This is a genomic window from Dyadobacter pollutisoli (genome assembly GCF_026625565.1).
Classification (GTDB): Bacteria; Bacteroidota; Bacteroidia; order Cytophagales; family Spirosomataceae; genus Dyadobacter; species Dyadobacter pollutisoli.
The window spans coordinates 1,674,973-2,597,718 of sequence record NZ_CP112998.1 but is presented as its reverse complement, the minus strand read 5'-3'; the positions used below and the strand labels follow the sequence as shown (position 1 = coordinate 2,597,718).

General features: G+C 46.0%; 735 protein-coding genes, 5 tRNA genes and 4 pseudogenes (2 of these 744 cut by a window edge). 372 read left to right on the top strand and 372 right to left on the bottom strand.

Translation table 11 applies throughout. The features are described 5' to 3' along the window. Positions 1–694, bottom strand: the 5' portion of a protein-coding gene (locus ON006_RS10690; protein ID WP_244819771.1) for a c-type cytochrome. It extends 182 nt beyond the left edge of the window; the window shows 694 of its 876 coding nt (coding positions 1–694); its start codon is at positions 692–694; its stop codon lies beyond the left edge, outside the window. A 205-nt stretch (positions 695–899) separates the two neighbouring features. Between ON006_RS10690 and ON006_RS10685 the strand changes: the two genes are divergently transcribed. Together ON006_RS10685 and ON006_RS10680 are read left to right on the top strand one after the other, a co-directional pair. Further along, positions 900–1,886 carry a helix-turn-helix domain-containing protein gene (locus tag ON006_RS10685; protein ID WP_244819770.1) on the top strand — a complete coding sequence of 329 codons (987 nt, stop codon included), beginning with the start codon at positions 900–902 and terminating at the stop codon, positions 1,884–1,886. Between the two features lie 33 nt (positions 1,887–1,919). Further along, positions 1,920–2,459, top strand: a complete 540-nt coding sequence (locus ON006_RS10680) for a YceI family protein (protein WP_244819769.1) — start codon at positions 1,920–1,922, stop codon at positions 2,457–2,459. Positions 2,460–2,462: 3 nt separating this feature from the next. On the opposite strand, the gene ON006_RS10675 is transcribed toward ON006_RS10680, so the two are convergent. Beyond that, on the bottom strand, positions 2,463–2,723 hold the full coding sequence (locus ON006_RS10675) for a hypothetical protein (RefSeq protein WP_244819768.1): 261 nt from the start codon (positions 2,721–2,723) through the stop codon (positions 2,463–2,465). Positions 2,724–2,896: 173 nt separating this feature from the next. Between ON006_RS10675 and ON006_RS10670 the strand changes: the two genes are divergently transcribed. Then, positions 2,897–6,994: an FG-GAP-like repeat-containing protein gene (locus tag ON006_RS10670; protein WP_244819767.1), complete on the top strand. Its 4,098-nt coding sequence runs from the start codon at positions 2,897–2,899 to the stop codon at positions 6,992–6,994. Between the two features lie 87 nt (positions 6,995–7,081). Here the strand turns inward: ON006_RS10670 and ON006_RS10665 are convergent, their stop codons facing one another. Continuing rightward, positions 7,082–7,315: a hypothetical protein gene (locus ON006_RS10665; protein ID WP_244819766.1), complete on the bottom strand. Its 234-nt coding sequence runs from the start codon at positions 7,313–7,315 to the stop codon at positions 7,082–7,084. Positions 7,316–7,392: 77 nt separating this feature from the next. Further along, a complete protein-coding gene (locus ON006_RS10660; protein ID WP_244819765.1) occupies positions 7,393–8,022 on the bottom strand; it encodes a pyridoxamine 5'-phosphate oxidase family protein in 630 nt (209 codons plus the stop codon). Between the two features lie 81 nt (positions 8,023–8,103). Here ON006_RS10660 and ON006_RS10655 point away from each other — a divergent pair, with 81 nt between their 5' ends. Further along, the gene (locus tag ON006_RS10655) at positions 8,104–9,573 is read left to right on the top strand and encodes an aminotransferase-like domain-containing protein (protein ID WP_244819764.1); all 1,470 of its coding nucleotides are present in this window, start codon (positions 8,104–8,106) and stop codon (positions 9,571–9,573) included. Positions 9,574–9,601: 28 nt separating this feature from the next. After that, entirely contained in the window at positions 9,602–10,822 is a 1,221-nt protein-coding gene (locus tag ON006_RS10650; protein WP_244819763.1) for an MFS transporter, read from the top strand. Positions 10,823–10,827: 5 nt separating this feature from the next. On the opposite strand, the gene ON006_RS10645 is transcribed toward ON006_RS10650, so the two are convergent. Next, complete coding sequence (locus ON006_RS10645) at positions 10,828–11,178, bottom strand: helix-turn-helix domain-containing protein (protein ID WP_255772859.1); 351 nt, start codon at positions 11,176–11,178, stop codon at positions 10,828–10,830. Positions 11,179–11,292: 114 nt separating this feature from the next. Here ON006_RS10645 and ON006_RS10640 point away from each other — a divergent pair, with 114 nt between their 5' ends. Beyond that, positions 11,293–11,571 carry a hypothetical protein gene (locus ON006_RS10640; RefSeq protein WP_244819761.1) on the top strand — a complete coding sequence of 93 codons (279 nt, stop codon included), beginning with the start codon at positions 11,293–11,295 and terminating at the stop codon, positions 11,569–11,571. 19 nt (positions 11,572–11,590) lie between these two features. Beyond that, positions 11,591–11,713, top strand: coding sequence for a hypothetical protein (locus ON006_RS10635; RefSeq protein WP_255772858.1), 123 nt, complete (start codon positions 11,591–11,593; stop codon positions 11,711–11,713). Between the two features lie 6 nt (positions 11,714–11,719). On the opposite strand, the gene ON006_RS10630 is transcribed toward ON006_RS10635, so the two are convergent. From ON006_RS10630 to ON006_RS10615, 4 genes are all read right to left on the bottom strand, one after another. Then, the gene (locus ON006_RS10630; RefSeq protein ID WP_244819760.1) at positions 11,720–12,079 is read right to left on the bottom strand and encodes a cupin domain-containing protein; all 360 of its coding nucleotides are present in this window, start codon (positions 12,077–12,079) and stop codon (positions 11,720–11,722) included. Positions 12,080–12,185: 106 nt separating this feature from the next. Continuing rightward, complete coding sequence (locus ON006_RS10625) at positions 12,186–12,728, bottom strand: pyridoxamine 5'-phosphate oxidase family protein (protein WP_244819759.1); 543 nt, start codon at positions 12,726–12,728, stop codon at positions 12,186–12,188. Positions 12,729–12,773: 45 nt separating this feature from the next. Then, the gene (locus tag ON006_RS10620; RefSeq protein WP_244819758.1) at positions 12,774–14,786 is read right to left on the bottom strand and encodes a heavy metal translocating P-type ATPase; all 2,013 of its coding nucleotides are present in this window, start codon (positions 14,784–14,786) and stop codon (positions 12,774–12,776) included. A 126-nt stretch (positions 14,787–14,912) separates the two neighbouring features. Further along, positions 14,913–16,364: an aminotransferase-like domain-containing protein gene (locus ON006_RS10615; RefSeq protein WP_244819757.1), complete on the bottom strand. Its 1,452-nt coding sequence runs from the start codon at positions 16,362–16,364 to the stop codon at positions 14,913–14,915. 116 nt (positions 16,365–16,480) lie between these two features. Between ON006_RS10615 and ON006_RS10610 the strand changes: the two genes are divergently transcribed. Genes ON006_RS10610 through ON006_RS10595 form a run of 4 tightly spaced genes read left to right on the top strand, consistent with a single transcriptional unit; the run spans position 16,481 to position 20,698 of the window. After that, complete coding sequence (locus tag ON006_RS10610) at positions 16,481–16,945, top strand: DUF1572 family protein (protein ID WP_244819756.1); 465 nt, start codon at positions 16,481–16,483, stop codon at positions 16,943–16,945. After that, positions 16,946–18,340 carry a pyridoxal phosphate-dependent decarboxylase family protein gene (locus tag ON006_RS10605; protein WP_244819755.1) on the top strand — a complete coding sequence of 465 codons (1,395 nt, stop codon included), beginning with the start codon at positions 16,946–16,948 and terminating at the stop codon, positions 18,338–18,340. A 49-nt stretch (positions 18,341–18,389) separates the two neighbouring features. After that, complete coding sequence (locus tag ON006_RS10600) at positions 18,390–18,893, top strand: hypothetical protein (protein ID WP_244819754.1); 504 nt, start codon at positions 18,390–18,392, stop codon at positions 18,891–18,893. Then, positions 18,890–20,698 (top strand): M64 family metallopeptidase, encoded by a 1,809-nt coding sequence (locus ON006_RS10595; protein WP_244819753.1) that lies wholly within the window; start codon positions 18,890–18,892, stop codon positions 20,696–20,698. Before ON006_RS10600 ends, ON006_RS10595 begins: the two co-directional genes overlap by 4 nt. A 50-nt stretch (positions 20,699–20,748) precedes the next feature. Here ON006_RS10595 and ON006_RS10590 read toward each other — a convergent pair whose 3' ends face one another. The 13 genes from ON006_RS10590 to ON006_RS10530 form a co-directional block, all read right to left on the bottom strand. Beyond that, positions 20,749–21,051 carry a hypothetical protein gene (locus ON006_RS10590; RefSeq protein ID WP_244819752.1) on the bottom strand — a complete coding sequence of 101 codons (303 nt, stop codon included), beginning with the start codon at positions 21,049–21,051 and terminating at the stop codon, positions 20,749–20,751. Between the two features lie 4 nt (positions 21,052–21,055). Beyond that, positions 21,056–21,820 carry a ParA family protein gene (locus ON006_RS10585; RefSeq protein ID WP_244819751.1) on the bottom strand — a complete coding sequence of 255 codons (765 nt, stop codon included), beginning with the start codon at positions 21,818–21,820 and terminating at the stop codon, positions 21,056–21,058. A 332-nt stretch (positions 21,821–22,152) separates the two neighbouring features. Beyond that, positions 22,153–23,415, bottom strand: coding sequence for an MFS transporter (locus ON006_RS10580; protein WP_244819750.1), 1,263 nt, complete (start codon positions 23,413–23,415; stop codon positions 22,153–22,155). Between the two features lie 17 nt (positions 23,416–23,432). Continuing rightward, complete coding sequence (locus ON006_RS10575; RefSeq protein ID WP_244819749.1) at positions 23,433–23,672, bottom strand: hypothetical protein; 240 nt, start codon at positions 23,670–23,672, stop codon at positions 23,433–23,435. Positions 23,673–23,715: 43 nt separating this feature from the next. Continuing rightward, a complete protein-coding gene (locus ON006_RS10570; protein WP_244819748.1) occupies positions 23,716–24,303 on the bottom strand; it encodes a TetR/AcrR family transcriptional regulator in 588 nt (195 codons plus the stop codon). 174 nt (positions 24,304–24,477) lie between these two features. Continuing rightward, complete coding sequence (locus ON006_RS10565; RefSeq protein WP_244819747.1) at positions 24,478–25,962, bottom strand: Eco57I restriction-modification methylase domain-containing protein; 1,485 nt, start codon at positions 25,960–25,962, stop codon at positions 24,478–24,480. A 5-nt stretch (positions 25,963–25,967) separates the two neighbouring features. Further along, on the bottom strand, positions 25,968–26,417 hold the full coding sequence (locus ON006_RS10560) for a PIN domain-containing protein (RefSeq protein ID WP_244819746.1): 450 nt from the start codon (positions 26,415–26,417) through the stop codon (positions 25,968–25,970). After that, positions 26,414–26,689 (bottom strand): DUF6364 family protein, encoded by a 276-nt coding sequence (locus ON006_RS10555; RefSeq protein ID WP_244819745.1) that lies wholly within the window; start codon positions 26,687–26,689, stop codon positions 26,414–26,416. The genes ON006_RS10560 and ON006_RS10555 overlap by 4 nt, the downstream gene beginning before the upstream one ends. Positions 26,690–26,740: 51 nt before the next feature. Continuing rightward, positions 26,741–27,415, bottom strand: coding sequence for a hypothetical protein (locus ON006_RS10550; RefSeq protein ID WP_244819744.1), 675 nt, complete (start codon positions 27,413–27,415; stop codon positions 26,741–26,743). After that, positions 27,397–27,897: a hypothetical protein gene (locus ON006_RS10545; protein WP_244819743.1), complete on the bottom strand. Its 501-nt coding sequence runs from the start codon at positions 27,895–27,897 to the stop codon at positions 27,397–27,399. Before ON006_RS10545 ends, ON006_RS10550 begins: the two co-directional genes overlap by 19 nt. Before the next feature lie 96 nt (positions 27,898–27,993). Continuing rightward, positions 27,994–29,016 carry a Ppx/GppA phosphatase family protein gene (locus ON006_RS10540; protein ID WP_244819742.1) on the bottom strand — a complete coding sequence of 341 codons (1,023 nt, stop codon included), beginning with the start codon at positions 29,014–29,016 and terminating at the stop codon, positions 27,994–27,996. A gap of 62 nt (positions 29,017–29,078) precedes the next feature. Then, positions 29,079–30,092, bottom strand: a complete 1,014-nt coding sequence (locus tag ON006_RS10535; protein WP_244819741.1) for a hypothetical protein — start codon at positions 30,090–30,092, stop codon at positions 29,079–29,081. An 18-nt stretch (positions 30,093–30,110) separates the two neighbouring features. Continuing rightward, on the bottom strand, positions 30,111–30,788 hold the full coding sequence (locus ON006_RS10530) for a hypothetical protein (RefSeq protein WP_244819740.1): 678 nt from the start codon (positions 30,786–30,788) through the stop codon (positions 30,111–30,113). Between the two features lie 192 nt (positions 30,789–30,980). Here ON006_RS10530 and ON006_RS10525 point away from each other — a divergent pair, with 192 nt between their 5' ends. Continuing rightward, entirely contained in the window at positions 30,981–31,901 is a 921-nt protein-coding gene (locus ON006_RS10525; protein ID WP_244819739.1) for a sugar phosphate isomerase/epimerase family protein, read from the top strand. A 48-nt stretch (positions 31,902–31,949) separates the two neighbouring features. Here the strand turns inward: ON006_RS10525 and ON006_RS10520 are convergent, their stop codons facing one another. Further along, on the bottom strand, positions 31,950–32,942 hold the full coding sequence (locus ON006_RS10520; RefSeq protein WP_244819738.1) for an alpha/beta fold hydrolase: 993 nt from the start codon (positions 32,940–32,942) through the stop codon (positions 31,950–31,952). Between the two features lie 88 nt (positions 32,943–33,030). Then, on the bottom strand, positions 33,031–34,194 hold the full coding sequence (locus ON006_RS10515; RefSeq protein ID WP_244819737.1) for an MFS transporter: 1,164 nt from the start codon (positions 34,192–34,194) through the stop codon (positions 33,031–33,033). A gap of 339 nt (positions 34,195–34,533) precedes the next feature. On the opposite strand from ON006_RS10515, the gene ON006_RS10510 reads away from it, so the two are divergent. The 3 genes from ON006_RS10510 to ON006_RS10500 all read left to right on the top strand — a co-directional run bounded on the left by ON006_RS10510 (position 34,534) and on the right by ON006_RS10500 (position 37,550). Continuing rightward, entirely contained in the window at positions 34,534–36,039 is a 1,506-nt protein-coding gene (locus tag ON006_RS10510; protein ID WP_244819736.1) for a serine hydrolase domain-containing protein, read from the top strand. 79 nt (positions 36,040–36,118) lie between these two features. Next, positions 36,119–36,763, top strand: coding sequence for a hypothetical protein (locus tag ON006_RS10505; protein ID WP_244819735.1), 645 nt, complete (start codon positions 36,119–36,121; stop codon positions 36,761–36,763). Positions 36,764–36,932: 169 nt separating this feature from the next. Continuing rightward, positions 36,933–37,550: a DUF6134 family protein gene (locus ON006_RS10500; protein WP_244819734.1), complete on the top strand. Its 618-nt coding sequence runs from the start codon at positions 36,933–36,935 to the stop codon at positions 37,548–37,550. Between the two features lie 24 nt (positions 37,551–37,574). On the opposite strand, the gene ON006_RS10495 is transcribed toward ON006_RS10500, so the two are convergent. The 7 genes from ON006_RS10495 to ON006_RS10465 form a co-directional block, all read right to left on the bottom strand. Further along, entirely contained in the window at positions 37,575–38,699 is a 1,125-nt protein-coding gene (locus tag ON006_RS10495; protein ID WP_244819733.1) for an efflux RND transporter periplasmic adaptor subunit, read from the bottom strand. 24 nt (positions 38,700–38,723) lie between these two features. Beyond that, positions 38,724–41,984: an efflux RND transporter permease subunit gene (locus ON006_RS10490; RefSeq protein ID WP_244819732.1), complete on the bottom strand. Its 3,261-nt coding sequence runs from the start codon at positions 41,982–41,984 to the stop codon at positions 38,724–38,726. A gap of 421 nt (positions 41,985–42,405) precedes the next feature. After that, positions 42,406–43,794, bottom strand: coding sequence for a TolC family protein (locus ON006_RS10485; RefSeq protein ID WP_244819731.1), 1,389 nt, complete (start codon positions 43,792–43,794; stop codon positions 42,406–42,408). A 154-nt stretch (positions 43,795–43,948) separates the two neighbouring features. After that, entirely contained in the window at positions 43,949–44,860 is a 912-nt protein-coding gene (locus tag ON006_RS10480; RefSeq protein ID WP_244819730.1) for a helix-turn-helix domain-containing protein, read from the bottom strand. Between the two features lie 189 nt (positions 44,861–45,049). After that, positions 45,050–45,466, bottom strand: a complete 417-nt coding sequence (locus ON006_RS10475) for a hypothetical protein (protein WP_244819729.1) — start codon at positions 45,464–45,466, stop codon at positions 45,050–45,052. Between the two features lie 336 nt (positions 45,467–45,802). Next, positions 45,803–46,684, bottom strand: a complete 882-nt coding sequence (locus ON006_RS10470) for a bestrophin family protein (protein WP_244819728.1) — start codon at positions 46,682–46,684, stop codon at positions 45,803–45,805. Next, a complete protein-coding gene (locus ON006_RS10465; RefSeq protein WP_244819727.1) occupies positions 46,681–47,268 on the bottom strand; it encodes a 3'-5' exonuclease in 588 nt (195 codons plus the stop codon). The genes ON006_RS10470 and ON006_RS10465 overlap by 4 nt, the downstream gene beginning before the upstream one ends. Positions 47,269–47,391: 123 nt before the next feature. On the opposite strand from ON006_RS10465, the gene nspC reads away from it, so the two are divergent. Next, positions 47,392–48,549, top strand: a complete 1,158-nt coding sequence (nspC, locus tag ON006_RS10460) for a carboxynorspermidine decarboxylase (protein ID WP_244819726.1) — start codon at positions 47,392–47,394, stop codon at positions 48,547–48,549. A 125-nt stretch (positions 48,550–48,674) separates the two neighbouring features. Here the strand turns inward: nspC and ON006_RS10455 are convergent, their stop codons facing one another. After that, positions 48,675–49,574, bottom strand: coding sequence for a PIG-L deacetylase family protein (locus ON006_RS10455; protein WP_244819725.1), 900 nt, complete (start codon positions 49,572–49,574; stop codon positions 48,675–48,677). Positions 49,575–49,958: 384 nt separating this feature from the next. Between ON006_RS10455 and pyrG the strand changes: the two genes are divergently transcribed. The 5 genes from pyrG to ON006_RS10430 all read left to right on the top strand — a co-directional run bounded on the left by pyrG (position 49,959) and on the right by ON006_RS10430 (position 57,749). Then, positions 49,959–51,623 (top strand): CTP synthase, encoded by a 1,665-nt coding sequence (gene pyrG / locus ON006_RS10450; RefSeq protein ID WP_244819724.1) that lies wholly within the window; start codon positions 49,959–49,961, stop codon positions 51,621–51,623. 85 nt (positions 51,624–51,708) lie between these two features. Continuing rightward, entirely contained in the window at positions 51,709–53,532 is a 1,824-nt protein-coding gene (gene yidC, locus ON006_RS10445; RefSeq protein WP_244819723.1) for a membrane protein insertase YidC, read from the top strand. A 122-nt stretch (positions 53,533–53,654) separates the two neighbouring features. Further along, positions 53,655–55,367: an ABC transporter substrate-binding protein gene (locus ON006_RS10440; protein ID WP_244819722.1), complete on the top strand. Its 1,713-nt coding sequence runs from the start codon at positions 53,655–53,657 to the stop codon at positions 55,365–55,367. 19 nt (positions 55,368–55,386) lie between these two features. Beyond that, on the top strand, positions 55,387–56,682 hold the full coding sequence (hemL, locus tag ON006_RS10435; protein ID WP_244819721.1) for a glutamate-1-semialdehyde 2,1-aminomutase: 1,296 nt from the start codon (positions 55,387–55,389) through the stop codon (positions 56,680–56,682). 56 nt (positions 56,683–56,738) lie between these two features. After that, the gene (locus tag ON006_RS10430; protein WP_244819720.1) at positions 56,739–57,749 is read left to right on the top strand and encodes a glycosyltransferase family 2 protein; all 1,011 of its coding nucleotides are present in this window, start codon (positions 56,739–56,741) and stop codon (positions 57,747–57,749) included. A gap of 162 nt (positions 57,750–57,911) precedes the next feature. On the opposite strand, the gene ON006_RS10425 is transcribed toward ON006_RS10430, so the two are convergent. Continuing rightward, positions 57,912–58,685, bottom strand: coding sequence for a class I SAM-dependent methyltransferase (locus ON006_RS10425; protein ID WP_244819719.1), 774 nt, complete (start codon positions 58,683–58,685; stop codon positions 57,912–57,914). 109 nt (positions 58,686–58,794) lie between these two features. Here ON006_RS10425 and ON006_RS10420 point away from each other — a divergent pair, with 109 nt between their 5' ends. From ON006_RS10420 to ON006_RS10385, 8 genes are all read left to right on the top strand, one after another. Beyond that, on the top strand, positions 58,795–59,118 hold the full coding sequence (locus ON006_RS10420; protein WP_244819718.1) for a hypothetical protein: 324 nt from the start codon (positions 58,795–58,797) through the stop codon (positions 59,116–59,118). Between the two features lie 415 nt (positions 59,119–59,533). Next, on the top strand, positions 59,534–60,901 hold the full coding sequence (gene hisS, locus ON006_RS10415) for a histidine--tRNA ligase (RefSeq protein WP_244819717.1): 1,368 nt from the start codon (positions 59,534–59,536) through the stop codon (positions 60,899–60,901). A gap of 51 nt (positions 60,902–60,952) precedes the next feature. Next, positions 60,953–61,816 (top strand): ATP phosphoribosyltransferase, encoded by an 864-nt coding sequence (gene hisG / locus ON006_RS10410; protein WP_244819716.1) that lies wholly within the window; start codon positions 60,953–60,955, stop codon positions 61,814–61,816. 5 nt (positions 61,817–61,821) lie between these two features. Further along, positions 61,822–63,090, top strand: a complete 1,269-nt coding sequence (gene hisD / locus ON006_RS10405; RefSeq protein WP_244819715.1) for a histidinol dehydrogenase — start codon at positions 61,822–61,824, stop codon at positions 63,088–63,090. Positions 63,091–63,160: 70 nt separating this feature from the next. Beyond that, a complete protein-coding gene (locus ON006_RS10400; RefSeq protein ID WP_244819714.1) occupies positions 63,161–63,589 on the top strand; it encodes an Xre family toxin-antitoxin system antitoxin in 429 nt (142 codons plus the stop codon). After that, the gene (locus tag ON006_RS10395) at positions 63,590–64,042 is read left to right on the top strand and encodes an RES family NAD+ phosphorylase (protein WP_244819713.1); all 453 of its coding nucleotides are present in this window, start codon (positions 63,590–63,592) and stop codon (positions 64,040–64,042) included. 31 nt (positions 64,043–64,073) lie between these two features. After that, positions 64,074–65,144, top strand: coding sequence for a histidinol-phosphate transaminase (gene hisC / locus ON006_RS10390; protein ID WP_244819712.1), 1,071 nt, complete (start codon positions 64,074–64,076; stop codon positions 65,142–65,144). Positions 65,145–65,189: 45 nt separating this feature from the next. Next, positions 65,190–65,711, top strand: a complete 522-nt coding sequence (locus tag ON006_RS10385; protein ID WP_244819711.1) for a hypothetical protein — start codon at positions 65,190–65,192, stop codon at positions 65,709–65,711. 52 nt (positions 65,712–65,763) lie between these two features. Here ON006_RS10385 and ON006_RS10380 read toward each other — a convergent pair whose 3' ends face one another. Further along, positions 65,764–68,640 (bottom strand): T9SS type A sorting domain-containing protein, encoded by a 2,877-nt coding sequence (locus ON006_RS10380; protein WP_244819710.1) that lies wholly within the window; start codon positions 68,638–68,640, stop codon positions 65,764–65,766. Between the two features lie 136 nt (positions 68,641–68,776). Between ON006_RS10380 and ON006_RS10375 the strand changes: the two genes are divergently transcribed. From ON006_RS10375 to ON006_RS10350, 6 genes are all read left to right on the top strand, one after another. Further along, positions 68,777–72,103, top strand: a complete 3,327-nt coding sequence (locus ON006_RS10375; RefSeq protein WP_244819709.1) for a UvrD-helicase domain-containing protein — start codon at positions 68,777–68,779, stop codon at positions 72,101–72,103. Between the two features lie 191 nt (positions 72,104–72,294). Continuing rightward, positions 72,295–75,720: a response regulator gene (locus ON006_RS10370; RefSeq protein WP_244819708.1), complete on the top strand. Its 3,426-nt coding sequence runs from the start codon at positions 72,295–72,297 to the stop codon at positions 75,718–75,720. Between the two features lie 3 nt (positions 75,721–75,723). Further along, on the top strand, positions 75,724–76,539 hold the full coding sequence (locus ON006_RS10365) for a CheR family methyltransferase (protein ID WP_244819707.1): 816 nt from the start codon (positions 75,724–75,726) through the stop codon (positions 76,537–76,539). Beyond that, entirely contained in the window at positions 76,536–77,117 is a 582-nt protein-coding gene (locus ON006_RS10360) for a chemotaxis protein CheB (RefSeq protein ID WP_244819706.1), read from the top strand. Before ON006_RS10365 ends, ON006_RS10360 begins: the two co-directional genes overlap by 4 nt. Positions 77,118–77,131: 14 nt before the next feature. Next, the gene (locus ON006_RS10355) at positions 77,132–79,063 is read left to right on the top strand and encodes a response regulator (RefSeq protein ID WP_244819705.1); all 1,932 of its coding nucleotides are present in this window, start codon (positions 77,132–77,134) and stop codon (positions 79,061–79,063) included. Positions 79,064–79,142: 79 nt separating this feature from the next. Beyond that, on the top strand, positions 79,143–79,904 hold the full coding sequence (locus tag ON006_RS10350; protein WP_244819704.1) for a hypothetical protein: 762 nt from the start codon (positions 79,143–79,145) through the stop codon (positions 79,902–79,904). 53 nt (positions 79,905–79,957) lie between these two features. On the opposite strand, the gene ON006_RS10345 is transcribed toward ON006_RS10350, so the two are convergent. The 7 genes and pseudogenes from ON006_RS10345 to ON006_RS10315 form a co-directional block, all read right to left on the bottom strand. Beyond that, positions 79,958–81,217, bottom strand: coding sequence for an SAM-dependent methyltransferase (locus ON006_RS10345; RefSeq protein ID WP_244819703.1), 1,260 nt, complete (start codon positions 81,215–81,217; stop codon positions 79,958–79,960). A gap of 11 nt (positions 81,218–81,228) precedes the next feature. Beyond that, positions 81,229–82,041, bottom strand: a complete 813-nt coding sequence (locus tag ON006_RS10340) for a DUF1365 domain-containing protein (protein WP_255772878.1) — start codon at positions 82,039–82,041, stop codon at positions 81,229–81,231. Positions 82,042–82,081: 40 nt separating this feature from the next. Further along, complete coding sequence (locus ON006_RS10335) at positions 82,082–83,341, bottom strand: NAD(P)/FAD-dependent oxidoreductase (protein WP_244819701.1); 1,260 nt, start codon at positions 83,339–83,341, stop codon at positions 82,082–82,084. Between the two features lies 1 nt (position 83,342). Next, positions 83,343–84,467 carry an alpha/beta hydrolase gene (locus ON006_RS10330; protein ID WP_244819700.1) on the bottom strand — a complete coding sequence of 375 codons (1,125 nt, stop codon included), beginning with the start codon at positions 84,465–84,467 and terminating at the stop codon, positions 83,343–83,345. Then, entirely contained in the window at positions 84,460–85,500 is a 1,041-nt protein-coding gene (locus tag ON006_RS10325; RefSeq protein ID WP_244819699.1) for an SAM-dependent methyltransferase, read from the bottom strand. The genes ON006_RS10330 and ON006_RS10325 overlap by 8 nt, the downstream gene beginning before the upstream one ends. Before the next feature lie 72 nt (positions 85,501–85,572). Continuing rightward, positions 85,573–86,303 (bottom strand): annotated as a pseudogene (locus tag ON006_RS10320) (DUF1295 domain-containing protein). Between the two features lie 49 nt (positions 86,304–86,352). Beyond that, positions 86,353–86,688 (bottom strand): DUF1475 family protein, encoded by a 336-nt coding sequence (locus tag ON006_RS10315; RefSeq protein WP_244819698.1) that lies wholly within the window; start codon positions 86,686–86,688, stop codon positions 86,353–86,355. 127 nt (positions 86,689–86,815) lie between these two features. On the opposite strand from ON006_RS10315, the gene ON006_RS10310 reads away from it, so the two are divergent. Together ON006_RS10310 and ON006_RS10305 are read left to right on the top strand one after the other, a co-directional pair. Beyond that, on the top strand, positions 86,816–88,663 hold the full coding sequence (locus tag ON006_RS10310) for a chloride channel protein (RefSeq protein WP_244819697.1): 1,848 nt from the start codon (positions 86,816–86,818) through the stop codon (positions 88,661–88,663). A 753-nt stretch (positions 88,664–89,416) separates the two neighbouring features. Then, a complete protein-coding gene (locus tag ON006_RS10305) occupies positions 89,417–89,851 on the top strand; it encodes a MarR family winged helix-turn-helix transcriptional regulator (RefSeq protein WP_244819696.1) in 435 nt (144 codons plus the stop codon). A gap of 102 nt (positions 89,852–89,953) precedes the next feature. On the opposite strand, the gene ON006_RS10300 is transcribed toward ON006_RS10305, so the two are convergent. Genes ON006_RS10300 through ON006_RS10285 form a run of 4 tightly spaced genes read right to left on the bottom strand, consistent with a single transcriptional unit; the run spans position 89,954 to position 93,034 of the window. Then, positions 89,954–90,790 carry a DUF4097 family beta strand repeat-containing protein gene (locus ON006_RS10300; protein WP_244819695.1) on the bottom strand — a complete coding sequence of 279 codons (837 nt, stop codon included), beginning with the start codon at positions 90,788–90,790 and terminating at the stop codon, positions 89,954–89,956. A 4-nt stretch (positions 90,791–90,794) separates the two neighbouring features. After that, positions 90,795–91,658: a DUF4097 family beta strand repeat-containing protein gene (locus ON006_RS10295; RefSeq protein ID WP_244819694.1), complete on the bottom strand. Its 864-nt coding sequence runs from the start codon at positions 91,656–91,658 to the stop codon at positions 90,795–90,797. A 24-nt stretch (positions 91,659–91,682) separates the two neighbouring features. Beyond that, a complete protein-coding gene (locus ON006_RS10290) occupies positions 91,683–92,504 on the bottom strand; it encodes a zf-HC2 domain-containing protein (RefSeq protein WP_244819693.1) in 822 nt (273 codons plus the stop codon). Further along, positions 92,501–93,034: an RNA polymerase sigma factor gene (locus tag ON006_RS10285; RefSeq protein WP_244820520.1), complete on the bottom strand. Its 534-nt coding sequence runs from the start codon at positions 93,032–93,034 to the stop codon at positions 92,501–92,503. The genes ON006_RS10290 and ON006_RS10285 overlap by 4 nt, the downstream gene beginning before the upstream one ends. Before the next feature lie 215 nt (positions 93,035–93,249). On the opposite strand from ON006_RS10285, the gene ON006_RS10280 reads away from it, so the two are divergent. Further along, positions 93,250–93,453: a type II toxin-antitoxin system RelE/ParE family toxin gene (locus ON006_RS10280; RefSeq protein WP_310590195.1), complete on the top strand. Its 204-nt coding sequence runs from the start codon at positions 93,250–93,252 to the stop codon at positions 93,451–93,453. 22 nt (positions 93,454–93,475) lie between these two features. Beyond that, a complete protein-coding gene (locus tag ON006_RS10275; RefSeq protein WP_244819692.1) occupies positions 93,476–93,796 on the top strand; it encodes a HigA family addiction module antitoxin in 321 nt (106 codons plus the stop codon). Positions 93,797–93,820: 24 nt separating this feature from the next. On the opposite strand, the gene ON006_RS10270 is transcribed toward ON006_RS10275, so the two are convergent. Next, entirely contained in the window at positions 93,821–94,939 is a 1,119-nt protein-coding gene (locus ON006_RS10270; RefSeq protein WP_244819691.1) for a hypothetical protein, read from the bottom strand. A 56-nt stretch (positions 94,940–94,995) separates the two neighbouring features. After that, positions 94,996–97,428: an ABC transporter permease gene (locus ON006_RS10265; protein WP_244819690.1), complete on the bottom strand. Its 2,433-nt coding sequence runs from the start codon at positions 97,426–97,428 to the stop codon at positions 94,996–94,998. A 262-nt stretch (positions 97,429–97,690) separates the two neighbouring features. On the opposite strand from ON006_RS10265, the gene ON006_RS10260 reads away from it, so the two are divergent. The 5 genes from ON006_RS10260 (at position 97,691) to ON006_RS10240 (ending at position 101,616) form a co-directional block, all read left to right on the top strand. Continuing rightward, complete coding sequence (locus ON006_RS10260; RefSeq protein WP_244819689.1) at positions 97,691–98,260, top strand: Crp/Fnr family transcriptional regulator; 570 nt, start codon at positions 97,691–97,693, stop codon at positions 98,258–98,260. Between the two features lie 75 nt (positions 98,261–98,335). After that, a complete protein-coding gene (locus tag ON006_RS10255; protein WP_244819688.1) occupies positions 98,336–98,995 on the top strand; it encodes a metal-dependent hydrolase in 660 nt (219 codons plus the stop codon). Positions 98,996–99,059: 64 nt separating this feature from the next. Next, entirely contained in the window at positions 99,060–99,962 is a 903-nt protein-coding gene (locus tag ON006_RS10250) for an AraC family transcriptional regulator (protein WP_244819687.1), read from the top strand. 86 nt (positions 99,963–100,048) lie between these two features. Then, on the top strand, positions 100,049–100,903 hold the full coding sequence (locus ON006_RS10245; protein ID WP_244819686.1) for an oxidoreductase: 855 nt from the start codon (positions 100,049–100,051) through the stop codon (positions 100,901–100,903). A 29-nt stretch (positions 100,904–100,932) separates the two neighbouring features. Further along, positions 100,933–101,616 (top strand): NAD-dependent epimerase/dehydratase family protein, encoded by a 684-nt coding sequence (locus tag ON006_RS10240; protein WP_244819685.1) that lies wholly within the window; start codon positions 100,933–100,935, stop codon positions 101,614–101,616. Between the two features lie 9 nt (positions 101,617–101,625). Here the strand turns inward: ON006_RS10240 and ON006_RS10235 are convergent, their stop codons facing one another. The 6 genes from ON006_RS10235 to ON006_RS10210 form a co-directional block, all read right to left on the bottom strand. Continuing rightward, positions 101,626–102,261 (bottom strand): hypothetical protein, encoded by a 636-nt coding sequence (locus tag ON006_RS10235; RefSeq protein WP_244819684.1) that lies wholly within the window; start codon positions 102,259–102,261, stop codon positions 101,626–101,628. A gap of 203 nt (positions 102,262–102,464) precedes the next feature. Continuing rightward, complete coding sequence (locus ON006_RS10230; protein WP_244819683.1) at positions 102,465–102,848, bottom strand: DUF5618 family protein; 384 nt, start codon at positions 102,846–102,848, stop codon at positions 102,465–102,467. Positions 102,849–102,904: 56 nt separating this feature from the next. Further along, a complete protein-coding gene (locus ON006_RS10225) occupies positions 102,905–106,048 on the bottom strand; it encodes an efflux RND transporter permease subunit (protein ID WP_244819682.1) in 3,144 nt (1,047 codons plus the stop codon). A 1-nt stretch (position 106,049) separates the two neighbouring features. Next, positions 106,050–106,349, bottom strand: coding sequence for a DUF190 domain-containing protein (locus ON006_RS10220; RefSeq protein WP_244819681.1), 300 nt, complete (start codon positions 106,347–106,349; stop codon positions 106,050–106,052). An 11-nt stretch (positions 106,350–106,360) separates the two neighbouring features. Beyond that, entirely contained in the window at positions 106,361–107,371 is a 1,011-nt protein-coding gene (locus ON006_RS10215) for an efflux RND transporter periplasmic adaptor subunit (RefSeq protein ID WP_244819680.1), read from the bottom strand. A 2-nt stretch (positions 107,372–107,373) separates the two neighbouring features. Then, entirely contained in the window at positions 107,374–108,633 is a 1,260-nt protein-coding gene (locus tag ON006_RS10210; protein WP_244819679.1) for a TolC family protein, read from the bottom strand. Between the two features lie 222 nt (positions 108,634–108,855). Between ON006_RS10210 and ON006_RS10205 the strand changes: the two genes are divergently transcribed. From ON006_RS10205 to ON006_RS10175, 7 genes are all read left to right on the top strand, one after another. Next, the gene (locus ON006_RS10205; protein ID WP_244819678.1) at positions 108,856–110,250 is read left to right on the top strand and encodes a sensor histidine kinase; all 1,395 of its coding nucleotides are present in this window, start codon (positions 108,856–108,858) and stop codon (positions 110,248–110,250) included. A 275-nt stretch (positions 110,251–110,525) separates the two neighbouring features. Further along, entirely contained in the window at positions 110,526–111,629 is a 1,104-nt protein-coding gene (locus tag ON006_RS10200) for a hypothetical protein (RefSeq protein WP_244819677.1), read from the top strand. Then, complete coding sequence (locus ON006_RS10195) at positions 111,626–112,798, top strand: hypothetical protein (protein WP_244819676.1); 1,173 nt, start codon at positions 111,626–111,628, stop codon at positions 112,796–112,798. The genes ON006_RS10200 and ON006_RS10195 overlap by 4 nt, the downstream gene beginning before the upstream one ends. Positions 112,799–112,809: 11 nt before the next feature. After that, positions 112,810–114,897, top strand: coding sequence for a sensor histidine kinase (locus ON006_RS10190; protein ID WP_244819675.1), 2,088 nt, complete (start codon positions 112,810–112,812; stop codon positions 114,895–114,897). Between the two features lie 85 nt (positions 114,898–114,982). After that, on the top strand, positions 114,983–115,357 hold the full coding sequence (locus ON006_RS10185; RefSeq protein ID WP_244819674.1) for a response regulator: 375 nt from the start codon (positions 114,983–114,985) through the stop codon (positions 115,355–115,357). Beyond that, entirely contained in the window at positions 115,354–116,400 is a 1,047-nt protein-coding gene (locus ON006_RS10180) for an adenylate/guanylate cyclase domain-containing protein (RefSeq protein ID WP_244819673.1), read from the top strand. The genes ON006_RS10185 and ON006_RS10180 overlap by 4 nt, the downstream gene beginning before the upstream one ends. 2 nt (positions 116,401–116,402) lie before the next feature. Next, positions 116,403–116,987, top strand: coding sequence for an HD domain-containing protein (locus ON006_RS10175; protein ID WP_244819672.1), 585 nt, complete (start codon positions 116,403–116,405; stop codon positions 116,985–116,987). Between the two features lie 4 nt (positions 116,988–116,991). On the opposite strand, the gene ON006_RS10170 is transcribed toward ON006_RS10175, so the two are convergent. The 4 genes from ON006_RS10170 to ON006_RS10155 all read right to left on the bottom strand — a co-directional run bounded on the left by ON006_RS10170 (position 116,992) and on the right by ON006_RS10155 (position 124,078). Next, positions 116,992–120,240 carry a cyclic nucleotide-binding domain-containing protein gene (locus ON006_RS10170; protein ID WP_244819671.1) on the bottom strand — a complete coding sequence of 1,083 codons (3,249 nt, stop codon included), beginning with the start codon at positions 120,238–120,240 and terminating at the stop codon, positions 116,992–116,994. A gap of 108 nt (positions 120,241–120,348) precedes the next feature. Continuing rightward, complete coding sequence (locus ON006_RS10165; protein WP_244819670.1) at positions 120,349–122,622, bottom strand: cation:proton antiporter domain-containing protein; 2,274 nt, start codon at positions 122,620–122,622, stop codon at positions 120,349–120,351. Positions 122,623–122,957: 335 nt separating this feature from the next. Further along, positions 122,958–123,788 (bottom strand): IS3 family transposase, encoded by an 831-nt coding sequence (locus tag ON006_RS10160; protein ID WP_267609902.1) that lies wholly within the window; start codon positions 123,786–123,788, stop codon positions 122,958–122,960. Positions 123,789–123,793: 5 nt separating this feature from the next. Further along, positions 123,794–124,078 carry a transposase gene (locus ON006_RS10155; RefSeq protein WP_244825190.1) on the bottom strand — a complete coding sequence of 95 codons (285 nt, stop codon included), beginning with the start codon at positions 124,076–124,078 and terminating at the stop codon, positions 123,794–123,796. 159 nt (positions 124,079–124,237) lie between these two features. Between ON006_RS10155 and ON006_RS10150 the strand changes: the two genes are divergently transcribed. After that, the gene (locus tag ON006_RS10150; RefSeq protein WP_267609977.1) at positions 124,238–124,621 is read left to right on the top strand and encodes a hypothetical protein; all 384 of its coding nucleotides are present in this window, start codon (positions 124,238–124,240) and stop codon (positions 124,619–124,621) included. 118 nt (positions 124,622–124,739) lie between these two features. Here ON006_RS10150 and ON006_RS10145 read toward each other — a convergent pair whose 3' ends face one another. The 9 genes from ON006_RS10145 to ON006_RS10105 all read right to left on the bottom strand — a co-directional run bounded on the left by ON006_RS10145 (position 124,740) and on the right by ON006_RS10105 (position 138,952). Next, positions 124,740–126,224, bottom strand: coding sequence for a mandelate racemase/muconate lactonizing enzyme family protein (locus ON006_RS10145; protein WP_244824372.1), 1,485 nt, complete (start codon positions 126,222–126,224; stop codon positions 124,740–124,742). 113 nt (positions 126,225–126,337) lie between these two features. Further along, a complete protein-coding gene (locus tag ON006_RS10140; protein ID WP_244824371.1) occupies positions 126,338–127,270 on the bottom strand; it encodes an RraA family protein in 933 nt (310 codons plus the stop codon). Between the two features lie 34 nt (positions 127,271–127,304). Next, complete coding sequence (locus tag ON006_RS10135) at positions 127,305–128,837, bottom strand: SusD/RagB family nutrient-binding outer membrane lipoprotein (protein ID WP_244824370.1); 1,533 nt, start codon at positions 128,835–128,837, stop codon at positions 127,305–127,307. Positions 128,838–128,916: 79 nt separating this feature from the next. Then, positions 128,917–132,375: a SusC/RagA family TonB-linked outer membrane protein gene (locus tag ON006_RS10130; RefSeq protein WP_244824369.1), complete on the bottom strand. Its 3,459-nt coding sequence runs from the start codon at positions 132,373–132,375 to the stop codon at positions 128,917–128,919. A gap of 177 nt (positions 132,376–132,552) precedes the next feature. Then, positions 132,553–133,734 (bottom strand): FecR family protein, encoded by a 1,182-nt coding sequence (locus ON006_RS10125; protein ID WP_244824368.1) that lies wholly within the window; start codon positions 133,732–133,734, stop codon positions 132,553–132,555. Positions 133,735–133,800: 66 nt separating this feature from the next. Continuing rightward, positions 133,801–134,415 carry an RNA polymerase sigma factor gene (locus ON006_RS10120; RefSeq protein ID WP_244824367.1) on the bottom strand — a complete coding sequence of 205 codons (615 nt, stop codon included), beginning with the start codon at positions 134,413–134,415 and terminating at the stop codon, positions 133,801–133,803. A 157-nt stretch (positions 134,416–134,572) separates the two neighbouring features. Further along, positions 134,573–136,564 (bottom strand): plastocyanin/azurin family copper-binding protein, encoded by a 1,992-nt coding sequence (locus ON006_RS10115; protein ID WP_244824366.1) that lies wholly within the window; start codon positions 136,562–136,564, stop codon positions 134,573–134,575. Positions 136,565–136,610: 46 nt separating this feature from the next. Continuing rightward, positions 136,611–138,341: a 3-keto-alpha-glucoside-1,2-lyase-like domain-containing protein gene (locus tag ON006_RS10110; protein ID WP_244824365.1), complete on the bottom strand. Its 1,731-nt coding sequence runs from the start codon at positions 138,339–138,341 to the stop codon at positions 136,611–136,613. A 152-nt stretch (positions 138,342–138,493) separates the two neighbouring features. Further along, entirely contained in the window at positions 138,494–138,952 is a 459-nt protein-coding gene (locus ON006_RS10105; RefSeq protein ID WP_255773051.1) for a LuxR C-terminal-related transcriptional regulator, read from the bottom strand. 625 nt (positions 138,953–139,577) lie between these two features. Here ON006_RS10105 and ON006_RS10100 point away from each other — a divergent pair. Together ON006_RS10100 and ON006_RS10095 are read left to right on the top strand one after the other, a co-directional pair. Then, positions 139,578–142,844, top strand: coding sequence for a SusC/RagA family TonB-linked outer membrane protein (locus ON006_RS10100; RefSeq protein WP_374760244.1), 3,267 nt, complete (start codon positions 139,578–139,580; stop codon positions 142,842–142,844). Positions 142,845–142,889: 45 nt separating this feature from the next. Beyond that, a complete protein-coding gene (locus ON006_RS10095; protein WP_244824363.1) occupies positions 142,890–144,485 on the top strand; it encodes a SusD/RagB family nutrient-binding outer membrane lipoprotein in 1,596 nt (531 codons plus the stop codon). Positions 144,486–144,887: 402 nt separating this feature from the next. Here ON006_RS10095 and polA read toward each other — a convergent pair whose 3' ends face one another. Continuing rightward, complete coding sequence (gene polA, locus ON006_RS10090; protein ID WP_244824362.1) at positions 144,888–147,767, bottom strand: DNA polymerase I; 2,880 nt, start codon at positions 147,765–147,767, stop codon at positions 144,888–144,890. Between the two features lie 228 nt (positions 147,768–147,995). Here polA and ON006_RS10085 point away from each other — a divergent pair, with 228 nt between their 5' ends. Continuing rightward, positions 147,996–150,140, top strand: coding sequence for a S9 family peptidase (locus ON006_RS10085; protein ID WP_244824361.1), 2,145 nt, complete (start codon positions 147,996–147,998; stop codon positions 150,138–150,140). A gap of 403 nt (positions 150,141–150,543) precedes the next feature. Here ON006_RS10085 and ON006_RS10080 read toward each other — a convergent pair whose 3' ends face one another. From ON006_RS10080 to ON006_RS10060, 5 genes are all read right to left on the bottom strand, one after another. Continuing rightward, entirely contained in the window at positions 150,544–151,830 is a 1,287-nt protein-coding gene (locus ON006_RS10080; protein ID WP_244824360.1) for an O-acetylhomoserine aminocarboxypropyltransferase/cysteine synthase family protein, read from the bottom strand. 126 nt (positions 151,831–151,956) lie between these two features. Further along, positions 151,957–152,490, bottom strand: coding sequence for an NADPH-dependent FMN reductase (locus ON006_RS10075; RefSeq protein ID WP_244824359.1), 534 nt, complete (start codon positions 152,488–152,490; stop codon positions 151,957–151,959). 51 nt (positions 152,491–152,541) lie between these two features. Then, a complete protein-coding gene (locus ON006_RS10070; protein WP_244824358.1) occupies positions 152,542–153,066 on the bottom strand; it encodes a DinB family protein in 525 nt (174 codons plus the stop codon). A 72-nt stretch (positions 153,067–153,138) separates the two neighbouring features. Then, positions 153,139–154,083, bottom strand: a complete 945-nt coding sequence (locus ON006_RS10065; protein ID WP_244824357.1) for a helix-turn-helix transcriptional regulator — start codon at positions 154,081–154,083, stop codon at positions 153,139–153,141. 214 nt (positions 154,084–154,297) lie between these two features. Beyond that, positions 154,298–154,810 (bottom strand): DUF2147 domain-containing protein, encoded by a 513-nt coding sequence (locus tag ON006_RS10060; protein WP_244824356.1) that lies wholly within the window; start codon positions 154,808–154,810, stop codon positions 154,298–154,300. Positions 154,811–155,231: 421 nt separating this feature from the next. On the opposite strand from ON006_RS10060, the gene ON006_RS10055 reads away from it, so the two are divergent. Next, entirely contained in the window at positions 155,232–156,455 is a 1,224-nt protein-coding gene (locus tag ON006_RS10055; protein ID WP_244824355.1) for a sensor histidine kinase, read from the top strand. 40 nt (positions 156,456–156,495) lie between these two features. Here ON006_RS10055 and ON006_RS10050 read toward each other — a convergent pair whose 3' ends face one another. After that, positions 156,496–156,960, bottom strand: a complete 465-nt coding sequence (locus ON006_RS10050) for an SRPBCC family protein (RefSeq protein ID WP_244824354.1) — start codon at positions 156,958–156,960, stop codon at positions 156,496–156,498. Between the two features lie 60 nt (positions 156,961–157,020). Between ON006_RS10050 and ON006_RS10045 the strand changes: the two genes are divergently transcribed. Together ON006_RS10045 and ON006_RS10040 are read left to right on the top strand one after the other, a co-directional pair. Continuing rightward, positions 157,021–158,343 (top strand): RsmB/NOP family class I SAM-dependent RNA methyltransferase, encoded by a 1,323-nt coding sequence (locus ON006_RS10045; protein ID WP_310590225.1) that lies wholly within the window; start codon positions 157,021–157,023, stop codon positions 158,341–158,343. 69 nt (positions 158,344–158,412) lie between these two features. After that, a complete protein-coding gene (locus ON006_RS10040; protein ID WP_244824353.1) occupies positions 158,413–158,646 on the top strand; it encodes a hypothetical protein in 234 nt (77 codons plus the stop codon). A gap of 5 nt (positions 158,647–158,651) precedes the next feature. On the opposite strand, the gene ON006_RS10035 is transcribed toward ON006_RS10040, so the two are convergent. The 7 genes and pseudogenes from ON006_RS10035 to ON006_RS10005 form a co-directional block, all read right to left on the bottom strand. Beyond that, entirely contained in the window at positions 158,652–159,107 is a 456-nt protein-coding gene (locus tag ON006_RS10035) for an SRPBCC domain-containing protein (protein WP_244824352.1), read from the bottom strand. Between the two features lie 91 nt (positions 159,108–159,198). Continuing rightward, complete coding sequence (locus ON006_RS10030) at positions 159,199–160,101, bottom strand: helix-turn-helix transcriptional regulator (protein WP_244824351.1); 903 nt, start codon at positions 160,099–160,101, stop codon at positions 159,199–159,201. Between the two features lie 13 nt (positions 160,102–160,114). Then, complete coding sequence (locus tag ON006_RS10025; RefSeq protein ID WP_244824350.1) at positions 160,115–160,957, bottom strand: ThuA domain-containing protein; 843 nt, start codon at positions 160,955–160,957, stop codon at positions 160,115–160,117. 60 nt (positions 160,958–161,017) lie between these two features. Beyond that, on the bottom strand, positions 161,018–161,719 hold the full coding sequence (locus ON006_RS10020; RefSeq protein WP_244824349.1) for an MBL fold metallo-hydrolase: 702 nt from the start codon (positions 161,717–161,719) through the stop codon (positions 161,018–161,020). A 40-nt stretch (positions 161,720–161,759) separates the two neighbouring features. Then, a pseudogene (locus ON006_RS10015) lies at positions 161,760–162,595 on the bottom strand (DUF5984 family protein). Between the two features lies 1 nt (position 162,596). Then, positions 162,597–163,106, bottom strand: coding sequence for a hypothetical protein (locus ON006_RS10010; protein ID WP_244824348.1), 510 nt, complete (start codon positions 163,104–163,106; stop codon positions 162,597–162,599). Positions 163,107–163,116: 10 nt separating this feature from the next. Beyond that, positions 163,117–163,977 carry an alpha/beta fold hydrolase gene (locus tag ON006_RS10005; RefSeq protein ID WP_244824347.1) on the bottom strand — a complete coding sequence of 287 codons (861 nt, stop codon included), beginning with the start codon at positions 163,975–163,977 and terminating at the stop codon, positions 163,117–163,119. A gap of 247 nt (positions 163,978–164,224) precedes the next feature. Here ON006_RS10005 and ON006_RS10000 point away from each other — a divergent pair, with 247 nt between their 5' ends. Then, a complete protein-coding gene (locus ON006_RS10000; protein ID WP_244824346.1) occupies positions 164,225–166,342 on the top strand; it encodes a Tex family protein in 2,118 nt (705 codons plus the stop codon). 42 nt (positions 166,343–166,384) lie between these two features. On the opposite strand, the gene ON006_RS09995 is transcribed toward ON006_RS10000, so the two are convergent. Continuing rightward, entirely contained in the window at positions 166,385–166,831 is a 447-nt protein-coding gene (locus ON006_RS09995; protein ID WP_244824345.1) for an SRPBCC domain-containing protein, read from the bottom strand. 112 nt (positions 166,832–166,943) lie between these two features. Here ON006_RS09995 and ON006_RS09990 point away from each other — a divergent pair, with 112 nt between their 5' ends. After that, positions 166,944–167,399, top strand: coding sequence for an SRPBCC family protein (locus tag ON006_RS09990; RefSeq protein ID WP_244824344.1), 456 nt, complete (start codon positions 166,944–166,946; stop codon positions 167,397–167,399). Here ON006_RS09990 and ON006_RS09985 read toward each other — a convergent pair. From ON006_RS09985 to ON006_RS09970, 4 genes are all read right to left on the bottom strand, one after another. Then, entirely contained in the window at positions 167,396–168,718 is a 1,323-nt protein-coding gene (locus tag ON006_RS09985) for a porin (protein WP_244824343.1), read from the bottom strand. The genes ON006_RS09990 and ON006_RS09985 overlap by 4 nt on opposite strands. Positions 168,719–169,202: 484 nt before the next feature. Beyond that, positions 169,203–169,856 carry an NAD(P)-dependent oxidoreductase gene (locus ON006_RS09980; RefSeq protein WP_244824342.1) on the bottom strand — a complete coding sequence of 218 codons (654 nt, stop codon included), beginning with the start codon at positions 169,854–169,856 and terminating at the stop codon, positions 169,203–169,205. A gap of 57 nt (positions 169,857–169,913) precedes the next feature. Further along, positions 169,914–170,324 carry an Rrf2 family transcriptional regulator gene (locus ON006_RS09975; protein ID WP_244824341.1) on the bottom strand — a complete coding sequence of 137 codons (411 nt, stop codon included), beginning with the start codon at positions 170,322–170,324 and terminating at the stop codon, positions 169,914–169,916. Between the two features lie 574 nt (positions 170,325–170,898). Next, entirely contained in the window at positions 170,899–173,106 is a 2,208-nt protein-coding gene (locus tag ON006_RS09970) for a T9SS type B sorting domain-containing protein (RefSeq protein ID WP_244824340.1), read from the bottom strand. A gap of 63 nt (positions 173,107–173,169) precedes the next feature. Here ON006_RS09970 and rlmD point away from each other — a divergent pair, with 63 nt between their 5' ends. After that, complete coding sequence (gene rlmD / locus ON006_RS09965) at positions 173,170–174,567, top strand: 23S rRNA (uracil(1939)-C(5))-methyltransferase RlmD (protein ID WP_244824339.1); 1,398 nt, start codon at positions 173,170–173,172, stop codon at positions 174,565–174,567. A 178-nt stretch (positions 174,568–174,745) separates the two neighbouring features. On the opposite strand, the gene dnaB is transcribed toward rlmD, so the two are convergent. Continuing rightward, positions 174,746–176,362: a replicative DNA helicase gene (dnaB, locus tag ON006_RS09960; RefSeq protein ID WP_244824338.1), complete on the bottom strand. Its 1,617-nt coding sequence runs from the start codon at positions 176,360–176,362 to the stop codon at positions 174,746–174,748. 247 nt (positions 176,363–176,609) lie between these two features. On the opposite strand from dnaB, the gene ON006_RS09955 reads away from it, so the two are divergent. From ON006_RS09955 to ON006_RS09945, 3 genes are read left to right on the top strand one after another with little or no spacing between them, the layout of a single operon-like run. Then, entirely contained in the window at positions 176,610–177,557 is a 948-nt protein-coding gene (locus tag ON006_RS09955; protein WP_244824337.1) for a PhoH family protein, read from the top strand. Continuing rightward, complete coding sequence (locus ON006_RS09950; protein ID WP_244824336.1) at positions 177,538–178,827, top strand: T9SS type A sorting domain-containing protein; 1,290 nt, start codon at positions 177,538–177,540, stop codon at positions 178,825–178,827. Before ON006_RS09955 ends, ON006_RS09950 begins: the two co-directional genes overlap by 20 nt. 4 nt (positions 178,828–178,831) lie before the next feature. After that, positions 178,832–180,622 (top strand): ComEC/Rec2 family competence protein, encoded by a 1,791-nt coding sequence (locus ON006_RS09945; protein WP_244824335.1) that lies wholly within the window; start codon positions 178,832–178,834, stop codon positions 180,620–180,622. Positions 180,623–180,629: 7 nt separating this feature from the next. Here the strand turns inward: ON006_RS09945 and ON006_RS09940 are convergent, their stop codons facing one another. Continuing rightward, positions 180,630–181,715, bottom strand: coding sequence for a DUF922 domain-containing protein (locus tag ON006_RS09940; protein WP_244824334.1), 1,086 nt, complete (start codon positions 181,713–181,715; stop codon positions 180,630–180,632). A gap of 70 nt (positions 181,716–181,785) precedes the next feature. Between ON006_RS09940 and ON006_RS09935 the strand changes: the two genes are divergently transcribed. Next, positions 181,786–182,262, top strand: coding sequence for a deoxycytidylate deaminase (locus ON006_RS09935; protein WP_244824333.1), 477 nt, complete (start codon positions 181,786–181,788; stop codon positions 182,260–182,262). A 109-nt stretch (positions 182,263–182,371) separates the two neighbouring features. On the opposite strand, the gene ON006_RS09930 is transcribed toward ON006_RS09935, so the two are convergent. After that, positions 182,372–182,887, bottom strand: coding sequence for an FKBP-type peptidyl-prolyl cis-trans isomerase (locus tag ON006_RS09930; protein WP_244824332.1), 516 nt, complete (start codon positions 182,885–182,887; stop codon positions 182,372–182,374). A gap of 97 nt (positions 182,888–182,984) precedes the next feature. On the opposite strand from ON006_RS09930, the gene ON006_RS09925 reads away from it, so the two are divergent. The 3 genes from ON006_RS09925 to ON006_RS09915 all read left to right on the top strand — a co-directional run bounded on the left by ON006_RS09925 (position 182,985) and on the right by ON006_RS09915 (position 185,645). Next, entirely contained in the window at positions 182,985–183,587 is a 603-nt protein-coding gene (locus tag ON006_RS09925; RefSeq protein WP_244824331.1) for an acyl carrier protein phosphodiesterase, read from the top strand. 69 nt (positions 183,588–183,656) lie between these two features. After that, positions 183,657–184,676, top strand: coding sequence for a DNA polymerase III subunit delta (gene holA / locus ON006_RS09920; protein WP_244824330.1), 1,020 nt, complete (start codon positions 183,657–183,659; stop codon positions 184,674–184,676). A gap of 57 nt (positions 184,677–184,733) precedes the next feature. Then, positions 184,734–185,645, top strand: coding sequence for a DNA-3-methyladenine glycosylase family protein (locus ON006_RS09915; RefSeq protein WP_244824329.1), 912 nt, complete (start codon positions 184,734–184,736; stop codon positions 185,643–185,645). Here the strand turns inward: ON006_RS09915 and ON006_RS09910 are convergent. The 4 genes from ON006_RS09910 to ON006_RS09895 all read right to left on the bottom strand — a co-directional run bounded on the left by ON006_RS09910 (position 185,629) and on the right by ON006_RS09895 (position 188,690). Further along, positions 185,629–185,898: an Ada metal-binding domain-containing protein gene (locus ON006_RS09910; protein WP_244824328.1), complete on the bottom strand. Its 270-nt coding sequence runs from the start codon at positions 185,896–185,898 to the stop codon at positions 185,629–185,631. The genes ON006_RS09915 and ON006_RS09910 overlap by 17 nt on opposite strands. A 2-nt stretch (positions 185,899–185,900) precedes the next feature. After that, positions 185,901–186,602: a 2OG-Fe(II) oxygenase gene (locus ON006_RS09905; RefSeq protein ID WP_244824327.1), complete on the bottom strand. Its 702-nt coding sequence runs from the start codon at positions 186,600–186,602 to the stop codon at positions 185,901–185,903. Between the two features lie 105 nt (positions 186,603–186,707). After that, positions 186,708–188,486, bottom strand: coding sequence for an ABC transporter ATP-binding protein (locus ON006_RS09900; RefSeq protein WP_244824326.1), 1,779 nt, complete (start codon positions 188,484–188,486; stop codon positions 186,708–186,710). Positions 188,487–188,616: 130 nt separating this feature from the next. After that, positions 188,617–188,690: transfer RNA gene (locus tag ON006_RS09895), tRNA-Met, on the bottom strand. A 200-nt stretch (positions 188,691–188,890) separates the two neighbouring features. On the opposite strand from ON006_RS09895, the gene ON006_RS09890 reads away from it, so the two are divergent. The 6 genes from ON006_RS09890 to menD all read left to right on the top strand — a co-directional run bounded on the left by ON006_RS09890 (position 188,891) and on the right by menD (position 196,148). After that, positions 188,891–189,283 carry an START-like domain-containing protein gene (locus ON006_RS09890; RefSeq protein ID WP_244824325.1) on the top strand — a complete coding sequence of 131 codons (393 nt, stop codon included), beginning with the start codon at positions 188,891–188,893 and terminating at the stop codon, positions 189,281–189,283. Then, positions 189,283–190,776 (top strand): LptF/LptG family permease, encoded by a 1,494-nt coding sequence (locus ON006_RS09885; protein ID WP_244824324.1) that lies wholly within the window; start codon positions 189,283–189,285, stop codon positions 190,774–190,776. The genes ON006_RS09890 and ON006_RS09885 overlap by 1 nt, the downstream gene beginning before the upstream one ends. Before the next feature lie 104 nt (positions 190,777–190,880). Next, positions 190,881–191,156, top strand: coding sequence for a 30S ribosomal protein S15 (rpsO, locus tag ON006_RS09880; RefSeq protein WP_234604919.1), 276 nt, complete (start codon positions 190,881–190,883; stop codon positions 191,154–191,156). A gap of 109 nt (positions 191,157–191,265) precedes the next feature. Continuing rightward, positions 191,266–193,401 carry a polyribonucleotide nucleotidyltransferase gene (locus tag ON006_RS09875; protein WP_244824323.1) on the top strand — a complete coding sequence of 712 codons (2,136 nt, stop codon included), beginning with the start codon at positions 191,266–191,268 and terminating at the stop codon, positions 193,399–193,401. 68 nt (positions 193,402–193,469) lie between these two features. Beyond that, positions 193,470–194,333, top strand: a complete 864-nt coding sequence (locus tag ON006_RS09870; protein ID WP_015810559.1) for a sigma-70 family RNA polymerase sigma factor — start codon at positions 193,470–193,472, stop codon at positions 194,331–194,333. Positions 194,334–194,429: 96 nt separating this feature from the next. Continuing rightward, a complete protein-coding gene (gene menD / locus ON006_RS09865; RefSeq protein WP_244824322.1) occupies positions 194,430–196,148 on the top strand; it encodes a 2-succinyl-5-enolpyruvyl-6-hydroxy-3-cyclohexene-1-carboxylic-acid synthase in 1,719 nt (572 codons plus the stop codon). 1 nt (position 196,149) lies between these two features. Here the strand turns inward: menD and ON006_RS09860 are convergent, their stop codons facing one another. Next, complete coding sequence (locus ON006_RS09860; RefSeq protein WP_244824321.1) at positions 196,150–197,184, bottom strand: tetratricopeptide repeat protein; 1,035 nt, start codon at positions 197,182–197,184, stop codon at positions 196,150–196,152. A 26-nt stretch (positions 197,185–197,210) separates the two neighbouring features. Between ON006_RS09860 and ON006_RS09855 the strand changes: the two genes are divergently transcribed. The 7 genes from ON006_RS09855 to trmB all read left to right on the top strand — a co-directional run bounded on the left by ON006_RS09855 (position 197,211) and on the right by trmB (position 206,480). Beyond that, on the top strand, positions 197,211–197,462 hold the full coding sequence (locus ON006_RS09855) for a hypothetical protein (protein WP_244824320.1): 252 nt from the start codon (positions 197,211–197,213) through the stop codon (positions 197,460–197,462). Between the two features lie 159 nt (positions 197,463–197,621). After that, positions 197,622–200,639: a tetratricopeptide repeat protein gene (locus ON006_RS09850; protein WP_244824319.1), complete on the top strand. Its 3,018-nt coding sequence runs from the start codon at positions 197,622–197,624 to the stop codon at positions 200,637–200,639. Positions 200,640–200,677: 38 nt separating this feature from the next. Continuing rightward, the gene (locus ON006_RS09845) at positions 200,678–202,348 is read left to right on the top strand and encodes a TonB-dependent receptor (protein ID WP_244824318.1); all 1,671 of its coding nucleotides are present in this window, start codon (positions 200,678–200,680) and stop codon (positions 202,346–202,348) included. Positions 202,349–202,378: 30 nt separating this feature from the next. Next, positions 202,379–203,464 (top strand): HU domain-containing protein, encoded by a 1,086-nt coding sequence (locus ON006_RS09840; protein WP_244824317.1) that lies wholly within the window; start codon positions 202,379–202,381, stop codon positions 203,462–203,464. A 103-nt stretch (positions 203,465–203,567) separates the two neighbouring features. Further along, positions 203,568–204,494 carry a hypothetical protein gene (locus ON006_RS09835; protein WP_244824316.1) on the top strand — a complete coding sequence of 309 codons (927 nt, stop codon included), beginning with the start codon at positions 203,568–203,570 and terminating at the stop codon, positions 204,492–204,494. Positions 204,495–204,501: 7 nt separating this feature from the next. Further along, complete coding sequence (locus ON006_RS09830) at positions 204,502–205,800, top strand: bifunctional folylpolyglutamate synthase/dihydrofolate synthase (protein WP_244824315.1); 1,299 nt, start codon at positions 204,502–204,504, stop codon at positions 205,798–205,800. 20 nt (positions 205,801–205,820) lie between these two features. Then, positions 205,821–206,480, top strand: a complete 660-nt coding sequence (trmB, locus tag ON006_RS09825; RefSeq protein ID WP_244824314.1) for a tRNA (guanosine(46)-N7)-methyltransferase TrmB — start codon at positions 205,821–205,823, stop codon at positions 206,478–206,480. 76 nt (positions 206,481–206,556) lie between these two features. Here trmB and gap read toward each other — a convergent pair whose 3' ends face one another. Next, the gene (gene gap / locus ON006_RS09820) at positions 206,557–207,570 is read right to left on the bottom strand and encodes a type I glyceraldehyde-3-phosphate dehydrogenase (RefSeq protein ID WP_244824313.1); all 1,014 of its coding nucleotides are present in this window, start codon (positions 207,568–207,570) and stop codon (positions 206,557–206,559) included. 401 nt (positions 207,571–207,971) lie between these two features. Between gap and ON006_RS09815 the strand changes: the two genes are divergently transcribed. Further along, positions 207,972–208,787 carry a 2,3,4,5-tetrahydropyridine-2,6-dicarboxylate N-succinyltransferase gene (locus ON006_RS09815; protein WP_244824312.1) on the top strand — a complete coding sequence of 272 codons (816 nt, stop codon included), beginning with the start codon at positions 207,972–207,974 and terminating at the stop codon, positions 208,785–208,787. A 222-nt stretch (positions 208,788–209,009) separates the two neighbouring features. After that, positions 209,010–209,396, top strand: coding sequence for a helix-turn-helix transcriptional regulator (locus ON006_RS09810; RefSeq protein ID WP_244824311.1), 387 nt, complete (start codon positions 209,010–209,012; stop codon positions 209,394–209,396). 43 nt (positions 209,397–209,439) lie between these two features. On the opposite strand, the gene ON006_RS09805 is transcribed toward ON006_RS09810, so the two are convergent. After that, complete coding sequence (locus ON006_RS09805; RefSeq protein WP_244824310.1) at positions 209,440–211,347, bottom strand: T9SS type B sorting domain-containing protein; 1,908 nt, start codon at positions 211,345–211,347, stop codon at positions 209,440–209,442. Positions 211,348–211,761: 414 nt separating this feature from the next. Here ON006_RS09805 and ON006_RS09800 point away from each other — a divergent pair, with 414 nt between their 5' ends. The 10 genes from ON006_RS09800 to ON006_RS09755 all read left to right on the top strand — a co-directional run bounded on the left by ON006_RS09800 (position 211,762) and on the right by ON006_RS09755 (position 232,097). Further along, positions 211,762–215,001, top strand: a complete 3,240-nt coding sequence (locus ON006_RS09800; protein WP_310590224.1) for a SusC/RagA family TonB-linked outer membrane protein — start codon at positions 211,762–211,764, stop codon at positions 214,999–215,001. An 11-nt stretch (positions 215,002–215,012) separates the two neighbouring features. Next, complete coding sequence (locus ON006_RS09795) at positions 215,013–216,521, top strand: RagB/SusD family nutrient uptake outer membrane protein (RefSeq protein WP_244824309.1); 1,509 nt, start codon at positions 215,013–215,015, stop codon at positions 216,519–216,521. A 407-nt stretch (positions 216,522–216,928) separates the two neighbouring features. After that, entirely contained in the window at positions 216,929–219,235 is a 2,307-nt protein-coding gene (locus ON006_RS09790) for a DUF1549 domain-containing protein (protein ID WP_244824374.1), read from the top strand. A gap of 198 nt (positions 219,236–219,433) precedes the next feature. Further along, positions 219,434–220,861: a DUF1501 domain-containing protein gene (locus tag ON006_RS09785; RefSeq protein WP_244824308.1), complete on the top strand. Its 1,428-nt coding sequence runs from the start codon at positions 219,434–219,436 to the stop codon at positions 220,859–220,861. A 484-nt stretch (positions 220,862–221,345) separates the two neighbouring features. Then, entirely contained in the window at positions 221,346–224,579 is a 3,234-nt protein-coding gene (locus ON006_RS09780; protein ID WP_244824307.1) for a SusC/RagA family TonB-linked outer membrane protein, read from the top strand. A 41-nt stretch (positions 224,580–224,620) separates the two neighbouring features. Continuing rightward, entirely contained in the window at positions 224,621–226,129 is a 1,509-nt protein-coding gene (locus tag ON006_RS09775) for a RagB/SusD family nutrient uptake outer membrane protein (protein ID WP_244824306.1), read from the top strand. A gap of 395 nt (positions 226,130–226,524) precedes the next feature. Next, positions 226,525–229,221: a c-type cytochrome gene (locus ON006_RS09770; RefSeq protein ID WP_244824305.1), complete on the top strand. Its 2,697-nt coding sequence runs from the start codon at positions 226,525–226,527 to the stop codon at positions 229,219–229,221. A 135-nt stretch (positions 229,222–229,356) separates the two neighbouring features. Continuing rightward, entirely contained in the window at positions 229,357–230,265 is a 909-nt protein-coding gene (locus ON006_RS09765; protein ID WP_244824304.1) for a ThuA domain-containing protein, read from the top strand. A gap of 42 nt (positions 230,266–230,307) precedes the next feature. Next, the gene (locus ON006_RS09760) at positions 230,308–231,204 is read left to right on the top strand and encodes a hydroxypyruvate isomerase family protein (protein ID WP_244824303.1); all 897 of its coding nucleotides are present in this window, start codon (positions 230,308–230,310) and stop codon (positions 231,202–231,204) included. A gap of 23 nt (positions 231,205–231,227) precedes the next feature. Then, complete coding sequence (locus tag ON006_RS09755; RefSeq protein WP_244824302.1) at positions 231,228–232,097, top strand: hydroxypyruvate isomerase family protein; 870 nt, start codon at positions 231,228–231,230, stop codon at positions 232,095–232,097. Here ON006_RS09755 and ON006_RS09750 read toward each other — a convergent pair. Next, on the bottom strand, positions 232,094–232,969 hold the full coding sequence (locus tag ON006_RS09750) for a DKNYY domain-containing protein (RefSeq protein ID WP_244824301.1): 876 nt from the start codon (positions 232,967–232,969) through the stop codon (positions 232,094–232,096). The genes ON006_RS09755 and ON006_RS09750 overlap by 4 nt on opposite strands. Positions 232,970–233,338: 369 nt before the next feature. Between ON006_RS09750 and ON006_RS09745 the strand changes: the two genes are divergently transcribed. After that, entirely contained in the window at positions 233,339–234,688 is a 1,350-nt protein-coding gene (locus ON006_RS09745; protein ID WP_244824300.1) for a hypothetical protein, read from the top strand. A gap of 32 nt (positions 234,689–234,720) precedes the next feature. On the opposite strand, the gene ON006_RS09740 is transcribed toward ON006_RS09745, so the two are convergent. Continuing rightward, positions 234,721–236,181 carry a tetratricopeptide repeat protein gene (locus tag ON006_RS09740; protein WP_244824299.1) on the bottom strand — a complete coding sequence of 487 codons (1,461 nt, stop codon included), beginning with the start codon at positions 236,179–236,181 and terminating at the stop codon, positions 234,721–234,723. Between the two features lie 73 nt (positions 236,182–236,254). Continuing rightward, the gene (gene gyrA, locus ON006_RS09735) at positions 236,255–238,891 is read right to left on the bottom strand and encodes a DNA gyrase subunit A (RefSeq protein WP_244824298.1); all 2,637 of its coding nucleotides are present in this window, start codon (positions 238,889–238,891) and stop codon (positions 236,255–236,257) included. Positions 238,892–239,169: 278 nt separating this feature from the next. Between gyrA and ON006_RS09730 the strand changes: the two genes are divergently transcribed. From ON006_RS09730 to ON006_RS09710, 5 genes are all read left to right on the top strand, one after another. After that, a complete protein-coding gene (locus ON006_RS09730; protein ID WP_244824297.1) occupies positions 239,170–240,474 on the top strand; it encodes a GntT/GntP/DsdX family permease in 1,305 nt (434 codons plus the stop codon). Between the two features lie 188 nt (positions 240,475–240,662). Further along, the gene (locus tag ON006_RS09725; protein ID WP_244824296.1) at positions 240,663–241,139 is read left to right on the top strand and encodes a RidA family protein; all 477 of its coding nucleotides are present in this window, start codon (positions 240,663–240,665) and stop codon (positions 241,137–241,139) included. An 84-nt stretch (positions 241,140–241,223) separates the two neighbouring features. Next, positions 241,224–242,336 carry a D-TA family PLP-dependent enzyme gene (locus ON006_RS09720; protein WP_244824295.1) on the top strand — a complete coding sequence of 371 codons (1,113 nt, stop codon included), beginning with the start codon at positions 241,224–241,226 and terminating at the stop codon, positions 242,334–242,336. 23 nt (positions 242,337–242,359) lie between these two features. Continuing rightward, a complete protein-coding gene (locus tag ON006_RS09715) occupies positions 242,360–243,430 on the top strand; it encodes a dipeptidase (protein ID WP_244824294.1) in 1,071 nt (356 codons plus the stop codon). Positions 243,431–243,733: 303 nt separating this feature from the next. Beyond that, positions 243,734–243,895 carry a hypothetical protein gene (locus ON006_RS09710; protein ID WP_244824293.1) on the top strand — a complete coding sequence of 54 codons (162 nt, stop codon included), beginning with the start codon at positions 243,734–243,736 and terminating at the stop codon, positions 243,893–243,895. A gap of 14 nt (positions 243,896–243,909) precedes the next feature. On the opposite strand, the gene ON006_RS09705 is transcribed toward ON006_RS09710, so the two are convergent. From ON006_RS09705 to ON006_RS09695, 3 genes are all read right to left on the bottom strand, one after another. After that, a complete protein-coding gene (locus tag ON006_RS09705) occupies positions 243,910–244,476 on the bottom strand; it encodes a DinB family protein (RefSeq protein ID WP_244824292.1) in 567 nt (188 codons plus the stop codon). Between the two features lie 72 nt (positions 244,477–244,548). Then, the gene (locus ON006_RS09700) at positions 244,549–245,133 is read right to left on the bottom strand and encodes a Crp/Fnr family transcriptional regulator (protein ID WP_244824291.1); all 585 of its coding nucleotides are present in this window, start codon (positions 245,131–245,133) and stop codon (positions 244,549–244,551) included. Between the two features lie 27 nt (positions 245,134–245,160). Then, on the bottom strand, positions 245,161–247,398 hold the full coding sequence (locus ON006_RS09695) for a bifunctional alpha,alpha-trehalose-phosphate synthase (UDP-forming)/trehalose-phosphatase (protein WP_244824290.1): 2,238 nt from the start codon (positions 247,396–247,398) through the stop codon (positions 245,161–245,163). Positions 247,399–247,818: 420 nt separating this feature from the next. On the opposite strand from ON006_RS09695, the gene ON006_RS09690 reads away from it, so the two are divergent. From ON006_RS09690 to ON006_RS09670, 5 genes are all read left to right on the top strand, one after another. Then, on the top strand, positions 247,819–249,594 hold the full coding sequence (locus ON006_RS09690) for a tetratricopeptide repeat protein (RefSeq protein ID WP_244824289.1): 1,776 nt from the start codon (positions 247,819–247,821) through the stop codon (positions 249,592–249,594). Between the two features lie 237 nt (positions 249,595–249,831). After that, the gene (locus ON006_RS09685; protein WP_244824288.1) at positions 249,832–250,401 is read left to right on the top strand and encodes a hypothetical protein; all 570 of its coding nucleotides are present in this window, start codon (positions 249,832–249,834) and stop codon (positions 250,399–250,401) included. Positions 250,402–250,461: 60 nt separating this feature from the next. Then, positions 250,462–250,596 (top strand): hypothetical protein, encoded by a 135-nt coding sequence (locus tag ON006_RS09680; RefSeq protein WP_255773050.1) that lies wholly within the window; start codon positions 250,462–250,464, stop codon positions 250,594–250,596. A gap of 144 nt (positions 250,597–250,740) precedes the next feature. Further along, positions 250,741–252,459, top strand: coding sequence for a tetratricopeptide repeat protein (locus ON006_RS09675; protein WP_244824287.1), 1,719 nt, complete (start codon positions 250,741–250,743; stop codon positions 252,457–252,459). 470 nt (positions 252,460–252,929) lie between these two features. Beyond that, positions 252,930–253,334, top strand: a complete 405-nt coding sequence (locus ON006_RS09670; RefSeq protein ID WP_244824286.1) for a DUF1801 domain-containing protein — start codon at positions 252,930–252,932, stop codon at positions 253,332–253,334. A gap of 33 nt (positions 253,335–253,367) precedes the next feature. Here the strand turns inward: ON006_RS09670 and ON006_RS09665 are convergent, their stop codons facing one another. The 3 genes from ON006_RS09665 to ON006_RS09655 form a co-directional block, all read right to left on the bottom strand. Further along, positions 253,368–253,760 (bottom strand): NUDIX hydrolase, encoded by a 393-nt coding sequence (locus ON006_RS09665; RefSeq protein ID WP_244824285.1) that lies wholly within the window; start codon positions 253,758–253,760, stop codon positions 253,368–253,370. A gap of 104 nt (positions 253,761–253,864) precedes the next feature. Continuing rightward, complete coding sequence (locus ON006_RS09660) at positions 253,865–254,317, bottom strand: DUF1569 domain-containing protein (RefSeq protein ID WP_244824284.1); 453 nt, start codon at positions 254,315–254,317, stop codon at positions 253,865–253,867. 86 nt (positions 254,318–254,403) lie between these two features. Beyond that, on the bottom strand, positions 254,404–255,558 hold the full coding sequence (locus ON006_RS09655) for a threonine aldolase family protein (RefSeq protein ID WP_244824283.1): 1,155 nt from the start codon (positions 255,556–255,558) through the stop codon (positions 254,404–254,406). Positions 255,559–255,648: 90 nt separating this feature from the next. On the opposite strand from ON006_RS09655, the gene ON006_RS09650 reads away from it, so the two are divergent. Then, positions 255,649–257,055, top strand: coding sequence for a DUF4932 domain-containing protein (locus ON006_RS09650; RefSeq protein WP_244824282.1), 1,407 nt, complete (start codon positions 255,649–255,651; stop codon positions 257,053–257,055). Between the two features lie 35 nt (positions 257,056–257,090). Here ON006_RS09650 and ON006_RS09645 read toward each other — a convergent pair whose 3' ends face one another. Further along, entirely contained in the window at positions 257,091–258,407 is a 1,317-nt protein-coding gene (locus ON006_RS09645) for a Fic family protein (RefSeq protein WP_244824281.1), read from the bottom strand. A gap of 160 nt (positions 258,408–258,567) precedes the next feature. Here ON006_RS09645 and ON006_RS09640 point away from each other — a divergent pair, with 160 nt between their 5' ends. After that, on the top strand, positions 258,568–258,936 hold the full coding sequence (locus ON006_RS09640; protein ID WP_244824280.1) for a hypothetical protein: 369 nt from the start codon (positions 258,568–258,570) through the stop codon (positions 258,934–258,936). Between the two features lie 22 nt (positions 258,937–258,958). Here the strand turns inward: ON006_RS09640 and ON006_RS09635 are convergent, their stop codons facing one another. The 10 genes from ON006_RS09635 to ON006_RS09590 form a co-directional block, all read right to left on the bottom strand. After that, on the bottom strand, positions 258,959–259,411 hold the full coding sequence (locus tag ON006_RS09635) for a GNAT family N-acetyltransferase (RefSeq protein WP_244824279.1): 453 nt from the start codon (positions 259,409–259,411) through the stop codon (positions 258,959–258,961). 30 nt (positions 259,412–259,441) lie between these two features. Continuing rightward, positions 259,442–260,737 carry an MFS transporter gene (locus tag ON006_RS09630; RefSeq protein ID WP_244824278.1) on the bottom strand — a complete coding sequence of 432 codons (1,296 nt, stop codon included), beginning with the start codon at positions 260,735–260,737 and terminating at the stop codon, positions 259,442–259,444. Continuing rightward, complete coding sequence (locus ON006_RS09625; protein WP_244824277.1) at positions 260,737–261,375, bottom strand: bifunctional 4-hydroxy-2-oxoglutarate aldolase/2-dehydro-3-deoxy-phosphogluconate aldolase; 639 nt, start codon at positions 261,373–261,375, stop codon at positions 260,737–260,739. Before ON006_RS09625 ends, ON006_RS09630 begins: the two co-directional genes overlap by 1 nt. After that, a complete protein-coding gene (locus tag ON006_RS09620; protein ID WP_244824276.1) occupies positions 261,372–261,731 on the bottom strand; it encodes a 2-dehydro-3-deoxygalactonokinase in 360 nt (119 codons plus the stop codon). The genes ON006_RS09625 and ON006_RS09620 overlap by 4 nt, the downstream gene beginning before the upstream one ends. Positions 261,732–261,810: 79 nt before the next feature. After that, on the bottom strand, positions 261,811–264,012 hold the full coding sequence (locus tag ON006_RS09615; protein WP_244824275.1) for an outer membrane protein assembly factor BamB family protein: 2,202 nt from the start codon (positions 264,010–264,012) through the stop codon (positions 261,811–261,813). Then, positions 264,013–264,372: a hypothetical protein gene (locus ON006_RS32480; RefSeq protein WP_244824274.1), complete on the bottom strand. Its 360-nt coding sequence runs from the start codon at positions 264,370–264,372 to the stop codon at positions 264,013–264,015. 69 nt (positions 264,373–264,441) lie between these two features. Then, complete coding sequence (locus ON006_RS09605) at positions 264,442–265,683, bottom strand: mandelate racemase/muconate lactonizing enzyme family protein (protein WP_244824273.1); 1,242 nt, start codon at positions 265,681–265,683, stop codon at positions 264,442–264,444. A gap of 192 nt (positions 265,684–265,875) precedes the next feature. Further along, complete coding sequence (locus ON006_RS09600; RefSeq protein ID WP_244824272.1) at positions 265,876–266,910, bottom strand: LacI family DNA-binding transcriptional regulator; 1,035 nt, start codon at positions 266,908–266,910, stop codon at positions 265,876–265,878. 120 nt (positions 266,911–267,030) lie between these two features. Further along, positions 267,031–268,386, bottom strand: a complete 1,356-nt coding sequence (locus ON006_RS09595) for an enolase C-terminal domain-like protein (RefSeq protein WP_244824271.1) — start codon at positions 268,384–268,386, stop codon at positions 267,031–267,033. A 34-nt stretch (positions 268,387–268,420) separates the two neighbouring features. Then, the gene (locus ON006_RS09590) at positions 268,421–268,705 is read right to left on the bottom strand and encodes a carboxypeptidase-like regulatory domain-containing protein (protein WP_244824270.1); all 285 of its coding nucleotides are present in this window, start codon (positions 268,703–268,705) and stop codon (positions 268,421–268,423) included. A gap of 744 nt (positions 268,706–269,449) precedes the next feature. Between ON006_RS09590 and ON006_RS09585 the strand changes: the two genes are divergently transcribed. From ON006_RS09585 to ON006_RS09575, 3 genes are all read left to right on the top strand, one after another. Further along, a complete protein-coding gene (locus ON006_RS09585) occupies positions 269,450–270,643 on the top strand; it encodes a sensor histidine kinase (RefSeq protein ID WP_244824269.1) in 1,194 nt (397 codons plus the stop codon). Then, on the top strand, positions 270,615–271,388 hold the full coding sequence (locus ON006_RS09580; protein WP_244824268.1) for a LytR/AlgR family response regulator transcription factor: 774 nt from the start codon (positions 270,615–270,617) through the stop codon (positions 271,386–271,388). The genes ON006_RS09585 and ON006_RS09580 overlap by 29 nt, the downstream gene beginning before the upstream one ends. Positions 271,389–271,529: 141 nt before the next feature. Continuing rightward, positions 271,530–271,883, top strand: a complete 354-nt coding sequence (locus ON006_RS09575; RefSeq protein WP_244824267.1) for a hypothetical protein — start codon at positions 271,530–271,532, stop codon at positions 271,881–271,883. 79 nt (positions 271,884–271,962) lie between these two features. Here ON006_RS09575 and ON006_RS09570 read toward each other — a convergent pair whose 3' ends face one another. From ON006_RS09570 to ON006_RS09555, 4 genes are read right to left on the bottom strand one after another with little or no spacing between them, the layout of a single operon-like run. Beyond that, complete coding sequence (locus ON006_RS09570; protein ID WP_244824266.1) at positions 271,963–275,046, bottom strand: efflux RND transporter permease subunit; 3,084 nt, start codon at positions 275,044–275,046, stop codon at positions 271,963–271,965. A gap of 19 nt (positions 275,047–275,065) precedes the next feature. Next, positions 275,066–276,109 carry an efflux RND transporter periplasmic adaptor subunit gene (locus ON006_RS09565; protein WP_244824265.1) on the bottom strand — a complete coding sequence of 348 codons (1,044 nt, stop codon included), beginning with the start codon at positions 276,107–276,109 and terminating at the stop codon, positions 275,066–275,068. An 8-nt stretch (positions 276,110–276,117) separates the two neighbouring features. Further along, complete coding sequence (locus ON006_RS09560; RefSeq protein WP_244824264.1) at positions 276,118–277,482, bottom strand: TolC family protein; 1,365 nt, start codon at positions 277,480–277,482, stop codon at positions 276,118–276,120. Between the two features lie 49 nt (positions 277,483–277,531). Beyond that, a complete protein-coding gene (locus ON006_RS09555) occupies positions 277,532–278,146 on the bottom strand; it encodes a TetR/AcrR family transcriptional regulator (protein WP_244824263.1) in 615 nt (204 codons plus the stop codon). A gap of 280 nt (positions 278,147–278,426) precedes the next feature. On the opposite strand from ON006_RS09555, the gene ON006_RS09550 reads away from it, so the two are divergent. Beyond that, complete coding sequence (locus ON006_RS09550) at positions 278,427–278,693, top strand: RagB/SusD family nutrient uptake outer membrane protein (protein ID WP_244824262.1); 267 nt, start codon at positions 278,427–278,429, stop codon at positions 278,691–278,693. A 24-nt stretch (positions 278,694–278,717) separates the two neighbouring features. Further along, positions 278,718–280,271 carry a sulfatase gene (locus ON006_RS09545; protein ID WP_244824261.1) on the top strand — a complete coding sequence of 518 codons (1,554 nt, stop codon included), beginning with the start codon at positions 278,718–278,720 and terminating at the stop codon, positions 280,269–280,271. A 64-nt stretch (positions 280,272–280,335) separates the two neighbouring features. On the opposite strand, the gene ON006_RS09540 is transcribed toward ON006_RS09545, so the two are convergent. After that, positions 280,336–280,794, bottom strand: a complete 459-nt coding sequence (locus tag ON006_RS09540) for a hypothetical protein (RefSeq protein WP_244824260.1) — start codon at positions 280,792–280,794, stop codon at positions 280,336–280,338. 202 nt (positions 280,795–280,996) lie between these two features. Between ON006_RS09540 and ON006_RS09535 the strand changes: the two genes are divergently transcribed. After that, complete coding sequence (locus tag ON006_RS09535) at positions 280,997–281,803, top strand: metallophosphoesterase family protein (protein ID WP_244824259.1); 807 nt, start codon at positions 280,997–280,999, stop codon at positions 281,801–281,803. Position 281,804: 1 nt separating this feature from the next. After that, positions 281,805–282,404 (top strand): hypothetical protein, encoded by a 600-nt coding sequence (locus tag ON006_RS09530; protein WP_244824258.1) that lies wholly within the window; start codon positions 281,805–281,807, stop codon positions 282,402–282,404. Here the strand turns inward: ON006_RS09530 and ON006_RS09525 are convergent, their stop codons facing one another. Further along, positions 282,405–285,107 (bottom strand): PAS domain-containing protein, encoded by a 2,703-nt coding sequence (locus ON006_RS09525; protein ID WP_244824257.1) that lies wholly within the window; start codon positions 285,105–285,107, stop codon positions 282,405–282,407. It lies immediately after the preceding gene. 152 nt (positions 285,108–285,259) lie between these two features. Between ON006_RS09525 and ON006_RS09520 the strand changes: the two genes are divergently transcribed. The 4 genes from ON006_RS09520 (at position 285,260) to ON006_RS09505 (ending at position 289,821) form a co-directional block, all read left to right on the top strand. Continuing rightward, complete coding sequence (locus tag ON006_RS09520) at positions 285,260–286,972, top strand: tetratricopeptide repeat protein (RefSeq protein WP_244824256.1); 1,713 nt, start codon at positions 285,260–285,262, stop codon at positions 286,970–286,972. Between the two features lie 42 nt (positions 286,973–287,014). Further along, the gene (locus ON006_RS09515) at positions 287,015–287,494 is read left to right on the top strand and encodes a DUF1440 domain-containing protein (protein WP_244824255.1); all 480 of its coding nucleotides are present in this window, start codon (positions 287,015–287,017) and stop codon (positions 287,492–287,494) included. Position 287,495: 1 nt separating this feature from the next. Next, on the top strand, positions 287,496–288,476 hold the full coding sequence (locus tag ON006_RS09510; RefSeq protein ID WP_244824254.1) for a sensor histidine kinase: 981 nt from the start codon (positions 287,496–287,498) through the stop codon (positions 288,474–288,476). Positions 288,477–288,633: 157 nt separating this feature from the next. Beyond that, positions 288,634–289,821, top strand: coding sequence for a hypothetical protein (locus ON006_RS09505; RefSeq protein ID WP_244824253.1), 1,188 nt, complete (start codon positions 288,634–288,636; stop codon positions 289,819–289,821). A gap of 63 nt (positions 289,822–289,884) precedes the next feature. Here ON006_RS09505 and ON006_RS09500 read toward each other — a convergent pair whose 3' ends face one another. From ON006_RS09500 to ON006_RS09480, 5 genes are all read right to left on the bottom strand, one after another. Then, the gene (locus tag ON006_RS09500; protein ID WP_244824252.1) at positions 289,885–290,640 is read right to left on the bottom strand and encodes a rhamnogalacturonan acetylesterase; all 756 of its coding nucleotides are present in this window, start codon (positions 290,638–290,640) and stop codon (positions 289,885–289,887) included. A 153-nt stretch (positions 290,641–290,793) separates the two neighbouring features. Beyond that, positions 290,794–291,225 carry a hypothetical protein gene (locus tag ON006_RS09495; RefSeq protein WP_244824251.1) on the bottom strand — a complete coding sequence of 144 codons (432 nt, stop codon included), beginning with the start codon at positions 291,223–291,225 and terminating at the stop codon, positions 290,794–290,796. Between the two features lie 10 nt (positions 291,226–291,235). Then, entirely contained in the window at positions 291,236–291,772 is a 537-nt protein-coding gene (locus ON006_RS09490; protein WP_244824250.1) for a glycosyl-4,4'-diaponeurosporenoate acyltransferase CrtO family protein, read from the bottom strand. A 158-nt stretch (positions 291,773–291,930) separates the two neighbouring features. Continuing rightward, positions 291,931–294,495: a TonB-dependent receptor gene (locus ON006_RS09485; RefSeq protein WP_244824249.1), complete on the bottom strand. Its 2,565-nt coding sequence runs from the start codon at positions 294,493–294,495 to the stop codon at positions 291,931–291,933. A 409-nt stretch (positions 294,496–294,904) separates the two neighbouring features. Continuing rightward, on the bottom strand, positions 294,905–295,333 hold the full coding sequence (locus ON006_RS09480) for an SRPBCC family protein (protein ID WP_244824248.1): 429 nt from the start codon (positions 295,331–295,333) through the stop codon (positions 294,905–294,907). Positions 295,334–295,503: 170 nt separating this feature from the next. On the opposite strand from ON006_RS09480, the gene ON006_RS09475 reads away from it, so the two are divergent. The 4 genes from ON006_RS09475 (at position 295,504) to ON006_RS09460 (ending at position 300,086) form a co-directional block, all read left to right on the top strand. Continuing rightward, positions 295,504–296,496: a GlxA family transcriptional regulator gene (locus tag ON006_RS09475; RefSeq protein ID WP_244824247.1), complete on the top strand. Its 993-nt coding sequence runs from the start codon at positions 295,504–295,506 to the stop codon at positions 296,494–296,496. A gap of 860 nt (positions 296,497–297,356) precedes the next feature. Continuing rightward, complete coding sequence (locus tag ON006_RS09470) at positions 297,357–298,289, top strand: hypothetical protein (RefSeq protein WP_244824246.1); 933 nt, start codon at positions 297,357–297,359, stop codon at positions 298,287–298,289. A gap of 11 nt (positions 298,290–298,300) precedes the next feature. Beyond that, complete coding sequence (locus ON006_RS09465) at positions 298,301–298,852, top strand: RNA polymerase sigma factor (protein WP_244824245.1); 552 nt, start codon at positions 298,301–298,303, stop codon at positions 298,850–298,852. Beyond that, positions 298,842–300,086, top strand: a complete 1,245-nt coding sequence (locus ON006_RS09460) for a hypothetical protein (RefSeq protein ID WP_244824244.1) — start codon at positions 298,842–298,844, stop codon at positions 300,084–300,086. The genes ON006_RS09465 and ON006_RS09460 overlap by 11 nt, the downstream gene beginning before the upstream one ends. Positions 300,087–300,091: 5 nt before the next feature. On the opposite strand, the gene ON006_RS09455 is transcribed toward ON006_RS09460, so the two are convergent. Next, positions 300,092–300,793 carry a low molecular weight phosphatase family protein gene (locus tag ON006_RS09455; protein ID WP_244824243.1) on the bottom strand — a complete coding sequence of 234 codons (702 nt, stop codon included), beginning with the start codon at positions 300,791–300,793 and terminating at the stop codon, positions 300,092–300,094. A 118-nt stretch (positions 300,794–300,911) separates the two neighbouring features. On the opposite strand from ON006_RS09455, the gene ON006_RS09450 reads away from it, so the two are divergent. Beyond that, positions 300,912–301,244, top strand: coding sequence for an ArsR/SmtB family transcription factor (locus ON006_RS09450; protein WP_244824242.1), 333 nt, complete (start codon positions 300,912–300,914; stop codon positions 301,242–301,244). 104 nt (positions 301,245–301,348) lie between these two features. Here ON006_RS09450 and ON006_RS09445 read toward each other — a convergent pair whose 3' ends face one another. The 4 genes and pseudogenes from ON006_RS09445 to ON006_RS09430 form a co-directional block, all read right to left on the bottom strand. Further along, positions 301,349–302,332: an ISAon1 family transposase gene (locus tag ON006_RS09445; RefSeq protein WP_445440900.1), complete on the bottom strand. Its 984-nt coding sequence runs from the start codon at positions 302,330–302,332 to the stop codon at positions 301,349–301,351. Next, positions 302,316–302,663 (bottom strand): ISAon1 family transposase N-terminal region protein, encoded by a 348-nt coding sequence (locus ON006_RS09440; RefSeq protein WP_267609976.1) that lies wholly within the window; start codon positions 302,661–302,663, stop codon positions 302,316–302,318. Before ON006_RS09440 ends, ON006_RS09445 begins: the two co-directional genes overlap by 17 nt. Positions 302,664–302,702: 39 nt before the next feature. Beyond that, a pseudogene (locus ON006_RS09435) lies at positions 302,703–303,685 on the bottom strand (ISAon1 family transposase). After that, positions 303,669–304,043, bottom strand: coding sequence for an ISAon1 family transposase N-terminal region protein (locus tag ON006_RS09430; RefSeq protein WP_244825192.1), 375 nt, complete (start codon positions 304,041–304,043; stop codon positions 303,669–303,671). Before ON006_RS09430 ends, ON006_RS09435 begins: the two are co-directional and overlap by 17 nt. A 191-nt stretch (positions 304,044–304,234) precedes the next feature. Between ON006_RS09430 and ON006_RS09425 the strand changes: the two genes are divergently transcribed. Both ON006_RS09425 and ON006_RS09420 read left to right on the top strand, forming a co-directional pair. Continuing rightward, positions 304,235–304,585: an ISAon1 family transposase N-terminal region protein gene (locus ON006_RS09425; protein WP_267609907.1), complete on the top strand. Its 351-nt coding sequence runs from the start codon at positions 304,235–304,237 to the stop codon at positions 304,583–304,585. Then, complete coding sequence (locus ON006_RS09420) at positions 304,581–305,564, top strand: ISAon1 family transposase (protein ID WP_445440921.1); 984 nt, start codon at positions 304,581–304,583, stop codon at positions 305,562–305,564. Before ON006_RS09425 ends, ON006_RS09420 begins: the two co-directional genes overlap by 5 nt. Before the next feature lie 142 nt (positions 305,565–305,706). On the opposite strand, the gene ON006_RS09415 is transcribed toward ON006_RS09420, so the two are convergent. Next, positions 305,707–305,779: transfer RNA gene (locus tag ON006_RS09415), tRNA-Thr, on the bottom strand. Positions 305,780–305,892: 113 nt separating this feature from the next. After that, entirely contained in the window at positions 305,893–307,797 is a 1,905-nt protein-coding gene (locus tag ON006_RS09410; RefSeq protein ID WP_244825166.1) for a DUF349 domain-containing protein, read from the bottom strand. A 106-nt stretch (positions 307,798–307,903) separates the two neighbouring features. Between ON006_RS09410 and pdxH the strand changes: the two genes are divergently transcribed. Beyond that, positions 307,904–308,545 (top strand): pyridoxamine 5'-phosphate oxidase, encoded by a 642-nt coding sequence (gene pdxH / locus ON006_RS09405; RefSeq protein WP_244825168.1) that lies wholly within the window; start codon positions 307,904–307,906, stop codon positions 308,543–308,545. On the opposite strand, the gene ON006_RS09400 is transcribed toward pdxH, so the two are convergent. The 8 genes from ON006_RS09400 to ON006_RS09365 all read right to left on the bottom strand — a co-directional run bounded on the left by ON006_RS09400 (position 308,542) and on the right by ON006_RS09365 (position 316,284). Beyond that, positions 308,542–309,138 carry an ASCH domain-containing protein gene (locus ON006_RS09400; protein WP_244825169.1) on the bottom strand — a complete coding sequence of 199 codons (597 nt, stop codon included), beginning with the start codon at positions 309,136–309,138 and terminating at the stop codon, positions 308,542–308,544. The two genes, pdxH and ON006_RS09400, sit on opposite strands and share 4 nt — an antisense overlap. 95 nt (positions 309,139–309,233) lie before the next feature. Then, positions 309,234–310,517 (bottom strand): citrate synthase, encoded by a 1,284-nt coding sequence (locus ON006_RS09395; protein WP_244825170.1) that lies wholly within the window; start codon positions 310,515–310,517, stop codon positions 309,234–309,236. A gap of 319 nt (positions 310,518–310,836) precedes the next feature. After that, positions 310,837–311,289 carry a hypothetical protein gene (locus ON006_RS09390; protein ID WP_244825171.1) on the bottom strand — a complete coding sequence of 151 codons (453 nt, stop codon included), beginning with the start codon at positions 311,287–311,289 and terminating at the stop codon, positions 310,837–310,839. Positions 311,290–311,319: 30 nt separating this feature from the next. Continuing rightward, entirely contained in the window at positions 311,320–312,276 is a 957-nt protein-coding gene (gene miaA / locus ON006_RS09385; RefSeq protein WP_244825172.1) for a tRNA (adenosine(37)-N6)-dimethylallyltransferase MiaA, read from the bottom strand. Between the two features lie 15 nt (positions 312,277–312,291). After that, positions 312,292–313,173, bottom strand: coding sequence for a hypothetical protein (locus ON006_RS09380; protein WP_244825173.1), 882 nt, complete (start codon positions 313,171–313,173; stop codon positions 312,292–312,294). Positions 313,174–313,277: 104 nt separating this feature from the next. After that, positions 313,278–313,883 carry an outer membrane beta-barrel protein gene (locus ON006_RS09375; protein ID WP_244825174.1) on the bottom strand — a complete coding sequence of 202 codons (606 nt, stop codon included), beginning with the start codon at positions 313,881–313,883 and terminating at the stop codon, positions 313,278–313,280. Positions 313,884–314,048: 165 nt separating this feature from the next. Further along, a complete protein-coding gene (locus ON006_RS09370) occupies positions 314,049–314,894 on the bottom strand; it encodes a methylated-DNA--[protein]-cysteine S-methyltransferase (protein ID WP_244825175.1) in 846 nt (281 codons plus the stop codon). Positions 314,895–315,288: 394 nt separating this feature from the next. Next, complete coding sequence (locus tag ON006_RS09365; RefSeq protein ID WP_244825176.1) at positions 315,289–316,284, bottom strand: Gfo/Idh/MocA family protein; 996 nt, start codon at positions 316,282–316,284, stop codon at positions 315,289–315,291. Positions 316,285–316,379: 95 nt separating this feature from the next. Here ON006_RS09365 and ON006_RS09360 point away from each other — a divergent pair, with 95 nt between their 5' ends. From ON006_RS09360 to ON006_RS09345, 4 genes are all read left to right on the top strand, one after another. After that, a complete protein-coding gene (locus tag ON006_RS09360; RefSeq protein WP_244825177.1) occupies positions 316,380–316,601 on the top strand; it encodes a VF530 family protein in 222 nt (73 codons plus the stop codon). 57 nt (positions 316,602–316,658) lie between these two features. Beyond that, the gene (locus ON006_RS09355; protein WP_244825178.1) at positions 316,659–317,543 is read left to right on the top strand and encodes a DnaJ C-terminal domain-containing protein; all 885 of its coding nucleotides are present in this window, start codon (positions 316,659–316,661) and stop codon (positions 317,541–317,543) included. 11 nt (positions 317,544–317,554) lie between these two features. Further along, positions 317,555–317,854, top strand: coding sequence for a chaperone modulator CbpM (locus ON006_RS09350; RefSeq protein ID WP_244825179.1), 300 nt, complete (start codon positions 317,555–317,557; stop codon positions 317,852–317,854). 87 nt (positions 317,855–317,941) lie between these two features. Next, entirely contained in the window at positions 317,942–319,177 is a 1,236-nt protein-coding gene (locus tag ON006_RS09345) for a DEAD/DEAH box helicase (protein ID WP_244825180.1), read from the top strand. A gap of 61 nt (positions 319,178–319,238) precedes the next feature. Here ON006_RS09345 and ON006_RS09340 read toward each other — a convergent pair whose 3' ends face one another. Further along, entirely contained in the window at positions 319,239–319,703 is a 465-nt protein-coding gene (locus tag ON006_RS09340; protein WP_244825181.1) for a CHRD domain-containing protein, read from the bottom strand. An 80-nt stretch (positions 319,704–319,783) separates the two neighbouring features. Next, complete coding sequence (locus tag ON006_RS09335) at positions 319,784–320,464, bottom strand: SH3 domain-containing protein (protein WP_244825182.1); 681 nt, start codon at positions 320,462–320,464, stop codon at positions 319,784–319,786. Positions 320,465–320,628: 164 nt separating this feature from the next. Between ON006_RS09335 and ON006_RS09330 the strand changes: the two genes are divergently transcribed. The 4 genes from ON006_RS09330 to ON006_RS09315 all read left to right on the top strand — a co-directional run bounded on the left by ON006_RS09330 (position 320,629) and on the right by ON006_RS09315 (position 322,561). Further along, positions 320,629–320,701: transfer RNA gene (locus ON006_RS09330), tRNA-Lys, on the top strand. A gap of 154 nt (positions 320,702–320,855) precedes the next feature. Continuing rightward, positions 320,856–320,928: transfer RNA gene (locus ON006_RS09325), tRNA-Lys, on the top strand. 306 nt (positions 320,929–321,234) lie between these two features. After that, on the top strand, positions 321,235–321,597 hold the full coding sequence (locus ON006_RS09320; protein WP_244818749.1) for an ISAon1 family transposase N-terminal region protein: 363 nt from the start codon (positions 321,235–321,237) through the stop codon (positions 321,595–321,597). Beyond that, positions 321,572–322,561 (top strand): ISAon1 family transposase, encoded by a 990-nt coding sequence (locus ON006_RS09315; RefSeq protein WP_445440920.1) that lies wholly within the window; start codon positions 321,572–321,574, stop codon positions 322,559–322,561. The genes ON006_RS09320 and ON006_RS09315 overlap by 26 nt, the downstream gene beginning before the upstream one ends. A 415-nt stretch (positions 322,562–322,976) precedes the next feature. On the opposite strand, the gene ON006_RS09310 is transcribed toward ON006_RS09315, so the two are convergent. From ON006_RS09310 to ON006_RS09270, 9 genes are all read right to left on the bottom strand, one after another. After that, on the bottom strand, positions 322,977–325,208 hold the full coding sequence (locus ON006_RS09310) for a xanthine dehydrogenase family protein molybdopterin-binding subunit (RefSeq protein WP_244818750.1): 2,232 nt from the start codon (positions 325,206–325,208) through the stop codon (positions 322,977–322,979). A gap of 2 nt (positions 325,209–325,210) precedes the next feature. Further along, positions 325,211–326,230, bottom strand: coding sequence for an FAD binding domain-containing protein (locus ON006_RS09305; protein WP_244818751.1), 1,020 nt, complete (start codon positions 326,228–326,230; stop codon positions 325,211–325,213). Then, positions 326,227–326,859, bottom strand: coding sequence for a (2Fe-2S)-binding protein (locus ON006_RS09300; protein WP_244818752.1), 633 nt, complete (start codon positions 326,857–326,859; stop codon positions 326,227–326,229). Before ON006_RS09300 ends, ON006_RS09305 begins: the two co-directional genes overlap by 4 nt. Positions 326,860–327,189: 330 nt before the next feature. Further along, positions 327,190–327,633 carry a molybdopterin cofactor-binding domain-containing protein gene (locus ON006_RS09295; RefSeq protein WP_244818753.1) on the bottom strand — a complete coding sequence of 148 codons (444 nt, stop codon included), beginning with the start codon at positions 327,631–327,633 and terminating at the stop codon, positions 327,190–327,192. Between the two features lie 358 nt (positions 327,634–327,991). Then, the gene (locus ON006_RS09290) at positions 327,992–328,495 is read right to left on the bottom strand and encodes a cyclophilin-like fold protein (protein WP_244818754.1); all 504 of its coding nucleotides are present in this window, start codon (positions 328,493–328,495) and stop codon (positions 327,992–327,994) included. Positions 328,496–328,534: 39 nt separating this feature from the next. After that, complete coding sequence (locus ON006_RS09285) at positions 328,535–329,578, bottom strand: alpha/beta hydrolase (RefSeq protein ID WP_244818755.1); 1,044 nt, start codon at positions 329,576–329,578, stop codon at positions 328,535–328,537. Between the two features lie 202 nt (positions 329,579–329,780). Next, positions 329,781–330,995, bottom strand: a complete 1,215-nt coding sequence (locus ON006_RS09280) for an MFS transporter (protein WP_244818756.1) — start codon at positions 330,993–330,995, stop codon at positions 329,781–329,783. Positions 330,996–331,124: 129 nt separating this feature from the next. Continuing rightward, on the bottom strand, positions 331,125–331,688 hold the full coding sequence (locus ON006_RS09275; protein WP_244818757.1) for a hypothetical protein: 564 nt from the start codon (positions 331,686–331,688) through the stop codon (positions 331,125–331,127). 90 nt (positions 331,689–331,778) lie between these two features. After that, positions 331,779–332,657 (bottom strand): helix-turn-helix domain-containing protein, encoded by an 879-nt coding sequence (locus ON006_RS09270; protein WP_244818758.1) that lies wholly within the window; start codon positions 332,655–332,657, stop codon positions 331,779–331,781. 180 nt (positions 332,658–332,837) lie between these two features. Between ON006_RS09270 and ON006_RS09265 the strand changes: the two genes are divergently transcribed. The 3 genes from ON006_RS09265 to ON006_RS09255 all read left to right on the top strand — a co-directional run bounded on the left by ON006_RS09265 (position 332,838) and on the right by ON006_RS09255 (position 335,649). Then, on the top strand, positions 332,838–333,428 hold the full coding sequence (locus tag ON006_RS09265) for a TetR/AcrR family transcriptional regulator (RefSeq protein ID WP_244818759.1): 591 nt from the start codon (positions 332,838–332,840) through the stop codon (positions 333,426–333,428). 218 nt (positions 333,429–333,646) lie between these two features. Continuing rightward, positions 333,647–334,414: an SDR family oxidoreductase gene (locus ON006_RS09260; protein ID WP_244818760.1), complete on the top strand. Its 768-nt coding sequence runs from the start codon at positions 333,647–333,649 to the stop codon at positions 334,412–334,414. A 191-nt stretch (positions 334,415–334,605) separates the two neighbouring features. Beyond that, positions 334,606–335,649 (top strand): NADP-dependent oxidoreductase, encoded by a 1,044-nt coding sequence (locus ON006_RS09255; RefSeq protein ID WP_267609975.1) that lies wholly within the window; start codon positions 334,606–334,608, stop codon positions 335,647–335,649. On the opposite strand, the gene treZ is transcribed toward ON006_RS09255, so the two are convergent. Beyond that, complete coding sequence (treZ, locus tag ON006_RS09250) at positions 335,640–337,472, bottom strand: malto-oligosyltrehalose trehalohydrolase (RefSeq protein WP_244818762.1); 1,833 nt, start codon at positions 337,470–337,472, stop codon at positions 335,640–335,642. The genes ON006_RS09255 and treZ overlap by 10 nt on opposite strands. A 158-nt stretch (positions 337,473–337,630) precedes the next feature. Here treZ and ON006_RS09245 point away from each other — a divergent pair, with 158 nt between their 5' ends. Then, positions 337,631–339,274 carry an alpha-amylase family glycosyl hydrolase gene (locus tag ON006_RS09245; protein ID WP_244818763.1) on the top strand — a complete coding sequence of 548 codons (1,644 nt, stop codon included), beginning with the start codon at positions 337,631–337,633 and terminating at the stop codon, positions 339,272–339,274. Between the two features lie 275 nt (positions 339,275–339,549). Then, a complete protein-coding gene (locus tag ON006_RS09240) occupies positions 339,550–340,002 on the top strand; it encodes a VOC family protein (protein ID WP_244818764.1) in 453 nt (150 codons plus the stop codon). Between the two features lie 276 nt (positions 340,003–340,278). On the opposite strand, the gene ON006_RS09235 is transcribed toward ON006_RS09240, so the two are convergent. The 5 genes from ON006_RS09235 to ON006_RS09215 all read right to left on the bottom strand — a co-directional run bounded on the left by ON006_RS09235 (position 340,279) and on the right by ON006_RS09215 (position 345,194). Beyond that, positions 340,279–341,229, bottom strand: coding sequence for an ABC transporter permease (locus ON006_RS09235; RefSeq protein WP_244818765.1), 951 nt, complete (start codon positions 341,227–341,229; stop codon positions 340,279–340,281). Then, positions 341,213–342,190, bottom strand: coding sequence for an ABC transporter ATP-binding protein (locus tag ON006_RS09230; protein ID WP_244818766.1), 978 nt, complete (start codon positions 342,188–342,190; stop codon positions 341,213–341,215). The genes ON006_RS09235 and ON006_RS09230 overlap by 17 nt, the downstream gene beginning before the upstream one ends. Before the next feature lie 5 nt (positions 342,191–342,195). Beyond that, positions 342,196–343,056, bottom strand: a complete 861-nt coding sequence (locus ON006_RS09225) for a COG1470 family protein (RefSeq protein ID WP_244818767.1) — start codon at positions 343,054–343,056, stop codon at positions 342,196–342,198. Between the two features lie 203 nt (positions 343,057–343,259). Continuing rightward, a complete protein-coding gene (locus tag ON006_RS09220) occupies positions 343,260–344,189 on the bottom strand; it encodes a helix-turn-helix domain-containing protein (protein WP_244818768.1) in 930 nt (309 codons plus the stop codon). 120 nt (positions 344,190–344,309) lie between these two features. Further along, positions 344,310–345,194 (bottom strand): SDR family NAD(P)-dependent oxidoreductase, encoded by an 885-nt coding sequence (locus ON006_RS09215; RefSeq protein WP_310590178.1) that lies wholly within the window; start codon positions 345,192–345,194, stop codon positions 344,310–344,312. A gap of 312 nt (positions 345,195–345,506) precedes the next feature. Between ON006_RS09215 and katG the strand changes: the two genes are divergently transcribed. Beyond that, on the top strand, positions 345,507–347,780 hold the full coding sequence (gene katG, locus ON006_RS09210; protein WP_255772807.1) for a catalase/peroxidase HPI: 2,274 nt from the start codon (positions 345,507–345,509) through the stop codon (positions 347,778–347,780). Positions 347,781–347,859: 79 nt separating this feature from the next. Here the strand turns inward: katG and ON006_RS09205 are convergent, their stop codons facing one another. Together ON006_RS09205 and ON006_RS09200 are read right to left on the bottom strand one after the other, a co-directional pair. Beyond that, positions 347,860–349,296 carry an RNA polymerase sigma factor gene (locus ON006_RS09205; protein WP_244818769.1) on the bottom strand — a complete coding sequence of 479 codons (1,437 nt, stop codon included), beginning with the start codon at positions 349,294–349,296 and terminating at the stop codon, positions 347,860–347,862. Between the two features lie 196 nt (positions 349,297–349,492). Beyond that, entirely contained in the window at positions 349,493–351,553 is a 2,061-nt protein-coding gene (locus ON006_RS09200; RefSeq protein ID WP_244818770.1) for a sensor histidine kinase, read from the bottom strand. Between the two features lie 257 nt (positions 351,554–351,810). Here ON006_RS09200 and ON006_RS09195 point away from each other — a divergent pair, with 257 nt between their 5' ends. From ON006_RS09195 to ON006_RS09160, 8 genes are all read left to right on the top strand, one after another. Then, the gene (locus ON006_RS09195) at positions 351,811–352,134 is read left to right on the top strand and encodes an ArsR/SmtB family transcription factor (protein WP_244818771.1); all 324 of its coding nucleotides are present in this window, start codon (positions 351,811–351,813) and stop codon (positions 352,132–352,134) included. A 7-nt stretch (positions 352,135–352,141) separates the two neighbouring features. Next, a complete protein-coding gene (locus tag ON006_RS09190) occupies positions 352,142–352,609 on the top strand; it encodes an SRPBCC domain-containing protein (protein ID WP_244818772.1) in 468 nt (155 codons plus the stop codon). A gap of 6 nt (positions 352,610–352,615) precedes the next feature. Further along, positions 352,616–353,044: a DoxX family protein gene (locus tag ON006_RS09185; protein ID WP_244818773.1), complete on the top strand. Its 429-nt coding sequence runs from the start codon at positions 352,616–352,618 to the stop codon at positions 353,042–353,044. Positions 353,045–353,110: 66 nt separating this feature from the next. Further along, positions 353,111–353,773, top strand: coding sequence for a DNA alkylation repair protein (locus ON006_RS09180; protein ID WP_244818774.1), 663 nt, complete (start codon positions 353,111–353,113; stop codon positions 353,771–353,773). After that, entirely contained in the window at positions 353,770–354,360 is a 591-nt protein-coding gene (locus ON006_RS09175; RefSeq protein WP_244818775.1) for a YdeI/OmpD-associated family protein, read from the top strand. Before ON006_RS09180 ends, ON006_RS09175 begins: the two co-directional genes overlap by 4 nt. A 1-nt stretch (position 354,361) precedes the next feature. After that, a complete protein-coding gene (locus ON006_RS09170) occupies positions 354,362–354,970 on the top strand; it encodes a hypothetical protein (protein ID WP_244818776.1) in 609 nt (202 codons plus the stop codon). A 109-nt stretch (positions 354,971–355,079) separates the two neighbouring features. Then, positions 355,080–355,643: a DUF4256 domain-containing protein gene (locus ON006_RS09165; RefSeq protein ID WP_244818777.1), complete on the top strand. Its 564-nt coding sequence runs from the start codon at positions 355,080–355,082 to the stop codon at positions 355,641–355,643. A gap of 100 nt (positions 355,644–355,743) precedes the next feature. Further along, positions 355,744–357,003, top strand: coding sequence for an Hsp70 family protein (locus tag ON006_RS09160; protein WP_244819647.1), 1,260 nt, complete (start codon positions 355,744–355,746; stop codon positions 357,001–357,003). Between the two features lie 82 nt (positions 357,004–357,085). On the opposite strand, the gene ON006_RS09155 is transcribed toward ON006_RS09160, so the two are convergent. After that, positions 357,086–357,409 carry an ArsR/SmtB family transcription factor gene (locus ON006_RS09155; protein WP_244818778.1) on the bottom strand — a complete coding sequence of 108 codons (324 nt, stop codon included), beginning with the start codon at positions 357,407–357,409 and terminating at the stop codon, positions 357,086–357,088. 1 nt (position 357,410) lies between these two features. Further along, the gene (locus ON006_RS09150; protein WP_244818779.1) at positions 357,411–357,842 is read right to left on the bottom strand and encodes an SRPBCC family protein; all 432 of its coding nucleotides are present in this window, start codon (positions 357,840–357,842) and stop codon (positions 357,411–357,413) included. A gap of 130 nt (positions 357,843–357,972) precedes the next feature. Between ON006_RS09150 and ON006_RS09145 the strand changes: the two genes are divergently transcribed. From ON006_RS09145 to ON006_RS09110, 8 genes are all read left to right on the top strand, one after another. Beyond that, positions 357,973–358,473, top strand: coding sequence for a hypothetical protein (locus tag ON006_RS09145; RefSeq protein ID WP_244818780.1), 501 nt, complete (start codon positions 357,973–357,975; stop codon positions 358,471–358,473). A 54-nt stretch (positions 358,474–358,527) separates the two neighbouring features. Continuing rightward, positions 358,528–359,094, top strand: a complete 567-nt coding sequence (locus tag ON006_RS09140) for an RNA polymerase sigma factor (RefSeq protein WP_244818781.1) — start codon at positions 358,528–358,530, stop codon at positions 359,092–359,094. A 2-nt stretch (positions 359,095–359,096) separates the two neighbouring features. Further along, positions 359,097–360,398, top strand: a complete 1,302-nt coding sequence (locus ON006_RS09135) for a hypothetical protein (RefSeq protein ID WP_244818782.1) — start codon at positions 359,097–359,099, stop codon at positions 360,396–360,398. Between the two features lie 63 nt (positions 360,399–360,461). Beyond that, a complete protein-coding gene (locus tag ON006_RS09130) occupies positions 360,462–361,694 on the top strand; it encodes a PQQ-dependent sugar dehydrogenase (protein WP_244818783.1) in 1,233 nt (410 codons plus the stop codon). A gap of 202 nt (positions 361,695–361,896) precedes the next feature. After that, a complete protein-coding gene (locus ON006_RS09125) occupies positions 361,897–362,958 on the top strand; it encodes a sensor histidine kinase (protein ID WP_244818784.1) in 1,062 nt (353 codons plus the stop codon). A 33-nt stretch (positions 362,959–362,991) separates the two neighbouring features. Continuing rightward, positions 362,992–363,519: a hypothetical protein gene (locus tag ON006_RS09120; protein WP_244818785.1), complete on the top strand. Its 528-nt coding sequence runs from the start codon at positions 362,992–362,994 to the stop codon at positions 363,517–363,519. A 38-nt stretch (positions 363,520–363,557) separates the two neighbouring features. Then, positions 363,558–364,067, top strand: coding sequence for a hypothetical protein (locus ON006_RS09115; RefSeq protein WP_244818786.1), 510 nt, complete (start codon positions 363,558–363,560; stop codon positions 364,065–364,067). Between the two features lie 24 nt (positions 364,068–364,091). Beyond that, on the top strand, positions 364,092–364,802 hold the full coding sequence (locus ON006_RS09110; protein WP_244818787.1) for a LytR/AlgR family response regulator transcription factor: 711 nt from the start codon (positions 364,092–364,094) through the stop codon (positions 364,800–364,802). A 609-nt stretch (positions 364,803–365,411) separates the two neighbouring features. Here the strand turns inward: ON006_RS09110 and ON006_RS09105 are convergent. The 6 genes from ON006_RS09105 to ON006_RS09080 form a co-directional block, all read right to left on the bottom strand. Further along, on the bottom strand, positions 365,412–367,067 hold the full coding sequence (locus tag ON006_RS09105; RefSeq protein ID WP_244818788.1) for a glycoside hydrolase family 28 protein: 1,656 nt from the start codon (positions 367,065–367,067) through the stop codon (positions 365,412–365,414). Between the two features lie 20 nt (positions 367,068–367,087). Beyond that, entirely contained in the window at positions 367,088–368,740 is a 1,653-nt protein-coding gene (locus tag ON006_RS09100) for a RagB/SusD family nutrient uptake outer membrane protein (protein ID WP_244818789.1), read from the bottom strand. A gap of 21 nt (positions 368,741–368,761) precedes the next feature. After that, on the bottom strand, positions 368,762–372,082 hold the full coding sequence (locus ON006_RS09095; protein ID WP_244818790.1) for a SusC/RagA family TonB-linked outer membrane protein: 3,321 nt from the start codon (positions 372,080–372,082) through the stop codon (positions 368,762–368,764). A 137-nt stretch (positions 372,083–372,219) separates the two neighbouring features. Beyond that, complete coding sequence (locus ON006_RS09090; protein WP_244818791.1) at positions 372,220–373,275, bottom strand: FecR family protein; 1,056 nt, start codon at positions 373,273–373,275, stop codon at positions 372,220–372,222. 209 nt (positions 373,276–373,484) lie between these two features. Continuing rightward, a complete protein-coding gene (locus ON006_RS09085) occupies positions 373,485–374,483 on the bottom strand; it encodes a pectinesterase family protein (RefSeq protein WP_244818792.1) in 999 nt (332 codons plus the stop codon). 35 nt (positions 374,484–374,518) lie between these two features. Next, positions 374,519–375,067, bottom strand: a complete 549-nt coding sequence (locus ON006_RS09080; protein WP_244818793.1) for a sigma-70 family RNA polymerase sigma factor — start codon at positions 375,065–375,067, stop codon at positions 374,519–374,521. Positions 375,068–375,588: 521 nt separating this feature from the next. Here ON006_RS09080 and ON006_RS09075 point away from each other — a divergent pair. Further along, complete coding sequence (locus ON006_RS09075; protein ID WP_244818794.1) at positions 375,589–376,842, top strand: SGNH/GDSL hydrolase family protein; 1,254 nt, start codon at positions 375,589–375,591, stop codon at positions 376,840–376,842. Between the two features lie 25 nt (positions 376,843–376,867). Here the strand turns inward: ON006_RS09075 and ON006_RS09070 are convergent, their stop codons facing one another. Continuing rightward, positions 376,868–379,228 (bottom strand): ABC transporter permease, encoded by a 2,361-nt coding sequence (locus ON006_RS09070; protein ID WP_244818795.1) that lies wholly within the window; start codon positions 379,226–379,228, stop codon positions 376,868–376,870. 246 nt (positions 379,229–379,474) lie between these two features. Between ON006_RS09070 and ON006_RS09065 the strand changes: the two genes are divergently transcribed. The 11 genes from ON006_RS09065 (at position 379,475) to abc-f (ending at position 399,367) form a co-directional block, all read left to right on the top strand. After that, on the top strand, positions 379,475–380,464 hold the full coding sequence (locus tag ON006_RS09065) for a FecR family protein (RefSeq protein WP_244818796.1): 990 nt from the start codon (positions 379,475–379,477) through the stop codon (positions 380,462–380,464). 210 nt (positions 380,465–380,674) lie between these two features. Further along, positions 380,675–383,533, top strand: a complete 2,859-nt coding sequence (locus ON006_RS09060) for a SusC/RagA family TonB-linked outer membrane protein (protein ID WP_267609974.1) — start codon at positions 380,675–380,677, stop codon at positions 383,531–383,533. A 28-nt stretch (positions 383,534–383,561) separates the two neighbouring features. Beyond that, on the top strand, positions 383,562–384,293 hold the full coding sequence (locus ON006_RS09055; RefSeq protein WP_267609973.1) for a SusC/RagA family TonB-linked outer membrane protein: 732 nt from the start codon (positions 383,562–383,564) through the stop codon (positions 384,291–384,293). A gap of 49 nt (positions 384,294–384,342) precedes the next feature. Further along, positions 384,343–385,803: a SusD/RagB family nutrient-binding outer membrane lipoprotein gene (locus ON006_RS09050; protein ID WP_244818798.1), complete on the top strand. Its 1,461-nt coding sequence runs from the start codon at positions 384,343–384,345 to the stop codon at positions 385,801–385,803. Between the two features lie 38 nt (positions 385,804–385,841). Further along, the gene (locus ON006_RS09045; protein ID WP_244818799.1) at positions 385,842–388,862 is read left to right on the top strand and encodes an amidohydrolase family protein; all 3,021 of its coding nucleotides are present in this window, start codon (positions 385,842–385,844) and stop codon (positions 388,860–388,862) included. A gap of 51 nt (positions 388,863–388,913) precedes the next feature. Next, a complete protein-coding gene (locus tag ON006_RS09040) occupies positions 388,914–391,961 on the top strand; it encodes a DPP IV N-terminal domain-containing protein (RefSeq protein WP_244818800.1) in 3,048 nt (1,015 codons plus the stop codon). Positions 391,962–391,993: 32 nt separating this feature from the next. Further along, complete coding sequence (locus ON006_RS09035; protein WP_244818801.1) at positions 391,994–393,526, top strand: M20/M25/M40 family metallo-hydrolase; 1,533 nt, start codon at positions 391,994–391,996, stop codon at positions 393,524–393,526. Continuing rightward, positions 393,526–396,564: an amidohydrolase family protein gene (locus ON006_RS09030; protein WP_244818802.1), complete on the top strand. Its 3,039-nt coding sequence runs from the start codon at positions 393,526–393,528 to the stop codon at positions 396,562–396,564. Before ON006_RS09035 ends, ON006_RS09030 begins: the two co-directional genes overlap by 1 nt. A gap of 172 nt (positions 396,565–396,736) precedes the next feature. Further along, positions 396,737–397,297 (top strand): RNA polymerase sigma factor, encoded by a 561-nt coding sequence (locus ON006_RS09025; protein ID WP_244818803.1) that lies wholly within the window; start codon positions 396,737–396,739, stop codon positions 397,295–397,297. Positions 397,298–397,416: 119 nt separating this feature from the next. Continuing rightward, positions 397,417–397,569 carry a hypothetical protein gene (locus ON006_RS09020; protein ID WP_244818804.1) on the top strand — a complete coding sequence of 51 codons (153 nt, stop codon included), beginning with the start codon at positions 397,417–397,419 and terminating at the stop codon, positions 397,567–397,569. Between the two features lie 181 nt (positions 397,570–397,750). Then, entirely contained in the window at positions 397,751–399,367 is a 1,617-nt protein-coding gene (gene abc-f / locus ON006_RS09015) for a ribosomal protection-like ABC-F family protein (RefSeq protein ID WP_244818805.1), read from the top strand. On the opposite strand, the gene ON006_RS09010 is transcribed toward abc-f, so the two are convergent. Beyond that, a complete protein-coding gene (locus ON006_RS09010; protein WP_244818806.1) occupies positions 399,339–400,208 on the bottom strand; it encodes a tetratricopeptide repeat protein in 870 nt (289 codons plus the stop codon). The two genes, abc-f and ON006_RS09010, sit on opposite strands and share 29 nt — an antisense overlap. Before the next feature lie 299 nt (positions 400,209–400,507). On the opposite strand from ON006_RS09010, the gene ON006_RS09005 reads away from it, so the two are divergent. From ON006_RS09005 to ON006_RS32320, 3 genes are all read left to right on the top strand, one after another. After that, positions 400,508–401,137, top strand: coding sequence for an L-2-amino-thiazoline-4-carboxylic acid hydrolase (locus ON006_RS09005; RefSeq protein WP_244818807.1), 630 nt, complete (start codon positions 400,508–400,510; stop codon positions 401,135–401,137). Between the two features lie 81 nt (positions 401,138–401,218). Further along, entirely contained in the window at positions 401,219–401,446 is a 228-nt protein-coding gene (locus tag ON006_RS09000) for a hypothetical protein (RefSeq protein ID WP_244818808.1), read from the top strand. 116 nt (positions 401,447–401,562) lie between these two features. Continuing rightward, on the top strand, positions 401,563–401,823 hold the full coding sequence (locus ON006_RS32320) for a PIN domain-containing protein (RefSeq protein ID WP_374760185.1): 261 nt from the start codon (positions 401,563–401,565) through the stop codon (positions 401,821–401,823). Between the two features lie 82 nt (positions 401,824–401,905). Here ON006_RS32320 and ON006_RS08995 read toward each other — a convergent pair whose 3' ends face one another. Next, the gene (locus ON006_RS08995; RefSeq protein WP_244818809.1) at positions 401,906–402,661 is read right to left on the bottom strand and encodes an MBL fold metallo-hydrolase; all 756 of its coding nucleotides are present in this window, start codon (positions 402,659–402,661) and stop codon (positions 401,906–401,908) included. 98 nt (positions 402,662–402,759) lie between these two features. Here ON006_RS08995 and ON006_RS08990 point away from each other — a divergent pair, with 98 nt between their 5' ends. The 13 genes from ON006_RS08990 (at position 402,760) to ON006_RS08930 (ending at position 416,504) form a co-directional block, all read left to right on the top strand. Beyond that, entirely contained in the window at positions 402,760–403,176 is a 417-nt protein-coding gene (locus ON006_RS08990; protein WP_244818810.1) for a DUF6157 family protein, read from the top strand. Between the two features lie 151 nt (positions 403,177–403,327). After that, positions 403,328–403,642, top strand: coding sequence for a type II toxin-antitoxin system HigB family toxin (locus tag ON006_RS08985; protein WP_244818811.1), 315 nt, complete (start codon positions 403,328–403,330; stop codon positions 403,640–403,642). Further along, entirely contained in the window at positions 403,642–403,998 is a 357-nt protein-coding gene (locus tag ON006_RS08980) for a helix-turn-helix domain-containing protein (protein WP_244818812.1), read from the top strand. The genes ON006_RS08985 and ON006_RS08980 overlap by 1 nt, the downstream gene beginning before the upstream one ends. A 107-nt stretch (positions 403,999–404,105) precedes the next feature. Continuing rightward, entirely contained in the window at positions 404,106–406,547 is a 2,442-nt protein-coding gene (locus tag ON006_RS08975; protein WP_244818813.1) for a heavy metal translocating P-type ATPase, read from the top strand. Positions 406,548–406,641: 94 nt separating this feature from the next. Next, the gene (gene ccoS / locus ON006_RS08970) at positions 406,642–406,800 is read left to right on the top strand and encodes a cbb3-type cytochrome oxidase assembly protein CcoS (RefSeq protein ID WP_244818814.1); all 159 of its coding nucleotides are present in this window, start codon (positions 406,642–406,644) and stop codon (positions 406,798–406,800) included. A gap of 42 nt (positions 406,801–406,842) precedes the next feature. Continuing rightward, a complete protein-coding gene (gene ccoN, locus ON006_RS08965) occupies positions 406,843–408,993 on the top strand; it encodes a cytochrome-c oxidase, cbb3-type subunit I (protein WP_244818815.1) in 2,151 nt (716 codons plus the stop codon). A gap of 6 nt (positions 408,994–408,999) precedes the next feature. Further along, complete coding sequence (locus ON006_RS08960) at positions 409,000–410,019, top strand: cbb3-type cytochrome c oxidase N-terminal domain-containing protein (protein ID WP_244818816.1); 1,020 nt, start codon at positions 409,000–409,002, stop codon at positions 410,017–410,019. A 58-nt stretch (positions 410,020–410,077) separates the two neighbouring features. Continuing rightward, on the top strand, positions 410,078–411,409 hold the full coding sequence (ccoG, locus tag ON006_RS08955; protein ID WP_244818817.1) for a cytochrome c oxidase accessory protein CcoG: 1,332 nt from the start codon (positions 410,078–410,080) through the stop codon (positions 411,407–411,409). A 22-nt stretch (positions 411,410–411,431) separates the two neighbouring features. Further along, positions 411,432–411,884: a FixH family protein gene (locus tag ON006_RS08950; protein WP_244818818.1), complete on the top strand. Its 453-nt coding sequence runs from the start codon at positions 411,432–411,434 to the stop codon at positions 411,882–411,884. A 4-nt stretch (positions 411,885–411,888) separates the two neighbouring features. Beyond that, positions 411,889–412,587 (top strand): sulfite exporter TauE/SafE family protein, encoded by a 699-nt coding sequence (locus ON006_RS08945; RefSeq protein WP_244818819.1) that lies wholly within the window; start codon positions 411,889–411,891, stop codon positions 412,585–412,587. A gap of 154 nt (positions 412,588–412,741) precedes the next feature. Next, on the top strand, positions 412,742–414,106 hold the full coding sequence (gene hemN / locus ON006_RS08940) for an oxygen-independent coproporphyrinogen III oxidase (protein ID WP_244818820.1): 1,365 nt from the start codon (positions 412,742–412,744) through the stop codon (positions 414,104–414,106). Positions 414,107–414,149: 43 nt separating this feature from the next. Beyond that, complete coding sequence (locus ON006_RS08935) at positions 414,150–415,418, top strand: PAS domain-containing sensor histidine kinase (RefSeq protein ID WP_244818821.1); 1,269 nt, start codon at positions 414,150–414,152, stop codon at positions 415,416–415,418. Positions 415,419–415,439: 21 nt separating this feature from the next. Further along, positions 415,440–416,504, top strand: a complete 1,065-nt coding sequence (locus ON006_RS08930) for a response regulator (RefSeq protein ID WP_255772809.1) — start codon at positions 415,440–415,442, stop codon at positions 416,502–416,504. Here the strand turns inward: ON006_RS08930 and ON006_RS08925 are convergent. Beyond that, positions 416,501–418,276, bottom strand: coding sequence for a hypothetical protein (locus ON006_RS08925; protein ID WP_244818822.1), 1,776 nt, complete (start codon positions 418,274–418,276; stop codon positions 416,501–416,503). The genes ON006_RS08930 and ON006_RS08925 overlap by 4 nt on opposite strands. Before the next feature lie 157 nt (positions 418,277–418,433). Between ON006_RS08925 and ON006_RS08920 the strand changes: the two genes are divergently transcribed. Further along, complete coding sequence (locus tag ON006_RS08920) at positions 418,434–419,888, top strand: TlpA family protein disulfide reductase (RefSeq protein WP_244818823.1); 1,455 nt, start codon at positions 418,434–418,436, stop codon at positions 419,886–419,888. A gap of 9 nt (positions 419,889–419,897) precedes the next feature. On the opposite strand, the gene ON006_RS08915 is transcribed toward ON006_RS08920, so the two are convergent. The 5 genes from ON006_RS08915 to ON006_RS08895 all read right to left on the bottom strand — a co-directional run bounded on the left by ON006_RS08915 (position 419,898) and on the right by ON006_RS08895 (position 429,335). Further along, positions 419,898–421,799, bottom strand: a complete 1,902-nt coding sequence (locus tag ON006_RS08915) for an SGNH/GDSL hydrolase family protein (protein ID WP_244818824.1) — start codon at positions 421,797–421,799, stop codon at positions 419,898–419,900. A 125-nt stretch (positions 421,800–421,924) separates the two neighbouring features. Continuing rightward, positions 421,925–423,658, bottom strand: coding sequence for a RagB/SusD family nutrient uptake outer membrane protein (locus tag ON006_RS08910; protein ID WP_244818825.1), 1,734 nt, complete (start codon positions 423,656–423,658; stop codon positions 421,925–421,927). Positions 423,659–423,678: 20 nt separating this feature from the next. Then, positions 423,679–427,242, bottom strand: a complete 3,564-nt coding sequence (locus ON006_RS08905; RefSeq protein ID WP_244818826.1) for a TonB-dependent receptor — start codon at positions 427,240–427,242, stop codon at positions 423,679–423,681. A 175-nt stretch (positions 427,243–427,417) separates the two neighbouring features. Continuing rightward, entirely contained in the window at positions 427,418–428,668 is a 1,251-nt protein-coding gene (locus ON006_RS08900) for a FecR family protein (RefSeq protein ID WP_244818827.1), read from the bottom strand. A gap of 73 nt (positions 428,669–428,741) precedes the next feature. Then, positions 428,742–429,335, bottom strand: a complete 594-nt coding sequence (locus tag ON006_RS08895; protein WP_244818828.1) for an RNA polymerase sigma factor — start codon at positions 429,333–429,335, stop codon at positions 428,742–428,744. Between the two features lie 334 nt (positions 429,336–429,669). Here ON006_RS08895 and ON006_RS08890 point away from each other — a divergent pair, with 334 nt between their 5' ends. Both ON006_RS08890 and ON006_RS08885 read left to right on the top strand, forming a co-directional pair. After that, complete coding sequence (locus tag ON006_RS08890; RefSeq protein ID WP_244818829.1) at positions 429,670–432,933, top strand: DUF1553 domain-containing protein; 3,264 nt, start codon at positions 429,670–429,672, stop codon at positions 432,931–432,933. Positions 432,934–432,944: 11 nt separating this feature from the next. Then, positions 432,945–434,423, top strand: coding sequence for a DUF1501 domain-containing protein (locus ON006_RS08885; RefSeq protein WP_244818830.1), 1,479 nt, complete (start codon positions 432,945–432,947; stop codon positions 434,421–434,423). Between the two features lie 86 nt (positions 434,424–434,509). Here ON006_RS08885 and ON006_RS08880 read toward each other — a convergent pair whose 3' ends face one another. Next, positions 434,510–434,896: a LytR/AlgR family response regulator transcription factor gene (locus ON006_RS08880; RefSeq protein WP_244818831.1), complete on the bottom strand. Its 387-nt coding sequence runs from the start codon at positions 434,894–434,896 to the stop codon at positions 434,510–434,512. 431 nt (positions 434,897–435,327) lie between these two features. On the opposite strand from ON006_RS08880, the gene ON006_RS08875 reads away from it, so the two are divergent. From ON006_RS08875 to ON006_RS08860, 4 genes are all read left to right on the top strand, one after another. After that, the gene (locus tag ON006_RS08875; RefSeq protein WP_244818832.1) at positions 435,328–436,431 is read left to right on the top strand and encodes a WD40/YVTN/BNR-like repeat-containing protein; all 1,104 of its coding nucleotides are present in this window, start codon (positions 435,328–435,330) and stop codon (positions 436,429–436,431) included. Between the two features lie 186 nt (positions 436,432–436,617). Beyond that, a complete protein-coding gene (locus tag ON006_RS08870; RefSeq protein WP_244818833.1) occupies positions 436,618–437,502 on the top strand; it encodes a sensor histidine kinase in 885 nt (294 codons plus the stop codon). Further along, positions 437,499–438,569, top strand: coding sequence for a sensor histidine kinase (locus ON006_RS08865; protein ID WP_244818834.1), 1,071 nt, complete (start codon positions 437,499–437,501; stop codon positions 438,567–438,569). Before ON006_RS08870 ends, ON006_RS08865 begins: the two co-directional genes overlap by 4 nt. Next, on the top strand, positions 438,569–439,363 hold the full coding sequence (locus ON006_RS08860) for a LytR/AlgR family response regulator transcription factor (RefSeq protein ID WP_244818835.1): 795 nt from the start codon (positions 438,569–438,571) through the stop codon (positions 439,361–439,363). Before ON006_RS08865 ends, ON006_RS08860 begins: the two co-directional genes overlap by 1 nt. Before the next feature lie 3 nt (positions 439,364–439,366). On the opposite strand, the gene ON006_RS08855 is transcribed toward ON006_RS08860, so the two are convergent. The 6 genes from ON006_RS08855 to ON006_RS08830 are packed head-to-tail and all read right to left on the bottom strand — an operon-like array spanning position 439,367 to position 446,711. After that, complete coding sequence (locus ON006_RS08855; RefSeq protein ID WP_244818836.1) at positions 439,367–441,136, bottom strand: D-apionate lactonase family protein; 1,770 nt, start codon at positions 441,134–441,136, stop codon at positions 439,367–439,369. 29 nt (positions 441,137–441,165) lie between these two features. Beyond that, positions 441,166–442,188 carry a substrate-binding domain-containing protein gene (locus tag ON006_RS08850; RefSeq protein ID WP_244818837.1) on the bottom strand — a complete coding sequence of 341 codons (1,023 nt, stop codon included), beginning with the start codon at positions 442,186–442,188 and terminating at the stop codon, positions 441,166–441,168. A gap of 38 nt (positions 442,189–442,226) precedes the next feature. Continuing rightward, positions 442,227–443,702, bottom strand: a complete 1,476-nt coding sequence (locus ON006_RS08845) for a sugar ABC transporter ATP-binding protein (protein ID WP_244818838.1) — start codon at positions 443,700–443,702, stop codon at positions 442,227–442,229. A 13-nt stretch (positions 443,703–443,715) separates the two neighbouring features. Then, positions 443,716–444,750: a Gfo/Idh/MocA family protein gene (locus tag ON006_RS08840; RefSeq protein WP_244818839.1), complete on the bottom strand. Its 1,035-nt coding sequence runs from the start codon at positions 444,748–444,750 to the stop codon at positions 443,716–443,718. 9 nt (positions 444,751–444,759) lie between these two features. Beyond that, positions 444,760–445,773 carry a GntR family transcriptional regulator gene (locus tag ON006_RS08835; RefSeq protein ID WP_244818840.1) on the bottom strand — a complete coding sequence of 338 codons (1,014 nt, stop codon included), beginning with the start codon at positions 445,771–445,773 and terminating at the stop codon, positions 444,760–444,762. Next, positions 445,770–446,711, bottom strand: coding sequence for an ABC transporter permease (locus ON006_RS08830; RefSeq protein ID WP_244818841.1), 942 nt, complete (start codon positions 446,709–446,711; stop codon positions 445,770–445,772). Before ON006_RS08830 ends, ON006_RS08835 begins: the two co-directional genes overlap by 4 nt. Before the next feature lie 144 nt (positions 446,712–446,855). Here ON006_RS08830 and ON006_RS08825 point away from each other — a divergent pair, with 144 nt between their 5' ends. The 3 genes from ON006_RS08825 to ON006_RS08815 are packed head-to-tail and all read left to right on the top strand — an operon-like array spanning position 446,856 to position 449,934. After that, positions 446,856–447,662, top strand: a complete 807-nt coding sequence (locus ON006_RS08825) for a sugar phosphate isomerase/epimerase family protein (RefSeq protein WP_244818842.1) — start codon at positions 446,856–446,858, stop codon at positions 447,660–447,662. A gap of 21 nt (positions 447,663–447,683) precedes the next feature. After that, positions 447,684–448,517: a phosphogluconate dehydrogenase C-terminal domain-containing protein gene (locus ON006_RS08820; RefSeq protein ID WP_244818843.1), complete on the top strand. Its 834-nt coding sequence runs from the start codon at positions 447,684–447,686 to the stop codon at positions 448,515–448,517. A 7-nt stretch (positions 448,518–448,524) separates the two neighbouring features. Continuing rightward, positions 448,525–449,934, top strand: coding sequence for a glycoside hydrolase family 140 protein (locus ON006_RS08815; protein WP_244818844.1), 1,410 nt, complete (start codon positions 448,525–448,527; stop codon positions 449,932–449,934). Positions 449,935–450,058: 124 nt separating this feature from the next. Here ON006_RS08815 and ON006_RS08810 read toward each other — a convergent pair whose 3' ends face one another. After that, positions 450,059–450,991 carry a sugar phosphate isomerase/epimerase family protein gene (locus tag ON006_RS08810; RefSeq protein ID WP_244818845.1) on the bottom strand — a complete coding sequence of 311 codons (933 nt, stop codon included), beginning with the start codon at positions 450,989–450,991 and terminating at the stop codon, positions 450,059–450,061. A 319-nt stretch (positions 450,992–451,310) separates the two neighbouring features. Between ON006_RS08810 and ON006_RS08805 the strand changes: the two genes are divergently transcribed. From ON006_RS08805 to ON006_RS08790, 4 genes are all read left to right on the top strand, one after another. After that, positions 451,311–452,951, top strand: a complete 1,641-nt coding sequence (locus ON006_RS08805; RefSeq protein ID WP_244818846.1) for a tetratricopeptide repeat protein — start codon at positions 451,311–451,313, stop codon at positions 452,949–452,951. A gap of 248 nt (positions 452,952–453,199) precedes the next feature. Further along, entirely contained in the window at positions 453,200–455,962 is a 2,763-nt protein-coding gene (locus tag ON006_RS08800; RefSeq protein ID WP_244818847.1) for a TonB-dependent receptor, read from the top strand. 42 nt (positions 455,963–456,004) lie between these two features. Next, a complete protein-coding gene (locus ON006_RS08795; protein ID WP_244818848.1) occupies positions 456,005–457,264 on the top strand; it encodes a right-handed parallel beta-helix repeat-containing protein in 1,260 nt (419 codons plus the stop codon). Positions 457,265–457,295: 31 nt separating this feature from the next. Then, positions 457,296–458,378, top strand: a complete 1,083-nt coding sequence (locus ON006_RS08790) for a phytase (RefSeq protein ID WP_374760186.1) — start codon at positions 457,296–457,298, stop codon at positions 458,376–458,378. Here ON006_RS08790 and ON006_RS08785 read toward each other — a convergent pair. The 3 genes from ON006_RS08785 to ON006_RS08775 all read right to left on the bottom strand — a co-directional run bounded on the left by ON006_RS08785 (position 458,375) and on the right by ON006_RS08775 (position 461,994). Beyond that, positions 458,375–459,493, bottom strand: a complete 1,119-nt coding sequence (locus ON006_RS08785; protein ID WP_244818849.1) for a metallophosphoesterase family protein — start codon at positions 459,491–459,493, stop codon at positions 458,375–458,377. The genes ON006_RS08790 and ON006_RS08785 overlap by 4 nt on opposite strands. A 156-nt stretch (positions 459,494–459,649) precedes the next feature. Then, complete coding sequence (locus ON006_RS08780; RefSeq protein WP_244818850.1) at positions 459,650–460,495, bottom strand: class I SAM-dependent methyltransferase; 846 nt, start codon at positions 460,493–460,495, stop codon at positions 459,650–459,652. 29 nt (positions 460,496–460,524) lie between these two features. Next, positions 460,525–461,994 carry a pyridoxal phosphate-dependent decarboxylase family protein gene (locus tag ON006_RS08775; protein WP_244818851.1) on the bottom strand — a complete coding sequence of 490 codons (1,470 nt, stop codon included), beginning with the start codon at positions 461,992–461,994 and terminating at the stop codon, positions 460,525–460,527. Between the two features lie 165 nt (positions 461,995–462,159). On the opposite strand from ON006_RS08775, the gene ON006_RS08770 reads away from it, so the two are divergent. Beyond that, positions 462,160–463,347, top strand: coding sequence for a CehA/McbA family metallohydrolase domain-containing protein (locus tag ON006_RS08770; RefSeq protein ID WP_244818852.1), 1,188 nt, complete (start codon positions 462,160–462,162; stop codon positions 463,345–463,347). Next, entirely contained in the window at positions 463,338–464,888 is a 1,551-nt protein-coding gene (locus ON006_RS08765) for an ArnT family glycosyltransferase (RefSeq protein WP_244818853.1), read from the top strand. Before ON006_RS08770 ends, ON006_RS08765 begins: the two co-directional genes overlap by 10 nt. Positions 464,889–464,891: 3 nt before the next feature. On the opposite strand, the gene ON006_RS08760 is transcribed toward ON006_RS08765, so the two are convergent. From ON006_RS08760 to ON006_RS08750, 3 genes are all read right to left on the bottom strand, one after another. Beyond that, on the bottom strand, positions 464,892–465,704 hold the full coding sequence (locus ON006_RS08760; protein ID WP_244818854.1) for a sugar phosphate isomerase/epimerase family protein: 813 nt from the start codon (positions 465,702–465,704) through the stop codon (positions 464,892–464,894). Positions 465,705–465,783: 79 nt separating this feature from the next. Continuing rightward, on the bottom strand, positions 465,784–469,311 hold the full coding sequence (locus tag ON006_RS08755; RefSeq protein ID WP_244818855.1) for an ABC transporter permease/M1 family aminopeptidase: 3,528 nt from the start codon (positions 469,309–469,311) through the stop codon (positions 465,784–465,786). After that, entirely contained in the window at positions 469,305–470,204 is a 900-nt protein-coding gene (locus ON006_RS08750) for an ABC transporter ATP-binding protein (protein WP_244818856.1), read from the bottom strand. The genes ON006_RS08755 and ON006_RS08750 overlap by 7 nt, the downstream gene beginning before the upstream one ends. A 208-nt stretch (positions 470,205–470,412) precedes the next feature. Between ON006_RS08750 and ON006_RS08745 the strand changes: the two genes are divergently transcribed. Both ON006_RS08745 and ON006_RS08740 read left to right on the top strand, forming a co-directional pair. After that, complete coding sequence (locus tag ON006_RS08745; RefSeq protein WP_267609972.1) at positions 470,413–471,912, top strand: sensor histidine kinase; 1,500 nt, start codon at positions 470,413–470,415, stop codon at positions 471,910–471,912. 2 nt (positions 471,913–471,914) lie between these two features. Further along, positions 471,915–472,634: a LytR/AlgR family response regulator transcription factor gene (locus ON006_RS08740; protein WP_244818858.1), complete on the top strand. Its 720-nt coding sequence runs from the start codon at positions 471,915–471,917 to the stop codon at positions 472,632–472,634. 233 nt (positions 472,635–472,867) lie between these two features. On the opposite strand, the gene ON006_RS08735 is transcribed toward ON006_RS08740, so the two are convergent. The 10 genes from ON006_RS08735 to ON006_RS08690 all read right to left on the bottom strand — a co-directional run bounded on the left by ON006_RS08735 (position 472,868) and on the right by ON006_RS08690 (position 486,572). Continuing rightward, a complete protein-coding gene (locus ON006_RS08735; protein ID WP_244818859.1) occupies positions 472,868–474,163 on the bottom strand; it encodes an enolase C-terminal domain-like protein in 1,296 nt (431 codons plus the stop codon). Positions 474,164–474,190: 27 nt separating this feature from the next. Beyond that, on the bottom strand, positions 474,191–475,309 hold the full coding sequence (locus tag ON006_RS08730; protein ID WP_244818860.1) for a mannonate dehydratase: 1,119 nt from the start codon (positions 475,307–475,309) through the stop codon (positions 474,191–474,193). A 39-nt stretch (positions 475,310–475,348) separates the two neighbouring features. Beyond that, positions 475,349–476,233: a 2-hydroxy-3-oxopropionate reductase gene (locus tag ON006_RS08725; protein WP_267610005.1), complete on the bottom strand. Its 885-nt coding sequence runs from the start codon at positions 476,231–476,233 to the stop codon at positions 475,349–475,351. Between the two features lie 44 nt (positions 476,234–476,277). Beyond that, positions 476,278–477,741 carry a GntP family permease gene (locus tag ON006_RS08720; RefSeq protein ID WP_244818862.1) on the bottom strand — a complete coding sequence of 488 codons (1,464 nt, stop codon included), beginning with the start codon at positions 477,739–477,741 and terminating at the stop codon, positions 476,278–476,280. Then, on the bottom strand, positions 477,738–478,523 hold the full coding sequence (locus tag ON006_RS08715; protein WP_244818863.1) for an HpcH/HpaI aldolase family protein: 786 nt from the start codon (positions 478,521–478,523) through the stop codon (positions 477,738–477,740). The genes ON006_RS08720 and ON006_RS08715 overlap by 4 nt, the downstream gene beginning before the upstream one ends. 10 nt (positions 478,524–478,533) lie before the next feature. Next, complete coding sequence (locus ON006_RS08710) at positions 478,534–480,063, bottom strand: SusD/RagB family nutrient-binding outer membrane lipoprotein (protein ID WP_244818864.1); 1,530 nt, start codon at positions 480,061–480,063, stop codon at positions 478,534–478,536. 8 nt (positions 480,064–480,071) lie between these two features. Continuing rightward, a complete protein-coding gene (locus ON006_RS08705; protein ID WP_244818865.1) occupies positions 480,072–483,566 on the bottom strand; it encodes a SusC/RagA family TonB-linked outer membrane protein in 3,495 nt (1,164 codons plus the stop codon). A 126-nt stretch (positions 483,567–483,692) separates the two neighbouring features. Beyond that, on the bottom strand, positions 483,693–484,796 hold the full coding sequence (locus ON006_RS08700; RefSeq protein WP_244818866.1) for a FecR family protein: 1,104 nt from the start codon (positions 484,794–484,796) through the stop codon (positions 483,693–483,695). Between the two features lie 72 nt (positions 484,797–484,868). Then, positions 484,869–485,435, bottom strand: a complete 567-nt coding sequence (locus tag ON006_RS08695; RefSeq protein WP_244818867.1) for an RNA polymerase sigma factor — start codon at positions 485,433–485,435, stop codon at positions 484,869–484,871. 159 nt (positions 485,436–485,594) lie between these two features. Next, positions 485,595–486,572 carry a GlxA family transcriptional regulator gene (locus tag ON006_RS08690; protein WP_244818868.1) on the bottom strand — a complete coding sequence of 326 codons (978 nt, stop codon included), beginning with the start codon at positions 486,570–486,572 and terminating at the stop codon, positions 485,595–485,597. A gap of 113 nt (positions 486,573–486,685) precedes the next feature. Here ON006_RS08690 and ON006_RS08685 point away from each other — a divergent pair, with 113 nt between their 5' ends. From ON006_RS08685 to ON006_RS08670, 4 genes are all read left to right on the top strand, one after another. Continuing rightward, a complete protein-coding gene (locus tag ON006_RS08685; protein ID WP_244818869.1) occupies positions 486,686–487,102 on the top strand; it encodes a VOC family protein in 417 nt (138 codons plus the stop codon). A 39-nt stretch (positions 487,103–487,141) separates the two neighbouring features. Then, a complete protein-coding gene (locus tag ON006_RS08680) occupies positions 487,142–487,681 on the top strand; it encodes an SRPBCC family protein (protein ID WP_244818870.1) in 540 nt (179 codons plus the stop codon). Between the two features lie 54 nt (positions 487,682–487,735). After that, positions 487,736–488,260 carry a hypothetical protein gene (locus ON006_RS08675; protein ID WP_244818871.1) on the top strand — a complete coding sequence of 175 codons (525 nt, stop codon included), beginning with the start codon at positions 487,736–487,738 and terminating at the stop codon, positions 488,258–488,260. Positions 488,261–488,805: 545 nt separating this feature from the next. Next, entirely contained in the window at positions 488,806–491,385 is a 2,580-nt protein-coding gene (locus tag ON006_RS08670; RefSeq protein ID WP_310590179.1) for a glycoside hydrolase family 95 protein, read from the top strand. Positions 491,386–491,415: 30 nt separating this feature from the next. On the opposite strand, the gene ON006_RS08665 is transcribed toward ON006_RS08670, so the two are convergent. The 5 genes from ON006_RS08665 to ON006_RS08645 form a co-directional block, all read right to left on the bottom strand. Continuing rightward, on the bottom strand, positions 491,416–492,558 hold the full coding sequence (locus tag ON006_RS08665; RefSeq protein WP_244818872.1) for a metallophosphoesterase: 1,143 nt from the start codon (positions 492,556–492,558) through the stop codon (positions 491,416–491,418). Further along, on the bottom strand, positions 492,543–493,598 hold the full coding sequence (locus ON006_RS08660; RefSeq protein ID WP_267610004.1) for a PAS domain-containing sensor histidine kinase: 1,056 nt from the start codon (positions 493,596–493,598) through the stop codon (positions 492,543–492,545). The genes ON006_RS08665 and ON006_RS08660 overlap by 16 nt, the downstream gene beginning before the upstream one ends. Then, a complete protein-coding gene (locus ON006_RS08655) occupies positions 493,525–496,272 on the bottom strand; it encodes an ATP-binding protein (protein ID WP_267609971.1) in 2,748 nt (915 codons plus the stop codon). The genes ON006_RS08660 and ON006_RS08655 overlap by 74 nt, the downstream gene beginning before the upstream one ends. An 11-nt stretch (positions 496,273–496,283) precedes the next feature. After that, positions 496,284–496,685, bottom strand: coding sequence for a response regulator (locus ON006_RS08650; protein WP_244818874.1), 402 nt, complete (start codon positions 496,683–496,685; stop codon positions 496,284–496,286). 195 nt (positions 496,686–496,880) lie between these two features. Continuing rightward, positions 496,881–499,088, bottom strand: coding sequence for a phosphocholine-specific phospholipase C (locus ON006_RS08645; RefSeq protein ID WP_244818875.1), 2,208 nt, complete (start codon positions 499,086–499,088; stop codon positions 496,881–496,883). 182 nt (positions 499,089–499,270) lie between these two features. Between ON006_RS08645 and ON006_RS08640 the strand changes: the two genes are divergently transcribed. Further along, positions 499,271–499,645 carry a hypothetical protein gene (locus ON006_RS08640; RefSeq protein WP_244818876.1) on the top strand — a complete coding sequence of 125 codons (375 nt, stop codon included), beginning with the start codon at positions 499,271–499,273 and terminating at the stop codon, positions 499,643–499,645. Positions 499,646–499,652: 7 nt separating this feature from the next. Here the strand turns inward: ON006_RS08640 and ON006_RS08635 are convergent, their stop codons facing one another. From ON006_RS08635 to ON006_RS08625, 3 genes are all read right to left on the bottom strand, one after another. Further along, positions 499,653–500,360 carry a sensor histidine kinase gene (locus tag ON006_RS08635; RefSeq protein ID WP_244818877.1) on the bottom strand — a complete coding sequence of 236 codons (708 nt, stop codon included), beginning with the start codon at positions 500,358–500,360 and terminating at the stop codon, positions 499,653–499,655. A gap of 62 nt (positions 500,361–500,422) precedes the next feature. Next, positions 500,423–501,133, bottom strand: coding sequence for a hypothetical protein (locus tag ON006_RS08630; RefSeq protein WP_244818878.1), 711 nt, complete (start codon positions 501,131–501,133; stop codon positions 500,423–500,425). Beyond that, positions 501,134–501,568 carry a hypothetical protein gene (locus ON006_RS08625; RefSeq protein WP_244818879.1) on the bottom strand — a complete coding sequence of 145 codons (435 nt, stop codon included), beginning with the start codon at positions 501,566–501,568 and terminating at the stop codon, positions 501,134–501,136. A 231-nt stretch (positions 501,569–501,799) separates the two neighbouring features. On the opposite strand from ON006_RS08625, the gene ON006_RS08620 reads away from it, so the two are divergent. The 9 genes from ON006_RS08620 (at position 501,800) to ON006_RS08580 (ending at position 521,293) form a co-directional block, all read left to right on the top strand. Next, positions 501,800–502,153, top strand: coding sequence for a hypothetical protein (locus ON006_RS08620; RefSeq protein WP_244818880.1), 354 nt, complete (start codon positions 501,800–501,802; stop codon positions 502,151–502,153). 100 nt (positions 502,154–502,253) lie between these two features. After that, positions 502,254–506,621, top strand: coding sequence for a CusA/CzcA family heavy metal efflux RND transporter (locus ON006_RS08615; RefSeq protein ID WP_244818881.1), 4,368 nt, complete (start codon positions 502,254–502,256; stop codon positions 506,619–506,621). Positions 506,622–506,633: 12 nt separating this feature from the next. Then, a complete protein-coding gene (locus tag ON006_RS08610) occupies positions 506,634–507,782 on the top strand; it encodes an efflux RND transporter periplasmic adaptor subunit (protein ID WP_244818882.1) in 1,149 nt (382 codons plus the stop codon). Between the two features lie 107 nt (positions 507,783–507,889). Beyond that, complete coding sequence (locus ON006_RS08605; RefSeq protein WP_244818883.1) at positions 507,890–508,762, top strand: helix-turn-helix domain-containing protein; 873 nt, start codon at positions 507,890–507,892, stop codon at positions 508,760–508,762. A 309-nt stretch (positions 508,763–509,071) separates the two neighbouring features. Beyond that, positions 509,072–511,384 carry a S9 family peptidase gene (locus ON006_RS08600; RefSeq protein ID WP_244818884.1) on the top strand — a complete coding sequence of 771 codons (2,313 nt, stop codon included), beginning with the start codon at positions 509,072–509,074 and terminating at the stop codon, positions 511,382–511,384. Positions 511,385–511,632: 248 nt separating this feature from the next. After that, the gene (locus ON006_RS08595) at positions 511,633–515,148 is read left to right on the top strand and encodes a PVC-type heme-binding CxxCH protein (RefSeq protein WP_244818885.1); all 3,516 of its coding nucleotides are present in this window, start codon (positions 511,633–511,635) and stop codon (positions 515,146–515,148) included. A 51-nt stretch (positions 515,149–515,199) separates the two neighbouring features. Then, positions 515,200–518,193, top strand: coding sequence for a SusC/RagA family TonB-linked outer membrane protein (locus ON006_RS08590; RefSeq protein ID WP_244818886.1), 2,994 nt, complete (start codon positions 515,200–515,202; stop codon positions 518,191–518,193). A 19-nt stretch (positions 518,194–518,212) separates the two neighbouring features. Continuing rightward, complete coding sequence (locus ON006_RS08585; protein WP_244818887.1) at positions 518,213–519,799, top strand: RagB/SusD family nutrient uptake outer membrane protein; 1,587 nt, start codon at positions 518,213–518,215, stop codon at positions 519,797–519,799. A gap of 111 nt (positions 519,800–519,910) precedes the next feature. Then, entirely contained in the window at positions 519,911–521,293 is a 1,383-nt protein-coding gene (locus ON006_RS08580) for an aminopeptidase P family protein (protein WP_244818888.1), read from the top strand. A gap of 150 nt (positions 521,294–521,443) precedes the next feature. Here the strand turns inward: ON006_RS08580 and ON006_RS08575 are convergent, their stop codons facing one another. From ON006_RS08575 to ON006_RS08560, 4 genes are read right to left on the bottom strand one after another with little or no spacing between them, the layout of a single operon-like run. Next, entirely contained in the window at positions 521,444–522,991 is a 1,548-nt protein-coding gene (locus tag ON006_RS08575) for a M61 family metallopeptidase (protein ID WP_244818889.1), read from the bottom strand. 6 nt (positions 522,992–522,997) lie between these two features. Further along, positions 522,998–524,770, bottom strand: coding sequence for a DUF885 family protein (locus ON006_RS08570; protein WP_244818890.1), 1,773 nt, complete (start codon positions 524,768–524,770; stop codon positions 522,998–523,000). A 39-nt stretch (positions 524,771–524,809) separates the two neighbouring features. Next, positions 524,810–526,069, bottom strand: a complete 1,260-nt coding sequence (locus ON006_RS08565; protein WP_244818891.1) for an NAD(P)/FAD-dependent oxidoreductase — start codon at positions 526,067–526,069, stop codon at positions 524,810–524,812. Between the two features lie 32 nt (positions 526,070–526,101). Then, entirely contained in the window at positions 526,102–527,040 is a 939-nt protein-coding gene (locus tag ON006_RS08560) for a dihydrodipicolinate synthase family protein (RefSeq protein ID WP_244818892.1), read from the bottom strand. Between the two features lie 105 nt (positions 527,041–527,145). Here ON006_RS08560 and ON006_RS08555 point away from each other — a divergent pair, with 105 nt between their 5' ends. After that, positions 527,146–527,271, top strand: a complete 126-nt coding sequence (locus ON006_RS08555) for a hypothetical protein (RefSeq protein WP_255772811.1) — start codon at positions 527,146–527,148, stop codon at positions 527,269–527,271. A gap of 11 nt (positions 527,272–527,282) precedes the next feature. Here the strand turns inward: ON006_RS08555 and ON006_RS08550 are convergent, their stop codons facing one another. The 3 genes from ON006_RS08550 to ON006_RS08540 form a co-directional block, all read right to left on the bottom strand. Next, positions 527,283–529,667 (bottom strand): ABC transporter permease, encoded by a 2,385-nt coding sequence (locus tag ON006_RS08550; RefSeq protein ID WP_244818893.1) that lies wholly within the window; start codon positions 529,665–529,667, stop codon positions 527,283–527,285. Positions 529,668–529,871: 204 nt separating this feature from the next. Next, entirely contained in the window at positions 529,872–530,897 is a 1,026-nt protein-coding gene (locus tag ON006_RS08545; protein WP_244818894.1) for a sugar phosphate isomerase/epimerase family protein, read from the bottom strand. 27 nt (positions 530,898–530,924) lie between these two features. Then, positions 530,925–533,654: a PQQ-dependent sugar dehydrogenase gene (locus ON006_RS08540; RefSeq protein WP_244818895.1), complete on the bottom strand. Its 2,730-nt coding sequence runs from the start codon at positions 533,652–533,654 to the stop codon at positions 530,925–530,927. Between the two features lie 137 nt (positions 533,655–533,791). Here ON006_RS08540 and ON006_RS08535 point away from each other — a divergent pair, with 137 nt between their 5' ends. Beyond that, positions 533,792–534,559 carry an NUDIX hydrolase gene (locus ON006_RS08535; RefSeq protein ID WP_244818896.1) on the top strand — a complete coding sequence of 256 codons (768 nt, stop codon included), beginning with the start codon at positions 533,792–533,794 and terminating at the stop codon, positions 534,557–534,559. On the opposite strand, the gene ON006_RS08530 is transcribed toward ON006_RS08535, so the two are convergent. After that, the gene (locus ON006_RS08530) at positions 534,560–535,342 is read right to left on the bottom strand and encodes a sialate O-acetylesterase (protein WP_244818897.1); all 783 of its coding nucleotides are present in this window, start codon (positions 535,340–535,342) and stop codon (positions 534,560–534,562) included. It abuts the gene before it with no gap. A gap of 149 nt (positions 535,343–535,491) precedes the next feature. Here ON006_RS08530 and ON006_RS08525 point away from each other — a divergent pair, with 149 nt between their 5' ends. After that, on the top strand, positions 535,492–536,775 hold the full coding sequence (locus tag ON006_RS08525) for a Gfo/Idh/MocA family protein (RefSeq protein WP_244818898.1): 1,284 nt from the start codon (positions 535,492–535,494) through the stop codon (positions 536,773–536,775). Here ON006_RS08525 and ON006_RS08520 read toward each other — a convergent pair. Beyond that, positions 536,772–537,815: an LLM class flavin-dependent oxidoreductase gene (locus tag ON006_RS08520; protein ID WP_244819651.1), complete on the bottom strand. Its 1,044-nt coding sequence runs from the start codon at positions 537,813–537,815 to the stop codon at positions 536,772–536,774. The genes ON006_RS08525 and ON006_RS08520 overlap by 4 nt on opposite strands. 197 nt (positions 537,816–538,012) lie before the next feature. Here ON006_RS08520 and ON006_RS08515 point away from each other — a divergent pair, with 197 nt between their 5' ends. The 8 genes from ON006_RS08515 to ON006_RS08480 all read left to right on the top strand — a co-directional run bounded on the left by ON006_RS08515 (position 538,013) and on the right by ON006_RS08480 (position 548,481). Then, positions 538,013–539,101: a sensor histidine kinase gene (locus tag ON006_RS08515; RefSeq protein WP_244818899.1), complete on the top strand. Its 1,089-nt coding sequence runs from the start codon at positions 538,013–538,015 to the stop codon at positions 539,099–539,101. Further along, positions 539,098–539,865 carry a LytR/AlgR family response regulator transcription factor gene (locus ON006_RS08510; RefSeq protein WP_244818900.1) on the top strand — a complete coding sequence of 256 codons (768 nt, stop codon included), beginning with the start codon at positions 539,098–539,100 and terminating at the stop codon, positions 539,863–539,865. The genes ON006_RS08515 and ON006_RS08510 overlap by 4 nt, the downstream gene beginning before the upstream one ends. Before the next feature lie 135 nt (positions 539,866–540,000). Next, positions 540,001–540,774 (top strand): hypothetical protein, encoded by a 774-nt coding sequence (locus ON006_RS08505; RefSeq protein ID WP_267609970.1) that lies wholly within the window; start codon positions 540,001–540,003, stop codon positions 540,772–540,774. A gap of 117 nt (positions 540,775–540,891) precedes the next feature. Then, entirely contained in the window at positions 540,892–542,334 is a 1,443-nt protein-coding gene (locus tag ON006_RS08500; protein ID WP_244818902.1) for an FAD-dependent oxidoreductase, read from the top strand. 20 nt (positions 542,335–542,354) lie between these two features. Further along, positions 542,355–544,034: a glycosyltransferase family protein gene (locus ON006_RS08495; RefSeq protein ID WP_244818903.1), complete on the top strand. Its 1,680-nt coding sequence runs from the start codon at positions 542,355–542,357 to the stop codon at positions 544,032–544,034. A gap of 131 nt (positions 544,035–544,165) precedes the next feature. Then, positions 544,166–545,452 carry an amidohydrolase/deacetylase family metallohydrolase gene (locus ON006_RS08490; RefSeq protein WP_244818904.1) on the top strand — a complete coding sequence of 429 codons (1,287 nt, stop codon included), beginning with the start codon at positions 544,166–544,168 and terminating at the stop codon, positions 545,450–545,452. A 33-nt stretch (positions 545,453–545,485) separates the two neighbouring features. Further along, complete coding sequence (locus ON006_RS08485; protein WP_244818905.1) at positions 545,486–546,700, top strand: amidohydrolase/deacetylase family metallohydrolase; 1,215 nt, start codon at positions 545,486–545,488, stop codon at positions 546,698–546,700. A gap of 14 nt (positions 546,701–546,714) precedes the next feature. After that, positions 546,715–548,481 carry a PQQ-dependent sugar dehydrogenase gene (locus tag ON006_RS08480; RefSeq protein WP_244818906.1) on the top strand — a complete coding sequence of 589 codons (1,767 nt, stop codon included), beginning with the start codon at positions 546,715–546,717 and terminating at the stop codon, positions 548,479–548,481. Positions 548,482–548,523: 42 nt separating this feature from the next. On the opposite strand, the gene ON006_RS08475 is transcribed toward ON006_RS08480, so the two are convergent. Then, a complete protein-coding gene (locus ON006_RS08475; RefSeq protein ID WP_244818907.1) occupies positions 548,524–549,195 on the bottom strand; it encodes a hypothetical protein in 672 nt (223 codons plus the stop codon). Between the two features lie 65 nt (positions 549,196–549,260). Between ON006_RS08475 and ON006_RS08470 the strand changes: the two genes are divergently transcribed. From ON006_RS08470 to ON006_RS08460, 3 genes are all read left to right on the top strand, one after another. Continuing rightward, positions 549,261–550,043, top strand: a complete 783-nt coding sequence (locus ON006_RS08470; RefSeq protein ID WP_244818908.1) for a LytR/AlgR family response regulator transcription factor — start codon at positions 549,261–549,263, stop codon at positions 550,041–550,043. A 6-nt stretch (positions 550,044–550,049) separates the two neighbouring features. Next, positions 550,050–551,285 (top strand): sensor histidine kinase, encoded by a 1,236-nt coding sequence (locus tag ON006_RS08465; protein WP_244818909.1) that lies wholly within the window; start codon positions 550,050–550,052, stop codon positions 551,283–551,285. 328 nt (positions 551,286–551,613) lie between these two features. After that, a complete protein-coding gene (locus tag ON006_RS08460; protein WP_244818910.1) occupies positions 551,614–554,706 on the top strand; it encodes a lantibiotic dehydratase in 3,093 nt (1,030 codons plus the stop codon). On the opposite strand, the gene ON006_RS08455 is transcribed toward ON006_RS08460, so the two are convergent. After that, complete coding sequence (locus ON006_RS08455; protein ID WP_244818911.1) at positions 554,690–555,847, bottom strand: DUF3095 domain-containing protein; 1,158 nt, start codon at positions 555,845–555,847, stop codon at positions 554,690–554,692. The genes ON006_RS08460 and ON006_RS08455 overlap by 17 nt on opposite strands. Positions 555,848–556,015: 168 nt before the next feature. Here ON006_RS08455 and ON006_RS08450 point away from each other — a divergent pair, with 168 nt between their 5' ends. Further along, complete coding sequence (locus ON006_RS08450) at positions 556,016–557,353, top strand: WG repeat-containing protein (protein WP_244818912.1); 1,338 nt, start codon at positions 556,016–556,018, stop codon at positions 557,351–557,353. A 2-nt stretch (positions 557,354–557,355) separates the two neighbouring features. Here the strand turns inward: ON006_RS08450 and ON006_RS08445 are convergent, their stop codons facing one another. From ON006_RS08445 to ON006_RS08405, 9 genes are all read right to left on the bottom strand, one after another. Next, positions 557,356–558,330, bottom strand: a complete 975-nt coding sequence (locus ON006_RS08445; RefSeq protein ID WP_244818913.1) for an ABC transporter permease — start codon at positions 558,328–558,330, stop codon at positions 557,356–557,358. Beyond that, entirely contained in the window at positions 558,327–559,847 is a 1,521-nt protein-coding gene (locus ON006_RS08440; protein WP_244818914.1) for a sugar ABC transporter ATP-binding protein, read from the bottom strand. Before ON006_RS08440 ends, ON006_RS08445 begins: the two co-directional genes overlap by 4 nt. A gap of 11 nt (positions 559,848–559,858) precedes the next feature. Then, the gene (locus ON006_RS08435) at positions 559,859–560,491 is read right to left on the bottom strand and encodes a DUF2291 domain-containing protein (RefSeq protein ID WP_244818915.1); all 633 of its coding nucleotides are present in this window, start codon (positions 560,489–560,491) and stop codon (positions 559,859–559,861) included. 2 nt (positions 560,492–560,493) lie between these two features. Beyond that, entirely contained in the window at positions 560,494–561,450 is a 957-nt protein-coding gene (locus ON006_RS08430) for a D-ribose ABC transporter substrate-binding protein (RefSeq protein ID WP_244818916.1), read from the bottom strand. Positions 561,451–561,511: 61 nt separating this feature from the next. Next, positions 561,512–562,939 (bottom strand): DUF1593 domain-containing protein, encoded by a 1,428-nt coding sequence (locus tag ON006_RS08425; RefSeq protein ID WP_244818917.1) that lies wholly within the window; start codon positions 562,937–562,939, stop codon positions 561,512–561,514. Positions 562,940–563,003: 64 nt separating this feature from the next. Next, the gene (locus tag ON006_RS08420) at positions 563,004–563,966 is read right to left on the bottom strand and encodes a transketolase family protein (RefSeq protein ID WP_244818918.1); all 963 of its coding nucleotides are present in this window, start codon (positions 563,964–563,966) and stop codon (positions 563,004–563,006) included. Positions 563,967–564,005: 39 nt separating this feature from the next. Next, on the bottom strand, positions 564,006–564,833 hold the full coding sequence (locus ON006_RS08415) for a transketolase (protein ID WP_244818919.1): 828 nt from the start codon (positions 564,831–564,833) through the stop codon (positions 564,006–564,008). A gap of 12 nt (positions 564,834–564,845) precedes the next feature. Beyond that, a complete protein-coding gene (locus ON006_RS08410) occupies positions 564,846–566,258 on the bottom strand; it encodes an L-fucose/L-arabinose isomerase family protein (protein ID WP_244818920.1) in 1,413 nt (470 codons plus the stop codon). A 113-nt stretch (positions 566,259–566,371) separates the two neighbouring features. After that, positions 566,372–567,139: a DeoR/GlpR family DNA-binding transcription regulator gene (locus tag ON006_RS08405; RefSeq protein ID WP_244818921.1), complete on the bottom strand. Its 768-nt coding sequence runs from the start codon at positions 567,137–567,139 to the stop codon at positions 566,372–566,374. 310 nt (positions 567,140–567,449) lie between these two features. Between ON006_RS08405 and ON006_RS08400 the strand changes: the two genes are divergently transcribed. From ON006_RS08400 to ON006_RS08390, 3 genes are all read left to right on the top strand, one after another. Continuing rightward, entirely contained in the window at positions 567,450–568,133 is a 684-nt protein-coding gene (locus tag ON006_RS08400) for a 3-keto-disaccharide hydrolase (RefSeq protein WP_244818922.1), read from the top strand. 98 nt (positions 568,134–568,231) lie between these two features. Further along, positions 568,232–568,525, top strand: a complete 294-nt coding sequence (locus ON006_RS08395) for a type II toxin-antitoxin system HigB family toxin (RefSeq protein WP_244818923.1) — start codon at positions 568,232–568,234, stop codon at positions 568,523–568,525. 11 nt (positions 568,526–568,536) lie between these two features. Beyond that, complete coding sequence (locus tag ON006_RS08390) at positions 568,537–568,902, top strand: helix-turn-helix domain-containing protein (protein ID WP_244818924.1); 366 nt, start codon at positions 568,537–568,539, stop codon at positions 568,900–568,902. A gap of 1 nt (position 568,903) precedes the next feature. On the opposite strand, the gene ON006_RS08385 is transcribed toward ON006_RS08390, so the two are convergent. The 15 genes from ON006_RS08385 to ON006_RS08315 all read right to left on the bottom strand — a co-directional run bounded on the left by ON006_RS08385 (position 568,904) and on the right by ON006_RS08315 (position 597,514). After that, positions 568,904–570,931, bottom strand: a complete 2,028-nt coding sequence (locus tag ON006_RS08385) for an aceric acid hydrolase (RefSeq protein WP_244818925.1) — start codon at positions 570,929–570,931, stop codon at positions 568,904–568,906. A gap of 68 nt (positions 570,932–570,999) precedes the next feature. Then, complete coding sequence (locus tag ON006_RS08380; protein WP_244818926.1) at positions 571,000–572,841, bottom strand: sialidase family protein; 1,842 nt, start codon at positions 572,839–572,841, stop codon at positions 571,000–571,002. Between the two features lie 5 nt (positions 572,842–572,846). Beyond that, positions 572,847–574,259 (bottom strand): RagB/SusD family nutrient uptake outer membrane protein, encoded by a 1,413-nt coding sequence (locus tag ON006_RS08375; protein WP_244818927.1) that lies wholly within the window; start codon positions 574,257–574,259, stop codon positions 572,847–572,849. 18 nt (positions 574,260–574,277) lie between these two features. Then, positions 574,278–577,424 carry a SusC/RagA family TonB-linked outer membrane protein gene (locus tag ON006_RS08370; protein ID WP_244818928.1) on the bottom strand — a complete coding sequence of 1,049 codons (3,147 nt, stop codon included), beginning with the start codon at positions 577,422–577,424 and terminating at the stop codon, positions 574,278–574,280. A gap of 357 nt (positions 577,425–577,781) precedes the next feature. Then, a complete protein-coding gene (locus ON006_RS08365) occupies positions 577,782–578,150 on the bottom strand; it encodes a YchJ family protein (RefSeq protein WP_244818929.1) in 369 nt (122 codons plus the stop codon). Between the two features lie 17 nt (positions 578,151–578,167). After that, a complete protein-coding gene (locus ON006_RS08360) occupies positions 578,168–579,757 on the bottom strand; it encodes a DUF5060 domain-containing protein (RefSeq protein WP_244818930.1) in 1,590 nt (529 codons plus the stop codon). Between the two features lie 293 nt (positions 579,758–580,050). Next, positions 580,051–581,535, bottom strand: a complete 1,485-nt coding sequence (locus tag ON006_RS08355; protein ID WP_244818931.1) for an FGGY family carbohydrate kinase — start codon at positions 581,533–581,535, stop codon at positions 580,051–580,053. A gap of 109 nt (positions 581,536–581,644) precedes the next feature. After that, entirely contained in the window at positions 581,645–583,996 is a 2,352-nt protein-coding gene (locus ON006_RS08350; protein WP_244818932.1) for a DUF5703 domain-containing protein, read from the bottom strand. A 27-nt stretch (positions 583,997–584,023) separates the two neighbouring features. Further along, a complete protein-coding gene (locus tag ON006_RS08345) occupies positions 584,024–584,977 on the bottom strand; it encodes a sugar phosphate isomerase/epimerase family protein (RefSeq protein ID WP_244818933.1) in 954 nt (317 codons plus the stop codon). Continuing rightward, on the bottom strand, positions 584,965–586,044 hold the full coding sequence (locus tag ON006_RS08340; RefSeq protein WP_244818934.1) for a sialidase family protein: 1,080 nt from the start codon (positions 586,042–586,044) through the stop codon (positions 584,965–584,967). The genes ON006_RS08345 and ON006_RS08340 overlap by 13 nt, the downstream gene beginning before the upstream one ends. Positions 586,045–586,085: 41 nt before the next feature. Next, positions 586,086–587,654: an MGH1-like glycoside hydrolase domain-containing protein gene (locus ON006_RS08335; RefSeq protein WP_244818935.1), complete on the bottom strand. Its 1,569-nt coding sequence runs from the start codon at positions 587,652–587,654 to the stop codon at positions 586,086–586,088. Positions 587,655–587,661: 7 nt separating this feature from the next. Next, positions 587,662–590,826: a DUF6298 domain-containing protein gene (locus ON006_RS08330; protein ID WP_244818936.1), complete on the bottom strand. Its 3,165-nt coding sequence runs from the start codon at positions 590,824–590,826 to the stop codon at positions 587,662–587,664. Between the two features lie 6 nt (positions 590,827–590,832). Then, the gene (locus tag ON006_RS08325; RefSeq protein ID WP_244818937.1) at positions 590,833–592,533 is read right to left on the bottom strand and encodes a pectate lyase family protein; all 1,701 of its coding nucleotides are present in this window, start codon (positions 592,531–592,533) and stop codon (positions 590,833–590,835) included. Between the two features lie 86 nt (positions 592,534–592,619). Next, complete coding sequence (locus ON006_RS08320; RefSeq protein ID WP_244818938.1) at positions 592,620–594,374, bottom strand: RagB/SusD family nutrient uptake outer membrane protein; 1,755 nt, start codon at positions 594,372–594,374, stop codon at positions 592,620–592,622. A gap of 11 nt (positions 594,375–594,385) precedes the next feature. Next, positions 594,386–597,514 (bottom strand): SusC/RagA family TonB-linked outer membrane protein, encoded by a 3,129-nt coding sequence (locus tag ON006_RS08315; protein ID WP_244818939.1) that lies wholly within the window; start codon positions 597,512–597,514, stop codon positions 594,386–594,388. 380 nt (positions 597,515–597,894) lie between these two features. Here ON006_RS08315 and ON006_RS08310 point away from each other — a divergent pair, with 380 nt between their 5' ends. Further along, on the top strand, positions 597,895–598,395 hold the full coding sequence (locus ON006_RS08310) for a VOC family protein (protein WP_244818940.1): 501 nt from the start codon (positions 597,895–597,897) through the stop codon (positions 598,393–598,395). A 39-nt stretch (positions 598,396–598,434) separates the two neighbouring features. Here the strand turns inward: ON006_RS08310 and ON006_RS08305 are convergent, their stop codons facing one another. Next, complete coding sequence (locus ON006_RS08305) at positions 598,435–600,171, bottom strand: T9SS type B sorting domain-containing protein (RefSeq protein ID WP_244818941.1); 1,737 nt, start codon at positions 600,169–600,171, stop codon at positions 598,435–598,437. 427 nt (positions 600,172–600,598) lie between these two features. Here ON006_RS08305 and ON006_RS08300 point away from each other — a divergent pair, with 427 nt between their 5' ends. From ON006_RS08300 to ON006_RS08290, 3 genes are all read left to right on the top strand, one after another. Next, positions 600,599–602,281, top strand: coding sequence for a PLP-dependent transferase (locus tag ON006_RS08300; RefSeq protein WP_244818942.1), 1,683 nt, complete (start codon positions 600,599–600,601; stop codon positions 602,279–602,281). Between the two features lie 79 nt (positions 602,282–602,360). Beyond that, positions 602,361–602,442: transfer RNA gene (locus tag ON006_RS08295), tRNA-Leu, on the top strand. A 159-nt stretch (positions 602,443–602,601) separates the two neighbouring features. Next, positions 602,602–602,997: a hypothetical protein gene (locus ON006_RS08290; protein WP_244818943.1), complete on the top strand. Its 396-nt coding sequence runs from the start codon at positions 602,602–602,604 to the stop codon at positions 602,995–602,997. 19 nt (positions 602,998–603,016) lie between these two features. On the opposite strand, the gene ON006_RS08285 is transcribed toward ON006_RS08290, so the two are convergent. Continuing rightward, the gene (locus ON006_RS08285; protein WP_244818944.1) at positions 603,017–603,442 is read right to left on the bottom strand and encodes a hypothetical protein; all 426 of its coding nucleotides are present in this window, start codon (positions 603,440–603,442) and stop codon (positions 603,017–603,019) included. 124 nt (positions 603,443–603,566) lie between these two features. Between ON006_RS08285 and ON006_RS08280 the strand changes: the two genes are divergently transcribed. The 10 genes from ON006_RS08280 (at position 603,567) to ON006_RS08235 (ending at position 621,440) form a co-directional block, all read left to right on the top strand. After that, positions 603,567–604,856: a carcinine hydrolase/isopenicillin-N N-acyltransferase family protein gene (locus tag ON006_RS08280; protein WP_244818945.1), complete on the top strand. Its 1,290-nt coding sequence runs from the start codon at positions 603,567–603,569 to the stop codon at positions 604,854–604,856. 152 nt (positions 604,857–605,008) lie between these two features. Beyond that, on the top strand, positions 605,009–605,437 hold the full coding sequence (locus ON006_RS08275; RefSeq protein WP_244818946.1) for a hypothetical protein: 429 nt from the start codon (positions 605,009–605,011) through the stop codon (positions 605,435–605,437). 215 nt (positions 605,438–605,652) lie between these two features. Continuing rightward, a complete protein-coding gene (locus tag ON006_RS08270) occupies positions 605,653–606,012 on the top strand; it encodes a hypothetical protein (RefSeq protein ID WP_244818947.1) in 360 nt (119 codons plus the stop codon). Between the two features lie 499 nt (positions 606,013–606,511). Further along, positions 606,512–608,602: an esterase/lipase family protein gene (locus ON006_RS08265; protein WP_244818948.1), complete on the top strand. Its 2,091-nt coding sequence runs from the start codon at positions 606,512–606,514 to the stop codon at positions 608,600–608,602. Positions 608,603–608,720: 118 nt separating this feature from the next. Further along, positions 608,721–609,683, top strand: a complete 963-nt coding sequence (locus tag ON006_RS08260; RefSeq protein ID WP_244818949.1) for a T9SS type A sorting domain-containing protein — start codon at positions 608,721–608,723, stop codon at positions 609,681–609,683. Positions 609,684–609,829: 146 nt separating this feature from the next. Further along, positions 609,830–614,038, top strand: coding sequence for a hybrid sensor histidine kinase/response regulator transcription factor (locus tag ON006_RS08255; RefSeq protein ID WP_244818950.1), 4,209 nt, complete (start codon positions 609,830–609,832; stop codon positions 614,036–614,038). 195 nt (positions 614,039–614,233) lie between these two features. Next, the gene (locus ON006_RS08250; protein WP_244818951.1) at positions 614,234–617,374 is read left to right on the top strand and encodes a SusC/RagA family TonB-linked outer membrane protein; all 3,141 of its coding nucleotides are present in this window, start codon (positions 614,234–614,236) and stop codon (positions 617,372–617,374) included. Positions 617,375–617,390: 16 nt separating this feature from the next. Continuing rightward, on the top strand, positions 617,391–619,079 hold the full coding sequence (locus tag ON006_RS08245; RefSeq protein WP_244818952.1) for a RagB/SusD family nutrient uptake outer membrane protein: 1,689 nt from the start codon (positions 617,391–617,393) through the stop codon (positions 619,077–619,079). A 67-nt stretch (positions 619,080–619,146) separates the two neighbouring features. Beyond that, complete coding sequence (locus tag ON006_RS08240; RefSeq protein ID WP_244818953.1) at positions 619,147–620,700, top strand: glycoside hydrolase; 1,554 nt, start codon at positions 619,147–619,149, stop codon at positions 620,698–620,700. 257 nt (positions 620,701–620,957) lie between these two features. Then, on the top strand, positions 620,958–621,440 hold the full coding sequence (locus ON006_RS08235; protein WP_244818954.1) for a hypothetical protein: 483 nt from the start codon (positions 620,958–620,960) through the stop codon (positions 621,438–621,440). A gap of 11 nt (positions 621,441–621,451) precedes the next feature. Here ON006_RS08235 and ON006_RS08230 read toward each other — a convergent pair whose 3' ends face one another. Then, entirely contained in the window at positions 621,452–622,066 is a 615-nt protein-coding gene (locus ON006_RS08230) for a deoxynucleoside kinase (protein WP_244818955.1), read from the bottom strand. A gap of 197 nt (positions 622,067–622,263) precedes the next feature. On the opposite strand from ON006_RS08230, the gene trhO reads away from it, so the two are divergent. After that, entirely contained in the window at positions 622,264–623,250 is a 987-nt protein-coding gene (gene trhO, locus ON006_RS08225) for an oxygen-dependent tRNA uridine(34) hydroxylase TrhO (RefSeq protein ID WP_244818956.1), read from the top strand. A gap of 3 nt (positions 623,251–623,253) precedes the next feature. Here the strand turns inward: trhO and ON006_RS08220 are convergent, their stop codons facing one another. After that, positions 623,254–623,751: a GNAT family N-acetyltransferase gene (locus ON006_RS08220; protein ID WP_244818957.1), complete on the bottom strand. Its 498-nt coding sequence runs from the start codon at positions 623,749–623,751 to the stop codon at positions 623,254–623,256. Between the two features lie 117 nt (positions 623,752–623,868). On the opposite strand from ON006_RS08220, the gene surE (ON006_RS08215) reads away from it, so the two are divergent. Both surE (ON006_RS08215) and ON006_RS08210 read left to right on the top strand, forming a co-directional pair. Continuing rightward, a complete protein-coding gene (surE, locus tag ON006_RS08215; RefSeq protein ID WP_244818958.1) occupies positions 623,869–624,636 on the top strand; it encodes a 5'/3'-nucleotidase SurE in 768 nt (255 codons plus the stop codon). A 13-nt stretch (positions 624,637–624,649) separates the two neighbouring features. Beyond that, complete coding sequence (locus tag ON006_RS08210; protein ID WP_244818959.1) at positions 624,650–626,215, top strand: GH3 family acyl-acid amido synthetase; 1,566 nt, start codon at positions 624,650–624,652, stop codon at positions 626,213–626,215. Positions 626,216–626,358: 143 nt separating this feature from the next. Here the strand turns inward: ON006_RS08210 and ON006_RS08205 are convergent, their stop codons facing one another. Then, complete coding sequence (locus tag ON006_RS08205) at positions 626,359–626,973, bottom strand: LysE family translocator (protein ID WP_244818960.1); 615 nt, start codon at positions 626,971–626,973, stop codon at positions 626,359–626,361. A gap of 1 nt (position 626,974) precedes the next feature. Continuing rightward, positions 626,975–627,529 carry an NUDIX domain-containing protein gene (locus ON006_RS08200; protein ID WP_244818961.1) on the bottom strand — a complete coding sequence of 185 codons (555 nt, stop codon included), beginning with the start codon at positions 627,527–627,529 and terminating at the stop codon, positions 626,975–626,977. 38 nt (positions 627,530–627,567) lie between these two features. Here ON006_RS08200 and ON006_RS08195 point away from each other — a divergent pair, with 38 nt between their 5' ends. Further along, complete coding sequence (locus ON006_RS08195; RefSeq protein WP_244818962.1) at positions 627,568–628,581, top strand: cation diffusion facilitator family transporter; 1,014 nt, start codon at positions 627,568–627,570, stop codon at positions 628,579–628,581. A 24-nt stretch (positions 628,582–628,605) separates the two neighbouring features. Further along, positions 628,606–629,529 (top strand): sugar phosphate isomerase/epimerase family protein, encoded by a 924-nt coding sequence (locus ON006_RS08190; RefSeq protein WP_244818963.1) that lies wholly within the window; start codon positions 628,606–628,608, stop codon positions 629,527–629,529. Between the two features lie 101 nt (positions 629,530–629,630). On the opposite strand, the gene folE is transcribed toward ON006_RS08190, so the two are convergent. Next, a complete protein-coding gene (gene folE, locus ON006_RS08185) occupies positions 629,631–630,320 on the bottom strand; it encodes a GTP cyclohydrolase I FolE (RefSeq protein WP_244818964.1) in 690 nt (229 codons plus the stop codon). Further along, positions 630,280–630,696, bottom strand: coding sequence for a 6-pyruvoyl trahydropterin synthase family protein (locus tag ON006_RS08180; RefSeq protein WP_244818965.1), 417 nt, complete (start codon positions 630,694–630,696; stop codon positions 630,280–630,282). The genes folE and ON006_RS08180 overlap by 41 nt, the downstream gene beginning before the upstream one ends. Positions 630,697–631,089: 393 nt before the next feature. On the opposite strand from ON006_RS08180, the gene ON006_RS08175 reads away from it, so the two are divergent. From ON006_RS08175 to ON006_RS08155, 5 genes are all read left to right on the top strand, one after another. Next, on the top strand, positions 631,090–632,310 hold the full coding sequence (locus ON006_RS08175) for a sugar MFS transporter (protein ID WP_244818966.1): 1,221 nt from the start codon (positions 631,090–631,092) through the stop codon (positions 632,308–632,310). A gap of 3 nt (positions 632,311–632,313) precedes the next feature. Next, positions 632,314–633,396, top strand: a complete 1,083-nt coding sequence (locus ON006_RS08170) for a GHMP family kinase ATP-binding protein (protein ID WP_244818967.1) — start codon at positions 632,314–632,316, stop codon at positions 633,394–633,396. An 82-nt stretch (positions 633,397–633,478) separates the two neighbouring features. Then, the gene (ispG, locus tag ON006_RS08165; protein ID WP_244818968.1) at positions 633,479–635,485 is read left to right on the top strand and encodes a (E)-4-hydroxy-3-methylbut-2-enyl-diphosphate synthase; all 2,007 of its coding nucleotides are present in this window, start codon (positions 633,479–633,481) and stop codon (positions 635,483–635,485) included. A gap of 20 nt (positions 635,486–635,505) precedes the next feature. After that, entirely contained in the window at positions 635,506–635,685 is a 180-nt protein-coding gene (locus ON006_RS08160; RefSeq protein WP_244818969.1) for a DUF6728 family protein, read from the top strand. Beyond that, complete coding sequence (locus tag ON006_RS08155) at positions 635,682–636,041, top strand: MmcQ/YjbR family DNA-binding protein (protein ID WP_244818970.1); 360 nt, start codon at positions 635,682–635,684, stop codon at positions 636,039–636,041. The genes ON006_RS08160 and ON006_RS08155 overlap by 4 nt, the downstream gene beginning before the upstream one ends. Positions 636,042–636,146: 105 nt before the next feature. Here the strand turns inward: ON006_RS08155 and gldC are convergent, their stop codons facing one another. Next, positions 636,147–636,488, bottom strand: coding sequence for a gliding motility protein GldC (gene gldC, locus ON006_RS08150; RefSeq protein WP_244818971.1), 342 nt, complete (start codon positions 636,486–636,488; stop codon positions 636,147–636,149). A gap of 58 nt (positions 636,489–636,546) precedes the next feature. Next, entirely contained in the window at positions 636,547–637,272 is a 726-nt protein-coding gene (locus ON006_RS08145; protein ID WP_244818972.1) for a DUF4197 domain-containing protein, read from the bottom strand. 106 nt (positions 637,273–637,378) lie between these two features. Here ON006_RS08145 and ON006_RS08140 point away from each other — a divergent pair, with 106 nt between their 5' ends. From ON006_RS08140 to ON006_RS08120, 5 genes are all read left to right on the top strand, one after another. Beyond that, positions 637,379–638,650: a competence/damage-inducible protein A gene (locus ON006_RS08140; RefSeq protein ID WP_244818973.1), complete on the top strand. Its 1,272-nt coding sequence runs from the start codon at positions 637,379–637,381 to the stop codon at positions 638,648–638,650. Between the two features lie 61 nt (positions 638,651–638,711). Then, positions 638,712–640,046 (top strand): dihydrolipoamide acetyltransferase family protein, encoded by a 1,335-nt coding sequence (locus tag ON006_RS08135; RefSeq protein ID WP_244818974.1) that lies wholly within the window; start codon positions 638,712–638,714, stop codon positions 640,044–640,046. After that, positions 640,046–640,579: a 5' nucleotidase, NT5C type gene (locus ON006_RS08130; RefSeq protein ID WP_244818975.1), complete on the top strand. Its 534-nt coding sequence runs from the start codon at positions 640,046–640,048 to the stop codon at positions 640,577–640,579. Before ON006_RS08135 ends, ON006_RS08130 begins: the two co-directional genes overlap by 1 nt. Then, complete coding sequence (locus ON006_RS08125; RefSeq protein WP_244818976.1) at positions 640,576–641,253, top strand: response regulator; 678 nt, start codon at positions 640,576–640,578, stop codon at positions 641,251–641,253. Before ON006_RS08130 ends, ON006_RS08125 begins: the two co-directional genes overlap by 4 nt. A gap of 3 nt (positions 641,254–641,256) precedes the next feature. Beyond that, the gene (locus ON006_RS08120) at positions 641,257–642,636 is read left to right on the top strand and encodes a sensor histidine kinase (RefSeq protein WP_244818977.1); all 1,380 of its coding nucleotides are present in this window, start codon (positions 641,257–641,259) and stop codon (positions 642,634–642,636) included. A gap of 367 nt (positions 642,637–643,003) precedes the next feature. Here ON006_RS08120 and ON006_RS08115 read toward each other — a convergent pair whose 3' ends face one another. From ON006_RS08115 to ON006_RS08105, 3 genes are all read right to left on the bottom strand, one after another. Then, positions 643,004–643,750, bottom strand: a complete 747-nt coding sequence (locus ON006_RS08115; RefSeq protein ID WP_244818978.1) for an acyl-CoA desaturase — start codon at positions 643,748–643,750, stop codon at positions 643,004–643,006. Positions 643,751–643,890: 140 nt separating this feature from the next. Continuing rightward, positions 643,891–644,565, bottom strand: a complete 675-nt coding sequence (locus tag ON006_RS08110; protein WP_244818979.1) for a DUF4159 domain-containing protein — start codon at positions 644,563–644,565, stop codon at positions 643,891–643,893. Between the two features lie 12 nt (positions 644,566–644,577). Beyond that, positions 644,578–645,285 carry an RsmE family RNA methyltransferase gene (locus ON006_RS08105; protein WP_244818980.1) on the bottom strand — a complete coding sequence of 236 codons (708 nt, stop codon included), beginning with the start codon at positions 645,283–645,285 and terminating at the stop codon, positions 644,578–644,580. A gap of 393 nt (positions 645,286–645,678) precedes the next feature. Between ON006_RS08105 and ON006_RS08100 the strand changes: the two genes are divergently transcribed. Further along, positions 645,679–646,689, top strand: a complete 1,011-nt coding sequence (locus tag ON006_RS08100) for a glutamine synthetase beta-grasp domain-containing protein (protein WP_244818981.1) — start codon at positions 645,679–645,681, stop codon at positions 646,687–646,689. A gap of 224 nt (positions 646,690–646,913) precedes the next feature. Here ON006_RS08100 and ON006_RS08095 read toward each other — a convergent pair whose 3' ends face one another. Both ON006_RS08095 and ON006_RS08090 read right to left on the bottom strand, forming a co-directional pair. Then, on the bottom strand, positions 646,914–647,468 hold the full coding sequence (locus ON006_RS08095; RefSeq protein WP_244818982.1) for a hypothetical protein: 555 nt from the start codon (positions 647,466–647,468) through the stop codon (positions 646,914–646,916). Positions 647,469–647,506: 38 nt separating this feature from the next. Next, positions 647,507–649,693: a glutamine synthetase III family protein gene (locus ON006_RS08090; RefSeq protein ID WP_244818983.1), complete on the bottom strand. Its 2,187-nt coding sequence runs from the start codon at positions 649,691–649,693 to the stop codon at positions 647,507–647,509. 148 nt (positions 649,694–649,841) lie between these two features. On the opposite strand from ON006_RS08090, the gene ON006_RS08085 reads away from it, so the two are divergent. Continuing rightward, positions 649,842–651,677 (top strand): LTA synthase family protein, encoded by a 1,836-nt coding sequence (locus tag ON006_RS08085; RefSeq protein ID WP_244818984.1) that lies wholly within the window; start codon positions 649,842–649,844, stop codon positions 651,675–651,677. A 180-nt stretch (positions 651,678–651,857) separates the two neighbouring features. Further along, positions 651,858–653,183: a tRNA (N(6)-L-threonylcarbamoyladenosine(37)-C(2))-methylthiotransferase MtaB gene (gene mtaB / locus ON006_RS08080; RefSeq protein WP_244818985.1), complete on the top strand. Its 1,326-nt coding sequence runs from the start codon at positions 651,858–651,860 to the stop codon at positions 653,181–653,183. A 277-nt stretch (positions 653,184–653,460) separates the two neighbouring features. On the opposite strand, the gene ON006_RS08075 is transcribed toward mtaB, so the two are convergent. The 3 genes from ON006_RS08075 to ON006_RS08065 all read right to left on the bottom strand — a co-directional run bounded on the left by ON006_RS08075 (position 653,461) and on the right by ON006_RS08065 (position 656,729). Next, the gene (locus ON006_RS08075; protein ID WP_244818986.1) at positions 653,461–654,780 is read right to left on the bottom strand and encodes an ammonium transporter; all 1,320 of its coding nucleotides are present in this window, start codon (positions 654,778–654,780) and stop codon (positions 653,461–653,463) included. Positions 654,781–654,825: 45 nt separating this feature from the next. Then, positions 654,826–656,022, bottom strand: a complete 1,197-nt coding sequence (locus ON006_RS08070; protein WP_244818987.1) for a porin — start codon at positions 656,020–656,022, stop codon at positions 654,826–654,828. Positions 656,023–656,381: 359 nt separating this feature from the next. Continuing rightward, positions 656,382–656,729, bottom strand: a complete 348-nt coding sequence (locus ON006_RS08065) for a 4Fe-4S binding protein (RefSeq protein ID WP_244818988.1) — start codon at positions 656,727–656,729, stop codon at positions 656,382–656,384. 129 nt (positions 656,730–656,858) lie between these two features. Here ON006_RS08065 and ON006_RS08060 point away from each other — a divergent pair, with 129 nt between their 5' ends. Beyond that, positions 656,859–657,881 (top strand): acyl-CoA reductase, encoded by a 1,023-nt coding sequence (locus ON006_RS08060; RefSeq protein ID WP_244818989.1) that lies wholly within the window; start codon positions 656,859–656,861, stop codon positions 657,879–657,881. Here ON006_RS08060 and ON006_RS08055 read toward each other — a convergent pair whose 3' ends face one another. Then, positions 657,882–658,685, bottom strand: a complete 804-nt coding sequence (locus ON006_RS08055; protein ID WP_244818990.1) for an alpha/beta hydrolase — start codon at positions 658,683–658,685, stop codon at positions 657,882–657,884. Positions 658,686–658,786: 101 nt separating this feature from the next. Between ON006_RS08055 and ON006_RS08050 the strand changes: the two genes are divergently transcribed. The 7 genes from ON006_RS08050 to ON006_RS08020 all read left to right on the top strand — a co-directional run bounded on the left by ON006_RS08050 (position 658,787) and on the right by ON006_RS08020 (position 666,195). Beyond that, positions 658,787–659,494 carry an esterase family protein gene (locus tag ON006_RS08050; protein WP_244818991.1) on the top strand — a complete coding sequence of 236 codons (708 nt, stop codon included), beginning with the start codon at positions 658,787–658,789 and terminating at the stop codon, positions 659,492–659,494. 32 nt (positions 659,495–659,526) lie between these two features. Continuing rightward, on the top strand, positions 659,527–660,720 hold the full coding sequence (locus tag ON006_RS08045; protein WP_244818992.1) for an ATP-grasp domain-containing protein: 1,194 nt from the start codon (positions 659,527–659,529) through the stop codon (positions 660,718–660,720). Positions 660,721–660,745: 25 nt separating this feature from the next. Further along, positions 660,746–661,846: a carboxylate-amine ligase gene (locus tag ON006_RS08040; protein ID WP_244818993.1), complete on the top strand. Its 1,101-nt coding sequence runs from the start codon at positions 660,746–660,748 to the stop codon at positions 661,844–661,846. A 129-nt stretch (positions 661,847–661,975) separates the two neighbouring features. Next, positions 661,976–662,818 (top strand): type 1 glutamine amidotransferase, encoded by an 843-nt coding sequence (locus ON006_RS08035; protein ID WP_244818994.1) that lies wholly within the window; start codon positions 661,976–661,978, stop codon positions 662,816–662,818. Beyond that, on the top strand, positions 662,811–664,001 hold the full coding sequence (locus ON006_RS08030) for a hypothetical protein (protein WP_244818995.1): 1,191 nt from the start codon (positions 662,811–662,813) through the stop codon (positions 663,999–664,001). Before ON006_RS08035 ends, ON006_RS08030 begins: the two co-directional genes overlap by 8 nt. A gap of 70 nt (positions 664,002–664,071) precedes the next feature. After that, on the top strand, positions 664,072–665,283 hold the full coding sequence (locus ON006_RS08025) for an aspartate aminotransferase family protein (RefSeq protein WP_244818996.1): 1,212 nt from the start codon (positions 664,072–664,074) through the stop codon (positions 665,281–665,283). A 33-nt stretch (positions 665,284–665,316) separates the two neighbouring features. Continuing rightward, positions 665,317–666,195 carry an aldose 1-epimerase family protein gene (locus tag ON006_RS08020; RefSeq protein WP_244818997.1) on the top strand — a complete coding sequence of 293 codons (879 nt, stop codon included), beginning with the start codon at positions 665,317–665,319 and terminating at the stop codon, positions 666,193–666,195. 67 nt (positions 666,196–666,262) lie between these two features. Here ON006_RS08020 and trxA read toward each other — a convergent pair whose 3' ends face one another. The 3 genes from trxA to ON006_RS08005 all read right to left on the bottom strand — a co-directional run bounded on the left by trxA (position 666,263) and on the right by ON006_RS08005 (position 671,051). Next, complete coding sequence (trxA, locus tag ON006_RS08015; RefSeq protein WP_244818998.1) at positions 666,263–666,595, bottom strand: thioredoxin; 333 nt, start codon at positions 666,593–666,595, stop codon at positions 666,263–666,265. A gap of 87 nt (positions 666,596–666,682) precedes the next feature. Further along, complete coding sequence (dnaE, locus tag ON006_RS08010) at positions 666,683–670,333, bottom strand: DNA polymerase III subunit alpha (RefSeq protein ID WP_244818999.1); 3,651 nt, start codon at positions 670,331–670,333, stop codon at positions 666,683–666,685. 46 nt (positions 670,334–670,379) lie between these two features. Beyond that, positions 670,380–671,051 (bottom strand): DUF2461 domain-containing protein, encoded by a 672-nt coding sequence (locus tag ON006_RS08005; protein WP_244819000.1) that lies wholly within the window; start codon positions 671,049–671,051, stop codon positions 670,380–670,382. A 115-nt stretch (positions 671,052–671,166) separates the two neighbouring features. Between ON006_RS08005 and ON006_RS08000 the strand changes: the two genes are divergently transcribed. Genes ON006_RS08000 through ON006_RS07980 form a run of 6 tightly spaced genes read left to right on the top strand, consistent with a single transcriptional unit; the run spans position 671,167 to position 674,844 of the window. Continuing rightward, a complete protein-coding gene (locus ON006_RS08000) occupies positions 671,167–671,394 on the top strand; it encodes a type II toxin-antitoxin system Phd/YefM family antitoxin (protein ID WP_244819001.1) in 228 nt (75 codons plus the stop codon). Then, entirely contained in the window at positions 671,391–671,675 is a 285-nt protein-coding gene (locus tag ON006_RS32315; RefSeq protein ID WP_374760187.1) for a type II toxin-antitoxin system RelE/ParE family toxin, read from the top strand. Before ON006_RS08000 ends, ON006_RS32315 begins: the two co-directional genes overlap by 4 nt. 34 nt (positions 671,676–671,709) lie before the next feature. Continuing rightward, the gene (gene trpS / locus ON006_RS07995) at positions 671,710–672,687 is read left to right on the top strand and encodes a tryptophan--tRNA ligase (RefSeq protein WP_244819002.1); all 978 of its coding nucleotides are present in this window, start codon (positions 671,710–671,712) and stop codon (positions 672,685–672,687) included. Next, a complete protein-coding gene (locus tag ON006_RS07990) occupies positions 672,684–673,259 on the top strand; it encodes a phosphatase PAP2 family protein (RefSeq protein WP_244819003.1) in 576 nt (191 codons plus the stop codon). Before trpS ends, ON006_RS07990 begins: the two co-directional genes overlap by 4 nt. A 38-nt stretch (positions 673,260–673,297) precedes the next feature. Continuing rightward, positions 673,298–674,242 (top strand): ribose-phosphate pyrophosphokinase, encoded by a 945-nt coding sequence (locus ON006_RS07985; RefSeq protein WP_244819004.1) that lies wholly within the window; start codon positions 673,298–673,300, stop codon positions 674,240–674,242. Positions 674,243–674,277: 35 nt separating this feature from the next. Further along, complete coding sequence (locus ON006_RS07980) at positions 674,278–674,844, top strand: 50S ribosomal protein L25/general stress protein Ctc (RefSeq protein WP_244819005.1); 567 nt, start codon at positions 674,278–674,280, stop codon at positions 674,842–674,844. Between the two features lie 60 nt (positions 674,845–674,904). Here ON006_RS07980 and ON006_RS07975 read toward each other — a convergent pair whose 3' ends face one another. Beyond that, complete coding sequence (locus tag ON006_RS07975) at positions 674,905–675,831, bottom strand: 2-hydroxyacid dehydrogenase (RefSeq protein WP_244819006.1); 927 nt, start codon at positions 675,829–675,831, stop codon at positions 674,905–674,907. A 95-nt stretch (positions 675,832–675,926) separates the two neighbouring features. Here ON006_RS07975 and pdxA point away from each other — a divergent pair, with 95 nt between their 5' ends. From pdxA to ON006_RS07940, 7 genes are all read left to right on the top strand, one after another. Continuing rightward, positions 675,927–677,033: a 4-hydroxythreonine-4-phosphate dehydrogenase PdxA gene (pdxA, locus tag ON006_RS07970; RefSeq protein WP_244819007.1), complete on the top strand. Its 1,107-nt coding sequence runs from the start codon at positions 675,927–675,929 to the stop codon at positions 677,031–677,033. 14 nt (positions 677,034–677,047) lie between these two features. Beyond that, complete coding sequence (locus ON006_RS07965) at positions 677,048–677,935, top strand: YicC/YloC family endoribonuclease (protein ID WP_244819008.1); 888 nt, start codon at positions 677,048–677,050, stop codon at positions 677,933–677,935. A gap of 4 nt (positions 677,936–677,939) precedes the next feature. Then, complete coding sequence (locus ON006_RS07960) at positions 677,940–678,566, top strand: DNA-3-methyladenine glycosylase (RefSeq protein ID WP_244819009.1); 627 nt, start codon at positions 677,940–677,942, stop codon at positions 678,564–678,566. A 165-nt stretch (positions 678,567–678,731) separates the two neighbouring features. Beyond that, the gene (locus ON006_RS07955; RefSeq protein ID WP_244819010.1) at positions 678,732–680,537 is read left to right on the top strand and encodes an ATP-binding protein; all 1,806 of its coding nucleotides are present in this window, start codon (positions 678,732–678,734) and stop codon (positions 680,535–680,537) included. Continuing rightward, complete coding sequence (locus tag ON006_RS07950) at positions 680,534–681,706, top strand: class I SAM-dependent methyltransferase (RefSeq protein ID WP_244819011.1); 1,173 nt, start codon at positions 680,534–680,536, stop codon at positions 681,704–681,706. The genes ON006_RS07955 and ON006_RS07950 overlap by 4 nt, the downstream gene beginning before the upstream one ends. A gap of 132 nt (positions 681,707–681,838) precedes the next feature. Then, on the top strand, positions 681,839–684,160 hold the full coding sequence (locus ON006_RS07945) for an efflux RND transporter permease subunit (protein ID WP_244819012.1): 2,322 nt from the start codon (positions 681,839–681,841) through the stop codon (positions 684,158–684,160). A 38-nt stretch (positions 684,161–684,198) separates the two neighbouring features. Then, positions 684,199–685,584, top strand: a complete 1,386-nt coding sequence (locus ON006_RS07940; protein ID WP_244819013.1) for a M28 family peptidase — start codon at positions 684,199–684,201, stop codon at positions 685,582–685,584. A gap of 43 nt (positions 685,585–685,627) precedes the next feature. Here the strand turns inward: ON006_RS07940 and ON006_RS07935 are convergent, their stop codons facing one another. After that, positions 685,628–686,350 carry a proteasome-type protease gene (locus ON006_RS07935; RefSeq protein ID WP_244819014.1) on the bottom strand — a complete coding sequence of 241 codons (723 nt, stop codon included), beginning with the start codon at positions 686,348–686,350 and terminating at the stop codon, positions 685,628–685,630. A gap of 166 nt (positions 686,351–686,516) precedes the next feature. Here ON006_RS07935 and ON006_RS07930 point away from each other — a divergent pair, with 166 nt between their 5' ends. Continuing rightward, positions 686,517–687,338 carry a maleylpyruvate isomerase N-terminal domain-containing protein gene (locus tag ON006_RS07930; RefSeq protein WP_244819015.1) on the top strand — a complete coding sequence of 274 codons (822 nt, stop codon included), beginning with the start codon at positions 686,517–686,519 and terminating at the stop codon, positions 687,336–687,338. An 87-nt stretch (positions 687,339–687,425) separates the two neighbouring features. Here ON006_RS07930 and ON006_RS07925 read toward each other — a convergent pair whose 3' ends face one another. From ON006_RS07925 to ON006_RS07915, 3 genes are all read right to left on the bottom strand, one after another. Then, positions 687,426–687,749: a 2Fe-2S iron-sulfur cluster-binding protein gene (locus ON006_RS07925; RefSeq protein WP_244819016.1), complete on the bottom strand. Its 324-nt coding sequence runs from the start codon at positions 687,747–687,749 to the stop codon at positions 687,426–687,428. Between the two features lie 2 nt (positions 687,750–687,751). Next, positions 687,752–688,756, bottom strand: coding sequence for an NAD(P)/FAD-dependent oxidoreductase (locus ON006_RS07920; RefSeq protein ID WP_244819017.1), 1,005 nt, complete (start codon positions 688,754–688,756; stop codon positions 687,752–687,754). Positions 688,757–688,867: 111 nt separating this feature from the next. Continuing rightward, complete coding sequence (locus ON006_RS07915) at positions 688,868–689,773, bottom strand: diacylglycerol/lipid kinase family protein (RefSeq protein WP_244819018.1); 906 nt, start codon at positions 689,771–689,773, stop codon at positions 688,868–688,870. A gap of 84 nt (positions 689,774–689,857) precedes the next feature. Here ON006_RS07915 and surE (ON006_RS07910) point away from each other — a divergent pair, with 84 nt between their 5' ends. From surE (ON006_RS07910) to ON006_RS07900, 3 genes are all read left to right on the top strand, one after another. Beyond that, positions 689,858–690,592, top strand: a complete 735-nt coding sequence (gene surE, locus ON006_RS07910; RefSeq protein ID WP_244819019.1) for a 5'/3'-nucleotidase SurE — start codon at positions 689,858–689,860, stop codon at positions 690,590–690,592. A gap of 177 nt (positions 690,593–690,769) precedes the next feature. Then, complete coding sequence (locus ON006_RS07905; RefSeq protein ID WP_244819020.1) at positions 690,770–692,068, top strand: MFS transporter; 1,299 nt, start codon at positions 690,770–690,772, stop codon at positions 692,066–692,068. Positions 692,069–692,133: 65 nt separating this feature from the next. Then, entirely contained in the window at positions 692,134–694,446 is a 2,313-nt protein-coding gene (locus ON006_RS07900) for a DUF7133 domain-containing protein (protein ID WP_244819021.1), read from the top strand. Positions 694,447–694,460: 14 nt separating this feature from the next. On the opposite strand, the gene ON006_RS07895 is transcribed toward ON006_RS07900, so the two are convergent. Next, positions 694,461–695,072 carry a YceI family protein gene (locus ON006_RS07895; RefSeq protein WP_244819022.1) on the bottom strand — a complete coding sequence of 204 codons (612 nt, stop codon included), beginning with the start codon at positions 695,070–695,072 and terminating at the stop codon, positions 694,461–694,463. Between the two features lie 266 nt (positions 695,073–695,338). On the opposite strand from ON006_RS07895, the gene ON006_RS07890 reads away from it, so the two are divergent. The 5 genes from ON006_RS07890 to ON006_RS07870 all read left to right on the top strand — a co-directional run bounded on the left by ON006_RS07890 (position 695,339) and on the right by ON006_RS07870 (position 701,659). Continuing rightward, a complete protein-coding gene (locus ON006_RS07890) occupies positions 695,339–696,424 on the top strand; it encodes a sensor histidine kinase (protein ID WP_244819023.1) in 1,086 nt (361 codons plus the stop codon). Between the two features lie 39 nt (positions 696,425–696,463). Further along, a complete protein-coding gene (locus tag ON006_RS07885) occupies positions 696,464–697,243 on the top strand; it encodes a LytR/AlgR family response regulator transcription factor (RefSeq protein WP_244819024.1) in 780 nt (259 codons plus the stop codon). A 116-nt stretch (positions 697,244–697,359) separates the two neighbouring features. Further along, a complete protein-coding gene (locus ON006_RS07880; RefSeq protein WP_244819025.1) occupies positions 697,360–699,930 on the top strand; it encodes a TonB-dependent receptor in 2,571 nt (856 codons plus the stop codon). 59 nt (positions 699,931–699,989) lie between these two features. Next, positions 699,990–700,706 carry an outer membrane lipoprotein-sorting protein gene (locus ON006_RS07875; RefSeq protein ID WP_244819026.1) on the top strand — a complete coding sequence of 239 codons (717 nt, stop codon included), beginning with the start codon at positions 699,990–699,992 and terminating at the stop codon, positions 700,704–700,706. Between the two features lie 293 nt (positions 700,707–700,999). Next, positions 701,000–701,659, top strand: a complete 660-nt coding sequence (locus ON006_RS07870) for a response regulator (RefSeq protein ID WP_244819027.1) — start codon at positions 701,000–701,002, stop codon at positions 701,657–701,659. Between the two features lie 2 nt (positions 701,660–701,661). Here the strand turns inward: ON006_RS07870 and ON006_RS07865 are convergent, their stop codons facing one another. Continuing rightward, entirely contained in the window at positions 701,662–702,105 is a 444-nt protein-coding gene (locus tag ON006_RS07865) for a VOC family protein (RefSeq protein WP_244819028.1), read from the bottom strand. A 139-nt stretch (positions 702,106–702,244) separates the two neighbouring features. Between ON006_RS07865 and ON006_RS07860 the strand changes: the two genes are divergently transcribed. The 8 genes from ON006_RS07860 (at position 702,245) to ON006_RS07825 (ending at position 716,618) form a co-directional block, all read left to right on the top strand. Then, positions 702,245–704,938, top strand: coding sequence for a substrate-binding domain-containing protein (locus tag ON006_RS07860; RefSeq protein ID WP_244819029.1), 2,694 nt, complete (start codon positions 702,245–702,247; stop codon positions 704,936–704,938). A gap of 204 nt (positions 704,939–705,142) precedes the next feature. Further along, positions 705,143–706,465 (top strand): sugar porter family MFS transporter, encoded by a 1,323-nt coding sequence (locus ON006_RS07855; protein ID WP_244819030.1) that lies wholly within the window; start codon positions 705,143–705,145, stop codon positions 706,463–706,465. A gap of 13 nt (positions 706,466–706,478) precedes the next feature. Then, positions 706,479–707,366, top strand: a complete 888-nt coding sequence (locus tag ON006_RS07850) for a carbohydrate kinase family protein (protein WP_244819031.1) — start codon at positions 706,479–706,481, stop codon at positions 707,364–707,366. Between the two features lie 4 nt (positions 707,367–707,370). Continuing rightward, positions 707,371–710,526: a SusC/RagA family TonB-linked outer membrane protein gene (locus tag ON006_RS07845; protein ID WP_244819032.1), complete on the top strand. Its 3,156-nt coding sequence runs from the start codon at positions 707,371–707,373 to the stop codon at positions 710,524–710,526. Positions 710,527–710,545: 19 nt separating this feature from the next. Beyond that, positions 710,546–712,258 carry a RagB/SusD family nutrient uptake outer membrane protein gene (locus ON006_RS07840; protein ID WP_244819033.1) on the top strand — a complete coding sequence of 571 codons (1,713 nt, stop codon included), beginning with the start codon at positions 710,546–710,548 and terminating at the stop codon, positions 712,256–712,258. Positions 712,259–712,317: 59 nt separating this feature from the next. Next, a complete protein-coding gene (locus tag ON006_RS07835) occupies positions 712,318–713,844 on the top strand; it encodes a glycoside hydrolase family 32 protein (RefSeq protein WP_244819034.1) in 1,527 nt (508 codons plus the stop codon). A gap of 241 nt (positions 713,845–714,085) precedes the next feature. Further along, complete coding sequence (locus tag ON006_RS07830) at positions 714,086–715,141, top strand: hypothetical protein (protein WP_244819035.1); 1,056 nt, start codon at positions 714,086–714,088, stop codon at positions 715,139–715,141. A 10-nt stretch (positions 715,142–715,151) separates the two neighbouring features. Then, complete coding sequence (locus tag ON006_RS07825; protein WP_244819036.1) at positions 715,152–716,618, top strand: MBOAT family O-acyltransferase; 1,467 nt, start codon at positions 715,152–715,154, stop codon at positions 716,616–716,618. A 72-nt stretch (positions 716,619–716,690) separates the two neighbouring features. On the opposite strand, the gene ON006_RS07820 is transcribed toward ON006_RS07825, so the two are convergent. After that, positions 716,691–717,797, bottom strand: a complete 1,107-nt coding sequence (locus tag ON006_RS07820) for an oxidoreductase (RefSeq protein ID WP_244819037.1) — start codon at positions 717,795–717,797, stop codon at positions 716,691–716,693. 77 nt (positions 717,798–717,874) lie between these two features. Next, the gene (locus tag ON006_RS07815; protein ID WP_244819038.1) at positions 717,875–718,486 is read right to left on the bottom strand and encodes a Crp/Fnr family transcriptional regulator; all 612 of its coding nucleotides are present in this window, start codon (positions 718,484–718,486) and stop codon (positions 717,875–717,877) included. A 50-nt stretch (positions 718,487–718,536) separates the two neighbouring features. On the opposite strand from ON006_RS07815, the gene ON006_RS07810 reads away from it, so the two are divergent. From ON006_RS07810 to ON006_RS07795, 4 genes are all read left to right on the top strand, one after another. Then, positions 718,537–718,866: a winged helix-turn-helix transcriptional regulator gene (locus ON006_RS07810; protein ID WP_310590307.1), complete on the top strand. Its 330-nt coding sequence runs from the start codon at positions 718,537–718,539 to the stop codon at positions 718,864–718,866. Between the two features lie 123 nt (positions 718,867–718,989). Beyond that, positions 718,990–720,657 (top strand): glycosyltransferase family 39 protein, encoded by a 1,668-nt coding sequence (locus ON006_RS07805; RefSeq protein ID WP_244819039.1) that lies wholly within the window; start codon positions 718,990–718,992, stop codon positions 720,655–720,657. A 104-nt stretch (positions 720,658–720,761) separates the two neighbouring features. Further along, positions 720,762–721,772 carry an aldo/keto reductase gene (locus tag ON006_RS07800; RefSeq protein ID WP_244819040.1) on the top strand — a complete coding sequence of 337 codons (1,011 nt, stop codon included), beginning with the start codon at positions 720,762–720,764 and terminating at the stop codon, positions 721,770–721,772. A gap of 13 nt (positions 721,773–721,785) precedes the next feature. Continuing rightward, positions 721,786–722,703, top strand: coding sequence for a helix-turn-helix domain-containing protein (locus ON006_RS07795; RefSeq protein WP_244819041.1), 918 nt, complete (start codon positions 721,786–721,788; stop codon positions 722,701–722,703). Positions 722,704–722,750: 47 nt separating this feature from the next. Here ON006_RS07795 and ON006_RS07790 read toward each other — a convergent pair whose 3' ends face one another. The 3 genes from ON006_RS07790 to ON006_RS07780 form a co-directional block, all read right to left on the bottom strand. Continuing rightward, on the bottom strand, positions 722,751–724,607 hold the full coding sequence (locus ON006_RS07790) for a T9SS type A sorting domain-containing protein (protein WP_244819042.1): 1,857 nt from the start codon (positions 724,605–724,607) through the stop codon (positions 722,751–722,753). Between the two features lie 194 nt (positions 724,608–724,801). Further along, entirely contained in the window at positions 724,802–725,332 is a 531-nt protein-coding gene (locus ON006_RS07785) for a DUF4199 domain-containing protein (RefSeq protein WP_244819043.1), read from the bottom strand. Positions 725,333–725,452: 120 nt separating this feature from the next. After that, positions 725,453–725,926: a response regulator transcription factor gene (locus ON006_RS07780; RefSeq protein ID WP_244819044.1), complete on the bottom strand. Its 474-nt coding sequence runs from the start codon at positions 725,924–725,926 to the stop codon at positions 725,453–725,455. Positions 725,927–726,057: 131 nt separating this feature from the next. On the opposite strand from ON006_RS07780, the gene ON006_RS07775 reads away from it, so the two are divergent. Continuing rightward, positions 726,058–727,980 carry a CocE/NonD family hydrolase gene (locus ON006_RS07775; RefSeq protein ID WP_244819045.1) on the top strand — a complete coding sequence of 641 codons (1,923 nt, stop codon included), beginning with the start codon at positions 726,058–726,060 and terminating at the stop codon, positions 727,978–727,980. A gap of 10 nt (positions 727,981–727,990) precedes the next feature. On the opposite strand, the gene ON006_RS07770 is transcribed toward ON006_RS07775, so the two are convergent. The 4 genes from ON006_RS07770 to ON006_RS07755 form a co-directional block, all read right to left on the bottom strand. Continuing rightward, positions 727,991–729,721 carry a HAMP domain-containing sensor histidine kinase gene (locus ON006_RS07770; RefSeq protein WP_244819046.1) on the bottom strand — a complete coding sequence of 577 codons (1,731 nt, stop codon included), beginning with the start codon at positions 729,719–729,721 and terminating at the stop codon, positions 727,991–727,993. A 2-nt stretch (positions 729,722–729,723) separates the two neighbouring features. Then, the gene (locus ON006_RS07765; RefSeq protein WP_244819047.1) at positions 729,724–730,842 is read right to left on the bottom strand and encodes a sensor protein KdpD; all 1,119 of its coding nucleotides are present in this window, start codon (positions 730,840–730,842) and stop codon (positions 729,724–729,726) included. A 19-nt stretch (positions 730,843–730,861) separates the two neighbouring features. Continuing rightward, positions 730,862–731,950 (bottom strand): porin, encoded by a 1,089-nt coding sequence (locus ON006_RS07760; RefSeq protein ID WP_244819048.1) that lies wholly within the window; start codon positions 731,948–731,950, stop codon positions 730,862–730,864. Positions 731,951–732,033: 83 nt separating this feature from the next. After that, entirely contained in the window at positions 732,034–732,594 is a 561-nt protein-coding gene (locus ON006_RS07755; protein WP_244819049.1) for a K(+)-transporting ATPase subunit C, read from the bottom strand. Between the two features lie 40 nt (positions 732,595–732,634). Here ON006_RS07755 and ON006_RS07750 point away from each other — a divergent pair, with 40 nt between their 5' ends. Both ON006_RS07750 and ON006_RS32310 read left to right on the top strand, forming a co-directional pair. After that, on the top strand, positions 732,635–732,865 hold the full coding sequence (locus tag ON006_RS07750) for a hypothetical protein (RefSeq protein WP_244819050.1): 231 nt from the start codon (positions 732,635–732,637) through the stop codon (positions 732,863–732,865). After that, positions 732,855–733,259 carry a PIN domain-containing protein gene (locus tag ON006_RS32310; protein WP_374760188.1) on the top strand — a complete coding sequence of 135 codons (405 nt, stop codon included), beginning with the start codon at positions 732,855–732,857 and terminating at the stop codon, positions 733,257–733,259. The genes ON006_RS07750 and ON006_RS32310 overlap by 11 nt, the downstream gene beginning before the upstream one ends. A 2-nt stretch (positions 733,260–733,261) precedes the next feature. Here ON006_RS32310 and kdpB read toward each other — a convergent pair whose 3' ends face one another. The 9 genes from kdpB to ON006_RS32105 all read right to left on the bottom strand — a co-directional run bounded on the left by kdpB (position 733,262) and on the right by ON006_RS32105 (position 744,438). Next, a complete protein-coding gene (gene kdpB, locus ON006_RS07745) occupies positions 733,262–735,301 on the bottom strand; it encodes a potassium-transporting ATPase subunit KdpB (protein WP_244819051.1) in 2,040 nt (679 codons plus the stop codon). A gap of 12 nt (positions 735,302–735,313) precedes the next feature. Then, positions 735,314–737,005 carry a potassium-transporting ATPase subunit KdpA gene (gene kdpA, locus ON006_RS07740; protein WP_244819052.1) on the bottom strand — a complete coding sequence of 564 codons (1,692 nt, stop codon included), beginning with the start codon at positions 737,003–737,005 and terminating at the stop codon, positions 735,314–735,316. Positions 737,006–737,347: 342 nt separating this feature from the next. Beyond that, positions 737,348–738,685, bottom strand: coding sequence for a sigma-54-dependent transcriptional regulator (locus ON006_RS07735; RefSeq protein WP_244819053.1), 1,338 nt, complete (start codon positions 738,683–738,685; stop codon positions 737,348–737,350). A 45-nt stretch (positions 738,686–738,730) separates the two neighbouring features. After that, entirely contained in the window at positions 738,731–739,156 is a 426-nt protein-coding gene (locus ON006_RS07730; protein ID WP_244819054.1) for a response regulator, read from the bottom strand. 118 nt (positions 739,157–739,274) lie between these two features. Continuing rightward, positions 739,275–740,042, bottom strand: a complete 768-nt coding sequence (locus tag ON006_RS07725) for an SDR family NAD(P)-dependent oxidoreductase (protein WP_310590180.1) — start codon at positions 740,040–740,042, stop codon at positions 739,275–739,277. A 90-nt stretch (positions 740,043–740,132) separates the two neighbouring features. Further along, complete coding sequence (locus ON006_RS07720; RefSeq protein ID WP_244819055.1) at positions 740,133–741,035, bottom strand: helix-turn-helix domain-containing protein; 903 nt, start codon at positions 741,033–741,035, stop codon at positions 740,133–740,135. Positions 741,036–741,074: 39 nt separating this feature from the next. Then, positions 741,075–741,344 carry a UBP-type zinc finger domain-containing protein gene (locus ON006_RS07715; RefSeq protein WP_244819056.1) on the bottom strand — a complete coding sequence of 90 codons (270 nt, stop codon included), beginning with the start codon at positions 741,342–741,344 and terminating at the stop codon, positions 741,075–741,077. Continuing rightward, positions 741,344–743,005 carry a response regulator gene (locus tag ON006_RS07710; protein ID WP_244819057.1) on the bottom strand — a complete coding sequence of 554 codons (1,662 nt, stop codon included), beginning with the start codon at positions 743,003–743,005 and terminating at the stop codon, positions 741,344–741,346. Before ON006_RS07710 ends, ON006_RS07715 begins: the two co-directional genes overlap by 1 nt. A 32-nt stretch (positions 743,006–743,037) precedes the next feature. Continuing rightward, positions 743,038–744,438 carry an ATP-binding protein gene (locus ON006_RS32105; protein WP_279679519.1) on the bottom strand — a complete coding sequence of 467 codons (1,401 nt, stop codon included), beginning with the start codon at positions 744,436–744,438 and terminating at the stop codon, positions 743,038–743,040. 226 nt (positions 744,439–744,664) lie between these two features. Between ON006_RS32105 and ON006_RS07695 the strand changes: the two genes are divergently transcribed. Beyond that, a complete protein-coding gene (locus tag ON006_RS07695) occupies positions 744,665–745,642 on the top strand; it encodes a phage tail-like protein (protein WP_244819058.1) in 978 nt (325 codons plus the stop codon). A 45-nt stretch (positions 745,643–745,687) separates the two neighbouring features. Then, positions 745,688–746,713: a T9SS type A sorting domain-containing protein gene (locus tag ON006_RS07690; RefSeq protein WP_244819059.1), complete on the top strand. Its 1,026-nt coding sequence runs from the start codon at positions 745,688–745,690 to the stop codon at positions 746,711–746,713. Positions 746,714–746,767: 54 nt separating this feature from the next. Here the strand turns inward: ON006_RS07690 and ON006_RS07685 are convergent, their stop codons facing one another. Beyond that, positions 746,768–747,127: a hypothetical protein gene (locus ON006_RS07685; protein ID WP_244819060.1), complete on the bottom strand. Its 360-nt coding sequence runs from the start codon at positions 747,125–747,127 to the stop codon at positions 746,768–746,770. Positions 747,128–747,246: 119 nt separating this feature from the next. Between ON006_RS07685 and ON006_RS07680 the strand changes: the two genes are divergently transcribed. The 3 genes from ON006_RS07680 (at position 747,247) to ON006_RS07670 (ending at position 752,230) form a co-directional block, all read left to right on the top strand. Further along, positions 747,247–747,996, top strand: coding sequence for a DUF72 domain-containing protein (locus tag ON006_RS07680; protein ID WP_244819061.1), 750 nt, complete (start codon positions 747,247–747,249; stop codon positions 747,994–747,996). A 28-nt stretch (positions 747,997–748,024) separates the two neighbouring features. Continuing rightward, positions 748,025–750,745, top strand: coding sequence for a DNA ligase D (gene ligD, locus ON006_RS07675; protein WP_244819062.1), 2,721 nt, complete (start codon positions 748,025–748,027; stop codon positions 750,743–750,745). Positions 750,746–750,814: 69 nt separating this feature from the next. Next, on the top strand, positions 750,815–752,230 hold the full coding sequence (locus tag ON006_RS07670; protein WP_244819063.1) for a glycoside hydrolase family 30 protein: 1,416 nt from the start codon (positions 750,815–750,817) through the stop codon (positions 752,228–752,230). Positions 752,231–752,439: 209 nt separating this feature from the next. On the opposite strand, the gene ON006_RS07665 is transcribed toward ON006_RS07670, so the two are convergent. From ON006_RS07665 to ON006_RS07640, 6 genes are all read right to left on the bottom strand, one after another. Next, a complete protein-coding gene (locus tag ON006_RS07665) occupies positions 752,440–755,979 on the bottom strand; it encodes a VCBS repeat-containing protein (RefSeq protein WP_244819064.1) in 3,540 nt (1,179 codons plus the stop codon). Further along, complete coding sequence (locus tag ON006_RS07660; RefSeq protein ID WP_244819065.1) at positions 755,976–756,395, bottom strand: hypothetical protein; 420 nt, start codon at positions 756,393–756,395, stop codon at positions 755,976–755,978. Before ON006_RS07660 ends, ON006_RS07665 begins: the two co-directional genes overlap by 4 nt. A gap of 10 nt (positions 756,396–756,405) precedes the next feature. Beyond that, positions 756,406–757,848: a RagB/SusD family nutrient uptake outer membrane protein gene (locus ON006_RS07655; protein ID WP_244819066.1), complete on the bottom strand. Its 1,443-nt coding sequence runs from the start codon at positions 757,846–757,848 to the stop codon at positions 756,406–756,408. A 36-nt stretch (positions 757,849–757,884) separates the two neighbouring features. Beyond that, positions 757,885–761,322: a TonB-dependent receptor gene (locus ON006_RS07650; protein ID WP_244819067.1), complete on the bottom strand. Its 3,438-nt coding sequence runs from the start codon at positions 761,320–761,322 to the stop codon at positions 757,885–757,887. Positions 761,323–761,453: 131 nt separating this feature from the next. Further along, the gene (locus tag ON006_RS07645; protein ID WP_244819068.1) at positions 761,454–762,449 is read right to left on the bottom strand and encodes a FecR family protein; all 996 of its coding nucleotides are present in this window, start codon (positions 762,447–762,449) and stop codon (positions 761,454–761,456) included. 15 nt (positions 762,450–762,464) lie between these two features. Then, positions 762,465–763,019: an RNA polymerase sigma factor gene (locus ON006_RS07640; protein WP_244819069.1), complete on the bottom strand. Its 555-nt coding sequence runs from the start codon at positions 763,017–763,019 to the stop codon at positions 762,465–762,467. 393 nt (positions 763,020–763,412) lie between these two features. Between ON006_RS07640 and ON006_RS07635 the strand changes: the two genes are divergently transcribed. After that, positions 763,413–765,074 (top strand): hypothetical protein, encoded by a 1,662-nt coding sequence (locus ON006_RS07635; protein ID WP_244819070.1) that lies wholly within the window; start codon positions 763,413–763,415, stop codon positions 765,072–765,074. On the opposite strand, the gene ON006_RS07630 is transcribed toward ON006_RS07635, so the two are convergent. Further along, on the bottom strand, positions 765,071–765,442 hold the full coding sequence (locus tag ON006_RS07630) for a hypothetical protein (protein ID WP_244819071.1): 372 nt from the start codon (positions 765,440–765,442) through the stop codon (positions 765,071–765,073). The two genes, ON006_RS07635 and ON006_RS07630, sit on opposite strands and share 4 nt — an antisense overlap. 210 nt (positions 765,443–765,652) lie before the next feature. Here ON006_RS07630 and ON006_RS07625 point away from each other — a divergent pair, with 210 nt between their 5' ends. Next, on the top strand, positions 765,653–766,045 hold the full coding sequence (locus ON006_RS07625; protein ID WP_244819072.1) for a cupin domain-containing protein: 393 nt from the start codon (positions 765,653–765,655) through the stop codon (positions 766,043–766,045). A gap of 89 nt (positions 766,046–766,134) precedes the next feature. On the opposite strand, the gene ON006_RS07620 is transcribed toward ON006_RS07625, so the two are convergent. From ON006_RS07620 to ON006_RS07595, 6 genes are all read right to left on the bottom strand, one after another. Next, a complete protein-coding gene (locus ON006_RS07620) occupies positions 766,135–766,599 on the bottom strand; it encodes a ferritin-like domain-containing protein (protein WP_244819073.1) in 465 nt (154 codons plus the stop codon). Positions 766,600–766,743: 144 nt separating this feature from the next. Then, positions 766,744–767,322, bottom strand: a complete 579-nt coding sequence (locus ON006_RS07615; protein ID WP_244819074.1) for a Crp/Fnr family transcriptional regulator — start codon at positions 767,320–767,322, stop codon at positions 766,744–766,746. 21 nt (positions 767,323–767,343) lie between these two features. Next, a complete protein-coding gene (locus ON006_RS07610; RefSeq protein WP_244819075.1) occupies positions 767,344–767,646 on the bottom strand; it encodes a response regulator in 303 nt (100 codons plus the stop codon). 102 nt (positions 767,647–767,748) lie between these two features. Further along, entirely contained in the window at positions 767,749–768,465 is a 717-nt protein-coding gene (locus ON006_RS07605) for a pirin family protein (protein WP_244819076.1), read from the bottom strand. Beyond that, positions 768,462–769,091 carry an alpha/beta hydrolase gene (locus tag ON006_RS07600; protein ID WP_244819077.1) on the bottom strand — a complete coding sequence of 210 codons (630 nt, stop codon included), beginning with the start codon at positions 769,089–769,091 and terminating at the stop codon, positions 768,462–768,464. Before ON006_RS07600 ends, ON006_RS07605 begins: the two co-directional genes overlap by 4 nt. Positions 769,092–769,181: 90 nt before the next feature. After that, complete coding sequence (locus ON006_RS07595) at positions 769,182–770,120, bottom strand: ring-cleaving dioxygenase (protein ID WP_244819078.1); 939 nt, start codon at positions 770,118–770,120, stop codon at positions 769,182–769,184. A gap of 193 nt (positions 770,121–770,313) precedes the next feature. On the opposite strand from ON006_RS07595, the gene ON006_RS07590 reads away from it, so the two are divergent. Together ON006_RS07590 and ON006_RS07585 are read left to right on the top strand one after the other, a co-directional pair. After that, positions 770,314–770,946, top strand: coding sequence for a SatD family protein (locus ON006_RS07590; RefSeq protein WP_244819079.1), 633 nt, complete (start codon positions 770,314–770,316; stop codon positions 770,944–770,946). 2 nt (positions 770,947–770,948) lie between these two features. Continuing rightward, positions 770,949–771,317, top strand: coding sequence for a hypothetical protein (locus ON006_RS07585; RefSeq protein ID WP_244819080.1), 369 nt, complete (start codon positions 770,949–770,951; stop codon positions 771,315–771,317). A 23-nt stretch (positions 771,318–771,340) separates the two neighbouring features. On the opposite strand, the gene ON006_RS07580 is transcribed toward ON006_RS07585, so the two are convergent. Beyond that, positions 771,341–771,757 (bottom strand): DUF2958 domain-containing protein, encoded by a 417-nt coding sequence (locus ON006_RS07580; RefSeq protein ID WP_267609969.1) that lies wholly within the window; start codon positions 771,755–771,757, stop codon positions 771,341–771,343. Between the two features lie 212 nt (positions 771,758–771,969). Between ON006_RS07580 and ON006_RS07575 the strand changes: the two genes are divergently transcribed. Beyond that, positions 771,970–773,964: a T9SS type A sorting domain-containing protein gene (locus ON006_RS07575; protein WP_244819082.1), complete on the top strand. Its 1,995-nt coding sequence runs from the start codon at positions 771,970–771,972 to the stop codon at positions 773,962–773,964. Positions 773,965–774,354: 390 nt separating this feature from the next. Further along, positions 774,355–775,281, top strand: a complete 927-nt coding sequence (locus ON006_RS07570; RefSeq protein WP_244819083.1) for a S1C family serine protease — start codon at positions 774,355–774,357, stop codon at positions 775,279–775,281. 43 nt (positions 775,282–775,324) lie between these two features. On the opposite strand, the gene ON006_RS32305 is transcribed toward ON006_RS07570, so the two are convergent. The 3 genes from ON006_RS32305 to ON006_RS07560 form a co-directional block, all read right to left on the bottom strand. Then, the gene (locus ON006_RS32305) at positions 775,325–775,753 is read right to left on the bottom strand and encodes a group II intron maturase-specific domain-containing protein (RefSeq protein ID WP_374760189.1); all 429 of its coding nucleotides are present in this window, start codon (positions 775,751–775,753) and stop codon (positions 775,325–775,327) included. Positions 775,754–775,865: 112 nt separating this feature from the next. After that, a complete protein-coding gene (locus ON006_RS07565) occupies positions 775,866–776,174 on the bottom strand; it encodes a reverse transcriptase domain-containing protein (RefSeq protein ID WP_244819084.1) in 309 nt (102 codons plus the stop codon). Positions 776,175–776,482: 308 nt separating this feature from the next. Continuing rightward, positions 776,483–777,673 carry a pyridoxal phosphate-dependent aminotransferase gene (locus tag ON006_RS07560; RefSeq protein ID WP_244819085.1) on the bottom strand — a complete coding sequence of 397 codons (1,191 nt, stop codon included), beginning with the start codon at positions 777,671–777,673 and terminating at the stop codon, positions 776,483–776,485. 381 nt (positions 777,674–778,054) lie between these two features. Here ON006_RS07560 and ytxJ point away from each other — a divergent pair, with 381 nt between their 5' ends. Then, positions 778,055–778,387 (top strand): bacillithiol system redox-active protein YtxJ, encoded by a 333-nt coding sequence (gene ytxJ, locus ON006_RS07555; RefSeq protein WP_244819086.1) that lies wholly within the window; start codon positions 778,055–778,057, stop codon positions 778,385–778,387. A 117-nt stretch (positions 778,388–778,504) separates the two neighbouring features. Continuing rightward, a complete protein-coding gene (locus ON006_RS07550) occupies positions 778,505–778,651 on the top strand; it encodes a hypothetical protein (protein WP_244819087.1) in 147 nt (48 codons plus the stop codon). 54 nt (positions 778,652–778,705) lie between these two features. Here the strand turns inward: ON006_RS07550 and ON006_RS07545 are convergent, their stop codons facing one another. Together ON006_RS07545 and ON006_RS07540 are read right to left on the bottom strand one after the other, a co-directional pair. After that, entirely contained in the window at positions 778,706–780,316 is a 1,611-nt protein-coding gene (locus ON006_RS07545) for an aminotransferase class V-fold PLP-dependent enzyme (protein ID WP_244819088.1), read from the bottom strand. Positions 780,317–780,541: 225 nt separating this feature from the next. Next, positions 780,542–784,720, bottom strand: a complete 4,179-nt coding sequence (locus ON006_RS07540) for a hybrid sensor histidine kinase/response regulator (protein ID WP_244819089.1) — start codon at positions 784,718–784,720, stop codon at positions 780,542–780,544. A gap of 112 nt (positions 784,721–784,832) precedes the next feature. Here ON006_RS07540 and ON006_RS07535 point away from each other — a divergent pair, with 112 nt between their 5' ends. The 3 genes from ON006_RS07535 (at position 784,833) to ON006_RS07525 (ending at position 789,588) form a co-directional block, all read left to right on the top strand. Then, entirely contained in the window at positions 784,833–787,253 is a 2,421-nt protein-coding gene (locus tag ON006_RS07535) for a TonB-dependent receptor (protein WP_244819090.1), read from the top strand. Positions 787,254–787,335: 82 nt separating this feature from the next. Next, entirely contained in the window at positions 787,336–788,694 is a 1,359-nt protein-coding gene (locus ON006_RS07530; RefSeq protein ID WP_244819091.1) for a sensor histidine kinase, read from the top strand. A 132-nt stretch (positions 788,695–788,826) separates the two neighbouring features. After that, on the top strand, positions 788,827–789,588 hold the full coding sequence (locus ON006_RS07525; protein WP_244819092.1) for a DeoR/GlpR family DNA-binding transcription regulator: 762 nt from the start codon (positions 788,827–788,829) through the stop codon (positions 789,586–789,588). A gap of 54 nt (positions 789,589–789,642) precedes the next feature. On the opposite strand, the gene ON006_RS07520 is transcribed toward ON006_RS07525, so the two are convergent. From ON006_RS07520 to ON006_RS07505, 4 genes are all read right to left on the bottom strand, one after another. After that, entirely contained in the window at positions 789,643–791,184 is a 1,542-nt protein-coding gene (locus tag ON006_RS07520) for a RagB/SusD family nutrient uptake outer membrane protein (RefSeq protein WP_244819093.1), read from the bottom strand. Between the two features lie 10 nt (positions 791,185–791,194). Then, complete coding sequence (locus ON006_RS07515) at positions 791,195–792,400, bottom strand: SusC/RagA family TonB-linked outer membrane protein (RefSeq protein ID WP_244819094.1); 1,206 nt, start codon at positions 792,398–792,400, stop codon at positions 791,195–791,197. Positions 792,401–792,441: 41 nt separating this feature from the next. Continuing rightward, on the bottom strand, positions 792,442–794,535 hold the full coding sequence (locus ON006_RS07510; RefSeq protein WP_244819095.1) for a SusC/RagA family TonB-linked outer membrane protein: 2,094 nt from the start codon (positions 794,533–794,535) through the stop codon (positions 792,442–792,444). A gap of 155 nt (positions 794,536–794,690) precedes the next feature. Next, entirely contained in the window at positions 794,691–795,695 is a 1,005-nt protein-coding gene (locus tag ON006_RS07505; protein WP_244819096.1) for a DUF6268 family outer membrane beta-barrel protein, read from the bottom strand. Positions 795,696–795,949: 254 nt separating this feature from the next. Between ON006_RS07505 and ON006_RS07500 the strand changes: the two genes are divergently transcribed. Further along, positions 795,950–796,174, top strand: a complete 225-nt coding sequence (locus ON006_RS07500; protein ID WP_244819097.1) for a DUF4287 domain-containing protein — start codon at positions 795,950–795,952, stop codon at positions 796,172–796,174. Between the two features lie 20 nt (positions 796,175–796,194). Further along, positions 796,195–796,983, top strand: a complete 789-nt coding sequence (locus ON006_RS07495) for a phytanoyl-CoA dioxygenase family protein (RefSeq protein WP_244819098.1) — start codon at positions 796,195–796,197, stop codon at positions 796,981–796,983. A 4-nt stretch (positions 796,984–796,987) separates the two neighbouring features. On the opposite strand, the gene ypfJ is transcribed toward ON006_RS07495, so the two are convergent. Beyond that, on the bottom strand, positions 796,988–797,836 hold the full coding sequence (gene ypfJ, locus ON006_RS07490; RefSeq protein ID WP_244819099.1) for a KPN_02809 family neutral zinc metallopeptidase: 849 nt from the start codon (positions 797,834–797,836) through the stop codon (positions 796,988–796,990). Positions 797,837–797,969: 133 nt separating this feature from the next. On the opposite strand from ypfJ, the gene ON006_RS07485 reads away from it, so the two are divergent. From ON006_RS07485 to ON006_RS07465, 5 genes are all read left to right on the top strand, one after another. After that, complete coding sequence (locus ON006_RS07485) at positions 797,970–801,194, top strand: DUF1553 domain-containing protein (RefSeq protein ID WP_244819100.1); 3,225 nt, start codon at positions 797,970–797,972, stop codon at positions 801,192–801,194. A gap of 3 nt (positions 801,195–801,197) precedes the next feature. Next, positions 801,198–802,706, top strand: coding sequence for a DUF1501 domain-containing protein (locus tag ON006_RS07480; RefSeq protein WP_244819101.1), 1,509 nt, complete (start codon positions 801,198–801,200; stop codon positions 802,704–802,706). 178 nt (positions 802,707–802,884) lie between these two features. Continuing rightward, positions 802,885–804,084, top strand: a complete 1,200-nt coding sequence (locus tag ON006_RS07475; protein ID WP_244819102.1) for an esterase — start codon at positions 802,885–802,887, stop codon at positions 804,082–804,084. A 17-nt stretch (positions 804,085–804,101) separates the two neighbouring features. After that, entirely contained in the window at positions 804,102–805,814 is a 1,713-nt protein-coding gene (locus tag ON006_RS07470; protein ID WP_244819103.1) for a GMC oxidoreductase, read from the top strand. A gap of 78 nt (positions 805,815–805,892) precedes the next feature. Further along, on the top strand, positions 805,893–806,081 hold the full coding sequence (locus tag ON006_RS07465; protein ID WP_244819104.1) for a hypothetical protein: 189 nt from the start codon (positions 805,893–805,895) through the stop codon (positions 806,079–806,081). Between the two features lie 5 nt (positions 806,082–806,086). Here ON006_RS07465 and ON006_RS07460 read toward each other — a convergent pair whose 3' ends face one another. Beyond that, complete coding sequence (locus ON006_RS07460) at positions 806,087–806,287, bottom strand: KTSC domain-containing protein (protein ID WP_244819105.1); 201 nt, start codon at positions 806,285–806,287, stop codon at positions 806,087–806,089. Between the two features lie 10 nt (positions 806,288–806,297). Beyond that, a complete protein-coding gene (locus tag ON006_RS07455; protein ID WP_244819106.1) occupies positions 806,298–806,981 on the bottom strand; it encodes a lipid-binding SYLF domain-containing protein in 684 nt (227 codons plus the stop codon). A gap of 205 nt (positions 806,982–807,186) precedes the next feature. Between ON006_RS07455 and ON006_RS07450 the strand changes: the two genes are divergently transcribed. From ON006_RS07450 to ON006_RS07440, 3 genes are all read left to right on the top strand, one after another. Beyond that, on the top strand, positions 807,187–807,666 hold the full coding sequence (locus tag ON006_RS07450; RefSeq protein ID WP_244819107.1) for a Dps family protein: 480 nt from the start codon (positions 807,187–807,189) through the stop codon (positions 807,664–807,666). Between the two features lie 105 nt (positions 807,667–807,771). Next, positions 807,772–809,097, top strand: a complete 1,326-nt coding sequence (locus ON006_RS07445; protein WP_244819108.1) for a cytochrome P450 — start codon at positions 807,772–807,774, stop codon at positions 809,095–809,097. A gap of 26 nt (positions 809,098–809,123) precedes the next feature. Beyond that, a complete protein-coding gene (locus ON006_RS07440) occupies positions 809,124–810,755 on the top strand; it encodes a Na+/H+ antiporter (protein ID WP_244819109.1) in 1,632 nt (543 codons plus the stop codon). Here ON006_RS07440 and ON006_RS07435 read toward each other — a convergent pair. The 8 genes from ON006_RS07435 to ON006_RS07405 all read right to left on the bottom strand — a co-directional run bounded on the left by ON006_RS07435 (position 810,752) and on the right by ON006_RS07405 (position 821,928). Further along, a complete protein-coding gene (locus tag ON006_RS07435) occupies positions 810,752–811,705 on the bottom strand; it encodes a bifunctional metallophosphatase/5'-nucleotidase (RefSeq protein ID WP_244819110.1) in 954 nt (317 codons plus the stop codon). The two genes, ON006_RS07440 and ON006_RS07435, sit on opposite strands and share 4 nt — an antisense overlap. Beyond that, positions 811,677–812,447 (bottom strand): 5'-nucleotidase C-terminal domain-containing protein, encoded by a 771-nt coding sequence (locus ON006_RS07430; RefSeq protein ID WP_244819111.1) that lies wholly within the window; start codon positions 812,445–812,447, stop codon positions 811,677–811,679. The genes ON006_RS07435 and ON006_RS07430 overlap by 29 nt, the downstream gene beginning before the upstream one ends. 191 nt (positions 812,448–812,638) lie before the next feature. After that, positions 812,639–812,725 (bottom strand): DUF7660 family protein, encoded by an 87-nt coding sequence (locus tag ON006_RS32420; RefSeq protein ID WP_445438761.1) that lies wholly within the window; start codon positions 812,723–812,725, stop codon positions 812,639–812,641. 193 nt (positions 812,726–812,918) lie between these two features. Then, positions 812,919–813,158: a DUF7683 domain-containing protein gene (locus ON006_RS07425; protein ID WP_244819112.1), complete on the bottom strand. Its 240-nt coding sequence runs from the start codon at positions 813,156–813,158 to the stop codon at positions 812,919–812,921. A 9-nt stretch (positions 813,159–813,167) separates the two neighbouring features. Continuing rightward, on the bottom strand, positions 813,168–813,425 hold the full coding sequence (locus ON006_RS07420; protein ID WP_244819113.1) for a DUF7683 domain-containing protein: 258 nt from the start codon (positions 813,423–813,425) through the stop codon (positions 813,168–813,170). A 4-nt stretch (positions 813,426–813,429) separates the two neighbouring features. Then, positions 813,430–816,588: a DUF6443 domain-containing protein gene (locus ON006_RS07415; protein WP_445440917.1), complete on the bottom strand. Its 3,159-nt coding sequence runs from the start codon at positions 816,586–816,588 to the stop codon at positions 813,430–813,432. 163 nt (positions 816,589–816,751) lie between these two features. Continuing rightward, positions 816,752–818,335, bottom strand: coding sequence for a RagB/SusD family nutrient uptake outer membrane protein (locus tag ON006_RS07410; protein WP_244819115.1), 1,584 nt, complete (start codon positions 818,333–818,335; stop codon positions 816,752–816,754). A gap of 23 nt (positions 818,336–818,358) precedes the next feature. Beyond that, positions 818,359–821,928, bottom strand: a complete 3,570-nt coding sequence (locus ON006_RS07405) for a SusC/RagA family TonB-linked outer membrane protein (protein ID WP_244819116.1) — start codon at positions 821,926–821,928, stop codon at positions 818,359–818,361. Positions 821,929–822,254: 326 nt separating this feature from the next. On the opposite strand from ON006_RS07405, the gene ON006_RS07400 reads away from it, so the two are divergent. After that, on the top strand, positions 822,255–822,650 hold the full coding sequence (locus ON006_RS07400) for a hypothetical protein (protein ID WP_244819117.1): 396 nt from the start codon (positions 822,255–822,257) through the stop codon (positions 822,648–822,650). A gap of 67 nt (positions 822,651–822,717) precedes the next feature. Here the strand turns inward: ON006_RS07400 and ON006_RS07395 are convergent, their stop codons facing one another. Next, positions 822,718–824,805, bottom strand: a complete 2,088-nt coding sequence (locus tag ON006_RS07395) for a M43 family zinc metalloprotease (RefSeq protein ID WP_244819118.1) — start codon at positions 824,803–824,805, stop codon at positions 822,718–822,720. A gap of 233 nt (positions 824,806–825,038) precedes the next feature. Here ON006_RS07395 and dinB point away from each other — a divergent pair, with 233 nt between their 5' ends. Beyond that, positions 825,039–826,148, top strand: a complete 1,110-nt coding sequence (gene dinB, locus ON006_RS07390) for a DNA polymerase IV (protein ID WP_244819119.1) — start codon at positions 825,039–825,041, stop codon at positions 826,146–826,148. A gap of 7 nt (positions 826,149–826,155) precedes the next feature. Here dinB and ON006_RS07385 read toward each other — a convergent pair whose 3' ends face one another. Next, positions 826,156–827,337, bottom strand: coding sequence for a putative sensor domain DACNV-containing protein (locus ON006_RS07385; protein WP_244819120.1), 1,182 nt, complete (start codon positions 827,335–827,337; stop codon positions 826,156–826,158). Positions 827,338–828,152: 815 nt separating this feature from the next. On the opposite strand from ON006_RS07385, the gene ON006_RS07380 reads away from it, so the two are divergent. The 5 genes from ON006_RS07380 to ON006_RS07360 all read left to right on the top strand — a co-directional run bounded on the left by ON006_RS07380 (position 828,153) and on the right by ON006_RS07360 (position 833,711). Beyond that, entirely contained in the window at positions 828,153–829,136 is a 984-nt protein-coding gene (locus tag ON006_RS07380) for a glycosyltransferase family 2 protein (protein WP_244819121.1), read from the top strand. 114 nt (positions 829,137–829,250) lie between these two features. Then, positions 829,251–831,071 carry an ABC transporter ATP-binding protein gene (locus ON006_RS07375; protein WP_244819122.1) on the top strand — a complete coding sequence of 607 codons (1,821 nt, stop codon included), beginning with the start codon at positions 829,251–829,253 and terminating at the stop codon, positions 831,069–831,071. Next, positions 831,072–832,004: a glycosyltransferase family 2 protein gene (locus ON006_RS07370; RefSeq protein WP_244819123.1), complete on the top strand. Its 933-nt coding sequence runs from the start codon at positions 831,072–831,074 to the stop codon at positions 832,002–832,004. Continuing rightward, positions 832,001–832,957, top strand: a complete 957-nt coding sequence (locus tag ON006_RS07365; protein WP_244819124.1) for a glycosyltransferase family 2 protein — start codon at positions 832,001–832,003, stop codon at positions 832,955–832,957. Before ON006_RS07370 ends, ON006_RS07365 begins: the two co-directional genes overlap by 4 nt. Position 832,958: 1 nt before the next feature. Beyond that, positions 832,959–833,711: a glycosyltransferase family 2 protein gene (locus ON006_RS07360; RefSeq protein WP_244819125.1), complete on the top strand. Its 753-nt coding sequence runs from the start codon at positions 832,959–832,961 to the stop codon at positions 833,709–833,711. On the opposite strand, the gene ON006_RS07355 is transcribed toward ON006_RS07360, so the two are convergent. Continuing rightward, positions 833,704–834,603, bottom strand: a complete 900-nt coding sequence (locus tag ON006_RS07355; protein ID WP_244819126.1) for a glycosyltransferase — start codon at positions 834,601–834,603, stop codon at positions 833,704–833,706. The genes ON006_RS07360 and ON006_RS07355 overlap by 8 nt on opposite strands. Positions 834,604–834,743: 140 nt before the next feature. Here ON006_RS07355 and ON006_RS07350 point away from each other — a divergent pair, with 140 nt between their 5' ends. Together ON006_RS07350 and ON006_RS07345 are read left to right on the top strand one after the other, a co-directional pair. Beyond that, a complete protein-coding gene (locus ON006_RS07350) occupies positions 834,744–836,699 on the top strand; it encodes a sialate O-acetylesterase (RefSeq protein ID WP_244819127.1) in 1,956 nt (651 codons plus the stop codon). Between the two features lie 34 nt (positions 836,700–836,733). Further along, positions 836,734–838,854 (top strand): outer membrane protein assembly factor BamB family protein, encoded by a 2,121-nt coding sequence (locus ON006_RS07345; RefSeq protein ID WP_244819128.1) that lies wholly within the window; start codon positions 836,734–836,736, stop codon positions 838,852–838,854. Here the strand turns inward: ON006_RS07345 and ON006_RS07340 are convergent, their stop codons facing one another. After that, positions 838,855–839,787, bottom strand: coding sequence for an aldo/keto reductase (locus tag ON006_RS07340; protein WP_244819129.1), 933 nt, complete (start codon positions 839,785–839,787; stop codon positions 838,855–838,857). It abuts the gene before it with no gap. A 137-nt stretch (positions 839,788–839,924) separates the two neighbouring features. Further along, complete coding sequence (locus ON006_RS07335) at positions 839,925–840,350, bottom strand: hypothetical protein (RefSeq protein WP_244819130.1); 426 nt, start codon at positions 840,348–840,350, stop codon at positions 839,925–839,927. Positions 840,351–840,573: 223 nt separating this feature from the next. On the opposite strand from ON006_RS07335, the gene ON006_RS07330 reads away from it, so the two are divergent. Next, entirely contained in the window at positions 840,574–841,197 is a 624-nt protein-coding gene (locus ON006_RS07330; RefSeq protein WP_244819131.1) for a GDSL-type esterase/lipase family protein, read from the top strand. An 11-nt stretch (positions 841,198–841,208) separates the two neighbouring features. Next, positions 841,209–841,934 carry an esterase family protein gene (locus ON006_RS07325; RefSeq protein ID WP_244819132.1) on the top strand — a complete coding sequence of 242 codons (726 nt, stop codon included), beginning with the start codon at positions 841,209–841,211 and terminating at the stop codon, positions 841,932–841,934. A gap of 3 nt (positions 841,935–841,937) precedes the next feature. On the opposite strand, the gene ON006_RS07320 is transcribed toward ON006_RS07325, so the two are convergent. The 7 genes from ON006_RS07320 to ON006_RS07290 form a co-directional block, all read right to left on the bottom strand. Then, a complete protein-coding gene (locus tag ON006_RS07320; protein ID WP_244819133.1) occupies positions 841,938–842,885 on the bottom strand; it encodes a hypothetical protein in 948 nt (315 codons plus the stop codon). 10 nt (positions 842,886–842,895) lie between these two features. Then, positions 842,896–843,603: a hypothetical protein gene (locus ON006_RS07315; RefSeq protein ID WP_244819134.1), complete on the bottom strand. Its 708-nt coding sequence runs from the start codon at positions 843,601–843,603 to the stop codon at positions 842,896–842,898. Between the two features lie 52 nt (positions 843,604–843,655). Further along, positions 843,656–844,018, bottom strand: coding sequence for a hypothetical protein (locus ON006_RS07310; RefSeq protein ID WP_244819135.1), 363 nt, complete (start codon positions 844,016–844,018; stop codon positions 843,656–843,658). Positions 844,019–844,120: 102 nt separating this feature from the next. Beyond that, on the bottom strand, positions 844,121–845,848 hold the full coding sequence (locus ON006_RS07305) for a PQQ-dependent sugar dehydrogenase (RefSeq protein ID WP_244819136.1): 1,728 nt from the start codon (positions 845,846–845,848) through the stop codon (positions 844,121–844,123). A 120-nt stretch (positions 845,849–845,968) separates the two neighbouring features. Beyond that, a complete protein-coding gene (locus tag ON006_RS07300; RefSeq protein WP_244819137.1) occupies positions 845,969–846,313 on the bottom strand; it encodes a hypothetical protein in 345 nt (114 codons plus the stop codon). A 232-nt stretch (positions 846,314–846,545) separates the two neighbouring features. After that, positions 846,546–848,426, bottom strand: coding sequence for a RagB/SusD family nutrient uptake outer membrane protein (locus ON006_RS07295; protein ID WP_244819138.1), 1,881 nt, complete (start codon positions 848,424–848,426; stop codon positions 846,546–846,548). A 9-nt stretch (positions 848,427–848,435) separates the two neighbouring features. Continuing rightward, entirely contained in the window at positions 848,436–851,651 is a 3,216-nt protein-coding gene (locus ON006_RS07290) for a SusC/RagA family TonB-linked outer membrane protein (protein ID WP_374760190.1), read from the bottom strand. Positions 851,652–852,638: 987 nt separating this feature from the next. Between ON006_RS07290 and ON006_RS32300 the strand changes: the two are divergent. The 5 genes and pseudogenes from ON006_RS32300 to ON006_RS07270 form a co-directional block, all read left to right on the top strand. Then, positions 852,639–852,860, top strand: a pseudogene (locus ON006_RS32300) (T9SS type A sorting domain-containing protein); the annotation flags it as partial. Positions 852,861–852,997: 137 nt separating this feature from the next. Next, positions 852,998–854,650, top strand: a complete 1,653-nt coding sequence (locus ON006_RS07285) for a tail fiber domain-containing protein (protein WP_244819139.1) — start codon at positions 852,998–853,000, stop codon at positions 854,648–854,650. Between the two features lie 78 nt (positions 854,651–854,728). Continuing rightward, positions 854,729–856,492 carry a tail fiber domain-containing protein gene (locus ON006_RS07280; RefSeq protein WP_244819140.1) on the top strand — a complete coding sequence of 588 codons (1,764 nt, stop codon included), beginning with the start codon at positions 854,729–854,731 and terminating at the stop codon, positions 856,490–856,492. Continuing rightward, complete coding sequence (locus tag ON006_RS07275) at positions 856,489–857,178, top strand: T9SS type A sorting domain-containing protein (protein ID WP_244819141.1); 690 nt, start codon at positions 856,489–856,491, stop codon at positions 857,176–857,178. Before ON006_RS07280 ends, ON006_RS07275 begins: the two co-directional genes overlap by 4 nt. Positions 857,179–857,198: 20 nt before the next feature. Further along, positions 857,199–858,818 (top strand): tail fiber domain-containing protein, encoded by a 1,620-nt coding sequence (locus tag ON006_RS07270; protein ID WP_244819142.1) that lies wholly within the window; start codon positions 857,199–857,201, stop codon positions 858,816–858,818. Positions 858,819–858,903: 85 nt separating this feature from the next. Here ON006_RS07270 and ON006_RS07265 read toward each other — a convergent pair whose 3' ends face one another. Genes ON006_RS07265 through ON006_RS07255 form a run of 3 tightly spaced genes read right to left on the bottom strand, consistent with a single transcriptional unit; the run spans position 858,904 to position 861,975 of the window. After that, positions 858,904–859,689 (bottom strand): SDR family NAD(P)-dependent oxidoreductase, encoded by a 786-nt coding sequence (locus ON006_RS07265; protein ID WP_244819143.1) that lies wholly within the window; start codon positions 859,687–859,689, stop codon positions 858,904–858,906. Positions 859,690–859,692: 3 nt separating this feature from the next. Then, a complete protein-coding gene (locus ON006_RS07260; protein WP_244819144.1) occupies positions 859,693–860,553 on the bottom strand; it encodes an alpha/beta hydrolase in 861 nt (286 codons plus the stop codon). A gap of 42 nt (positions 860,554–860,595) precedes the next feature. Beyond that, complete coding sequence (locus ON006_RS07255) at positions 860,596–861,975, bottom strand: Gfo/Idh/MocA family protein (protein WP_244819145.1); 1,380 nt, start codon at positions 861,973–861,975, stop codon at positions 860,596–860,598. Positions 861,976–862,065: 90 nt separating this feature from the next. Here ON006_RS07255 and ON006_RS07250 point away from each other — a divergent pair, with 90 nt between their 5' ends. After that, entirely contained in the window at positions 862,066–862,548 is a 483-nt protein-coding gene (locus ON006_RS07250) for a DinB family protein (protein WP_244819146.1), read from the top strand. A 42-nt stretch (positions 862,549–862,590) separates the two neighbouring features. Here the strand turns inward: ON006_RS07250 and ON006_RS07245 are convergent, their stop codons facing one another. Further along, positions 862,591–863,226, bottom strand: a complete 636-nt coding sequence (locus ON006_RS07245; protein WP_244819147.1) for a 3-keto-disaccharide hydrolase — start codon at positions 863,224–863,226, stop codon at positions 862,591–862,593. Between the two features lie 242 nt (positions 863,227–863,468). On the opposite strand from ON006_RS07245, the gene ON006_RS07240 reads away from it, so the two are divergent. Further along, positions 863,469–865,499: a PAS domain-containing sensor histidine kinase gene (locus ON006_RS07240; RefSeq protein ID WP_244819148.1), complete on the top strand. Its 2,031-nt coding sequence runs from the start codon at positions 863,469–863,471 to the stop codon at positions 865,497–865,499. Positions 865,500–865,530: 31 nt separating this feature from the next. Here ON006_RS07240 and ON006_RS07235 read toward each other — a convergent pair whose 3' ends face one another. Next, entirely contained in the window at positions 865,531–865,821 is a 291-nt protein-coding gene (locus tag ON006_RS07235; protein ID WP_244819149.1) for a GNAT family N-acetyltransferase, read from the bottom strand. Positions 865,822–865,901: 80 nt separating this feature from the next. Here ON006_RS07235 and ON006_RS07230 point away from each other — a divergent pair, with 80 nt between their 5' ends. Together ON006_RS07230 and ON006_RS07225 are read left to right on the top strand one after the other, a co-directional pair. Next, entirely contained in the window at positions 865,902–866,906 is a 1,005-nt protein-coding gene (locus ON006_RS07230; RefSeq protein WP_244819150.1) for a phosphotransferase enzyme family protein, read from the top strand. A 107-nt stretch (positions 866,907–867,013) separates the two neighbouring features. Continuing rightward, positions 867,014–867,460, top strand: a complete 447-nt coding sequence (locus ON006_RS07225) for a hypothetical protein (protein ID WP_244819151.1) — start codon at positions 867,014–867,016, stop codon at positions 867,458–867,460. Positions 867,461–867,475: 15 nt separating this feature from the next. On the opposite strand, the gene ON006_RS07220 is transcribed toward ON006_RS07225, so the two are convergent. Then, on the bottom strand, positions 867,476–868,390 hold the full coding sequence (locus ON006_RS07220) for a sugar phosphate isomerase/epimerase family protein (RefSeq protein ID WP_244819152.1): 915 nt from the start codon (positions 868,388–868,390) through the stop codon (positions 867,476–867,478). A gap of 109 nt (positions 868,391–868,499) precedes the next feature. Here ON006_RS07220 and ON006_RS07215 point away from each other — a divergent pair, with 109 nt between their 5' ends. Then, positions 868,500–868,997 carry a VOC family protein gene (locus tag ON006_RS07215; protein WP_244819153.1) on the top strand — a complete coding sequence of 166 codons (498 nt, stop codon included), beginning with the start codon at positions 868,500–868,502 and terminating at the stop codon, positions 868,995–868,997. Positions 868,998–869,047: 50 nt separating this feature from the next. On the opposite strand, the gene ON006_RS07210 is transcribed toward ON006_RS07215, so the two are convergent. From ON006_RS07210 to ON006_RS07190, 5 genes are all read right to left on the bottom strand, one after another. Beyond that, positions 869,048–869,383 carry a type II toxin-antitoxin system PemK/MazF family toxin gene (locus ON006_RS07210; RefSeq protein WP_244819154.1) on the bottom strand — a complete coding sequence of 112 codons (336 nt, stop codon included), beginning with the start codon at positions 869,381–869,383 and terminating at the stop codon, positions 869,048–869,050. Next, entirely contained in the window at positions 869,383–869,604 is a 222-nt protein-coding gene (locus tag ON006_RS07205) for a hypothetical protein (protein ID WP_244819155.1), read from the bottom strand. Before ON006_RS07205 ends, ON006_RS07210 begins: the two co-directional genes overlap by 1 nt. A gap of 87 nt (positions 869,605–869,691) precedes the next feature. Continuing rightward, the gene (locus ON006_RS07200) at positions 869,692–870,831 is read right to left on the bottom strand and encodes a glycoside hydrolase family 5 protein (protein WP_244819156.1); all 1,140 of its coding nucleotides are present in this window, start codon (positions 870,829–870,831) and stop codon (positions 869,692–869,694) included. Between the two features lie 63 nt (positions 870,832–870,894). After that, positions 870,895–872,910 carry a M56 family metallopeptidase gene (locus ON006_RS07195; protein ID WP_244819157.1) on the bottom strand — a complete coding sequence of 672 codons (2,016 nt, stop codon included), beginning with the start codon at positions 872,908–872,910 and terminating at the stop codon, positions 870,895–870,897. Between the two features lie 22 nt (positions 872,911–872,932). Further along, positions 872,933–873,298, bottom strand: a complete 366-nt coding sequence (locus ON006_RS07190) for a BlaI/MecI/CopY family transcriptional regulator (RefSeq protein ID WP_244819158.1) — start codon at positions 873,296–873,298, stop codon at positions 872,933–872,935. Between the two features lie 105 nt (positions 873,299–873,403). Here ON006_RS07190 and ON006_RS07185 point away from each other — a divergent pair, with 105 nt between their 5' ends. Both ON006_RS07185 and ON006_RS07180 read left to right on the top strand, forming a co-directional pair. Next, positions 873,404–873,625, top strand: a complete 222-nt coding sequence (locus ON006_RS07185; RefSeq protein ID WP_244819159.1) for a hypothetical protein — start codon at positions 873,404–873,406, stop codon at positions 873,623–873,625. Further along, positions 873,612–874,013: a PIN domain-containing protein gene (locus ON006_RS07180; RefSeq protein WP_244819160.1), complete on the top strand. Its 402-nt coding sequence runs from the start codon at positions 873,612–873,614 to the stop codon at positions 874,011–874,013. The genes ON006_RS07185 and ON006_RS07180 overlap by 14 nt, the downstream gene beginning before the upstream one ends. 84 nt (positions 874,014–874,097) lie before the next feature. On the opposite strand, the gene ON006_RS07175 is transcribed toward ON006_RS07180, so the two are convergent. The 4 genes from ON006_RS07175 to ON006_RS07160 all read right to left on the bottom strand — a co-directional run bounded on the left by ON006_RS07175 (position 874,098) and on the right by ON006_RS07160 (position 882,709). Next, the gene (locus ON006_RS07175; RefSeq protein WP_244819161.1) at positions 874,098–876,476 is read right to left on the bottom strand and encodes a hypothetical protein; all 2,379 of its coding nucleotides are present in this window, start codon (positions 876,474–876,476) and stop codon (positions 874,098–874,100) included. Positions 876,477–876,622: 146 nt separating this feature from the next. After that, positions 876,623–877,630 carry a sugar phosphate isomerase/epimerase family protein gene (locus ON006_RS07170; protein ID WP_244819162.1) on the bottom strand — a complete coding sequence of 336 codons (1,008 nt, stop codon included), beginning with the start codon at positions 877,628–877,630 and terminating at the stop codon, positions 876,623–876,625. Positions 877,631–877,656: 26 nt separating this feature from the next. Further along, complete coding sequence (locus ON006_RS07165) at positions 877,657–878,793, bottom strand: redoxin domain-containing protein (RefSeq protein ID WP_310590181.1); 1,137 nt, start codon at positions 878,791–878,793, stop codon at positions 877,657–877,659. 70 nt (positions 878,794–878,863) lie between these two features. Beyond that, entirely contained in the window at positions 878,864–882,709 is a 3,846-nt protein-coding gene (locus tag ON006_RS07160) for a PVC-type heme-binding CxxCH protein (protein WP_267609967.1), read from the bottom strand. Positions 882,710–882,898: 189 nt separating this feature from the next. Here ON006_RS07160 and ON006_RS07155 point away from each other — a divergent pair, with 189 nt between their 5' ends. Beyond that, positions 882,899–883,774 (top strand): hypothetical protein, encoded by an 876-nt coding sequence (locus ON006_RS07155; protein WP_244819164.1) that lies wholly within the window; start codon positions 882,899–882,901, stop codon positions 883,772–883,774. A gap of 48 nt (positions 883,775–883,822) precedes the next feature. On the opposite strand, the gene ON006_RS07150 is transcribed toward ON006_RS07155, so the two are convergent. From ON006_RS07150 to ON006_RS07135, 4 genes are all read right to left on the bottom strand, one after another. Beyond that, positions 883,823–884,731, bottom strand: a complete 909-nt coding sequence (locus ON006_RS07150; RefSeq protein WP_244819165.1) for a bestrophin family protein — start codon at positions 884,729–884,731, stop codon at positions 883,823–883,825. 46 nt (positions 884,732–884,777) lie between these two features. Further along, positions 884,778–885,239: a hypothetical protein gene (locus tag ON006_RS07145; protein WP_244819166.1), complete on the bottom strand. Its 462-nt coding sequence runs from the start codon at positions 885,237–885,239 to the stop codon at positions 884,778–884,780. 148 nt (positions 885,240–885,387) lie between these two features. Then, positions 885,388–886,758 (bottom strand): sensor histidine kinase, encoded by a 1,371-nt coding sequence (locus tag ON006_RS07140; RefSeq protein ID WP_244819167.1) that lies wholly within the window; start codon positions 886,756–886,758, stop codon positions 885,388–885,390. Next, entirely contained in the window at positions 886,742–887,440 is a 699-nt protein-coding gene (locus tag ON006_RS07135) for a response regulator transcription factor (protein WP_244819168.1), read from the bottom strand. Before ON006_RS07135 ends, ON006_RS07140 begins: the two co-directional genes overlap by 17 nt. A 162-nt stretch (positions 887,441–887,602) precedes the next feature. Here ON006_RS07135 and ON006_RS07130 point away from each other — a divergent pair, with 162 nt between their 5' ends. Continuing rightward, positions 887,603–891,283: a BamA/TamA family outer membrane protein gene (locus ON006_RS07130; protein ID WP_244819169.1), complete on the top strand. Its 3,681-nt coding sequence runs from the start codon at positions 887,603–887,605 to the stop codon at positions 891,281–891,283. Between the two features lie 106 nt (positions 891,284–891,389). On the opposite strand, the gene ON006_RS07125 is transcribed toward ON006_RS07130, so the two are convergent. Beyond that, complete coding sequence (locus tag ON006_RS07125; protein ID WP_244819170.1) at positions 891,390–891,650, bottom strand: hypothetical protein; 261 nt, start codon at positions 891,648–891,650, stop codon at positions 891,390–891,392. Positions 891,651–892,272: 622 nt separating this feature from the next. Between ON006_RS07125 and ON006_RS07120 the strand changes: the two genes are divergently transcribed. Further along, positions 892,273–894,396, top strand: a complete 2,124-nt coding sequence (locus tag ON006_RS07120; RefSeq protein ID WP_244819171.1) for a type IA DNA topoisomerase — start codon at positions 892,273–892,275, stop codon at positions 894,394–894,396. Positions 894,397–894,404: 8 nt separating this feature from the next. Here the strand turns inward: ON006_RS07120 and ON006_RS07115 are convergent, their stop codons facing one another. After that, a complete protein-coding gene (locus ON006_RS07115; protein WP_244819172.1) occupies positions 894,405–894,647 on the bottom strand; it encodes a transcriptional regulator in 243 nt (80 codons plus the stop codon). Between the two features lie 164 nt (positions 894,648–894,811). On the opposite strand from ON006_RS07115, the gene ON006_RS07110 reads away from it, so the two are divergent. Then, positions 894,812–895,660 carry an aldo/keto reductase gene (locus ON006_RS07110; protein WP_244819173.1) on the top strand — a complete coding sequence of 283 codons (849 nt, stop codon included), beginning with the start codon at positions 894,812–894,814 and terminating at the stop codon, positions 895,658–895,660. Positions 895,661–895,688: 28 nt separating this feature from the next. Further along, positions 895,689–896,438 carry an SDR family NAD(P)-dependent oxidoreductase gene (locus tag ON006_RS07105; protein ID WP_244819174.1) on the top strand — a complete coding sequence of 250 codons (750 nt, stop codon included), beginning with the start codon at positions 895,689–895,691 and terminating at the stop codon, positions 896,436–896,438. Here the strand turns inward: ON006_RS07105 and ON006_RS07100 are convergent, their stop codons facing one another. From ON006_RS07100 to ON006_RS07085, 4 genes are all read right to left on the bottom strand, one after another. Next, positions 896,439–897,797, bottom strand: a complete 1,359-nt coding sequence (locus ON006_RS07100; RefSeq protein ID WP_244819175.1) for an amidohydrolase family protein — start codon at positions 897,795–897,797, stop codon at positions 896,439–896,441. A 42-nt stretch (positions 897,798–897,839) separates the two neighbouring features. After that, complete coding sequence (locus ON006_RS07095; RefSeq protein ID WP_244819176.1) at positions 897,840–899,003, bottom strand: Gfo/Idh/MocA family protein; 1,164 nt, start codon at positions 899,001–899,003, stop codon at positions 897,840–897,842. A gap of 117 nt (positions 899,004–899,120) precedes the next feature. Next, complete coding sequence (locus tag ON006_RS07090) at positions 899,121–899,945, bottom strand: DUF481 domain-containing protein (protein WP_244819177.1); 825 nt, start codon at positions 899,943–899,945, stop codon at positions 899,121–899,123. 112 nt (positions 899,946–900,057) lie between these two features. Beyond that, on the bottom strand, positions 900,058–900,501 hold the full coding sequence (locus ON006_RS07085; RefSeq protein ID WP_244819178.1) for an RpiB/LacA/LacB family sugar-phosphate isomerase: 444 nt from the start codon (positions 900,499–900,501) through the stop codon (positions 900,058–900,060). A 144-nt stretch (positions 900,502–900,645) separates the two neighbouring features. On the opposite strand from ON006_RS07085, the gene ON006_RS07080 reads away from it, so the two are divergent. Next, complete coding sequence (locus ON006_RS07080) at positions 900,646–904,038, top strand: DEAD/DEAH box helicase (protein ID WP_244819179.1); 3,393 nt, start codon at positions 900,646–900,648, stop codon at positions 904,036–904,038. 2 nt (positions 904,039–904,040) lie between these two features. Here the strand turns inward: ON006_RS07080 and ON006_RS07075 are convergent, their stop codons facing one another. The 4 genes from ON006_RS07075 to ON006_RS07060 are packed head-to-tail and all read right to left on the bottom strand — an operon-like array spanning position 904,041 to position 908,647. Beyond that, entirely contained in the window at positions 904,041–905,153 is a 1,113-nt protein-coding gene (locus ON006_RS07075; RefSeq protein ID WP_244819180.1) for a glycoside hydrolase family 18 protein, read from the bottom strand. Between the two features lie 26 nt (positions 905,154–905,179). Beyond that, entirely contained in the window at positions 905,180–906,367 is a 1,188-nt protein-coding gene (locus ON006_RS07070) for a fibronectin type III domain-containing protein (RefSeq protein WP_244819181.1), read from the bottom strand. Between the two features lie 59 nt (positions 906,368–906,426). Further along, a complete protein-coding gene (locus ON006_RS07065; protein WP_244819182.1) occupies positions 906,427–907,329 on the bottom strand; it encodes a magnesium transporter CorA family protein in 903 nt (300 codons plus the stop codon). A 55-nt stretch (positions 907,330–907,384) separates the two neighbouring features. After that, positions 907,385–908,647: an NAD(P)/FAD-dependent oxidoreductase gene (locus ON006_RS07060; RefSeq protein WP_244819183.1), complete on the bottom strand. Its 1,263-nt coding sequence runs from the start codon at positions 908,645–908,647 to the stop codon at positions 907,385–907,387. Positions 908,648–908,886: 239 nt separating this feature from the next. Here ON006_RS07060 and ON006_RS07055 point away from each other — a divergent pair, with 239 nt between their 5' ends. Then, positions 908,887–909,744, top strand: a complete 858-nt coding sequence (locus tag ON006_RS07055) for an SDR family oxidoreductase (RefSeq protein WP_244819184.1) — start codon at positions 908,887–908,889, stop codon at positions 909,742–909,744. A 12-nt stretch (positions 909,745–909,756) separates the two neighbouring features. On the opposite strand, the gene ON006_RS07050 is transcribed toward ON006_RS07055, so the two are convergent. The 4 genes from ON006_RS07050 to ON006_RS07035 form a co-directional block, all read right to left on the bottom strand. Further along, positions 909,757–910,140 (bottom strand): response regulator, encoded by a 384-nt coding sequence (locus ON006_RS07050; RefSeq protein WP_244819185.1) that lies wholly within the window; start codon positions 910,138–910,140, stop codon positions 909,757–909,759. Positions 910,141–910,169: 29 nt separating this feature from the next. Further along, complete coding sequence (locus ON006_RS07045; RefSeq protein WP_244819186.1) at positions 910,170–911,987, bottom strand: tetratricopeptide repeat-containing sensor histidine kinase; 1,818 nt, start codon at positions 911,985–911,987, stop codon at positions 910,170–910,172. Then, positions 911,987–915,550 (bottom strand): PAS domain-containing hybrid sensor histidine kinase/response regulator, encoded by a 3,564-nt coding sequence (locus ON006_RS07040; RefSeq protein WP_244819187.1) that lies wholly within the window; start codon positions 915,548–915,550, stop codon positions 911,987–911,989. The genes ON006_RS07045 and ON006_RS07040 overlap by 1 nt, the downstream gene beginning before the upstream one ends. Positions 915,551–915,704: 154 nt before the next feature. After that, complete coding sequence (locus tag ON006_RS07035) at positions 915,705–915,881, bottom strand: DUF6496 domain-containing protein (protein ID WP_244819188.1); 177 nt, start codon at positions 915,879–915,881, stop codon at positions 915,705–915,707. Between the two features lie 127 nt (positions 915,882–916,008). Between ON006_RS07035 and ON006_RS07030 the strand changes: the two genes are divergently transcribed. After that, on the top strand, positions 916,009–917,346 hold the full coding sequence (locus ON006_RS07030) for an amidohydrolase family protein (RefSeq protein ID WP_244819189.1): 1,338 nt from the start codon (positions 916,009–916,011) through the stop codon (positions 917,344–917,346). Positions 917,347–917,374: 28 nt separating this feature from the next. After that, positions 917,375–917,740, top strand: a complete 366-nt coding sequence (locus ON006_RS07025) for a VOC family protein (RefSeq protein WP_244819190.1) — start codon at positions 917,375–917,377, stop codon at positions 917,738–917,740. 50 nt (positions 917,741–917,790) lie between these two features. On the opposite strand, the gene ON006_RS07020 is transcribed toward ON006_RS07025, so the two are convergent. Beyond that, positions 917,791–918,669, bottom strand: coding sequence for an alpha/beta fold hydrolase (locus tag ON006_RS07020; protein ID WP_244819191.1), 879 nt, complete (start codon positions 918,667–918,669; stop codon positions 917,791–917,793). A 286-nt stretch (positions 918,670–918,955) separates the two neighbouring features. On the opposite strand from ON006_RS07020, the gene ON006_RS07015 reads away from it, so the two are divergent. The 4 genes in view from ON006_RS07015 to ON006_RS07000 are tightly spaced (at most 58 nt apart) and all read left to right on the top strand, a layout consistent with a single transcriptional unit that may run on beyond the window. Beyond that, positions 918,956–919,963 (top strand): hypothetical protein, encoded by a 1,008-nt coding sequence (locus tag ON006_RS07015; protein WP_244819192.1) that lies wholly within the window; start codon positions 918,956–918,958, stop codon positions 919,961–919,963. Then, positions 919,963–921,102: a glycosyltransferase family 4 protein gene (locus tag ON006_RS07010; RefSeq protein WP_244819193.1), complete on the top strand. Its 1,140-nt coding sequence runs from the start codon at positions 919,963–919,965 to the stop codon at positions 921,100–921,102. Before ON006_RS07015 ends, ON006_RS07010 begins: the two co-directional genes overlap by 1 nt. A gap of 41 nt (positions 921,103–921,143) precedes the next feature. Beyond that, the gene (locus ON006_RS07005) at positions 921,144–922,292 is read left to right on the top strand and encodes a glycosyltransferase (RefSeq protein ID WP_244819194.1); all 1,149 of its coding nucleotides are present in this window, start codon (positions 921,144–921,146) and stop codon (positions 922,290–922,292) included. 58 nt (positions 922,293–922,350) lie between these two features. Continuing rightward, positions 922,351–922,746 carry the 5' portion of a glycosyltransferase family 2 protein gene (locus tag ON006_RS07000; protein ID WP_244819195.1) on the top strand. 531 nt of this gene lie beyond the right edge of the window, so 396 of the gene's 927 nt are visible here — the first part of the coding sequence; the start codon lies at positions 922,351–922,353; the stop codon falls past the right edge of the window.

The window sequence follows — 922,746 nt, the reverse complement described above, 5'->3', positions numbered from 1 at the left end:
GTACCGGCGGAAAACCCGGTGCCAGCGGCTCGCCACCCTTCATATCCTCACGGTGGCACCCGCTACATGATATCGAAAGATATTTTCCCTGTGCTACACCTTCCGAGGAATCTGCTTTTGCGATCATTGGCCTGTTGTGATCAATTTTTTCGACGGACAGCAGAGGCATTTTATCCAGTGCGCTCATGATGATTGCGACCGGGCCGAGGTCGTTGGCAGGTAATTTGCGATCGACTTTTGGTACTTGCCCGCAGTAGGCAATGATCGCGGAAATGTCCTGCTCAGAGAGCAATGCAGTTTCGTGTGACGGCATGAACAAAAGCGGTTTGCCGTTTGTGCCAATACCGTGTCGGAGTGCCGTGAGCCAGTCTGCCGGACCGTAACTTTGCGGCAACCCGCCATTGCCTTTGGTCAAATTGCTGGCCGAAAGCTTTCCCACAGCCCCGTCATCCATCATGATTTTACCGCCAAGGTCGGTGCCGTGGCAATCCTGGCACCCTTTGATGGCCACGAGGTGCTTTCCCCTGGCCAGCGCCGCGCTGTCCGCGGTGATGTCTATCTCTTCTTTTTTGAAAGAATAGTCCTCTTGAATGCGCCTGTTTACATTAACCGATGCGGCAACAAAACCCGCAATCACCAACAGGATGACCATTCCCAGTGTCAAACCCGTCCATTTTAGAATTTTTCTTATCATGGCTTTGCTAAAAACTAATTACATAGCAAAGGTCCGGACTATCCATTTTTTTCGCCTACGTTGAAAGGATTAGTATCAACGCAAAACGGATTTTATGTATAAACAATAAAGGTACCGTTCAGTAATTGAGACAAACCATTTGCAGTAAAAGCGACTATTTTCGTATTGCATTCTTACTATTAATAACCTTAGAACTAGATTTAAAATGGCTGCCCTGACCCTCAACTCAGCGGATATTATGGATTTTGGCCACTTCCCTGATCCACAATCGGTAGGCCAGCCGCCGGTACCAGGTCCAGGCAATGGATTCATTGGGGTGTATCGTTCCGAGATCGGCACGATCCGCTTCAAAAATGCAATGTTTCCGCACATGCATGTGATGGATTTGCGGTGGGAAACGGAACGTGAAATGGTGCTACACGATTCCACATTGTCGGATACGATCAACATTAATTTCCAGATGGCGGGAAATCTGGATACCAAATTCTGGGGGATCACGCACGAACTTAATATGCGTCCAGGAACACATAACCTGGTGTTTTCGCCCGAGGGCGGCGACATTAACCGGGTTTGCTCCAACAGCCTTCTTGAAATGTTTCATATCAGTCTGGAAAAGAACTTTTTCAGACATGCGATCGGCTGCGATGATCATTGGAGTGAGCAGATCCAAAATAATCTGGAATATGACAGGCCATTTTCAGGAATAAAGGGAACGCTGGGCGTGACCCCCCCAATGCTCCGGCTGATTGAAGAAATACGTGAATGCAATGCAGCAGGGCCCATGCGAAATCTTTTGATTCAGTCTAAAACGCTCGAATTGCTGGCATTGCAGATGGACCAGTTTCGACGACCTTATGTGACGCATGACGAAATTCATAGTGCTGATGCTGAGAAGTTGCATCAGCTGAGAGCCTACCTGGATGCTAATTTTCTAGCTGAGCAAAATCTTGCACATTTGAGCAAGATTTGTTTACTGAACGAATTCAAGGTCAAAAAGGGATTTAAGCTGCTTTTTGGAACTACTGTTTTTGGATATTTGAGGCAGCTGCGGATGGAGTATGCCAAGAAATTGCTCTCAAACTGCAAGATTTCAGTTGAGGAAGTGGCTGATGCGCTGGGTTACGAGCATGCGCATCATTTTTCAACAGCATTCAAAAAATATACCGGTAAAAATCCTTCACATTATATGTAAAAACGCCATTGCGGTCTTGATCATCACAATATTATGACTAAGAAAAACATTACTTATTGGGTTGCGGCGACATTGTTTCTGAGTTCTTTCACCTTTATGATGTTTCAAAACTGGAACATAGCATCTGGTTACTCGGTCAAGTTTGACGGAAAGTATGCCCACGGAAGCTTTGAGAAGTTGAATGGCACGATCAGTTTCGATCCATTGAACCCAGGCAGTTCAAAATTTGATGTGACCGTAGACGTAGCCTCGATCAGCACCGGCATCGAATTGAAGAACAAGCACGCCAAAGGCGACAAATGGTTTGACGTGGAGAAGTATCCGGTCATTCATTTCGTCTCTTCTTTGGTTTCTAAGGCAGATACCGGTTTTGTGGTGCATGGTGAGCTGGAAATGCATGGTATTAAAAAGGACATCGCTATTCCATTCGCATTTCGTACTGATGCTGGTCAGACGGTGTTTTACGGGAAATTCAAAGTAAACAGGGGAGATTTTGCTATCGGGAAAACCAATGGCAAGGATTCCGATTCAACGTCGGTGGAGGTATATGTGCCGGTCAGTGCAGCGCAGTAACAGTTATCTTTTGCCAAGATCATCGAGTTGCTTCAATAGTGCATGTAATTCTTTTTCAGCACTTTTCAGCGATTTCAAATCAGCCGGTTCAATCACGCTGTCGGCCGGGTCATTGAAGTTTTTCGCTTCCTCCATTACCTCAGGATTTTCGCGGTTTTCATCTGAAAACTCAGAGGCAAGGTCCATATTCGTTTTTTCAAATTCAATTTGCTGACGTTTGGAAAGAATTTTTTCTTCCAGGTCTTTTCGATTTTGAGAAGTCATTATGTGCTGTGGTCCGTTTGCAAGAACAGCAAAAAAATTGAGCCAGCAGACCTTTTGATTATTGTAGGCTCCTTTGGGTAATCGCTTAGCATTCAGTTTTGAGGAAATAGTAAAATTTGTTACAGCAACAATTGTCGCTTCACATTTTTTACAAACCTCCAAACCGGGATGTCATGAAACATTATTACAAGCATGTCGTGGCGCTGCTGTTGGTTACATTTACCGCAGCTTCGTTTTACATTTTCAAAACAGTTACAGCAGAGCAACAGACGAAAGTCACCGTTGCCGGAAGTGCGAGGCAACTGCCACTAGGGACACCTGAGCCCGATATAGTACAGGAAGCTACAGTGGCCGACATTCAGAAGGGCCTCGTGCAGCGAGAGTACCATATCACGTTTGATGAGGAAAAGCAATCATTGCAAAGCCCAAACCGCAAGCAAAACCTGCGCGCCTACTACCGGCCCGGCGTTTTGACCATCCAGAACCGCAAAGACTCAGCTGGTCATAATTTCAAACTAAAACTGGTTAATGAAGGGATTTTTGCTGATGGTAAAAAGATTTATTCGCCTCAGGATAAAGCAGATGTAGGCAATGCAAGTAATCAGGTTGACATTAAACATGCCGGATTCATTGAGCAGTATATTAATAATGAAGAAGGCGTCCGTCAGAATTTCATTGTACAGTCTGCCCCGAAAGGCACCAATGAATTACAGGTCAGGCTTTCTGCAAAGGGATTGAATGTCAATGACCTGGGGAATAATGAGCTTCATTTTTATGATGAAAATACTGATGGCACGGCCAGGAAACAGTTGGTATATAAAGATCTCAAATGCTGGGATGCCACTGGCAGGGAACTGATCGCGTCTTTGTCCTATAAAAATGAACAGATTTTGATCAGCGTCAATACCTCCGGCGTAAGCTACCCGGTTACCATCGACCCTATCGTCGTCAATGGCCATCCGGGTAATGCGAATGGCCTGTTGGAATGCAACCAGGTTGCAGGCAATGCCGGTGTGGTGTCAAGTGCCGGGGATGTAAACGGGGATGGATATAGTGATGTACTGGTAGGTGCCCCGTATTACGACAAGGGAGAAGTCAATGAAGGTGTTGTATTTGTTTATCACGGTTCCGCTACGGGAATCGGTTCCAATCCAGCTTTGGTTTTGGAAAGCAACCAGGCCGAGTCGCGGTTCGGGCAAACCGTTTCAACAGCGGGGGATCTCAATAACGATGGGTTCAGTGATGTTCTGGTGGGCGCACCGGCCTACGACAAAGGCCAAAGCAATGAAGGTGTCGTATTTGTCTATCACGGCTCGGCGGCCGGTATAAAAACCAATGCGGTGTTACTCCTGGAATGCAACCAGATAGAGGCCCGCCTGGGGAATTCGGTCAGCCTAGCCGGTGATGTCAACGGGGACAATTATAGTGACATTATTGTCGGGGCCCCATTGTATGACAAGGGCCAAACTAATGAAGGGGTTGCTTTTGTGTACCACGGGTCAGCGGCAGGTATCAATCCGGTTGCAGCATTTACAATAGAAAGCAACCAGGTTGAAGCAAAACTAGGCAATTCGGTGACCGGGGCCGGTGATGTGAACGGCGACGGGTACAGCGATGTAATAGCAGGTGCGATGTGGTATGACAAGGGGCAGGTTAACGAGGGGGCCGCATTTGTTTATCATGGAAGTGCGGCGGGCATCACTGGGAACGCCGTTTCAATTCTTGAAAGTAACCAGGCAGACGCGATACTGGGCTTGTCGGTGGCCGGAGCCGGTGATGTCAACGGGGATGGTTACAGTGATGTGATCATAGGCGCATATTTATATGACAACGGGCAGCTCAATGAAGGCGCTGCTTTTGTGTACCACGGGTCAGCGGCTGGTATCAACGTAAATGCGGCAACAGTTCTGGAAAGCAACCAAGCGGAAGCACAGACCGGGTATTCGGTGGCAAGTGCGGGGGATGTGAACGGGGACGGATATGGCGATGTGATAGTAGGTGCCAATTACTATGATAATGCCCAGTCCAACGAGGGCGGCGCATTTGTTTATAAAGGTTCTGTAAACGGATTAATAGCTAGCGCCGCATCAGTTTTGGAGAGTAACCAGGTGAATGCTTCCCTGGGAGGATCGGTTGCTAGCGCGGGTGACGTAAATGGGGATGGTTATAGTGATATCGTGGTTGGCGCGCCACTTTATGACAAAGGGGAGAATGATGAGGGTGTGGCGTTTGTTTGGCATGGAAGTCCTTATAATTTGGATATGGTTACTTCCCTTTCTCTTGATCTAAATCAGCAAAATTCTTTAATAGGTTATTCTGTTGCGGGAGCTGGTGATGTTAACGGGGATGGATATGATGACACAATTATAGGCGCTTATCTATATGATAATGGCCAATCAGATGAAGGAGCCGTGTTTTTGTATTTAGGGTCCTCCAACGGCAATAATATTGTGTATTCTGTAATATTAGAAAGCAACCTGCATAATGCTGCCTTCGGCAAGTCAGTTGCTAGTGCAGGTGATATTAATGATGATGGATATGGAGATGTAATTATTGGTGCCCCCTATTATACAAATGGAGAGATATACGAGGGAGCCGCTTACATCTATTATGGTTCGATGAATGGTTTAGACAAAAACACCTACACAATTTTACAAAGTAATCAGGCCAATGCTTGGATGGGTCGTTCAGCTGCGAGTGCTGGTGATGTGAATGGTGATGGATATGGAGACGTAGTGGTGGGAGCGGAGGCTTTTGATAATGGACAATTTAATGAGGGAGTCGTGTTTATATATCACGGATCAGCTAATGGAATTATTCCACAGTTTGTATTGCGGTTAGAAAGTGATCAGCAAACCGCATACATGGGGTATTCGGTCTCTGGTGCTGGTGATGTCAATGGGGATGGATATGATGATGTTGTGGTTGGTGCTCCATATTACATAAAAGGCCAAACACCTGAAGGACGTGCATTTGTATATTATGGGTCAAGTAATGGAATTAACGTCTTGTCTAGGCTGACCTTAGAAGAAAATCAGGCAGAATCAGAATTTGGTTGGTCAGTATCAAAAGCAGGCGATATTAATGGCGACGGATATGCGGATGTTGTTGTAGGTGCTCCCGGTTATGACAAAGATTTGCAAAACGAGGGAGCTGCTTTTGTTTACAATGGTTCGGCAGCTGGACTTAATTCAAATTTTACAATGATTTTAAAGGGGAATCAGTCAGAATCAAGATTTGCCTCTTCTTTGTCAGGAGCAGGCGACGTAAATGGTGACGGATATAGCGATATAATCGTTGGAGCTCCACATTTTTATAAGATTCAGACGGTTGGTGGGAATATTGTTAAACTATACAATGGAAAAGCATTTCTTTTCTGCGGGTCTGAGTTAGGAGTCAAGGCTATGCCGATGTCGACATTTGAAGTTCTGGATGACCAGTCGGAAATGGGACAATCGGTCTCGGGCGCAGGCGACTTAAATGGTGATGGATATTGCGATATAGTGATAGGATGTCCAGAGTTTGGGAATAGCGGAGCAGCGTTTGTCTGTTACGGAAACACCGGCAATAACCTCAAAAACAACCTCCGCCTCTACAATTCCGATTTAACTACAGTAATCAACCACAACCAATTCCCTCAAAATAACTTTGGCGCAGGACTATATGCCAGATCGTTCCTGGGCCGAAACAAAGGAAAGCTCGTATGGGAAACGAGGGCTAAAGGACAAGGATTTTCGAAGGGCGGGAATAATGTCATTACCAATAGTACCCAGTCTACCGGCTCGCAGAATGCATATACCGGTCTCGGTCTTGGAGGTACGGAATTGAAAAGTGTGATAACCAAACAAGGGCCCGCGACCAAGGTACGGGTTCGAATAAAATACGATCCGACTCTTGCGTTAACCGGCCAAACGTATGGTCCTTGGCGTTACTTGCCTGCCTATTTGTTAGGTACTAATATCGCACCTGTACCGGAAGACGCAATGGCTGAAACCGTGAAGCGCAAAGCTGAGATTTTAGAAAAAGGTAACTTTTCTGAAACGGTTTCCATATATCCAAACCCGGTTTCGGATAGACTCTTCGTTGAATCTAAAACTCCTGAACAGATACGCGAAATGCAATTGTTGACTATCAATGGCAAATCCGTATGTAAATCATCGGGAGGGACTCGTGAAATTGATGTCAGACATCTGGAACCAGGGGTTTATATCTTGATAGTAACACATTTGGACGGATCAAAACTTTCGAAGAAAGTGATGATTAGGCGGTAGTATCTCAAATTTGAACGATAAAAAGGCCTTTTCTTTACCAGAAAGGGTCTTTTTGTCTTGATCTAACAAACAACAACACATTGCCCGTCAGACCAAAATCGCCATGTCCGGATCCAGGCGGTTGTCCTGGGCGGCCACGGAATATGCTAATTCTACTCGTTTGCCGCTTTTTTCTGCTTGTTCGAGTAGCTGGAAAATTTTCTCTTCTCCTTCCAGTTGTAATGCCTGATATAAAATATTTCCGTAGTGAAATTCTTTGGAACCCAGTCCGTGTCGTAGTGCAGCCAGTTGGTAACGATCGAATAATTCCTTTCCTGTCATAGGGATGCAATGTTTTGGATTAAATCTGGTCTCTTTTTTTGTGAAAGATGATCAAATTTAGCCTAAGGTTGCATCGGTTACATTAAATGTGAAGGAAGCGGAATATTTTTACTCAATTCGTCCGCTATTGGTGCCAGTCTGTTTGTTTGGAGCGGGATCAATCCGGACCAGATCGGAAGTTCGAGATCTTCTTCTTCATCGTTCGGCATACCGGTTCTGGTTTTGGCCGATGCTTCTTCAAACGAAAAGGCCAGCGCGGTCGTTTTTTTGACCTCATTGTCTTTCATAGGACGAAGGTACTCCCAGCTGTCGGGTACTATTTTATTGGTAAGCCATTCAAATGCAGCACGTTTGGTCTCGGTATCTTCTATTTTTTCTGCTTTTGAAAAAATCGTTAACGAACGATAATTCACCGAATGGCTGAATGCTGATTTGGCAACCACCAATGCATCCGTGAGCATGATGGAGATACATACAGGAATACCTTTTTCGATTTCCCTGATGAAATGACTTCCTACTGACCCGTGGATATAAATTTTATCCTCATACCGGACAAAAGCGGTAGGAATTGCAAATGGCCGATTGTCCACCGAGTAGCTGATCACGCAAAACAACGCTTCGTCCAGAATGGAGCAAATCGTTTCAGTGTCATATTGCGTCCGTTTAGCAAGTCTGCTTGGAATGAGGTAGGGTGGTGTCGTGCTCATGTTTTTTTTGTTTTTCCTCAAAATTATGTTTTAATTGGACGGCGATATTGATCCAATATTTATAATTATGGTAGTCCAATTATGATGCAAGTCCTGCCCACATTGTTGTCTGTGGAAAAATCCGGACGGTTGCCGGTTTATCTGCAGGTAGCTAACCAACTGATGACGCTTATCCGAAATGGTACGTTGCAGCCCGGGTACCGGTTACTCAGCACGCGGCAGCTGGCTTTGATGCTCAAAGTGCACAGACGTACTGTGGTTCAGGCATATGACGAGTTGCTTGCGCAGGGTTGGCTGGAAAGTCATACCGGTAATGGGACATTCGTGGCCAAAAATTTGCCGGAAATTCAGCCTTCGGAGCCCAAAGTGAATGGTCAAAGAGTAGCGGCAAACCTGAAAAGTGCGGGTTTTCAATTCGATGTTCCTGAATATCTGAACAGGCCGGTACTAAAAGCCGGAACGCGGTTGCACCTCGACGATGGCTTTCCAGATCCGCGACTTGCGCCTCTGGAAGATCTTTCTCGTGCGTACCGAAGCCAACTACTCAACGGAAATCCCTATGTACGCCTCGGTTACGGGGATACGAAGGGATCTTTGTGGCTACGGCAGGAGTTGTCGGCCTATCTCAACGAAACCCGCGGCTTGAAGACAACTTCTGAAAATATTCTGATCGTGCGCGGCGTGATCATGGGCATTCACCTGACCACCGCTGGCCTTATTAAACCTGGCGACTACGTGGCTGTGGATTCTCCGGGCTGGTTCGGGGCGAATATGAATTTCGTTCATGCAGGTGCCAAGGTGGTGGAAGTGCCTGTGGATGAGTATGGTATGGATGTGGATGCTTTGGAGAAAATTTGCATGAAGCAGCCGATCAGGCTGCTGTACGTGACTTCACATCATCATTATCCTACCACCGTAGCCCTGCGTGCTGACCGCCGCATTAATCTGATGAAACTGGCTGAAAAGTATGGTTTCATCGTTTTTGAAGACGATTACGATTACGACTTTCACTATTTGAGCAAACCATTGTTGCCGCTTGCAGGAGCAGATCCGACAGGGATGGTGCTGTATTGCGGGTCATTTACCAAAACCATCTCACCTGCGCTTCGGGTGGGGTACCTGGTAGGAGCAGAGGATGTGATTTCATACCTCGCCCGTTTCCGTCGCATTGTAGACCGGCAGGGTGACCAAATGCTGGAAAATGCGCTCGCAGAGCTATTTAAAACCGGTGTTTTGCAGCGGCACCTGCGCAAGTCAGTCCGGGTGTATAAGCAGAGGCGAGATACATTTTGCGAATTAATGAAGACCCATTTGAATGATTATGTCAATTTTCAGGTTCCTGATGGAGGTATGGCGGTATGGACACGGTTCGACCCCGCGATTGATCTGAAAGCGCTTGCTGCCAAAGCTTTGCAAAAGGACCTGTATTTTTCTGACGGATCGGCCAGCAATCTCCCGCCGGCCCTGGCTGGCGGCGTCAGGCTTGGGTTTGCATCTTCCAATCAAAGCGAACTGGAAGAAAGCGTTGAAATCATGACGGCGCTGATTTAAATGAGACTTTGTCAAAAGTATTTAAACAATGGTTCGAAAAATAATTGATAGTTACAAGGTTTCATTTAGTGGACTGAGCAGGGAAACCTGGCTTTTGAGCATTGTCATTCTCATCAATCGTTGCGGGTATATGGCGGTGCCTTTTATGAGTATGTATATTACTCAAAACCTACATCGTAGCATTGCCGACGCGGGTCTGATCATCACATTATTCGGTGTAGGTTCGGTGTTGGGTGCTATGGCAGGCGGCTACCTGACGGACAAATGGGGTTTTCGCCCAGTACAAATGTTGAGCCTGGTACTAAGCGGGGTATTCTTTGTTCTTTTTAGCCTGGTGTCCAATTTTACAGTACTTTGTTTCCTGATCATTGTGCTAAGCTTTTTCGTGGAAGCCTTCAAGCCGGCCAATATTACGGCCATTGCGGCATATTCAAAACGTGAAAACCTGACGCGTTCCTACGCGCTCAACAGGCTGGCTATGAACATTGGATTTGGTTTTGGGACGTCGGTAGGAGGGATTCTGGCCGCTATTAACTACCATTTATTGTTTTGGGTGGACGGTGTCGTTTACGTTTTGGCTGGACTTTTGATACTTGTGATGTTGCCAAAACGGAAAGTTAACCGCGAAATCATTGAAGTTACACAGGAGCATACCGGCACGCAATCTCCATGGCGCGACGCATTTTTCGTCCGGTTTTTATTGATGGTATCCATGTATATGATTTGTTTCTCGCTGCTTTTCAGGCTGGTACCTGTTTATTGGAAAGAACAAATGCATATTGGCGAATCTACGATCGGGATTTTGCTGGGAATGAACGGGATCGTGATCGCACTATTCGAAATGGTGCTGATCCAAAATCTCCGTGACCGCAGACCAGACTTTTTCTATATTATAGCGGGCACCGTCTTCAGTGGTTTTGCATTCATAATGTTGCTGATACCCGCGGCGGCACCCATTTTGCTGGCCGGTGCTGCGGTACTGTTGTTTACCACTGGCGAAATGCTCGCGCTGCCCTATATCAGCACGTTTGTAATGAGCCGTTCTTCGGAAGAAAACAGGGGCAAATATTCAGCTGCTTATTCAGTTTCGCAGTCTGGCGCGCAGATTTTCGGACCGGCCGCTGGTGGGCTTATCGCGGCCGAGTGGGGCTATAATACACTCTGGATACTGCTGGTGATCCTCAGTTTTGCCTGTGCCATTGGTTTCAAGGCACTATTCCAAAACAAAGTACATTTGGGAAGAACCTAGCAGTTTTACTCTTCCGGCTTTTTTGTTTTTTCAACTTCCAGCTTTTCCAGCAGCTCTTTGTTTTTCTCTGCTTCGTGTTCGAGCGCTTTTTTCTGAAGCTCGATCAAGTCGTCTTTTTTGACCATCACATAATTCTCCCTTGGTTCCTGAAACTGAGGCGCTTCTCCCATCAGGTATGCAACAGTGGTGTTCAGAAACGCAGCTAGTCTTTTGAGTTCAGTGAGGCTGGGCTCATTTTTGTCATTTTCCCAATTTGATATCGTTGCCCGTCCGGCCTTGTCCATATGCAGTGCTACACGCTCCTGACTGAATCTCATTAGTTCCCGGCACTGTTTTAACCGCTCTCCCGTAGTCATTAATTTTGTATTAAGTATAAAAATACTTGACATTGATTATATAAAAATGTACTTTTGTATATATCAGTTATCGTAATACGCAAATTACAAAATTTACACACACAAACTAAATCTATGGAAGAGCTGCACGCCAGAGTGTCCGAATATGGGGGTTTGTCCATTAAGGAACGTCTTTTAATACGCTTTATCAAATCAAGAAACATTGTTGGAAAAAACTGGCGGGGCGTTCTAGCGTCCCGTGATCCATTCTTCAACACCAAGCTTGGTGGAGATTATCTGACTTCCGTCGCGCAGGCCGTTTCGGACAGCAGCCGGGGAAATGTGGACCGCATCGAGCGGGTTACCATTGCATTGGAGAAAGCAGCAGGGATTCCATTCACACCCATCGTATAGGATGGGTTATTTTACAACAATGGCACTGTTCCTGACAGGTGACGGGGCTGTGCGCTTTATTGAAACATTCGGAAACGTGTTGTTACTACTCCTGGTGCTGGCTGCGATCTGCGGTGTGATCAAGTTTATGCACCAGGAGTAACACAGGCTAGTATTTTAGTTCGGTTGTGATGAATTCCAGGACGTTGGTGCCGGTATTCTGCAGGTCATGAATGGAGCTGCCGTTTTCAATGATATTTTGGAAAGAGGTCTGTCCTTTTTTGAATGTGAAACTTACCTGGCTACCATCCTCCTGGTTGGAAACACCCTGGCCGTCCTGTAAAACTGTCCAGAAATAGTCGTAGTTATGACGGTGATAGTGAATTCTTTCGCCGGGCTGAAGACATATGTGCCAAACTTTTACTTTGTCGTTTTCAAATAGTAAAACATCGCCGACATTCTGGTTTTCGTTGTTCTCAACCAACTCTTCATGGAGTTGTTCCGAGGATAATAATGCGGTTCTGGACATCGTATCGTGGTTTTAGTGATTTCCTAATTTTGAAATTAATAAAGAAAAACCCGACGGATAGTTACTGTTTGAACACATTTTTATCTACCGCCTTCAACTGGACAAATCAGTTGAATATTCCGGTTTCAAACCCGTCAAAGCTTTTCGTATTCTTTTGCTGCCAGTATTCTGTTATTCCTTCTACCCCTTTCTTTTTCGCCCACGTATTCAATTCTTCCCGTTCCCGGTTGTAATCCATAAAAGGAACAGCCATACCACATGATGTTTGAACAATATTTACTTGTATGTCAATAAGTTGTCTGGCTCCTTCCAGATTTGGGAAAAGCGAAATGTATTCATCCCATTCAGCGTCTCTCTGATGATATGTTTTGGCCGTACCGTAAAGCCTTAGAATCAAAGGCTTACCTTCAAATGCGCAAAACATGACAGTAATGCGGTCGCTTTCAAGTAAATGTGTCGCAGTTTCATTGCCGCTTCCCGTTAAATTGAGCCACATTACTCTGTTCGGACCCAATATGCGGAAGGAATCCATTCCTTTGGGAGACAGGTTAACCGTACCTTCTCTCATAGCAGTGGCTACAAAAAATATTTTCTGAGCCTCTATGAAAGTTTGTAACTCTTGCGTGATCAATTCCAGTTTTTTGCCCATTTGCTTGATGATTAATGCTTAATATGTTCAAATTAGACGGCAGTACTAAATTTGTTTGCCCTGGATTCTATATGCATTCAAAATGGCAAGCAAAGCAACACCAACATCCGCGAAAACAGCTTCCCAAAGTGTCGCTACTCCACCAGCTCCCAGCAACATCACCAGTACTTTTACACCCATAGCGAGGGAAATGTTCTGATATACAACCGCTTTGGTAATTTTGCCGACTTTAATGGCAGATACAATTTTGAATGGCTGGTCATTTTGAATGACAATATCGGCGGTCTCAATCGTAGCGTCTGAACCTAGCGCACCCATCGCGATACCCACGTCGGCCAGCGCAATGACAGGGGCGTCGTTCACGCCGTCGCCGGCGAAAGCAACCATTTTACCTTCGTCTTTTAACTTTTGAACGATATTCACCTTTTCCTCAGGTAACAGATTTCCAAAACTCTGGTCTATCTGCAACTGGCGGGCCACATGGGAAACCACGGCTTCCTTATCGCCGGATAGCATGACCGTCTGAATGCCCAATTTTTTTAACTCTGCTACCGTTTGAGCAGCATCGGTTTTTATCTCGTCAGCAATGACCACATATCCTGCGTATGTTCCGTTAAGTGCCAGTGCTACAATGGTTTCCTTTACCTCCGTCACTTCCTGAGGATAGGATACATTGAATTTATCAAGGAGTTTGAGGTTTCCTGCGAGCAATGTATTTTCAGCCACTTTTCCTTTCAGGCCGTGTCCGGATATTTCTTCAACATCAATTGGTTTTTCCAGTGTTAATTCCTTTGCATATTCAACAACTGCTTTGGCAACCGGATGGGTGGAGTAGCTTTCGAGAGATGCGATTTGAGTCAAAAAATGATTCTTATCAAGTTCTGTTTCAACTTTTTGAACTTTGAAAACCCCTTTTGTCAATGTGCCGGTCTTATCAGACACTACTACATTTACCTTCGTGATCACGTCCAGAAAATTAGCGCCTTTAATCAGAATACCATTTCGCGAAGCCAGGCCGATTCCTCCAAAGTAACCCAATGGAATCGAAATCGTGAGTGCACAGGGGCAGGCGATCACCAGGAACACCATTCCACGGTAAAGCCATTCATTGAAATTGTAATCAGCGACAAAAAAGTACGGGACGAGGATAATCAGGACAGCCAGGAGAAAAACAATAGGTGTGTAAATCTTGGCCAATCTGCTGATCAGTAGCTGGGTAGGGGCTTTTCGGGCGGTGGCCTCCTGTACCATTTCGAGAATCCGGGAAAGTTTGGAGTCTTTGAATAATGCTTTAACATCGATCTCAACAGTTTTCTCTGTATTGATCATTCCGGCGAGGACCGGTTCATTTTGCATTTTTACATCCGGTCGTGATTCGCCCGTCAAAGCTGCAGTGTTGAATGTGCCCGCAGAAGATGCCAGTACGCCGTCGAGAGCAACTTTTTCACCTGCTTTCACCAGAATTCGTTCGCCTATAAGCACTTCGCCGGGCGCGACTTGTAAGTTCTGGCCATCACGGATAACAGTGACTGATTCCGGGCGGATATCCAGTAATGCCTTAATGGAACGCTTGGAGCGGCTCACCGCCAGGTCCTGAAAAAGCTCGCCGATCTCGTAAAATATCATTACCGCAACTCCCTCGCTGAACTCCCCAATAAAGAACGCGCCGAAAGTTGCTATCGTCATTAATGTAAATTCATTGAAAAAATCGCCCCGGCGTGCTCTGCGAAATGCGATCGCAATGGTTTTGTTCCCTGCCAGCAGATACGCACTGACCATCAGAACAATTTCCAGGGTACGGTCCACCTCTATTTTGAATACAAATGTGGTGATCAGAAAAATGGCCAGGATAGAAAGGCTCAGCCAAAGCATCCAGCGACTTTTCAGGATACTTGTGTCAGCATTTCCTTCGTGGCTATGGTCGTGATCGCCGTGGTCGTGATCATGATCGTGCTGATGATTGTGTTGGGGAGCTACTTTGGTGCGAACCTTAGGTTCAGAGGAGCAACAATCGTCGTCATGTTTGTGTGTAATATCTTTTTTTTCGTCGAGTTTCATGTAAGGAGAATCAAATGGTAATGGAATCATTCAACGCTACTGGTCTCTAAATCAGGCAGGTTGAAAATAGTATCACAAAGATACTTCCAAACAGCGTGCAACAGGGTTTCAAGTGCTGAAAATCAACTACTTGCAATATTGTTGCAGCGAAATTAGTTCTCCCAATCGCCGTAAACCAGCGTCGATAGCATTGTCAAATGGTTTGCCAAAACTGATCCGAATGTAATTGGTAAACCGGGCATCGGTACTGAAAATCTGTCCGGGAGCAATGCTGATATCTTCTTTAATAGCACTCTCAAACAGGTCAAAGGCATTGATACCCGCATTGAGCTCGATCCACAAAACATAGCCGCCCTGAGGACGTGCGACTTTAATGTCCGCTGGAAAATATTCTGAAATCGCCTGCATGTAACGCAGGCATTGCGTGTGCAGGGCCTTACGCAACTTGCGCATATGGAGGTCGTAACGGCCGGTTTCAAAGAAAAGCGCGATAGCGGCCTGGGTCGGTGTGGCGGCGGAAACCGTTTGTGTGAGCTTGTTGCTCAATACATTATCCATAAACTTGCCAGGAATGCACCAGCCCACACGGTACCCGGGCGCCAGTGACTTGGAAACAGAGGAACATAGCATCACCAGGCCATTTTTATCAAAACTTTTACAAGTCTTTGGTCTTGTTTTACCAAAATACATTTCACCATAAATATCGTCTTCGATCAAGGGGATCTGCCGTGATGCCAGCATTTCTACCAGGTACTTTTTGCGATGTTCGGGCATGAGCGCGCCCACGGGATTTGAAAAGTTGGGGACAAATAAACACGCCTTGACGGGCTCAGTTTCTAATGCTTTTTCAAGATATTCAATGTCTGCGCCGTTATCCGGGTGGCAGGGGATTTCCAGGACCTTTAAACCCAGCATCTTTAATAGATTGAAAATTCCAAAATACACTGGGCTTTCAATGGCCACCGTGTCTCCGGGCTGCGTTACCGCTTTGAGACAAAATACCAGTGCCTCCATACAACCCTGCGTCGTGACGATCTGGTCTTCGGTAATGTTGCCATTCCAGTTAAAAGTCTGCCGTGCAATTTGCTTGCGGAGTTCACTATTCCCTTGAATTTCTTCGTACTGTGTGCAGCTGGACGAACTTTTTCGCAGCGCCTCCATCATTGCTTTGTTCAGTTTGGCTTCTGGGATCAGTTCTATTGAGGGCGCCGAAACGGAGAAACGGAGCATTCCTTCTTTGGTAAGTGTTTTGTAAACCGTCCTGATCATATCATCGACATTAGTTTTCTGAATGACCGGCGCGGCAGTAGGAGTATCGGGACTTTTCGGATATCGGGACTTTGGAAAACGCACAAAATACCCGGATTTTGGCCTGGCTTCCACTATTCCTTTATTTTCAAGCTCCACGTACGCTTTGTAGGCAGTACTCAGGCTGATGCCTTGTTCCCTGCTAAGCGCCCTGAGCGACATCAGTTTATCGCCAGCTTTCAATGTCTTGTTTTCGATCTGCAGTTCGAGGCGTTCCGCAATTCTGGAATATAGAAAATCCTCTTCCGCAACCAATGTGTCCCTGATCATAATTATATTTAGCAAATCTGTTCTGCTCTAAAATAACAAAACTGAATCTGTTTTATTAAATTTAGAAGCAAGAATTTTGTGCAAGAATTAATATTAATGTTTAACGACTATTAGCCATGAATAAAGAGACCTTCCTTACATTGTTTGTCAGAGATCTTAAAAGGTTGCGGGTTGAGATTGAACAGTATCCTTCCGAGGAATCACTTTGGGTACCGTTGCCAGGAACCATCAATTCCGGCGGAAACTTATGTCAGCATTTGATCGGGAATCTCAGGACCTACGTGGGTCTCACATTGGGAGGCGTTGCGTATGTGAGAAATCGTGACGCAGAGTTCGCTGACAAGGTTTTTTCCAAAAGCGGCTTATTGGAACAGATTGATTTGCTACTTGAAATCATTCCTCAGGCTTTGGAAAAATTGGATGACACAGCAATGCATGCTGAATATCCCAGAGGTGTTTTGGACATGTTTACCGAACAAAGCGTAAATCTTATTCTGCAACATTTGCTTGCGCATTTTTCATACCACTTGGGTCAAATCAACTACCACAGACGATGGGTATCGACCGTTTTTAATCAATAAATGGAAACAGTACTAAAAAATGATATCGCCAATTTCGACGAGATATTGGGCGAGGTGAAAAATACAGGGATCGATTTTCTGAATAACCTGAATGAATGGCCTACGTATGCATTTGACCAGGAAATGCAAAAGGGTACATTGTCGGATAATGGCTTGGGTACAGCCGGTAGTCTCGCTTTTTTTAAAGATCATTACGAAAAACTAATGGTAGCAGGCGCCGGGCCGCGGTACTGGGGATTTGTGACAGGAGGGGCAACACCGGCCGGAATTGCAGGGGATTGGCTAACAGCAGTTTACGATCAAAATACGCAGACGGTCGAAGGAGCTGGCGACATTTCCGCAGCCATTGAAAAAGAGACGATCAGGTTGCTGTGTGAATTGGTTTATCTGCCGCAGGATTTCAATGGAGGTTTTGTGACGGGTGCCACGATGTCGAATTTTACAGGTCTCGCCGTGGGCAGGCAATGGGCAGGGCAGAAAATCGGCAGGGATATTTCCAGGGATGGAATGACGAACGACATTGTGGTTTTGGGAGCCACGCCTCATTCTTCCGTCATCAAGTCATTGTCTATGCTTGGTTTTGGTAGTAATAATTTGGTAAAAATCAAGACATTGCCGGGTAGGGAAGCTATTGATATACAACACCTTGAAGATAAACTGATCAGTTTCGAGGGGAAATCTGTAATCGTCAATTGCAGTGCGGGAACAGTGAATACCGTTGACTTTGACGACATTCAGGCAATTGTGGCTTTGAAAAAGAAATACGGTTTCTGGCTGCATATTGACGCTGCTTTCGGAGGATTCGCGGCTGCGTCACCGCGCCATCATCATTTGCTCAATGGATGGGAGCAGGCGGATAGTATCGCGATCGACTGCCACAAATGGTTGAATGTACCTTATGATAGTGCTGTGATTTTGGTACGAAAAGAACACGATCGTTTGCAGATCAAGACATTCCAAAATACGAATGCCCCGTATCTGGGCGATCCGTCGGACAATTTTTCCTATCTCAATTTCCTTCCCGAAAACTCACGCCGGTTCCGCGCATTACCCGCGTGGTTCAGCCTGACCGCGTACGGAAGAAAAGGATTTCAATCGATCGTTGAAAATAGCATTGCAATGGCCAATGAATTAGCCGATCAGATCTCAGAAAGTACATTTCTTGAATTAACTGCGCCGGTAAGGCTCAATGTGGTTTGTTTTAGATTGAAAACTGAGCAAAGCAAAAACGCCGAGTTTTTGAACCGATTGAACAAACGTGGAAAAGTTTTCATGACGCCCACGACGCTGGCGGGCAACGTGTGCATTCGGGCGGCTTTTGTCAATTACCGAACGTCAAAAGAAGACATTGAAATCGCCATGCAGGAAATGGAGGAAACCTACCGCTCACTGTGATTTTGATTGGCAAAAATGTAATTTTACAAAAAGCCAGATTCTTCATCACATGCCAAGGACATTCTACAATTTGCTGCTCTTGCTCATTGGTTTACATTTAATGCATTGCAAATCCGGCCAGTCCGTGTTGAATGTTTCCGACATTTCCGGTTATGATAAAAATGGCAAGGATCATATCATTTTTTTGAATTTCAAGATCAGGGACCAGGGTAGGGGGAGAAACGAAAAAGTGACGCTGGTGAATGCTACTTCGGGGAATGGCCGCTTCAAGGGCCTCATGGCTCCCGTTCACTATCCCTACCAAATCCATGTAGTGCCCCGCTACAATAATACCAGTCAGTTAGGAACGGAGCTTATTTTTGAGCACCCGCTTTTCAGGTCGGTGGAAGTAGCAAGCCAGAATGGTACCATGAGCCAAAGTTCTTTGACAGCTTCTGAGGGAATTTTGTCCATGCGAATGCAGGAGGACAGAGCAATGGAAAGCATTGAACTATACAGCATTACGCCCGATCGTGGCAAAGTAAAAATTTACACTCTCCATTTGAAACAATGAAAACAACATTTACCACACTATTTCTTCTTTTGATAAGCTACGTCGGTTTTTGCCAAACGTATCCGGTAGATACCTTGTACAAAACCGGCCCGCTCAGCAACCGCATCAACGTTGTGATACTTGGAGACGGGTTCACGAAAGAGGAACTGCCAAAATTTACAGCAGAGGCCAGAAAGTTCGCGGACTTTTTTCTGTCTTATGAGCCATACAACCGGTACAAGGATTATTTCAATTTCTTTTCGATCCCTACACCTTCCAAGGAAAGCGGTGTGACTAATCCGGGAACAGCGCCGGATGCGTATACGGATCAGCCGGTGGGTAAAAAGAATACATTTTACAGCGGTACCTTTGGTTCATCCATTCACCGGCTGGTGACCATCAACTATGCAGTTGCGCTTAACGTTCTGGCCTCCAATCTACCGGAATATGATTTGACAGTTGTTTTGATCAATACCACATTTTACGGCGGTTCGGGCGGGTCGGTAGCAGTACACACTTTGAACGAGCAAGCCAATTTGATCGGCGTCCATGAAATTGGGCACACTTTTTCACAATTGAATGATGAGTACTGGGCTGGTTCGGGTTATGGCTGGGAGGCGCCTAATATGACAATGGATGGTAACCCGGCTACGATCAAATGGAAAAACTGGCTTAATTCGAACGGGATCGGGATTTATAAACATCAGGGAGACGGAGATGCCGCGAGCTGGCACAAGCCTACGCAGGGTACATGCCTGATGGAATTTCTTAATCAGCAATTTTGTGCAGTTTGCAGGGAGGCCACTACCGAGAAGATATTGTCACTGGTTATGCCGGTTGAAAAACTCGAACCCGACGCTGAGGGAACGATTATGCTTGACGGCCCCAAAACTTTTAAATTACATTTGATCAACCCGGTTCCCAATACCGTGCAGGTTGATTGGGTACTCGACGGTAAAGCTGTCACGGGAGGCTCGGGAGAAATAACGCTTTCTCCTGACGATATTAATGGATTTGGCGTCCTGTCTGCTACTGTGTTTGATTCTACCAGTATGAGCAGGAAGAGCAATATTCGGGATGTGAGGTCTTGGAAATTTGAATGGAACCTGCAATCCAACTCGCCGCAAGTTTTCAAGATCCGCGCGTCGGCTGACAGCATTTGTTTGGGAAGGGAAGCCACATTGACCGCCTCGGGATGCCCCGGCACAATTAGCTGGGCGACGGGAGAAATTGGAAAATCCATTACAATCAAACCTAACGCGACTACATCTTACGAAGCTTCCTGCAAAGTGGACGGTCAGGCGACTTCAAAAATCAGCAAAACGATAACCGTTCTTCCGCTTCCCACAGCCACAGCTTCAAACACCGGCCCCTACTTTGAAGGAGCAACCATTACATTGACGGCAAGTGGCGGAACGGAATATGCATGGTCCGGTCCGCGTGGTTTTACGGCCAATACACAATCGGCTTCTATTCCCCAGGCGTTTAAAGGTAGTTCCGGAATTTATGAAGTGAATGTGACGGATGTCAATGGCTGCATGGCGAAAGCGATGACGGAGGTAAAAGTAGATCCTATCCTGGCAGTGGGTAATCGCCAGGAGGAATGGGTACAGGTTTCTCCCAACCCCGCGAAAGATTATGTGAAGGTGACAACCAAACTTCCCGGCGAGTCGCAGATCGTGATTTTCAATCAAGCCGGGAAGAAACTGGCGAGCAGAATTTTCACAAGACAAACAGAACTGAAATTGAATGCAGGCAGCGGATTGTTCATTTACAAATTTAGTAATGGAAGCAAGCAAATGTCCGGCAAGCTGATCGTGGAATAAAAGCAGAAAATCGGGCCATAAAAAAAGTCCCCGTTGAGGAGACTTTTTTGTTATTCGCTTATTGACTTGGGCTTTCTGCCCACTTTGGTCCGGTTGCGGATCTTGTCCGGTCTGGGACGAATTTCTTTGTCCTGAAAATACAGCTTTAAGGATTCCAAAATAATGTCTTTTTGTGTGAGACCTTCCCAGTAGCCATAGTCTTTCATGTTCTCCATCAAAATGTAATCACAATCAAAAGTTACTTTGGTAGGAGCTCCTTCCGCAATCTCACCCGGTTTGTTGGTGTCAAGCTCTTCCTGTATGTCGGAAACCAAGGGGAGAGGTGCAAAATCAAATTTCCTTTCCTTTGCCATAGTGTCAGTTATTAATTCGTTCTAAAATCTCTTTCGTTAACTTGTAATAATCCTCGGCGCCGTTGCTGTGAGGGGCATAGTCAAATATTGTTGTTCCGTTCGCCTGCGCTTCTGAAAGTGCTATGTTATCGCGAATGTACGATTCCATAAATACATCACCAAGCTGATCTCTGGTGGCACTGATCAGTTCGTGGCTGATCTTCTTTCTGATCTTAGGATTATAGCGTGTGGCGAATACCCCGCCCAGGTTTGTGCTCGGGCTGATCTTCTTGATTTCGGCGGAGTAAACTAAAAAGTTGCGTAAACCTTCATAGCTCAAAAACTCAGCCTGCAATGGTACATAATATTGATGACATGAAACCAGTGCCAATCTTGTATTTCCGTACAGTGCCGGCGGGCAGTCGATAATCACAAAATCGTAACGGTCTTTTACTTTTTCCAATGCAATTTTCAAATTGAAAGGAAAAACCGGTGCCGATTTTATGGTATCCTCCCGGTGAATCATTTCAGCCGATCCGGGTAAAACATCAACGTCTCCAACTTTCTTAACGATCTCATCAAACTCATATTCTCCGGTGATGAACGACCCGCTGTCTTTCTTAAGACCCGCATGGTTAATGCCGAAACTTTTGGTAAGACTGGCCTGTGCATCCAGATCAATAACCAATACTCTTGCATTGGCAAATTTGCTGAGACCGGCAGCAATGCTCTGGGCAGAAGTAGTCTTTCCTACACCACCTTTGTTGTTGACAATACTGATGATTTTCATTTAAAAGTATTATATGTATAAAAAGTTAATAGTTTATTTCAAGTTTGATATGTAAATAAACGTAAAATATTTTTATACCTAATCCAGATAAATAAAAAGTCTCAAAAGTTTTTTTCTTTGTAAATGTATTAATCTTTTTAAAAGAACAATAAGTATAGAAAGGAAAATTTTTGAGTGTTTTATTAATGATTTGGTTGTCAGTTAATTACTGAAATAATTTCTTTATCACCCATAAACTTTGTCACCCTGAGCGCAGTCGAAGGGTGACAAAGAGGAGGTACTTGTTTGACAAATGGGGCGCCACTAAATGATAAACCGATGCTCAAAAAATATCAAACAACCGGATCGGGTGCTGTTGTTGGTGTGGTCATGGCAACTTTTGCTGTAACATATTTGTGAATACGGAACATGAGTAGCGCCGTAATGACGACCGCGAGCACCACCACATTGCCGAGTGTCGGGTAGTTTTCGATGAAGCCTGTGCTGCTTTCTGACACAATAAATCCTGCGATGAGCGAGGCAATACCACCGGCAATTTGCTGGACCGATGAGTTGACACCCATGAAAGCGCCCCGGTCCTGAGGCTCCGGAACGGCGGTCATCAATGCCGAAGCTGAGATCATCCGACCTGTGATACCGATGAACAAAAGCACGTTCAAACCGATAATGATCCAAAGCGGGGTGACGCTTAGGTTACAATAAATGAGGGTCATAATACAGGTGACCGCGGACCCCGCCAGGAACACTTTGTACTTGCCGATTTTGTCGCTGAGCTTTCCGATGAATGGACTAAAGACCAGCATGCAGATTCCGGTTATCATATACAACGTGGGCAGTTCTGCTTCTTTAATGCCAAGGTTGTTGACGCCATATGCAGTACCAAAAGGCATCAGCATAAACCCGCCGGTCGCCAGTAATGTAGTCGCAGCGAACGCCTGAAGGTACTCGGGACGTGCTACGGTTTTACCAAGATGCTGGAATGCATTGCCTTTCGCCTGGATTTTTAAATGGGCATTAATCGGTTTCATATAGGCGACAATGAGCAAGCCAACGATAATACTCAGCCCGACGATCATCAGAAATGGCGCGTGCCAGCTGAATGCTTTGGCAAGATATAAGCCGATTGGAATACCCAAAACCTGACTGCTCGCGAAGGCCATTTGGACAAAACCCATGACGCGGCCGCGGACATTAATGGCGAACAAATCAGTAATGATCGCAAAACTGATAGAACTGATTACCCCTCCGAAAAGGCCCGTAAAGATTCTCGCCATCAACAAAAAGTGGTAGTTGGGAGCAATCCCGCAGAAGAAAGTACCGATCACAAAACCGGTATAAAAGAATAGCAAAAGCTTTTTCCGGTCAAATTTGTCGGCAAATCCTGCGGTGATTAAGCCGGCGGCACCCGCGCTGAATGCATAAGCGGAAACGACGAGCCCAAACTGGCTGGTGCTGATCGAAAGTTTGTCCAGGAGAATGTATCCCAGCGGCGAAATGACCATGAAATCCAGTACGACCGTGAACTGTAATGTGGCCAGGAGCGCAATAATGAACTTTTCGTAGCCGATAAATGTGCTTGTTTTTGTTTCTGACATGTGGATTGTCTTTTGGTTTAGTCTGTTAATTCTTCGCAGGCATAACCCGCTTTTTGCACTAGCTCGATGACCGGGCCACAGTCCGGATGGGTCGCCTCGATGCGTAGTACATTGTCAATATCTGATAAATCAACATTCCATTTGGTGATGCCGGCACAAGCATTCAGCAGGGGAGTCAGGGACCTTACGTCCTTTTTTCTATTGATATTGGTCCGGAAAACCAGTACGAACTCTTCTGTGGTGCAGTTGTTTTTCATAGCCAGCTAGTTGATCAGGAACGTGTTAACGCGATTTTTCCCGTTAGGGTTTCAATGCTTTGAGAACCAGTCCCAGGGTTAAATTAATCTTTTCGTCATCGAAAATGAACGGAGGTCTTCCGGGCATACTCGTTTTAGAAATATGAAACTTTACCAATTGATACAGAGGGGCGAAAGCGATCGACCAGTAAATTTCAACAGGCAAAGGAATAATTTCGTTTCGTTCAATGGCTTTATGCACAAATCTCGACATGGCATCCAAAAACCGCCGGTCAATGGTAGACCTATCGACCAAAGGAGAGTGTTTGACCTGCTCCATAAAAGTCATGCTATACGGATTTTCAAAGCAATAATTCATCCGGTTGAGCCATTGAACCTTTAATCCTTCATCAAAATGCGACTCAGGATCGAAATTATGCAGGGTCGCGCTCGCCATCTTCTGACTTTCTTCCGTGTAAAGCTGCTGGATCAGGTCCTCTCTGTCCTTGAAATATATGTAAATCGTCGCCACAGAAACCCCCGCAGACTTAGCCAGCTTATGCATGCTCAGTCCATCGAACCCGTGATTTACAATCATTTCAATTGCTTTTTCACGGATCAGCGCTTCCTTATTTACGTCCCTGGTTCTCAATATTCATGATTTTATTCAAATACAAATATAAATGAACGTTCGTTTATTTATGACTAAAATTCTTTGATTTCCAGCTATTTTAATGACCTTTTACGAAAATCAATATTGGACAATTTGTCTTAAATGGTGCTCCATGTGATCCAGGTAGTCGTCGATGTACTCAAAATATCCATTTTAGTCAGGAGTATCGGTTATAATAAAGTTTTCAATCGCCTTTTTGTTGTAGCCCTTGTATCCTCCCTGAAAATCGCGTCCGGCTACGGCGATGAAATCAGCCATTCTTTTGGAGTTTAACTGGGCCAATAACGCCTGATAATCACCATCATACTTAATGAAATATCCTGAATAAACCGTTACGTCGGGGTTTTCGTAAAGAATAAAATTGGGCGCCAGGTTCATCGGCGAAAAAATGATCTTTTTGCCAAATGAGCTGTCCAGCCCCTGAGCACGCCCGAATGCATACCAGGCCACCGCATTCGGCTTCCCATTATCACGACGATCGAGCGCTGGTTTTACTTTAAGAAGATAGGAATAAGTTTTGGGAAATTTTTCCTGCAATGTTTTTTCGTCGATAATGCGCTGTTTACCAGCTATATCCTGAAAATAGGGGAACAAAATATATTCAGTAACCGGGTCGCTGACGGTTTTAAGCTTGGAGCCTTTAATGATGGGTTTTAAGAGCTCTTTTTCGAGGTATACGGCGATTCCGTCTTTACTGACAGCTTCGACGACACCATCTTTCTCGTCGCCCACAGTGAAGATAAAAAGGCCGTCGGCAAGGGTAGTCAGCCCAACAGATATCTGGCAAATATCGCCCAATCGTTGACCGATTTTGTCCTGCTGTGGAAGCACTGAAAGGTGCCACGGCCGGTTAGTTTCCAGTTCGGAGACGGCTATTTTTCTGCTATTGTATTGGAAATCACTACTTAAACATTGCTGGTAGCAAAATCCGTCAGTGAGAGTTTTTCCAAAAATAGTAATCGCAGAGTAGGTAGCCATTTTCCCGAAAACCGGTATTGCGCCGTAATTGGTAATATGTGACAGGTTATGACTTTGTTCAAAATACGCACGGAGTGGCTTGCCAGTTTCCGATGTAAACCAGGAATTGGGTGTGATAAATCCACAAATTCCGTCTTCTGCCAGCAGCATTGATGCAAGCTGAAAGAATGCGAGATAGGCGTCAGTGGATCCGCTTTGACAGAATGAAAACTGGTTTTGGATGAATTTTCTCTGTTCCTCAGGCAGGTGTTGAATGCGTATGTAGGGGGGATTTCCTACGATAAAATGAAATCGTTTTTTTGTATTTTTTTGTTTTAATGCATCACACCTTTTGACGTTCCAATTGACTGAAATCCCAAGTGGCTTAATCAGGTTATCCAAGTTTTGCCTGCACATTCTAATGGCTTCTTTATCAATATCCCAACCATGAATTTGCTCCAATCGGTTGCATATCTGATCAGTAGGGGTATTTTTGATAATGTACTCAGCAATAGGCACCAGAAACCTACCATCGCCACAAGCGGGATCAAGAATATTTTTATTGGTCAGATCAGAATCGTGAAAGCCTGAATCATTTAGGATTTTATCAACAATGTGAAAAGGAGTATAAACTTGTCCGAGCAGTTTTTTTTTCTCGTAAGTGCGCGTTTGTGAAGCCATTCAATTTAGAAGTCGATACCGGGTTTTTTCTTCAAAACTTTTGTTAGAAACTTGGAAGGTGACATTACCTGCATCTCAGTTTTATTTGAAAATCCGAAATCTTTGGTATTCGTAGTTAACAGGAAATCGCATCCTTCTTTAACAGCAGTATGATGCTGAAATGAATCTTCCACATTTTTGAAATCAGATTCCAGCCCGTTTAGGAGGCAATCTTTATCGGTTTGGCAGACGTGTAAAAATTGGAGGTAAAGGATGAGCCTCTTCTTCAGCTCTTCGTTTCTTAATCCATTTTTTTGCAAGACGTATACAAAAGTGTAAAAACTTCCAGGCGAAACGTACATCGGAATCTTATTTTCCAGAGCCCACGAAAGTATAAATTTTGCTTCAAATGGTTCACCAGTAGGTCTTGCCATTGCATGATCAAGCAAGACGTTGGTGTCGAGGAATAGTTTCATAAACCGTATTTATCCTTAACCATCAAGTCCTTGATCTCTTTGTCAGTCATGTAACGAAGAGGGCCGTCTTTGGCGCAACCAAAGAGTTGATCCGCTAGCGAGGGCTTACTTAGGCCTGCTTCCTGTTCGGGTTTGGTGTAGTTTACCAGGTATTCCTCGATTAAATTAGATAACGAAGTGCCTTGACTTGCGACAATTCTTTTCGCTTGCTCAATCGCTGACTTCCTGATACTCAGGGTTAATTTGACTTTTGGCTCCTTTGTAGTTTTCATTTTATACGTGTGTTATTGATTTTGTGAAATAAATATACGTATAAATTCTAGCTATCGCAACGCGCAAATCCGAAAGCCTTTTAGCTTTTTCACGTAGTCAGTCATCACCGGCGGGTCGATATCTCGGAATAATACTTCGTAGGTACTCTCGTTGAAAGTGAAAAAAGTACCGTCGGATCTCAATCTTTTAGTGCCGGATTTATAAAGCTGGCCGGTTTCGCCTTTTTCCAAAGAATGCTTGTCGATGAAACCAAGTAATGAGGCAATGGTTCCTTCGGTTTCGGATTGGTGGAAGGATATGCAAAAGTAATGTGAAGTTTTGGAGTTGGGTTTGTGAAGTTGCGATGACGGAATGTTCAGGACGTAGTCGGATGAGAGTAGCCCCGATTTACGTTTCATGGATTTGATGTCAACAGAAAAAGCCTGGTCTTCCGACCGGGTCCCCGACTGGATCAGAAAATCCTGCCCCCAATCCTGACCATCGACAGCCCCGAACGACCGGGTAGGGCGGGGAAGATGATAGCAGTCTGCAAATACTACTTCGCCCAGACTGCCGGTGAAACGCATCATGCGGGTTTGTGAAAGTTTGTCTTCGTGCCGGTCCCAGATATTGGAGACGTGATGGTGCCGCAACGAGTGCTCGACCAGTTGGCGGGCAAAAATCTTCTGCTCATCGCTCACAGAGATTTGGATGTACGAGGCGTTGGTCAGAAGAGTTTGCTCCATGCAAATCTAATCGCTATCAAAGTGAGTACAAACCCGATTAAAATGACACTAAATGGAACGTAAGTGAATGCTACTAAGTGGATTCTGTCGAAGAACCACATCACTCCGATCAACGCGGCAATCAAGGTAAGAAATCCGGAAATTTTGCCAAAACCAGGAATTACGGTGAATGGAATCTTACTTTTGATCAACATTAATGTGATGGCCATGGAAATGACTGGTAAAAATTGCAAAACGATGTCCGCCTGCCAGATACTCTGACGTTCGAAGAGGAAGAGGTAAATGTTGAGGGTTACCGCAAAAACCCCAGGAATGCAGACGGCGTAAACCAGGATGGCATAAATGTAACTCCAAAACTTAACATCACGACTTCCATTGGCTACCTGTCCAACCACCCAGGCTATGACGGGTAATGCAAGAAAATAAATCGTAATAGGCCATGGATTTTCTGATATAGATTGAAAGAGTTGGGACAGAGTCATCTTGTAAACTGAATAAGTTGTCGTTACTACAAAGAAAACGGAAAGCATAATTTTACAAATGTAAATTATACTTTCCGCTAAAATGAATGAGTCAGTTTACAATCCTAACAAGAATCCAATCGTAAAGTTGGCATCCCAATCAAAGACAAATTGTTTGCAACCAGTAGCGTCGGTTACTGCTTTATAAATGTTAACCCCCGCTTTTGATTTGGCATTAGTCATTTTAGAATAGGCTAGTGGCGCGCTTAATGTAGTGTAGCGTTCCTTGCCTTTACGAACCTCCTTGGCCATTTCGAAAGGTACGCCGCCAATGATAAAGCAGGTACCTCTCAGGTCTGCGGGAATCTGTTTTGCTTTGGCGCTCACTTCCTGGTACACTTTGGAGTCATCTGTGCCGTCCTGGAAATACTTTGCACCATAAGACTCTAATGCCGAAACCTTACCGTCTTTGATCCAGGAGATCTTGGTATTACCTGAGCCAATGTCCACCACAAACGCTTTACCGGCATATTCGGCAGGCAGAACAGATTTCAAGGCCAGCTGTCCTTCCTGCTCAGGAGTCACCTGATTGACAACGTATCCAAGCGATTTCAGCACTCTTGTGATCTTTTGCGTTACTTCGGCTTTTGCAGCTCCTGAGCTTACTACAAAATGAATATCCTTGCTTCCTACGCCGTAATCAAGCATACTGCCAATGTACTTTTTTAACCCAATGCGCACATCTTCATCGGTAGCCATGTTTTCAGTCACAAGGCTGTTTCCGAATTCTGATTTTTCGAGGTTCCAGCGTTTTTGTGCATCTACTTTGATGATAAACGAGTTGAATCCACTGGCCCCCAATTCCACTACACCACGGAGTTTGCCGTCAACGGGAGCAGGAGGAGTGTAGGTAAAGGAAGTTGATTCTGTGCTGGTCGCTTCCGGGTTTTCAGAGCTGCTGCTTTCCGTTGAAGATGCTTCTGTTGTGTCTGTTGTTGCTTCTGTTTGCGGGCTCTGCGCCTGGTCCTGGGCCATTTGATCCAGCGCTTTTTTGCCTCCGAGATATTTATACCCCAGGAAAATGGCTCCTAGAATGATGGCAGTAATGATCAATCTGCCTGCTACTGTCAGTCTTTTCATTAGTATAGATTTGTAAATTATTAGTTTAATTTATTAATGTATTCTTGATTTAATTAATTAAATCAATCTAGTAGGCCTTTGTAACTCGAATCTTTCGGAGCTTCTATCGGGCGACTGGAAGTTTGTGGTGATTCAAGCTGTATCAATTTGAACTGACCTGCATTATATGCTTCGAGCATCGCCTGACCTTTATCGGACAAGAGTCCGTTTTGTACGTCAACGCCATTGATGAAGTCCAGTGAAAGATCCATGGCCCGCTTCATTTCGCCTAGCTTTTGGCTCATGTCGTCCTGAATGTACTCCATTGATTCGTCGAAATAGAACTTCTTGTCAGGGTTGCCTTTGAAAATGCTGATCGCGGTACGGAGCGCGTTTGAGCTTTCCTTAACAATTCTGTACTCAGCTTCTTTCAGTTTAACCTTAATTTCAGTCTCTTTAATAATGTAATCAGCGCTTTTATTCACTTTTTCCATGAATTCCAGCACTGTTTTCATGTTGCGCTGTAAAGGGAAAAGTTTCTCGTTCATTTCTTGCAGGCCTGCTCCTTCAATGGTCGCAAGAGACGCTGTTTCCTTCATTCCAGGTCGATCGAGCATCGTACTTGCCTTATTAGCTTCTGCGAACTTCTGCTTGATCTGCTCGTTATTTTCGTTGATATTCTTGTTTAGTTTTACCAGCTGACCGGCCAATGTATTAATCTGGCCTTGCATTTTCTCCCTTTTTTCTTTCAGATCATCAATGTAAATTTTCATGATCGCGATAGGGTCCAGTTTAATGATCAGTCCCGTAATGTTGCGCATTAAGGTTTTGAACAAGAAGAAAACCGCGGTACGTACATCTTTGCTGGTAAACAGGAAGATCGCCAGCGCCAAAATGGCCATTAAAAAGCCGAGGTACAACGTATTTTGGGTGACTTCAATGAGGAACGCAGCGATTTTGTTCCAGAAATAAAGCGCAGCAGCTCCCGCCGCACCAAGGAAAAGCAAAGATGTAACGCCCTCAGGCTTACTCCAATAAGATCGCTTGGAGCCATCTTCCTGTGAGCCGCCTATTTGAGTGAAATCTGGTGTTGCCATTGTTTGTCGAATGTTAGGTTATTTAAGGTATTGGTTAATTTTATCCAGATCTGATTTGATCTGGTCTACGAAGCTTCCATAGGTTAGCTCGAAACTATCCTTGTTGGCAGTGATCTTCGCACTTTGCTCGGTGATTTCGCCGGAAATCTGGCCCAAACGGTTCTTATTGTCATCCATTTTCTTTTGAAGGTCAGCGATTTGCTGCGTGAAAGCCGCATTGGAGTCTTCCAGCTTCTTGTGCTCGTCCTGCAATGCGCCGACGCGGTCTTTGATCGCTTTTTCGACATCTTTCAAAAAAGAAGCCCTGTCTTTGTCCAGAATGCCCAGGTACTGATCGGCAGAAGTCCGCAGAATGCTGGTATCCTTGATCCCGCCCATGGCTTTAAAACTTGCCCAGGCAGCTTGAAACTGCTTTTCTTCCCCCAGTCCAAGGCTTTCCATGCTTTGGAGCGCCTGCTTGTATTCAAAATAGTCAGGGCCGGGGAGGTTGGCTTTTTCGAGCAGGTTGACAAAATGCTCCACAAACTTTCGGTCTACATTCGCCGTTCCGGCGACATTAGGAACGGTAGGGGCTGCAGCAGGTTTCGAAGGCCCCGGGGTTGAATTTGTAACTGTTTCCTGCTTGACGGGTTCATCACTTTCATTGATAAAAAAGCTGAGTATTTTTCTTCCAATACCCGGTTCAGAATCTGCCATAAGTGTCTAACGTGTTTAAATTCATTGATTTTGTTAGGTCAATATTAATGAATTTAAAAGGATTTCATACCGTATGATATTTACCAATGGTATCCTGAATTGATGAAGCCTCTGAAAATTTGGATGGAATTTTGGCCAATTCTTGAAAGCCGCCCGTTTTTTGTGGAAGTTTACCGGAAAAACTAGATCCTTATGCTTAAACTAGGTTTTAATAGTGCCATACTCGCTGATTTCGGCCTTGAACATGTCATTCAATTTGCGGGTAATCATGGTTTTTCGTGCGTAGAAATGATGTGCTGGCCTGCGGACAATGCCGACAGCCGCAGATATGCAGGCGTGACACACATTGATGTCAATGATCTTTCTGACCAAAGAATAAGTTATATCCGCCACTTGCTAAAAGAGGCCAATATTTTCATTTCGGCGCTGGGTTACTACCCGAATCCGCTCGATCCGGACCTTGGCCGTTCGGAGTATTACATTGAACACATTAAACAGGTGATCCGTGGAGCAGCAAAGCTTGACATCCCGGTGGTGACTACATTCATCGGACGTGACCCATCCAAAAGTATTAAGGATAATCTGGCCCGTTTTGCCGACGTCTGGCCTGCTATTGTGAAAGTGGCGGAAGAGCATAATGTCAAAATCGGGATCGAAAACTGTCCGATGTTCTTTACAGACGATGAATGGCCTGGCGGTAAGAACCTGGCAATCAGCCCTGCGGTGTGGGATAAGATGTTCGAAATTATTCCCAGCCCGATCTTTGGCCTGAACTATGATCCATCACATATGATATGGCAAATGATGGACGAACTGAAACCTATTTACGATTATAAGGACCGCCTGCACCACGTGCATTTAAAAGATGCCAAAGTGTATAAAGATAAACTGGATAGGGTAGGCATCCTGGCCAATCCGCTGGAATACCATTCTCCTAAGTTACCAGGATTGGGAGATGTAAACTGGCGCGGCTTCTTTGCGGCGCTCACGGACGTTCGCTATCGCGGGCCTGTCGTGATTGAGGTGGAAGATAAAGCTTACGAAGGAAATGTGACGGACGTACAAAGCGCGATCCTGACAAGCCGCAATTATTTGAAACAGTTTTTGGGGTAATCCCGCCGATTTTGGTGCGCTAGTAATTTCTGGTGTAGATCAGGCTTACTAGCGTTCCAAAAACTTTACTAATGGTTGAATAAATCTGTCAAAATCTTCAATGTGAGGCAAATGACCAATATTTTCCAGTTCGACCAACTCGCTGTTCTTGATTTTTGCTTTCGTTTGCCTGCCAAGTTCCGGATAATTTCCAAGTGATTGTCTAACCGCTTCAGGCGCTAAGTTTTTACCAACGGCACTTCGATCACGCTGCCCGATGATGAGCAGAGTCGGAGCGGTTATTTTTTCAAATTCGTAGCAAACCGGCTGGGTGTAGATCATATCGTAGGTCAGCGCGGAGTTCCAGGCAATGCGGGGATAATCTTTATTTAATGTCCAGCCAGCCAGCAGATTTACCCATGGCGTGTACTGCTCTTTCCATTTTCCGTCATAATAGCTGTTCAGCTGATAGCTTTTAATGGAATTAAAATCGCTTTTCAGCTCAGTCTGATACCATTTGTCTATCGGTTGAAAAGGTACTTTCAGTTTGTAATCTTCCAGTCCGATCGGATTTTCCAGAATGAATTTTTCAACCACTTCGGGATACATAATCGTAAACCTGGTAGCGACCATCCCGCCCATGGAATGCCCCAGAACTGTAATTTTAGTCACATTCAGGTGGTCCAGTATCCTTTTTGTGTTGGCAGCTAATTCGTGAAAAGAGTATTGAAAGTGGGCTGGTTTGGTAGATTTTCCGAATCCGATCTGATCTGGGATAATGACCCGGTACCCTTTGTCAGCCAGCACCTTCGCAGTTTGTTCCCAGTAGGCCCCATTAAAATTCTTCCCATGCAGCAGCATGATACTTCTGCCATTGGGCTTCTCTGATTTAACGTCCATATATGCCATTTTTAGCTTTTCACCTTGCGATTCGAACTCAATGTAAGACACTGGGAACGGGCATCGATAGTTGGTAAGATCAATGTCCAGGTTTCGTAGTGAGTCTTTCTGAGCTTTTATCTGAGGTATACAGACCGCGAAAAGCAGTAGTGAAACTAGCATGGCTTTCATTTGGAATGGGGCTAAAGTGAAAAAAGGATAACATTTCGATTATCCTTTTTATTACTCAAAATAATGTACCAGCCTGAAACTATTGGATCAATTTCGCTTTGGTTGACAAAAATGCTGTCAATGAAGCCAACATTCCTACGATCGCAAATGACCAGCGAAGGTCAGCGAACTGGGCTACGATCCCGATCAATGGAGGCCCGATTAAGAAGCCGATGAAACTGATAGAGGATACTGCCGCAAGTGCCATACCGGCTGACATTGTGTTTGATTTTCCGGCTGCGCTGTACACAAGAGGTACAACGGACGAAACTCCAAATCCAACCAACAGGAAGCCAAATGTGGCGGGAACTAAATAAGGAAGGAATACTGCAATAGCTAATCCGGTACCCATTAAAGCACCGCTGATCTGTAACATTTTCTTTCTTCCAAGACGGTTTGCTAACCAGTCGCCTGCAAAACGGCCACCTGTCATCGTACCCATAAAGGCTACGTAACCAAGGGTTGTCAGCGTGGCAGGGACTTTAACCGCTTCCTGGAAATATACACCACTCCAGTCGAACATAGCGCCTTCACAAACCATTGCACAGAAGCCGATCAGACCAAGCATTAACAAATCGCGGTCTGGTTTCACAAACATCGGCTGGGCTTCTCCTTCATTTCTGTCGCTATCGGGCATTGTGTGCTTGTAAGCTGTAAAAATGACACCGAACGCAATCGCTGCAATGACTAAAAAGTGAATATGAGGAGGGATATTGACCGAAATAAAGAATGAGCCGATCATAGCGCTCACGAAACCTGCAAGGCTCCAGAGACCGTGAAATGATGCCATAATAGACTTTCCGTAAACCTGCTCTACCGCCACTGCCTGTGTGTTCACCGCAATGTTGGTCAGGTTACCCCAAAGGCCAAAAGCGAAAAGTACGATGACCAGTTGTTCTGTTCTCGTTACAAAACCGATGAATGCGAGGGTTACTGCATAAAGAATAGCACCAATGAGGACCATTTTCTTGCTGCCGTAGTGGGTTACCATCCATCCTGAGATTGGCAAACTTGCCATTAATCCAAGAGGAAGCGCCAAAAGTACGGTACCCAAACCCCCTTCGGTCAGGTGCAGCATGTTCTTAATGTCCGGGATGCGGCTTGCCCATGCCGCAAAGCTTAAACCCTGAACGAAGAAAAAAGCTGCTACGGCAAGGCGTAAATACTTTCGGGAGTCGGATGGGGCGAAAATTGAATAATTCATAGGAGCGAAAATTTAACGAACAACGTGTGTGACTAATAGTTCGTATTTATATAATATGATTTTTTTAATTTCTTGGTTGATTACTCTGTGTCTTTGAAAATGGACTATTCTTTTGTTAAAAGACTTACAGATGCAAAATTAACGCATTGAGTGCAGATTTAATTCAAATAAATTGTACTTTTTTAATTAAATTAAAAAGTATGTGTTGTACAAAACCAAGAAAGTGGAATATTGTAATATCGAATTGCAGCGGTTTATAAACGAAATCGAAAAAATGGTAGATAAAACAGTTCTGATTCACTAAATTCACCCATCACCTTTTCACTAAAATTTCCTAAAATGAGACTGAGTTCTACTTTACTCATGAGCTTTTTTGCCCTCGCCGCATCGGCCCAACAGATTCAGACGGAGCGTATCAAAAAGATCAAGGCTACTTTGCCGGTGATCGAAAAATTGTATAAGGACTATTCTGAAAAAAATCATTTCCCGGGCCTGGCATTCGGGCTGGTAGTGGACGGGGACCTGATACTTTCGGGAGCCAATGGTTTTTCGGAGATCGCGACGTCAGTGAAAGCCACGCCCGGATCATTGTTCAGGATTGCATCAATGTCCAAAAGTGTGACGGCAATGGGCATTCTGGCGCTGCGGAAAGAAGGTAAATTGAAACTGGACGATCCTGCCTATTTATATATCCCTGAATTGAAAACAATGCCTTCATTGACGACCGATGCTCCGCCGATCACGGTCAGGCATTTGCTGACCCACGCGGCAGGCTTTCCCGAGGATAATCCCTGGGGCGACCGGCAGCTGGATACTAAGGATGAGGAGCTGATCGAGCTGATCAAAAAAGGAATATCGTTTTCCAATGTTCCCGGTGTTACTTATGAATACGCCAATCTGGGTTTTGCGATGCTGGGCAGGATTATTACCAATGTGTCTGGCAAGCCATATCAGGAGTATATTAATGAGATGATTTTGAAGCCACTTGGAATGAATAACACGATCTGGGAATATTCCAAAGCTCCGAAAGCACTACTAGCGCACGGCTATCGGTACGAAGATGATGTGTGGAAAGAAGAGGAACTTTTGCATGATGGTACTTATGGAGCAATGGGCGGCCTGATCACTTCAATTGATGATTTTAGCAAATATGTGGCGTTTCATTTATCAGCCTGGCCACCGAGTTCATCACCGGAAAGAGGGCCGATTTTACGCAGTGACGTGCGGGAAATGCAAATGCCCTGGAATTTCAATAGTTTGAATGCCTCATACAAGTACCCGAGCGGACGCGCCTGCGCTATGACGTCGGCGTATGGCTATGGCTTACGGTGGAGCAGCGATTGCGAGGGTAGGACGGGTATCGGGCATACCGGCGGGTTACCCGGTTTTGGAAGCCAATGGCAGATCCTGCCTGAATATGGTATCGGAATAATCGCGCACGCGAACCGTACCTATGCCGGTATGGCGACCATTAACATGGCAGTTTTGGATACAGTTATTGCCCTGGCCGACCTGAAACCGCTTCCGGTAAAGGTTTCTAATATTTTGAAACAACGAAAAGAACAACTGGTCAAACTGGTCCCGGACTGGAAAAATGCGGAGCAAAGTGGCATTTTCGCCGAGAATTTCTTCCCGGACCGCTCGGTATCGCATCGTAAAAAGGAACTGGACCTGCTACTGGCCAAAACGGGCAGCATTACCGGGTCTACCGATATGAATGCGGAGAATCAGTTACGCGGCACTTTTCTGCTGAAAGGTACTACCGGTGATATCCGGGTATATTTTACATTATCGCCGGAAAACCCTGCATTGATCCAGCAACTGGACTTTTCGCTTGCCAAATAACTGATAGACTTGAAATTTTTAAGCACGGGATAGGGGGGATGTTTTTCTGGATTGTCTGAGAATAAACAAATCAGAAATCATGAAAAATATCTTCTTATCACTCACATTCATTTTTTGTCTTGCGGCCATAACGGATTCGGTCGCGCAGGAAAACCAGACTATTTTTAGAAATTCGGGTATTCGCAGGTCTGGCGGTTACGCGGCCATTTCCAATAAGTTTACCAAGATCAATGGTGACTTTGCCAATATGGCTGAAATTTATGGCGGCTGGTTTGTCAACCAGCGTTTTATGCTGGGAGTAGGGGCGGCCGCAACTACCAATCACATTCCGGTACCGCTTGAAAGCCAGCAGTTTCCAGGGCGAAAAATGACTTACCAGTACGGACAGCTGGGTTTAATGACTGAATATGTGGTTGCATCAACCAAAATGGTGCATGTTAATGTCAATCTGTTAACAGGTACCGGATTCACATTGCAGTACGACCGCCACGATGTGGATGACTGGGATGATATTGACTGGGACGATCGCTATGATGATGACGATGTAAAATGTTTCTTTGTGATGGAGCCCGGTGTGCAGGTTGAATTTAATGTGCTGAAATGGATGAGATTTAGCCCCGGCGTGTCATATCGCAAAGCTTTCAATGCCAAAGGAAATGGCCTGACAGACAGCGACCTGAGCAATATTTCATACAATCTTACGCTGAAATTCGGCAAATTCTAAAGCGGTTAGGGGGAACTGGTGATTTGTGGTATATTATGCCTCAATTGATCCACAGTTCCCAGAGGAGGAATCCGATATAATGCTGATAATGTCCATCAGGGGCAATAGGAACAAAAGTTGTACTGTTATATAAAGATTGCACACTATTTCCCGACTAAACCTTGACAAGATGAGCGTTTCAGGATTTGTAGTTTTTGGATGGTTATTCCTTTCTGTTTGGGCTGTAAAAGCTCAAAATGTGTATGATGTGATCGTCGCGGGCCGTACCATCGGTTCATTAAAAGTATTTGACGATAAAGGAAAAGATAATACTGAGACCCACCGGATCGAGTCGGATTTTAAAATCATGTTTTATAAAGGCAAGTACTCGACCCAGACAAACTATTCGCAGGGAAAATTGATATCTGCCACCTGTGCGCATCATGTGAATGGTGACCTAAAAGAAAGAACTCAAACTAAAAGCAGCGTCAAATCACTGTATGAAGTATTGTTTTCCGGCGAGGATGGGAAGGACAAGCCTAAAATAGAGTTTAATAGTCCCATTAACAGCACTATTACAGGTTTATATTACAAAGAGCCTATTAACATTAATGAGGTGTATTCCGAACGATACGGTAAAATGTGCAGCGTCAAGAAACTGTCGGAAGGCAAATATGGCGTTTCACTACCAGACGGAAAACAAGGGATATATTCTTACAAAAACGGCCTTTGCCGTGAGGTAAAGACCGATTTGGCAGGATTTAAGCTGCGCATAGTTTTGAATGAAGGGAAAAATACAGTGAACTAGCTCGTCGCCGGTTCACTGTATTTTTTATAATGAAACCTGTTTGGTGTGTTTCACTTCCGCATTGTCCCTGATTTCTTCATTGGCGATTTTCACGATCGTATCGCCCTCCTTAATGTCTCCAAAAATCTCCGTTTTATCGTCACTGCTTGTACCCGTTTTGATCGGTACCCACACCGCTTTTTGATCAACAACCTTGATGACATAGGTTCCTTGCGTGGAATTCAAAACAGCTGACTTTGGAATAGCATAAGAGTTCACATCACCGGTCAATGGGATAGAAACTTCGGCAATCATACCGGGTAAAAGTTTTCTATCACTGTTAACCACATCCATTTCCGTCCTTTGCGATCTTAAACGAGTGTCGAGCGCACCAGCCAGGCGACTTACTTTGGCGGGGAAACTCTGGTTAGGTAATGATTTTACTTTGAAAGTTACCTCGCTTTTGTTTTTCAAATAGCTGGTATATGCCTCCGGAACGCTCACCACCAGTCTCAGTTTACGCTGTTCAACCAATGTAAACAAAGGAAATTCAGAACCTTTGCCTGACGGGCCTACATAAGCGCCTGCGCTCACATTACGTGCCGTGATGACGCCGCTGAATGGTGCGCGGATTTCCAGGTAATTTCTGGTATCGGTTATTTCTTTGCTCGTCGATCTGGCTGCATCAAGCTGTGCGAGGTCGGAATTTCTTTTGGCCAAAGCTACGTCCAGGTCGTTTTGAGAGACTGTACCGGGTGTTTTGCTGGTTTCGAGCAGCCGTTCGTAATTGGCTTTGCTGGCCTGGTAAATGGCCTCCTGCGATTTAAGTCTCGATTCGCTGCCTATCAGCTGTGAAGTGAGCTCAGGGGCCTCCATGGAAGCAAGGAGCTGGCCTTGCTGCACCTCGGTACCGACATCGGCGTGCAGTTTCTTTACAAAACTGCTCACTTTGGCATACAAATCTACCTGCTGGAAAGCGATCAGCTCGCCTGGAATCTGCAAGCTGGAAGCCAGTGAATGCTTTTGCAATGTAAATGTTTCAACTGCGGCTGCTTCCACCGGGGCTTTTTTGTTTTCTTCTTCCTCCGCTTTGGAAGATCCGCAGTTTTGTAATACCGGCGCGGTGGCGGCGACCAGTACGGTCAGGGCGATGTGACGTATATTTTTCATTGTAGGATCAGTTCGACTCTTAGATTATTTGGCCATAGGAACATAAAACTTGCTTTCTTCATCTTCTGGATCAAGCGAAACACTCTGCGTGGTAGCCTTACCCTGTCCCCACGCGAAAACCAGCGGCAGGATAAACAATGCGGCAAAAGTAGATGCAATCAACCCGCCAATTACGGCTCTTCCGAGTGGAGAAGACTGGTCACCGGCTTCTCCCAATCCGCTCGCCATCGGGATCATACCCACCACCATGGCTACGGCCGTCATCACGATCGGGCGGAGGCGCAAGCCAGCGGATTCCTGCGCGGCCGCCACTGCATCACCGCTGTACTTTCTCAGCTGTTCGGCATTGGTAATGAGCAGTACCGCATTCGATATAGACACCCCGACGGACATAATAATGCCCATATAGGATTGAAGGTTCAATGTGGAGCCCGTAATCATCAGCAATGCCAACGAACCGAATACAACCGCCGGTACTGTGGTCAGTACAATGGCAGAAACTTTGAATGATTGAAAATTGGCAGCCAGCATCAAAAATATCACGACAATCGCTACTACAAGACCGTTTTGAAGACTTTCTAGCGTATCGGTCAATGTCTGGCTAAGTCCTACGAGTTCGACTGAAAGCCCCCTTGGCAACTCGCCGAGCGACGCCAGTGCTTTTTCAACATCAGCCTTTGCAACTCCCAAATCAATGTTATTGAGATTGGCTGTGACCGACAACACAGGCATGGAGCCGAGGTTATCATTTTCACCATAAGTAGTGTCAGGCGTAATGGTGGCAATGTCACCGAGCACAGGACGATTGGAGTTTCTCAGCAGCGGTATTTCACCTATATCATTGATACTGTTCATCTTGCTTTCAGGGATCAAAACCTGCACATTATAGCTGAATCCACCTTTTTCGTCGACCCAAATGTTCTTATCGGTGTAGCGGGACGAGGAAGTAGAAGCGACTAGGGATTTGGAAACATCATTCATATCAACACCCAGCTGAGCGGCGCGTGTCCGGTCTACCTCAATGTTGATTGCTGGATATTTGTTGGATTGTCCCAGCTGAATATCACGCAGGTAGCTAATCTCTTTGAGTCTTTTAATGACCTTCTGAGCATATTGTTCATTCACCTTCTTATCCCGCCCCGACATCCGTACTTCGATCGGAGTAGAGGATCCCTGACTTAAAATCTTGTCAGTCAGTTCAATGGGTTCAAATGAAAGCGCAAGGTCCGAAATGGTTTCACTGACCCGTTTCCTGATTTTTTCCTTTAATTCATCCAGATTAGGGTGAAAACCTTCGCTTAACCCAACCTGCAAAACGGCTTCCTGCGGCCCGGCCATCCACAAATAGATCGGGCTGATTGAAAACAATGCTGGGTGCTGTCCGACATAGGCTGAGGTTACCGACACATTTTCGCTTCCTACAATATCTTTGATCGCCTGAATGGTTTTCAGCGTTTTCTCCTCAGTCCGTTCAATCCGGGTACCTTCGGGCGCGCGCAGCCTTACCTGAAACTGGTTACCATTTACTTTTGGCAAAACATCTTTTCCAATGTTAGTAAGCATCAATCCGGCCAATGCTGACGTGACGATCAGGTAAGTGATCACAATAGGCTTGCGGTAGGGGATCATTCGCTTGATAAACCGCATGAATCTGGCGCGAATACGTTCAAATGGGCTGATCGTGCCATTCTGGTCGCTATCGGCCCGGTGAATGAGTGCTTCTTTTTGCTCGTCTTTATTTCTGCTCAGGCCGGAAGCTGCAAATTCTTCCGAATCGCTCATTTCGCCGCCATCTTGTTTTTTGTGATGCTTTACCTTCATGATCCAGTTCGCCATCACCGGCACGAAAGTCTGCGCCAGAAAGTAGGAAATGATCATACTGAAACCGATCGCAAGCGCGAGAGGCAAGAACAATGATCCCGGAATACCGCCCATTGTGAAGGCTGGCGCAAATACCGCGAGGATACAGAACAGGATCAGCAGTTTCGGAAAGGCAATTTCCTGACAGGCGTCCCAGATCGCGAGGGCTTTGGGTTTGCCCATATCCAGGTGCTGGTGAATGTTTTCAATGGTCACGGTACTTTCATCGACGAGAATTCCAATCGCCAATGCCAGCCCGCTCAACGTCATGATGTTAATGGTTTGTCCAAATAAATTGAGGAACAAAACGCCGGAAATGATGGAAGTAGGAATAGTCAGGATCACGATTAATGCGCCTCTTGCGTCGCCGAGGAACAGCAATACCATTAAACCTGTGAGGATCGCCCCAATGGTACCTTCCGTCAACAAACTCATCACCGAGTTCATTACATAGGTCGATTGGTCAAATTCGTAACTGATCTTCACATCTTCCGGCAATGTGCTCTGGATGCGCGGCATGGCCTTTTTCAGGTTTTGAACCACTTCCCAGGTAGAAGCATCGGCACTTTTGGCAATACTCAAATAAACTGACCGCTTGCCATTCACAAGGCCATAACCCGCCGTTATGTCCGCCCCGTCTTCCACAGTAGCCACGTCGCGCAGGTAAAGGTTCTGAACCTGGCCTTTGAACAATGGAATATTTTCAAAATCCTTAATATGTCGAACCGTGGTATTGGTCGGCGTAATGTAGTTTTTATCACCGATCCGTACATTACCCGAAGGCGCCGTCTGGTTGTTGACACGCAATGCTTCCACCAGCTGATCGGTTGAAAGATTATGCGAACGCATGAGTTCGGGATCAGCTTTAATGACAACCGTCCTGATGTTTCCTCCAAAAGGCGGGGCCGAAACAAGTCCGGGAATGGATGTAAATGTAGACCGTACATATACGTTGGCAAGATCCAGCAACTCATTATTAGAGCGTTTTTCGCTGCTAATGACCAATTGACCAACGGGTAGGGTAGACGCATCGAAACGGATAATGAATGGCGGGTTGGACCCTGGGGGAAAGATCGCCTGGGCGCGATTCGTGAATGAACTGAGCTCAGCCGAGGCCTGCGCCATGTTCGTACCCGGGTAAAAATTGATCTTCATCAGGGTAAGTCCCTGTATATTTTTTGTTTCAATGCTCTTAATACCATTGACATACAGCAAAATATTGATGTACTGCTTCGCAAAGAATGTCTCCATCTGCGTAGGAGTATACCCTCCAAACGGGTGCGCAATGTACATCACAGGCAGGTCGAGTTTCGGGAAAATATCGACCTTGATATTCCGGACCGCATTGATACCGAAAAAGAATAAACCCGCCACCAAAACCATGATGGTAATAGGTTTACGTAGTGCAAAACGTATTAAATCCATGTTACTGTTATTTGTAGGCTCAATGGGTATGTGTCAGGGATTGTCACTTGTTGTCATTTTTGGTCAGGGGTTGTCATTTTTAGTCATTTCTGGTCAGGGGTTGTCATTTATTGTCATTTTTGGTCAGGGGTTGTCATTTTTAGTCATGTATTGTCAGGGGTTGTCATTTTTAGTCATGTATTGTCATTTATTGTCCTTTTGATTCTGCCGATTTTAGAATAAGTGACTATGAATGACTACCAATGACTATAAATGACTACCAATGACAATACATGACAATACATGACCACTAATGACTACCAATGACTATAAATGACCACTAATGACTACTAATGACAATACATGACCACCAATGACCACTAATGACTATATCTGGCCAAATCACTTCGCAACTATTCATTTTTCAATCCGCCCCTGTCTGTTATTGATTCAGAAATAGGTTAAAATCTCCGGTTGCGGCTGCTTTGAGCAGTAATGCCTGCCATAAATTACTGAGCGCGACGTCGCGGTTTGTTTCAGCACGCACGAGGATGTACAATGCTTGCGTGACATCCACAATGTTGCTCAGACCGTTTTTATATAAAACACTTTTTTGCAGGTACGCATCTGACGCGGATTTGACCTGTACCGGCGCTTCCTGAAAATTGGAAACTGCATTCCTGATCTTGTTTTCTGACAAAAGAAGTTGATTGCGAATTTGCTGGTCTACCAGGTTGAATTCTTCCTTCAATGCATTGGAAACGAATGTTTGAGCTGCTACTTGCTGCTTGGTCCGTAGTATACTGGTCATATTCCAGGTAGCGCCGATGCCGAGCAAATAATTGGCCCGGACGGGTTTGATACCTTCGAAATAGCTTTGGGTATAGGCATGCTGATCGGTGGCATAAGTGGATGAAAAACCAGCGCCACGGCCCTGAAACACACCAAATAATGAAAACGTAGGCATACCCAATGTATGGTAGTATTTCGCCTGGCGGTCGCTCACGGCGATGCGGTTGGAATAGTATTTCAATAGCGGGTGACCTTCTGTTTTGGAAACGGTATCGGAAAGCGATCCGGGAATCCTGGTAATGAACAATGTATCCAGCACAAATTGCTGATTGGTGGTGCCCATTAACCGCGCCAGATTATTGGCTTGCTCCTGTTCGAAATCCCTGGCCTGGGTAATGCTGATTTTGGCATTGGAAACTTCCGCATTGGCCAGCGAAGAGTCTACGCCGGGGATCAGGCCGTTTTTAGCACGGGTTACGACCACACTTTTCAATGCAGATGCACGTTCCAGGTTATTCTCCCAGGATTTGGTGAGGCGCTGTGCGACCAGTAAATTGAGATAGGCACCTGCCACTCTTACGCTGTGCTGAAATTGCTCCTGTTCCAGATCACTCTGATCGCGGGTAACAATGGATTCGGAAACCTGTATGCGCTCACGGGCGCGGCCGAATGCGAAGAAATCCCAGTTGACATTGGTCAGGTAAAGTGCACCGAAAGCGGAATTCCAGTTTTGTTTCGGTAGTGGTAATCCGGACGATGCGACTGAAAGGCCTAATCCGTACAATGGGCCATTTTGTCCATTGATAGTACCGAAATCTTGCTGGGCAGACAAATTGAAGTTGGGCAAGTACTCTTTTTTGCTCTGCTGTACCGTCGCTTTGGACGCGCTGAGGTAATTGTTTTTCGCTTTGATCGACGCGTAGTTGGAGAGCGCGGTCTCGACAGCATCATTTAATGACAGAACCTGGGCGGAGAGTTTTTGACTGGCAGGAATGATTGCCACGGTTAAAAACAGGATGGAGAAACATCTATTGAGCATAATTTCAATCAAATTACCTGACAATGTAACCGAACAGACCACTTTTGAAATATTCTCAGATTATGGAGTGGCTAAATTGCTTTGCAAAGGTAGTTGGGCGATGCTAAGCAATGTGTACTACTTTCAAACAATATCTTATAAAATTCAAACATCACTACCTTTCGTGAACGCGATAGGACTTTGGTGTGATGCCAATTTGTTTTTTGAACAGATTATTAAAGTAGGCAGGATATTCAAAACCCAGACAAAATGCGATTTCGGCGACGCTCCAGTTGGAATGTCTGAGCATGATTTTGGACTGCGACAATATCCGGTCGATAATGTGTTCTGTGGTCGTCTTACCAGTATTTTCTTTCAATGCTCGGTTCAAATGGTTGACATGCACGCCCAGCTTACCCGCGTAGTCTTTTGCCGTTTTGAGTTGCAGTTTGTGCTCAGGGGACTCGATAGGGAACTGTCTTTCCAATAGTTCACGGAAAGCGGAGGAAAGCCGGGTTGAACCATTCAAATTCGGGTCTGCCACTTCGGAAGGCTGCATTTTCATTGCTTCGTGTGCAATAACATTGACATAATTCCGCATCAGATCATATTTGTGAACGTAACCGGATTCGATGTCAACCTGCATTTTGCTGAAAATGCCCATGAGGTATTCCTCCTGCTCTTGATTGATAAAATATACCGGAATACAGTCGCTGCGCAGAATAGGGCAGTCGCTCACCGTTTTGGCACGGGTCATGGTGCTTAGGAACTCGTCGGTAAACAGACAGAAGTAACCGGCCTGCTCGTCAGAAAGCGCTTGCCAGGAATAGGGAACATTGCGGTTGAAGAATACCAGCGCGTTTTGATCGATCTCGATCTGATTGCCACCGTAGGAAAGAATACCTTTGCCGATGATGAGGGATATCTTGTAAAAATCCCTGCGTGCGTAGGAAGTATATTTATTGCAGAATACCCGGGAGAACACATTGAAATGCCCCTCGTCCCCGGTTGTTTTGTCCGGACCTTTTAAACCTTTTGCGGCGGGGTGCGTCAGGTAAAAATGTGCAACACTTTCACTTGGTATCATGCGTTGAAGTTATGAAATTCAAATATTCAGCGCAAAAGTAATTGGTTAAAATGTAGTTAAATGATCTCGCACCTTGCTAATATTATATTTTTTAAAACTATAATAATCTTTATAGGAGGATGTTGATGGCCATATATAGCAAAAGCCAGCTACTAGGAGCTGGCTCTGCATTTTGCGGCAACTGAGGTATTAATCGACTGTGGGATAAGGAGAACTGTCAACACCGCTCTTGTCCGCGATTTGAGAAGTGTCCTTATCTACAAAATAGGTTGGTGTCTTGTAGTTTCTGGGTGAAACCAACGGATTGATTTCAATGCCTTTCACTTTGTAATCCCTCATGACGATGAGCGCCACAGGCCGGGGTGCATATTTGGGCGTATTGCTTACGTAGCGGCTGCGGTATTGTTTGCCATGCCTTTCAATCGTATTGAAATTGGCAACCTTGACCGTGTTGCCGCTGTGCTTCGCTTTTGCCTCCGCAGCTTTATTTGGATGTTTATAATTGTGAACGGAGATACCCGGATCTACAATGGATTGCGATTTTGCTGTAAAAGCCATCATGACCGCTAAGACTATCAATGCGGTCGACAAAGTGGTTTTTCTCATGCTTCATCAGTGTTTTTATGGAACATTAATATCCGTTTTAATAGCGGATGCATGGAAATTAATAACTTTTTTACACTTATACCCGCCGCGCTTTTTGGTGTAAAAATGCCGATTTGACTAAATCAGGGTCGATTTAAATCTGTTATTGGCTAAGATTGGGAAATGCTTGGGAAAATTGGTTTGTGTTCAAACCATGTTTTTGTGAAAAATCATTAAAACGCAAAAATCAGGTTTTGATCAGGGGAGATGAAAAAAATAGAAAAAGATTAAATTTTAATGACTTTCTGATCCAATTCTAATAAATCCCTAATTTTTAGATAGGTTTTGCCGATCCGACTATTTTAATAAAGCGTGGCTGGATGTCTGAATCCCTTTACAAATTCTTTCGATGGGAAGGTCGTTGCTATCCTCACCAAATGGATCTTCAATTTCTTCTGCAATTACTTCGAGGCTGGCCAGGATATAGAACACAAACATGACGAACGGAATGACGAGAAAATGCAAGCTGAAAACGTAGCCAATAGGTAGTGTAAGGCAGTAAGTAAAAATGAATTTCTTAATGAATGAACTGTATGATAGCGGGATAGGGGTGTTTTTAATACGTTCGCAGGCTCCGCAAATGTCGGTTAGCGATTCAAGTTCGCCATTTAGCAGAATGGTGTGCTCAGGCAGCAGAATTCCCTTTTTTTGCAATTCAATGACCTTACTAAACAATGCAGAGGCAATCTGATTGGGAATGTGGTCGTGGATGTTGATTGTGCTTTTGGTTAAGTAGGCCGTGTCCTCAAACTCTTCGGGCCGATAGCGGTTGCGCAAATGATTCTTCAAGGCAAACCCATAATTTGGAATCATTTTTTTGAAAAAATCGCGCTCCTGAATATGTTCCGGATCCAATAACCCATTGATCTTCAGGGCCAGGTTTCGACTACTGTTCATGAGGCCGCCCCATTGTTTCCGGCCTTCCCACCACCGGTCATACGCCGTGTTAGTCCTGAAAACGAGTAGCATCGATATTACAAAACCGAGCAGGGAATGCATTAACGATATGTTTTTGAGATCGTTATCTTCGCCGAGTTTAAGATGTACAATGAGAATGTAGGCAACAATCGCAGCATAAACACCGATGGTCAGGATGAGCGGCGTGAGTTTTCGAACTGTGTCAGCCTTTTGGAAATAGAAGATGTAGCGAAACCATTCCTTGGGATTGTAGTCTATCATACAAGTTTTACCTGGTCAATGAGCTTGAAAAATTCTTTGAAGCATTTCGCTGTCAGTCGGGCGTCTTCCAGTGCATTGTGCGTTTCCTCTTCGCGTTCGAAACCGAAGTAGCTGGCGACAGAGCCCAGGCTCAATGAGCGGGGGACTGATTTGCCATTCTTTTCGAGGATCTGAAAAAAGAGGTACGAGACAGTGTGCAGGTCGATCATTTTGTTGGAGAACGACCATTTCATTTTCTCGTTCCGATAGGCGTAGCGAAGAAAATTGATGTCATTGATCACGCTCTGGCCGCAAATGATAACATTGGAAAAATTGGGCTTGCCAGCATTGAATTTTTTGATCCACTTTTCAAATTCCGGAAGGACATCATATATCATCGGCGCGTCTTCCAGGTCGGCCATGGAAAGGCCGTGTACCTCTTCGGATTTGACCGAAAAAGCCTCTTCATTCTCCGGATACACATTTTGCAGGTAGGTCCCGAGCGATTTCCACTGATCGTCAAAAAGCTCCGCGCCGATCTGAATGATCTCGTTCCAGCCCGGCTCGGGGCCTGTCATTTCAATATCTAGTACGAGGAAGGACATAGGGTATGCGTAGTGGTTGGTAAAAAATTGATCATGCTTTGGAAACTCAAACTTATACTTTTGTGTACAAAATTAGGCAAACATTACATTTTAGCAGATCCATTCATTATTCATTTATATAAAATGCCCATCGATTACAGTCAAATACCATCACCTTGTTTTGTTTTGGAAGAAGAATTGCTCCGCAAAAACCTTCGCCTGATCGATTCTGTGCAAAATGCAGCAGGTTGTAAGATCATTCTCGCACTGAAAGGTTTCTCCATGTACAGCGCTTTTCCTATTGTAAGGGAATACCTGAGCGGGGCTACGGCGAGCTCTCTAAACGAGGTAAAGCTGATCAATGATTACATGGGTTACCAGTCGCATACCTATATGCCTGCTTATCTGGATCAGGAATTTGGCGAGATCATGGAGCGCAGCAGCCACATTACTTTTAATTCACTAAGTCAATGGGAGCGGTTCAAGGATAGGGTAGAGGCTTTCAAGGCGAGCAATCCTTCACATGAGCTTTCGTGCGGGATCAGGGTTAATCCGCAGTACTCGGAAGTGGCTACGGATATGTACAATCCCTGCGTGCCGGGGTCGAGGCTGGGCGTGACGCGCGACAAGTTGCCGGATGTACTTCCCGAGGGCATCGACGGAATTCACTTTCATACATTATGCGAGAATGGCTCCGATACTTTGGAGCGGACACTGGCAGCGTTGGAATCCCGCTTTGGAGACCTGCTGCATCAAGCCAAATGGTTGAACATGGGCGGTGGACACTTGATGACCCGTGAAGGATACGATCTTGATAAACTAATATTATTAGTTAGTACTATCAGGGAGAAATATAATCTGGATGTGATACTCGAACCAGGCTCAGCTATCGCATGGAGAACGGGAGAATTGGTAACGACTGTGCTGGACGTAATGGATAGTCAGGGTATAGACGTAGCGATACTGGATACCTCATTTGCAGCCCATATGCCAGACACTCTGGAGATGCCTTATAAGCCTGTAATTAAAGGTGCGTACCATGAAGCATTAACTGGCAAACCTACTTACAGAATGGGCGGAATGACCTGTCTGGCAGGAGATTTCATCGGAGATTATTCATTTGATCAACCATTGCAAATCGGGGATAAAATTATATTTGAGGACATGATCCATTACACCATGGTGAAGACCACAACATTTAACGGTGTTAACTTGCCTTCCATCGGAATCTGGGAAAAGAGCCAGGAATTTAAACTGGTACGTTCTTACGGATACGAAAGTTTCAAGGACAGGTTATCGTAGTAAATGATATGTAAACGTTAAAAAACGGATACAAAATGAGAAAACGGTTATCTTGGAAAGATCATACTCCTCCACGATAACCGTTTTTGTTTTTAAATGATTTCTCTGTCTGGTATTTCAGAAAATCAATTGGCTGGCAGCATTGGAAAAAGACGCCGAACCTCCTCCGGTGACGGCTGTTTGCCGTACTCTGTGATCTCAAAAACTTCAACGAAACGGATCTTTTCAGCCTGCTCTTTTCCGTACCATTTCTCCAATGTAACCTTAATTTCCGGTGTCACGGAAGAGCGTCTTTCTGTCGATGCGAGTAACCATTTTTTTCTTTCTTCAGCACCCTTTGGCACGTTAGCAAGATCCTGACTTGTCCAGGGAAGCCACTCGTAAAATTGGGAAACATGTGCGTCCAATCCGTGTACTTTTTTAGTAATTGCGCCGGTGATATCGATGGCTATGTCCGGGCGGAACGGATTAGGTCTTTGAAACCTGTCGCGGAAGTAGAGAAAAACAGGATTTTTAACCAATGGAGGCACACTGCTAAGTATGTTGGGTACGATAACCAGGTACGACGCATCCTGTACCACCACGCCTGTATTGCGGTGATCGGGGTGATAATCATTTGTTCTTGGCGCAATGACAACGTCGGCATTCCATTCCCGGATTTTCCGGATCACCGCCAGCCTGTTTTCAAGCGTGGGAAATAGCTCGCCATCGTGGTTATCCAGTACGTCATATTCGATACCCAGCCGCTTGGCAACTTCTTTGGTTTCATTGAGCCTGCGCATGGCAAGTTCGCCGCCACCCATGTCCTGGTGCCCTGCGTCACCATTGGTCAGCGAAACAAATTTTACCTTATGTCCCATCGACGAATAAATGGAAGCCACGCCTCCCGCTCCAAGATCACAGTCGTCAGGATGCGCACCGAAGACGATAATTTTTAATGGGACCTTGGCAGTTTGGTCGGCGGTCTGCGCGAAAGCGAGAGATTGTAACAGCAAAAGTGCCGGGATAAATATAAATTTCCTCATAGTTAGAAAAGTGGTTTTAAAGGTTTAGCAAGGATGCAAAATAGGAATTTATATTGGGTAATATGTGAAACTGGCTTTGTTTAAAGCGTTTATACGTTTGAGTACATTGTTTTGAAACCCAAGCCGGAGAGGTAATCCCGGAAATCTTTCAGAAAGACTTTTTTAAGTCAGATTAATGCGCATATTTTGAAGGAGAATGACGCTTCTACCTGGCAAAAAATGCCCTGTGGAGCATTCCAGCGCAGAAAAATTTACTTTGGCTAACCTGCCAGAGTAACAAGACCTTAATACGTTCGCACCAAATAATTACAATAGGTCTTACAAGATTCTTGTAATAATCCTGTACCTTTGTATCCCGTAATCATAGAAAAAAAGCAACGTCTTATGGCTTCCAAAGCACGAAAGACCGCGAAGTACATTTTCGTTACGGGCGGTGTTACATCTTCACTTGGCAAAGGAATTATTGCCTCATCATTAGCTAAGTTACTTCAAGCCAGAGGGCTTTCAGTCACAATTCAAAAATTCGATCCATATTTGAATATTGACCCGGGTACCATGAATCCATACGAGCACGGAGAATGCTACGTAACGGACGACGGAGCCGAAACTGACCTCGATTTAGGACATTACGAACGTTTTTTAAATGTTCGTACCTCTCAGGCCAACAACGTGACCACTGGTCGTGTATATCACAACGTAATCACAGCCGAGCGCCGTGGCGACTTTTTGGGAAAAACCGTTCAGGTTGTTCCGCACATTACCGACGAACTTAAAAGAAACATGCTGCTGCTCGGGCAAACCGGTGACTATGACATCGTGATTACTGAAATTGGCGGTTGCGTGGGGGATATTGAGTCGCTTCCTTTCCTGGAAGCGGTTCGTCAGGTGAAATTCGAAATGGAAGAACACGACACGCTTGTGATCCATTTGACATTGATCCCATATCTGAACTCTGCCGGCGAGCTTAAAACCAAGCCTACCCAGCACTCGGTAAGAATGCTGCAGGAGTCGGGAATCCAGCCGGATATCCTGGTGTGCCGCAGCGAGCATCCGCTACCTTATGACATCCGCAAGAAAATCGCATTGTTCTGTAACGTACAGGTTAATTCTGTGATCGAAGCAATGGATGCCGATACGATCTACGCAGTGCCTCTTTTAATGTTGAAGGAAAGACTGGATCAGCGTGCATTATATATGCTGGACATTTATAATGATAAAGACGTAGATCTGGATTCATGGAAGACCTTTTTGTCAAGACTGAAAAATCCTGTTGATTCGATCCGTATCGGGCTGGTGGGTAAGTATGTGGAGCTTCATGATGCTTACAAATCGATTATTGAATCGTTTATTCACGCCGGTGCTGCCAATGAATGTAAGGTTAACATTGAATGGATCCATTCTGAAAGCCTTACTGCCGAAAATGCGGTTGAAAAACTGGAAAATCTGGATGGCGTATTGGTTGCGCCAGGTTTTGGTGAAAGAGGGATTGAAGGTAAAATTGCCGCGATCCAGTACGTTCGTGAGAACAACATTCCTTTCTTCGGTATCTGTCTGGGTATGCAAATGGCGGTTATTGAGTATGCCCGCAATGTGATAGGCTGGGAAAATGCCCATTCTGTTGAAATGGATACAAATACAGACCATCCTGTGATCCACTTAATGAAGGATCAAAAGGATGTTTCCAATAAAGGTGGTACCATGCGTTTGGGAGCATATCCTTGCCGCATTAAAAAGGACACGCTTGCGAACCGGATTTATGGCAAGACCAACATCAGCGAACGTCACCGTCACCGCTATGAGTTTAACAATAAGTACCTGAAAGATTTTGAAGAAAAAGGACTGGTTGCCACGGGTATCAATCCCGACAATAATCTGGTCGAAATGGTTGAGCTTCCCGGCCATCCGTTCTATATCGGTGTACAGTTTCACCCTGAGTTGAAAAGCACAGTGATGAACCCACACCCGCTTTTTGTCAATTTTGTGGCAGCTGCTTTGTCATATTCTCTCGAAAAAAGGTCAGTAGAATCGTTAAACCCATCTGTCCACTGATCACAATTCAAGACCGATAAGGAAAAAACTTATTACCTTTGCCGTCCCGCGAGGGGTAAACTATTTCAATAATTTTAAGTAAATAATGGATAAAAATTTTATAATCGGCTTAGTACTTATTATGCTAATGCTGATAGGCTACCAGATCCTGGTTCCGAAACCTGAGGAACCAACCCCTGTAGCGCAAGTAAAACAAGATACTTCAAGAGCATCTGTTTCTTCATCAATAGCTCCGGATTCTACTCAATTACCCTCTCAATCAAGTGATTCTGCTGTTGCACAAGTAGCTCCGAAAGAGCTGGTTATAGAGACGAAAGATACCAGGGTGGTGTTCACCAACAAAGGTGGTGTGATGAAAGAGGTAATGTTGAAAAACTACAAAACCTACGATCAGAAACCACTTTACCTGATCGCTGAAAATCACAATAACTTCCGCATCAATTTCCCTACGCCAACTGGTGATGTAAAGTTGACAGACCTGTTCTTCTCGACCGACGCTGAAAATCAGGTGTTGGGTGAAAAAGATTCAGTGATCGTTACTTATAAAGTAAACCTGAAAAACAATCAGACCGTTGAACAAACCTACGTGGTTCGCGGAACGGGTTATGTGATTGATTATGGTATCAAATCCAATGGGTTGGGATTGGGAGACAAGTCTGTTGAATTCGATTGGAGCAATGATTTGCTTCAACTGGAAAACGATATGAAGAAAAACCGTGAGGTGGTAACCATTAACTATTACACGGACGATCTGCAAAGCCTGGCCACAAGCCCTACTGCCAATGAAGAGGCTAAGACAGCCGATCCTGTGAAGTGGTTCACGATCAAGCATAAGTACTTCCTGGCCGGACTAATCGCTGAAAAGCATCCATTCGGAAATGTGACATTGAGAGCTGATGTTAATCCAAATGATTCGACAATTGTAAAAACAATGCACGTTTCTGCAGGTATCCCAATGTCGGCCATTCAAAAAGGGGAGGCGAACTATCAGTTCTTCCTGGGACCTAACGACTACCATTTGGTGGACAAGGTAAAGGCAGAGAATTTTGATCAGAATGTTTACCTGGGATATGCGTTTTTGAAGCCTATCAACAAGTTCTTCCTGGTCCCTCTTTTCAATTTCCTTGAAAAATTTGTGAGCAACTACGGTTTGCTAATCGTATTGCTGGTATTGTTCGTGAAAACCCTTTTGACCCCGCTGACGTATAAATCGTACATCAGTATGGCCAAAATGAAGTTGCTGGCTCCTGAACTGGAACAGATCCGCAGCCAGAACCCGGACGATATGGCGAAGCAGCAGCAAGATCAGATGAAGCTGTATCAGCAGGTAGGAGTAAGCCCGCTTAGTGGCTGTATTCCGGTGCTTGCCACGATGCCGATCCTGTTCTCGCTCTTTTTCCTCTTTCCAAACCTGATAGAGCTGCGGCAGCAATCTTTCCTCTGGGCAAGTGACCTTTCGACTTACGATTCATTTATAAAGCTTCCGTTTACAGTTCCTTTCGGAGTAGGAAACCACATCAGCTTGTTCACCGTCCTGATGACAGCTTCCAGCATTGGTTACGCATATTATAACAACCAGGTAACACCTACTCAGCCGGGGCCGGTGAACATGAAAATGCTTGGCTACATTATGCCATTGATGTTTATGTTCGTTTTGAACTCGTTCCCTGCCGGTCTTACATTCTACTATTTTGTTTCCAACGTGGTGACCATCGCGCAGCAATTGCTGATCAAACGCTTTGTGAATGAGGACAAAATCAGAAACATTCTGGAAGAAAACCGCAAAAAGAACGCGAACGGAGAAAAGAAGCAAACCAAGTTTCAGAAATATCTTGAAAAGTCGTTGCAGGCAGCGGAAGAGGCTAAAAAGAAGCAGGCTGATTTAGAGAAACGTTCTAAAAAGAAATAAAAGATTTATTGTATCGTAATATAAAGGGCAATGTTTCCACCAGGAAATATTGCCCGTTTTTTTCTCTTTGAACGGTTTTCGTAATTTGTCCGATCAAATTTAATTTTGACCCCACTAGTCTGATGAGAGTTATCATTTCTTTGATTTTAGTTGTCCAGTTAGGTTTACACGGTGCTGCCATCGCGCAGTCTGTACAATCGGAAAGCAGATATCGATCGGCTGTCGCAGATTACAAGCAAGGTAAATATGCGGCTGCGATGGAGAAGTTTTCTCCCCTGACGAGCGTGAATTCCAAAACACCGTATTCTGCATATTCTCATTACTACTACGCGCTTTCTGCATATCAGTTAAAGCGATATAAAGAAAGCAAGCAAATGCTTGTCCAGCTGCAGAGCCGCTATCCGGGCTGGAATAAGATCAATGATGTTTATTACCTTCTGGGAGCGATCAGCTTTGATAATAGCCAGACGAAAGAGGGATTGGATTATCTCGAAAAAATCAAGGATTCATCGTTTGCGAAAGATGTTCAGGCATTAAAGCAGCACCATCTGGCAGGTGTGGATGATCTTGCCAAATTGATAAACCTGCAAAAACAGAATGCTTCTGACCGTGACATTGCATTGATTTTGGTCCAATACATTCAAAGATCGCCTACTTCTACACAAATTGACATGCAGCTGGCGGACCAGCTCGACAAGCAGTTTAAATTCAGTAAGAAAGAAAAGATAGCGGCCGACGACAAGCCAGTCCGCAGTACGCCGAGGGCGGAAGGGCAGTGGACGAAGGGTTATCTGGACGTGTCGGTGATGCTTCCATTTAGACTCGACGAGTTCAGTACTTCCAAACGCCGCTCCAACCAGTTTGCCTACGATTACTACATTGGCCTCACGATGGCAAAGGAACAGCTGTTGACCGAGGGGATTAATGTCAATCTTTGGGCATATGACGTCAGCAATGATGTCAAATCAGCTGAGGCGATCGTGGATAACAAGAATTTTCAGCTTTCGGATATCGTGATCGGGCCATTGTACCCCGGTACATTCGATGTCACGGCGGATTTTGTTTCCAAATCCAGCACGGTTATGCTGAACCCGCTTTCGACGGACGGCCATTTGTTGGCATCAGCGTCCAATATTTACCTGGGCCACCCTTCTATCACCTTTCAAACTCAAAAGGCGGCGCAATGGATGAAAACGCTGTCCGTTGGGACATCGAGCGCGGTGATTTATTATGGTAATACGTCCAAAGACTCTGCGATGGCCTTTTCTTATGCCAATGAATGGAAGAGTAAGGGTGGCAAGGTGATGGCGATCGTAAAAATACTTCCGGACAGAGAATGGATGGAAAGCAATATCCCTTCATTTGAAACCGCAAGACCTTCTCATTTCGCTTTGTTCGCCTCGGACGGATCAGCGGGCAGCACATTAGTCGAAGTGCTCAACAGTCGCAAATTGACGAGTTTGCCGATTATCGCAACATCTACAAGCTTCAATTCGCAGAACTCAAGACTGTCCAGATATGGTTCACGGTTGTATCTGATCGATGCGGACCATGTGGATCGTGAAAAGGAGAGTATTCGTCAATTCCAGAGAAATTATTGGAACAAAACCAATACATTCCCATCGACATACTCCTATCAGGGTTATGACCAGCTGCTGTTTTTTGCGAGAATTGTATCAAAATATAAAGACAAATTCATTCATGGACTTCAAGCCAGAAAGTATGGGGAGGAGGAGTTTCTGTTGAATGGATTTGATTACACCAAATCAAATGAAAACCAGATTACACCTGTTTTGAAATTCAGCGGTTCCAAATGGATCCCTGTGGACAGGTAGTATCAATTGCCCAACATTTATGAATACTTCAACGAGCCAGAGTTTATTTGAAAAAGCGCAGCATTACATTCCGGGTGGGGTCAATTCCCCGGTAAGGGCATTCCGGGCAGTCGGTGGGTCACCTATTTTTATCAAATCCGCGAAAGGACCTTATGTATATGATGAGGATGGAAATGAGTACATTGAACTGATTAATTCCTGGGGGCCGATGATCCTCGGGCATGCGCATGAACTGATTCAAGAGGCAGTTTCCGACGCAATTCAACATTCGTTTTCTTTTGGGGCACCTACCCGGAAAGAGGTGGAGATGGCGGAACTGATTGTCAGTATGGTGCCTTCCATTGAAAAGGTGAGAATGGTGAATTCGGGAACGGAGGCTACTATGTCGGCGATACGAGTAGCGAGAGGATTTACCGGTCGCGATAAAATCATCAAATTCGAGGGCTGCTACCATGGCCACGGCGATAGCTTTTTGATCGCAGCGGGCAGCGGGGCAGTTACATTCGGCACGCCTGACAGCCCGGGAGTGACCAAAGGCGTTGCAAACGACACATTAACAGCACCATTCAATGATCTGACGGCGGTCCAACAGCTAGTGGACGCTAACAAGAACCAAATTGCGGCATTGATCCTTGAACCTGTGGTAGGTAATATGGGTTGCGTGCTTCCCGCAGAAGGTTTTTTACAAGGTCTGCGCAAGATCTGTGACGAAGCCGGAATTGTATTAATTCTGGACGAGGTAATGACCGGTTTTAGATTGTCAAAAGGCGGAGCACAGGAAAGATTTGGAATAACGCCGGATCTAACGACGTTAGGAAAGATAATAGGCGGAGGAATGCCCGTGGGAGCATACGGTGGCAAGGCTGAGATTATGAATTGGGTTTCTCCCGCAGGCCCGGTGTACCAGGCAGGCACATTGTCGGGCAATCCGATTGCCATGGCAGCGGGTCTCACGATGTTGCATTATTTGAATGAGCACCCGGGAGTTTATACGCAATTGGAGGAGTCAGGTAGCAAGCTGGCGTCTGGTTTTACGGCTTCCATGAACAAGCTGGGGTTGAATTATACATTGAATCAAATCGGCTCGATGTACACATTGTTTTTTACAAATCAGGCGGTTACTGACTTTCCTTCTGCCAAATCTTCGGACCTACCACTTTTCGGCAAATATTTCCATGCTATGCTCAACAGAGGCATTTATATGGGACCGTCGCAATTCGAAAGTATGTTCCTTTCCACAGCCTTGACAGATCAGCACATCGATAAAATCGTAACTGCCAATGAGGAATCACTAAAGGAAATATTGAGCCTATAATTCACTCATTCACTCATTCACTCATTCAGTCATTCAGTCATTCAAAATTCACTAAAATGCGCCAGTATTCCATCATCATACCTGTTTACAACCGTCCCGATGAGTTGCAGGAATTGCTGGAATGCCTGGCCAGGCAAACGGTCAAGAGTTTTGAAGTGATCGTTGTTGAGGATGGGTCCAAAATCAAGGCTGATGAAATTGTGCATTCGTTCGAGGGTCGATTGGACATTAAGTATTTCTATAAGGAAAATGGAGGCCAGGGTTTTGCAAGAAATCATGGATTTGAGAGAGCTTCGGGCGATTACTTTATTCTACTCGATTCCGATGCATTGATTGAACCGGATTATCTGGCCATTGTTGAGCAAAAACTAAATACGGATTACGTCGATCTATACGGCGGCCCGGATACAGATCACCCATCATTTTCCCCGATACAAAAAGCAATCAGCTACTCCATGACCTCTGTTTTCACAACAGGGGGAATTCGCGGGAAGAAGAATAATATGGGTGGTACATTTCATCCGCGTAGCTTCAATATGGGCCTTTCCCGAAGGGTTTGGGAGAAAACAGGCGGGTTCCTGACCAGCAGAATGGGGGAGGATATCCTGTTCAGTATCGGTGCAATGCGACTCGGTTTTCGCTCTGCATTAATTCCGGAGGCATTTATTTACCATAAAAGGAGAACAAAATTTGGCCCGTTTTTTAAGCAGTTAAAGTTTTTCGGACGCGCCCGCATCAACATTGCCAGGTTTTATCCCGACGAACTGAAACTCGTCCATACGTTTCCATTGCTTTTTACACTGGCAGTTTGCAGTATCCCGTTCTGGTTCCTGATTTATAAGCCATTTTTCTATCTGGGATTGATTGGACTGGGTACTTACATTGCATTGCTGTTTATTGATGCATTGAAGCAGACGAAAAGCATTGAAGTTGCTTTTTTAGGCATAGGAGCGGCATTTGTACAACTTTTTGGGTATGGTACTGGCTTTATGCAGGAGGGATGGAAGAGGATCTGGGAGAAAAAATCACACCGGGAGACGGGCGCCGCCATCGAATACCCGTCCTGATATCGTCGCGACGCCGCCCCCAACCCCAACCCCAACCCAGGACTTAAGTCCTGGGCTATAGCGATCCTGGGCTAGTAGCGACCCTGGGCTAGTGATGTGTCCTGGGCTAGATGGTGCCCTAGGCGAGACTTGGCAGGTCTTCAAGACCTACCAAGTCTTATTTCACAGCTTCTGGCAGAAATAGACAATTTCTTCGCCAGGCAGGGCGTAACGCTGAACTTCTTCTTTGGAAAGCTCATCCACTACAAAACGATCTTCCTTTACAGTAAAGCCACCTTTTTCGAGTTCGCGACCATAATTTCTTCCAAAAAGCCTTAAATGGTCATTTTGCAGAAAATGCTTCTCGCGCTCACGCGGATCGGTAATGGTTGCATCTTCGTAGGTAGTTTCATATTTCATATCCTGCGGGGACTGTATAAGTGCGTAGCCGCCTGGTTTCAGCACGCGGTGCAGTTCGCTCATCGCAAGTATATAGTCATCCACGTGCTCCATTACGTGGTTACAGAATGCGACATCAAAAGTATTGTCAGGAAAAGGAATCTGGTGAATGTCCATTTTGACTTTCGCTAATGGAGATTCAATATCAGCCGTAATGTAGTCTAGGTTTTTCATGTGCTCAAACCTGTCGATAAAACAATATTCAGGCGCTACATGCAGCACTTTAAGATTGGCCGTAAAGAAATTAGTTTTCCTTTTCAGATAAAGCGCCATTAAACGGTGGCGTTCCAGCGATAAACAACTTGGACACAGCGCATTTTCGCGGCTGGAAGTATTGCGTCCGTAGGGGAGGAATTTTCGGTAGTGGCTTTCACAAACCGGGCATTCAACTTTATTACCAGTGTAGAAGATGCTGAGAAAACGGGCAACCCAATGTCCGATCAATTGCAGATAGGGGCGGGGAATATACCTTAAAACTAAACTTATGATGGCTTTCATTAAATCAATTAACTAAAAATTAATAATTTTAGGATCATAACAAGGAAAAAGTTCATAAATGATTCCATCGATTGATCCGAAACCACCTGGTAAAAGGCTGATTAAAAGAATGTCAACACGTACCAAATGGATGATTCTTGCTCCATGCGGTTTGTTGCTGTTCAGTTTTGGCCTGACTGTCCTGAGCGAAGCTGCACATGAGCGACGTACGGGAGAGCCTACGCAGGTATGGGTTGTTCTCGGGTTGTACAGCCTGGCCCTGATAAACGGGGGGCTGATCATGTTCGGCGAAGCACTTCGGTTTCGCATTCTTTTGCATATCCGCCGCGAGACACGCCGTAGTATGCGCCAGCTGATCCGCAAAGTGAATACCAAATCCCCAATCAAATCCAAATCCGGTAAAAAAGCAAAAAGCCCTACCAAAACAGATTGACAGGACTAGTTGAATAACATTCCGGAGAGGCTTTACTTATTTTTTGTTGGCTTCAAACTGAGCCTTTATTGCCTCAACGTCGACGTTGCGTACTTCTGGTTTGCGTAAAAGGTCTTTAATTTTCGCGGTACGATTATTTGCTACTGCCTTGTTTCTGCGACCCTTACGTTTTAATTCCGTAACTCCCATTGTAAATATTGTTTTGTGAAAGAGCCGCAAAATTAAGCATTTCTGTGTAAATAATGCAGACAATAGTCATAAATATTGCACAAGCTCTCCTAACTTTACGGTTTAATCGGCGTTCAAGCCGTACTTTTTTCAATTCTGACATCAATTGGCGCATAACTGCCGGCTTACATTTGTGCCGGCAGCTTGTCGCCGATAAAGATCAGGACTTAATTGACAGCTTCATATAATGAGTAAACCATCACTTGCCCGCGGAACCCGTGACTTTGGTCCCGAACAGATGGCCAAGCGTACCTTTATCTTTGACACCATCCGGCGCTCTTTTCAACGATATGGCTTTTTGCCATTAGAAACACCAGCTTTCGAAAACCTTTCTGTGTTGATGGGAAAGTATGGGGATGAGGGCGATCAGCTTTTGTTCAAGCTTTTAAATTCAGGCGATTTTAGTGGGAAACTGACCGAGGAGGACTGGAAGGAAGGGTATAAGCCTTTAACGACCAAGATTTCTGAAAAAGGCCTGCGTTACGACCTTACTGTACCTTTCGCACGCTATGTCGTGATGAACCGCGGTACTTTGGCGATGCCATTCAAAAGGTATCAGATTCAGCCGGTTTGGCGTGCTGACCGACCTCAGAAGGGACGTTACAGAGAATTTTATCAATGTGATGCAGATGTGGTCGGTACAGATTCTTTGCTTTGCGAGGCGGAAATAGTAACACTTTTGCATGATATTCTTCCGTCTTTGGGCATTACAGATTTTACTGTTAAGATCAACAACCGTAAAATTCTGACGGGCATTGCAGATATGGTAGGGGCGCATGGGATGGAGGGACCGCTGTGTGTTGCCATTGACAAGCTGGATAAAATTGGAAAGGATAAGGTTGTTGAGGAGCTTCTAGAACGTGGCTTTTCCAGTGAAAGTGTCGTAAAATTAGATCCGGTTTTTGACCTCGCGAATGAAAAAGAACCTTTTGCTGAATTGAAAAACTGGCTTGGCGATTCAGAAATAGCCATGAAGGGTATTCAGGAGTTGGAGGAAGTGTGGGATATGGTGAAGGTACTTGGGCTTGAAAATCCTAAAATTCAATTTGACGTGACTTTGGCCAGAGGGCTTTCCTATTATACGGGAGCTATCTTTGAAGTGAAGGCCAATAATGTACAGATCGGCAGCATCTCCGGCGGCGGTCGCTATGATAACCTGACTGGTACTTTCGGTGTTCCAGGTATTTCCGGTGTTGGAATTTCACTCGGTGTAGACCGGATTTATGACGTGATGGAGGAATTAAATCTCTTTCCTGAAAGTCGTAAAACCAGTACGAAGGTAATGATCTCAAACTTCGATGTGGATGCATTCAGGTTTGGTCTGGCGATTTTACCCAAATTGCGGGAAGCTGGCATTAATGCCGAAATTTATCCCGATTCCGTAAAATTGAAGAAACAACTGGATTATGCTGACAGAAAAAGTATTCCCTTTGTAATTTTGATCGGGTCTGATGAAATGCAGTCCGGACTTTTAACTTTGAAAAATATGCATACCGGCGAGCAGCAGAAGTTAGACGTCGACGGCATCATATCTTTAATTGCTGCTGAACTTTAATAACCCTTTTTCCAATTACTGACTAAATCTCTGATCAGAGAGCTTAATAATATGAATAAGAATATTTTAAGAATTGCAATACAAAAATCGGGAAGGCTGAGTGAGGATTCTTTAAAACTGATTAAAGAGTGTGGGATACGTTTTGATAATGGTGCCGGAAAGCTTAAAACCGATGCTACCAATTTTCCTGCGGAAATTCTGTTTTTGCGGGATGACGATATTCCGGGATATGTAGAAGATGGCGTGGCTCATCTGGGGATTGTCGGTGAAAATGTTTCGGAGGAATCAAGTAAGAATGTAGATACCGTTCACAGGCTTGGATTTTCAAAATGCCGATTGTCAATTGGTGTTTTAAGAGAACATGAATATGCAGGTGTTCAGGATCTGGAAGGAAAAAGTATTGCTACTACTTATCCGCGTTTGTTGGGTAAATATTTAGAATCCAACGGCGTAACTGCGCAAATTCACGAAATCAGCGGTTCGGTAGAAATTGCCCCGAGCATTGGTTTGGCTGATGCGGTTTGCGACATTGTTAGTTCGGGCAGCACACTTTTGAGTAATGGTTTGAAAGAAGTTGAAACCATTTTCAAGTCGGAGGCAGTAATGATCGCCAGCAAGAATCTGTCGGATGTACAGCAAGACCTGCTGGATCAGTTACTTTTCCGCATTAAATCGGTTCAGGTTGCCAAGAATAACAAGTACATTTTGCTCAATTGCCCGACCAGCGCTGTTGAGAACATTACCAAATTTCTACCGGGAATGCGTGCCCCGACTATCCTGCCTTTGGCAACGGAAGGCTGGTGCTCATTGCATTCGGTGATCAATGAAAATGAGTTCTGGGAGAACATCGAGAAAATCCGTCAGGCTGGGGCAGAGGGTATCCTGGTCATTCCAATTGAAAAAATGATCTTATAATTGATATGAATATTATTCCATTTCCTGCGAGGGATCAGTGGCCGACATTGCTGGCAAGGCCCGTGCAGGAAGCTCAGGATATTGAAGCCAAAGTGATCCCGATCCTTGAACAGGTTAAGAGCGAGGGTGACCAAGGTATAAGAGCGTTAGCCAGAAAATTTGACAAAACAGAACTGACTAATCTTGCTTTTTCAGAAGCCGATATGGCTGGGGCAGAAGCAAAACTGGATGATGAGCTCAAAGCAGCGATACAGCAGGCTTACCGGAATATTTACAAATTTCACGAAGGCCAGTTACAGCCTGTTGAAAAAATAGAAACAATGCCAGGCGTCACTTGCTGGCGGAAAAGTGTCGGTATTGAAAAAGTCGGGATTTACATTCCGGGCGGATCCGCACCATTGTTTAGTACTGTTTTAATGCTAGGTGTTCCTGCACAAATCGCAGGTTGTAAAGAAGTGATTTTGTGCACACCTTCGGATCATCCGGCGATACTTTATGCAGCGAAACTGGTAGGCGTAACCAAAGCTTTCAGGATCGGCGGGGCGCAAGCTATCGCTGCATTGGCTTACGGTACAGAAAGTGTTCCCAAGGTTTATAAAATATTTGGGCCTGGTAACCAATACGTTACCACTGCCAAAATGCTGATCAGCAAGGAAGGCGTGGCGATTGATATGCCCGCAGGTCCCTCGGAAGTGGCTGTGTATGCAGACGATACCGCAGTACCAGCATTTGTGGCAGCAGATTTGCTTTCGCAGGCAGAACACGGCCCGGACAGTCAGGTACTTCTGGTTTCGACCAGCAAAAAGCTGCTTTCCTCCGTAAACCTTATATTATCTTCACAAATGAACAGCCTGCCACGGCGCGAGCTCGCGGCACAATCCATCGGAAACAGTAAAGCGATTTTGGTAGAGAATGAAGAAGATGCGATCGAATTGCTGAACCAATATGCAGCGGAGCATTTAATACTAAGTGTTGAAAACGCAGAAGCAGTTTCAGAGAAAATAATCAATGCGGGGTCGATCTTTTTAGGCAACTATACACCTGAATCTTGCGGAGATTATGCATCCGGTACCAACCATACACTTCCTACCAATGGCTATGCAAGGGCATACAGTGGCGTATCCGTTGACAGTTTTGTAAAGAAAATCACGATACAGAACATAACCGAGCAAGGTATCAAAAACATAGGCCCCACAGTAGAAGCAATGGCAGAAGCCGAATCACTGGCTGCACACAGGAAAGCAGTAAGCATCAGATTGAAAAGTCTTTTTTGAAAAAAATAGAAAACCCAGAAAAATGTCGTAAATTTGAGGACATTTTTCTGGTACCTAAATTTCAAAGGCGATGACAGCATTTATGGTAAATGAACGTTTGGGAGGTTACGGAATTCTCAAACATACTGTAAAAAACGATTTCGATCTGGCATATCTTGCCGCAAACGGAGTCCCCAAAGCATCAATTCAACATCTCTCCGATTCCGTAGGCATGGACGCCAAAGACGTGATAGCGTTATTACCCGTCACGCCCAGGAACCTTCAACGCTACGATGATAAAGATTTGCTGAGCAATGTCGTTTCAGATCATCTGATCGCATTGGCAGATCTGTTCTCCGTCGGTATCCGGGCTTTGGGAAAAGAATATTTCAAAGATTGGTTGAACGGTGAAATTCCGGCATTAGGCAAAGCGAGGCCAGTTAGTTTCCTGCGTACACATGCGGGGATCGAACTTGTCAAAACTGAGCTAGGTCGTATTGAGCACGGTATCTTCGCCTAAATGGAGCTTTTCAGAATAACAAAAACCGAGTACCAGGAAGACCTGACGGGTATAGGGGCATTTTATCACGGAGGACGATGGAACTCTCCCAGAAATGCCATGCTGTATACCTCATCCCATCGCTCGCTGGCTATGCTGGAAGTGCTGGTCCATTCGAACAAAACAATACCACCTCCCGATTACGTCATTGTGGTCCTGTTCGTACCTGATGCCAAGGCACATTCCACCTCACCATATCTCCTTCCTGAATGGTACGGAAACCAGCAATGGAGCAAAGAAGTGGGCGACGACTGGCTCAAAACGGGAAAGAATATGTTATTAAAAGTACCCTCCGTGCTGGCCAAATCGGAATATAATTATCTTATCAACCCTGCACATCCCGATGCAAGCTCTGTAAAAATCATTGATGTAGAGCCATTTACGTTCGACAATAGACTGTTCTTTTTTAAATAATATCCATCAAACGGCGCTTTGCCGTCATAGTATGAGCAACTTCGATTTAAACAAAATACTTCGCCCACACATCCTTTCCCTGGCTCCTTATTCTTCGGCAAGAGACGAATATACAGGCCACATAGGGATATTTCTGGACGCGAATGAAAACCCATACGGATCGGTTACTGAGGCCGATTATAATCGCTATCCTGATCCATATCAAGCCAACATCAAGCAGAAGCTGGTGCCCATTAAAAATATCAGCGCCGAACAAATTTTCCTTGGAAACGGAAGTGATGAGCCGATTGACTTGCTGACGCGCGCTACCTGCACGCCCGGAAAAGACCACGTCATCATACTTCCGCCCACTTATGGAATGTACGAAGTAAGTGCTTCTATACATGACATTATAATCGATAAGGTCTCATTGACAAGCGATTACCTGATTGATATCCAGGGGGTTCTTAGCGCAGTTACGCCGGATACCAAGATCATCTGGATATGCTCGCCTAACAATCCGACAGGCAATGTGATGCAGCATGAAGCGATTCAGACCATTCTGGAAAACTTCAATGGACTGGTGGTAGTCGATGAAGCATACATTGATTTTACAGAGACGCCTTCCTGGATCCAGCATCTTGATCAATATCCTAATCTGGTCGTGTTGCAGACATTCTCCAAAGCATGGGGACTCGCAGGTATCAGAGTCGGAATGTGCTTTGCTTCCGCTGGGCTGATCCGCATCCTGAACAAGATCAAACCACCCTACAACATCAGCCTACCAGCTCAGCAGGCGCTTTTGCAAGGTTTGGACTCGATTGAGAAAAAGGACAAAATGGTGGCTGAAATTCTTAAAGAAAGAGCTTCTTTATGTAACATGTTAGCAGATTTATCGTTGGTGATTAAAGTACATCCGACAGATGCTAATTTTCTATTGGTTCAATTTGAAGACGCAAAGGCGGTAATGGATTATCTGATCAGTGAAACTATTATTGTCCGGGATCGCTCGCGTGTACACCTTTGCGACGGCTGTTTGAGAATCACAGTAGGTACGAAGGAAGAAAACGAAACATTGATTGAATCATTAAAGAAATTTCAGCTGAACGGCATTATGGCCTAGTCGCATTTTAAGCATTCAAGAAAAATTCCCCGATAAAAATTGATTATGAAGAAATTAGCCTTAACATTTATTTGTACGCTTTGCTTTGGATTTGCACATGCCCAATACGACAACTGGGCAGTTGGTTTTAAACTGGGAGAGCCGACCGGCGTTAATATCCGGAAATATTTTAACAACATTCATGCATTAGACGTGACGATTGGGACATACGGTGGTGTTTTGTCCAATAACCGTAAGTACAGGGGGGATGAAGGAATTTATAAAAATGCCGGATTATCGCTTCAAGTGCATTATTTGTGGCATACCCCATTATTCAACTCGGAAGCGGTTCACGTTTATTATGGCCTTGGAGGGCAGGTTAACAGCCGCCGCTCGTATCCGAAACGTTTGAATGGCAATTACGAAAAGGACATTTCACTGGGCGGCTCGGCCCTGGGAGGCATTGAATATTACATTCCGGACAATCGAATGTCGATCTTTCTGGAAGGTGGAACCTACGTTGAATTGTTGCCACGACCATTTTACCTGAGCCCCAACATTTCAGCGGGTGTTCGTTTTAATTTGTAAAATATGAAAAGAAAGGGAGTCAGGCTAAAACCTGCTCCCTTTTTTCATGCCCTCACTCCTTAATTACTTTGTAAATAGCATCTCCGTCCTTAATAAAGTAAATACCACTTTTCAGATCGGACATATCCAGCGAAAACTGGTCCTTAGACAAGCGGTTAAGTTTTCTGACCTGTAATTCCCTCCCGTTGGCGTTGAATAATTGCACCGCCTCCGTTTTTAAACCCTCAATGGTCAGCAAACTTTTGACCGGATTAGGGTACACAAAAGACGTTTGCAAATGCTGACTATTAACATTTCTGCTGAACGAATAAGCGAAGGAGCCGTCGATATCCACTTGTTTTAACCGGTAGTACGAAATTCCGAAAAGAGGGGACCGGTCGTCATAGCGATACTCCTGAACGGTATTGCTATTTTCCCTGGCTTCTACCCTGGAAAGAGCCTGCCAGTTTTTGGCATCGGCTGACCGTTGTATTTCAAAGTAATCACTATTTATTTCTTCCGAAGTGGACCAGAACAGGGATACGGTATTTTCCTGCAAGGTCGCATTAAAATGGATTAATTCTACTGGTAAGACTATGTCTCCTGACATGATCCCGAACTCAGATGTACTTTTAACCGTCCCTGTCCGGCTTGCAGTCCCAGTAATCGCGTCTCCTGTTTGAATGGTAGACCCAGCCACCGGCGTGAAAGTTACATTCGTAAATTTGCCCGTTGCATCGGTAGCAATGGTGCCCAGGTATTCTCCGCCCTCTCCATGTGGCGTAATCCTGCCGTGCCCCGTAGAAACGGCACCGTCCTGGTTTCCATCATTGTCCTGTTTGTATACTTCAATGTTAAGCACTTCATTAATAGTTGTTCCGGGGGTTTCCTCGGTTGCGCCCGCCGTGCCGACGTAACCGCTGACGGTAATCGTACCATCGTTGTGAAGGACAAACTTGGTGAATATTGGATAATCCAGGGCGTTGTTGCTATTGGTAGTTCCGCTCCCAAGTGCGCCATCATTCACATCCACCGCAGCATTTAGATCCAAAAGATTAATGGAAAGGCCGCCATTATTGTGAAAGGAATTACGGCTGATCAGGCAGGATGTCACAGGCCGGATTCCGGCAATAAAATCCTTTGTTATATTTCCGACGCCAATACCGTAATTGGTGCTATTAGCAATCAAGTTACCCATGGAAGCTAATGGATTGCTTTCTCTGGATCCAATAATTATGTCTTTTGAACCATCAATAACCATAATCCCATAACCGTTACCAGCAGCGGCGGCAGCGAAATCAACGCCAATATTGTTTCCAGAAACACTTATTCTCTCAACTTGACCGGGTTCATCTGGATTGAAGGGATCTCTGGTGGAATACATGATGATACCAGCCACCGTGCTGTTACATATATAATTCCTTTCACTTTGGTCGTTAATCTCGTCTCCATCTGTGCCTATAACTATTTCCGAAGTACCTTCAATTCTTATGCCATTACCATTACCCATAGAAGCCACCCCCAGATTATTTAGTCCAATAAAATTCCCGCAAATCTTCCCATTAGCATATTTTACCTCCGTATATAAAATACCATTCATGCCGTTTGAGCTAATCACGTTTCTCATTGCAGGGAGCAATGATGCAGCTTTGGCATCGTCATAACCAATCGTCACCGAATAAGCGCCACTATTTGTTCTTCCTCCGCCCAAGAACAAGTTGATACCATTGCCGGCGTTGCCCTTTGCCAACATTCCGGTTACGTCCGTACCAATTTTGTTGCCAGCTATTGATACACCGTTCACGTCGGCCATCTCGATGCCATCGGCGCTGTCATCGGTGAGATTTACTTTATGAGCACTGATTATGTTTCCTTCCAAATTATCAGAAACCCCATCAGCATTAGTTCCAATGACGATATCCAATGACGCATCGTTCGATTGTCTTGAAAAAGTGATCCCGTTTGTTCCAATTTTCCCGGTTGTCAGCGCTAATGTATTGATATTCCCGTTTCCGAGCTCTGTGGTTCCATCGGCACCCAAACCCACAACATTTCCGGCTATTTTCATATTCGAGGTGTCCAATAGCCTCAAACCGTCGCGACCATTGCCACTAATAATGTTCCCCTCCAGAGCGTCAGATATTCCGTCGCCATTTGTACCGACAATGACTTCGCGACAATCGTTTAGCATAATTCCACCGTTCTTATTTGTACTCTCCAAAATTGCTGTATTCCCGAATTTATCGGTTGGACCAATGTAATTGCCAGCGATTGTCAGACCGGTAATGAGTTTTGCATATATCCCGGAATTTCGATCTGTTCGGTACTGGGCAGGGTCATAAGCGGTATTGTTGACCAGGTTTCCCTCGAAGGAATCCTGAGCTCCGTCTCCGTTAGTGCCAATGAAGACTGACGATATCCCGCCATTATAAGAGCTTTGTAAATGAACACCAGTTCCCATGTTGGTTGTACCGGTAACTGAACCATTTTCCTTCGCCCCAATATAGCAACCCCATACGTGTAAAATTGAGATATCCTGAACTGCCCTGATTGCAGCATTGGTATTGTTTATCCCTGTATTATAAATAGAAAGACCGGAAAGATATACGTAATAGGTGTTCTGGAAAGTGAAGCCATTAAATCCAGCGAGATCGATTGCCATTGTGATAACCCTGCTTTGAATCGTGCCTACGGAAGCGCCGGGGGCAGAGTATCCGTTGATGCTTATATTATGATTGGTGATAGCAGGTAAATCGGCCGTTAGAACGATTGTACCCGCGATTTTAAAGTTGATGTCGTGTGGGCCGGATAAGTCTGCATTCGCTAACACTATTGCATTTCTGAGTGTTCCTGGTGTATTTGCGTCCGATAAGGAGGTGACGTCGAAAGTGGTTGCTTTCAGATGATGGCAGATTATCGCCAATAGCATGCATAATAGTGCTCTTTTCATAAACGGGTCATTTTGTGATTGGTATGTGTAAGAAATGATTTTATATAAGAAGCGGTTACAAGTTAAGAAATTTAATTATTTGAAATAATTAAATTATTTATCGGTTAAGTCATATCGATTTTTCACTTAGAAATTTATGTTCAAAGTTTACAGCTCATCAGCCGGATCAGGCAAGACCTACACACTCACCAAAGAGTACCTCAAACTTGCCCTGCATTCCAATTCGGATACCTATTTCAGGAATATTCTGGCGGTAACCTTTACCAATGCGGCCGCTAATGAAATGAAAGACCGGATTCTGCTTATGCTCCGGGTGTTTGCTAATTCAATGGATTCGACTGAACCGCCGCATCCAATGATGAGGGATGTCGTCACAGAGCTTTATCCCGATACGGAAAATGATGCAGAACTTTTTGAAGGAGCGCGGCAACTGATAGCGGGTCGTGCACAATTGGTTTTCAGGCAGATCCTGCACCGGTATTCTGACTTTTCGGTGATGACGATCGATAAGTTTACGCAAAGACTGATCAGCAGCTTCACCGACGAACTCGGTATCCCTTTTGTTTTTGAAACCCAGCTTGACAGTGACCTGCTTGATGAGGCAGTGGACCGTCTGTTGGCGCGAATTGGGCAGGAGGGTGAAGAGGTACTGACCGATATCGTAGAGAAGTATTATCGCGAGAATGCAGAGGAAGGGAAAAGCTGGGGTGCGCTGCCTATGCAGATCCGGGAAACATCAGGTACTTTGCTGAGCGAGCAGAGCTACATGCAATTGAAACGCGTGGAGGACCTGAAAATGGAAGACTGGATCACCATCAGGAACCAGATGCGTGCATTTGTAAAAGAGAGAGAGGCATTTTTGTCCAAACAATCGCGCAATGCATTGGAACTGATCCAATCCACATTTCTTACCGAAAAAGACTTTCACCAGAGCGGCAGGGGGATTTACGGCTATTTCCGGGATCGGGCCGACGAGAAAAAATTGTGGGCAGAACCTAACTCTTACGTCTACAAAACCATTGGTGAAGGTGTGTGGTATGGTGCGAAAACACCAGTACTGATCAAAGACGAAATTGAGAAGATCAGGACAGATCTTGAAAACTATTTTCACGAGATCGAGAACATTCGTCTTACCGAAACCGAGAAGGTCACATTATACAGCCAGCTAGACCGGCATATTTATAATCTATCATTATTAGGGGAAATCAGGAAAGAGTTTGACGCGTTGCTGCGGCAAAACAACCAGATTCACATTTCAGATTTTAATAGGAAAATCGTTGAAATAGTAGCCAGGGAGCCGGTTCCGTTTATTTTTGAGCGGCTGGGGGAGAAGTACAACCACATTCTCGTGGACGAATTCCAGGATACTTCTAAATTGCAATTTGCCAACTTGCTTCCGCTCATAGAAAATGCATTGGCCGACGGTTACTTCAACCTCATTGTCGGCGACGCGAAGCAGTCTATCTACCGTTTTCGGGGAGGTGATATGGACCTGATCCTGCACTTGGCGCAAAGCCAGGTGATGGAATTGGCCGCAGTACTAGGCAACAGCTCGTACAATTCGGAGCGTTTGCTGAGCATTGATCATTATTTGCAGGTTAACCACTTGAAAGTCAATAGAAGGAGCCAGAGAGAGGTTACAGAGTTCAACAACCGCTTTTTTTCTTTTATTGCTAAAACATTGGGTGACGAGTACCCGCTCATTGCGCAAGTGTATGACCAGAATTTCCAGCAGGAAATACCGGATAATGTGCCAACCGGAGGCCATGTCGAGATCGAATTTGTGGAAATGAGTGAGGAAGCCGACGATGTCAGCGGAGAAGAAATTGCTGCGGATGGTATTGTGCGTCGCTCGCTGGAACTGATATCAGAACTCAGGGGAAATGGATACCATTGGCGTGATATAGCTATTTTATGTCGGAAAAAGAGAGAGGCGACCGCGTTGGCCAATGCATTGAAGGAAGCAGGTTTTCCGCTCATTTCGGATGATGCATTGTCGCTGGGATACTCGCGCTCCGTGCATTTTATTGTGTCGTTTATGAAGGTACTGCTCAGTTCAGACCATCGACTGGCGCGGTATGAGGCTGCTTATCTCTTTCATCATGTGATCCGGCGCGAGAATCCTGCTGCGAACGAGTACGAGCAGATCCGGATACTATGCGAAGAGCGCGGGCTGGACACTTTTCTTGAATATTTCAAAAAATGGAACATTAACCTGACCTCATTCAGAATGCGACAGTTGTCCGTCTTTGAGCTCAGTGAGCAGCTGATGCAGCGTTTCGGAATGTTTGACAATCATTTTGAAAATGAATATCTGTTCAGGTTTCTGGATGTGGTACTGGAATTTGGTAACAGAAAGAGCAACCATTTGGGCGACTTCCTGACTTATTGGGAAACGGCGAAAAATAAGTTATCCATTACCATCCCGGAGGAAACCGATGCGATCAGGATCACGACCATTCACAAGTCGAAAGGGCTCGAATATCCGGTAGTTATCGTGCCTTATGCACAATGGAAAGTGACGCCGAATGCTAAGCTGGACCGCCTGTGGCTGGATTTGGATGATGTGGATTATGAAGAACTCAGTTTGCGGGATCAACCTTCATATTCCAATAAAAAATTGAGAAGCTCCATGGTTTCGGTGGTTAAAGACCTTGAAAATACATTGGTAGGTGATCAGTATCAGGACGAAAAAACCCGGACGCTGGTTGAAAACCTCAACCTTTTATATGTAGCTTTTACAAGACCAGTGCAGCGTCTTTACATTCTTGCAAAGCGGGAGCGGAGATGGGAATCGGGGCAGCAGGTAAGTAATTGGCTCAAAGATTACCTGGCCCAGCAGGATTTCATACCGGCTTGGGACGATCAGGTTTCGAAATACATTATATCCCATGGTACTGGTACATTGCGGCATGCGCATGTCAAATCAGATGCGAAGCCATTTGTGATCAGGGAAATTCTAAGTAATGACAGGACTGAGTCGTTGCGGTTGCGGAGAATGGCTGAACGTATTTTTGATGTGCAGACCTTTGAACCACGACATGACCGTTTGCAGAAGATGCGGTACCTGCTTACCAGGCTGAAAACCATTTCGGACTTGCCTGAGGCGCTGGAAAAACTGGTTATTGAGGGGATTTTTACCAAAAAAGAAACAGCGGAAATTGCTGCATTGGCGACCTCGCTTTTAAATGATCCGTCTCTGCAAACGCTGTATCAGGACGAAAACCGCATTCAAATAAACAAAGAACTACTGATTCCGGGGGGAAAGCTGCTTCATATAGACCGGGTCGTTCAACGCGAGAACGGCGAGTTCATTTTTATGTCATTTGTGGGCGGCAACAGCACGGATGAACCTCGAAGGCATTTGAAAAGATTGATCAGGGCATATACGGGCACGGGTAAAAAATCGACGGGTGTGATGATAACCCTTGAAGATGAAATGGTTGAGTGGGTGGAAGCTTGAAATCATTGAGCTGACAATCTGCTGACTAACATATAGTGGCTACATAGCAGTAGAACTAGTTTTGATCAAATGATCAAACCTGAGTTAAAAAAAGCTGCACGATCCCGCCAAAATGCTGCTAAAATGAATTTTTTTTGCTGATATTCACGGAAATATCCAGTCCGCAGTGTTTTTCGTCTATCCAATCCAATATGCGCATATCCTTTCAGCAACAGGTCTTGTTTGGTATCCTCTTTTCAATCATTCTGGTAGTAGTTGTTGGCTTCACTTCTTACAATGCGATTGTAGTTCAGCAAGAAAATGCAGGCTGGGTGAACCACACCAGAGAGGTCATCGGCGTCGCGGCTTCTGTGAGGACGCAATTGCTGACTGCGGAAGCGAATGTCCGGGGTTTTGCCATTACCAACAACAGTTCATTTGAAGCCAACTACCTGCAAGCTTCTGAAAAACTATTGAAAGAGCTGGAAGCACTCAGGAAACTGGTGAGGGACAACAAGGCGCAGGTAACGCGGGTAGATGCGCTGTCGGTGTTGCTGCAAACCCGATTGGCCGTCATGGCCCGCCAGTACGACATGCTCAAAGCCGGTAACTACAAAATCGATACCATTAAGGCCATTGTTGTTCAGGGAAAGAACATTTCGTCTCAGATTGATTTTGCCTTCAAAAGCATTGAGAATGTGGAAGAGGGCTTGCTGACAGAGCGTGAACAGGATGTCCAGACGAGTTCTGTCCGGGCACAACAGTACATTGTGTTTGGTAGCTCGGCTTTTTTCTTCGTCATTTTGCTCCTTTATTATTTTATCAGAAAAACGTACAACGCGCAAATTGAATCGGAAGGTCTGACGCTAAAAGCTAACAAGCAACTCGAACAGTTGTCGTTGGAAGATCAGGAGAAAAACTGGATATTGAATGCTGCGGTGGAATTGTCGGGGGCTGTGCGCGGTGAACCTACATTGACAGAATTGTCAAAAAACCTGCTTCACAAGCTGGTAGAGGTTACCGATGCAGTGGTAGGGGTTATGTACCTGATCACGCGGAACGGGGAAGTACTTGAAATTGCTTCGAGCTATGGAATAAAGGACCTGGCACAGGTACCGCAGTCAGTAAAACTTGGGGAAGGGATGCTGGGGCAGATCGCTGCTGATAAAAAGAACATTAAAAAATTGGAAGTTGCTCCTGACTATTTCAGGATCCAGAGTGGCACAGGCAGTACTGATCGCGCAATGGTACTCGTAAAGACGGTATCGTTTCAGGGCGGGGTTACGGCGATGATCGAAGTGGGGTATCTCAAAGATCCGGATGAAAAAATCACGAAACTGCTCGATATGGTTTCCGAAAACGTGGCAGTGGCTATTATGGCTTCCCGCGCGCGCCAGATTGCAAATGAATTACTTGAAAAAACGCAATTGCAAGCGGAGGAGCTGGAAAGCCAGCAAGAGGAATTGCGGGTGACGAATGAAGAACTTACGAGACAAACATCATTATTACAGGTTTCCGAAGAGGAACTGCGTGTGCAGCAGGAGGAATTGAAACAGATCAATACCGAGCTGGAAGAAAAGGCATTTATGCTGGAAGAGCAGAAGAGCACGATTGAAGAAGCGAGGGACCAGATCCAGATCAAGGCGGACGAACTTGAAAAAAGCGGAAGGTTTAAAAGCGAGTTCCTGGCTAATATGAGCCACGAGTTACGGACGCCATTGAACAGTATACTGATCCTTTCGCGCATTCTGGGTGAAAATAAGGGTGCACGGCTAAGCGAAGAAGAGCAACGATATGCTTCTGTGATCTTCAATTCAGGTAACGACCTGCTGACATTGATTAATGATATTCTGGATCTGGCGAAAGTAGAATCCGGAAAAATAGAATTGATGAATGAAACAATCAATACGGATCTGATCTTGTCCGAATTGAGAAACACCTTCCAGAAAATTGCTGAAAATAAAGGGCTTACATTGAAGATTGAACGAGCAGAATCCTGCCCCGAAACATTGTTTGTGGACCAGGTTAGGTTGTTGCAAATCGTGCGGAACCTGCTTTCCAACGCCATCAAATTTACATCTGCGCCGGGTACAGTTTCACTGACGGTGAGCCTGGTAGCCGGTGATCTGCATTTCGACGTGGCGGATACGGGTATCGGCATTCCGTTTGAAAAGCAAAAAGCAATATTCGAGGCATTCCAGCAGGCAGACGGGTCTACGAGCCGTAAATACGGAGGTACCGGCCTTGGATTGTCGATCAGCAGAGAGCTTGCCAATTTGTTTAATGGATCCATTTCGCTTCGCAGCGAGCCGAACGAAGGATCCGTATTTACATTAAAAATTCCTTTGCTTCAAGAAGAAGGAGAGCCTGAGACTGCATTGACACCGGCTGAAACCATTCAAACGGAAAAGGTGAAGGAAGCAGCTACCGTTTATGAAAATGGGAGAGTGAACCGGTTGCTGCTGATCGAGGACGATCCGATTTTTGCTGCGGATATGTCTGCCAAAGCACGGGATAGCGGTTTCGATGTACAAGTAGCGGCGGATGGCAAATCGGCACTTGAAATGGTGAGAACATTCAATCCTACCGCGATCATTCTCGATATGCACCTGCCCGATATTTCGGGCGACGAGGTTTTGAAGGAATTGAAATCGGACACGAAAACGAGATTGATCCCGGTGCATACGGTGTCGTCGGGAGATTATCTGAACCTGGATATGCTGAAAAACGGAGCTGTTGGGTTCATGCAGAAACCGGTTGACCAGAAATCGGCGGAAAATATCTTTAACCTCCTGAAGCTGGGAGGTAAGGACCTTGAAAAACAAAGAATCCTTTTGATCGAGGACGATACTACGCAAAGTAAGTACCTGGGTGACTTCCTGACGGCGAATAACATTTTTGTACTTTATGCATTTTCCGGAGTGGAAGCATTGGGTATCCTGCGGAATGACTCCGTGGACGGGATCATTCTGGACGTAAGGCTTGCGGATATGAATGGCTTGGATTTACTGGATGAGATCAAGAGAAACCCGGAATGGAATGAACTGCCGGTAGTTGTCAACACGGCGGAGGACCTCACGCAGGCGGATTTGAGCCGTGTCATGAAGCATTCTCATCCGGTGGTTATCAAGACGAAAAAATCCAACGAGCGTCTCCTCGATGAAGTGAAACTGTTCCTGAAAAAAATACAGCCGAAAAATGCCCTGTCAGCGGACAAACAGGAGGCTTTCAGCAATCCGATCGTTCATTCCGAACAGGTGTTTGTCGGAAGAAGAATATTGCTGGCGGACGATGATATGCGGAATATATTTGCCCTCAGCGCGGTGCTGGAAGACTCGGGTTTTAACATTGAAATTGCTACAAACGGGAGAGAAGCCATTGAAAAATTGGAAACAACCACCGGCATTGAACTGGTACTGATGGACGTGATGATGCCTGAAATGGATGGCATTGAAGCTACCAGGATGATCAGGCAGCAAAGCAAATGGGCCAATCTGCCCATTATCGCGGTGACAGCTAAGGCAATGCAGGGCGACAGAGAGCAGTGTTTGGCGGCGGGAGCGAATGATTACATTTCAAAACCGGTGGATATTGACAAACTTTTATCATTGATCAAGGTCTGGTTACATTCCGCTTAATATATGGTACTTATAGAATACCCCGAGCTGGAAGTACTGATCACGCGGATCAGGGAGATATCAGGATTTGATTTTTCGGGTTATGCACGTCCATCACTATTGAGGAGGGCTAGCCGGTACCTTTCGGGAAACAGAATGAATCTGGGCGAACTTTTGCTGCATATTGAACCGGGAGGGCGGGTTGTTTACGACCTTATCCAGGAGCTGACGGTCAATTATTCGGAAATGTTCCGCGACCCTGATTTTTTTGTAAAAGTGCGGAATGACGTATTCACGTATCTTGAATCCTATCCGGCAATCAGGATGTGGGTAGCGGGTTGCGCGACGGGCGAGGAGGCATTTTCAATGGCTATCCTGCTGGAAGAAGCAGGTGTTCTGGACCGTTCGCTGATCTATGCTACGGATTTGAGTAACAAAGTGCTGACATCGGCGAGGGAAGGTGTTTTTACATTGAGTAACATCCGTACGTATTCTGAAAATTACCTACTGGCGGCTGGAAAAAACTCATTATCTGACTATTACCACGTCGCATACAACAAAGCTGTTATTGCGCCGGAGCTGCGTAGGAACATCATTTTTTCACTGCATGACCTGACGGGGGACGGTGTTTTTAATGAATTTCAGTTCATTAGCTGCCGGAATGTGATGATCTATTTTACATTGGAATTGCGGCAAAAAGTATTCAGGTTGTTATATGATAGTTTAAGTATGTTGGGCTTTCTTTGTCTTGGCAAACGTGAAACGCTGCGGTACTCAGGCATTGAAGATCATTTCAAAATAATCGATAGTTCGCTGAACATTTATCAGAAAATCAAATGAAAACGGCAGATGACGAACCGCTCAGTCTTGTTCTTATTGGTGGTTCCTCGGGAAGCTTCTCTATTTTTGAAGAGATACTGAAATTGCTGACAAGGCCGCTGTCGTTTGCGCTGGTATTTATTTTACATAGAGGAAAATCCAGCTCTTCGTCGTTACCGGAGCTATTTAAAACCAAAACCCGCGTGTATATGAAGGAGCCCTATCATTTGGATCCTATCAGGACAAACAGTATTTATTTCGCATTTCCCGATTATCATTTGCTGATCGGGCCGGATCGACGTTTTTACTATGATGTTTCGGAAAAGGATTTTTTTTCCAGGCCATCCATTGACGCAACTTTTATGTCCGCGGCTGTTTCGGGGATCCCTGTCAAAGCTGCGATGCTTTTTTCCGGGTCAAGTGCCGATGGTGCTTCCGGGATGAAGGCACTCGCTCAGAAGGGCTATCCGACTTATGTTCAGAATCCCGATTTCGCTGAATCACCGAGAATGCCGCGGGAAGCCATTCAGCAAAGCGACCAACATAAGGTTTTGAACGAAAATAACCTGTATCAAGAAATCACGAATATACTTTACTAGCGCTCAACGTAAACATGGAAAATACCAAAATTCTTTTGCTGGATGACCGGGAGGAAAATCTAATCTCCCTGAAAGCAATCCTGAACAGAGGAGACATAGAGATTTATGCAACCACATCGCCCAACGAAGCGCTGAGGATTGTGTGGGAGAATGACATTGCAGTGGCTTTGGTAGACGTTCAGATGCCGGGAATGGACGGATTTGAATTTGCTGAAACACTTCTATCGAATCCCAAAACCAAAGAAATACTCATTGTTTTTGTTACAGCTATATCAAAGGAGACGACCTATGCAGTAAAGGGCCTGAAAACTGGCGCGATCGACTACCTCTATAAGCCGCTTGATCCCTACATTACCAATGCCAAAGTTGACTCGCTGATCCGGCTTGCGAGGAGCCAGAAAGAGATCCGGGACAAAAATAAGTTGTTAGAAAACTACGCGACCATTATTCTGAATTCGCCCGATATAATTGCTACGGTTGAACCAGAGACGGGCAATGTTATTTCCATTAATCCGTCTGTTGAAACGATCCTGGGCCTTGCACCTTCCAGCTTGCTGGGCGTAACCATTCTTGATTTGCTGGTCGACCCTGTTAATTCCAGCCTGCGGGAAGTATTGGTCAAAAGGAGCTATATGGGCGGTGATACCATCGTGGTGGAGGACCAGTTTTATGGCAGGCTGCGACAGCCGGTTTGGCTCGAATTGAGGATCATGTATAAAAACAGGCTGCTGTTTGTGAATTTGCATGATGTTGAAAAACGAAAAGCACATGAAAAGGCATTGATATACGCGCAGAGCCAGGCCGAAAAAGCCAGGAAGGTAAAGGAAGCGTTTCTGGCGAATATGAGCCATGAAATCCGAACTCCGTTGAATGGCATTATCGGCTTGGGCAATATCCTGGCAGCTACTGAACTCGATGAATCGCAGAAAGACCTGATCAGTATGCTCAGGCAATCGTCGGGTTCTTTGCTGAACATATTGAATGACATACTCGACATCTCGAAAATAGATGAAGGCAAGTTCTCAATCATTCCAACGTCTACTGACCTCCGGCTTTTGGGTAAAGGAATTATCGACCTGATGAAGTTCAAGGCGGAGGAAAAGAAGCTGAACCTGCAACTTGTTGTTGCCGATTCTGTGCCTGAATCCGTGAAAGCGGACGGTATGCGTATTAATCAGATTCTGTTAAACCTCGTGGGAAATGCATTGAAATTTACCCAAGCCGGGAATGTGTTTCTGAAAATAGAGCGTCTGTCGGAAGTGAGCGCGGGGCACAAGATTAAATTCAGCGTAGAAGATACCGGCATAGGAATGTCAGAAGAGCATCTTTCCAACATCTTTTCAGAGTATGGGCAGGCGTCGGAAAATACTTCGCATCAGTACGGTGGTACGGGTCTTGGGCTTACCATTTCCCAGAAACTCGTGCGCCTGATGGCCAGCGAACTGGAAGTGAACAGCAAGCTTAACGAAGGCAGCCAGTTTTTCTTTACGCTGGTAGTGCAGGATGCCAACGAAAGAGTAGGGGACGCGAAGCCTCCTGTTTCGTTTCAGGACCTTCCGCCATTTGAGGGTAAAAAGGTATTGGTGGCCGAGGACAATCCTATCAATGCGCTATTGCTTCGTAAATATTTGAAAACCTGGTTATTGGATGCTACTATGGTTATGAATGGCCGTGAGGCTGTGGATGCCATGAAGGAGCAAAGTTACGACCTGATCATTCTCGATACCCGGATGCCGGAAATGGATGGGTTCGAAACCGCCCGGTATGCACGCAATCAATTGCACATTAAAACACCGATCCTTTCATTGTCGGCCACAGTACTGCCGGAGGAAATCGACCAGGCGATCCAGGCCGGGATGAATGATACATTATCCAAACCTTTTGAGCCGGAAAAGCTCCATACCAAGATCGATTTTCTGCTGTCGAGAGGCGCAGCAAACATATGATGCAACGAATTATTTCCTATTGTCGTAATGATTAATTACATGAATACGTTATAAAAAGTAATTGTAATTAACCGACCAAATGAAAAATATTAGAAACAGTTGGAGTTTACTTCTGTTCGTTGCCCTCGCTGGATGCAGTTCCTCTAAAACAATGACTTATGAGTCCAAATGGAATGCGCCATTCTCTTACGTAGACGAAGTCAAACCCGATCAGCAGGATCAGAAGTCAAGATTAAAATATGGTATCATCAACGACGATCAGTATGTGTACATCACGCTGAAAACAAAAGACCCTACTACCATTCAGAACATTCTGGCAAGTGGCCTGAAAATCTCATTTAGCCCGGAAGGACAGAAAAAGGAAGGATACTATCTGCTTTTTCCGGTAGTAATGAAGGAGGACAGGAGAGCACTTAAAAGAATCGACACAGACCTGCCCAATAGTCTCGGACTGGATTTGTTGCTCGATTCTTACAACAAAGAAGCACTTTGGAAGGATAAGGAAGGCCAGCATTCTATCAACCTGGCGATTCCGGACGGAAGCATCAAATCTCACATTGCAATGGACAGAAACGGCGAACTGACGGAACAAATCGCTATTCCGTTCAGTCTCATGGCTGTTAATACCAAAGAAGGCTCGATGCTGGGCGTCAATATCAAGGTGGATGGCCAGTCTTCTCAGTCAGGTTTCAGCCCGCGCATAGGTATTGGTCTCGGCGGCGGTATTGGAATGGGAGGGGGAATGGGCGTTGGAATCGGCAGCGGATATGGATCGCGCTATAACGGAAATGACCGTAATGTGGATATCAGACTGGAAGTGCAACTAGCCAGAGCTAACTAGCATCAATAAACATTCAGTAAAAAGGCCCGTAGAACTTTCTGCGGGCCTTTTATTTATATCCCAATGTTATTTGGCCTGCTGTAAACCATTTGAATCACGCTGATATTCCGCATCCTGAATGCGGCTTCGCAATAACACAGGTAGTAGGTCCATTTGCGGATAAATTCATGGTCAAAACCCAGGTTTTTTACCTGATCCAGGTTTTCATTGAACCGGTCCAGCCATAGTTTCAGCGTTTGCGCATAATGTAACCCGATCTCTTTCATGTCGATCATCGTCAGGTCACCCGTGCAATTAACCGCCTGATTTATAATGCCAATAGAGGGCAGAAGTGAGCCGGGAAAAATGTGTTTCTGAATCCAGTCGACACCATTACGCAGGCTGTGGTAGCGGGAGTCGGGACAAATGATCACCTGAATGGCAAGGATACCGTCTTTTTTTAGCAGGTCATTGCATCTCCTGAAATACGATTTCAGGTACTGATGGCCCACCGCTTCCAGCATTTCGATCGATACGATCTTGTCAAATTTCCCTTGCACTTCCCGGTAATCTTTCACCAGTACTTTTACCCGTTCCGACAAACCGGCTTCGGTTATACGTTGGGTCGCAAATTTTTGCTGTTCCACCGATAATGTCAGCGAGGTAACTTTGCAGCCGTAGTTTTGAGCCATATGGATCGCATTCCCGCCCCAGCCACTGCCAATTTCCAGCACATGGTCCGTATGTTTGAGATTCAGTTTCCGGCACAGGCGGTCATATTTTTCAACCTGCGCTTCTTCGAGACTAATATCGTCCCGATTAAAAATCGCACTGGAATAGGTCATCGTTTCGTCCAGGAACGTAGCAAAGAAATCATTGTTGAGGTCGTAATGCTCCGAAATGTTCTTGCGCGATCCGGATAGTGTGTTCGCCCTTTTGTTTTGTAATAATTTATTAAAAGCCCGCAGCACATTCAATGAGAACGTTTGTGAGCTGCTTCCCGAGACACCCGGCGCATTTTCTACATTCAGAAGTACCCAGGCTATCACATCGGTAATGTTATCGGTATCCCAAAGTCCGTCTACATATGCCTCTCCGAATCCGATGTCGCCATACAGCACTATTTTTCTGAACAGATCGGTATCATTGACCCGGATCATTGCCTGCAATGCGCCTTCACCGTTGCCAAATGAGATGTTATGGCCTCCGGGCAAGATCATTTGCAGTGTGCCCAATGTCATTTTACTCAGTTGCTTATAAACCATCTGCTGATAAAAGCCTGGCTTGGGCATAGCTGGCGTTTCTTTCTTCAATGGGCGGGTTTTTACTAGCATAGTTCGTTCGATTAAGATTCATAAGGTCTGAAAACCTCTTTCTGTAAGATCAGATTATCCGCTTTCCTGATAAACTTTATTTTTCGTGCCCACAGCAGGAATGCCTGCCAGTGGATCATGGTGATGATTTTGATGGTGATCAGAGGAAACGAGAAGAAAAATAGCAGCATATTGCTATCATTCAGCGGCTTACGTTTTCCTGTGAGAGAGCTTACAAAGATCAGTTTCCCCTCAGGATCGTAATCATTGATCTTGATCCTGAGGTTGCCCTGTGGAATATTGAGTTTAAAATGAAAGTGTGTGTCGAGTTCCATAAATGGCGATACATAAAATTCCTTGGCAGTATGAAGCTCAAAACGGTCATTGCTGTACGTTTTCATATCCAGAAAATAAGGCTTCATCTCCCGGAACGTGTTACAGACCTCCACGACCGAACAAACCGGATTTTCGTTTTCATCATAACAATAGTAAAACGAAACCGGGTTGAACTGATAGCCCAGCGTGCAGAGGTTGGTCAGTACCATGATCCTTCCTGTTCCAATGGTGATGCCGTTTGCGCTTAAATAGTCCGCCAGATGCTGCCTGATATTTTTGTTCCGATCAGGATTTTCGCGAGGAAGCTGTAAATGGTCCCGGTCCCGAAAGTTGAAGAGATTGAACCTGTTACGGCTCATGAACCACAACCTCTTGTTAAGGATATCCAGCTCATCAAGGTCCAGATAAAACATGAATACATTGTACGTGAAGTAATGTTCTTTCGGACTGAGCCTCTTGTGCATTACCGCAGCTTTGTATAAGCATGAATTAAATTGCGAACCTTTCATGCTATCATATACGCCCGAAAGTTTTCTTTGGATTTTTGTCTCAAAGAACATTTTGCCCCAATAAATGGGAGCAGAGTTTTACAGCACTGGCAAATGCATCTTCATGAAAGCCATATTTGAAATAACTCCCACAGAAATAGACTGGTCCGCCTGTATTCAACATATCGAGTTCCTCCTGCGCTTTTATTGCAGGAACATCGAACAAAGGGTGGTCGTAGTCAATTTCTTTTAGGATTTTACTGGGATCAAGGTCTTCGTGGGGGTTAATAGAGACGAAATAATTCTTCCGTTTGGAAACGTCCTGCAGGCGGTTCATCCAGTAAACTGTGCTCGGCTTTTGTTCGCCATCTTCTTCCTTGATCCGATAGTTCCAGCTACTCCACGCCAGCTTGGTTTTGGGCATGGTACCTTCATCGGTGTGCAGCACGGCCTTATTATATTGGTATTTAAAGTTCGATAGGAGCCGCTGTTCCACGGGAGTAGGCTCTGCTAACATGGCCAGCGCCTGATCGCCGTGACTGGCGATGATGACCCTGTCAAAAGTCTCGCGGCTGCCATCAGAAGCCTGAATCACGACTTTACCATTTTCGCGGGTCACCTGTATAGCTTTGCGGTTAACATGGATTTTGCTTCGAAACGGCTCGATCAGTATTTCGCGATAAGATTGGCTTCCTTTGTTCAATGTGTACCACTGATGCTGGGTATCCAGACCGAGGAAACCGTGGTTTTTGAAGAAACGAATCAATGTTACAGCCGGAAAGTCAAGCATTTCTTTCATAGGCGTTGACCATACCGCCGAGCTCATCGGCACGAGGTATTTCCAGAGCATATCGGAACTGTATCCAAATTCGGTAATGTACCTTCCAACGGAGTAATGGGCATATTTGGGATCGTCCAGGATTTTTACACTTTCTTTATTGAAGCGGGAAATCTGGGCCAGCATTTTGATATAGCTGACATTGAACAGGTTTTTTCTCTGCGCAAACAAATGGTTCAGGCTACTGCCGCTGTATTCCAGCCCGCTCGGCTTATGCTGTACGCTGAAAGACATATCGGTTTTTTGGATCGGGGCTTTGATCTTTTCAAACAGCTTGCAGAGGTTAGGGTAAGTCTGGAAATTGAAGACCATAAAACCGGTGTCAATGTGTACCGGGCTGCCTTCCTCGTCAACTGTAACGGTGTTGGTATGGCCGCCAACGTAGTCATTTTGCTCATAGTACGTCAGATCGTCCAGATCATTCAAGAAATGTCCGCATCCCATTCCGGCAATTCCGGTTCCAATGATGGCTGTTTTAAGCATGTTATCTGGTTACTGAATTTAAAAAATAGGAAACCGCATAAGTGGAAAGCTGGCCGCCAGGGCCATTGATGTTGTAATCAAAACCGTGTGTCGCCCAGGGAAGCGTGAGCAGGTAATGCGGGACGCCTTTCTCTTGTAATTTTAAATTAAGCCTCCGGCTGTGTTCATATGCGACCAGGACATCGTTTTCACCGTGAATGAGCAGCGTTGGTGGCGATTTTTCAGAAGCAAAAAGGATAGGAGAGCTGTTTTCGTAATTTTTCGGACTAGCATCGTACGAGCTTCCCAGGTAGTCCTCCATCACTTTCCGTGAGTCCATGATCAGCGGGTTGGAAGGGATCGAATATCCCCATACCATATCTGCCGGGCCATAGAAGTCAATCACACCTTTAATGCACGGCTCATTCAATGTGTATGCGGCCAGTAACGCAATTTGTGCACCCGCCGACCGGCCCAGCAGGACGAAACGGTTTGTATCAATGTGCCATTTTTCTGCATTATTTTTCAAAAAGGCGATCGCGTCCTTCACATCCTGGACTGGTGCCGGACTCTGGCTGTCGGGGGCGAGCCGGTAATTGATCGCTGCCACATGGTAGCCTTCCCTGGACAAAATACTGTTCAATTCAGGCAGCTGGGTATTGTCCCCGCTCTTCCAGGATCCGCCGTGAACCACTATTACACAAGGTCTTTTGCCACCGAGAGCCGACGGGTAGAAGGCCATTGAAAGCGGAGTCATTTTGTTGTATTTATAGGGTAATGTAATGTAATCGATGTTTCTTACACTGTTAAATATTTTAGCTATTGAAAATGACTGTGTACTGGCCCGTAACCAATGGTCGGCTTGCCCGAAATTGGCCGAGACGTTTTTAGCCAGGTCATTCGCAATCATTTTTGCCCGTATTATTGGAGAAATGAACAGTAGCAACGCGCCCAACAGCAGGAGATTGGACACCAAAGGGTACTGGACGTTTTTTAGAGTCAGCAGACAAATGAATGTGACCAATATCGGTATCCACGGAAATTCATCGACAATAATCGCCAGTAGCCACAGCGGGTAGGCCGGAGCCGGGAAAATCGTCAGTAGCGAAATCAGAAAGAGGGCAACCGGGAGGATGAGCCTAAGCATTGTTTTGCGTTTTGTGAAAGAGATAATGACTCACAATCCATTCATTGCCGCTATTGTAGTTCCAAAGCTCCGCACACGACATAAAAAAGATTCGCCAGTAAACCCACCATTTCAACGCATTGGCTTTACCATAGGTTTGCTCAAACAATGGAATAATTTCCGTTTTGTGGTTGTCCATATTCATTAGCCACGCTTCGGAAGTCTTGCCATAATGTGCCCCGCTTACGTGCCAGTGCTTTTCAACCACCAGATCGTCATTAAAGTAAAACATCAGATCGTCGCTCGGCATCACGCCGCCTGTGAAGAAGTACTTGCTCATCCAGTCGGTTTCGTCCACTACTTCAAACAGATAGGCGTATTCTTTATGGGTAAAGATGTGAATGAACAACTTCCCGTCGGGTACCAGAAATGATGCCACTTTTTTCATAAGCAACTCATAATTCCGCATATGCTCAAACATTTCCACCGAAACAACCCGGTCAAACTGCTGGTTTACATGGAAATTGTTCATGTCAGCAGTCAATACGGTCAGATTTTTAATACCCCGCTGAACAGCCTGCTCATCGATATGCAGCTTTTGTGTGCGGGAGTTTGATACCACGGTAAAGGTGCTGCCCGGATATTTGGAAGCCATGAACAGGGACAATGATCCCCAGCCGCAGCCCAGTTCCAGGACATTCATTCCGTTTTGTAAATCAGCCCTTTCGCAGGTAATTTCCAACATATCAGTCTCGGAGGTATCGATGTCGGTGACGCCAGGCTTCCAGTATCCGCTGGAATATTTCAGGTTTTTGCCCAGGCAATACTGGTAAAATTCGGTAGGTACCTCGTAATGCTGCTCATTGGCATCGGTCGTGTTTACTGCGATCGGCGAGTCTTTGAGCTTTTGGATAAAATCCATTAAATGTGCCTGCTGCTGTTCTACACCGCCCTTGTTCTCATCTTCAAGCCGCTGCTTCAAAAGTTGCCTGATGCGTGTGCGTATGACGAAATCGGGAATCTGGTCTTTTTCTAAAATACTATCGATCCACATAGAAAGGAAAATTGGAGGAGGTAAAAATGAATTCTAGTCAACCTACGACGGAACGGGGCTGTTTGGATGCATTTACTTTTTGAACCAGGGTACAAAAGCGCTCGTGCTACGCTGATATTTTTTATATAGTTCACCTTTTGAACGCACGGATTGCTCCTCCGTGGCGGGTATGCCCGTGACATTCAGTAGCAGATACAGAATGATGGCAGGGCTAAGAACTGCAATGAAACCGTATGGCGATGCGAGCGCGAAAACAAAATACGCTACCCAATCAACCATTCGAAAAAGTAATTGGGATGCCGCGAATAATTCCACAGGCCCTGATCACAGACTTTTCCTTTGTTCGCAGAATCTTTTTTAAACCGGTTCAGTTGCCAGTCCGCTATCGCTTCGCCCGTCAAAGCTATGAGCCATATTACTGTACCAATGTATTCCAACACGGAAATTTCAGTGACTGCATTGGTGGTAATGATAAAAAACGGGATCGCCAGCAATACATTTGAAACGGCCTGGGCCTGGAAAAACCAGAATAATTTCCGCTCTGCATGAGGAGCCCAGTCTTTACGGAGCTGCGCATATCGCCCTTCTTCTTCATGAATGTGGCCGAGCACCCGTCTAGCCAAGTGCGTTCCTAGTCTGAGCCCCCAGATAATCACCATGCCGCTCAGGAGCCATATTCTTGGAGAAAATCCATCGGCGAAGATCAGGAGTATGACCGCGATGACTGGAAAATTGTAAGACCAGAATATATCTACCACACCGCCGTTTTTGATTCTGTATGCCCATATCCACACGATTGCCATGATGAGGCAGCAGGTAAAGAGGCTTGCTATGACTGGCGTCATCATGTTGTTAATCATGCTGTTTGATCAGTAAATCCTGAATTCCTTCTCCTGGTTTCAGCTTAAAAAGCTCAATCAGAATGTAAACGCAGCTGGCTATACTTCCGAGACAAACCATGGCGATAAGCCACACGATTTTAAGAAGGATACTCGGTTCTTTGTACCAGATCCATAAATAAATGACGAAGACATTGGCATAAAAATCCCACAGTGTAGCCCGCATCCAGGGTATGGAACCGAGGAAATCCCATTCTTTAAACAGGCTACTTGTAAGACTGGTCGTGACAACCACATAGCACATCCAGATCAGAATGATAGTAAAGGTAATTTTGAGGGTAGTGACCATCGTTTTGTATGTTTGTAAACGGGAACATTATTTGCTATTGTTAATGCATACGATTTTTACGATGAAAGCGATTAGCAGCTTTCCGAAATGTTCAACAGGTTTGCCGGCCGGTTCAAAATGACTGATTGTGAATAAAAGCAGTGTCAAGAAATTTTACAGTTTTTTAAAATTCAGGAGGAACTTCACGAGATATAGCCTCAACAAGGCCAGGAGCTACGAAATCGTTTTGTTTTGGCTCAAAAACATCCTCACGAGATCCCAGTTTCTGATTCTCTCAGGTATCCTTGTGGGTACGACCTGCGGTATGGCGGGGGTGCTGCTGAAATCTCTGGTGCACTACATTCACTACGTTATTACTTACAAAGTACATTTTGAAGAGCAGATACTATTCTACGTTCTGTTCCCTTTTTTGGGCATTTTGATTACCACATTAGTTGTTATTTTCATCTTCAAAGGCCAGGATAAAAAAGGCATCCCGGTCATTTTGTATGAAATCGCACAGAATTCCAGTGTGGTATCATCCGTTAAAATGTACTCGCAGATTGTCCAGAGTGCCATCACTGTGGGGCTGGGAGGGTCCGCAGGGCTGGAAAGCCCCATTGCAGTAACTGGGGCGGCTATCGGGTCTAATTTCGCTCAAACTTACAAGCTCGATTATCGTGAGCGTACATTGCTTTTGGCCGCAGGTGCCACAGCCGGAATAGCGTCTGCATTCAATGCGCCTATTGCCGGAATGATGTTCGCATTTGAAATTTTATTGACCGGAGTCGTTTTCTCTGACTTTATCCCGCTTGTCGTATCGGCGGTTTGCGGGAGTCTTATTTCAAAAGTGTTGCTAAAAGAAGCAGTTCTTTTTCAGTTCAAAACCCGAAATCCTTTCGACTATCACAACATTCATTACTATCTGGTGCTGGGTATTCTGTGCGGCTTATACGCCCGGTATTTTGTGCTGATCGCAAAGTATGTAGATCAGCTTTTTCATCATATCAAGGTCACACGGATACAGAAGGCAATGCTGGGCGGAGCGATCCTGTCGGTGCTCTGCGTGTTGTACCCACCGCTATTTGGTGAAGGTTACGACACGATCAAAGCCATTACAAACGGACAAATTCATAGTGTCATTGAAAATAGCTTTTTCGGCTTTATTGGCTACCGCGAATGGGTGGTATTGGTGTTTGTAATAGTGATCTGTTTGCTCAAAGCATTCTCGGCTTCCATCACCATTTTTAGTGGTGGCAACGGCGGAAATTTCGCACCGTCTCTTTTTGCAGGCGGTTCGCTCGGGTATGCGTTTGCGCTGCTCTGCGTGCAGGCCGGTGTCACCGATGTGCCGGTCAACAACCTTGTGATAGTAGGAATGGCCGGCGTCATGAGCGGCGTTTTGTATGCGCCGCTCACCGCGATTTTTCTGATTGCCGAATCCACGTCCGGGTATGATTTATTCATTCCGTTAATGCTCGTTTCAGTCATATCATTTTTAATGGCCAAATGGTTTTCACCCATTTCACCGGACCTGCAAAAGCTGGCCAGAGAGGGCAAGATCTTTACACGGGAACACGACCGGAATCTGCTTTCGCTACTTCAAATACTGGATCTGATCGACAAGGATATTCAGACGATCCGCACCGGCGCCAGCAGGGAGGAACTGGCGGAACTGGTACGTACCGGCAAGCGAAATATGATCGCTGTTGTGGATGAACACAAGCGGCTGGCAGGGACGATTTCGATGGATGATATTCGTCCGCTTTTGTTCAATCCGGAGGTGTACGATCTATTAAAAGTAAGCACGCTGATGAAGGTACCGTCCGTCGTAATAAGCGACTTTGACAGCGTGGTGAGCGTGGTCAAAAAGTTCGATGAAACCGGTGCGTGGACTTTGCCCGTGGTCAAGGTTTCTGGCGAGTTTGTTGGCTTCATTTCCAAATCCGGCGTGTTGCAAAGCTACCGCCAATTGCTCCGTGCGCACTCCGGGTAACGGGGTGCATTGTTACATCCCTGACGGGATTTCAAAATCAAAAATCACCCTCACATTTCCATTTCCTACCAAGGTTGCATCGCTACGCGATTTTTGTCAAAGTTGAAACTCTGATTAATTCAACGCCTTTAGGCATGTAACATCTGCAACAATGTGCGATCGTTTGGGTGCATTGTTACATCGCTACGCGATTTTCGTCTCGGTTGAAAATCCGTTTAATTCAATGCCGTCAGGCATGCAACATCCGTAACAGTGTGCAACCGTTTGCATTGATTGTTACATCTCTCACGGGATTTGAAAACCAAATATCACCCGCACATTTCCTACCAAGGTTGCATCGCTACGCGATTTTTGTCAAAGTTGAAACTCCGATTAATTCAACGCCTTTAGGCATGTAACATCTGCAACAATGTGCGATCGTTTGGGTGCATTGTTACATCGCTACGCGATTTTCGTCTCGGTTGAAAATCCGTTTAATTCAATGCCGTCAGGCATGCAACATCGATAGCAATATGCAATTGTGTTCGTCCAATTCAAATGCCGTCAGGCATGCAACATCGATAGCAATATGCAATCGTTTACGTCCAATTCAAATGCCGTTAGGCATGTAACATCTTCATCATAAGTCATTTAATTTATTCAATCGAAAATAGGTAACTATTTATAAAACAATCAATTAAAATCATTATATATTTGCATAATACTTGATTAGTCAAGTATATATCAAGTATTAATCAAACACAATTCAATTTTATGTCAACCATATCTCCATTCCTGAAACTCTTTTTGAACCTTACGATGATTCAGGCGTTAACGGCCAAACGTTTTGATTCCAGGCTGAGCAGCCACGGTATCAGCCTCAATGAATTCATGATTTTGTTTCATCTCGCGGAGGCTCCTGACGAAAAATTACGTCGTACCGATCTCGCCGAAAAGATTGGATTAACGGCCTCCGGTATCACCAGAATGCTCACACCCCTGGAAAAATTGGGTATGGTAAAAAGAGAGGCGAACAGTCGGGACGCCCGCGTTTCTTACGTGAAACTGGCCAACTCCGGGAAGAAGATTTTAACAGAATCAATTGCCACAGCGGAGGCTACCACCGAGCAGATACTGGCAGCAGTGAAGTCTAAAAAGCTGGAAGAGCTCTCACAAATGCTCATAGAACTGGGCGGGACAATTGTGTAGAACTACCTGAAAAAAATCTGGAATCCTGTATGCAAAAGAAAACCCACTGCCGCCGAAAGGCAAGCAGTGGGTTTTTAGATTTTCGTGGAACTGAAGCGTGATTTATTTCGCCTTTCTCACATAAATATTTCCATTCATGTTCTTCATCATGATCTCCCCGCCGCCACCGTTGACCTTGCCCTTCACCCAGTCTTCGATGGATACTTTATACATTCCGTCCTTGCCTGAGCGTGTAGCCTGCGGCTGGCTTTTATCTACGTCCACATCAAAGTCGCTGTAAATTTCTCCACGGTCGGATTTGAGTTTTACATCAAACTTCGCGGCTGCCGGAAGGGTCACATCCACGTTACCATTCAATGTGGAGAAGGCCATCGGTGACTTGGAATCAATGCTCAGAAAGTTGGCTTTCAGTAAGCCGTTAACAGTATTTGCAACCACGCTTCCCGACACATTCGAAAGGGTGATATCTCCATTGACATTGGTAATTTCAAGCTCACCATTTACATTGTCAATGACGATGTCCCCGTTGTTGATAGTGCCGACGCGCAACGTGAATTTCTGAGGTACTTTTATGTTCAGGTTGATGGTTTTGTTCACGAACTTGGTACTGATTTTAACAGCATTATTTTCTTCGGTGGCAGTCAGGTCGAGACCCGCTCCCGGGGGGACGATCCGCTTCATACCACCGGCTTGCTCGTCCTTCTTTTTACTTTCGCCTTCACCTCCTTTTGCCACGGCATCGATCACCACCTGGTTTCCGGTATAGCCTGTCACGTGGATCGTTCCGTTGATGAGGTTAACTCGCAGAGAGCCCGGCTTGGCAGGGTCCGTCAGCGGTATCACCAGCTGTTCCTTGGCGTCGGCCTGGGCCCAGAGGGGCGCATTTGCGAACGTGAGCGCGATGGACAGAGCGAGGGTTGAAATTAGATTGGTTTTCATTTTACTACGATTGTTTTTTAAGATAAATATTTCCATTAAATGTTTCAAACTTGTAGGTCGGGCCACCTTTTCCGATGCGGATAGAGGTTTCGGTACTTAGTTTGTAAACGGTCTTGGCACTTTGATTTTCGGAATTCTTGATAACCCGCACCGGCAGCGACTCTACGTCGGGAAAATCCGTATAGAAGTTCCCGTGAAAAGTTTTAAACTGGCAATCCACCGACAATGCAGAAGGGTAGCTGATCTTGATATCTCCGTTCAATGTCTTAAAATTCGATTCGCCGGGGGGCAGCGTGGTATAGTTCGCTTCCACATTACCGTTGATCGTGCTGGCCCTAGCCGCACCTTTCGCATTAACTAGTTTAATGGCCCCATTTACATTATGTACGCTAAGCGAACCGGTCACATCATTGACATTCACGTCGCCTCCATTTACCGTTGATATATGCAAATTGAGAGCATAAGGGACTTTCACGGTGAAGTTCAGCTCAAAATGGTAGTTGATCTTCGGGCCGTCCCAGTTCCGCCTTTCCCTGTTCGGGCGTGAATCGTATGGGTTGGCAATGTAGGCAGTGATGCTGTCCGATTGCTGATCGAATTCCAGCTTGAACTCCTCCTTGCCTTTTTCGAGATACTCATTGGTTTTGGCAGAGATTGTTTTGTCAATTTCCAACACCACTTTATCTCCCGCATAACCCTCCACTTTAATGAACCCGTTGATGTTGTAAATGGCCAGCGTGTTGGAACCTGCGCCTTGCGTCAGCTTGAATTCCTTGGTGACATGTTCCTTGAATTCGAGTTTTTGGGCCGGCGCCTGGGTACAGCAAAGCACTGCTCCCGCCAGTAAGGGGATTGCAAAGTATTTCATAGCTAAGTAATGGATTATGGTTGTTTAAGAGAGATCCTTGATGGTCTGCTCGATCTTTGTTTTTACCAAATCATCGAGATTATCCTTTTTAAGCATTGTTTTGAGTACCTTAACGGAGCTTTTTTCCTGCAATTTCAACATGACATCCGCCAGCGCTACCTGTACCATCGGGGAATCCTGTACGCTCAGCGATTTGACCAGTTGCTCCCGCACCGTCGGTTTCGCGGCAAATTGTGTAAGTGCTTCGAGTGTTACCAGCCGCACATTCACATTAGGATCATTGTTAAGGGTGGTAAAAAGGGCCTCTATGACGCGTTCATCAGCATCCGTGATTTCCGTAGTGTAACCCACCGCCCGAAGCCTCTCCGTGGCCGAAGGATTCTCGATCAGCGACAACATCATGGTGCTTTTCATGTCCTCTACCTGTGAAGCCAGCGTTTCTATTTGTTGCTGATAAGCAGTTGCAGACACATTGCTGCGGCTTGTTTTATTACCGATCACCCAGCCGAGGCCAACAAGTAAAAGGCTGAAAGCAACCTGTACCGTCCATTGTGGCAACACAAACTCTCTGAGTTTTGCAATAATGTCTTGGAGCGAGAATGGCTGGCTCTTTTTCTCAGCGGTTTTGAAATCATCCAGCATGGCGTAGAAATTGACGCGCATACTTTCGTTCGGCTCCGGTACTTTTATTTTTGCAAGACCGTCCCAAAGAACCTTGGCGGAAGCAAATTCCTCCTGGCAGTCAGGACATTGCGACAGGTGCTTTTCCACCACCATCCGCTCTGCATTGCTCAGCCGGTTATTGAGCCAGTTGGTTAACTGATCTTTTGTATGTTCGCAATTCATTTGCCTATTTTCTTTTCGCTGGTAAAAAACATTCTCTTCAACTCCCCCAATGCACGGTGAACACGTACTTTCACTGTTCCCTCGTTGATATTCAGCACTTTTGCAATTTCGTCGTACTTCATATCCTGGAACCTGCTCAAAATCAGGACTTCGCGGTGCTCTTCACTCAGGCTGGACATTGCTTTGTGTAAAAAGTCCTTTTCCTGTTGTTTTTCGAGTCCTTCATCTGCCAGCGTCCCGCCACCCAGTCTGTCAGCCACATCATTTACATCATAATGGTTAAAAGAACGGTTTTCCTTGACCGAGTCATTCAGCACATTTCGGGCCAAATGGTACATCCACGTTCTGAATTCACCTTCACCGGTAAACGAATGTTTGTATTTAAGCATCCGGTAAAACACATTCTGAACCAAATCTTCGCTCGCATCCGCTTTATGTGTCATGTGATAAAAGAATGCAAACAACGGCCGGTTGTACCGCTCAAAGAGCAACCCCATCTTATCCAGATCCCCGTCTCTTACCCGGAGCATTAGCGAATTATCTGTGAGAGCGTTCAAAAGGGTTTCTCTTTTTTTGGTGATTCTGACGTGATAACCTGAGGAATTGCAAAAGGTTACAGGAATTTAAAAATATTTTTTCTTATTTCAGTTGTAACTTGACACGTTTCACGTTACAATTGTGTTATGATCAAAAGTTTCAGGCACAAGGGTTTGGAATTATATGCGTCGAAAGGCGATCGTTCTAAATTACCGCACTTACCATCACTAAGATAAAAACGATACTGACCCGGCTAGAAGCGACGAAAAATCCTGTTGAGCTTAACCAGCCTGGCTACCACTTTCATCAGCTTACCGGAGATTTGAAAGGCTTTTTCGCAGTCAAAGTTTCCGGGAACTATCGTATCATTTTTCGTTTTGAAAATGAAATGCTTTTGATGTTGATTATTTAGACTATCATTAAAATTTGTAAATATGGCATTGTTTGATACTGCACATCCTGGCGAACTAATCAAAGAAACACTGGATGGTATTAGAGAAGAAACCGGGCAAAAACTAACGATAGGTGAGGTCGCGGAAGGTCTTGGAGTAACCCGAAAAACTTTATCCGCGATTATCAACGGTAAACAAAGTGTGACTCCCGAAATGTCAATCCGGCTTGCTACCGCATTTGCTAATACCACACCTGAATTTTGGCTTTCTGTACAGGAAAGTTACGATCTCGCAAAAGCCAGAAAAAAGGTCGATACTAGTAAAGTCCGGATATTCTGGAACCCCACATCAGCATCAGCATAACTTCTTCCCATTTCCTCATCTACATCAGCGCAGAATGCTGATTGAATTGGAATACATCTGAAAATGACAGCCTGGTGCTTTGTCCTGAATGACCCTTTCTGCCATTCGACTTAGGAAACCGTATCGTTCAGCAAGCGGTGTTTTTGTCTGCGCTTCCCAGTATTTTTCTTCCGGAATATCAATGACTACCACTGCATTGCCACCACCAAACTCCCAGTAGAACTCCATCGAAAGGTCGTTTTCCGCATAATAGATTTTTCCGCCGCGACCGTCTTGTGTGTACTCAGCCACAGGGCCAAATTTCAATGCCAAATCTTTTTTAAAGCTTTTCATATCGATGCCGTTTTCAATTTCAACGCCGTTTGAGTCAAATGTCCGGTACTCCTTTTCATTTTGAATGACCGTGACATTACCTGGCGGATGCACGTAACTGGGGTATGGCTTAGGCTTTTTGATCTGGTTTACCGTTTTCTTTTCCTGAATGGTCTCGATAGGAGCAGGCATTAAGTGACATTCCTGATTTTTAATAGCCAGCTCGACATTACGGGGCGGATTCTCGTAAGATGCCTCAGGGTAACCTTCTATAAACTTGATAAACCGTATCTGATGCGTCCAGCCATCGGGCCAGACCGCTTCGATCGTGTAGAAGCCCGGCTTGTAAGGTAGCGTATTCAGCAATACCTGAGTGCCGCCGCTCAAATGATCCCGTACTCTCACATTTTCAATCAACTCGCCCGTCACATTGTTGATCAGCCTGTATGCACCCGCGTCATACGCATAGCGTGGCATATGGAACATGAGTTGCTGGCAGTCAGGGTAGTGGATGACGCGTATATGCTGGGGAAGCAGATCACCCGCGTTTGGAGTTGCCGCAGTTGATTCTGAATCTTGCTCGTAAAAGTTTGAAAGCTTCGTCAGCAGGCATTTTCCAAAATAACTTTCAGAGGCATCATCATTATCAACAACGATTTTTACCGATTTCAATGGCAATATACCCGGCAAACCATTCCCGATATCAGGAACGGAATAGCCGGATATATCATCATTGGCCGCGTCATGCACAACAACATCTTCTACTTCCAGAATATTTCCTTTCTGAAAAATATGGCAATGCTGTGTAATTTTTAGACGTACGGTTTTCAATGTCAGTTGTTCATTATTCGCATAGAAGCTTGCAAGATAGCAACTTACCGCATGATTTATTCCGCGCGCAGCGATTTCACAGGATTCATCAATGCCGCTTTGATCGACTGGAATGAAACAGTAAACAAGGCCACGGCGATGGATAGCAACCCTGCAAGAGCCAGTACCCACCATGAAATGTCAATTTTGTAAGCAAAATCCTGCAACCAGCGGCTCATCATCCACCAGGAAACGGGTAAAGCGAGCACAATAGCAATGCAGACCAGTTTCAAAAAGTCTTTGGAAAGCAGCGCCACAATTCCCGCTACGGAAGCGCCCAGTACTTTCCGTACACCAATCTCTTTCGTTCTTTGCTCGGCAGTGAACGTTGCCAAACCAAATAGTCCAAGGCACGCGACAAATATGGTAAGCCCCGCAAATAGCCCCAGTATCTGACCGGTTTTTTGTTCTGCTTTATAAGTGTCGTTGTAACGTTGGTCGAGGAATGTGTAAGAGAAAGGCAAGTCTGGTTTGAAGCTTTTCCAATGCGTTTCCATCGTCGCCAGCAGGCCTGATACTTCTTTACTTTTCGTTTTAATGATCATCCAGCCATTGTCAACATTTAATGTCATAACAAGTGGAGTGATCGCTTCATGCAATGATTTGAAGTGAAAATCCTTCACAATTCCGATGACACGGAAGGTTTTGGTACTGCCGTCATTACTGCGGCGGGAAACCGTTTTATCGATCGCATCATCTTTCCAGCCGAGGGTTTTTGCCGCGGTCTCGTTGAGGATAATGGCCGAAGAATCGGTGCCGTATGCTTTGGAGAAATTCCGGCCTACCTTCATTTGCATTCCCAAAGTGGCCAGGTAGTCATAGTCGACGTCGTATCGCAATGTTTTGACCAACTGCGAAGTATTGGTCTCCGGCGAAATCATAAAATTGTTGTTATCCGAAGGCCCAGCCGGTATGTACCCCGACATGCTGATGTTACTAACCCTCGAATCGCGTGATAATTCTTCGCGGAATACGTCCTTATTTTTTCCCAAAGCCCAGGCCGGAACCACCAGAACCTGTTCTTTATCATACCCCAGTTTTTTGTTTTGGATAAATTTCAATTGCTGGTAAACTACCGCCGTACCGACCATTAAGGTAATTGAAATGAAAAACTGAAATACTACCAATGAACTTCTCAATCCAATGGTCCTACCGGAAGAACTCAGTTTAATCGCTCCTGAGCCTCCTTTCAATACGGAAATGGGTTTGAAAGAAGACAAAAAGAATGCAGGGTAGCTGCCCGCAAAAACTCCGACGAACAATCCAAACAATACCAGAGCAGGAAGTAATGCAGGAATCGCGTCCAGGTGCAGCGCGAGGGTTTTGCCGGAAATACTATTGAGCAATGGTAGTGAGGCCAGGCAAATTACCGTACCGAGGATCAATGCAATGGTTGTCAGCAAAATGGATTCCATCAGAAATTGTCCTACCAGTTCAATTTTCTCTGAACCCATTACTTTTCTGACGCCTACTTCACGGGCACGCTTGGATGAACCAGCAGTAGACAAATTCATAAAGTTAATGCACGCAATCAGGAGCATAATGATCGCAATCGCGCCAAAAATGTAGACGTATTGCAGATCGCCATTGGTTGCCAGGTCATACTGAAACGTCGAATGCAGGTGAATGTCCGTAAATGGCTGTAAATAAAGGCCAATGTCATTCCCTTTCTTGCGGAATTCGTCCAGCGTCATACCAAGCCCTTGTTTCAGCTGCGGCCCCATATATTTGGCAACTGTCTGTGGAAGTTTGGCTTCAAGGCGTTTGTAGTCGTAGCCTTTTGGCAAAACGAGATAAGTGAAAAATTCCGAAACCATCCAGGAAGTCGATTTCGCCTCCGGTAAAGTTGACATCGAAGCGAGCAAGTCGAAGTGGAAATGTGAATTGGCAGGCATATCCTTCATCACGCCGGTTACTTTGTAGCTGGCCTTCCAGTCTTTCATGCTCAATATTTTGCCAATGGGATCTTGTTTGCCAAAATATTTTTCAGCCGCTGTTTTGCTGATTACGACGGAATTTGGCTCCAAAAGCACTGTTCTAGGATTTCCCTGCGTGAGCGGGAAAGTAAACACATTCAAAAAATTGGAGTCAACAAAGGCCAGACGGTCATCTGTAAAGAGCTTTTCGCCAATGAGGATCAGCGGATTGCCACCCTGCCGGAGCCGCGTGGCTTCCTCTACTTCCGGGTAATCTGCTTTAAGGGCTGCGGCAGTGGGAGGCATCACATGAGCCTCGTGCATAACGCCACCCTGCATGATACCGTGAAAAAAGACCCGCACAATGCGGTCGCCCTTGGTATGAAAACGGTCGAAACTCAGCTCGTCGAGCACGTACAAACTGATGAGCATGCAGGACGCCAGCCCAATCGCCAATCCGGAAATATTGATGGCTGAAAAGGTGCGGTTACGGACCAGGTTTCGCCAGGCGATTTTGAAATAATTTCGTATCATGTCAGAGTAGGATTTGGCTGTCTAAAATTAAATAAAGTTTCATGGCTAATAAACGGTACATTGTATAACATAGTTCTTTGTATAAAATATATGCCAAATTGCTAAAATATGCCTTATCAAGCATTTAGAGTGGGTTCAGTTTTTTAGGTTGTCCATAATCGAACAGTTTTTGTACGAAAATGACCGTCAGATCACCATCGCTCGGTTATTTGTTTTGCCAAAACATGAATAGCACATACCTTTGATCATTCCAGTATATAAAATGACAGAACTCGAACAATACCTGCAAACGTATTTTGAATTTGATCAGGCCGACCTGGTCAGGGTTGCGTCTTTTTTCAAACCTGAAACCGTAAAGAAAGGAGAGTTCTACCTTAAAACAGGCAAGGCTTGCAACAAACTGAGCTTTATTCAGTCAGGAATGCTGCGGGTCTTCGTTGACCTGGAAGACAGGGAAGTAACACAATGGATTTCCACTAAGGGATATTTCATTAGCGACCTGGCCAGCCTGGTATTTGATAAACCTTCGCGTTGGAACATTCAGGCGCTAGCGGACACTACCTTATATACCATTGCAAAATCGGATTACGACAGGCTGGGGGATTTCATTCCCAAATGGCCGGTCACCGAGAAACTCTTCATCGCACATTGCTTCTGCACGCTGGAAGACCGCGTTTTTTCTTTCCTGTCCATGACGGCTGAGCAGCGATACAACATTCTGTTCGATTCCAACCGCGAGCTGTTCAATCAGGTACCGCTGCAATACATTGCTTCCATGCTCGGAATGACTCCTGAAACCATCAGCCGGATACGCCGCAAACAGCTGATCTGATTTCTTGATCTAGGTCAAGTGGCTTTGAAAACGTTGATTATACTTTTACAGAGTCATTAATCAACCAGCTGTTATATGTTTTTAGGTCACTATGGTTTAGCGTTCGGAGTGAAAAAAGTAGCTCCCCGGGTTTCATTGTTAACCCTTTTTGTTGCCGTGGAATTTGTTGATATTCTGTGGCCGTTTTTGCTTCTCTTCAATGTCGAGCAGGTGAAGGTCCATCCTGGGTTCACCGAAGTAACACCTTTCGAATTTGTTCATTATCCATTTACACATAGCCTGGTGATGGGCGTGGTGTGGGGATTATTAGCTGGTCTGGTGTATTGGTTTTTCAAAAAAGACAGCCGGAGTGCCATTGTAGTGGGCCTGGCGGTACTAAGCCACTGGTTTCTGGATTTCGTGGTGCACACCGCCGATTTGCCGCTAACACTTTTTGGTGATACAAAAGTAGGGTTGGGGCTTTGGAATTCACTCAGCCTCACGCTGCTGATCGAAAGTGCGTTGTTTTTTGCGGGCGTCTATCTGTACGCTACAAGCACGAAAGCTTTGAACAACAAAGGCAAATGGGGATTATGGAGCCTGGTGGCGTTTTTTGTAGTGGCTAATCTATATAATATGTTTGGCCCGCCGCCAGAAGATTCGATTCCTGTGCTGTTCGTTTCGTTCGCAGTTTTACAAGCCATCATTCTTTCATTGGCGCATATGACCGATAAGAACAGGGTTTCGACGAATTAGTATTGGAAAGCATTATTTCAAATTTCGTTGAATGTTGTCTGTTTGAATTTCGTAACTTTGTTTTATGGCAGCAATCGAAACACTCGAAGAATTTTACCAGCATAAGCTCAACTGGTTACCGGATAACCTCCAACAGGACATTGGTCATTTCAATGTTTTCAATATGGCGGATGCCGTTGGGCCCAATGCAGTGCCGATTAAATACACCCGCAGGGACTTTTACAAAATCGCGCTGATCAGGGGAAAGAATATTTACCATTATGCCGACAAAAGTCTTGAAGTGGACGGTTCGACATTGATCTTCTTCAATCCGCAGGTTCCCTACACCTGGGAATCCGGCTGCGGTGTGGGGAGCGGGTACTTCTGTATCTTTAAAGAAGGTTTTTTCGTAGAAAAGATGCGGGGAAGTGTGAATGAGCTGCCCATGTTTGCACCAGGCGGAAAGCCTGCCTACATTCTTTCTGACGCCCAGGACGAGAACCTGAGCAGGATATTTGAAAAAATGCTGGAAGAGATTGAGTCCGATTATCCTTACAAATATGATCTGATCAGAAACTACGTGACAGAACTGATCCATTGCGCGCTGAAAATGCAGCCTTCGGAATCATTGTACCAGCATCCCAATGCCAATTCTCGCATTACTTCCGTGTTCACTGAGCTGTTGGAACGGCAGTTTCCTATCGAATCACCCTCTCAGCGTTTTAGCTTGCGGTCGGCTAATGATTTTGCCGAGCAACTTTCCGTCCACGTAAATCACCTGAACCGGGCGATCCGGGAAACGACGGGTAAGACCACGACTGCCCACATTTCAGAGCGGATTGCAAGTGAAGCCATTGCATTGCTGAGGCATACCAACTGGAATATTTCAGAGATCAGTTACAGTCTGGGCTTTGAAGAGCCGGCGCATTTCAATAACTTTTTCAAGAAACAGACCAGTCAAACGCCAGGTTCTTATCGCATTGTTTGAATTTCGCAAGTATCTGTTTGAACCCCGCAATATTCTCCTGCGGCTTGTCGACTAATTTTGTTTTGTTAATTAATCAAACAAACAAAATGGAAAACAACAAAGTATGGTTTGTCACCGGAGCTTCCAAAGGCCTGGGACTTACATTGGTTCAAAAGTTACTTGCAAATGGTATCAGAGTTGCCGCTACTTCCAGAAATATCGAAGATTTGAAACAAGCTGTCGGCACGGCAAGTGAATTGTTTTTGCCGCTGGCGGCTGATCTCAAAAGTGAAGCCAGTGTTCAGGAGGCCATTGAAAAAACGGTCGCTACCTTCGGACAGGTTGACGTGATCGTCAACAACGCCGGATATGGGCTCACAGGCAGTATTGAAGAACTGACGGACGAAGAAACGCGCGCTAATTTTGACATTAATGTGTTCGGTTCGCTCAATGTTATACGTAAAGCATTACCTTACCTGCGGGCGCAGCAGTCCGGTCACATCTTCAACATTGCTTCAATTGGGGGCTTTTATGGCGATTTCCCGGGATTTGCAATTTACTGCGCTACGAAGTTTGCAGTAGTTGGTTTCTCCGAATCTCTGGCAGCGGAAATGAGGCCATTCGGCATTAAAGTAACCGTGGTAGAGCCGGGCTATTTCCGCACCAGTTTCCTTACTTCCGGCTCATTGGGTGTTCCCAAAAACGAAATTGCCGACTACAAAGAAGTTCGTGAAATTCAGAGGGCGCATCAAGAGGACATTAATGGTGCGCAGGCCGGCGATCCTGAAAAAGCGGCTGATGCATTGATCCGTATCGCCTCCGAAGCAAATCCTCCATTGAACCTGTTTCTGGGCCAGGATGCATTTGACATGGCACATGTCAAAATCCAAGCCGTACAGCAGGATCTGGCGACCTGGAAAGATCTAACCGTTTCCACTGGTTTTGAAACTGCAAATGTGTAAATAGCATTAGCATTAAAACAGATTGGAAAATGGCTCTCAGCGGTAAAATAAAAGCGATTGTCACAGGTGTGACGGGTATGGTAGGGGAAGGCGTATTGCACGAATGTCTGCAGCATCCTGAGGTAGAATCGGTACTGATCATCAACAGAAAGCCATCGGGCGTCACCCATCCTAAACTTAAAGAAATCGTTCACGCAGATTTTTTCGATATTTCGCCCATTGAAAGCCAGCTTTCCGGCTATAATGCCTGCTATTTCTGTCTGGGCGTGTCTTCTGTGGGCATGAAAGAGCCCGAGTATACAAAGATGACCTACACGCTGACCATGCACGTAGCAGAAGTGCTCAGCCGGCAAAACCCCGACATGACCTTCTGCTATGTTTCCGGTGCGAGCACAGATAGTACCGAAAAGGGAAAATCAATGTGGGCAAGAGTGAAAGGCAAAACGGAGAATGACCTTATGAAACTCCCTTTTAGTCAGGTGTTTGCATTCAGGCCTGGTTATCTCCATCCGACCCCTGGTTTGAAAAACGTATTGACGTTATACAAATACATTGGCTGGCTTTACCCGGTTTTAAAGAAGTTGTTTCCCAATTCAGGCACATTGCTTAGTGAGTTAGGACAGGCAATGATCCATGTAACCAGGTTTGGCTATGATAAAAGGATATTGGAAGTCAGCGACATAGAAACCGTCGCTGGCCGGCAATATGTATAACCTAAACTGCTACTTCATTTTGACATAGGAAAAGGCATTACCCTTCAGCAATGGATGTTCGCCGGTCAGGCCCTTTTTACTGACTGACAATACGACGTTCTCAACGAAAATTTCGACGATCCAGGGTTCTATTTTAAACTCAAAATAATTGTCGTCCGTTTTGACAGGAAATGAAGAGTACCGCTCCGGGGCGAAGTTGAAAAAGAGTTCAATAGCACTGGTTTTGGTCTTGGGAATCTGGTAAATGCCTTCCTGGTTCATTTTACCATATTTTTCGCCATCTTTTGTCTTGATCAGGGCTTCAAAATGCGGTAGGAGTTGTGTGTTCTGATCCACGATTTTAACGGTAGTGAAACTGTCAGCCTCCATTTTGCTGCTGATCAGCGAAAAATCAGCGTCGGGCCGTGTGCGGCTGTTCAGGATGATCTTACCGTTGTCCAGTGCCCATTTTCCGCTTCCCTGGCGGTCCATCGCACCGTAAGAGAAGAAGATTTCGAATGTATTGTCAGGTTTGAGCAGGATGGCCGAGGCGGTTTCCATCACACCCTGCAGATGATATTCGCCTGCAATGGCATCCGTGGTGTTTTGTGCAAAAAGGGTAGTCGAAATAAGTATAGAGAGGAGTGTTGGTAACAGTTTCATCATAGTTTCAATTTAAAGTGTATAGCTTGTAACTTTTGGTATTCGGGCAAACGCAGCAAATGATATGCAGAGGAAATTTAACTAAAAATCGGCAGTTATACATGCCTTTTCTTATTAAAAGGTAATCATTATGAATGCGTTACAAAACAAATAAGCCGATGTAAATGAGATTACACCGGCTTATTTTTATATTATTCTAATGACCTCTAAGCGCAGCCCCTGGTCTCTACCCAAGTGATGATTTCCTCCGCACGTTTCAGACCAAGTTGGGCAACTGCGGTTTCAGGATTCCCATCGTAGCTCATTGACAAATGCAGCAGGTCGTAAGCGCTGATAAAATGTTTAAGCACTCTTTTATCCATCGCGGCAAGCTGCTCTTTGTACCACGACACTTCCTTTCTGCCTTTCTTTTTGTCGCCTAACAATGAATCGAGGGCTACCAAAACACCTGCATAGGCAGCATGTCCTGCCAGTTTTACATATTTTTCGTCCTGATAATATTCGTCCTCTTTCAGTGCCTTTTCTCTCAAAATGGCCCTGGCATTATCAAGATAGCGTCTTGCTTCCAGAATTGAATTCTTTTTGACCATACTAGTGTGTCGGATAAATGTGAAACTCCACAAAATTATGCTTTTTCAGATACGAATTACAATTCAAGTACTTCCTCTGCTTTCTTTGGTTTGCGCGTCTTTTCGGCCCATAAAAACAACGGTGGAAGCAGTACCGGGGCGAACAGAAGGGTACTGGTCAGTCCGCCGATGATGACCGTCGCCAGCGGGCGCTGTACATCCGAACCGATGCCGGTGGAGATAGCAGCCGGAACAAGGCCGATAATGGCCACGACCAGGATCGATAGTAACGCGCGGAGCTGTTCCGTGGAAGCATCTAAAACACGTTGTTCGGTATTATTTTCCTGGTCTTGCATGGCCCGGTTAAGCGCCGAGACCAGCAAAACCCCCGCCATAACCGAAATACCAAATATGCTCACAAAACCTACACCTGCCGAAACATTGAAATAATACCCCCTCAGCAGCAGCGCCCCGATTCCTCCGCCCAGTGCAAAAAGAATGCAGCTGATCGTCACCATGGTATGCGACAGGTTTTTGAAAAGCATAAAAAGAAACAGAAATACCATCACAATCGTCAGCGGAATGGTGAATGCAAGCTGTTTGCCAGCGCGTTCCAGGTTTTCGTACTGGCCTCCGTAAATGATGCTATAACCTTTTGGAACATGCACTTGAGCGTTCAGTTTTTTCTGTAATTCGGCTACAAAACCGCCCTGGTCTCGTCCGCGGATGTTGGTGCGCACGGTCACCATTCGTTTGCTGCCGTACCGGTAAATGTTGGTCTGGCCCTCCATAAAGTGGATATCTGCCAGCTGGCTCATGGGTACGAGTGCGCCCGTGAGCGAGGGTACCTGAACATTTTTAATGGCGTCGATCGAATTGCGGTATTTAGGCAAAAACCGGATCACGATGTCGTAGCGTTTGGTGCCGTCGTATAATGTTGAAATCGTTTTTCCGCCGATCGCGGCCTCGATCATATTCTGAATATCAGCCACATTGATCCCGAACCGGGCCGCAGCTTCGCGGTTAATATTGATCGCCAATTGCTCCTGAGGGCCTTCCTGCTCAATATTGACATTGTCGGCACCGGGTGTACTTTTAACGATTTTCGCGATCGCCTCTGCCTTCTGGCGCATCATGGTAAGGTCATCGCCTACGACTGATACGGCCAGGTCGGCTGCGCTACCGGTCACGATTTCCATGACCTGGTCGATGATGGGCTGGCCGGATGAAAATGAAACCGCAGGAAGCTGCATTTGCAGATCGTGCTTGATTTTCTCTACCAGCTCTTTTTTGGTGATGGTTTTACTCCAAAGTTCATAGTCTTTCAAACCCACCAGGATTTCGTTCCTGTTGGCCGGAAATGGATCGGTACCGTCGTCATTTCTACCGGTTTGGGTAATCACAAACGCGATCTGTGGATATTTGGAGATGATTTTACGAATTTTCGGAGCATAGCTGGCATTTTCCTGAATGGTAATGCCGGAAGGAAAATTGCCCCGAAGAAAAATGGAACCCTCGTCCAGCGTAGGCAGAAATTCAGTTCCAAGTTTTAATCCAAACAGCACCAGAATGGTCACCAGGCTGAACCCGACAATGACAGTGGTTTTATAATGTTTCAAAAACCCGGCTAACGATTTGGAATAGGAATTCGTCATGAAATCCAGGATGAAATTCTTATGCTCTTTTATGGGTTTTTCCGGGTCGGAGAGTGCTTTTTTGTATGCGAAAGAAATTAGCACCGGAATGAATGTGAGTGCTGCCAGCATGGAGCCAATCACCGCAAATGCTAACGTTAAAGCCATGGGAGAGAAGAGCTTGCCTTCCACGCGGGTCATGAGCAAAATAGGCATGTAGGCCAGTATAATGATCGTAACAGAGAAGAATATTTCCCTTCCTACTTCCTGCGCCGAAAGCAATGTGATTTTGACAATTCCCTGCTGTTTCTCCTCGATCGTCGCGGTCCGGTACTTTCGGATCAGGTGCTCGGCCATGACGCAGGCGCCGTCCACGATGATACCAAAGTCAATGGCACCCAGTGACAGCAAATTCGCCGGGATACCGCTCAAACGCATTAATATAAACGCAAAGAGCAGTGAGAATGGAATGGTCAATGCAACGACCAGCGCACTACGAATGCTGCCCAGGAAAAAAATGAGCAATATTACTACAATTGATATGCCTTCAAACAGCGTATGCGCAACGGTTTCCAGCGAATGATCGATCAAAAAGCTGCGGTCGTACAGTGGCCGCAAGTGAACACCTTCGGGAAGCTCGCTGGTTTCCAAATCCGCCATTTTTTCTTTCAATACCTTCAATACCTCACTGGGATTTTCATACCGCCGCAAAAGAATAATCCCTTCCACACCGCTGCTGACGTCCACTTTATCCTGTGTAATGGTGTAACCCATAACCCCGCTTGGAGGTGGAGGGGTGATTTCAACAGTTGCTACGTCGCGTACGAATACAGGCACGCCATTGTCGGATTTCAAAACGATATTCTGAATGTCCTGCTCGTTTTTAATAGCGCCCAATCCGCGGATCGCAAATCCCTGGCCCCCACGCGAGATCACATTACCACCCGTATTCTGGTTGTTGACATTAATGGCGTCCATCACATTTTGCAGCGACAGGCCGTATTTGACCAATTTTTCGGGAGAGGTAATGATATGGAATTGTTTCAATGGACCGCCAAAAGTGGTCACATCTGCAATGCCAGGTACTTGTAGTAACGCGGGCTTAATCACCCAGTCTTGCAAATCACGCAGCTGGGTAGGACTGTAACTTGCCGGTGCTTCCACTACATAACGCAATATTTCACCGACCGCCGTCGACAATGGAGCGAGCTCTGGTGCGACGCCGTCGGGCAATTCTGCTGATGCCAGACGTTCGTTAACTTGCTGCCGGGCAAAGTAATCGTCTGTGCCATCTTTGAATGTAAGCTGTACTACCGACAACCCGAAAATGGTACGGCTCCTTCGATCCAGTACATTAGGCGTGTTTTGCAAAGCCCTTTCAATGGGCACCGTAACCTGTTGCTCTACCTCCTCGGCAGCCCTGCCGGGATATTGGGCAATCACGATTACATTGGTATCGGCGATATCGGGATAAGCCTCTATTTTGAGTTGGGTAAAACACCAGTATCCAACCCCCATCAGCACAACGCTGACCGCTATCACAACCCACCGGTTGCGTAAGCTGAAAAAAAGCAGGTTCTTAATCATTTTAATTCCACAGGTCTACATGGTTGGTAACTATAAAACCGCTCTTCATTTCCTTGCGGAGCCTGGTGAGGGCAGTTTTTACTTTTTCTTCGTCGTCAATAAAGGAAATGACCATCGGCGTTTCGTCGAAACTGAACAGGTCATTGGGACGGCTTAAATGCTTACCATCGAAACCCAGTCTGCCGCGATAAACGGTTGCACCCATTACTTTTTGCCTGACCAGAAATTGCAGAATGTATTCGTACAGAGGTACTTCTTCTTTCCAATGGTCAGCGCCAATGAATATTTGTGCTTGTAGCATGGCTTTTGAATTTAATAGCCGAACGATAATCCTTTCAATTGCATAACTCCTTTGGTAACCACGTCGTCGCCGTTTTTCAGACCATTGTAAGCAATGATGCGGTCGCCGATCTGGTCACCCACGCTTACTTCGCGTCGTTCAAAGTCATTGGAACCGGTTTTGACGAATACATAATTCTTTCCCTGGATGGTAATGAGTGCATCCTTGTTGATACTCAGGTTCTTGCCTTCGCTCAGCCCGAATGCAACGGTACCAAACATGCCTGCTTTCAGTTTGCCGGTACCATTGTTAACTGTCACGCGGAGTTTGATCATGCGCGTAGTCTGGTCCACCATGTCGGCGATATCATCGATCCTGCAGGTGAAGTTGTCGTTAGGAAATGCAGTGAACTGAATCGTACATTGGCTTCCTTTTTTGACCTTATTGATCTCACTTTCAGGAATATCGCAGATCACGTAGGCCGTTCCTGCCGGGGCACTGCGAAGTTCTCTTGGTTCAAATCCGCCCGCTTTCAGCTTCGTTTCATGCTCAATAATCGCCGATCGTTCATTGATCAGGTTGGTTTCTTCCATAGATAATGCAGTTTGCGATTCCAAAAGGTCCTTACCCGTGGCTGCGCCGTGTTCCTGCAAATCTTTCAAGCGGGCCAGTTCCGTTTTTCTTTGTCTGATATTGATGTTCTGGATCTGGTTGATCATCGTCAGATGTTGCAACAGCTGGGTATAGTTACCGGAAAGTTCGGGGTTGTCAAACAACACAATGTTGCCGGAAGCGCCTTCTTCTGAGCGGATTACAGTGGCCGATACCTTGGCGGGAGCCGCGATGTCGGCCATTAATGCAGTACTCGAAATTCGTTCTGTCTGGAAGAAACCGGTACCTTCCGCTTTTGGGAATGTGATCCTGGTCCCGTTGCCATTGACGGCCGGAGTAGTGTCTTCCTGAACTACATTTTTGGTCTCCTTGCTTTTGCAGGCGGCCATCATGGCGATAAAAAGGCAGCTGCAAACGATTATGTTTTTCATGGTTACTGAGCGATTTGATTGATCATTCCTGAGGCATTAAGTAGGTCGATGTAGCTTTGCCGGTACTGTTGCAGCAGGTCGTAATATTGCTGCTGGGTATCAAGCCAGCTTCGTTGGGCTTCCAGAAAATCGATGATTGTTGTCCCGCCACGCAAGTAAGAATATTTAACACTGTTCAAGATTGTCTGGGATTGAGTTAGTAACTGGTTGAAATTCTGTACGTTCTGTTTTTGTGTCTGGTAACTTTTATAGGCGGTTAGAATTTCTGTCTGGATCTGTGTTTCTGTTGCCCGAAGATCTTGTTCAGCCTGTTGCTTCACGATCTCTGACTTCCGTATCTCACCCTGGTTTCTGGAAAAGACCGGAATTTCAATGGTACCGTAAACTCCCATGTAGTTAACCTTGTTTTGAGGGTTGAAGATCAGCCCCAGTTCCGGCGTGGGCAATGCGTTGGATTTTTGTAGCTTAATATTTGCATCAGCCACATCCATCGTCGACTTGATCGCCTGAATATCGGTACGGCTTTGCAATGCCTCCTGTACGATCGCATCCATCTGCGACGGGAATGCAAATGCAAACTGATCGGCCGTGTCAACCTGTACAGAGTCTGCGGTACCCATCAGGAATTTGAGATTGATGATTTCATTCTGGTAGTTCTGGCGGGCGGTTTTCAGCTGAATGTCGTATTGATTGGCCAGCAGCTCAGTCCGGGACAGATCGGTGGTGGTAATCACCTGATTTTTCAGCCGCAGCCGGTTAATGTTGGCAAGAGAGTCAATGTTACTCTTCGCGGTACCCAGCAAATCGAGTTGCTTACGGGCAGTCCATACATCCAGCCATTTTTGTGCAACGGTCTGAAACAGATGTCTTTCCGTGTCGGCATATTGCTTTTGGGTCAGCCTGACATTTTGTTCTGCGAAATTTATTTTATTCTGACGCTGTACAGGCAACTGAAAAGGCTTGGTAACCTGCCACCAAACCTGGCGGTTGGCACCATTGTACCAGGAGGAGTTCTCGGAGAAACGCGAAGGCTGTACCAGTTGTAACGATTGGTTGTTTAGTATCGGGTTGGGCCGCAGCTGAGCGGTTGTAATGTCTGCCTGGGAAATACTGACATTATACTGTTCCCGTTTTAAAATTGGATTATTGGATTTTGCAGTCTGGAGCGCCTGCTGTAAGGTGTACATGGTCTGCGCTCTTCCCGGGATGCAACACCATGCCAGCATGGCTATCATTACCGGTTTTATTACTTTGAACGACATGATCTCTTCGTTTAGATTACTTGTCGGCAAAGGTTCGATGCAGTGCTAAAAATGGTATTAAAACTGTTTTATAATTAGATTAAAAAACGGTTAGAAATAAATTAGAGCAGCTGCATATGGCGCATTACTTAGCCCGAAATGATTATTTAAAGGAAAATAATTACTTTGCTGCATGAATCCGGTTTATCATCAATAGAAGAAAAAAAGCCTTACACCACCTGCATGGATTATTTTATAGTATCATTCTTCCTGATCCAGTATGTACGTACCTCCCTGCAGACGGCTACTCAGCTTCCAAATTGGGATAAACTGCTGATCTACGGCAGGTATGTCAGCATTGCCTTAATTGCGACTTATTATATTTCCGGTACGCCTTCATGGTTTGCCTGGTTCTGGCATATTTTCCTGACGGCTATGCTTCTGGTTTTTTACAAAAATGACGATTTCAAACCGATCAGGGGCATGGTCCAGTCGGTGATACCATTTGTCGTCATCGCTATCATTGGTGATTTGCTTGAAACCATTGTGCCGAGATTGTACCGGGAGTACAATGATATTTTCGTCGTGATCCAGTCATTTGCGTTTGTACTATGCTTTGTCATTTGGTTTTACGCGCGGAAACAGCAAAACGTCCTGATCAAAGAGCGGGAGGACAGAATGCGGGATGAACTGGCAAGCAAAGCACAGAAAGAATCCCTCGAATACCTTGTGAATGAGCGAACCCATGAGCTTTTACAGCAAAAGGAAGAGCTGCAAAAGACCATTGAAGAACTGAAAGCGACCCAGAACCAGCTAATACAAAGCGAAAAAATGGCGTCTCTGGGGGAATTGACCGCGGGAATTGCCCATGAGATCCAGAACCCGCTCAACTTCGTCAATAACTTTTCGGAAGTATCGGTGGAGCTTTGTCAGGAACTGGAGGAAGAAATTGATAAAACCTCCATTTCTGACTCAGATAAAGAGTATATCAAAGAAATTATCGGTGACCTCAGCCAGAACCAGCAGAAAATCACGCACCACGGTAAACGCGCGGATTCCATCGTGAAAGGGATGCTGCAGCATTCCAGGGCTTCGTCAGGCGAGAAAGAGCCGGTGGAGATCAATGCACTGGCCGACGAGTACATGCGGCTGGCTTACCATGGTTTGCGGGCCAAGGATAAGGAGTTCAATGCAACACTCACCACTGATTTTGACCCAACGATTGGTAAAGTCAATGTGCTTCCCCAAGATTTGGGACGGGTTTTTCTCAATCTTTTTACGAATGCTTTTTACGCCGTGGCAGAGAAAAAACGGCAGCTCACAGAGGCAGGGAGCACCGAGGATTATAAACCGGAGGTAAAAATCAGCACCAAGAAATTTGCCAACACCCTCTACATCAGGGTGTCGGACAATGGTACGGGCATGCCCGATCATGTGAAAGCCAAAATATTCCAACCTTTCTTTACCACCAAACCCACCGGACAGGGCACTGGTCTGGGACTTTCGATGAGTTACGATATCATTACCAGTGGGCACGGAGGCTATCTGGAAGTGGATACCGTAGCTGGCGAAAAGACTGAGTTCAAAATCACATTACCGGTCGACAATATAACTGACCAAACTAATGGGAATGTGTAGTAATAGTTTGTAAAGATTGCAATAAAAATTGCCCTGGGCGGCTGGAAACCAAATAATTTCGCTGTCTTCTGCGGTTTTCGTGTATGTTTGGTTATATTTAGTTTTGGTAAGCGTACGATTTAATAGCAGTCCACACGCACTATTTCCATTCATAATTTCCGACCGATTTTAGCGCTCAACTTTATTCTTAACAACGTTCATACTAATACGTTAATGCTCATTCCATGCAAATGGAAAATGTGTCGCTGCATTTCACATAGTCACCCGCCTCATTTATGAAAAGCACAAAAGAACTCGTACAACCCATTTTAGTACATTCGCCTGAGCCAGGGCATAATTTGGCGGATGTTTTGAGCGTTGCAGAATTTATTGAATTGCTAAAAGAAGAAGAAGATTACTATCCCGGCGAACAGTACAATACCAAGCTGATGGTCACCAGGTTACGGAAAATATTCTACGATCAGTGGGGATGGAACAGCGAGCTGATCAAAGGGGCGGCGGGCATACCGATGCGCTACCAGGTACAGATCGTGGAAGACCCCACCGAGCACGCCAAACCCTTGCGCAGGTATGAGGATAATGAGTACCAACCCAAGCACAGGCTTGTAACGTATACGGATCATGATAGGGTCTACGGGAATAGCCGGGTAGGGCAGGTTCCATTTATTTTTAAACTCGATCACCAGGAAACCGTGTTGCCCGATGGTACTTACTGCGATGTGGCACATGTTTTGGCTGGGCTGGATGCATTCAATCATCATCGGCCTGTGAGCCCATTGCCCGATTTTTTGCTTTTCCTCAAAAACCTCGCCCCGCATGTCGATTCCAACGCGGACATTGTAACCTGGCTGGGTGACATTGCCAGCTCATCGGGCGATTTTCTTTTTTACTATTTGAGACATGAAAAAAAACCGCTCAGCGTCGATAGGGAGCAGCACTATATTGACATTGATGCGCCCGGCTCGGACATGCTGGGGGACATTGATCCATACGTGATCAATAAATATTATCATGTATCGGCTACCAATGGTATGCGGGTGACGGAGATCCTGGAAGAGTATTATCTCAATACGACGCAGGAAACGCCTTTCCGGGCGAGGCGATGTGCCACATTTTGTGAGGCCGTGGGTTTGGAGGGTTGGGACGGTGTGAAGTTTGTGAATGAAGACTCCTGGCTGCGTTATTATGCCAAACAGCTGCGAGATAACATCACTTTTCAGGTTTTCAGCCTGACGGAGGAGACCATTAAAAGCGTTTGGCTGCCGCTTCGGATCTATTTCAATGGGTTTCGGGATGTGATCAAATATGATTTGCTGCTGCGCCTTTTCCTAACCTCGCTCAAAACACTTGTCCAACAAGAAACCCAACTCATTAAATGAAAGCATCCCTGAAAGTCTTTTATCTGCTCTGTACATTTGCAGGGATCGTTTTTGTGCCATACCTGGGTGCCTGGATTTGTTTCGACGGACATTTTGAACACACTTATTTCCAATATCCGCCTTTGATCGCACCGGTGAAACCCGGGTTTAGCCTTCCCATTTTTGTCGGTGTCGCCATTATCTTCGGCATTATTGCCCTGGTATACCTGGTACCCTCTCTTTTTGGCTTCAAAAAAGTGAAGGCATTACCGCTCAATGAGCCCAAAAACGGCAAGTTTCCGACATGGTTCTGGGCCGGGCTACTGATGTGGGGCGGGACATTGCTGGTGTTATGGGGTAAATTCAGTGAACCGAGATGGATCATTATGTGGGCCGATCTGCCGCTTTTCTGGGGATTTGCGCTGATGATGGACGGCTGGGTTTATAAAAGGACGGGAGGTACATCGATCATCAGCAGGTCCGCGCAGGAGATGATCGCGATCGGGGTTGCGTCTGTCTCGGGCTGGCTCATTTTTGAGTATCTCAATTTCTTTGTGGACGACAACTGGATCTACCCGGCGGGAGAGCTGATACCTGACAATCAATTTACGATTTATGCCGTCGTAGGCTCCGCAGGGCTGATGCCGCTGGCATTTGAATGGTACGCCCTCTTTATTACGTTCGACGGACTGAAAAACCGGTTCGCTGACGGTCCCAAGCTTACTATGCCGCCCTGGCTGGGCAATTTATTGCTGATCATTTCATTTATACTGCTGTTTTTTATCGCATTCTACCCCGATACGCTTTTTACATTGCTTTGGGTGATACCGCTTCTGGTCATTTCAATTGTATTGGAAAAACTGGAAATCTGGACGCCTTTTAACCTGGTCCGTAGCGGTAACTGGTCGAGTGTGCTGTTGTTTGCGCTGGCATACCTGGTACAGGGGTTTCTGCTCGAATTCTGGAATTATTTCAGCGCCACTCACGAGAACGGACAAATTATTACCCAAACGCCAGCGTACTGGGCTTACAGTGTGCCATATATCAATGTGTACCATGTTTTTGAAATGCCGGCCCTGGGCCTGATGGGTTATCTGCCGTTTGGCATCTATTGCATTATCTGGTGGATCGTCTTTGCTTACCTGCTCAATATTCCGTCACAATTTACAAGCGCAAAGCACCTCGAATAGCGATTTTAAATATGAAAAAAGCTCTATACTTTTTGTTGTTGATGATTTCGCCAGTCTGCTCCTGGGCCCAGACCATTGTTTGGAAAGCGGGTGCGGAATCGGTTGAAATTGGACAAAAAGTATGGTTGCTGGAAGATAAAGCCGGTAAGCTGACCATTGATCAGGTGAGTTCTGGTAAATATGCCGCGGCGTTCGTACCTTCTTCCAAACCTATTTTGAACTTTGGCATTACTGAGTCTTTTTATTGGCTAAAATTCCGGATGGACAATGAAACGGATGACAATCTGCTGCTGGAAATGGCCCAATCCTTTCTGCCGGTCTGTGACTTTTATTATCGCGGAAACGGGGGAGTGTGGCAGGTGCAGCGCGCGGGGTATGAGGTTGGAGTGGGTCAAAAGCAGGTAAAGCACCATTTTCCGCTTTTTCCGTTGCCAAAAGGCGATCACGATTTCTACGTCCGGTTCCAGTCATTTAGTCCGCCCACGCCGGTCAGGATATGGAATGAGGAAGTCTATGAAGTGAAGGCCAATTATCAAAAATTGATCTACGGGCTGTACGAAGGGATTTTGCTCTTTGTGGTGATCAATAATATCCTGCTTTTCTTTTCATTCCGGCGGCTTTCTTACCTGCATTATGCGGTGGTGGTGTTGTTGTATGCGGCGACTGTGGCGGCGGTTTCGGACGGGTTTTTGCCTTACGTCATTTCAAAACCTGATATGATGTTCTGGTACCGGCTTATTCCTGAGCTCAATATGCCGGTACTCTGGCTGTACTGCATTTTGTTTCTCGAAGTAAAAAAATATTTGCCCGGGTTTTATAACTATACACTCGCCTTACTGGCCTACTTCATCCTGATCATTGTCGTAAGCCAGTTTTTGCCATTATCACAAGTCTTGCTGGTCAACCAGATCAATGCCGTCATGTTGTTTGGATCGATAGTATGGCTTGGTATTGCCGTTCGGAGAAAAGGCAATGTCCTGGGGTATTACCTGGCGCTGACGTACCTCGTATTCTGCTTTTTTGTGGTGCTGGAAGCAGTTTACATTCAAACCGGGTATCCGTCTTACTTTTTTGAGATCAGTCACGTGTCGGTGGCTATTTTACTGGAAGTATTCTTCCTTTCTTATCTTTTGTCCAAAAGGTTTGAATGGGAGAAAAAAGATATTGAAAACCAGCGTGCCGTGGCCCAGCTGCAACTTTTGGAGAAGACCCTGGAAAATGAGAAGATCGTCAGGGAGCAGAATGTTTCCCTTGAACAGAAAGTCACAGCCCGGACAGCAGAGCTGAACCAATCCCTACAAAACCTCAAATCCGTTCAAAATCAGCTTATTCAGGCAGAGAAAATGGCTTCGCTCGGGGAACTGACTGCTGGTATTGCGCATGAAATTCAGAACCCGCTCAATTTTGTCAATAATTTCTCCGAAGTAAGTACCGAACTGCTCGACGAGATCAGGGACGAACGTAGCAAAGGCGCGGAACGGGACGAGGAACTTGAAGGAGTGCTGCTGGAAGACCTCACCGAAAACCTTCAAAAGATCACCCATCACGGAAAGCGTGCAGACGCCATTGTAAAAGGAATGCTGGAACATTCCAGGATAGGATCGGGGCAAAAGGAGTTGACCGACATTAATCTCCTCGCTACGGAATATGGGCGGCTGGCATACCACGGATTACGTGCAAAAGACAAAGGTTTCAGCCCTGAACTGGTTTTTGACCTTGATCCGCATCTTGTAAAAACCCGGACGGTGGGAAAAGACATTGGTCGGGTAATGGTCAATCTGGTCAGCAATGCCTATTATGCAGTGAACCAGCGGAAATTGACCGAGCCGGACCTGAATCCGGTCATTACGGTATCTACCAGGACATTGGGAAATGAGATGGAGATCAGGGTAAAAGACAATGGGGCCGGTATTCCTGAAAACCTCAGACAGAAGATTTTTCAACCTTTCTTTTCAACCAAACCTACCGGCCAGGGTACCGGGCTCGGCTTATCATTGAGCTACGAAATAGTGGTGATGGGGCATAATGGACGCCTGGAACTGGAAAGTTCAGTAGGGACCGGCTCCGAATTTATAGTAATCATTCCGGTTGAGGCCTGAACATTCATATCCGAAATAATTTTATGTTTATCTTACCATCGGATTGAGGTACTTACATTTTTGGCTTTTATCAGGTGATGATTTTATGAAAATACTTGTAGTTGACGACGAAGAAGATGTTAAGTCGCTTTTTGAGCAAAAATTCAGAAAGGAAATCAGAAGCGGTCAGTTTGAATTTTCATTTGCTTTCTCCGGTGAACAGGCGCTGGATTACCTGGCGGGGCATCCTTCCGAGGTTGTCATGATCCTCTCCGACATCAATATGCCCGGCATGAGCGGCATTGAACTACTGAAATCCATTCGAAAAGACTTTCCGGCCGCGCCGCCTCAGGTGATGATGATCACTGCTTATGGTGATAACGACAACCACGATCAGGCCATGCAGTTCGGCGCAGACGATTTTTTGACCAAACCGGTCAATTTTATTGAATTGAAAGAGAAATTGCTTAAAACTTTATGAAAGCGAAGATACTGGTTGTGGATGATGAGGCAGATCTTCAACTGCTGATCAAACAGAAATTCAGAAGACAGATCCGTGAGCAGGAATATGAATTCATTTTCGCAGAGAACGGGGTAATTGCCCTGGAAATGCTGAGCCTTAATCCCGACGTGGACATGGTGCTCAGCGATATCAATATGCCCGAAATGGACGGTCTGACGCTGCTCATCCGGCTGGGTGAACTTAGCCCGATACTCAAATCGGTGATCGTTTCGGCCTATGGGGACATGGACAACATTCGTACAGCCATGAACCGCGGTGCATTTGATTTTCTGACCAAACCCATTGATTTCAAGGATCTTGAAGTAACAATGGAGAAGACGTTGCATTACGTGGCACAATTGAAGGAAACATTGAAAGCAGTGCGCGAAAACGACATTCTCCGTATGTATGTGGATTCGTCCGTGCTGCAATTTATGACGCAGGATACCTTTGAAAAATCGCTGATGACGAGCGAAATTATCGAAGGGACCGTTGTGTTTATGGATATGTGTGGCTTTACCTCCATTTCGGAAAAAGAGCCGCCTGATACTGTCGTGAAGCTGATCAACAAGTATTTTGATGTGATGGTGAAAGAGATCATCGCACAGGGCGGGCTGGTGGACAAATTTATGGGTGATGCCGTGATGGCCGTTTTTCGCGGTGATTATCACTTGGACCGTGCTGTGGAATCCTCGCTGGCAGTCAGAAACCACATTAATGGCTTTAAAGAAGAGCTATCTGATCGCTCAGGTTATTATCCCAAGGTCTCCATCGGTATTAATTCCGGCGAAATGGTATCCGGTAATATTGGTTCCGCTGCGTTGAAACGGCTGGATTACACGGTGATAGGCGATGTCGTCAATGTGGCCCAGCGCTTGCAGTCCATCGCGCAGCCGGGACAGGTAGTGGTGACGGAATTGGCCTATACGGGTATTAAAGAGGCATTTAAGTGCAACGTGATCGGAGAGGTCAGTCTTAAAAATAAGGCGCAGGCGATGAAGATTTATGAAGTAGTGGAATAGCTATGAATGTAGAACAGGCCAAATCATACATTACCGGAGAGCTGCGCGCAAGTCTCGATACGACACTTTATTACCACGGATTTCATCATACGCTCGACGTTACCAATGCGGCTTTGCGGCTGGCAGAAGCCGAGCATATCAGGGAAAGGGAGGCTTTGCAGTTGCTCGAAACGGCTGCCTTGTTCCATGACAGCGGGTTTTTGAATACCTACAATGGCCATGAGCAGGAAGGTTGCCGCATTGTGAGCCAGGTACTTCCGGATTTTGAATTCTCTGAAAAGCAGATAGCTGTCATTTGTGGAATGATCATGGCTACCAAAATACCGCAAGCGCCGCAAACGCTGCTGGAAAAGATCATTTGTGACGCTGACCTGGACTATCTCGGCAGGGACGATTTTGAACAGGTGGCTGCTACGCTTTTTGAAGAATTGAAAATCCGTGGCATGGTTACCGACATTTCCACCTGGAACCAGATACAAGTCCGTTTTCTGGAAACACATCAGTACTGGACGTCGTCCGCGCAAAGCTGGCGCGATGCTGCGAAACAGGCACACCTGAAAAGCCTCAAAGCAACGGTGCTACGATAACCTACTACGCTAGCCGCATTTTCTCGTTCTGTACACGTATGCGCTGGCAAAGTATGCGCAGGACGTTGCGCAGGATCTCATCCCTTTCTTCCATCAGTTCAAAGAAATCTTCCTGGTCAATGCGGAACACGAGCGCGTCGGTTTCGGCGATGGTGGTAGCGGAACGTGGTTCGGTATCCAGCAATGCCAGTTCGCCGAATATCTCTCCTTTGTCAAACAGCGCAAGTTGTTTTTTACCATCATAAATCCCCACCTGGCCCGTGTAAATGATGTACATCGAATCGCCAATGTCGCCTTTTGCAAATATCTCCTGGCCGTCGCTGTAATTAACTTCCTTCATGATCGGCGCAATGGAGCTGAGCACATTCTCCGGGGTTTGGGAAAACAGCTGCGTATTTTTCAGGACAATAACCCTTTCCATTTCGGAAATCTGGTGGGTGGTTTCTACGTGCTTCATGGGAATTCTGATTGTAAATTTAAGATCGGCGTTTTGTGCCAGCGCGGCATATTTCTCCTGAACGGCTTCCCGTACCAGTCTCGAAGAATGGCTGGCAAGTGTTTCCAGGTAAGCGATTTCCTGTTCATCGGTACCGACATTTTTAACGGCCAATGCAATGGTCCATGGCGTGAATGATCGTTCCTTTTGCGTCAGGATATAGGGTACGAGCGACAGTCCGATGTCCTGGGTACCGGTGTACTGACGGAGCGCGTCCCGCTTTTTCTGAATCGATATATCTTCAAACATTGCGTGCAGTGAAGGGTACAGCATCCGGGGGAGCAGGCTCTCGATCATTTCAAGTGAATTGGCCCTTTTCTCCTTGCTGGCGTGCTTGATTCCCTTCCACGCGTTCTGAACGGCGTCTTTGTCGTATTGCATCATAAAGAGGTAAAACAACCGCTGTCCTGTTAGTTCCAGTTCGTATTCCAGCGAATCATTCCAAACTTTATTGGCTTCATCTTCGTCCATTCCGCTGAGGAGCTGCGAAGCGTGTACCAGCTCTTTTTCGACAAATTCTGATATAATATCTTTATAATCAGCTACTAGTGAATAATTAGTCAATGCTTTTAATGCGGCTGAATGTTTAAAAGTATCTATCTGACTAATATGAATGTTACTATCTGAATTTATTAAAAGTTTATGCTGGTAGATATTTTTAATAAGGTCAAAAAGTATTTGAAGTATAAATTCATGTTTGGTTTTTTCCGCTACTTTGATGATCGTTTTTATGCGGTCACCCGACATGTCATTTTGCAGCCAGTCCTCCACGATCCGGATCCCAGAGTCTCCCGAATGGATCAGGGCCGTGACGGTAGACCGGGATAATGTGCCGCTCCATAATGGTTTCAGTTCACGTAAAAGTGAAGCGGAGCCGACGGTGGCAGCCACTTCCAACGCGAGGTTGCGGACTTTTTCTGTGCCCGTTTTCAGGCAGTTTTTGACCAGGTCTTCGTAAGAATTGATACCCGTAAATTTCACACAATCGAGTGCTGCCAGCTGATAATCTTCGCGGTCGGAAGTAAATAATTTGCGCAGTGTGCCGTGAATTAGCGGCAGCGCTTTGCCAGCTTCCCAGCAGCCCAATATCGAGCCTTTCACAATGTCCAGATCTTCATGCGCGAGAAACCTTGCGAGTTGCTCGTCGGACAGCCGGGAGGTAGAGCAGGCGATCCTTACGGCGAGTGTCTGGCAGGCTGTATCCGGTTCGGATTCAATGTATTTTAGGAAAGTATCGGAAAGTTCTGGCTTTTCAATGCTGGCCAGCGTTTGCAATGTTTTAAGACGGACTGGAATGAATGGATTTTGTAAAAGCAGGTCGACATTCTTGCGAAACAGTGAAATCTTGTTTTTTGCGATCCAGTCAATCGCGTTGAGAACTTCTTCTCTCCTGTCGCTTTTCAGGTTTTCGGTAATGATCGGTAATGCTTCGGCAGGGGAGGCCATGAGCCCGCTACGGATAAACCTTTTGCTGATCGCCGTTTTCAGCTCTTCAATGTAATGGCCATATGCTTTCCTGAAAATGAACAAAGCGGCAATGGCGAAAAGCAGGGACAGGTCAAAAGTAAGGCTGATGTTGCTCAGATGCTGAGTATAGACGATCCACAGCAGTATACCGGCAATGAGCATGCCTAGCGGCTCAAAAAGGCCTTTGGCCAAAGTGTGCCCTTTTAAACGTGTTTTGGTAGATAATGGCTGAAAAAGTACCAGGAACACCGGATCGAAGATGGTCCTCCGAACCAGTTCGAAAAGCAGGTAGGCCGCGCAATAGTATACCAGTAATGAAGGCTCATCTTTTTTGAAATAAGACGAAACCAGCAGCCCTAGTGAAATGAAGATCGTAGTTAATGGCAGTAAAAAGAGGGTTAGTTTCACACCGAAACGCTCCACAGTCTTTCCCGAAAATATCAGTTTAACAAATGTGGAAATTACGTAAGTAGCTGTCAATAAAGTTCCTACAAATCCAATCACATCGTGTTGGCTATGAAATTTGTATTTGACATTCACAAAAAAGTGGTACTCTATCCAGGTTGCTGTGGCGGCGATGGCGACCATGCCGAGGCATAGTGAAGTAAGCAGCTTGTTGCCGCCAAAGTATTTTTGAATGATCCGTGACTCGGACTCGGAAGCCTGACGCGGCCGCGCATGGTGCGGATTGGGTATTTCGGTAAACCGGAATGTCAGGATCTGGGTATAGAAAGCCAGCGCGAAAAAGACCAGTGAAATGATCAGCAGGATCATAAGTACAGAAGGAGAATGGATCAGAACGGCTAGTACAGCTCCCAAAGCCTTTGCAGGCATATCCCCGGAGCCGATCACGCTGAACAATCTTTTGCTTTGTCGCACATCAAACACCAAAGCTGATAGTCCCCAGAATTCCAGGTTGATAAGCAAGTAAATGATCCTGTAACCAACCATCACCGCAATGGCCGTTGCAATGCCATGCCCCAGCCACAGCAAGCCCATGACAACCACCACCATAAAGAGTGATGAGAACATAGTACCGAGACTGAGCCGTTTTAAAAGCAAATGGTGTTCGAAATACTCGTAAATTTTCCCCGCCGTCATTACTGCCAGCGCAGCCGCGATGTACGCGATCGGGAGGGAGTATTCAGGATGGTTTTCAAGTAGCAATACGTTGGCGGAAACATAAACCAGCGTGGTGCCGACATTGATAAAGAAATTATGAAAGAAGAAAAGTATCGTCTGCGGATTAATGGAACTCGAAAATCGGGTATTCTTAAACAAGGATGTCATACAGTTGGAATGCTACGTCGCTTATGTAAAATAAACACTTTTATTCCTTTTAAAAAGACTTGGCAAGACTAGGCGTCCCCGTCTAAGACTTACCGACTCTTTTGATCATTAACCACGTACAATTAAAACCGAAGGTGAGTAAGATAACCAAATGCTGTGAGATTCAACAGCTTTCTTCCAGCTTTCCAAACTGATCAGCATTAAATCCTTTCCTAGTAAAAAGTCCTTTTCCAGCGTGTTTTCGTAGTAAAAAGTTATTTTTTCGGGTGAAATTTCTTTCAGGGCTTTCAATGTTTCCGCCAGTTCGGCCTGGTCTGCCAGGCTGCGGCCCGAATCCATGATGGTTAGATTGGGGTTACCGGCCACCGCCAGTTTGTGTGCAAATGGCAGCAGGAACTGATCTGCTTTTGAAAAAAGCGGTACCAGAATATTTTCAACTTTTTCAAGTTTTTTCTCGATCAGGATGCCGACCGGGGCTTTAACGGACTTGATAATATGAGTTGTCCTTTCGTCAAATACGTCGGAATGAAACAATTTTTCCTTTCCCGTAATTGTATCGAAAAGCCTTTCCCGGCTGATTATTTTGGAGGTAAATCCAAGAATCCTGCCTAGCAATGTTCCTTCAAAAACCGTGTGACCGATCCCGATCATTAGCATGTCATAGTCCCCGCTGTTGGCAGTTTCAATGATGTCATGCTCAATATTTTGTGAAGGCTTGAACAATGATTCGAAAGTAAGGTCGAGCTTTTGCGCTTCTTCCGAAATCGGCCTGAAAGTTTCGTACTGGTATTCTTCGGTATTGACCTGATTGAGATAACTGCTGGGCGATAAGTGAAGCGCGGTAATGTGCTGTTCAGCAGATTGTTTCCGGATCAGATTGTACGCCAGCCGGAGCATTTTTTTTCCACCCTGGGGACTGGCAAATGCGATCAGTATTGCAAACCGGGTTTCTTCTGCCGCTTCGTGCAGCTCGTCCCATTTTTTGGCCGGTAAAAATTTGTCAATGAGGTCCAGCGCCGGGCCGGTCATGCAGGTGGTGGCTAGCGCCATAATGACCATCATGGCAAATATTTCAGGCGAAAGCACGCCGATGTCGTAGCCAATGTTGAGCACCACAAGCTCCATTAAGCCCCTGGTATTCATTAATGAACCGATAATAAGGCTGTCGCGCCACGACTGGTGTACAAATCTGGCTGCTACTGCACTGCCAATGAACTTTCCGGTGACGGCCGCCAGAATGATCAGCCCGGTGACCTGCCACAGATAGGGGTCGTTCAGCAGACCAATTTGCGTTCTTAAACCGGTGAATACAAAGAATAGTGGCAGCAGCAATACCATTGAAACATCTTCCACTTTTTCAATAAAAATATTTCTGAAACTCTGGTTGCTGGGCATGATCACGCCGGCCATAAAAGCACCGAAAAGCGCATGAATTCCAATGACTTCGGTACAGTAAGATGATAACAAAAGGATAACAAAGAACAGCGCGACCACCGGTTTGGTAAGGCCCTCTTTGTAGGAATAGTGGTCACCAACTCTTTTTAAAATTGGTTTGAGGACTTTCAGCATCACAAAAACATAGGTCGCCGCCAGAATAATCGTGTAAATCGAGCTGAAAAATGACCCAGCTTTAACAATGGCGATAACCGCTGCAAGGATACACCAGGCGGTAATGTCGTCCGTGGCCGCGCAGGTAATGACCATGGTACCAAGCTTGGTGCGTGATAGCCCACGCTCCTGTACGATACGTGCGAGCACAGGAAAGGCGGTGATACTTAATGCAATTCCAATGAATAATGAGAACGAAAGAAAGCTGATCCCGTCCGGCGCGAACTGCTGATAGATATATAGTGCCACGCCTACGCCCAGTGCAAATGGCAGGATGATGCTGGCGTGGCTGATCACGACGGCTTCCTGCGCTTTGTTCTTTAACACTTTGAAATCCAGCTCCATACCTATGATAAACATGAATAGGATCAGCCCCACCTGGCTGAGAAATTGCAGGTTGCCGAGTGACTGGGCGGGAAATAAAAATGCCGAAAAACCTGGAAAGAACATGCCTGCCAGTGATGGGCCAAGGAAAATTCCGGCCGCAATTTCTCCTATCACTGTGGGCTGCCCGATGGATTTACAGATCCATCCGAGGATGCGTGCAACAATGATAATGGTAATGATTTGGAGGAGGAGAATGGCAAGCGGGTGGGTGATGTTGTGGCCGAAGGTGTCTAAAAATTGGTCCCAGGAGGAGCCGACAATGACTTTGCTATGGGCTTGGGTACCGGGTGTTTCGAGTAGGGTTCCCTGTCGGATGAAAAAGTATAGCAGAGTAGAAAAAGCGCCAATGGTAATCGTATAAAAGAGTACGTTGCGTAAGTTCCTCATTTTTCCGAATTGGAGTGAAAGCCGCAAAATACTGAAAATTAGGAAGACTTGCCAAGTCTTCAAGACTTGGTAAGTCTAGCCTGTTACCTATTTATTAAAACAGCGTCTAAATAGAAAACAATAACTTACTATGTCCACACACTTTGAATGCTCTCTGGAAGAGGGCTGTTATTATCATATTTACAACAGAGGAAATGATGGCATTAACCTCTTCTATAAACCTGGAAACTATATATACTTTTTGAGAAAGTATCACGCATACTTATCCGATTACGTAGAGACATATGAAACACTCCCGTTTTACTGGACAGCCAAATGGATAAAGTTAATTTTAATTAAGATGCTTTTGATTCAAAGAACAAGTCATTAGGGATAAATCCAGTACCGGTGTGTTTGCGTTGACCGTTGTAAAATTCCACATATGTTTTTACTCCTCTATACAGATCCATACCGCCGTTGGGAGGGTTTAAGTATACATATTCTTGTTTGAGCGACCTCCAAAATCGTTCGATGAAAACGTTGTCAAGTGCTCTTCCCTTCCCATCCATTGACACCTTTATGCCACTGCCTAACAATGAGTTAACAAAGTGGGGGCTAGTGAATTGGCTACCTTGATCGGTATTAAATATTTCGGGCCGTCCCTCGGTACGAATAGTATCCAAGAGGATTTCCCGGCACCATTCCATGCTCATTGTGTTCGATATGCTCCATCCGACAATCCTTCGGCTATACACATCGATGATGGCAAACATGTACATAAATCCACGAAACATCGGGATATAGGTGATATCGGCCTGCCAGACATGATTAGGACACTCAATTTTCAAGCCCTTTAACAGATATGGATATTTGTAGTCTGTTGCTTTGGCCTTGCTCAGGTTGCGTTTGGGATAAATCGTGCGCAAATTCATGAGCCTATATAGCCTTCGTATACGCTTTACTCCAACGTGGTAACCTAAGCCACGCAGGTAATCAGTCATGCGTTCCACTCCATAAAATGGACATTCCAGAAACTTTCGGTCTATGGCTTTCATCAGGCGTTGATTTACCAACGATTCTCCCTTTGGCTTAAAATAATAGCTACTCCTCTGTAAACCAATTAGTTTACATTGTGCTGAAACGCTGAGATTGATGTATTCCGGAGAAATAAGTTCGCGTTTTTCCATGGTTGTCATTTCCCCAAGACTTTTTTTAGGAAATCCACCTGGACCTGAAGCTCCCCGATCTTGGCGTACAGTTCCTGCTCCTTAGAGTTCTCTGCCTCATTTATTGCCGGTGCCTCTTTGTCGAAAACCAACTCGGCTTTCTCTAAAAACTCTCGTTTCCAGGCCGCAATCTGCGTTGGATGGATTTGGTACTTAGAAGCTAAGTCCTGGACGGTGCTTACCTCCTTGATGGCTTCTATGGCCACTTTGGCCTTGAAGCTCGCGCTGAATTTTCTACGTTCCCTTTTCATAGTCAACTACTAAATTAGAAATTTTAGTAGCTGTCCAATTATTGGGGAGTATTATAATATTCATACTGCCTAATGCCAAATCATTTCCATCTACTAATAAGAGTTAAGGATAGACAACAGTTCAAGATCAGAGAAAAAGAGTTCCCCAAAGCTACGGATATGGAGCGTTTCACAACCGAAGAACTGATCAGCGAGCTATTCAGACGATTTTTTATGAGTTATTCGAAAGCCATCAATATCCAGGAGGGACGAACAGGGAGTTTGTTCCAAAAGATTTTCCGAAGAAGAAAAGTTGATAATGATCGCTATTTTGTAAGATTGGTTCATTACATACATCATCAGCCGGAACATCATGGGTTTGAGAAATGGGATTATGAAAGCTATCCGTGGAGTTCGTATCGGAGAGTTTTGATTGATACGGAGACTAGTTTGATGAAGGCAGAATTGCTGGATTGGTTTGGTGGCAAAGAGGAGTTCGTGAAATTTCATGAACTTTCCTTTGACAAAAAAGTAATTGAACATTTGATTGTTGAAGAGGAATAAGACTTGGCAAGTCTTTAAGACTTACCAAGTCTCGCTTTCGTTAACTCCACAACCGATCAAGCAAAAGAGACTTGGCAAGCCTTCAAGGCTTACCAAGTCTTCCTAGTTTTCCCTAAACTCAACTCCACAACCGATCATGCGACCGCTTCTCGTTCCAGTCCGGCGTAGGGGCGAAGTAGCTTTTGTCTTTTGGATTGAGGTGCTTTTTAACTTCTTCGTCCACCAATTCGATGCCCAGTCCCGGTGCTTCGAGAGGGACCGGTGCGTAACCTTTGTCGATCAGCTTGCGTCCGTCCGTTGTTTTCACAAGGCTCTCCCACCAGGGAACATCTACTGAATGGTGTTCGAGCGCGAGGAAATTTTGGGTCGCGGCTGCGCAATGAACATTGGCCATAAAGCTCACCGGCGTGCCCGCGAAGTGCATGGCCATCGCGATGCCGTGGTCTTCCGCAAAGTCGCCGATGCGTTTGGTTTCCAATAAACCGCCCGATGAGGCAAGGTCCGGGTGGATAATGTCGACGGCGCGTTTCATGATCAGGTCTTTGAAGCCTTCTTTGAGGTAAATATCCTCGCCGGTTAATGTGGGCGTTTCCAATGCGTCGGAGATGGTTTTCCACTGATCGGTGTATTCCCAGGGTACCATATCTTCCAACCAGGCAAGGCGGTATTTGTCGAGTGCCTTGCCAAGACGAATGCCGTTGTTCAGGTCAAAATGGCCATAATGGTCGGTAGAAAGCGGAATTTCGTATCCTACCACGCTGCGGACGTCCTCCACTACTTTCGCCATTTCGTCCAATCCTTTTGGCGTGATCTGAATGGCCGTAAAAGGGTGTTTGGTATTGGCATAAGAGTTATAATCGCCGGCCCATTGTGAAAAGCCACCGCCCCATACCTTGTTGTTGACCACACTGTTTTCATTGTTTCGGAGCATTCCTATGGATACATCCATTTTCAGCCAGGTATAGCCCTGATCCTGGGTACGGAATTTGATTTTTTGTTTAAATTCATTGAGGTCATCCGACTCCGGGGTATCGGCATAGAGCCTTACCTTGTCCCGATAGCGGCCTCCCAGCAGCTGCCAGCACGGAACGCCGTATGCCTTTCCACAAAGGTCCCAAAGAGCCATTTCCACCCCGCAAACACCGCCGGCCTGGCGACCATGGAATCCAAATTGCTTGATGGATTTGAAAAGCATTTCGACATTACATGGATTCTGGCCGATAATGTGGCTTTTCAAGAACAATGCGTAACGTTCGTCGGCACCGTCGCGTACTTCACCCAAACCATAGATTCCCTGGTTGGTATCAATGCGGATAATAGGTGTACGGCCTACATTCTGGACAATACAGTAGCGCAGGTCAGTGATTTTCAGCTCCGAAGGTTTCGACGCCCGGTTCACTTTGGAAGTCGCCTGCGCGATGGTGTCTTCGCTGGTCATACCCATAAATCCACCCAATGCAATACCGCCAACGGCTGTTTTGCGAAGGAAATTACGACGACTGTCTTTGGTAAAGGGGTTGTTTATTTCGGCAACTGCTGCCGCCTTTTCAGCTGATTCTATTTGCTTGTTTGATGCAATGATTTGTTTGAGTATGTCTTTCATTTTTTTATAAAATTTTTTTGTTGTAAAAAATGGCTTCGACAACTTGGTATTTGTCACCCCGAGCGGAGCCGAAAGCCGAAAGCCGAAAGCCGAGAGCCGAAAGCCGATTGCCACTAGTAATTTCTCTCTTTCAAATAATCATCCAGCTCCTTTTTCGTCATCGGGAGCTTACCTGGATAGTTGTTTACCCAGTTCAAAAAGTCCTTCTGAATTGTGTCAGACCATTTTGTATCGATTTCACCGGGCGTATACTTGCCTTCGCGCAGGCGCAGGTGGCCGAATTCATCGCGCAATGCGGTTACTTCTGATGTAAGTACCAGGTCTTCTACCAAATGAGCCGGAATGAAGATCGTTCCGTATTTTTTGGCGAGTACCACATCACCGGGAAGTACCGTTGCACGACCAATGCGTATGGGCGTGTTGATGTTGGAAAGCATCATTTGCTGAATGTAGGAAGGGTCCTGACCTTTCATCCACGCATTGAAGCCGCGAATTTCGGCCAAACCTTCCACGTCACGCACCGATCCGTAGAAGATCACCCCGCGTTTGGATTTGGCATAAATGGAGTTACCCAGATTGTCCCCGATGAGCGTGCCGTCGGCGATTTTACCGTAGCCGTCAGCCACATACACATCACCATCTTTGAGGACGTCAATGGGCCATGAATTGGTACCGCCAGTCTGCACGCGGCCTTCTTTTTTGCCAATTTCTTTGACAAGATCCTGCAAATCAGGGCGGAGTGGTACGTACTGGGCAGTGACTACGCGTCCGGTCATGACGCTGTCGGTGTGGATCAGCTGCCAATCGCCTTCAAATTGGTTATGGTAGCCTTTGTTTCTCAGAACACCCCATGCTTCTTCCATGGAAATGTTCTTTAATCTTGCCAAAATGGCATCAGAAACCTTGGGACGACCGTCGGGTGAACGCTCGCCCTTCCACGCGGAGGTGTAGGCTTTGATCTGATCAGGAGTGGGAGAGATCGATTGTGCATGTGAAACGAATCCCAAAAGCACAAGCGCTCCCGCAAACAAATTTTGTTTAAGCATAGAAGAAAAATTAAGGGTTAAGGATTATTGTTTACTATTTGTCCCAAAAAACCGGCGTACCCAGCTCGTCGGCACCCATTCTCGCAACCGCTTCCTTGTAATTAGCCTCATTAACAGACTTTTCTCGCACCGGATACACCAGACGTTTGATAAAATCTTTTACCGAAGGATCTTTGCCCGGATAAGTGTTGACTGGAAGGACTGGAAAGCCACTTCTGCGGAAGTTCGCCCAGGCTTCGGAACCATTCAGGAAAGACGAAACCCAATATTGGTTGTTGATCTGTTCCAATGCTTTCGCCGGAACGAATGGATTAGCAGCGAGGTATTCATCCTGACTGGCTGCGGGAATGGTTGCTAACACATCGTAAGTCGCCATTTGGGCCATATGTGCTTTTACCCCGGCTTCGTAAAGTGCCTTCACATCACCAGTTGCCCAGCCTCGCTGCACTGCTTCGGCTAACAGAAGGGAAGTTTGAGAATAAGTGATAAAGAACTCAGGCGCATCAATTTTACCAGTTGTCCTGCGGTTAATCTGCGAATATTTGAACGCAGAACCGATCTTACCAGGAAAATCGGGCGCAGTCGCCACCGTTGATTCATTATATCCATAAGGCATTCCCTGCTGATTGGCGGGTGTCGTATCTTCTGCACCCGCAGTTGCAATCGGGTTGCTCGGAGTTTCGTACTTGACGGCGATTACTTTCAGGCGAGGATCTTTGGTAGTTTTCAGAAAGTCTACAAAGGCTTTCCCTAGGTATACATTGGCTCTTTCTGTTCCCTGAAAATAGCCGGCCAATGGATGGTTGAACGTACTGTTGAAAGCGATCAGCGCATTATCTGCATTGGAGCTCTGCAATCCGCCTGCTGCCGGATCTGTCGCTTTGGCTACGTATTGCTTTGCCTTGGTGACATCAATTTTGGAATACCGCATCGCAGCACGCAGCAGCAATGAGTTGCCCAATTTTTTCCACTGGGCAATGTTGCCTTTGAAAAACAGGTCCCCGCCTTCAATCGGCTTGCTGGAATCCAGTGCCTTGGTACCTTCTTCCAGTTCTTTCAGGATGTCGTCGTAAATGACTTTCTGATCGTCATATTTTGGTAAATTGATTCCTTCCAGAAAAGCTTTTCCAGCTTCGAAATATGGCACATCACCGTACGTATCCACCAGTACCATAAACACATACGCCTTCCATATCCGGGACATATTGTAAAGGTTAGCCCTGGCAGGATTGTCTTTGGTTTGGGCAATAACAGTTGTAAGCAGGTTCACCGGGCCATTTTGCAGATATAGCGAGTTGAAATTAGCATTGGAGTTCGGATCATAAACCGTATTATGATTGCCTCCCTCCATCACACCCGTATAGGGTGAGTTGATTTGCTGAACAATCTGCATTTGATAAAATTGCGTGGCAATAGCTGATCCGAATTCGGCATTTGAAAATAGGTAGATCGGGTCAACGCTCGTAGCAAGAACTGGGTTTTTGTTTACGTCTTCAAAGCCTTTGTCACAGGAGCTTGCACCAGCCAGCATACTAAAAGCTGTCACATATATGAATAATTTTTTCATAAAATCAATGTCTAAATCAGTGTAGGTCAATGGTATAATCAACAATTACTAATCAATGGTCCATCGTCAATGGTCATCCTCACAATTTCAAGTTCAGATTAAGCCCATAGCTTCTGGTAGTAGGAAGCGTGTGGGTTTCAATTCCCTGTAAATTATCAGATGCGGATACTTGTGCTTCCGGGTCAAGGTTATCAATGTATTTCTTGATCATGAGCACATTGTTACACATCGCGGAGATCGTCAGGCCTTTGATGAACGTCTTGTCTCTCAGGAAGCGTGACAGGTCATAACCCACTGTAATGCTTCTCCAACGCACAAATGCGCCATTGTAAACAAACGGGGTAGCCAGGCCGGTGCTTCGGTATGCAGTATAAAACTGCTCAGCCTCCACGCGCGTTGCATTGGGAGTGCCATCATTGGCAACACCGTCCAAAAGAACGCCGCCTTCCCGGCCAACCAAAGACGGTTTGGACAACCCTTCACGCAAGAAGTTCAGGTTAGAGTTTGAAAGGATCTTATTGCCTGCCTTGAAGTCTATCTGGGTTCCGATCCGGACACCTTTTACATTCACCGAGTTTACCCAGGCACCAACCCATTTAGGAATGGCGCTGCCATAGGTCATCAGGTTTCCCTGTTGTGGAAGGCCTCCGGAAGTGATAATGCGTCCCTGGGAATCTCTTTTATAGTCAAAACCGCGAAGAGAGGCCAATGGTTTGCCCACCTCGTGAGACACAATTCCGAAGAATTCACCGGTACCAACATCAAATCTCTGTTGACCAGCTGCCAGTTCAAGTACCTTGCTGATGTTGTAGCTTCCATTGAGACTCGTTTCCCAGGTAATGCCATCGCTTCTTACCGGTACGATCGTTAGCAGGAATTCAATGCCCTTATTCTGCAATTTGCCAACATTGACTTTGGTCTGGCTAAATCCTGAGGTATTGGAAATGTCCACATTCAGAATTTCATCGACAGTATTTTTGCGATACAACGAAAGATCCAGGTTAAGGCGGCTGTCAAAGGTTTTCATTTCAATACCAACCTCCGTTTCTTTTACTTTCAATGGTCTCAAATTTGCATTCGGGCTCACGGCCGAAGGCAGGTTACCCAACGCAGTTCCGTTGAAAGGATTGGCATTGATGCCGTAATATAGGTTATTGGAATAAGGATCGGTATCGCCCCCCACTTCCGCGTATGCAGCGCGAAGCTTACCATAAGTCAGCCATTGCGGTGCGTTGGCAAATGCCTGGCTGAACACAAAGCTTCCACTCACTGAGGGATACAGGTAACTGTTGGACTCAGGGTTAAGTGTTGAGAACCAGTCATTTCTGCCTGTAACATTGATAAACAGGAAGTTTTTGTAAGAAAACTCAGCGGCCCCGTAAATGGAGTTAACCTTCTTCTTGCTGTAATTGTAATTTGGATTTTTAACCTGACCATTGGTAATCGTGTAAAGGTCACGTACATAGAAATTGGTCACTGCGGTGGACACATTGTCGCTGATCTGCAACATTTGGTTGCCACCTAATGTAATGTCAATTCCAAAATCACCGAATGTACGGTTAGCACCGATCAAAATGTCGAGGTTACGTTCGCGGAATGTGGACACGTCCTGATAGTAGTATCCATTAAAACCTGTGGTAACTGCACCAATGGATCTGGTACCGGTAGGACGGTTGTAATTATAAGGCCTTGTGTAGTAATCCTGCCCCACACGACCTTGAACAAAGAGCCATTTAGTGAAATCGTAACGAACTGAGGTGTTGCCGAATATCCTGTCCCGGCGCACATTCTCGAAGCGGTCGTAAGCCACCCAGTAAGGATTGTTACGGTTCGTAAAACGGGCCAGCGGCATTTCGTTACCGTTGGCATCCTTCCGGTTTTTAAGCCAATCGGTATCAATGCTGGTCGCCATTGTATAAATGGTCGTGTTCGCATTCATATCCTGAATACCGATCTGGGGAGGATTCTTATTGTATTCGTTGGAATAGTTCGCGTTTAGCTGAGCAGACAGCTTTTCTGAGAACTTGTAGTTCAATCCCAGGTTGAAGATTCTTTTGTGATAGTCGGAGTTGGGCATGATCGCATTGGCATCCGTGTTAGCAAAAGACAACCGGAAATTGCCTTTTTCATTGCCACCCGAAAGCGCGACGGAGTTGGTGAAGCTGGTACCTGTGCGGTAAAACTTCTTGATACGGTCTTTATGGGCCACGTAAGGTTGCGTACTGCCGTCAAACTGGGGGGTTGGTTTTCCGTCCAGTTTCTCTCCAAATGCAAATACACCTGAACCTTGCGCCTCAGCTGTGTTGGTAGGCCGTTTTCCAAATTCACCCTGGCCGTATTCATATTGAAAATCCGTGTAATCCAGCGCTTCCTGGGCCTGGAAATTAGAATTTACCTCTACACCAATGCCAGCTGCTTTGCTACCACTTTTGGTGGTGATAATGATAGCCCCGTCTTTGGCACGAAAACCGTATAATGCGGCAGCTGCGGCGCCTTTCAGCACCGTCATCGATTCAATGTCGTCCTGATTGATACTTTGCAGACCATCGCCCGCATCCGAAGATCCTCCGGTAGGGTTACCCGTGCCGTTACCATTCGAACCACCTGCTGAGACGCTGCTATTGTTGATTGGAATGCCATTGACAATGATAAGAGGGGAGTTGTTACCCCCGAACGAAGACTGGCCGCGGATACGGATCTTGGTCGAACCACCCGGCCCGCTCGCTGGTGGTGTCACATTCAGACCGGCCACTTTTCCCTGCAAACTGTTCCCCAGGTTGGTGGTACGGTTGGTTGTAAGCTCCTCAGTATTAACCGTTGCTGTGGAGTAGCCCAGTTTCTTAGCATCTCTTTTGATACCCAATGCAGTCACCACCACCATTTCCAGGTTGCGGACATCCGGTTTCATATTCAGGTCATATACCGACTGATTTCCGAGGGCCACTTCTTCGGGAGCATAGCCGACGTACGAGAAAATCAACACGCCGCCGGCATCCGGTACGCTCAGCTGGTATTTCCCATCCGTGTCAGTGGCGGTTCCGGACTTTGTTCCTTTCACCACAATGCTTACTCCTGGCAGTGGCAGGCCCTTTTCGTCCAGGACTTTACCGGTAATGTTACGGTCGATGATGGCCGGGTCAATAATAGGCTCAGGTAACGCACTGCCTGGTTGGGGATCGCTTTTTACTAATACCACCTGCTTTCCTTCGATCTTATAAGTAATATTGATCGGCTTGAAAAGCTCGTTCAGTACATCGCCCAATGGACGGTCCACAGCGTTGATCGATACCTTTTGCTGGGAACGGATCAATGCGGAGCTGTATGTGAAACGGATCTGGGTAAGTTTATTGAGTTTCGTTAATACGGTCTTGATTTCCTGGTTGCTGACCTGGATAGTCACCTTTTGATTGAGAACGTCCTGGGCTCCAACGGTACCGGCTGCGGAAATAGTTGCGAAGATAAAGGCTATTAATAATTGGTAAAGTGATATTTTCATAACCCCGTAGAGTAGCCTGGACAAGTGTCGGTGTTTTTTCATACTTTTGTTTGTTTTGTTCAGTATTGGAAAATAATGGGACAAAATCCTCCTATGCATCTGAAAAGATGCGAACGATAGTGGAGGAATAGGGTCAGTGATGGCGCAATCATCACTGGCTCTTTAAAAGAATTCGTAGTGAATTATATCATAGGCAAAGAGGGGGTTTAAATTGCTTGATTAAAGTGCCTGACTGCATCCTTTCGAGATGATCACGATCTGTCCGTTCACCACTTCATAGCTCGCGCCGATAGCCTGACAAATCGCGTTCATGCGCTGTTTCAGGGTTTCATCATTAAACTGGGCGCTGATCACACAATCGGCCAGTATCTCAGTATCATAAGAAATTTCAATTCCGTAGACCTTTTCAAGCGTCTGCAAAACCTGCGTAACGGGTTTGTCGTCGAATATCAGTTCTTTCTGTACGATCGATTCCGACAGCATCTGTGGGTTGGCTACATTCCCCCTTTTCAGTCTGTTTTCATTTCGGATGAATACCACCTGCTGGTTGGGATTAAGCACCACGCCTGAGATTTTTTTGACAGTGCTGGTAGCAATGGTTTCATATTCTTTTTTGGGATAAACCGATACCCGACCGGTTTTAACGACGACCATTACCGTATTTTCCTGGTCAAAAGCTTTTACCCGGAAACTGGTGCCTAGCACCTTGGTAACTGTTTCATTGGTATACACCAGGAAAGGTTGTTCCGGATTTTTGGTAACATCAAAAAATGCCTCGCCAGTCAGGTAAACCCTTCGTTCGCTGCGGTTGAATTGTTTTGGGAAGGTAATTGTGCTGCCTTTTACCAGCGTTGCAACACTGTTGTCGCTGAGCAGTACTGTCATTTCCTGTTGGGTGCTATTGCTGCGAACAAGCATGGAATCGTTCTTTTCGGCGACGAGATGCGGAACAAGGGCGGTGGTTTTAGAAGATTGCCCCAGGTAGTAAAATATCCCCAGGCCCGAGACCAATAACAGCACTGCCGCAGCTCTCCATATCATAGGCAGTCGCAGGATCTTGCCTTCACTTTGTTGCTTTTTCAGTTCAGCCAGCCGTACAATTTCTTCAATTTCGCGGCTTAACACTTCTCCGTTCAAGTCGTCCTTGTAAATTTCATGGACGGCCAGCACGAGTTCTTTCGCCTGATTGACGATGGGCCTTCTGTCAGGATTTTCTGCCGTCCAGCGTTGCCAGAAAAATGATATCTCAGGTGTGCTGTCCATCACCCAGCGGCGGAACATGTCGTCGGTCGCCAGCTCTTCGACAGTATAGGAGCGATAATTGATCATGAGGTGATACTTAACATTACCGGAGGCCATTTTCGAGGTGCCGGTAAAAGGGTTATTTATAATGTATGTCACACATACACTTATTTATAACCAAAAAAATCAAAATTTTTTTTGAAATAGTGATACCACGGCTTGACGCTACACCAGGAAGTAGCTCACGATCAGTGCCCAGAAGAACTCGGCAGGTACCCATATCTCCTTGATTTCCTTCAAGGTACGGTACAGAAGATTGGAAACGCTTTGACGACCAAGGCCCATGATTTGAGCAATGTCCTCATTTTCAAGGTTTTGATAAAAACGGAGATAGATAATTTCCTGCTGACGCTTAGTAAGTAAGGTAATGATCCGTTTCAGTCTGCCGTTTTGAAAACGGATATTTTCGTCTTCAATGATATTGGATTCAATGGAGGGATCTGTGTTTTCGCCATCGAAGAAAGCCTGTCGAGGCTCCTGAAAACGTTTCAGGCGAATGCTTTCCTTGATGAGTTTGTGACGTAGAGCTTTGAGCAGGTAGGATTTTACAAAGGCAGTTTCCGACAGAAAATTGCGGCGCTCCCAAAGTTCGAGGTAAAGCTCCTGAATGGAGTCACGGATAAAATCGGAATCGGATGAAAACTTGGAAGCATAGTTATAAAGCGCACGGTAATGAACCTGGGCAAGTTGTCCCAGGGCTTCCGAATCACCGGCTTTGAATCGCTGCCAAAGCTGGATATTGAGGTCAGAAGGGTGATGCACGTGCTGCAATTTATTCAAATCGTTTAATTATTGACATTATATTATTAATTCAACGAATTATGCTAATCAAAGTAGGGCGTAGTTTTAATCTCCTTGTGCTGCTGATGATTTGTTTAGGAATTGGGGGAAGAAAGACTTGGCAAGTCTACCAGACTTGCCAAGTCTCGTTAAACGGTTATTTTACAACTTTCAATTTCCCCTGCATCAATGTGTAATGCCCTGGGAACGTGCATACGTACTGGTAGGTACCCGGCTGTTTCGGGGCTACAAAGTAAATAGATTCGGATTTTTCGGGTTCCACGATGTTACTGTGAAAAAGGACATCGCTAGACTTGGGAACGTAGTTTAGCTCCGAGCCTTTCAGCCCAAGATTTAAACCTGCTTCACCTACTGCATTGGCGGTGCCAGGTTTGGTGATCACCAGGTTGTGCAGCATATCATCATTGTTATTGAAAACCACTTTAATGCGGCTGCCGGCCTTCACTTGGATCTCTGAAATGTCAAATTTCAATCCCGGAACCGTACCAATGGTAATCACCTGATCAGGGCCGCCCGTCCAGCTGGCTGGCATTTCTGTAACTCGCTTTGCAGATGGGGCCGACTCGGTCGTTTCGGCAGCAGGCATAGTGTGATTGCTATGATCTGCCACAGCTTTCACTGTTGTGGTGAACTGTGAAGCGTTAACTGGCGTACCACTCGCAATTTCGTTCAGGGTATAGTATCCGGTAGCGTGCAGCAATGAGTTTCCATCAGCCGCTTTTACGCCGTCAGCCTTTACTTCATGAATGTATCCTTTGCGAAGGGTTGCCGGATCTACAACCAGTCTTACCCGCATACCGTCTTCTGAAACCACAATGCCTTTCAATGCGAGCTCCTGAGTGTTGATGATCGGGCTGCCATAAGTTGAATGGTATTTGTAGGTAAAGCTGTTCAACTTGTAGGCATCCTGACTTGCAGCGGCCGTTTTATCGACCGGGCTTGTAAATGTAATTTCGAAACCATCCGGCATGGAGCGTACCGTTTTCATTTCAAATGGCATTTTGCCGGTCCATACCAATCTCTGGATCCCGAATTCCTCTTTTCCAGTTGCTGACCAGCCACGACTGGTTTGACCTACAAAAAGAGAACCGTCCAATCCCCATTCCAGACGCAGGATACCTGACATAAAACCTTCGCGGAAGGGGAAAACAGTGCCTTGCCATACGCCATTCACTTTTTCAAGATCTACGCGGGTAATGATACTGTGTCCCTGATCACCCACAAACATTTGTCCGGCAAATGGTCCGAAAGATCCGTTGGTAACATCTTCTTTAAAGTCGGAAGTGGAAATGCCGACCAGTGTATGCGGAAACCAAACTGCGGGAGGCTTAATACCTGGCACCCTCTTGGCTACGTCATATAATGGTTCTCCTGTGTTCGGAATGTCACTGGCGCTTAGTTTAACAGGTGAGCCCTCTTCTTTGCTCCATTTCAAACCGGCAGGGTTTCCTGCGAAATCACCTTTTTCCAAATGCGTCATGCGGCCTGAACCTACCCAGTCACCCTGGTTTTCAGTGTAAAAGATATCGCCTTTGTAAGAACCGAACCCGGACGGTGACCGAAGGCCGGTAGCGTAGGGGGTAAGCTTGCCGTCTTCACCGAGTTTCAGCATCCATCCTCTCCATTTGGATTGACTTGCACCACGACCGACCCAGTCAAGGTTCAGCGTTACCAGTAATTCGCCGTTTGGCATTGCAACCGGACCATATGAATATTGGTGATAATTACCCGAAAGCGGCCATTTTGAAAACGAATCGTAAACATCAGCTACGCCATCATTGTCAGTATCAACGAGTCTGGTAACCTCTCCGCGCTGCGATATAAGGAAGTCTTTGCCACGATAGAGCAGTCCTAGCGGCTCGTGCAAACCGGTTGCGAACTTATGAAATGACGGTTGTCCGTCACCTTTCAGATATGGATTGCCGATCATCCATACTTCACCCCGGCGCGTTGAGGCGGCCAGTCTTCCGTCCGGAAGTACCGACATGCCGCCTACTTCCATTTTAATGTTTTCCGGAATCGGAATAGTAATGATCCGGTAAAAGTCATCCTCTTTATTGGGCTTGGACTGGGCAAAAGCCGTGACGCAGCCAAAAGAAATCAGGGTACTTAAAAGAATATTTTTCATTGATTGAAATCAGGTAATGCGAATAAATGTGTTGAAGCCTGGCAACCTACCAGAACATGGAATAGCTGGTAGTGCCGGAAACCGGAAGAATCAGTTCCTTTACCTCACCAACCGGCCGAATAATGACCTTCACTTTTTTGTCAGTCTGAACATAATAGCGGTCGTCCACCTGGTAGAGGCCTTTTTCGATTTCAACGATTTGTTTTCCGCTGGCCAAAAGCGAGTATAACGGCCCGCTTACATTGCCCTCCACTGTAAATGTGCGTGACAAACTGCTGCCGCCGGAAGTAAGCTGGTCATTCACCGTCGCAGAACCAATTGCGTAGCGGAATACCGGATAACCTTGCGCATTGATCTTGTAACCCAGGAAGTTAATGTTAGAGGAGTCAGGCCAAGCTTTGTTGGTATCTTCCAAAACAGCCAGGCTGCTTCTTCCTGATACGTGTACTTTCAAACCCGCCGGGAAGAGTAATTGTGGCTCACCGCGTTCATACCACATTTCGGTTACGTCCGCAAACTTTCCACGCCATGCCTGAATGAGCGCGCCGCGATTGAGATCGACGGTGTAATTCCACCCGTCGGGGCTGCCTACTGAGATGCAATGGGTACGTTTGTATTTTTCACCATCCAGCAAAATGAACGAGCGGACCATTTCAGGGCGCATTTCAGGTGTAACGCTGATGTAGGGCTTAGGCTCGGGCTCTGGCAATGATGACAATACATGAAGATCGTAGGGACGAATGCCTGCTTTTTCAACACGGAGGCCCAATGCTGGCTGTCTCCACGGGAAGCGGGAATAATGTATTTTGAACTGATGTTTACCCTGGCTCAGGTTCACGGAACCCGTATGGGTTTCCTGAGAAGTGCTTTCTCCTGTCGCCAGTACACTTTTTCCATCAACGTCAAGGGATAAAACAGGTCCTGAATAAATGGTGGTAAAAATATACTCACCTGCTTCGCTGACGTCCAGATCACCTTCATAAACCAGATGGAATTCACGCATACCGTTGGTTACTTCCTGGGTCAGTATGGCTGATTTGCCTTCGTGGTCAATCTTGCTGTATTCTTTGCTATCCCATTTGTCGGAGTAAACCTTGTAGTTCAGGTTAGCCAGTGCCAGCGGCTTGCGGCTTGCGAGTAACTGGTACCCGATGTTACGAAAAGCGATAGAACCTTTCGTTACTTCGAACGATATCGGCTGCCCGTCTCCTGTCGCTTTTGAATTGGGGAGATATACGGTTTCTAAAACAGTTACTCCATTTAAAGCAAGCGTATTAAGTCTTGCGGAGTTGGCAAGGTTAGGAACCGATGCGTCGTAAGACAGCTCAATTGTTTGCCACAATCCTGGTGCCTTGGCGGCATTTTGAGTAGGGAATTGTCCCACGTAACCAGAGGTAGCGGCACCGGCGGCACCTTGCTGCTTGCTGCTATCTGAAATCCGGACCTTCTGTCCGCCCGGCAAAACCAAGTTCCCTTCGGCCCCGGGCGACACATTGAATTCAACATAGAGGCGCATGTCACTGGCTTTGAGCTTTGTGGTTAGTGCAGTTCCCGCATTGCCAAGGAGTACGCCTTCGCCTGACTGCGTTTTCACTTTGGCGACTCCGGCAGGAAGTATGGAAACATTACCTTGCACGGACCAGTTGGCGCCACTGCTTTCAAAGGAACTGAGGTCTTTAAGGGGAAGAGGAGAATAGTTTCCTTTAACCGTTTGTCCCACAACCATTACCGGACAAGTCAGGAGCAGAAGGGAGACTTTCTGAATCAAATGATGCATTGGATATATTAAGTGTATTGTTTACAATTAAAAAGCTAAGATCGCACTTTTTTCTACTAATATACCCTGAATTATTATGAATTTTTTTCAAGAGAAAATGTATGGTGAGAACAATGAAAAGAGCTGCCAATTGCTGGCAGCCCTTTTCATTATTATACAAATGAGAATGTGAAATTGCTGGTTTTATTTTTTAGTACAGGTGCAAGTGTTGGCGCAGTCGCGTAGTAACCCGTGCTGCAGGAAATGCTGCAGCACGCGTTGGAGCAGAAGACTGTTCCGGTTCCACCTGATGTTGAACAACCGCCTGATACTAACCCTGGCTGCTCTCGTGAAGCGCTATGTTGGCCCGAAATCGAAATGCCAATAGTAGGCATGGCGGAAGCTGAAAGATAGCTTTTCGGCAGCTTGGCCAATGTTTCCGCTAATGGTCCGCAATGGATCACAAATTCCGGGAGGGAAATTTCCTTCTCCGTCTCGCGGATCTTCCGCAGTATATTTTTCGGGTGGGTTTTAATAATTTCATGGCTCACATAAAGCCTTTCGCGGACAATCTGTGATCTCATTCCTCTGGCAATGAGACAGATGATTTCAATTTCCCGTTTCGTGAACATATGTGTACCGTTCTGTGGCGTAGTAAACCCGTTCGTCTTGATACGGGAAGTTGCACGAAAAGTAACGCCTCAATTTGAAATGATTCAGGCGACGGATCTGGCATATGTTAAACCCCGTTGAATTTTGAGTTTTTACGTATATCGTAAGGAGTTTTGATTTTTGCCATCTTTTGCTGGTTATATTTGGCCGTGAAGACATCGGATAGCCAGTGGAAGAGTATAGCGGGTTTATACAAATGCGGTATTATTTCGCATAAAAATATTAATCTGGTAAGTCTAACCGGGAAAGTAACCGTAATTAACTTGTTAACCGGCTAATTAGTTGGATGGTAAGTGTATTTTTTGTGACTCAAATGTTTTAATTTTAAAGGAATTCAGAGGCTTTGTAGTGGTGTGATCATTTTTGCAGGAGAGGGCAGACCCCGGCTGGCGCCGCGGATAATACAGGTATATTGTAGCCTAATCTCCTGAGAATTTGCTGATGTCAAGCTGTTAAACGGCAGCTTGATTTGTTTATATAATGTTAATAAATACTTAACACAGTTTGTTCCAATAAATAGGACTTTTGCGCTTTGTAAACCATGTATTTTTTTCCTTAACAATTATAACTAAACATTTCTAGCTCATGACTAAAAGGTTTTACTCACACTTACGGCTGGACATTTTCAGACGAAGTACGCAGGCCTGTTTACTTTTCGGATGTCTGCTGTTATCGCAGATATCAATGGCCCAGATTGTAGTGACAGGGCAGGTCAAATCGCAGGAGGATAGCCAGCCGATTCCCGGGGTTAGCATTGTCGGCAAGGGATCGACCAGCGGTACTATCTCAGATTCAGAAGGAAAGTACCGGTTGGAGGTTTCTGACAAGACAACCGACATTATCTTTTCATTCCTTGGATTTTCAAGCCAGGAAGTAAAAATCAATGGACGTAGTACGATCGATGTTACTTTGGCAACGGATCTACGTCAGCTTAATGAAGTGGTAGTGACTGCATTAGGTATCAAAAAGGACATTCGCAGAATTGGGGTGGCCATTCAAACGGTGGACGGTGCTTCGACGGTTAAAGCGCGCGAACCTAATGCAATTAATGCACTGGCTGGTAAAGTTGCCGGATTAACTATCGGTGCGCAACCTGAACTTTTAAGACGTCCAAACATCAACCTTAGGGGTAACACTGACGTACTTTTTGTGGTGGATGGTGTACCGGTGAACTCGGATACCTGGAACGTGAGCCCTGATGATATTGATACTTATTCGGTATTGAAAGGTGCTTCTGCTTCGGCACTTTACGGTTTCCGCGGAAAGAATGGTGCTATTTTGATTACTACCAAAAGAGGAACGAAAGACAAAAGAGGGTTTTCAGTTGACTTTAACTCGTCGACGATGATGGATAAGGGCTTTTACTCGATCCCAAAAGTACAGGATGAGTATGGTCCTGGTGACCATGGCCGTTATGCATTTGTGGACGGTAAAGGAGGTGGCTTGAATGATGGTGATTACGATGGAGGATGGGGACCAAAATTTGAAGGACAGTTGATTCCGCAATATGACAGCCCAGTTGATCCGGTTTCCAAAGTGAGATCGGCAACACCTTGGGTGAACAGAGGAAAAGATAACCTTAAACGTTTTCTTGAAACCGGTATTTTGTCAACAAACAACATTGCGGTTTCAGCATCCGGAGAAAAGCACAACATCAGGTTTTCGGTTTCAAATATTTATCAGAAAGGTATTGTACCAAATACTAAGCTGAATATTACAAACTTCAACATTACAGCGGATTATAAATTCTCCGAAAAATGGAAGTTTGAATCCAACCTTCAATACAACCGCCAATTTTCACCAAACATTCCTGACGTTAACTACGGACCAAACTCTATCATTTATAACATGATCTTTTGGGCTGGGGCTGACTGGAATGTGGATGATATGCGTAACTACTGGCAGCCAGGAAAAGAAGGTATTCAGCAGATATACGCGGAGTATCAGCGTTACAATAACCCATATTTCATGAGCTATGAGTGGCTTCGCGGACATCAGAAAACGGATATTATTGGCCAGGCTGCCATGACTTACAAGTTCAATGATTTTTTAGAGGCAACCATGAGGACGCAAATCACAACCTGGAATCTCTTCAGGAACGAGAAAATGCCTTACTCAGCTACTTCTTATGGCCGTGAAGAGGCAAAAGGTGACTATCGTGAGGATCGTCGCAATTTGTTCGAAAACAATACGGACATCTTGGTGAAGTTCGACAAAGACCTCTTTGAGGGCTTTAATGCTAAAATCTGGGCGGGTGGTAACTTGCGTAATTTTGCTTACAACTCCCAGTTTGGTTCTACGGACTATCTGAACGTTCCAGGGTTGTATAATTTCAATAATTCATACAGACCTGTTCGTACTTCAAATTTCGCATCGAACATGCGTGTAAATTCTGCATACTACTCTGCTGACTTTTCTTTCAGGGATTTTTTCACAGTTTCCACAACAGGTCGTGTAGACAAGCTTTCTACGCTTCCATCAGGTAGCAACACTTTCTTCTATCCATCTGTGGCGGCTTCGACAGTCTTATCTGATTATTTGCCAATACCAGAGGTAATCTCTTTTCTTAAATTGAGAGGTTCTTATGCGAATGTGAAAGACGGGTTGACAAGCGCGACTATCGGAACTACGCCTGCACTAGGTGATGCCAATCCGCTTGGTTACGGGGATCAGTATTTCTCTCCATACGGCGGACCTACATACCAGAATGCTGCTGTATACTCGACTCCGTTCTCGTACAATAATACCCCAGCTGCATATTTCACCAATACGTTGAACAACCCGAAAATTGTACCAAGTACAACATCGCAAACAGAGGTTGGGTTGGACATCAGGATCTTGCAAAACAGAATTGGATTGGATGCGACCTATTTTATCTCCGATGAAGGTCCAAGAATTTATGCTTTGCCTGTTTCTACTACCACGGGTTATAGTTCTTATCTGGTAAATGGTATCAATACCCAAAAAACAGGATGGGAGCTATCTCTTACAGGTTCGCCTATCAAAAATCCTAATGGTCTTAACTGGGATATCGTTGCTAACTACTCAACGTATAAAGAGGTGCTGAAAGAGATTTATCCAGGTGTGAATGCATTAAACACGTTTTTGAAAGTAGGCGACAGAATGGACAAGTTTTATGGTCGCGCTTTTGCAAAAACAGCTGATGGGCAGATCATCAATGACAACTCCGGCAGGCCTATATATGCACCTGTAAGCCAATTCCTGGGCTACATGAATCCTAAGTTTGTGTTTGGTGTGAATAACAAATTCGCGTACAAGAATGTGAGCATGAGCTTCCAGTTTGATGGCCGGATCGGTGGCGTGATTTCAAACTATGTACAGAAGCAAACATTCCGTGGCGGACGCAATGCGTTGCTAGGAGAAGGAGCGCTTGGCGCGGCAAGAGAACTGGATTGGCAGGGTTTCAAGGCCGGTGTTTCCGACAGCAAGAATTACACAGGAGAAGGTGTTCAGGTAACCAATGGAAAGGCACTTAATTTTGACGTAGATGGTAACATCACAAATCTTGCTGAACTGCAGTTCGCTCCTAATACAACAAAACAGTATGTGCAGGATTGGGTAAGCCGCTATTATAACACAGAGGAAGGCAACCTGATGAGCCGCTCTTTTGCGATGCTGAGAGAAGTTGTTATTGGGTATTCGCTCCCAAGTAACTGGCTTGTGAAGTCTAAAGTGTTCCGTGCAGCATCTATTTCTTTGGTGGGAAGGAATCTGCTGTATTTCGCAGAGAAGAAGGATATCGATCTTAATCAGTACATATCTGGCGGAGAGTCAAGCCCGCAAACACCTTCTATGCGTCGTTATGGGGTAAATGTTAATCTGACCTTTTAACGAAACCTGAAATAATAAATTTCTCTAAAATTAAATTAGAAGATAATGCGTCATCACAAAATATTACTCGGAACATTCACTTTTTTAGCCCTGTTACTTACAGGATGTGAAAAGAGCTTTGAAGAACTTGAAAAAGATCCAAACCGCGCGACTACGGCACCAGCCTCATTGATTTTGCAGGGGGTGGAATGGGACATGTTCAATAATACAGGTAAGCCATTCAGCTCAGAGATGCGCTGGAACCAGTTTTACGCTATTAATTACAATTATTACGGAAATAACGAGTATCAATGGTCCGCTTTTACCAACCATTACACTACATTGAAGAATGTCGTTCAAATGGAATTGGAGCATAAGAAGACAGGCGCTGCCGATGTCAATGGCTATAGCGCACTTGGTAAGTTTTTCCGTGCTTTCTTTTTGGACCAGATGAGCGTGCGGGCGGGAGACCTTCCAATGAAAGAGGCTGTGCTGGGCCGGGAAAACCTTACTCCGGTTTATGATTCACAGAAGGATATCTATATTCAGATCCTCAAATGGCTTGACGAGTCAAACTCGGATATGACTGCGCTGATCGCGAAAGGAGAAACGACTGTTGGTGGTGATTTCTATTTTGCCGGAAAACTATCGAAATGGCAGAAAGTGGTCAACGCTTTCAGGTTGCGTATGTTGATTCGTTTGAGCAAAAAGGAGGCTGATGCAGATCTTAATATCAAAAGCCAGTTTGCTGCAATGTTGGCAAACCCTACAAAGTACCCATTGCCAGAAGGAATGGTAGATAATCTGGAATTTGTTTCTAATAATTTTAACAAATATCCTTCGAATCCCGACAACTTTGGTTTTGACGCTACTCGCCAGAACATGGCCGCAACTTACGTGGGGCTACTTACCGCTCGTAAGGATCCACGCGTAATGGTTACAACGGAACCAGCTGGCGCTCAGCTTAAAGCTGGAAAATTGCCATCAGACTTTTCGGCTTTCGTAGGCGCAAGCTCGGGGGAAGATTTAGCTGACATGTCTGCAAAAGCTGGTATTGACAATGGTGCTGGATTTGCACCCGGAGCATATTCTTTCCAGAGTCGCTCACGCTACTATTCGACATACACAGGTGAGAACATTTTCATAGTGGGCTACCCTGAAATGTGTTTCAACATTGCAGAAGGGATAAACAGAGGCTGGGCAGCTGGAAATGCCGAAGTATGGTATCAAAAGGGGATCAAAGCGTCACAGGAGTTCTATGGCGTGAAGGATGGGACCCTATCTATGTTGTACTCTAAATCAGGCGGTCGCGATGCAAGCGATTTTGTGAGCTACAATATCAATTTCAGTTTTGATACTTATTACGCCCAGCCATTAGTAAAATACAGCGGAAACAATGCAGCCGGTTTGGAGCAGATCATCACGCAGAAATACCTCGCGTTCTTCATGAACTCTGGTATGGAGGCCTATTTTGACTTTCGCCGCACAGGGTTCCCTAAATTCATGACAGGAGTGGGAACAGGGAATTCTGGCCGCATTGCTTTGCGCTGGCAATATCCGTCTTCTGAACGGACTACAAATCCAGCGAACTACAAAGCCGCTATCGACAGGCAATTTTCGGGAAAAGATGATATTAATGATCTGATCTGGTTGTCGAAATAGGAGTTTAGTATTTAACAAAACAAAAAGGTCCGCAAATCGATTTTTGCGGACCTTTTTGTTTTGGTGTCATTTATCGTCACTTGTTGTCATGTATCGTCACTTGTTGTCATTTATCGTCACTTGTTGTCATGTATCGTCACTTGTTGTCATTGATTGTCATTGATTGTCATTTACAATTCTTGACAACAAGTGACGATTCTTGACTACGAATGACCATACCTGACAACAAGTGACGATTCTTGACTACGAATGACGATACATGACAACAAGTGACGATTCTTGACTACGAATGACCATACCTGACAACAAGTGACGATTCTTGACTACGAATGACCATACCTGACAAAAAATGACGATTCTTGACTACAATTGACCATCCCTGACCACTCTTGACCATTCCCGTCAATGCGCTTCCAACCAATTCGCGCCAACCCCTATCCCCGTTTCCATCCTCACCGCCATTGGAATGGCATTCCGCATCAGTTCATCCACTTTTTCTTTCAGCAACGGCACTTCGTCGCGGTGTGCGTCGAAAACCAATTCATCATGTACTTGCAGGATCATGCGGGATTTAAGCTTCTCATTGGCGATAAAATCATGAATGTTGATCATGGCCACTTTAATCATATCCGCTGCAGAGCCCTGGATCGGCGCATTGATGGCATTTCGCTCCGCATAACCACGATTGGTCTGGTTTCGTGAATTGATATCCGGTACATATCTGCGGCGTCCCAGGATCGTTTCTACGAATTCCTTCTCCCTCGCATCATTTACGATCCGGTCCATATAGCCTTTTACAGCCGGGAATTCTTCAAAATACGCCCTGATGATCTCGCTGGCTTCACCGCGGGGTATCGCCAGGCGTTGCGCCAAACCGAATGCAGAAATCCCGTAAATAATACCAAAATTGACCATTTTAGACTTCCGCCGCATGTCCGAGGTTACTTCTTCCAGGGGTACCTTAAATACCTTGCTGGCAGTAGTAGCGTGAATGTCGCGTCCCTGGTTAAATGCCTCGATCATACTCGCATCACCACTGAATGCTGCCATAATGCGTAATTCAATCTGCGAATAATCCGCAGAAAGTATCTGGAAATCATCGTTATCCGGTACAAATGCCTTGCGGATCTCGCGGCCGCGTGGTGTACGGATTGGAATGTTCTGTAAGTTGGGATTGGTAGAGCTAAGCCGGCCGGTCGCTGCCACCGCCTGGTTATAAGACGTGTGAATGCGGCCCGTTTTGGAACTTACCAACAAAGGCAATGCATCCACATAGGTGGATTTTAATTTTTGCAGCTCCCGGTAATCCAATATTTTCCTTGCGATTGCATGGTTGTTTTCCAGTTCCGAAAGAATGTCCTCACCCGTGGCATACTGGCCGGTTTTGGTCTTTTTAGGTTTCTCGATCAACTTCATTTTTTCGAAGAGCACTTCGCCGAGCTGTTTTGGCGAACTGATATTGAATGACTGGCCCGCGATCTCGTAAATTTCAGATTCCGTTTGACGCAGATCCAGTTCGAGCACATTGGACATTTCTTTCAATGCATTACTATCGAGCCGCACACCTTTGCTTTCCATAGCGGCCAGTACTTTCAAGAGCGGCATTTCAACGCTGTGAAAGAGTTTTGATGCATTAACCTTCGGAAGTTCCTTTGAAAATATAGTATTCAGCTGCAAGGTAATGTCCGCATCCTCGCCGGCATACTGGGTGATCTCAGGTATCGCAACGTCACGCATTGTACCTTGTTTTACGCCTTTTTTGCCAATCAGCGAAGTGATCGACACAGGTTCGTAATTGAGATAGGACGCTGCAAGAATGTCCATTCCATGACGTTTATCGGGTTCGAGCAGGTAGTGGGCGAGCATGGTGTCGCTTAGCTTTCCGTGAACTTCAATGCCATACGTTTTGAGGACCAACAAATCATACTTAATGTTCTGGCCTATCTTTTCAATGTTCTCGTTCTCGAAAACCGGCCTGAAATTTTCCAGTATTTCCAATGCTTTCTCACGGTCGGCGGGCACGGGAATGTAAAATGCTTCTCCGGCAAGATAAGAAAACGAGAGGCCTACCAGCTCAGCATCAATGGTGTCGAGTGAAGTCGTTTCCGTATCAAAACAAAACGCATCCTGCAAGCCCAGGTAGTAAGCCAGGCTTTTCATCAGCTCGGGCGTGTCCACAGTATGGTAGCGGTGGAATGTATTGTCAATCGTGCGCTTGGTCGTGGGTATCCGGAGGTCTTCATAGGCCTGGTCAGGGGCATCATCGTCTGCGATGCCTTCGCTGATGATCGCCGGCTGCTTACCCAGTTCTTCGGTAGGATTCCCAAAAAGGTCCAGCTGGCCCTTTTTTTCTTTGGCAGCTGGCGCTGTTCTTGCAGTAGGAGCAAGCTGGCCTGTCTGACTGATACCCAGTACCCGCTGTTTTAAGGTTTTGAACTCCAATTCATCAAAAAGCTCAACGATCTGGTCCGCATTGGGTGCGCACATGGTAAGATCCTGGGCGTCGAAAGGAACGGGTACTTTGCAATCGATGGTCGCGAGTTGCTTGCTCAGTATCGCTTTATCAAAGTTCTCACGGATCTTTTCGCCCAGTTTTCCTTTGATTTCACCGGCGTGTGTAATCAGGTTTTCGATCGTATCGTATTCTTCGATCAGTTTTTGGGCGGTTTTTTCACCTACGCCTGGGATGCCGGGAATGTTATCGACGGCGTCGCCCATTAACCCAAGCATGTCAATCACCTGATCGATCCGCTTGATCTGCCAGCGTTCCAGTATTTCATTAACGCCAAGTGTTTCCGCTCCCTTTCCAAGAAATGCAGGTTTGTACATATATACATGCTGCTCTACGAGCTGGCCGTAGTCTTTATCCGGGGTCATCATGAATACCTCAAACCCTTCCCGCGAAGCTTCTTTGGCAATTGTTCCAATGATATCATCCGCTTCGTAGCCATCCAGTTCGAGAACCGGAATACACATGGCTTTCAGCAAACGCTTCACCAGCGGGATCGCGATGGAGATATCCTCGGGCTGTTCCTGGCGCTGGGCTTTATAGGCTTCAAACTGAATGTGCCTGAAAGTGGGCGCAGCGGTATCGAAAGCGACACCTAAATGTGTTGGTTTCTCTTTCTGTAAAACTTCGAGAAGTGTGTTTGTAAATCCGAAAACCGCACTGGTATTCAATCCTTTGGAAGTAATGCGCGGGGCTTTGATAAATGCGAAATGTGCGCGGTATATCAACGCCATGGCGTCAAGAAGGAAAAGCTTGTGAACGGGTTTATCCATGAGGTAAGTTTATTAACGAAACTCAAATATAATGTATGTGCAGGGACTGAAATGGATTGCTGACGGATTTTTGTAGATTGTCGGGAAGAAAACACCAATTGTTTTTTACATTTTATTCGGGTAAAAAGGTATATACTTTTAAATCATTTGTAACATTTAGAACTTATTATATTTTTTAATAAATGAATAAGTATCACTCTTATTATACATTCAATTAACCCCCGACTTATGCGAATTATTTTAATGTTTTTAGCTGTTATCATTTTTTCCTGTAACCAAAATAAAGAAGTGAAAGAAGCATATCAATGGCCGGGAGCAACGCCTCCCGTAGCAGAAATGAAGGATTACGAGACCGGAATGCACGGCGACAAGCGTAATGACGAGTATTACTGGATGGCTGATTTTTTCAAGGAAGGCCCGGATAGTACCAAAGTTGTGGATTATTTGAAAGCGGAAAATACCTACACGGACACGATGATGGCCGGCACCAAAAAGTTTCAGGAGGACCTTTTTTCCGAAATGAAAGGACGCATTAAAGAGAAAGATGAGTCGGTACCTGTTTTCAGCAATGGATATTGGTACTATACCAGAAGCGAGGCGGGACAGCAGTACTTTAAATATTGCCGGAAAAAGGGAACATTGGAAGCTGAGGAAGAGATTCTTTTGGACGTCGATAAAATGGCGGAAGGACATCCATACTACTCGGCGGTGGGCTTCAACATCAGCCCTGATAATAAATTGCTGGCTTACGGTGTGGATACGGTTTCGCGCCGACAGTATACGATTTACATCAAGAACCTGGAAACAGGGGAGAACTTCAGGGATGTGATTTATCCAGCGAGTGGCGGCTCGGAATGGGGGAATGATAACAAGACATTGTTTTACACGGCTACGAACCCTAAAACATTGCTGAGTGAAAAAATCAAGCGCCACACCCTTGGCTCGGATGCGAAGAAAGACGTGGTCGTTTATACCGAAAAGGACAAGAGCAATTATATTGGTGTAGGCAAGACCAAATCTGAAAAGTACATCATCATTGCTTCCTCAGCTACGATGTCGTCGGAGTACCGCATTCTGGATGCTGACAAACCGGAGGGTAATTTTGAGATTTTCCAACCAAGGATCAAGGACGTATTGTACGACATTGATCACCAGGATGACAAGTTTTTGATCGTTACCAACAAAGACGCGCTCAATTTCAGACTGATGGAAACGCCGTTGACAAAAACGGGCGTTGAAAACTGGAAAGAGATTATTCCTAACCGAAATGATGTTCTACTCGAAGGAATCGATGTTTTTAAAGATTTTCTGGTCATTACAGAACGTAAAAATGGCTTGCTTCAACTCCGTATCAGGGACCTTAAATCAAAAGCAGAGCATTATGTAGACTTTGGCGAACCTGCCTACACGGCCTACACTGGTTCCAATCCCGAGTATGACACGAAGACATTGCGGTATGTGTACACCTCATTGACCACGCCAAACTCGGTCTACGACTATAACATGGACTCGAAGGCGAAGGAGCTCAAAAAGCGCCAGGAGGTGATAGGAGGGTACGATCCGGAAGAATATGTTACCGAACGCCTGTATGCGATTTCGCGTGATAGCATTAAAGTGCCTATTTCATTGGTGTATAAAAAAGGTACCGCGAAATCTGCAGAGACACCTTTGCTGCTTTATGCATACGGATCTTACGGCAACAGTATGGACGCAGGATTCAGCAGTACCAGGCTGAGTTTGTTGAACCGTGGCTTCATATACGCGATTGCGCACGTGCGTGGCGGACAGGAAATGGGCAGGCAATGGTACGAGGACGGTAAGTTGTTCAAAAAGAAAAATACGTTCTTCGACTTCATCGACTGCGCTGAATATCTGGTGAAGGAAAAATACACTTCTCCGGCGCATTTGTTTGCCGAGGGGGGCAGCGCAGGTGGATTATTAATGGGCGCGATTTCGAACCTTCGCCCTGAGTTATGGAGAGGAATTATCGCGGATGTGCCGTTTGTAGACGTGGTAACCACGATGCTCGACGAAAGTATTCCGTTGACAACCAATGAGTTTGACGAATGGGGTAATCCTAAGAACAAAGAATCATACGTGTATATGAAGTCTTATTCGCCCTATGACAATGTGGAGAAGAAAGATTATCCGAACATGTTGGTTACCACCGGGCTGCACGATAGCCAGGTTCAGTATTTCGAGCCCGCCAAATGGGTTGCAAGGCTCAGAACGCATAAAACCGATAAGAATGTGTTGTTGCTGAAAACCAATATGGAAGCCGGCCACGGTGGCGCGTCCGGGCGATTTGAATATTTGAAGGAGGTCGCCCTGCAATTTGCATTTATGTTTGCATTAGAAGGCATTCACGAATAGCAGAGGCTGTTGATCGAAAAAGGGTTACTAACGAGTATTTATTCGTTGGTAACCCTTTTTGATTGTCATTGATTGTCATTGATTGTCATTGATTGTCATTGATTGTCATTGATTGACATTGATTGTCATTTACAATTCTTGACAACAAGTGACGATTCTTGACTACGAATGACCATACCTGACAACAAGTGACGATTCTTGACTACGAATGACCATACCTGACAACAAGTGACGATTCTTGACTACCAATGACCATACCTGACAAAAAATGACGATTCTTGACTACGAATGACCATACCTGACAAAAAATGACGATTCTTGCCTACAATTGACCATACCTGACAACGAATGACCATTCTTGACTACAAATGACCACGCCTGACAATCAATGACCAAGAACCAACTACAATTGACCAAGTGAAGCCTCAATATCCGCAATAATGTCATCAATATGCTCGATACCTACTGAAATACGCAGCTGAGTAGGAAGGACTCCCGCCGCAATTTGCTCTTCCTCAGACAATTGTGAATGTGTGGTCGAAGCCGGATGAATGATCAGGGTTTTGGCGTCTCCTACATTGGCCAGGTTGCTGATCAGGGTCAAATGATCCACGAAGCTCTCAGCCGTTTTCTTATCACCTTTTAATGCGAAAGAAAGTACGCCTCCGAATCCGCGTGTCAGGTACTTTTTTGCCAGCCCGTGGTACTTGTTACCTTCAAGTCCAATGTAGTTCACGCTTTCTACTTTTGGATGTTTTTCGAGCCACTGGGCCAGTTTCAAAGCATTTTCCGCAATACGTTCTACACGCAAAGTAAGTGTTTCAAGCCCTTGCAGGAAGAGGAACGAATTGAATGGTGCCAATGATGGTCCCCAGTCACGCAGACCTTCCACACGGGCACGGATGATGTATTGAATGTTACCGAATGGTCCGCCGATGCCGAAAACATCATTCAAAACCAGTCCGTGGTAGCTTGGTGAAGGTTCGGTAAACTGTGGGTACTTTCCATTGCCCCAGTTGTAAGTCCCTGCATCCACGATCACGCCGCCGATAGAGGTACCATGGCCGCCGATCCATTTGGTCGCCGACTGTACTACCACGTGTGCACCGTATTTGATGGGTTGAAATATCGCTCCGGCAGCTCCAAATGTGTTGTCCACGATCAATGGAAGGTCATATTTGTTAGCTAATGCTGAAAATGCTTCGAAATCGGGAACGCTGTAACTCGGGTTACCAATGGTTTCCAGGTAAATAAATTTCGTTTTATCATCGATCAGTTTTTCAAAGCTGCTGACATCGTCGCCATCAGCAAACCGTGCTTCAACGCCAATGTTCTTGAACGAGTTTTTGAACTGATTGTGAGATCCACCGTAAAGGAATGATGTGGTCACAAAGTTATCGCCGACTGTAGTAATGTTATTGATGGCTATAAACTGCGCTGAATGGCCTGAACCCGTTGCAAGTGCTGCTACGCCACCTTCCAATGCAGCTATTCTCTTTTCGAAAACATCATTCGTCGGATTCATGATGCGAGAATATATAAATCCAAACTCCTTCAATGCGAACAGGTTAGCGGCATGCTCTGCACTATTGAAAACGTATGAGGTAGTTTGGTAAATGGGTACTGCCCGGGCATTAGTGACTGGGTCTGGCTCTTGGCCGGCATGAAGCTGCAAGGTTTCAAATTTCATTTCTAGAACGTTTAAGGTGGATAAAGGTCAAATGTATTAAAATAAAGATATATAGTATACCGAAATAGTAGTCTTTTGCTTGCCGAATAATAAATAGTATTTTATCAACAGTGCCAAAGTGAATGGCTAAGAAGCAATAATGGCCAGCAGGTTATCGATTTGGTGTCTTAGTGCCACCAAAGTCTCCTGATCCGACACCTGTTGATTGGCATCGATCTTGTGTTTGATGTTAGGGATAGATAAAGAAGAATCGTCGTTTTTCCGCGTACCCAATGCGGTGAGGGTAAGCAGGAGCGAGGCCAGGGCTTTTTCTCCGCCGGTGTTCAGGGGAGAGGCGCTGACCGCGGAAACGGGCTTATCATTGAGGTCGCCGCTAGCAACGGTCCAGTCCAGGGCGTTTTTCAGTGTGCCTGGAACTCCGAAGGCATATTCAGGTGTGCAGATAATGACGCCGTCGGCTTGCTGAATTGCTGTTTTGAATGCTGTTACTGCCGCTGTATCATCAAGGCCCGGACTGAAATGAGGTATTTCGTCCAGGCCATGGAATATTTTAAAATTGGTATTGGCGGGTAAAAAGGCTTCAAATGCCCTTAAAATGACGGTATTTGTTGAATCGGGACGTAAGCTGCCCGAAATTCCCAGTATATTGAATCTTTTCATGCTGGTAATTTACGGATGCAATGTCGGGATAGCAATGCCTGGGGTGGGGCCTTATTTCGCCATCACATTATAAAAATTGTAGTCCGTCATCGGCGCGTCTGTAAAACCGAGGTTACGGCCCATGGTTACGATCTGCCCGCGGTGGTAGGTACTGTGGTTCATGCAATGCATGATGTACTCGAATCTAGGAAAGTTGGATTCAAACCACTGGCTAACCACCAGCGTATCCTCTTGTAACGTTTCGATAGCCAAGTTTTCAATGTAAATCGCCATTTCCTCGGACTGAGCAACGATTCGATCGAAAGTTTCTTCCAGATTTCCGGTAAATTGTTCGTCTTCGTATCCAATTTCAGGACGAATGATCGAGTACCAGTAGCTCTGGGTCTGAAGGATGTGGATCAGCGTCTGCCGAATGGTGTTGAAGCTCGAATGGACCTCGATTTCCAGTATTTCACGAGGTTTTGTTTTCAGCCAGTTTACCAATGTACAATTAGCCCAATGGTTGTAATCGGTGTAGTTTTTCATCAAATAAGCAAGGCTGGTTTCCACGGTTGGTAATACGGTTAGCTCGGACATGTTCTTCTCTGTTTAAGTGTAATACAAAGAAAAACTACGCACATGACAACAGTATGTCAGCAGTATTTCCGATTATTTCAAATTTTCAGAGATTTGTTCAATAAGGTGTTTAACGATGTTTTTGAGGGTTTCCGGCTCCAAAATCGTTGCGTTCGGGGCGATCATCATGTACCATCTGGCAAAGGCTTCCAGCGAGGGGCTGAGGAATGACATTTCGATGTGGTCAGCCTTCTGGATCTCCGATACAAATCCATAATAGCTACGCTGGTCGCGCACATACCTGGACACCCTCTTATCGACCCTGATCCGCACCAGCCTCATATTATCCGATTCCCACGTGCCTGACATGAATTCTTTCAGGGGGGCGTGCTTATGCTCAAAAGAACGTTCGGTCAATTCGCATTGCAGAATGCGATCAGAGCGGAAATTGCGGTAATCATTGCGCAAATGACAATATGCGATGGTGTACCAGTAATTATTTTCGTGATAGATACCCACTGGTTCAATGATCCGTTCAGCCGGATCGCTTGCATTCAGCGGATAGTAATTGATTTTTGCGATTTTCTTTTCTGAAATACTTTTGAGCAAAACATCCAGCGTATTGCTGTTCGGTTTGTGGAACGGTTTGTAATCCTTACGCATTTCAATGTGGTTTTCCAGGTTTTCGACCATGGATTTTTCACTGGTGCGCAGTACCGCCTTTACCTTGTACATGGCGGATTGGTACTGCGACTGCGTAGAAAGGTCTGTGAACTTTTCCATCAGTTTTTCCGCCGTAATGAATGTTCGCGCCTCTTCCTTCGTAAACATGACGGGAGGCAGGCGGTAGCCTTCCATAATGGAATAACCAACGCCTGCCTCCCCGGAAATAGGCACTCCTGCCTCCGCCAGTGAGCTGATATCTCTGTATACGGTTCTTAAACTGATTTCAAATCGCTCAGCGAGATCCTGGGCCTTTACAATTTTGCGGGATTGAAGTTGGATCAGGATGGCTGTAATGCGGTCAAATCGGTTCATTTGTGTCGGTAAATAGGTCCGGCACAAAAATAATCTTAAAGAACCGGTTCTCTCAAATTAAATGCCTTGGAAATCCATTGAAATGATTTTACACGGTTCTCAGTGCTGTCAGTCATAGTAATAACAATGATTCCGTCCATCTTGACCAGCTTCCGCATTATGTAGAGATATGTTCTGGCGAAAATAGGAAAGGGCAGGGGCGAATGTACGCTGACTATAATGAGCGTTCCCAGTAGGTAGAGCGTCCGAAAAGGGGAATTCCTACGTAGCTGCGTATTTCCAGCGTTTTATCTTTGAATTTGATCAGGCAATTGTAGGTTTTGCCACTCTTAGGGTCGTACATTTTACCATTGTCCCAAATATCCTCAGTAAAAGTGAAGTCGTGCAGGATATCTATATGCTGAAGACTGCGTGTGCGGAGCGTCTTGTCTGTATTGTTAACGTCCTTTCGGAAAGTTTTGCCGTCGGCTTCAAAGAAATTCTGTGCCCAAATAAGCTTGCCTAAATACTCGCTGCCATTTTTGTAAATCTCAATTCTTGTATCTTTTTCCTCATTCAGCCATTCTCCTAAAATCTGATCGGCGGCGGTATTCTGAGCTTTCGACAGAAAGGCAATGCAGAAGAAAAATATTGTAAATGTTATTTTATACATCCGGATAGGAATGATTTTAAATGGTTTCAGCTGAAATGATTTCTTAAAAATGTTCAACTGTTCAATTTTAGTCAAAATTGGTCATTTTTTTGAAATTTGAATTAAATGCTATTTTTAGCTCAATAGTAAAGTATTTTAACGTTGGTTTTTTATTTAACAATGATAGAATTTATATTTAACACTGTTAACAAAATTTTGTTGATTTCTATACCTGTATTTAGTACTAAAAATGAGATTACTTTTCCGGCAATATACGATTCTTATTTGATTATGAAAAACTGAATTATTCCAAGATGGGAACTCTCCAAACTTACTTTGCTGTGCAAGTATTCTTGATATGACAGTTAAAGTCTTTATAAATTAAACGGGTAAGTAAAACTGAGTGAATCCCTTACTTATATATTTTGGCTGGCACAAACTAATTAAGTTAAGCAGTTGTCTGGTCTGGAATTAATTCTATTTTTGAGAGTTGCACAAAACAATAGCGAGCGTAATTATGACGAATACTGCATCCCCGGTTCCAATCAATGAAATGGAGCGGTTACTAAGCCTTTCGGAATTTGATATAGACTATTCGGATCATTATGAAACATTCAAAGATCTTGCCAAGCTGGCAGCAAAGGTTACCGGCACCAAGATTTCCCTTGTAAACCTGATCGATTCGCTGACACAATGGACAATTTCCAACCACGGCCTGGAATTGGAGCAAATGTTGCGGGAAGATTCTGTTTGTCAGTATACGATCATGGAAACCGATCATTTCGAAATTGGGGACCTGAGCCTCGATGAGCGTTTTAAGGATAAGTTTTACGTAACTGGCGATCCGAATGTCCGGTATTACTATGGTATTCCGCTGAGGACCAATAGCGGACAGAACATCGGGGCGCTTTGTTTGCTGGATCAGGAAGAAAAGTCGCTTGATCCGGAAAAGATAGAATTAATGAAGATCATCGCGGACGAGATCGTTGCCCGGCTGAAAACGTTTAAAGTCATGGAAGGCCTTAAATCAAGGCTGTTGGAAGCAAAACAGACGCAGAAAAAGGTGGCACACGACATTCGTGGCCCATTAGGTGGTATCGTGGGCTTGGCACAGATCATCCGCGATCAGGGAGAGAGTAACCAAATGGATGAAGTACTGGAGTTTATTAATCTGATCCATAAAAGCGGTAACTCGATCCTCGACCTGGCAGAAGAAATTCTGGAAACTCACAAAGAAAAAGGGGGAATTAAGCCGGCCGCTACCCCTACGGGCAATGAATTTAACCTGACGGTATTCAAGGATAAACTAGAAAAGCTGTATGGTCCGCAAGCCAAGCATAAAAACATCCGTTTTCAGGTCCTTACCACGACATTGACCGAAAAAGTGCCTTTCTCAAAGAATAAGCTTCTTCAGATCACCGGGAACCTGATCTCTAACGCTATGAAATTTACGCCCGAGGGCGGAGAAGTCACCGTGGATTTGCGGCTGATTATCAATAGCGATATGCTTGCGTTGCAGATCCTCGTAACAGATAGCGGAGTGGGAATGAGTGCGGAAAACATGAACGCAATTCTCTCTGGAAATGCATCCTCTACCGAGGGAACTGGCGGGGAGCAGGGATTTGGCTTTGGCCTGGCACTTGTTAAACACTTGGTAGACAGTCTGGACGGTAAAATAGCTATCACTTCCGAGCGAGGCAAAGGAACTACATTTGAGATCAATCTGCCTCAGAGTATGTGACATTCAACAGCCGTGCAGTTAACTATCTGCATGGCTTTCGTTAGTCCACCGGACGCGACATACGCTCCTCCAATTGCTCCAAAACCATCGGCCACGCTTCCTGGTGCTTGTTTTTCGAGCCCTCATTTAAAAATCCTGCATGTGTGAGGCGAAGGAATGTACCGTTGTCATGTTCCGAAAGCTCGACGGTCAAAACGGTTTCTGCGCCCTCAGTTCCTCCCTCTCCTGAAACCCAGGTCAGCTCGATTCTTTCTTCGTCTTGTATGTTAAGAAAACGCCCGTAATGTGGTTGTCTGATTCCTTGGTACGAGGTTTCAAAGTAAAAAGGCGTATTGGGTTCTGCTTTCCCCAGAAAAGAGCCGGGAGAAGCAAACCATACGTCCAGTCCGGTCGTCCAGGCCTTGAATATTTTGTGGACGGGCAGTGTTATCAAGCGCTCCACCTTCAATCCCAGCGGACGTGCTGCAAGGTCTGGCGGACATATAATTGCTGTTTTAGTTTCCATAATGATGAATGTCGTTGTAAAGATAATCGTGAATAAAATCATGCCCCGCAGCGTCAAGTTTTGTTTTATACCGCAGACATTACCAACTTTACCCGCATACAGCAAAGTACTTTTGGTAGGCGAGCTACCCAAAGCAACGTAACAAAGAACACATTGAAACTTTACAAGGGTTTGGTAGCTGCCACAGTAGACGCATTGCAGCAGATTTTTATCAAAAGCAGACAAGCCGACAAGGTTGTTGAGCAAGTCTTGAAATCTAACAAAAAATGGGGCGCGAGAGACCGTGCCTTCATTGCAGAGAATACTTATGAGATCGTCCGATGGTGGCGACTGGTTAAGTATGCCGCCGGGATCAGTAAAGCGAGTGACGAAGCTGATTTTTGGAATATCGTCGGAACCTGGCAAATTATCAAGCCCGCACATTTGCGTCTCGAAAGCGATAATATTTTGCCGGAATGGATCGAATTCGAGGGTATTAATGTGGAATCCGTCATTGAAAGATATCAGGAAGCGCTGGATACGAGGAAAATAGCAGAGTCTGTTCCTGACTGGATCGATGAAATCGGAAACCAGGAGCTTGGTGCAAAGTGGGATACCGAACTGGCTGCATTGAACCGGCAGGCACCGCTAACCATTCGCGTCAACACACTGAAAAGCACTCCTGTGGACGTCGTCGCGCTTTTTGGAGAGGATAATTGCGTCGAAGTACCTGGCGTTCCGAATGCATTTACCTTGAAAAAGAGACAGAATGTGCTCAATCAGGAAGGTTTCAAGCAAGGGTTTTTCGAAGTTCAGGATGCTGGTTCTCAGCTGATAGCGCCTTTTTTGGATGTTAAACCGGGAATGAGCGTGATCGACGCATGTGCAGGTGCTGGCGGCAAGACATTGCACATTGCCGCATTGCTTCAAAATGAAGGATCTATCCTCGCCATGGACATTGAGGATCATAAATTGACGGAACTGAGAAAAAGGGCGGGCAGAAATGGTGTGAAAAATCTGGATACCATGCTGATCGAATCTGATGAGCTTATTGACCAGCTTTCAGAAACGACGGACCGGCTCTTGCTGGACGTTCCGTGTTCGGGATTGGGCGTGTTACGCAGACACCCGGACACGAAATGGAAGCTCAAACCGGAGTTTCTCGAAAACATTCGTAAGGTTCAATGGAACATCCTCAGCACCTATTCCAGCATGGTGAAAAAGGGGGGCAAAATGGTGTATGCCACATGCAGCATGTTACCGTCGGAATCGGAAGAACAGGTAAAGCGGTTTTTGAAAGCTGAAAAGAAAAGCTGGAAACTGGTTTCAGAACACCGAACATCTGTTTCAAAGGACGGTTTTGACGGTTTTTACATGGCACTGCTGGAACGCAAATTCTCATGAAAAGAAAGTGATTTAATCCGCTGCGGCATGATTTTTTGCCATACCGCAGCAGCATTAAACCTTTGTATCATGGACTTTCAAACAAAATATATCAATCCTGATTTCGTCAGCGCCTTGCCCGATGATCAACCGCCCGCTACCAGTTATCCTGAACCAGGCCAGACCCCACCATTGAATCCAACGCCGGAAATACCAGGTACAGATGCGCCAGAAGTGAATACCGGCTCTCGCATAGATGATGATAGTCCTGCACAAGACATTGATGAAGAGAATGTTGGGGAGATCGAATCGGAGAACCCATAACGGGCCTATTTTCCTTCGAGCAGCTTTTTAATCTCAACCAGTATCGGGTTCCAGCCTTCACCATTGTTGTAGGAATCCTGATACCGGCGCTCGCCCTCTGCGACGGTGCTGTAGTCGCCTTGCGTCACATTCAGGATGGTCTGGCTTTCCTCGGGAATTAGTTCATAAGTGACGCGCAGGTAGTTTTCTGAGGTGTCGTCAATGTCTGAATTAGGGTCTATCGTGGTGTATTCCAGAAACTTCTCAGGCTCGATTTGCAGGATTTCGCCTTTGACAAAAACCATTTCGTTGCCTTCGTAAACGCCCTTCCAAAGCAACTCGCTGCCCGGTTTCCAGTCTGAAACGGTTTCGCACCCAAACATATACTGCTTCGTCTGTTCCGGATTGACAAGGGCATCCCACACCGCAGCAACCGGTGCGTTAATGCTAATACTGTTTTTGATGATAAGTGGTTCGGCCATTGGTTTTGGTATTTTGATGAATGATTAAAAAGAAGGAATTCGATTATCCTGATGCAATAATAGCTGGTTTGCAGCTGGTGGAAGTTGCGTTTTACGGATTATTTCTAACCAAATAAGGTGTCACGCCAAACTTCTTTTTGAATGCATTATTGAAGTGTTGCGGGGTTGCGTAGCCCAGTTGCAGGGAGATTTCGGCTGCGGTTTTTTCAGTGTCAAGCAGGTATTGTCTTGCCAGCTGCAGACGCTGGTCTGTCAGGTAGCCAAACACGGTATTATTAAAGGTTTCCTTAAAACCCCGTTTCAATTTATATTCATTCAGGCCGACGTGCTGAGCGATTTCGGACAGATTAGGCGGGCAATGCACTCGCTCATTAATGAGGTCACGCACTGCGATAATCTTTTCCTTATCAGTCTGATTTTTGATAAAAACATCCTTTTTGTTTTCAGAAGTACTGACAGCGTCGGCGCATAAAACCAGTAATTCGATGCTTTTGGACAGCAGGAACAGCTTTTTGATCCCATCAGTATATTTACAATGAATGATTTGCTGCAATACCTGTTGGATCGGTGAATCAATGGTACCCCAGCTGTTGGACAGAATCGTGCTTTTTCCCTCTATAATGCCCTGGGCAAACCGTTTGAGTGAATCACTGGCATTCTGCGTGAAATGGATGAAGAGCTCTTTGGGGAACTGTATGCCAAATGTTTCTATTTCAAGGGTTTTGGCATTCACTACCATGTCAAACTCTTTGGAATACATGATGTTATGATGTCCGCCGACCAGTTCAAATGTTTTGTTAAGCTGTTGATAAGTAAAGCTATAGTCGCCCTTCATACCAAAATGCATTCTGACCACATCCGTATTGCTGCTCGAAGTGAAAGTCGATAACTCGGTGAATCTGGAAACGGCGTGACCCATGCGAATGTCGTCGCAATGCCAGACAATTCCAGTCATTTTCCCTTTTTCAAATTCTCTGCTCTGTCTTTCTTCCATCGGTTACCAGAAATCAGTTTTTGCTTTTACCCAGCCATAAAAGCGCGTCTAAGATAAACTTGTTCTGCGTGTCATTATCGAAGGTAAAAGACAGCTCCTTATTGGTTTTGTTTTCGTAGTCAATGTCATTGTGGCCCATGTTCATGTACAGCATTTTGTACTTTTTATTAGTCCAGGCGACCGGATAATAGCCGCTGTGCCATATTTCGTGCTGCTTGGGTCCGGTACCGAGCGGGAAGCTGGCGGGATCAATGGACAAAAGGATTTGAATGTCGGGGTTAACGGCCAGGTCTTTTTCCCAGCGGTACCATTCGTTTGGCGATGCTTTAAAAGTAGCGGGAAGGCCCCTTACAAGTGGGTTGGATTTATTTTCTACCTTCAAAATAGCCGAGGTAGGGCGCCAGGTATTGCTCTTGTATTGACCTGAGCCCAGAAATTGATCATGGTACCAATCCCAATTCTGAGGATATGCGGAAGGCGTAAGTGCAAATGCCGCAAAATGAAAGCCGATCCACGCGCCGCCGCTTTCCATATATTTTTTGAAAGCCTCCCGTTGCTCAGGAGCCTCCGGACGTGTATCCAGGAACAGTACCACCTGATAATGAGACAGGAATTCACTGTTCAGATTAGTCCAATTGCTTGTCGAATCATAAGTGAAATTATTTTTCCGGGCCATTTCTGGGAAGCGTTGATGGGCTTCTTTTACAAAGCTAATGTGTGCTTTGTCATTTTTTCCTGTAAAAAAGGCAATGACCTTGAAATCCGGTTTTTTTTGTGCTTGTGAAGGCTGTACTTGAAATAAAAAAGACGTTAGTAAGATCAGGAAAAGGACATCGTTTCTAAGCGTTGAGAACATTATTGTGATAGGTTTAGACTGGATTTTGGCAATTCAAATATACATGAAAATCGTGCGGTATCATGTATTGGCCAGTGAGCTGAATTTGTGTTTCAATTTCACGTTTGCACCACATATTATTGGCTTGCCGTGCCCGAAAACCGCTTTATCGAAATTCTGCTCCGCAACTTTCAGAATGCTTTGAACGCCCAGCTGCCTGTCTTCATAGACCGTGCTAAGATCCAGTCCGAACATATTCGCGCAGATATCGCCACCAATGAGTACCCGATCGGCTTTTAGAAGCAAGGAAACATGGCCTTTCGAATGTCCGGGGGTGTGAATAACCTGGATACCACCAGCGATCGGTAGGATGTCGCCGTCCTGAATTCTTTCGTCAATCCGGCACATTTCAGTTTCGTTTGGACTGTTTTTAATGAAAAGACGGAAAAGCAGCCAGTTCGCTAAACCCGGCGAAGGTTGGTGCGGAAGCCTCCCGCCAATGCCTGCTTCCACGAGGATAGCATCGTCGGGGTGCGCATATACGGGCACACCGAGCGTACGTTTGATGTCCGCGACGCTTCCGCTATGGTCCGGGTGGCTGTGCGTGAGAATGACCTGTTTAATGTCATCAGGCTTTTTTCCTCCATTTCTGATTGCCTGGAAAATTTTGTCCCGGCTACTTTTGAAGCCCGTATCAACGAGCGTGAGGCCGTTATCTTCAATAAGAAATGTATTCACGCTTCCCAGCGAAATTTGATAAAGGTGTTTCGATATTTGTTTCATGAGGAGGTGTTGGGAGGGAGTTGTTAGGCAATGTGAATTTTTAGTTTTTAATGCTAGGGTGATTTTGCATTCTTTCTATCGGGGATATAGTGGCTGACCAGTCTGCGATGGAACTGGAAAACAGTACGTTAACGTCGCGATAAAAGCTGTCTCTTCGAAAAAGCTGCTCGGCTTTAAGGCTATCTTTATCAATAATAGTTTTCCCCCAGTCTCTGCTTACGGCGAGGTTAACTCTTTCTGCCATTTCTGCGAAAAAACTATCAGCAAATATTGTGATTTCCTGCACAAAAAAGTCGTAGCTCAATGTACAATCGCCACTAGGAAATAACCACAGGTAAGTATTCGGGCGAATTTGATGATCAGCCCTCCAAATTATCTTTATTTCATCGAGATACCTAAGGAACCAGACAATTGGCCCGCCAGTAAGATGATCCGCCGGAAGACGTCTCTGATAAATCCAGGAAATCAGGTATTCATATTCCTCTAATTCGCAATCGTTTAATTTATTATTAATTCTAAGTGTTTCAATGTATTTAACTGCTTGATCTTTAAAAGATTGTAGTTTTTCGAAATTCTGCGTCAATGGAATAATTTCTGGCGGCAAATGTTGGCTAATATTTTTGAAGATTTCTGAAAGTCTTCCACGAAGCGGATTAAGTAGTAGTTGCTATACTTGATTCCGTCGGAGAATACTGCATTGGCTTCTGGCGAATATTCATATATGGTTTTATTTCCAAAATTAAGATGAAGGCTCCCGTGTGTCAGGCCAAACCAGTTCATTACAGGTGCATCTGACGTTCCCAATGGTAGAATCTTATTGATATCCGTTAAGTTATAGTGGATTAACCGTTGATCTGGCAATGAGGATGGCTGCATACTATATATCGCGTAAGTCTTCGACTTGATAGTATTTTATACTTGACAAATCGAAGTCATTTTCGGTGACCAATGTTGCGGCAACTTGACTTGCCTCGCCAACCGGAGAAAGCGCTAAAAGTTCATCATCTTGAAGTAGCTCGCGGTTAAAATCTTCAACGTTGTCAAATCCGCCAAGAACAAACCATGGAAAGCCTTTTTCGGAAGCCATAAAAACAATAGGTATATCAACTAATCCCTGATTACCATAGAGTGTTTCGCTGCCAATGGGGTATTCGTGCAATTCACCAATTAAAACTGGATCTTGAATAATTGATTTTTCGTATTTGGCCAGGAAAAGAGTAAGGAGAAGGTTTCTTTTTTTGTGCTCAATATCATAAGCAAGATCTTCCAGAGTTTGACTATAATTGGGATAACTTGGTTTGTTAGTTCTGAGCAATATGTATTTTTCACAACCTCCGCGGGAGGGATAATATTTATACAAACTGAAAATAGTCGTTAGGCTTCCCATTTCATTATTGCTATTTTCGTGAATCACCCCTAAAAATCAACTGCTCAATCGTGTCTAGCGCCCTTGGATATGTTTCTATTCCGTGGCCTACGTCTTCAAAAGCAATGACTTTCTTTAATGACTTAATCTTCTGTTTGGCATTGGATACCGAGGTTTTCATTGGGAAAAGGAGATCTTTGGTGCCCTGGATCAGGTAAATATCCACGGTAATTTCAGTGAGTTCGTGATTCATATCGTACGGTTTTTGGGTGTTGTCTACATACCTTTTGAGTACGAAGAGCTCATATTCTACGAGCAGACTATAGTATGCTGGTGATAATGTATGTGATGGTGGGTAGAGCACGGCATTGTTCAGGAATAGAGATACTGTTTTTCGAGTAGGGAAAGCGATCGGTAAAATGTTGTAATACAGATTCTTGGCGCTAATTGAAAACGGCTGAAGACAGCCGGCATTGAGAAGAAACGCGCTTTTTACGCGACTAGGAGCTACAATGCATAGTTTTGCACATATCAGCCCCCCGAATGATGCCCCTGCGATGTAAGTTTCAGAAAGATTCAATTTGTCAAGCACTTCGGCAGCCCAGTGGCCATAGTCCAGCGATTTAATGTCCGGGGTATCGCCGTCGCTCAAATTAGGCAGACCGTTTGTTTCCACGAGGTAAATCCGGACTTTCCCGGACAGGAGTTCCAGCCCATTTTCAAAATCCCAGAACAATGCAGATGTACGGGCTCCCGGAAAAATGACCAAGGTTTCTTGTTGTTGCTGGTGCGGACCCAGTCTGTAAACCTGCGTCCTTCCAAGTGCCGTATCAATAGTTATGGGATGATAGGTCTTATTGTTTAGCGTTTCGAGCCTGCCGACCCAGTCCATGAACCACCGTTTATCTTCAATAGGGTTTTTGAAGTGAGATCGTCGTTTGACGGTTAGCATTTTGTTTGTCATATTCGCGGTGCGCAACAGGCAGGTTTTTAAGTACTGTTAAAGTAACTTCAAAAGAATCAGGTTTTAACAGATCATTGTTTATAGGGCGTATCTTAATGATTTAAGGGGGCCAATGGACGTCCCGGCAATTTGCGGATCACGATTACAATGCTTTTTTTATTCAAATCAATAAAATATGAATTATCCCCTCATTGCCCAACAAACCGGCATTACTGAGAAACAAGTCAAGAATACCATTCAGCTTTTTGAGGAAGGCGCTACTTTGCCTTTCATTGCACGTTACCGGAAAGAGGCGACGGGCGGGCTGGACGAGGTTCAGATCGGTGCGATAAAGGATACCTGGCAAAAGCAACAGGAGGTGGAGAAACGGCGGGAAGCCATCCTGAAAAGCATTGAGGAACAGGGAAAACTGACGCCTGAACTGAAAGCAAAAATCAATAATGTCTTCTCTTTGACTGAGCTGGAAGACCTTTATCTTCCTTATAAACAGAAACGAAAAACCCGTGCGAGTATGGCCATCGAAAGAGGCCTGGAACCGCTGGCACAGCTGATATTTTCAGGTAAAGAGGCTGATCCTGAGCGTAAAGCAGTGTCGTATCTGAATGATCAGGTACCGGCAGTCGCGGATGCATTACAAGGTGCGAGAGACATTATCGCCGAGTGGATCAATGAAAATCAGGATGCCAGAGCGCGTATCCGGCAAAATTTCCAGCGTGGAGCCGTCATTACTTCGAAAGTAAAGAAGAAAAAGGAGGAAGAAGGTGCCAAGTACCGCGACTATTTCGATTTTTCTGAGCCTTTGTCCCGGATACCGTCGCACCGGTTGCTGGCTATCCGGCGCGGGGAGGAAGAAGGAGTGCTCAGCGTGGACATTTCTCCCGATGAAGACCAATCGCTGGAAGCATTGGACAGGCTCTTTTTACGCGGCTCATCGGCTTGTAAGGACCAGATGGAAGTCGCAATCACTGACAGTTATAAACGTCTCTTAAAGCCGTCCATTGAGACCGAATTTTCGAATCTGGCCAAGGAAAAGGCGGATGTGGCAGCTATTCAGGTTTTTACAGAGAATTTACGTCAGTTATTACTGGCTTCACCATTGGGACAAAAGAATGTGCTCGCGGTAGATCCCGGTTATCGCACGGGTTGTAAAGTCGTTGTGCTCGACAGTCAGGGAAATTTGCTGGCCGATCATGTTATTTATCCGTTTGACAAACCAGCCGATGCGAATGCACGGCTAACTGAGCTGATCAGTAAATATAAAGTCGATGCGATCGCGGTAGGAAATGGTACAGCCGGTCGGGAGACCGAGGATTTTGTCAAGAAGCTTTTGGGGGCAATTGGCAAGTCTGAGTCTATCGGTTTGTTTATGGTAAGTGAGCAAGGCGCATCCATTTACTCAGCTTCTGAAGTTGCCCGCGAGGAGTTCCCGGATAAGGACGTGACTGTCCGCGGCTCGGTGTCTATCGGTCGTAGGTTAATGGACCCTTTGGCTGAGCTGGTGAAAATCGATCCGAAATCGATCGGAGTGGGGCAGTACCAGCACGATGTGGACCAGAATTCATTGCGAAATGCTTTGGATGTAGTCGTGGAAAGCTGCGTAAATTCCGTAGGCGTAAATCTCAACACGGCCAGCAAGCACTTATTACGCTATGTTTCAGGCCTTGGACCCGCATTAGCGCAAAATATCGTGGATTTTAGGGCCAAAAACGGAAACTTCAAATCCAGGCAACAATTATTGAAAGTCCCGCGTCTTGGTTCAAAGGCATTTGAGCAGGCGGCCGGCTTTTTGCGCATTGAAAATGGCGTTAATCCATTGGATAACAGTGCAGTACATCCTGAAAGATATGATTTGGTCGAGCAAATGGCCAAAGACACCGGAGCCACGGTCAAGGATTTGATGCAAAAATCGGATTTGAGAAAAAATATCAAACCTGAAAAATACATTTCTACAAATGTCGGACTGCCTACATTGAAAGACATTCTGCTGGAATTGGAAAAACCATCCCGAGACCCTAGGTCGGAAATGAAGAAGTTTGAATTTGATAGTTCGGTCCGAAAACCGGAAGATCTCAAAGTTGGGATGATACTACCAGGAATAGTAACGAACATCACCGCCTTCGGTGCGTTCGTAGATGTCGGCGTTAAACAAGATGGCTTAGTGCACGTGTCCCAAATGGCCGACCGTTTTATAAAGGATCCCAATGAGATCGTTAAACTACAGCAACACGTTCAGGTGAAGGTTACCGAAGTTGATCTCAGCCGGAAACGGATTGCGTTGAGTATGAAATTGTAAATGAGACCTGGCAAGTCTCGCAGACTTGCCAGGTCTTACTTCTCACAAAACATGCATTCGATCTTCTTCGAGAATCTTCTTGATGTTTTTCATGACATTGATCCAGTTTTCTTCTGCTTTAACGACAGCCTCGTCTGTTTCCAGATTGTCCTGCGTGATCGTTAAAGTGGTTACGTCATCGTATTCCGAAACGTGGTAGGTCACATGGGCGTAATTGTCCTCGAAATCATCGGTACCCGACAGCGGACTCCAGAACGTGAAACCGAGTACCCGCTCAGGAATAATTTCAAGAATAGTGCCCTTGTCTTCGTAGGGCCTGCCTTCCCAGACGCCGCGAAAAGTAATGGGACTTCCCACTTCCCAGTCGGAATCAACTTCCGCACCGTGCATATATTTCTTTACAATTTCAGGATCTATCAATGCTTTCCAGACTGATGAGGGGCTTGCATGAATAGCCATGGATGTGGTTGCAATCAGTTTTCTGTTCATATTTCATCGCGATTAAGTCCTGTATAAATAGCGATAAAATCATGCCACCATACGTCAGTAAATCGCTGGCCCGGATATTTAACGTATATTCCAACACAAACCGATCAAATAAATGCAGGAGTTATATTTCTCACAGAAGCTTCCGATTTCGCTGGACGAAGCATGGGCATTTTTTTCCAATCCAGCGAACCTGAAAGAGATCACGCCTGCCCACATGGGTTTTGTGGTCGTTAGTAAACATCACGGAGATAAAATGTACCCCGGACAGATCATACGTTACATTGTAAAACCAATCCTGGGTATTCCACTGAAATGGTGCACTGAAATAACGCATGTTGCTGACAAACAGTATTTTGTGGATGAACAACGGTTTGGGCCATACGCTTTCTGGCATCATCAGCACCGTTTTAGCGCTGTGGAAGACGGTGTGCTTATGGAGGATATTCTACACTACAAGGTACCGTTCGGCTTTCTGGGAAATTGGGTGAGCGCTTTGTTCGTCAGAGGCGAAGTCAACGAGATTTTTGAATACAGGAGAAAAATCCTTTCTGAGCGCTTTCCAGGCTAGAAGTTATACTGCACCCGGCACGTCAGCACATTGTCGGGTGCATCGGTCTCAAAGCCGGGCAGCGCCGATTTTTCGTTTCGGACGATCTCGTAGTAAAACATCAATTTAAGCGACTCATTGGGAATGTAAATGTAGCCCATTCCAAAGGTATCGTATCGGAGATCTGCTTTGTTGAATCCATTGGCCGCCGATAATTGTTTACCTGAAACCTTAGCATTGGCGTCATACCAGTCATATTTGAGCGCAAGCTGATGTTCTATGCTTCCCAGATTCTGTATAAAATAGAAGTAAGCCCCATTGAAACTGCGTGTGTACAAAGGATCTTTCAAACCGTTGGTTACAGGATAAACTCCCGGTGTTTCGCTGCTTGCGAAGGTCGCAGTTTGCTTTCCGGCAACGTATTCAGCCCTGAATTCTGTCTCGCCCTTCGTATTTGGAAACGACAGCTGGAAATCGGCGCCAGCATAGTTACGAGGAGTTGCTTTTTTGTAATTGTTTGAAGATGAATCACGTAGCGCAATATACTCAGTGCCTTTCAGACGTGTCGTATAAATGACATTGGATTGACTGGTGATGCCACCTACATAGCCGGAAATGGCTGCGGACAATGTCGCTCCACCCAATGCTTTAATCTGAGTTGGTTTGAGGCTAAACCTTCCGATCACATCTTTATGGCTGTCGTAATCCGTTGGTCCGGACATTCCCTGACCATTAAAAACCCCCAGGTCAAATTTCAGCTTTTGGATCCATTCGACGTTTTTGCGGCTGGTCACGGTCAGCATTACCCCGATATCCCGTTCCGTTTTCATCAATATCTGAGACATCCTTCCGCGTTCGGGTGTTTCCCGATTGGCGGAGGAAAGGTTCACTTCATGACCAAACGGACGCGCGAACATTCCGGTTGTGAGCGCGAAGATCTTGGATTTGTTTTCGTAAAAGCGTCCCCAGAAATCACGGATCGCCACGCCGCGCTCGGTACCGTCGAACTGGAAAACAAAGTAGGAGGTAGGATCATTATGTTCGTTCAAATGCGCGTAGTCCACACGCAAGCGACCGCGCCGGAGCATAAAACGATTATTGGACAATGCCGGGAAATTGCCACCGTTGTAACTCTCTGCTCCCTCTTTTGAAATGACCTGGAACTGTGGCTGAATATAGCCGCTGATCCGCACCCGGTTGTAACGTTCATAAATTGACAGCATTCCTTTTCCCATTTGGTTGGTCGTGTCCACCAGGTCCATCAGGAACTTTTGGGCCGTGGCCTGGGTCGTTGTCAAAAGTATAAACAGGAACAGCAGTCCGGTAAAGCGGAATTTCATCAGAAGTAAAGTTGGTGTCGGCAAATGGGGTACAAAGAACTTTATTTTCCGCTAATTATCTTACCCTATGCTGATAACTTTTTCCGTAGTGCATCCATGTCGGGGGGAAGTAAATGCACGGTTTTGAGTTAGAATTATATGGTAAAATATGAATCATTCATTTGTAAAGTATTAAAAGTATTGTACATTAAAAATGAATAATACTGTTATCTTTCTACTAAGTAACTCATTTGTAGTGTTTTAATATTGTATACTTTTAATAAGTAACAAAAAATCGATAAGTTAAATACTTTATAAAAGTACTTAACTTATCGATTTTTTTAAATGATTAATATGTACTAAACTGTGCGAATTTATTAACTGATTAATTCGGATCGTACTTTCTGTTCATTCAAAAAAAGTAGTCATTTCATATGTTTAAAAAGTTATATACGTATCAAAAGTAATATACTTTTTAAAAGGTACTAAAATACATGAAGTAATATTAGTATGCAGCGGTAAAGCGTTTTTGAACGAATTGAGGCTGCTCGATTTCATCGACAATCGCCACAGAAAGGTCTTCCACTGAAATGATACTTCGCCCTTTTTCGTTAAAAACCGGTGTGTTTAGGCTAGTGCGATAGGTTCCTTTTCGCTCGCCAGAGGTTCCCGGATGCATTTCGATGGCGGGGCTTAGGTAGGTCCAATCCAATGCAGTATCCGTTTTTAAAGCGTTGAGATATTCTCTCGCCGCGCTAGCTCCGGCTTTGTACTCTTCCGGGAAAGTAGGTGTGTCAATGAGCGCCACTCCGGGTGCTACTTCAAGGCTTCCAGCACCGCCAACCACAAGTAAACGCTTCACGCCTGACTTAGCTACGCCCTTCTCAATGGCTGATGCGCCTTCCAGATATTCGCTGTAAATGTTGGGGTTGGTCCAGCCTGGATTGTAGGCGCTTACCACGGCATCATGGCCGGAAACAACTGCTGTAACTTCTTCGGAATCGAGGACGTTCGCAGATTTCAATGTAACCAGATCGCTTTGTAGGGTTACCTTGTCGGTATTACGGGCAATAGCAGTTACCTGATGGCCACGTGAAACGAGTTCTTGCAAAACTTGTGAGCCAACAAATCCTGTGGCCCCGATCAATGCTACTTTCATTTTAACTAAATTTAAATTGTTTGGATTTCTGATATATAAGCAAGGTTTGGTGTGTAATTAACTGAAATTCAATGAGAAATCAGCTAATGACGTCATACTGAGGCCCAGTAGCAATGTTTTTTCCGCATCGTCGTACAGGTTGCTCAGGTGATCGTTGATTTTTCTGCCCACGACGCAGTCCGGGTTAGGCGAATTAATGCCTTTTCCAAGCAGATCCTGCTGCCTCACGGCCTCATATACTTCCGACATCAGGATGTCGCTAGCCAGCTTCGCCAGCTTGCTTCCGCCAGCCTTTCCTTCTTTGCTGACGACAAGGCCATGATCGCGAAGATTGGAGAGTTCTTTACGCACCAGGACAGGATTGATGTTGATGCTCCCAGCTAAAAATTCAGAAGAAGTCCATTCTTCTTCGGCAAACGTGAGGAGCGTCAAAATGTGCACCGATATAGCAAAGCGTCCGTTGTTCATTCTGTAACTTTTATTGTTACAGTACAAATACATGCGTTTGAAAGTTCCCGGGTAGGAGTTGGCAGCCTTGGCCGAAAGCGGGGCTGTTTGTCGAACCAGAGAAGTTGTCTGCTGATTTGGCGATTTATAGAGGCAACGATGACTGTGCAGAGGGATCAAATGTATATTGCTATATAAAAGTTTAATACATTTATATAGTATTGTTTTTACTATTCATTTTATACTTTTTAAATATATAATAAGATATTAAAGTGTAAAAATATAAGTATGGTACAATTGTACTATACATTTTAAACATTTAGTACCTATCCATAAGGCGTAATATTACAGCGTTAAGCAATTAGGAGAGAATGTGCGAACAGTATTGTATGTATTTGCATAACTATACATTATATACTTATCATATATATAATATGTATTGAATGTATAAATAGAGCTAAATTAAATATATGTATAAAAAATAAGTTCTTACTATACTTTATTAAAGTATGATAAGAACTTAATGTATAAATAGTTAAAGTTGTAACTATTTTAGAGTCAACACATTGTATTTGTGATCAGGGACCTGGAATTGCTATTTTAAGATGGTCAACCCGCCTTTGTAAGACCTTTTGGTGTACTGAACCACGAAGTAGTAATAGCCTCCCGAGATGTTGGAAGGGCACCAGTCGTTGGGCCGGACCTTGGAATAGAAGACTTGTTTGCCCCAGCGATTGAAGATAGTGATGTCTTTAAACTGGTCGGAACAGAGGTCGCCGGGTAATTCCTGGAAGACGAAGCAGTCATTTTTGCCGTCCCCATTGGGCGTGATCACATTCGGAAACTCCGGAAATGGCTCTGATTGTCCGTCCCTCACCGTCACTTTTACGGTGGTGGTATCACTGGCGGCAGCGCAACTTTTGTCTTGTGTTACGAAATCGACGATGAAAGTTTGTTCAGCTTCCCCATTGAGCAAGGCGCAGTCGGGGTTCCAGGTGTAGGGGGAGGTGACAGATTTGATACCGGTTTTTGGAGCGAAAATCATACCGGCATCACTCAGGCTGAACCCGCGCCCAGACGCAGTCAGAGAGATCGAGTTGGTGTCGGGGTCGCTCGCGAGCACATCAAAAATGATTGGCGCGCTGTTACCGATGTTGTAAACAAGTTCCTGTACGGTCAGCGAAGTTTTCACAGCCGGCGGATTGTTGGGCGACTGGTCTACGATGAAGTAGATCGGCTTGGTGGCGGCTAGCGGATTGCCGGCGCAGCGCATGTCTTCCGCTTTGAAATCGACGGCGAGCGTATCACCTTTTTTGGCGTTGCACGGCGGTATCCAGGTGAAGGTTTGCTGCACGGCTGCGACACCGCTTACGGGTTTGAAATTCATCCCCATATCAGTCATATTGAAATCCCGGCCCCGGCCTGACAATGCAAGGCTGTCCTTGTCCACATCTTTACCAAAAACAGTGAATGTAACGGGCACGCCAGCCGTGACGTGAATGTAGTCGCCGGTGAGGGAAGTAGTGACGTTAGGCGCGTTATTTCCGCTGTTCTCCCGCCTGATGTAAATGTTCAGCGTATCCATCAAAGGCACCGGACAACTTTCATCCTCTGCAATAAGCTCGATTTTGATCGGGCGGTTGTCGTAAGTGACGAAGCATTCGTCCAAACATATCTGAAATCTAAGCGTGTCATTCGCTTTCGAGGTGCGGAATTCCGCCGGAAGCAGGGAAAAATAATCTTTGGTATTGTTTACGGCCCGGCCGTTGATCCTCACGATCTGATTAATAGTCGGGTCGGTTACGATTACTTCAAAGCAATTAGGATCACCTTTTTTGACGGTAATGATCTCATTTTCTGTATAGTAAGTCGTTTTACCAAGCGGTTTGAACAAAAGCTTCGGCGGTTCCATTTTGGGGCAATCGACGACTTTTAATTGAAAATCCCGTGTCAGTGTCCCGATCTTCTGGCCATTCCTGTATTCATCCACCTGCACGGCGAATACGTAAAGTCCGACGCTGCCCGGTGTTACGGAGAGCATTCCCGTGCTGCGATTGACTTTTAGCGGGTCGGGGCCGGGGATAATGTTGGAGACCGAGATGCCGTCAACCCAGTCGAGGCGGGGGTAATTGGACGAGCCGCGTGAAGGTGCGCTCGGATTGGCTTTGTCCGAAAAACCTTGCATTGGGGTAATCAATGTATAGGTAAGGCTGTCGCCGTCGGCATCTTTTCCTCCAAAATCAAAAAAGAACGGAGAGTTGACGCAGGCGTAGTCGCCTTTGATGGCCGGGAAAACAGGGGAGGAATTTTTGAAATTAGCATTGTTTTTGATCAAAGCCGGAAATTCGAGGTAAAAGAGGCTTCCGGCGTCCCCCGGCGCTTTGATGTTGGTAATGGTGCCATTCCGGCAACATCTGTCCCATACCATATAATACCCCTGCGAATCGTTGAAATCGTTGGCTTCCAGCCGCAAAGTGGAGCTGTAAGTGATCATGTAAGTCTCCAGTGAGGAGATTCCACAGAGCGGATTTGCGTAGGTGACCGATTTTCGTTCTATTTTTGGGGCTTCAAGCCAACCGATCGCAACATTGTCGCGTTTTCTGAAAACGTAGATCGTCACCGCGGGATCTTCTGCACCGGGATTTCCATTGAGGGCGTCGAAGTACATGGTGAGACCAATGTTGTAATTGTAATAGTTGTCAGGATTGTGGGTGATGAAGAGCTGGCCACCGACAATATGCGTCGCGTTGGCTTCGGTAAGGGCAAACAGCATCATAACAAACAAGATGAACCGTTTTTTCATGGCATGATGTGGCAGTAAAAATTACCCGATAGGATTTAGAATTAGTAAATTAAAAAAGAAATAATGCTTAAGAATAACAAATACGAATACGTTGAAATTACCGATTTTGCGGCAGAAGGCAAATGTATATTTAAATCGGAAGACGGCGTAGTTTTTGTAGAAGGAAATGTGGCTCCTGGTGACATCGTTGACTTGCAAATTGTCAAAACGAAGAAAAAATTAAAGGAGGCCATTGTTACCAAAGTTCATTCCCTGTCCAAATTACGTACCGATCCCTATTGTTCACATCATATCGTTTGCGGCGGGTGCAAATGGCAACATATCAGTTACGAACATCAGCTGCGTTTCAAAAGACAACAGGTTGTCGATCATTTTGAACGGATCGGGAAAATCAAGAATGTGGAGATCAACCCGATCGTCGCTGCACCTAAGACAGAATATTACCGCAATAAGTTGGAATTCACTTTTTCAAATTGGCGCTGGCTGACCAGAGAGCAAATGGATTCGGGCGAGCAGTTCTCAAAGAATGCATTAGGTTTCCACGTCCCGAAGCGTTTTGACAAAATTTTTACGGTGGACCATTGCCACCTGCAGCCTGATCCATCCAACACAATCCGTAACTCGTTGCACCATTTTGGCGAGCTGAAAGGCATTCCGTACTACGACGTACGTTTTAATGTAGGTGTGCTTCGTAATGTTGTCGTGCGTACAGCCAATTCTGGCGACGTAATGGTAATCGTGCAATTTGGCCAGCAAAATGACGACGCCATTGCCGAAGTAATGGAGTATATGAAGCATACACACCCTGAAATTACGTCCCTGAACTACATTGTGAACCTGAAAGGAAATGATTCTTACCAGGATCAGGAAGTGATCAATTATTCGGGCGAGAATTTTATCCGGGAAACCATGGAAGACCTTACTTTTCTGGTGGGGCCCAAATCATTTTACCAAACGAATTCGGAGCAGGCGTACCAATTGTTCAGCGTCGCCAGGGACTATGCAGGATTGACTGGAAATGAATCGGTTTATGATCTTTATACCGGTACAGGGACCATTGCGAATTTTGTCGCTCGTCAGGCGAAGAAAGTGGTAGGCGTGGAGTACGTGGAGGCAGCGGTTCAGGATGCGCGCAGAAATTCGGAATTGAATGGTATCACGAATACATCATTCTTTGCAGGCGACATGAAAAATATTGTGAATGAAAACTTCCTCGCAAAACACGGAAGGCCTGACGTGATCATTACCGATCCGCCTCGGGCTGGAATGGATGTGCCGGTCGTAGAAACCATTCTCAAAGCTGCGCCCGACCGCATCGTGTACGTAAGCTGTAACACGGCCACGCAGGCACGAGACCTGGCATTGATGTCGGAAGACTATGAGGTGACGAGAGTGCAGCCAGTAGATATGTTCCCCAATACCCATCACGTGGAGAATGTGGCGTTGCTGGTTAGGAAGTAGCTTTTGTCATTGATGGTCAGGTTTTGTCACTTATAGTCAGGTATTGTCATTGATGGTCAGGTTTTGTCAGTTATAGTCAGGTATTGTCATTGATGGTCAGGTGTTGTCATAAGGATCTTAACTTTGACAATTCCTGACTATCAATGACTATTTCTGACAATATATGACTGCTGCTAAATTAAAACGGCGGCTCACTATCAGGGCCTTTGTAGTCGAAATTACTCAGGTCGTTGGCGCGGCTTCTTAATGTACCGCCACCTGCTGGTGCTGGTTTGCTCTGGCTTTCAAATGATGCGATCGGGTTGGAAGTTACGATCGGCCTGTCGACGGAGAATGGTGCTGGCGTAAACCCTGAATCCAGATCGGCGAACTTGGTGTACTTACCGATAAACCGCAATTGAACTGTATCCAATGAACCGGCACGGTTTTTCGCAACAATCACCTCACCGATTCCTGCTACTGAGTTACCAGCTTCGTCTTCGGTAATACCATAATATTCAGGACGATAGAGGAAGATTACCATATCGGCATCCTGCTCGATTGACCCGGATTCCCTTAAATCTGAAAGCTGCGGCCTTTTCTCTCCACCACGGGTCTCTACCGCCCGGCTAAGCTGCGATAGTGCGATCACCGGTACATCCAGTTCTTTTGCCAGGTTTTTGAGCGATCGTGAGATCATTGCAATTTCTTGTTCCCGGTTACCTGCGCCTTTGCCGCCCGTGTCACCTGTCATTAACTGAAGGTAGTCAATCACGATCATCTGAATGTCGTGCTGCGCTTTCAAACGACGGCATTTGGCACGTAATTCGAGAATAGAGAGGGCAGGGGTGTCATCGATGAAGATCGGTGCATTGGTCAGCCTGTGAATACGGTGGTGAAGCTGCTCCCACTCGTGTGGTGCGAGACTTCCTTTACGTATTTTTTCACTGTCAATTTCCGCCTCGGCAGATATCAGACGATTCACGAGCTGAACCGAGGACATTTCGAGTGAGAATATCGCAACCGGCATATTAAAGTCCACAGCAGCATTCCTTAGGGAGGAAACGACGAATGCGGTTTTACCCATACCCGGACGTGCCGCGAGGATCATTAACTCAGTTTTTTGCCAACCTGATGTCAGTCTGTCCAGAGCACTGAAACCGGAAGGTACCCCTGTCAACCCGTCCTTATTATTCTTTTTCTGATCAAGTTCCGCCAGGGCCTGACGCATTAACGCGCCCATATCGGCATAGTTTTTCTTGATATTGGATTCCGAGATCTGGAACAGTGCCTGTTCTGTTTTATCCAACAACCTAAAAACGTCAGTAGTGTCTTCAAATGCTTCACGTTGGATCTCCGAAGCAACCTTGATCAGCTCGCGCTTGATGAAGGCCTGGGAGATAATACGTGCATGGAATTCGATGTTCGCAGCGGAGTTCACCTTGCTGGTCAGCTCCATAATGTACGAAGCGCCGCCGATCAGTTCCAGCTCTCCGGTACTCCGTAACTTGGAGGTAACCGTAAGCATATCAATAGGCTCCGAGTCGGCAAAAAGTGTAATGATAGCAGTGTAAATCCGGACGTGTGCTTCCTTATAAAAGCTGTCCGGGCGGAGGATGTCCGCAACCGCTGTCAGGGCGTCTTTTTCGATCATTAAAGCACCCAGTACAGCCTCTTCAAGATCGATAGCCTGAGGAGGTAACTTACTGAATGCCTGTTCGATACCTGGTGATCTAGTTCCCAGTGGTTTCCTGGTGGAACTACCTGCTTTTGATCCTGGTCTTGAGAAGTTGTTTGGGGCCTTTTCGTTTTCCATGTTAAGACAAAGTTAATCAATGGGGACGCCGAACAAAAGAAACGGGGGCTAACTTAAATCATTAATTTTTTTTGCTGAAAACGAGTAAATCGTCTTGCTCTGATAATGAAAGAGTTGATCGGAATATGATAATTTTTCGCTGTTAGATTTGGCATAGAAATTGTAATTTCTCAATCTATGTTTTACGAATGTTGGTTATTATTACTAAATTTTAGAAGAAATAGACAAACACTAAACTTTAAATCATTTGCTGGAAAAAATCATCACGCTCGAAGACGTTTCAATGGTTGATTTTCTGGGTATTCACAATTCGAATATTAAAGAAGTCGCCGCCGCTTTCCCCGAAAGCAAAATTATTTCCCGCGGGAACGAGATCCGCATCCAGGGTACCGCCCCTGAAATTATCCGTATCACGGATGTTATGGACTCACTTCTGGCACATTACCAGAAGTATGGAAAGGTGACCAATGACAATGTAAAGGGCTATCTGAATGGTATAGTCAAATCGCCGGTCGCAAATGGGGAAGACGATGATGATGTCATCATCTATGGTAACAAAGGGCTGGTCGTAAAGGCAAAAACGCCGAATCAGAGATTACTGGTGGAGCAGGCCTCTAAATTCGATCTCGTGTTCGCGGTAGGCCCGGCGGGTACAGGTAAAACATATACAGCTGTGGCCATTGCGGTCAGGGCATTGAAAAATAAGGAAGTTAGAAAGATCATCATCACGCGTCCAGCCGTAGAAGCAGGGGAGAACCTTGGTTTTCTGCCAGGTGATCTGAAAGAGAAGATAGATCCCTACCTGCGCCCGATCTACGACGCGCTGGATGACATGATCGCCCCGGAAAAGCTGAAACTTTACCTGGAAAGCCGCGTCATAGAGATCGCTCCGCTGGCCTATATGCGTGGTCGTACGCTGAACAATGCATTTATATTGCTGGATGAGGCGCAGAACACGACGCCGATGCAAATGAAAATGTTCCTGACACGGATGGGACCGAGTTCGAAGGCTATCATTACCGGTGATAAATCCCAGATCGACCTTCCTAAGAACCTGAAATCAGGATTGATTGATTCGCTGACCGTGTTGAAAGGGATCAAAGGGATCAGTTTTGTAGAACTGGATGGCTCGGACGTTGTAAGGCACCGGCTTGTTAAGGATATTCTTGCTGCTTATGAAAAATCGGAGCAGTAGTATCCTGCTGGGCTTATTGCTCGTCCTTGGCAGTTCTGAGCTGGTATCAGCACAACTTTCCGGTACATTACCGGAACGTTGTGCGAGTACCCAGCGTGACTCTCTCCGGCTGGCAAAGAATCCTGCACTGTTGAACCTTCGTCTTAGATCAGAGGAGGCAATAGAGCGGCATATCAATTCAAATAAGGCCAGTCTGCGAACTTCCGCTGACGAGATCATTACCATTCCGGTTGTCGTGCACGTTGTTCATAACCAAACCGACCGCAAAGTGGGGGGGGCAACTAACGTAAATATCTCCGACGAACAGATTCAAAGCCAGATTGATGTGCTGAATGAAGACTACGGCAATGCATCTGGTTACAAAGGTTTTTACACCGATTCCCTGGCGGTGGACACCAAGATCCGGTTCAAACTGGTAACGGTCCTGCGGACTTACAATGTCAAAGCGCAGTTCAGTCCGATCAGCGATGCGGACGACCTGGCGGCAATTTCTCCCGCCTGGGTCACCAACCGATACCTGAACATCTGGGTTTGCCGCCTGACAGACCGGTATCTGGGCACGTCGCAGTTTCCGGTAGTAACGGAAATTAATGACAGGACCAATGGCCTTGCCACTTCCGAGAATGAGGAAACAGATGCATTAACCGACGGCCTGATCATTGATTCAAGGTATTTTGGCAGGAATTCGTCAGCTATTACCAGCTCGATTTATAACCTGGGCAGGACTACCACGCACGAAGTAGGGCACTGGCTAGGGCTGATCCATATCTGGGGCGACCGGAACTGTGGTACCGACTACTGTGATGATACCCCCACGGCTTATACTAAAAACGAAACAACAGATCTTTCCTGCTCACCGGTTTACTCGCAATGTCGTTCGACGGTGACCCGGAATATGATTGAAAATTACATGGATTATTCTCCCGACGCCTGCATGAGCATTTTTACAAATGATCAAAAGGAGAGAATGCATGCCGTACTGGCATTGAGCCCGAGAAGGGCCAAGCTGGTCGAATACTCAAAGATCACGGGTGACGAGGTACTGGTGGAAATTTATCCTAATCCGGTGAATAAAATACTTTCTGCCAATATTTTTACGCCCAATTTTGATGTTTACACAGTTAGTGTTTACAATCAAAAAGGGCAAAAGGTCGTCGCTGATGTGGCGAACCGTACTAATCTCGACGTAACGACTTTCCCAAGCGGGCTGTACTTTTATAAGGTCACAACCGCCTCGCAGACCATTACCAAACGTTTTGTAGTCCGGTAGGCTTATGCTCACACGCGCTCCGTTTGTCAGTATGGTACTGTGTTTTATTGCCGGTATTTTGCTTGCCGACTGGTTGATGTCTTTCCTGGATATCAGCCAGTTTGTCTTCATGGGTTTGGCATTACTGGTGGCCCTGGCTTGCTGTGGCTTTTATTTCAAACGTGCCAAAGTTGCATTTGGGGCAAGTTTTTCATTGTTTCTGGTCATGATCGCAGCATTCTGCGAAGTAACAGTGGAAGCGCAGCGCAATGATGAAATTGAGGTGTTGCAAAGTATAAATTACACTGCATACGAAGCCGAAGTCAGGAGCCTGCCCGAGAAACGCCCCAAGTCTCTGCGTTTAGAAGCCAGCGTAACCCGCGTTCTTAACAATGGGCAATGGGTTAGCATTCATACCAATTCACTCATCAGCATTGACCCCGGATCGGACATAATTCCCAATCCCGGTGACCATGTTGTGGTATGGGGAAGGTTCGAAAGACCAGTGGCAGCGCTTAATCCTGCCCAGTTTGACTATCAACAATATCTGAGAAACAAAGGAGTTCTCTGGACGGATTATTTGAGACCTGGCTCATTTCAGGTCGTTACGAATGCCGGTTGGCGCAACCATCCTGCGTCTTGGAGTATTCAGGTGTCACAATGGGCGGATGAGCAATTTCGGCAGCATATTCGGAATGGCAAAGCTTACGGCCTGGTCAAAGCCATGTTGCTGGGTCGGCGCGACGACCTTGGTACGGAGCAGGTGGATGACTACGTATCGTCGGGTACTATTCACATTCTCTCGGTCTCAGGGATGCATGTAGCGATTATCTTTCTGGTTATCAGTTTTTTGTTGGGCTGGGTCAAGCGCTGGGAGTACGGGCGGTTTCTCTATCTGTTTTTAGTGATTGCATTACTGGGTTTTTACGCCATGGTAACCGGCCTCCCGCCGTCCGTTCAGCGGGCTACATTAATGTGCATTGTGTTTGTAATAGCAGAGGTTTTTAGCCGCAAGCATCAGGCGATGAACACGCTGGCGATCTCAGCCTTCCTCATTTTGCTGTTTGATCCTTCTGCGTTGTATGATGTGGGTTTTCAGCTTTCTTATTTGGCGATGACCGGTATTTTCCTGCTATATGAGCCTATACTAAGCCTTTTAGCTCCTGAGAATCGTGTCATTAAATATGTATGGCAAGTGTCCGCATTGTCATTTACTGCCCAGCTGGCGACATTTCCATTGAGTTTGTACTACTTTCATCAGTTTCCGACGTATTTCTGGCTGGTGAATCCATTTGTAATTCTTTTTACCAATATTCTGCTCCCCGCTGCGATTATCCTGCTGCTCGTGAGTGTACTGAATGTCGTCTGGATTGAATGGGTTGTCAGCAAGGTCGTAGAAATGGCAGCGTGGCTGACTGACTTTTCAGTAGCCATTCCGAAATTATTACCAGGCTATCTAATCGAAAACCTGCTTCTGGATCGCGTGGAGGTCGTCTTTTTATATGTTTTAGTGCTGCTGATCTGGTACGCCTGTTTCACAAGGGGATATTTGTATCTCAAATATTCGGTGGTTGTTGCTGCGCTGTTTGTCACTTACTCGCTTGGCGGAAGTATAGCCAACTATATGGGCGATGACCAGGTTGCGCACCGGGTTCCCCGGCATGCTGTTATAAGCTTCAAGCATGGTAACACATTATACATTGCCAGTGACGCCGGTTTTGCTGCGGATCGCGATGCCTATGATTTTTATATCAAAAATTATGTGGTGAGTAAGGAGATCGGTGAAGTAGTATTTGTAGCTCCAAAAATAAATTAATTCAAAACTACTGGACAGAATAAACAGTGGCGATCTGATTAGCAATTTTACGGTCCCAGGCGGCTTGTACACCATCATTAAGTCCATGGCCGGTTTCGCCATCGTACTGCTCCTGGTCGGTATTCATTTGCCTGAACGCCTCCAAAAACTCATACTGGATTTCACTGTCGTAATCTTCGATGGTCAGCTCGGCTTTTCGGAGGCGCTCCTTGAATTTTTCAACAACCAGCCTGGTAATGTCGAAATGGATCTGTTCGTGGCGCAATGTGCCTGCATTACGTGAGTCCGTACGCGCCCACGACATGCTTTTGACCATGAATATTTTAAGGCCGATTTCGACGACCAGGTCGTCATCTTTGGGATATGACCGGCCTTCGTATCCAAAACTGGTGAAAACAGCCGCCGCGTAACGGCTTCCCGGTTTGCCGTTCCTGACTTTGAAATCGTCCCAGATCAGTGGTCTTTTGGGAGAATAAAACACAGTATCTTCTGCACTGGTATTGTTGATCTCCTTGAAAACAAGCAGCAGGTTTCTTGCCAATGCAGGATTTTTACCGGCATTCTGCGTCATCCATTTCTGAAAATGGGTCAATGACTGGTCCAAAAGCTGTTTGACGAGCTTGGCATAGTCGTAATCCCTTTCCGGGCGGGTGTAAGTGGCGGATGTCTGATAGTTGGTGAGCTCCACCGGCTGCATGTTCCGGTACCATCTGAACCTGATGGAAAGTTTCACTTCCCCCGTCACTTTATTGGGTCCCATGCGTTTTTCGATAAGGGACAGATCCCTAATAGTAATGTACAGCGGCAGGTACGTCTGTGGTTTTTTGGGAGCAGCAAATGACCAGTAGTTAAACAGCTCCTTATCAGCCTTCGCAGGTAGTACTACCGGTATTTCTTTTCCCAACGCGATCACCTTGCCCATTGCAGTGCCAGGAACCGTCCGCTGATCTTCAACGTCCTGAATGAAGAATTTGTAGGATTTAAACAACGCCGCGGATTCTTTGGCTAAGTCCAAAACAATCCTTTCCTGCTGTGAAAACGCAGAAAAACTTTTGGCTACCAATATAAGACCTAGCAGAACGCTCCTTATCATACTTTTGAAACGATGTTGAATCCAGTCGTCATTTATATAAGTTTGCAATAAATTTCTATTGAAACAACGAATGACTTTACTTACAACGAATTTGCGGCCGGAATTTGATGAGATTTATATGGAGTTGGCAAAAAATTTGGCTCAACGCTCTCATTGCATAAAAGCGCAGGTAGGTGCCGTGCTTACTAAGGATACCAGGATTATTTCGATCGGGTACAATGGCCCGCCGGCAGGTACGCATAACTGCGACGAAGAGTTTCCTGAAACAGGCTGTCCAAGGGATGCAAAAGGAAGCTGCTCGCTGGCGCTTCATGCGGAGCAGAATGCTATTCTTTTTGCAGTAAAAAATGGGTCAAATATTGAAGGATCTACGCTTTTCGTAACCCTGGCGCCCTGCATTGCCTGTGCGAGGGTGATTTACACGATGAAAATCAAAAAGGTGATATTCCTGAATTCTTACGCCGCTTACAAAGGCATTGCAGTAGAAGAGGGAGTGGAGTTTTTGAGACGCTTCGGCGTGGAGGTGGAGCAGTATAGGGTCAATTAGTGAATGAGTGAATGAGTGAATGAGTGAATGGGTGAATGGGTGAATGAGTGAATGGGTGAATGGATCCGATATTCACTCATTCACTAACTCACCCATTCACTCATTAAAATCAATGATGATGCACGCCACCCGCGCCATGCACGTGGCCGTGGCTGATTTCCTCGGGAGTAGCTGGACGTACCGAGAGGATCTGTCCTGAAAAATGCATTTCTTTTCCTGCCAATGGATGGTTGAAATTCATCACCACCAGGTCATCCTTGATTTCGACTACCTGACCGTGCATTCTTTCTCCGTCTTCATTAGTCATTGGAATGATGTTACCGATCTGAAGAAGCTCTTCCTGATCTACGTCTTCCATTTGAAATACAGCTTTTGGCAGCTCAACGATCGCTTCTTCGTCAAATTCACCGTAACCTTCTTCCGGGGCCACAACAAATTCGAAAGTGTCTCCTGCTGACAGGCCTTCGATCTGAGTTTCAAAGCCTTCTGGCAGGCCGCTGATGCCCTGAATGAAATACATTGGATCCTCTTCCGTCACCACTTCGACTACATCAGTTTCTCCGTCGGTATCGGGAATTCTAAGGCTATATATCAATGCTATGACGTTATTTTTTTCGACTTTCATTTGCTAGTTTGATTAAAATAATGGTTGTTGTAAAATAATTGTTCCATCTGGATTGGCTGGAACAAACGTACGGCAAATTTGCCAAAATGTCATTTGTATGAATTTTTTAGCACACATTTTATTGTCTGGCAGCGACGAGGGGGTGATTATGGGAAATTATGTCGGCGATTTCATCAAAGGACGTTTAACCGAAGAAAAAACTGCTACCTGGAATAAGGATTACGTCACAGGACTCAAACTGCACCGCTTTATTGATTTCTTTACGGACACGCACCAGCAGGTCCACGAAGCCAAGGATATTGCGTCCAAAGCGCAGGGGAAGCTGGCGGGGATCGTGATGGACATTTACTTTGACTACTTTCTGGCCAGGAATTTCAATGACTATAATCCTGAACCATTGTTTGCATACGCGCATGGCATGTACGCATTGATCGAGCGGAACGAGCACCTGATACCTGAGGAAATGATCCCGATGGTACGGTCGATGGTCAGGCAGGACTGGCTCACGACTTACGCGACAATGGAGGGTATCGACATTACTTTTCAGCGGCTGTCCCGGCGTGCACCGTTTTTGGAACCTATCCGCAATGCAGTCAATGATTTGCGGGAAAATGAGGCGTTTTATTACGAGAAGTTTTTGCTTTTTTTTCCCGATCTCCAAAAGAACGCCGATCAGTTTATTCAAGAAAATGCGGCCTAAAATCGGTTAGAACTGGTAAATTTGAAACTGCATTAACCTCAAATTCTCCCGGCGCGCCGGAACTTTACAATGGCCCAGACACCGGACATCATTCTCAAAGAAATAAAAAGCAAAAAATACAAACCGCTTTATTTTCTGCACGGAGACGAACCTTACTACATTGATTCCATCGCTGAGGAGCTGGAAAAACGTGTGGTTTCGGAGGCAGAGAAGGGATTTAACCAGTTTGTGTTATATGGAAAAGACACGGACGTAGCAGGTGTGCTTAGCTACGCACGGCGGTTTCCATTTATGGCCGAACGGCAGCTGATTCTTGTAAAAGACGCCAACAAGCTGGGCGGTATTGAGCAAAAAGAACAGCAGGCGAGGCTGGAAGAGTATGCGTTGCATCCATTGAACAGTACCGTGCTGGTATTTTGTTTTCATGCCAATGCGGACGAGAGAAAGACGTTTATCAAGGCATTTAATACCAATGGCGTGGTCGTGCAGTCCAAGAAGATGTACGATAATAAATTACCCGACTGGGTTTCGTCATTTTGCCAGCAGGAAGGCGTGAAGGTAAGCCCGAAAGCGGTTCAAATGCTGGTAGACAATATCGGTAACGATCTGAAACGGCTTTCCAACGAGATCAGGAAGATCATGGTGAACCTTCGGGTAGATGAGGGGATCGACGCGGCGGCGATCGAGAAATTTGTGGGTATCAGCAAGGAGTATAATGTATTTGAATTTCAAAAGGCGCTGATGATCCGGGACGTGATGAAAGCAAACCAGATCGCGACGTACTTTTCAGCCAATTCAAAAGACAATCCATTGGCGCCGATCCTGATCATTCTGTTCGGGTTTTTCTCCAAATTATTGCTCACGCATGCCAGCAGGGACAAGACCGAAAAGGGTTTGTCGGCCGAGCTGGGTGTAAATCCTTATTTTGTAAAAGACTATTTACTGGCTGCGCGAAACTATCCGCTAGGTAAGGTCGTCAATATCATTCATTACCTGCGCGAATGCGACGGACGGATGAAGGGGCTGGATGGTGTCTCTACTTCGGAAGGGGAATTACTCAAAGAACTTGTTTTTAAAATCATTCACTAACCTCAATGCAGCAAGAATCAGGTTTTGGAGGGGTGGGATCACTGGTAATTTTGATGCATGAACACTGATCAACAGATCTTAGTACCGATACCGGCGCTTTTCAGCTTTCAGGAATGTCTATGGTTCCTAAACCGAAATTACGATGACTGCTTGCACGTCATCAGCGATAATACCATTTATAAAGCACTTGAAATCGACGGAGAAATAGTCCTGACGAGCATTCGGGAAAGTGGCCCATTTCTTGAAATAGCGGTTTTGAAGGGCAATGTATCGCCAGCAAGTAAGAACTACTTGGTTGCATATGTGACCGAATGGTTTGATATGCAGAGAAGTATTCAGCCATTTTATGATCTGCTGGCCCTGGATGGGCGACTGGCGTACATGGTCCATGATTTTAAAGGTCTGCGATTGATTGGTATTGATAACTTGTTTGAAGCAATTTGCTGGTGCATTATCGGGCAGCAGATCAACTTGTCATTTGCCTATAAGGTGAAACGCAGGCTGGTGGAGCGGTTTGGCGGTAAAATTGAACACGACGGGCAACATTACTTTGTCTTCCCGACGGCCGAAGTACTCGCGCAGGCCACAATGGATGAGCTTAAAGCCATGCAGTTTTCGGAGAAAAAGGCGGAGTACATCATTGGTATTGCCAAAGCATTTGCAAGTGGGGCGCTGAGCAAGTCAGCCATCGAAGCATTGCCAGATTTTACATCAAGAAAAAGGGCTTTGACGGACCACAAAGGAATCGGTGCCTGGACGGCCAATTACGCGCTGATGAAGTCGTTGAAGGAGCCGGAAGGCATTCCGCACGGCGACATTGGCTTGCTGAATGCGCTTTCCCATCATAATATTATTCAGGACAGAAGCGAAACGCTTAAAATAGAGGCACTTTTCAATGCATTCAAAGGCTGGGAGAGCTACCTCGTGTTTTATCTCTGGCGCAGTCTGGCGGTTAAGGACCTTTCGTGAGTTTTTTCCAATCCTGATATTCCTTTTTCATGCAATGTCCGCACGGTCGATAATCATTCGCTACGGCTTCTTGACCGGAAGAAAAGAAAACCCGGTTCTCCCGCTTCATTCGCTTGCCTGACCTGCATGCCAATGTACCGTATATTTTCAGGTTTTTATTTCCTCCAAATTTAATCAAACCATTGTCAATAAGCTGTTTGAGCTTACGGCTTGTTGCAAATGAAGGCTTGCCTAATTCCAAATGTTTGATCATGATCAACTCAATGCATCGTGAAAAATAATACCGAGGGTATATCTGTTCCCCTCGTGAACTTCACTCACCCCATGCTTCATATTAACCCGGTAGTAGCCTTTGGAGCCTTTTACCGGCCTGAAATTGGTAGTAAAAAGGAGGATATCGCCCTGTTGGGGTTTCAGTACAATGGCTTTGGACTGTGCACGGGGTGTTTGTTGTGTCATTACAAATTCTCCGCCGGTATAGTCACGGTCGGGTTGGTTCAAAAACAATACCATTTGGATCGGGAAAAACGCTTCGCCGTAAAGGTCCTGGTGCAAAGTATTGTGTCCGCCAGCGCCGTATTTGAGAATCAGTATGGTCGGTTTGGTTTGTCCCAGTTTATGACATTGGTCACGAAACTCATTGAACTCTGCCGGATACACTTTGGGAATGTTCAGTACCTGCATCCATTTGTTGGCCACAGGTGCCAGTTTAGGATAAAAGGTCTCTCTCAAATGCTGAATAATGCCGGGCAATGGATAGCTCAGGTATTTGTATTCACCCAGGCCGAAGCGGTAGCGCTCCATGACGATCGTTTTGCGGTAGAGCGGTTTGTTGTCATACTGGCTGATTAGCTCATTGCATTCATCGGGATCCAGTACATTGCTAATGAGCGCATAACCGGTACTATGCATGCTGTCGTGAATGAGCGGCCAGTTCAATTCCTGGGTGTCTTTCATAAAAATCGGGATAATCCTGTGCAAAAACCTTTTATTGTTTCTGACAAAATTATCCCGGGTAGTATGCCTACGAAACCTGAATCTTGCTAACCTTTAAATGCGCGATCAGGCAGACAGGATCTGCTCGCTTTTACGCTCACCGATTTGCTGCCGCCACATAGCGTAGTACAAGCCTTTTTCGTCCAAAAGGGCCGCGTGGCTGCCGGTTTCAACAATCTTACCTTTTTCCAGAACATAAATCCTGTCCGCATGCATGATCGTGGATAACCTGTGCGCGATCATGACCGTAATGTGCTGACGTTGATCAGTAATGTTGCGGATCGTATTGGAGATCTCTTCTTCGGTCAATGAGTCCAATGCGGACGTGGCTTCATCGAAAATGATCAGGTTTGGATTTCTTAGCAGTGCACGTGCAATGGACAGCCGCTGGCGTTCACCGCCAGACAGTTTCAAGCCGCCTTCGCCGATCACAGTATCAATGCCATTTTCGGCCCGCGAAAGCAGGTTGTAGCAAGCCGCTTTCATGAGCACATCATTGATCATTTCGTCGGTTGCAGTGGGGTTCACAAACAGCAGGTTTTCTTTGATAGTACCGGAGAAAAGCTGCGTATCCTGTGTTACAAAGCCTATTTTGTTCCTTATTTCGTCAAAATCAATGTTGTTGCCATTAAAATTATTGTAAAATACAGTCCCGGCGTTAGGGTGATATAGTCCTACGAGCAATTTCACCAATGTGGTCTTGCCTGATCCGGAAGGACCAACGAATGCAATGGTTTCTCCCCGCTGTACGTCGAACGAAATATCTTCCAGAGCAGGACGTGTGGCAGTTTGGTGCTGGAACTTCACATTATCGAACTGTAAAGCCTCGATTTCGCTGATGCTGTCAGGATTCGATGGTTTGTGCTCGACAGGTCTTGCCAGCAAGGTTTGCAGGTTGTTGAGCGAAGCTTCCGCTTCACGGTAGGAAAGGATTACATTACCCAATTCCTGTAATGGTCCAAAAATGAAGAATGAATAGAACTGCATCATCATCATCTGGCCAACTGTGATTTTGTCTCTAAACACAAAAAACAGCAGCGCGAACATGATGCATTGCTGTAAAAAGTTAACAAAAGTACCCTGAATGAAACTGATCGAGCGAATGCTTTTCACCTTGCGGAGTTCCAGTTTGAGGATTTTGAATGTGGTTGTGTTAAGCCTGGTGATTTCCTGCTGGGTAAGACCGAGACTTTTGACGAGCTCAATGTTCCTTAGAGATTCAGTTGTAGAACCTGCGAGCGCAGTGGTTTCTTTAACGATATTCTTCTGAATGGCTTTGATCTTGCGGCTGAGTATGCTGGTCAGGAATGCCAGTACTACCGATCCGACGAGGTAAATGAGCGGCAGCATAGGGCTTAACTTGTACGCCACGATTACAACGAACACGATGCCGACCAATGTTGCAAAAAGCACATTAACGAAGCTGGTAATGAATTTTTCGCAGTCGGCCCTTACTTTTTGCAGTACCGATAATGTTTCTCCACTGCGCTGGTCCTCGAAATCCTGGAAGGGGAGACGCAGTGCGTGCCGCAGCCCGTCGGTGTACAGGCTGGCACCAAATTTTTGAATTACGACGTTAACTACATAGTCCTGAAATGCTTTGGCGATGCGGGAGATCATGGCGGTGCCGATGATCATGAGCAAACCGAGGAGGATACCTTTGAAAAATTCATTTTCCATGCCGTTGGTCCTGAATTGCTCAGCCTTGTTGGCATATGGATCGATGAGGTAATTTCCGAGAATGTAGGGGTTTAGAAGTGAAAAGATCTGGTTGATAGCGGCCATGGCGAGGGCCAGCAAAATAAGCCCTTTATACCGGCTAAGATACTGGAGTAATAATTTCATACAGTTCTGAGGTGAATACGGTGGTGTAACCTAAAATGGTAAACCGAAAGTTTGGAAATTTAATTCTGCAAGCAGGCAAAAAGCAGGGACAATAAAAAAGACATCCGGTGGGGATGTCTGAATTGCAATGTAGCGGGGAGCAGGATCGAACTGCCGACCTTAGGGTTATGAATCCTACGCTCTAACCATCTGAGCTACCCCGCCGTCGTAATTGTGGTGCAAAAGTATGTTAAATAAAGTTATCACGCAATCAGTTTCTCGAATTTAATGTCAAATTTATGATTTATTAAAAAAAGCAAAATTAACTTTACAGGCATTTATTGTCGAATTATGCTATATTACAATTTTTAAATCAGGATGTAAGACAGGAACTGATAAGGTCACCCTTTTTAATTTTAGTACCTATGGAAAAATATAAGTTTATTACTGAATTCGAATTGCGTTCCTCTCCCAAAGTACTATTTCCATATATCTCTACACCCTCGGGTCTGGAACAATGGTTTGCCGAAAAAGTAACCGTATTGCCTGACCACCGTTTCGATTTTCAATGGGATGGCGACAGTCACATTGCCAAGCAAACCGGACTAAGAATTAACAAAGCAGTAAGATTTGACTTTGAAAATACGAGCGATGATAACCTCGATAACAACCATGTGGAACTAAAACTGGAAGTTAGCGAGTTAACCCAGACAACCTTTTTACGGGTGATCGACTACTCGGCCAATCGTGACCAGGATGAACTGAATTCGTTGTGGGATGGATTTATTGATAATTTAAGAGAAATAGTAGGTAGTTGATGAAAAAGCTGGATAAGCTTATTTTGATGTCCTTCTGGGGCCCGTTTATTATTACAATGTCGGTCGTGGTTTTCGTTTTTTTAATGAGGATCATGATCTTTTACATAGATGACTTCGTTTCGAAGGATCTGGGGATTATAGACTATGCCCAGCTTTTCTTCTTCTTTAGTCTGATTACCGTTCCTACTGCGCTTCCTCTTGCCATGTTGCTGTCCTCGCTGATGGCCTTCGGTAACCTCGGGGAATTTTTTGAACTCACAGCTATTAAGAGTGCAGGAATATCGGTCGTGAGAGCCATGGCGCCGCTTTTCATCGTTGCGGTAGGTATCAGCGTATTTTCATTTTTTTTCAATGACCGGGTTTCTCCGTGGGCTAACCTCAAAGGATACAGTCTGCTATATGATATCAAAACCACAAAAGCTACTTTGAAAATCAAGGAAGGGATCTTTTATAACGATTTACCCGGATATAGCATTAAGGTTGATAAGAAGCAGGAAAACGGCAAGTTGATCGGCATGGTGATCTACAAGCATAACAACCGTTCGTACGAACTGGGCAATACTGAAATTATCCTGGCAGACTCCGGTAGAATGTACTCTATTAATGAGAACCGTTATTTGGTCATCGAGCTTTACAATGGAACCCGGTATACGGACGAAAACGGCTCATCGAGTTCGCGTCCGGTGTACATTACGACGCCGGGAGGAGGCGCTTCACGATTTTCTAATTTCAGCCGGAATTCGTTCAGGCATTACCGGCTGACGGAAAGCCTTTCGTCTTTCGGAATGAAGCGTACTGACGAGGGGCAGTTCAAATACCATGAGTTTATGAAAAACATCACGGACCTGACCTCGACCGCTGATTCGCTTCGTAATTCGTACAATGAAACACAGAAGAACCTGGTAGCAGGTAGTCAGCAGTATTATTCCTACAACTACCGAGAGGGCACGGATAAGAACATTAAAAAAGGCAAGTGGATCGATTCTCTGCTGGCCAGGCCGGTTTCTGACAGTTTGAAGAAGGAAATCCTGCTGAATACTAAAAGTGCGTCAAACAGTATGCTCAGCTATACGAAATCGCAGACGGATTATTTGCAAACGAAGCTGAAAGATGCGACGAAGTATGAATTGGAAAAACACCATAAATATACCCAAGCATTGTCGTGCCTGATCATGTTCCTGATAGGTGCGCCATTGGGAGCGATTATTAAGAAAGGTGGCTTCGGGGTGCCGGTACTGGTCTCGATTTTGTTCTTTATCCTGCTGTATGTGTTAACCAATCAGGGCGACAAATGGGTGAAAGAAGGACTGCTTGCTGTGCCGGTAGGAGCCTGGATGGCCAATACCGTATTGTTTCTGGCGGGTGTGTATTTCATCGATCGGGCCAAAAGTGATTCAAGGCTTTTCGAGAAAGATGTATACCAAATGTGGATCAAAAGAATTAAAACAAGATGGGCAAGTAGATTTGGTAAAACCCAGCTTATGCAATCATAGTTAAATTATATTTTTATAATAGGGATAAAAATCTTAATTTTGCAACCTTATTTGCAGCAGGGTGCTGTAAAATACTTATAAATATTTAATCTGTTGTTACAATCATGTATTTAACCGCGGAAAAGAAGGCTGAAATCTTCGAATCGAAAGGGTTTAAGAAAGAAGGCGGAGACACTGGATCTGCTGAATCACAAATTGCTTTATTTACGTACCGTATCAACTATTTGAACGAGCACTTAAAAACGCACAAGAAAGACAATGACACAAGACTAGGCCTTCTTAAGATGGTAGGAAAGCGTAGAAGATTGTTGGATTATCTTTACAAAAAGGACATTAACCGCTACCGTGCGATTATTGCCGAATTGAACATACGTAAGTAATTTAAAATCAGGGAACTTCAATACTATGAAAGTTCCCTGATTTTTTGCGGAAATTAAAAATCAGAAATGTCAGGATGGCATTTCACAGCTACAAAAAATCAAACATTCTATGCTCTTTAATATAGTTACCAAGACTATAACCTTACCAGACGGAAGGGAAATCACCATTGAAACAGGAAAATTAGCAAAACAAGCCGATGGTTCGGTTGTGGTCAGAATGGGTAACACCATGTTGCTGGCTACGGTTGTCGCTAACAAGGATATTAAGGAAGGTCTTGATTTTTTACCGCTATCGGTTGACTATCAGGAAAAATTTGCATCTGCCGGCCGGATTCCGGGAAGCTTCCAACGTCGCGAAGGCCGACTGTCAGATCACGAAATATTGATCAGCCGTTTGGTGGACCGCGTTCTGCGCCCTTTGTTTCCGGACGATTACCACGCAGAAGTACAGGTAAACATTTTATTGATCTCTGCTGACGCGGATGCATTGCCTGACGCACTTGCAGCTTTGGCGGCATCAGCGGCACTTGCTGCGTCGGATATCCCTTTTGGAGGACCTGTATCAGAAGTGCGTATCGCGAAGATTGATGGCGCATATGTAGTAAATCCAAGTTCATCTGATCTGGAACGCGCTACACTTGAGCTAATGGTAGGAGCTACTTACAATGACATCGCGATGGTGGAAGGTGAGATGAGCGAGGTGTCGGAAGAAGAAGTGATCGAAGCACTGAAAATAGCTCACGCTGTTATTAAAGATCAATGTGTTGCTTTGAAAGAATTTGAAGCGGCTGTTGGTAAAACAGAGAAAAGGGAATATGATGGCGATCCTTCTGACGAAGAACTGGAAGCGCGCGTAAGATCGTTCGCCTACGATAAGATTTATAAGGTAACACAAGGAGGTTCTACCAACAAGCAGGTTAGAAAAGACGGTTTCAAAGCTGTTTGGGAAGAATTTACCGCAAGTATCAGTGAGGAAGAGGAAGTGAGCCTGGGATTGGCTAAGCGTTATTTCAATGATCTGGTTTGGGAAGCCTCACGACGTCTGGTTTTAGACGAACGGATTCGTCTTGACGGTCGCAAATTGGATGAAGTTCGTCCGATTGCTTCTGAAATTGACTTTTTGCCAAATGCACACGGTTCTGCTTTATTTACAAGAGGAGAAACCCAATCATTGACAACTGTAACCCTGGGTACCAAAAACGACGAGCAAATCGTGGATACACCGATGAAATATGGTTACAGCAAATTCATGCTGCATTACAATTTCCCCGGATTTTCGACAGGCGAAGTGAAGCCTAACCGCGGACCTGGCCGTCGTGAAGTAGGGCACGGTAACCTGGCATTGCGTGCTTTGAAAAAAGTATTGCCACAAGCGGAGGACAATCCATATACCATCCGTATTGTTTCCGACATTCTGGAATCGAACGGTTCTTCTTCTATGGCAACTGTTTGCGCAGGATCACTTGCATTGATGGATTCAGGATTAAAGATCAAAGCGCCGGTTTCGGGTATCGCTATGGGACTTATTTCTGACGAAGCAACAGGTAAATACGCAGTACTTTCTGACATTTTGGGAGACGAAGATCACCTGGGTGATATGGATTTCAAAGTGACAGGTACTGAAAACGGTATCACAGCTTGCCAAATGGATATGAAGGTAAATGGTCTTTCATTCGAAGTATTGACGGAAGCGTTAATGCAAGCGAAAGCAGGCCGTCTTCACATTTTGGGTGAGATGAACAAAACAATGACCGAAAGCCGTGCGGATCTGAAACCACATACGCCTCGTGCCGTTGTGATCAAGATCGATCGTGAGATGATCGGTGCAGTAATCGGGCCTGGTGGTAAAGTAGTTCAGGACATTCAAAAAGAATCAGGAGCGACTGTTTCTATCGAGGAAAAAGATGGTGCTGGTTTCGTAAGTATATTCTCGGCTGATAAGACTTCAATGGATAAAGCCGTAGCACGTATTAAAGGCATCATTCTGGTTCCTGAAATCGGCGAAATATATAGTGGTAAAGTAAAATCTATCATGCCTTTTGGAGCGTTCGTTGAATTCCTTCCAGGAAAAGACGGATTGCTGCACATCTCCGAAATCAAATGGGAACGTCTGGAGAAAATGGACGGTGTTCTTGAAGTTGGAGAAGAGGTTCAGGTTAAATTAGTAGAGATCGACAAGAAAACAGGTAAGTATCGCCTGTCCCGGAAGGTGTTGCTGCCAAAGCCAGAGAACAAAAATGATTAAAATAGTGTTTTTGATTTACAAGGACAGTATTTAACGTCGTTATATATACATATTAATATAAGATTTAGATGAGACAGCTAAAGATCAGTAAGCAAATTACCAACCGGGAAAGTCAGTCGTTAGATAAATATTTGCAGGAAATCGGTAAGGTGGATTTGCTAACGCCGGATGAGGAAGTGACGTTAGCTCAAAAAATCAGGGATGGTGATCAGCTTGCTTTAGAAAGGTTGACCAAAGCAAACCTCAGGTTTGTTGTCTCCGTTGCAAAACAATATCAAAACCAAGGCTTATCGCTGGGTGACTTAATCAACGAGGGAAACCTTGGTTTGATTAAGGCAGCACAGCGTTTCGATGAAACAAGAGGTTTTAAATTCATTTCCTACGCTGTTTGGTGGATACGCCAGTCTATTCTTCAGGCGCTTGCAGAACAGTCGAGGATTGTACGTTTACCATTGAACCGTGTAGGTTCCCTGAATAAAATTTCTAAAACTTTCTCAGAACTGGAACAGCGTTTCGAGCGTGAGCCATCACCTGAGGAATTGGCAGAAGTACTTGAAATTTCATCGTCGGAAGTAGTCGATACCATGAAAATTTCGGGACGTCACGTATCAATGGATGCTCCTTTTGTCCAGGGTGAAGAAAACAGCTTGCTGGACGTACTTGAAAATGATCTGGAAGATAAGCCGGATTCAGGGTTGGTAAATGAGTCGCTTCGTAAAGAGGTTCAGAGGGCACTTTGCACTTTGACACAACGTGAAGCTGATGTAATCGCTTTGTATTTCGGCCTGAATGGAGAGCATGCGATGACTTTGGAAGAGATAGGTGAGAAGTTCAACCTAACCCGCGAGCGTGTGCGTCAGATCAAAGAAAAGGCGATCAGAAGGTTACGTCATGTTTCCAGAAGCAAAGCTTTGAAAACTTACCTTGGTTAATTTCACGTGAGCCAGCTTACGTTGATATTGAAAAGTTTATTTGAGATAAAAGAATTCGTTAAATAGCCTCGTGAGAGGCTATTTTCATTTCCGATTATGGCTATTTTACAACCCCTCATTGATCTTGCCGCCATCTGCTTTGAAAAGGGAATCAGGCACGTAGTGATATCGCCCGGCTCCCGGAGCGCAGCATTGACCCTGGCTTTTGTACGTCACGGAGGCTTCCGTATCCATACGTGTATGGATGAGCGTCCGGCTGGCTTCATTGGAATGGGAATAGCCCAGCAAACAGGCGTTCCTGTTGTATTAGTTTGTACGTCGGGCAGTGCGGCTTACAATTTTGCTCCGGCTGTCTCTGAGGCTTTTTTTCAGCAGATACCACTGATCGTTTTGACAGCGGACAGGCCCAAGGAGTGGCAGCACCAGTACGACGGACAGACGATCTACCAATCAGAGATTTATGGTAAGCATGTAAAGCGGTCATTTGAGATATCACCGGACTATGCTCACTCGGATGTGCAGTGGGCCATTAACCGCATCACCAATGAGGCTGTGAATGTAGCTGGTACGGCTCCTCTGGGGCCTGTGCATATCAATGTACCCATTCGCGAGCCATTTTATCCCAAAGAAAGCGATGAGCTTCTGCGTTCCGACAGTATTAGAATTATTCAGCGGCAGCGTTCAGAGGCAGGCCTTTCTACGGAGACCTGGCACGAACTGCTGGATGAATGGGATGATTCAAGCAGAATTCTCATAGCCGGCGGGCAGCAGAGAAGCAGTGAAGAGCTTAACCAGGTCCTTGCCCGGATTACCGAGGAATGGGATATTCCGGTAGTTGGGGATTGCATCACCAATCTGGGCGCCAATGATCAGTTTGTTCGTCACCATGACTTGTTTTTAGGTGGGGAAAATAGCGCAGAATTACGGCCGGATCTGCTGGTAACCTTTGGACTTTCATTTATTTCGAAGGAGTTAAAACAATTTTTAAGAAGAAATCCGCCGTTAAGGCATTGGCATATTAGCGAAGATATTTTCCTGGCGGATCCAACACAGTCGATGACGCGGCAAATACCCGTGTCTGCAACTTATTTCTTTAAAAACCTGTACGAGAAAATTGATTATCAGCTATTTACTCAGAATTCAGAGCCTGAAAATGATTCGTCATATTTGACGATTTGGCGTCAAAAGGAGGTGCTATCGAGAAATTTGAAGCGAAACTACCTACAAAATCTAACATCGTTAAATGATTTAACTTCAATAGATGTGTTTTTTAAGGTGTTAAATGCGCAGATTCAGTTACATATTGCCAATAGCATGTCTATCCGATACGTGAATGTGCTGGGGGCTGATATCGGTAATGCAAAGATATTTTCTAACCGTGGTACAAGTGGAATTGATGGTTGCGTCAGTACCGCGATCGGGGCAGCAATGGTGAATGATCAGCCGACATTTTTGATCGTCGGGGACGTAGCATTTTTATATGACCGAAATGGATTGCTGATTAAGGAACTTCCGCAGAACCTTAAAATCATTGTCATTAATAATTCGGGAGGAAATATATTCCGGATGATTGATGGGCCGACAGGTTTGTCGGAGCTTGAAAATTATTTTGAAACCAGGCATTCATTTACCGCGAAACGCACTTGCGAAGATTCGGGAATCCAATATTTCAGTGTGAATGAATTTGAGGCGTTGGAAAAAGTTGTAGCTGAGTTTACACGCAGCCAGGGATTGGGTTTGCTGGAAGTTTTCACAGACCCCTACGAAAATGAAAGAGTCTGGAAAGAGCTGAAAAGACTGGGCCGGGAGAGCTAGTTTATCGGCAGTTTTTTGCCAATTCTGCAATCGATATGGAGTCTTTGAGCATTACTCCCTGCTTCCATATTTTGCATGCCTCAGCTTTATTATTTTGGCTAAAATAGGCACGGCCGGCCAAGCCATATAGCCACTCCACAGGCTCAGCAATGTCGATCGCTTTCAGATATTCGGTTAACGCTTTATCCAGCTGGCCATTCTGCTGGTAATAAATGCCCAGGTTACGTAATGCATAACCGTTGGCAGGCAGCTTTTCAAGGGACCTTTCGATCAGCTCTTTTGCCTTGCTACCTTCTCCGGTTTGTAAGAGCACATATCCTTTATTGTTCAACACATAGGGGTCAGCGGGATTGGAATTGAGAACAAGGTCAAAATAGGAGAGGGCCTCACCCCACTTTTTTTCCCGGCTAGCAATCAGGCCAAGGTTATTAAGTGCCTGCGGTTGATCGGGGCGCAGCGTAACAGCTGCTTGAAAATCTGCTTTTGCGGCCGGGTAGGAGCCGAGACGGTAGTACACGGCACCCCGATTGACCAGTGCTTCCACATTTTTTGGCGATAGTTGTAAAGAATGGTCGTACTCCTGAATTGCGAGTGAGGCATTACCCTCTGCCTCCATAATGTTCCCTTTGATCAGATAAAATCGGGTAGAGTCTTTATATTCCTTCTCAATCAACTGAAGATCCTGTTTTGCTTCACGTAAACGGCCTAAATCCAGCCCTGCTTCTGACCTCACGAGATTTGCCTGTACGAGAGAGGGGTCAATCGTGATTGCTTCTGTTAAAACCTCGTAGGCTTCCTGGGTACGGTTTAATTTCAATAAAGTTATACCCTTATTGAGATAGGCGTCCGAAAAATCTGCATTTTTGGCAATTGCTTCATCATACAAGCGCAATGCTTCGGCATAGTTCTTTTGACTCAGGGCTTGGTTGCCTTTCAGAAAAAAGTCAGCGGAATCTTTCTTATCCTGACCAGAACATCCGACAATAATTAGTACTAAAAATATTGGTATATATAAGTACTTGAAAATGAATAACATGAATTTAGTATTATTAATAAAACAGAATGAGATACATTAAGGATATTCCTCATGTTCAATTTAAGATTGGTCTTTACCAATGGAACAGTAAATACATCATTAAAGTGGAATCGGGTATGTATGAGCAAACTTACAAAATCGACGATTACGAAGTGGAAACTATTGAGGAAATAGAGCGCTGTATGGACGATGATTTTATGTCGTCGGTCCAGTCCAAGTTCGAAGCCATGCATGATGATTTTTACAACACACTGAAAAGGAATAATGTCCTTTTCTAGCTTTTAAATGCACATTGGCATGACCAACGTATACGGTTTTACTCCGCGATTCGTTAGATAGCAAACAATTTTGAGCGGTAAGTGTGCACCCAAATACTCTTTAAATAGGATATGGTTAACCACAATAATTTAATTCAAAAATCCACCAACTCAGTTTCTATGGTTTTTAAACACGGCGCCTCCACTTTTGGAATGCTCTTATATGTTGGCGCGTCTTCAGTTCTGGCCCAGAATACACTCAGTATGACAGAACCGGAAGCCCATTTTCGTAATGGCCTTGAATATTACGAAAAATCCAATTACGTAGCTGCAAGACAAGAATTCGGGGAATTCCTCAACACTCAGGATAAATTACTTAGTACCAGCGATTATAATAAAGTTACGGCTGAGTATTACGTGGCGGTTACCGGCCTTTATCTCAACTATCCGGAGGCTGAAGTGCAGGTGGACAGGTTTGTTAAAAACCATGCTGAACACCCCAAGGCGCAGCAAATCTATGGTGACCTTGGCAGGTATTACTATGAGGGCGGCAATTACGAAAAGGCTATCACTTACCTGGAAAAGGCGGTTCAATTGTCCGGCTCAGGCGGTAAAAAGATGGAAAGCACTTATCAGCTGGCTATGTCCTACTACAACACCAAACAGCCCGATCTCGCACTACCGTTGTTTAATCAGGTGAAAACGGACGCTTCCTTCGCTAATGCTGCGGATGCTTCTTTTTATGCCGGTGTGATCAACTATCAGCAAAACAACTTTGAAGGGGCTTACCAGGATTTCCAACGAATCGAGACGCATCCTTATTATAAGAACGAAGCACCAAACTGGATCATATCGTCGCTGTATCAACTTAAAAAGTATGATGAGCTGCTGCAATATGGTGAGAAGCTTCTGACACAACAAAGAGGAAATACTAAACTGGATGACGTTGCATTGTATGTAGCGGAAGTGTACTACGAAAAAGGAGACTATCCGGCAGCAGTGAAGGCATATGAACGATATAAGCGAATGAAACCGGGTGTTGTGCCTCCTACTGTCGCTTTGCACTACGGCCATGCACAGTTCCGGAGCAGTAACTTTGAAGGCGCTATTACCACATTGAAACCCGTAGGGCCTGGCAAAGATTCTGTTTCGCAGTACGCATCTTACTTATTGGGAATCAGTTACTTAAAGACTAATAATTTAAGCTATGCTTTAACGTCATTTGCGAATGCAGCAAAGCTGGACTATAATGCAGTTGTGAAGGAAGAAGCGGCCTACAACCACGCAAAAGTGCAGCTGGAGTCGGGAAACAATAATGACGCTGTGAAAGAGTTTAACGACTTCATGAGTAAGTATCCTCAGAGCAAGCATACCGAAGAAGCTACCGAATTAGTAGCCGAAGGGTATGCAAATGCAAGCAACAGCGCAGCGGCTATTAAGTATATTGAAGGCCTTTCTAAACGGAATGCTAAAATAAATGGCACGTATCAGAGGCTTACCTACAACCAGGGTGTGCTCGATTTTAATCGGGAGAAATTTGAAGCAGCCATTGGCATGTTTGACAAGGCGCTGAAATTCCCGATCGATGAGCAGATCAACCAGTCGGCTGCTTATTACAAGGCGGAAGCTATCTACGGACTGAAGCGCGTAGACGAAGCAGCTGCATTGTACAATCAGATCTCGAAAAATCCGAGAGCAGGGATCTATGCGCGCAAGAGCCTTTATGCTTTGGGATACATTTACTATAACCAAAAGAAATACGGACAGGCGCTGACTTACTTCAAGGAGTTTACGAACAACATTGAAGGCATGGATGCCCAGATGATCGAGGATGCGTACTCGCGGCTTGCTGACTGTTACCTGGCTGCCAAGAATTACAACGAGGCGATCAGGACTTATGAGCAGGTGTCGGCGAAAGGAAAGGTGGATAAGGATTATGCATTGTTCCAAAAAGCCCGCGCGTATGTATATATGAACCGCGAGCCTGAGGCGCGCAGGCAGTTTGAGCAACTGATCAGTCAGTATCCCTCTTCAAGGTACCTGGATGATGCTTATTTCCAATTGGCGGACATTGATTTCCAAAACCAGAGCTACTCGGCGGCGGTGAAAGGATTTACGAGAATGATCAACGAAAAGCCCAAGAGCCAGATCATTCCTGCAGCACTGCTACGCCGCGCACAGTCGTATTACAACTTGCAGGTATACGAGCAGGCGATTGTCGATTTCCGCAAGATTTTGACAGAGTACTCTGATTCGCCCTCTGCCAGTAGCGCACTGGAGGGGATACAGGAAAGCTACACTGCGGTAGGCCGTCCCGAGGAATTCACCCAGGTACTTGGCGTTGTGCGCAAGAACAATCCAGGTAATGAGAAACTGGAAGAAGTGGAGTTCGATAACGTACGGAACCTTTACTATGCTGAAAAGTATGAGAATGCGATCAACTCTTTGCAGGAATTCATCAAGAGCTATCCGGCGAGCAAGCACCAGTACGACGCTAATTATTTCATCGCTTCGTCCTTTGATAAGACAGGGAATGTGAATGAAGCGCTGCAATATTTCAGTAAAGTGGTTCAGCAAAACAGATCGACATTTGTACCGGCAGCGGCTCAGAGATCAGCAGAATTGGAAATTGGAAGGGGTAATTATAACAGTGCCGTAACGAATTTCAGGGTGTTGCTCAGAAACGCAGAAAGCAAAAAGGAGCAGACGCAGGCGTGGATTGGCCTTATGGATACTTATTATACATTGAAAAGCTACGATTCTACTTTGTATTATGCGAAGGAAGTGATCAATGTTGGCAATGTGATTCCGGGCGGATTGGGCAAGGCGCAGCTCTATCTGGGTAAAGTACCTTTCGAACGGGGCGATCTGAATAAAGCTGCGGACGAGTTCAAAAAGGTAGCGGCAACCTCGAAAGATGAGTATGGTGCGGAAGCAAGTTACTGGTCGGCCATGGTCCTTTATAAAAACAAAAAATATAAGGAAGCAGAAACGGCTATTATCGACATGGGTAAATCGTTTGAAGGCTATGATTACTGGCGCGTACGCTCCTTTATCCTTTTGGCTGATGTGTACGTTGGCATGAATGAGATTGGCCAGGCTAAGGCTACGTTGAGCTCTATCATCGACAATTCGGATGACAAAGAGGCCGTTGAACTGGCTAAGGAAAAATTGACCCAGATCGAAAAACTGAAATGATTAACACCTGTTCAGGTAAACAGAAAATCCAATTACACATGACGAATTCCAAAGCAATACGTTCTTCCATATTTTTATTGACACTGGGCTTTTCTTCCCAATTTGCTTTTGCCCAGAAGGGCGAAATCGAAAGTCAGACGTATGAAATCGTAAAGGAGAAAAGCATAGAATTTGCACCAGCCAACCGTGTATTTGACAAAGTGCAGCCGATACAGGGGGAAACGGGCAAGAAAAAGGTTGCTTACGAGATCATTGATCCGCAGATCAACATTTCATCTCCGAAACTGACTCCGAGCGTGGGCGTGTCTTCGGATGAAAAAGACAGACGCGACCAGCCAGACGTTCTTAACAACTATATCAAACTGGGCGGGGGGAACTATGGAAGGTTTCTGGGGGATGTTTTCGTAGGTGGAAGGCCCTCCGAGGACCTGGTGGTTACCTCACAGCTTAAACATTTGTCGGCTGCCAATGGTCCGGTGGACGGTAAGAATTCGGCCAGTGCGTCCACGAATGTCCGTGCCGGGTTGAAGTACATCCGGAGTAAGTACAAAGTAGAGGCAGCGCTCGATTACGACCGTAAAAACTACTATTTCTATGGTTACCAACCGCAGCCGGAAGGTGTTGTGGTGAACCGGGACACGATCCGGCAGACCATTAACCAGTTTGGTGCGAATCTGGGCTTTGAAAATACTGATGCTTCGGTGGCAGTTGATTACTCTGTTAAAACCAGTCTGCATACGCTGCGTGATCGCTACAATGCATCGGAGCTTGATTGGGGAACAAAAATAATGGGTGCGGTCCCTATTTCAGAATCATTTCATGCATTGCTGGAAGCGGACATGTTCATTTCCCAACGTGTCGATCGCCTTACTTACAATCGTAACCTGTTCCGGGTAAAGCCTACTTTTAAATATGCTACCGACATGTTTACGGTAACTGCCGGGTTGAATGCCGTTAACGAAACAGACAGCGAGCTGAATATTAACAGAACGAAAGCATATCCGGTGTTGAATGTGGATGTGACCCCATTTACGGGGCTGCATGTATTTGCGGGCTGGAACGGGGACATTGTTAGAAATACATTGAAAAGCATGCTTTCCGAAAATCAATGGTTGGGGCCTAATGTGCTGATCGTCAACACCGAGAAGACATCGGAAATAAGCGGTGGTGTTAAAGGAGAAACTTCATCGGGCTTTAACTACGAAGGTAAAGTAGCTTATACGCAGTACCATAATTTTTACAACTTTAACAACTCTTTGGCCGATAGCTCCAAGTTCTCGATCATATATGATACTGGCAAAACGAAGGTACTGACGATTTCGGCTCAGGCTGGGTACAACTACAATGATTTGTTCAAGACTTCCCTTAAAGCAAATTTCTTCGATTATGCGATGGGTTCAGTAGAAGAAGCATGGCACCGGCCAGACCTTACATTGAACTGGTTTAATGCTTTAACGATCAGCAAAAAATTGTTTGTAACAGCGGATTTTTACGTGTTGAGAGGAATAAAAGCGAAAAATTTTGAGAGCGGTGTGGTTACCAAATTGCCAGTTATTACCGACCTGAATTTTAAGATTGACTATCTGTTAACCAAGAACTTCTCTGTTTTTGTAGCCCTCAACAATGTGCTTGGGAAAAAGTATCAGCGGTACCAGTACTATCCGCAGCAGGGGTTAAACTTTATTGGAGGATTATCATTTTCTTTTTAACTTCGTTCAGTTAACGTCAAAAAATGCTTCATGATCGCAGTTGAAACCGTCATCCGTAAACTCATTGGTGAATATGAATTCGTCATTATACCAGGGTTTGGTGCTTTATTATCTCACCAGGTTCCTGCCATTTATGACAACAATTCAGGTTTTTTCTCACCACCTGTGAAGCGGTTGGCTTTCAATGAATATTTGAAACTGGATGATGGCTTGCTGGCCAATTATATTTCACGCCACGAGCAGGTAACGCATTCAGAAGCAGTTGATTATGTTAAAGTTTATACCGATAATCTGCGTTCAGGACTTGAATTTAATGGCCGTGCGTCGATCGCAGGCATTGGAGAGTTCATTAAGAATGTAGAGGGAAAATTGGTATTTGAACCGAAAACAGAAAAATACTTTAAGGACGAATGGTATGGTTTTCAAAAGGTTAAGGTAAAGCAGTTCGAGAAAAAAGCTTTAATCGCCGCAACCGAGCATACTTACGTGAATGACGATACTGTTGAAGTACTTGAACTGGAAGAAAACACAAGGAAGCCATTCCGGTGGACCAGCTGGGCCGCCGCCGCTGCGATCGCAGGGTTGCTTTGTGGATTGAGTTTCTTTTTGGTTAATTCAAATGGAGGTGATATCCAAAGCACGCTGAACCCATTCACGGAACTGTTCAGCAGCTTTAAAACTGAAAAGGAAGAACCTAAGAAGGAAATAGAGAAAGCTGAGGCGATCATTCTCCCTGAGGCAAGTACAGAGACATTACCAATCGTTTCAGATTCATCGATAAATGACGCTGCATTGGTAACTAAGGATTCGGCAGCCACTACGGTTTCAGAAGCACTTCCGCCGGTAAATGTGCCAGCAGTAACACCTGCTGAGCCTGCAACGGCTAATTTCTATGTGATCGCAGGTGCATTCAAAGGTTCGAAGCAGGCGAAAATTCTTCTGGCAGAATTACAGGCCAAGGGATTTACAGAAGCATTGATCTTACCCGGCGACAAGTTCAGCACGAAAGTAAAAGTTGCGATCGACGGATTTGAAAATGAGACAGATGCCTATCGCGCTTCCGCCAAGCTGAAATCGGTGATCGGAGAAGCTGGGTGGGTATTTAAAAAGAGATAGTCAAAACACAGCATAAACGAAGAGGAGGCACAATGCTTCCTCTTTTTGTTATATACGATTTTTTTTAATTTTACGTTTTCGAAGGGAAATTAACGCTGAAATAATGATCGAATTAGAGGCAGAAGACCGTCAGAGAATCGCCGTATCCTGGGCAATGTCCTTCGGAATTACCATTGCCATGCTTGGGCTGTTCTTCTTTATCCGTTTGAACAGTTCATTGCCAAAGGTAGCGCCCATGGAGCTGTTCGTGGAAGTGAACTATGGTACAAGCAAGGTGGGCAAAGGCGATGTGCAGACGTTCAATAAGCCAAACAATAGCAAGGTAGCCGAGAATATGAAGGCTGACGCGGACGAAGTAAAGAAAGTGAAGTCTATAGCGACACCTAAACCTACTCCTCCCACACCGCCTAAAATAGAGTCCCCAAAGCCAACCAAGACTGTTGCCGAGAAACCGGTAATCACTACCAAAGCGGAAAGTCCGGTTGAAGCACCTGAAAAGACTGATGTTAAAAAGTCAACAGGTGTAGAAAGTGCTTCGGCACCCGTAAGCAAGCCTGCACCTGAAAAAGCTGTTAATAAAGACGCATTGTTTACCAAGTCTTCCGGAAGCAAGTCGGGAAGCAATGGTACTACGGGCACAAAAAGCGGTATCGGAGGCAACAATAATGGGGATGATGCAGAAGGAGTAGGCGATAAGGGTTCCAAAAGCGGAAGCCTTTATGCCAAGACGTATAAGGGAGAAGGCGGCGGCGGGGGGACGGCGGTAGGATTGAACCTATCGGGATGGAGCTGGTCAAGAAGACCCGTTGTAGACGACAATTCCGACGCTACCGGCGATATTACATTCAAAATCACTGTGGATAGAAACGGTCGCGTCAAAAGTATCGTAACACAAAGTACAACCGTGACCGACTATGCCGTCGTGAACAAGTATAAGACGGCTGTGAGAGATCTTACATTTGTCTCAAAGTCCTCCAACGTTCCTGACGAATCGGTAGGAACGATCACATTCAAAATACGCTCTCGATAAGTTAAGAATGAACTATCAGGAAACATTGGATTACCTGTACAGCAGATTACCTGTTTTTCAGAATATAGGGGCCCGTGCTTTCAAGCCGGGCCTTCATACTACGAGGGAGCTGTGTAAATCGCTTGGAGACCCCCAAACTAAGTATCCAACGATCCACGTAGCCGGTACAAACGGGAAAGGAAGTACCTCCCACATGCTGGCCGCGATTCTCCAACAAGCTGGCTATCGGGTAGGATTGTATACATCACCTCATTTAAAGGACTTTAGAGAAAGAATACGTGTTGACGGTGGCTGCGTGGATGAAGAATTCATAGTAAAATTTACCAACGGTCAGAGATCTAACATTGATAGATTAAATCCTTCTTTCTTCGAAGTAACCGTTGCAATGGCATTTTCGTACTTTTTGGAAGCCAATGTGGATGTAGCGGTGATTGAAGTGGGTATGGGAGGCAGACTGGATTCGACTAATATAATCACGCCTGTTGTGTCGGTCATCACCAATATCAGCCTGGACCATACACAGTTTCTGGGGGATACGCTGGCAAAAATAGCTTCTGAAAAGGCAGGCATTATTAAGCCGGAGGTACCAGTAGTTGTCAGCGAATATCAGAATGAGGAAATTAGTGATGTGATTATCGATACCGCTGAGCAGCTGCATGCGCCAATTGTTTTCGGTTCGGAGAAATTTAACATACAAAAAGCGGGCACAGAAGCAGCAAAGCTACTTTTGCACGTCAATGAGGCAAGTGGCTCAGCGCCAGGCAAAGACTTACGTTTAGACCTTACCGGTTCATATCAGGTACATAATCTGGCGGGAGTGCTGGCGACGGTTGATGTCTTAAATTCGAAAGGCTGGAAGATCGAAGATTATGCGGTTGAGACTGCATTGGAATCGGTGATCAAACTGACTGGACTCAAAGGCAGGTGGCAGCAGCTTGGTACCAATCCTTTGATTTATTGTGATACCGCCCACAATACCGCGGGCCTGACTGAGACGATCAACCAGTTTGCAGGTATTGCGGCGGGACGCCGGCGTTTTGTGATTGGTTTCGTTGGAGATAAGGACATTACCACCATGCTCGGGTTATTCCCAGCCAATGCTGACTATTACTTTTGCGAACCATCAAATATGAGGGCATTAACTGCCGGAGATTTGCAGGCTATGGCTTTGAAACACGGTTTGAAGGGTGAACGTTATCCCGATGTGAATGCAGCCTTGAAGCAAGCAATTAAAGATTCAGTAGCTGAGGATGCCATTTACGTTGGCGGCAGTACCTTTGTGGTAGCGGATCTCGAACAACTATAAGTGATATTTTTAGATTAAGAATGGCAAGAAAGAAATTACATCATTACGAATTCAGTGCGAAGGCGGATAACGTGATCGAGGCGGGAAAGAGCCTGTATACAGAAGTAAAAGGGCAATGGAACAAGTTGTACTTTAATAACGAAAACCCAATTGTAGTAGAGCTGGCGTGTGGAAAGGGGGAGTATACGGTGGGATTAGGCAAGGTTTTTCCAGATAAGAACTTCATTGGAATGGACATTAAAGGTGATCGGATTGCCAGGGGGAGCTTCATGGCCACGGAACAAAACCTCCGGAATGTCGCTTTTTTGAGGGCAGGTATTCAGTATTCAAACGAGTTTTTTGATAAAGATGAGCTGAGTGAAATTTGGCTCATTCATCCTGATCCTCAGGTTCGCGACCGGGATGAGAACAAACGGCTGACTAATCCTGATTTTTTGAACAGATATGCGCATTATCTGCACAAGGACGGTTTGTTTTGTCTTAAAACTGACAGTACATTCTTGTATGATTACAGTCTGGAAACCATTAGCCAGTCGGGCAGGTTTCAGATTTTGGAACATACCGACGACCTTTATACGTCTCATTTGCTTGACGAGCATTTCGGTGTTAAAACACATTATGAAAGTATCTTCACGGCGAAGGGGCATACCATTAAATACATCAAAGCACAGTTGCTATAAAGAGAATGTTGCTGTAAAAGAAAACGCCCGTTTCGTCATAGGACCAAACGGGCGTTTTTTGTATCTGAGGTTACTACTACTTAGCGATAAGGCCAGCGAAATAGTAAACAGTTCTTACCAATTGAGACACGTATGACATTTCATTGTCGTACCAGCTAACAGTTCTAACGATCTGTGTTCCACCTACTTTCTGAACTCTTGTTTGAGTTGCATCAAACAGTGAGCCGTAGCTGATACCAATGATGTCGCTGCTCACGATTTCATCTTCGGTGTAGCCGTAGCTTTCGTTAGCAGCAGCTTTCATGGCAGCATTGATTTCTTCAACGCTTGTTTCTTTACCAAGAATAACTGTAAGTTCAGTCAACGAACCTGTAAGAGTTGGTACACGCTGAGCAGAACCGTCCAGTTTTCCTTTCAATGAAGGAAGAACCAATCCGATTGCTTTTGCAGCACCAGTACTGTTAGGAACGATGTTCTGGGCAGCAGCTCTTGCTCTTCTCAAATCACCTTTTGGATGTGGAGAATCCTGTGTGTTCTGATCGTTGGTGTAAGCGTGAATGGTCGTCATCAAACCATTTACGATACCGAATTGCTCTTCCAAAACCTGCGCCATAGGAGCTAGGCAGTTGGTTGTACAAGACGCCCCGCTGATAATTGTTTCAGTACCGTCAAGGATATCGTGGTTTACATTAAACACGATCGTTTTAAGATCGCCGGTAGCAGGAGCAGAGATTACTACTTTTTTCGCGCCGGCTTTGATGTGAGCGCTTGCAGATTCCTGGCTGGTGAAGAAACCAGTACATTCCAGAACTACATCCACGTCGTGTGATCCCCAGGGAATTTGAGCTGGGTCACGTTGCGCATATATCACAATATTTTCACCATTAACAACTACTGAATTGTCGGTTGATTTAACGTCAGCATCGAAACGGCCTTGTGCAGTATCATATTTAAGCAGGTGTGCTAATACTTTTGGACTGGTCAGATCATTAATGGCAACGATATCAATACCCTCCATGTTGTAAATCTGACGGTAAACAAGGCGACCGATGCGGCCAAATCCATTGATTGCAACTTTAACTTTTGACATATCTTGAATTGATTGGTTATTTCAGTCGCAATATTAATAAAAATGTAGGCGGTTTTAAAGAAACCTGCGAAAAATAGACCAACAAAGGCATTTGGATAATAATACTATAATATTTAGTAATTTAGGAGCGAAATACTAATAGTATAGGCATCGTTGGGTTCTTGTTTACTAATTAAATTAGTTTATATTCTTGTATATGATTTATGCTATATTCTAATCCTTCCTTATATTTGCCTTGCGGGGGCTTTTTTGTACTCTATCTCTGTCAAAATTTACTAGTTAAATCGTTCAGGTATTCTTGCTTCTACTACCGTAATTAAACCAGGTAAAAAATTCGAATTAACACGTAACTAGCTTATAATAACCAAGTTAAATATATTTCATTAATTAATTACTTAAACATGAGTTTCGCAGATCAAATAGAATCTTACTGGACAAACCGGGAACTTTTAAAGGAAGATTCAGCAAAGAACTACATTAAGGATATCATAGAAGAAGTTGATAAGGGAAGGATCCGGGTGGCCGAACCTCAGGAAGATGGTAGCTGGCTGGTAAACGAAGCGCTAAAAAAGGCGATCATTCTTTATTTCCCAATCCAGCAGATGCAAATTAGCGAGGTTGGCATCTTTGAATACCATGATAAAATGAAATTGAAGACCGGCTACGACAAACTCGGCGTTAGGGTAGTACCACCGGCAGTAGCAAGATACGGCGCATATATATCAAAAGGAGTTGTGTTGATGCCTTCGTACGTCAACATTGGTGCATATATAGATGAAGGAACCATGGTGGATACCTGGGCGACTGTGGGAAGCTGTGCGCAGATCGGGAAAAATGTACACCTTAGCGGTGGAGTAGGGATCGGTGGAGTGCTGGAACCAGTTCAGGCATCACCGGTGATCGTGGAAGATGGCGCATTCATTGGATCACGCTGCATCGTTGTAGAAGGCGCTCACATTGGTAAAAGAGCCGTTTTAGGGGCTGGCGTTACCATTACAGGCAGTTCCAAGATCATCGACGTAACAGGAAGCGAGCCAGTAGAATACAAAGGTTTTGTTCCGGCCGACTCTGTGGTTATCCCTGGAACATTGCCAAAACAGTTCGCTGCCGGTACCTATCACGTTCCTTGCGCATTGATCATTGGTAAGAGAAAGCCAAGTACAGATCTTAAAACTTCACTGAACGACGCGCTGAGAGAAAATCACGTAGCCGTTTAGAAAAGTAAATCCATACAAAATGCAGAAGGCGGTACATTGTGCCGTCTTTTTTTGTTTTATGCTTTAAATAGACAGAATGAGCCTATTTACATTAATATATCGCTCAAACGCATGTAGTTAACATTAATAAATCTCTGAAATTTATTTAATTAAACTGTTTTCCTGATTTACTTATTTAAATAATGTATTACATTTGTAACTACATTGTATGAATGAGCCTATATGGATTTAAGTGAGAAAATTAAACAGATACTGATTGACAAAAATATTACGCCATCGCTCTTTGCAGATGAGATTGGTATCCAGCGTTCCAGCATGTCCCACATATTGGCCGGAAGGAATAAGCCAAGCCTGGACATTGTGCAGAAAATTATCAAGCGATATCCCGATCTTGGAATAACCTGGATACTAGACGATGATGTGCTACCGGTGGCCATTCCAACCCCTCAAACCGCCCCGCCAGAATTGCGTAAAAAAAATGTTGCGGTAACTCATCCGGTACAGGAAAACGTGCAGAAACCAAAACCGGAGCCAAAACAGGAGAAGCAGATTGAGAAAGTACTGATTTTCTATTCAGATGGCACTTTTCAGGAGTTCAAAAACGCTTAATTAACAGCGTTAAATATTTTGTTATTATTAAAACATACCCCAATTACTTCAAAAGCGTAATAGTGCCTATGACTTCTGTTTCGGGAGTTCTAATAAGGTATGGGTAACTACCAGGGGGAACCGGCTCATTTTGATAGGTGCCGTCCCAGGGTTTATCATACCCGGAAGAATTGAATATCACTTGTCCCCAACGGTTATAGATCCGCATTTCGACGATCTGCTCCTTAGAGTTAAATATTTCGAAGGTATCATTCACTCCGTCGCGATTAGGTGAAAATGCAGTGGGAATGTGCATTTTGTCAATCACAAAAACCAGTACCGCGGCTTCTGCGACACAACCATTCGCCGACTCGACAGTCAGTTTATATAACGTTTCTGTCATTGGCTGCACGGTAGCCTCCATTTGATTGGAAGGCGAAACCAGACCTTGCGGCGGAGACCATTCATAAATATAGCTACCCGTCAAAGGCAGTACCATCGGGGAAAGCTTTGTTTTCGAGCCTTCTACTACACCTTTTCTATCCGGCAGTGAAACAGACAATGCCTCCTTGCTGATCATAATCGTATCATTACCGCTGCATCCTTTTACTTCGTTGGTAATGCGCAGCGTGTAGGTACCCGCCTCGGTAATCTGCAATGTCGGAGATATAGCTGCTAAAATTACATTATCCCTGCTCCATTGAATAGCCTGGCCGGCTGGAATATTACCACCATTCGCTTGCAGATCCAGCGATTCGCCTTCACAAATAACTTCTTTCAGCGCCGAAATAGCAGCGTCTATTGGCGGTGCGAAATGGGCATGTACTACAAGCGAAGTCGTATCCCGTGAACATTTTTTGGTATAACTCTTCACAACCGAATACTGCCCTGAATCTTTTACCATAATGCTTGAACCGTCTTCACCGGGAATATTTGATCCATTGAGCTGCCACTGATAAGCCCAGTCATTCGAACTCTCCGTTTTCAACTCGATGGGACTTTCGGGGCAGAAAGATACTTGTGTCACCGGCTGTTCTGCGAGCGTAATCACAGGCTGTTCAGGCAGGTCATCATTGCAATCGATTACGAGCAGCTGAAAGTCCCGCCTGATGAGCCCGATTCGCTTACCGTTCCGATACTCCTCACATTGAACCGTGAATACATACAAACCAATGCGATTGGCATTCACGGTAAGTTGTCCGGTACTACTGACTTTCAATGGAGTTGAACCCGGAATCACATTGGAGAGAGAGATGCCCGTTGACCAGGTAATCAGCGGATAACTACTTTTAAAAACATCAGTACCGTAAGGCTGGTTGGAATCAGTTGTTCCGCGCATGGGTGTTACTAACGAGTATCTGAGCTCGTCCCCATCGGCGTCGGTCGCGGCCATACTCATGGAAAAGGGTCTGTTGCTACAAATGTACTGCCCGTTTGGCGCGACAAATTCAGGGGAAGAATTGGCAACTGAGACCGGCGGGAATTCCAGGTAGAATACCATTCCATTGTCCCCCGGCTCGGTAATGTTATTGATATCATCATTACGGCAGCAGCGCTCCCAGGCAATGTAGTAGCCTTCCGGGTCGCTGTAACGCTGGGAGCTGAGGCTAACTGTTCCCTTATATATTCCAATAATCGTGTTAAGTGACCTGCTGCTGGCGCAGGCCTTATTTTGGTAGCTGATCGAGTGCGAATTGACGTAGTTGACGGTAATCTTTTCGACAAGATTGTTATTCTTTTTGCGGTAAACGAAGAGGTCAGCTTTGGAGTCCCGGTTTCCGGTGGTATTCGGCGTAGGGATAATGAGGTTATTTTGGTCCCAGAACTGGATAAGCGTAATCTCAAAGGTGCCTGCGCTGCCAGTACGCTGCATCTGAAGTTCCCCGCCGACAATGTGGTTTGCGTTGGTGTACAGCGTAAATCCAATTACCAGCGATAGAATAAGTACTATACGTTGTAACAATTTCTTCATCGGTTAAATGGCTGACATTTTTGCACATCTTATAAAATTAATCATTCCAGTTGCAAATGCCGGATTAAGTTTTCAAAAATTTTGTGTGAAGCAAAAGTTAAACTAAATGTGTCTTCAATACAATTTTCATTGAATACCGGACACAGCAGGATAGTCCGCCCTACAAATACCTATACTTTTCCACAATAAAACTATTCGAATCATAAATTGTACTTATTAAGTAATGAAATTTTTCCTTACTAACTACTGACCTTACAATTCCTTATTCGTCAGCAGATTATATATGTTCTCAATCGCAAATCCTTTTTCTCAACATTTCACCTAAACCCATCATATATATGGCTCCATAAACAGCAAATGTCAATCTCTTAAATTCAGTTGTATCACATTTTCAACTACCAAACCCCTAAGCTTATGAATCAATCTCGACAATTGAAACTCGGCACCAATCTGCGATCATTCGGTAAAATAATGGTCGGACAGCTGTGCCTAAGTATGTCACTCGCCGCACTCACCCAGGCGGGAACAGTCAAATATCTATTACACGACCCGGTAACAATTACGATAGACCGGACTATTAAAGGAAAAGTAAGTGACGACAACGGACTGGCACTGCCAGGTGTGAGTGTGGTTCTCAAAGGGTCCAGCACCGGAACGGTGACGGATTCGGATGGTTCTTACTCGCTTAACATTCCCGAATCCGGCACTAATATTTTGGTTTTCTCCTTCGTCGGGTACGTACCAAAAGAGATTACAGTGGGAAATCAGACGTCTTTGAACATCGAACTAGCCGTGGATACCAAAGCATTGGAAGAAGTAGTGGTGGTAGGGTATGGTACCCAGCGCAAACGAGATATCACCTCAGCCGTTTCCGTTATTAATATCGATGACATTGGCGAAGTTCCTAAATCCAATGTTACCCGTATGATCCAGGGGCAAGCTCCGGGTGTGATCATCAAACAAAAAAGCGGAACGCCAGGTCAGCAATTCGAAGTAAAAGTGCGTGGTATCAGCTCACTGGGAGCCGGCAGTGATCCATTGTATGTAATCGACGGGTTCCCGGTTGGTATTTCAGTTGGCCAAAACCTAAACCCGAACGATATCGAGACTATTTCGGTATTGAAAGATGCGGCCTCTACCGCCATCTATGGTGCCCGCGGATCGAATGGTGTGGTTTTGATCACGACCAAGTCGGCCAAAGAAGGTAAAACCAGCCTGAACGTGTCATTCGATTACGGCGTGCAGAATATTCCGGAGTCCAGAAAAACAAAGGTTTTGAATGGCCCTGATTTTGCCCAGTTTTTGAGGGAAGTCTACATTGGCAGGTTTTTAATTAACCCAAAATACATGAGGCTGCCTACCGAGGAAGAGATACCCATTGATTTCCGCAATCCAAAGGACACCAAGTATTCGACGAACTGGTTTGACCTGATCCTCCATAACAATGCGCCTTACAAAGATGTGAACGTGACATTGTCTTCCGGAAAAGGACCTATTAAATCGGTAGTGTCGATGGGTTATTATAAAGAAGATGGCTCGCTTCAATACACGGGTTATGACCGCGCTTCCGTGCGTACGAACCTTTTTGGTGAAGTCAACAAGGTGATCAGCATGGGGATGAATGTCGCTGGTAGCTATTCCAGATCAAACCTGGCGAGTACCGACGGCCGGAGTGCATTGGTGGGCTTAACACTGATCAGTGACCCACGTCGGCCAGCCTATGATGAAAAAGGCGAACTGATCCCTTACCACAATGGTGTCGGTGACATTTTTGGGTTTCCAAATCCATTGTATGTCCTTAAAACTGTAAAACGGAACCGGAACATTGCCGACGTGCTCGCCAATGGATACGTTGAATTGAATATCGCACCAGGCCTGAAATTCAGGTCGTCTGTCAATGCAAAGATCAATTACAATACTTATAAGGAGTTTGTGCCGTCGACGATCGGGAATGCAATTGCTACCGGTAGTAACGGAGCCCCTCCGCGTATTGCAACAGAAAGGGACGATTCGGAAGAACTGCGCAACTATGCAGCTGACCAATTGCTGACTTATAACCGGATTGTAGGCGAAAATCACCACTTTGACGCAATGCTGGGTTATTCGGCTCAGCAGGAAACAATTAAGGGTTTGTACGGTTCTGCCAATACATTTCCGGACGATTTGGCTCCATATCTGGGCAATGCGACTATCCGGTCGTCCAACTCCATTGAAAGAAAATGGACCATGATCGCTTATCTGGCGAGGTTTAACTACTCGTTCAAGGACAAGTATTTGTTCTCTGCCACTTATCGGAGAGAGGGCAGTTCCCGATTCAGTGAAGGTCACCAGTTTGGTAATTTCCCCGCAGCGTCCATTGGATGGAGACTTTCGGAAGAATCATTTATTCCAAAAGCTACATGGCTTACCGATCTGAAACTGAGAGCTAGCTGGGGTATGACTGGTAACAACAGCTATCAGGTAAGCGCCAACAACAACTTTGGTATCGGACAGAATGCCGGCGACGATGGTAACTACGCAAGTTTGTCTTTCCTCGGCCTGAACAACTACGTGTTTAACAACACATTGGCTCCCGGAAAAGTGGTAACCCGCTACGCAAACTCTGAGCTGACCTGGGAAAAATCAAACCAGACTGACATTGGTTTCGATTTGGCGACATTCAATAACAAACTGGTCTTCACATTTGAGTACTACAAGAAGATCACAGACGATATGTTGCTTCCTTACAGCATTCCAGCAGTTTCAGGCTTTACTTCTACATTGAAAAACCTGGGTAAAGTCCAGAACAAAGGGATAGAGCTGGCAGTACAATACCGTGTCAAAATCGGTCAGGTAAACTTGCGGACCAATGCCAACATTACATTCAACCGTAACAAAGTACTCGCGATCCGTGGCCAGAACGACTTCATTTTGCAGGGAAGCCAGTACGGTGGATATAACATTCAGCAGGTTGGTCGTCCTATCGGTATGATTTTCGGATACAAAAAACTGGGCATCTTCAATACCAAAGAAGAAATCGCCCAGGCTCCATTGCAAGAAGGAGCAGTACCAGGCGCTATGAAATTTGCTGATTTGCATGGTGCTGCCGATGGCGGACCAGACGGAATTGTTTCCTACGACACGAAGGACATGACCGAAATCGGTAACCCGAACCCTAAATTCAACTGGGCATGGACTGTGGGCGCTGATTACAGAATGTTCGATTTCAGCGTGTTGCTGATGGGCGCATACAAGTTTGATGTGTACCGGAACATTGAAGCCTCCACCATGAATATGGACGGCGTGTTCAATGTGTTGGAAAAAGCCAAAGACCGTTGGAGATCTCCTGAAAACCCAGGCTCGAACCCGGACGCTAAAAATTCGCAGGGCGGAACGGATTATTTCAAATGGTCGCGTGAAAGTAGCGAGCGTTACGTATACGATGGTACCCACACCTGGATCAAAAACGTAACAATTGGCTACACACTTCCCAAATTTAAAGGAGTGTTTTCTGATGCCCGCATCTTCATTAACGCAGCTAACTTACTGATCATCACCAAATATCCGGGCAATAACCCCGACGCCGGTGTAAGGGGCGGAACCGAGCTGAACAATGACGACGAATCATATCCGGTTCCGAGAACCTATTCTGCTGGAATAAAAGTTAACTTCTAAATCTGACGGAAATGAAAAATATAACCGCAATAGGAATAATGATCATAGGACTGCTGCAATCTTCATGCAGCGAGGATTTCCTCAACCAGTCGGATCCAACCAAAGTAGGGGTAAACCTATTCTATAAAAACGAGGCGCAGGTGAAACAAGCGCTGAATGGTGTATATGGAGCTGTCCAGAGCCTTAATAACAATGCCTACATTTTCGGAGAGTTTCAAACCGACAACACGACCGTCGACCTGAACCCGTCGGACCGGGGTGGCGCTGGCGGCTGGGAAGCATTTGAATTCTCAACGGTCAATTCCGGCAACGGTGAGATAGCGAATTTGTGGAACGGCTACTATGCTGCGCTATACAATACAAATCTCACATTGGAAAAACTGGCGGAAGCGACGATAGACGAAGCTCCTAAAAAAGAAGTCGAAGGACAACTCAAATTCCTGAGGGCCTATATGTTCTTCAATCTGGTGCAGTACTTCGGTGATATCGTGATCGTTACTTCCACATTTGACACACCGGACGAAGCATTTGAGCTGGTACGGTCTCCGCAGACGGAAGTTTGGGCTCAGATTGAAAAAGATCTGAAAGAAGCCGTTGCATTATTACCAGCCAAGTATGCCAATGCCGCCGACAAAGGCCGTGCGACCAAAGGAGCCGCGTTGAGCCTTTTAGGAAAAAGCTATCTGATCAACAAGAAGTACGCCGAAGCTATTGCCACATTAAAAGAGGTTACCACACTCGGATATGCTCTTAATGCAAACTATGCTAATAATTTTGATCCTTCTGCCGCCAAAAAAAATGGCCCGGAATCGATTTTTGAAATTCAGTACCAGGGCGATAATGACCTCGGCGAATGGAGCAACTTTGAATATGTTTTTGCACCTCGGGTTTCCAAAGGTGCGGTCACAGGGTATGCGGCCGGTGCAAACGGAGGAAGGAATGCACCAACCAATGATATCATGGCTGCTTACGAAAAAGGCGACCTGCGCAAGGATATCTCGCTGAAACCTGATTTCACGCTAGACGGCAAGCTGTACCCCGTTCCATACGTAAGCAAGTACAACTATCCCCACACGATCGTGAACCGTACCAATACCAACTGGCCAATTCTGCGCTATGCGGATGTACTCCTCATGCTGGCGGAAGCTACCAACGAGCAAACCGGCCCGACGGCGGAAGCGCTTGATTACGTGAACCAGATCCGTAAACGTGCCGGACTTGCTAACCTGACTTTGCCAGGAAAAGCAGAATTCAGAACGGCTATCCTGAAAGAGCGGAGATTAGAACTCGCATTTGAAAACCATCGCTGGTTTGATCTGAAAAGAACCAAAACCCCGGCAGAATGGGCGGCTTTCATGAATGCGCACGGATTGGCAGAACGCGCCAAGCCAACGATTGACAGAGGAGCGGTACCGTTTAACTCTACGGACTATGTGTACACAGAGAATGAGTACTTCCTGCCAATACCTGCCCCTCAGATCCTGATCAATGCTAAACTGACCCAGAATCCGGGATATTGAGCAATGAGATCAGCTGATCTAAGTTTTAAATTTTCGATAAGGAGAAACATTGAAATATATGTTTCTCCTTATAAAGTTTATAACTTAACTATTAGAAAATTCGTTACTTTACTAATAATATATTTGCAAATCTGTCTTTACAAAATGTTTTCGCATTGCTAAGTTTTAAAACTCCCTCTCATTTATTTCCCGAGAACATCTTCGCCGATCACGGAAATTTTAAAGAAAATCGTGAAAAACAAATAACGCTAAAACCAAGACAGAGCAGGACAGTAGGCTCTTGCAATCATTCTAGTATTGTAATATCAATTTGCATAAACCTACCCAAAACCCCTTAACCACTAATCCCTTATATTGTGTTACTCCAAGCAACTGAAACTTTCTGGCTTTGGCAATTTTTAGGTCGGCTGCATCCCTTGCTCGTTCATTTTCCAATCGGGCTGCTGCTGGTCGCATTGTTATTTGAACTAATTGACTGGAAACGTAAATCAACCGGTTTGCGTGACGCCACAAAAATACTTACCTGGGTAGGCGCCGGAAGCGCCGTATTCGCTGTGATATTCGGCCTGCTGCTCGCCAGCTCCGAAGAAGCCAGTGGCGACAGTCTGGAAATCCACCGCTGGGCAGGAATTGCAACCATGACCCTGGCCATTCTCGCAACATTATCCCTTCGCTCGGGAAACCGCAGCCTGTACCGGTCACTATTAATGGTGACAGTATTCGGCGTTTCATTGGCGGGACATTATGGCGCGATGCTCACCCATGGCGACGATTATCTTACCAGCGTACTGCCGTCGTCCGAAGAAAAACCGGCGGAAGGTGCCGGCGAGCCGGATTTTGTACTGACCAATAACGGTGCATTGAATCCTCAGCAAGTTCAGGACCTGAATGTTGAAGTCCGGACCATTCTTGCACACAACTGTTACAGTTGCCACAGCGAAACCAAAACCAAAGGCAAACTGAGGCTCGACAGCAAAGAAGCCATTATGAAAGGTGGCGAAGACGGTGTGATCGTTATTCCTAACCATCCCGATAAAAGCGAGATGATCCGGAGAATATCATTGCCAAAAGGCCATAAGGAAGCAATGCCAACCAAAGGCAAGCGACTGACTGAAAGAGAAGTTAATGTGCTCAAATTTTGGATCGAGAAAGGCGCTTTGTGGCCTGACGGGAAAGAAAAGAGCATTTATCGCGTCGCAGAACTTGCTCCACGCACGCCGGTGGTACCTGCACCTACGGGAGATCTGGTCAAACCTGTCGATCTGTTTGTCAATGCCTATTTTCAAAAGAACAAATTAGGCTGGAAGCCTGCGGTAAATGATCGAATTTACATTAGAAGGGTTTATCTCGACATTATCGGCCTCATCCCAACTCCCGAGCAGGTAGAAGCATTTGTAGCCGATGCTCGTCCTGACAAAAGAGAACTACTTGCCAAAGAACTCCTCAGCCGTAATGACGACTACGCACAGCATTGGATGTCGTTCTGGAATGACGCGCTTCGGAATGACTACACAGGTACCGGCTACATTACCGGCGGAAGGTTCGACATTACCAAATGGCTTTATACTTCCCTGGAAACGAACAAACCTTATAACTGGTTCGTGAAAGAACTGATCAGCCCGACAAAAGAATCAGAAGGGTTTATCAAAGGCATTAAATGGAGAGGAACGATCAATTCCAGCCAGCGTACTGAAATGCAGGCTGCCCAAAATGTGTCGCAGGTTTTTCTCGGGCTAAACCTGAAATGCGCTTCCTGCCACGATAGCTTCATCAGCGACTGGAAACTGGCCGACTCTTACGCTTTTGCCAATATATTCGCCGATACGCTTTTAGAAATCAATCGCTGCGACAAGCCTACCGGTAAAATAGCAGGCACCAAAATGCTCTTCCCCGAACTGGGCGAGATCAGCGTTGATGTAAGTACTGAAAAACGTCTTCGCCAGCTGGCAGATTTTCTGGTACAGCCAAAGGATGGACGTTTGTACCGCACGGTGGTCAACAGAGTCTGGGCACAGCTGCTGGGACGCGGTATCGTGGAGCCGGTGGATATGATGGATAACCTGCCTTGGAGCGGGGACCTGCTCGATTGGCTGGCTTCCGATTTTGTCGCCAATGGTTATGACATGAAAAAATTGATTTTCACCATTGTCACTTCCAAGACCTATCAGCTGCCTTCGTCATCAGTGAAAGAAGCAAGCGACATCATGGCTAACGATTACAAGTTTACCGGTATGATCAGAAGGCGACTTACCGCTGAGCAGTTTTCCGATGCGATCAGTTCCGCATTCAATCCCATGTATCCTGACTCGGCTGTGGTATACAAACGACTACCGGAAGGTTTCCAAAGCCGCCTTCCTTTTGCACGTGCCGCATTTGTTCAAAACGATCCGTTCCTTACTTCATTAGGCAGGCCAAACCGCGAAACCGTCAGTACAAGCAGGACCTCGCAGGCCAACTTATTGCAGGCACTGGAACTAACAAATGGTAGCAAGTTTACAGAGAACCTCAAAGCCGGTTCGAAAAAATGGAGGGCGAAATACCCGACGTCCGACTCGCTGGTAACCGAGCTTTACAGGAAAGCATTGGGTCGCGATCCATTGCCAAAAGAGCTGGCCTCGGCCGTCAAAATCCTTGGCCCGAGCCCGAGCGAAGAAAGCATACAGGATCTGGTTTGGGCGATCGCGCTCGTTCCGGAATTCCAGCTTATTTATTAAATGGATTGAATGTAGCATTCATTTAATAAATAAGTGCCAAATTAAAAGCTATAAAAGACCAGTACATATAAATACAATTAAAATTAATTAAAAGAAAAATAAATAAAATACATTTAATTAATACTAAAAGTATTTAAAGGTTACTGCTAAAAAAAGAATTAAAGTATTGTAAATCAGCATTTTTAAAATATTAATACGATGAGACCCCAATGGAATAGGAGAGAGTTTTTGCAACACGCGAGCGCCGCTACGATGGCAGCACTCGCCGCAGGAGCTCCGTTATCAAGTCTGCTTTCATCCTGTAAAGGGAAATCCGGCGCGAACTCTTCGGCGGATACCGTCATACTATTATGGATGGCAGGTGGTATGGCGCATACCGAAACCTTTGACCCAAAGCTCTACACTCCCTTCGAAAAAGACATGGAAGGCAACCGGGTTTTGAGTACTTTCAAGTCACTACCGACGGCGCTGGACGGCATTCATTTTTCCGACGGACTGCAATCTATTGGTAAGGTAATGGACAAGGGAACACTGATCCGTTCTTACGTCGCCGCCGATATGGGGCACATTCTGCATTCGCGTCACCAGTACCATTGGCATACCTGTTATGAGCCACCGCAAACAGTTGCGGCCCCGCACATCGGCTCATGGATAGCCAAAGAACTTGGCCCTAAAAATCCGGTAATTCCTGCTTTCATCGACATTGGTCAGCGGTTCACGGTGGGTGAAGCGGAAGAATTAAAGGCTTTTCATACTGCCGGGTTCCTCGGCAATGAGTTCGGTCCTTTCTTTATCCCAGACCCAAGCCAGGGACTAGAAAGTGTTCGTCCACCGGTGGGAATGGATGCCAAAAGATTCGAAAGGAGAAACCAGCTTTACAATGAACTGATCAACAATAGCCCGGTTGGTGAGTTTGGCAGCGACTATCAGCGCGAGTCACTGAAACGCTCTATGGAACAGGCATACGCATTGCTTAATTCACCTGAATCCAAGGCATTTGACCTCAATACAGAGCCTAAGGAAAGCTACGACATTTACAATACCGGCAAGTTTGGACTTGGCTGTCTGCTCGCGCGCAGGCTGACCGAACAAGGAGCCCGGTTTATCAGCGTCACGACCGAATATGAGCCATTCAAAGGCTGGGACACCCATGAAAATGGCCATACCCGACTGGAAGAGATGAAAAAGCAAATTGACGGCCCGATCGCTCAATTGATCAAAGATCTGGATCAAAAAGGCTTGCTAGACCGTACAATGGTCGTTTTGGCAAGTGAATTCAGCCGGGATATGATGGTAGAAGGACGGCCAGACGCAAAGGTGAAGGAGCAGGTGAGCCAGCCAGACATTCTTTCCGATCTGAAATTCTACGGAATGCACCGCCATTTTACGGACGGCTGTTCGATGCTGATGTTTGGTGGCGGGATTAAAAAGGGCTTCGTATATGGCAAGACAGCGGACGAGCGTCCGTGCAAGACCATTGAAAAGCCTGTCAAAATTGACGGCATCCATCAAACTATTTACCACGCATTGGGAATTGCCCCCGATACGCAATACGAAATAGAAAAGCGTCCATTCTACACAACACCGGACGGAAAAGGGCAGGCTGTGATGGAGCTGCTGACATAACTAATACCATTTTTACAGCTCAAAGCACCCGGTAACGATCCCGGGTGCTTTTTTTATGGGTTATGTCCTAAAAAGTCATGCAAATTAAATATTAGTTAAAACCAGACAGAGCAGGACAGTCAGTTCTCTCATTCCTTCTACTATTGCATAAATATTACTATAAGAATGAAAATTTGTTCTTTACGGACATCCTATTCATTTTATTCTTAAAGTATTTCAATCCTCATCAACGGTAGTTACCAGATCTTTTCGGCACCCTTTGACACGAACGGATTTCTCTGTAAAAACCACAATTAGATTTAAACAACAATTATTAAAACTTTTTAAACAAGCCAGATACCGGCTATTCCTAACCCCCTGATCAAGTATTCACCTAAAACCGGAACTATGGAACATAAAGCCAACTGACGCTAATCTTTCTCAGGCTATCCTGACAGGATTCAAAGAGAACCTCTGCTAAATTCTAAAACTAAAACTTAATCTTATGAATCAATTTCGACAATTTCCCTATTGTGCCCGATTGAATTCCATGATCAAACTCTCGGTAAGCCAGGTGCTGATCGGAGCCGCATGCGGATTCAGTGCGATGGCCAATAATCATTTGGCCCTTAATCCCATTGCGGAAAAAAATCATTCAATAGACCGTTCTATCAAAGGAAAGGTTTCTGACGAAGCAGGTGAAAAAATACCTGGTGTAAGCATTGTTTTAAAAGGAACAACTACCGGTACCGTTACCGACGCTGAAGGAGTTTATTCCATTAATGTTCCTGACCAGGGAGGAACCTTGATTTTCTCATCTGTTGGCTTTCTTACACAGGAAATACCACTTGGTAGTGCTACAACCATAGACGTCAAGTTGTTAACTGACGCCAAAGCCCTTTCCGAAGTGGTAGTAGTAGGCTACGGCAGCCAGCTGAAAAAAGAAATAACGGGTGCTGTACAAACGGTTAGCGCCGCTGAGATAAAAGATGTACCGGTTTCTCAAATTACACAAAAATTACAGGGCCGACTTGCAGGTGTACAGATCAACCAGACTACCGGTAAGCCGGGACAGGGGATGACCGTCCGTATACGTGGACAGTTATCTGTTACAGCGGGTAGTGATCCATTATACGTGGTTGATGGTTTCCCGATAACGGGAACGATCGGTGCAATAAACCCTGATGAAATCGAGGAAATTACTGTTCTTAAAGACGCATCATCGACTTCACTTTATGGTTCGCGTGCTGCTAACGGAGTTGTACTTATCACCACCAAGCATGGAAAAACGGGGGAGACAAGTGTTAGCTTCAACGCATTTTACGGAACTCAGAAGGTTCCGATGCACGGACGCGTCAAAATGCTTAACGCAACTGAGTTCGCGCAATTCAAAAAAGAATATTACGAAGACCAGAATCAGCCGGTACCAGCGGAATTCCAGAATCCATCGTCATACGACGGGAAAAATAACGACTGGTATGATGCTGTGCTGAGAAGAGCTCCGCTACAAAGCTACAACCTGAGCATTACTTCCAACAAAGAGAACGTGCGCACCTCACTGGTTGCCGGTATCTTTAACCAGGACGGAGTCGTATTGAATAACAAGTATAAACGTTATTCGCTCCGGATGAACTCCGAATACTCGGTGGGCAAAAAAATCAAAATCGGGTTCAATATTGCTCCGCAGTATGTTTTCGACAACACGCCAAGAACCGACGGTGACCGTGGTACTGGTATACTTTTCAATGCGCTGCATACCTGGCCGGTGATGCCTATCCGCGATGCAAATGGTGAACTAACCAAGTTTAACACATTCCCATCCAGTACAGGTAACATTTTCAACTACCCCAACTGGATAAGAGCTGCCAATGAACTGGTCAATGAGACGAAAAGCACCAAATTGCTTGGAAACGGGTACATTCAATACCAACCTGTTAGAGGGCTGACATTGAAATCGACGATCAATATTGAAATGGAGAGTAACAAATTCTTCTTCTTCAATCCATCCACAGCGACCAGCTCTATCAACGTGCCCATTCCGACAACAGCAGTTTCGATCCGCCAAAATGTTCAGAATTTCTCATGGCTGAATGAAAACCTTGCCACTTATGTGCACAGCTTTGGTGACCACAATTTTGAATTACTGGGAGGTTTTACGCAACAGCGCTTCCGTCAGACTTTTGATCGTCTGACCGCAAACACCTATGCCGACGACAGGCTTCCGACCGTACAGGGTGCATTGAACATTGACCGCGCCGGTAACTTCAACGTAAATGGTGTCTCGGGTTCGAATACATTTAATGGGATTAACGAATGGGCATTGACTTCATATCTGTCCCGCTTGTCTTACAACTACAAAGGTAAATATCTGTTAACAGCAGCGGTTCGTGCGGACGGATCTTCCCGTTTCGGTTCTGACAACCGGTGGGGTACATTCCCATCCGTATCGGCCGGCTGGGTACTTTCCGATGAAGAATTGCTGAAAAGCGTGCCTAAAATTTCATTTGCTAAATTACGAGCGAGCTACGGTGTGATTGGAAATAACAATATTGGTAACTACACCCAATATGCGCTCGTTAACAATACAACCAACGCAGTTTTTGGGAACACCGTTGCGACTGGTGCAGTGGTGACTTCGCTGGCCAACAGTAACCTTGGTTGGGAAACAACAAAACAATTTGATCTTGGTTTGGATCTGGGTCTTTTTAATGATCGGATCCAGTTTGTGTATGATTTTTACACCAAGAACACCACTAACTTGTTGTATGCCGTGCAAATTCCACAGGAGGCTGGTTTCACTAACTTCAATGATAACATTGGTGAGATTAAATTCTGGGGACATGAATTTTCGCTTACCACCCGTAACCTGGAAGGCAAACTGAAATGGACAACCAACGCCAACGTTTCGGTCAACAGAAACAAGGTTCTTGAACTGGCTCCCGGTATCGACCGTGTATATGGATCTTTCCACATCACCCAAGTTGGCCAGCCATTTGGTCAGTTCTATGGCTTGATCAAGGAAGGTTATTACACCAGCGCTGAAGATCTTAAAAACTCCCCGGTGATTCCAGGTCGCTCGGCCATTGGCACCATCAAATTAAAAGACGTTAACGGCGATGGTGTTATTACAAACGGAGGTGACAAAGATGACCGGACTATCATTGGCAGTCCATTCCCTAAATTCACATACGGATTGACAAACAATTTGAGCTATGGAAACTGGGATTTCTCAATCTCCGGATCAGGCTCTTACGGCAATCAGCTTTGGGTACGTCACATATATAGTACTGCCAACCTTGATGGTGTATTTAATATGGTTGCTGGTGTGAAAGACCGGTTCCGTGTTCAAAATTCATTAGTTGACGGAAAACAGGTTGCGACGACGGTGATTAGCCAGGGAAGCGGAAAATATGGAGCGACAAACAACGGTGGTAACTTTACCGGTATCGAACGTGACTGGAACAGTACCCAATTCCTGGCCGATGCTTCATTCTTCACGATCAAGAACATTACTTTGGGTTACAGTATTGGTAAGGTGAACAAATTCTTCAAATCTGCCCGTCTCTACGCATCTGCTCAGCAGGTATACGTATTTACAAAATATTGGGGCGGACCTAACCCGGAAACCAGCGCACAAGGTGACGGACAGGGTGATGGTGGTAACCTGAGCCAGGGTGTTGACTTTTCAAGCTATCCGGTTCCACGTACCTGGACCGTAGGTGTTAACCTGAACTTTTAAAGTCGGACCGTAATCAAACTCATTCTTAATTTCAATTAGATATGAACAAAAAATATATAGCAACCTGCCTTTTAGCATTGGCGATGAGTGGTTGTAACGATGAATTTCTAACCGTTATACCTGAGACCGCACTCAGCTCAGCTACGTTTTTCGTAAAAGAGGCTGACTTTCAGCAAGCGGTAAATGGGGCGTATGAACCTTTACGCCAAATGTTCAATGAGCGCGCATGGGTGTTGGAGGAAATGCATTCCGACAATACCTATTATGCACGTAATACACTTTACGGCGCGGTAGATCCAACAGAAAACGTAGCCGATTTCGCCGTTCCAACCGCTAGTGGAATCACTGCAAATGACAACGTTTTGGTTCAATATCGCCTTAATTACCGGATTATTGCCCGAACGAATCAAATCCTCGCGTCGATTGACGACGTCGATTTCGCTGCTGCATCTAAAAACAATTTGAAAGGACAGGCGCTATTCCTGCGGGCTTTTGCATACTTTGATTTGGTGCGATTATTCGGAAAAGTTCCCCTCCACTTACAACCCGTTACGGGACGTGAGGATGCTGCGTTACCATTGGCAAGCACTGAGGAACTTTACGCGCAGGTCGAGAAAGACGCCAAAGAGGCAAGTACGCTATTGTTGAACAAAGCAAAACAAGAGGCAGGCCGCGCAACTTCCGGTGCAGCTAAGACACTTTTGGCCAATCTCTACATTACACAGAAAAAATGGGCCCTGGCAGAACCTTTGTTGAAAGATGTGATCACAAACGATGGATATATCCTGATGCCGGATTATGCCAATGCGTTCTCGACTACCACTGGAAATAAGAACAATGCGGAGTCCGTTTTTGAGATCCAGTATATGGAAGGTTCGGCCGGGTATAATGGTAATCAAATTTATCGTTTCATTCCGTCTCCAATATCTGCGGCTGAGATCGCACCGATTACTGGTACTTCAAATCCTCAACCAACTTCTCAGGAAAGCAACAACATTCCAACTCCTGATTTGATCGCGGCTTACGAAACAGGTGATAAGCGGAAAGATATTTCTATCGGTATGGTTACATTGAGCGGAAGCCTGGCAGAAAATAAGGTGTACCCTTACATCAAAAAATATGCAAAAACCCACTCATTGCATAACAATACCGGCATGAACTGGCCCGTATATCGCTACGCAGAAGTGTTGCTTTTAATGGCTGAATCGCTTAATGAGCAGGGCAAACCAGCAGAAGCAGCTACTTACATCGACCAAGTGCGCGCCCGCGCCGGGCTGGCAGCTACCACTGCCACCACGCAGGCCACTATGCGGGAAGCTATTTTCAAAGAAAGAAGAGTGGAGCTGGCATTCGAAAACAAACGCTGGTTCGATTTGACCCGGACGGGCCGTGTGAAGGAAATTATTGGCGCTTATGGTGCAAAAGTGAAAGCCAATCCAGCCCTTTATTATTTCCCGAAAGGCGCTGCGCCTCCTCCAAATGCGTTCACAGTACTGGATGACTATTATGGACTTCCAGCCGTTGAATCAGCATTGACGCCGCATTTCTAACTTTGAATGAGTGAATTTTGAATGAGTGAATGAGTGAATGTTGACCTAAGGTTCAATGATTCAATCGTTCACTCATTTTTCGTTTTATCACTCATTCACTCATTCACTCATTCACTCATTCACTCATTAACTCATTAACTCATTAACTCATTCACTCATTCACTCATTAACTCATTAACTCATTCATCAAAACCCCGACACAACAGGATAGTCTCGTCGCTCAATACTTCTAATATTGTACTAATCAGATTATTTGAAGTTTTAGTTAGTTTTATTTAAGATATCAGTAACAAAAATGCGCCCCGAACTTTACTCAATGAAAAGGCGGTCTGAATGAATACATTGTGTGTCAATCAATTTTATCATTAATAATTACTTAAACTCTGAGCTGTAAAATGTACACAAAAAAACAATGGTTAAAACTTCCAATGACGCTCGCGGTGCTTCTGGCTGTGGGCGTTTTCTGCGGAGTGATGCTAAGTAACCGAACTGCCAAACACCGTCCTCCCGGCTCAAAGGTTGACAAACTAAAATTACCCGAAGGTTTCAAGGCTGAACATTTATATAGTCCTTCCGAAGAAATGAATGGTTCATGGGTCTCCATGGCATTCGACAACAAAGGCCGGATGATCACTTCCGATCAGTATGGGTTTCTCTATCGGTTGGAGCTGCCTCCAATTGGTTCAACCGCTGCTCCCAAAGTTGAAAAGCTGATCGTAGGCAATAAGGCCGATACTGCCAAAGTGAATATGGGTGCCGCGCAGGGATTGCTTTACGCATTCAACAGCCTGTATGTGGTAGTTAATAACCGATCCACTGAAAAAATCCCTAATGGTAGCGGCGTTTACCGCTTACAGGATACCGACAATGATGATCAATTTGACAAAGTGACTTTGTTGAAGGCTACAAAAGGGGAGGGGGAGCACGGCCCGCATAGCATTATCCTATCGCCTGATAAGAAATCCCTTTTTGTCGTAGCCGGTAACCATACCGACCTGCCTCAAATGGATTCATACCGCCTGACACCTAACTGGAAAGACGACAATCTTTTCCCGTTGATCAAGGATCCACGCGGACATGCCAACGACAGAATGGCCCCGGGTGGCTGGATCGTTGAAACGGATCCCGAAGGCAAAAAGTGGGAGCTGATCACCGCTGGTTTCAGAAACCCATACGACATTGCATTCAATGAAGCTGGCGATCTTTTCACTTATGATTCGGACATGGAATGGGATTTTGGCCAGCCATGGTATCGCCCAACCAGGGTTTGCCACGCAACCAGCGGGGGGGAATTTGGATGGCGGACAGGATCGGGCAAATGGCACCCATCATTTCCTGACAATCTACCTGCGTTGCAGAACATTGGCCAAGGTTCACCAACCAACCTGATCTACCTCAAAGATGCCCGTTTCCCCGAGAAATATAAAAATACGTTGCTTGCCTTCGATTGGAGTTTTGGGATTATGCATGCATTGCACCTGAAACCAAACGGGTCAACTTATTCAGCGGACCATGAAGAGTTTATTTCCGGCTCTCCATTGCCCCTGACTGACGGACAGATTGGTCCCGACGGCGCGCTTTACTTCCTGACAGGTGGTCGCCGCCTTGAATCTGATCTTTATCGTGTATATCACAAAGACTATGAAAAAATCGCAGCTGGTTCAAATGTGGTTAAACCTGTAATCACGCCAGAACACAAACTGCGTACCGAACTGGAAAGTTTTCATGCCAAAAAGGATCCGAAAGCTGTTGATGCTGCCTGGCCAAATCTGAAACATCCGGACCGTTTTGTACGTTATGCTGCTCGAATCGCAGTTGAACACCAGCCGGTTGACCAATGGAAATCCAAAGTGTTGGCTGAAAAAGATCCACAAACGCTGATCTATGGAGCGTTAGCGCTAGCCCGTCAGGGAGATGCCAGTGTCAAAAATGATCTTTATAAAGCATTGATCAAGATCGACTACGCGAAGTTAACAGATGCAAAAAAAGCAGATCTCCTCCGAACTTTCGAAGTTGCATTTTTCCGCTTCGGACAGCCCGACGCCGCTACTAAGACTGCCGTAGTGAGCTACCTTAACCCAAACTATCCTTCGAAATCACCGGAAATCAATCGTTTGTATAGTAAACTGCTTGTATTCCTTGAAGTTCCGAAAACAGCTGAAAGAACACTGGCGTTGCTGAAATCAGAGAAATTCGTCGACAAGGACAACATCCCTGCAACAGCTTCTTCTGACCTGATCCTCAGAAACCCTCAATACGGTTTGGATATTGCCGGGTTGCTTGCCAAGCTTCCACCTGCTCAGCAGACTTTTTATGCGATGGTACTGAGCGGTGACAAAACAGACTGGACACCGGCTTTACGCGACGAGTATTTCAAGTGGTTTAATACTGCTTTCAGTTTTAAAGGTGGTAGGAGTTACATCGGATTTATCGACAAAGCTCGTCAACGGGCCCTGACACATGTGCCGAAAGACAAATTCAACTACTACAATGATTTGTCCGGTGCCAAGCTGCTAACAGCCAGCGGAAATGACATTGCAAACGTTTATGCTCCGAAAGGACCAGGACGTGGGTGGAAAGTTGAAGATGCTGTCAAACTTGTTCAGGACAGTTTGAAGAACCGGGACTTTGAAAGAGGAAAACTTATCTTCTCGGCGATTATCTGTGACAAATGCCATACCATTCAAGGCGAAGGCGCAGATGTTGGACCGGAATTGACTCAATTAGGAACTCGTTTCAGCGCGAAAGATATGCTGGAAGCCATTATTGTACCTAATAAAGCTGTTTCGGATCAGTACGCTTCAACGATCTATACAATGAAAGACGGCCAGTCCGTATTAGGTCGCCAAATGAATGAAGATGCGAATTTCTATTACATCGCTCAGAATCCTTTTGACTCAAAAACAATCCGCAAAATCAGCAAAAAGGAAGTGACATCAAGCAAAATATCGCCTGTATCAATTATGCTGCCAGGGCTGATCAATAGTTTGAACCCGGACGAGCTGAGAGATCTTGTAGCATATTTAATGTCAGGTGGTAACAAAAACAACCCGATTTATACCGAATCTGCGGCTCCAAAAGGAGGAAAATAGATCGCTTTATTTTTGAGTAGATTATAATTTATTAAGCTTAATATAGTGGTGCTGCGTGTTGATCGGCTGCTTTTACGGCAAATCCGGTCCGGTGGCATCACTACTTTTTTTAACAGTTTCGAAAAATTTTATCGAATGAAAGTACTGCGTATATTGTCTCGGATTTCTGTGTTTTGCTTCGCAGCCTTACTGACGTTTGGACTTACAGGAATGCGGCCAATTCCCAAGAAAATTTATAAAGTACTGATCATCGACGGCCAGAATAACCATCGGAATATGACAGAAGGCTCTGCAACGATGAAGGGTTACCTCGAAGAAACCAAGCTTTTTGCAGTAGACATTGTCACTACTCCAAAAAAAGGTGAAAATATGGAAAGTTTTAAACCTGATTTCAACCAATATGATGTAGTGCTATCCAATTACAATGGTAATCCCTGGTCAAAGGAAACCAATGACGCATTTGAAAAATTCGTGAAAAACGGGGGCGGACTGGTCGTAGTCCACGCTGCCGACAACTCTTTCCCAAAATGGGAAGCCTATAACAAAATGATCGGAATCGGCGGATGGGAGGGACGAAATGAAAAATCGGGCCCATATTTGTATTTTGATGATTCAAAAGGAAAAATAGTTAAAGACACAACGGTCGGAATTGGGGGAAGCCATGGTAACCAACATGAATTTATTGTAAAAACCAGAGATGCAAGTCATCCCATCATGAAAGGACTACCCGCAGAGTGGCTGCATCAAAAAGATGAACTTTATGATCGCCTGAGGGGTCCTGCAGAGAATGTAACTGTCCTTGCTACGGCTTACAGCCCGGTTGAGCAGAGAGGTTCCGGCAGAAATGAGCCCATGCTGATGACACTGCAATACGGCAAAGGCAAGATTTTCCATACCACACTAGGTCACGAAAATTACTCGCAAAAGTGCATTGGTTTCATCACTACATTGCAGCGGGGAACGGAGTGGGTAGCAAGCGGGAAAGTAAAACAGGCCGTTCCGACCAACTTCCCAACGGCTGCAAAGGGCAGCGCAAGACCATAAGGCTTTATTTATAAAATGCTTATAATCAGTAATTAACAGACAATGAACAAGATTTCAAGCAGACGTTCAATTCTCAAAAAGGTAGTGGCCGGTACCGGTATACTCACCTTGCCAATATCGCTTTCAGAAGCATTTGCCGCTTCTGAAAAAGCACTGGGCCCCAAGCTTAATGGCAAGATCAATCACTCTGTATGCAAGTGGTGCTACGGTAAGATACCGCTGGATACATTTGCACAGGATTGCAAGAAAATAGGACTGACATCCATCGAATTACTTGGCCCGGAAGAATGGCCGGTTATTAAAAAATACGGCCTGACTTGTGCATTGCCATGGGGAGAAGGCCTGACGCGGAGCATTGACAAAGGATTCAACGACCCCGCCAATCACGACGAACTCGTAAAAGGCTTCGAAGATGTGATTCCCAAAGTACAAGCGGCTGGCTACGACAAGATCATTTGTTTTTCAGGAAACCGTCGCGGAATGTCCGACGCTGATGGCATGAGAAATTGCGCAGTTGGTCTAAAAAGGTTGATTCCAATCGCTGAGAAGCATAATGTGACGCTGGTGATGGAGCTGCTGAACAGCAAGGTTAACCACCGTGACTATATGTGCGACCGGACAGAGTGGGGGGCTGCGCTTTGCGAAATGGTCGGTTCCGAAAAATTCAAGTTGCTTTACGACATCTACCATATGCAGATTCAGGAAGGTGACGTAATCGCGACCATTAAAAAATATCACAAGTACATTGCGCATTACCACACTGGCGGCGTACCGGGAAGAAACGAAATTGACGAAACGCAGGAATTGTATTATCCTTCGATCATGAAAGCGATCGTGGATACCGGCTACAAGGGCTTCGTTGGCCAGGAATTTATTCCGAGCCGAAAAGATGACATTGCGTCATTGAAACAAGGAGTTACCATTTGCGATATAGCCTGACACTTTTTATCCCTTACTCAATCATGTCCAACAGACGTACCGCATTAAAAAATATAGCTGCCAGTACAGCCGGCATGCTGTCGATAACCGAAGTTTTCGCCGCTACTGAAAAAGCACTTGGCCCAAAACTAAAAGGAAAGATCAACCACTCTGTGTGCAAATGGTGCTACAACAGCATTCCGCTGGAAACTTTTGCGCAAAAATGTAAAAACATAGGAATTACCTCCATTGAGCTCCTCGGACCTAATGACTGGCCGATTCTCAAAAAGTATGGATTGACTTGCGCGCTACCCAATGGTGCCGGCATGGGAATCGAGAAAGGATTTAATGATCCTGCTAATCACGACGAGCTCGTGAAAAGCTATGAGGACATTTTTCCAAAATTAAAGGACGCTGGGTACACAACGGTCATTTGCTTTTCAGGAAATCGTCGCGGAATGTCCGACATTGATGGAATGCGAAATGCAGCGATCGGTCTGCGCAGACTGATGCCGTCCGCGGAAAAGTACGGCGTTACCATGATTATGGAATTGCTCAACAGCAAAGTCAATCATAAAGATTACATGTGCGACCACACATCCTGGGGCGCTGGCCTTTGCGAAATGGTTGGGTCAGAAAACTTCAAATTGCTTTATGACATTTACCACATGTCGATCATGGAAGGTGATGTGATTGCGACGATCAAAAAGTATCACAAGTACATTGCCCATTATCACACCGGTGGTGTGCCGGGAAGAAATGAAATTGATGAAGGTCAGGAATTATATTACCCGGCCATTATGAAGGCAATCGCTGATACTGGTTTCAAAGGATTTGTGGCTCAGGAGTTTATACCAAAAAGAGAACCGCTTGCTTCGCTGAAACAATGTGTTGGGATCTGTGATATTGCCTAGTCTTCGAACACGATTTTTTCATTAGTACAATATTTGCAACGCTTACCATTTGGAAATGTAGTCGGGTCCGTATTTGGAATCACGACATCCCAATGGTAAGCTTGCTTTTTGTCATAACTGCAATGCGATCCTTCACTCAGAATCACGAATGTAGTGGGGTCGGAGTCGGGGAGTGGCTTACCCCGCCAATATACCTGTCGTGAATCGGAGGTGTAGAAGGCACTCAAAACTTTGAAACTGGCTGGATCTGCAAACTCAACTTCTTGTAATTGAGCACTTTCCATCAGGTATACTTTCGATTTATCCAATGAATAACCGTGATCCAGCACTTGGAAACTTCCGGCATCCGCATTGGGAATCCGGGTGTAATTCACGAGGATACCGGACGCGTCTTTGTAATATGACAATCCTCCTGATTTACCAATCAATTTAAATGAAGCAGGATCATCTGATATAATCTTGTCAGCCCAATAAACATGCTTCCGATCTTTCTGAACATCTTCGTCTATAAACTCAAAATGATCCGGATCGTCGGAAATGGTTTGATTCAAATAAAATACATGATACTGGTCACGGGAGAAATATCTTCTTAGTCTGACAAAAGAAGATGCATTTGCTTCGGCGACTATCTTTCCTTCAAAATAAACTTTGTGTTTATCCTTTGCATAAGCACTCTCAGGGAAACCTTGCTCGTCCAGACTTTCGAAAGATTTTGGATCCGCACCGTTCAGCTCCTTGGCTGGGCCGCTATTAAGCCCTCCGAAATAATAAACCTTATCATCGGCGATATGGTATCCAGTTTTGGAAAGCATTCCGGGTTTCCCGTCCGAACATGAAAATAAAAAATTAAAAACGGCAGAAAGTAAACCCATTGTTAATGTGTGTTGGACAATTGTCTTTATCAAACTCATTTTCAGCATCTTGATATTTATACAATGATAGCAGCTTTGACTCATCATCTGCAAATCTGTTGATTAAACGGGGGTAAAATGGTCGAATCTTCATTTTTAAGCGGTATTTTAGATGAATTTCAAAAAGGAAGGCTCAATGCAATTGCGCCAAAACCAATGCTAAAACTACTGAAACGCAATATATTACGACCAAAATCGTCCATTTTTAAGCGTCTTAGATTTAAACATATACACAATCCTTACCTTGGGTACAGTATATCCAAATCTAAGAGCGATCATATTCTAGCCTAATCCAGGAAATCAATATATGTTTGTTGTATAATTTATATTATGTTAAATAGATATTCTAACACCACGCGATCGGTCATCATTACCATATTTACCTTTCTGGTTGTTACCCTATCACGTTTGTACTATGTCGGGCACTTTGCAGTACCCTTACCTTACTGGGATCAATGGGATGCTGAAGGAGATTTCCTTTTACGGCCGTGGATTCAGGGAACATTGAAATTGAGAGATCTATGGCAACCTCATAATGAACATCGGATATTTCCAACCCGTGTATTGTCCTTAATAATTTTTGAGGTCACCGGCGCCTGGAACAATCTGACAGAAGCTCGGTTCAATATTTTACTAGCTGCCGCGATCCCGGCACTTCTGGTTTGGATACTATGCCGACGTGGAGAACTTTTTGGGATCAGACTTTTGCTACTGGTTGTAGTCATTGCTCAATTCGCTTTGCCCTTTTCATTTGAGAACCTGCTCATTGGATTTCAAAGTCAGTTTTACTTTCTAATTCTGTTTACATTAACCTCATTATGCCTGGCCACCTTTCGACCATTTCATTTATCAACGATTTTACTGGTCCTGCTACTATCGGTGCTGAGCGTACTGACAATGGCTTCGGGTCTTCTGACTTCCCTGGCTGCTGCCTGTGTATATCTTCTGAACTGGTTTTCGAACTCTCAAAAACTAACTGCTAAAACATTGATTATTAGTATATTACTAGTGTCAATTACAATTGGCGGTTATCTTATTCTTCCTCAAATCGCTGCAAATCAAGTATATCGTGCAAGAAATTTGTCCGACTTGATGAGCGCTGCCGGCTACATTCTCAGCTGGCCCATTGTCGGTACCTCTCTTCCTGCTATTGTGTTTTGGTTGCCGGCATGTATTGTCATTCCAATGTTGATGTTCCGTAAAAAACTAACTCATATCGATATTCTCATGGCCGGTTGTTTTCTCTGGTCTCTCTCCCAGGGTTTGGCCATTGCATACGGTCGCGGCCAGGAACTGACGGAAGTCGCATCGCGCTACACCGAGTTGTTCAGTTTAGGACTTATTGGCAATGCATGGTTTGTAATACGACTTTTTGAAATATTAAGTAACCGATGGTTTCAAATTACATTGCCCATTTATTTCAGTGTTTTCCTTTATGGACACATTACACATTACAGTTCGGATATGCACGACATTCGAAGGAATTACAGATTGTCTCTCATGCAAACTGCTAATGTTTCCATGTATCTGCAAACTAAAGATAAATCCTTTTTACAAAAGCCAAAATGGCAAACCCCCTATCCTGATCCCATCCGGCTGCAACATCTTCTGGACGACCCTACCCTTCTCAAAATTCTGCCAACGCTGACATCCGATAATAAAAAAACGGCGTCAGAATGAACTGACGCCGTTTTTTTAACTAATTCTTACGACTATTGCTCGTCAACACAAGCTACCCCTTTGCCTGCAAACTGCTCTAAAACGCCGTTTACAGTTGTCAGGTTTTCCTTAGCTTCTGCTTCGTCTTTTGCCTGGATTGCTTTTTCGAAATATGGCTTAGCTTTTTTGAATTTACCGCAAACACGGCCTTCAACTTCTTTACCACGTTGCTGATACTCAGTCATGTTCATGTTGTCAACTTCGCCTTTCAACTGAACAGCCTCATTGAAGTAGAAGACACCAAGGTTATACAGTGCATCGTAGTTAGCAGCGTCAATTTCCAACACTTTTTTGTAGTTAGCGATTGCTTGTTTGGCAGCCTCAGCTTGTTTTACTTTCAACTCAGCCAATTCTTTTTCAAGCGCTGCTACGTCATTGCCTTTTGCAGCATCCTGAGCAGCTTTTACATCTGCCTCCATTGTTGCAATAGCCGCCAATGCCTCTTTTTTCTTGCCAGTTACATCGGTTAATTGACGTTTCAAGTCTGCATTTTTCGGTTGCTTCTTGATTAATGCACCGATACGCTTTAACTCACCGTCATAAACGCTAATATTCTCCTTTTCACTTTCCAGTTTTTTAGCCATGTTAGCGGCTTTGTTACCTCCTGAACCAAGCTTGTTTTGGATCTCCTTGATCTTCTGCGTAGCTTTTGTGCTGGTGTTATCATAAAGAATAGCCAGGTTCACAATGTTCTGCGCATTGGTAGGATCGCTCTTAGTCAAAGCAGTCAGCTCATTGATAGCCTGGTCTTCCTTACCGGAAGCCAACAAGATGTTAACGATTTCTGCTTTAAGATCCTTGTTATTAGGAGATTGAACCAATCCTTTATTCAAAGTTTCGATCGCTTTGTCAAAATTGTTCTCTGCACGATAAAGCTGTGCAAGACCGTAGAATACGCTAGGATCTTTACCCCCGTTCGCTGCATATTTTTCAAATTGCTCTTTCGCAATATCCTTTTTATCAAGCTGTTGAGCAGCGATACCGCCGTACAGGGAAGCCAACGTATCTTTTTTGTTAATTTCCTGTGCACCGATGAACATTTCCAGAGCACCATTCAGGTTTTTCGCCTGATATTTTTCAGCACCTTGCTTTACAAATGCATTGAACAATTGCGTTCCTTCTCCGCCATTGATTACATTTTGTGCTTCTTTGGCAGATTTCCCCGGCTCGCCTTTCTTGGTGATATCGAGTTCCACAACCTTTTTGTAAGCTTCCAAAGCTGTTTTCGCTGCACTTGAATCTACTTCTGATCCTTGTAGAGCAATGTTTTCATAAAGTTTGGCCCTTTCCAGCCAAAAAGCAGCCTTTGCACTACTCTTGGCATCGGTTGCATCCTTATCACTTTTTTCTTTATCCTTACGATATTGATCTACCATTGCCTTGTTAACAGCATCCTGCGAAAACGCAGCCAGGCTGAAAAGGCTAAGTGCAGAAACAAAAAACAGTTTTTTCATAAATATTAAACTTTGGTTGTGATTGATTGTTCGTTCGCTAAATATAAATCAATTAATATTATTTTTACAAAAATCATGCCTCTGACTCGTCAGAAGGATCATTTTCGTCTTCTTCGTCGTCCTCAGTCACATCGTCATCTTCTTCATCCAGCTCATCCGAAGTAAGGATTTCTACGTCTCCCGCTCCTTCGCCTTCAATGACTGCAGTTGGTCGCACGATCACATTTCCATCTTCGTCCAGTTCTTCTACTTTCTCTTCGTCAGGATCTTTCAGGATTCGGGTAACCGAAGTGATTTCGTCAGAATTGTTCAATTTGATCAGCTTGACACCTTGCGTATTACGGCCAGCCAGACGAATGTCAAGGACACTCATTCTGATAGCGATACCATTTCTGGTGATAATCATCAAATCGTCTTGCTCTGTAACCTCGCGGATTGCAACCAGCTTGCCTACCTTGTCCGTAGCATTCATGGTAGAAACACCCTTACCGCCACGATTAGTGATACGGTAACTATCTATATCAGAACGTTTTCCAAAACCGTTTTCAGAAACTACCAATAGCTGAGCGTCTTCTCTGTTGATACAAACCATTCCAATCACCTTGTTCTCAGGATCGTTGAGGTTGATACCTCTTACACCCGCAGCCGTTCTCCCCATCGGCCGAACCCCTTTTTCATTGAACCTCACTGCACGGCCCGCACTGGAAGCGATAACAATATCGTTGTCTCCATTGGTCAGCGCTACATTCAGCAGTCGGTCACCTTCATTAATGGAAATCGCGATGATACCATTGGTACGTGGGCGAGAGTATGCTTCCAGCAAAGTCTTTTTAATTGTGCCCTGTTGCGTACACATAATGAGGTAATTATTGTTGATATAATCCTCATCTGACAACGTCCTAACGTTGATCACTGAACGAATCGAATCACCATTCTCCAAGCTGATCAGATTTTGTATCGGACGCCCTTTCGAAGTTTTACTTCCCTCAGGTACTTCATATACCTTCATCCAGAACAGCTTGCCATATTCTGTGAAGATCAACAGATAGTTGAGCATCGTCGCAGAGAACAAATGCTCAGTGAAATCGGTATCCTTCGTTTTTACGCCACGGGAACCTACCCCACCCCTGGTCTGGGTACGATATTCCGACAAAGGTGTTCTTTTGATATATCCTTCGTTTGAAATGGTAATCAACATTTCATCATCCGGAATCATATCCTCATCGCTAAACTCTTCGGCTGCAAATTCTATTTTAGTTCTGCGCTCGTCGCCATAGCGTTCCTTGATTTCGCCAAGTTCAGTCTTAATGATCTCAAACTTGCGGTATTCGTTGGCAAGTATGTCTTTCAAGTCCGCGATCAAAATCATGATCTCTTCATATTCCTTGACGATTTTATCTCTTTCAAGACCTGTCAACCTTTGCAAACGCATTTCAAGGATAGCCTTGGCCTGGATCTCACTGAGTGAGAATTGCTCCATCAAACCACTTCTGGCAGTATCCGGGTCGCGTGAGCTACGGATCAGGGAAATCACTGCGTCCAGATTATCCAGGGCAATGATCAAACCTTCGAGAATGTGAGCGCGTTTCTCCGCCTCTCTCAGTTCGTACTCAGTACGTCTTGTAATCACTACGATCCTGTGATCAACGTAATGTTTGATCAGGTCTTTCAGGTTTAGTGTTACCGGACGCCCTTTCACCAAAGCCACATTGTTCACACCGAAAGATGATTGCAGCGGCGTGTATTTGAACAAATGGTTTAGTACAATATTAGGAATAGCGTCCTTTTTAAGATCGAACACAATCCGCATTCCGTCTCTATCCGATTCATCGCGGATGTCGGAAATCCCGTCTAATTTTTTGTCGTTGATAAGACCGGCGATGCGTTCAATCATCGCTGCCTTGTTGGTCATATAAGGAATTTCCGTGATAATGATCTGCTCACGGCCAGTCTTGGAAACTTCAAAATTCGCTTTTGAACGCATGATAATGCTACCACGACCGGTTTCAAAAGCTGAACGAACACCTTGATAACCATATATAATACCTCCTGTTGGAAAATCAGGTGCTTTTACGTGCTCCATCAGTTCCGGAATAGTAATATCTGAATTGTCAATATAAGCCAACACACCGTCGATTACTTCCGACAAGTTATGAGGCGCCATATTGGTGGCCATACCCACCGCGATACCGGACGAACCGTTCACGAGCAAGTTTGGGAATTTGGCTGGGAGCACCGAAGGCTCGGATAATGAATCATCGAAGTTCGGCTGAAAATCAACGGTATCCTTGCCCAGGTCATTCAATAATTCGTCGGCAATTCTTTTAAGTCTTGCCTCCGTATACCGCATCGCCGCCGGGTTGTCACCGTCAACAGATCCGAAGTTACCCTGGCCGTCGACCAGCGGATAGCGCAGCGACCAAGGCTGGGCCATGCGCACCATTGTGTTGTACACCGAAGCATCACCATGCGGGTGATACTTACCTAAAACCTCCCCTACTATACGAGCCGATTTTTTATGCGAGCGATTGTAATTAACGCCCAAATCCGACATCCCGTAAAGAACCCGCCTGTGTACCGGTTTCAAACCATCGCGAACGTCGGGTAAAGCGCGGGAAATAATAACTGACATCGAGTAATCGATGTATGCTCCACGCATTTCATCCTCAATATTAATGGGGATAATGTTTTCACCAGAAGATTCTGCCATAAAGAATTAGAAAAGAATCGAAAAATTAGTGAGAGATTGAATTTATTCAACTACTCAATGAATTAATACAATATTGTAAGTTCCAAAAAGTCAAATTTCGCTATTTTAAAGCATTCTAACAAACTATCTTTTATGCTATTTCTGCGGCCGGTTTGTATGTCAGTGATCTCCCGACTTTTACCCGAAATACCATCAGATTAAAACTTAATTCATATCTATCATTAAATTTCCCTTTCTTCCATCTTATAAAGCAAAGCTTACTTTTCACCACTTCCATTATGCCCTTATTACTGACCTTTATCGCTATTCTAACGCTTATTTTACTGATTGCTTGGTTAAAAATTGATACATTCATTTCATTTCTGCTGGTCTCGATCGGGCTCGGTCTGGCAAGCGGCCTGGACGTCGAAACCATAAGTAAGGCGATACAAAAGGGTGTCGGAGGAACACTGGGCGATCTGGTTTTAATCGTAGGCTTTGGTGCAATGCTTGGAAAAATGGTCGCCGATAGCGGGGCCGCCCAGCGAATCACGGATGCATTAATTGGTCTCTTCGGTCAAAAATATATTCAATGGGGAATGGCGCTGGCCGGTTTTGTCATTGGTATACCTCTCTTTTACAATGCAGGCTTTGTAATAGTAATCCCTTTGATCTTCATGATCAGCGCTACGGCCAGGCTCCCACTCTTATATATAGGCATACCTATGTTATCAGCGCTGTCGGTTGCACACGGGTACCTCCCCCCCCACCCTTCGCCCGCAGCTATTGCGAGCCAGCTGCATGCGGATCTGGGAAGAACACTTTTTTATGGTATGATGGTTTCGATTCCGGCCATAGCAGTTGCAGGGCCGCTTTTTGGAAGTACACTCAAAAGGTTTCAACCCAAACCCGACCCGGATCTTTTTAATGTAAAACCAAGACCTGCCTCTGAACTTCCCGGTTTGGGAATAAGCGTCGTGACAGCATTGCTACCTGTTTTTCTTTTAACAACCATGTCTGGTGTCAAGCGCCTTTATCCCGACAACAAAGTAATCGGTTTGCTCGCAGAACCCTACTTTGGAATGCTGGTTTCCGTGCTTTTTGCGGCCTACACATTAGGAATGATGCGTGGAATGGAAATGAAAAAGATCAGTAAATCCATGGAAGAAGCTTTCAAAGGCGTTTCGGTGATCCTGCTGATCATCGCCGGAGCCGGCGTTTTTAAAGAAGTCATGACAGCGAGTGGCGTGAGTACCTATATAGCGGACAACCTCAAAGACATTAACATTTCACCTTTGCTACTCAGCTGGGGAATCGCAGCAGTAATTCGGGTTTGTGTAGGTTCCGCTACGGTGGCCGGTCTTACTACGGTTGGAATCTTGTCACCGCTTTTGGTCAACTCTGCAGTTCCCTCGGAGCTGCTTGTACTGGCCATTGGATCAGGCAGTCTGATGTTTTCTCACCTCAATGACGGTGGTTTCTGGCTTTTCAAAGAATACTTCAATCTGAGCATTAAAGACACACTTCTTACCTGGTCAGTGATGGAAACAATTGTCTCTATCATGGGATTACTGGGGGTTTTAGTGCTAAATTTGTTCGTATAACCAATTTTGAATGAGTGAATGACTAATGACTAATGAGTGAATGACTGAATGACTGAATGATTGAATGATTAGATAAGTTAATTTATTCGCTAATTCACTCATTCGCTAATTCACTCATTCACTCATTCACTCATTCGCTAATTCACTCATTCGCTAATTCGCATCAAATCGTTACTCATTAATTTATCATGGAGCAAACACCTGAATCAAACTTCGCTCAACTTGGGCTTAACCTGCCTCCCGCCCCTAAACCATTGGGCGTCTATAAACCATTACTAATCGTTGACAAACGTTGGGTATATGTATCGGGTCACGGAACCGTGCAGGACGACGGAACGCTGATCAAAGGCAGGATTGGAAAAGACATGGACGCTGATCAGGGCAAACTTGCTGCTCGTCAGGTGGGACTAACTATATTATCAACATTGAAAGCGAACCTGGGTAGCCTGAACCGTATCAAGAGAGTGATCAAAGTGCTGGGAATGGTAAACTGTACACCCGATTTCGAAAAACATCCATTCATTATCAATGGTTGCAGCGAGTTATTTGCCAAAATCTGGGGCGAAGAAAACGGTATCGGCGTACGCAGCGCAGTAGGTATGGGCTCTTTGCCGGACAATATTCCGGTTGAGATTGAGGTGATGTTTGAATTGGAAGAGAAATAATGACTGAATTAGCGAATGAGTGAATGAGTGAATATTTTGCTTCATTCACTCATTCACTCATTCACTAATTCAAAATTGAAACAAATGGCCTGGTTCCAACTCACAAATCCGCAAGAAGTGATTTCGCCCTCATTGCTTTTCTATAAAGAGCGTATTGAGCACAATATCCGTAGCATGATCAGCATTGCCGGAGATGCAAATCGTTTGGTACCCCACATTAAGACTCATAAATGCAGCGAAATTGTTAAGATTCAGCTGGAACAGGGTATTAATAAATTTAAATGTGCCACGATCGCCGAAGCAGAAATGCTGGCCGACGCAGGCGCCAAATGGATCCTGATTGCGTACCAACTGGTGGGGCCCAATATCTCACGGCTGTTTCAATTGCGTGCTAAGTATCCCGACATCACTTTCTCGTCGTTGATCGACAATGAAAAGTCGGCGAATGATTTGAACGAGGCGTCGGTAGCACATGATTTTACGTCGACGTTTTTCATAGATGTAAACAATGGTATGAACCGTTCGGGAAGTCCGACAGACGGATCTATACTAGCTCTGTACCGCTATGTTACCGGCTTGTCGAACATTTCATTTAGTGGAGTCCACGCCTATGACGGCCACATTAGAAACCCCGAATTTTCCGAAAGAAAACTGGCGACCGATGAAGCCTATGACAAAGTGCTACCGCTATTGGACCTGATCAAAAACGATGGAGCCAGCGAGCCGATGATCATTGCAGGCGGATCTCCTTCATTTACGGTGCATGCATTGCGGCCGGAAGTTTTTCTCAGTCCCGGAACCAATGTACTTTGGGATTGGGGTTACGGCGACCGGTTTGACGGGCAACCATTTCAACACGCAGCGCTTATCCTTACCCGTGTGGTTTCAAAACCTACGGCTGGTATTGTCACCATCGACCTGGGCCACAAAGCCATTGCAGCCGAAAACCCTGTTGAAAACCGGTTTAAACTCCTGAACCTCAGCGGCTATACAGTTCTAAGTCAGAGCGAGGAACATGGTGTATTGCAGGTTAGCGCCGAAGCGTGGGAATCTGTGCAGATCGGCGATGTGTTTTATGCGCTTCCATATCACATTTGCCCATCAGTAGCATTGCATGACTATGCCAGCATCATTGAAAATGGCGACGTTGTCAATGAATGGAAAATCACTGCCCGCACCCGCAGACTGACTATTTAGTACTCATTTAAAAATATTCTTACATGTTTCTTTTTGATGCCCATCTCGACCTTTCGATGAATGCTGTTGAATGGAACCGGGATTTGACGCAGGAACTAAGTGCCATTCGTGAACGCGAAAAGAACCTGACCGATAAGCCCGATCGTGGCAAAGGAGTAGTTAGCTTTCCGGAAATGCGCAAAGGCAACATTGGAATGTGCGTCGCTACGCAGATCGGTCGTTTTGTAAAACCAGACAGTAAAATTCCCGGCTGGCACTCGCAGGCACAGGCATGGGCGCAAACCCAGGCCCAGATCGCCTGGTACAAAGCCATGGAAGAAGCTGGCGAAATGGTACAGATCACCGACCTGGCGGGACTGCACAAGCACTTAAACCTTTGGCAAACAGCCGAATCAACTGAAAATCTTCCTATCGGTTATATCCTGAGCCTGGAAGGTGCTGATTCATTCATTAGTCTCAAAAATCTTGAAATAGCTTATCAATACGGTCTGCGCGCGATCGGTCCGGCACACTACGGCCCCGGCGTGTACGCATATGGTACCGATTCTGACCAGCCGCTGTCCCAAAAAGGCAAAGACCTGCTTCGTGAAATGGATAAGCTGGGTATCATTCTCGATGCGACGCATTTATGCGATACCGCTTTTTGGGAGGCTTTGGACATTTTCAAAGGACCGGTTTGGGCGAGCCACAATCTGGTACGGGAGATCGTCCCTCACAACCGCCAGTTCTCCGATCCGATGATCAGGGAATTGCTGGGAAGAAAAGCTGTCATCGGTATGGCTTTTGACGCCTGGATGATGATTCCCGGCTGGATCAGGGGAAAATCCACACCCGAAAGTACCGGTTTGAAAATCGAACATGTTGCTCAGCACATTGACCATATTTGCCAGCTGGCGGGCAATGCACTGCACGTGGGTATAGGTTCAGATCTGGACGGAGCTTATGGAAAAGAACAGTCGCCCGGTGACCTCGATTCCATCGCCGACCTGCAATCCATTACCTCAATCCTATCCTCGCGTGGCTACTCGGCACAGGACATTGAACAAATTATGTGGCGTAACTGGGTTGATTTCCTCGATAGAAACTGGAAATGACAAGTCTAATAAATTCTTAATATTCCAATAAAGCAATAATCAAAAAAGCTTTGCAACTTACGTCCGGGTTGCGAAGCTTTTTTGATTTAAAAATTAAAAATAGCACTTATTTGTAATTATTATAAATAAGTATCACATTTGGGAAGCAAACTAATACCAGCGATATGATAGACTATACTTCATCAAAACCTATCCTTCATAATTTGAATTACAATGAGAAATACATATAAGATTTCATTTCGTACTAAAATCAAAAACACCAAGTCGTTTCAGCGATTGCATGATTGTCTCAAACAATTAAACGTGAAACACTGGGCTTATGATTTCCAGGAACTGCTTCTGACCCTTACTTCGGAATTATCGGATTTTACCAGAATACAGGCAGTACTTCGCTCTGCCGGGTACGTTTGCCACTTTGTTAAACTTGAAAACCTGGATGATAATGGCGGACTAACCATCGCCTAAGTGCTTTACAGGGCTTAGAAACTGGTTTCCCTGATCAGATTTCGCATTGCCTGTTGCATATGCCGCTCGTTGTGGGCGATAATAAACTGAAAGACATCTCCTACCCTTAACCTTATAAAAGGCAGAATGGATACCGGTATCTTAATGGTTTCCAGATCCTTACTACCAGCGGCCCTGAGTAACATCAACAAATCTTCCTGTTGCCGGAGAAATTCGGCAACGGTTTCGGCTGCATTCAGGTCCGACGCCGGGATATGGCCCTTGAAAGCTTTGTATTTGCCTTTGCCGGTTTCGGGTTCCATCATTCTGGTAAAATAGGCTCCCAACCAGCTACTCTGAAAATCCTGTTTTTCCGGTTGATCGGCTGCTTCCGCCATTTGCTCGCGGATTTTGGGCAGGTAGTACTGCCCATAACTATTCAAATGTTCCAGACATTGGGCGATACTCCACCCTCCCGACACCGAAGGCTCATTCAAAAAAGCATCTTCCATGTTTTGGAACAGCACTATCGTATCCGAAATATGACCTTCGACCCGGTCTTCGAGTTTCAGCAGCAGGTTCCTTTTATTGACTTTTTCCATTGCATTTAATGTTGAATTCAATGCAAAGATGCTGGCTCTGCCCTTTCTGAATTTTGGTAAAAACCAACATTTTCAAATTCTTACCTTATTTACCAATTTACTGAAATTAGTGGGGTTAATGCCCAGATAGTTAGCGAGATACTTGTGAGGTACCAATTGCAAAATATGCGGACTGCGCAAAAGCAGTTTCCGAAACTTGTCCTCGGACGAAAAGCATTGCACTTCCACCAGTCGCTCCATTACCCCGGACAATGTTTGGGTAAGCCCCTGACGCACCATTCTTTCAATGGAAGGTCTTTCATTCATCAACGATTTGAGTTCGGTATAGGGTGTTTTCAGAAAGCGGGACGGCGTGAGCGTTTCATAATAATAGCGCGAAGGCTGTTCCAGCAGCAACGAATCAACTACTCCTCCAAACGACGGAGCATAGGTAAACACAATCGTCGCTTCCCGGTTTTGATCGTCGAGATAATACACTCTCTGAACGCCTTCCATTACAAAATACAAATACTTTTCCCTCTCTCCCACCGAAGTAACAATCTCCTTCCGCCCAGCCTGAAAAGGTTTCCATATTGACGAAAAAGCCGCCCAGTCGTCCTCAGGCAGAGGCTGAACAGCATTGACAAGCGAATAAAGAAGTTGTAACGGTTCCTGCATTTGACCTCTAAAATACAAAGGCAAGCATTACTCTCCTATCGCCGACACCATAAAATCAAGAAAATGGAAGACCTCTTCCTGGCTTCTGATATGGTTGCGGGCCGCGGAAAGGTCGTCCCCGATTTTAATGGTAAATGAGTCGTCAGGCAGGGCCTCAAACATGTCCTCGTCCGTGGTGTCGTCACCGATCGCGAGTACAAAGTCATAGTTACCATTTTCAACAAAAATTCGTGCAGCGGTACCTTTGTTGAAAGCCGTCTTTTTAACTTCCACGACCTTGTTACCGTCAATCACCTGCAAGTTCAGCTCTGGTTGAATGTAGTTCTTCAATTGCCAGAGTAGCTCTTGCGCCCGTCTGTTGGCATACTCCTTTTCGTCAGCAGTGCGGTAATGCCATGCCAGCGCGGTTTCTTTTTCTTCTACAAATGCACCGGGGCATCTTTTGGCATAAATTTGCATGATTGGACGGATGCTATCCTTCCAGTTTTCCTCATAGCTTTCATTAAGCTGCCATTCACTACTACCCTTCGTTCGGGTCAATGCACCATGTTCCGCAATGATATGAACAGGCATATCGGCAAAAAGCTGATCCAGAAAGTGACGGTCCCGCCCGCTAATAATGATAACCGTATCTTTTTTCGCAATCTCCTGTATCAGCTTCTTCACGTCCTCGGAAATAATTGCCTTGGCCGGATCGGGCACGATCGGAGCCAATGTTCCGTCATAGTCAAAAAATAAAATCCTGTTTGTCGAGGATTGATACGCCTTTCGAATCGAATCAATACCACTATTGGTCAGAAACACCTGGCGTAGCCTTTCGTGTTCTAGTTCAAGCATCGTCATTTGGGTAAAAAAATCATTGGTCCAGGCAAAAACGTCGTAATCTAATATACGCTCGCGCATGGCGTCCATTCTTTTGGTTTGTTCTTCAATGGGCATTTCAAATGCGGTTTTAATCGCGTCTGCAATGTCCTGCTGGTCCAGCGGATTGATGATCAGCGCCTCGCCAAGTTCTGCGGCCGCGCCTGCCATCTCACTAAGTATCAATACGCCTTGCCTATCCTTCCGGCTCGCAACATATTCCTTGCAAACCAGGTTCATACCATCTCTCACAGGCGTAATGAGTGCTACGTCGCTCGCCGTGTACATACCCACCAGCTCGTGGTATGGCATAGACCGGTACTGATAAATAATCGGCTGCCAATAAATATTACCGTAGTCAGCATTGATCCTGCCTACGGTCTGGTCAATGTCCGACTTCATCTGCTGGTATTGCTCAATGGTGTCGCGCGACGGCACTACCACCATTACAAATGACACTTTTTCGTGCCACTCGGGGCAATTTTCCAGAAACCGCTGATAACCTCTGAGCCTGTGAATGATCCCTTTTGAGTAATCCAGCCGATCGACTGAAAAAATAATCTTCTCTTTTAAAGAATTCCTTGCATCGTTTCTGGCAACAGCTACCTCCGGTTCTTCAAATGCATCGTTAAACTTATGAAAATCAATGCTGATCGGAAACGAATCAACTTTAATGATCCTGTTGCTCATATTAATGTAATGCAACTTATTGCCATAACCCGAAACTAGCCTGGCCGCTTTAAGGAAATACTCTACATAGTCATTGGTATGAAACCCTACTACGTCAGCTCCCAAAATACCGTCGACAATCGCCTTGCGCCAGGCAACCGGCAGTAAACGGAAGAGCTCGAAAGAAGGAAATGGAATGTGAAAAAAGAACCCTATCTTGTTTTCGGGAAACCTCTGCCGTATCATGTCAGGTAATAACATCAGCTGGTAGTCCTGCACCCAAACCACGTCTCCGGGCTGGATAATTTCGGCTACCTTGTCATAAAACAGCCTGTTGGCCACCTTATAAGCATCATAGTAAGCCTCTTCAAAGCGGGCAAGGGAAGGAAAATAATGGCATAGCGGCCAGATTAGGTTGTTGCAAAATCCTTCGTAATAATTCTCATTTACTTCATCGGAAATAAATACCGGATGCGCCTGGAAATCATCATTTTCCAGCGATTGCCCTTCCAGTTCCTCGGGTGTATTTTCAGAAAAACCTACCCATTGAATTCGTTCGGCAGAACTGAAAATCGGCTCCTTCTGATCATTTACCAATGATAAAACCGCCGAAACCAACCCGCCGGAATTCTGAAATAACTGCACCTCATCGTTCTCCCTTATTAATTTAAATGGCAATCGATAAGCAACAATAATTAGCCTTCCTGAATGTAATGGTTGTTTTGTATTTTCCATATGATTTCAAAACCTGCAAAAAACCTATGCCAGGAAAGGCCAAAATGACAAAAAAAATTATTCTTTTGACGGACCATGTATTTGTGCTAGCTTAGTGCCAGCAACCTCTCTCATCATGTTAAAAGGAACCGGAAATTTCCGGGCAGAAAGATCATTAATGGTCATTTTGTGAGCAATTCATTTTGCTGTTTTCCGTAGAATAACATGATGGTTGACCACAAATACAGGTTTCAAAACCTTAGATTAGTCAAGGACTACAATCATGTAATCGCAGATTAATAACTGTGCCACTCTTTGTTGTGGGTTGCGCGGCGGTCAGAAATGACCGCCATTTTTTTGACCTTTCGCTAATACGGATACATCCATACGTTAATTTCTTTTATATTTATTGCCCCTTAACGACTTGACGTTTACGTCCTTATGAAACCGTATGTTTACCTGTTACTCTTTTGTTCCTTCGTTCCTCATTTTGTTCACTCACAGCGCATCGACTCGCTGGAAACTCAATTAAAAAAATCGCCTGTCGATACAGGCAAAGTCAATCTGCTGATTGACCTGGCGATGGAGTACTGGAGCTCGGCCCCTGAAAAAACGATAGCCTATTCAAACGAAGCGCTGGCGTTATCCGAGAAGCTCGACTACACACGTGGCATGGCACGTAGCTACCAGAGCATGGGTGTGTACCACTGGCAGAAAAATAACTACCCTGCTTCGCTGGATTTCTATACCAAAAGCCGCGACCTGTATGAGAAGATCGGCGATAAAAAAGGCTTCGCAAGCGCCATTTCCAATACCGGCATTGTGTACGGTGAACAGGGCAATTATGGACAAGCTCTGGAAAATTATACCCAGGCTATTTCCATTTTCCGGGAAATCAACGACCAAAGCCGCGTAGGCTCGCTGCTCAATAGCATGGGGATTATCCATAAAAAACAACAGAATTACGACGAATCACTATCCTTCTACAAACAGGCGCAGGAAATCTGGAAAAAGCTTGGAGATCTCAAATCCGTTGGCGGCGCACATATCAATATGGCTGCGATTTACAACAGACAGAAGAAATACGCCCTCGCCCAGCAAAACGCCACCGAGGCCTTAATAATATTTGAAGGCTTTAAAGACCTTAACGGCCAAATCATTTGCCGAAACGACCTGGGAGATATCAGTTTTCAAATGGGTGACTACGAGAAAGCGCAGGCTTCGTACGAAAAAGCATTGGACCTTAACCGAACATTCAAGAGCAAACGTTTAATGGTAACGTCTTACAACGGGCTCGGTAACGTTTATCACAAGCTGAAACAGAACAATAATGCCATCGTTCATTTTCAAAAAGCCTATGTGCTCGCTGACTCTCTCGGCTTAAAACCAGCTTTGCAACTAGCCTCGGAAGGACTATCAAAAGTTTATGGCGAAACCGGCAACTATGCTGATGCCTATCGGTTCCAAAAGCTGTCCTCTACACTGAGGGACTCTCTTTTTAATGCTGAAAATGCCAACAAGATTGCAAATCTGCGCGTACATTATGAGAGCCAGAAAAAAGAAGACGAAATAAAGTTGTTGCAAAAGGAGAAGGACCTGGGCTATGCCACGCGAAATACCGTGGCGGTAACGCTCGCGGCTGTTATCATTCTGCTTGCGCTCGCATTCAACAGGCAAAAACTCAAACAAACCAAGGATCGGGAATTAAATCATGTGCAGCGGCAGCTGGCAGAAACAGAGATCCGCAACAGGATCGAAAAGGAAGAGCAGCTTACCGCAGAACTGGAATTCAGGAACAAAGCATTGACCACACATACACTCAACCTGATCCAAAAAAATGGCATTCTGGAAGAGATCCGGAGCATTGTTTCCACCACTCTTCAGAATGGAAAACGAGATGAAAACTCGCCGCTGCTTTCCAAATTGCTCAATCTGATCGATTACAGTTTTACACAGGATAAAGATTGGGAAGAGTTTAAAATGTACTTCGAAGGAGTTCATAAAGACTTCTTCTTGAAGCTAAAAAAAGAAAATCCCGAGCTGAGTGGCGGCGAGCTTCGGCTATGTGCTCTGATCAGGCTTAACCTCAACCTTAAAGAGGCAGCAGCGCTATTGAACATTTCTCCCGACAGTGTAAAAACGGCCCGCCACAGGCTGCGTAAAAAGCTGAATCTGAGTGAAGAGAGTAGTTTGAGCGACTACCTGATGGCTGTTTAATATTCTCTGAAATACATTCATTATTAGTACAAAATGCCCTCTTTTTTAGAAAAGGAGGGCATTTTTTCTGCATGTACACCTTTTGTATACCCTTATATTATAGGGGTTTACCTCATGTATACCCCTTTGACTTGACTACTGGTTTACGCTGACCGTAAGTTTGCAATGCGTCCCAAAAGGCGCCATTCACCGTCCGGTGACTGACTTCCATTAGCCTATTCTATTCTAAAAAACTCAATGAAAAGTCTCATCCCAGTACTGCTCACGATCAGTATTACCCTTACGCTAAAAGGGTATTTCAGCACAAACCCCTTCAACGCGAATGTGACTGAAAACATTTCGACGCCTGCAGAAAACTCGCTCGGCGAGCATTCCGAAGCTCACAAGATACTCGTTCAATTCCCTCAAACTTTTGAACTGCAACTTGTAAAAACCGCAATTATTCCATTCGAAAAAAGTCTCGATTTCGCTAACCCGCACTTACTCTCCGACTACCCGCTCGGCGATGTAAACTGGATTTCCCGGGAAGGTTTGAACACCACATTCCCGCCAGCGAAAGTTCAGTTCTTTCCTTCCCGCAATCCATTCTTCCATGGCCTCAGCCGGTCGCAATTAAACCAGAGCAGTACGGTAAACTACCTTTTACCAAACCATCTGCTAGGGCATCCCTGTTCAGCTCAAAATTTGCCTTCCAATACAGTAATTACTTATCAAACGGCCGATGGCAGTTATTATATTTTGGGTGTCAAACAAATTTCCTGGGGTAAAAGTCGCGCGATTGAGCTCTCCGTTTACCATGCGTCCTGATTCACATTTATACTATTATATACACATTTAATCTAAACTCAATACTAACAACTTTACACAATGGATTACTCATCATTACGCATAGCCCGTGAAGGAGAAGTACTTATCTTTCTAAGTTTCATTATGATCATCTGGGCAGTTTCTTACATCCGCTCCGAAAAAGTCGAGCGCATATCTTCCAAGAACAACAGATAAGTTACGTTTTACACACTATTATCTTAATAAGATCTGGTTTTTCGAACAGGTTTTCTGGCTTTTATGTCCGGGAAACCTGTTTTTCGTTGTAAATTTCCTCCCCAAATATTACTATTTTTACTGCTTACCGCCCGAAATTCCAGAATGAAAGATTTGCTTCCCAATCGTTTCATTATCCTTTTGTCTTTACTTACTCTGATTTACTGGCAGGCATCTGCGCAGTTTGAACACATCATTAATAAAACCCACGCCGAACGCTACACGGTCATTCGTCAGTTCATAGGATTGCACCTGAACACGGCCGATACCATTGAATCGTTTAAATCGATTCAAAAGCTTCGTGAAGTAGCGATTAAAGCGAAAGATGAAGATCTGATCCTGGAATCCGACCTTTTGCTTATGCTTCAAAAATCACAGATCCGAAAGGAAAGCCCCCGTACGCTGATCCATGGGATCAGAGAGGTGATCAAAAAAGGAGAAGATGCGAACAACCTGCAAATTCAGATCAGGGCCAGAATGCTCCTCAGGCACCTTTATTGGTATCAGACCAAAAACTATGAGCTCGCATTTGAACAATATCTTAAAATATACCCGCTGCTCAAAAAAACAACCGGCAAGGAATTCCCGGAAAAAGCATATACGCTCACTCAAATTGGGGAAGCTTACTACTTCTTCGCTGATTTCAGAAATGCGGTCCGTTTTTGTAGAGAGGCATTGACGGTAGAAGTAATAGAGGACCATCGAGGCGTACATAACACAGCCATGAATACGATCGGGCTCTGCTTTGTGAAGCAAGGCCGACTTGATTCCGCGGATGTGTACTTCGAGAGAATATTGGCCAACGTAGGTATTAATGACTACGCCGTCTGGAAGGGAATAGCGCAGGGCGGGCTGGGCCTTACTAACTACTTACGTGGAAATTACGACAAAGCAATGCCGTTGTTAAAAAGTAATGTAGATCAGGCATTGATCATCGGTGATCCCGATCAGGCCGCCAAATCACTCACTTTGATGAGCGACATCTATTTCAGGACGAACCGAATTTCCATGGCAGCGGAAACGATGGTACGGGCCCGTGAATCTGTGAGGCGGTCGGGACTTCTGAAACCGTTGGAACAACTCTATCAGATTTTCGGAAAGGTGTATGCAACGCAGGGCAACCTTCTACTGACCAATGCATATCTGGATTCGGCAAATCACATCAAAGACCAGCTGGCCAATGAGTTTAACTCCATTCAGATGCTGAGGGCGACGGAAAAAGCACAATTGCAATCGCACCGAGCGGCTTTGGAGCGCGTTGCCGCCGAAAAGCAGATCAAGACATTGGAACGTAATATTTTACTTATCCTGATGGTACTGCTGATCGTGGTCCTATTCTATTTTTACAAAACGCATTATTACAAAGTCAGAGAGAAACAGCGCATTATCAACGATCAGCTGATCAAGGCAGAGCAGGAACTGACGTTTTCCACTCTCCAGCTGGAAGAATTTAGACGCAGTATCTCAGAAAAGAACCTGCTTGTTGAAGAATTAAGCGCCCGATATGGAATTAATGTGAGCGAGGAAACGAGACAGGAACTGCAAAAAAGCACCATTCTCACGGACGAACAGTGGGAGTATTTCAGGGGGCTTTTCGAGAAAATCCACTCGGGTTACCTCCACCGTCTCAGAGAAAAGCTGCCCGGCCTTACCCCTGCTGAAACCCGTTTTATGGCTCTTGCCAAGCTAAATCTGACCTATAAAGAAATGGCCAGCACCCTTGGAATCTCCGTTCAAAGCGTCAGGGTCATCAGGCACCGCATCCGTAAAAAACTGAACATACCCGAAGAGGCTGACCTTAACACTGTGGTGGAAACTATATAATTGCCACAAAATCAGCCTATAACAAATTGGAATGTTTTTGGAATGCCTGCTTTTTTCATATTTATCCAGCTATTTCTACATTTATATAGTCAGACCCTAGCCTGTGTACATCATGAGATTCGTAAAGTATAAGTATTTCATTTTGCAGTCTATGCTGCTCGCGCTCCTCATATTCCTCACGGTGTGCAGATGGTGGGGCAGCCATCTGGAGCAAGCGCATAAAAAAGGAAAAAACAACCCTAACCTAACCCATCAATTAACGATACGTTAGCCTCCTCTCTATCAGTTTAGCGATTAGTTGGTGCTTCTTTTCTGTCAAGACAAAGAACCCGAGCGCATTCGGAAAAGCTTTTGCATGTCAGAGGCTTTTCCTTTTTGTTGTTATTTGTATGATCAAATGACAGTCAAGCCCAGTTTCATAGCAAGTCCATTCACAAAATAGTATCTCACTTATTAGCAAACCACATACAATGTCAGCTCAAAAAGACAAACCAGCCTCGAAACCTCGCGCCAAAAAATTAACGGACGCCGAGCAGGTAGCCGAATTTATGGACAAGCTGGAACATCCGTTAAAAGCAGAAATAGAAGCCGTCCGCAATATTATCAAAAATGCGAATCCCAAAATCTCGGAAAGGATTAAATGGAACGCGCCCAGTTACTACACTTCCGCAGACCTGCTGACATTCAATCCCCGGTCACAGAAAAACGTGCACCTGGTATTTCATCATATTGCCATTGTCCAGGTTAAGTCTTCCCTTTTGGAAGGAGATTACAAGGATCGGAGAATGGTTTACCTCACTGATATGCAGGACATTGAAGGCAAGAAAGCTGAACTGGAACGTATTCTGAACCAATACATTGAGCTAGCGGAATAAAGCCGGGCCGGAATAATTTAGGATTAGCGGGAATCAGTCCAGCAGTTCCCTTGCTTTCAGGTCGTCAAATATAATTTTGTCTACTTCCGATACTTTCTCCCTATCGGCGTAAGACAACCATGCAACCTCTTCGATTTCCGCGGAAGGAGCAATCTCGCCGGAATACAAGCCCGCATAGCAGCGCATATTCACCATCACGCCCTGGGGCTGGCCGTGCGCCTGAGCAAGGAATGTCCCATAAAACTCAACAGACGCCGGATCGATTTTGATAGTTAACTCCTCCTCTATCTCCCGGGTCAGGGCCTGCTCGTCGGATTCGCCGGTTTCCCTTTTTCCGCCAGGGAGATAGTAAACGTTGCGCCCCCGGGTACGTGCAACGAGTACTTTTTTGTCTTGTATTTCAATAAAGGCTAATTTGTCGATCATGTCTTTTCATTTGGCTAGTTCATCTGCCCGAAACGCTGCTGGTTTCGCGGCTCTTAAAGTTATCAGAAACTGACATTTGCTCCAAAACTTTTGTTCATTCATTGCTATACCCCAAACTGCGTCAGGTGATGGTTCAGATGTTTGTAAAACATCGTATTCCACTGGCTGGCAGTTAGTTTACCAAAGCTCAATGATTCCTTGCCATCAAAATGCGCCTCTCCAAGATCGACTGTCTTTTTCATATAGCCTATCAACCGGTTCTTCTCGATTTCAAAGTCGCGCTCATCAACTATGATAAACGCGGGAGCCGTTTGGAGGCTCTTGGCATAGGGTTTGTCTCCACAAACAGTACTTTTTGCGAATACTTGCAGCATCAGCCTCATCAGAATATTCGGTCTGGGGTGTTTGTTTTCAAAAGCCATTTCATAGGCAACATTGCAATGGGCAAGCATCTGAGGAGCATTCATTTTGCCCCACTGCGGCTGCGTCTCAGCACGGAGTACGTCTAATCTTTCAGTTAATTGAGATACAGTTTCGGGTAAAAAGATGTTTTGCATTGTTGTGGTTGTTTGGATTTGTACATGAAGGTTAGTGGTTGGTGTTGATAAACTCAACTACTTTTTACAACAGCATTCAGTCATTTTCAAGCCTCTTTCAATGCCTCCAAAAACAATCTGGTCAACTCCTGAACAGGAACGCGGTTTATGGAAGGATTAACTTTCAGCATAAAGCCGTGGTCACCGGATTTGGCTATTTCGATGCTTCTTTTCGCCAGCCCTTCCCTGAATTTGTCCGGATTGGCCTGGTTAAGCTGCAAATTGACAAAGTGTGAGCCGTTTTCTATTATGCCAAATTGGATACGCTCATTCTTTGCCAATTCTTTGAACAACTTTTCACTGTTTGACCATGCCATTTTGTAGTCATCTATAAAACCGTCGGCATAATGCAATGCAACGGCTGCGAAAACCCACGCCGCAGGCAAACCTCCTCCGAACATTCTTCTTTCATGGAACAGTTTTTCGGTAAATGCTTTGTCACCGGCCAAAACCGCTCCCGAAGAAGCATTAAAGCACTTCCACATCGAAGTAAAAACCGTATCAAACAGTTCACCGTATTTTTTGGGTTCAACATCCGTATGAACGGCCTGCTTGAACAACCTGGCTCCGTCCAAATGCGTTTTGATACCATTCGTTTTGGCATAATCCGTTATTTTTTTCAGGCTTTCATAGTGCACCATTCTGTCCTGCTGGCGTCTTACCGGTGTTTCTATCGCAATAGCACCAATCTGTGCCTCTACCCGACCCAGTTTGGTCTTGGCAATGACCCTTTCGACATCTTCCAAAGAAAACTCGACAGCATTAGTGCCCAATGGAATCAGGTTTAATCCGCTCAAAATCTGTGAACTGTCTCCGGTATCATTGTAAATATGGCTCTGTTCCTGAACAATTACCCTGTGATTATTCCCGGACAATTTGCGAATGGCAATGTGGTTTGCCAGTGTTCCCGTTGGCATAAAAACGCTGGATTCCTTTCCGAGCAATTGCGCAAATTTGTTCTCCAATTCTTCTACTACCCCGCCATTGGAATAAAAATCTGGCTTGATTTTACCTTCATCCGCAAGCTTCATCAGCAAGCCTGCATAATCCTTCGGGCTCAGATTTAAACCGTCATGCAGGAAATCGACCGCTTGGCTCGCCTTTCGAGGGTCTTTTAATCGACTATTTTCAGCGAAAACACCATCGGGAGCCGCAACAGCAGCTAGCATACTGCCCAGTTTGACAAAGTCTCTTCTTTGCATTAGATTGAATGAATAAATTTCACCTAAAATAAGGACAGAAATAGTTAAAGCCGTCATTTTGTAACCTTATACAAGAAAATTTACTTCATCATGAGCAAACTTGCACTGGCCAGCCTCTTCGTCACACTCATCTCGCTTTTCAATGTGGCCGGATCGTTTTCTCAAAATACCAAAGTAATTAGCGCAACAGGTAAACGCGTCGATATTAGAATTGGGAACGAATTGAGGAAATCCGACTGGAATATTTCCCCGGGGATCAAACCAGACGTGTATGACGTTTACCTTCCGAAAGCTGGTAAGCCTGTTACTTTCATTACCGACGAAGACTCAATTCTATTTGATGTAAAACCTGGTGATTATTATGAATTTGTCGTTTTGTTAAATGGAAAGGACAGCGCATTTACGGCGATCAAAGGTCATCTCGACGTTCCCCGCGCACAATTTTTCGACGACTACAAAAAGTCACACACCGGCAAAACATTCGTAGAAATCCCCGAGGTTTATGAACTCATGAATGTAGTCATGGCGATCACGAGTGAAGGAAAGAAAGACAATGGCCTGATCAGGAAAAACAATGCATATTATTCCGACGTGCTAAAATGGTTTGATCAGTATAGGGACGAGCCGATAGTGGGCACCGTGAATGCTGAAATCTCCAATCACGACAATTATCATGCACTGAAAATGGATGCCTATGCCTTTGAATTTCACAACGAAAAGATAGTCCAAAGCGCTACCTATGACCGTATCGGCTTTTCAAACACAAACAATCTAAGGTCATTCATTCCAGCCTTGCAGGATTTCGCCGTCAAGACGAAGTTTGCTGATTTCTACGCCAAACATAAGTCCTACTACGATGGCCTGATCATCAGTTACCGTGATTCCATCGGCGTCCCTGAAATGCAGAAGTGGTTGACAGCCAACTTCCCATCTGCAAGATATGACTCATTCAAGATCATATTTTCGCCGCTGGTGAGTCAGAACCAATCAGCCGCGCGGTTTGATCTTGACGGCTTTAAGGAAGCCCAGGCACATGTAAACTTTCCTTTTAACGAAAAAAATAATACTAGAACATTGTCAAAAAAAGCCTCTCTGGTTCAAGACGGTTCCATCATTTTCACGGAGCTCAATCACGCATTCATTGACCTGGAAAGCGCAAAGCCGCAATACACCGAGAGAATCGCGAAAGCTTTCGCCAATCTCGCTACCTGGAACAATCCCGAAAAACCTGCGAAGTACTACAATGATCCGTTTGCGTCTTTTAATGAATACATGAACTGGGCGTTAGTATGTCTCCGCTACGCAGATTACGCACCCGAAAATGAGCAAGACCAGCTGATTCAACAAACCGAAGAAATGATGGTCAATTCACGGGGTTTCGTAAAATTTGCAGAGTTTGACCAGTTTCTGGTAAAGCTTTATAAAAACAGGAAGAAGGGCCAGGTGCTGGCTGATTTGTATCCGGAGATTGTGGGGTGGTTTGAGGAGAATAAGTAGGATCAATTATGCTCAAAATATACTTAACACGTTAATCAGCTTGTCTTCTTCGTTTTGCTCTCAATGAAATCCTTATGCCTCGTTAATTCAGATTTCACCAGATCAGCTATCTCCTTTTCACTTAATTGCTCACCGTAGCTTTTCTCAAAACTCATAGAACCCCCATAAGATTTGACGATATAATTATCTGGCCCAAGCATCACCTCGATTTTTGACAAAAAATTAAAAATTCCGTATTCAGAATGGATAAATGTTTTGTAAGACGAAATAACTTTAAATTCAGTTATTGCTATCGAAATTTGCTGCTTGAATTTCAAAATCGCAGCACTATTAAAGTTTCCTATAAATTCGCTGGACCTAAAATAATGCTTTGAGGCAACATAAAATCCGTCGAATTTCTCAGCGCCAGCATGAAACTTCTGGAAGAGCGGAATTATTGAGTTGTCGTACAATAAGTGCAATAATTCAACAGACTTCTTAAGCTCTTTACTTTGAGTAGACAACCTTCGTTCCAACAACGCCAATTCCTTATCAAAATCATCTTCCTCCTCAATACTTTCTCCTTTCGCTCCCCTGATCATCAAGTCAACCGACTGAGCCAGATTATTAGCACTGAAATCAAGAAATGGCATAAAAATTCCACTATCTGCCTGCCTCAATGCTGAAAAATATTGGTTCTTTTCTTCCGTCTTAATAATCACCGGCGGAAACTGGTATCGCATTAAAATAAAATTCATTAAGATCCTTGCAGTCCGGCCGTTGCCATCATCAAAAGGATGAATACGAGTGAATTTATAGTGAAATTCAGCTGCCAGCAACACGGGATTTAAATCTTCCTGGCTAATCTTTTCTCGGTACCATTCAATCAGATCCCCCATCATAGCGGGAGTTTCTTCCGGTGTAGCAAATCTGAAAATTTCACCGGTGTTGGTGAGCACATGATTCGGTTGACTCTTGTATTTTCCGATCTCAACCCGCTTTTTTGTAGGTAACCCTTCTGCCGTAATGGCATCGACGGTATAAGATTCTTTCAATAGCAAAGTATGGATTTCCCGGATAAAGGACTCATTCAACGGATAGTCGCCTTTGACAATATCCAGTATCCATTCGATGGCTTCATTATGCCCTTCAATTTCAATATGATCTTTCAGCGGCTTACCTTGGGCAGTTAATCCAAACATAATCAACGCCTTAGTCTCGCCATAAGTTAGGGAATTACCTTCGATTCGATTGGAGTGATAATTCCAATCAAGGCGGAACTTTTGCATAATTCTCAGTTCCTGTTCCCGGCTGATTGGCAGAAGAGCATCTAACTCCCGTTTAAGCAAGACCGCACGTTCTACTGGTTCCATTAATTTAGATATGCTTGGTACGCAAAGCTATTTAATACACGTTATAATGTGGCACTTTGTCAAGACATTTTTGAAAAGCTGTTAGCATCGAAGTTCAGCTATTCCAACCATTCCCTCGGCAACAGCATCCTAGCTCATGTAACCATCAGAGATAAAACCAATGACTCTTTTTTCCAAACTCCTGCCCTACTTAACCATCACGGCGCTAGCGTTTGCGTTGTCGTGCAACAGGAAAGATCCGGCACCTGACTGTGGTTGTGAAGGACATGCCTACAAGCATTTGGAAAATGCAGAGGCAAGCTACCTGGGCCACGGTGGTTTTATATTGTTCGATACGAAAGACACTGCCTTCAAAATTTGGGCGTCTGCCTGTGAAATAGATTCGAGCTGGCAAAAAAGCGAAAAGATCGGCGAAATATTGAGCCGTGATTACATACTTAGCGGCGATTTCAAATCCGCGTGCTTCATGGGGCCAACATTAGTCGCAGTACCGCCATTCATACAAGTAACCTCCATAAAAAAGAAATAAACAGCGTAATATCCCCGGTACCTTATTTCAGCACTTTTTCAAAACAAACACTATTCTCCACGCCTTCATACTGGCCGTAATTGGCGGTAACCTGATAGTTGTTCTTTTTATAAAGTGCGACTGCTTCGGTTTGCCTTTTGCCGGTTTCGAGAATGCAGCGCGTATATCCTAATTCAGCTGCCCACTTTTCCAGTTCAGTGAGTATTTGGGACGCAATACCCCTATTCCTTCCCTCAGGAGCTACATACATTCGTTTCACTTCCATAGCATCCGGCCCATAAGCTTTGATTGCCCCGCAACCAATGGGAGTTCCGTCTTCGTAAAGTATCACGACATGCCTGATCTTATCCAGCTTGTTATACTGGGAGTAAAATGCGTGATCCTCGCCGTCGGTGATGGCCAGATAGGCGTCAAGGGATTTGACTAGTGTAATGAAATCGTTGTTGTCTGAATCAGTTCGGATTATGTTGATCATATTGATGAAATGTGGTGTCAATAATGGTTTTTATCTTAACTCGTCTAGTTCCACAACCTTCGCCGTCTTGGTTAACAAATGAATGATCAGCCAGGCCACCAGATAGGTACAGCCGCAGATCGTGAAAATGATGTTATACCCAGCCTGAATGTTACCTGCCGCTTTGTAGGTATCCAACAAATCGCCGATCAGGATCGGGAAAAGGATGCCTCCTACCGCACCAGCCATGCCTCCAATACCCACTACCGAACTCACAGCCTGTTTTGGAAACAAATCCGAAGGTAATGTAAAAACATTGGTCGCCCATGCCTGGTGCAGTGCCACTGCCAGACTGATTAGCCCTACTGCCACCCATACGCCTGTCGCAAATTGTATCATAATGACCGATAATTCCAGAAACGCAAAGGCCAGCAAAACCGTTTTCCGTGCCTTCAATGTCGGCCATCCTTTTTTGATCAGCCACGAAGACAGGTAGCCTCCGCCAATGCTGCCCACTGTAGTCGCAGTGTAAATCAGCATCAGTTCCAGACTTGGCTTTTTAAGATCCAGATTAAATGTAGATGCAAAATAAGATGGCAGCCAGAACAGGAAAAACCAGTAAATTGGGTCGATAAGGCCTTTCCCGGTAATGTAAGCCCAGGTTTGCGGGAATGTAAAAAGCTTAATCCATTGTACAGGCTGCTTTTCCGCTTCGTTTTCGTCCTGCTCTTGTCCGCTGATAATGTGATCCAGCTCTTCTCGGCTGAGCCGCTTCTGCTGGGCCGGAATGTCATAAAAAATCAGCCAGAAAATCAGCCAGACAAACCCCAGTGCCCCGGTGATCCAAAACACTTCCTGCCAGCCATAATGACTGAGTATCCAGGGTACGAGCAGCAAAGCCACAACGACGCCAATGCTGGTTCCAGCGTTGAAAAGACCGGTCGCCAGTGCACGTTCTTTTTTGGGAAACCATTCCGCCACCGTTTTTACGGCCGCCGGATAGTTACCAGCCTCGCCCAGCCCCAGTCCGACCCGCGCCAGACCAAAACCAAACGCACTGCGCGCCACAGCATGCAACATGCCCGCAATGCTCCAAAACACAATGGTAATGGAGTAGCCCAGTTTAGTTCCGATCTTGTCAATCAGCCAGCCGAAAAGCAGCAAACCAATTGCATAAGCCGCCGTGAAAGCCATCACGATGCGTGCAAAATCGGTTTCTGTCCACACAAATTCCTTTTCGAGAATGGGCTTCAGAAGGCCGATAATCTGCCTATCGAGGTAATTAATGGTCGTAGCTGTAAAAAGCAAGACCACAATGATCCAGCGATAATTTTTGGTAGTACCCATTACACGGAGAGTTTTTGTACGAATTGCCGGAAGTGTTCCCGCAATCCGTCCCAGTTTTTGTCATGAATCAATTTTTTATCAAAAAGCTGCCCGCCGATACCGAGACCATCCGCCCCTGCTTTCAAAAAAGCCGACATATTTTCCAGCCCCACGCCACCGGTAGGAAGCAATTTAAGCTGCCTCATCGGTGCTTTCAGATCTTTGATATATTCAGGGCCCAGTGAGGTAGCCGGGTAAATTTTGACCATCGTCGCTCCCAATGTCCACGCGTTGTAAATTTCAGTTGGCGTAAATGCACCCGGAAAGACAGGAATACCCTTTTTGACGCAAGATTTGATGACTTTTTTATTGATAATGGGTGTGACGATAAATTGCGCACCAGCGTTCAGCGCGATTTCCAGGTCGTCTTTGGTACAGACCGTTCCCGCACCAATGTTGAGCCCTTCACCTTCATTTTCAAGTGCATAACGAATAATATCGGCTGCCCCTGGCGTGTTCATGGTGATCTCAATCGTAGTAAGCCCCACCTCGCGGTAAATAGGCAAAATATGTTTTACATCGTCGGGAGACACATTTCTGATAATGCCGACCAGCGGTGCTTTTTCAAATAATTCACGGGAAAATGTACGCTCACTCATAAATTGGTTTTGTTCAATGTTAAATTCTGATGTTCAAATATTTTAATCTTCCCGGCTGTTGCAGCCCTGTCCACCGTCGCGGCGGGAACGATTAACGCCCTTCCGGGTAGATTCAATGTTTCAATCGCGACTTTATATAACCTGTAAAGGCTATTTTGGCAACATAATACCGATTGAGAATCGTTTTCCCTTGTCGGATGGCATATTTCCGAGCCGATCAGCAGCCCGCTCACAAACGTGGCGTTTTGCCTTTTATCTAAAAATACGTAACCTATTAACTCCTGATCCTTCTTGTTGACCAACCACAACCAGAAAGACGTCCTCACCCAGTTGCAGCACAGCAAGTATTTTTCCATTTTGTCAGGTTTTTTGGCTAGAGACTTACCAAGTCTGCAAGACGGGGTCGCCCAGACTTACCAAGTCTTGTTACGTCTCTCACGGCAACGCAAATGCGATATAAGTACCCCCCGATTTCAATCCATATCGTGTTCCTCCCGCTGCAATGGCAATATATTGCTTTCCATTGACCATATAAGTCACCGGTGTCGCAAATCCTCCGGCGGGAAGCTTGTACTCCCACACTACTTTCCCGGTTTTAATGTCAAAAGCACGGAGTTTTTCATCATAAGTAGCCGCAATGAACAGCAGTCCGCCAGCAGTTACAATCGGCCCTCCGTGATTTTCGGTACCTGTCGACGGAATTCCCTGTTTGGTCATTTCCGGATATTCGCCCAATGTCACCTTCCAGAGATACTCCCCTGTATTCAGGTCGACGGCGTTCAATGTACCCCAGGGAGGTTTGATCGCCGGATAGTTCTCCTGATCGCGAAACTGCACATTACCATTGTTAACATATGGCGGCGCAAAAGGAAAACTGGCGTTCTTTTTTTCGGCTACTTGCTGAGACTGCGCGTGAATGTCATTGGGAGCAGGTTTGGCTTCCATATTCAGCAGAAAGTTAATGATCGCCGCCCTGTCTTCCTTCACCATGTGCTGAAAAGAAGGCATTCGTCCACGGCCGGTTTCGAGCAATGCGCCAATTTGCCCGCGGTTCATTTTTTTACCAATATCCTTTAAAACCGGGTAAGCCTGCGTGCTTGCAGAAGCAGTAGCGTTTTTGGTATCCGTGGCGTGGCAGGTGGCGCAATTAGTATTAAACAAACCAGCTCCTCTTGACAATACCTGACCATCGCCCTTTTCCCTTGCATCCCTCATTTTGAGCCACCAAAGCATATTATTGCCATTGACATACATAATACCATCGGGACCAGCCGCTGTACCGCCCCATTCCGCTCCGCCTCCTATGCCGTAGAGCAAATTGCCTTCCCGGCTCGGAGGCTGGTTTTTCGGCCCTTTATTACTTTTGGTAAATCGGTCCAGTACGTAGGCGTGTGCCTCTGGTGTGCGGGTAGTAATGTCGGCTTCTGTCAAAGTCTGGTTGGCGAAAGGTGCAGGTTTTGAAGGTACGGGCTGCGTAGGCCATGGTTGTTCCCCTGGTAGTGCTCCGGCCACAGGTGCGGGTACTTCTTTCACCGTAAAAAGCGGTTTGCCGGTATCACGGTCAAACACAAAAATGTAACCATCCTTGGTAGCCTGCGCCACCGCATCGACCATTTTCCCTTTATGCTTTACCGTGATCAAATTTGGCGGACAAGGAATATCCCGGTCCCACAGATCGTGGTGTACCGTCTGAAAATGCCAGATCCGCTTGCCGGTTTGCGCATTGAGTGCTATGACGCAGTTGGCAAAAAGATTGGCACCCTTTCTTGCACCACCATAAAAATCCACTGAGGGTGAGCCGGTTCCGAAAAACACGGTTCCGCGATTTTCATCCAGTACCATTCCTGCCCAACAATTGGCCCCACCGAGTTTTTTGTAAGAATCCTTAGCCCAGGTATTGTACCCGTATTCCCCTGGCAACGGTATCGTTCTGAACACCCACACTACCTTTCCTGTACGCACATCAAAAGCGCGTATGTGGCCAGGCAATGCATCGCCCCCCTCGGACACAGACGAACCGGTAATGAACAGATTTTTGAAAACGACCCCTGGCGTAGTATTTCGGATATTGAATTGATTAATGTCATATCCGTAAGTTTCCTGATCGCCGAGGCCGTCGTGAAAATCAACTTCACCATTTTTACCAAAATCTTTGACCAACTGTCCATTCTCAGCATTGATTGCGTACAAAGTGGCGCCTGCTGTGAACAGAATGCGTTTATCATTTCCCTCCGACCAGTAAGTAACACCGCGTACCGGATGAAACTTTGGCCTTTTTCCCTCAAACGGGTCAAATTTCCAGAGTTCCTTACCCGTTGCAGCTTCTAGCGCGAATACTTTCAGGCGCGGTGTGGTACCGTACATCATGCCATTGACAATAATCGGCTGGCATTGTATGTCCATTCCTCTTTCTGCGGGATTGCTATTTTCACCGGTATCGAAAGTCCAGGCCAGTCGCAGGTTCTTTACATTGTCTTTGTTGATTTGATTTAGAGAAGAATACCGGTTTCCGGCATTGTTGCCGCCGTACACCGGCCAGTCCTGGTCCGGGCCGTCAGACTTACCAAGTCTTGGAGACTTGGCAAGTCTTGGCCCGCACAACAGGAATGCCAGCATTAGAAATGGAAGAAATTTCATTTAATTCAAATTCGGGTTGATTGAAGTATCCGTGTAAGGCAGCCGAAACCAATAATTCGCCTTCGTGATCGGTTTATAGCGCATCCTGACCTGCGGCAGCGAAATGCTGGATGTCACGATATTGCCCTCAATGTACCAGCCTGCCATCGTCAGGTACACATCCGCCAGGAATGCATTCGCAGGACCTTTGTCGGGACGTCCCGGATCACGTTTGGTGATCTTCACTTTACCGTACTCGCGAAAAGGCTCAGGAGCGGCGGCATAGGAGGCTTTGGATAAAAGCAATGTACTCGTAGCAGCAATGCCCAGTGCGGATTGAATCGCATTCCTTCGCGAAACGCCGGATTGTTTTGATTTCATATGATAAGGATTTAGGAGTATAATGAAAAAGACTTGGTAAGTCTACAAGACTTGCCAAGTCTCGCTTTTTCACCAGTTATGGATCGAGCCATCAGGTGCTTTCAATATCGGATGAGGAAACTTAGTCTTCTCTTTCACTTCCATCACAAACGTTGCTTTCTTAGGATCGAATTTCACTCCCAGTCCCGGTGCGTCGTTGAGATACAGCTTGCCATTTTTGAAATTGATATAATCCTCATTAAAGTACGGCGGACGTTCCGGTTCACCGCCTCCCAGTTCCATCAATGCCCGTGCGGGACTACTGGACCCCAGTACATGTACCAATGTCGCTGTCGACAGCGGGCCCGTGAAATGTGGGATCATGCCTACATAATGTGTCTCGCACATGGACGCAATCTTCTTGAACTCGCTGATACCACCCGTGTTTGGCAATGTAAACCGGGTATAGTCAATCCAGCGGTTTTCAATGAATTCGTTGGTATCCCAGCGATCTCCGAACTGCTCCCCCACTGCTATGGGTACTTTGGTCATGGCCCTTATTGTTTTGTAAACGGCCGGGTTCTCTGAGCGGACAATGTCTTCCACGAAATACGGTTCCAGGGGTTCGAGTGCCGTGCATATCTTCAACCCGTCGGTCAGATCGAAGCGGGTATGCAGGTCAATGGCCCACTTTCCGCCTCCGCCAACAGCTGTGTCGATTCTCTTACAGAATTCGATGGTTTTTTTGACATTATCATAAAAGTCAAACGGTTCGTCACCATTGCCTCCGGTTGGTCCAATGCGATATGCTCTCAGTCCGGCTTCAATGCAATCCCTCGCTCTTTCTTCCTCAGTTTTGGCCTTCGATGCCCGAAAACCGGTTGCATAACATTCTACATAATCGCGGGTAGCACCGCCCAGCAGCTCATAAACCGGCACATTCAATGCTTTGCCTTTAATATCCCATAATGCCATTTCCAATGCGCCCAGGGCATGCAGTTTCTCACGACCGGGCGGATAGAACATGCCGCGGTATACGTTTTGCCAGATGTGCTCAATGCGAAACGGATCTTCGCCGATCATCATCTGGGCACATTGCTCGATCATGTCTTTGGAGCCGCCCTCTCCTATCCCGATAATCCCACCGTCCGTTTCGATCTCGACGATACCACGTGCCTGGTTAAACAATGGTTTGTTATAACCTGGGGCAGCATAGTAGCGGATCTTGGTGATCTTCATTTTAGAAGCCGCCTCCGCCTTGATCAGCGGGAAACCTGCTGCAATGGCTGTGGAGCCTAGTATCGCCGATTTTATAAAATTTCTCCTTTGCATCGTTTTTGTCGTTTTGTACAAACAGGTAGCCCCGCTGGGGCATGTTGTTGTTAATGTGTCATTATTATTTTTCTAGAAACAGGCTGCCCCTCCGGGGCATTTGTTCTGGTCTTGGTTGCTTTTTTTAGAAACTGATTGGCTGCTTGGGCTCTTGCAACCATCTGTGCATTAATTAAGCATTGTCGGCAAAAATTATTTCAGCCAGGCCGATTTGGCGAAAGACGAATCCCTTGCAATCAGCTTGGCTTCCATTAAAATCTGCTTCATTCCTTCGTCGGGGTTTTTGAGTTTTTTCAACAAATATTCTACCGCCGTCTTGCCCAGCATTTCCAAGGGCTGCTGCATGTAGGTGATCGGACAATAGTACAGATCGAAAACCTCTGCCTGACCAAAACTGACGATCGCCAGGTCGGAAGGCACTTTCAGGCGCAGCTCATTGACGTATTTCAAACCATTGATTGCCAGACCGTAGGTTGCAAAAATGAGTGCCTCCACCTTGTGATCCAGCGAAAGGATCTCGTCAATAGCAGTTTTTACTTCCTGGTCCATGCTTTCAAACTGTACCTCTTTCAGCCAGCTGTTCTGAAATTCGATCTGCTTGTCCTGCAACGCATGCTTGTACCCCCGAATACGTTCTTCCATATGGTACATATCTGATTTATAAGCCATTAAAGCTATATTGGTATACCCCCCTTTTATGAGATGGATACCGGCATCGTAAGAAGCCTTGTAATTGTTGGTGGCTACAAAATCAGTCTGGATATCGGGAAAATGCCGGTCCAGCAGCACAAATGGAATGTTTCTTTCTTTCAGGTAATGGATCTGGTTTTCGGAACCTTCGCAGGAAACGATGATGAAACCGTCGACCTGCCGGTTGATGAGCACATTCAGCAGGTCCCACGATTTGTCAGCATTTTCATCACAGCTTCCTATGATGACGGTATATCCATTTCGTTTTGCTTCGTCTTCGACAACCCGCGCGATATTGGCAAAAAACGGGTTCGAAATATCCGCGATGATAAGCCCGATGGTATGTGTTTTCCCGCTTCTCAGGCTCTTGGCCAGATGATTCGGCTGGTAGTTCATTTCCTTCGCTATCTCTCTGATCTTATGAGCAATAGCCTCACCAACCCTGGTCTCTTTTTCCTTCCCGTTGAGGACATACGATACCAGTGCCGTAGAAACGCCTGCTTTTTCTGCGATGTCTTTTAGGGATGTTTTTTTCATGTTTCTAGCCCAGGGCTTAAGCCCTGGGTTATGGTGTATGGATGGCCCCGTCGATGGGATGGCCCCAGCCAGCCCAGGGCTTAAGCCCTGGGTCCCTGGGTTATCGGATCATCGGGTCCATCATGGGCGTATCAACGTTCCGTCGAACTTTCTTACTTGCCAGTTTGATTTTGTTGTGATTGGGTATTTGGCAGCTTCTTTCTCATTGATATCCACCCCGATTCCCGGTACTTCGTTGACGGACATGTACCCGTTTTTCATTGTTGGGCAGCCAGAGAACACTTCCAGCGTTTTGTCATTGAACTGCACCGCTTCCTGAATACCAAAATTCCAGACAGCCAAATCAATGTGCGCATGCGCGGAGTGGCCGACGGGTGAGACGTCGCCCGGGCCGTGCCAGGCCGTTTTTACATTAAACCATTCCCCTAACCTGGCTACTTTCATTGCCGGGGTCACACCCCCGATCTGGGAAACGTGGATGCGGATGAAGTCGAACCATTGATTTACCATTGGCTCTACAAACTCATTGACATTGTTGAAAAGCTCTCCCATAGCCAATGGTACAGTAGTGCTCTGTCTCAGCAGCTTAAACCATTTCATGTTCTCAGGCGAGAAAGGATCTTCGATAAAGAACGGATTATAGTCTTCCAACTTCTTGATCATATTGATCGCATTCATCGGCTGTACGCGCTCGTGAATGTCGTGCAGCAGCTCAATCTCCTCCCCACAGCTTTTCCTGACTGCTTCGAATAGCTTGGGGATGGCTTTGAGATAGGTGTTTTCATTCATAAAATTATCCGTGGGCCCTCCGAAATTCTCCTTTTTGAAATCCGGCAGCTCCGCCGTACTTCCTACTGCGCCATAGCCACCTTGCTGGATTCGAATGTATTTAAACCCGCGCTCCATGATGCTCTTCACACTTTCCACGGTCGCCTCGGGCGTGTTACCATTGGCGTGGGTATAGCAGGGTACTGCGAAACGTACTTTTCCTCCCAGCAGCTGATACAGCGGCATACCCGCGCGCTTGCCTTTAATGTCCCAAAGTGCCTGATCCAGACCGCTGAGGGCATTATTGAGCACTGGCCCATTGCGCCAGTAGGAACTGACATAAGCCCCGTGCCAGATATCCTCAATGTTATCGACGTCCCGACCGGTGCAAAATTCGTTGAGATAAGTGTTGATCGCGACCAGTACCACGGCGGCCCGTTGTGTGAACGTAGCACAGCCCAGCCCGTACAGACCTGGCTCGGAAGTTTCCACTTTCACGACGATCAGGTTGGAACCCTGTGGCGCAGTGGCTATCGCCCGCACGCTTTTGATCGTCACCGGTTTCATGGCTTTGGTATAGGCCGGCGTCTCCTTGGAGTCCCTAGCTTTCGCGTCGGACATCCCGCCAAACAAGCCCAATAATCCTGCTGAACCGCTGAGGCCCAATGCTTTCATCGTATCACGACGGCTAAATCCAGAATTGCTCATATCTGTTTTGGTAAATAAAAAAATGATTAAAGGTTTATTTCTTGTCCCACCACACCAAGGTTGATAATCTTCTTGTTAAAGGTATTCCTATAAACGAAAAAACCAGGCTTGCGTTAACGGGTACATCTATGGCGAACTTGCCGTCAGCATCCGTCACTGTGCCTTGCGAAGAACCACTAATCAGGATATTAACCCCTGGCAGAGGCTCTTTGTCCTGGCCGGTAACCTTACCGGTAATCCTGCTGCTTTGAGCGATGCTGGAACCGCACCACAAGCATAATAGCAGCAACGCCGTAATCGTAAAATATTTTCCCATCATACATTGATTAAATTGAAGTAAGAAAACACCAAAGGCAATAGAAGCTCTTTACGCCGCATATGCATCGAACGATGATTGATATACGTAATCAAAAATAATCACACTAGCCGAGGTACTGCGGCTGGTGAATAACCAAACAGAACAAACCAGTCCCATTTTCGGACAACTCGATTCTAAAATTTTCTGTTTAACCGATTAAGCAAAAGTCAAAATGTTAATTGATCAGAAAAATGAATATTAGGTTTGATGGCAATTGATTTACCGACTGAAAAAACTACTTGAATTCCGAGGAGGTACTGACTGGTATAAAATAAAACTCTTCAATATTTTATACTAATTCTTATTTAAGGAAAAATAGTGTCCCAATGTAGACTTAAACGATTAAACAACAAAATTTTACAACAATTTTTTTCTTATATTTTTTCCAAAAATAAACATATTAGAAAAAGAAGCATTAGACATTATCATGATTTCTTTTGTAGTGCTTTCGGCAGTCGGCTCTCGGCTTTCAGATTAATGTGCGAAACCAAATTTTGGATGATTGCCGACCGCTGATAGCCGACTGCAAAGCTGCCTTACAATTTAATTCGTGATAAAGTCTATTTTTCACGGATCATGTCGTGAAAATGACTTTCGGATAAGCAATCTTTCCATTCGCGTAAACACAGTAAAAAAGCGGGCAACAGCTGCTTAAATTTGTAATACTGGCAATCCTACATCACCCGATAACAACTCAATGCCCTCATGACATTTGTTAGGCGTCTTCTTGACCAATCGAAATTACCGCTTACTGTGACGGAATTCTGGCGTTATTCATTTTTTTACTGGGGCATTTTTGCCGTCATCACGCTTGGCCAGTTTACGATGCTATGGCTTCTGCAGCAAGGTGTGGCCATGCGCAGTCACGAGCTTTTCATCTGGCTGCTCGACGGCCTGTTCTGGTGGTCGACCACGCCGCTGGTGCTCTACGCATCCCTGAAAATCCCCATTGCTTTCAAGGTACGGCAAAGCACGCTGCTCAAACCGGTCCTGTACCACTTGCTGATCGTGACGTTTTTGAATATCCTCATCAACACCTTTCACTGGTACATTACCAATCCCCTGATGTTTTTTGTGATCGGTAAAAATCTTCCGTTTGAGAGTTACCTCTTTTCTTTCTTCACGGCTTACACAGGAAGTTTCGGACAATATATGCTGCTGGTCGTGGGGTTCAACAAGGTTTCCTACATCTACCGGTACCAGGAGCTTAAACAGCAGCATTTTGAAACCGAGATCAGCAATGAACAGCTGCGCGGCCAACTTGCCAATGCGCAGCTTCAATCATTGAAAATGCAGCTTAATCCGCATTTTTTGTTCAATACACTGCACGCGGTTGTAAGTTTAATGCTCAAAAATGATATCCGGAAAGCCACGCTGATGATCACAACATTAAGCGATCTTTTGCGAAGTGTACTCGTCAATCAGCAGTCGGATTTCATTCCTTTGCGGGAAGAGCTGATGCTGACGCGCCAGTATCTGGACATTCAGCAGATCCGGTTTCAGGACAGGCTCAATGTGGAATACAAGATCGACCCGGCGGCTGAACTGTACCCGGTACCGCAGCTTATCCTCCAACCATTGGTTGAGAATTCGGTCACCCATGGCATTTCTGACGTCACCACCAACGCATTGATCAGGATTACGGCGGAAATGAGCACGGCAGGATTACGGATTGTCATATTTGATAACGGTACTGGTGCCAATCAGCGTAAAATTTCAAAAGGAATGGGATTAGGCTTAAAAAACACCGTACTACGGCTCAGACAGGCCTATGGTGAACATGCACAATTTATTTTCGACCAGCCTTCCGAAGGAGGTACTTACGTCACCATACATTTTCAAGGCGAACCCAAAAAAATCAGAACAGACGATGAAGCATACCAGTCTTATAATAGATGACGAGATACTGGCGAGGGAAGTGATACGGACTTTTCTGAAACACGATCATTCGATGGAAGTCACCGACGAGGCTTCCAATGGTACCGAGGCCGTGGTTAAAATCCTGCAACACCGGCCAGACATTATTTTCCTGGACATACAAATGCCCGAGCTTGACGGTTTCGAAGTATTAAGAGAGGTATGGCCGCACCACCAGCCTTTCGTGGTTTTTACCACCGCCTACGACCAGTACGCATTGCGTGCATTCGAGGTCAATGCCATTGATTACCTGCTTAAACCTTTTGATGAAATACGTTTTCACCAGTCGCTGGGCCGGGTAAAGGAGCGGCTCAGCCAGAAGGCCCAGCCAAGGATTGAGGAGCTGGTTAACAGTCTATTAAAAGATCCGCGAGGAAAAGAGCCTGCATTTCTCCACCGTATTTTGGTTAAAGAAGCAGGTAAAATGTATCCGGTGAAAACCGACGACGTTACGCACTTTTCGGCCGACGGCAACTACATTTCGGTGTACACCGTCCAGCAGAAAGTTTACACGATCTACGACAGCTTGGGAAGCCTGGAAGGACGGCTGGACCCTTCGGTGATGATCCGCGTGGGCCGGTCCAATATTGTGAACATGAACTACATTACGGAGCTGGAAACTTACTTCAATGGCGAGTACATTATTCACCTGTCATCGGGAGATAAAATCAAGTGGACGAGGGGCTACCGGGATAATATCAAGGCTTTTTTGACGAAAATCGGCTAGTACCGGTTACGATTTAACTTTGTTATTCTACGATTCAGATACCTAAATACACGGATTAAACATTTTCCATTGCCGCGAAAGCGATTTGAGGCGCATTTTTGTATCAGGTATAATTTAGAATTCTACTCAAATCCGTTAGCCATGAATGTAAAATCATCTACTCTTAATGCATCGTCTGCGTACTACTTTTCCGGCAACCACCGGCTGATTCAAAAAAACTTCCTGCTACTGATCGCCGCTTCTGCTTCCCTTGCTTTTTTCGGCATGCAAATCTGTTGTGATAAAAACGCAACAAACAGCCACCCAAGTAACTGCAATGTGGAGCAAAACTTCACGCAAAATACCGAAAGCGGGAAATGGACCTATGATGAAATGGCCCACAAACTGATCTTCGAATACGGCGGAAAATCGCGGGAAGTAGAAGGTTTCAGCTACCGGCTGGGCAATGCGCTGCTCAAAGTAACCGACAAAATCAACGCGGGTCGAGGCGTATAATAACAACGATTGTCAAGCTGAGCGGAGCCGAAGCATAGTGCACTATGCTTCGGCTCCGCTCAGCTTGACAAAACAATAATCAATACTGCAACTCCGCAACCGCTTCCTCCTTCACTTCCTGCACAATAGTCGGCGGTAGCAATTTATACATCACCGGCGTCACCAGCCTTGATAACAATGTAGAGCTGATCAACCCGCCGATGAGTACCAGTGAAAGTGGGGAATACAGGGCGCTATACTCGATTACGAGCGGTAGCAACCCTCCGATGGCCGTCATGGAAGTAAGCAGAATGGGGACAAAACGAATTTCCCCGGCCTCAATGATAGCCTCTTCAATTCCCTTGCCCTGCTCTCTGAGTTGATTCGTAAAGTCCACAACCAGCAATGAGTTTTTAACCTCTATCCCAACCAGCGCAATGAAACCAATCGTCGCGGTGAAAGACAATGTCTCGCCTGTCAGGAAAAGCATCGCCAGACCACCCACGATACCTAATGGAATCACCGACAGTACGATCAGAATGCTTTTGAATGTCTTGAATTCAAGGATCAGCACGCCCAGGAAGCCAAATACGGTCACGAGTATAATCAAGCCTAGTCCACCAAAACTTTCTTCCTGACTTTCCTTTTCCCCGGCAACGGTAAATGTCTGGCCTTTTTCAAATTTGAAACTATTCAGTTTCGTAGTGATGTCCTCATTGATCCGCTGCACATTATAGCCCGGTTTCACAAAGGATGAGACGGTCACATAGCGGTCCTTATCGTAATGGCGGATCTGGTTGGGCGAACTTTCCAGTTCAATAGTAGCCACGTTTTTCAGCGGAATGTTGGCGCCGGAAGCAGAAGGCACATATAATTTATCAAAAACACTGTAATCCTGAATGGCCGCATTGCGCGAAACGGACACATTGACATTGTAATTATCAGCCTTGCCTACGTCCTCGCGGTAAGTCGCTACATTCAACCCAGCCGCGCCCAGTCTCACAGTACGGTCAATGTCGGAGGACGAAATTCCCAGTGTACCTGCCTTTTCCTTGTTAATGTTCACTTTCAAATCCGTTGGCTGAACGAGTAACGGGTTATTGACGTAGATCGTGCCCTCGGTTTTACTCAGCATATCGGCCACACGGAAAGCTGTTTTACGCAAGTCGTCCAGGTTTTCACCATAAATCCGGTAAGCCAGCGGCGCTTCGATCAATGGTCCCTGCTCAAAATCCTTCACCTTAATTTCGGCTCCCGGATATCTTTCCAGTTTCTTCCTCAGCTTTTCAATCACCTCTACTTTTTCCTCGGTCTCAAGGCCTTCTACTTGAACAAAAATCTCGGCAAAGTTTTCGCTTTCATTGCGTTGGATCACATTATAATAAACCCTCGGGTTCCCTTTTCCAACATTGGTAGAAAACGAAGTGATCAATGGCTCCTTCTTCAAAATCTGCTCTACATAGCGGGTAACTTCATTGGTCTTTTTAAGATTGGTACCCTGCGGCGTTTCAATGTCGATAAGGAACATGGGCTTCTCCGATTTTGGAAAAAGGCTGTTTCCAATGAGCGGTACTAGTGCCAGAGAACCTGCAAAGATTCCACCAGCCAGTAACAATGTAACGATCGGCCATTTCAATGCTTTGTCCAGTAAACTTCCGTAAGTTTTGTGAATGCCTTTTTTCATGCCTCTCAAAAGGAAGTTACCATCTTGGCTAGCATGCGGTTTCAAAATAACACTCGACAAAAACGGCACTACCGTCAGCGAAACGATCATGGAAGCGAACACCGTGGTGATCACCGACAATGGTAAGCTTCGGATAAAATCACCTGCACCTTCCGGCAAAAACACCAGCGGCAGAAACGCGAAAATCAACAGAATTGTACAGCCCACTACCGCCAGCCCGATTTGTGAAGAAGCTTTAATGGATGCCTCTACTTTGCCGTAACCCATTCTCAGGTAACGTTCTATATTCTCCACGACCACGATGCTATCATCCACCAGGATACCCAATGCGACGATCATCCCGACAATGCTCAACTGATTAATATTATATCCGAGCAGGTTCATGATCGTAAGACCGATCGCCAGCGAAAGCGGGATGGAGATCATTACCACCAGCGAGGCGCGTGTTCCCAGGGGTAACAATGTAAGTAGTACCAATAATATCGCAATACCGAAATCGCGTGCGAAATGCGACAGACGGGTGTCCACACTTTTGGCCTGGTCAAACACTTTTACCAGTTCAATGTTGGAAGGAAGTTCTTTTTCAAATTTGGCAACAATAGGCTCTACCTGCCCCTGAACCGAGATAATGTTCTCTCCTTCTTTCTGGCTAATGTTCACAAAACTGCAACGGAAACCATTCAAACGGGTAATGTGGGTTTCATCCTCATAGCCCAGCTTCACGTCGGCCACGTCTTTCAGCAGCACTATTTTTCCACTGGCGGTGGACACGACGGTGTTTGCTACTTCTTCCAAAGTCCGGTAATTTCCACTCGTTTTGACATTGAGCTTTTTGGTACCCATACTAATGCTACCGCCCGGAATATTCACATTTTCGCTTTGCAATGCACCGATCACCTGATTTTGGGTCAATTGCTGCTGTGCGATCTTTTGCAGGTTCAGGCTCACTTTCACTTCGCGTTCCGGAATACCGGAATATTCGACTTTTTTCAATGTCTTAACCTTTTCCAGGCGCTCCTTGAATTCCTTCGAAAACTTCTTCATCTGGGCATAGGAAGCATTCTCGCTAATCAATGCGTACTGATAAATACTCACGTCGGACGGGATCTGCTTGTTGATCCTGATATCGCTCACGTCAGCAGGCAGCTGCGCCCGCAGGCTGTTGATCTCCCGCACCAGCTCCTGGTACTTGTCGTCCGGATCGCTGCTATATTTATATTGTACCTGCATCACAGCCAGCCCGTCGCGGATATCGGTGATTACGTGCTTCATGTCGTCCAGCTCATTGATCTTTTTCTCCATCGGGTCCACCACCAGCTGCTCCATATCCTTGGGGTTGGTACCGGGGTAAATCACCACGACTGTAAACTGCGGCGGGTGTATTTCGGGGTCCTCACTGCGAGGCATCGTAAAGAGCGAGTAGATTCCCAGCGCGAGCACGGCGAGGAAAACCACCAGCGTAAACTGGTAATTTTTAACGGCAAATTCAGGTAATTTCATGATTTCGTTTGTTGAATGATTACTGAATTATTTTGATATCCGAACCCTCCGCCAGGTACGCGGAACCTTCCCTGATCACCTTCGCACCAGCATCCACACCCGACAGAATGAATGCTTTATCACCTTCGAGGAAAGCTATTTTCACCTGCTTTTTGTGCGCTTTGCTCCCATCGGCCACGAACACAAATGCCGTGTCATTCTCTCCTTCAATCAGCGCGTCGACTGGAATGGAAACCATACTGGTTTTTTCTTTCGGGTAAATGCTCACTTTGGCAAACAACCCGCTTGCCATCTTGGCATCCTGCTTGTCAAGCCTAATTTCGGCCTGATAAAGTCCCGAAACCACGTCGCTACCTTGCGAAAGTGACTTCACGCTACCAGAAAATGTCTGAGGATAAGCATCAAATATGATTTCTGCTTTCTCGCCACCTTTTAATTTTGCCCAGTCCTTGTCTGTCAGTCCGCATTTGATCACCCAATCTTTCTGGCTGGTACTGCTCACGAATAGTACCGGCGCGCCGCCCTGAACTTGTTCTCCTGCATTTTGCAGCTTTTGAATGACAACACCGTCAGTCGTGGAAACAATCTTCGCCTGAGACAGGTTAAAGCGTACTATTTCGAGTTGCTTTTCAGCTACCGCAAGCGACGTCTGGCTGTTTTCCAGTTGCTCTTTGGTATTCACGCTGTCGCGGTAGAGGTTCTGCGTGCGCTGTGCATCGCGTTTGGCTTTCAGGAAATTTTCTTCTGCCTGTGCCATTTGTGCGGCTATTTCGGTCGTATTCAGCGTCGCCAGCAATTGTCCTTTTCTCACCCGGTCACCTTCTTTTACCAAAACACTATTGATAATGCCACCGATCTTGAAAGACAAATGCGCCTCATTTTCGGAAGCCAGCAAGCCCGAAGTCTCCACCGCCTGCGCCTGGCTCAATGCGGATGAACTAATGATTTTGACCGGAATAGTAGTATCGGTTTCCTCTGCTTTTTTCTCTTCCTTACAGGCCGTCATCGCGAAAACGGCGGAGGCAAAAAGCGCGATAATGCTTATTTTAATGGTAGTTTTCATGTCATTGTTTAATTAGAAAATACATAGCTTGCTTTTGCCCGTTCCAGCTCGGCCGTGCGGGTTTGTACATTCAGGTAAGAAATACTTTGTTGAAGCTGATCATTGATCAACCGGTTCTGGGCGTCCAGCAATTCGATGTAAAGCAGCTGGCCTTCGCGGTACAATTTCTGCTGATCTTCGTAATACTGTTTCGAAAGTGCTGTCTGGCTGGTGGCGGCACGATAAATGGTTACGGCAGATTTCAACTTGTTCGAAGCAGTTTGTGACTGTAATGCCAACTGTTGCTCTACCTGGCTCAGCTGCGCCGAAGTAGCGTTCCGGTCCATTGCAGCCTGCTTGGTTTTATATTGCACCCGGTTTGCAGCAAAAACGCGCCAGTCCAGAGTCACGCCAAACAGATAGTAGCGCGTGTCATTATTAAATTTGATAAAATCGCCCTGCGTACCCAGGTCCATGAAAGTCGATAGCTTCGGCAACGAAGAAGCTTTCGCCAGCTGCCCCGACAATGTGTTGATTTTCAATAGAGATTCCAGTTTAACGAGTTCCTCCCTCTTACCGGTGGCAGCAGTATCCGGCTCAGGTGCCAGCTGCGTGGCGGCTTGTCCCTCAATGCGTGAATCGAGCGGAGTGTTAAGTAAAAAATTGAAATACCCAGCCGCATTAACAGACTGGTTTTTAGCATCTTCCAATCTAGCTTCCAGCCCGATCAGTTCATTCTCTGAGCGGCTCACCACTGTCCTGATCGCCTTATCATTCTTGACCAAAACCTGATTAAACCTGAGATTTTCTCTCGCCAGGGAAACCGCGCTTTCCAAAATGCTAATCGCCTCCCGTGACTGCATATAGGCATAGTAGGCAAACTTGATTTCCTTCACTAGCTCGCGTCTGTAAACGTCGGCCTCAGCCTGCTGGAAATTGATCTGCTCCTTTCGGATTCGCGTGTTGTACGTTATCTCAGCATTGTAAAGCGGCAGGGAAGTCCTGAACTTGGCGTCGTAATAGTTATTGGGGTTAAAAGTCTGGTTCACATTCTCGACCTGGGGAAATGCGGAAGAGTTGGTGAGTTGGTTCAATGAAGAATAAACCGGGTTGAGCAGGTCGCCGATCGGGATACTGATCTTCCGGCCGCCGCGAGAATCGAGGTAAGACCCATTAAAATTGACTTCCGGCAGAAAAAATGTCTTTGCTTCTTTTAAAGCATACATGCTTTTTTCCAGCAAAAATCCCTGTTGACGAATCCCCTGATTGTTTTTCAACCCCTGCTGAATGTAGCCTTCCAATATCCTGTCCTGTGCCCGCGCCTCGGCGAGCATCCCGGACAGTAAAAGTATGTATAGCAAATGCCGTAGCATTCCTCGAAAAATTGAAGTCATGTAAGTGATGTTTATATAATGAACAGTGTTTAGTAACGGGTAAATTTTTTTAGGTTTTCAGATTTTCCAAATAATTTTCAAGCGAAGTGTTCAACATTGCCCGAACGACGTCGTCTTCCATTTGAAGGATACACATTCTCTCCCGTATATACAGGGATACCAGGCCATGCGCAAAAGACCAGACGGAGATCGTAGTAATGAATTTATCCGCTGGTTTGATCAGTTTTTGTTCGAGACAAGCGGTAATTGTTTCCAGCACGTACCCAAAAGCACAATCGCCAGCCGCCCATTTTTCTGCATTTTTTATCTGTGACATCGGCGCACGCATGATAAACATCAGATCGTAGTAATCGGGGTTATCAAAAGCGAACTGAACATAAGTTCTTCCCACTGCTGCCAAACGTTCAAATGGATTTTCGATCACATCATGCGCCCTGAAAAGCTTTTCGAGAATCGAGAATGCATTTTCGTGAATCTCAAAAAATATTTCGTCTTTATCCTTGAAATACAGATAGATAGTTGCTGGGCTATATTCAATGTCCTCGGCAATAGTACGGATCGAGGTCTTGTCATAACCTAATTTCAGAAACAACTGAGTAGCCGATTCAATGATCAGGTTCCTCATATCCTGCTTTTCCCGCTCCTTTCTTTCCTTAATCGCCATGTGTTTTGTAATTACGCTGTGAATATAATAAACACTGTTTAGTAAATACAAGATTTGGGCAGACAAATATTAGGAGTGGTTAAAAAAGTGAGGTCAGTGGCAGTCGTATATACAAATTCATTTGATGTTCCGTGTAATCTCTGACCGTCCGGCGCCCGTTATTTCGGTGTCGCCTCCAAACTAAAAATGCGCAGCAAAGTCCAATGATGCGACCCAACTCAAAACATTATCAGCGTTTTACGATTCATTTGATCCCAAATACCGGGGTCATCATGCGTTTTTGACGAAGTACGACGATTTGAATGGCAACCACATCATATTGGGACAAGACGATAAAAGAAGCTTCCAGTTTGAAGAAGACCTGCCCGCGACTGGTGCTGATTTGGGCAATGATTTTCCGGTAGTTCGCTATGCTGATATCCTTTTAAGTAAAGCGGAAGCATTAAACGAGCTGACCGGCCCGACACCTGCCGCGATTGAGTTGATCAAACAGCTTCGTGCCAAAGCAGATATTCCGCTACTGAAACTGACCGAAACCCGAGCCTGAAACAAAATGACGGTTACAAATAATATGAAAAGAATGCTTCTATCGGTGCTGGCTTTCGGGCTGGCACTTGTTATCCCGGTTTTTGGACAAAAAAAGAAAGGTGAAAAACCCAATGTCATTGTCTTCCTCGTTGATGATATGGGCTGGCAGGACACCTCGGTGCCGTTTTGGGACAAAACAACGGATTTCAATAAACGCTACCGCACTCCGAATATGGAACGGCTGGCCCGGGAAGGCCTGAAATTCACGAATGCGTACGCAATGCCTGTATGTACGCCTACCCGTGTGAGCCTGATCACGGGTGTAAACGCGGCACACCACCGCGTGACCCACTGGACGTCCCCAGACAAAAATAAAAACACGGATTACGCCGATTCTACATTGCAGTCCGTGGATTGGAATATCAATGGTTTCAGCCCTGTGGCTGGCGTGGAGCATACTTTTCATGCTACTGCCCTACCGGCTGTGCTCAAACAGAACGGCTACTACACCATTCACAGCGGAAAGGCGCATTTCGGTTCGGCCGGCACGCCTGGTTCTGACCCAAAGAATGCAGGTTTTGATATCAATATTGCGGGTAGCTCCATTGGTCACCCGGCCAGCTATGCAGGCGAGAAAAACTATGATAGCCCTGTCAATGGTAAGCCCAACCGCAATGCAGTACCGGGACTCGAAGCGTATCACGGGACCAATGTTTTCCTGACCGACGCCATTACGACTGAGGCATTGAAAGCCCTGGAAAAACCTTTATCGGAGAAAAAGCCGTTTTTCCTCTACCTGGCCCATTATGCGGTTCACATTCCACTGACCGCCGACAAACGTTACATGGATCATTATCTCAAAGCAGGACTTGATAGTACCGAAGCGAAATACGCCGCTTTGGTAGAAGGAATGGACAAAAGCCTGGGTGACGTGCTGCAATACATTGACGATAAAAAAATTGCCGATAACACCATTATCCTTTTCATGTCGGACAATGGTGGATTGAGTACTACGCCGGCCAGAGGCGGCAAAGCCTGGACGCACAATTTGCCTTTGAAAGCGGGTAAAGGTTCTGTTTATGAAGGCGGTATCCGTGAGCCGATGCTCGTGCGCTGGCCTGGCGTCGTAAAGCCAAATTCGGTGACAGACCAGTATGTCATCATTGAAGATTTTTTTCCTACGATCCTGGACATTGCGGGCGTTAAAAACCCGAAACTGGTTCAATCGGTCGATGGCAGGAGCTTTTTGCCCTTGCTGCAAAATCCTGCCATCAAAAACGACGACCGTGAACTTGTCTGGCATCATCCAAACCGCTGGATCGCAGCAGAAGGGCCCAATATCCATTATTCCAGCGCATTCCGGAAGGGGGACTGGAAACTGATTTATGATTACCGGAAAGGCAAGCTTGAACTCTACAACCTTAAAAGCGACATAGGCGAACAAACTGACCTGGCTACTTCTAATCCACAAAAAGTGAAGGAACTAGCTGCTTTGTTTACTAAACAATTGAAACAATGGAATGTGCAATGGCCTGTAATCAAAGCGACCGGAAAGCAAGTTCCCTGGCCCGACGAAATCGCGCCGAAACAGATCTAGTTTAATAATGAGAAACGCCGCGGGCTAAACTGCGGCGTTTCTCATTCACCGTAAAAATCAAATATTACCGGCTGCCTGTAACCCCGGGCATAGCAGCGAGTTTGGCTTCGTCTTCGCTGATCTGGTCTTTGAGCTTAGCTATATTTCTTTTTAGTTTTTCAAGATTATCCGCCGCCCTTCTGGCTCTTTTTGCGTCCCGGTGTGCCGAACCTGCCTGTTTACTGGCGCGCCGGGCTAGTTTCCGGTCTTGAGCATCGTCCCCCAACTTATTAGCTGCCTTTTTGTTCTCCTCGGCAGATTTCTGTGCATCCTCCGCAGTTTTGGCTACCTCTTCCGTCTTTCCGGGAAGTTCATTTTCCATTTTTGCCAACTGAAGCTTACGATCGTTCAGTCTCTTGCTTAATTCTAATGCTTGTTTCTGGTTTTTTAGGGTACTGATAGAGTCTTTTGAAACTACTTGCGCAGACAATGACAATGTGATCAGTACAAGACTTAATGTACCTACTATGCCTTTGATTTTCATGATGTAATGAATTTAAATTGAAATATATACACAGTTACTTTGCAATAACCGTGCCGAAACAGAAGTACGGCAGAAGCCTTAACATGCAAACAGGTAACTAATAATATGGCGAAGTTACTGGAATTATCCTTTCAAATAATCGGTTAGGACAAGATGTTCCCCGCGTTGGGAAATTCACTCTCATCACTTACTATTTATAAAATTGAAAACTATACAACGTTGGGCGTTTTTTGGCCTGGCACTTGCTTTCAGTTCTTGCGAAGGGCTATTCCAGTACAATCCCAATCAGGTTATCTTTAAAGACAGCGATAAGAACCAGAACGCCCAAAACATTGCCAGAATTCAGGCGCTTCCTGTGGCCGACACCGTCAAATTCATCCTCATGGGCGATTCACAGCGTTGGTATGATGAGTCGTCGGAATTTGTAAAAAGCGCCAATCAGCAGAAGGATATTTCCTTCGTGGTACATGCCGGCGACATATCCGATTTTGGCCTGAGCCAGGAGTACAAATGGGTCCATGAGATTATGTCAAAGCTGAACTGTCCGTATGTGACGGTGATCGGTAATCATGACTTGATTGCCAATGGCGCCGCTTCCTATCGTAAAATGTACGGCCCGCTCAATTATTCGTTTGAAGCTGGAAACAACAAATTCATCTTCATTGATAACAGCTCCCGTGAGTACGCTTTCGATGGTTCGGTACCGGATCTTGGCTGGCTGAAATCGCAGCTCAATGATAATCCCGGAAACAAAAACACGATTGTAGTAGCTCACGTGCCGCCATTTGACGGAGATTTTGATAAAAATCTCGAAAAGGGTTATGCCGATCTCCTGGGCAATGATCCTAACGTCAGAATATCGCTATACGGTCACCAGCATCATTTTCTGGATGGTGAGTTTTATAACGACGGCGTGCATTATTACGTCACCACCAGCATGGGTGCAAGAGGTTACCTTGTGGTTTCGACCTGGAAGGATGGTTATAAAGTAGAGAAGGTTGAATTTTGAAATGATGTACAAATATTTTTTACTCCTGTTTTTGCTGTTGTCCGTTGCTGCGCATAGTCAGAATATGCAGCTTAGCAAACCAACCCGTAAATGGTACATGCCGGATCATTTGAAATTGCAGTTTGCAGGCAATATTGGCTTTCTTTCGGGTGGGCCGGGATACATTTCGCGGAATAAAACGCTGGAAACTGATTTGCTTTTTGGCTTTCTGCCTCAAAAATTCGGCGGCGATGCATTGATTACCATTACCGGCAAAACGACGTACTCTCCATGGCGGATCCCATTGAAAAACACCTATTACATTGCGCCTCTTTCACTGGGGTTCTATCTCAGCTATACATTCGGGCCGCAGTTTGATACTAAATGGCCAGCATATTATCCCAAAGGCTACTACTGGTGGGCAACTTCGTTCCGGCCAGGCGCTTACATCGGTGGCAAAGTAGGCCGTGATGTCGTCGTGAACAACCGCAAACGCGGCCTGGAACTGTATTATGAACTGGGTACTTATGACTTGTTGCTGATCAGTTATGTGCAGAACACGAAGTACCTGAAACCGAGCGATATAGTTAGTTTATCGTTGGGTTTAAAACTCGGTTTCTGATCAGAGCTGTTCCGTTTTGGAGGAAATATCGCGGATAATGTCGTCCAGGGAATAGGCCGAGGTCAGGATATGGTCCAGCAACTCGGTTTTTTCGATTTCCGAATTCTGGTAATTTTTGACAAGATCGACCAGGCTCATTAATCTTGCCAGCGGTGCCCTGATCACGTGCGACTGCATCCAGGCGATCTCCTGGAATTTCTGATTTTGTTCTTCAATTTCGCGAATGTACCTGAGCCTGTCCGTCACATCGTGGCCAATGGAGATCCAGTGTGTCAGCATTCCCTGATCGTCGGCCACTGGATGAAGAGAAAGATTGAGGTCGAAACTTTCACCATTTCGCTGGTACCGGATCGTTTCGGTTTCCAGCGGTTCAAGATTCCTGATCGCATTTCTCAACACGCCAAAATCATTTTGTAAAGGGCTGAAACCTCGCAGTACCATGGGGCTTTTCCCGATTACCTCAGCGGGCGAGGAACCGGTCATTTTCGTAAATGCGGCATTCACATACAGGATTTTCAACCCCGTAAGATCATCGGGGTTCGACTCGGCGATCAGTACCATATCATTGGTATTGGTGATTACCGAACTCAGCAGTTTGAGGTCATGCTCTTCCTGTTTTTGGCGGGTGACGTCTCTCAGCACACCGATCATTCTCACTGCTTTTCCTTGCCGGTCTCTTAAAATATAACCGTTTTCGACTACGTGGGCATAAGTATCATCTGCCTTTCTGAACCGATAATCCGCTGTCCATTTGCTTTTCTCAGTGTCAGAAAGCTGCTTTTGAAGACTTATTTCTGTTTTTTCCCTGTCTTCGGGATGTACCTGGCAGGCCCATTTGGCGAGCGGATACTGATCATCCATTACATTAAAACCAAACATCCGGTAATATCCAAGTCCCCATTCGATGTGGTCGGTTTTAAGGTCCCAATCATAAATGGCATCATTAGTGGCTTTGTTTACAAACTCGTACCGCTCATTGTTCTTCTGCAATTCGTTAACCAGGCCAAGCAACCTGTTTTTGCTGGCCAGGATCACCTCCGAGTTCTGCCTGTTTTCCAGCACTACCGTTAAAATAGCTATGACGCGGTCAATGATCTTGAACTCTTCTTCGAACGGCACTTTTACCTTTTCGTAATAGGCTGCGAAAGTAGCAATAACGACATCGTCGGAGGAAATAATAGGATGTGACCAGCAGGCCAGCAGCTTATGCGGCAAGGCAACTTCCCGGTAGTCTGCCCACCTGGGATCATTGGCGATGTCGCTGACAATCACCCGCTCCCGGGTAAACGCCGCCGTACCACAGGACCCTGCCGTCTCGCCGATCGGTATGTTTTCAATGGATTGAATATATTCATCGGGCAGCGAGGGGGCAGCCCAGTTATTAAGTCGATTGTTGACGATCCCTACTATGGAACATTTCATACTCGGGAATATACGTTCAATCCCCAGCAGATACTCATTCAAGACATGACGAAGAGTGGAACCTTTTCGGGAATTCAATTCCAGTACTGTCTTTTCCAGGTGCTCTATGTCCACGAGCCTTTTGGTTTCTGTGATATCAACCATAAAACCGCGTAGCAGCACAGGTTTGCCATTTTCATGGATAACGCTCACCATATCCTTGATCCAGATCATCTCGCCATCGGCGCGGCGCATCCTGTAATCAAAATCATGATTTCTTACCTCCATGGTCTCTTGCAGGCAGTAGCCAAGGGCTTTCTCGACATCGTCCGGGTGAATATGGTTTTTCCAAAAGTCGGGTTCGCCCAGCCATTCCTCCGGCGTATACCCAAGCATTTTCTCTACCTGATCGCTTACGAAGTTAAATTCGAAAGTACTGGCATCGGCTTCCCATACTATGCCGTCAATCGTCTGGATCAATGACTCAAACTGATTGCGGGAGTCAATTAATTGTTGCTCAACGACTTTACGGTTATGAATGTCCTGAATAGCACCATGAACACGCGTGCACACGCCGTCCAAAAGCTCAGCCTTTCCAGTAATTCTGATCCAGCATGGGTTTCCCTTTGCCGTCATGATCCTGAGTTCTAAGTCAAAGAGGGTTCCTTTGGTCAGGGTTTCCTGAATCGCCATTTGAAATTGTTCCCTGAACTCGTCGTCGTAGAAACTGGAAGCCAACGTATAATCTGGCTCATAGTCGGCCTCTACCTCGTAAATCTCCTTGACCACATCCGACCATACCAGCTTTTCATTGATGACATCAGCCTCCCAGCTACCGATTCTGGCAATACGTTGGGTGTCGTACAAAAATTTATCTTTTGTGAATGCCGTGTCATTAAGCCGTGTTTTGGTTATTTCGGTCACATCCGCCACGGATCTCAATATGCATTCTATCTCATTATTGTCATTAAAAACAGGGGTATTGGTGGAAACCAGATATCTGACCTCCGTATAGCCCGTACCCGGCACCGGTACCACGAAACGCGACACGGGAGTTTGATTTGGCAGATGATCGTCGAGCAGCTTGTCCAGCAGGCCTTTCCACGGCGCCGTGTTAGCGTAAGGATATTCAGGGTATGCTTCAAAAAAACCTTTTCCAATGAGTTGTTCCCTCTTCCGGCCCACCAGAGCCAGGTAAGCTTCATTCACCTCAGTTATAGTGAACTTCGGCGAATCAGTATGCAGTACCAGACTCGGTGCTGGCGACGCATTAAAGATCTGATGGATGAAGTTGTGTGCCATAACGAGACGAAGACAAACCCTACTGATAGTTTACTGACGACAATTTAAAAGTTAAATGCCACATTTTTATCAACTTTTTTCTAAATTCCTACCTTTTCCGTTTCATGTCCAACAATACCGCACTGAACGTCTTTTCAAACCCAGCATTCAAAATGAAACTTCTGCTCCTGCCCGTTACATTTATATCTTTTGTACTCGGAATCGCATTGTACTGGCCAAAACCTGCGCCGACACCCGCTGCAAGCCGTGAAAACATTGCAGTTTGCGGACCCTCCTATTCCGGGTCGTCAACGACCACTGCCGACGGCAAATTTATCGTGGCACTTCCAGGCTGGGGGCATTACTCTTACCCGGTGACTGTTAAGTCTGATAGCGCCCAGTTCTACTTTGACCAGGGCCTGAGCATGTATTACAGTTATCATTTCAAAGAGGCAGTTGCCTCATTCAGAGAGTCTGCACGGATTGAAAAAAATAATCCGATGGCCCTGTGGGGACAGGCGTTGGCCATGGGCCCGTACTACAATGCAGCACACAGCTATACCAAACCGGAGGCTCTGGCGGAGGTTTTGAAACAGATGAATGAAGCCGCTGCGAATGCGTCTCCAAGAGAAAAACACCTGATAAAAGCCATGAACAGCCGTTACTCTTCCGATCCGAAAGATTCGGACAGAGCGGCATTAAATCTTACATACTCTCAAAAAATAAAGGACTTGATGTCGGTTTATCCCGATGACCAGGATATTAAAGTCCTTTACATTGACGCTGTGATGCTGATGCATGCCTGGGATTTTTGGAGCAAAGACGGTACTTCCAAGCCGTGGACGCCGGAGTTGGTCAGCATTTGTGAAAAAGTATTGAAAAACAACCCGAAACATCCCGGCGCATTACATTACTACATTCATTTAACGGAGGCCTCACGCCACCCGGACGTGTCGCTGGCCGGCGCGGAGACATTGCGGGACCTGCTCCCGGGCGTCGCACATATGGTGCATATGTCCAGCCACGCATATGAAAGAAGTGGCCTATACCACAAAGGCGTTGAAGTCAATAATCTGGCAGATAACAATCTGCTATATTACGATCTGCTTGCCAAAAACCTGGCATTGACCAAGCATTCCCCTCATTATTTCGCCGTGCAAAGTTACTGTGCGCTCACGGCCGGTATGTATTCAGAAGCCATGCGTTATGCACAGCGCTGCCGCAAGAGCGTTGCTCCCACTGCAGAAACTACCTACGATCAATATCTGTATATGATACCAGTCATGACTATGGTGAGAATGGGCAAATGGGACCAGATCTTGAACGACAGCGTTGTTGTTGACCGCCACTGGACTTACGCCAGCCTGCTTTCGGACTTTGCAAAAGGCATCGCATTGGTCAACACCGGACAGATCGATTCGGCGTCAGCGCATTTGGAACAACTGCGCATTAAAATGAAAGATCCGGTGCTGACGAAGCGGAGAATACCATTCAACTCGCCAATCCAGGCAGCAGGAATTGCAGAAAACATATTGAATGGCGCCATACTCTTCGCCCGTAATGATCGAGCAACCGCCATCAACAGTTTTGAAAAAGCGGTAGAGCTGGAAGACAAGCTCATTTACACCGAACCAAAGGATTGGCCGATACCTTCCAGGCAGTTTCTGGGGGCCTACCTGCTCAAAGCTGGCAAGCCCTCACAGGCGCAGAAAGTGTATGTGGAGGATTTGATATTTAACCCAGGTAACGGTTGGTCGCTGCTTGGCTTGTACAACAGTATCCGCGCCCAGGGTAAAAAGCAAAACCGGACAACTTACAAAGCAAAATACCAGATCGCATTTGCCCATGCAGATCAAATTCCTTCATCCTCGGTTTTTATGAAATAGATTAATATTTAGTAACTTATCCCGATTTAAACTGAATTCATAATGGGTAGGTTAACAATTAGCGGACAAGGTTTCAAAACGATTCTTTCGGCAACATTTGTTGCGGGTGCGCTGGATATTATTGTCGCCATTCTCGTTTACGCGATGATCATGGGAAAAACCACCCCGTCGAGGATCATCCTGTCCATTGCAAGCGGGATTTTCGGCAAAGAAGCATATTCCGGAGGTACTGCGATGGTTCTGACAGGCCTTGTTTTGCATTTCTTTATCGCATTTCTGTTCTCTGTTTTCTATTATTTTCTTTATCAAAATGTTGCCTCGATCAGTGGAAAAAGAGTCACCAGTGGCATTTTATATGGCATATTCATTTGGGTGGTCATGAACTTGATCGTACTTCGTATCGTGTTTCCGGCCATGCCCGCGCCCGAGCTGCAAGCCATTGCAACCGGGATGAGCATTGTGATCGTGGCAGTCGGTATTCCAATTTCTTACATTATTTCGGCCGGAAGTCGCCGCTGGTAGCATGTTTTCCCCATTTGCAGTTAAAATAGCCTTTTTTGTGGTTTTTCAGGCGGTGGTCGTCTGTCTTAACTTCTACTATCTCATACCCCGGTATCTCCAAACCAGGAAGTTTCCCGCCTACCTGGCTTACTTTTTTACGGTCAATATAGTTGCCGCCCTGCTTATTGTCTCAGGCTATTATCTTAGTGCCGCGTTATTTCAAATTCCCATTGAAACCGTCTACGGGAAAGGCACTAACTGCTTTTATTATTTCTTTGGAGAGGCCATGCCATCGACATTGGCCACCTCTACCCTGGCCATGAGCATTAAACTGGCTGCTAACTGGATCGTTACCGACCGCAACAAGCGTATGCTTGAAAAAGAAAGACTGGAATCAGAACTGAGCTTTCTTAGAAATCAGTTTAACCCGCATTTTCTCTTTAACAGCATTAATTCAATCTTTTTTCTCATTCATAAAAACCCTGATCGCGCTGCGGCATCTCTCACCAAATTTTCAGAACTCTTACGGCATCAGCTATACGAATGCAACGATCATCAGATCCCGCTGGAAAAGGAGCTGATGTATCTTCAAAACTTCATCGAGCTGGAAAGGCTGCGGCAAAATAAGAATGTAAATGTAGTAGTGGAGACAACGCTAGCCGACCACGAAAGTTTAACCATTGCTCCTTTTATCCTGATGACTTTTGTCGAAAACGCGTTCAAGCACGTTTCGAAAAACAGTAACCGTCAGAACGAGATCGTCATCAAATTAAGGTCCGCAGATCATCACCTCGATTTTCTGATCACCAACACAATCTCACAAGATCATGTACAGAAACCAGAATTCGGCGGCATAGGTCTTAAAAATGTGCAACGAAGGCTCGATCTCATTTATCCCCACCAGTACCATCTCGACATCGGCCAAGCCGATCGGGATTTCCGCGTGAGCTTGCGGCTACAACTAGAAGAACTTCGAGCGCAGGAACCCTACCAGCATTTGTAGTTCCCATTCTCTTAACTTAGGGATTCCATTCAGCGTTTGACCCATCGGAAAACAGATGTGACCGATTGCCAATTGAACACTGATTATCCAAACTTATCGGTCTATGTTCAGAAGTCAGAACTGAGATAATTCCGCAAACTCTCACGAATAAACCATTATGAACATTAAGCTCTTCCTGTTAGGAATGTTGTTGCTGTGCATGCCGCTTTTCCGCCAAGACTTTTTTGTAAGGCATTCTACAATCTTTCCGTTTTATTTTATCTTGTTCCCCACAGGCTTTATAATAATCCTTTGGTCATTTTCGAGCCAGCGGCTACACAGACTGCTCATATTGATAGGTATCTTCGCCACATTAGAAACCATGCTGGTAAGCAGTGTCATTTACATGTCCCACTACCAGCGTCACACGATGCTTCCGGAAAATTATTACTATTGGATACGAGGGCAGTATAGCTTCTTTAAAAATACCACAAACTTTGATAGTAAGCTGTCACGCTACGACTCTTCATTAGGATATCGCTTTCGTTCCAGTATAGCAGGTAGGTTTACCAACCCCGAATTTGATATTGAAATAAAGACGAATTCGTTCGGCGTGCGGGATGATCAATCCAGCCTTGATCATCCGTCCATCGTCATCCTCGGAGATTCCCATGGCATGGGTTGGGGTGTAGAGAAGGAATACCGGTTTTCCGAAGTTATTGAAAACAAACTTCATGTGAAGAGTCTCAATACCGCCATCACCTCTTACGGCACGCACCGAGAGACCATGTTGCTAAACGAGCTTAACCTGGACTCTTGCCAACTTGTCATTATTCAATATTGTTACAATGATCTGGAAGAGAACACCGCCAATTTGACAAAGGCGCAGAAGTCAGGCATTGATCCTGTTTCGTTTAAGGCCGCAGAGAAACAAAATACAATCAATGGGACTTACTTTCCGTTTAAAGGTATTTTTCTGAGTCTCCGCTGGCTCATTACCGAAGGAATAAAAGGTGCTGTTCAAGCCGCTCTTCCGGCTGACCAGAAGCAAGTGGCCAGTAAACCAGCAGCGCAGCCAGGACATGCGGAGGCCTTTTTCCCTTATCTGAGCAGAATTAGGAAAACATATAAGGGACCTATTTTAGTCTTCGACGTCGGCGTGTATAATTACGCCATTGTTAAGGAGTTTCAGGCTTACCAAGCTGTTCATCCGGTCGATAATGTCTATTTTGCCAATGTTCACACTTTCCTGAACCGCCGGGACTATTTCATCATCGACGACCATATCAACAGCAGCGGTCACACTAAAATAGGCGCTGCCTTGGCTGATTTAATCCAGAAAAAAGGCTGGATAAAAAAGCACTAAACAGCACAAAAACTGCTTTTCCGCAGCATTCAGATCAAACGTACCTTCTGAATGCACTCCGATTTATTTGCTCTTTTGAACGACACGCTGGCTCAGCGCTATCTTCTGTCTTTTCATGTCTGCCAACACCAATTCCGCCATTTTTCGCGCGCCGAGCTCACTGAAATGCGTATTGTCCTCTTTGCCTTCCGGGTAATTAGGATGCTCATCGGGTTCCAGGTGCAGGAATAAAAATTTGGAATTTTCCGGCCCCATTTTTTGAAGCAACTCCCGGCTCAGCTTATCGAGATCAATCCATGGAAGGTGGTTCTTGATGGCTACCGAACGCACAAGTTCTGCGTATATGGTATGTGTATCAACAATTTTTCCGGAAGCGTCGAAACTCCTCCGAGCGACCGGCGTAATCAATATCGGAGTCGCCTTTTTCGCCTGACTTTCGTCAATAAACCTTTGCAAATTTGATTGAAACTCGGCCTCAGTCGTATAGCTTTTTTTCGTCTTAACTTCATCATTGTGTCCAAACTGGATCAGGACAAAGTCTCCTTCCCGCAGTTTGTCTGAGATAGGTTGCCACCGGTTTTCCTCTATGAAGGTTCGCGTACTACGACCATTCATCGCCCCATTGACCACCACGACACTATCATCAAAAAAATGGGCAAACGGCATCCCCCACCCCGTTTCGGGATAGGCACTCACCTGTTTGACAGCCATCGTGGAATCCCCGATCAGGTAAACCGATATCTTAGCATGTGGAGCAAAGGCCGTGACCAGCCATAAGCTGACGGCAAAGCCAGTCCTTTTTAAGTATGTTTTAAGCATGCTTGTTAAGCTTTTCGTGTTCAAATCAGCGTAGTCGAATTGTCCAGGCAAGATAACGGGCATTGCTTAAAATAAAAACAGCATTGCCAACTAAGCACCAGCTTTGACCAAGTTGATGACGGACGTAACAAAAGATCATTTTACAAAAAACTTTTAAAAGAAGGAAATCAAATCCCTGGATCTTGTTGGGCATTCTTCCAGCTTACTGACGGGAAAAGGTCTCAGGTATTTATCGATATCAATTGCCCGGATTTTTCTGTCCGCGATCATTTTTAATTCCTCAGGTGTTGCATAAAAGTAGTACGACCAGCCACTTGAACCTCCGATCAGTAAGGCTTTATATTCTTTGTTATAGTTTGCATACCAGCGATTGGACTCATCCGTATAGGCTACTCCTTCATAATAGCTTCGGTTCAAGAAATTTTCTTCCACAAGCTCATTCAGCTTTTTGATAGCAACCAGATCTCCGCCATCATATTCCGGTGTCTGTACATAGTAGACGTAGGCAGAATTACTTTTGCTGATTTTTGAGGCGAAATATAGCAATGTGACAGGGATCAAAAAATAAAGGACCCAGTTCTTCATAGTCGCGTCTTTATCTGCGTTTACTTAAATTAATAGCTCTTTCTAATCGTGGCCGATTGTATCGTTGCAGTAAAATTGGATACAGATTAAATAATACATTCAGTACTAGTAACCACAGGGATTTGAGAATTCCAAATTCAAATGCCACGAAAATATTGAAGCCAATAACTACAACAAAAATAATTAAATGACCCAATTCAGATTGCTTCGTCCGGTAATGCAGATACATTAAAGCCTTAGTATTCTTTTCCATCGGGTTGGACTTTTTGTTCAGCTTTTCCCAACCAATCAAAACCAATAATTTTCTGTAAATATTTATTCCGAAAGACTCATATATTTTTCCTCTCAGTTCCCAAGCCTTATCATGATAGTACGAAGAAGCAAGTTCACTTTTCAGTGTTTCCGTAAAAGTAAAAGTGCATGCCATCAACATAAAATTAAGACTCCATGAGAATAAAAACCCTTGGACCCCAATATAATGAACCAGCGCGCCGACCAGGATAACCGTAGTGATTGCAATAATAACTAATGTAAAGACTTTTCGCATTGACAATTTTTGTTTGGATTCTAAGATGTCACCTTTGCTCAAAAATAGGAGATTATTTTTACCGGGATTATTCTTTTTCTACAATGACAACAAAAAAAGAAGGGCAGTAACAAAAACTTTGCTACTACCCTTTTCGGAACCTTTGTTTAAACTCCCAATCAATATGTAAATCTGATCGTAACTCCGTAGGTACGCTGGTCTCCCACGATACCCGCGTATTGGCCTGCGCTGCCGGGGGCAGCCAAAAGTTGCTCGTAATAATCTTTATTGAAAATATTCCGTCCCCAGAGGAAGAATGTGAGTCCGTTAGAGGCCCTGAAACCGAATCGTGCATTGGTCAACGCATAGCCGTCAATGTTCAGATACTCAGATGGTGACGGACTTGACGAGAACTCTGAACGATAGAATTCATCGATGCCAAGGAAATAGTTACCCTTCAAACCGATTAATGTTCCTTTGAAAGTTACCTCGCCACCCACGGAACCCGACCATTTGGAGATCCCCGGAAGTCTTCCACCCGAAACATCCTTAAACGCCTGGGGCCCGCCTACCTCTTCCAATGGCACAGGCGCATTGGCGAAACGTACGTATTTACCGTCGGTATATGCCACGGCCGCATTCAATGTCAGGTTTGAAAAGCGGATGTTACCGTCTATCTCTGCTCCTTTTACACGTACTTTTTCTGCATTTGCCAGGTAACCGCGGTTTACACCTGGTTCGGGAGTCTGTACCTGTGTTTGATAATCTTTGATGTCAGACTGGTACACCGTCAGGTTTAGTACCGAATTGCCCGATGGTTTTGTTTTAATACCAAATTCTTTGTGATCTACGTGTTCTGGTTTCACATTGGCCAGGTCAATTAAAATCTGACCGCTGGCCGTTGGCAAACCTCCCACATTCACTCCAATTGGCTTAAATCCAATGGAATACGTAGCATAAGCATTGAAATTACTGCTGGCTTTATATTGAGCAGACAGCTGTCCTGAGAAATTTCCTTTGGTATAATCGGTATTAAAGGACTGATTGGTATACACGCCGTTTTTCAGTGCGATCAATGCAGCATCGCTTGTTTGCAACCCGCCGTAGGTTACCCTGCTGTAATCCACCACTTTCTTGTCGTAGTTGTAGCGGATACCTGGCAAAACATGGATCTTATCGGTCACAGCCCAGTCGGCCTGTGCGAATACGGCCAAACTCGTACTTTTGATTTCGTTGGTGGTACGGATACCGAAGTTGTCAAACAGCCCGGGCGTTTTCCATAATGCACTGGTTGAGCTCTGTGCAAACCGCCATTGTGCTGACCCGGCTTCCTCTGTCTGTACCGGATCGGAGGTCAGGTCCTGCCAGAGACCGAACACGCCAACTACCCCGCTTAATCTCGGTGATATTTTTCCTGAATAACGTATCTCCTGAGACCATTGGTCATGCTTTGAATTACCAGACGAGATTGTAAATACAGGTAACCCAATGTAATCCCGGTCATTTAATGGTGTCCATTTCCAGTAACGCCAGGCGGATGTACTGGTCAGGGTTCCGTTCCCAATTTTAATATCTGCATTCACCGAAACACCGCCCAGCTGATTGTCAGCTTTGGAAGGTGTATCCAGGTCCAGCTTACGTTCAAAAGCGCTTTGGTATGGAAGCGAATAATTCAAATCAGCGATAATGTTGTTGAATTGTCTGTATGCAGCCCTTTTGGTAGTCACAACACCAGCCACCGGCCAACCATATCCTGCCGGTTTTTGGTTTGAAATGTCCCCGATCACGGTAATGTTTACATGGTCGCTCGGCGTGAACAGAAGCTGCCCTCTTACACCAATGTTGTTAATATCATTGATCGGCAATTGGGTATGAACATTAAAAAACGTTCCGTTACGTTGTGTACCCGTAAAGGAAACGCGTGCAGCGAGCTTTTTACTTAATGGACCGGTTACCGACGCCTTTGCCTGAACGAAGCCCAGGTTACCGTAGCTTAGCTCAAAGTTAGCTCCCGGTCGGAAACTCGCCGCACGGGTTGTAATGTTGAAAGCACCGGCAGTCGTATTTTTTCCAAATAGCGTTCCTTGCGGCCCACGAAGCACCTCAACACGCTCAATATCAATGAAGTCGAGTGCAGTGGCTGCCGGGCGGGCATAGTAAACACCGTCCACATAAAAACCTACACCTGGGTCAACGCCGTCGTTTGTTAACCCGTAAGTTGATCCCAGACCACGAATATTCAGCGTTGTGTTCCGCGCATTGGAAGCATATAACTGCACAGTCGGCACCAATTCTTTTAGTCTGTTGACATTAAAAGCACCCGCGTCCTCAGCCCTCGTTCCACCGACTACCGATATAGGGATAGGAACGTCCTGAGCTGATTCCTGACGACGACGAGATGAAATCACCACGTCTGCCAGCTGTGTATCATTTACATCCAGCTTGATTTCAACTTTGCTGTCATTGATCAAAACCTCCTTTTTGAGAAAGCCCACAAAAGAAACGACTAGTGTGAAAGGTAGTTTTTGGCCTGTGATCAATTTGAACTCTCCGTTCGCGTCAGTCACCGCGCCGTTGGTAGTTCCTTTAATGGTTACCGTTGCCCCTACCAAGGCTTCGTTGGTGCGGTTATCGAGTATTTTTCCGGAAACGGTTGCGTTGATAGTGGGGTTATCCTGTGCGGAAAGAAACTGTGGAAATAGAAGTACTCCTATAAAGATGGTCGACTTTAAAAATTGTTTCATGCTAAATAATTATTTGCGATGTTAATGGTTGTCTGATTTTTGTTGAAGCCGGAGGTAGGTTCTTCGTGTGCCGAAGTGACCGGCTTACATGCCGCGAACGGGCTGGTTATAAGGCAATACTATACCGCCAACAATAAAAATCTTTCCTTAGGATAACTGGTTTCATAGGGGTGTTTGATTAGTTCGTGCACAAATATATAAAAAGATATAAACCACATAGATTTTATAGAGTATTAATCATCAGAATTTTTCCAGTGCTCATTCTGGCCTCCATCAGATCATGAGCCCCCTTTTCCCTTTCGATACCGGATCTCATCAGGTAATGGAATGACATTTTCAAATAGCAATGGCCCGGACAAAAATCCGGGCCATTGCTATTTGTCCTTGGTCTGGGGGACTAGAAAAGTGATTATACCAGATTCAACCGTTGCTCCTGCAGGTACCCCGTCCACGCGGGTGCGCAGGAATCAAAACATTCAAATTCGGGTACCAGCCCAATGTGGGTAAACACAATTTTAGTTTTGTCGTCTTCTTTAAAAATCTCAAAACTAAGTTTGGTACCCTCCCATTCATTTGTGGTTTCAACGAATGTGAGTTTGCTTTCGGTCACAAGCCAGACAATTTTCTTGTCCTGTTCCAATTCGATCAATCGCTGTTTGCTGTAATGCACACCACCTCCTGCGAGAAAGCTAAATTCGTCTCCAATCTTCTCTGAGCCGCCTTCAAATGACTCCTCATACAAACCCGACCACCAGCCCTGAACATTCAAAATGGCATTGAAAACTTCGGCCGGTGTCTGATCTACATAAATGGTGGTGGTGAAATCCTGATTTTTCATTTTGTTTATTTTAAAGTGGTTAATAGATCGTCTTTGGCAAACGGACTGTTACATCCGAAATATCTTTTACAAATTTATGGTCGTAAAAGGACTTTGTCGGAGGGGAATACAGACATTATGACGGGTTGTTTAAGACAAATCGAATTCCTAACATTGTGTCAAAAAATCCAATGAAGCACATTGCTATTATCGCGCCGGACGGCCAGAGCAACTTGTCGAGTGTTGCCTGTATTGTAGGGTCTTACGAGATATTTTCAGAAGCGAACTCATATTGGGAAAAGAACGGGCACAAACCATTATACGAGGTCGAGATCGTGGGGGTTTCTGAACAGGCAGTATTCAGTAAGGGACTGGTGAGCATCAGGCCGCATACCCATATCAATTCGCTCGATAAAACTGATCTCATCATCATTCCGTCTTTGGCCCACGATTACGAGAGCGCCCTGGCCGGTAACGTTGCCATGGTAGACTGGTTGTCGCGCCAGTACAAGAATGGCGCCGAGCTTGCCTCCATGTGTACGGGTGCGTTTATGCTGGCGTCGGCGGGCTTACTCAATGGAAAGGTTTGTTCTACGCATTGGTCTGCTGTAAATACGTTTAGCATATTGTTTCCCAATGTAAAACTACGGTCGCACCGAACGATCACGGACGAGGCCGGAATTTATACCAATGGAGGAGCGTATTCATTTTTGAACCTGCTGGTCCATCTGGTCGAAAAGTTCTACGACCGACCAACCGCCATATTTTGCGCAAAGTTGTTTCAAATTGAAATAAACAGAGAGTTCCAGTCCATTTTCACGATTTTTAGCGGACAAAAATTACACGACGATGAGGAAATCAAATTAGCCCAGCAGTACATTGAAAGCAAAATCGATGAAAAGATCTCTGTGGACCAGCTTTCTTCCAGGTTTTCAATCGGCAGGCGCAATTTTGATCGCAGGTTTGTAAAGGCAACGGGCAACACGCCATTGGAATACGCCCAGCGTGTAAAAATAGAGGCGGCCAAACGTGCTTTTGAAAATACCCGGAAAACGATCAACGAAGTAATGTATGAAATAGGTTACTCCGACTTGAAAGCATTCAGGGAAGTATTCCGAAAAATAACGGGCATGTCGCCTATGGAATATAGGGAACGGTATAACAAAAGCGTGGTAGATAGTTAATCCGTCAATTCTTCGCTTGCAATGGGTAGTGTGAAAAATAAAGAGAGGTCACCGCAAACTTCGTCAAAGAGCTAACTTTGATAGGTTTCGGGACTTGCACCCGTATGCCTCTCCAAGGCCATTTTGTCCTAGTTCTTACCATTAGCTCTATATTTATTTTCAAAGTTTGCGTGGCAAATTTAGGAGAATATTTTTACTCCCTGCTTCTCCCAATACTCAAAGGTAGGCAACTCTTGAAAGTCATCTTTCGTACTTTCGTCTTTACTAATTTGGCTTGCTTCTCAGCTTTTGAGCTATTAATGCCCGGCATCCATTATGTACTGTTCTTTAATAACTTTACGATAAAGCCTCACTTCAATGATTCCTCGTCTTCTTTAATGATATTGTTGCGATGCCATATCTAATTGTTCAACTACACGGAGGCAGATGACATATTAAACGCTATTAGCGGGTTGAGGCTGCTGACCGAAATAAATTTCGTTCTTACGGACAAGCCTCAAAAGGGCTAATCGTCAACAGACCCTCATAATTTGAACGCAGCACGATCGGTGCAAAACTCTCGCCCGCTGTGAGAGAACTACATCCCAACATTGATCTTGCCTTTAAAGACAACCATGTACTTGAATTTCCAGGCTCATGAAGTCTACAGCGAAAACGACTCGCAAAAAAGCACTTGCCATGACATGAAGGCTTTTATACTTGAGTTGGACTTTGCGGGCATACAAAAAGTTTACCCGCCTCAAATTTGAGGTATGCAAAAAGCCCACGGGAAAAAAGTTTGCGCTCATATTACCCGTAAGGCAACCGGCAGTTCACGATTTCTCGTCTATATCAATGAACTCTTAACTTCCCTGTTTTCCATGAGAAATTCGATCCGCATTCTTTTATTTGGCCTTACCGTACTGTTTGTTGCATGTGACATCAAAAACGAAGCAACTCCCGGGCCTGATGACTCCGCACCGCAAGCCGCGATTGCAGCTGTACTTCAGGCATTTCCAAAGGCGACATCATTAAAGTTTACACCCATTGAAGCTAATCGGGTGTGGCAGGCGAAATTTGCAGTTGACGCAGCCCGGATGGCTGTATATGTGAACGACAACGGGAAAATCTACGAAGCCACCGAAGACACAGGCGCGTCCGATTTACCGGCTACTCTACTCCTTTACATTCAAAAACTTTATCCTAAGGCAATCATTTTAGCAGCGGGAAAAAGTGTGAATGACGGAGTTGTGATTGGCTACAAAGTTTCGATACAACCTGATCCGGCTGTCAAATCAGAAAAAACGCTGCTGTTCGATGCCGATGGCAACATTACCTTGGACGTGGATGCCGGTAATATAAACGCTGAGGATTTGCCGACAGAAAGCGCCGTGAGCTACGGCATTGCATTTACTGATCTTCCTGAACCGGTGAAAGCTGCATTGGCTGGTTTTACATTTCAAAAGGGTCTGGCCTCGACAGACGATGGCAAAACCACCTACCATGTCTTCGCCACGAAAGACGGTATCATTACATCATTCGTTTTTGATGGATCGGGAATCGTTCTAAAATCGTACGAGGAAGGCCCGATCACCAATCCATCCGAAAATCAGTTACTAACGGCTGACACGCTACCCGACACGATTAAGGCCTATTTGAACAAAAATTATGAGGGCTGGACATTCGCCAAAGGCGTGATCAACAAGAAGGACGGGAAAGTAACAACTTATCTTGTATTGTTTTTGGTTACTGATACCTATTACTCCGCAGAGTTCGATGCGGAGGGTAAGCTCCTGACTGTTCAAAAGCTCTAACCTGCCAATAGATGCCTATTTCGGCGAATGAATTGACCGCCTGTCAACAACAAGACCGGAAAGCCCAGGCGACCCTGTATGATTATTACAAGGGTCGCTTACTTGGTTTTTGTCGACGATATGCCAGAACGGTCGCAGAGGCAGAAGATATTATGCTTGATAGTTTTGTAAAAATCTTCGCTCAATTGCATACGGTAAAACGAGTGGAGTCCTTGGATGCCTGGGTGAAATCAGTGACGATTCGCACGGCGATTGATCATTATCGCAGCCAGTTGCATGAGCCGGTCGTCGTACCGATCGAGGCGGCTGCCGAAGTTGCCGACAACAGTTTCAATACCTTTCTCGATCAACTGAGCATCGAAGAGATTCAGCGGATGATCGCGCTTCTACCGACCGGCTATCGTATGGTTTTCAACTTGTATCTGATTGACGGATTTTCACATGCTGAGATTGCCCGGTTGCTGGGCATCTCCGAAGGCACTTCGAAATCACAACTCGCAAAGGCCAAGGCGCTATTTTTTAAAACAATTAAGGGCAATCCCAACCTTTTTTATGCACCCTGACGACGAACTTAAGAAACGGCTCCGGGAACGATTTGCCAACTACGAACCGGAACCGGAGACATCCTGGCAGCAATTTGAAGGGCGATTATCGCCTCCTACACAACCAGTTCATAGGAAAAGGCGAACGGCTGTGGCGATCGCGCTTTTGTTGCTTATTGTGACGGGAGCAGGATTTTGGATAAACCGGCAATTTCACGCCGGGAATTTGAAGGCGTCCAGCAAGGTGATAGTTGAAAAACAAGTGATAAGTAGTCGTCCGAGGCAAACAGAGCCAGTATCTGTCTTGCCGCGACCTGCTGTCAATGCCACCGAAATCACGTCTTCAAAAGGAACTTACATTCATCCAAAGGAACAAATAGCAAAAGCTAGTCACCGAAGTAATCTAAAAAACAGCATTCGCTCAGGTATCAGCTATGCTGATGAAATAAATTCATCCTTTTTCTGGCGAGACCCAGCGAAAAGTAAATTTACATCAGGGAAAGATTCATCATTATTAGCAGCTGATTTCAATGATAATATAATTGGGAACATGCAGCCTTTAAATGCCCGGCACATCTCCTATCTTTCTGTCGGACTTTTACCTCCTCATTTGCCTATACAATCTGCCAGCAACGAAAACATTAAAGCCGAACCGGTTCACGCCTCGCATACATGGGTAGTAAAAGGAGGACCATTTCTGGGCTACAGTGTAATGAATTCGAAAGTCAGGGAAGGTAACATCGCTGTACAGTTAGAGAACTTGCGCACATCGCTGCCACAGCGGTTGGGATGGGACCTGTACGTCGGTCGGCAGCAATCACTTTCTCGCGACAGACAACTGGAGATGGGCGCAGTACTTCGTCAATTCGGCCAGGCTATCCGTTATCAGGTGCCAAATGGCGAGTATTCCGTAGCAGTGCAGCCCGATCGTTCCATGATTGTTACACAGCTACGCGATACGTTAACCGACCGATCAAATCATATTCAGGCCGGACTTCGACTCGGATACAGTGCTCCTATTTCACTCTTTTCAGGTTTGCATTGGGGAGTTGGCGGGGAAGCCGTTTACCAGTTCAACCTACATCGCACGGTAATGAATGCAGAAGTAACACTCGGAAAAACGCTGACTGGAAATCGTTCAACAGCCCTCCTGATTGAACTATTTGCCAACACCGCCATCAGACCCGCTTACGACAGCAACACGTGGGTGCGGGTTCTGCCCTATCGCATCGGCCTGCGCATTGGCGTCCATTAGTGAATTCACATTTTCACCTTTGAAAAAACATAGAGTGTTTCTGTCGCGATCTGCTTGCAACGTTCGTCGTATTTGGCCGCTTCTTCCGGTTTACCATCAAATTCCTTCGGGTCATTATAAGGGATGGCAACCCTTGAAGCAGCACCTTTTACAACAGGACAAGCTTCATCAGCCTGGGAACAGGTCATTATAGCGCAGAAATTGCTTTGAGGATTGCTACTGTCATTATATTTCTTCGAGAATGCCTTTACAGGTTCAGTTCCATCCGCATAGCTTACATGATAAACGGGGTTTTTGCCTTCTGATATTTTTGCAACATCAAAACCCGCTCTCACACAGGCAGCAACAGCTCGTTCATTGAATGCGGTAGCCTCAGTACCGCCGGAATATGCTTTCACATTGGGAATATCATAGTAGGCAGCGGCAGTAGCTGCCCAGATTTGTCCGAAATGGCTGCGTCTGGAATTATGGGTACAGATATAAGTCAGCTGCGCCGGTTGTGCCGCTTTTACTTGCTTTTCTATAAATTGTGCAATCTTGTCAAGTTCCGCCAGGCGGTCTTTGGGTATTTTTGAGAAGTCTTCCTTAATGGTGTTGATGTAAGCAGACAGCTTTGGATTCAAGACTTTCTTGATGTCGAGGTTTTGCGATGGCATGGTGGCAGCAGTAGTCAAAAAGGATATAATTAATAAATTGATCAGGTTCATATATTTAATTAAAGTAAGTAGTTGTTCAAACAGATCGTAAAGATACGATTGAAATAATCGAACAAAAAAATATTTATCGTAATATTACAATTAATAAATTGATCTTTATATTTGCATCATGGGAGTCACAAAAACTGAAATATTCACCGAGCAACAGAACCGGATTGCAGATCTGGCCAAGGCGTTTTCGCATCCGGCAAGAGTTGCGATCATGCAGCTGCTGATTGCAAGGAAAGCCTGTGTTTGCGGTGATTTGGTCGATGAGCTGGAACTTGCCCAGGCGACTGTATCGCAACATTTAAAGGAATTGAAACGGATCGGAATCATTCAGGGTGAAATTAACCCGCCACGGGTATGCTATTGCATTAACCCAGTCGTGTGGGAGGAAGCACAAAAAACTTTTGGCTCCTTTCTGGATACGTTTGCCGTCACTACATCCTGCTGTAATTAATCGGGGTATTTTTTTGAAGAAATCAATCGCAATATTACATTAAACCAATAGAAACAATGAGCCAATTAAATGGATCAAGACCAAATGTTGTGGAGCAACTAGGATTAAGCATATAATTGAGTGAGCCTGTAAAGGAAGAACTCTACATTTCTTACGCCTCTGAATTGACTTCTAAACGCTTTGATTTTAGCATTGAAGGATTCTGCCGAAGCGTTAGTGCTCCGATTATCGAAGTAATTGACGATAGTTTTATAGTGGTTCTCGATCGATCGGGCGACCGTATTAAATGATTTAAAACCGGATTGCCTGACCTTTTCATGCCACTTTGCAAGCCTAGTTAATCCGTAAATCTTTTCGGTCGTATTGGTGAAGATATTGCTAAGTTCCTGAGCCAGATCATATGCTTTTTTAAGGTCTGGGAAGCGCTCAAAGACCAGATGGGCTCTCTCTTTTTGATTCTCAGTCCAGGTGTTTGGCTTTTTGTAAAGTGCATATCTGCTACGTGCCAACAGTTGCTTAACGGTGTCTCCGTTTGACAATACTTCCGCGACATATTCGGTTTGAGTGACTGTCGCTTGTTCAATGGCATCATTTTCTCTATCCAGAGCTTCCCAGCGGTGTTTGATGCGGAGTTCTTGCAAAGCTTCAACAGCTAGCCTTTGCACGTGAAAACGGTCAGTAACGCGTGTAGCTTGCGAAAAACACCGCTTAGCAATCATAGTCATACTACCGGCCATATCCAGAGTTATTTCTGTTACTTTTTTGCGTTGAGCCTCGGGGATCTTACGAATGACCTCAATGACCACTTCCGCCTTAGTGCCGGCCACAATAGCTACTATACTCCCTCTTCCGCCTTTAGCAGCTTTGTTTGTAAGTATTGTATAAAGTTCACCACGGGAAAGGCTGGTTTCGTCTATCGATAGCTGTGGTCCCAAATTTTCAGGGTACAGAAGCCATTTTTTTGCGTGCCCTCTCTGGTCCCAATCTTTGAATCCGCTCTGAAAATCACGGTAGTGGCGTAACAGATCCTTGCCATTGACGCCATAAAAACGGCCAATACTCCAAACATCATTAGCCCTCGTATCCACCAACCACTTTTAAAAAAGCGGAAAACTCACTCGTCATCCGCGTTCCTTCTGCTACCTCGTTCCAATCTCTATGGACAACTTTACCCGTCATAGTATTGAGCCATCTGCGACGTTTGACATGAAGAAAAACTTTGTGACCTCGAATTGGAAAATCTTGTAGAGTAATGGAGGGAAAATAACCTTTGGAGAGTAAATCTGAACGTCTTGGATCGGCTTCTTCGTAATTCTTCTCTTCCAAATAAACATGATAACGTTCGTCTGACTTCTCTACATGGGTCAGCAAATAATTCTCAATTATAAAATCCGGTAAGATTAACTCGATAAGCGGCAAGAAACTGGATCAAGACCAAATGTTGTGGAGCAACTTGGATTAAGCATATAACTGAGTAAGGCGATAAAGGAAGAATTCGACGTTTCTGACACCCCTGAACTGACTCCTGAACGCTTTGATCTTTGCGTTGAAGGATTCTGCCGAAGCGTTAGTGCTCCGATTATCGAAGTAATTGACGATAGTTTTATAGTGGTTCTCGATCGATCGGGCGACCGTATTAAATGATTTAAAACCGGATTGCCTGACCTTTTCATGCCACTTTGCAAGCCTAGTTAATCCGTAAATCTTTTCGGTCGTATTGGTGAAGATATTGCTAAGTTCCTGAGCCAGATCATATGCTTTTTTAAGGTCAGGGAAGCGCTCAAAGACTAATTCAGCTCTTTCTTTTTGGCTCTCTGTCCAGGTATTTGGCTTTTTATAAAGTGCGTACCTGCTGCGAGCCAAGAGCTGCTTAACCGTGTCACCATTTGACAATACTTCGGGCAGATATTCAATTTGATTTATTTTAGCCTGTTCGATGGCATCATTTCTGAGTCCAGAGCTTCCCAGCGATGTTTAATACGGATTTCTTGCAAAGCTTCAATAGCTAGCCTTTGCACGTGAAAACGATCTGTGACGCGCACAGCCCGAGGAAAACATCGCTTGGCGATCATAGTCATGCTACCGGCCATGTCCAAGGTGATTTCAGTTACTTTCTTACGTAGCGATTCGGGGATTTTGCGAATGACTTCAATAACTGCTTCGGCCTTAGTACCAGCCACAATGGCCACTATGCTTCCTGGCCCGCCTTTGGCTGCTTTGTTTGTAAGTATTGTATAAAGTTCACCACGGGAAAGGCTGGTTTCGTCTATCGATAGCTGTAATCCCAAATTTTGAGGGTAGAGAAGCCATTTTTTTGCGTGCCCTCGCTGATCCCAGTCTTTAAATCCGCTCTGAAAATCACGATATTGGCGTAATAGATCCCTGCCATTGACCCCATAAAAACGGCCAATACTCCAAGCATCGTTAGCCCTCGTATCCACCAATTTCCGCCCGGCGGCCCGGTTTTAAAAAAGCGGAAAACTCACTCGTCATCCGCGTTCCTTCAGCTACCTCTGTCCAGTCCCTGCAAACCACTTTTCCAGTCCTGGTATTGAGCCATCTACGGCGTTTGATATGAAGAAATACCTTATGACCTCGAATCGGGAAATCTTGTAGAGTAATGGTGGGAAAATAACCTTTGGAGAGTAAGTCGGCTTTTCTTGGGTCACCTTCTGGATAATTCTTCTCTTCCAAATAAACATGATAGCGCTCTTCTGACTTCTCTACGTGAGTCAGCAAGTAGTTTTCAATTATAAAATCCGGTAAGATTAACTCAAGAAGCGGCAAGAAACTCTCCAAAACAAAATGGTTTGATTAAAAACACAAACCTAGAAAAATCCTATCCCCTCCACAAGTTTTTGATTTGATCCTAGATAAATCCTATACGCTCCACAAGTTTTTGATTTGATCCCCCCTATCCCGGATCAGTCCGAAAAGTTGGGGGGAAGGAAAATAATTGTTTGTTTTGCGATGAATCAATTTAAAGAGCATTGCAAGAGTCTTACCAAGCCCTAGTCCGTTTCCTGTTGCCCGAGGGCATCCTCGATTATTTCGAGCTTTCCAAAATAGTTGAAGGCCTCACTGGCCTGAATATCTATCTGGAAGAAAAGAATCTTCCTCCTGCCGAATACAAGGATCAAAAATTAGAGTCCAAAGGCTTTTTACCCGAGATATACATTCAGGATTTTCCGATTCGTAACCAACGTGTCACACTCTGTATCAAGCGCCGCCGGTGGGAAGTCAAGGACACCGGCGACATTGTTAGCAGGGATTGGAATGTAGTGCAACAGGGAACTCGGATGACCAAGGAGTTCGCTGATTTTTTAAAAACAATGTATTGATAATAATCCCGTCAGTTGTTCACAGCTAGGCAAATACTTTCATCTCGACGGCAAACAGCTTCAACAGCAATACAAGGACCACATCAGTGATTACAAAGACTGGGGTCAGCGCGAGCATGCTGCTGAATGGCTTTTGTATCCAGAAAACACCGGTCCATATTTAAGTATTGACGAAACTTCACTATCCAATGGCGAACTTTACACGATTGTAACTAATAAGGCTGCAAAAGGTAGAAAAGGCTCTTTGCTGGCAATGATAAAGGGTACGCAAGCAGCATCAGTGATTGAGGTTTTGCGAAAAATTCCCAAGCGTATTCGCAGCAAAGTGCGGGAAGTAACACTGGATATGGCTGCCAATATGGGAATGATAGTCAGTCGGTGTTTCTCCAAAGCAGCAAAGGTTATAGACCGGTTTCACGTTCAAAAACTTGCTTATGATGCTGTCCAGGAAATCAGGATCAAACATCGTTGGCAAGCTCTGGATCAAGAGAATCAGGCTATTGAAGCTGCAAAGCAGGCAGGTGTGCCATACGAACCTGAAATTCTTGCAAACGGTGATACAATCAAGCAGCTATTGGTCAGAAGCCGTTATTTGTTATTTAAGCACTGCGACAAATGGACTGCTTCGCAAATCCAGCGTTCCAGATTGCTCTTTGAGCGTTATCCGCTCATAAACCAAGCCTACAAGCTGGCGACAGGATTAGGGACAATTTTTAGGACTTGTAAATCAAAAGAACATGCCTTCAAAAAGCTTGCGCTCTGGTACAATCAAGTGGAAGATTGCGGCCTTGATTCTTTCAAAACCGTTGCCAAATCTATTCAAACCCACTATCTGGACATTCTGAACTTCTTCAATAACAGAAGCACGAATGCTTCGGCTGAGTCCTTCAATGCGAAGATCAAGGCTTTTAGGTCGTCATCCAGAGGAGTGAGAGATATTCCATTTTTCCTATTCAGGCTTACCAAACTCTATGCTTAATATTCCCCAAGAATTCAGCTTGATCCCCTATCCCCTCCACAAGTTTTTGATTTGATCCCTGATCCGTTAGGTTGTGTATCAAAACGTGTAGCAAATAAAAAAGCACTTATAAGTTTTACCTTATAAGTGCTTGATTTTCAAGAGCCCCCAGTCGGGATCGAACCAACGACCTACTGATTACAAGTCAGTTGCTCTACCAGCTGAGCTATGGAGGCCTTTTTTACTTTCTGATAGCGTTTCTTATTCCGTTATCATGGTGCAAAAGTAGTAGGAAAGACTATTCAACGCAAGTAGTGGCAAGTATTTTTTTACAAACTTTTTTGCATTTTTATATAGCCTCCTGAATTATAGTCAGTTGGTGTTTTAAATCTTCCAGCTGATTTTGCGCGGCGCTGATTTTCCTTTCAAATTCTTGCTTCAACCGGTCAGAAGTTTTCGATTTTGCGAAGAATTCAATGTTATTCTGCCATAATGCAATGTCGTTTTCAAGCTGCGTAATGCGACGTCTGATGTCGCTTTCCTTGCGATACAGGTTACGGCCACCCTCGCCGTCTCTCACCAATTCCACTTCACTTTCCAGTACAGCTTGTTCTTTCTCCTTGGTAGAAAGCTGGCCGATCGCACTCACATAGGTATTTATGGCAGCAATGTAGCGCTTCTGGATCGTTTGCATGTCTTTCTTTGGTACGAAGCCGATCGAAGACCATTCACTCTTAAATGCGCTCAAAAGGTTAAGGGAAGACTCATCCTTACTTTTGGCAGCCGTTTCGATTCGCTCGATCAGGTCTGTTTTACGTTTCAGGTTATTCTCAAACTCTTCTTCTACCTCCTTATTCTTGGCGCGTTTCTGATCAAAATAGGCGTCGCATGCTTTTTTGAAACGATCATAAATAGTATCCTTGAATTTCTCGGGAACCTGGCCAATACCTTTCCATCTTTTCTGAAGTTCAATGATCTTCTGCGTGGTCGACGGGTTATCTTCGCCCGTTGCCAGGATCGCTTCCGCATCGGTACACAGCTGGTTTTTCAGTTCCAGATTTTGCTCTCTTTTTGCTTCAAGCTGACGGAAAAACTCTCCCTTGTTGTTGAAGAAGGTTTTAAGTGCTGCCCAGAATTTCTTGCTCAGGTCTTTTCCTTCCTCACGTGGCATAATGCCTTTCAAAGCAACCCACTGGTCCTGAAACGCCATGATTTCCTTCGTCTTGGCATTCCACTCCTTAATACTGCCTGAATTGTAGGACGTAAATGGTACGATCGACTCGTAAATTTTGAGTTTCAGGTCGTAGTTTTCCTGCATTGATTTCTTCTGCTCGGCAAACTGGCCTCTCTGTGCATCATAAAGCACATCCAGCGCTTCCTTGAATCGCTGCCATAGTTTCTCCTGATCTTCTTTTGGAGCGGGGCCCAAATGTTTGTATTCTTCAAAAATATGATTGGCGTCATTCAGGATTTCACGCGTCATTGGACGGTTTTCCAGCGATTTCCCCAACTCTTCCACCTTCTCGCAAAGCTCAGCTTTCAATTCTGCATTACGGCGTCTGTCGAGCTCTTTTAGTTCAAAGTATATGTTGCGGTTGCTGAAATAACGGTCGATCAATGCATTATAAGTAGCCCATAATGTACCGTTATGCGGACTTGCTATATTACCTGCGTGCTTCCAGTCTTCCTGAATTTTCTTGAACTCTTCCCAGCTGGATTTTAGGCCCGAGGCATCCGTTTCGCGGTTTCCCTCGTCTTCCAGCAGTGAGCGAAGACGTTGCAGCAGAGCCGTTTTTACATTAAAATTCTTCTCTTTTTCTTTCTCCTGGCTCTGATAGTACGAGTTCTTCATCCCTCTGATTTCCCTGCTCAGGGAGTCAATTTTCTGGGTTTCGGCATCGTATCTGTATTCAAAACCATCCTCGCCACCAGTATCGGCAACGAAAGCACTAAGAGCGGCTTCCCTGTCTTTCAGTTTGATCTGATCGAGCACGGGACGGATTTCGCGCGCCACTGCTTCTGCCTTTTTCAGCAGTGCCGGCTTCGCTCCTTCCGCCTGTATAGACGCCAGTTCATTCTCTAACAAGTTAACCAGTTGTTCTTTCGACAATTGGCTGTAATCAACGTCCGGCACTTCCTCCTCATGTTCTTCCGTCAACTCATTGTTAAGATCAATTTCCAGGGTGTCAATCGTCTTTTGTGTCAGGTCTTCCTGCTCGTCGCTTTTGACCCCTTCCTGTTGTTCTTGTGCCATCGTGGTTCTTGTTTCGTAAGTACGTCTCTTATGGATTACAAATCTAATAATCTTTCCTCTGAAATGGCTAATTTTGGCTTCTTAACATTGAACATATTAGCATCCAATGGACCATAACATCGCAAAAATCCGCCATGACTATAATTTAAAGGGACTCCATGAAACAGATTTGGACCCTGATCCACTGAAACAGTTCAAGTTATGGTTTAACGAAGCAGTAAAGGCCGATATCACAGAGGCTAATGCCATGCTCCTCAGTACCGTATTTAATGGCCGCCCGTCGGGCCGGATTGTGCTGCTGAAAGACCTTAATCAGGTTGGTTTTTCATTCTATACCAATTACCACAGCAAGAAGTCCATTGAGATGGAATCCAATCCGCAGGTAGCATTGACATTCTTTTGGAAGGAATTCGAAAGACAGGTCCGGATCGAGGGCCGCATTGAGAAAACAACAGCAGCAGAATCCGACGAGTATTTTGCTGTTCGTCCGCGTGGAAGCCAGATCGGCGCGTGGGTTTCGGACCAGAGTGAGGTCATTTCGGGGAGGGAAGTATTGGATGACAAAACCCGGGAACTGAATGAGCGTTTCAGGGATCATGCTGTACCCCGCCCACCGCATTGGGGAGGCTACCGGGTCACCCCCGATTACATTGAATTCTGGCAGGGACGGCCCAGTCGCTTGCACGACCGGCTCGCCTACCTGAAAACTGTTGATAACAGCTGGAAAATCGAAAGATTGTCACCCTAGTTCTTTGGGCTTTTGTCCGGAAGCGATCCCAAAACATACTCGCCGAGCGGCGAAAGTGTATAACCTGGTTCATGACTAATAGTCAGGCCCAGGTTTTTTAATTTGCGGACATTCAGTTTCAGCCATTCCTTCTCTTTACCAACTTTGGTAGCCAGTTCCACTGCGCGTAATTTTGGGTTTTCCTGAATCGCCTTTAACACTTTTGTTGTCCAGTTACCCTGGTTGCTGAATTTGTCCAGTTTCTGTAATTTATCTTTAACCAAATCCAGTTCCTCATCGCTGATCTGGCTCTGCTCTCTCAGATTAATCCGGGGATCGGCGCTTTGATAAATGACACCGATTTTATAAACGGTCCCGTCTTCGAACTTTGTCATTTCTGTGACCAATGACTGCAAATCTTTGAAGCCGGCCTTTTTAGCGTCGTCGTCTGATATTTGAGACAGATCTGTCTCCGTTATATCCGTAATCTTTACGATACCAATGCTGGTTTTGAGTAGGCTGCCTTCCTTTACGGCCAGTTTCTTCCATTTCCTAAACGCCAGGGAAATCTGCCCTGACATAATCCCTTCCAGCTGTTTTTGTTTAATAAGCATAACTTCCTATAATTCCGGTGTCCTGATATGTATTTATAAAAAAAGAGATTGCCACGTATGAGCAATCTCTTCCTGGTATTTTATGTAAAAGAAAGTTATCGTTCACTCATTGGAACAAAGTCTCTTTTCGGAGCTCCTACGTACACCTGGCGTGGACGACCGATCGGCTCTTTGTTTGCACGCATTTCCTTCCATTGCGCAATCCAACCCGGCAGACGGCCTATCGCGAACATCACCGTGAACATATTGGTAGGAATACCCAATGCACGGTAAATGATCCCGGAGTAGAAATCTACGTTCGGGTAAAGCTTGCGTTGTACGAAGTACTCATCTTCCAACGCAGCTTTTTCAAGTCTCTGGGCAATTTCGAGAACTGGATCATTGATACCCAACTTGTTAAGCACATCGTCAGCTGCTTTTTTGATGATTCTTGCACGTGGGTCAAAGTTTTTGTAAACCCGGTGGCCGAAACCAAACAAACGGAAACCGCTGCTTTTGTCTTTTGCCATATCAATGTACTTCTGCGTATCACCACCATCGTTCTTGATCGCTTCAAGCATTTCAATCACTTCTTGGTTTGCACCACCATGAAGTGGGCCCCACAATGCACTGATACCGGAAGAGATGGAAGAATAAATATTAGCATGAGACGAACCTACCAGTCTTACGGTAGAAGTAGAGCAGTTTTGTTCGTGATCAGCATGGAGGATAAGCAATTTGTTCAAAGCTGCTGACACTACCGGATCCACGTTGTATTTGGCAACAGGTAGTGAAAACATCATATTCAAGAAATTGGAGCAATAATCCAGGTCGTTCTGAGGATAGTTAACCGGATGTCCCTGTGATTTCTTGTAAGACCAGGTTGCAATGGTTGGCAACTTGGACATCAGGCGGATAATGTGCAGCTGCGTCACTTCATCGCTATTCTGATCATTGGTATCAGGATAAAAAGCGCTCATCGCACTCACCAGTGACGAAAGCACGCCCATTGGATGTGCATTCACCGGAAATCCTTCAAAAATCTTGCGCATATCCTCGTTAACAAGTGTATGCGTTCTTATATCATGCTCAAAATCAGCGAATTGCTTTTCAGTAGGAAGCTCTCCGTAAATCAAAAGATAGGCTACTTCCAGAAATGATGACTTTTCGGCCAGGTCTTCGATCGAATACCCTCTGTAATTCAGGACTCCTTCCTCACCATCCAAAAAAGTTATAGCGCTTTTTGTGGCGCCGGTATTTTTGTAACCTGCATCAATTGTAATATACCCTGTCTGGTCACGCAATTTCGCAATATCAATCGCTTTCTCTTGTTCACTTCCTTCAATTATAGGGAACTCGTACTTTTTACCATCAAGGGTTAATTCAGCTATTTGGGACATATTAAATAAGAATAAAATTAAAAAGGTTAATGATCAAGATATTGCAAATCAGGTCAATTCAATCCAAAGATTTTCCGCCTTACTGATTTACTTATCCAACAAATTAATTTTGTGTTAATTGAAATCAGGATTAACCATTTCCCGATCCGACACAAGCCGCAATATCTTAAAAAACTGTGTACTTTCTATTATTATCCGTGTTTTATTTGTGAAAATTCAAGACCTGGACAATAATATTTCACAATTTTAAGTATTAATGCTAATATTCTATTGCTATTAAAAATACTGCAAAAAACGGCTGATTTTAGCGGTTTCGAAGTTAGTGCTGCTCAGGTTTGCCTATCACCGCAACAGTATCCTTCGGCCTCCCTGGTTCAAGAAGCCTCTTCACAAGATACCGCCCATACAGTCCCAGCAAAATCACCGGCAGCAAATGTGCCCCGTAAATGAATGCTTTACCAGTAATGCTGTATGTGAATGACGAAAAAGTGATATACACATACATAAACCAGCCTACCTCAACCGCTATAAATGCCGAATAAACAAGCAACGCTGTCTTTTTCCCGACAAAGCGGTATACCAGCTCACTGATCAGCAACGAAATACCCACCACCAGCAGCACAGTCAACAGCGCCCGCGGGAAGTTTTTAATGTAACTATGCTTGTAAACCAATACGCCAATTTTCCCGATTAGATTCGGATGGGCCAACAGGTAGGCATCCGTAACACTCAAAATCAGCAAAAGCAACATGCTGCTTATCTTCCTGTTCATTGGTATGACGTCATTAATATGTACTTACTCTTACTTTATACCCGAAAATCTGTCTTTTAATTCCTGATAATTCGTCGAAATAAACTGAATTTTCTCAGTTTCCGACCAATCATCAGGCAGCCAGCTGATTACCAGCCTATCCTTCTCCATCTTACGAAAAAAAGTCATCTGCCGCTTCGCAAAACGGTGTATTTCCGTTTCAAGCCTTGCATGCATAGTCGCATAATCCGTTTCGCCGGTCAGGTACTGGGTCACATATTTATATTCCAGTCCATAATAAATCAGCTGCTCAGCTGACAAGCCATTATTCAGTAACTGCTGCACCTCATCGACCAATCCGTTTTTGAGCCTTTCACGAAGTCGCCTGGTAATTCGTTCCCGCCGGATCTCAACCGGAGGATTAAGTCCATAGATAACCGGTTCATATTTATTTTCGGAAGAAGTGAATGCTCTGCTTCTATCCGGCTCAGTCAAAATAAACTCTGCAATTTCAATGGCCCTGACCAAACGTTTCCGTGTGGACGTATCGGCAACCGCGTGATAAGCCGAATCCATTTGCATAAATCTCGCCAGCAATGATTCGGTTGGCAAACCTTCCAGTTCTTCTCTTAGCCGCTCATTCACGGGCACCGCTGCATATGCATGGCCTCTCAACAATGAATGAATATAAAAACCGGTACCGCCACAGAGGATCGGGCAATGTCCTTTGGTCAAAATCTGATGGTATGCCTGTTCAAAGTCATGTTGAAAGTCGTTGACATTGTATTGCTCGCCGGCCTCCCGGATGTTGATCAAATGATAAGGAATGTTTTGTCCATTCACGATGTATTCGTCCAGGTCCTTGCCGGTACCAATGTCCATGTTTTTGTAAACCTGCCTGGAATCTGCACTGAGTATCTCTCCATTCAGCTCATGGGCTACCCTGGTGGCAATGTGTGTTTTGCCGGAAGCGGTGGGGCCGAGGATGACAAGTAATGGTAAAGTCATGGATTCTGCTAGACGTTAACTGGCGTATTCAAACGGTTTTACATATTTAATGCTTCCTGCATTGTAAACAGTAACCTGCCCTTCCGAATCTGTCGATTTTGACGTTCTCGTCATGGTATTTACATCCAAATTGAAGGCAATGGGCGGAGTCCGGCCTTTCATTTCAAAACCAAGTTTCCGGTAACTGGCTCCTTCCGACCATTCCAGATCCGCGTAGGTCATGATATCGTCTGGCTGCCGGTCTTTGACAAAAACGTTGAGCAATTTATCCAGACCTCCCATCACATTAGTATGTAACAGGCTTGCAAACCGGATCAGCTCGTAGGATCTGACCGTCTCTCCTTCCTGATTAAATATACGTGGATGGCTAAACGTCGCGACCGCTACCAGCAATTCGTCCCCTCCACGATAGGCCTCAAAATCAGCAGCTAACACCCGATAATAGCGACTTGGCAAAAACAACCCATATCTGAATTTGGACATGACAGAGCCATTCAAATGGTTGGATTCCAAAAAACTGACAGCATCTTTCTTCTCAATGCGCCGGGCAATGGTCAGTCGCGCGGGAATTTTATAGGACCGACCCAACATAGCCGAGAGCCGCGATTGGACTATTTCCGGCTTACTGATCCAGTAATCTTCCCAAACCACCACACATTGATTTCCCGCTGCGCGCTCGATTGTCATAAGCTCGAAAGTAGTTTGCATTTTTTTTGGTAAATCTTCATTCAGCCACGTTCCCAGGTGTACTAGGATGAGCTGCATGACATAATCATTACCGCTGAAAATTTTGATCCGGCCAATTTCCGGAACACTGCCAGCCATTTCTTCACACCGAAACCCTATGGATTCAAGCCAGTTGCAGATTGGTTCCTGAAAGTGCTGTTCTGACTTCAATGGCTTATTTTTTCAATTTAGAAAGGCAAGTTATACCGGTTGAGACATATAACAAAAAACGCGCCTGTTTGGCGCGTTCTTGCAATCGTCGAGAATAAGAAGGATTATTTCCCTCCCAGGCCGAAAATGACCCCAACATTAACACCTCCAAATTTGGAAGTGGATTCGAAGTCAATGTTATCGGCGGACCCGGTTGTAGAGCTATGATTTTTGTTACCAAAAACAAAGTGATAAATACCTTCAACCTGGATTCCTAAGTTTCCAAATGCAAATACCAGACCAGCTCTCGGCGCCGCACCGAAATTACTGTGGCGTGAAGACTCAAAGATGGTATTGCCATTATACTTGGCGTCATATTTTGAAAAATATACACCCGCGTCACCACCGATATAAGGACGGATCGGGCCAGTAGCAAAGTAATAATCCAATGTTCCGGTCACGGGAGTCAGCGTACCTGTGGTACGTAATGTCTGTCCTGCAACGGTGTAGTCGCTTCCATCGGCGTAAATTTTACCTGCGACCCCGATTGCCAACTGCGGAGAGGCAAAAACCCTTAAATTAACACCACCACCTGCTACGGTTTTCGAATCCTCTACATTCGACTTCGCGATACCTCCCTGAAGACCCAGTGAAAACTGGGCGAAACTTGCCGAGCTTATTGTCAGTATTACCAGTACAATAGCTAATGTGCGGCTCCAATTCTTTTTCATATCTGACATTAAAGTTACAGGTTTTTATATGTCACCTTTTACTCTAATATCAGTCCATCACCGAAAAATTGCATTGACTATGAGCATTACTTATTCATATACAGCGCATTATAAGTTAATACATATTTCAATTGTGCTATTTCAACCAACAATTTCCTGTGCAAATTATTCCTCATGTTGTCGGGCTGCCTCCCAACCTATCAGCGCTTTTTTACGCAAGCTTCCCCACCGGTACTCACCCAATACACCCTCTTTACGGATTACCCTGTGGCACGGTATCAGGTACGCAATAGGATTATCACCGACAGCCGTCCCTACCGCCCTGACGGCACCCGGATTCCCGATACTTTGGGCAATTTGTTGATAAGTAGTCACTGCTCCTCTCGGAATGTTGAGTAATGCTTCCCATACTTTCAGCTGGAAATTGGTTCCCTGAACCAGTAGCGGCAGCTTTTCAAGCGACTTCTGTGCAGGTTGGAATATACGGTCAACATAACGCTGGGTAATTGACTGATCAGGCTGGATGGTAGCATAATGCCACTTTTTTGCCAGCACGATCAACTGTTCGTCCCGACCAGCATCATCGATAAAAGCCATTGAACATATACCCCGCTCGGTAACCGCAATGAAACAATTCCCAAAAGGCGTTTCGTGAATTCCATAACTGATATCCAGCCCTTTCCCTGAACTTTTAAATTCTTGCGGCGTCACAGCTTCAATGGCTGTAAAGTGGTCGTAAACTCTGCTCTGGCTGGATAACCCGGCAGATTCCGCCAGCTCAACGAGGTTAGAGGATTCTTTGATTTTTTCTTTGAGGTAGCCTGCGGTAATGTATTGCAGGAATTTTTTGGGACTGACCCCAGCCCATTCTGTAAAAACACGTTGAAAATGGAACTGGCTAATACTCACCTCCTCAGCCACATCGAATAGCGACGGCTGTTCTTTGGCATTGGCAACGATAAACTCTATTGCCTTGGCGATTTTGTCGTAATTATAAGTTTGCTGGTTCATCTGAATTAGTATTTGTTGTACAAATTTGGCTGAAATGTACCGCGTGCTCAACCTGAAACTTGCGCAATATCTATGACCACTTACTAGATGACGAGAAAAACAAAATTCAATCAAAAATCGTCCGGAGGGGGAAGCGGCTGGCCAATACAAAACCAACCGGGGAAATTTATTAAACCAAAAGAGCTCCCGCCTTTCATGACAGGAGCTCTTTTGGTTACGGGTCAGTAGTCCTTTTTGCTGTCCTTTTTAGCCTTTTTCTCAGCACGTTTCTCTTTCAGGTTCTTTTCAGGTTCTTTTTTTGTACTACCCTTATCGAGGTTTTTACCTTTTGCCATGACTGTTGAATTTTGAGTTTAAGTTTTAAAATAACTGAAATACCGTCAAATTTGTATTTCTAAAATCCGGAATTATTTGCCTTTGTAATCCAGTCCATGATCAGGTTCGATCTGGCACCGGTGGTTCCGCTGCTCGGACTTTTGCTCTCCCCTCTTAGTTCTTTCACGATCAGGTTGATGAGCGGCTGCTGCACATGTTGCGGGTAGGGAATGTTAAAAACCTCCGTTCCTGCCTCGGTTTCCACTTTAATGTCGAATTTTTCAAAGTAAGAAAAGGTAATGCGTCCTTTTGAACCGATAATTTGCGCCTGGTCCTCTCTTTGCTCCTTATTGACCGTGTAACACCAGCTTCCTTTGCCCAATACACCTGACTCAAACTCAAAATTAGCCATTACAATGTCATCCGCCTCATATAGCCCCGCCTGGTTTCTTGCAATTCCGGTGGCATATTTAACCGGGCCGAAAACGTATTCCAGAAAGTCAAACTGATGTGATGCCAGATCGTGAAAGTGGCCGCCACCTGAAATTTCAGGGTCAACCCGCCAACGCGGCTTCGGATTTTCGCCTACTTCCTCGTCATAAGGCTGCCATTGCAGGCAAATGTCGACAAATCTGACGTCACCTATCACTTTTTGATCAATGAGTTCTTTTACTTTTAAAAAATAATCGAGTGCGCGGCGGTAGTAAGCGACAAAAACCGGCACTCCTGTTTTCATACTCATCGCATTGATCCTGTCACATTCGGCAGCATCCCGGGCCATTGGTTTTTCAATGTAAACCGGTTTACCAGCCAGCATCGCTTTGATCGCAAGGTCTTCGTGCGCATCCGGCGGTGTGGCAATGTAGATCGCGTTAATTTCAGGATCATTGATCAGATCATCGGCATTATCATACCACTTCGGGACCTGATGACGTGAGGCATAGTCGGCTGCCTTTTCCCCGTCCCGTCGCATCACGGCAACCAGACTGGAATTTTCGACTTTATTGAATGCGGGGCCGCTTTTTACTTCTGTTACATTTCCGCAACCAATAATTCCCCATTTTATTTGATCCATGACAAGGGTTGTAAGTTTGAACTAATCATTACGCATAATAATTATTTAATATGAAAAATCTACTTTAAACTCAGATCAACATTTTGCAACCGACTATGGAAGTACAACCCAACAATCCCCTTCACGGAAAGACCCTGGAAGCCATTTTAACCGAATTAGTGGATTACTATGGTTGGGAACAAATGGGTTATCATGTCAATATCAATAGCTTTCAATTTGAGCCCAGTATCAAGTCGAGCCTTAAATTTTTAAGAAAAACTCCCTGGGCACGCAAGAAAGTTGAAGATTTGTATGTAAAAATGCTGGAACGAAAATAGATATATACTTTTCAATGGTCTGTCAAAGACTACGAAACCACCCAAATATTAATGACCATGCCTTTTGTAGATTATTATCAGATATTAGGTATCGATAAAACCGCGGACGAAAAAGCGATCAAGAATGCTTACCGGAAACTGGCCAGAAAGTACCATCCGGACCTGAACCCGAATGACAAAGCCGCGGAAAAAAAGTTTCAGGAATTGAATGAAGCCAATGAAGTACTGAGCGATCCTGAAAAGAGGAAAAAATATGACCAGTATGGCAAAGACTGGCAGTACAGCGAGGAATTTGAAAAGGCACAACAGGCGCGAAGAAGCTCAGGCCAGTCGCAGGGACAGCCTTTTTCCGGCGGCGGAGATAGCTTTTCGGATTTTTTCGAATCCATGTTCGGATCAGGCAGCGGCTTCGGCGGAGGCGGCAGGCAAGCCAGGTACCGCGGCCAGGATTACCAGGCTGAGCTGAAACTCACATTGCGGGAAGCCTACGAAACACATAAGCAGACGCTTACAGTGAATGGCAGGAATATCAGGATAACCGTCCCTGCTGGCATCGAAAACGGCCAAACCATCAAGATCCCCGGGCACGGCGGAAAAGGTGCGAACGGAGGCCCGAGCGGCGATCTGTTCATTACATTCAACATTGAGGCCGACGAAAAATTTCGCCGGTCAGGTAACGACCTTCACCTGAAAGCAGACCTCGATCTGTACACAGCTGTACTGGGCGGAGAACTGGTGATTGAAACATTGAGCGGAAAAGTAAAACTCAATATCAAGCCGGAAACCCAAAACGGCAGCGTGGTGAGATTAAAGGGCAAAGGCTTTCCGGTTTATAAAAATGAAGGCAGCTTCGGGGACCTGTATGTCACTTTTGACATTAAAATACCGACCAATCTTACGGAGCGTCAGAAAGAATTGTTTACTGAATTATCAAAATCCTGACCTGTTATGTTATGGAAAATGATCAATTGATAGCAATAGAGACATTCTGCACTTTTTATAATGTAGAATACTCCTTCGTGGAATCACTACAAAACAATGAGCTCATTGAGACCGTTATCGTCAATGATATTTCGTTTTTGCATATTCCCCATCTTCAAAAGATCGAGCGAATGGTTCGCTTGCATCACGACCTGGACATTAACCCCGAGGGTATTGAAGCCATTCATAACCTGCTCGACCGCATTGCGTTAATGGACCGGGAAATCGTTTCATTAAAAAACAAACTCAGGTTCTACGAGCCGGGTATTTAATAAAATCACGCTTTCCAGATTACCGGCGTATCTTTGTGTCCTTATTTGCGCGGGGCGAGATTTCTCGCCCTGTAAAATCCATTATGTATGAAATTTGACGATTACCACATTGCCCCCGAGATCAAACAAAACCTGGAAACAGCCGGATTTAAACGTCCGACAGACATTCAGTTTAAAGCCATTCCCGCGGTTATAAAAGGCGAAGACGTTCTGGCCATAGCACAAACCGGCACTGGAAAAACAGCCGCCTTTGCCATACCAGTTATCGATAAGCTGCACAAACAGAAGTCCTCCGGCCGGTCCGAAGGCATCAAATGTATTGTAATGGTGCCTACTCGTGAACTCGCGATACAGATCACAGAGGTATTTACAAAAATCGGGCAGCATACCCGTGTCAAAACATTCAGCGTGTTTGGTGGCGTGGAACAAGGCCCTCAGATCGCTCAACTGGAAAAGGGCATTGATATCCTCGTTTCTACCCCGGGACGAATGTTTGACCTGGTAAGCCAGGGACATATCAAACTCAATAAAATAGAAATACTGATATTGGATGAAGCCGATCACATGCTGGATCTGGGTTTTATCAAAGACATTCAGGACCTGATCAAGTTTCTTCCGAAAAACCGTCAGACTTTGTTTTTTTCGGCGACTATTAATGAAAAAATCAAAAAACTGGCCTACTCCCTGGTGCGGAACGCGATCCGAATTCAGATATCACCCAACAATCCCGTAGCGAAAAACATAAACCATTCAGTGGCTTTTGTAGCCATGGATGATAAAAGATTTTTTCTCGAAAGGGTCATTAAAGAAAATCCCGACAGTAAAATCCTCGTTTTTGTACGTACCAAAGTCCGTGCGGAGAGGGTTTATAGCGCGCTGGAAAGAATGGGAATCAAAAGTCTGACCATTCACGGAGACAAGGAGCAGTCCGACCGCCTGACCGCGTTGAATGAGTTTAAAAAAGGCAATGTGAGCGTGTTAATCGCGACAGACGTGAGCGCCCGGGGCATTGACATTGCGAACGTGGATTACGTGGTGAATTATGACCTGCCAGAACAGGCCGAGAACTACGTCCACAGGGTTGGCAGGACGGGCAGAGGAACTCAAAAAGGACTTGCAGTATCATTTTGCAGTCCGGAGGAAAAACCGATTCTGGAAGAGATTCAAACATATCTGGACAAGCCCATTGATGTGTTAAAGATCAGCACGACGGACTATTCCCAAACGCTGGATTTCACGGCAGATACCTCCAATGACATTAAAGCGCTGATGAAGGAAATTGAAGATTATCAGTCAATTAAAAAGAAAAACAAGAAAAAGTAGAACACAAAAAAACGCCTGCAAGACTAATCTTGCAGGCGTTTTTTTGTGTTGAGCGTTTGTATTATTCTTCAAATTTATCAGCCAGGATCTGACCGCGGATCTCACCGTAAACATTGTCCTTTGTAGGAATGTTGACGTAAAGCATTCCGACGATTAGCATGGTCTGCTGCTCAGTATTCAATGTTTTGCTGCCCTGAACCTGGTTACCTGCCGGGTTACTAGCCAATTCAAACAATATAGGACCTGCTTCCCACGCTGGATTGGCGCTGTTGATGGTCACGGACGTAGGTGTAATGTTCTGGTATGTAATGTTATATTTAAGCTCCTTAGTGTTTTTGTTGTATTCAAAAATTCCTGTGCCTTGTCCGGATGATGTCGCTTTCGGAACAGTCGGGGTACTATTTATAACAGCTGAGAATTTAACAATATCCTCTTTATGAGGGCCTTTTTCCTTACAGGAAGAAACAAACCCTAACATTACAACTCCTGCGATCAATAGTAAAAAATGTTTCATTGGCTTTTTCATACATCATTAATTTAAAAAAGTTAACTTCTAAATATACATACAAACTTATATGTTACAAAAATGATACCAAACAGGGCCGGTCAAATATTCCATAGGTCGCTTTTACGTATATAAACGATCTTGTTGTTCCAGATAACCCTATTCCAGTGGTCCACGGAGCCAACAATGGTCAATTTATGGCCTTTCCCGACACGTTCCACCACCGGCGAAGCAGAAGATGGCCCGTCCCTGAGAAAAGTATTTTCATTGACGATAATGCACGTTTGATAAAGAGAAGGGACATTTAAAATCCCCAGCAGAACCAGCAGATAAACAACGATCGAAATCTTGTGAATTTGCAAAATAGGCTCCCTTCGCCGTGCTTTTGTAACCATTATTACAACTATATAGGTCCCCAAAGTTAGAAGCAATATTGGAATGTAATCACCATATCTTCGATAAAATATTATGAAATAATTGTAATCGTCGAATTCATAGCCGGTTAGATTTTGTTCGACGGCGAGTTTGTCCATTTTTTCAAATAACCGTCTGGAAGGGTTTATGAGGGCGAGTTTGCTGAGATAAAACAGGCAGTCGGTGTAATTATTTGTCTTCTCAGCGAGAAAAGCGAGCTTCAAAAGCAGGCTTTGATTATTTTTTTCGTCTTCGCTGAAATTTTTTTTATAGAGGCTCAGCGACTCGGGATACTTGGCCATAGCGAACAGAGAATCAGCCATTTTTAGCTCCTTTTTATCAGCCGAAAAAGCCGGATTCAGGGTCATAATTGATCCTAATAAAATCCAAAACAACAGGTATTTCTTTGTAGGGGCTTGCATTTTACTTTTAAGAATTCTACTTTTGCATCGCAATTACGGAAAAGGCCACGGTTAATCCAACAAGTTGCAAGCTTCCAAAAGCTCACCAAATAAGAGCCAAAAGAAAAAAAGATTCCGTAGCTCAGCTGGTAGAGCAATACACTTTTAATGTATGGGTCCTGGGTTCGAATCCCAGCGGGATCACAAAACTGAGGTTGAACAGTTTAAAAAACAACCAACTCGGCTGATGGACATGCATCACTTTTAATGTATGGATCCTGGCCGGGCCGCCGGGCGGTTCGAATCCCAGCGGGATCACAAAACTGAGGTTGAACAGTTTAAAAAACAACCAAAATACGATTCCGTAGCTCAGCTGGTAGAGCAATACACTTTTAATGTATGGGTCCTGGGTTCGAATCCCAGCGGGATCACAAAACTGAGGTTGAACAGTTTAAAAAACAACCAACTCGGCTGATGGACATGCATCACTTTTAATGTATGGATCCTGGCCGGGCCGCCGGGCGGTTCGAATCCCAGCGGGATCACTTGAAGAAATAACAAAAAGCATCAAAAGCCTGCAACTCAACAGATTAGCAGGCTTGTTTCTTTGCCGGTTATGCCAAAAGAATCAATTGGGAAAACCTACGATACAACACCCTAAACTTGGGATCAAATCAAAAACTTGTGGAGCGTATAGGATTTATCTAGGTTTGTGTTTTTAATCAAACCAGTTTGTTTTGGAGAGTTTCCTGCCTATCATTCAATTTCTATTACCAGAGTTCATCCTCGAAAATTTTGAGTTAACTTCTATCGACCGGCAGGACGGTGTCTTCCACGTGCATATCGATGAGAAAAATGCAGATGAGAATGATCCCGAAAGAAAGAATCTACTCTCCAAAGGCTTCTTTCCGACAATTACTGTTCAGGATTTCCCAATTCGAGGCCATAAGGTCTTTCTTCACATCAAACGCCGCAGATGGCTCAATACCAAAACTGGAAAAGTAGTTTATCGAGACTGGACTGAGGTAGCTAATGGAACACGGATGACTAGTGAGTTTTCCGCTTTTTTAAAAGATATCAGTCGATACCAACCCGAATAGTGCCTGGGCGATCGGACGGTTCTACGGTGTTAACGGCAGAGATTTACTACGTCAATATCGTGATTTTCAGAGTGGGTTTAAGGATTGGAGCCAGCGAAGCCATGCTAAGAAGTGGCTTTTGTTTCCTAAAAATATCGGGTCTCACCTATCCATTGACGAGACTAGCCTTTCGCATGGTGAGTTATATACCATCCTTACAAACAAAGCTGCCAAAGGAGGCAAAGGGAGCATTGTAGCCATTGTAGCAGGCACCAAGGCCGAAGCGGTTATTGAAGTCATCCGCAAAATCCCGGAATCTCTGCGGAAGAAAGTGTCTGAAATTACCCTGGATATGGCCGGCAGCATGACAATGATCGCCAAGCGTTGTTTCCCACGAGCTACCAGGGTTACAGACCGTTTTCACGTGCAAAGGTTAGCCATTGAAGCTTTGCAAGAAATCCGCATCAAACACCGCTGGGAGGCACTGGATCAAGAAAATGACGCCATCGAGCTGGCAAAAGCTTCTCAGGCAGAATATCAGCCAGAAATATTGCCCAACGGTGATACCGTGAAACAACTACTTGCACGGGCCAGATATGCATTGTACAAAAAGCCCAATACCTGGACGGACAGTCAAAAAGAAAGGGCGCAACTTCTCTTTGAACGCTTCCCAGACCTGAAAAAGGCATATGAGCTGGCGTTGGAGCTAAGTAACATCTTCACAAACACAACTGAAAAGATATACGGGTTGACCAGGCTTGCCAAGTGGCACGAGAGGGTCAGGCAGTCCGGCTTCAAGTCATTCAACACAGTCGCCCGCTCGATTGAGAACCATTACAAGACCATTGTCAATTATTTTGATAATCGCAGCACCAATGCATCTGCTGAGTCCTTCAATGCAAAGATCAAAGCATTCAGGGCTCAGTTTAGAGGTGTCAGGAATGTAGAATTCTTCCTGTACCGCCTGACTCAATTATATGCTTAATCCAAGTTGCTCCACAACATTTGGTCTTGATCCGATATTTGTCTTTCCTCTCTTTCCGACACATTTGCCGAAGATATCTATGACTATCTGACGCTACATGTTGCTAAACCGCTAGCGCAGATACCTGCTTGGAAGGAAGGGAAATGGTGCGTCAGATCGTCAAAATTGTCGTCAAAAAGACGTACGCCCCGGCCAACCCTGGAAGTTATCCCGCTAGAATTTCGGCAGGCCAAGAAAATCCTGCAAAACAGTTTAGCGTTGACAGGATTTCCAAAGTTCGGGATACATTCGATTTTCAATGCTTCACAGGCTTTGCATATCAATTTGACCCTCTCATAGAAGGGCGAGTTCCAATGGAGAACCCGAACGCCGCTACTAATAAGCTCTTCAGCCAGATTCATTTGTAAATTGAGCATCAAGATACCTGCTGCATTACCTTATCGGGCGTGATGGGCAACCGTCTGATCCGCTTACCGGTTGCATTAAACACGGCATTGGCAACCGCCGCAGAAAATCCGATCAGCGCAATTTCCCCCATTCCCTTTGCACCCATCGGATTAATGACCGGGTCGGGTTTATCAATGAAAATGGTTTCGATCGCCGGCACGTCGGCATGTACGGCCACATGATAATCGGCCAGGTTGTTGTTGACAAATCTGCCAAAGCGGTGATCAATAATTGCTTCTTCTGTCAGCGCCATTCCAATGCCGCCTGCCACGCCGCCAATCATTTGGCTGGCTGCTGTTTTGGGGCTGATAATCCGGCCCGAATCGGCTACGCTGACCGCTTTGGTCACACGGACAGCGCCAGTGAGCGCATTGACTTTAACCTTTACAAAATGCACCGAGAACGAATACATCGAATATTTTTCCAACTCCGCGCTCCCTTTCGAATCGGCAGTTTGTACAATTGAGGGCAGATTATTGGCTTTCAGCAAATTAGTTACCGTCACCTTTGTTGAAGGGCTGTTTGAAATAAAAACATTTCCATTTTCTATTGAAAGATCGGCCACCTTACTGCCCGCAAGCGGCGCGCCTGCTTTTGTTGCAAGTTCAAACAGCTCATTTTTGATTTTTGTACAAGTGTCAAATACAGCAGAGCCTACCGCCGAAACAATCGCCGAACCGCCCTGACTTGGCGCTTTCGGCAGCGAGGTGTCGCCATACTCAACCTTAATACGTTCGAAAGGAATATCCAGCACATTGTGCGCTATCATCGTCAAAGCTGTGCCTGTACCCGGACCGATATCGGTCACCGCGCTTTGCACCACCAGCGATCCGTCCGCATTGAGCACCACTCTGGCCGAGGCTTCCCATCTGAATGCATTGAAAACGCCCGTGCTCATGCCATAACCTGTGAGCCAGTTGTCTTCTTTGATGCTACCTGGCCCGTTTTTCCGGTCTTTCCAGCCGATAGCCTCTGCCCCACGCTCGTAGGCTTCTTTCAGATGCTTGCTTGAATAAGGCCGGTTATGTTCAGGATCGGTTTCCGAGTAGTTTTTAAGCCTGAATGCAATCGGGTCCATGCTAAGCTTGTACGCCATTTCATCCATGGCCGATTCCAATGCAAATGCACCGGTAGCTTCACCCGGACCGCGCATCCAGATCGGCACGCTTCGGTCAAGTCGTACCAAGCGATAGCGCGTACTTACATTTGGACAGTCGTACATGAACTTGGTCATGTTGACGGTCGCTTCCGTAAAATCTTCGTATTTAGCCGTTTCTGCCGTGGCTGCATGATGAATGGAGACCAGCTTGCCGTTTTTGTCTGCCCCCATTCGAATGGACTGGGCTGTGTAGGGCCGGTGGCCAACCATGGTAAACATCTGGCTCCGGTGCATCACCAGCTTCACGGGACGACCTACTTTTTTTGCAATGGCCACCGTTGCGGTTTCCTGCGGCCAAGTGCGCAGTCCCATTCCAAAACCACCTCCCATAAATTCGGTATGCACATGGATATTTTTCGGTTCCAGTTTAAATGCCTGCGCCATCGCCTGCTGGGTTGAATTGACGCCCTGCGTTTTGGCATAGATCATTAGCTTGTCGGCGCCGGTCCAGTGCGCGAGGATCCCATGTAATTCCATTGGGTTATGCACTTCAATGGGAATCGTATATTCGGATTCGAGCTGCACCGGGGCCGATTCGAAAGCTTTTGCATTGCCCCGCGAGTAATCGCCGCCCCTGGGCGTGATCTCGTCTTTTTTGTATTTTTCAAGATCCGTACGGGCCGTTTGTTTGCTGTACACAGCCTTAACCAAAGACGCGGCGTAGGTCGCGCGTTCGTAGGTATCGGCGACAACCATGGCAATAGGTTGGCCGTCGAACAGGATTTTTGGACTGCTTAGAATGCGGTATTTTTCTTCCGTGTCAGGTTTGGGCGGCGGTCGGTCGGCCTGCTTGCTTGTCGGCGCATCCCAGCCAGGAATCGGCGGCATATTCTGATGAGTAAATACACCCAACACGCCAGGAGCGCCCTGGGCCTTTCTGGTATCTATACTGGTAATGGTTCCGCGCGCGATATCACTGCCTACGATGACACAATAGGCCATATTCGGAATGGCGAAGTCGGCAAAGTATTTGGCTCCACCGGTCACCTTCATTCGGCCGTCTACCCGGTCAAGCGGTGGGTTTTTTGCATCTTTTTTCATGGTCAGACGGTTTGAGTTGCGATTTGAAGTGCTTCGATAATGGAATTCGGGGCCAGGGTTAGTTTGAAATCATTTTCGCCATAACCTTTCGCGCCCTGCATGGCCAGCGTGGCGGCTTGTCTGAAATTTTCCAGGGTAGCTTCTCTCCCTTTCAGATAACGTTCCGCATCAGTCAGCCGCCAGGGCTTATGCGAAACGCCCCCCATTGCCAGCCTGATATCCTGAAAGGTTTTTCCCTTCATATCTGCAGCAACCGCCACCGACACCAGCGCGAATGCATAGGAAGTGCGGTCGCGTACTTTGAGATAATGTGCGTATTTGCCGAATTCATTCTTAGGCACATCTACCGAAAGGATCAATTCCCCCGGCAATAGCGTGTTATCCTTCTGCGGGGCATCGCCCGCCAAGCGATGGAATTCAACGAAAGGAATGCTGCGGTTGCCTTTGGGACCCGTCACATTGACGGTTGCATCCAGTGCAGCAAGCGCGATGCACATGTCGCTTGGGTGCACGGCAATGCATTTTTCCGAAGTGCCGAAAATTGCATGCATCCGGTTAACACCCCCGATCGCCCCGCATCCCGCCGGACCATTGGCCTGGCCTTTCGAAGGACCCGACTGAACCGGTCCGCGTTTGTTGCAAGGCATGGAATGATCGTAAAAATACGGACAGCGCGTGCGCTGCATCATATTGCCGCCCACGGTCGCCATATTGCGCAGCTGGGCGGAAGCGCCTGCATTTAAGGCCATGGATAATAATGGGAAATGCTTTTTGATCAGCGCATGATCGGCCACCGCCGAGTTTTTCGCCATTGCACCGATGCGGACACCGGTAGTAGTTTCTTCAATCGTTGCCAGCGGCAGACGATTGATGTCGACGAGGCGCTCGGGAATGATCACTTCCCTTTTGACAAGATCGATCAGATTGGTACCTCCTGCTAGAAAATAAGCGCCACTTTCCTTTGAAACGGCCGATACCGCTGCCTGCGCCGTGTTGGCACGCGTGAATTGGAATAGGTTCATATCCGTCCTCCTTTCGATTTAACTTCCATAATCGCTTCCACAATGTTCGCATACGCGCCGCATCGGCAGATATTCCCGCTCATATATTCCCGCACTTCGTCGGGCGAATTGGCGTGGCCTTCGTTAATGCAGGCGACGGCCGACATGATCTGGCCTGGCGTGCAATAGCCGCATTGAAATCCATCGTGTTTGATAAAAGCTTCCTGCATGGGATGCAACTTTTCGACACTTCCCAATCCCTCGATCGTTGTGACTTTGCTTCCTTCCGTGGTAAGTGCCAAAGTAAGACAGGAATTGACGCGCTGGCCATCGACATGCACCGTACAGGCCCCGCACTGGCCGTGGTCGCAGCCCTTTTTGGTGCCGGTCAGGTTTAACTGTTCGCGAAGTAAGTCCAGCAAAGTTACCCGTGGCTCGATAGACAATTGCTGAGCAACACCATTGATCTCCACGCGAAGTGGCTGCTGTTCAAATGCAACTGCGATCTTTTCATCCACACCCTTCTCGACGGCATGAACCGCGGCGGGCGGTGCCAGCGCGAAGGCAGCGAGCGCGGAAGATTGTTTCAGGAATGCACGCCGCGATGCACCAGTGCTTTCCGGCTCTTCGGCATTATTTTCGTTCTCCATGGTGATTATCTCGTGGTATATAATTACAGTTCTGGTGATCAGGTAAATGCTATGGCATTAGTACTAAAATCATGCGAGTGCATTCTGGTTATGCACACATTAATTATATGATCTAAAAAATGTTTGCCGTGGCGCATTTCACGATTTATTCAGAGCTGTTTATCAATCAAATGTTCCTCAGCCGAGCTCGCCGATGCCTTTCGCTTTCATGGGTGACATGGTCGGGTCAAGATCTTCCACCAGAATCTGCCGTTTTTGCTGGATCACTTAATGCTGCGCTTTTGTCACCAATGCTAATGCGGCTGCCAGAAAACTGTGCTTTTTTCAGCATCAAATCCGAATGATTTGGCCACTTCCTCTCGCAGTTTTGCGCACGCTGCATACACGCCGGACGTTACCGAAGCCGCTCCCCACTGTCTGGCCGAACCGGGAGATTACGTGAAGGTTGAGTCCCCGATTTTCAAATGCACCTGATTCATGCCGACACCCATCTTTTGCAATGGTTGCATGAGGCTCCATCATCGCGTGTGCCTGGTCGGGTGTCGAGTAAGTTTCATCTAATTTCACCTCCGCTTTGGCAAAATTACCTTCAAAGTCGCCTGTACGCATTTCCGCAGGAGGGCCGAACTGCCCTGCCGGAGGAGCCTGGGCGCTATCTCTTGACGCTTCCAAATCAAAACTGCCTTGCGTTCTTTTGTAATCAACTTTCAAAAGTGAGGCGGCTGCGCGTGCCAAGCATTTCGCGCCTGCTGATGTGGCCGTCTGAATTTTCATTTTTCATAATTTCGCCCTTTTACCTTAAACCCGTTGACTTACACGCTCTACACTGTATTAATCCAAAAGAAATTTAATAGCCAAATCCTGATTAATCTGCACTTTTTAAGTGAGTGAAATTTAAACGAATTGGATCGGTAAGAATGTAGGATATCAAACAATAGATTATGAATATCAAACTACCAACTATGCCCTTACATTGATAGTATGGTTCAACACAAAGCCCTTTGCCACTCTTCCTGATATTTGCCCCATTTCACTAGAAACGCCATCACTAAAAACCATGTCCCTTTCGTTTACAGTATCTTGTAGTTTCGCAACTGCTTTTCATTCATTTTTAGCAGCATGCAAAAATGCGCTACTCTAATTCAAACCGGACTGAAACCGAACCGCTACCAACAGCAGCAGCAAGGCCGGACGGGTTTTCTATCTTTCCAAGGCGGGTATAACTGTAAGAAGTAGGAAATGATTTGTAAAAAAGCACCAGTGTGGCAGAGCCGTATAGCATCAGATCGCCGGCTGCAATGTTGCGGGGGTTAGAAGCATTGGTTGGCAGCGCGCCACTGAAATTGTAAAGCTTTTCATTGCCGTTCAACTCGGTCATGTTCACTGTCATGGGTAGCCGGGCTTTAAAGGCAGTAACCGTGGGGTTTGAAACCAGCGTAGCGTTGAATGTTCTTGAACCAATCGTGATTTTCAACCTATTGCTGGATGAATCCACGTCGGTACTATCGGTGCCAGGGTTCTCCTGCCCGGGATTTTCCGGATCTGTATTTGGGTCCATACTACCGTCTGAATTACATGCCATTATCGCCAGAATAAATACCAACAAAGGATACAGGACTACTTTTGGTTGTTTCATGGGTTCTGTTATTTATATTTTGATGCAAAAATCAGGCGATTAGTTTCTTTCAGGCAGCGAGCCAACCGTGCCTTCCATTTTTGACATAAGGTTGTTTTTAAAGAACGATTCCAATTTTTCCCAGGGAATCAGCTTTACCCGGTCATAGAGATCAACGTGTCCTGCGCCGGGAACGATGACAAGTTCTTTCGGCTGTCCGGCAAGCTTATAGGCATCCTGGCTGAATTCCATCGAATGTGCATTTTCACCAGCAATGAACAGCATCGGGCGCGGCGAGATCGTCTCGATATCATTGAAAGGATAAAAATTCATGAATTTGGTGTTGGTCGCAAGCGTAGGGTGTGTGGTCTGTTTTGGACTGGACCCTTGTGGTGTATATTCCCCGCGGCTCGTGCGGTAAAAGTCATAAAACTCACGTTCAATGGCGTTCGAGGTTTTGGTTAACTCGTCTACTGTTCCGCCAGTAAGCTTCGTCTCGCCGCCTGTAAATTCTGCGTAGCGCTGCTGGGCAGCATCGGCGATGATCTTTTTGCGTTGGTCAAGGGTCAACGAATGATTGAGCGCATTGCGGTTAGCGGCTCCCATGTCATACATGCTCACGGTTGCAATGGCTTTCATGCGTGGGTCGATCTTTGCGGCACTGATCACAAAACTTCCACTCCCGCAAATCCCCAGCACACCAATCCGCTCTTGATCCACAAACGCCTGCGTACCCAGGTAATCGACCGCAGCACTGAAATCTTCCGCATAGATATCCGGCGCGACTGCATTGCGCGGTTCCCCCTCGCTCTCTCCCCAGAATGACAGGTCCGGCGATAGTGTAACAAATCCTTTTTCAGCCATCTTAGTAGCATAAAGATTTGCACTCTGTTCCTTGACAGCCCCCATCGGGTGACCGACAATGATCGCAGCATTTTTCTCTTTTTGATCCAGGTCTTTTGGCACAAAAAGGTTGCCCGCCACCTTCATATTGTATTGATTCTTGAAAGTGACTTTATTAACCGTCACTTTATCACTTTTATAAAAATTATCGGCCCCATTGGACAAGTCCTGGGCCATCGTCGTGTTGCTGTTAATTATCATTGCTATTATAGATATGGCTAAGCCGCTGAGCTGTTTTAAATTGTTCATTTGGTTATACTATTTATTGATTTCAATTTCTATTATTCTAAAATTTTATTGATTCAAAATTAGCAGTACCCCTACTACGAAGTCCAATGGATATCAAGCGATATGTTATGAATATCAAACAAATTGTTCGGTTGACTTAAACCGGATTCTCAAATCATAAGTGTACCATACCACCGCTTGCCGAATCAGCCTTCCATACCCTTCCTTTCATGGCCCGCCATATTGCCCATGCAGCGCAAAGCCACACCAGACTACCCAGCCCAAAAGTGCCTGCAATCCCCATGTGATCAAATACAAGCCCACCCAAGCCTGCACCCAGTGTGATGGCAAGCTGTGTGGTGGCCACCAGGACGCTGCCTGCACTTTCAGCTTCGTCGGGAACTACAAGCGTAATCCATGTAGGCCAGCCCACCTGGACACTTCCGAAAGCAAAGCCCCAGACCGCGATAAACAGCGATGCAAGGATCATATTGCCGCCCAGAAAAATGAGCAGGGCCGTGACGATGGACATTAAAAAAGACATCGCCACCATGGACAGTGAAAGGTTTTTGTCAATCATAAAGCGGGCGATAATAGCTCCAAAGAAGTTGGCAGCTCCATAAAACAGCAGAATCGTTGTGAGAATGGTCACGGGCACATGTGTAATATTTTCCAGAAAAGGACGTAGGTAGGTGAAGAAAATAGCATAACCTGCAAATGAAAATGTAACACCCAGCATTCCTCTTTTTACAGGCTCACGCCCAAATACCGAAATCAGTGTCTGCATCTGTGGTGGACTGCTTGGCGGCATTGGCGGGAGTACGAGCGCCTGCCAAATCAGCGCAATAACACCAATGCCCGATACCAGCAAAAATACATTACGCCAGCCAACAGTCCCATCCAGAAAACTGCCCAAAGGTGCGGCAAGTACGGTCGCAAATGAAACAGCCGCAAAAACAATGGAAAGGGCTTTTGAGATCAGATCTTGTGATACCAGCCGCATCGTGGTAGCGGTGGACATGGCCCAAAAACCACCTACCGCAACACCCAGCAACACCCTGCCAGCCATCAGCATCTGAAACGAAGATGCCTGCGACACAAGGATATTTGAAATGATCTGCAACACCGAAAATGATAACAGTACCCACCTCCTGTCAATTTTTTTCGTCAGCATTGCGGTGAACAAGCTGGAAAACATGGCGATCAAAGCCGTAACCGAGATCGCCTGCCCGGCCATCCCTTCTGTCACATGAAGGTCCCGAGCGATCGGGGTCAGAATACTCACAGGAAGGAATTCAGAAGTGATTAGTCCGGCCACGGCAAGTGATATGGAATACACCGCAATCCATCTCGGCTCCCCGTTGGTTGAAATTGATTTTTCTTCTTTCATAGTGGAAAAGCGAATTAATAGAATGTTGCAAAATTACCTCGCTGATCACCTTTTGTGATAATGATTACCAAACCATAGGTTATGGATATCAAACAATGCTGACGATGCAGGTCGTAAAAGGATCAAGATTTAATTGAGATGGAATGGCTGGTAAGCTGGGATGCTTGCAGCCGTTTTTTTAAGAACCTCGTGGAGTATCAGGTTCATATACTCGTGGAGTATCAGGTTCATATAATTGCTGAATAGCTCGTAGCTGAAAGTGTAGGACGTATCCTGTTCCAGAATGATTTGCTCAAACATACCAGCGATGAAGTTCTTCTGTTTGCTGTCCAGGCGAAAAAATATGGGCGCTGAAATACCGGCAAATGTCATCAATTGCCGATAAGTGTTTGAACACAAGTCATAATCCAGAAGATTTCTGGAAAACAGACAGGCGAAACTTAGATCAGTGTCCGGAACTTCATGCAGAGAGTAAGCTGCTAGTGGCTCAAAAAGCAGAATAGGCCCATCGGTATGAATTGTTTTTCCGCTAGCATGAATATAGGCGTTGCCGGTAATAAGGTAAATTTTAGCAAAATCCCTGCGCGTGTTGGACGTCTGAATGTCCAGTCCAACTGCCGTTTTGTAAACCTTAAAACGTTTTTGCTTCGTATTGCCAGCATTCTCCGGAATTGAAGCATTGCAGTTTCTCATAACTGGATCGTAACTGTGGGGCCTTTTTTACAAAGGTACCAACGTCCTACCATCCTGTAATGATGATAATCAAACCAATCATTATGGAAATCACACAGCTTGCAGTCGCACCGAAGATGGCACCGTACCGGTGAGCCTTTTGAAGTAATTGTTGAAGTAGGCAGGATACTCGAATCCAAGCGCATAGCCGATTTCGGCAATCGTCCAATCCGTGTGGATTAAAAGCGCTTTTGCCTCCATAATGATCCGCTCTGCAATGTGGGCACTGGTGGGCTTGCCTGTGACTTCTTTCACCGAACGGTTCAAATGATTGACATGCACCGATAGCCGGTTGGCAAACTCCTGGGCAGTTTTAAACTCCATTGGCTGATCGATACTTTCAATCGGAAATTGTCTTTCCAAAAGGTCAAAAAACATCGAAGCTGTCCGTTCCGCCGCATTTTTGTGCTTAAAGAAATTCTCAGCAGGCTGAATTTTCAATGCCTCATGAATGAGCAGGTTAATGTAGTTGCGCATCAGGTCATGCTTAAACAAATAACCTGTTGCATCTTCTGCAATCATTTTCCGAAAGATCGACGCAATAAAATTACGCTGCTCTTCAGTCAATGTAAAGATAGGCGTCCCTCCGATTTTGAACAGCGGACTTTCCTGAAGGCTTTCCGAACGTCCGTTGACCTTTAAAAAACTTTCCGAAAACAAACAGGTATACCCAGTATATTCCTCCGAGATAATTTCCCACGAGTATGGGATATGCGGGTTACCAAAGAATAAAGTCTTTGCGTCGATTTCAATTCCACGGTCGGCGTACTGCACAAGGCTACGCCCCGTAACAAGGCAAATTTTGTAGAAATCTTTCCTGTTATAGGTCCTGACCACATTTTCGCCAGCCTTAATTTCAAAAACCTTGAATCCCTGGCTTCTGAGCTCGGCACCAAATTCGGAAATGGTTGGAATAGTACGATCATTCATAGTTGTAGGTTATGATTATCAAACAGAAATATTTAACAGCTCATGTCGAAACGGAAAATTGGGCTTGTTTGATATTCATAACCTAAATCTTATTTATGTTGGATTTGTAACGGCTGAAAAAAAACTTTTTGTAAAATAAACTATTTAGTATATTTTTGTCGCACCGCAACAAGAGGGACTATGCTCACCAAATCAGAAAAGACCAAACAATTTATCCTTGAAACAGCCGCACCGCTCTACAATGAGAAAGGTATATCCGGTGTCAACATAGATGATGTACTTGCCGCCACCAAACTGACAAAAGGTTGCCTTTATGGCCATTTTCAAAACAAAGACGACCTTTCGGCACAGGTTGTTGACCTTTTATTGAAAAAGGTTGGTGACAAAATACGAATGGCAGTCTATCAAGGTAAAACGGCAAAGGCTAAGATATTTGCATTTATGGACTTTTATAAAGATCCGATCCATACCTATATACCAGGGGGATGCCCTATCTTCAACACCGCAGTCGAGGCTGATGATAACTATCCTGCAGCTAAACTGAAAGTTGGTGCGATCATCAGGGCGGGTCAAGAGGAGATCACCGCCGTCATTCAGGAAGGGATACGGAATGGGGAATTTTCCGCTAAACTGGATCCGGTCGTCTTTGCTTTCAAAATGGTAGCCGCCATTGAGGGTGGAGTGGTGCTGTGCAGAGCCATGGATACGGCCAAACCGATGCACGCGCTGATCAAAAGTCTGAAAACTGAACTGGAACAATACGAACCATAATCTTCTTATCAAAATAGATTAAAAGGGATATCAATGAACAAAAATAGACCAAAAAGTCTAAAATAATATGATTTAAAAATGACAATCAGATTCCCCCCCCTCACCAAACCACTTTGGCCTTCGGTTGGGTGATACTAAAAATCCAGGCGTTTGTAAAAAGCGATTTCAGAGAAGGCAACCTATTTTTCAATCTTTAAAAACATTTACATTAAGTCGATATGAAACTAAACGGAAAAACAATACTGATCACCGGAGGTGCCTCCGGGATAGGGCTTGATGCGGCAAGACAATTTTTGGACCTGGGAGCCAAAGTGATTGTAACCGGCAGAAACCAACAGAAACTGAACGCTGCGAAAAAGATGTACCCACAATTAACTGCGATCAAAAGCGATGTAGCCAATGCAAATGATGCCGCGCTCCTTTACAATCAAATTAAAGAGCTCGGAGGCATTGATATCCTTTACAATAATGCAGCTGTACTCGTTCCACCGTCAAATCTTGGGATTGCACATCACAAACATGCCGAAGGTGCTGCCTACGAAATGGAGGTTAATTACCTGGGTGTAATCAGGCTAAATAATCTTTTTATGGACATGTTACAGTCAAGGAAAGAAGCCGCGATAATCAACACAACATCTATACTGAGTCTGGCTCCATCCCTAATTGAGGCTACTTATTCGTCGTCCAAAACTGCGCTGGCCTTCTATACCGTCTCGCTCCGTGAACACTTAAAGATTATTGGCAGTGATGTTAAAGTATTTGAGCTCATCCCACCCCTTGTCGCCACCGAAATGACGGAAGAAAGGAATGACAAAAAAATATCCCCCGAAGAAATGGTAAAAGGGCTTATCGACGGTTTACGGAAAGAGCAGGAGACGATCCGTGTGGGTGACGCAAAACTATTTAATTTAATTAACCGGTTTTTCCCAAAAAATGCATTTGGATTACTTAATCCGAAGAAAAGCCATCAACTTTTAATGAATTGACAGCCAAAAGCAAAAGTCAATCTTCTAAGTAATATGAGACACAAACCATTTTAACAGCAGGTGCCTTGTCCGGTTTTGGGCTTTTGCTACCCAATAAGCCACATGAAGAGTGGTTGTATGGTAGTTGATACAACCCGAAATCCTGAAAAGGTTGACCGCTCCCCGGACTGCTTAAAACGGCATTCGGCCACATGTATAACCAATTAAACATTCAAAGGAACTATATGAAAGCATTCATCATTGATCGTTACAAACCCAAAGACGGTATGCAGATGGCAGAGGTTGCCGACCCTGTGCCCGGTGAAAACGACGTACTGATCCGGGTGCACGCCGCTGGCGTTAACCTGCTGGACTCCAAAATCGAAACGGGCGAGTTTAAAGCCATGTTACCTTATAAATTCCCCCTGATTATGGGGCACGATGTGGCAGGCGTGGTCATCAAGGCGGGTACCCGCGTTAAAAAGTTCAAGGCAGGAGACCAGGTATATGCAAGACCAGCCGATTTAAGGATCGGAACATTTGCCCAGCTCATTGCCATTCATGAAGCCGATGTGGCGTTGATGCCCGGCTCGCTTTCCATGGAAGAAGCCGCATCAATTCCATTGGTAGGCCTTACCGCATGGCAGGCGCTAGTTGAAAAGGCGAACCTGAAAAAGGGTCAGAAAGTGTTCATCCAGGCAGGCTCCGGTGGAGTTGGCACCTTCGCCATACAACTGGCCAAACATCTTGGAGCCACGGTGGCGGCCACCACCAGTGCCGCCAACATTGAGATGGTTGAAAGCCTGGGTGCGGATGTGGTAATCGACTATCGGACACAAGATTTTGAAACTGTTCTGAAGGATTACGATGTGGTCTTGAACAGCCAGGATGCAAAGACCCTGGAAAAGTCGCTGCGCATATTAAAACCCGGCGGAAAGCTTATTTCCATATCCGGCCCGCCGGACGTAGCATTCGCCAGGAAAGTGGGCTTGAATCTGATGCTAAAAATCATCATGTTCCTGCTAAGCTTTGCGACCAAAAGAAAAGCCAGACGGCTAGGCGTGGACTACTCCTTCCTTTTCATGGAGGCCAACGGAAGCCAACTGAGCAAGATCACAGATTTGATCAATTCAGGATTCATACGACCGGTAGTAGATAAGACCTTTCCCTTTGCGCAGGCAAATGATGCATTGACATACGTCGAAAGTGGGCGCGCTAAAGGCAAGGCTGTCATCACCTTACCTGATTATGTGTAAAATTTTCTGCCTGAAAAAGCCGGTTCAATGCGGGAGAAAATCTTAACTCCCGGCCCGGCCAACACTTCATTCGTCGATTCGGCAATAGCATTTTCACCAGAGTCAAGGATCAGTTTAAAACCCGATGCGGCCCCCGGGGGCTTGATTGGAACCCCTTCATCAGAGAAATTGAGGTAGCAAAACAGATCGGCCTTCTGGTCTTCGCTGCTTCGTTTGAGCGCCAATGCCTTTTCACTAATAACATCAACCATCACACCGTCTTTGTCGAAATTCCGCAAAGCCGGGTGTGTTTGGCGAAGGGTGATCAGTGCTTTTGTCCAGGCAAGCAAGGCTGCGTATTTTCCCTCGGTGCGTTTCTGCCATTTTATTTTAGACTTTAAAAAAGTCTGCTCGTTCTGCGGGTTCAGCGACTTTTTAGTGTCGCCAAAATCCTTGAACTCGCGCCTGCGACCTTCTATAACAGATTCGATAAGTTCCGGATCCGAATGGCTTACGAAAAAAAAGAATGGCGTATCCTCCCCATATTCCTCTCCCATGAAAAGCATTGGCACATACGGACTGAGCATCAACGCAGCGGCTGCCACTTTTTGCCGCGCATAACTCACAAGCTGGCTAAGGCGCTCGCCGCCCGCGCGGTTCCCGGCCTGATCGTGGTTGAGGTTAAAAGCCACAAATGCATTTCCCGGAACGCCGGCCGACGATGCCCCATGCTTCCTTTTCCGAAAGTTCACATAGCTGCCGCTATGCACAAATCCTTCCTTATAAGCTTTGGCGAGCTGTCCAATAGTCCCAAAATCGACATAACGCTGCTGCCCTGGTTCATCGAGTAATACATAAAGCGCATGGTGAAAATCGTCCAGCCACTGCGCGTCAAAACCCATTCCGCCAACCTCCACCGGCCTGGTCACACGCGGGCTGTTCAGGTCCGATTCTGCGATAAGGTGGAACGCGCGACCATTGGACCGCCTGTGTTTCGCCAGTTTTTGCTGCACCAGCTCCCAGAAACTAAATGCACCTTTATCGAAAATCTCGTGAATGGCATCGAGCCTGAGCCCGTCAAGGTGGTAATATGCCGACCAGAAAACGATCAGTTCCGAAAAATATTCGCGGACGCCGTCCGACCATTCTCCATCAAAATTGATCGCCTTTCCCCATGGCGTTGAATACTTATCGGTAAAATAAGGGCCGAAATTCCCGAAATAGTTACCCTCGGGGCCGATATGGTTTATGACGATATCCAGAAAAACAGCAATACCGAGCCTGTGTGCCTCATTGACCAGCGCCTTCAATTTTTCCGGACCACCATAAGCGCTGTGGACAGAATAGGGAAATACGGCGTCATAACCCCAGTTTCGGGACCCCGGAAATTCTGAAACCGGCATGAGTTCAATCGCATTGATCCCAGTTTCGGCGAGTTCTTCCAACCTGGGAATAATCGCATCGAAAGTGCCCTCCGGCGTAAAAGCGCCCACATGCAATTCATACATAACAAGGTCTTCGAAAGGTTTCCCCTTCCATCGCTCGTCCGTCCATTTAAATGCGTTGTGATCTACCACCTGGGAGCATCCATGTACACCATCAGGCTGATACTGGGACGCCGGGTCGGGAAAAGGCCCCTGCCCATCCGGTTCATACCAATAGCGGTATGGCTTTTCAGAACAAGGAAGTGTCAAATTGAAATAGCCCTCATCATCTGCTTGCATTTCAAAAATTGCGGCGCTGTCCCCCTCCAAGTGCAGTTTTACTTGTTTGATTTGTGGCGCCCATACCGTAAACTTTACTTCTCTCCCTAACCTGTATGCGCCTGATTTTCTGATCACCATATCTCTGTTGTTTAACCGTACGGCATTTTTGAGGCTGTTTTTAAAAAATATTATGCCACCAAACCACAGCCTACTATTTCCAAAACGGTGCAAATTGAACACCCCGACGGATACAGGCGCGATTTTTTAGCAAGGCTTCCGATCAACAACGCATTACGATGATGGAAAATATGACGGCGACATTTGCAGTAGAAACGATCCCTGCCCAACACAAATGGTGGCAACACGGGATCATTTATCAGGTATATCCAAGGTCTTTTCAGGATTCCAACAATGATGGGGTTGGCGACCTGAAAGGTATGGCAACGCGGCTCGATTACTTGCAATGGCTCGGCATAGACTGTGTCTGGCTTTCTCCTATATTCCCGTCGCCCATGGCCGACTTCGGGTACGATATCTCGGACTATCGGGGTATACACGGGCTTTTTGGTACCATGGAGGACTTCGACGAACTGCTGGGCGAGGTACATCAACGCGGCATGAAATTGTTGCTCGACCTGGTCCCCAACCACACCTCCGACCAACACCCCTGGTTCTTAGAAAGCCGTTCGTCCAAGGATAACCCCAAAAGGGATTGGTATATCTGGCATGACGGGAAAGAGGACGGCTCTGTTCCCAATAACTGGCTCAGCGTATTTGGAGGGACTGCCTGGGAATGGGACGAGCATACCCGGCAATACTATTACCATGCGTTTCTGAAAGAGCAGCCCGACCTCAACTGGCGTAACCCAGAGGTTCAGGCAGCGATGCTGGACGTAATGCGGTTCTGGCTCGAAAAAGGCGTGGATGGATTCAGGGTGGATGTGATGTGGCATATGATCAAGGACTTCCAGTTGCGCGACAACCCCCCTGTTCCCGATGCGGCCATTACCGAAAAACGGCTTTATGATGACTTTATGCCAGTTTATTCCACGGATCAGCCCGAAGTACATCAGATTGTCCGTATGATGCGGCAATTAATGGATTCCTTCGAAGACCGTGTACTGATCGGTGAAATCTATCTGCCGATTCAAAAACTTGTAACCTACTATGGAGAAAATAACACCGGGGCGCACCTGCCGTTTAATTTTCAACTGCTGACATTACCCTGGAACTCACTGGAAATCGCAGCAGCAGTCGACAGCTATGAAGGTGCCCTGCCGGTGGACAGCTGGCCCAACTGGGTTTTGAGCAATCACGACAAGCCGCGGGTTGCCAGCCGGGTAGGCCCGTCGCAGGCCAGGATCGCTGCGATGCTCCTGCTGACGCTTCGGGGCACCCCGACCATCTATTATGGGGATGAAATAGGAATGACCGACGTACCGATACCGGTTGACGAAATAGTCGACCCCCAAGGATTGAACCTGCCCGAGCTGAATATAAGCCGCGATCCTTCCCGGACACCGATGCAATGGAGCCAGGAGCTAAATGCTGGTTTTTCCCGGAATAAGCCCTGGCTGCGGCTCCCTTATAACGCGGGCAGGGTCAATGTGGAAAGGCAAAAAGATGATGCCTATTCGATGCTCTCGTTTTACCGAAAACTGATCGATATCCGCAAAAAAAGTGCAGCGTTGAGTGTCGGCAGTTATAGTCCGGTTTATGCGGATACCCAGCTTATTTCCTATATCAGACAGGATTCCGACGAGACATTCCTCGTCATTCTGAACATGAGCCATCGTCCCGCTTATTTTCGTCCGCAGAATACAAGTTATAAAGGACTGATAACCCTGAGCACCGATGAAGAGCGTAACGGCATGTATGTTCAGGATGTGATCAGCATCGCGGGCGACGAAGGTCTTTTGATCAGAGTTGACAATGGGTAGTCCGGGTGTGCCATACCATAAATGTGGCCCTTTCAGAAAGCCAAAGAGACGTATCAGCAGCTAGTTCATGATGCAAAAGGGATCCTTGCTGCTATCCCGGGGAATGAGACTAACATTTCAATAGTCGTTCGGAACAATATGCCCCATTACCCCTCTGAATTTTGCAAAAAATAGCGGGTTTATTAAGTATATCTTCCCGCCAATTTCCTCTACAATTGATAATCGGTAAGCATTGACGGAACGCAATTGAATAAAACCAAATAAAGAGTAATACAATGGGAGACAACAAATTACTTAGAATGGACAATGTCAGCATCGTTGTAGAATCCCTCGATAATGCTATTGCGTTCTTTTCAGAAATTGGATTAAAGCTCGAAGGGCGGGCGACGATAGAAGGGGAATGGGCGGGTCGTGTTACGGGGCTTGGTTCGCAACGAGTGGAAATTGCTATGATGGTTACTCCCGATGGCCATAGTCGACTCGAACTTTCGAAATTTCTCAAACCTGCTACCATATCTGATCACCGGACTGCGCCTGTGAACTCTCTAGGTTATTTGCGCGTGATGTTCACTGTCGAAGACATTGATGAAATGGTATCCAGACTAATCAAACACGGTGCTCAGCTCGTCGGCGAAGTGGTCGATTACGAGAACACGTATCGGCTATGTTACATTCGGGGAAACGAAGGACTTCTTATTGGTCTTGCAGAAGAAATCAATAACAAGTAAGTATGCGCCAACATCCGAAATGTTGGCGCATTCCCTGAATCTTAATTTCAGCCCTTTCCATCACGAATTTAGGAGGTGGGGCTGCAAAGGCGTTCCACCGAACAAAACCCGCCTATAACGGAGATCAGTATACTTTTATAAACAATGTGATAATGAACTGTGTTTTAATGAGCCGGTGCACAATTAATAATTGATGTGCGACAGATAGAAGCGACGTTCCCGCTTATCCACCGGCAATAAACGTAAGACAGCTAAAATAGATGGGTGTGTGTTCCATTATCCTCTGATTTCCCTGCGCATGAAAAGATAGTATGAAAGGGCAAAGCATAGTACAGTGGCGGCAAGCAGCCCGGTTACCTGTGGCCATACGATCATGAGACTCTCTCGATAAGGTAGTGGGGAAGGAATTGCCGCAGCCATTTGCTCCATCGTCAAAGGCCCTAAACTGCGAACCGATGGCAACAACAATGTCGTAGTAGCATCTATGTAAAGCTGGCTGGGTTCCAGCCGCAGTACATTCAAGATGATTTCATTGTAACTGAATACTGCGTGAGGTGAAAGCGTGCCAGGATCAGGCAGCAAAGCCTTCATTGCCAGGCTGACCGCAATCTTGTAAAAAACAGTAAAAAATAACCATGTCCCAATGGCCATCAGTGCCGAGGTAGCCGCTTGTTTGAATTTAATTGAAAACAAAATGGATAAGCTAAGCCAAAAGCCAACGTGAATGACATTCAAAAAAATAAAGCTAAAAATACGCAGCACTTCTTCCGGTTCGATCCCGACGCCTGTTATCATGAGGCCCGAGCCGATCATCAGCAGGGCCAGTGACACAAACAGGCAGCTCACAATCATCATGGCACTCGCAAATTTTGATAGCAGTAAATTGTCCCTGTAAATTGGCTGGGCCATTAACCGTGTTAATGTTCCGTTATTCTGCTCGGAATTGATGCTGTCAAAGCCTAAGCTTATTCCCAGCAGAGGCCCCAAAAAGCTCATGAATACGTGAAAAGGGGGCAGTGTACCGTCAGTAACCGTCAGGAGTTTCAAGTACAAAAAGAACCGGTCCGGGTCCTGCGTATTGGAAACGACCGATCTTATGTTGCTTAATGAGACATATAGCGCTCCAAAAAAAGTGAGGCCGATAAGCATTAGCAGCACAACAAAACGCCAGCTTCTGATGTGATCTGCGACTTCTTTGCCCACTAGTATTTCAAACGGACTTTTCATTTCTATTCTTCACTTTTGAGTCGTTTTCGAAATATTTTTCATAAATATCATCCAGGCCATGTTCCTTTTTCCGGACACCCATAATGTCCAGACCTTTATTCACTGCGAACCGGACAATGTCAGGCGTAACATCTTTATCGCACGAGACCTCCAGTACATGACCGGAAAGAGTGACCCTTTGTACATCCTGCCACTGTTCAAGCTCACCCAGATATTCCGGTTGGGAAGTGAGTTCGTTTTTTAATGTAATGTTCACAATGTAGGCTTCACCTCCAAATACGTTGCGGGATAGGGTATCGATGTTACCTTCGGCAAGCATTTTACCCTTCACAAATATCCCCACGCGGTCACACACCTGCTGTACCTGGTGTAAATGATGTGACGAAAGCAAAACGGTAAGACCTTCACGCTTACTTAGCAGGTGGATCATGGTCAGGAACTCTCTTACTCCGCTGGGATCAATTCCCAAAGTTGGTTCGTCCAGGATAATCACTTCGGGCTTTTTGATGAGCACGTCTGCCAGGCCGAGCCGTTGTTTCATCCCCCTTGAAAAGGTTGAGGTCTTTTTATCGGCCGCCGCCCCGAGCCCTATCACATCGAGTACCTCAAGAGCACGCATGTGTACTTCGCTTTCGGGGATGCCATTGAGTCTTCCAATATAAACCAGATTCTCGAGGGCAGTCATATTATCATAAAAACCAACGCTGTCGGGCATATAGCCCACTTTCCTTTTGACGGCAAGAGGCTCCGTAGTAGCATTATGGCCGCAAACAGTGGCAATGCCTGCGGTTGGATCTGTAAGCCCAAGCATCATCAGGATCGTTGTCGTTTTGCCAGCGCCGTTAGGTCCCAGCAGACCAAATATTTCACCTTTGTTAATAGTCAGATTGAGGTCATCGACGGCTTTAAAAGAACCATAAGACTTGGTCAAACCCCTCAATTCAATGATAGGATTGTCCATACAACTTACCGTCTTCCGTATTTACGAACTAAATAATATACAAGACCCACTGCCAATGCAATCACCAAAATGCCGATCCAGCCCGAAAGCATGGAAGTCTTCACAGTCATTCTGAATGTTGAATTCGCAGTCGAATTGGTATTTTTACTTGTGAAAGTGGTGACGTAATCACCTGCAACCGTTTTGTCAGGCACTTTTACGATTGCCGTCACATCAACGGTCTTGTTAGGGTCAAGTAAATTGATTTTTGAGGGTTCAAAAGTGACGTCCCAACTCTGTGGCGCTTGTGCGGCAAGTTCTATATTTTCCAGTGGCAATGTGGCTGTATTTTTTACTACCAGGTGGATCTCCTTTGTACTCCCTTCGGTAACTTCATCACTCAGTCGCCCGGTCGGAGTGGACAGTTCAAGCCCGTAGGCACCTTTTAACACCGCTTCCAATGTGAGTTTCAGGCTATCGTCCAGGGATACAGCCGTTACAGGTATATTGTATTTTGTGGGTTTGGTATCCGGGCGTGCGTTCAATTCTATTGAAACCTCGAGGGAACTTCCGGGTTCCACATTGACAGATGTTACCTGGCTGCCCAATGTCTTGAAAGCAACCGACCATCCGGTAGGTACCTGAGCATTCAGTTGATAAATTTGTGACTGGGCAGTCCCATTGTGCAGCGTCGTATTATACCTAAAAGTCTCATTTGCAACAGCTTCTACATTAATGAGATTTGATTTTAAAGAGGATTTGTCCCTGGACTTGTTTGGAATTTGAGCGGTTGAATTTGATGCAGCTACCAGGCCAGATAAACAAAGCACAAACAAACCGTGTCCGCGTAGACCGGACTTTTTGGTAATTTGATAAAAAAATGACATGATCTAATAAACGAAAGTTCTTAAGTTTAATTTATTAAAAAATGGCAACCCTTTTATTAATGAGTTTAGAGTTGAAATTATGGCTCCAAATTTATGAAAACAGAAAAATATGAAAAAAGAGGCACTAATACTTTCTCAAAAAATTATAAATATAAATCAAAAATATCCAACTATTCAAATAACTGCACTGGGTACCTCAGATTCTAATTAAATGACCGCCTGAACTCCAATGGCGACAAGCTGGTTTTTGTCTTGAACAATTTGCTGAACGACTGTGGGTGCTCAAATCCCAGTTCGTAAGCAACCTCGCTCACGGTAAGGTTCGTAGTCGATAATTTTTCCTTAGCTTTTTCAATAAGTCTCTCGTGAATGTGTTGCTGAGCGCTTTGGCCGGTCAGTGAACGGAGCATATCACTTAAATAACTAGGTGATATATTCAGATTGTCCGAAAGGAACTGGACCGTCGGGACACCCTGCTCAACAGACTTTTCCTGACCGAAATATTCGTCTAAAACCTCTTCCAGCTTTTGTAACAAATTATTGGCCGAACCTTTGCGGGTTATGAATTGACGTTTGTAAAAACGATTAGCATAATTCAGCAATAACTCAATTTGCGAAATCATCACATCCTGGCTGAATTCATCGATCCTGCTGCGCAATTCGCCATTCATAAAGTCAAAAATGGACAGGATAACAGCCTTTTCCTGATCAGACAAATGCAATGCTTCATTGGCCGAATACGAAAAGAAGCCGTATTGCCTTATCTTTTTCGCCAAAGGATAATGTAGCAAAAAATCCGGGTGTATCAGCAATGTAAATACGGAACATTCTCCCGTGAGGTTAATGTCATCATGTTGATTGCCAATGATCTGCCCGGGGGCGGCGAACAAAAGTCCGCCTTCATCAAAATCATAATAGTCCTGGCCGTATCGCAATTTTCCGCTGAGCTTTCCTTTCAATGCTATTTTATAAAAAGTCAGAACATGTGAATGTCGCAGCTTCCTCAACTCAACCGGCGTTTTGGTATTATCGATCAGGCTGATCAGCGGATGCAGCGGCTTTTGCAAGCCAAATTCCCGATGCATCTCGGACAAAGAATCGAATTTGTATGGGGTACTTTCGTCGTTTTTCATTTGGATTAACCTGGAATTGTCGCGTTGGTATTCTGGGTAAGCGTAAAGTCTTCATTTCGTCGAGGGTTTGCCTGACTTTGAGTAATCAGCAAACCCTCCACGCCATCAGAACGTTCCTTTTTACTTGATCAGGATTTGCGCCGAGTTGGAAACTTCCTCCCACTCTTCCCAGGTCGCCAGCCTTTCATTGTAGTCTTTGCGTACCCAGGGTAAATTATGGCTGCCCAGAAAGAACCTTAACGGCGGGTTTTCCGAGTCTACCATTTTGAACAAAGCCGCTGGCGTTGCATCAGGATCACCTCTTTCCAGATGACTTAAATTACTGAAAAACTGCGATTTAAAATCTCCGTAAATGTCCATTCCCTGAGCGAACTTCAAAGACTGCTGACTACCAAACTCGGTAGCATAAGCGCCCGGTTCAATGATTGTTACCTTGATGCCAAAAGCCTTGATTTCCGAAGCCAGGCTTTCGTGAATAGCCTCGAACGCCCATTTGGAGGAGCAATAGTAGCCGATTACCGGAAGCACTACATGCCCCAGGTTACTGGATGTACCCAAAATGTGCCCAAAGCCCTGCTCCCGCAGCAATGGCAGCGCGGCCTGGATAACCGCAAGCGGCCCAAAAATATTTGTCTCATACATTGCCCGCACATCGTCCGCACTCGCTTCCTCGATCGTGCCCACCAGCGAGTACCCCGCATTGTTGAGCACGATATCAAGTCTTCCAAAATAAGCATGCGCTTCCGCCACGGCCGATTTCACCTGTTCGCTGTTGGTAACATCCAGCTCCAAAGTGAGCACATTGGCGCCGTATTTTTCCTTCAGATCGGCAATGCTTGCCAGCGAACGCGCTGTGGCCGCAACTTTATCGCCACGTTGAAGTGCTGCATCGGCCCAAACGCGGCCGAAACCACGGGAAGCCCCCGTAATAAACCAAACTTTATCAGCCTTGGCAGAACCTGTTTCAGCCACGGCATTTGAATTTTCATTTTGTTGTAACATCATTTTATTTTTTAATTTGAGTACAACAAAGGTCTACTGTCGCCATTCGCTGGTTGTAGCCTAATCGCGGGTTTTCGTAGTCGAATTGAGGGTTGCAGCTGACGGCTCGCCTATGTTGGGACGTAATATCAGTAATAGGTCTTATAGCGATTGGAAGTGACAACGTATACTAACAACCACAACTAGGCCTTAATAGATTTTAACTATCCAAACATAGAATTAATCGATTGTGATTATAATTTCCAAAACTATAACTTGCTGCCCTGTACAAGTACCAGATGCAGGGAATATTAGTTTAATCATGAACTCGTAACTATGGAAAAAGACTCAAACGACATCAGTAAATGCCCGTTCCACAATGGAACAATGGACCACAATGTGGGCGGCGGCGGAACCAGAAACCGCGACTGGTGGCCAAATCAGTTGAAACTGAACATTCTGCGCCAGCATTCGTCACTATCAAACCCGATGGGCGACAATTTTGACTATGCCGAAGCGTTCAAAAGCCTCGACCTGGAAGCGGTAAAACAAGACCTGCACGCGCTCATGACTGATTCGCAAGACTGGTGGCCAGCCGATTTCGGGCATTATGGTCCCCTGTTCATACGCATGGCCTGGCATAGTGCAGGCACATACCGTGTAGGTGACGGACGCGGCGGCGCAGGTGCCGGACAGCAGCGTTTCGCTCCATTGAACAGCTGGCCTGATAATGTCAGTCTGGATAAAGCACGCAGATTGTTGTGGCCAATCAAGCAAAAGTACGGCCGTAGCCTTTCCTGGGCGGACTTAATGATCCTCACCGGCAACATTGCGCTGGAATCTATGGGCTTCAAAACTTTTGGTTTTGCCGGCGGACGGGCAGACGTTTGGGAGCCGGAAGAGGATGTATACTGGGGTTCTGAAACCACGTGGCTGGGTAATGACCATCGTTACGCCAAAGGCTCGCCGGGCCTTGCGGAGCATGGTGTAGTATCATCAGATGAAGACGCGGCCGGAGGCATCCACACACGTAACCTGGAAAACCCTCTTGGTGCTGCACATATGGGCTTAATATACGTGAACCCGGAAGGGCCTGACGGTAATCCGGACCCAATTGCTGCTGCAAGGGATATCCGCGAAACATTCGGCCGCATGGCTATGAATGACGAAGAAACTGTTGCACTCATCGCAGGTGGCCACAGTTTTGGAAAAACGCACGGTGCGGCTCCGTCTGATCATGTAGGTAAAGAACCGGAAGCGGCTGATTTGGAATCACAGGGCTTCGGGTGGAGCAATAGCTATGGTTCGGGCAGCGGCGCTGACACCATCACAAGCGGACTGGAAGTGATCTGGACAAAAACGCCAACCAGATGGAGCAATAACTTCTTCGAAAACCTTTTCGCATTCGAATGGGAACTGACCAAAAGTCCTGGCGGCGCGCATCAGTGGGTAGCCAAAAATGCAGACAGCATCATTCCCGACGCTTACGACAGCTCGAAAAAGCATGCACCAACCATGCTGACGACTGACCTCGCATTAAGACTTGACCCTGCTTACGAAAAAATATCCAGGAATTTCCTCGAAAACCCAGACGCTTTTGCAGACGCGTTTGCACGTGCCTGGTTTAAGCTAACCCACCGCGATATGGGCCCGCGTGCCCGCTACCTGGGCCCTGATGTGCCGGAAGAGGTATTGCTTTGGCAAGATCCAATTCCTGCGGTTGACCATGCATTGGTTGACGACAGCGACATTTCAGCATTGAAAGCCAACATTCTGGCATCCGGACTAAGCGTATCCGAACTTGTCTCGACCGCCTGGGCTTCTGCTTCTACTTTCCGTGGCTCGGACAAACGTGGCGGTGCCAATGGTGCCCGTGTGCGCCTGTCTCCTCAGAAAGACTGGAAAGTGAACAATCCGGCGCAGCTGCAAAAAGTGCTGGGTACGCTGGAAAGCATTCAGCAGGAGTTCAATGGTACGCAAACAACCGGCAAAAAGGTTTCGCTGGCGGATTTGATCGTACTCGCAGGTTCCGCAGGTATTGAAAAAGCAGCAAGCGATGCAGGACATTCGGTGACGGTACCATTTACTCCGGGTCGTATGGACGCTTCGCAGGAGCAAACTGATGTTGAATCAGTGGGCTACCTCGAACCTGCTGCGGATGGTTTCCGTAATTATTCCAGAACAAGGTTCTCTGTTTCTACCGAGGAATTACTGATCGATAAGGCTCAGTTGCTGACATTAACCGCGCCTGAACTGACGGTGCTAGTGGGCGGAATGCGTGCATTAGGCACCAACTTCGACGGGTCCAAAAACGGCGTGTTCACATCACGTCCGGGCCAGCTTACCAATGATTTCTTTATCAACCTGCTTGACATGGGCACTTCATGGAAAGCAATGGGCGAAGACAGATCATTGTATTTGGGAAGCGACCGCGCGACGGGTCAGCCTAAATGGACAGCTACCCGCGCCGATCTTGTATTCGGTTCCAATTCGGAACTGAGAGCAATTGCGGAAGTTTACGGAAGCGCCGATGCCGAAGGCAAATTCGTAACAGATTTCGCTGCAGCGTGGACGAAAGTGATGAATCTTGATCGTTTTGATCTGGCTTGATCGTAGCGCAAAGCTTGTATAAAAAAGGCGTCCCGGTATTCCGGGGCGCCTTTTGCTTGGTACTTGCTCAATTAATGAACTATTCGGCCAGGGTTATTTCCACCGCCCCTTCCCTTCCTGCATCGCCATATTTCTTTGTCGCTTCCGATGCATTTAATTCTTCCAAATGATACTTCCTGTCTGTCAGTTTGATTCTTTCATTCAGCTTCATTGGGGTGCCGTCGACAACCAAATGTTTTATTCCGCTCAAAAAAGAAAACTTGCCGCGGCCTGTAAACTTTTGTGTGTTGATGTCAACCTTAACGTGGTCCCCAAACAGGATCAATTTATATCTATCGTCTGACCATAATATTTCCGAAGCATAAAATGTACCCGACAGCAATCGGGAATTCCCTACAACCGCTGGCTTAATGCCTTCCACAATTCGTTCCGGTTCCAGAATACGACTGGTGACCAGTTGCTGATTTTTAAATTGGACAGGCAGATCATTCATTAAAGCTGAGGAATCAAAAGTCAGACTTGCTAACAGTAATCCTCCCAAAGTGCTGAAATTTTTCATTGGTTCTAAATTTTTAGTTTTTGTACCAATGATGGAATTCTGAGAAATGGTGGCAGATGATGAATCAGAAAATAAATTTTGGTTGGTTCCTGACGTATTTGAATTCAAATCCTGGAAAGTATCAGCTACTGAATTAGCTGAGTCGAACATTACCGGCGAACTATCTTCCCTAAATGCATTGAAATGCCAGTTTGAAATAGATACTAGAATCGCAACGCTTGCAATTCCCCAAACGCCTGTCTTCAAGTAAATGCTATTTGAAATACCAGTAGGTCTGTATTTTGGAATTGGCTGCTGATTGAGATTAATATTGCTAATCGAAAAATCTCTCGTTGGCTGCATTAACAAATCTCTCAATGTCGCCGCAAACAGATTGTCAATGCTCCAAAGTTTGTAGGGAAATAGCAGAAACACGAATCCTCTTTTTCGCTCCTTATCTTTCCTGAGTCGATCACTGAGAAGCTCCCTGATCTTTTTCCGGGCCCTTGCCAAATGTGATTTTGAAGTTCCCTGGCTGATACCGAGTTGGGCTGCGATTTGGGCGTGGGTAAAATTGTCGACTACATATAGGTTAAATACAAGTCGGTGATGCTCTGGCAAGTAGCTGATCACCTCCAAAAGTTCCGTCTCCGAAAAAGTGAGATTCTCATTACCCGCATTCCCGTCTGGAATGTCATCATAAGGCGTAGCGTAAGCTGCGATCTGTACAAATCTCTGTTCACGCTTTTGCACACGGAGATGCTGCAAGGCCACATTGACGGCTATTCTTCTTAACCAGGCCTCAAAAGGTCCTTTGTTTTCAAAACTCGAAACTTTGTCAATAGCAACCAAAAAGGCATCATGTGCCAAATCCTCGGCCGTTTGCCGATTTTGCGTATACCGACAGCAGACGCCGATCATTTTAGCAATGTTCTGCCTGTAAGTAGCCTCCCAAAAATTGTCTGACCTCTTATCCATATTGAAATTTTACGTTTCAATGATGCAGTTTTTAGAAAAGGTTGCAGTTAATGTTCAAAAAAAATGCCGCAACACCATCACATCACGCCCCGGAAAAAGGCGCAGGAGGTTTTATTAAGCTGACAAACACAAAGTGCGATTATTTGAAAAGTCCCTTATCGACGATGAGTGGCTGTTTTTGGCTGAATGATCAATTTTATCCCAGCGGCAGTTCAATGAAAAATGTAGTGCCGGAACCGATTTCTGACTCAAACCAGATTCGTCCGCCGTGGCCCTCCACGATTTGCCTGCAGATCGAAAGGCCAATACCAAATGATTGCTCACCGGCAGTTCCCGACCGTCTGGCGTTGTTGATAGCGAGAAAGATCTGGCTCTTTATATCATTCGGTATTCCAATGCCATTGTCCCTGACCGACAACAGTACCGTATCATCACGTTTCTCCTGGCTGACCCAGATCGTACCTCCTGTCTCCGAAAATTTGATTGCGTTACTGAGCAGATTACTAAACACCCGCCATATTTTTTCCCTGTCAACGGGTACAATAACCTGCTCATACTTGAATTCCAGCTTTTGCTGTTTCTCACCGGCTTTATGACTTAACATGTCAAGGCACGATTGCACGATCTCTTCCAGCGCAATTTCGATCTTGGAAATTTTATTGCGGTCAGCGCCCGATTCCAATATCTGACCAATCAGCGTATTGGCCTTTTCACCAGACTGTTGCATTGCATTAATGATCTCCGATTGTTCATAAGAAGGAACTTGGTCCCAAAAAACAAGATGGGACGCTGAAATCATCGCAGCAATGGGGTTTCGCAGATCGTGGGCAACGATTTTCAGAACTGATTCATTTTCTATTTCAGCCTGCTCCAGCGCTTTGACCGTGTCTTGCAGAACGATATTGCTCTGCGTAATCGCTCCATTCAAGTCTGTTACCGCCCGCAGGTTCATAGCACTTTTTTGTGCGCTGCGCCAGATCAGATACGCAATCACGCTGAGGGTGATCGAAATAAGTATGGCAAAGTTCAGGATCAGGTCTTGCCGCGCGTCTTTTTCGGCATCCAGTTCTATCTCATGTTCCCGCTGGATCTGTTGCAGGAGCTGCCCGACATCACTTTTGTTCTCCGCGTTTTTCTTCAGTTTATCAATCCGGTCTATTTCCAGGCTTGCCATCAGCAGGTCACTTGCCTCTTTGAATCTCCCCTGTCCGGAAGAAATGGACGCCTGCAATTTCTGATGCAAACTCAGCGTAGCAGAGTTTCCCGAAGCTCCCGGCATTCCTTTCAGAATGAGCAACTGCTCTTCGGCTTTGGCGTATTGTTTAGTCTCAATGTATATTTTTGTCAATATCAGCCGGGATTCCTTCTCTACGTCCAGCGACCAGTCTATGTCCTTATCGTGCTGAAGACAGCTTTTAATGAGTCTCTCGGCTGTTTGGGTATCACCTTTTAGTGCGTAAGCTTCCGCCTGATACCGCAAAATAACAATGCGGGCATATTTGATAAAATTCTTCTCCCGTGGAAATCGGGACGCATTCTTATTGATAAAATCATCAGCCTGCCGAAAATAACGCAATGCAATGTCCGGCTCATTACGTAAAATATAAGCAGTACCGATATTCCTGAGACCTCCTTGCTTTTCGATAAATTCCAGCTGAAAATTGGCCGGGTCCTTGCATTCCGCTAGCTCTTTAAGCTCCTGCTTCCAATACTCAATGGCTTGATAGTAGTTTTCTTCCTTGTACGAAATATTCGCGATCCTGCTGCTATACCGCGCACATTCGCAAATTTCACCGATGCCAGTCAAAAAGGATTTGCCTTTATAGTAGTTACGATAGGCCTGATAAAATTCCTTTTGCTTCAATAAATCATCTCCCTTCAAAAGCAATGCTTTGGAATATTCCGTTGGATATTGTTCCCTAACCTGCGCTGTAGAAAATTGCCGCAGAAGGCTATCCGTGTACATCAATGCATTTTCAAACAATGTAGAGTCACGATGCGACAGCACTTTCATGAACTTGTAATAATGTATGCGGTCGATCACGCTCTGGTTATCCAGCGTGGCGACCACCGAATCAAGGATTGCAATGGACCTTTTACTCCCTATTTTTCTTGATTCCCGATCCAAACTGTCGATCCAAACCTTTAACTGGTTCTCCTCACCTGATTTCAGTGACTTTTGACAGCCCGTGAAACCCAAAAGCAAAAAGAACGCCATCAGGATCTTATTCACGGTGGCATATGGCGGCTTCTTCATTACTCGTGCATGTCATGATCCCTTTAAAAAATGACCCAAAGGAAAGTGGTCAATCTACTTCGTAAAATAGGATATATTTTCGACTTACTGGATTTGACATGTAACCGATAAGACATGTAATAGTGCCTCTGCGGCCCCCAGGCAGCGCATTCAGTCAAAATGGCTAGTAAAATTTTCCGGTTTCTGAATTATTACTACAAAAAAATTTGCGCAGTCAAATAACTGCATTACATTTGTGCAGTCAAATAGCTGCACAAATGGAAATTCGTAGAGATGTATTTCAGGCCATAGCCGACCCTACCCGCAGGGCAATATTGAGTTTGGTAGCGCTGCAGGCGCTGACGCCAGGCGTTATCGCGGAAAATTTTGATTCGTCAAGACAAACCATTTCAAAGCACATTCAAATACTTACTGAATGCGAATTGCTTCAGCAACAACAAAACGGAAGGGAAATTTACTATCACATCAATGCTAAAAAGATGAAAGAAGTAGCTGACTTTATCGAACCATTCCGGCAAATGTGGGATGAGAGGTTTAATAAACTGGAAAACATCATGAAAAATTACAAATCAGAAAAATAGCCTATTTATGGAGCGAAAAACGAAAATCAAGGCCGAAGAAGGTAAACAGGAATTGGTCATTACAAGGGAATTTGACCTGCCGCTGGAATTACTTTTCAAAGCCTATGTGGAGCCCGAAATTGTGGAGCAATGGATGAACACGAAGGTAATCAAACTTGAAAACAGAAAGCACGGCAGTTATCAGTTTGAAACATCCGATGCGCAGGGAAATGTGGTACTCAGGACAAATGGAGTATATCCTGAATTTGTCCCGAACCAGAAAATCACCAGGACATTTGAAATGGAAAACACGCCCTTTGCCATTCAGCTGGAATTCCTGGAATTTGAAAAAATAAGCGAAGATAAAAGCCTGCTTACTATGCAGGTCGTCTACAAATCGACTGAGCTCAGGGACCAAATGTTGAAATTGCCTTTTGCCCAGGGTATTAATATGGCACATAACAGAATTCAGGAAATCGTAAACAAATTAAAATAAATAACCATGTCAAAGAGAAACAAAATCATCTATTGGATAGCTACTGTATGGCTGTCACTGGGAATGACTTCAACCGGAATCGTTCAATTGATCAAAATGAAAGAAGAAACGGATATGATGACGCGCTTGGGTTATCCGCTCTATTTCTTAACGATTATCGGTGTCTGGAAAATATTGGGCGTAGCTGCAGTTCTTGTCCCTAAATTTCCGCTGGTAAAGGAATGGGCCTACGCAGGTTCTTTCTTCGCGATGTCTGGCGCAGCGTTCTCACATCTGGCAATCGGCGACCCTGCCAAAGAATTATTCGGGCCAATTTTATTACTTGTCCTGACTATAGTATCTTGGTATTTTAGACCGGAGTCGCGCAGACCGCAGTCGCGTAGACCGGAGTCGCCTGCGACGAATGCAGTTGCCCAGGAGACCATGGACCATTGACCGCCGACGATTGTCAATGTTCAATTGTCAATGGTCATTTAATTTGAACTAAACCCATTAAACGATATGACGCTCAAAGAAACACTTGCGGAGCTTGAAGCATTTGGCAGTGAACCGATGCGGAATTTTAATACCAAACGTGGTGCCAGGCCGAATCAGTTTGGTGTAAAAATGGGTGATATCCGGACCGTAGCAAAGAAAACGAAGGCTGACCACGCATTAGCATTGCAGCTTTGGGATACCGAAAACATTGAAGCCAGGCTTTTGGCGACATTAATTATCAATCCCAAAAAGCTGTCGCACGACGATATCAACCGGATGGTGAAATCTGAAAAGTATGTGCCGATAGCCGACTGGCTGTACTCTTATGTCATCAAACCTTACCCCGATACCGAGCCGCTGCGCAATGAATGGATGCAATCAAAGGACGTTATGTGCGCCCGCGCCGGATGGAGTTTGACCAGCGGATGCGTATCCAGGAACCCTGACATTCTTGACCTGCCCGCGCTTTTGGACAGAATAGAATCTGAAATGCCCGGTGCAGCGCCGGAAGTACAATGGACGATGAACTCGACCTTGGCAAACATTGGTATCCAATTTCCGGAATATCGTGCCCGCGCCCTTGACATTGGGGAGCGGCTCGGAATTTACAGGGATTACCCGGTCTCCAAAGGTTGCACCTCCCCTTTTGCCCCGATATGGATTAATGAAATGGTACGCAGACAATGAAAAATAACACGAACCCAAATGTTGATTGGTACTTCAATAAAGCCGAAAAATGGCAGGAAGAAATCGGGCTGCTAAGAACGATTGCCCTCGACTGCGGCCTGAATGAAGAATTGAAGTGGGGCTGCCCCTGCTACACGTTCCATAAAAGCAACATTGTATTGATACATACATTCAAAGAGTACTGTGCTTTTCTGTTTTTCAAAGGCGCACTGTTGAATAATGCCGATGGAATTCTGATCCAGCAGACAGAGAATGTGCAGGCCGCCCGGCAGGCTCGCTTCACCAACGTGCAGCAAATAACCGAACTGGACGCCACGCTGAAAGCATACATTTATGAGGCCATTGAAGTGGAAAAAGCCGGGTTGCAGGTAGAATTAAAAAAGACTACGGAATTCAAAATGGCGGAGGAATTTCAGGCGAAACTCGACGAAAGTCCGGCTCTCAAAAGTGCATTCGAGGCGCTGACGCCGGGGCGACAAAGAGGATACCTGCTACATTTTTCCCAGGCAAAACAATCCAAAACCCGCGAAGCGAGGATTGAAAAAAGTATAGAACGAATTTTTGACGGCAAAGGATTGGAAGATTAAGATGCTAAAAAAACATGCGGTCCTGCTCGGAATAATCATTTCAATATCGCTGCTGGTGATAGCCACATTCTTCTACCCCGGAGGGTCACAGTTCGACAAAAATTCGATCGGTTACGACTGGAAGAATAATTTCATCAGTAATCTTTTTGGGGAGAAGTCGGTCAATGGCCTGGACAATCCTTCGCGGTTTTGGGCCATGGGAGGAATGATCTCACTTTCAATAAGTTTCGCCCTCTTCTTCATTACATTTTCCGAAAAGATACCAGCGAAGGGTGCCGCCAAAGTCATCAAATACTTTGGCGCCGGTGGTATGCTATTTACATTTTTAATAGTAACGCCATTGCATGATACAATGATTACCATTGCCAGCACAATGTTCCTGCTAAGCCTGTTTTACATTACCGTTTTTATTTTCAAATCGAGGCTGCGAGTTTTAAAAGCCCTGTGTATCATTTGCCTTCTGATTTTTTATGGCACGCTATTCCTCCACGGTTCAGGGCTTTACCGGATGTATTTACCGATTTTACAGAAAGTAACATTCGCCATTGCAATCATTACAGTTTTAGGGTTAGAATATTTTACCAAAAAAGAAGACTTTCAACGCGTTTAGAATGTAAACAAATCGTGCTTGCCATATTCGTGTTCATTAGTGAATTCGTGGCGAGACATTCATTTGCCGCCACGAATGCACTAATAAGGCACTAATAACCACCAACACCATGAAAACCAAAAAACAACTATCCCCAGACCAGATCAAGGAATTACTCGAAACGTTGAAAAGCCGTTTTGAGAAAAATATGGATCGCCACAAAGGTCTTGAATGGGCCAAAGTGCAGGCAAAACTGGAAGCTAACCCTGAAAAACTCTGGTCGCTTGACGACATGGAAGTGACTGGCGGTGAGCCGGATGTGGTTGGTTTTGATGAAAAGACTGATGAATACATTTTTTTCGACTGCTCAACTGAAACACCGAAAGAACGCAGAAGCTGGTGCTACGACCGTGTTGCCTGGGAGTCGCGAAAGGCAAATAAGCCGGAAAATACTGCCATGGATGTGGCCGCTGAAATGGGTGTTGAAATGCTGACGGAGGAACAATATCAGTATTTGCAGGAGCTCGGCAATTTTGATCTCAAAACATCAAGCTGGCTGAAAACGCCTGCTGATGTGAGAAAAGCCGGCGGCGCAATCTTTGGTGACCGTCGCTTTGGCCGGGTCTTCATCTATCACAACGGTGCGGACTCGTATTATGCGGCGAGAGGGTTCCGCGGGGCGCTGAGGGTATAAGTCACAGATACATATCAAAGTTAAAAATCGGACTTGGAAGCAACATTGATTTGCATTCCCGGACAAATAATGGGAAATTGCGCCCCCAATTTTCCAAATGATGACAACTTCTGTTTTTTGCGGTATTGATTTCGGTACCTCCAATTCAAGTCTGGCGGTAGCAAATCAAGACGATGTTTTCCTGGTTCCGGTCGAAAACGACAATAATACCATTCCCAGTGCCATGTTTTTCGCCCGAAAGGACAACCAGGCATTCTTCGGCCGTGAGGCTACGGAACGCTTCCTTACCCGACAGCCGGGAAGGTTAATGCGAAGCCTGAAACGGGTGCTGGGTACTCCCGCCATGCGGCAGGGTACCATGGTGAATGGCGAGCTGATGAAATTTGATCAGATCATTGCGGCTTTTCTGGACCAAATGAAACGCAAAGCGGAAGCAGACTGTGGAGCAGCATTGAAGCACGTTGTAATGGGCCGCCCGGTTCATTTTATTGATAACGATCCAGCTGCCGATCAGCGGGCGGAAAGCGAGCTGAAAGCTGTGGCAAAGAGTCTCGGTTTCGAGCACGTAGGATTTCAATTTGAACCCATTGCCGCCGCATTCGCCCATGAGGCGAGAGTGAATGGCGAGAAGTTAGCGATTGTGGTTGACCTGGGTGGCGGAACATCCGATTTTACCATCATACGCCTGTCCAAAGAAAATGCCCGAAAACATGACAGGACCAGCGACATTCTGGCCAACACAGGCGTAAGGCTTGGTGGGAATGATTTCGATAAAGACCTGAGCCTTGCTGAAATGATGCCGGAACTGGGATTCCGGACGCGGTACGGAACCAAAAGTCTAGAAGTACCATCCTATCATTATTTTGACCTTTCTGAATGGAGCAAAGTCAACTTCCTGTATACCAACAGAATACTGTTCCAAGCCAAGCAACTGCTGCGTGAAACGCATGATCCGGTGCCGTATGCCCGGTTGATTAGCGTGCTTGAACAGGAAACCGGTCACGCGGTACTGGCTGAGACTGAAAAGATCAAGATCGGACTGGCCAGCAGCCATACTTACGAGGCATCACTCGATTTTATTGACCAGGACCTGCGTATTGATGTTGCGCGTGAGGATTTTAATGTAGCCATTACCACCAAAACAGAACGCATCGTCAATGCGGCCAGAGAATGTTTGCAGGCCGCGGGCATTGCGGCGGAAGCCATCGGCCTGGTGATCATGACCGGCGGATCTACCGAAATCCCATTGATTCAGGAGCATTTCCGGCGGTTATTCCCGGCGGCCGAATGGTCGGAGGAAAACAAATTATCCAGCGTCGGACTCGGCCTTGCCTACGACGCCCGCAATCGTTTCTCCTGAAAAAACCGTTACCTGCTTCCCTACCTGGCAACTGCTCCATTTTGGGAGAGCAGGTAATGATCCAAAGGCCATAAAGCGTCTTTTAGTTTGGCAATCTGTTGTTCAATAAAGTTTCCAATGTCTTTATTTTCGATACCCAGAACTTGTCAAAGTAAGATATCCAGTCTTGTAATTCATTAAATCCATCCTGTTTCAATGTACAGTATCTTTCCCGGCCAATGTCTTCGATTGAGATGAACCCGGCATTGTGCAGAATTTTGATATGCTTTGAAACGGCGGGACGGCTCATATCAAAATTGTCAGCCAGGCTGTTAATCGTCAGGCTGTCCTCTGAGAGCAGCATCAGCATCTTCCGTCGGCTCGGATCGCCGATCACCTGGAATGCGTCAAGTGTTGGGGTGGCCATGTTACGCTGCGTTTAAAAGGTCCGCAATTTTTTGAAGCTTTTCCACCCAGCCATCGGTCAGACCTCTGTAAAAATTCTGATTTTCTTCCCGGTCAAAACCACTGTGTTCCAGTAAAAGCGTAGTGCCTTTATCGGTTTGCTGCAATTGCCATACTACGACAGAATCAAGCGTAATCTCGCCTTCCCCAGGCCCACTTTGCCATGAATAAGACAGCTTTTCAAAAGGTACCAACTCCAATACCCTGCAATAAAAGATCCCGTCAAATTCCAGACTAGGTATGGGGTTGGTCCTGAACTGGAAATCAACTCCCACGGTGGGCTGAAAGTTGTTTTTCATTAGCCACAGGCCCATCAGTTCCGATTTTGTCAGATACTCCCAAACCGTCTCCGTCGGATGTGGAAAGAAGAATTGATGTTTAATAACTTTTTTCATAATGAGTAACTTTTAGGTTACGCAAATATATGCGTAACTTTTGAGTTACACAAATTATTTTTTCTTGAAAATGTAGCGTTTTGCATTCCGCATCCGACATGGGTACAAAACAATCATTAGCTGAAAAAATATGAAAAACATCAAGACAATTGCAAAAGGCCTGTTCCTGCTTGCGACGGCAACATTCTTGCTATTTGCCTGTAGTGACAAAGACGCTGCTCCATTGGGCGACCCAAAAGAACTGCTGGTACAAACCAACGCCGAAGAGTTTGCACGCCTGATCGCAGCCCGGGAAAAACACGAAGGTTCTATTTTTGAAATCAAAGCCCTTAAACGTGAAGGTAATATCCTAAAAGTCACCGTGGAAGGCCCCGGAGGTGTTGATAATTACAAGGTTGTTTGGAGTGGCATTTTATTGGAAAGCTATCCAATGCAGACCGGTATTGTGGTGGCTTACAGCCGCTTGGGTGAGGTTCAGCACGAGGCGATTATGACCCACGAACTGACCATTGATTTGCAAGAACTCTTCGGTCCAAATATAGATCCGAAAGATGTAACCGTAAATGTTTCCAACGGCTCCCAACCTATTGACAGCTCCATTGATCCTAATGGCACGGTAAGCAGCAAATAATTACTAATCGATTGCCTGCACGATTCGCCGTGCAGGCAATACTATGTTTTAAATGTGGAATGGTTATCTGATTGTACAGCTGTTGAACAGACATGGATAGAAAAGTGCGCAAAGCGGGACCCGAAGGCGCAGGAATTTATATTCAAACATTTTTTTGGCTTTGCAATGGGGATAACCCTGAGATACCTGACCAATACCGATCTTGCCCAGGAAGTGGTGAATGATTCTTTTCTTAAAATTTTCAACCAGCTTCCAAAACAGGTAAAGGATATCAAGTCTTTCAGGGGCTGGATGCGCAAACTGATCGTAAATACCGCAATTGACCATTTTAGAAAAGAAAAGCGATACTTTTTCTTCGCCAATCTCGACGATGCCAGCCCTTATTTATCCACCCAGAATGACCAAGGAGACCTGCAAAGCATTGACGATATCATTCTATTAATGAACCAGTTACCTCCACTATGGAAAGTGGTATTCAACCTGAATGAAGTCGAAGGATATAGTCATGAAGAAATCGGGGCGATGTTAAAAATTCCTGCATCCTCCTCGCGCACTTACCTGACGAGAGCAAAGCAAAGACTGCGGGAGCTGATCAATTCACAGAACAGAATCATTAAATAGCGATGTCAGAAAAAGCACCTTTTGACAGGAAAACATTAGAGAGGTTAAAGAATTACAACATTCCTTACCGGGAAGGTTCATGGGATAATTTTGAGGCATTCAGAAAGAAAAAAGAAGACAAAAAACGACTGTTCTTTTTTTTCTACAAGATCGCAGCGACGCTTTTTCTTGCATTAGCCGTGGGTTGGGGCGTGAATAAACTGGTTGGTAACTCCAAAAGAACCGTTGCTGAAAAACAGATACATACCAAAAAGCAAACAAAAACCATAGAAGATCCGCCAGCCGACAGCATTCAAAGTCTGCCTGATTTCCGGTTAACTTCCAAAGCTGAAATTAAAATTGACCAAAGCCATTTGAATTTAGTTTCAAGAAATAAAAAATCACTTCTCACAACTAGCGCCCCGAAAAACTTGCCTGATTTCACTGCCGATAAATTTACCGACCATTCAACCGCAGAAACCGCAATAAATTCAGGTACTGATATTGTTTTTCAACAAGATCCCAACTTTGCTGTCTTAAACGCAAGGTCGTTTTCATACTTATCTATTTACATTAAGAAACCTTCCATTCCATTCAAAACGAATGACTTACGGGAAGAAATGCCAAATCACAAATCTCGCCCGGGGTACAGTATGGTCTTAAATCAGCACGTAAACAGCGCCACCAGCTCCTTACCCGGATACAGTTTTGGCCTGGGCGGGCTTGCGGATATTCCATTGACAAGAAAAATAGAACTGAGTACCGGATTGAGCTTAGGGCGGCAGTCGCTTCGGATACAAAAGGAAAAATTACCTTTCAATCCCGCCACGAGCGGAACCCCTCACCTGGACCGGGTAGATTACAGGTGGGCGAACGCAGAAATACCGATAAATGTCCGGTACCGAATGATGCCGACCCGAAAATGGAACATATATGTCTCCGGCGGCCTGTCCATGCTTGGTACATTCGGTCAGAAATTTGACTACGCATACAGCAACAGCCGTATTTTAACAACCGTTGTCGAGGCTGAAAACGGCCCCGTTGTGGTTTCTACCCAAACATTGGAAGAAAAAAGCGTGGTAAGGGACGAACGCGTACGGGACAAAATTGGGTTTGGATCAACAGTCAATGTTGCACTTGGCTTCGACTATCCCTGGAAAGCTGCTAATCTCTCTGTGGAGCCATTTGTGAGGTACCCCATTGGTTCAATCACTTCGGAACGCCTTCAATTTTTTAGTCTGGGTATTCAGCTCAGATGGTCAATTATATCCCCCCGCCTACTACTGCCGGAACTCCGTGTTAACAGTAAGTCACAAACCGAATAATGTATGCGAAGTAAGCTATCTTTGCCGTTATTTAGTTTTTCCCAAACCTGTTAACAAAAAACCATGACTAAAAGTATTCTGCTAATCCTCGCAGGCGCTGCTTTTGCTTTTGTCTCCTGTCAAAAAAAAGCGTCGGACACCGCCGATGTAGCACAAACCGACAGTACAGCGGCTCCTGTTGAAACTCAAAAGGCCAATTCAGATTACAAGCCGGCATTCCCGGGCCAGACCAGGATTGGCGGCGTTAAATCGGCCACTGCTTACGAAGGTAAGGTGCTAACCAGCGATCTGAAAAACCCGTGGGGCATCACCACCCTGCCCGACGGCCGACTGATCATCACTGAAAAAGCAGGTACCATGCGCATTGCGACCACTGCGGGGGTGTTAAGCGCTCCTATCACAGGCATCCCTGCTGTTAATTCCGAGGGACAAGGCGGCTTGCTCGGTATCCGGGTAGACCCTGATTTTGAGAAAAACAGAATGGTGTACTGGGTGTTTTCAGAAACACGTCCGGACGGTAACCTGACGTCGGTAGCGAAGGGAAAACTTTCGGCTGACGAAAAGAAAATCGAAGGTGCCACCGTCATTTACCGCGCCACACCCGCTTTTGCCAGCAACCTGCATTATGGCGGACGCATTCTGTTTGATAAAAACGCTGACCTTGTGATCAGCACAGGAGAACGTTCCGACACCATTACCAGGCCACAGGCCCAGCATTTAAATTCCAGTCTGGGAAAAGTGATCCGCATTACCAAAGATGGCAAACCAGTCGCAGGCAACCCGTTTGAAGGTAAGGCCGGAGCTAAGCCAGAGCTATATTCTTATGGGCACCGGAATGTTCAGGGTCTGGCATTTCATCCGGTAACGGGCGATTTGTGGGAAGTTGAATTCGGTCCGAGAGGCGGTGATGAGCTGAACCGCATTGAAGCTGGTAAAAACTACGGCTGGCCAACCATTACTTACGGTATCGAATACAGCGGTAAAAAAATCGGCGACTCTATTCAGGTGAAGGAAGGAATGGAGCAACCGGTGTACTATTGGGATCCGGTGGTTTCGCCCAGCGGTATCACATTTTATAGCAGCGACAGCATTCCCGAATGGAAAAACAACTTGTTCATTGGTGGATTGAGCAGCATGCATATTGCCCGGTTGGTGATTGAGAACAATAAGGTAATAGGCGAAGAAAGGCTGCTATCCGGCGAAGGCCAACGTTTTCGCGACATTACCGAGGGCAAAGACGGTGCTTTATACGCAGTAACCGATCAAGGCCGGCTTTACCGCGTCTACAAAAAATAAGAAAAACCAGTTTTAATATTTAAGGGGTCATTAATTGTCACGAACGCGACATTGATGACCTTTTTTCATTTGCTCTACTTTTTTGGTAGTTGGTCTACTAAATTTCCTGGACCGGATTCTTTTGTTTTCATTTACATTGTATTATATGATTGATTTATAGTAAATTATTCTGTCATATAACCCACCTTGAACGAACAATGAAATGGAATTCTTGGACAAAACATTGCAGGTACCATTCTCAAAACGAACGATATCCTATAAGTCGGCCCTGATCCACTCGGCCTACTGGATATTGATCACCGGTTTTTTTATTTATGAAAAGCGTTACCTGATCTACAAGGCGAGCATGCCATATTTTGTGGTATGCGTATCGGCACGGATATTTTTGCTGATCGTGATCGCTTATCTGAATTTGAATTACTTTCTGCCTAACCTACTTATTAAAAGACGATACTGGTCCTACCTGGCCGCTGTTCTTTTGTCCATCTCCGGATATATGCTGGCGCAGGGATTGTTCGACTTTTACTTGTATGGCTACATTCTGGGGCCTACCCGCAACAGTGATTTAATCGAGGCATTGTCTTACAATTTTTTTAGCACATTGTGGTATCTGGGACTGATGATAGCGTTAAAACTAAGCATTGACTGGTACGAGCAGCAACGGGTTTTGCAAAAAATAACGGTCGAAAAGTTGCAGGCGGAAGTGAATTTCCTGCGCTCTCAGGTCAATCCGCATTTCCTGTTCAATGTCCTCAACAATCTATACGCGCTGACACTCAAAAAGTCGGACCTGGCGCCGGACGTTGTCCTGAAATTGTCGGAAATGATGGAGTATATGCTTTACGACAGCGAGGATTCCAAAGTGCTTTTGCAGAAAGAGATCAGCTACCTGAATACTTACCTTGACCTTGAAAAATTGCGTTTTTCCAGTCATGCCGACATTGAATTAAAAGTAAGTGGAGACCTCAATGGTCAGCTGATCGCACCATTGCTGCTGCTGCCATTGATTGAAAATGCAGTGAAACATGGTGTAAGCCAGCTGAATAGCGGCGCCTGGCTTCACGGGGACCTTTCGGTAGGCAAGTCCTCGCTCAGCCTGAAAATTGAAAACAGTCAGCCGCACACAGCCGGGCACAAAAGCAAAGGCGGAATAGGGCTGACCAATCTACGGAAACGCCTTGAATTGCTGTATCCGGCCAAACATACCCTATTCACCCAGGACAAAGGCAATTCTTTCCTGGTGAACCTGGAAATTGAATTTTGAATATTAACCTGAAAACCAATAAACGTAAAAATCATGAAACCAAAGCCAGTAATGTTGATTTTGAGATACCTGATCTGCATTGGCCTCGTATTTTGCTTCGTCGAAGGTAAAAGACCTGCCTCTCCCGACCGCGATATTTTTGCAGGCGCTACTCCTTGTGACGCCATTATCAGGCCGATGCTTGCTATACCTGCCGCTGCCGATTGCGAACTAGTCAAATGGCAGCTGCTTTTGCTCAAAGGCCCGGAAGATGACAAAGCCGTGAGATTCGACCTGAAATATACCTATGGAATGTCAAAAGCCGGAACGCAGGGCTTTGTAAACGACGGTACCAGTGCTGAAATGAACGGGAAATGGATCGCCCGCAAAAAAGAAGGCAACCTGCCCGGACAAGCACTCATTCAGCTACAACCGACTGAAAATAAACCAATTTCCTTTGCAAAACTGGATGACAACATTGTCCATTTGCTTGATCCGGAGGGAAAACTCATGATCGGTAACGCAGCATGGAGCTATACATTGAACCGGATAGAAACTGTCCGGCATTCAGATCATCACTGAAAATGATACACCGGACACAATCAATAGTATAACCGATCATGACAAATAAGATCCTGCTCACATTATTAACCGGCCTGACTTTTTATGTCAATAATGCCGGGGCGCAATCCTTGATAGCAAAGAATGCACCTTCTAAAACAACGTCCCGCAACGCCGTCGCCGAAGGCCCTGATGTGTGGGGTGTGTTTGACGGACGCGTACGCTGCCAGGAAATGGCTGTGGTCATGAAAGCTACGGTACCTGGCAACTGCGAAAAATTGAAGTGGAGCTTCACCTTTTACCAGCATCCCACCACGCATGAGCCCACGACGTATGTGCTCCGGGGTTCACTTTTTCGCGATCAGCCCAGAAAAGGAAAGTGGATACTGACCAAAGGCACCCACGATGACCCAAACGCGACTGTGATCCAGCTGGATCCCGACCACTCGGATACTTCGTTGTTCCTTCTGAAAGGCGATGACAATGTCCTGTTCATTTTGAATGGAAACAAGGAGCTGATGGTAGGCGACACTTATTTAAGCTATACATTTAACCGAACAATAAATTAAGAGCCGCATCGAACCAAAGTATTCATGCTAACATGCGTAATCATCGACGACGAGCCGCTTGCCCGTGAGGTAGTGGAGGGACATTTGAAAAGATTGGATTTCATCGGGCCTGTTCATTCGTTCGGCAACAGTCGTGACGCGCAGTCTTTTTTACAGGCACACGATGCAGACGTTCTTTTTCTGGACATTGAAATGCCCGAAACGACTGGAATAGAATTTCTAAAATCACTGGAACAACCGCCCCTGACTATTTTCACAACCGCCTATCGCGATTATGCTTTCGAGGGTTTTGAGCTGGGTGTGATTGATTTTTTACTTAAACCGATCTCATTCAGCCGCTTCACCCAGGCCATTGAAAAAGTTCGGGATTTTCTGGCCCTCAAAGAACAGAACACCAACATTGAAGATACGGCGGTTGACGAAATGCAGAAGTCGGTTTTTGTGAAAAGCGGCGTGCAGCGGATCAAACTGAACTTTGACGACGTAACCCACATTCAGGGCCTGAAAGATTACGCGATCATTTATACATTCACCGAAAAAATTGTCATGAAGGGCTCCATCAAGGCAATGCTTGACATTTTTCCAAAAACCGGTTTCGTCAGGGTACACAAATCGTTCATTGTATCTTTTGCCAAAATCACCAAAATCGATAGAAACCGTATTGTTTTAAATGGCCATCAGATTCCTATCGGAAGGAATTATAAAGAAGAAATTGAAACACGGTTTTTCCTCTAATTAATTGGTAATAAAACAGATATCTGAAAATATTTATTAATACCAATGTGTGATTAGCAAAAAAATCATCAGCATGAGGATTAGCGTAAATGGCGCCCAAAGCGCCCCACGGTCGAGAAAAAACCTGATCACTTCAACAAATGCCTGCATATTTGAACGTTTGTGGTTACAAAAAGACAGACATTATTCCGGCCTGCACCGTTGCATCAAATCATCTTCGCGAGGTTACCAAGTTGCTTTAATTTAAATTTTATTTCCTCCGACCACGTTAGGCCATGCAAAGTCTCATGCAGTTTTCAAATTGATTTTGAAGCGTATAGATTCGCCCCGGCCCGAGCGACCCAGCCTACGCGAAAACCAGGCGCCAGGGTTTTGGACACTCAGCTGCACCACAAAACATTTCCCTCCCTGTAAAACGAATTGCAACATTTGGGGCATTGTACCAAAATACAGGTCACCGTATATATCGTGGAATTTGATGCCTGGCCAAAAGCTCGACTATTTCCTTAAACAACTGAGCCCACAAACCGCTGTTCATAAAAAATATCCGCCAGCATAACGGTGGTCAAATCGTTACGCTGGCGGATAAAACAAATGGCAATCCCAGTACTACTTTCCCGAATGAATGATCAGGCTTTTTTCCTGCGCTCCTTTCAAAAACTCCTTCGCTTTTTGCGCCTTCGACAGATCCGTGTTCTGCAAACTAATGTCCTGACTGCGCTCACCGTTCACCGAAATAAGCGTCTCGCTGTGATCATTGTACTGGAGGCCATCAAAGCTGATCTTACTGCTGTTTTCAATAAAAACGACTGGTTTGGTTTTCTGTGTGATCAGCTTCACATTCTTAAACCGGATCTGGTCCGAATCCGTCAGTTCGATACCGGTATCAGCCGAAAGCACCATATTTTCCATTCTGATATTACTGACAGGCATCTCGGGAAGTCCGCGTACAAAAACACCTTTGGTAGCACCGTTGCAGACAATATTTTCAAATTGCATGTCGCGAAAAACCGGTGTGCCTTCATTGACTACAGGCCGCATATCACGTTCACCATCAGTAGCAAATTTGACAAAATAATACAGATCAAAAAAGATGGCTTCCTGCGCAATGTCCTTCATATAAATGTCCTTTGCATAGATCTTCTCTACGACGCCTCCCCTGCCACGTACCGACTTGAAACGCAGTCCCTTATCGGTACCCATGAACGTGCAGTTCTGAACAAAAATATTGCGCGCACCACCACTCATTTCACTGCCTACCACAAACCCGCCGTGACCATTGTAAACGATGTTATTCCTGATAACGCCATTTTCAGTAGGAATACCGCGCTTTCTGCCTTCCTCGTCCTTACCGGATTTGATGCAGATCGCGTCATCACCCACATCCAAGGTACAGCCCTCGATCAGAAAGTTTTTACAGGATTCAATGTCCATTCCGTCGCCGTTATGGGCATACTCCGGGTTTTTGACCCTTACATTCCTAATCGTCAGGTCCTGGCACATCAGTGGATGAATGCACCACGCAGCGGAGTTCTGAAATGTCACACCTTCCAAAAGCACTTTTTTACAATTGTTAAAAACGATCAGGTTCGGACGTAGAAAATCCTTAATATCTTCAAAATCCTTTGGCGATTTGCCGGGGGTAAGGAGCATACTTTTGTTTTCAACACTCGCCTTTTTGAACTGCTCGCTGGGATACCAGGTTTTACCATCGTCTTTCAGCACACCGCCAGATTCAATCTTTTCCTTCCATCGGCTTTCCGTAAGCTGGCTTCTGTGGACAGCCCTCCACACATCACCATTACCATCAACAATCCCTTTGCCGGTGATCGCCACATTTTCGAGGTTAATACCCGAAATCGGAGACTGATTGCGCGCTGCACTTTTGCCTTCATAAAAGCCCTCTGTGATGGCGTATTGGGATTTATCAGTTGTAAAAAGCAATGTAGCCGCCTCGCTCAGGTGTAGGTTCACGTTGCTTTTCATGGCGATTGGCCCGGTGATCCACAAGCCAGGCGACACGAGTACCACCCCTCCACCCTTCCTGCTGCATGCGTCAATAGCCCGGTTGATCGCCTGGGTGTTCAATGTATGGCCATCAGGTACAGCTCCAAAAGTGGTGATGCGGACTGTATCCTTGTTAAACACAGGCTGCTGAATTTTTGGAAGGTTTGTCCAGCTGTATTCCGCTGGGTTCTGCGCTTCTGCATTGAAAAACCCAAAAGTGGCGAGGGCAATTTTTACAAATCGTGTCTTGAAAGTCATAATTTTAAATCTGAGATAATCTATTGATAACCTGCATTTTGCTTAAATTCTGATTTGTTTACGACCGCATCCAGTTGCGTCTGCGGAATGGGCCGTACCATGTGATGCTCCTGAATGTTGACGGCATTATCGGGATTGTATTTTTTAATACGTTCCACCAGTTTCCCAGTCCGTTTCAGGTCAAACCAGCGCAATTGCTCACCAGCCAATTCGCGGGCACGTTCGTCGAGAATGAAGTCCAGTGACACATCCGCAGGTTTGATCAGCATCACCGCCAACTTCCCGGTCTTAGCAGCCCTGCTTCTGAGCACATTAATATACTCGGCGGCTTTGGGCAGGTTACTCAGCTGCATCGCCGCCTCCGCAGCTACAAGATACACTTCTGCCAGTCTGATCACAAACACATCCCTGGCGCTCTGTGCCTCGTTCAGGCTCGCACGCGTCGGGTCCATAAACTTGGAGAGTGTCGGATACCGCAGATTGTCCTTAACGGTTCCGTCCGCGAGATATATCTTGCTGCGGTCGTTGGTCTGGTACTTTTTCGTTTTTTCAACGGCATCCGCAATCTCCCTCCTGGTACAGTACACAGCGGTATCGCCCAGGCTCATTCCCGCAGGCAATGACGACGGAATCGTGTTGGCATACCAGGCTTCGATAAAACTGCCTTCGTACCGGGCGTCATCCTCAGAGTAAAGGTCCAGCAGGAACCTGGAAGGCATGTAGCGATTAAATGGCCGTCCATTCGGCAGGTCCCTCACCATACCTGGCCGGTCATCGTATTTCATCAGGAACAACAAGTGCGCATTGTTACTTCCGCGACCGTGACCATAAGGGTTAAATGTGGTATTGGCCAGGTCATTCAAAGCCAGGTTAGCTGAATAATCAACTGCATAGATAACCTCTTTTGATTTCTGATTGGACATTTTCCAAAGATTGGCAAAATTGTCTTCCAGTTTATAACCGTAACCGCCATTTAAGACGGCTTCTGCCATTTCAAGGGCTTCCTTGTTCATGCCACGGGTCAGATACATCCGGGCCAGAAACGCCTGTGCTGCGCCTTTGGTTACGCGGCCGTACTGCGGCTGAGTGGCCGGGAGATTGTTTACAGCGATTTTCAGGTCTTCAAAAATCTGGTTATAGAAGGTTTCAACCGGCGTTTTGTTGGCAGTCGTCACGATCCCGTTGGTTTCTGTTGTGGTAAAATGTACGCCACCCCAGGTCTCCACAATGTGCCAGTAATAGAATGCTCTTAAGAACCGCAGCTCTCCTTCACGCACAGGCCGCAATGTTGCGGAAAGGCCCGCCTGCTCAATCCTGTTGATACCACCGTTACACAAATTAATAGCCGCATAAAACTCCCTCCATTCGCTGGTCAGGGCCGCATTACTGCCTTGAAGGTTCAGGTACTGGGTCAGGTCACGGTACACCTCCCCGGCCCCGCTTGTCCAGATGTCGGTACCGGTTTCGGAGATGTTGTACCCTTCTTCCTTACCATACCACCACCTCTGGTACGAGTAAGCGGCATTCACCAGGGTCTCAAAACCCTCGGGCGTCGTATATACCGTTTCCGATGTCAGTCCCGACGGATTATATTCTTCCAGCACATTTTCACAAGAGAATTGCGTCAGCAGGAACACACTCAGTAACCCCGCTTTGATAAGTATTGATTTCATAGTTTTCTTCGTGTTTTTGGGTTACAGGTTCACATTGAGTCCGAAAACGAAAAGTTTGGTCATTGGAAAATTCTCTGACCCACCTCTTTCCGGATCATAGTTCAGCTTGGTGAATGTCGCCAGGTTTTTGGCCGTTGCATATATCCGTACACCACGCACAACCTTCCAGTTGAGCTTACTCATGGGCAAATTGTAGGCAAGCGTGACATTACGTAACCGAGCATACGAACCATCCTGATAACCCAGTGTTGACAAGTATTTGAGTCCCGCATTTTTATTCGGACGCGGGTATGCGTTGGTCGGGTTTTCAGGTGTCCAATAGTCAAGGCCAGCTGTACTGTTTCCCACTCCCTGCTGGTCAAACCTTGCATAACGATCGGAATTGATCATTGAACCTATTCTTGCGTAAAGCAGCACATTCAGATCAAACCCTCTGAATTTGATGGTATTATCAAGGCCTCCGCTCCATTTCGGACGTGGGCTGCCGAGGATGATCCGGTCATTAACCGCATCGATCTTGCCATCACCATTCTGGTCCTTTACCTTAATTTCCCCGGGTAGCTGGGTGGGCGAAAGCGCGCGGGCAGCATCTGCCTCCGACGTCTGCCAGATCCCAAGCTTCTCGTAGTCGTAATAAACACTGATCGGGTTGCCGATAAACCAGCCGTTTCCAATGTCGTTTCCCTCCGTCACCAGCTCGGTGATCTGCTCTTTGTTTTTAGTAAATGTAAGTGTCGATGTCCACGTCAGGTTTTGTGTACGCAAGTTGGTACTGGTCAATGCGACCTCGATACCCCGGTTCCGGGTTTTGCCAATATTCTGCTTTACAGTGGTGACGCCAGTAGTCGGCGGAAGGCCGCGGTTCAGCAACAAGTCCGACGTCCGTGTGTCGTAGTAGTCGACCGAGGTATTGATCCGGCCATTGAAAAGACCAAAATCAAGGCCCAGATTCTGCGTTGCAGAAAGCTCCCAGCCCAGTTCTGCGTTACCTACATTGCGGGAAAAAGTATAAGCCGGATATGCTACTTCATCAAAACCGAAGGCAATGCGCGTCAACGTAGTTTGTGTCGCATATGGACCGGAAGGATCATTTCCTGCTATACCATAGCTCACCCTCAGTTTGAGATCACTCAATGCTTTTACATTTTTCATAAAGCTCTCATCAATGATCCTCCACGCAAATGCGGCAGACGGGAAAAACGTCCATTTGTTGCCTGCCGCAAGTTTGGATGAACCATCCTTACGGGCCGTGAGGGTCAACAGGTATCTTTCTTTAAACCCATAGTTGACCCGCGCAGCAAAAGATACGAGGTTATTTTTGGAGTAGGACGAATTGATCTTGATCTCTTCCGTAGCGCTGCCCAGCGAATAAAATAGTTGTGCGGGAATCAGTTGGTTAACACCCGAAGCGGATGCATTGTCGGAGGATGTTGCCAGGGAACTACCGATACCAGTCAATGTAAAGTTGTGTTGCCCGACATTTTTCTGGTAGGTAATGACATTCTCCCAGTTTATGGTCCTACCGTTCGAGGTATTGTAAGTCGCCAGGGATTTGCCGGTCAGTGACCGTTCAATGGACTTGGGCGAAGAGTATGCTCCATTTCTCGAAGCTGACAAATTCACGCCCAGCGTGCTGCGAAGGGTCAGGCCTTTCAAGGGTGTGATCTCCACATAGCCATTCGTAAGTATCCTGGTAGTCAGAATATTATTTTTAAAAACATTGGGTTGTTCATCCGACAATGGGTTGGCGGTCTGTCCATCCAGCATCAGGAAATTGAACTTTCCCTGATCGTCATAAAGCGAGCCGAGCGGGCTGATTTTATTGGCCTGGTTCAATGGGTCACGGCGCACGCTCTGGTTGTAGTAGGTCAGCTGGCTCTGTAGTCCTATTTTCATCCAGTCGGTGAGGGTATAATCCACATTCAGTCTGGCTGTGTAGCGCTTCAATTCGTCAAGTTTCAGCACGCCCTTTTCGTTGAAATAGTCGACAGAAACGTATGATTTCAACTTCTCCGAACCAGCACGAAATCCGACCTGGTAATTCTGTTGAAACCCTGAATGCAGCAGTGCATCCTGGTAGTCAGTCCAGTTTCCTTTTTGCAATGCCTCATATTCGGCAACATTGGTAAAAATAGCCGGATCATCCGCCGGACTATTCCACACACCGGCCGCACGCCAGGCTTCTCTTTTAAAATCCCTGAACCCATTGATATCCATAGCTTTGGGATACATGGTCACCTGGGACACCCCTGCGTAGGAATTGAAAGAAATATCTGGGCTGCCCGATTTGCCTTTTTTGGTCGTAATCAGGATGACCCCGTTGGCGCCTCTCGATCCATAAATGGCAATCGAAGAAGCATCTTTGAGTACCTCCATCGATTCGATGTCATTGGAATTAATATCGGCCAGGTCTCCATATTGAACGCCGTCCACAATGATCAGCGGCGAGTTGTTGCCTCCGATCGAGCGGTTACCGCGGATGGTAATGTTCACGCCGGCACCCGCCTGGCCGCTGCTGCGGGTAATGTCCGCACCGGCGATTTTGCCTTGTACCGCATCCAGTACATTGGCCGACGGGACTTCTTTGAGCTGCTCGCTTTTCAGCTGCACCACCGAGCCGGTCAAATCACGCTTGCGGACCGCGCCGTAGCCGATCACGATCACTTCGTCCAGCGCACCCACATCAGGTTTTAGAGATACATTGATCGTCGTCTGCGTGCCGATTACGATATCCTGGCTCTGGTAGCCTACAAATGAGAATGTCAAAATCTGACTGTTGTCATCCGGTACCACCAGGCTGAACTTCCCCTGTCCGTCTGTCGATGTACCCCGGTTAGTACCTTTCAAAATGACACTGACTCCCGGCAGAACGGCATTTTTTTCATCCGTCAATGTACCCGTGACCGTGCGGTCAGCCGGTGCTTTGGCTGAGTTTTCAGTTTTTGATTCGTCTTTGTCCAGCTTTTCAAGGACAATTTGTCCACCTATCAGCCGGTAGGTCAGGTTTAGCGGCAGAAGCAGATCTTCCAACACGGCATCCAGGCGTTTTTTCGTCACATCTACCGACACGATGCGGGCCACATTGATCCGTTCTGAGCTGTAAACGATTCGCGCTTTTGTCTGCTTTTCAATGCTATTGAGTATCGTCTCAAATTTTTGATTCTGAAATTTTAAGGTAACCGGTCTGGACATTACATCCTGCTGGTGATTCCTGCCGGCCAATGATACTGTCGCACAGCAAGCTAACATCACGGACATGACCAGCCTCAAAAAGGCAGCCTGCCCCCTGTTGTGGCGTATGTAAGTGACTGTGCCGGAAAGTAAAGGTTCTGTTTTTTTCATACCTTTAAATGTTTTATTGAATGGACATTTGATAAAATTGAGATTGCGGGATGGCCTGATTCGCTGTCTGCCTCCCAGTAATTGATGGCGCTGGCCCATGTTCGCTGCATGGCCAGCGTTTTACGTTGCGGCGATGTTTACATATTCGATTGGCTTGGTTTAAGGGTGATGAATGAACTGGATTTTGCTTGTTTGCAGCCCTGCCCGGAAATCCAGATCCTTGTTCCGTCGACTTTGTAAGTAGCATGAAGCGCTGCGCAAATAATGTCAAGCTGTATAAAAAGCGGCTGTCCGCTCAGGTCGGCCGTCAGCGGACAATTCATGATCTGAGGGTTCTTTGTCTCAATGTCGATACCCCAGGCCTTGGTGATTTGCTCAGCCACAATGGCAAGCGGGGCATTTTTGAACTGAAAAGCGATATCCGCATTCACCAGGCGTGGCTGTTCGGCAAGTCCGACAGAAAATGCTTCGGTCTCGCGGTCAAACGTGGCATTATGATTTGGCTTTAAAAGTATTGGATTCGCCTGCTTTCCTTTTAAGCCGTCCGCGCCATACACCGATACCAGCCCGGTTACTACCTCCACTTTGGTTTTCAAGCCATTAGCTTCATTCTGAACATAAAAACTGGTACCTAATACTTTGGTAACCATTTCCCCGGACCGAACAAAGAATGGTTTTTGCGCGTTTCTCTGAATTTTGAAAAAACCTTTGCCTTTCAGCGCTACCACACGCTGGCCAGGTTCAAAATGTTCGGGAAAGCTCAACACGCTATTCGGTGCCAGCTCCACGGTACTGCTATCTTCGAGCGTAATCAGCATCGTGCCCGTGCCGTCATTCCTCTTTTCAACCCAGGCGCTTTCAGCGCCATTGGTCCCGGCACGGAACATTTCACCGAACCGATCCCCCAGAAAAAACCAGGTTACCAGCAGCAGAGAAGCGGCAACACCGCTCCATTTCAGGAAAATATTTCTTAACGGAACCACCGGTTTGCCTTCCCGAAAATCGGGTAATGCTTCCACCTGCATCTGAGACCATATCCTGTCCTCCATTCCTTTCAAGTCATGCTCGGCGGCCTTGGGAGCTACATTGGTTTCGACCAAAGCAAACCAGTATTCGACCAGTTCCTTTTCCTGGTCACTACATCTCCCTTCCTGATATTTTTCAAGTAATGCTGCGAATTTTTCCCGGCTCATGCCTGCGATTGCTAATTTGTCTGTTCATCTGGTAGTCAGGAAGACGGGGCAAAACCGCAAAACTTTTTATTTATTATTTAATAAATCCTATAAATAGCCAGGTTTATATAAAATATTCTTTCTTTTATTATATTGACTAAAAGGAAAGGGTCGCTGGCGATGCACGCCAGCGACCCTCATATCCCAATCTGTTTTGTAATCCAGATCGACTAACGCCCAGAAGGTGACCAGTCTCCGAAAATATTTTGAAGTGTGTACTTCTTCACATCCTGCTCGCTCAACTGCATAGCCCAGTTAACCCGGTTTGCCATATTCCCACCTTCGCCGGAACTGTTATATTCCGCGTAAAATGTAGTTTTCTCCTTTTCCGGAAACATATTGTCGCCTTTCCACGGGTCCCAGCCTTCCTTTACAATGTGTTTGTCCATGGTCGTGTTAATGAAGACGGTTTTGGCATATGGCCGCCACGGCCTGCCCAGAAAAACTTTCGTAACCTCCGCCGCCGCAATCAGCTTGCAGTCAAGAAACACGTAGCCAAACTGCTGGTGTTTGGTAGTAGAAGCAGCGGTAATGTAGGAATCTGCCAGGCTTTTAATCGTGCATTGCTCGAATAAAGCCGTGGCTTCACCGAAAATAAAGTCCGTCGTACCAGCGATGAAACAGCTTTTAAAATAGTTTCGTCCACTTTTTGCAGTATACAATGTGTCCTGATTTCCAAGAAGTTTGCAATCAATGACTTCCAGCCGGTCCGACTCGGTGGCCAGCGCCACGGCCTGCCCTACTCTTCCCGCTGTATTTTCAATCGTCAGGTTGCGCAGCAGGCAATCATTGGCTTGCACCAGCACGGTGTAGGACGTGTAGGTACTGTATTTCAAGTTCCCGGTAAAATCTCCGCCCGGAAAATCCTTGCCCGAAAAGTCCGCTCCGGTAATAATGGTGTTTGCCTTATCATCGCCGATCAGCGCAATGTTCTTCTTCCAGGACGGGATCACGAGCTTTTCCCGGTACGTACCTGCTTTGATCCGTATCATGGCCCTCATTTCCGAGTGGTCCCGTACTGCATTAACAGCCGCCTGGATCGTTTTGAAATCGCCAGTTCCGTCCTGTGAAACAACGAAATTCTGTTCACCCACCTGTACCTGTGCTACGGCCGTTACGCACGAAAAGAGTGCCAGCAGGCACATGATTTTCATCAAAACTCGCTTCATTGGATTTGTTTTAGTCCGATTACTGTCTATGCATCTCACAGATAATCTTTGAAATAGAGCCGCAATGCTTTCACGACCAGGGTAAGATGATGCTCCACCGTCCTTTGCGGCATATTGATTTGGCAAGAAATTTCTTTGGTCGACTTGTATTCCAGCTTGTGGAGCCGGAAAATTTGCTGGGCTTTTTCGGGGAATTGCCTGAGACGACGCTCAATATTGCCCATCAGCTCCTCTACATTCAGCTGCTCGTCCGCACTGCAAACAGCATATGGAAACTCCACATGAGCATAGCTAACGTACTTTTCATGGACCATTGCCGACTTAATGTGATTGATACACGCATACTTCATCGCCGTGATCAGATAGGCTTCCATGTTGTCGACCCTCAGTAGCCTCCTGCGTTCCCAAAGCCTCAGAAAAACGTCCTGCACGATTCCCTCAACCACGTCCTGATCTCCAACCTTGCTAAGGCCCATCAAAACCATTTTTTTACAGTACCGCTGATAAATTTCCCTGAATGCGATGCTGTCATCCTCAACGAGCGCAAGGATCAGCTTTTCATCGGACACAGATTGATAGTTCATGCAGGGTATTGTGTAAAAAGATGCGACCGCAGGTTAAACCGTCAGATAAAAAAAATATAATTTTCCCAAGACAGGCCGAATGGTGGTTTATCGGGCCGAACTTAATTTGAAGCCATTTCTAATCGTGAACAATGGTATCGAACATTTTTTTTACGCAGACGTTGCCGGGAACGTTGCCACTCTGGGTTTCCTATCAGAAAAAACATACTTTCTCGGCACAAAATTAAATCCCGTCGCATTTGCAGCTGGGTTCAATTTTGAAATATTACAAGAATAGTTTGTGCAAAAACAAATTGCTTTTTACTAATTGCCGTAGTACCGGACCGGATAATGACATTGGAAACAGCATTCGGCTATGAAATGCAGATCGCGTGAGTCCCTTTTACTTCGATGATTTTGGTGTTCGACCAGGTGTGCGTGTTGTTCTGCATTAGTGGGACAATACTTTTGAAAATTTTCCATTTTTTTAGCACTTGGTTCGTTTGTAACCCCTAATTTGCTTCCGATAAACCTTTTGCTCTATGACCAATAATCAGATAAGATTGGTCACCATGTTTTCAGGTTATTTGTTGCTTGCAATAACTGTTTACCGGTGGCAGATCTTCACACACTACATTTTTACCATTTACCTTTTCAAATCGCTCATACCGGCGGCTTTTGTTCTTCTTTTTCTGGGCATCGGACGTTCTTTAAAACTCCCGTACTTGCTTTGCCTGGCCTTTCCCGTGGTGCTTGAAGCAGTTTCCTATTTGTACATCCGGCATGTCATCAGCGCTAACCAGCATGTTGCGCACCATGAAGTCGGTGTCCTGAACCGATGGATCGACTATCGTGATGTGGTGCAGTTTAACCGCCAGTTCAGCAGTTATTCCCCCGAGCTGGGTTACACGTTACGGCCAAACAGCAGCGGACAGCACGCAAGCCTTGAATTTGATACTGAATTCAGGATCAACAGCTTTGGCGTTCGTGACGACGAAGCATCGCTGGATAATCCGTCAATCGTTTTCCTCGGTGATTCATTTACTATGGGCTGGGGAGTGGGCCAGGAAGAGAACTATGCCAGTATGGTTGAGCAAAAACTGGGAGTGCGCACGCTGAATGCGGGCATTTCGTCTTATGGTACCTTTCGGGAAATGCTGCTTTTCTCCAAAATCAAGCGCGATTCCTGCAAACTCGTAGTCCTGCAATATTGTGATAATGACCGTGAAGAAAACGAGGCGCGCAACGAACCCAATTTGCAGGGCCAGCTGCTCACGCCCGAGACATTTCACAATACCACGATTTTCAACCGCATCAATGAAAGCTATTTCCCGATGCGCTACACCTACTTTTTTGTCAGGGAAAAAGACCTTTTAAAGCGGATTTGGACATGCCCGGTAATGGTGACCAGAGAAATTACGACGGCAATTTCGTCCTGGGTCCATGGTAGACAGCTGTCTGTAAACACTCCGCCGGATATCAAAACACCGGCGAAAACCAAAATTCACACTGAATATTTCTTCAAGTCGCTGGGACGGATACGACAGTTTTATAAAGGAAACATCGTGGTGATGCACCTGGACGGACGCTACACGCGCCCTGAAATGATCAACGCTTTTGAAGCTGAGGGAAAGCGGTTGGGAGACGACCGACTTTTCTTCCTGCCCACTCACAATATCCTTAAAACCAGCGACTATTACCCGGTTGACGGTCATATCAAAGCTTCCGGTCATGCCGACATTTCAGAAGCATTGATCAAACTGATCCGTGAAAAACAACTACTGAACCATCATTGATCAAATACGCTCATAATCGCACGGGCTACTCCGACTTGATCGATTTGACCGGATTGGCCAGCGCCGCCTTGATACTTTGGAAACTAATCGTCAGCAGCGCACTAGCAATCGCCAGTAAACCGCCCAGCGGAAATATCCACCATTGGATTGTGACTTTGTATGCAAAATCTTTCAGCCAATGGTCCATCAGCAACCAGGCAATGGGCGACGCAATGGCAATGGCGAGAATGACCAGCTTTATAAAATCTTTTGAAAGTAATGCTGTTATGTTCAGTACTGTAGCGCCAAGCACCTTTCTGATGCCAATTTCCCTGGTGCGCTGCTCGGTCGTAAAAGAAGCTAGTCCCAGCAGCCCCAGGCAGGAAATAACAATGGCGATACCGGCGAAGAAGTTGAACAGCTGCCCGGTTTGCTGCTCAGACCGGTACATCTGATCATAATTTGCGTCAAGGAAAGCATACTCAAACGGATACTGGGGCAAATACTGCTTCCAGAGTTTTTCGGCGGCAGCCAATGCAGCCGGCGCCTGTTCGCCGGTAGTATGCACGTTGATAATGCTATTCCAAGCAGGGTTACTATACATAATGAGCGGCCAAACCGATTCACGGATTGTAGTAGTGTTGAAATCCTTGACCACACCAATGATGATCCCTTCCGTACTTTCTCTTTTAAACCGTTTTCCAACCGGATCCTTGATCCCGGCTTCCTTTACCGCTGTTTCATTTAAAATGAAGTGGGTTGAATCCGCTTTCGTACCGCTAAAATTACGTCCGGCGACAAGTTTCATCTTAAAATTTGGAATAAAGTCCTGGTCCACACTCATCTGCGCCATCACCACAACGCGGTCCTTTTCCTTTCCGTCCCAGTCACTGGATACCGTTCCGGTCAACACATTAACCGGTGACTCCGTGGACGTGCTCACTCCAAGAATGCTCGATTCATTCATCAATGCCCGTTTGAATTGAGGCGTAAACTTGCGTCCATTGAATGCGAAAACATGTTTTCGGTTATATCCCGGATCGCGCTCCCGAATAAACCGCAGCTGGCTGCCGATAATAAAAGTGCCCACGATGAGCACTGTAGCGAGCGAAAACTGGGTCACCACTAATAATTTCCGCAAGCCTGCACCACTTGCCTGGCTGGAATATCCCTTCAATGCCGTGATTGGATTGAACCTTGAAACCAGTAGTGCAGGGTAAATGCCCGCCAAAATGAAACAGAACAACAAAGACCCCGCCAGTACCTGCCATACCTGAGGATCACCCAGCGAAAAGTGACCAGACTTGCCCGTCACACTTGAATAAAACGGCAAAAGCCCCTGTAAAAGAATAATGGCCAATACCAACGATAAAGCCAATGTCAATGCCGATTCAATGAGCAGCTGCCTGGCCAGCTGCCATACACCCGCCCCGACCACCTTCCTGATTCCTACTTCCCGGCATCGCCTGGTGGCCCGGGCTGTGGTAAGGTTCACATAGTTGATACAGCCGATACCCAGCAAAAGCAGCGCGACTGTCCCCAAAATCTGTACCTGCTTCATCACCGCGTCATTGCCTTCCACCGGGTTGAGGTGCGTGTCAGTGAGGGGTTGGAGGCGGTAGTCGGACGTAATTTCAAGCTTTCTAAGCGCAGCTGCCTGAATAAATGTCAGTTTTTTCCCCACCGCCGCCGGATCAACGTTCGGACCCAGTTTGACATAGGTGCTAAAACTGTAATCGTCCCAGTTCTCGTCCATGAGCTTCTTACCGCCTTTTGCCGGATCGGCGTTCCTCAGCACTTCCATATTCACGTACATATTGTTCCTGAGCGACGAGTTGTCGGGAGCATCGGCCAGAACGGCGCTAACCGTAAATGACACATTGCTTTCGACATCGGTAATGATCTTACCGATCGCATCAGCAGTCCCGAAGAATTTCCGGGCCAGTTTTTCAGTCAGTACCACCGAATTTGGTGATCCAAATGGCTGCTTTTCGTTGCCATAAAGCACCTGGAAACCGCTGAATATTTCGAGAAAATTACCATCCGCATAGGCAAGATTACCGCGCTCCGTGAACGTTTTTCCGTTGGCACGGAACGTTCCCGAAGGATAGTATCCTATGCGGACAGCACTAGCCACCTCGGGCAACTGCTTTCTGGTAACCGCAGCGACAGGTCCGGGCGTGGATGTAAAAGTGTTTTCATCGGTACCCTTTCCAAAATGTGCATTAATCTGGTAAATCCGGTCGGCATCGGCATGGAAGCTGTCAAAGCTCAGCTCGTCCTTTACCCACCAGAACAGCAGCAGGCTCACTGCCAGCACCACTGCCAAACCACCAATATTAAGTGCTGAATACCAGCCGTCCGAAAGCAAATTCCGGAATGCAATTTTGAAGTAGTTACGAATCATGTCTCAATCGGATTAAGCTCTAAAACCAGTACTCGCCCGATGCTGCTATTGTTGCAATTTTATCGTCATTTTAATGTATCGGCAAATATTATTTCAGTAATTCACGCTTCTACAAAAATATTTTACCTTTTTCGTAGGGTACCACATTCAAATATGACTCTGTACAAATAGAACCGCCGACGTACAATCTGAACTGATATTATTCACCCGAAGCTGGCCGCTATGGAAGTCTCTAAAAAGCTGATAATGCTCTATTTTAGTGGAAAAACCACCCCTGCGGAAGACAGTATGGTTGAGCAATGGCTTTCACAGCACCCAGATAATGCCGCCAAAGCAATGGAATGGGCCGACGATGACAAAGCTGCGGAACAGGAAGACGACATTTTTGCCGACCTGATGATGTCCAAAAGCGAGGTTTGGGATGTCTCTCTTCAATACATCGAAAATCAGAAAACTTCTGCAAGCAATGAACCGCTGGGGCTTGAAATTTCAATGTGGAAAAACAGGAATATAAAACAATACATCTCCATTGCCGCAAGCGTCCTGCTGATTGCAGCATTTGCTTTTATTTGGTTAAAAAAAACAAATATCACCAGAGTAGCCACATCGTACGGAGAGGTTCGGCACATCATGCTGCCCGACAGCTCCGAGGTGGTCTTGAATGGAAACAGTCAGCTTAGCTATCAAACATCATGGGGCGATCAGCCGCGTGAGATATGGCTCGAAGGTGAGGCCTTTTTCGATGTGAGGCACATGCACACCAACACTACTTTTACTGTCCATTTGTCCAATGGCAAAAACATTGAAGTGCTCGGTACCGAGTTCAATGTCATCGACCGGGCCAAGAGAAGCTGCATAGTGCTCAAATCCGGAAGTATCAGACTGAGCTTGCCGGCAGAGAAAAAAGAACTGTACATGAAACCGGGCGACCTGGTGCAGATCACCAGTCCCAAATCGGAACAGATTGAAAAAGTGAAAGTTAACCCTGAGACTTATTCATCCTGGACCAAGGGCCGCTGGCGACTGGAAGGTACATCGTTGAAAGAAATGTTGCAAAAAGTGGAAGAAAACTACGGTATAATGGTCACCGTCGAAAACCAGGATCTTTTGAACAAAAAAGTCTCAGGCTCTATTCCGCTCAGCGCAAGCCAGGCCGACATTTTGATCCAGGATATTGCTAATTTGTTCGAATTACAACTAGTCCAAAAAGATAATAAGTTAATGCTGGCCGATTAGTCGGACACACTCCGGGGAGAGATTTGCATTCCTGAGCCGCAAACGGGAAACAGTCTCAAAATGATACCCTAATATAACCTGTTCCATTTTCAGAAAATACATCAAAGCATCACATCATGCTCGTTAGTGTGCTCTTGCTTGCTGTACGACCCGTTTTACTCTATTACGTATATATAAAATCGTTACAAATCCAACCATAGTTGAACCATTATGAAAAACATTTCCAGGATTTTCTTGTACACGCTTCCCTGGCTCACTGGCATTTTAGCCCCGGTGCAAGGTCAAATGGTATCCTATCTGATCCGCGACCGGCAAACCCACGAGTCACAGAAACCCCAGTACATTCAGCTCAAAGACGGATTGAAAGAACTTGAGGGCAAGTACAATGTATCTATCGCCTACCAAACGGGCCTTGTTGAGGACATCGTGATCAATACAAAACTAATGACAGCCGGAGGCAGGGATGCGACGATCGAAAGCATGCTTGATATTGTGTTAAGGGATTCGAAAATCCAGTACAGGAAGTCGCGGGAAGGCTTTTATGTTTTGTTCAAAGACGATAGTACGTCGGGCAAAAATCAGGCGAAAAATACGGGCGGTCCCTCCGTCTCCATGCTCAAAGTAGATTCCAGCTCTGAGTACGATACCAAGGCATTTGGGATCACTGGAAAAGTGACCGATAAAGCCAACGGAAACGGTATTCCGGGCGTCAACATTCTTTTAAAAGGCGCCAATATCGGGACAGTAAGCGATGTGGACGGGGCTTACAAAATCGATGTCCCCACGACCGAGGGGATACTGGTGTTTTCATACATTGGCTACGTCACGCAGGAGGTTCCGATCGCCAATAAATCGGTGCTGGATGTAGTGCTGGGTGAAAATGTGCAGGCGTTGTCCGAAGTCGTGGTAACCGCGCTCGGCTTTAAAGAAGCAGCTGATCGGCTGGGGTCAACAAGCAGTAAAGTCGCGGGTGAAGCGCTTGCCAAATCGGGAGAAACGAGTGTGATCAACGCCCTGGCCGGCAAAGCTGCCGGTGTGCAGATTTCCAGAGCAGCCGGTGATCCCGGTGCAGCGGCATTTATCCAAATCCGGGGCCAGAACACACTGACCGGAAATACACAACCGCTCATCGTCGTGGACGGAATCCCGATCAGCAACACCACCGAAGGCGGCACTTCGGGCGGCGTGGTACCTCAGTCACGTTTGAACGACATTAATCCCAATGACATTGCTTCCATGCAAATACTGAAGGGAGCATCCGCGGCGGCACTATGGGGCTCACGCGCCGCCAATGGTGTGATACTGATCACCACCAAAAGAGGCGCCGACAGCAACAAAATGAATATCGCATTCAGCTCCACGTATTCCGTTGATCAGATCAACCGCTTTCATCCGTTTCAGGGCAAGTTCGGGCAGGGTTCCGCCGGGCTGTACAATCCCAATGGGGCCAATGCCTGGGGTGACAAAATTGAATCAAGGGCTGGTGGCGCCGACGAGGTAAATACAGCCGGAGCTTTTTTCGAAGCACAGGACGGCACCAAATACTATCCGATCATTAAAAAGAATTCGAAGGAGGTTTACAACGACTCCAACTACGACCAGGTTTTTCGCAATGGTTACTTTATCGACAATGCTTTGAGCCTGAGTGGCGGCGATCAGAAAACGACCTATTTTTTCAGCGTTGGAGATATTCGTCAGAAAGGTGTGCAGCGTGGCAACAGTACTTACAACCGTACAACAATACGCCTGAATGTTGAACGTAAATTCAACGAAATCGTAAGAATGTCGGCTACGGCTGCCTATACCAAAAGCTTTTCGGACAGGATCCAGCGGGGTAATAACCTCTCGGGAGCCACAGTAGGTTTGCTTCGCAACCCAGCGGATTTTGACATTTCGGATTACAAAGGAAGTTACTATACCAGCCCCACCGCTTCTCCGATCCTGAACAGACAAAGAGGTTACCGCAGCTACCTCGGGGCAGTGATCAACCCGGCGAACAACAACTCCCTCTGGGCTCTTTACGAACAACAAAACACGACTGACGTTGACCGTTTCATGAACAGCGCCGAGTTGGGGATCAAACCAGCGTCGTGGCTCGATATTATCGCACGCGCCGGACTGGATACCTATTCCGATGAGCAGATCAATTATTTCCCGGTTAATGACATTACCGGCGCAGGAACCGGCCAATACAAAGAGCAGGTTACCAAAGAAACGCAGGTGAATGCCGATCTGCTGGCACGTGCTACCAAAGATTTCGGCCCCAATTTCGCTTCAACATACGTGGTGGGTGTCAACCTCAATAACCGAAAATACAACAACATGGGTGTCACGATCAACAACTTCCTCGTTGCCGACGCCCCCGCCAACTTTGCCAACGCCACTGCATTGAACCGCACGCCTGTCAACCTGAAAACGGAGGTCCGTACCGTTCGTGCCTATGCTACGGCCAGCTTTTCGGCATACGACGCATTGTTCCTGAACCTTTCCGGAGCCGCTGAATCCGCGTCTTCGTTTGGTGCACTGTCGGACAAAACATTCTACTATCCATCTGCCGACTTGGCCTGGATTTTTACTAAACTCAAATTCATGGAAAGTGCGCCGGGCATCAATTTTGCCAAATTGCGTGCCTCCTATGGCGTCGTGGGTGTACAGCCTCTGCCTTACCGCTCCAATACGATTTTTTCTTCCACTACTTTCAGTGCCAATCCGTGGGGCGACAACCTCGTAGGTTCGCAGTTTGGCAACGGGGCATACAGCCAGGGAAGCTCTATGGGCGACCAGTACCTGAAACCAGAACGAAAAGCAGAGTATGAGATTGGTCTTGATATGCGGTTGATCCAAAACCGTTTGAAACTGGGACTGACGTATTATAACAACAAAGTGAAAGATGTGCTGGTACCGGTGACACTTGCGCCCAGCACCGGTTTTGCAACCAAGTATACCAATGCAGCCGAACTTCAAAACAAAGGTTTTGAAATGGATCTGAGCTACGAAGTGATCAAAAAAAGGAAGCTTCAACTGGGCGGTACGCGGCAATTTCACACGCAACCGAAGCAAAGTCCTTGACCTGGCCGGCACCCAATCGCTTTACCTGGTGGGCGGTATCGAAAACTTCCTGGACGCCCGCGCGGTGGTAGGACAGCCCACCGGCGTGTTCTGGAGCAGCCGCTATTTGACTAAGGAAGACGGCTCTATCACATTGGATGCCAATGGATTTCCAGTCGCCGATCCGGTAACAGGGGTAGTAGGCAATCCAAACCCGGACTGGATCGGTGGTTTCGGAACCAGTTTTTCTTATAAGAAATTCAGTCTGGACGTATTGTTTGAAACTTCGCAGGGCGGCGACTATTTCAGCGGCACGAGAGGTATTATGTACAATTTCGGTACGCATGCTGACACTGGTAATGAGGTTACGTTGACGGCAGATACCAAAAACTACGCCGGCAAAACCATTGCGGCAGGCACGACAGTTCGTGGTAACATGAAAGATTTCGGTGCTGGCCCGGTACTGCTCGATGAAAGCTGGTATACTACATTAGGAAGTGGCTTTGGTTCATTGAAACAACAATTCGTGGAAGATGGCAGCTGGACGCGCCTTCGTCAGCTGTCCCTTTCTTACCGCCTGGACACCGATGCGTTCAGGAAGGCGACCAAATTGCAGGCGATCGAATTTTCTGTAACGGGGCGTAATCTTTTCCTCTGGACAAAAGTAGTCGGCATTGATCCCGACACCAATATGTCGGGCGGACCGGCGGGACGCAACATGGACTATTTTAACACGCCGGGCACCCGCTCATTCCTGTTTACACTGAAAGTAAATTACTAGGTATTCCTGCATCACAGCATCCATCCAAGAAATCTCATTCTCAAAAGATATGAAAACGAAAAGAAGGACATTCACAAGACTGGTAAGCCTGATCGTAGTCGCCGGACTCGTATCCTGCGAATCACTGGTCGACAATATGAATACCGACCTCAATAACCCGACGGATGCCTCCGCGTCACTCATTCTGACCGGCGCCGAACTGGGAAATGTGTCCGTCCAGGAAGGCCACCTGGCCCGGGTTGCGGCCATGTGGTCGGGATACTTTACCGGTACCGACAGACAGTACAAGGACATTTACAGCTACAATGTGACTGGCGCATCTTTCAATGACGTGTGGCAGTTTGTGTACCAGGGCGTAGCTGAGCAAACCAAGCTGGTGATCAGCAAATCGGAAGCGACCAATAACCGTCTGGTTCAGGGAATTGCGAAAATATTGCGCGCCAATGCACTGGGTACCGCCGCAGCTTGTTGGGGAGACATTCCGTTTTCGGAAGCATCCGACATTACCAAGTTCCCAAACCCCGCTTTTGAACCACAAGCGACCGTTTACGGCAAATTACAAGCCCTGCTCGACGAAGCAATCGCTGATCTTGAATCAGGGATTGGTACTTCCCCCGGCGTGGCCGACATATTCTTTCAGGGCGACGCCGGCAAATGGAAAGAGGCAGCCTACACGCTAAAATCGAGGTTTTACATGGAAACCAAAGAGTACGACCTTGCCTATGCTGCTGCCGGAAAAGGCATTACCTCCGCGGCCAGATCGTGGGTAGTGACCCATGGTACTACCCTCAATGTGAACGAAAACCTGATGTATGCATTCATCGCAAGAAGTCGTGTGGGTGATGTCAACTCATCGCTTGCGCTGGCTCCAAAACTGCTGAACCCGGCTAGCCCCACCTATCGTGGCAATGCAAAAACCAATGAAACGGCGCGCTACAACTATCATTTCATTACGGTAAGCGCGACTGGTACCGCCATTCCGGTATCGCCAAATACCAACAGTACAGCCGTTTCGCGCGGCCTTTTCGGCCAATCGACCTCCTATCCGCTGGTTACCTATTCCGAAAACATGCTGACGCTGGCGGAAGCAGGTTTGCGCAGCGAAGGTGTCACTGCCGGGCTCGAAAAACTGAATGCGTACCGTGCCTATCTCAACACCGGCGGGGATCTCGATCCAACTTACAAAACGGGCACTTACGCCTATCTCTACGAACCCTACACCGCCGCCGACATTGCACCGGGCGGAATGCTCAACAAAGATGGTGAAGCTCCTGAACAAGCTTTACTACGGGAAATTTTGATGGAAAGATATATCACATTCAATGGACAAATACTGGGTTTCAATGATTTGAGACGTACCCGCAAAGAAGCAGTGGCGGTACAGTTACCTCCGAGCGCAGGCAGCGTGCTGCCCGAGCGCATGATTTACAGTGAAGCAGAAGTCAATTCCAATACCAGTGCACCCAAGCCGGTTCCGGGAGTATTTGTAAAAACGCCCGTAAACCTGTAATACCCCTTTTGAAAATCTCCTAAACCATCGACTGCCGGATGACTTTTTTTCAAAACCACAAAATATCGCTCCTGTTCCTGGCAAGTTTTGGCTTGGCTGCATTGAATGTGCAGGCCGGTGCGATCATTGGTAATGCCGACTCTGTGAAAGTAACCCTCACAGAAGGTACCAACCTGGCCATTGCACTCTCACCGGACAAGAAAACCATTGCGATGGATTTGCAGGGCACTATTTTCACTGTTCCTGTAAATGGTGGGGTGGCCAAAGCAATCACTGATGAGTTCGGCGATTGCCGCCAGCCGGTATGGTCTGTGGACGGTTCAAAAATCACTTTTCAGGCGTTCTGGGACGGTAACTTTCATATTTATTCGGTGGATAAAAAAGGCGGTACGCCGGTACAGCTGACATTCGGCACATTCGATGACCGCGAGCCTTCCTGGTCGCCCGATGGCAAAAAACTACTTTTTTCCTCTGATCGCAGCGGTAACTACGACATTTGGCAGCTCGAAACTGAAAATGGCAAACTGACACAACTGACCAAGGACCCGGGCAATGATTATTTCCCTGCATTCTCCCCGGACGGTACCAGGATCAGTTACGTTTCGGAACGCACGTCGGCCCCAGGGATTTACATCAAAGAAGTTGCAGATGATGAAACCGCTGGCGATGAAAAGCTTTTCCTGACCACTACCGGAAAACTCGGCGCGCCCATGTGGCATCCCAGCCAGCCGAAGATCATTTTCAACAATTTTATCGATGGTAAAACCGTGCTGGACATGGCAATGCTGGGCGGCGGCGAATGGGTAACCCTGTCCGAACCTGGGGAAGATGTGTTTCCATTTAAAGCATTCTGGCTGTCCGATACCGAATACTTGTACACGACCGACGGTAAGATCATCAGGAAAAAGCTGGGTGAAAAACAAGGCTCTGCTGTTCCATTTCAGGTTCAAATGACTTTGGGACGAACACCTTACAAGACCAAAACCTACGATTTCAATGCAAAAACTGACCAGGCCGTCAAAGGTATCCGAGGGCCAGTGGTTTCGCCCGACGGTAAAAACATTGCATTTACGGCCCTGGGCGATATGTACATTTTGAAGAAAGGAAGCGAGATACCCACCCCAATTTCCAATGATGATTTTATAGAAATTGACCCTTCCTGGTCTGCCGACAGCAAGCAGCTCGCCTACCTCAGCGATCGAAAAGGTAACATGGACCTGTATACCCGGGATATGGTTTCGGGGAAAGAAACATTGCTCCTCGACGCGCCAGAGCCCATTACGATGCCGTCCTGGTCTGCCGACGGCAAGCAAATCGCTTATTACCAAAAAGACGCCTCGGTTTTCGGACGTTATGCATTGAAAACAATCGACATTGCTTCCGGCAAATCGAACACCTTATATGAACCCATTTTCGACGGTTCGCAACCCAGTTGGTCACCAGACGGCAAGTATGTGGTAGTGTCCTCACTGGTGCCCTACTCCACCCGGTACCGTGAAGGCGTCAGCAAGTTCTTAATTATTTCAACGGCCGACAAAAGCTATCGTTACATCACTCCTGCTAACGAACGGACGCTTTCGACCCGCGGCAAAAATGGCCCGTACTGGTCGCCGGATGGTAGCAAGTTCGCATTCTCGATGGACGGCGTGCTCTGGACGGTGGCGGTAAGCGAAAAAGGCGACCTGCTTGCAGCACCCCGCCGCCTTACCAATGAGCTGGCCGAAAATCCCAGCTGGACGGGCGATTCCAAAAGCATTGTATTCATGGCGACTGATGTTTTAAAAAAAGTATCGGTGCTCAGCGGCGCTACCGAAACCATTCCATTGAAACTCAGCTATAAAATAAAGCAGCCGACCGCGCAATATGTCATTCACGCAGGCAAGCTTTTCAATGGTAAAACAGATGGTTATCAGACTAATGTGGACGTGATCATTGAAGGGAACAGGATCGTAAAAATCGAGCCCCACAAAGCGGGCAGGGCCGGAAAACTGATCGATGCATCTTCCAAAACCGTCATTCCGGGACTTATTGAAATGCATACACACCAGTCTGCCGCTGCTGGTGAGCCGCTTGGCCGGCTGTGGCTGGGCTATGGCATCACTACCATTCGCGAACCGGGCGGCGATCCTTATGACGTCATCGAGCGGAAGGAGTCGTGGGCGAGCGGACGCAGATTGGGGCCGCGTAACTTTTACACCGGTGGTATCCTGGACGGCAGCCGTATTTACTATGGTATGAATGTCGGAAATGTGGCCGGTGCCCAACTTGAACTGGAACTGGAAAAAGCCAAGCGGCTGGGATTTGACATGATCAAAACCTACGTACGCATGCCCGATATCATGCAGCAGCGCGTTACCAATTTCGCGCACTCCATCGGCATCCCGGTGTCCTCCCACGAGATTTATCCTGCGATGCGTTACGGCGTGGATGCGGTGGAGCATATGGGCGCCACGAGCCGCAGAGGCTATTCCCCCAAATTGACCTCCATGAACAATTCGTATCAGGATGTGACCGAACTGCTCATAAAATCGGGGATGAACATTACACCAACTGCCTCATTGCAAGGCGGAATGCCTATGCTCGTTAACAAAGACCCGGAGTTTTTTAACCACAAACAATTCGCAGCATTTTACACGCCCGTTGTCGTAGAGCAAATGAAGGCGCAAACGGCATTGCGGGCCAAGAACAATCCTGCTTTTTTAACGTCATTTTCAAATATCCAGAAAACGGTCAAAACCATGGTAGAACGCGGAGGGCACGTCACGCCCGGCACTGATTCCCCGATAATTCATCCGGGGATCAGCTACCATGCTGAGCTGCAAAGCTGGGTCGACGGTGGTATTACGCCATACCAAACCCTGCGATCGGCCACATTATATGCCGCAGAAGCATTGGGTGTGAGCAAAGACCTGGGCACATTGGAAAACGGAAAACTGGCTGATATCGTGATCGTTGACGGCGACCCGTTAAAGAATATCAAAGACGTTCTCAATGTAGAAACCGTCATCCGAAACGGTGAAGTATTCGCGATTGAAGACATTTTGAAGAAGAAAAATTAAGCTGTTACCCATTCCTATTTTCACTTCTATTTCATCATAAAGATTGTGTTAATGATCCGTCCTACACCATTCTCCGAAGTACCTCAACTGAAAACGCCCCGTGTTACCTTGGGCGTTTTTTGTTTGCTTTTATTAGTCTCTTTTTTCAATTCCAAAAATGCGAAAGCTTACGCAACGACGGCTGACTCCATTAAAGTGGCTTTAACGGAAGGCACGAATATGGCGCTCGATCTCTCGCCCGACAAAACAACCATTGCTGCTGACATCCAGGGCACTATTTGGAGCATTCCCATTGCTGGCGGCGACGCCAAAGCACTAACAGACGGTATGGGTGACGACCGCCAGCCCAGCTGGTCGCCGGATGGCAGCAAAGTTGCCTTTCAGTCATTCCGTGACGGTTACTATCATATCTGGTCGGTCAATAAAGACGGATCGGGCTTGAAGCAGATCACATTAGGCGTGTTCGATGAGCGCGAACCGGAATGGTCGCCGGACGGAAAATCCATTGTCTTCTCGTCCGACCGGGCAGGCAATTATGATATCTGGAAAATGGATTTACACACCCATGCATTGACCCAAATCACCAAAGATCCTGCCAACGATTACTGCCCCTCATTCTCACCCGATGGTTCAAAAATCACCTTCATATCAGAGCGTACGAGTGCGCCGGGTATTTACATTTGGAGCTCGGATGGCGAGAAACTGGCGATCAAAAGCGCAGGAAAACTGGCCGCTCCCGCATTCAATCCGGCAGGTACCCACATTTTTTATAACCTCTCCACCGGCGCATTCAGCAGTTTACAGGATCTTGATATCGCAGCCGGTACTACTACTGCATTGACCGTGACCACGGGCGCGGGCATCTCAGATGTGTTCCCCTTCCGAACCAGCTGGTTGAACGAAGAAGAATATATGTACAGCGCCGACGGCAAGATCAAGATCTCGACTGTTGGCGAAAAAAATGAAGAGCTGGTACCGTTCAAGGCAATGGTTACTGTGGTTACGCCGAAATATGCACGCAAAGCCTACGATTTCAATGCAGGAAAACCGAAATCTGTGAAGGGTATCAAAGGCTTAAATGTGTCGCCAGACGGAAAAAGGTACGTTTTCTCAGCATTGGGAGACATCTGGCTTTTGGAAAAAGGAAATCCAATTCCCAAAGCATTAACCAAAGACGCCTACATGGACGCCGACCCAACCTGGTCGCCCGACGGAACGCAGCTAGCCTTCCTAAGCGACCGCTCAGGCGCGATGAACCTTTGGCTGCACGACATCAAAACGGGTAAGCAAACCATGCTCGTTAAACTGGATTACGATTTGAATTATCCGAATTGGTCACCTGATGGAAGCAAAATTGCCTTTTATATGGGCGATTCCAAAAACACCTGGGGGCGCGGTACTTTGCAAACCGTAGAAGTAAAAACCGGGAAAATTGAGAAGATACACGAATCGCTTTTTGTACCCAGCCAGCCCAGCTGGTCGCCTGATGGCCAGACCATTGCATTGTCGGGATTACAAGTTTATTCGACGCGCTACCGGGAAGGTATCAACAAATTCATCCTCGTTTCGCTGGACAAGCAGCCCGACCGTTTCGTGTCGCCAATGCCCGAACGCTCCCTAGGTATGCGCGCCAAAAACGGCCCCGCCTGGTCACCCGACGGCAAATACATTGCGTACACGCAGGACGGTTTGCTCTGGACCGTTCCAGTGGACGCGACCGGCAACATTGTGGGCGCGCCGAAAGTGCTGACGCACGAGCTATCCGAAGTACCCAGCTGGACGGCCGATTCAAAAACGATCGTCTTTATGGCGACGGATACCATTAAGCAAATCACGCTGGCTGACGGGAAAATAGAAACCATTCCCCTGAATTTCAAATGGGACTACAAGCAACCCAAAGAGATCACGGTGATCCATGCGGGAAAGGTTTTTGACGGTAAAAATGAAGCCTACCATACCAATGTAGATATCATCGTGGAAGGTAACCGCATCCGCGAAATTGTACCGCACAAGGCCGGCAGGACAGGAAAACTCATTGACGCATCCGACAAAACGATTATCCCCGGACTGTTCGAAATGCATACCCACCAGCACGCTATGACGGGCGAAAAACTAGGCCGACTGTGGCTGTCTTACGGCATTACTTCTCTCCGCGAAACCGGCGCCGATCCATTCGATGCATTGGAACGGAAAGAATCGTGGGATGCCGGTACGCTCACAGGTCCGCGCGAGTTTTTCACCGGCGGACTTACCGATGGCAGCCGCATTTACTACGGGCTGGCCAATAGCATCTATTCTACCTCCCAGCTGGATATGGAGCTCGACAGGTCGGTGCGGCTGGGTTATGATATGATCAAAACCTATGTACGGATGCCTGATATTTTACAGCAGCGCATTACCAACTTCGCCCATGCACACGGTTTGCCGGTTTCGTCCCATGAAATATTCCCTGCTATGCGCTATGGTGTGGATGCGGTGGAGCATATCGGTGGCACGAGCCGACGCGGGTATTCTCCGAAAATTACCGCCATGAACCATAGCTACCAGGATGTGAAGGAGCTTTTGCTCAAATCTCAAATGAATATCACTCCCACGATTTCATTGCAGGGCGGCTACTTCGCGATGGCTTCCAAAGATCCCGATTTCTACGAAAACAAGCAGTTCAGAGCCTTTTATAGCACTGAATTCATCAATGAGATCAAAGCTAATGTCCCCATGATTGAAAAAATGTTTCCGGGCTATATGAGCAATTTTGGTCAAATCCAGAAGACTACGAAAACTTTAATGGCTTCCGGTGCGCGTGTCACTGCGGGTACCGACAGCCCTTTTGTTCCATACGCCATGAGCCTGCATACTGAGCTGCAAGCCTGGGTGGATAGCGGCATCAGTCCATTCGAAACATTACGATCGGCCACGCTTTGGGCCGCGCAGGCCGTGGGTGTGAGCAAAGATCTGGGATCATTGGAAAAAGGAAAGCTGGCCGATCTGGTGATTGTTGACGGCGACCCGTTGGTGCAGATCCGGGATGCCTGGAATGTAAAATCGGTCATGAAAAATGGCATCATTTTCACGATCGATGATTTACTGAAACGGCCGTAATTGTCTTTTTAACATTGTTCTGAAAATTTACTATGATAATACCTAGCACAAAAACCAGGCTTTTTAGTATCACATTCATTTGTATATTAATCAGTTACCAAAGCTTTGCTCAGAAAACAGACCTGCTTGTAAGCAAACGAATGCTGCCTGCGATCGAGGAACTGAAAGACTTTGTATTGATACCCAATGATGCCCTGGTAGCCGAAGACATTGATAAAAACCTGGTATGGTCAGAAGAAGCATTTGCCAAAAGGGGATTCAAAACATCGATTCTTAAAACCGAAAAAATGCCGCTTTTCCTGGCTGAGAAAACGTATCCCGGCAACACGAAAACCGTGCTTTTCTACTTTCACCTGGATGGTCAGGCTGTGCGGCAGAATGAATGGTTTCAGAAAAATGCTTACGGAACGGTTTTAAAGGAAAAAGACAAGGATGGCACTTTTAAAGAAATAGACTGGTCGCTTTTACAAAAAGCCGAAATCAACGATGAATGGAGGCTTTTCGGACGTTCTACGTCCGATGATAAGGGGCCGATTATCATGTTGTTGCAGGCAATGGATATGCTGGAAGCTGAAAAACAAAATCCACCTTTTAATTTGAAAGTAGTATTGGATTGTGAGGAAGAAAAAGGCTCACCGGGACTGAAAGGAGCGTTGGCTACTTATAAGAACAATCTGATGGCCGACTACCTGATCGTAATGGACGGGCCAATGCATTCGTCCAACCTTCCTACCCTCACATTCGGCTGCCGCGGTGGCACCGGCTTCGCGCTGACAACTTACGGCGCTATTGTTCAGCAGCATAGCGGACATTTCGGAAATTATTCCCCTGATCCGACATTCAGTTTATCCAAGATCATTGCTTCGATGAAAGACGAGGACGGCAGGGTTTTGGTGAAGGGTTTTTACGATGGGATTACATTCGACGATGAAACCGTGAAAGTAATGGCTGCGGTACCGGATGTCACTGCCGACATTAACAACCGCCTGCAAATTGCGGCCGAAGAAAAAGTGGGTAAAAACTACCAGGAATCCATGCAGTATCCTTCACTGAACATTCGCGGGTTGAAAGCAGCTGTGGTAGGAAAAGGCGGTGGCTCGATCATTCCCGAAGAAGCGATTGCCGAATTCGGGATCAGGCTGGTACCTGAAACTGACGGAAAAAGAATGACCGGGTTGGTGAAAACACATATTCAAGGCCTGGGTTATCAGGTTGTAGACCATGTGCCGACCAAAGAAGAAAGATTAAAATACAAGAAACTGGTCTTTATGAGCGGCGGTGGAGGCGGCTCCCCGGCCTTCCGGACCGAGATCAATTCACCGATCGGTAGTTGGCTAAAAAAATCAATGAAAACAGCTTTTCAAACCGATCCGGTCATTATTCGCATCATGGGCGGCTCAGTACCGGTGGTACCATTCATTCAAACGCTCGGCGTGCCGGCGGTGATCGTTCCATTGGTCAATATGGATAACAACCAGCACAGCCCGAATGAAAACCTGCGGCTAGGTAACCTGAGGTCGGGGATTAAGACCTGTTTTTCGATTTTAACCACTCCTATCAACTAATGGCTTACAAAAAGAAAACACTAGCAAGGATACTCAAAACAATGTCTGCCAGCGCAAAAGCAATGCTGGCGGGCATTTTGCTTTTTACATTGGTTTCATCGAAATCAACAGCACTAAACGCTGACTCCCTGAAAGTTACCATCACCGAAGGCACCAATATGGCGATCGCGCTTTCACCGGATAAGGCGACCCTGGCAATGGATATTCAGGGTACGATATGGACGTTGCCGATTACTGGCGGGAAAGCAAAGGCGATTACAGACGCGCTCGGCGATTGCAGGCAGCCCACCTGGTCGCCCGACGGTACGCAAATTGCATTTCAGTCTTACCGGGATGGTAATTTCCACATTTGGAAAATCAATAAAGACGGTACCGGACTGAAACAAATCACTTTTGGTGTGTACCACGACCGGGAGCCGCATTGGTCGCCCGATGGAACAGCCATTGCTTTTTCATCCGACCGGAACGGCAATTATGATATCTGGAAAATTGTTTTAAAAAATGACAGTCTCGTCAGGCTCACCGACCATCCGGGCAACGATTACTTTCCAGCATTCAGCGCGGATGGAAAAAGCCTTGCATACGTATCCGAGCGATCCGCGGCGGCGGGCATTTACATTAGTGACGCGGGCGGCCAGCATCAATTGTTTGTTCATAGCAAAGAAAAACTGGCCTCACCCATGTGGCATCCCAGTAGTAACCAGATCATTTTTAACAGCTTGATTCCAAATGCGAGTACACTCGATATCGTAAAAACAGGTGGTGGCGACTGGCAAACGTTGTCGGATTCGACCGAAGATGTATTTCCTTTTAAACCCAGCTGGCTTTCCGAAACCGAGTTTCTGTACACTGCTGACGGACAGATCAAGCTCCGAAACCTGGGTGACAAATCGGTGAAAACGATCGCGTTTACAGCAGAGCTCAACCTGATGCGGGACAAATATGCACCTAAAACAAGGGATTTTGATTCTGTGAAACCAAAACCTGTACAGGGAATTAGGAGTCCGATTGTTTCTAATAACGGCAAATTCATTGCATTTGCAGCTTTGGGTGATATCTGGATTCTGGAAATTGGTAAACCAAAACCGGTGCAGGTGACCAATGATGTATTTATAGATGTAGACCCGGTATGGTCGCCGGACGACAAATGGCTGGCGTTTACGAGTGACCGTAATGGTAATATGGACCTTTGGATCAGGGAAATCAAAACCGGAGCTGAAACTTGTTTGTTTGATGCTGCCGACAATTTGAAATTCCCCAGCTGGTCGCCTGACGGCAACAAAATTGCCTTTTACCAGGCTGACCCAAAGGCTTATAGCCGAAACACATTGAGTATTATTGACATTAAAACCAAGAAACTAGAAAGTATCTACGGAGGACTTTTCGAGGCATCTCAGCCCAGTTGGTCACCCGATGGGAAGTATGTGGTCGTTTCCTCCCTGGAATCATACTCAACCCGTTTCCGCGAAGGTCTGAGCAAGTTCCTCATCATTCCGGCCGACAAATCCGAAGCGCGGTTTGCGTCCCCTGCGTCTGAACGTTCTCTGGCGACACGAGGCAAAAACGGTCCGGTTATCTCACCCGACGGTAGTTCAATTGCCTATATTCTGGACAATGTATTATGGACCGTCCCGATTGACAATCAACTGAATATTACTGGTCCACCAAAACAACTCACGAATGAGCTGGCCGAAGATCCAAGCTGGTCAGGCGACTCGCGCAGCATCGTTTTTCTGGCTACGGATAAGCTCAAAAAAGTAACGGTAGCTAGTGGACATATCGAGCCAATATGGATGGACTTCACCTGGAAAGCCAAAAAGCCCGAAGGACGTCTGGTGATTCATGCGGGCAGAGTATTCAATGGCAAAACAGAACAATACCTTGAAAATGTGGATGTTGTGATTGAGAAGAACCGCATTAAAGAAATCGTCCCGCATCAGGCTGGCCGGAGAGGAAATGTTGTAAACGCTTCCAAACAAACGCTTATACCGGGCCTTTTCGAAATGCATACCCATCAAAATGCGCAATTGGGCGAAAAAGGCGGCAGGCTGTGGCTTGCCTATGGGGTTACCTCCATTCGTGAGCCAGGGACTGATCCTTACGACGCATTGGAGCGAAAAGAATCCTGGAATAGCGGCAAACGACTGGGACCGAGGAGCTTTTTTACAGGCGGACATATGGAAGGAAACCGGATCTATTACAACCGGAACACGAGTAATGTCGGTGGTGCGCAGCTGGACCTTGAACTAAACCGCGCATTGACATTGGGTTATGATATGATCAAAACGTACGTGGGGCTTTCAGATATTTTACAAAAACAGGTAACCGAATTTGCCCATAAAAACGGTTTGCCGGTATCATCCCATGAAATCTATCCGGCGATGGGTTTTGGTGTGGACGGCGTAGAACACATTGGCGCCACCAGTCGGCGCGGTTACTCGCCCAAACTAACTGCTTTAAATAAAAGCTATCAGGACGTAACAGAGCTGGTGTCAAAATCAGGGATGTACATGACCCCCACTATTTCGCTTCACGGCGGATTCAATGCATTGATTCAGAGTGACAAATCATTTTTTGACCACTGGCAATTCACCACATTTTATTCAGAAAAACAAAAAGAAAGCCTGAACTCGGCAGCAGCCCGCGCCGCTGGCTCCAACAAAACCTATCATCACGTTGAAAAATCGATAGTGAGTCTGATGCAAAAAGGCGCGAAACTTACGCCGGGAACCGACTCGCCGATTATCCCGTCGGGACTAAGTTACCACGCTGAACTCCAAAGCTGGGTCAAGGCTGGCTTGTCTCCTTTTGAAACATTGCGTGCCGCTACATTATGGTCTGCCGAAGAAGTGGGTGCAGGCAAAGACCTCGGCACGATCGAGCCCGGGAAACTGGCAGATATGGTCATTTTAGATGGCGATCCATTGAGACAAATCAAGGATATATTAAATGTAAAAGCGGTGATCAAAAATGGCGAATACCTGGATATTGAAACATTGAAAACCGGGAAACAGGCACTGATCAAAAACCAGGACTAGCCAATTGAAGAATGTTGAAAAAACGTCGATTGCAATTATTTAATATATAATAGAATTGACAAAAATTAAAATATTGTATTGCTAAAAATTTAAATGCCGATTTATTATATTTATAAGTAACAATGAAGCAGAATAATATTTTGACAATATTTTTATTTCAATGATAAAAAATATGAATAAATCAACATTTTCTGATCATGAGCTCATCGGGCTCATCGCGGCGGACGATACCGAGGCATTCAAAATATTATTTGACCAATACTACCCTACGCTCGTCCGGGTTTTGATGCGGTACTCCAATGACACCGAGCAGATCAAAGATTGGGTACAGGAAATTTTTATTCGCCTTTGGGAGGGCAGGCAGCAGCTTGACATTAACCACATTGATAATTTTAAAGCTTATTTCATTGTAACTGCACGCAATTATGCGATCCGCGTACTTTCCAAAAAGAAAAAAACAGAACTGGTGTTTTCCCCTGAAATGGTCGCCTGCGAAATAGCAGACAATAATTTGCTCGAAGGCCTGGCAGAAACGGAGCTACGAGATGCCTACCAGTCCGCACTTGCGAAACTCCCACTGAAAACCCAGGAAGCCTATTATCTTAACAGGGAAAAGGGCCTGACCTACGGCAAAATCGCCGATGAACTGGGTGTATCCATCAAAACCGTGGAGGCTCACATTTCAAGAACTATGGCATTCTTACGACAGGAGCTCGTCGTTTACCTGCGCTAAATCCCCGTTTTCTGCCCCCATACTGACATATTTGTTAGTATCTTACAATTGCCTGCAATTTTGAATGCTACCTGTTTCTTTTGCGAGGAACATCGTAACATTCATCAACAGGAAAAGTCATGGATTTGTATTTGAAAGGAAAAACCGCACCCAACCCGGGCCTGATTGATACCGGGAATATTCGCCGTTTCTTTCCTGCGGACGAGCGTAAGGAATTTGCCGGTAGCGAAATCCCGCTGGGTAATTTCGGTCAACGGCAAGACAGGCCATAGGGCGGTTTTTCTGGTAGGAAGGTACTGATCAGCGTTTTGATTATGCGTCAAAAAAATATTTTTTTACCTTTGTAGCATCAATCAAAAATCATCTTCAATGTAAGAGATAATTTCTTTCAGGAAAATAAACAGGGCCAATCTATAAGGCTTCTGTCACTATTCACTTTTAAAGAAAGAAATTATGCTTTTTCTTCAAGATGCGTCTTACACGCATCCCAATAGAGATTTGTTGTTTAGTAACATCAATCTCGCCATCAATCGACAGGACAAAATTGCATTGATAGGTAATAACGGTTCGGGGAAATCGACCCTCTTACAAATCCTTGCCGGCACATTGCAACTCTCTGACGGACAGGTTAAAACTGAATCCAGGCCTTATTATGTGCCGCAAATTTTTGGCCAGTTTAATGACCACACCATTGCCCGCGCACTTGGCATCGAGGACAAACTTACCGCCCTGAAACAGATTCTCGACGGCCAGGTAACGGAAGAAAATCTCACATTACTGGGCGATGACTGGACCATTGAGGAACGGTGCAGTGAGGCTTTTGCACACTGGAACCTGGATGCGCCCGACCTGATGCAGAAAATGGGAACACTTAGCGGAGGACAAAAAACGAAAGTTTTTCTGGCCGGGACCGCGATCCATCATCCTGAAATAGTGCTACTGGATGAGCCCAGCAACCATTTGGATACCGTCAGCAGGGACATTCTCTATGAATACATTAAAACCACAGCGGCCACATTGGTAGTAGTGAGCCACGACAGGACATTGCTGAACCTGCTGGACACGGTTTATGAGCTTAGCAAGCGGGGTATAACGGTCTACGGGGGCAATTATGATTTTTATGCTGAACAGAAAATGATTGAAAGCGACGCCTTGAACCAGGATTTAAAAAGCAAGGAAAAGGCGCTGCGCAAGGCAAAAGAGATCGAAAGAGAATCTGTGGAGCGCCAACAAAAACTGGATGCACGTGGCAAGAGGAAACAGGAAAAAGCCGGCTTGCCCACCATTTCCATGAATACATTTAAAAACAATGCAGAGAAAAGTACTTCGCGCATCAAGGGCGTTCACGCAGAAAAAGTCGGTAACATTTCCCAGGACCTGACTGAGCTCCGGGCCTCATTGTCCGGAATGGACAAGATGAAGGTCGATTTTGATCATTCGGCGCTTCATAACGGAAAGGTACTAGTTACTGCGAAGGACATTAATTTCGGTTTCGGCGATCATTTGCTCTGGAAAGAGCCCATGAATTTTCAGATCACAAGCGGTGATCGTTATGCGATCAAAGGCCAGAACGGTTCGGGCAAGACGACATTGATCAAAATGCTTTTGGGAGACCTTCTACCACAGACAGGAACCATTGAATGCACGAATATGAATGCGATTTACATTGACCAGGATTATTCGCTGATTGACAATACCCTGACCGTTTACCAGCAGGCGCAAGAATATAATTCAGGCGCTTTGCAGGAACACGAGGTCAAGATCCGATTGAACCGGTTTTTGTTTACAAAAGAATATTGGGACAAACCTTGCCTCGTGCTCAGTGGCGGGGAGAAAATGCGGCTGATGCTTTGCTCACTGACGATCCGTAACCACGCTCCGGACATCATCATCCTCGACGAACCGACCAACAATCTGGACATTCAAAACGTTGAGATCCTGACCGCCGCAATCAGTGCGTATCAGGGCACATTACTGGTTGTTTCGCACGATGAGTATTTTCTGAAAGAGGTCAATGCAGCAGGTTCAATCCATCTACCGGCTACTGCATATTCAAAGCCCTTTTCATAAATCCACCCAGAAAACTGGCTACAAATGTAAGAATAACAGAACCGTACAGACTGAAATTTTCGAGCTCGCGACCACTCGTGGTTTCCGGTTGAGTGGTAAACAAAAAATAGCCACTCAACACCACAATACACTGCATCAGCGCGAGTAACCAGCCTTTGTGAGGCTCGACAAAACCAATCGCAATGGCGGAGAATACGGCAACCAGGTAAGGTAGGTGAACGCTTTCGGCTTTTTTAACAACCAAAATGACGAGTATGCTTGTAAAAACAACCATAACCATGCTGGCGATCAATTTTTTGTCTAAAAATGGCGCACTACTGCGTGGAGCAGTACCATTGCTTTTCGATTGCTCGGTAATGCGTTTTTCAGTTGCAAAATCCTCCTGCGCTTCCGTTTCGCGGTTCAGTTTCAGATAAGCCTGGCCTCTCCAGTGATATGGTGCTGGGGAGGTTTCTTCTGCTTTCGTAATTGCTTTGTTAAACTTCGACAGCGCGGTCTCCAAGTCATTGGCTTCCAAGTATAATTTACCAAATTCCAGGTGTGCAATGAAGGCTTCGTCGTCCAGGCTCACGGCAGTCTGAATGTCGTTAAATGCCTCAGGCACATTACCTCTGCCCTTTTGAGTTAAACCTCTGTACAAATAGGCGATGCAGGATTTAGGTTTTTCCTTGACCTTTTTATCAAAATACCAGTAAGCCTCTTCGAACCGACCGTTTCGGTACATTTCCACGCCTGGTGAGAACTCCGCTTCTTCCTTTTCCGATTTACTGCGCAGATCGGCGTAATTTCTTAAATAATATATGTACCCGAAAAAAGTGGCAACAACGAGCAGTTCCAGCATGAGGTTTTTCTAATATCAGCACCGAATGATTTATGAACGCTAAACTAGCCATTACTACCTAAAATTCCGCCCCGTTGGAAAAATCTCACGTTCCGCCGGAAAAGTCTCAGTCTGGATATGCTTCCCTACCTGCATCTGCTTGCTCACCACCTGCGAAAGGTATCCACCTTTCTCGTCAGCGCTGGAAAGCGCAAGAGTACAACCAAGCAGGAGAATTACTGGTATTTCACCTTTAACAAGTAGTGGTCACTTTTGTCAACATCGACATGGTCCTCGAAATCTAAGAGTCACGCGACTAAATGGACAATTACAGGAAGTATTTCGTGCATGCGGTCAGGAAGAATTTTCCTCAGAACCCGGATCAATTGATTGTCCAGACCGACAACTATTTTAGTCATATTTCCAAAGACACACGTTTTGCTGCTACTTCCAAAAATCCAATCGACAGACGGCTTGATTTCAGTGCGTACTTTTTAGCATTGGTGCAAACGCTGGACGAGCATGGCGAAACTTTTGAGAAAATCCGTGAAATATGCCTGGAAATAGTGATCGAGTATGTTAAACCGAAAAACAAATTCCAACAATTCTTAAAAGAGCTTCCGCCAAAATTGATCGGTACCCGTTTTGCTGGCTTACTTTTAGAGGTATTTCATAAAAAAGTCAGTCAAAATACCAATCCTGATGGTTTCATTGCCAACATTATCACCGACAAAAATGAAACCTACGGTTTTGGGTATGGCGTCGACATTATTGAATGCGGTATCTGCAAACTCTTCAAAAAACATCATTACGAAAAATACGCCTCCATACTCTGCGAAATCGACAAAGTTACCTCGGGTTTGGCAGGCCTGGAATTGATCCGCACCGGAACCATCGCAAACGGAGCAACCAAATGCGATTTCCGGTTCCGGCGGATTCAAAAAATGTAACGGCTTCGCAAACGACAATCAATTGGTATATAAGAATGTTATATTGTCGTACAAAAAACACTATTTAACCGCACTATCATAATGACAATCAGGGAACAAATAAGACAAGACGTCGCATGGGCCGCAAAGAGCAATGTGACCCAATCAAAACTTTTGCACTTTCTGAAAAATCTAAAAAACAATGCACCCGTTGAGCGCAATGTTGAAAAGGTATTGGCTCAGGCTGGCTTAATAGACGATGCGGCCGCCAAGGAAGTTATGCAAATTGTTAACGCCGAATTTGGCAAGATTGATGGTGAATGGAGTTGAACAAAACTGCACTCGATACGAATGTGGCAATTGAAGTTCTTAACAATAATAAGTTGACGATAGAAGTACTCGAACAATTTGATATGATTTATCTTCCTGTTACAGTTTGAGGCGAAATGCTATATGGAGCTAAAAATCCGAGCAGGCTTCAATATAATCTACCTCGCTATCAGTCACTCATTGCCGCCTGTGAAATCCTGAATACAGAAGACCGGATTGCCGACCAATACTCTAGTATCAAAAAACAACTGAGAGATGCTGGCTGCCCAATACCTGAAAACGACATTTGGATTGCAGCAATATGCCTGTTTCATGACATTCCGCTTTTCTCCCGAGACTCCCATTTTGACTTTGTTGTCGGTTTATCGCGATTTTAATAGTATGTATATCCATAACAAGAGGGTACAGATCGTTCTGATTTGCGCCCTCTTATTATGGATTCAAAAAATGTAAGGGTTTCTACTTAACAGTATACCAGTTCCTCAGTCGTACGTCAATGGACTTATTACCCTCATTGACCAACTTTTTGAATGCTTCTGTATCGCTCATTCCGTTTGCACCGCGGTAGTGGTATGGATAAACGATTTTTGGTTTGAAATCCAGAACGGCAGAAGCGGCCTCGGGAACGTCCATGGTGTAAGGTAAATTCATGCAGACAAAGGCGACGTCAATGTTTTTCAAGGCGCGCATTTCAGGAATTCCGGCGGTATCGCCACTGATGTAAAGCGTTTTGTCACCGAATTTCAGTACATAACCGTTGCCACGGCCCTTGGTATGTTTGGCGTCGGCGGCTTCGGGGAGGTTGTACATCGGGATTGCGGTGATTGAAATGTCTAGTTTAGTGATCGTCTGACCATTATTGACCGCCACTGTTTTCGCTTTCAGTTTGTCGGACATTTTATCAATAACCGCTTGTGGTGCTACAATGACTGCTTTTGATAAATCCAAAACATCCAGTGTCGACACATCGAAATGGTCGCCGTGGATATCTGTGATCACAATTAAGTCAGGCGTAGCGATCCCTTCGAACGTTTTGGCCCCACCATAAGGATCGGCGTAAATCGTTTTGCCATTCCAGGTCAATGCCATCGTAGCATGGTTTAGCGGTTGGATTTTCAACGGCCCTTTGGAAGTTTTGAACTCATCGGCGACCGGAAGCTGCGCCCAAAGCGGCGCGGAAATCATCAGTAATAAAAGTGCGAATGTCGTTTTCATATTTGAGTTTTGTTAATTGATCAAAGTTAAGTTTTCCAATGGTAATTTAGGAACGAGTGCTAAATTGGCTACAAAATTTAATCAACAGCTAGAAAAAAATGAAAGTACACACGACCAACTACAAAGACGCATTTATACAGGTAGCCGACGACAGTCCGGCCAAAGCAGGAGAAATTCCGCCGGTCAAGGGGATTGAGAAATCAGTTGCTAACATTCAGTTTGAAATGATCGGCGAAAATCCTTACAAATTCACTTCCGATGATGTCTTGTTTCACACTTACGCCGTGAAAAAAGGTCTTGAAAAAGACGAGCTGCCCGCCGAGCGCGAGAATTTCTTCTCCAAAGGTCAGCCGTGCCTGCGCGCCTCCCCACTCACCAAACGATACGGCTGGGGCGTTCACAGTAACGCCGAAGGAAAAGTAGCATTATACAGCGTGGATTCAGACGATTATAAAAAGTTTTCGGATGATGAAAAGCTGGAAGTAGTAAAAGCAATGCGCTCTAAGCGGGCTTAAACTTGGCAAGTCTTCCAGACTTGCCAAGTTTTTTTCGATGTAGATGACAATTTGATGATTTGCCATAGTGACCAATTGAAAGATGTTGAGTCTAAATATTTGGAAAGACGAAAACAATTCATAAATTTGTTCACTAATAGTAAACTTTATCATGTTTAATATTATAGCCAGAAAGACTTTGCTTGCATATTGTACACTTTATCCGCAAGCTTCAAATGCACTCAGGGAATGGTACGAGGAAATGATCAATATGGAATTCAGTAGTTTTCAGGATCTGAAATCAGTGTACGCGAAAGCAAGTTTAGTCGGCGATGACCGGGTAGTTTTCAATATCATGGGAAATCATTACAGGCTGGTTGTCAGAATGGCATTTGAGTATAAAGTGATTAAGATCAAATGGTTTGGTACACATGCCGAGTATGATAAAGTAGATGTTAAAACAGTAAAATATAAATCTCAAATCTGATGGAATTGAAACTGATAAAAAACGACACCGAATACGAATTGATGCTCGAATGGATTGATGATCAATTCGATAACAAGCCTCATCCTGAAAGCAAAGAAGGCAACAACTTACAAATTGCCCTGCTTTTGATCAAGGCTTATGAAGACGTGCATTACCAAATCCCTACGCCAGACCCGATAGAGGCCATTAAACTCAAAATGGATGAAAAAGGGTTGAAGAGTAAGGATCTGGTGGAATGGGTGGGAAGCAAAAGTTACGTTTCTGCCTTGTTGAACAGAAAAAAACCTCTAACATTAAAACTCGCAAAGCTTTTTCATGAAAAACTCGGTATCCCTGCACAAGTACTTCTGAGCTAAGCAAACATTGCCCATTTCCTGACCAAAGTCATCTTTCCGACTTAATTTCGATCATCTTTTCGCTGCGCTGATTCTGGCAATTTTGATGCATCCAACATACGATGCTCATGCCAGCAAATTCGATATCCCAACCATACATTGAAACCAGACATACCTGTTACCATTGTGGCGAGGAATGCAAAGACGAAGTGATCCATATCGACGAGCATGACTTTTGCTGCGATGGCTGCCTGCTGGTATATGACCTACTGAAAGAGAACGACTTATGCCGATACTATACCATCGACGGCTCACAAGGAATCTCACCTGACGCCGCGTTTTTCAAAGGAAAATACGACCACCTGGATTTGCCCGAGGTAACCGGCAAAATGATTGAATTTACAGACGGAAACCTGACGACCGTCAACTGGTACCTTCCCAAAATGCATTGCAGCTCATGCATCTGGCTGCTAGAACATTTGTACAGGTTAAACCCTGCCGTAAGGAGTTCAGTGGTGAATTTTCCGGAGAAAAAAGTCAGGATAACATTTGAAAAACAACACATTAACCTCAGCGAGCTGGCTTCCCTGCTGACGCGCATTGGTTATGAGCCTTACCTCAGTCTGCATGACCTGGAAGGCAAGCAAATGCGCAAATGGAACAGGGTGCGTTTATACAAGATCGGTATCGCGGGTTTTGCTTTTGGGAACATTATGATGCTCAGTTTTCCCGAATATTTTCACCTCGGCCAAAGTTCTGCCGATCAGGATCTCCGGCTACTTTTTGGTCTGCTGAATTTAGGCTTAAGCCTGCCCGTCCTGTTGTATTGTGCTGCCGATTTTTTCAAATCCGCGTGGTCCGCATTAAAAGGCCGGTACCTGAATATTGACGCCCCTATCGCGCTGGCTTTGCTCAGTGTTTTCCTGATCAGCCTGTATCAGCTTGGGACCCAAACAGGTCCCGGATACTTTGATTCCTTTGCAGGAGCAGTATTTTTCATGCTGATCGGAAGATATTTTCAGGACAAAACTTACGCCGGTATTTCCTTTGACCGTGATTATAAATCCTATTTCCCGATCGCAGTTTCTGTTTTAAAAAATGGTTCAGAGACACGCAAACCCATTACTGAGTTAAATGAGGGCGATTTGATACTGGTCCGAAACGAAGAGCTTATCCCTACCGATGCAATTCTCAAAAGTCCGGGTGCGCTCATCGATTACAGCTTTGTTTCTGGCGAGGCCGAGCCCATAGAGCGAAAACTTGGCGATACCATTTACGCAGGCGGCAAGCAAAAGGGCGTTTCCATTGAACTGGAAGTGTTACGCAAGGTTTCTCAGAGCTATCTGACACAACTCTGGAATAATGAAGCATTTACCAAAGAAAAGGAAAATCAGGGCCAGACTCTCGCGGCGAGGATCAACAAATACTTTTCGCTGATAGTGCTGGCGATTGCCGTGGTCACTTTTCTTGTTTGGTTTTTTGTATTCAAAAATCAGGAAACAGCATTTCTGGCCTTTGCAACCACATTACTAGTAGCCTGCCCCTGCGCATTACTGCTTTCCTCGACATTTACCAATGGAAACTTGCTGAGCCTCTTCGGCAAGAATCGCCTGTATCCAAAAAACGCCCACACCATTGAACGGCTTTCTCACATTGATACCGTGGTTTTTGACAAAACCGGTACCATTACCCTCACCGATGAAGCTGATGTTGAATTTATTGGCAACGAATCGACCCTGGACGAGCTGACAATGGTTAAGACGCTGGCCATGCAATCGTCCCATCCGCTGAGCCGCATCATCGTCAATCATTTGGAGCACATTACTGCGAGCCGTCGCATTTTGAGTGGTTTTTCTGAAACCAGCGGACAGGGAATGGAAGCGCTTTGGGGCAAAAAACACGTCCAATTAGGGTCAGCGGCCTGGGTTGGGGCTACCGGAGATTTTCAAGGCAATACGGCTTCAAAAGTATTTTTGTCTGTGGATGGAGAAATTGCGGGCTATTTCAGCATGAAAAGCAAGTACCGTCCCGAACTGGCCGATACATTGACAGCACTCCAAAATGCAGGTATTCAAACTTGCCTCCTGTCGGGTGACAAACCTACTGACAGGTTATTTTTATCAGGCCTCTTTGGACAAAACACAAGCATGCTGTTCGAGCAAAAACCGCAGCAAAAACTGGAATTTATCAAACAATTACAAGCCCGGGGACGCAATGTACTGATGGTCGGCGACGGGCTGAATGATGCCGGTGCACTTCGCCAAAGCAATGTCGGCCTGGCCGTTTCCGACGATATCAACAACTTTTCTCCTTCGTGTGATGCCATTCTCGAAGGTAGCAGACTTGCATTGCTACCCGCCTACATCAGTCTTGCCAAAGCAGGTCAGCGGATCATTAAGCAAAGCTTTGCCATTTCGCTGATTTACAATATTGCGGGCTTGTCATTTGCGGTCACAGGAGCATTGTCGCCGGTTATCGCCGCGATCCTGATGCCAGTCAGCTCGATTACCATTGTGGCTTTTACCACGCTTACGAGCAACATAGCAGCCCATGGCCGGATCAAAAACTGACCAATGTCATAAAATCGTACCGCCCCGAGTCATCGTTCGGGAAAGGCCTTGCCGGTAGTTTTGAGCCATCAATCCAAGTAAATCCTTCTCTGTCATGAGTGCATTATATCTCTTAATCATCGCCAGCCTGACGGTCGCCCTGGGGTTTCTGGGCGCCTTCATCTGGTCGGTCAGGAAAGGACATTTCGACGACGACTATACCCCTTCCGTTCGCATACTACTCGACGATTCACCCGACGATCCCCAATCTTAACACCGCTTACATACAAATTTACCATTCAATTTCCTCTTAATTATGTCAAACATTCCCCATCCCGACCTCCCAACCGTTGAGCTGGACGAGTTTCAATATGACAACCGGATCGTCAGAGATTTCGCCATTGCGACCATTCTATTCGGGCTCATCGGTATGCTCGTCGGCTTACTGGCAGCACTCCAACTGGTTTTCCCAAACCTGAATATGGACCTCCCCTTCCTGACGTTCAGCCGCATACGGCCGCTGCATACTAATGCTGTCATTTTTGCATTCGTAGGAAACGGCTTTTTCACCGGACTGTACTATTCTGCGCCCCGTGTTTTAAGAACCCCGATGTGGAGCCCTGTTTTGAGCAGGTTTCATTTCTGGGCATGGCAGGCTATCATCGTCGGTGCAGCTATTTCACTCCCAATGGGTATCACCACCTCCAAGGAGTACGCCGAACTGGAATGGCCATTCGACATTGCAATTGCCGTGGTATGGGTTTCCGCATTGGTGAACCTGATCATGACCACCATTAACCGTCGCGTCGAGCATATTTATGCGGCCGTTTGGTTTTACATTGCTTCGTTCGTTACAGTCGCTATGCTGCATGTGGTGAACAGTATTGCATTGCCGATTTCATTGTTTAAAAGTTACTCCGTGTACGCAGGTGTGCAGGACGCGCTGGTGCAATGGTGGTACGGGCACAATGCCGTTGCATTCTTCCTGACCACGCCGTATTTGGGTTTGATGTATTACTTTTTACCCAAAGCAGCCAACAGACCGATTTATTCCTACCGGTTATCGATTGTCCATTTCTGGGCGCTGATCTTCCTGTATATCTGGGCCGGGCCACACCATTTGCTTTATACCGCACTGCCCGAATGGGCGCAAACGCTCGGAACTGTTTTCTCGATTATGCTCATTGCTCCCTCCTGGGGCGGGATGATGAACGGGTTAATGACCTTACGCGGTGCCTGGGACAAAGTACGCGAAGATGTGGTACTGAAATTTATGGTAGTAGCTATCACAGCTTATGGTATGGCCACATTCGAAGGCCCGATGCTCTCTTTGAAAAACGTCAACGCCATTGCCCACTACACCGACTGGATCGTCGCCCACGTACACGTAGGTGCGCTCGGCTGGAACGGTTTCCTGACTTTTGGTATCCTCTACTGGCTTTTCCCGCGTCTTTATAACCGTCCGCTTTACTCTCAGAAAGCTGCCAATTTCCACTTTTGGATCGGCACATTAGGGATCATTTTTTATACTGTTCCAATGTATTGGGCAGGCTGGGTACAAAGCTCCATGTGGAAGGAATTTACCGCAGAAGGTCTTTTAAAATACCCTAATTTCCTTGAAACCGTTACCCAGCTCGCACCACTCTACTTCCTGCGCAGCGTCGGCGGTACATTATATATTATTGGCTTCATTGTCATGATCTACAATCTCTGGATGACCGCTTTAAAAGGTAATCTGGTTAAAACTGAAACCGCGAAGGCAATGCCGCTTAATGCCATATGGCATGCGCCAAAAAGTGAATACTGGCACCGCCGCATTCTGGAACGCAAGCCACTAGCAATGACCATTTTCTCACTGATAGCGGTAGCAATCGGAGGTATGATTGAGATGATACCTACATTTTTGATCAAATCCAACGTACCTACCATTGTAAGCGTGAAACCTTATACGCCGCTGGAATTGCAGGGAAGGGATATTTATGTCCGTGAAGGCTGCTATGTGTGCCACACACAAATGATCCGTCCATTCCGTTCCGAGATCGAGCGCTTCGGCGAATACTCCAAATCCGGTGAGTTTGTTTACGATCATCCGCACCAGTGGGGCTCGAAACGTACCGGCCCCGATTTGCACCGGGTAGGCGGAAAATATCCGGACTCCTGGCATTACAACCACATGGAAGACCCTACCAGCATGTCGCCGGGCTCTATTATGCCAAGATATGGCTGGCTGCTTGAAAATGACCTGGACACCAGCACTACCAAAGCGAAAATCGAGGCGATGCAGACATTGGGTGTTCCTTATGAAAAAGGATTTGAAAATGAGGCCAATGTGGATCTCCACAAACAAGCACTGGAAATTCAGGGCAGGCTGAAACAAAGTGGCATCAAGGCCAATGCAAACAAGGAAATTATCGCGCTCATTGCTTATATGCAGCGGCTTGGAACTGATATCAAAGCAGAAAAATAACCGACCATGAAATTCCGAAATTACCTCGAATCCATCGCGGGAGTGGAAATTTACCCGCTGATCTCGCTGATCATATTCTTCGCTTTTTTTGTCGGGCTGCTCGTGTACGTGTTCCGGCTGGACAAAGAGTCGCTCAATAAAATGCGTGGGCTGCCCCTCAACGACGGCATTGTCAAAAAAACCGTCCTGTCGATCGTCCTTTTCTGCCTGCTAAACGTCTCCGCATTTGCACAGGAACCGGAGAAAGTGAGAGCTGTGACGGGAACCGACCTAATCCTTTATGTGGTGTTGGCTGGACTTTTATTTATTGTAATTCAATTGATTATCCTGCTTTCCAACGCATTGAATCTTTTGAGAAAATTCTCCAAAAAAGGCGAAGAAACTGAATCGACATTCATTTTTAGCAGTCATTGGTGGCGGAAATTCAAGGGTATTGCGGTGGATCTCAAAGATGAAAAACAAATCCTGATCGAAGGCCACGATTATGATGGAATTCAAGAGCTGGACAACCGGATGCCGCCCTGGCTGCAATCGCTTTTTATTGCCACCATCATCATCGCGATCGGTTACTCGGCCTACTATTTCAGTGGCATCGGAGACTTGCAGCTGGCCGAGTTGGACAAAGAAATCGCAACTGCTGAGATTGAGAAAAAAGCATACATGGAGAAAGTCGGGGCGAGTATGGATGAGAATTCTGTGAAGTTACTGACCGACCAGGCCGTACTGGGGCAGGGAAAAGTCATTTTTACTGAAAAATGCACCGCTTGTCATGGTGTGGATGGTGGCGGTACCGTGGGGCCAAACCTGACCGACGATTACTGGCTGCACGGCGGCGGGATCAAGAATTTGTTCAAAGTAATTAAGTATGGCGTGCCTGAAAAAGGAATGATATCGTGGGAAAAGCAATTGTCCCCGACGGACATTCAGAAAGTAGCCAGCTACGTCGTTTCGCTCAAAGGTACCAAGCCTGCGAATGCTAAGGAGCCGCAAGGGGAGCTGGTGAATGACGCAGTGGCGGTCAAATAAACAAGAGAGAGACTTACCAAGTCTACAAGACTTGGCAAGTCTTATTTCCCCAACCAACATGAATAAACTTCATCCGCAAAAACCGACAGGCCAATGGCATAATCGCCGTGTAGTCTTCACAGTGATCGTTTTGACATTACTTTTTGTCACGCCTTTCATCAGACTAAACGGTCAACCGTTATTACTTTTTAATGTACTGGAAAGAAAATTTATCATTTTCGGAATTTTCATCGGGCCGCAAGATTACTGGCTTTTCGGTCTGACGATGCTTTCATTTATGGTTTTTGTGGTGCTTTTCACAACCGTTTTCGGGCGGTTATGGTGCGGTTGGGCCTGCCCGCAGACGGTTTTTATGGAAATGGTTTTTCGTAAAATCGAATACGCGATAGAAGGCGATACGGGCAAGCAAAAACTGCTGGATAAGGCACCCTGGAATGCGGACAAAATCATGAAGAAAGGCCTGAAATACAGCATTTTTCTGATCGTGTCTTTTCTCATTGCCAACCTACTTCTTTCCTATGTTTTGGGAGTTGATGCGTTAGCCAAAATCATCCGCGAACCCATTGCAGATCACGTTCCGCTATTTACGGGTATCGTGGCTTTTACAGGTATTTTCTATTTCAATTTTGCGTGGCTACGGGAGAAAGCTTGTACAGTAGTATGCCCTTATGGACGTCTGCAAAGCGTTTTGCTCGACCGGAATTCCATTGTGGTAGCCTATGATCACAAACGTGGCGAGCCAAGAGGAAAACTTCACAAAGACCATGCGCGGACTGAGGGAGACTGCATTAACTGTTTCCAATGTGTGACCGTATGCCCCACAGGCATCGACATTCGTAACGGTAACCAAATGGAATGCGTGAATTGCACCGCCTGCATTGATGCCTGCGACCATATTATGGACAAAATCGGTTTTGACAAAGGTTTGATCCGGTACACGTCTGAAAATGCCATTGTTAAAAAAACAACCAAACTGATCACGGCAAGGGTTATTGGCTATTCGGTCGTACTGCTGCTGTTATGGTCAGGTCTCGGATTTATGATCGCTACCCGTAATGATACGCAGACCACGCTTTTCCGCGCGCCGGGAAGCCAGTACATTGAAAATAAGGATGGGACGATCAGTAATCTTTACACATTTAAAATTTTCAACAAGACTAATCAAACCATCAGGCCTACAATCCATTTGGCAACTCCCGGCGGAAAGCTTCTATTCGCCGGTTCACCGGACCTTACTTTGGAAGCTGCCGGAATGTCGGAGGGTACTGTATTCATTATTATTCCAAAATCAGCATTGAACCGTCGGAAAACGACATTGACGCTTTCCGTTTATCAGGGCACGGAAAAATTGGAAGATTTTAAAACCACATTTATGGCACCTGAGGAATGATCACTTACTTAAACATTCAACTATGAAAACGATCAAAATAAATTGGGGAGCAGGAATTGCTGCGGTATACATTGGTTTTGTCGCTATGATACTGGTACTCGTCGGCATGAGCGCAGGGCAGAAAATCGATCTCGTGACAGACCATTACTATGAGGAAGAGCTGAAATTTCAAGGTAAAATCGACAAAATAAAACGTGCTGATTTACTGCCACAGCCGTTGAGCTGGGAGGTAACAAACAATGGATTATCCATTCATTTTCCCAAAATCATGAATGATAAATCAATAAGCGGAAAAATCAATCTGTACTGCCCTTCCAACGACAAAAATGACCGCAGCTTTGCTATCGCTTCCACTAACAATGAGCAATTTATACCTTTCAGCAACATCCCGCAAGGCCGGTACAAAGTTCAATTCGACTGGAAATCAGGGGAAACAACTTACTGGAATGAAGGTGTAATTGTCACTGGCAAATAGGATAATGACTACCGCGCTTCCATATCTCGCATTCACAATGGGGCTGATCAGCAGTTTGCATTGCGTCGGTATGTGCGGGCCGATAGCGCTGGCTTTACCCGTTCATAAAGGATCGCGCTTGAAGCAATTTTCCGGTTTGCTGCTTTACAATTCCGGTCGTGCATTATCCTATTCGTCTCTTGGTCTGCTGGTCGGTGGCATTGGTGCTTCTATCGGCTGGCTGGGTTACCTGCGCTATCTCTCTGTTTTTGCCGGGCTGCTGATGTTAGCCTACGTTTTCTGGCCTTCGAGGTTGGATAGCTATTTTCACCCTCCCGTATTTTGGGCTCGATTTGTTCATTTTTTAAAACAACAAATGGCGGCCACGTTACAAAGCCGTTCCGCCGCTGGCTGGCTGATGTTAGGGATTTTTAATGGGCTGATCCCCTGTGGAATGGTGTACATGGCGCTCATGAGCTCAATAGCGACGGGTAGCATGGCCGGTAGTGCTACATATATGATGATTTTCGGACTAGGTACATTTCCGGCGATGATTTCTATTGGTATTGCAAAGCAAAAGTTCACTCCCGGCCTCCGGTCTCGCATTCGGAGATTTACGCCGGTTATGCTTGCGGTCGCGGGGATTTGGCTGGTTATGCGGGGAGTTTTAACGGACTTGCCTGTAAATGGTGAATCGCGTACTGGGATTACTGTTTGTAAGTGAATTAGACTTGCCAAGTCTCGAAGACTTGGTAAGTCTCGTTTGGTAAGTCTCGTTTGCTCCGAACCAAAGTATGTTTTTTTCATGACAATGATCATGTTTTTCAAGTAGGCGGCTGGGTAGCTTTGGTACCTCATCACATACATCAAAATTCACAATGGACAAGGACTTGCTGTTCAAATACAATACACCCGGGCCGCGCTACACCAGTTATCCGACTGTTCCATATTGGCAAAACACAGCCCCAACACAACGGAAATGGTCAGAGCTGGCGAAAGAGGCATTTTTCGTTTCAAACCAACGGGAAGGGATCAGCCTTTATGTTCACCTGCCATTTTGCGAGAGCCTCTGTACTTATTGCGGCTGCAATACCAGGATCACCATTAACCACGCGGTTGAAACCAAATACATTGACGCCGTTTTGAAAGAATGGAAAATGTACTTTTCCATTTTCGGTGATGCCAAGCCAGTCATTCGTGAGCTGCACCTCGGCGGCGGCACTCCCACCTTTTTTAGTCCCGGAAACCTGACCAGGCTGGTGAATGGTCTGCTCGAAAATGCCATTATTCATCCCAAAGCGAGTTTTAGTTTTGAGGCACATCCTGGTAACACTACCGATGAACATCTACAGGCGTTATTCAATGTCGGTTTCCGCAGGATCAGCATTGGTGTGCAGGATTTCAATCCGATCGTGCTAGCCATTATCAATCGTCACCAGACTTACGAACAAGTAGTTCATCTCACTCAAAAAGCCCGCGAAATAGGCTATACCTCTGTCAACTACGACATTGTATACGGTCTCCCTCAGCAAAAAGCTTGCTATATGATGCAGACGATGCTCCGGGTTATACAGCTCAAACCCGATCGCATTGCATTTTACAGCTACGCACATGTTCCCTGGATCAAACCCGGTCAGCGCAACTATACCGAACAGGACCTTCCAGATGCTGACAAGAAAATGGCCATTTACGAAACCGGCAGAAATGCACTGGAATTAGCTGGCTACAAGGACATTGGCATGGACCATTTTGCATTGAAAACCGACGAACTTTTCATTGCGCAAAGCGAAGACCGCCTGCACCGGAACTTTATGGGTTACACCGATACCCGCACCAGGCTGCTCATCGGTTTGGGTGCTTCCTCCATCAGCGATTCCTGGACCGGTTATGTCCAGAACGAGAAAAAGGTCGAAGATTATTACAAAAGAATTGACGCCAATGAAATCCCAATCGCGCGCGGACATGAGCTGACGCGCGAGGACCTGATCATGCGCCGGCACATTTTGAGGTTGATGACCAGCTTTGAAACTTCCTGGGCTGCTACCTCAGAAGTTTGTATGGAAGTATACAAGGCACTGGAACATTTATCCGAAATGGAATTCGACGAACTGGTTGAGATCGAGCCGTTTCGGGTGCGGATTACAGAAAAAGGAAAACCATTTGTGCGCAATGTATGCATGGCTTTCGACGCGCGACTATGGGCTGATCTGCCCCAAACAACACTTTTCAGCCAAACTATTTAATTAGCAGCTCCTTGCGCTGTTCACCTATCTCCTGTACCTTGGTATGTTTGATACAGATATTTTAATTCATACCCAGGTGATGACACGGCATATTGAAATGCTCGACGCCCTGTTCAAGCATGCGACGGAAGGTATCGTCGTAGTGGACAAAAGCGCCAGCATTGTAATGTTGAACCCAAAAGCCAAAGAACTTTTCGGGTATAAAGATCAGGAGCTAATCGGAAAGAAGATCGAAATGCTCATTCCCGCCCGGTTCGCGAAAAACCACGTCGGTTATCGCGACCACTACCTGGAAGCACCTCGGGCGCGTGGAATGGGACATTTGATGGACCTTTTTGCAAGACGTCATGATGGCAGCGAGTTTCCGGTGGAGGTAAGTCTCAGCCCATTCAAAACCAGCGATGGCGAGTTTGTCGTGAGTTTTGTCATTGATATAACCGAAAGAAAAAAGCAGGAGAACCGCATCATTGAGGCCAATCTGGAAATCCAGAAGCTGAATGCTGAACTGGAAGAGCGGGTCGAGCAGCGCACCAGAGAGCTGGCCACCGCCATTGAACGAGTGGAACAATCGCAGGAAGAGGTAATCCGGGCCCTAAAAAAGGAGCGCGAACTGAATAATATGAAAAGCCAGTTTGTGACCATTGCCTCGCACGAGTTCCGCACGCCCCTTGCTACCATTCTGTCATCGGCCTCATTGATAGGAAGATATACCAAAACAGAAGAAGAGGACAAGCGGCACAAACACGTGCAGCGTATCAAGTCCACGGTAACAAACCTGACGGAGATACTGAATGATTTTCTCTCGATCGGCAAACTGGAAGAAGGCCGCGTGAAGAGTGTTCCGGTATTGACAACGCTTCCTGCGTTCTGCGAAAGCCTCATTGAAGAGATCAAAGGCTTGTGTAAAGACGAACAACAAATTCATTTTCAATATACTGGTATTCAGGAAGTTTGGCTGGACAAACAACTGCTCCGAAATGTACTTTTCAACCTGCTTTCCAATGCGATCAAGTATTCTGAACCGGGGAAATCTATTTTTCTCAATGTACAATCTACCCAGCAAATGGTGCGAGTTGAAATTGAAGACCAGGGCATAGGTATTCCTGAGCAGGACCAGCAGCACATATTTGACCGTTTCTTCCGCGCACATAATGCAGGTAACGCCCAAGGGACGGGACTGGGCCTGAATATTGTCCAAAATTACATTGAGCTCATGGGCGGAACTGTACAATTTAAGAGCGAGGTTGGTAAGGGAACTGTTTTCGATATACAGGTTCCAAATCACGTACCTTCCCAAATAAAAATTGACTGATTAACAACTAATCACATTGTCTTGGAAACCAAAAAAATACTACTGATCGAAGACAATCCCGAAATGCGGGAAAATACAGCAGAGATCCTGGAACTGGCTAATTACGAGGTAGTAACAGCCAAAAATGGCAAGGAAGGTGTTCTCCAAGCCGCCAGCCACAATCCCGACCTCATCATTTGCGACATTATGATGCCCGAGCTCGACGGTTATGGCGTGCTGCACATGCTTGGAAAAGACGAGCGTACATCTGCCATTCCCTTCGTTTTCCTGACGGCGAAAGCCGAAAAAGACGACTATCGAAAGGGTATGACCATGGGGGCTGACGACTACCTGACCAAGCCTTATGATGACGTGGAGCTGCTGAATGCCGTCGAAATGCGGCTCAAAAAGAGCGAACGTATCAAGCGGCAGTTTGACCGCTCCGCCGAAGGCCTCGACTCATTTATGCAAGAGGCCAAATCGTTTGATATGATCATTAAACTGGCTGAGGATAAAAAAGTTAAATTTTTGCGCAAAAAAGAAACCATTTACACCGAGGGCAGCTATCCTTCCAATGTGTACTTCCTGCAAAAGGGAAAAGTAAAGGCTTATAAGTCCAATGACAACGGCAAGGAATACATTACCGACCTGTATAAGGAGGGCGATTTCTTCGGCTATCTCGACCTGTTGCAAGGCGAAACCTATCAGGAATCAGCCATTGCGCTGGAAAAGTCGGAAGTAGCGATGATTCCTAAGGACGATTTTTTCAATTTGCTGCAAGGTAATCGCGAGGTGGCGTCCAAATTTATCAAAATGCTTTCCAACGAGATCAAAGACCGGGAAGAGCGGTTGCTGCAACTGGCTTATAACTCGGTGAGGAAACGGGTGGCGCAGGCGCTGGTCATGCTTGCGCAACGTTATCAGGATGATCATTCCAAACCATTCTCCATGTCCATCACCCGTGAAGACATTGCCTCAATCGTAGGTACGGCAACAGAAACCGTGATCCGCACCCTTTCTGATTTCAAAGACGAACATCTGGTAGAAATGAAAGGCAGCCTGATCACGGTTCTGGAATATGAAAAACTGGCGCGAATGCGGAATTAAACCTCCGCCAGCTGCATTTCAATGGCTTGGAGTTGGGCTAACATTTCCTGCCGGTAAGCGAGTGTCTGGTTAGTGATTTCGGGAATGAGACTTTTGTAGTAATCAATCCCCCGAACCAGTTGCTCCTTAAATTTGGTAAAATACTTCGCCTTCTTGTCCGTCAAATCCCTTGCGTGCCGTTCCAGGTCCTTTTTCAGGTAATCTACATACAAGGTCAGCTCATTGATAAACATATTGGGCCGCTCCACTTTTTCCAGCAGGTTGGTTTTGCCATAAATGTGCCTGACCATTTCTTCCAGAGAAAATATCCCCGAAAACCAGGCAAGATTAGGCCCCGGGCATATTGAAACGGCTTTATTTTCGCGCGGTTTCAGCAGATCATTTTTCAGTAAAGCAGCAGTAGTCAATCCTTCACAGAGACATAATTTCTCCGTCACCGCTCCTATCTGCTCGGCCAAATCAGCCGGTTTGAGATCAAGCGATTGCAATTGTTTGATTTTGAGATGCTGGTATTCGCGGGAAGCTGTGCAAATCGGTTCTTCTGTAAATTCAGTGTTGGAAACCAGGTAACGTTTGTTGCAGGGACTCCCCGGTCGGCCTTTCGCGATCCTTTCCAGACGCTGCTTTTCCGCGCTGCTGCTTTTGAAATTATTGAAAAGAACACCCAGCGGCGACGAATTGCTGACATAATAATCATCACTGGTAGCGTCAGAAAGCGCTTTTAATGTCTGATCATCTACATTGGTCACTTCCGGTACCAGCAGGAAAGGACTCCCCCAGCCCGTAGCGTCCATTTCATAATGTTTCAGTAAAAAGTCGTTTTCCTCAGCCGTTCCTATCCCACCCTGCACCGTAATTTTCAGCTCAGGAGCGTGACTAATTACCAAACTTTTGCTTTCCAATGCCGCCTGGTACATATTGAAAAGCTCCGCGATCATTTCTGATCTTTTGGTTTTAAATTCCTCCAAAACCGGCCCGAGCAAATAGCCATCGGTCGCAAAAGCATGTCCGCCGCAGTTCAAACCTGACTCGATCCTGAATTCCGAAACCCAGATCCCTTTTTTGGCCAAAAACTTAGCCTGAATGAGTGCCGAACGAAAATCGCTCACTTTCAGGATCACTTTCTTTTTGAAATGACCATGCTCATCGGGATAAAAGTCAGGGAAGTTTTCAAGGTAGCTGTAAAGTCTGGGGTTCATACCCGCCGAGAGGATAAGGGAAGAATTCAGATTACTGTTTGCGAAGCCGCGTAATGCGGCCAATGCGTCTGTGTAAATGTCACCTAATATGTGCCCGTCGCGGTCTTTGTTCACCTTATCTACCTTGGACATAATATTTACATCGATCGCACCTTTGGTCAATGAGTTGCGGAGTACGAGGTCTGCATTTCGCTTTTCTGTGCCTTCCGGCATCGCCAGCAGCTCGTTATAGCGTTTTTTTAGTGGTGAAGTTTCGGGTAAAAGGCTGAAATAACGATCAATGTCATTATCGTGGCCGAAAGGTTGCCTGCGGAGTTCAGCAAACTGCTCGTTGACGATACAGTCCATCAGGTTGAGATAGTCTGTGATCCGCCGGCTGCGGTAGTCCGGCTCGGACTTTTCTATCGGGATATAAGTTTCTCCCTGCTTTAAGTAGTAGTGTTTTCGCATTCGCTCGATCAGCTCATCGTCTACAATGGATGCGACCGAGGCTATGCCAAAGCGGGAAACTTTAATGGGTGTATCAACAGAGTATCCCAGGCCTAAAACAGGAATATGAAAGGTATGCGACATGATCAGAATGTGTTTGTTTTGCTTATGAGCAAAAATCCCGATTTCGCCTGACGATTTACATGACCATCATCATGGCGGTTCATGATCAATCGCATCATAATGAGCTTTTTGGAAGTAATGGTTTATGTCACTTATTGTTTCACTAAACTTAACCGACATGTCTCATTATTTGAAGAGTACCCTCGTCATTCTAATCAGCCTTTTTGCGCTCTCCTGCCACGACAAGAAGGACACCCAAAAAGTCAAGATCTCCGTGAAGCTTCTCAACGGAAAAGGGGCAAAAGTGGATCTGATCACTAATAACTTCCTCAGCCTTGACACGATTATGCTCGCTTCTACCACCGCGGATACTGCTGGCAAAGCATTGATTGAAGTGGCTCTCGATAGGCCCATATTTGCCAATATTCAAAGCAATGACGAGTACATTCACATGCTACTGAGCCCCGGAGATGTGATTGATATTGAACCTGATACCAGTAAAAAGTTAGGAAAATTGAGGTTGGTAGGTGATGGTGCAGCTGCACAGCAACACCTGGAAAAAACCAGGGATCTTCAACAAAAATATGAGAAGGTTAACGGGAAACATTCCATTGAGACTGATCTGAATGAATTTATAAGTCGCCGCGACGCATTGCGCAAAGGGTACGATTCTCTTCTTGCTGATTTTGCCAAAGACCCGACAGTTAGCAAGCCTACCTTACAATTGATGGCTACCAAAAATCAAATGGCCCAGTACTTTTTCCACCAAAATTACATTAGCGCGAAATATGATTTCAATTTCAACAATCCTGAAATCCCTGCCACGCTTAAAACGGTGATTAAGGATTTGCCTGATGACTCGCTGGCCATGGCTTCCAATATGTATGAGTATAGCAGCATTTTAAACTATTATCTGCTGGCCGATATTTTCCGTGAGGTTGGAGACGTGGCCGAAAAACTGGAAAACGACTCATTGGGCGATAAATGGGCCACCATTGCAAACAATGTCATTAAAAATCGAAAATTCTCACCCCGGCTTGACGCGCATTTCAGGGCTGCTAATCTCAATTATTATGTCAATATGGAAGGGATTTACCCTGAACTTCTAGCCCTCAGGAATGATTTCAATCGAGATTGCAAAGTCCCAGTTTACAAAAAAGCCATTGATAAGAGTTTTGCCAAATGGGAAGCGATCGGACCGGGCAAGCCAGCGCCCGACTTTACGGGATTGACTTCCGATGGTAAAAAAGTATCGCTCAGCAGTCTGAAAGGAAAAGTTGTGTATGTGGATGTGTGGGCAACGTGGTGCGTACCGTGCCGGGAAGAGTTTCCCGACTCGAAAAAACTGGTCAAACAATTCGAAGGAAACGATCAGGTTGTATTTCTATATGTTTCCGTGGATCGCAATGTCAATGCATGGAAGAAACTTTTGAAAGACAGCAGCATTCCTGCCGGAACTCATATTAACGAGCAAACGGATCAGCCCGGTTCGCTTTGGGAGAAATATCATTTGTGGGGAATTCCGCGGTACATCCTGATCAATTCGGATGGTACCATGCTGGAAACACACGCCCCGCGGCCAAGTTCCGGCAAAGCGGCGGACCGGATCAAAAGTTACCTAAAACCGGCTTGAACCTTTTAATTACCTTGAACTTGACTTAATCTGTTCCTGCATTTTCAGCGCAGTTGCATTGTCCGGATCCAGTTTAAGCGACCTACTCACATATTTACCGGCGGCTGCGGCGTTCGCGAATTGCAGATAGCCCGCAGCCAGTCGGTTACTAAGCATTATATTGGCCGTATCTTTCTCGAACATGCCTTTGAGCGCCAGCTGTTGTTCTACAAAATTTTGTAACTCGCTTAGGTTGAATCGTGAAGTATTGTTTGCCGCCGCATATTGAATGTACGGCAGCGCCTTTTCCGGTCTGTCGAGTTTTAGGAAGGTGATAAAAAGCTGTCTGGCCCTCTCAAAACTTTGCTCCTTGCGAAATGCTTTGGACCAATAAACCACGGCCTTCTCGTCCTCATGCAGCGCAAGGCTCAGCTTCCCGGCCTGATCGTAAAACGTGATATCCAATGGATTGTCCAGCGACAACGCTTCCACTACCCGCAATACCGAGGCAGTATCGTGCAGAGCAGCATAGTGGTTTTGCAGTCGCGCCATTGCTTCTTTCCAAGTGATCTGCTTCACGACCATTGCCCCGGCCAGTTGCTCTTCGATCGTTTTTTCACGTTTCTCGTCCGCTGGCATAGGGACATTAAACGGCCAGCCTTCTTTCAGGATCATGATTTCATACGCCCCTTTTAACGAATCGACACCAGTAATGGGCATTCGCTTTCTCAATTCTTCCAGAGACATCCGTCTCCTTGCCGGTACCAGATCCGCTTTTTCCATGGCCTGATAAAAGCTCTCGGAAAGCAGCGCGTAGCCGAACAAATTGGGATGAACGTGTTCGAGGAGCGTTTCTTTTCCCAAAATACCCTGTGTCGAATGCTTTTCAAAAAGGCCTTTGGTGTCCACCAATGTAACTCCATTGTATCGGGCCGCCACTTTCGCCAGCACCTTGTTCATTTCCTCAGGAGCCCTGAAACGCAATACATCCAGCTCCTTTGCACGAATATATTCCTGCTTGGCCTCTACAAATTTCCGATCGGCATATAACTCATTTCCCGTACGAAAATGCAAGTCGGCCGAAATATCCGGCCCACCCGGCAAGCTCACTAATGGTTTCAAATCCTTTTCATTACTGACCAGATTACTTACCAGCAGCGGAACCTTGCGCTCGCCCATCAGTCTGCATAATGCATCCATGTTACTGGTAAATTGCTCTATACCAACCCGATAGATATCCGACCCGAGCGGCACCTGCTGATCGGCAGCCATGCGTTTCATCAGATTTTCCCTCAGATCAATTTTTTCTCCTGAAAACAGGTCGCTAATGCTAGACGTCAATGCTGAAAACAACTGAACCAGCCGGAACTCCCGAAGCCAGATCAACATCCTGACCATGAATGGACTACGTCCCAAAAAACCAGCCGAAGCTGCTCCCAATGCACCATAGTATTCGTTGTGGCCAGTATAAACCATTACCGCATCAGGCTCGTAGTTCACGACGTTTTTGGCAAAATCCAGTACCGTGTGGGAATTAACGGCGGTCAGTGACAGATTGATCACTTCAAAATCCTTTTCCGGGAAAGTATGCAGCAGCCGGTATTGCAGCCAGCGGTGAAACGAGCCATTGTTCATATAAGGATACCCAATGGTCGTGGATTCGCCCAACACGAAAATCCTGAAGGTACCAGGTGCTTTCTTTTCAGGAAATGGCTCAAAATTCCCGATCGTCGCATTTTGTTGCCGTGCAAAGTACTTCTCGGAGGCATGCTGGTTCATCACGAGATAGCCTTTTCGGGCCGGATCTTTGATGAAAAGATCCAAATTATGGCCGTACCCAAACAGCCGCAGCCCCGCTTCCAGCAGAGCTAGAACGAGTAGCGGGGATAGTACAGACAGTATTTTGAAAATTAACAAACGTCGTGGGCGCATATTTATCGAAAACACAAGTTCGGCGTAGTAATCTCATTTAACGCTGGGCGTAGCCAGAGACGACGCCCAACTACGCCAAACAAACAAGACTTTCCAGGTTATGGAAACCCGGAAAGTCTGCACCCTCAATAACCGGGATTTTGTCTCATATTGGTATTCGCATTGATCTCATTGATCGGTATCGGCTGCGCGTAGTCCGTGGCATCCCACTGGATCGTCCCGCCCCTGATCTTCTGATAGTAAGCTGCCTCCTTATCCCCGATTTTCCACCGGCATACATCAAACCACCAGTTAAATTCCCCAAAGAACTCAGCCCAGCGTTCGTATTTCAGCGGATCGTTTTTCAATACATTATCGGGTGCTTTGGTAACGTCCGTCAGGCTCTTGTAATCCACAGCCGACGGTGCGTCTACCGGCAAGTTATACGCGCGGCGTTTCACTTTATTAATGTATTCCAAAGCCGTCGGATTGTCGCCGGTATGCGTCAGCGTTTCAGCATAAAGCAGGTAAATATCCGCCAGGCGGAGCCAGAGAATGTTGGAACCGTTGGCCCGGTTTATTTCCAGCTCGGTACCCGCCAGATTGATATACTTTCTGAAACTCCACGCCTCCATATCCAGCTCAGTAATGTCCAGAAAATGTGAGATCGGCTTTTTCGCACCGGCCACCACCATTGAATCCACATATGGTTGGAGACAAGCCACCCATAACCTCGGGTCTACGGTTTTGGTCGCCCGGGCGGTGATGGATTTGGTAACATACGACTGGTCTACATTCGAAATATTGGCGGTAGTAGTTCCGGCAGGAAAGTAATGGCCAAGATTGAAACCAAAACGCGCAATGTTTTTGGAATGCGGAAACACATTGGACCACGCGGATGCAATGGGCGTACCGGTTGCTCCCACATAGGAAGGCCCCGCTAATGTCGCCATCATAGAACCCATCGATAGGTCATTGGCGCCGGCGTAGGTCATGTCCACATTCATGTTCAGCTCATACAATGACTCGGAATTGAATTCATTCTGACCATTGAACATGGTTTTATAGGTTTCAAAAGACACCAGTGACTTTCCGCTCTCCTTAATGACATTGCTCAGATACGTTTTCGCATTCGCCCAGTCCTCAGTGTACACATATACTTTACCCAAAAACCCTTTTACAGCCCACTGACCTACTTTATGTTTGTCGGTAGCGCTAGTCCATGTTTTTCCGGTCAGCAATGTTTCGGCGGATTTAAGGTCGCTGATGATAAAGTCCCAGCATTCTTTCACGGTCGAGCGGCTTACCTGCGTTTCGGTCAGGTCAGCAGCAGCGGTCGTGATAATGGGCACACCCATTTTCTCACCGCCTGCGCCATTCACGATAAAACTTTCACCCCAGAAACTCACCAGATAGGAATAGTACCAGGCCCTCAGAAACAATGCCTGACCTTTAATCAGCTGAATATTAGCCTTATCCGCCTCTGAGGCAGTTGCACTCACACGTTCGATTCCCGCAAGCAAAGTGTTGCTCCGCTGAACACCGCGCCACAGGTCCGGCCAAATCTGCACCAGAAAGTTATCGCTCGGCAACGCATTGTTTTGTCCCATCTGGATCCAGTTGGGTGAACCTTGCCAGCTGAGATCGGTGGTATGGTCCCAAAGGTGGGTGCTGTACGGTCCCATCGCGCGGCCGAAAATTCCCCCTGCATGTTGCGTTGCATACACCCCGGCGAGCAGTTGTTCCAGGTCAGTGACGGTGGTTGGATAGCTGCTGGTAGAGATAGCAAGCGGGTTGTCAACATTCACAAAATCGTCTTTGCAGGAAGCTATGACCAGTAATACAGTGGCAATGAGCGTATATTTTAATAATATTTTCATGATCGGGATCTTTTTTGATTTTAGAAACTCAGATTAAGGCCCATTGAAAGCAACATGTTCCGGGGGTAGGAAAAAATCGTATCAATTCCCCTGGCAGTCGTGCCATTTCTCCCGAGTACTTCCGGGTCAAGTCCTGAATATTTAGTGAGCGTGAGCAGGTTTTGCCCCTGAACGTAAATTTTCAGATCTGAAATTTTGAGTGCTTTGGTCAATGTGCTCGGAATCGTGTATCCCAGTTGCAGGTTTCTCAGTTTCAGGAACGAGCCGTCTTCCACAAAATAGCTTGAAATACGGCCATAATTGGAGTTCGGATCACGTGCGAATGTTCCCGTCGCCGTGGTACCGCCTACTCTCGGGCTGCTGGTCAGGCCATTTCCGTTAAAAAACGATGCATTGAAAATGTCTTGGGTCGTATTGTAATCGCCATATAAATATTCTGTAAAGTATTTATTGCCATTATATACGTCCACGCCCTGAATTCCCTGAAACAATGCGGTCAGTTCAAGACCTTTCCAGCCCAGGTTCAATGTAATGCCGTAGGTCAATTTTGGCCACGGATTTCCAATAAAAACCCGGTCAGTCGTCGTAACTCTGCCGTCTCCATTCGTATCCTTGAATTTCAAATCGCCAGCTGCGGTTCCTGAGTTCTGATAGTAAACACCTGCTGATCCTGCCTGCTGCTGCGCTTTTTCATTGAGGCTTTTAACATCTGCGTCGGACTGGAAAATCCCTTCAACCTGATAGCCAAAAAACTGGCTCATCGGGTGACCGACCTGCGTACGACCAGCCGGGCCGTCCAGGTCATTACCGGCAGGTCCATCGCTGATCGGGTTGTTTTTAATACCGTCCAGCTGCTTCACCAGATTTTTATTAAATGCGCCATTCACGGCTACTGAATAGGTAAAGGCACCTTTTCTGCCACGATAATCCGCTGCAATTTCAAGTCCTTTGTTGCTCATCTGACCAATGTTCGTAAATACAGACGTAGCCCCAAAACCCGTTGACAGCGAAACCGGAACCGCGTAGATCATTCCCTGTGTCTGGCGACTGTACCAGTCAATGGTGATGTTCAATGCATTTTTCAAAAGACCAACGTCAAGGCCCAAGTCAGTCTGCAATACTGATTCCCACTTGATATTTTGGTTCGCAAGCTGGGCCGTCAACGCATAGCCTTTCGACCTGCTGCCGTCCGGAAGTCCTTGCGAGTTGGTACCGCCCGTTCCTCCGTACGAGGACTGGTAAGTGTACTGGGGAATGTTGCTGGTACTACCCAATTTCCCGTAACTGGCGCGAAGTTTAAGATTTGAAACGTATGACAGATTATCGCGGATAAATGCTTCCTCATTGATTTTCCAGCCTACGGAAGCAGACGGGAATACACCAAATTTATTGGCAGGCCCAAATCGGTCAGAACCGTCTCTGCGTATCGTGGCCGAGATCAGGTATTTGTTGGAATAAGTGTAATTGATACGACCGAATTGAGATAGTAAACGCGTTTGCGGAAACTCTCCACCACTGGCTACATAGCTGCTCGGGTTATTAGACAAAGCAAGGTTATAGGTCACATAAGGAAAGCCCTGCGCCTCTCCATGCAATGTGCTGCGGTCAGATTTATAGGCCTCATAACCCGCCATTACTTTGAAATCATGCTGACCGAATGTCTTCGCGTAAGTCAGTACCAAGTTGGCGGTCAGGTTTCGCTGGCTGTTAATGTCGCGGCTCAGGAATGCTACGCGATTTGCTACGATGCCGTAGTCAAAAGCCTCATTGAACCGCAGGTTTTTCTCACTATAAACCGATGCGCCGAATGTGGACCGGAAATTCAGGCCCGGCAAAATCTGCCAATCGGCATAGATGTTGCCTTCCAGCGCATAAGTCTGATTTTTCATGTGGTTCTGATACTCCTGACCTACCAGGTTTGGGCCGCCAAAATAGCTGCCTGTTTTGGCCCAGCCCCCATATGCGTTGGTAGGATCGTAAACCGGAATGACAGGCGCAGAGCGAAACGGATACGTGGTACTCACCGGCGGATTGGTCTCCGTCATCCAGGCGTAAATCGTTTCACCTACCTTGAACTTCGAATTGATCTTGTAATCCGCATTCGAGCGAAGTCCATACCTTTTGAAATAATTATCAATGATGGTTCCGCCCTCTTTCTGGTAGTTGGCCGACAGGTAGTAATTCGTTTTGACAGTAGCACCCGAAAGTGACAATGAGTAACTTTCTTCCTTCCCGTTGGTATAAAGGTCTTTGATCCAGTCATGATCCGGTAAGCTTTTTGGATCTCCCCAGCTGTTGGTAGCCACGCCAAAAGCCGTTTTGGCCGTGTAATAATCAGCAGTATTGAGCAGATTATAGAGGTTGATCGGTTTGCGGACACCATAGTAAGCGTTAAAATTAATGCTCATTTTGTCCATAGCCGTACCTCTTTTGGTCGTAACCAACACCACGCCCCCCGCAGCCTGCGCACCATAGATCGCTGCCGCGCTCGCATCTTTTAGGATCTCAATGGATTCCACATCCTGCAAGTTGAAGTTGTTGCCCGCCGACATCCTGATCCCATCCACAATGTACAGTGGCGACATACCTCCGATGGACCCCACTCCCCTGATCACAATGTCCGACGCTGCTCCCGGAGAGCCGTCGTTCCTCGTCACCTGCACACCCGCTGCGCGTCCCTGCAATGCCTCATTCACGCTGCGTACAGGCAAACTTTTAATGTCCTCGGCCTTCACCGACGACACCGAACCCGTCAGGTCCGAGCGCTTTTGAGTGCCGTATCCCACTACCACTACCTCTTCCAGTGCCTTGTTGTCTACTTTCAGGACAAGGTCGAGGGTACTTCTTCTCGCTACTGTGATTTCCTGCGAGATGTAACCCACGAAGGAAAAGATCAGTACCGCATCGGGATCGGTGATATCAATGCTGAATGTACCTTTTTCGTCCGTCGAAGTGCCCCTTTGCGTACCTTTTTGCACCACGTTCACACCGGCCAGCGTTTCGCCTTTTTCATCCTTGATCGTGCCGCGTACAGTAATGTCGAACAATGTCTCCGCTTTGATCTTTTCCTGCATAATGTCCGTCATGCGCCGCTTCACGCCCGGGTCCGGGAAGTAGGGATAAGGCTCCCGCACCTCAGATTCTTCCCTTCTTTTGCGCTGGACTTCCTTTTTCTTTTTGACGATGATGGTCTTGTCGACAATGTTATAGGTCAGCGGCTGTCCGGCGAAACAGGCGTCCAATACCTCTTTAAGGGGCGCATTGGTAACATGGATGTTTACTTTCTCCGCTTCTTCCAGCATTTGAAGGTCACATATAAACAGATATCCGGTCTGTTTACGCACCGATTTTAGTACCTCCAACAAGGAAGCATCTTTTTTTCGCAAAGAAACCTGCTGGGCGTAGGAGTTGTCAGCTACTACCTGTAATGTGCCAATCAGCAATAATAACGCGGTTAATTTCATGGTCAGAAATACTTTGCCAAGCCAGTCGACCTTGTTGTCTATGGCCTGATGCGCCCTTTGGGAACGGTTTACATTATACGCTTCCACAGGGACAGTTTTGCCCTTGTATACAAATTTCATAGTTTTGTATGCTTGATTAGGTTTAATTTATCGTTGTCCAATGATCTTTGGATCAATCAGGTTCAGGCCGGGTGCGGTTGCTACGCATCCGGCTTTTTTATTGAATGATCCGTTCAATGCTGTCCTCAGGAAGAATTTACGGGTTTCATAGTTAAGGGTTTAGGTTAGTCTTACTTCATTGATCTGTATTCCTCACGGTAATTTTTCTTTCCTCGATCCGAAACTGGATACCGCCGGTCAATTCCAACATTTTAAGCACTTCGGAGACATTGTTTTTCCTTGAAATCGTCCCGGCAAAAGCCTTTTTGTCAACATTTCCTTCATAGTAAACGTCCAGGTCGTACCAACGGGAAATCTGCCGCATGATCTCTTTAATGTTGCCATTGAACTCAAACCGCCCCTCTTTCCAGGCCACCACACTCTCGGTATCTACCATTTTAACAGCTATATCTTTCGCGAGCCCCGCCTCTACCCGCGCCTGCTGCCCGGGCGACAGTACCTTGGTTACATTACCCTTCTCCACCCGCACAGAACCTTCCAGCAATGTGGTTTGAATAGTAGGTTCATCGCTATATGAACTGATGTTGAAATGGGTACCTAAAACGGTGATTTCCATATCCTTACCATCCACATATTTGTCCAAGACACGCACGTGGAAAGGCATTTTTTTATTAGGTTCTATTTCAAAATAAACCTCACCGGTCATTTCCACATTTCTGTCTTTTCCTGCAAATGCCGTCGGATATTTCAAGCTGGAACCTGCATTGAGCCAGGCACGCGAACCGTCGGGCAGCACCACTTTATACTGGCCTCCCAATGGTGTTTTTAAAACATTATATGCAATCGCCCGAGCATTTCCTGGTACATTACTGTAACTGATCTGCCCTTTTGTCTTGTCAATAGTAGTACCCGGCTGCCCGGCCAGATTCTCGCTCGTGATCGTCGCCAGATCCAGGGTTTGTCCGTCGGCCAATGTCAGGATCGCCTTGTTTCCGCCAGCCCGAATATCTTCGCCATAAACGCTTACCAGCTCGGCCACAGGCATAATCTGCTGGTCTTTTTTGTTGATCCACCGATAGCCGCCATACATCAACAACAATGCTACCGACGCTGCCACAAGTCTGAAAATCCATAGCGGGCGCACCGGCGGAGCCACATTATCCTCCTCCTCATTATCGGTTGCAGGCGCGAAATTGGCTTGTGGCTGGGCAGTGGCTGTGAAGATAGAATTGAGGATATCGTCAGCCGTTTCCTGCGATAAACCGTTCCCGGACTGGTCACTACGGATCAGCTGATCGATCAGTCCATTGATCTGCTCACGATTTTCTTCCAGTAACAGCAACGTCATCAGTTCTTCGCGTTCCGCCTCGGTAACGTTCTTTTCACAGTACCGCAAAAACAAATCTTCCAGCCGTGGGCTATGCATAGGTGTCTCTTTTCAGGTAAAGACTCCTGCCGGACTTTTTTGGGGGACAATAAGATAAAAAAAAGTTTAAAAATTAATTTACCAAGAAAAACAACAACCAGGAGATGGTGATTTCGAGCTTCAACTTGCTGTACGCACGGATGTGCCGTAACGCCCTGGCCAGGTGCGTTTTAACGGTTTCGGAAGAGATACGAAGGAGCTTGGCGATCTCGTCCCGCTTCATTTCCTGCTCTTTGCTAAGCAGATAAATTTGTTTTTGCTGAGCGGGGAGCAATTCCACTGCCTGTTGCAGGATCTGTTCCAGTTCCTGGTTCACGATGCGGTTGTAAGTACTGTCCTCGGAGGAAGGCATTTCGAGTTGCAGATCGTCGACAAGTTGCTGCTGGCGTGCCACCCTTCTCAATGCTGTGAAAACATGGTTTCGGGTCATGATAAAAAGGTAATCTTCAAAATCCTGTATGTCGGAAAGACATTCTTTTTTTACCCAAAGCTTCAAAAAGATATCCTGCACTACCTCTTCCGCCATGAATGTAGAACGCGTAAGTCGCATAGCCACAGAGTAAATTTTGTCCCGGTAACCATGAAATAACGTGGCGAAAGCTTTTTCGCTTCCCGCCGCAGCCTGCGCCAGCAGTTCTGTTTCGTTATGTAACGCCCCTATTTTCAATTTGATTTTTTAGAACAGCTTCCAACAAAGGTAATAGCTAGCAACCATTGGATATGAAAATACGGTTATTAAATGTCAATATTTTTCGTCAAAGTTAAAGTCTGTAAACACCAGTACTACCCTATCCCTCAGCAGGCTATCGTGTACATTACCAAAAACAGAACGGACACATTGACACAAAATACTGGATATTAAACGTTTATAATAACAGACATGGAGCGTTTGATTAAGCTCCCTGTCTATAATTTTCTTTCCAAAATCTCAGGAAAAATGGCTTGAATTTGGCTTTTAAAACAAGAGCCCTGAGTAATTTCCAGTCCTAACCCATTAATTGATGCTTCGTCCTTTTATAAAATATTGTCTTCTACTACCCGTTGCCGGAACGATGATGGCTTCCTGCAATGACGGGGTCGATTTGCCTGAGGACGTGGCGGCAGAAATGTCGACGCTGAACCAGACGATCGACTATACTTATGACGTAAAACCGATCCTATCCGACCGCTGCTTTGCCTGCCACGGCCCGGACGCCAACCACCAGAAAGCAGGGTTACGGCTCGACGTTGCCAAAGCTGCCTATGAAAAAGAGACCGAAAGCGGCCTGAAAGCGATCAATCCCGGCAAACCCGGACGCAGCGAACTGGTACACCGGATTTTGTCCGGCGACCCGGAGTACCTGATGCCTACACCCGAATCACATTTATCGCTGACCGCCCGGGAAAAGGCAATATTGATCAAATGGGTGGACGAAGGTGCTGAATACAAGCCACATTGGGCATTTACCAAAGTAGAAAAACCACAGCCTCCGAAAGTAAAAAATGAGCAATGGGTCAGAAATGACATTGACCGTTTTATCCTCAGCAAGCTGGAAGACAAGAAGATAACACCCTCACCCGAGGCCGACAAAACTACGCTTTTGAGACGGGTGTACCTGGACCTGACCGGCTTACCGCCTACTCCCGAGGAAGTAAATGCATTTCTGGCCGACCGCTCAGCCAATGCTTACGAAAAGGTCGTGGACAAGGTTCTGGCCTCACCGCATTATGGCGAGCACATGGCCGTGTCGTGGCTGGATGCCGCCCGTTACGCGGATACACACGGATATCAGGATGACGGCCCTCGCACGGCCTGGCCATTCCGCGATTGGGTAATCCAGTCATTTAACAAAAACCAGCCTTACGATCAGTTTGTTACCTGGCAGCTTGCCGGTGATATGCTCCCCAACCCTACCCGCGATCAGATGGTGGCGACGGGTTTCAACCGGATGCACCAGCAGAGCCAGGAAGGCGGTATCATTCCCGAGGAGTACCGGGCTGCGTACGTCTCGGACCGGGTAGATACTTTTGGAAAGACATTTCTGGGCATTACCGTGGAATGCGCCCGCTGCCACGATCACAAATATGACCCGATCAGCCACAAAGACTACTATTCGCTGTACGCATTCTTCAATAATAACAATGAAAATGGTCAGGTGCCATACAATGGGGAGGCCAGCCCGTCCATTACATTGCCCTCCCCGGAAGCCGACGCAAAGCTGAAATTTATCCATGCTAACCTCGCTCACGAGAAGGCTGACCGGGATAAGAAAGCCACATTACACGAACAGAACTTTCAAAAATGGCTGGCTACGGCACAGTTGCAGCCGGAAAAAGTATTAATTCCTGACAAAAAAGACCTGGCTGGACATTTCACATTTGATGAACCCGCGGGAAAAGAATTTCAAAACCTGGCCGACCCGAAACACAAAGCGGTTGCCGAAGGCGACGATAGCCTTTCTAATGTAGCCTCCCGGCCCGGCAGGATCGGAAAAGCGAGGTATTTGTTCGGGGACAATTCGGTTGGTTTCGGCGACAATTTTGCCTTTTTCGAGCGCAATCAGGCTTTTAGTGTCAGTATATGGTTCAATTTACATGATCCGGCGGTGAGCGGTTCGTTGATCCACAAATCCAACGGCGTATTTAACGGATACCGTGGCTGGAATATTTTCAGGGAAAAAGATGGTCGCATCAGATTGATTATGAGCCACGTTTGGCCTGAGAATTCCATCGAAATACAAACTACCGACAAGTTCCCGATGAACAAATGGACGCAGATCGGTTTCTCTTACGATGGATTAAGCAAGGCCAATGGCCTAAAATTATACATCAACGGGCAGCAGGCGAAAGTGACCGTTCACAACGACAACCTCACCGAGAGTATTCTGTACGGAAAGAACAAAACGAACTGGTACGTCGACAGGCTCAACATTGGCAGGCTGTCGGACCAACGGACCAAGAATTTTGAAATAGACGAACTGAAAATATACACCCGCCCGCTGACCTCGCTTGAAATGCTGGGCCTCTATACCCTCCAAAACGAAGTAGTAGCGGCGCTCAAAACACCTGCTGCATCGAGAAAGCCTGCTCAGTTAGCTGCGTTGAAGGATTATTATCTCAACAATGTGGACCAGGATTTTATGAAAAATCTTACTGAAAGCAGAAAACTGATCGGCGAAGAAACCGAAATCCTTGACAAGGAAATCGATGTAATGGTGATGAAGGAACGCAAATTCCCGCGTAAATCATTTATCCTGAACCGTGGCGCATACGATGCTCCTGGCAAGGAAGTACACCCGGATACGCCGGACAGTTTCTTCAAAATACCCAAAGATTTTCCAAAAAACAGGTTGGGACTGGCCAAATGGCTGCTCCATAAAGATCATCCATTGTTTACAAGGGTGACGGTCAATAGGTTCTGGATGATGTATTTTGGCAAAGGGCTGGTAGTTTCCAGCGACGACTTTGGCAACCAGGGCGAGCTGCCAACGCATCCGCAGCTGCTCGATTATTTGTCGGCCACATTCAGGGCTTCGAAATGGGACGTGAAAGCGATGCAAAAGCTGATCGTTACCTCTGCTACCTATCGTCAATCTTCCAAAATTGATCCGAAATTTAAAGATGTAGACCCGGATAACAAGTTATATGCCCGCGGCCCAAGCTACCGTATGTCTGCCGAGCAGATCCGCGACAACGCGCTGGCATCCAGCAGCCTGCTTACCCAGCGAATCGGAGGCAAAAGTGCCTACCCGTATCAGCCGGCAGGACTTTGGGAGGCGCTGGCAACGCGGAACGAGGTGGTTTACAAACAGCAGCATGGCGACAGCTTGTACCGCAGAAGCCTTTACACGGTTTGGAAACGCAGTGCTCCCCCACCCATGATGCTCAATTTTGACGCGGCGGAAAGACATTTCTGCATTACCAAGAGGCAAAAAACGAGTACACCGTTGCAGGCTTTGGTGGTCATGAATGATCCACAATTCGTGGAAGCTTCGAGGGTACTGGCGCAACAGATGCTCAAAAAAGGCCGCACATTGGATGAGCAAATCACTTACGGGTTCACTGCTTTGACGAGCCGGGCGCCAAGTCAGCGGGAATTGACGATCCTGAAAGAGCTGTACCAGGAGGAATATACCGATTTCAGCAAAAACCCTAAAAAGGCAAGAGAGATACTGTCGGCCGGTGAGTATCCGGTGGATAAAATGTTGAATCCGGCACAGTTAGCAGCCGGTACCATTGTGGCCAGTACGGTGATGAACTTTGACGAATTTTTGATCAAGAGATAAAAAATACAACCATGAGCTTTTACAACGAACTTGAAAATCATGTGCACGAGCAGTTGAGCCGACGGAATTTCTTGTCAAAAACAAGTTTAGGGCTCGGGGCAGCCGCTATGGCTTCCCTGCTGAATGCGGATGATTCCATGGCAAAAAAAGTACTTTCCGGCACGCCGGAAGGCGCTTCGCTCCCTCTTGGCAAGCCCCATTTTGCGCCCAAAGCCAAAAGGATCATTTACCTGTTTCAAAGCGGTGCCCCATCGCAGCTGGAACTGTTTGACTATAAGCCCAAACTGGAACAAATGTGGGGCCAGGACCTGCCCGAATCCGTCAGAAAAGGCCAGCGATTGACGGGCATGACGGCCGGACAAAGCAGTTTCCCGTTAGCCGCGTCCAAATACAAATTTGCAAAGCGCGGCGATAATAACATGATGATCAGCGAGTTGCTGCCTTTTACTTCCAGCATTGTGGACGATGTGACTTTCATCCGCTCCATGCATACGGAGGCGATCAATCACGACCCGGCGGTGACATTTTTTCAGACGGGCAGCCAGCAGGGCGGAAGGCCTTCGTGGGGCTCGTGGATCAGTTACGGACTGGGCTCGGACAATCAGAACATGCCTTCTTTTGTGGTACTGCTTTCCAAAGGCCGGCCCGGTGACCAGCCTCTTTATGCGAAGTTATGGAGCAATGGTTTTCTGCCTTCTGTGCACCAGGGTGTGGTTTTTCGCTCGGGGCCGGACCCCGTTTTTTACCTCAATAACCCCGAAGGAATAGATAAAACCAGCCGTAGAAGAATGCTCAATTCTCTGGCAAAACTACAACAGGCCCAGTTTGAAAAAATCCTCGACCCGGAAATTAACTACCGCATGGCGCAGTATGAGATGGCTTACCGGATGCAAACTGCCGTGCCGGAAACCATGGACATTTCAAAAGAGCCTGATTATATTTTTGACCTGTACGGCGAGGACTCCCGCAAGCCGGGCACATTCGCAGCTAACTGTCTGCTAGCCAGGAAACTAATTGAAAAAGACGTCAAGTTCGTGCAGCTTTACCACCAGGGCTGGGACCAGCACGGTAACCTACCGAATGACATCAAAACCATGGCCAAAAGTGTAGACCAGGCGTCGGCAGCACTCATTAAAGACCTTAAACAAAGAGGGTTACTGGATGAAACGCTGGTAGTTTGGGGCGGTGAATTCGGCCGTGGATCGTACTCGCAGGGCAAATTAACAAAGGACAATTACGGCCGCGATCACCATCCGCGCAGCTTCACAATATGGATGGCGGGCGCCGGTGTGAAAAAGGGCTTTGTATTTGGTGAAACCGACGAGTTTGGCTACAATGTCATCAAAGATCCCGTGCATGTGCATGACTTTCAGGCGACTGTGATGCATTTGATGGGTGTAGATCATGAGCAGCTGATATTCAAGCACCAGGGCCGCAGGTACCGGCTTACCGATGTCCACGGCAAAGTCGTCAAACCGTTACTAGCCTGACTCACAACCAATAAGCGCAAAAAAGAACACCGGTACCGGGACCCCAACCCCGACCGGTGTTCAACACCTCCTCACACTAAGAATTTTCACCCGACAGCCAGGTACTCTCTCGACAGCAGCGTCTGAATTTCACGCATTCTTCTGCGGGCGATAGGCAGCCTGGCGCCATTGGTGAGTAGCAACGTATCCGGCTCTACGCGGGCCGTTACAAACTCTGGGTTGACCGCGCATGACTTGTGTATACGCATAAAATCGGCGCGTAACGTCTCTATCACACTTTTCAGCGTTTTCGAAACCAGGTAGGTAGTACCTTTATGCGTATAAATGTGGGTATAATTGCCTTCTCCACGCAGGTGGGTGATCTCGCTGGCGGCGATCCAAATAATTTTGCCGCGAACGTGTACGGCGATAGGATTAGATGCGGTACTGGCTAATGTTACTACTCTTGAAAATGGATTGATTGATGCATTCATGGCTGTTAAAGATGGTCTGATTTATAACATTTATTTTTTCATGGCTCACTGTTTCTGACAGCGTGTTACAAATGTGGCATCAACCCGGTCACATTTAAAACAGAATTTCGTCAGAATGTATGTTTTGCCTGTTGAAACTCACTTTTTTGCCTCTGATCTGTATTTGGCGGTGAATTACCGTATTGTGAGGTCGCAGTGTTTTGCAGGCGACTCAGGCACCTCTTTCTGCGTTTGATCGGGTTGGCATGTAGCCCAAACAACTTTTACATTTCGTTAACCATCTTTTACCAGTCCTTAACCGACGATAATATAAAGCCTTTTAGCTTTGTCAAAGTCCTTAAAAACAAAAGCGAAATGGCCGGATTTCTCCACGTATACGGCTACTTTCCGCCAGCAACTAATTATGTCGTTTTACTTTAAATCAAAAAAAAATGAAAAGACTATTTGTGTTTATTCCGGCTGTCTTCATGGTATTATTTCTACTAAATTCTTTTGTACCAAAGGAAAATGAAGCAAAAAAGGAACCAGTAAAAGAGGGCAAATCATCGGGAATTGCTAACATCATTTTCAAATCCACTGATGGCGGACAAACCTGGCAGGACATTAGCGAAGGACTGCCGGAAAAACTACAGAGAGAAGGTGTGTGGAGAGATGGTCTATTTGCAAATGACCATGGGCTTTATTTACGCGCTGGAAATGGTGTTTATCATAGTGAACCAAATTCCACAACTCCTTTTTGGACCAAAGAAATTTTCCCTAGTAGACAACGTAACATTGCCCCTGGCAAGAATGGGATATTTGCCTATGATTTCAGGGGTCAATTTTTACAAAAAATAAACGGAACGAGTAATTGGTCGCCTGTGTACAAGAATTTCCAAGAACAGGCCGTACGCCTAAACGGAGAGATAGATTGGATGTACACGAATTTTAAAGAGAAATTGGTACGCAACGTTTTTGAAACTGCCGGAGGCACCGTTTTCATCACTTGCAGCAACGCCCTTTTTAGATCAACGAACAATGGAAAAACCTGGAAACAAGTACATGCCGGGGACGGGACAATGAATTTGACAGAGTCAAACGGTGTACTTCTGGCAACTAACAAAAAGGGACTATTAAGATCCACCGATGATGGGCAAAGCTGGGACCGTGTGATCAGCGATAAGGGTGCTGGCATCGCTGTGGAACGTATTGATGGAGGATTTGCTGCCATACTAAACAACGCTATAACCCAAACAAACAGCATACACATTTCAATGGATAGTGGAAAAACCTGGAATGCCATAGGTGAAGACCTTCAAGCTTCCCGGAGTAGTTTATTCATGAAAGAAATAGGACTGCTTAAATCTACATCGGCTATTTTATCAATTAAGCAAATGGGTAAATATTTAATATGTGGTCGCTCAGATGGTATATTCCGGTCAGCTGACATGGGCAAAACATGGCAGCAGCTACTACTCCCTCCTAATGGAAATTTCGGCTTCAATTTATCTGTTTCGGGCAAAGTGATCTATGTCGTGCCAAATAAAGGATGTTGAAAAACTCACTTTTTAGCCTCTGATCTGTATTTGGCTACTTTGCAGCTTTCGGACATCGCATTCCATTTGCCCGTAAAATGATTGAAGGATCAATTCTGACAATTCGGCAATAATTTATTACATCTGGCAAGCCCATTCCTTTTCTAACCGGCAAACCGCTCCTATTTTTATGGTTTGTAAAATCCCATGAGAAGCATCCGGTTCTGGTCATTCATTGCAACACGCTTTCCCGAAACACATCAGTCGGGATGGCGTGTTGCATTTTGGTTCATTTCCTATGCAGTCGTCAGTGTATCAATACTTTATCTGATCCTATTTTTATGTAATAACGATACATTCTTCGAAACGACACCGCTGAGTGAAGGTGTTTTATGGTTTGTAGTTGCAGTGTTGGCCGGGTCATTGGTCGCCGCGGGAATAACCGAGCTGGCTTTCACTTTTAAGCAGTGGAAAACCAACCAGCAGGAGTTGCAGCAAATGGAGGAAAAACAGTTGCAAACTGAGCTGGACGTCGTCAAACAGCAGGTTAACCCTCATTTTTTATTCAATTGCCTCAATTCCCTCTCGGTACTCATTTCCGAAGCACCTGCCACAGCCGAAAAATTCGTCGACGAGATGTCGAAAGTGTACAGGTACCTGCTGAGTGTCAACGGGCCTAATAAGGAAACCAGCATGGTCACGCTGGAAGCCGAGCTTCGTTTCATACGGTCCTACATTTACCTGCTGGAAACCCGTTTTGAAAGCGGAATCGAGGTTTGCATTGAAATAGACGACGTTTATTTGAGCCTACTGATCGCGCCCCTCACCCTTCAAACCCTGATTGACAATGCGATCAGGCACAATGTCGTGTCCACGGAGCGACCATTGCGCATCCATATCACTACCAGGCCCACGGGCCAGCTGGAAGTCAGGAATAATTTACAGAAAAGGCTTGTGCGAATGCCGTTCAGCACCGCCGGACTGGCGACCTTGATTTCGCGCTATAAAATGTTGTTTAACCAGGCAGGAACCATTCAGATCAAAGAAAGTGAAGCGGGTTTCAGCGTTCTCTTGCCATTAATTCATACATGATACCCAGATTCGATTACATTGGACGGTTAATATGGCTCAGTCTGTTCGGCAGATGGATGTTCGTCTTGCTGGTACCCTGGTTCGTGCCAACCATCAGCTACCTACTGATCGGTGAACCGTACTTAGCAAGTGTCATCAATTTCCTTTTGGGGACGTTAATGGTGCTATGCATGACCATTCTGGCATTCATTCCCCACGATTGGGCCGCTCAATACATTGCACAGAAATTCCCCTCGATCAACTCGTCGGTCAAAAGAGCGATTTACACAGCCATCGCTTTCTGGATACTGACCTTCATTTATGTGACGACTTATGGTGTGTTCATCATCAAATTTCGTCCACTAAATGCCCAGCTGGACGCAGAGAAGATGATCAATGTGTACATTTTCGAGTTTTTCGCGGTCCTGTTACTGACTGGTTTGTACGAAGTGAATTATTCGTTGCGAAAATGGCGGGAGATCAAGGTCAACAAAGAAGCGATCAAAAAGGCTGGCTTGCAGGGCCAGTTGCAGAGTTTGAAAAGCCAGGTCAACCCACATTTTCTTTTCAATAGCCTCAATACCCTGTCTGCATTGATCGGCGATGAGCCTGCACGGGCAGAGCAGTTTGTCGATGAAATGGCCAAGGTATACCGGTACCTGTTGCAAACCAATCAGGATGAGCTGACTACCCTGGATACCGAGATCAAATTCATTCAATCCTATTATCATTTGCTCCGCACCCGCCACGACGAAGGTTTGGAGCTCATTATTGATGTAAATAAAAATGCTTTGGGTATGTACATTCCTCCGTTGACTTTGCAGCTTTTGGTAGAGAATGCGGTGAAACACAATACGATACTCGAAAAAAAGCCGCTGTGCATCGTAATCCGTTCAATCGGGGATAACCTTTTGGAGGTTGAAAATAATCTGTTGGAAAAGTCGACGCGGGTCAAATCTACCAAACTGGGACTGGCCAACATTGAAGCCAAATATCGCCTGCTCTCGGAACGCCAGCCAGTAATCGATCCCGGTCCCGATTACTTCAAGATAACCTTACCCCTGCTTGTCGAAAAAACAAAAAACTAATGAATATATTAATTGTCGAAGATGAAAAGCTCGCAGTCCGCAAGCTGACCAAACTCCTGGAAGAGGCCGCTCCTGATTTCGTGATCAAAGGCGTGACACCCAGCATTGAGGCCACGGTAGAATGGATTTCGCAAAACCGCGCTGCTGGTAACGCCGAGCCCGATTTGCTATTCCTAGACATTGAACTCGCCGATGGTCAAAGTTTTGAGATTTTCAACCGGATCGACATTCGCAGCACCGTTATCTTCACCACTTCCTACGATGAATACGCATTGCAGGCATTCAAGGTCAATAGCATTGATTATTTATTAAAACCGGTGCAACTCGAAGATTTACAGCGTAGTATCAAGAAATTCTACGACCTCACAGGCCAGCGCAGTACATCCGCAATCTCTTTACCTCCGAACCTGGAAAGCATTCTCAAAAACCTGCATTTGCAACAGCCACCTGCTGATTATCGCAAGCGTTTTCTGGTAAAGCAAGGTCAAAAACTGCTATCCATTGAGACTTCCGAAATTGCTTATTTTTATATTGATGAAAGTGTCAGTTTTTTCAAAACGCATGTGGCCCAACGTTTTATGGTTGATTACCGGATGGATGAAATGGAATTATTCCTGGACCCTGACCGGTTTTTCAGGGTCAACAGAAGTATGATAGTGACTCACAGTTCGGTAGTGCAGATTCAGCCTTATTATAACAACAGGCTGGTGCTCACATTGAAACCGGTATTCGAAAAAGAAGCCTTTGTCAGTCGTGAAAAAACGAATGACTTCAAGAAATGGATGGGCAAATAATAATCAGCACATGACCGCAACAACCTGATTAGCGGTCATAACCAAATCGTTTCCAATGCTCATGGGCTTACCAATATCCCCGCAACATGAAACAATGGAGGCGATTTGAACCGGTACCATATTGTCAGGAAGCGTCACATTTTGCTCGTCTGTGGAATGATTGGCAAGTAACAAACAGCTGGCGCCGGGCTTGTGCACCAGCAGTGACGACACTTTTAATGGCAGATCACATTGTGTCAGTTGTACCTCATGGGGCTGCCATTTTAAAATAAAACCTAACAAAATTCCCACCGGAAAAATGGTTGTCTTTTTCATGATACCACCTGGCCCCGTCGTTTCGAAGTAGGTAATGGCGGTAACACCTGCCTCAGAAAGGTATTTCAGGCTTCCCAATGTCCAGGCTGCGGCGAATTCCGTATCCTGCCTTTCATCGTAAGCATTACTGCCCTGATCTCCCGTGGTGGCCACTGCATTAAAGCGCGGCTTTAACGTAACCGGGGAAACATGAACGCGTTTTCCGGGGGCTAGTCGCTGTGCACTCCTGACCTGGTCAAATTGAGCTGGCATATTTTCTACCATCGTTAGATTATCCGGCAAGTGTGCTTGAGGGTTCAAAGAATAGCATACAAAATCATGATCATCAAACACAAATGAATTTCGGTTCAATTCAGCGAAGTTAGCGTCAGTACCTGCTCCAATACTGATCTCAGGCAGTTCACACCGCAACAATGGAAGGTATTTTGCAATCAACCTGTTTGAAGTAATCCTTGGTTTCCCTTCCATCACTGCCACGGACTGAATCTGAGCGGCTTTGTTTTTCAAGCTGGCAATGAGCGGGTCCCAGCTATTTTCCAGCTCATCATTAACAAAAACCACGAGTTCCAAGGGAAGCTTCAAACGGTTACCAATCACGAATGCACAACCCAGTTTCTCTTCCCAGTTCCCGGCCGAAAGAAAAATATTCGCACGCAGGTGTGAAAACCCTGTTTTGGAAAGAAACTTGGTTTGATAGGGTTCTGGCGCTTCAAAATCAGACGGTAGTTGAAGGCCAAGACTGGGGAAGTTTTGCCTTTCGGTGAGCAGTGAAATGTGGGCTGCCGTGTTTCTGAAAGCCTGGTAACTGGCCCCGCCCAGGCTCATGGTCAACCGTACGGACTGATTAAATTCGTCATCCTTCTTCACCTCCACCGGAAAGGGGATCTTCAAAGGCGTGCAATAAGTTTTGAATGAGGCATCGGACCAATTGCGCTGATCCTCGGTTTCGAAAATTTCTCCTTCGAAATCCAGTCGCGCAGTAATGCTGCCATTAACCAGCCATTGCATCGCATTCACATTCAAAAACGTCTGATGCGGGCTGATGTATTCCGGAAAGAACTGGTGTGAAAAGTAGCCGCCGGAATGCTCGATCGAACAAGGCCGTCCGGCAAGGCTATCAGTGGAATGAAGGACGCAAAGCCCAATTCGGTTTTTCAGGAATTGACTTTGCGCTTTGCCCTTGATGACAAAATGAATGGTACCGTCCTCCAATCCTGTAATACGTACCTTCCATGTGAATTTTACGCCCTGAAAATCCGTGTAGCTGGTCAGATTTACAGTAAAATTGTCAGTACCGGCATGAATCTTTTCCTTTTTGATCGTAAACGGCAATGTTTTCCAGTTCTGGTCGCGAATAGCAAAATAGATCATGCGGACGATCTCCTGATCGCCGACCCGAATGTAGCGGACAAACCCGTCAGCATAGTCCGCAGTGACGGTACCGGCTTGCAATTGCATACAGTTAATTGTTAGGTGTTTAGGAATAACTATGGCAAGAATTGCGCAACATTCTCCTTGGTAATGCGCAGTAATCCGGTGTTAATGGTTAGTGGAATATTAGTAATGCCTGCTTTTGAATCATTGGATGATAACCGATTGGTACTGTGCACCATATCAAACAAAAGTTGCCCGCCATACCAGGTAAACAGCTCTCTTTTCTGACCTGCCAGCATTTGAATGACACCGTCCTGAACCAGTTTCAAATGCTGCGGTTCCCAGTCCACAGTCGTGATTTTTATCTTTCCCGCTTTCCCTGCTTCCTTTACCGCCAAACCTATCCCCGGGCCTGAGTTAGAATCAAAACCGCAAATTCCAGCAATGTCAGGATGCGCCGCAATAATGTCGGACGTGACTTTCGAAGCGATCTCTACACTTGATTTATCCTCGAATTTACCAACGATCCGGATGTTGGGATATTTCTCCAAAACATCCAATAAACCACGAAAGCCCGCTTCCATACTGTTCAGACCTAATATTCCCATGTAGGCAACCTTACCTTTTCCACCAATGAGCCGCGCCATTTCCTCCCCTTGCATTCGCCCGATCTCATACCAGTCAGTCCCCAGAAATCCATGACGGCGTGACTCCGGAATGTCGGAATCGTAAATGACCGTCGGTATCCCGGCATCCACGGCTTTGTTGATCACCTGCGCGATACCGGGGTCGGTACCGTTAATAAGTAAGCCTGTGGGCCGGGAGGCGATTACTTGTTCAATGGTTTCGATCTGTGCCGGTACGTCCCATTCCGGCGGGCCCAGTATCGATACTTTCACGCCCATTTTCTTTCCCCACCGCTTGAATGCAGCCTGATCGTGGTTCACATACATAGGCATGTTCACGGCCGTGGTCACCATTACGTACTCCTCATCGGCGCTCACCACATCCTGGTCCGCCACCTTAAACCCTTTGGAAACCTGCTCGCCTGAACCTTGCCTGGGCGGTAGCTCGCAAGCACACAAGAGCGTGGCAATCGCAAGACAAGCTGAAAATGAAAACGATCGTGTATGCATGAATGAATGGATTATAGACTTGGTTATCAAGCAATAAACTAGCCCGTGACCAGCGACAAAATCTCTTCTTCTGTGGTTTCTTCCGCCCCCACCTCACCTGCCAGCTTACCAGCCCTGATCACCAGAATACGGTCAGCCAATGTTAACATTTCAGGCAACTCGCTTGATATCAATAAAATACCTCTTCCTTCTTTCGTGAGCTGCCGAAGCAGTTGATAAATTTCAGCTTTCGCACCTACGTCAATTCCATGGGTAGGTTCGTCAACGATGAGCACTTTGGGATTGTTCAAAAGCCATTTGGCCAGCACTGTCTTTTGCTGGTTTCCCCCGCTCAGGTTCATCACCAGCTGATCAGCGTCGGGCGAGGCAATGTGCAGTTTGTCCATGTATTCCGTCGCAATCCAGCTGGCCTTTTCTGCATTATACCAGTTGGGGTCCGACGCCGCTTCCAGGTTGGCGGCCAGAATATTATCAGTCAAAGTCTTGTTCAGAAACACGCCCTGCGACTTCCGCTCTTCCGGTACATAGCCGAGCCCGGCCGCAATTGCATCGGCTGGATGCTGAGCATTAATGTCTTGATTTTCAATTAAAATATCTCCTGAAATTCGGGAGCGATAGCCAAATATAGTCTGTGCGATTTCAGTTCTTCCCGCTCCTACCAACCCGGCAAGCCCTACAATTTCTCCCGCATGAACCTTTAAACTAATGTCCGAAAATCCGTGACCTGACAGGTTTTTTAATTCCAGCAACACATTTTTCGTAGCCGCCGATTTCGACCTTTTGTTCAAAATATCCCTACCCACCATGAGCCGGATCAATGCTGCCGGAGTCGTTTCGTTCGTTTCACCCGTACCCTGGTAACGGCCGTCTTTGAGGACACTTACCCGGTCGGAAATAGCGAAAATCTCTTCCATCCTGTGCGAAATGTAGATGACCGACTTACCTGCCGCTTTCAACTGCCTGATGATGCCAAAAAGCGTTTTGGTTTCCCTGTCGGTAATGGAGGCAGTAGGCTCATCGAGGATCAGTATTTCAGGATCTTTCGATAGTGCTTTCGCGATCTCAACCATTTGCTTTTCCGCCGGGGACAGCTCCCCTACCAGTTTTTCAGGCGCGATATAACTGATTTGCAGGCTTTCAAGCAAGATTTTAGTTTTCTCAAACAGTTTTCCGTATTGAATAAAACCCCAGGAATTAACGGGCTGTGTATTGGCAAAAATATTCTCCGCCACCGACAATGTATCAATCAGGCTCAGCTGCTGGTACACGATCGCAATACCTTTTTCCGACGCCTGCGCCGGGCCATGGATCGAAATAACATTCCCATTCAGGATCAAATCGCCAGCGTCTGGTTTCAAATTACCCGTCAGAATGTTCATCAATGTCGATTTCCCTGCTCCATTTTCGCCACACAATGCATGTACCTCGCCTGGCAGCAGCTCAAAACTGATCCCGTCCAGCGCTTTCACGCCCGGAAAAAATTTACTGATACCCACAAGCTGCAAATGGCTCATAATGAAGTGTTTTTCAAATAAAAATTACCTTATTCTCCCGCGCTGACTGGTAAGCCGCATGTACGAGGCGCATTGTTTCAAAATTATCGATACCCGTCGTTTCCGCATTCTTTTTCCCCTGCAAACTTTCCAGAATGTCCCGATTGCAGTCCACAATCGATGCATGTACCACGGCATAGGCAGGATCAATCCATGGGTAAGGTTGCGGCGAAGCTGTCGTTACGTTGGTTCCCTCTCTCGTCGTCACCCGAATCTCGTAGTTGTTCAAAAGGATCGCGGTGCCTTTTTCCCCTTCCACCGTCACCAGCGTCTGCGGGAATGACTCATGTTCTTTAATGGTGGCATAAGACATTTCGACGTAGCAAGAGATGCCATTGCGCATTCGCATCAGCACATTCGCCACGTCTTCGCCCTTTATTTCAGGGTTAATGCGCGCAGTATGGCAGTACAGCGACTCGGCTTCTCCAAACAAAAACCGCGTAACGTCCAGCACATGCGACCCGATGTCTGTAATGATAAATTCGTCTAATTCCTTCAAAAATGGCTGGTTATCAAACACGGGAAAACCAGAACAGAATGCCACATTTGCCTTGAAAACCTTGCCCATCACGCCGGAAAGCAATATTTCTTTCAACTTCCTGATCGGCGCCTGAAACCTGAAATTTTCATGAATGTACAATGCAACATGAGCAGCCCTGCAAGCCTCCACCATCGCCGCCGCAGCCTCCAATGTGGTAGCCATTGGTTTCTGGCAAATCACGTCCAGTCCCCTCGCAGCGGCCTTTTCGGTAAGCATGGCATGTGTGCTGACGTCGGTAATGATGTCCACAAAATCGAGTTCGTGGGCATGCTTGTCCAGCAATTCATCGACATCGTCATACACATTTTCCACGGCGTAATGCTCCGCCAACGCCCTGGCTTTTTGAATGGTACGGTTATAAAAAGCAATGGGTTGGACGCCAGCGAGTTCATGCCAGCCCGCAAGCTGGTACCCAGCCCAGAAGCCAGTACCCAACACCGCAAACTTTAATGTCCTGCCATTCTCCATATCCTTTCTTTAAAGCGATTTTCGTCTGATCAATTGTGATGGATTGGCGATTTGAGCCGACAGTTTTTCGTTAACCATTTTGCTGATCGTCCTGCCCATTTGTTTAAAATCCGTTGATATAACCGTGATACCGCCTTCCAGGATCTCTTTCATCGGCGTGTCGTCGTAGGAGATCAGGCCAATGTCCTTGCCCAATTGCAACTTTGCCTGATGGACATTCTTTACAAAATCGATCAGGTTACGGTCCGAAAACATCAGGTACGCCTCTCCTTTCCGGATCAGCTCGGGTGCAAGTTTGTCGGTGATTTCGCAGGTCATGCCAAAGTCTTTACTGAACCGTGTGAAGCCCTCGATAATACCGTCAGGAACAAATTGGAACTGGCCTTTTGAGAGTACCAATGTTAGTTTTTTGTATTTTTTCAAAAGATCAAGACCAGATGCCAATGCAGCGTGAATATCGTTTTCAAAATCCTGATATACAGCCGCATACTCCCCCACCAGGTTTTCTACAGCCTTGTCGATGATGACCAGCTTGTCTTTCGGAATGCGGTTGATCACCTCCGAAACATCCTCATTGAAGTGGGGCATGATCATAAAATAATTATAATCGTTCAGGTTGTTACTGATCAGGCTTTCAAACAAATAGCGGTCATAATGGTGAAAGAATAGCCTCAATTGTGCTCCTTCGGGCAGTCCCTCTTTCAATGCAAAATACAATGTCTCTTTATAAGCATTCAGCGTATCAAAAAGCACGAAAATGTTGAGTGAACTACGGACTTCCGTGTTGGCAACATAAAAGCCCTTTCCATGCTTTGCCTGAATTACGCCACGTTTCCGCAGGTCCTCGTAAGCCTTCGCTACCGTCACTTTTGCCACATTCTGCCAGCCCGAAAGTTCACTGATCGAAGGCAACTGCTGTCCGTGATTCAATGTCCCTTTTTCAATGGATGAAATGACCTCATTCAGGATCTGCTGATACTTTGGCTCCTTGGATTGTGCGTCAATTTTTATCAGATCTTTCATGCGCGGCTCCTTTTTTGTACATATAAATCCAGTAAAACGGCCAGTATCAGGATAACGCCCATGATAATTTCCTGCCATAGCCCTGATATTCTGGCGATGACCATAATATTCGCGATCACCCCTGTAAAAAGCGCGCCCAGCAATGCCCCGGGAATTTTCCCTACCCCACCGGTAAGGCTCGCGCCCCCGAGAATAACCGCCGTAATCACCCTCAATTCCAGTCCGCGTCCAAGTGTGGACATAGCGGCGCCGAGACGTGACGATAACAAAATTCCCGCAATACCTGCCAGCAAAGCCGAAAGCACGAATGCATACATTTTCATCCGTTTTACCCTGATCCCGGAAAGATCGGCTGCTTTTTCGTTACCGCCAATGTAGTAGTACCGCCTGAAAAACACCGTTTTATTGACCAAAACCGTAAAGACAACGACTGTGAGCAACATATACCAAACCGGCATCTGAATGCCCAGCAACTTCGACTGACCAATGGCATTGAACCAGTAAGGCAGGTTCTGGATGCCCGCGCCCGCTACCAGCAACGCCCCGCCCCGCACGATACCCATCATCGCCAACGTCTGGATCATCGGGTTAATGCCCATGTAGGCAATGAGATAGCCATTGACCCAGCCGATCAGCAGCGCACTACCCAGCCCTGCAACCAAAGCAACCGGTACCGGCACATTGTAGTGAAACATCAGATGCGCGGCCAGTCCGCCCGAAAAAGCGACAATGGAGCCAACGGAAAGATCGAACATCCCTGAAATGAGTAGCAACATCATCCCTACCGCCACAATGGTATCAATGGAAAGGTTCAGTAAAAGCTGGCTCAGGTTTTCAAAAGTGGGAAAATTGGCCGGAAACGCAATGCTCGCCAAAACGCAGATCAATGCGATGGTGAGGGCGAGGGAATTCACACGGTCCTGTAATATTTTCTTCATCTGATAAACTGATAGTGAGCAGCCTAAACTTAAAACTTTTCAAATTAACATTTGAATAATTAAAAAAAGCTTTACCTTCGTCATCTCTACTGTACTCTACTGATTTAAGTTAAAAAATCGTCAGATCAACCCATTTTCGTGACTATGCAGCTGGGGATTGGCACTTATACTTATGGCTGGGCTTTTAGCATAAATGGGCAGACAACGACCCGATTATTTACTGAAAATCACCTGCTAGAAAAAGCCAAAAGCTTTGGACTGAACCTGGTACAGATCGGCGATAACTTGCCGCTGCACGAGTTTACGGCTGACCAGTTGAAGGATTTCGCTGATTCTGCTAAGAAAAATGACATTCAGATCGAGGTAGGCGCTCGTGGTCTTACCGCCGAGCATCTTGACCGATACATAGGCATTGCATTAAAACTGAACGCCAGGCTGATAAGGCTTGTGATAGACCAAAAAGACTATGAACCTGGGTTGCCCGTCATCATCAATATTATTCAAAATGCATTGCGGGATTTGGAAAAACACCACATTACATTAGGCATTGAAAATCATGACCGACTGAAAACCAGTGAATTCGTGCAGATTGTAGAGAGCGTAAGTAGTCCTAATGTAGGTATCTGTTTGGACTCGGTGAACTCAATGGGGGCCGGTGAAGGATTGGAACAGGTTGTTAAAGCGCTAGCGCCTTATACGGTCAACCTCCATATCAAGGACTTTGGTATTCAGCGACTTCCCCATTCGATGGGATTTCAGATCGATGGGCGGCCGGCTGGGAAAGGAATGCTGAATGTTCCCTGGCTGCTAGAAAATGTCAGTCAGTACGGACGCTGTCAAACTGCGATCCTGGAACAATGGGTGGTACCGGAAAGTGATCCCGAAGCTACCATTGAAAAGGAAGATTGGTGGGCGCAGGAAAGCGTGGAATATTTGAAAAACTATTTCTAAACATAAATCAGGAGGCATCAAATGACAAAAATCGCATTGATTGGTGCAGGAGGAAAAATGGGTTGTCGATTGACCGACAATTTCCTCAAATGCACCGACTATCTGCTTCATTATCTGGAAGTAAGTCCACAGGGGATAGCAAATCTGATACAGCGAAATGTAACGGTAAGCGATCAGGGAAGCACTGTACCAGACGCCGATGTGGTGATCCTGGCGGTGCCGGATGTCGCTATCGGAGCCATTTCCCAGGACATTATCCCGCTCATGAAACCCGGTGCGCTGGTACTCACGCTGGACCCCGCCGCCCCCCTCGACGGTGTCATCGCCCATCGCGACGATCTCGGTTATGTGATCGCCCACCCTTGCCACCCGAGTATATTCAACTGGGAGCCCACAGAGCATGATTTTCGTGATTTTTACGGCGGTATTACGGCCAAACAATCTATTGTGGTCGCATTAATGCACGGTACCGAGGCACATTACCAACTCGGTGAAAAGGTGTCGCAGGATATGTATGCGCCGATCAAAGACACGCATAGGATCACATTGGAACAAATGGCGATACTGGAACCTGCGATGGTGGAAACACTGGCACAAACCTGCATGGAAGTAGTGAAAGAAGGCTACGACAGGATTCTGGAACTGGGGGTTCCGCAAGCTGCGGCAAGGGATTTTGTACTCGGACATTTGCGGATACAGATCGCGGTTTTGTTCAAAGAAGTGAATGGTACGTTCTCCGACGCGGCCTACAAAATCAGCAAACGCGCCAAACCGATTTTATTCAGGGATGATTGGAAGAAAATTTTTGAAATGGACGACATTCGTCAGCAGGTGAAGGACATTACAAGCAAATAAATCATTCATGAAAAGATACATACTACTTATTGGCATGGTGCTGGCCGGCGTCATTGCCTCTGCCCAGCAGCCATTTTCAAAAGGCCGCCTCAAAGTCTCGGACAATCAGCGGTACCTCGTCCACAGCGACGGTACGCCGTTTTTCTGGCTGGGCGATACCGCCTGGGAGCTCTTTCACCGTCTTACGAAGCAGGAAGCAGAACAATATTTGAAACACCGGGCAAAGCAAGGCTTCACCGTCGTGCAGGCCGTGGCTTTGGCCGAGCTCGACGGATTGAATGTTCCCAACGCGGAAGGTAATACCCCGCTGGTCAATAATGACCCCTCGAAGCCCAATGAGGCGTATTTCAAACACATGGACTTTGTGATCGACAAGGCTGCAGAAAATGGTATCGCCATTGCATTGCTGCCAACCTGGGGCGACAAGGTTTTTAAAAGTACCTGGGGAAAAGGACCTGAGATCTTTAATGTCAACAATGCCTCGGCGTACGGTGAATGGATCGGTAATCGGTACAAAAACCGCAACAATGTGATCTGGGTGCTGGGCGGCGACCGTACTCCACGGGCAGATTCGGACGACGTGAAAGTGTGGCAACTGATGGCTGCCGGCATCGTGAAAGGCACCGGAGGCAACGATCAGGCCTTGTTGAGCTTCCACCCGCAGCCTAACGCGCTGAACATGGGAGGCTCGTCGAACTGGTTCCATCAGGATAGCTGGCTGGATTTCAACATGTTGCAAAACGGGCATTGCCGCGACGAGATCAATTACGATAAGATCGCATTTGTATATGATCGCAAACCCGCCAAGCCCGTGCTGGACGCTGAACCGATTTACGAAGACCACCCGGTTTGTTTCAATGTGACCGACCTCGGCACTTCCAATGCTTATGACGTGCGGAAATACGCCTACCTGGATCTGTTTGCGGGAGCGTTCGGACATACTTACGGGTGTCACGACATCTGGCAAATGAATGGTGGAGGCCGCGAGCCCGTGAACGGTCCGCATATGACCTGGAATGAGGCACTTGACCTGCCCGGCGCCAGGCAGATGACCCTGGTCAGAAAACTTATGGAGTCACGTCCGCTACTGGATCGGGTTCCCGACCAGTCATTAATTCAGGAGAACAGCAATGGCCCGGCCACACGTATACAAGCGACCCGAGGCAAGGACTACGCATTCGTATACACGGCTACGGGCCAGCCTGTAACTGTGAATGCTGGCAAGATTTCAGGAAAGGAATTTGTCGCCCACTGGTACGATCCCCGCAAAGGCGAGGTCACCAAAATCGGTACATTTCCCAACCAGGGAAAGCATCAGTTTAAAGCACCTTCGACAGGTTATGGGAAAGACTGGGTGCTGATACTGGATGATACGGAGAAGAAATATGGGTTTGATTTTGCCTCGGCTTTGAAGTAGTGTTTGAGTTTGCTACAACGTAAGCAGCTATTTAACATATTGTAAATGAACATATTGTTTTGTCACAAAGCTCCCTTAGTGCCAAACCTTCACTACTTTAAAACTGAGCTTTTTACAAACAAAATCACTTCCTGTAGGTCTTCAAGGCAGCTTTGTCTGATTGGGCTTGCAGGATCTTTTTTAGTCCTTCTACATTCATAGTCAACCCTACCTCAGCGTCCGGCGCGGTGTCTTCGTTGATAATGCCAATCGGGCCGCGATAAGTACTTTCTCTTACGATCCGGATCATTTCCGCTTCCGCATCACCTTCACCGATCGGTACTACTTTAACCGGGCTTCCAACCGGCTCTCCTCTCTTCAGTCCCATCAGGTTTACGGCCATCAGGTGAGGCAATATTTTTGGAAAAAACTCAGGAAAACGGTCGATATCCTCTTCTGCGTGGTGAAAGTTGTAGACAATACCAATGTTTGTTTTTTTCAGATAATTGATCACTTCCAGCTGATTTTCAGGCACTCCATACCAGCCCCCGTGGTTGTACAGGCCCACTGAGCAACCGATTTCAGCAGCTTTGTCGGCAATGTAGCTGACTGGTTTGGCCACGGCTTCTATTTTCTCCTGGTGTGTCATTTTATCCATATCCTTAATGCCCGAGATCATGCACCAAAGTTGTGTTTTAATGCCATGACGCTTTAAAACGTCGAGGATGATCGGCAGTGTTTTATCATTTTCAGGGTTAGGACCTGAGTGTAGCCAGAACGCCTGGAGCTTGATGTGGTGTGATTTCAAAGCCTCCATTTCCTGGTTGAATTCCGCGATATGCTTTTCGCGCCAATCGTAAGCCAGCATGGTAAAACCAAGCTCATTCAGCATTTCTGCCCGCTCCACTGGTCCTCGGTTTTTGGAATCGAAAGGTACGATACACCATGCTATCAGGTTTTCCCGTGCATAAATGTTCCCTGTTCCACTCGCCTGTTGTGCGTTGGTATTTTGGCATTTCAAAAACATTAATAGCAGTAAGGAGGCGATTATTAGTTTTTTGAAGGAAGAATTAGCCATGTGATAGTCAGAGAGTTTGTTGCGCGTAACCATTGCTGGATAAAAGCGTTTTCCGCCGACTAAATACCCAAGTTGGGTCTAGTCGTAAGGCGGGTGTTACATTCGATTTGCAAGCCAGGTTTCATCGCCACGCGATTTACGGGCATTAGATAATGCATAAATCGCGTAGCGATAGAACCTCGGTAGCAAAAATCCAATATTCGTATTCCAAATGCCGTCAGGCATGCAACATTGGCCATGCAAAAGCGTTTGCGAATCTTAACAAAATGATAATCCAGCTGGCGGTCATTAAGACAACGCGTTGACTAATTTTGCGAAAATGAAGCAACAAGTTTTCATTATCCTCCTGCTTTGGACTTGCATACATGGCCATTCCAATGCGCAAAATACTCCTTCTTTTTCTGCTTCCAGGGATAACCGCGACCGCATCGAAAGCGGTTTCCGCAGTCCCGACTCACTTTTACTGGCCACGAAAGACAAATACAACCAGGCGATCAAAGAAAATGATGAACTGAAAGCAGCGGGCTATTTACAGCAAATGGGCCGCATACTCTTTGCCTCCGGACATTACCCACAATCGCTGGACTATCTTTTGAAAGCAGACAAAATATATCGCAGTCGGCAGGCTGCAAACCTGCTGGCCGAAAACCTAAAAGTGCTTGGCGAGCTTTATTATAGAAGCAAACAAACCGCTCTCGCGCGAAAACAGTACGATGAAGCATTGCTTTATTATCAAAAGCAGAAAAACGAGGCGGGCAAGGCCGATACCTACGGGCGGATCGGACATTTGTATGAAAAGAAACAGCTTTATGACAGCGCGTTTTATTTTCAGCACAAAGCATTGGAAGGCTACCAGCAGCAAAATCACCAGCCGGGCCTGGCCAAGATTTACGAAAACCTGGGAAGCATTTACGAGGACCAGGAACGCTACGATTCCGCTTATTCTAATTTCAGCAAGGCATATTTACTCAACGAAGCGCAGCACAACGAACGCGCCCAGATAGAAGTACTGAACAATCTGGGTGACGTTTTGCGCAAAACGGGCAAATTCCGGGAAGGACTGGCTTACAGCTTCCAGGCATTGAACCTGGCGCGTAAAAAAGGTGAATTTTACCAGCTTTCGGGTGCATACAATGATGTTGCCAAAGCTTACAACTTCCTGAACCGAAATGACAGTGCTTTTTACTACCTCGCGATGAGCCGTGAGTACATGAGCGAAATCTATTCCCAGGAAAGCAACAAGCAACTTGCGCTGCTTCAAACGCTTTACGACATTGAAAAGAAAGATAGCGAAATTGACAAACTGGTCCAGGCCAGAAAAACTGACCTGCTGATCTCCGCATCCATTGGGGTAATGATCGTGCTGGTCATTTTTATCGCCGGGCTGATTATCAGCAGACAGAAATTGAAATTCAGGAACGAACAAAAATTGCATGCACAGAGCAAGCAGGTGTACGAGGCCCGCAGCCAGCTTATGGAGGCGGATTTGGAGAACAAACGGCTGCTGGAAGAAAACCTGAAACAGCAACTCGAAATCAAAACCAAAGAGCTCACCAGCTATACATTGCACGTAATCCGCAAAAACCAGCTGCTGGAAGAATTGCAGTCGGCATTGGACGGGCTGGCGAAAGATGATAAAAGGGACCAGAAAAAACAGATCCGGCAACTTTCCGAGCAGATCAGCCAGGGCCTGAGCGATGACCTGCATTGGGAGGAATTCCGTACCATCTTCGAGCAGGTACACCAGTCGTTTTTTGATCGCCTCCAACTCGTTTCCGAACCGCTTACGTCCAACGATCTCCGGCTCGTAGCATTGATCAAAATGAACCTTACTTCTACGGATATGGCTACATTGCTGGGCGTGTCACAGGACAGCCTCAGGGTGATGCGCCACCGACTCAGGAAAAAACTGAACCTCCCTCAAGGCGACAATCTTTCGACCTACATTCAATCGATTTAACCGCTTCATATTTTGATAACATTGAGTTAACACAAACTTAATGGCTTTTGATATATTCATAAATTGTTGATTTAAAGACGATTAACCTCAATTTGTTAAACTTGTTGCCTTCATGTAACGCTCCCTGGCGGCATGTTTCCTTTTTGTAACGCCTGCGGTTTGCATCCTACATCATTCTTTCTTCACCTTCGTTCCGTCATTTGGAAAAGACCTTCAAATGGTCAGGTACTAAACAGTTTTTCATTGGAATGAAGGTTTACAAATTTTACTTGTTTCTGATTTTTAGCTTCCTCGCAACTGTGCCACTCTACGCGGCGACGGTCAGAGGCAAATTGCTGGAAGCAGCAAGCGGCGAGCCTGCGTTGGGTGTGGCGATCATGATAGAAGGCACCAGTTTTCATGATGTTTCTGGCCTGGACGGCACATTTGCCATTCATAATCTTCAAAAAGGCAGCTACCAGCTCATTATCCGCCATATTTCCTACACAACCATACGGAAAGATATTACCATTACCGACAATGAGACCGTAGAGCTGGACTTGAAACTGGACCCGGCGGCAGAGCTGCAATTGGATGAGGTAGCGGTTGTTGGTAAAAAAGATGCATCCTCGGATCAAACGGCGAGGTCGCTGGAACGCAATGCGAGCCAGGTTATGAATATCGTTTCCGGCAAAACCATCCAGATTTCGCCAGACCTCACTGTTGCCAATGTTATTCAAAGGATTTCGGGGGTTACCATTGAAAGAAACAGCAACGGCGACGGCCAGTATGCGATTTTAAGAGGAATGGACAAACGCTACAATTACACGCTGGTTAACGGTGTTAAAATCCCGAGCCCTGATAACAAATACCGCTACGTGCCCCTGGACATATTTCCGTCGGATTTGCTGGACCGGCTGGAAGTATACAAAACACTGACTCCCGCCATGGAAGGCGACGCGATCGGTGGCGCGGTGAACATGGTGATGAAGGACGCACCGGACCGTTTTACATTCTCGGCCAATGTTTCGTCGGGATACAATGAGCTGTTTCTGCAACGGGATTTCATGTCATTTGACCATAAAAACATTCAGTTTAAATCTCCCTACGAACAAAAAGGTAACCAATACAGCGCAACGCCATCGGATTTTTCCAAAGCCGCCATTGATTACAAATCTAAATCTCCTCTGCCCAATTTGCTGGGTAGCCTTGCGGTTGGAAACCGGTTTCTGGATCAAAAACTAGGGGTATTGCTCTCAGGCAGCTATCAGAATACATACCGCGGCAGCAACAGCCTTTTCTTTGATTCCGAAACTGTGGATACCCTGAGCGGCGAAACACTGACGAAGATGAGCGAAAGGAAGTATTCGGAGCAACAGACACGTTTTGGGCTGCATTCCAAGCTGGATTACCGGATTAATGACCGACATAAAATACAGTTTTACAATGCATTCATGAGCCTTACCAATGTGCAGGTCAGGGACGTTAAATCCACGCAGCTGACTATCGGCGGATATGATCCGGTATTGGGCAATGCAACATTGGGCTACTCTACGCGGTCGAGGCTGACGAAGCAGCAGATTTACAATAGTACATTACAGGGCAGGCACCAGCTCACCAAAAAGCTCGCTTTGCAGTGGTCAGCGGTATATTCCAAGGCTACCAATCAAGTTCCTGATAATGTGACTGTTCCACTGCTTGGGATACGTGAGCATTTCGTCGAAAAGCGTACTACCGTGGGTGATGCCTCCCGCCGCTGGGAGCACAATTCGGACCGTGATTTGTCGGGCTATATCAATCTTTCTTACGCAATGCCTATGGGTCCAATGCAGGTCGAATGGAGTGCTGGCGGGTTGTACAGGGACAAATCAAGGACTAATTTTTATAACAACTACCAGCTGAGACCTTCGAAACCACTGGCAGAATATGGCGTCGATTTCACCGACTACACGCAGATCGGCTGGACGATCCAGAACCCGAGAGGGTCGGTTGCTTCGGCGCTCAATTACAGTGCTACCGAGCGCATCACGTCGGGTTTTGCCCAGTTCAAGGCGGAGTCGGCCACATTGGAAATATTAGGCGGCGTACGTGCTGAGGCTACTGACCAGGGGTATGCAATGCGTTTCCCGATCGGAGAAGACCGGCCAGTGGGCAACCAGACTTATACCGACATTCTCCCAAGCATTCAGTTTAAATACAAAACACATGAGAATACCAATCTCCGGGCATCGTATTTCAGGTCGCTCAACCGGCCGGGATTCTTTGAAATAGTGCCTTATCGTATTGTTCAGGAGGAATATCAGGAGCGCGGCAATCCGGATCTCAAAAGAGCACTGGCCGATAACATCGATTTTCGCTACGAGCTTTTCCCTAAACCGGCGGAGCAGTTAATGGTAGGCGTTTTTTACAAACACATTAAAAACCCGATCGAATACACACTGCAAAAGGACGCGATCCGTGGTCAGGACATTTACTATTCACCGGGGAATTTTGGGAATGCCACCAACTATGGTTTAGAGGTTGATTATATCAAATACTTCAAAACGATCGGTGTGAAAGCCAACTATACTTACACCCATTCGAGGATCATCACACCCAAATCGAAACGCATTCGCAATGCCAGCGGCGACCTTGAGACGATTAGCGTCAACCAGTCGCGGCCGCTGTACGGACAATCAGCCCACGTCGCCAACCTTTCATTACTCTACAAAAATGCCAAACAGGGCCTCGACGGGCAATTGGCTGCATCCTATACCGGCGACCGGATCAACACTGTTTCCCAGTTCCTGAACAATGATCAATGGCAAAAAGGATTCGTGCAGCTGGATGCATCTCTTGAAAAGACATTCCAAAACGGCCTGGGCATTTTCGTGAAAGCAGCGAACCTGCTCAACACGCCCATGGAAGTGTACATGAAGGGTGCAAGCCCGGTCAACGAAGGTATCCCCAACCAAACCCGCCAGAACAGGACTTTAATGAGGCGTGACTATTACCAGCGTTCGTACCTGCTTGGCGTGCGATACAAACTTTAAAACAAATCCATCAAAATTTTTTACAAAATGAACAATCTGAAAATGAAAAATCTACTTGCATTCGCATCCCTGGCCCTTTTTGCACTGGCTGGCTGCAGTGATGACAAAACTGAGCCTACGCCGGAAGTAAAACCGGTGGTTGAAGAAGCTGTTTCCGGTGAAGTATCCGGTACCTGGACCAAAGGTGGAACATACAAAATCACCGGCCACATTCAGATCCCGGCAGGCAAATCACTGACTATTGAAGAAGGTGTTACCGTGCTTTTCAGCGATTCGGTAGTGAAGCCGGAAGTGGTGGTACAAGGAAATCTTTACAGCCTGGGCACTGCTGATGCGCCTGTAAAATTCACCGTGCCTGATGCATGGAAAACCACTGCCAATCAGTTTGGTAACCTTTGGGGGGGACTGATCGCCGGACCAAAATCCGCTGAATTTGTGCTTAAAAATACAATTTTAGAGTACGGCGGCGCGGTAACTACCGAAGAGTCTCCATCTGTAAAAGCGGGACTTTACAAGCAGTTGGCTGGTGAACACGTACCAGTTATTTATTTCCCTAATATCGACGGTAAACTGGTTGTGGTAAATAGTACTATCCGTAATTTCAATGAAGATGGTTTCTACATTGAAGGCGGAAAGGTCATTATTGCGAACAATTATTTTTACACTACGGGTGTATCTGGCGGCGACGCGATCAACATCAAGTCGGGTGTGCAGGCTGATGTGGCTTTCAACGTCATTTACAGCCCTAATACCAATGCATTGAAGCTTTCCAACTCAGGTGACCGTACTCCACAGGCTTACATTGTAGGCTATAACAATACCATTATCAACGCCGGATGGAGAAGGCCTACAACCAAAGGCGGATCGATATGGTTGGAAAAATCGGTACGTGCCGACCTGTACAACAACCTGTTAGCCAATGACCGTTTTGGGATCAAAAGGGACAAAGGAGCTGCCGAAGACAATCGCTCGGTGATCAGCAACACGGTTTACTACGGTCACGACCAGTTGACTACTGACCAGTTCCAGCCTTCTGCTGAGATCATTAAAGGTGCAAATGACCTGTTGTCAACCAAAGCCGGTGACAATGATCCAAAATTCGTGAACTATCCCCTATCGACCGCTACTACCAATGCTGCATTCGATACCAAGTGGGACTTTCATTTGCAGGCTGGCTCGCCCGCGCTTGGAAAAGGCAAAACTGACTTCACACGCCTTTATGCTAATGGAATTGTGGTCAATGGAGTGACTTACACCTCTCCCGCGCCACAAAGTTTCGCCGGTGCACTAGGCACTAAATAAAGTCCGCCATTATAAAGATTTGATTTTCGACGTGAGACAAACCATTCCATTATTGCTGCTAAGCATTGCCCTGTTTTCCTGCAATGACAAAAAGCAGCTCCATGCTAACCAAACCGATGCTGATACCACAGCATCGGTGGTTAAACCACTTTACATTACCGACACCGTCGCACATGATACCGACGATCCGGCCATTTGGATCAATCCCGTCGATGCCGCCGCAAGCCTAATCATAGGAACCGACAAGGATCAGGATGGTGGCCTGTATGTATTTGACCTGAAAGGCAAGACACTGAAAGACAAAACCATAAGAGGCCTGCAACGCCCCGACAATGTGGACATTGAATATGGCCTATCGCTGGGTGGCAGGCCCACAGACATTGCGGTGACGACCGAGCGCTTTACCCACAAGCTGCGGATTTACGCTCTGCCCGACATGAAACCGGTCGATGGCGGCGGAATTGAAGTTTTTACAGGGCAAACCGGTGCCAGCGAGCGTGACCTGATGGGTATTGCCCTTTATAAAAATCCGGCTGGAAAGATCTATGCGATTGTGGGACGCAAATCCGGCCCCACCGATGGCACTTACTTATGGCAGTACCTGCTTTCTGACAATGGAAAAGGACAGGTGAAGGCTGATCTGGTGCGGAAATTCGGAGCGTACAGCGGTTTGAAAGAGATCGAAGCCATTGCCGTGGACGACCAGCTGGGCTATGTATATTATTCCGACGAAGGTAAAGGTGTGCGGAAATACTATGCTAATCCTGAAAAAGGCAACAAGGAACTCGCACTCTTCGCAACCACCGGTTTTACTGAAGATCATGAGGGCATATCGATCTACCAAAGCTCTGATTCAACGGGTTACCTGCTGGTTTCAGATCAGGGTGCTAACAGTTTTCAGCTTTTCCCACGTGAGGGTAGCGCGGGCAACCCGCATGAACATGCATTGATCAAAAAAGTAAAAGTATCGGCCACGCATAGCGACGGCTCCGACATGGTGTCAGTACCGCTCAATGACGATTTCAGAAAAGGTCTGTTTGTAGCCATGAGCGATAACAAAACATTCCATTTGTATCGCTGGGAGGACATTATCGCAGACCCAAAACTGCCTTAAATTTCAATGACAAACCGGTCGGCCAAAACTGCCGTCATACCAGGTTCAGGCTTCTTTTCGTGCGGAATGGTGTAGAACTCGCCGGTCAGGCTCAGCTTACCATCCTTTTTTTCGAGAATGATCTTTAAAAACCCGTGTTTATCGTCGCAGAAATATTCGAGGTCAACATTTTCAAACAATGCATTATTAGGGTCAAAACGTCTGTCGTCCGTCGTCGCAACGGGGTGTAGCTCATCATAGCCGCCACTTCCTGCCACGATGTATGACAGCGTTTTTCCATCTTCATAATGCTTGGTAAAACGCTGATAATTATGAACATGCCCGCTAAAAACTGCGTCGGGACGAATGCCTGTCTCTTCAAAAACTCCTTCTAAAAACGTGATCATCGGGATGCTGGCCCCGTGATTGATATCCGCCGAATAAGGTGCGTGGTGCTGGCAAACAATGATCGCTTTGTCGGGCCTTTCCAGCTGCGCCCTGCGCAATTCTTCAATCAGCCAGCTGCGCTCCTCATCCGTCACTACCCCGAATTTGGTGACATTACTATACAAGCCAATGATGTTGGCAAGCGGTGTAACCAATGTCCAGAAGATATTCGGCTGCACCATGCTCAGCCGCTCCGCACCTCCGCTGAATGATACTGTCCTGCGTTCCGTATCGCAAAAAACACGCGTAAATGCATCCAGGCTCTTGTAAGGTCTTCGGCTGTCGGGATTTACGTCGCTGTCGTGATTGCCGGGAATGGCGAAAATGGGCGCCGGGTATTTTTCAAAAGGTTTAAAAAACTGTCTTTCGTACTCGTGCGCTTCGCCGTGGTTGTAAACAATGTCGCCCAAATGGTAGAGAAACTGCAAATCGTCTTTTTCGGCATACTGCTCAACAAGCTCTGTCACAACGAGTTTCAGAAAATCCACGTGCCTGATGCTGCCCGTGTCGCCCATCATATGAAAAGCCATTCGCTGCTGATCCGGCAGCGGTTTGATGCTTTCCAGATCTAAGTGATAAGGGTACTTTCCTGTCGGCTTGGGAAGTGGCTGAAATTTATTTGAATCGTCGGGCTGGTGTTTCTTGAATACCGGTTTTTTGAATTTTGGAGCAGTTTCGTAACGGAACATTATGGGCACTTTTGGTAATTAACTTTCTGTCATATCAGGCAGGTTTTGCCTCATTTTTCCAAAATTAAGCAAGTTGTGTTTAGAAATTATAAACTTAACGTTACCATCTCCAATTTACGTTAAATCAAAGGTCGGGGCATTGGTGGCCGTACGTACCTATTTCTCCCCATAGATAACCAGTGCGCTGGAATCAATCTGTACATTTCCATCAGGAAATTTCTGGTTGACCAAATCGAAGACTTCTGATTTTATCTTCGCATAGCCCGCCTCGTCCGCCTTGTCCAGCGCAGCCACAACCGGTGCCGCTACTTCTGTCATTGCATTCCAGTAAGTATCGACAGTTTTGCAATCCAACGTACCGGCAACTTCCTTCACCGAGATATTTTTGAGCCCGGCTTGTTCAAATATTTCTGCTATCAGGCCTTCCTTGGCGCACCTGAACATGCCCGGCGCTCCCGGCTGCGGAGCTGGCAATTCCATATTACGGCTGATCGCTCCCATGATCGCCGTAACCCAGAAATTCTTGTCCGGCACATTCCATACCGCTGTGGCAACCCTTCCGCCGGGCTTCAATACCCTGGCTATTTCCTTGGCAGCCAGCAGCATATCGGGGAAAAACATAAAACCAAAACGACAGCTGACCGCGTCGAACGAATTATCAGTAAACGGTAGTTCGCAAACGTCACACGCCACAAATTCGACATTATCGATGCCTTTGCGCTCTTTGTTCTCCCTGGCGACCACCAGCATTTCTTCTGCGAGATCGGTAATGACAACTTTACCTTTTTTCACTTTGGAAGCAATGGTCAGGCCGGGCTCGCCGGTACCTGCCGCAATGTCCAGCACCACATCCGTGTCCCTGAGATGAAGCGAATCAATGATCTCCTGCCCATTGGGGTTCAGAAAATCCATAAAAAGGTCGTCCCATTTCTTCCAGCCGGGCGAGAATTTGTTCCACGATTGTTTTTGCTGATCTCTGATCTGTTCGAGTGCTTGTTCCATTTGTTTTGAATTGATTTAATTGTGGACATTTATTTAACTTTTAATTGATTAAAAACCTCATTACCAAACCTTTCCACAATTTCGACGAGTGCTTCAATGTCCTCTTCGCTCGTACGATAGTTGACAATACATACTCTCAGGCAATACTTCCCATCAATGACCGCATTGGACACAAACGCCTCACCGCCGGTCTGGATACGGTTTACCAGTTCTTCATTCAGCTTATTTAGTCTGCCCAGGTCATTTTTGTCAAAATCGCGGGGTACATAACGGAATGTCGTAATACTGAGGTGATTGGAAACTGCTTCCATGTCGGGATGCGCGTGGGTCAGATCATAGAGTTTTTTTGCAAGCTGTATATCTTCGCGGAGCATCCCGATGTATCCATTCTTGCCTACCTGCCTGAGCGTAACCCACACTTTCAGCGCACGGAAACCACGTGAATTCTGCATTCCCTCCTCGTGAAAATTGGTCGCCGGGTCCTCATCGCTGCCATCAAAATTGTAATATTCAGGCCGGAAACTGAATGCTTCGGCAAGCGCCTTCGGATTTCGTACCAGAATGCAACCGGCCTCTAATGGGCTGTAAAGCCATTTGTGAGGATCCAGCGCAACTGAATCCGCCAGTTCCAGGCCGTCAAACAATGCAGTTACTTCCGGCACTATCACGGCTGGTGCACCATAGGCGCCGTCGATATGAAACCATAGCTCATGCTTTTTACAAACCGCAGCAATTTCGCTAAGCCGGTCCACCGACCCGGTACTAACCGAGCCAGCCGTGCCTACCACTACAAAAGGTAAATGCCCTTGATTTAGATCCTCAATGATCTGATTTTCCAGCAGTTGTGTCTGCATTTGCTGGTCTCCATTCATTCCGATCCACCGAATACTATCGGTCCCGAAACCGAGCAGATCGGCCGCTTTGTGAATCCAGGTGTGTGTGCCTACGGAGCAGTAAATAAGCATTTTACGGGAGTTCAAACCCGTCTTACGAATGTCCCAGGGCGCTTTTGCCTTTCGCGCCGCAAGTAACCCGGTAATGTTGGCCATATTTCCCCCACTCACAAACAGCCCGCCACAGTCATTCGGAAAACCAATAAATTCCGCAATCCATCTCACAGTCTGCTTTTCTATTTCGGTCGCAACCGGCGAGAGCGGGTAAGCGCCCACGTTGGCATTCACAGAAGCCGCAAGCAGGTCCGCAAGGATACCCGCCGGGGCCGCCGAGGAAGTAATGTATCCCCAAAACCGCGGGTGACCATTATGCAAAGAATGCTGAAACAACAGTTCGGAAACATTCATATAGATGTTTTCAAGCGGTGTGGCATCAACCGGGAGCGGCTCATTCCCCAGCAGTGCCCTGATTTCCCTCGGTTGCTCGCCTTTGGTCACAGGTTGTTCGGGTAACGATTCCAGGAATGCGGCGATCCGATCGATCAGCATATGGCCGTTTTTACGAAACTGCTCGGCATCTATATGAATGGGTGCGCTTCTTTTCATTATTTACTCTATCTGAGAATTTATTGAAATTTTCTATGACAAAAATACTCAAAGCCAGCGTGTCAAACTTGTATTCCGGATACATTTTCAGGTAATTATCAAAACAGATTATTGATTTTTTATTTAGCTAACAATCTGGTAACATGAGAATCACATCTTTGCAGCATGATCAAAACATTTGGCATCATCCTGCTCGCGCTATTCACCTGGGTTCTCTGGTTAATGGTCTCCCAATTCCTCCTCTGCGCCCGTTTTCAGTTCAACGATCCGATCCCTTTTGAAGGCCCGGCCATTTACAATCCATATGATTCCGTGAATGCCAGTGATTGGGCCAAGTGCAATTTTCATGCGCATTCCAAGGCCTGGGAGGGTGTTACCAATGGGCACGGAACTGCGCAAGATGTCCATGACGCTTACAAGTCGCTCAACTATGGTTTTCATTGCGTCTCCAATTACCATCACATCGACACTACGCACGCATCCGAGCCGGGCTACATTCCGGCTTACGAGCACGGCTACAACATTCGGAAAACACATCAGCTGGTACTGGGAGGACACAATGTGCAGTGGCTGGACTACCTGTTTTACCAAACTGTCCACAACAAGCAGCATGTGCTTGGCAACCTCGCGGAAGACGGTTCGGTCATTATCCTCAACCATCCTGCATTAAAAAACGGCTACACCACCCAGGATCTGGCTTTGATCGGCGGTTACGATTGTATGGAAGTTTTGAACCCGTCGGTGATCTCAACACCGGAGTGGGATGCAGCGCTTTCTGCTGGTAAAAAAGTTTTCATCGTGGGTGACGACGACATTCACGATGTCATTGCCAAAAAGCGCCTGGGCGAGATGTGTACCTTCGTGAATGTGCGCAAAAACTCGGGGTCCGAGGTTCTGAAAGCATTAAAAGCAGGAAGAAGTTATGGTGTGGTTATCGGTAAAGATCAGGCTCCTGATTCCCTTCCAAAACTTCGGCAGCTGGTGGTAAAAGAAGACTCCATCCGGATCGAAATGAGCCACCCCGCCGCCGAAGTGACCATTACCGGCCAAAATGGAAAGATACTGGCCACTTTCAAAAACACATCCCGTGTACAATACAAATTGCGCCGGAAAGATCATTACGCCCGCGCCACTTTTCAGTATCAGAATGGTACAGGCATTTACCTGAATCCTGTTTTTTTCACGCCGGAATCAGGATATCGCGCTCCTGTGATTTATGAAAATGTCAACGAAACCACCTTTTACCGTACATTAGGTGTCGTCATTCTATTTTTATGGTTACTGATCGCCTGGCGATTTCTGCCCGGTAGCAGAGGTCAGCGTTTTGGCAGAAGAAAGCTTTCATGGAGATAACGCGACTGATCATCATTGCAACGGTAATCCGCTGTATCATAGCCTACTATATCGATCTTGGAAACGACGAGGTGTATTATTTCAGCTACGCCGTCCAGCCCGATCTCAATCATTTTGACCATCCCCCACTGGTCGGATTATTCATCCGGTTGTTTACATTCAACCTGCAATGGGTGCATGAACTAGCCATGCGGCTACCCGGCATTGTTGGCGCAGCGATCAATACCTGGCTTATCGCACAATGTGGCCAGCTGATCCGAAGCCGAAAAACGGGCATTATGGCAGCGATACTTTACAATACCTCCGTTTACGCCAGCATTATTTCCGGTGTTTTTATCCTCCCCGACTCAGTACAGCTGGTATTTTGGCTGGCCGCAGTTTACACGATGTTGAAAAGCATTGAAACGCATTCGCCTCAGCATCGAAATCAGCTGCTGGTACTGACCGGGCTCTGGATTGGCCTGGCGATTATGAGTAAAGTTCACGGTGTTTTCCTTTGGTTTGGTTTGCTGGGATTCTTATTTTTTCACCGTCCCGGCTGGTTCAGGAACCCGTATTTGTACCTCTCCCTGTTTTTGACAGCCGTCATCATTTCCCCCATTCTTCTGTGGAATATCGATAACGATTTCATTACCTGGCAGTTTCACAGCGAACGGGTCACGGTAAACCAGCAAGGGATCAATTTTAAATCATTTTTAACCACCACCATCGGCCAAATACTTTACTGTAATCCGGTGCAGATTGCGATTTACGTTCCGGTATTCGCTGCGGTGTTTAAAGGTTACCGGTTTGTCGGTAAGCCATTTTTGCTGCTGCTACTCTGGTGCAGCTTCCCGATCATAGTATGTACCACTGCGGTTTCGCTTTTCCGCGATACGTTGCCGCATTGGAGCGGCCCCGGTTTCCTCGGCATCATGCTCATTTCTGCTGCCTATATGGACGAGCAAATGAGTCAGGGCATTTCGCGGTTTTACAAAATAACATTGAATGCATCCATTGGACTAATGCTTTTCGTATTCGTGGCAGGTCTGTCGTTGGTCAATTTCTACCCCGGCACATTAGGCAAAAAAAACTTTCCCGATACCGGAAAAGGCGATGCGACACTCGATATTTATGGCTGGGATGAGCTGCTTCCCGCGTTTAAGAAAATCCGCGAAGACGACATTGCACAGCAACGGATGTCGGCCAGCTCGCCTATGCTGGTACATCACTGGTTCCCGGGCTCGCACATGTATTATTACGTCGCGTACCCGTTGCATATGCCCGTGGTAGGCGTGGGTTCGCTTCTGAATCTGCATAAATTCCAATGGCTCAACACGCTTTCCGCGCCCATTATGCCCGGTAACAATGCCTACTATATTTCCCCATCCAACAACTTCACCGACCCGGCTGTCGAGTATCAAGATGCCTTTGAATCTTACGAGAAAGCAGCGACTATCACGCAAAAACGAAACGGCCAAATCGCCAGATACTGGTATGTATATCGTTTAAAACATGCCACGAAAATGCTGGGAGGCACTTTTCCGAAAACCGGTGAATGACGCTCAGACAGTGGCATACCGTTTTTTCAGCAAGTTCATCATGTGCACATTGATCTCCCACTGATCGGCCAGCGGCATCCGCGTGTACGGCATCACGGGCATGTAGGTCGCGGGGCCGAACTCTGTCGTGACCGTCAATTCGGTGCCTTTTTTCTGATGCTCAGCCACTACCACGTCCCACCATTTTAAATGCGTTTCCAGCGTTTCGTCCCATTCCGGCGCGCGGGGATCATTCACCTGCGGACCTTCGGGGTGCCCTACCCTGCTGTGCACATGATCAGTGTGAGTAATCGCCAGCGCCACTTCGTCGGGCAGGTCGGCCAGCAATGATTCGTGGACATTACACCAATGCGAAATGTCCAGCGTGATCCGCAGATCAGGAAGTCGCGTGAGGTAATCGTAGGTAACATTGGCTGCATAAAGGCTTTTGCCGCGATGCGTTTCGTGAATGATCCTGATCCCGGATTCGATGGAAAGTGCCGCTGCAAGGTCAAAAAGCCGTTTATTTTTCTCAAAACTGAAATAATCCTTACCAGTCTGGCAATTGATAAAAACCGGTTTGGCCGCGATCAGGTTTCGCAAATATTTTTCATAATTGGCAGCATGCTCGTCAATATCCTTCTCAAACGACTGCCAGTATTGCCCGATCAGTTCCAGCCCATGTTTGGCCAACGCTTCCAGTATCTGGTCTTTTTCTTTCTGTTCAAAAGGCAGGGCCATTTCCACGCCGTGGTATCCCGCCGCTTTTACATTCTGGCAAAAAGTGTCAAAAGGAAGTACATTGCCCCATTCCGGCGCATAAAATCTGATATTCATTGGTTCTTCCAAAATTATTTCCTGTGATCATTTACAGTAACTCAAAGCTGTTTCACAAAACAAATTACTGTTTTCAACGCTATTGGAGCTGCACCACATTGTCGGAACGCTCCTCATCCAGCTGATTTACAAATGGATCCAGTATAATCATTTTGGCATTTTTGTTGACTTCAATGGTCAATATGGTTTCATTTTTGGTAAAATGATGTTTCTGAAAATGAACCGGTTTAGTTGCCCGGTTCCATTGCGCTTCGCTTTGATCAAAAACGGCAACAGCAATATCATCATCAGGTTTTAAATGTTTTGGCAGCGCGTCGGTTTCGTCTGTTTTTTTAACATCAATTTTCAAAGTCAGACGAAGATTACCATTTGACGATGTTTGCGATTTCACCAATTTCACTTTGTTGTCGTAAGTGATCACTTTTTTCAAATAGTCATCAATGAGCCGGGCCTGAGCTGATGTTGTACTTCGCTTCAATTCTGCCATCAGGTCGTCAGGAGCCGCTTTTTTGTTTGGGTAACCATGTTTTTGAAGCAGCCGCTGCAAAGCTTCGCTGACATGCTTCTCGCCCAAGGCTTCCTGAATTGCATACAGCACAAGCCCTCCTTTTTGATAGTAAACGAAAGTTTGCTCACTACCCCGGTTCAGAGGCAATTCCTTTTCGCCAACCGCGCTGCGGATATTGAAATAAAGTGCGTTATCCGCTTCCAGATAGCTTTTCAGGTTCATTTTGCCAAATCGTTTTTCCGCCACCATAGCCTCCGTATACTTGGCCAGCGATTCTAAAAAAAGGCTTCCGCCCGTGTCCAGCGGGCTGAGCTGGTTCGCCCACCATTGATGCGCCACTTCATGGGCCGTGGTCGCATAAGTGAAATCAAATTTCGTGGCGTCGCGAAAATCGGTGGCAAAATTGAACCGTTCCTTGCTAAAAATGACTCCCGGATATGCCGTCGCCGAGCCTGGGTATTGCGGAATTTCGGCCAATGCAATGTGTCTGAATTGATAATCGCTGAACTGTGCCTTACCATAATCAATAGCGTCCTGCATTGCCAGCATCATCGCGGGCACATTGCTGGCATGCCCCGGCTGATAGTAAATCCTGAACTTAGTGCCGTTATGTGCCTCATTTTTAACGGCATACCGTGCCGAACTCAATGCAAACATGAAATGAATGGGCTGCTCCGACTTGTAACTGAAATATTTACGATCTCCGGTTATCCATTCCTTTTGCAAAGCCCCCACCGTCACCACATGCTGATCAGCTTCGGTTGATATAATGGTTTCAAAATCAATCAAATGACAGTCCGGGTCGGGTATCGCGCTTTCTACCGACGTTTTTAAACCTTTTTCTTTTCTCAAAACGGGATCACTGATTTCATAACCAGCCCGATAGCCAAAGTATGGGACGTATTTTTCCAATTCAATGTAAGTACCGTTGCTGACGACTGAATTTTCGCTATTAAAAGGGACAAAACCGGATCTTACGACTTCCATCGAAAAGTCCAATGTCATTTCCGCACCGGGTAACATTGGCTTTTTCAGTTGATACCAATATTGTTTAAATTCCTCATCAACCGATTGTTGCTGCGCATCATTTATTGAAATTTTGAGCGTATTCACCTCGGGATCAGCGCCTATCCAAAACTTATCAATGGGCACATTTGACTTATTTTGAAGCCGGTAACTGCCTTTCACAATGTATTTTGCCTCATCGGGATAGAGATCAACTGTTGTTTTCACCGCCGTGATAATGGGCTGCGGCAAATGTGCGTGTCGCTGATATTTCCGCTCGTATTCTGCCTGCAAGCCCAGGTCCTTCCGGTCGCGCATTACACTGACATTGTTGGTATTTTGCCAAATGTAAATCCCCGTCCCAGCCCAGAGCAGTGTGCTCGTTATCAACACCAACTTCGCGGTCACATTCCAGTTTTCACCCATCGCCCTGACCCTTTTCCACCATGCATCATAGCCGATATTTTTCCAGATTCCAGCACTCAAAAACCCTAATAGCACCGCCAGGAGCGACCAATAAAGCATGTACCAGTTAAATGCCTTTGCATAGTGCCCAAATCCATTCATATCGGAGTATTCGAGATTGGGTACTGTCGCATATCGCAACAAATAATGGCTGATACCCAGCTTCCGACCGAAAATCGTGATACCGATTGCCACCAAACTGAGCAGGATTCCGAGATATTTATTGGGCGTGACGGTTTGAATGAAAACAATCAACACCGCAAACAGCAACAATGGCAGTCCGCTGTAATAATAAAGTGAAATATAGGCGATCCAGTCGACAACAGGCTGATTTGAAACCAGTTGCAACGCGAGCCCAATGCTGATATTAACCGTAATCAGTATGCCGATCAATGCTGCGAGCGTAGTATATTTCGCGCTCCACAAGACCGCGTCAGGCACGGGAGTGCTGTATACAAGCATCTGCATGTTCGCCGCTTTTTCACGGTAGATCAGTTCCGAAGCGTAAAAGATCAGCAGCAGCAAGGCCGGTTTAATCGAAACCAGTTCTTCCACGATAATACCTGTCAGCGCATAAAAACGAACCCCATATGGCCCATAAAAGATATTCTCCTTTAATTCAACACCAAATAAAAACACCCAAAGCCCCAGTACCAGCAAAAAGAGGATATGTTGAAAAACGCCGGACATGTCCAGCCGCAGCTGCGACAAAAACACATTTTTGTAATACAAAAAACCTTTGGGCAGAACCGGAAAGGTTTGGTAAGGCAAAACAACCACATGGTCGGGAGCTTTACTTTTTGATTTAACAGGCTTGGGCAGGACCGGATGAAACGGAAAGAACATATAACTTAAAACCAGCAGCGCCACAGAAACCGCCACCCATACCCCCCGATTGGCAAGAAAAACCGCACCGGGCTGAAAAAGCTGATGGTTTCGCTGCAAAACTGACCACGATCTGGTCTCCCAGAAAAAGGAGGTCATCCCGAATGGATCGAGCAAGAGCGACAACAGATCGGGCCCGTCAGGGTCCATCACTGAGCTGGCCATCATGGGAGAATCCCCCAAAATTGATGCAACAAAATACAATATAAACAATGCCACACCGACGACGTACACCGCCCGCAAACTACCGGAAAGCAGCGCAATGCTGAACAATACGCTTGTACAAAACAGTACATTGGGCAGGCCAAACACTAAAACCGGCCACAGAAAATGCATTGGATCAAAAGCGCCAAGCCGGTCGGCACTCGCAAACATTGCGCCAGTAGAAGTGCCCAAAACAGCCAGGCAAAGGATCGCAAAAACGGTCGCAAACAAGCCTGTAAATCGGGAAACAAAATACGTAACACGCTGAATGCTAGTCGTAAAAAGCAATTCGTCGGTTTTGTAAGTAATATCCCTGAGCACCACATTACCACACAGCAAAGTGCAAACGAAAATCGAAAACAGGGACAAAAAACACACCGCGACGTTGATCACATACGGAGCGTTCTTGTGCACCTCACTTCCGCCAAAACTTCCCTGTACGATCACCATTCCCAACAAAAAGAACAGCAGCGCCGACACAATGGCCGTGACCTGTTTGGTATGGTACCTCAGTTCAAATTTCAAAATATTGCCTAACATGCCGACCGCTCCTTTCCGGATTTCGCACCCAATAATGCAGAGAAATAAACGTCTTCCAACCCGGGCTGGGAGACTTCAAAACCATCCCCCGGGCACGCATGTGAGAGCACGTGCGTCTGTATGCGCCCCGCGATCAGGCGCGCTGAAATCACGTTGAATGCGGAGCGAAGCTGTGGCAATTCGTCTTTCGAAACCGTTTTTTGCCAGATCTGCCCTTGCAAGGAATCCGTGAGCATAGCTGGCTTTCCCTGCAAAATGATGCTTCCATGTGCCATAACGGCCATTTCCGGGCAGAGGTCGTGGACATCCTCCACAATGTGCGTCGAAAGTATCACGACTACCTGCTCGCCAATTTCACTGAGCAGATCATGGAACCGGTTCCGTTCCAACGGATCCAGGCCGGCGGTGGGCTCATCGACAATAATGAGCTGCGGATTACCCAGCAAGGCCTGCGCCACACCAAACCGCTGCCGCATGCCACCGGAATAAGTACTGACGGCCTGCTTTCTGTACTCGTACAAATTCGTTTGCTGCAAGAGTGCCTGTACCTGTTCGCTGCGCTGCTTTTTATCAGCCAGCCCTTTCAGCACCGCAAAATGATCGAGCAAATCCTCCGCCGAAACTTTGGGATAAACTCCGAAATCCTGCGGCAAATATCCCAGCTGCCCCCGAAGCCAAGACTGATTCTGATGAATGTCTTTTCCGTCAAACAGGACCTGCCCTTCATCGGCATGTTGCAAAGTCGCGAGCGTCCGCATCAGCGAGGACTTACCAGCTCCATTCGGACCCAACAGCCCGAAAATACCATTGGGAATTTGCAGCGTTACTTGGCTCAGCGCCTTCACGCCGCCTCTGTAAGTTTTAGTGAGATTGTCTATTTTCAGCCGGTACATAAGCCTTTTTGATTGAATATGATGCAAATAAGGCGGCTGAAAATCAGCCCGGCAACATTAAATGAGCAAGGTCGCATCGTCCGTGACAAACAGCCAAAATTCGCTTGCACAGGTGCTTTTTAACCTACATCACGAAAAACCCGACGTTGGTCATTGATATTTGGGAGAATGCTTTTACCGCTGTTTATTTATATTTTACTTCATCTGTATGCATTGGTTTGAAAAGTTAATGAGGTTTGCCAAGTGGCGCGATTTCTGGCTGTTTGTCGGGATTTTGCAGTGGGTTGCCATTGGCTTTACGGGTCTTGAAGATTCGCAGTTCTGGCATCATTATGTCCAGTTCGGTTTGACGCTGTTCCTCTCGCAATTGCCTGTGCTGATCTTCGTATGGAACAAAGAAAAGTGGCTGCAACTGTGGCCATTGAAAAAGTACATCTACAGCTGGCTGGCCTGCTTCGCCATTTACCTGCCTTTTGTAATGTTGGTTGTCGCTACTTTTTGGGTTGAGGCCGGAACTACCATGCAGGAATTGTTGGTCGTAGGCAGCATTTGCACACTTTCGCTGGAATGCGTTTTGGTGATCAATACCTACTATTTCCGTCGCCTGAAACAGATCAAATGGGTACAGCGGCTGAGTCTGGAAAAGGCCATTCTGATCAGTATTGCCACTATTGCCCTCATTCTCGCTGCGATGGCCGTTTCCAGTTTGAACAACCCTGAGTATGATAAAAAAGATCAGCTGCTCATTGGGTATGAATTCGTACCATCGAAAATTGTGAGCCATTTTGGGCTGTTTTTAAGCTATGCCGCCCAATTACTGCTCATGTATCTCTGCGGGTATTTCTTTTTTTACGTCAATAGCAAAATCCTCGTTCCGCATATTTTAAGAACACAAGGAATCCTCATTTACGCGCTCAGCGGATTAACGGTTATAGCTGTTTTCTATCCATTCATGGGGCAAATGCTAAACATGTTGCCGCTGAGCCAGGACCTGGGCGGTGTTTTTTCAAACTATCCTTTTGTTTTGGAAAATGCCTTTGGACCCTTCATTATCCTCATTATCAGTCTGCCTGTTTTGCTGGCAGGACAATGGTTGAAACAAAACAACCTGATCGTTTCGCTCGAAAGGGAAAAGTCTCAAACCGAGCTGGATCTGCTCAAACAGCAGCTCAATCCGCACTTCTTTTTCAATACATTGAACAACCTTTATGCATTGAGTTTGCAAAAATCGGAGCAGACGCCGGAAAGCATTCTGCAACTTTCTGAGCTGATGCGGTATGTGATTTATAAAGCCAAAGAACCTTATGTGCGTGTAGGTGAAGAAGTGAAATACCTGGAAGATTACCTGCAATTACAACGCATCAGGCTCAGGAAAAAACTCGATCTGCAATTCACGAAAGACATTGCGGACGAGTCGGTCAAGATAGCGCCGCTACTGCTGATTGTTTTTATAGAAAATGCATTTAAACACGGAATAGAACCTGCTGAGAGCGATTCTTTTTTGCATATAAACATTCATGCAGACGCTCAGCGACTACATTTCACCTGCAAAAATTCGTTTGAACCAGCACCTAACTTGGCAAACGAAGGCATCGGCCTGGCTAACCTGCAAAAGCGGCTTGGTTTGCAATATCCGGGCAGGTACCGTGTCAATACTGTGAAGGATAATGGTATTTTTGAGGCTGAACTGGAATTGCAACTTTCATGAACATGCGCTGTTTAATCGTAGATGATGAGCCGCTCGCACACGATGTGATCCTGGCCTACATGGCCGACATTCCCTTTTTGAAAAACGCTGGCCAATGTTACCTGGCCACCGAAGCACTGGCGTTCCTGAGCGACAATTCCGTAGACCTCATTTTCCTCGACATTCGCATGCCCAAGCTCAGCGGGCTGGATTTTCTTCGCACCCTGCATCACCGGCCCCTCGTGATCATTACGTCTGCTTTTGAAGAACATGCATTGGAAAGCTTTGAGCTGGAAGTATGCGATTATCTGTTAAAACCCTTCCGCTTCGACCGGTTTTTGAAAGCGGCCAACCGCGCGCTGGCAGTGCATACATTACGCAAACAAACGTTACCTATCACAGCATTGCCTCAGCCATCGACACCTGTCACCGAACCGGCCCAGATCTACATTAAATCAGACAAAAAACTGGTACAGCTGCAACTGGATGAGGTTTATTACCTTGAAAGTCTGGGGAATTATGTGAAGGTATGGAGTGAGCAAAAATTCTGGCTGACGCCGAGGACATTGAGCAGTTTTGAAGAACAGCTACCTCCCGATTCATTCATCAGGATTCACAAATCGTACATGCTCAACAAGCGATTTGTACATTATATAGAAGGCAATATGGTGCGGCTCAGGAATGGAAAAGAGCTTCCCATGGGCAAAAATTATCGCCACACCGTGAAGCTCATTCAGGGTTAAATTTGAATTCAGGTCAATAATGTATGAATATTCATATCAATATTAGGGGCGGCAAAAGCAAGTCTCATCGGGACGTAACCTCGGTAGGAGGTAAATAAACATGCGAATAAAAATACCGTAGGTATGCAACGTTACGTACCTACGGCACTTGCGAGGTGCATGGAAACCCCAACACCACCGTACCGGTGGCTACCAAGATTACATCCCTGACGGGATTTTTTGACAAATCAACATTACCACCGCACCGCCTTAAATTTCCAACCCGGTACTTTTTTCTGCATTTCAATTTCATCATCGCGTTTTTTGAGGCCACAGTCCAGGTAATTCTGGTGCAATGCTTTCAACGCCTCTCTGTCCAGCTCCACGCCGAGTCCGGGGCCATCAGGTACCTCCACCGATCCTTCTTCAAATTTCATGCGACCACCGACAATGATCTCGTCCGACTGCCACGGATAATGCGTATCCAGTGCATAAGGAACCGCCGGCAATGCCGCCCCCAAATGCACCATAGCCGCCAGCGAAATGCCCAAATGACTATTTGAATGCATGGAAAGGCCTCTTCCAAACGTATCACAAATGCCTGACAATGTCATCGATGACCGTAATCCGCCCCAGAAATGGTGATCGCTCAGGATAATGTCCTCGGAACCCAGCTGAATGCTTCTTGGAATATCTTCAAATGACGTGGTACACATATTGGTAGCAAAAGGAATGTTCAATTCCTTGCGCACCTTGGCCATATTTTCCTGTCCGCGCACGGGATCTTCCAGATATTCAAGGATATGCTGCATTTCCTTGCCGTACTTAATGGCGGTTTCTACCTCCCAGATCGCATTCGGATCAACGCGCAAAGGAACATCCGTCCCGAAAGCTTCGTACAGGGCAAACATCGAATCCACCTCGACACGTGGTTCGAAAACCCCGCCTTTGAGCTTAATGGACTGAAAACCAAACTCTTTGCACATCGCATGTGCCTGTACTACTATGCCCGCCGGGTCTAGCGCGGCAGCCTGCCTCGCAGCGGCCCAACCGGTCGCCTCAGGATCGGTACCGAATTCAAATTTACCGCCTGCTCCTTCGTATTTATAAAAAAGATAGGCTGCAAACGGTACCCTGTCGCGCATTTTTCCACCCAAGAGATCCACTACCGGCCGGTTGGTAACTTTGCCGATAATATCCAGACAGGCGACTTCTATCGCGCTGAAAATGTGTACCAGTTTTCGCTGGTCCCAGGGTGCGTCGCCACGCTGGGCAGCCGTCTCCACTCCGAAATGATTGGTGAGCACCTGCCGGATTTCATTCAGTTGAAACACATCTCTCCCCACCAGCAGGTCGCGCGATAGTTCCAATGCTTCGTCAATGCTGCTGTTTCCGGGAATTTCGCTGATACCGGAAATACCATCGTCGGTAACCAGTTCCACCACCGTTCGCAATGCATAGGGCGCGTGCAGGCCGGCTGCATTCAACAAAGGAGGGTCAACAATGGCAATGGGGGTAATGTAAATGTCTTTGATCAGCGGACCGCGCATATGTTTTTTATTTTAATGACTGAAAATTTACGCTTTAACCTCGTCGGCAGCCGCCTGCAGCAAGCCTTTGATATAACCATAAGAAAATGAAAACGCCTGCGGCGTCGCAGCTTCGTCTTCATGATGCGGCACGTGATCGGGCATGACCATACCGTCAAAACCAACGTCGCGGAGCGCCCGCACCACCTGCAAGAAATTCATATCACCATTGTCGGGATACACTTCCTGAAAATTGTTCCACCCGCCTTTGATGTTGCGCAAATGAATATTAAAGATCTGTTTACGCTCTCCTACCCATTTAATGATTGGCAGAATTTCAGTTTTCGGATCTTTCAGGCCTTCCGCTATTGAGCCAATGCAAAAGTTGAAACCATGGTACTCACTTTTATAAAGTTGCGCAAAACGTTTGATCCCCTCAAAAACATCGGGACTATTCCACCTCGTGATACCGCGGTACCCAACAGGCGTCGGAGGATCGGCGATGTGGTTGGCGAGTTTCACTTTATATTCCTTGGCCACGGGCAGGCAGCGGTCGAGCAGGTAGGTAATGCGTTCGAACATCATATCGATCGAAACATCGCCAGCAATGGTTTTTGGGTCGTTTCTTTTAACAGCTTCTTCATAATTCCAGGTGCTGTACAACGCGTTACCACGTTTGGGGTCTTTGGTCCGGCCGGTGCGTAACACGGGCAAAATGGTTGTGTTGTAATTCAATAAATGGATGCCGCTCTTTCCCGCTACCTCAATCATTTGTTGCAACATCTCAATTTCCCGGTCGCGCTCGGGACTTTTGCCCAGCATCACATTGGGATATTCAGACTTATCAATGCCGGACGAAGCCAGCGGCCAGTGATACGCGTCCAGGCTAATGCCATATTTTTCGCAAGCTTCCTTTTTTCGCAAGGAATCTTCCAGGTCCCAGCCTTTGCCGGGGATAGTTTTAGGAGCGCCGCCGTCGAGGTTATATACACCATGCCTTGCCTTGAATTCCAGGTTTTCGATACTGGTACCGCCGGACTGGCAGCCTACTTTCATTAGTACTTTTTTGGGTTCGGCAGCTTTTGCCGCCTGAGCCTGCTCCTGTCCCAATGTGGCGGCTCCTACCGAACCGGCTGCTAGGACTTTTATAAAATTCTCTCTTTTCATTACCGTCTTTGTTAAAGGGTTTGACTGAAAAAATTCATTTTACTTTTCCTGATTTAATACCAGATATAATGCACTGTGATCCAGCTCCGCATTGCCTTGCTCAATGGCCGCATCCATTTGTGAAGCAGCGTGCGCGGTTCCGCCCAACGTTACGCCCAGTTCCTTTCCTGTTTCCAAAGCAATGTTCATGTCTTTCTTGTGAAGCCTGATCTTGAACCCGGGTTTGAAGTTTCCTTCGATCATTCGTTTGCCGTGCAGGTCGAGAATGCGGCTTTGGGCAAATCCTCCGAGTAGCACATCCCGCATTTTTTCGAGATTGACACCTGCTTTCCCTGCCAATGTAAATGCCTCCGCCACAGCCTGGATCGTCATTCCGACGATCATCTGGTTGCAGGCTTTGGTAGTTTGTCCCGCGCCAGGTTCTCCGATATGGACAATATTTTTACCCATCACCTGAAAAATCGGCAAAGCCCTGTCAAAAGCACTTTCAGTTCCACCAATCATAATCGACAGGGAAGCTGCCTCCGCTCCCACCTGCCCGCCCGAAACCGGAGCATCCAATGCCTCCACGCCCATTTCCTGAAATTTTTGATATAATTCCCTTGCAGTACCTGGCGCAATGGTAGACATATCGATGAAAAGCGAGCCGGATTTTATTCCTTCCAAAACTCCCCCTGTCCCGAACACCACTTCCTCTACCTGTGGTGAATCGGGTAGCATGGTAATGATGATGTCGCTCGCTGCCGCTAGTTCCCGATTGGTTTCAAAAGCCCGTGCGCCCGCGTCGGTGAGTTCTTTCGACGCCTTGCTTTTTTTTAAAACCGAAACCGTATAGCCCGCTTTTAACAGATTGAGGGCCATTGGCTTGCCCATGATACCTAAGCCAATAAATCCTATTTTTTTCATATAAATATTTTTTTTAATAGACTTGGTAAGTCTGCAAGACTTGCCAAGTCTCTCGTTTACATTCAAACCAAGGGAAACAACTTCGCTGCGATCATCAAGACGACTAATCCAACCGTACCCATTACAACGAGCATCGGAGAGAAGGTTTTCAATGCTTCCCGCTCGGTCAGGTTACTGATTTTGACAATGATCCAGAAACCCGCGTCATTCATCCAGGGAACCAGTTTCGAGCCGCAGCCAATCGCCAGCCCGAGGTATATCGGATGAAATTCCAGATGCGAACTGGTCGCCAGCCCGGACAGAATTCCCGATGCCGTAATCAATGCGACCGTCGCGGAACCTTGGGCAGTGCGCACCACCGCGCTGATGACGAAAGCCATCGGTATCAATGCCATTTGATAATCCTTCGTCATTTCACCAATCCTTGAACTGATACCGGTTTGTTGTAAAATACCGCCGAACGCTCCGCCTGCTGCCGTGATCAGGATAATGCCGCCGCCACTCATCAGCGCGGCCTGTACGAATGTGGTCATACCTTCCTTGCTCCCTTTTTTCTGCATGGCAAGTACTACCAATGCAACTAGTCCGCCTGCTACGAGTGCAATGTTTTTGTCCCCGAATAATTGAATGATCGTAATCAGTTTCGCGAAAAACCCATCTCCCGGCACCAATGCACCCGACGCGATCATGGAATCCAGAATATTGTCAGTGCATATCAGCACAAGCGGAAGTGCGACAGGCAGCAATGCGAGCGATAGCGTGGGAAGTTGTGAGTTGTCCTTGGCCGCGAGCGCCTTAATATCCTCCAATCTCGCATCCAGTGAATCCCGCAGTACCACCGGCCATTTTTTATTGACATATACCGCAAACAGATACCCAGCCGTGATAGTCACCAGCCCCAGCATGGTACCACCAGCCATCATCATCCCAATTGGAATATTCATTTCACCAATTAAAAACAAGGGTCCTGGCGCGGGCGGCACAAACGAATTCGCCATGGCCGCACCGCCGGTAATGGCCAGTACCAGCAGCAGATAATTTTTCCCAATCCGCATACTGACTGCTTTCGCCAGCGGTATCATCAGGAAAATGACAATGTCGAAAAACACGGGAATGCCCAGGAAAAAGCTGCTGACCAGGAATGCAACCGGCGCATTTTTTACACCGGTAACATGAAGCATACCTCTCACGATACGCTCGGCTGCACCGCTTTCCAGCATACATTTTCCAATAATCGCGGCCATAGCGATCAGAATGCCGATTTTGCCGCACGTACTACCGAATTCGAAGGCGATCCGCTCTCCGATACTCTTCGCTGCGAGGGCCTGCGCGGCCGCCTGAGATTGTCCTTTGCCCAAAGCAAAAGCTTCAATGGCCGAACCGGGCGTCATGATCGCGACGGCGAAAGCGCCCAGTAAAAGGGCCAGAAACGGATGCAGCTGTAGCACAATAATGCCACCAACGACGATGATCACCCCTACTAGCAAAATAAAAAGCGGGTCGCTGAAAAAAAGAGGGAGGGTCATGAATGTCCGGGTTTCGTGATGGATCTGAAAGAATCTAGTTTTTTGGCAAGATTACGGGCTCCGTCAGCGACAAATGTGGCGTCGGAGCCGCAGGCAATGAACCGGATGCCGAGATCGTGGTAGGTTTGGTAATCTTCGGGATTGAAGAAAAGAATACCGGTAGCTTTTCCCGCTTTCTGGGCTGCATTCACGGTTTCTCTCATTGCTTCTTTAAATCGCGGATGATCAAACTGACCGAAAATACCGAGCTCCATTGATAGATCCGCGGGACCAATGAAAAGCACATCAATGCCTTCTATGGCCGCTACTTCGTCCAGGTGGTCCAATACCTCCACCGTTTCGATCTGCGCGATGCCGAGAATGTTCTCTTTTGCCTCCTGATAATATTCATTGAAATGCAGACCAAAACCAGTTGCCCGGACCATTTTCGCCACTCCCCTGCCACCATCGGGCGGATAATGGAGCCCCTGCACCACCTTTTTTGCTCCTTCCGGGCCTGTGATTTTCGGGCACATAATTCCTTCCGCGCCCATGTCGAGTACCCGGTGAATGCGCTGGCTTTCGGAGCTTTCGACCCGGACGATCGCGGCGGTTTTGGTGTGTTCCAATGCCTGCAACTGGTATAGCACATCCTTTTCGGAACCCGCGCCATGTTCAAGGTCAATGAGCACCCAGTCGAAGCCGGATAGTCCAACGATCTCGGCGGTGAGTGAGCTGCCGGTGTTGAGCCAGCAGCCGTGTAATGTTTCTCCCTGTTTCAGTCTTTTTTTCAGATTCTTCATTCCAAATGGTTTATTTTTTATCCCACCAAATCCGGGTATCGAGGAGGTCTGCACCTTGCTGGGCAATGGCTTTTTGAACGTTGTCGTGATTGACGTTCAGTTCTGCGTCGGTATAGGTAAGCCTTCTGATAAACGGTTCGGATTTGAGGTCGCTGCCGGGATATGGGTTCGGTTTGAGGACCGGAAACCCGCTGCGCCGGAAATTGGCAAATGCTTCGGGGCCTACGAGGAAGGAGGCCACCCAGTATTGCGTATTGATTTCTTCGAGTTCTTTACCTGCATGTAGCGGGTGGGCAGCCACGTACGCGCTCACGGCTGCGTCCTGGATCGCGGTCGCGCTGCCGTAGTCCGCAAACTGCTGCATATGTGCCTTGATACCGTTGGCATACAGCGTAGCCGCGTCACCAGATGTCCACTTGCGATGCGCAGCCTCGGCCAGCAAAAGCTGCGTTTGCGCATAGGTCACCAGGAAACTGGGCGCCGTCAGGCCTGCCATGCGTGTCCTGTCCAGCTGGCTGTAATCCCACAAACTGGCCAGCTTTTTATCGGCCACATCTTTGCTGATTGTGGTATTATCATAGCCCTGCGGCATTCCGATCTGCACAGCGACTGAGCGATTGGCTTTGGCCTCCGTTTGGTCTGCACCACTTTGCGCACCAACATATCGTACTGCAATCGACGCCAGACGCGGGTCATTATTGGCCGTCAGATAATCCACAAAATCCTGGTCGAGGTAGTAGAATGCAGACTGTCCACCATTCAATGAGCTTCCAACGGGATTAGTAAAACTGGCCGTGTGGCGGATCACCGCATTGTCCTTGTTGGAATCCATTACACCACCTGCTACTGCTTTGGTTACATATTCTTTGGCTTTATCAGGGTTAACTTTGGAAAGGCGCATGGCGGCCCGCAGCAGCAATGAGTTGCCCAGGTGCTTCCATTTCAATACATCCCCACCATACAAAACGTCGCTCGCAACCTTCGTTTTGGAAGCGTCCAAGGCTGCGGAAGCCGTTTCCAGCTCATTCAGAATGTCGGTGTACACCGCCTCTTGGCTATCATAAGCCGGCCCGGTGTTTCCCGACAAAAAGCCTAATCCTGCCTCGCTGTATGGAATATTTCCGTAAGTATCGGTCAGGATCAGGAATGAATAGGCCTTCCAGATCCTGGCCATATTGTACAAGTTCGTACGGGCCGCGTCGTCTTTGGTTTTGGCAACTACGTCGGTCAGTTCTTTAATGATACCGCGGTAAATCGTCGTCCAGTTTCCCGAGGTTACGCCCCGGTTGTCCTGATTAAAATTGGCCGCAGAACCCTGCCCGCTGAATGGCGTGATCATTTGTTTCACGATCGTCGTTTCATAGCTCAGGTTTCCGTAAGTCGGTGCGCTGTTGACAATGGTGGTATTTAACTGGTACGAAGGTTCTACGGCTGTGAGGGCGATCGGATTGATGTTCATTTCGTCAAATCCATTGTCGCAGGAAATCAGCAGGGGCAGAAAAACGATGCCGGTCAGGATTGATTGATATAGCTTTTTCATTTTCTTTCTTAAAATTTAAGGTTAAGATTGAAACCCATACTGCGTGTGATCGGCAGGCCTGTCGCTTCCAGACCAATGAGGTTGTCCGATGGAAAACCAAACTGATCGGGGTGAATGTTGGGTACCCATTTTTTCAAAACCGCCACATTGTTGGCCACTGCATTGATCCTTCCTCCTTTGATGAAAGGAATGTTTTTGGGCAACAATTTTGAAAAATCATAACCGATCGTGATCTGGCGCAGCTGCCATAATCCTGCATTGTACACAAACTGTTCGGCAATGTTCTGAGACCGTACGGTTTCATAGTAAGCCTGCACTACGGACTTGGTTTTGTTAACCTCCCCGTTTGGATTGACGCCATCGCCAACAATAAAGCCTTCTGCCCTGCCCGGTAATGTTTCTTTCATTAAGCCGTGACGCCACGCATTGTGATTGGTACCCGAGATCATTTTATGTCCCAGTTTGAAATCGATCAGGAAGGACGCCGACAGTTCCTTGTAATTGAAACCATTGGTAATACCGCCTACCCATTTAGGTAATGCACTGCCAAAGGAAATCTGCGTCGGTGTACGCAACGGGCGACCATTTCCGACATCAAAAACCTGCCTGCCCTGATCGTCCCGCAGATAACCAAAACCGTAAAGCTGTCCCATAGACCTGCCCACAACCTGACGAAGCTCGCCGGTAAAATCACCGGTACCGACCGTAATCATCGCATCGCTCACGTCTCCGCCCAGATCCAGCACTTTGGTTACATTATATGCGGCATTGAAATTGAGGTTCCAGGTAAAGTTCGTACTCCGTATCGGTAGCACATTCACCATCATTTCCAAGCCGCGGTTACGTCCTTTACCTACATTAATAAGCTGGGTAAGGTAGCCGGATGCGTCGGAAGTCTGGGCTTGCAGGATCTGATCGGAGGAGAGTTTATCGTAATAGGTAAAGTCCAGCCCCAGCATGTTGTTGAACAGTTTCAATTCCAGCCCCACCTCTTTCTCCGACACGCGCATCGGGCGAAGATTTGCATTGGGAACCGTGGAACCGCTGATCGTGGCCAATGGTGACGCTACACCCGAGGGATTAGGAAACTGCTGGGCATTGATGCCGTAAAACAGGTTATTAGAGTAAGGCTGCACATCGGTATCGCTCCCTACTTCTGCGTAGGCGACCCGGATTTTGCCAAACGTGATCCAGGCAGGCAAAGACGAGGTCAGCGCCTGAGAAAACACGAAACTACCTGTGATAGAAGGATATACAATGCTCCTGTTAGCCGGTGACAGCGTCGAAAACCAGTCATTGCGGATAGTACCATTCAGGAAAAGGTAATCCTTAAAGGAAACCTCGGCCGAACCGTACAGCGAATTAACCTGCCTTTTGGAAAAATCATAGGTCGCATCCTTCTGCCGGCCGTTTCCGATTGTGTAAAGGCCCCGGGTATAAAAATCCTGGACAAACACATTATGCCGGCTCAGTTTCCGGTACATCTGGTTACCACCGACATTCACATTGACACCAATGTCGCCAAAAGTTTTGTTGGCCGCGATCAGGAAATCAGCATTGAGTTCGCGTACCGTGCGCGCATCCTGCACATACTGCCCGTTCACAAATCCTGCGGGCGCAGCTGCCTGGCGCTGGCTACCTGTGGGCAGGTTGTATTCCTGCTCCCGTGCGAAGTAATCCTGACCGATACGGCCCTGTGCGTACAGCCAGGGCGTAAAATTGTAACGCACCGACAGGTTTCCGAAAACGCGGTCCTTATCAATGTTTTCAAAACGTTTCAATGCAAAATATGGATTGGTACGGTTGGTAAACCGCGACCAGACATATTCATTTCCATTCGCGTCAGTTGCATATTTTTCAAGCAGATCGAGCGGCATGGAGTTGGCCATATTGTACAGCGAAACCGGGCTGTAATCCTGCTCGGCAATGTTAGGCGGGTTTTTCCGGGTTTCATTGGAATAATTGATATTACCCGAAACCGTCAGCTTCTTGGCCATGGTTTGCGTAAAACCCAGGTTCACCGTTTTACGATGGTAGCCCGATCCCGGCAGGATAGTCCTGTTGTCAAGATTGGACAATGAGAGGCTGAATCCACCAAATTCGCCACCTGAGGAGAGCGACAATGTGTTGGTAAATGTGTTTCCTTTTCGATAATAATCAGTGATCTGATGTCTCTGAGGCACATATGGCACTTCTACGCCATCAAAAAGCACCTGGGTCATACCCGGTGCAAATTTCTCGCCAAAGCTCCATTGGCCTGATGTAGGATTGGGTGTTGTGGGCCGTTTTCCGTTCTCTCCCTGGCCGTATTCATATTGATAGTCTGTATAATCCAGCGGGGTTTCAGTGGTAAAATTGGTGTTGTACTCAATCCCTATCCCCACGCCAGCGCCTCTCGTTTTGGTAGTAATCATGATGACGCCGTCCTTGGCACGCGAACCATATAATGCAGAAGCCGCGGCGCCTTTCAGTACCGTCATCGACTCAATGTTATCAGGATTGATGCTGCTCAAACCATCGCCGCTGTCCGATGTGCGGTTGGCCCCTTTGTCGGAAGCATCGCCTCTCGCGCCGAAGTTCGTATTGTCTATCGGCACACCATTGACCACGATAAGCGGTGAATTGTTTCCTCCAAAAGATGACTGTCCCCGGATACGGATCTTGCTCGTTCCCGCCGGTCCCGAGCCTAGCGAGGTAATGTTCACGCCCGCCATCTTACCCTGCAATGCATTCATAAAATTGGCGGTCCGGTTCACGGTCATTTCTTCGGTTGGCACCGACGCCGTGGCATAACCAAGACTTTTGGCGGATTTTTTGATACCCAAAGCAGTCACTACCACTTCTTCCAAAGCCTTACTTTCCGGCGACAGCGAAATGGTCAGACTGGACTCATTACCTACTGTTACCTCTTTGGTCTGAAAACCTACAAAACTGAACAACAGCGTATTATCACCACTTTGCAGCTCGATCTGAAAAACTCCCTCTGCATTGGAAGTAGTGCCGCGCTGCGTTCCTTTCACAATGATATTCACGCCGGGCAGCCCGATTCCCCGCTCGTCGGTTACCTTGCCGCTCAGGTTTCGTTTCGGGCCGGCCGGGTCGCCCTTTCCATCCGGTAATACCAGCCCATTGTCTGCATTGGGCAGCTCGGGTGTTAAAATGATCTTCTTGCCAGCCAGCTCGTATCTGACTTTTAATGGTTTAAAAAGCCGGTTCAGTACATCGGCCAACGTTGCATTCACGGCCTGGATACTGACCTTTTTCGACGATTCCAATACATTGGAACTATAAACAAACCTGACATCCGTCTCCTTCTCAATGTCCGCCAGTACTTTTTTGATCTCACGGTTTTCCGCCTGTACCGACAACCGCCGGCTCAGGTACTCCTGTGCATCGCTGGTGTGCGCATAAGCGACACCGGCCAGCACCAACATGACAAAACTCTGTGTTAATGAAAACGTCATAAGTTTTAGCCAGAATTGTCTGGTAACGTGTTTTTTCATAATTTTGATAAGGGTTAATGGTTCTTTTAACCGGGAATTCAGGATGTTTGAGCTGTTACTTTGGCGAGTGGATACTCAATACATCAAGACCTTTCTGGCAGTGCGAAATCACTGCCATTTTTTATGCTACTTACAGCCTTTTCCGCTGATAATGATCTGTCCGTCAACTATTTCATAACTGGCAGAGACGGTTTTACAAAGGATATCGAGCTTTTCATACATGTTTTCATTTGATAGCGTCGCCGTGATCTTGCACGTCCGGAAATTTTCAGCATCGAACTGGACGGGAATTCCGTAGGCTTTTTCAATGTCCTGAAACAATACCGGCAGTGGCACTTCCTCATATTTGGAAATGCTTTCGACAGCTTCTTTGGTCAGTTTTTCGGGGTTTTCCACTAATGTTTTAGAAAGCTGATGAATGCTTTTTTCAAAAATGGCGGCCTGATTGGCGGTGATTATCAACCCGTTTACTTCCTTTTTTCGCTGCGAAAGTTCCGGCTTTTCTACATACACCGACACTTTGCCCGTCTGCACCTGCACGGTAATTTTTTTATCCTTGTCAAATGCGCTCACCACAAATCGCGTCCCCAGCACTTTGGTGACCACATCGCCGGTGTAAACCATGAAAGTCTGCCCCTGATGCTTCACCGAAAACATCGCTTCACCCGTCAGGTACACGATCCGCGAACTGTCGTCAAACTGCGAAGGATAACTCAAACAGCTCTTCGGGCTCAGTATCACTTCCGAACCGTCAACCAGCAATATTTTCAATGGCTTTTCGGTATCGTTGCTGGTCGTGACCAGGTTAGGCGGGCTCACATCCGTGGAAGCAATATTGGGTTTGGTGACATTCCCCGGGGCCAAATACCAGTTGATCCCTATTGCGATCAACACAACAGCAGCCGCTGCGACCACCCAACGAATGCGTGAAAATGATGATACAACCACCTTTTCCTCTTGCAAAGGCACAATTTCCGGTGTCTCCGGCGCGCTGGCGCGTTCTATAAACAGTGCTACCTCAGCTCTGATCTCTTTCTCGCTAATGCCTTCCGGCTTCACATTGGCAGCTCTCGTCAGTCGCTCAGCCTCTTGAAACAATTCCGTTTTATCAGGATATTTTTCAGTAAAAGCCGCCCAAAATACGCCCTGGCTGCCTCTGCCACGCACCCAGTCTATAAAACCCTGGTCCGCCAGAAAATCTTCCAATTGATATGACTCGTAATTTTTCATGGCCCGGTTTCAGTTTGAATGAGAATCACGCTGTACGCTATACGAAGCTATTTTTTTAAATCATTTCTGTGCTTAATGTGGACTGTCATAATGCTTGCGCAGACTTCCCAGCGATTTTTGAAGCAAATTATACACAGACTGCCTGCTCAGTTTCATGACATCGGCGATCTGTTCAAAACTTAGATTCTGGTAAAATTTGAGGTAAATCAACTCCTTCTGTCGGTCCGAGAGATGGTTCAGCACCACTTCCAGCTTCCTGATCCGGTACACCTCGTGCTCCTCATCGATCAGGCGCAGATCCGACGCAAACTCCACCGAAAACGAATACTCCTCGGAAAGGAACGACTGATGCGTAACATGCTTTTTGGACAGCTCACGCAATATTCGTGTCTTCAAAACAACCATCAGGTATGACCGCACATTTTCAACCGCATTCACCGACTCCTGCATTTTCCAGAGCTTGACAAACATATCCTGAATACAATCCTTTACAAATTCCCGCTCCGCGTGCAGTCGTAACCCCCAATGAAAAAGGTCAGAATAGTAGCTCTGCATAATGTTCGCCAGCGCATACATATCGCCCGACTGGTAGTCATTCCAAAGTTTTTGCGCTTCATCAGGAGTGATACGTGCTCTCATTATGCTCTTGCTGACTCATTTATTAGATGAGACTCCAATTTTGAGAATATACCCCATAATTTTTATCTTTTTTATCAAAATAATGCATTAAAGTGTCCCGAAGCAGTTTTGCCGGATACTTGCGGACAAATACCGGTGCTAATCGTACATTTTTGAAGCTTACAGGCTGGCTTCTTTGTTGTATTTGTTGCGGTACTCAACGGGCGTCATACCGGTAATTCTCTTGAACACGTCACGGTAAGTCTGGATATCCGAGTAGCCGACATCGTACATGATTTCGTTGACCGATTTTCTCCCGGTTTCCAGCTGCATTTTGGTCGCCTCCACTTTTACGCGCTGAATATATTCTACCACCGTATTCCGGGTTGCTTTTTTAAACCTGCGTTCGAATGTCCTCCGGGTAACATTAAACTGAACCGCCAGCTGATCCACCACGAGTTTTTCCTGGTAATTCTGTTCAATGTATTCCTGCGCCTTTCTAATCACTTCGTCTTCATGATCTTTCAACCCATGGAACACCACAAAAGGCGATTGCATGGTTTTATCAATATCAATTACAAAGTGTTTGGCCATTTGAATGGCCATTTTACGATCGGTATATTTTTCAACCAAATGCAAAAGCAGGTTCCAGTAAGCATTGTTACCGCCGCTGGAATACAGGCCGTTCTGGTCGGTGATCAGTTTTTCGTCCACGAGTTTGACATCCGGATAAAAATACCGGAACTCATTCGCGTAAGACCAGTGCGTAGTACATTGCTTTCCTTTCAACAAACCTGAAAAAGCAAGCAAAAATGCCCCTACGCAAAGACTTGCCACCTCGGCCCCACCCTTGTACTGCCGTGCGATCCAGCCCGCGTAACCCCTGTTCATATGCGTAGCGCTCATCATATCCCCGCTCATGGCCGGAATAATGATCAGATCCGTGTGCCTGATATCGGTCAGTACGGCATCAGGATGGATAGAAAAAAGTCCGTCATTTAGTTTTACTTCCTGCGTTAATGCTACTAATTGCACCTGAAACAACGGGGCGCGACCTGAGTGTTTCAAAAATTCGTTCACAGTAGCGAACACATTACGCGAGTCGGCGACAGAGGCCATGACGGCGTTTTTGAGGGCGAGGATCGATATGGTTATCATGCTGCAAAATTAAACCAAAACTTTGTCGCAAACACCCACTACAGAATGTCGCATTTACCATGTCTCAATGTAAATTATTGCCAATAATTTTGTAACCATAAACCTGTTCAAGTATGCGTAACCTGACCCCTTACTTACATTTTGCCGGCAATGCAGAAGAAGCAATGCTATATTACAAATCAATTCTGGGAGGAGAATTCTCCATTTTTTCGAGGTACGGTGAGATACCAGGCGGAGACAAAATCCCCGCCCACGAGCAGCACAAGCTCATTCACGTGTCATTAAAAGTGTCGGATGTCATTACCATCATGGCTACGGACACATTGGACGTGATGGATCAGAAAGTGGAGGCCGGCAACAATTTTCACATTGTGATCCATACCGAAAGCGTGGAAGAAACGAACCGGCTTTTTGAAAAACTTTCCGACGACGGCGACGTAGAAATGCCATTGAACAAAACCTTCTGGGGCTCCTACTTCGGCATGTGCCGGGACAAATTCGGTATTCAATGGATGATTGAATTTACATAATTACAACAAACCAATTTCCAACATTTTAACTTCAAAAAAATGATACTGAAAATTTTAGTATTCGTGATTGCTATTGTCTCTTTGGCCGCCGTTGTTGCCATGTTCACTAAGGATAAATATACTTTGGTAAGGCAGGTTGTCATCAATGTCCCGAAACAGGAGGTGTTCGATTACATTAAATTGAATAGCAACCAAAAATCTTACAGCAAATGGCTGTCCCTCGATCCCCACACGAAAATTGGTTTTAAAGGATCTCCCGACGGAAAACCGGGCTCTATACTGACTTTCGAAAGCAACGATAAAAAGGCCGGAAAGGGTGAATTGGAGACAAAACGCATAATCGACGGCGAAAGAGTGGAATTTGAGCTTAGATTTCTGGCGCCATTCCAATTTACGGCTAATGGATTTATGTCAACCGATGCGATGTCACCGGGTCAAACGCGGGTCACCTGGGTTTACAACAGCGGCATGAACTGGCCTAAGAATTTCATGCTGCTCTTCATGGATATGGACTCCATTGTGGGCAACGACATTCAGATCAGTTTGGGAAATCTCAAAAGCAAATTGGAACACGTATAAATATCTACGTTTTTGTTAAATTCGGATAAATTTTATGCTTTTTCCAACTAGCGTATGAAAATCCGATACAATTTCCAGCATCATTTTCGTCTCGTTTCGGGACTGACAGGATTTGCAGTGTTTTTTGCGTTGCTAGCATTCGTAGCAGCCGATAATTCCAAAGGCAAACTGGTGTACAAAGGTCCTAAAAAGGTTTTCAATGTAGATCTTCAATTCGCGCGGTTCGTAAGCGGACCGGACGCATTCGACGACAAAAAGAAGATCCGCAGACTGATTTTCACCGGAACAAACATTGACAGCAAGATCAAATCCTGCGACGCAATGAACTGCGTGGATGTGCACATTGAAGGTTTGCAGGTTGACCTCGATGCTGCCCCCAGGCTGCTTTACTGGGTCAGCCTGAATGGCCAGCTTGTACAATATTCCGGAACGGTAGTCAACGAAACACTCTCGCTGACCACTGATTCGAAGGAACGTCTGGCTGGTACATTGAAATTTGATCAATCGGCTGCCGGTGGGCCAACTGTGGAAGTCACATTCGACGCTCCGTTGCTGAAAACTTTCGCAAAAGCGAGGTAATGTGTAATCCTATTTATTGGCCGGTGCCGTAGGTTGCGTACCTACGGCACTTTTGCAAATCCTTGTACCCGTTTTTACGGCTACCAATATTTCATCCCTCTGGGATGTCTGCAACTCGGCCTGCTCTCGTCTATCGCTCAGCTTTTATCTTTTTTGAATTTTTCCTTGCCAAATAAAAACGAGTTTCACTTGATACCCTAAATGCAAGTCCCGTCAGGGACGCAATATTGGTAGCCGCCGCCAGGCGGTAAACGTTAATGTACATGGTAGATTAATGCCGTAGGCGTGCAGGGTTGTGTAATTCAAAATTATCACTTTCCCGTTTTGCTTTTTGTATTACCTGCGCAGCAATTCATTGGAAATTGTTACAACGTTATACCATCAATTTTTGAATTTATTGTAAATGATAATTTCTCTCAATGATCCGTTAAAAGCTGGATTTTTCTTTAAACAATACGAAGGAATAATAGATTTATACAAAGATATTCCCTGATTCTACCAAAACATTAAGCTATTTTAACATTGATCTCAAATTATTAATCGAAATGGCGTACTTCAACCGCCGGTTCGATTTGAAGCGTCCGACCGGCATCAAACCGATCCTGGACAAGCATTTCAGCACGTTAAAATCAATGAGAAAAACGCTACTATTAACCGTTTTCTGCGGCCTGGTCTCACAGGTTCACGCACAAAAACAAAATCTTACACTTTGGTACAAACAGCCTGCCACGCAGTGGGTAGAAGCGCTGCCTGTCGGTAACGGCCACATCGGAGCAATGGTTTTCGGAGGTGTCGAAGAAGAGCTTTTACAGCTCAACGAGAGCACATTATGGTCGGGCGGGCCGGTCAAAACGAAGGTAAATCCCGAGTCGCCCTCCTACCTGCCGCAACTCAGGGACGCACTTTTGAAAGAAGAGGATTACCAGAAAGCCAATGAGCTGGCCCAGAAAATGCAAGGACTTTTTACGGAATCCTACATGCCCATGGGCGATGTCAAAATCGTCCAGGACCTGCAAGGGGCCAAACCCACAGCCTATTACCGTGATCTTAACATTGAAAACGCGGTGGCTTCCACCAGATTTACAGTGAATGGTGTGGAGTACAAACGAGCGGTTTTCACATCGGCCCCGGACAATATTCTTGTCATTAAAATCACTGCCTCGCAGCCTAAAAAGCTCAATTTCGTAGTTTCGGCCAGCAGCCAGTTGAAATATGCCCTTTCTGCATCGGCAACAAAAGAGCTGGTCGTGAGTGGGAAAGCTCCGGCACACGTCGCGCCAAACTACTATAACCCTAAAAATCAGCAGCCTATCATTTATGAAGATGCTTCGGGATGTAGCGGACCACGCTTTCAGTTCAGGATTAAGGCGGTGAGCAAAGACGGGCAAATCGCAACGGATACCGCTGGTGTGCATGTCAAAAATGCGACTGAAGTGACCATTTATTTGTCGGCAGCATCGAGTTTTAACGGTTTCGACAAATGCCCGGACAAGGATGGAAAAGATGAAAAAGCATTGGCACAAAATTACATGAATAAGGCTCTTGCTAAGCCATATGCCGCATTGCTCAGCGCACATCTTGCTGACTATCATTCGCTTTTCAACCGTTTGACATTGGATGTAAAAGATACGACGAGTAACAACCCCAACATTAAACTTCCCGCCGACGAACGCCTGATGAGCTACTCCAAAGGCAGCTACGATCCGGGACTGGAAATGTTGTATTATCAATTTGGTCGGTACTTGCTGATTTCCTCTTCCCGTCCTGCACTAAAAGGTGTTCCTGCCGGCCCGCCAGCTAACCTGCAGGGAATCTGGAACAAGGAAATGAGACCGCCATGGAGTTCTAACTACACGATCAATATTAATACGGAAATGAATTACTGGCCGGCAGAAGTGGCTAACCTTTCCGAAATGCACGTCCCCCTGCTCGACTGGATCAAGGACCTTTCGGAGACAGGCAAGGTGACTGCAAAGGAATTTTACGGTGCACGTGGCTGGGTTGCGCATCATAACTCGGACATATGGGGCATGTCCAACCCTGTTGGTAATGTGGGCGACGGCGACCCTGTGTGGGCGAACTGGTATATGGGCGGGAACTGGCTTTGCCAGCATCTGTGGGAACATTACAGCTTTACAGGCGACAAAACATTCCTTCGTGAAAAAGCCTATCCGATCATGAAAGAAGCAGCTCTTTTTAGCCTTGAATGGCTTGTTGAGGACAAAAACGGTTACCTGGTCACGGCTCCGTCCACATCTCCGGAGAACAAATTCAAGCAGGCAGATGGCAAGGAAGCGGCCGTTTCCATTGGTACTACCATGGATATGTCCATCATTTACGATCTGTTTACCAACCTGATCGACGCGGGTAAAATCCTGGGCAGCGACGAGACATTCACCAAACTTTTGATCGAAAAACGTTCGAAACTGCTCCCGCTGCAAATCGGCAGCAAGGGCCAGCTGCAGGAATGGTACAAGGACTTCCCCGAAACCGATCCTCAGCACCGCCATGTTTCGCATTTGTTCGGTCTGCATCCGGGCCGGCAGATCTCCCCGACATTGACCCCTAAATTTTTTGAAGCCGCCAAAAAAACGCTCGAAATCCGAGGAGACGTCGGTACCGGGTGGAGCAAGGGCTGGAAGATCAATTTTTGGGCGCGCTTGCTGGACGGCGACCATGCTTACAAGCTTATCCGGCAGCTGATGCAGTACACCAACGATGTGAAAGGCAGTGTGTTGGGCGGTGGTACCTATCCCAACTTCTTCGACGCACACCCTCCTTTTCAGATCGACGGCAATTTTGCGGGAACCGCGGGAATGTCCGAAATGCTGATCCAGAGTCATTTGGATGAAATAAGCCTGCTGCCAGCCTTACCTTCCGTTTGGAAAGAAGGCAGCGTGAAAGGACTGAGAGCAAGGGGCGGCTTCGAGGTAAGCATGGACTGGAAGAATAACAAACTTGCCAAATCGACCATTAAATCACTGAACGGTGGTAAATGTGTGCTCAGAACCGCATTACCGGTTAGCGTTCAGGGTGTTGTTACCAAAAATGAAAAGACAGACCTCGGATATACCAATTCCTTTGCAACTGAAAAAGGCAAAGTCTATCAGGTCGTAGCCAGGTGATGCTTTTACCTTTTTGATACAACCGTATTCTCATTTCAATGCCTTCCATGGCAAGCGAAATGAGAATACGGTACCCATTACTTGCTTCGAAAGTGCGTGATAAGTTATCGCCAGCTCATTATCCGCCAGCAGATCAATGGTGACGAAGCCCTGGCGGGTATCTGAAAAAAGCGAATGTTTGCCCATTTTAGCATAGGAATGTTTGGAACCCGAGCCGCTTACTACCTGCAAGCGCTTGTCCCGGATCAATTGCAGGCCATGTTCGTGCCCCGCCACAAAAACCACATTTGAATCGTCCTGAAAAACCGCTCCTATTCTGCTGATCATGTCCTTGTACAGCGGATGGCCGAGGTCCTCAGCATTTCTGAAAATCGTCCGTAATGCCGGATACAACGACCCGATCACTGGTAACGGAATAAACAACCACTTTTTCAGGGCTGTCAAAGGGAAAATATGGTCTTTCAAACTGTACTTGCCCCCGTGCGTCCCGTAGCTTTGGAACGGATGGTGGGACGCGAGCAGTAAGAATTTGCCAGCATTCCTGGTTTTCATTTCTTGCATTCGCGACAATACTTCTTCCCGGGTATGACATCCGCAACCATCCGCAGAATCCGATTTTTCATAAGGGAATAGCCACCATTCGCTGTCATATGCGATCACGACCAGACTATCCCCGAGACTTATTTCAACTGGATCGGGGCACCCATTGGCCGGTACCATAGCAAGTCCGGGGTCGTGTTGATCTTGCAGAAAATGACCCATTTGCCTGATTTTGGCAAGTCCGTTCCGGCCCGACTTGTCCCAATCGTGGTTACCGGGAACGAAATAAACCGGCGCGCCCATTGCTCTCATGGGACTGAACTGTGACCGCAGTATCTGCTGAGTCGCCGCTTGTTCTTCACTCCCCGGCAGCCCCATTCCGCGCGGATAAATATTGTCCCCGAGAAACATCACCGTCGTTTTTCCGGCAATAATACTGGCAGCAGCGTCATTCAGTGCCTGATGTTGCTTTGGGTTAATTTCTCCTGCATCGCCGACCAGGATCACGCGCCTGTGAATGCTATCCTGTCCAAAGGAAAATGTGACAGAAGCTACCCATATTAAAATACCTGCAAGACATCCTGCGATTATGGAGTGACCGGTACAACTCATCGATTTCAAGCTGGTATCCATATATTAAATGTCGCTCCCTCTCCCGGCTGCGACTCCGCAACGATAAATCCATGGTGCTGTTCTACAATTTTTTTAACAATACTTAGTCCGATACCTGTTCCGGAATATTCATGCTTGCCATGCAGGCGCTGAAACAGGCTGAATATTTTTTCACTGAACTCCTGCTCAAATCCGATACCATTGTCAGAAAATATAAGCCTGACGAATGGCTGCATTGGGTCAGCAGCATTAACAGCCGTGATATCGCTACCAAGGTTCATTTCAGCATCAATATGGATGTGTGGCTTTTCCTTCGAAAATTTAAGTGAGTTGCTGATCAGATTGGAAAACAACTGATTGATCTGAAAACCATTCGCACGGATCACTGGCAGCCTGCCACAGGTAATGGTCGCGTCCTTCTCAGTCAGTAACAGCTCAAAATCAATTCGAATGTCGTTTAATATTTTGTTCAGGTCTGTTTCAGCGTACTCCTCCCCTGTTTTGGCCAGGCGGCTGTAAGTCAGTACCGAGTGGATCAGCTCGCTCATTCGCTGGGCAGAAGCGTATATTTTCTGATAATACCGCTGCGATATTTCGATATCAAACCGGTTTTTCTCAATGAGATGAATAAACGTCTGGATCTTTCGCAATGGCTCTTGCAAGTCATGGCTGGCAATGTAGTTGAACGATTCCAATTCTCTGTTTGCTTTCACGAGGTCTTCTGTCCGCTGCTGGACCTTCTTTTCCAGCTGATCTGTAAATATCCGCTGGTCATTGATGTCCGTAAAAGCGCCGATCCAGTTAATAATGTCCCCTTCCTCATTGCGGATAGGCTCACCCTGTCCGTAGTGCCAGCGATATTCGCCTTCCTTGCTTTTCAGCCTCACTTCTACCTTGTAAGTTTCACCACTTTGCAGGCTGTTGCTCCACGATCTGGCAATGTTTTGAATGTCGCTTTCGTGAACAATTTCCCTCCATGAACTTTCGTCAGTAGGCATAATACCCGTGTATTCGATCCAGCGACGTGATGCAAAAAGCTGTGCGCCTTTTGCATCCGTCATCCACACCAGCTGCGGAAGCGTTTCGGTGAGGGTACGGAATTTCTCTTCGCTCTCTTCTATTTTTTTTTCGAGCCAAAACCTGCCCGGTCGATTCCACGGCATGCAACATCAGCTCAGTTAATTTGTCTGCTTCGTCCTTGATCGGATAAATGACGATATCGAAGTACGCCGTCTTAATTTTATTATCATACAGCCAGGAAACCGGCAATTCATATTTCGTCAGTGGCTTGCCCGACTCGTAAACCTGATCAAACATTGCCAATACCTGTTGTCCTGCCAGTTCCGGAAACGCTTCCTGAATGCTGCGACCGATCAGGTCAGCGCTCGTTTTACCGGAAAGCGTCTGGAACATGGTATTTACCATGGTATATCGATAATCCGGCCCTTCGACCAAAGCCACCACCGCCGGCATTTGCATCAAAAACCCTTGTAGCCGTTCCTCTACTAGCTTCCTTGTTTTTGCTATTCTAATTTGCGCCTTGATCCTGGCAAGCAATTCATTGGTTGAGAACGGCTTGACAAGATAATCGTCTGCCCCAATCTCGTAGCCTTCAATTTTCGATTCTTCTCCCGCCCTGGCCGTGATCAGGATCATCGGTATCTGGCTGGTTTCCGGGCCATCTTTCACATGTCGGAGCAATTCAATGCCGTCCATTTCTGGCATCATAATGTCACTCAGAATTAATGAGGGCTTATACCTGGCAATTTTCGGCAATGCGTCCACACCATTGGAAGCAGTAATAATATCGTATTTCGGAGCAATCAATGATTGAATATGCTGCCGCATATCCGCATTGTCGTCCACAATCAGCACCAGGTCGCGGCCAGAAGAGCTGGCTGCAACAGCCGCGTGATGGTCCGTTAGCAGTTCGACATCCAGCAATGTAGACGCTTCTTCCACAAAAACATTGGAGATTGTGTCATGGAAATCCGTCTGACCGATCTGTATCTGAGACGATGGCAAATGCTCCTTACCAAATGGAATGTGTACCGTAAACACGCTTCCTTTGCCCGTCTGGCTTTCCACCTCAATGGTACCATGATGTAACCGTACCATTTCTTTGATCAGCGACAAACCTATCCCGGTGCCCTCGTATGTTCTTCCACCCGTATTCTGCACCCGGTGGAACCGTTCGAACATATGCGGTATTTCTTTCTGGGGTATACCCACGCCGGTATCTTCCACCGAAAAAACAAGTTGGCCATTTTGCGAAGTAAGCGTCAGCGTAATGGTCCCTTCCAGCGTAAATTTAAATGCATTGGACAAAAGATTGAAGACAATCTTCTCCCACATTTGCCTGTCCACATACACAGGCTCGCTTATCTCCGCAACGTTCAGTTTCAGCTGCAACTCAGCTTTTTCAATGACCGAACGAAAGTTGGAGGCCAGGTTCTTCGTAAACGTGCTGATGTCTGTCAGCACAAAATTCGCCTGGTTCCTGCCGCTTTCTATCCGGCTGAAATCCAGCAGTGTGTTGACGAGTTTCAATAGCCGTAGCGCATTCCGGTGCGTGACTTCCAGATTTTGCTTTTCGGAAAAACTCAAATTGAGACTGGTTTTGTTCAGCAGCTCTTCCAGCGGTCCCAGAATGAGCATAAGCGGCGTACGGAACTCGTGGCTGATATTGGTAAAAAACAATGTTTTTGCTTTATCGAGCTCCGCCAATGCCTTGGCTTGCTTTCGCTCCTCTTCGTAAGACAGCGCATTGTTGACACCCAGGGAAATCTGGTCTGCAATAAGCTGGATAAAATTCCGGTAAGCATCATCAAACTTGCGGTAAGGATTCAATGCAACGGTAAGTACCGCGAGCGGGAATTTCTTATTGGCCGATTTGATCGGCACATCCAGGAAGTTTCTGGGCGCCACATCCCAGGCTCCCGGTGGCGGGTTGCGCCACCTGCGTTCACTGCCCGACTCCACGATCCTGTTCTGCTCCACCGCCCTCGCAATGCTCCCGGCTTCTCCATTTTTTTCCTTCAAATCAATGGACCGGCGGAGCTCGGGATGGTCTTGCGAAATACCGGAAGTAGCCGTCATTTCAGCTTTCTGGCCCTCGTCTGAAATCTTGTAAATGATTGCAAATGGAAAATCCCGCGTGTTGACTGACAATGCCCGGGCTGCCTGCTGGTACACTTCTTCCTCCGTCTTCTTTTGTGCAAGGGTATCAAGCTGCTGCATGGTTTTCAGCGAGCGCTCATTGATAATACGCTCTGTATCAGCAGTATTGTAGCAAATAATTCCCGCAGGCCTGCCGTCGTCCCCGAGCACGGGCGTGTAGGAAAAAGTATAGTATGTTTCCTCCGGAAACCCGCTGCGTTCCATAATGAGCAGCTGCGATTCCAGATAGGTACCTTCGTCACGCAGCATGGCGCGGGATAGGAGCGGCTCTATGTCTTTCCAAATATCCTTCCAAACTGCTGACGCGGGCTGGCCCAATGCGACAGGATGTTTGCCACGGACAATGTCAATGTAGGCGTCGTTGTAAAGCTTGATGAGCTGCTCTCCCCATCCAAGCCAGATTGGCTGTTTGGAACTAAGCATAATACGGACACAGGTTTTGAGGCTCTGCGGCCAGTATTCCGGGCTGCCCAATGGATTCTGATGCCAGTCGAAATTGCGTATGCGCGCCCCCATTTCCCCGCCTCCCGCTAGAAATTCAAGGGTCTTATTCACACTGGCTTCCATTATTCCGACGTGGTAAGGTTGCTGATGATCTGTACAAATTCCTTTTTAACCTCGTCAGTATCAGTATACTTTTTAACAAAACCGGAGGCGCCAAGATTTTTACAGGTAGCCACAATTTCTTGTTCGTCAGAAGTGGAATACATAAAAACGGGAGTGTTTGATAGCCTGGATATTTTCTTAAGCTCTATTAGCAATTCCGTTCCATTCATTCGCGGCATATTGATATCTACAAAAATAATATCCGGCGTGAACGAGGAGTCCCTCAACTTGTCCAATGCCTGTACCCCGTCCTTGGCCAGGACACAATGTGCTCCGGAATAGGCCTCCTTCATGACAAAAAGGAAAATTTCCTGATCATCGATGTCATCATCAACCAGAAAAACGGTAAATATACCCGGCATTATAATTCAGTTCAGAGGGGTTATCAAACAGCTGTAAAAATACGTTAGAATTGTAATTTACTTTTCTTGCACCAACAAAATCATGAATAAAATACCACACCTGTGGATCTCACATTTTACCCAATAAAATCCCACTTGACTCCCTACCTCACATTTTTGGCACCATTGCATTCGTATGGTCAGTCTGCCAGCGTTCTATACCGCCGGATCGCTGATGCCCGGCTTACCCGTTTCAACCCTTCCGGCCACCCGTCGCATGAAACCATTTTCTTCCGAAGTTTTGACTGAAAAATCATACCAGTTACCCGACGTAGCCAACGGCCATTCTTTTTTCGCTTTGCCACGGGACGTCAGCTGAAATGTCCAGGGACCTCCATGATCATAAACATTGGAATGAATGGTAACTTGCACCGAAACCTTGCCGGGGTTTTGCAGTTCCAGCATCAGCATACCCTTTTTATGGTCATATCCGACAGAGATCTCCGGTTCCTGGTTTTTCCTGTTTCCCGAAAACTTGCGAAAGTACCCGTTCGGGCCATAAACTTCCAGATCGTAATCGCCATTATCCTTTGACAAATCCCACTCGTCCGCAAGCTGCTTGCCAGCCTCCACGGTATATCGCCGCGGAATGCGGTCCAAATGTTTGAGATCGTACACATGGAACACGGCACCGGCAGTACCAATATTTTCAAATTTCAGTCTGATTTCGTTTGTATTTTGAGTCTGTTCCGCATGCGTATGCAGCCTGTACGGGAGTGCACGTGAGAAACGGGTGCCTTTTTCATAAAACAATGGCGCAGGTGATTCAGGTGCGGCAGCTTTCGGCAGTAATTTTGACGACGCTTCCAGATCAGCATAATTGGCGGTATCCGGCAGTTTTGGAAAGACCGGATCATTGGGGTTCACAAAGTCGAATGCAGAAGTAAGGTCACTACTCACCGCCCGGTGCCACGGGCTGATCGCTGGGATGCTCACTTTAAAACGCTTTTCCAAAAACTGCCCGACGGAAGTATGGTCAGCGACCTGCGAATCTACCCAACCACCTTTGCTCCAAGGAGATATGATGTACATCGGCACTCTCGGCCCCATTCCCCATGGCCGGATATTTCCGCTAATCGTATCCCTTTTATCCTGATAGATCCGCTTTTTCACCTCGCCGCCCTTTTTCATACTCGCTTCCAGGAATGGGTTCGGGAAGGAAGTTGTGCCTTTGTCATTATTGAAATACATCCCGGCAATGTCCATCGTAGCCTTACCAGCAAGTGTACCGTCCATGTTAAATGAAGGTACCGCAGGAGCTGGCAAATGGTCAAACAACCCATCGTTTTCATCGAATGTGAGGAAGAAAACGGTTTTGCTCCACACCTCAGGATTCGAAGTAATGGCCGTCAGCACCTGATGGGTAAAGTCGCCTCCCCGGTTCGGGCTGGACGGTCCGCTCGGGTGTTCGGAATTGCTTTTGGACGGCAGTATCCAGCTTACCTGAGGCAATGTTCCGTCCTTTACCTGTCTGGTAAGGTCATCCAGCGACCAGTGTTTCATGCCATTTTCATAGATCGGCGATCCCGGTTTTGCCGTCCGGAAGCTCTCAAAGGCCAGACAACCATGCATCGCACCCTCCCAGTTATCATTAGGGTCCTGGTAAATTCGCCAGCTGATTCCTGCTTTTTGCAAAACGTCCGGGATCGTGTCCCATTTAAATGACGATCCGCGGTACACGTAACCCGGCTCGGGCATGAGTCCCGGCTGGTTGGTACCTTCTGCATGCTCTGGCCAGCAGCGCAGGTTCACAGGCTCTGAGTCCGCGTCCGTACAGTTGATGCCCGCGGCCCTTTTTGCCGGATCAAAATTAGAACCCGACCAGAAAACAATGCGGTTTGGATCAGTACCGGTGGCAACGGAGCAATGATAGGCGTCGGAAACCGTGAACGACTCGGCCAGCGCATACTGGAACGGAATCTCTTCCCGGGTATAGTAAGCCATTGAAAAAGGCGTCTTGAACATAGGCCAGTAGCCATACTTCCCCTGGTTCCAGGCGGCCTGCGTATCCGGGAAATCGTGCGGTGTTCCATTCACGAGAGCTGCATTCATGGTCTTTTTGTCAGCCCGGTAAGGTGGAATTTCCCGTTTTCCATCGGACTGAAAAAATACATTTTTCCCAGTTTCCAGTGGGATCGGAAAGCGGTCGCCGAAACCTCTTACGCCACGCATTGTTCCAAAATAATGATCAAATGAACGGTTTTCCTGCATGAGAATGACTACGTGCTGCACGTCCTGGATACTCTTGGACGGATTGTATGCATCCACCGCCAGTGCTTTTCTGATCAATGGGGGCAATAAATTCAATGCGACACCCGCGCCAGCGGACATTTTAATAAACTTTCGACGGTTAATTTCGGTCATAATGGGTTTAGGATGAAAGGTCAGAAAGTAAGTAAACCTCCTGATTACTAATGTTGTAATTTATTTACCAAAAATATAATATTGCAAATATTGTTTCATTAATCCATTTTTCTAATTTGGCCTCCAATGCGGCAATTCAATCGTATCAATCAAACAAAAAACAATTAATCCAATCTATTAACATGAAAAAGGTAAACTATTTATTAATTCTGCTTGTGACCATCAGCATGTTCTCCGTAGCAGCGCGAAAGGCCATTGTTGCCAACGATCTGATCGGGACCTGGAAGTACACTGTAAGCAATGTACCGCCGGAATACGAAACTGGCGTCATGACTTTTGAGCAAAAGGACGACAAGACCGTGGGCTACCTGGGATCGACCGAAAAAATGGAAATGAAGGAGCTGACCATTGACCAGAGCAAGGTCACATTCAAGCTGGATTTCCAGGGCGGCCTGCTAACCGTAACCATGACCCAGGACGGTGAAAAACTAAGCGGTACCATCGTATCCCAGGACGGAGAATTCCCGATTACCGCTACGAAAGAGGCTCAGAAGTAGCTGGTTATCATGAGTTTGTCGCCATTGTAATGTTAATGCTCGTACCCGAACCAACTACGGATTCGTAAATACATTCGGCACCGATCAAATTGCAGCGGCGGAGTATGTTACGCAGGCCTGAGCCAGAATCGCTCATATCCCGTTTCATAACAGCAGCATAGTCGAAACCTTTGCCGTTGTCTTTAATTGAAAGTAGAAATTGCCGATCGCTGTATCGAACACTCAGCGTCACATTGCTAGCCGCTGAGTGCTTCATCATATTATTCAAAATTTCCTGGGTTACGCGAAATAGTACAATTTCTTTTTCGTAGCCCAGGGAAAATGGCTCCCCTTCCACTGTAATCTCAGTAAGAAATTTATTGGTTTTCCTTATCCGCTGCAGATCGTGCGTAATGCTTTCGATCAAGCCAAATTGCTGCACAAAATCACCGTCAAGACTTTTACTTAACGACCTCACTTCCTGAATAGAAAGTGCGACAAGCTCACTGGTTTGTTTAATGTAATCGAGCGTCTCAATGTCAAGGCTCATTTCCTCCACCACATTCAAATTGATCCGCACAATGGACAGTAATTGTCCGATATTATCATGCAGTTCCTGGCCAATTTGTTGCAGCGTATTATTTTTTACCTCGTTTTGAGCTTTGAGGATTTCATGTTCAAACTGCGCACGTATACTTGCCTTTTCCTGATTGTTGACAATTTGCCTTTGCTTCAAATACAATAAGAGATAAATAATAAAGACACTTACAATCAGCAGGACTATTGTGCCGATAATAATTATGACGAGTACCCGGTATTCCGTTGAGTACATAAAAAGCTAATAATAAACATGATATACAAATATATGTTTAGAATCGGATTTAATAGATAAATCGCAAATGCCAGTTCCTTGTCAGCAATATCTGATCCAAGTCCCTGCACAAAAATGCTTCCCATTGAAAAGACAAAAATGCCAACGCTGATCCAGAAAAGGGGTATTTTGGTGATTTTAACAATGTCCTGGCTTTGCGATAACTGCCAGAAATATTCTAATGTCAGCCAGATAAAGACCAGACACCGGGCGATAAAAGTGTAGTTGTGTGTGAAATGGTCCGAGAGAAATATCATGTTGACCAAGACAAAAATAGTGTAGATACAAAAACTGATCATTACCCAGCTTCGCCTGCGGGTAGCGATGGAATAGTAATAGAGAAATGCGATGAATCCGTACTCGATAATTCCAAAGACATTGTACAACGCCAGGAAATATTTCATATCAATCTTGAAGTACCATTTGGAAAGATCCACGGCAATTTCAACTAATATTAGCAGGACGAAATAAATCCAGAGAATATTAAGTCCTTTTGGTAAGGCGCCCCGTTTGGCAAATGCAATAACAACAGCCACAAAAAGCGTTGCCAGATATAAATAAGTCAGAATAAGGAATACTTTTTCGAACATAAAGAAGGAACCCAGGATTTTAGTGTCCTGGGCTTTTGAAGTTGACAATCAGACGACAGGTAATTTTTGCAATTTCTGTATTTCCTTTATCCAATGTGCAAGTTTCTTATCTCGCGTTCCCGCCACCGGGAAGCCGGGAGTCGGGCAACATTTCGCAGGGTCGCCAGGTCGTACAGCTAAATTGACCTTCTGCTTGTGATCGCTTTCAAGAATATCTTCAAGTCTTAGCGGTTTCAGTGCCATTGTTATGAAAATGTCATTGCCGTTGGGATTGTCATCTAATGCAGGACACACGTTAATTCCAATGCAATCCTCGGCGCTTAGTATTTGAAGAATATCTCCCGCAGAAAAGAAAAATGTTTGGGTATTTTCCTTTTTATAACCGAAAACCTTGTTAAATAGATCAGTCGCAACTTCGAGTAGGCCTTCATCTGAACATAGATTCCCATTAAATTTTGCTCCTTCATTCTGAACGTCCGACATAGTAATTAAAGGTTAGATTGAAAAATATGAATAAATAATGCATTCAAATTTGATCCATAAATCCCTTCATCACAACCAGAAATACCACGTTTCATGGAGGGTAATTCACCCCGAAAGTAAGTAACCGTATAGCCTCAGAAGTTGATCAAGGCAAAAAACTACTACCGGTTACTTGCAAAGACAACGATCCGGTACTATTTTCGGATTGTGAAAAGGTTTATCCTACATATTATGCTGACGATCCTGATACTTGACACCACGTCATTGTACCAGGTTTTCAAAGTACCTTCCCTCATCAGTCACTTTGTGGAGCATAAGGCATTGAACCACGATATCAGCTTCATGGACTTCCTTTCGATGCATTATTGGGGCGATGACCTTAATGATAATGATGACGACAAGGACATGCAGCTGCCTTTCAAGAAGTTTGAAATACAGCATACCAGCTTCCTTTTTACGCCTTTCTCGACCTCTTTTACTTTCAAAAATACCCTCTGGCCCGTCAAGGCTGACTATGGCCCTCACAAGCCTCAGCTGCATTATCATGCCGCTTTGCGCTCGCTTTTCCGGCCACCGCAAGTGTAAATACATATGCTGTACAGGAATTTTACGCCCTGTCAATCTATGTTCGCATAAACCTATGCGTCCATAGCTCATTTGCTATGTATTTATAATTCAATTCGTTATGCTAAACAGAATTATCCAGTTCTCTGTGAAGAACAAACTGGTGATCGGCATATTCATGTTGCTGTGGGTGATCTACGGCAGCTATGAAGTGAGCCGGTTACCCATAGATGCAGTCCCCGATATCACCAATAACCAGGTGCAGGTGATCACGACCGCACCCTCGCTTGGCGCGGAAGATGTCGAACGCCTCATTACTTTTCCTATTGAACAGGCCATCAGCAACATTCCAGGCCTGAAAGAAAGCCGGAGCCTGTCCAGGTTTGGTCTTTCGCTGATCACCATTGTTTTTGAAGACGGCTCGGACATATACTGGGCCCGCCAGCAGGTTACCGAGCGACTTTCCCAGGTCGAGATCAATGAAAATGCAAACAAGCCTGAACTGGCGCCTGTCACGACCGGGCTCGGGGAAATATATCAGTATGTGATCAAGCCGCGTGACGGTTTTGAAAAGAAGTATTCGCTCGCCGATCTCCGGACTACCCAGGACTGGATCGTGCGCAGGCAGCTTCTGGGCACGCCCGGTGTCGCGGACGTTTCCACGTTTGGAGGCGAGCTGAAACAATATGAAGTGGCCGTAAACCCTGCCAGCCTCAAAGCTGCCAACCTCACGATCAGCGATGTATTTACCGCATTGAGTAAAAACAACCAGAATACCGGCGGTGCGTATATTGAAAAAGGTCCGGCGGTTTTATACATCAGAAGTGTGGGACTGGCCCGGTCCACGAACGATGTTCAAAGCATTGTGGTCAAAACCAATACAAGCGGTACGCCCGTCCTGATCAGGGACATTGCCGATGTGCGCATGGGCGCGGCGATCCGGTACGGTGCACTCACGATGGCGGGAAAAGGTGAGCTGGCAGGAGGCATCGTGATGATGCTTAAAGGTGGTAACTCGTCGGAAGTCATTGAGAACGTAAAGGCCCGCATTGCCGAAATTCAGAAAACACTGCCGGAAGGACTTGAAATAGAGCCTTTTCTGGACCGTACTAAAATGGTCAACAATGCCATTGGTACCGTAGAAAGTAACCTGCTGGAAGGTGCGCTCATTGTCGTTCTGATCCTGGTATTGTTCCTCGGCAACCTCCGGGCTGGCCTCATTGTGGCGTCGGTAATCCCGCTTTCCATGCTTTTTGCCATTGCTATGATGAACATTTTCGGCGTGAGCGGCAACCTGATGAGCCTCGGCGCGCTGGATTTCGGGCTGATAGTGGATGGTGCCGTGATCATCGTAGAAGCGATTTTGCACCATATGCATTTTTCCAAAAGGTATGCCAATGTCAACACTGTATCGCAGGAAGATATGGATAGCGAAGTAACTGGTTCAGCTTCCCGCATGATGAATGCAGCCGTTTTCGGTCAGATCATCATCCTGATCGTGTACCTGCCGATCCTCTCACTTTCGGGTATCGAGGGCAAGATGTTCAAGCCGATGGCGCAGACGGTAGCATTTGCGATTTTGGGGGCTTTCATTCTTTCGCTCACTTATGTACCAATGATCAGCGCGATGTTTATCAGTAAGAAAATCTCGCACAAGCCTAACCTCTCCGACCGTATCATGGCCCGGATAGAAAATGTCTATCATCAAATGCTGGTAAAGGCATTAGTGATCAAGAAGACATTGGTGGTTATCGCTTTTGCTTTGTTTGGTGTGGCCGTTTTTTTGTTTACTCAAATGGGCGGCGAATTTATCCCGCAGCTCGAAGAAGGTGATTTTGCAACTGAAACACGGCTATTGGCGGGGACCAACCTCACCATGACGATTGACGCGATCAACCGCATTTCCGAAAGCCTGCAAGCCCATTATCCCGAAGTAGAGAAAGTAGTTTCCAGGATCGGAAGTGCTGAAATACCGACCGATCCCATGCCGATTGAGGGTGGTGATATGATCATTGTTTTAAAAGATAAATCGGAATGGACCAGCGCGAAAACCTTCCCTGAGCTGGCCAGTAAAATGGCCGCCACGGCCCAGGAAGTGATGCCAGGGGTCACCACAGGATTTCAATACCCTGTTCAAATGCGGTTTAACGAACTGATGACGGGCGCCAAACAGGATGTGGTGTGCAAGATTTTCGGAGAAGATCTGGGCAAGCTGGCCGGGTATGCGGAACAACTTGGCGCTATTTCCAAAACCGTGGGTGGTACTGCGGACTGGTACATTGAAAAAGTGACCGGTATGCCGCAGATCGTGATCGAATTCAACCGGAGCGAAATTGCGAAATACGGGCTGAACATCGATGACGTTAACCGCACCATCAATGCTGCATTCGCCGGTGCGGCAGCAGGACAGATTTATGAAGGCGAGAAGAAATTTGACCTGGTGGTCCGCGTCGGTCGTGAGGGTCGCAAAAACATCAATGATGTTCAAAACCTGCCGATTTCGACTCCATCGGGCATTCAGATCCCATTGTATCAGGTGGCCAGCATTCAGGAAATAGAAGGACCAAACCAGATCCAGCGCGAAAATACCCGGCGCAGGATTATCGTCGGGTTCAATGTCCGAGGCCGGGATGTGCAGTCTATCGTAGAAGAACTGCAAAAGAAAGTGGAGGCAAAAATGAAGCTGGACGCAGGATATACCATCACTTACGGCGGCGCATTTGAAAATCTGCAACAGGCCAAAGCTCGGTTGAGCGTAGCGGTACCGGTGGCACTCCTGCTGATTTTTATCATGCTGTATTTTGCTTTTTCATCCGTTAAAGAAGGCGCGCTGATTTATACCGCGATACCTCTTTCGGCGATTGGAGGCGTTTTCGCGCTGGCAGCGCGAGGTATGCCATTCAGCATTTCCGCTGGTGTCGGTTTTATAGCGCTTTTTGGGGTAGCGGTACTGAATGGTATCGTGCTTATTTCGGAGTTCAACCGGATTAAATTGGAAGGTATCATCACCGATTCTTTGGAACTGGTCATGACGGGAACCCGAAACCGGCTGCGACCAGTGCTGATGACGGCCGCCGTGGCTTCTCTCGGCTTTTTACCAATGGCACTGAGCAATGGCGCAGGCGCCGAGGTGCAGCGTCCGCTCGCTACGGTGGTAATCGGCGGATTGATCACCGCTACCTTGCTCACATTGTTTGTGTTACCTGCTCTTTACCTTTTGTTTGATAGTAAACCCAAAACGAATGTTCCGAAAAAGGTAGTTGCCATGATTTTGACATTACTAGTCATCCAGGCAGCTAATGCACAGGATAAACCGAAAGAGATCAGTCTGGATGATGCTTTACAAATCGCTTTGACCAAAAATCTGCTGGTACAAGGTGCGCGGCTGAACGAAAAGGCGAGCGAACGTTTGCAATCCATCACATTTGATCCCGCAAAAACCAGTATCAACGCCGATTATGGTAAAATAAACAGCAATAACAACGACACCCGGATCGGTATTAGCCAGACATTCAGCTTCCCGGCAGTGTATTCCAATCAACGCAAAATGCTGGAAGCTAACTTTCTGATGTCCGGTGCTCAAAAGCGGTTGACCGAGCAGGAAGTACGCACCTCTGTCCGACAACTGTTTTATGAATATGTGGCCCTCAGCGAGCGTAAAAAATTGCTGACCTACGCTGACAGTATTTACCGGATTTTTGAATCCAAATCCAACCTGCGTTTCGAAAAAGGCGCTGCCAATGTGCTCGAAAAAACTGCGGCGCAAACACATCGGCAGCAAATTACCAACCAGTTGAATTTGCTGGAAAAAGACCTGGCTATCATGGCCAGACAGTTCAACTTCTTCATTCAAGATACGTTGCAATATGTGCCGGCAGTCACAGGTACACGCATTGAACATGCAATGACCGTGCCGGCAGATTTCCAGGTTGCCGGTGAGCTACCTATTGTGGAGCAAGCCAAATATCAGCAGGATGTACAATGGTTTAAATGGAAGACTGAAAAGGCAAAGCAGCTACCTGAGATAATGTTTGGCTATAATAACCAGAGCCTCATCGGCCCGCAGCAGGTACGTGGACAGGAGTTGTATTATAATGGTAAAGACAGGTTCAGCTACATCAGTGCGGGGGTGAGCGTCCCGATATTTTTCAAGGCGCAGTCGGCGCGAACAGCAGCAGCCAAACTGGATTGGGAGAAAAGCAAAAAGCATGCTGACCAGATCCGGCTGACTTCCCAGACCGAACTACAAAATGCAGCCGCGCAAGTTCAGAAATACATGGAAAGCCTGCAATACTATGAAAATCAGGGGCTCCGAAACGCCGATTTGATCATTAGCACGGCGGATGAGCAGTTTCAGGCTGGCGAAATCGACTATCTGCAATGGGTGATCCTGGTAGACCAATCCGTGACCATTAAGAGCGAATACATTCAGGTGCTGAATAGCTACAACCTGGCCGTGATCGAATTATTAAAGTTAAATAACCTGTAAAAGCATTTCACAATGAAAAAATACATCATCCTATTTCTCGGCTTCGGGATGTTAACATCTTGCGGAAGCAGCGACAAAACCGGTTCTGCTGAAACCACTGAAAAGGCCGATTCAATGGTTTCCGAGCAGATTGTTTCTTTCAATTCACAACAATTAAAGAGCGTCGGCGTGGAAGTTGGAACACCCAAAATGGAAAAAATCAGCGGCATTTTGAGTCTTCAGGGTAAAATAGACGTGCCGCCGCAAAGTACGGTCAGCCTGAGCTTTCCACTCGGCGGCTACCTCAAATCCACCAGCATGCTTCCGGGTATGCGTGTGAGAAAAGGTCAGGTACTGGCAGAATTAGAGGATATGCAGTTTATTCAATTGCAACAGGATTACTTGATGGCGCGTGAGAAATTCGCACTGGCAGAAACCGAGTTCAGCCGCCAGAAAGACCTGAATGCCAGTAAAGCAAGCAGCGACAAAGTGTTTCAGCAGGCACGCGCTGAAATGGAAACCCAGCGGATCCTGATGAATGCATTGGCACAAAAACTGGAAGTGATCGGAATCAATCCGGCACGGCTGAAATCCGACAATATCTCGAAAAGTGTCTCCATTTTGTCCCCTATCAATGGATTTGTTTCCAAAGTCAATGTGAACGTGGGCAAGTACACGTCGCCGACGGACATGCTTTTCGAGCTGGTTGACCCGCGTGACATTCATCTGGCGCTTCACGTTTTTGAAAAAGACCTGAATGCATTGTCCATCGGGCAGCATGTAGTGGCTTATTCCAATGGTGACCCGGGAAAAAAGTTTCAGGCTGAAATTATTCTGATCAGCAAAAATCTGGACCAGGACAGAATGGCGGAAGTACATTGTCATTTTGAAAAATATAACCCTGCCCTGGTGCCCGGAATGTACATGAATGGCGAGGTTTCGGTGAACAACAAGGAGGCGCTGACCGTGCCGGAAGAGGCCGTTGTGCGCTGGGAGAACAAGTTTTACGTTTTTACAGACCAGGGTAGCGGTCAATTTGAAATGACCGAAGTGACGCCCGGCCTGATCAGTCAGGGCAAGCAGCAGATTGAAGCAAAAGGGATGACCGGAGGTACCAGACTGGTTGTAAAAAATGCCTACGCCTTGCTCATGAAAATCAGAAATACGGAGAAAGAAGGCTAGTGACCGGAGCTACAATTTGTCGGGCGATGTGAACAAATTGTAGCTCCTTCATTATATTGGCCCCTTCATTCCCACTTTGACCCACGGAAATTACTCTTCCGGTTAACATGAAAGTCGTCCAGTTTACCATTCCTGTTTCAAAAGAACATACGATTGTCGTACAGGAAGACATACTGCCTCATTACTATAATCACCTGCACCGGCACCGTGAAGTGCAGATCGAATGGGTGGTGGAAGGTACCGGCATCCTGATCGCCGGCAACTATATGCAGCGGTTTGAATCCGGCGACGTTTACATTATCGGGGCCAACCAGTCACACATTTTCAAAAGCGACGAGGTTTATTTCCATCCCGAAGAAGATAAAAAGATACATTCTATTTCCATCTTCTTCGATCCCCGGCAACTTTCCGAAAACCTGCTCAGCCTTCCTGAACTGACTGTGATCCGGAAATTTGTCGATAGCCTGCATAATGGAATGCAAATCCCCGAGTCGGACGTGATCAAAAAAACCATTACCGAGATTGTCCATAGCAAGGAAAGTATGCGGGTCGCTTCATTTATAAAGTTGCTCCACCAAGTTTCCACGGTCAGGAATATCAAGCCACTGGCGACGAACAACAGCGAGCAGATCATTTCCGAGGTAGAAGGTATCAGAATGGACCAGATCTTCCAGTACCTGGTCGCTAATTACAAAAAACACATCTCCCTTACCGAAATTTCCGAAATCGCCAGCCTTACCCCGCAGGCATTTTGCAGGTATTTCAAAAAACACACGGATAAAACCTTTGTCAGCTTCCTTAATGAACTGCGGGTGAATGAAGCCTGTAAAATGATTGTTTCGGGTAAATTTGACAGTTTTTCAGATGTCTCTTATCAAACCGGTTTTGATAATGTGACCAATTTTAACCGTGTATTCAAGAAAACAATGGGCCAGTCGCCAAGGGAATATCTCAAAGATTTCCGGGAAAGGTTGATCTAGCAGGGATTTGACAAGTTTTAACTTCCAAAACACTTATTCATTATTCTACTATTCTGGCGAATTGCCGAATAAAATCTTCCAAATTAACCTTTAAGCCAAATTCCTGAGACAAATAAGTTAATATCGGTAAAAAAGCCGCTAATTAACATCAAGTTTTTAGTTTTGGTTAATGCTAATTTTACAATTAGATAACAGAAATGTTATCGGAGTGTCAAACAGAAATATTTATTAAGCATCAAAAAACTGCCCGAAATGGCAGCAGGATTTCTATTGCTTATTATTTCCAGAATGTCCACATAAACCCATGCCATGAAGATTTTTACATTGAAACAAAAGGCGTCTTTATATCTTCAAACCATAACCTTGTCAGCGCTTTGCCTTACGGCCACGGCGCAAAAATCTGCATTGCCTGCCTACCGCCCTACCTCTATTGAAATCGCCGATTCATATAAAAGAATGGAGCTAATGGATTCGCTGACGAAAGGTACGGTGCTGAAAGCGACCATTCAGGCAAACTGGGCACCGGACGGCCAATCGTTCTGGTACCGCAACTTTTTAAAAGACAGTCTCGCGGAGTACATATATGTAAACGCGGTACAAGGGAAGAAGACCAAAGCATTCGATCATCAAAAATTAGCAGCAGCACTTTCAAAAGCGTCGGATTCGACGTTTTCTGCCGCGAAGTTATCGGTTCATGATCTCCATTTTGACCTGGACAAACATACGGCGGTCATGCAGGCGAAAGGGAAATGGTACTCGTATGACACAGAAGGCAATGTGGCGCAGAAGATCGATAAGCCAACGTTTCCAAAAGCCAAAGAAATCGGCTGGACGCGGCAACTAAGCCGGTGGCGGCCATTCCGTGCGGACAGCATTTCGCCTGATAAAAAGAGCAAAGCATTTGTCAAAAACGGCAACATTTACATTGGTAACAAAGAAGGAAAAGACGCCAAACAGCTCACCTACGACGGAAACCCGCTGAAACCTTATGGCGAGCTGAGCTGGTCGCCCGACGGAAAATACCTGGTGTGCTACCGCATTACACCACAGGACGAACGGAAGGTGAGCATCATTTTTTCTTCCTTGCCTAACACCACTCGCGGTGAGGTCAAAACGCGGGGTTATGCGCAGCCCGGGGACGAATTCACCAGTTATGAAATGCACGTGATCAATGCAGGCACGCGTGAGATCGTGAAAGTGCAATCGGAAGCCATTGATTTTTTCGACGCACCGGTAATCCGTTGGCGCAATGGTGACGACAAGCATTTCACCTACGAAAAAGTAGACCGCGGTCATCAGCGTTTCAGGGTGATAGAGGTGGATGCTACTACCGGCAGCACCAAAAATATCATTGATGAAAAAACGGATACATTCATATATCAAAACCTGATCTACACGCACTACCAGCCCGAAAAGCACGAAATTATCTGGTCTTCCGAAAAAGACGGCTGGCGGCATTTGTACCTGGTCGATGAGCAAACGGGCAAGATCAAAAACCCGATTACCAAAGGCGAATGGGTGGTGCGTGACATTGACAGCATTGATACCGCCAAAAGAGAAGTGTGGTTCCGGGCCAACGGAATGAACCCGGATGAAGATCCATATCACATTCATTACTACCGCATTAAGTTCGACGGGACCGGCCTGGTGAAGCTTACGGATCATGCCAAAGCAAACCACAGCCTTACATTTTCTCCTGACCGGACTTACTACATTGATACTTATTCGACGATGACGAGCCCGCCGGTTTCGGAGCTCAGAAAAACGGCCGATGGCTCGCTGGTCATGGCATTGGAGCAGGCAGATATTTCCCGATACTTAGCGCTGGGCTTCAAGTTGCCCGAGATTTTTAAAGCGAAGGGCCGCGACGGTAAAACCGACATTTGGGGGATCGTGTATCGTCCAAGCAAATTTGACCCAAAGAAGAAATACCCAATTATTGAAAACATTTACGCTGGACCGCAGGATTCGTTCGTACCGAAAGCATTCCGTCACTATGGCGAAATGCAGAGCCTTGCAGAACTGGGTTTTATCGTAGTACAAATGGATGGAATGGGCACTGCGAACCGCTCCAAGGCCTTTCACGATGTGTGCTGGAAAAACCTGGCCGACGCCGGTTTCCCGGACCGTATCGCCTGGATGAAGTCACTTGCTGCCAAATATCCACAGGTTGATTCCACCAAAGTGGGCGTTTATGGCACCTCAGCAGGCGGACAAAACTCACTGGGCGCATTGCTATTTCACCCTGGCTTTTACGACGCGGCGGTATCTGCCTGCGGCTGCCACGACAACCGCGTGGATAAGCAATGGTGGAACGAGCAGTGGATGGGCTACCCCGTCGGGAAGCATTATGACGAACAATCGAACGTGACCAATGCAGCGAAACTGAAAGGCGACCTTCTGCTGATCGTCGGTGAAGTGGATACCAATGTACCACCGGAGTCTACCTACCGGGTTGCTGATGCATTAATCAAAGCTAACAAGGATTTCGAACTGCTTGTGATTCCCGGAATGGGACATAGTGACGGCGGGCCTTATGGCCGCCGGAAGAAAAGGGATTTTTTTGTAAATAAATTATTGGAGGTAACCCCTCCGAACCGGAATAAAATTGCATTGAAATAGTAACCTAACCTCCTCTGAAAAGTCTGAAAGTGGTTTTTGACGGCATTGCGGGTGCAATTGCTGGGTGGGAAAGGTATGTGCACTTTTGGCACAAAGTTAGGCGTAGTCTTTGACCCCTAATTTAAGACTTTGTCATCTGAGCGAAGTCGAAGGGCATGCACAGTGCAAAAAGCCCTTCGACCACAGCGGTGGCCGCTGCGCTCAGGGTGACAAAGCAATTACATGCCTTAGTTTTAATTATCATTTTTATGAAAAAGCTCTTACTCAATCTCCTCTGTTTCTTAATCATCGCCAGCTGCGCCAAAAAGCCTAGCTCGTCAACAGCCGTGGTTACCTCTGCAACACCCAGCGAGGGTCGGCGGCTCGAAATCCTATTCCTGGGCCACGACAGCAAGCATCATGACTCTGAGAAATATTTCCCGTCGCTGTCATTGCCTCTTTTCCAGAAAGGCATTAACCTGACTTACACCTCCGATCCCAATGCATTAAATGCTGAAAACCTGAGCCAGTACGACGGGCTGGTGATTTATGCTAACCACAATACCATTACCCCATCGCAGGAAACTGCATTGAAAGATTTTGTGGAGGGTGGCAAGGCGCTGATTCCGTTACACGCTGCCTCTTTCTGTTTTCAAAATTCGGATTGGTATATCAAAGCGGTAGGCGGACAGTTTCAGACGCACAAATATGGAACCTTCACTGCCCCTATCACCAAGCCGGAGCATCCGGTCATGGCTGGCTTGAAGCCGTTTGAAACTTGGGACGAAACCTACGTGCATACCAAGTTGAACCCAGACATTACCATTTTACAAGAGCGCATTGAAGGAGACCATCACGAGCCCTGGACCTGGGTGCGGACACAAGGAAAAGGGCGGGTTTTCTACACGGCTTATGGTCATGACGAGCGTACTTGGAAACAAAAAGGCTTTCAGGATCTGGTCACAAACGGAATTATCTGGGCTGTGAACGATGAAGCCAAAGCGCAGTTCGCCAGATTGAAACTACCTGTTCCCGAGTTCAAAGACGCCGATGTTCCCAACTATGAAAAACGTGATCCTGCTCCCAAATTCCAACTTCCGCTCTCCCCTGCCGAATCTCAGAAACTGATCCAGGTACCGGTCGATTTCGAATTGCAACTATTTGCATCAGAGCCAGATATCGTTAAACCCATTGCGATGGCGTGGGACGAAAAGGGGCGGCTATGGGTCATTGAAACAGAAGATTATCCCAATGAAATTCGTACCGAAGATGGTACCGGCAGGGACAGGATCAAGATCTGTGAAGATACGAACGGCGACGGTAAGGCAGACAAATTCACCGTGTTCGCGGATAAGTTGAACATTCCTACCAGTCTTACTTTTGCCAATGGTGGCTTAATCGTGGCGCAGGCACCGCATTTCATTTTTTTGAAAGACACCAATGGTGACGACAAGGCTGATATCCGTGAAAATATCATCAGTGGATGGGGCAAAAGCGATACGCATGCCGGGCCATCGAACCTGAAATATGGATTGGATAACAAGGTTTGGGGTGTGCTGGGCTATGCCGGTTTCCGAGGCACTGTGAATGGTAAGGCTACTAATTTCAGTCAGGGAATTTACCGGTTTGATCAGGACGGTAAAAATCTGGAATACATCGGAAGAACCTCCAATAATACCTGGGGACTAGGCTTTTCGGAAGATTTTGAGGTTTTTATTTCCACCGCCAATGGTAATTATAGCGGCCATTTCGCTATGCCGCTCGAATATCTGAAAAGAACGGTCGCGGATGGCTCAGGGAACACGGTGTACCAGCTGGACTCGCATTATGATATGAATTACCTCACGCCGGGTTTGCGTCAGGTGGATTTCCATGGCGGCTTTACCGCGGCTGCGGGGCATAACTTGTACACCGCCCGAAACTTTCCGAAACAGTACTGGAATGCAACTGCATTTGTCTGTGAACCGACGGGGCGGCTTTTGTACCAGGCTATGTTGAAACCAAAAGGCGCGGGTTACAAAGAGAAAAACGGTTTCAATTTGCTGGCAAGTTCCGACGAATGGTTCTCTCCTGTACACGCGGAGGTAGGCCCGGACGGCGCTGTGTGGGTGGCGGACTGGTATAGTTTCATCATTCAGCACAACCCTACTCCGCGGGGATTTGAGAATGGGAAAGGCAATGCGTACATCAACCCACTCAGGGATAACAAGCATGGACGTATATACAGGGTCGTTTACAAAAAAGCAAAACCTTACACGCCACTCAAACTTGATAAAAACGACGCGGCCGGACTACTCGCGGCATTGAAAAACGACAACATGTTCTGGCGCACCACTGCTCAGCGACTAATCGTGGAATCACAGAACAAAACACTGATACCGGAGCTGATCAAAATGGTGAATGACCTTTCCGTGGACGAAATCGGGCTGAATAGTGCTGCGGTACATGCGCTGTGGACATTGCAAGGGCTCGGCGCATTGGACGGCTCGAATGAGAATGCCTACCATACCGTTGTGCGGGCCATGCGTCATCCGGCTGCTGGCGTTCGTAAAAATGCTGTGAAGTTGCTTCCGCGTAATGAAAAGACACTTTCTGCATTGAAATGGACCAATTCAATCAATGATCCTGATCTGAAAGTACGGCTTGCTACCATTCAGGCGCTGACTGACTTACCTGCATCGGAGGAGATTGGCAAAATGCTTTATCTGGCTGGTCAGGATTCGGAGAATGCGGCCGATGAATATTTGTCGCAGGCCATATTTTCGGGTGTGATCAAACATGAGGCTGGGTTCAAAAATGCTGCCGCTAAGCTGAAAGACAGTACATTAACAGCCAGAATTGAGCGCGGACTCGTGCAGGAAACATACATTCTCAATCTCTGGTCACCACCGATCTATCATCCTGATGTAACGGCCAAAGAACTGAAAATCAATGCGATTGTAACGAAAGCAGACAAAGACCTGGCTGGGGTCATCGTATCGCAAGGCAACAAGCAGAACGGTTACAGCCTGTATATGCAGGACGGAAAATTGTACTGGCTGGTCAAACAAAATGGCACCGTTTACCAGATTCGCTCGGAGCAAAAGTTGCCGGATGACCGTTTCAACATTGTAGCGACATTGGCGGAAGGTGGTAAAATGACATTGGCCATTGATGATGAAAAACCGGTTTCTGGCCAGGCAGCAGCATTGTTTACCAAGCCATTTGACCCCGAAGAAATTCGGCTCGGCCGCGACCTGCGGGATGAAAACCGGGTGGGTGCTTATCCCGAGAACGCGAGGCTGCAAGGCTGGCTGGACGTCAAAAGTACATTGCACCTGAACCAGGTTGTGAAAGGCCAAAGTGATGTGAAAGTCTCAGTGGTGCCGTTCGACGAAAAACCGGCAGTTGTCAAAAAAGGTGTCGGAACGCCGGTAACCATTAACCTCAAAGTGATTGAGCATGAGATGAAATTTGACAAAAAGACATTTACCGTAAAAGCAGGGCAAAAAGTAACCATACGCTTTACCAACCCCGATTTTATGCAGCATAACCTGCTCATTGCCGCGCCGGGGACATTGGAAAAAGTAGGCGCCGCCGCCGATTTGCTCGCCAGGGAATCCAATGCGATCGCTATGAACTATGTACCGAAAATGAGTGAAATTCTGCATTCAACGGAGCTGGTAAGTCCCGAAGCCAGTGCCACACTGGTATTCATCGCACCCGACAAACCAGGCGATTACCCCTTCCTGTGCACCGTACCGGGACATTGGAGGATCATGAACGGAATTATGAAAGTGCAATAATATTACCCAATAAGCTCAACTAGAATTTATCACCATCTAACGCAATTTTACATGAAAAGAACATTATCCAGATTGATCCGGGAAATACCTCAGTTCCTGCTTTGCAGCATGGCATTGGTATTGTTCCTGTCGGAAAACGCCCTGGCTTTCGCCGATCGCCAGATTACGGGTACCGTGGTATCCGCCGAGGACAAAAATCCTCTGCCTGGTGTGACTATTATTGTGAAAGGAAATAATACCATTGGAACTGCGACAGACACCGAAGGAAAGTTCAAACTGACGGTACCAGAAGAATCGACATTGATACTGAGCTACATTGGTTATATCAGCCAGGAGATTATTGTAGGAAGTCGGAATGATTTCAGCATTGAAATGGCATCCGATCAGAAGCAACTTTCGGAGGTCGTCGTGATTGGGTACGGTACGCAAAAAAAGGGCGATATCACTAGTTCGGTGGCCAGCGTGAAGCGAGAGGATTTTATCAAAGGAACCGTGCGTGATGCTGCTCAGCTGGTGCAGGGAAAAGTGGCAGGTTTACGCATAACCACACCCAGCGGCTCTCCGGCGGCCAATACGCAGATCAACCTGCGCGGTATCAACTCGATCAATGGAACGTCTGACCCGCTGATCCTCGTCGACGGTATTCCCGGCGGCCTGAACACGGTCGCTCCCGAGGACATTGAGTCTGTGGACGTACTGAAAGACGGTTCTGCCGCTGCGATTTACGGTACGAGGGCAACAGGAGGTGTCATTTTGATCACGACCCGCAAAAATAAGGGTGGATCGAAGTCAACGATTGAGTATTCCAATTATGTCAATATCCAAACCATCGCCAGGCGCCCCGAGCTACTCACAGGCGACGATTATCGACAGAAAATCAAGGAAGGAATTGACTACCAGGATTACGGCGGCAACACGGACTGGCTTTCCGAAATCATGCAAAAACCGGTAAGTCACAATCACAACCTTACGCTTTTTGGCGGCAACAGTACTACCAATTTCACAGGTTCAGTCAACTACCGCGATTGGGAAGGAATTTTCCTGAGATCGGGACAAAACAGGTTTACGGGCCGCGCCGACCTGAACCATTCAATGTTCAACAACAAACTGAAAACCAATCTTCAACTGATCAATCGGGTAACCCGTTCCAAAGGGCCGGTAAACCCTGCGGATAATGCTGCCTGGGGCTACATTTATCGCCAGGCGATCATTCGTAACCCGACTGACCGTGTGAGAACCGATACCGGTGCGTGGCAGGAAAGAGATGGCTACTTCTACGAAAACCCTGTTTCGCGTATTTATGAATCCGATTTTGAAGGTACCTATAAAGAAATGCGGATGAGCGGAAGCCTGGACTACGCGCCAATCAATGATTTGAATTTCAAGCTGTTGGTTTCAAGCGTACAGAACAATGGCCTGGAAGGAAACTCAACGACATTCAAACACACCAACACGCGGCTCAGTAACCAGAATGCAACAGCTGGCCGCTTCACCTCCGCAAACGACGAAAAACTGCTGGAACTGACCGGTAATTATGCCAAATCATTTGGTAAACACCGCCTGACGTTACTAGGCGGATACAGCTGGCAGGACGCTACTTACGAATCCTTTTCAGCGAGCAACTGGGACTTCCCTACCGACGCTTACGACTGGAACAACCTGGGTGCAGGTGGCGCTTTGCAAAAAGGACAGGCTTCCATGGGTAGTACCAAAAACAAATGGCAGCTGGCAGGTTTCTTCGGCCGGTTTACATATAGTTTCGATGAAAAATACCTGTTTATGGCCAGCGTTCGCCGCGAAGGTTCGTCACGATTCGGGGTAAATAACCAATGGGGTACTTTTCCAGCTGCCTCGGTGGGTTGGAGAATCAGTAAAGAAAGCTTTTTGGAAAATATCATAGGCAATGCTGAGATCAAGCTGCGGGCTGGTTTCGGGATCACCGGTACGATTGCGAATTCGCCTTACCTGTCTCAGATTAGCTACAATTTCAGCCGTAACGAAGGTGCATTTATCGGTGGCAAATGGGTGCCTGGCTTTGTTCCGGCCCGGAACTTCAACCCCGATCTGCGCTGGGAGAAAAAAGAAGAAGTCAATGCAGGTGTTGATTTTGGTTTCATGAAAAACAGGATCAGTGGTTCTATCGACTTTTATAGCAGAAAGGTGAAGGATTTGCTTTATGATTTCCCTGTTCCAGTGCCTCCATACCTGACGGGTTCGATGTTCCTCAATGCGGGTACAATGAAAAACGAAGGTCTTGAAATTCTGTTAAACCTGGTACCGGTACAAACTGCATCATTCCAGTGGAATTCAGGGTTCACGTACTCTACCAACCGTAATAAACTGGTGAGTCTTTCCAATGACCAGTTTAAGGCTTCTAACGACTTTTTTGATGCAGGATACACCGGCGAACCGATTCAGATCAGCACCCACCGTGTGAAAGTAGGCGAACCAATCGGACGTTTCTTCGTATGGAAAAGCGTAGGCGTTGACGAAAAAGGCGGCTGGCTGATCGAGAATAAAGACGGCGAGATCATTCCAATTGCCGATGCACAGCCCGAGGATCGTCAATACTACGGAAATGGCATTCCGAAACACAATTTGGGCTGGAACAACTCGGTACGATACAAAAACTTTGACCTGGCCGTGAACATGCGCGGTGCATTTGGATACGACGTGCTGAATTACCAGAGCATGTTCTACAACAACCCGAAAAACAAGGCATATAACATGATGAAAACGGCGTATGATCCGATTGACGGTAAGGTTTTGAACAATGACCTGGTATATGTGTCCCACTACATTGAAAACGGTAATTACTGGAAAATCGACAATGTGACATTGGGTTATACCCTGCCCCAGAACCTGATCAAAGGCATGAAAAACGCGCGCGTATTTGTTTCAGGACTAAACCTGGCAACCATTACAGGTTATACCGGAATTGACCCCGAAGGCGTATCAATGACCGGTTTCGATCCCGGAAGTGACCAGCGCGACAAATATGCCACTACCCGCACATTCACTGCCGGACTTAGCGTAACATTCTGATCCACAACAAACATTTGAAATGATGAAAAACAGAAACACCAAATATATCGTACTCGCATCGGTGCTGGGTGTCGCCTCCATGTATTCCTGTACCAACCTGAAAGAGGAAGTGTACTCCGAAGTACTGGCCAGCAGCTACCAGCCTACCGAGAAAGATTTGCCTGCCATTGTTGCACCGGTTTACTCCTCACTTCGCAGCCTGATGGCCGGCTGGCAGGGCTATTTTGATCTGCAAGAAGAGGCAGCTGATGCTATTATTACGCCTTCCCGGCCGAATGGATGGGATGATGCCGGTACCTATAAAAGAATGCATTACCACACCTGGACGTCGTTGCAGGACCAGCCGGCCAACACCTGGTTCAGCGCGTTCAGCAGCATTACCACTGCTAACCGGGTTATCTCTCAAATTGAAAGCGGTGAGATACCCATCACTACCGGCAAGGAAAATACAGTAGCGGAACTCAAAGCAGTGCGGGCGCTGGCATACTACCTGCTCCTCGACAACCATGGTAATGTCCCGATTGTGACCGACTTCAAAGACATTACGCTGCCTAAACAAAGTACCCGCAAGGAAGTGTACGAGTTCATTATCAAAGAACTAAACGATGCGATCCCGAACCTGAGCGAGAATGCTGCCACTACTTATGGCCAGCTAAACAGATGGGGAGCGAAGGCTTTGCTTGCTAAAATGTACCTCAATGCAGAAGTGTACACAGGCACACCGCAATGGGCTAAGGCCATAGAGACAGCCGACGAAGTGATCAAAAGTGGCAAATATGTGCTGGATGCCAACTATTCGGACATTTTCACCTGGACGAATTTCAATTCCAAAGAGATCATTTTCGCGATCCCTTACGATGAAATTTACGGAACAGGAAACATCATTCACATGAAAACGCTCGATCCGTTGAGCCGCACTGTGTACCCGATGAATGCTGGTCCATGGGGCGGAAACTGCGCTGTACCGCAGTTTATCGATACCTACGATGCTGACGACAGCCGCCTCGCCGATACCTGGATCATGGGCCCACAGAAGAATGCGACTACCGGAGCGGTGGTGATTACTTACAACAAAGCAGTACCTACCATGGAAAAAACGGCATCTTCGGATGGTTTCCGTATTGGTAAATTCAAAATCAAGCCGAATGCAACGGGTAGTCTCGACAATGACTTTCCATTGTTGCGCTACGCAGATGTGCTAATGATCAAAGCAGAAGCACTTTTAAGGACTGGAAAAGCCGATGAAGCCGCCGTGATCGTGACAGACGTGCGTAAACGTGCATTCAAGAACAACCCCGCCAAAGCGACTGTTACCGGTGCTGATCTGGCCAAGGGTAGCAAATATAATTACGGGTATCAGGCTACAGACGGCACCATTATCGAGCGTCAAGGCGGTGATGATGTCAAGTTCGGTCGCTTTTTCGACGAGTTGGGCTGGGAGTTCGCAGCAGAGGCGCACCGTCGTCAGGACATGATCCGTTTCGGGGTTTTTGGGGCAAAAAAATGGTTTAACCACCGTCCGCAAGCCGGGCAGCGTGCATTGTTCCCAATTCCACAAAGCGAGCTGGACAAAAACACCAACCTGAAACAAAACCCGGGCTACTAATTTTATCTAGTTAAATTGGTTATGTAATGCAATCTTGCTCGCTAGCACCTCATGTTTGGCGAGCAAGATTTTTTATGTATAAATTGAAAGCGATTCACAAAACTAAGAGCCATGTTCTCCAAACAAACTTACATTGAAAGACGTAAAACGCTGAAAAGCAAGGTCGGCAGTGGTCTGATCCTCTTCCTGGGCAACGACGACACCGGAATGAATTACCATGATAATGTGTATCCGTTCAGGCAGGATAGCAGTTTTTTATACTATTTCGGGCTGGACATTGCATCTATTCACGCCGTCATTGACATTGATAATGATCAGGAAATTATTTTTGGCGACGAGCTGACGATCGACGATATAGTTTGGACCGGCCCCAAAGAGCCACTGCACGAAAAAGCTGCCAAAATAGGCATTACCCAGGTGAAGCCGCTTGCTGCTATTTCCGGTTATTTGCATGATGTGGTGTCAAGAAGGCAAAATGTACATTTTCTGCCTCCCTACCGCGCTGAGCATGATTTGAAATTGCAGGAATGGCTACATATCGTACCATCACAAGCCTCGCAGCGCGCGTCCGTGACGCTGATCAAAGCAATCGTTTCCATGCGTTCCTACAAAACCGCAGAAGAGATCGCCGAGATTGAAAAAGCAGTGAACACTTCGGTAGATATGCATCTGGAATTCATGAAAATAGCCCGTCCGGGCATGACCGAAAAAGAGCTGGCCGGGAAGCTGCAAAGCATTGCCATCGGGCAAGGCGGCGACATCTCCTACCCCGTCATCCTGACAGTGAACGGAGAGATCCTGCACACGCACGCACGCGACTTAGTCATTCAGGAAGGACAGATGGGCCTTTGCGATGCCGGAGCCGAAACGGCGATGCGCTACTGCGGTGATCTCACCCGGACGATTCCGGTTGGCAAACGCTTTACGAGTATTCAAAAAGAAATGTATGAAATAGTACTTCATGCGCAAAAATCGGCCATTGAAGCCAGCAAACCTGGTGTATTGTTCAAAGACGTGCATACATTGGCCTGTATCAAATTATTGGAAGGTTTAAAACAGGTTGGCGTCGTGAAAGGCGACCCGGAAGAGGCCGTCGCAAATGATGTCCACACGCTCTTTTTCCAATGCGGCCTCGGCCACATGATGGGCATGGACGTGCATGACATGGAAAACCTGGGCGAGCAGTATGTAGGCTACACCGAAGATCTCAAAAAAGGAACGACTTTCGGCTGGAAATCGCTGCGTCTCGGCCGCGCCCTGGAACCCGGTTTCGTATTCACGGTCGAACCAGGTCTGTATCTCATCCCAACATTAATCGACCGCTGGAAAGCTGAAAACAAGCTTCCCCAATTCATAGACTACAACAAACTGGAACAGTTCCGGGACTTCACCGGCATCCGAATTGAGGATAACATTGTGATGACGGAGAATGGTAACCGGGTGTTGGGGAAGGAATTGGTGAAGGAAGTTGCGGATGTGGAGGCGCTTAGGTGAACGAGCACAATTTGCACCGTCGAGCACAATTTGCACCGTTATGATAATCCCGTAGGGATGCAATATTGCTAGCCATAGCGTAAATTGACACCCCCTTTCAAGTGCCGTAGGTACGTAACGTTACATACCTACGGCATTACCGAACACCTGTTATTTCCCTCTACTCCAACTCTCAAAAATTGCCCGCTGCAACGCACTGGGATTAACCACAGGTTTAATCTCAAACGTCCCCAAATGATTTTCCGTAGTCGTGTCAATATCCAATCCAGCATAGCCCAAATACTTTTTGTAATCCGGTTCGGCGGTAGTGTAAATGTAGCTGAACAGTTCGTCGAGAGGTTTTCCGGCTACTGATTCAATGGTTTGTCTCAGTTCCGCTTCCGTAAAACCCCGTTTCTTTTTGATATAAAAATCATTGTATAACCGCCGCATGACATCATCCAGCGACTTTTTATTGCCGGTCTCGTGACGGATCGCCAGGTCAAACAGCAACCCGACAACCGGGCCTTTCTGATAGTAGGAAATCGTTTTGTTGACTGCATCACCCGTGCGGCCAAATGGTCCGTCCGACCAGGTTTCGGCACTGGCCTGCGCTAATGTCTGAAACAAGCGCCCCGGCTTGGTTTCAACATTGGTAATGTGGTTTTTGAAAAAATCCAAAAATTTCTCCTGACTCAGCATGCCACCGGCTTTCATGATCAACGGTTCATAATATACGGTCAGCCCTTCCGAAACCCACAACATATTGGTTTTACTGCCCTTGTCGTAGTCAAACGGCCCGAGCTCCACCGGACGGATGCGTTTTACATTGTAATGATGAAAATATTCATGTGTGATAAAACCCATCATCCCGTCCCAACCCCTTGCATTGAGGAGATCGCCGCTGAAACTGATCGTGGTAGAATTCAAATGTTCGATACCACCCTGCCCCGGCCCTATCGCGATAAATGTGTAATGCTTGTAAGGAATATCACCGATCAATGCAGAAGCATTCTCCACAATTTTCTGAATGTCAGACATGAATTTCACTTTGTCGAAATTACCAAGCTTATAGCCGATAAACCGGTGCGGAATGCCCTTGACATTGAATGGAGGTAGTTCTTCCAGGTTACCGACCAACATCGGGCTATCGTAGAGCACATCAAAATCCGGCGCGACGTACGTGAATTTTGCTCCGGAAACTGAGTCCAGTCCGGTAGCAACCCGGTTCCAGTCTTTGAAAGGCTTAATGGTTATTTCCGAAGGCAGGTTCAGTTTCCCTGACACGTACATGAAGACGCTGGCTGGCGTAATATAGCCATGTGCCTCATCCAGATAGCTCGTCGCTACGAATTTTCTTTTGGTCAACACGTCGTATTCTACCCGGATCTCTTTGGCGTTTTTGATACCAACATTCCAGCCCGTTTTACCCGACCTTACCCATTTCAGCGCATTTCCTTTTTCATCTTTTGGAGAAAAACTCTGAATACCGGCGGCATAATCCATTAACTGATAATAACCTGGCGTCCAATCCGGTAACTTCAACAAAATACTATCCGATGGCTCAGGCTTGTAAGTCAAACTTACATGAAAAGTGTGGTTTGCCGGATCATCCATTGACACGGTAAATTTGACCGGATCGCTCGCCCTGGCAAAACCGTTGAGCGAAGTAACTAGCAGAAAAATGAATGTTAAGTAACGTTGAGTAAGGGTTGCCATCGGCTTTTATTTAAAATCGTAAAACTTCCATTTCGTTTTAAAGTCAGGTTTCAGGGATTGGTTGGTCAATGTCGCCCTCACCATTTCAATCGGCATGTTATTTTCCTTCATCACTGTGTCGTGGAACTGCTTAAAAGACATTTTGCCGGAGTCAACCAATTCCTTTTTCAAACTAAACAATTGCAGGCCTCCGATTAGGTACGCAACCTGGTACAATGGGCTGTAATTACCTTCAAATGACCTCCTTACCTCACCTTCCGCATTCGCTCTTTCGTGCCCAACCCTGTCGACGAGGAAGTCGATGCATTCCTGTGGCGTCCATTTACCCAAATGATAATTCAGCGAGAAAATGATCCGCGCACAGCGGTGCATGCGCCAGAAAAGCATCCCAATTCTTTCCTCCGGCGTTTTGGCAAAACCTTTGTCGTAAAGCAACAATTCCCAGTACAGTGCCCAGCCCTCAGTCCAGAAAGGTGTCCTGAAATCATTCCGGTACGATTTGTAGCGGCTGCTCATATAATACTGCAAATGGTGCCCCGGTACCAGTTCGTGATGCACGGTCGATCTTGAAAAATAGGGATTATTACCCCGCATACTCATCAATTTGTCCTCATGCGCCATCGTGTTGGTCGGGTAGGAAATGATAATATCGCGGCCGCCTAGAAAAAACGGGTTCACCAGCTGTCGCTCCGGGCTCATCATTTGCATTCCCCAGGTTTCGTCGGCGATCTCGGGGTAATCGAGCAGGTTATTTTTTAGGATAAATTCTTTGGCATCATTGTACAGCTTCATGATCAGCTCCGGCTGCGAACCGGCCTTTACATAGCTGTTTTTAACCTTTTCCTGGGCTTTCTTCCATTCTTTTCCAAAACCCATTTCAGCCGAGGCTTTCAACAATTCCCTGTCACACCAGGCAAACTCCTTATTCGCGAGCTCGATCAGTTCGTCGGGCGTGTAGCTGATCATTTCGGTGCCCAGCTGCCTGATCAGCTCGTCCCGGCCAATCGGAACGCCCTTGATGCCGCTAACATCATCTTTTTGTGTGGTATTCAGCTTGCCTTTTCCTTTAATGATCTTGGCATAGGCCAGCAATGTGCTATCCAGCGTTTTGTAAGGTTTGGGAACCCACCAGGTAAACAATGGATCATAACCATTGTAAAACTCGTATGTACCTTTCAGTCGCGCTTCAATTCCGTTCACCGCTTCTTCTCCAAGCGTGGCAAGCGGCATATCAATGGATTCCAGTTTTTTGAATGCCTCCGCGGAAGCTTTCACTTCCTTCAAAACATCATTCAGATCACCCGCCACTTTCTGCCCGTCGAGCGTAGCCCCACGGCGGCGGCTTTTTTCCAGGTCATAAATCTTGCCTGCAAATGGAATGTATTTTTCAATTTGCGCGTATTCTTTTTCCTCCTGCGACAATGTAAGAACATGATCGTCGATGTTTCTTTTGAGCAAAATATAATCCACCTTGCCATAAATACTCATCGCATTGAAATCCATTCCCGCCAGCTTTTTCAGATAGTTTTGGTCAATGTCATTCAATCTTTTGCGCTGTTCCGGTGAATTCAGCACATTAGCCGGAGATGCAAAGCCACGACCGCCGCTAGCCATAGGCGAGTAAAACCCACGCACAGCCCGAATATCCTGCGCATACCGGATCACCAATCCCGCCGTCTCACTGGTTTGTTCGTATAGGTTGAATTTGTCTTTGGAGGACTGAGCAAATGCAGTGGCATTTGCGAGGAAGGTTAGGAGAAAGATGGAAAAAAGTCTCATAATAGGGTCAGAATTTGAAAAAACCCGGCGCATGCCGGGTTAGTTATATCGTTCAGGATCGTAAAGTCTAATGTCGGCAGACAGTGTTGTTCTGTCGGCAAGCTCGGCTACCATCTTTCCGGTAGCAGGCCCGAGACTGATCCCCATCATGCCGTGCCCACCGGCGACAATCAGGTTTTTAAGTTTTTTGCTATAACCAAGATATGGCAGCCCGTCCGGCGAACAAGGCCTGAACCCGTACCATATTTTGTCGGTCTGTGGTACTTCCACCTGCAATTCGGGGTAGTACTGCGGAATGGAATTCACGATCCCCTCCACCCTGTTCATATTGATCTTATTGTTCAATGCGGCCAGTTCCATCGTTCCGCCGAAGCGTACCTGCCCGTTCATAGGCGTCACCGCTACCCGTGCTTCGATCAGCAAGGCAGGGTGCACGATCGGGTGTGCTGAATTTGGCTCCATAAACGAGTAACCTTTGCCAGGCATCACCGGAATGGAAAGTCCCGCCAGTTTGGAAAGCTGTGGCAGCCACGAGCCTCCCGTCATGATCACCAGATCGCCGGAAATCGTACCATTACTCGTTTCCACCGATTTGATCTCACCGGCCTGAATGTTGTAACCTGTTACTTCCGAGCCTGTTATCACTTCCGCGCCCTGTTTTTTAATATATTTCAAAAGCTGCGAAACCAATGCATACGGATACAAATGCGCATCGCAATGGTAATGTACTGCTCCTTTTACATCCAGTTTCACGCCCGGTTCCAGCGCCTGTACCTGCTCTTTCGTGAGCATTTCGACATCCAGACCGAGTTTCTGAGCGTCTTTTCCTACATGGATTTCCTCCTCGCCGGCTTTCTCCGTTTTGTAAAGCATCAGGATGCCTTTTTTCTCCAAGCCAAAGTCAAAACTTTCTTCCTTGGCCAGATCTTCATAAAGCTGCTTGCTCAACAAATGGTAGTCTCTCAGGTAAGGCGCAGCGCGTTCGACATTGGCTTGCGTGGCGCTTTTCATAAATTTGAGGCCCCATGAAATCAATGAAAAATCCAGCGAAGGTTTTACATAAAATGGGCTGCGACTGTTGAACATCCATTTAATGCCTTTCGAAACCATTCCCGGAGCCGCCAATGGAATGAAATGGCTCGGAACGATCATTCCAGCATTACCATGCGAGCAGTTGTGCGACAGGTCACTTTTATCGATCAGCGTCACTTTCCACCCGCTTTTGAGCAGGTAGTAAGCCGACGCCAATCCCATAATTCCCCCGCCAATGATGATGGCCTTACCTTTATTAGAATTCATTTTTGTATTCAATGACTATCAACGTCAGGACATTAAGCTACTGTTTCGTCTGCGGCAAGGTCCAGATATTCCGGCAACACCGGCTGTGTTTCGATCGCTTTATTGATGATGCTCAGTACACTTTCTCTTTCTGCCCCTTTCAGCACCAGGCGCGGCGCACGCACATATTCCGAGCCTATGCCCATCTGAGCAGCAGCCAGTTTAATATTCTGAACCAATTTTGGATGAATGTCCAGTTCCAGCAAAGGCAGGTACCAGCGATAAATGGCCAAAGCTTCCTTATAATAACCCGCTTTGACAAGATTGAAAATCGCAACGGTTTCTTTCGGAAAAGCGTCCACCAGGCCCCCCACAACGCCGTCAGCACCCAGCATTACTTCTTCCATGATCAATGTATCCACACCGCAGAATACTTTGAAACGATCACCAAACTTGTTGAAGATCCGGGTCACATTGCTCACATCGCGCGTCGATTCTTTGATCGCATGAATGTTAGGAACTTTGGCCAGCTCTTCAAACATGGCAAGCGTTACTTCAATTTTATAATCTACCGGATTGTTGTAGATCATCAATGGCAGCGCAGTACTGTTCGCGATGGTAGTGAAATAAGCCACTGTTTCATCGTCATCAGCCTTGTACCGCATTGGAGGCAGCACCATCAGCCCGTCCGCACCGATCGACTCCGCTTCTTTTGCAATGCTCACTGCTTCGGCAGTAGATTGCTCAGCGATACATAGTACCACAGGCATTCCCGCCGGTAGCGCCTTTTTCGCCGATTTCACCAATTCATACTTCTCAGTTTTGGACAACGTACTGGCTTCGCCCAACGATCCGGCCACGATCACACCGCTAATGCCGGCTTTCACCTGCGCATTCAGGTTTTTGACAAACAGGTCGAAATCAATGGTATCCTCAGCTGTAAACGGTGTCAAAAGCGCGGGGAAAATGCCCTGCCATAGTTCCTTGTTCATATATGGTTTTCTATTAAGATAAAATTTCCATTTGGTTTATCAAAAGTAGTGCAACGATAGACAAGAAACATTTCACGTTTTAATCAATAATATACAGATATTAACATGAATATAACAATGGGGGATAAATCGGGTGAAAATGGGTTGGTAGCAGGTTATCTTGACGTAGCTGCATACCTGAACGCCATCGAAAGCCCCGCTGCGGGCTTTCGATGGCGTTCACTAATTTAGTTGTCTCTTATTTACTCCGATCTTAATGAGGTGACAGGATTGGCCAGCGCCGCTTTAAGTGACTGATAAATAACGGTTAGCCAGCATATCAGTAAAGTGAGCGCGCAAGCTGCCAGGAACACCCAGGCATTCATATCCGTTTTGTAAGTAAAACTTTGCAGCCACTTGTCCATCGAAAAGTACGCGATCGGGATGGCAATGGGGAACGAAAACAAAACCAGCTTCGTAAAATCCTTCGAAAGCAGCAGTACCACGCTCGTTACCGAGCCACCCAAAACCTTTCTCACGCCGATTTCTTTGACCCGCTGTTCGGTAGTAAATGTTGCCAGACCAAACAATCCCAAACAGGCGATCAGAATCGTCAGTGCTGAGAAAGCGGTGAAAATCTGCCCGCGGAGCTCGTCGGCACGGTAAGCGGATTGAAAATCCTGGTCCAGAAACCGGTACTCGAACAAACGGCTCGGGTAAATTTCCTGCCATTTCTGTCCAATATAGGCCAGCGTCTCCTTTGTATTTTGGGTTTTGATCTTCACATGCATCACGCCATTCGCACGGCGATAGATCATAATTAGCGGCTCGATCGGGTTATAGAGCGATTGCTGGTGAAAATCCCGCACCACACCCACCACCTCTGCTGTCGGAGGCGGATTTTTGCCGTCGGCGGGAACAGTACCCAGCATGATTTTTTTACCGATCGGGTTTTTCCAGTTCATTCGCTTCACCACGGCCTCATTAATCAGCACACCGTTTGTAGTATCTGCGGGGAATTCCTCAGAAAAATCGCGGCCCTGGACTATTTTCATGCCCATTGTTTTGACATAGTCATGATCGATCTGCGTAGGCTTGAATGCCATTTCTTTCATCCCGGTGCTGGATTCGACCGTAAAAATAACACGTCCGCCGATGTTGCTGACAGGTGACGAAGCGGACGCAACGCTCTGGATATTGGGATTATCCATCAGAGATTTCCGTAGCGCATTATAGCTGGCTTGCGATTGTCTATCCTGATAATCAATCGTCAGAACCTGGTCGCGATCGTAGCCCATGTCCTTATTGCGCATATAATTGAGCTGCTGGTAAACGATCCAGGTGCAGATCAGCATCACCATTGAAATAGAGAACTGGGTCACTACCAGTGCCTTTCTGAAAAAACTTCCGCCACGTGCTTTAAACGATCCTTTCAGTACTGCCGCGGGCTCGAAGGCCGACAAATAAAATGCCGGGTAACTGCCACTTACGAGACCAGTAAAGGCCACAATAGCTACACCGATTAGCATAAATTTCGGAGTCAACAATGCCAGGTAACCAATCTCTTTCCCCGAAACCTGATTAAAAAATGGCAGCAGGGCGGCGACCAGGATCAAACTGGAAAGCAGCGAGATCAGTGTAAGCAGAACCGATTCGGTCAGAAATTGAGCCACCAATGCCCCTTTTAATGAACCCATTACCTTTCTCAAGCCTACCTCTTTCGCACGTCTGGCCGACTGTGCGGTGGCCAGGTTCATGTAGTTAATGCTGGCGATGAGCAGCATGAAAAACGCGATCGCACTGAATGTGTAGACGTAACCGATATCGCCATTGGTTTCACCGTCAAATTTGGAATAAAGGTGAATGCTCGTCAGCGGCTGCAGCTGATAGGTAATGTGAATGCCCATGCGCTTAAAAATGCTGGACATATATTTGTCATAAAGTCCGGGAAAACCTGCTTCCAGTTTCTTTACATCGGCATTTTTCGAAAGCAGCAAATAACTGTTGATATAAAAACCACCCCAGCCATCAGCATTCCGCTGATTTCCGTCAAGGGACATCAATGCATTAAATGTAAAGTGTGAGTTTTTCGGAACATCCTGGATCACACCCGTAACCTTATACGCAGTGGTATCGTCGGTACGCAGAATCTGGCCGAGCGCATCATGGTCACCAAAAAACCTTTTTGCTACTTTTTCAGTCAGTACTACGCTTCTGGGTGACGCTAATGCGAGTTTCGGATCACCTTCGAGAAATTTATAAGTAAAAACGTCGAAGACTGTCGAGTCTGTCGAATACACGTCCTCTTCGTAAAAGCGGCGCTCACCAAGGCGGAACATCGTGCGGCCCCTGCCAAAAAAACGCGTGTAACTCTCTACAAATGGGTAATCCTGTTTCAATGTCTTAACCAGCGGAGGCTGTGTGCTGGTCCATTTGTTGATCTTGTCCGGCTCCGTGATGTACGAAACGATCCTGTAAATCCGCGAAGCTTTTTCATGATAACGGTCATAACTCAACTCGTCGGACACATACAGAAACAGCAGCATGCCACATGTGACACCAATTGTGAGACCAAGAATGTTGATCAGGCTGTAAAATTTGTCTTTAACAAGGTTGCGGAATGCCAGTACCAGATAGTTTTTCAGCATGGGAATCAGTTTTAAGGGTTAGAAGTTGACAGCAACTATTATGCCTTGTGATAACTACCAAACTGACAATAGGTTACAAAAAAAATTAACTTTTTTTCGTTCGAAATCGGACACTTTTCGTGCGGTAGCGAACATTGCCCGGAGACTGATACTGACCACATAAGAGTGTACAATGAACCCGGGTACCGGGTTCATTGTACACTCTTAACCTAACTCTTCCAGCACTTTTTCCAGCAATGCCTTGGTCTGCCGGATACCTTCATCATTGGTTGGTTTGGTCATATCGCCGCCCATATCGCGCATAAGCCCTCCCTCGTATTCAATGCCCACAATGCCGCCAGTCCAGCCCGATGCTTTGATAATATTGAAGATCTTGATAAAATCTGTTTCCGGATCATTGCCTTTGTCGTCAAACCGGTGGGTTTTCGCGCTGATCCCCCGGGCATAAGGCATCATTTTCTTCACACCCTCGTACCGGTCATGCTCTTTAACGCACGTCGTCGCCATAATTCCTTTGAGATCCATTGTCGCAGGCTTGCTTCTTTCTGCACAGAAATTGCCAAAATCGGGAAGCAGGCCTTTATTTTTGGCCGGAAGCTGCTTCATCACGCCTACCAGCCAGTCAGGGTCGGTGGAAACGCCAAAATGGTTCTCCACAATCACATTCATCCCAGCTTTCCCTGCATATTCCAGTAGCTTTCCGTAGCCGTCCACAGCCGCCGTCGCCAGCTGCTCGGGAGTGCCTTCCTCTTTTTTTCCCGACAACATCGCCATCGCATCGCCCAGGTTCACGCGGATAGCAGTACAGCCCAGAAATTTGGCAGCATCCACCCACGGATAGTGGCTTTCCACTGCTTTTTGCCGGGCAGCAGCAGCAAGGGCCGTCAGGTTTTCACCATCCACCATGATCAGGTGGTTTTTCATGCCCAGATCGTCGCACCGTTTTTTCAATTCGCTCAGGTAAGTCTGGTCGGTATGCTTATTATTAAAAAAACCAGATACATATTCCAGAATGCTAATGTCATAGTCATTTTTAGCCCTTGCAGGGAAATCCATATTGGTCATTTTCCCGCCGTACAGCTCGGAAGCAAAGGAAAATTCAGCCAGTGAAATGTCAAATGTGAACTTGGCGGCGGTGTTGCGGGCCATCAACGAGTCCATGGAGGCCAGACTAAGCCCCGCAGTTGCCAACCCGAGCTGATTGATAAATTGACGACGGTTCGTATTCATGAGATGTTTATTTTAAAACTGGATGAATCATTTTGTTACGAAAGTGACCGAGAACGGTACGAATAATGCTCCTTTTGCATTGTCATTTTTAAATACAAAATACAGGTCCTGCATACCACTTTGGCCTGAAATAGGAACATTGTAAGGTGTTGGCGGTTTGTTGGACGTGAATGCATTGGGATCACTGCTGGGTTCTATGAAAGCCGTTTTGCCCAGAAGCTCGCCGTCAGCCGCTCCTTTATGAACTTCTACTACCCCACCCTGTGCATTGAGCTGGTCTTTGGGCGCAGCAACTACCAGGCTAAGTTCGGTAATGCCGGTCAGGTCAATGTTTTTGAAGGTAGCCGAAGTGTTTGGGGTCGTCACGATCAGCAGGTTATTCTCGCCCATTTTGAAGCGCATGATGTTCTTAGAGGCATCGTCAGCATTGCCAAACAATAATGTCGGACTTTTCAGGATCAAGGTCTTCTCGGACGTTTGCGCTGACATACCATTGGCACCATTGTCTTTGTAGCTTGCCAAAAACTTGAAAACACCTTTATTCGGGTCGCCACCTTCCGGTATCTTCGCCACGACCTCGCCGGACGGTGGCAGCAGTTCCGCAGCCGTTTTTTCATTGGCCAGGCTCAGTATGTACTTCACCATCTGCCCGGCTTCTGGCAATCCTATCGAAGGATGCGCGGCCATTGCGGTTTCGCCCCAAACACCCGCCCCGCCTTTGATAATCTTGTCTGACAACGTAGCTACCGCACCATTATCCGTTTTATATTTTGCCGCAACATCAATGAATGCAGGGCCGATGGATTTTTTGTCTTGAAAATGACAGGCTTTGCAGTCGCTTTTCTCGATCAGCGTTTTTCCCGCCGTGAATGTAACAGGCGCTTCCTGATGTCCCAAGTCAGTTTTGGGTTTGTCTTCTGCATCCTGATAAGCCGCCACGATCTTCACTTTGGAAGCCGCAATGCGTTTGTTTTCAAGGCTTCCGTCTTCGTGATCGGTTACATTTACTTTGTACTGAATGGGCTTGCCGGGGAAAAAGAATGTCTTGTTGCCTCCGGTCAGTTCCAGCGATACCTGGGGCGGATCATTACCTGCCTGTACCGTCAAAGATTGCGAGTCTTTCAATCCTTTCGCGTCACTAACCGTCAGCAATATTTTGTAAATACCCTTTTTCTTGAATGTATAGGAAGGATTTGCTTCCGTCAAAATCACTGGCGCAGTACCGGCCGGGGAAGTGATTTTCCATTGATAATGTAATGAATCGTTGTCAAAATCTTTGGTTCCAGCAGAGGATAGCTGCACAGTAAACGGAATGGCGCCGGCATGTTTATCGGCCGACGCAGCCACAAATGGTTTCCGGTTGCCACCATTGTACTCGATCCTGACCAGCTTGGATTCCGGGTTTCCCATAAACCAGCCCTGGCCGTATTCCAGAATGTAAAGGTCCCCGTTCGGCCCGAAAGCCATGTCGATCGGATGTTCCAGTTTCAGGTTCGGCAGAAAACGCTCCATTTTTACATAATCCCCTTTCGGACTGAGTGTTACTGCCATAATCCAGTCGCGCATCCACTCGTAGATCAGCAACTTTTTGTCGTAATAATCCGGAAAAGGACGCTTTGCACTTTTGAAATTATCGCTATAAAATACCGGCCCTGCCATCGCGCTCCTCCCGCCCGAACCCAGCAATGGAAACCGTTTTGTTTCGGCTGCAGGGTACCATATGAATGCTTTTTGGGCTGGCGGCAACTCAGTGAGGCCGGTGTTGTTAGGGGAATTGTTGACAGGCTTGTCTGCATTGAATTTCTCTCCCGACTTTTTAGTCTCAAAATCATAATCCCAAAAGGCTTTATTATCGCCCACAAAGTACGGCCAGCCGTAATTACCAGCTTTCCGCGCCTGCCCGAACTCGTCTTCCGCGGCTGGTCCAAGACCAATGGAATCTTTACCAGCATCAGGCCCTACGTCACCCCAGTAAAGGTTTCCATTTTTAGAATCGACCGAAATGCGGTATGGATTCCGGTGGCCCATCGTGTAAATTTCAGGGCGTGTTTTGGAATCAGCAGAAGTGCCTTTTGGAAAAAGATTACCGTCAGGAATGGTATAGCTGCCATCAGCTTCGGGATGAATGCGAATAATTTTCCCTCTCAGATCGGCTGTGTTCGACGAAGACTTTTGAGCATCGAACGGGCTTCTTCCCGGGCGTTCGTCTATGGGCGCATAGCCGTCGGAAGCGCGTGGACTGGTATTATCTCCCGTCGACAAATACAGGTTCCCCTGCGCATCCCAATCGATGGAACCGCCTGTATGACAGCAATTATCACGCTGCACAGGGACTTTCAGGATCACTTTTTTGGAATTCAGATCCAAGACATTGCCTTTCATTTCAAAGCGGGCCAATATGTTCTCAGGCGTGCCTCCAGCGGGCGAGTAGTAAAAATAGACCCAATGATTTTTGGAAAAATTCGGGTCAATGTTCACACCCAACAACCCATCTTCGGCCTCGGAGCCGTCACTATATTTGGTACTGACCGGTATAGTGGCGATGATCGAAGTCTTTTTGAGTAAAGGATTGTACAGTTTTACTGCGCCATGCCGCTCGATAAACAGCACCCGCTCGTCGGGCAGGATCGCCATTTCAAGCGGCTCGTTCAGATTTTCGGTTAAAACCACTTTTTGAAAACGGTTTTCTTCCGGTGCCTGCGCCAGGAGCCTTGTGGACAGCATCAGGATCGGGATTATTGCAAAAAGTTTTTTCATAGAATGACGTGCAACTGTTCACAAAAGAAGTATTTCAATAAAAAATTGAAATTTATTAATTAAAAAGCCAGTACAATGATAAAACAAAAAAATCATTGTGTAAAATTTACGCATTGAATTTTTTTGATCGGACCAATATGATAGAGCATCATTTAAAAACTATTCTTGAAAAAACCCTTCAGGAGCTTTCTATTGACTGTGTGATATTTGGATTTCATGCCGGCGAGCTGAAAGTATTGCTGCTGCGCTGGAAGGCTACGGACGGTTGGAGCCTGCCCGGGGGAAGGATATACAAAGACGAGTCTGCGGACAATGCCGCGACCCGTATCTTACTGGAAAGGACTGGATTAAGTGAAATTTTCCTGCATCAGTTTCACACTTTCGGCGATACCAACCGAAACAAATATTTCACGGAAGCGGAGCTGGTTCAAAAGCTGGAAGCAACATTCGGAAGCAATTTTCTTGCTCAATTGGTTGACAAACGAGTGGTGTCGATCGGCTATTTTGCACTCGTGGAATTTGACCAGGTACAGGCCACCCCTGACTGGTACACTGACGAATGCCGGTGGTGGGGTATTTCCGAAGTTCCTCCGCTCCTATTTGACCATAATGAAATGATCGAACGTGCATTGAAAGCATTACGGCAACAGATCAGAAACCAGCCTGTGGGCTATAATTTGCTGCCCGAAAAATTTACTATGCCCGAACTTCAAAGATTATACGAAACGATCCTCGACAAGCAATTCGACCGACGCAATTTCCAGAAACTGCTCATGAGTTACGACATTCTTGAAAAACTGGAAGAAAAACGCATCGGTGTAGCCAACAAGTCACCATTTCTTTATCGTTTCGATAAACAGAAGTATGAAGCGGCAATGGCAAATGGGGTGTCGTTTTCGATGTAGCTATTTGGCATACATATTTTTAAAAACTTCTGCGTATCGCCGGCCCAATTCTCTCGCGGAAACACTGTCAAAATGAGTCTGGTCGCCTTTTTCTGTTAAACCTGCAGCACTCACGAAGGATGTGTTTTTAACATGGTCAGGTAGTTTAGTGATCGCCTCATTGACAATTTTGGCATAAGGATGGCCATTGACATAAAACTCAGCCATAGTACCGGCTACAAACGGCAATCTTTTTATTTTCAACTCCTTACGAAATCTCGCAACAAGCAATTGCAGCTTTTCGGCGTACAATCCTGCGTGCAATGAGTCACTGTCCGACTCGCCTTGCTGCCAGAGTATACCTTTCAATTCGCCTTTCTGCATGGCAATTTTGGTTCTTTTTATGGCATCATCGTATGGGTGGCTTTTGGTAGGTTCGTAATATTTTCCCGGTTCCCATACTTCAATCGGCGACCCGCCTACTGCACAGGGAATAAGCCCGATCACTACATTGGTATCGGCCTGGGCGAGCGCTTTTGCAAAGGCAAATCCAGGCCCTACGCCGATCACAGCCGGTTTATCAAAATGCAAAGGCTCGGTAGCCAGCTCCCAGGTATTGTCTTTGGTCAGCATCCAGATCCTCGGATGCGTCGTTTTGTCCTGCTCTTCCACCTTGCCCCGCCCAGCCATATTGGACTGGCCAGCAAGCAGGTATAACTCAAATTTCTTTTGGGGAATGTCGGGTTGCGCAAATGCGGCCTGGCAAATAGTCAGCAGGAAAATTAATCCGTATACCAGCTTCATATCTATTGGGTTAAATGTGTTTATAGCTGTGATCAAGCTTTTAATCGTTGCGACCACAAGCACTATCATGTCTGCAAAGTAATTTTGGCACTAATCTTACTTTAAACCAATAATAACAGCATTTCACCTAATCCTTTCCCAAGCATCCGATGAGCGTTCATACCAACCGAAGAGATTTTGTAAAAATGGCCGGCCTCGGCGCACTCGGCTTTACCATCCTGCCATCATTATACGGCAAAGCGGCGGCGAGTGACCGGCTCAGGATTGCTCACATCGGATTGGGAGGAATGGGCAACAATCATATGAAATGGTTTGCCAATTTGCCGGAAGTTGACATCGTTGCGCTTTGCGACGTGGACGAGCTGCATCTGGGCGAAACGAAGCAAAAACTGGAAGGCATGAAACCCGGTATCAAGGTGGATACCTACGGCGACTTCCGTCACATTCTGGACCGAAAAGACATTGACGCGATCACGGTCGCTACGCCAGACCATTGGCATGCGCAGATCGCTACCCTGGCGTTTCAGGCGGGCAAGGATGTGTATGGTGAAAAACCGCTTTCCTATTGTATGAAGGAAGGTAAAATGATGCTGAAACAGATGAACAAGCACGACCGGATTTTCCAGATGGGCAATCAGATACATGCGGGCGATAATTTTCACCGGGTCGTGGAGATCATTAAATCGGGAGCGATCGGTAATGTGCATACCGTCCGGCTTTGGAAAAAATCGACGACCAAAGAGCTGGGCTCTCCCACCGTGCAGGCCATTCCGAAAACGCTGAACTGGGATATGTGGCTGGGACCTGCTCCCTACACCGACTACATTCCAGAAAAGTGCCATTTCACGTACCGCTATTTCCTCGACTATTCGGGCGGGGAATTTGCTGATTTCTGGTGCCACATTGCCGATGTGGTGTATTCATCCATTCAGCCGAAAGGTTTGAAGAAAATCAATGCGCGTGGCGAGGCATACGCCGGCATTGCCGATGCGCCTAAAACATTAGATGTAGACTACGAATTTGATGGATTAAAAATTTTCTGGTCAAGTATCCCGCCCAACGTTCCGGGAGCGGCTGACCGTGGGATCGGAGCCTTTTTTGAAGGAGACAAAGGAACATTGATCTGCGACTATAATACCCGTGAAATTACCATTAATGGCGAAAAAATGACGGATATAGCTACTATACCCGTCACCAATCCGAGATCGCCCGGTCACCAGCAGAACTTTGTGGATGCTGTTAAATCCAGGACGCAGCCGGAATCAAACCTGGCCTACGCCCGCGAGCTCACGGTTCCAATGCATCTTGGCCTGATCTCCTATCGTTTGAAAAGAGAGCTGACCTGGAATGCAGATAAGGAAAAGTTTGTCGGCGATAAAGAGGCCAACAAACTGCTTTCCCGTAAACCCCGCAAAAAGTGGGACCTGGTTTAAGAGGCCTGTACTTTCAATGCTTTCCTGACCGCCGGAGCGACTTTCTCTCCAAATATTTCAATGGACTTCATCAGGTCCGCATGAGCTGGTGCGCCTACATCCGTATGTAACAGGAAGCGCGTAAGCCCGAACATTTCCTGGTGCTGCAATATTTTGTCGGTTACCTCGCTTGGGTCGCCGACAAATAATGCGCCTTCCGAACTGCGACCGCCTTCAAATTGCTCTCTGGTGTAAGGTGCCCAGCCCCGGCTGCTTCCGACGCGGTCCATTTGCGCAGCATAATTGGGAAAATATCGGTCAGCTAATGCGTCGCCATTGGCTCCTAACAAACCGTGCGAATGCGTTGCCAGCTGCATTTTCGCAATGTCGTGTCCCGCATTCAGGTATTCGGTTTTATACAATTCAAAAAACGGCTGAAACTGCGCTGGCCTGCCACCGATGATCGCTATGATCAGAGGAAAGCCCAAGCGCGCTGCCCGTACGACAGACTGTGGGGTACCGCCTACCGCGATCCAGATTTCCAGGTTACCATTCACCGGTCTTGGTAATACCTCCTGCTTGTCCAGCGCAGCCCTGTATTTACCTTTCCAGCTGATCACATCAGTCTCATTGATCTCTTTCAGCAATTCCAGTTTTTCAGAAAACAATCCGTTATAATCATTGAGGTTATAGCCGAAAAGAGGGAAAGATTCAATGAAGCTGCCCCGGCCAACGGTAATTTCCGCACGTCCATTGGAAAGCAGGTCTACGGTTGAAAAATTCTGATATACCCGTACCGGGTCCGCCGAGCTGAGTACTGTGACAGAACTTGTTAGTTTGATGTTTTTAGTAACACTTGCAGCAGCTGCCAGGATAATTTCCGGGCTTGATACCGCAAAATCAGGGCGATGGTGTTCACCTATCCCGAATACGTCCAGCCCTACTTCATCCGCCAGCTTGATCTCTTCCAGCATATCCTGTAACCGTGACCGTGGTGACTGAAACGATTTTGCTGCCGCATCGTACGACAAATCCCCAAACATGCTGATCCCTAATTCCATAATATTTCTAATGCTCGATTTTATAACAATGTTAACCTTGGCTCCGAACTGCGAATGTTCCATCCGCAGGCCGTACAAATAGAAAATACGATCTACCACACAGAAAGTTCATTTCGACGGACGACGAATTGATTTTTGTAATTTTCATTTGCCGTGAAATATGCTTTACTTTTGAAAAAATACATTAAACCCCAAACATGCGGCCTTATCTTTTTGGTCAGAAGTGGTTGCTCGGTTTTGCCCTGGCGCTCATTTACATACCATTACGTACCTATATAAACGTTCCGGTGGATGTTTGGGGCACCATTCTCCGAAAACTCCCGCTTTTCGGCATGGAGATCGTTATCAGTACCATTTTCTATACCACCTGGATCTACCTGATCGACTGGTTTTTGCAAAAAATCGCTATCCTGACCGGCAGTAACAACTCAGCTGGATTCAAATTATCAAACCAGTTGATCGCTCTCGTTCCTGCGATTTTGCTGGCCGTTTTCTTTAATTTTTTGCTGATCCACACATGGGGTTTGATGGACCATTTATGGACGCATATGCCCAGGCCATTTCTCCGCGACCCCAACTGGCCCGTGATCAGGCCCATCAGGCAGCGGGCAAACGAGGCGCTCACGATCATGGCGTTGATCGCTGCCTATTATCTCTGTGTCAATAATCAGGTGCAGGAGAAATTGAAAAAGCTGCTTGTGGATTCTGAAAAGCTGGAAAAGGAAAATATGAGCGCGCGGTTTCTGGCGTTGAAAAACCAGATCAGTCCTCATTTTTTGTTCAATAACCTGAGCGTACTCTCTTCGCTGGTGGAATCACGTCCCGAACAGTCGAGTGAATTCATTCAACAGCTGTCGCTCGCATATCGCTACATTCTGGAACAAGCCGAGCTGCATCAGATTAGCTTGAAAGAGGAGATTAAATTTCTGGAAACCTACACTTTTCTGCTGCGGACCCGGTTTAAAGAAAAGGTGATTATGGATGTAAAACTGTCTGCCGAGGATCTGGAACTCTATTTTGTGATACCCCTGACATTACAGCTACTGATCGAAAACGCGGTCAAACACAATACCATGTCTGTCACCAATCCACTGACGATCAGTATCTCCATTGAAGACGGCATGCTGATCGTGAGCAATCCTTTACAGCTAAGGCAGCCCGGCGAACCGACTACGAAGCTGGGTTTGAAAAACATTGAAAACCGGTACAAGCTGTTGCAAAACAAACAAGTATTGATCGAGAAAACCGGTAGTCATTTTATTGTCAAAATTCCGTTGATATCATGAATGTGCTGATTGTAGAGGACGAAGAACTGAGCGCAGAGCGGCTGCGGAACCTGATACTGGGCATTGATCCCGACATTGTGGTGCTGACCATTATTCCTTCGGTATTTGAAACAATAGCCTACCTTCAAAACCATTCAAATATTCAGCCAGACCTTATTTTCCTGGACATTCATCTGGAAGACGACAATGGTTTCAAGATCATTGAAAGCCTGAACCTGATGGTACCGATCATTTTCACGACGGCATTTGATGCTTACATGCAGAAAGCTTTCAAAGCGCACAGCATTGATTACCTCTTAAAACCAGTCAATCCGCTGGAATTACAGGCTTCTTTGACCAAATTCAAAAAGCTAACGGCAGTATCAAACATTCGGGAAAGTGTAGTCGCTGCCGACACATTACCAGCCACAATGCTTAGTGAAAAGTACAAAGACAGATTTCTGTGTACGGCAGGATCGAGGATTTTCAGTTTTAAGACAACGGATATCGCCTATTTCACAATTGAGGAGCGGGCTACGTTCTTGCGGCTTTTCGACGGAAGGCATTTTGCGGTCGAATATAGCCTCGAAAAATTATCTCAATTGCTGAACCCGCAGGATTTTTTCCGCATTAACCGCACGCTGCTGATCTCAATCAATGCGATCCGGGAGATTCACACCATTTCGGCCGGGAAGCTCAAAATTGAGTTGGCCCCGGCGCTGTCGCAAGAAGCATATTTGAGTTCTGACCGGATTAGCGAGTTCAAAAACTGGCTGGGAAGATAGTAACCGCAAGGTACTCTGCAACGAATATTGGCGTTTCGCGACCCGGAAATTGCCCTTCCGACATTTCAATTTTCGACAGATCGTTCGATTGACAAAATTGGGTTTAAAGCAAGCCATGTTTCTGTTATGTCATCGATGAAATTCAGTGTTCGCAAAAAATTTCACCTGTTCCAAAGCAGGACCAGGATCTGGGAAACAAGTCCTGCTCAGCTCGACCATTACCGGATCATTTTCATATTGTCCGGCGAGGGCCAGTTTATTCTGGATGGTACTATGTATTCCTATACAGGCCACGGGATTATTATCCTAAAACCAGGACAACAACCTGTTTTTCAAGAGGATAATGGCACAGAAATTTTCATGATCGCTTTCGATACCTATCTGAGCGACAATTTTCAGAAAAAGAAAGCATTCAGTCCGGACTTTGCGGATACGTACAAACTCGCCGAAAACCTTTGCAATGGGTTTCGGATCAGCCAGGGGCATTCTATTGCAAATGAGCGGGACAGCAAGACAATCCATTCGCTGATCAGGCAGATCACATTTGAAGTTGCCCAGCGTCCTGCATCTCATATCAAACTGATCAGGGGAAGCATTGAAATGATCGTGACGATTCTGGCCAGAAACAATTTTGAAACTAAAAAAACAGAAGAAAAAACTTCGCGCCAGGTTCTCACCGAGCACATGATCGAGTACCTCAGAAATGAATTGCACCAAAACAAAAGCATCCGGATACCTGAATTTCTCTTCCGTTTTAATGTGTCCGAAGAGGTTGCAAATCTTTGCATATTAAATCAAACCGGGATGTCACTGCGCAACTTTATTTTCAAATATAAGTCAGATCTTTTCAAGAGCCGGATGCTGAAAGTTGACGTAATGGAGCTGTCGGCTTATTTACGGCGACATTAAATTGCGCGTTTCAAAAAAGTCCGCAACCGCTTTATCAGTTTTATTAGGTTAGCTTGTTTCTTTTCGGTTTTTTCGTACAAAAATCATCCCGGAAACGCTCCCCGTTTAAAACTACTCATGAAGAAAATTGCCATCATCGGTGCCGGGCCCGCTGGCCTGACAGCAGCCTATGAACTCTCCAAAAGAAACTACCAGGTAGACATTTTCGAAGCACAGGATAGTGTTGGCGGAATGAGCCGCACGATAACGCTTTGGAATTGCCTGGTTGATATCGGGCCGCATCGTTTTTTTAGCAGCAACAGACAAATCAATGAGCTATGGCTCGAAGTCGCCGGTGACGACTACCAAATGATAAACCGGCAAACCAGGATATTTTATAAAAACCGGTTTTTCCATTATCCGCTCAAACCTTTTAATGCTTTCAAAAATCTCGGCCCGTACGAAACCCTCAGATGTATCATCAGTTACGGTCAGCAAAAGATTGCCCCGGTACCGTTTAATGGTGATTTTGAAAGCTGGGTAACGCGGCGTTTTGGCAAGAGGTTATTCGTTATATTTTTCAAAAATTATTCTGAAAAACTCTGGGGCATCAAATGCACCGAACTTGATGCAGATTTTGCCACGCAGCGAATTAAAAAACTGTCACTTTACGAAGCGATAAAAAATGGATTTTCAGGTGATAGCGCTCAACATAAAACCCTGGTAGATCAGTTCGCTTATCCCTCCAAAGGGACCGGAATGATTTATGAACGCATGGCAGACCATATCAAAAAAAATAATGGGCAGATATTTTTAAAGACAAAGGTCAAAAGAGTAATTGTTAAAGACAGCATTGCCTGTGGAATTGAACTGGAAGATGGTACCATTAAAAACTACGATGCGGTAATCAGTACCATGCCGCTTACCAACCTTGCGAATACCATTGAAAATGTATCCCTATCCGTAAAAGAGGCCGTCGCAAAGCTCAAATTCCGGAATACCATAGTCGTTTACCTCTTGGTTGACGGAGAAGGGCTTTTTACAGATCAATGGTTGTATATTCACTCTGCGGAACTGCGTGTGGGGAGGATTACCAATTTTCGTAACTGGCTTCCGGGGTTGTACGGAGATTCAAAAAAGACCATTCTGGCGCTGGAACTGTGGTGTAATTCAGAAGACGAGATTTGGAATTATCCAGACGAAAAACTGATAGAAATTGCGAAGTCAGATTTAAAAAAAACAGGTCTGGCGGGTGTTAAAGTGATTGATGAGGGCTTCATTTACAGGATACCACGTTGTTATCCGGTCTATTCGAAAGGCTATATGGAGGCTCTTTTGCCAGTTCAGGAGTATCTTTCAGGCATTAAAAATCTTTATCCCGTCGGCAGGTATGGTGCATTCAAATACAATAACCAGGACCATAGTATTCTAATGGGAATGCTGGCTGCCCGGAAGATTGACGGAGAACAAAATATTGATCTATGGGGCATTAATACCGACTACGAAAATTATCAGGAAAGTACCACCATCACTGAAACTGGCCTGAAACACAATCATAAAAACAACTCACCCCAACACTGACATTTTCGAGAAAACGCTCCATGCTGAACTTTGATGAATGGTTAACTAATTATACCCTTTTTGGCTTTTTACTCGTCCTGATCTTTGCTTTTTTATATTTCAAAGGAAAACCGAATTGGGAAAAACCCTACAAGGCAAGTCACTGGCTTTGGGCGCTGGCATTTTTTGGACTACTGTTTTTTATGCGCTATCCCTTCATTGCCTACAACCACGAGCTGGATATTGATGAAAGTCAGATGATTGTCCAGGGAATGAGCCTGAAAAAGTTCTGGATATACTGGAAATATGTCGACGGCCTGACCCAGGGGCCATTGTCCAGCTATGCATTGATTGTACCCTCATGGTTCGGCCTGCCTTTCGATTACACGTCTGCACGTTTATTGGGCTTCGTTATTCTCAGCTTTACACTGGCAACGACCTTTCTTACATTCAAAAACCTGTTTACACCATTGACTGCCCTGATTGCATTTATTCCCATCGCATTCTTTTACCTTCTGAGTCAGGGTTCTTTTTCGACACTTTACAATGAGTATTTCGTCTTGTTTTTACTGGCGCTTTGTTTTTGGCTTTTCTCAATAATATATCGCCAGTCACAACCAGACATTAAGCTACTGTTTCTGCTCGGATTTGTTTCGGGAATGGTGCCATTCGCAAAATTACAGGGAGTACCTACCGCGTTGATCATTGTCATTTTCACCGGAATCATTCTTTTGCAACGCAGCACTCAAAAGGTGAAAGCGCTGGCTAGCCTTTACGCTGGCGGGTTGTTTTTTCCATTGCTGGTACTCGGTCTTACCATCCGGTATGGCGCATTTGAATATTTCTGGAAATTCTATCTGGTTGGCAATTCGCAATATTCCAGTGGAGAATCTATTTGGCAAAAGGTTCTGCATTACCCAGGTTTTCTGGCACATTCAGGACAATTTCTATTTTTATTCATTTGCTATTCATTCCTGATCATTTTTGCGCTCCTGATTTTGATCCGGTCGCGCACATTACTTAAATCGACAAATCTTCTTTTTTGGTTTGGTCTCATTCATATCGCCATTGCTTTTTACGCCGTTATTAAATCGGGTTATTTTTTTCCACATTACCAGCAGTTTTTAATAATTCCATTCGGAATATTTTCAGGAGTTGTTATGGAAGCTGCTCTTAAAGCTGCACAACTGAATTTTCGAAAAGTCGAGTTATTGTCGCTGGCCTGGATGCTGATTTGTGTATCTCCGCATGTCATTAATAAGCTGGCCACCGTCACTGGTCATGCTTCCTTGCCGGGCATTCAAATCAGAAAAGAAGCATTCGGGACTCCCCTTTTCATTTCACCTGTTTCGAGGGAAATAATGAAGTATACCCGGCCGGGAGATAATATTACATTGTGGGGCTGGCACCCGGCTTATCACCTCGAAACTAAGCTCACCCAGGCAACCGGCGACGCAATCACATACAGAATTATGACACCCAGTCCGAAACAAAAAAGCTATCTGGCGAAATATTTGAATGACATCAAAGCAAGCAGACCGACTATCTTCATTGATCTGATGTCCTGTCAATCGTTCTGGTTCAATGATCCAGCGCAATACAACCATGAGCGCATAGCCAGTCTGCAACAATTCATCGCGCAAAATTATCAGCAGGTCATCACCGTGGACGACGAGAGAATATATGTATTGAAAGAACGGCTTAAAGCGCTTTCAAACTAGTGTTTATGTCAAAAAGAGGGATTTAGCGTGCACGTACACATTTGACTTGTGATAATGCTATTTTTTCGTTAAAATCACACTTCAAATATTGGGTTGAATGAAAATCCAGCCCAATCCTAAACCCCTGAAAAATGTCACTGTTCTTATCCACCAGGAATGGCGCTCGCCTGTATGCGATTTGGTGCATATTCTCCCTGCTTTGCTGCACGCTACCTTCACAAGCCCAGGAAATAGACCTTTTACTGAAAGGTGGGCACGTGATTGATCCAAAAAACAATATTGACTCTGACATGGACGTCGCCATCTCGGCCGGCAAAATCGTGCGGGTAGCAGCCGACATACCCGCTGCTTCGGCGAAGAAGACGGTCGATGTGAAAGGTTTTTACGTCACGCCTGGTCTGATTGACATGCATGCGCATGTTTTCAATGGCACCACCCCCGACGCTTACATTGCCAATGCATCTACCAGCTTGCCGCCGGATGGTTTTACATTCCGCGCCGGTATCACCACGGTCGTAGACGCAGGCTCGTCGGGCTGGCGAAACTTCCGGACATTCAAATCACAAACCATTGACAAGGCCCAAACCCGCGTACTGGCTTTTTTAAACATTGTCGGCACAGGCATGGCGAGCCGGTATGAGGAACAGGACCTTGCTGATATGAACCCGGTGATGGTAGCCAACATGATCAAAAAGCTTTTCCCAAATATCATTGTCGGTATCAAATCAGCGCATTACTGGGGCGATTACGCTCAGGTTCAAAAAGCCGTGGAAGCTGGCAAACTGGCCGATGTGCCGGTTATGGTTGATTTTGGAGAACACCGGCCTCCCCTTTCTATCGAAAAGCTTTTTAAAGAAATTCTTCGTCCGGGCGACATTTTCACACATACCTATGCCTACGGACCCAATGATCGCGAGGTGGTAGTGGATGAAAATGGTAAAGTGAAACCATTCATTTTTGAAGTTCAGAAAAAAGGCATTGTCTTCGACGTGGGTCACGGTGGTGGCGCATTTTCGTGGCGGCAGGCCATACCTTCGCTGGCGCAGGGTTTCAAACCCAATGTGATCAGCACCGACCTGCACACCGACAGCATGAATGGTGGCATGAAAGGGCTGGATAATGTTATCTCCAAATTCCTGAACATGGGTATGTCCCTGCCCGATGCCATTCTGCGCACGACCTGGAATCCCGCTCAGGTGATCAAACGGCCTGATTTGGGAAACCTTTCAGTAGGGTCTGATGCTGATGTGGCCGTTTTTAATCTGAGAAAAGGTGATTTCGGCTTTATTGATGCCAGAAGGACAAAACTAAAAGGCGACAAAAAGCTGGAAGCTGAGCTGACGATCCGTGCGGGCAAAGTGGTGTGGGACCTGAATGGTATCAGTGTACCTGCCTGGAAGACGGAACTGGCCAAATAATCAATGTCAACCATTGTGAACTCACATTGAATTATGAATGCAAAACTTTGGGGTATTGCGCTGCTACTGACTTGTACCCAGGCCGTTTTGGCTCAAAAATATGACCTGCTGATCAAAGGAGGCCACGTGATCGATCCGGCGAGTGGTACCAATGCGGTGATGGACGTGGCGATCAGCAAAGGCAATATTGTCCGGGTGGCAATATCCATTACAGATTCATCAGAAAAGGTGATCATGGCAAAAGGGCTGTATGTCACGCCCGGTTTTATCGACCCGCACACCCATGTTTTCGTCGGTAGCAACGCCAACCTTTTTGCCAATGGTGTCAACAGCGTATCGCCCGATGATTTCACTTTTCGTTCCGGTGTGACGACGGTTGTGGACGCGGGTACTTCTGGCTGGCGGAGTTTTCCATTGTTTAAAAAACAGGTTATTGATCAATCCAAAACACGGATTCTGGCTTTTCTGAACATTTCGGGGGAAGGAATGACCGGCGCAGATCATGAGCAAAACCTCGCGGACATGCAGGCCGACTCAACTGCGGCGATGATGAAAAAATACCCGGAGATTATTGCAGGAGTAAAAATCGGGCATTACAATGGCCAAGATTGGGCACCTTTTGACAGGGCGGTTGCCGCGGCCAGTCAGGCGGGCAAGCCTTTGTTCGTAGAATGTCATTTGCCCCAATATTCGTTGCAGGACCAGCTTGCCAAAATGCGGCCCGGAGATATGATCACGCATACATTCGAACATATTTCGGAACGAATGCCCATTGTCGGCGATGATGGCAAATTAAGGCCTTTTGTCCTGGAAGCAAAAAAACGCGGCATTCTCTTCGATTTGGGCCATGGCGGCGCAGGTTTCTGGTTTGATCAGGCTGCTCCGGCGTTGAAGCAAGGTTTTTATCCCAATTCATTTGGCACTGACCTGCACCGCTTCAGTATGAATTCGGGAATGAAAGATATGGCCAATGTCATGTCAAAATTTATGGCGCTAGGACTTTCCCTCGAACAAGTGATCGCAATAGCCACATGGAATCCCGCCAAAGCCATTCACCACGAAGAACTTGGAAATATAAAAGAAGGGAGCATTGCCGACGTTGTCATCCTGAGAGTTCGAGAAGGAACGTTCGGGTTTATGGATTCGGCGCAAAAAAGCATTACCGGCGATAAAAAACTGGAAGTAGAAATGACATTGAAACAAGGAAAAGTAGTGTGGGACCTTAACGGCCTGAGCGCAAAAAAATAAGCAGCCATAACATCATGAACTCAAAATTCCTCATCCTGACCCGCTTCTCCAAAGCGCTATTTGGCTGCGTACTCATTACTATTTTCGTTTCCGCTACCCGAAATACTCTGGATAACCGGCTACCTCCCGGAGATCCCGACAATGGTGGCCTGACTTTCCCCGACGGATTCGAGTCGGTGGTGGTGGCGGACAGTACGGGACTTGCCAGGCACATTGTGGTTAACGATAACGGTGACATTTACATCAAGCTCCGCTATTTCGGAAAAGGGCAGGAAGGTGGTACAGTGGCTTTGCGGGACACCAACGGCGATGGCAAGGCCGATATCATAACGAATTTTGGCAAATACCAGGACCATAGCAGCCTCGCCAACGGTATCATGATCCGTAACGGGTACCTGTATTTCAGCTCATCGCTGGTGGTTTATCGCAGTAAATTGATTCCTGGACAACTGTTGCCGGAGGAAAAAGTCGAAGTCATTCTCAAAGACGACCACGAGCATGAAACGCATTGGCATATCACCAAGCCTATGGCGTTTGACAATAAGGGCAATATGTATGTGCCATTTGGCGCGCCTTCGGACGCCTGCCAGGATATGGTCAATTCACCGGGCGGAAAACCAGGTAGCGTAGGCCTGGACCCGTGCCCTGATCTGGAAAAACATGGCGGTATCTGGAAATTCAGTGCGGATAAGGCGGGACAGACTCAAAAAGATGGGACATTGTTTGCCACCGGACTAAGAAGTATTGTGGGCATGCGCTGGAACCCGGATGATGAAAGCCTGTATGCGGTTGTGCATGGTCGAGACAACCTGCACCGCCTGTTTCCTGACCTGTTTTCGTCCTGGCAAAGCGCGATGCTACCGGCAGAAGAGTTTGTAAAGGTGACCCAGGGATCGAATATTGGCTGGCCGTACTACTATTTTGACCAAATGAAGGGCAAAAAAATGCTGAACCCCGAATATGGCGGTGACGGCAAAAAGGAAGGCCAGGGAAGTAAATATCAAAACCCATTAATAGGCTTTCCAGGCCACTGGGCACCAAATGACCTGCTTTTTTACAAAGGAAATCAGTTTCCCGAAAGGTACAAACACGGCGCATTCATTGCTTTTCACGGCTCTACCAACCGCGCTCCCTATCCGCAGGCGGGTTATTTTGTAGCTTTTGTACCTTTCAAAAATGGCAAGCCAGCGGGTGACTGGGAAGTATTTGCGGACGGTTTTGCAGGCATTGATCCGATCATTAATACAAATGATGCCAAATTCCGTCCGATGGGACTGGCAGAAGGCCCCGACGGTTCTCTTTACGTGACCGATTCCAGAAAAGGAAAGCTCTGGCGAATTATGTTCAAAGGCAACAGAGGTGATTTTGGAACAAAACAGCTGGCCACAATGGAAACCCACAAGCAACTTGGGCATATCCGCACACCCGATGAAGTGGCGGATAACCTGGATACCAAAACCAAGGTTGCGGGCCAGCGCGTGTATAACACCTATTGTACGCCCTGCCACCAGCGTAACGGGATGGGTGACGGGAGCCGATTTCCCCCACTGGGTGGTTCCGAGTGGGTTACGGGAAGCAAAAAGCGGCTCATTGAAGTCGTCGCAAATGGTTTGGAAGGAGAAATACAAGTGGCTGGAAAACCTTATAATGACCTGATGCCCAAACATAACTTCCTGAAAGATGAGGAAATGGCGCAGGTACTGACCTTTATCCGCCAAAATTTTGGCAATGATGAAGACGCTGTATCGGTAAGCGATATCAGGCGGGTTTTGAGAAAATAGAAATTTGAAACACCAGGCTAAGAAATTATAGCCGTGTAAAAACTATATTTTGAACATTGGAAGCGGTTTCAATGGCTTTTTCAGGAGATTTTGAAAGATTTTTTTGATCAAAAACACATGAAAGCCTTCGTTACCGAGCAATTTCCGGTTGCGGCCTACGACCTTCCGGTCAGCACCAAACGTGAGGATCCCCAGAGTCACGTCGGTCCAGTCTGCTTTCCGGAAAGTCTCGACCGTATGTTCGTACTTGCCGCGGTAGCTGCTAATTTTGTGATGCCAGTAAATCATCAGGCTGATCTCGCCGGTCAAATGTCCCAAACTATGTACGGCAAGGTACATTTTCAGCTGTTCAATGGACGGGTCAAGATAATCGATCGTATGGTCTGTCCAGATGCCAATATCATGAAAAACACCTGCAATGGCATATTTTTCTACATGAGCCGGGTCGGTATCATGTAAAATGCAATTGAGAAAGACACGGTAAACGTGGTTTTTATATTTCAAAAAATCCTCCCCGATATCCGCTTTGAAATGGTGCAGCAGGTCTTCAATAGTTTGATTTGAATATTCCATTGGCGGGATCGGGAAGTGGTTTACAATTTTTCTAACGACATCAATATATGCAGGATCAAACGCTGCCGTGGTAGCAGCCGGTTTGTAACCTAAAAATAGGAAAGTATAACTTCTTAGAAAAAAAGCCGCCGAATAGTACATTTATTTCGATAGATACCTATACTATTGCAGATGAATGAAGTGAAGCTAGCGAATTTCAATAAGATATGATTTCTCCTCAAAGGTTACGGTGCATAGTGGTGGACGATGAGTTGGTTGCACGAGAATTAATCGAAAAATACGTTGCCAGGATACCTTTTCTCGAACTGATCGGTGTAAGCGACACTGCCACAGACGCTGTTTTTCAAATCAGGCAGTTGAAACCTGATCTTGTATTACTCGATATCGAAATGCCCGGTATCAGCGGTTTTGAGCTGCTTAAACTACTGCCTGCCAGTCGCCCGGCCATCATCATGATCACCGCCGATCCTTCTTATGCATTGGAAGGCTTTGAGCAGGACGTTACCGATTATCTGATGAAACCCGTGTCGTTTGAGCGTTTCGTCAAAGCTGTAAATAAGGTGACCCAAAGCCATCCCACGCTATCCTTAAACACGGAAAATGCCCCAGCCGAGCCTGTTTTGAAAGAAATGAAAGCAACATTGGAACCAAAACCCGCTAGTTTCCATGGCGATTTTCTCTTGTTGAAAGAGAATAAGAAACTGATCAAGGTGGATCCACATGAAATTCATTTCGCGGAAGGCATGAAGGATTATGTGAAACTATACTGGTCCGACCGCATTTCGATGATTCATATGACCATGTCAAAATTCGAAGAAGTGCTGTCAAAAACGTTATTTTTAAGGGTAAACAGGTCATACATCGTGAATAAGGACGCTATTTTGGAAATCGAGGGGAACGAAATCACTACACGGAACGGCAAAAAAGTCCCGATCGGGGTTACTTACCGAAGCGAGGTGCTGGCGTCGTTGAATAAAAACCGGGTGTAATGTAACATGGCAAAAAAGCTGTTTTCTTTTTTTAAGCTACCAGAAACAACTGGAAGATTCCTCCTACATTTACTGACATGGTTACTTGTCTGGGCAACTATACGTTACTTTTCCGTCCCCACATTAACGAAAGATAACCTGGCGACTATCGAGCATGCGGCTGTGGCAGTCATGTCTCAAACTCTCATTATCTTTTATTTCTTAGGTTACATTGTTTTTCCCAAATTCCTTTACCCGAGGCGATTAATTCCATTTATTATCTCACTATTGGCGCTGTTTCAGCTCATATATATTACTAACTATTATGAATTTTCCTACCTGGCTCAAATAAGCAACTTCAAAGGCCAATTAGAATCTAATTACATTGTCCGGGCCTGGAACCGCTACCTGAATCCCAATCCATGGACGGTTTGCTTTACAGATTTTAAAATTGCCTATTTCAATTATGGTTGGAGCTTTTTTTATGTAACTCCTGTACTTGTCATAAAAGTAATGCGGGACGTAGTGTCAGCCAGAACGCACAATTTACGATTGGAAAGGGACCGAATCCAGCTGGAAAAAGACAATCTGGATCTTCAGAGGCAAAGACTAACGCTGCAACGAGATAATCTGAACCTGGAACTCAGCTTTCTTAAGTCCCAGATCAATCCGCACTTCCTTTTCAATACGCTCAATGCAATTTATGCCAGAACCGCGGACGTTGACGAGCATGCTGCGGATCTGGTCATGCGCCTTTCCAATCTGATGAGGTATAGTTTGTATGAATCCAATCGGGAACGGGTTGTAATGACCAAGGAAGTAGATTATATTGAAAGTTATATTGAACTTGAAAAAGCACGATTCTCAGACAAAGTAGCTATTGACTATCAGCTGCATGGTAACCCTGAGCATTATTTCATCGCGCCACTTTTATTAATATCATTCGTTGAAAACGCATTCAAGCACGGCACAAGTCGTAGCCTGTCCTCATCATTTGTAAATATTTCAATTCATTTAGAGGATGCCAAACTCTTATTTTCAGTAAAAAACAGCGTACCTCCAAAGAATAAGTCCCTAGATTCCCTAAAACAAACCGGTCAAAAGCCAGGAGGGTTTGGACTCGTAAATACTGCAAAAAGACTTGCATTGCTCTATCCTCAGAAGCATAAACTGGACATTATAGAAACTGATCAGCAATTCGAAATTAACCTTGAAATGGAACTTACAAGCGTCAGCCATTTGCAGGCAGACACCCAATTATAGTTGATCTTCAAAAAGGCTTCATTGGTCGAAATTACCACCTCATTGGTCTAAATAATTACCAACAATTTCCCCTATTCTCTACTTTCACAGCAGAGATTAATACGCTCTGCTGTACACACCACTATCTCCTTAATTTACTAACCCTAAAAATGACCAGACAATCGAAACCGGTCAACAGACTGGTATTGAAAAAAGAACGGCTTATGAATATTACACCAGCCAAACCTATTTGTGGAATAGGCACAGATATGGACACGTCAGTTCAAAGTACACCAATATGTAGATTACTTTAATTTCTTAATCATCTGTTAGCCAGCCATTATGTCAAATGATAAATCACCTCGGCTTTTATCTGATCCGAAGACCAGCCAGGTCGATTGACCAACTCAACAAATTTCATCAACAGCGCACAGACAGATCTTCCGAAGAACTTTTAATGGGTTACTATATGGGTGATTTGCTGTTAAGGGAGGCGATACTAATCGCCTCTCCTTCTTTATACGACAGGCTGGAACGCTGGCTCAGCGGTGAAGAAATCACTGAAAAAAATCAACTACTCAATACGCTATACAAATACCTGACCCGTACAGCCACGCGCTGTACGCCTTTTGGTTTGTTTTCCGCGTGCGCCGTCGGAACCATTCAAACTGGTACCAATGTGCTTTTGGCCCCTTCTGAGCAACAAATTAAAAAGGCGTCGATTGACATTGAATTGCTGACTGCTATCGGCAACTGGTTAAAAACATGCTCCGATACCCGCAAACAGTTTAAACTATATCCGAACACATCCCTATATCAGGCCGGCAACAACAACTATCGGTACATTGAGTTCGTACGCAACAATGCTCAAAATCAATATTTCATCAGTGCACTGGAATATTCCGAAGCCCTGTCACTTATATTAGACCGTGCAAGATCCGGCGCTACCATTCCCCAGCTCGTGCTCACCTTGGCCTCGCACGGGAATGAATGTGAAGAATCCCTTGAATTCATTGATCTCCTCATTGACCACCAGATTCTTGAATTCGACATCGGGCCAAGGGTAGCTGGTCGCAATAATTTTTCGGAACTGATCTCACGAGTCGAACTGCTTAATAATACGGAAGATATAGTTATCAAACTCCGGCGAATGCAGCGGCTTTCTCAAAAAGAAGCAAGTCTTGTGGCAATGCATGGCGCATTACAGTCAGAGCTTGCCAGCATCGGGATCAATCCTGAAAAACCGAACATTCTTAAAGTAGATTCATACTTTTATCCGGTACAAAACCAGCTCGATGAGATCGTTATTACCGAAATCGGTGAACTGATCAGCAAGGTAATGGTACTCAACCAAAGCCGCTTGCCGGAAGATCTACAGGAATTTAAAAAGAGATTTTTAAAGAGATTTAATGAACGTGAAGTGCCCCTCTCATTAGCTCTGGACGACGACATCGGTGTTGGCTACGGCGAAAGTTCCGCGCTTGGTCTCGGGTATTCGCCTATGATCGACGACCTGGATCTGCCCGTACAGGAAAAGCAACGCTCAGTACAAGATAGTTGGTGGCAACAGTTGATTATTGAAAAGTATTCCACAGCCTTAAGAAATGGTGAGAAAGAAGTAATTCTTACGGACAATGATCTAGAAGCGATTGAGAAACAAAAGAGCTCTGCTCAGCGCAATGCAAGCAGTTTTTTTGTTTTCGGAAATATCATTGCAGAGTCGGCACAGGCCGTCGACAACGGTCAGTTTTTGTTCAATCTCCTCGCATGCCAGGGTCCGTCGGCAGTGAATATGATGTGCCGTTTTGCTGATGGAATTCCTGGTTTGGAAGAGCAATTGGTCACTTGTACCCAATCCGAAGAGCAGAAACATCCCGAAGTTATCTTCGCTGAAATCATTCACTATCCTGATAATAAGGCAGGAAACATTCTTACCAGGCCAAATCTGTACGCCTACCAGATCCCATACCTGGGCCAGGCAAGTGTGCAAGAACCGTTTCAAATTTTGGTAAGCGATCTAATGGTCTCGGTACGCAATGGTGAAATTGTTTTGAGATCAAAGCGATTGAACAAACGCATTATTCCAAGGCTTTCCAGCATGCATAACTATCGGAAGGGACTTCCCGTTTATCGTTTTTTATGTGATTTGCAGGATCAGGATGCTAATCTTAATGTGGTTTGGGACTGGGGAATTCTACAAACACAACGCCATTTGCCGCGTATCAGTTACCAAAAGCTAATTGTCAGCAGGGAAATGTGGCTTTTGCAGTCCAAAGATTTGAAAGAAAAAGACATTACAGACTTCATTTCTGCCATCAGGGAGCTCGGTTTGCCTGATTATTTCGCGGTCGCCTCGGCTGACAATGAATTGTTTATTAATACAGATATTCCGGAGTCAGTGAATCTGCTGATGGAAATATGCCGGAAAAGCGAAACGGTGAGGATCATGGAATTTCTGGGCACCTCCGAAAATTGCTGGATTACCAATGGCCAAGAGCGGTTCGTCAGCGAATTCGTTTTTCCATTCAGCAATCCTGACGTGTCACCCATTCCCGGATTTTCATTACCTGACTATGAGTTGCCCAAACAGCATTTCCCGCTCGGTAGCGAATGGCTGTTCATGAAATTGTACACGGGCGAAAAATCCAATGAATCGTCGTTGATCAGCATTTTATATCCATTGATTTGCCAATTGCTGGAAGATCAGGTCATTCAGCAGTTCTTCTTTATTCGCTACAAAGATCCTGACTCTCATTTTCGGTTGCGTTTCCTTGGTGATCCAAACACGCGGTTTGATCGGCAGGTCTTTGAAATCATACACACCGCGCTAGCGTCGCAGATACAGGCAGAAATCATTCACGACATTCAAACGGATACCTATTGCCGTGAACTGGAACGCTATGGCTGGAACCAAATCGAAACCTGCGAAAAATTATTCCAGATCGATTCGCTGGACACATTGCATTTTCTGGCCGACTACAACCGCGATGAAAATGAGCGCTTCTTATTCGGTATTCAAAAAACAGATAAACTTCTGAGCGATGCTGGTTATTCAATAGCACGGCGACACGCTTTGCTCGAAAAGCTGAAAGAAGGTTTTTTCACCGAATTCAAAGGAGGCCCCGCACTCCGTAAAAAGCTGAATGCGAGGTACCAGCAAAATAAATTGAATATCCAGCACCTTTTGCAACCATTTGACAGAAGTCGGCAGGACAATCAGGCAGACCTCCTGAAACAGGTTACCCTAGAAGAAAAGGATCGGGAGAACATACTTTGCAGCCTGATCCATATGTCGGTCAACCGTATTTTTCCCTTCAAACAGCGTGTGTATGAATTAATGCTTTATCACTGTTTATTCAAGCATTATGACGCTATTTTGGCCAGAAAACGGCAGACAAACAAACCGGTTTCAGGTCTTTCCAAAGCTATTTCTTCAATTTAAGTTTCAGCATACCGGCAGCTTTGGTATAACCTCCTTCCGATCCATCAACAAAATGAATGTGACCGTCTTTCAGGTCGCGCACATAACATGACATGACGGACTCGCCGCTCACGAACAACCCGTACAAAATCTCACCGCTTTCCTCCAATTGATCCAAAACAGCCTGTAACTCCAATCGCTGGCCCTCCGTACCCGATATCACCGTATTAATTTTGCCATCCATGACGAGTGTATCGGACATTTCCACCAGGTGTGTCAGATAACTTTTTCCTCTTGAAGTCTGAAAATAAACGTAGCCTGTCAGGGCGGTTAGCCACGATCCGAGTACTCTCAACAAATTGATCTTCCCCAGTCTCACCAACATTTCGAGCTCCATTTTGTTAAATGTAGTTTTCCATCTTAGCTTCGAAACCGATATCGGCTGACGTTTTTCCGGTGTCCCATATATGTCGTCCAGATGCCGCATTACTTTGCTAAAGGCCTCCTGCTGTTTTACTTTTCCGGTGCCCACCACAAGCAGCGTCACCACTTCCTGAGTGTTTTCGGGCGGTGCGATTTTGTCCCACCGGCATTGCATTCCGCTGAGATCGAGCTCATCACCGACAGCCATTAGCGTCGCCAGGAGATAACTTTCTCCTTTAATGATTTTTTCTGCGTAGTTTAATCCATTGCCGATCACAACGGGAATCGAAAGCGTGCCAGAAGCTCTTAATTTGGTGATTTTCAGATCATGTCCCTCTCCATATATATCAGTCACGGAAACCTCCCCCACGCGAAGTTCCAGGTCGAAATTATCACGTGTGTTGTTTTTGTATAATAACAATCCCCTCATTACCAGATCGATAATGGAAGAGGGCAGTATAAATGTAGCACCGTCGCCCCCGAAGAAAAATGGAATAGTGATACCTGCTTTGAATGCAATATTCAAGACGGTAACAATGCTTCCAGTGGCAATAAGGTTTACAGTTTCATGCAACCCATTCTGCACCGCGGCTGTTGAATTTTTAATGTCAGTCACGATCACATGCCAATTGTCGGGCACATGATAAAACAAATGTTCTTCCAGCAGCAGGTCGCTGAGCGGAATATGGTTTACCGGCAGACGTGAGTAAAACTGGTCGCTTTTCGATTCGGGTATCATGGGTGTAACAATGTCATTTCAATTTATGGCAATTTTTTGAATAAATCATTTTATGCTCACCTACGCATAACTTTTCAATCCCGACCACTAAATATTGGGCTAAAATAAGCGTATTAGGTATATTCGTAGCTGACGATTAACAAGGTACTGACCAAAACCCATTTTTGAATGCTTCGATCGGCTGTGCGCAATTTAGCTATTATAGTATTGTTTGTAAGTTGTAATGCGACATGGGGACAGCCCGGATCTTCGAAACCGTGGCTACAACAATATACCGAGTACCATGAATACAATGGGATTTATGTAGTCAAAAAGGTAGCGATACCTTGTAAATCTTACGAAGCTTTCCTCGTCGACGCCAACGGCAAAAAACTCACACCGGCTTATCGTGATATTGGTGAATTCTCAGGTGGCCTCGCTGAGTTTGCTTCTTTCCAATCAGGTCAAAATCAGGGACGTCACGGATTTATCAACCGAAAAGGCGAAGTTGTTATTCCCGCAAAATATATAGCGACCGATAAATTCAGAGATGGAAAAACATGGGTTATTTATACCGTAGGCAAGCAATTTGGCCTTTCCTACCTCGACAGCACCGGCAAATTGTTGTACGAAATACCCATCAAATATTATAAAAATGATTTCCTTATTTCCAAAGCAGCCGTAGAATACCTCTGCAATCAGGATACCCGGGAAGACGTAATCTGGTGGAGAGGGAGGGACATGTTTTTGCTTAATTGGAATTTCAGTAAGTTCGACGAGGACAGGATCAACAAGTCGAAAAATATTTATCATTTCAATTTCCAGGGCAAATACGGGATTATTGACAAAAACATGATCCTGCGCGTTCCGGTAGCGCTCGACGACATTGATCCGACCTACAAATTTTCGGGACAAGGCCTTGAACGCGTGCGTTACGGAGATAAATACGGATATGTGAGCCCTTTCACCGGCGACCTCGTTGTGCCATTTGAATATACCGACACACGAAAACCTACTGCCGGTTTGTTTTGGGTCAAAAAGAATGGCAAATGGGGATGTATTGATAAAACGGGCAAGGTAAAGATTGATTTTCTTTACGACGAAGCCACAGGTTTTACTGGTGAAGATCGCTCGGCAGTAGCGATCAATGGCAAATTTGGCCACATTGACAAGTCAGGAAAAATCAGGACCCCGCTGAAATACGATTTCGCATCCTACTACAATCATGGCATTTCCATGGTCAGGCTCGACGGCAAATATGGCTACATTGACACTACCGGGAAGTTTATTACCGAACCCATTTACGACGACGCGCTGCCTTTTGACCGCACCACTACAACCGTTGAGCGCTCATGGCTCAGGTACCAGCTATCGATGAAGGGCAAGGAAAGTTTTGTAGGCTTTTCCTATAAGCTCAATGCGGTTTTTATTATTCTGGGAGTAATGCTGTTCATCTGGATCAATGGACTGTTGTTCAAGAGGGTACAGGCTGCCCGGGCACGTAAAACGGCAGCTAAAAAGAAGTGATTTCAGTCGTTCTGTGAACTGGATTTATCGATAATCACGGCCAGCAGAATGACCATTCCTTTCACGACTTGCTGCCAGAATGGTGACACATTGAGTAAGACCAGGCCGTTATTTAACACACCAATAATGATTGCACCCTGAACTGTGCCCAGTATGCTCCCCCGACCGCCGGAAAGCGAAGTCCCGCCGATCACTACCGCAGCTATCGAGTCCAACTCGAAGCTGATGCCAGCGTTAGGCTGTGCGGAATCCAGTCGCGATGTGACCATGATGCCGCCGACAGCGGCCAGCGCCCCGGCAATGGTGTAGACAATGATTTTGACCCTGTTGACATTAATACCGGATAATCTGGAAGCACTCTCATTGCCTCCGATCGCATAAATGTACCGTCCGAGCCTGGTTTTTTCCGTGACAAAAACGGCAGCCAGAACAATGGCGCCGGATATCCAGACCGGTACCGGAATGGCCAGAAACCAGCCGGTGCCAAAAAACAAAAACGGGTCACCCAGCCCGCTGATCGGGAAACCCTGGGTCCAAAGCATCGTAAAGCCGCGCGCGACGGTCAGCATGGCCAGCGTTGCAACGAAAGGCGGTACCTTAAACTTCGTGATCGCCCATCCATTGAATGCGCCCAGCAATGATCCCGTAAGTAAACCGGCAACCACAGCACCCAAAATCGTGAAGCCAATGTAAAGGTTATTAGCCGGCAGTTCGATTCCATTTTTGAGCAATCCGGCTGTAATGGCCCCACAAAGTGCGAGTACTGAGCCTACCGACAAGTCAATACCTGCGGTCAGCACGATCAATGTCATACCTGTCGAAATGCAAATATTGACCGAGATCTGCCGCATCACATTCCAAAGGTTGGACACGCTCAGGAACTTGTCTGACAGCAAACTGAGTCCCAGGCAAAGCAGAAACAATGCTATTAATGATTGAAAACGAAGCAGTCTGGATCGGTAAATGGCTAAATTCATGCTTGTTTTTCGTAAATGGATTTAGGGATTGCGGCGCTGAGAATAGCGTCTTCTGTTGCTTCCAGTATTGAAAATTCGGCTGTTAATGTGCCTTCGGCCATTACCAGTACCCGATCGGAAACAGCAAGGATTTCGGGCAGCTCCGAGGACACGACGATGATACCCAAACCTTCGTCGGCCAGTTTAATAATCAATTTATAAATTTCACTTTTGGCATGGACATCAATGCCCCTTGTCGGCTCGTCGAGCAGCAGTAACTTCGGTTTAGTAGCCAGCCATTTGGCGAGCACGATCTTCTGCTGGTTACCGCCACTCAGGTTTTTTGCTTTTTGCTGACGGGTCGGGGTCTTGATTTGAAGCTCTTCAATGTATTTATCGGCCAATGTGTTCTCTTTCAAATCACTTAACGTCCCCAGGTTTTCAAGATCGGTCAGCGTTGTCAGGCTAATGTTGTTTTTCACGTTCAGGCCCAGTACTAATCCGTCCTTTTTTCTATCTTCAGGCACCAGCGCCAGGCCCGCATGAATAGCGTCCGCCGGTGAATTGATTTTCAATAATTTACCTTCCATTGAAATCTGACCGGAAAAAGCTCCGGCATGCAAGCCAAAAATAGTTTCCAGCAACTCCGTCCGTCCGGCGCCCATTAGACCAAAAATACCAACAATCTCACCTTTGCCCACATGAAATGAAATATCTTTCAGCAGATTTTCTCCTGGCCGGGCCGGATGTTTAAGAGATATACCACTTGCTTTCAGAAGTTCAGGAAAAATACGGTCACCGCTATTTTTCCTAATCATGGCAATAGTACGGCCAACCATTTTATGAATCAGTTCCTCCTGCGTAATCCCGGCCATGGAACCGGATTCAATGGATTTCCCGTCTCTTAAAACCACATAATGATCGGCGATACGAAACAGCTCATCGAGTTTGTGCGAGACATACACGATCGCCTTCCCAGCCTTTTTCAAGTCTTCGATAATGCCAAAAAGCACCTCTACCTCGCTACCGGTAATGGCGGAAGTAGGCTCGTCCATAATGATCAGTTCTGCATCCGTCAGTAATGCTTTGGCGATCTCAACGATCTGTTGCTGTCCTACTTTCAGCTTGTAAACGGCTGTGTCCGGGTTTACTTTCAATTTCAGATTATCCAGTAGTTCCTGCGTTTTCCGCCGCATCCGATTTTTGTCGATAGTACCGTATTGGGTCAACAGTTCCCGACCGAGAAATATGTTTTCCGATATGGTCAGATACGGGATCAGGTTCAGTTCCTGATGGATAATAGCAATCCCCTTTTGCTGCGCGTCTCTTGGGTTTGAAAACTTGACAGGTTCGCCTTTAAAAATGATTTCGCCTTCAAAATCCTGGTAAACGCCCGAAAGAATCTTCATCAATGTAGATTTTCCGGCACCATTCTCGCCAATCAATGCGGTCACCTTTCCGGCTTCAATGGACAGACAAACATCTTCCAGCGCGATCACTCCCGGAAATTTTTTGGTTATCTTATTGACTGTCAACATGGCTAATCCAATTAAATACTATCCACTATTTTCAAACTCACCGGTATCACTTCGATCCTTTTTAGATCGGTATGCTCCTTGTTCAATTCAATGGCTCCCGAAAATGTGATCCGGTCGCCTTTTTTAACCTTTGATTTAAATTCTGGAATGACCCCTTCGCGGATAAGCTTATTGATTTCCGCCGAGACATTATTGAAATCCATCGAGTTGGAAAATTCATTAATGTCAATCGCTCCTGATGCGTCACGGACTGCATTGCCGAAAATGTACTCGGTCGCAATACTAATTTCAGGTTTCTCGTGCAGAGACTCAATTTTTACTAAAACTTGATTTTCCTCGATAGATTCAACAATCCCTTCGCCTTGAACCAGAAAATATTTAATGTTTCCAATCCCCAATGCGTGCGAATGATTGGCAAATGCTTTCTCTTTGTCTGTTTTCAAAAGGGACAATAATTCCCCCGTTTCAATGGCTTTCCTTGTAGCCGGTATGAGTTTGGTTCCCCAAAATTCGTTGGCATACCGTGCGGCATTGAAAGATGTCGTTGCAGCCTTTACCTCGTCCAGCTTTTTAAAATAAACCGAATTGTAAGCCACTATCCCAATCAGAATGAAGAATGCGGCATATCGGATGATTTTCTTCATAACTATTCCTTTTTGCCGTATGCAGCGTAATTCTCAATATTGTCCTTTTTGACAAGCTCCACTGCTACGGGCATTTTTTTTGGAAAAACCCTTTTGCCTTTAAAATATTCATCTGCAAACGTAGCGGCAGTATTGGCCATAACCTCCGGAAACTGCATTCCCGTAGCCATTATCTTTCCGTCCTGAATGGATTTGACCACATCCTCAGCGCCATCGAAACCAAATACGCGCACTTTGTCAGCTTTTCCAGCGGCCGATAGTGCCTGGTATGCGCCCATAGCCATCGCGTCATTCCCGCAAAAAACAGCGTCAATGTCGGGATGTGCCTGTAAAATTGATTCCAGCACTTCCATGGCTTTATTACGGTCAAAATCAGCGCTTTGCTGAGCTACCATTTTGAGTCCGGGGTAAAAATCAACGACACTGTGAAAGCCTTTGGAGCGGTTCCAGGTGTTGTTGTCGCCTACCATTCCGAGGATTTCAACGTATTTACCTTTCTTATTGAGTGTTTCCACGAAATATCGGGCGATGGCCACGCAGCCTGAATAGCTATCCGAAAGTATCTGAGACGTTGCGGCATTGTTCGCATTCACTTCTCGGTCCATACAAAAGACTGGTACGCCAGCCGCTGTGGCATTTTTCACATTCACAATGGAGCCGTCAGCGTCAGTGGGATTGAATAAAATCGCATCATAGCCGGTTGCAATGGCATTTTCAAAATGATCGGTTTCCAACGAGGTGCTGTTCTGCGAGTCAAATACTTTCGACTCATAGCCAAGTTCCTTTGCCTTGGCCTGTGCTCTCTCTGCCAGAAAAACAAACCACGGATTATTAAGCGTAGAGACCACAATGGCCATCTTTTTAGGCTCATCGTCGGTTTGTCTGGTTTTGCAACCGATTATTGCCAATCCAAAAAGAGCGGAGCTTAATACCAATAAATATGTACTTCGGAATCTCATTGGAAGAAGTTTTAGATAGACTTGCCAAGTCTCCAAGACTTGGTAAGTCTTGTTTATCTCGTTACGGAAACACAGTTACAATCACCCGCTGATACCTCGTCAATGAAGGTTTGCCATTATCAGTTACCGCCAAAATAATATGAATCGTCTCCGGCTGGCTCACTTTGGGAGCGGTAAAAGATGTACTCATAGCATGCAAATCCTTGATACCCAACGGTTCCTTCATGGCGTAACTGCCCGGTTCGGGGTAATAAATCCATTCGTAACTCAATCCGTCACCGTCCGGATCCTGAGAACCTTCCGCACTTAATGTAACAGTTTCGCCACCAGTTGCTCTCAATGCATTGGAATGCTTCAAAGCCGCTTTTGGCGGGTGATTGGCCTCTTTATATGGCTTGATCGTCCAATCCATTCTCGCTGCAAAATCATGCTGAAATGCCTCGCGCCATCTCCATAATGTAGCCTTATTGCTCGTATGGAAATTGCCGTCCACGCCTTTGACTTCATCCATTGCATCCGTATAAATCGGGCGGGTTTCAGGTTCGTAAAAATATTTGAGCGTGCGCGGCGTGTAGAGTTCATATCTCCCACCCCAGCCTCCGAATTCAGGGTGCTCGGGATCATTCATTCCATTATCGATCAGTCCTAAAAAAGACGGGGTATCACCCTCCATCAAAAACTTGGTAAATGGGTACTCGGCACCCAGCGGACCGTGATTTCTCACATGCTCATCCAGCCAGGGATTATCTACAATTTCAAAATTCGCCCCTGCAAACCTACCATGAAATTTGTCCCCGCTAATACCCGACCAGGTTGCATAATGATACGCTCCTGCGGCATGGTAACCGGGACTACCTACATAAAAAACTTCCGGGAAGTTCTTCCTGATCCACGGCCCGGTATCGTCCTGATCCGAGATTGTATACATCCGGATTTTGGCAGCAAACTTTTTCACGTCTTCCGGCGAGCGTGTCATTTTCACTTTCCATAACGCCTGCGCAAGGCAATTCGCTCCGCCCCAAACCGGAATCCATACCGGCCGGTCATCTTTTTTATCAACTACTTTAATGATCCACTCCGAGCCTTCCGAATCTTTTCCCTTACCCACTGCATTCATACCAAATTCCGGAAAACCACCTTTGGTCACACTCAGTAAATATGCTGTCTCGGGATATCCTTTTTCGTGCAGCAGCAGGTTAGCGCGGACTTTATCATAAGTATTGATCAGCTGCTTGATCTTTTCAACCGCCACCCGTTTTTGCTGGTGAATAGAAGTTGTAGCGATCAGTCCTTCAATGTCCCATTGATTGGAATAAGTCAGAAAACGGACCATAGACTGCGTATCATCCGGCTCATTTTCAATATCCGTCAAGATCAAAACCCTGCGTCGCGGCTCGGCAGACTGCGCGAAACTTGCCGACTGGAAGCAAATCAGCGAAAGGATTGCCAGGCTTCTTGCCGTTTTGATAAAATATTCCTGAATAACCATATTTAAAAAATATTGCTAAAATGCTGACTCAAAAATGAACTGCTTAACCTGATGCGGGGGCGATTTATTTACAAAGTTCGAGGGCAACTTCGGCGATACCTTCCGCTGATATTCCGTAATGTCTGAATATCTCCTGCTGCGAGCCGGTTACGGTATATTCGTCGGGTATACCTATGATTTTGAAGCGGTTATGGTAATTATTTTGAATTAAAAAAGAAGCACAGGCCTCTCCTAATCCACCATAAATGCTGTGCTCTTCCACCGTAATAATCGGTTTTCCGGTAGCCGCAATATCAGCAAGTAATGGGTAATCCAATGGCTTAATGGTGTGCATACTGACCACCGTAGCAAAAATATTGAGCTCCTTTCGCAGCTTTTCAGCAGCCAGCAAGGCCGGCGTAACCGTTTCGCCGGTACCAATGATCGTCAGATCACTTCCTCTCAGGACAATGCGTCCCTTACCAAATTCAAATGTTTTTTCGTCGGCAGATAAAAGCGGCATTGACTTTTTCCCAAATCTTAAATAAACCGGCAAATCCGTTTCTGCCGCCAGCCTGATCGCCTGCTCCGTTTCGAAATTATCAGCGGGAGCCACTATAATGAGGTTATTGATAGTTCGTAAAACCGCAAAATCGTGCAAACTATGATGTGTAGAACCCAGCGCGCCATAGCTGACACCAGCGCTGATACCCACCAGGTTCACCGGATTATTGGAGTAAGCCACATCATTTTTGATCTGTTCCAATGCCCTGGCCGTGAGAAAACAAGCCGGTGAAACAGCGAACACTTTCTTACCGGTTGAAGCCAGGCCGGCTGAGACGCCCACCAGGTTCTGTTCGGCAATCCCTACCTCTACAATCTGTTCGGGGAATTTTTGTCCAAAAGGTACCAGTTTGCCAGAGCCCCGCGAATCGCTGGTTACCACCACGATATCACGGTCGTCCTGTGCCAATTGCTGTAATGTCTCTGAAAATATTTCCAGATTTGCCCTGTTTGTTACCGCCGTTTTCTCAATCGTTACATCCACTATTTCTTCCGGTTAAATTCCTGAAAGCCGCCATTGATTTTAATGAATCGCTTCTTCCAAAAAGTCCAATTCCTGCATTGCTTCCGCATACTGCGCTGCATTGGGCACGCCATGGTGCCACCTGAGCTGGTTTTCCATATAACTTACGCCTTTGCCCTTTACCGTATGGGCAATCACCAGACTAGGTTTTCCCTTAGTAAATGGCAGCGAGTCAAAAGTCGCTTTTAGCTGTTTCAGGTCGTGGCCGTCCACATGCCGTACTTCCCACCCAAATGCTTCAAATTTCTTGTCGACCGGGTCCGTGTTGCACACGTCGGCAGTTGGCCCGGATATCTGTAATTCATTTTTATCAATGATCGCGCAAAGGTTGTCCAGCTTGTAATGCGCGGCAGAAAGCGCGGCCTCCCAGTTGGAACCCTCCGGTAATTCGCCGTCTCCGAGCACTGTGAACACTTTATAGTTCTTTTTATCCATTTTGCCGGCAATGGCAGTACCTACGCTGAGCGACAAACCGTGACCCAATGCTCCCGTGTTTTGCTCAATACCATGTACTTTACGAGTAGGATGTCCAATATAATGCGACTGATATCTGCACAACGTTTCCAGGTCTGATTCAGGAAAAAAGCCCCTCGACGCCAGTACTACATAAAGTGCTTCCACCGTGTGGCCTTTACTTTGAATGTACCGGTCGCGGTCGGGAGACGTGAAATGTTCCGGGTCCACATGCATGGTATCATTGTAAAGCACATTCAGAATGTCAATACACGACAGGCTGCCACCCGTATGACCGGCTTTTGCGTTGTAGATGTATCGGAGTATTTTCTTCCGGTACTCCACCGACTTGTGCGCAAGTTCCTGCTCTGACATTGTTTGCACGATTTAATCGTTAAAAAGCTGCACTTCCCAGCCCATATAGTTCCCCAGTGCTTCGTTCAATATGCCCGCCGTTTTGGAAGCATTCATCACCACATGGTGCTCAAATCCATTGCGGCAGATGTATTGCATGAGGTTTTGGAGGTTTGGAATCTCCGCTACTGCGCGGTTCCCGAAGGTTTTTAATGTATCGTCCGTCAATTTACCCTCCCCTATATATGCCTTCATTACGCCACGAGGATCGTCCGTACTAATGCGGCCGAACGTGAGCGGCGAGGCTGGTGTACGCCCTGAAAGCGCGCCGTAAGTGTTTTCCTCTCCTACCGATGTTCCCAAAATCGGCGCTGTGCTGATTTCTATATCCGGCAAAAATGACTTCGCCCAGTTTCCACAGTGGAAAAGCACGCATTTGTTATTGTCATTCGCGTAATTATTATTCCAATCTACCAGCGCACTCGGCGATCCTGATGCGAGTTGCAGCGCATACATGCTGAGCGTACCCGTCACATCCACCTCGCAGCCGCTCGGAAGCATGCTTTCGCTCATGATGCTCATACTCGTACAGACATTGCACCCGTAGTTTTTTTGCACCGAAGTCCAGCACTGAATGGCAGTAGCGTTTAATGCATTTTCCTGCATAAAATCAGTCAATACCACGTCCAGCTTGGCCATTTGTATCAAAGCCTCGTCGGGTGTTCTGCCAGTTGGCGCGTAGTCTCTTATCTTTTGCAAACGCTGCTGCACGCTGGTATCCTGGGCAGTCAGCTTGTTGGCGTTGCCCAAAATTTCAGACAAATCCACAGTGATCACAGAAATGCCATTGCGCTGTAAAATTTTCTCACTGTAACGAACGGTGTTAAAACCACCCGGACGTGCTCCTATGGCTCCTATCCTCACTTTTCGCAGTCCCATCGCAACCCTGCATACGCCCAGAAAATCCAGCAGGTCTTTGGTAAATGAAGGGTCCGTCGGGTGCACTACATGCTTGGTAGTGAGCGTATATTTGATCCCAAACTGATACAGATTATTACAGGCCGATATCTTTCCACACCACGAATCGCGCCGTCTGGCCACGTCCAGCTTGTCCAGATCGTCCGGGTAACCTTGCACAAGTACCGGTACATTCAGTTCTGCCAATTTCAATGTTTCCGCGATGCCCCGTTCGTCGCCGAAATTGGGCAGTACTACCAGCACGCCAATGATCTCGTCGCGATGCGCCCTGAACAAAGCCGCACATTTCTGGGCATCCTGGAAAGTCTCTACCCCGCCCAGCTTCGTAGCCTCGGTATCGAGCATGATCGCATTGATTTTCAGTTTTTTTAACAAATCAATGATCTCAACCCTGGCCTCAGCAACCAGCCTGTCCGGGAAAAAATCCCTGTTACCGATTATGACTCCGATACTTCCTTGATTATGCATGTTTTTACTTGTTATCCCAGGACTGAAGTCCTGGGTTAGTCGTCAGCGCAGGACTTCAGTCCTGGCTGTCCTGGGTTATGCTCGTCGCCTGGTCCCAGGGTTAAAACCCTGGGTTAATCGGCTATGATTAGTTCTATTTCGTTGTCGTGGAAGAGTTGCTTGTGTTTTTCTTCGATTCCTGCGTCGGTGATGATGTAATCGATCAGCGACAGGGCTCCGAGGCTTGCAAAGGCACTTTTTCCTATTTTTGTCGAATCCGCTACCAGGTATGTGGTATCAGCGGCGTCGATCATTGCTTTCTTCACCACCAGGTCACTGATACTCGGATAAGTCAATCCCGATTTCAATGACAATCCGGCCGTTGCAAGAAATAACTTCTGGACATTCAGCCCTTTGAAAAAATCCGCAGCTTTCTGACCAGTGAGTGACAATGTTGGCGGCTTAAATTCTCCTCCCGTCATGATCACTTCAATGCCTGTTTCAGCTCCCAAAAGCAATGCAATGTTCAGCGCATTGGTAATCACAGTCAGGTGTCGGTTACTGTTTCTCAGCTTCTTGGCAATCTCCGTCGTAGTCGACCCTGAGTCCAAAATGATCGTGTCGCCATTCGTAATGTATTCCAGACATTTCGCTGCGATCAATTCCTTTTTGTCCAGATTTTCCTGATTTCCCAGTGAAAAGTTGCGGACCTGATCTTCTACATTTTTAAGAAATGCCCCTCCATGCTCTTTAATAACAAGCCCGTCTTTTTCCAGTTTATCCAGATCCTGACGAATAGTCACTTCTGTCACTTTAAACAGTTTAGCCAGGTCAATCACCTTCGCCGAACCGTCCTCTTTAAGCAATTCCAGTATTTTATCCCTTCTTTGATTTGCCAGCATTATATTATTGTTTTTTGTCCTTTTTTATCTAAAAATAGATTTAAAACAATTAATAACTAACAAGGGCCGGAAAAATAGACCGATTCCATTCAAATAAGCTTCACAAAATTAGCAATAGCAAATTTAAGAAAGTAAACGAAACTAAAAAATAATAATTGAAAATAAAACAACGTAATTGCAATATAATTTCTCAAATTCCGACTACTGGTTTGTGCAGCTTTCACTATTCCTTATCGTCATGAAGAACTTTCGTTTTTTAATATGCTTATGCGTATTTGTAACCAGCTCAGAGCTAATATTTTCCCAAAATATGCCGCCTGCCTCCGCTACCGAGGACTGGTCTGTTAAACCACCGCTTGTTACCCCGGCAGAAAGCTACGCGCAGCCTCCGTCTGATGCGATTGTACTATATGGTGGTAAGCAGGATTTGGATAAATGGGAACATTTAGATGGCTCCAATGTAAAATGGCAAACTACCGGCGACGCAATCACCATTGTTCCAAAAACAACTGATATCAGAACAAAAAAGCAATTTGGAAACATACAGCTTCACGTCGAATGGAAAACACCGGACCCAAAAGAGGACAAGGATATGAACCGGGGCAACAGCGGCGTACTATTGATGGGACTTTACGAATTGCAGATCTACGAGTCTTATAACTATGATACCCGCATTTACTACAATGGTCAGGCAGGAAGCATATACAAGCAACACGCCCCTCTTGTCAATGCAGCAAGAAAGCCACAAACCTGGCAGACGTACGATGTCATTTTCGAAGCCCCGGTTTTCAATGCAGATAAAACACTGAAAACACCTGCATTCATGACGGTGTTTCATAACAATGTACTGATACTTAATCACGTAGAACTCAAAGGCCCAATGATATACCAGGGCTATCCCAAATACGAATATCATGAAGCCAAGCTGCCATTGAGGCTACAGGAGCATAATAGCAGGGTTAGTTTCAGGAATATATGGGTTCGGGAGTTTTGACTAAAAATTACATATTTTGAAATTAAAGTTAATAGAACGAAATAATATTTTACAAATTAGAATGAAATTTATAAATTCGGGCTACTTTAATCAATCGAATGGTAGTCGTCGCACACAAACCTATAAGAGAATTTTATTTCCAAAATCCAGCGCTCCGAAATGCTTTGGAGAAATGGTACAAGGATACGATAAACGCTGACTGGGCTAATTTCGGCGATGTTAAAAACTCCTTCAATTCCGTAGATTCGGTTGGTAATGGGTTATTTGTATTTAACATATCCGGTAACAATTGCAGGATAATTGCACGGATATTTTTCAGAAAAAGAACGTTATTCATCAGGTTTGTTGGCACGCATAAAGAATACGACAAACTGGATTTGGCGACATTATAAGTATCACTCATATGAAAAACCTAAAAACTGAAAAAGAGTATCAAGCGGCTCTGAATGAGCTTGATACATTGATGAAAAAGGGAGAAGATAATATTACCGAAAGCGAGGCCACAAAAATTGAGGCACTCGCATTATCAATCCAGTCCTACGAAGAATCATACTATCCATTTCCGATGCCCAAAACCATTTCCGAAATGGTTGAATTGAAACGCTTTCAACTTAAACTGACGCAGGCAGCGCTGGCTGATATGCTGGGACTGGGAAAACCCAAGCTATCCCAGATCCTGAGCGGCAAACGCGATCCCGATGTTCCATTTCTAAAAGCTGTCTATAAAAAATTGGGTATCGATCCTGGTTTTTTGCTCGATAATGCCTGAATTATCTTGCCAGAGGCAACCAGACTGACATATCGGTATGTCCACGATTACCCCAGGCATAGTAAGGAACCAGTTTGACTGGAATAGTTTGCGGCGCTTCCGTAGACACTTCGCGATAAAGTTTTTTAGTCCAATCTGAATGGTTGATCACCAGTGCGTCGCCTTGCAGGCTCATAATCGGGCTGTTTTCGATCGTTAGCTGCACTGGTTTCAGGTTATTTTTGGCGGAAATGGCAATGTCAAAAATCGTTTTGCCTTTTGGCAGATCAAGCGATTCCACACAGTAAACAACCGGTCCGCGCTTCACGGCAATTTGGTTACGCGTTTCTTCGACCAATGGATTCGACTCGATCAATTTGACCGGCATAGGAAGCGTCAATTCTAGCTTATCACCTTTTTTCCAAACCTTATTGATTTCGGCGTAAGTCCCTGGGGTAAGCTGAACCGACTGCTGTTTACCATTAACAGTCAGACTGGCATTGCTAGACCAGCCAGGAATTCGAAAAAAGGTTGAGAATGACTCGGTCGGCGCTTCTTCAATGCTAATGCTTATTTTACCATCCCAGGGGTAATTGGTAGTTTGTGTCAATTTCAGTGCGCCATTTTTAAGTTGGGTATGAAGGTGATTTCCTCCATACAGATTAAAGAAAACACCTTTTTCAGACAAACTATAAGCATATTGGCTCACCTCAGAGACCGTCCGCACCGTGTTTGGTGGGCAGCAGTTGGATTTCGAAATATAGCTCTGCCGCTCCTTGGACCAACGCTGCTCAAACGGCAATGCATCCGAATAGCTCAATGGATTGGTATACAAGAACTTATCGCCTTTTAGATTAATCCCCGAAAGTACACTGTTGTACAATGCGAGCTCAACAATATCGGCATACTTTGCGTCGCCGGTGATTTGTAGCATTCGCCAGTTCCAGAGCACATTACCAATGTTCGCGCAAGTTTCATTATGCGCAGTAAAGTTGGGCAACTGATAATCACGCCCATACGCCTGGTGGATTTTCTGTACTTCATCTGGTTTGTAAGAAGTACCATCGGGTGAGACGCCGTCGTACAATGCACCACAGCCGCCGGTTACATACATTTTGTGTTGCGTAACATCGTCCCACATTACATTCAGCTGGTTCATTAAGGCTGCGTCGCCGGTTTCCGCGTACACGTCTGCCACGCCCGCATACAGGTAGTTGGCGCGTACCGCGTGGCCCATGACTTTGGTTTGCCGTAAAAATGGTATCCGGTCCTGATTGTCGTCGGTCCCTTCCGTGGCGCCTTTAATCGCCACCAAATGTTTCACCAAAGTCAGGTATTTCTGATCGTGCGTCGTGCGGTATAATTCAGACAGCCCCATGTAATGTGACGGGCATATGGCGTTGCGGGACTGCTCGGGCGTGGCTTTGTCATAAAAAACGATCAAAAAATCAGCGGCTTTTTTGGCTACTTCCAGCAATGTAGTCTTGCCTGTGGCACGGTAGTGAACGCATGCGGCGGTCATCAAATGACCAAAATTGTAAGCTTCAAAGCTCAGCCGGTCATCGAACATTTTGGACTCACCTTTTTGCTTTTGTTCGATGATCGCTTTGGTATAAATATAACCATCCTCACGCTGCGCCTTGGCCATTACTGCAATGGCTTCGTCCATGAGCTCGTCCAGCTTTTTATCCTTGGTAGCGGCATACATGGCCGCTACGGCTTCAAATGTCTTATAAAAATCACCATCATGGAACGATGGCCCTTTGAATTTACCTTCCTCCAGACCAGCAGCGATCTCGAAATTCCGGAAGGAATGACTGATCTCGGGATCGGTATAAGTTTTCCAAAGCTGCGGTACCATTGTTTCGCGGCATACCTTGAACCTGTCGGCCCAAAAACCCTGCGTCCATTGTACGGCGTCCATGTCCGGGCTGCTCAATTTGGCAAAAGTGCTTTGCGAAGTGTTTACCAACGCATTTTTCTGAGCCTGAACATGTACTGCCGTCAAACAGAACAGTGAAAAGGTTAAGACAATTTTGTTTTTTTTCATATTTTGAAGTATTGCTAAAAACTTAAAAAGACTTGCCAAGTCTTGGAGACTTGGCAAGTCTACGTTCGCTAAAACGGACTACTAATCAGATAGTTAATATTATATACAGCCTCGTTGTCCTTTCGTCCTGCATCCAACAAATCATACATCTGATCCGTCGGCGTGTCCGCATTTGGAAACCGGCGCGTGTCTCCGGTTCTAAACACAATCCTGCTGACCGATTTCAAAGGCGCAAAAAGAATGTTGTTACCCAAATTCTTACCATTCACCGAAACGCTGTAAAGTCTGGTTTCAGTGTTAATCTGCACTTTTACATCCAAACGTTCTCCCGATTTGTACTGCATCAGATTTCTGTTCCTATAACCTGCTTTTGTCCTGAAAACTCCCGCAGAATCCAATGATAATCTGATGCCCGGCGTGCCTTTTGCATCCTGAAATTCAATGTCCAGCAGGCCATGATTATTTTGCTGCGGAATTATGGAAAATTCTGCGATCAGTTTTTTGGTTGACGGTATCACGCGTTCAGCTTTGGCGTAATCGAATGGATCAGCATCTTGCAAAACAAGCGCTTTTGCACCGCTAAATACTTTTTTAACCTGAACCTGCGCCCAGAGCGGGCTGTAAATGTTCCACTCCATCAGTTCTTTACCTTCCGGCAAAGCATTGAAATTCTCGTTCGCGTGCTTTTCAGCTTTGTCTTTCACCGGTACCGGCACGGACGAAATCCAGATATCCTCTTTGTTCATACTATATGTAACCCAAAGCTTGCCATCCGGCGGAGTACCATTCCCTTCTGCGATCCCACGGACATATTGCGGCCCGTAAGATTTGTAGTTACCACCGTAACGCATCGAAGTTATTTCGCCGTTTACCAATAGCAGGTTTTTATAATCCAAACCGTTGTCACTGACCGAAATAGCCAACGGCCACCGAAATTCGGATGGATTATATACAGTAGCATACTTTCCGTCACTGATCCGCTGACCCCAGATTTTGGCATTACTATTCACAAACCCCGGCGCTCTTTTCGGAGAATAAACCCACGATTTCCCTTCATTTTTACTGATACTCGTCAATGCATTCTTCCAGAGTCCCACTACCCTGCCATCCGGCAAATGATAGTAGCTGAGCGCTTTATATTCGCCTTTCAAAGAAATCAATGGATCGTTCCGATCAGCCTCTTCCACCCATTGCTGAGTTACCAGCCGGTTACCGAGCAGCTCTTCGCACGCCTGCACAAAACCTTTGTCAGGACTATCCGTATACATTGGATAATCGGATTGCTGGGTCCAGGAAGTGTTATGCCTAATGAAATAGATCGGCCCGAAGCTTCCGTCTTTCTGTATTTCCCGGACCACGCGGCCAATTCCATTGCCATCATTCGGATCGTCTTTCGCATCGAGCACGATTCCGTAAAACCCGAGCGTCAGCAACCTATTATTTTTGGAAATAAAAAACCCCATCCGCTGATGCATGACCGCATACAGGTTTTTCGCAACACCGGGATGGTCCTTTTTGACAGTACCATCAGGAATTTTGTACGGAGGAAAAATAACCACCGGCTTCGACCATTTCTCCCCGTCTTTGGAAGTCTGTAACAACGTTTGCCCCGGCGGAATGTGTTCTCCGACGGGGTTGCTCAGATAATTCAGATAAAAAGCTCCATTCCAATAAGCCAGCATCGGCGCGTGATTATAAGTCCAGGACAAAACCGTATCCGGATCATTTCTGCGCGCTCGCATCGTCTGGTACGAATGCACGCCGATCGCCGGGCTCAGCTGACCGTGGTGGTAGTCAACATTTACCAACGTATTTCCGGTATAGCGTACCGTGTCCTGTGCGTTGGCAACATTCCAATCCAATACACTCGCAATGAGCGCAATACCAACAATGATTTTGATTTTGTTCATTAATCTCAGTACCCATTGTTCTGGGTAATTTTTGCATTTTGATCTCTAACAATGTTGGGTATCGGTAAAAGCAGCTTATCCTGCGTCACACTTTTACCTTTCTGTGTTAAAACCGGCAATGCCCTGTTGGTACGCTTCAAATCAAACCAGCGCTGAAATTCAAACGCAAGCTCCACTCGACGCTCATGTTCCAATGCCAGCTCAACCGTCGAATACTTGGCAGGATAACCCGTTTCACCATACAAAGGCAGGTTGGAACGCTTCCGGACCTGATTCAGATAAGTCACGTCGCCAGTAGCTTCCGTCAGCAATAAAAGCAGGTCAGCGTAGCGCAATACTATAAAATTGTTGTTGGACGCGATACTCTGGTTGATAAGCGGGGCCGTTTTATCCGTCCATTTTTTAGGAAATTTGGCAGCCGTAAAATTCCCTTTTGCATCCGTGAACCCTGTGTCAATAGACGCTTCCTTACGGGTATCACCCTTTTCATACTCGTTCCAAAGATCATCCACGACCTGATTCATTCCCGCCCCATAGAAGCCCAATGCATTGGAATTTGGGAAAAATTCAAGGTAATAATTGCTGTACGGATTGGTAGCAGCACCACCCAGATACTGGATTTCAAAAATAGACTCTTTGCTATTTTTGTTTTTAACGTCCCAAAGCGAAGCATACGAAGGCAGCAATTCATATTTTTTGCTGTCATAAACCTCTTTCAGCTCTTTGGCAGCATTGGCTTTATCGCCGGAAGTAAGGTAAACTTTGCCCAACAATGCCTGTGCCGCACCTTTTGTAGCCCTACCTGCAATCGCAGACGTAACTGCAAGTTTGCTTTTTGCATCCGCCAGATCTTTGATGATCTGCGCATAAATTTCGGCAGACGGTGCCCGGAGAATATTGTAGCTCTCAGCGGCAGTTACGGGAGCCGTTACCAATGGTACATCGCCCCAGATACGCACCATGTTAAAGTAATACAGCGATCTCAGAAACAACATTTCACCTTGTACCTGAGACTTGTAGGCAGCATCAAGTTCAGCCGTTTCAATTTTGCTGAGAATGATATTGATGTTATACAGTGACTTATAAAAGTCCTGCCAGAACTGGTAAACCATCGTATTGGCCGGAGCCAGTGAATAGTCCCGAAACTGCCATTTATCCGCCTGATTACCTGAAATGTTGAAGATCGTGACATTGTCCGACATCAATTCACCGGCATAGGAAACCGCGCCCTGCGGATGGTACACGGTGTAAAGTGTGTTATATGCAGCATTCGTCGCAAGGTCGAAATCTGTTTTGGTCTTGTAAAAATTATCAGCATTCGGGTTCGAGACCGGTGCCAGTTCGAGAAAAGATTCTTTACATCCCCACGAAACAGCCACAAAAGTGATCATGGCCAGGAATTGTATGAGCTTTTTCATATTTGTCTATATTTTTTGTTAAAAATCAGCCTTGATACCAACCGTAATCACCCTTGGCAATGGATACGAGCCATAATCCACACCCTGGAAAGCACCGGGTACCGGCGCATTACCACTGCTGTAATTGCCCGCAGTTTCCATGCTGCTGCTGTACGAGGTAGTTCCGTAAGTAGTGTTTTCAGGATCATAACCCGTGTACTTGCTGAACAAATGCACATTCTCAGCATTGACATAAATCCTGGCGCTGCTCACTTTCAATTTATTGGTCCATTTGGCAGGTAAACCATAAGATACCCGCACATTTCTGAGACGAACAAAAGAGGCGTCTTCGACCCAATAGGAAGAAAATTGTTTCTGTAGCCCCAGATAATTGACCGTCGGTTTGAAGTGTTTGCCATCACCCGGCTCACTTTCGGAGCGCCAATAGTTGTACATGCTCGCGAAGAAATTCCGCCCATTGTCCCAGGTACCCAGGTACCGGACATTGTTATTAGCAATTTCTCCGCCGAACGATCCCTGAAACAAAAACGAAAGCTCAAAACCTTTATAACCCACTGTATTGGTGATACCAGCTATAAAATCAGGCTGATAATTACCTAAAACCGTGCGGTCCGCGTCTGAGATTTTTCCATCGCCATTCACGTCGCGCACTTTCGGGTCGCCCGGTGTTGTGCTCGCATGGTGCGGATAGGCATCGATTTCAGATTGATTATTGAAGACTCCGTCGAAGACATAGCCATAGAAATTGGAAACCGGCTGGCCTACTTCCGTCCGCACCGTCACCACATTGTCTACATATTGAATGGGTGCATTTCCAGGGCCTAATTGCAGCACTTTATTGCGGTTGCGGGATACATTGAAATCAGTAGTCCAGGTGAAGTCGCCGGTCAAATTTTTGCTCGAAATATTCAGTTCAACGCCCCGGTTGCGCATTTTTCCAATGTTTGTCAATTGGGAAGAAAAGCCAGTAATGTCAGGGATTGGAACAAATAAGAGCATGTCGCGGGTAATAGAATTGTAGTATTCCGCAGACACATTCAAGCGATTATTGAACATGCCCAGATCCACGCCTACGTTAAACTGATCCGTCTTCTCCCACTTTAACCGCGAGTTGGCAAGTCCACTGACTTTCAATCCATTGGCCAAATTCGTTCCGTTCACATAAGGTGCAGCAGCTAGCAGGCTGATCGAGCCATAATTGGGGATCTGGTTGTTACCCGTCACACCATAGCTTGCCCTCAGTTTGAGATTGTTAACGGCCGGAAGCGCTGACATAAATGCCTCATCCGAAATCAGCCAGCCAGCCGATACAGAAGGGAAATACCCCCATTTGTTGGCCTCGCCAAACCGCGACATACCGTCACGACGAATGGCTCCTGTGACGAAATATTTGTTTTTGAAATTATACTGAACACGCGCCAGGTACGATAGCAGCGACCATTCGCTAGCCGTTGTATTTCCCGCAGTAACCGTTCCCGCGTTCAATGTATGCACGAGATCGTTCGGAAAATTGTTGGCCGCTACGTACATGGTTTCGTCCCGCTGTTTCTGAATAGTGTAGCCCAAAAGTCCGGTCAATGCGTGTTCTCCAAACTTCTTGTCGTAGGTCAATGTGTTTTCACTCAGCCAGTTCAGCATATAGCTGTCGCCTGAGTTGCCTTGTGCTGCCAGTACTGCCGAGTAGCCATAACCCTGTTTATCATTCCAATAAAATGAATTGCGCATATTATAAAGGTTGCCGCTGATACTGGTGCGAAACCGCAGATTGTCGACCACTTCGTATTCCAGAAATCCGGTTGCCAGCGTATTAAATGACTTCCTTCCTTTGTCCACTTCGCGGGTCAGCGAGTAGGGATGCCAGAGGTTCATATCTGCAAAAGAGGTAAACCGAAACCAGGTAGAATTGGGGTCACGGTAGCCCAGATTGCCATTTTCGTTATAAACCGGGAAATGCGGATTGCTTTGTAAACCCAAACTGATCACGTCACTTTTACCTTGCGTACCTTCTGTGCGGTCAAAAATCGAGGTAATACCGAGGTTCAATCCAACTGTCAATTTGTTACTAATGGCAGTTTTGACGTTCGAACGCACGGCCAGTCTCTTATAATAGTTTCGGTCCAAAACGGCGGTTTGATCGAGGTAAGCTGCCGAGAACATATACTGCGTTTTCTCGGTACCACCGGAAACTGAAAGCTGGGCAGTCACGGACGGAGCCGTCCTGAACATGACGTCCTGCCAGTTGGTACCTTTTCCGAATTGCTGTGGATTATTGACGAAATCCTCGGGGATTTTCAATGTCGACGGCCGCACACTGTTCTGGTCGCTGGCCTTACCTCCCTGCGCCGTCCATGCATTGTTTTTAGCATCTACATATGTCTCAATAAACTGCTGCGCATCCATCATTTTGACACGTCTGACCACTTTCTGACTTCCATACTCCACATTGGCACTGACATTCACCTTACCCGGTTTGCCCATTTTAGTAGTTACCAAAATCACACCGCTTGATCCCCTGGAACCGTAAATAGCAGCCGATGAGGCGTCTTTTAGCACTTCCACCGATTCAATGTCCTGGGGATTAATGAGGTTCAGGTTAAAATTTTCCAATGGCACCCCGTCCACCACGATCAGCGGATTGGTACCGGCAGTAATGGAGCTCACCCCGCGGATTTTGATCACCGGCGACGCGCCGGGCGCACCCTGCGACTGCGAAATATTGACACCCGGCAAAGTACCGGCGAGCGATTGCGTTACATTGCTGAACGAGCGGTCTTTGAATTTATCGTAATTAATTGAAATAACTGCCCCGGTCACCGCACGTTTGCTTTGCGTTCCGTAACCTACTACCACCACTTCTTCCAGCGACTTGTTTTCAGGAGAAAGTTTGACTGAGAAATCAGTTCTTGCGCCAACGGTCTCTTCGATCGATTTATAACCTACAAAACTGAAAACCAGCACAGTAGCCTGGTCTGGCACATCAATTTGAAAACCTCCCTCCGCATTGGTGGTCGTTCCGCGCTGTGTGCCTTTGATCACGACGCTCACACCCGGCAGGGGATCCGCGTCGCTTACGCCCGTTACCCTGCCTTTGACCGTCAGGGTCTGCGCATCAACGACCGGTACGACCAGTATCAATGCCAGGATGATAGGTAAGAATTTTTTCATAATGAGTTAAACCGATTTGAGATTGGTGCTTTGGATTTACTTTTACTTTCTTTTTTATTCTATTTTTTACGAAAAGTATAAATATTTGAACAGATAAAAAATATTTAAACAATAAATATGTCTTATTTCCATAAAAAATTGTTAAATTTTACTCTACACGTCAATTATGTCACATTAGAGTAAAATTTAGCTGATCATACACCACACAAAAGGCGGACATACGCAAGAAATAGAAGGATTTCACAAAACAAACGACAAAGCCGCCTCAAAGCAGCTGACATTACAGCGGGATGATAAGTGAATGTTACTAGATTGGATATGATAAGATGTCAGATAGCGGCACCATCATGATTTTTTCTAAATAGCCTCGACATAGTACCAGCTATCATTTTCAAAAACAAATGTAGACTTTTCGTGATGGACCTGCTTTTTGCCTTTTCTGTCGGTGTAGTAGGCCTTGAATTCGACGGTAAAGGTATCAGCGTGAAGCACTTCTAGCTTTTGCCAATTGTTCGTTTTGGCCCACTGCTCAATATCTTTTTTGAAAAGACCTGCTCTCTGGGAACTGTGGGTCGTCTCAAAAAGGTAGTCAACCGCGCCCATCACATACGCGCTATACCGCGATCGCATCAACTTCTCAGCCGAAGTCGCCTTCAACGTACCTTTAATAATAGGCCCACAACACCGCGAATAAGGCTGATCAGAACCGCAAAAACAGGTTTTCATTAGGTTATAATACTACTTTACATTTTGACCTCCACAATCCTCAACGCCAAATATGGCCTGGCTGGCAGGCGGATAGATTTGTGGTTCTTGTCAAAGATACGGTAGTCGGTCGGTTCTGCGGTTTCAAAAATGTCCGGAAGCTTTGTGATCGCCATATTCCAGGTGTCTATCAGCTCGACAGCGAATTTACGATTGGCACGCGGCCCTGCTTTTTTGGGTAAATTGAATGTCCATTCCGATTTAATTTCTTTCCCAAAATAGACCAGATAGTAGCTGCTATCAGCCGTTGCGGTTTGATGATCTTTCCAGGGATCAGCCAGTTCAAGAGGCCCGGGAGCCGCTTCCAATATTTTCCGTAAAAATCCGATTCTGGCAGGACTACTACCGATCAGCCTTCCACCTTTCGCCCAAAAAATGGTGTCGCCGGCATTTTTATAGGTTTCCCCATGGGTCACATACGTACCTGCGATCACGCCGTGCCAGAAAGCCGCCGTCATTTCTTCCCCGCTCAAATGCCCCCAGCGCTGCGGCAGATCGCCCTCGTAACACACTTCATCATAGATCATTGGCCTGAAAAATACGTCACGCAGCAGCGTAGCCCTGCCGAAATCCTCAACCGTTGAACCGTTCTGAATGCTTACGTGGGTAAATTCGGGTTTCCAGTTATCATAATAGACACTTCCGTTGTGAATGGAGCAAAGGTGTTTGTAAGGATCTGCGGCGACAACTGCTTTGGTATAAGTATCCCAAACATCGCGGGGTTTGGTTTTAATGTAGTCAAATTCATTGGCCATAGACCACCACACATTCCGGAAAGAAGAAAGCCGGGCAGTCAGATACTGAATGTAGCGCAGGTCATTTTCTTTCCCAAGGCTGTCAAACCCCCAATGTCCTTTGTCATAGGGATGAAAAATAATGATATCAGCCTCAATACCAATGGTTTTCAAGTCATCAATTCGTTTTTCGAGATGCTTGAAAAAGTCCGGGTCAAATCTGGAAAGATCCCAGGTAAACTTTGTTTTTCCTTTGCTATCCTTCGTTTCACCGGTTTTAACATAGGGATAAAACTCCGGCTCATTTTCGACATTGGAATAATATTTGGGAAAAACACACATCCTAACTTTGTTGAACGGCGCGTTCTCCAATGTCTTCAATGTAATCTCTTCCAGTTGCTGCGGCTGATGCGTCCAGGCATATAATGTCGTGCCGAAAGGATAATAACGTTTTCCGTCGGCGTATTTAAAATGGTAAGTATCAGCTACCTGTACGGGCCCGTGATTACCTTCCTGTGGTTCAATGCAGGTAAATGAGCCAGTTTTAGCATTCAGCACTTTGCTGTTACTGATGGTTTTATACTTCCATTGACCTGTTTTTTGAGGCATAAAACGAATCTTGAAACTCCCGCCTCCATCATAAAATCCATTGACCCTGATTTTTTCAGTACCCAGCGTGAATTCTGCTGCTAAGGTAATGTCAGTGAAAGGATTGCCATTTTGCGGACCAGCTAGTGTGATCTCAAACCGGTCCCAGCGTTGAACTTGCTCCTGGGCCAGTACGCAAAATTGAATACTAAGAAAAAGTAGTAAGAACAGGATTGGTGACTTCATTGATGATGGATTATTTTTTGGCATAATGCGTATGTTGTATCGTCCTTTTGTCAGCCTGAGCGCAGCGGCCACCGCTGTGGTCAAAGGTCGTTACAAGCACGGTACTATTTCTTTTGCGTCGCGCATGTGCACTTCGACCACAGCGGTGGCCGCTGCGCTCAGTGCGACAAATTAAGTGCTTTATTATTAGTGAGTTGTAAAATACATCAATGGTAACGCAGTCGAAGCACGGTGCACAATGCTTCGATCGCCGACTAAGACTTGCCAAGTCTTGAAGACTTGGTAAGTCTACGCTATACTTTAACCGCTTCCTGCCAGCCAGCATAACCTTTCCCGGCATAAGCGGTATCGCCAATCGGATTAGTATAAGCCTGCTCCTCATCAAGCTTCTTCAAATGCTCCAAACTTCTAAAAACCCCTGATTTTAACCCAGAAAGATAAGCAGCACCCAGCGCCGACACTTCCGGCAATCCCATGGTAACGACCGGCTTACCAAGCAGATCGGCGAGAAGCTGTACCACAAATTGATTGGAAGTAAGCCCGCCATCGATTTTTAGCTCCTGCAATAAAACGCCCGTGTCGGACTCCATTGCGGTGATCACATCTTTGATCTGATACGGAATAGATTCAAGCGCGGCACGAACAATGTGGTTTTTATTGCAATCGAAGGTCAGGCCGGTAATGGAAGCTTTTCGGTTCATATCCCAATGCGGGGCGCCCAGCCCGCTGAATGCAGGAACAAGGTAAACGCCATTGCTGTCATTCACTGACCGAGCCATTTGTTCCGTTTCCTTACTATCCTGAAAAATACCCAGGTTGTTTTTTAGCCATTCAATGGTAGCCCCGCAAGTTACGATTACGCCTTCCAATGCATACTCCACATGATTTTCAGTACTCCATCCAATCGTCGTCACCATACCTTGCTGCGATTGCCGCGGCTCATTTCCAATGTTCATGAGAATGGAAGAGCCGGTACCCATCGTTGCCTTGGCAATACCCGGCGCAAAGCAGCCTTCACCAAATGCCGCCGCATGTGAGTCACCCACCATCGCGGTTACAACCAGTTTGTACGGAAGCAGGCCATTAAAATCCGTTGACCCAAATTCACTAGATGAAGCCTGAATAGCAGGTAATTTCAAACCCGACAGGCCAAATTGCTCAATCAATTCATGGTCCCACGAAAGTGTCTTCAAGTTGAAAAACAGTGTGCGGGAAGCATTGGTATGATCGGTCAGATACGCTTTCCCGTTCGTCAGCATATAAAGAAGCCAGGTATCAATCGTCCCGAAAAAGGCATTTCCATTCGAAATCGCTTCTCTTACTTTTTCTACATTTTCGCTCAACCAAATTACCTTGGTACCGGAAAAATAAGGATCAATCAACAATCCGGTCTTCTGCCTTACGGCATTTTCAAATCCTTTTTCTTTCAAGTCGTCACAAACCGCGGTCGACCGTTTGCATTGCCACACCACTGCATTGTGCAGCGGTTCGCCATTTTCATCCCAAATCACAAACGTCTCCCGCTGATTAGAAATCCCGCAGGAACGTATCTCACGGACGTCACCTCCATTGTTTTTAAAGTCTGTCAGGCACTTTTGAACCGAAGCGAGTACGTTTTCATAAATACCAACCGGGTTTTGCTCGACAAATCCTCCATCCAGATACATGGTATGCAATGGCTCCGTACCTCGCGCAACCGCCCGGCCACTTTCATCGAAAATGAGGCTTTTGGTACTGCTGGTACCCTGATCAATGGCTAAAACAAAGGAACCTGTCATGATTGAAAAAAAGAAGCGACGCATTAGGACTGACGTCTCATCCAAAAGTAAATATGAAAGAAAAATAATCGAAATAAAAAGAAAAAATTAAAAGCAACAGCAATAAAAGTCATTTCAATTTGACGTCGCTTAATACTACAATGTCTTTACGCCGTGATTCCGGGATGACATACAGGTTCACCAGAATTCCATTTTTCAACTCTCCTTCCACGATGGTTTGGTAAGGTGCGTGCAGTTTGAAATTAACGTCCCACTCTTTTGGCCAGGCCGGGAAGAGATAAATAGTATCAGTAACCGTCTGCATGAGCATCTCCTGCAATCCAATCATCCCAGAACCGCCCCAATTGTGGTCTGGAACCCAATCGTGGCCCGGGCCCCAGAAAGCTGGAAAACGCCGGCCTGAATCTTGCAATTTTTTAATGGTCAAAGCAGCAGCTTCTTCGGTAAGGCCTAATCTAGCGCAAAAGATATTGTCCTGGTGCCAGCTGGTATAGTTCCGGTTTTTGATCGCATCCGTATCGTACTTCCAGGTATTAATCGCCACATTCAGGTCAGGCTGGCCGATTCCATACATCCCGAAAGGAAAAACCGGGTATAGCTGCGGAATCTCAGTGTTCTGTATCCTTTCCCAGGCTTGTGCGGGCGCTATGGTTTTATGTCCCTCCATTTCCCGGAAACTGAGCGGCGGAATCCGTTTGCGCTGCGCAATCCATTTAGCACGTGTGCTTCCGTCTATCGTTGGGCTTTGCAATTGAATGAGTCTGTCCAGCACGCTGGTAAGGCCTGCAATCGTGGTGGTCGAATTATAAGCCATTTTATATGTTTCAGCGGAGGATCCGGGGTACAACACCAACTTTCCATTCTGGTCCAGTGTTTTTGCGCTTCTTTTGCTAGCCAGATACTGATAATGTTCGTCGAAAAAGTCAACACAGCTTTCAATGAGCCGCAGATAGCGACTGATGTCTTCCCGGGTAAAACGGTGTTTTTCGAGGATCATGAAACAAAATTCAAGAGAAGTGTCCCAGAGGTATTCCAGCCAGGGATTGAACTCCAAACCGGGATCAAAATCGGCCGGTCTTTTGGAACCGTACTCCGCATAGTTGGGCAGACCGAAGTATTCCATTTGCTCGGTAAATGATGGCCCGCCATGTCCCCAGTAATGTTTAGTACGAATTTCTGCGTTGCCCAATGCCTTTTGATAAAATTCGAATTGTGGCTTCATCCATTCAGAATCACCACTTTTCAGCATTGGACCGTAAACAAGCCGCTGGTTCTGGGCGGTGAAAGTGCCGCCGCCCCAGTTCCGGTGATCAGGACTGAATTTGTATGCTGAGTCGACGAAAACAGGATCGTAGGTAAACAATCCGCCATTAAATTTCGTAGGCAAAGTTCCAAAAGCATTACAACCCAGCATGTAGCGAAAGAGCTGATAGTTGCGCCCCACCTGCCATACCGGAGAACTATGATCTACCTTCGAAATATTCAGTGCAATATGGCTCTTTTCCCAGTATTGCTTCCACCAGTCCAGTGTTTTTTGACGCGATTGGTTTTCAGCAAGCAGGGCTTCCTTTTGAACGTTTCCCAACCCTTTTTTCCATTGATCAATGCTTTCAGTTTGGCCAATATGCAGATAAACGTTAAGCCGGTGACTGCGAGAAGCGGTTTTGCTTTTGAGTTTAAAAGATTGGAAATCAATACTGGCATATTTTCCCAAAGCCCGACGGTCCGATTCATCCCGTACCATATTATTTCCCGTCATGAATCCGCCGTAGGTCAGTCCTTTTAGCGGATTCCAAAGTTGCAACTTGACGGGATCCAGTTTCTGCTGGGTGACAATCTTGTCAAAAACCGTAGAATCACGGTTTCTATGATAAAACAGTACACCATTTTTGCTGACTTGTATGCTGTCTTTAAAAACAACAACTTTCTCTTTCACCCATTTAAAAGAGCTCGAATTCTTTTCAAGTCCTTTTAATTCCCGATCCCGGGTCCGCCAGCTTTCATACGCTGCCACCATCTGTACCGGCTTGCTACTACTCACTTCCACCTGCACCACCGGGCGAAACACGTCCACCCAAATCTTTACATTCGCCCGCAGGTTTCCCTTTTGACCGGTAATCAGCACATATCCCTCCTTCAATTTCAATTCCTGCTCAAATGATGAACCAGCTTCAAAAGGATTTGGATAAAGCTTGATACGTACCCTACCCAATTTAGGAAAAACATTGTTTTCGTCCAATGTGCCGCTGCGCGACATGTAAAAAAGGATATCACCCTTTTCAACCCACACATTCAGACCAATATCCCCGCCACCACAAGGCATCGACTCACCCGAATTAGTGCTCTGGCTTTTCCATTTGAGATCATACATCTCTGCCGAAAATGTCTGGCCTGTGACATTACCCGCACAAAAAATAATCAGGCAAAAAAACAGAAGTCGAAGCAATGGAGGTTTTGACATTTACTTACTCTAATCATTATCAATCGGTTACACTGGCTGAAATATGGATTTCATGTAGGCAGTATTAGCACCAAAATTACCTCTCACGTCCTGCGGCTTGTTGGCATCTCTCGATCTTTCTATCACCAACCAGCCTTTCCAACCTATTTTGTCCAAAGTGCTTTTCACCTTTTTCATATCCAGCCGTGTGTTATTTTCAAGCCATACACCGTCCTTGTCTGTGCAGTGAATCTGACAAATCCGGTCTTTGCCAAGAATTTTGAGCTCTTCGCAGACGTCCCTTCCGCCTTCCAGCGCATTGGAAAAGTTAAAATAGATCTGTATCGCTTTTGACCCCACTTCTTTCAGCAGTTTTACTTCTTCCGTAGCATTCAAAGCAGTTTCAATTCCAATGGTGACCCCCGCTTTTTCAGCCAGAGGCGCTATCATTTTCAGTCTTTCCACAATCAATGGTCTTAGTTCCGGGTTTTTAACCAGATCTCCCTGAACACCCAGCGGCAGGAATGCTACCTGCACATTCAGCTGCTGCATGGTAGTAATGCAGTCAGATACCATTTTTTCAACGCCCTCTCTTTTTGCAAATGATTGTGCGTAGAAACCGGTCATGGCCAACGAACAAATTTCCAGATTGAGCTCCTTCAATTTTTCAATGTATTGCTTCCTGACTTCCGGATCGGCCAGTTTGTTGTCAAAAGTTTCGCGCGTTCCCAATCCACCCATATCCACTTCCAGTCCGTCGGCACCGATCTCTTTCGCTAATGGTAATGCACTCAATTTCTGACGTTTGAGTATCATCAGATCAATGACCGCAATTTTGTAGCGAGGTTTCTTTTTCCTATTTGACGCTGCCCAAGTCAGGGAAGGCAATAGGGATAGGGCTACCATATTGCGAATAAATGTTCGTCTTCCGACCAAAGACTTGCCAAGTCTTGAAGACTTGGTAAGTCTCGCTACTTGCATCTTCTCATTCAATTCGGCCATTTCTCGTCAATTATAGGTTTTGATGTCAATTTCGAAGGATCGATTTTCACGTATTTGATGCGCTCCCTGCGCCAGGTATAAACCACGTGCACCATCCCGTCGGCGGTCTGGATCACAGAAGGATACGAGTACTGGCTGATCGGAGAATCTTCCAGCACGAGCGCCGCTTCCCAATTTTTACCATCATCCGAGATCGCCACATTCAGCGGGGTACGCGGGCCTTTCTTCTCCATTCCTGGTGGTTTCACGTGATTATAAACCAAAAGTTGCCGACCATCATGCAGCGTCACAGCATCCGTTCCCGAGTTATTATTCGGCAGGCTCGAAGCCTTCATTTCCGACCAGGTTTTACCATTGTCCTTTGACCAGGATTCCATAATAGACCGGTTCTGGCTACGGCATAAAATCTGTAAATCGCCGTTTCTGTGCAGCAGGAGGCTTGGCTGAATGGCGTTAACCAATTTACCATCATTAATCGGCCCTACTTTACGCCAGGTTTTTCCAAAGTCCGATGTTACCTCAAAATGCACTTTCCAGCCATTTCCTTCCATGCTCGACGGGCACCAAAGCTCGCCGTTTGACAGCAAAACAGGTTTATTTTTAATCGGCCCTAAAAAACCGTCCGGTAATGCATGCGGTTTAGACCATGACTTTCCATTGTCTTTGGAAGTAAGCATATACCCCTTCCATTTTGGCACATTCGGGCCTACTTTGTAAAAAAGCAGCAGATCTCCTTTCGGAATCTGGTACAAAACCGGGTTCCAGCAAGCATAGCGCAATGTGTCGTTAATAATACCATTACTTACTTCAACAGGAGCAGTCCATTTACCACTCACAGAGCGACTTACCCAGATGCCAACATCAGGATTCCGCTCCTTCGTACCGCCGAACCATGCCGCCACTAACCCCGTAGGAGTCTCAGCAATGGTTGATGCGTGACTTTCAGGAAACGGAGCTTTTTCGAAAATAAACTCGTCCGTAAGAATGCCTTCTTTCTTCTGCGCTTTTGAAGAGGTAATCGTGGCCCAGGCGACCAGTAATACAAATGATAATCTGATGTATTTCATTGGATTCAGGTTTTGTGCGCTCGGCACTGGTCAAATTCGGTTTATTTGTTGGTACTCTTTTCCAAAGGCATTTTCGTCACCATGATCTTTTGCAGACTTGGTGCCGATCCAGCCTGCTTTCCGTTCACAAGGACCTGCAAGCCTTTCCCCTTTTTATAATGATCTCCGTTTTTGTCCCAGATAATGGTCAGGATCTTGCCGTGATACAGCACGTTATCCAGGCAAAACCAGTCCCACCTGTCCGCAGGAATGAGCGGATTTATTTCAATGACATCATCTTCCCTCGGCCGCAAACCCACTAATCCTGAGATAATCAGGTCATTGAATGTCGAATGGTTGTAGTAACGGCTCCTTTCCTGGTCCCCTTTCAGCCAGTAGCCGGTTGTTTCGTCCAGGTATTCGCCAATGTAGGGTCTACCACGATAGTATTGTGATTCCACATACAATTCGAGCAAGCGGAAATAGGTCGTATCATTCAGTATCTTGTTGCTGGTCAGGTTCATGCGATTAGCCATGCCGGTCAATGTTTGTGCGGTGGCGAATGGCCAGACAGCGCCGTCCCATTCACATTTACAGCAGCCCCGGGTACGAAAATCAGGATGCCTGCGCTCGGCGGTAGTAAGGCCAAACGGTGCCCTGAAACCTTTCGGGTCACTCACTTGCTGCCAGGCCGCGTCGTATTTTTCGTCTGGTAAATTGAAGTACCACGGAATAAATCCGATCGCCTCTCTCACGCCAGCGAACGGCCCATTTCCTCTCTTCTGCACTGTTTCAAAAAACTGGCTGTCGTTATTCCAAAGCTTCTTTTCAATCAGATTTTTTAATGTATCAGCTTTGGATTTATATGTTGCAGCCAAGGATTTGTCACCTTGCAATGTAGCAATCGCAGAAAGCGCTTTCGCATTTCCGAACATATAACTGTTGATCGTCGGCCTCGCATTTTGCTCTCTCCTGCCGCCGCTCAGCGACTCCTCCATGCCATCTTTCACATCCGATTGCCAGAAAAGCCCACTCTCGGTTCGCCGGTCCTTTTCCCAGGTCCGATATTCCTGATCCAGATCGTGCAACATATCCGTCAGAAAACCCTTGTCGTTCGTTACCTTATACCTGTTATAAAGGGCGTCAGCCGTCCAGCTACTGAAAGTCAGCAGTTTTTTCATGCGCCCGCCCTCATTGCCGCGGTACCATATGTGTACATAATCGTTCAGATAACGCTGGTCGTGCAGCCACCTGCCCTCATATATATGGTGCCCCAGCGCGCAACTGATCATGTTATACTTGTCCGCGTAGTTGCGGTCGACGAGGAATTCCGTGAAAATATAGCCCTGCGGCGTCTGATGAATGTGTTTTCGGAATGTCCACCAGCGGTAATAGTAGATTTCCTGAAAGTTATCCTGCGGACAATCGAACAGTGGAATGTTGGCCTTCATCCAGTCCCAAGACTGCGCATTGGAAATCGCATTGACCTTATTTTCATCCTCCATGCGATTGAAATGCTCGACATGATGCCGAAAACGTTCCGCTTTCAACACTGCCGGGCCGGTACTTCGCTTTGAGCACGAACTGATTGCTATCAACGTGAAAAGAAAAATGTATGCCGGTATTCTCATGCGTATTCTATTTTTTTGACAACCATAAAATGACTGGTGTTGCTGATGAAATGTTATTTAAAGTTCTGATTTTCAAAACCCTTCCGCCATTAATTTTCTCCATGTTACCAATTTCATTACCAGTTTTGCAATCAATGCGGCGGAGCAGATAATTACCTTTCCAATCAGTTAAATCGAGGTCAAATGCCTGGTTTGAATCCTGGTAAATGATCAGCCCTTTGTTCGGATCAGCCAGCGCGTAATGTCCCGAAATCTGCATTGGTTTCATGGAAGAAGCTGCCGACAAAAATCCTTTGGCCTTGACAACCGGTATCGCGCTGATAGATCCTCCGGCCATTAAAACCGCCCAGCCATGACCATCATAGCCGTCTGATGAATACAAGACCGCCTTTTCAGGATATTTCTGGCGGTATTCGAGCACGGATTTATAAATGGCTTCAAAAGAAACCTTTCCCGTTTTCTGAATACGCGCATGCTGTCTCGGTGCCAGATTTTTGCCTCCTTCCGGTGCGTAAGTAGTTCCCTCGGGACGGTTATGCCAATAACGAATGTCGATGATGTCAACGATTTTGGAATAATAGGGGTCATTCAAAATCGCATCCTGAACATCTTTCGTGGTGCTCAATGCCGCCAATGCATTTTTGCCCGTCTCTTTCTCCCATTCAGCAATCACATCCAGCCAAAACTTCACGAAATGAAGCGGCCCGGTGTATTCTGCACTCACGAACTGAATGACACTGCTTTGATCCTTGAAATTGTCCAGACATTGGCGGATATAAGCCTTATGTAATGCTTTTCTGACCGGGTCCTGAACGTCGTAAAATTGTTCAGCCATAAAAATCCGCTTGTCACCCGCGTAGGGTGGCGGCTCTGGAAATCCTGTCTGATTGATGTTATTCGCACTCCGCCAGGGAAAATCAGCGTAATGTGCCCCCGCTTCCAGGATGTTGTGCTGAAAATAATGCTGATGGTAAAGCACCAGCCCTTTCTGATCGGCGAGGGACACAAACTGCCGCAGCCGGGCCCAGTACCAACCATTGTATCTTGTCAGATCATATTTGCTGAGATTATCCCAGGCAGTTTCCTTACCGCTTCTTGCGAAAGGCTGCTCGTAAAATGGCGGCCAAACTTCCGCGTCCATGCGGCGGATGCGCTCGTGATCGTCCCTGCGGCGATCGTACCAAAGACCGTAATTATGATCGAGTACGGTAATGTTCTTTGCCAAAAGTGAATCCGTCAAAGCTGCCGGATCGTCAGTCAGGCCACTTCCATTTCTACCGGGTACAAACCTGGTGATGTGCGGCTTGGCAGTCTGCACATCGTGCGGACGAATACTTCCACGCCACCAAGGCACCTCTTGCCGGTTTCCTGTAACCACCTCATCACCACGTACCACCCAGCCATTTTTGATCATTAACGGAGGCAATAGCTTTGGTTTAACAGGTTCTTTAACACCTATTTCATCAATGGTCTTGACATTGGAATGCGCAACCGAAATCACATTCCGCTGAGGCGCGCTATCGACCCATTCAGCTAATGTAGCGACTGGAATATGGGATGATGCCGCCAGTTTGGCTGCCTGTTCGAGCGTTGGACTACTGGAAGCTTCTGATTCTTTTGGAATTAAAAATGCATTTTCAAAAGCCTCCCTGCCCCTTCGTTCCGACAGTTGGGCATAGTACAAGCTTCGGGGCTGAATGTGTTCATTTACATTTTCCCAATAACCATCCCCTGCAAATTGTGACCAGATCCCGAAAGCGTAATTCCTCGTGAATGGCGGGCTGAAATTGTCAACCCGGGAAGCCGAACATTGCCATAGCACGCAATTCGCCGCCGTCCAGCCGGCGCCTTGTCCATCCTGCCCGCGGTTTTTTAGAGACAACGCATTGCCGTCGACATTTACATTGTCAAAAAGAACACCGGACGCCCAACTATCGACGGAACCGCTGAAACTGAAAGGCAAATGGGACTCGCATTGGACGAATGCATTCGGCCCGGCAGCGCAAAAACCCACTGCAAAATCATGGTAACCATTTGCCGCATAACACCTTTGAAACAGCGTTTGCTGGCCCTGGGTAAAGAATGTATATCGGCGTTGGCCGCCAATTTCAGATATTGGTTCCGTTGATTTGCAATCCTCGACGGTAACCTTGGAGGCGGTTTCGTAAATCGCTACCGCCGAACCTGCCAGATGTTTGAAATGAACCTGGCGAACCCAGGCGTTTTCGACATTTTCGAAGGTAATACCCATCCAGCGATGGTCTTCGTCTTTGACATTGGTCTGGTCAAAAGTGGATTCAATGGTCAGATTTTCAATTCCTACCTGGCTGATCCTGCCTGGCCATTGATAAATCGCCACTTCTCCCCCGCCATAGTGAGCGTCAAGTGCAGTGGTGATGGGTACATCAATGGTCAGTACATTACCCGAAACGGCAGTAATCTGCCGATCCCAAACGATATCCCGCTGGCGCGGCTTCCAGCCCAGCCAACCGGTTTCCCCTCCAAATTCTTCCATTTTCAAATCCCTGATCCACTCTTTTGTGGATGGTCTGCGGATCTGAATGCGGTCGCCGAGTTTGAATGCCGATGCATTTTCAACGCTGAACGTGATTGCATTAACAGGGACGTATGCATCAGTAATCTTTACTTTCCGGGTTGTTTTTAAATCATTTTTACCCAAAACCCTGACAATGGTTTCCCGGCTCACACCAGCTCCGAGCAAAGTAGTTCCGTTTTTTCCAACGCCGCTCCCTCTCAATACCACACCTGAATTTTTGATCAAAAGACCTCCATGAATGGTATGAATGCCTTTTTCCAACAATACCGCGCCTCGTATTCCATTTGCATCCCTCGGCAAAGTCGCAACATAATCCAATGCGGACTGGATTCTGAGCGTAGCGTCTCCTGGTTTGACAGGAACCACCACCGCAGCCGGTACCCGAGGAATGGCCTGATCGCCGCCCATATAGCCGCAATGTGAAAAATCGATGATCCGGTTACCCAGCGAATCAGGGTGGTAAAGTAGCTTTCCATCCTGTCCCTGCGCGACTGGCGAGGGCGGCTTCACATTCTTCTGCGCCACAGACGCAAAGGAAATAAGTAAATACAATCCCGTTAAAAACAGGATTGTATCCGAAACCGTAACCCTAGATATGTAACTATCCGTTTTCAATTAACCTTATTTTTTGCCTGATGAAGTTTTCGATGATGCCAATGTGTCGTGGTTGTTATTCGGATCTTTCCAATCCGTTTTTTTCTTCGGATCGATGCCATTGATGAACTTTTCAATGTTGGAATAACCATCCCCGCTCATATCCTTCTGAGCGTCAGAAGCGTCTTTCGGGTTTAGGCCAACCTTGTTCTCCCAGTCATCGGGCATACCGTCGTTGTCTGCGTCAGGGTATGGTGTTCCTTTGTATTCGGGGTAACCTCCTACCTGTGAAACGTCGGTAATGATGCCATTTTTGTAAGAATCAATCGGCAGACGGCGATGCTCAAACTGCGTTTTGGGCAGTTTCACACCATCGATCGGGTTAATGTTTCCAGTGCGTACCTGCGTGGTCACGCGGGTATCCACAGGATCGCGTTTGGGCAATGTCGCTCCCGCATTGTCGAGCACGTATGTGAAAGATTCTTTGGCCGACATGATCGGAAACCGGGGCATAGGAAGCGGTTGGTTCCATTTGATCTGATCCTGGTACTTGCCGCTATTTGGCAGATCTTCTACCTGAACGCCGCCGTCCCAGTTGTTCTTGGTGACCTTTTCATGGCCCTCCATGATATTACCGGAAACGTAAGCACGGCCGAAAACCAAGTGATCCAGCTTGCTCCTGCCCGCTTCCGGTTTCAGGATACGGTACCCGATTGGCGAATCTTTTGGCGTCTGCGGACCGGGTTTGAAATAGTTATTGACAATGTTGTACATCGCCCGGTAGTCGCCTCCATCAATGGATCGGTGCACCCAATTGAAAACCACATTGTTGGTAAAGTTGAAAATACCAAACCAGCCGATCGACGGATTTCTCCCCGCATTATTAGCCCACAAATTCCGCATAAATGTGCAGTTCTCACCGCCCAGCGTGCTTCCGAAAGAGTGGTTCCATGTATCGAGTGTTTCCGAAAAGATAGAATTCTGTATCGTAATATTCACTGTCGGCAGCTTTTGTTCCGGAGCACCCGTGCTATCGTTGTACATGTGACGATACATTGACATGTTTTCATCCAATCCCCAGCTCGCAGAAACGTGGTCTATCATTATATTTCCAATGGGGTTACCGCCGATAGAATCATCACGGCGACCCACAAAAGTCTCGCCACGGCGGAACCGCATATGCCTTATCACCACATCATGGGTATTGATCCAAACCGTTTCTCCCGCCACACAAACACCATCGCCCGGAGCAGTTTGTCCTGCAATGGTAATGTAAGGAGCACGGATAATGAGCGGCGTTTTGATACGAATGATACCGGCCACATTAAACACAATAATACGGGCTCCACCTTTTTCGCAGGCATCACGCAACGTACCCGGGCCGCTATCGGCCAGGCTGGTAACTACATACACCTTACCTCCCCGGCCGCCAAAACTAAATGCGCCGCCGCCTTCTGCACCGGGAAATGCAGGAATGTCAGATTGTGGAAGATCAACCGGCCTGGCTGCCCATGGAATGTAAGGTTTGCCTTTTTTGGCCTCCTGCTCGATGATCGGCAACGCTTTTTGCCATGCGATTTCGGATTTGCGCTCTGCCTCAGCGAGCAATGAATCGCTTGTTTTTTTCGCAGCAGCGGGGATTTTAGGGTACTGGGCAAATGCTGTCGCGGTTGTCAGTAGGGAGACAATGCTTAGGAGTGAGATGAAATGTTTTGGATTCAAGGTCATATGGTAGGTTGATTTTGTTTCTTTTGCTTTGGTCAAAGTAAGACTTGCCAAGTCTTGAAGACTTGGTAAGTCTCGTTAAGTCTTGTTTATTTCAAAGGATCAAACGTCCCCGAAGGCCAGCCGATATTTTGTTCCAGTCTTGAATTATTGGACAAAGCCGTCGAAGGAATGGCGAAGAAATAGTATTCGGGCAACCAATTGATCGTGTACTTGGTATCGAGTGGCTTGGGGACGATTTCAAAATAATTACGATAGGCTGAATCCAGGCTCATTCCGTCGCGGCGGGCTGCGAAATTTTCGGCTGAAATGGCCGATGTTTTCAAATTAATGGTCACGCCGGTACGCCTTTTACCATTCAGTTTTGGTTCAAATTGCTTCCAGCGGCGCAGGTCCCAGAAACGTTTTCCCTCAAAAGCCAGCTCGATCTGCCGCTCGTGCAGAATGGCTTCAAACATTTCCTGACGTGTCATTTCAGGTTTCAATCCATACAATCCATCGGCACCCGCCTCTATACCCGCCCGTTTTCTGATCTCGGTCAGTTGCGTGTAGGCTTCGTCCAGTTTGCTGATCCCGCAGGCCGCTTCCGCCAGGTTCAGCATCACTTCGGCATAACGCATTTCGATCCAGTCGGTGCCGCTATTGGCTACCGCGCCTGTCGCCAGGTTAGGGTCAATGGCTTTACGCACGTAAAATCCGCTTACAGTCGCCTTTTGCTCCACTGTTTTATTGTTGACCATGTAAGTCCAGAGCCTGTAGTTACTGTTTCCATTGATATGCCAGGTAGCACCATTGAATGCAATCGTCTGGTCAAAACGTGGGTCGCGGTTTTTATAGAACAGTTGTGGATCGTAACCAGACCCTTTTTCATTGATATCTTTCCCGTTTTTCATCGGAAATGCCTGCGTCACTTCCCAGGTAGGTTGATTGGAGCCGCTGCCCGTGCCCAGGTACGACGGCCGGGTGTTGTTATCCCAGGTCTGGTTCTTATTGATCTGGTCGCCTACTTTATTATTGTAGCAAGTTACCCACACGGCTTCGGGATTATTAGCTTCTGTAAACCACAGGTCTTTGAAACTATTATGGAGTTTAAAACCATTGGCTGAAAGCAGCTCGATCGCTTTTTTATTGGCGTCGTAAGCCGCCTGCCAGCGTTCGGGAAGGTCATGGGGATTAAACTGCGGGCTTGCCCAATGCAGCAATATCCGTCCTTTGAAGCCTGCCGCAGCGCCGCTCGTAATACGGCCCCAATCGTTGGAATTAGTCCATTTCCCAGGGAGGTTTTCAATGCCAAAATCCAGGTCTTTTACAATTTGCCCTATGCTTTCAGAAGTAGCCGCACGCGGAATAGCAGCCTCATTCTTAGCCTCTTGGCCAATCGCATCCAATGGTTCCAGAACCAGCGGAACACCGCCATATAGCTGTACCAGGTCAAAATAGCGGTAAGCCCTGAAAAACGCGACCTGCGCCATTAGCTGCTTTTTATAACTTTCACTAAGATCGCCCGAAGGCATCTTGGCCAGAAACTGGTTAATCGACCGGATCTTACCGTAATTATTGGTCGCATTCACAGAAGTCCCGAAATCAGCGACCGTGTTAACCTGAACGGTACCTTCAAAAAACCTGGTTTCTCCGGAAATCTCATCTGTACATTTAAGAAAGTCACCCGTAGGCCACACGGGCAGGTTTTGATCATAAACATAATCCACATAACCTCTTGCCAGCAATGAATCATTGAAAACCTGCTCTTCATTGAAGGCCGACAGATCGGTTTTGTCCAGCACCTTTTCGCAGGCTGACAAAACCATTGCACTCAAAATGATAACGATATGTTGCGATTTCATTTCAGTCAGTTTTAAAGTGTAAGGTTTAATCCCAAAGACCATGTCCGCATCACCGGGTATACATTATAGGTACCGGCCGCGTCTTTGTAGTCGTATGGATTGTAAAAATTGACAGGGTTCATAGCCACGCCGATGAATTTCAGGGCAGTTACACCCAGGCGCTTCGTGACATTCGGACCGAGCGCGTACGATACGTTCAGGCTACGCATACGCAGGGAAAATGAATTCCGGAACCAAAATGACGATACCACATTATAAGTATCCTCGTAAAAAGGATCAGGATACTTTGCGTTCGGGTTTTCAGGCGTGTAATGATCAGCCCAAAAAACAGGCCGTGACACATCCTTGCCCGCTTTTTTACGTGCGTCCGATTCAATGGAGGCCTGCCCGCCGAATGACCCGGCCGTGACCATATCCAGCCTGAAACCTTTAAAGCCAAAACCTAGCGAAACGCCGAAAGTATAGTGGTTGTTTTCTTTATTAGTCAGCCAATCCTCATCGTCCTCGGTGATTTTCCCGTCCGGTGCGGCGTAGCTTCCGTCTGTCTGCCGTGGACCGCGAATGTCCTGGTAGTATAGCATTCCCGGTTTGGGTTTTTGTCCAAAAATAGAGTAATCTGCATTCTTTTCGAGGTACTGGTCCACTTCCTGCTGCGACCTGAACATACCCAGATAACGGTAGCCGCGCACACCGCGGTCACTCGACATGCCGGTAGGATCCAGCCAGGTACCCACATTCACATTGGCCACATCCACTAGCACATTACGGTTGTCGTTCCAGGCGAGGAATGCATTTACGTTGTAATTGATATTCTTTCCTATCTTATCATTCCAGCCGGTAGAAAATTCAAAACCAAACGAATTCACTGTTTCGAAGTTTTCAGAAGGCATCACTGAACCGACTGTGAGTGGAACTGAGGACGAAAGCGTGGTCAGCAGGTTGTACCCGTGATCGTGAAATGCATCCACAGTGGCCGACAATCTGTTGTTGAGAAATGACGCGTCCAGACCGATGTTCTTCTTGGTTACATCATCCCAGCGGCCAAAGTAATTAGGTAGTTTTTCCAGTTTGATGCCAACAGTTCGGTCGCTGTTTCCGCCAAAAACTGCTCCATTGGAAGCCTGGGGCGTATAACGCTGCAACCATTGCCAGGCCGCAGTACGGTCGCCCCCCAAAAATCCGATCGATGCCCGCAGTTTCAGGAAATTAACGAATGCGACTTTTTCTTTGAATAAATTCTCCTCCGAAATGACCCAACCGGCAGATAATTGTGGGAATGTGCCCCAGCGATATTCGGGCGCAAACTTGGTGGAAGCATCCCTTCTGAATGATGCTTCCAAAAGGTATTTGTCAGCGTAGCTGTAATTAAGGCGGCCCACGTAGGACAGTATCCCTGTTTCATTGGCCGAGTTAGGACCAATATCCTTTGCTCCCAGTGCCGACATTAAATAGTCATTTCCGCCTTCAAAAATACCTTCCTTCATCGTGGCAATGCTTTCAGAATAAATTTCCGACTGCTCCACAAGGGCCAGTGCACTCACCGAATGTCTGCCGAAATCCTTTGCATAGCTCAGGTTGACATTCATCTGATAGCCATCCGTATATCCCGGATTGAACCGAAGCCTGTCACCATTGTTAAGCCTGGTCGGTGCGTTGGGTGTACCTCCGAAAATGTGCCTGTTCTCGCCTTGCATCGAAAACCCATACACTTTATAATAGGTACCAAACTGCTTTCCCCAGTCATTGCCCAGATTTTTGTTGTAAACTGTCCTGATTTTCAGGCCCGGAACAAACGGCACATTATATTCCAGGTAGGCATTGATATTGAGCACCACGTTTCTGGCACGGGTGTAGTTGTTGAGTTTTTGGGCTTCAAAAAAATGAAAGCCGGTTGTACTCGAACCACCCGGCAGCAACACCGGAAGGCCGCCCACATAGGGTGGGATAAACTGTGGCGTGTTCAAAAGATTGGTCACATCCTTTTCAACATTTTCACCACCCTGTTTTAGATAAAACAGCTTATTATCCGACAAATTACCGCTCACGCCCAGGCCGACTTTAATGTGATTGGTCACCTTCACATCGGTACTGGCGCGGAAATTCCATTTTTTATAGCTGATATTGTCCACATTACCATTTTGGTAAAAATAAGCCGCGCCAGCAAAAAATGTCGCGCGCTCAGTTCCACCACTGATATTGACTGTGTGCCTGGTGTTCAGCGACGGTTTCCAGGCCATATCAAACCAATTGTAATTATTGTTCTTGAAATGTTCAAGCTCGTCGGGCGAGTAAAATTCCGGATCCGTCGCAGCCAGGCCCCTTGTTTTGTTGTAGTCGTTCAGGTAGGTAGCAAGTTGTACGCCATTCATTACTTTTGGCTTATAAGATGCTTCCGAGCTTCCGAAAGTGGTGGTGTAATTCACCTGCGGCTTGCCTGCTTTGCCGCGTTTCGTCCGTACAACCACCACGCCCAGCGCAGCCCTGGCACCGTAAACCGCCGCGGCACCATCTTTCAGAATGGATAGATTTTCTATTTCAGATGCGTCCAGCAGCTGGAAATCGGCCTCGGTACGCACCACGTCGTCAATGACATACAATGGGGAATTGGTTCCTCCGTCCTTCGAGGCTTTGGTAGGATTACGGATCACGATAGATGCCGCTGTACCTGGCCTGGCCGTTCCGCCGCTCACTGATACGCCCGGCAGCTTGCCCGCCAATGCTGAGGTAATGTCTCCAACAGGCAACTCATCAATCTGGCTCACTTTCACTGTTGCTACTGCACCGGTGAGGTGTGATCTTTTCTGCTCTCCGTAACCGATGACGACCACGTCTTCCAGTGCTTTTACGTCCGGTTCCAGGACTACGTCCAGCGAAGTACGATTGCCGATCTCAATGGTCTGTTTGACAAAACCCACATAGCTAATAATGACGCTACCGCCACCTGAGGGAACATTTAATAAGAATTTCCCTTCCGCATCAGTAGAGCTGCCCGTATTTGTTCCGGCCAGTAAAACCGAAACACCGGCCAGCGGTTCCTTCGAAAGACCGTCCGTCACCACGCCCTTCAGCGAGCGGGTCTGTGCTATTCCACTCAATGCCGAAGCGAGAAGGAATAAAGTGAGTAGAAAATTTTTTGTCATGTAATCGAGCTATTTAAAATATCATTATTTTAATAATACCCCGGTTTTTAATTGATAAAGTCCAATCGAAACCATGATCAAGTCTATTTTCACTCCATTTACTATGCAAGCATTTTCTACTTTTTATTTCTGCACACGATGCCGGGAACGTTTGCGGAAGCATAAAGCAACCAATCGAAAAAATAAGAAAGTGTTAAAAAGACACAAAGTGAATTAATCTAAAATTATCGAAATACAGTAAAAGCTTTTCGATAATTTGTATTATTTCAATATTGAAGTTCCTGTCGCAATCACCCCCCGAAATTGTCAGTTTCACACCGCATGCAAGTGTGCACGAAAACATAAATTTGTACAATCCATTATCAAAAAGATTTAAAATCATGGCACTAACACAGAAAATCACCAGTAATTTATGGTTTGACTCCGAAACCGAAGACGCGGCAAGATTTTATGTCTCAGTTTTCAAAAATGGATCTATCGGAAGGATCACCCGCTACGGCGAGGAGGGTTTTGAGTTTCATGGTAAGCAGCCCGGAACAGTCATGACCATTGAATTTGAATTGGAAGGGCAAAAATTTGTGGGGCTCAATGGCGGGCCTATATTCCAGTTTAACGAAGCCATATCCTTCATTATCGATTGCGAAACGCAGGAAGAAATCGATTACTATTGGGATAAACTAACTGACGGCGGTGACCCAAAAGCGCAGCAATGCGGCTGGCTAAAAGACAAATTCGGTGTTTCATGGCAGGTAGTACCCGTTATGTTCGCCGATATGGTCGCCGACCCAAACGATGAGCGAACCAAAAGAGCGATGAATGCCATGTTCCCGATGAAGAAACTGGACATCGCGGCGCTCGAAAAGGCTTACAATGGAGCGTAAAACAGTCGAATCCGTTCTAAGGGCTGACAAGCAGGATCATTATCTCAGCAAATTCACAACACCCGAAAAGTCGAGGAACGATCCGTTTGTCAGCTCTACCTTGATTTTGTAGGGATAAACACCCGCTGCCGTCAACGTGCCGTGGTAGGTTCCATCCCACCCCGAGGCAGGATCTGATGCGGCAAAATTTTCCTTCTGAAAAATAACCTCACCCCAGCGGCTGTAAATAAACATGGTCCGGATCAGCTTGACGCATTTATTCCCGTAAACATAAAACACTTCATTCTGCTCATCGTGATTAGGCGAAAATGCTTCCGGCGCGTAAATGCCGCACGGCTTGACGTAAACCTGCACTTTCGCCGATTGCTTGCAAACCTGCTCACTGTCTGTCACCTGTAATGTATAAACGGTAGAAACTGGTGGTGACGCCCATGGTTCCCGACAGGTAATGCAGGACAATGTGGAGGGTGACCACAGGTAATGATAGCTCCCCGACGGTTCCACCAGCGCGTGTATCTGCACGCTGTCGCCCTGCGTAATAGACAACGTCGGGGTCACGGAAACGTCCATTTGAATGACTTCCAGGTTGGTGATAACGGTGCTGTCGCAGCCTGTGATCTTGGGAATGTGGTTGATATAATTTCCCGAAACCGCATACAGCGAATCTCCTACCGCCAAAGTCTCTCCTTTACAGATCTTGATATTTTGAGTAAAACTGCTGACCGGGTTTACCTTCAATGTCAAAGTCACTGTACTATCACACACATTACTTTTACTGATGTTTCGGATAAATGTTCCGCTGGTCCGGTAAATGGTATCGCCCAATGCAACCTGCTCGCCTTCACAAATCGTACTGTCGATCGCGGCGGAGCTCTGCCTGAATGCAATGGTATAATCCAGACCCAGCGCGCAGCTCGCTTCCAGGCTGCCCAGCGGTGTGAGATCGACGTGGTACTTGTCGCCCAGACTCGCTTTTACTTTTACATTCTGTGTGCTGGCACCATTACTCCATTGATATTGACCAAATCCCGTCGGCGCTGCCAGGGTCAGAAAACCTTCCTCGTCGGGGCAGTTGGACGTGGTTTTGATCTCAGATTTTAAACATTCGGCATCAAAATAGGCATATCCGAAATGCCTCATACGGGTGCATCCGTGCGCGGTGACCACGATCGTAATGGTTTTACCTACAAAATTTCTGAGATCAATGGCACCGGTCGTCCAGTTACGGTACTGAATGTCGCCGGAAGTCTGGAAACCGTCGACCGTATTGTTGCCCTGCAATTGAATGTCGTAGCTGCTGCATGGCAGTTCTTCTCCATTGCTGTCAAAAATAAGAATGTTGAATCCCGGTTTCTGATACGGTTCGTGATTGGCCTGCCCGCCTGTCCCGCTGGTATTTTGCAATACGACCGCAAATTTATATTGAAACAATGTGTTGTCTGCCGTGACGGTATAATCGGCGTGGATCCGGCTGTAATGGCTTCCTTCGTTGATATTCCCGATGCGTATCGAGTGCGTACTACCGGGAGCGACCATGGGTATGGAAGGAATTTTGGCATCATTGCCGTCGCTGATACTGGTCACATAATGATCGCTGGTTCCGCTGATTTCACTTTGGTACACCGTGGCCTGGTTTGCATCCGTGACAGTTCCATAAGTGAGTACCCACCCTGCCGTGCTACCTTTTTCAAAACCGATGTTACTGCAATCCACCTGCGCCAGGGCGGGGACAATCAATAAATAAGCAAACGCAAATGCATGTAGAAAAAGCTTCATGAAGAACAGGGTTAGACAAACTATTTTACGCGCTAAATAATGCCCTTGTTGCAGTGTAATGACCGAAAAATCATTTTTTTTACATTCCAAAAATGTACCTTTCCGGGTTATCTTTTTTTGGTAAAAATAATTGTCCCGCACCGATGGGGGTTGTCACCCAAATTGTGTGTCCTGATCATATCAGGCTTGTTGTCAATTCATTGTATAAAGCCTCACTTTCACTAAACCCGTGACCGAGTATGAAGTTAAACCGTTACGTTCTTCTGCTATTTTTTTGTATTTTTTTCCAAACCGCGTGGTCGCAGCAAAAGAAGTACAGCATTGTCATTACAGACGGCGATGTCATGTGCCCGAAAAAACAATATTGATGCCTGGAGGCACCAAAAAACTAACCGCTCATAACAAAAATTTAAATTCCTAACCATAGATGAAACGTAGAGAAATCCTGAAAGAATTGAGCCTTTTACCACTTGCGGGCGGCGTCGTCAGCAATGCATTCGGCGAAAGCGATCGTAAAAATAACTGGTTCAAAAAAACCGCTGCGGCAGTGTCAGCGCCCGGGCCATTGAAAGCCGGCCCGCAGATATACCAGTCCATTGGTGTAGAACCGATCATCAATTGCCGCGGTACGTTTACCATTATCGGAGCTTCGATTGAACTTCCCGAGGTACGACAGGCTATGGAATATGCTTGCCAGTACAACGTCCAGATCGACGAGCTGGCATTTGGCGTGGGTCAGCGGCTAGCCGAAATCACGGGAGCGGAATGGGGAATGGTGTCGGCTGGTTGTGCCGCGGGAATGAATGAGGTTACTGCCGGAATTATCGCTGGCGGAAATCCTGAGAAACTGATCCGCATCCCTAACCTCGAAGGTTTTGAAAAAACAGAAGTAATTATCCCGCGCTCGTCCCGCAACGTGTACGACCATGCGATACGCAACTGCGGCGTAAAAATCATCACGGTGGATACGCTGGAAGAACTCCAAAATGCATTGAACCCCCGCACTGCTATGATCTACATGATGCCCGGCGGCGATCCGTGGTCGGTCCGGAATGTGGCCAAACTAGCCAAACCATTGAATGTACCAATTTTGGTAGACGCCGCTGCGGAAAGACTGACCATTCCGAACATTCACTTGCAGGCAGGCGCTTCCGTGGTAGCATATAGTGGCGGAAAAGTGATCCGCGGGCCGCAATGTGCAGGTTTGATGCTGGGTAGTAAGGATATTTTAATGTCGGCATGGCAAGCGAGCGCTCCGCACCACGGCCCTTGCCGCGACAACAAGATCGGCCGTGAAGAGGTTGTGGGAATGCTGGCTGCCGTGGAAGCATGGGCTGTCCGCGACCATAAAGCTGAAATGAAAACGTGGGTTTCGTGGCTGGACACCATTGTGAAGAAAGTATCGGGCATTGACAGCGTGCAGGCGGTGATCCGCGAACCAGAAGAGGGTGCACTCAACAACGCCACGCCCAACCTGACCATTACCTGGGACCCGACCAAGTTGAATATTACCGGCCAGGAAGTAGCCGACGAACTATCGACGACAAAACCGCGGATCGCGGTAGGAACCGGTTTCCGCAGATCTCAGGCAGGCGCGGCAGCAAATACTTCGGCGGCTCCGACCACTTCTATTTCCATTGCTTCCTATATGATGGGGCCAGGCAATGACAAGATCGTGGCCGAGCGCGTACACGAGATCCTTTCCCGCAAACGCAGCGCACCGAAAGCAGAGGCGCAAATGAAAGCGCCTTCGGCAGACGTGAGCGGCAGATGGGAAGTGAGTATTGATTTTTATACCAGCAAAAGCAAGCATACTTTCCTGATCGAAAAACAGGACGGCAATTGGCTTTTCGGCACGCATAAGGGTGAATTTGCAACCAGAGAACTGGTCGGCAACATTGACGGTGACGAGGTGCGGTTCCAAAGCAGGTACAGTGTGCCGGGCGATAATGTGGTGATGACCTTTTACGGAAAGCTGGTTGGCGACACCATAACCGGCGAAATTGATATGGTAGAATATGTTACCGCTAAATTCACGGCCAAAAAAGCAGCATACCCGACAAACCGTCAGCGCATTAACATTCCGGCGGGCCGTCCGTTGTCCACCTAGGAGTCTGGCGATTCAAAAAACATGCTGCCAAAGTCTTGCGACGTATTATTAAAATATTACTTTTGCATCACAAAATCACGGCCAGGTGGTGAAATTGGTAGACACGCTACTTTGAGGGGGTAGTGCCTTCGGGTATGGGAGTTCGACTCTCCTTCTGGTCACAAATGCTCTTAGCAATGCTAAGGGCATTTTGTGTTTTCAGGGGGATTGGGCAACTGTGCGCTCAAAAAAGTTAGTAAGAGTTTTGTAAATTGAATACATTAGCTACCCATAATCAAAGACTTAACTCCCTCACTAACTGTAACTCGCAATCGAACAAAATGGAAAACACAAAACCCAACCCTTCAAAAGTTTATTTTACCGCAATGGCTGCTTTCTGGTTCATATTCGGCGTGATCACGACCTTTTTCCCGGCTCTCATGAATATGTTTCAAACCGAAGTCGGAGTTAATGCAGTGACAACTTATTCTGACCATATATGGCGACATGATGGGCTTGATATCCTCTCAATCAGTGTACTGCTTCTGGCAATTTCCCGCGAAGCGGCAAGCCGTAATTTATTTAGAGCAGCTGCGGTTGTAGCATTGCTGGTCACAACGGCAATCATGTCCTCTATCTTTACAACGCCCTATTGGAATATGTTGTTTCTTGTTCCAGGAATAAGCTGTTTAGCATTTGCAGTATGGGGCTTTATGCTTTCTGCAAAGGTTAAATGAAATCTTTTATCTATTCTTTCTAAAACTTGTGCGCCGGCGCGGGATGCGTCTTCGCTCTTGCCGCCAGGTAGTCCAACATCTTTTGAAAAGATGTGTGAGAAGAGACTGTGTCTGCAAACTGATGCAGTTCAGTTGTGGTCATCGCAACACCTACTCGGTGTCCGCTCGCCATGTCCTGTCCAAAATATAATGCACCTGGCTTTTGATAAAACTTATAGAACATGCATTGGCCATCAGAAATAACTTGCACGTCGTTATGTTTTCTTTCGAACCAGCTGTTCTTCACCAGTTTACTGAGCGCTTTTAAACTTTGGCCAGCCGCGCCATCACAACTGTTTACCCACACGGTCTTCATGTGACTTGTTTCAAACAGATGCCATAAGATGGAGCCAAAAATAAATAGCAAAAAACCAAGGGCGAGGCCCTTAAATACATTCCAAATCATGCGTTATGAGGTTTTTCGTACCTGATTTCATGTGAGTTAACAAACTGTATACCCAAAAAATTTCCACAGCCCATTCCCACAATAATTGAAGAACATCATAAGTTACTGATAATAAACTCCTCTGATGATGACTCTCCGTATTTTTGTTGTGTTATTGATTGCTTTTATGCCAATGCTAAGTCACAATAGCGTGGCGTGCAGCATGTGCAAAGTAACGATTAATGGTAAGACCTATTTGGGCAATAATGAAGATTCATGGAAGACTGGATCCAGAATTACTTTTGTTAATGCGCCGCCGGGAAAATTAGGGGCATTATATGTGAGCTACAGCGATTTTTTCGCGCAGGGAGGAATGAATGAGGCTGGCCTGGCCTTTGACGGACTGACAATTTATAAAGCAAATATCAAAGTTGATCCGTCGAAAAAAAACGTTACCAATTTCAGGACATTCGTCAGAGACATTATGCAAAACTGCAAAACTGTGGAAGATGTCAGGGAATATGCGAGCCAATACAACAGACACGGGATCAGCAATGGGGAGCTATTTTTCGCAGATAAATCGGGGCATTACCTGATCATGGAACCGGATACGGTAATAATAGGAAATGATGATAAATACATTATTGCCAACTTTTGTCCGTCGGTAACACCTGAAAATAAAAGATTGGATTGGGACCGGTATCGAAGAGGCCGGGAGTACATTAATAAACACCAGTCCGGTACGCCCAAAAACTATTGCCTGGCATTGGTAGACACCATGCACGAATGCCGGGAAAAGATGGGTGACGGCACCATGTATTCCTCCGTTGCGGATCTCGAAAAAGGAGATTTCAGCTTGTATTTTTACCATGATTACAGTAAGGAAGTTAAATTCAATTTGAAACAGGAACTGGCCAAAGGTGACCATACCATTGAAATTGCTTCGCTGTTCCCGACCAATGCGGAATACGAAAGATTGGCCAATTACAAAGTCCCACAAAACGACAAACGCGTTTTTCTTTTCCTGCTTTTCTGTGGCGGAATTTTTGGTTTTTCTGCTATCTATTTTTTAATCAGCTATTTGGTAAGCCTAAAAACAACGGACCGCATTCAGGATTCTTACATTGGATTTAAACTGATGTTGTTCGCTATCAGCATTCCAATGCTATATTATATGTTCATTTTGACAAGAAACCCCGCTATATTTTATAGTAAAGCTCCCTACCAGGACATTCAATTTTCGTTGAAAAACATAGCTGCCTACCTTCCTTTCGTCCTACTACTGCTCATCGTCCCGTTTTTGAGAATTAATTTCAAAGTCTTTGGCCAAAAAACCTGGCGTATGCCTTCCAAATTGCTTTTGACGCTGAATAATGTCGTATATCTGACCTTGATATTTTTCTTTATTTACTGGGGTTTTTATGATGTGTTTTGAACAACTTTTTTTTACTCATTAAAATACTAATCTCAGCCCTAAGTAAACTTAAAATTATTCTTACCGTTAGATAATTAATATCCCCGCCGTTTGATCATTTCAGCATGAAGGCAACACGGGCTACTTATACATTTCATACTTAATTGATAGAAATGAGATCAGCACAATCAAATTCGAAACCACCTTCCTGGTCAAAGCTAATGGTTGTATTAATATGGCCATTGATCAGCTTGCAAGGGTGCGATAAGCTTTCTCGAACCAGTACTGTATATGGGAGAGTAACTGAAATTGGCGGGGCTGGCGTTGACAGCATTGATGTAACGTTTTCGGCATACAGGAGCATTGCAGATGAAAAGGCATTAATTCGGGTTACAACCGATAAAGATGGCAATTATAGCGGTACTGTGGATGTACCTAAAGGCTATGGAACGTTGACCATAATCATCCCATACAGTGCAAATCCGAAATTTTCCAAAGTCTATCGAGGTTTTGAAGTTTACGTTAACGGCGATAAAACTAATGACTGTTGTCCGTCCAAAATTGGCGGAAAGACACAATACAATTTTAAACTGTATAAATAGCTTAAATCTTCATCTAATCAGCTAAAAATGGATTGGATTCATTCATTTTTATTCCTACCATTAAATAATTGATATCCCCACCGCTTGATCATTTCAGCATTAAGACAACACAGGTTGCTTACATATTTCATACATATTTGACAGAAATGAGATCAACACAAACCAATTCGAAACGACCTTCCTGGTCCAAGCTAATCATTATCCTGATATGGCCATTGATCAGCTTGCAGGGGTGTGATAAGCTTTCTCGCACCAGTACTGTTTATGGGAGAGTAACGGAAATTGGCGGGTCTGGTGTCGATAGCATTGATGTCTTGTTTGCGGCAAATAAGATGATTTCTGGTGAAATTGGCCTATTGCGTATTACAACTGATAAAGATGGTAATTATAGCGGAACCGTGGATGTGCCCAAAGGGTATGGAGAATTGAACGTTGTTATTCCAACTGGCGGAAACCCAAAATTCACCAAAATTTACCGCGGACACGAAGTATTCATTAATGGAAAACAAACAAATGATTGTTGCCCGGCAAAAATTGGGGGAAAGACACAATACGATTTTAAACTGTACAAGTAGTTTCAGTCTTCATCTAATCAGCTAAAAATGAATTGGATTCACTCGTTTTTATTCCTACCATTAAATAATTAATATCCCCGCCGTTTGTTAAATCCAGCATTAAGACAACACAGGTTACTTACATATTTCATACATATTTGACGGAAATGAGATCAGCACAATCAAATTCGAAACGACCTTCCTGGTCAAAGCTAATGGTTGTATTAATATGGCCATTGATCAGCTTGCAAGGGTGCGATAAGCTTTCTCGAACCAGTACTGTATATGGGCAGGTAACTGAAATCGGCGGGGATGGTGTCGATAGCATCGACGTCGTTTTTGTAGCATATAAGAATATATCGGGTCAAAAAGGGTTACTACGGATTACTACCGATAAGGATGGCAATTATATATTAATGGAAGAAAGATTAATTATTGTTGCCCGGCAGAAATTGGCGGAAAGACGCAATACGATTTTAAACTGTACAAGTAGCTTAAATCTTCATCTAATCAGCTAAAAATGAATAAAATTTACACTTCATCAAAAACAACGGTATTTATTTCCCTTTTTATTCTGGCCATTAATGTCACCTATTCCCAAAACAGTGCAACTTACCAGGAAAAGATCAACACTGAACTTTCAAAATTAGACCTCACCGCGATCAAAAATGGCATCTTACTAAACTTGTCCATGTTTAATTCAGCCGAACAAGACCAGTTTCGAAATCTAAAACCAAATCAAAAGCAAACATTTTCGAATGCCGAAAATTGGGAAAATCTTTACGTGAGGCTCTCTCGCGCACAGTTAGTCAAAGACCAAAAAATATTTCCAGAATTTTCACTTTTAACGGGAACGAGCATCCAGAATAGAACTAAGAACAATATCATCCCCATTGGTATTCTGGATGTAGAAGGGACTTTGCTGAACGAACAACAATTAAAGGAAGCAGAGCAGAAGAATAGTATCAAAAATAATAGCCCGCAAGATTACGAAAGAATACGTTTCTTATCGGCTTCAGTTTTACAGGAGGAAGTTTATCAGGCAGAGGTACAGTTCAAAATAAGCCCCGATCTTTTGATCGCAAATCGCCCATCTTCCATTCAGTCAATCGAAATTGATTTCAGTGATGGAAAAGGATTTACAAATTATAAAGTTGTAAACCAATTGATTCATCACAAATTCAACAGCTTGGGGAAAAATGCTATCAAAATAAAGCTGCAAACTCCTAAAGGATCCTACTTGTTTGAAAGTGTTGTCAATGTCATGCAATTCGAGCGAAAAAAACCTAATAGAGAATTTCAGGTTACCACCTCTCCGATAGCATTCGATACAGTCACATATAGGAACGGTTCCAACCATCGTACTTCCGCTGTCCCAGGAGCCAATGTCAGAATTCTTCTTGGTTGTGATGGTGTTTTCGACAAGCCACTTCTTCTTGTAGAAGGAACCGATCTCGGGGAGGATGTAAACCTGGATAAGCTGGAAGCAGTTTGGACAGGAGGCCAACAACGCGTTCTGGAAGATTACACCGCTGAAGGTTATGACCCTGTTTTCTTGGACTGGCAAAATTCTCATGATTTCATTCAGAACAATGCCCAAGTCCTTAAGGCGGTGATCAATGAAATCAATCAGACTAAAGTTGGTAATAGCCAACTGATTGTAATAGCTACAAGTATGGGTGGGTTAGTTTCAAGATGGGCGCTGAGAGAAATGGAAAATGCGTCCCAGCAACATCATGTCAGCCACTTAATATGTCATGATACCCCACATCAGGGAGCTAATATTCCCATTGGGCTAACTCAGCTGTATTGGGAGATTCCCATAGACGTAATGGAAAATTTGCTTGTGCTTGCACTCAGCAGAACTTGGGCTAATTACTACCATGCCTTGCAAGCGCCTTCCTCCCGGCAAATGCTCATGCACTGGGGAGGGCAGCCTAACTTAGGTGTCGGAAACAAACATCCCGATTTTGACATTTTTCGCACAGCCTTAACAGCGCTCGGCAATGGTGGATATCCCGCAACATGCAGAAATATCGCCATGATCAATGGCAGTATGGACGCTTCAGACAGATCTCTTTTCGACGATTTTAATTATGGGGACAGGATTGTCCTGGGTTGGGTTCCCGGTTTCAGAAGAAATACGGCTTTCGATATTCACACTAATGATCTCTCGCAGAGCAAACAGATCCTTAGAATAGCCGTCTTACAAATTCCTCCAAAATTCCCTACCTTCCTCCTAAAAACAATTAACTATAACAATTCAGTCAATGACGATTTCCTTCCCGGTGGAGTGAGTTATGTAGAGGATAGGGTAATTGCATTTCTTAGTGACAAAACGTTTCGGTTTGCTTTCGTACCAACATTTAGCGCTATCGATTTCCAGGGCCCTAGAACAACACAGACCGAAAGGGAAATGTTAAACACCACAGTCGTCAATGCTGTGATGGGGCCTGGCCGTCAAACACCTTTTGCAGCTATCTATGGCAGAGGTGATAATCTTAACACACCGCACGCTTCGCCCTTGATATTACCTTGGTTCGGACTTGGTATAGCAGAAGGCTTAATTACTAATACGGGCTGCGCCGCCGCCCCTCCCCCCAGCGCCTAATGTCTTTTTCAATGGCGGGAATGCTTGTTTTCCTTTTGAGGCCCACCGGGAAAATCATTGTTTTGACATCACTGTAACTGTCCAACCAACCGGAATTCAGTACCGACAGGTTCTGAGGTTGGAAAAATTGGGGACGGATGAAACCCAGGAGGGATTTATGGTCGCTGGTCAAGACAGTTATACTTTCCAGGTTTACAGTGCCGGGCAATATCAGGTTACATGTACAAGAAGCTATCCTGGCCGCCCGGACTTAATATCAACCGCACAGGCAACTGCTAATGTAAGTACCTGTTCAGTCGCATCAATTAGCGGCGATACTGAAACCCTGTTACCTAATTTGGATTGTAAAGGCTTTTGGGAGAATGACTACCTGGTTACTTTTCAAAATGATGTGACGCAACATGTTTTTGCGCACTTGACACCAGATCTCGCCCTTTATGCATCCATTGGAGAAGATCCGACAGGGACCTTTGTAAGTCCGGCGACATTGGAGACTAATGGCTTCTTCCCGGAATTTGCAGGCTGTTTTTCGGCAGTAGACCCGCGTATTCCTTTACCGGTTGTACTTCAAAATTTTGAAGCTCATGCGGAAGGCCAAACTGCCCTGCTTACCTGGCGTACCGCCAGCGAAATCAATAGCGAACTTTTTGTAATTGAACGTAGTCAAACCGGCAGAGATTGGCAGCAAATTGGTAGTGTGCTAACCGAAGGCACGGACATTGAAAGTACAGATTATACTTTCGCTGATCCCAGCCCCGCACATAACTTGGTATATTACCGGCTAAAAATGGTCGACACAGACGGAAGTTTTGCTTACAGCAAGATCCAATCCGTTCAATTTGACTGTGCTGGAACCATAGTCTATCCTAACCCGGTAGAAGGTGGCAAACAACTCCAATTGCTGTTAACCGATAGCCAGGTTAAAAAAATCTACATTTATGACCTGGCCGGAGAGAATGTATACGAAGCCAGCGGCCCCGTTGAACAAATCAACACGAAGAATCTGATGAACGGCCGGTACCTATTGAAAATTCAGCTCAAAGACGGCACTGAAAGCAGCCATGTCATTATCAAACGATAACCCTGAATAAATACCGGCGATATCTAATCCGCGCCAGGTACCGAAATGTTTTTCTAGGAGGTAATAATTTGTAGTTTTAGTATCAAAATAGCAGTAGCGGTCAGAGTGATCCTACTACCTATGTTGATCAGAAAACTTGAAAAATTATGTGGCGAAGGCGTGGCTTATTGAGCGATAGGTCTTTAAATGTGCTGGTAGGGATATTGCTTTGCTTTTTTATCAATGGCATGGCTCAGGCGGAGGAGACGGGCCGGGTATTGCGCTACTCGTTAAAGGAAGGCTTATCGTTTGGGATTGTCAACAGCATTGTCCAGGACACCACGGGCTTCATGTGGTTTGGTACCAGCGACGGCCTTAACCGTTTCGACGGCACCTCATTCAAGGTTTTTAAACACAACCCCGACGATCCGCAAAGCATCTCAGGTAATTACATTAAATCCGTGTTCCGCGACAAGGACGGCACGATCTGGACTACCTCCCGGAATGGTATTAACGAGTTCGTTTCTCAAAAAGAAGTATTCAGAAGACATACACCCTACCCGGACAAAAATGGCTCGGGGAGTGACGTGAGCGATATTTCGCAGGCCCGAGATGGTAATTTGTGGGTATCGCTGAATGGTTCTGGCTTTGCATTATTCACCAAAAAAGACTCGCGCTTTATTTATTACAATCAAAAAACGCTGGCGTCGCTTGGTACAAATTCCATATTGAATGCAAAGGAAGATTCCCGCGGGCTGCTCTGGCTGGGCACACGTGACGCAGGATTGGAGGTATTCAGGATTGGCAAAGACAGAAAACTCACAAAGGCAAATCTGGACCTGAAAGATGTTCCGAAAGCCCGCATCAACAATATTTATGAAGACCGGTTCGGTAACATCTGGATTGCGTCGGCGAAAGGACTCATCCTGTTCAAACGCGATGAAGGAAAGTTTTACATTTTGAAGGTTTCACCCCAGCTACACAGTGATATTTATCTCTCCGTTCAGGAAAATAACCGGCAAAAACTACTGATAGGCGTTCAGGACGGTGGTTTGTACAGCCTGGACCTGAGCGAATTCCAGAATCGCAAACCAACGGACTTTGCATTCGAAAAGGTTACGGATTCGCAGCATGAAGGTATCACGCAGCGCTCGATCCAGTCTATATATATGGACAGGGATGCCAATATATGGCTGGGGACTTATGGCGAGGGTGTGTACCTGATCAGCAGCATTGCCGAGAAATTCAGGAAGTTTGATAAAAAAATAAAAGACTACCGCGCCGAAAGCTACCTGCGTTACTACGGCATTTGCATCGACAAAGACGGTTTTTTATGGCTTGGAACGGACGGGGACGGCATTTATAAAACCAAAAGTTCGGGCGAAGTAGTCAAACATTACACAGTGGACGGTCGGCCGGGCAGCCTGACCGACGGCGCGATTATTTCGGCATATCGGGACAGCGGCAATGATCTTTGGTTTGGAAGCTACTCCCAGGGACTCTTCTTATATAACAAGTCCACGGACTCATTCAAGCGCTTTTTGCACGACCCGTCCGATCCGACGAGCCTGGGCAGAAATGATGTGAGGGCCATTTTTGAAGATTCCGAAAAGAACATCTGGATCGGGACTAATGGCAGTGGACTGGCGCTTCTGGATAGAAAAACGGGGAAATTTAAAAACTATGTTCCGTCCAACAGTAGCATCACTTCCAATGATGTGCGGGCGATCGTAGAGGACAAAAAAGGAAATTTATGGATCGGAACCTACGGTGGCGGACTCAACTACCTGGATGTAAAGAGTATGCGGTTCACGTCCTTTTTTAATGATCCTAAAAAGGATGACTATCTATCCAATCACATTGTTTTTTCGCTGTACGTAGATGCCCGGCAAAGGTTATGGATTGGCTCAGAGGGGAATGGGTTGTTGGTGTATGACACGGTCAAAAAGCAGACGACACATTTTAATGAAAAGAATGGGCTGGCCAATGATGTAATCAATGCGATACTGGCTGAGAACGTTGATAAAGTTTGGGTTAGTACCAATGAAGGGATTTCCAGTATCAGCCTCACCGACAACAAAATAGATAACTACGACCAGAGTAATGGGTTGCAGGCAGGTCAGTTCAACCCCAATTCCGCGCTTTACAATGTGAAAGATGGATTCATGTGTTTCGGCGGGACCGAAGGCTGGAACCTGTTTTATCCCAAAGACATAAAAACGTCTTCCTATCAACCCAAAGTAATGATTACCGGCTTGCAGCTTTATGGCCGGAATGTCGAGATCGGCGCGGAAATTGACGGAGAAACCATTCTGTCACAAGGCATTGCGGACCAAAACAAGCTGGTGCTGCAACCTACACAATCGGTATTTTCAATTCAGTACACGTCACTCAACTATGCTTTTCCGGAAGGAAACAGGTTTGCCTACAAACTGGAAGGCCTCGACGAACATTGGAACTATGTGAAGGATGAGCGCTCGGCGACGTATCGTTATCTGCCAGCAGGAACATACCATTTTAAGGTCAAAACAGCCAACCAGGACGGTGTCTGGTTTGAGAATACGGCTGCATTGGAAATCCGCATTTTGCCGCCTTGGTACCAAACCTGGTGGGCCTATTTGCTTTACGTGGCGGTCATTATCGGTCTTATTTACTCTTATCAGTTGTACAAATTGCGACAAGCCAAACTCAAATACGAGATTCAGCTCGCCCATTTTGAAACACAAAAAGAAAAAGAGCTGAACGAAAAAAAGCTGGCCTTTTTCACACACATTTCCCACGAATTCAGGACGCCGCTTACATTGATTATCAACCCGGTAAGAGAACTTTTGAAAGACAGTTCCGGCAATCAGGATGGTAGCCTCGACATTGTGTACCGCAATGCAAAAAGGCTCCTCAGCCTCGTGGACCAGCTTTTATTATTCAGGAAGGCGGATTTAAAAGCAGACAAACTCAAACTCTCCTCTCATAATCTGCGCGACCTCGCCTATGAAGTTTTTCAATGCTTCATTCATCAGGCAGAACAAAGGCAGGTTGAGTACGAGTTTATTTGTGGTAATGATGCGCTGGAATTAGTCTGCGACCGTGAGAAGCTGGAAATTGCATTGTTTAACCTGGTTTCTAATGCATTGAAATTTACACCCAGAAACGGGAAAGTCAGTCTCGAACTGTCGGATACGGAACAGCACGTGCGAATCCTGGTGAAGGATTCCGGGCCAGGCATTCCTCCGCAGGCCAAGGACCAGATCTATTCGGTGTTTCATCAGTTTCAGGATAGCCGTGCTGCTTCGAAAGGAGGTTTTGGTATAGGTCTGTATTTAACCAAAACCTTCGTTGAAAGTCATTTTGGCCATATTTCGCATGAACCTAATTGGGGAGGCGGCACCGTTTTCTGCATTGAACTGCCTAAAAATCACCCGGACCTAGTTCCTGATCAGGAAATCACATTGCAAACCGAAGGAGGCTCCGTGTTCCTGGAAGAACTTTCGGCAGATGATATCATAATGACCCCTACTGCCAAATCCAGGCAACAAATGGTGGTCGACGAGCTGAGTTCCGACGTAAAAGTGATGCTGATCGTTGATGATGATGCGGATATCAGGCAATATATCGGGCAGATTTTCAAAGAAACTTTTAAACTTTTGCAGGCAGACAATGGCCAGGATGGTTTGATATTGGCCAAAAAGCATTTACCCGACATTGTGATCTGCGATGTGATGATGACAGGCATGACGGGCATTGAAATGTGCCAACAAATGAAAAGCGACACGACGGTGAGCCACATTCCCGTGATCTTGCTCACTGCGAGCACTTCTCAGCAGGTGCGTTTGCAGGGCATTGAAGGCGGCGCGGATGACTATATCAGCAAGCCTTTTGACACCGAGCTGCTCGTGGCGCGGGTAGGAGCGATCCTTAAAAACCGTAACGACCTGCAGCGCTATTTCTACAACGAGATCACATTGCAGGCCAACGATTTCAAGATCTCTTCGGAGTACAAAGACTTTTTGAAAGATTGTATCCGCATTGTCGAGAGCCATTTGACGGATCCTGGTTTTACGATCAAGGTCCTGGCGGCTGAGATCGGTATGAGCCATTCGACACTTTACAACAGGATCAAATCCATTTCCGGACAGTCAACCAACAGCTTTATTCGCTTTATCCGGCTGCGCAGGGCCGCCCAGATTCTGATCACGACCGACATTACCATTTCCGAAGTGGCATACCAGGTCGGTATCAACGATATTAAATATTTCAGGGAGCAGTTTCAGAAATTGTTCGGCATGCGGCCTTCCGAATATGTCAAAAAATTCCGGCGACCTTTCCATGAAAATTTCCAGGTGAACCGAGACGTTTTCCAAAATAAATTGGACAATTAAGGTCACCCATTATAATATTCTCCGACCAAGGGCTCGATTCTCAAAAAATCGCGCCCTTTTTATTGAATTACCCCCTCTTTAATGTGAGAATGTCCCCCGCCCCAGGCATTCAAATAATCCTACTTTTGATTGATCAGTTTATAAAAAATCTGCTCTGTTTTTAGGCCAATTATTTCCATCACTAATCAGTTCTGTATGAAAAAATCTTTTCATCAAAAACCTATCCTGCATCAGCCCCCTCATCAAGAGGCAGGAATCACGTGGAGACACGGACTTTTCTCGATCCTTTTTTTGATGCTTTCCTCGCTGAGTTTTGGACAATCATTCAATGTGAAAGGAACTGTCACTTCCGACAACGGAGAAGCACTTCCGGGAGCGAGTATTATCCTGAAAGGTACCTCCACAGGTACCACTACGGACGTTGATGGCAAGTACTCACTCAATCTGCCAGACGCTTCGGGTACGCTTGTGGTCACTTACATTGGCTACATCGCGCAGGAATTTGCGGTTGCAAACCGAAGCCAGATCGATGTGAAGTTGCTTAACAATGATAAAACACTGGAAGAAATCGTGGTTGTCGGCTATGGTACTCAGAAAAAGGCAACTTTAACAGGCTCGGTATCAGAAGTAAAAGGCTCGGACATTGTAAAAAGCCCGCAGCCCAACCTTTCCAACTCGCTGGCCGGACGTTTTTCGGGTTTCGTGGCCAATAACCGTGGCGGTGAGCCGGGTTATGACGGTTCCAGCTACACGGTACGCGGTTTTGCTTCTACGGGAAATAATGACGTTTTGATCGTTGTGGACGGTATTCCCGGCCAGGTCGGCGGATTGGAACGTCTGGACCCGAATGATATTGAAAGCATTTCTATTTTGAAAGATGCCTCGGCCGCTGTATACGGAAGCCGCGCTGCGAATGGTGTGATCCTGGTAACGACCAAAAGAGGTACTACGGGCAAACCTGTCATTTCATATAGCTTCAATCAGGGCTTTTCCTCCCCCACCCGCCTGCCCAGTCTGGCCGACGCGCCTACCTATGCGACCATTATGAACGAGATTGATTACTACAACAATCCGGCAGGTGGCATGAACCAGTTTTACACTGCGGAAGAAATTGAAAAGTTCAAAAATGGTTCTGATCCGATCAATTACCCGAATACCAACTGGCAGAAGGAGACATTGAAAAACTTTGCGCTGCAAAACCAGCACAATCTGGGCATTAATGGTGGTACTGACAATGTAAAATATTATGTGTCGCTCGGTACTATCTACCAGGATGGGTTATACAAAAACGGGGCTACCAAGTACAAGCAGTACAATTTCCGTTCTAATGTAGACGCGAACATTACCAAAGATTTCAAAGTGAGCCTGTCACTTTCAGGTCGTCAGGAGAACCGTCAGTTTCCGGTTTCTTCGGCGGGCAATACCTTCCGCTCCATTTACCGGGCATACCCGACTGTCATTGCCAGGTATCCGAATGGCAACTACTCAACCGGTGTAGAAAACAGCAATCCAGTGGTTTTGGGAACGGATATGGGCGGAACAAGCTCTAACCCAACGTCTGTTTTCAATGGTATCGTACGTGCCAGTTACGACCTGCCATTCATCGAAGGACTGTCGGTTGACGGGTTTTACTCGGTCGACAAGTCGTTCAACTTTACCAAGACATTCAGCATTCCCTACAGACTTTACAATTATGACAGCGCCAAGGATGTTTACAACGGTGTGGTAACCGGAGGATCTGCTGGTAAAGCTTCTCTTACACAGAAACAGATCAATATTACCAACCTTACCCAGAACATTCGCCTGAGCTATGTTCACCAGTTCGGTAAACACAATGTGAATTCATTTGTGGCCTATGAGCAGAATAAGCGTAATGAAGCGACCTTCGACGCAAGCCGGATCAACTACCCTACCGCTTCCACGCCTGAACTTTCGCAAGGTGGCGCGGCGGCGACTGACAAAAACAACTCAGGAAGCAGCTACAATTTTACCCGCAAAAGCTTCATTGGCCGGATCGCTTACAATTTCAATGAAAAATATCTGGCGGAAGTCCAGGCGCGTGTAGACGGATCATCCGTTTTTCCAAAAGGAAATCAGTTTGGTTTCTTCCCGTCGGTCTCGGCCGGTTACCGGATTTCGGAAGAAGATTGGTTTAAAAACGGCGTGAATTTCATCGACGACCTGAAAATCAGAGCTTCTTATGGCTCATTGGGTAATGATAATGTGGGACAATTCCAGTACTACAACAATTACTCGTTCAACAACCAGTACGTGACCGGATCGAATGTGATCACGCCGGGAATTGACCTGACCAAACTGGCCAACCCGAACATTACCTGGGAAACTTCCAAAAAAATGGATATCGGTTTGAATGCGGTTGTACTGAAACGCTTCAATATTGAAGTCATTTATTTCAGCCAAAAAAGATCAAATATCCTCGCGGCAAGAAACGCGTCCATTCCAAATACTTCGGGTATCGTAAACCCTTATAAAACGGATGGCAGTACTCCTTTGGTACCCGATCAAAACCTGGGAAAAGTGAATAGCAATGGTTTTGAAGCGACGTTGGGATACAACCACGCAGGAACTTTCCGCTACTCGATTTCGGGCAATGTAACATATGCCAAAAGCAAGATCGTATTCATCGACGAAGCTCCGGGGACGTTGGATTATCAGCGTCAAACCGGGGGAGCGCTTTACCGCGACCTGTACTACCGGACACTGGGCATCTTCCGCACCCAGGCAGACCTTGACCAATACCCTCATTTGCAGGGCGCTCAGCTGGGTGACCTGATCCTGGATGACTACAACAAGGATGGCAAGATCACCGCTGACGACCAGGTTAGATCGGACTACGGAAATGTGCCCCTGCTGACTTACGGACTGGTTTTCAATGGTGGTTACAAAGCATTTGACCTTTCAGTAGTGTTTGCGGGACAAGGCATGGTAAGCCAGTACGTCCTTCCTGAATCGGGCCAGATCGGTAACTTTTACAGCAGCTGGGCCGACAATCGTTGGAGCCCAACCAACCCGGATGGCAGCTACCCGAGAGCGGATACGCGTGCGTCATCGTCGATCAATGGCGGACTTTACAAAAACGATTTCTGGTTGAACAATGCTTCTTTCGTGAGGCTTAAAAACGTTGAATTCGGCTATACCCTTCCAAAAGCTGCTTTATCGAAGCTCCGTATTTCTACGCTGCGTGTGTATGCAAGTGCATTCAACCTGTTCACCATTACCGGTGTGAAAGATTACGATCCTGAGGGAAATAGCACGAGCGGTCAGTTTTATCCGCAGCAAAGAATCCTCAACCTGGGTGTGAACATTAAGTTTTAATTGAAACTCATTGAATATGAAACGAATAAAGAATATAACCAGGGTCGCAGTCGCAATCATGATAGGGTCAGCAACGACGATCGTGACCTCTTGCCAGGAAAATTTCCTTGACATAGTACCGACCGACCGTGTATCCGACGCATCGATCCTGTCCGATTCTGTGCTGTTTGAATCCTACATTGTCAACAGATATATGGGAACCAGACTGACCGACAAGGAGGCAGAAGGAACATTACCAGGTTTTGGCCGCGGATTTGAGTACGCCATGTGGTCATCTCTTACCGACGAATCTATTTATAATAATGATGATAATACCTGGCTGATCCAGCGCGGGCAGATCGCGCCGGAAAACACCGGGATCGCGGGTACATTGTGGGGAAGAAGTTACAGGAGCATTCGCGAGATCAACTACGCGCTGGCCAATGTTGACAAAGTTCCCATGAGTCAGGACAAAAAGAACAAGTTGAAAGGTGAAATGCAGTTTATCCGCGCATTCCGCTACCACGACCTGATCCGTAACTATGGAAAGGTGGTTTTGCTCGGCGACAAAGTCTACGAACTCAGCGACGACCTGACCAGCCAGGACCTTTTCAATCGCTCGGAAATTAAAGCGGGCATTGACTATGCAGTGGCTCAACTTGATGAGGCCGCTGCGCTCCTTCCACAATCCAATGATAGCAACTGGAAACTGGGTAGGGCTACAAAAGGTGCCGCGTTGGCATTGAAATCAAGATTGTTACTGTATGGCGCAAGTCCATTGTACAATGCCGCAACCTGGCAGCAGGCCGCAGCCAGCGCTAAGGCGGTGATGGACCTTAACAAATACACGCTTTATACCGGCGGCTACGGCAACCTGTTTACGACGGTGGACAATTCGGAAGTGATTTTCAGCCGGATATATGCACAGGGAGCCCGCCACGTGTGTCTGGAAATCTCCAATGGGCCCAACAGCTACAATGCCTGGGGAGGAAACGTGCCGGTGCAAAACCTGGTGGATGACTATGAAATGTTGGATGGGACCAAGATCACGGACGCAGGTACCAGCTACAAAGCCAGCGAGCCATATAAAGGAAGGGACCCGAGATTTTACGCGACCATTTTGTACAATGAAGCTCCTTACCGGGGCAGCACCGTGCAGACATTTACCCCCGGCGGAAAAGATAGCAAGGACGGGCCCTCTGCATGGAATACATCAAAAACTGGTTATTATCTGAAAAAATTTATGAGCGACGCCCTGCCGATCGACAATCCCTGGGATGTTGCCGGTACGCAAACATGGATCTATTTCCGGTATGCTGAAATCCTGCTGAACTATGCCGAGGCTCAGAATGAAGCTGTCGGACCTGACGCTTCTGTTTATGCGGCCATCAATGCAATCCGCCAGCGTACGGGTGTGGGTATGCCTGTGATACCCGCAGGCCTTACCCAGGCACAAATGCGCGAGCGTATCCGTAATGAAAGACGCATCGAACTGGCATTTGAAGAGCATCGCTTCTATGATGTCCGCAGATGGAAGATCGCCGACAAAACCGAAAACGTGCCTGCCTATGGTATCGAGATCGGTAAGAGTGGCAATGCTTATACCTACACCAGAAAGGAGGCATTGACCGGCAAATCCTTTGCAGAAAAGCAATACTGGCTGCCCATCCCACGGGCTGAAATCCAGGCTTCCAATAATAAATTGGACCAAAACCCAGGATACTAATACAGGAAGCCGCCTTTTCAAATGAGAAGGCGGCTTTTTTATCAGCCCCTACCCAAAAACCACAATTATGCGACAATACTTTAAACCTCTTTTCCTATTTAGCTTTCATTTATCCATTACGGCCTGCTCGGCAAACGATCCTACCGACAAAAAGCAACCTGAGAACCCGGCGGCCATCACCATTTCCATAGATCCTTCCAAAACGTACCAAACGATCGCACATTTCGGTGCTTCCGATGCCTGGTCATGCCAGTTTGTAGGTAACTGGCCGGATTCCAAAAAAAATGGCATTGCCGATCTGCTTTTTAGTCGGGATACGGTGGCTAACGGACAACCCAAAGGCATCGGGCTTTCACTATGGCGGTTCAATATTGGCGCAGGTACTGCCGAGCAGGGTGCGGCCAGCGGTATCAGGGACGAATGGCGGCGTGCAGAGTCTTTTCTCAACAATGACGGTACTTATAACTGGGACAAACAGGCAGGCCAGGTCTGGTTTTTGAAAGCAGCCAAAGAGCGCGGTGTCAATGAGTTTCTGGCATTCCCGAATAGTCCGCCGGTACAGTTTACTACGAATCACAAAGGTTATGCGGACGGCGGAAAGCCAAATCTGTCCGCTGAGCAGTTCGATAAATTCGCAACATTTATGGCGGACGTAACCGCTGGCATACAGAAGAAAACCGGTATTTTGTTCAACCACATCAGCCCGGTGAATGAGCCTCAATGGGATTGGAGCGACGGCGGACAGGAAGGGACACCATTTTACAATAATGAAATCGCCGGTATCGCCAGATCCCTCAGCAGCGCTTTGATCAAAAAGCAATTGACTACCCAAATCAATGTTGCTGAGGCGGGGCAGATTGATTATCTGACCGGACAAAGCAACAAGCAAGGGCGGGACGACCAGATCAATGCTTTTTTCAATAAAACCTCCGCTGACTATATAGGTATCCTTCCCAATTTAACACAGGCTATATCAGGCCACAGCTACTTCACCACCTCGCCTTATAAAAGCGCTGCCGCCAAAAGACAGCAGGTTTATGGATCATTAAAATCCGTTTCGGGATTGCAATACTGGATGTCGGAATACTGCATTCTGGGTGACAATGAGGGTGAGATCAAAGGAGAAGGTAAAGACCTGGGCATTGATCCGGCTTTGTATATAGCCAAAGTAATTCATAATGACCTGGTCAACACCAATGCTTCGGCCTGGCACTGGTGGATCGCCATTTCGCCCTACAACTATAAGGACGGCTTGATTTACATTGATAAAAATAAAACGGATGGGGATTTCAAATCTTCTAAAATGCTGTGGGCGCTAGGAAATTACAGCAGGTTTATCCGTCCGGGGGCTGTTCGCGTAGACGTTAAAGGAATTTCGGAGAACGAAAAACTGCTTGTTTCTTCCTATAAAAACACCAATAGTCAGCTGGTTACTGTCATTATCAACCAGGAAAATGCGCCTGTTCAAATGACCCTGAAACTGGGTACCGGCAAAGCAGCCAAAACCAAAATGTACCAGACTTCGGCTACCGATGAGCTGCAACCCGTGCATCAGCTAAATAGTAATTCTGACATCACAGTCGCAGCAAAAAGCATTTTGACCGTGGTTTCTGATATGTAACAATCGTTAAATCTTATTTCCAAAAATCTGCCCGAAAGGCAATAAGAGGCGTTTGACAAACCAGGTAGTTATGCAAATGTACGCAAACCTACCTGGTTTTATTGATCCAAAACCCCGATCACGGCGGTTCGAAGAGACCTATTTCAGGCCCTCGCAAACCCCACACAAAGCGTTATCGTAAACCACCCTTTGTATTCTACAAGCGAGAACGCTATCTTTATTCCAGTATTTGAATAACCCCGAAAAACGTTAATAGATTGAAATACCACCTCTGCACAAAAGCAATTTTGTTGTTGGGAGTTGCAGGTTTGTTATTGACCTGTCAGCAGACTTCTTTCGGTCAATGCAAGGAAAAAAGAAGCGAGTCGACCCAGCAAAAGATACGTTACCAGACCATCCCCCTGGGCGGAAAGCATGAATACCTGATGCTTTCCAGTTCCGGTGACGAAAAGCTGTTCAGCTATCACAATGAGAAGATAGACCTGGTGTACCACGTACAAATGTTCACAGAAATCAGATTTACGTCTTCCAGAGGCAACTTTTCACTTTACACCACCACGTCCGACCGCACCCGGTGGAATAGCTGCTTCACGCTCTCGGCACCATTGACTTCAAAAGAACTGGAAAAAATGAAAGGTGCTTCGCAGATCGTGATCATCTTGCCGGAGGAAAAGAAAGTATTTAGTCTCACTACCAAAAAGATCGAAATGCTGCACGAGGCGCTTGCTTGTTTGTACTAAGGCTTTTTGAGCTAAACGTAAAAAAGCTCCTTGTTCAGCTGCTTCACAATGGATTCGAAGTCTTCTGGATTTGCTGCAAAATCCATCTCATTCACGTCTATTTCCAGTATTTTACCGTGATCATACGTTTTCACAAAGTCTTCATAATAGCGATTGAGGCTCGTGAGATAGTCGGTTGAAATGTCTGCCTCGAAATCACGTCCGCGCTTTTTGATCTGCGAGACCAGTTTTGGAATGTCGGCTTTGAGATAAATAAGCAGATCAGGCTGAGAAACGCTGCGAATGATGGATTCAAAGAGCAAAAGGTAGGTTTGATAATCACGCTCTGCGAGCACGCCCGATTCGTGGAGGTTCCTGGCAAATATAAATGCATCCTCGTAAATCGTCCTGTCCTGAATAATGGTAGAATAGGTAGCCTCCTTGATCTTCTGCACCTGGGCAAAACGGTTGTTGAGGAAAAAAATCTGCAAATTAAACGCCCAGCGGTCCATATCCTGGTAAAAATCAGCGAGATAAGGATTTCCTTCCACCGCTTCATACATTACATCCCATTTGTAGTATTCTCCCAACATTTGGGTAAGCGTAGTTTTTCCGGCACCGATGTTACCAATAATAGCTATGTGCATAATATGAATGCGTGAGATGAGTTGAAGATCAGTAGCTGCAAAAATATAGACTTCGTTGAATACTCTATCCTGACCAAAGTCCTATTTTTTGATTTTCGTTAAATAGCGGTTATTCGTATATTTGCGGCTGATTTGGAGAAAAGAGCTGCGGAGAATATTGCCTTTTTTCTATCTTACTGACTTTAAAAGTTATTGAAATGAAGCCTTTCCGGGTAATTCTATATTATTACTACGCTACCATTGCCGATACTGAAACCTATCGCGATGAGCACCATTTGTTTTGTGTTGAAAATAATTTGCTGGGCAGGATCATTATCGCTCCCGAAGGACTGAACGGAACCGTTTCCGGCACGCCTGAGGACTGTGAGGCATATATGAGCTATGTCCGCTCTGATGAACGCTTTAAAGATGTACAGTTTAAAGTAGAAGAGCATGATCAGGTAGCGTTTCAAAAATTGCACGTGCGGGTGAAAGATGAGATCGTTAATTCCGATCTTCACGTGAATCCGCTGGTACGCACCGGCAAGCATTTGGAACCTTCCGAATTCAAAAAACTGATCAATGATCCTGATGTGGTGTTGGTTGACATGCGTTCGGACTATGAACATGAAGTGGGCAAGTTTAAGAACGCGATCACTTTTGACATGCATAACCTGCGCGAGCTGCCGGACCATGTGCACGAGATCGAACATTTGAAGGACAAAAAGATCGTTACCTATTGCACCGGCGGCATCAAATGTGAAAAAGCAAGCGCCTACCTGCTCGATCAGGGCTTTACGGACGTGTACCAGCTGCATGGCGGCATTATCCGATACGGACTGGAAGAAGGAGGCGAGAATTTCGACGGAAAATGCTACGTTTTTGATAACCGCATCACGGTGGATGTGAACTCGGTCAACCCGACGGTTATTTCAAAATGTTATATCTGCGATGAACCTTGTGACCGCATGATCAACTGCGCGAACGCGGAATGCAACACGCATGTACCGGTTTGCCACAAATGCGGCGAGGAAATGGAAGGCGCCTGCTCCCCCGAATGCAAGGCACATCCGGGCAAGCGCACTTATGATGGTAGCGGCTATTATGTAAGCCAGAGCAACCATTATCATCCGTTGCAGGGACTGAAAAGCCAGAAGAAGAATCTCAAAAAAATGAAGCTTGCGCAAAGAACAGAACCGGCTTGATGCCTAGTTCAGTTCTTTTTCCAATATAAAATCATTCATCCAGTACGGACCAATGGGAATGTCTTTTTCGCCCGTAACCCGGAAACCCATTCGTTCGTAGAATGTCTTGGCTTTGTTATACTTGTTCACATTTAAGGCCAAGACTTTCCCCCCAACAGACCTGACATAATTTTCCGTTTCATTCAGGAGATATTTCCCCGCGCCGGAGCCCTGGGTTGACGGAAGTACGTATATTTTATGTAATTTGAACTTTTCGGGTTCATCTTCCGAAACGGATGCAAAGCCCTCGGGTTTGCCGTCATTGAGCAGGATCATAAAGTGATGCCCGGCAGCGGTCATCTGATTTTTCAGGGATTCAAAAGAGTATATTTTTTCATACATATAATCGATTTGTTCCTTGCTAAGAATATCACGGTAAGTAGGTTCCCAGGTCTGTTCCTGTACTGAAATGATAACCGGGATGTCCTCAACGGTTGCATGATTTATTGTGAATGATGGCATATTGCTTAAATTTGGCACTTAAAACTGTAAATAAATATTTATTAACCTAAAAACCACTATACTTCATCGCCAGCCCGGACAATTTCGCCCGGCACACATTTCGATAAGTAGAAATATATGAAACCCCTTATTTTAGTTACAAATGATGATGGTATAACATCAAAAGGAATCCGAACATTGGTAGAAGCCATGCAAACGCTGGGAGAAGTCATTGTGGTGGCGCCTAACAGTCCGCAGTCAGGAATGGGACATGCTATCACGATCGGCGAACCTTTGAGACTTTATTCCACCCATATTTTTGAAGGAATAGTAGAATACGAATGCTCGGGAACCCCGGCGGACTGTGTGAAGCTGGCCAAAAATTACGTGTTACAGGACCGTAAACCTGACCTGGTCGTGAGTGGTATCAATCACGGAAGCAACAGTTCTATCAGCGTGCTGTATTCGGGTACCATGTCGGCAGCGATTGAAGCGGCGATTGAAGGGATTCCGGCGATTGGCTTTTCCTTGTGCGATTTCAGGGAGGATGCTGATTTCAGTCACGCAGTCCCATTTATTAAGTCCATTACGGAAACAGCTCTGAAAAATGGCGTACCGAATGGCGTTGCACTGAATGTAAATATTCCCCCTAAAACAGACTTACCGATCCGGGGGGTGAGAATATGCCGGCAGGCGCATGCCAAATGGCAGGAAAAATTCGATTACCGGGTGGATCCCAACGGACGGGGCTACCTCTGGATGGCGGGCGAATTCGTCAATTTTGATACCGAAAAAGAAGATACCGATGTCTGGGCACTTGATAACAATTATATCTCGGTGGTCCCGTGTCAATATGATCTGACAGAGTATGAAGCAGTAAAACAGCTATCAACCTGGGATTTATAATTTAAAATCAGCTATGGCATTAGTAGGCAGTTTATTAAAAAAGGGCATTCATTTCAGTAATATCGTTGCAAACCGGCGAAAGGCGGGACTTCATCAGCAGCAAAAGAAAACGCTGGCAAAATTGCTTGCCAAAGCGAGGTACACCGAGTTTGGTGAAAAATATAATTTTGACGAATTGCTTTCGTCTATTCTTTTTGGTGAAAAAGGGGCATTCTACGAACTATACAAGCGTTCAGTCCCCATTTTTGATTACAACAAAATATTCAATGAATGGTGGCATAAGTCGCTTGAAGGCGAAAAGGACATTTGCTGGCCAGGACAGATCAAATATTTCGCATTGAGCTCCGGCACCTCAGAAGCTGCTACCAAGCACATTCCTGTGACCAAAGCCATGTCCCGGGCGATGCAGAAAACCAGTATCCGCCAGATACTCTCACTGGGACACTATAAGGACCTTCCCGATGACCTTTATGAAAAAGGTTTCCTGATGCTTGGGGGAAGTACAAATCTGAATAATCAGGACAAGCATTTCGAGGGAGATCTCAGCGGTATTCAGGCTAAACAGATCCCCTACTGGTTCCGACCTTACTACAAGCCCGGTGAAAAAATTGCGGCGCAAAAAGACTGGGGGCTCAAACTGGAAGAAATCACTAAGCAGGCTCATGAATGGGACATTGGGTTCATCGTAGGCGTACCCGCCTGGATCCAGCTTTTAATGGAGAAAATCATCGCCCATCATAACGTTAAGACCATTCACGATATCTGGCCCAATTTGCAGGTATTCGCTCATGGTGGTGTTTCTTTTGAACCTTATCGAAAGGGTTTTGAGAAACTGTTAGCCCGTCCATTGATCTACATTAATACTTACCTGGCGTCAGAAGGTTTTATAGCTTACCAAACGCGCCCCGGCGCTCAGGGGATGGAGCTGGTATGTGATAATGGTTTGTTTTTCGAATTTGTTCCTTTCAATGAGGCCAATTTCGATTCGGACGGAACATTGCAGGCCAATCCCGAAACCCTTATGGTGGACCAGATAGAAGAAGGAAAAGAATACGCGCTGCTCATGTCTACCTGCGCAGGGGCATGGCGTTACCTGATCGGCGACACGATCAAGTTTGTGGACAAAGCCAAAGGAGAAATCGTCATTACCGGCCGGACCAAACATTACCTGAGCCTCTGCGGAGAACATTTGTCGGTTGACAATATGAACAAAGCAGTCGATCTGGTTTCAGATGAAATGGGTCTAACCGTGAAGGAATTTACCGTTTGCGGCGTTGAATATGGCACCATGTTCGCGCATCAATGGTACATCGGCGTGGAAGAAAAAGACGTCGATACCGAATTATTGAAGAAGAAACTGGATGCCAAACTGGCGGAACTCAATGACGACTATGCGGTAGAGCGACGTCACGCATTGCAAGAAGTACTGGTAACAGTGCTCCCTAACCAGGCTTTTTATGATTGGATGAAATCAAAAGGCAAAATGGGCGGCCAGCATAAATTCCCGAGAGTTTTCAAGAACTTCCTGATCGATGACTGGAAAGGATTTTTGAAAAGCCACGGCTACCTTAAAGAGTAGCTTCATTAGACTTTATCACGAATTATATGGTATGCCTACGTCGGCAATCAGCAATCGGCGGGACTGCAATTTACTTATGCGTTATAGTCAAAAGCTGATTGCTGATAGCCGACTGCTGATAGTAAAGAAATCGTAGTGAGGAATTACTTCAGGAAATTAGCATAAGCGATCTGACAGGCGATGAGGATAAAAACCACGCCTGTCGTTTTGTTAAATATGGTAACCACCCGGGGCGTAAATATCCTTTTCAGCCTGTGTGCAAACACTGCGATCGCACTTTCTACCAGAAATACGGCCACGACACTGGCTGCAAAGAACAGCATCACCTGGTTCAGGTCGTAATGCAGATTGGTACGGATATAGGATGCGATGGTTACCCAGCTTATAAAATTGACGGGATTTAATCCATTCAGCAGGAAACCGGTTGTAAAATAGTAAAGCAAATTGCCGAAACGCGTTTGCGGATAAGCGATTTTAGGTTGCCCCCTCACCAGGTTATTCAATCCCAGTATCAATAAAAAAACCACTCCTGCCGCAGCCATCCATTTTTTAAAATCAGGAATGTCGGGCAACAATGAGGTGCCGAAAATGGCGAAAAAGACGAAAATGATGTCGCAGACAAAGACCCCGAAGGCGATCTTGATCCCCGTGCGGTAACCATTGTCGACGCTGTTTTGAACCAATGAAAAAAATACGGTACCGAAAGTCAGGCACAACGCTATTCCCGTCAGTGTTCCATAGAAAAGAGATTGCAGCATATCAGATACCTTTCTGCCTTGCCGTCATCAAAATGGCGCATACCGACAGAGAATCCGTGATTTCCGACCGCATGACCATGTCCACCGCTTCTTTCAGATGTACCTTTCTAACCTGCAAATCTTCGGTGTCCTCGGGTTCCGCATCCATTTGCGTGAGTTCTTCGGCAATGTAAAGGAATCCCTCTTCATTGGTTGCAGAATTGGAAGTGTGAATGCGCGCCAGTTTGGTCCATTTACCGGCAACCAGACCTGTTTCTTCTTTCAGTTCGCGTTTTGCAGCATCCAATGCATCTGTTCCCAGTAGGCCGCCGCCTTCCGGAATTTCCCAGGAGTATTCGTCGATCGCGTAGCGAAACTGTCCTACCAGATATATATTTCCTTCCTCGTCAATCGGGATCACACCAATGGCCTGATTTTTGAATTTTACCAAACCATAAATACCCTTGTTACCAGACGGGTTAATCACGTCACGGTGACTGAGTTCCAGCCAGGCGTTTTCATAGACGGTTTCGGTAGAAAGTGTTTTCCAATTATTTTCTGTGGTTATAACCCGCATTTTCTTAGTATTTTTGACCTCTGACTGACAAATCCCAAATGCAAATAAACCAAAATAAGCTCAAACAACGTCTTATCCTGCTGTCTTTTATAGCGAGTATTGTGCTGACAAGTTTGAAGTTTTTTGCCTATTACATCACATCTTCCAATGCAATCCTGAGTGATGCCTTGGAGTCAATTATCAATGTAATTGCCAGTGGTTTTGCCTTTTACAGCATTTATCTTTCGTCGCAGCCCAAAGACCGGAACCACCCGTACGGCCACGGAAAAGTTGAATTTTTTTCTGCCGGATTTGAAGGCGCGCTGATCATCATTGCCTCACTTTTTATCAGTATCGAGGCCGTCAAGCGTTTAATGGACCCCACTCCGATCCAGAATCTGGCGCAAGGTTCAGGATTTATCCTATTTACGATCCTGGTCAATACCGCCATTGGTTATAAGCTGCTATCGGAAGGTAAAAGAGTGAACTCACTCGCGCTCGTTGCGGACGGAAGACATTTAATGTCCGACAGTATCAGCAGTGTGATGCTCATACTAAGTGTGGGGCTGATCATGCTGACCGGGTATGCCTGGATCGATAGCGTATCATCGCTGTTTTTTGGCGTTTTTCTCGCATTCAATGGCTTCCAGCTGGTTAGCAAATCCGTGGCAGGCCTAATGGACGCCAGCGATGAGAATCTGCTCGAAAAAGTGGTCCAGACCCTTCGAGACCATAAGAAACCGGAATGGATCGACGTTCATAACCTCAGGGCGCAGCAGTACGGCTCCGACTTGCACATTGACTGCCATTTGACGCTTCCCTATTACTGGGAACTTCAAAAGGTACATGAGACGATCCATAATTTTGAAAACATCCTTAAAGACAGTCATTCGGGCGAAACAGAAATTTTTGTACACGCGGACCCGTGCCTGTACCAATGTTGCTACTTTTGCAGAATTGACAACTGCCCGGTCAGGCAACATGCATTTATACAGGACATCGAATGGACGGCAGCGAGCCTGGTGAAAAATGAAAAGCTGTATAATGAAGCAAGAATTCACATTCAAGAGTAAACATAAATCTAAATTCTAACCAAAATGTACTTTTCCCGACGCGATTTTATTAAGCAAGCAGGAGCTGCTGCACTTGCTGCCACTACTTTCACTGATCTGTTTGCTGAACCTGCTGCTAAAAAACTTTGGTTTGACATTTCTTTGGCAGAATGGTCTTTGCACAAAGCTCTTTTCGCGAAAAAATTGACCAACCTTGACTTTCCTGAACTGGCGAAAAAAGAATTCGGAATCTCTATTGTTGAATACGTAAACCAGTTTTTCAAAGACAAGGCTGAGGACAAAGCCTATCTGAACGATTTAATCAAAAGACAAAAAGATAACGGTGTTTCTGCCCATCTGATCATGATCGACGGAGAAGGTGGTTTGGGAGAACTGGATGCAGCTGTACGTAACAAAGCTGTTGAAAATCACTACAAATGGGTTGAAGCTGCAAAATATCTGGGCTGCAAAACCATTCGTGTGAATGCTTTCGGAAAAGGCTCTAACGAAGATATCGCCAAAGCAGCAGTGGAAGGACTTGGTAAATTGGGTGAATTCGCAAAAAAAACCGGTATCAATGTAATCGTTGAAAACCATGGTGGTTCTTCGTCGAACGGTCAATGGCTTTCAGGCGTGATGAAGCAGGTCAATCTTAAAAATGTAGGAACACTTCCTGACTTTGGGAATTTCTGTATCACCAGAAAAGATGGCGGCTGCGCAGAATCTTACGACAGATATCAGGGAACGCAGGAATTGATGCCATTCGCAAAAGGTGTAAGTGCTAAAACTTACGATTTTGACGAAAAAGGAAACTGTATTGAAACTGACTACAATAAAATCCTGAAAATCGTAAAAGACAGCGGCTTCAAAGGAATCGCGGGTATCGAATATGAAGGAAGCAAGCTTTCAGAATATGACGGTATCAAGGCTACCAAGGCGTTGTTGGAACGTGTAGGGCCGACTGTTTAGAACTAGCGGCTCGCAATGTCATAACGTCTGACTAAATCCGACATTTATTGTCATGTTTAGTCAGACGTTGTCATTTGTTGTCATTTATTAAAGTCAAATTGTTACATTCCCAAATAACTCAGAAACTCCTTCTTCGTTACTTCTTCCAGGAATTTACCGCCATAGTAAGCGGTAACTGTGGAGCTGCCGGAATCGCGGATCCCGCGGGATTGCACACACATGTGCTGGGCATCAATTACTACTGCGATGTCCTCCGTCTGCAATGCTTGCTTTAACTCATTAGCGATCTGAACGGTAAGTCTTTCCTGAACCTGCGGTCTTTTCGCAAAATACTCAACGATCCTGTTCAGCTTGGAAAGTCCGATCACTTTTCCACTTGATATATACGCAACGTGCGCTTTTCCGTAGATAGGCACAAAATGATGTTCGCAGTTTGAAAAGACAGAAATGTCTTTTTCGACCAGCATCTGGTCATATTTATATTTATTGTCAAAAAGGGTAACGGCTGGTTTGTTTTTGGGATCCAGACCACTGAACACCTCTTGGATGTACATTTTGGCAACACGTTTGGGAGTACCTTTCAGGCTGTCGTCAGTCATATCAAGACCCATGATCTCCATAATGTGACGAAAATGCTTTTCAATCAGCTCCATTTTGAGCTCGTCCTCCATAGCGAAGGCATCCTTGCGCAAAGGAGTTTCAATAGATGAAAATAAGTGATCATCACCAATCTCTTCAATATCAACAGTATCAGTCAACCGGATATTCGACAAAGTTCCGTTCTGTTTCATATAATCTCACTTTCAGGGCGAGGCCTGAATCAATTTTTGGTCTTAATATTGAATAAATAACGATCGCAATATTTTCAGCTGAGGGATTCAGGTCTCTAAATTCCAATACGTCCAAGTTAAGGTTTTTGTGATCAAACCGGTCGAGAACGAACTCCTTTAATATGGAACTAAGGATTTTCATATCCATTACGTAGCCTGTTTCGGCATTGAGCTCACCCGTTACCTGCACGATCAATTCATAATTGTGTCCGTGAAAATTAGGATTGTTGCACTTACCGAATACCTCTTCGTTTTTTTCATCAGTCCATTTTGGATTATGAAGACGATGAGCCGCATTGAAATGTTCCTTCCGGAACACCGCCACCTTTTGCGCCATACTTTAAACCACTTAAATTTAAAATTGCCTTAAATGTCGTTACAAAGTTTGTGTCCAACACATTTAAAGCCGTCGAGCCTGCATGAAATGCCCGCTTGGAGTCACTTGCTTTGGGGTAACGCTTTAAACTATGAATTTGTTCAATTCATTTGGAAATCATTGGAAGAAGCTATAATAATGGCTTTAAATTTTAATTAATAAAAAAATTTAAAAATCTGGTTATTGCATGTAAATTGCGAACTTGGACTGCCGGGAACCAACTGTCATTTTCATGTTTTGGGAGGTTTTGTCGATCACATCTTTGGCCTGAATGACGAATATTGAGTATTATACCTGAAAATCAAATAATAAATCATACTTAACACCAATAAAACCCAACTAACGATCACTTAAATGAGCAAAAAGAACAGTTACCTAGGCCCTCTATTGATTATCGGCGTATTATTCTTTGTGATGGGGTTCATCACTTGGGTAAACGGAACGCTGATCACCTTTTTCAAAAAAGCTTTCTCTCTTGACAACACGAGCTCCTATCTGGTGACGTTCGCTTTTTTCATTTCCTACACCATTATGGCGATCCCCTGTTCTTATGTTGTAAAAAAGACAGGTTTCAAAAATGGCATGTCGCTGGCCTTGCTGGTTATGGCTGCGGGAACATTGATCTTCATCCCAGCCGCTGAAATGGCTTCCTATCCCGTGTTCCTGGTAGGTTTGTTTACGATCGGGATCGGTTTAACAGTTTTGCAAACTGCATCAAACCCATATGCAACATTGCTCGGGCCGCGTGAGAGCGCAGCGCAGCGGATCAGTGTGATGGGAATTGCCAACAAAGGAGCTGGAATTATTAGCCAGATTGTGATTGGAAAATTGCTTTTGGCGGGCGCAAGTTCAACTGATCCCAAAGAAGAGCTTGACAAAGTGGTCGTTCCTTATTTGATTTTGACGGGGGTTCTGGTCGTGCTAGCGATCGTGATCAGGCTGTCAAAAGGCTTGGTAGAAGTCAGTGAAGAAGAGGAGGAAACATCGGCGACAGGTCAGCTTACTGCCCAAAAAACTTCTGTTTTTCAATATCCAAACCTTGTATTGGGCGTCCTTGCATTGTTTTGCTATGTGGGTGTTGAAGTTATTGCAGCGGATACAATCATCAATTACGGTGTTTCTCTGGGGATTCCTGAGAACGAAGCGCGGGTTTTTGGAGCTTACACATTGGGCGGCATGATGTTCGGTTATGTGCTTGGGATTGTGTTGATTCCTAAATTTGTCTCCCAGCAGGCCTATATGATTTTCTCTGCGGTGCTGGGGCTCGTAGTAACAGTCGTAGCAATCATGACGACTGGTTTCACCTCAGTCATGTGCATTGCGGTTTTAGGTTTTGCCAATGCGGTTATCTGGCCGGCATTGTGGCCTTTGGCACTAAGTGGTTTGGGTAAATTCACCAAAATCGCCTCTGCCCTGCTGGTAATGGGTATTTCAGGTGGTGCCATTTTGCCTCTGGTTTACGGAGGAATCGCTGACTCCATCGGCAGCACTCAAAAAGCTTACTGGGTAATGGTACCATTGTATTTTTTCATACTTTATTTCGGCCTGGTTGGTCATAAAAAGAAAAGCTGGTAGTTCATGAGGATTTCGACTCCCGGCCGCATTTGTTTATTTGGTGAACATCAGGATTACCTTGGGTTACCGGTTATAGCGGCGGCCATCTCGCGAAGAATTAGTATTGAAGGCGAATATCGCGACGATGATAAAATAATCCTGCATTTACCTGATTTAGGTTTAAAAGAGGAGTTTTCTTTCAAGGACACGTTCCCCTATGTGGTTCAGAGAGATTATTTCCGCAGTACAGTCAATGTTTTAAAAAGAAAAGGCCTTTCGTTTTCAAAAGGTTTTGAATGTGTGATACATGGAAATATCCCGATCAATTCGGGTACTTCCAGCTCATCCGCACTGATCGTTTCCTGGGCTCATTTTTTAGATAAAATGAGTGATAATCCATCTAATTTCACGCAGAAAGAACTGGGTGAAATTGCCAATGCAGCCGAGGTCCTCGAATTCGGGGAACCCGGCGGCATGATGGACCACTACTCCACCGCGATCGGAAATGTGATCTACCTGGAATCCACGCCGATCATTCATGTTGAAGCGCTGACCCCGACACTGGGTACATTCGTCCTGGGTGATTCTCTGGAACCCAAGGACACATTGGGCATCCTCGCCAGGTGTCGCTACGGAATGGAAGACGTGATCAGAAAGGTTACTGATTATGATCCTGAATTTTCGATTTTTACAACACCATTTGAAAAAACAGTTGACTATAAAACGCTTCTTTCCGATGACGAACTAAGTCTGCTGCGTGCCAATGTCGAAGACCGGGACATTCTCCTGGAAGGTAAAGCGTTGTTAACACAAAGTATCCATACCCCTGTCAATGAGCAGTTTGATGCGCATTTCGGTGAGCTGCTTTACAAACATTATAAAAACCTTCGTGACCATAAAAGAACTTCAACTCCCAAAATAGAGCGCATGATGAATGCGGCACTCGGTGCGGGAGCATTAGGAGGCAAGATAAATGGCTCAGGAGGAGGAGGATGTATGTTTGTATACGCCCCTACCCGGGCGGAAGAAGTAGCACAGGCCATTGAACGTGAAGGAGGCAAAAGCTACATCATTACGGTGGACTCGGGAAGCAGAATCGAGGGCTAGGTTATTAATTGCACGATTGTAATTCCGATTGTGTTTTAGTTTTAAGACCTTTGCGTACATTATGGATCTCAATGATCATTCCATGTCAGTAGTAACAGCTTCCGAAAGAAAAACAAATCTCTACTGTCCTTCCCTGACAGCATATACAAGGCGTAAAACGATCACCATTAACATCGGCGACCTACCGATGGGCTCCGATTACCCGATCCGTGTTCAGTCGATGACCACCGTCGACACGATGGATACACAAGGCTCCATTGACGAAGTGATCAGGATGGTGGAGTCGGGTTGTGAATATGTAAGGATCACAGCGCCGAGTGTCAAGGAAGCGCAGAATCTTGAAAATATCCGTAAAGGTCTGCACAAGCTGGGCATATATGTACCGCTTATCGCTGACATTCACTTTACGCCCAATGCCGCTGAGCTTGCCGCAAGGATTGTTGAAAAGGTAAGGATCAATCCCGGTAACTACGCGGACCGCAAGCGCTTTGAGATCATTGATTATACCGACGCATCCTATGCTGCCGAACTCGAAAGGATCAGGGAGAAGTTCATTCCGCTGGTTAAAATATGTAAGGAATACGGCACAGCGATGCGGATCGGCACCAACCACGGCTCGCTTTCCGACCGAATATTAAGCCGGTATGGCGACACGCCGCTCGGTATGGTTGAATCTGCCCTGGAATTTTTACGGATCTGCGAAGAGTTGAATTACTTCAACATTGCGTTGTCGATGAAATCCAGCAATACGCAAGTTATGGTGGAAGCATATCGTTTGCTGGTGCAAAGGCTTGACGAGGAAGGTTTAAAACCTTATCCACTACATTTGGGCGTAACCGAAGCCGGTGAAGCCGAAGATGGCCGCATTAAATCAGCCGTTGGCATTGGTACGTTGCTGGAAGACGGTCTTGGCGACACGGTCCGCGTGTCATTGACCGAAGCACCTGAAAAAGAAGCTCCTGTCGCACGGGCGCTCATTGAACGTTACGCACTGCGTACACCGCACGACTTCATTGAACCTGTTGAAGTTTGCCCGATCAACCCATTCCAATATACAAGACGCGATACGCAGGAGGTTTATAACATCGGACATTTGAATGTACCGAGGGTCATTGCCGACTATTCCAATGTACATGTTCAGGAATTGGAAGATCTGAAAAGCATTGGACATTTCTTTCTGCCTGTACCCGACAAATGGGCCATGAATGATCAGGGTGCGGATTTTATATACACCGGCCAGCAGCCTGTACCGTTTATGTTGCCCAATGGATTGAAAGAAATATTGGATTATAATCAATGGTCGGTGCACCCTGAAAAGCAGAATAAATTTCCAATGCTCAGTCCCGAAGAATGGAATGAAGCTGGTCACGCGGTTCAGCGCCCGGTTAGTTTTATCAAAGGCAACATTCATTTATTTGGTAAGGAGTTTTTAGAAAAAATACGTGATAATCATCAGGTAGTACTGGTTTTGTCTACTGACAATGCGCATGCGATGCCGGAGCTGAGGCGATTTTTTTATACGCTTACTGAGCTGAAAATAAAAGTCCCGGTAATCATTCAAAGGACTTATCAGGCCGATATGGGCGACCGGCTCACCCTTTACTCGGCAACGGATATCGGAGGCTTACTGGTCGACGGTTTCGGGGACGGGACATTGCTATCACCCGAATTTCCAAAAGAAATTACGCATGCAGAAAAGTTAAAAGCTGCATCTGCTTTCAATAGCATTGCTTTCGGCATCTTACAGGCAGCCCGGACGAGAATGTCGAAAACCGAATATATTTCCTGCCCTTCCTGCGGCCGGACTCTTTTTGACTTACAAGAAACAACTGCCATGATCCGCAAGCATACCGAGCATTTGAAAGGTGTGAAAATCGGGATTATGGGCTGTATCGTAAACGGGCCGGGCGAAATGGCTGACGCCGATTATGGTTACGTGGGTATGGGCAAGGATAAAATTGCTTTATACCGTGGACAGGAAGTGATCAAACGATCGGTAACTGCCGCGAAAGCAGTGGACGAGCTGATCGAGCTGATCCGGGAAGACGGCCGGTGGATAGAACCGGAAGAGCGTGAGGTACTGGTTTAACTGCTAGCTAAAAAAAACATATGAAAAAATACTTTCAGCTGGGTGATGTATTTTACTACTTCATCCGGGTTTTCAGAAAACGGGACGCTAATTCGCCCGACTCGTTCAATCTGCGCATGATGCACGGGATCAACAGGATCTCTATCGTCATGTTTTTGATTTGTGTCATCATTATGATCGTCAGAGCTTTAACAAGATGAATCTAGAAACACTGCGGGATTACTGCCTGAAACTACCGGGTGTAACCGAGGAACTTCCGTTCGGCCCCGATACGCTGGTATTCAAAGTAATGGGTAAAGTTTTTCTTTTAACGCCCATGGAATCGGCGGGACATCAGTTCAATGCCAAATGTGATCCCGAAAAAGCGGAAGAACTCAGGGCAACCTATCCCGACGTGAGACCCGGATATCATATGAATAAAAAGCACTGGAATACGGTCCTCGTGACAGGAAGCATCCCAAGCGAGACATTATTTGGTTGGGTAAAAGACTCCTACGATCTGGTTGTGGCAAGTTTGCCGAAGAAAAATCAGGAGGAATTGAAGAATATTGGGTAAGCTTATTGTTGTCCTGAGCGGAGTCGAAGGGCATTGTGCACGATGCCCTTCGACTCCGCTCAGGACGACAAGTCGTTTGTTTGTCAATCTGAGCGCAGCCGAAGACTACTTCGCGGCTTTCATTTCTTCATCCAATTTCTTGCTCAGCGTTTCGCACACGCCTTCGATAGCGTCAGCCATCACGCGGTCGTTGGTTGCGGTAAGCAAAGTATCAGCGATACCGCTCATGAGCTCAATGTAGAAACGTTTCATTTCAAACACCTCCATGTCCTTGGTCCAAAGGTCAATCTTCAATGTACCTCTGTGGTAATGGTCCCAAACTGCGATCGCAATAGCCCTGGTATCGTTTATGCCCTCATTTGGATTATCGGTTGCATTCCAGAAAATTTTCTCCGGTATATTTTTATCGTCGAGTTCAACGGTGAAATGTATTTCTGATTTTTTCATAGAAGGTGTTAATTTTTAGCAAAAGTAAGCATTTGGTCTTTACCAAAGTGATTGAAAGTTACTTTCCGGCCTGGCTGAAAACCTTTTTCAAAAGATCGCTTACCCGTGCAACGGGGTCCTCGCGTATTTTTTTCTCCTCCTGCGCAATCAAAACATACAAACCGTCAATGGTTTTTTGGGTGGCGTATTCTTTCAGGTTCGGGTTCACTTTTTTAACCAGCGGAATCTGATTGTAGGTATTGACAATGTCCGTGTAATATTCCGTAGCCTTGTTCAGTTTCAATGTGCTGTCCACCACCGGGAAAAATGTTTTGAACAGGTCCTCGTTGGTTGTTTTTTTGAGATACTGAGTGGCAGCATCGTCCTGGCCTCTCAAAATTCCGAGTGCGTCGGGCACGGTCATGGAAGTGATAGCTTTGACGAATATGGGCTTCGATTTTTTCGCTGCATCTTCGGCAGCCCGGTTCAGCGACAATGTGAATTTATCCACTTCCGCGCCAAGTCCCATCTTGCGTAATGTTTCAGCTACCTTCTGTGCCTCAGGCGGAACGGCGATTTTGATCAGCTCATTTTTGAAAAAACCGTCGACCTTCGAAGCCTCTGCGGAACCGTTACTAATCCCTACATTCAATGCTTCCTTCAGGCCCGAAACGATTTCGCCTTCATCTAATCCGCTACCCGAACCTCCTACCTTTTCCAGGACCTTTCCTAAATTGAACTGAGCCTGTGAAGCACTGCTATATAAGAGCCAAAATAACGTTATTGCTAAGATTTTGTGTTTCATTACAATTGGGTTTGTTAATTTTTCACTAAGGTTCAAACGTACTCAATAACGATTAATTTTACTTATTTTTGGGAAAATAACGGTCTCATTCAACCTATTTTACATTATGGTTCCCACTACCCGGGCTGAAATAATAACCATCGGTGATGAAATTCTTTTTGGACAAATTACTGACACCAACACACAATGGATTGGCACTCAACTTACTGATATAGGGATCCGCCCCGTTCGGAAAACGTCTGTGGGGGATAACCGCCAGGACATTCTTGACGCGTTCGCGGAAGCCAGCACGCGGGTTAATGTAATCATTGTAACCGGAGGCCTGGGACCAACGAGGGATGATATTACCAAACATACTTTTTGCGAATATTTTGGAACAGAATTAGAAATCAATCAGGAAGCCCTTGCATTGGTTACCGAATTTTTTGCCAAAAGAGGCCGTGCGATGAGCGAGCTGAACATTCAACAGGCTGCCCTTCCAAAAAACTGTACCTACATTCCTAATTTGTGGGGAACAGCACCGGGCATGTGGTTTGAAAAAGATGAAGTCATTTACGTATCGCTCCCCGGCGTACCGTACGAAATGAAGAGCTTGATGGAATTTGAGATCCTGCCGAGGCTTAAAGCACGCTTTGCCACGCAGATCATTCAACATAAATCAATCCGCACCATTGGTATAGGAGAATCTTTTCTTGCAGAAAAAATAGCACCATGGGAAGATGCGCTGCCAGATCACATTAAGCTTGCTTATCTTCCTCATTTCGGGCAGGTAAGGCTTCGGCTCACCGGTACCGGGACTGATCAGGAATTACTGGAAAGGCAATTGAACGAACAAGTATCCCAGTTACTGCCTCTGATTGAAGAACATGTTTTCGGTTACAACACGGATGAACTTGAAACGGTAATCGGAACGTTGCTTATTAATAGTAATGCTACTGTGGGCACGGCGGAAAGCTGTACCGGAGGCTTTGTGGCCAACCAGATCACCAGCGTACCAGGCTCGTCCGCGTATTTTGAAGGATCAGTGGTGAGTTACAGCAACAGTGTCAAAATGAATGTGCTTGGTGTGTCCCGCGAAACGCTGGAAGAATTCGGCGCTGTAAGCGAACAGACGGCCCGTGAAATGGCGGAAGGTGCGCGCCGGGTACTCAATACCACATTCGCAGTTTCTACCACAGGCATTGCTGGCCCCGACGGCGGTACTGCCGAAAAGCCGGTAGGTACAGTGTGGATTGCCTGCGCTACGCCCGATGAAACTTACACGCAGCTTCTGACATTGAGAAACAATAGAAAAATCAACATAGAACTAACTTCTTCCTATGCTCTCAATCTGTTGAGAAAAACGATACTTAAAGCCAACATGGCGTTGAAGAGCTGAAAGAAAAGACTTTAATACGGGCTGCGAAATAACAATGTCGCGGCCGATGAAAAATATCAGTATGAAAATAGTAAAAATGGTAATGCCTCCAATGGGCGAAAGTATTCTGGAATGTACTGTGCTCCACCTTCTTGCAAAAGCAGGGGATGCTGTAGGGATTGACGATTCAATATTGGAAGTGGCTACCGACAAAGTGGATACGGAAGTACCTTGCCCCTACTCAGGTATTCTGACCGAATGGCTCGTAAAGGAAAATGACGTAGTGGCCATTGGCAGCGCGGTCGCTCACATTCAGGTGGAAGACGCTGAGGTTACCATTACGCCGCCTGTACTGCAACCGGTACTGGAAGTAGCCGCTGATCTTGCCGCAACCCAAGTTTCGGCAACGTCGGTCGCCGAAGCGTCGGTCGCCGAAACGGCTTCGTATCTTGAAAAGGATTTTCAGGAAGCTCTCAGCAGAAAGAGCGAGGCTGCACAGGAATATGCCCGCAATAATGGAGAAAGCAACACATTCTATTCCCCGCTTGTACTGAGCATTGCCCGTGAAGAGCATATCAGTGCGAACGAACTGGCTACAATACCAGGGACCGGGGCTGAAAACCGGGTTACCAAAAACGATATCATTTCTTTCCTGAATAACCGTCAGAAAAAACCCGTGGCTCCCATTGCGACTTCCCTGAACGGCAGTAATGAGATCATTGAAATGGACCGTATGCGTAAGATGATCTCACAGCGCATGATTGAGTCCAGAAAAATTTCTGCACACGTGACCTCTTTCATTGAGGCCGATATGACACCGGTTGTCAAGTGGAGAGAGCAGGTGAAAAACGAATTCCGAAAGAAAACGAGCGATAGCATCACATTTACACCGATTTTGATAGAGGCGGTTGTAAAGGCGATCAAAGATTACCCGATGATCAATATCTCGGTGGATGGTGATAAGATCATTAAAAAGAAAGACATTAACATTGGTATGGCGGTGGCTTTGCCGGATGGCAACCTGATCGTTCCGGTGATTCACCACGCCGACCAATATGATCTTGCAGGACTAGCCAAAAAAGTAAATGACCTTGCAAGACGCGCCAGAGAGAATAAACTGAAAGCGGACGATCTGGCGGGTGGTACCTATACCGTTTCCAACATTGGTGCATTCGCCAACCTGATGGGGACGCCGATCATAGTACAGCCTCAGGTCGCCATTATGGCATTTGGCGCTATCAAGAAAAAACCTGCGGTGATCGAAACACCACAAGGTGACCTGATCGGTATCCGCAGCATGATGTTTATCTCCCATTCCTACGATCACCGGGTCGTGGATGGTTCATTGGGAGGGCTTTTCCTTAAACGGGTTAATGATTACCTGGAAAATTTCGACGTCCACAGAACCATTATCTGATGCTGAGACTAACTTTGGATATGGATGATGTTCTGGCCAATACACACGAAAGGCTCGTTGAGATCATTCTGAATGATTTTGCAACAACATTAAATGAAGATGATCTGAATTCCAAGGCGTTACGGGAGCTATTGCATCCGAAACAGTTATCCAAACTACATAAAATCATTGACACGCCAGGTTTCTTTGCAGATATCAAAGTGAAAGAAGGTGCGGAAGAAACCGTTTACAAGTTGTCGCGATTTTACGACCTTTTTGTAGCTACCGCCTGCATGGAATTCCCCAATTCGTTCAAGGATAAATTTGACTGGCTGCATAAATATTTTCCGTTCATTCCATGGACAAATATTGTTTTTTGCGGCTATAAAAGCATCATTCAGTCCGACTATCTGATCGATGACCACGTACGTAATCTAGTCGCATTCAAAGGTGAGGGCATTTTGTTCACCGCTCCTCATAACCTGAAAGACACTTCCTATAAACGCGTTTCCAACTGGAAAGAAGTGTCCGAATTATTCCTGCACGCCGTATGAAATTATTATTGATCGAGGATGAACCGAAAACGCTGCAATCCATTAAGCAAGGACTGGAAGAAAACGGGTATGAGGTGGACATTGCTTACGACGGGCTCATTGGACGACAACTTGCGCGAAACAATACCTACCAGCTGATCATCAGCGACATTATTATACCGGGTATCAATGGAATTGAACTTTGTCGTGAAATACGCACCTGGGGCGACGAAACGCCCATTTTAATGCTTACGGCATTGGGTACTACGGACGACAAGGTTACCGGGCTTGACGCGGGAGCTGACGATTATCTGGTGAAACCATTTGAATTCAAGGAGCTGCTGGCCCGTGTACGCGCGCTGACCAAAAGAGGATCGACCGTGTCGCATACCGCTCAGGTTTTGCGCTTTGCTGATCTTGAAGTATCGCTGGACGCCAAAACAGTACATCGCTCGGGAAACAAAATCAATCTCACAGCCAGGGAATTCAACTTGCTCGTGTACCTCATCCGTAACCAGGGCCGGGTTATATCCAAAGTTGAGATCGCCGAGCAGGTTTGGGATATTGGTTTTGATACCGGTACCAATGTGATTGAGGTGTATGTCAATTATCTTCGTAAAAAAATCGATAAGGATTATCCTGTGAAATTGATCCATACCCAATTCGGAATGGGCTATGTGCTTAAAATTGAATAAGATATGCAAATTCGAACCCGACTTACTGTTCAGTTTTCCTTGCTGGTAAGCGGTATCCTTTTGATTACTTTTTTTGCAATCTACTTCTTCTCCTACTACAACGTTACCGAGGATTTTTACGACCGGCTTCGCTCCAAAGCGAAGTCACAGGCCGAGCTGCTGCTAAAAGTACAAGTCCCCCTCATCAATTCGGAAGTACTGAAAGCACTGGATGAAACCAATCGCGATCTGATATACGATGAAAATATCTTCATTTTCGACGAAAAAAATCGTTTGATTTACAGCAATACGGCATCTCAATCCAAAGCATTGCACGTATCCAACTACTGGCTCGATGAAATCCGCAAAGCCGGCCAGATCCGGTACACCGACGGTGACTATAAAGTAGTGGGCCTTTATTACAAATATCCCTTCAACCGGGCTGTGGTCATGCTCGGAGCGAAAGATTTGTATGGGCAGGCCAACCTGTCCAACCTGAGCACTTTGCTGACAGTAATGTTCTTCATCGTAACCATCATTGTAGCGCTCGTAGGGTGGATATTTTCGAAAAGAGCATTGCGGCCAATATCCAAGGTAATGAATGCGGTAGAAGGTATTTTACCGCAAAAGCTCGATACGAGACTGGATGTTCCCAATCAGAAAGATGAAATAGGGCGCTTAACGACCACATTCAATAAGTTGCTGGACCGGATTGAGACCGCTTTTCAAATGCAAAAGATATTTGTGGCCAATGTCTCTCACGAGCTCAAAAACCCATTGACCAAAATGCGCTCACAGTTGGAGGTGAGCATGCTTAAAGAAAGAAATACGGCCGAGTACCAGCTCACGATACGATCTGTACTGGAAGACATCCACGAACTGGCGCAGCTCTCGAATACATTGCTGGAACTCGCAAAAGTAAGCGAGGACCAGCGTGACCTGCTCACGGAAACGACCCGGGTGGACGACCTGCTACTCGATTGCCGGCTAAGCCTGGCGCAAGCAAACCCGGCTTATAACATTATCCTCAATTTTGATGAACTGCCAGAGGATGATACCTGGCTGGAACTACCAGGCAACTCTACCCTGCTTAAAACTGCATTTTTGAACCTGATGGACAATGCCTGCAAGTTTTCAGATGACAACACGGTGACTGTCAGCCTCCTCGCTTCGCGCAGCCAGCTGGTACTCGGCTTTTCAGATCATGGGAAGGGTATTCCAAAGGAAGATCAGAGCCTGGTCTTTCAGCCTTTTTACAGAAGCGTCAACACGGCTAACATCAAAGGATACGGGATCGGGCTTTCGCTGGTGGAGCGGATCGTTAAGCTGCACAATGGTAATGTCTCCATTAATTCCAATCAGCCGAAGGGTACCACGTTTCGGGTAACTTTTTTGCGTCTCTAAGGAAATTCTAACTTATTATTAATGCCATTCTAAGTATTCCTTGATTTATTTGTATTGTCCTAAGAGATAGTACATCTGAGGGTATTGTTAAGGATTTCATTTTTTGTGGTGTTAATAAGCAAACTTGGCAGGTGTATCTCACACCTGCCAAAGTTTTTTTGTGGGGTACCCCAAACCTGTTTCTTAGTAAATGGGTGATAAAGGTCATTTATTGTCTTGTTTAGTCATTCGAAGCGGTCATTTATAGTTTTTAGTTAAAAGAAAAGGGTCGCATTAGCCTCAAAGACTATTTACAACCCTAACTATAAATGACAACACCTGACAACTAATGACGCATCAACGACCAGTCATTAACAAAACCTTTGACCTAGCTCTTCTTTCGAATTTCAATGATCTTCAACTTATTCAACATCTTAATCACCGGATAGGTTGGATCGACTTCGTACCATCTTGATCCGAAATTGATTGAATTTGGTTTCTTGTGGTGATTATTTTGAAACAACTCTCCCATCATTAGAAAGTCAAAAATCAGCGAGTTCTTTGATTTGTCGTCATTATCAAAGTTTTGATAACCGTATTTATGGCCGCTCCAGTTAACGATCGCTCCGTGAATAGGGCCCATCAGAAAATGTACAGGCAAAAGGAAAAAGAAGGCCCAATGCATATCCAGATAAATATAAGCAAGGATGTAGAATGCGGTGTATAACAAAGCCCAGCCGGAACGCGAAAGCCAGGAATCACCCAGCTTCTCGATAAACCTCCACTCAGGATAATTTCTCTCGAATTGTGACTCAATTGCTCTTTTTCGGCTCAACACCGCATTATAAATATTCTTGGTTTCCCACATCATCGTAAACACATTCTTAGTGTGATGTGGCGAGTGCGGATCTTTCTCAGTATCACTGAAAGCATGGTGCATGCGGTGAAGAATCGCGTAAGCTCTTGGACTTAAATAAGAGGAACCTTGTGAAAGATAAGTCAGCAAATAAAAGAACCGCTCCCATGGCTTGCTCATAATGAACATCTTATGAGCGGAGTAACGGTGCAGAAAAAAGGTTTGACAGAAAAGGGATAAATACCAATGTACAACAAAAACGGCAAGAACTATATACATGGAACCGGTTGGAATTTTTAATATACTATACTTTGTACAAAAGTAAGGGTAAGAGGTTAGAAAACCGAAATTTGAAAAACTAAATTTGGAATATATTTATAAAGCTACATCCAGAATTTTGCAACAAGCGCGCAATCTTCTTACAAGATCATAAATGCATAGCTCAGCAGGTTTGCGCCCATTTGCAGCGCCTTTCTGCGCATTTCTTCCGGATCGTTATAGACGCTCTGGTCTTCCCAGCCGTTACCCAGGTCGGTTTCATAGCTATAATAACACACCAGCCTGCCCTGCCAGATCAGCCCGAAACCCTGTGGCTGCTTGCCATCGTGCTCATGCACTTTGGGCAAACCTTCGGGAAAATGGTACTTCATGCGATAAACCTGGTGATCATAAGGAAGCTCTACAAAAGTCAATTCGGGGAAAACTTTCTTCATTTCCCTCCGGATAAACTGGTCGAGACCATAGTTGTCGTCGATGTGCAAAAATCCGCCCGATAGCAAGTAATTGCGTAGATTCTGCGCTTCAGCATCCGTAAAAACCACGTTCCCGTGACCCGTCATGTGCACGAACGGGTACGCGAAAATATCCGGGCTACCTACCTCCACTACATCCTCGACAGGATTGATATTCATTTTCAGTTCTGCATTGCAAAACTTGATCAGGTTTGGCAAAGACGTTTTATTAGCATACCAGTCACCGCCGCCGCCATATTTCAGCTTGGCGATTTTGAGTGAAGACTGCCCCTGGACAACCTGAAATCCACAAATCAAAACAATGAGGCAAGCAAACCGGTAACGAATGATGGATCGGGGCATGGTATTCAATATTTAAATGATTTGAGCCAGGTTAATGGCATGACAACCAGTCACAGCGGCCGTTTCAGTTCTTAATCTCGTCGGTCCCAGCGATACGGTGGTAAAACCATATTCCAGGGCCAGCGCAACTTCCTTTTCACTGAAATCACCTTCCGGGCCAATTAACAACGACGTGCTGCTATCCTTTTTAACCTTACTAAAAACGTGTTCCACCTTATTCTGGTCGGGTACATAGGCCATGAGCTTCACGGCTTCTGTCGCGCTTTTAATAAACGGTTCGTACTTGTTATTTACTGTAATGACAGGCAAATAATATTGCTGCGACTGTTTCATGGCCGATGCCGCGATCCGGTTGAGCCTACTGAGGTTAACCACCCTATTTATAGTCTCAGGATTAGTATGTTCCGTGATCAGAAAATCAATCCGCTCCACCCCAATTTCGGTCATTTTCTCCACCATCCATTCATTCCTTTCAGCCTTGCGTGTAGGTGCCACCGCGATGTGTACCGCAAAACTCCGACGCTCCATCAAGACCGACTCCACCACCTCGTAGCCTACCTTCCTGCCCTGGACATTCAAAATACATTTCTGCAAAAGTCCCCGGCCGTTTGTAACATGGATAATATCTCCCGAACCCAGCCTTAAAACCTTATAACTGTGCCTGGCCTCTTCTTCATCTAATTCAAAAAGTTTCGGGTCAGGCTGATAAAATAAATGCATTTCTCAGTAATATAGTAATATAAAAATCATCATTCGCTTTTTCAAAAATATAGAATAATTCCGCAATTGTGTAGAAAGCCCTATATATTATAAGTTCAGTTACTGATATGAGCGAAAGCAACCTGATTTATTGCATTTTATCACGATTGAATGTCTTTAACACTACATTTCACACCTATTGAATGGTATTTTACAGAAATTTCTCAATAATGGTAGTTTTTCAAATCCCACGCATTTTATAAGAATAATACATTTTTTACTGACAATACTACCATGAACACAATAATATTCTGCATATGGTTAATTTTTCTTAGTTTTTATTTTTTGGAAATACATTTTTGCATTAATATTGTGCCGTTATAATTATTCGTCACCACTTTATCTAGTACTATTATGTCAAAATCCAAGCTGGAATATATTTGGTTGGATGGCTACAAGCCGACCCAAAGTTTACGTAGCAAAACCAAAATTGAAAGCGATTTTAGTGGGAAATTGGAAGATTGCAGCAACTGGTCATTTGATGGTTCATCCACCGAACAAGCGCTTGGCGGTTCTTCTGACTGTTTATTGAAACCTGTTTACATTATCCCTGATCCATTGCGTAAAGATGCATATCTAGTAATGTGTGAAGTTCTTAATGCTGACGGAACTGCACACGTTTCTAACGGCCGTGCAACAATTGAAGATGATGACAATGATTTCTGGTTCGGTTTCGAGCAGGAATATTTCCTTTGGGACACTGAAACAAATAAACCACTTGGCTTTCCGGCAAATGGTTACCCTGCACCACAAGGACCATACTATTGCTCAGTAGGTGCAAACAATGCATTCGGCCGTGACATTATCGAAGAGCACCTTGACGCTTGTCTTGACGCGGGACTTAATGTAGAAGGTATCAATGCTGAGGTTGCAGCAGGACAGTGGGAATTCCAGATCTTCGCAAAAGGCGCGAAAGAAGCCGGTGACCAAATCTGGCTTGGCCGTTACTTGCTTGAAAGAATCGGTGAAAAATATGGTGTTGCTATCAACTGGCATTGCAAGCCTTTGGGCGAGCTTGACTGGAACGGAAGCGGAATGCACGCTAACTTCTCAAACACAGCTTTGAGAACTGCGGGTAGCAAAGAAGTATTCGACAAAGTTTGCGAATCTTTCCGTCCGGTAGTGAAAGAACACATCGAAGTTTACGGTGCTGATAACCACCTTCGTCTGACTGGAAAGCACGAAACTGCTTCTATCCACGATTTCAGCTACGGTGTTTCTGACCGTGGTGCTTCTATCCGTATCCCTGTTCTTGTTCCTCAAAAAGGATGGAGCGGATACCTGGAAGATCGTCGTCCAAACTCTGCTGCTGATCCTTACAAAGTTGCAGCTCGTATCATCAAGACTGTTAAATCTGCTCTATAATCGCAGACCAACATATAACGTCAAAAAAACCACCTTCCGGTGGTTTTTTTGTTTGTAAGGATTTTAAAATCGTGGAGCGACGTAATATCGGTAGCAAAATTACGGGTATGCGCGATTTTAAAAAATCCCAGAGGGATGTAACGTAGTACATGACGTTACATCCCTCTGGGATTTCGTTATTATCATCACATTTTTCCCTACCAAAATTTCATCCTTCTGGGATTTTAATCCTGCTCTTCGCTTCCTGTAAATGAGTAAAGCGTCGCATCGAGCTGGATCCTGCCCGCATTAAAGCGGATGATGAAATCGTTGATAGTCTTCTCATTGATCTCGGTTTTATTTAAACCTACTTCCAGACCGATCCCGTATTCGAACTGATCGTCAATTTCAATGTGTTCGCGAACTGTAATTTCTTCATTCTCCTCAATTTCCTCAATAAATTCCGTCAGTAAAATTTCAGCTTCTTCTTCCTGTTCCGGGCTGATTTTATAATTTTCAGGGCGCTCGTCCTGAGAAATGTAATTTGGAATCTCCTTTTTCAATCTTTCCAGCGCGGCATCATATACCAGCGTGGAATGATGCAACCTCAATGTATAGATCAAGGCATCATAGATCACTTCCTTCTCCTTGTAGTATCCAACGAACTGAACATGAGCGTGTTCATTATTTTCCTCTTCGTCCTCTTCAAATTCGTCCTCAACATAAGTAAAGTTTAATCGCTCTGCTTTGCATTCTCTTTTCAGCTGAGCAATTTCTTCTGGATCAAATCCCGGATTCATAATCTTCTATTATTTAATAATTAGCGTTATGTGCAAATTTATTCCAAAAATAACATTTCGCGATACTTTGCCAAAGGCCAGTCTTCATCATCGATCAATAATTCCAGCTTATCGACGTGATACCGGATCTCATCAAAGAAGCGTTTTACCTCTGATCCATAGTATTTTGCCCTTTCAAACAGGTCCTCAATGTTATTGGCTGTTTTACGGCCCTCCGTCATTTCATGTACCAATCGTTTGATCACAACAATGTGAGAAGAAATGTCCTTGATAATTTCCTTGATCGGGGCGGCTTCTTCCAACATTTCCAGGTCTGTTAACGATCGGGCCGTCTGCGCAAGTTTGAACTGGTATTTGACTACTGTCGAAACAATGTGATTGAGCGCCAGATCGCCGATAACGCGCGATTCAATCTGTAACTTTTTAACATAATTTTCAAGTTCGATCTCGTACCTCGCATGCAGTTCGCGCGAGGTCAACACACCCATTTTCTCAAAAGCATTAATGGTCTTGTCGGTGGTATAGGCATACAACGCATCGTAGGTTTCACGAATATTGCTCAATCCGCGGCTTTTCGCCATTTCGATCCATTCGTCCGAGTAGCCATTTCCTTCAAAAAGAATGTTTTTCGATTCGGTAAAATACCTTTTCAGGATTTCCACGGTCGCTACTTTTTTCTCTTCACCGGCCGCTAACCTTTCATCCATTTCTTTTTTGAACTCCATAAGCTGATTGGCCACAATGGTATTCAAAACGATCATGGGGGATGCGCTGTTCTGAGAGCTTCCCACCGCGCGGTACTCAAATTTATTACCTGTAAAACAGAATGGCGACGTTCGGTTACGGTCGGTATTATCTCTCTGCAAATTAGGTATCCGCGTGATTCCCAGCTTATAGTAGAAGTTTTCGCCCTTTTCCAATGTAATTTCGCCCTTGTTGACAAGTTCTTCCAGCATATTGGTCAGATCCTTACCCAGGAATACCGATACAATGGACGGAGGAGCCTCATTAGCCCCGAGCCGATGCTCATTACCGGCAGAAGAAATGGAAGCCCGCAGCAAGTCCGCATGGTCATGAACGGCTTTCACCACATTCATCAAAAACGTAAGAAAGCGCAGGTTCTCCTTGGGTTTGGAAGTAGGCGCCAGAAGATTGATGCCCGTGTCTGTTGACAGTGACCAGTTATTATGCTTTCCACTGCCGTTGATTCCCGCAAAAGGTTTTTCATGAAACAGTACCTGAAAATTATGCTTATCCCCCACTTTCTGCATCAGGTCCATCAGCAATGCATTGTGATCAATGGCCAGGTTAACCTCTTCAAAAGTCGGGGCACATTCAAACTGTCCCGGCGCCACCTCGTTATGTCTGGTGCGAACAGGTATACCCAATTTCAATGCTTCGAATTCAAAGTCTACCATGAATGCATTCACCCGCGGTGAAATGGAACCAAAGTAATGATCGTCCAGCTGCTGGCCGCGTGCCGGGCTGTGCCCAAACACCGTACGGCCCGCCATCAACAAATCAGGTCTGGCATAATATAGCGCCTTGTCTACCAGAAAATATTCCTGCTCAATGCCCAGCGTTGGCGTTACCTTATCCACATCACGGTTAAAAAACTGGCAAACGCCGGTAGCAGCCTTGTCAAGCATAACCAGCGAGCGCAGCAATGGCGCTTTATAATCCAGCGCCTCTCCCGTGTAGGAAATGAAAACCGAAGGAATACAGAGCGTCTTTCCCCCTGCCCCGTTATCCATTAAAAAAGCGGGCGAGCTCGGGTCCCAGCCTGTGTAACCTCTTGCTTCGAAGGTTGCACGTAAGCCTCCGCTCGGAAATGAGGAAGCATCCGGTTCCTGCTGAACCAACGCACTTCCCTTGAATTTTTCAACAGCCTTTCCGTCAATCGTGAGATCAAAAAAGGAATCGTGTTTTTCGGCGGTGGTACCGGTCAATGGCTGAAACCAGTGCGTATAATGTGTTGCGCCTTTGGAAATGGCCCAGGACTTCATGGCGGCCGAAACTTCGTCTGCTACCTCCCGGTCAATCGTGGAGCCGGAACGGATCGCGTTTGAAATCTTCGTGTAAGCCTCTGCTGAAAGCAAGGTCTTCATGACGTCATCACTAAAAGTATTACTACCGTATAAGTCAGCTACTCTTTCTGTGGGAGGGGTTAGTACCGGGGCAACACGGCCTTGCGCAATCTCAAAAGCCTTTGAACGAAAAGTCATTTATATATTGATTTATATTAATTCTCCCCAAAATTATTTATTTAAGAACACGATCAACAATTCTTCACCAGATTTTCATTTTAAATAACCTCTTATGACTATCCGTTAGCCCATTTTTCGGAACTTTGCGAATTGTTCCAAGACACCAATGCGCAAAAGATTAGAATTTCTGGCCTTATATGGACTGAGCTGGGTGCTGTTTTTTCAGTTTTTCCGTGTTCTTTTTCTTATTTACCATTATAAAAAAACGATTGAGCTGCCATCTTTCCTTTGGGTCAGCAGTGCCCGGCACGGCTTGCAGATGGACGTTTCTTTCGCTTCCTACATACTCGTCATCCCAACATTACTACTTGTTTTCACGGCAAACAAATGGAAATGGTATAATAAGACCCTGTCCATTTACAGCCTTGTCGTCTCCTTCTTCATTACCCTGCTGGTCGTAACTGATCTTGAACTGTTTAAGGCCTGGGGCTTCCGGATTGATGGTACCTCATTGCATTACCTTGAAACACCCGTAGAGGCCTGGGCTTCCATGGGCGCCGCACCTGTTTTCCCACTTCTAGCTCTTTTTGGGGTATTGTTCTATCTGGTTTACAGGATCCTGAAAACCATTATTGAACGCACCACGGCGTCATTCCGTAAAGTTGGGTTCGGCTATACCATTCCTGTTTTCATTATTTTGGCGGGTAGTCTCATCATACCCATTCGCGGGGGATTACAGCTGGCGCCTATGAATGAGAGTGCGGTGTTTTTCAGTGACAAAAGCTTTGCCAATTATGCCGCTGTAAATGTCCCCTGGAATTACATGAGCTCACTTCTCAATGCGAGTTATTCCAAAAGTAACCCATTCGTTTACTACGATGAGAAGCAGGCCGATCAAATGGTATCGTCGCTTTACAACAGCACAGGTGCAACCGAGCAGGTGATCGACACGACTGGAAAAGTGAATGTGGTCGTCATTATCTGGGAGAGTTTTACGGCGAAAGTAGCAGCCGGACTGGGTGGCGTAAAAAATGTAACGCCACAGTTTGAAAAGCTTTCAAAAGAAGGCATGCTGTTCACCAATGTGTACGCCAGCGGCAACCGGAGCGACAAAGGTATGGTTGCAATCCTGAGCGGGTACCCGGCACAGCCCACCAATTCCATTATCAAGATCCCGAAAAAAACCATCTCATTGCCTTCGCTACCGAAGGAATTTAAGAAAAATGGCTGGTACACATCATTCTATTATGGCGGTGAGACCGAGTTTGCAAACATGAAATCCTATTTTCTTCAGCAAGGATTCGACAAGATTATTGATAAAAATGATTTTGGTGCCGCTGATATGAATTCCAAATGGGGAGCACATGATCATATTGTACTAAACCGGCTCCTGGGTGACCTGGATACACAGAAACAGCCCTTTTTCAGCACATTATTTACATTAAGCAGTCACGAACCTTTCGAAGTGCCGGTCAAAACCGTTATTGAAGGCAAAGACCCTGAGCATTTATTTTTGAATGCGCATCATTACACCGATGCTTCGATCGGAGATTTTATAACAAAAGCCAAGACAAAACCCTGGTGGAAGAATACGCTGCTGATCATCATCGCGGACCACGGACACCCGCTTCCTGAAACTCAAAAAGGCAAACCGGCCGAATTCCATATTCCAATGCTTTGGCTTGGCGGCGCACTGAAAAAGAAGAATGTACAGATTGATAGCCTTGCTTCGCAAACTGATCTGGCAGCAACATTGCTGAACCAGGTACATTTGCCAGCGCAGACATTCTCTTGGAGCAATGATATTTTCAGGAAAGATCGTAACGCCTTTGCTTACTTCGCATTTAACAATGGCCTGGGCTGGATGAAACCGGACGGATTTCTGGTCAGGGACAATATCGGAGGAAATATAATTGAAAGAAAAGGAACACTGAATGTAAAGGAGGAAGATTTAGGCAAAGCTTACTTGCAGGCTTCGTTTTCGGATTATTTGAAAAGGTAATGAGGGGCAGTCAGCATTCGGCGGTCAGACATCGGCGATCATAGTAATGCTGGGAAGTAGCTTTTCGGCCCAATCCAGCCGATAGCCGACGGCCGATTGCTGACGGCCAAAGTCTCACAGCCGACCGCTGAAAGCCGATAGCCGGTAAATTTTCGTACTTTTGCAGAATATTTGAAAACAATGAAAAAAGTCGCTTTTTATACATTAGGCTGTAAACTGAATTATTCTGAGACATCCTCTATCGGCAGGATGTTTGAGCAAAAAGGGTATACGAAAGTTGAATTCAACGAAAAGCCTGATATTTTTATCATCAACACTTGCTCCGTTACTGAAAATGCGGACAAAAAGTGTCGTAAGATCGTCCGTGAAGCACAAAAGATCAATGCAGACGGATATGTGGCGATCATCGGATGCTATGCCCAATTGAAACCCAAAGAAATTTCTGAAATCCCCGGTGTGGATGCCGTGCTCGGCGCAGCGGAGAAGTTCAGACTGGTGGAACTGATCGATACATTTGAAAAAACACCTCTGGGGCGACCCGCGCAGGTGATTGCTTCGCATATTGACAATGCCGTTGAATACCACACGTCATATTCTCTCAACGATCGTACACGTACATTCCTGAAAGTGCAGGACGGCTGTGACTATCCCTGCTCCTACTGCACCATTCCGCTGGCGAGAGGTAAAAGCCGATCGGATACCATAGAAAATATTGTGAAAGCGGCCAGAGAAATCGCGGCCAGGGATGTGAAGGAAATTGTGTTGACGGGCGTGAACATCGGCGATTTCGGTTTACAGAATGGTGAGAGAAAAGAAACATTCCTCGATTTGGTGAAAGCACTGGATGAAGTAGAGGGGATTCTCAGGTTCCGGATTTCATCCATCGAACCCAATCTGCTGACTGACGAGATCATTGAATTTGTAGCGCAGTCTAAACGCTTCGCGCCACATTTTCACATTCCGTTACAATCTGGTTCCAATAAAGTACTCGGGTTGATGAAGCGCCGCTACAAACGTGAGCTTTACACCGAACGTGTCGCAAAAATCAAGTCGCTAATGCCGGACTGCTGCATTGGTGTGGACGTGATCGTAGGACATCCGGGAGAAACCCGCGAGCTTTTTGAAGAAAGTTATAACTTCCTCAACGAACTGGATATTTCCTACCTGCACGTTTTCACTTACTCTGAGCGGGAGAATACAGCGGCACTAGCGATCAGGCCCATCGTCCAGAAGGGTGAAAGAGCGGAGCGTTCGAAAATGCTGCATATATTGTCCGAAAAGAAAAAACGGTTCTTCTATGAGCAGCAAATTGGCAAACAAGCTGTCGTGCTCTTTGAAGACGAGATCCAGAATGGACAAATGCTTGGATTTACTGAGAACTACGTTCGCGTAGCGGTGAAGTACGATCCATTGCTCATCAACGAGACGAAGGAAATCGTCTACGATCACATTAATGGCGAAGGACTAATGGAGGTGACGGAAATGGAAGAGATACTGGTGCATTGAAATTAATGGTCATTTATTGTCATTAGTCGTCAAGAATAGTCATTAGTCGTCATTTATTGTCATTAGTCGTCAAGAATAGTCATTGATTGTCATTAGTCGTCATTGATAGTTATCGGTAGCGACTAAATGACAACACTTGACAATAAATGACCACACCTGACAATTCCTGACCACACCTAACCACCCTTGACAATTCCTGACCACACCTGACCACAAAAATAGAGATCCAGGAAACGTTTCCTGGATCTCTATTTTTTATATATAACGTTAAGTAAAATTACGCCTCAACAAGGAACTCATCGTGTTGGCTGATGTCAAGACCAGCTTTTTCATCTTGCTCAGAAACACGCAGCGGTAGGATAAGGTCAGTGATTTTAAGCAATAGCAGTGAGCCACCGAATGCGAAAACAGATACACCTACCAGGGCAATTACGTGATTGATAAACAAAGTTGTTTCTCCGAACGCAAGACCTTGGTCAGTTACCAGAGAGTTTACACCGCTTGTAGCGAACACACCGGTCATCAACATACCTACCATACCACCTACGCCATGGCAAGGGAATACGTCAAGGGTGTCATCCAATGTAGAACGTGTACGAAGGTGAGCAACATAGTTACTGATTACAGCAGCGATGGTACCGATGAAAAGAGATGCAGGAACAGTTACGAAACCAGCAGCAGGAGTGATAGCTACCAAACCCACAACTGCACCGATACAGAAACCAAGCGCTGAAACTTTTTTACCTCTTGCTACATCGAAAAGTACCCAAGACAAACCAGCAGCACCAGCGGCAGTGTTAGTAGTTGCGAAAGCAGAAACGGCCAAAGGAGAAGCTGTCAAAGCAGAACCGGCGTTGAAACCGAACCATCCGAACCAAAGTAAACCTGTTCCCAAAAGAACGAAAGGAATGTTTGCAGGAGGCAATACATGATCTTCCATCAGAGACTTACGTCTTTTCAGGTAAAGAGCACCAGCCAATGCAGCCCATCCAGCAGACATGTGAACAACAGTTCCACCAGCAAAGTCAAGCACACCCATTTTGAAAAGGATACCATCAGCATGCCATGTCATGTGAGCCAATGGAGAGTAAATGAAGATACAGAAAAGGATAATGAACAACACGTAAGAACGGAAGTTAACACGCTCAGCCATAGAACCAGTTACCAATGCAGGTGTGATAACCGCGAACTTCATCTGGAACATTGCGAACAAAGCGAAAGGAATAGTACCCCAAACTGGTCCGTCCAATACACCTTTGAACATGAAGTGAGTCGTCGGGCTTCCAATAAATCCACCAATGTCGTCACCAAATGCGATACTAAATCCTACAACAACCCATAACACACTGATCACGCCCATTGCGATAAAGCTTTGAAGCATGGTAGAAATAACATTCTTGTTATTAACCATTCCTCCGTAGAAATAAGCAAGACCAGGAGTCATGAGTAATACAAGCGCAGACGATACAAGCAGCCACGCGGTGTCACCAGAGTTAATACCTTCGGTGACAATCTGTGTCGGAACATTGGGTACGAAGGCACCGAGGATGCTGATTACCAGTAAAATAATCAGTGGAATGAAATTACGTTTTTCCATTGTAGTTAATTGTTATTATAGATTAAGAAGGTATTTGTAATATACTTAGAATTTATAAATAAACGCTAGTCCGAAAGTTGTCTGGCTGTTTTTGGTCCAGTTGCCATCTGAGTCCTGGAATTGTTGCGCTTCACCTGCTCCTTTAACCTTTGGATAAGCATCCAGGCGGAATTCAGGCTTAACTAGGATATGTCCGTCGGCCAGGCTGATGTTACCAGTTAAAGTAACTGAGTTAACCTTTGTTCCAAGTCCTGCGGGCGTCAACAATCCACGAACACCGTTATCATTGTTAAAATATTCGTAGCGGGCACCGATTCCAAAGTTGTCAGTCAAGGCTGAGTTGGCATAAATTGCGAAACCGCTCCATGATTCTGAATCGACAGGTCCGCCATAACCCTGATAATCTCCTTTTTGGCTTCCGTATGCAGCATTAAGACCAAGCAGGAATTTCGGAGTGATCTGGAAGCTGGTTGTCAAATCAAAAACCTGGTAGAAACCATCTGGCTGTTTTCCAGTACTGTCGATGGAATTTGCTTCATTACTTCCGATGTAGTTCAGATATACATTCCAGTTTTCAACTGGTTTGAAGTACAATTGACTGATGAATCCTTTCTTGCGGTTGTTATCACCGAGTCCATCCACGTTATTGACAAGACCCACCATTAAAGATGCTCTGTCAGAAAACGCGTAGGTTGCTTTCAAACCTGCGTGGTAAAAAGGTCCGTTGTTAAATAAGTTAGAAAGTGAGTAGTTGAAGTTGGCAGGGGCGTCGATAACCTCATAACCAATGTGAGTTCCGAACTGACCGGCGGTCATCGAAAACTTGTCTGTGAATTTGTAAGTGAAATAAGCTTGTTTGATCGCGAGCGCGGTGTTGAACAATGCGTTTCCATAGTTACCCAGGTTAGCATTAGGACCAAATGTCAAATCAACTACGGCTTCTGATTTAGCATTGGTGTAAACCACTTTTGTCTGAACCAGACCCAACGAGAACTGTCCTGATTTCTGGTCAAATACGCGCGCATTGGTTGCACCCATGTTGGACCTTGACGCTGGCTTATTGAAGTTAGCCATGTAATAGGAATCCAGATAACCGGAAAATGCAAATGCGCCCTGCGCCTCCTCTTCTACCTCTGCCACAATTATTGTATCTGCCTTAACTGCCTTTTTGTCATCACCCGACTTTGCAAAAGTCAAAAAAGGAACCATCAAAGATAATACTGTACAATAGACTTTTTTCATAATTATATTCTGTTTAAGTTAATATTACTCTCCGGCTGTATTACTGGATCAAATATTGTACTTAAATTATATTTATCAAATATAATCAGTTGTTTTTATATAAAAAAATACAATTATCATGATTTTTTACTCTTTTTTATCGTTTTATAAACATAAAATGGTCAAAAACGACCTTTTACATTGAAAATTAATATTCTGTATATGATCCAATAAACAGAATATTATAAACAGCTGATGGTTATACTTATTAAGAAATTTTATTATTATAATGACATTTTAGAAAAGGTAAGGGCAAAAAAAAGCCCCGCTTGTAGCGGGGCTTCCATCTGGGCTTCAAAATCTTATTTGGTCAACACGTTTTATTCACCGTGCATCCATGCTTTTTTGGCAAGCAGCGTTTCCTCTTCTTCTTCGTTATCCGGATCCGGAACACAGCAATCTACCGGACAAACGGCTGCACACTGCGGCTCTTCATGAAAACCAACGCATTCCGTACACTTATCAGAAACTATATAGTAAAATTCGTCCGAAACAGGGGATTGCTTTTCTTTACCACTTACGACAGTGCCATCGCCAAAATCCACTTCGTCCAGACTGGTTCCATCGCCCCAAGTCCATTCTACACCTCCTTCATAAATTGCTGTGTTGGGGCACTCTGGCTCGCACGCCCCACAATTTATGCATTCATCGGTTATCATTATAGCCATAGTCGCCGGATTGTTTATATTTGTTGCTATTCTTCTGTTTAGAGTAACAAATATAACTATTTATAGTTTCCCAACAATCAGAAAAATAAAAACAGCACCCGCAATAAAACTATTTAGAGTTCAATTAGAATGATATCAAGAATTAAGAGAATAAACGCGTTTATAAATCTTGGCAAATTCATCACCGACACCGAAAACGAGCAGCTTATTGAAGACTGGATTGCCGCTGCCAGAAGCAAAAATAACTGGTTTACGCCGTCTAATGTAGCCATGTCGTTGCGCGCAATCGCTACATCATATCTTAATGAAGAAGCGTTGCGCGAATGGGCCGGGCAATATTCCGAGCCCTCGTCTTTCCAAAAAATTGGGGTAGTGATGGCCGGCAATATACCCGCCGTAGGTTTTCACGACGCATTGTGTGTGCTGATCAGCGGCCATACGCTGCTGGTAAAGCCCAGCTCGGACGACGAAATGCTCATCCGCGCGATCCTGAATGCACTGATCTCTATTGAACCGGAATTTAAAAAGTGCATTCAATTCGCAGAACGCCTCAATGCATCGGATGCATATATTGCGACGGGAAGCAATAACACAGCCCGGTACTTTCATTACTATTTCGCTAAAAAACCCAATATCATCCGCAAAAACCGCACATCGATCGCTATCCTGACCGGTAACGAAAGCGTGGAAGAATTAAAAAACCTGGGCAGGGATGTATTTCAATACTTTGGGCTGGGATGCCGCAATGTTTCCAAGCTATATGTCCCTGAAGGATATGACTTTACCAAGTTCTACGAGTCTGTCGAGGAGGTCTCAGCAGATTATCTGAACCACCACAAATACTTCAACAACTACGAATACAACAAATCCATTTTCCTGGTCAACCGGGTACCCCATTTTGACAATGGTTTTCTGCTGATCACCGAAAGCAGGTCTCTGGTTTCTGCGATCAGTGTGCTTCATTATGAAACATACGGCTCTTTGAGAGAGGTGCAGGCACTTATAGCAGAAAATGAGGATCAAATTCAATGTGTAGTCGGTACCAGCGCAGTCAATATCCCAGGCTTGCTCCCACCGGGAACCGCCCAGCAGCCCGGCCTTTCCGACTATGCTGACTCGGTAGACACGATGGCGTTTCTATCCGGCTTATAATTATTCCTGGTCAATGCCCGACATCCATTCCAAAAAGTCGGGCAGCACTGTGGCCCAGGTTTGCGGGTTATGCCTACCTTCCGCCACTTCCAGATAAAAAACTTCTTTGTTCCACCCATATCCTTTTCGTTCCAGTTCAGCGATGCACTCCAATGTATCCTGAATGGAGTCTATGACCCCATCACCGTCGCGGTCATCGTATTCGTCGAGGCTACCACATTGAAACCAGAATCTCAGTCCCGGTTTTGCTGCCGAGTTCCGTATCTGGCGATGCATGATCCGGTCGGAATCGCTATAACCTTCATTTAGTGCTTTTTGCCTCCACCACAACGCACCGGAAAATACACCAGCCGCTGAAAATATGTCAGGATGGTTCCATACAATGTCCAGCGCCATCAAACCGCCAAGCGAAAAACCTGCGTGAGTAATGCCGGACATTTTAATGTTATAATGATTTTTCAAAAATGGAAGCAACTCTTGCAAAACGAAGCTAGTGGTTGCGCCAGCTTTGTTCCCCCTGTCGGCATAATCGGGCTGAACCGATGTACCGTATTCATAGATCCGGTCATGATTTGCGTGTATGCCAACTACTATAAACGGCTTGCCGGAAAGCCGCTCCAACAATGCAGCCATACCCAGGGCTTCAAAATCCTGACCATCATTAAACAGCAGCAATGGGTAGAGCCGAACCGGATCATACGCGGCAGGAAGCAACACGGAAATGGTCACTTCCCTGTCCAGGAAAGTCGAATGAACGTATTGGATGGATGATAAAATCTGCGAACTGGAAGAATTCAAACTCACTTGCCTGGGGATAATAACGGAATTGAAACCTGCAAGTTATTAATTTGCTTCCTATGATTTGTTTTGTATATTTCATTTGTCAAATATTAAACGCCCGCCATTTGGAAGAGAAGCATATTAAATACTACTCTCATCATCTCGATAGGGATGTTGACATGCTTGTCTACGGCAGCTGGGGTTATCCAATTCTACTTTTTCCAACAACGCTCGGACGCTATTACCAGGCCAAAGACATGGGTCTGATCGAGTCTGTGAGAGCATTGGTCGACTCAGGAAAATACAAAATCTATTGTGTCGATTCCATTGATTCAGAATCGTGGTATGCCAAGCATCTCAACCCTCAGTACCGGGTTTTGAACCACGTACAGTATGACAAATTTTTGAACAATGAGCTGGTACCTTATATAAGGAATGAATGTAATGTCGGCAAGATCGGGGTTGCGGGTTGCAGCTTCGGCGGTTTTCATGCTGCTAATTTCGCATTCAAACACCCCGACCAGGTGGCGTATCTTGTGAGCATGAGCGGCGCTTTCGATATCCGGAGCTTTACCGACGGCTTTTATGATGATACCGTCTATTTCAATAACCCTATCGATTTCATGCCTAATGAACAGGGCTGGCGTTACGGGCACATGAAAATCGTACTGGGCACCTCCGAGTGGGACATTTGCCTAGATAGCAACATTAAAATGTCCGGCATTTTGAGTGCCAACGGAATCGACCACTGGCTTGATATCCGCGGCTGGGAAAAACATGACTGGCCACTTTGGAATAAAATGTTCCCCGATTACCTGTCAAGAATCCTCTAAGAATTAAGTAAAAACAAAACAGAAACCAGACTATGAAAAAAATTGGAATTTTGTTCGGAATGGAAAACACTTTTCCAAACGCATTTATTGAAAGAGTCAACAGCAAAGGAGAAAGCGGGATCATAGCAGAGGCAGTAACTATTGACAAAGTAATTCAGGCCGGACCGACCGAGTACGCGGTCATTATCGACCGGATTTCACAGGACGTACCATTTTACAGGGCTTTTCTCAAGAATGCAGCTATATCCGGTACAGCGGTGATCAACAACCCGTTTTGGTGGAGCGCCGATGAAAAGTTTTTCAACAATGCATTAGCGGAAAAAATCGGGGTACCGGTCCCTAAAACCGTTTTGTTGCCTTCAAAACAGCGTCCAGAGAATACTTCCGAAACTTCGTTCCGTAACCTGGCTTTTCCAATGGCCTGGGAAGAGATATTTCAGTACGTCGGTTTCCCTGCCTATATGAAACCGCATGATGGCGGTGGCTGGAAAAGCGTTTACAAAGTGGTTAACCCGCAGGATATGTGGCACAAACATGAGGAAACGGGGCAGCTGGTGATGATGTTGCAGGAGGAAATCGAGTTCGAAGATTACTTCCGTTGTTACTGTATCGGCCAAAAAGATGTGCTCATCATGCCTTACGAGCCGCGTAACCCGCACCATTTGCGGTATGCTACTGAAATGAAAACGACGGGAGAAGCCCGCGAAAAACTGCTTGAAACAATCAGAGATTACACATTGAAACTGAATGTAGCCCTAGGCTACGATTTCAATACGGTCGAATTCGCCGTACGCGACGGCATACCCATCGCAATCGATTTCTGCAATCCAGCGCCCGACGCAGATATCTATTCCGTTGGCCCCGATAATTTTGAATGGGTAGTGGAAGCCGCAGCCAATATGGCCATCGAGCGTGCTAAAAAGCAGATTCCCGGCCAGACTAACCTTACCTGGGGGTCATTTATCAATGATGCTGTGAGTATTCCAGCCGTTGCTCCTGTACCTGCGGTCGCCCAACCAGTGGCTGTGGAACCAGAACCAGTAGCTACCCCACCGGTAGACACTGCCAAAGAGGTTAAAGTAAAAGCAGTTACTCCTAAAAAAGCCACAAAAGCTGCTACTGCGAAAGCGCCGGAGCCAGTGGCTGAGCCAGAGCCCAAGATTCCAACCAAAAAAGCAGCAGTTACCAAAGCTCCTGCCAAAAACTCCAAGATCAAGAAATCATAACATTTGTATCACCACAGGTTCCGATATGGCCACTTTCACACTGGGAATTGAAGAAGAGTTTCAAACCATAGATCCGGTTACCCGCAATTTGCGGTCGCACATGTCCAAGCTTGTGGAGGATGGAAAAATAACATTAAAAGAGCGCGTTAAGGCTGAAATGCATCAGGCTGTGGTAGAAGTGGGTACCAACATTTGCCACAACATTCAGGAGGCGCGTGAAGAGGTTACTTATCTGAGGAAAATGATCCTGGATCTGGCCGAAAAGCAGAACTTGCAGGTTGCAGCGGCAGGTACCCATCCTTTCGCCGACTGGGTGGAGCAGCTGATCACACCGGATCCGAGGTATGATGAGATCATCGACGAAATGCGGGACGTCGCGCGCGGTAACCTTATTTTTGGGCTGCACGTGCATGTTGGTATCGAGACGCGCAATGAAGGAATCCAGATTATGAACGCGGTACGGTACTTTCTGCCCCACATTTACGCGCTTTCGACCAATTCTCCTTTCTGGTGCGGGCGTAACACTGGTTTTAAATCATACAGGTCAAAGGTTTTTGATAAATTCCCAAGGACCGGTATCCCCGATTTCTTTTCCAGCGCGTCGGAATATGATGAATACGTCAATCTGCTGATCAAGACCAAATGCATTGACAATGGCAAAAAAATCTGGTGGGACATTCGCGTGCATCCTTTTTTCAACACCATTGAGTTCAGGATGTGCGATGTACCTATGCGTACGGACGAAACGATTTGCCTGGCGGCGATTATGCAGGCCCTGGTAGCTAAAATCCATAAACTACACCGCATGAACCTCAGTTTCCGTCCCTATCACCGGATGCTGATCAACGAAAACAAATGGCGTGCGGCGCGCTATGGAATTCACGGAAAGCTCATTGATTTTGGCAAACAGGAAGAAGTCGAGTACAAAATCCTGGTAGCGGAATTGCTTGAATTTATAGACGATGTGGTGGATGAGCTGGGCAGCAGAAAAGAAATTGACTACATTCATCAAATCATGGAAATGGGCACCGGCGCCGACAGACAACTGGCTGTATTCGAGGAAACTGGCAGTATGAATGCAGTGGTCGACTACATTGTGGCCGAAACCAGGATAGGTTTGGATTAAGCAGAAAATAACACAGGTTTTTTGTCGAAACCGAACTAATAGTCATAAACGTTGTTTTAACTTTTACCCAATTCTTAAAAAAATTTATAAAAGATAAAGCTGATCGCAAAAACGCTCAGTACTACCAAGATGACCAATCACAACAGACATTTCCGGATCGCCATTCTGGACATGTACAACGGGCACGACAACGAAGGGATGCGTTGTATTAAGAAAATTATTACCGCTTTCGGAGCGACCGAAGGTGTGCCCGTTGAATACACGATTTTTGATGTGAGGCAAAAACTCGAAGTTCCGGGGATGGAATTTGACGCTTACATTTCAAGTGGCGGCCCCGGTAACCCCTCCCCTGTCGGCGAGACGTGGGAAAAGAAGTTTTTCGGCTTTTTGGATCAGCTTCTTCAATTCAATGCCAAACGTCAGAACCGTACCAAAAAGCATTTGTTCCTGATATGCCATTCTTTTCAAATGGCCTGCATTCACTGGCAACTGGCTGGTGTGAGCAAAAGAAGAAAGACGTCATTTGGTACATTCCCTGTGCATAAAACCTCTTTGGGAAGAAAAGACCCATTATTGAATGCACTCACCGACCCATTCTGGATCGTGGATTCAAGGGATTTTCAGGTTACCCAGCCCAACCAGTTTATGCTCGAAAATATGGGCGCTAAATTACTTTGCCTTGAAAAAATCCGTCCGCACGTCCCGCTTGAAAGAGCAGTGATGGCCATTCGTTTTGCGAATGAAATCGTGGGCACCCAATTCCATCCCGAGGCGGATGCGGAAGGAATGCTGCGATACTTTTTAAGAGAAGACAAAAAAACAGCCATCATTTCGGCTCACGGAGAAGCCAAATACAACGACATGATCGAGCACCTGAACGATCCTGATAAAATACTCATGACGGAGTCAGTCGTAATCCCGATGTTCCTGAAAAACGCATTGAACAAAACTTTCGCACCGGCCTATGCATAAGGAAGCCCGTGAAGCATTTAACGGTTCTTTCACCGAAAGCAAATACGCGGATTTTGTAAAATCCATTGAAGAAGCATTTCCCGGACAGCTGGATTTTCGGGTCGCGGAAACTCCGGTGTTCGTGCCGAGAGAACTGAAAGAGAAGATCAATCAGGCCTCCGAAGAGATTATAGCAACATTGCTTTCACCGGATTTCAAAGCAAAAACCGACCGGGCAGTTCCTACCGGGCAATCGGTGCCAGGCGAGAATGTACATACTTCATTTCTGGCGATCGACTATGCCATTTGCAAAGATGATAATGGCGAATTGGTACCGCAGCTCATTGAATTACAAGGCTTTCCATCCATTTTCGGTTACCAGGCATTTCTGTCTGAATCGTTCAGGAAATTTTTCACCATAGCCGACTACTTTCAATATGCCTTTGGCCCCGATCAATATGAAGGTTACATAGCAAAGCTCAAATCATTAATCCTGGCCGGTGAGAATCCTGAGCAGGTAATCCTTCTTGAAATTTTCCCGGAAAAACAGAAGACCAGGATTGACTTTGCGGTTACTGAGCAAATGTTGGGCGTCAAGGCGGTATGCTATACCAAACTGATCCTGGAAGGCAAAAAGCTTTACTATGAGAAAGACGGTCGCAAAATTCAGGTAAAACGTATTTATAACCGTCTCATTTTTGATGATTTACTGAATTACCCCGACCTGGAAACCAGCTATCATTTCACGGATGAGGTAGATGTGACGTGGGTAGGACATCCTAACTGGTTTTTCAGGATCAGTAAATTTTCAATGCCATTTTTGAAAAACCGTTTTATACCTGAGACACAATTCGTCAGCGATTACAATGGTCAGTTTCCGGCAGACCTTGAAAATTATGTCTTGAAACCGCTGTTCTCCTTCGCCGGCTCTGGCGTGCAGCTGCATATTACGGAGGCAGATCTTGTCGCATTGAATGATCCTGAGAACTATATTCTTCAAAAAAAAGTCAAGTACGAGCCAGTCATTCAAGCACCCGACGGACTGGTCAAATGTGAGATCCGCATGATGTACGGTTGGAATGACGACGCCCCAAAACCTGAACTGCTGATCAGTCTGAGTCGATTGAGCCGGGGAGAAATGATTGGAGTACGTTACAACAAGGACTTTACCTGGGTCGGCGGCAGCGCCAGTTTTTTTGAGTAAAAGATTGAGTATAATACAAATATTGAATGTAAATAAGTATTATACTTTTAAAAAGAATTAAACATTTAGAATGTACATTTCCCACCGTCAGCACTTTTTTGATCATTTAGCACAAACTTCCGACTATCCGCTCGCGCTCGAAATTGAGCGTGCAGAAGGTGTATATATGTACAGCGCGGAAGGCAAATCTTACATGGATTTGATATCGGGAATCGCCGTGAGTAATGTTGGCCACAGACATCCCAAAGTTCTCGCGGCAGTTCATGAGCAGCTGGATAAGCACATGCATTTGCTCGTATACGGGGAGTATGTGCAGGGGACGCAGGTCAGGCTTGCGAGGGCATTGACAGACACATTGAACCTGGAATCCGCAAACCCCTCTCCTTTTGGTTTGATCGACAATGTTTACTTTACCAATTCAGGAACCGAAGCGGTAGAAGGAGCTATGAAGCTTGCCAAACGCTATACGGGCCGGTCTGAATTTGTCTCCTGCATTAATGCGTATCACGGCGCGACGCAAGGGGCATTAAGCTTGGCCGGTGCGGAGTTTTTCAAACGGAATTTCCGACCTCTGTTGCCTGGCATTACTCAAATACGGCACGGACATTTACCTGATATAGAGAAAATTACGAAAAATACTGCCGCTATTGTCATTGAAATCATTGGCGGAGAATCGGGCGTTCGTGTACCTTCCATCGCCTATTTTTCTGCTCTTCGGAAAAAATGTACGGAAGTGGGTGCGTTGCTTGTTTTGGATGAGATCCAAACTGGCTTCGGCCGCACAGGCAGTTTCTGGGCCTTTGAACAATTTGGTATCTATCCTGATATTTTACTGAGTGCCAAGGGTATGGGCGGCGGTATGCCGATAGGTGCTTTCATGGCATCTCAAAAAATCATGGGCGCTTTGAAAACCAACCCGATCCTGGGCCATATCACGACATTTGGCGGCCATCCAGTAAGTTGTGCATCTTCTCTGGCAGCTTTGCAGGTTACATTGGAGGAAAATTTGGCCGCAGAAGCCAATGCAAAAGGCGAGTTATTCAAGGCGCTACTGGTACATCCGGACATTAAAGAAGTGCGCGGAAAAGGCTTGATGTTGGCAGCTGAAATGGAGTCATTCGAGAAATTGAAGGATACCATCGACAAATGCATTGAAAAAGGAGTAGTGACAGACTGGTTCCTATTTTGTGACAATGCAATGCGGATCGCTCCTCCGCTCACCATTACCGAAGAACAGATCCGCGAAGCCTGCGCCGTTATTTTGAACGTTTTGAATTCCTAAATACGCAACAGAAAGAATATCTATCCTATCCTTATGCAATACTCCATCGAGAACCACCATCTTAAAATTACCGTAAAACAGACTGGCGCTGAACTTTGTCAGATTCAGTCGACTGTAACCGGCAAAGACTTCATGTGGAATGCCGATCCTAATGTATGGTCGAGTTATGCACCAGTGCTTTTTCCGGTCATTGGAGCCATTAAAAATGGTTTTGTCAAATACAATGGTCAGCAATACGCAGTTCCGCGCCATGGGTTTATCCGCAATAATGCGAATGTTACCTTAGCTGAGCAAACTACTGATAGTCTGACATTTGCCTTAAAAAGCAGTGACGAAACATTGGCTATTTACCCGTTCGAATTCGAGTTTCGGATTACCTATAAATTGGTGGATAGCAAAGTAGTGGTCAGTCATCACATTACAAATCATGGTTCCGGGGAAATGTTGTTCTCGCTCGGAGGTCATCCGGCGTTCAAATGTCCGCTGCACGACGATGAAGTCTATGACGACTATTACCTTGAATTTGAAGCAGTTGAAACTGATGCAACCTGGCTTCTGGAAAAAGACGGATTGGTAGGGAATCAAACGAAACCGGTTCTAGAAAATACCAATGTCCTGCACTTGAACTCCCATTTATTTGACAAAGATGCATTGATATTCAAGCATTTAATATCCAGACAAGTAAGCCTTCGCAGCACAAAATCTGGCCAGGTGATCACATTACATTATGAAGATTTTCCCTATTTAGGGATCTGGGCCAAACCTGGTGGTCATTTTGTATGCATTGAACCCTGGCTAGGCATCGCAGACAGTGCCGACTCCGACCAGAATTTTGAAACAAAAGAAGGGATTTTGAAACTGGATGCCGGTAAAACCTTCGAAGCAGCTTTTACGATTGAGATTAACGAGTAGCAAATAGATCGAAAACAAAAAAGGCTCCGAATTGGAGCCTTTTTCAAATTTTATAATCGATCAGACCTTAAACAGTCGCTTCGATTTGGGCATTTAATTTATCTTCCAAAGTTGTTTTTGGTACAACACCAACAACTTTATCAACTAATTGTCCTCCTTTAAAAATCATCAATGTTGGGATACTGCGGATACCAAATTTAGCAGGTACCGATGAGTTCATATCCACGTCCATTTTACCAATAACTGCTTTTCCGTCGTACTCGCCAGCCAACTGTTCCACTACCGGTCCGATCATTTTACAAGGGCCACACCACTCTGCCCAAAAATCTACAAGTACTGGTTTATCGCCCTGGATAAGTTCTTCAAAGGTGCTATCGGTAATTTCAATTGCTTTTCCCATGTCCAAAAAGTGTCTATGTTTTTTTATAAATCTGATGTAATAATGCTTATTAGTATCTAAAAGTTCCTTGCTGATTTATTTAAAAAACTAGTTTAAAAAGAACTTTACACCATGAAAACCACTCAACACTTTGAAGAGTTCATTAGATGGTGCAACCCTGTAACCACGTGACAACATTTCGACTTCTAATCGTGTTTCCGGGTCAATAACCGTCATATTTACAGCGCATGATCCGGGATGATTGCCAAATGTATCGTTCAGTAAGTGAATGAATTGCGCATCGATTTGGTCCAATGTAAGACTGATCTTGATCTTCCTGCACATTTTCTCCCTGATTTCCGTCAGCAGCTGAATCTGGGATATTTTAAATTCAAATTGGTCTTCCTGTTTCCACCGGTTTTGCACCTTGCCTTTGATATATAAAAACTGGCCGACTTGCAGGTAATTTTTAAAACGGATATAATCTTCGCCACCCAGCAACATCTCCATTGAACCGCGGTAATCTTCCAGCTTAAAAATCATAAAAAGACTTCCATTCCGGGACATTCTTTCCTGCGCACTTGTCACAATTCCACCCACACTAATTTCCTTACCAAAAAATTTCGGGTTTCGCTCTCCTTCGGCAATTTCCATGACCTTATCCAATGTACCGTTGCAGAAATTGTCTAGCTCGACCCGGAATGTATCGAGCGGGTGACCGGAAATGTAAAAGCCTACCACCTCCTGTTCGTAACGCAATTTGGTAAGATCATCCCAGGGAATAATGTCCGCGGCCTTGGGTTTGGTCATTAATATATCATTTCCACCAAAAGCGCCGAAAAGTGAGGACTGGTTAGATGCTTTTTCAGCGTGATAATTGTTAGCATAACGGATTATTTTTTCAATAAATGTTCCGTTTTCGCCCTGCTCAGCTGTGAAATATTGTGCCCGGTGATACTCCTGAAAACAGTCGAAGCCGCCTGCATAGGCCAAGCTTTCCAAGGTCTTCTTGTTAACCGTCCGCAAATTGACCCTGATGATAAAATCAAACACATCCTTGAATGGTCCGTTGGCGTTTCTTTCTTCAATAATCGATTCCACGGCAGCATCACCACTTCCTTTCACCCCGGCCAGTCCGAAACGGATCTCCCCTTTCTTATTTACGTTAAACTGACGGTCCGATTCATTGATATCGGGCCCCAGAACCGTAATTCCAAGGTTTTTACATTCCTCCATGAAGAATGTGATCTTTTCAATGTTACCCAGTGAGCTCGTCAATACCGCCGCCATATACTCACCCGGATAGTGCGATTTGAGATAGGCGGTTTGATATGCCACAAACGCATAGCACGTTGAGTGTGACTTGTTAAACGCGTAAGATGCAAATGCTTCCCAGTCGGTCCAGATCTTTTCAAGTTTTTTGGCATCCAAACCTTTTTCGGCACCGCCTTTCATGAAGTCCCCCTTCATCTTGTTCAGGGTTTCAATCTGCTTCTTACCCATCGCTTTCCGCAGGGTATCGGCCTGGCCTTTCGTAAAACCGCCCAGTTTCTGGGACAAAAGCATTACCTGCTCCTGGTAAACTGTAATCCCATAAGTATCAGCGAGGTACTCTTCCAATTCGGGCAAGTCATAGGTAATTTCCTCATGACCATTTTTACGACGGATAAAGTTTGGTATGTATGCGATCGGACCGGGACGATACAAGGCGTTCATGGCAATCAAATGCTCAAAACGGTCGGGAATGAGGTCGCGCATGTGCTTTTTCATCCCGTCAGATTCAAACTGGAAGATCGCATTCGTTTCACCTCTCTGGAACAATTCAAAAACTTTCGGATCGTCCAGCGGAATGTCGTCAATCACAATGTCGACATTGTGGTTCTGCTTGATGAGCCGCAAAGCCTCCTTGATAATGGTCAGGTTTCGAAGGCCCAAAAAGTCCATCTTGATTACCCCCGCATCTTCAATGATCTTTCCCTGATACTGGGTGATCAGAAAGTCCGAGTCTTTGGAGGTACTCACCGGAATAATTTCAGTTAAGTCGCTGGGGGCAATGATAATCCCCGCCGCATGTATACCCGTATTCCTCACAGTACCTTCCAATCGCCTTGCTTCCTGTAACACACTAGCTTGCAAATCGTTACCGAGCGCAATAGCCCGCATTTTCTTAACATTATCAAGCTCTTCAGGCGCTATTCCCTCCTTTTTCATCAAACTCCCTTCTCCTTCCAGCGGTGCTGTGAAGATCCGGTTGAGGGTCATATTGTAAGTGGGCTTGTCCGGTACGAGCTTCGCTAATGCATTGGCCTCAATCAGCGGCAGGTCCATTACCCTGGCAACGTCCTTAATCGCCGATTTGGCGGCCATGGTACCATATGTTACGATCTGCGCAACCTGATTGTAGCCATATTTTTTAACCACATAATCGATTACTTTTTGCCGACCTTCATCATCAAAGTCCGTATCAATATCGGGTAGTGAGATCCGGTCAGGATTCAGGAAACGCTCAAAAAGCAGATCGTACTTGATCGGGTCAATGTTGGTAATACCGGTACAGTAAGCCACCACTGATCCAGCTGCAGAACCACGGCCTGGACCAATAAATACCCCCATTTTACGCCCTGCATCAATAAAGTCAGCCACGATCAGGAAGTAACCGGGGAAACCCATGTTCCTGATTGTATTCAATTCAAAGTTCAAACGATCCTCAATCTCAGCAGTAATCGTGCCGTACTTGAATTTTGCTCCTTCAAACGTAATGTGCCTCAGGTATTCCCATTGATTCAGAACGTCGGCGGTCAATTCCTTTTTCCCCACCATTTCAGACAATGTATGTGTCTTGAATTCGTCGGGTATCGGGAAGTTGGGCAATAGAATGTCCTTCCTTAAATCCAGTGTTTTTATTTTGTCAACAATCTCATTCGTGTTATCCAGTGACTCAGGAAGATCATTGAAAAGCGATAGCATTTCGCTGGTTTTCTTGAAATAAAACTGATCATTGAAAAATGCAAACCGGGAGCCTTTCGGAATACCTTTATCATCATCAAAATCCTTCGCGGACGGGGTACTTTGCTTATCGCCCGTGTTGATACACAGCAAAATATCGTGTGCATTCCAGTCTTCCTGGTCCACGTAATGCGAGTCGTTGGAAGCAATGATCTTGACATTATATTTTCTTGCAAACTTCACAAGAACTTCATTCACAATATATTGATCCCGAATTTCGTGACGCTGTAACTCTACGTAAAAATCGTCACCGAACAAATCGAGCCACCATTTGAATTCCTTCTCAGCCGCCTCTTCGCCTTGTCTTAAAATAGTCTTGGGAATAACCGCACCAATGCAGCAAGTTGTCGCTATCAGCCCTTTGTGGTACTTCACAATCAGCTCTTTATCTATCCGGGGGTACTTGCCGTACATTCCCTCAATAAAACCCAGCGAACACATTTTAACCAGGTTTTTGTAACCTATCTCATCTTTGGCAAGCAATAATTGGTGAAAACGTACATCCTTTTTGTCTTTGGTAAACTGGCGGATATGCCTGTCCTCGACCACATAAAACTCGCAACCTACGATGGGCTTGATCCCTTGCTTATTTCCCTCAGCCACAAATTCAAATACCCCGAACATATTGCCATGATCGGTGATGGCCACCGCTGGCATATTGTCCTCTTTGGCTTTTTTGAATAGTTTTTTAATATCCGCCGCACCGTCGAGAAGTGAAAATTGCGTGTGGCAGTGTAAGTGAGAAAATTGCATGTGATCGATGTTGTGATTTGAAATGGCAGACTTTGAAAAGCGCTATTTATTGCTCGGCAGGCTGTTCATACAATACATAATTCATATAATCGGTAAAAGGTTTAAGCAGCGAGATAGCATTTACGACCATATCTCCGAAGTCCTTGGAGGCCACTTCCTTATCTGTGTACCGATGGACGAAAAAAAGTTGTTTTCTTTTTAGCAGCTCAATTTCGGGGTGATCCTTTGGATAACCCTTCGGCGTTGTTTTTAAAATATCGCCGTGAATTTCCGGGAACAACTCCTTAAATTCCTTGCCTTCAATGATGTGTTTCAGCTCATCCGCATTGTAGTCTATCTCCTGGCGAAACCGGGCCAGCTGTTCGGATGTGGTGTCCCACATACCTCCTCCCAAAAACGACAGATCCCCTGGTTGAATTTGTAAATAATAATCAATTTTGCCAGAGCTTTTACCGCCCGGACCTATCCCTGCTGCTAGGTTATTCTTGTAAGGAGCTTTGTTTTTAGAGAAGCGGATATCCCTGTTAATACGCAGCAAGCATTCTTTAACCTGTAAATTTCCGAGGTCCTGAAACTTGCCTACCTCAGTGATCAGATAGCCAACCAGTTTTTCCATATCGGCTTTGGCGGCATCATAAAGTTTTCTATTTTCTTGAAACCAGTCCCTGTTATTATTTTCGGCTAATAGGCTGAGAAAGTGAAGTGTTTTGGATTCCATCTTATTCCTGTGATGCTATAAAATTCAAATTTACTACGTTTTGTGCTTCAATTTAACGAATTTTGGCAATTAGAGTAAAGAGAAGCTTCTTTAAAAATGTAACCGGCTGAAAGTTATGAACGTCCAGTTTCTGTCCAACGAAAAAGGTAAAAAGACCGCCGTAGTGATTCCGATTAAGGACTGGGAAGAGATCCAGGAAAAGTTGAAACTGAAAGACGTGGATTTCTGGGAGACATTGCCAGAACATGTCAGGGATGGGATTAATCGCGGGCAGAAACAGTCTTTGGCGGGCGAAACCAAATCTCACGACGAAGTAATGCAAAAATATGAGAAGTATCTATGAACCTTCCCGTGCGCTGGACCACAGAGGCAGAGGAAAGTTTCGCCAAAATAATTGAGCAGCTGGAAAAAAAGTGGTCAGAAAAAGAAATTAGAAAATTTATCAGGACTGTCAATAAAGTTCTAAAGCAAATATCCGGCTTTCCGCGCATGTATGAGGCGTCCGCTTCCGACCCCGGTGTGAGAAAGGGTTTTGTAGCCAAGCAATGCTCATTATTTTATGAAATAAAAGAAGATTCTATTGTTTTGCTCTTTTTTTGGGATAATCGACGTAAACCTTTTTAGAAAACAAGCTTTAAGTAACAATTAGCATATATAAATGGCCAGAATCCTTACAGGCATTCAAAGTAGCGGGAGACCTCATTTGGGTAACATCCTCGGAGCGATCAAACCCGCGATTGAACTTTCAAAAAATCCACAAAACGAATCATTTTTCTTCATTGCAGACCTTCATTCCCTTACTACCCTCAAAAACGGGCCGGAACGGGAAGGATATGTAAAGGCAATAGCCGCAACCTGGCTTGCATTTGGCTTTGATTTCAACAAAAATGTCTTTTGGCGGCAATCCAGAGTGCAGGAGCATACCGAGCTGGCCTGGTACCTGAACTGCTTCACGCCGTTTCCGATGCTTGCTAACGCCACTTCTTTTAAAGAAAAGGCGGAGAAGTTATCTGATGTAAATGCCGGACTATTCACGTATCCTGTTTTGCAAGCTGCCGATATCCTGCTTTATAATGCCAACATTATCCCGGTTGGAAAAGACCAGAAACAGCATCTGGAAATGACCAAGGACATTGCAAGCCGCTTCAATATACTGGCCGGAGAGGAAATTCTGGTTTTGCCAGAGCCCCAGATAGACGAACGCATCATGACCATTCCGGGCTTGGATGGCCTTAAAATGAGCAAGTCTTATCACAACTACATTGATATTTTCCTGCCGGAAAACGAGTTAAAAAAAATTACAAAGAAAATCGTCTCAGACTCGACGCCGCTTGAAGAACCCAAAGATCCTGAAACTGATATTACATTTAAACTATATAGCCTCGTAGCGTCGGAAACTGACGTGGAAACCATGCGTCAGAAATACCTGAATGGGGGCTACGGTTACGGTCATGCGAAACAGGCGTTATTAGAATGCTTTATGGAGCAATTCGCTGAGCCGCGTCGTATTTTCAACTACTATATGGAAAATAACGAAGAGCTGGAATCCATTCTGGTTACCGGAGAAGCTAAGGCCCGCGAAATTGCGCAGGATACCATTAGTAAAGTGCGTAAAGTGCTAGGTTTCAGCTCATGACCGAGACCGTCCATACGTTGATCCATTCCGACCAGGAGCTGTTTTTATGGCTCAATGGCATGCACACGCCCTGGCTGGACACGATTATGTACTGGATCACTTACAAGTATACCTGGATCCCTATGTACCTGCTACTCATGGCTATATCGCTCCGTGCGGACAGAAAAAAGGGATTTACCGAGATCCTGACCGTGCTCATCGCCGTCATCATTGCAGACAAGATCACATCCGGTTTGATGAAGCCTTATTTTATCAGGTTCCGGCCGTGTCATGATCCGGAGTTACAGGGATTGGTGCACACAGTTACCGGATGTGGCGGACTTTATGGCTTTGCCTCATCACATGCCTCGACCAGTTTTGCAGTTGCTATTACCTGGTTCAGTTTTTTCAGGACCAGAGTACCGTATATAAGCTTAATATTCTTCTGGGCGGCTCTGTATTCCTATAGCAGAGTGTACGTTGGGGTCCATTATCCGGCCGATATTTTCATCGGCGCATTAATCGGAATGCTGGTCGGATGGCTCTGTGTGCAACTTTATTATTCTTTTTTGAAAAGATATTATCTTAATTGACTGATTTTATTTAATTTTGCGCAAATTTTAGTTTGGCCATGGGTTCATTCAATACAGTAAAAATATTTTCGGGAAGTCAGTCCGAATATTTGGCCAAAGACATTGCCAGGTATTATGGTAAAGAGCTGGGTGGGTATACATTGAGGAAATTTAGTGACGGAGAATTATCCCCAAGCTTTGAAGAATCAATTAGAGGATGTGACGTTTTTTTAATCCAGTCCACATTTCCCCCGGCAGATAACTTACTGGAATTACTTTTAATGGTTGATGCCGCCCGTCGTGCTTCTGCCCATTACGTAACCGTGGTAATACCTTATTTCGGATACGCAAGACAGGACAGAAAAGACAAACCAAGGGTTGCTATTGCTGCCAAAGTAGTTGCCAACCTGCTTACATCGGTTGGTGTGGATCGTTTGATGACGATTGATCTGCACGCCGGACAGATACAGGGCTTTTTTGATTTACCTGTGGATCACCTGGAAGGAACGTCTATTTTTGTTCCCTACATCAAGTCACTGAACCTGAAAAACCTGCTGATCGCTTCTCCTGATATGGGCGGCGCGGCACGGGCACGAAATTTTGCTAAGTTTCTGAATGTGGATATGATCCTCTGTGATAAACACAGAAAAAGAGCCAATGAAATTGCCAGCATGCAGGTGATCGGAGATGTGGAAGGAATGGATGTAGTACTTGTGGATGACTTAATTGATACGGGTGGTACACTTTGCAAAGCAGCTGAACTGATCCTTGGTAAAGGCGCAAGTTCAGTAAGGGCGATCAGTACCCATGCTATTATGTCGGGTAAGGCGCACGAAAATATTGCAAATTCTGTTCTTGAGGAATTAATTATCACTGATACCATTCCTTTAAAGCAACAGAATGAAAAAATCCGCGTATTGTCAGTTGCCGAGATCTTCGCAAAAGCAATAGGCCGGATCAGAGATCATGAATCTATTAGTTCATTATTTATAAATCATCAGTAAATTTTTATTTTTTTAACTTTCTTAATAATATTCTTATGAAAAAGCATGAGATTGTAGGGTTTAAAAGAGCGAATCTCGGCAAGACGGAGTCCCAAGAATTACGTTCTCAGGGTTATGTTCCGTCTGTGCTGTATGGTGGAACCGAGCAAGTACATTTTTACGCACCGGCTATGTTGTTCCGCGAGTTGCTTTTTACACCGGATATTTTTAACGTTACGCTTAATATCGAAGGTACATTATATAACGCCGTCCTTCAAGAAAAACAATTTCACCCGGTCAACGATTCTTTGATCCACGCGGATTTTCTTCAAATCGTTGATGGTAAAGAAATTAAAGTTGACGTGCCAGTAAAATTGACCGGTACTTCAGCTGGAGTAATGAAAGGTGGTAAAATGAATCAAAAATTGCGTAAATTGCGCGTACAAGGTTTGGCGGATAATATCCCCGACTACGTAAATGTTGACGTGACTGAACTTGATTTAGGAAAATCTGTGAAGGTTGGTGCATTAAAAGCTGAAAATTTTGTTATATTGACAGCCGCAAGCAACCCGATCGCTTCAGTCGAGATCCCACGTGCACTGAGAGGTACACTTGGCAAATAAGTATTTTATTTTTCATGGCTAATAGATGCAAACGTGCCGACCTTTGGTCGGCATATTTGTTTATAGCCAGTTTGCAATTTGCTTCACCAGGACTTCATTGATACGGACGTAGCTTTCGTGCGTCCAGCCCCCGATATGAGGCGTTAGTACTACATTGTCCGACGAACGCAGATAATCGAAAGAAGCCTGCTGTGAAGGTGTAAGCTTTGCTATCTTCTCATTTTCGAGAACGTCCAGACAAGCGCCCAGTATTTTCCCCGATTGTAATCCATTCACAACAGCTCCCAGCTTGACAATTTCGCCCCTGGATAGATTGACCAGATAGAATGGTTTCGAAAACTGCTCTATAAAGTTTTCATCGATCCAATACCGGCTGATTTCCGTCAATGGAATATGAAGGCTCAAAATATCGGCCTCGGCCATGATTTGCTCCACTGAGGATTCCTCAGCAAACTCATCACCGTAATGATCACGGTATTTGTCATACGCAAGCACGCGGCAACCAAAACCGGTCAGTCTTTTCGCCGTCGCGGTTCCGTTATTTCCGTAGCCAATGATACCCACTGTTTTGTTCATGAGTTCCACGCCGCGATTTCCTTCCCGGTCCCAGATGCCGTTCCGAACCTCCCGGTCGGCTTTCAGTATATTGTTAAATAGAGCGAGCAACATACCCAACGCATGCTCTGCAACTGCGTCCCGGTTGCCGGTTCCTGCATGAAAAACCTCGATCTGACGCTCTTTCGCAACCGACAGGTCAATCAGGTCCAGGCCTGCGCCAGCCCGGGCTATAAATCTGAGCTTGCCCGCATTTTCCAGCATCTCCCGATCGAGATAAGTTTTGCTTCGGATCATGAGGCCATCGTATTCAGGCAGAGCCACTTTGATATCTTCACGACGATATTGAGGATGATACGCATATTCCCAGCCTTTTTCCTCCAACATATTGAAAAGAGAGGAATGCATAGAGTCTGCTATCAGGATTTTCATAGGAGCACAGGATTTTTTGTAACTTGCCGGCCTAACCGTTTGGCAAAAGTAATATAGAATTACTCAGAAGAACAGATTCAATAGCATTTTACTACATGAGCGACCAACACAGCGATAAACCCGTCATAGGCATCACAATCGGAGATTATAACGGCATCGGGCCCGAAGTAATACTTAAAGCATTAGAGGGAAACCAGTTAGCAAAATTATGCACACCAATCATTTATGGATCATTAAGGGTACTGAATCAATACCGCAATATTTTCGAAATGAAGGACTGGACACTGCATGGTATTCAAAAACCGGAGCAGGCCAATCAAAAGCTGACCAATGTCATTACCTGCTGGCATGACCACCAGACCGAAGTGCAGCCGGGCAAAATTACCCCCGAGGCTGGCCAGGGCTCTCTGGCTTCTTTAAAAAGAGCCGTAGAAGATCTGAAAGAAGGCAAAATACAGGCACTGGTTACCGGCCCGATCAATAAGGATAACATTCAAAGTGAAGAATTCAAATTTCCGGGACATACCGAGTTTTTGGCACAGGCATTTGGCAAAGACGAGGCGCTGATGTTCATGGTGGCAGGAGATTTGCGCGTTGGCGTTCTGACGGGCCACATTCCGCTGGAAAATGTGAGGTCACAGATCACCGCAGAAAAATTAACTGCCAAAATTGAGCAGATCCTGCAATCATTGAAAGGAGATTTCGGCATTAAAAAGCCAAGACTGGCAGTTTTGGGACTCAATCCTCACGCAGGAGAAAATGGGTTACTGGGCAATGAAGAAATCGAAATTATTCAGCCCGTGATCAAATCCTTTAAAGAAAAAGGAAATCTGGTAGTAGGTCCATTTCCGGCCGATGGCTTTTTTGCAGCAGGTACCTATCGTCAATACGACGCGGTACTGGCCATGTACCACGACCAGGGCCTTATTCCTTTCAAAACGCTCGCTTTCAATGAAGGCGTCAATTTTACGGCAGGCCTGTCCGCTGTCCGCACCTCGCCGGATCATGGGACTGCTTACAATATTGCGGGAAAAAACCTGGCGGAACCGGGCTCACTGCTCCAAGCTATTTACCTGGCCTGTGACGTTTCCAGGTTCCGTATTTTCAATAGCGATGCTGAGAAAAATAAGCTAATATCGAAACCGCAACAGTCTGAAAGTCAGCACCCGGCAAAATCCGGCGGAAAGCAGCGATTTAATTAATAACAAACATCCTCATGTTAAAGTCAATGACCGGATACGGTGTATCCAACATCGAATCCGATTCTATCAACGTCACCGTTGAAATCAAGACACTGAATTCCAAGTTCCTGGACATTTATTGCCGCATTCCACGCAATTTTTCGGAAAGAGAAATTGAAATACGCAATCTCATCACACAGTCCCTCGAACGTGGTAAGGTAGAATTTACCCTTACTGTACAGCCTGTTGGAAAGACAATCGCCTCTACTTCGGTGAACAGAACATTGGTCAATGCTTACTATACCGATCTTTCGGCCACGGCAAGTGACCTGGGCTTCACCCCCGACGCAACCGAACTATTCCGTATTGCATTGCAAATGCCGAATGCATACAACAACGAAACGGTAGACGATTCGGGCAAAGAAAATGACTGGACCCAAATTAAGGTGGCAGTGCTGGAAGCAATCCGAAAATGTTCTGTTTTCAGGGAGCAAGAAGGCAAAATGACCTCTGACAAGTTCTCAGACTACATTAAAATCATTCAGAACCTACTGGATAGCGTTTCGGAGCAGGATAAACTGAGAATTCCGTCGGTGCGGGAGCGGCTTGAAAAACAGGTACGTGAACTTTTGTCCGATGATAATTTCGACCCAAACCGGTTTGAACAGGAATTGATTTACTACGTCGAAAAATTTGATATTTCCGAAGAGAAGATCCGTTTGGCCAACCACCTCAACTACTTTCTGGAAACTATGAAGGCTCCGGAAAGCAATGGTAAAAAACTGAACTTCATTGCCCAGGAAATTGGAAGAGAGATCAATACGATCGGTTCCAAGGCCAATGATGTATCGATCCAACATTTGGTGGTTCAGATGAAAGATGAGCTGGAAAAGATCAAGGAACAAACCATGAATATCATTTAACCGGATGTCCGGCAACAAGCTTCCACTTTCTTTCTTTCAATCTTATGATACTCGCACCCTGGCCCGAAAGCTGCTCGGGTGCGAGCTCGTTCACGACAGTCCCGATGGCATCACCAGCGGAATTATTGTTGAAACGGAGGCCTACCTGCAAGACGACCCCGCCTGCCACGCTTTTAACAAAAGGACAACGCGGACCGAACCGATGTACGGACTTGCGGGGACAAGCTACGTATACCTCATATACGGAATGTACCAATGCTTTAATGTTGTCAGCAATAGCGAAGGAATCGGCGAAGCAGTGCTGGTTCGCGCTTTGCAACCTACTGGCGGAACAGATCTAATGCAGCTTCGTCGCAGCATTATTACCCGAAAAACAGAAGACATTAGCCTCGCCAAACCTGTCAGTTTGAAAGAGCTTTGCCGTGGCCCGGGCAAGCTGACCAAAGCAATGGGAATTGATCGCGCCTTGCACAACAACGTTTTGCTGACCAGCCACACTCTTTACATTAACGAGCCAGTAATTTCAGATTTTGAGACGGCCATTTCCAAAAGGGTCGGGATCAATGTGGGTGTTGATCTCCCCTACCGTTACTATATTAAAAACAATCCATTTGTGAGTAAACCTTTGTAAAATTCGTACTTCAAAAAATTCAATTCTATCCTTAATATCCTACACGATTTACAATGGATTCTTTATCTTTGAGATGCAAAACCCTAAATCTCGACGTATACCATGAAATCCTTCCACTCTTTCCGGTTCGCTTGGGAGCTACGCCGGCATGGTATTGAGTAATATATGATCGATTTTTACAGGCTGCTTTTAATAGCACTAGTATTTACGTTTCTCTCCGGAAGCCAGTGTTCCTCTCCCGATAAGAATAAACCTGCTCTCGAAAAAGAATCCAGGGTCCTGGATTTCATTCCTCAGGACGATTTCGCAGAAGACACTGTACTGATATTAAAATACCACAAACTGGCAGCAACTTATTTGTTCCAGGATGCAGAAAAAGCCATGTTTTATTCCAAGCATGTCCTGCGACTCTCTCAAAAACATCAATGGAGCAAAGGCAAAGTGCTGGCCTACAATATATTGAGCACATATTATCTGTTGGATGGCAGCTATGACATTCTTCGCGAGTTGTCCAACGAAACAATGGCGCTCTCCAAACAGCTGAACTTTCCGCTCTACACAGCCCACGCGAAAAGGTTTCTGGCTGAGAGCTACTCCGAATATCGTCAGTGGGATTCCGCACAGATCAATTACGATCAGGCTATCAAGATTTTTACGGCATTAAAAGCGGACAGCTCACGCGCTATCTGTCTGGAGAATATGGGTAATTCATACCGTGAAAAAAGTATGTATACCGAAGCCGTCAAATATTATGATCAGGCATATCAGATATTTGACAAAATCCATTCGGACTGGGGAAAAGCTACTATTCTTCAGAGTAAGGGGTACATGAATGTCCGGATTGATAATCACAAGGAAGCCGAAAAGTACTTTCTGCAAAGTCTTGCGTTATTTCAAAAGCTAAATAACCGCTATGGCGAGGTAAATACACTCAATGACCTGAGCAATACCTACTACTATCAGCAAAAATATGATCAAAGTATTGAAACAGGTTTGAAGGCGCTGGAATACTCCAAAATTTTCCATTCCAGCCAACAGACCAACTGGGCATTGATCACACTTTCGAGAGCATATAAGGCTAAGAACATGCCGCTGGAAGCGTTGAAATATAATGAGCAGGTCGTTTTCAATCGGCGCATGCTGCACGATGAGTACGTGAAGCGCCAATATACCATGTACCAACTCATGTATGACAATCAGGTCATGGACTCGGAAATCCAGCAAAAGATCATTAGTGAACAAAAGACCATTCAGCGATTTCTGATCGGCTTCTCATGCCTGATCATTGCGTTCGCCGCATTCTTATGGTTTAATAACAAAAAACTAAGAAGGAAAAATGCCGAGATACAGGAAGCATTGATCCAGGGACAAACCATTGAAAGAAAACGTGTTGCAGCGGAGCTTCACGATCACCTGGGTGGTACGTTAGCCTCATTGAACTGGTATCTCTACGGAATTGACAAAAAGGTACTGTCGGAGGAAGAAAAGAAAATTTATGACAGCGTCCATCAAATGGTCGGATCTGCCTACCGCGAGGTACGCAGCCTTTCTCATAACCTGATGCCTGCGGAACTGGAAGAACACGGCCTGACAACAGCGCTGCATCGACTGATCGGCAAGCTGAATGAAAACAAGAACATCGAATTCGTCTTTAACCTGTCAGGACTCAGCAGCCGTCTCAACAACAAAATCGAGTTTGAGCTTTACAGCATTGTCCTGGAACTGACAAACAATATTATCAAGCATTCAGGTGCCAACAGGGCAGTTATTGACCTGACGGAAAACCTTAAAAACATAACATTGGTTGTTAGTGATAACGGCACCGGAATGATTGAACCTTCTCGACAGGGTGTGGGGCTAAAAAATGTTAAAAACAGGGTCGAAAGCCTGAAAGGAAAAATTCAGATCCTCGATGAGGAAACAAACGGAACGAGGGTGGAAATTGAAATACCAAAGGTCATCACACGATGAAAATACAAGAGTTTATTACAGCATTTGAGACCAGTCATCAGGAAAATACTTTGATCAAGCTTTCGCTGGGCAACTATAAGGGTAGCGAGGAGAATCTCAAAAATATTTATATCAAAAAAACACTGATCCGGCACGAAGAAAAGTTCAGCTTTACCTATCGCTACAAGACCCGCGACATTGTCAAGAACTATTCCCCGGACGAAACAAAAGACCTGCTTCAAAAATGGATTGGCAGTGATTTTCACGTAGCCACTTTACAGACGAGTGCATTCGAAGTGCAGTTTGAAATTCTCAAAAATGGCAAAGAGACTTTAAAAAAGAAGTTCTCCGAAACAAACGAGGCGCCTTCATTGGAACACGACAGAACCAAAAACCGGCTGATTTCCGCTCAGAATAAACCTTACCTGCAGCAACTTAACATTACCGACCAGCAAGGCAATGTTTTTAAAAATGCTCAGGATAAGTACAAGCAGATCAACCATTACATTGAAATCCTGAGCAGCCTCTTTAAGGAGATACCTACCAAGGGAAAGCTAAAAGTGGCCGATATGGGTTCTGGAAAGGGCTACCTGACATTCGCGCTATATGATTACCTGCACAACGTCCTGGGATTGAATGCCAGCGTTACGGGTGTGGAATTTCGACCTGATCTGGTGGAACTGTGCAATCGCATTGCCGGGGAAACTGGCTTTCAAGATCTCACTTTCACGGAAGGAACCATTGAAGCATATGATAGCGCGGAAACCAACGTGCTCATTGCATTACACGCCTGCGACACGGCCACAGACGATGCTATTTACAAAGGAATAACAGCAGGTTCGGACCTGATCGTGGTCGCACCATGTTGCCACAAACAGATCCGTCGCGAGATTGAAAAACACAAAACCGAGAATGATGTCCGCTTTTTGACCAAGTACGGCATCTTTCTGGAAAGGCAGGCAGAGATGGTAACCGACGGGATCAGGGCCATGATACTGGAATATTTTGGGTATAAAACCAAAGTTTTTGAATTCATTTCAGACGCACATACTCCTAAAAACGTAATGGTCGTTGGTATTAAGGACCGACGCAACAAACCTGATCAGGCCGCTATCCTGAAAAAAATTAAGGATGCGAAAGCCTACTTCGGCATTGATTATCACCACCTGGAAAGAATGGCGGGAATATAAATTTTTTGGCTTCTATCTGCTGGATCGCCTTTTGCATACACCGCTACATTCTGATATATCTCACATAGAAGTCCATTTTCCCTTCTCCGTGCGTATATTTGCAACTTTTTGAGGAAACCTGATTAACTTAATATGTGGAATAAGATAGCGACTTACATTATCCGCTACCGGCTTTTGTGGGTTGCATTAGTGTTAGTATCAACGGTCTTTATGGCCTTCGAAGCGAGTAAGATTGAACTCTCCTACAATTTTGCCAGAATTTTGCCTTCCAATGACCCTGTCGAAAAAGAATATCAGGATTTCAGGAAGCTGTTTGGCGAAGATGGCAGTGTGATGGTGATCGGCTGGCAGGACCCGCAACTTTTTGAAATAAACAAGTTCCGCGACTGGTGCAAACTTTCGCAGCAAATAAGAGAAACGGAAGGGATCAAGAATGTGCTTTCCCTGGCGAATGTTTACAAAATCGTACGCAACGACAGCCTCACCCAGTTTGACTTCGCACCGGTGATACGGCAAGTGCCTTCTACCCAGGCGGAAGCGGACAGCATCAAAAAAGAAATTCACAATCTGCCAATATACGAAGGCCTGATCCTGAATAGCAAAACCAATGCTACGCTGATCGTGGTCACCTTTAATGACAAAGAGCTCAACTCCAAGCGCCGACTTTCGATCGTTGGCGACATTGAAGCGATGGCCGAGCAGTTTGCAACCAAATACAGTACCGACCTCCATTATTCAGGAATGCCTTATATCAGGACGGTTAACATGAAGAAGATATCCGGTGAAATGGAGCTTTTCATGGGACTGGCCGTTTTCGTGACATTACTCATCCTCTGGGCGTTTTTCCGGTCATTGAGGCTGACTTTATTATCCATCGTCGTCGTTTTGATCGGCGTTATATTCTCGGTAGGGATACTTCATCTGTTCAACTACAAGATTACCGCCCTCACCGGCCTGCTACCTCCCCTGCTGATCGTTATCGGCGTTCCCAACTGCGTTTTCCTGATCAATAAGTATCAGTCGGAGCTGCTTTCGCATAGCAACAAGGACGAGGCGCTTCTGGAAATGATTCGCCGGATAGGTTTGTCTACATTCCTGGCCAATATGACCACGGCCATTGGTTTCGGCGTTTTCTACTTCACCAATAGCATTTTGCTTGTCGAATTTGGCGTTGTTGCGGCGATCAGCGTGATGGTAACCTATGTGCTTTGTCTCATTTTGCTGCCGATCACGTTACATTATATGAGCGTGCCCAAAGCACGGCATTTGAAACACCTTGAAGGAAAATGGGCAACCGGCTTCCTCAGAAAGGTAAATTATCTGGTGCACTACAAACGCACTGAAATTTACATTGCCATGGTCATCATGATCATTGTCTCCGCTTTTGGAATGACAAAAATCAGGACCATCGGCTATGTGGTGGACGACCTACCGAAAAAGGATGTGGTATACACGGATCTTCGCTTTTTTGAAAAGAACTTCCATGGCGTATTGCCTTTCGAGGTAATGATCAATACCAAACAGCCGAACGGCATATTTGCCGACCAGGCAGAAGCACTCTATAAAATCAAGGCGTTTCAGAACGAAATGGCCAAGTTTCCCGAGTTCTCCAAACCGGTCTCGGTCGTTGAAGCCTCGCGTTTCCTGTATCAAGCCTATCGCGGCGGAGATGCCAAATATTATGCATTGCCCGGTGTATTGGAATTAAATAAACTGACCAATTACGTTCAGGGGAAGCAAGGCGCTGCCAAGCAAATCAATTCATTCCTGAATGAGGACAAAAGTGTAACCCGTGTCAGCTTTCAAATGGCTGATGTAGGTTCAGAACGCATCAAAGAATTGATGCAACAGATCCGTCCTAAGGTCGACTCTATTTTCAGCCCTGCAAAATACAAGGTAAGCCTGACAGGGCATAGCCTGGTTTTCCTGAAAAGTAATGATTACTTGCTGAGCAATTTATACGAAAGCCTTTTGATCGCTATCGTCCTGATTGCCATTGTAGGAATGGTCCTTTTCCGCTCCATTCCAATCATTTTATTGTCCAAACTGCCGTGCCTTATCCCGCTTGCACTCACGGCCGGTATCATGGGCTATTTTGGGATTTATTTCAAACCGACCACCATTCTGATTTTCAGTATCACGTTCGGGATTGCTTCCGATGGTACAGTGTACTTCCTTACCCGCTACCGTGAAGAGTTGTATAAGAATGGCCTTTCGCCTTCCGGTGCGGTTACCCAATCCATATTTGGAACCGGTTTGAGTATGATTTACACCGCCGTGATCCTGTTTTGCGGGTTTATTATATTTTCTGCGTCAAGTTTTGGGGGTACCGCTGCAATGGGTGTGATGGTTTCTATTACATTGCTGGTAGCAATGTGTACCAACCTGATCCTCCTTCCTGCTTTGTTGTTGTCAATCGCGAAACGGCAAGGTAAGGATGTGAAGCCAAGCTGAGTGCATTAGTTCTACAACTATATAACTCCTATCACAGAATGAAAAAACTTTTAACCCTTTTGTTTTTGTCGGTACCGGCATTAACAGGAACCGCATTTGCCCAAAGCGACTACCAGGCAGATTCTGTTTTTATCCGCAAGATTTTCAGCAATGCATTAAGCGAAGGAAAGTCTTATGAATGGCTGAGGTACCTCACCCAGCAGATCGGTGGCAGGCTTAGCGGTTCAGAAGGAGCTGCCAAGGCAGTAACCTACACCAAATCCGTGATGGAAGCCGAGCATTTCGATCAGGTTACTTTACAAAATGTGATGGTGCCGCATTGGGTGCGCGGAGCAAAGGAAAAAGCGCGAATTGTCAATGGCAAGCAAAAAATTGAAGTTCCGATAGCTGCTTTGGGCGGCTCGATAGCCACACCGAAAGGCGGCATAACTGCGAATGTCATTGAAGTAAAAAGCTTTCAACAGCTTCGTGAGCTGGGTGCTGACAAGGTAAAAGGAAAGATCGTTTTCTTCAACCGGCCGATGGACGCTACCAAAATAAATACGTTTGAGGCCTATGCAGGCGCGGTCGAGCAACGCGGTAGTGGCGCAAGCGAGGCTGGCAAACTTGGGGCAGTCGGTGCGATCGTGCGTTCGATGACCACGCGTCTCGACGACTTTCCACATACAGGCAGCCTGCGTTACGCGAGCGGCGCGCCTATCATCCCCGCGGCGGCCATTTCCACCAATGCAGCCGAACTGCTGAGCAAAACGTTAAAGGCAAATCCTGAAACCCAGCTGTATTTTGAGCAAAACTGCGAAACACTCCCCGATGTCCCTTCTCACAATGTGATCGGTGAGCTGAAAGGACAAAGGAACCCTGCCCTATACATTGTAGTAGGCGGTCACCTGGACTCCTGGGACTTTGCACAAGGCGCTCACGATGATGGCTCAGGTTGCGTGCAATCCATTGAAGCGTTACGCATTCTCAAAGCATTGAATTATACGCCCAATAATACGATCCGCGCAGTGATGTTCATGAATGAGGAAAACGGCGTAAAAGGTGGTATCGCCTACGCGGATTCTGCCAAAGCCAAAAAGGAAACACATATAGCCGCTATCGAATCTGACCGGGGCGGATTTACACCACTGGGTTTTGGAATTGTAGGGACCTCGGCCCAAAAGGCGGGTATCATGAGATGGAGGAAACTATTCTCAGCGTTCGGAATCCATGAACTAGGCCCTGGCGGTGGCGGTGTGGATATTGGCCCGCTTGCGCCGCAAGGAACGGTGCTACTAGGCCTTGTGCCCGATTCACAACGTTACTTTGACTACCACCATGCAGCCAACGACAAATTCGAGGCGGTAAGCAAGCGCGAGCTGGACCTTGGGGCCGCAGCCATGGCTGCGATGATTTATATGATCGACAAATACGGCGTGGAGTAATAATAGAAAACGGCTGCTTTCGATTAAAAGCAGCCGTTTTCTGTTATTCTATTTTCTCAAAACTCTGATCCATCCATTCTTCCGGAATGTCGTCGAGTGCCTGTTTTAGTTTTTCGGCCCAGATATCTGAAATCTGTTCCAGGTCCTTCTTTTCGTACCGGTGCTCCACGATCTTGAAGCTGTCTTTTTTGTAAAGGACCACATCAATCGGAAAATCCACATCATTATTACTTACCCTTGTTGAATCGAACGACAGGAAACCAGCTTTCAAAGCCTGCTTCATGGTCGATTTTTCATTGAGTACCCTGTTCAGGATCGCCTTTCCCTGGCCTGAATTCCCAATGATTACGTAAGGGGAGCCTTCGTCGAGTTCTACCCAATTCCCTTCGGAATAAAGCAAAAACAGCTTATGCTCGGCATCGTCCTTCAACTGTCCACCGACTACTGTATTTAGGTTAAATTTTAGTCCGGCCCTTTCAAGCGACGCCCTATCCTCTTCCGCCACACGCTTGATCTGCTCGCCAAAGGCATTCACAGCCTTATAAAGCTTATTGTAAACTACGCCTTCACTGAGCAATTCCTCGAAGTAATGTACCGCTTTGTCCCTCACAGAACGCAAGCCGCTGGTCATAATAAAAAGTGAATAGTTGTCACTTTGCGTTACGTACATTTTCCTTTTTACTGTGGTATTGGTACCGGCCGTAATGCGCGTATCGGCCAATGCTACCAGCCCTTCTTTCACTTTTATTCCTAAGCAATAAGTCATTTTTCTTAATTTATATTCTGTTCCCTCAGCCCGATATTGTGGTTCCGGCTTTATGGGACAACTACTTAAACGGTCTCAAAAGTACCAAATTGAATAACCGATCGGTCAAAAAACTCCATTTTCATGATTAATTTTTTCAAATTGCGGACAAACACAGCCTGATAATATGATTGAAACTGTCCACCTTTTCCCTCAGCTCGACGCCAAACTGATCGAACTCTTGAAATCACTTTCACCTGACGATTGGAACAAACCAACCGTTGCCAGACTATGGACCGTAAAGGATGTGGCGGCTCATTTGCTGGACGGTAACATGCGTACGTTGTCGCTAATCCGGGATGGGCATAGCACGCCGCCGGACCGCGGGATTAACTCCTATGCTGATCTGGTGGCATTTCTCAATCAATTCAATGCAGATTGGATAAAAGCATTTAAAAGGATTAGTCCCAAGCTGTTGACCGAACTGCTGGAAACTACCGGCAAGCAATACTCTGACCTGATGCAGGTTCAGGAAATGGATACAGACGCTGTCTTTTCGGTCGCATGGGCCGGCGAAGAAACTTCAAAAAACTGGTTTCACATTGCCCGGGAATACACCGAAAAATGGCATCACCAGCAGCAGATCCGTGATGCGGTCGACAAACCGGGTATTATGACTCGGGAGTTGTTTTTACCATTTATTGAAACATTGCTTCGCGGTCTGCCACATACTTATCGCGATACGGATGCAGCCCCTGGCACCGGCATTCACATTCAGATCGATCTCGAAGGACCAATGGAGTGGTACCTTGTCCGGCAGGAAAACCACTGGGAAATTACAACAGAATTTTCAGCCCAACCCATTGCCGACATACAACTGGACGCTGATACCGCGTGGAAGCTTTTCACCAAAGCGTTGACCCCGGCCCAGGCATCAGCAACGGTCATTTTAAGCGGAAACGAAAGCATGGCAGCTGTTGCATTGAACCTCATCGCCGTCATGGCGTAGGATTAGGCAAACGCAAAACACTAAAAACCTTCCCGGATTATTTCGGGAAGGTTTATGTACTATTATTCCAAAATTCTTAAACCTTTATTACGCTTCCTGTAAAGCTTTCAGTCTGATTACCAGCCCGTTCATATCCGTGCTCGGACGGATCTGGCAGGATAGGCGACTGTTCATATCTGCGTCAGGCAAAGTATCCAGCGTTGCCAGTTCATTGTCGTTACATTCGGGAAGCTTGTCGGCCCCTTCCAGGACTTCTATATGGCAGGTGGCGCACAATGCCATCCCGCCACAAGTCGCCATAATGTCGTACTCGTAAGCTTTCAGGATTTCCATAAGATTGAAACCCATATCGACAGGCACTTCCAGATTCTGGCGCTCCCCTAAATTATTTTCTATTGTGATATTGATCATGGCTAAAATGCATTAACACCGTTAACGGTTGTGTATTTGAAACTCAATTTCTGGTCCGGATATACGTATTTGAAGGCACTCTGCATCATGATCGCAGCTTCATGAAACCCGCAAAGGATCAGTTTAAGCTTTCCAGGATAAGTATTAATGTCGCCGATCGCATAAATGCGCTCAACATTGGTAGAATAATCAAATGTATTGACTACAACGGCTGATTTTTCGACTCCCAGTTTCCAGTCTGCGATCGGTCCCAGTTTAGGGCTCAGGCCAAAAAGCGGGATAAAATGATCCGTAGGAATCGTGGTTATAGATTTATCATTTCCCAAAATAGAGACCTCCTTCAATACACCATTACCACCCAAACTGTTGACCTGTGATTGCAGTATCAGATTGATTTTTCCTTTTTCAGCCAGTTCAAACACTTTTTCAGCGGAGTCGGGAGCGCCCCTGAATGTGTCGCCCCTGTGTACGAGCGTCACATGTGAGGCGATGTCCGCGAGAAATATGGTCCAGTCCAGCGCAGAGTCTCCTCCACCGGCGAGTACCACATGCTGGTCACGGAATTGCTCCGGTTTTTTTACCATATAATGTACCCCTTTGCCTTCAAAATGTTCGAGTCTTTCCACGGCTGGTTTACGAGGCTCGAAACTGCCGAGTCCGGCAGCGATCACCACCACTTTGCAATGCACAGCGGTGCCTTCATTGGTAGTGACAATGTAACTTTCGTCTTCCTGCTTTTCGAGGAATTCGACACGTTCACCCAATGTAAATCCGGGTTTGAACTCTTCGATCTGAACCAGAAGGTTTTTAACAAGGTCTTCGGCAATGATACCGGGAGCTCCGGGAATATCGTAAATCGGTTTTTGCGGATAAATTTCGGCAAGTTGTCCGCCCACTATGGGCAATGCGTCAATAAGGTGGCAGCGCATTTTGAGTAATCCTGCTTCGAACACGGCAAACAGACCGACTGGTCCGGCCCCGATGATGCAAATATCTGTGGTAATCATAGTAAACTGTGAATGAGAATTTTGGAAATTTTAATGATCCAAAAGTACTTCCCATTCACACGCGGCGCCAATCACAAATGGTTATGCATGATAACCAAAGGTTATTGCTCATTACTCATCCGTGATCATGAACTGCATCATGTCCCGCTGGATTTCAATGTCAACTTCCATGGTACCTTCCACTTTAAGACGCTCGTCATCTGCATGAATGTCCTTCCCTTCCCATACGATTTTCAAGGTTTTCGCACGGACAATTGTAAAATTAAATTCATGCTTTTCTTCCCCATTGATCTCACTGAGCAGGAAGGATTCAAATTTTTTCCGGTGCGCTTCCGACACCATGACCAGATCCAGGTATCCGTCACCGGGATCGGCGTCGGGTGCCAGTATCAGGTTGGGACCGAGGGAGCGTATGTTCATAACTTCCACCATCATATACTCACCCGAATGATCGACACCATCGGCGATGATGGTACACGGCCGAGCTTCGTAGTTCAATACAATGTCGTATAGCACGGCGCGCGCCGCTTTCAGCTTTTCGTCCGCACTTTCTCCTACTTCGTCCGAAATCTTGCTCATCACTTTCATGAGCCTTGGAAAAATTCCGTAACCGAAAGATTCAAGAAAAAAAAGGTCTTCCCCGATGCCATTGACCTTGCCTATATCAAAGGTTTGCAGGTGATTATGATGCCATCTCTGAACAATTTCTCTGGCTTCGCCGGAGATTTGCAATGCGCCTGCAATGTTATTGGCCGTACCGTGAGGAAGTAATGCGAGCGGATACTGCTTTTGCAACCGCTTCCTTTTCATGAGCGCTTTGGCCACACGGCGAACCGTCCCGTCACCACCGGCAATGATGAGGAAATCCGTTTCATCGTCAAACGCGTCCCAGCCATTTTCCTTCACTGACGAGTAAGTGCATTCAAAGCCCTCCTCTGTGATTAGTTTCAAAAGCTCTTTCTTAGAAAAGTCGTTGTCCCCGGCAGTGGGGTTGTGTAACAGGTTCGCTTTTTTCATATGGCAATGGATAGGATATCTATGGATTTATAAAAAACATACCAGGCATAATTTTATTAGAATAACCAGAAAAACGATATACGTATGAAAATCCTGGTAACAAACGACGATGGAATTTACAGTCCCGGAATTGCTGCCTTGGCTAAGATTGCTGCAAGGTTCGGAGAGGTAAAAATTGTAGCGCCTGATGTGGAGCAGTCCTCCATGGGGCACGCGATCACAGCATCCCGACCGCTTTCTTATAAGAAATCACCTATTGATTTTAATGGAATCGACGCATACCGCGTCAATGGTACACCGGCCGACTGCGTTGCGCTGGGCCAGCATTTGTGGGACAAACCCGATGTAGTTCTTTCGGGAATCAACCTGGGTCCCAATCTGGGAAATGCCATGTGGCATTCAGGAACATTGGCGGCGGCCAAGCAAGCCGTTCTTTTTGGGATGAAAGGGATTGCTTTGAGCACACCTACCGACATTGAACCCGATTTCGAGGCACTGGACCCGTTTGTTGAAAAAGCACTAACCCTGCTTTTCAAAAATCCGCATTTAAATCTGGTCAATGTCAATTTTCCGCATAACCCGCAGGGGGTACGATGGACCAGGCAATCGGTACGGCTGTATGACAACAATATTGTACCCGGACTGGACCCGATGGGCAGAAAACATTACTGGTTTACGGTGGTACCGCTCGAACCCGCCGAAGAAGGTACCGACCGCTGGGCGATCGAAAACCACTTTGTATCGATCACACCGTTGCGTCTGGACCTTACCAATGAAGCCGAGCTGATGAAAGCGCAACTGGCATACCCTATCGTCTGATAATCACACAAATTGCCATCCGTTCCTGCACCCTGCCATTCATATCGAAAGGGGCAGGATTCTTTTTTGTAAAGTCTTTATAGCTCCATTAAGGGGTAGAATGGCAAAAAAAACGTCTTCTTTCGTGACAGACAATTTAAATCCATTCCTGAATCCGAGAAATTCTTTTTCTTCACTATGAAACAAACCAAAATTGGAAATTACCGCTGGGTTATTTGTGCTTTATTATTCTTTGCGACCACAATCAATTACATCGACAGACAGATTCTCGGATTACTCAAACCCACTCTTGAAACGGAGTTCAACTGGACTGAAACTGACTATGCCAACATCGTAATGGTTTTTGCCGGATGTTACGCTCTGGGTTATATCGTTTTTGGGAATATTATTGATAAAATCGGCTCCAAACTGGGCTATTCTATATCCATTATTATATGGAGCGTTGCAGCCGTTTTGCACGCGCTGGTCAAAAGTACTTTCGGATTTGCAGGCGTGCGGGCGCTTTTGGGCCTGGGCGAGGCGGGTAACTTTCCCGCGGCCGTGAAGGCAACTGCCGAATGGTTTCCAAAGCGTGAACGTGCATTGGCAACCGGCATTTTCAATTCCGGTACCAGCATTGGTGCCGTGGCCGCTCCTATTCTGGTACCCTGGCTTCTCGGCGCATACGGCTGGCGCGAAGCATTTCTGATCACCGGTGCATTGGGTTTTATCTGGCTCATTTTCTGGTGGTTATTCTACGAAATTCCTTCACGCCACAAAAAAGTTACTCCTGAGGAGTTCGAATACATTCACAGCGATAATGAAGTAATAGCCGGCGAGACTCAGAAACCGATCCATTGGAGCAAACTTTTGCAGCTTCGTCAGTCGTGGGTATTTATTGTAGGCAAATTCCTTACTGATCCGGTTTGGTGGTTTTTCCTTTTCTGGCTGCCATCCTATTTTGCGACCACTTTTGCATTAGACCTGAAAAAGCCAAGCCTTCATTTGGCGATCGTTTACACGGCTACTACATTCGGTAGTATCGGCGGCGGATACCTTTCTTCTTATTTGATCAAAATCGGCTGGGCACCGTTACGTGCACGGAAAACCACATTGCTCATCGTAGCATTCGCAGTACTTCCGATCATTCTGGCGCAGTTTGCTACCGATATTTGGGTGGTAGTGGGCATTATCAGTGTTGCTACCGCAGCCCACCAGGCATGGAGCGCCAACATTTTCACCATTGTGTCTGATATTTTTCCAAAAAGAGCAGTAAGCTCCGTGGTGGGCATCGGCGGAATGGCTGGCTCATTGGGTTCTACCTTCTTTCCATTGCTGGTCGGCGCGCTTTTGGATTACTATAAAGGAATCGGAAACATAGGCGCAGGCTACAATATTGTATTCATGATCTGCGGACTGGCCTATTTTGTTGCCTGGGTTATCATTCATTTTCTGACCAAGAATATGAAACCCGTTGAAGAATCGTTAAAAGACTAAGTTTTAAAATTGACTGCTAAGCAGTTATCATTAAGCTACTAATTTTGCTGAGTTAATATATTGAGATGAAAAAGTACCGCTATCACTTTCTTTTTCTGGCCGTATCCTTTACGCTGATCTATTGTAAGACAAATAAACAAACCGCGTCGAAGGCACCAGCTGCCCAGGAAGTCGCAAAGCAGGAAACTGCTGCCGAAACGCCTGGCAAATCCCCTTTTATCGCCCCTGAAAAAACCATCGCAAAAATGCAGATCGAGGATGGTTTTGAGGTAAAGCTGGTAGCTGCCGAACCATTGGTCAGCGCGCCGGTGGCCATGCAGTTCGACGATAAGGCGAGAATGTGGGTGGTGGAAATGACCGGTTATATGCCCGATACCATCGGAACCGGCGAAGACATCCCGAACGGAAACATTGTAATTCTGGACGACAAAGACAAAGACGGCGTCTACGACGATCGCACAGTTGTGATCGATTCTCTTGTGCTGCCAAGGGCTATTTGCCTGATCGAAAATGGAATATTGGTTGCCGAGCCTACGAATCTTTGGTTTTACGAGATCAAGAATGACAAAGCTGGAAAGAGAGTTTTGGTTGATGATAAATACACCGAAGGAGGCAATGTAGAGCACCAGCCCAACGGCCTGCTACGTGCAATGGATAACTGGATTTACAATGCCAAATCTGACAAACGCTATCGTAAAGTGGGCAGTAAATGGCTCATTGAACATACTCATTTCAGAGGTCAATGGGGCATTTGCCAGGACAATTACGGACGACTTTACTACAATAACAACTCACAAAACCTGCTGGGCGACTACTTTCCGGCTGGACTGGGCGCTTCCAACAAAAACCAGAGAGGTGTTGCCGGGTACAATGAAAAATCGGTTGCCAATAACAAAGTATATCCCTTGCACCCTACCCCTGGTGTAAACCGCGGCTATATGAAAAATATTCTCGACGACAGCCTGCGCTTGAATGATTTTACAGCAGCAGCCGGCCCTGTCGTTTACCGCGGTGACCTATTTGACAAAACTTATCAGTTCAATGCATTTGTGCCCGAACCTTCTGCCAACCTCATCAAACGAAACATTTTAAATGAAAAGGGGTACGTAGTGAAAGGCGAGCAAGCCTATAAAGGCAAAGAATTTCTCGCAAGTACCGACGAGCGCTTCCGGCCTGTGAGCCTGTACAACGCACCGGATGGTTCGATTTTCGTCCTTGACATGTACCGCGGCATTATTCAGCACAAAACCTACCTGACCCCATACCTGAAAGATCAGATCGGAAAAAGAAATTTGACGCAGCCACTTTCGAGCGGACGTATCTATAAAATTGTTCCCAAAAATTCGAAACCACGCCCGGTCCTCATTCCTAATGACGCAAGCGAGCTGGTAAAGCTGCTGGGACACACCAACGGCTGGGTACGTGATCGCGCACAGCAAAAACTGATCGACGGCAAGTATAACCAAACCGTACCGGCATTACGGGAAGCCATCAAACAGACGGCCAACCCGTTCCTGGCGATTCATGCATTGTGGACACTTGAAGGGCTTCATTCACTCAAAACCGAGGAAGTACTGGCCTGGCTGAAACAATCCTGGACCTACAAAATGCAGGCACTGTCGGTTTCACCGTCTATCATGAGCCCGACATCTTACAAGCAGCTTGCCTCAGCAATGGACGGGATCGTGAATGACAACGATACACTTTCGGCACCCTATGTTGCCTTCATTTGCAAAAGCATTGAAAAATTCGACCCGGTGATATCGCGTGGCCTGCTTACCCGGCTTGCTACCAAATATCCCAACAACCGCTATGTGTCAGACGCTGTGATCAGCAACTTGCAGGATCAGGAAGAAGTGTTCCAGGGCGAAATAAGCGCATCATTATCGGACCCTAATTTACTTTTCAACAAGCAATTGCAAAGAGTGGTAGCCGCTGTTAAAAGCGCGCAGGGCAACCGCAACCCGGAAATGCTCAAAAAAGAATTCCCAAAAGGCGAAGCATTGTTCACTTCCGTTTGCCAGACCTGCCACGGTGTTGACGGTGGCGGTGTTAAATCGTTGGCCCCGCCATTGAACCAGTCAGAATGGGTTACGGGTAACAAAGACAAGCTGATCTCCATCGTTCTTTTCGGTTTGACCGGCCCCGTAAAAGTGAACGGTCACGTGTACCAGACACCCGAAGTGAGCGGTGATATGCCGGGTATTGGCTACGATAAAGATATGCCAAGCGAAGACATTGCCCAGTTGCTAAGCTATATTCGTAAGTCGTGGCGCAACAATGCCGAAAAGATCACCACGGAGGAAGTAGCCAAAACCCGCCAGAAATTAACTGGCAGGGAGAAGGCATTTACAGAAGCTGAACTGAACGGAATTTGAGTGCGGTATAGTGGTTATATCTTGATCCCCGATATTTTCAAATGGATATCCACGTCTGAGAAGATGTAATGTCCCTCGGCCGCCGGGTCGGTCGCGTAGTTCATGCCCCATTTCGTCCGGTCGATCTTAAATGTCGCTTCCGTCTGCAATTTTCCATTGCTCAAATTGATCTTGGCTGGAAAGCTGATCGGATTCGTCATGCCGATCATCGTAAAGTCGCCACTGACGAGATAGTTGGCACCAGCTACCGCCCCAGTGTCCGTTCCGGTGTAAGGAGCGATGCCGGTGATCTTGAAAGTTGCCTCGGGAAACAATACCATATTGAAAAAATCGGCGCTTTGCAGGTGTCCCAGCAACTGAGGTTTCAGATTGTCAGGCAGATTGAAATTCTTGATCGAGGCGATGGGGATAATAAATGTCCCGCTCTTGATCTGGCCGTTCTCTGCCTGCAAGTTTTCACTTTCTACATCAAAAGACCCGATATTGAAGGTACCGGGCATAGAGCCCTTCCATTCAGCCACAGAAGTTTCATCGAGCACATACTCTGTTTTTTGTATAACGTGATCAGTGGTACAGCCCGTCCAGAAAAGTGTAACTGCGATGGCGGATAAAATGATTGTTTTCATTGCTAATAAATGATAAAATGGTTTTTGTGATTTTTTGGCAAAGCTGAGTTTTTTGCCCGGATGGGTAAATTCCATCAATTCCGAATTGTACATTACGGGTACTGAATTGCGGAAAATGGTGGATTGAGGAAATGAGAATTCAAAAGCGTATTTTGGCCGCATTCAATTCAGATACATTTAATGACAGTACAGCGTGATTCCCGTTGTTTATTTTGGGGCGGAAATGAAATTTTGTAGTCGTTTAACAAGCAAGCCAAAGCCACCGAATGCCCCATCTGCCCGCGTTTAACACCATCTTGAAAAGCAAGATCACCAAGAATGACATCTGGGTCATGCTGATCTGCCTCCCGTTTTTTCTGAACCTGGCCTATTTGCTTTTTGGCAAAAGGTATTTCGGAGAGCAGCGTGTTTTGATATGGGCTACACTCATCGTATGCGTTACCTGGGTGATTTCCTGGCGACTGCATATCCTGGCCGGGCATTACATGCGCATTGCTTTGCAGGACGTAACCCAAACCGCGCGCAGACTGCTCATTTCCGGATGTATATATGTACCCCTTACAGCATTGATTACCTGCGCGCTTTTCTACGCATTTCATATTACCGGTTTTCTGGGCTACCGTTTTGACTTGCAGAATTTCATCCTGGCATTGTTGTCGGGGTTACTGATCAATATTGTAGCGACCAGCTTCTATGAAGGTTTGTATGTTTTTGAAAAATGGCGGAGCACGTTATTGGAAGCAGAGACGCTGAAACTGGAAGCCGAAAAATTGAAGAGAGAAAACCTGCAAAGCCAGCTCGACGGTTTGAAAAGCCAGGTAAATCCACATTTCCTGTTCAACAGTCTGAACTCACTCTCGGCATTAATTGGCAAAAACCCCGCTAAAGCAGAGATCTTCCTGGACGAAATGAGCAAGGTTTACCGCTATCTGCTCAAGACCAACGAACAGGAACTGACTTCCCTGGCATCCGAAATCAGGTTTGTCAACTCCTATTTTCATATGCTAAAAACCCGTTACGGAGACGGTATCATACTGCAAATGTCGGTTGAAAAAGTTCACGAGGATTTTCTGCTCCCACCGCTAACGCTGCAAATGCTTCTTGAAAATGCGGTCAAACATAACATCATTCTCAAAGAAGAACCGCTTGTGATCACGATTGGGACAGATGCAAATGATAACCTGACGGTCAGTAACACCTTGTATAAAAAACGGCTGAAAGTACAATCCAGCAAGATCGGGCTGGCTAATATCTCCGCCAAATACCGCTTGCTCAACCAGCCGGAGATTATCATTGATGAAAGCAAAACTTATTTTACAGTCATTATTCCATTGATCAGAAACTACAAATAACACCACTGTAACCACTCAATAATTTAATTAAGAGCAGCAATGAATATTTTAATAGTCGAAGACGAAGACCTGGCGGTTGATAAGCTAAAAAAGACATTGGGGAAAGTGGACAACAACGCCCGGATTGTGGGGGTGACGGGCAGCATTCATTCTTCGGTTACCTGGCTAAGCGAAAATCTTACTCCTGACCTGATCCTGATGGACATTGAGCTCGCCGACGGGCAGAGTTTTGAAATATTTGACCAGATCAAAGTAAAAAGTCCTGTCATTTTTATCACTTCCTACGACGAATATGCGCTACGTGCATTCAAGGTGAACAGCATCGATTACCTGCTCAAACCAGTCCAGAAAGAAGACCTGGAAGCTGCGCTTGAAAAGTTCAAGGAATTGAAACAGACTTTCAACCAGACGCCGGATAGCCAGACTACCAATATTGAAAACTTGGTCAGGGAGTTGCAAAACCAGTTTCTTCCCAAAGAATACCGGAAGCGGTTTCTGGTCAAACATGTTCAGAAGTTGGTATCCGTTGAAGTAGACACGATCGCCTATTTTTATAGCGAAGAACGCTTCAGTTTTTTCAAGACCAGTGACGACAAACAGTTCATTGTAGACTACAATATGGACGAGCTGGAAGAGCTGCTCGATCCGAATGAATTTTTCCGTATCAACAGAGCATTCATCATTTCCGTCAGGTCGGTGGAGCTGATCGGCGACTACTTTGGAAACCGCCTTTCCCTGCGCCTGAAACCGTTTTTGAACAAAGAAACCATTGTAAGCCGCGAAAAAGTAGCATCATTTAAAAAGTGGATGGGAAAATAGACCAATCACCCATCGTTGCATTGCGGTCGTCTATCCCGTGAATTTCAGCCTTTGTCATAATTTACTTTCCGGTAAATCGTTTCTGTCGCATTTTTGATGGTGTTAATTTGAAAACCATGAAGATGACGAAAATTCTGCTCGCTATTACAATTGTCCTGACTTCTCTCCTCTCCCCGGCATTTGCCCAATTTCCCGTGACCGGCGGAGCAGCGAAACCGAAAGCATTGCCGGGTACGGCAGGCGACCAAACTCCGAAAGGCAACTCCAAAATTACAGGTACCGTAACTGACTCAGCTTCATCAAAAGCCATCGAATTTGTCAGTATTGCGCTTTACAACAAAGCCAGCGGACAGGCAGTGGACGGAACAGTCGCCGACGAAAAAGGAAAATTTGCACTCACCAAGATCGTGGCCGGCGACTATAAAGTGCTGGTATCATTTATTGGGTATGGCAACAAGACGCTGGACAACATCAAACTTGACAAAGGTCAGGAACTCGATCTTGGTGTGATCAGTCTTGCTTCCAATACCAAAACATTGAACGAAGTTACCGTTACAGGTCAGGCGGCACTCATTGAAGAAAAAGTGGACAGGCTGGTATACAATGCTGAAAAAGACATTGCAGCCAAAGGTGGCGACGCAACCGATATTTTGCGCAAAGTACCCCTGCTGACTGTGGATTTGGATGGTAACGTGTCATTGAGGGGCAGCCAGAATATCCGCGTACTGATCAACAACAAGCCTAGTACCATTATCGCCAACAGTGTGGCCGATGCATTGAAACAAATTCCTGCTGACCAGATCAAATCCGTGGAAGTGATCACCAGCCCATCCGCCAAATACGACGCCGAAGGTTCAGGAGGTATTATCAATATTATCACCAAAAAGAACAGCTTGCAGGGACTTAACCTGAATATCGATACCGGTGTCGGCAACAGAGGCTCGATGTTGTCGCTGAACGGCGGCTACCGTAAAGGAAAAGCAGGATTTACCATCGGAGGATTCGGTCGTGGAATTTATAATACTGTTACCAAAACAGCATTGGAACAAACCAGTACGGTGGAAAACATTACCACTATAACCCGTCAAACCGGCGACGGTTCCAGCCACGGACTTTTCGGAAACTATAACCTGGGCTTCGACTATGATCTTGCCAAAAACCAGAGCATCACCGCAGGCGTAAAATATGGTGTAAGAAATTTCAACAGCCAGCAGGACCTGATTACGCGGCTTATGAAAACCGGATCGTCCGATGTTGTTTCAAGCCGCAATGTGGATGCGAAAAACCTCTCGGGAACTGTGGATGTGAACCTGGACTATCTTCATACGTTCAAACCACAACAGGAATGGAGCATGTCTACGCTTTACAGCCGCAATGATCTTACTAACGATTTTGATGCGGACTTGCTGAATGGCGGCAAAGAACTGACCAGTCGCCAGCGTAATCTTAATAAGAGTATCAACCAGGAGTTCACCTTCCAAACCGACTATCAAACTCCCATCAAGAAAAACCAGTTGCTGGAATTTGGTGGAAAAGGAATTTTCCGTGAAGTAACAAGCGCGTACAGCTTCCTGATTGCTGAACCGACCGGTGACTTCCGTCCGGAAAGAGATCAACCTGCGGGAGACCTGACCTATCATCAGAACATTGCGGCGGGCTATACTTCCTATACCTACACGACCAAAAAACGGTATACCATTAAAGGAGGCTTGCGTTACGAACATACATTCATCGACGCCAGTACCAATGAAGGAACTGTCGGCGTGGGCAACTATGGCGTGCTGGTACCGAGTGTCAATGCATCGAAAACTTTCAAAGGAACGACGGTGAAGCTGGCTTATAACCGCAGGATCCAGCGTCCGGGCTTGCAACAGCTGAACCCGAACTTCAACTCGGCCAACCCGCAGAATATCACGATTGGTAACCCCGAACTACGGCCCGAACTGACCAACAACTTTGAATTGGGATTGAGCAAAAACATTAAGAAAACGTTCGTGAATGCTACATTCTTCGGCAGGGTAACCAACAACGCCATCAGCCAGGTACGTCAGCCGTCGGATACACTCGCTGGTGCAATCGTGACCACATTCGAGAACATTGGTAAGCAACATGCATATGGTACCAACCTTTTTGCCAATGTTGCAGCCACGTCCAAGATCAATGTCGGAATCTTCGCCAATGTGTTTTATACCACATTAACCGGGCAGACCATCGGTCAGAACGGCCAGTCGCAGGAAATTAACAATAATGGTTTCAATGTAAGTGGTGGCATTTTCTCACAGGCCACATTCAAAAATGGCTGGGGCGCCCAGGCTTTTGGCTTTATGCAGGGAAACCAGGTTCAGTTACAAGGAAACCAGGGAGGCTTTGGCTTCTATACGCTTGGAGTAAAAAAAGAGTTTAACAATAAAAAAGGAAGCGTTGGACTCGCAGCCGAGAATTTCCTGAGCAAACGTTACAACATTCACACCGAGCTGACTTCGATCCAGTTCAACCAGGTGAACGATGTGTATCTGTATAACCGTGGTTTCAGGCTGACCTTTACCTATAAAATTGGTAAAATGACTATGGACGCGCCGAAAAAGAAGGCCAAATCTGTTAACAACGACGACGTGAAAAGTGACGGAAGCGGAGGACAGCAGTCGGGCGGCGGTGCGCCGGCAGGTGGCGGAAGCGCTCCACGGTAGTTATGACATGCATAATGCTTTTGGGTTCACAAACTGTTTATCACAAATAAAACTTAGATATGAAAACAACCAAACTATTTGTCGCAACGTTGGCGGCTCTGATCTCGGCAGCATCTTATGGCCAGAGTGTTGATGAAATCGTGGATAAGCATGTGGCTGCCATGGGCGGAATGGATAAAATAAAAGGTGTTACAACCATTGTTACGGAACGCTCCCTGGCCGTGCAAGGCATGGAGATACCAAACAAAACGACGATCGTCGTAGGAAAAGCGGTTCGCAATGAGTCCACTGTAATGGGTAACTCGATGGTGCAGGTTGTGGACGGTACCAGCGGATGGATGATCCGCCCGACGATGATGGGAGGAACCGGAGAACCGGAAGATATGCCAGCCGAACAGGTGAAACAGCAGATCAGCTCGATGGACCCTTTCGGAGGACTGGTAGGCTATAAAGAAAAAGGCAACACCGTTGAACTGATCGGTAAAGAAAAACAGGACAAGAAAGACGTATATCACTTGAAGGTTACGTCCAAAGACGGGCAGGTAACAGACCAATTCCTGGATGCTGAAACGTATCTGCTGAGCAAATTGAAGGTTTCCATGAACGGTCAGGAAGGTGAAATTGACCTTTCGGACTATAAAGAGGTGGATGGTCTTAAATTCGCTAATACGATGGACATTACTAACCCACAAATGGGTGCTATGTCATTCATTACCAGCAAAATAGTGGTTAATAGTAAAGTGGACGACTCCATTTTCAAGAGACCCGTTAAATAGCTTCAAACAAACAACCACAAAAAGAGAGCGGCTTCCAAATAATGGAAGCCGCTCTCTTTTTGTGGTCAACGATAGAAATAGTTCTACTAATCAAGTAGCACAAAATTAATAAACCGGAATTATTTTGAGTAACAAATTAATTAATTGTAAACTTGTACGACACTATCGGTAAATATTACAAGTTACTCTGGCAATATTTACTTAAATGGTTTTATATTACTCCTAACATAATTTAATAGAGCATTTTGATAGCGCAAAATGGTTTGATCAAGCATCCATTGACCCCCAAATTGATGAAACAAATTCTGCTGGTTGAAGATCATGCAATTGTCAGACTTGCGACCAGGTTCCTCGTTCTTGATTTGCTGGATCCCGTTACCGTTCATGAAGCCGCCAGTCTGGGCGAGACTATGTCCAAACTAGCTGCGAACTCGATCGACCTGATTTTACTTGACATTAATATTCCCGACGGGGAAGGCTTTAACATGATCCCAAAGATCAGGGAGATCAATCCGAAGGTACTGATACTCATTTTTTCGAGCCTCGAAGAAGAGGTTTACGCCCTGCACTACATTAAGGCTGGTGCGAATGGCTTTTTATCTAAAAACGCGTCTCAGGCCGAGATCAAAAAGGCAGTATTATCCATGTTCGAAGCCGGTAATTATATCAGCATGGCCGTCCAGCAGCAGTTGCTTCGCAATACATTGGACAATAAATCTTATGGTGAAAATCCGTTAGAGGGGCTCTCACAGCGGGAGCTTGAAGTAATGGATATGCTGATTGAAGGCTATTGGACCAAGGAGATCGCGATCAGGCTCGGACTTACGGAAAGTTCAGTGAGTACTTACAAAGCCAGAATTTTTGAGAAACTGAAAGTAAGTACCCTGATTGACATGTTCAAAAAAGTGCAGTTTTTCAAAAGCCAGAATCCCGGCACGGGAAGCGTGCACTGAACCTATTTCTTTTTTTCATTCAACTCGATCAGATACCCGTCCGGATCCGCGAAGTAAATTTGCGTCACTCCGTCGAACCTTACCTGCTTGTGAAAAGCAATCTTTTTGGCCGTCAAAAATTTTTCAGCGCCTGCAATTGACGTGACGAACATCGCGAAATGGCTGCCGTTTTTATCATTAACGACCGGTGTTGTGCGGCCCGCGAGCAAATGTATCATTTGTCCCTCGCCTGTATCAAACCATGCGCGGATCGCTTTGAGGGTATCGGGTACTTCCACCGGTTTCAACCCCACAATGTCTCTGTAAAAGTCCCTGCTGGCCGGAATATCCTTCACTTGCAGCGCCAGGTGATTAATACGGACAAAACCAAGGCTGCCTGATGAAACCTGTGCGAAAATGGTCGAGCAAGAAAAGCACATGATGCTCAATAAAAGTAGTCTTTTCATAAAATTTAGGTAAATATGAATTCGGCGCAATGTAAGTAATTGTGCAATTAATGATACTTTTGAATGGCCCAAATTATCGCATAGATACCGGAAAAAATTGAAATCTGCTGCCACTCTCTTTCTGCTTATTTTACTGTTGATGGCCTGCTCAAAGCAAGAGCCGAAACAGTTTACGATTGGTTTTTCCCAATGTACCGGTGCTGACAACTGGCGAAAAACCATGCAAGAGAGCATGTACCGTGAGCTTTCGTTTCATCCGGAAATCAATTTCATCATGAAAGATGCCGGGGGCAACTCTGCCACGCAGATTGATCAGATATCCGAATTTATCAGTCAGGATATTGATCTGCTCATCGTATCGCCAAACGAGGCCAAACCCATCACGCCGATTGTTGAAAAGGCTTATCAGAATGGTATTCCAGTGATTATACTTGACCGAAAAACCAATTCGGACCAGTATACAGCTTATGTCGGGGCCAATAATGTGGAAGTAGGGCAAGTGGCCGGTGCTTATGCCAACACCATTTTGAAAGGCAAAGGCAATGTGATCGAGATCAGCGAGCGCCCGGGTTCCTCGGCGGACATTGACCGTCATCAGGGTTTTGCCGAGATTATCAGCCACTTCCCGGGTATTCGGCTCGTCGACAAACTGGACGGTGACTGGGATAAATATTCATTCCAAAAACCGCTCACAGCCATATTAAAGGCCAATCCTGACATTGACGTGATCTTTTGTCAAAACGATCGACGTGCGCTGACGGCGTTCCGGGTTTGCAAAAGTCTCGGCTTGGAAAAAAAGATCAAGCTCATCGGAGTCGACGGCCTGACTGGTCGCGACGGAGGTATAGATCTCGTCGACCGTGACATTCTGAATGCAACGGTACTCTACCCGACGGGCGGCGAGGAGGCGATCCGCACTGCCATATCCATTTTACAAAAAGAAGCATTTAAAAGGGAGAATAGACTACAAATCACCATGATTGACTCTACCAACGTGAGGATCATGAAGTTACAGAGCGAAAAACTGGTCGCCCAGGAGCAGGACATTGAACGGCGTCAGGAAAAAATCGAAGAGCAAAGGGCGATCTCCGAAAATCAAACCGTCATCATTTACTCTATTTCTGTAACCCTGGCGCTGGCCTTGCTCTTCGGGGCATTGTCATTTTATTCGCTGCGGGAAAACCGCAAGATCAACAAACGGCTGGAATCTCAAAATCACGAAATATCGGATCAGAAAAACCAGATCGAGCAGCTTGCCCAGCGTGCTGGCATTGAGAATGAGGCTAAATTGAAATTTTTTACCAACATTTCTCACGAGTTCCGCACGCCGCTCACATTGATTTTGGCACCAGTGGAGGACATTCTTGCCAATGATAAAATCCGCGATCCGTTGATCCGGCAGGAACTTTCGCTGATCCGCAAAAACACATTGAGGCTGCTCCGGCTCGTGAATCAGCTCATGGATTTCAGAAAACTCGGGAGTAACAAGATGAAGCTCCGGGCAGGGGAACAGAACCTGGTCGCATTTGTCAGGGATATCATGGTTTCTTTTGAAAAAATAGCGTCGCGGCGCAAAATTGACTTCCAGCTCATCGCTTCCGATCCCGAGATCCGCGTCTGGTTTGACGCCACCATGCTCGATAAGGTAATCTTCAATTTGCTGTCCAATGCATTCAAATTTACCGCTGATAAGGGACGCATCTATTTGTACATCAATGCGTCTTCTGGTAATGCACAGATCCGAGTGGAAGATAATGGCATCGGTATGACGCCCTCAGAGATTGCGCATGCATTTGAAGTTTTTTATCAGGGAGAAAACAGTTACAAAACGCTGGGTACCGGGCTGGGACTGGCATTGTCCAAGGAATTGATCACCCTCCACCAGGGCCGCATTTCGGTACGCAGCGAGCCTGGCCGTGAAACCTGTTTTACGATTGAACTACCCTTGGGCAATGCGCATTTGCAACAGGACGAACTTCAAAATGAGCCCATCGAAGACATTTCTATCGCCCGTCATTTTGAGCTTTCAGAGGATAATGCGTCAGAGCTTATTCCTGCACCCATCAATGGTCAGCCGAAGGATCAGTCGGTGCTACTCATTGAGGACAATGCAGATCTGGTGCGGCTCATGGAGCAAAAACTGCAAAACAGCTATCAGATTTACAAAGCTGGCGACGGCGAAGAAGGCCTGAGAATGGCTTTTGAACATATCCCTGACCTGATCATTTGCGACGTGATGTTGCCGGGCAAAGATGGGTTGAGCATCTCGGTAATGCTCAAAACCGATTTCAGGACTTCGCATATTCCCGTGATCATGCTCACCGCCAAAACCACCACCGAGCAGCAGATAGAAGGCATCCAGACCGGCGTTGACGCATACGTTACCAAGCCATTCAACCTGAAATATGTTGAAGAAATGATCAGGACATTGCTGAAAAACCGTGCGATCCTGCGTGAGCATTACACCAGCGAATTGCCCATTGAATCATCGACGGTGAATAATCCCAACAAGCTGGACAAGAAGTTTATCACTCAGTTCACGGCCTACATTGAAGAAAATTATGGCAACTCCGAACTAAGCGTGGAAGACATTGGTAAAGACCTGGGCATGTCGCGCGTACAGCTGTACCGGAAAGTGAAAGCCCTGCTCGGGCTCAGCGTAAACGAGTACATTCAGCAGCTCCGCTTGAACAAAGCCAAATTTTTATTGAGACGCGACGACCTGACCGTTTCCGACATTGCCTACAAAGTGGGCTTCTCCTCTCCTACTTATTTCTCCACGGCCTTCAAAACAAAATATAACCAAACGCCGATGGAATATAAAAAATCCTGAACCATGTTACATTTTTGAAAGACTATGTATCAAATTTGAAACCTACACTTTCAAATTTGTGTCAACCGATGAACCTAAATCGTTGACAATCATCACAATACGCCTTCAATAGTGCTCCGTATCAAAGTTTAACTTTTTTGAGATATTTTTTAGTTATTCAAAGTATGTTACTGCGCTAGTTTTGATCAAAAATCAGAACTACAAATGAAAAACAGTAAAGTACTAGTGTGGTCAGTCGTGGTGGCGCTCGGGGGATTTCTCTTCGGGTTCGATACGGCGGTGATCTCGGGAGCGGAAAAAGCCATTCAACTATTGTGGGACCTGTCAGCCGTCGAACACGGGTTCACAGTCTCCATCGCACTCATCGGTACCGTGCTCGGCGCGCTGCTTGGCGGCATACCCACAGACCGGCTCGGGCGCAAAACCACCCTGTTCTGGATCGCGGTACTCTACCTGGTATCTTCCCTGGGTTCCGCATTCGCCACAGACTGGTACGTATTCATTTTCTTCCGGTTTCTCGGTGGCCTGGGTGTAGGCGCATCGTCGGTCGCCGCACCGATGTACATATCCGAGATCTCACCTGCCAAGTCACGCGGTAAAATGGTCGGGCTGTTTCAGTTCAATGTCGTTTTCGGTATTCTGATCGCGTACTTCTCCAATTATTTCATGCAGGATATGGGCGATCATGCGTGGCGCTGGATGCTTGGAGTACAGGCATTGCCGTCATTGGTGTTCCTGCTGGCGATTTTGTATGTACCGGAAAGTCCTCGCTGGTTGGTAATCCGAAAAAATAAAGTGCAGGAAGCACGTGAAATCCTCCAATTGATCGACGCCGACACCAGCGAAGAAACGCTGTCTGCTATTGTCAATGCGCATGAACAAGCAAGTAGCAGCAAGCAGTCACGGCTTTTTTCAGCCCGGCACAAAACTCCCGTAACGCTGGCCATTCTTTTCGCAGTTTTCAATCAGGTTTCAGGGATTAATGCTATTATTTATTACAGCCCGCGAATTTTTGAAATGACCGGACTGGGGACCAAGGCAGCATTTTTATCCTCTGCCGGCATCGGCTTTGTCAATTTTGCATTTACGCTCCTGGCTATCAATTTTATTGACAAATTCGGGCGGCGTACCCTGATGTTTACCGGGTCTGTCGGGGTGATTATTACGCTTGCATTGGTCGCCAGGGCATTTTTCATACAGGATTTCACCGGCGTGCCTGTTTTTCTTTTCGTCTACATCGCCTTCTTCGCATTCTCTCAGGGAGCCGTCATCTGGGTTTTCATCTCCGAAATTTTCCCCAACGAAGTCAGGGCGAGCGGACAGGCATTGGGCAGTTTTACCCATTGGTTTATGGCCGCGCTGATCGCCTTTTCCTTCCCCATCATCGCAGAATACTTTGGCGGCGGTATCACGTTTTCCTTTTTCGCGCTGATGATGGTCTTACAGCTCATTTTCGTCTGGCGGTTCATGCCGGAAACCAAGGGTACATCCCTGGAACGTACCGAAAAAACAATGGTCCTTCACTAACCGATCACTTAATATGTCCACTGAAATTGTCATTTTTGGCGAGATGCTCTGGGATATGCTTCCCAGCGGCAAGCAGCCCGGCGGCGCTCCGATGAACGTAGCCATTCACCTCAAAAACTTCGGTCTCGACCCCGCTTTTATCAGCCGTGTGGGTAATGATGACCTGGGCCTTGAACTACTCGATTACCTGGACGGCCAGGGACTTTCGACAAAATGGATCCAGACAGGCCAGACACATTTGACCGGCATTGTCAAAGTTAACCTCACCGACAAGACCGAGGTAACCTACAAAATCGTCCAGCCTGTCGCCTGGGACTACATTCAGGTTACGCCAGAGAACAAAAAACGGGTTCAGCAAGCCGACGTGTTTGTATACGGAACCCTTGCAGTACGTAGCCAGCAATCGAAAGACTCACTTTTTGAATTGTTGCAGGAAGCCAAACTGAAAGTGTTTGACGTAAACATCCGCCCGCCCCATTTTGACAGGGCAACTACCGAGCTGCTGCTGCGCGAAGCCAACATCGTGAAAATGAATGAGCATGAGCTCGCGACCGTGGCCGACTGGTATGGCATCATGCCTGATACCGAGACGCGTATGAAGTTTCTTTCTGAGAAATTTTCCCTGCAAATGGTGATCGTAACCTTGGGAGCCGATGGCGCCAAAGTGCTTTACCACGATGAGATCAATACGCAGGGAGGCTACGCGGTTGAAGTTCAGGACACCATTGGCAGCGGCGACTCGTTCCTGGCGATGTTCCTTAAAGAGTATTTATCCGGTACCGATATCCCCGAAGCGCTCCGAAAAGCTTGTGCGGTAGGCGCCATTGTCGCCACCTATCAGGGAGCAACCCCTTCTGTTTCTGAATCTGAACTTGACCAATTCCTCACCATTAACCATTAATACTATGTTCAAACGATTACTTTGGATGACCGTCGTCATCATTTGCTCATTGCAGGCTGCTTGGGCACAAAAAGTTACCATTTCCGGTACTGTAAAAGCCGCAGACGGTGAAGCATTACCCGGCGTAAGCGTACTCGAAAAAGGTACCAACAATGGTGCCGTCAGCGACGTTTCGGGAAAATACTCGATCGGTGTTGCGTCCGGTGCCACCCTGGTTTTCTCGTATGTGGGTATGCAGGCCGTAGAGGCTGCGATTGGAACAAAGTCGGTCATAGACGTCACCATGCAGGCCGATTCTAAAAATCTCTCCGAGGTCGTGGTTGTCGGTTATACTTCTTCCAAAAAGGAGGACCTTACTGGTGCCATTGCGGTCGTAGATATGGCCCCATTGAAAAATATCAGCTCGGGTAACCCCATGCAGGCGTTGCAGGGACGCGTTCCGGGGTTATACATTGAAAAGACCGGCTCACCTAACGGTACCAACTCCCGCATCCTGATCCGCGGTGCGAACACACTCGGCAATACCGATCCGCTCTATATTATCGACGGGGTACCTACCAAAAGACCCGAAGTTTTTCAGGGGTTAAACCCTAATTCCATCGAATCCATTCAGGTTTTGAAAGATGCATCGGCATCCTCCATTTATGGTTCACGGGCATCGAATGGTGTTATCATCGTGACTACAAAAAACGGGGCCAATAGCAATGGAAAGATCAACATTGACTTCAATAGCAGCGTTTCGGCCCAATCTGAAAAATATGCGCGGTTTAAAATGCTGAATGCCGCAGACCGGGGCCGTGCGCTCTGGCAGGCGTCCGTGAATGACCGTGTGAACCCCGAAGACGGTTATGGTGCATTGTATTCATTTGATTGGAATAAAGATTTCAACAACCCTGTGCTCAATAGCGTGAAAGCACAGCCATTGGTCGGTGGAAACGCGAATATGCCCGCCGGAGATACGGACTGGCAAGCCGAAATGTACAAAACCGGCATTGTCACCAACAACGAGCTGACCATTTCGGGTGGTAACAAAAACTCCTCGTTGCAGGTCAATTTGGGATACTACAAAAACACCGGTATGCTCCGCTACACCGATTATGGCAAGCTCAGCGGGCGTATCAATGCATTGACAAGCGCATTTGACGGTAAACTGAAAATTGGCGCAAATATGCAGGTGACTTCGTCCAATGAAACGCTGGCCTCTACCGATATCGGCGGCGCGCTCACACCGGGACTGGCCGTTACCCTCGCTCCTACCATCCCCGTTTATGCCAAAGACGGCTCATGGGGTGGCGCTATCGGCTCTGGTTACTCAGACAGAAACAATCCGCTGCATATGCAAGAGATCAACAAATGGGACAATGCACACCGCCTGACATTGTTTGGTAATGTGTTTGCAGAGTTTGAACCGATCAAAAATCTGTTTATCAAATCCAGTTTGGGTGCAGATAATGCGAGCTTTTATTTCAAAAACATTGAACAATCGTTCGAAGAGGGTTCGTTTGGTCGGGCCAATAACAGCCTCACCATTGATCAGAACCGCTATTTGAGCATTACCTGGTCTAATACGATCCGCTACAACATGGACCTGGGCAATAACCATTTCAAGTTTCTGGCCGGTATTGAAGCCATTAAAAATGACTCGGATTATGAAATCGCCAGAAAAGAGGGTTTCGCAGTGCAGACCGAAGATTACTTTGTGTTAAACGCCGGAACAGGTAATGTCAATGTGACCGGCAGCGGTTCAGGAAGCAGGTTGTTATCCCAATTTGCCCGTGTAGACTACGGCTTTTCGGACCGGTACCTGGCTGCGATAACGATCCGTCGCGACGGTTCTTCGCGCTTTGGATCAGAAAATGCATATGGTATTTTCCCCGCGGCATCGGTCGGCTGGCGCATTGATAAGGAACAGTTTTTCCAAAGCGTCAAACACATCAGCAACCTGAAACTGCGGGCTGGCGTGGGCCGCGTTGGTAATCAGGAAATTGGTGACCTTGCCCGCTTTGGACTTTATGATACCCGCTACGGCGCAAGGCAATCCCAGTTTCCGAACGGTCACAATGGCTTTTTCGATCAGTTTTACAACATTGGAACCGCTTATGACCTCAATGGCGCCAATACAGGCAACTTGCCATCGGGTTTTGTATCGATTCAAGGCGCAAACCCTAACCTGAAATGGGAAACAACAGACGAAGCCAATGTCGGTGTTGATTTCGGGTTCTTCGACGGCATGATCCAAGGCTCATTCGACTACTTCACCCGTAAAACAAGCGACATTCTGATCACCCCGCCGATTGCGTCGGCTGTGGGAGAAGGCCAGCTGAGGGTACTTAATGGTGCTTCCAAAAGCAATAATGGTTTCGAGTTTTCGGCAGGATATTATGCGCGGCCAAAAGGTGATTTCACTTACAATGTGATGGCCGGGGTGAGCCGTTTCCGTGACAAGATTACTGCCCTGCCCGAAGAAGTGAGGGCTGCTTATGCCGGCAATGCGACACAGACTATTTTGGGACATTCTCAGTTTGACCTGTTTGGCTACAAAACAGCAGGTCTTTTCCAGAGCCAGCAGGAAGTGGACGCCGCTCCGAGCCAGGTTGGTGCAGGCCCCGGCCGCATCCGTTATGTTGACACCAATGGTGATGGTAAGATCGATGATCTGGACCGGGTATTTTTCGGAACCACATTGCCTGCATTTGAATACAATGTGAAAGTAGAGGCTTTTTACAAAAACTTTGATCTTTCCATTTTCGGATCAGGAATTGCCGGAAGAAAAGGATTTGATTCCTATACTTTCTACAACAACTTCATCCGCGGGCGCGACAATGTGGGCCCTGGTGTGTTTGACGCCTGGTCGCCTTCCAATACCGGCTCCCGCGTTCCTGCATTGTCGCTGTCTGATCCCAATAATGAGACGCGGACATCGGATTATTTCAATGTCAATACTTCCTATTTCAAGCTGAGAAATGTGCAGCTGGGTTATGCGCTGAGCAGCGACCTGGTACAAAAGATCAAGCTGCAGAGGATCCGTGTATATGTGATGGCAGAAAACCTGTTTCTGATCAAATCCAAGAGTTTTGCTGGCCCTGATCCCGAACGGACGGATATCAACGCGATCCCGATCCCGAGGACAATCACAGCAGGTCTAAACATTTCTTTCTAAAATATTTAAGCAAAAGATCATGAAAACCAAACTGATATATAATTTCATTGCCGCAGCCGGGCTATTGACTGCCACATCCTGCAAAGATTTCCTGGACTACGAACCTAAGGGTTTGCTTTCCTCTGATAACATCAAATCCGCTTCCGGCGCTGAGTCGCTGGTGACAGCCGCCTACGCCGGTGTGGGTAATGATGACATGGTGGGCCCGATGACCAGTATGTGGGTGTACGGAAGTGTGCGCTCAGACGATGCCTACAAAGGCGGAGGTGGGGTCGCTGATGTGGCCGAAATCGATTTTTACGAACATTATAACCTTACCCGCCCCGATCTGGGCCTGATGCACCCTTATACCTGGGAGAATTTTTACAAAGCGATTTCACGAGCAAATGCTGCGCTCAACAGTCTAAGCGCATTGACCGACGCTGAATTTCCACTCAAAAAGGAGCGGCAGGCTGAAATGCATTTTCTGCGCGGACATGCTCATTTTATGCTTAAAATGCTTTTCAAGAACATTCCCTACATTACCGAGGATCTGACCAGTGATCAGATTTTGCTGGAATCCAATGTGAAGTATACCAATGACGAGCTTTGGAATAAAATCGGTGAGGATTTTCAATTTGCCGTAGACAATCTGCCAGCGAAGCAAACCCAGATCGGCAGGGCCAATAAAATGGCGGCAGCTGCCTACCTGGCTAAGCTGAGGCTGTTTCAGGCCTACGAGCAGGATGCAAATCACAAGGTTACAGGCATCAACAAGACCAGACTGCAGGAAGTAGTGACATTGACCCAACAAGTGATCAGTTCAGGGCAGTACCGCTTGCAGACTGATTTTGCCGAGAACTTTATCGCTGAAACCGAGAATGGCCCGGAATCTATTTTTGCCATTCAATACAGCATCAATGATGGTACGGCTGTGGGTCGGATCAGTTATGTGACTGGCCTTAATTATCCGCATGGCGCGCCTCAATACGGCTGCTGCGGATTTCATCAGCCTAGCCAAAACCTGGCGAATTCTTACAAAACGGATGCAAACGGGCTGCCACAAATGGATAGTTTCAATGATAAGAATGTGGATTTCAATACCGATACCGTCGACCCACGAGTAGACCATACCATTGGAGTGGACGGCCACCCTTACAAATATGACAACACCAAGCCGTTGAGCAACAGCTGGATACGCGATCCGGGAGTGTATGGCTTTTTTCACACTATGAAAGAGCAGCAACTGGCAACCAGCTCGTCGTACCATAAAGAGGGCCCATTCATTGGCTCGTCCAAAAACATTGATATCATTCGCTATGACGATGTGTTGCTCATGCAGGCAGAGGCTTACATTGAACTCGGACAACAGGCACTGGCATTGCCGCTGATCAACCAGATCCGCAGCCGCGCCGCTGCCAGTACCGGCCGATTGAAAAAAGCAGACGGAACATTTGCTTCCAAATACAATGTAAAAGAATACAGCTCGGCTGGCTGGACACAGGATCATGCACGGAAAGCATTGCAATGGGAACGCAGGCTGGAATTTGCGACCGAAAGCCCCCGTTTCTTCGACCTGGTGCGCTGGGGCATCGCCGAAAAAACCTTGAATGCTTACCTGGAAAAAGAAAAAGCAAGACGACCATTTCTGGCGACTGCCAAGTTCACCGCAGGCAGGGACGAGTATTTGCCAATCCCTCAAAGAGAGATCAGCTTTACAAAAGGGTTATATAAACAAAACCCGGGTTTTTAGCATTTATCATATCTTTGATTATAATCTTATTAATATTGTAGTTAACCGTTCATTCAATAATGAAGAAATCCATCATCATACCGCTTTTATTCTGCGCTATCTTAACTTCCGGTTTAAATGCGCAGGATCTGAGAGAAAAATACCGCCCGGAATTTCATTTTTCGCCGAAAGCCAACTGGATGAATGATCCAAACGGGATGGTTTACCACAATGGCATTTTTCATTTGTTCTTCCAGTATTATCCCAATGATAAAATATGGGGGCCCATGCACTGGGGACATGCGACGAGCAAAGATATGGTGAGTTGGGACGAACAACCCATTGCCCTGTACCCGGATAGCCTGGGATACATTTTTTCAGGAAGCGCGGTGGCTGACGTGCATAACACCTCTGGATTTGGCAAGGACGGGAAGTTTCCGCTGGTTGCAATTTTCACCCATCATAACCCGGTTCTTGAAAAGCTGGAAACCGGCAAACATGAATATCAGAGCCTTGCTTATAGTCTGGACGACGGAAAAACCTGGACCAAATATAGCGGCAATCCTGTTTTACAAAACCCTGGTATCAGTGATTTCCGCGACCCGAAAGTAAGCTGGTTTGAACCGCAAAAAAAATGGATCATGACGTTGGCGACCAAAGACAGGGTGACATTTTATTCGTCTCCGGATCTTAAATCCTGGGTCCGCGAAAGCGATTTTGGCGTCGATGCGGGAGCACATGGCGGTGTTTGGGAATGTCCTGATTTGTTTCCAATCCAGCACAACGGAAAGCAGGTATGGGTTTTGATCGTCAACATCAATCCGGGTGGGCCGAACCAGGGATCAGCGGGACAGTATTTTTTGGGGGATTTTGATGGGAAAACTTTCAAACCTTACTCCAAAGAAACAAAATGGCTTGATTTTGGAACAGATAACTATGCATCCGTAACATTCTCAAATACCGGCAGCCGCATGTTAATGATGGGATGGATGAGCAACTGGCAATATGCCAACCTGGTACCAACTCACCCGTGGCGCAGTGCATGTACCATCGCCAGGGAGCTTGGTTTAAAAACGGTTGGTAAAGAAATTTATCTCACCTCGACTCCTGTAAAAGAGCTGGACGTGTTGCGTTCCACCGGTTTTAATGAGCAAAATGTAAAAGTACAGGGCCAGCTTGATCTGACGGAAAAGACAAAGAACAGTACCGGACTTTTTCGTCTGGAACTGGAAACGAAAAATACTGCTGACTTTTCAATTGTTTTGGCCAATAACGAAGGTAACGAGCTGGTTGTCGGATATGACAAGGCCACCAATCAGTACTACATTGACCGGTCCAAGTCCGGGAAGATTGACTTTGAGAAAGGATTTGGGCAAAAACATACGGCACCGAGGTTATCAAAAGACCCCACCATGGACCTGACCCTGATTGCCGATGCCGCCTCGGTCGAGCTCTTTGCAGACGGCGGACTTACACCAATGACAGACATCTTTTTCCCCGATTCGAAAATGTCCAAATTGTATATTAAATCTATATCTGGAACTACCCTGAAAAAGCTTGGCTATTCGGTTTTACAACCCGAAACAAAATCTGCTCAGGGAAAATAGAAATTGCATTGATCTAGTTCCAATTTTTTAATGCCACGAATGCGCGAATTGACACGAATGGGATTCGTGCTCATTCGCGCATTCGTGGCAAGAAAATACCGCTTAATAAAAAATCAAAGACTTCAAAGCGACATACTGAACCAATCGGGACCACATTGATTATATTTATTTTAAGTAACTGAAAAACAAATTGTTACATAGTTACTTATCATTTATATACTCAATATCAGCTCCATTTAGTATGAAAACTTCTGACTACCTGAAAGCCGGTTGGCTGGCGTTTGCCCTGGTCTTGCTGTTTGTAATCGGCTGGGAATCTTACTGGCGAAGCCAGGGATTTGATCTTTCCTACAATGACGACGAAAGTCTTTGGGCTTTTACCCGAAAAAGGATCTACAATACAACACCCGCCCGGCCAGTGATCATCGGCTCTTCCAGGGTGAAGTTCGATATCGATCAAACACAATGGGAGCAACAAACTGGCGAAAAACCTGTACAACTTGCATTGGTGGGCACTTCTCCCCGGCCTATTCTCCGCGACTTGGCCAATGATCCGGAATTTAAGGGAACACTGCTGGTCGGAGTGGTAGAAGGCCTCTTCTTTTCCGGCGAGGGATCACCCATGGAAATTGAAGCCAACAAACGACTCAAAGCTTATCCAAAATGGTCGCTATCGCAGCAAGCCAGTTTTTACATGAACCAGCACCTGGAATCTAACTTGCTGTTTTTGGATGAAGAACGGTTTTCGCTCAATTCTCTACTCAAAAGGTTGCCGATCGAGAGTCGCGCTGGCGTTTTTGTCTTCCCTAATTTCCCGATTCGGACGGGTTATACCAATCCAAACCGCCAGGAGATTTTTAGTAAAGATTTCATGGCGGATACCGCAGTTCAGCATGGTGTGCAGTATGTTTGGTCCTACCTCGGCATGCTCAGTAACAAAAAGGGTGTCGGGGGTGATACCCTTAGCGGTATTATCCACTCTGTCAAGGTGAATGTCGATAAAATCAACGCACGGGGCGGTCAGGTACTGTTTCTCAAAATGCCCGTGTCCAACCCGGCGCTGGCGGCCGAACAAAAGTCCTTTCCGCGTAAAGAATACTGGGACCGGCTGCTGCTTGAAACAGGCTCACAAGGCATTCATTTCGAAGACTACCCCGAACTATCAAAGTATGTATGTCCGGACTGGTCGCACCTTGCGCCTGCTGATACAAAGCCATTTACCGCGGACCTGATCAAGATCATTGAGGCGAAAACACATTGGACTTTACAGAAATCCCCGACTTCAAATCACCCCTAACAACACAGACATGGTATTCAACTCGTACACTTTCGTATTGTTTTTCGTGCTGTTGCTCGTTCTGCACAACCTTCCTTTCTCCTGGAAAGTCAAAAAAATCAATCTGCTGATTGCCAGCTATCTTTTTTACGCACTCTGGAATCCCCCATTCATTCTTTTGCTATGGCTATCTACCGTAGTCGACTATTTCATGGCCAGACAAATAGCCGTAACAGAGGAAAAGCTAATGCGTAAACTTTGGCTGACCGTCAGCTTATTGTTAAACCTTGGAATGCTCAGCTACTTTAAATATGGCGGCTTTTTGCTGGAAAACTTCACAGCATTGCTCAACAGCATGGGCATTGCATATCAGGCTGCAAAACCGGACATCATTTTACCGGTTGGGATATCTTTTTACACGTTTGTAACATTGTCTTACACCATCGACGTATACCGCCGCAAGTTCGCTCCCGAGCCTTCCTTTTTGAACTTCGCGCTATTTGTCACCTATTTCCCGCACCTGGTGGCCGGCCCGATCGTTCGCCCGGAAGACCTGATACCGCAGTTCAAAACACCCCGCAAGGCCACTTCCGAACAAATGGTATGGGGATTGTTTCTGCTCACATTGGGCTTATTTCTCAAAGTAGTCATTGCTGATGGCTGGATGTCCGAGCCCGCAGACTTTATCTTTGGACTCCCCTTTCCGGTTAATCCATTGGATGCCTGGTCTGCGGTACTGGCTTTTTCCGCGCAGATCTTCTGTGATTTTGGCGGCTATTCTACCTGCGCGATCGGCGTATCATTGTGTCTCGGCTTTACATTGCCCGAAAATTTCCGTTATCCTTATGCAGCGATTGGTTTCTCCGATTTCTGGCGCCGGTGGCACATTACCCTGTCGACCTGGCTCAGGGATTACCTGTACATTCCATTGGGTGGTAACCGGTCAGGGAGTTTCCGTACCTACGTGAATTTGATGATCACAATGTTATTGGGTGGTCTATGGCACGGAGCGTCCTGGAATTTCGTCATCTGGGGCGGTCTTCACGGCATTTTCCTATGCATTGAAAGGCTGTTCAGAAGCTGGTCGCGCAAGTCAGCGCCAATGGTGGCCGAAGGAGTAATCATTCAGGCTACGCTCATACCCGTTCGCAGTAAAAACCTGAGCAATTTCCTGCTTGCGCTCATCACTTTTTTACTCGTCAACATTACCTGGGTATTCTTCCGTTCCCCTGATTTTGGTTCGGCGATGCGGATGCTGTTATGTATGTTCGGCGTGATCACCCAGGGTCCCAAAATGCTTTCCACACCTGATATGCTGAAAGTCGCGCTCGTAACCATTGGCCTGCTAAGCTTCCATTGGTCGATGCGCGACAAGTCAGTAAAAAGTTTGTTTACCAGTTTACCCTGGTGGTTTTCCGGCACTGCCTGGGCGGTAATGCTGATACTGATCATTCTGACCCAAAAAAGCACCAGCTCATTTATTTATTTCCAATTCTGAAAATAGCGATTCCGGGAGTCGGTACTCCGGGAGTCGGTACTCCGGGAATCGAAACTCGGCTGATTTCCATTGTTACAGCGGAGTTTCGATCTCCAAACGCAGTTTGTAGTCATGAAGCACCTTCCTAGTGTGGGAAAGGGTCAGACTGGGTTTGATAAGATCTTTGAAAAAAGGAATGACCTGCTCCCCTGCTTCTATCAATCTGGGCCAATCCGGACTCGCAATGGCGGCACGGCCAATGGATATCAAATCGGCCTGATCGCCGCTGATCAGCGACTCGGCCAGTTTCACATCGTGCATACCACCGTTTGCAATCACGGGCACACCTGTTAGCTTTTTAGCGATACCGGTAGACGAGAGCCCGTCCGGGTACAAACATTCCCTATCCCAGCGGCCGCCCTCGGCCGCGATATGCAGGTACCCTGGCTTTATTTCACTTAAAACCTGAAATATTTCCGTCGCTGTTTCAGATCCTCCCGGCCAGCGGTAGGTAAGATCATTGACTTTACTTTCGGAAACACGGATGCCCACAATGAAATGAGCCGGCACCACTTCCTTGACCGCCTGAAAAACCTCCATTAAAAACCGCAGCCGGTTTCTGACACTGCCGCCATATCGATCGGTACGCTGATTGGTATGCTCGGTAATAAACTGATCAAAAAGGTAGCCATTCGCCGCGTGGATCTCAATACCATCAAAACCAGCAATCTGTGCATGAATGGCCGCCTTGATATAACCCTCTTTGACCCGGTAGAAATCATCAGCATTCATTTCCCTGGGAAAGTAAAAGTTCCCGATAGGCTGTACTGCCGAAGGCGCAATGGTGCTTTCGATATATTGCGATAATGCTCCTCCGTGCATTAGCTGAGCTATAATGAGCGAGTCATGCGCATGCACCTGCTCAACCACCTTCGCCCAGGCACGTAGCTGGCTGTCATTTACAATTCCCGGCTGGTGAGCATCCGTGCGACTGAAAAACTCGTCGGTGTAAGTGCCTTCTGTAATGATCATACTAAACCCACCTTTGGCAAAATCCTCATAGTAATGGGCCATTTCTTCTGTGGGAATGCCTTCTGCGGTGGCGCTATGTCGCGTCATCGGGGCTACTACAAGCCGGTTATTCAGCTTGTGGCCATTCAATAATGATTTGTCGAATAAACTGCTTTTCACGGTTTCCATACACTGCTTTTTTGATGCAAATGTATGGTCAGCAGCAGTTTGGGGAGGTTAAACTATTTTAAGAAAAGCAGTTAAACTTATTTAAGATCCTGCCGGGCATTCGACTTACGGATCTGGCTCAGAAAGACGGGCGTAATGCCCAAATAAGAGGCAATGTGCCGCTGCGGCATACGCTGTTCGAGGGTTGGATATTTTTGGGTGAGCGCTGCGTAACGTTCTGCGCCGGTCAGGCTGATACTGTTCATAATCCGCTGGTCCTGCGAGATCCCGGCCTTCTGCTCCATGATCCGCCAGAACCTTTCAAATCCAGGAATGTCACGATACAGCTGGTCAAGGTTGCTTTTTTCAATCTGTAACAATGTGGCCGCTTCCAGTGCAACTATATTTCGCAGCGCCGGAACTTCTAAATGGAAACTGGTGGAATCCGAGATCCACCAGTCCTCCATCGCAAAATGCAGGGTATGATCATTACCTTTTTCATCCAGGTAAAAAGAGCGCAAGAATCCTTTGCAGACATAACTTTCATGACGACAAACATCGCCCTGCTGCACGAGATATTGCCGTGGCAGCAGCCTGCGAACCGTTAGCAGCGAACAAAAATGCCGCTGCTCTTCTTCCGTCAGGTCAATGCGTTTGAGAATATGGCTGATAATCAGCGGATAAAGCTCTGAGTCTTTTTCCAAAATCATGAAACATGTTGTGCGCGGCAAAGATTGAAAATTTGTGAAAGTTAAAAAAAATTAACTCAACCCCTCAAAGTACCGCCATCAATGGTAATCACCGAGCCGGTCGTGTACCCATACTGTGGAGATTATTTACCGGAAGCAAGCGTTACTGCGAACTCCGCAAGAGCATACCCAATATTTCCGAACGCATCCTGATCCTGCCATTAAGAGAAATGGAAAGGGACGGACTGATCAACAGAATCGTGTGCCCGGAAGTGCCAGCATGCGTGGAATACCTGCTTACCCCGCTTGGAAAAAGCTGGATGCGGCGCTTTCCGTTCTCAGCGAATAGGGAGAAACAAACCGCCCTGAAACATTGGAGAAGGCTGATTCAAAGGAGTTAACAATAATATAACACCGATTGTAAGGCAATCACGTTCACAAATTCAAAATTCGTTGCGTATATATTTTCGCCCGGCATACCATTTGCTTTACCGGCTATCCCCAAAAAATATCAACCCAACGTTATGAATAACCATGATCCAATCTTACACCGGTACTTTCCGTGGCTGCTGCTGCTCGGCATTCTTCTCAACATTCCCGGCCTGTGGCTGGACATTATGGAACCCGACGGCGCGCTCTATGCCACCATTGCCAAGCATATTGTACAACACAATGACTGGATAAACCTCTACGGCGACGGTCATGACTGGCTCGACAAGCCTCATTTTCCATTCTGGATGGCGGCGATCAGCTATAAAATCTTCGGTATTACCGGTTTCGCCTATAAACTTCCCGCATTCATTTTCTGGCTTGTCAGCCTGCGCTATACTTTCCTTATCGCAAAAGAGTTGTTCAATGCCGACGTTGCCAGAATAGCCGTACTTATTTACACGGTCGCCTTGCACAGTACGCTGGCCAATTTCGACGTCCGCGCGGAGCCCTACCTCACTGCCTGCATCACCGGCGCGACCTGGCATATGCTGCGCATCTACAAAGAAGGCCGTTGGCTCCATATTGCAGCTGCTGCACTCTTCACCGCCTGCGCCATCATGACCAAAGGCATTTTTGTGCTCATCACCATTGGAGGCGGCTGGATGATTTTCTGGATGGTGACCAGGCAGTTTAATCAGCTGCTGAATTACCGTTGGTGGTTATTTTTAGGTCTGTGTTTTATTTTCATTCTGCCCGAATTGTACAGCCTGTATGTACAGTTCGATTTACACCCCGAAAAGGTGGTTTTTGGAGAGACACGCGTTTCCGGGTTGCGTTTTTTCTTTTGGGACAGCCAGTTCGGGAGGTTTTTTAATACGGGCCCCATTAAAGGAAAAGGTGACGTAACATTCTTCCTGCACACCACACTATGGGCGTTTCTGCCGTGGTCGGTGGGGCTGGTGGCAGGAATTGTTTACCTGTTGAGGTTTGATAAAAATGCCACTCCCATGCGCTGGGTGATCTATGGCAGTACATTGGTCACATTCGTGCTATTTTCCCTTTCCCGGTTCCAGCTGCCACATTATCTGGTGATTGAATTTCCGTATTTTTCAATGATCACCGCCTATTTCTTTTATCAGCTGGCCAAATCTCCAAAAATCGATCATCTGGTGACAGTACAGACCGTACTCATGTTTGCTGCACTGGCTTGTATAACCGGCCTGGTATACATTACTGGCATTCATAATGGCATTTTCGCAGCCATCATTTCACTGGTGATCGTGCTGATTGCGAGCGTGATCAGCTACCGCAATAAGCTACAACAACTGCTGTTTAAAGGTTACGCGATGGCCGCCATGCTCTATATTTTCCTTTTCCAGTTCTTTTATCCATTTTTACTTCAATACCAATCCGGCAGGCAAGCGGCCAGGGAGATTTCTGAAAACAACAAGAATATCCCCGTGGCCGCATACGGTTCGTTTTCCTATACTTTCGAATTTTACTCGCCGGGGGATGTCAGCCTGATCCGCAATGAGGAATACCTCCAGGATTTCATCGAAGCTGCGCCATGCTACTTGTATACAACGGAATCGATTGCCGACAGCCTATTGAAATCCGGGCTCGACGCGGAGGTCCGGGCTACACCTCAGCATTTTCATGTGACACGGCTTAAAATGGGTTTTCTGAACTATAAGAAGCGAAATGTAACGTTGGAACCAAGGTATTTGCTTTACATTAAAAACGACGCCGCCGTTCTATAGCCGCCTCCAATTCGTATACAAATCCGGCCGTTTCGTATAATTTCAGGGAGTTTGAATCTGCCACCTTTGTGCTGTACTAGTTACTTCCATTTTCAAACTGAATAATGAGCAGCATTCAAACAACAAAATTAGGAAGCCAGGGGCTTGAAGTTCCTGTCGAGGGCCTGGGTTGCATGGGTATGACCTCCCTTGCAGGCATGAACATTTACGGCGTTGCCGACGAAACCGAATCGATAGCCACCATTCACCGTGCATTGGAACTGGGCGTTAATTTTCTGGATACAGCGGATCTCTACGGCCCCCTACTCAACGAAAGGTTGATCAGTAAAGCAATCAAGGGACACCGGGACCAATATATTATCGCCACCAAATTCGGCTACGAAGTAGATGACAATGAACAGCTTACCTGGCGAATCAATGGTCGTCCTGAGTATGTGAAAAAATCGGTGGAACGTTCGCTTAAGAACCTGGGCACCGACTACATTGACCTTTATTATCTGCATCGCGTCGACCCTGAAACACCCATTGAGGATACCGTTGGCACGATGGCCGAGCTGGTGCAATCGGGCAAGGTGAAGTACATTGGTTTGTCGGAGGTATCAGCGCAGACGTTGAGAAGGGCACACAGCATCCATCCAATCAGTGCAGTGCAGACCGAATATTCGCTTTTTGAAAGAGCACCAGAAGAGAATGGCCTGTTCGACACATTGAAAGAACTGGGTATTGGTTTTGTTTCCTATTCGCCGCTCGGCAGAGGCTTTCTGACCGGCGACCTAAAAAGCCCGGACGACTTTCCGGCTGACGATTTCCGGAGAACCATTCCACGTTTTCAGGGTGATAATTTTTATAAAAATCTTGAATTAGTGGCTGAAATTCAACAGCTCGCAGCAGAAAAAGGAATCACACCCTCACAACTTGCCATCGCATGGACATTGGCAAAAGGTACCGTGCCCATTCCCGGGACAAAAAGAGTGAAGTACCTCGAAGACAATGTGGCCGCCGCAAGTGTTACCTTTACTGACACCGAACTGGCGCATTTGGAATCCATTTTGCCGCTGGGAAGCATCGCCGGCGAGCGTTACGATGAGTCTGCAATGGCTGGGGTAAATTTGTAAAATTGACAGGAAAATGAAAAACAAAGGGCCACTGATCATTAACTCGATTTCGGACTATCATAAAATCATGGGTATGCCTCAACCTGAGCACCCGCTGATCAGCGTGATCGGGCTGAAATGCGCAGTGGCGCTTCCCGACTTGCCGGACGACAAGTTGATCCATAATTTTTACAGCATTTTTCTAAAAAAGAATATTAATGCTACGATAGGTTACGGACGAAAATGTTATGATTTCAGCAACGGCGTCATGGGTTTTTCATTACCTAAGCAGGTTTTTACATTAAACAGAGAAGGTGATTATTCTCAAATAGCCGGGTGGATGCTTCTGATCCACCCGGACTTTATCCGAAAATACGACCTGGCCAAGCGCATTGACCATTACGGGTTCTTCTCCTACAACATGAATGAGGCATTGCACCTTTCGGAAAAAGAGGAAGCTATGATCGATCGCATTATGGAGGATATCAGAAACGAGTATCAGCAATCCATTGATGCATTCAGTCAGGATGTAATTGTGTCACATATAGAAGTATTGCTCAATTATTGCAACCGATTCTACAACAGGCAGTTCATTACCAGACAAAGTTCGGAGCAGGAGCCGTTGGAGAAATTTGAAGAACTTATCAAACAGATTTTCAGGGAAGATCAGATTCGCCACCTGCCTACTGTCAATGAAATAGCAGAACAGCTAAATGTTTCCGCGCATTACCTGAGTGATATGCTGCGCTCGCTCACAGGTATGAGTGCCCAGCAACACATTCACAATGGTCTGATCGAAAAAGCAAAAGAGATCCTGTTGACAACCAATCTGACCGTTAACGAAACCGCCTACAACCTGGGATTCGAATATCCGCAATACTTTAACAGACTTTTCAAAAGCAAAACCGGGCTGACGCCGGCCGCCTTTCGGAAGGATTTTGTTAGTAATTAAACTAGACTTGCCAAGTCTTGAAGACTTGGTAAGTCTTAACCCCTCGCCTACTTCTCTACCACAACTTTGCTTGAATACTTAGATCCGTTGCTGAAAGTTAGGACCAGTGAATACATACCACTTGAAATACCCTCCAAATTGATTTCCTCCGCAAATTCTCTGGAATGATACACTTGTCTGCCAAGATGATTCAGCAATTCCGAATTTGCAACATTCCCTTTATTTACAAGATGAATTTTAAGCGTTCCGGATGCCGGATTTGGATAAACCTTTACAAATTCACCTTGATCCATCAAGACAGACCTGATTCTACTGTATGAAAATGATTCATCCAAATCGGTCATTCTGAGGCGATAAAGATTTTTACCAGCATTTGGCTTTTGATCTAATAGTTCATATTCCTTCTCTCTTTGAGAATCTATTGATGTTTTAATTGATCCGATCGTATCCCACTTCTTGCCGTCAACACTTCGATGAACTTCAATGCGGTCACTATTCTCCTCGGAGGTCGTTTTCCACCTTAACAAGACATGATTTTCTTGTTTGATTGCGTCAAATGTGGCTAATGTTACAGGTAGTGCCGCGTCATTGTTGTATTTGGCTATCGCAAACTTGTGGTCATTATTTACGAAAGTATACCCCCCAATTACAATCTTGCCGTTATTCTGAATAGCTAAACATGTACCCACGTCCCAATTTCCGTTAAAATCCGTAGTAACTTTCCCGTCACCATCAAAGCTATTGTCTAACGTTCCATCAGTATTGTATCTCGCCATAGCGAAATCGAGGGTTGATCCATTATTAACCGCTGTAAATCCTACTGCAACGATTTTCTGGTCAGATTGCAAAGCCAAACTCCCTCCTACGTCATCCGTGTTGCTAAATACAGTCTTGACAATTCCGTTATTCCCAAAAGAGTTGTCTAGCTCTCCTGTACTCTTGTACCTTACAAGCAGCATATCATCGTAACCTCCAAATACAGGTCTAGTTGTACCCAGAACAATGATTTTACCGTCTGCCTGAATGTCAACCGAAGATCCAACATCCTTAAATCCGATCTTGGTAGTCACAACACCATTAACCCCAAATCCATCATCTAGCCTCCCAGTATTCTTTATTCTCAACAACATCAAAACATCCTCCGGAGCTTGATTCGCATCATTCAATAATTCCGTAAATCCGGTGAGTAAAATTTCCCCATCCTGCTGTAAGGCAATTCCCCTCGCAAGCTGCCAGGCATCCGCTTCTCCCAAAACTCCGGTTTGGCCTAAACCAATAATAACTTTGCCGTTGTCTCCAAACTCGCTGTCCAACACACCATCACTGCTATACCTCGCGAGGGCTATATTTATGTCGAAATTTGCTAAATCTTGGGAATACCCTGCGATTATTACCTTACCGTCAGGTTGTAAAGCTATGGAGTTCGCCTGCTCATTTTCGCCATAAAAATCTGTCTTAACAACACCAGCTACACCAAAGGTCAGATCAATACTGCCATCCTTTTCGTATCTCACCATTGCAAAGTCATGATTTGAGCCATTCCAAGTGTACCCTGAAGCGATTATCTTTCCATCTGGCTGAATTACTCCTGAGGACGCTACGTCTTCGTTGGTCCCGAATTGCGTTTCTACCACTCCATTTACTCCAAACGAATTATCTAAACTACCGTCTGAGTTATACCTGATTAGGCAAAATTGACCCGCATATTGAACCTGTGTGGAATATCCGATAGCTACGGTCTTACCATCTTCTTGAATTAGTATTTTGTTAATCAAATTATGGGGAACAGTCACCCCCGTTACCACCTTCCCTCCCTGTCCAAAAGTTTGGTCCAATGATCCTGGTTGAGCCAAACAAATCGCTGGCCATATCAAAACTAAAATGAGGTAATAAAATCGTTTCATCTTTCATGGTTTAATGTGAATGGATGAAATGAAATTATTTACCTCAAATGGATTTAATGGTTACAAATGAATGAATGGCACTTATAATTTTCTTGCGGTATGCCTTATTTGCTCACCGCCTGTGGTAACCATACAAGACCAGGCAAGTCTTTTGAGACTTGCAACTCTTATTCAAAGCGAGACTTACCAAGTCGTCAAGACTTGGCAAGTCCGCCACTCCTCTTCAAAATAAGCGCCGAAATCAAAGAAACAACCAATCCGACCGGTAGGATTTCCATGTAGGTAATCAGCACTACTCCCAGCGGACTTTTGTAAAATTCCTTGTAAGTACCCATTTCCGCAATCTTACTTTCCAGCTCAGCCCCGGAAACCCCATCCTCCTGCAACTTGTTGATGGAGCTGGCGGCAAATTTTTCCATAAAGTCCGGAATGAATAAATAGTAGTCAACAAGCCAGACAATCACATAAACAGTCGAGGCGATTAAGCTGATGTAAAGACCAATCATGAAGGCTTTCCCGAATGTTACAAAACCGCCATTGTGTTTGTCGCGGTAGTTTTTAATACCCACAAAAACCAGAGAAAAAGCCAGGAGCATGGAAGCATATCCCAGCAGCATGTTCCCCTCGAAGCTTTCCTTATTATAGCAGACAGCAATGGATGAGACCATAAATGTCGACACGATAACGCCGGAGATTAATCCACAAATTATAACGATCCTTTTCATAACCAGTTAAGTTTTTGATCAAATGAGATAGCAAATTGGAGAACCGCTGATCAATTCAATTCATACTTTCGGGTGATTTTGATAGTGATACCTGTTTTTGACAACAAAGCAGAAAAATTACTAGGGTATCAGACTTAGCCGCCTGGCTTTTTCAACTGCTTGTGTGCGGCTTTTCACCTCCATTTTGTCAAACAGTCTAGAAGAATGTGTTTTAATGGTGTTCAAAGACACAAAAAGCTGGTCCGCAATTTGTTGATTGCTCATTCCCTCCGCGATCAGTTGCAGCACTTCCAGCTCACGCTTGCTAAGCCCAAGCGTTTGTGCCTCATTCGAATTAAATGTAAAACTGCCATCCGAAAACACAGGCACTTCCTTCTCCACAATGACCGTCTCGACTTTGGGCTTGATCAGCTTCATCGCCAGCCAGATCCCCAGGCCAGTGAAAATCAGCGCAATGGCACCGGCATATATTTCGACAATATGGTTAATGATCAGAAAACGCAGTTCCAGCCACTTTAAAAGGAACAGTAACAGGGCCAATGAGATGCCGTATAGAATCGTCGGCCTGTGTTTGCTGAAAAAGCCTGCTGTCATCGGAGATTTTCAATAAATGCTATTCTTAATATCAAAAATATAAATTTTTCCGGGTAAGAGATTTTATTTAACGGTATATACTTAAATTGGCATAACCACCTTTTTTTGAAACACCTTACTTCACTTCGCCTGTGAAACAATGTCCTAAATCTCCGTCATTCGGTATTATGTTCCTGCTGGCAATGCTCCTGTACTCTGGTACCACTGCTTTGGCGCAAACTAAAATCAATGAGGACTCGGTTTACATCCGGGAACATTACAACAAGATAGAACGAATGATACCTGTACGTGATGGTGTCAAGCTTTTCACTTCTATTTACATTCCCAAGGACATTTCGGCTTCCAAAACCTACCCTATTCTCCTCAATCGCACGCCATACAGTGTAGCCCCATATGGAGAGACGCTTTTTAAAAACAGTATCGGTCCCAGCATGCATTTTGCGCGAGAGGGTTATATCATTGCGTATCAGGATGTAAGGGGGAAATATATGTCTGAGGGTGATTTTGAAGCATACCGACCTTTTATAACTCAAAAAAAGGCCAAAACCGATATCGACGAAAGCTCTGACACCTACGATACCATTGAATGGCTGATCAAAAATATGGAAGGAAATAATGGCAAAGTAGGCAGCTGGGGCATCTCTGCGCCAGGCTACTACGCTACTATGACCGCTGTGGAAGCTCACCCGGCATTGAAAGTGGCATCTCCACAAGCGCCTGTTGCCGACTGGTTTATGGGTGACGACCGCCATCATAACGGTGCTTTTTTCCTGATGGGCACATTTGCATTTCTCTCTTCCTACGGCGCGCCAAGACCCGTCCCCACATCAAAAGGTACGCCACAATTTTCAGCTTACGGAACACCGGATTCGTATGAGTTTTATAAAAATCTCGGCCCGCTGAAAAATGTCAATGAAAAGATTTTCAAGAATCAGAACCGCATCTGGAACCAGATGATGGAGAATGAGAGCTACAATGATTTCTGGAAGGCGCGCACGCCCCTGCCCCATTTAAAGAATATTAAACCTGCCGTGATGGTGGTGGGAGGATGGTTTGATCAGGAAGATCTTTACGGCCCGCTGAAAACGTATCAGGCCATCGAAAATAATAAACCTAAGTCGCCCAATTTGCTTGTAATGGGTCCCTGGATTCATGGAGGCTGGTCGCGCGGGACTGGTCAATCATTGGGAAATATCCGCTTCGGATCCAAAACGAGTGCTTTTTACCAAAAAGACATCGAACTTCCCTATTTCAATCATTATCTGAAGGGCAACACAGATCCAGCTTTACCCAAGGCTTATATCTTCGAAACAGGGGCTAATGAATGGAGAAAATATGATCAGTGGCCCCCAAAAAACGCCGTGGAAAAGAAGCTGTACTTCCACCCGGACGGCACGCTTTCTTTCTCTCCGACGATGACCACTATGCAGGTCGGTGCTAGTCCATCTTTTGATGAGTATACCAGCGATCCAGCCAGGCCAGTGCCGTATACATCCGAAATACGGATCATTCGGGGAAGCGATTACATGTATGAAGACCAGCGTTTTGCTTCCACCCGGCCCGACGTGCTCGTGTACCAAACAGAAGTATTGACTGAGGACGTTACCATTTCAGGAAATGTTTTCGCCGATCTCTTCGTATCCACCACCGGCACTGATGCTGATTTCGTAGTGAAACTCATAGACGTTTACCCAGGCGACGCTCCTAATAACAGTCCTGTTAATCCAAATATGAAAATGGGTGGTTTTCAGCTGCTCGTACGCGGCGAGGTAATGCGCGCCAAATTCAGAAAAAGCTTCTCGAAACCAGAACCTTTGGTGCCAGGAAAAATTGAGAATGTACGTTTTGATATGCAGGACGCAGCACACAGGTTCAAAAAGGGCCACAAAATCATGGTGCAGGTGCAGAGCTCATGGTTCCCGCTGGTGGACCGTAACCCTCAGAAATTCGTGAACATTTACAAAGCTTCTGAACAGGATTTTCAGACAGCGAAACACCGGATCTTTAATTCAGGAAATGCTTCTTCTTACGTCGGAGTAAGGGTTTTGGAATAAAACTGGCGATTCAGACGCTCTTTTTCAGCCCGATTGTGAAGGTACTACCTGCTCCCAGCTCGCTTTCCACGGTGAGCGTGCCTTGCTGCGCCTCCATAAATTCCCGGCTGATGGCCAGGCCAAGGCCAGTTCCTTCGCGGGTAGAGCCCGGTACCCGAAAGTACCGGTCAAATATTTTGTCCTGATACTCCTGTGAAATCCCCTGACCATTGTCCCTGACCGAAATTTGAATGTACTCCTGATTTTCCCTGATTTCCAGCGTGATCACCGAATGGTCGTAAGAGTACCGAATCGCATTGGAAATCAGATTAGTGAGTACCCATGCTGTTTTTTCCGCGTCCGCCTGCACACTTGAATGCACGCCATTTTCCAGCACCTGTAACTTGATATCACGGTTTTCAGCCATTGTTTCATTGGAAGCGATGGCATAGCCAATGATTTCCCGAGGCGAAGCATTTTCGATATTCAGCTGGATCCTTCCGCTTTCAACCTGTGTAATGTTGAGCAGCTCGCCGGTAATTTTGAGCAGCCGGTCCGCGTCTTCGCGGATACCGTCCAGCAGGTGCCGCTGCTCCTCATTGGTTTGGCCAATACGCTCATTTTTAAGCAGATCAAGCGTGATTTTTATGGCGGAGATCGGCGTTTTCAGCTCATGGGAAACATTGGCTATAAAATTCGTTTTCGCAAAATCCAGCTCTTTGTAAGGGGTGATATTCCTCAGCACGATTACATGTCCGATCGACCGGCTTTCCTTTTCCCCGGTAGGCGTAATCGAAATGTTAATGTTTTCTTTTTCAAAGTAACTTTCCTTTCCGTCAGCATAAATTTTCATAGGCGCCTGATCCGCATGGACTTTTGTGGTTTCAAAGGTATCCTTAACCAATGATCGCACCAGGTCGTTTCTCAGCGCTATTTCTGCGGCTTTGCCTCCTATCAGCTCGCTGGCTTTCAAGCCTGTAACTTTCTGGGCTTCCTCATTGGCAAAGATGATGATTTTATTTTCGTCCAGCCCGATCACCGGATCATGCATGTTATTGATCAGTGTCTCGATCCGCTTTTTCTCAGTCATTAATTTGGCTAGATTGCTGCTGTTGTACTCTTCCAGCTTCTCCGCCATCGTATTGAACGACTGCGCCAGCTGACCGTATTCGTCCTTACTGCCAAAATGCACCCTTTCGGTGTAGTTTTCTTTAGCGATTTGCCGGATACTTTCTGTGAGTTCACCGATCGGATTGGCAATGTTGCTTGGCAAATTCACAAATAATGTGAGCGCTATCAAAAAACAAATGGTACCAGTAATAGCAATCCAGACGACCGATTTCCCGGCGGTTTGCTCAGCATACGTACTTTTTCGACTGATCGCATTCAGGTTAAGGCTCATGATATCATTGATATCGTTCCTTACCTGGCCAACCAAAACTGAATCAGAGGGACTGGTTTTCAGCGATTTAAAGTGTCCCGTCAATTGCTCGGTAAACTCCTTCTCGCCATTTTCCGTGATATTATTTTGCTGATGAAGTAGGTATTTTTCAAAATCAGCAAAGTCGGGTTTTCCGGCCGCAGGTTTTTCGAGCGCCCGCAGCATGAGCCGGCCATATTCCAGCGAGTTGTAATTAGCTTTCAAGATACTGCGCGAGTCGGCGGAAAGTATGTTCACCTGCCGTACCCCCAACACGGCGAGTATGGTGATCATGGCGAACAAAATCCCGGTCCCCAACCTCAGTTTGGTCTTTATTTTCATGATCAGGAAAGTATAACGAGGTCAATGTCGGAAGAAGACATCTTATTTAAAAGTTCATTGAAAACATTCGTGGCCAATATGACTTTAAACAGGTTCAAATGCGGCTTACCGATACAAATCGTGGTTATTTTATTCTGCTCGGCTACCTCCACGATCACTTTGGCAATGCTGGCATTCTGGATTTTAATCACATTACCGCCCAGTTCCGTCGCCAGTTTGAAATTATTGATCAAATGCCGCTGTTTGGCTAACCCTATCCTGCTGGCCGATTCCTTGGGCGTCTGTACATACAGCAGGTACCAGTTGCTGTGATAGTAATTGGCAAGTCTGGCTGTTTTCCGTATCACATTGCGGGCCGTTTTTTCGTTACTGCTGATACACGCCAGAAAACGCTCGTGTTTGATCGCAAGATTCGGCTGGATCTCATTTTCGACCTTGCGCTCTACCTGGGAAGCTACTTCTTTTAATGCAAGCTCCCGAAGCTGCAAAATGTGCTGCGGTTTGAAAAAATTCAGGAGTGCCGTCTGAACCTTTTCGGGCGTGTAAATTTTGCCTTCCTTCAATCTGGTAATAAGCTCGTCGGCCGTGAGGTCGATGTTGACAACCTCGTCCGCTAGTCCCAATACCTTGTCCGGAATGCGTTCAGCGACTTCCACGCCGGTTATTTCCTTCACCTCCTGGTTCAGGCTTTCGATGTGCTGAATGTTCACAGCCGAGATCACATTAATCCCTGCATCCAGAATATCCATGACATCCTGCCAGCGCTTGGTGTTTTTGCTGCCCTCTATATTGGTATGTGCCAGCTCGTCAACGATCACTACCTCAGGCCGCAAGGTGATCACCGCCTGCACGTCCAGCTCTTCGAGTTCCTTTCCTTTATAAAACAACTTCCGTCGGGGAATAACCGGTAATCCTTCCAGCAAATCGTGCGTTTCCTTCCGGTTATGCGTTTCAATGTATCCGATTTTGACATCAATACCTGTACGCAACAGTGCATGCGCCTCCTGCAACATGCGGAAAGTCTTGCCGACCCCCGCACTCATCCCGATATAGATCTTGAATTTACCTTTCCTTGATTTTTTGATCAGGTCAAGAAAATGTTCCGCACTGTTGTTTTCCATTGGAATGTAAGTTTTTTTATCAATTCAATGCAAAAGTGATGGCAGTAGTCATGTAGGTTTTGTTACGGGTGAGTTTGTCGCTGGCACCGTTGAAGATTGCGTCCCTGCTATTCAGGTGTCGTGCCTCCATGCGCCACATTACTTGCGAACTGATGGCGTAGTCGCAATTAATTGATAAGCCATAAGTCTGAAAACCGTGATCCGAAGCGGTCGCAATAATCACGCCTTTTTTGTCATGATAGTACTCCCCTCTCGCCGCTATATTGAACTTTGGCGATACTGAAAACCGGGCGATGAGCACGGGGACATACCAGGTGTTGTAACTGCTGCTTCCCTTTTGGTTTTGCTCACTCCCAATGTCAAAACCTGTGGTGATACCCCATTTTTCGGAAAGTTGGAATATTCCATAAACGTTGTGGTAGTACCGCATTTGTCGCAGGCTGTCCGGCTTATCGCTTCCGATAAAAGTGCTGTAATTCAATGTCACATAAGATGCTGGTTTAAATGTAACCTGCGTCCCGAATGCGGGCGTGGAGTTACCATCCACGCGCTGAATTCGCTGCCAACCATTGAGATACATGGCCGACAGGTACCATTTTTCATTGTTGCTGGTATAGCCAAGTTTCGCCCCTGACTCAAAGTACGGCGTATTTTCAGCCATCAAACTTCTGGTAAGCATCCAGTTATCTTTGCCGATTGCACTTTCAAATCCAATGTGGGAAGGCATGATCCCTGCGTCGAGCCATAGGTTGTGGTTTTTGGCCAATTTAATTCCCGCGTTGGCTTCATAAATATTTTTGAGCACACCTGGCTCAGCTGCATAATTGGCATTCATATAAGTACCGGCTGCCAGCGAAATATTGGCACGCAGCCGGTCGGTATTGTAGCTGCCCCGGAGCATGGCCAGGTTCAGGTTTACTTCGTTGGTTCGGTTGTGATTGTAGATAAATCCGGGTAATGTGTGGTTTTCCGTTTTGTGAAAATCCTGCACGTAATACGATTCAACGTACCCGCTTATGGTAAAATGGTTTCTGGTTTCAGTGGAGTCCTGTGAGTAGGCTGGCATTGCCGCAGCAATGACCAAAGCGCCTAAAAATACTGTTTTCATTTACTTTCGATCTGGTAATCAAAGCGGCGGGTACCGTTACTGGCCGGTTCACTGCGTCGCATCCGAAATGAGCCGGCGGCTTTTTATTTCAAATTGTCAAGTGCGAGGTTCAATGCCAATACATTGACTTTCTCCGGCCCAAAAAGTCCCAGCAAAGGTTTCTGAGTATTTTCATTGACTAATAATTCCAGCTTTTGAGCGGGAACATTTCGGATTTTGGCGATCCGGGTTACCTGTACCAATGCGGCTTTGGCAGAAATGTCAGGGTCCAGGCCGCTAGCACTCGCAGTGACGAGCTCGACGGGGATTTGCGACTTTTGTACGCCGGGATTATGCATCAAAAATGTATCTATCCTTGCCTGTACCACGCCCAGGTATTCCTCATTCGACGGGCCCTTGTTACTACCCCCACTACCGGCAGCATTGTACCCCACTGCGGATGGGCGGGAATTGAAATACTTGTCATCTGTAAAAGACTGACCGATATTAGCATAATACCGTTTCCCGTTCCGCTCCATGATCTCCCCTTTTCCGTGATTTGGAAACACTTTTGCAACCCCAAGGATCACCAATGTGTATATGCCTGAGAAGAATACCAACGTCAAAATTGTCAACCTGACCGCTGGAAAAATATGTTGTTTCATTTGGATTTTAATTTTTAACTTTGATAATAACTTGATTCTTATGTACAGAAAAGTTTTTGTCGCTCAAAATGCCGACGATCTGAACGTGAAGCTACCTGATGACTATTTGCATAAGGGGATTGAAGTAATCGCTTTTGAAATCAAAGAGAGTAGAAACGAGATTCTCGCCGCAAAAAAGGAGGCCGCAAAAAAGGCTCATCGATATTTTAAGACTATTCAAATAGATCTTGGAGGCTTCAATTTCAACAGAGACGAAGCCAATGAAAGATAGGCCTTTCATTGACAGCAATGTTGTGCTGTATCTTTTGGATTTGAATGGAAGCAACAAGAAAGAAATCGCTTCTTCTTTGATTTTGGACTTACCTTTCATTAGTCCGCAGGTTGTGTTTGAATGCTTGAATGTTTGTCTCCGAAAGCTAAAAATGGATCGCACGAGCTCTACCCGTTTTTTGAATGAGCTGATCGCAAGCACGTTCATGCAAGATGAAACTGAGCAGGTTGTAAATTCTGCCCTACGCATTTTTAACAGATATTTTTTGCAACCTTTTGATTCAAAAATAATTGCGTCCGCGCTAGAAGCTAGTTGCAACATCTTGTACTCAGAAGATATGCAGCATGGACTTGTCATTGACGATCGGCTTACCATTATTAATCCTTTTTTATAATTTCAAAACCAAGCACTCACAACCATATCAATCACCTTAATCCCCGCAAAGGGAACCAAAACCCCGCCAAGGCCATAAATCAGCAGGTTTCTGCGTAGTAATGCGCTGGCACCGATGGGTTTGTAGGCAACACCTTTCAAAGCCAGCGGGATCAGTAGCGGAATGATGATCGCATTGAAAATCACCGCAGAGAGTATCGCGCTTTCCGGACTATGCAGCCCCATGATATTAAGACCTTGCAATGCAGGAATGGAGGCAATAAACAATGCGGGCACGATGGCGAAATACTTGGCGACGTCATTCGCAATACTGAATGTAGTCAGCGTTCCGCGGGTCATTAACAGCTGTTTACCGATTTCCACGATCTCAATCAGCTTCGTGGGGTCATTATCCAGATCCACCATGTTACCGGCTTCCTTCGCTGCCTGCGTTCCGCTGTTCATAGCCACGCCTACATCAGCCTGCGCCAGTGCGGGGGCATCGTTGGTACCGTCGCCCATCATGGCCACAAGCTTTCCTTTATGCTGCTCAGCTTTGATGTAATTCATTTTATCTTCTGGTTTGGCTTCGGCGATGTAGTCATCCACACCTGCTTTTTCGGCTATAAATTTGGCTGTCAATGGATTATCACCAGTCACCATCACCGTTTTTACGCCCATTCTGCGCAGTCTTTCAAAACGTTCCTGAATGCCTGGTTTGATAATGTCCTGCAATTCGATCACGCCGATTACTTTTTCATTTTCCGAAACCACCAGCGGCGTACCCCCATTGCTGGAAATCTCCCTCACTTTTTCGGCGGTATCGGCAGGAAATTGGTTCCCCGCCTTCTCGCTCAGCTGCCTGATCGCGTCCGACGCACCCTTACGTATGCGTGTGTCCATGAAATTGATCCCAGAACTCCGGGTTTCAGCTGTAAACTGAATGAAAGTGGGGTTTTCTACCCGTAACCGGTCCGGTACGATCGAGGCCAGCTCGATAATGGATTTACCCTCGGGTGTTTCGTCAGCGATGGAGCTGAGCGCTGCGCTGGTGATAAAATGACTTTTCTCAATGCCATCCGCGGGCCAGAAATGGGTCGCTTTCCGGTTACCGATCGTGATCGTGCCGGTTTTGTCAAGCAACAATGTGTCAATGTCCCCGGCCGTTTCAACAGCCTTTCCACTCTTGGTGATCACATTGGCCCGAAGCGCCCTGTCCATCCCCGCAATCCCGATCGCTGAGAGCAAGCCGCCGATCGTGGTCGGGATCAGGCACACGAACAATGAAATGAATGCCGCAATGGTGATGGGTGTATCCGCGAAATCACCGAACGGTTTTAAAGTAATACACACAATGACGAATACCAGCGTGAAACCAGCCAGCAAAATGGTCAATGCGATCTCATTGGGCGTTTTCTGGCGGCTTGCACCTTCTACCAATGCAATCATCTTGTCCAGAAAGCTTTCACCGGGTTCGGTGGTAACTTTTACTTTAATGCGGTCAGAAAGGACTTTGGTTCCACCCGTAACGCTGCTTTTATCTCCGCCGGCCTCCCGGATAACGGGTGCCGATTCGCCTGTAATCGCACTTTCATCGATCGTCGCAAGACCTTCAATGATCTCGCCGTCGGTAGGAATGATATCGCCGGTTTCGCAGAGAAAAACGTGCCCTTTTTGAAGTTGCGAGGAGGGAATGATCTTGACTTCGTTCACATACATATCGCCGATCGCCTGTAGCCATTTGGCGGGCGTTTCTTCACGGGTTTTCCGCAAACTGTTCGCCTGGGCTTTTCCTCTCGCCTCTGCAATGGCTTCTGCGAAATTGGCAAAAAGCAATGTAAGCAAGAGTATAGCAAAAACGATGAGGTTATATGCCAGGCTACCCTGACTTTTTTCACCTGATATGATCCAGATATTGACGATGAGCATTACAAATGTTCCGATCCATACGGTAAACATGACGGGGTTACGGAACATCACTTTGGGGTTCAGCTTGACGAACGACTGAGTCATCGCTTCCCTCACCAGATCTCCCTGAAAAAGGGATGTATTTTGAGATTTCATTCTGATTTTCTGTTAATGATTGATTGAAAAATACTCTGCGATCGGGCCCAGGGTAAGTGCCGGGAAGAAGGATAATGCCGTGATGATCACGATGACCGCAAAAACCATGATACCGAATGTGCCTGTGTCGGTTTTAAGTGTTCCCGCACTTTCCGGGATATGTTTTTTGGAGGCCAAAATACCCGCAATCGCGACCGGACCAATGATGGGCAGGAACCTGGAAAGGATCAGAACGATGCCGCAGCTGATGTTCCACCATGGTGTATTGTCACTCAGGCCCTCGAAACCGCTACCATTATTGGCCGATGATGAAGTGTATTCATAAAGCATTTCACTAAATCCGTGGAAACCGGGATTGTTGAGCGTACCAGCTGTGAACTGTGGCATGGCTACCGCCAACGCGGTACCCGCTAAAATAAGCAGCGGATGCAGTAATGCTACGATCATGGCAATTTTCATTTCCCGTGCCTCAATTTTTTTACCCATGAATTCGGGTGTCCTCCCCACCATTAAACCGCTGATAAAGACGGCCAGGATGATAAAAATGTAGAAATTCAAAATCCCAACGCCCACACCACCGTAAAATGCATTGGTCATCATAGACAACATTTGGGTCAGTCCCGACGCTGGCATGAAGCTGTCGTGCATGGAATTAACAGAGCCTGTGGATATAACGGTGGTGGCTATACTCCAAAATGCGGAAGCCGTCGTGCCAAACCGTACTTCCTTTCCTTCCATGGCCCCGGAAGAGACGTCGATACCCATTTGTGCCAGTTTAGGGTTTCCTTTCAGTTCTGTGATGATCGTGGGAATGGTTAACAACATAAAACCCAAGGTCATCACGCCAAAAATCATCCAGGCCAAACGGCGCTTTTTAAGAAAAAATCCAAGCGCGAAAATCATGGACAACGGAATGATCAGCTGGGCGCACATTTCGGTCATGTTGGTAAAATAATTAGGATTTTCCAGAGGATGAGCTGAATTAGTCCCAAAAAACCCGCCTCCATTAGTCCCAATGTGCTTAATCCCCACGAAAGCAGCAACTGGCCCGGTAGAAACCTGAACAGTGTCGCCCTGCATGGATATGATCGAGTCTTTACCGTCGAATGTCATAGGTGTACCATTGGCAACCAGCAGAATGGCTACAATGACCGATAGCGGCAACAAGATCCTGATGCAGGATCTTACCAGCAAATTATAAAAGTTGCCCAGCTTGTCGGTTGTACGTTCTTTCAATGCGATCATCACAATCGCTGCGGCAGCCATACCGGTACCCGCGCTCACAAATTGCAAAAACATTAGAAACAACTGACCGAGATAGCTCATGCCGGTTTCCCCTGAATAATGCTGCAGATTACAGTTGACCACAAAGGATATGGAAGTATTAAATGCCAGTTCCGCAGATTGGGAAGGGTTACCATCCGGATTGAGCGGCAACCAGCCCTGGTTCATCAGTACGAACATGCCCAGGAAAAACCAGACCATATTAATCGTTAGCAATGCAACCAGATGTTGCTTCCAGTTCATTTCAACATTCGGTTTGATGCCGCTCAGTTTAAAAAAGAGATTTTCAAGCGGGCCAAAAACGGGGTCAAGAATCGTTTTTTCCTCCCCGTAGACTTTCGCGATATATTTACCCAGCGGAATTGACAATGCTACGGTAGCGACAAAAACGAAGATTATACCTGACAGTTCAGTATTCATTGGTTTAACAGTTTAAAATTTTTCAGGTTTTACAAGCACGTAACACATATATGCGAAAACCAGGATAGAGACGATGAATAGCGCTGCCATGGTTTCAGATCTTTTCGAAGTAATTGATGGATTTGTAAAACAGCACGAAGGCTAATGCACCAGCGGCCATAAGAAGGAGTGTTGTCATGATTGCGTTTATTAAGTTTTCACCTGTTGATACCAACCGTATGCCGCAACATCACACAGGACAATAACACATTGATTTACAGCACTTTGATAAAATAACACGCGCTGTGCCAATAAAAAAAGCCTATCAAAATGATAGGCTCGTTATCAGAATAGAAGGATGACTTACAATTTATATTCGTCTATCTTTCGGTAAAGTGTTGCTATCCCGATCTCTAAAAGTCGGGCGGCTTCGGCCTTGTTGCCGTTGGTATAGTTGAGTACTTTTTGAAGATGTATTTTTTCTGCGCTGGCCATTGAAAAAGCGGACATGCTTTTATCAGTATTGTTTCGCATCTGGCTCAGCTCCATGGGAAGGCTCTCCCGATCCAGCACGGGGCCGTCTGTCAGGATCACACTTCTTTCGATTACATTTTTGAGCTCGCGGATGTTGCCGTTCCACTGACTGTGTTCCAAGGCGGCTATGAAATCCGGCGACAAGGCTTTGATCTTCTTATTGGCCTTCAATGCAAATCTTACTGCAAATTCGTTAGCCAGTGCCGCAATGTCCGAAACCCGCTCCCGCAATGCGGGAATCGTGATTTGAAAAACAGAAAGCCTGTAAAATAAATCGCTTCTGAATTCGCCCGCAGCAATCTCTTTTTCAAGATCACGGTTGGTGGCCGCAATGATGCGGACATTGACTTTCGTCGGATGCGTGTCACCTATTTTAATAAACTCCCCGGATTCGAGGACACGAAGCAGCTTTGCCTGTAATTCCAAAGCCATTTCACCGATTTCATCCAGAAAAATGGTGCCAGTATTGGCTTCTTCAAACAGTCCTTTCTTGTCCCTGATTGCCCCCGTGAATGCCCCCGCCTTATGCCCGAACATTTCACTTTCCAGCAGGTCTTTTCCAAAAGCCGAGCAATTAATGGCCACAAATGGCTTTTTGGATCTCGCACTCGCCTGATGAATGGATTGCGCGAACACCTCTTTCCCAGTGCCCGTTTCGCCTAAAAGCAGTACCGTGGTGTCAGTTGGCGCTACCCTTCTGGCCAGATCGACGCTAGCGAGCAGTTTTTTGGATTTACCAATGATCGCATCAAATGAATGCTTTTCTGCGAGCTGCTTTTCAAGGTTGGCGACGCGCTTGTTGAGCTCGGCTTTTTCAAGGGCACGATACAGCAACGGAATGATCCTGGCATTGTCGTCGCCTTTGGTAATGTAGTCGAAAGCGCCATTTTTTATGGCCTGGACACCGTCGGGAATGTTTCCATAAGCAGTAAGCAGGATCACTTCAACGAGTGGATATTTTTCACGGATTGTATTCAGAAATTCAACGCCATTGCCATCCGGAAGCTTTACATCGCATAGTACAATATCAATATCCGTTTGTTCCAGCTTTTTCAAGGCAGTCCGGATATCGCCCGCTTCGGTCACATCAAAACCTTCCAGCTTCACGACCCGGCCGATCAGTCCCCGTAATTTTTCTTCATCGTCAATGATCAGTACTTTCTTCATTGGCAGGTATCATGCTGTTGTTTTGTGATCCTTTGTTGCTTCGGATCATGCATTGTTGTTGGGGTGAAGACAACATTTCCAGTATTCAAAAATGACTTTGAAACGGTTACGAAGCTCATTGAAATTGTTTTCTTTCTTAAAAAAGCCCTGTATCGTCGAGTCGTAAGCCGCCTCGATAATCTGTGGATTGTCTGCCGTGCTCAAAAAAACGAATGGGATGGATTTCTTCCTGAGGTATTCATTCTGGTCGATGCGCTCCCTCAGCTCCAAACCATTCATTACCGGCATGTTGATATCGCAAATAATCAGGAAAGGCTGCTCTTGCGTCGTTTCGAGGTATAATAATGCTTCCAGACCATTTCCAAAAAAAAGAACCTTGTTTGGAATGTTCAATTCATCCATGACGCTTTTGATTAGAAACTGGTCGTCAGCATCATCCTCAATCGAAATGATCGGTCCTTTTATTGACATTTGCCGGAATGTTATGAAGTGAGTTTTCGTGCAAATATTGCATTTATTCTCCCAATAACTGACGCCGATGTCAATAATCCTTTCTTGACCGGACCGTACGCCCGCTGACGCACCCGCACTACAAATTCATTCCACCGGAGGCTTCAATGCGCTGCGCGGTAACCCAGCGAGCCTCTTCCGAACACAGAAATGCGACCACTCCGCCAATATCATCGGGCATACCTACCCTGCCCAAAGCGGTGATGGTGTTAATGTGATCCTCCATGCCCGGATGCGAATCAAACGCCCTTTTTGTGAAATCGGTGTGAATGATTCCGGGCGCTACCACATTGGCCGTAATTCCCCTGTATCCCAGTTCCTTGGCCTGATATTTCGTCAATGTTTCAATCGCACCCTTCATCGAAGCATAGGCCGCGTAGCCTTGTGTTGAAAAGCGGGCCAGGCCAGTCGACAGGTTGACGATTCTGCCTTTGTCAGCCATATGAGCCAATGCTTTTTGGGTTAAAAAATAAACACCTTTGAAATGCACATTCATCAGCTCGTCAAATGCCTCCTCGGTGGTGTCCGCGAATGCCGATGGGCGATCGATACCGGCATTGTTGATCAAAAAATCAAAGCTACTCCTACCCCATTTGTCTTGCAAAATATGCGAAAGTGAAGCAAAGAATGCGTCAAATGTCGACACATTCGCAGTGTCCAGCTGAACCGCCGCTGCTTTCCTTCCCAATGCTTCGATCGCAGCGACTACTTCTCCGGCTTCCTCTGCTTTATTCCGGTACACAACAATCACGTCGGTTCCTTTTTGGGCAAGGGCGAGCGCAATATTTTTACCTAATCCTCTGCTTGCGCCGGTTACCAACGCTATTTTATTTCCTGAGTCCATCATTTTGTTTGTTTAAAATTGATGGAACAAAGGTATCGGAGCGGTGAACGGTAAATTTGCCCGTTTCAAATCAAAACTTACGAAATTCAAATCTCAGACCCGAAACGCGCGCGGACTGAGCGAAGTATGCTTTTTGAAAAGGTTATTGAAATGGGAAGGTTCTTCAAACCCCAGACTGTACGCGATTTCAGATACGTTCCAATCCGTATGCTTCAAGAGGATCTTAGATTCCTTGATAATCCTGTCGCTAATGAGCTCAGTGGTCGTTTTTCCGGTGATCTCTTTTAAAACCTTATTGAGATAATTAACATGAATCGACAACTGATCGGCATAGTCTTTGGCCGACCGGAAGGTAAGCTTCTGATGTGGCGGCTCAATAGGAAACTGTCTTTCAAGCAGTTCTATAAAGAGAGAAGAAACCCGATTGTAAGCATTGGTTTCATTGAAAAGCGAGGTCGCCGGTTGGAGTTTTTGGCCGAAATGGATCAGTTCAATGACATAATTTCGCAGCAGATCGTATTTATAGGCATAGTCAGATTCAATTTCTCTGAACATTTTGCCAAACAAATACTTTACCTCCTCGATCTGCGGTTCAGTCAGGAAAAATATGGGACTTCCTCCTGGCTTGAATACCGGTAACTCCTTCAATTTAATGCCGCTATTGTCCTGCGTCAGAAAATCTTCTGAAAAAATACAAAAGAAACCCGATTGCTTTTCGTCCAGCGGCTCGTAGTTGTAAGGTATCAGCGGCGTTGCAAAAAGCAATGCATTGTGCTCAATGTCGATGACTTTATCCGCATATTCAGCTCTATTTTTCCCTAGTATCAGGCTGATCTTGTAATACGATCGCCGGTTGTAAGGCATTGAACCCGTTTTGGTACGGTACAGGTCTGCCGTCTTAAACAAGTTAAAGTGCCCGATCTCTTTCTGAACGGGCACTGGGATAAGTTGCTCGATATCTTTATAAAATTCCGATACTGAAATTGATTTCTGCATAATCAAAGTTACGAAATTCAATCCAATGCTTGCAACTGTTTAATCATAGGTCACGAAAGATTCATCGGCATAGCACCACAGCCACTTTTCTCCCGGCTCGGCAGAAGATGCTACCGGATGACCAGTTTGATGAAAATGCTTCGTCATATGCTGGGAGGGCGAGCTGTCGCAACATAATGTGGCGCCGCAAGTCTGGCAAGTCCGGAGATGTACCCACCAGCCATCCACTTTCTTACATTCTTCGCAAACATGCTCCACAGCGGTTTTGATCTCAGTGATCTCAGTGATATGGTTACAAATCTGATCCATTATACTTCGCTTAAATATTGATGAACAAAACTGATTGACATGGAGCCTTCGCCTACCGCAGATGTAACCCGGTTCATAGCCCCGGCCCGAACGTCACCGGCTGCAAAAATGCCCGGGGAGCTTGTTTCCAGTAAGTAGGGATCGCGCTCGGCTTTCCACACCTGCCGGAAATTGTTATAACCCTTCATATCGCGGCCTGTTTCAATAAAACCTTTGTTATTCTTGATGATTTCCAGTCCCACCCAGTCAGTGTAAGGCTTTGCGCCAATGAAAATGAACAAGGCATCTGCCGGTACGGTACGCTCCTCGCTCGTATTCAAATCCACCAGTTTCAGCGCTTCCAGGTGATCTTTCCCTTGCGCCTCGACGATCTCGGTACAGCCCAGGATACTGATATTGTCGGTTCCTTTGATCTGGTCGATCAGGTAGGACGACATAGAGGATGTCAGGTCGTTCTTACGGACGAGGATGTAGACATTCCTGGCAAATTTGGACAAATACATCGCTGCCTGCCCCGCGGAATTCCCGCCGCCGAGTACATATGCATCCTTATTACCACAGGAACTCGCCTCTGTACTGGCAGCCCCGTAATAAATTCCTTTTCCCGTAAACTCTTCTATACCCTTGGTTTCCAGCTTTCTATAATCCACGCCGGTCGTAATAACCACAGCTTTGGCATTGATCTCGCTGTCGTCGCCCAGTACAATGGTTTTATATTTGTCCTTTAATTTAATCTCTTTTACAAATTGCGGGGAAAGAAATTCGGTACCAAACCGGGTCGCCTGCGTGATCGCCCTACGCGTGAGGTCAGCGCCGCTCAGCCCCATAGGAAACCCGAGGTAATTCTCTATCCTTGAACTCGTTCCGGCCTGTCCGCCCGGTGCTTTTCTCTCTATTAATAAGGTACTCAATCCTTCCGAAGCTCCATAAACCGAAGCCGCCAGCCCAGCGGGCCCTGCGCCGATGATCACCACATCGTATATCTGCTGCTTGGTTTTCGCATTGAGTCCTATCCGCTCAGCAATGTCGATCAGAGATGGTGTTTTTAACAAAGTACCGTCTTCAAATATGACCACTGGAAAATCGACAGGGCAAAGCATATTAGTAGCGGCGATTTGCTTTCCGGCCTCATTGGACTCCACATCCATCCACGAATATGGCACCAGATTACCAGCCAGAAAGTCCTTGATCTCGTGCGCCTTAGGTGAAAATTGGTAACCTATCACTTTAATACCTTTGAAATCCGGACGGTAGTTTGCCTGCCAGTCGTGCAGCAACTCATCGATGGCCGGATACAGCTTTTCCTCTGGCGGGTCCCAGGGTTTCATCAGGTAATAATCCAGCTGCACGTCATTAATCGCCTTGATAGCCGCATCGGTATCCGAATAGGCCGTGAGCAGTACCCTTTTCGCAAACGGAAAGAGTACCATTGCTTTTTCTAAAAAATCAACGCCCTGCATTTCCGGCATGCGCTGGTCAGAAATGAAGATCGCTACTTCCTCGCCTTTGTTTTGAAGTTCGAGCAAGCTTTCCATCGCTTCGCTGACGGAGGAAGTGCTAAGAACCCTGTATTTGTCGCGGTAATGAGATTTGAGGTCGCGGCTGATCGCCCGCAGAACCTGTGGATCGTCGTCAATAGAGAATATGATGGGCAAACCCATAGTTGAGACCTTTTTTAAAAATGAAACCTAAATTATCCATTAATGGGAAAACAAACCAAAAATTCTGTTTTTCCGCTTTCTGTGTGCAATGTAACCGAGCCATGATGCTGCTTTACAATGCGCATAACCACATCCAGCCCCAGCCCCGTTCCCTTTCCGATCGCTTTGGTAGTAAAAAAAGGATCGAAAACTTTGGAACGTACCTCTTTTGGAATACCCGGACCATTGTCGCAAATCGACACTTTGATAAACTCCTTGTCACGTTGCGTAATGATTCTGAGCTCGGGATCAGGCTGGTTTTCGAGTGCATCGATCGCATTGTCGATCAGGTTGGTCCATACCTGGTTCAGCTCCCCTACCATCGCTTTCAAATGTGGCAGGGTCAGATCGAACTCCTCAACGACCCTGATATTGCCCGTTTTCAGCTTGTGATTAAGCATCGTCAGCGTATTTTTGATGCCGGTATGGATATCGATCACCTCTTTTTCGCCGCCGCGGTCCATGTGCGTGAATGTTTTGACGGATCCTACCAGGTCAGCGATCCGCTTGGAGGCCTCCTGGATGTCCGCTACCATGCGCTCGGTGGTGAGGCTGTTGTTGATCCAGAGCAAAATTGGTGAAAAATCATCCTTGTTGATCTTGTCCTTCAAATCGTCCAGATCTTCTTCGGTAATGCCGAATTCTACCAGATTTTCGGCCATATCATCACATTCTGACACATTATTGAGATCCAGCCAGTCGAGGATCTCGTCTTCTTTTTCCGATCTTTTCATCATCGACAGCACGGGCCGGTTGGTATTGGCCTGTAACGCCATCATTTTTTCATTGATAATGTCTATTTCGGTAGGGGACAAATGAATGGAGATCAACCTTTTAAATGCACCTGGTTGCAACAGCAAATGCTTTTTCAACGAATCAGACCCGCGCACAATGGCAGCAGCGGGGTTGTTGAGCTCATGCGCCAGGCCTGCCGATAATTTGCCCAGGGCCATCATTTTCTCATTCTGCTGTTCGAGCTCGGTAAACTCCCGCACACGAGACGTCATCACGATCACCAATGCCTGCGTGAGCTCGTAATGTGAGATAATGAGCTCTCGCAGCCGCTCTTTCGGGAAAGTCATGAGCTGGGTAGCCTCTACACACTGGCCATAGGCAATACCAATTTTCCCCCTCGAAAAAGGCAAAATTCCCGTTACCGTGCCGGGAAGCAGTTCCGCAATGGTCAGCTTCGTATTATTTTGAATCCGGTACAGCTCAATTCGTCCGCTGATAATGATGTGGGTTCCTTTCAGCGGCTCGCCCGGTGAGGTCATGAAACTACCTTCCGGCAATTCTACATGTTCACTCTGATCAACCATCCATTGCAACTGATCCTCAGGAACATCCTTAAAAACCTCAATGGATTTCAAATCCTTTGCACTGATATCCTTCATGAAAGAAAATTTTGTCGTTAAGTAGTTGACCCAATTTCGACATAATTACTGAACAAAGTTCAGAAAAATCAGGTCAAGCTGACGAAATAAAGGTTCAATTTTGGGTGCCTAGCAGTACTGATTTGTCCATTCGATAATCCGTCTTAGCCGCTTATTCACATTAAATCAATCCTTATTCCCAAAAGGCTATGTTTGCTTGCATTAATGTAACAAACGTAAACAACATATGAAAAAGCTTTTCCTTCTTCTCGTATTATACGGATTCTCTCAAAATCTTTTTGCCCAGGGCGTTGGGATTAACACTACATCACCTGATCCCAGCGCAGCCCTGGACATTCAAAGTACCAATAAAGGGATTTTGATCCCCAAAGTGGCTTTGCAGTCGCTGACCGACAAGACGACTGTTCCCTCCCCTGCCAATTCACTGATGGTCTACAATACTAATGCATCATTGAAATATGGGATTGGTTATTATTTTAATGCAAACACGCCTGTTTCTCCTGATTGGCGTTTCCTTTCAAGTGTGGCGATGCCTTACTATTATGGTGGGAATGAAATTAACGCAATATTTCAAATCGACAATTACAACGGAAATAACCAGAATGCCACTGCGATCAAAGGGTATTCGACTGGAACCGGGGTGGGTGTACACGCAAAAAGTGAATTCGGAAATGCGTTGATCGTAGAAGGGAGAATGAAATTGTTTGGCAGTGATACAAATCCTGGGACTGGTAAAGTTCTCACTAGCGATGCATTTGGCGAAGCTAAATGGGAAGGTGCAGTTGCGTTTAGTATGAGAGGCGTTGAATCTGGCATGGAAATGGTTGCAAAGGATATTAATTATAAAATCCCTTTCAAATCGTCATTTTACGATCTCGACAATAACTACACTAATGCAACTAGTGAGTTTGTTGCACCAGTTGATGGACTTTATCACTTTGACGTGCAAGTTTGTTGGGGTGGTGCGGCATTCACAACCGATTTACAACTGATTAGAGAAAGAAATGGTACCAGCAACACATTGGTAATAAATTCAAATACAAATAATGGCTCTTATTTTACAAGTGTCATTTCAGCAGATATGGACCTTAAACAAGGTGATATTATTTATGTAACTATTACCCATCACAAAGAAATTACAATGCTTTTAGACGCTAGCGCTAATCGAAGTTTCTTCAACGGGAGGCTAGTGATAAAACAATAGTGTCGACAAGGATTGTTTCATCTCTAGAATCAACTTTTCGAAATCATGAATAGATATATAATTCCAATTATAACATTGCTTCTCACAGGAAATATTTTCAAAACGCAAGCCCAATTCACCTCCGGCACCACCTTTCACATCCTCGGTGGGACAACGGCTTCTATCAATGGGTTAATCCTTACTCCAACTGCGGTAGCAGGTCTGACATTAAGTAACCAAATTTTGAATGTGTCCTCGGTGGCAATTCCGGGATCGCCAACCAACAGTATCAATCGGGTTTATGAATTTAATACCCCGATCAATTTCTTCGGAAAGGTTGGTATCAAATATCTGGAATCTGAATTGAATGGGAATGTTGAAGATAATTTGAAACTGGCCTACTATAATGATGAGGAACTTTATGTGACGACCGGACCTACAAGCGGAACCGGGGAAATCGACGTCAATCAGAATCTGGTCTCCCATTCATTCCCGCTTATTTTGACAAAAGACCTGCTCAAAATCACAGCCGTAGAAGCAGGAAGTGAGTTACCAGTCACTTTGATTGAATTTGCCGCTAAAAGATCGGAACAGGAGGCATTTTTATCGTGGAGTACCTCCATGGAAACAAACAGCGACTACTTCGAAATACAGCGTAGCAGCAATGGCAAACAATGGAGCGCACTCGCGCAGATAGAGTCAAATGGTGAAAGCAAAACATTAAAAACTTACACTTACACTGATGTGACTCCGCTACACGGACAAAATCTGTATCGGTTAAAGATGGTCGATAATGACGGCAGTTATACATTCAGCCAGATGAAAAGCCTGTCCTTCAACCTGAACCTGGCCAGCGTTTACCCTAACCCCGTCGTTGATAAACTCAATATCAAAGCTGACGACTGGGCGAAAGTAAAGAATATAGAAGTGTACAACGCTACTGGCCAGATTCAGCAACTAAACAAGCTATCACAAAGCCCCGATTCGCAGATAAGAGAATATGAATTCCGGGAAATGCCAAGTGGCGTGTACTTGATCAAAACCGTCAGAAAGGACGGGACAGAACAAACTGTAAAGGTTCTAAAAAAATAGTTGTCAAAAAAACAAAAGGATCATGACGCGATGGGCATCATGATCCTTTTGTTTTCAGACCGCCCCACCCGTCACAATCCGACTGAACATCTTATACTCGGGAAACCCCGCAGCTGACTCCGTCAAACTGATTTCAACCCATTCGCGCTTAACCTGGTGAACGAAAGCACCATTAACACCCGGGAACAAGGACTTTAAAATCTCCATGGATTCCGCTTCGAGGTTGATTTCCTCACGGCCCAGCTCACTGGAAAAGTAATAGCCCCTGCAAAATCCAGCGGAAGTCTCGAATTCTATTTTCACCAGGCTTCCGGAAATTTCCTGTTGCATTACTTCCACGACAATCTCCTCGCGCAGATCCTCTTCCGTTCCCAAAGTCTCTTCCTGGTCTCCCAGCATATCAATTACACTCATTTTTTCTGGTTTAATTTCAATCTGTTTCATAAGGCCGATTCAAAAACCATTCCAAATCATTGCGTTTCAATGGTAACGGTATGATTATTTTATCCTGGCGATAAGCAAAAAATTTTGCAATGAAAGCGATAGGTAAGATACATATTGGTACTTCCGGATGGAGCTATAAGCACTGGAAAGGAGTGTTTTATCCGCCAAATGTTAAACCAGCATCTTATCTCTCATTTTATGCTGAACACTTTTCAGTATCTGAAATCAACAGTTCTTTTTATAAACTACCATTGAAAAGCACAGTCGAAAAATGGATCCAGCAAGTCCCCGAAGGCTTCCTTTTTTGCCCCAAAATGAGCAGATATCTCAGTCATTTGAAAAAACTGCACGAGCCCAAAGAACCACTGGAACGTTTTTTCAACATTTTCGAACCGATCATAAAGTATCTCGGCCCTATCCTGATCCAGCTTCCGGCTAATCTTAAATTCAATGAAACCGTGGTCACCGACCTTTTTAAAATCTTAAACGACGACTACGGCGATTACAGAGTTGCAATGGAAGTACGGCACCTGTCCTGGTTTTCAGACGAAAGCACAAGCTTGATGAGAAAGTATAACGTCACGCTGGTTTTTGCCCAGTCGGACCGATATCCCTACTTGGAGCAAGTTACGGCAAAAGACATTTTTATCAGGTTTCATGGCCCCCATTCCCTGTATAGTTCTTCGTATTCAGGGAAGGTTTTGGAGGAATATGCGGCCAAATTTATCGACTGGACAAAAAAGGGTCACACCGTCTGGGCATTTTTCAATAATGACGTCGGCGGACATGCGATTATGAATGCTAAAACACTTTTGGGGCTTGTTGACAAGGCCTCTTAACATCATCAACCTAAATCACAAGAAAATCATGAGCCTGGTTAAATACAACGAAAAACGCGAATTTGATAAAACTCCCGAGCCAAAAGGTGGCGAAGCAAAAGCGGAAGCATTGATATTTGTAGTCCAAAAACACGACGCGTCCAGGCTGCATTACGATTTTCGCCTGGAAATGGACGGTGTCCTGAAAAGCTGGGCGGTGCCGAAAGGCCCTTCTACCGATCCTTCTGTAAAAAGGCTGGCGATGATGGTGGAGGACCATCCATACGACTACAAGGATTTTGAAGGCATTATTCCGGAGGGAAATTATGGCGCAGGTACCGTGATGGTTTGGGATTTCGGCACATATGAACCACTCGAAGAAGCTGATTCCAAAGCTGACCAGGAGAAAACGTTGTTGAAAGAATTAAAATCCGGCTCTTTGAAATTCAGATTACATGGTAAAAAACTGAAAGGGGAATTCGCGCTGGTGAAAACCGGCATGGCTGAAAATTCCTGGCTGCTCATCAAGCACCGTGATAAGTATGCGGATGAATCAGATATTACCGAGAAAGACAGGTCGGTTGTTTCCCGCAAGACATTGAAAGGAATAGAAGAACATCCCGACAATATCTACGGCGAGGATACTACTGAGCTTGGCAAATCCGAAAAAGGTAAGAACGATAAAAAAAGCACTGCTGAGGCTAACGAGACATTAGAGAAAGCGAGCGAAAAGGAAAAACCGGCCGACGCTAAAAAAAAAACAAAAGCCATCTTAAAGAAGGCGCCAAAAAGTAAATTCCCCGAGGAGCTTGTCCCCATGCTGGCAACCCTGGTCGACGCGCCATTTGACGACCCCGGGTGGGAATATGAGGTAAAATGGGATGGCTACCGGGCGGTTTCCTTTCTTAACAAGGGCTCGGTAGAGATCAAATCAAGGAACCAGAAATCGTTTAATGACAAGTTCTACCCCATTTACCAGGGCCTCTCCGAATGGAAGATTGACGCTGTTCTGGACGGCGAGATAGTAGTGATCAACGAAAAAGGCCTTTCGGATTTCGGTGCGCTGCAGAACTGGCGCAGTGAGGCTGACGGTGAGTTGGTTTATTACGTTTTTGATATCCTTTGGCTGGACGGCGTCGACCTCACTAACCTATCTCTCACGGAGCGAAAAGCAATTTTGCAAAGCATAGTAACCGACGACAGTCCTGTCAAACTGGGCTACAGCATCGCGGCAGAGGGCCATGCATTTTTTGAAGCTGCTTGCGATATGGGGCTCGAAGGTATTATCGCTAAAAAATCTAACAGTGTTTATTTCCCCGGAATCAGGAGCAAAGATTGGCTAAAAATCAAGATCAATAAGCGCCAGGAGGTCATTATTGCGGGCTATACCCAAAATGCCGGTTCGTCCAAACTTTTCAGCGCACTGCTGCTTGGCGCATATAGCAATGGCAATTTGCAGTACGTAGGCAAGGTAGGAACAGGCTTTAAAGACAAACAACAGAAGGAAATGCTGGCGGCGTTTAAACCGTTGATCACCAAGGAAAGCCCTTTCGAGGAAACACCGGACTATAACAAACCGTCGCGTTTCAGGCCCAATCCCCCCAAAGCCAACGCTACCTGGCTGAAACCAGAATTGGTGTGCGAGGTGAGCTTCACTGAAATTACATCTGACGGCGTTTTCAGGCATCCGTCATTCGAAGGTATGCGGGAAGACAAGGCAGCCAAAGATGTGGTGCGGGAATTCGAAGAGCCTACCCAGGAAATGGTCGAAGACGATGAAAAGGCAGTGAAGAAGAGTGAGGTGATTAAAAAACCTGCAAAGGCGAAACGAAAAACTTTGCTCAATCCGAAAGAAGAAACCCAGGTAAGGAAGATTGATAGCCACGAGGTTAAATTCTCGAACCTCAGCAAGCTCTATTGGCCCAAAGAAAAAATCACCAAACGCGAGCTGATCAATTATTACTATCAGGTGGCACCTTATATATTGCCGTATCTCGAAGACCGGCCCATGTCATTGAACCGGTTTCCAAATGGAATCAATGGCAAGAGCTTTTATCAGAAAGATGTTACCGGTAAGGTTCCGGATTGGGTGGATACATTTCCGTATACCGCCAATGGTGAAGACCAGCAAAAGAACTTTATGCTCTGTAACGATGAGGCTAGCTTGCTATATATGGCCAATCTGGGTTGCATTGATATGAATCCATGGAATAGTCGGACGAAGACGCCGGATAATCCTGACTGGTGCCTGCTGGACCTGGATCCTGATACGACCAATACTTTTGAACAGGTAATACTTACCGCGCAGACGATCAAACAATTGCTGGACTCCATTAAGGTGGATAGTTACTGCAAAACATCCGGCTCCACCGGCCTGCATATTTACATTCCGCTCGGAGCGCAATATAGCTATGATCAATGTCAATTGTTTGCTGAGTGGGTGGCGGGCCGGGTTCAGCAGGAATTGCCTGACTTCACGAGTGTGGAACGAATGACCAAGAACAGAAAGGGCAAACTGTACATTGACTACCTTCAAAACCGCCCCAAAGCGACGCTGGCAGCTGCCTACTCCGTGCGGCCAAAGCTTGGCGCGACCGTTTCCATGCCGCTGTATTGGGATGAAGTCAAAAAAGGATTGCAGCTCAAAGACTTTACCATTGCAAATGCATTGGAAAGGATCAGTAGCGAGGGTGATTTATTCAAGCCGGTGCTGGGAAAAGGAATCGATCTGGAAAAAGTGATCAGCAGGATTGATCTGGTAGAACATTGAAATGATTTCGCGCTATTTTCCAGTTACTTTGCAGCAGTATTCACTGTTCCCTTCTATCTGGACATTGCTATGAAAATTTCTGCTGCCACCATTAAAACCGGCTTGATAATCTTGCTGTTATCCGTCAATTTCCTGTGCTACGGTCAGGCTGGGAAAGGTATCATATCGTACTGGCTTACCAACAGTGACAAATCTGTATTGTTTGAAAAGCAAAAGCCATTAATCATTTCTCAGGACAAACCGGCGACAGGTAAGGTCATTGAAATCGACACAAAGGAAACCTACCAGATCATGGAGGGTTTCGGTTTTACATTAACTGCCGGCAGTGCTTCCCACCTTATTCAAATGAGCAAGGCGGCTCGCGCTGACTTGCTGAAAGAATTGTTTTCCACAGCAGGTACCAAATTGGGAATGACTTATTTGCGGGTAAGTATCGGTGCCTCTGACCTGAACGAAACAATCTTCTCTTACGATGATCTGCCACAAGGGCAAACAGATCCTGAGCTCGAAAAATTTGACCTGGGTCCAGACCGAAAAGATGTGATCCCAGTATTGAAAGAAATTCTGGCCATTAACCCGAAAGTGAAAATACTGGGCTCACCCTGGTCGCCGCCAGTGTGGATGAAAGATAATAATGATACGCGCGGGGGCAGTCTCAAGCCTGAATTTTACAAGGTATATGCCAAATATTTTGTCCGCTACATTCAGGAAATGAAGAAAGAAGGGATTCGGATCGATGCGATCACAGTTCAAAATGAGCCGCTGCATCCGGGCAACAATCCAAGTTTGCTGATGCTGGCCAAAGACCAGGCCGTTTTTGTAAAAAATCACCTCGGACCTGCATTTAAATCAGCAAAACTGGATACCAAAATCATCATTTACGATCATAATGCGGACAAGCCGGAATATCCGATCTCCATCCTGAATGATCCCGAAGCCAAAAAGTACATTGATGGTTCAGCGTTTCATTTGTATGGTGGCAAAATCGAAGCATTGTCGGAAGTTCACAAGGCGCATCCGGACAAAAATCTCTATTTCACGGAGCAATGGATGGGCGCACCGGGCAAGTTTGAAGAAGATTTCCCTAATCATATCAGAGACCTGACCATTGGTTCAACGCGTAATTGGGCAAAAACAGTCCTCGAATGGAACCTGTCGAGTAACCCGGAAAACAGACCTTTCACAGATCGCGGCGGCTGCGACCGGTGCCTCGGTGGCGTCACAATTGACAAAGACAAAGTCACCCGCAATGCCTCGTATTATGTGGTAGCACATGCGTCCAGTTTTGTACGCGCGGGTTCCGTGCGGATCGCATCGAATGTAATTGATAAGTTACCAAATGTGGCTTTCAAGAGGCCGGATGGAAAAAAGGTATTGATCGTGCTGAATGATTCAGACACAGTGCAAACATTTTCGATTCGGGATGGCAAAAACAATGCGTCCGCAACATTAAAGGCGGGTTCCGTGGCGACATTTATTTGGTAAATGGATGGAAATTGGTGGATATGTTACATCCCTACGGGATTTGAATTAGGCATGTCTTCTATATTGCTACCAAGGTTACATCGCTACGCGATTTCAGCGCAAAATTTAAACATTTGCAAAATGCCGTTAGGCATGTAACCTTGGTAGAAAACATTCGATGTAAAGAATCCACAAATCCCGTAGGGATGCAACAAAAACATGCAACACGCTCAAAACGCAACGTTTCTGCTCTTTCCTTGAAAATCGGTGGCGATGACTTTTACCAAACCTTTTGCTGGCAACGAAACTTTCCTGCTGGATTGCGAAAGGTAGCCTGAGCCGTAGTGCAGTTCAAATCTCAATTTCTTGCCATTTAAGTAGGTGCCTTCAATCATTGCATCATTCAATCGTGGCGCAATAATTTTTATGTCTTTCGAAACCGGCACTACGAATGTCTTCAGTGCCGAGTTGTTTTGTGCCGCCAAAACCATTGCGCTGCTATCACTCAATCTCAAATTGGCCAATCCCTTTGCGTCGCCTTCTACCAAAAACCCACTTTTCGCTGCGCTGACCGGGATGAAATCCCCTTTTCCATTACCTGTCAGCAATAATCCATTGAATGCATCGAGCCGACCGCTGATCGATTCGGTAGCGTATGAATTGCCCGTTAGCAGTAAGTCCAGGTGGCCGTCCGCGTTGTAATCGCCGCTGCATAAGCCATATACAGGCCCCAGCTGCGCGGCTGACGGTAATGGTTTTGAAACAAATTGACCATTGCCTTTATTTTCAAGCATGACCGAGTGCATTGTTTCGCAAACCAGTTTTTCAGCGCCTTCCAGTTCCTCAGGTTTGAACACATCACTGATTTTGGCTTTGGAATAATCGGCATAATAGATGAATCGCTTTTTCAGAAAATTCATTTGGCTGGTCATTTCGTCACGCGGATGTACCGAAAATAGATCATTGCCCAGGTACCGGCAAAGAACGGGATCGATGGTCCCGCTTTTATCAAAATCCTTGGCCAGCAATGTCAATGGCTTGTCTTTGGAAGGCTTGTCTTCTGTATTCAACCCTACATTTCCTACAACGTAGTCAATGTCACCGTCTTCGTCGAAATCACCTGAGACAATGCTGTTCCACCACCCATTCATTTTTTTCAAACCCGTGGCGGAGGTAACGTCGGCGAGTTTCCCTCTATTGTTTTTATAAAATAACACCTGCATCCACTCCCCTGTGACGATCAGATCCTGCCAGCCGTCCTGGTCAAAATCAGTCCACAATGCGGATGTTACCATACCGGCGTTTTTCAGATCAGGACAAATACTCGTCGTCACGTCGCTGAATTTGCCGCTGTCATTTCTTAAAATATAGCTTTCACCTGCCATAGGGTACATTCCTGGCGATAGACGCCCTCCCACAAATAGGTCCAGGTCGCCGTCGCGGTCATAATCCGCCGCATTGACCGTTGATCCGCTGCCCGTTGTTTGAGGTAATGCATTCAAATCCAGTTTAAAACCGCCCTTTCCATCATTTTTATAAAGCCTGTCCTGATAATATCGAGAATTGGGCTCGAATTCGTTGCTACCGCTCACCAAATACAGATCCAGATCGCCATCGCCGTCCGCATCGAAGAGCAGTGAACCCATATCTTCTTCATACTTACGGTCGGTGGTAAGCAGTTTGGGAGAAAATTTCTGTTGCTTGTCCTGAATAAAAAAGGAGCCGGACTGATTAAACGCGCCTCCGACATAAAAATCCTCCTGCCCATCCCCATTGACATCCCCTACCGCTATTCCAGGGCCATTTTGCGACAACAAATGCGGCAAAAGCGGCTGGATTTTGAAATCAATATACAGCTCGTCGCGATGCAGATAATTAGTTCCGAGGTTACTTGCTTCCTTAAAAAACGATGCTGACTCGACATTTTGGGAAGATACAAGTGTGCCTGCTTTGGAATAGTCGATTTCCAGAAGCTGATCGGCTTTTATATTTTTTAAAACTTGTGATTTTTGATCAGGCCAAATAATTTTAATGGAATCGATCATTATACTTTTTCCCAAACCAAAATGCAACAAATCTGGCATTGTAGATTGATAACCGCGATAAGGCGACATTTCGGAATACTGCATTTGCTTGCCTGCATAAGTCCAAACTTTTGCTCCCAAACCGGCACGGTTCTGTTTGCTACCATTCAGCTTGATAGTCAGAAAATGCCGGTCCGGTAATGTTTCCGAGCGGTTTTGGTAAATAAATGCCTCCTGATCAATGTTGTTCATCACCAGGTCCAGGTCGCCGTCATTGTCCAGATCAGCATAGGCAGCGCCATTTGAAAAGGACGGAATGTCAAAACCCCAATCGGCAGACTTATTAGTGAAGGTGAGGTCCTTATTGTTGGAAAAAAGATAGTTGGGAATGTGGGCTCCTTCCACTTGCTTCAATGCGTCTGTCAACCGCCGGTCGCTCTGGTTTCCCGACTGCATTTGTTGCTCGTGTTCAGCCATTCTGTAAATCACAAAATCGCGGTTGGTAATGTCTTTGGGATAACCGTTGGTGATCATCAGGTCGCGAAAACCGTCATTGTCATAGTCGGCCAGCAATGCACCCCAGCTCCAATCCGTTGCCTGAACGCCGGAGTACCGGCCCGTTTCGCTAAAAAAAGGCTTGTCAGTGCCTGGACGCACCCCGTTATTATGCTGCAAGGTATTGCGCATAAACTGCGGCTCGTAACCCATTTTTAGCTCGGACAAATGCCGGTCGTAATTCATGAGACCAAACATATTCTTCCGGCGTACATTACCTTCCGGCAACATGTCGACAGTGATAAAATCCACCAGGCCATCGTTGTCAATGTCAGCCGCATCATTACCCATGGCTGAATAGCTCTGATGACGGAAGTAGGCTGCAATCTCGTTTTTGAATGTACCGTCGCGCTGGTTAATGTACAGCAGATCATTGGAAACGTAGTCATTGGAAATGTACACATCCTGCCAGCCATCGTTATTGACATCGACTATCGAAATTCCCAGCCCGTAGCCTTCATCAAGAATATTGGCTTCTTTGGATACATCTGAAAAAGTATTGTTGCCATTGTTTTTGTACAATTTGTCGGCATTGGGCGAAGATCCGTCCGTTACTTTTTTTCTGATATTATTGGGACCTTTCATATTCATCACATTGGTCACCAGGTACACATCCAGGTCACCATCATTGTCGTAATCGAAAAAGGCAGCTTGCGTGGTGTTGCCGCTGTAATCGAGGCCGTATGCCTTGGCTTCTTCGCGGAAAGTATTATTTTTTTGATTGATAAAGAGCAAATTAGAAAGTGTCCCAACGTGAGCCGGCCCTGAACGGCAGACGTAAATGTCCAGATAACCATCCGCATTGACATCGACCATAGCAATACCACGAACCCAGCCTTCCGGAATGTCAATGCCGGATTTGGCGGTAATGTCTTCAAATTGAATGGGTTGGTCTTTGCCTTGCGTTTTGTTGAGATACAAACGGCTCTGCGTCATATTCCCGCCAAAGAACAGATCGGTCAGCCCGTCGTTATTAATGTCGCCCGCGCCTACCCCACCGCCATTGTAGAAATATTCGTAGGTCAGGATATTGAGCTGGTCGTCTTCAATGAGGGTATTGGCAAAATGAACACCGGTTTCTTCTGCCGGGAGCAGTTCAAAAAGCGTTTTTGAGTCCTTTTTCCCACAGCCAGCTAGTGCGGCCAGGCTCAGATAGAGGAGGATTTTGTACCAGTTGGAGATACTTTTCACTTGCCGTTCATTTTAGAAAAAAAGCGGACTTCAAATAATTCCTGATTCTTGCCAGGCAGATATGGTTTCTGGGCTTTTTTCAAAATCAGTTGGTCGCTCGTCAATTTCAGGATCTGAAAACCGCTCAGCCGCTTGCCTAGTGAGTCGGCGTATACGAGGGAATCGGATGTGGGAAGTGTGTACCGGTATTTTTTAGCCTTGTCTTTTTTCCTTTCAATCAAAAATCCGTCCTCGGTGTATTCGAATGTAGACCAATGTTCGTCGAAGGTATTGTTGGTAAAACTAAAACCATTCACAAAGTTATTGATCGAGTCGGTGCGCCAGACACCTTCGAGATTTCGCTCCTTCATGTAGGTAGGAACGTTGCACCGGCACAGGCCTGCGATCAATAACAATGTGAAAATGATTTGTTTCAATTGATAAGACTTAGTAATTGGAATTTTGTTTCAATATGCCATTGCTCAAATCCACCTCACGCTGTGGTAGTGGGAAGTAGTAGTGCTTCGGCTTCACAAAGTTACGACTTGGCTTGTATGGCCCTCTTGCAATTTTGTAATGTGCTGCAATATCCAGCAGGCCCGCTTTGTCCCAGCGCATCAGATCCTGGTGACGCTCGTTCTCTCCCGCCAGCTCTACGCGGCGTTCGTGCATGATGTCTGCCATTTTCGCTCCGGTTTTTGCAGTAAGTCCTGCACGTTTGCGAACAATGTTCAATTCTGCATCGCCATTTGCGCCGGAGCGGATTTTTGCCTCCGCCGCCAGCAGATACACATCCGATGAACGGAGAAAAGGAGCATTCAAACTTTGGCTCATATCTCCTGATTCCGTAAAATCCGTATATTTTCTGAAAGCGTAACCAGTCACCCGGGTCATGTCGGCGGTGAATGTGGTAGTACCTTGCGAGCCACGAACTACCTTATCGCCAGGACTATAAATAGAATACGAACGACGTGGATCGCCTTTCTCGAACTCCTGTACCAGGTCATCAATAGGCTCATGAAATCCCCAGCCACCAAATGCCTGAGGCGTGTGGTAGAACGTTGGTGAGTTATCAGTCGTCCAGCCGGTTTCATATTGCAATGAAAACAGGATTTCCGGGTTGTTCTCGGTGGTGAGCGCAAAGTTTTCGTTGTAGCTGTCAGCCAGTTTGTAAGCAGCATTACCGATCACTTTGGTACTTGCTTCAATGGCTTTTGCCCAGTTTTCTTCGTAAACATACAGTTTGGTCAAAAATCCATAAGCTGATCCCTGCGTAACACGTCCCGACTGGGTATCATCGTAGGATACCGGAAGCAATGTTGCCGCTTTCTGGAAATCGGCCTCAGCCTGTGCGCGAACTTCCGCTACCGTAGCTTTGGGTTTATTATAAGACTGCGCCAAGGCGTCCTCTTCTGTCAAAATGGGGACTTCACCATAAATCAGCGAAAGGCGCCAGTAGATAAACCCTCTCAAAAAATAAGCCTCTCCCATGCTACGGTTGCGCAATGCGTCGTCCATAGTTACTTTCGGAGCATTGATCAACACCGCATTGGCTCTTGACACTACCTCATACTTGGTAGACCATGTTGCCAGAATGTGAGAGTTGGAGGCATCAAATGTGAACATTTCCAGCGCTGTCTCATCCGAGTGATCGCCTGCACGGTTCATGTCATCAGAACAGTTGTCAAAAGTATATTCGGTATGGGCAAAACCGTCTTCGTTGAGCAATGGAGCGTAAATAGCATTGGTTGCCGCGATCACATCGTCGCCATTCCGCCAGTACTGCTGCGAAGTAACCTGCCCGTAAGGCGTGCTTTCCAGCAAGTCGTCATTACAACTGGTAACAGTTACCAGAAAAATCCATCCTGCAAGTATATGTATCTTTTTCATGTTGTTATTTCGTATTTAAGAGGTCTGAACGTGGGTTTAGAAAGACAATGTGGCTCCTATTGTCCAGGTACGGGCCAATGGATACTGCGCATAATCGACGTTCAATTGTCTCGACTGGTTTTGATCTCCCACAAATCCAAGTTCAGGGTTCAATCCGGAATATTTGGTAAAAGTGAACACGTTCTGGCCGGTAATGTAAACTCTTGCATTGGTCAGCTTCACCTTCTCAATCACCGATTTAGGCACAGAATAACCTAGCGTGAAGTTTTTCAGGCGCAGAAAATCTCCTTTTTCGACAAAAAGATCTGACGGCCGGAAGTTACGGTTAGGGTTGTCAATGCTAAGTCTTGGAACGGTGTTACTGGTTCCGTCACCATGCCAGCGATCCTGCTCCTCAGCATATAAGTTGAAGGAGTAGCTTGCGTCAAGTCCCTGCATACGGTCAGCATTGAAGATTTTGTTCCCACCCACACCGATGAAGAAAACGCTGAAATCAAAGCCTTTGTAGTTCAATCCTGCATTGAAACCATAATTGACTTTCGGCTGAGGGTTACCAATGATCGTCCGGTCCTGGTCGTTGACAATACCATCATTGTTTAGATCCAAAAACCGCACATCCCCCGGATGGATCAGCCCGTCTGTACGCCGTGAATCCTTGCTAATGTTAGGGTCGGAGTCAATTTCACCTTGATTTTGGTACAAACCATCCGTCTTGTAGCCATAGAAAGTGCCATATGACTGGCCTTCGTAGGTGCGGACGATTTCCTGCTGGCCTCGGCCGTACAATTGCGTAGCCAAAAATCCGCCCGGCGTTGCCAGTTTGGTGATCTTGTTTTGAATGAACGTCGCATTTCCACTGACATTGAAAGTAAGCGCGCCAAATGAATGGCGGTAGCTCGCTTCAATTTCCAATCCTTTGTTACGAAGCTGGCCGATGTTCTGATCAGGAATGGTAGAAGTTCCGATCGTTCCCACTGCAGGAGGCGCCAGAAGCATCTTTTTCGTATCCTTGATAAAGTAGTTTACCGAAAAATACAGTGCGTTTTTCCAAAGCCCTGCTTCCAGTCCGAAATTGCTCATTTCCGCCGTTTCCCATCCTATTTGCGTATTGGCAAGACGGCTTTGTGCAGAACCCGAAACCTGGTTCTGGGTTCCGCCGCTTCCCAACGCATACCGGTACGATGGATTGATCAGCGCCAGGTATTGAAGCGAGTTAACATTCTGGTTACCCAACTGTCCCCAGCCGCCTGTCAGCTTGAAGTTACTGAACATCGGCAGCGCATTCTTGAAAAAAGCTTCTTCTGAAATTCTCCATCCCAACGAAAATGCCGGAAAATAGCCCCAGCGATTGCCGGGAGCAAATTTAGAAGAACCATCTGAACGGAAAGTAGCTGTCAGCAGGTAGCGGTCAAGTAGCGAATAATTAGCACGTCCAAACCAAGAGGCCAGTGCATCGTAGCTCCGGCCGCCGTTTCCGCCATCCGAAAGTCCCACCGAAACGATGGTACCGGCATATTGCATATAACGCAAGGAAGGATCTTCGCTTGGAAACTCACGCCCACGTTGTTTAGAAAAGATGTTGTTGAAAGTTTGTGAAGTATAACCTCCCACCAGGTTCAGGTTGCTTGCCCCGAATTTCTTATCATAAGAAAGAAAATATTCCTGCAAAAACGACCAATACTTGCCGTGAGTCAGGTTCAGCTCATTGTAGGAATTGGTGCGAAACTGATCGGTAACCTTGATATCGAAACTGTTGCTTTCCGAAAAAGTAGCATCAGTAGCCAGGTTAGCACGTAATTTCAGGCCTTTCATAATTTCAAATTCTCCGGTCAAACTTCCCAGAAAACGGTTTCTGATATTGCTCTGATCTTGCGTGTCAACTGTGAAAATCGGGTTGTTAATGTCGCCAAATGCACCGATGCCCTGCGTTGAGCTGTATGAGCCGTCGTCATTGCGGATCGGAAGTCCGGGATGAAAACGGATAGCGCTCCAAAGCAGACCCGTTTGGGAAGAAGTAGTGTTGGGAGACGTATTATGAGTATTGGTAAATTGTAAATTCTGCCCGATTTTAAGCCGTGAGCCTATTTTGTGGTCAGAATTGACACGAAATGTTAAACGTTTGTAATAGGACTGACCAATGATCCCTTTTTCATTATAGTAGCCTCCCGATATTGAAAAAGACGAATATTTTCCTCCTCCACGAATGGCGGCATCGTAATTCTGGGTCACGCCTTGTTGCAAGAGCGCCTCTTGCCAGTTTGTTTTTTGAGTTTGGTATTGAGGGTCAAGCCAGATCGGGGGAACAGGCAGGCCATCATTTTTATAAGCCTCTTGTTTCAATGATGAAAGTGAAGGTGCATCCAGCACGTCCAGGATCTTGATGCGGTTGGTCACACCCACATAACCATTGACTGTCAGCCCGATAGGATTGTCAAACGTACCACGCTTGGTGGTGATGATGATGACTCCGTTCGCTGCACGTGTCCCGTAAATTGCTGACGCAGAAGCGTCCTTCAAAATTTCAATGGATTCAATGTCGTTGGGGTTCACATCATTCATGGAACCAGCAGGTACACCGTCGATCACCACCAATGGATCCGCATTGTTGACCGTTCCAAACCCACGGATCTGGATCGTACCAGCGTCACCGGGAGCACCACCGTTGCGGATAATGTTAACACCCGCTGCACGGCCCTGCAATGCCTGTTGCGCCCCTCCGGAAGGAAGATTCTGAAAATCAGCCCCTTTGACAGAAGAAACTGCGCCTGTCACATCCTTTTTTTCCTGCGTTCCGTAACCGACAACTACTACCTCTTTCAATGCATTGACATCCGGCGCAAGACTGATATTAATCACCGAACTGCTGCCAACTGCTGCATCCTGGCTTACAAAACCGATAAACGAGAAGCGCAGTGTTACATTACCGTCCGGTACATTCAGCTGATACTGACCATTTTGATCCGTAGAAGTGCCTTGCTGGCTTCCTACGATCAAAATATTAACACCCGGCAGACCATCACCTTTATCATCAATGACTTTACCTGTAATGTTCCGGTCGATATCACTGCGCAAACCTGAGGCGCCAACTGGAAAGACCGTCTGAGGTTCATTCTTTTTCCGAAGCAGTATCCGGGTAGTTCCCACGACTTCATACGACACATTCAATGGTGTAAGCAGTTGGTCGAGCACTTTGTTGAGCGAGCCTTGCAGCTGTTTCACCGAAACGGTGCTTTTTCCTTGAATGCTGTTGGTACTATAAACGAATTTGACATCCGCCTGCTTTTCAATCTGCCGTAAAACCTGTTTGATTTCGAGAGATTCCACTTTTAGAGAAATTTCCTTACTAAGTAACTCCTGGCTATAAACGCCGTGGGCCAGGGACATCCCGCAGCAGATCAGTGAAATAAAAAGTTGTTTAGCGGTAGCGCTCATGACTTTGTAAACAACCCTTTTGAAGGGTATTTTTTTATGCATAATTTTAAAGGTTTTTGTGAATTGAACAGCTCAAAAACAAACGGTATCCTACCTTTCGGAAGGGTATTATCGGTGCCGGACATGTTACAGCATGGCCGGCACTTTGCATTGGTAAAGCCTTAAAATATCAATTATGGACAACCTTCACCGTAAACAAACAGTGAAGTTCCCCTGCGTTCGTATTCCATATTAACAGACTTGCAAATCAGGTCAAGCTGCTCAAACATAGGCAGATCATTCAGATCTCCTGTAAACAAGCAGTTTTTCAGAACATCGCCTTCGATTACAATATCAATTCCATAGGCACCTTCCAGAATAGTCAGCGCCTCAGAAACAGGTGTTTCCGAAAATTCAAACCGTTGACGTGACTCCACCGGTTTTACCATTGCCGGATTTTTAACGATGCCCAGCTCCATTTTTCTGGATTCTTTGTCAAAAACAATTTTCTGGTTCGGTGTCAGGATAACACCATTACCACTGGCCGTTTTATTTGTCGAAACTTCATAAACCGACACCCTCCCGCTGGCTACCTGCACTTCAATGGACCCCGAGCCGTCATAAGATTTTACATTAAAACTGGTACCCAGCACCTGCGTGGCCAGGTTTTCGGTAGAGACAATGAACGGTTTTGACGGATCGCGTTTGACATTGAAAAACGCTTCACCATGCAGGTACACCATTCTCTTGCGGTCTCCAAAATGATCCGGATAACTGATGCGGCTATTGGGCTGTAAAATGACTACACTACCATCCTCCAATGTCAGTCGTTGCGGCTTTCTGGACGTGTTTTTTACTTCAAACCCTTCCTCCTTGTCACCCAGCACCGAAACAATAGAAGCCAGATACCCTTTCTCGGTTGGCAAAAAACTCCACGCAAGTCCCAAAACAACCAGAACGGAAGCCGCTGCCGCGGGAAGCCAGAGCCAGATCCGTCCGGAATGCATATGAATCGTATTTTTGAATAACTTCTTCCTGATGCTTTTCCCGATCATCGTTTTCTCGGCCATCAGAACTTCGCTATCCTCTGCCGGATTCTCCTTTAGATACTTTTCCAGCAACTCTTCCTCATCCGGGGTAACATTTCCGGACAGGTACTTTTCAATTAGTATATCGTAATTAGGCGTCATATTCAATGGCTAATGCTAGTTGTTGGAGTGATACATCCAAAGGCTCTCTTTGAGCGCCTTGAGCGACTTGGTAATGTGGTATTCGACCGCTTTTTCCGAAATATGAAGCTGGTCTGCAATGTCTTTGACAGACTGATTTTCAAAACGGCTCAGGTGAAAGATCCTGCTCGTCTTCTCCGGCAGCTTATCCATTACTTCGTCCACAGCTTTGGACAAGTCCGAGAATTGTACGATTTCATCCGTTGAGTAAGTTTCATGTATTTTGTTCAGGATCAGGTACTCCTGATATTTTCGCCAGGTAATCTGGGATTTGATGAAGTTGGTGATGCGGTATTTCATGGCGATCACCAGATACGTACTCAGGTTCCTTATAGCAGTCTCCTGGCGTTTGTTCCAGAGGCTTTCAAAAATATCATGTACAAGCTCCTCCGATTCTTCCCTGGAACCAACCTGATGGTAAGATATACAGAAGAGCTTATACCAGTACCGATCATAAATCTCCTCGAAAGCACGCTTGTTGCTTTCCTGAAGCTGAATAACCAGTTGCTCGTCTGTTAATAATCTATTCATTGGATACTCCGGTATCGGGTTACAAATGTATAGTCAACCAACTCCCGTAAACCCCTAAACAATTTATAAGATTTTTTAATAAAAACCGGTTGCTAACCGAATTCCACCTCTTACTCAACAACTTTGGTAAGCATTTATTTTCATTGTTTGTTTGTGACGGCTTAATAAAAACAGGTCAGCACACACTATAATTTAAACTATACACACACTTTTTCACACTTTCCATTCAACCAGAATCTGCCCATTACAAGGTATTTCAAAACGCACGTAATTGACCACGATATTCTCAAAGTCGGTTAAATAACAAATTAACTTTCTATATTTGAAAGCAGACACTAATTACCCTCTACAAGTAATGACCTGTCTTAATCAGCGTTACGATTACAATTTTGAATGGCGACCTCCCGTAAATTGTTTGCAAGCATTCTCTGGATCACATTATTTGCCATCATTGCTACATTCTGGCTTGCAGTTTACCATTTCTCTTACGACTTCCCTTTCTACGACGACTTCGAAAATATTGTCCGGTTCGTTTTTCAATACGTTCAGGCCGATGGCTCCCGGCAAAAGCTGGGTCTTTTGTTTGAGCAGAACTTTGAACACCGGGTTATCTTTGCCAAACTGCTAACGCTTCTCCAATACACCATTACTGGCAAGCTCAACATTAAGTGGCTTATCGTGTTAGGCAACCTGAGCCTACCGGGGGTACTGTTTCTGTTTTACCGGTATATTTCTAAAAAACAGCTTTCCCTACTGACCTTCTTTGCGATAGGCTGCCTGCTTTTTCAAGTGCAGCATTATGAAGACACTATTTCCTGGGCCACATGCAGCTTGCAACACGCACCGTGCCTCTTTTTCTCGCTATGGAGTTTCTACCTCGCGCTGAACCGCAAGAATTTGTATGCAAGTGGCTTGCTTGCATTGCTAGCATTGTTTACCAGCGCCAACGGGCTGTCGGCGATTGTGATATGGTTGCTTATTATCTATTTTACCGCTCCCAAACGTAAGGCAAATATCCTGCCCGCCTTCATTGTGATTTCCATTAGTGCAATCCATTTACTTACTTTAACGATCCATTCAGGCTCGGTCAGAGAGCATATTACCAGTAACATTGGAACAAAATTCATTTTGCTGCTCTCATTCGCCGGTCAGCTGGTGGATTCAAACCTGGTGGCCTCTATACTACCGAGCGCTATTTTGGGAGTAGTAGTTCTGTTGCCCATCGCAATTGTGCTCATAAAGGTGATATTGCGAAAGACTTCCGACATTAGTCAGCTGCAATGGTTTTGCGTGGCCGGAATCAGCACATTGCTTTTTGTTGCTTTTCTGATTGTATTCGCGAGAGGAAATGATCCGGACTTTTACGGTTACAAAATGGACCGATACAAGATATACGCAGCCTTTTTTGGAGTCCTTGCGTTTGGATTTTACGACGGGTATTGGTCAGCACTACGGTTTGGCCCGATAGCCCGGGCAGCTCTGGCGGCAGCGGCATTGCTCTTCTGCATTAGCACATATTATCTTTATTATGGCAATATCGTTCAGTACCGGAGGGCCATTGAAGCGAATCAGCTGAATTTCAAATGGAGCAAAACCATTTATTACCCGCTTATCTACAACGACAAGCAAACGGCCGAGTATCTGATTTTTGCAGACAAGAATAATCTTGTAAATCTTGAATCAAAGAAATTTCCTGCTAGCCAGGCAAATTGGGGAATAAAGGCAGATTCGTTACCGGTGCAAAAATTGGAGAACACGTCCACTATCTCTCTTTTCAACAGCGACTGGGCGCCGGAAGATGGCTCGTATGACGCGATTTATGCAGTGGCTATTGATTCTTTAAGCAGCCAACCGAAATATCTGTTCACAGTTGACAACACTTATAAGCGGGCTTTTAAACAGTTTTATACTACTTTCAAACGTCCGGTATCTCCTGGTTTCAGTTGCCTGATCTACAAGCCGAAGATGAAGAGCGGAGAATACGATATCCATCTGATTCTATCAAAAGAAGGAAAATTAGTGCATTCTTATCGCCTCAACAAAATTACAATTTAAGCCAATGTCTCACTTATTTGTAAAAATATGACCCTTTTATAGTACTCGGGATCATATTTGACAAGGACCTGGCTTCCCTGGCGCATTGAATCATATTTGGAATAAGACAATATTTCGGTCATTTCCGCAACAAAATCGTCGCCCGCTTTTGGTTTGATCTTCACTTTTACCTGAAACTCCGGAAGGTTGTTGAGGTACTCGCCGGTAGGCTTGATATTCAGGATGGTGGCGTTAGCTTCTACGCCTTCCTTCAAAATTTTCTTTTTTCTTTCGTCCCTGATTTTCTTACGGAATGTTGAGACGATCCAGAAAGCCACCATACAAAGCAATATGATGGTTGCGAAAGTTTCCCTGTTGTTAATTTCCACGGACTTACAATAGTTTAGAGTTGTAAGTCAAAATAAGCGTTTACCTATTACTTAAGTGGTATCTCACTTATCGAACGGTAAAGTACTTAGTTTATGGCTCGCCCGCAGTTTTCAACAGGTAAAAACAGGAGAATACGATTGGCACAAACTTTGTAAATTAACATCAAGTTGTGGCAAAGGATCGATTTATTCACACAAAAAAATACCCTGATGGACATCAAATCAAACCAATCTACCGAGAACCGGCCTGAGGGTGACAGGATTCTGAATGCGCCGTACGTTTTTACCGACATACCCATGTATCTGGAGCAGTTAAAATCGGAGAAATCCTGGGCAAAAAATGACCGTAATGCGATCACCGTTTACAAATCAGAGAAGTTTACGATCGTGATTGCTGTTTTGAAATCCGGGGCCATGGTGAATGATCATTCAATTTCCGAGTGCCTCACATTTCAGGTTTTAGCCGGTGAGTTAAAGGTTGAGACCGAGGGAAGGATTTTTTACACGACGCCAGGCCAGATGATGACGTTCCATGCTGGTATCCCGCATTCGATCAGGGCATTATCTGATGCGGATATCGTCATTACCACCTATAAAAATTAGCCGCTTTAACGGCTTTATCATCACAATAGCACATCAGCAAAAAAGGCCGGGTAATCCGGCCCTTTTTGTATTTAGTTTATTGATGAATCCTAGTGTAATACTTTTTCGGAATCACGAAGCCTTTTGATCGTATCGTGCCCAGTTTTCAATGTTGCTTTTTGCTGTGTGATCAGCGACCTAAGATCCGGTGTTAAATTCTCAGATTTTAATGCTGATTCGTATGCCTTTTGCGCAGCATCTTCTCCAAATTCCGAGTTTTCCAGTGACGTCTTTCTGCCATCACTGCTAAATGCAGCCTTCACGTCCATCCACACTCTGTACAGTTTACCCGAAACCATTGTGCCGGTTGCAGGCTCTCCTCCCAATGCATTTACTTCATTGGTCAATTCGGATACGTGTTGTCTGCTATGGTTTGCCAGATTATTGTAAAGCGACCGTAGATCTGTGTCCGCCGTATCGGTTTCATCATAGGCCTTTTCATATCCTACTACGCGATCGTTGTTGATCAGGATCAAATCATTCAGTACCTCTATAATTTCTGAATTTTGTGACATGACAATTGTTGATTAGTGATGCAGCTAATCTCAAATTATTGTTCCAATACCACAAACAGGCATTATCAGCGTTAGGTCATGGTGATTTGTGGAGCTTTTTGCGCCGTATATGACGGACGGAGGTTTCCGGAGGCCCGTCAACTTTTACTTTTCGCTCAGCTTCTTTCTTACTTTACTAAGAAATTCGGGAGAAAAACCCAGGTAGGATGCAATGTAGTGTTGGGCAACACGTTGTGGAATTGCCGGGTAACGGTTAAGAAAGTCCAGATACTTCTCCACAGCAGTACTTGAAATGGTACGAAACAGCCTTTCCTGCGTCTGAGCGAGGTTTCTTTGCACCATTAGCCGGAACATTCTTTCAAAACCAGGAACACGGGCGAGCAGTTTTTCCTTGTTTTCGGGTGATAATAAAAGCAGCTCGCAGTCTTCCAGCGTTTCGATGTACATATGGCTCGGCGTCTGGTTTTGAAAGCTGGTAATATCGCTAACCCACCAATCCTCGATCGCAAATTGTAATGTAACCTCTGCACCGGTGCTGTCAATGTAATAGGTACGAATGCAACCTTTGAGAATAAATGCTTCGAACTGGCATACTTCACCTTCCAGTAACAGAAAAGTCTTTTTGCCAAATGTTCTATATTGAAGTAACGAATCAAAATATTCGAGGTCTTGCTCCTCAAATTTCATGCATCGCAACGCGTAATCATTGATCTTTTCGAACATAAAACATTTGATATTTGGTACTCAAAGGCCCAGGGCGTGACAAATTTCGGAATGCAACAATCCGCTACCGCCACCATAATGACGCATGCAAACGATGCGTGAATCCACGGATTTGCAAAAGGCTACAACTTGCTGCTCGGCCTCATCGTCAACCCCAACCCCTAAAAGTACTAAATCAAATTTAGCTATCTCAAATGCAGCGACCGCATTTTCATAAGAATTTACGCCCACACCATTCCAGGATTCATTTTTATTGATCAACCTAATGATCGTTTCCAGAATTTCGGGATGATCAGCCAGTACCAGAATGTTGGTTTTGTCCATAATTTTTTTGGCTATCAGCGGTCGGCTTTCGGCCGCAGGGTTTTGTGTAATTTAAAATATAAAAAGCCGGCAGCTGATAGCCGACGGCCGAGTGCTGCTTCCCTACTTCCGTTCCGGAACTTCCATTACCAGCACAAACGAATCCTCAACCGCCTTGAAGCTGGCCCCAGTGTCTGGCCAGATTCCATATCCATCCCGTGCTTCCAGAAGCTGACCATTAACTTCAAGCTTACCACTAATAAGAAACGTATAAATTCCATTGTCTTTGTCTTTCAAAGAATATTCCGTCTCGACGCCAGCATCGATCTCAGCCAAATGAAACCACGCATTCTGATGGATTGCTACGCCTTCGTCATCTGTGTTGGGTGACAATATCTGCAGGAATTTGTTACGCTTGTCGCCTTTGCTGTAATCTATCTGATCGTAGCGGGGTTGCACATTTAACTCGTTGGGATAAAGCCAAATCTGTAAAAATGTGACCGGTTCATTTTTGTTTTTATTAAATTCTGTATGATAAACCCCTGTTCCCGCGCTCATCGCCTGGATCTCACCCGGATTGATCACCGCAACATTTCCAATACTATCCTGATGCTCCAATGTGCCCTGCAATGGAATGGAGATAATTTCCATATTATCATGCGGGTGCCGACCAAAACCCTGCCCTCCATTCACCGTGTCATCGTTCAGCACTCTCAACGCGCCAAACTGAATTCTTTGGGGGTCATAGTTCCCATGAAAACTGAAAGTTTGCGCACTTTGCAGCCAACCGTGGTCAGCGAAGAAGCGGGAGGCCGCGGGATGGAAGACTGAATTTTTCATTGTGCCTGCAAGATAGTTTTATTGACCAGTTTTATTTCCTCTCCCGAAATGGTGTGCTGCCGCCCGGGATAAATCGCATAGGTTACAGCTGCATTCATTCGCTCCAATATCGCAATGCTTTCCTTCACGCGGGATACAGGAACGTGTGGGTCGGGATCGCCGGTAGATATAAAAACAGGTGTTCCTGCAAAATCTCCTCTGTAGTTTTCCTCCGTCAGCACCTGGCCCACCAGGCCGCCAGTTAACGCAATAACACCTCCATATCTTTTGGCATTGCGGGTAGTGTATTCCAAAGTGAGACAGGCACCCTGTGAAAACCCTGCAAAATAGATATTCTCAGCGGCAATTCCGCTGGCTTCAATCTCCTTAACAACTTCGTTAACGACATCCAACGCTGAGTCAAGCGCCGGTTGGTTCTGGGCAACTGGTGCCATAAAACTATAAGGGTACCAGCTGTGATTGGTTGCCTTCGGTGCATAGATGGCTATTCCTTCAAGGTTCAAAACTTTTTTCAAAGAAATAATATCTTCTGCCGTACCTCCTCGGCCATGAAGCATCACGATGGCTTTCGTCGCCTCGCCTGCCTGCGTTCCGCTTTTTATGATTTGTTTGTCGTGGGTATACATAATATTGAATGAATTTTAACCGGGTTGCCGGTGCGATGATACGCTCAATGCTCCGGCAACACGGCAGTTATGAATTCTTAAACATGGATGTTAAACCAGTTTAGGAAGCACTTTTACGATTTGTTCCCGACCTGGCTCGTATTGGGCAGGCAACATTAAGCCTGAACCCAATTGCTCCACTGTTTCGTCAGTGGCAAACCCAGGATTGTCGCTGGCAATCTCAAACAAAACGCCGCCTGGTTCACGGAAATAAAGGGAATAGAAGTAATTTCTATCGATTTTATCGGTGATCTGTAAACCGGCATCCAGTACTTTTTTACGGAACTCCATTAGAATATCATCATTGGCTACCCTGAATGCTACGTGGTGAACGGAGCCGCCGGCCACATGACCTGCTCTCTCGCCAGGCGCTTCCACAAGGTCCACGATCGCTGCGGTCTCAACGGCATCGGTAACGAAACGGAACCTGTTAACCTGTTGTTCCACCAAACGGTAACCAAAAATATCGGTCAGAATTTTCGCTGTTTCTTCAATTTTGTTGCTTGTGATCGTAATGTTATGAAAACCGCGGGTTGCGTGCTCAGCGGTAACTTCGCTGGTTTCCCAGGGCGTACGGTTATCGGCTGTTTTCGGAACAGTAAGTTCAAATTTCAAACCATCAGGATCAAGGAAAGTAAGGTACTGTTCACCGAATTTCTCCGACACTTTGTTATAGGTAACGTGGTTATCGTCCAATCTTTTCAACCAGAAATCAAGGCTGCCTTCCGGTACCGAGTATCCAATTTCAGTTGCCTGCCTTGTTCCGCGTCTACCTGCTGGTATCTGACTACCCCATGGAAAAAAAGTAAGGATGGTTCCGGGAGTTCCGTTGCCGTCACCGTAATAGAAGTGATATGTATTTGGATCGTCAAAATTGACAGTTTTTTTCACCATTCTTAAACCTAATACGCGGGTATAGAAATCGTAATTTCTTTTGGCATCACCTGCAATGGCTGTAATGTGATGTATCCCGTTGATTGTATTTTCCATTTTCTTTTCTGTTAAGTGTTTCTGTTTTTAATGATACAAATGTAGCACCCGCCAGAGGCCCCCGGCATTGAACTAGGACAAGAAAGAAAGGAATTTGGAAAAAAGATTTGTTTCACTATTTCTGACATAAACACATTTATTTCAGTATTTTTGACATAAAGTAATCTATTTCACTATTTGTGAAACAAAAATCATGAAAAAGAGTCGTTACATTTTAATGGCAGACATCATTAACAGCCGAAAAAGCGATCAGAAGGCACTTATGGTAAGTTTTGAACGGTTGGTCAATGATATTAATAGCCGGCACAAACGTCACCTATTATCGCCTTTGACGATAACATTGGGCGATGAATTTCAAAGTGTTGCCAAGAGCCTAAAATCGGCCATCGAGATCATTTTCGGCATCGAAGAGCGGATTATTCGCGATCAATATGAATTCAAACTGAGATATGTATTAGTGGAAGGAGAAATTGACACGCCGATCAATCCACAAATCGCTTATGGAATGCTGGGTGAGGGTCTCACCAACGCAAGAAAAGCATTGATAGAAGCCAAGGGAAATAAGGGCAGGTTTTTTGTCGAGATTAACGATACAAACCTTGGTAAGGCTTTGAATAATAGCCTGGCAATTTACCAGAGCCTGACAGACAACTGGAAAGCGGGCAAAGACTACCCGCTGATTAAAGACTTTCTGACATTTAAGGATTATAAGAAGGTGGCGACTGAAACTGGCAAGACGCGCTCTCAAATTTGGAAGAGAGAGAAAAGTCTAAAAATTAATGAATATATTGCCATTAAGGAAGTCATACACTATTTAATCTTATAAAAATGTTATCAGTTTTGTTCGTTATTGCCGCAGTGCTTACCTCTGAGATTGTGCTCGGGTTTCTCTTCTCCGCGATTGCCCAGATTTTTTATCAAAAAACCAAAATTGATTTCAAATCCGTCGCGAAAGGTTTTATTGAAAGAATGTTTCTCCTACTTTTTCTCTTTAACGACCTCGCTCCCGCATTGACCTTTTTCAGTGCACTCAAACTTGCGACGAGGCTGAAACACGACGAAAGCACCGGCAGTGATTCTAATAAATTCAATGATTATTATCTGGTAGGTAACCTTTTGTCTGTTTCAGTAGCACTTTTTTATACCTACATACTAAACCATACACAGAAAATTGAAACAATACTCAGTCTTCTGTAGAGATCTGACAATAATCTGAGCAGTTACATTCCCGAAAGCAAAGCATCATCTTCCACAACGCGCTTGGCGGCTTTGGCGGCTTTCAGGTAGGTACTCATCGGATATTTACCTTCAAAATGATGGTCAGTTTCCACCATAGGCACTTTTAGGCGTGCATGTTTGATACTGGCGAGGTCTGTCAGTGACACGTAGCTCAGTTCAGGCTGGCCCTGACCCAGGTCGCAAAGACCGAATGCGATGTTGTTGACGGGGTCAAGCTCGGATAACAGCCAAATTGCCTTACCATATTTAGAATACAACTTTACAACTGGTACGTGATCCTTTCCCAGGTCATTTTGTACCTCCTGGGCATTGTGGATCATGATTTCAATCAGATTTTGCGGAATCATTTGTGACATATCGCAAAGGTAGCTGTAAATCCGTATCTGGTGAAGTGCCATTGACCTAAAAAACGAATAATAAATTCACCCCCCGGACACAAAATGTTAGCCGCTCATTTGTTATATTCATCTTGAAAGTCCGCGTTCCCCCAAAATTGTATTGCGTGCCCCACCCGTTGTAACAGGCTTAATGGCTTGCTATAACTGTTTGTGTGTCATTGAATTAAACATTACCCTAAAAATATACTATCAACGTTAAAAAAAGCACTGTTATGAACAAAAATCTATTACCAATTCTCACTATCGTTCTTCTATTCACGCATCGAACAATTTTAGGCCAAATTGTGGTGACCTATCCGACAGAGCGTGCAGTATTCCAACGTAGCGCATCAAACGAAGCAAACGTATATATAGGAGGGTTTATCACTGAGCCGTACAATTCCATAGAAGCCCGATTTATCCCGAGAGTGTCAGGTGAAGGCGAAGCTGCTCCGATCGGCGGGGGCTGGACGGTCATCAACACGCCGGTCGGCGGGCAGTTCCTTGGTTCTATAACCGTAAAAGGTGGCTGGTACCGACTTGAAGTCAGGGGACTTCGAAACGGAACAGTGCTACAAACCACTTCCATTGAGCGAGTAGGCGTTGGGGAGGTTTTCGTAGTAGCAGGCCAATCCAATGCTACGGGAGGCGACGCGAATCCAAATGGTCCCGGAGCAGCCCATGACCAGGTCAACAGCGTCAATTTCCAAAATTTCAACCCGGCGACGTTGTCAATAACTCCCTACGCCGACATTCAGGTGCCTTGCCCCGTATTCGAACACCTCGATGCTAACGTAAAAACCGCTCCGTTTGGAAATTATGCTTGGTGCTGGGGTGCATTTGGAGACATGATTTATCAAAAACTAAAAGTACCAGTCATGATCTTTAATGCAGGCTGGTCCAGTTCCGGAATCGATAACTGGCAAAAATCTATTAACCCTGGCGCTTCGCCCATCAGCGCTTTCGGCTACCAATACCCCGCCGGGCTTCCCTTTGGTCACCTTAGAATTGCGTTGAATAATTACATTGCACAGCTAGGAGTAAGGGCGGTACTGTGGCATCAGGGCGAAACCGATAATTATCTGGAACAAGTTGCCGACAATACTTTTGAAAAGTATAAATCCGGTTTGTGGGAAGTAATCAGTGCGAGTCGGTCACTTTCCGGAAAAAGTAATCTGGCATGGCTTGTTTCAAGGGCTTCGCGGTTCACCGTGAATGGTTTGAGCCGCACCTCAGACAATGTGATCAATGCTCAGAATGAACTCATTAACAACGACGGCAGCTATCCGCACATTTACCCTGGACCTGAAACTGATCCATATTATAGCATTGAATATCGATCCGACCAGGTTCACTTTCGAGGTGATGGTGTGACGCCTTCGTCTGATGGCAATGTCTACTCGGGTCTCATTCACCTCGCGCAATTTTGGGCCGATAAAATTAACGATGGTTTTCTGAACCAATCGGTCCCTTATGGTGCCATTCCTCCACCACTCGTCACCGTCGCAAACGAAAATACTGCACTCGGAACTACCTTTTCGGGTCCTGCAATACCTGCCGGATCCATATACAATTGGCTAAAAATTGATGACTGCAATCAGATTGAACACGAAGACCGTGATTGGACGGTAGGTATCGGCTACTATAAACTCAAAATTGTAGACGCCAACAAGAACACTATCCTTTCACCAAAACTTTACGTTTCAGGTAAAACGCTGCCGGTTACATGGCAGTATTTCAATGCGCATTCCACTGAAAATGGGCGATCAATGCTTCAATGGGCTACTGCTTCGGAGTACAATGCCTCACATTTCGAAGTGGAAAGAAGCACTAATGCCGTCAACTACGCACCAGTGAAAACGGTACAGGCTGTGGGTGATTCCAAGGCGATAAATGAATACACCTATCTGGATGAATTTCTCGTGCCGGGGACTTACTACTACCGCTTGAAGGAAGTAGATCGCGACGGTAAATTCGACTATTCGCGCATTGTTAGCGTCAAACTTACGGCCGATGTAACTGCAAAGGCTTATCCAAATCCGGTTACGAATAAATTAACGCTTGAATCGGCTGGGGCGCTCAGACTCGTAGAAGTAATTAGCGCGGCAGGCAAAAAGCTTTATTCAACCAACACTGACCAGAAACTGTTTGAGTTAAATATGCAGCCCTACCCTAGTGGTTTGTATACTGTGACGGCTGGCGGAAAAACCTATAAAATTGTCAAGTAAACAAAATCCGGTGATTGCCCTACTGGCTAAATTATAGTCTGGTATGGCAATCACTTCCATTCGAAATTGCCACTATCCGAATGCCAGCGATCCCCGACTGAGCCCGGCCGTACCTACCCCTTGAATTTTCTGAAAGTTTTGGTAAAACGGCTGTCGCCAAACCGGGCTAACCAGCGAATTATTGTCTGATAAAGCATTAAAATTTCTTCAATAATTGAGCGACCGCCCTGCCCCGGTTTCGCTTCGAACGAGGGTTTTAACACAAGTGATGGACTTTTACATTCAAGCACTGCCCTTTTGACGCATCAATAAAAATTAACAGGACAGTTTGACACGCAACCCGCTTTGGACAACTTTTTGAAGCATGGTGGAAAAGATAAAATAGTAGCTATGGATACCTTTTCGACCATGATCATCGGGGCAGTTGACAAGATCAAAAATGCCGTCGTAAAAATTGATATATATAAGACCAATAATGGTAAGCTAAGACCGGCAGGCTCGGGCTCAGGGTTTATATTTTCCTCGGATGGATTTGTTTTCACCAATAGTCACGTGGTGGAAGGCGCCGAGAAAATAATGGTCAGCTTGCTGAATGAAAACGAAATTGAAGCCACATTGATAGGCAAAGACCCTGATACTGACCTTGCTATATTAAAAATTTACGCCCAGGGATATTCGGTTGCCAAGCTGGGCGATACAAGCGCGCTGCAAATCGGGCAGTTTGTGATCGCGATCGGCAATCCTTACGGCTATCAGCACACGGTTACCACGGGCGTGGTGAGTGCATTAGGAAGGACACTCCAGACGCAGTCGGGAAGGATGGTCGATAATGTCATTCAGTCCGATGCGGCATTGAATCCCGGAAATTCGGGCGGGCCTATGATCAATACCGATGGCGAGGTAATTGGCGTCAACACGGCGGTTATTCAAGGGGCGCAGGGGCTGAGCTTCTCTGTGGACATTAATACGGCCAAGGAAATCGCCCGTCAGATTATCCGCGATGGTAAAGTTTTCAAGGCATATCTGGGGCTACAATTGCAGGACGTACCTGTTAATGAAAAGATCCGACAACATTACAAGCTGCCAAATCACAGCGGGATTTTTGTGACGCATATTGAGCCCGATTCACCAGCATCAAGATCACAGTTATTGGAAGGCGACATCATCGTTTCATTCAACAGCAAAGCCGTTTCCAACTCCAACGAGCTTTTCAAAGCGCTGACGACCAAGGCTGTTCTCTCAGTAACCGACATTTCCGTCATCCGTCACACCGAACTGCTCAACTTCATTATTGTACCGGTGGAGAAGAAGGGCTAATGAATCGAGTAGGAAGCTAGCCATTAGTTGGCTAGCTGTCCTCTCACACCACCGGACGTACGGGTCTCGTATCACGGCGGTTCATTAAAGCTTCACGACGTAATGTGTAAGTTTCTAGCAAAGGTAGATAACCCTTTCGTTTTAGACGTGCTTTGGTGATGGTGGTAAGCAGAATTGGGCTATGCGCCGTACGCCAATACCCACGTCTAGTATTTCCCCATTCATAAGCCTTCTGTAGATTTAATCCCAGCTTCTTTAGGTTTGTGATACGGGTTTTAGCCTTCTTCCACTGTTTCCAAATACACATCCGAAGGCGGGATTGGAGCCATTCGTCTATCCGTATCAGTCGTTGCCTGGCGTTGGCCAGAGCAAAGTAGTTTATCCAACCCACCGTCACCTGTTTCAACCTGAGCAACCTCTCTTCCATACTCCATCCCTTACTCCGACCACTCAGTTGCTTTAGTTTGACCATCAGACGTTTGTAGGACTGATCACCAACTCGCACTCGTATCTCCCCTCCTAGTCCATGCCAGAAGCCAAAGCCCAGCAGGTTTCCTCGTAGCGGTCGACGTATTCCACTCTTTTCACGGTTTACTTTTTAGTTTGAGCCGAGATTCGAGGTAGTCCGTTATGACCGACAGGATACGTTCCGAGGCCCGTTGACTACCTGCAAAGATGCTGATGTCATCCGCATACCGAACAAATTTGTGCCCGCGCTTCTCCAGTTCATTCAGCATGACGTTTGACAAAATCGGACTAAGGTTCCCACCTTGTGGCGTTCCTTCCGATGTAGACCGAACTACACCATTTTCCATCACCCCGCATTCCGTCCATACTTCCGTCAAAAGGCCAGTGTCTTCCCCAGAAAAAAAAAGGCACTGGTTGGCTGCCATAGTCACCAACGCGCTAATCTTGGGTTGCTCCCACTTGTTTTAATGTTCAGTCCTTCCCCTAAAAAAAAAAGTACTACCACGTCTGCCGCCGGGCGGCCCTGTGACTTCTGCCGCTATATACTTCAGCACTCGCCGGCTTCCTTTAGATTCCACCTCACGATGGACACCCTTGCCATTAGCTAACACTTCTCGCTGTCAAGCGTGTAGTGGACTTTAACCACCAAGTTATCGCCCATGCCGGGCGCACAACAAAAATGGACAGGCTTTCAGCCTGTCCATTTTATGATTCAAATAAATTCTAGAACCTCCTAGCTAATTTCCTGCAAGGCGCTTACGAAGAGTTTCATTTCATCTTTTGTGCCGATACTTACGCGGCACCAGGGCTTTTCCTGAATATCCATCGCTTTGACAATAATGCCTTTATCAACCATCTTTTTCAGAAATTCCTTCCCCGGCATATTGATCGGGAAAATCACGAAATTGGTATAGGACGGTACATATTTATAACCCATTGTTTTGAGATTATCATATAAATAAGCCTTAGCCTCCGTGTTCAGTTTCCTTGTAGAATTTTGGAACTCAACATCATCCATGGCCGCGGAAGCCGCATACACAGACGTACACGCGATCCCCGAACCTCCCCCTCTTGCCTGCTTTTTGATCATATCCAGCGTCGCTGGCATGGCGGCAATGTAACCCACACGCAAACCTGCCATTCCCATGATCTTTGAAAAAGTCCTGGCAATGATTACGTTTTTATTGTCCTTCAAAAGTGAGACCATACTTTTATTGTCGGCACCTTCTACGAGCTCAATGTAAGCCTCATCGATAAAAATGGGCACTTTCTCGGATACCCGGCTGCAAAAATCCGTCAACGCCTTGGTCGACGTTACCGCGCCGACAGGGTTGTTCGGATTGCAGATGTATACCAGCTTCGTGTCTTTATCTATCGCTTTTTCCATGGCATCCAGGTCATGCGACCAGTCGGCATTGCACGGTACAGCTTTCCAGGTTGCACCGATAGATTCTGCAACACGGATCAGCGACATATAAGTGGGATCGGCAGAAACAATGTTCCCTCCGTCTTTAAACATCGCCAGCGCTGTTTTTTCAAGCAGGTCGCCTGAGCCGTTGCCCATCATAATGTACTCGCCTGTAACACCCTCTTTGATCGCAATCTTATCAGTCAACGACTTCAATTCGGTGCGTGCGTAGCGATTACCTTTTTCAATGGAATCCGAAATAGCTTTTCGGGCCATCGGTGGCGGACCGTACGGATTTTCGTTGGAACCGATGCGGGCAACCATTTTGGTCAGATCCGGCTCGGTCTCCAGAAAATGTCCCCGCACCATCGGGCTGTAAAAGATGCGATTGGATTTATCCAGTCTCAATGGTGTGCTGGCAAATGCTCCTTCTGCAATAAAAGGTGCGACAGCCAGTGCACCCAAAGATGCAAAACCCGATTTCAACAAGCTACGACGGTTGACTTTCTGTACCATAGAAATGATAATTTAGTGGTTGGAATAATTGGAGAATGCGGTTACAGGATTTGATCACAGCTTAGAATAGTGATTTTAAGCTGTACAAAAGTCGGGCAGTGCGGCTACCGGGAAAATTTTTACTTGCGGATTATTTCACAAACAATCATCTGATTATTTGCGACATTTAAATATAATCAATTGTAAAATAGGAGGAAAACAATATTTTTACTTAAAACAGCATAGTCTTCAAATTGATTGGAATATTAATATTTTTAAGGAAAATATTAATATTAGTAACCTTACCTATACTTTTTTTACGCGCTTGGGGAATGAATGAGGGCTTTTTTGTTGTTGTTCGGTAAGCCAGTACGAAAGATGGCGATTTTTTTGAACAACAATATGAATTGGATAACCATTAGTAGTGAAGAGGAAGTACAGAATATTTACAACTCCGGCGAGTACTCCATCATTTATAAACATAGCCCCAGGTGCATGACCAGCCTGATGGCATACCGTCAGCTCAAATCTGATGTAAATTCGGTCCCCAATGTGCAAGTGCCTGTTTACATTGTAGATGTCATTGCTAACCGCAAAGAATCCCAGTCTATCGCCAGCACTTTTCAGGTTGAGCACGAATCTCCCCAATTGCTGATCGTGAAAAACGGAGAATGCCTTTACGATTCTTCGCATGAAGACATTTCTCTTCACCAGACTCTGGAATACATTCGTTAAGCCAAACTGACCGTCATTTCAAGTCTTTCCAGGTTTTTCTAAAAAATATTTATGGATTATTTCCAAAATAAAGGAATTATTCCATAAATTTGATCCACACTTCAAATCAACGGAATCATGAAAGAGTTGCACTACATTATCGTCTCAGAAGAAATGGTATGGATTTGGTACTATGACGAATGGAAGGGCAAGCACCTGAAAGAATTGCTTGCCAAAGAGGCAAAGGAATTTATAGCAAAGCAACTTATTAACACTTCATCATAAATTAAATGCAAAAGAGCAGCTTAGCTGCTCTTTTTGTTTTGCTACCTCCCCAAACTAGGTCGCCAATGGCGGGCCGGAAGGGATGAAGATCTTCTCTCTCTTGTATTTGAACTTGTATTTTTTTGCGGTGAATTTTGCAGTCATATATTCTCCCATATAGATAGAACCAGTCATGACGTCATCTTTCACTGTCCCCGAAAACAGGAATGTGATCGCATCGCCCGGCTGTCGGTCGGTACTGCGCATTTTGAACTCATTTCCTTCCACCGTACCCAGCAATTCACGCACGCTGAATTCCCCTTTGTGAGAACCATGCAGCCAGTTGCCGTCCTGTTCAATCATGAGCGTATGGGTACTTTTGCTGGAGAAAAATTCGATAGTAGCTTCCCAGTGCCCTTTCAATGAAACAGCGGCAGCAGCCATCTCTGTTTTCGGCGGCGTACGTTTTTGCGATAAAACCTCCACCAAACGATCAGAAACTACCTTCTCATCGCCAGGCTGCATTTGGCCCGTCGTGATCGAAATGAACGTTTCGCCTGCGCGGCTTCCACCTCCCAGCGCAATACGCGGCTTGGTGCGGCCAAACAATTCTGCAACCTCTTCGCCTGTAATGTTCAACTTAGCAGGATCCCAGGAAACGCGCAGCTGAGGTGTTCTGTTTGATAATTCTTTGGGTTCCACCACCGTTGTTTTCACGGACTCAATTCCTGACACCCTTTTTGAAATGTTATCCAGCCAGGAAAGCCATCTTTTCCATTCGCCCGCGTGATCCCGTTTGGTCCAGGCTTCCACAGCGGCTACCATGCCCATTGTTTCCTCACGGCCCACTTTGTTATCGCGGCCGGGCCCGTGGTGAGGGGCGCTAGCCTGCCATGCCGACATCACCAGGTCTTTCCTGCCCAGTACAAGCCCGGCGCATTGCGGGCCGCATAATGCTTTTCCTCCACTATAAATCACCACGTCCGCACCCATTTTCAAATGGACATTCGGGATAGTCAGGTCCTCTGCGGCCGCATCGATCATTACGGGTACATTCTTCCTTTTTGCAATTTTCGAGATCGCTTCCAATGACATTGGCCCACTCATGGATTCATCCCCAGCCATCAGGTAAATCATCGCTGTGCGGGAACTGATTGCATTGGCAAGCTCCTCAATAGAGTCAACTGTGATGAGCGTCACACCCACATTACGCAGCGCGTGGTCGTATACATTACGCGAGTAGGCGGGAATGATCACTTCCGTTTTTTCGAATCCGGAAAGGTCGGGAATACGTATCAGTTTTTCAGGATTTCCTCCCGTCACGCAGGCTGCTGTTACGTGCTTCATACCCGCAGCGCAACCAGCCGACACCATCCCCCATTCTGCCCCTGTGAGCTCAGCAAGGCGCTTTCCAGCCCCAAATGCCAGCTCATCATACTGTACAAACACCTGAGCCGCAGCGTCCATTGCAGCCCTTACTTCCGGCCTTTCAATGGAGCCGCCAATGATGGTAAATGTGCCTCTGCAATTGATAATAGGTTCCACGCCAATGGCCTGGTAGATTTCCTTGCTAGCCGCAACATTGGCTTTGTCCAAAACCATTCCGGCGACTGGTTTTTTAGGCATTATCACACTTCCTGCAAGCGGAAGCAGCGATAAGTCTTTTATAACATCTCTGCGTTTCATTTAAGTTGATAAGGGTTAAAGGAATTTGATTGTTAAAAAATTTTGAAAATTGCGTCGTCATCAGCGAAGCAAAACGACTGATCAGTCCCTGGTACTTAACGAGCAGCCGTTTTTTAGGAAACAATTGAAGGTTTAAGTATAATATTTTGGATAAAACAATGATTGCCACGCTTTGTACTGCAATACTTAGCAATGACGGTTCGAGTTTAATACTAAAACCAGCGTTTACCAAATTCGGGCATTGTTGTGCGCAGCGTTGTGCGCAGGAGTTTTGAGCTTCGCCGACCATTTTTCAAGAAGCACCATCAACTCTTCCAGATTCACCGGTTTACTGATATAATCGTCCATCCCGGCTTCAAAACATTTATCCTTGTCCTGTTGAAGCGCATTAGCCGTGAGTGCGATGATATACGGGTTTACGGGATGATGCCTTTTGATCAGCCGCGTAGCTTCCAGGCCGTCCATGACAGGCATTTGCATATCCATTAAGACAACATCGTAGGTATTTTCAGTTACCCTGTCCAGCGCTTCCAGGCCGTTCATTACCATTTCTGCACGGTAACCCAGCTTGCTTAGCGTGTTCATAATCACGATCTGATTGACTTTGTTATCCTCTGCGACCAGAATAGACAATGGATAATTCACCGCGAAATCGGAATGCAGTTTCTTTTTAGGAACATCATGCTCAGTATTGGCAGTAAGCGCCCCATTCCGGTGCCTGCCAAGCTCCGAAACGACCATTTTCAGAAGAAGCTGTTGCTTAACGGGTTTGGTTAGAACGGTACGGACCGACCCAGAGTTATTATTGCTGATACTGGCCCCCGGGGCAGTCAAAAGTACCACGGGAATGTGAGGATAAGTCTCGTGAATGTAGTCCGCCAGTTGCATCCCGCTCATTTCTGGCATAACAAGGTCCGTCATCACCAGATTAATATCATTGGTCTGTGACAGGATCGCGCGCGCCTCTTTTCCACTGCTGGCCACTACGGTCTTAAACTGCCAAGCATCCAGCTGGTCTTTCAGCAGGTGAAGGCTGTTCTCGTAATCATCTACAATCAATATTTTCGATTGGTCTGGAACCGCGCCCGTAAAGTCAAGCTCGGAAGCCGGCACCTCCTCACTTTTGCCCACCATTACCGAAAAATGGAAATTACTTCCCTTACCCGGCTTACTTTCCACCCGCATTGCACCACCCATCAGCCGTACGAGTTTCTCACAAATTACCAACCCAAGCCCCGTTCCCCCATATTGTCGGGTCGTGGACGAATCCACTTGCGAGAAAGGCTTGAACAACCGATCCAGCTTATCGGGTGCAACTCCGATCCCGGTGTCAGATATATCAAACCCCAGGTTCAGGATGTTTTTATCATCACTGGACAAGTTTTTAACTTTAAGGAATATCTCTCCTTGCCGGGTAAATTTGACTGCATTGCCAATCAAATTCTTGAGTATCTGACCGAGCCGGAGCCTGTCACCCACGATAATGGCCGGAACAGCTGCGTCGATCTGATAAAGTAACTCCACGGGCGACTCGCCTACCCTTCCCGCAAAAAGGTCCATTACTTCTTCCACACAATGCCTGAGATTGAATTCTCCCTCTTCCAGTTCCATATTCCCCGACTCTATTTTGGAAAAGTCGAGAATGTCATTGATTACCCTCAGCAAGTCCTCGCCGGAAGATCGTATTGATTCGGTAAAATTCCTCTGCTCATCCGTCAGCTCAGTTTCCGACAGCAGCGACGCCAGCCCGATCACACCATTCATCGGCGTCCTGATCTCGTGGCTTACCGTTGCGAGAAACGAACTTTTGGCGCTATTGGCAAGTTCTGCTTTTTGTACCGCCTTTTTTTCTTCAAGAATCGAATGTTCCAGCTGTGTGGTACGTTCGTGGATCTGTTTTTCCAAATCCCTTTTCTGCTTCCTAATCGTGTAAGTTCTTACATTATAAAATGCCGCTGTAAGCCCGATCACCGCCAGCGCAGATGCCAGCTTGAACCACCAGGTAAGCCAAAAAGGCGGCCGGACGATCAGAGTCACAGCGACACCTTTTGTATTCCACAAACCATCATTATTGGATCCTTTTACAAGGAAAACATAGGTCGCGGGGTCAAGATTGGTATAAGTTGCAGTCCGTTTGTTTCCCGAATAATTCCAGTCCTTGTCGAAACCTTCGAGCTTGTAGGCATACTGGTTCTTTTCGGGGATATTGAAGTTCAATGCGGCAAACTCGAATGTTATAACCGACTGGGAATAGTCCAGCGTAATCGTTTTCGCTTCGCCGATCTGCTTGCGCACGGTCCGGTCCTCATTGGTGATAGATGCCTGTTTGTTAAATATCAAAAGATCGGTCAGATATACCGGCGGGACAAAGTCATTAAATTGAAGGCTATCTGGATAAAAAGTAATAAACCCGTTGATACCTCCGAAAAACAACTCCCCGTCGCTGGCCCGAAAACGCGAATTGTCCCTAAACTCATTGCCCGGCAACCCGTCGGAAATACCGAAATTGCGGAAAGCCTTGTTCTTGGGATTAAACCTTGAAATCCCTCTGTTGGTACTCAACCATAAATGGTTGTTCTTATCTTTTTGAATCGCAAAAACGACATTACTAGCCAGTCCATTCTTTTCTGTAAAAGATGTGAATTTTTGTGTGGACCTATTGAAATAACATATCCCTCCACCTACCGTTCCCAACCACAAATTACCATCTTCGCCTTCTATGATAGACTGTACATTGTCATTTGAGATACTGCTGGGGTCATTGGGATCACTTTGGTAGTGTTTAAAGCCAGTTCTGGCTGAATTCATCAGATTTAGCCCATTGAACGTGCCCACCCAGATATCTCCCTTTTTATCTTGAAAAACTGTCGTTACAATGTCGGCGCTAAGGCTGTTTTTATCCGAAGGTTGATGACGGAAACGTCGGAAAATTTTATTTTTTACATCGTAAAAATTCAGCCCGCCCTTCCAGGTCCCAATCCAAAGATTACCGTCCCTGTCAGTAAATAAATTGTTTACATCCGAGATAGATAAACTGTTTGAGTCATTTTCCTTCGGTAAGTGATGGATGCTCCTTCCTGTTTTTACGTTAAACAAATCAAAACCCCCATTGTGAAAACCCAGGGCGAGCATATCCTCATTCAACCATACAATCGAAATCACGTAGTCGTTGCTAATCGAACCCGGATCTTTATCGTTATGCCTGAAAAATGAAAAGGACTTGGTTTTCCTGTTGAAGAGATTGAGCCCGCCACCGTCGGTCCCAATCCAGATATTGTCCCCCTTGCTATCACCGCAAATCGACAAAACGGTATTGTTACTTAAACTATTTGGTGTATTTACCTTTTGTGTATAAGATTCAAATTTGGGCCCGAACTTAGGCAAGAAATTAACGCCACCAGCATAGGTCCCAATCCAGATATTTTGTGCATCGTCCTGATAAATACAATACACCGAATTGTTGCTAAGTGAACTGGCATCGTTTACATCATTGACGTAAGTGGTGAATCGCTGTGATCTGGGGCTAAACACTGAAATTCCTCCATTTTCGGTGCCTACCCAAAGGTCCCCGTTCTTTTGCTCCATAAAGGACAGTATGTCGTTATGCGCTACGCTGGATGGATCGCGAGGGTCATACAAGAAATTATGAAAGCTGTTTTCCGCAAAATTGAATCGGGAGAGTCCATTTCCGTGCGTCCCCACCCAAAGATTCCCATTACGATCAACGTGCAGTGCCTTTATCCAATCCGTGCCGATATCGTCCTTTCTACCCGGTAAGCCCTTATATTCAATAAGATTCCCTTTTGCAGCATCAAGCTGAAATAGTCCGCCCTCAGTACCGACCCATAAAATCCCTTTTTTGTCTTCGGCAATACTGGTAATGAAGTCATACCTGCCCTTACTCTCCCTATACTGCTGCTGATAAAGTTTAAAAGTAGATTCCTGCGGGTTAAACAGCAGCAGCCCACGATCAGTGCCAAGCCATAGCCTGTTTTTGCTATCGCTGAAGAGGGTATTGACGGACATTCTGACACCGCCGTAGCTATAATGGACAAACCGGTCCTTTTCACTGTCCAGACGGTCCAGCCCTCTTTCCGTCGCCACCCAGAGCGTCCCGTTTTTGTCTTCCAGAAGGTCCAGGACGAAGCTGTCGGTAATTGTATTTTCGTTCTCCGGATCGTGTTTGTAATGGGTGAATTTGTAGCCATCATACTTGTTCAGCCCGTCTTCACTGGCAAACCACATAAATCCTTTGCGGTCTTTCAGGATCGAGCTGACATGGCTTTGTGAAAGTCCCTGGTCTGTGGTCAAACGTCTGAATTTAGGGTTCTGCGGTTGGGCAAAACTTGCGGTAAGGCTTATCAGAAAAAAGCAGACTACAACTCCGCAAACAATTGGTCTCATGCGTTCCCTATTCGATCGGGTGTCTAATTCATGTTAAAAATATAAAATTTTCCATGGATGCAACATTAAAACTAATTCTCACTCTTTGCGCTATACGGACAATTAGCCATCTATGAAAAATACTTTACTCTCACTCCTCTTAACCACCTTATCCTGCTCCTGTTTCGCACAAAATTTCAATGTCAGCGGGCGGGTTAAAAGCCAGCAAAATGAACCTGTTCCCTTTGCTGCCGTTTCAGTGAATAACGCAAAAGACTCTTCCCTTATAAAAGCCGACGTCGCAGATGAAGGCGGGGTTTTCAAATTCACCGGCATCAATGCAGGAACCTACTTTATTAAGATCTCCGCAGTAGGCAACAAGGCTTTCCAGTCTCCCGTGTTCCATATAACCGGTAAAGACCTCGACTTCCCGGTTTTTACCCTGCTTGCAGATACTAAACAACTGAATGAGGTCAAAGTCACCGCCGCCAAGCCGCTCATCGAAGTAAAAAGCGACAGGCTGATATTCAACATCGAAGGCAGCATTAACTCCACAGGGTCGAATGCTCTTGATCTGCTGCAAAAATCTCCTGGCGTACAAGTGGATAAGGATGAGAATATTATGGTAAAAGGAAGAACCGGCGTTAGGATATACATTGATGGCCGGCCGTCGCCAATGAGCGGAAAAGACCTTGCGTCGACGCTCAAAAGCATGAATTCCGCCGACATTGAGGCTATTGAAATTATCACCAACCCTTCGGCCAAATACGACGCGGCCGGCGACCTGGGCATCATTAACATCCGTCTCAAAAAGAATGTCAAACTGGGTACTAATGGTAACCTGAGCCTCGGGGCGATGTTTGGGATAACACCCAAATACAATGCTTCCCTGAACCTGAACCACCGGGACAAAAAATTCAACATATTCGGTTCCTATGGCTACAACCACGGGGCCTGGCACAACACTACCTACGACGATCAGGTCCTCAACAATGTGGCTTACAACAAGATATGGCATGGAATATGGCGCGACACTACCCACAGTGCTAAAATAGGGGCAGACTATTTTATTAATTCCAAAAATACGATTGGATTCAGTGCCAATGGCCGCGTGAGCAATCATAATGGCGGTGGTGAAAGTGAAACGTTTATCAGTAAAAAATTCCAACCTACCGCCGACTCACTATTGCTTTCTTCCCAAACCTCCAACCCCGAGAAAAACAAAAACCTCAATATAAACCTGAACTACCGCTACGCCGACACCACCGGCCACGAGCTCAATATCGATGCCGATTACGGAATATTCACCTCGCGAGGCATCAGCTATCAGCCCAACAAATACTTTTTCAGGATCACCAGTGACGAGCCTATGGAAAGAAATTATGTGAGTAAAACGCCCGTGGAGATCATTATCAAATCATTCAAAACGGATTACGAACAACCCCTCAAAAAAGGAAAACTCGGCTACGGTTTCAAGCTTTCGGACGTAAAATCCGATAACACATTCGACTTTTTCAATGTGCTTGGCAACACCGAGGTCATTGATACCAACCGAAGTAACCGGTTCAAATACACCGAGCGGGTTTATGCCGCCTATATCAATTACAATGTCCCCCTTGGCAAAAAGTGGGATTTACAGGCTGGTTTGAGGGCTGAAAACACACAATCGATCGGTGATTTGACCAGCTTCAAGCACAACGATTTGGACAAAGTAGACACAACTTATCTCAATTTCTTCCCCAGTGCTGCATTGTCCTTCAAAGCCTCGAAAAACCACACCTGGAACATCAATTACAGCCGGCGGATCAACCGCCCGAGCTACCAGAACCTGAACCCGTTTGAGTACCGGATCGATGAGCTGGTTTACTCCAAAGGCAACCCGTTCCTACGGCCCGAATACGCCAACAGTTTTAAGCTGACACACGTTTACAAAGCCAAACTAACCACCTCGCTGGGCTACCGGCGAACCCGGTTTCCGGTGGTGGGGCTAAGGATTCCTTATGATACCAGCCGCACTTATTTTATTCCCCGAAATCTGGATTACTCGCAAAGTTTCAGCCTGGATGTCAGTGTTAACCTGCCTGTTACCAAATGGTGGGAGATCTATTTCAATGTGAGCGGTTACCACAACATCTGGAAAGCCGGACTCGAAAACGGCTTGACCATTAACAACCGCACCACGGCCCTTAACCTGAACGGACAGAACACATTCAAACTAAAAAACAACTGGACGCTGGAACTCACGGGCTGGTATAATTCTCCTTATCGCCGCATCGACTACAACCTCGCTATGGGTATGGTGGATGCCGGTGTGCAAAAGAAATTCTGGAAGGATAATGCTACCTTGAAACTCTCGTTCAGCGACGTTTTCCATACCGCAAAAGGCGGCTACCATTCAGAGTATGCGGGTATCAAAACCAACCTGCGGTTCAGATTTGAAGGACAGATGCTGAAACTTAATTTTAACTACAGATTTGGCAGTAAAGAAATCAAAGCTGCACGAAACCGCAGGTCTGGCACGGAAGACGAACTGAACAGGATCAAAGGAGGCTAATCCTGTCATAATTATATTAATTCTATCACTGGATAATCGTTAATACTGGGCTTATATTTGCAATAACGAAAATATATACGATTTGCCTTCCAAGCCTGAACTCTTAAAACTTTGGGTTAAACTATCGGGTGATCCTTCGGAATTTCCTTTGAATGCCCGGATCTTTCACTCGGTTTGTCTGATCTCGATTTTTGCGCTTTGTTATAATGTGCCTTTCAATTACCTGATCGGGCTACCGGATATTGCCCTTGCCAGCCTCGTCGTGCTGATCATTTGCGGTGGGCTATACTATGCTTCAAGAATAAAAAAGAAGATTTCGGAAAGCATACTAGTTATCAACATAGTTGGCCTCGCTCTTTTTATTGTCAATTATTTCCTCAATTCAGGGCAGCGCGGCCCTACCGACCTGTTCTTTCTGCTCTTCTTACTGCTCAGCATTGCAATAAGTCCTGTCGATCAATATAAAATCTGGATCCCGGTCAACATTGGAATCCTGCTGATCCTGAACCTGATCGAGTATTTTTATCCGCAAGCTGTTCCTTACACTTACGATAACCGTTTTAGTCAGTTCGTCGATCATATGTCTGCGTATGCGGTTGTAGCGGCCATTGCCTATTTTTGCACAGACTACATACGGCGCAGCTATGAAGCAGAACGGGTTTCGGTTGCCGAAAAATCAAAAGCAATTGAACAACAAAATGACCAGATCATTTTGCAAAATCAGGAACTGGAAAGGCTCAATGCTGAAAAGAGCAAGTTAATGTCCATCGTAGCCCATGACCTGCGGTCACCGCTGGCAAGCATTCAAAACTTCCTGGAACTGCTTACCCAGCACGAGCTGGAAGAAAAGCAAAAACTTGAAATCAAGAACGACCTGCTCAATTCCACCAAAAATACGATGGCCATGCTTTCCAAATTGCTGGACTGGTCCAAGTCGCAGCTGTACGGGGTAACCCCAAATCCCGAGTACCTGAACCTGAACAAAGCATTAGAGACAACATTGGAAATTGAAAAGAGCATTGCCGCGGGAAAAGGTATCACCTTGCACTACGACATCGATCCTGATATTACCATTTTTGCCGATAATGACATGATGCAGCTCGTCCTGCGCAACCTGATTGGCAATGCGATTAAATTCACCCGCGATAACGGGCACGTGACAATCGGTGCGGAAGTAGCGCTACCCAATTGCGTCATCAGCATTCAGGACGACGGTATCGGTATTTCCAAGGAAAGACAAGCCGACATTTTCTCGCTAAAAGCTGATTCCACTTATGGCACTAAAAATGAAAAGGGAGTCGGTCTGGGCCTTTTGCTTTGTATGGAATTCATCAAAGCGCAGGGTGGCGATATCTGGTTCGAAAGCCAGCCCGAAACCGGGACGTGCTTTTACATTTCGATACCCATGAAAGACACTACTACATTTGAGAAGAGGAAATAATTTGACTTTTAGCTTTTAGCCTTTGAAAAAATAGCAAACAGCTAAAAGCTTCCTTCCCTGTATTTTACCAGTTGAGAAAATTATCAGTTTTGATTTATTTTGAGTATTTTCGATCAAATTCAGTTGCTTTAAATGAACTTCCAAGAGCGAAAGAAAAAAATTCTGGCCGCAGTGATCGAAGCAGGTAGTTTGTCGGTGTTCGAATTATCCGATAAACTGTCGATGTCACCGGCCACGATCCGGCGCGATTTACACGACATTACCGAAGAGGGATTGCTGCTCAGAACGCACGGAGGTGCTATGAAAATAGAAAATCCTGTTCTCACAGGATTTTCAGACAAATCGGGCGTGAATAACCAGAATAAGGAGAAAATTGGAAAAGAGGCGGCAGAATTCGTGGGCGACGGCGATACGATTTTCCTGGATTGTGGAAGTACCGTATTTCAAATGTGTCGGTATCTCAAAAAAAAGAACAATATCCGGGTCATCACGAATTCATTGCCCGTTATGGCCGAGCTTATCGACATTCCGTCGATCAGCATTAACCTTATTGGGGGCGAATTGAACAAGTCCAGAAAAGCCGTGCATGGCGATAAAGCCGTTCAGCATATTGACAGCTACCATGCCCAAAAAGCATTCATCGGCGTGGATGGTATCTCTGCCGAAAACGGCCTTACCGCGCACAGTGAGCACGAATCCACCATTACCGCGGCATTCATCAGGAATGCGGCGCAAACTTTTTTACTATGCGATTCCTCGAAAATTGGTAGGGATAGTTATATCAAATTCGGCAGCCTCGCCGAAATCAGCAGCCTGGTCACCGACAAGGAACTGAGTACTGACCTGCAAGACCAGCTCGTACAAAAAGGATTGAATGTGATCCTGGCTGATTAGCATTGATAAGCAAAAAGCCCCGAAAATGATCGGGGCTTTTTTGCAAAATCAGGATTAGTACCCCTCGTTCTGGTACATCTTTTCAGGGTTCAGTTTGTATTCGTCAAATGGAATCGGGTAGTAGCGGTCTTTTTTTCCAAAATTGACGAGTTTGGCGATCCCGAAATCAGCCTGGTTCTTACTTTTGAAATATGCGATCAGCTCATCATTGGAGAATGAGCGAAGCAAATCAAACCAGCGATGATTTTCAAAAGCCAGCTCGACGCGGCGCTCATGGAGAATAGCCAGTTTCAGATTGGGATACTTCGCGCTGTAAGCTGGGGTAGCCTTTGCAACCTCGTATTTAGTCATCCCGGCACGCTCGCGGACCTGGTTCAGGAAACCGATAGCCGCAGCTTCGTCTCCCAAATAGTTGTTGACCTCGGCCAGCATCAGAATCACGTCAGCATAACGAAGCAAAATCCAGTCATTTCCGCCATATCCATTAGTGGTAGCCGCTGAGCTTGCATCACGGTATTTGGTAATAAAATAATCCTTCACGATTGGATCATTGGCATATTTGATCGAAAAATCTTTCCGCACATCGCCTTCTTCATAGTCCAGTACAAGGTCGGGCGTTACATTACCTCCCGAGCCGCTCGACGCGAACAGCGAATTGACCGTTTCTCCTTTTGCCTGGTTATTTCTGGCGATAGAAGATGAGAAATTAATGTCTCCCTGACGATTCACGATCTGAAAAATAATTTCAGCATTGGTCGATTTTTTAGAAACATCAAACACATCCGCGTAAGGTATTTCTTTCAACAGTCCGAACGAACGCAGGTTATATGAAGCAGTCAAATAAGTTTTAGCTTCATTCAGATTAGCTGTCCGATTGGCGGCGTCCAGCGTGGTTGCCATCGTCAGAAAAACTTGCCCGAGCAGCGCATTACCTGCGTTTTTGGTAACCTTCCCTTTGGTATTGGCCGTTTGTGTATCAGGTAATGGCGAGGCAACCACGTCTTTCAAGTCAGCCACGATCTGCTGGTACACCGTTTCTTTCTTTTCGCGAAAAGTAGAGGCTGCCACCTCGTCGGTAGTAAGCAATTCCTTGGTTACCAGCGGCACATCGCCCCATTTGCGTACCAAATGAAAGTAGGTCAATGCACGGATGAACTTGGCTTCGGCTTTGTACTGGTCCTTCGCTTTCTCATCGGCAAAAGTTACTTTTTCAATGCCTGCCAAAACCTGGTTGCAGCGTGTGATTGTTTGAAACAACGCCAGCCAGTGGGATTTCAGATAAGTATTGCTAGGCAGCAGCGAAAAGTCATTGAACTGAAACGGCTCTCCGGCATTGGATTGGTTATCATTACGGCCGGTATTGTCCGAACGTTCTTCGCTGAACAAACCGCTGTTCTCACCGATGCCATTACCGTCTCTCAGCGAGTTGTAAATGCCATTCACCGCCAGTAAAACATCATTTTCATTACGGTAGTAAGTGGGTGCCGACACTGCATTAGGATTTTCCTGGTCAATAAAATCCGCAGAACAGGAGCTGAGAAAAACCAGCCCGGACGCGACAATAATCTGACTTAATGTATTTTTATAATTAATCATTTTCTTCTGCTTAAAAAGTGATACGGGCTCCTATGTTGTAGGCGCGTGCCAGCGGGTATTTTCCATAATCCACGCCCGGCGTCAGGTTTGCCCCGTTATTGTAATCTACTTCCGGGTTGTAGCCCAGGTATTTGGTCAATGTAAAAGCATTGTCAACTCCCACATACAGACGAAGATTGGTAACTGCATTGTTTGTCAAACTTGCTATCTGAGGCATGGTGTAACCCAATGTCAGGTTGGTACATCTCAAAAACGACCCGTTTTGCAGATAAAAAGTAGAGAGACGCGTACTGTTGCTCTGCGTTCCACCGCGGGAAGCGCGATACACCTTGCCATTACCCGGCTGCGATTCTGATCGGTAGCGGTCCAAAACTTTGGTATACTGGTTACCAGAGCCTTCCATGTTGTACAAATAGTAATCCTGGCCGTCGAGGACCTTGTTGCCATAGCTTCCGTTGAAGGAAGAGCTAAAATCGAAGTTTTTGTAGCTGGCTGTGACCGCAAAACCATAGGTAAATTTAGCATGCGGGCTGCCAATTACCTTTTTGTCTGCGTCATTGACAACGCCATCACCATTGGTATCCTCGAAATACAGGTCACCAGGTCGCAACGGATTAGTAGAAGCCGTCGAGCGTGCTGGGCCCTTAATGCTGTAACCCTGTGGAAACGACTGCGTCGATGCATTGTAAACTGCATTATCAGCCGCCAGGTTTTCCATATCCGACTCGCGCACCATTCCTTTTACTTTGAAACCATAAAACATACCGATCGGCTGCCCTTCCTGGGTAATGTGGGTCAGGTACGAACGCTCGGCTCCGTTGGTGATAATGGTGCTCGCACCACCCATATCCAGTACTTTATTGCGGTTTACCGAAATATTCCCGCTTACATTCAGATCAAAATCCCTGGTTGAAATAACACGGGCATCTACCTGTAAGTCAATTCCTTTGTTCTGTACTTTGGAATTTCTCAGGTTGGTAAGAATCGTCGAAGACCCCGAAATCGCCGATAAAGGCTGATTGAAAAGCAGGTTATATGACCGGCTGATGTAATAATTGGCCATTACCGACAGGCGATCATTGAGCAAGCCCAGATCCACCCCGAAGTTATATTGCGATGTCGATTCCCAGCCCAGGTTCAAATCCTTGATGCCAGTCGCCCACATGGCCGTATTGACGTTGCCGTTTCCAAAGACAACGCCGCCAGGTGCGGCCATTGTTTGCAGGAAGTTATAGTTCCCAATGTTATTGTTACCGCTCAGTCCCAGCTCGCACGGAGTTTCAAAGTCGAAGACTTGCCTAACAATTCCTCGTAAAATGACTCATTGGAAACATTCCAGCCCGCCGACACCGAAGGGAAATTACCCCAGCGATTGTTCGGCCCGAAACGCGAAGAACCATCAGTCCTGAATGTAGCAGTCAGATAATATTTGCTGTCATAGCTATACACGGCTCTTGCCAGGTAGGAAAGCAATGTCCAGTTCACTTTGCCAGTAGGATCATTTCCAGTCATATTGAGCGCAAAGTTTGCCGCGTCGGCACCCTTACCAGTAATTTCCTCGATGCGGTCATTCTGAAAACCTCTGGAAGTCACCGAAATCAGGTCACGGTTATTTTCCTGTGCCGTATAACCGATCAGGGCGTCCAGATTATGCTTGCCAAATTCCTTTTTATAGTTCAATGTAAATTCAGCCAGCTTGTCAACCTGCGAAATGGTCTGGGCCAATGCATTAGCCGCCGCTATCGCCTGAGGTGAGCCCGGAGGATTGGCGCCGCTGCTCAGGCTGGTTGGCGAGTAGTACTCATATTTTTCATTGAAAGTCTGCATACCCAAATTCACTTTAAAATTCAGGTTCGGAATGATCTCGTATGTCGCAAAACCATTGTAGGTCCCGCGCATTCCTTTACGGTTAATGTGCGTTTCCGTCGCCAGCGCCACCGGGTTTTCGATTGACTGATACCCGTATCCCGAGCTCAGCGCCGCAGCTTCATTCTTGGCAAGGCTGCCGTCTTCATTATATGCTTTAAAAATCGGCATGTAAATCAGCGCTCCCAGGATAGGCCCCTGGTTAAAACGTCCCTCCTGTACCTCACGGTTATCATTGGACGTAAACGAGATGTTCGCTCCTACTTTCAGCTTTTTATTGACATCTGCATCAATGTTCGCCCGGAAATTCGTACGCTTTTGGTTTGTACTCAGGATGATCCCCTGCTGGTTAAGCTGCCCGCCGCTGATCGCATAGCGCACGCCGCTTTTACCGCCTGTGAATGAAATATTATGACGGCTTACCAATGCATTCCGGTACAATTCGTCTTGCCAATCGGTGTCATATTTAGGTTTGATCATCGTCTGCGAAGCAAAATCGTACAGGTCTTTCGGTATGCTCACCGATCCCGCATTCCCCACATTTTTGATACGGGTAGCATTGTCGTCGGAGTACATCGCGTCATTCCATGCTTTGCCACTGTTCACCATCAGGTCGCGGTAGCTTCCATTACGACCGTCGATCATGAGCTGCGCAAATTCCGAAGAATTCAGCACGTCTACTTTCTTGCTCAACTGATGCACGCCAAACTGGTATTCATATTCCAGTTTCCCTTTTCCTTCCTTACCCCTTTTGGTAGTGATCAAAACCACCCCGCCAGCAGCACGTGATCCATAAATGGCAGCAGAAGCCGCATCTTTCAAAATATCAATGGATTCAATGTCGTTGGGGTTGATAAACACATCATTACCAGCCGGATAGCCATCGATCACATACAACGGATCCGAGCTCGCATTCACAGAACCTACGCCCCGCACACGGATCTTCGTACCTACATAAGGCGCGCCGCTCACCTGCGAGATCTGCACGCCAGCTACTTTACCTACGAGCGCCTGGCCCACTGTTGGCGTGCTCAGGTTCAGTTCCTTTGCCTTCACACTCGAAATAGCGCCAGTCAAATCGCTCTTGCGCATGGTCTGGTAACCCACGGCTACCACTTCATTCAACATTAAGGCATCCTGTTTGAGGACAATGTTCAATGGTGCAGTACCTGATACGGTTACTTCCTGCGCTATAAATCCTACAAAAGAGAAAACAATCGTTGCCCCGCTACCTGATTCTAAAGAGAAATTTCCGGCGGCATCCGTTACCGTTCCTTTATTACTGCCCTTTTCCAAAACAGTCACACCCAGCAACGGCTCCCCGCCTTCATCCGTCACCCGTCCTGTCACAGCCTGGGCCAGTCGCGACCTCTCGCTCACCAGCTTACCTTTTCCGTTACCGCCGGCCATTACCTGGCTACCTGGCCCGAAAACCAGGATGCCTGCAAGCGCCATCGGAACAATGGGTAATATCAGTTTCTTCATAATAACTTTATAAAATTTAACAAAAACAAGAAAACACAAACCAAAACGACCGCATTCTGATATGAATAATATCAAAAATGCGGTCGCAAAGGTATTTTTCCAGTGTTATGCCAAAGGAAAGTGCCTGTTATGAAAATGTAAAATTTTAAAGAAAGCTATTTCTTCCGATTGAACCGGGGAGGCTGAACATACAGCTCTATGGTCGCTGCAAGCCCGGATGTTCTGACTGGCATCGCACCCTCAATTAATTTGCTGGATATGTTTTTCCGATACCCACCAAACATTTCAAATCCTGCATAATGTCCCAGTTTGCGATTATAGGAAATGCCCATATCAATGTCGACTCTCCGGCAAACCTCAGGTGAGGCGTCGGCCAGTTTGTTGATATAGTAGGTACGGGTGACGGACTCAGCCTTTACGTAGAGAATGTCGGAAGCAGAAAGGTTATGCCGCCAAGCCACCTTTTTAGGAAGCATGATTTCAACACCTTCGTTTTCAGAGAAATTATAATTGAATATTAAAACCGGCAGTACAGTCAGTTTAAAACTTTTGTTGACGATCAATCCCGCCCCTATCTCCTTATTGGCAGACTTCTTTTTCAAAAAAGAGGCCGATACGGTGTAGTTTAATGGAATTTGAGAAGAAGACAGCACTGCAAAATTCCCGCTTTTGTTGATGTGTGAGGTCAGGATCAAAAAGGACGTCGTATCCAGCCTTACGATTGAATTCAGGTCGAGACCGAATGTGCGCAGGTTCCAGCCTTGCATGGAACTTACCGGATTTTCGCCCACACTCTTTAATTCAAGCTGTTCGGTACGATAATTGGGTCCCAGCAGAATCGTAACCTTGTCTTTATGAAGCAATGGTACCCAGGCCCTTACGAACATTTCCTCATTAGTATATGTCTTCGTCCCCGCGCCGGGAAACCGGTACACTTTACCGGGCGCATGCGTGGTACGCAGAGTCAGCCATTTGGACGGAGCCATGCCAGTGAGCCCCGGTTTCAGGGATTGACATACCGCTGTCATGCTTAAAAGTGATAAGAACACAACAAATGCCTCAGGCCTGCGAAACTGCATAAACTTGTAAAGGATGGGTTGATAATTCTTTAACCGCAATAAATTGTTCGTAATGAGTCGGTAACGCATTCTTATTTCCATAAAGTTCCCGATTAAATTCAGCCGGGCCGGTTATATTTTACGAGGTGGTTTTTTATCAGAGATTTAAACGAATTGTGGCTCAAAAACTTGCCTACAAAGTAGACTAACTTGAAATAATATCATCATCAGGTAGTTAATTGAAAAAACAACCGTTTTGCAAATGCGACACGCTAGCCTATATACGCTAAAAAAGTCGAGTAAAGTCAGTATTTTAATAACTTTAATCGAGACATTAATCAGCTAAATATCCAATCATGTCATTTCAATCCTATCTCAAAAACATTCAAGCAAAGACCGGCAAAGGTCCGGCGGATTTCAGAGCAATGGCCGAAGAAAAGGGTTTCACCCAAGATGGTTCATTGAAGGCCAAAGCCGGAGACATCGTGAAATGGCTACAAACCGACTTTGACCTGGGCCACGGACACGCCATGGCAATATTTGCGCTACTGAAAGGCGTCAAGGACGAGAATAGTGATTAGGCACCCATCATTTTCTTGCTATGCTACAACCATTGAGCCAATCACAAATCGAGCAGTTTATCAGCAAAGGCTACACCAAACTGGAAAATGCTTTTCCCGAAGAACTAGCCCGACAAGGTCGCGAAATACTCTGGAAAGACACCGGCTGTGATCCCAATGACCCCACTGGCTGGACCAGGCCAGTAATCAGGCTTGGAGAATATGCACAGCAACCATTCGCAGCAGCGGTCAATAGGCCGCTGCTTCACCAGGCTTTTGACCAGCTTGTTGGCGCAGGGAAATGGGTACCGCGTCATAGCCTGGGCACTTTTCCAGTACGTTTTCCTTCACATGACGATCCCGGGGATACCGGCTGGCATGTGGACGCAAGTTTTCCCGGCCACGATCCATACGACTACCTTCAATGGCGGGTTAATGTAAAGTCAAAAGGCCGTGCGCTGCTGATGCTTTTCCTTTTTTCGGACATAGGCGAGTGCAATGCACCAACCCGCATACGAGTAGGCTCGCACCTGGATGTGGCGCGGGCTTTGTTACCCGCGGGAGATGCCGGGCTGTCATTTATGGAACTCGCGGGGCACCTCGATATAACCGTGCACAGACCAGAAGTGAATGCTACCGGTAAAGCCGGAACGGTCTACCTCTGCCATCCATTCCTCGCGCACGCAGCCCAGCCGAATCACGGAAAAAGCCCGCGTTTTATGGCCCAGCCACCACTTTTGCTTAAAACTGAATTTGACTTAAATGAAAAAACCGGAGACTACCCTCCGGTTGAAAAAGCGATTATGGAAGCCATTAAAGGTCAATCATAGTCTGCTACTGTATATCCTCATATTTTCCCTGGCTCAGATCGCCGGTTTCGAAACCTTTTTTAAACCAGTACATCCGTTGTTTGGAGCTTCCGTGCGTAAATGCATCAGGGACAATGTAGCCTTGCGATTCTTTTTGCAGCTTATCGTCACCAATCGCATTGGCAGCCGTCAATGCAGCATCCAGGTCGCCCGGTTCCAGAATGTTGCTCATTTGCTGGGCGTGATTTGCCCATACTCCGGCCAGAAAATCCGCCTGCAATTCCAGTTTTACAGAAAGCTTGTTGTACTCGGCCTCACTGATCCGGCCGCGCTGTTGCTGCAACTGCTCCGAAATACCCATCAAATTTTGAACATGGTGCCCTACCTCATGCGCCACTACATAGGCCACCGCAAAATCGCCCGGCGCCTTAAACCTGTCGCGCAACTCATCGCAAAATGAAAGGTCAATGTACACTTTCTGGTCAGCAGGGCAGTAAAATGGTCCCATGGCCGAAGAGGCTCCACCGCAACCGCTTTGCGTCGAATTTTCAAAAATCTGCAATTTCGGCCTTTGATAAGCCGCATCGTTCTGCGTATAAATAGCCGACCACACATCTTCGGTACTACCCAATACTGCCGACACAAAATCAGCCGTTTTATCATCGGGCCGGGGTCCCGGAGGACGGCTTTGTACCTCTTCTGTTGTTTGTGCACCTTGCAAATTCGCGAGAATCTCGCCCGGGTCCTGGCCAGTCAGCAATCCGATGGCCAATACGATTATCACACCGATACCTCCGATTGCCACTTTGCCCCCACCGGACATTCCCCGACGGTCTTCTACATTGCCGCTTCTTCGTAAATCCTGCCAGCGCATATATATGTATAATTTAGGTTAAACACTTGTTATCGGACACATGCTAATAGTATGCCACAAGTTCCACGGCTTAAATTAAAATAACAAGAAAATATTTAAATTATAATTGACAGTCACCTGACTTTAAACAATAATGATACAGGCTAAAATAATTTTATTGTGGACTTTTACGACCTGCTTGTTCTGGTCCTGCTCGCCGGAGCTCCCTGAGGATGTGGCTGTTGCAATGAAGGAGCTGCCCAACAAGCTGGACTATAACAGGCATGTAAAACCGGTGCTTTCCGACAAGTGCTTTGCTTGTCACGGCCCGGATAAGGCTAAACAAAAAGGCGGCTTACGCCTCGATTTGCCAGAATTCGCCCTGGAAATGCACTCCAAAAATTCAGGAAGAGCAGCCATTGATCCCGGCGATCTTGCTGATAGCGAGTTTTTCCACCGAATCATTTCCAGCGATCCGGAATATATCATGCCTACGCCAGAGTCACATCTGTCGCTCACGGCCAGAGAAAAGGCTGCTTTAATCAAATGGATTGAAGATGGGGCGGAGTATAAACCCCACTGGGCATTTGTAAAACCTGAAAAAACAGATCTTCCCAAAATTTCGCACAGCAACCTGGCGGTCAACCCTATCGATCATTTTATTTTCCAAAAACTGGAAGAAGAAAACTTGCACCCCTCCGCCCAGGCTGAGAAAGCATTACTCCTTAGAAGATTATCTCTTGACCTGACTGGCCTGCCCCCTACTTTGGAGGAAACGGACGCATTTTTGAAAGATAACGCATCAAATGCCTATGAAAAACAAGTCGACCGCTTGCTGGCATCACCACATTACGGGGAAAAAATGGCCGTTGACTGGCTGGACCTGGCCCGTTTTGCTGACTCACACGGTTATACGGTAGACCGGCTGCGGGACATGTCGCCATACCGCGACTGGGTAATCGGCGCTTTCAACAAAAACATGCATTACGATCAGTTTATCCACTGGCAGCTGGCTGGCGACCTCATGGCCCATCCGACCCGCGACATGGTAATCGCCACTGCATTTAACCGCAACCATCAGCAAAACATGGAAGGCGGCGTGATAGAGGAAGAGTTTCAGGCGGAATATGTCGTGGACCGTACCAACACGTTCGGTGACGCTTTCATGGGTATATCGGTAGGATGCGCCAAATGTCACGATCACAAATATGATCCGATCACCCAGAAAAATTATTACGAGCTTTTCAGTTTCTTTAATAATGTGAAAGAAGCCGGCCAAATCTCCTGGAATGATGCCCTGCCGACGCCAACATTGATGCTACCCTCTCCAGAGCAGGAAAGAATGCTGCGTTTCATTAACGCCAATATCAAAATCCAGGAAAAAAAGCTTTCAGAAAGCCAGCGCGAAGCGATTTCGGGTTTTAGTGATTGGCTAAAAAAAGGCAACCATAAGCTGCTGGCTAAACAAAATATTCCACATACAGGCTTGCAGGCCCAATACACATTCGATAAAGGCTCACTGCAAAACAAGGCCAATCCAAAAGAAAGAGGGACGATGAAACGTGAGTCGGGCCAGGCTGGCGGAGATCCTGAGTTTGAAAAAACAGCCGACAGAGAAGCATTGCTACTAAACGGTGACGTGTTTTTGGATCTGAATCAGGCGGGTGTATTCCGCAAATCGGAACCTTTCACCATTGGCATTTGGGTGAATGTGCCCGCGAATCTCAAAGAAGGTGTGATCCTTCACAAAAGTCAGGCAGAGCGGCTTTACAATTTCAGAGGGTATCATTTGTATCTAAAAAATGACCGTTTGGAGCTGAATATGGCTCATACTGCGCCTTCCAATGCCATTACCCGCGTCACTACCATGCCAGTTCCCAGAAACAAATGGATTCAGCTTACTGTCACTTACGATGGTTCGTCCAAAGCCAGCGGTCTGAAACTGTATATGGATGGTGCCGAGGCCGCTATGGAAACCACCATGGATCAGCTTACAAAGGATATTTTGTTCAAATTTTCAGTTGAGCCAGGCTTGCAAATTGGTGCATGGTGGCGGGGCCTTGGTTTTACCGGCGGTAAAGTCGATGACATCGTAGTCTACAATCGCGCATTGACACCTTTTGAAACCGGGATTTTGGCGCGTAAAACCAACTGGTCAGCCATCACTGCGAAAATGACATCTCAGCTTTCCCCGACCGAAACCGCTGCATTGCGTGATTACTATTTGTCCGCTATTAGCCCCGAAACCAATCTGGCCCGAAAGAATTTACAAATCGCCCGTACGGCGCAGGCCGATTCCACTGAACGCATTCCCGAGTTAATGGTGATGCAGGAAATGCCGAAACCCAAGCAGACGCATATTTTGCTACGGGGGAATTACGATGCACCCGGTGAAAAAGTATTTCCGGCAACGCCTCAGTCCATTTTGGCTTTTCCAAAAAATTTACCCAAAAACCGTTACGGGCTCGCCCAATGGCTGACCCACCCTGACAATCCGCTTACCGCCAGGGTGGAAGTGAACCGTCTCTGGCAAAACTTTTTTGGCGCCGGAATCGTCAAAACGACCGAAGACTTTGGCAACCAGGGCGAAATGCCGAGCCATCCGGAACTGCTTGACTGGCTGGCGGTAACATTCCGCGAATCGGGCTGGGATATTAAAAAGATGAATAAACTGATCGTTATGTCAGCAACATATCGTCAGGACTCCCGTACTAGCAAGGATGTTCGTGACAAAGACCCTGAAAACAGATTATATGCACGTGGCCCGGCCAACCGACTGTCTGCCGAGATGATCCGCGATAATGCATTGATGGCGAGCGGACTATTGAACAAAAAAATCGGCGGGAAAAGTGTGAAACCTTACCAGCCGGACGGATTATGGTCTATCAACAACACGAGCTACGACCCGGATTCAGGAGATGCAGTATACAGAAGAAGCCTCTACGTGATCGTAAAACGATCAGTGCCCAACCCCACGTTGGCAACTTTCGACGCTACTACCCGCAGTTATTGCGTGGTTCGCAGACAAAAAACCAATACGCCTTTACAAGCTTTGGTCACATTGAATGATCCTACATTCATTGAAGCAGCGAAGGTAATGGGCGAGCAAATGACCCGTATAGCAGATCCAAGGGCCGCCATTACCGTTGCGTACCGAAGACTAACCGGCAAAAAGCCGCCATCCAAAGAACTGAACCTGTTGGTCCGATTACAAAAAGTGGAAAAGGAAAAGTTTTCTAAAAATCCCGAGAAGGCCCGCGGCTGGCTTACCAGCGGTCAATTTAAAGTGACATCAAAAATCGACCCGGCCATGGTAGCTGCCAACAGTGTGGTTGCCAGCACGATACTTAATTCTGACGCGAGTTTAACCAAAAGATAAGCTATGCACCATCACGACGAGGAGTTCAGGGTACATACCCCCGAGTTTGACCAGCTGCATAAGAAACTGGACAGGCGAAGATTTTTGACCAAAACATCATTGGGACTAGGCGCTTTGGCGATGGGCTCCCTGTTCGGGATCGATAAGCTGCATGGATCTGGCTCGCGCCAGGCACCGGCACCTGGTAATATGGAAGAGGAAATCCTGAAAGCACTACCGCACATTGCTCCAAAGGCAAAAAGAGTGGTGTACCTTTTCATGAGCGGTGGACCGTCGCAGTTCGAAACATTCGATTATAAGCCGGGACTGATCAAATTGGCTGGCCAAAATCTGCCGGATTCCGTTCGTAAAGGTCAGCGACTGACGGGGATGAGCGCCAATCAGAGCGCATTACCAATGGTACCGTCCATCTACAATTTCAGCCAGCATGGTAAAAACCAGACCTGGGTCAGCGAGCTACTGCCTTACACCGCCAAAGTCGTTGATGATCTGTGCATTGTGAAGTCTATTTATTCCGAGGCCATCAACCACGACCCGGCCATCACATTTTTCCAGACTGGCAACCAGCTACCTGGCAGGCCTTCCATTGGCTCCTGGGTAAGTTACGGATTGGGTTCCGACAATAACAACCTGCCGACATTCATTGTATTGGTATCCAAGAATGCGCCGAAGGACCAACCTTTATATGCACGGCTTTGGGGAAATGGATTTCTGGAATCCAGGCATCAGGGCGTCCAATTTCGCTCGGGCAAAGATCCCGTGCTGTTTCTGAATAATCCGGAAGGCTACGACGGATCCGACAGAAAGGAAATGCTGCAATACCTTTCCCAACTCAACCAGCTGCAAAATGACTCGTACGGCGATCCGGAGATCAATAACCGCATTGCACAATACGAAATGGCATTCCGCATGCAGACTTCCGTGCCCGAGGTAATGGATACCTCCGATGAGCCTGACGAAATTTTCGACCTTTATGGCCCCGACAGCCGCGACGCGGGTTCTTATGCCGCCAACTGCATTCTGGCCAGAAAGCTTTTGGAAAAGGATGTGAAATTTGTGCAGCTCTACCATCAGGGTTGGGACCAGCACGGCGGCTTGCCCAAGGGAATTGCCCAGCAATGCAAAAATACTGACCAGGCCACGGGTGCGCTCATTATGGATCTTAAAAGACGTGGGTTACTCGACGATACGCTGGTGATTTGGGGAGGCGAATTCGGCAGGACGGTTTACTCACAAGGCAAGCTGACAGCCGACGATTATGGCCGCGACCATCACCCGCGCTGCTTTACGATGTGGATGGCTGGCGCTGGCGTGAAGGCTGGCGTGAGCTATGGTGAAACGGACGATTTCAGTTATAATATCGTCAAGAACCCCGTACATGTACATGATTTCCACGCCACACTCATGTACCTGATGGGCGTTGATCACGAGCGCCTTACATACAAGTTCCAGGGCAGGCGGTTCCGCCTTACGGACGTGCACGGTAATGTAGTGAAAGACATTCTCGCGTGAGCATCAGTTAAGTAGTATTATTGTCAGGTAAGATCTGTTGGTGGTGAAAAACTGCTTCCATAAAATTATCCTATTTTTTTAGCTGTTGCGGTAGTATCCCTGCCGTTCCCGCGTCTTTGTTAGGGATTGCGCTGCTCACTTTGGGCACTTTTATAATGCGTGGCTAAATTGATCGACAATGAAACATTCGAAATATTATTTCTTGGTCCCTGCAATGCTTTGGGCTGCGGTAACGCTCGCATTTGCCCAGCAAGCCAATGTGAACCTGGATTGGGACCCGCAGAAAAATACAGAAAACCTGGTTCCTTACGGCGGTAATGTCATTTCGCCTGAAGTACGTGACGACCACACTATTACTTTTCGGCTGAAAGCTCCTGACGCTCAAAAAGTGGAACTGACCGGCGGACCGATCCTACTGGCATTGAAAAGCAAGACTAATATTCCCTTTGTGAAAGACAGTGAAGGTTTATGGTCACTTACAGTGGGGCCGGTGAAGCCTAATATTTACGTGTACCGGCTGCTGCTGGACGGCGTAGCGATTGCCGATCCCAACAATACATTAACTGGCACTTCCAACCAGCCGGGATATAGTAATGTGGTTGTCCATGACAAAAAGGGCGCATATTATGATGCTTTGAATGTCCCTCATGGCAATGTTACCAGACATATTTATCATTCCAAAGTCTTGAACGGCGAGCGTGAAATGTTTGTATACACGCCGCCGGGTTACCTGCCTGTACAGAAGTACAAAGTGCTGTACCTGCTCGGAGGCAGCGGGGAGCTGGCTTCCGGATGGATGCTGGACGGCCGGGCGAATTTCATTGCAGACAACCTGTTAGCAGAGGCAAAAATGTTTCCCACTATCATCGTGATGCCCAATAACCAGGTACTGCACCGAAACGACCCCAAGCATCTTGAAAAGACCTACCAACTGTTTGAACAGGAATTGAGGAAAGAGATTGTTCCTTTTGTAGACAGCCATTATAATACAGAGAAGCACAGAAGTGGACGCGCATTGGCAGGGCTTTCAATGGGCGGACGCCACACGCAGGCCGTGGGTTTCAATGCATTGGATTTGTTCGCCTCTTTTGGAATCCTGAGTGCAGGTGATCTAGAACCTGAAAAACTTAATCCTGCTTTTTTCAATGATCCCAATGTAAGATCAAAAGTTAATTACCTGCTTATTGGTCTCGGCAGCGGAGAACTTGATTTTGTAGGGAAAAGATCCGAGGCAACGCACAAGGCATTAGAGAAGGTCGGCGTTAAACACGACTATTTTATTGGTGGCGACGGCGCTCACGATTGGGGAACCTGGCGCATGCTGTTGCATGACAAGCTACTGCCCAATGTTTGGAATATGAGGCCTTCCATTAAGTAAAGTTTTCAATATCAGATATGGCAAATTTCAATATAGATTCAGTAAAAGAACGCACTTTCGATGCGATCGTAGTGGGTACCGGCATCAGCGGCGGGTGGGCAGCGAAGGAACTGACAGAGAAAGGATTAAAAACATTGGTCCTGGAACGTGGGCGGGATGTAAAGCACATTAAAGACTATACTACCACCAATATGCAGCCTTGGGAATTCGAGCATCTGGGGCAGCCTACCCTGGCCATTCGTGAAGCCAATCCTATCGCCAGTAAGCATTATATCTTCAAAGAGGATGCCATGCATTTTGTGGTAAAAGATGCTGAGCATCCGTATGTGCAGGACAAGCCATTTGACTGGATGCGGGGCTACCAGGTTGGCGGAAGGTCGCTTTTATGGGCGAGGCAAACCCAGCGCTGGTCCGACTTTGATTTCGAAGGCCCAGCCCGCGACGGTTTTGCGATCGACTGGCCGATCCGCTACAAAGACATTGCGCCTTGGTACAGCTACGTTGAGAAATTTGCAGGTATTTCGGGAAATAAAGACGGTCTTCCACAACTGCCTGACGGAGAATTTCTGTCGCCGCACGAAATGAGCTGTGTAGAGAAACATTTCAGCCAGCAAACTGCCAAAAATTACAACAATACCCGCCCGGTAATCATTGGTCGCGCTGCCCATATCACGGACCCGCAGCCCATACACACAGCTCAGGGACGTGCCAAATGTCAGCACCGGAATATGTGCCAGCGGGGTTGTCCGTTTGGCGGGTATTTCAGTACCAATTCCTCAACTTTACCATGGGCCGAAAAAACGGGTAATCTGACACTGAGGCCGCATTCTGTGGTGCATTCGGTGATTTATGACGAAAAGAAAAAACGTGCGACAGGTGTGCGGGTAGTGGATACACTCACGAAAGAAATGACGGAATATTATGCCAAAATCATTTTTGTAAACGCATCGGCCATTAATTCGAACCTGATACTGCTGAATTCCAAATCCAGCCGTTTTCCAAATGGACTGGGCAATGACAGTGGTTTTTTAGGGAAATTCATCGGTTTTCATAATTACCGCGGACGGGTTACCGCCGAATTTGACGGCTTTCACGACAGCACCGTTGATGGAAGAAGGCCCAATGGTGCCTACATTCCCCGGTTTCGTAATGTGTTCAAGCAGGATACCGATTTTCTGCGTGGCTACGCTACTTCCTTTTCAGCCTCCAAAATGGGCAATCCGACTTCGGGATTGGGTGAATCATTGAAGGATTCACTATTTAGTCCGGATGAAAGCGGGTGGAGCCTGGGTGCGCAGATGATGGGCGAAACGATACCGAAAGAGACCAATTTTATAACACTCGACAATGACCGGAAGGATGCCTGGGGCATTCCTCAGCTTCGCATGTCGGTGGATTTTGACGATAACGACATGAAAATGGTTAAGGATTTTTATAATGAGCTCAGTGAAATGCTCCAAAAATCCGGCTTCACTAACATTAAAACTTCGGACACCAAGCGTAACCCTGGTAGTGAAAATCATGAAATGGGCGGTGTACGCATGGGTAATGATCCTAAAACTTCCCTGCTAAACAAATGGAACCAGATGCACCATGTGCCTAATGTGTTTGTCACCGACGGCGGCTGCATGACTTCCACTGCGACCCAGAACCCATCACTAACTTACATGGCCCTCACTGCCCGGGCCGTGGATCACGCGGTGAAGGAAAAGAAGAAAGGGAATATTTAAGATCCTATCCTTACGACCGGACCGGCTTAGGGAGCGTAATTAGATTTACTATCTTTGCCTGGCAATATTAAAAACAGGATGGCAGTACAGAAATTTTTTGACCGCACAAAGGTCACGATCAAAGGGCAAAAGGGGATTTGGATGATTTTAAATCACGAATCCATTCAAAAAGGTGCGACCACCAAGATTACCGGAAAGGTTAAATGCAGAAATGAGGAGACGGGAGAGGTGAAATTTTGCAACGAGAAAAACTGCGAGCTGGCATAGACGCATCAATCTTCGACTTTCTCAAATTCATAGTTGCCCTTGATGTGTTTATTCAAAAAAATCCCCTTGGAACCGGAGCTTTTCATGGCTTCGTATACTTCCCAGGGGACTTTTTTGTAGTCGTACACCATTCCTGAAACATAAACAATTCGCAATGTTTCTGTTTCCTCTTTGTAGATTATTTTGGAAACAACGGATGATGGCATACCTTCTTCTTTAATTCAGAGCATCCAACTGGTCTCTCAGCTCATCGATCGCGCCGTTTGAGATCTGAGAGTTTTCGAAAACCGCATTAGCATTGGTAAAATCACTATAAAAAGTGCTATTAGCCTTGCTATCCACTGACAATGCCGCTCCATTCAATGTAATGCCGGCAAACAGCCCCTTGCTTCTTGAATAGGAGTAAACCTCTGCTTCCAGCTTGTAATCCGTGCTGGCAGAAGAGCTCCTGCCCATGGGTCCGGCGGCTACCGAAAGGTCCCCCCCCAGCGTAAAGCTGCCTTTACCGATCTCAGTTAGCGTTTTAGAACTTTTGAAAACCAATACCAGGTCCACAGCCTGTACACCGATCTGCGGACCGAAGCTGCCACCGGTAATGCTGATAAAAACAGGATCGCTCCATTCACCATTATCCTTTTTCACCATCGCCAGTCCCTTGCCGTGCTTACCTCCTACTATCAGGCCTGCATTAATCATTTTGGGAACAATAATGATCCCTTTTGAAATAGCCAGTAGTTGCGAAGGGATATTCTCCTTCATTTCGCTAAAATCGTTGATCACTGCTGCCGCAGCCTTGATTTTGTCAACTTCTTTGTCCTGTGCAAAAGAGGCGCCAGACCAGCACATTCCTGCGATAAGCATTACCTGAAACGGGAGTGATCTTACTTTTTTAAAAAACATAATTGAATTGATTAGTGGGTATGATGATGGCCATCAAACTATCATGCCTGAGCAGCTTTGACATTCGAAACAGACATTAAAAACACTCATTCTGACAACTTTCAGGCGTATTCGGAAGAATTAACGTATAGATCTCGGAATTCTGATTTTGTGGTATAGTTTTGGTAAAAAAAGATCAAACGATATCAACCCAATCAATAAAGCTATGGATGCCAAATCAATCAGTTTGAGTGAAAAGGAAGTAAAACCTGTTGTCGATCTTTTGAACGACTACCTTGCCAACTACCACATTCATTATCAGAAACTAAGAGGATGCCACTGGAACATCAAGGGCCAGAACTTCTTCACACTGCACGTTAAATTTGAAGAACTGTATACTAATGCGCAGCTGACCATAGACGAAATCGCTGAACGTGTACTCACATTGGGTAAGCCACCACACAGCCGGTTCGCAGATTATATCAACGAATCGTCAATCAAAGAAATTAATACCATTGGTTTAAAAGACCTGGATATGGTGGACGCCATTCTCGACGATATGGCGCAGCTCATCAGTCTGGAAAGGGACTTACTGGAAGCTAGCGACCAGGCCGGCGATGACGGTACCAATGATATGGTCAACCGCTTCATGCAATTCAAAGAAAAAAACACCTGGATGCTGCGTTCGTTTGCGGGCAAAAAGTAAGGTTTATTCACTATCGGAGACTTCATGAAAGAAACCATCCTCAAACGGGGTGGTTTTTTTGCGCGTTATGACTTATTTGCATAAATTCTCTCAAAAACCGGAACAATGCGCCCTATTCCAGAATTCAGGATCGGAAAAATCAGTTTGCTCGCCGCCTTTAAATTTGCGGGCGATCCACTGCATTTTTTAAGGCAGGGTTTTGATACCTGCGGCGACACATTCCGGCTACGGTTGTTCCGCGAATTCGTTGTGAGCCGCGACCCTGCCTTTTTCCGCCATGTTTTGCAGCAAAACAATAAGTATTTCAAAAAAGGAAATTCAGCCAAAATGCTGCGCCCGGTACTGGGTAATGGCCTCGTAACCAGCGACGGCGATTTCTGGCTCAGGCAGCGCCGGCTCGTGCAGCCCGCTTTTCACCGGGAAAGGTTACAGGAGCTTTTTATCGCAATGGGCCAGCTCACTGCATCGTTTCTGGACGAAATGGAAAGTTTCAGAGGCAAAGAAGCTGTTGATATTGACGCCAAAATGATGGGCATTACCTCCGACATCGCGCTCAAAACGCTTTTTGGAAACATGAATACGGAGGATAAAGCGCAGATATACAAGCAGGTAAGCAGAACACAGACCTACCTGGTAACCCGCGTCAGAAAACCTTACCGCCTGCCGTGGATGGCCGTGAATGGCGAAGACAAACGGTTCCGCACTGATCTGGCCTATTTCAATAAACTGGTATTTGAATTTATAAAACAGCGTCGCATTTCCGGGGAGAGGCCTAATGACCTGTTGCAACTACTTCTGGACAGCATCGACGAAGAAACCGGGGAGCAAATGAATGATCAGCAGATCCGCGATGAAGCGATCACGATGTTCGCAGCGGGTCATGAAACTTCTGCCACTGGGCTGAGCTGGCTGCTTTGGGAGCTGGCAAAACAACCCGATATAGTCGCTCAAATCAGACAAGAGGCAGCGGTTTTTGACGATGTCCCTACATTCGAGCAGCTCATGCAAATGCCTTACACGCGGCAGGTAGTAGAGGAAGGCCTGCGGTTGTACCCACCCGCGTGGACCATGACGCGCGAAGCCACCGTGGATCATGAAGTGGAAGGCTACCAGCTGGCGAAGGGAAATTCGGTGTTTATGTCAGTTTTTGAGCTTCACCGTAACCCTAATCTCTGGAATGATCCGCTGAGATTCAATCCCGCGAATTTTAGCCCCGAAAATGTTAAGAATCGAGCCAAATTTAATTATCTGCCCTTTGGTGCCGGGCCCAGGATCTGCATTGGTCAGCAGTTTGCACTCATGGAAATGCAGCTGATCCTGGCGGCTCTGGTGAAACGCTTTACATTCGAAACCGACCCATCGCATCCGGTGGGAATGCATCCGCAGATAGTACTTAAATCTACAAATGGTATTAAATTGTACATCCGATAAAACCAGCCTGTACCTGAACGTTCTTTATGCATAGTGCCATTATCCTTTACATTTCGCTGATCGTCGCTATACTATTTCTGGTCATGCTGGCGCAGCGCATCAAAATTTCATATCCCATTGTGCTGGTACTGGGCGGACTTGCCCTGAGTTTTGTTCCGGGACTTCCTCCGGTGGCCATTAATCCCGAACTGATTTTCCTGATTTTTCTGCCGCCTCTACTGTACGAAGCGGCGTGGCAAACTTCGTGGAAGGATTTCTGGAAATGGAGGAGGGTAATCGGATCATTTGCATTCGGGATCGTTATCTTTACTTCCTGTGTCATCGCTTATGTTTCCAATTCCATCATACCGGGCTTCACGTTACCGTTAGGCTTTTTGCTGGGCGGCATCATCTCACCTCCCGACGCGGTGGCGGCAACTTCTATTCTGAAAGACATTAAGGTCACCAAGCGTCTGATCACCATTGTAGAGGGAGAAAGCCTGCTCAACGACGCTTCCAGCTTGATCGTGTTTCGGTTTGCGCTGACAGCAATTGTCTCAGGGACGTTCGTATTTAGCCAGGCGGTAACCAGTTTTTTTATCGTGATCATCATGGGCTTTGCCACCGGGATGATCATCGCATTGGTTTTCTATGCCATTCACCGCTGGCTACCTACGACGCCGAGCATGGACACCATTCTTACTTTCGTGGCGCCCTACACGATGTACATTGCCGCAGAGGAATTCCATTTTTCGGGTGTGATCGCGGTGGTGACGGGTGGTCTTTTCCTTTCCAAAAACAGCCATAGTATATTAAGCCATCTCAGTAGAATTCAGGGCGTCAATGTATGGGATACCATTGGTTTTGTGCTCAATGGCATTGTCTTTATGCTGATCGGCCTCGAACTTCCGGTGATCGTGAACGGCCTGGGAGATAGCTCGCTATATGAAGCTATCAAGTATGGACTGATCATTTCGTTGGTGGTGATCGTTACCCGGATTGTGAGTGCAATGGGTGCGTCAATTTTTACGGTCATGATCAGCAGGTTCATCAAAACTGCCGATAGCAGGCCTGGCTTCCGTATGCCATTTATCTTCGGATGGACGGGCATGCGCGGTGTGGTTTCGCTTGCATCAGCTTTGTCAATACCCTTGCTGATCAACGGCGGACAACCCTTTCCGCAACGCAATATGATCCTTTTTATCACATTTGTTGTGATCCTGGTAACGCTTGTATTTCAAGGCCTTACCCTGCCATTTGTGATCAGGTGGATGAATGTTCAAGAACTGGATTACTCCGTTTCGTCTCAGGAACAGGACATCTTGATCAGAAGAAAACTGGCCGAAGAATCCCTGAACATGATCAAGGAAAAGTACTTAGAGGAAATTCCTAAAAACGAACTTTTGCAAAGCTTGAAATACAAGCTGGAAAGTGACCTTGGATTTCTTGACCATGTGCGCGAATCCGATCCGATCCAGGCAGGACACGACTATGTCAGCAGATACCAGCTGATTACCAAAGAATTATTAGATCGAAAAAGAGTACTACTACACAAGTTCAATAAGAAGGAAGTCTTTGAAGAAGAGGTTATTAAACAGCACCTGGCTCAGCTGGACCTGGAAGAAGAAAAAATCCGGCAGCAATTCCTGCATATGGACAGATCGCTGCCAGAGTATTAAACGAGGCCGTATTCGTGCACCGGATACACCGAAGCGAGCATCTTTTGTTTGCCCGAATCCCGGTTAAAAAAGTAATCCAGTCTTCCCAGGTTAATACCTGCAAAACCAACCTGGTTGACAGTCGTGATCTTGCCGTCCAGGTTCACGATATCTTCCGGCACTTTCATAAAAGTATGGGTATGGCCTCCAATGATCAGGTCAATATTGCGGGTAGACTTGGCCAGAATCTGGTCTGAAACCTTATCTTCCTTGTATTTATATCCCAAATGCGACAGGCAGATCACCAGGTCGCAATGATAATCGTTTTTCAGCAATGAAGCCATTTCATTGGCCTTGGCAATAGGGTCCAGGTAAACCGTATCACCATAGTTTTTCTTGTTCACTATCCCGAAAAGCTCAATTCCCAAGCCGAAAACACCGATTTTGATGCCTTGCTTTTTAAATATTTTGAAAGGCTGCGTCTTACCTTTCAGTTCGGTATTTTCAAAGTTGTAGTTACTTACCAGAAACGGAAAATTGGCGTGGGGCAACTGCTTCGCAAAACCGGCCAGGCCATTGTCAAAATCGTGGTTGCCCATTGTAGCAGCGTCATAACCCATTTCCGACATCACGGTCATTTCAACTTCGCCACCATACAGGTTGAAGTAAGGCGTTCCCTGAAAAATGTCGCCAGCATCCAGTAAAAGCACATTCTTTTGCTCTGCCCTGATCTTCTTCACCAATGCAGCCCGCCGCGCAACACCGCCGAGCCCCTGGTTACGTGAGCCGTCCATCGGAAATGGTTCAATGCGGCTGTGTACATCATTGGTATGCAGGATGGTAAGCTGCACGGTCGAATCTTTCCCGAAAGAATCGAATGGCGCTGTACCCAATGCTAACAATGCAGCACCGGCTGCACTTTTTTGAAGGAAGCCCCTTCTGTCAATCTTTGACGATAACAATTCTTTCATCGAGTTGAGCGTTTATTTTTTTTCCCTGACTGGTCAGATCACTAATATTTTCCAAAATTGCCTCCCTTACCTTCTGATTGATTTCCCTTCTTTCAATCGGATTTCTCAGGCATTCCAGATCATCCCCTCCATCGGCGAGATAATCATAGGTCAGCAAATTATAAGTTTTATTAACATCAAAAGGCTGACCTCCGATGGTAACGTCAAAGGCTTTGTGATCCTTGATTTTCATACGGATACCAGACACCGGCTCTCCGTCTTTTTTCACGATAAAGTCGATCACCTGTTGCACATTCTGCCCGGTGAGTTTGAGCACAACCAGTTCATTTTCAAATGGCATGAGCTCAAAAACGTTGGAAACCGTGATATTACCTTTTGGAAAAGTGGTGCGCAACCCGCCTTTGGTCGACAATGTAAACTGAATGGTAGGATCTTTTTTCAAGCCTTCCTTCAAAATGGCATCGGCAAAGAAATTGCCCATCAATGTTTCCGGCGTCGACGGTTTGGTCAATTCCTGCTCGGTTTGCCCAATCACTTTGTTCATTTCCGCCTGCATTTTTTCTTTGTAAGGCAGGTAATACTTCACCACCGAAGAATCCACAGTCAGCTGGGTATCCATGCTATACTGTTTATAGTCACTTTTGGCGACAGACAAATGGCGGTGGCAAGAGTTAAAGGAAAGCAGCACAATGCTGAATATCAGCACCAGCGTCCCTCGCCAGCGTTTTCGGGAAGTTGTCATAACAGCTATTTTGTTATAAAAATAGCAATTTTTTTGTTTGATTTTGACTTCAAAGCCCGGGAAGCGAGACTTGGACGTATGAACCGGCCCTGTGGTCATAAGTCTTGAGAATTAAAATCCCGTCAAACAAAATTCGCTGATGCGTAGTATTATTGTAAATCTCATATGTATCGGTAATCGCCCTAAGCGAACTAATACTCATACACCCTGGCAGCCATTAGGATATCAGTAAAAACTTTCCATTTGACATTTTGTGGGACTTCCAGATTACTATTCAGATAGTCGAGGTAATTAAAACTGACTTAGAAACTTGGATACGAAAACAGGCACAGAATCTACGGGCTCGTAGATAAGATGCTTACCAACAATAATTTTAAAGAGTTCTTAATCAAAATGTGACAGCGTTGTAAAGCCAAAGCCCCGATCACCCAGGGCTTTGATAGTAATGTTATTAATTAAAAGTATTTTGGTTTATTCTTGATAACATTCCATTTGATAAATGTTATTCAAAAGGTTAAAATCTACGCTTTTAAATAATTGTAACTGGGATGCCTGTTCTTCTGTTATGTCGTACGACATAATTAAATCAGGGTCATCCTCATAAGGGGTAAAAATTGATTTTAAAGATTCAATAGGTATGTCAATTAATATTTCATCGATTAAATCTTCGTTTGCCTTGTTGTAGACAAAAATTACTCGTTTAATTTCCATATTCGAGAGCTAATCATCAATCTTAAAGCAGTCAACAGAATAGACAAAAGACTTAAAATCAAAGACCATACTTTTTTCTAAGTACGGAATTAAGGATTTAATGTGCTTTTTCTTAATGATTTGGGGATCTATCATTAGATGATCATCATCGGGAGGCATAAATATATCTTTCAATACGGGCAAGGGAATGTTGTCAATATTTATTTCAGATAATAGCCCACCATTTTTTTTATCAAAAATGCTTATAATCCTTTCTATTTTTTCCATAAAACTAATTTTGAGTTTTTCTGCCTGGGACGGGATCTTTCATCATTTTACCAGTATTTGGATCAGCTGATCCTTGATGTCTGCCCCTTTTGTCATAAACTTCTACGTCTCCATGTTGCTTATCCCATTCCAATATTTTACCATCAGGTGTTACCCACCGTGCCCTACCTGCTTTTGGCGTATCTCTTTTTGCTCCTGGGAATCCAGGTAAAACTTTGGGTGGTATATTGTAGTTCACAGTTGGCGGATTTACCGTCGAACCTTCCCCTACTGATGTCGGTGACAAAACAAAAGCCAGCGTCATCAAAGGTATTGTTACACCTACTTTGAGGGCATTCAAGCCTACTTGTGGTGCATTTTCGGCGAAGGCACCCAAGCTATACCATAAGGGCAGGCCGATGGTGGTGGCTTCGGAAGGCCTTGCGGCCCGCTCTGCCATTTCCCCCTTGCTATTGTATACACTGGCGGTTTTCCCATCATAAGTAAATAATTCCTTGGAATCCCGGTAAATATCATACGCTTTGTCCTTGGGGCAGCTCGGGCAGTCACCTATTACCCGCTTGTCCATACTCCCAAACCGTGTACCGCGTTTTAAAATTTCGTCATCTGAGCCATTAACACTAAATGACATCATGCCATCAGGATCAATATTTGTGACCGGGTCGTTTTCCGTGTAATTATAAGGGGATAGGCTCTGGTAAAACTCTGCCATCGGATCAACCACACCCCACCTACCAATCTCCGGCATATACATCCTGGCCCCATAATCTACAAGCCCCGTACCAACTTGCAATTCCTTCCCATTATACAGAAACCTATTCACATTGTTCCTCGCCGAAGGCGTCTGCACAGGAGCATTCCGATCAATCTCCAACCCAAAAGGATAGTAATCCGTCCGCTGCAAAATCCGCCCCTTCTCATCAAAAACCACTCTTACATTCCCCAAATGGTCTTTCAGATAATAGTCAAAACGAATGGTATCCTTCCGGTAAACAGCCTGCCCGTCACTAATGGCCAGCCGCTTGAACACATTGCTCTGGTCATACTCAAAATCCCCGGCATATTTAGCAGTCAATGTATCAGCTACATATTTATGCTTTGTACCCGCCGCATCGTAGTCATAAGTTAATGTTTTACCACCAATCGTTACTGTTTTCGTCAAGTTTAAATAATTGTAGGTCAGCACTGCTCCCCGGTTGCTATCGCTGGTCATATTGCCATTGCCGTCATAACCATAATTGCTAACCCCATTCTTCACGCCCAAGTTGCTCCCTGAGCCATCAGTGACAGCCGAAAGCCGATTGCCGAGGTAAGCATAACTCAAATTATCCAATACCACTCCACTTCGAATCAATGTCTTGATATTGCCATTCTTGTCATAACTGATCCCGCTTTCGGTTTCTTTGTAATTGTTCAAACCTGTTGAACCCAACATACGGTTGGCGCTGTCGTAGATGAAAGTCAGCCCTTTTATGAAACTGTTTTCAGCTTTCCCACTCCATTGCATTTGGCTAATGTTGCCATTGGTATAGTTGTTCCCGTTGGCATAGCTGAGTGAAAAGTTGTAAAATGAAGAGTCCGGCTCATTTTCTTTGGTTTTGTAAAAAGTCTGGCCTTGCGTCAGCCAGCCACGGATGTTATGGGTGTAGGTGGTCCTTCTGCGGAAATAGGTACCGTCCTCGGAATGAAACCACTTTTGCTGCAATTGCCCCAATGCATTGTAACGCTGGGCAAGGGTGACTGCTTCCCTGGATTTACTGCCATTAATGACTTTTTCCTTCACACTCAAAAGCCGATCGGAATGATCATACTCGTAAGTTTTCAGATGTAAATTGGTACCGGTAGCAATGACCTGCTCGGTCTTTTCCTGGGCAATGACAGGCGCGAGGTCGTATTTGTATTGCATTGAAACCCGCTCAATGGCGCCAGCACCGAGATCGTGAAGTTCCCTGACTGTCTGGACAGGCCGGTACTCAGCATCATAGTAGGTTGCGCTGGTCAGCCACTGATTGGCACCTGCCAGCATCCGCGTCCGGCTTCCAGTTTGCAGGCCCTTGGCGGAGTTTAATGCATTAACGCTGTAAGTATTGGCATAGCCCAGGTTAGCTGGTTTTGGGAAAGAGTAATCGTCATAATAGTTGACTACCAGTACATTGGCCTCGGCGATATTGGGAAGTGTATTGCCAAGCGTATAACCAATCCCTCCGGCAGCCTTGTCTTCATGGTGCACCTGGTTGGCATTGATACTGGTCTGCCACACAGCGCGGCTGGATGCAGAAGCGATCTCGCCAGTCAGTATTGCACGGTTCAATGCATCGTATTTGGTAAATTCCCAGACGCTGCGGGCGAGTTGGGCGGCATCCTGGGAGAGTACCTGCCTGTCAAAATTATCGTAGACCAGATTTACAAGGTCTGCACCAGCTATTTTCTTCACTACCACGCGTCCACGGTTGTCATACTCATACAGGAAAGCGTAGTCAGCGGTGGTGTCATTGTCCTGGTACTGGGGCTGCAAGACGGCACGGAGCTGGCCATAATCATCGTAGACATAATAGGTAGCCAGTATTTCATTGGCGGAAGCGGCCACCTTCCGGCAGACAAGCCTTCCCTGTAAGTCGGTGAACTCGATGGTAGTCTTACCGTTTTCATCAATAGCCTGAACCCGGTACAGCTTTCCTGCCGCGTATTCACCCTGGCTGCTGACGGTGAGCAGGATATTGACATTGGGCACATAATCGTAGCGTTTTACTTCGCCGGCAATGTTGGTACCGTAACTGATGTTTGCAGAGGCGCTTTTGTTGCCGGGAGCCCTTTCAGCCTGGGGACGGTTCAATGCAGAAAGTTCGAAACCAGTTTCGGAATACGGCCGGGCCAGGTCGGTGGGTTCCAAACCGCCTGAATTGGTGGAGTAAAACCCGACCTGGGCCGCTTGTGCGGCGGGTTTAAAAGCACCGTTACCTGCGGCTGGGTAGGGAAGATAGTGTTTCACCTGCCGTCCAAAGGCATCATATTCAATGGGCTGGACTAAATCTGCTCCCGAAGGATTTTGTCCAACCGCCACATTTTGCAAGGGCCTGCCCAGACCGTCGAAGTATTGCACTTGGATGTTGACCTTGCTGACATCATTTGGATTGGCACCAGTTTGTTTGAAGGTGCGGTGGATGATGTAGTTTTTGCTGTTGGTTTGCTGGGCGTAACAACTTGTGCAGAAAAAAGTAAAAAGTATAAAATGTGCTTCATAAAAAAGTTGGTAAGGATCATGTCATTTAGACGGAATCCTTACCAACCGGTCACATTCTTTCTAAAAAATTAGCGCGACATATCTCCTACCACCCATCATTCTGCTGCAAATTCGGATTAGCATCAATCTGGGACTGGGGAATGGGATATATTTCAAGCCTTTCCGAATACGGAACCAGCACATTGTCGACGATCTGGCCGGAGGACATGGCGGCGATTTCTTCTTTCAATGTACCCCATCTGCGAATGTCGAAAACGGTGTTAAACTCTCCGGAAAGTTCCAGTCGCCGCTCATTGCGAATGGCTGCACGCAAGTCTGCGACTGCGGTTGCCTTGGATGGCGTTGCTTTGGCCCGCACCCGTACCCGATTGAGCAATGGAAGCGCCTGGGCGGTTTTACCGGTTTCTGTCAATGCTTCTGCCAGACTCAAAAGGACGTCCGAGAACCGCATTTCGATCAGGTCGGCGCTATAACCTTGTACTGCGGCGCCCGCCGGTCTGGGTTCTCGCGCCAATTTGCCGAAGGCGATGCCGTATTTAAAGTCATCATGGCCAAAAGAAGCATTGGTACGCTTCACAATGTAGTTTCCAATGGCCGGATTATAAATGATGCTGTCTCCCGGCTCCGCTCCCGCCCTCGCACTTCCCTGAAACGCGTACCTGTACACCAGTGTAAAATCTCTTCTGGTATCTGTTTTTTCAAACAATTTATAAAAATCGTAAGTCAGCCCGTAGTTTGTTTGCTCATCGCCATTGACCAGCCCGGAAGGAAAAAGATTGAATGGCAGGATATTCCCGTTGGGATTAGAGGAGTTAATAAAATAACCAAACGACAGTACGATCTCGCGATTTCTTTCATTGGATAAAGCAAAAATCTCCTGAAAGTCAGGCAGCAACTCAAAATCGTACTTTTCTTCATTTTCAGGCCCTACCAGCTCTGACAGCCTATCTACGGCCTTTTGATAGTTAGCGGTCATATTGAGCGGTTTACCAGCCATTGTCAAGTATACCTTGCCCAACATAGCCTTAGCAGCCCCTGCCGAAACACGTCCCAGTTCAGCGCCTCCGCGGGAATCGGGAAGATTGGCTTCCGCAAATGTCAAATCCGCTATAATCGCATCATAAACCTGGATATTGGTCGATCTGGGTGCAAAAATCAGCGCCTCATCGTCCAGGGATTTAACCTCGTCCAATATCAGCGGCACCCCACCAAAGAACCTCACCAGATTGAAATAGGCATAACCTCTTAAAAACCTGGCTTCGGCAATATAGGGATCTGCTTCCTCCTCTTCGCCGGGTACCGCCTGCTTTGCATTGGCGATCACGGTATTAGCTCGAAAAATAATCTTGTAAAACCTGGCCCAGACCGATTCAAATGCACCGGAGGTGGAAGTATGCCCGAACCTGTAATAAGGATCGGCGCCGGAACCCAGCAGTCCGGCCGTAGCGTACCGGTGCCCCGACTCTGTGAGGATAAATCTGCTGGTAATGTCGTTAAAATCCGGCGCCGTCCAGGCGTGATAAACCCCGATTGTGGCCTGATTGAGACCGTCCTCGTCTTTAAACACAACTTCTTTGCTCAATGAAGAATAGGGTGATTCTTCCAGGTTGTCTTTGCAGGAAACGATTCCCAGCAAAAGCAATGCGGCAATTTTTATATGGTATCTCATAAGGATTATGCGTTGAGTCGTAACTAAAAATTACAGGAAAAACCAATGGTGTAGGAACGCTGCGATGGATAGGCCCCATAGTCAATACCTTGTTGCAGAAGCGATTGACCGTAAGAGCTCACTTCCGGGTCAAAACCGGTATAATTGGTTAGCGTCCATAAGTTGGTACCTGTCACAAATAACCGTGGGTTTTTGACCGGTCCCAGTCTTGGAAACGTATAGGAAAGACTCAGCATTTTAAGCCTTACAAAACTTCCGTCTTCGAGCATTGTCGAGTTAATATCCCCCGATGCGATCCCCCGCTGAATGCCGGGGTACTTAGGGTCGTTATGCGGTCTGGCTTCCGTGTAGCGCTTGTTGTACCATTCTTCCGACTGGTTGAAACCCACGCCTCCGTAATCGACGACCCCATTCATGATGTAGAAATTAGTCAGGTTAAGCACATCATTTCCAACCGAGCCGGTAAACAACGCATTGACTGCAAAATTTTTCCAGGTAATATCGTTGCTCCATCCAAATGTGAAGTCAGGAGTGGATTTGCCCAAGACCACCCGGTCATCCGCATTGATAATGTTGTCCCCATTTGCATCGGCATAAATCCATGATCCATAGAACGGCGTACCTTTCGATCCGGGAGGCTTTGGGCCCTCAAAAGTTGGAAAGGTCGGGTTGCCGTCGGCATCGAAATCAGTAGTCTGGGTTAATCCAGCTACTTTGAACCCGAAGAACCTTCCTATCTCCTCCCCTGGTGTCAGGATTCCCGAAACGCCTCCCAGCAAGTTTCCATTGATGCTGACATAATCAGACTGGGTCCGGTCCCCCAGGTCGATCAATGTGTTTACGTTTTTTGAAATGTTGATCCTGGACGAAAACGTCGCGTTCTTCTTTTGAATGATATTGGCCTGAATACTCAATTCCACGCCACGGTTGCGCATGGTCCCGTAATTATCGATAATGGTGCTGACACCCGATTGAGTTGGTACTTTTCTGGGCTGCAACAAGTCTGACGTAACTTTATTATAATAGTCAAAACTGATAACGAGCCGGTCTTTGGCAGTATTGAAATCCACCCCGGCATTAAACTGCCGCGTACGTTCCCATGAAAGATTGGGATTGGCAATCGTGTTGGGATAAATGCCCGTCGCTATCACTGCGCCGTCGCCACCTGGCCCCATTTCGTAAAATCCGCTGCTGTATTGCGAAAGCGACGAATAGGGTCCGATCGCCTGGCTACCGGTTTCACCATAAGATGCTCTCAGCTTAGTGTTTGAAATAAACCTGACGCCTTTCATGAATTCCTCTTGTTCCAAATTCCAGGCAAGTGCGACAGAGGGAAAAATACCATACTTTTTGTTCGCTGCAAAAGGGGAAGCCCCATCGGCGCGAATGGAAGTGTTCAGGACATATCTTCCTTTAAAAGAATAATTGAGCCGCAAAAAGCCGGACTGCAAAATCCGCTTTTCCTTGAAAGATCCTATTGCCTGCGACTGGGCACTTCCGATATTGTCAATCCCAAAAAACGGGACGGCATACCCGGATGAATTGGTGTTGACGAATTCAACAGTCTGGTCGTTATATTCCACACCCATTGTCGAATTCAGGTAGTGATTTTTCCTGAAAGTCTTTTCGTACTGCAGGTATGCATTGACATTGTAGCTGTAAGTATTGGAAGTATTGTTGCTTCCTTTTCCCTGAACACCATTCCCTTCGCCTGTGGATGGCGGCAAAAATACTTTTCGGCGAGTCAGGTTCTGACTACCTCCCAGGCTGACCACCAATTGCAGGCCGTCGGCCAGCTTAAAATAATTTTCCAGGTTCAGGATCGAGTAGTCATTCTGGGTCACGTCCGTTTTGGCTATCAACTCATTATAAGGATTGGAAAAATAGTATCCCTGGTAATTCGGAATTCCAAGACTGTTATTGCCCAGATAATCCAGGCTAAGCGTAGGCGCGGCCCGCAATCCGTCCATTAATCCACCTGAGCTGGGCCATGCGCGCGAAGCTGTGACGGCCCTGTTTGACTTCTGCCTGGTGAATGATATCTGTCCTTTAACGGTATACCAATCATTGATTTCATTATTCAGATTAACCCGCAAACTAGCCCTGTTATTATCAGAATTGATGATCGTACCTTTTTCTTTGAGATAATTTCCCGAGATATAATAAGAAGATTTCGGGCTGCCGCCGGAAAGACTCAATGTAATATCTTGGCGAAAGCTCGGCTGTGTTACTGCCGCCACCCAGTCGGTGTTGGTGAGAGTACTATCCAGATTTTCAAAAGGCGGATTTCGATCGGTCATGCTGAAACTTTCATTAATAATCTCTGCATATTGTCTCGAATTCATCATTTTGATCGGATTTGAGATTCTCCCGAAAGAAGTTTTATTGACCAGATCAACACGTCCTTCTCCCCGCTTGCCTGCCTTCGTAGTGATCAAAACAACACCATTCGCGCCCCGCGAACCATAAATGGCCGTCGCAGATGCATCTTTGAGAATTTCCATACTTTCGATATCATTGGGATTGATACCATACAGGCCATTTTGCGTGTAAGCACCGGAGAAATTTGCCCCGGCTTCCCGGTAAGGCGGCATCGGGAAACCATCGATCACATACAGAGGCTCATTATTGCCGCTGAGCGAATTGTTGCCCCTGATCCTGACGACAGAAGCCGCACCGGGCTCACCGGATGTTTCCACCACCTGCACACCGGTAGTCCGTCCCTGCAAAGCCTGGTCTACGGTATTGATAACTGCTGATTTGTACTCAGTCGCGGAAACACGGGAGGTGGAGCTGGCCAGGTCTCGCTTGCTTTGTGCGCCATAGCCTACTACTACTACTTCGTTCAATGCTTTGGCCTCAGGTTTCAACTGTACGCTGAATTGCGTTTTGTTACCAATGGCAATTTCCTGCGCGGTAAAGCCGACGGAGCTGTAAACCAAGGTACTTGCCTTCGCCGGCACTTTCATTTCAAAAGTACCATCAGTCTCGGTAATAGCCTGTATCTGAGTACCTTTTACCAGCACACTCACGCCGGGAAGGCCCAGGCCTTTTTCATCGACAACCGTTCCTTTTATAATTTTCGCATCAGGTCCGGGATCGGTTAGGCGCGGGGCATTTTGCTTCAAACCGGCACTATCAGCTGGCTGAACGGTCTGTGCAGGAGCATTACTGCCTGGTTGATTTTTCGACGTATTGTTACTGTCAGGCTTCGTTACGGGTGTGATGGAAGAGTCTGTTGCTGCCTTTGTTTTTATTGTGTCAGGTTGTTGGGTTGGTTTGACCAAGGGGTCAAAATTCTGCGACGCCTTGGCCGGAATCGCTGCATCGACGGGTTTACTGGTAGTATCAGTGGTATTTTTTTGTTTGGGGAGGGTGTCAGAAGCCGGTTTAACCGGAGTTGCAGTGGGTGGAGTTACCGGTCTGGGAAGCGTATCCTGCTTTACTTTCCGGGTGGTGTCGGGAACCGTTTGTTGTGCGTAGCTAATGATATGGTTACAAACAAAGAACAACATCAGGAAGAAACCAATCCTCAAAAAAATGATCGTATCCGAACAGGGACCCGGCTCATTTGCTCGTTGAGTTTTTTGCATACTTGATTCTGGCTAGGTGATAGGACATGGTCCTGATTGAATTTTATTGAACCAAGCCGAATCAAAAACCGTACCTCTATGTCCCCAGCGGTGATAAATCGGGCACCTCGATGCATTGTTTGCTAACCTGGCCGGTTATATGTCGGGTAGTATTAAAAGGGCCGAAAAATTTTTGGGCATCTATTTGTTTATTTTCTAAATATTGATGAAACAGAAGTCAGAATTTTTGGAAACAACGTGCTTCCGATTACATTTGTCAAAATGCCAGAATCTGCTGGTATTGAATTTTGAATTGAAAAAAGGAGCGCAAGAAAATAACTATGACCATGAGCCAGGAACAACTGCTAACCGCCGATTATATTGATTCTCAGATAGGAAATGTAATTGAGTATTACATTCGCTGGGACTTTGAAGAAGATCCTTTCTTCGGGAAAGCGAGGATCAAAGGCCTGGTAGACGATGATTTTGGTAAACTGAAAATAATATGCGACGTGATTGAAGGAAGCGATCTGGAACTTGCCTACGAGCAGGAAGAGGTATTTATGCTTTCCGACAACCACCCCATTTATTCAGGCACATTGCCGGAAATTTACTCGGCTAACTGGGTCAGCACGGATGGAAAAAAGAAAAAACAGATCTTCATTTCGCCGCCTAATGAGAACGCCAGGGATTTTGCGATATCCCAAACCAACAGTAAGGTCGTTGTAAAAAGAATCTATTAAAAGGAAAAACTGTTTGACCAACTCGAATAATCTGAATTGGTTAAACAGTTTTTTTATGCCCTTTGCTTTAATTTTTGATGATCTTCTTTGTCAAAACCCTATCCTTGAATTCTGCTTTTACAATGTATAATCCGGCCGGATAATAGGTCAGGTTAAAATCATATACATTGGAACCCACCTCTCCGGTGATCACTTTTTCAGCGACTTTTTCTCCGGCAACATTATAGATCGAGACAGATTTCAGTTCCTCAGGATGCGGATAGAACTGTACAGATACTAGTCCGCTGGTCGGGTTGGGCGATACCAGGAAGCCCGCTTCTTTCAGGTTTGGATTGACGGTGACTGTCCTAATGTTAATGTCATCGAGGAAAATATCGTTTTCATTTCCATTTGTATTCAGGAATGCTATCAGCACTTCGCCCTGAGCAATGTAGTTACTGATATTGATCTCTTCCCGGCGCCATTCATTGACCGTCGGTGTAAAGGCAGAACGGGTGGCCGTACTTCGGGTCACCAGATCTGAGCCCCATTTTTTGTAAATGCTTGTATAGGTCTGGCCGCAATCGGTACTGATCAGCACCTGCAATGTATCCCACACATTCCCCTGTGCCGATGGATTGGTGTAAGTTGCCGCCGCAACCTGGAACGATACAAACGCGGAATCGGTACCCGCAATCGTCACAGTCGGGGATCTCAGATAATCCTTCTGCCCTACTACTTCATTGCCAAAATTGGCGATACGGACCGAAGCACTGCCTGTTTTTGCAGCCGAAGTGGTCTTTTCCCAGGTCGAGCTCGCATCCTGGTTTACGATGTCCCAGCCCTGAGGAGGGAACAAACCTTCAAAACTCTCAGAAACCGGTGTATTGAAAGGTTTGTAATATATAAGGTCAAGGCTTTGTCCATCATTGGACGTATCCTCATCCGCAGCCCCATTTGGGTTGCTGGTATAAATGCTCAGCACGTGATTACCTTCCACGGTGGTCAGCGATGACAGGTTAACGCTCGTTTCTGCGTAGGTGGCCAGTGAACCGGTCCAGGTGAAATCTTGAACTGTTCCATTGTCTATCGCCGCATGAATGATGACCGAGGTCAATGTTTCTTTTCCTTTGTTGACCAATGTTACCTGCGGCGTCAATGTATTCGTACAAATTCGCTGGGCCGGCTGCCTGATCGATTTCAGGGAAGCATCTTTATTCTTGACATCTACCGGCGTACAACCATTGGAGAGGCTCAGCAGCGAGCGGTAAGTTGTAAAAGCCGCTTCCATCCGGGCTACCTGCATTTTGGTAAACATCGACAAACAGCCGTCCGAAGTATAGTCCATGTAATTCTGGTACATAATGCCGGGAGCATTAGGTGTACATCTATCGGTAACTACACCTGCGGGGCATGTGCCGGTGCTGTTACTCTGGTTGGGCGTGTCGTCTACCTCGTCGGTACCGGTACAATTTCCGTTGTCGTCGCCCCAAATATGATAAAGGTTAAAATAGTGACCGATCTCGTGCGTCAGCGTTTTGCCTTCATTGTAATTCGTAACATTGCCACCAGGTAAGCTCCCGTAGTCGATCGCTACTCCCTGCTCATCCTTTACGCCATCGTCCGGAAAGGTCGCATAACCAAGCGTTCCGCCCGATAGGTCACAAATCCAGATGTTGAGATACTTGTCGGTGTCCCAGGCATCGGCCCCACCTGATTCGGCGTGCTTGACCTGGTTGGTAGTATAGTCAAAGGAAGAACGTGTGGTGGTGTACCTGACAATACCGGTGGAAGGTGCATCGTCGGGAGTACGTTGGGCAAGGCAAAACTGAATCCCCGATTGGCCAAAAAGTGATCTGAAATACGAAGGGATCCTGCTGGCACTACCATTCAATCCCGCATAGTCTTTGTTGATCGTGTCGAGCTGCGCCATGATCTGTGCATCGGTTACCTGGGTCTGTCTGCTCAGAACCACGTGAAAAACAACCGGGATTGTTACCTGGGCATTCGTTTTAAGGGTTTTCCCTGCTATCGTGCGTTGGCGGATAACCTCCTTTAAACGAAGCTCCCGCTGATCGAACATGATTTTGAGTGAGGGCTGTTTTGTGAATCTGAGGTTCAGCAATTCCATTGTTCCGCACCGGTCCTGAGCGTTGGCACGAAACGTCGCAAACATGGCTATTGCCGTAAAAAGAACTAATATAGAAGACTTAAAATCAGGTATAGTATATCGCATTATGGACGACAGGAATACAGTGTGACAGAATGGTTTTAACGCAAAATCAGAGATTGAAACGTAATTATTAGAGAACTACGAAAAAAAACTACGAAGTGATGCGAATTGTAAATTATTTAATTTGTTTTTAATTGAGATAAACGTTCCTGAACTAGCATTTAAAACAGTTGCAAATGTCCCAAATTCAGTCGACACCGCTGCGCAAGATCATCCATATCGATATGGATGCTTTCTATGCGTCTGTCGAGCAGCGCGATTTTCCGGAGTATCGGGGTAAACCATTGGCTGTGGGAGGTTCTCCAACGGGCAGAGGCGTTGTAGCCACGGCGAGTTATGAAGCTCGGAAATTTGGCGTCAGGTCTGCGATGTCGTCCAGAAAGGCCATACAGCTCTGTCCCGATATTATTTTTGTCTATCCAAGATTCGAAGTTTATAAGAACGTTTCGCGCAGCATCAGGGAAATTTTTTCCCGATATACCGACCTGATCGAACCGTTGTCGCTCGACGAAGCATTTCTGGACGTGACCGAGGACAAATTACAGATCGGTTCAGCCATGGAGATTGCCTCTCAGATCAAAAAGGCGATCAAGGAGGAATTAAACCTGACAGCTTCCGCCGGGGTATCTGTCAATAAATTTGTAGCTAAAATCGCCTCGGACATTAACAAGCCAGACGGACTGACATTTGTAGGCCCTTCCAAAGTAGAGACTTTTATCAATAACCTTCCGGTTGAAAAATTCTTTGGTGTAGGAAAGGTTACCGCCGATAAAATGAAGAGTATGCAGCTTTTCACAGGTGCCGATCTTAAAAAACTCTCTGAGGATGAGCTGGTAAAGCACTTTGGCAAAACCGGACATTTCTTCTTTAAAATCGTGAGGGGAATTGATAACCGGGAAGTGCAAACGCACCGCGAAACCAAATCACTGGGCGCGGAAGACACGTTTACATACGATTTGACCACGCGGGAAGAAATGCACAAAGAACTGGACCGCATCGGACTGATCGTATACAACCGGCTTACCAAAAACCAGCTGAAAGGGAGGACCATTACATTGAAGATCAAATACAGTGATTTTACCCAGATCACCCGAAACCTGTCCTTTGCTGCACCGGTCGGTGATATTGACACGATTACTGAAACTGCCAAATCGCTTCTTGGCAAGGTAGATCTGGAAGAAAAACCCGTCAGGTTGCTTGGCATATCACTTTCCAATTTCCAGGAACCTGAAATCAGGTCGAAAAAGCCACGCGATCCCGAGCAGCTGGAATTGTTTCCATTGTAAGCCCTACCTACAAAAGAAGCGCGTCGACCCGGTGGGCCTGCACTTTGTTCTCGCAGGGTGCCCATGAAAAGATCGTGAACCGGCCGTCCTGAGAAGCGACAAGGGCAATCGCATCACGCTGGTCATACACAAACTGAGCTGCCGACAAATGTCTGGTACCGCCGTTTTGCACAGGATGTACCACCATTCCTTCATTGCCTATAATCGGTTCCGTAACCAACATTTCTTCCACCGGTTGCCCGTCGGCTGCCCGTCCTATTTTTGCTCCAAATGCCAGCAACTCGTAGCCATCATTGATGATGGTGGCACCGTCCACGGCAGTCAATCCGGCCAGGTTATTGATGGCGGAGGTCAACTGGCTTTGCCAGGTAATGGGGTGCAGCTCGTTGACATACTTGCTATGTAGCTCGGCGAGCTCGGAAAACGCAGGCTCCACATGATAGGTAATGGGGTGTATGATGGATTTACGCCAAGTTTCTTTGCCTTTCGGCACTACCAGCAAAATTCCGCCCCGCTCATGACTGCGCATGGACACTGCCAGCTGAACAAGCAAATTGAGCGAGTCATTCCACAAATTTGACGAAGTAAAACCGATCATGGAATTGATCACCGAAGGACAGTCCCTCACTCTGCCGCTTTCTTCATTGACGATTTTGACCTGATCACCCTTTAGAACCGCAACATTGACAAATTTCCCAAAGCCATCGACCCTGCGGTGCTTGATCACCAACATACCGGGTTCGATTACTTCCAGTACAAAGCATAGCCCTGGAATGACGCGGGTAGTGCCCCAGATCCTGAGCTCATTACCTTCCAGCCATACGCCCAAATGAATGCCGGAACGCTCCACAGCAGGTGCAAGCTTGGTAAGGGTATTGGCGGTAAGAGCCAATTTCTCACTGAATATCAATGGATGCTCCGCGCATTCGGGAGGCAAAAATGCAATCGAAACTTTGGGAGACCTGCCCTCTTCTCTGCGCAGGCTAGCCCAGAAAGTGGTATCAATGATGGTTTCAATGATACGTGCATCAGGTTTAGGGGCCAGCTCCTGCTCATAGTGAATCTTGACCGATTGATGATGACGTTCAAAATGATCGGCAACAAACCCCGCAACAGAACGAGCTGCCTTATAAGTAGTTACAGGCACGGAGTCGCCGGTTGCAATGTTTATCTCGGTACTATTAGTCATTATCAGGTGGTTTGGTATGCCCGAAACGTCGAGCTAAACTGATGAACAAAGTCTCGCAGCAAAAAGTTGGTGAGATATCAGACAATTAAATTTCTGGTGATTCTCTCCATAAACTGCTTGTCGAATTGAGTATTTTTTTTCTCACATTGAACATTTTTCCTTCTCTTTTCAATGGTTTTTAGAAATTGAAACAGAGGTATTTCCGTTTAATAATTAGACGGTCAACTTAAATTAATTACAAATTCCTTCATTCATTTTCCAACCATTTCCTGGCTTATTGGTTCCTATTACTTGAAGCTGAAATTACAATAGCCATGAAGCAGCTTGGAAAAATAAAAAGGACGAACGTGATGACTGATCTAGTAAATAATATATCTTGGCTGCAACGAAGCCCGCATTTTTCAGGTATAGTAACAAAAAGTGACTATAATCAAATAAAGTGTTTGTATAATACTGAAAACAGCTTACCACTAATGTCTGAGAAAACTTAGCAGCTCCCAGACTTACTCAATCCCCCCTCATCAGAAAAAAATAAAAGTTCAAAAACGGGATCAAAAATCCTGCAAGAATTTTTGTGCCCTAACTGAAAGTTAAAGGTCACAGCACAGGCGTATATACTTTGAGTGCAAGCGCTGCGATCTATTGAAAACTGGCTCGATTATTGATACACGGGGGCGATGATTTTGCCGCCGGAAACAATGAAGTAGCATATACGCCGTTTGGAAGGCGGTTTATTTTTTGTGTCGCTAACATCCAAGTAACTTAAATATAGCATTATAGGAACACTATATACTCTACACTAAATTGTATGATTAATGAGAAGCATCTCAGTTGTAATTCCGAATTTTAACGGAAAGCACTTATTCGAAAAGTATTTTGAGAATAACTATAAGATACTCAACGGACTAGGAACAAAAGTTCAGATCATTGTCGTCGATGATGCTTCCACGGATGACTCGGTGGAATACCTTGAAAATCATTATGGTAGCAAGGTTACCGTCATTCGTAAAGAGATCAATTCGGGCTTCGCCCATACCTGTAACCTGGGTATACAAAAGGCTACCAATGATCTTATTTTTCTTCTCAACACCGACGTGACTTTGGAAGAAGGTTATTTTGAAAAACTGTACAAGTATTTTGAGCTCGAAGATACATTTGGCGTTATGGGCCGGATTATCGGTATGGAAGATGACAACATCCTCGATGCGGCCAGATCTCCGAGGATTTTGGGCAGGAAGATCAAACCCAGCAACTTCTTTTATTTGAAGGATTCAGACAGCCTCACCCCTACTTTTTATCTCTCAGGCGCCATCGCGTTGATGGATACCAGAAAGCTGAAAGAAATCAACGGGTTTAACGAAATGTTTAATCCGTATTACGGAGAAGATCAGGAAATGTCGATCCGTGCATGGAGACTGGGCTGGAAATGCTATTATGAGCACAATGCTGTTTGCCGTCACGAAGTTTCTGCGACCACCAAAGGCCATAAAGACAGCTATTCGGTTAAGAGGATCTATTTCCGGAACCGGTACTATATGCATCACTTGCATTTGCAGGGCGCCGATCTTAACTTTTACCATTTACAGGTGATTTTGAGCGATGTATTGCCGAGTATACTGACACTCCAGTTTTACAAAGCGCAGGCATACGTTGATTTTCTGAGAAATATCAATGAGCTGAAAATGAAGAAGACTGCATTTAAAAAGCAGATGAAAACTTACAAATCCAATATTGGCATTATCGACGTAATTGAAAATATCCATATCATGCTTAAATACAAGCAGGTAATTAAATTATAACACCGAACTGCACACTTTCCAGTGATTAGCATTAATTTGCATCCCCAACCGGAAATTTTTTAATTTCCGGCTATTTTACTTTTAGGCATATGCAGTTATGCCACTAATGGAATAATGAAAACATACTTCAGATTATTATCTTTTGCCCAACCCATTGCCCGATTTGCGTTTCCCTACATCATTTTCACAGTTCTGGGAGTAATTTTTAGCACATTAAATCTGGCACTGCTTGCCCCTCTATTTAGTACGCTGTTTTCCAACCAAGGAGGAGAGCTTATCGAAAAACCTGAAAGCCTGTTGGAGGTCACCAGCTCACTGAGTTACTACGCCCAGCAGGCAAACCTTACTTACGGTCCGCACGGAGCTTTGCAGCTGGTTTGCGGAGTGATTGTCGTTTCAGTTCTGCTCTCCAATATATTCAAGTATTTCTCGCAGAGGGTCATGGAAAACCTGCGGATTCATACATTGCTAAACCTGAGAAAAACGGTTTTCAACAATGTCATGAACATGCATGTAGGCTATTTCAGCAACCAGAGAAAAGGCGACATTATTGCCAAAATCGCCTCCGATGTGCAGGTCGTGCAATTTTCAGTCACCGGTACATTACAGGTAGTCTTCAAGGAACCGTTGCAATTGCTGGCTTATATATTCATGCTCTTTGCTACTTCGGTTAAACTGACCCTTTTCGCGATTTTGGTCATACCGGTATCGGCATTTCTGATTTCAAAAATTGTAAAAAGGCTCAAAGAGCAGGCCAGTCAGGCGCAGCATCTTTTCGGGCTCATGATCAGCTACCTTGATGAAGCATTATCGGGTATTAAAGTGATTAAAGCATTTAATGCTACCGAGGAAATCAAAGACAAGTTTCACCAGGAAAACATTCGGTACTCAGATCTGGGCCGTAAGATGGCGCGGAGACAACAGCTCAGCTCGCCGGTTTCGGAATTCCTGGGGGTGACGATGGTGGCGCTCATCGTTCTGTATGGCGGCTCTCTCATTCTGGACAACCAGTCGGAATTGAGCGTATCGGATTTCGTGGCTTACATTGCAATATTTTCGCAGGTCATGCGGCCAGCCAAAGCGCTGACGGACTCTTTCAGCACCATTCATGCAGGTATTGCAGCCGGCGAGCGCGTACTCGAACTGATTGATGAAAAACCTGAGATCAACGACGCCCCTGATGCGATCGACATTCATGAATTCAATGATGCCATCAGGCTCGAAAACCTTTCTTTTGCCTATCCTTCCCGGCCGGTGCTGAAAGGTATCAATCTAACGATTCCAAAAGGTAAAACGGTGGCCCTGGTCGGCCCGTCGGGTGGTGGAAAATCGACCTTAATGGATCTGATACCGCGATTTATCGATGCTCAGGAAGGAAGTGTAACGATTGACGGGATCAATTTGAAAAAAATCAAACAGGAATCACTGTGGTCGATGTTCGGTTTCGTCAACCAGGAATCGATGCTTTTCAATGACACCATTTATCAGAACATTGCATTTGGTAATCCCTCGGCTACCATGGAACAAGTGGAAGCTGCTGCCAGGATCGCCAATGCGCACGACTTCATCATGGACACCGAAAATGGCTACGATAGCAACATTGGTGACCGGGGCATGAAACTCTCAGGAGGACAAAAGCAGCGCATTTGTATCGCCAGGGCCGTATTGAAAAATCCGCCCATTATGCTTTTGGATGAAGCCACGTCCGCGCTGGACACTGAATCGGAGAAACTGGTGCAGGAAGCGCTCAATAATCTGATGCAGAACAGGACTTCCCTGGTTATCGCCCACAGGTTGAGCACCATTCAACGAGCAGACACCATATTGGTTTTGGAGGATGGAAAAATTGTTGAACAAGGAAATCATTTGGAACTGATCGCACACGACGGTCTGTATAAGCGACTGATTGACATGCAGCAATTTACAGAAGCCTAAATGGAAAGTAAACCGCTGATCTCGATAGCCTTGTGTACATACAATGGCAGCGATTTTTTGAAACAACAACTCGATTCCATTCTTGCGCAAAGTGTAAATAACTGGGAAATAGTTGTTGTCGATGATTGCTCGCAAGATGAAACCCGGGATATTATAAAAGCATATGCCGAGTGCGATGCGCGGTTTCATGTCCATTACAACGATCAAAATCTAGGTTATAACAAGAATTTCGAAAAAGCGTTAAAACTCTGTAAAGGAGAATACATTGCTATCTGTGACCAGGATGATATCTGGGATAAGGATAAGTTAAAATTCCAACTGGAAGCGATAAAGGAAAATTTAATGGTTTACCACGATTCCCTGTTCATGGACCGTACAGGGAAATCGATGGGAACGAAAATATCAGACAAATTCAACTTTTACAGAGGCGATCGTCCAGAAGTATTTTTGTATCTCAACTGCGTTTCAGGTCATAGCATTTTGATGAAAAACTCGGTTCTTCCGCTCGCGCTCCCGTTTCCAGAAAAATTCCATTACGATCAATGGCTGGCTTACATTGCCACAACGCACGGTACAATCGATTTTGTAAACCAACCTCTTGTGCAGTACCGGCAGCATGGTAAGAATAATACAGATATACTGGCTATGCATTCTGCATCAAAAAGCAGTAATCAGAAGTTAGAGGAATTGAAGAGCGAAAGTGAATGGTTACAGCTATGCGCCGAAAAGGCAAATGGAAAATCGAAGAGCTTTATTGTCAAACTGCATGCATTGAGTATCCAAAGAAACAATTCAATTGCCGGTATTTCTTATGGCCTTGCCATCTGGAATCATAAAGAGATACTACTTAGTCTGCTTAAAAAATCCAACAGAAGCAAATTCTTTTGGGTACTACGAAAAACCTGGGGGAGCAAGATAAAAAAATGGTTATGAGTAAGTTAGTTAGCATTATCATTCCGTCCTACAATTACGGTTTCGTCATTGAGCAAACCCTGGAAAACCTTCTTGACCAAAGTTATACGAATTGGGAGGCCATTGTTGTAGACGATGGTTCCTCTGACAACACCAGCGAAGTCGTCGGAAAGTTTGCCGCAAAGGATTCACGGATCAGCTACATTGTTCAGAAAAACAGCGGTGTTTCGGTAGCGCGTAATTTGGGTTTCAAGCATTCCAAAGGCGATTACATCCAGTTTCTGGACGCAGATGATTTGTTAAGCAAAGAAAAGCTGACCATTCAAGTCGAATTTATGGAGCAGCATCCGGAGACTGACATTTCCTATACAGATCACCTGTATTTCGAAACAGACAAGCCCGACATTGTCTACCCCGACTATGAAATGAACAATCATAACTGGCTTCCAAAAGTCAATGCAGCGGGTTATGAAGTCGTTAACACATTGATTTATTCAAACATTGCCGTTGTCAGCAGTCCAATGCTACGACGAGAGATTATAGAAAAGGTAAATGGTTTTCCCGAGTTCAGTAACTACACGGAAGATTGGGAATTCTGGTTCCTGTGCGCCATCAATGGCGCACATTATAGTTTCTGCGATAATGATGCGGCTAAAACGCTGATCCGCATTCACCACAGAAATACCAGCCGGAACATTCAAATCATGCAGGCCGGCGAATTGCAATTCAGGAGGCGGATTGCAACGAGCATCAATAACTCGACGCTGCTCAGCCCTGAGGAAAAGGAGAAATTGCTGGATAGGAACGCATCCAGCACGCAGAAGCTGTACAAATACATGATGTACCATGCTAACCTAGTCAGTGTCCGTCAACTGAAAATCTTGCATGGCCTGGTCAATACCAAAACGTTTATTTCTTACTATTTCAAAGCGCTGAACTACAAGCGGAAAGCACTTTTCAAAAAATCCAGGTGATATGGCACCCACAGAAATCGACATCATAATTCTGAGTTATGCAAGGAATGAGGAGCTCAAAAAAATTACATTGGACGGCATTGAAAGCCTTGTAAAGTCAGAAGCCCCGGAAAAGATCAAGTTCAATATCATTGTTATTGAATCCAATAAAAGTTTAAAACGATATCAATACCCTAACTCGAAAACAGTTTACCCCTGGAAGAGATTTGGTTACCACCGATATATGAACATTGGTATTGGCATGACCAAAAGTAAATATGTCTGCATTTGTAACAATGACCTGATTTTCCATGAAGGCTGGGCGACCGAGATCTTGAAGGCCTTTAATGCAGATCCGGAACTTTATAGCGCAAGTCCTGCATGCAGTATTCACCATTCCGAACAAGGTTTCGCGCTGGATGGCCGGGTACATTACGGCTATGAGGTGAGACAAGAGCTAATCGGCTGGTGCTTATTCTTCAAACGTGACATGCTGAAAACCACCGGGAAGCTTGATCCCGCATTCAAGTTCTGGTTCGCCGACAATGATTACAGCAACACGCTTCAAAAATTTGGTTTGAAACATGCACTGGTAACTTCTTCCATTGTGGACCATTTGGAAAGCCGGACGCTGAAAACAAAAACCACCACCGAACAGCTCGAACTGACGAGCCGTGAGCGGTTCTATTATGAATACAAATGGGGAGGCAGAAGCTACTTTTCCTACTTGAACCGGGTCAGGAAGTTTTACAAAGAGCTTAAAAAAATCAGATAGAACGAGCTGTTTTTTTCATTTTAAATAGCCTGATCATCAACTTGTAAGGAAAGGAGAATGTGGCAACTCGGGAATGCCTTGTTGTCCAAATTAGTTTGATCAGTTCCCATTTTGAGTATCTTCCCTTGTCAACGCTTTGCTGCAAAAAGATTTCCAAGGCGTCTCGCTCGATTCGTTTTAAATGGTTTTTGGGCACGTTATCTACATTGACTGGCAAAACACCACTCCACTTTTTGTGAACTTTCAAAATCTCGTCCATCCACGATTTATTGAAATTTCCCTCTGAGTAATGTTTAAGAAGAATCTCAAATGTGACACCAGCTTCAAACTCACGACTGATCGCAATGCCGAAATCAAGGTCATATCCGTGAAATTTTCTTAGTAATTTTTCATCAAATCCGTATTTCAATGCAATGTGCTTTGGACTGCAAAACCAGCAGCCATCCACACAGGCAACTTTCGACAGGTGCTCGTTTTTAGGATTGCGATAGTCAAGCATTTCAGGTTTCCCGGTATGCTTATAACCTTGTATCAAGTTGCAATAAAAACCGCCATTTTCCTGCAAATAGTAATTGTACCAGCTGGAAGGTGCCAGTGACTTATAGCCCCCGCCCGCAATTCCGAGAAGTCCAAGCCCAGGGTTTGTTTCAAAAATCTCCAAAACCTTGCCGCCCCACCCCACCGTTTTCATTTCAATGTCCTCATGCATGAAACAGAGCATTTCATATTTGGCAGTGCGTGCACCTTCATTATAAACTTCACAAATACCCCTTTGGCCATCGCTATTGTCGAAAGCAATGATTTCATAAGGTACTCCTATTGTCCTGCCAATGTTCAATTTGACTTGTAACAGATCAGTCGCATCGGCGGAACATATTATAATCGATATCATTCAACAAAAATTTACAGCTGATTTTACCAAACGAAGGAATGATGATGAGAATAAAAAGGGGCGTTGCAAAGTTAGAGTTTTAAGTAGAAAAGGCACCCTATCCGTATTTTATAACCATTAATTCACTTAGAGAAGCGTTTATGAACCGTTTGTTTTTAGTTCTGTTACTGATTATTCACACCAGTGTCTTTGGCCAGGTCAAGCTAGCCCGTTTATTTTCTGATCACGTGGTGCTGCAACGCCAGAAACCGATCCCTGTTTGGGGCTGGACTACGGCGGGTGAAAAGGTAACTGTAACGCTGGCAGGCCAGACCGCCACTGCAAAAGCAGACGCTTCCGGCAAATGGATTGTACGGATTAATCCTCTCGAAGCAGGCGGCCCGCACACGCTGAATGTCACTGCCAAATCCGGCACAGCGACCGTTAATGATGTGCTGATCGGCGAAGTATGGCTCTGTTCGGGGCAATCGAATATGGAATGGCCGGTATCGGCTGCGAAAAACTTCGCGGCCGAAAAACAGAATGCAGACTACCCGCAGGTCCGTCACTTCAGGGTGGATCATGAAGTGACATTGCAGCCCGAAAAAGATCTTAAAACGGGAGAATGGAAAATCGCTTCTTCTGAGACTGTCGGCGGGTTTACAGCTATCGGCTTCTTTTTCGCCAGGGAATTGTATCAAAAACTTAAAATACCGGTGGGCATATTGCATTCGTCGTGGGGCGGCTCGCAGGTGGAAGGCTGGATCAGCAAAGAAGCCATGCTCACCGATGACGGCCTGAAATCCTACGCCCAGCATTTGCCGCAAACCTGGCAGGATGCTGACTTGATCATGGATAGCAAACTTAGAAAACAACTATTCAAAAATGCTTCCTTTACCCCTTCCGCAGATGATGAAAAGAAATATGTAGGTGGTGCCGCCGATTTTTCCCATTGGCAAAAAACGGCCGATCCGGTCGGACAATGGGACTGGAAAGGTTTGATGGGCTTTCGTGGAAACGGTTTTATGGCCAAAGAAATCACGCTTCCCGCAGATATCGCTGCTAAGCAAACCGTTTTGTCGCTCTCCGAAAATGATAGTCCAAATGAGGTTTATATTAATGGCAAACTAGTTAGCCAGGGCGCGGTAAAAGGGGTGAAAAAGATCACTGTGCCTGCCAGTATTTGGAAAGAAGGAAAAAATCAGCTCGTCATCAAGCTAGGGAATCAGGTTGCTACTTCGTGGTTTGGCCCGGGCTTTATTGGATCTGCCAACGATTTATACATTGAGGTTGGGGGTACTAAAATCAGCTTGGCGAAGGATTGGATGCTCATGCCTTCTTTTGCTGAAAAACATGAGTATGCACACCTGATGAACAATGTCGGTACCAGCATTTACAATGCGATGATCGTGCCGCTGATCCCGTTTGGCATCAGGGGCGCATTGTGGTATCAGGGTGAAAGTAATGCAGGCAGGGCGTACCAGTACCGCCGGTCGTTTCCATTGATGATCAATGATTGGCGTAAATTATGGAATGATGAATTCTCGTTTTACTGGGTACAGCTTTCTAGCTTCGGCCAGGAAAATGACAGTAATAAAGGCAGTAACTGGGGGGAGCTTCGCGAGGCGCAGAACATGACGCTCAGTCTGCCTAAAACAGGTATGGCCGTTTCTACTGACGTCGGAAACCCGCTCGACATTCATCCAACCAACAAACAGGATGTGGCCCACAGACTGGCAACCAATGCTTTGAAACTGGATTACGGCCAGAATATACCCTACGCCTCGCCATTATATGATAAAGTTCAGTTCGAGGATGGTAAAGCTATTGTTTCTTTTAAAAATGCGGAAAATGGGTTAATGGTAAAAGACAAATATGGTTATCTCAAAGGTTTTGAAATCGCCGGAGATGATAAAGTATTTTACTACGCCCAAGCCGTGATCAAAGGAAATACGGTGGTAGTATCACATCCCAAAGTAACCAAACCTGCCTCGGTAAGGTATGCCTGGTCGGACGCCCCGGAAGATGCCAATCTTTACAGTACCGACGGTTTTCCGGCAAGCGGTTTCAGAAGCGATACCTGGCCTGGCATTACCGTTAACAGTAAATTCGAATAGAGCTCCCCTTCCTATATTGTACTCAAAGAATAAAATGTTCAAACCCATACTTTGCATTGCTGCCTCCGCATTACTGTTACTTGGCGCACGGAATATTTCTGACGATAAAAAAGATGAATGGACTGAGTATCTGGGTGGCCCGGATAGGAACCATTACTCGTCATTGACCCAGATCAATCCCGGTAATGTTAAGAATCTGAAAATAGCCTGGACCTACGCGATGCCGGATTCAGGGCAAACGCAGGTAAACCCGATTATCGTAGACGGCCTTCTGTATGGTGTCACTTCGGCTGTTCAGGCCTTTGCGCTGGACGCTGCTACGGGCAAACAGATCTGGCTTTTCGGTGATAAATCAAAAAATGGCTCCAATACCAGCAGAGGGCTTACCTATTGGAGCGAAGGCAACGACAAAAGGATCCTGCATGCAATGGGGCCATTTCTGTATGCGCTCGACGCCCGTACGGGTAAAGTGATTGACAGCTTTGGCGATCATGGAAAGGTAGACCTGCACACTGGTTTGCCCGAAATAGCGAAAGGTAAATACATGGTCTCCAACACACCAGGGACCATTTTTGAAGATCTGATCATCATGCCGCTTCGTCTTTCAGAAGACTCTGACGCTGCGCCTGGTGATCTCAGGGCTTTTAATGTTAAAACAGGTAAATTGGAATGGACATTTCACACCATTCCTTATCCGGGTGAATTCGGATATGAAACTTTTCCGCCGGATGCATACAAAAACACTTACACAGGCGCTGCCAACAACTGGGCAGGTACCGCTATCGACCGGAAACGCGGTATTCTGTACGTACCGACAGGCTCGGCGGGATACGATTTTTATGGAGGCAAAAGAAAGGGCACTAACCTTTTTGCCAATTCATTGCTCGCCTTGGATGCCCGCACCGGAAAGCGAATCTGGCATTTTCAGACTATGCACCATGACATTTGGGACCGCGATCTGCCCGCACCTCCTAACCTGATCACCGTTACCCAGAAAGGCCCCGACGGACGGTCTCGAAAGATCGATGCTGTGGCACAGGTTAGCAAACAAGGTTATGTCTTTATTTTTGACCGCGTGACAGGAAAACCCCTTTTTCCGATTAAAGAAGTTGTCGCGCCCAAAACAGCTTTACCCGGCGAATTCCCATGGCCCAGCCAGCCAACCCCAAGCAAACCCGCCCCCTACGCACGTCAGGCATATACATTGACTGAGAAAGATATCAGCCCATACGCACCGGATAAAGACTCTTTGATGATCAAATTCAAAGGATACAAAAAGGAACTCTTCGCCGCACCCAGCAAGGAAGGAACCGTAATTTTACCTGGATTTGACGGTGGCGCCGAGTGGGGAGGCGCAGCCGCCGACCCCGAAGAAGGGATCCTGTATGTGAATAGCAATGAAATGGCCTGGATTCTGACCATGAAAGATACGCCCAAAGAAAGCGAGCTTTCCAATCTCAGTCCCGGTGAAAAAGTGTACACTACTTACTGCGTCACCTGCCACGGGCCGCAGCGAAAAGGCAATGCCAAAAGTGGATATCCTTCTCTGGTGGATATCGGGACACGTCGTGACCGCCCATTTGTAACGCAACTGATCACATCTGGAAAAGGAATGATGCCGGGCTTCACTATGCTTACTTCGGAGGAAAAGCAGGCTTTGGTTTCGTTTTTGTTTGGTGATGAAAAAGTAGAGGCTGTGTCAGCTACACCAGCTTCGAAAAGGGTATACCTGCCCTATCAGAGCACGGGTTATAACAAGTTTTTGGACGCCAATGGTCTTCCTGCGATTTCACCGCCCTGGGGAACATTGAATGCGATTAATCTGAATACGGGAGAATATTTGTGGAAGATACCTTTCGGAGAAGTGGAATCACTGAAATCAAAAGGTGTACCAACAACCGGAACCGAAAATTACGGCGGCCCGGTTGTAACCGCCAGCGGCCTGCTTTTCATTGCTGCGACCAAAGACGGTAAATTCCGGGCATTTGATAAAAAGACCGGCAAACTTTTATGGGAAACCACACTTCCTGCCGCCGGATTTGCAACACCGTCCACCTATCAGGTGAATGGAAAACAGTATGTGGTCATTGCTTGCGGCGGTACCAAGCTGGGAACCAAAAAGGGAAACCAATACGTCGCCTTCGCTTTGGAATAGTTAAACTGTCTCCATCCATTCAAGCATTTTTTTGCGGCCCTGTTCATCAGGGATCCTACCCAGTCCTGCTCCGATGTTATCCAGCAAATGTTTAACATCGGAGGTGCCTGGTATCACACAGGTAACCGCTTCATTACCAATAATATATTTCAAAAAGAACTGCGCCCAGCTTTTAATGTCATAATCGCCTGCCCACGGTGGTAATGTCTTTCCTTTAACCGCCCTGAATAATGCGCCTTGCTCAAACGGTTCATTAATGATCACAGCGACCCCGTTTTCTCTGGCAGCATGAAGCAGGCTTTTTTCTGCATTACGCGATAGGATCGAGTAATTAAACTGCACAAAATCAACAGCTTTTGACTTCACGATCTGTTCGAGGCGCGAATGAGCAGAGTCCGTGTAATGAGTAATTCCAATGTATTTTACTTTACCTTGCTGTTTCCAATCTTTCAGCGTTTTCAAATGGGTTTGCCAATCCTGCAAATTGTGAACCTGCATCAGATCCATTTTACTGCGTCCCATTTTTCTAAATGAATCATTCATCTGATCGATCCCCTCCTGTTTTCCGGTAGTCCAGACTTTGGTAGCAAAGAAAAACTGATCATTCAATTTGATTTCCTTGGTCAGATCACCGATTACCTCCTCAGCACGGCCATACATAGGCGATGCATCGATTACCTTTCCGCCAGCTTCCTGCATCTTGATCAATACTTCTTTCAAAGGCACTCTTTCCGCCGAGCTTGCCCCAACATCAAATTGCTGCCAGGAGCCTAGTCCGACGACGGGTAGCTGTTCTCCTGATGCAGGTATTTTTCTTTGTAAAATCATCGGTCCATTGTTTTCGGCAAGTGTTGGCAACGGGTTCAACAGCAGCGCCCCCCCTGCGGCGGCCAGGCCCTGTACAACTTCCCGCCTTGAAAAAAGTTGCTTCATTGGTTCAGATAAGCTTTTTTACTCCGACAAGTTACACAACAAATTACTAAAATGGTCGATAAAAACCCACTAAAGAGAAAAGGAGCCAGGTCTGAGCCTGACTCCTTTTACTAACCTTCACACCAAATCTTAATCTATTACTTTTTTTCAATGGTGACATCTACCTTGTAATCTTCCAGCTTAGGCGACTGGGTTGTCTCCGGATAAGGAAGCACTTCGCTCACTCTAAGCAGGTAAGTCTGTCCACTTAATGTAAATGTCTGATAGTCGGTTTTACGATCTCCTTTGTAAATGACATTAACGTCTACCTTATTGGAAGCATCAGACACATTGAACTTCATTGCAGCGCTGCCCATTTGAATGCAAACTACATTTTTGGGGCAACGACTGTCGGTAATTTCCTGTAAATCAACTTTGAGATCCGAGCCCGCGGCGGCTACTGTGGTCATCTGCCGATAAGGTACGCTTGTGGCTTTTAGTTCAGCCTGTGGGGTAGCATCTTGTTTCTGGTCACAGGCAACTGCCGCAACCCAGATTAGTGCAAATAGAATTGTTTTTTTCATGACATAGTGTTTGTTAAAACCATAATTAAGAAACATTCAGATAACAAAAGGTTGTAACCACTTTTGAAAATTTTGATTTTTTGCTCCTTTAATATCACTATTCCAAAGAAGTATATACGTAATCAAAAAAATGCTCCTAAATTCTTGAACTGATGATCAAATCTTAACGAATAGTTAATGTTCCGGGACTATATTTGGTTCTATAAACTGTTTGTGAAACGGCATGACCTGGTATGAAGAAGAAGTCGTAAGGGTGGAAAAAGAGTTTTCGGAGCTGACTTATGAGCCGGAGACGGTTTTTTACGGAAGTTCCAGTTTTACTTTGTGGACCTCTCTCTATGATGATTTTGCTGAGCTGAAACCGGTTAATCTCGGCTTCGGCGGATCAACACTGGCGGCCTGCTCCTGGTTTTTTGATAGGCTTCTGGCACCTGTTACTTCGGCCAAAACAATCATTATCTACGCCGGCGACAACGATCTTGGCGACGGTCGTGATCCGGCGGAAGTTTGCCTGTTTTATCGTCAGCTGATTGCTCAGATCCGGCAGAGCTTCGGTAACGTTCCTGTGTTTTTTATATCTGTAAAACCCAGTCTTCAACGCTGGGAAATTATTGACAGAATCAAGCTGACCAATACCTTGATCCGTGAGGAGATCGGCAAAGATGCGTTTCAGCATTTTATCGACATTTACCCCTCGATGGTCAATTACCAGGGGTATCCCAGAAAATCCCTTTTCGAACCGGACGGACTGCACCTGAGCCGCGACGGTTATGCGTTGTGGAGAAAAATCATACTCGAAAATCTGAATGCCTCGGTTCGCTCCGAGGAACTACTAAAAGCACCATAACTCATCTGGTCATGGAAAGAGCGTATCATAAATGGTTCAGTCCGATTTTAGAAAGGTTCATGGAAGTATTGGTCTTTGGCCAGTCCGGCACACCGGTCATTTTTTTCCCAACACGGTCTGCCCACTTTTATGACTTTGAGAACTGGAAGATCATTGACGCTCTTAAACCAAAAATAGAAGCAGGCGAAATTCAGGTGTACTGCGTAGATAGCATCGACTGTGAGAGTTTTTATTCCAAATCGCCCCCTGCTCAACGCATTGCACGGCATTTACAATATGAAAAATACATTCTGCAGGAAGTAGTTCCTTTTATTAAAAAACAGAATAAAAAAAAGGGATTGATTGCCGCTGGATGCAGCCTGGGCGGCTATCACGCGGTCAACATTGCTTTCAAACACCCAACCGTTTTCACAAAAGTGGTAGGCATGAGCGCCCGTTACGATCTGACGCAGCCCCTACCCTTTTTTGCTGACCTTTTTGATGGATATTTCGACGAGGATATTTATTACAATATGCCCAATCATTTTATACCAAAAATCTCCGATCCCAAATTACTCAGACAGCTGCGGAGGTTGGACATTACCCTGGTGATCGGCCGCGAGGATACATTCTTAGACAACAACCAGCATCTGAGCCATTCATTAAACCAGATCGCAGTTCCACATCAGCTTTACGTCTGGGACGAGGAGGCGCACAGGCCGCGCTACTGGCGGGAAATGGTAAAGCTCTACCTCTGACGGTTATTGATCCGTCAATTTTACAAACGCTATCTCTCCGTGCGGGTTACTTGTCAGGAGCATTAATCGTTCGGGCTGATGACAAATCATTCTGTCGATGGCAAATGGGAGTTCCAGTGAGCCTTTTTTCTCAGGCTTGTCTCCGATCAGAAAAACATCCATTCCGTGCATTCCTTTATTGAGGATCAGGTAGTTTTCCAATATCTCAAAAGATCTGGCGGAAGTTTGAATGGTCGAGATTTCTGAATAGGTACCGGCTTTTTCAATGTATAATTTTACGTAGCCCATTCCGCAGACAATCAAATATTCCCCGTCTTGCGTGAAGCCTGTTTGATAACAAGGTTTTTGTAGATTGTCAATTTTTATGGCTTTACCAAAACTGTTTTCATTAAAATACTGCCCGTAAATCTCGCCATAATTAGTCCCGTAAACGATCAGGTTCAGGTTCGGATGCAGATGGGCGTGCACCGGCGCTTTCCCTTTTGTTTTGACCGTGTCAATACTTATCAATGCGTTGCCTTCCATTCTTTCCATCCAAAGGGATTTATTTCCAAATGTGACAATACTCGCGTTGTGGGCCAGCAGCGGCAAGTTGCGATCAATGGGCCCGTAACGGTTGGCCATTTCCAGAAATGAGGCAGACCCGGCTGGCGAATCAATGCTATCATAATCTGTTTTACTCAAAAGCTTAAAACCCGCGATTCCACCTGCGCTGATTTCGTCATAGAGAGGGTCAGGTAATCTCTTGTCATAAATTCCCTTCATTTGATAAGCATCTTCTTGATCGGCGGTTTCTGAAATCACACGGATCTCAAAATTCTCGCTTGGATCGATGCGAACCACTTTCCAGCGATCTGTGATATAGAACGATTTGTCTTTTGCAGAAATCCAGATCGACTGATCCTTGCCACTTACTGGCGAGCCAATGGTTTTTATCAATTGCAATTTCATAAGTTCGGAATTAGAATGCCCCGGAGGTGTACATATTGTCCTTTTTTAATCTTTTTACTTCCGATCTGAAAGCATCTGAATTCTTGGCGGCATCAATGGTGATCACATACTCGGATTTCCGAAATGCGCCGACAGATTGATCCCAAAACTGCATGCACGGCTGGATTTCCCTCATATAACTGAACTCAGGGCCATTTCCCAAAATACACTCGTAAATGGAGATTGACACGTATTTGGATTTTCTGGAAAGCAAAACCGTCTGATATTCCGATAGCTGATGCGGCGTGGATTCCAGCGGTTTGGAGGTAAAAACCATTGTTTTATATAGAAAAGAAGTGTGTCGATTCGCCCGACCAAACCAGCATTCAATCTTTACACGAATGAGCGCATCGGTGGTATTGACGATATGGACCGTTAACGGAGTGGTGTTTCCCGCAACCGGAAACCAGGCATAAAGATCTGTGATCTTGCTCCTCAGAAATGGTAGCGACAGAAAAACCAGCGGAACACAAAGTATGATCAGTCCTACGGTTTTGTTTTGCCAAAACAACAAAGCCAGCACAATAATACCGACCAGGCCAGCCAGGTAAAAGATGCCCAGTGCCCAACCCACGGAACTGTCTCCCGAAGGAGCAGGCTTCCACAGGTAGGTAAAAACGGATATGAAAAGAAAGATACAGAATACCGAAAGTAGACCGTAATAAGTGTATGTGATCATCGTGAATTAGAAACTAGCCTGGGGCGAGCCGCGATAGCTATTGGTCGCTTTACTATACTTCAAAAGGCAGTTCATAATCCTTGGTAATTGGCTTGGAGCTTCTTGTCTTCACCACGATACGGGCCTTCAACGGACTTTCTAACAATAAGTAATATTTAATGTATTGGTCTTGGTGATAGGTCCAGGATTTGTCTTCCAGGAAGTACTCGGTCACCGACTGCTTGCCGGCTTTGTATGCCCATTGCTCGACGATATTGGGTTCGTAGGTCACGAACTGGCCCATACTCAGGATCTGGATGCCCGGCTGCGAATTGTTACCCAGCTCGGTGCATCCCTCCACGGTTACGTTGATAGAAGAGTTATCTTCAAGATCTTTTACTGACCATTGATCAATTACTGTTTTTACATTTGCCATTATAAACCTTAGTTAATTTTTTGCTGTACAAATTAACTGTAACAACTTGTCATTAAGGCTTATCAATTATTTAACGGCCAACTCAAAATAGCTAATGGCACCTCAGGGTATCTTGTCAAAATAGGCTTTGGTAACCTTCCTGATTTTGCCGTCGCTTTTGGTCATAATGTACATCTGCTTTGAAAAAAGATCGTATTCGATGCGCAGGTCTACCCGTTTTGAGCCCGACATTTCCACCAGATTGGTCTCCTTGGAGCCTTGCATAATGGTAAGCTCGTGTACCGGTGAAGGTGATAAATATTTATCTACCGGAACGTAGAAGATCCGTCCGCTAACGATATCCCCAAAAATATATTTATGCTTCAATGCTTCCAGCTGGCCTTCGTAAACAGCCCCGCCGCTGATCGCATTTCCATCGACATGGTCGTAAAGCGCGAAAGGCTTAACAAACTTGTTCGCGTCTGGCAATTTGTAGACGTTTTTAAGATCCTTGTAAGAAATTCCGTAGTTACCTTCCTGCACATTCCAGCCGTAATCTCCGCCTTTTTTGATCACATTCACTTCTTCAAAATTGGACTCCCCTACTTCGGCGCTGAACAATGTTTTTCCATTCGTCATATCCCAGTAAAGGCGGTGCGGATTTCTGAAACCGTAGGCATAAATCTCCTTGTAAGTCGCAGGATCGGCATTGTTTACGAAGGGATTATCCGTTGGAATGCCATAGCTGCCGTTTTTGCTATTATTCCCGGCAGGATCAATCCGGATAATGGTGCCCAGTAGCGAGCCTAGTTTGTGGCAAAGCTCAGGATGTTTAGCAATGGTGGAACCTCCGTCGCCGGTACCTATATATAGCATCCCATAATCCGGATCGCTTTTTCCGATACCCGGCACAAATCCAATGTCCTGGGTACCATGCACCACGCTCGGCACATTGATACGGATAAGCTCACGTCTTTTCCCTTCGAATACCTTACTTTTCACGTCATTGATCTTCCATTCAGAAACCACCCATTGCAATGCCACTTTAATGGAATCGGGGAATTCATAGTCAGCACGCTTGCCCTTGAATGCTTCGGTATGGGTAATGTAAATCAAGCCATTGTTTTGATAATCAGGATGAAAAGCGAAGCTGCCCAGCCCGGTACCCAGGCCAGGCTCATTGACATAATTTTCGATCAAAGGCCTGATATCCAGAAATACATTGGTTTGGTTGTTCTCTATTCTATGAATTATGCCCCTCTGGTCGCTGACAAACAATGTACCATCGGCCGAAGGATGGGGTCGCATATTTGCGATGCGCGTTTTCGGCATCTTTTCGCTTGAAGAAGGAATTGTAATAAAATCCTCTGTCTCTATTTTCAGGCCAGCTTTGGTAATCGGGGCGGCTAGTCGCTCTGCAACAGCGGTATTGGCTTCGGCCTTCACCACCAGGGGTTGAATGTGATGCTGCTCGCTTTCGTCTTTAATATACGCCAGGATTGATTTAATCTCATCGTTTGTCAGAAAATCAAATGGCGGCATGATCATTTTGTACCGTCGCGTCAATGCTACCGCCCGCTGATTACCTGCTTCGATGGCCTTGTTAGGATTTTTGACGAAATCAATGAGTTCCTTTTCAGACAATAAACTGGTTACGCCTCCTAGCCGCGGCCCGATTTCTTCGTGCTCCAGTGCGTGACAAGAGACACAGTTCGTTGTAAATAATTCTTTGCCCTGAGCGGAGAGTTTGGCATCTGTCGCAACAGTTTTTGACTTTTTACTGCCAGCGCAATTGAACAAACCAAAAACTAAAACAGAGATGAGGAGCGGGTAACGTAAAAGTCGAAGCATTAAGAAAAAAGGAACTATTAAGTGTTTAGATCTAAAAGGTGTTAAAGGTATAAACTGTCGGGTAACAAAAAAAGCCGGAGAAGTTCCGGCTTTTTTCACTTGAATGTGAGACTTAACTAACTATCCCACATTATTTCCGTCTTTATCCAGTTTAACCCTGGCGCTTTCTTTGCCTTTGGCTACCTGTAATTCATAATATTGCGTTTTGTCGGTTTCCGTTACAAGAAAAGCTTTTTCTACTTTCCAACCGGAAAATTGTTCCCCCTGGATCGTTTTCTTGATACCTGCCGGTAGATCCTCCGGCTTGACGACTACCTTTTCCTCTTTACCGGTTTTTTGGGTGGTTGCTGCTTCCTTGTGAACCTCATGCTGCGTCGCCTGCGTCGCTGGTTCTGTTGTTTGAGCCTGAACAGAGGCAAAAGAAATTAGCGTTAAGGCCAATGCCGATACTACTAGCGTTTTCATAATCTATGTTCGTTTTTTAACAATGGTAAAAGCGTTTTGTGCATCCGCACTGCTGCCATGATTATCAACACGATCATGCCAAAAAATACAATTACTTCATTATCAATAACTTATTAAATTTTAAAGCGCAGACTAGTGTCTATCGAAATCCACGTTTTGTGGGAATGTGTCCCATGGAAACAAAAAACCCTGCCGCGAACGACAGGGTTTTTTGTGCTAAATAAATCTTGAATTATTTATCGTAACCCGGATTTTGAACCAGCTTGGCATTTCTGTTGATCTCGTCACGGCTGAACGGACGGAAATACATTTTGTCAACCCATGTACGGTTTTCGTGCGATTTTTCTTCTACCGGAGTATAAGTGTAATCGTAAACGCTTGTATCGTAATGGTATGGCTCTTTCATGGATTTCCCAGGCTTGAATTTACCCAATACAGTAATGTATTGAAGGGGTCTTCCAAGGGTTGTCGGCGCAATCAGCCAACGACGTGCATCGTGGTAACGCTGCTCCTCGTAAGCCATCTCAATGCGTTTCTCTTGGCGATAAGCTTCTTTCAAAGCTGTGCCCGTAGCTTTCACTGCCGGCATACCTGCGCGGAAACGAATCTTGTTAAGCCACGCAAGTGCTTCTGCATCCTGCCCCAGTTCAATGCTTGCCTCAATGTAATTGAAAACGGTTTCAGTCACACGGATAAATGGCCACGGAATGTTCTGACGATCTGTATTATCGTACAATGCAGGGTTTGGATCAATAAACTTACGCATATAGTAACCTGTACGGCTTCCGTTCCAGTCTTCAATAGAGCTGCTGCGGGTATCGAGTCCTTTGCGGTTGATCAATGCTCCTTTGTCATCCAGAAGGTCGTAAGCACCTGTTTGGATCTGGTTAGCAGGATCTTTCGCATCGGAAGGGCGTGGTTTCCAGTTTGCGCCGTCATACATTACAGTTGCATAGAAACGTGGGTCACGGTTTACATATGGGTTGGCTTTGTGTGTCGGATTAGTCCATGCGAATGGCGTGCCATCCATCATTTGATAATCATCAACCAATAAGCCGATTGGCGTGTTTCCAGCCCAGTTGTGGTATCCGTTTGGACCATTGTTCAAACCTGTCTGACGCGCGCCTTCGTTAAGACTTGGTATAAAGTAGCGACCGAAAATGATGTCGGAAGAAGCTGATGCATCCAACGTCTTATCTGCACTACCACCACCCATTGAAAGGGAGATGTAGTTGATCTTGCCCTGCTCGGGAGTTACCGGCGCGGTCAGGTTCAGCTTATAACCTCCGTTGCTTGCGTCCAATGCTGCTTTTGCTGCAACTTGTGCTGCTTGCCATCGCGCCTTGCGGTCTCCTGACAGGTAACCCAAAAATTCAGGGTTTGGATAGGCTGCAATTACAGCCGACTTCGCTTTCAGAGTTGGGATGTCATGAAGATCACTGGCTGCATACAACAACACTCTTGATTTCAATGCCAAAGCAGCCACTTCCGTTGCACGTCCTTTCACTTCTGTTTTTCCTTTCAACAACAATGCAGAGCTATCCAGGTCGCTTACGATGAATTTCACACATTCGTCATAAGTATTGCGAGCTACTGAATAATCCTCGTTCAGATTGTACGCTTTTGTAATAATAGGTACAGAACCGTAGTAACGTAACAACTGCTGATAGTAGTAAGCGCGAAGGAAATACGCCTCTCCCTGCAAACGGGTTTTAAGCGTCTCATCCGTAAAAGTGGCCGTTTTCAGATTCTGAATAGCCTGGTTGGAAGCACGGATTCTGGTATACATCGGGCCCCATCCGTAGGTGTCATCCACCCATCCAAGGTTGGAAGGGCTCAAACTACCTTCATTGACAGTGTTGATGTTTCTACCTGTGTGGGTAAAAACCGCTTCATCAGTAAGGGATGCAAGCATTTGTTCGCTGAAACCACCTTGCTGAAGTCCTGCATAGATGCCGGTCACAAAGCCCTCGGCAAGTGCACCGTCCTTCCAAACCTCTTCGGTTGGAATTTCAGTTGGCGGTGTCACATCCAGAAAATCTGTATCGCAGGACGCAAGCCCAGCCGATGCAAGCGCCGCGAAAAATATCCAATTTTTATAACTCAGTTTCATGTTTTGTTCTTAAAAAGTTACACGTACTCCAGCATTCATCACCCGCGACTGAGGATAGTATTGTCCGTTTGTAGAAGTCGCTTCGGGATCCCATATTTTGATCTTGTCGATCGTGATCAGGTTCAAACCGTTGACATATACCCTGAAATTGTTCAGGCCGATCTTTTTACCGATTTCAGATGGCAGGTTATAGCCCAGTTCTATATTCTTAAGACGCAGATAATTGTTGCTTCTCAGGTAATAGGTGTTGGCACCGGCATTGTCGAAATTGGTATAATAGGTATTATTTCTGTTAGCGAGACGCGGTTCGGTTGAACTTGGATTATCAATCGTCCAACGGTGATCGTATGCATATTTCAGGTAATTACCAATGTCACCGGACTCAGTTTGTCCAATATATTGAAGGCCTCCCAATGTTCCCTGGAACAGGATCGACAAATCAAACGCTTTATAGCCCAGGTTGATCGATGCTCCTCCTGTGAACTGTGGGCGGTTGGTTTTTTCAGAGCGGACTTTGTCGTCAGCCGTGATTTTTCCATCGCCATTGATATCCTTGAACTTCATGTCGCCGGGACGAATAGTACCGGTAATTCCGCTGTAATCCAGCGTTTTAGAATCAATCTCAGTCTGATCCTTGAAGATACCGTCATACTGATAAGCCAGGAATGCATTGTATGGCTTACCAGTGGTACGTTGGTACGAAGGTGCACCAGGTGTTTCATCCCAGTATTTGATCTGGTTTTTGGCATAACCTCCATTCACGCTCACAGAATATGTGAAATCGTTGTGACTTCCGTCATAGCTCACTTTGAATTCCCACCCTTTGTTTTGCAGTTTACCAAGGTTTTGAGGAGGAAGTTTTCCGTCAATACCAGCACTTGAAGGCGTAGATCCAATTTTTGGGATCAGGATATTGGAACGATTGTTAACAAAGTAGTCGAATTCGAATGCAACCTTGTCATGGAACAACGTACCTTCGATACCGAAGTTAGAGTTGTTCGCAACCTCCCAGGTAAAGTTCGGGTTGGCTACGCGAGTTTCAAGCAATGTTTTGGCAACCTGGTCATTGATAATGTAAGAACCAAAGCCCATTGTAGACAGGTATTGATACTCTGCCAATGTTTCTGTTCCCAACAAGTAAGGTTCAGCACCCATTTGACCCCATGAACCGCGAATTTTCACATTGTTGACGAAGTTGATGTTACCCTTCCAGAAATCTTCTTCCGAAATTCTCCAACCTGCCGATACCCCTGGAAAGAAGCCGAAACGACCTTGCTGTGGGAATACATAAGATCCATCCACACGCCAAAGGAATTCAGCCAGGTATTTCTCTTTGTAGTTATAGCCGGCGCGTCCGAAGTAGCTCAAACGGGCACGTCTGAACAAATCGAAGTTGTCGATATTCTGTTCGGCAGTACCACCGGCAAACAGTTGATCAACCACAGGGGAAATAAAATAGCGACGATAAGCGAAGAATCCGTCCCCATCCACTTTCTCACGCTGAACACCCGCCATCACATTGAAGTTATGCGAGTTGATCGACTTTTCGTAAGATACCTGCCCTGTTAGCTGAACAGAAAGTTCCTGTGAAGCATTTTCCGTCAAACGCGGATCGCTGAAAGTAGAACGTACAGTTCCAGTCAAAAATGGCGTTACACCATCGGCTTCAAATGTCTTCTTGTCCCAGAAATAGAGTGTCCATGGCTTCTGGAATGACTTCTGACGGCGCAATTGCTTATCAATAGCAGCCATTGCAGTTACTTTCAAACCTTCCACACCCGGAATCAAAATTTCAAGCGTTCCGTTGGTTTGGATATAGTCTCTTTTGTCATGGTTATAACCAGTCGTATTAGTAGTGATAACCGCAGGGTTCTGACCATTTTCAATATCAGGCCCGGGGCGGCCATCTGGCCAGATGGCAATCTCGGTAGGCTTACCACGCATCAACATCCGGAAAATATCGCCGGCCCCACCACCATTAGGGAAACGACGGAACTCTTCACGCATTGTTACGCCCAGGTTCGCACTCACATACTTGTTGATTTTTGTATCCAAATTGATACGCATATCATATTGCTTATAGCCAGTAGCAGAGTTCACATAGTTACCATCCTGATTAATGTAACCCAGGGAAGCCAAATATCTGATGTTGTCGCTACCACCGGTCAGCTGCAAATTGTGACGCTGCTGCGGAGACCAGTTTCTGATTACGCTTCCGTACCAATCGGTATTGGGGTGGATCAATGGGTCCGAACCGTCTGCAAATTTCTTGATATCATCAGGCGTAAATACAGCACTGAGCACATTTCCGTTGTCGGTTCTGGTGTAGGCACCATTTGAATTGAAGCCTTGAAGCGCGCCATTCCATTGGTCAACAGGCAGGTTGTCGTAAATCTGCAACTCGTTGCGGATTGTTGCGTATTCCGCTGCGTTGGACATCTTCGGCGTACGGGTAGGTTGTCCCATACCGAAGTTCATGTCATAGGAAAGCTGGGGCTTACCTGTCTTTCCACGTTTGGTGGTAATCAGGATCACACCGTTACCCGCGCGGGAACCGTAAATAGCAGCAGCAGCATCCTTCAATACAGAGATACTTTCAATATCAGCGGGGTTCAGACGATCCAAACCACCACTACGGTTCGGCACACCATCCACAACGATCAGTGCATTGCTGTTACCCAGAGAGTTAGTACCACGGATACGGATGGCCGAACCATCATATCCCGGCTCACCACTTCCCTGTACCGCGGACACGCCCGGCAGACGTCCGCCCAATGTGTTGGAAAGGTTAGCAGCCGGCGCCTTTTGAAGTTCAGCACCTTTAACAGCTGTAACAGAACCTGTCAGCGTAGCCTTTTTCGCCGTTCCATAACCTACCACAACCACTTCTTCCAGTGCCTTGGTATCCGAAAGCATTTTAACGTCCAGGCTCGTTTTGCTACCCAAAGGAATCTCCTGGGTAATGTAGCCGATAAATGAGAATACCAGGGTGGTAGATCCCGGTACATTAACAGAATAATTGCCTTCCAGGTCCGTGACAGTACCTACTGACGTTCCTTTGGCCACCACACTCACACCAGGCAAACCCTGCCCTTGCTCATCGCTAACCTTTCCCTTTACCGTTACATCCTGAGCGTATGCACCGGCCATGACTACCATGGACAGGAAAAGAGAATAGAAGCACCGGGTTAGGTTCCGATCCTTACTTCGTTTAGAAATCCTCATAGATTAAAGTATAGATAGTAGATAGTTAAAAAATAATTAAACAATGAAAAATCTTTGAATCCGCATACATCGCCAACTGGCTAGGCATCATTCACTCGTGTCCTTATTACACAATTTATCTTTTAAATCAGATTTCAATTATCGTCCTGAGACCATAAAACATCTCTGTCATTTAAGCTAAAAAATCAGAGGGGGTAAGTGCAAATCAGGAAAATTTTACACTTTATTCTCCGGTTAATGCCGCCCTGGGGCCCTTAGTAACCGGATGTACAAAAAGATATGAAATTATTTACATAAACAAGGATTCCTGCTTTCTGACTATGTTTTCTTAGAAAATAACCATAGGTTACTTGACGTATAGTCACCTATGTAACCGCTCCAAGCGGTGAGTCATGTTTCTCCAAAAAGTTCAATATTTTTCGATTATTTTTTACCGATACAACACGACATCCATCAACACCAATAATCACCTGATATGCTCTGCTGGTTACCAAACAGGGCGTGAGAAGTAGTTTAGAATATAGAACTTCCGAATCGACAATATTATTATATGCAAAAACAAATTATGACATATTAATTGTCCAAATAATCACACATTGCTCGTTGCATCAAGGTATCCATTCGATAGCCGATCCCGCCATCCTGGTAAACGCTTTCCTCTATCCTGGTCATATTCCCATACTTTCAGGCCATTCAGTTGTAATCGAAATATTCTTACACCTTAATCTCCATTACAATAGTCAAAAAACTACTAACAGATTTGTTGATTGGCTTATTTTCCAATGGACTTAAAGCGCAGAACGTTATCAAAGCCTGGAATGAACAATTTAACTCAAAAGGCCAGACTGCGTACGTGAAGCCACTTACACAGCGCCGCAAATCGCATCCGACTTAAAGAATCAGATGAAAAGAATGACTGCTACTTTTGACAAAAGGCCGAAAGAAACCGAATCAGGTTTAAAAGTCTGAGCTCATCCCAATTCCGCAAATTCCTACACCCAATTTGCATTTAGCCTGCCTGAGGATACGTCAGTAAAACTGGAAGTATTGGATTTGCAAGGCCGATCCGTAAGTACGGTAGCAGACGGCGTCTATTCCAGAGGAGAGTATTCGCTGGAATTCAATACAAAAAAGCTACCGTCAGGTGTTTTCATCTATCGACTGGTGACACCATCGAAGGTATTGACCTGCAAACTTGTCAAGCAATAGTTGGGATGCATTGAGGTTCTCAATATTGGAACACAAAAACCGCTAATTCATTTAGCCCCACCGATCAATAATCGCTTTTGAACCCGCACTGAGAGATGGTTTACTTTTCACCAAAAAAATAAACCATCTCTTTGTTTATGAAAAAGATATTACTCGTTTCTCTGCTGTTATCTGCCACACTACATTTATTCGCCCAGGCACCCCAGCAATTTAGTTTTCAAGGTGTTGCAAGGGATTCTGCCGGGAAAGTCATTGCGAATACTACTGTATCACTCAGGCTTACAATTCACGAAGCGCTGCCAGGTGGTGTAAATGTCTATCAGGAAACGCACAAGCCTCTAACATCAAATGGGGGCATCTTCACAGTTTCAGTAGGAACTGGAAATGACAAAAGTGGAAACATATCAGACATTAAATGGTCAGCAGGAAGCTTCTTCCTACAAGTCGAACTCGATGCAGCAGGTGGCACCAACTACGTTGATCTCGGGGCGACGCAGCTTTTGAGTGTGCCTTATGCATTGCATGCGGCGCAGGCAGATAAGTGGAAGGATGGGGATCCGATTGTGCAGAGTGGAGAAGTAAGCAAAGGTGGTATTTTAGATAATCTCGGTACAGGGCCAAAATTAATCTGGTATCCCCGTAGAGCTGCTTTTAGAGCAGGATATGTAAATGATGATTCTTGGGACGATTCAAAGATTGGAGCATACTCTACCGCATTTGGAAGTAATACCAGGGCAGAAGGAAATAACTCTATGGCATTTGGCCAGAACACTAAGGCTAACGGGATTGCCTCATTTGCAGTGGGGACTGGGTCCCAGGCTAACAATACAGGCTCACTCGCGACCGGCCTTGAATCCATTGCTAGCGGCGCATACTCCTTCGCTTCCGGGAAAAAAACAATAGCAAGCGAGATTTACTCTTTTTCTACCGGAATGTTAACCCAATCGCAAGCATGGGCCTCTTTTGTAACGGGTGTATCTACTATCTCAAAATCATATGGAGGTACCGTAGTTGGAATTGCAAATGACATTCAGGATAATCCTGGTTTTTATTCGAGCGCTCCGAATGACAGAATTTTTCAAATAGGTAATGGTGATATTGATGCTGATAATAATGCTATCAATCGTAAAAATGCGTTAACCGTACTTAAAAATGGCAATATTGGAATTGGTGGGAATGTGCTTTCACCGGGGTTCATACTTGACATTGGAGCACGACCAAGAATCCGACACAATCCTTCCTCTCCCAATGGAACAACTGCAGGAGTGTTCTTTGACGATTCAAATGGAAGCCCTGAAGGATTTATCGGAATGAAAAGCAATTCCGAAATCGGGCTTTGGAATGCCGATAAATGGTTATTTTGGATGGATAGTATTGGAAATGCCCATATCCTGGGAACGAATTACAACACTTCCGACCGTCGTCTCAAAAGAAACTTCTCCTCCCTAAGCAACAGCCTCACCAAACTTACAGATCTAAACGGCTACCACTACTTCTGGAAAGACAGCACATTAGACCAATCACTTCAAACCGGCTTAATCGCGCAGGAGGTAGAAGCAATTTTCCCTGAACTAGTGAAGACAGACGAAAAGGGCTTTAAATCGGTGAATTATACGGGGTTGATACCGCATTTGATTGAGTCGGTGAAGGAGTTGGACAAAAAGTATCAGGAAGTAAAGTCCGAAAATGAGGCATTGAAAGTCGCATTAAAACGCGTGGATAAGCTCGAAGCAGCACTTAACAAACTGGCACCCAATACAAACGAAGTGTCCCAAACATCAGTCAAGTAGCCTCACCAGACATTTAATTTTCATTGTAGTTCAAATCCATTTTTTATCACCCAATAATCAGTTTAACAAATCACACCAATGAAAAAAACAGTAACCCTCCTGCTATTAGTGTTTTTAGCATTTCGAATACAGGCACAAGCACCACAAAAATTTGATTTTCAAGGAGTCGCCAGAAATGCTGCCGGGGATGTGATTGGAAATACAACCATCTCATTGAAATTAAACATCAGATCAGGCACAGACGTTGGACCAGTCGTCTTTACGGAAACACATCACCCAACTACATCTTCTTCTGGAATTTTCACTGTTCCAGTAGGCATAAGCAACGCCGATAACGGGCCATTTCAACTGGTCGATTGGAAAACCGGGCCTTACTTCCTGCAAGTTGCAATTGATGTGGCTGGTGGGAGCAATTATACCAATATGGGAGTAAGTCAGATTTTGAGTGTGCCGTATGCATTGCACGCCGCAGAAGCGCAGGAAGCAGTGCATGCAAAGGAAGCGGACTACACATTAGAAGCTGATCACGCCAAAGAAGCGAATCGCTGGATAAATAATGATCCGATTGTGCAGACAGGGATATTAGGATCCGGAGGGATCTTGGCTAATCCGGCGGAAGACGCGAACCTGATTTGGTATCCTCGCAAAGCAGCGTTCCGCGCAGGCCTTGTTCTAAATGATGCCTGGGATGATTCTAATATCGGTACAGCTTCATTTGCTGCGGGCAATAACACCCAAGCTTCTGGCCCTCTCTCAGTTTCTTTGGGAGATAATTCGATCGCATCAGGAAGTGGATCTATTGCGATGGGTAACAGATCCTATGCCTCAGATGTGGGTGCTATTGCGATAGGTCGCAAATGCCTTGCCACAAGTTCACACACACTAGCAATAGGGGATAATTCGCATGCCTCAGCGGAAAATAGTACAGCTATTGGGCTTGAAGCCCATTCGACAGGAGACCGCTCATTTTCACAAGGCACTAGAACATTCGCAAAGGCGGTAGAATCAGTTACATTGGGAGCATATAATGATGACCAGGATACGCCTAGCAAGCAAATTGCTATCAACGATCGCATATTCCAAATTGGCAACGGTGACGATAAGGGCCGCTCTAACGCCGTCACAATCCTCCGAAATGGAAACTTCGGAATAGGTTCGACAGTCCTCGAACCAAAATATATTTTGGATATCGCAGAACGTCCTCGCATCCGTCACAACACGACTTCCCCTAATGGAAATTCAGCGGGTATAGCTCTTGACAATTCGGCTGGTGAACCAAAGGGCTTTGTAGGAATGAAAGCAGACCATCAGATTGGCTTCTTTAATGCGGGAAACTGGTTGTTCTGGATGGATAATAATGGCAATGCAACTATTTCTGGCGCTACTTACAACTCCTCCGACCGCCGTTTCAAAAGAGATTTCTCTTCCCTAAGTAGCAGCCTCACCAAACTTACCGACCTGAACGGCTACCACTACTTCTGGAAAGACAGCACATTGGATCAAACATTGCAAACCGGTTTGATCGCACAGGAAGTAGAAGCCATTTTCCCTGAGTTGGTAAAGACAGACGATAAGGGCTTTAAATCGGTGAACTATACCGGGTTGATCCCGCATTTGATTGAGTCGGTGAAGGAGTTGAAAGCGTCAGTAGAATATTTGCAAACATTAAATACTGCTATTAAAGTACAAAATGACGAATTGAAGGCTCAGGCAAATGGTATGGATAGTTTTCGCAAAGAGCTTAGTGATCTCAAAGCTTTAGTTAAGCTCACATCGGAATTGTCTTCCTCATCTACCCAAATTGATAGTGCTTTATCTAATTCAAAACTTTCAGATAAATGAGAATACTAACTTTAACCATTGCGCTGATTATCGCAGCGCAATGGTCATTCGCACAACAAATCTCGCCATCAGGAATATACGGGGCGGCCAGCCAAAGCACAGTTGGGAACCTGAGTGTCAATTGGGTCATAGGCACACTTACTCCCACCAGCTTGTCGGCATTGCCAGTGAGACTGATCAGCTTCAAAGGCCAGCTAACCAGTTCCGGGAATGCAGAACTGGAATGGAAAACAACCCAGGAAGTCAATAACAAAGGTTTTGAAATTCAGAAATCCGTCGATGGGAAGGTGTTTGACGCCATTGGCTGGGTAGACGGGGGAAATCAGGAGAGCGAGAAAATTTACAGATTTACCGATGCCAAGCTGATCACTACCAGCTACTATCGTCTAAAACAGATTGATTTTGATGAGAAATTTACATTAAGCCGCATTGTTTCCGTAGTTCCTGAAAATGAAAGCCTGGATCGATTTGTAGCGTTTCCTAATCCCTCACCTGATGGCAAGGTGGAAGTAAAGCTTCCTGAGAGAATTTCCACAATGGAGTTGGTTGACATTACCGGGAAAGTCATCATAGCCAAACAAAACCCAGCTACTAAACAGATAATCACATTACCTAAAACCGGCCTCTTCTTTTTGCGAATCCAGGGAATAGTTGGAGAAAAGACTATTAAAGCAGTTAAAAACTAATTCATTAATAATCACTTCTCATGAAATTACTGTCACTAAATGCAGTGCTGTTGATCCTTACGTTTTTTTCAGTGAGGGCACAGTCTGTACGCGAAACAATCAATTTTCAGGGTGTTGCCAGAGATACCACAGGAAGGAGTTTATCAAATGCATCTGTTGGGTTAAGGCTGACTATATTTCAAGAATTTGGACCAACCGTTTACCAGGAATCGCATCAAGCTCAAACAAACAATATAGGAATATTTAATGTCCGGATTGGAGAAGGTCAAATTCTCAGTGGCAATTTTTACAACATCAATTGGAAGTCTGGCATATATCAACTAAAAATTGAATTGGATCCCGACGGAAATAATAACTATATCAATCTCGGCAGCTCGCTGTTGTCAAGTGTACCTTATTCACTTCACTCGTCCCAGTCCGATCGCTGGAAAAATGATGACCCCATTGTACAAAAGGGGCAAATTGACGAAGGCGGTATTTTGGAGAACCCGGGTGATGGCACTAGGCTTATATGGTATCCACGGAAAGGTGCCTTTCGGGCGGGAAGTGTCTTCGGAAGTAACTACGACCATGCCCAAATCGGGTACCTATCGGCATCATTTGGATTAAATACAACTTCTGCGGGGAGCTTCTCGGTAGCTGTTGGAAACTCAACGAAATCTCCTGGCCAATCTTCATTCGCAAGTGGCAATCAAACCGAGGCTGCCGGTAATGGCTCAATTGCTGTTGGAAACCAGTCAGTGGCCGTGGGTCAAAATTCTGTTTCGATGGGAATTTCCAATTTGGCAAAAGGAGACAATTCCGTAGCGACTGGATATAACAATGAAGCTATCGGAGATGCGTCCTTTGCCGCAGGTGTACAAACTTTCGCAATGACATATGGTTCAGCCACTTTCGGCACCTACCCAAATGTCCAGGACAATTCGAATGGACCAACCAAAGCTCACGTCACGCCAAACGATCGCATATTCCAAATTGGGAACGGATCGGGAGATCAGGATTTGTCAAACGCCATCACGATTTTAAGAAATGGTAAAGTTGGACTTGGAAATAACGCATTATTACCTCAGTATATACTGGATGTAGGGGGACGTGCCAGAATTCAGCATAAAGGAAATTCGTCCGCAGGTATTTATTTCAATACCTCACAACAAACAGCGGACGCATTCGTGGGAATGAAACAAGATGATCAGGTAGGGTTTTACCTAGGTAATTCTTGGAATTTTTGGGTTACAGCCGATGGCCACTGCTTTTCTAAACTTGGAAGCCTGGCCCAATCCGATAGAAGATTAAAACGCGACTTTGCAGATTTAACCAACAGCCTGACCAAAATCACCAGCATCAAAGGCTACAACTATTACATGATAGACCCAAAAGTCGATCAATCTCTACAAACCGGCGTCATCGCTCAGGAAGTGGAAGAAATATTTCCGGAGTTGGTGAAAACTGATAAGGATGGAATGAAGTCAGTGAATTATACAGGTCTCATCCCTCATCTGATCGAATCCGTGAAAGAACTGAAAGCTGAAAACGAGGAATTGAAGAAATCAGTCAAGCGCATTGGAAGTCTGGAAGCAAGCTTAAATTCGTTAATCGAGGCCAATAAAACACTTTCGGTAAAGATTGAACAATCGAAATGACAATTCTTTACCGCGGATAGACTTGCCAAGTTTTTAGACTTGCCAAGTTTTGAAAACGGGGTCGCCTAGACTTGGCAAGTCTCTTTCACCGCGCCGTCCAACCGCCATCGACCGCCAGTATCGACCCTACCATATAACTGGCGGCGTCGCTTGCAAGGAAAATGGCTGCTCCCTGGATTTCTCGCAGGTGTCCCCAGCGTTGCAAGGCCGTAGCTCCCAGGATGATGTTTTTGGCTTCTTCGCTTTCGGCGATCGGGATGTTCATTTCGGTTAAAAATGGTCCGGGGCATATCGCATTGACCATAATGTTAAATGGAGCAAGTTCCAATGCGAGCGCTCGGGTCATCTGAACCACCGCACCCTTGCTAGCCGTGTAGGGTGTTCGGTTTGCCAAGCCGACCAACCCGAGCGTGCTGGCCAGATTAATGATCCTTCCGCTCTTTTGTTCTTTCATATAGGGCGTAACGGCACGTGACGAAAGCCATGTGCCGTTTACATTTACCTCCATCACTTTGGCGAAATCACCGGCAGAAAGCTCGTCGATCGGACCGCGGATGTTGATCCCTGCACTGTTGATTAAAATATCAATTTGGCCAAGATTCTCTTTTGTAAACCGGGCCATCGCTTCGGTTTGTTCCTGGCTTGTGATGTCCGCAGCATACGAAAGGACCCTGGTACCAAACGAAATACAGAGCTCTGCCGCACTGCGCTCACCCTCCACAGCATTCCTGTTGACCAACACAATGTCTGCTCCGGCAGACGCAAGTCCCGCCGCCATCGCCAACCCAAGTCCTTTCGACCCGCCGGTGACAATTGCTACCTTCCCCGTCAGATCAAACTGCTTGATGCCTGGCAAAATGTCCTGTACCATTTGCTAGTACTGATGAAATGCCTGTGAAACAAATTCCAGCACTTTGGGAAGTGATTCTCGCCAGTACGTCCAGTTATGCGCTCCCTCCCGGATCCGGAATTCGTGCGGGATTTCTTTTTTGCGCAAAGCAATGTGCACCAAGCTATTGCCCTCATAAAGGAAGTCATCATCGCCACAGTCTATATACCAGCGAACTGCCTTTTTATTGGCGTCCGGCATATTATTGACCAAGGCCAATGCGCTGTGCCGGTTATAATAATTGGCTACTGTTGAATCCTGAATGTCGGGATTGTTTCTTAGGAGATTCTTTTTAGCATCTTCCAGGGTAATGGGCCCTGTGGAAGCGCTCAACGGACAAGCAGAAGAAAAAAGCTCGGGATGATGCAATGCGTACATGAACGTACCGCCCCCGCCCATTGACAGGCCTGACACAGCACGGTAGCGCTTTTCAGCTTTGATTCGATACTTCTTTTCGACAAAAGGCATTAGTTCCTGGAAAAAGAAATCCTCATACGGCCAGTCGCCTTTGACATCATTGAAGTACCCTCTTCTACCCGTATCCGCGTCGGGCATGACAATGATCATGGGCGTCGCCGTCCCTTCGCGGATCGCCTTATCTGCAATATTCAACACTTCGCCAAACTGCACCCAACCGGTATGATTGTCACCAGCTCCGTGCAACAGGTACAATACGGGGTAGCTTCTCTCGGAGGTCGCGTAATCCGGGGGAAGGTATATTGCAAACTTTCGTTCTGATTTGAGAAGCTTGGATGGCAGCGACAGATTATCAAGTACCTTTCCAGTTTGACCAAATGAGGACAAAGCCCATGTGAAAAGTAGCAGCGTAAAACTTAATGTCTTCATGTAGCAGTGAGCAGCGTTATGTTTGAGTTTAAATGAATGGGCTTATTTCTTTTTGAGCTTCATTTCCACAGGATCCCACTTGATAATTTTCTGGCTGAAATAGCTCTCATTGCAGGCTAAAACAGGCGCCGCGGCACGAAATGCAAAAATGGGATCCTCTACTACTCCTAAGCTCCCCTTTTTTACATTGTCAAAGAAATCCCGGAAGTGATTGGCATGGGCATCATCTGTCTTTGGTGCTTCAAATTTGACCTCCTTGGCTGGTTCCGCTTTTCTGGTGTCATCCGGGTACTGGGCATCATACTGTTTTTTGAACTCTTTCTGCTCACTTTCGGAAAACGTGTTGTAGCTATCGTAACCTCCAAAACCGGGCGCTTTGGGCAATTTCTTCTTGGTTAGAATGAGGTTATTTTCGGTAAACTCAATCTGGCCTTCTGTTCCAATGATTCGTGTATTATTGGCTATCGCACCAGCATTAGCGAAATTCACCCGCAGCACCATTTGAAAATTGGCGTGAATGTCGGTTTTTGGATAATCCAGGATTGAAACCAATACATCCGGAACGTCGCGTCCGTCCTTCCAATAGCTTAATTCGCCGGATGAAAGTATCCGCTCGGGCCCCATTGAACCCGTCACGAAATGCACACCGGTAATGAGATGCACGAACAAATCGCCAGCCACGCCAGTACCATAGTCACGGTAATTTCTCCATCTGAAAAAACGCTTGGCGTCAAAAGGTACTTTCGGCGCATCTCCCAGGAACGTATCCCAATCCAAAGTCGTCAAGGACGCATCAGTAGGTACCGAATAATTCCACGCGCCAATTGAGTTGAACCGGTCATTATTGGATTCAACATAGTTGATCTCGCCTATTTCGCCGGCCTGAAAAAGTCTTTTTGCTTCTTTAAATGATGCTGAACTGATTCGTTGACTTCCTACCTGCATCGTTTTGCCTGATTTCTTCCAGGCATCGATCACCGACTGGCCTTCATTGATGTGGTGCACCATTGGTTTTTCGCAATAAACATGCTTGCCGGCTTGCAGTGACGCCTTGGTGATGTGGTCATGCCAATGATCGGGCGTAACGATTAAAACTGCATCAATATCCTTTCTTTCCAGAATCTGGCGATAATCTCTGGTGGTAAAAACTTCTTTTCCAAAAACTTCCTTCACCCTGGTAAGTCGTCCGTCATATAAATCGGCGGCAGCTACAAATTCAGCATCCGGCGTGCTTCGCAAAGCTGCTTTGGTGTCACTGTGCCCCTGAATCCCCATCCCGATCGTTGCGAAACGGATCTTGTCATTGGGACTGATTTTTTTCAGGTCTTTAATAATGTTAAAAGGTTTGGCAATACTTTCCGTGGCTAAAAGAGCTGACGCTGCTGTAACGTTTTTAAGGAAGTTTCGGCGGTTAGGATTCATTGTTGAATATGACTTAAATGTTACATTGTGACAATTCCACTAAAATAGCGAATAATATTAATTGCATCAGAATGATTTAAGGAACGATTTATGGAAAATGATCAACGACGAAAATTGGTAAGCGAGCTCATTACCCTCATCGAAAAAGGGAATGCACATGTCACACTCGAAGAGGCCACAGCAGGCCTGGCACCTGAGCTCCGCTCTGTTACGATTGAAAACCTTCCCTACAGTATCTGGCAACTGGTGGAACACATCAGGATCGCTCAAAAAGACATTGTTGATTTTTCAACATCCGCTGAGCACGATGCACTGGCCTGGCCGGACGATTACTGGCCGAAGCCTGTGGACACTGTCAGCGATAGCGATTGGGAAAATTCACTGAAAGACATCAAGAAAGATCAAAAGCGCTTTTTCGATCTTTTAAATCATGAAAAAAATGACCTTTTCAGTCCGCTTTCCTGGGGTACCGGTCAAACGCTTTTACGGGAAGCCATGCTGATAGCCGATCATAACTCCTACCACACCGCCGAAATCGTGGTGGCGAGACGACTATTGAAAAATTGGCGATAAATATCCAGCAATGCCGTCAGCGCCATCAAAATTCGCTGGCGGTTAAAGCTCTTCGATCATGAGATCCTTATAGTACACTTTTGCCTTGCCCCCACCGTGTATCTGCAATCCAATTACTCCTTTTTGAGGAATGCTTTTGTCCGTTTCGGTGTAATCGACAGTCTGGGTACCATTCAGGTATAGTCTTATCCGTCCACGCTCGCTGCGTACTTCGTAATCATTCCATTGGCCCGGCCTCAATATTTTGGAAATGGTAGCCGAATCAGGACCGGCCAGTGTTTTGTTTCTTCTTGATTCATCATAGAGGCTAGCCCAATATTTATCGCCCAGATCTGCCTGATATCCGATCATTTCATAACCCGGATTTTTGGATCTTACACTGTGGAACTGCACTCCTGTATTGATAAAACCTTCATAGCCTGTGAGCTTAAACTTAACTTTCAGAATGAAATTGGAATAGATCTTGCGGGTACATAAAAAGTCATTGTGTGGAACAGTTTCATCAAGCGAGCCGCCGGCGATCGCCCCATTCTCAATTTTCCAGGTTTTCACGGTATCACCTTCCCAACCATTAAAAGTCTTACCGTCAAATAGTGAAACCGCTTTCCTGGGGGCAGCCATATAACCCGTAAGGATCAGTAAAGCAGCTGACAAAAAGCATAGTGAAGTCTTGAACATGGCGCATTCGGTTTAGGATATTCAACTGGTTTTCTCACTTTAAAAGCTCAGATTGTAACTGCTTTACTTTGCAACCAAGGAATTGCCGTCGGGAATTTAACGTATAGCCGATAAATTTGGCTGCCAGGCATACTTTTTGAATAAAGCCTGACATTGCCTTTTCATTAATATCGGTATTTTTACAGAAGTATGCTTTCGTTTTTTAGCCATAGAACAGACACCTTCCGGCAGGATAATTGAATATGATTGATACGCTTAATGACCATAAGGACGACCTGCTTCTCGCAGTCGAACGCTTCGAACTTGTTGCCAAGGCTACCCATGATGTAATCTGGGATTGGGATTTAGTCAAAAGTACTGTATGGTGGAATGAGGGTATGCAACAAATTTTTGGACATCCTGCTTCGGAAGTGGAGCAAGGCCCCAACTCCTGGTTCGACCGCATACACCCAGAGGATCAAGAAAATGTGCTAAAAAAGATCCACGCCGTGATTGAGAATGGCGAAAGCAATTGGTCGAATGTGTACCGGTTTCGCAAAGGTGATGGATCCTATGCGTATGTACATGACCGCGGGTATACAATCCAGAGCGAGGGAAAGCCTGTACGTATGGTGGGTTCAATGATGGATATTACCGAACAGCTTAAATCGGAACAGGCTCGTAAAGAGAGCGAGGAAAAGGTAGCCTGGGCCGACCAGCGCGCTGCTATGACCATTGAAGGCTCTGGCGCAGGATCATTCCTCGTAATGCTCGATACTAATGAGGTCATTTATTCGCCCACCATGGCCAAAATCCTCACCGGTAAAGATAGTAGCCGGATCACACGCGATATTTTTGTTGACCACATTCATCCCGAAGACATGCTTGTAAGAAAGGATGCATATGACAAAGCCCTCAAAACGGGGCAGCTCAGGTATGAAGCGCGATTTATATGGAAGGACAAATCTATTCACTGGATCAGGGTGATTGGCCAATATCTGTACGATGGTTCCGGAAAGGCGGTTTCTTTGTCAGGTATTGTGATGGACATTACTGACAGGATTCAGTCTGAGCAGAGGCTTAAAACGAATGAAGAACATTTGCGGACACTGATTGAGCAGGCACCTGTTGCCACGGCTCTTTTCGTGGGCAGGGAAATGATCATAGAAATGCCAAACGAGGCCATGTTGAAGGTTTGGGGAAAGGGTAATTCGGTGACCGGCAAACCATTAAAAGAAGCACTACCCGAACTGATCGATCAACCTTTTCTGAAAATTCTTGATCAGATATACGAGACCGGCGAACCTTATGCCGAGCCGGCTGCACGCTGCGAACTGGTCATGAATGGAGTACTGGAAACTTTCTACTTCAATTTTACCTATAAGCCGCTGCGGAATTCAAAAGGAGAAATCTACGCAATACTGGATATGGCTGTGGACGTTACCGATCAGGTAACATCGCGGCAAGATCTTGAAAAGAGCGAAGAACGTTATCGGCAACTGGCCAGTGAACTGGAAAGAAGGGTACAGCAACGGACCGAAGAGCTACATTTGGCCAATCAGGAACTTGTCAACTCCAATAACAATTTACAGCAATTTGCCTACGCCGCCAGCCATGATATGCAAGAGCCGCTACGGAAAATACAGGCCTTCGGCTCACGGTTGCAAAGCGTGTATGCCAAGGAACTTGACGAAAATGGCGCATTTATGCTGAACCGCATTCAAGATGCGTCAAAAAGAATGTCGGTCATGATAGACGACCTGCTGGCTTACTCACGGCTAACTACACGAGAAACTGAGTTTAAACCAGTCGCATTGAACGACATTGTGACTAACGTTCTGGCCGATCTGGAAATATCTATCCAGGAACAAAATACGGAAATTTTGGTCAAATCATTGCCGGTGGTTTGGGGCAACGCATTGCAGCTTACCCAACTAATGCAAAACCTGGTGAGTAATGCCATTAAGTATAAATTTCAGGGCCAGCTTTCAAAAATAAAGATCTCGTCCACGGATGCTGATCCGGCTACGATCAAGGTCTTGCCCAAGCTTTTACAGGATCACTCTTATATATGCCTTGAAGTAGAGGATAATGGCATTGGTTTCGACGAAGCTTATCTGGACCGGATATTTCAGATGTTTCAGCGGCTTCATGGAAGGGGTGAATTCTCCGGCTCGGGTATTGGCCTTGCCTTGTGTAAGAAGGTGGTTCAAAACCATCACGGATACATTACCGCAAGAAGTACACCGGGGAAGGGCTCGGTCTTTATCGTATATCTCCCAAAGCCGCTTTGATACAACCAGACAGGCAACTTGTCTAGCTAAATCACTTTTTCCAAACATCCTCGAATTCGTCGGGATGCCTGCGGAATTGTAAATGGACATATTCGCAGAGTGGCACAACCTGCAAATGCTGCTCTCTCGCATAGGCTACCATGGCATCCAGCATTTGCCGGGCAAGGCCCTTACCCTCCATTTCCGGATCCACTTCGGTGTGATAAACAGTCAAAGCCGTTTCGCTGATACCAATAACCATTTCTCCGACTTGCTTGCCATCATTTTCTACGTAAAATGCGCCTCTGCGGCGATTATCCAGCTTTAGTTTTACTTCACTCATATTTCGGTTTTATATTTGCAGCCCTTCAAAAGCGAACAAATTCAGCATTATCATTCAAAAAACAAATTAAAACGAGAAGAATGGATCATTTCCCGGTGACAAACTCTAATTTGTCTGCAGCACATCTTGCTCAATTTTTAAAGGAAAAGTACTTCCGGGAAACCGAGGAAGTGTCCTGCCGACTACTCAAAGCGGGCATCAACGACACCTATCTGGTTACCTGTGCGGCCGAAAAATACGTGTACAGGGTTTACAGTTTCAGCTGGCGCACAACAGAGGACATCGGCGAAGAACTTCGGTTGCTGCGTCATCTTCATTCACATGGAGTGTCTGTATCGTTTCCCATCGCGGATCAAAATGGCATTGATATTCATTATTTTAATGCGCCGGAAGGCGAAAGGCAGGCGGTACTATTTTCGTTTGCAGCTGGCGATAAAATGCTTAATTACAGTCCTGAAACACATTACAATGTTGGCGCCCTAATGGCACGTATGCACGTTTTGACCGAAAATTTCCACTTAAACCGCGTCACATATACCCACCAGGAACTGCTGGTAGATTCTCTGGAACAACTAAAACGGTTTCTGCCTGAGCACACCGAGGAAATGGTTTTCATGAAGTCTACACAGGCATATTTGATCAGTGAATTTCAAAAGGCCGACATAAGCCAGTTGAGAAAGGGAGCGGTTCATCTGGATCTTTGGTTCGACAATCTCAACATTACCAACAACAATGAGGTAACCCTTTTTGATTTCGATTTCTGCGGAAACGGCTGGCTGTGTCTCGATATGGCCTACTACATTTTACAGGTTCACAGCACTGAGAAAGACGAAGCTGAGCGGACGCTCAAAATCAATCGTTTTATGGAGGGGTACGAGTCGGTGGTAGCAGTCTCAGAAGAGGAAAAACGCATCATTCCAATGCTGGGCGTGAGTCTTTACTTCTTTTTCCTGGGTATCCAGTCGCAACGTTACGAGAACTGGTCTAATGTATTTTTCAATGACGTTTACCTCAAAAGGTTCATTAATCTTTTACTCAAAAAATATTTCGACTTGCATGAATTAGGACAGGAAAAATTACTATAATTACCAGTCTTTTAACACACTATACTTTCATTATCATGCTTTTTAAAGTTCTTTTTCCAGTTCTGTTCATAGTAGGCTTTTATTTTTTGATTAAAAGCATTGGCAGAATGATTTCAATTTATTTTGGCAAAAAAATCGAGTTCCGTGCTGGTGAAAACTCTATCATTTGCAAACTTGATAAACCCGGCTTGTACGAAATAGCTTACAAAAAGCCAGCCATCTTCGGTACCATTCCTACCCACATTGCATTCCAAATGCACCGTCAACCGGACGGAAAGGAGATACTCGTTTCGAGAAGGGTCAATGTATTCGGGTCGAGAAAAGATATGTCGGGCAACCGGATTGTCCCAGTTGCCGAATTCACTATTGATGTCCCAGGAGATTACCGGCTGCTTATTCCGGAAATTCAGGGCGGAAAAGACAGAGACAAGCTGATCATCAAAGAAAAAACCGGATTAAAAGGCTTCCTGATGATATTTGCCATTTTATTTTCAGCCATCGCAACTATCGCAGGGCTAGTACTAAGTATTCTTGCCTTTTTAAATAAAATATAAAAGCATCCGTGAACATTAAATGCCCTCGGTTACTTTCTTCATTTTAGCCAAACCGGTCTTCGCTACAAGCAAAGCATCCTGCGCATAATAATCTTTATTAAACACCTCAAAAGACAGGATTACAGGCTTTTCAGGATTTTTGAGCGATGTCAGCAAGTTTTTCAGCGGCGCCACGCCGTCACCAGCATACACTCTGTCGGCATCGGTAATAGTTTCTTTCGGTGGGGTAGCCGGGTAATCATTGATGTGGAATATCTCAACCAACGGTTTGCCAACGTCCTTGACGCTGTCCATTCCGGAACCGCCTTTATGTAAATGATAAACATCCATTAATAGCCGCGCGGAAGGGTGACCCGACTCAACAGCCACATACAATATCTCCCCTACCCGGCTCAGGTTTTTTGAAAAGCCCCATAATTCCAAATGAGGAACCACGCCGGTTTTGTCTCCCAATTCCAGAATAGTACGATAACGTTCTGCCACTTTCGCAAGGTCCAGCGATGCGCCGGTGGTAGCGCCCATTGGCGGTGCCGCCACACGAGGACAACCGATCTGGGCCAATTGCTCCATTTCCATTTTCAGTTGATCCAGTGCTTTTGCCCTGGCAGCTTCATCATCCACAATCCAGGTTGCAAATCCGATCGCATCTTCCACTTTTATACCAAGGTCATCGATAATGCGCTTGGCTTCGGCTAATGTACCACCGGTTTTCAGGTAATCCTGCAAAGTATTGATCCATATTTCCACCGAGCCGTACCCCGCTTTCGCAGCCACTTCCAGCTCTTTCCTGAATCCCAGCTTGTGACCACGCAACGTGCTCATGTTCAAGGAGTAGATAAAAGACGGTTTTTTGCTTTTGCTCAAATCAACAGGCAGGAGTCCGGCTCCGCTAACAGCCAGGACAGAGGATAATGCTTTTCGGCGATTCATTAATGCGATAAATTAAGATAACTGATTTCTTTGTAAAGCCTTTTCAGGGAATTTTTTACCGCAAGTAAATGTAAATTGATTGACAAATTACGGGTAAAGAAACCTTCTCATGGAAATTGAAGACTATAAAGTACCGGCACTAACGCGCATCGGTCACGTTCATTTAAAAGTTGCAGATCTTGAAAGAGCGCTGGATTTTTACTGCGGCTTGTTGGGATTTGAAGTAATGGCCAGGTATGGTACGCAGGCCGCATTCATTTCCGCAGGAGGCTATCATCATCATATCGGCCTAAACACCTGGTACAGCCAGGGTGCTCCGGCGGCTTCGCAGCACGGTGTCGGTTTATTTCACACGGCCATTTTATATCCAACCCGGAAGGATCTGGCAACGATTTTGAACAGGTTGCTGAAAGCTGAATATCCATTGTCTGGTGCCAGTGACCACGGCGTTTCCGAAGCGTTATACCTCAACGATCCGGATAATAACGGGGTCGAATTGTATTGGGACCGCCCGAAAGAACTCTGGAACATGCTCCCCGACGGCACAGTAGAAATGTACACCAAAAGCCTGAATTTGACAGGACTGCTTTCTGAATTGCGGTCTTAGTGGTGATTGCAGGATACCTTTTCTATTAAGACAGATTGGATCAAAAGAAATTAAAAAATATCAAGGTGAATTAGAATCGCCTGTTCTATTTCCCTCACTTTAATGTTGCCTAACTGGCCTAGTTTACCCCCAAGTCGCTTTTTATCAATAGTACGTATCTGGTTTGCTTTGGCTTTCGATTCATTTCTGAGACCTCCCTCATTCTCCGGAATGCGTACTTCGAAAGGATATACTTTGGCAGTACTAGAAGTAATTGGCAATATCGTGACAGTTGAACTAAACTCATTGTTCAGATCATTGGAAACAATCAATACAGGTCTGATTTTAGCGATTTCGCTCCCGATCACGGGATTGAGATCTGCCCAATAGATTTCACCTCTCAGCATTATAAAAGTCCTGAGTCGGCAAACTGGAAGTCATTAGAAATTTCAAGATCCTCTTTCGCGGTCGCTTGATAGCCTTCTTTTAGTAGGTCTTTGAGGTTAGTTCTGTGCCCCCTTGCTATTTTTTCTTCTACAGCCTCTTTGGCAAAAATCTCTTCCTTTTTTTGGATGGATTTTATATAGGCAATAGCTGGATCTGGGAGTGTTAGCTTTATCGTTTTCATGTGTGTCTTTTTTTCAAATTTACACATTATCTTTTCCCAAACAAACCAACGCGACCCTATTCATCAGCAAGTTCTAAATCGTCATTTTTAGTACTTCATCAACAAAGTCAGCAGTTTCCGGTCCAGTTTGTGACCATGCCAGTCTTCGTAGGTAATGTCCTCACGACGAGAATCCAGAACACCGAAATCGCCTGAAAACTCCCAAAGCGAGAACCCGATCCCATTTGATGATAAAATGTCCAGAACATCTCCAAACCAAGCCAGAAAAACATCGTGGGGCGTCTTGTTCCAGCACCCACACTCCCCGCAATGCACACCGACCCCTTTCTCCACCAGGTCAACCCACGGCTTATAGAATTTTTCAAGCATAGCCCGACTCAGGTATTGGTCCCCTACCTGGCCGGGCCACTTAGGTTCGGGCACATTTTCAGTGTCCTTCATAGCCCAAGGCGCTTTGTAATGTGATATGATTCCGGGATGATACCCCCGGCAACTTTGTCCGATATCCAGGTCTGCGAGTTCGGGAATAACTGAGCTTCCGACATCATTACCGTCAGCGATGATCAAATGCATAGGATTTTCCTTACGGATCGCTTCGGATGCAGCCAGCGCCAGTTTCCGGTACATTTCTCCCGGTACCGACGTCCTTTTTGAATGCTGGTCATTCATATCGGCCCGCATGCTCGGCTCATTGAGCAGATCAAAACTGATATTTTTGGGCGTAATATTTTTATACCTTTTTGCCCACATATTCCAGTGAAAGCAAAAAGCATCCAGCGCTTTTTGATCAGTCCAAAGGTTATAAGGTTCATGAAATCCTGCATTGACACAGTAACCTGGCGCCCGGTGCAGGTTCAGGCTCACATGCATATTGTACTTGTGCGCAGTCGTGACCAGCTTATCAATTCGGTCTACCTCACGCTCGTCGATCTGGTATACTTCTTCCGGTGTAATGTTGCGGCTTCTGTCAAATTTCAAATAGGCGGGATATGCCATTGGAATGCGGACAAAATCAAAACCCCAATCGCTCATCCATTTGAACTCCTCTTCCGTAGTAGCTTTTCTGGCCGAAGCCGGATCAGGCGAAAAGAAATCCAGGAGATTAAACCCTTTCCATTTAGGTAACTTATTCTTGGCTTTGGGAATCGAAAAGGCGAGCTCCGGAAGAATAGCGGTACCTGCGACGGCTATAGTTCCTGTATTTTTGATGAAAGTTCTGCGATGCATGATTAACATGTTTCATTGCTACTTTCTTTAAAATGCAGAGCTGTTGCAGTTTTACTTACTTGATTACTTGGTATAAATGAACCCTGTGGTGGTATATCCCGTCCTACCGCTGAAATTATAGACCATTTCAACCGCCTTATCCTTAATGTATCTATTTTTTAGTTTTTTGTGCAGCTCTTCCGACTGTTTTACACCGTTCACGATCAGCTCCTCCTGGCTAAGCTTGTAGGACAGATTGGATTTGTCCTTGATGACACCGCCTTCAATAAGGTCATTGATCATACCTGTTTGCATTTTTTCGTATGCTTGTCTTTCCTTTTCTGCTTCTCTCCTGTGAACTTCCGCTTCCTTTCTATGCTCATCTGCCTCGGCCCTGTGCACCTCTGCTTCCGCCCGATGCTTTTCTGCCTGAGCACGCTGCGCGTCCGCTTCGGCACGTTGTTTATTAGCAACGGTTCTATGCTGCTCCGCCTCAGTGCGACGTACCTCTGCATCTTCACGTTGTTTACTTGCGGCCATTCTATGTTGGTCCGCCTCGGCCCGCAGTTTTTCCGCCTGCCCGCGCAAAACCTCAGCTTCTGCCCGGCGCTCATCCGCTTTTTTTCTTTGCACTTCCGCTTCTTGACGATGTACTTCGGCCTCTGCCCTCATTTTTTCGGCCTTACCACGTTCAATTTCAGCTTTTTCATGCTCTATCTTAATGTCGGTAATTATCTTGTCTATTTCGGGCTGAAAAGAAGCCATTTCACTCTCTGGAATTTGCCTGCCATCAACTTTTAGTGATGTGGTTTTACCATTTTTCTGGATCATTTCATACTCCTTACCATTGGCATGCACATGGTAGGTACTAACTCCCTCCTCATTGGAATAAATGTTGGCTGAATGAATTTCAGTGTTGCTTCTGCGCTCTTTCTTTTTGGGTAAAGTGTCAAGAGCGGCTACAACTACATTGCTTCTCGCAGGTGCAGGACTGACAATCTCCGGTTTTTCCTGACGAAATACAGCAGTCATTTCTTTAACAGGAACAGCCTGAGATACAGCAGCTGATAATGCAATAGCCGTCACCAGGCTCAATGTTACAAATAATTTTTCCATGGCATTTAAAGGTTTATTGTTATTATAAATGATTCGTTTGATCCTGTCCAGCAAATGGTTAGGTTTTTTAGAAAAAGCCATTTCCAGTCGCGAACCTGCCATATTATACTCCTGAAATGATACCAGCGCGTGAATAAAAGAAGTCTTATCCCCCATCACCGACATCGCCAGATCATCACAGCAATGCTCTCTTTCATCTCTGAGCAAATAGGAAAGCCACAGTATCGCGGGGTTGAAGAAAAACACATTCTCACAGCAAACCTGAATCAGGTTCACCAGATAGTCCCTCCGTTTGATATGGGCCAGTTCATGCAGAATAATCGCTTCTATTTGAGCAACAGACAAATTGGCCAGCATTCCAACCGGCAAAAGCACAACCGGTTTCAGGATTCCGATTACGATAGGGACCGAGATCATAGCTGACTCCATCAATCTTGCCCGCTGGCTAATTTTCAGTTTTTGGCACAATGCGCTGAAACGCCAGTTCCAATGATCAGTCACTTCGCTTACCTTCCTCTTTTTGATATTTTGAATATAAAAGAGCCCAACCGCTGCTCTCACCGATTTGACACTGAAAATCAGGAGCCATATCGCGACGATTATGGACGCATTAGCATTGCAAAATGTGGTAATCGCGGTGATCCAGGCACTTTCTTCCGCACTGCTGAACAAATAATTCCCCCCCGTAACGGTCGGTACCTCGCTCCTATTGATCAGCCATGTCACGCCAGATTCAGTTTTACCAAACAAATTTTGGGCATTCAGCTCCCAGGCAAAAGTGAGACCATTGGTGATCAAAAATGCGAACAGAAGAAAAGACAACAGATTGTATCTCAGCGCAGGAGCGGATTTTTTAGTTAGCAGCAAAATCAATCCGGCAAAAACTGCAACGAAAAGCCCCTGCCATAATGAATGCATGAATGTGAGGCAAATCGCATGAATAAATTTCTGAACAAAAGACGCGCTGATGATGTCGAAATGCATGGCTAACCGATTTGTTGATTGATTATTGATCCAGTTTTTTCAAAAAATCCTTAATCTCATTCAATTCTTCCGTGGATGTGTTCTTGTTGCCAAAAAGCTGCATGACCAGACTCGATGCGGAACCTTTATACATAGAGTCCACGAAGCGTTCGAGCAATGCTGTTTTGGTCTTATCCTCCGCTTCCGCTGGACTATATACGTGCTTCATGCTGCTCTCATCGCGGATCAGGATTCCCTTTTCCGCCATGATCTGCATTAATTTCAATGTTGAGGAATATTGTACCGCCCGCTTCTGCTCATTCAACTTGTCATTTACGACCCGGACAGTCGTCGGCCCCTGCTCCCAGAGTACCTGCAATATTTCCAATTCTGATTTCGTAGGCTCCATTCTTGCTGTTTGTGTTTGAACGGATCAAAGGTAGGAAATATTTCGTACGAAAAAATATTTAGGTAATATTTTTTTAAATTTGGTAAATGTTCTTAACCTGAAAGTATGTTTACCAAAACCATTGTCCCTGATAGCGCTTCCATTACCATAGACCTGCCTGCCAATTATGTAGGCGAGCATGTACGGGTTATTGCCATTATCGAGAAGGATGAAAATATATTTTCCGAAGAAAGAAGAAAGAATGTTAGCCAGGTTTATTCCAATTATCCCAAAGTCGATCTAACCAAGTTTAAATTTGACCGCGAGGAGGCGAATGACTTTGAGTAGTTTTCTGGATTCGAATGTCATTCTTTATCTTTTCGATTTGGATGAACGCAAACAAACCATTGCTCAAAATTTGGTTTCTCAAAACCCTATTATTAATCCACAGGTTTTAGTAGAGGTAGGAAATATCTGCAAAAGGAAATTCGGTTTTACTAAAAAGCAAGTATCCCAACTCTGGGAGGATTTGATGATTGATTGCGTTTGTGATCCTGTCAGCGGATCTACCATTGAAAATGCACGAAAACTCATTGCCAGATACGACTTTCAGCTTTTTGACTCCATCATCGTAGCAGGAGCGCTGGAAGCAAACTGCTCGATCCTTTATTCAGAAGATATGCAGCATGGGCTCCTCGTTGAAAACAAATTGGAGATAGTCAATCCATTCCTATAACATTTCCTATCTCCACCTTGCCTTTTTCATTTTTTCAAATAATGTGAATTCGATTTAAGCTTATACCGAATTCACATTATTTTTTCACATCTTCAACAACCAAATATCCGAGATCTTGGAATTTTTGCGCCAGTTCAGGTCAGACTCTTCCGGGCCATCAAAGGTGACTGAAATCTTTCCGTCCTGCGTGAGTGACAAAGGCACAATCCATTCTTTGACCGAATCCAGTTCCTTGTTGTAGATCACCGGAGAAAGTCTCTTACCATCGACACGCAGCAATGCTTCACCGTAGCCCACAACCCGGATCATATAACGCGCACCGGGATCCAGGTTATCGTAATCCAATGCAGGTTCACGCTGAAAAAGCTGCGAAGAAAGGCGTTTTCGGCTCATGCCACTATCCCACCAGGCTACATCAGTAGCGTCCTCGGAAATTGTTTTTACCCTCGGTCCCTTACTGACGCTCGAAATATCATCATAGTAACTTCCCACGCCCGGATTTTCCCACGAGCTAATCCTTTTCAGCATAGCAAGTTGCTCGCCTGCATCTTTCATTTTTTTGACCTTCTCAAATTCATCGGCAAGCCACCACCTGTTGTTGAGCGGATAATCGACGAAATCCATGATCGCGCCGCGTTCAGGGTTTCTGGGTTTGTGTTTGGCGGTGCTGGTTTGCAGTCCAATGGAAATATACAGCGCGTCGGTCAGCTCTTCAATGTGTTTTCTGATTTCCTTGGCAATGGGCTGGGTATCGGCTTTGTTCACCATGGCCAATGCATCAGTCATAGATTTATCGATCGTCTTAAGATCGGCTTTCGCCAGAACCTCGTTGGCTTGTTTTTCAAGTTCCTGCTCGTTGATCAGCCTGAGCCGCGTATATTCATCGTAATATGCACGCATGACGAGCATTTGCCAGCGCCAGTTATTTTTCAGTTTAGGATTACCCGTTTCCAGGTTTTTCCAAAAATTGAATGTCGCTTCCACGCCGCCATTTTCTGCCAAAGGACCTTTCCAGTTTTGTTCCAATGCCTCAATTCCGCCGGCCGCTTGCTCGTCTATGTTTTTACCAAAGAAGAAAGTGGCATACTCTTTAAGGATCTGGTGAATGTTTTTTTGAGGATCCCAGCCACGCATACTCCATATTACTTTATTGACATCATCGTGACTTCCATCAGAATACGAAACAAAACCGTCGGTGAATGGCGCATACTTATCATGGATCTTGGCAAAAGCGTATGGTCGCGGGTTGACCGACTCCCTGCCCAAAGTGAGCGCGTACGCCTGGTCAAATTTTTCAACCGGAAATTCGCAGCGAATAGCGTGGGTAATATCCGGGTACTCTCGATGCTTGTACTGTTTGGGCAAGCGGTAACGTGTTTCGGCGATCGGAGGACTTCCCGGACCTGAAACCACACCTTCCAGCCAAAGTGGCTTTTCCTTTGCCAGATACTGGTAAAAATAATCGATCTGCTCCACGCTGAAACCTTGCAGGGAAATCCACATTTTCCCGTTCGGATGATACTTGACCAAAAGGCTTTGCAATTCTTTGAGAAACGGCATCACGTCCGAAGGATGGTTTTCTCCCGGGTCACCGCCGGGGAAGAAAATATGGTCCAGCCGGCGTGCTTTTTTATAGAACTCTTCATGCATCTTGATCTCCGCCTTTCGCTTTGCTTCGTCTTTAAGATCAAAAGTAGCAGGTGTCCATACCCAGTAATCCATATCATACTTCTGACACATTTCGCTCATCCTGATGCGCATTTCGGCTGAGGGAATCTTGAAATGAGGGCTGGGTGCCTCCCCTTCCTGAAACGGGATTCCCTCAATGGCATTGGTACCGAAAATCGCCAGCTCACGAATGTACTGGTCCATTTGCGCTACGCTCCATGCATCGTATGTATTGGCAGTCGTACGGTAACCTATTTGATGTCCGCGAATCGGGTAGGCAGGCGCAGAAGCGAAGTCTGCTTTTTCGTCCAACTGAACTATTCCAGTCGCAATCCGCAGGTTCCGCAAAAGCCAGCCAGTACCGAAAATCACACCACGCGCATCAGATCCGATGACCCAGGTGATGCTGCCCTTGTCGGAAACTTCGGTCAGAATGCGGTAACCTTCTTTTTTAAATTCCGGATTGTTGCTTTCTCTTTTTGAAGGAACTGCTTTTCCCGCTAATTCCGTTTCAGAAGACAAAACGAGCGCGATTACAGGTGTCCCGTTCTTGGGCCATACCACGTTTATTGGGGGAACCTGGCCGCTTCGTCTGGATATTTCCTCGGAAAGAATGGTTGCTGCCGTCTCTTTCATGGGCGACGGGATGCCCGGCGAAACGACGATAACCGCATTTTTCAAATTGATACTTTGTGCAAAAAGCAAATTAAAACTGCCTGAAAGCACGAGTAGCATGCATGCTGCGGCAATTACCGGAAGGCGGGCAAATCTGGTAAAAATATTTTTTCGATTCATAAGGATGTAGGACACTTTGCAGTTAAAAACAAAACTGCTTTGTATACTCCGATTGAAACAAATGAGGCCAATTTTAAATATTAAACAAAAAAATACCGCCACTGATCAGGATCAGCGGCGGCGAAACCATTTTAACCTCTACTGTATCAGGCGCCTAGTGCTTTTCTGGCATATTCAACGCATTTCGCAGTTTCTTTAAGAGGATCCGATCCGGCCGGAATCTCATATTCCAGCTCGATGGTAGCCGGAAACTTGTATTTTCTAGCCCGCATCAGCTCCAATGCAGCAGTTATCGGCGTGTCGCCTTCGCCCCAAACCACATTGGCACCTCCATGCTCCTTGTTTTTACGGTCTTTCACGTGCATACTCACAATGTGATCGTGTTTGGTTTCAATCAATGGAATGGGATCAAACCCGGCAGCTACATAATGTCCCATATCGAAGTTCATTGCATTGTATTTCGACTGGCCCAATGCCGTATCCCACCAGGTTGGTGTTTGTTGCGTGTGGCCATGGTACCCTACATATACTTTGTTCTTCAACGCAATTTCTCCCAGTCTTTTTGTCTGTCCGGGATCATTCGGCAATTCCACGTTAGCCTGATTGGCCCCCAAAGCCTTCGCAGCCCTGAAAGCATAATCTATCTCCGCGTCCGTACTGTTCACATTCAATGCATTGGGTTTAAAAGCGTAGATGCTTACGCCCGCATCGTTATATTTTTTTCTGAGCTGAACGAATTTATCCATAGAAACCTTCGCACGCCAATCCGCCATTTTGGTCGCATACTCTTTCTGCGCTGCCTTCTGCTCATCGGTCATTTCCGGACGCTGGCCATTTGCCCCAGGAGCCATATTCGGGCGTGGAGGAGCCTCGGGTGCACCGGCAAACTGCTCGCCGGTCGGGCCCATCAGTTCAATGGCGCTAATGTTGCAATCAATGCAGTATTTAAGGATATCTTCCGCAGTACCGGGTAAGCTGCGCCACGAATAAGTGATCGCGCCAACCTGCACGCCATTGAAAAGGGAATTAGGTTTGCCCAGGTTCTTGATGTACGCCGGCGCCCCAAAAACTGGTACGCGTACCAGCGCAAAGCCTGCTGCCGCCAATGCCGAAGTGCTCAGGAACCGGCGTCTTGAAATGTCTTGATTTTCCATTAGGTCAGGTTAAAGTTTATAAACACTTAATAATATCTGCCAACATACTTATTTTCTACTATGATCTTCTTCATTTTATGCGGGTTTATCGGCCCCTGTGCGGCGTATACGATTTTACCGCCTGGCTCCACCAGCAATGTATAGGGCAAAGCGCCCTGCCATTTGGGATCTACTGCTTCGATCAGTTTATACTTGTCATCTACATTGAAAATATAGTTCTTGTTGGAAGCATGCTTGCCTTGCAGGAATTTCAGCGCCTTGTCCTTCTTGTCAGGACTGTCGGCGCTGATTGAAATAAATTCAAAATCCCGGCCACGGTACATGTGGTGCATAGTCATAAAGTCCGGGAACTCGGTCACACACGGCCCGCACCAGGTCGCCCACACATTGATCAGCCTGAGCTTGTCCGATTTGTTTTGTATCAATTCTTTCAATCCGGCTTCGTCAATGGTTTCCAGGCTTACCGCTTCCTTTGCCCAGCCCGCCTGCTCGTCCTGCACGCCATGCTCTTTTGAAATCCATTTCATCGAGCAGCCAAATGTTTTGGTAGTAGGAACAGGCACCGGTTTTCCTGCCACCAACGCTTCTATTGCATTTCTGGCATCGGTATTTTTGGGAGTACCCGACGGTTTTTCGACATCGTCAATGCGTCCGTTGTATTGCAGTTTTCTTTCTTTGTCAAAAATAAAAATGTGTGGCGTGGCGACTGGTCCGTAAGCATTGGCTATTTTCTGATCACCGCCATCAAAAAGATAAGGGAAGTTATAGCTCATATCTTTTGCCCTGATCTTCATTTCCTCATAAGTATCACTTAGATCGGTATAGCCCAGTTCATCCAGCCTGATCGCCTTCGGATCATTGGACGATATCGCCACCATTGCCACATTTTTGGCCTTGAAGTCAGCGGTCAGCTTTTTGATTCTCTCCTCATAAGCCTGAGCTGTGGGGCAATGGTTACAGGTAAAAACAATGGCCAGTACCGGTGAATTTGCAAATGTTTTTAAAGAATAACGTTTTCCGTCCACACCGAGTAAATTAAAATCCGGGGCAGAAGCGCCGATCTTCAAAGTAGCAGGCTGCTCCGCAAGGCAAACGTTGATTAATGACGCGAAAACAAACAGAGCTATTAAAATCTTGTAAGATGCACGCATAAGAATCTTCATTTTGATTTGAATATTAATTTAAACCAAAAGTACTTGCGCTGCAATAAATTACTGTTTTTATACTATATTCTTACTTCTTAGGCATTTCCACCTGGGTCGAAGTTCGTAGGTAGGCCACCAGCTCGCTTACCTCCCTGTCACTCAGCGATTCCAGTAGTCCGGAAGGCATCATGGAAGCCGGGGTTACCTCCCGCGTCTGGATATCGGATTTATTGATCGCTACCGCGTCCTGCCCCACGATCCTGAGCGTTACCTGCCGGTCGGTTTCCTTTGCAATATTGCCTACATATGTACGGCCGTCACGCGTGGTAACCACTACCATTTTATAGTCGTCCTGTATTTCGCCGCTCGGGTCAAGAATGTTGCCGAGCAAATAATCCAGGTTAGCACGGTTGGACCCGGTGAGCTCAGGGCCGATAATGCCGCCTTCTCCATATAATTTGTGACAGGGAGCACAGGTTTTCTGGAACACCATCCGGCCATGGCTTTTGCTCGCCTCTGCAACGGTTTTGTCAGTGAGCAGGCCTTTGTACTTTTTATACGCTTTTTCGTCGAACGCCACATGATCGATCGGCCCCCATACTTCCACAAAGCCACTTCCGACCACACGGCGCAATTGCCGCGCGACATAAGTAGGCACGTCTTTTTTTGGAATTACATTTTTGGAAATAGCCTGGGTAAGCTGCCAACCCGATTTGGAGCGGGAAGCCAATGTCTGAATGGCTTCTGATTTTTCCGCCGCATTGAATTTGGGATAGTTCTCGATCAGCAATTTGGCAAGTGGCTCATGATCATATCCCGCCGCCGCCCGGATCGCGTCTAGCCGCAGATCATCGTCATTGAGTAGCTTCGGGAGTTCAGCTAGCAGTTCGGGCCGCTGACGACCTGCAAGCGAGCGCAATGCTTTGGTACGCTGGTCAACCGGGGCATTTTTGTTGGCAAGAGCCGTCAGGTCACTTTTTGCAGCCTCGGTATCACCGAATTGTCGTGATAATTCCAATGCCAGTGCCGCCGTATTTTTGTCCGACTGTTTCAATTTAGTGTAAACCGCATTCCAGTTGGACGGGGTTTTAATGTCTGTTCGTCCTTCCAATCCATCGCGCATTCCTTCCAGCAAATTCATCCGGTTAACAGGCGCTTTCCCGATCGCAGCTACCAATGTCGGAAGCTGGTCCGCATCCACAACCCGCCGGGCAATGAATTGAGTAAGCATCGGAATTTTAATTTTTGAAGCCAGTTCCAACGCTTTGGACGGATTTTCTTTCACCAGTGGCTCAATGCCATACCAAACCATTTTGGGAATATTATGATCTTCGGTGTCCTCTGCATGTGTTACCAGACCGGCAGCGACATTCCATTTCGCCAATGCATCCATACGTTGCAAGGCAGAGGCCAGATACAATCTCACCACCGGCGACGCGTCTTTAACAGCCATTTCGGTGAATTTTAAAACAGCTTCCTGTGACGGCTTTTCATCTTCACACAAAAACTGAACTGCCCAGGCACGCACATACTGGTCCTGGTCATTCAATGCGGCCAGCAATGCTTTCTGATCCAGATTTTGCGTTACCTGCAAAGCCCACATCGCCCGCAAACGATAATCTGCATTGGCATTTGACTTATAAATATTGGTTAGCTTATCCAGTGCTGTCTGATCCATTTTCCCTTTCGCTATCCTGTTCTGCAGTATCAGCCTGGCGCGGCGGGCGTGCCACTCGCTTTTGCTGGTTTGCAGGTCTGCCAGTTGTAAATCGGTCATTTTGTTTAGATCCTCATACCGTCCCTTCCAGTTTTCCGCCATTGAATTTTTGGGCGTAATCCTGAAAATCCTCCCGGTTTCAGAATTCAGTACGTCCGAGCCGCATATGTCAGCATCATGCCAGTCGAGTACATATAATGCTCCCTCGGGCCCTACTTCCATGCTAAATCCAACCCATTGTGCATTGTTGGCCATCATAAAATCATCCCCATGCTTGCCACTGAAACCTGATCCTTTTGGCACCAGAATGTCTGACAGAATGCCGTGCTCATGAATGTTAGCCATGAAAATCTTCCCTTTTTCGGACTCAGGAAATGCATCGGATAAGTACACCCTCGCCCCGCCGTGCGCTGACCTGTGCGTATGATCTGCAATGGTTTTAATGTCATTATAAACGTAAGGATTGAAATGCTGGCCGCCTTGCCGGTGGTAAATCCCGCCCGGTATTACATGCCACAAATGCGGAATGACGCAAGCCGTAATCAGCAGCTGTCCTTTGGCATCGTAGTCAATGCCCCAGGGATTACTGAACCCGTGAGCAACGACTTCAAACCTGTTTTTGGTAGGATGGTACCGCCAGACACCGCCATTGATGTCTACACCGTCCTCCACTTTCATATCCTCGGGAAAAGGATCTTTATGCTTATAAATCTTGCCTTTACCAATCGGCTTACCCACTTTTGACGGTGTTGCAAAACCTTGCAATCCGTAAAGCCAGCCATCCGGCCCCCAGTGAAAGCTGTTCAATGTCTCATGCCTGTCACGTATCCCCCAGCCTGTCAGCCGCACTTCTATTTGATCTGTATCAGCCTTATCGTCACCATTTTTATCTGGTACAAAAAGCAGGTTAGGTGGCGCCCCGATGAAAACGCCATCGAACCCAACCGCCAGCGCGGACGGGAATGCGATACCTTCCATAAATACCTTCTTACTGTCTGCCACGCCGTCATGATCAGTGTCCTCCAGGATCAGGATCCGGCTTTCGCCTGAGTTGGAAAAACCCTTGCCCCGCGACTCATAATCCTTATTCTCAGCGATCCACATCCTTCCGCGGTCGTCCCAGCAAAACGCCATAGGCTGGGTCATCATCGGTTCAGAAGCCCAGGCATTGACCTGAAAACCGTTTTTGATGGTCATAGCAGCCACTGCCTCCTGCGCACTCAAAAATTTGGCTTCCCTACCCTCTTTCTGGGCGATCGCCCAAAGAGCAGCTGTGTTATAAGTGCCATTGTTACCAATAAATTCTCCAAAGGTTTTATTCAGCTCCACGTCACTAAGCTCACCGCTGTAAATCACCAGTTCATGCTTAATGACTTCGGTTTCGCCTTTTTTGATGTGCCAGTCGCCTTTGCGCGCGCTCGCCGGGCCTGCTCCGAGCTGGCCGTCCACACGCCAGGTTTGCGGATAACCCTTGTTTTCGGGATGATCCAGGATAGCAATGTGGGCCAGATCATTTCTGCCTTCCACCTGCATGCCAATATCCACCCACATCGCTGCCTGCCCCTCCGCCTTTTCATTTTTTTGTCTGGCGGCGTTTACTACCTCGCCTTTGATGCCTTCTTTCCAAGGCATTCGCACAAACAAGCCGCCGTAATCGTATTTCCCGATCGTTACCTCAGCTTTTGCTTCCCCATTCCATTCCAGGTCCAGCAGATACTTGCCATCTTTTTGCCGCATTGACCAGTTTTGCGTCTCGGTCAGCACGGCAGTTCCCGTAGAGTCCAGCAGGTCGTAAACGGTCTGCCATTTCACTTCGGTACCTTTTGCTTCAATGACTTTGGCTGACACCCTGCGCCAGTAATCTCCATCGGGATGGTGAAAATAATCCCTGCCATTAACCCTGGTGTATCCCCAATAAATTCCGGTTTGATGTTTATGATGCCCCGGGCTGTACTCAGTCAGTACGCCTTTACCGTCGGGTGCAACAATGGGGTGGAGATATGGGCGGAAATTGGCCTTTGCATTTTGTGTTAAAATAGGCTTACTTTCATTACCCCTGAAAATGCTGATTGTCTCTTCTTTTTCGTTCTGGACAATGCGCAGAGGCACTTCGTCCGGGACGGGCGACTTGGTGTTCCGTTCGGTTTGCCGGAAATCATAACCGAAATATAACAACAGGAAAATGACTAAAAGCGGAGCGGACCTGACGATATTCATACTGTTTCTGATAATGGTTTGATCAGATTATGTGCATTTCTGAGGATTATATTATGGTTAGAATAAGTAGGAACCGTTCCGGAAATACTCACAAATAGTAAATGTGTCCGGCAGTCGATGAAGATTAGGACTTTTGGAAAAGATTTTTTTAAATTTATATAGAAGCAGCCCGGTCAAAAATTCTAAAAAATGACTCCTGTCAAACTCATTATACTCTTCATCATCATTACCATGATGCAACATCATGGAATCATTTATCGCACCGGGAAAAGAAACTCCGCCAGATTGGGCAGAGAGGCGTTAAAGGATGCTATCCAACCCAGAAGCAGTAATTTGAATGGCTCCTGGCGGCTTAAGGAGGTAAACGATTCAGACCCGATAATGACCGGACAGGCGCCCGTCGAATTTGAAACGCCGCCCAAAAATCAGGACTTGTTAATGTCTTTTTTTCAAGACGGGACATTTACCCAGATCAAAGACAATGGGGAGTATAGCTTTGGCAAATGGTCTTACGACAGTCTCACGGAATCTGTTTTTCTAACTTCCAATAAAAAGACAGAAGAGATCCAGGCCGCGTTTGGAGTAAATGTCAACGGACTGCGAATGCTCACTTTTGAATTTTCACAGGACAATTCAATCTCGTTGGTTGAAAATGCCAGAAAAACCGAAAAATTTAAGGAGGACCCATTTTATTCTGAAAACAACAAATGGCGGCTCAAACCAACCCAGCATGAGAATGAGCGGCAGGTCCGGGACAGGCTAAAAAATTACATCCTGCATAATATTTGTATTCTCAAAGCAGCAAATGCCAGAGAACAGGCATACGTTTCCAAGGAGTTTTCGCAGGGGATCATTAAATTCTATAATGTCGGGATTGGTGTCGTGGAGCGGAAACAGATACCCCAGTCGTGGATAGACAGCTTTTATTCCAGAGAGGATGCGATGGAAGCTTACGGTATTTTTGAAGATTATCTGCGTTACGGAGACCATAAAAAACACGCGACCGGAAACTGGGTACGCGACGATTCCAACATTCTGACCGACATTCACAATGGTCTGAAATAGTAATTGCCGCAGACTGTTACATCCGCGGCAATTTTACTGAACCTTAATTTACAGAATATAAAATTTGTCCGCCTCAAAGGCCATCGGTACTTGCTGATCCTGCATCATTTGTTTCAAATCCCGCTCAATATTTCTGGAAATGGACAGCATAGGCGTATCGGTCGGCTTGTTTTCAAATGGGTCCTGCAAATGAATCGCCATTTTCTCGATCAGAAAAAAGCAAGCTGTGATCACGATCAGTACCGGCACCATCAGAAATCCAAACAGGTCAACCAGGCCAAATGGCAGCAGTATGATAAAGAAATGCAGCGCCAGATGAATGTACAGACTATAAGTCGCCGGAAACACCGTGTTTTTGATCCGCTCCGCCTTCCCCATCGAGTCGCATAGTCGCGTGATCGTGCGATCGATCTCTACTTGTTGATAAGGATTAATCCAGCCTTGTTTCAATGCATTGTTCAGGTCCCTCGCGTGCAGCTGCATCAGCCCCACATGCTTATTGTCATAGTCTTTCACAAACTCAAATTCGTCTTCGGAAACAAATTTTCGGATCAGCGGCATCGGGTCGTCCCGGCGTAATCCCTTTCCAAGTGCATAACACCAGGCGATCTGTCTTTTGATCATACGGTGTTTAAAAGCCTCAATATGGTCCGGTTCAAAAGGGCTCTCCATCAGTGAAAGGACCTGACGGGCCAGCGTACGGGAATCATTCACAATGGCTCCCCAGATAATACGTGCCTCCCACCAGCGGTCGTAGGCCTGGTTAGACCGGAAAGCCAGCAAAAGTGATATAATCGTCCCCAATACCGTCTGCACGGTCAGGGGAATAGAAATATTTGTAATGTGAAAGTTCTGGTAAATGACCTCAATCGCAAATCCATAGATGGTCACAAACAGGATTTCATATTTGATCTTACCGAAAATGTATCGGATCGGAATGTTCTTTTTTAATAGCATAATCTTAGTTTGTTGGTCGCGTGAGTATATTTCAGGCTTGTATTAATCATAGAAAACTATCCGATCCGGACAGTTCCGATACCCTGATCAGGTCAGCATTCAGCAGAGGAAGGCCTGCTTTTTTGATCACTGGGAGCGCGTCCAGGCTGCTTTTGCTGAGCTTGGGGACACCATACTTTTCGGAGTAGGCAATGCAATCCGCTTCATTGGCTTCGAGAAAATTTTTGAACGAGGCCAGCTTATTACCATAGTAAAAGGCAATGCGGACGCTTTTCAGTTTGGGATCATAACATCCTTTCAAAACCCTGCATTCGCGCCAGAACGCTTCGGGCACCAATTCGTATTCTTTTTCCCGGTAATTTGAAAAAAGAAGGTCCTGAATGTCGTCTGTTACATGAAACAAGTGCGTAAAAACTAGACGTACCTCTTCTGTGGAGTCTCTCAAAATTGCCTCGGCTATCTGTACTGACTCGGGGCTAAAATCACTGGGAACCATGACCGTTTTCATTTTTCTATCGTTTTGATTAACAATGCTTTTTATCAAAAATTTGATAATGCAAGGTTACGGCAGAGAGATTAGCACGGACTAAAAGCCGGGTTATAATACAGTGAGAGAGTCATTAAAATGAGATAAGAATATTAAGATCTGATAAGAATCAATGGTAGCGGATCGGTAGCTGTACGCTGAAACTGGTACCTTCGCCGACCTTACTGAGTACATGGATACTTCCCCGGTGCATGCGGATAATGTTGTTGGCCAAAGGCAATCCAATGCCATATCCTTTGTACTTGACTGTGTTGGAGGCGCGGAAAAACGGTACGAAGATCTGCCCGATTTCTTTGTCGGGAATACCAATCCCGTGGTCAATGATATCGATGGTCATATGGATCTGATTTGCGCTGATCTGAATGTCAACAGGCTTGTTATCAGAGTATTTGCAGCTATTGAGAACAATGTTTGTCAACGCCGCTTTCAGAAGCGTTTCATTGCCGTTAAGGCTAAGTTTTTCGTCGTCCTCAGGCAAGTTATCAAAATCAATTTTAATGTGATTCCCCGGCATGATCATATCGGCGGCTTCCTTTACAGACAGGATCAGCTCATCGATTCTCAAAACGCCCCACTGCTCTTTTTTACCGTCAAAACCCGTTTGGGCCAGACTTAACATACTGTTAGTGAGATGTTCCAGTTTTTCAGCTTCGCGAAGAATGGTTGTAAATGAGTCCCTGGCCGCTTGTGGTATATCTGAAATGGCAAGCCCCAGCTGCGCTTCACCGCTGATCACCGTAAGCGGTGTCCTGAACTCGTGGGAGGCATTACTGACGAAATTATTCTGTATTTCAAATGTAATTTCCAGCCGGTCCAGCATGTCGTTGAATGTACTGGACAGGTCCGCAACCTCGTCCTGGCTGCCTGCCGTAACAAGCCTCTGATGCAGATTATGGGCATTAATGCCTTTTACATTTCGGATAATACGCCGTATCGGGTTAAAAACCTGGGCTGAAAACAATTTTCCAAACGTGAAAACAAAGATCATGGAGATAAGAAATCCGATGAGCAGCAGATTTTTAAGATTGTCCATTTCCGCCAGTCCGAAAAGGTCCACCGCCGAAGAAATGATCAACAGCTTCTGGCTGCCATTGCTGACCGCAAGGCCAACATAAGAAGTATCGCCCCTGAAAAACCGCGTGGGAGTACCCGCAGCAATGTCGGTGTAAAATGATTCGGCTAGCTGCAATTTCTTTTTAAAATGCCGGGTCTTGACCGAATCTCCGCTCCAAATTACGCGGTGCTTTTCAAAAGGCAGATCGCCAAGGTGCTTTTCCTTAAAGTCATAATACATCGATGTTTTTGACTTGTTCTCTTCCGCTGCCGCGTGGCCGACAATGTCCGAGCGAACTTCCAGCCGGTGAAAAAAGCTCTCCGCAATGCTCTCCGAGGCGAAAATGTATATAAAAATGCTGAGCGCAAGGATAATGGCCGCCGAAAGGACCGTGAAGATCGCGGCAATTTTATTTTGAATCTTCATATGCCTCCCGGATTACATATCCCATCCCAAAAACCGTATGTATCAGCTTGACGGGATGATTTTTATTGATTTTTTTCCGCAGATAGTTAATGTAAACATCCACGACATTGGTACCCAGATTGAAATTGATATCCCACACATTTTCAAGGATCTCCATCCGGTTCAAAACTCTGTTGGTATTTTCGAGCAGATATTCCAGCAGCCTGAATTCGGTTGCTGTGAGGTCAATCAGCTGCCCGTTGCGTTTAACTGTTTTCGTTACCTTATCCAATATAAGGTCTCCCAGTACCAGCATATCCTGATTTTTTTCCTTATCCGGCTCTTTGCCCCGGCGGGTCAGCGTTCGCAAACGGGCTTCCAGCTCAGCCAGCTTGAATGGCTTGGTCATATAATCGTCCGCGCCAGCATCCAGGCCGGAAACGATATTTTCCGTCGTGCCCAGCGCGGTCAGCATCAATATAGGTGTCTTAGACTGGGCATGCCGCAAGCGTCTGCACACTTCCATACCGTTGATGACGGGTATCATCAGGTCAAGAATGATAATGTCAAAGATGTGTCGAAGGGCCATTTCCAGGCCGGATTGGCCATCCATAGCTACCGTAATCTCGTGCCCCGAGGCAGAAAGGCTTCTTTGAATGAGTGAAATAACATTGGGTTCGTCTTCGATGAGCAAAAGCTTCATGCGGGCACTATTTTAAAATACATTGACTAAGATTCCATTGGAATTAACGCTAAAAAACCTCATTATAATTCATATATACAACATTCAGCGTTAATCTGGCCTTTACAAGTGTCCAAAATCGTGCTACCTTGTAAAATCATTCAACGTTTAAATTCCGGGACTTTGCAAAAACATTTACACACGACGTCCACGTTTGCCATTCCACTTCTAGGAGCTTTCTCGGCCTTTTTAGCTGTGATCTTATTCGCATTTCAGGCCCGGTCGGCAGATCTGAAAGTAGTTCTCACCGGAAACACGGCTGATTTTAAAAATCCTGACGAGCTATTCAGTTTGATGGACCAATACCTGGCCGGTAACCCGGGACAGGTGCTTTGGGTGCTGAATGGAGACATTTTTCCGGATTCGTATTCCAATGAGCAAATCAGCAACTGGAAAATTAAAGCAAATAGCATTCTCGACCGCGCACCCCAGCTGCAAATCCTGCTCAATCAGGGCGACCAGGACTGGCAGGATTCCGGCCGCGACGGCTGGAAGAAAGTGGAGGCGCTTGAAAAAACATTAAAACAGCATAAGCATAACCGATTTCATGTTTTCATTGAGCGTGGCTGCCCAGGCCCGTGGACATTCTCCTTGCCCACGCTGGAAATCGTCATTATTAATTCCCAATGGTGGAATCACCCGCATGAAAAACCGATCCCCTCCTCCGATGTTTGCTCGATAGCGGACACCGATAATTTTATTGAAGAACTGGAAGGGACACTGGACGAAGTAAATGACAAGAACGTGATGGTACTCTCCCATTTTCCGCTCGAATCATTGGGAAATTACGGAGGCAGGTTTGCCGCTTCCTCCTATTTGTTTCCGCCGCTTGTGGGCAATGCAATGGTAGCGTTCCGGCAAAATGTAGGAACACGAAAAGACATTATCAACGAGCAGTTTGACGCATTCCGTTACAAATTGGATGGCGTTTTGCAAGACTACTCTTCCCTGATCTTCGCTTCGGGTCATGAGCATAATCAGTCCATTGTCAAAAAAGGGGAGAATTTTTATATCAACAGCGGAGCACCTGCCTCTGGTCACTATGCTGCCAGAAGCAAAAAAGCAGCACTGACCTCCTCCAAAAGTGGTTTTATTGAAATTACCTACCAGGAAAACGGGGCTGTTGCCTATCAGCATTTCGTGATCAATGATAACAAACTGGAAAAAGCGCATAGCGACATTTTAATGCAATCGGCCTGTGAAAATGGAGGTTTGGGTGTTAAAAACACATTGTTTCAGCCTTGCAAAAATAGCATCAGCCCTTCCAGCAAGATGGATGTAGCCTCCCGTAACGATACCATTGTTGCCGGCGGGGGCGAATATGCGAGCAAAAACTTCAAGGAAACCTGGCTTGGCAAACACTACCGGGATTCTTGGACCAAGCCGGTAAAAGTCCCCTTCCTGGACATGGACACCACCTTTCAAGGTCTTATCATCAATGGTAAAGGGGGCGGCAGACAAACGACTTCACTTAAACTGGTCGCCGGGAATGGCAAGGAATATGTGTTCCGGTCGGTCGATAAAGACCCTTTCCGCGCACTCAGCTATGAGTTGAGAGGTACCATTGTTTCTCAGGTTTTAAAAGACCAGACCTCGACCCAGCAGCCTTATGGTGCATTGGCCGTAGCGCCTCTGTTAGACAAAATTGGCATCCTTCACGCTTCGCCAGAATTGTTTGTTTTACCCAAAGACAACAAGCTCGGAACCTTCAAGGAAGATTACGGAAACCTGTTCGGAATGCTGGAAGAGCGACCGACGGATAAAATTGAAAAGGATAAAATTTTTGGCGGTGCCAAAGACATTGAAAAAAGCTTCAAACTCTTTGGAAAATTGTATCACGATCACGACAACCGCGTAGATCGTCACGAATTTGCCCGTGCACGTATGTTCGATTTGTGGATAGGAGATTGGAGCAAACATGAAGACAATTGGAAATGGGCGGGGTATAAGGACAAAGATGGTGAACTTTTCAGGCCCATTCCCAGAGACCGCGATCACGCGTTTTCAAGGTGGGACGGCATAATTCCATGGCTCGCCGACCGCGAATGGGGAATGCCAAACGGAGAGAACTTTGGGGAGAGGATTGCCGGGCTTCGCAGCCTGATGTGGCAGGCGCGGCACCTGGACCGCTTTGTAGGAAACGAGCTTTCCAAAACTGAATGGGTCAATGCTGCTAAGGAGATTCAGAATGCCGTTTCGGAGGCAGATATCGCAGCGGCAGTGAATCAAATGCCCGCTGAGATCTATGTAAAAGACGGACAAGAAATTGAGCGAAAACTAAAAATCCGCATTAAAGACCTGCAAACCTATGCAGCTCAGTATTACGAAATGCTGGCCAGGGAGGTGGATGTGGTAGGCTCCAATAAAGCGGAGTACTTTAAGGTTAAACGCATGCCCGACGGCTCAGTGGAGGTAACTGTGTATGATGTCAGTAAAGAAAACAAACAGGCTGACCTTTCCAGAATTTACTATCACAGAACCTTTTATCCCAATGAAACCCGTGAAATCAGGTTGTTCGGTTTACTTGGTGATGATGTGTTCGATATCGAAGGAGAAGCACCCAAATCGATCCTGGTGCGTGTGATCAGTGGTGGCGGGGACGATTCGGTTACAGACCATTCCGATGTCAAAGGTGGCAGACCTGCAACCTTGGTCTATGAAAAAGGCGAGAATACCGCCATGGACCTGGGAAGCGAAGGACGCAATGTAAAACCGAAGGATGAGCATTTGTACGAATACAACAGGAATGCATTCAAGTACAATACTTATATGCCAATTGGGCTGATCACCTATAACCCATTCACCGGAGTCGCTTTGCACGGCGGGGTGACCTTCACCCGTCAACGCTTTTCAAAACCTGATTTCTCGTCCAAGCATGCGTTCAAAGCCTCTGTCAGCATCAAGGGCAACTACGAATTCAGCTACGCGAACCAGTTTCGGCAGCTGATCGGTAAATGGGACGGGATTTCTCAAATCATGATTTCCAGACCATTGAACTATAACTTTTTCTTTGGCATTGGCAACGATACCAGGAAAAACAATGACGCGCCTAAAAATTACTACCGTACCCAATACAATTCAGTGTCAGTTTCTGCCGGGGCGCAACGCCAGTTCTGGAAGCAAAGCAAAATAGAGCTGACCGCGAACTACGAAATAGACGAGGGCATTAAAAGAAATAACAGCTACCTGTTTGACAATCCTGACATTTTCGGGGTAAAAAAACTTAATCTGCTCTATGCAAAAGGGATTTTAAACCTTGATTTTCGGGACAGGGCATCATTAGCAGAAAAAGGCTTCATGGTACAGCTGACCCAACACGTGGGCCATATATCCAAGTCAGAGGACAAGGTATTTTCAATTTCCGAGCTGGAACTGGAACAGTATGCTTCCACACGTACCAAAAACCCGCTCACATTCGGACTGCGACTTGGCGGAGGCGTCACCAAAGGTCAGCTGCCTTTTTACAAGCTCTTCTCCATCGGACAATTGAATGACCTGGGAGGTTACAAAAGAAACCGGTTTACAGGCGAATCCAAGGCATTCCTGAACACCGAGCTGCGCTACCAGCTGACCGAAACAAAAAACACGTTCATCCCATTGAAGATCGGGATCAGGGGCTTTTATGATGTAGGCCGTGTCTGGGCGGAATCAGACCCTTCGAGTGCCCGCTACTGGCATCAGGGTTATGGTGGTGGCTTTTATGTTACTCCGTTCCGCGAACAGTTCGCCTTCAATGTCAGCGCGGGAACCTCCAAAGAAGAATCACTGCTATTGATGATCTCGATTGGAAGCTTTTTTAGGTAGGTAGTTCTGGTCAATAAAAGTTAATGCACAAAAAAAGAGGAGAAATGAATTCTCCTCTTTTTAATTCTAATTGGCAACAAAACCTTCTAACTAAGGTTTCTTTAAATTACTTCGTAGTGTTACTTTTCAACTGAAGTCCTACGATAGCTGCTTTCTGTGTTGCGCTGTGTTTATTGGTGTCATTTGTAGCTTTTGCGTTTTGTGGAGCAGGAGTTTCCAAAACTGGAAGCGCTGCGGGTAACGCGTTGTTCAAAACTGCAACCTTAACTTTCTCTTCAACTTTATATGTGGAGTTATTCGTATTGGCATAAGCGGCGCTAGTGATTGCCATCAAGGCTACAACTAACATGTTTTTTGCATTTTTCATTGGTAATAGTGTTTACTGTTTGTTTCTTGTTCTAGTATCTAATTCTGGTACAAATATACTACAATATTCTGAATACAAACGTTCAGTGCAACAACAAACAAAACTATCTATGGCAAAACAGGGTCAAAAATCGACAAAACGAGGTTAAAAATTGATTAAATAAAATGGTATTATTTAAAGATTGAAAATTTAAATGTCACTTATTTTTTCAATTTGTCGCCTAAAAAAATTCTGTGTCGGTAAAGCACCTTATTACCTTGTTACTGTTACCGAACAAAGGCTATTATTAAATTTCACAAAAAGCATTGAAATCCAAATAATATTCTGAGTGCACTATACCAATAGGCAAATTCGCCGAATATTTCCCTCAGAAATGTCACGCGGCTCAAAAAAAAATTTAAAAATTTTTTCTCAAAAACTTAAAATATTGAGTATCCGGTCAATTTCAGCTGTTTTTTGCAGCATCGTGGACGCTCGTACAGGTTATATCAGCCACCCAATTGGCAAAATCCGGTGCGATAGTTTCAATAAAAATCATAAACTTTGCCAACCTCAGTGAACGTAAAACCAGGTAATCGGAAGCAGAGCCAATCACTGAGCATTGCCGTTTGTAAAGAATAATATGAAAGTTTGTATTGCTGAAAAGCCAAGTGTGGCAAAAGACATAGCGAATGTAATCGGGGCTAATCAGCGCAAGGACGGTTATTATGAAGGCAACGGATATCAGGTTACCTGGACATTCGGGCATTTCTGCACTCTGAAAGAACCGCACGATTATACCGAAAGATGGAAATCGTGGCGGCTGGAAGACCTCCCGATGATCCCATCGAGCTTCGGCATTAAACTCATAGACAATGCGGGCGCGGTCAAACAGTTTGGCGTGATCGAACATTTGATACAGGCGTGCGAGGAGGTTATCAATTGCGGGGATGCGGGCCAGGAAGGTGAGCTGATCCAGCGGTGGGTTTTATTGAAAGCCAAATGCTCGGTACCGGTAAAGCGGCTTTGGATTTCGTCGCTTACCGAACAGGCGATCCGTGACGGCTTTGAAAAACTAAAAGACAGCGAGCAATACAACAATCTTTATGCAGCCGGCAGCGCCAGGGCAATCGGTGACTGGCTATTGGGAATGAATGCTACGCGCCTGTTCACCAAAAAATTCGGGCAGGGTAAGGTAGTGCTCTCGATAGGGCGCGTGCAAACCCCTACCCTGGCCCTCATCGTCCAGCGCCAGAAGGAGATTGACGCGTTCGTTTCTGAGGAGTACTGGGAGCTGAAAACCATTTACCGGGAAACAGAATTCACCGCAACCATTGACCGGATGCGAAGCGCGGAAAAAGCCAATAAAGGACTGGCGTACCTGCTGCAACACGATTTTGAAATCACATCATTTGAGAAAAAAGAAGCCAAGGAAGGCAATCCAAGGCTTTTTGACCTAACCTCATTACAGGTAGAAGCCAACAAAAAATACGGTTATTCAGCGGAAGATACACTGAAACATATTCAGAACCTTTACGAGAAAAAGTTTGTGACCTACCCCAGGGTTGATACCACTTACCTTTCGGAGGATCTGCACCCCAAGATTGAGGGAATCATGCGGGAGCTGACCTACTACGCGCAATACACCGCGTCTATTCTGGAAAAACCTATTCCTAAATCCAAGACGGTATTTGATGATAAAAAAGTTACAGATCACCACGCCATTATCCCGACGGGTGTTTTGCCAAATCACATCAGCCAGGATGAAAAACGGATATATGACCTGATCGTTCGCCGGTTTATAGCCGCTTTTTACCCGGAATGTAAGGTTTCAAACACGACCGTTTTGGGGAAAGTGGGCCAGGTCGAATTTAAAGCTACCGGAAAACAAATCCTTGAACCGGGTTGGCGGGCGGTGTATGCCAATGACGCCAGTGCCAAAAAGGAAGCTGCCGACGAAGAAAAGGTGATGCCTAACTTTGAAGTGGGGGAAATCGGCCCGCACGAACCGCGTGTGCATCAGGGAAAAACCACTCCTCCAAAGGCCTACACTGAGGCGACTTTGCTACGGGCAATGGAAACCGCCGGAAGACAGGTTGAAGACGAGGAAATGCGTGAGCTACTCAAAGACAATGGAATAGGCAGGCCATCCACCCGCGCCAACATCATTGAAACGCTTTTCAAACGCAGGTATATAGAAAAAAAGAAGAAAAATATCTTCGCTACGCAAACCGGTATGGACCTGATTGACACGATCCAGAACGAGTTATTGAAAAGCGCGGAACTGACCGGAAACTGGGAGCGTAAACTCCGGCTGATCGAAAAAGGCGAGTACGGGATGGAAACTTTTAAACAAGAGTTGATCCAGATGGTTGTAGACCTGACCCAGGAAGTAAAAAGCAACCGTACGCGCGCGATCACCATCGCAGAAGAAGTAGTAGTGGTTGAAAAAGAAGAAAAAGCAAAAAAAGAGCCCAAACCCAAAGAGCCAAAAGAAGAGATCGCAATAGAGACCCTCACTTGCCCCAAATGCAAGCAGCATTTGCTCAAAAAAGGCAAAACTGCTTACGGCTGCGCCAACTTTCAGGCATGCGGGTTTAAGATACCATTCGAGTTTTTAGGCAAAAAACTAACTGACAAGCATGTCTTCGACCTGCTTAGCAAAGGCAAAACCACCAAAATAAAGGGGCTACAAATTCCAGGAAACCCCGAAGCCATTGACGCCAAACTTGTCATGAATGGTGATTTCAATTTCGAAGTTGGTTAAATACGCCCTTACATGGCTGTATTGGGGGTTTCTATGGATGGTAAGTGAAACTGAATGCCTGAAATCTGACACAGGGCGATAAATTCCGAAAGGCTTGGCACACCTTTGTTCCGAATGAAATGATTGGCCGATTCCTGGGAGATACCTGCTTCCTCCAAAGCGCTTTCCAGGTTCAATCCTTTCGCTTCAATAATCTGCAAAATTTCCGATACCAGTTCTCTGGCACGGTCCTCATATATGGTCGTGTTCATAGTATTTAACGCATTTGGTTACTTCTCTTAAAATAAAACTGTGCCAGGCGGACCGTCCCTGGCGTGAGATTTGTAAACCAAAATTAATATCGTCGGAAACCGTCCCAGGTGAATGAATAATCCCGGCGATTGGTTTAAAATGAGCAACCTTTAACAGATGTAACATGAGTTCCACAACAAAAAGCGCGTCTACATTCAAAGTAGGCGGAGATATCGAAATTAATAGAGTTGGTTACGGTGGAATGCAGCTGACCGGCAAGGGCGTCTGGGGAGATGCGCCCGACAGAGATACCGCCAAAAAGGTGCTGCAAGCCGCCGTCGCTGCCGGGGTAAACTTTATAGATACAGCCGATTCTTACGGCCCGCATACCAACGAAGTCCTCATCGCAGATGCTTTGTATCCGTATCCCAAAAACCTATTGATCGCAACCAAGGGCGGATTTGAAAGAACCGGGCCTAATAAATGGATCGTCAACGGAGATCCCAAACACATTAAAGAAGCAATCGAAGGAAGCTTAAAACGACTCAAACTGGACGTGATCGATCTGTGGCAACTACACCGTTTCGATTCTAAATTCCCCATTGCTGAGACGCTCGGACCTGTGGTAGACGCCGTGCAGGCTGGTAAGATCCGCTATGTCGGCCTCTCGGAAGTAGATGTCAAACAGATCGAGAGTGCAGAAAAGGTGATTCCAATTGTATCTGTTCAAAACTTATATAACCTGGGTAACAGACAGTGGGAGAATGTGCTGGATTATACGGTTCAACGAGGAATGGCATTTATTCCCTGGTATCCGCTGGCTTCGGGCCCGGATAAATTGAAAAGCAAAATCACCAGTATTGCTGAAAAACATCAGGCTACTACCGCCCAGATAGCATTAGCCTGGCTTGCAAAACGCGCTTCCAATATCCTCCTGATTCCGGGCACAAGTTCGCTGGAACATTTGAATGAAAACTTGGCAGCAGCCAACATTGAATTGTCTGACGAAGATTTTGCAGCACTTTCGCAATAGCAGTATCTGACATTTATGTAAAAGCAAAATGTTAACCTATCAAAATAAAGTCGTAATCGTAACCGGTGCCGGAAGTGGCATCGGAAGCGTCATTGCAGAACAATATGCGCGCCAGGGCGCGACCGTGGTCATCTGGGACCGGGATGCGGATGGGCTTCGGCATGTACAGGCAACATTGGAAAAGGAAGGGTTCAGGATCATTTCACGTGTCATTGATCTTACCGTGCCCAGCGACATCGTCCGCGCTGTCAAAGAAGAACATGACGAGTTAGGCAACATTGACGTGCTCATCAACAATGCAGGTCTCGGGAGAAGCAATTCACCCTACAACCTTCCAGTCGAAGACTGGGATTACGTGATCAATACCAACCTGCGTGGTACATTTTTGTGTTCGCGGGAAGTGGCCAAGGTCATGAGCATCGGCCAAAAAGGCTCCATTGTCAACATTGCCTCAACGCGTGCTTTAATGTCCGAACCCAATACCGAAGCATATGCGGCTTCGAAAGGGGGGATTCTGGCGCTGACACACGCCCTGGCTATCTCACTTGGTGCTGACAGGATTACAGTGAATGCAATCAGCCCGGGTTGGATTGAGACGGGAGATTATCAGAAATTAAAACCAACGGATCACATTCAGCATCCGGCAGGCCGCGTCGGAAAGCCCCAAGATATCGCCAAAGCGTGCCTCTACCTGACTGACCCTGCCAACGATTTTATCACAGGCATCAACCTGGTTATCGATGGAGGAATGACCCGAAAAATGATCTACGAAGACTAATTACTGCTTTTCTAGTTTTTTCAATTCAGCTTGCAGGTAAGACTTGGGCAACCATTTGCTGCCAATCATAACGCCCTCGATATTTTTCGTCTGGCTAATGTCTTCCAGCGGATTGCCGCTCAAAAGTACCAGATCCGAAGCGTTACCGGTTTTAATGACTCCCGAATCAACTTTTTTGAGGTAATCCGCAACATTGACAGTTCCGGTTTGCAATGCTTCGAAGGGTGTAAGTCCAGCCAGTGTGAGGTACTTCATTTCATGATGTGTAGCAAAGCCCGGTACATTCAAAACCTGCGGGGCGTCGGAGCCGAGCATCAACTGCACCCCACCTTTCTGACAAGCCAGAATCAGTTTTCTACGGATATTGACAAAAGCTTCGGCGTGCTCTTTGGTGAATTTCGCATTACCCGTATATCCAGTCTTTGCATTCATCCAGTTTTTTACCTCTTCCGGTTTCATATATTTCAAATCCGGATCCGTGGCATACGCACTGGCGGGCAATGGTGAAAGCCAGCGCTCAGCAATGGCTTGGGTTGGCACCACCCTGATGTTTTTCTCTTTTAATGCTTTTATTAATGCAGGGATTTTTGTGGTATCAGCAGAATATGCGATCCAGGCACCAAACAGGCCTGTTTCCTGTTCGGCCAACGTATCGATACCGGGCGTAATGGCTTCCACAAAACCGTCCAAATGATCAATCGAAGAATATCCGGCATCAATGGCAGCCCATACTCCTACATTAAACGAAACATGGCCTACCATGCCGATACCTAGTTCCCGGGAGGTTTTCGCAATAGCAGGAAATGTTTCTTTGGTCAAGCCGGGAAGCAATTTCAGGTAATCATATCCGGCAGCTTTCTCTTCTTTGACCTGCTCGATACCTCTTGCCGCCGTTTTGATGGTCTGCCCGCTGAATGCCGGCCCGGTGGTGTAAAAATTCGGCCCAAGAATCTCTCCTTTTCTGACCTTGTCCCTTAATTCAAGATGCTTTGCATTGCCCAGCATGCCGCGGATGGTGGTGATCCCGTTGGCAAGATAAAGCATCAGTACCTCTTTCATCGGCGCCAGATCATCCACCGCAGGCACATGCGCATGCATTTCCGACCAGCCCGGAGTCAGGTACTTGCCCTTTGCATTGACGACCAATGCATTTTTGCTGTACTTAATCTTTGAGCTTTCACCCAAAGCTGTAATCCGTCCGCTTTTAACCACCACCGTTTGATCCTTCAAAACCGTCTCCCGGTCCATTGGGATCACATTCACAGAGGTGAAAACAATCTCACGGTCAGCGTTGCTGACAAGATCCTGGGCGCAGGCGGTACCTGCCAGGAAAATCCCTAAAATCAAACTCAGTTTCATATTGAGATGGTTTAAGTGAGCGGACGGATCAATGCGGCCCTTTTAACTCAGCGTCGCAACATTCTGCGCATTCTTCTGAGCCTTCAGGGCCAGTTCCGTAGCCAGAAAACAATGTTCCTGCGACATAGCAGTCTCAGTTCTGTTGACCACATCGTCGACAAGCTGGCGGCCGTAAGGAAGCTCGGTCTTGCTGCAATCGATGTATTGTGTTTCTTTATTATTAACCAGGAAAAGGTGGTTTCCGCCTTCTCTGCCAGCAATGTCAATGTTTTTACGAATTTCAATATAACCTTCCGTACCCAGTACCGTCAAACGTCCGTCACCCCAGGTTTTAAGGCCGTCGGGGGAGAACCAATCGACGCGAATGTAGCCTGCGCCTCCATTTCCTCTCAGCATAGTGTCTCCAAAATCCTCAAATTTGGGATACTGAGGATGATTTACATTCCCTACCTGGGAAGCAACGATTTCAGCTTTGGTGGATCCGGTGAAGAAAAGGAACTGGTCAAACTGGTGAGAGGCAATGTCGCATATAATACCGCCGAAACGTTTTTTGTCAAAAAACCACTCAGGGCGCGTGCTACCATTCATGCGGTGCGGCCCTAGCCCGATCGTCTGCACCACCTTTCCGATCGCACCTTCCTTAATAAGCTCACCGGCTTTGATCGTCGCGCGGTTTTCAAGGCGCTCGCTGTACATGATGGAATAAATACGTTTGGTTTCCTTTTGCACCTTCCTGACTTGCGCCAGTTGTTCTAGCGATGTAATACCAGGCTTATCGACCATATAATCTTTCCCACTCTTCATCACTCTTACGCCCAATGGAGCGCGCTCATCAGGAATACCTGAGCTCAATATCAGCTGAATGGATTTGTCGTCCAGGATCTCCGCTTCGCTCTGGGCCTGCTTCACATTCGGGTAGCGCTTTGCAAATGCGGCTGCCAGGTCTGCTTCTTTGGCATAGAACGAAACCAGCTCACCACCACCTCTGGTCACTGCCTCCACCTGACCGTAAATGTGGCCGTGGTTAATTCCAATCACAGAAAATTTAATTCTCGGCGGCATCGCCACCGCCGGGACCGGCTCAGCTGTTTGGGCAGGTACCGAAGCGAGTACTTCATTGGTTAATGCTGGTAACATCATTAGACTGGCGGCGGTATTGACCGAATTCTTGATAAACTGACGACGGTTATCCTGTGACTCTTTCATTGCGAGATTGGGAATGTGATGGTTACTTAGTAAAGCACAAATTCTGAATATATAATGTGCTCTTGATAAGACATCATTATAAATGTCTTTCCCTTACAAAGGAGACGCCGCCAGGATCTATTTATTTCCCACCGAAATACCAAAAGTTACCCGAGAGTCATTTCGCTTGCGGGTCGACTCCACCACACTTTCGTAAGAGTTTTCAAAACTGGTGCGCAGCGTGATCCATTTGTTGAGTGGCAGCTCGATGGACAATATCGTGTTCCAGCGCAAATTAGAGATATCATTCAAAGCAGGCTGAATGAATGTGAGGTGGTTAAAGCGGATTTTATCCTGCATTACAGCGTGCTTTCCTTTGATCCGGAAAGAATTTCGAATGGTACTGACCGTGGCGATCTCCCTGAAATTGGTCGATTCGTAGAGAATGGCATTGGTCAGGCTCAGGTCATTGTTTTTCGTTTTTACGACGCGGTAACCGATCCCTGCACCGGCCATTTGCCGCAGGTCAATTCTCCTCAGATTACTGGTTTCCAATACACCCAGACCAAAAACGTAGGTCTTTCTTTTTTTGAACACATCTACAAACAAATCCAGATAGCTGTCACGCTCGGCCAGCACGCCGTTCTGCTTTCCATAGGTAAATCTGGGGTTGGTAGCGATGTTGATGACCGGGCCACTGAATGTAACTTCTGCCCGTAATACCATCAAACTGCGGTTTACATTACCTCGCGTGAAGTTTCCGTCACCAATAAAACGGTATTTAACCGTATCGATCAGCACTTTCGGAGGTACTGGGACGGTGTCGGGTTTTGCCGAAATGACAGAGTCCGCAGGTACGGTTTTGAGCGTGTCAGCCAGTGTTTGGGCGGAAGCCGCTGAGACAGAAACAGATAAAAGAAAAGCGGTAAGCTTCAAGAAATGGTGGCAGGTCAATTTTTTCATTAACGCGTTTTTGCAAAATAATAATGCCAAAACAGATGTGGCAAGACTTGGCAAGTCTGGGCGACTCCGTCTTCAAGACTTACCAAGTCTAATTATTATTTAACTGCAAACGCTATTTCTCGATTGCCTTCACCTTCCCCAATCTGCGCATATGTCTTTCCGCACCGGTAAATTCTGCATTCAAAAATGCTTCTACCAGTTCCTGAGCGGCCATATTACCGGTTACCCGTCCGCCCAGACAGAGCAAATTCAAGTCATCGTCCTCCACACCCTGATGTGCCGAAAAATGATCATTGATTAAAGCTGCGCGAACGCCGGACACCTTATTGGCTGCTACTGAGGCTCCTACCCCGCTTCCGCAAACTGCAATACCGCGCTCTACCTCCTGGCTGACAACGGCCTGGGCCATTGGAATAACAAAGTCAGGGTAATCGTCCTGCTTGTCCAGCTTAAAAGCGCCAAAATCCCTCACACTGTGCCCTTTTTCTATCAGGAAAGATTTCAGGAATTCTTTCAACTCATATCCTCCGTGATCCGCTGCTAGTCCGATTTTCATTTGGGAAAAATTTAAATTTGGAGTAATCTGTAAAATGCCTCTGCGGCTCTGAATGCAGGCAATTTCGTTATTTTTATCAAATTATCGGTACTTGCTCCCCGTTGATTTCTGCTGCGTTCAGCAATTTGTTGACTAATTTGCCACATGAAAAAGAATGAGCCTACGGAAGCTGTAAATACGGGAACGCACAATTTTACATTTTCTGAGTTTAACCTATCTGACTTATCCACGACACATATTTTACAAAATAGCGCTGAACTGCCCGAAACTGGCAGGCGTGGTTTTTTCGAGATACAACCTACCGATATTGACATTAATTATGGCCAGTTCCAGATTCCCGGTACATTAACAGAATCCCTGAAAGTCGTAATCCGCCAAAACGCAAATTCTGTAAACCTCTATTGTGATTGCAGCACTCCCAAGAGGAAACTCTGTGAGCATCAAATACAGGTACTTTATAACCTGATGAACCGTAAAGACCTGCGCGCATTTTTTGACCAAAAGATCAGGTTCGAAAAAATAAGGCAGGTAGCATTGGATTACGGATTGGAAAATGAGCCCGATCCTGATGAATATTTTAAGCTGGAATATACCGACAGACAGCTGGTGATCAAGCCAAAATTGAAAGAGCTGATTCCCGTAAACCAGTCATCGGTCGCTTTTTTTCAAGACCAGCTGATCACAAAACCTGCATTGGACATACCCGGTGCAAAAGCGACTTCGGAATACTCAAAAACCATTGTTGTACTGGGCCAGAATAAGTATTACAATCATTTTTACCTGGAACTATACGACGCACAGGTCACAAAGGATGGAAAGCTAAAAAACCCTCTCACGCCTCAGAATCCATTAGAAATGGTATGGCAGATGGACAATACTAACGCTGTTAAATTTCATGCAGCCGTTTCTGCGTTTCAAAACAACTTCCGCAAGAAAAACGCTGACTCGGACATTGCCGGCCTGAAATCCATCGTTCGTAACCCGCTCGACCTGGACTTTTACTACCACAATCCTGCGGTTTCAGAGAACATTAATGCAGCGTCGTTAAGACCTGTCAAATTGGAACAGTCGGCGATCGATATGCAGCTGACCATTGCCCGGAAAGATCTGTTTTTTCAGATCACCGGTTATCTCATCCTGGACGGCGTGTATCTGGATCTCGAAAAGGTGAAGCTGGTTTACGACTATTTTGTGCTGTACCTGGATTCGCTCTACCTGATTGACCATGAAGATATCCTCAAAACCATTTCCTTTTTCAGGCAGCATAACCAGAAGATTTTTATCCATCATACCAAATTTGAAGAGTTCAGACAAAATCTGCTTTCGAAAATTGAGCACAAAATAGGTATCACTTATTCGTACCTGAAACCTGCCACTCCCGAGCAAAAAAAAGAGCAGGGTTTTGATCAGCAAACCCAAAAACTGATTTACCTGGAAGACGTCGGAAATTATGTAATGATCACCCCCGTGATGAAATACGGTGATGTGGAAGTGCCTGTTTTTTCAAGAAAACAGATCTACTCGGTTGACAATCATGGTTACCCTTTCACCATTGAACGGGATACGGATGCCGAAATCCGTTTCAGCAGCACATTGCTCAGGCAACACCCCGACTTTGAAGAGCAGCTGGGCAAAGACTTTTTCTACCTGCATCGCGAACGGTTTTTAAGCGAAGACTGGTTTCCACATATTTTTGAAGAATGGCGGGACGAAGGCATTACCATTCTTGGCTTTAATACGCTCACTAAAAACAGGTTAAATCAGAACAGGGCAAAAATATCTGTGCATGTTGCCAGTGGGATCAACTGGTTTAACACCACTGCGAATGTCCAATTTGGAAGCCAGAAAGTGACACTAAAGCACTTACATAAAGCCGTTAAAAACCGCAACAAATATGTAGAGCTAGGTGATGGCACACTGGGCATACTGCCCGAAGAATGGATTGAGAAATTCGCCAAATTCTTCGAGGCAGGTGAGATCACGGGAGAAATGATACAGACGCCGAAAATCAATTTCATTTCCGTTGCCGAAATGTACGAGGCGGAAGCGCTGGCGCAGGACGTGAAGGAGCAAATCACGTTTTATCAGTCTGCATTTGCGAGCTTTGACACCATTAAACCTGTCAAAGTTCCTAAAAGCCTGAAAGCCAAATTGCGCAAATACCAGAAAGAAGGCTTGAACTGGCTGAATTTTCTGGACGATTTCGGTTTTGGCGGCTGCCTGGCCGATGATATGGGTTTGGGAAAAACGGTTCAGGTGATCGCGTTTCTGTTGTCACAAAGAGAGAAAGAGGTCAGGAACACGAACCTGATTATTGTACCTACTTCACTGATTTTCAACTGGGAAGCAGAGGTCAAGAAATTCGCGCCAGACCTGAAAATATTGACGATATACGGCTCCGATAGAGGAAAAGAAATCACCGATTTTGATCGGTATGAGCTGATTCTGACATCCTACGGCACATTACTTTCTGACGTTAATTTTCTTAGAAAGTATCATTTCAACTACATTATCCTCGACGAGTCGCAGGCCATTAAAAACCCGGAATCACAGCGGTACAAGGCCGCGCGGCTTTTGCAGTCGCGTAACAAACTGGTACTGACCGGTACGCCTGTTGAGAACAATACATTTGACCTCTACGGTCAGCTTTCCTTTGCCTGCCCGGGCCTGCTGGGCAATAAAACGCAATTCAGAAACCATTTTTCTATTCCTATTGACCGATTTAAGGACAATGACCGCGCCAGAGAGCTACAAAAAAGGATCAATCCGTTTGTTCTCAGGAGGACCAAAAAACAGGTTGCGACAGAACTGCCGGACAAAACCGAAATGGTGATCTATTGCGAAATGGGCGATGAACAACGGAAAGTTTACAATGCATATGAACTGGAATTTTATACATTTCTCAACACACGCAACGAGGTCGACATTTCCAGGGATACCCTTCATATTTTACAAGGACTCACCAAGTTGCGGCAAATATGTAACTCTCCCGCTCTGCTTAATGATGATCTTTTTTATGGGAATTCGTCCTCAAAAATTGATACACTTATTGAACAGATCGAAAGCAAATCACCACAGCATAAGATCCTGGTATTCTCCCAGTTTGTGTCCATGCTAAACCTGATCCGGCCAGAACTGGAAAAAAGAGGTATCGCATACGAGTACCTCACAGGCCAGACGCGTGACCGGGCAGCACGCGTTGAAAATTTTCAGAACAATGCCGACGTACGCGTATTCCTGATCAGTTTGAAAGCAGGAGGTACCGGGCTCAACCTGACCGAAGCGGACTATGTATACCTGATTGATCCGTGGTGGAACCCCGCGGTTGAAAACCAGGCCATTGACCGCAGCTACCGGATCGGGCAAAAGAAAAATGTGATCGCGGTAAGGCTGATCTGTCCGGGTACCATTGAAGAAAAAATCATGGAGTTACAGGAGTCGAAAAAAGACCTTGCCAACGATCTGGTCAAAACGGATGCTTCTATTTTGAAAACATTAACCCAAAAGGATCTTTTGGGATTAGTCGCACGGTTTTAAGCTTAGTCGAGATTTTTGCTGATTTCGGTGATAAGGTATTCTTTGGGATCATTGAAATACTCCCAGAAAAAGATCCCTGCCAGGTCATTCTTTTTCACATACTTACATTTCAGTTTGATCGATTTTTCATCGTCATATGTGATCAGCACTTTGGTGGAATCATTGAACAGGTAAGGCGCCTTGGCTTTCTTGTCATAATATTTTTTATACCCATTCTGGTCTATCAACGTGTCTTTCAGCTTGGTATAGCCTCCTCCCTGAACCGATTTAATGCGTTTTTCACCCAGACCGTGGTTACTGATCGTTTCGGCTTCAAAGCCTTTTCCGTAGAATGCTGCGCCCAAAACGATTTTGCTGGCCGGAACTCCGGCAGCCATAAAACTCTTCACAGACTTGTCGGCCGAAGACGACTCACCATTGCTGTACAAATTGGTATGATGCCCTACGGTACCGTTGCGACCACCGTAATCATAGGTCATGATGTAGATATAATCGGTGTAGAGCGCTACAAGGCCCATTTCCGTATTATCAACAAAGGATTGCGAAGCCCCAACCGCTGTGGTTAACTGAAATTTGCGTCCTTTTTCTTTTTCCAATAAATCCAATTCCTGACGAATGGCCTTGAACATTAATGTAAAATTTTGTTTGTCCTCTGGCCGGAATATGTTTCCTTCTTCACCGCGCATGGCAGGGTATTCCCAGTCAATATCCACGCCGTCGAGGTTGAATTGACGAATGATATCTACACTTGTTTTGGCAAATTTCTGTCTGGAAGTTTCGGTAAGTACGGCGTCGGAAAAGTTTTCGCTCCAAGCCCATCCACCAATTGAGATCAGGATTTTGAGATCCGGGTTCTTTACTTTCAGCTCATTAAGTTTCCTGAAATTCGTTGAATCCGTGGCCAGGTTGGTCAGTACCGCGAGGCTGTCTTTCACATTAACGAAGGCGTAGTTAATGTGGGTCAGTTTTTCAACATCAATTTCCTCGGTTTTTACCAATCCGCGAAAACCGCCAACGTAGCCATTGACAATGTATTTTTTCTTGGTTTGTCCAAAACTGAATGTCGGACTGAGCACGCACAGAACAAGCAGGGCGAGGAGTAGATTACGAAGCATTTTGATGGGCAGGATTTAGGTTGAACCTAATAAAGCGCTATTTTCCTGGATATTACTTCATTATCCTTCCGGATTATAACAATGTAGATTCCTGCAGGTAAAAAGTTCAGATCTGTTTGCGCGGATTGACCGATGCTGCTTTTCTTTCGCTCGGCCCCTTTCAGATCAAAGACAAGAAGGGTGGCGGGGACATTGTTTTTGAGCTCGGTAATCAAGCTTTTTTCCGACACATAGATCAGGTTCCCGTCTTCGGCCGGAGCTGTGGAAGTAATAATCGATGCGGCACGAACAATGGCGATCAAACTATAAGGAGAGCTGCCGCCGGCATTCACAGCCTTGATCCGGTAATAGTAGTCGTCGGTAGCAAGCGCCTCTTTGTCCTCATACTGGATAACGCTCGCCGCCTGCTTGTGTATCTGCACAAATTGCGCATCTGATCCTCTGGAACGCTCTACCCATACTTCGGCGGCATTGCCGGTAGGGGGCGACCATCTCAGTTGTATCAAATTATGTGCAAGCGGAACGGCCGTAAACCCAGTAGGCTGGTCTGGAACAGGGATATTTTGAGTCGTAATGGAACTGACATTACTGTATGCCGAGCCTCCTGCCGTATTCAATGCACGCACCCTGTAATGGTAGGTCGTAGCGGTAGCAAGGCCTGTGTTCTGGAAAGCTGTGATGTTCGCGCCCAGGTCAGCTATTTTGGTAAACGTGGTGCCGTTCAATGATCTTTCCAATTGAAAACCAGTCTCATCGGTCGCATTGTCCTCCCAGCTTAGGTTAATCTGACTAATAGATATCGCGCTACCTTTCAAGCCGGATGGCGCTTTGGGGATGGTAACCAGCGGTGGTTTTGTTGTTGCTGTTGCAATGTTGGAATAGACTGAAAACCCGGATGCATTTTTTGCCCGAATCCGGTACCAATATGCTGTTGAAGCAGTTAACCCTATGTTTTGGTAAATGACAACATTAACAGCAGGTGTTGCAAGTTTGACAAAGACCTTTCCATCTGTCGAGCTTTCGAGTTCAAACCCGGTTTCGTCCAATGATGCATCAACCCAGGTTATTGTGATCTGTGAAGGCGAAACTGCAACTGCCGCCAAAGTTTGCGGTGCTTTTGGGATTACCAAGGCTGTTGCCCCGGAAGGTAAAACCGCAGTAAAAATGATAACAATCAGGACAGACAGCGCAGACAGGGCAAAACTATTCCTCATAAAATCTTGAAATTCTCAAAAGGCAAAAGTATCGTTAAAAAAATCCAATCCTCTTTCAATTACAACCATCCACGCCGTTTAAACCAGACGTAAATGCCAAAGGTAATGGCCCCCATCAGGATCATGACCGCGGGGTAACCCAACCTCAGCCGGAGCTCAGGCATGAAGTCAAAGTTCATCCCGTAAATGCCCACAATGAAGGTCAGCGGCATAAAAAACACCGAAAATACCGTCAGTACCCTTACTATTTCATTGGTGCGTTGCGAAGAAATGGAGAAATAGATCATCACCAGCTGGTTCATATTCTCAAAAAGGGTATCGTAGATGTTGGTAAGCCTCACGTACAGGTCACGCGTGTCGCGGGTAAAGGTATTGCTATGCGTAGGTGCATCCATTTTTTCGATAATGTCGTGGGAAAGCATGATGATCCTTCTGGTCACTTCTACTTTTCTGCGCAGATAATAAAGGCCTTCCAGAAGCGAAGGTTTGCGGTTTTTAAGAAACATATTTTCCTCATAATATTCAATATCCCGGGTCAGTTTAGCGGAAGACACCTCGTATGTGGCCAGACAACTTTTGATGATTTCATTGACCAGGTGATGGGTGTTTTTACATTCATGCTGGTCAATCTGATTCTTCTTGATGGATTCGGGCCCGGACCATTGTTTTTTGTGAAGCGTAATAACCGTCTTCGCGTTCATAAAAATCGCTACCTTATCAGTCAGCTCGGTGACGGTATCTGCCTCGGATGCGGCATTTTCAGCGTGTATTCTGAAAATAATAAAGGTATAGCTTCCAACATCTTCGTATTTGGGCAAGTGATCTATTTGAAGCCAGTCATTAATCGAAGATTCATGCAAATCGTATTTTTCAGTAACACTTTTAAGTTCTTCATCGCTAGGCTCCATAATATCCAGCCACTCAAATGGATATTTGAATTTATCGGTAACAGTTTGAATCATAGATTAATCCGGGCGAACCCTAACAGTGTTAAATTGTATAATACCGAAAATAAACTCATTTTTCCGGTTTGGCATCCATAATGAATCGCAGGGACTGGTCTCTGGTAACAAAAGCAATCATCCAGTTATAAAACGTTTTGACCTGATTACGATAACGGATCAGCGAAAAAAGATGCACTACCAGCCACAGAAAGTACGCTATAAAACCCTTGAAATGCAAACCCGGCAAGTCCGCAACGGCTTTGTTAACACCAATAATCGCCATGGTACCTTTGTCTTTGTAGGCAAACGTTTCCATTGGTTTTCCGTCCAGCATTAATCGCAGGTTTTGTGCCAGATTTTTTCCCTGCTGAATAGCTACCTGCGCCAGCTGCGGATGTCCGTCAGGAAATTTTTCATCCGAGTTCATCAGACAAATGTCGCCTAATGCAAAAATGTTATCCAAGCCAATTACTTTGTTGAAACCGTCCACCAACACACGTTTGCCTTTTCCAAGCGAAGTTTCTGGTATACCCGGTAACTTGGTAGCGGTAACTCCCGATGTCCATATCAGCGTTTTGGTGGCAATCGTTTTACCATTTGCAAATGTCACGATTCCGTCCTGATAATCCTTAACAGTGTGATTCAGCAGCACGTTAATGCCAAGCCCATTCAATTCTTCAAGCGTTTCCTGCTGAGATTTTTCACTCATGGGTCTCAAAACCACAGGCAAGGCATCCACCAGATATATCTGTACCTCCTCTCGCCTCAGTTCAGGATAATCTTTTTTGAAAATATTCCGGTGCATTTCTGCCAGCATTCCTGAAACCTCTACACCAGTCGGTCCGGCACCGGCTACCACGATAGAGAGCAGCTTCCTTCGCTCTACGACATCCATAGTTTTAGTGGCTTTTTCCTTATTACATAAAATGTGGTTTCTTAATGCCAATGCGTCCTTTACTGTTTTCATGGGTACCGCATTCCTTTTCACATTTTCCATACCAAAAAAATTGCTTTCCGTGCCGGTGGCAAAAACCAGGTAGTCGTAGTCAATATCGCCACTTTCGGTCGCTATTTTTCTTTCATTGGGAAATACTTCTGTAAAAGCCCCGAAACTGAAACGCAGGTTATTTTTATCCTGAAAAAATTTCCGGAAAGGGTAACTGACATTAGAAGCCTCCAGAAAACCAGTAGCCACCTGATACAACAACGGTGGAAAAAAGTTGTAGTTATTCTTATCGACCAGTGTGATATGAAACCGCCTGTCGCGCGATAGTTTCTGTGCCAGGTTAATGCCCGCGAAACCTCCCCCAATGATGACTACTTTTTTCAATTCCATATACAGTGTGATTGATGTAAAAAATCCATTATTATAATTGTGCCTCCATTTATCGGCAGTGCGTTTTCAAACCTTCTTATGCTATTTCAGATCCCTTGGGCTGTGAAATTCCTTACCCAGGTGTGCAATTCATCCATTCTTTTTTAGCTGCTGCGCCTTCTCGTCAGATGTCCTCATTGCTGGCATGTGGTTTGTAGAAGGAGCCATTTTTTAAATCATCAACTAAACATCTGGCTAACATGAATTATCAAATGGATACCAGGGGGCAAACGCAAAGCGCACAACCTGGAATAGAGGAAGTAATGGACCCTACACCGGTCATCATCCGCGAAAGTTACCGGGGAAGTGGCCGTTTACAAGGGAAAACCGCCCTCATTACCGGCGGCGACAGCGGCATAGGCCGTGCTGTAGCCGTCCATTTTGCGAGGGAAGGAGCTGACGTAGCCATTGTTTACCTCGATGAAAATCAGGACGCCGAAGATACAAAATCCATGGTGGAAGCTGAGGGAAAGGCATGTTTGCTCTTACAGGGCGACATCCGCAGCGAGCAATTCTGTAAAGAAGCCGTCAGCCGGACGGTCAATGCATTCGGGAAGCTCAATATCCTGGTCAACAATGCGGCAGAGCAACACCCCAAAGAACATATCCGCGAAATTTCGGCCCGGCAACTGACGGATACTTTTGCTACCAATATCTTTTCCTTTTTCTATTTTACGCAGGCAGCTTTGCCGCACTTGAGAAAAGGGGATTCCATCATTAACACAACCTCCATCACCGCATACCACGGCAGTCCGGCATTGCTCGACTACTCCTCCACCAAAGGTGCCATCGTAGCCTACACCAGGTCTTTGGCCGGTAGCCTTGCAGAGGAAGGGATCAGGGTGAACGCGGTGGCGCCGGGCCCGATATGGACACCTTTGATCCCATCTACGTTCGATTCGGAACGTGTTGAAAAATTCGGAAAGGACACTCCTTTCAAGCGACCGGGACAGCCTGCCGAAGTCGCTCCCTGCTACGTATTTCTGGCCTGTGAGGATGCCTCGTATATGAGCGGTCAAGTGCTACATCCTAACGGCGGGCAGGTAGTGAACGGTTAGGTAATGCACACTTCATTTATTCGCATTTTGAAGGGCTATTTCAATGCTGTTGATCAGATTTAGCTCACGATAAGGCTTGGTCAGGTACGCCGCCGGGGCAGTTTCCTCTGCGCGGCGTACTGTTTCGTTATCCATATAGGCCGTCAGGTAAATAATGGGAATACTGGTCACGTCCTTCATTTTCCAGGCTGTTTCTATCCCGTCCATGTCTCCCTTAATGTGAATGTCGAGCAGTGCCAGGTCTACTGGCTCGTGGCTGATAAATTCCAGGGCTTCCTTGCCGTTGTCTGCAATAAGGGCAACCTCATAGCCATGCTTTTCGAGGGTTTCTTCCAGTCCCATGGCCTGTATCCCTTCATCTTCCAGGATGAGTATACGTATCTTTTTAATTGTCATAACCTTAGCTATTTGCCTTCAAAACTACCTCAGCCAGCTTCCCGAAGTTGCGGCAGTGGAATTTCCAGTGTAAAACTTGTACCTGCATCGACTGCCACGCGGCACTGGCCGTCAAGTTGCCGGGACAAGACTTTTATTAATTTTATCCCAAAGGAACCACCAGGACGGTCCCATAATTTCATATCCATTCCGTTTCCATTATCCCTGATTTCCAACTGAATCGCATCATTCATTTCTAGCTTCAAAGATAACTCGGGATTTGTAACGTGCTGATAAGCGTGCTTGAAGGAATTTGTGATCCATTCATTGACGATCAGTCCTAGTGGCATGGCCATGTCAATGTCAAGCTCGTCGACGTCCACCTGTAGTATCAGTCTGAAACGTTCCTCGCTAAGACCGAAACTCTGCATAACGCTTTCCACAAGGTTGGTCAGATACTCCCGCATGTCTACCATATTCACATTGTCCTGATTGTACAGACTCTTGTGGATCAGCGACATGGCTTCAATTCTTTGTTGTCCGGTTCGGATACTTTGCCTGGCATCTTCGTCCGTCAACCGGTTTGACTGCAGGCTCAGCAAATTCGAGACGATCTGTAAATTATTCTTGACCCGGTGGTGCAGCTCCTTCATTAAAAGCCTCATCTGATCCGACTGCTCGTTGATTTTCCCGTTATTCTCCTCTAAAATCCGGTTGCTGCGGGCAATGATCCGGTACTGGAAAATCATAAATAGCGAAAGTATCAGAAAAAGGCCCAATCCAATGGTTATCCAGCTAATTTCTCTGGTTTTCACATTATTAATGGCGCCCAGTGCAGCAATTTGTTGATCTTTTTTCTCCGCTTCATACTGCACCTGCAGCTCTCCGATTTGCCGCACATTGTCGAGTACCCTTAGCGAATCCCTGATTTCAATGTAGCGCGTGTATGCGGCCAGCGTGGCTTTATAGTTATTAGTCTGTTCCAAAGCCTGGTACAGATAGCGGTTTACCTCCATTTCCCTGAATGGGTTTTTCAGCTCCTGCGTGATCCGCAATGCTTTGAACAGGTACTTTTTACTTCTTTCAATGTCCTGGCGCTGCAAATAGATCTGAGACAGCCAGGTGTAGCTATAGGTCAGAGAGATTAGTTGATTGTATTTTTTGGCCAGCTTTATACCCTTTTTAACGTAAAAAAAAGCCTGGTCAGTCTCTTTGCGCTTCACAAGTACCTGAGCAATGTTGTTGTAATAAGCCACCCTGCTGCGTTCAAAACGAGGCGAAGATTCAGCTATTTTCAAACCTTCCAGATGCATATTCAGGGAACGGTGAATCATCGCCGTATCATTTTCCTGCGAACCGAGTCCCTGGGTGAACATTGCTTTTAGTCTTGTCATGTAAATGATCGAGGTCGTGTCTTTGGCTATTCGCGCCGCCTGCATTCCCTTATCCACGGCCTGAAAAGCCATTTTGTAATTCGCCTTCTCTTTGTGAAGATTTCCGATCACCGCATATATATCCGGTATCTCGGAAGTCATTTTCCATTTTTCAGCATTTGCAAGCGCGGCGATGGCCGACTTCATCGCCTCCGAATGGCTGCCAAGCCGCCACAACGCCTGGGCTTTGTAACGCTCGCCTCTGATTACAGCCGTTTTATCCTGAATCCTGTTTCCTTCTGCGGTGATCTGCGCGGCCACTAGTTTTAGTGAATCCGGCCAGGCCGTGCCAGACTGCTCAGCCTTTGTGTACAGATCCGATAGTCTGCCAACAGTTTTACCAGGGTTCACAGAAGCAGAATCAATGTTTTCAGCCACACTTTTTCCGGCAAACAGCAACAAGATGCAGAGCTTTAAGATAAAATTTTCGCGCATCAGGATGTTTGATATTTAGGCAGCCATTTGTTAATCGTTTCTTGAAGGGTATCTTTCAAAACAGGTTTGGTCAGGTAATCGTCCATGCCTGCATCAATACATTTCTCCCGCTCCCCCACGACAGTACCCGCCGTGAGTGCTATAATAGGTATTCTTTTTTCATTTTCCAGCTTCCTGATCTCCTTCGTGGATTCATAGCCATTCATTTCCGGCATTTGAATGTCCATAAATACAATATCGGGACTGCTGGCGCCATACGCCCGGATCGCGTCTATTCCGTTGACAGCCTCTACAATGATCGCGTTGGGCAATATCTTACCAAGCATGGTCTTAACCAGCAACATATTAATCTTGTGGTCCTCAGCAATCAAAATCTTTATGTTGCTCTCTCCATACCTCTCACTCGACAAGACAGGTTCGATCCATATCCGCGGTGGTATAGGTTCATTCTTTATCCGCAGCTGCGATAACGTGTAGAAAAGCTGCTGTATTTTCACCGGTTTAACCAAAAAATGCTGGATATCAAGCTCTGCGCCAACCGAATTCAGCATTTCCTCCTCAAGCGAGTCGTTCAAGAGGATAATGGGCAGTTGCGAAAGGTGCTTATCGTCATGCATCCTGATTCTTCTGATCGTTTCAATCCCGTCCCAGCCGGGCATCTGGCAGTCAACCAGCACCACATCATATTGTTGGTTGTCCGCCAGCAATGCGAGCGCCTCCTCCCCACTTGCCACATAATTTGAAGCAATGTCTTTGTTGTTGAGCATATCCTTCAGAATACGGCCATTGTTGAGGTTGTTGTCTATAATGAGCACATGCTGAATGTTTTCGGCATTTTCCCAGACAAATTCATCCTCTCCGTCCACCGTGCTGAATACGACATCAAAGAAGAAAGTACTTCCTGAGTCGGCAATGCTGCTTAAACTAAGCTTACTGCCCATGAGGCCCAGCAGGCTATTTGATATTGTCAGACCGAGGCCCGTGCCTCCAAAACGCTTGGTCGTAGACGAGTCTTCCTGCGAAAATGCTTCAAAAATGCGGCGTTGGTTTTGCGGTTCAATACCAATTCCTGTATCCCGTACAGAAAAGCGAAAGCAATAATCGTGTACGTTGGTTTTGTTCAAGAGCTCAATTTTCAGCTCAATTTCGCCAGTCATCGTAAATTTGACCGCATTACTCAACAAGTTCAGCAAAATCTGACGCAACCGGATCGAATCGGCCCAAACCAAACGCGGAACGTCGGCAGGGATATTGAGCAGCATTTCCAAATGCTTCTGATGGGCCTGATAAGTAACCATGTCAGCCACCTGGCCACATACCTCCAAAAGATTGGTTTTCTCCCGCGTCAGTTCGAGTTTTCCCGCCTCAATTTTTGAGAAATCCAGAATGTCATTGATAATGTCCAGCAGCGAGTTGGCTGATTGAAAAACCATCGACATGTACTGCTGCTGGGTTTCGTCCAGGTTGGTTTTCATCAGCAAGTCCGAAAAACCGACTACCCCATTCAACGGAGTACGTATCTCATGGCTCATATTTGCCAAAAACTCCGATTTCAGTTTACTGGCTTCTTCGGCTTGCTCGCGTGCTTCGAGCAGTTCTTTCTCCGCCCGCTTTCTCAGCGTAATATCCCGGATAACGGCCTGGATAATTTCCTCATTTTTTACGGCTATCAAGTTGAGAAGCACCTCTGCTATGAAAACTTCGCCCTGCTTATCCACCCGTTTGTACGACCATTCAAGGCTGTTGCTTCCTGTTTCATAAACAATATCAAGATGTTTGTTGAAGGCCTCGGACCTGGCTTCCCATCCCGGCTCGTCTATTCCCGACAATCCACCTACACGCATTTTCAGTAGTGCCTGCCGGGACTCAATCCCAAACATGTCCAGGGCAGCCTGGTTACAATCCAGGTACCGGTCTCTGTTGAACAGGATCACCGCGTCGCTGGTAGAATCATAAAGGCTTCTGAATTTCAGTTCGGAGTTCAGGATCGCCACTTCGGATTGCTTACGGCGCGTAATGTCCTGAAAGGCACCGAAAATTCTCACGCACACGCCATCCGCATTAACTTCGGCCTGCCCAATGGCCCTCACCCACAACTGGTTCCCTTTTGCAGTGATCAATTCCAACTCGCTGTCCCAGGGGGTACCATTGGCGATGCATTCCTTTACTACCTGGTTAATGGCGTCCCTGCTGGTGCCTTCGCTATAAAATCCAATAGCCTCTTCTACGGTCGGCACAAAATCGGGGCCTACCTCATGTATTTCCCTTGTGATCGACGACCAGTACAGTTCTCCGGTTCCGGGATAAAGCTCCCAGCCACCAATCCTGGCCACACCATTGGTTTGTTCGAGCATATCCTTGAAGCGCTTCATCTCATCGTCCGATTTTTTTCGGCGCGTAATGTCGCGTTCTACGGCAACGAAATGGGTACAGCGACCATTCTCGTCAAATACCGGGGTAATTTTGAGATCGACCCAGTACTTCTCGCCGTTTTTAGTATAGCACAATATTTCTTCCTGAACAATCCGGTGGGCCTTGCATCCCTGATAAATCCGTTGAATGGTCTCGCGATTGGTTTCAGGCCCACACAGGAGTTCTGTCGGGTCCTTCCCTTTTATCTCACGGCGGGTATGGCCGGTTTGGTTTTCGTAGGCTTTGTTTACCCAGGTAATGTAGCCCTTGCTGTTGGTGATAACGATATAATCGGTTGTGTTGGAAGCAACTATGGCAAGTTCCTTTAACCTTTCACGGGAGTTTCTGAGTTCTGTAATATTGTGACTGGTCAGAATAATCGCCTTACTGGCCATGTCAATATTAGCGTCGGTATTGCACCAGGTCCAGTTGCCATTCTTGTGAATGATTCTGTGCTCCACGCCACCTGGTACCGGCTTGCCCGTTTCGACAGTTGTGCGCAAAGCTTTGAAACAGACCTCGTGATCCTCGGGATGTACAAAATTTGTAAACGACCGTCCAATGGTCTCTTCGATTGAATGACCGTAGATCTTGGTCCAGCTCGGAGATACGTAGGTAAACAGGCCTTCTGCTGAAATGGTGAACAACACGTCCTGCATGTTGGACACCAGCACTGAGAGATCTTCCTCGACTTTGAGCCGCTGGGTAATGTCGTAGCCTATGCAGAAAATCTCCTTGACCATACCCGACCTATCAGCGATGCCGGTGAATTCCCACTGTATAGTTTTAATGCCTTCATGGGCAGACCTTTTCCTGAGAACCACTGAATGGGGCATTCCTGGATTAACAAAACACTTTTCGCCAACCATCAGGCATTTTTCGATGTCATCTGAGACAATGCCTTCCAGCGATGACGCACCAAGTAGTTCTGCACGGGTCAGGCCGAAAAAATTACAATAATGGTCATTGACATAACTGTAATTTCCGTCGGTATCAATGCCGATCGCGTAAATGGAGCTACTATTAAGAAAGCTGTTGTAGAGCTGGCCATCGGTCGTAAAAATCTGGGCATTTTTTGGGGCATTGTCCTTCTTTAAGGCACGTTCAACCTGTCGCAGCATTTTGAACAGCTTCTTCCCTAAATTATTCATGATTAAAACCTTCCAGATTTAGGACGTCATTCTCTTTCTGTTTTTGTCGCTACAATATAGCTTTTATTTGAGTATGAAATGGCTAATAAAGTGCTCGATTGTAATACTTTGACCAGCATTGACTAATTAGTACTACTTAATTAACTACAAGATTTTAGTCTTTCTTTTTGGGGACCTTCGCCCCCGCCTTCCGGGCCTCCGATAATCCGATCGCGACGGCTTGTTTTTTAGAAGTCACTTTCTTTCCGGAACCTGTTTTAAGTTTCCCTTCTTTTTGCTCGTGCACGGCTTCTTCGACTTTTTCGCCTGCCTTTTTTGAGTATTTTGCCATGATTACCAAATTTATAGTATTGTTAAGTATATATTTTTACAGCGTTTTAAGCTGTCGTCCATCTTACAATTCCTGTACCAGTTCGTTGTTGCAATCCTGCTGTTAACTTCCTTTCCCATCCTGAACCATGAAAAAATCAGTCATTATACTAACACTGCTGGTCAATGTTGTCTATTTTCCTGCCGCTGGCCAACAGCGGGGCAGCGTGTTGCTTAAAAACGCCACAGTTATCGACGGTACAGGCGACGCCTCCAAAGCGAACACGGATATTTTAATCAACCAGGGGCGCATTACTGCTATTCAAAAAGGGATTAAGTCCAGGGTTGACAAGGAGATTGATTTAAAGGGAAAAACCATTATTCCTTCACTGATCAGCGCGCACGCTCATGTGGGAACGCTGAAAGGCACCACTTCTTCGGCCGATAATTATACCCGCGGGAACATTCTGCGTCAACTTGTAAAATACCTGGACTATGGCGTGGGCTCTGTGTTAGCGATGGGCACAGACAGGCCATTGATATTCAACGGAATGCGCGATTCAACAGTGGCGGGACTGTTGCCCGGCGCCCGGCTATTTTCGGCAGGATACGGGTTTAATACGCCCGATAATTCGCCCGGCTCGTGGATGAATTTGCTGCTTCGCCCCGCGTCGCCCGAGGATGTACCAGCCATGATGGACAAACTTGCGGCGGTGAAACCGACTGTTGTCAAAATTTGGGTGGATGACCATGGTAATGCTAAAAAAATGAAGCCTGAGATATACAAAGCCATTATCCGTGAGGCTCATAAGCGAAATATCAGGGTAGCAGCGCATTTGTTTTATGCAGAGGATGCGCGCCTGCTGACCGACGCGGGAATCGATATCATTGCGCACAGTATCCGCGACAAGGAGGTCGACACCGATCTTTTGAATAAAATGAAACAGAAAAATGTAATTTACATTCCTACATTGTCGCTGGATGAATATCAGTTTGCCTACGCCGGTAATCCCGACTGGATCCGGGACGATTTTTTCAAAGCATCTTTGGAACCGGGTGTGCTGGAAATGATCACGGAGAAGGGTTATGGAGAAAAAATCAAAAATTCGCCCGATTATCCGCGCAATATGGCAGCGTTTAAAACCGCGAAGATCAACCTGAAAAAGATTTACGATGCGGGTATAACCGTAGCCCTGGGTACAGATTCGGGTGCTTTCCCGATACGGACGCAGGGATTTACCGAACATCTTGAAATGGAGCTGATGGTACAGGCAGGGTTAACACCGCTGCAAGCCATTACCATTAGCACGCGGAATGCCGCAAAAGCACTGAAAATGGATCAGGAACTGGGGACATTAGAAAAAGGAAAAAAGGCCGATTTTATCGTTCTGAGTGACAATCCTGAGAAAGACATCAAGAGTACCCGCAAGATCGAGTCAGTCTGGAAAGAAGGAAAAGAAGTAAGTAAAGGCCCATTAAAACATTAGTTTTGTTTAAAAATTTCACTCCATAAAAATGAAAATTGAATTTAAGAGGCTCGACCACATTATGCTTTGCTTCCCGGTCGGAAAAGAAGAAGAGGCGCGTGAATTTTACGGGAACGTTCTGGGCCTGAAAGAAATAACTGATACAGGCTATCCATTACCAAATGGCGCGATATGGTTTCAAATGGGTGATATTCAGCTGCATATCCGAGCAGAAAATAACCATGAGCACTCTCAGAGACATCCTGCATTTGAAGTACATAATCTCGAAGCAGCCCGAAAACTGCTGGAATCTCATCACATTGAGCTCAAAAACGAGAGCAAAATCCCGGACAGGAACCGGTTCTCTTTCCGGGATCCCTTTGGAAACCGCATAGAGCTAATTGAAATGCTTTAAAAGCAAAGAAGCCAAGCCGATAGCTTGGCTTCTTTGATCGATACCATCATTTAGGTAACGATATCAGTATAAGGATTGCTGATCGTCACCACTTGCTGATTGATAAACTGGATCAGATTTTGGTTCAGTCTTTCTTTGTGAGTAATGAACAGGCCGTGCGGAGCGCTCTCATAAATGATATATTCCGCCCCGGGAAGCATCTGGGAAGTCCTGTTGCTGCTGACCTCAATGGGTACCGTTTTGTCGGACTCTCCATGAATGATCAATATCGGAACGTCCAGATAGGAAATTTCATTTCTGAAATCCGTCGCGCTGAAACTGCGTATGCATTGCGTGGTGGCCCGTCCCGATGCCTGCAACGCCAGAATGCTATGCCAATGCAATATTTCATCGCTAACCGCATTGTTTAATAGCGAATTACCATAAAAATCCTTCGCAAAATCAGTCAGAAACTTGGGACGGTCTTGCTCAATATCTTTAACAAAACCATCAAAATTCTCCTGAGGCACCCCGTCGGGATTATCGTCGGTTTTCAGCATATAAGGTACTATCGAGCTGATCAGTACTGCCTTGGAGATCCTGCCACTTCCATAAGTGCTCAGGTAGCGCACGACTTCTCCGCCGCCCATTGAAAAACCGACCAATGTTACCTCATTCAAATTCAGTTCTTCTATAACCGATTTTAAATCCGCGGCCAATGTATCATAGTCATATCCGTTCCAGGGCTTGTCAGACCTGCCAAAACCACGTCTGTCATACCCAATGCACCGGATACCATGTTTGGGAAGCTCATTGAACTGGTACTCCCACATTTCATGGCTTAGCGGCCATCCGGAGATAAATACCACCGGCTTTCCCTGTCCTACTTCATGGACAAACAATTTGACCGGTTCAGTCAAAGTCGCGGCTTTCGATTCTATCAGTTTCATAATGAGATGAGTTTTGAAGTATGATTTTAAATGACTTATCACTAAGCGGGTTATTCATAACGGATGCTCCGCGATTCTGCCCAATTACCATTCCAATGACCTGGCGTCGGACTATGGCGGATATACGGTGCATTTATTTAAACAATGCGGCAACAAACCGTGCAAGATCATCAGCATGCAGCTTTGCTGTCAACATATTTATTTAACGCGAGCGCAAAAAGTCGTAAATGGGAAAAGTAATCCTAAATTTGCAAACGCGTTCGAAGCAGACACCGAACTTCACACGATGTTAAAATACATTTATAGGTTTTTAATTGCGATTATCATTCTTGCCGGGATTGCCGAAGTTGTGTTAAGGGTAAAATACGGTTTCTGTAACTCGCCACTCTACATTTCCGACCCCGATTTTGAATACGTTTATGCTCCTAATCAGGATGTAACACGCTTTGGGTACAGGCTCCGCACCAATAGTTATTCCATGCGAAACGAGGAGATTTTACCGACGGACAGTCTGGTAATCCTTCTGATCGGTGATTCGGTCGTGAATGGCGGCAGTCTCACCGATCAGGACAGCGTAGCTTCGACATTGCTTGAAAAGCGTTTTCTGAAAGATTTTGGCCAAAGAGTGCGTGTACTCAATATTTCTGCCGGCTCCTGGGGGCCAGACAACGTTGCAGCGTTCCTGAAAAAATACGGTTTGTTTAAAGCCAAACTCATATGTCTGGTGACGAGCAGTCACGATGCACACGATATCATGTCACACCAAAGCCCTGTCGGCATAGACCCGGGCTGGCCTGACAAGCAATATAAAGTAGCGCTTTACGAGCTGTGGGACCGTTATCGCTGGATGTTCTTTTATTTCTTCAATTCTTTCTTCATCAGCCCGGAAGTAGTTCAGGAACCGAAAATTGCTGAAACAAAAGCAGATTCGGCAAAGGTCGATTCTTCTAAAAAAGAAAAGCTTAACGATGCTGGGATCCGCAAGCCAGGCATGGTGTTCAACCCTGGGTATGAGCAGATTTACCAATTGGCAAAAGATAATAATGTACCTCTTTTCATTTATCTGCACCCGGAAATCTCCGAAATAGAACTGGGACATTTTAATGATCAGGGCAACGAAATTATCCGCTTCGCAAAAGAAAAAGACATCCGGCTGATCAATGAATTTCAGTTTGGGATAGCGCCCAAATATTATCGCAAGATGGATGTAGTGCATTTCAACGCCGGCGGGCAAGTTTTTCTGGCCAACAACCTGTATCCCTTGTTTCAGGAATATCTTAAACTCGAAAGGTAATGCGCGTACTCATTGTTCACAACCAGTTATGGGCGCATTACAAATCCAGGCTTTTCAGCGAGATCAACCGGTCCCTGAGAGAGAAGGAACCGGAAAGTGACTTTCTGGTCGTGCAGATTGCCCTATTTGAAGCCAGTCGCAGCGTGATGCAAAACGACGACACGGTGCGCTACGAATATCCATACCAGGTACTATTCGATCGCGCGTTGGACAGTGTCGCATTTGGAGAAAGGCGAAAAGCATTGTTTGCAGCTTTTCGCAGCTACAAGCCGACAGTGTTGAACATCACCGGTTATTTTGACTGGGCGCAGGTATTATTGATGTTTTACGCCAGAATGAAAGGCGTGAAAGTGGTCATATCCTCCGAATCGTCTTCGATGGACCACAACCGGTCTGCGATCAAAGAGGCTATCAAGAAATTCATTGTCAACCGGGCAAATGCATTTTTTTGCTTTGGTAAAAGCTCAGCTGTCTATCTGGAAAATCTGGGCGTGAAACCCGATGACATTGCCGTCCGCAATGCTGCGGTTATTGATGAAGAATTTATCAAAACCCAATACGATCAGGCAAAGGAAAAAGTCACTCCGGACACCAATATCAGAAGGTTCATTTATGTGGGACGGCTTGCCCCCGAAAAAAACCTTGAATTAATGCTGCATGCTTTCAGCAAGTTTCGGGACGAAAATTGGGAGTTGCTTTTAGTTGGGGACGGCCCTTCGAGGGCATTGCTTGAAAACCTGGCAAACGAATTGGACATTAATGCCAAAGTTCAGTTTGCGGGAGGTTTTCCATGGTATCAAGTCCCTGACTGGCTTGCAAAAAGTGACGTACTGATCCTGCCCAGCAAATCTGAGCCGTGGGGACTCGTTGTCAATGAGGCAATGGTTTGTGGCATGCCGGTAATCGTTTCCAGCACCTGCGGATGTGCGGAGGATCTGGTTAGAAACCGGGTGAATGGTTTTTCATTTGATCCAGAAAAACAGTCCGGGCTGGAAACGGCCATGGATTTTTTTGTGCGCTACCCCGACAACATTGCTTTAATGGGTAAGGAGTCTTTGAAATTGATCGCCCCGTTTTCATCAGGTAAGGTCGCTTTGCAAATGGTGAAGTGTTATCAAAAATTAGAGCAGTCGAAATAGCCGCATTGAGTAGCATTCGACCAAGAAATAGAATCCAAAACATGCGAATTTTAAATATATGCGCTTACACCTGGGCAATCGGAGGACCGGCCAGGATCATTTATGACCACACGACGGAGGTTGTCAGGCAAGGCCATCAGGTTGACATCCTGAGCCCAATGACGCCGGGTGAAAAGATGTATCCCGTCCCGGAAGGCGCCCGGCTGATAGCGTGTGCCCGCACAACGCCGCTGAGCAATATATATCGCGAGTTTTCGATTGAGATGTACCAGTATTTGAAAAAACACATTCATGAATATGATGTGATCCATATGCATGGAATCTGGCATTTTGGAAGCCTGGCCCCATTTCTGATACCCAACAAAGCCGTGAAAGTGATTACCATTCATGGTCTTTTGGACAAATGGGCGGTTGCACACAGCAAATGGAAGAAACAGATCGTGACAGTACTCTATCAAAAAAGGCTTTTGGGAAGAGCCGACCTGATCCAGATCAATAATACGGACGAAGAAGAGGATGTGATCCGCTACCTGGGTTACCGGCCTAAAAATATGGTCATCGTACCCAATGGCATGAAGCTCTCTGAATATGAGAACTTGCCCGCAAAGGGAGTTTTCCGTGCCAAACACGGTATTAGCAGTAGTCAGCAAATGGTGCTTTTTATGGGAAGGCTCAACATTAAAAAAGGACTTGACCTGCTGCTTCCCGCATTCCAGAAAGTACATGAGCGGTTACCCGACGCAATACTCGTACTGGCCGGTCCCGACGATGGCTATCAGGCCGAAACCGAGGATTTTATCAAAAAGAACAATCTTGGCAGCCGCATTAAACTCGTGGGTATGCTCACAGACACGCACAAGAAAGAGGCGCTCGCAGACGCAGACCTTTTTGTGCTCCCGTCCTATTCGGAAGGCTTTTCCATCGCTGTTCTGGAAGCAATGACTTCGAAAGTTACTGCCCTGGTTTCGGACCGTGTCGGTTTTGGAGACTACATAAAACGCTACGATGCCGCCTACCTCACGCCGCTCACCAGCGACGGGGTTGCGGCAGGACTTCTTAAAATATTACAAGATAAATCCTATGCGTTGGAACTATCAAATCGTGCCTACAAGATGGTAACCGAAAACTTTGACATCAGAGTGGTAGCCAATCAATTATTAGAAGAATACAAGAAAGTTAAAAAAATCTAATTATCTTTGAACATCAAGTAACCGCTAAACGAAAACGTTTTACCGTTTTCCCCTGGGTATGATTGATTTATCCGTCATCATTTTAACACACAACGAATCCAAGCACATTGCGCGTTGCATTAAGAGCTTGCTTCAGATAACGGATAAGATCTTTATTGTTGATTCATTTTCCACAGACGACACCGTAGCAATTGCAGAAAGCCTTGGCGCTGCTGTCATTCAGAATCCCTGGGTTTCTTACGCTTTTCAGTTCAATTTCGGCATTGAGAACAATCCGTTCAAAACGACCTGGCTCATGCGGATGGACGCAGACGAGTACATTACCCCAGAGCTTGGCGCGGAGCTTTCCGGCTCATTGCAACATATTTCCAATGATATTTCAGGATTGTATGTAAAAAGACGCGTCATATTTATGGATAAATGGATCAGGCGAGGAGGCTACTACCCGATCTGG

Coding starts and splice junctions, on each gene's coding strand:
- ON006_RS09565 (WP_244824265.1), bottom strand. CDS start 276,109: ATGAAAACTACCATTAAAATAAGCATTATCGCGCTTTTTGCCTCCGCC.
- ON006_RS08680 (WP_244818870.1), top strand. CDS start 487,142: ATGATACTGAAAATTTTAGTATTCGTGATTGCTATTGTCTCTTTGGCC.
- ON006_RS08065 (WP_244818988.1), bottom strand. CDS start 656,729: ATGGCTATAATGATAACCGATGAATGCATAAATTGTGGGGCGTGCGAG.
- ON006_RS09700 (WP_244824291.1), bottom strand. CDS start 245,133: ATGCAGGAACCGTTACAACTTCTTTATTCGCTTGTCAATGCTGTTCAG.
- ON006_RS32310 (WP_374760188.1), top strand. CDS start 732,855: ATGAAAGATAGGCCTTTCATTGACAGCAATGTTGTGCTGTATCTTTTG.
- ON006_RS09935 (WP_244824333.1), top strand. CDS start 181,786: ATGACTTTACTTACAACGAATTTGCGGCCGGAATTTGATGAGATTTAT.
- ON006_RS07515 (WP_244819094.1), bottom strand. CDS start 792,400: ATGGCCGCACCTGGCGGCGTTGTCTTTGGAAACGGCAACGTCAATACG.
- ON006_RS07425 (WP_244819112.1), bottom strand. CDS start 813,158: ATGGAAATTAAACGAGTAATTTTTGTCTACAACAAGGCAAACGAAGAT.
- ON006_RS09690 (WP_244824289.1), top strand. CDS start 247,819: ATGAAACCGTATGTTTACCTGTTACTCTTTTGTTCCTTCGTTCCTCAT.
- hisG (WP_244819716.1), top strand. CDS start 60,953: ATGAATAAGAATATTTTAAGAATTGCAATACAAAAATCGGGAAGGCTG.
- ON006_RS07010 (WP_244819193.1), top strand. CDS start 919,963: ATGCGCGTACTCATTGTTCACAACCAGTTATGGGCGCATTACAAATCC.
- hisC (WP_244819712.1), top strand. CDS start 64,074: ATGAGCAACTTCGATTTAAACAAAATACTTCGCCCACACATCCTTTCC.
- ON006_RS08515 (WP_244818899.1), top strand. CDS start 538,013: ATGCGGCCTTATCTTTTTGGTCAGAAGTGGTTGCTCGGTTTTGCCCTG.
- ON006_RS09175 (WP_244818775.1), top strand. CDS start 353,770: ATGAAAAATAACACGAACCCAAATGTTGATTGGTACTTCAATAAAGCC.
- ON006_RS10160 (WP_267609902.1), bottom strand. CDS start 123,788: ATGGAAAAACGCGAACTTATTTCTCCGGAATACATCAATCTCAGCGTT.
- ON006_RS10425 (WP_244819719.1), bottom strand. CDS start 58,685: ATGAAAGCCATCATAAGTTTAGTTTTAAGGTATATTCCCCGCCCCTAT.
- ON006_RS07370 (WP_244819123.1), top strand. CDS start 831,072: ATGGAAAGTAAACCGCTGATCTCGATAGCCTTGTGTACATACAATGGC.
- ON006_RS08030 (WP_244818995.1), top strand. CDS start 662,811: ATGCATAAGGAAGCCCGTGAAGCATTTAACGGTTCTTTCACCGAAAGC.
- ON006_RS09030 (WP_244818802.1), top strand. CDS start 393,526: ATGGCTTACAAAAAGAAAACACTAGCAAGGATACTCAAAACAATGTCT.
- ON006_RS08535 (WP_244818896.1), top strand. CDS start 533,792: ATGATAGAGCATCATTTAAAAACTATTCTTGAAAAAACCCTTCAGGAG.
- ON006_RS09860 (WP_244824321.1), bottom strand. CDS start 197,184: ATGTTATTCATTTTCAAGTACTTATATATACCAATATTTTTAGTACTA.
- ON006_RS10035 (WP_244824352.1), bottom strand. CDS start 159,107: ATGGCCGAACCACTTATCATCAAAAACAGTATTAGCATTAACGCACCG.
- ON006_RS08320 (WP_244818938.1), bottom strand. CDS start 594,374: ATGAAATCGCAACATATCGTTATCATTTTGAGTGCAATGGTTTTGTCA.
- ON006_RS07920 (WP_244819017.1), bottom strand. CDS start 688,756: ATGATTACCACAGATATTTGCATCATCGGGGCCGGACCAGTCGGTCTG.
- ON006_RS10485 (WP_244819731.1), bottom strand. CDS start 43,794: ATGCTCAATAGATGTTTCTCCATCCTGTTTTTAACCGTGGCAATCATT.
- ON006_RS10540 (WP_244819742.1), bottom strand. CDS start 29,016: ATGAAAAGACTGACAGTAGCAGGCAGATTGATCATTACTGCCATCATT.
- ON006_RS09345 (WP_244825180.1), top strand. CDS start 317,942: ATGAAATTTGACGATTACCACATTGCCCCCGAGATCAAACAAAACCTG.
- ccoG (WP_244818817.1), top strand. CDS start 410,078: ATGAATAAACTTCATCCGCAAAAACCGACAGGCCAATGGCATAATCGC.
- ON006_RS09200 (WP_244818770.1), bottom strand. CDS start 351,553: ATGAAGAAGCCGCCATATGCCACCGTGAATAAGATCCTGATGGCGTTC.
- ON006_RS09580 (WP_244824268.1), top strand. CDS start 270,615: ATGAAGCATACCAGTCTTATAATAGATGACGAGATACTGGCGAGGGAA.
- ON006_RS08950 (WP_244818818.1), top strand. CDS start 411,432: ATGAAAACGATCAAAATAAATTGGGGAGCAGGAATTGCTGCGGTATAC.
- ON006_RS07470 (WP_244819103.1), top strand. CDS start 804,102: ATGGCAAATTTCAATATAGATTCAGTAAAAGAACGCACTTTCGATGCG.
- ON006_RS07825 (WP_244819036.1), top strand. CDS start 715,152: ATGGTATTCAACTCGTACACTTTCGTATTGTTTTTCGTGCTGTTGCTC.
- ON006_RS07535 (WP_244819090.1), top strand. CDS start 784,833: ATGAAAAATACTTTACTCTCACTCCTCTTAACCACCTTATCCTGCTCC.
- ON006_RS10385 (WP_244819711.1), top strand. CDS start 65,190: ATGAAGAAATTAGCCTTAACATTTATTTGTACGCTTTGCTTTGGATTT.
- ON006_RS07355 (WP_244819126.1), bottom strand. CDS start 834,603: ATGATATCGATTATAATATGTTCCGCCGATGCGACTGATCTGTTACAA.
- ON006_RS08300 (WP_244818942.1), top strand. CDS start 600,599: ATGAAACGTAGAGAAATCCTGAAAGAATTGAGCCTTTTACCACTTGCG.
- ON006_RS07760 (WP_244819048.1), bottom strand. CDS start 731,950: ATGAAAACAGTATTTTTAGGCGCTTTGGTCATTGCTGCGGCAATGCCA.
- ON006_RS09115 (WP_244818786.1), top strand. CDS start 363,558: ATGACAAATAAGATCCTGCTCACATTATTAACCGGCCTGACTTTTTAT.
- ON006_RS09465 (WP_244824245.1), top strand. CDS start 298,301: ATGCCTATTTCGGCGAATGAATTGACCGCCTGTCAACAACAAGACCGG.
- polA (WP_244824362.1), bottom strand. CDS start 147,767: ATGGATAAACCCGTTCACAAGCTTTTCCTTCTTGACGCCATGGCGTTG.
- ON006_RS09970 (WP_244824340.1), bottom strand. CDS start 173,106: ATGAAAAAACGGTTCATCTTGTTTGTTATGATGCTGTTTGCCCTTACC.
- ON006_RS10155 (WP_244825190.1), bottom strand. CDS start 124,078: ATGAAAAGGGAACGTAGAAAATTCAGCGCGAGCTTCAAGGCCAAAGTG.
- ON006_RS07785 (WP_244819043.1), bottom strand. CDS start 725,332: ATGAAAAGGATCGTTATAATTTGTGGATTAATCTCCGGCGTTATCGTG.
- ON006_RS07065 (WP_244819182.1), bottom strand. CDS start 907,329: ATGATTCAAACTGTTACCGATAAATTCAAATATCCATTTGAGTGGCTG.
- ON006_RS09795 (WP_244824309.1), top strand. CDS start 215,013: ATGAAAAATATAACCGCAATAGGAATAATGATCATAGGACTGCTGCAA.
- ON006_RS07400 (WP_244819117.1), top strand. CDS start 822,255: ATGAGCCAGGAACAACTGCTAACCGCCGATTATATTGATTCTCAGATA.
- ON006_RS08595 (WP_244818885.1), top strand. CDS start 511,633: ATGAAAAAGCTCTTACTCAATCTCCTCTGTTTCTTAATCATCGCCAGC.
- ON006_RS10585 (WP_244819751.1), bottom strand. CDS start 21,820: ATGAAAATCATCAGTATTGTCAACAACAAAGGTGGTGTAGGAAAGACT.
- ON006_RS10535 (WP_244819741.1), bottom strand. CDS start 30,092: ATGGCAACACCAGATTTCACTCAAATAGGCGGCTCACAGGAAGATGGC.
- ON006_RS08305 (WP_244818941.1), bottom strand. CDS start 600,171: ATGAAGCTTTTTCTACATGCATTTGCGTTTGCTTATTTATTGATTGTC.
- ON006_RS09285 (WP_244818755.1), bottom strand. CDS start 329,578: ATGATAATTAACAGCAACACGACGATGGCCCAGGACTTGTCCAATGGG.
- ON006_RS07860 (WP_244819029.1), top strand. CDS start 702,245: ATGGCCTGCTCAAAGCAAGAGCCGAAACAGTTTACGATTGGTTTTTCC.
- ON006_RS08600 (WP_244818884.1), top strand. CDS start 509,072: ATGAAGATTTTTACATTGAAACAAAAGGCGTCTTTATATCTTCAAACC.
- ON006_RS09355 (WP_244825178.1), top strand. CDS start 316,659: ATGCCTTTTGTAGATTATTATCAGATATTAGGTATCGATAAAACCGCG.
- ON006_RS08875 (WP_244818832.1), top strand. CDS start 435,328: ATGAAAAGACTATTTGTGTTTATTCCGGCTGTCTTCATGGTATTATTT.
- ON006_RS08795 (WP_244818848.1), top strand. CDS start 456,005: ATGAAAAATCTACTTGCATTCGCATCCCTGGCCCTTTTTGCACTGGCT.
- ON006_RS10190 (WP_244819675.1), top strand. CDS start 112,810: ATGAAAAAAGCTCTATACTTTTTGTTGTTGATGATTTCGCCAGTCTGC.
- ON006_RS09295 (WP_244818753.1), bottom strand. CDS start 327,633: ATGAAAATTCAGACGGCCACATCAGCAGGCGCGAAATGCTTGGCACGC.
- ON006_RS09575 (WP_244824267.1), top strand. CDS start 271,530: ATGAATGTAAAATCATCTACTCTTAATGCATCGTCTGCGTACTACTTT.
- ON006_RS09340 (WP_244825181.1), bottom strand. CDS start 319,703: ATGAAAAAGCCAATGAAACATTTTTTACTATTGATCGCAGGAGTTGTA.
- ON006_RS09775 (WP_244824306.1), top strand. CDS start 224,621: ATGAACAAAAAATATATAGCAACCTGCCTTTTAGCATTGGCGATGAGT.
- ON006_RS09090 (WP_244818791.1), bottom strand. CDS start 373,275: ATGAGCCGGGAAAAATTCGCAGCATTACTTGAAAAATATCAGGAAGGG.
- ON006_RS07365 (WP_244819124.1), top strand. CDS start 832,001: ATGAGTAAGTTAGTTAGCATTATCATTCCGTCCTACAATTACGGTTTC.
- ON006_RS08520 (WP_244819651.1), bottom strand. CDS start 537,815: ATGGAATTAGGGATCAGCATGTTTGGGGATTTGTCGTACGATGCGGCA.
- ON006_RS10235 (WP_244819684.1), bottom strand. CDS start 102,261: ATGATGAAACTGTTACCAACACTCCTCTCTATACTTATTTCGACTACC.
- ON006_RS08405 (WP_244818921.1), bottom strand. CDS start 567,139: ATGCTGGCAAATCAAAGAAGGGATAAAATACTGGAATTGCTTAAAGAG.
- ON006_RS08360 (WP_244818930.1), bottom strand. CDS start 579,757: ATGAAGTCACCAATCCTGTTCTTACTACTTTTTCTTAGTATTCAATTT.
- ON006_RS09925 (WP_244824331.1), top strand. CDS start 182,985: ATGAATTTTTTAGCACACATTTTATTGTCTGGCAGCGACGAGGGGGTG.
- ON006_RS07230 (WP_244819150.1), top strand. CDS start 865,902: ATGGATCATTTCCCGGTGACAAACTCTAATTTGTCTGCAGCACATCTT.
- ON006_RS09190 (WP_244818772.1), top strand. CDS start 352,142: ATGGAGCGAAAAACGAAAATCAAGGCCGAAGAAGGTAAACAGGAATTG.
- ON006_RS08610 (WP_244818882.1), top strand. CDS start 506,634: ATGAAAAAATACATCATCCTATTTCTCGGCTTCGGGATGTTAACATCT.
- ON006_RS08700 (WP_244818866.1), bottom strand. CDS start 484,796: ATGAAAAATTACGAGTCATATCAATTGGAAGATTTTCTGGCGGACCAG.
- ON006_RS09165 (WP_244818777.1), top strand. CDS start 355,080: ATGAAAACCAAAAAACAACTATCCCCAGACCAGATCAAGGAATTACTC.
- ON006_RS07195 (WP_244819157.1), bottom strand. CDS start 872,910: ATGCATTTCGACATCATCAGCGCGTCTTTTGTTCAGAAATTTATTCAT.
- ON006_RS08350 (WP_244818932.1), bottom strand. CDS start 583,996: ATGTCAAAACCTCCATTGCTTCGACTTCTGTTTTTTTGCCTGATTATT.
- ON006_RS09810 (WP_244824311.1), top strand. CDS start 209,010: ATGGATTTAAGTGAGAAAATTAAACAGATACTGATTGACAAAAATATT.
- ON006_RS08130 (WP_244818975.1), top strand. CDS start 640,046: ATGCTGAGACTAACTTTGGATATGGATGATGTTCTGGCCAATACACAC.
- ON006_RS10230 (WP_244819683.1), bottom strand. CDS start 102,848: ATGGTCAAAAAGAATTCAATTCTGGAAGCAAGACGCTATCTTGATAAT.
- ON006_RS09805 (WP_244824310.1), bottom strand. CDS start 211,347: ATGAAGAAATTGTTACAACGTATAGTACTTATTCTATCGCTGGTAATT.
- ON006_RS07655 (WP_244819066.1), bottom strand. CDS start 757,848: ATGAAAAAGATACATATACTTGCAGGATGGATTTTTCTGGTAACTGTT.
- ON006_RS10055 (WP_244824355.1), top strand. CDS start 155,232: ATGACGAATACTGCATCCCCGGTTCCAATCAATGAAATGGAGCGGTTA.
- ON006_RS10105 (WP_255773051.1), bottom strand. CDS start 138,952: ATGTTCACGAAACGGGAAATTGAAATCATCTGTCTCATTGCCAGAGGA.
- ON006_RS10260 (WP_244819689.1), top strand. CDS start 97,691: ATGACAGAACTCGAACAATACCTGCAAACGTATTTTGAATTTGATCAG.
- ON006_RS09635 (WP_244824279.1), bottom strand. CDS start 259,411: ATGATCAACATAATCCGAACTGATTCAGACAACAACGATTTCATTACA.
- ON006_RS10085 (WP_244824361.1), top strand. CDS start 147,996: ATGCGAATTATTTTAATGTTTTTAGCTGTTATCATTTTTTCCTGTAAC.
- ON006_RS07580 (WP_267609969.1), bottom strand. CDS start 771,757: ATGGCACTTCACCAGATACGGATTTACAGCTACCTTTGCGATATGTCA.
- ON006_RS07180 (WP_244819160.1), top strand. CDS start 873,612: ATGACTTTGAGTAGTTTTCTGGATTCGAATGTCATTCTTTATCTTTTC.
- ON006_RS10255 (WP_244819688.1), top strand. CDS start 98,336: ATGTTTTTAGGTCACTATGGTTTAGCGTTCGGAGTGAAAAAAGTAGCT.
- ON006_RS10020 (WP_244824349.1), bottom strand. CDS start 161,719: ATGAAACAAATATCGAAACACCTTTATCAAATTTCGCTGGGAAGCGTG.
- ON006_RS10360 (WP_244819706.1), top strand. CDS start 76,536: ATGAAAACGGCAGATGACGAACCGCTCAGTCTTGTTCTTATTGGTGGT.
- ON006_RS07460 (WP_244819105.1), bottom strand. CDS start 806,287: ATGCCATCATCCGTTGTTTCCAAAATAATCTACAAAGAGGAAACAGAA.
- ispG (WP_244818968.1), top strand. CDS start 633,479: ATGTCAGTAGTAACAGCTTCCGAAAGAAAAACAAATCTCTACTGTCCT.
- ON006_RS09765 (WP_244824304.1), top strand. CDS start 229,357: ATGAAAGTACTGCGTATATTGTCTCGGATTTCTGTGTTTTGCTTCGCA.
- ON006_RS07140 (WP_244819167.1), bottom strand. CDS start 886,758: ATGAAGATTCAAAATAAAATTGCCGCGATCTTCACGGTCCTTTCGGCG.
- ON006_RS10555 (WP_244819745.1), bottom strand. CDS start 26,689: ATGAAAACTACAAAGGAGCCAAAAGTCAAATTAACCCTGAGTATCAGG.
- ON006_RS09245 (WP_244818763.1), top strand. CDS start 337,631: ATGATGGAAAATATGACGGCGACATTTGCAGTAGAAACGATCCCTGCC.
- ON006_RS07305 (WP_244819136.1), bottom strand. CDS start 845,848: ATGCTTCGACTTTTACGTTACCCGCTCCTCATCTCTGTTTTAGTTTTT.
- ON006_RS09615 (WP_244824275.1), bottom strand. CDS start 264,012: ATGAAATTTCTTCCATTTCTAATGCTGGCATTCCTGTTGTGCGGGCCA.
- ON006_RS07270 (WP_244819142.1), top strand. CDS start 857,199: ATGAAATTACTGTCACTAAATGCAGTGCTGTTGATCCTTACGTTTTTT.
- ON006_RS10510 (WP_244819736.1), top strand. CDS start 34,534: ATGAGACTGAGTTCTACTTTACTCATGAGCTTTTTTGCCCTCGCCGCA.
- ON006_RS08640 (WP_244818876.1), top strand. CDS start 499,271: ATGAAAAAGGTAAACTATTTATTAATTCTGCTTGTGACCATCAGCATG.
- ON006_RS08455 (WP_244818911.1), bottom strand. CDS start 555,847: ATGATACCCGAATCGAAAAGCGACCAGTTTTACTCACGTCTGCCGGTA.
- ON006_RS09000 (WP_244818808.1), top strand. CDS start 401,219: ATGACAATCAGGGAACAAATAAGACAAGACGTCGCATGGGCCGCAAAG.
- dnaE (WP_244818999.1), bottom strand. CDS start 670,333: ATGCAATTTTCTCACTTACACTGCCACACGCAATTTTCACTTCTCGAC.
- ON006_RS07695 (WP_244819058.1), top strand. CDS start 744,665: ATGAAAAAGCTTTTCCTTCTTCTCGTATTATACGGATTCTCTCAAAAT.
- ON006_RS08835 (WP_244818840.1), bottom strand. CDS start 445,773: ATGAAAGATCTGATAAAAATTGACGCACAATCCAAGGAGCCAAAGTAT.
- ON006_RS07465 (WP_244819104.1), top strand. CDS start 805,893: ATGGCAGTACAGAAATTTTTTGACCGCACAAAGGTCACGATCAAAGGG.
- menD (WP_244824322.1), top strand. CDS start 194,430: ATGGCTATTTTACAACCCCTCATTGATCTTGCCGCCATCTGCTTTGAA.
- ON006_RS10145 (WP_244824372.1), bottom strand. CDS start 126,224: ATGAAAGACATACTCAAACAAATCATTGCATCAAACAAGCAAATAGAA.
- hemN (WP_244818820.1), top strand. CDS start 412,742: ATGGACAAGGACTTGCTGTTCAAATACAATACACCCGGGCCGCGCTAC.
- ON006_RS08505 (WP_267609970.1), top strand. CDS start 540,001: ATGAAATTCAGTGTTCGCAAAAAATTTCACCTGTTCCAAAGCAGGACC.
- holA (WP_244824330.1), top strand. CDS start 183,657: ATGGCCCAGACACCGGACATCATTCTCAAAGAAATAAAAAGCAAAAAA.
- ON006_RS09450 (WP_244824242.1), top strand. CDS start 300,912: ATGGGAGTCACAAAAACTGAAATATTCACCGAGCAACAGAACCGGATT.
- ON006_RS10290 (WP_244819693.1), bottom strand. CDS start 92,504: ATGAATTGCGAACATACAAAAGATCAGTTAACCAACTGGCTCAATAAC.
- dnaB (WP_244824338.1), bottom strand. CDS start 176,362: ATGGAAAACGAAAAGGCCCCAAACAACTTCTCAAGACCAGGATCAAAA.
- ON006_RS07445 (WP_244819108.1), top strand. CDS start 807,772: ATGCGCCCTATTCCAGAATTCAGGATCGGAAAAATCAGTTTGCTCGCC.
- ON006_RS09095 (WP_244818790.1), bottom strand. CDS start 372,082: ATGAAAAAAACAGAACCTTTACTTTCCGGCACAGTCACTTACATACGC.
- ON006_RS10620 (WP_244819758.1), bottom strand. CDS start 14,786: ATGAAACTCGACGAAAAAAAAGATATTACACACAAACATGACGACGAT.
- ON006_RS09025 (WP_244818803.1), top strand. CDS start 396,737: ATGAATAAATCAACATTTTCTGATCATGAGCTCATCGGGCTCATCGCG.
- ON006_RS07420 (WP_244819113.1), bottom strand. CDS start 813,425: ATGGAAAAAATAGAAAGGATTATAAGCATTTTTGATAAAAAAAATGGT.
- ON006_RS10340 (WP_255772878.1), bottom strand. CDS start 82,041: ATGAAAGGTTCGCAATTTAATTCATGCTTATACAAAGCTGCGGTAATG.
- ON006_RS07730 (WP_244819054.1), bottom strand. CDS start 739,156: ATGTCAATAAAAGGACCGATCATTTCGATTGAGGATGATGCTGACGAC.
- ON006_RS07890 (WP_244819023.1), top strand. CDS start 695,339: ATGCCCCATCTGCCCGCGTTTAACACCATCTTGAAAAGCAAGATCACC.
- ON006_RS07285 (WP_244819139.1), top strand. CDS start 852,998: ATGAAAAAGATATTACTCGTTTCTCTGCTGTTATCTGCCACACTACAT.
- ON006_RS08135 (WP_244818974.1), top strand. CDS start 638,712: ATGAAAATAGTAAAAATGGTAATGCCTCCAATGGGCGAAAGTATTCTG.
- ON006_RS10615 (WP_244819757.1), bottom strand. CDS start 16,364: ATGATCAGGGACACATTGGTTGCGGAAGAGGATTTTCTATATTCCAGA.
- ON006_RS08070 (WP_244818987.1), bottom strand. CDS start 656,022: ATGAAAAAAGTCTATTGTACAGTATTATCTTTGATGGTTCCTTTTTTG.
- ON006_RS09300 (WP_244818752.1), bottom strand. CDS start 326,859: ATGGAGAACGAAAATAATGCCGAAGAGCCGGAAAGCACTGGTGCATCG.
- ON006_RS10325 (WP_244819699.1), bottom strand. CDS start 85,500: ATGTGGATCGATAGTATTTTAGAAAAAGACCAGATTCCCGATTTCGTC.
- ON006_RS09740 (WP_244824299.1), bottom strand. CDS start 236,181: ATGAAAAAACTGTTTTTTGTTTCTGCACTTAGCCTTTTCAGCCTGGCT.
- ON006_RS08565 (WP_244818891.1), bottom strand. CDS start 526,069: ATGAATTCTAATAAAGGTAAGGCCATCATCATTGGCGGGGGAATTATG.
- ON006_RS07050 (WP_244819185.1), bottom strand. CDS start 910,140: ATGACAATTAAAAAGATACGTATACTCATCCTGGAAGATGAAGGGATA.
- ON006_RS08060 (WP_244818989.1), top strand. CDS start 656,859: ATGATATCAAGAATTAAGAGAATAAACGCGTTTATAAATCTTGGCAAA.
- ON006_RS09040 (WP_244818800.1), top strand. CDS start 388,914: ATGATCCGTCCTACACCATTCTCCGAAGTACCTCAACTGAAAACGCCC.
- ON006_RS08155 (WP_244818970.1), top strand. CDS start 635,682: ATGAATCTAGAAACACTGCGGGATTACTGCCTGAAACTACCGGGTGTA.
- pyrG (WP_244819724.1), top strand. CDS start 49,959: ATGGCTTCCAAAGCACGAAAGACCGCGAAGTACATTTTCGTTACGGGC.
- ON006_RS07315 (WP_244819134.1), bottom strand. CDS start 843,603: ATGATCACATACACTTATTACGGTCTACTTTCGGTATTCTGTATCTTT.
- ON006_RS07780 (WP_244819044.1), bottom strand. CDS start 725,926: ATGACAGCAGGCTTTTTCAGCAAACACAGGCCGACGATTCTATACGGC.
- ON006_RS10335 (WP_244819701.1), bottom strand. CDS start 83,341: ATGCTTAAAACAGCCATCATTGGAACCGGAATTGCCGGAATGGGATGC.
- ON006_RS08175 (WP_244818966.1), top strand. CDS start 631,090: ATGAGCAAAAAGAACAGTTACCTAGGCCCTCTATTGATTATCGGCGTA.
- ON006_RS08470 (WP_244818908.1), top strand. CDS start 549,261: ATGATTTCTCCTCAAAGGTTACGGTGCATAGTGGTGGACGATGAGTTG.
- ON006_RS09350 (WP_244825179.1), top strand. CDS start 317,555: ATGGAAAATGATCAATTGATAGCAATAGAGACATTCTGCACTTTTTAT.
- ON006_RS07540 (WP_244819089.1), bottom strand. CDS start 784,720: ATGAGACCAATTGTTTGCGGAGTTGTAGTCTGCTTTTTTCTGATAAGC.
- ON006_RS08145 (WP_244818972.1), bottom strand. CDS start 637,272: ATGAAACACAAAATCTTAGCAATAACGTTATTTTGGCTCTTATATAGC.
- ON006_RS09135 (WP_244818782.1), top strand. CDS start 359,097: ATGTCAGAAAAAGCACCTTTTGACAGGAAAACATTAGAGAGGTTAAAG.
- ON006_RS10240 (WP_244819685.1), top strand. CDS start 100,933: ATGGCTCTCAGCGGTAAAATAAAAGCGATTGTCACAGGTGTGACGGGT.
- ON006_RS08025 (WP_244818996.1), top strand. CDS start 664,072: ATGTACATTTCCCACCGTCAGCACTTTTTTGATCATTTAGCACAAACT.
- ON006_RS07250 (WP_244819146.1), top strand. CDS start 862,066: ATGGAAAATGATCAACGACGAAAATTGGTAAGCGAGCTCATTACCCTC.
- ON006_RS09855 (WP_244824320.1), top strand. CDS start 197,211: ATGAGATACATTAAGGATATTCCTCATGTTCAATTTAAGATTGGTCTT.
- ON006_RS32315 (WP_374760187.1), top strand. CDS start 671,391: ATGAACCTTCCCGTGCGCTGGACCACAGAGGCAGAGGAAAGTTTCGCC.
- ON006_RS07610 (WP_244819075.1), bottom strand. CDS start 767,646: ATGGACAAAACCAACATTCTGGTACTGGCTGATCATCCCGAAATTCTG.
- ON006_RS07095 (WP_244819176.1), bottom strand. CDS start 899,003: ATGAAAGAGTCACAGGATAACCGTCGTCAGTTTATCAAGAATTCGGTC.
- ON006_RS08615 (WP_244818881.1), top strand. CDS start 502,254: ATGCTAAACAGAATTATCCAGTTCTCTGTGAAGAACAAACTGGTGATC.
- ON006_RS08855 (WP_244818836.1), bottom strand. CDS start 441,136: ATGCAATTGCAAGCCGGTACCGTCACTGCGGACTATGCTGACGGGTTT.
- ON006_RS08125 (WP_244818976.1), top strand. CDS start 640,576: ATGAAATTATTATTGATCGAGGATGAACCGAAAACGCTGCAATCCATT.
- ON006_RS07115 (WP_244819172.1), bottom strand. CDS start 894,647: ATGAACACGACCATATATGAGGACCGTGCCAGAGAACTGGTATCGGAA.
- ON006_RS09695 (WP_244824290.1), bottom strand. CDS start 247,398: ATGGAAAATACAAAACAACCATTACATTCAGGAAGGCTAATTATTGTT.
- ON006_RS08120 (WP_244818977.1), top strand. CDS start 641,257: ATGCAAATTCGAACCCGACTTACTGTTCAGTTTTCCTTGCTGGTAAGC.
- ON006_RS09995 (WP_244824345.1), bottom strand. CDS start 166,831: ATGAACAGAAAACTGATTGCAACCACATCCATGGCTATTCATGCAAGC.
- ON006_RS08040 (WP_244818993.1), top strand. CDS start 660,746: ATGGCCACTTTCACACTGGGAATTGAAGAAGAGTTTCAAACCATAGAT.
- ON006_RS08990 (WP_244818810.1), top strand. CDS start 402,760: ATGAAAGTACACACGACCAACTACAAAGACGCATTTATACAGGTAGCC.
- ON006_RS10670 (WP_244819767.1), top strand. CDS start 2,897: ATGAAACATTATTACAAGCATGTCGTGGCGCTGCTGTTGGTTACATTT.
- ON006_RS10560 (WP_244819746.1), bottom strand. CDS start 26,417: ATGAAACTATTCCTCGACACCAACGTCTTGCTTGATCATGCAATGGCA.
- ON006_RS08265 (WP_244818948.1), top strand. CDS start 606,512: ATGAATAAAATTTACACTTCATCAAAAACAACGGTATTTATTTCCCTT.
- ON006_RS08035 (WP_244818994.1), top strand. CDS start 661,976: ATGACCAATCACAACAGACATTTCCGGATCGCCATTCTGGACATGTAC.
- ON006_RS08625 (WP_244818879.1), bottom strand. CDS start 501,568: ATGTCGGACGTTCAGAATGAAGGAGCAAAATTTAATGGGAATCTATGT.
- ON006_RS08410 (WP_244818920.1), bottom strand. CDS start 566,258: ATGCATAATCAAGGAAGTATCGGAGTCATAATCGGTAACAGGGATTTT.
- ON006_RS08375 (WP_244818927.1), bottom strand. CDS start 574,259: ATGAAAAAGCTCATACAATTCCTGGCCATGATCACTTTTGTGGCTGTT.
- ON006_RS09145 (WP_244818780.1), top strand. CDS start 357,973: ATGAAAAACATCAAGACAATTGCAAAAGGCCTGTTCCTGCTTGCGACG.
- ON006_RS10400 (WP_244819714.1), top strand. CDS start 63,161: ATGACAGCATTTATGGTAAATGAACGTTTGGGAGGTTACGGAATTCTC.
- ON006_RS08920 (WP_244818823.1), top strand. CDS start 418,434: ATGTCTCATTATTTGAAGAGTACCCTCGTCATTCTAATCAGCCTTTTT.
- ON006_RS07685 (WP_244819060.1), bottom strand. CDS start 747,127: ATGAGTGTAATTGATATGCTGGGAGACCAGGAAGAGACTTTGGGAACG.
- ON006_RS09290 (WP_244818754.1), bottom strand. CDS start 328,495: ATGAAACAACCAAAAGTAGTCCTGTATCCTTTGTTGGTATTTATTCTG.
- ON006_RS08170 (WP_244818967.1), top strand. CDS start 632,314: ATGAGGATTTCGACTCCCGGCCGCATTTGTTTATTTGGTGAACATCAG.
- ON006_RS07755 (WP_244819049.1), bottom strand. CDS start 732,594: ATGAAACAACATATTTTTCCAGCGGTCAGGTTGACAATTTTGACGTTG.
- ON006_RS10000 (WP_244824346.1), top strand. CDS start 164,225: ATGAATTATCCCCTCATTGCCCAACAAACCGGCATTACTGAGAAACAA.
- ON006_RS08605 (WP_244818883.1), top strand. CDS start 507,890: ATGAAAGTCGTCCAGTTTACCATTCCTGTTTCAAAAGAACATACGATT.
- ON006_RS07475 (WP_244819102.1), top strand. CDS start 802,885: ATGAAACATTCGAAATATTATTTCTTGGTCCCTGCAATGCTTTGGGCT.
- ON006_RS08685 (WP_244818869.1), top strand. CDS start 486,686: ATGCGTAACCTGACCCCTTACTTACATTTTGCCGGCAATGCAGAAGAA.
- ON006_RS09585 (WP_244824269.1), top strand. CDS start 269,450: ATGACATTTGTTAGGCGTCTTCTTGACCAATCGAAATTACCGCTTACT.
- ON006_RS07605 (WP_244819076.1), bottom strand. CDS start 768,465: ATGAAAAATTCAGTCTTCCATCCCGCGGCCTCCCGCTTCTTCGCTGAC.
- ON006_RS09830 (WP_244824315.1), top strand. CDS start 204,502: ATGAACTATCAGGAAACATTGGATTACCTGTACAGCAGATTACCTGTT.
- ON006_RS09240 (WP_244818764.1), top strand. CDS start 339,550: ATGGGAGACAACAAATTACTTAGAATGGACAATGTCAGCATCGTTGTA.
- ON006_RS09480 (WP_244824248.1), bottom strand. CDS start 295,333: ATGAAAAATCAGGATTTCACCACCACCATTTATGTAGATCAGACACCG.
- ON006_RS10370 (WP_244819708.1), top strand. CDS start 72,295: ATGCGCATATCCTTTCAGCAACAGGTCTTGTTTGGTATCCTCTTTTCA.
- trmB (WP_244824314.1), top strand. CDS start 205,821: ATGGCAAGAAAGAAATTACATCATTACGAATTCAGTGCGAAGGCGGAT.
- ON006_RS09125 (WP_244818784.1), top strand. CDS start 361,897: ATGGAATTCTTGGACAAAACATTGCAGGTACCATTCTCAAAACGAACG.
- ON006_RS08275 (WP_244818946.1), top strand. CDS start 605,009: ATGAGATCAGCACAATCAAATTCGAAACCACCTTCCTGGTCAAAGCTA.
- ON006_RS09525 (WP_244824257.1), bottom strand. CDS start 285,107: ATGGCACACAACTTCATCCATCAGATCTTTAATGCGTCGCCAGCACCG.
- ON006_RS09100 (WP_244818789.1), bottom strand. CDS start 368,740: ATGAAATCAATACTTATCAAAGCGGGGTTACTGAGTGTGTTCCTGCTG.
- ON006_RS07245 (WP_244819147.1), bottom strand. CDS start 863,226: ATGTTCAAGACTTCACTATGCTTTTTGTCAGCTGCTTTACTGATCCTT.
- ON006_RS10420 (WP_244819718.1), top strand. CDS start 58,795: ATGTCAACACGTACCAAATGGATGATTCTTGCTCCATGCGGTTTGTTG.
- surE (WP_244818958.1), top strand. CDS start 623,869: ATGAAACCCCTTATTTTAGTTACAAATGATGATGGTATAACATCAAAA.
- ON006_RS08210 (WP_244818959.1), top strand. CDS start 624,650: ATGGCATTAGTAGGCAGTTTATTAAAAAAGGGCATTCATTTCAGTAAT.
- ON006_RS08935 (WP_244818821.1), top strand. CDS start 414,150: ATGTTTGATACAGATATTTTAATTCATACCCAGGTGATGACACGGCAT.
- ON006_RS09725 (WP_244824296.1), top strand. CDS start 240,663: ATGGAGCAAACACCTGAATCAAACTTCGCTCAACTTGGGCTTAACCTG.
- ON006_RS09540 (WP_244824260.1), bottom strand. CDS start 280,794: ATGAAAATCAAAGGCATAGTAGGTACATTAAGTCTTGTACTGATCACA.
- ON006_RS10030 (WP_244824351.1), bottom strand. CDS start 160,101: ATGGAAGAAAGACAGAGCAGAGAATTTGAAAAAGGGAAAATGACTGGA.
- ON006_RS07205 (WP_244819155.1), bottom strand. CDS start 869,604: ATGAAAACGATAAAGCTAACACTCCCAGATCCAGCTATTGCCTATATA.
- ON006_RS07410 (WP_244819115.1), bottom strand. CDS start 818,335: ATGAGATACCATATAAAAATTGCCGCATTGCTTTTGCTGGGAATCGTT.
- ON006_RS10050 (WP_244824354.1), bottom strand. CDS start 156,960: ATGGAAACTAAAACAGCAATTATATGTCCGCCAGACCTTGCAGCACGT.
- ON006_RS10465 (WP_244819727.1), bottom strand. CDS start 47,268: ATGTCCTTCCTCGTACTAGATATTGAAATGACAGGCCCCGAGCCGGGC.
- ON006_RS07960 (WP_244819009.1), top strand. CDS start 677,940: ATGTCCGGCAACAAGCTTCCACTTTCTTTCTTTCAATCTTATGATACT.
- ON006_RS08720 (WP_244818862.1), bottom strand. CDS start 477,741: ATGACCCTCCCTCTTTTTTTCAGCGACCCGCTTTTTATTTTGCTAGTA.
- ON006_RS08890 (WP_244818829.1), top strand. CDS start 429,670: ATGCTTCGTCCTTTTATAAAATATTGTCTTCTACTACCCGTTGCCGGA.
- ON006_RS09500 (WP_244824252.1), bottom strand. CDS start 290,640: ATGCTTAAAACATACTTAAAAAGGACTGGCTTTGCCGTCAGCTTATGG.
- ON006_RS07550 (WP_244819087.1), top strand. CDS start 778,505: ATGAAAGAGTTGCACTACATTATCGTCTCAGAAGAAATGGTATGGATT.
- ON006_RS07885 (WP_244819024.1), top strand. CDS start 696,464: ATGAATATTTTAATAGTCGAAGACGAAGACCTGGCGGTTGATAAGCTA.
- ON006_RS08660 (WP_267610004.1), bottom strand. CDS start 493,598: ATGACGGATGCAAAAGGCGCACAGCTTTTTGCATCACGTCGCTGGATC.
- ON006_RS10660 (WP_244819765.1), bottom strand. CDS start 8,022: ATGAGCACGACACCACCCTACCTCATTCCAAGCAGACTTGCTAAACGG.
- ON006_RS09255 (WP_267609975.1), top strand. CDS start 334,606: ATGTATAACCAATTAAACATTCAAAGGAACTATATGAAAGCATTCATC.
- ON006_RS10185 (WP_244819674.1), top strand. CDS start 114,983: ATGAAAATACTTGTAGTTGACGACGAAGAAGATGTTAAGTCGCTTTTT.
- ON006_RS07800 (WP_244819040.1), top strand. CDS start 720,762: ATGAGCAGCATTCAAACAACAAAATTAGGAAGCCAGGGGCTTGAAGTT.
- ON006_RS07790 (WP_244819042.1), bottom strand. CDS start 724,607: ATGAAACGATTTTATTACCTCATTTTAGTTTTGATATGGCCAGCGATT.
- ON006_RS07725 (WP_310590180.1), bottom strand. CDS start 740,042: ATGATGGACTCAGGAAATAAAATAGCGTTGGTAACCGGCGCAAGCAGA.
- ON006_RS08240 (WP_244818953.1), top strand. CDS start 619,147: ATGCGACAATACTTTAAACCTCTTTTCCTATTTAGCTTTCATTTATCC.
- ON006_RS08045 (WP_244818992.1), top strand. CDS start 659,527: ATGAAAAAAATTGGAATTTTGTTCGGAATGGAAAACACTTTTCCAAAC.
- ON006_RS09170 (WP_244818776.1), top strand. CDS start 354,362: ATGCTAAAAAAACATGCGGTCCTGCTCGGAATAATCATTTCAATATCG.
- ON006_RS10095 (WP_244824363.1), top strand. CDS start 142,890: ATGCGTCATCACAAAATATTACTCGGAACATTCACTTTTTTAGCCCTG.
- hemL (WP_244819721.1), top strand. CDS start 55,387: ATGAATACTTCAACGAGCCAGAGTTTATTTGAAAAAGCGCAGCATTAC.
- ON006_RS09215 (WP_310590178.1), bottom strand. CDS start 345,194: ATGATGTTACAACAAAATGAAAATTCAAATGCCGTGGCTGAAACAGGT.
- ON006_RS07020 (WP_244819191.1), bottom strand. CDS start 918,669: ATGAAACTGATAGAATCGAAAGCCGCGACTTTGACTGAACCGGTCAAA.
- ON006_RS07225 (WP_244819151.1), top strand. CDS start 867,014: ATGATTTCAATTTATTTTGGCAAAAAAATCGAGTTCCGTGCTGGTGAA.
- ON006_RS07430 (WP_244819111.1), bottom strand. CDS start 812,447: ATGACAACTTCCCGAAAACGCTGGCGAGGGACGCTGGTGCTGATATTC.
- ON006_RS07525 (WP_244819092.1), top strand. CDS start 788,827: ATGAACTTCCAAGAGCGAAAGAAAAAAATTCTGGCCGCAGTGATCGAA.
- ON006_RS10605 (WP_244819755.1), top strand. CDS start 16,946: ATGGAAACAGTACTAAAAAATGATATCGCCAATTTCGACGAGATATTG.
- ON006_RS09410 (WP_244825166.1), bottom strand. CDS start 307,797: ATGGCACAAGAACAACAGGAAGGGGTCAAAAGCGACGAGCAGGAAGAC.
- ON006_RS08760 (WP_244818854.1), bottom strand. CDS start 465,704: ATGAATATCAGATTTTATGCGCCGGAATGGGGCAATGTACTTCCTTTT.
- ON006_RS09045 (WP_244818799.1), top strand. CDS start 385,842: ATGACTTTTTTTCAAAACCACAAAATATCGCTCCTGTTCCTGGCAAGT.
- ON006_RS09545 (WP_244824261.1), top strand. CDS start 278,718: ATGAAAAGAATGCTTCTATCGGTGCTGGCTTTCGGGCTGGCACTTGTT.
- ON006_RS09220 (WP_244818768.1), bottom strand. CDS start 344,189: ATGAAAAACGACGAAAGTACCCCATACAAATTCGATTCTTTGTCCGAG.
- ON006_RS10545 (WP_244819743.1), bottom strand. CDS start 27,897: ATGACTCTGTCCCAACTCTTTCAATCTATATCAGAAAATCCATGGCCT.
- ON006_RS10275 (WP_244819692.1), top strand. CDS start 93,476: ATGGCATTGTTTGATACTGCACATCCTGGCGAACTAATCAAAGAAACA.
- ON006_RS07265 (WP_244819143.1), bottom strand. CDS start 859,689: ATGGTACAGGACATTTTGCCAGGCATCAAGCAGTTTGATCTGACGGGG.
- ON006_RS08475 (WP_244818907.1), bottom strand. CDS start 549,195: ATGTACTATTCGGCGGCTTTTTTTCTAAGAAGTTATACTTTCCTATTT.
- ON006_RS09760 (WP_244824303.1), top strand. CDS start 230,308: ATGAACAAGATTTCAAGCAGACGTTCAATTCTCAAAAAGGTAGTGGCC.
- ON006_RS07710 (WP_244819057.1), bottom strand. CDS start 743,005: ATGGGTTTGCCCATCATATTCTCTATTGACGACGATCCACAGGTTCTG.
- ON006_RS09850 (WP_244824319.1), top strand. CDS start 197,622: ATGGTTTTTAAACACGGCGCCTCCACTTTTGGAATGCTCTTATATGTT.
- ON006_RS07640 (WP_244819069.1), bottom strand. CDS start 763,019: ATGAATAGATTATTAACAGACGAGCAACTGGTTATTCAGCTTCAGGAA.
- ON006_RS07175 (WP_244819161.1), bottom strand. CDS start 876,476: ATGAATCGAAAAAATATTTTTACCAGATTTGCCCGCCTTCCGGTAATT.
- ON006_RS08825 (WP_244818842.1), top strand. CDS start 446,856: ATGCAGCTGGGGATTGGCACTTATACTTATGGCTGGGCTTTTAGCATA.
- ON006_RS07835 (WP_244819034.1), top strand. CDS start 712,318: ATGAAGAAATCCATCATCATACCGCTTTTATTCTGCGCTATCTTAACT.
- ON006_RS08620 (WP_244818880.1), top strand. CDS start 501,800: ATGCTGACGATCCTGATACTTGACACCACGTCATTGTACCAGGTTTTC.
- ON006_RS09945 (WP_244824335.1), top strand. CDS start 178,832: ATGCTCACACGCGCTCCGTTTGTCAGTATGGTACTGTGTTTTATTGCC.
- ON006_RS10265 (WP_244819690.1), bottom strand. CDS start 97,428: ATGATACGAAATTATTTCAAAATCGCCTGGCGAAACCTGGTCCGTAAC.
- ON006_RS08020 (WP_244818997.1), top strand. CDS start 665,317: ATGCAATACTCCATCGAGAACCACCATCTTAAAATTACCGTAAAACAG.
- ON006_RS09885 (WP_244824324.1), top strand. CDS start 189,283: ATGAAAAAGCTGGATAAGCTTATTTTGATGTCCTTCTGGGGCCCGTTT.
- ON006_RS07005 (WP_244819194.1), top strand. CDS start 921,144: ATGCGAATTTTAAATATATGCGCTTACACCTGGGCAATCGGAGGACCG.
- ON006_RS08340 (WP_244818934.1), bottom strand. CDS start 586,044: ATGAAATACATCAGATTATCATTTGTATTACTGGTCGCCTGGGCCACG.
- ON006_RS10685 (WP_244819770.1), top strand. CDS start 900: ATGGCTGCCCTGACCCTCAACTCAGCGGATATTATGGATTTTGGCCAC.
- ON006_RS09035 (WP_244818801.1), top strand. CDS start 391,994: ATGATAATACCTAGCACAAAAACCAGGCTTTTTAGTATCACATTCATT.
- ON006_RS07805 (WP_244819039.1), top strand. CDS start 718,990: ATGAATAACCATGATCCAATCTTACACCGGTACTTTCCGTGGCTGCTG.
- ON006_RS08545 (WP_244818894.1), bottom strand. CDS start 530,897: ATGAATACGAACCGTCGTCAATTTATCAATCAGCTCGGGTTGGCAACT.
- ON006_RS10300 (WP_244819695.1), bottom strand. CDS start 90,790: ATGAAAACCAATCTAATTTCAACCCTCGCTCTGTCCATCGCGCTCACG.
- ON006_RS07350 (WP_244819127.1), top strand. CDS start 834,744: ATGAACCGTTTGTTTTTAGTTCTGTTACTGATTATTCACACCAGTGTC.
- ON006_RS07025 (WP_244819190.1), top strand. CDS start 917,375: ATGAAAATTGAATTTAAGAGGCTCGACCACATTATGCTTTGCTTCCCG.
- ON006_RS10580 (WP_244819750.1), bottom strand. CDS start 23,415: ATGTCAGAAACAAAAACAAGCACATTTATCGGCTACGAAAAGTTCATT.
- ON006_RS07440 (WP_244819109.1), top strand. CDS start 809,124: ATGCATAGTGCCATTATCCTTTACATTTCGCTGATCGTCGCTATACTA.
- gldC (WP_244818971.1), bottom strand. CDS start 636,488: ATGAAAAAATCAGAAATACATTTCACCGTTGAACTCGACGATAAAAAT.
- ON006_RS09470 (WP_244824246.1), top strand. CDS start 297,357: ATGAGAAATTCGATCCGCATTCTTTTATTTGGCCTTACCGTACTGTTT.
- ON006_RS10635 (WP_255772858.1), top strand. CDS start 11,591: ATGGCACTGTTCCTGACAGGTGACGGGGCTGTGCGCTTTATTGAAACA.
- ON006_RS10500 (WP_244819734.1), top strand. CDS start 36,933: ATGAGCGTTTCAGGATTTGTAGTTTTTGGATGGTTATTCCTTTCTGTT.
- ON006_RS08445 (WP_244818913.1), bottom strand. CDS start 558,330: ATGAATTTAGCCATTTACCGATCCAGACTGCTTCGTTTTCAATCATTA.
- ON006_RS07615 (WP_244819074.1), bottom strand. CDS start 767,322: ATGTTCGAAAAGATCAATGATTACGCGTTGCGATGCATGAAATTTGAG.
- ON006_RS09395 (WP_244825170.1), bottom strand. CDS start 310,517: ATGTCCCAAATAGCTGAATTAACCCTTGATGGTAAAAAGTACGAGTTC.
- ON006_RS09750 (WP_244824301.1), bottom strand. CDS start 232,969: ATGGGTTTACTTTCTGCCGTTTTTAATTTTTTATTTTCATGTTCGGAC.
- ON006_RS09150 (WP_244818779.1), bottom strand. CDS start 357,842: ATGAAAAAAGTTATTAAACATCAATTCTTCTTTCCACATCCGACGGAG.
- ON006_RS07055 (WP_244819184.1), top strand. CDS start 908,887: ATGAATTATCAAATGGATACCAGGGGGCAAACGCAAAGCGCACAACCT.
- ON006_RS08865 (WP_244818834.1), top strand. CDS start 437,499: ATGATACCCAGATTCGATTACATTGGACGGTTAATATGGCTCAGTCTG.
- ON006_RS07200 (WP_244819156.1), bottom strand. CDS start 870,831: ATGCATCGCAGAACTTTCATCAAAAATACAGGAACTATAGCCGTCGCA.
- ON006_RS08310 (WP_244818940.1), top strand. CDS start 597,895: ATGGCACTAACACAGAAAATCACCAGTAATTTATGGTTTGACTCCGAA.
- ON006_RS08570 (WP_244818890.1), bottom strand. CDS start 524,770: ATGAGACTTTTTTCCATCTTTCTCCTAACCTTCCTCGCAAATGCCACT.
- ON006_RS09180 (WP_244818774.1), top strand. CDS start 353,111: ATGACGCTCAAAGAAACACTTGCGGAGCTTGAAGCATTTGGCAGTGAA.
- ON006_RS09915 (WP_244824329.1), top strand. CDS start 184,734: ATGAACACTGATCAACAGATCTTAGTACCGATACCGGCGCTTTTCAGC.
- ON006_RS10530 (WP_244819740.1), bottom strand. CDS start 30,788: ATGGCAGATTCTGAACCGGGTATTGGAAGAAAAATACTCAGCTTTTTT.
- ON006_RS07485 (WP_244819100.1), top strand. CDS start 797,970: ATGATACAGGCTAAAATAATTTTATTGTGGACTTTTACGACCTGCTTG.
- ON006_RS08220 (WP_244818957.1), bottom strand. CDS start 623,751: ATGCCATCATTCACAATAAATCATGCAACCGTTGAGGACATCCCGGTT.
- ON006_RS08710 (WP_244818864.1), bottom strand. CDS start 480,063: ATGAAAAAGCTATATCAATCAATCCTGACCGGCATCGTTTTTCTGCCC.
- ON006_RS09705 (WP_244824292.1), bottom strand. CDS start 244,476: ATGGAAAAAGTCAATAAAAGGAACCTGCTGCTGAAACTCGAAGACCGG.
- ON006_RS08110 (WP_244818979.1), bottom strand. CDS start 644,565: ATGCCCCGATCCATCATTCGTTACCGGTTTGCTTGCCTCATTGTTTTG.
- ON006_RS07405 (WP_244819116.1), bottom strand. CDS start 821,928: ATGCAAAAAACTCAACGAGCAAATGAGCCGGGTCCCTGTTCGGATACG.
- ON006_RS08850 (WP_244818837.1), bottom strand. CDS start 442,188: ATGCATACACGATCGTTTTCATTTTCAGCTTGTCTTGCGATTGCCACG.
- ON006_RS09990 (WP_244824344.1), top strand. CDS start 166,944: ATGCAGGAGTTATATTTCTCACAGAAGCTTCCGATTTCGCTGGACGAA.
- ON006_RS07480 (WP_244819101.1), top strand. CDS start 801,198: ATGCACCATCACGACGAGGAGTTCAGGGTACATACCCCCGAGTTTGAC.
- ON006_RS08495 (WP_244818903.1), top strand. CDS start 542,355: ATGCTGAACTTTGATGAATGGTTAACTAATTATACCCTTTTTGGCTTT.
- ON006_RS07495 (WP_244819098.1), top strand. CDS start 796,195: ATGCTACAACCATTGAGCCAATCACAAATCGAGCAGTTTATCAGCAAA.
- ON006_RS09520 (WP_244824256.1), top strand. CDS start 285,260: ATGAAACTTCTGCTCCTGCCCGTTACATTTATATCTTTTGTACTCGGA.
- ON006_RS08365 (WP_244818929.1), bottom strand. CDS start 578,150: ATGAAAACCTGTTTTTGCGGTTCTGATCAGCCTTATTCGCGGTGTTGT.
- ON006_RS08180 (WP_244818965.1), bottom strand. CDS start 630,696: ATGGCGCAAAAGGTGGCGGTGTTCCGGAAGGAACATTTCAATGCGGCT.
- ON006_RS07765 (WP_244819047.1), bottom strand. CDS start 730,842: ATGGAAAACAACAGTGCGGAACATTTTCTTGACCTGATCAAAAAATCA.
- ON006_RS08750 (WP_244818856.1), bottom strand. CDS start 470,204: ATGTACCGGCTGAAAATAGACAATCTCACTAAAACTTACAGAGGCGGC.
- ON006_RS08200 (WP_244818961.1), bottom strand. CDS start 627,529: ATGCGGGTTATAACCACAGAAAATAATTGGAAAACACTTTCTACCGAA.
- ON006_RS10180 (WP_244819673.1), top strand. CDS start 115,354: ATGAAAGCGAAGATACTGGTTGTGGATGATGAGGCAGATCTTCAACTG.
- ON006_RS08780 (WP_244818850.1), bottom strand. CDS start 460,495: ATGGAACAAGCACTCGAACAGATCAGAGATCAGCAAAAACAATCGTGG.
- trxA (WP_244818998.1), bottom strand. CDS start 666,595: ATGGGAAAAGCAATTGAAATTACCGATAGCACCTTTGAAGAACTTATC.
- ON006_RS07310 (WP_244819135.1), bottom strand. CDS start 844,018: ATGGCAAATGTAAAAACAGTAATTGATCAATGGTCAGTAAAAGATCTT.
- ON006_RS10285 (WP_244820520.1), bottom strand. CDS start 93,034: ATGCTCCGGGTAAGAGACGGGGATCTGGATAAGATGGGGTTGCTCTTT.
- ON006_RS09570 (WP_244824266.1), bottom strand. CDS start 275,046: ATGAAATTACCTGAATTTGCCGTTAAAAATTACCAGTTTACGCTGGTG.
- ON006_RS08830 (WP_244818841.1), bottom strand. CDS start 446,711: ATGAAGAAAATATTACAGGACCGTGTGAATTCCCTCGCCCTCACCATC.
- ON006_RS08525 (WP_244818898.1), top strand. CDS start 535,492: ATGAGCGTTCATACCAACCGAAGAGATTTTGTAAAAATGGCCGGCCTC.
- ON006_RS08115 (WP_244818978.1), bottom strand. CDS start 643,750: ATGTATATAGTTCTTGCCGTTTTTGTTGTACATTGGTATTTATCCCTT.
- ON006_RS08755 (WP_244818855.1), bottom strand. CDS start 469,311: ATGTTAGGCAATATTTTGAAATTTGAACTGAGGTACCATACCAAACAG.
- ON006_RS09085 (WP_244818792.1), bottom strand. CDS start 374,483: ATGAAGCGAGTTTTGATGAAAATCATGTGCCTGCTGGCACTCTTTTCG.
- ON006_RS10640 (WP_244819761.1), top strand. CDS start 11,293: ATGGAAGAGCTGCACGCCAGAGTGTCCGAATATGGGGGTTTGTCCATT.
- ON006_RS07905 (WP_244819020.1), top strand. CDS start 690,770: ATGAAACAAACCAAAATTGGAAATTACCGCTGGGTTATTTGTGCTTTA.
- ON006_RS09625 (WP_244824277.1), bottom strand. CDS start 261,375: ATGAGTGAGCGTACATTTTCCCGTGAATTATTTGAAAAAGCACCGCTG.
- ON006_RS07150 (WP_244819165.1), bottom strand. CDS start 884,731: ATGCTATTAAAAAAGAACATTCCGATCCGATACATTTTCGGTAAGATC.
- ON006_RS10305 (WP_244819696.1), top strand. CDS start 89,417: ATGTCAACCATATCTCCATTCCTGAAACTCTTTTTGAACCTTACGATG.
- pdxH (WP_244825168.1), top strand. CDS start 307,904: ATGGACCATAACATCGCAAAAATCCGCCATGACTATAATTTAAAGGGA.
- ON006_RS10345 (WP_244819703.1), bottom strand. CDS start 81,217: ATGCTAGTAAAAACCCGCCCATTGAAGAAAGAAACGCCAGCTATGCCC.
- ON006_RS07035 (WP_244819188.1), bottom strand. CDS start 915,881: ATGGCAAAATACTCAAAAAAGGCAGGCGAAAAAGTCGAAGAAGCCGTG.
- ON006_RS10480 (WP_244819730.1), bottom strand. CDS start 44,860: ATGATACCAAGTGAAAGTGTTGCACATTTTTACCTGACGCACCCCGCC.
- ON006_RS10515 (WP_244819737.1), bottom strand. CDS start 34,194: ATGAATTATTCAATTTTCGCCCCATCCGACTCCCGAAAGTATTTACGC.
- ON006_RS09905 (WP_244824327.1), bottom strand. CDS start 186,602: ATGAAAGACACCCAGGAATTGAACTGGCCGCTCATTCACGACAGCATG.
- folE (WP_244818964.1), bottom strand. CDS start 630,320: ATGAAACAGAACGGAACTTTGTCGAATATCCGGTTGACTGATACTGTT.
- ON006_RS08915 (WP_244818824.1), bottom strand. CDS start 421,799: ATGCGCCCACGACGTTTGTTAATTTTCAAAATACTGTCTGTACTATCC.
- ON006_RS07135 (WP_244819168.1), bottom strand. CDS start 887,440: ATGAAGCTTTTGCTCATCGAAGACGAACCCAATGTTATTTCACTCATT.
- ON006_RS07185 (WP_244819159.1), top strand. CDS start 873,404: ATGTTTACCAAAACCATTGTCCCTGATAGCGCTTCCATTACCATAGAC.
- ON006_RS09985 (WP_244824343.1), bottom strand. CDS start 168,718: ATGAAATTCCGCTTTACCGGACTGCTGTTCCTGTTTATACTTTTGACA.
- ON006_RS09010 (WP_244818806.1), bottom strand. CDS start 400,208: ATGCTGGAACTGCTCGTTGTTGCCACTTTTTTCGGGTACATATATTAT.
- ON006_RS10490 (WP_244819732.1), bottom strand. CDS start 41,984: ATGGATTTAATACGTTTTGCACTACGTAAACCTATTACCATCATGGTT.
- ON006_RS07940 (WP_244819013.1), top strand. CDS start 684,199: ATGAAAAAACTTTTAACCCTTTTGTTTTTGTCGGTACCGGCATTAACA.
- ON006_RS09120 (WP_244818785.1), top strand. CDS start 362,992: ATGAAACCAAAGCCAGTAATGTTGATTTTGAGATACCTGATCTGCATT.
- ON006_RS09185 (WP_244818773.1), top strand. CDS start 352,616: ATGTCAAAGAGAAACAAAATCATCTATTGGATAGCTACTGTATGGCTG.
- ON006_RS07850 (WP_244819031.1), top strand. CDS start 706,479: ATGTCCACTGAAATTGTCATTTTTGGCGAGATGCTCTGGGATATGCTT.
- ON006_RS09050 (WP_244818798.1), top strand. CDS start 384,343: ATGAAAACGAAAAGAAGGACATTCACAAGACTGGTAAGCCTGATCGTA.
- ON006_RS07090 (WP_244819177.1), bottom strand. CDS start 899,945: ATGAAAAAATTGACCTGCCACCATTTCTTGAAGCTTACCGCTTTTCTT.
- ON006_RS08425 (WP_244818917.1), bottom strand. CDS start 562,939: ATGGTTATTCAGGAATATTTTATCAAAACGGCAAGAAGCCTGGCAATC.
- ON006_RS07845 (WP_244819032.1), top strand. CDS start 707,371: ATGTTCAAACGATTACTTTGGATGACCGTCGTCATCATTTGCTCATTG.
- ON006_RS07110 (WP_244819173.1), top strand. CDS start 894,812: ATGAGTTCCACAACAAAAAGCGCGTCTACATTCAAAGTAGGCGGAGAT.
- ON006_RS08415 (WP_244818919.1), bottom strand. CDS start 564,833: ATGTCAGAGCAGGAACTTGCGCACAAGTCGGTGGAGTACCGGAAGAAA.
- ON006_RS09260 (WP_244818760.1), top strand. CDS start 333,647: ATGAAACTAAACGGAAAAACAATACTGATCACCGGAGGTGCCTCCGGG.
- ON006_RS08670 (WP_310590179.1), top strand. CDS start 488,806: ATGGCGTACTTCAACCGCCGGTTCGATTTGAAGCGTCCGACCGGCATC.
- ON006_RS09060 (WP_267609974.1), top strand. CDS start 380,675: ATGAAAAACATTTCCAGGATTTTCTTGTACACGCTTCCCTGGCTCACT.
- ON006_RS07360 (WP_244819125.1), top strand. CDS start 832,959: ATGGCACCCACAGAAATCGACATCATAATTCTGAGTTATGCAAGGAAT.
- ON006_RS08465 (WP_244818909.1), top strand. CDS start 550,050: ATGGCAAAAAAGCTGTTTTCTTTTTTTAAGCTACCAGAAACAACTGGA.
- ON006_RS07070 (WP_244819181.1), bottom strand. CDS start 906,367: ATGAGGAATAGTTTTGCCCTGTCTGCGCTGTCTGTCCTGATTGTTATC.
- kdpA (WP_244819052.1), bottom strand. CDS start 737,005: ATGAATACTGAACTGTCAGGTATAATCTTCGTTTTTGTCGCTACCGTA.
- ON006_RS09800 (WP_310590224.1), top strand. CDS start 211,762: ATGAATCAATCTCGACAATTGAAACTCGGCACCAATCTGCGATCATTC.
- ON006_RS08880 (WP_244818831.1), bottom strand. CDS start 434,896: ATGAATGCATCAATCAATCCATTTTCAAGAGTAGTAACATTAGCCAGT.
- ON006_RS10115 (WP_244824366.1), bottom strand. CDS start 136,564: ATGAAAAATATTCTTTTAAGTACCCTGATTTCTTTTGGCTGCGTCACG.
- ON006_RS08800 (WP_244818847.1), top strand. CDS start 453,200: ATGAAGGTTTACAAATTTTACTTGTTTCTGATTTTTAGCTTCCTCGCA.
- ON006_RS10210 (WP_244819679.1), bottom strand. CDS start 108,633: ATGTCGTTCAAAGTAATAAAACCGGTAATGATAGCCATGCTGGCATGG.
- ON006_RS07935 (WP_244819014.1), bottom strand. CDS start 686,350: ATGACTTATTGCTTAGGAATAAAAGTGAAAGAAGGGCTGGTAGCATTG.
- ccoS (WP_244818814.1), top strand. CDS start 406,642: ATGAGTGCATTATATCTCTTAATCATCGCCAGCCTGACGGTCGCCCTG.
- ON006_RS08735 (WP_244818859.1), bottom strand. CDS start 474,163: ATGCGCGGTCCGCTGATCAAAGACATTTACATTACCCCCATTGCCATT.
- ON006_RS08500 (WP_244818902.1), top strand. CDS start 540,892: ATGAAGAAAATTGCCATCATCGGTGCCGGGCCCGCTGGCCTGACAGCA.
- ON006_RS09485 (WP_244824249.1), bottom strand. CDS start 294,495: ATGAAACAATTTTTAAAGTCGACCATCTTTATAGGAGTACTTCTATTT.
- ON006_RS09110 (WP_244818787.1), top strand. CDS start 364,092: ATGCTAACATGCGTAATCATCGACGACGAGCCGCTTGCCCGTGAGGTA.
- ON006_RS10165 (WP_244819670.1), bottom strand. CDS start 122,622: ATGAGGAACTTACGCAACGTACTCTTTTATACGATTACCATTGGCGCT.
- ON006_RS09155 (WP_244818778.1), bottom strand. CDS start 357,409: ATGGCCACCCCAACACTTGACGCATTCCAGGTGATCGGCGATCCGAGC.
- ON006_RS09940 (WP_244824334.1), bottom strand. CDS start 181,715: ATGATAAGGAGCGTTCTGCTAGGTCTTATATTGGTAGCCAAAAGTTTT.
- ON006_RS07565 (WP_244819084.1), bottom strand. CDS start 776,174: ATGGCAGCCAACCAGTGCCTTTTTTTTTCTGGGGAAGACACTGGCCTT.
- ON006_RS07300 (WP_244819137.1), bottom strand. CDS start 846,313: ATGAAAACGCTAGTAGTATCGGCATTGGCCTTAACGCTAATTTCTTTT.
- ON006_RS10355 (WP_244819705.1), top strand. CDS start 77,132: ATGGAAAATACCAAAATTCTTTTGCTGGATGACCGGGAGGAAAATCTA.
- ON006_RS09870 (WP_015810559.1), top strand. CDS start 193,470: ATGAGACAGCTAAAGATCAGTAAGCAAATTACCAACCGGGAAAGTCAG.
- ON006_RS08190 (WP_244818963.1), top strand. CDS start 628,606: ATGTACTTTTCCCGACGCGATTTTATTAAGCAAGCAGGAGCTGCTGCA.
- ON006_RS09505 (WP_244824253.1), top strand. CDS start 288,634: ATGAACATTAAGCTCTTCCTGTTAGGAATGTTGTTGCTGTGCATGCCG.
- ON006_RS08335 (WP_244818935.1), bottom strand. CDS start 587,654: ATGAGAATACCGGCATACATTTTTCTTTTCACGTTGATAGCAATCAGT.
- ON006_RS32105 (WP_279679519.1), bottom strand. CDS start 744,438: ATGAAGGATATCAGTGCAAAGGATTTGAAATCCATTGAGGTTTTTAAG.
- ON006_RS08980 (WP_244818812.1), top strand. CDS start 403,642: ATGGAATTGAAACTGATAAAAAACGACACCGAATACGAATTGATGCTC.
- ON006_RS10665 (WP_244819766.1), bottom strand. CDS start 7,315: ATGACAGGAAAGGAATTATTCGATCGTTACCAACTGGCTGCACTACGA.
- ON006_RS08400 (WP_244818922.1), top strand. CDS start 567,450: ATGCCGCCTGCCTCCGCTACCGAGGACTGGTCTGTTAAACCACCGCTT.
- ON006_RS07160 (WP_267609967.1), bottom strand. CDS start 882,709: ATGAATATCGTCAGGTCCGCTCCGCTTTTAGTCATTTTCCTGTTGTTA.
- ON006_RS08730 (WP_244818860.1), bottom strand. CDS start 475,309: ATGAAAAGAGAGAATTTTATAAAAGTCCTAGCAGCCGGTTCGGTAGGA.
- ON006_RS07865 (WP_244819028.1), bottom strand. CDS start 702,105: ATGAAAAGACTACTTTTATTGAGCATCATGTGCTTTTCTTGCTCGACC.
- ON006_RS07915 (WP_244819018.1), bottom strand. CDS start 689,773: ATGAAAAAAGCGAACCTGTTACACAACCCCACTGCCGGGGACAACGAC.
- ypfJ (WP_244819099.1), bottom strand. CDS start 797,836: ATGCGCTGGCAGGATTTACGAAGAAGCGGCAATGTAGAAGACCGTCGG.
- ON006_RS08745 (WP_267609972.1), top strand. CDS start 470,413: ATGCATTGGTTTGAAAAGTTAATGAGGTTTGCCAAGTGGCGCGATTTC.
- ON006_RS10140 (WP_244824371.1), bottom strand. CDS start 127,270: ATGCTTAAACAAAATTTGTTTGCGGGAGCGCTTGTGCTTTTGGGATTC.
- ON006_RS07965 (WP_244819008.1), top strand. CDS start 677,048: ATGTTAAAGTCAATGACCGGATACGGTGTATCCAACATCGAATCCGAT.
- ON006_RS08585 (WP_244818887.1), top strand. CDS start 518,213: ATGATGAAAAACAGAAACACCAAATATATCGTACTCGCATCGGTGCTG.
- ON006_RS09890 (WP_244824325.1), top strand. CDS start 188,891: ATGGAAAAATATAAGTTTATTACTGAATTCGAATTGCGTTCCTCTCCC.
- ON006_RS09235 (WP_244818765.1), bottom strand. CDS start 341,229: ATGAAAAGTCCGTTTGAAATACTAGTGGGCAAAGAAGTCGCAGATCAC.
- ON006_RS09950 (WP_244824336.1), top strand. CDS start 177,538: ATGAAAAATCGGAGCAGTAGTATCCTGCTGGGCTTATTGCTCGTCCTT.
- ON006_RS09400 (WP_244825169.1), bottom strand. CDS start 309,138: ATGCTTATTAAACAAAAACAGCTGGAAGGGATTATGTCAGGGCAGATT.
- ON006_RS10250 (WP_244819687.1), top strand. CDS start 99,060: ATGGCAGCAATCGAAACACTCGAAGAATTTTACCAGCATAAGCTCAAC.
- ON006_RS10595 (WP_244819753.1), top strand. CDS start 18,890: ATGAAAACAACATTTACCACACTATTTCTTCTTTTGATAAGCTACGTC.
- ON006_RS09785 (WP_244824308.1), top strand. CDS start 219,434: ATGAGACCCCAATGGAATAGGAGAGAGTTTTTGCAACACGCGAGCGCC.
- ON006_RS07385 (WP_244819120.1), bottom strand. CDS start 827,337: ATGACTAATAGTACCGAGATAAACATTGCAACCGGCGACTCCGTGCCT.
- ON006_RS08775 (WP_244818851.1), bottom strand. CDS start 461,994: ATGAAAAGAAGCGCACCCATTCATATAGATGCCGAGCAGTTTCGTAAA.
- gyrA (WP_244824298.1), bottom strand. CDS start 238,891: ATGGCAGAATCTTCTGGTGAAAACATTATCCCCATTAATATTGAGGAT.
- ON006_RS08540 (WP_244818895.1), bottom strand. CDS start 533,654: ATGAAAAAACTTTTTGCAATAATCCCGATCCTGATGCTGTCCACAAGG.
- ON006_RS07985 (WP_244819004.1), top strand. CDS start 673,298: ATGGGTTCATTCAATACAGTAAAAATATTTTCGGGAAGTCAGTCCGAA.
- ON006_RS09310 (WP_244818750.1), bottom strand. CDS start 325,208: ATGAAAAAAGATGCAAAAAACCCACCGCTTGACCGGGTAGACGGCCGA.
- ON006_RS10135 (WP_244824370.1), bottom strand. CDS start 128,837: ATGAAAAAATTATTCATATATGTGACAGCTTTTAGTATGCTGGCTGGT.
- ON006_RS08490 (WP_244818904.1), top strand. CDS start 544,166: ATGTCACTGTTCTTATCCACCAGGAATGGCGCTCGCCTGTATGCGATT.
- ON006_RS09390 (WP_244825171.1), bottom strand. CDS start 311,289: ATGAACAGGAAGATAAGCAGCATGTTGCTTTTGCTGATTTTGAGTGTT.
- ON006_RS07345 (WP_244819128.1), top strand. CDS start 836,734: ATGTTCAAACCCATACTTTGCATTGCTGCCTCCGCATTACTGTTACTT.
- ON006_RS32320 (WP_374760185.1), top strand. CDS start 401,563: ATGCTATATGGAGCTAAAAATCCGAGCAGGCTTCAATATAATCTACCT.
- ON006_RS09875 (WP_244824323.1), top strand. CDS start 191,266: ATGCTCTTTAATATAGTTACCAAGACTATAACCTTACCAGACGGAAGG.
- hisS (WP_244819717.1), top strand. CDS start 59,534: ATGAGTAAACCATCACTTGCCCGCGGAACCCGTGACTTTGGTCCCGAA.
- ON006_RS07030 (WP_244819189.1), top strand. CDS start 916,009: ATGAAAAAATCAGTCATTATACTAACACTGCTGGTCAATGTTGTCTAT.
- ON006_RS08430 (WP_244818916.1), bottom strand. CDS start 561,450: ATGAGATTCCGAAGTACATATTTATTGGTATTAAGCTCCGCTCTTTTT.
- ON006_RS07820 (WP_244819037.1), bottom strand. CDS start 717,797: ATGGAAACCGTGAAAAGCAGTTTATTCGACAAATCATTATTGAATGGC.
- pdxA (WP_244819007.1), top strand. CDS start 675,927: ATGAGCGACCAACACAGCGATAAACCCGTCATAGGCATCACAATCGGA.
- ON006_RS09455 (WP_244824243.1), bottom strand. CDS start 300,793: ATGAACCTGATCAATTTATTAATTATATCCTTTTTGACTACTGCTGCC.
- ON006_RS08560 (WP_244818892.1), bottom strand. CDS start 527,040: ATGAACAAGGAACTATGGCAGGGCATTTTCCCCGCGCTTTTGACACCG.
- ON006_RS08885 (WP_244818830.1), top strand. CDS start 432,945: ATGAGCTTTTACAACGAACTTGAAAATCATGTGCACGAGCAGTTGAGC.
- ON006_RS08925 (WP_244818822.1), bottom strand. CDS start 418,276: ATGTCGCATACCTTTCATATTCCTGTTTTAGGCCTGGGATACTCTGTT.
- ON006_RS32480 (WP_244824274.1), bottom strand. CDS start 264,372: ATGAAATCAAAACAATCCGGCGTTTCGCGAAGGAATGCGATTCAATCC.
- ON006_RS09510 (WP_244824254.1), top strand. CDS start 287,496: ATGTTTTCCCCATTTGCAGTTAAAATAGCCTTTTTTGTGGTTTTTCAG.
- ON006_RS09660 (WP_244824284.1), bottom strand. CDS start 254,317: ATGCAAAACATCTTTTTACCCGAAACTGTATCTCAATTAACTGAAAGA.
- ON006_RS07505 (WP_244819096.1), bottom strand. CDS start 795,695: ATGGAAATAAGAATGCGTTACCGACTCATTACGAACAATTTATTGCGG.
- ON006_RS08770 (WP_244818852.1), top strand. CDS start 462,160: ATGATCAAAACATTTGGCATCATCCTGCTCGCGCTATTCACCTGGGTT.
- ON006_RS09370 (WP_244825175.1), bottom strand. CDS start 314,894: ATGAACCAGCAAACTTATAATTACGACAAAATCGCCAAGGCAATAGAG.
- ON006_RS10200 (WP_244819677.1), top strand. CDS start 110,526: ATGAAAAGCACAAAAGAACTCGTACAACCCATTTTAGTACATTCGCCT.
- ON006_RS08705 (WP_244818865.1), bottom strand. CDS start 483,566: ATGAAAAAACACGTTACCAGACAATTCTGGCTAAAACTTATGACGTTT.
- ON006_RS09715 (WP_244824294.1), top strand. CDS start 242,360: ATGTTTCTTTTTGATGCCCATCTCGACCTTTCGATGAATGCTGTTGAA.
- ON006_RS10440 (WP_244819722.1), top strand. CDS start 53,655: ATGAGAGTTATCATTTCTTTGATTTTAGTTGTCCAGTTAGGTTTACAC.
- ON006_RS09590 (WP_244824270.1), bottom strand. CDS start 268,705: ATGATGGGAAAATATTTTACGATTACGGCGTTGCTGCTATTATGCTTG.
- ON006_RS08995 (WP_244818809.1), bottom strand. CDS start 402,661: ATGAAAACGACATTCGCACTTTTATTACTGATGATTTCCGCGCCGCTT.
- ON006_RS09620 (WP_244824276.1), bottom strand. CDS start 261,731: ATGGAAAAATACTTGCTGTGCTGCAACTGGGTGAGGACGTCTTTCTGG.
- ON006_RS07060 (WP_244819183.1), bottom strand. CDS start 908,647: ATGGAATTGAAAAAAGTAGTCATCATTGGGGGAGGTTTCGCGGGCATT.
- ON006_RS09910 (WP_244824328.1), bottom strand. CDS start 185,898: ATGATCAAACATTTGGAATTAGGCAAGCCTTCATTTGCAACAAGCCGT.
- ON006_RS08160 (WP_244818969.1), top strand. CDS start 635,506: ATGAAAAAATACTTTCAGCTGGGTGATGTATTTTACTACTTCATCCGG.
- ON006_RS08435 (WP_244818915.1), bottom strand. CDS start 560,491: ATGAAGAAAATCATCCGATATGCCGCATTCTTCATTCTGATTGGGATA.
- ON006_RS07500 (WP_244819097.1), top strand. CDS start 795,950: ATGTCATTTCAATCCTATCTCAAAAACATTCAAGCAAAGACCGGCAAA.
- ON006_RS09375 (WP_244825174.1), bottom strand. CDS start 313,883: ATGAAAAAGAATTGGAGCCGCACATTAGCTATTGTACTGGTAATACTG.
- ON006_RS07770 (WP_244819046.1), bottom strand. CDS start 729,721: ATGAAAATAAAGACCAAACTGAGGTTGGGGACCGGGATTTTGTTCGCC.
- ON006_RS10650 (WP_244819763.1), top strand. CDS start 9,602: ATGGTTCGAAAAATAATTGATAGTTACAAGGTTTCATTTAGTGGACTG.
- ON006_RS07715 (WP_244819056.1), bottom strand. CDS start 741,344: ATGGATCAGATTTGTAACCATATCACTGAGATCACTGAGATCAAAACC.
- ON006_RS09670 (WP_244824286.1), top strand. CDS start 252,930: ATGTCAGCTCAAAAAGACAAACCAGCCTCGAAACCTCGCGCCAAAAAA.
- ON006_RS08315 (WP_244818939.1), bottom strand. CDS start 597,514: ATGACAAAAAATTTTCTACTCACTTTATTCCTTCTCGCTTCGGCATTG.
- ON006_RS08480 (WP_244818906.1), top strand. CDS start 546,715: ATGAACTCAAAATTCCTCATCCTGACCCGCTTCTCCAAAGCGCTATTT.
- ON006_RS07165 (WP_310590181.1), bottom strand. CDS start 878,793: ATGAAGATTCTTATGCGTGCATCTTACAAGATTTTAATAGCTCTGTTT.
- ON006_RS07395 (WP_244819118.1), bottom strand. CDS start 824,805: ATGTTTGCGACGTTTCGTGCCAACGCTCAGGACCGGTGCGGAACAATG.
- ON006_RS08815 (WP_244818844.1), top strand. CDS start 448,525: ATGAAAAGATACATACTACTTATTGGCATGGTGCTGGCCGGCGTCATT.
- ON006_RS10150 (WP_267609977.1), top strand. CDS start 124,238: ATGGAGCGTTTCACAACCGAAGAACTGATCAGCGAGCTATTCAGACGA.
- ON006_RS07980 (WP_244819005.1), top strand. CDS start 674,278: ATGAAAAAGCATGAGATTGTAGGGTTTAAAAGAGCGAATCTCGGCAAG.
- ON006_RS08870 (WP_244818833.1), top strand. CDS start 436,618: ATGAGAAGCATCCGGTTCTGGTCATTCATTGCAACACGCTTTCCCGAA.
- ON006_RS07870 (WP_244819027.1), top strand. CDS start 701,000: ATGAAACAAATTCTGCTGGTTGAAGATCATGCAATTGTCAGACTTGCG.
- ON006_RS08280 (WP_244818945.1), top strand. CDS start 603,567: ATGATGACTCTCCGTATTTTTGTTGTGTTATTGATTGCTTTTATGCCA.
- ON006_RS07900 (WP_244819021.1), top strand. CDS start 692,134: ATGAAAAAGTACCGCTATCACTTTCTTTTTCTGGCCGTATCCTTTACG.
- ON006_RS08690 (WP_244818868.1), bottom strand. CDS start 486,572: ATGATAACCATATCGATCCTCGCCCTCAAAAACGCCGTCATGGCCTCT.
- ON006_RS09265 (WP_244818759.1), top strand. CDS start 332,838: ATGCTCACCAAATCAGAAAAGACCAAACAATTTATCCTTGAAACAGCC.
- trhO (WP_244818956.1), top strand. CDS start 622,264: ATGAAGCCTTTCCGGGTAATTCTATATTATTACTACGCTACCATTGCC.
- ON006_RS09655 (WP_244824283.1), bottom strand. CDS start 255,558: ATGCAAAGAAGAGACTTTGTCAAACTGGGCAGTATGCTAGCTGCTGTT.
- ON006_RS08380 (WP_244818926.1), bottom strand. CDS start 572,841: ATGAACAAAATCAAAATCATTGTTGGTATTGCGCTCATTGCGAGTGTA.
- ON006_RS10065 (WP_244824357.1), bottom strand. CDS start 154,083: ATGAACCGATTTGACCGCATTACAGCCATCCTGATCCAACTTCAATCC.
- ON006_RS08985 (WP_244818811.1), top strand. CDS start 403,328: ATGTTTAATATTATAGCCAGAAAGACTTTGCTTGCATATTGTACACTT.
- ON006_RS08370 (WP_244818928.1), bottom strand. CDS start 577,424: ATGAAAAAATTCTTACCTATCATCCTGGCATTGATACTGGTCGTACCG.
- ON006_RS10395 (WP_244819713.1), top strand. CDS start 63,590: ATGGAGCTTTTCAGAATAACAAAAACCGAGTACCAGGAAGACCTGACG.
- ON006_RS08905 (WP_244818826.1), bottom strand. CDS start 427,242: ATGAAATTTGTATACAAGGGCAAAACTGTCCCTGTGGAAGCGTATAAT.
- ON006_RS07450 (WP_244819107.1), top strand. CDS start 807,187: ATGGATGCCAAATCAATCAGTTTGAGTGAAAAGGAAGTAAAACCTGTT.
- ON006_RS08575 (WP_244818889.1), bottom strand. CDS start 522,991: ATGGCAACCCTTACTCAACGTTACTTAACATTCATTTTTCTGCTAGTT.
- ON006_RS07815 (WP_244819038.1), bottom strand. CDS start 718,486: ATGATTTTGGAAAAAGACTCAGAGCTTTATCCGCTGATTATCAGCCAT.
- ON006_RS07330 (WP_244819131.1), top strand. CDS start 840,574: ATGACCTGGTATGAAGAAGAAGTCGTAAGGGTGGAAAAAGAGTTTTCG.
- ON006_RS09640 (WP_244824280.1), top strand. CDS start 258,568: ATGACTCTTTTTTCCAAACTCCTGCCCTACTTAACCATCACGGCGCTA.
- ON006_RS08945 (WP_244818819.1), top strand. CDS start 411,889: ATGACTACCGCGCTTCCATATCTCGCATTCACAATGGGGCTGATCAGC.
- ON006_RS08390 (WP_244818924.1), top strand. CDS start 568,537: ATGAAAAACCTAAAAACTGAAAAAGAGTATCAAGCGGCTCTGAATGAG.
- yidC (WP_244819723.1), top strand. CDS start 51,709: ATGGATAAAAATTTTATAATCGGCTTAGTACTTATTATGCTAATGCTG.
- ON006_RS10330 (WP_244819700.1), bottom strand. CDS start 84,467: ATGCTTAGGCTCATCCTCCCGGTTGCCCTCTTTCTGATTTCGCTACTG.
- ON006_RS07260 (WP_244819144.1), bottom strand. CDS start 860,553: ATGAAGACATTAAGTTTTACGCTGCTACTTTTCACATGGGCTTTGTCC.
- ON006_RS07895 (WP_244819022.1), bottom strand. CDS start 695,072: ATGAAAACAATCATTTTATCCGCCATCGCAGTTACACTTTTCTGGACG.
- ON006_RS10625 (WP_244819759.1), bottom strand. CDS start 12,728: ATGGGCAAAAAACTGGAATTGATCACGCAAGAGTTACAAACTTTCATA.
- ON006_RS07625 (WP_244819072.1), top strand. CDS start 765,653: ATGGACATCAAATCAAACCAATCTACCGAGAACCGGCCTGAGGGTGAC.
- ON006_RS07880 (WP_244819025.1), top strand. CDS start 697,360: ATGAAGATGACGAAAATTCTGCTCGCTATTACAATTGTCCTGACTTCT.
- ON006_RS07220 (WP_244819152.1), bottom strand. CDS start 868,390: ATGAATCGCCGAAAAGCATTATCCTCTGTCCTGGCTGTTAGCGGAGCC.
- ON006_RS10080 (WP_244824360.1), bottom strand. CDS start 151,830: ATGAAATTTGAAACCTTGCAGCTTCATGCCGGCCAAGAGCCAGACCCA.
- ON006_RS09020 (WP_244818804.1), top strand. CDS start 397,417: ATGGATTTGTATTTGAAAGGAAAAACCGCACCCAACCCGGGCCTGATT.
- ON006_RS08845 (WP_244818838.1), bottom strand. CDS start 443,702: ATGAGCCATTTGCAGCTTGTGGGTATCAGTAAATTTTTTCCGGGCGTG.
- ON006_RS08645 (WP_244818875.1), bottom strand. CDS start 499,088: ATGACCGAAATTAACCGTCGAAAGTTTATTAAAATGTCCGCTGGCGCG.
- ON006_RS08285 (WP_244818944.1), bottom strand. CDS start 603,442: ATGATTTGGAATGTATTTAAGGGCCTCGCCCTTGGTTTTTTGCTATTT.
- ON006_RS08090 (WP_244818983.1), bottom strand. CDS start 649,693: ATGACTTTTCGTTCAAAGGCTTTTGAGATTGCGCAAGGCCGTGTTGCC.
- ON006_RS10600 (WP_244819754.1), top strand. CDS start 18,390: ATGCCAAGGACATTCTACAATTTGCTGCTCTTGCTCATTGGTTTACAT.
- ON006_RS07320 (WP_244819133.1), bottom strand. CDS start 842,885: ATGAAATTGCAATTGATAAAAACCATTGGCTCGCCAGTAAGTGGCAAG.
- ON006_RS09650 (WP_244824282.1), top strand. CDS start 255,649: ATGAGCAAACTTGCACTGGCCAGCCTCTTCGTCACACTCATCTCGCTT.
- ON006_RS08460 (WP_244818910.1), top strand. CDS start 551,614: ATGATAAATCACCTCGGCTTTTATCTGATCCGAAGACCAGCCAGGTCG.
- ON006_RS08765 (WP_244818853.1), top strand. CDS start 463,338: ATGGAGATAACGCGACTGATCATCATTGCAACGGTAATCCGCTGTATC.
- ON006_RS07840 (WP_244819033.1), top strand. CDS start 710,546: ATGAAAACCAAACTGATATATAATTTCATTGCCGCAGCCGGGCTATTG.
- ON006_RS08440 (WP_244818914.1), bottom strand. CDS start 559,847: ATGTTGACAGTCAATAAGATAACCAAAAAATTTCCGGGAGTGATCGCG.
- ON006_RS10100 (WP_374760244.1), top strand. CDS start 139,578: ATGACTAAAAGGTTTTACTCACACTTACGGCTGGACATTTTCAGACGA.
- ON006_RS07295 (WP_244819138.1), bottom strand. CDS start 848,426: ATGAAACTGAGTTATAAAAATTGGATATTTTTCGCGGCGCTTGCATCG.
- ON006_RS07215 (WP_244819153.1), top strand. CDS start 868,500: ATGGAAATTGAAGACTATAAAGTACCGGCACTAACGCGCATCGGTCAC.
- ON006_RS10575 (WP_244819749.1), bottom strand. CDS start 23,672: ATGAAAAACAACTGCACCACAGAAGAGTTCGTACTGGTTTTCCGGACC.
- ON006_RS09685 (WP_244824288.1), top strand. CDS start 249,832: ATGAAAAGTCTCATCCCAGTACTGCTCACGATCAGTATTACCCTTACG.
- ON006_RS09675 (WP_244824287.1), top strand. CDS start 250,741: ATGAAAGATTTGCTTCCCAATCGTTTCATTATCCTTTTGTCTTTACTT.
- ON006_RS07950 (WP_244819011.1), top strand. CDS start 680,534: ATGAAAATACAAGAGTTTATTACAGCATTTGAGACCAGTCATCAGGAA.
- ON006_RS07875 (WP_244819026.1), top strand. CDS start 699,990: ATGAAAACAACCAAACTATTTGTCGCAACGTTGGCGGCTCTGATCTCG.
- ON006_RS09305 (WP_244818751.1), bottom strand. CDS start 326,230: ATGAACCTATTCCAATTCACGCGTGCCAACACGGCGCAGGCAGCGGTA.
- ON006_RS07595 (WP_244819078.1), bottom strand. CDS start 770,120: ATGGAAAATACAATCAACGGGATACATCACATTACAGCCATTGCAGGT.
- katG (WP_255772807.1), top strand. CDS start 345,507: ATGGAAAAAGACTCAAACGACATCAGTAAATGCCCGTTCCACAATGGA.
- ON006_RS08510 (WP_244818900.1), top strand. CDS start 539,098: ATGAATGTGCTGATTGTAGAGGACGAAGAACTGAGCGCAGAGCGGCTG.
- ON006_RS07925 (WP_244819016.1), bottom strand. CDS start 687,749: ATGATCAATATCACAATAGAAAATAATTTAGGGGAGCGCCAGAATCTG.
- miaA (WP_244825172.1), bottom strand. CDS start 312,276: ATGACTTTACCATTACTTGTCATCCTCGGCCCCACCGCTTCCGGCAAA.
- ON006_RS09270 (WP_244818758.1), bottom strand. CDS start 332,657: ATGAATGATCGTACTATTCCAACCATTTCCGAATTTGGTGCCGAGCTC.
- ON006_RS09840 (WP_244824317.1), top strand. CDS start 202,379: ATGATCGCAGTTGAAACCGTCATCCGTAAACTCATTGGTGAATATGAA.
- abc-f (WP_244818805.1), top strand. CDS start 397,751: ATGCTTTTTCTTCAAGATGCGTCTTACACGCATCCCAATAGAGATTTG.
- ON006_RS10195 (WP_244819676.1), top strand. CDS start 111,626: ATGAAAGCATCCCTGAAAGTCTTTTATCTGCTCTGTACATTTGCAGGG.
- ON006_RS09065 (WP_244818796.1), top strand. CDS start 379,475: ATGCTCTATTTTAGTGGAAAAACCACCCCTGCGGAAGACAGTATGGTT.
- ON006_RS09980 (WP_244824342.1), bottom strand. CDS start 169,856: ATGAAAGTAGCATTGATCGGGGCCACAGGATTTGTTGGCTCACAAGTT.
- ON006_RS07105 (WP_244819174.1), top strand. CDS start 895,689: ATGTTAACCTATCAAAATAAAGTCGTAATCGTAACCGGTGCCGGAAGT.
- ON006_RS10470 (WP_244819728.1), bottom strand. CDS start 46,684: ATGATAGACTACAATCCCAAGGAATGGTTTCGCTACATCTTCTATTTC.
- ON006_RS10380 (WP_244819710.1), bottom strand. CDS start 68,640: ATGAAAAGAGCACTATTATGCATGCTATTGGCGATAATCTGCCATCAT.
- ON006_RS07375 (WP_244819122.1), top strand. CDS start 829,251: ATGAAAACATACTTCAGATTATTATCTTTTGCCCAACCCATTGCCCGA.
- ON006_RS10170 (WP_244819671.1), bottom strand. CDS start 120,240: ATGACATCCTTGTTTAAGAATACCCGATTTTCGAGTTCCATTAATCCG.
- ON006_RS07190 (WP_244819158.1), bottom strand. CDS start 873,298: ATGGAGCCTACGAAATCAGAATTGGAAATATTGCAGGTACTCTGGGAG.
- ON006_RS32305 (WP_374760189.1), bottom strand. CDS start 775,753: ATGGTCAAACTAAAGCAACTGAGTGGTCGGAGTAAGGGATGGAGTATG.
- ON006_RS07145 (WP_244819166.1), bottom strand. CDS start 885,239: ATGAAAACGGTCATGGTTCCCAGTGATTTTAGCCCCGAGTCAGTACAG.
- ON006_RS08785 (WP_244818849.1), bottom strand. CDS start 459,493: ATGTTCCGTTACGAAACTGCTCCAAAATTCAAAAAACCGGTATTCAAG.
- ON006_RS09605 (WP_244824273.1), bottom strand. CDS start 265,683: ATGCAAAGGAGAAATTTTATAAAATCGGCGATACTAGGCTCCACAGCC.
- ON006_RS08485 (WP_244818905.1), top strand. CDS start 545,486: ATGAATGCAAAACTTTGGGGTATTGCGCTGCTACTGACTTGTACCCAG.
- ON006_RS07735 (WP_244819053.1), bottom strand. CDS start 738,685: ATGAAGAAAGTACTGATCATTGACGATGAAGAAAAATTACGGGGACTG.
- ON006_RS10295 (WP_244819694.1), bottom strand. CDS start 91,658: ATGAAATACTTTGCAATCCCCTTACTGGCGGGAGCAGTGCTTTGCTGT.
- ON006_RS09105 (WP_244818788.1), bottom strand. CDS start 367,067: ATGACTTTCAAGACACGATTTGTAAAAATTGCCCTCGCCACTTTTGGG.
- ON006_RS08555 (WP_255772811.1), top strand. CDS start 527,146: ATGAATATAACAATGGGGGATAAATCGGGTGAAAATGGGTTGGTAGCA.
- ON006_RS08325 (WP_244818937.1), bottom strand. CDS start 592,533: ATGACCTTGAATCCAAAACATTTCATCTCACTCCTAAGCATTGTCTCC.
- ON006_RS09975 (WP_244824341.1), bottom strand. CDS start 170,324: ATGAACAACGGACGCTTTGCTATATCGGTGCACATTTTGACGCTCCTC.
- ON006_RS08395 (WP_244818923.1), top strand. CDS start 568,232: ATGGTAGTCGTCGCACACAAACCTATAAGAGAATTTTATTTCCAAAAT.
- ON006_RS08075 (WP_244818986.1), bottom strand. CDS start 654,780: ATGGAAAAACGTAATTTCATTCCACTGATTATTTTACTGGTAATCAGC.
- ON006_RS09720 (WP_244824295.1), top strand. CDS start 241,224: ATGGCCTGGTTCCAACTCACAAATCCGCAAGAAGTGATTTCGCCCTCA.
- ON006_RS09780 (WP_244824307.1), top strand. CDS start 221,346: ATGAATCAATTTCGACAATTTCCCTATTGTGCCCGATTGAATTCCATG.
- ON006_RS10025 (WP_244824350.1), bottom strand. CDS start 160,957: ATGTTCTCAACGCTTAGAAACGATGTCCTTTTCCTGATCTTACTAACG.
- ON006_RS09160 (WP_244819647.1), top strand. CDS start 355,744: ATGACAACTTCTGTTTTTTGCGGTATTGATTTCGGTACCTCCAATTCA.
- ON006_RS08100 (WP_244818981.1), top strand. CDS start 645,679: ATGTCAAAATCCAAGCTGGAATATATTTGGTTGGATGGCTACAAGCCG.
- dinB (WP_244819119.1), top strand. CDS start 825,039: ATGTCCCAAATTCAGTCGACACCGCTGCGCAAGATCATCCATATCGAT.
- ON006_RS07100 (WP_244819175.1), bottom strand. CDS start 897,797: ATGAAACTGAGTTTGATTTTAGGGATTTTCCTGGCAGGTACCGCCTGC.
- ON006_RS07830 (WP_244819035.1), top strand. CDS start 714,086: ATGAAAACTTCTGACTACCTGAAAGCCGGTTGGCTGGCGTTTGCCCTG.
- ON006_RS09275 (WP_244818757.1), bottom strand. CDS start 331,688: ATGAGAAACTGCAATGCTTCAATTCCGGAGAATGCTGGCAATACGAAG.
- ON006_RS07120 (WP_244819171.1), top strand. CDS start 892,273: ATGAAAGTTTGTATTGCTGAAAAGCCAAGTGTGGCAAAAGACATAGCG.
- ON006_RS10550 (WP_244819744.1), bottom strand. CDS start 27,415: ATGGAGCAAACTCTTCTGACCAACGCCTCGTACATCCAAATCTCTGTG.
- ON006_RS10675 (WP_244819768.1), bottom strand. CDS start 2,723: ATGACTTCTCAAAATCGAAAAGACCTGGAAGAAAAAATTCTTTCCAAA.
- ON006_RS09075 (WP_244818794.1), top strand. CDS start 375,589: ATGACCAATAATCAGATAAGATTGGTCACCATGTTTTCAGGTTATTTG.
- ON006_RS07575 (WP_244819082.1), top strand. CDS start 771,970: ATGAACAAAAATCTATTACCAATTCTCACTATCGTTCTTCTATTCACG.
- ON006_RS08650 (WP_244818874.1), bottom strand. CDS start 496,685: ATGCCGGGTATATTTACCGTTTTTCTGGTTGATGATGACATCGATGAT.
- ON006_RS07620 (WP_244819073.1), bottom strand. CDS start 766,599: ATGTCACAAAATTCAGAAATTATAGAGGTACTGAATGATTTGATCCTG.
- ON006_RS09280 (WP_244818756.1), bottom strand. CDS start 330,995: ATGAAAGAAGAAAAATCAATTTCAACCAACGGGGAGCCGAGATGGATT.
- ON006_RS07560 (WP_244819085.1), bottom strand. CDS start 777,673: ATGGTACAGAAAGTCAACCGTCGTAGCTTGTTGAAATCGGGTTTTGCA.
- ON006_RS09230 (WP_244818766.1), bottom strand. CDS start 342,190: ATGGACAATCCTATCATTGAATTGAGGGGTTTGACCAAGTCTTATGGT.
- ON006_RS08250 (WP_244818951.1), top strand. CDS start 614,234: ATGAAAAAATCTTTTCATCAAAAACCTATCCTGCATCAGCCCCCTCAT.
- ON006_RS09930 (WP_244824332.1), bottom strand. CDS start 182,887: ATGAAAGTCGAAAAAAATAACGTCATAGCATTGATATATAGCCTTAGA.
- ON006_RS08675 (WP_244818871.1), top strand. CDS start 487,736: ATGAAAATCCGATACAATTTCCAGCATCATTTTCGTCTCGTTTCGGGA.
- ON006_RS10175 (WP_244819672.1), top strand. CDS start 116,403: ATGAATGTAGAACAGGCCAAATCATACATTACCGGAGAGCTGCGCGCA.
- gap (WP_244824313.1), bottom strand. CDS start 207,570: ATGTCAAAAGTTAAAGTTGCAATCAATGGATTTGGCCGCATCGGTCGC.
- ON006_RS07650 (WP_244819067.1), bottom strand. CDS start 761,322: ATGCATAAAAAAATACCCTTCAAAAGGGTTGTTTACAAAGTCATGAGC.
- ON006_RS07075 (WP_244819180.1), bottom strand. CDS start 905,153: ATGCTTCGTAATCTACTCCTCGCCCTGCTTGTTCTGTGCGTGCTCAGT.
- ON006_RS10005 (WP_244824347.1), bottom strand. CDS start 163,977: ATGGACTGGGTCGGCAGGCTCGAAACGCTAAACAATAAGACCTATCAT.
- ON006_RS07585 (WP_244819080.1), top strand. CDS start 770,949: ATGTTATCAGTTTTGTTCGTTATTGCCGCAGTGCTTACCTCTGAGATT.
- ON006_RS10130 (WP_244824369.1), bottom strand. CDS start 132,375: ATGAAAAAACACCGACACTTGTCCAGGCTACTCTACGGGGTTATGAAA.
- ON006_RS08590 (WP_244818886.1), top strand. CDS start 515,200: ATGAAAAGAACATTATCCAGATTGATCCGGGAAATACCTCAGTTCCTG.
- ON006_RS09070 (WP_244818795.1), bottom strand. CDS start 379,228: ATGATTCGTAACTACTTCAAAATTGCATTCCGGAATTTGCTTTCGGAC.
- ON006_RS07930 (WP_244819015.1), top strand. CDS start 686,517: ATGATTGAAACTGTCCACCTTTTCCCTCAGCTCGACGCCAAACTGATC.
- ON006_RS10520 (WP_244819738.1), bottom strand. CDS start 32,942: ATGCTAGTTTCACTACTGCTTTTCGCGGTCTGTATACCTCAGATAAAA.
- ON006_RS10215 (WP_244819680.1), bottom strand. CDS start 107,371: ATGAAAAACATAATCGTTTGCAGCTGCCTTTTTATCGCCATGATGGCC.
- ON006_RS07645 (WP_244819068.1), bottom strand. CDS start 762,449: ATGACGCCTAATTACGATATACTAATTGAAAAGTACCTGTCCGGAAAT.
- ON006_RS09845 (WP_244824318.1), top strand. CDS start 200,678: ATGACGAATTCCAAAGCAATACGTTCTTCCATATTTTTATTGACACTG.
- ON006_RS10070 (WP_244824358.1), bottom strand. CDS start 153,066: ATGTCCGAGCTAACCGTATTACCAACCGTGGAAACCAGCCTTGCTTAT.
- ON006_RS10680 (WP_244819769.1), top strand. CDS start 1,920: ATGACTAAGAAAAACATTACTTATTGGGTTGCGGCGACATTGTTTCTG.
- ON006_RS10075 (WP_244824359.1), bottom strand. CDS start 152,490: ATGAAAAGATTCAATATACTGGGAATTTCGGGCAGCTTACGTCCCGAT.
- ON006_RS09460 (WP_244824244.1), top strand. CDS start 298,842: ATGCACCCTGACGACGAACTTAAGAAACGGCTCCGGGAACGATTTGCC.
- ON006_RS10225 (WP_244819682.1), bottom strand. CDS start 106,048: ATGATTAAGAACCTGCTTTTTTTCAGCTTACGCAACCGGTGGGTTGTG.
- ON006_RS09680 (WP_255773050.1), top strand. CDS start 250,462: ATGGATTACTCATCATTACGCATAGCCCGTGAAGGAGAAGTACTTATC.
- ON006_RS07990 (WP_244819003.1), top strand. CDS start 672,684: ATGACCGAGACCGTCCATACGTTGATCCATTCCGACCAGGAGCTGTTT.
- ON006_RS08450 (WP_244818912.1), top strand. CDS start 556,016: ATGCTTCGATCGGCTGTGCGCAATTTAGCTATTATAGTATTGTTTGTA.
- ON006_RS08195 (WP_244818962.1), top strand. CDS start 627,568: ATGCAAATAAACCAAAATAAGCTCAAACAACGTCTTATCCTGCTGTCT.
- ON006_RS07085 (WP_244819178.1), bottom strand. CDS start 900,501: ATGAAAATCGGACTAGCAGCGGATCACGGAGGATATGAGTTGAAAGAA.
- ON006_RS10655 (WP_244819764.1), top strand. CDS start 8,104: ATGATGCAAGTCCTGCCCACATTGTTGTCTGTGGAAAAATCCGGACGG.
- ON006_RS09755 (WP_244824302.1), top strand. CDS start 231,228: ATGTCCAACAGACGTACCGCATTAAAAAATATAGCTGCCAGTACAGCC.
- ON006_RS10475 (WP_244819729.1), bottom strand. CDS start 45,466: ATGAGAAAAACCACTTTGTCGACCGCATTGATAGTCTTAGCGGTCATG.
- ON006_RS07855 (WP_244819030.1), top strand. CDS start 705,143: ATGAAAAACAGTAAAGTACTAGTGTGGTCAGTCGTGGTGGCGCTCGGG.
- ON006_RS08245 (WP_244818952.1), top strand. CDS start 617,391: ATGAAACGAATAAAGAATATAACCAGGGTCGCAGTCGCAATCATGATA.
- ON006_RS09745 (WP_244824300.1), top strand. CDS start 233,339: ATGTTAAATAGATATTCTAACACCACGCGATCGGTCATCATTACCATA.
- ON006_RS10040 (WP_244824353.1), top strand. CDS start 158,413: ATGGACTTTCAAACAAAATATATCAATCCTGATTTCGTCAGCGCCTTG.
- ON006_RS10495 (WP_244819733.1), bottom strand. CDS start 38,699: ATGAAAAATATACGTCACATCGCCCTGACCGTACTGGTCGCCGCCACC.
- ON006_RS08975 (WP_244818813.1), top strand. CDS start 404,106: ATGCCAGCAAATTCGATATCCCAACCATACATTGAAACCAGACATACC.
- ON006_RS07955 (WP_244819010.1), top strand. CDS start 678,732: ATGATCGATTTTTACAGGCTGCTTTTAATAGCACTAGTATTTACGTTT.
- ON006_RS07455 (WP_244819106.1), bottom strand. CDS start 806,981: ATGTTTTTTAAAAAAGTAAGATCACTCCCGTTTCAGGTAATGCTTATC.
- ON006_RS10590 (WP_244819752.1), bottom strand. CDS start 21,051: ATGGCAAAGGAAAGGAAATTTGATTTTGCACCTCTCCCCTTGGTTTCC.
- ON006_RS08695 (WP_244818867.1), bottom strand. CDS start 485,435: ATGAGAGCACGTATCACTCCTGATGAAGCGCAAAAACTTTGGAATGAC.
- ON006_RS07600 (WP_244819077.1), bottom strand. CDS start 769,091: ATGTATACCCACGACAAACAAATCATAAAAAGCGGAACGCAGGCAGGC.
- ON006_RS10645 (WP_255772859.1), bottom strand. CDS start 11,178: ATGACTACGGGAGAGCGGTTAAAACAGTGCCGGGAACTAATGAGATTC.
- ON006_RS09475 (WP_244824247.1), top strand. CDS start 295,504: ATGAAGCACATTGCTATTATCGCGCCGGACGGCCAGAGCAACTTGTCG.
- ON006_RS07635 (WP_244819070.1), top strand. CDS start 763,413: ATGGCGACCTCCCGTAAATTGTTTGCAAGCATTCTCTGGATCACATTA.
- ON006_RS08000 (WP_244819001.1), top strand. CDS start 671,167: ATGAACGTCCAGTTTCTGTCCAACGAAAAAGGTAAAAAGACCGCCGTA.
- ON006_RS08840 (WP_244818839.1), bottom strand. CDS start 444,750: ATGGAGAATGGCAGGACATTAAAGTTTGCGGTGTTGGGTACTGGCTTC.
- ON006_RS07290 (WP_374760190.1), bottom strand. CDS start 851,651: ATGAGGATTTCTAAACGAAGTAAGGATCGGAACCTAACCCGGTGCTTC.
- ON006_RS08140 (WP_244818973.1), top strand. CDS start 637,379: ATGGTTCCCACTACCCGGGCTGAAATAATAACCATCGGTGATGAAATT.
- ON006_RS07720 (WP_244819055.1), bottom strand. CDS start 741,035: ATGCAGAAATCAATTTCAGTATCGGAATTTTATAAAGATATCGAGCAA.
- ON006_RS07210 (WP_244819154.1), bottom strand. CDS start 869,383: ATGCTGAGAGGTGAAATCTATTGGGCAGATCTCAATCCCGTGATCGGG.
- ON006_RS10220 (WP_244819681.1), bottom strand. CDS start 106,349: ATGCTACAAGCACAAATATTCATTGGCGCTGACCATTGGAAAGAAGAA.
- ON006_RS09900 (WP_244824326.1), bottom strand. CDS start 188,486: ATGAAATTATTACTCCAGTATCTTAGCCGGTATAAAGGGCTTATTTTG.
- ON006_RS07435 (WP_244819110.1), bottom strand. CDS start 811,705: ATGAAAGAATTGTTATCGTCAAAGATTGACAGAAGGGGCTTCCTTCAA.
- ON006_RS08230 (WP_244818955.1), bottom strand. CDS start 622,066: ATGCACATAGCTATTATTGGTAACATCGGTGCCGGAAAAACTACGCTT.
- ON006_RS10565 (WP_244819747.1), bottom strand. CDS start 25,962: ATGGCTTCACAAACGCGCACTTACGAGAAAAAAAAACTGCTCGGACAA.
- ON006_RS09515 (WP_244824255.1), top strand. CDS start 287,015: ATGGGTAGGTTAACAATTAGCGGACAAGGTTTCAAAACGATTCTTTCG.
- ON006_RS08715 (WP_244818863.1), bottom strand. CDS start 478,523: ATGAAGAATCTGAAAAAAAGACTGAAACAGGGAGAAACATTACACGGC.
- ON006_RS09665 (WP_244824285.1), bottom strand. CDS start 253,760: ATGATCGACAAATTAGCCTTTATTGAAATACAAGACAAAAAAGTACTC.
- ON006_RS10350 (WP_244819704.1), top strand. CDS start 79,143: ATGAAAAATATTAGAAACAGTTGGAGTTTACTTCTGTTCGTTGCCCTC.
- ON006_RS07545 (WP_244819088.1), bottom strand. CDS start 780,316: ATGAAACGCAGAGATGTTATAAAAGACTTATCGCTGCTTCCGCTTGCA.
- trpS (WP_244819002.1), top strand. CDS start 671,710: ATGGCCAGAATCCTTACAGGCATTCAAAGTAGCGGGAGACCTCATTTG.
- ON006_RS08105 (WP_244818980.1), bottom strand. CDS start 645,285: ATGCATTTATTTTATCAGCCTGACCCGAAACTTTTTGAATTAGATGAA.
- ON006_RS09365 (WP_244825176.1), bottom strand. CDS start 316,284: ATGGATCAAATAAAATGGGGAATTATTGGTTGCGGAAATGTAACAGAA.
- ON006_RS07590 (WP_244819079.1), top strand. CDS start 770,314: ATGAAAAAGAGTCGTTACATTTTAATGGCAGACATCATTAACAGCCGA.
- rlmD (WP_244824339.1), top strand. CDS start 173,170: ATGCTTAAGAATAACAAATACGAATACGTTGAAATTACCGATTTTGCG.
- ON006_RS09495 (WP_244824251.1), bottom strand. CDS start 291,225: ATGAAGAACTGGGTCCTTTATTTTTTGATCCCTGTCACATTGCTATAT.
- ON006_RS08550 (WP_244818893.1), bottom strand. CDS start 529,667: ATGCTGAAAAACTATCTGGTACTGGCATTCCGCAACCTTGTTAAAGAC.
- ON006_RS10375 (WP_244819709.1), top strand. CDS start 68,777: ATGTTCAAAGTTTACAGCTCATCAGCCGGATCAGGCAAGACCTACACA.
- mtaB (WP_244818985.1), top strand. CDS start 651,858: ATGAAAAAAGTCGCTTTTTATACATTAGGCTGTAAACTGAATTATTCT.
- ON006_RS07510 (WP_244819095.1), bottom strand. CDS start 794,535: ATGAAGAAACTGATATTACCCATTGTTCCGATGGCGCTTGCAGGCATC.
- ON006_RS07670 (WP_244819063.1), top strand. CDS start 750,815: ATGAAAATTTCTGCTGCCACCATTAAAACCGGCTTGATAATCTTGCTG.
- ON006_RS09130 (WP_244818783.1), top strand. CDS start 360,462: ATGACTAAAAGTATTCTGCTAATCCTCGCAGGCGCTGCTTTTGCTTTT.
- ON006_RS10245 (WP_244819686.1), top strand. CDS start 100,049: ATGGAAAACAACAAAGTATGGTTTGTCACCGGAGCTTCCAAAGGCCTG.
- ON006_RS10610 (WP_244819756.1), top strand. CDS start 16,481: ATGAATAAAGAGACCTTCCTTACATTGTTTGTCAGAGATCTTAAAAGG.
- ON006_RS10010 (WP_244824348.1), bottom strand. CDS start 163,106: ATGGGAAGCCTAACGACTATTTTCAGTTTGTATAAATATTATCCCTCC.
- ON006_RS08085 (WP_244818984.1), top strand. CDS start 649,842: ATGCGCAAAAGATTAGAATTTCTGGCCTTATATGGACTGAGCTGGGTG.
- ON006_RS10430 (WP_244819720.1), top strand. CDS start 56,739: ATGCGCCAGTATTCCATCATCATACCTGTTTACAACCGTCCCGATGAG.
- ON006_RS08290 (WP_244818943.1), top strand. CDS start 602,602: ATGGAAAACACAAAACCCAACCCTTCAAAAGTTTATTTTACCGCAATG.
- ON006_RS07040 (WP_244819187.1), bottom strand. CDS start 915,550: ATGAATAATTTAGGGAAGAAGCTGTTCAAAATGCTGCGACAGGTTGAA.
- ON006_RS09530 (WP_244824258.1), top strand. CDS start 281,805: ATGATGTACAAATATTTTTTACTCCTGTTTTTGCTGTTGTCCGTTGCT.
- ON006_RS07325 (WP_244819132.1), top strand. CDS start 841,209: ATGGAAAGAGCGTATCATAAATGGTTCAGTCCGATTTTAGAAAGGTTC.
- ON006_RS07080 (WP_244819179.1), top strand. CDS start 900,646: ATGAAAAAGAATGAGCCTACGGAAGCTGTAAATACGGGAACGCACAAT.
- ON006_RS08665 (WP_244818872.1), bottom strand. CDS start 492,558: ATGGATACCAGCTTGAAATCGATGAGTTGTACCGGTCACTCCATAATC.
- ON006_RS07280 (WP_244819140.1), top strand. CDS start 854,729: ATGAAAAAAACAGTAACCCTCCTGCTATTAGTGTTTTTAGCATTTCGA.
- ON006_RS10205 (WP_244819678.1), top strand. CDS start 108,856: ATGGATTATTTTATAGTATCATTCTTCCTGATCCAGTATGTACGTACC.
- ON006_RS09730 (WP_244824297.1), top strand. CDS start 239,170: ATGCCCTTATTACTGACCTTTATCGCTATTCTAACGCTTATTTTACTG.
- ON006_RS09490 (WP_244824250.1), bottom strand. CDS start 291,772: ATGCGAAAAGTCTTTACATTAGTTATTATTGCAATCACTACGGTTATC.
- ON006_RS09205 (WP_244818769.1), bottom strand. CDS start 349,296: ATGGATAAGAGGTCAGACAATTTTTGGGAGGCTACTTACAGGCAGAAC.
- ON006_RS08860 (WP_244818835.1), top strand. CDS start 438,569: ATGAATATATTAATTGTCGAAGATGAAAAGCTCGCAGTCCGCAAGCTG.
- ON006_RS07340 (WP_244819129.1), bottom strand. CDS start 839,787: ATGAAGCAACTTTTTTCAAGGCGGGAAGTTGTACAGGGCCTGGCCGCC.
- ON006_RS10630 (WP_244819760.1), bottom strand. CDS start 12,079: ATGTCCAGAACCGCATTATTATCCTCGGAACAACTCCATGAAGAGTTG.
- ON006_RS07240 (WP_244819148.1), top strand. CDS start 863,469: ATGATTGATACGCTTAATGACCATAAGGACGACCTGCTTCTCGCAGTC.
- ON006_RS08960 (WP_244818816.1), top strand. CDS start 409,000: ATGAAATTCCGAAATTACCTCGAATCCATCGCGGGAGTGGAAATTTAC.
- ON006_RS09195 (WP_244818771.1), top strand. CDS start 351,811: ATGGAAATTCGTAGAGATGTATTTCAGGCCATAGCCGACCCTACCCGC.
- ON006_RS07570 (WP_244819083.1), top strand. CDS start 774,355: ATGGATACCTTTTCGACCATGATCATCGGGGCAGTTGACAAGATCAAA.
- ON006_RS08255 (WP_244818950.1), top strand. CDS start 609,830: ATGTGGCGAAGGCGTGGCTTATTGAGCGATAGGTCTTTAAATGTGCTG.
- ON006_RS07125 (WP_244819170.1), bottom strand. CDS start 891,650: ATGAAAAATGCAAAAAACATGTTAGTTGTAGCCTTGATGGCAATCACT.
- ccoN (WP_244818815.1), top strand. CDS start 406,843: ATGTCAAACATTCCCCATCCCGACCTCCCAACCGTTGAGCTGGACGAG.
- treZ (WP_244818762.1), bottom strand. CDS start 337,472: ATGGTGATCAGAAAATCAGGCGCATACAGGTTAGGGAGAGAAGTAAAG.
- ON006_RS07335 (WP_244819130.1), bottom strand. CDS start 840,350: ATGAAAAAAACAATTCTATTTGCACTAATCTGGGTTGCGGCAGTTGCC.
- ON006_RS08910 (WP_244818825.1), bottom strand. CDS start 423,658: ATGAAAATATTATTAAAATATACGCTCATTGCCACTGTATTACTGGTC.
- nspC (WP_244819726.1), top strand. CDS start 47,392: ATGCCCATCGATTACAGTCAAATACCATCACCTTGTTTTGTTTTGGAA.
- ON006_RS08005 (WP_244819000.1), bottom strand. CDS start 671,051: ATGGAATCCAAAACACTTCACTTTCTCAGCCTATTAGCCGAAAATAAT.
- ON006_RS09835 (WP_244824316.1), top strand. CDS start 203,568: ATGATCGAATTAGAGGCAGAAGACCGTCAGAGAATCGCCGTATCCTGG.
- ON006_RS08355 (WP_244818931.1), bottom strand. CDS start 581,535: ATGACAGGTTCCTTTGTTTTAGCCATTGATCAGGGTACCAGCAGTACC.
- hisD (WP_244819715.1), top strand. CDS start 61,822: ATGAATATTATTCCATTTCCTGCGAGGGATCAGTGGCCGACATTGCTG.
- ON006_RS09335 (WP_244825182.1), bottom strand. CDS start 320,464: ATGACCCTGAATCCGGCTTTTTCGGCTGATAAAAAGGAGCTAAAAATG.
- ON006_RS09815 (WP_244824312.1), top strand. CDS start 207,972: ATGAGTTTCGCAGATCAAATAGAATCTTACTGGACAAACCGGGAACTT.
- ON006_RS09595 (WP_244824271.1), bottom strand. CDS start 268,386: ATGAGCAATTCTGGATTTAGCCGTCGTGATACGATGAAAGCATTGGGC.
- surE (WP_244819019.1), top strand. CDS start 689,858: ATGAAAATCCTGGTAACAAACGACGATGGAATTTACAGTCCCGGAATT.
- ON006_RS08740 (WP_244818858.1), top strand. CDS start 471,915: ATGCGCTGTTTAATCGTAGATGATGAGCCGCTCGCACACGATGTGATC.
- ON006_RS09555 (WP_244824263.1), bottom strand. CDS start 278,146: ATGGCGATTAAGGAAAGAAAGGAGCGGGAAAAGCAGGATATGAGGAAC.
- ON006_RS10315 (WP_244819698.1), bottom strand. CDS start 86,688: ATGGTCACTACCCTCAAAATTACCTTTACTATCATTCTGATCTGGATG.
- ON006_RS09005 (WP_244818807.1), top strand. CDS start 400,508: ATGGACAATTACAGGAAGTATTTCGTGCATGCGGTCAGGAAGAATTTT.
- ytxJ (WP_244819086.1), top strand. CDS start 778,055: ATGAATTGGATAACCATTAGTAGTGAAGAGGAAGTACAGAATATTTAC.
- rpsO (WP_234604919.1), top strand. CDS start 190,881: ATGTATTTAACCGCGGAAAAGAAGGCTGAAATCTTCGAATCGAAAGGG.
- ON006_RS07680 (WP_244819061.1), top strand. CDS start 747,247: ATGAAAGCGATAGGTAAGATACATATTGGTACTTCCGGATGGAGCTAT.
- ON006_RS10110 (WP_244824365.1), bottom strand. CDS start 138,341: ATGCATCATTTGATTCAGAAAGTCTCCCTTCTGCTCCTGACTTGTCCG.
- ON006_RS10365 (WP_244819707.1), top strand. CDS start 75,724: ATGGTACTTATAGAATACCCCGAGCTGGAAGTACTGATCACGCGGATC.
- ON006_RS09770 (WP_244824305.1), top strand. CDS start 226,525: ATGTACACAAAAAAACAATGGTTAAAACTTCCAATGACGCTCGCGGTG.
- ON006_RS08900 (WP_244818827.1), bottom strand. CDS start 428,668: ATGCATAGCCCACGGCTGGAAGATTTGTTTTTGCGGTACTGTGAAAAG.
- ON006_RS07520 (WP_244819093.1), bottom strand. CDS start 791,184: ATGATTAATTATAAAAATACATTAAGTCAGATTATTGTCGCGTCCGGG.
- ON006_RS09645 (WP_244824281.1), bottom strand. CDS start 258,407: ATGGAACCAGTAGAACGTGCGGTCTTGCTTAAACGGGAGTTAGATGCT.
- ON006_RS07170 (WP_244819162.1), bottom strand. CDS start 877,630: ATGGAAAATCAAGACATTTCAAGACGCCGGTTCCTGAGCACTTCGGCA.
- ON006_RS07275 (WP_244819141.1), top strand. CDS start 856,489: ATGAGAATACTAACTTTAACCATTGCGCTGATTATCGCAGCGCAATGG.
- ON006_RS08820 (WP_244818843.1), top strand. CDS start 447,684: ATGACAAAAATCGCATTGATTGGTGCAGGAGGAAAAATGGGTTGTCGA.
- ON006_RS08810 (WP_244818845.1), bottom strand. CDS start 450,991: ATGGCTAATTCTTCCTTCAAAAAACTAATAATCGCCTCCTTACTGCTA.
- ON006_RS09630 (WP_244824278.1), bottom strand. CDS start 260,737: ATGGGTACTACCAAAAATTATCGCTGGATCATTGTGGTCTTGCTTTTT.
- ON006_RS07015 (WP_244819192.1), top strand. CDS start 918,956: ATGTTAAAATACATTTATAGGTTTTTAATTGCGATTATCATTCTTGCC.
- ON006_RS07795 (WP_244819041.1), top strand. CDS start 721,786: ATGAAAAACAAAGGGCCACTGATCATTAACTCGATTTCGGACTATCAT.
- ON006_RS07255 (WP_244819145.1), bottom strand. CDS start 861,975: ATGAATCCTAACCGCCGAAACTTCCTTAAAAACGTTACAGCAGCGTCA.
- ON006_RS07690 (WP_244819059.1), top strand. CDS start 745,688: ATGAATAGATATATAATTCCAATTATAACATTGCTTCTCACAGGAAAT.
- ON006_RS07975 (WP_244819006.1), bottom strand. CDS start 675,831: ATGAAAATCCTGATAGCAGACTCTATGCATTCCTCTCTTTTCAATATG.
- ON006_RS08530 (WP_244818897.1), bottom strand. CDS start 535,342: ATGAAGCTGGTATACGGATTAATTTTCCTGCTGACTATTTGCCAGGCC.
- ON006_RS08805 (WP_244818846.1), top strand. CDS start 451,311: ATGAAGCAACAAGTTTTCATTATCCTCCTGCTTTGGACTTGCATACAT.
- ligD (WP_244819062.1), top strand. CDS start 748,025: ATGAGCCTGGTTAAATACAACGAAAAACGCGAATTTGATAAAACTCCC.
- ON006_RS09560 (WP_244824264.1), bottom strand. CDS start 277,482: ATGACTTCAATTTTTCGAGGAATGCTACGGCATTTGCTATACATACTT.
- ON006_RS08580 (WP_244818888.1), top strand. CDS start 519,911: ATGTTCTCCAAACAAACTTACATTGAAAGACGTAAAACGCTGAAAAGC.
- ON006_RS07380 (WP_244819121.1), top strand. CDS start 828,153: ATGAGAAGCATCTCAGTTGTAATTCCGAATTTTAACGGAAAGCACTTA.
- ON006_RS07045 (WP_244819186.1), bottom strand. CDS start 911,987: ATGCGCGAAAATTTTATCTTAAAGCTCTGCATCTTGTTGCTGTTTGCC.
- ON006_RS08205 (WP_244818960.1), bottom strand. CDS start 626,973: ATGCTGCAATCTCTTTTCTATGGAACACTGACGGGAATAGCGTTGTGC.
- ON006_RS08345 (WP_244818933.1), bottom strand. CDS start 584,977: ATGGCCGAATTGAATGAGAAGATGCAAGTAGCGAGACTTACCAAGTCT.
- ON006_RS07750 (WP_244819050.1), top strand. CDS start 732,635: ATGTACAGAAAAGTTTTTGTCGCTCAAAATGCCGACGATCTGAACGTG.
- ON006_RS07155 (WP_244819164.1), top strand. CDS start 882,899: ATGACTCCTGTCAAACTCATTATACTCTTCATCATCATTACCATGATG.
- kdpB (WP_244819051.1), bottom strand. CDS start 735,301: ATGAAATCTCAAAATACATCCCTTTTTCAGGGAGATCTGGTGAGGGAA.
- ON006_RS10455 (WP_244819725.1), bottom strand. CDS start 49,574: ATGAGGAAATTTATATTTATCCCGGCACTTTTGCTGTTACAATCTCTC.
- ON006_RS08385 (WP_244818925.1), bottom strand. CDS start 570,931: ATGAAAAAAAACAAAATTGTCTTAACCTTTTCACTGTTCTGTTTGACG.
- ON006_RS07235 (WP_244819149.1), bottom strand. CDS start 865,821: ATGAGTGAAGTAAAACTAAAGCTGGATAATCGCCGCAGAGGCGCATTT.
- ON006_RS07945 (WP_244819012.1), top strand. CDS start 681,839: ATGTGGAATAAGATAGCGACTTACATTATCCGCTACCGGCTTTTGTGG.
- ON006_RS09360 (WP_244825177.1), top strand. CDS start 316,380: ATGGAAGTACAACCCAACAATCCCCTTCACGGAAAGACCCTGGAAGCC.
- ON006_RS10505 (WP_244819735.1), top strand. CDS start 36,119: ATGAAAAATATCTTCTTATCACTCACATTCATTTTTTGTCTTGCGGCC.
- ON006_RS08095 (WP_244818982.1), bottom strand. CDS start 647,468: ATGAATCCGGGATTTGATCCAGAAGAAATTGCTCAGCTGAAAAGAGAA.
- ON006_RS09600 (WP_244824272.1), bottom strand. CDS start 266,910: ATGAAAAAAACATCCCTAAAAGACATCGCAGAAAAAGCAGGCGTTTCT.
- ON006_RS09080 (WP_244818793.1), bottom strand. CDS start 375,067: ATGAACTATCAATCTGTGTCCGATGAAAAGCTGATCCTTGCGCTCGTT.
- ON006_RS09225 (WP_244818767.1), bottom strand. CDS start 343,056: ATGTCATTTTTTTATCAAATTACCAAAAAGTCCGGTCTACGCGGACAC.
- ON006_RS10525 (WP_244819739.1), top strand. CDS start 30,981: ATGCTTAAACTAGGTTTTAATAGTGCCATACTCGCTGATTTCGGCCTT.